Source organism: Salinivibrio sp. YCSC6 (genome assembly GCF_004916735.1).
GTDB lineage: Bacteria > Pseudomonadota > Gammaproteobacteria > Enterobacterales > Vibrionaceae > Salinivibrio > Salinivibrio proteolyticus.
Window position 1 is genome coordinate 1 of the sequence record NZ_CP039516.1, and the last position, 922746, is coordinate 922746.

Here is a 922746-nt window from a genome sequence, read left to right on the forward strand (position 1 = left end):
GTGTCATCATCGCTTTGGTTGCAGTGTCTTGAGCGCCTTCAGGAAGACCTACCTGCAACAGAATTCAGTATGTGGGTGCGGCCGTTACAAGCCGAGCTCAATGACAATACGTTGACCCTGTTCGCCCCAAACCGCTTTGTGCTTGATTGGGTGCGAGACAAATACTTGCATCAAATTAACCAGCTGTTGAACGAGTTTTGTGGCGTCGACGTGCCCATGCTGCGGTTTGAAGTGGGCAGCAAACCTGTGTCTGCAGCGCCCGCGGCGGCGCCAGCCGGACCAGCAGCGGCGCCCGCACCACAGCAAGCCCAACCGGCGCCGAGCCGAGGTCGAGTGTGGGAACCGGCGCCGTCACCCGTTCAGTCGGATGTCAATCATCGCTCTAACGTGAACCCCAAACACAAGTTCAATAACTTTGTTGAGGGTAAGTCTAACCAGTTAGCGTTAGCGGCGGCGCGTCAGGTGTCGGATAACCCAGGGGCGGCCTATAATCCGCTTTTTCTTTATGGCGGCACGGGCTTAGGTAAAACTCACTTGTTGCATGCGGTGGGTAATGCGATTTCCGATCGTAAAGCGGATGCGCGCGTGGTGTACATGCACTCAGAGCGTTTCGTGCAAGACATGGTGAAGGCGCTACAAAATAATGCGATTGAAGAATTTAAGCGTTATTACCGCAGTGTCGATGCACTGTTGATCGATGACATTCAATTTTTTGCCAACAAAGAACGCTCGCAAGAAGAATTCTTCCATACCTTTAATGCGTTGCTTGAGGGTAACCAGCAGATCATTCTTACCTCTGACCGCTATCCTAAAGAGATCAACGGGGTTGAGGATCGCTTAAAGTCGCGATTCGGTTGGGGTCTGACAGTCGCCATTGAGCCGCCAGAGCTGGAAACGCGAGTGGCGATTTTGATGAAAAAAGCCGAAGATCATGCGATTCGTTTACCGGATGAGGTGGCGTTCTTTATCGCCAAGCGGTTACGCTCCAACGTCCGAGAGCTTGAAGGGGCCCTCAATCGCGTGATTGCCAACGCGAACTTTACCGGGCGTGCGATCACCATCGATTTTGTCCGAGAAGCGTTGCGAGATCTGCTCGCCTTGCAAGAAAAACTGGTCACCATTGATAATATTCAGAAAACAGTCGCTGAGTATTATAAAATCAAGATGGCGGATTTATTGTCGAAGCGTCGTTCACGGTCGGTCGCGCGCCCTCGTCAAATGGCGATGGCCTTGTCCAAAGAGCTAACCAACCACAGTTTGCCAGAAATTGGTGATGCCTTTGGTGGCCGTGACCATACCACCGTGCTGCATGCGTGTCGTAAAATCGAGCAGCTCCGTGAAGAAAGCCACGACATTAAAGAAGATTACTCTAACCTGATTCGAACATTGTCCTCTTAATTATGAAATTTACTCTTACGCGAGAGCAGCTGCTACAGCCGCTGCAACAAGTATCAGGCGCACTGGGTGGGCGAAGCACGCTGCCTATTCTCAGTAACTTACTCATCCAAGTGGCTGATCAGGCATTGACGTTGACAGCAACGGACATGGAAGTGGAGCTGAATGCCACCGCGCCGTTGGAAGGCGATCACCTCGACGGTGCGATTACAGTGCCTTCGCGCAAGTTTATGGACATCATTAAAGGGTTACACAGTGAAGCCCAAATCACGGTTGCGCAAGAAGGCGATCGTGTGGTGGTACGCGCGGGACGTAGCCGCTTTACGCTGTCGACATTGCCGGCTAATGATTATCCCAACATCGAGCAGTGGCAGGCAGACGTAAGTTTGCAGCTGCCACAAGATAAGTTGCGTCACCTGATTGACGCGACCCAGTTTTCGATGGCGAACCAAGACGTACGCTATTACCTCAACGGACTGTTGTTCGAAACAGAAGGGCAGACATTACGGACGGTCGGAACCGACGGGCACCGGATGGCGGTCTGTCAGCTCTCGATGGATGATACCTTACCCGCGCAGCAAGTGATTGTGCCGCGAAAAGGGGTGAGTGAGCTTGCGCGCTTGTTGGATGACAGTGAGCACCTCGTTAATATCCAAATCGGCGCATCGAACATTCGAGCGGTGGTTGGCAATGTCACCTTCACCTCGAAGTTGGTGGATGGCCGTTTCCCAGACTATCGTCGTGTGCTGCCGCAATCCACCTCTCGCACACTTGAGGTCGACTGTGCGGAGCTCAAGCAAGCGCTGTCGTTAGCTGCGGTGCTGTCTAACGAGAAGTTTCGTGGCGTTCGGATGAATATTGAAGGTAGCGAGCTACGTATTTCCGCCAATAACCCTGAGCAGGAAGAAGCCGAAGAATTTCTCGACGTCACCTTTCAAGGAGAGCCGATCGAAATTGGCTTTAACGTCAGCTACGTGTTGGATGTACTCAACACCTTACGCTGTGACAAAGTGCGCTTTTCGATGACAGATGCGGTGGGCAGTACCCTGATTGAAGACTGTGCCCGTGATGACGCCATGTATGTTGTGATGCCAATCCGCCTCTAGGTTATGGCGCTTACTCGATTGGTCGTTCACGACTTTAGAAATATTGAAGCCTGCGATATCGAACTGTCGTCAGGCTTTAACTTTTTAATTGGCCCCAACGGTAGCGGTAAAACCAGTGTGCTTGAGGCCATCCACTTTCTTGGCCACGGACGCTCATTCCGCAGCGCGCTGAATAGCCGAGTGATCCGTCATCAGCAGCCCAGTTTAACCGTGCATGGACGGGTTAAAACCCAAGATGCGATCTTGCTTCCTGTCGGCATTCAAAAGCGCCGCGATGGCACTGCGGATGTTAAAATAGGTCAAGAGAAAGGGCAGAAGCTGGTGGCCTTAGCGAAAGTGTTGCCTTTACAGCTGATCACCCCTGAAGGATTTGAGCTGCTGACGGATGGTCCCAAATTTCGCCGTGCGTTTATCGATTGGGGTGTGTTTCATTCTCAAGCTGGCTTTTTCGAAGCCTGGACGCGGGTCAAACGACTCACCAAACAACGCAACGCGGCGCTGAAAACGGCGCGGCGCTACCGAGACATCCAGATGTGGGATGCGGAATTGGCGGTGTTGGCTGAGCAAATAAGCCAGTGGCGAGCCGATTATGTGGATGCAGTGGCTGAGCGCGCTGCCGCACTATGCGAGGCTTTTTTACCCGAGTTTTCGATACAATTTAGTTTCTCTCGAGGGTGGGAGAAAGACACGGATTACCAAACCTTGTTGGCAGCCAATTTTGAGCGCGACCAACAAATGGGATACACCGTCTCCGGACCGCACAAGGCGGATTTGCGCATCAAGGTGCAAGGGACGCCGGTGGATGATGTGTTGTCCCGAGGTCAGTTAAAATTAATGGTTTGTGCGCTACGACTTGCACAAGGCCAGCTCTATAGTGAACAACAGGGAATTGCCTGTATTTACTTGATTGATGATTTTGCATCGGAGCTTGATAGTCGCCGCCGAGCCCTATTGGCAAGCGAACTCAAGCGCACCGGCGCACAGGTTTTTGTCAGCGCCATTAGTGCCGATCAAGTCGCGGAAATGTGCGACGAAAATAGTAAGATGTTTCATGTGGAACATGGCAAAATAAACGCAGGATAAATAAGCGAGAGTAACTCAATGTCCAACGAATACGATTCATCGAGTATCAAGGTACTGAAGGGCTTGGACGCCGTCCGTAAGCGTCCGGGAATGTATATCGGCGACACAGACGACGGTACCGGCCTCCACCACATGGTGTTCGAAGTGGTCGATAACTCGATCGATGAAGCACTAGCCGGACATTGTAACGATATCGTGGCGACCATCCACGAAGACGGCTCTGTCTCGGTGAAAGATGATGGTCGTGGTATTCCTGTTGATATCCACGAAGAAGAAGGGGTCTCCGCCGCTGAAGTTATCATGACGGTATTGCATGCCGGCGGTAAGTTTGACGACAACTCCTACAAAGTTTCCGGTGGTTTGCACGGCGTGGGTGTGTCCGTGGTGAACGCACTCTCTGAGAAACTAGAGTTGACCATTTGGCGTGATGGCCATATTCACCAGCTCAACTTTTCCCACGGTGAGCCACAAGGCCCATTGGCGGTGATTGGTGATACCGAACAAACCGGTACCCGTATCCGTTTTTGGCCCAGTGAAGAAACTTTCTCTGACATCCATTTCAACTATGACATCTTAGCCAAGCGTCTACGTGAGCTGTCGTTCCTGAACTCTGGCGTATCGATCAAGCTGGTGGATGAGCGCGAAGAAGATAAAGCGGATCACTTCAAATACGAAGGGGGCATCCGCGCCTTTGTTGAACACCTCAACAATAAGAAAACCGCGATTCACCCGTCGGTATTCCATTTTGAACACACGCGTGAAGATGGTGTGAGCGTTGAAGTGGCGATGCAATGGAATGACGGCTACCAAGAAAACATCTACTGCTTTACCAACAATATTCCACAGCGCGATGGTGGTACCCACCTTGCCGGATTCCGCGCCGCGCTGACGCGTACGCTGAACAGCTTTATGGATAAAGAAGGCTACTCGAAGAAAGCTAAGGCGGCGACCTCGGGCGATGATGCTCGTGAGGGTTTGACCGCTGTGGTGTCGGTGAAAGTGCCTGATCCTAAGTTCTCAAGCCAAACCAAAGATAAGCTGGTGTCGTCAGAAGTGAAGTCTGCCGTTGAGTCGGCCATGGGTGAACACCTGTCTGACTTTTTGATTGAACATCCAGCGGACGCCAAAGTGGTGTGCACTAAGATTATCGATGCGGCGCGCGCGCGTGATGCGGCACGGAAAGCACGAGAGATGACTCGCCGTAAAGGTGCGTTAGATTTAGCGGGTCTTCCCGGCAAGCTAGCTGACTGCCAAGAAAAAGATCCAGCACTGTCAGAACTCTACATTGTGGAGGGTGACTCGGCAGGTGGCTCGGCCAAACAAGGGCGTAACCGTAAGAACCAAGCGATTTTGCCGCTCAAAGGTAAGATCCTTAACGTGGAAAAAGCCCGTTTTGACAAAATGCTCTCGTCGCAAGAAGTCGCGACCCTAATCACTGCGATGGGGTGTGGTATCGGTCGAGAAGAGTACAATCCGGACAAACTACGTTATCACAGCATCATTATCATGACCGATGCGGATGTCGACGGTTCGCACATTCGTACCTTGCTGTTGACCTTCTTCTATCGCCAAATGCCAGAACTGATTGAGCGTGGTTATATCTATATTGCTCAACCTCCTTTGTACAAGGTGAAGAAAGGAAAACAAGAGCAATACATCAAAGATGATGAAGCCATGGAGCAATACCAAGTGGCGTTGGCGTTGGAAAATGCTTCCTTGTTTGTGAATCCAGAAGCGCCCGCGATGCACGGCGAGTCACTCGAGAAATTGGTTAAAGAGTACAATGGGGTTTTGAAACTGATTCAGCGGATGAAACGTCGCTATCCAGCTTCGCTACTCAATGAGTTGCTGTACCAGCCTCGCTTGTCGGTCGATGACCTGCGTGATGAATGGGCGGCGAAGAAGTGGGTTGAAAACATCGTTGCGATTCTAAACCGCAAGTCAACGGGTGAAAGTCAATACAAAGCATCTTGCCGCTTAGACGAAGAGCATCAAGTGTGGGTGCCGGAGCTGGTGGTACGGACGCACGGTGTTGATCACAAGTATCTGGTGAGTTACGACTTCTTAAACTCGAAAGAGTATGGACGTATTGCCAGCTTGTCTGAAACGCTTAATGAGCTGCTTGATGAAGGCGCTTATGTGCAGCGAGGCGAGCGTAAACAAGAAGTGGAAAGCTTCGAGCAAGCGCTGAACTGGCTGATTAAAGAGTCGACGCGTGGTGTATCGCGTCAGCGTTACAAAGGTCTAGGTGAAATGAACCCAGAACAGCTTTGGGAAACCACCATGGATCCTGAAGGTCGCCGTATGATGCAGGTGACCATTCAAGATGCGGTCGCTGCAGACGAGCTGTTTACCACCTTGATGGGTGATCAAGTTGAGCCACGCCGTGCCTTTATCGAAAATAACGCACTCAAAGTGGAAAACCTTGACGTTTAAACGATAAATCAATGGGTTAACCATGAATAAGGCCAGCTTTGCTGGCCTTTTTTATTTTTATGCGAGGCAGTACACAATAGAGTACTGTTTTTATATGGCTCTTCATCGTTCATGGTGGAAAGTCATATCAAGCCCCCCAAAATAGAACAGTATTGCTGTCTTGAACCTTTGTTTGTTTCTAAAGCCTTTAGCTCTAAGCTTCATGTATTGGATCTTGGCATTTATAGCCTCCGCCAAGCCATTCGATGCCTTAAGCCGCATTGCATTAAGGATTGCTGGTAAGTGCTTTTTCACTGTCGCCGCTGCTGTCATCAATGGTTTAATTCCACTTGCTTTAACTAAAGCAAGCCACTCTAGCCATTGATTCCTTGCGCTTCTGATCGAACCTCCGTACCAGATCAGTCTTGCTTGCTCTTTGAGCAACCAGCTAAGGCTTGTATCTATCATGAGCTTGGCCAATCTGTTTATACGCTCCCTCAGGCGACCTTTGAGGTTTCTATTTCTTTTTAGCCAGCCATAACGCGTTCTGTAGCACTCTCGTTTAAGGTATGGCGGTAGACGGTTAACCTCTTGCTTGCGAACATCGTCAACAGCTTTGGTGAGCACTTTTGCTACGTGGAAATGATCAACTGCAATCAAGCGTTTAGATCGTGAGCCAAAGAAGGACTCGGTTGCATTCATAAAAGCTTGGCTCATATCCATCGAGACTGAGCGGACCTGCTGTCTAGCGAGGTTAGGCAGCACTCGATAGCAGTTTGCTAAGCTTTGTTCACTTTTACCGTCGGCAACAGCGAGAACTTGGCCCGTTCGGCTCGACATCACAGTGACATAATCATGCCCTCGGCAAAAGGCAGTTTCGTCTACCAACAGATCTTCTACCTTATTTAAATTTCTCCGGGCGAGCCCTCGTGAAACAGCCTTTTTCATTATCCGATCAATGGCTCCCCAACTCAGTCGAAAGGCTTTAGATACAGAGTGAAGAGAAGTGAACTGAAGTGTTTCAATAATCTTTGTCTCGAAGAGTTCGGTATAGCGACTACCAGGAGATGCCCAAGGAACAGAAACGGTCTGAACCCCGTGCTTTGGACAATCAGCACGTGGGACTTGGGCCTCAAGATATGTTTCGTACTGGCATGTATCCAAATGACGCCATATTCGCTTTCGAGAGTCATGCTTTCTTACCGCTTTCGAACATGTTGGACAAGCAACGCCTGAAGGACTTTCGTACATGATGTTCACGGTAATACGTTGGCTCTTTTTATCCACCTGGACAGAGTCGACAGTCCATGGCGGAATCAGTTCAAGGATCGCTTGATAGAGTGCTGTATCTTTCATCTGATTCAGGGCTCAAGTGCAGAGTGTTTCCTTATTGTCCAATTAATCGGAAAACTTGAAAAGAAACACTTTCCACCACATCCGGTGAAGAGCCTTTTATATACAGTATTTTTGTGGGTGAGTAGACTCAATAGCTCCGTAACGACAAAGTGATAGGAAGCCTGATGTCTATAAAAACGCGTGCTAATCTCCAACTGGTTTATGTGTCTAATATTGACCGTTCCGTGAGTTTCTACCAGCAACTGTTTCAGTGTGAGCCAGTGTTTACCAGCCCAAGATACGTCGCCTTTTCTGCCTCTGAGCAGGGCGATGCTTTGTTCGCGTTGTGGACCGGCGGCGAGCAGCCCTCACCATCAATCACACGACTAAGCGAAATTGGCATTATGGTGCCCACCAATGATGACGTTGATGCCGTTTTTGACCAATGGTCGAACAACCTAACCATCAATGTTGTTCAACCTCCTTACGATGATGTGTTTGGCCGAACCTTCGTGATTCAAGATCCTGATGGGCATTTCGTGCGCGTAGCGCCTATTGATTAAGCATACTGCTATCCTAATGAGGAGCAATTATGATCGATCATTTAAGTACTTACGCAACGAATTTCTCGGCGACTAAAGAATTCTATCGTTCGGTGTTTGAGCCGCTCGGTTATGCGATCCAAATGGAGTTTGTTGCAGAATGGAATACTGATTTTCCGACTCAGCGAATGTGTGCTTTTGGACCAAGCGATCGGCCCATCTTTTGGGTGATAGAAACCCAGACTCCCTATACCCCTCGTCATATCGCATTTTCAGCACCAACAAGAGTGACAGTGGAGGCGTTTTACGATGCTGGAATGAAGGCTGGGGGAATGGATAATGGTAAGCCAGGTCTTAGGCCTATGTATCACAACCATTACTTTGGGGCATTTCTTATTGATCCAGACGGCAATAACATTGAAGCGGTATGCCATCATCCTGAGTCGTAGTTTATCAAAGCGATCAGAGGATATATGAACGCACCTGTATTGATGGATAACCAGTGACACGAGAGGCGATGATAAAAAATCGCTCGACGAGGCTTGAAATCAAATCGCGCAACCTTATATAGAGTAATGAGGCGATGCCATTGGGTCGCCGGGGGCTTGTCCAAGTTGGAAAGCCGTTATTTAGATTTTATTGCTTCATAGGAAGGGTAAGATTATGCGTAACTTTGATTTCTCTCCACTCTATCGTACCGCAATTGGTTTTGACCGTTTGTTCGATTTGGTTGAAAACACGAATGCGTCAAACGCAGGTGGTTTTCCTCCTTACAACATTGAGCAAGGCAAAGAGAACCAATACCGAATTACCATGGCGGTCGCTGGCTTTAGCCAAGACGAAGTAGACATTACTCAGCAAAAAAACAGCCTCACGGTTGCAGGTAAAAAACACAGCCGTAATCAAGATACCAAGTTCTTGTATCAGGGTATTGCTGAGCGTGATTTCGAACGCAAGTTCCACCTCGACGATCACATTAAAGTGACGGGGGCGGAAATGGAAAACGGCATGCTTCATATTGATTTAGTGCGTGAGGTGCCTGAAGAGGAAAAACCTCGTCGCATCGAAATCGGTAGCCGTTTACTCGAAAACGTTGAGTAAGTGTCGGCCAGAACGATACGAAAAAGGAGAGGGCAGCATGGCTGCCCTTTTTTGTGGCTAGAGAATTGTGGTGTTCCGATTCGCAAGCCTGCTTTGCATCTTCGCTTTATAGACACGTTCCCTTTACCTGTACTTGTGGGCGGTTATCGCTCACTAATGATGCCGCGGGTTGAACCTACTATTATGGACTGTGTTTAAAAAGCGCGTGGTGGAGCCGTGAAAAAGAATCTGAGTTGCACAGACTCAGGCGATAGGTTTCACGTGGAACCTTTGGATTAGCTTTACGAACGATTCATTATCATTTACCAAACCAAACCAAACCAAACCAAACCAAACCAAACCAAACCAAACCAAACGATGTGCCTGTTAACGGCATTTTGATATATAACGTGCGGATTCGTTCTGTAGGTTGAACAACCAATAGTCAGGGCTTGGGCTGATGAAGGGCAAAGTCGTCTTTCAGCAATTAGCAAAAATGGGCAGGTTAGATAGCAGCGAGAAGGGAAATAGTATAGAGCGTTTTCGCGTTGGCAAGAGGCGTAATAAGAGGTTTCACGTGGAACATGTGTGTACCTATGTTCCACGTGAAACCAACAGTTATCCTTCGTTGTAGGCGCGCGCGACTTCTTCGGCAATCACTTTTATACCTTGTTGCATGGCATCATCTTCTTGGACATAGTTCATGCGAATGCATTGCTTAGCATGATCCCAGCCTTCGTGCTCTACACCAATAAAGAAATACTCTCCGGGGACAACCAGTACACCGCGTGCCTTTAAGCGTTTATATAACTCTTGGGTGGAGATTGGGAGATCGTTAAACCAGAGCCAAAGGAAGATAGCGCCTTCTGGCTTATGAACACGAACGCGCTCATCGTTAATAGTTTCCAGCACCATCTTTAATGTGCGCTGCGACTTTTGTTGGTAGAAAGGACGAACGACATCTTTACTTAAGCGTAATAGATCACCGCGTTCTATCATCGCTAGCGCCATTGCTGGCCCCACACTGTTTGGTGACAGACTGACGATGCCGTTGATATTTGACATCGCACTGATCACGGCTTCATTCGCAATTACAATCCCACAACGCACCCCCGGCAACCCTAACTTACTGAGGCTAGAGCAGAGGATGGTGTTTTCATTCCAGAACGGTGCAACGTCTTCAAAAATAATATCAGGGAAGGGCGTGCCATAGGCGTTATCGATGATCAGTGGAATATTGTTGTCGCGTGCGAGTTGGTCCAGTTGTTGAATTTCGTTATCGGTTAACACGTTCCCGGTCGGGTTAGTCGGGCGGGAAGCACAGATGGCGCCAATGCTTTCATCAATCTTTAGGCGGCTGAAATCGACGTGGTACTTAAATTGGCGGTTATCCAATAATTCAATGTCAGGTTGGTAGCTAACAAAGATATCGTCGTTGATGCCGGCGTCACCATAACCGATATATTCGGGCGCTAGGGGCAGCAAGATTTTTTTGTGGCTACCATCGGCGTAGCGTCCAGCTAATAGGTTAAACAGATAGAAGAATGCACTTTGGCTGCCATTGGTCAGCATGATGTTCTTGCTTGAGAGTTGCCAACCATAGGTCTGATTAAGAAGTTCAGCAAGCGCATTGAGCAATGCCGATTTACCTTGGGGGCCATCATAGTTGGTCATGGCATGTAATAGGCTGCCATCTTCTAACATTGACTGGCTAAGCGTTTTAAAATACTCGAGCATTTCTGGGATGGCTGCAGGGTTGCCGCCACCCAACATAATGGCATCTGGGTTACGTAAGCCATCATTCAGATCGTCCATTAGTTGCGTGATGCCTGAGTGGTTAGCGAGTTTCTCGCCAAAGTGAGTGACTTCCATGGTTACTGCCTTCAAGGTTCGGTGTTGTTGTTATGGTTAAACAGCCATCAACATACAACAATCTATTGTGCAAAAGAAAGTATCGAGAGCTCGTTATCGGATAATCAATAGGCCGTGCGATTGACGGACTTGTTACGTTATCGGTACACCTTGACCGAACCATTGCAGCAGTGATTTAGGCGCTGATTGTTCCACGTGAAACCATGATGACGCTTCGACAATCATGCGATGGAATGGATAGGGAGAGATAATCACGGGTAAGGCGTTAAGAGTAGAGACACCTTAATTCAATAAAAAAGCCCCGCGTTATAGCGGGGCTGAGTCGTGTATTGCTGATAATTACTTCTGTAGAACAGAGATATCTGCCACGTTGAGGAACTGCTCACGGATAAGGTGAAGCATCGCCAAACGGTTGGCTTTCAGTGCAGGATCATCTGCCATGACCATCACGTTATCAAAGAAGGTATCAACCGGTGTGCGTAATTGCGCCAGCTCGGTCAACGCGCCTTGATAATCGCTGTCAGCAAATAAAGGTTTAACCGCGGCGACTTTCTCTGCCACTACGTCCGCCAATGCTTTTTCAGCGTCTTCTTGGAGCAAGCTAGTATCGACGCTGCTAGGAAGCTCGCCGTCATACTTGGCCAAGATATTACCCACTCGCTTATTGGCCGCAGCCAGTGCTTCGGCTTCTTCAAGACTGCGGAAGTGCGACACCGCTTTAACGCGACTGTCAAAGTCAGCAGGCTTGGTTGGACGACGTGCCAACACCGCTTGGATGATATCCACGCTATAGCCCATATCTTGGTACCAAGCGCGGAAACGACCTAGCATAAAGTCGAGGACATCCGCCTCTACCTCTTTGTGAGTCAGACGGTCATCGTACTGAGCTTTGGCATCGCGGATGAGGTCGACAAGATCAAGCTGATAGCCGTTCTCGACGATAATACGCAGAACGCCTAACGCGGCACGACGCAGGGCGAAGGGGTCACTCCCTTTAGGTGCTTGACCAATACCAAAGATGCCCACGATGGTATCCATTTTGTCAGCCATCGCGAGTGCTGAGGAGACCGGCGTCGTAGGCAGCTTATCACCGGCAAAGCGCGGCCAGTATTGCTCATTCAGCGCCAGCGCTACGGCTTCGGGCTCGCCATCATGACGCGCATAGTGCATGCCCATCACGCCTTGGGTTTCAGTGAACTCAAACACCATCGAGGTCATGAGATCACACTTAGCCAGTTGGCCTGCGCGCTCAGTGTGTGCCTTGTCGGCACCGATACGCTCTGCAATTTGTCCTGCGAGTGCAGTAATGCGATCGGTTTTATCTTTGATGGTACCCAATTGCTTTTGGAATACCGCGCTATCTAGCTCTGGCAGGCGATCAATCAATGGGCGCTTGCGGTCAGTATCAAAGAAGAACTCCGCATCCGCGAGGCGAGGACGCACGACTTTTTCATTCCCTGAGATAACCTGCGCCGGATCTTTCGATTCAATGTTAGACACGAAGATGAACTTAGGCAGTAGCTCGCCGTTGGCGTCATAGACAGGGAAGTACTTTTGGTCGCCTTTCATGGTGTACACCAGCGCTTCTGATGGCACTTTAAGGAACTTGTCCTCAAAAGAGGCAGTCAGTACCACTGGCCACTCCACCAGTGAAGTGACTTCTTCAACCAAGTCTTCATCCAGCTCAGCCATCCCACCAACCGCGGCAGCTGCTGCTTTGGCATCTTTAATAATCAATGCCTTACGCTTTTCATAATCGGCCATGACCTTACCTTCACGCTCGAGGCGCTCTGGGTATTGGTCAGCATGATCCAGCGTTAAGCTCGATTCACCCATAAAGCGGTGACCGCGAATCACGCGATCGGACGCCACGCCAAGGATGGTGCCTTCAATCAAGGTGTCCCCATACAGCATCACTAAGGTTTTCACTGGGCGGATAAACTGGGTGTCTTTGTCACCCCAGCGCATGGGTTTAGGAATAGGCAGTTTGCTCAGGGCGTTATCGGCCAGTACCGGCAATAAGGCGTCGATGGCTTGACCGGGTACGTGTTGACGATACAGCAACCATTCACCTTTATCGGTTTTTAGGCGCTCGGCCTCGCTCACGTCAATCCCGTTACCGCGCGCCCAACCCATGGCCGCTTTGGTGGGGTTGCCATCTGCGTCAAAGGCGGCGCTGACCGCAGGTCCGCGTTTCTCAACCACTTTATCTGGCTGGCGATCGCTCAACGCTGCAACTTTAAGTGCTAAGCGACGTGGGGAGGCGTACCAAGTAATCCCTTGGTGGCTCAGATCAGCGTCTTTCAATTGTGCGTCGAATTGGCTGGCAAAAGCTTCAGCCAAGGTGCGCAAGGCTGTGGGTGGTAGCTCTTCAGTGCCGAGCTCAATCAGGAAATTTTGCGTTGCCATGATGCTCCCTTATTTGGTGTGTCGGCACATCGGGAAGCCCAGCGCTTCGCGAGATGCGTAGTAGGCTTCGGCGACACGTTTAGTCAGTGTGCGAATGCGCAGAATATAGCGTTGACGTTCAGTCACTGAGATGGCTTTACGCGCATCCAGCAGGTTGAACGCATGACCGGCTTTTAGGATCTGTTCGTAAGCAGGCAAAGGGAGCGGCTGCTCGAGATCCAGTAGCTTGGTACTTTCGGCTTCGCACTGATCAAAGTAGCGGAACAGAAAATCAACATCAGCGTGTTCAAAGTTGTAGGTCGATTGCTCCACTTCGTTTTGGTGGAAAATATCGCCGTAGGTCACTTTGCCAAATGGGCCATCGGTCCAAACCAGATCATACACAGAATCGACTTCTTGAATATACATCGCCAGACGTTCGATACCGTAGGTAATCTCACCAGTGACCGGCTTACATTCCAGCCCGCCGACTTGTTGGAAGTAGGTAAACTGGGTGATCTCCATCCCGTTCAGCCAGACTTCCCAGCCTAGGCCCCAGGCGCCAAGCGTTGGGTTTTCCCAGTTATCTTCCACAAAGCGAATGTCGTGGACCTCTGGATCAATACCCAGCACACGCAGCGAGCCCAAATACAGCTCTTGAATGTTATCGGGTGACGGTTTCAGGATGGTTTGAAACTGGTAGTAGTGCTGCAGACGGTTCGGGTTCTCGCCATAACGCCCATCGGTAGGACGACGAGAAGGTTGAACGTAAGCCGCTGCAATAGGCTCTGGACCAAGTGCACGCAAGCATGTCATTGGGTGGGAGGTACCTGCACCCACTTCCATGTCTAGCGGCTGAACAATGGTACAGCCTTGCTGGGCCCAATAATCCTGCAGCGCGAGGATCATACCCTGAAAGGTTTTGATATCGAATTTATGCATTGTCAGGTTCGCGCGAGTTGATGAATGGAGAAAATAGCTGGCAATTATAACTCGCAGTGCGCTCAAGCAGTAGGGGGCTGGCGGATTTTTGTGCGCCTTTGATTCGCTTATTTTCTGCATATAGAGGGAGGAGGAATAGAAGTTGCCAAGCGATTGTTCAAATCGTACACTAGCGTCGTCTTGGGGAGTAGTCGACCACTGCACAGTCAGTGGGGCAATCATCAACATAGTTGAAGCAAAATCTTCATGGTGATTGCAAGCCTGCCATTAGGTGCTCTGGGCTTGACGAGACCAACGACAATCGCACGAACCGGGGTGGGGCGTGTGTGTTGTCGTGGTTGAATCATAATAAGCCCTGCCCCAGATGAGTAATGTCATGAGCGTTCTTGCTATTTCTATCTCCACCGTCACCTTGGCGGAAATCGGGGATAAAACCCAACTACTATCGCTGGCGTTAGCGACACGTTTTCGTAAGCCCGCGGTGATTATCTTTGCTATTTTCGTGGCGACGTTAGTCAACCACGCCATTGCCGCCTGGCTCGGGGTGGTCGCGGCCGATATACTGACCGATACCGTATTGCATATTGTTTTGATCATCAGTTTTAGCGTGATGGCGGTATGGATGCTGATCCCTGACAAGCTTGAGGAAGAAGGGATTCAGGGTAAAAGCGCTTTCTGGGCGAGCTTCAGTGCCTTTTTTGTTGCAGAAATCGGCGATAAAACTCAGATCGCAACCACAGCATTGGGCGCTCAGTTTAATGATGCGCTTTGGATTGTGGTGATTGGGTCAACCATTGGCATGCTGTTGGCCAATGTTCCCGTGGTGTTGGCCGGTGATAGAATTCAACGTCATGTGCCATTTGCGGTGGTACGGGCGCTCGCCGCAGCCATGTTTGCGGCGTTGGCTGTACTTGATACCTGGTATCTACTGAGTTAGCGCAAGACAATGATGGATCGATAAGGGTTGGCGTTATGCCAGCCCTTTTTTGATCAAAAATTGAAACGGCACGGTCTCTGTTTGGGCTGCGACCAGGGTATGGTCCATAAAGCGACAAAAACTCGGGATATCCCGTGTCGTGGAGGGATCATCCGCGGTGATAAGCAAGGTCTGACCGTCATCCATATGGCGGATACGCTTACGCACCATCATTACTGGCTCGGGGCAACGTAGGCCTATGGCATCAAGTTGGAGATCGGCATGGTCAAAAGGGGCAGTCATGGTAAATACCTCGAAAAATGTCGGTCTGATCATACTTATGGCGAGGAATTATTCAAACAGGGTTGTGTTTGTAAAAAGAATGTGTAGATTAATTAACAAGTCGTTAACGAAAGGCGAAGTCATGAGAAAAGCACAAACGGGCAAATTGGGCTTGGCTTATGGACACCGTATCGCAACTTACACAGGGCTGAGCGGACTCGCTTTTTGGGAATTAACGCAAAGTCATGAGCACGCTCTCTTGGCAACACTAGCAATTTGCGCTGCAGCGCTGGGGCTATTGGTGGAAACTTTAGCCACTTCGACACCACGTTCGCAGTCTGACTAGGCTAAATCACTCAACAGCTACACTCACTCCCAGTTTTCTTGGGCTTCCCCGCTTTCGGAGCGGGATTTTTTTTGTCTGTACGTCACCAAAAAAGGCCAACCTGTAACAAAGATTGGCCTTGTTGCGTGGATTAGCCTTGGTGAGCAATATCAATCACCACGCGGCCTTTCACCTCGCCCTGAATAATTTTATCCGCATATTCTGGGGTTTGCGCCAGTGCGATAGTGTGGCATGCCTGTTCAAAGTAACTGGCTGGGAGTAGCTTGGTAAGTGACTGCCACGCAGCTTGACGCTGCGCTTTCGGGCAAGAAACGGAGTCAACACCTTGCAATCGCACATTGCGCAAAATAAACGGCATCACAGTTGCGGGTAAATCAAAACCGCCGGCAAGGCCGCATGCGGCGACCGTCCCCCCGTACTGGATTTGTGAGAGGACATTGGCAAGCATTTGACTGCCGACGGTATCAATTGCGCCAGCCCACTGTTGCTTGTCCAGCGGGCGACCGGGTGCGCTAAAGGACTCACGCGGTAGCACGTCGTCAGCGCCTAGTTGCTTAAGCCACGCTTGGTTGGCTTCAAGTCGGCCTGTGACTGCACTGACGCGATAGCCCAAAGCATGCAATAAGGTGACCGCGACAGAGCCAACGCCGCCACTCGCGCCGGTGACCAACACAGGACCATCTTCAGGTTTTACGCCGCCATCGATTAAGGCTTGTACACATAACATGGCGGTAAACCCAGCGGTACCTACCATCATTGCCTGTTGCTCAGTGAGGCCCTCAGGGAGGGGAACGAGCCAGTCGCCATTAACACGCGCTTTCTCGGCCATGCCACCCCAGTGTGACTCTCCGACGCCCCAGCCAGTCAGTACTACTTTGTCTCCGGGCATATAGTCAGGATGCTGGCTATCGGCAACCGTGCCCGCAAAGTCTATCCCCGGCACCATGGGGAATTGGCGAACAATCTTACCTTTGCCGGTGATGGCTAGGCCGTCTTTATAATTGAGGGAGCTGAAATCAACATTGACGGTGACATTACCATCAGGCAGCAAATCGTCATCGAGTGAGGTGATCTTCGCGAGGGTTTGTTTTTCGTGTTGTTCGAGGACAAGCGCGTTAAACATGGCATTCTCCCGGTTGGAATAAGTGAGCGGCCATACTAGGCCGTGCGAATAAGCAACCACTTGCGTTACATCAATCACTATGCGATTGAACGCCGTTAGACGCAACCTAAAAAAAAGAGCGGTAAACACCGCTCTTTCATGGTCACAAGGAAGGCATTACACGCGCTCGAACACGGTGGCAATCCCTTGGCCTAAGCCAATACACATGGTTGCCAAGCCTATTGTCGCATCTTGACGCTCCATTTGATGTAACAAGGTGGTCGAGATGCGTGCGCCTGAACACCCTAATGGATGTCCTAACGCAATGGCACCTCCATTGAGGTTAACCTTTTCATCCATTTTATCCATCAGGCCGAGATCTTTCACACAAGGCAAAGACTGGGCAGCAAATGCCTCATTCAGTTCGACCAAGTCAATGTCATCGATGCTTAGGCCCGCACGTTTGAGCGCTTTTTTGGTCGCTGGGACCGGGCCATAGCCCATGATGGATGGGTCACAACCTGCAACGCCCATCGCGCGGATGCGAGCACGAATTGGCAGGCCTAGTGCTTTGGCTTTCTCTTCGCTCATCACTAGCATTGCTGCCGCACCATCGGAAAGGGCCGATGAAGTACCTGCTGTCACTGTGCCGTTTGCCGGATCAAAGGCGGGACGCAAACCGGCGAGGCTCTCTACGGTGGTCTCTGGACGAATCACTTCATCATTTTCCACCAAGGTGAGCAGGCCATCGGCATCGTGGCCTTCAATCGGCGCGATCTCGTCTTTAAAGCGGCCTTCAACGGTAGCGGCGTGCGCACGGGCATGGGAGCGTGCCGCAAACTCATCTTGCATTTCACGGCTAATGCCGTGCATACGGCCAAGCATTTCTGCGGTCAGTCCCATCATACCGGCGGCTTTGGCGACGGATTTTGACAGCCCTGGGTGGAAGTCGACGCCATGGTTCATGGGAACATGGCCCATGTGCTCCACACCACCAATTAAAAAGGTATCGCCATCGCCAACCATAATGGCACGGGCGGCGTCATGGAGAGCCTGCATCGACGAGCCACACAGGCGGTTGACGGTGGTTGCACCCACGCTATGTGGAATGCCAGCAAGGAGTGCTGCATTACGGGCAATATTAAAACCTTGCTCGAGCGTTTGCTGGACACAGCCCCAGTAGATGTCTTCGATGCTGGTGCTTTCTACCGCAGGGTTGCGTGCCAGCAGAGATTTCATCAGATGCGCGGATAGATCTTCAGCGCGGACGTTGCGAAATACACCGCCTTTCGAACGGCCCATGGGGGTACGGATACAGTCAACGATCACTACATTGTTCATTGTTCTCTCCTTAAACTTAGGCTGATTGCGGTGCGTTGACCGGTGTAACATCAAAATAAGCCTGTTTGTCGCCAGCTCGACGTTTCATATCAGCGGGGACGTGATACAAGGCACCGAGATCCGCCAACTTTTCTGCCATGGCGACATAGTTTTCGACACCCAAGGTATCCACGTAGCGGAAAGCACCGCCTCGGAATGGAGGGAAGCCGATACCGTAAACCAAAGCAATGTCTGCTTCTGCCGGAGAGGCAATGATGTTTTCTTCCAAGCAGCGGGCGACTTCGTTGATCATCGGCACCATCATACGAGCGATAATATCCTCGTCACTGATCTCTGCTTGACCACCTTCAATCACGGGGGCGAGCAACGCAGGGACTGCTTCATCGGCTTCTTTTTTCGGCTTGCCTTTTTTGTCTGTGGTGTAGCGATAGAAGCCTTTGCCATTTTTCTGACCAAAGCGCTCGGCCTCATACATCACATCAATGGCATCACGGCCAGATTTACTCATACGGTCTGGGAAGCCTTCTGCCATCACTGCCTGAGCATGATGTGCGGTATCGATACCAACCACATCAAGCAGATAAGCAGGGCCCATAGGCCAGCCAAATTGTTTTTCCATGATTTTGTCAATGCGCTGGAAGTCCACTCCGTCACGCAGTAGCAAGCTAAAGGCATGGAAGTAGGGGAACAATACGCGGTTGACGAAAAAGCCGGGGCAGTCGTTGACGACCACGGGCGATTTACCCATCTTGGCGGCATAAGCCACCACGCGCGCGATGGTTTCATCAGAGGTTTTCTCGCCACGAATCACTTCCACTAATGGCATGCGATGAACCGGGTTAAAGAAGTGCATGCCACAGAAGTTTTCTGGGCGGGCCAAAGACTTGGCGAGGGTGTTAATTGGAATGGTGGAGGTATTAGAGGCAATCACCGTATCGTCACTGACTAGCGCTTCCACTTCTTTGAGTACGCTCGCTTTGATTTTCGGGTTCTCGACCACAGCCTCGACCACGACATCGCTGTGCTCAATGCCCGCATAGTGGAGGCTTGGAGTGATTGATGACAGCACTTGGCCCATTTTAAAGCCATCAATGCGACCGCGGCTAAGTTGCTTATTCAACAACTTGGTCGCTTCCGTCATGCCCAGCTCCAATGACTGAGGCGCGATGTCTTTCATCATTACCGGCACGCCTTTCAGCGCGGATTGATACGCGATACCGCCGCCCATGATGCCTGCGCCGAGCACAGCTCCACGCTGCGTATCTTTACCTTGTTTGGCTGCTTTCTTTGCATTGCCCTTAATGACTTGGTCATTGAGGAAAATGCCCACAAGGGCTTTGGCAACGTCAGTCTTGGCCAATTTAACAAAGTAACGGTTCTCAACCTCAAGCGCCTCATCACGTCCAAGGCTTGCGGCTTCTTCTATCGCCTTAACGGCCGCCATCGGAGCGGGATAATGCTTACCAGCAACCTGAGCGACCATGCCTTTGGCCATGGTAAAGCTCATCGCCGCTTCGGTGCGATTAAGGGCTAAAGGTTGTTGTTTTTGATGGCGGCGGGTTTGCCAATCAATCTTGCCTTCAATGGCTTGAGTAAGCATGGCTATCGCGGCATCACGCAGTTTGTCGCTCTCTACCACCGCGTCGACCAGTCCTTCTTTCAGCGCAGCACTGGCGCGCTTGTCTTTTCCTGCGGTAATCAGCTCCATTGCGGTATCTGCGCCGACAAGACGTGGCAAACGAACGGTCCCTCCAAAGCCCGGCATAATACCGAGTTTGGTTTCGGGTAGACCGATACGGGCGTCAGTGCTCGCCACGCGTAAGTCAGTGGCGAGTACGCACTCACAACCACCGCCAAGAGCATGGCCATTAATGGCACTGATCGTTGGGAAAGGTAGGTCTTCCAAGCGGTTAAAAATAGCGTTAGCACGTGCCACCCAGTCAGACAGTTCCTGATCTGGCTTGGCAAACAGGCCGAGAAATTCTGTGATATCCGCGCCTACAATAAAGGCTGATTTGGCTGAGGTGAGTAATAAGCCTTTAATGTCTTGGCCCGCAAGCGCTTCCAGCGCTTCGTTTAAGCTTTCTAGCGTTGCAAGATCCAGTTTGTTGACAGAACCTTGGCTGTCCAGCGTCAGTTCTGCAATGCCGTTATCCAATGCACGAACTGAAAGGTTATCTCCTTGGTAGATCATGGTCGTTCTCCACGTTGGCAGTACCATCCTGGTTGAAGAGTGTTCTGGTTAGACCAGATGCGACCTAGTGTGGATCATTGTTATAAGAAATGACAACCAAAAGTTAAACGAATGTTTAAAATATGTGGTGTGAGTAGAAGCTTTACACTGCGTTATTCTCTGATGGGCTATGGTAGACTGACGGGGAAAAGTATTGGGTCGAGCTGTGTATGTCCATCACTCCCTATCGGGTTCCTGCTCAAACAGTCCGCTGTGAGCAGGAGATAAAGAAAAGTCGCTTCATTACCTACCTTGCTCATACGCAAGGAGAAGAAGACGCCAAACAATTTATTCAATCTATCCGTGAGACCTATCCAGATGCACGTCATCATTGTTGGGCATTCGTCGCGGGTCGGCCTGAATCCTCCGTACAGTGGGGATGTGGCGATGATGGTGAACCTGCCGGGACGGCGGGTAAGCCCATGCTCGCGCAGCTTTCCGGTGCGAATGTCGGTGAAATTTGTGCGGTGGTGGTGCGATACTTCGGTGGGGTAAAGCTGGGTACCGGTGGCTTGGTGAAAGCATACGGAAGTAGTGTGCAACAAGCGTTGATGATGATGGAAACGCGAGAAATTGCTGTCACGGTTCCTTACGTCTTAAGCTGTGAATATGCTCACATTGATACAATTGAATCCTTACTCAAGCAATACCATGGCGTTCAGCTTGATGCAGAATTCAGTCATAATGTGCGATTAACTGTGCGCATTGACGCGCGATTTGTCGCAGATTTTCTAGAAGCATTAAAAAACCAGACCCGCGGCCAGGCCCATGTGTCTCCGCTGGAAAATGAATCAACGTCAGGCACCTAGCCTGCTTTACGTGTAACGACGAGACGTCAGTTGAATACTGTCGGCGATAAGAGGGCCACGTCAGGCTATGCAATTTCGTTCCATCACCCGCATCGTCGGACTCCTGCTGGCCCTGTTCAGCATAACTATGCTCGCACCAGCGCTGGTCGCGTTTATATATCGAGACGGTGCAGGTTATCCTTTCGTACTGACCTTCTTTCTGTTGCTTGCCGGCGGTGGGTTGCTGTGGTTTCCAAACCGTCGCAATAAACATGAGCTAAAAGCGCGTGACGGCTTTTTGATTGTGGTCTTGTTTTGGACGGTGATTGGCAGCGCGGGCGCGGTACCCTTGATACTCTCGGAGCAACCCGATCTCTCCGTCAGCGAAGCCTTTTTTGAATCTTTTTCAGGCTTAACCACAACGGGTGCAACCGTGATTGTGGGGTTGGATGAGCTTCCCAAAGCGATTTTGTTTTATCGTCAATTGCTACAATGGCTCGGCGGCATGGGGATCATTGTGTTAGCGGTGGCAATTCTGCCTGTGCTCGGCATCGGGGGAATGCAGCTTTATCGAGCAGAAATCCCTGGTCCTGTCAAAGATACCAAGATGACACCGCGAATAGCCGAGACAGCCAAGGTGCTTTGGTACATTTATCTGACCTTGACCGTGAGCTGTGCGTTGGCCTATTGGCTAGCAGGTATGTCAGTCTTTGATGCGATCGGGCACAGTTTTTCGACTGTAGCGATTGGGGGCTTTTCGACCCATGATGCCAGTATTGGACATTTTGATAGCACCGCCATCAACCTGATCACGGTTGTCTTTCTGCTCATCTCTGCATGTAATTTCTCGTTGCATTTTGCCGCGTTTGCCAATAATGGTCTGAACATTAAATTTTATCTCCGTGACCCTGAGTTTCGCGCCTTTTTGGTGATTCAGTTCTTATTATGGCTGGTGGTCTTTACCATGCTAAGCGGGCACCAAGTGTACGACGGTCCGACAGAGACATTAACCCAAGCCTTGTTTCAGTCTGTCTCTATCTCGACCACTGCTGGCTATACCACGACGACGTTCGCCCATTGGCCGTTGTTCCTTCCAGTCTTACTCTTGTTTTCATCGTTTATTGGTGGCTGTGCTGGCTCAACTGGTGGCGGGATGAAGGTGATCCGTATTCTGCTGCTCTCTCTGCAAGGGACACGGGAGCTAAAACGGTTAGTGCACCCTCGTGCGGTCTATACCATCAAAGTCGGAAATAAGGCGCTAAGGCAACAAGTGGTCGATGCCGTATGGGGCTTCTTCTCGGCTTACGCGCTGGTCTTTGTCATTTGCATGTTGGCCTTAATTGCGACGGGGATTGAAGAATTAACCGCTTTTTCTGCGGTTGCTGCGACCCTCAATAACTTAGGACCGGGCCTCGGAGAAGTGGCCGCTCACTTTGGTGATATTAATGATACGGCCAAATGGGTTTTGATCCTCGCGATGCTTTTTGGCCGTTTAGAGATATTCACGTTATTGGTTTTATTTACGCCCACATTCTGGCGCAGCTAGCCGAATGGGGAAGGAGAGAACATGAGCGCGCAACAGGATGCAACGCAAAAGGTCTTACTACTGCACTCTAGCCGAGAAGGGCAGACCAAGAAGATCCTGCATTTTATCGAGAAGCAGCTGGGTGAGTCGGCGGAGTGTGAGATAAAGGATATTCATCAGCTTCCTCAGGTCGATCTCAGTCATTATGATCGCGTGCTGATTGGCGCGTCTATCCGATATGGCCACTTTAATAAAAAGCTGTACCAATTTATCAATACGCATGTTGATCAGCTCAAAGTGGCGAAAGCTGCATTCTTTAGTGTCAATCTCACTGCGCGTAAACCGGGCAAAGACACACCAGAGACCAGCGCTTATAGCCGTAAGTTTATCGAGAAGTCACCGTGGACCCCTGAACTGCATGGCGTGTTTGCGGGCGCACTCTACTACCCACGCTATAAATGGTTCGATCGAGTGATGATTCGCTTTATCATGCATATTACGGGTGGGGAAACGGACACCACCAAGGAAGTGGAATACACGGATTGGCGTAAAGTGGCGGAATTCAGCGAGCAATTTGCCCGCTTTTAGGCCATAACGTTGATTGTTTGACCGAACAGCGGCTTTTTCTAAAAAAAAGTCGCTTTTCCCTCTTGCCAAGGTGAGCAACTTCCCTATAATGCGCCTCCATCGACACGGCTCACAGGGCAAGCGCTCAGCGGCCATGTCGGGGCAAAAAAAATCAAATAAAAATAAACGCTTGACGTCAGTTTTTAAATGATTAAGATAGCCCACCTACTTAACGCCGACAACGCGTTAGGGGAGTCAAGAAGACGTTTTGTTTTCGCCGATTGGCATCAGCAAAAAGATAAAATTTCTTCTTGACTTCATCGGAAAGGCGAGTAATATACGCAGCCCTGACCGAGCGAAGCAACGCTTCGAAAGTCAACGCTCTTTAACAATTTGACCTATGCAATCTGTGTGGGCACTCGTTGAGAATAGACAAAAAGATTTATTCGATGAACTGAGTGACCAAACGATAACTTTTAGTTATTCGGCACAGTCAATTCGTTTTTCTCTTCGGAGATAAACAGTAATCAGTATTCATTGAGCTGAAACTTCGGTTTCGAAAAAACTTTAATTGAAGAGTTTGATCATGGCTCAGATTGAACGCTGGCGGCAGGCCTAACACATGCAAGTCGAGCGGAAACGGCAGTATTGAAGCTTCGGTGGATTTACTGGACGTCGAGCGGCGGACGGGTGAGTAACGGCTGGGAACCTGCCCTGACGAGGGGGATAACCGTTGGAAACGACGGCTAATACCGCATAATGTCTACGGACCAAAGGTGGCCTCTACATGTAAGCTATCGCGTTGGGATGGGCCCAGTTAGGATTAGCTAGTTGGTAAGGTAATGGCTTACCAAGGCGACGATCCTTAGCTGGTTTGAGAGGATGATCAGCCACACTGGGACTGAGACACGGCCCAGACTCCTACGGGAGGCAGCAGTGGGGAATATTGCACAATGGGGGAGACCCTGATGCAGCCATGCCGCGTGTGTGAAGAAGGCCTTCGGGTTGTAAAGCACTTTCAGCAGTGAGGAAGGTAGTGTACTTAATACGTGCATTGCTTGACGTTAGCTGCAGAAGAAGCACCGGCTAACTCCGTGCCAGCAGCCGCGGTAATACGGAGGGTGCGAGCGTTAATCGGAATTACTGGGCGTAAAGCGCATGCAGGCGGTTTGTTAAGTCAGATGTGAAAGCCCGGGGCTCAACCTCGGAACCGCATTTGAAACTGGCAGGCTAGAGTCTTGTAGAGGGGGGTAGAATTTCAGGTGTAGCGGTGAAATGCGTAGAGATCTGAAGGAATACCAGTGGCGAAGGCGGCCCCCTGGACAAAGACTGACGCTCAGATGCGAAAGCGTGGGTAGCAAACAGGATTAGATACCCTGGTAGTCCACGCCGTAAACGATGTCTACTTGGAGGCTGAGGTTTAAGACTTTGGCTTTCGGAGCTAACGCATTAAGTAGACCGCCTGGGGAGTACGGCCGCAAGGTTAAAACTCAAATGAATTGACGGGGGCCCGCACAAGCGGTGGAGCATGTGGTTTAATTCGATGCAACGCGAAGAACCTTACCTACTCTTGACATCCAGCGAATCCTTTAGAGATAGAGGAGTGCCTTCGGGAGCGCTGAGACAGGTGCTGCATGGCTGTCGTCAGCTCGTGTTGTGAAATGTTGGGTTAAGTCCCGCAACGAGCGCAACCCTTATCCTTGTTTGCCAGCACATAATGGTGGGAACTCCAGGGAGACTGCCGGTGATAAACCGGAGGAAGGTGGGGACGACGTCAAGTCATCATGGCCCTTACGAGTAGGGCTACACACGTGCTACAATGGCAGATACAGAGGGCAGCGAGACAGCGATGTTAAGCGAATCCCTTAAAGTTTGTCGTAGTCCGGATTGGAGTCTGCAACTCGACTCCATGAAGTCGGAATCGCTAGTAATCGCAGATCAGAATGCTGCGGTGAATACGTTCCCGGGCCTTGTACACACCGCCCGTCACACCATGGGAGTGGGCTGCACCAGAAGTAGATAGCTTAACCTTCGGGAGGGCGTTTACCACGGTGTGGTTCATGACTGGGGTGAAGTCGTAACAAGGTAGCCCTAGGGGAACCTGGGGCTGGATCACCTCCTTACTGACGCTATTCTTGCGAGTGTTCACACAGATTGCACGGTCAAAATTAAAGAGAGCATCATTGCTTATGATGGGTCTGTAGCTCAGGTGGTTAGAGCGCACCCCTGATAAGGGTGAGGTCGGTGGTTCAAGTCCACTCAGACCCACCAACACATCCCCAAATGTGTTGGTCAAAGCAATATCAATGTGGGGCTATAGCTCAGCTGGGAGAGCGCCTGCTTTGCACGCAGGAGGTCAGCAGTTCGATCCTGCTTAGCTCCACCACTCTTTAAAGGTTTTTCCTTAAGAATCTTTAAAAAGTGGCTTGCCTGATGGCAAACCCATGCTCTTTAACAATCTGGAAAGCTGACAAGTCATTCTTTAAAGAATGACAGTAAAGTTCTCAATCAGTGACAGAAATGTCACTCACACAATCAAGTGTGCTTGGGCTTTGTCTTAGTGATAAGCAAAGTCTCTATTTTGAGTCCGGCAAAAACAAAATCTTAATTAGTTGATGATTCAACACTCAGTGGTTTTGCGACGCAGATTTCTTTTTTAGACAATCTCGCCGTAAATAAAACCTCTTGGGGTTGTATGGTTAAGTGACTAAGCGTAGACGGTGGATGCCTTGGCAGTCAGAGGCGATGAAGGACGTATTAACTTGCGATAAGCCCAGATAAGGCAGTAAAAGCCATTTGAGTCTGGGATTTCCGAATGGGGAAACCCACCTGCATAAGCAGGTATCTTAGCGTGAATACATAGCGCTAAGAGGCGAACTCGGGGAACTGAAACATCTAAGTACCCGAAGGAAAAGAAATCAATTGAGATTCCGGCAGTAGCGGCGAGCGAACCCGGAGCAGCCCTTAAGCGGCTTAGGCGTTAGGTGAACAGGTTGGAAAACCTGGCAATAAAGGGTGATAGCCCCGTAACCGACAGCGCCTTAGTCGTGAAATCGAGTAGGACGGGACACGTGATATCTTGTCTGAACATGGGGGGACCATCCTCCAAGGCTAAATACTCCTGACTGACCGATAGTGAACCAGTACCGTGAGGGAAAGGCGAAAAGAACCCCTGTGAGGGGAGTGAAATAGAACCTGAAACCGTCTACGTACAAGCAGTGGGAGCCTCCTTTGTGGGGTGACCGCGTACCTTTTGTATAATGGGTCAGCGACTTAATGTTAGTAGCAAGGTTAACCGCATAGGGGAGCCGTAGGGAAACCGAGTCTTAACTGGGCGTGTAGTTGCTAGCATTAGACCCGAAACCGAGTGATCTAGCCATGGGCAGGTTGAAGGTTGAGTAACATCAACTGGAGGACCGAACTCACTAACGTTGAAAAGTTAGGAGATGACCTGTGGCTAGGGGTGAAAGGCCAATCAAACTCGGAGATAGCTGGTTCTCCCCGAAAGCTATTTAGGTAGCGCCTCGGACGAATACTACTGGGGGTAGAGCACTGTTAAGGCTAGGGGGTCATCCCGACTTACCAACCCTTTGCAAACTCCGAATACCAGTAAGTACTATCCGGGAGACACACGGCGGGTGCTAACGTCCGTCGTGGAGAGGGAAACAACCCAGACCGCCAGCTAAGGTCCCAAAGTTATCGCTAAGTGGGAAACGATGTGGGAAGGCTCAGACAGCCAGGATGTTGGCTTAGAAGCAGCCATCATTTAAAGAAAGCGTAATAGCTCACTGGTCGAGTCGGCCTGCGCGGAAGATGTAACGGGGCTAAGCGATACACCGAAGCTGCGGCAATGTCCTTATGGGTATTGGGTAGGGGAGCGTTGTGTAAGCTGTTGAAGGTGTGCTGAGAGGCATGCTGGAGGTATCACAAGTGCGAATGCTGACATGAGTAACGATAAAGGGGGTGAAAAACCTCCTCGCCGGAAGACCAAGGGTTCCTGTCCAACGTTAATCGGGGCAGGGTAAGTCGGCCCCTAAGGCGAGGCCGAAAGGCGTAGTCGATGGGAAACGGGTTAATATTCCCGTACTGCTGCTTACTGCGATGGGGGGACGGAGAAGGCTAGGTGGGCCTGGCGATGGTAGTCCAGGTTCAAGTGCGTAGGCTGATTTCTTAGGCAAATCCGGGAAATCAAGGCCGAGACACGATGTCGAGCCACCAAGGTGGTGAAGTCATTGATGCCATGCTTCCGGGAAAAGCCTCTAAGCTTCAGGTAAGTAGCAACCGTACTCCAAACCGACACAGGTGGTCGGGTAGAGAATACCAAGGCGCTTGAGAGAACTCGGGTGAAGGAACTAGGCAAAATGGTACCGTAACTTCGGGAGAAGGTACGCTGCCCGCGGTGAAGTCCCTTGCGGATGGAGCTATGGGCAGTCGCAGATACCAGGTGGCTGCAACTGTTTATTAAAAACACAGCACTGTGCAAAATCGAAAGATGACGTATACGGTGTGACGCCTGCCCGGTGCCGGAAGGTTAATTGATGTGGTTATCGCAAGAGAAGCCATTGATCGAAGCCCCGGTAAACGGCGGCCGTAACTATAACGGTCCTAAGGTAGCGAAATTCCTTGTCGGGTAAGTTCCGACCTGCACGAATGGCGTAATGATGGCCACGCTGTCTCCACCCGAGACTCAGTGAAATTGAAATCGCAGTGAAGATGCTGTGTACCCGCGGCTAGACGGAAAGACCCCGTGAACCTTTACTACAGCTTGGCACTGAACATTGAGCCTACATGTGTAGGATAGGTGGGAGGCTTTGAAGCGGCGACGCCAGTTGCTGTGGAGCCATCCTTGAAATACCACCCTTGTATGTTTGATGTTCTAACTTAGCCCCATTATCTGGGGTGAGGACAGTGCCTGGTGGGTAGTTTGACTGGGGCGGTCTCCTCCCAAAGCGTAACGGAGGAGCACGAAGGTGGGCTAATCACGGTCGGACATCGTGAGGTTAGTGCAATGGCATAAGCCCGCTTAACTGCGAGAGTGACGGCTCGAGCAGGTACGAAAGTAGGTCATAGTGATCCGGTGGTTCTGAATGGAAGGGCCATCGCTCAACGGATAAAAGGTACTCCGGGGATAACAGGCTGATACCGCCCAAGAGTTCATATCGACGGCGGTGTTTGGCACCTCGATGTCGGCTCATCACATCCTGGGGCTGAAGTCGGTCCCAAGGGTATGGCTGTTCGCCATTTAAAGTGGTACGCGAGCTGGGTTTAGAACGTCGTGAGACAGTTCGGTCCCTATCTGCCGTGGGCGTTGGATGATTGAGGGGAGCTGCTCCTAGTACGAGAGGACCGGAGTGGACGAACCGCTGGTGTTCGGGTTGTGTCGCCAGACGCATTGCCCGGTAGCTAAGTTCGGCACAGATAAGCGCTGAAAGCATCTAAGCGCGAAGCTGGCCCCGAGATGAGTCATCCCTAGAGCTTCGAGCTCTCTAAAGGGTTGTCGTAGACTACGACGTTGATAGGCAGGGTGTGTAAGCGCTGTGAGGCGTTGAGCTAACCTGTACTAATTGCCCGTGAGGCTTAACCATACAACACCCAAGAGGTTTTGGGTTGGACTTGAAATAAGCCAGTTGATTGTGGCGAGAACGAACAGCTTTCTAGGTTGATGGTTTTCACTTTTAGAAAAGTGAAGACACACAAAATTTTGCTTGGTGACCATAGCGCTTTGGACCCACCTGACTCCATGCCGAACTCAGTAGTGAAACGAAGCAGCGCCGATGGTAGTGTGGGGTCTCCCCATGTGAGAGTAGGACATCGCCAGGCTTTAATTGCTTATCTTATTGATAGCTCGATGCTGTTGATATCTGCGATGCTCATGTATTGGCATACACTGCGCGTCTCGATTCAACATCCTCATCGCATCAAATAAGATAACCTAATTAAAGCAGCTACATGTAGGACTTTAATTAGACACAATTTAAGCATCAAAGCAGATATGCGTAAGACTTTGATGAGACAGAATTGGTGCGGAGTGGTAGTTCAGTTGGTTAGAATACCGGCCTGTCACGCCGGGGGTCGCGGGTTCGAGTCCCGTCCACTCCGCCACTACTTAGAAGCCCTACTAGTTTTAGTAGGGTTTTTTTGTTATTGGCCAGGTTCGCCCTGCGGGCGAATGAGTCCCGGTTGCCCGCAACCCCGGCCCTCCGCCACTACTTAGAAACTCCAGCTGAAAAGCTGGGGTTTTTTGCGTTTAAGCCCCTGCATCATTGTGTTGGGGCTTTTTGTGTTTATCGCATGACATCGAGTAGGGCGTTGAGTAAAGGCTCTTTTGCGCGGGAAGCTTTACAACAAAGGCCCAGCTCGAGAGGTTGCACAATTTCTTGGCGTAAGCGCTCAACCTTATCTTTTACGGGGCTGTTATCAATCACCACGTCCGGCGCCACACCAATACCACAGCCTAATGCCACCATACTGACAATCGCCTCGTGGCCTGCTATTTGTGCGTAGACGTTTGGCTCGATACCTTTACTGGTCAACCATTGATCAGCGAGTTCGCGCGCTGTTCCTGCTTCGGGCAAGATTAACGGTGTGTGTTGCCAGTCAATGGCTTGTAGATCAATGCCACTGCTGGCCATTGCTGGCGCGATAACCGACAAACTGACTGTATCAATCGGTTGAAACACCAAACTAGATGACAAGCGCTTGGGTTTAGCGGCAATAGCAATGTCGGCACTATTATCTTGCACTTTCTCTTCTGCTTGAGCGGGGTCGCCGGTCAGCAGTTGTAGCTCGATATTTGGGTATTGTTGACGAAATCGCGCGAGGAGCTCAGGTAAATGGCTATAGCTTGCCGTGACTGAACAAAAGAGCGTGAGCTTGCCGCCGAGCAAAGAGGCATGTTCATTGATACTGGCCTTCGTGGTGTGCCAAAGCTGCAGGATATCGCGTGCGACGGGAAGCAGCGTTTTACCTGCTGGGGTGAGATCGACCGCTTTATTGGTGCGAATAAACAGCGGCTGACCAATATCTTCTTCGAGACGTTGGATGATTCGGCTCAGCGCAGAAGGGCTGACGTGCATTGCTTGTGCGGCTCGGGTATAGCTTTTGGTGTCACAGAGGTGGAGAAAGCCTGTGAGTTGCTTTGCATTCATAATTTATTGTTGCTGTAACTGCAATGTTATGTTGTGAATATATCACTTTAGGCAATATAGTGGTTAGGGTAGTATCAAAAATACGCGGTGAAAACACACCCAATCACGGATTTGAATCAATGGAGCACCCCATGGCGAACTACTTTAATACCCTGAATTTACGTCAACAATTGGAACAATTAGGCGTATGCCGATTTATGGATCGTGATGAATTTGCCACCGAGGCCGAATTTCTCAAAGGTAAAAAAGTGGTGATTGTGGGCTGTGGTGCACAAGGGCTCAACCAAGGCTTAAACATGCGTGACTCGGGTCTTGATGTGGCTTATGCACTACGTCAGGCTGCCATTGATGAAAAGCGTCCTTCTTATCAAAACGCGGTCGAAAATGGATTTGAAGTGGGTAGCTATCAAGATTTGATCCCACAGGCAGACTTGGTGATTAACCTTACGCCAGATAAACAGCACTCCAACGTGGTTGAAACTGTAATGCCACTGATGAAAGAGGGCGCCGCGCTCGGCTACTCACATGGCTTTAATATTGTCGAAGTCGGTCAGCGTATTCGTGAAGACATTACTGTGGTTATGGTTGCGCCAAAGTGCCCAGGTACCGAGGTGCGTGAAGAATACAAACGCGGCTTTGGTGTTCCGACACTGATTGCCGTTCACCCAGAAAATGATCCTAAAGGTGAAGGCTTTGAGATTGCGAAAGCATGGGCCGCTGCAACCGGTGGTCACCGTGCTGGCGTACTCGCCTCCTCATTTGTAGCAGAAGTGAAATCCGATCTGATGGGTGAGCAAACTATTTTGTGTGGCATGCTGCAGGCCGGATCCATCGTTTGCTACGAGAAAATGATTGCAGAGGGTGTTGAGCCAGGTTATGCGGGTAAGCTTATTCAGTATGGCTGGGAAACCATTACGGAAGCGCTGAAGTTCGGTGGCATCACCCATATGATGGATCGCTTGTCCAACCCAGCGAAAATCAAAGCCTTTGAATTGTCGGAGTCGCTTAAAGAACTGATGCGTCCTCTTTATAACAAACATATGGATGACATCATTTCTGGTCATTTCTCCGCGACCATGATGGCCGATTGGGAAAACGGCGATAAAGATCTGTTCACATGGCGTGAAGAAACGGCACAGACCGCTTTTGAAAACTATCCCGAGTCGAATGTAAGCATCAGTGAGCAAGAGTTCTTTGATAACGGTATTTTGATGGTTGCTATGGTGCGTGCAGGGGTTGAGCTTGCTTTTGAAGTGATGGTGTCATCCGGCATTATCGAAGAGTCAGCCTATTACGAGTCATTGCATGAATTGCCTTTGATTGCCAACACCATCGCGCGTAAGCGTCTTTATGAAATGAACGTAGTCATTTCAGATACGGCTGAGTACGGTAACTACTTATTTGCAAACGTCGCGACACCGCTGCTGCGCGAACACTTTATGCCAACAGTGGGTGCTGATGTGATTGGTAAAGGACTCGGAGAAGCCTCTAATCAGGTCGACAACGCCACCTTAATCGAGGTTAATGACCGTATTCGTAATCATCCGATTGAGTATATCGGTGAGGAATTGCGAGGCTATATGACTGATATGAAGCAAATCGCAATTAATAACCACTAACGACACAGTATGAGATGAAAGCCTGGCCAGTGGTCAGGCTTTTTTAATGATGAATTTAGGCGTCAGTGTCTTGGTTGAGCTTTTTTTCCATCTCTGCGAGTTTGGCTTCAAGCTCGGTCAACTTTTGACGGGTGCGTAGTAGCACCTGAGTCTGCACATCAAACTCTTCACGGCTTACCACGTCGAGCTTGGTCAACTGACCTTGAATGGCTTGGCGCACACGGCTTTCCATATCCGTGCCTAACTCTTTGACAGGCTGAGGCATGGCGTCGTGAATTTGCTTGGCCACTTGCTCAAGTTTTTTGGGGTCAAACATGGAATACTCCTTCATTAACTGCCTTTATTCTATGTAAATACGGACAGCTTGTCGAAAGATGACAAAAGAGAAAGGGCCCGAAGGCCCTTTAATTAGTGTGACGCGTGATAGTCTTTATCGAGCTTGTCGAGCTCATCGTCTTCGACAAACACAGGCAGTGGTTTGTGTTTGCTGGCCAGATAGGTGTAAATCACTGGCAAAACGAATAGGGTAAACAAGGTACCGATAGCAAGACCTGCCACGATCACAATCCCGATGCTAAAGCGTTGCTCGGCACCTGCGCCGGTCGCGAACATCAGAGGGATCAGACCAGCAATCATTGCTGCAGTGGTCATTAAGATCGGACGCAAGCGAATTTTAGCTGCTTCTTTGACCGCATCCATCCGACTGGCTTGATGATGCAGCTGCTGCTCTTTGGCCACCTCACAGATCAAAATACCGTGTTTGGTAATCAGACCTATCAAGGTGATCAACCCGACTTGCGAGTAGATATTCATCGACGACAGCCCCCATGCGAGTGCAATTAATGCACCACAAATGGCGAGCGGTACAGAGACCAAGATCACCAGTGGGTCGAGCAAGGATTCAAACTGAATCGCAAGGACCAAATAAATGATCGCCAGCGCGAACAAGAAGGTGGCATAGAGTGCGCTACCTTCTGTGACGTATTGGCGAGATTCACCGAGGTAATCGTGTTGATAGCCTTTAGGCAACTCTGCCGCTTTGCTTTCAAACCAGTCAACGGCGGTCCCCATGGTTACGCCAGGCGCTGCCACTGCACTGATTGTGGCGGCATTCAATTGGTTGAAGTGCGGCAGTGAACGTGGCTCTGCGGTAATGTCGATATCAATCAGCGAACCGAGTGGAATTGACTCACCATTTGCTGCGCGTACGTAATAACCTTCGATAGACTCAGGGTTGAGGCGATATTTACGCTCAACTTGTGGGATCACTTCATAAGAGCGTCCATCAAAGTCGATACGATTCACGTAGCCATCCGCCATCATGGTACCAATGGTGGCACCGATGTCTCGCATGGTCACGCCGTAGGAACCCGCCTTGTCTTTATCAATGCTGATGTTCATGGTGGCCGAGTCAAAGTTAAGGTTCAGCTCCGAATAGACGAAATTCGGGCTAGATTGAACCTCTGACATGATCTCAGCCGTCACTTGATAGAGACTTTCGAAGTTATTCGGTGTCGTCACCACGAATTGGATTGGTAGGCCAGACGAGGCGCCGGGGAGCTCTGGCATCTCAAAGGTGGTGACTTTCATGCCCGGAATGTCTTTCACTTCCTCGGCCATGCGCTTCACGACTTCTGACTGACTGGCTTCACGCTCACTCCATGGCACCAGAGAAGCAATACCAAATGCTTGATTCGACTTAGGTACGCCAGAGAAGACCTGAGAGAAAGCCACTTCTGGTTGTTCGTCGAGCTTTTGGTTCACTTCTGCCATGGTGTTTTGGATGTAATCCAAGTTAGCGGTCGAGGGAGCAGTACCCATCATCACGACCACCCCTTTATCCTCCGAAGGCGCAAGCTCGCTGGGGATAAAGCTGAACAGAACCGGCAAGGACGCAAACACGATCACGGCGAAAGACAAGATCACCGGACGACGTTGCATCACCTTATCCAGCATGCCCGCATAGCGCTCTGTCATACCGTCCAAGAAACGGTGGACTGCCAATTCAAAACGGCTTGGCTTTGCGTGGGCTTTTAACATCGACGAACACATCACTGGCGAGAGAGTGAGTGCCACAATCCCCGAGACAAACACGGCCCCGGCAAGTGTAAGCGCAAACTCCTTAAACAGTGAGCCGGTGATCCCGCCCATCATGGCGATAGGGGCATACACAGCCGCCAGTGTCAGTGTCATTGAGATAACTGGCACGGCAATCTCCCGCGTACCAATAATGGCCGCGCGGAAAGGCGATTCACCCAGCTTGATATGTCGGTCGATGTTTTCGAGGACCACGATTGCATCGTCAACCACCAAGCCGATGGCCAACACCATCGCCAGTAGCGTCATCAAGTTCAGCGAGAAACCAATCATTTCCATGACCAAGGCCACACCAATCAATGACAACGGAATGGTGATGATAGGAATGATAACGGCGCGGAATGAGCCCAAGAACAAGGTAATCACCACAAGTACGATAATGGCCGCTTCAATGATGGTTTTTACTACCTCATGAATGGACTCATTAATCGCTTTGGTAGAGTCATACAGTACGTTCATTTGGATATTGCCCGGCATGTTGCGCTCGATTTCGGGGAGCATTGCAGTCACGTCTTCGGCAATATCAATGGGGTTGGCGGTAGGTGCTGCATTGACCGCCGCGACCACTGCCTCTGAGCCATTCGCAATGGCGCGGAAGCGATCATGGCTTTTCTCTAGCGAGACCTTGGCAATATCCCCAAGGCGCACCACGCGACCCTCTTGGGTCTCGACCACCAAGTTACTGAGCTCTTCTGGGGTCGACACCTGGGTGTCGGCGCTACCGTTGTAAACCATATAGGTTCCGATAGCTTGACCGGTGGCGGACTGGTAGTTATTGGCACTCAGTACCGACATGACATCCGTGGCCGTTAGGTTAAACCCGGCCATTTTCTGAGGATCCAGCCAAACACGTAGACCGTATTTCACCCCGCCGTATAAGTCGATTTTCGACACCCCGTTCACGGTGAACAGCTGAGGCTTCACGACGCGCTCGAGGTAATCAGTGATCTGACTTGAATCGAGCTCCGGTGAGGTAAAGCCGATATACATCACCGCAGTGGTTGAACCCGTCGACATCGATACCGAGGGGTCCTCTGCCTCAGTCGGAAGCTGTGCACGCACCGAATTGACCTTGGCAAGAATATCCGCCAGTGCCGCGTTCGGATCCGTGTTTAGCTTCATGTTGACGGTAATCGTCGAGGTCCCCAGCACCGATTCTGAGGTCATAAAGTCAATATTGTCAGCTTGGGCGACGGCCTGTTCGAGTGGGGTGGTGATAAACCCCTGAATCAAATCGGCACTGGCACCATAGTAGCTGGTTGTGATGGTGACCACGGTATTGGTCATTTCCGGGTATTCCCTGACTTGCATCTTAAAGAGCGACTGCAAGCCTAGCAGCGCAATCAGTATACTGATTGAGGCTGCCAGTACTGGGCGCCGGATAAAAATATCAGTAAAGCGCATCACATCCTCGTCTTACAATTGAGGTAATTGTTCTGGTGGTGTGAGAGCGTCATTTTCGACGATTTTCACTTTTGAACCGTTGCTCAAGCGCACTTGGCCGGACGTTACCACGAGATCGCCAGGTGCGAGACCATCAATGATTCGGACTTGGTGGCCACGACGCTCGCCCACTTTAAGCACTTGCTGATAAGCACGCTTTTCGCCATCTTCTTCACGGATCACGTACACACTTTCGCCATACAAAGTGAAGTTGATCGCGGTTTGGTCAATCACGATTTGATCTTCAATAGTGGGCAAAATGATGTCTGCACGCGCAAACATCCCTGAGCGCAGTTGCCCGTCGTTGTTGGGAATGTTGGCTTCTACTTTAATCAGGCCGCTCTGACTATTGACGGCAGGCTCGATAGCACTAATTGAGCCGATAAACTCCATTTCTGGATACGCATCAACGGTGATACGTAGTGGCTGACTGAGACGGATTTTAGCAATGTCCGTTTGTGGCACGGTAAAGCGAAGCTTCATGACAGAGGTGTCTTCTAAACGAGCAATATCGGTACCTGGCTGCAAATATTCACCCATGAAGACATTACGCAGACCAATGACCCCATCAAACGGCGCTTGGAGGTTACGACGCGCGATGGTGGCTTTCAGCGCCGTGATATCCGCTTGTAACGAACGATAATTCGCCTCGGCTTCATCGAGTGCCTCTTTAGAGATGGAGCCTTTGGCAAACAGACCTTGGTAGCGCTTAAACTTCGCTTCCGCAGCAGGCAGGCGCGCTTGGGTGCTGGCGAGGTTGGCTTTTTCAACACTAGAGTCAAGTTCCACCAAATTTTGACCCCGCTTGACGGTTTGGCCTGATTCAAAATTGATCACATCGACCACCCCTGCAATTTGCGTGGTTAGGGTAATGCCTTGATTTGGCTCGATAAAACCAATAGCGTCGATGGTGGGGGTCCATGGCTCAGCAGCAACCGTCACGGCCGTCACCGGATGGGTTGGTTCCGGCATATTTGCCATATATTCCGCTATCTTTTGCTGCTTGAACAGGTTAAAGCCAATCACACTGCCAAACAGCAGCAGTGCAAGGATCAGCATGACAAAAAACCATTTTTTCATCGAAGTTAGCTCCGAACGTCGTTAGTGAAGAGAAATTGCATCCCAGCAAGCGCGAATTGCATCTGCGATAGCATCATCGTTCAGGGTTATAACACCCCGAACCTGTTTGCGAGCTAAACAAACCGCCGGTTCTAGCCCGAGAGCGATCAAAACGTCATCGTCCATGGGTTTGAATAGCCTTTGGTCTTTACCTTGTTGAATCACCCGATAAAGGTCAGCAAATGCGATGCGTTCCTGCTGAGTGTGTGCATGGTCATCACGTGGTAGTGCTTCGAATTGATCACGTGATAACAGGAGGTGGTCGCGCTGTAACATCATGTGCCAAGTATTGCGCCATAGGCGTTCAAATTGGTCGCGCAGCGTTGGTTCATCCTTAACCCCATGTTGAATGTTTGTCGCGCATTGCATCATCAGATGTGCAGATAATTGACGGAGTAAGTCATCCTTGTCATCGAAATAGCGATAAATGGTGCCAGCTGCTACGCCAGCATGCTTGGCGACTTGCTGCATCGAGACTTTATCGAGCCCACGTGTCGCAATGAGTTGTTCAGTGGCCGACAAAATTTGGGTGCGTTTATCCATACTGTGCATGGTATCAATAGTGAATGAACGTTCATTCATTTTAGTCTGTTTTTTGCGCGAGTGACAAGCGCAAAGTGTAGTCAATCTTTGCGACAAGCGCGCGTAAGATAGACATGTGAGTGTTTCCCTCTACAATGCCAACTCAGGTTAAAAAGAGGCGTTGTCACCATGAAACTTAACCCCGCGCAGTCCGATGCGGTGCGCCATATTTCCGGCCCTTGCTTGGTTTTAGCGGGAGCCGGTTCAGGAAAAACACGTGTTATTACCCACAAAATCGCCTATTTGGTTCAACAGTGTGGGTATAAAGCGCGTCATATTGCGGCGGTCACCTTTACCAACAAAGCAGCGCGAGAAATGAAAGAACGTGTCGCGCAAACGCTCGGCAAGCAAGAGTCGCGTGGCCTGATGGTGTCAACCTTCCACACCCTAGGTCTGAATATCATTCGGCGAGAATATAAAACCTTGGGGCTCAAGGCGGGCTTTTCGCTCTTTGATGACCAAGACCAATTGGCCTTGCTCAAAACCTTGACCGAAGATGAGCTGGATAATGATAAAGACTTGCTGCGTCAATTAGTGCATACCATCTCGAATTGGAAAAATGCGATGCTGGGGCCTGATGAGGCACTGGCGCAGGCGCAAGGTGAGCGCGATCAGTTATTCGCTGCCTGCTATGCGCGTTATCAAAAACAAATGCGGGCGTATAATGCGTTGGATTTTGATGACTTGATATTAATGCCGGTGGCGTTACTTAGTCAGAATCAAGCGGTTAGGGAGCGCTGGCAAGCACGCATTCGTTACCTGCTCGTGGATGAGTATCAAGATACCAATACCAGCCAGTATCAGTTAGTAAAACTGCTGGTAGGCGAGCGTGCGCGCTTTACGGTGGTTGGGGATGACGATCAGTCGATTTACTCATGGCGAGGCGCCCAGCCGAAAAATCTCGTTTACCTGCAGCAAGACTTTCCGCGCTTGCACGTGGTGAAATTGGAGCAAAACTACCGCTCAACCAGCCGTATACTGCGTGCCGCCAATATTTTGATTGCCAATAATCCGCATGTTTTTGAAAAAACGCTTTTCTCAGCATTACCTGATGGGGACATGCTAAAGGTATTGACGGCGAAAAATGAAGAGCATGAAGCCGAGCGTGTGGTGGGTGAGCTGATTGGCCATCGCTTTCTGGGACGCACCCAGTATAAAGACTACGCCATCCTTTATCGTGGAAATCATCAGTCTCGTCTCATCGAAAAAGCGCTGATGCAAAACCGCATCCCGTACAAAATATCGGGCGGCACCTCCTTTTTTGCTCGCGCAGAAATTAAAGACATCATGGCTTATTTGCGCTTGCTGACCAATCAAGACGATGACAACGCCTTTTTACGTATTGTGAATACTCCGCGACGCGAAATCGGCCCTGTCACACTGGAAAAACTGGGTAGCTACGCAAACCAGCGAGGCAAAAGCTTGTTTGCGGCGAGCTTCGAGTTAGGACTGACGCAGCATTTGTCGGGCCGAGGATTGGCCTCGTTACAGGCGTTCACACGTTGGATTGTTGAATTGTCCGATCAGGCTGAACGTGGCGATACCGTTGCCGCAGTACGAGCGTTGTTGCGTGATACCCATTACGAAGACTGGCTATATGAGACCTCGTCCAGCCCTAAAATGGCGGAAATGCGGATGAAAAATGTCTCGGATCTCTACAGCTGGATAGTGGCTGATTTAGAGGGCGATAATCCGGACAACACCGAGCGCAGTTTACGAGAAGTGGTTCAGCGCCTTACGCTGCGCGACATGATGGAGCGAGGTGAAGACGATGATGATGCTGATCAAGTGCAGCTGATGACCTTACATGCGTCTAAGGGGCTCGAATTTCCCTATGTGTATATGATTGGTATGGAAGAAGGCTTGTTGCCTCACCAGTCGAGTATCGACGAAGACAATATCGATGAGGAGCGGCGTTTGGCGTACGTGGGGATCACGCGGGCACAAAAAGCGCTGACTTTTGTAGTCTGTAAAGAGCGTCGCCAATTTGGCGAATTGATTAAGCCGCAGCACAGCCGTTTTCTCGACGAATTGCCGTTCGAGGATGTGGAATGGGAGATGAATAAAAAGCCCGTTTCACAACAAGAGCGCATGGAGAAGGGACAAGCCGCGATCGCGAACCTAAAAGCGATGTTAAACCAAAATAAATAAGCGCCGTTGATACGGCGCCTCTTATCACTCAATCGAACGCAACAACCATTCCGTCTTAGAGCGCGTCTAGCATGTGCTCAATCGCGGCAACGATCTCGTCGTCAGAGCAGTCCATACAGGTGCCTTTGGCAGGCATCGCATTAAAGCCGTTGATAGCGTGTTTGGTGAGGGTTTCCATGCCTTTGTCGACACGAGGCCCCCAAGCGGCGGCGTCACCGGTTTTTGGTGCGCCTGCTGCGCCTGTGCTGTGACACGCAGTGCAGTAGGTATTATAAACCTGATCGCCGGTACGCGGACCCGTCGGTTCAGCGGCAGCCGTTTCGACCGGGGCTTGACCGTCAAGGTATACATCACCAACCGGGGCAATGCGCTCGGCAATGGCGGATTTTTCACTCTCTGAGACTTCAAGCGCCTGTGCGGCTGAAGCAAACATGAAGGCAGCCACAGAGGCAACCATGATATGACGTAGACTCTTTCCCTTTGCGCTCACAATGACACTCCCACATTACTGGTGGCTTACGCCTTTTTCGTCTTATTTTGTCGCCAACCTCAAAGGGTGAATCAATGAAGACGTGATTCGGCCGCGACATTCATATTTCTCTACGGGCTCACCCAAACAGGGTAGGTTAACCCCGTGTAAAGATTAGGTGATTATAGCGCTTTAGATTGTTACGTTAAACCGTTATAGTAGAGACCTAACTGACGATTTCTACGCAATTTGTCCAAAAAGAGACCAGTCAGTAAAAAAATTAAAAAAAGTGCTAGACGGCTGGTAGCGATATCCGTAATATTCGTCACCGCCAACGGGGCAAGCGCCCGTAGCTCAGTTGGATAGAGCGTTGGCCTCCGGAGCCAAAGGTCACAGGTTCAAATCCTGTCGGGCGCGCCATTCCGGGATAGAAATAGATGGCAAAAAATCAGTGGTGGCTGTAGCTCAGTTGGTAGAGCCCTGGATTGTGATTCCAGTTGTCGCGGGTTCAAGTCCCGTCAGCCACCCCATTATTCTCGCTGAAAGCGAAAATGTCGGTGAATAGCGCAGTTTGGTAGCGCATCTGGTTTGGGACCAGAGGGTCGGGGGTTCGAATCCCTCTTCACCGACCACTATTACAAACCCTAGCCTAACGGCTGGGGTTTTTTCGTTTTTAGGTCTGCTTATCATGATAGATGTGTCTGTGTTGATGCCTGTCTGATTAACCCGCCTTACTTGCCTATTTATTTTTTGTCGCGATGACGCGGCTTCATGAAGAAAAAGTCAGAAATTAGAGCTTAATCAAGAATCCCACACAGAAAAAAACCTGAATCTGCCCGATATCAGCGGCTACGCGATACTGCTGCTATACCTAAGATTAGACAGGGTAAAACACTGCCATTCTTATTATTGATAAAACAGATAACAATTTATGCCGTGAATATCAGCGTAAAGCACTGGCAATGTTTTATGAGTGTTAACAGGTTGGGCTTTATCTTATGCGTAATTTGTTTTACAACTGTGACACGGTAATGAGTCTGTATTTCACTGATATGAAATATGTTTTGTATCTTTTGGGGTGAATTTACAGAGAATGGCTGTGAATGATTATTCGACCTTTAAGCAGGATTATGGCATATCCTGCTGTGTTGTTGATTTTTTGTGAAATGTTTGCCAGATTGGAATCCCCCTATTTTTTACTGGGTATCGGTTGAACAGGGCTCAGTCTGGACAAGGAGTACATCGTCACATTCGACGATGCCAAGGATGATAAATGGCACTGCTAGAAGTAAATAACCTACGAATAGAGTATCCGTCTCGTCATGGCGTACATGCGGCAGTGAAATCACTGTCATTTACCATTGAACGCGGCGAGATCGTTGGTGTGGTCGGTGAGTCCGGCGCGGGTAAGTCGACGGTTGGCAACGCGGTGATTGACTTACTGAGCCCACCGGGACGGATAGCCAGCGGCGATGTGTACCTCGATGGCAAAAAGATTTCTGGTCTGACGCCTAATGAGATGCGCAAGGTTCGTGGGGATAAGATTGGCTTTATCTTCCAAGACCCCATGACATCGTTAAACCCACTGTTCACGGTGGAGCAGCAGCTGACTGAAACCATTCTTACCAATTTAAATGTGACTCAGCAGCAAGCCTATCAGCGGGCGTTGACCTTGATGGAGCAAGTGGGGATTCCGGATCCAGAAATCCGCATTAAACAGTACCCCCACCAATTCTCTGGCGGCATGCGTCAGCGTGTGGTTATTGCTATCGCCCTAGCCGGTGAGCCCGATTTAATCATTGCCGATGAGCCTACCACTGCATTGGACGTATCAATACAGGACCAAATCCTGACGCTCATCCGTGACTTGTGTCAGCAGAAAAACGTCGGCTGTATGTTGGTGACCCATGATATGGGTGTGGTCGCGAATGTCACTGATCGCGTTGCGGTGATGTATCGCGGTGATTTGGTGGAAATTGGCACCACCCGACAAGTACTCGGTGAGCCACAACATCCTTACACGCAAAGTCTGATTTCGGCGGTACCACGCTCAGATATCAAGCTTGATCGCTTTCCACTGGTTAACTATATCGAAGAAGCTGGCGAAACCGTTGAGCTGGATATTAAAAACCATTGGTTGGGGCAAAGCCAAGATCAGCGCGCTTATACCGGGCCGTTATTGCAAGTCAAAGACGTATCGCTGCGTTTTGTTACCAAAGATTCGTTATTTGCCAGCCGTCGCGAATATGTTCAAGCGTCTGATCATGTCAGCTTCGATATTGTCGAAGGTGAAACCTTCGGGCTGGTGGGCGAGTCAGGATCGGGTAAGTCGACCATTGCCCGTGCGATTACGGGACTGTATCCGCCCAATACCGGACAAATCATTTTTGAAGGTATTGATCTCACCGCGATTAAGAGCGAACGGGCGCGACGTCCGATTCGTCGTCAAATGCAGATGGTGTTTCAGAACCCGTATTCGTCAATGAATCCGCGGATGAAAATCTATGACATTATCGCCGAGCCTATTCGCTTCCACCGCTTGGCAGACAATGAGTCTCAGATCCGTCAGATCGTTGGGGATTTATTGGATCATGTTGGATTAGGACGTGGCGCGGGGATCAAATACCCTCACGAGTTCTCTGGTGGCCAACGTCAGCGGATTTCAATTGCCCGCGCACTGGCAACGCGCCCGCGCTTATTGATTTGTGATGAACCTACGTCGGCGCTGGATGTGTCGGTGCAGGCCCAAATTCTAAACCTGCTTAAAGACCTACAAGACGAGCTCAATCTCACCATGCTGTTTATCAGTCACGATTTGCCAGTTATTCGACAAATGTGTGATCGCATTGGTGTGATGCGCAAGGGTCAGCTGTTGGAAGTGGCACCGACCGAGCAACTATTTACCGATCCTCAGCATGAATACAGCCGCAAGCTGATTTCATTGATGCCGGAATTTAAGGGAATGAGCACGGAAGGTTTGCAAACGGCATAGTTAGCCTGTGCCGTCGCGGCCAGATGGCCGCAATTGATTACCGATGCAAACACAGCAGGGGACACTCCCCTACGCATAAAGGAGCTATGCAAATGAAAACAATGAAGAGCAAGATTGCCGTGGCGCTGATGGCTGCAGGCCTAAGCTTTAGCGCAGCCGCGGCGGATATCACCATTGCTTACGATGCGGATCCTGTCTCACTTGACCCGCATGAGCAACTGTCTGGTGGCACGTTGCAGCTTTCTCATATGGTCTTTGATCCGTTAGTCCGTTTCACCCAAGAGATGGACTTTGAGCCACGCCTCGCGACCTCTTGGGAGCGCATGGATAACAAAACGGTGCGCTTTAATTTGCGTGAAGGTGTGACGTTCCACTCTGGTAACCCATTTACTGCTGATGATGTCGTTTGGACGTTCAAGCGCCTCAAATCCTCGCCAGACTTCAAAGGGATCTTCACCCCGATTGTTGATATTAAAAAAGTCGATGCGCATACGGTAGACGTGATCACGGATGGCACCTACCCATTGGTTGAAAACGTGATGACCTATGTCTTCCCGATGGACAGCAAATACTACAGTGGTAAAACCGAAGACGGGCGTGACAAAGCAGAGCTGAAGAAAAATGGCTCAACCTATGCGTCAACACACCTGTCAGGGACCGGTCCTTACGTGGTTGCCGAGCGTGAGCAAGGCGTTGTTGTGGAATTTAAGCGCAACGAAAACTACTGGGACAAAGAAAGCGAAGGCAATGTCGACAACATCACCTTACGCCCAATTAAAGAAGACGCCACCCGCGTCGCTGCCTTGTTGTCAGGTGATGTGGATATGATTGCGCCGGTGTCACCGAATGATTACCGCCGTATCGAACGCTCTGATAACTTGCAGTTGGTGACCATGCCAGGGACGCGCGTGATCACTTTCCAAATGAACCAAAGTGTTGTTGATGAGTTTAAAGACCCGCGTGTTCGTCAAGCGGTTGCTTATGCGGTCAATAACGAAGGTATCGCGCAAAAAATCATGAAAGGCGCCGCCACACCAGCTAGCCAGCAAAGCCCCGTCGGGTATGCAGGCTACAATGCTGATCTAAAGCCGCGTTATGACTTGGCCAAAGCGAAAAAGCTGATGGAAGAGGCGGGTTACCCAGATGGCTTCTCGATCACCATGATTGCGCCGAATAACCGTTATGTGAACGATGAAAAAATCGCTCAAGCGGTTGCGGCGATGATGGCGAAGATTGGGATTAAGGTCGATCTGCAAACCATGCCAAAAGCGCAATACTGGCCAGAGTTTGATAAGTGTGAAGCGGGCATGCAAATGATCGGCTGGCACCCAGATACTGAAGACTCCGCCAACTTTACCGAGTTCTTGACCATGACCCGCAATGCGGACACAGGTAAGGGCCAGTACAACTGTGGTCACTACTCAAACAGTGAAGTCGACAAACTGGTCACGGCGGCGAACTCAGAGACCGATCTCGAGAAGCGCAGTGCCATGCTGCAAAAAGTCGAGAAGATCCTGTATGACGACGCTGCTTTCCTTCCTCTGCACTGGCAGGATCCATCATGGGCCGCCAAAAATAACGTCAACATCAAACCGATTGTTAACGGTATGAACTTCCCTTATTTCGGCGATTTGGTCGTCGAGTAAGGGTGTAAAAGGGGGCCTGATAAGGCCCCTTCATCTCCAATCGCTTAGAGGCAAACATGGTAACGTTTTTAGTCAAACGTCTGGTTCAGGCACTGGTAGTGATGTTTGTGATCAGTCTGGTGGCGTTTGCTATCCAGGACAACCTCGGCGACCCCTTGCGGGAGCTGGTGGGGCAATCAGTATCAGAAGCGGAGCGTAACGCGCTGCGCGATGAGATGGGACTTAACGATCCCTTTATTACCAAGTACACCCGTTTTATCGGTAAAGCGGTACAGGGCGACTTGGGAAATTCGTACTTCTTTAAACGTCCCGTGGTGGACGTGATTTTAGATAAGCTGGTAGCGACACTGGAGCTCGTCGCTGGGGCGGCGTTAATTATCGTTGTCGTGTCGATCCCACTTGGGGTGTATTCTGCCATTCATCCCAATAGCATTCTCACCAAAGTCATCATGGGCTTCAGTATTGTGGGGATCTCGATACCTGTTTTCTTAACCGCCATCATGTTGATGTATGTGTTCTCGATTGAGTTAGGTTGGTTGCCGTCGTATGGGCGAGGTGAAACGGCCAATTGGCTTGGTTGGGAGTCCGGCTTTTTCACCTTGGATGGCTTGGCGCACTTGGTGCTGCCCGCGGTCTCGCTGGCATCGATCATGTTACCGCTGTTTATTCGCTTAGTGCGCTCTGAAATGCTGGAAGCGCTTGGCACTGAATACGTGAAGTTTGCGCGTGCAAAAGGCTTGCCCCAGAAGAAAGTGTACTACCAGCACGCGTTGAAAAATACCATGTTGCCCGTTGTCACCGTCGGTGGGGTACAAATTGGTACCATGATTGCCTATACCATTTTGACGGAAACTGTCTTCCAATGGCCTGGCACGGGGTTTCTCTTCCTTGAAGCGATTAACCGTGTGGATACGCCACTGATCACCGCTTATGTAATTTTTGTCGGCTTGATATTTGTGGTCACGAATACCTTTGTTGATCTGCTCTATGGCCTTATCAACCCAACGGTCAATCTTACAGGTAAGGAGGCATAGGCAATGACACAAACAACCACTCAGCCAAACCGTTGGCAGCGCTTTTTAGCCTCAGATTTTCTCTATCACTTTAAGCGTGACAAAGTCGCGATGGCGAGTTTTACCGTCTTTGTCCTGTTCGTTTTGTTGGCGCTATTTGCCCCGCTTATTGCGCCGACCAATCCCTACGATCTGACCATGATTGATATTATGGACTCAGAATTACCCCCGGCATGGATGGAGTGGAGCGATCCGCGTTTCCTGCTAGGAACGGATAACCAAGGGCGCGATATTTTATCGACCATGATTTATGGTCTGCGTATCTCCCTGACCATTGGTTTGTGTGCGGTCGGTTTGCAGCTTCTATTGGGTACTGTGATTGGGCTCAGTGCGGGCTATTTTGGCGGACGAATCGACAGCTTTTTCATGCGAATTGCTGATATTCAGTTGTCGTTCTCGACCATGATGGTGGCGATCATTGTCTCGGCCATTTTTAAAGCCAGCTTTGGCAGTGAGTTTTACAGTCAATATGCGATCTTAATGCTGGTGGTGATTATCGGGGTGGCGGAATGGCCACAGTATGCCCGCACCATTCGAGCATCTGTGCTTGCTGAAAAGAAGAAAGAGTACGTCGAAGCGGCGCGAGTGATGGGTTTTCGTTCCCCGCGGATTATGTTCCGCCATATCTTGCCGAACTGTCTTTCGCCCATTTTGGTCATTTCGACGGTGCAGGTCGCTAACGCGATTATGTCGGAAGCGGCGTTATCCTTTTTGGGTTTGGGCATGCCAGTCGATCAGCCGTCATTGGGCTCACTGATCAGTATCGGATTTAACTATATCTTCTCGGGGTCGTGGTGGATCACCGCCTTTCCTGGCATCGTACTGGTCTTATTGGTACTAGTCATCAACTTACTGGGCGATTGGCTGCGGGATGTCTTCAACCCCAAAATCTATAAAGGGTGAATAAAATGGCTGCGTTTGCAGCCATTTTTGTTGGAAGCTAACAGGCTGAGCAGCGCTCGCTTGAGTCGCCGCGTCACTTTGCTTAAGCTGACAACATTCGGTTTTCAGGAGAGCAAATCATGAGGTGGTTGCGACGTCTTGCGGTGAGTGCCGTAGCAACATGGGCGATCAGTGCGCCAGTGAATGCGGCGCAAACGCCGTGTGCGGTGATTGACCACCAACAAGGCTGGCCCATTATTGGTGAGCAGTGCGATATTGGTGAAGGATTGTGGGGCAACCAAGCGCTTGACCCAAATAGCCATGCGTTTTGGATCCAGTGTGGGGCAACGGAAGGTGTGCCATCGCGCGCGTTTTTCCAGTCGCTGCGTCAAGGGTTGCCAGACTTGCCATTTCAGGTGCATCTCCGTGATGGGCGCGGGCGTTGCCTGATTGGTCCATATGATAACCCTGACGTGGCGCGTTTGGTGTTACAGCGTGTGCGCCAGTTCGGACCCACCCAAAAGGCTGTTATGCGTCAAACACGCCAGCCATTGTCGGAACCGGCCGTGATTCGCTTACCCCCTTTAGCGACGCAGGCGAAGTCTGCGGCGTCATCATCGACGATGGCAAAATCAACCATGCCAGCGAGCGCGTCCACCATTAACCTGAATCATTTTGGTTTGCCTGAGCCGGAAGCCGGCGATCAGCAATATGTGGAAAAGGATATCAATTGGTTGCGTATTGACTATGCAGGCGCGATGGCACGGTGCCAAAAAGAGGGCATGATGCTGGCAAGCCAAGCCGATTTAGCCGCAGTATCTAAGGCCACCGATCAGTTGCCTATGCGTTTACCTTATTGGGTGCAAGGAGCAATGGGCGTGGATGCCCGCACTGGGAAAGTGGTGACGCGTAATGCCGATGCGGCGTTAAACGTATTGTGTAAAAAGCGTTGACGCTCGGATGAAGAATAACAAACGCCCCGCTTGAAGCGGGGCGTTTTCGTTTGCTTGTGTCTCATTTTCCACGATTAAGCGGCAGGCGGTTGCTCGGGTAGCGCAAGTTTGAGTGCGGTGCGAGAGACATCGCTGGCCGCTTTTCCTTGATTGAGCTTATCCAACACGTCGGCGAGATACGCGTAGTCGGTTACGTCCGCACGATACTCGAGGGCTTTCTCAAAGTGGCTACGTGCGTCTTGCCATTTCCCTTGTTGCATCAGCAACTGTCCTAACGCGCTATGGGTGACAGGATTACGAGAGTCGTACCTGAGGAGCTCTTCGAGCATGACCACGGCGGGATGAATGTCAGGCAGCTTTAAGCTGGGGAGCAGCGCAATCAAGCTGTCCTCCGGACGTTTTTTCAAGGCTTCTCGCAGTAGAATATAGGCTTCAGAGTCCGCGTTGCGCGCCACTAAGTGGCGTACCAGCCCCACCAATAGAGCGGGTTGGCTGCGTTTGGTTTTCGAGAGTCGATTCCAGTGGGTTAGCAGCCCCTCAGTGCCTTGTTGGCTGGCAATGTGTGCCATGACACCGAGTTCCGCACGCTCACTGAGTGCTTCCAATTGCGTCCCATCTAGAAGCTGAGCCTTCTTCAGTGTGGGCAGCAAATTCAATAACGCTGACCAATCTTCCAATTGAATATAGGTGTCTTTAAGCAGGGATAGCATCACCGGGTTTCGAGGATGCTGGCGCTTAATGGCACGCAACGACGCCAGTGCTTCTTCGTACTGACCGCTTTGGCTGTGTAGTTGTGCACGAGTCAGGGCAAGTGCCAAGCTGTTGGCGTTAAGGTCAGCGGCTTGCTGGAGGTATTGATCCCTGGCATGAAGATCTTGGCGCTGCTGCGCCGCTTCTGCTGCGGCCAGTAAATTATGCATGGGCGCGTCACTGAAAGGGCGGGCTTTTGCTAATAGCTTCTCCGCTTGCTTCCATTCGCCTTCGCGTAATTTCATCAATCCCGTTTGGGTTTGTTTGCGTGCTTTGCGTTGTTTACGTCCTGATAACCAACCGCTCGCGGTGCTACTGAGCGAGAGCAGCTTGCGCAGCACCCACTCGAGCACCCATAACACCCCAATCAATCCAATAATGAGGATAATCAGAGTGGTAACACTCATTTCAAGTGTCTGCTCGGCGGCAGAGATCAGTACATACCCTTGTTGACCAGCAAGCTCCGGACCGACGAGCAGACCGGCAACCAGCGCTAAGACAAGCAGTAGGAGTTTAATCATGACTGACCTCCTGTGAGTGGCGCGATGTCTCGACGCAGTCGGGTGTCGATTTCATCACTGACCAAGGCTTGGCTTTTTAGCTTGTTAGGTAAATCGATGCCGATTCTTTGCTGGTCGAGTGCATCGATTTGCTCGACAAAGCGTTCCGTCACGGTCGCATCTTGGTTATAAAAGCGTAGTGTCCAATCTTTGGCCATACCCAAGGCCTCATGATACAAGGCATCATTGCCTTGATAGACCGCGCGCATTGCTTGATCGAGCTTGTTCTTGACGTTCTCTTGCAGATAGTAGCTTTGCGTTGGCGACAGCAGTGGGACAACATTGCCATCACGTTTTCGGTAGGTAACAAAGTTATCGACAAAGTCTTTCACGGAGGTAGTGAGGTTGGTTTGCCAGTCATTGACCGATTCGCTCACCACCGGCTTCTCGGTTTCAATCGCGTCAGGGATCACCGCATTGGCAAGCGGTAAGGTTTCGACCTGCTGTTGCATACTGGTTAAACGCAGCACGATGCCGTCGCGATCAATCCGTTTTACTGCTTTTAGCGCCGTAATGTCGTCGGCCATGGCCTGACGAATAGGCATCAAAGAAGGATCGTTGAGCTGGGCAATGCGATGGTCGGCCGCTTCCATCAGCGCGGTGGCGCTTTGCGCGTCATGCTCGAGCCAAATCTTGCGTCCGGCCATACGAATTAGGTAATCCGCTTCGGCAAGCAGCCAGTCATTCGGACGGCGTCCTTTCACTTCGGCTACCGCTTTTTGCAAGCTCTTCAAGGTATTGTCTTGTTGCGCTAGGCGTGTTTGGGTGTCATCAATCACTTGCGCGCGCGCTTTTGCTGCCGTCTGTTGTTGGTCATTTAGGGCTTGCTCAAGGCGTGCAATCTGCGCTTGCTGCGCGGATAGCGTATTTTGCAGCACGGTGGCTTGTTGGTGGCCGTGGTAGAAAAGCCAACCACTCGACCCTAGCGCGATGGCGATGGCAACTGCACCTAATATTAGTCCGCCTCGGCTGCGTGTGGCAGGTTTAGGCTTATTAGGCGCCGCTTTACTGTGCGAGGCGTGCGTATCTGGTGAAGAGGGAGTCGTGGCCTTGCTTTGCTTGGTGTCGGTGTTTTTGTTGTCAGTCATCCGAAAGTCCCGTTTTTCTTAACCTCAGCAGCGTGTTAACCAGTGCGTCATTGGCCACGCTGTCAACGGTCGTAATCGTGTCAAAACCGAGCGCAGTCGCTTGATCTTGAATCCTTTTACTGGGCACCAGTATACGGCATTGGCGCAGCCAGTGCTGTCCGCTCAGTGTGATAAGTTGATCAAAGTGGGCTAATTGTTGACCACTGGTTACCACCACGGTGGTAATCGTGTCTTGTGGCCAGCTTACTACTTGCGATACTAAAGGCTCAATCGCCCATTGTCGTAGATAGGCCTCGCAATAGTGAACTTGCCCGCCTTGCGACTGCAGGGTTTGCCCCATCATATCGCGTCCGCTCTCTCCGCGCAGAATAACCACCTGCTTCCCTTTTATCACGTTAAAAGGCGCTAATGAGAGCATGCCTTCGCTGTCTTCTCGCGCAGGATACTGTACCGGCTGGTTGGCAACCTGCTGCCATTCGTTGGCCGTGCGCTGCCCGACGGCCACATAATGACAATGACGCGGCCACGCTAACCCCTGTTGCTGAAGGGCTTGATGGGTAAATGCGACCGCGCGGGGGCTAACGGCTACTAACACACTGCCTGCGGGGAGAGAGGAAAGTAGCGCGGGCAGTGACGGTAAATCTCGCCCCGGCGCAAAGCTAACCAGTGGGCAAGGCAAGGCCGCCAGCTTGTGTTGGGCAAGCTGGTCGACTAATTGGCTGCAATCCGGCTCGGGGCGAACAACAACAATGGTCATGCGTCGTCTTGATAAAGCTTATCCAAGATTTGACGTGCGCCTTGGGCGAGCAGTTGCTCGGCGAGATCGGTGCCCAGTTGTTCGCCTTTCTCTAGCGGCCCTGTAATTTCGCCGCGCAGAATGGTAGAGCCATCGGGCTCGCCGACTAACGCACGTAGCCAGATTTTATCGCCTTGAATTTCTGAATAGCTGCCAATCGGCACCTGACAGCCGCCTTCGAGGCGATTGTTCATCGCGCGTTCGCACAATACGCGTTGAGTGGTGTTGGCGTCAGACAGCGGGGCCAACAAGGTACGAATACGTTCATCATCCAATCGACATTCAATCCCTACGGCACCTTGGCCAACCGCGGGTAAGATCACTTCTGGCGGGATTTCGCTGCGAATGCGATCGTGCAAGCCCAGTCGTTTTAACCCGGCTGCTGCGAGAATGATGGCGTCATATTGGCCATCGTCGAGTTTACCGAGACGCGTGCCGACATTGCCGCGCAATGTATTGACCACCAAGTCGGGGCGGCGCTCACGAAGTTGGGATTCTCGACGCAAGCTGGAGGTGCCTACCACCGCCCCTTCGGGCAATGCATCAATGCTGTCGTAATGATTAGAGACAAAGGCGTCACGCGGGTCGCCACGTTCACAAATGGTGACCAGCCCCAGTCCTTCAGGAAATTCGACTGGAACGTCTTTCATCGAGTGCACGGCGATGTCGGCGCGACCGTCGAGCATGGCTTGCTCGAGCTCTTTAATAAACAACCCTTTACCGCCAATCTTGGCGAGCGGCGTGTCCAGAATCACGTCACCTTTTGTGACCATCGGTACCAGCTCGACGGATAAACCTGGGTGTGACTGCTCAAGAGCCGCTTTAACAAACTCCGCCTGCCACAAGGCCAGAGGGCTTTTGCGTGTCGCAATGCGTACGGGGGTTGAATACATGATTTACTTTCCTTCTTACACAATGGCGCCCATCCTATCATTGGCGCTGCGCTGGGCGTAATCTCTCCTGACGCGTTTGCGCATTTATGGCGTGCTGGTCGCGATATAGGTGAAAAAATGTGATCAATCGCTTATTATTACAGCAAATTGTTACTTGGAAAGACGGCATTTTTGCTGGTCTACGACTAAGGTTGTAGAGCGAAAAAGATTGATGTTGGTCTCAAAAATCGCCTATAGTGCGGCATAGATACCACCACACAGGCATCGGGGTTATTGGCTTTACCCGAGTTGTCTAGAGTGTTACATTGATCACGTTTTGTTATCTGCAATTGGGCGGATACGGTGAAGACAGTAACGTCGACCTGTTGACCGGGATGTCAACGAATCTGGATGATTGCCTTGCAAACATACGTTGAACAGCAAACTGAACGCATCGAGGCGTTTAACCGTGTGAGAATGGATCGCGCGCGGTCAGCCATGAGCCGACAGGCTCAAGCGGTTTTCGATGTGCTACCAGTGCTTTTACACCTAAACCATCCGGCTTTACCGGGGTTTTTTGACGACAGCGTGCCCTTTGGCATTGCCGATTACGAGCTTGATGAGACACAACGTCAGTTTGTCTCCGATTGCCTGATCCACACAGACACCCGTTTCTCCTCTCTAACTGCGCGTTTTGAGCACGATCAGCGTCTGCCTATTAAAGGCATGTATACCATGGGCAGTACCGGGTCCATGGGGCAAAGCTTGACCAGTGACCTCGATATTTGGGTGTGTGTGGATGCCTCCGTCAGTGCGGCGCAGCGCGAGATGCTGGATGCCAAGTGCACCGCCATTTCAGAGTGGGCCCTCAACCAAGGGGTAGAAGCGAACTTTTTTGTGGTCTGTGAGGGCCGTTTTCGCCACCACTTGTCACAGGCGATGACCAGTGACAACTGTGGCACCAGTCAGCATTTTCTTTTGCTGGATGAGTTTTATCGCTCCTCCATGCGACTCGCCGGCCAAAAACTGTTGTGGTACATGGTGCCACCAGAGATGGAAGCGTGCTACGAGGACTACGTGGATACGCTGGTCGCTGACCATGGCCTTGACCGTCGTGATTGGGTCGACTTTGGTGGTCTGCCGACCATCCCAGCCGAAGAATATTTTGGCTCAAGCTTGTGGCAACTGTATAAAAGCATTGATTCACCATATAAGTCTGTCCTCAAAGCAATTTTGCTTGAAGCCTACTCATGGCAGTATCCCGGCACCCAGCTTCTGAGTGTGGATGGCAAACGCCGTTTCTATGCCGGATGGGTCGATGTGTATCAGTCCGACGCCTATTATTTGATGCTGGAAAAAGTCACCCGTTATTTGGAATCCATTGGTGACACCCGTCGTCTCGATCTTGTACGTCGTTGTTTTTATCTAAAAACCCATGAGAAATTGACACAAGCGCCGTCGACCGGCTCGGTCGCATGGCGTCGTGATGTGTTGCGATTGCTAACCCGTGAGTGGGGCTGGGATGAACAGGCGCTGGCCTACCTCGACAACCGCCGTTACTGGAAAGTCGAGGAGGTAAAATACGCGCACAACGAGCTGCTTGACGCCTTGATGCAAAGCTATCGGAACCTGATCCGCTTTGCCCGCCGCAACGATATTACGTCCGCGATTAGCCCGCAAGACATCAGTATTCTCGCGCGTAAACTGTATGCCGCCTTTGAAGAATTGCCGGGTAAAGTGACCTTATTGAATCCGCAAATTTCGCCGGATTTACATGAGTCGGATCTCACCTTTATTCAGGTCTCGGAAGGGCGCACCAATGCGCCGGGTTGGTATTTGTATAAGCACTCGCTTGATCCGGTCGATATCATTGGTCGCGCGCCGCTAGAGCACAATGCTTATTTATCCAAGCTGGTGGCGTGGGCGTTTTTTAACGGCTTGCTGACGGAGTCAACCCATTTGCACACCGTGGTGCGCGATGCGGATGTTGATATCGATACCTTGTATCAGCTAGTCAGTGACATGCGTAACACCTTCTCATTACGTCCACCGCGCCCGACACTGGATGCGCTGTCGAGTCCGTGTGAAATTCGCCAGCTCGCGTTGTTTGTCAATTTAGAGCAAGACCCAACATCGGCATACAAAAAACCGTCGATGCGTTTTGACTTCAAAAACAGTGATATTTTCAGCTACGGCCCCGAACAAACCTGTTTGGTGGGGAGTGTCGATCTCGTTTATCGCAACTCGTGGAATGAAGTTCGGACCCTGAATTACCGTGGCGATGATGCCATTTTGGAAGCATTGAAAACCATGCTGGGCAAAATGCACCAAGATGCGCTGCCCCCAGAGTCTGTGGACGTGTTCTGCTACTCAAGCAAGATGCGTGGCTTAATTCGTAATCTGGTCTATCAATTGGTCGCTGAGTGCATTGAATTGCGCTTAAAACCAATTGAAAAGGAAAAGCGCCGCCGATTTAAAGCCTTACGCATCGGTAAGCAGACTCATGGTTTGTTTTTCGAACGTCGAGGCGTGTCAGTACAGCGGTTAGAAAACTCGGTTGATTTTTATCGCTGTATTTCCACCAACAAGGTCAACGGCACGCCGGTGATGGTGGTCGACAACCCACAAGATGTGCATCCGCCTGAAGTAGTTGATGCTTACGCCAGTGAAGGCTTGGTGCAGTTTTTCTTTGAAGATTGTATCAATGGTTACAACCTGTATATTCTCGACGAAAACAATCGGGTGGAAGTGTATCGTCAGTGTAGCGGGGACAAAACTGAGATGGTGCAAGGGGTAAACCGTTTCTATACATCTTCTCATGACAGCTACAGCTACAGTGCCAATTTTATCAACTTTAACTTGCCGCAGTTTTATCAAATCGTGACCGATGAGCAGGGTGAAACCCAAGCCTTGCCCTTTAAATGCGATCCACAATGGCAGCCGCCGCGACAGCCGCCACATCAGGGATTAGCCGGTCAGGTAGCGTCGTTTAAATAGTCAACGAGCGCGGCCCGTGGGGCTCGCGCTGTGTCGATTGTCCATTAAGATCACCAAGAAACAGGTTCGCCTGCGTGCTTGCTGCACTCTTGCTGCACCAGATCCATCAACACGAGTCCCGTTTTGCTGCAGATCCATTCGCCGTCTTTGAGGGCAAAGTGGAATCCACCGCTTTTCGACGCGAGCCAGATTTCTTGCATCGGCTCTTGGCGGTTAATGATGATTTGGCTGCCATCATCGAACTCCAGCGTCATTACGTTGCCAACGCTCTCATAATCGATGTCGGCGCCTGAGTCATCGATACCTTCTTCAATGGCCTGCATTTGTAAATCGACCAACTGATGATATTCCGTTGTGTTCATCCCGTTACATCCTATTGCTTTTCATGGTTGTGATGCGATTATAGAGGGCATTGACTCGATAATCACTGGCATTCACTATGCGAAAACTCGTCATTTTACTGATGTTCACTGGCATCATGACACTGACCGGCTGTGGCCAACAAGGGCCCCTGCATTATCCGGACGAACAACCGACGCAAAATCAATAACCAACGACGACAGGGAAGAACACCTTGGATTATTTCAATTATCAGGACGACGGCCAGCTGTGGGCCGAATCATTGCCTTTGACCCAGCTTGCCGATGATCACGGCACACCCTTGTACGTCTATTCACGTGCAACTTTTGAGCGCCATTGGCACGCGTTTGATCGTGCCGTGGGCGATCATCCGCATTTGGTGTGCTATGCCGTCAAGGCAAACTCCAATATCGGTGTGTTAAATGTGCTGGCACGCTTGGGGTCAGGATTTGATATTGTCTCTCAAGGTGAACTCGAGCGCGTGCTCGTCGCCGGTGGTGATCCTGCGAAAGTGGTGTTTTCTGGCGTGGGGAAAACGGCCGCAGAAATGCGTCGTGCACTGGAAGTGGGCATCAAATGTTTCAATGTGGAGTCCCACTCTGAACTCGACCGCTTAAATCAAGTCGCGGGCGAGTTGGGTGTGCAAGCGCCGATATCGTTGCGTATTAATCCTGATGTGGATGCCAACACCCACCCCTACATCTCGACGGGCTTAAAGGAAAATAAGTTTGGCATTGCCTTTGCTGAGGCGTTGAATAGTTTCCGTTATGCAGCCAGCTTGCCACACCTTAAGGTCGAAGGCATTGACTGTCATATCGGTTCGCAACTGACCGAACTCGCGCCTTTTATTGAATCTACCGACCGCTTGTTGGCGCTGATTGATACCTTGGGTGATGAAGGCATTACGATTCGTCATCTGGATGTGGGTGGCGGATTAGGCGTGACCTATAGCGACGAGAAACCGCCTCAGCCATCTGAGTATGCCAAAGCGTTGTTGGCGCGTTTGGACAATCATCGTCATCTTGAGCTGATTTTTGAGCCGGGTCGTGCGATTGCCGCCAATGCGGGGGTGTTGCTGACCAAGGTTGAGTTTCTCAAGCACAGTGAGCATAAAAACTTTGCCATTATCGATGCGGGGATGAACGATTTAATTCGTCCGTCACTGTATCAAGCCTATCAAGAAATCATTCCCGTGGTGCCGCGCCAAGGAGAGCCACAAACCTATGATTTAGTAGGACCAGTTTGCGAAACGGGTGATTACTTGGGCAAAGACCGCTCGCTGGTGTTAGAAGCGGGTGATTTACTGGCGGTACGCTCAGCCGGCGCATATGGCTTTGTGATGGCGTCAAACTATAACTCACGCTGCCGCCCCGCCGAGGTCATGGTTGATGGCGACCAAGCTCACCTTGTGCGCGAGCGCGAAAATTTGGCGTCGCTATGGCAGCTTGAACAGCGCCTACCAGAATAAGGATTGGCATGCAGGTACAGTTTGCAAAAATGCACGGGCTGGGCAACGACTTCATGGTGGTTGACTGTGTCACGCAAAACGCGTTCTTTTCGCCGGATCTGATTCGGCGTTTGGCCGATCGTCATCGTGGCGTCGGCTTTGACCAGCTATTGGTCGTGGAGCCGCCTTACGATCCTGAGACAGATTTCCATTATCGCATTTTTAATCCTGACGCATCGGAAGTCTCGCAATGTGGCAATGGTGCGCGCTGCTTTGCGCGTTTCGTGCGAATGAAAGGGCTAACCAATAAGCATCAGATTAGCGTGAGCACCCAAGCCGGTAAAATGCTGCTGCACATTGAAAACGACAATCAGGTGCGCGTGAACATGGGAGAGCCGGAATTCACACCGGGGAAAATTCCGTTTCGTGCCAACTCACAAGAAAAAACCTACTTGATGCGGGTGGCGGAACAGACCTTGTTTGTCGGCGCCGTGAGCATGGGCAACCCGCATGTAGTGACTGTGGTCGAGGATGTTGACCACGCCGACGTGGACACCTTGGGACCGCTACTTGAAAGTCACGAACGCTTCCCTGAACGGGTCAATGCCGGCTTTATGCAGATCCTTTCCCGCAATGCGATTAAGCTTAGAGTGTACGAGCGCGGCGCTGGTGAAACCCAAGCCTGTGGCAGTGGCGCGTGTGCCGCGGTTGCGGTCGGGATTATACAAGGCCTGCTTGATGAGCAAGTAACGGTGAGTTTACCCGGTGGAGATCTCCGTATTCGCTGGCGTGGGCCGGGTCATCCCTTATCAATGACAGGCCCAGCGACACATGTATTTGATGGACAATTGCAATTATGAATGATGGGGTAGAAGCCTCGACACTGGAAACCATGCCACTGAGCGATGAGGCGGTGGCAGCGTATTTAAAAGACAATCCAGATTTTTTTATTCGCCATCGCGATTTACTGACGCAGCTGACCGTGCCACACGGCGAGCAAGGTGCAGTATCGCTGGTGGAAATTCAACTTAAGCGCCTGCGTGAGCGGGTGGCGGAGCTGGAAGAAGACATTACCCAACTGATGAGTCTAGGGGCAAAAAACGATGCCCTGTTTCGTGCCTTTGCCGAGGCGCATCAGGCGCTGCTGCGTGCTAATACGCCGCAGGCGGTGCAAAAAGCATTGACGACGCTTAGCGAGCAACTGCAACTGAGCGTCAGCTTACGGGTGTATGCGCCTATCGACGGGCTGCAGAGCATCTCCCGTCAGGCGGTGGATCAATTAAAGAGTCATCATTTTGCTGGACGTCGTTGTTATCTCGGACGCTTGCGCCGTGTGGATGCTGAAGTAGTGATGGCAACGCCACCGGAGCTAGGCTCTTTTGCGCTGATACCGATTAAAGGGGAAGGCAAAGAGTGGGGACTGTTGAGCTTTGCGAGCGCAGATGGCGGGCACTTTCAGCCAGAAATGGACACCCTTTTTATCGAACAGCTGGCGGCACACTTGGCCATCTTATGTAGCCAGTGGACGAACAAGGGTGAGCGTCAGTGACAGCGGTAACGCCTGACCAAGCGGCTCCCCGTTCACTGACGGTCCCTCTTGACCGCTTTTATCAATATCAACTCAGCGAACGGGGCCTCAGTGCCCATACGCAACGTAATTATCAGCGCCAGTTAGATAAGATTGTCGACTTTCTGAGCGCGCGGGGCATCGCTTATTGGCAAGATGTAGATGCCGACTGGGTGCGACAAATTTCGAGCCAAGCCAAACGCGATGGCCTCAAACCGGGCAGTATTGCGTTGCGGCTGTCCGCACTGCGCAGCTTTTTCGACTATCTCGTACAAACCGAACAGCTTGCCGCCAACCCAGCCAAAGGGGTCGCCGCGCCCAAGCAAGGGCGCCAGTTGCCGAAAAACCTCGATGTGGATGAAATGAATCAGCTGCTCGAGGTGGATCAAGACGACCCGCTGTCGGTACGGGATCGGGCGATGATGGAGCTGATGTATGGCGCAGGGTTGCGTTTAGCCGAGCTGGTGGATCTCAACGTGCGTGATGTCTCGGTACGTAAAGGGGATTTGCGTGTCACCGGTAAAGGGGAAAAGGAGCGTATCGTGCCTTTTTCCGGCATGGCGAAAACCTGGGTGATGAACTGGCTAAAAGTGCGCAACCAGCTCCTCAAAGGGCCAGAAGAGGCGCTATTTATCTCTAAACTCGGCCAGCGAATTTCGCATCGTAGCGTGCAAAAACGTATGGCGGAGTGGGGACAAAAGCAGGCGGTGAATAGCCATATTAATCCTCACAAACTGCGCCACAGTTTTGCCACTCACATGCTGGAGTCGTCCGGGGATTTGCGGGCAGTGCAAGAGTTGCTTGGCCATGCCGATTTAAGCACCACACAAATTTATACCCATTTGGACTTTCAACACTTGGCGAAAGTGTATGACGCGGCGCACCCTCGCGCCCGCAGTACAGGGGCTCGTAAACCCAGCGCAGGCAAAAAAAACAACTCGGAGTCGTGATATGAAATTTTATCGTCGCTTAAACGCGTTTGATGCGGTGAGTTTTGACTTGGATGATACCTTGTACGATAACTGGCCGGTGATCGCACGCGCGGAGGCGGCGCTAAGCGACTATTTGAGTCAGCACTGCCCACCGCTCGCCGCGCTTGATAAAGCCACCCTTGCGGGATTTCGCCGCCAAGCCCGTGACCAGAACCCTGCCCAACGCTTTGATGTTACCGCGATGCGGGTTGCCCAGCTGACGCTTGCCGGTGAACATGTGGGTTTAACCGCGGAGAAGGCGCGCGCACAAGCCCAAGCGGCGACCACCTTCTTTTGCGGATATCGCAGTGACTTTACTCCGCCGGCGCAAAGTCTGGCTTACTTAAAAGCCTGGTCCGAGAAACTGCCATTGGTGGCCATCACTAACGGTAACGTCGACACCGATGCGATTGGCCTGACGCCGTTTTTCCAGCATATTTTCCGTGCCGGTGAACACGGTGCGGCCAAGCCGAGTCCCGAGATGTTTGATAAGGCGGCGCAGGCCTTGAGCATCGCCCCGGCGCGTATTTTACATGTGGGCGATCATTTAAGTTCGGATGTGGCTGGCGCTCGCCAAGCGGGCATGCAAGCCTGTTGGATCCGCCCAGAGCGCCAATCTCCGATGATGCGCAAAGGACGCACCTTACCGGATGTGGCGATCGACGATTTATCTGAGCTCGATACCCTTATTCAGCAGTGGCACCGCTAACCGGTGCCGCTTTGTTTTCGGGCTAGCCAGTTATCGAGGTTAAGCCAACCCGGCCCCCACATACTGACCACCAATAAGATCACGCCCCACATAATGTGGTCATCATAGCCACGCTCCCATAGCAGTGGGTAGGAAGCGACCGCGACAATGTTGAACACAAATAACACCAACGTCATGGGGCGTGCGAGCAGGCCCAAAGCAACAAATACCGGCAAAATCAGCTCCGCCGCGGTCCCTAAATATGCGGCCAGCTGCCACGGCAGCAACGGAACCTGATACTCATACTCAAACAGGTATAGGGTGCTGTCCCAATTTTGGTATTTGATTAGCCCAGATTGAAAAAAAATCCATGCCACATAGACGCGGCCCACCAGCAGAAGTAGCGGTTGCAGTGGGGTAAGCGCGCGGGTGAAGGTGTGATTGATTGTGGTTAGCCACATGGCTTACTCCTTAGCATTGCAGGCAGTCGTTGGGGTGGTAAACGCGTTCATGGCCGCGAGCTCAGACACACACGCCAGTTGCACTTCTGACAGGTCGCCTAATGGTGTGTGTGGGCAGGTTTTGAGCACACTGACATGATGGGTATTGAGCGTGTACCAATGCACCTTGTCTTGGTGAGCAACCAATAACAAAGATTGCGGCTTTTCGACCACCAAGCCTTCGAACTGCTCGGTGGCGATCGCTTGCCATATGTCACTGACCGCGTAGTCGCTTTCAAATAAACGGGCTTGCTGGTTGAGCGGTAAACAAACTTGCGTTTGTTGCTCAGGGCTTAGCAACGCGAGCGCGCTGCCTTCAAACGCCGGAGAGGGAGGAGCGAGAGTGAGTACCACTTGTGCCCACTCAAAACGGGCAAGCTCGGCGCAACACGGCACGGGCTCGATAATATTGGGTAGGGCGCGCAAGGTCGCATCGAACTGTGCGCCATAGTCTTCCATCACCCCGGTTTGCGGGGGATGCATCATCGCATGATGACGCGCTACTGCATCAAAACACGCCTCACCTAATAGTGCACAGGTCTTGGGATACACGCATTTTAAAGTGTCAGTGAGGGTGACCACATAATGGTTGCGATAAATCTGCAATCGCTTGTCAGCGGCAACGCGATCGTCTTTTATCGGCAGCGGCTGTGGGTCGTCCCGCAATGTGTCAGCAAAGGCCTGCTGCAGGGTTGCCAGCGTCATACCGCCTCCTTGTGTCGAGCCAGTCGGGAGTGGGCTTTGGCCGCTTCTGCTAACAATCGCTCGGGCGCAGGCAAGTCGCTATCCCACTCTATGAGGGTATGGCGAGGGCCGTGGCGGTCAATCCACTGTTGATAGAGCGTCCACACCGCCTCGCTAACTGGCTGGTTATGGGTGTCTATCCAAATTTCTCCTGCGGGGGTGTGTTTGACGGTAAACCCCGCAAGGTGAATTTCTTTCACCGCATGGGCGGGAATCGCGTCAAGGTAGGTACTGGCGCTAAAATCATGGTTAAACGCGCTGACATGAACATTATTTAAATCGAGCAGCAAATCGCAGCCCGTGCGAGCGTGCACTTCGGCGATAAATTCCCATTCGTGGTAGTCACTCTGAGCAAAGCTCAAATAACTCGATGGATTTTCAATCAACAGGGGGCGCTGTAGCGCATCTTGAACCTGTTGCACATTGGCGCAAAATACTCGCAATGCCTGCTCGGTATAGGGGAGGGGGAGTAAATCGTGAAAGTGCTGCCCGTCTATCCGGCTCCAACTTAGGTGGTCAGACACAAACAGTGGATCGACGTGTTTGACCAGTGTACACAGTTTGTCTAAATGGGTCCGATCAAGCGGCTCGTCGCTCCCCAGCGATAATCCCACGCCATGACAGCTGATGGCGTAATCCTCACGTAATCGCATCAGGGTTGAAAAAGCAGGACGGTGAGGGCGGAAATAGTTTTCACTGTGAATTTCTAGCCAGCCAAGCTTTGGGCGATATTGGTCGAAGTAGGCGATATGGGGTTGTCTGAGCCCCACGCCGGTCAAAACGGTTGCCTCATCCATGGTCGCTCCTTGTGATCAAGTGACAAAGCCCGGGGCAAGCCCGGGCGCGCCATATCAGGATGACGAGGTACTGCCGCCAGCTAAGCGATCGCACAAGCCTTCAGGCACCATGACAAACGCATCTTTTTGGCCGTCTTCGGTGGAGGTGCCCGCGCAGGAGCTGGTGTTGGTGGCGCAGTCATTTTGTCCGGCTTTGGCGACGCCATAGCATTTTTCTTTTTCTGCCGCGTGGGCCGGTGCGCTAGTGAGTGTGGTCGCGCCTACAGCCACTAATCCTGTCACAGCAGCGGCAACCGCTAGGTTAGTGTGTTTCATCATGCTTCCTCTTCTTGTTCCGTATTGGTGTTATCAGCCCACTGATTCGTGGTGGGCATATAAACCAAGAGAGGAAAACACTGCGCAATCTTTCACCACTTAAGCGGTTTTTTGCATGGTGAGGGCTAACTTACTGAATTTTTGTTTAAAAAAGTTGCGTCGGGATCGGGCGCGCAATTTAGTGGCGAGCTGGTATAATCGCTAACCAGTGTATAAATACCCAGTAAAATGGCAGGTGGCGATGGACGTATCAACTCTTCTTGACGGACTCAACGACAAACAGCGTGAAGCCGTGGCCGCGCCGCTCGGCAACCATTTGGTGCTGGCAGGTGCTGGCAGTGGTAAAACCCGGGTGCTGGTTCATCGTATGGCTTGGCTAATGCGGGTGGAAGAGGCGTCGCCGTTCTCGGTGATGGCGGTCACCTTCACCAACAAAGCGGCAGCGGAAATGCGCGGCCGTATCGAGCAATTGATGCAAGGCACCGCCTCTGGCATGTGGTGTGGCACCTTCCACGGCATTTGCCATCGTATTCTCCGAGCCCACTATTTGGATGCCAACCTGCCACAAGACTTCCAAATTCTTGATTCAGATGACCAGCAGCGCTTGCTACGCCGGTTAATTAAAGCGCAAAACTTGGATGAAAAGCACTGGCCTGCCAAGCAAGCGAGTTGGTACATCAATGGCAAAAAAGACGAAGGTTTGCGTCCCAAGCACATTGATACCCGCCATGATCCGGTTGAGAGCACTTGGCTGCGGATTTATCAGGCTTATCAAGAAGCCTGTGACCGCGCCGGTTTGGTAGATTTTGCCGAGATCTTGCTGCGAACCTTAGAGTTATTGCGCGATAAAGCGGTGATCCGCGAACACTATCAAGCACGTTTCCAGCACATTTTGGTGGATGAGTTCCAAGATACCAACAACATCCAATATGCGTGGCTGCGTATGATGGCCGGCCAACAGGCGCATGTGATGATTGTGGGGGACGACGACCAATCCATTTACGGTTGGCGTGGCGCGAAAGTCGAAAATATTCAGCGTTTTCTGGACGATTTCACCACCCCGCAGACCATTCGTTTGGAGCAAAACTACCGCTCAACCAGTACGATTTTGCAAGCGGCGAACACCCTAATTGAAAACAATGCCGACCGGATGGGCAAAAGCCTGTGGACCGAGGGCAAAGAGGGTGAGCCCATCTCTGTGTATGCCGGTTTTAATGAACTGGATGAAGCGCGTTTTGTGGTCGGTAAAATCAAAACTTGGCAAGACGAAGGCGGCGCACTCACTGATAGCGCGATTTTATACCGCAACAACGCCCAATCTCGGGTGCTGGAAGAAGCCTTAATTCAAGCCGGCCTGCCTTATCGTATCTACGGCGGCATGCGCTTTTTCGAGCGTCAGGAAATCAAAGATGCACTGGCGTATTTACGTTTGATGGCTAACCGCAATGACGATGCGGCGTTCGAGCGGGTGGTAAACACGCCCACTCGAGGGATTGGTGATCGCACCCTTGAGACGCTTCGTGGCGCGGCGCGCGATCGCGGCCAAACCTTGTGGCACACTGCCGAGCAAATTTTGGCAGAAAAAGCGCTGGCAGGGCGCGCGGCCAATGCATTGGGCCGGTTTATCGAGCTGGTCAATGCGCTAGAAGATGACACCCGTGACATGGCACTGTATCAACAAACCGATGCAGTGATCCGTCACTCCGGCTTGCGCGCCATGTACGAGCAAGAAAAAGGCGAAAAGGCGCAAGCACGCGTCGATAACTTGGAAGAGTTGGTGACCGCCACGCGCCAATTCACGCCGCCAGAAGAGGCGGAAGCGGAAGGTATGACACCACTGTCGGCATTCTTGGCCCATGCCGCCCTTGAGGCCGGTGAAGGCCAAGCGGACGAGTTTGATGATGCGGTCCAATTGATGACCTTGCACAGTGCCAAAGGCCTCGAATTCCCCTTAGTCTTTATGGTCGGGGTGGAAGAGGGCATGTTTCCCAGTCAGATGTCAGCTGAAGAAGCGGGCCGCTTAGAAGAGGAGCGTCGCCTTTGCTATGTCGGCATGACGCGAGCGATGGAAAAACTCTATCTGACCTACGCAGAAATGCGCCGTGTTTACGGCAAAGACATGTTCCATAAGATCTCGCGCTTTATTCGTGAGCTGCCCGAGGCCTGTTTGGAAGAGGTACGTATGCGTGCCAATGTCTCACGCCCTGCTGCAAGCGGGGGTCGTTTTTCCAAAACGCAGACTCAGGAGAACTTTAACCAAACCGGATTTAGTTTGGGTCAGCGGGTTCAACACCCTAAGTTTGGTGAAGGCACCATCATCAACTTTGAAGGCAGTGGCGGACAAAGCCGCGTGCAAGTTGCCTTTAATGGGGAAGGGATTAAGTGGTTGGTGACTCAGTACGCCAAACTGGAAGCGCTTTAATCTCGGCTGCTTAACGCCAAAAAACGTCACATACGCCCAGCCTTGGCTGGGCGTATTGGTATTGACTCGATTGCCTGCACTTTTTGACCCGCGGCGTTAGCCGAACACGCCGGCTTGCCACACAACCGCGCCACCTAACAGCAAAAACAACAGCGCACACAGACCATCGATAACTGGGGCGACCTTGGTGAGCACTTGCTGTACGCGACTGCCTGATAGCAGCCAAGCGAGTGACGAAAACCACCCTAGTGAGAGTAGGAACACCACCGCCACGGCCATGGCTTTGCCACTGGCAGACATGCTAGCCGGCACCAAGGTACTCATCAACGAAATAAAAAACACCAAGGCTTTCGGGTTGAAAAGGTTGGTCAGCACCCCTTTCCAAAAGGCCTGTTTTTGGCCGCGTACCGCAGGCGCATCATTGGTGGTTTGCGCCGGCGCTGTGGTGGCGGCGAGCAAGCCTTTAATCGCGCTAAGGCCTAAATACATCAGCACACTGCCCCCCGCCACTTGCACCCACATAAACAGTTGTGGGTGCTGATGCACCAACAGACTGATGCCGGTAATGCTCAATATTGTGTGTGCCAAAATACTGAGCGATAACCCTAGCGCAATCGCCAAACCAGTAGCACGGCCATAACGGGTCGCATTTTGGAGCACCAAGGCAAAGTCGGGCCCGGGGCTGAGCAGTGCAATCATATGCACCCCCGCCAGTGTGGCGAGAATAGCGAACTCATTCATCCTGATTTTCCTGCTGACAAAGGCGTGGTCTCTATCTTGGCCTCTTGCTGTCGTTTTGCCCGATAGGCATCAAAGCTAAATATCGCCAAGGCGGCCCAAATAAAGGCAAAGGTAGTGGCTTTATCTGGGGTAAAGGGTTCGTCATACAAGCCGACGGCAAGTAAAAACATTAGGCTAGGGCCGATATATTGGAAAAAGCCCAATACCGTTAAGGGTAAGCGAGTGGCAGCACCCGTAAAGCACAGTAAAGGCACCGTGGTGATCAAACCGGCAGCGGCCAGTAGCATATTGAGGTTGATGGGATTATCGAGCAAGTTGGCGCTGGGGGTATCGGCAAACTGCCAAAGATAAATCAGCGCAACGGGCAAGAGTGTACAGGTTTCCACAAACAACCCCGGCACCGCAGGGAGATTAATTTTTTTGCGCAGTAAGCCGTAAATCGCAAAACTGGTGGCCAGCACCAACGCAATCCAAGGCAGTGAGCCAAAGGTGATCAGTTGTACTAATACCCCCACCAACGCCAGCGCGGCTGCAAGCCACTGTAGACGGCGGAAACGCTCACCAAGAAAGATCATCCCCAGCGCCACGTTCACCAGTGGATTAATGTAGTAGCCAAGGCTGGCATCTAGCATGCGGTTATTGACAATCGCCCAGATAAAAATCAGCCAATTACAGCCAATAAAGCAAGAGGTGAGCATCAACATCAACAGCTTTTTCGGCTCGCGGATAATCGGCTTGAGCTGATAAAAACGACGGGTGAAAAAAAGCAGCAATGCCAAAAAGACAAACGACCACAATACCCGGTGCGCTAAAATTTCGGGCGCCGGAATATGGTTGACCGTTTTAAAGTACATGGGGGCGATACCCCACATAATGTAGGCCGCAAGGGCCAGTAACACGCCTTGGCGTGTGCGTTTTGGATCAGGAATCACAGCGCAGTCTCGTTATAAGTGTCGGTCAGGGATGAACACGAACGTGTGCATGTTGCCTAGATGTAACAAGTTGTAAGGGCGGGCGCAAGCACCTTTCTCTGTGCTCAGGGTTTCATCGCTTACGGGGTGTCGGTAGAATGAGCGCCAGTTTGAGTAATGAGCTTGATTATGTCCGCCAACCCCGCCCATGCCGATGCGTCAACCGAAACTGACGCCGCTACCGCTGATCCTGCCATGAGTCCTGCCCATCAGGTACTCAAAGCGGTGTTTGGTTATCACCAGTTCCGAGAAGGTCAGCAAGCGGTGATTGATGCAGCGATTGCGGGGCGTGATGCCTTGGTGATTATGCCGACCGGGGGAGGGAAGTCACTGTGCTATCAGATCCCCGCGTTGGTGCGCACCGGCTTGACCGTGGTGATTTCACCTTTGATTTCATTGATGAAAGATCAGGTTGACCAGCTTAATGCCAATGGGGTTGCGGCGGCGTGCTTAAACTCAGCGATGACGCCTGAGGCGCAAGCGGATACTTTGCGTGCGCTAAATCAGGGGGAGGTGAAACTACTCTATGTGTCGCCTGAGCGCGCGCTAGGGCGTGACTTTATCCATCGCTTAACGGAGTGGCAACTGGCGTTGATTGCGGTCGACGAAGCGCACTGTATTTCCCAGTGGGGGCATGACTTTCGTCGTGAATATGCCTCTTTAGGCCAGCTCAAACAGCACTTTCCTGACGTGCCGGTGATGGCGCTGACTGCCACCGCGGATGCCACCACGCGCGAGGATATTTTATCCCGCCTTGCCCTGCACGATCCGCTGGTACATCTGGGTAGCTTTGACCGCCCTAACATTCGCTACACCTTGCTGGAAAAGCACAAACCTTTGGCCCAATTAGTGCAGTTTCTGAGTGGTCAACGCGGCCAATCAGGAATTGTCTATTGCAATAGCCGCAAGCGGGTTGAGCAAGTCACTCAAAAACTGTGTGATAACAATATGCTCGCCGCCGCTTACCATGCAGGGATGACCACAGAGGCGCGCGGATCAGTCCAAGAGGCGTTCCAACGTGATGATGTCAACATTGTGGTGGCGACCGTGGCGTTTGGAATGGGGATCAACAAGCCCAATGTTCGCTTTGTGGTGCACTATGATGTGCCGCGCAATATTGAATCTTACTACCAAGAAACCGGCCGAGCAGGGCGAGATGGACTGCCGGCTGAAGCGGTGTTGTTGTATGACCCCTCCGACATGGGATGGCTCCATCGCTGCTTGGAAGAAAAGCCGGATGGGCCCCAAAAGCAGGTCGAAAGCCATAAACTGACCGCGATGGGCGCATTTGCCGAAGCACAAACCTGTCGCCGTTTAGTGCTCCTAAACTACTTTGGCGAGCATCGGCAAACCCCTTGTGGCAACTGTGATATTTGTCTCGACCCGCCTACCCATTTTGATGGCACCGAACAAGCACAAAAAGCGCTGTCGTGCGTGTACCGTGTTAACCAAAGCTTCGGGGTTGGATACGTGGTGGAAGTGTTGCGCGGGATGCAAAATCAGCGCATTAAAGATCATGGCCATGACAAGCTCTCTACCTACGGCATCGGGCGAGAGTGGAGCCATGAATACTGGGTAAGCATTATTCGCCAATTGATCCATCGCGGTTATCTGGTGCAAAACATTGCCCGTAGCTCGGTACTGCAGTTAACTGAACAAGCGCGACCATTACTGCGCAGCGAGATTGCCCTTGAGCTGGCGGTACCGCGTATTGGCCTCAGCCCTCGCACCAAGGCCAACAAGCTGAGCCAGCGCCATTACGATAAAAAACTGTTCGCCAAGCTGCGTAAGTTACGCAAAGCCATTGCTGATGAAGAAGATATTCCACCTTATGTGGTGTTTAACGACGCAACCTTGATGGAAATGGCCGAGATGCTGCCGTCATCGCAAGCGGAGCTCCTGGCGGTCAGTGGCGTTGGGCAGCGCAAGCTCGAAAAATTTGGCGATGCGTTTTTGGACTTGATTGACGATCACTTGAGTTTGAGCGAGTACGGCTATGGCACCGAGTAATTGGCAATTGATAGCGTCCGACAACACCTTGGCGTTTTATCAGCCGCAGCTGGATGCGGATAATGGCAAAGAAGTCTGTCAGCCATTGCTGCAAGCCCTCGAAGCCTCTGTGCTTGAGTGGCAACAAGACGCGGATATGATGACCTGGCTGATTGATTTTGAAGGCACGCGTTTGATGCTTAAAGCCGCACATTACACCCAGAGCGTGTGGTTAGAAGCGCTGGATGAGGAGGGCGATGAGGTAATTGCCTTTTTGCGCCGCTGGTGGTTGCGTCATCCGCCTCTTTAAATTGCGCTGGCACCGTCGCTTGATTGCTGTATAATTCGCCACCTCGCGCTGCCTGTCGACGGGTAGCTAGGTATTTTGGGTTCCCTCGCCCCCAATGACAAAAAGGTGCACTATGAGCCACTTTTCTCTTGCTCAGCAGCGTAAAGCGCTGGGTTACCTCGTGATTTTTCATCTACTGATCATTGCCTCCAGTAACTACTTGGTGCAGATCCCCTTTACGGTTTGGGGTTTCCACACCACGTGGGGGGCGTTTACGTTTCCGTTTATTTTCTTGGCCACTGATTTAACCGTCAGGATCTATGGTCCGGCATTGGCACGCCGTATTATCTTGCTGGTAATGGTGCCCTCGCTGCTGATTTCTTACGTGTTATCCGTCTTGTTCTATCAAGGCAGTTACCAAGGGTTTGCGGAGCTGGGCACGTTTAATCTCACCGTCGCACGGATTGCGATTGCCAGCTTTATGGCTTACCTACTGGGTCAGATCTTAGATATTCATGTGTTTAATCGGTTACGCCAGCAGCGCCAATGGTGGGTCGCGCCGAGTTGTTCCACCTTGTTTGGTAATGCGTCAGACACACTCGCCTTTTTTGCGATTGCGTTTTACCAAAGCCAAGATGCCTTTATGGCCGAGCACTGGGTTGAAATTGCCTTGGTGGACTATGCCTTTAAGCTGATTATTAGCTTGGGGCTGTTTATTCCTATGTATGGGGTGTTGCTAAACCTGATTATTCGACGAATCACACAGGTGACGCCGTCGGCGACGGTGCAGCAAACGTCCTAATCAGTAGCAGAATAAAGAGTCGCATTGCGGCTCTTTTTTTACGTTAGCCCGCCGATTACCGGCTTTATTTTGAGAAGCAGATCAATAAATGTACAGCGAGTGAAAAATAAGCGTATTTTTTTCTTGATAAACGATAATGAGAATGGTTATTATTAACTTGCACTCAGGGCCAAGCCCACATGCTCAGCTCTGAAGGCACGACATTGCTCACATTGCTTCCAGTGTATTAGCGGGGCGCTTATCAAACAGTGATTAAGTTAGCCTATTTTTGCTAGGCGACACCTCTCGGGGTGTCGCTTTTTTCTTTTCTGGGCACTGGCTTTTCGAACCAAAGTTGTTAGCGTGATGACTTTGGGTGCAATAACAGTTTGATGACAGCGAGTGAGTCTGAGCACAAGATCAATAAATGAAAAAGATTCTCAACTAAGTGTTGAAAGTGGGAATGAGAATGGTTATTGTTAACTTGCGTTCAGGGCAAAGCCCACATGCTCAGCTCTGAAGGCACGACATTGCTCACATTGCTTCCAGTGTATTGGGGCCAGCAAACTGTTCTGACAACAGCTTTGTTTTTGCGCTCACTTGTTATAGCGACGCCCATCTCGGCGTCGCTTTTTTCTTTTTCTCTGCTGCGTTTCTGTGCGGATGAGCGTGTCTAGGCGAGTTCTACCAATTTTTTCACCATCCGATTGATCCCACTGGCGGCATCCAGGACTGACGTCGCGAGCATATAGGCGGGCGTGGACAGGAGATGGTGGCGCTGATCTAATACATAATCTGATACCGGACACTCAATATGTTCACCGCCCATCCGATTAAAGGCGGCAGCGATATCGGGCTCATTGCCAATGGTGCCCTTGACGCCTTTTGGATAGATCTGCGGGATCATGATGGGGGCAATACACATGTAGCCGGCGGGCTTTTCTGCACGAGCGAAGGCTTGGCAAACCGCAAACATCTCTTGATTGACTTGCACCGGATCGCCATTGTAAGCAAAGTCCGATAGGTTTTTCGCGGCGCCAAAGCCGCCGGGAACCAGTAAGGCGTCGAAGTGGTCGACGTTTAAATCCGTTAGCGGAAGAATCTCCCCACGAACAATACGGCTGGCTTCGGTGAGTACATTACGTGTCTCGTTCATCGCTTCGCCGGTACGATGATCGATCACATGGTGCTGATCGATATCTGGTGCGAAGCATTGCCATTGAGCATCGTTTTGCTCGAGGGCAAGCAGGGATAAGACCACCTCTTGGATCTCGGCACCGTCAAACACGCCGCAGCCAGATAAGATAACAGCCACCTTTTTCATGATGCTCTCCTTGTATCGAGATTAAAATTATCGCAACCAATGTGGATAATCGACCAAACGCGTCTACGCTTAGTTACGTTCAACAGTGTCGCATTGGTGCTGGGTTAAGCGAAATAGTAGCCAAGTTCGATAACCAAATTGGTGATTATCTCCGCAGTTTGTGATGACTTTCTCTGCAACCTCATGCAGAGCAAGTGATTTCTTTTTCCACACCTAAGGATCCTTTTTCGATCAAGATCCTTTTTGCGCCACGTGGAATAAGTGTTTGTTTTTAATCTATTTAAAAATCAAAATCTATGATTATTTAGACGAAATCAAAACCCTATATAATATTTACCAACAAACTTATCCACAGCTCAGGCTATGGATGTGAAAAACCGTGGTTAACAGGAATGACGACTCGTGGCATGCTTAGCAGCTAACGTGTTTAACTGGCAACCAAGATTCTGATATGGCAACTCTTCCCGACAATCCGTTAATCCTCGTGGATGGCTCTTCGTACCTTTACCGGGCATACCATGCTTCTCCTAATCTCACCAATAGCCAAGGTGAACCCACCGGGGCTGTATTTGGGGTGGTGAACATGCTGCGTAGTTTGTTGCGACAATTTCCCCATTCACATGTGGCGGTGATTTTTGATGCCAAAGGGAAGACGTTTCGTGACGATATGTACGAGCAGTACAAAGCCAACCGTCCACCCATGCCAGATGACCTACGCGGGCAAATTGAACCTTTGCATAAGATTATTAAAGCCATGGGTCTGCCTTTACTCGCGGTAGAAGGGGTGGAGGCCGATGATGTGATTGGCACACTCGCTACTCAAGCCTCAAAAGCGGGAATGCCGGTCCTGATCAGCACGGGTGATAAAGACATGGCGCAGCTGGTGGATGAGCATGTCACCTTAATCAACACCATGACTAATGTGGTGATGGATCCTGAGGCGGTGCGTGAGAAGTATGGCTTTGGTCCTGAGCATATTATTGATTACCTTGCCCTGATGGGCGACAAAGTCGATAACATTCCTGGCGTACCGGGTGTGGGAGATAAAACCGCGACCGCGTTGATTGCCAATCTAGGTGGCTTGGATGATATCTACGCGAACCTCGATAAGATTGCAGCGCTCAGCTTCCGCGGCGCGAAAAGCATGGCGAAAAAACTGACTGAGCATCAAGACGCCGCTTACCTGTCTTATCAGCTCGCCACGATTAAATTGGATGTTGAACTGGATTTCACCCCTGAACAGCTGGTCAAGCAAGAGCCTGATAATGACACCTTGGTGGCCATGTATCGTGACTTGCAATTCCGCCGCTGGCTCAAAGAGCTGGATGAAGGCGATGCGCCGGAAGAGGCGGTGTCTGATGAACCTATCTCGCAAGCGGCCACGATTGACCGCAGTGGCTACCAGACCCTTCTGACACGCGACGCACTGGACACTTGGCTGAAGAAAATTCGTGACGCTGAGGTGGTTGCGGTCGATACGGAAACCGATAGCCTCAACTATATGGAAGCCAATCTGGTTGGTATTTCATTTGCCGTCGCGCCGGGCGAAGCGGCGTATGTACCGGTAGCGCATGATTATCTGGAAGCGCCGGCTCAATTATCGCTGGATGAGGTGCTGGAGGTGTTGCGTCCTTGGTTGGAAGATCCCTCAGCGGCGAAAGTCGGCCAGAATCTGAAATATGATGCCAGTGTGTTTGCGCGTCACGGGATCACCTTAAAAGGGATTGCCTATGACACCATGCTGGAATCGTACGTCTATAACAGTGTGGCAGGACGCCATGACATGGACAGCCTAGCTGAGCGCTACTTGCAGCACACCTGCATCAGTTTTGAAGAGATTGCTGGGAAAGGCAAGAAACAACTGACCTTTAACCAAATCCCTCTTGAGCAAGCGGCACCTTATGCGGCGGAAGATGCCGACATTACGTTGCGTTTGCACCAATATCTGATTGGTAAAGTCACCAGTGACGAGAAACTGAAAACCATCTTTGAGTTCTATGAGATGCCACTAGTCAGCGTGTTGTCGCGTATGGAACGTCATGGTGTGCTAATTGACAAAGACAAGTTGGCGACCCAATCAGAAGCGTTGCATACTCGTTTGATTGAGCTTGAGCGTGAAGCGTTTGAGATTGCCGGCGAAGAGTTCAACTTAAGCTCGCCCAAGCAGCTACAAGCGATTTTGTTTGAGAAAATGGGCCTGCCGGTAGTAAAGAAAACCCCATCAGGTAGCCCTTCAACCAATGAAGAAGTGCTGCAAGAGCTCTCACTCGATTACCCGCTGCCAGCGCGGATTTTGGAATACCGTGGGCTGGCAAAGCTCAAATCGACCTACACGGACAAATTGCCGCGCATGATCAATGCGCAAACCGGCCGTGTGCACACCTCGTATCATCAAGCCGTCACCGCGACGGGGCGCTTATCGTCCACCGATCCGAACTTACAAAATATCCCCATTCGTAACGAACAGGGTCGTCGTATTCGTGAAGCCTTCACCGCGGAACCGGATCATACCATTTTGGCGGTCGATTACTCGCAAATCGAATTGCGGATTATGGCGCACCTATCCGGTGATAAAGCCTTGCTAGAAGCGTTCCGTGACGGCAAAGATATTCACGCCGCCACCGCAGCGGAAGTGATGGGGGTAAGCCTCGACGAGGTCACCAGCGAGCAGCGACGCCGCGCTAAAGCGATCAACTTTGGTCTGATTTATGGCATGAGTGCTTTTGGTCTGTCCCGTCAGTTAGGGATTGGTCGTCAAGAAGCACAAAGCTACATGGATACCTACTTTGAGCGCTACCCAGGCGTAAAGGCCTACATGGACCGCACCCGTGAGCAAGCGGCGGAAAAAGGCTATGTAGAAACCATTTTCGGTCGTCGTCTCTATTTGCCGGAAATTAAATCGCGTAATGGCATGCGTCGTAAAGGGGCCGAGCGCGCGGCAATCAATGCGCCGATGCAAGGAACGGCGGCCGATATTATTAAGCGTGCGATGATACTGGTTGATCAATGGATTCAAGCCAATGCCGCGGATGACGCCCGTCTGGTAATGCAAGTTCACGATGAACTGGTACTGGAAGTTAAAACGTCATCTTTATCCAAAGTTGAAAGTGAAGTACGGAAACTGATGGAGTCGGCAGCGGACTTGGACGTGCCGCTGATTGCCGAGTCTGGACACGGTAATAACTGGGGTGAAGCCCACTAAATCACGGCTTTTCCTGTGGTTTAATAACAAAAAAGCTAAAGCCGACACCATGTCGGCTTTTTTTTCGTCCGTTTATCTTGCTGTTTTGGCGTCTTTTTGCACATTTCGATACAAATTTATGAAAAAAAATTACGTAGGATACTTTTCAACGCTGTGCATTTGATATACAGTTATTGGCGTAGGGTACAGAGGTAAGATGTTCTATCTTTCAGACCTTTTGTTTCACGTTATTGGATTTGGCTGATTCAGCAGCCCCAGTCAGGATACTGACTGGGGCTTTTTTTATTGGCAATTTCCAACCGATGAAGACACCCTGCCACTGCCTTTTTATGTTTCGCTGACTCGCTTATCCCCATTCTTTTCAAAAAAATTAGAGTAATTACTTTAATTTTAGTGATGAGCTTGGTTATAATGCGCGCAGCTTCTTGTTCTTTATGTGTCTACGGGGTCTTATTAGATCGCTTACGCACAAAGATTCGCCGATCCTGTCTTAGGGTCGGCTTTTTTTTGGGCAATGTTGCTCGAAGTGATGGTTTTGTGACCTTGAGGCAGGAATCAAAGTGAATGTGCGGCGAGACTAATGGTTCGACAAAGCGATACTTGCGTTATGGGCGATTGTCTATAAAACTTGTCGCGATAATAAGATAAATCCTATTTCTCTCCCGTTGCCCCACCTGTTCAGGTGGGGACTTTATTTTCTCTGCCATCTTCAGGCTAGACGAGCTCATAAATGCAGCTTACTCGGCGTATAAGAGGCGATCACTCCGGCTCCGCGTCAGGGGAAGTCTCGTCGAGAACGGTTTCATCAGGCGCTTGGTGGTACCAAGTGTCGAGTTTACGGCGAAGCTTATCGACGCCAATGCCTTTTAGGGATGAGAACAATTCAATCTCTACATCGCCACAAAACGCCAGTGCGGCTTCACGGATCTTCATCAGTTGTTGCTTACGGGCGCCGGATTTCAATTTGTCGGCTTTGGTCAGTAACACCATGACAGGCAGGTTGGATTGCACCGCCCAATGAATCAACTGTTGATCAAGATCCTTCATGGGATGACGAATATCCATCAACACCACCAGTCCGCCTAACTGCTCGCGTTTTTGTAGGTATTCACCCAATGAGCGTTGCCACTTTTCTTTCATCTCCAGTGGTACTTGGGCAAAACCATAGCCGGGCAGGTCGACAATATGGCAACCATCGTCCACCTTAAAAAGGTTAATTAATTGTGTCCGCCCCGGCGTCTTACTGGTCTTTGCAAGGCTCTTTTGGTCACAAAGACGGTTAAGGGAGCTAGACTTGCCGGCGTTGGAACGACCAGCAAACGCGATTTCTATCCCAGTATTATCAGGCAGATGGCGAATATCGGGTGCGCTGGTAACAAATTGGGTGTTACGGTAATTAAGCGATTGCTCCACTGTTAACTCCGTCTCGTCTTGGTGTAGTAGACTGATTACTTTTGTGTGAATTTGTGTAAAATAACCGTGCTCGGTTTTTGATCGGTTATTGTACCATGACGGTAACGAAGTAGTGGTACTGGAAGCTTGATAATTATAAATGGAATGTCATGAAGAAATTAGCGCTAATATTGACCCTCCTCGCCAGCGCCTCAGCCTGGGCCCAAGGAGATGCTGAAGCGGGCAAAGCAAAAGCCAATACCTGTGCCGCCTGTCACGGTGCCGATGGTAATAGCATTTTGCCTGACTACCCCAACTTGGCGGGTCAGCACGCCAACTATATTGAAAAGCAATTAAAGGAATTTAAGCTCGGCGCGCAAAGCGGCGGAGAGCAAGGTCGTTACAATGCTGTGATGGCAGGCATGGTTGCACCGCTTTCAGAGCAAGACATGGCTGATCTCGCGGCTTACTATGCGACCTTGACGCCAAAGCCTGGCACTACGCCTGAAGGCTCGGTGGCGATTGGCCGTCAGCTTTATATGGCAGGTGATCCTGAGCGTGGCATTGCAGCCTGTACTGCGTGTCATGGTCCGCGCGGTAATGGTACGCCTTCTTCTGGTTTCCCCAAAATTTCTGGCCAGCCCGCGAAATACCTAGCGAGTCAGCTGAAAATGTTCCGCGATGGTGATCGTCATAACGATATGAATCAAATGATGCGCTCAGTAGCGGCGAAGTTGACCGACAACGAGATTGATGCGTTGTCAAAATATCTTGGTGGTCTGCACTAAGACAGCATCGCCTCGTAGCGACACGCACACATATCGAAAGCGAAAGGGGCGCAGGCCGCTTTCGCTTTTTTGTTGCCTGACGTCTTACCCGCTTAGCGTTTGCCTTCGGTTTTTTACTCATACGAACCGACTCCACGCACCTGACCCTATTGACGCAGATGGCTGCACCGCGAAAAGAGCGACTTTTTTTGTAAGAGATCGCCCATAGATTGCCGTGAAAATAGATATAATCTATGCGAGACAATAAAATATAGTTATATTATTCAGTTGTTTACCATTTTTAGGTTGTTTTTGTGTTCATTTTTTATGGCTGCAATTCTAGGCAATGACCATGGTTGTAGTATTCTATCCCCATCGACAGGACGTTGATGCATCCCCCGCATGGAGCGCGGGAAAAACGCTAGGAAGGTGACGCCACCACGGTGGTGCGCATGGAGCGCGTTAGCACAATGAGTGTGATGCACGAGGACAGTGCCGTGGTTGTCATGATGACAAGGACGCAGGATGCGACTGTTAGGCAGGTAGCCACCACAGCAACAGGACGTTGATACAAAGGGCGCACAGCGCCATCAAGCAGGGACGAAAGACGTACCAGGACGGACGACACCCGCTTATATCGCTCAGGCGATACCGCGACAGGCTTTATGCCTGTCGCTTTTTTATTGACCCACTTTCTGCTACATTCGCGCCAGCTCCTGGCATTGAAGAATGATATGCAGCATTGCCCATTATGTGCGCACCAAGGCGTACACCCTTACCATAGTGATAAACAGCGAGCATACTTCCAGTGTGCAGTGTGTGAGTTAGTCTTCGTTGACCGTGATGCGTTGCTATCGGCGGATGACGAGAAGGCGATTTACGACTTACACCAAAACCATGCTGAGGATGAAGGCTATAAACGTTTTCTGTCCCGCCTGTTCACACCGTTAATGACACGGTTACCCCAACATGCTTACGGGCTCGATTTTGGTTGTGGACCGGGGCCGGTATTGGCGAGAATGCTGACTGACGCAGGGCACACGATGGCCTGCTATGATCCCTTCTATGCGCCAGATGCACAGGTCTTAGAGACGCAGTATGACTTTATTACCTGTACAGAAGCTATCGAACACTTTTATCAACCCGACGTGGCTTGGCAACAATGGCAAGCCATGCTAAAGCCCGGTGGATGGCTTGGGTTGATGACCAAGTTGGTCACAGACCAAGCGGCATTCTCACGTTGGCATTACAAAAATGACCCCACACACGTGAGCTTTTTTAGCCGTCATACTTTTGAGTTTTTAGCCGCACAATCGGGCCTTGCGCTTGAATTTGTTGGCAACGACGTAATTTTAATGAGGAAACCACTGTCATGACGCGTAAAAAGAAAACGCGCCGCGTAGGATCGGAAGGCCCGGCGCAATACGTAGATAAAAATCAGAATGAACAAGATCGCATTGCGCGTATGCTGAAAAAGCAGAAAAAGCGCAAAGGTAAAAAAGCCGGCTCGCGTCATTCGGAAGAAAGTAAAACGCAAACGCGCCGCAGCGGAGATAATAAAGACCCGCGCATTGGCAGTAAAAAGCCTATCCCACTCGGGACGGATGCGGTGAAACCAAAGCAGCCTAAACTCACGCCTGAGCAAGAGCTTGCCAAACTCGAGCAAGACCCTCAACTGAATGTGTTGTTGGATCGTATCGAAAACGGTGAGAAGTTAGGCTCTGGTCTGCAAGCGTATGTGGATGAGAAGCTCGATCGCATTGAAGTGCTGATGGATAAGCTTGGTTTACTCAATGACGACGACACTGATGAAGACGACCTGCTGGCGAAATTTGAACAACAGGACGACTAACGAGGAGTAACAGGTGCAGGATTGGATCTGGGTATTAGCCGGACTAGGCGGATTAATTATTCTCGGCCTATCCATTTATGCGGGGGTGTTGCTGGCTAAATTAAAACGCCAAAACATCTTACAAGCGCAGCAAAAAGAGGCTGCAATTGCCAAGCGCAACGATAAAATTGTCGAGAGTGTCGACGTGATTGCGTTTGCTGCACTTAACGATCAGTGTGATTTATCGGAAGCGGCGATTCGGCTCTATATGATCATGGATCATTTGCAAGGCGATAAACGGGTCGAGTTTGATAGCCGTTATCCCGCTTTGTTTGAGCTGTATGAGGCGGTGAAAGATACCCCACGCGGCGAGGCTCGCAGTGCGCTGAAAAAGAAAGAGCGTATGAAGTTTGACCTAGAACGGGCGAAACACGAAGCGCGCCTTGAGCAAGCGATCAAGGCCGAGTTGGCCGAGATTCTCGCGTTTACGGGCGGTCGCCATATCCCCGATCATATCCTGACCCATTAAAGCCAGTCGCGCGGTCTATCTTCTGACCGCGCAATACCCCTATAATTATTGGGCGAAACTCGATCTCACCGACATTTTCGCATCGCTAGCGCCGGTTAGTGCTCAACACATCACCAAAAGCTGTGGCACACTAGGCGCTGTTGTCCTGAGCGCTCTTTGCGGAATTGTAAGCCATGTCCTCACCACAAGTTATTTGGGATCAAGCCCTTATCAATAAGTACAACTATTCAGGGCCCCGCTATACCTCGTATCCTACCGCGTTAGAATTTCACGAAGCCTTTACGGCCGCTGAATTTGATATGGCCTGTAGCCAGTATCCTGACCGGCCCTTATCGCTCTACGTGCATATCCCGTTTTGCCATAAGCTTTGTTATTACTGTGGCTGCAATAAAGTGGTGACGCGCCATCAGCATAAAGCGGATGAATACCTAGATGCGCTAGAGCATGAAATTCGCCAGCGCGCGTTTTTGCTGGGCACGCGCCGCGTGACCCAATTGCATTGGGGTGGAGGGACGCCGACATTTTTAACCAAACCGCAAATATCCCGTTTGATGAACTTGTTGCGTCAAGAGTTTCACTTTGAGGCTGAGGCAGAAATCAGCATTGAGGTGGACCCGCGTGAAATTCCATTGGACATGCTTGATCATCTGCGCGGTGAGGGATTTAACCGTATTAGCATTGGCGTGCAGGACTTTGATAAAAAAGTGCAGCAGTTGGTCAATCGAGAGCAAGACGAAGACTTTATCCACGCCTTGGTTGAGCGTGCGCGTGAGCTGGGATTTCGATCCACCAATCTTGATTTAATTTATGGTTTACCCACACAAACGCCAGCGGGTTTTGCCAAGACCTTAGAGCAAGTACTGACGATGCGTCCGGGACGTTTGTCGGTGTTTAATTATGCGCATTTGCCATCGCTGTTTGCTGCGCAGCGCAAAATTAAAGACGACGACCTCCCATCGCCAGATGCCAAGCTGACTATGCTGCAAGAGACCATCACCACATTAACCGATGCTGGCTACCAATTTATCGGCATGGACCACTTTGCTCTGCCCGATGATGAATTGGCTGTCGCGCAGCGCGAAGGGCGTTTACACCGCAATTTCCAAGGTTACACCACGCAAGGTGATTGTGACTTACTGGGGTTGGGGGTGTCGGCAATTTCGATGATTGGCGATTGTTACGCGCAAAACCAAAAGGACATGAAGCAGTATTATCAGCAAGTGAATGCTGAGCGCCATGCATTGTGCAAAGGCGTGATGCTAGAGCGCGATGACCGGATCCGCCGTGATGTGATCAAAGCATTGATGTGTAACTTTTTCTTGGATAAAGCCCAGATTGCGGCCGAGTATGACATCGACTTTGATGGCTATTTTGCCGAGGATCTGAAACTCTTGCAGTGTTTTGTCGATGATGGCTTGGTCGCCTTGACCGACACCAGCATTGCTGTGACCAAAACGGGGCGCATGTTGATTCGTAACATCTGTATGAGTTTTGATGTTTATTTACGGGATAGGGCTCGCCAACAACAGTTCTCGCGAGTGATTTAAACAAAAAAAACCGCCAAACGGCGGTTTTTTTGTGTCGCTTGGTTCGCAAATTAGCGGGCCGCGGCGTTGGCGGTCAGTGCCGCTTTCTCACTGTCAGACAAGAAAGCAATGGTCAGGCCATTTTCTTGCAGTGTGTGGATTTGCGCAGTAGTTAAGCCCGCAGCTGGGGCAGCCACTTCGTATTCATACGGGAGTTCAATGCCTTCGACGGCGGGATCGTCGGTATTTAACGAAGCCAGAATACCGTGATCGAGGAACTGACGTACCGGGTGCTGAGACAAATCCGCCACCGTACTGGTTTGAATGTTCGACGTTAGGCAGCTTTCAATCCCGATACGGTTTTCGGCCAAGTAGTCCATCAGTTTTGGATCCTCAATGGCTTTAACCCCGTGCCCGATTCGGGTCGCGCCGAGTTCATTAATGGCTTGCCACATGCTGGCCGCACCCGCGGCTTCACCCGCGTGCACGGTCACTTGCAGATCGCTGGCACGGACTTTGGCGAAGTGTTGGGTAAATTGATCGCCAGGTTGGCCCAGCTCATCACCGGCCAGATCGATGGCGACCAATTGATGTTTCTGGGTCAGCAAGGCATCTAGCTCCGCCATACAAGCTTGAGGGCCAAAAGTGCGGCTCATGATGCCAATCAGGTTGGTTTTTACGCCAAAGTCACGGCTACCGGCTTGCACGCCATCGACCACGGCTTCCACCACGCCTTCGAGAGGCAGTTGATGTTTCATCGCCATGTAGTAAGGCGAAAAGCGTAGTTCCGCATAATCAATGCGTGCGTTTAATGCGTCTTCGACGTTCTCATACGCCACACGGCGCACTGCATCCAAATCACCCAGCACGGCGACGCCCCAGTCCAGCTTGGACAAAAACGCGACCAGATCCGGTTCGTTTTCAACCACTTGCACGTGTGGGCGTAGCGCATCGATGTTGGTTGCCGGCAGAGGCATCGCGAATTTTTGCCCCAGCTCTAAAATGGTCTCGATACGGATGTTGCCGTCCAGATGGCGGTGTAAGTCCGTCAAGGGTAGGTCTTTTCTTATCATCATCGGTTCCCAGCAGGTGAGTTGGCGCTCAGTATAGCGATTGACCATCACATCGTCAGTAGCCAGTATGCCGATGACGTGACAACTATCGCGTGGGGAGTTTATCCGTTACCCGTTCTGTTGGCAGTTCGGCCAAAGGAAGCGGCTTGGCAAACAAGAACCCTTGGGCGTAGTGGCAGCCAATTTCACGCAGTCGAATCGCTTCTTCTTGGGTTTCAATCCCTTCGGCAACGAGGTGGACGTCCATGCCACGGGTCATGGCTACTACGGCTTCAATGATGCGCTGGTTGGTCACATTTTCAGTCATCGAATGCACAAAGCTGCGATCGATTTTTAAGCTATCAAAGGCCATCTGGTGAAGGTATGCCAAAGACGAATAGCCGGTCCCAAAATCGTCGATGGCTATTTTGATGCCCAACGATCGGATTTTAGTTAACCCCGATGTCGCCAGTTGTTCGTGGCTCATCAGTTGAGATTCGGTAATCTCTAAGGTGAGGTTATCGGCGGGCAAGCGGGTACGTGACAGGACATCTTGCAACTTATCGATAAAATCAGCGGATAAAAGCTGGCGGGCGGATAAGTTTACGTGCAGCTGAAAATCCGCTGCCCACACGCCTTTTTCAATTTGAGCGACGGTATCGTACGCAGCCTGTTCGAGCACTTGCATACCAATTTGATTGATTAAACCGCTTTGTTCGGCCACCGGAATAAATTCGGCGGGCGACACCATACCCCGACTGGGGCTTTCCCAACGGACCAGTGCTTCGGCGCCACAGAAACGGCCATCAACAAGACGCACAAGAGGTTGATAGTAAACCACAAATTCATGGTGCTGCACGGCATGATGAAGCTCGAGCAGCAAGCGCGACTGCTCTTGGACACGCGCTTGCATACTGGCCTCAAAGAAAACATAGGCATCGGTTTCACTGCGTTTTGCTTCACTCAGTGCCAATCCTGCGTGTTGCAACCCTTCATAAATGGCATCGCCAAAGGTGTGGCCAAAGACTACCCCAGCACATGCATCGACCAAGACCTCATCGTTACCGATTTTGACCGGACGCTTAAACAGGCTGAGCAATTGATTCACCAAGGCTTCTGACTGAGTGCGATTGGTGGTGTTGGGAGCCAGTACAGCAAATTCATCACCGCGAATCCGTGACACCAACATCCCAGTGCCATCCGCGAGATCGGTTAAGCGCTGAGCAATGGTGCACAGGAGTTGGTCGCCGCCGTCTTGGCCAAGGCTGTCGTTGATGTTGCGAAACCCGTTGATGCCGAGGATCACTAAGGTGTTGGGTGCGTGATAGCGGATGGTGTTGGCTTGTTCTAATAAGCCTTCTCGGGTGTACAAACGGGTTAAGTTGTCTTGACGGACCTGTAGACGTAATGCATTGAACGAGTCCTGCACTTTGTCGGACATGTTGTTAAAGGCATCTTTAAGAATGGCGATTTCTCGCAAACTGGCAGAGGTGTTGATCCGATACGTCAGGTTCCCTGAAGCAAGCTTGGCGGCAGCTTCCGCGGTATCGCGCAAAGGGCGGGTGAGCTGGCGAATAATCAAATACACCACCATTAACCCAACTAGCGCCATGGCTATCACCAGGTAGACACTGATCTTTTGTTGGTTGAGTAAGCTCTCCAGCAATAGCTGATCGGGCAAGGCCACCACCACATACCAGTCGTGCTGGAACGGTGCCGCCATATCTACCCTCTTGATCGTGCCGTAAAAATTGCCCTGATCGGCAATCTTAAAATAAAAAGGCTGCCCTAATTGCGAGGGCGCAGGAGGCCAGTCATCGGAGATATTTCTAATGGTATTGTTGAGGACTGAGTTATTAGGAACGCCGGGAAAATGAAGAATATTGGTCGGGCTGTCTTGGCCGCTGTGTGCCAGCATGCGCCCTTCACTGTCGACAATAAACAAGGCACCGCCCAGCTTTTGCTGACGCTCACTTAAAAACTGATTGAAAGCGGTGAGTTTAATGTCGCTGGCAACCACGCCCCATACTTTGTCGTTTATTTGGATGGGGGCAATGGCAGAGAGCGAGACTTCTCCCACCTCATCGGCATCGCGATAAATATCGGTCCAGCGTGGCTGCTCACGGTTAAAGGCAGGAATATACCAAGGGCGCACACGGGGATCGTAATCTCCGTCTTGATAAATCACATTGGATAAAGGCGTACGCCCATCGAAGATGCGCAAGGCGCGGTCGGTATCATCACTGCGCTCCATGAGTACGTATTGGCCACTGTCGCTTTTGCGGTAGCCGTAATAGTCGCCGCGGGCATCGACACCAATGCTCAACACCTGCATATGAGGCATGGCTTGAAAAAGGGAGGTATAGCTGTTGAGCAAGTAATTGCGAATGTCTTGTGGGGTGGGATTGCGATCTTTCGCCCACGCTGCCACGCTGTCAGCGACAAAGACATTGGCGTAAAACGGATTTTCGAGGTATTGACGTAAGTCCTGCTCTATCCCCTGAGAGTAGTCGGTAAGCAGTAACTTACCGACGAAACGCGAACTGGACTGGTAATGATTGTTGATTGTAAAAACGATCACAATCAGTGTCAGCGTGAGTACGAGAAACACGGGTAACATGACAGCTGCTCGAATCGAAAGGGGACGCATGTTTCTCATTAGTACAACAACTTAACTCTTCTTAAGAACCCAACACAATTGGCGGATTGTACCCCAATCGCTGTTATTAAATTTAGCAGAGGTTCAAAGTGTTTGAGTTTTAATAATGAGTCATGACTCAATATTAAGCTCTTTTAGCTTACGGGTGAGTGTATTTCGTCCCCATCCGAGTATTTTCGCTGCATCCTGCTTGTGACCATGGGTGTGTGCCAGTGCTGACTCCAACAATATGCGCTCAACACTCGGCAGTGCTTGTTGCAAAATGCCGTGTTGGCCGCTGGCAATCGCATGCTCTGCCCATTGCGCCAATGCGTGCTGCCAGTCTTGCTCTTCGTTCTCAGCGAGGCGGGTGGGCTGATGAAGCAGCTCGCGAGGTAAGTCGCTGGGTAAGACCTCATTGCTACTGGCCATGACGGTTAACCATCGGCAGGTATTTTCTAGTTGACGCACATTCCCCGGCCAAGGTAGCTGGCTCATGATGGCTTTGGTATCTGGATGGAGCTGTTTGGCTTCGACACCGAGCTCTTCCGCGGCGCGGGCGAGAAAATACTGACACAACTGAGGAATATCTTGGCGTCGGTCTTTAAGAGACGGTAAATGGACGCGAATGACATTCAGGCGGTGGAACAAGTCTTCTCGAAATGCGCCTTCGGCCACCAAGCGCTCTAAATCTTGGTGGGTGGCGGCGATGATCCGCACATCCACATCCACGGCGGCGTGACCACCGACGCGATAGAATTGGCCATCCGCCAGCACACGCAGCAAACGTGTTTGCACATCCAGTGGCATATCGCCAATTTCATCGAGGAATAACGTGCCGCCATTGGCTTGCTCAAACCGTCCTTGGCGCACCGAGTTTGCACCGGTAAAGGCGCCTTTTTCGTGGCCGAACAGTTCAGATTCAATCAAATCTTTGGGAATCGCGGCCATGTTGAGTGCGATAAAAGCATGGTCAGCGCGGGGGCTATGGCGGTGCAATGCTTGCGCCACTAACTCTTTCCCTGTGCCAGACTCGCCATTAATCAAGACTGAAATCGATGAACGAGAAAGACGACCTATGGCGCGAAACACTTCTTGCATGGCGGGCGCTTCACCAATGATTTCTGGCATGTCCGCTTGAGAAGGCTGGGTGGTTTGCTGCTTTTGCTGCTCTTTACGATGTGCCAGTGCACGCTCGACTAAGGCTAGGGCTTCATCAATATCAAATGGCTTCGGCAGATACTCGAATGCGCCCTTTTTGTAAGCATTCACCGCGGCATCCAAATCTGAGTGTGCGGTCATAATGATCACTGGCAAATCCGGATGTTGATCATGAACACGATGGAGAAGGGCGAGCCCATCCGTGCCCGGCATGCGGATATCGGAGACCAACACATCGGGTGTTTGCTCGCGGAGTGCGCTTAACACACTGTCGGCATCACAAAATGTCTGGCACGCTAAATTGGCGGCGCTTAAGGTGCGCTCCATGACCCAACGAATGGAACTGTCATCATCAACAATCCAGATGGTTCCTTTACTCATGCGTGGTGTCCTTTTCAATAATCGGTAATTGGATGATAAAGCAGGTGTGCCCTGGCCAGCTATTAACCTCAATCTTTCCTTTATGCTGATCAATGAGGTGGTGGGTAATCGCAAGTCCGAGGCCATTTCCGTTCACTTTGCTGGTGACCATAGGGTAAAACAAGGTGTCTTGTAGCTCGGGGCTGATGCCCGGCCCATTATCGATAATCTCGATTTGTGCCACGACACGATGACGCATGCCATGAATCACGGTTTGAAACCCTGTGCGTGTACGCAAGGTAATTTGTCCATCGGCTTGCTCGCGCACCGCGTCGGCAGCATTGGCCACCACGTTGAGAATCGCTTGCTCAAGTTGTTCTGGATCCATGTCAAAATCCGGCAAGCTAGGGTCGTAGTCGCGAATGATATCGACCGCGCCCTGCGTGTCGAGATTGACTAACTGACGGACCTTTTCCAGCACCACATGAATATTTTGCTTTTGTCGCAGCCCCGGACGCTGCGGGCCCAGTAGTCGGTCGACGAGATTACGCAGCCGGTCCGCTTGTTCAATGATGATTTGGGTGTATTCGGCCAAGCTCGCATCGGGCAACATTTTTTCCAGCAGTTGTGCCGCGCCACGTAAGCCACCGAGCGGGTTTTTTATTTCGTGCGCTAATCCTCGGACTAATTCTTTGGCCGCTTGTTGCTGTGCTTTTTGGGCGAGCTCTTTACTGATCCGTTGCTGCTGGCTAACCACATTGACTTCGAGCAGGATTTTCCCGCCGTCTGGGTCATCAAATAGCGGACTCGCGCTAAGTTGGACTTTTTGTGGTTGACCGTCGACCACCCAAGTCACATCACTGTCGGTCAAGCTCTGGCCGGCTTGTGTGGTACTGACGATGTGTGACCAATCCACACTGGCATGTTGGAGCTGTTCTGTGAGCGGTTGGTTAACTAAACGGCGGACACTTTGGTGCATCAGCTGCTCAGCGGCTGCATTGGCGTACAAAATACGCCATTGTGTGTCGACCACGACAATGGCCGTTAGCAGATGATCGAACAGTTGCCCTGGCATCATGTGCGGCTGAATCCTTGTTTGCACTATAATGGTGCATTGAGTGTAATCAAACTCTGTACACCGTGCAGCCCCCGTCGGTGGCTTTGTGAACTCAATCGGTTGTCATCAGGCGATAACCGCCTCACTAGTGCGTCTGACGCGACGGTTGATTGAGATGTGCACGGTGCAAAAAGAAACGATGAACAGGAGATGATGCAATAACCTTGCCGTTTTCAATGTATTGCACTTGCACCGTGTGAGTGCCCCGATCGACTGGCTCAATATACCAATGCAACGTTCGCTGATCTCGCTGTGTGGTTTGCTGGGGGGAAAGCGCTACCTTTGCACCATCGAGGAGCAATACTACCGACTCTGTGGCTGCATGGACGGGACGGACTGATGCCGAGACTGTGAGCTTACCGGGATTGCTGCGCAAGGTCGCACCTTCAGCAGGATGGAGCAGTGAGAGCGCCACGGCGATGTCCGGCTCGGTTGAGGGAGAGGCAGGTGTCAGGCTCGATGAAGGTGAGACCGGCGGCGTGGATGGCGTAAAGGATGTCACCGTATACTCAGTGACCGACATCTCGCCAACCGGCCGCGTATCACTGAGATGCAAACCCCCTTGCGCATCGGTCCATTGATAGACGCTGGTGGCTGCACAAGGCAGTGTGATAAGCAACCAAGTTACGAGAAGCCATTTCATGTTTGTTGTGCCTTGTCACGGTAAAACACTGAGTGTAAAACGGCAGTAGGCGGGCTCAAGCATAAAAAAGCCCACCTGCGAGGTGGGCCGTAATTTCTATTGGTGGGCGCTTTACACTGAGTAGTAAAGTTCGAACTCAACAGGGTGCGTAGTCATTTGGATGCGCTCCACGTCACCGGCTTTTAGGCCAATGTAAGAGTCGATAAAGTCATCCGAGAACACGCCACCAGCCGTCAAGAATTCACGATCGGCATCAAGGGCTTGCAAGGCTTCTTTCAAGGACTCGGCAACGGTTGGGATTTCCGCCGCTTCCTCTGCGGGTAAATCGTACAAGTCTTTATCCATCGCATCGCCTGGATGGATCTTGTTTTTAATCCCGTCAAGACCAGCCATCAGCATCGCAGCAAAGCACAGGTATGGGTTCGCAGACGGATCGCCAAAGCGGACTTCGATACGACGTGCTTTCGGGCTCGGCACCACCGGAATACGGATAGACGCAGAACGGTTACGTGCGGAGTAAGCCAGCATGACAGGCGCTTCAAAACCGGGAACCAGACGCTTGTACGAGTTGGTTGAAGCGTTGGCAAAGGCGTTGATGGCACGCGCATGCTTGATGATACCGCCAATGTAGTAAAGAGCGGTTTCGGACAGGCCACCGTACTTGTCACCGGCAAACAGGTTTTGACCGTCTTTCGCGAGTGATTGGTGTACGTGCATGCCCGAGCCGTTATCACCAACCAGTGGCTTTGGCATAAAGGTTGCGGTTTTACCAAAGGCGTGCGCGACGTTATGCACGACATACTTGTAGATCTGAATTTCGTCCGCTTTGGTGGTCAGAGTGTTAAAGCGGGTTGCGATCTCGTTTTGTCCTGCGGTTGCCACTTCGTGGTGGTGCGCCTCAACCACGAGGCCCATTTCTTCCATCACTAATGACATGGCAGAGCGGATATCTTGTGATGAATCCACAGGGGCAACTGGGAAGTAGCCGCCTTTTACGCCCGGACGGTGGCCTTTGTTACCGCCTTCCAGCGCCGAGCCTGAGTTCCAGCTCGCTTCGACATCATCAATTTTGTAGAAAGAGCCGGCCATATCAGTGGCGAATTTCACGTCATCGAACAAGAAAAACTCTGGTTCAGGACCGATCAGGACGGTATCAGCAATGCCAGTTGCGCGCATATAGTCTTCGGCACGTTTGGCAATCGAGCGAGGGTCACGCTCATAACCTTGCATGGTTGAGGGCTCAAGAATATCACAGCGAATGTTGAGCGTGCTTTCTTCGGTAAATGGGTCCAGCACGGCTGAGCTTGGGTCAGGCATCATAATCATGTCTGATTCGTTGATGCCTTTCCAACCGGCGACGGATGAGCCATCAAACATTTTGCCTTCTTCGAAAAAGTCAGCATCGATTTGGTGTGAAGGAATAGAGACATGCTGCTCTTTACCCTTAGTATCGGTAAAGCGCAGATCGATGAATTTCACCTCGTTCTCTTGGATCAATGCGAGCACGTTTTCTACTGACATGTGAAATAACCTCCGGTGTCAAAATAAAAGGGTAAGCTGGGTTTGCTCCTTGCACAGTACAAAGCGAAAACTGTGCCAACAATTTTAAACGTGCTAATTGCCCCATTGACGGGCAACGCGACGATTAATGGGCACCGAAACACTGTCTGTATGCACCATTATTGTGCATCAATGCATTGCTATGGTGCAAATAACTCGGCAGTGGTGTTGGATTCGCACGACAGCCGTGCAGCCCTCGAAGTTATAGCAGACAAATGGCGGTGAGAGTGTGGTCTGCCTTTAAAAATTCATCTTGGTCTTTTTCTCACTGAGCCGTTGTATTTGCTTAATAATTCACCAGTGTGAACACAAGAGTCCGTCATTGTCTTTGCGCTGATTCACATATTTAGGTGGGTTTTGCGACAAAATCTGGTACATTACGGCCGTTTTTTTAATCAGGTGGCGGCACCGTCGTGGTAGGTGTGTTTAACCCAAGGTTCGGCGCGCGCCCCCGTCTATCGAGTGAAAAGAGAGTCCATGACCAACTTACAGACTGATAAATTGAGAAATATCGCCATTATTGCCCACGTTGACCACGGTAAAACCACGCTAGTGGATAAGCTGCTGCAGCAGTCCGGCACGCTAGCAACCCGCGGTGAAGTGGAAGAGCGTGTCATGGACTCGAACGACATTGAGAAAGAGCGTGGCATCACCATTTTGGCGAAAAACACCGCCATTAACTGGAATGACTACCGCATCAACATCGTCGATACTCCAGGACACGCCGACTTCGGTGGTGAAGTAGAGCGTATCATGTCGATGGTTGACTCTGTGTTGCTCGTGGTTGATGCGGTTGACGGCCCAATGCCACAAACACGTTTTGTCACCCAAAAAGCGTTCGCACACGGTCTGAAGCCAATTCTGGTTATCAATAAAATTGACCGCCCAGGTGCGCGTCCTGACTGGGTTATGGATCAGGTATTCGATCTGTTTGACACCTTGGGTGCGACAGACGAGCAGCTAGATTTCCAAGTGGTTTACGCATCCGCACTAAACGGTTGGGCGAGCCTAGACGAAGCCACCGAAGGCGAGAACATGGAACCGCTGTTCAATGCGATCGTTGATAACGTTGCAGCGCCGGATGTTGACATCAACAGCCCATTCCAAATGCAAGTCTCTCAGCTGGACTATAACTCTTACAAAGGCGTTATCGGTGTTGGCCGTATTACTCGCGGCTCAGTGAAGCCTAACCAACAGGTGACCATTGTTAGCGCCGACGGCAGCAAGCGTAACGGTAAAGTAGGTGGCGTACTGGGCTACTTGGGCCTTGAGCGTAACGACGTTGAGCAAGCGACAGCGGGTGACATCATTGCTATCACCGGTCTTGGCGAGCTGAAAATTTCAGATACCATCTGCGATCCAAGCAATGCAGAAGCGCTGCCAGCGTTGACCGTCGATGAGCCAACTGTAACCATGACTTTCCAAGTTAACACCTCGCCATTTGCGGGTCTGGAAGGTAAATACGTTACGTCGCGTAACATTCTTGAGCGTCTGCAAAAAGAATTGGTGCACAACGTTGCACTGCGCGTTGAAGAAACGGATAACCCAGATAAGTTCCGCGTATCCGGTCGTGGTGAACTGCACCTATCTATCCTGATCGAAAACATGCGTCGTGAAGGCTACGAGCTTGCGGTATCACGTCCAGAAGTGATCATCAAAGAAGAAGATGGTCAAAAACTGGAACCGTTTGAAACCGTGACCATTGACGTACTGGAGGAGCACCAAGGCGGCGTGATGGAGAACATCGGTCTGCGTAAAGGTGAATTAACCAATATGTTGCCTGACGGCAAAGGCCGTGTCCGTATGGACTTTATGATGCCGTCTCGTGGCCTGATTGGCTTCCAGACTGAGTTTTTGACCCTGACCTCGGGCTCTGGCTTGATTTACCACACGTTTGACCACTACGGCCCATTTAAAGGCGGTGATATCGGTCAACGTGTTAACGGTGTACTGATTTCTAACGCGGCGGGTAAAGCACTGACTTATGCTCTGTTTAACTTGCAAGAGCGTGGCCGTCTGTTTGCTGAGCACGGTGATGAAGTGTACGAAGGTCAAATCATCGGTATTCACAACCGTTCTAACGATCTGACCGTTAACTGCTTGAAAGGTAAGCAGCTGACCAACGTGCGTGCGTCTGGTACTGATGATGCACAGGTACTGACACCTGCCATCAAGTTTACCCTTGAGCAAGCGCTTGAGTTTATCGATGACGATGAGTTGGTGGAAGTGACACCAGAAAGCATCCGTATTCGTAAGAAATTACTGACTGAAACTGAGCGTAAGCGTGCAGGCCGTAAAGGCTAAATCGTGAATGCGAAGCGTCAAAAAGGCACCCTCGGGTGCCTTTTTTTGTGCCTGAGGATTAATTAAGGGTTTGAATAAACCGATCGGACGCTTGAATGGCACGCTGCATATCGGCAATAGCGCGATCGATATCGCCGGCGAGATTTTTGAACTCGCCTTGGAGTGCACCGATGGCGCGTGCATTCAGATTGTGTTTCAGATATAAGCGGTTATCTTGCAGCGTATTTAGCACGGGTGTCATGGTGCGTTCGGCGCGTTGCATGGCATCATACAAGCGCTGATACTCGGCTTGTGTGGCTCGCAAACGCTGGGCACTCTCGCGTTTGAGGCGTGGATTGGTGTATAGCGCCAGCTCCTCGTCCCACTCAGCAAATAAGGCCTGCGCCACGGCGTCCAAGGCATCAATGCGGTCACGAACCTGAGTCACTGCTGCTTCACTTTTTTGATATTGCTTATTGACTGTATCGTAAGCAGCTTGTAACTCGCCGCCATCAAACTGCGTCAATGTGGTCAATGCTTCAAGCGCGTCGTTAAACTGGGTTTGTGCCTTTTGCTGCGCACTGGCAGCATCTTCAACACGATCGACCATGATATCGCGCTTATGAACGCCGACTTGCTCCATCGCGGCGTAATAGGCAGACTGACAGCCGGTCAGCAGGGTTAAACTGGTCAAAAATAGTAGCACGGCCCGCACAGGCAACTCCTTGGTTATAAATCATGTACACTGAATAAGCGTAAGGCTAACACAAGGTTAGGAACAAGGTATGCTCGATAATCCGCTGCGTGACATGCCCTCATGGCAATGCTCACGTGACTGGCTACAGGCCATGGTTCGTCATTTGTGGCAACGAATGGGAGAAGATAGGCTCACCGTGAGCGCCGGCTATATGGCCTATGTCACCTTGTTGTCCTTGGTCCCGCTTGTCACCGTGGTGCTGTCTGCGTTCTCGAGTTTTCCCGGCTTTTCGCAAGTGGGCGAAACACTGCAGCAGTTTGTGATCAAGAATTTCGTCCCAGCGGCGGGCGAAATTGTCGCGCGTTACCTTAATGAGTTTGTCGCCAACGCGGGCAAGATGACCGCGGTGGGGGTCAGCTTTTTGTTCGTGGTCGCCATTATGCTCATTTCTGCCATTGATAAGAGCTTGAACCACACCTTTAAGATTAAGACCAAGCGACCAATGATGATCGCCTTTTCGATCTACTGGATGGTGCTGACGCTGGGCCCTATCTTGATTGGTACCAGCATTGCCTTAAGCTCGTATTTGACGTCGCTATCGCTCTTACAAAGCGGCGTCGCCAGCGACTTATTAACCACCTTGCTGCGTGGATTACCCTTTGTGTTAACCACGCTCACGTTTATGGGACTGTATACGCTGGTGCCGAATACCCGAGTGCGATTGCGCCATGCGTTAGTGGGCGCGGCAGCTGCCAGCATTTTGTTTGAATTGAGCAAAAAAGTGTTCGCGTTGTATGTCACGCACTTTCCTTCGTATCAGCTGATATACGGTGCACTGGCCGTGGTGCCGATTTTATTTGTTTGGGTGTATTTTAGTTGGTGCATTGTGTTGTTTGGTGCTCAAGTGACGGCCACCTTGCATGAGTCAACGCTGTGGCGACCCCAAGGGGATGCGGCGCCGCGAGACACACCTGTCCCTGCTGTGATTGAAAATGAAGACAATAAGGAGCGTTATGATCGCCTTAATTCAACGCGTGAGTGAAGCGAACGTCACGGTTGAGGGCAATACCCTCGGTACCATCGGCAAAGGGCTGGTGGTGCTATTAGGCGTAGAAAAAGGGGATACCGATGCGCAGGCTGCCAAACTGGCGCACAAAGTCACTGGCTATCGGGTATTTGAAGACGATGCCGGCAAAATGAACCTCAATGTTGCTCAGGCTGGAGGCGAGCTGCTGGTGGTCTCGCAGTTCACCCTTGCAGCCGATACTAAAAAAGGGATGCGTCCGAGCTTTTCAGGCGCGGCGCCGGAAGAGGCGGCACGTTTGTACGATTTGTTTTGTGATCACTGTCGCCAAGCGGGGCTTCAGACCCAAACTGGGCAGTTCGCCGCAGACATGAAAGTGAGTTTGGTCAATGATGGACCGGTCACATTTTGGCTTCAGGTTTAACCAGCCTAACAGGGAGAGACAGGCATGTTCCGAATGGTGACGCCACAAACAGAGCAAGATCTGGCGCGGTATTACGATTTTCGTTATCGCATGCTACGCGAGCCTTGGCATGCACCGCGTGGCTCTGAACGCGACGCGTATGACGTGAGTGCTTGCCATCGAATGATTGTCGATGGTAATGGCGAGCCTGTAGCGATTGGGCGGTTGTATCTGACCCCAGATAACGACGGTCAAATCCGTTATATGGCGGTTTCACCGGACTATCGCAGCCGAGGCCTGGGAGCGTTGGTACTGATGGCATTAGAGTCCTTAGCGCGCCAAGAAGGGGCCAAGCGCTTAGTCTGTAATGCGCGTGAGGACGCGGTCAGTTTTTACGCCAAGCATGAATTTATTAGCCAAGGTGAGTTGAGTGATGAGCGTGGCCCTATCCGACACCAACAAATGGTGAAGCATTTAGATCCACTGTCGGATGTCGTGCGTCGACCTGAATGGTGCGCTGAGCTACAAAGGCGCTGGCAGCACCAGATCCCCATTAGTGACAAAATGGGAGTTAAAATCACTCAATTTACCGGTTATCGCTTCGAAGTGTGCGCCAACCTCAATGCCAATCTAAACCCGCATCACACCATGTTTGCAGGCAGCATTTTCAGCCTTGCCACGCTCGCCGGTTGGGGCATGGTGTGGTTGCTGATGAAAGAGCGTCAGCTGAGTGCGGATATTGTGCTCGCAGACAGCCATATTCGCTATCGTCGCCCGGTGGCAGAGCGTCCCCGTGCCAGCGTGTCGTTAGACAGTTTAAGCGGCGATCTAGACCGACTCGAAAACGGGCGTCGAGCGCGGGTGACGCTAGAGGTGGCGTTTTTCAGTGGTGATGAACAGGCAGGGGTGTTCACGGGCACCTATGTCTTACTGCCATCGGATGATGCGGCAACGACGCAACCGGCTCCGCAACTGGCTCTGCTGCGCTAGCGCCTTATTCGCTGAGGTTAGGCTTTGTCGCTTGATAAATCGGCCAGCGGAGTGACAGGGTTTGCTCTCCGCTGAGCGTGGCGCGAATGTCACCGCGATCGGCATTGAGCGTCAGCGATGTAAAGGGTAGCGGAACTAAGCGGCTTGCCTCAGGCGGGACAGTCTCCCCTTTCAACCAGTGTGCGAGCCGAATAGACCATGGCTCGTCCACAGATGGGTCTGTTTGCGCCGCAGCGCTATCGAGAAAAGTGACGGCTAACTGACCGTTCAACCCCACCTCAAAACTGTGTGCGTCTCCCGCCAGCCCTGACCATTGCCCCTCAATATCGTGAAAGCCGTCTAGCGGTAGTGGCCAATCGAACCAAGCATGGTAAATGGACAAGGGAATTTGCAAACCGTCAACGGCCAGTGACCAAGGTCGGCTCGGTGCGGCGAGATTGATCTGCCCAGACAGCGCCAGTTGGCCATCGGGAAAACCCAGTAAAAATTGGTGCAGCTGAAGTTTACGATCATGAGCCTCAAGTCGTAGGTAGGGCTCTGCGAGCCACTGCTGGTTAATACTTGCATGGTTGGCGCTGGCTGTAATGAGACCATTGACCAGCTCGCCATCGCGGATCTCAAGAGCTTGGCCATCCACATCAATGCCACTGATTTTGGTGGCAAAGTCAGGGGATAAGTTAAGCCACTCGTTATGCTTTAGCTGTAAACTGGTGATGCTCAGTTGGGTCGGTATACCGGGTAACAAGTCTTGAAGGGGATCAAGCTCTTGGCGAGAGAGGGTTAAACCGTTGGCTTGAAAACGGTCTATCTGCCAATTGTTCTGGGTGAATTGGCCAGACACAGCAAAAAAGCCCTCCTGCAATTGGCTGGTGAGCTGATTGACGATCACTGCGTTATCTCGCCACTCGATATCGCCCAGCGGCTGTTCCCAAGTTTGGCCTTGCCAGCGCAGATAATCGGCGTTGAATGACAATCGCATCGCCGGTTGATACCACCAAGGCGCGTTGGGGGCGAAACGAAGATCTTGCGCCGAGAAGGTTAATTGGTTCACCGACAGGAGATGCGTTTCTGCGCTGAGTTGTCTTACGTCGGCGCGGGCGACGGTTAACACGGTATCGTGAGGCCAAGCCGCGAGCGCTTGCGCGAGGATCTGGCGGGTTTGCTCGCTATCAATCACCGCATCGCTGATAGTGAGTTGCTCGAGCGCGAGAGTGCCGGGTTGCCAATGACCTTGCGCACTGATTGCAGCGCGTTGCCACTGCATCGAGGCGCCCAGAATTTCCCACCCTTGGTCACTCGGTTTCGCATCCAGTAGTAATTGGGTTAAGGCGATACCTTGTCCGTTAAGCGAGCCTATTTCCCATTGTGCTCGTCCTTTCACTGTGCCATAGGCTTGGGAGCCTTTTTGCCAATTATCGAGTTGTGCACGTACACTGGTGGCTTGCCAGTGCGGCGTGTGTAGGGTGACATCACTTAGTAGCACTCGACCAATGGTCAGCCCTTGAGGTAATTCCTGCAATGGGTTGGCGTCCAGCGCATCAAGGTCAATATCCATACCATCAATGCGTAGCCAAGCAATGTGTGGAAAGGTCGCGGGGTCTATATAAAGTTGTAGTTTGTCCGCATGCCAATCGGTTTGGGAGGCTTGATAATCCGGCTGAATCAATGTCAGTTGCAGCGGTGAGCGCCAGTGATACCCCACTTGTGCCACGGTGAGTTTACCGGGTAACAGGGTCTGGGAGACGGTATTAAAGACAGGTGTGCTGTAACGGGTATGCAAAAGCACCACAACCACGAAGAGCGCGGTGACAATCAGGATGATCAAGCTGGCAATCAGTTTGGCCAGGATGCGCATGGGCAAATCCTATCGGAGCGAGAAACGGTGACGATGAATGGATTAAGACTGGCGCAAAAGTGGCCTAAATTCAACTGCTAGGCAAAAAGTACGCCCCATATCGCTATGGGGCGTAAGTGGGATGATTTAGTCGAGCTGAGGCCCGGCTGAAACCAGAGCAGCCCCTTCTGGGGTGTCGGTGTACTTGTCGAAATTATCGATAAAGCGTTGGGCAAGGTCCTTCGCTTTGCTTTCCCACTGGAGTGGATCGACATAGGTGTCACGCGGGTCAAGGATGCCATCGTTGACCTCGTCGAGTGAGACGGGCACGGTGAGATTGAAGATAGGAATCGTCTTCGTTTCTGCTTTCTCAATCGAACCATCTAAGATAGCGTCAATAATGGCGCGGGTATCTTTAATCGAAATACGCTTGCCTGAGCCGTTCCAACCAGTATTCACTAGGTAGGCTTCTGCACCTGCCGCTTCCATACGTTTGACCAACACTTCTGCATACTTGGTTGGGTGCAAGGTCAAGAATGCGGCCCCGAAAGCAGCTGAGAAGGTAGGGGTTGGCTCTGTAATACCACGCTCAGTGCCGGCCAGCTTGGCGGTAAAGCCTGACAGGAAGTGATACTTGGTCTGCTCAGGCGTCAGTTTAGACACCGGCGGTAGCACGCCAAACGCATCCGCGGAGAGGAAGATCACCTTGTTGGCATGTCCGCCTTTCGACACTGGCTTAACGATATTATCGATGTGATAAATCGGGTAAGACACTCGGGTGTTTTCGGTTTTGGAGTTGTCGTCAAAGTCGATACGGCCATCGCCACGTACGGTGACGTTTTCAAGCAGCGCATCGCGGCGAATGGCATTGTAAATATCGGGCTCTGCTTCTTTGGACAGCTTAATGGTTTTTGCATAGCAGCCGCCTTCAAAGTTAAACACACCATGATCGTCCCAGCCGTGTTCGTCGTCGCCAATCAGCTGACGCTTCGGATCGGTGGAGAGGGTTGTTTTACCCGTGCCAGATAGGCCGAAGAAAATCGCGACGTCGCCGTCTTTGCCCATATTTGCCGAGCAGTGCATGGACGCGATGTCTTGCAAGGGCAAGAAATAATTCATCATGGCGAACATGCCTTTTTTCATCTCGCCGCCGTACCATGTCCCGCCGATAAGCTGCATGCGCTCGGTGAGGTTGAAGACCGTGAAGTTTTCCGAGTTCAAACCATGCTCGCGCCATTTATTGTTGACGCATTTAGCACCGTTCATGACCACAAAGTCGGGTTCAAAGTCTTTTAGCTCTTCATCGGTAGGACGGATAAACATGTTTTTCACAAAGTGCGCTTGCCACGCCACTTCGGTGATCACACGGATCCGTAAACGCGTGTTAGGGTTGGCACCGCAGTAGCCATCAATCACAAACAGACGTTTGCCAGAGAGTTGCTGGGTGACTAAAGCTTTTAAATCTTTCCAAACGGCGTGATCAATCGGCTTGTTATCGTTTTTCCCTTGATCGGACCACCACACGGTATCGCGGGTGGTGTCATCACGCACAATGTATTTATCTTTTGGTGAACGGCCAGTAAAAATACCGGTATCCACCGCCACAGCGCCGAGCTCAGTCACCACGCCTTTTTCGTAGCCTTCCAGCCCAGGTTTGGTTTCTTCCTCGAACAGCTGTTCATAAGAGGGATTGCGAATGACTTCTTTGACATTTTCCAGACCATGACGGGAAAGATCGATGCCGGCGACTTCGGATTCGACGTTCAGGACAGTCATAGGTGCTCCTTGGGGTAAGATGTTGTTAACTGTCTTTATGCTAGCAACCTGAATAGTGCCATTCAGGGAGTTACTGCAAAAAATTACCGCACGCACACTAGGGCTATTTTGATTGTAGGGTACTGACCACCAGGTGACGTGACTCCCTCTATGGTAACGCTTAGTTAAACGTTTGCGCTACCCACAGAGCTCTTATTGTTTGTACAAAATTAATGCGCAAAAAAATGTGAGATGTGTCCGAGGAGACCAAGAAAAAAGCCAGCTTGATGCTGGCTTTTGAACTAAGTTGGGTTTCTTTGTTTTATGCAACTAAATATGTAGCACGTTTTTCACTGCATTTGTGACGATGAATCGGCGTTCTGCTCAAAGATGGCTGCGACATCGACGCTGTCAAACGCATAATCACTGCCGCAATAATCACAGTGCAAACGAATTGTGCCCATTTCTGCAATCATTTTATCGACTTCGCTGCGTTCAATCGCGGCTATCGCTTGTGCGCTGCGCTCGCGTGAACAGCTGCATTTGAAGCATACTGACTGAGGATCGAAAACGGTGACGCTTTCTTGGTGATATAGACGATAAAGGACGTCTTTTGCATCAAGGCCAAATAATTCATCATTTTTAACGGTTTCAGTCAGCTTCGCCAAATGGTCAAAGTCGTTATCGTCCCCTTTGCCATCCGGTAGCACTTGCAGCATCATTCCGGCCGCGTGACGTTTGCCATCAAACTCACCGGTGCGCAACCAAAGTCGCGTTTCCAGTTGCTCTGAACGTGCAAAGTAGTCTTCAAGGCAGCCTTGCAGATGATCCGAGTCTAAGCCCACAATGCCTTGATAGCGTTCGCCGTCGACCGGTTCGATAGTGATAATGAGCTGCCCCTTACCGAGCATTTCAGGTAGGGTTGCATCGGCTTTGATGTCGCCTTTCAGGCGTGCGGTACCGCGCAGTTGCTGCTGGTGGTCACCATTGATCACCGCCAGTGATACCGGACCGTCACCTTGTAGTTGCACGGTAATCGAGCCTTCAAATTTTAAGGTGGCAGTGAGCAAGCTGGTGGCGACAAGCATCTCCCCCAGTAGCGCTTGGACGGGCGCAGGGTAGTCTTGGTTTTCCAAGATGCGTTGATAGGTTTCATCGAGCTTGACCAGCTCACCACGCACAGACACATCTTTAAATAGGTAACGGTGTAGTTGATCGTTTGACATGCAATCTCTCTCCGGCTTAGGGCCTGGTTAGTGGGATCGGCCTTACTCTATGCCTTGTTTAAACTTACGAATATCTCGGCGTTGTTTCTTATCCGGCCGGCTTTCTGGGCGCGGATTGTGTGCGTGTAAGCGACGCATTTCCGTGTTGTGCTCACGCTGTTTGATACTGTCTTGGGTTTCTTGATACAGCGTCTGCGCAATCGGCGCACCCTGACGCTGCTCTGATAATTCTAATACAGTAATGGTTTTTTCTTCGTGTCCTTGCCGAAGTCGGATCTCAGCACCTACTTCAACCATTTTGCTAGGTTTGGCGCGCTGGCCATTATAATGCACCTTGCCGCCGTCAATCATGTTACGTGCGATTGACCGTGTTTTGTAGAACCGAGCGGCCCATAGCCACTTGTCTAGCCTGACTGCCGTCAAGGGCGCCGATGCGTGTGTTTTCATGACTCAACTCCTGCGCAATCCGGATGGGCGACATTAGCACAAAAATTCCTTTAGAGCAGTATCACAGCGTCGAGGTATAATCCGACCTAAATGTGCTGGCTTGGTTAGGATGTGGGATTACGACAAAAATGAAAATTATCTCAATATCACATCGTGTTTTTGCTAGTATGCCCAGCTTTTCGTAATCTAATGATGGAACTTGATGGTAAAAAAAGCCATCAATGGACACTCGGTGACTCAATTTGGTTTGGAAGGGATGATGCGTAAGGCAGGACGCCAGCATGGCACGTTCACTGTGTCACCGCAGCAGGTGGCACGACTTGCGACGTGGCTAAACATTTTACTGTTCCTCGTTCTGGCATGGTTGGCTGGGCGAATGGTGTGGGCGTTTTATGCGCCTGCACCCGCACCTGTATTGTCCGTAGCAAGCCAGTCGGCGTCGTCCTCTCGCACTGCGACGGACCCTTTTTCGTTGGCACCTATCGTTAATGCCCAATTGTTTGGGCGTTACCAAGCGGCCGCCCAACCCACGCAACATGCGGTGACCAATGTCCCCGAAACCCGGCTACGCCTAACTTTGGTTGGCGTGGTGGCCAGTAACGATCCTAAGCGTGCATTGGCCGTGATCGCGAACGGCGGCCGTCAAGTGACTTACGGTGTGGGTGAGCAGGTGAAAGGGACCCAAGTCAGTGTCGATCAAGTCTTATCCGATCGGGTGATATTACGCCAAGGGTCAAGACGCGAAGCGCTCCTTATGCCAGGGGTCGATGCAGATAGTACACCGCAGACCGTTTTTTCCTCCCCTACTGATGCGTCGACGCCCCCAAAGTCGATGGCGACCAAGCGGCAGACCAGCCCTGACTGGCCTGCCGACTTAGCGCAGCAGCTTAGTCAGAACCCGCAACGCTTATTTGACTTTGTGCAGCTGTCACAAGTGCGCGAAGGCGATCAAATAAAGGGCTTTCGCCTCACTCCGGGACGCAATCCAATCTTTTTTGAGCAATCCGGCTTACAGGCAGGGGATATTGCTGTCGCTATCAATGGTCTGACGTTAAGTCAGTCTGCAGCACTGCCTGATATTCTAGGACGCATTCAACAACAGGGATCGCTTGACTTGGTTATCGAGCGACAAGGACAACAACATGACATCTCGATTCAACTTTAATCCACAGCATTCGCCGTCAGCGGCCGTAGGAGTGTGACGTGAAGGGAAAACAACGACTGATCCCCTATCTGATGGCCGCGAGCCTTCTCTTTTCTGGTATCCCAGCCGGCGCCGCTGAGTTTAGTGCCTCTTTTAAGGGCACAGATATTCAGGAATTTATTGAGATCGTTGGCCGTAATCTCGAAAAAACCATCATTGTTGATCCCTCGGTTCGTGGCACCATCAATGTTCGTAGTTACGATACCCTGACCGATGAACAGTACTATCAGTTTTTCTTAAACGTACTCGAAGTGTATGGCTTTGCCGTGGTCGAGATGGAAAATGGTGTTGTTAAAGTGGTCCGCGACAAAGATGCCAAAACCTCACCGGTACCAGTGGTCGGTGAAGACGATAGTGTGGTGGGGGATGAAGTTGTCACTCGCGTAGTCGCGGTAAAAAATGTGTCGGTACGTGAGCTATCCCCTTTGTTGCGCCAGCTGATTAACAATGCGGGAGCGGGTAACGTAGTCCACTACGATCCGGCTAATGTGATCATGATTACTGGGCGTGCAGCGGTCGTAAATCGCTTGACTGACATTATCCGTCGAGTGGACCAAGCCGGCGATAAAGAGGTGGAAGTGGTGCGTTTAGATCACGCCTCTGCCGCAGAAATGGTACGGATTGTTGAAGCGCTAAACGAGCGAGACAACGCCAATAATGCCCCCGATCTCCTTAAACCACGCTTTGTCGCTGATGAGCGCTTAAACGCCGTTTTGATCTCAGGTGAACCTAAAGTACGCGAACGAGTGAAAAAGCTGATCAGACAGCTTGATCAGGAAATGGCGACCACAGGTAACAGCCGAGTCATTTACCTGCGCTATGCCAAAGCGGAAGATGTGGTAGATGTTCTTCAAGGTGTGTCAGATAACTTACTGAAAGAAAAAGAAGAGAAGAGTAAACCGGGTGCCCAAAAGCAAGCGGTACAAATTTCTTCGCACCAAGGCACCAACTCGTTGGTGATCACTGCGCCGCCCGATATCCTCAAAACCTTGGAAAGTGTGATCTCTCAGCTGGATATTCGTCGTGCGCAAGTACTGATTGAAGCACTAATCGTAGAGATGTCAGAGTCTGATGGCGCCAATTTAGGCATCCAGTGGGGCTCGCTTGAAAATGGTGGCATTCAGTTCACCAATACAGGAGTTGGTGTATCGAGTTATCTCGGTGGATTAGAAGCGACCAAAGACAGGACACGTACCGAAACGCGGATCATTGACGGTGAAGAAAAAACTGTTGAAATCAAAGAGTCAGGTGATTACTCCGCGCTCAATGAAGTGTTAGGTGGATTAAATGGTATTGCCGCCGGGGTCATTATGGGAGATTGGACCGCGTTGGTGACTGCGGTGGCCTCGAATAACGAATCCAATATCCTTTCGTCACCCAACTTGATGGTGCTGGATAATCAAGAAGCGTCGTTTATTGTCGGTGAGGAAGTCCCTGTGATTACCGGTTCACGGACCGGTTCGAATAACGATAACCCGTTCCAAACCGTCGAGCGTAAAGATGTGGGTATCAAACTAAAAGTTACCCCACAAATTAATGAAGGCTCTGCGGTGCTCTTGGATATTGAACAAGAGGTATCGAATGTCTTGGGGGCCAGTGGTGCCGTGGATGTGCGCTTTGGTAAACGCCAATTAAACACGTCAGTGATGGTGGGCGATCAGCAAATGATTGTGCTCAGCGGTTTGATTGATGAGCGTACTGTAGAAAGTGAGTCCAAAGTGCCTTTATTGGGAGATATTCCGGTGCTGGGTCATCTGTTTAAATCCACCTCCACGGGGACAGAAAAGAAAAACCTGATGCTGTTTATCAAGCCCACCATTATTCGTACCGGCTTAACCGCAGATGGTGTGACACAGCGTAAATATAATTACATCCGTGCCGAACAACTGCTGCGCGCACAAGATGGGGTCAAATTGATGCCAGATGCGAAAAAGCCTGTGTTGCCTGATTATAAGAGTGATGCGGTGATGCCGGCCGAAGTGCGTGCATTACAAGCGGAGCTGGCAGGATGACGGATCGAACGGTCGCACTCGCGAACGAGCCAGAGAGTAAATGGCAGTTACCGTTTGGCTTTGCGCGTCGTCATGGGGTGTTAATTCAGTCCGATGCGTCGCAGGCTCGGTTGTTGTGTTTACCGTCGGTGGCTCCTGAGACCTTGGTTGAAGTGCAACGTTTATGGGGTGCGTGCTTAGTGCCAGAAACCGTGGATGAGGCCTATTTTGAGCAGCAATTGACGGTACTCTATCAGCGAGACAGTGCGGATGCGCAGCAGCTGATGGCTGACATTGGCGCCGATGCAGACAGTGATGATTTCTTCTCATTGGCCGAAGAGTTGCCGCAGAGCGAGGATTTGCTTGAGTCGGAGGACGACGCCCCTATCATCAAGTTGATTAACGCCATGCTGGGTGAAGCGATCAAGGAAAGTGCCTCGGATATCCATATCGAAACCTTTGAGCATGCATTGTCGATTCGTTTTCGTGTCGATGGGGTGTTGCGCGAAGTCTTATCACCGAGCCGCAAGTTAGCCCCTTTGCTGGTATCACGTGTCAAAGTGATGGCCAAACTCGATATTGCCGAAAAGCGTGTGCCACAAGATGGGCGCATCTCGGTCCGCATCGGCGGTCGCGCCGTCGATGTGCGGGTATCGACTATGCCGTCCTCTCACGGTGAGCGTGTGGTGATGCGTTTGCTCGATAAAAACGCGGTACAACTCGACTTGGCTCAGTTGGGGATGGTGCCTGAATTGCACGAGAACTTCCGTCATCTTATTCATAAACCGCATGGGATCTTACTGGTCACGGGTCCAACGGGGTCGGGGAAATCGACCACGCTGTATGCGGGCTTACAAACCATTAACAGTGAAGATCGCAATATTCTTACGGTAGAAGATCCGATCGAATTTGATCTTCCCGGTATCGGGCAGACCCAAGTTAATCCTAAGGTCGATATGACCTTTGCGCGAGGGTTGCGTGCCATGCTGCGTCAAGATCCTGACGTGGTTATGGTGGGGGAAATCCGCGACTTAGAAACCGCTCAAATCGCCGTGCAAGCGTCTCTCACTGGTCACTTGGTGATGTCGACTTTACACACCAACACCGCCATTGGGGCGGTAACACGTTTGCGCGATATGGGCATCGAGCCCTTTTTGCTTTCCTCCTCCTTGCTTGGCGTGCTAGCACAGCGCTTGGTTCGCACCCTTTGCAGCGATTGCCGTATCCCTTATCAAGCTGATGCCAGCCAGCAGCAATTGTTTGTGGATGTGGGGTTGGCTCAGCCTGGCGATAACGTCACCTTGTATAAAGCGGGGGGCTGTTCGCGTTGTCACCACAAAGGTTACAAGGGGCGAACGGGGATTCATGAACTACTGACGGTCGACGAGAAGGTGCAAGCACTGATTCATCACGATGCGGGTGAGCATGCGATTGAACAAGCGGTGCGCGCACAGAGTCCGAGTATCCGCTACGACGGACTGGCCAAAGTGCTACAAGGAAAAACCACGCTTGAAGAAGTGATGCGAGTCACCAAGGAGAGCTGATGGCGGCGTTTGATTACCAAGCTTTAGATACGCGAGGGCGTAAACGCAAAGGTGTGATTGAAGCGGATACGCCTCGACAGGCGCGCCAGCAGCTCCGTGACAAAGGGCTGACGCCATTGGTGGTCAACGCGACCACACGCAAGCGTAGTCAGCAAAAGACCGAGACGTCGCGGCCTTTGTTTTCATCACGCAATCGCGGTATTAGCACCCAAGAGCTGTCGTTGATCACGCGTCAATTGGCGACCTTGATTGAGGCTGCGATGCCACTGGAAGAGTGTTTACGGGCGGTGGCGGAGCAAGCGGAGAAGCCGCGTATTGGCAGTATGATGACCAGTGTGCGCGCGCGGGTGATGGAAGGCTATACCCTTGCTGATGCGCTCGCCGATTATCCGCTAGTGTTTGATGAACTGTACCGTGCCATGATTGCGGCGGGCGAAAAAGCCGGTCATTTGGGCACGGTGCTGGAGCGATTGGCGGACTATGTGGAAAATCGTCAGCGCATTCAATCAACTCTACTACAAGCGATGCTTTATCCCGCCATTTTGACGTTTTTCTCTGTGGTGATTGTCGCCTTTTTGTTGGCGACCGTGGTGCCTGACATCGTCGGCCAGTTTGTTCAAACCGGTCAATCCTTACCCGCATCGACACAGTTTCTCCTCAACGCCAGTGATTTTATTACTCAATGGGGAATTTGGGTCGTGGGTGGCCTTATCTTACTCAGTGCGGGAATACGCACATTGCTGAAGGACAAGCAACGGCGATTGACGTGGGACAAACAAAAGTTGTCGTTACCGGTCTTGGGGCGCGTTGCACGAGGCCTCAACACATCGCGCTTTGCACGCACACTCGCGATTTGTACTGCCAGTGCAATCCCGCTTTTGGATGGTATGAAGGTCGCCGCACAGGTGATTACCAACCAGTATGTGCGTACCCGAGTGCTCGAGGCCGCGGATAAGGTGCGAGAAGGTGCTAGCTTGCGAGTGGCACTGGATCAATCTGGGCTTTTTCCGCCAATGATGTTGCATATGATTGCCAGCGGTGAACGCAGTGGGGAACTTGAACCCATGCTCACACGGGCGGCGGACAACCAAGATAAAGATTTTGAGGCGCAGGTGAACGTGGCATTAGGTGTGTTTGGGCCGCTGATGATTGTGCTCATGGCAGGTCTGGTGCTCTTTATTGTCGTCGCCACTTTGATGCCAATTATTGCCATGAACAACATGGTGGGGTTGTGATTTTATGATAATAAACAAGGAGAACAAGATGCGTCGTCAACAAGGTTTTACGCTTCTCGAGGTGATGGTCGTGGTGGTCATCATTGGTTTGCTAGCCAGCTTTGTCGCCCCTAACTTATTGGGCAACAAAGATAAAGCAGCAGTGAAAAAGGCGATCGCAGATGTCAGCGCGCTCGAAAATGCGCTGGATATGTACAAACTGGACAATAACCAGTACCCCACCACCGACCAAGGACTTGATGCACTTGTGACCAAGCCACAAAGTGAACCCGTGCCACGTAACTATCCGGCACAAGGTTATATCAAGCGTTTGCCTAAAGACCCTTGGAACAATGACTATCGCTATGTGAGCCCAGGTGAGCATGGTGTGATTGATGTGTTCTCGCTAGGCGCGGATGGGCAAGAAGGCGGTGAAGGGATCAATCAAGATATTGGTAACTGGAACCTGAACGAGCTGCAATAACATGCGTCAGGCGGCGGGCTTCACGTTACTCGAAATCCTGTTGGTGGTAGTGATTATTGCCGTCAGCGCCTCAGGCGTGGTGATGGTGTGGCCCGAGCCTGTTGACACCCGGACCGAGCAAGCCGGCCAAGCTTTGTATCAGCGCATTAAGTTATGGGCAGAGCAAAGTTGGCTGGAAGGGCAGACTTACGGGGTGCGGATCAACAACCATGATTATCAATTGCTGAAGTTAGGCGAAGAAAACTGGCAAACGGTGAGCAGTGATCGTTGGGCAACCCAAGGGACCTTGCCTGAACAAAGCCGCTTTGCGTTAAGTATGGATGGCTTTGGTTGGCAGCAGCAAGACCGGTTATTTGAAGACAAACCGCTGTTCGAAAACATGTTTGAAGAAGACGGTGAAACCGCTGTAGCGCCTCCTCAGATTTGGCTATTACCGAATGGCGAAATCACTCCCTTTACGCTCACCATCGAAACCGACGGTCGTGCCATGTGGCAATTAAAGGCCAATGAACTGGCGCAATTTCGCTGGCAGCGGGCCGAGGAGGATGGATGATGCCTAAGACCCAACATGGGATGACGTTACTGGAAGTGCTAGTTGCAGTGGCCATTTTTGCGGTTGCCGCGCTCAGTGTGATGAAAGCCACTGGGCAGCATACCCGCTCACTAAGTCGCCTGGAGCAAAAAACCTTGGCGGCGATGGTGGCTGACAATCAGTTGGCTGAGGTAGTGCTGAGCGGCAAGGTGCCGGACAAAGCCACCCAAGGCACCACGGAGATGGCCGGGCAGCGCTGGCAGTGGCAGTTGACGCCGATTGCGACTAACACGGGACCACTGCGAGCGATGGATCTCGCCGTTGCAGCAGCAGAATCGACAGACAATCCACTGGTAACCGTGAGGACCTATGTCGCCACGCGCTGAAAAGGGGTTTACCTTACTGGAAGTGTTACTGGCGCTGGTGGTCTTCGCCAGCATTAGCCTGACTGCGTATCAAGTGCTACAGACGGTGCAGCGCAGTGACGAGCAATCGCGCCAAGTGGGAGAAACGCTGCAACAATTACAGCGTGCACTGGTGATCATGGACAGTGATTTTCGCCAAATGGCCGCGCGGCGCCAGCGTATGGATGGCCAAGCCCCCAGTGAGCAATTACTAACTGCAGGCAAAGAGGTGCTGGGCGGGGATGCTATGGGCGTGCGCTTTACCCGTACCGGTTGGATTAATCCCCAGTATCGTTTTCCGCGTAGCGAAGTGGTGGCGGTGGGTTATCGCCAGCGAGATGGCAAGTTGGAGCGGTTACGTTGGCGCTATCCGGATCAGGCTGCCGGTGAACAACCGGCGGTGATGACATTGCTGGACGATATTGATGATCTCACCTTCCGCTTTAACGTGAAGGGGACTTGGCAGAGCAGTTTTGATACCCCTCACGCATTGCCCGATGCCATTCAACTGCGTTTTACCCATCCTCGCTATGGCCAGCTAGTACGGACGTATTTATTGGCCGGACAAACGCTGCCTGCAGCGCTACAGCGGGAGGCAGAATGAGTCGTCAACGCGGTACAGCGTTATTGGTCGTGATGTTGATTATGGCGTTGATGACAGCGATAGCCGGTAGCATGGCATCGCGCTTATTTACTAATTACAACCGCGCGGAAAATCAGCTTCATTTTCAGCAAGCCTATTGGTACGGCATGGCCGTCGAAGGGCTTGCCGCAGCGGTGCTGCGAGACAGTTTATCTGGCAGTGACACGGTGAATTTAAGTCAAAGTTGGGCCGAGAAAGAGCGCAGCTTTCCGCTAGAAGGTGGCACAGTAAGTGGTCACTTACGAGATGCACAAGCCTGCTTTAATTTGAATAGCTTGCAGCTGCGTGGCGCGACCCTAGGCAGTGCGGTGCCCTATGAAGTGACGGTACTCAGAGCCTTGGTCGGCAGTGGGGTCGATGATGAGTACCAAGCGGATGTGATTGCCCAATCTACGCGAGACTTTGTGGATGAAAACAATCAACTGGATCAGTCGCTCGGGGCCGAAGATGCCCACTATGAGAGTTTACGTCCTCCCTATGTGACGGCGGATGCCGTGCTAGCCGACCGTAGCGAGTGGCGTGCGGTCAAAGGAGTCAATGCACAGGTCTTTCAGCGTTTATCCGCTCAGGTTTGTGCGATTCCCAGTGCGGAGCTGAAAATCAATGTCAATACACTGACGGATAAGCAGGCGCCTTTGCTGGCGGCGCTGTTTACCCCTGCGCTGTCGATAGAACAAGCCAAACAGGTGATCGCACAGCGCCCTGATGCTGGGTGGAAAAATGTCGACGCCTTTATGGCGGTGTTAAACCTGAGTGAGTTCGATGACAAAGCCCGTGAGCAGGTGATCCCACATCTCACGGTGACCAGCGAGTTTTTTTTATTACAGGCCGATGTGACCGTGGCGTCTGCCCAACGTCACATTCAGGCGTTATTGCACTATCAAGACGATGGCACCACAAGCGTGGTGCGTCGTCGCTTTGGAGGAATGCGTGAGCGAGCGACTGATAATAAGGATCAGTGATGCCAGCCAGCCGATCTTTTGGGCCCAGGTGCGTGTGAGTGACAATCAGGTCACCGCGACCGGTGAATGCGATCATCTGTCAGCCTTGACGGAGCAAGCACAAACGCGGCGTGTAGTGATCTTAGTGGATAGCACTTGGGTGACCCTCAGGTCGGTGACCTTGCCGCCCGGCTCTCGGCGTCAGCGCGATAAAGTGGTGCCTTACTTACTTGAAGAGGCATTGGCCGATGATGTGGACAGGGTACACGTCAGTATTTTGCGTGTCTCGGGCAGTCTTGCCCACGTGGCGGTGGTAGCACACGACAAAATGCAAGCCTGGCAGCAAGCGCTGGCGGATGCAGATATCCATGCGCGGCAATGGCTACCCGATGTGCTGTGTTTACCGTGGCAGACAAACCATTTGACGGTTGCGCCACTGGGTGAGCAATGGCTGTGTCGGCATCATGACAGTCAAGGTGTGGTGGGATCGCGTGACTGGCTTCGTTTCTGGGCGCACGCGTGGCGAGCTCAACAACAAAAGGTGCTGGAACAGGATCCGGTGGACGCGGATGACGAGGACAAGGCCCCGTCACTCACCTTACATGGATATTGTCCGTCCCATCTTGACCTTGATTGGCCAGTCAGTGGACTGGATGAGGCGGAGGCCAAGTGGCATCCCTGTGACACTGTGATAGGGCTGTTGGCGACACAAAGTCATGCTCTGTCTGCGAACTTGCTAACTGGGCCTTATCGGCCACAAAGCCAGACTAAGCAAACGCTCAAGCCTTTATTACCTGCCGCCTGTTTAGTGTTAGCCATTAGCGCCTTATTAGGCGTTGAACAATGGCTGACGATTCGTGATACCCAACAGCAGGCTCAAGCGCTACGTGCACAGAGCGAGTCTGTCTTTCGCCAGACGTTGCCACAGTATCAGCGCATCCCGACGCAATCGTACATGGTTCGCCAGATGGATGCGGAAATTGCGCGTCTTGAAGGACAGCAACACAATGCTGCGCTTTTGCCTTGGTTAGCGAAATTAGCGCCGATGCTAGAGAAAACGCCCGGTATTCACCTGCAAGCGTTACGTTATCAAGCAGCACGTGAAGTCTTAGTGATCCGAGCCTCCGGCAGCGATTTTGCACAGTTTGAGCGACTACGCGGCTTGCTGAGCGAACACTATACGACCGAGCTTGGGCAGCTCAACCGTAATGGTGACAGCGTAAGTGGTGAGTTTACCTTGAGGAGCGAATCATGATGAGTCAGTTAAAAGCACGCTGGCAATCGCTCAGTGAACGTGAGCAGCGTTTATTGATGGTGGCTGCACTGGTGATGCTACTCAGTGTCTTGTACTGGGGGATCATTGCGCCGATTCAAGCCGAGGCGAACAATGCGCGAGAAGCGCTTGCTAGTGAGCGACGTTTGCTGAGTGATGTACAGCAAAAGCATCAGCAAATTGTTCAGTTGCGCGCACAGTCAGGTGCAAGCAGTCGCGCACCAACCAGCAGTAATCAGCCATTAAACCAAGTGGTGGCGGCCAGCGCAGGGGAGTTTAGTGTCACTATTACTCGCTTGCAGCCCGGTGAGGCGAGTGTCCAATTGGGTGTCGAGCCTTTACCATTTAACCAACTTTTGCGTTGGCTCGACCAACTCGCTCGCTTACATGGCATTCAGGTCGTGCGTCTTGATACGGAAATGACAGATAACGCTGGGGTTGTGAAGGTTAATCGCCTGCAATTAGAACGATAGTCATGAAGAAAAAAATAGTCTTGGGTTTAGCTTGTACGCTGGTTTTTGTACTCAGCGTCGTGATCCACGCACCCGCATCGCTATTGCGTCTGGCCCCCTTGCCGCCTGAACTTAAGGTGGGCGCGATTGAGGGGACAGTGTGGAAAGGACGCATTGCGCAAATACGCTGGCAAGATTACACCGTCGGTCCACTTCGTTGGGATCTTCACGTACACCGTTTATTTACTGCGGCAACGTTAGAAGCGGATATTCGTCTTCGCAGCTCAGATGGGGTGAAAGGGAAAGCAACCGTGGGCTTTGATGGCCATGCAGTTTCTTTATCCCGTGCGCTGGTGTCAGCACCGGCCCAGTTGCTTGCCAGTTCTGTGGCACTCCCTGCCAATGTGGCGATTGAAGGCCATGTGGATCTGGTATTACGCGATCTGGCCTTTACCGAGGCGGGCTGTCAGCGACTCGATGGTCAGCTGCAGTGGCAACAAGCCGCATTACGCTTGCCAATGGGGCGTTTAGCGGACATCCCAGCCAGTGCCACACTCCGTTGTGAGCAGCAAGGTATTCTCGCCGAAGGCCAAGGCGCGTCTTCCTCGCTGAGTAATAAGTTTTCATTGTCAATCACACCGTCGGGGCGATACTCTGTTTCGGGATGGCTCAAGCCGGAAGCCGCGTTCCCACCGCCAATGAAAGAGCCACTTGCTTGGCTGGGTGCGCCGGATCAACAAGGGCGCTATCGCTTTTCTTTTCGAGGCTAATCAAGCCTGTTAGGCTTATCAGTAAAGGGTGCAAATAGGATATGACGCAGCGAAAACCTCCCCAGATCCTGTCTAAGCAAGTGGTTGCCGCTTCTCGTTTATTTAAGGTGGAATCGCTCGACCTCCAGTTTAGTAACGGCGTAAATCGTACCTATGAACGCATGAAGCCTTCGGGCCGTAATGCGGTCATGATGGTGCCGCTGACCGAACAGGGGGATTTGTTGCTGGTGCGAGAATATGCAGCTGGCACGGAGCGATATGAGCTAGGCTTTCCAAAAGGCTTGATTGATAAAGGGGAAGTGCCAGAGCAGGCAGCGGTGCGTGAACTGAAAGAAGAAATAGGCTTGGGCGCCCGCGAGCTTATTCCACTCAAGGAGGTCGTACTGGCTCCGTCGTACTTCTCAAGCCGTATGACACTGATGTTGGCACGTGATTTGTATCCTGAAACCTTGGAAGGGGATGAACCCGAACCACTTGAGGTGATCCGTTGGCCATTAGCTCAAGCGGAGGAGTTGCTGACCCACGGCGATTTCTGTGAAGCGCGCAGTATCACCGCACTAATGATGGCGCTGAAGTACTTACAATCTGAGAGGTGAGGCATGCCACTGCCTGAGTTGTTGCCCGATGTGATTGAAATTACCCGCGCAGCGGGACAAGTGATTCTCGATATTTACCAAGACGGTGATTTTGAAGAAATTACCAAAAGCGATGAAACCCCCGTCACCAGCGCGGATCTTGCTGCACACAAACTGATCACCGAGAAACTGACGGCGTTAACCCCGGATATTCCGGTGTTATCGGAAGAAGATTGTGGTGTGCCCCTCCGTGATCGTCAGCAATGGCAGCGTTACTGGTTGATTGACCCATTGGATGGCACCCAAGAGTTTATTGCGGGGAGTGGCGATTTTGCCACCATTATTGCGCTGGTGGAAAATAACCATCCGGTGATGGGAGTGGTCTATGCCCCTGTCTCGGGTGTGACTTATTATGCGTGCCAAGAAAAAGGGGCGTGGAAAATTACCCCCGATGGCGAAATGCATCGCATCTCGACAATGAAGCGAGAAGAGGCCATCACCTCACTCTCGATTGCCATTAGCCGCCGTCAAGATATTCATGCCGTGACAGAAAAACTCGCCCCTGAGATCAACTATGATTTGGTCCCACTAGGGTCCGCAGCATTGAAAGCGTGTTTGGTCGCTGAAGGCGCGGTAGATTGTTATTTGCGTCTAGGTCCGACTGGGGAGTGGGATACGGCAGCCACCCAATGCATTGTCGAACAAGCAGGAGGGCGGATTTTAAGTACCGAGTTGGATCCCTTGTCATATAACGAGCGTGACTCGTTGCAAAACCCCAACTTTATTGTACTGGGTGATGAATCGCTCGCTTGGTCTTCGATATTGCGTGCATCGTAACAGTCGCGCGAAACGGCACCCGAGGGTGCCGTTTTTTGGTAAGAGACAGCGATTGGTACCGCTTAGAACAAGCGATTTAAGCCGTTGAGTGCAGCAACGCGGTACGCTTCGGCCATGGTCGGGTAGTTAAAGGTGGTGTTGACGAAATAGTCGATGGTATTACCGGCGCCTTTTTGCTCAAAAATCGCTTGGCCGATGTGAATGATTTCCGAGGCGCGTTCACCAAAGCAGTGGATCCCCAAAATCTCACGGGTATCGCGATGAAAGAGGATCTTTAAACTGCCAACATCCATCCCGGCAATTTGGGCGCGAGCGAGATGTTTAAATTGCGAACGCCCGACTTCATACGGGACTTTCTCTGCCGTGAGCTCTTGCTCCGTTTTCCCCACAGAACTGATTTCTGGGATGGTATAAATGCCGGTGGGAATATGTTCAATGAGGCGTGCATTGGCATTGCCTTGGCTAATTGCTTCTGCGACGACCCGTCCCTGATCATAGGCCGCGCTGGCCAAACTTGGATAGCCAATCACATCCCCAACCGCATAAATATGGTCAACCTCGGTCGAGTAATTGTCGTCGACGCTCAGCTGGCCGCGAGAGTCGGGCGTCAGTCCCACCGCACCAAGATTCAACTTATCTGTGTTACCGGTGCGACCGTTGGCATAGAGCAGGCAGTCGGCTTTCATTTTTTTACCTGAGGCAAGATGGACAATGACCCCGTCATCTGTGCCTTCAATGCGCTCATAGGTTTCATCATTGCGGATCAGGACCCCGCTATTCCAGAAATGGTATGACAGGGCATCGGAAATTTCGTTATCCAAGAATGACAACAAGCGATCACGGGTATTGATTAAGTCGACTTTGACGCCAAGCCCGCGAAAAATAGACGCATATTCGCTACCAATGACACCTGCGCCATAAATAATCACATGGCGCGGATCATGCTTGAGTGACAGAATTGAATCACTGTCGTAAATACGTGCGTGGCTAAAATCGACATCGGCTGGTTGATAAGGGCGTGAGCCGGTCGCAATCACAAAATGATCGGCAGTGTAATGCTCTTTGCTGCCGTCAGGGTGGCGAACGGCTAAAGTATGTGCGTCAACAAATTCCGCCATTCCATGGAGCAGCGTGCACTGATTGCGATCGTAAAAACCCTGACGAAGGCGCGTTTGTTTGCCGATCACGGAATCGGCATGGCTCAGGATTTGAGAGAAGGTGCTGTGAATACTTTTGGTGTTCTGGGTGTAGATCGGGCTTTGATTAAACTCAATAATCCGGCTAACGGTGTGACGCAGTGCTTTGGAAGGAATGGTGCCCCAGTGGGTACAGCCACCACCGACAGTGCTTTCGCGTTCTATCACGGCCACGCGCTTGCCCGCCTTGGTTAGCCCCATTGCCGCGCCTTCGCCGCCTGGGCCACTCCCTATTACGATCGCATCAAAATGATCAACAGGGCGAGGATTCGACTTGCTCATAGGATTCAAACCTTATTTTCATTATTGCAACATCCATTTATGACCAGTTTAACGCTTATTGGCAGTAAGGTTAACTTTCCTGCATGATCTGGACGTTCGCGTGGAAAACGCAAGGCGCTGTTCAAGAGGGTGTTTGGCTGATTTAGGACGTAAAAATGCGTATAGTGTCGCCATGATGACGGCAGGTTGAGTGTGATGGGTATTCGAGCAGAACAAAAAGAAAAGACGCGTCGCTCATTGATTGATGCGGCCTTTAGCCAATTGAGTGCGGAGCGAAGCTTCTCAAGCTTGAGTTTGCGAGAAGTCGCGCGTGAAGCAGGCATTGCGCCAACCTCATTTTATCGCCACTTTAAAGACATGGATGAGTTGGGATTAACCATGGTCGATGAGGGGGGGCTCCTGCTTCGTCAGCTGATGCGTCAAGCCCGTCAGCGTATTGCCGCAGAAGGTAGTGTGGTGCGTACCTCGGTCGAAACCTTTATGGAATTTGTTGAAAGCAGCCCCAACGTTTTTCGCTTGCTGCTTCGCGAACGTTCAGGGACCTCAGCGGCGTTCCGTGCGGCTGTAGCACGAGAAATTCAGCACTTTGTCGCAGAATTGACCGAGTATTTGCAGTCTCGCACGCAGCTCACCTATGAAGAAGCGTACAATCAGGCTGAAGCCTGCGTGATCTTGGTATTCAACTCCGGCGCGGAAGCGTTAGATCTTGATACACATTCACGGGCAGAATTGGCCGAGCGAATGGTGATACAATTGCGCATGATAGCCAAGGGAGCTTACTGGTATCGTAAAGATCGTGAGCGGCGGGCATTACAGAAAAAGCTGTCATAACAGGTGAAAACATGGAACATGAGCAAGTTAAATCTGAGCGTAAATTCTTAGTACTGTCATTGATCACAGGTATCTGTGGCAGTGCCACTCTCGCCACGCTTTTTGTCGGTGGCGTGGCGTTTTCTATTTTCCCCATTCTAGCGTTTGTGCTGGCCGTACATGCTTGTTACCAATTGCATGAACGCCAACCCCTCACTGAAGGCACACCGCTGATCGCGTTTGCGTGTTTCTTAGTGGGTGCGTTTGGGTACTCTGCGTTCATGCGTATGCAAATGCCAGAATTGGGCGGTAACTTCTTCTCGATTCTGGTTGCTATGGTATTGGCGTTTTGGGTGGGTCATAAGCTGGGCTTTTTCAGCCGCAAAGCCAAAAACGATACAGCCTCTGACGTATGAGCCCTGCGCGGCGAATCGCACACTAAAACGAGTGAATAAAAAAGGCGTCGAGAGACGCCTTTTTACGTTGTAACGAACTCGCTTCCTGTAATTATTTACGCTCCAACCACACACCCGCTTCGGTATGGTGGGTGAACGGGAATTGATCGAACAGCGCACAGCGACTAATGCGGTGTGTTTGGCTGAGGCGTTCTAGGTTCTCGACCAAAGTCTCAGGGTTACAGGAGATATATAAAATCCGATCGTAACCTTGCACCATTTTGCAGGTTTCATCATCCATGCCCGCACGAGGGGGATCGACAAAGATGGTATTGCACTGATAGTCACTCAGCGTTACCCCTTGGTCTTTTAAGCGGCGGAATTCGCGCTCGCCATTGATCGCTTGAGTGAACTCTTCGGCAGACATGCGAATAATTTGCACATTGTCGATGTTGTTGGCGGCAATATTGTATTGCGCCGATTGTACCGAGGGTTTCGCCAGCTCGGTGGCGAGGACGCGGCGAAAGTTTTTCGCTAATGCCAGTGAGAAGTTGCCATTCCCACAATACAGCTCCAGCAAATCACCTTGGCTATCGCGGGTGCAATCAATGGCCCATTCCAGCATTTTCTCCGCCACGGGCCCGTTTGGTTGGGTAAAGCTGTTTTCAATTTGCTGGTAGATCAATGTCTGACCATCAGCATTGAGTTTTTCCAAAACGTAGTCGCGGTCTAGCACTTTCTTTTGCTTGCGCGCACGGCCAATCAGGTTGAGGTTAAAGCCCTCATCGTTCAAACGTTGTTTAAGCGCTTGCGCGGCCTCGTCCCACTCTTCGTCTAGCTGGCGGTGATACAGCAAAGACACCAAGATCTCACCGCTTAAAGTGGAGAGAAAATCAACTTGGAAGAGCTTACGTCGCAACGCGTCGTTAGGCTTGATGGCATCCATCAATAGCGGCATCAAATCATTGATCAAACGGCTTGCGGCAGGAAAGGTATCGACTCGATATTTCTGCTTGGTCGCAGGATCAAACATGATGTAATACAGGTCGTCGCCTTCATGCCATACTCGAAACTCTGCGCGCATCCGATAGTGGGTTTCCGGTGAGCGAAAGATCTCTAGCTCAGGCGCATGAAACGGCGCGAGTTGGGTAGTGAGTCGTTGTACTTTCTCAGCAAGCTGTGTGTCGTAGTCAACGGCGGTGTGAGCCTTGGTCATGATGGCTGCCTCAGCGATTGGAAAATGAGCGCAGATTTTAGACAAATCCCCAGCCATGTCCACCCTTGCTCACGATTCTCCTTTATTCAATAGGGTTATCAATGGACAATATCCATCTAGACGGCTACTATCCGTGAGCGGGTACGCGATCAGCAAGTATAAGCCTGTTGGTCACTGGAATGCGGTGAGAATCCGCAACTGACGCGCAGCGGTGTAAGAGAACGACCCTAACTCGGCGCTAGGCCAGACACTGTCGCCAATACTGTTTAACAGTATGCGATGGGAAGTCGTTAGCAGTAGGCGGCGAAAGCCACGCTCTTAAGTCCGAACACAGCCCGCCCCGCAGCATAACGCTGCATATTCTCGCGATAGAAAGGAATAACCAATGAACAAACAGATTGTGGCGAGCCTAGTGGCGGCGTCATTACTCCCTGTGAGCGCGTGGGCCGAGCAAAACACCGAAACGGTGGTGGTGACTGCTAGTCGGTTTGAGCAGTCAGATGCTTCAGTGTTGCAATCGGCAACTATCTTAACGCGTCAAGACATTGCGCGCTTGCAGGCGCGAAGCCTTGTCGATGTATTGCGTACGGTGCCGAGCATCGAGATTGCTCAAAGCGGAGGCCGTGGACAAATTGCCTCTATTTTTATGCGCGGCACGGAATCAGACCACTCTTTAGTCTTGATTGATGGCATGCGTATGGCGTCATCCATCAAAGGCTCGGTGGATTTTAATCAGATCCCAGTAAACAGTATCGAGCGTATTGAGATTATTCGCGGCGCACGCGCCACACTTTATGGGTCGAGCGCGATCGGCGGGGTGATTGATATCATCACCAAAAGCAATAAAGAGCGAGCCAATGTCTCAGCGACCGTAGGCAGTTTGGATCATCATGCTGTTAGTGGTGCATGGGCAACAAAATTGGGCGATCACGGTCACTTCTCTGGTGCGGCTGGGTATGAGTCGAATGATGGATACAATGTTCATCCAACGACAAGTAACCAAGGTGATCAGCATGGTTTTACCGGCCGCAATGCGCAGCTTGGATACAGTCATCGCTGGAATCCATCTTGGTCGGCCGATATCACGGGACGCTGGTACCAGAATGAGTATGATTACGATAATTTTGGTAGCTTAAAACATGGCTGGTTAGAAAGCCAATCACTGGCCAGTACGCTGAACTATCGCTCTGATGTCTGGAGTGCAACACTCAGCGCAGAAATCTCCCAACAAGAAAACTTCGACTACAGCCCCGGCAGTGACCGTAAAAACAATAAAACTTCAGATGTTGAGCAAATCTCTACCTCGTTGGGACTCCAGTATCAAGCCACGGAGGATTGGCTGCTTGGTGGTGGTGTGGATTATCGACAAGATACCTTTAATGAAGGAAGCTTGATTACTAACCCCGATGATATTGCAATCAACCCGCGTGATAACCTTGGCACTTACCTTTTAACGCAATTTAGCCCAGTAGAGGCACTATCTATTGAGGCAAGCGCACGCTCGGATGATAACGAACAATACGGGCAACATACGACATGGCAGACAAGCGCGGGTCTTGCGATAGCGGAAGGGTATCAATTGGTCGCCAGCTACGGCACCGCTTTTAAGGCCCCAAGTCTGACTGAACTTTACGGATGGGGCGGTAATGCAACGCTCAAGCCGGAGGAATCATCCAACACCGAGCTTGCTCTTCGTGGCGTGACGGCTGACGTTGATTGGTCACTTACAGGCTATATCAACAATATTGATAATATGATTGATTGGGATAATGGTTCCAACAAAAATCGTAATATTGGTGAGGTAACGATTAAGGGCATTGAGCTCATTGCGAGCTTTGATGTGGCATCACTCCATAACCAACTTTCGTTGGAGTATAAAGATCCCCAAAAGGATAACACTGGCGAGCAGCTTGCACGTCGCGCTAAACGGATAGCGAAATGGGATGCATCCTACCAATGGGAGCGACTGCAGCTCGGTACTCAGTGGCAGTATCAAAGTGAACGTCTGGATTATTCCGGTGGAGAGATGTTGGGAAGCTATAGCCTGTGGACGATTACTGCGTCCTATGAGGCGACCGATAATCTGACCGTAAAAGGTAAAGTCGATAATGTATTTGATAAAGACTACGAAACCGCGGGTGGTTATCCGTCAGCTGAACGCGGCTATTTTATGACGTTAGACTATCAGTACTAGTGCCTGTTTCACGGCGAAGCTAGCTTTAATCACGCCTTTATCGTTATGATAAGGGCGTTTTTTTATTGAGTGGCTGGATCATGGCGCAACCCCATATTTTGATCTTTGACTCCGGTGTCGGAGGCTTATCTGTCTACCAAGCGATCAAGGCAAGCTTGCCGAGCGCTCAATATACCTATTTGTTCGACAATGCCGCTTTCCCCTATGGCGAATTAGAAGATCAACGCCTAGTGCATCGCGTACTTACTCTGGTCAAAGCAACCTGTGAGCGCCATGCAGTCGATATCATCGTCATTGCGTGTAATACAGCTTCGACACTCGTGCTGCCGACACTGCGTGACGCACTCTCTATACCGGTTGTTGGCGTGGTGCCAGCGATCAAGCCAGCGGCGGCTTTGAGTCAACACAAAGCTATCGGTCTGCTCGCGACCCCAGCCACCGTCAACCGGCCTTATACGGCACAACTGATCACAGATTTCGCCAAAGATTGTCGGATAGTCTCGGTAGGCACAACAGCATTAGTACATATGGCAGAGCGTAAACTGCGTGGGGAGGCGGTGAATCAGCAAGACCTTAGCGCCATACTTGCACCGTTTGATTCGCACATCGATGTCTTGGTGCTAGGCTGTACCCACTTTCCACTCTTACATGATGAAATACAGGCGGCGATGGGTAAACAGGTCCAGTTAGTTGACTCCGGCAACGCCATTGCACGTCGTGTTGCCTCATTAGTTACGCCGCAAGCATCTGTCACCAGCGATAACAGTGATGGCAATCGCGCATACGCGACGGCGACGCCTATAAAAGCCGCCGCCTTGTCTGATTATATCCGCTCGATTGGGCTAGAGTGCGTTAGCTATGCTCCCGCTTTTTTGGATCGTTCGCTTCACGCACTTTAAGTGTTCGCTCGCCGTAAACATTGTTGTTTAGGGCATCGATAGCATCATCTGCATGCGCAGCCGCCATCACAACAAAACCAAAGCCACGACGTTTACCGGTACGCTTGTCCTTCATTAACCTCACCGCAAACACTTCTCCATGCTCGCCAAACAGGGACTTCACATCATTTTCATTGGCGCGATAGGGCAGGTTGCCGACATAAATCGTCTTACTCTGAGGGGGATCTTCCTCTTTTGTTGCAACGGTCACTGTGGCTTGGGGAGCATATAAGCAGGCAATACCACTGATAACCGCACCGGCAGCGAAAGCCAAAGCGGGAGAAACCGTACTCATTAGGTTTACTACAATGGCACCGAGGATGGCGATGGTGATAATCAATACAAAAGCAATTGGTGATTTCATAAGCGTCATAAGCGTTAATACAAGTAATAAAGTGATGGTACGCAAGACAATTTGGCAGCGGCGTACCCTTAAATGGTTCTTAGAAAATCAACCAGCGTTACTTCTTGGTAAAAGGCGCGTAGCTATAATGTTTCAAATCGCTGGTTATTCATCATTTTAGGTGGATTATTGTACACTCGAAATAAAAAACGCGAAAAACCCTTGTCAGTGTGATCCGGGTCGCTATAATGCGCCCCATCGACACGGCACACAGGGCAAGCGCTCAGCAGCCATGTCGGGGCAAAAAATCAAATAAAAATAAACGCTTGACGTCAGTTTTTAAATGATTAAGATAGTCCACCTACTTAACGCCGACAACGCGTTAGGGGAGTCAAAAAGACGTTTTGTTTTCGCCGATTGGCATCAACAAAAAGATAAAATTTCTTCTTGACTTAATCGGCAAGGCGAGTAATATACGCAGCCCTGACCGAGCGAAGCAACGCTTCGAAAGTCAACGCTCTTTAACAATTTGACCTATGCAATCTGTGTGGGCACTCGTTGAGAATAGACAAAAAGATTTATTCGATGAACTGAGTGACCAAACGACAACTTTTACAGTTGTTCGGCACAGTCAATTCGTTTTTCTCTTCGGAGATAAACAGTAATCAGTATTCATTGAGCTGAAACTTCGGTTTCGAAAAAACTTTAATTGAAGAGTTTGATCATGGCTCAGATTGAACGCTGGCGGCAGGCCTAACACATGCAAGTCGAGCGGAAACGGCAGTATTGAAGCTTCGGTGGATTTACTGGACGTCGAGCGGCGGACGGGTGAGTAACGGCTGGGAACCTGCCCTGACGAGGGGGATAACCGTTGGAAACGACGGCTAATACCGCATAATGTCTACGGACCAAAGGTGGCCTCTACATGTAAGCTATCGCGTTGGGATGGGCCCAGTTAGGATTAGCTAGTTGGTAAGGTAATGGCTTACCAAGGCGACGATCCTTAGCTGGTTTGAGAGGATGATCAGCCACACTGGGACTGAGACACGGCCCAGACTCCTACGGGAGGCAGCAGTGGGGAATATTGCACAATGGGGGAGACCCTGATGCAGCCATGCCGCGTGTGTGAAGAAGGCCTTCGGGTTGTAAAGCACTTTCAGCAGTGAGGAAGGTAGTGTACTTAATACGTGCATTGCTTGACGTTAGCTGCAGAAGAAGCACCGGCTAACTCCGTGCCAGCAGCCGCGGTAATACGGAGGGTGCGAGCGTTAATCGGAATTACTGGGCGTAAAGCGCATGCAGGCGGTTTGTTAAGTCAGATGTGAAAGCCCGGGGCTCAACCTCGGAACCGCATTTGAAACTGGCAGGCTAGAGTCTTGTAGAGGGGGGTAGAATTTCAGGTGTAGCGGTGAAATGCGTAGAGATCTGAAGGAATACCAGTGGCGAAGGCGGCCCCCTGGACAAAGACTGACGCTCAGATGCGAAAGCGTGGGTAGCAAACAGGATTAGATACCCTGGTAGTCCACGCCGTAAACGATGTCTACTTGGAGGCTGAGGTTTAAGACTTTGGCTTTCGGAGCTAACGCATTAAGTAGACCGCCTGGGGAGTACGGCCGCAAGGTTAAAACTCAAATGAATTGACGGGGGCCCGCACAAGCGGTGGAGCATGTGGTTTAATTCGATGCAACGCGAAGAACCTTACCTACTCTTGACATCCAGCGAATCCTTTAGAGATAGAGGAGTGCCTTCGGGAGCGCTGAGACAGGTGCTGCATGGCTGTCGTCAGCTCGTGTTGTGAAATGTTGGGTTAAGTCCCGCAACGAGCGCAACCCTTATCCTTGTTTGCCAGCGAGTAATGTCGGGAACTCCAGGGAGACTGCCGGTGATAAACCGGAGGAAGGTGGGGACGACGTCAAGTCATCATGGCCCTTACGAGTAGGGCTACACACGTGCTACAATGGCAGATACAGAGGGCAGCGAGACAGCGATGTTAAGCGAATCCCTTAAAGTTTGTCGTAGTCCGGATTGGAGTCTGCAACTCGACTCCATGAAGTCGGAATCGCTAGTAATCGCAGATCAGAATGCTGCGGTGAATACGTTCCCGGGCCTTGTACACACCGCCCGTCACACCATGGGAGTGGGCTGCACCAGAAGTAGATAGCTTAACCTTCGGGAGGGCGTTTACCACGGTGTGGTTCATGACTGGGGTGAAGTCGTAACAAGGTAGCCCTAGGGGAACCTGGGGCTGGATCACCTCCTTACTGACGCTATTCTTGCGAGTGTTCACACAGATTGCACGGTCATATTGAAAAGCGCTAACTAATGGCAAGCCATTGGTTAACGCTTTTAGCGTTACTCTGAAAAGAGATGCTCTTTAACAATCTAGAAAGCTGACAAGTCATTCTTAAAGAATGACAGTAAAGTTCTCAATCAGTGACAGAAATGTCACTCACACAATCAAGTGTGCTTGGGCTTTGTCTTAGTGATAAGCAAAGTCTCTATTTTGAGTCCGGCAAAAACAAAACCTTAGTTGTTTTACATGCAAGACCTTTTGGGGTTGTATGGTTAAGTGACTAAGCGTAGACGGTGGATGCCTTGGCAGTCAGAGGCGATGAAGGACGTATTAACTTGCGATAAGCCCAGATAAGGCAGTAAAAGCCATTTGAGTCTGGGATTTCCGAATGGGGAAACCCACCTGCATAAGCAGGTATCTTAGCGTGAATACATAGCGCTAAGAGGCGAACTCGGGGAACTGAAACATCTAAGTACCCGAAGGAAAAGAAATCAATTGAGATTCCGGCAGTAGCGGCGAGCGAACCCGGAGCAGCCCTTAAGCGGCTTAGGCGTTAGGTGAACAGGTTGGAAAACCTGGCAATAAAGGGTGATAGCCCCGTAACCGACAACGCTTTAGTCGTGAAAACGAGTAGGACGGGACACGTGATATCTTGTCTGAACATGGGGGGACCATCCTCCAAGGCTAAATACTCCTGACTGACCGATAGTGAACCAGTACCGTGAGGGAAAGGCGAAAAGAACCCCTGTGAGGGGAGTGAAATAGAACCTGAAACCGTCTACGTACAAGCAGTGGGAGCCTCCTTTGTGGGGTGACCGCGTACCTTTTGTATAATGGGTCAGCGACTTAATGTTAGTAGCAAGGTTAACCGCATAGGGGAGCCGTAGGGAAACCGAGTCTTAACTGGGCGTGTAGTTGCTAGCATTAGACCCGAAACCGAGTGATCTAGCCATGGGCAGGTTGAAGGTTGAGTAACATCAACTGGAGGACCGAACTCACTAACGTTGAAAAGTTAGGAGATGACCTGTGGCTAGGGGTGAAAGGCCAATCAAACTCGGAGATAGCTGGTTCTCCCCGAAAGCTATTTAGGTAGCGCCTCGGACGAATACTACTGGGGGTAGAGCACTGTTAAGGCTAGGGGGTCATCCCGACTTACCAACCCTTTGCAAACTCCGAATACCAGTAAGTACTATCCGGGAGACACACGGCGGGTGCTAACGTCCGTCGTGGAGAGGGAAACAACCCAGACCGCCAGCTAAGGTCCCAAAGTTATCGCTAAGTGGGAAACGATGTGGGAAGGCTCAGACAGCCAGGATGTTGGCTTAGAAGCAGCCATCATTTAAAGAAAGCGTAATAGCTCACTGGTCGAGTCGGCCTGCGCGGAAGATGTAACGGGGCTAAGCGATACACCGAAGCTGCGGCAATGTCCTTATGGGTATTGGGTAGGGGAGCGTTGTGTAAGCTGTTGAAGGTGTGCTGAGAGGCATGCTGGAGGTATCACAAGTGCGAATGCTGACATGAGTAACGATAAAGGGGGTGAAAAACCTCCTCGCCGGAAGACCAAGGGTTCCTGTCCAACGTTAATCGGGGCAGGGTAAGTCGGCCCCTAAGGCGAGGCCGAAAGGCGTAGTCGATGGGAAACGGGTTAATATTCCCGTACTGCTGCTTACTGCGATGGGGGGACGGAGAAGGCTAGGTGGGCCTGGCGATGGTAGTCCAGGTTCAAGTGCGTAGGCTGATTTCTTAGGCAAATCCGGGAAATCAAGGCCGAGACACGATGTCGAGCCACCAAGGTGGTGAAGTCATTGATGCCATGCTTCCGGGAAAAGCCTCTAAGCTTCAGGTAAGTAGCAACCGTACTCCAAACCGACACAGGTGGTCGGGTAGAGAATACCAAGGCGCTTGAGAGAACTCGGGTGAAGGAACTAGGCAAAATGGTACCGTAACTTCGGGAGAAGGTACGCTGCCCGCGGTGAAGTCCCTTGCGGATGGAGCTATGGGCAGTCGCAGATACCAGGTGGCTGCAACTGTTTATTAAAAACACAGCACTGTGCAAAATCGAAAGATGACGTATACGGTGTGACGCCTGCCCGGTGCCGGAAGGTTAATTGATGTGGTTATCGCAAGAGAAGCCATTGATCGAAGCCCCGGTAAACGGCGGCCGTAACTATAACGGTCCTAAGGTAGCGAAATTCCTTGTCGGGTAAGTTCCGACCTGCACGAATGGCGTAATGATGGCCACGCTGTCTCCACCCGAGACTCAGTGAAATTGAAATCGCAGTGAAGATGCTGTGTACCCGCGGCTAGACGGAAAGACCCCGTGAACCTTTACTACAGCTTGGCACTGAACATTGAGCCTACATGTGTAGGATAGGTGGGAGGCTTTGAAGCGGCGACGCCAGTTGCTGTGGAGCCATCCTTGAAATACCACCCTTGTATGTTTGATGTTCTAACTTAGCCCCGTTATCCGGGGTGAGGACAGTGCCTGGTGGGTAGTTTGACTGGGGCGGTCTCCTCCCAAAGAGTAACGGAGGAGCACGAAGGTGGGCTAATCACGGTCGGACATCGTGAGGTTAGTGCAATGGCATAAGCCCGCTTAACTGCGAGAGTGACGGCTCGAGCAGGTACGAAAGTAGGTCATAGTGATCCGGTGGTTCTGAATGGAAGGGCCATCGCTCAACGGATAAAAGGTACTCCGGGGATAACAGGCTGATACCGCCCAAGAGTTCATATCGACGGCGGTGTTTGGCACCTCGATGTCGGCTCATCACATCCTGGGGCTGAAGTCGGTCCCAAGGGTATGGCTGTTCGCCATTTAAAGTGGTACGCGAGCTGGGTTTAGAACGTCGTGAGACAGTTCGGTCCCTATCTGCCGTGGGCGTTGGATGATTGAGGGGAGCTGCTCCTAGTACGAGAGGACCGGAGTGGACGAACCGCTGGTGTTCGGGTTGTGTCGCCAGACGCATTGCCCGGTAGCTAAGTTCGGCACAGATAAGCGCTGAAAGCATCTAAGCGCGAAGCTGGCCCCGAGATGAGTCATCCCTAGAGCTTCGAGCTCTCTAAAGGGTTGTCGTAGACGACGACGTTGATAGGCAGGGTGTGTAAGCGTTGTGAGGCGTTGAGCTAACCTGTACTAATTGCCCGTGAGGCTTAACCATACAACACCCAAGAGGTTTTGGGTTGGACTTGAAATAAGCCAGTTGATTGTGACGAGAACGAACAGCTTTCTAGGTTGATGGTTTTCACTTTAAAAAAGTGAAGACAAAACAGAATTTTGCTTGGCGACCATAGCGCTTTGGACCCACCTGACTCCATGCCGAACTCAGTAGTGAAACGAAGCAGCGCCGATGGTAGTGTGGGGTCTCCCCATGTGAGAGTAGGACATCGCCAGGCTTTGATTATAAATTGTGACTGTTGCTTGCGATTTTTGATAGCTGCGATGCTCATGTACTGACCGTACACTGCGCGTCTCGCTTCAAAACTCCCATCACACAGACACAATTTAAGCATCAAAGCAGATATGCGTAAGACTTTGATGAGAAAATACCAAGCCCTGACCTGATGGTCGGGGCTTTTTTGTATCTTGAGGGGGCATCAGCCCTGTGCGCTTTGCTTTAGACTGCCTGCTAAGTAGATATCATTTCATTTTCTACCTACCCAAGATCCAATAAAAAGCCCGTCTTGTCGACGGGGCTTTGTCTTTTCTAAGCGGTGTAATCGCTCGATTATTGGATTTTACTGACTCGGCTTACGCGTTCTCCTGAAATGGTACGTAGCTGTACCGGGGCGCTGACGTGAGGAGCGTTTGCCGCATCATAGGTCTGCCAGCTTGCACCATTATCGGTTGAGTACTCAATGGTGAGTCCAGGGAATGGCGAGTTCGCTTTCAATGTACCACTTTCTATCACCCCACCCGGAACGGGTAAGCGGAAACCAACATCCTGTTGCTCTAGTTGTGGGAACCAGTAACTCGCTAACTGATTGGCAAAGAGATTGTAATCCATGTTGCGCTTGGTTTGATTCGCCTCTTGCCCAGTTTGAGTGCTTGCTTCCCACTCGGCACGGTGCCAAGCTCGCTCTGCCATGGCAAAGAGACGAGGGAAAGTCATTGATTCAAATTGGCCATCGGAGCGAATGGTTTCACTCCAAATAGAGGCCTGTAAACCGAGTACATTTTCTGGACGTGTTAGTGTTTTCACGGTTGCAGCGTCTAGTACTTCCTGTTTGGTGATAGGTGCACCATTGCGTTTTGCATCTGCGTTAGCGTAGAGATCATCGGGCATAAAGCTAAACGTCTTACGGGTGTCGGTAAAACGGGGGGCCCAATAATAGCCGCGCTCACTTGGGTCTGGCTCATAGGGGTGGTCAAAATAGAGGTGTGTGGCTTGGTTATAGATAACCCCATAGCCATTGTTGGCGAGATTATAGGCGCGATCGGCAACGCCCCACTCCCAGATATTTTGCCACGCATTGCCATAGACGTGCTCATTGGCAAGTTGTGCACGTGGATAGACCTTGTTGTTGTGCATGAGGCCATCTTCCCAACCACCGAGATCGAGCTGATGACGTTGGGTAATGTGCGAAATACGTTCGACAAAGTACTGACTCAGATCGTCAACACTGTTCACACCTGCATTGTTGTCTGCAATAAAGGCCTGGCAGACGGGCGACTCTTTCCAAGCACCGGCAATTTCATCTCCGCCAAAGTGGAATGTATCAAGCGGCTGTATGTCTCGATGCGCATTGACGAGCGCCGCAACCACTGTATCGACGAAGCGATAACTGGATTCCATACAAACATTCATCGCATTATCGGTGAACATTTGCACAGAAAGGTATTGGGTGTCGTCTTCAAAGTCCGTGAGCAAATATTCTTTCGCTTTGGCTTCATCACCTTGTGCCATGTATTTGTGGTAACGCGCTTCCATCGCTTTAATGGCCGCGTGCGCGTGACCTGGCATATCTACTTCTGGAATGACGGTGATATTGAGTGCCTCTGCCTTACGCAGAATCGCTTGATAATCTTCCGTAGTGTAATACCCATTGGATGCTTCTGTGCCGTCAGGCCCTGCGCCTAAGAAGGGCAACACGCAGCGGGTTTCTGACAAGTCATGACAGCGTTTGCTACCGACGTCTGCCAGTTCTGGCAGGGCTGGGATCTCAATACGCCATGCTTCATCATCACTGAGACGTAAATGGAGCTTGTTGAGTTTCAGTGCGGCCATTTGGGCGAGTAACTTTAAGATCGCCTCTTTGCTGCGGAAGTTCCGAGCAGCATCTACAGACAGACCACGGTAAGCAAAGCGCGGTGCATCGGTTAGCGTCACCGCTTTGAGTGTCTCGCCGGTTTTAAGTTGTAGCAGGCTTTGTGCAGCGTACAGGGCACCTGCTTGATCAGGGGCGTCAATGTCAATACGTTGCTGCTCAGGTTGCACATCTAGGCGATAAGCTTCGTGCCACTGGTCGCTTCCGTTAAGGGTGACTTTTCCCCACCCCACATGAATAACTTTTTGATTAGTAGGTGCCCAGTCGGTGGCTGAAATGCCAAGCTGATCGGCAAGCCATTGAGCCTGTGCTTGATAGCCGTTGTCGTAGACCACGGTCCACTCGCTATCGAGGGTGATATGGCCATTTTTCTCAATGCGACTGGCAGGTGTGGGAAGCACGTGTCCTTGGGTATCCACCAACGACAAATCGGCATTGCGTACATAGCGCTGCTCGGCCGTGAATGGGTCATAATGGTCGGTGAGTGCACCGCCGTAACGTTTCCACTGTGTGGGAGAATCAAAGTCACCGACAAAGGTGAGCTCATCATCCGGTTTGGTGGGCACTTGGCCATTTTTGTGGTTACTGGTGCTGGTAATCAATGCGGTATGCGTGCCAGCTTCATCGTCGGAGGCTAAATACCAATTCGGCATAATATCGGATTTAGCGACTTGCCAGTCAGAGGCATTAAAGCCAACCACTAACTGATCACCGGGAGCAAGCGGAACAAAGCTATCTGTGGGCTCGAGTTTGAAGAGATCCCCATTGACGTGTGAGACTTTAAGTTGATCGGTGTCGATCGACTTGATCATGCGAATGTGGCTGAAATAAATCGCCCAGCCCGTTTTAGGCAGTGTCTGAGTGCTTTGGTTGGTAAAGGCGACGTTGCCCGTAAAAGAGCGCCAATCATCTTGCGTATTATCAATGACTTGGTATTGAACATCGAGCCCGTTTCCGAGTGCATCAAGCTGCGATGCAGGCATCGCCCAAGCGGCGCTAGATAATGAAGCGCTGATCAGGAGACCCAGAGTGGTAGGTTTGAGCATGCTATCCTCCAAACTTATTTTTTATTGTGAAAATAGTTAATGGGACAGTAGGGGATAGCAAGCTAAAAGCCTAGTACTCTTGTTATTCAAAGTGTATTTCTGTCTAAAGACTCAAACTTAATGGTACGTTTAAGCCTGTGTTTGCACTCAAGGCGCGAGGACGATCGTAGCGAGAGAGTCCTCTGTCGCTGCGATACAAATTAACGGGGGACCAAACAGCGCAACGCCAACTGACTATCGACTAACTTGATGCCCACATCCAGCATCTCATCACAGGCGGCGGCGACCGTTTGTGGGTGAATCCCTCGGCAAGCGGCGAGGTTCACAATCACGTCAAATTGACCGCGCTTTTTCAGCTGGATAGCGGTGGTTTTGACGCAATAATCGGTTGCCAAACCACCGACAATGACGGTTTCTACCTCTTGGCTGTGCAGCCATTCAATCAAGCCGGTGCTGAGCTTTTCTTCAATATCATGAAAGCACGCACCATAGGGATGTAAGTCGGGTTCGATCCCTTTCCAGACCACATAGTCGTACTCGGTGACAGGAGGTAAGTCGTCAATGGTTTCGAACCCTTTGGTGCCGGGAACCGCGTGTTTAACCCAGGTGAGATCCGCGTTTTTATATGATAGCGGCTGGAGCATATCGGCAGCATCGTCAACCACCCAAACCGCATTAGCAGGATGGGCGTCCTTGGTGAGGACACGCACATCTGCGAGCGCGGCTTGGGCATTCAATGCCGATCCTAATTGATTTCCCTCGGGCACCGGTAACTCGTCTGGGCAGTCGGGTGTAAAGGTCCGTTGAGGGTCCACATCAATAGCAGCGATTCTGGCGATACGCATGGCCTGCTCCTTTTATAGAATTTGATTGAGCAAGTGATCGGCGCGCACGCGTTTTATCCGCTTCAAAAGCCGTTTTACCGGTAACGGATAATCTTCCATCTTATCGATATGTTTGTAGCTACCGACCAAGCGCGTGTGCTCGAGGATCTTATCCACTTCTTGCTGTTTTTGCGCTTCGAGGCGTTGATGCTTATCGTGGATAAGAATGGCGTTTTCCAAATCTAATTTCCATGCGCGTGGATTGAGGTTATTCCCCGTCAGCAACATGTACTGACGATCGACCCAGATGCCCTTGAGGTGGAAGCTGTTATCGTCATGCTTCCAAATATGAATGTTCAACTGGCGTTTGGCGATGGCGGCTTCATTGCGGCGCGCAAAGTTACGCAAGTTCACTTCATAAAGATAGGGCAACGCTGAGATAGTCTTAAACGGCGCCTCTGGGGGGGAGTAAAAATCGTTCGCGGTTTTATCACCGACAATAATGCTGACGGTAACGCCTCGGCGCAGCGCGCGACGGATTTCTCGGACCACGCTACGGGGCGGATTAAAGTAGGGGGTACAAATCACCAACTCTTGATGCGCGCTGGCAATCAAATGACAGATATAGCGGTTGAGTTTGTTCTTACGTTTACCCAGCCCGACCATCGGTGTTAACCCAACCTGATGCTCACCAATCGGCTCATCGTCATAGCGATAGCTCGCACGTTGTAGCTGGCCGCGAAACTCACGAATACTGGGCTTAAGTGCTTTACTATTTGGTCGGTCTGGCGAGGCGAGACAATTAACGGCACTGTCGGCGGTGAGTGTGTTGACGATAAAGTCTGCCATAGTATCGGCGAGCTTTTTATTGGTCAGCACATGATAGCGGTCATAGCGGTATCGGTCGTGCTGCGCCAGATAGACATCATTGAGGCTGGCGCCGCTGTAAAGAACCTTGTCATCAAAGACAAAGCCTTTGAGGTGCAAGACTCCAAAGACCTCGCGGTTTCGCACTGGGACGCCCAAGACTTCAATCTTGTGGGTGTAGCGCTCGGCATAAGCACGATACAGGGCCGCATTGCCATCCGATTGTTCGGCGCCAATTAGCCCCCGTTGTGCACGGTGCCAATCAACCAGTACTTTGATGTCGAGCTCGGGGTTCGCTTGTTTCGCCTCATACAAAGCGTCGAGTACGCTACGTCCGGCCTCATCATCTTGTAGATACAGGGCAACCAGATAGATACGTGATTTGGCGTTTTTAATTTCGCTAAGCAGCCGTTCTCTAAAAGAAACTGCGTCTAATAACGTTTCGAGATGTTCTGGCTGGTGCGCAATGGTGGGCAGGCGATCAATTAGCTGCCGATTTGCGTTAGCTGAATCCATTGTTACCTCATGTTGTTCGACGGCCAGAGTCGAGCGGTTTGATGCTAAACCCTGAATTGTACCAGAAATCGTGGCAAGCAACGGATCTCTGATCCTAGGCTTTGCCATTATCATCACGCTTTCCCCTGATACGCCATCGCAACCAAGTCTTTGCCGGCGTGACAATAACTGTCAAATCGGGTAGCGAGATCCTCGGGTAGCGCCTCGCGTGCGACCACATCAAAACCGTGGCGCGCGTAAAGCCCAGTGAGATGGCGAAAGGCAAGGCAGAAACACGGCTTTGCCGCGATCGTCTCTTGGACGTCGGTCAGTAAACGATCACTCAACCCCGTTCCTCGCAGCGCTGGGCTAATGAGCATGCCGGTTAATAGCTGATAGGTTGGCCGTTGCTGAAAACGCACTGCGCCACACAAGCCATTTGGACCATCAATCACCCAAATTATTTCATCTTTTTTGGGCTTTCCCGGTGGGTAGTGAGTTTTATAAAGCCGAGCCACCAATGGAAAACGCAATGGCTCCAGCGGGTGAATACGATAATTATCCATAGTCCAATAGGTGCGCAATACGAGCAGGACAGGTAGTATACCTATCACTGAGTTTCCTGACAGCGTAATGCATTCATGAAGTGGTTATCTGATGTGTCTTTGACACCCCATCATACATTTGGTTTACCAGCACGCGCTCATGCGGTGGTTGAAGCGCATAGCATTGCTGACTTATACGCCATTTGGCAGCATCCAGACTATGCAAGCTTACCCAAGTTGATCGTTGGGGAAGGCAGTAATCTGCTGTTTTGTGAAGATTACGCGGGTGTGGTGGTGCTAAACCGCTTGTCTGGTCTTGAGGTAGAGGAAACGCCGCACGACTATCTTCTGCATGTGGGCGCCGGCCAGTCTTGGCACCAACTGGTTGCTTGGACGATTGAGCAAGGCATGCCCGGGCTGGAAAATCTTGCCCTTATTCCGGGATGTGTAGGCGCGGCCCCGATTCAAAACATTGGCGCTTATGGTGTCGAGTTTTGCGAACGTTGCGCCTATGTCGATATCGTCAATCCACGCACTCAGGAAACGCGCCGCTTGACGCGAGAAGCCTGCCAATTTGGGTATCGCGACTCCATTTTTAAAACTGACGCGATGACGGGGTGGGTGATCACGCAAGTGGGATTTCGATTAGCGAAAGCGTGGCAGCCAGTGCTCAAATATGGAGCGTTAGCCGATCTTGATGGTGAGCAGGTGTCCGCGCAAACTATTTTTGATGCAGTGTGTGCGATTCGCCAAGCTAAGCTCCCCGATCCACAGGAATGCGGTAATGCAGGGAGCTTCTTTAAAAACCCAGTGGTGGATGAACAGCATGCACAAACCTTGCAAACTCGTTATCCCGATATGCCCATGTACTCGGCTGGTGAGGGCAAAGCGAAGCTTGCAGCTGGCTGGTTAATTGACCAATGTGGCTTAAAAGGAGCGAGACAAGGCGGTGCACGTGTCCATCCTAAGCAAGCATTAGTGCTGACTAATGCTGATCATGCGACTAGCGAAGACGTCGTCCAACTCGCAAAACGCGTGGTCGATGACGTACAGGCGCGGTTTGGTGTCACCTTACACCATGAGGTGCGCTTTATGGGCGCACAGGGTGAAACCACCTTGGAGGCGCAATGAGCCGTACACATAGCGCAAGGTTAGCCCTTATCGGCCGTCTATCCGATGGTGAATTCCACTCAGGCGAAATGCTAGGAGACGCGTTGGGCATGAGCCGGGCGGCTATCAGCAAACACATTAAAGTGTTGCAGTCATGGGGGCTAGATATTTACCGTGTGCAAGGTAAAGGCTATTGCTTATCGCAACCGATTGAGTTGCTCGATGAAGCTTGGCTAAGTGATCACACTGATGTGCCTGCCTTATCCGTTATCCCAGTCATTGACTCTACCAACCAGCATTTGATGGAGCGTGTTGGACAACTGACGTCAGGTAGTGTGTGTTTGGCTGAGTATCAACAGCAAGGACGCGGCCGGCGAGGGCGTGTGTGGCAATCACCGTTCGGTAGCAATCTGTATCTATCGATGTATTGGCGCCTGGATGCGGGACCGGCCGCTGCGATGGGGTTGAGCCTTGTGGTGGGTGTGGCGATGACTAAGGCGTTGCATGAACTGGGCGCGCCCGGTGTGAAAGTAAAATGGCCGAACGATCTCTATTATCAAGATAAAAAGCTTGCGGGCATCTTAGTGGAAATGACAGGGCAAACCGGCGATGCGGCACATCTTGTGATCGGGATGGGGCTGAATATTGGTATGGGACCGCACGTCAGCGAGCATATTGATCAGCCGTGGGCACGATTGGCCGATGCGTGTCAGCCGATGCCATCACGTAACGTGCTTGCCAGTGTATTGATAAGCCGTTTACAAGACGCTTTGCTCGATTATGAAAAAACCGGCTTAGCGGGGATCATGGATGATTGGCAGCAATTAGATAACTTCAAAGGGCGTCCCGTGAAACTCTTGATGGGGGATCGCGAAGTTCGCGGGATTGAGCGTGGGATTGATGAACACGGTGCGTTGTTGCTGGACGTGGATGGCGTCATCACACCCTACTTAGGGGGGGAGATTTCACTAAGGCGTGATGACTAACAGTTACTTACGTACGCGAATGCGCTGGACCGAATGATTAGCGCCTTTCTCTAAGATCAAGCTGGCTCTCTCTCGGGTAGGAAGAATGTTTTCCATTAAGTTCCGCCCGTTGATTTCATCCCAAATACTCGCGGCGGTATCTTTGGCCTCGGCAACCGATAGACGCGTGTAGTGATGAAAATACGCACCTGGGTCTAAAAAGGCGCCGCGACGGAATTTCATAAATCGCTCGATATACCAGTGTTTGAGTAATGCCGGTTCAGCGTCAACATAAATAGAGAAGTCGAGAAAATCTGAAATAAACACATGATGAGGATCATGTGGGTAATCCATCCCACTCTGTAAAACGTTCAATCCCTCTAGGATCAAAATATCGGGCTTTTCGACTTTCTGCACTTCACCAGTGATGTCATACACCAAATGTGAGTATATCGGCGCTTCCACACAGGCTTTACCGGATTTTACATCTGCCACAAACTCCACCAATTTGCGCATGTTATATGATTGAGGAAAGCCTTTTCGTTTCATCAATCCACGCGCTTCCAACTCCGCGTTGGAATACAAAAAACCGTCGGTAGTCACTAAGGCTACCTTGGGGTGATCGGGCCAGCGAGTCAGTAGGGTTTTTAATAAACGTGCAGTGGTACTTTTACCGACCGCGACACTGCCTGCAATCCCAATAATATAAGGGACATGATTGGAGGCAGGCTGAGTCAAAAACTCGTCGAGCACCTCAGTGCGACTCTTGCGCGACTTGATATACAGATTGAGTAGTCGTGACAGAGGCAAGTAAACATCTCTCACCTCATCCATTGAGAGGTGCTCGTTTAGCCCTCGCAGGCGTTCAATGTCGTCTTCGGTGAGCGTCATGGGCACTGCATCCCTCAGTTCAGCCCATTGTTGACGGTCGAACGACAAATAAGGCGTTAGCGTTGCGTTCATGGTCCGTTTGCCTTAAGCCAATAAAGAGGTGGACGATACCGCAATCTGCGTATCAGGAAAAGTAGTGGTCCGCGTTGTTGTTATTTAGGATTGGCTATTTTAGCAACAATTAAGCCCTAAATTGTGCAACAGGCGAAAAAATCACCTGTTTTTTTGATTTTTCCTATTGCAAGGCCCCATTTCATCGCATAGAATGCGCAGCACTTGTCGCCGGCTTAGCTCAGTTGGTAGAGCAACTGACTTGTAATCAGTAGGTCGCCAGTTCGATTCCGGCAGCCGGCACCAAAATTAGGTGGGATTCCCGAGCGGTCAAAGGGATCAGACTGTAAATCTGACGGCTCAGCCTTCGAAGGTTCGAATCCTTCTCCCACCACCATTTTCAAATTGTTTGAATAGCTCTACGAGAAACGATTGCGGGCATCGTATAATGGCTATTACCTCAGCCTTCCAAGCTGATGATGCGGGTTCGATTCCCGCTGCCCGCTCCACTCTTTTTAGAGTGCTGATATAGCTCAGTCGGTAGAGCGCACCCTTGGTAAGGGTGAGGTCGGCAGTTCAAATCTGCCTATCAGCACCATCCTATCCAAGGTAACTTCAAGCCGTTTGATATATACTCAACAAACCTAATTGTTGGTTGTGTGGTCGTAATGCCACCGAAATACCGTGCTTAGAGGGACTGTCATGTCTAAAGAAAAATTTGAACGTACGAAACCGCACGTTAACGTTGGTACTATCGGCCACGTTGACCACGGTAAAACTACTCTGACTGCCGCTATCTGTACTGTACTTGCAAAAGTACACGGTGGTGCAGCGCGTGACTTCGCATCAATCGATAACGCACCAGAAGAGCGTGAGCGTGGTATCACCATCGCGACTTCGCACGTAGAATACGATACGCCAACTCGCCACTACGCGCACGTTGACTGCCCAGGGCACGCCGACTACGTGAAAAACATGATCACCGGTGCAGCGCAAATGGACGGTGGTATCCTAGTAGTAGCAGCGACTGATGGCCCAATGCCACAGACTCGTGAGCACATCCTGCTAGGCCGTCAGGTAGGCATCCCATACATCATCGTATTCATGAACAAATGTGACATGGTTGATGATGAAGAGCTGCTTGAGCTAGTTGAAATGGAAGTACGTGAGCTGCTTTCAGAGTATGACTTCCCAGGTGACGACTGCCCAGTAATCCAAGGTTCAGCACTAGGTGCTCTGAACGGTGAAGAGCAGTGGGAACAGAAGATTATTGAGCTAGCGGAAGCACTGGATTCTTACATCCCAGAGCCAGAGCGTGCGATCGACAAGCCGTTCATTCTGCCAATCGAAGACGTATTCTCAATCCAAGGCCGTGGTACTGTAGTAACTGGTCGTGTTGAGCAAGGCATCATCACCGTTGGTGACGAAGTAGAAATCGTGGGCATGAAAGACACCACCAAGACCACTTGTACTGGTGTTGAAATGTTCCGTAAACTTCTAGACGAAGGCCGTGCTGGTGAGAACGTTGGTGTTCTTCTGCGTGGTACTAAGCGTGACGAAGTTGAGCGTGGTCAAGTACTGGCGAAGCCTGGTTCAATCACCCCGCACACTAAGTTCGAGTCAGAAGTATACGTACTGTCTAAAGACGAAGGCGGCCGTCATACTCCGTTCTTCAAAGGCTACCGTCCACAGTTCTACTTCCGTACAACTGACGTGACCGGTACTATCGAACTGCCAGAAGGCGTTGAGATGGTAATGCCTGGTGACAACATCAAGATGGTTGTTACCCTGATCGCGCCAATCGCGATGGACGAAGGTCTACGTTTCGCTATCCGTGAAGGTGGCCGTACCGTAGGCGCTGGTGTTGTTGCCAACATCGTTGAATAATGATTTGACGAAACACTAGTAAAAAGGGCATCATTTGATGCCCTTTTTCTGCGTTTGACACTTATATTGTTGCTATTTTGCCCAGTCTTAGTGAACAAATGCAGCGTGTTGGTGCTCGTATTGATACCCTTAGGTGTGATAAATACGAGCACCGCGTGTCATTGCCAAGACATTATGGTGTTTTGGCTGCAAAGACATTGCCGTCTATGTAGACTTGTTACAGGTAGAATGTATGAAAGCGAACGCTGAGACCCAATCCGGTTCGATGGACATCCTTAAATGGGGTGTTGTTTTTGTCCTGTTGGCCGCAGCCGTGGTAGGGAATAGCCTGTACAGTGACGTGTCTGTGGTAGTGCGAGCTGCTGCTGTAGTGGTGTTAGTTGCCGCTGCGGGTGGTATTGCTGCACTCACGATGAAAGGAAAAGCTGCGATCACGTTTGCACGCGAATCGCGTATGGAAGTGCGTAAAGTTGTATGGCCTACGCGTCAAGAGACCTTACAAACCACTCTCATCGTTCTGGCTGTTACTGTCGTTATGGCGCTCATCCTGTGGGGCGTTGACGGGATTATGGTCCGTCTAGTCCGCCTAATCACTGGCGTGTGAGGTAAAAGTACATGAGCGAAGCTCCCAAAAAACGTTGGTATGTGGTTCAGGCTTTCTCTGGTTTTGAAAGCCGTGTTGCGCAGTCATTGCGTGAACATATCAAAATGCACGAAATGGAAGATCACTTTGGTGAAGTCTTGGTGCCAACCGAAGAAGTGGTTGAAATGCGTCAAGGCCAGCGCCGTAAAAGTGAGCGCAAATTCTTCCCAGGCTACGTGCTAGTACAAATGGTGATGAACGATGAATCTTGGCACTTGGTACGCAGTGTTCCTCGTGTAATGGGCTTCATCGGTGGCACCTCAGATCGTCCTGCGCCGATTTCAGACAAAGAAGCCGATGCGATTCTCAACCGTCTTGAAAAAGCGAGTGAGTCACCCGTACACAAAACCGTCTTTGAGGCTGGTGAAGTGGTTCGCGTGACGGAAGGACCATTTGCAGACTTTAACGGTGTGGTTGAAGAAGTGGACTATGACAAGAACCGCCTTAAGGTGTCTGTGTCTATCTTTGGCCGTGCAACCCCAGTTGAGCTTGAGTTTGGCCAGGTAGAAAAAACCTGATCAAAAAAGCATCATCAACGGTTGGCAAGGGCGCGAAATTTGACTATAATTTCGCGCCCTTTTGTTAAACGGGGAGTCTATCGTCAGGTAGACGTTAGTACCCAAAATTAGGTAATTGAATAATGGCAAAGAAAGTAGAAGCTTACATCAAGCTGCAAGTTGCAGCGGGTGCAGCTAACCCGTCGCCACCGGTTGGTCCTGCTCTAGGTCAACACGGTGTGAACATCATGGAATTCTGTAAAGCGTTTAACGCGAAGACCGAATCTATCGAGAAAGGTCTGCCGATTCCTGTTGTTATCACTGTATACAACGATCGTTCTTTCACTTTCGTTACTAAGACTCCGCCAGCGGCAGTTCTTCTTAAGAAAGCAGCAGGCGTTAAGTCTGGTTCAGGTCGTCCAAACACTGAAAAAGTGGGTACCGTCACTGACGCTCAGATCCAAGAGATCGCAGAAACCAAAGCGGCAGACATGACCGGTGCGGACATCGAAGCGATGAAACGCTCTATTGCGGGTACTGCCCGTTCAATGGGCCTGAACGTAGAGGGTTAAGACAATGGCTAAAATGACTAAGCGCATGCGCGTAATCCGCGAAAAAGTTGATGTGACCAAAGAGTACGACATCAACGAAGCCGTTGCTCTACTGAAGGAACTGGCGACTGCTAAATTTGTTGAAAGCGTTGACGTTGCTGTCAACCTTGGCATCGATGCTCGTAAATCAGACCAGAACGTTCGTGGCGCAACTGTACTGCCACACGGTACTGGCCGTGATATCCGTGTTGCTGTGTTCACACAAGGTGCGAACGCTGAAGCCGCGAAAGAAGCGGGTGCCGACATCGTTGGTATGGAAGACCTGGCTGAGCAAGTGAAGAAAGGCGAAATGAACTTTGACGTCGTTGTCGCTTCACCAGACGCTATGCGCGTTGTTGGCCAACTGGGTACTATCCTAGGTCCTCGCGGCCTGATGCCAAACCCGAAAGTGGGTACTGTAACGCCTAACGTTGCCGAAGCGGTTAAGAACGCGAAAGCAGGTCAGGTTCGTTACCGTAACGACAAGAACGGCATCGTTCACACCACCATCGGTAAAGTAGACTTTGACGCGAACAGCCTGAAAGAAAACCTGGAAGCGCTGTTGGTTGCTCTGAAGAAGGCGAAGCCAACTTCAGCAAAAGGTACTTTCATTAAGAAAGTTAGCCTGTCTACCACCATGGGCGCAGGTGTTGCTCTGGACCAGAACACTCTGGAAACCAGCGCAAGCTAATTGCCAGAAGCGAGTGAGTAGTTTATACTCTCTCGCTTCACAATTTTATGGCTGAGTCTGTTTAACAGACTTCGTCCAAGACCGTAGGCGTTCATTACGAACTTAATATTTCCTACGTAGACGGTGCCAGAACATGATAGATTTCTCGTCTTTCTTGGATCTGCACCGTACAAGCTCTCTCTGCAAAGCTGTAGAGAGTGGTGTTAAACAATCCAGGAGCAAATCCAAATGGCTTTAAACCTTCAAGACAAAAAAGCAATTGTTGCTGAAGTCAACGAAGCTGCCAGTGGTGCCCTGTCTGCAGTAGTTGCTGATTCTCGCGGTGTAACCGTGGATGCGATGACTTCTCTACGTAAACAAGCGCGTGAAGCGGGCGTTTTCATGAAAGTTGTTCGTAATACACTGGCTCGCCGTGCAGTTGAAGGCACTGACTACGAGTGTCTAAAAGACACTTTCGTTGGTCCAACTCTGATTGCGTTTTCTAACGAGCACCCTGGTGCCGCTGCGCGTCTTTTCAAAGACTTCGCAAAAGAGAACAAAGAGTTTGAGATCAAGTCTGCTGCATTCGAAGGTGCGATCACTGACCCAGAGGTATTGGCAACACTGCCAACGTACGACGAAGCAATTGCACGCCTGATGATGGGTCTGAAAGAAGCATCTGCAGGCAAGCTGGTTCGTACTATTGCCGCTGTTCGCGACCAAAAAGAAGCGGCGTAATTGCCCTTTTACATTGGTTGCTTAATCTAATTATTGTTGACTTTAAAGAGAATTGTTATGTCTATCACTAACGAGCAAATCCTAGACGCAATTGCAGACATGTCTGTAATGCAAGTTGTTGAGCTAATCGAAGCAATGGAAGAAAAATTCGGCGTATCAGCTGCAGCAGCAGTTGTTGCTGGTGGTGCTGCTGAAGGCGGTGCTGCTGAAGAGCAAACCGAATTTGACGTAATCCTGAAAGAAGCTGGTGCTAACAAAGTAGCAGTTATCAAAGCGGTTCGTGGCGCAACTGGTCTAGGCCTGAAAGAAGCGAAAGCTCTGGTTGACGGCGCTCCTGCACCTCTGAAAGAAGGTGTTGAGAAAGAAGAAGCTGAAGCGCTTAAAGCTCAGCTAGAAGAAGCTGGTGCTTCTGTTGAAGTTAAGTAATTTATACTTAATTTCTTAGCCTGAAAGGGCATTGGCTGGTGGCTAAATAGCCACCGGCCTTTTTGCGCTGTAGGGCGGTAGTGAAATTTCCACCCCGTTTTATCACTGCTGACCATGCAAAAAAAATCAAAGCAAGCGCTTTGATTTTCCTACACTAAACGGTGGTTGTTTAGTCACTGTCCCTTGTACTGGACAGTTTGGGTCACTTATCAGCGAGCTGAGGAACCCTATGGTTTACTCTTATACCGAGAAAAAGCGTATCCGTAAGGATTTTGGTAAGCGTCCTCAAGTTCTGGACGTGCCATACTTGCTGTCGATCCAGCTTGAATCTTTTGAGAAGTTTATCGAGCAGGATCCAGAAGGGCAATACGGTCTTGAAGCTGCCTTTCGCTCTGTCTTTCCAATTCAGAGCTACAACGGCAATTCCGAGCTGCAATACGTTAGCTATCGTCTCGGTGAGCCAGTTTTCGATGTCAAAGAATGCCAAATTCGCGGCGTAACCTATTCGGCACCACTACGCGTGAAACTGCGCTTGGTGATGTTTGATAAAGATGCCCCGGCTGGTACCGTTAAAGACATCAAAGAACAAGAAGTCTATATGGGCGAAATTCCGCTCATGACTGAAAATGGTACCTTTGTCATCAATGGTACTGAGAGGGTTATCGTATCCCAGCTGCACCGTAGTCCGGGCGTCTTTTTCGACAGCGATAAGGGTAAAACCCATTCCTCAGGAAAAGTGCTATATAACGCACGCGTGATCCCATACCGTGGTTCATGGTTGGATTTCGAATTTGATCCTAAGGATATCGTTTACGTTCGTATCGACCGTCGTCGTAAGCTGCCTGCATCGATTATTCTGCGTGCGCTGGAATATACAACGGAAGAGATCCTGGATCTGTTCTTCGATAAAGTTGTCTTTGAAGTCAAAGGTAAAGCGCTAGTCATGGAACTGGTGCCTGATCGTCTACGTGGCGAAACAGCCAGCTTTGACATTGAAGCCAACGGCACCGTTTATGTTGAACAGGGTCGCCGTATTACCGCTCGCCACATCCGTCAGTTGGCGAAAGATAACGTCGATCACATCGAAGTGCCGGTTGAGTACATCGCAGGCAAGATTTCTGCACGTGATTACGTTAACCAAGACACAGGCGAAGTGATTGTCTCGGCTAACCAAGAGTTAAGCCTGGAGACACTGGCGCAATTGTCGCAAGCGGGTCACAAGAAAATCGAAACCCTGTTCACCAACGACTTAGATCATGGTCCGTACATGTCAGATACCTTGCGTATCGACAACACCACGGATCGTTTGACTGCGTTGGTTGAAATCTACCGCATGATGCGCCCAGGCGAGCCACCAACAAAAGAAGCGGCAGAACAACTGTTCGAAAGCCTCTTCTTCTCTGAAGATCGTTACGATCTATCAGCGGTGGGCCGTATGAAGTTCAACAGCTCATTAGGGCGTGATGAACTAACCGGTCCTGGCGTACTGAGTAAAGAAGACATCATTGAAGTGATGCGTAAACTGATCGATATCCGTAACGGTATCGGTGAAGTGGACGACATCGACCACCTAGGTAACCGTCGTATTCGTTCGGTTGGCGAAATGGCCGAGAACCAATTCCGTGTTGGTTTGGTACGTGTTGAGCGTGCGGTTAAAGAGCGCCTGAGCCTGGGTGACCTTGACAATGTGATGCCACAAGACCTGATCAACGCTAAGCCAATTTCGGCCGCGGTGAAAGAGTTCTTTGGTTCATCTCAGTTGTCACAATTTATGGACCAAAACAACCCGTTGTCTGAGGTGACGCACAAACGTCGTATCTCTGCATTGGGTCCAGGTGGTTTGACGCGTGAGCGCGCCGGCTTTGAAGTTCGAGACGTACACGCGACGCACTACGGTCGTCTCTGTCCGATCGAAACTCCTGAAGGTCCGAACATCGGTCTGATTAACTCACTGTCAGCGTTTGCGCGTTGTAACGCTTACGGCTTCTTGGAAACCCCATACCGTAAAGTGGTTGACGGTAAAGTGACCGATCAAATCGATTACTTGTCAGCGATTGAAGAAGGCCACTACGTGATTGCGCAGGCGAACGCCGCGCTGAACGAAGATGGCTCGTTCACTGATGAACTGATCACTGCGCGTGAGAAAGGGGAATCAGGTCTGCACCCACGTGACCATGTTCAGTACATGGACGTTGCAACCAACCAGGTTGTATCGGTGGCAGCCTCTCTGATCCCATTCCTTGAGCATGACGATGCGAACCGTGCCTTGATGGGTGCGAACATGCAACGTCAGGCCGTTCCAACATTGCGTGCGCAAAAGCCGCTGGTTGGTACGGGTATCGAGCGCAATGTGGCGGTTGACTCAGGTGTTACCGCGGTTGCGAAACGTGGCGGTATCATCCAGTCAGTTGATGCTTCGCGCATCGTACTGAAAGTGAATGAAGATGAGCTGGTACCTGGTGAAGCGGGTATCGACATCTACAACCTGACTAAGTACACCCGTTCTAACCAGAACACCTGTATTAACCAGCGTCCAACTGTGATGCCGGGCCACCAAGTGGCAAAAGGTGACGTACTGGCTGACGGCCCATCGACTGACTTGGGCGAGCTAGCACTGGGTCAGAACATGCGTATCGCGTTCATGCCGTGGAACGGTTATAACTTTGAGGATTCCATCCTTATTTCTGAGCGCGTCGCGCAGGAAGACCGTTTAACCACTATCCACATTCAAGAGCTTTCTTGTGTGGCGCGTGATACCAAGTTGGGCAGCGAAGAAATCACCGCGGACATTCCAAACGTGGGTGAAGCAGCGCTATCGAAACTGGATGAGTCAGGGGTTGTGTATATCGGTGCCGAAGTGAAAGGCGGCGATATCATGGTCGGTAAAGTGACGCCAAAAGGCGAAACGCAACTGACACCAGAAGAGAAACTGCTGCGTGCAATCTTCGGCGAAAAAGCCTCTGACGTGAAAGACTCGTCACTGCGTGTGCCGAACGGTGTATCAGGTACGGTTATCGATGTACAAGTCTTTACTCGCGATGGCGTAGAGAAAGACAAGCGTGCACTCGAAATCGAAGAGATGCAGCTGAAAGAAGCGAAGAAAGACCTGACCGAAGAGTTCTCTATCCTTGAAGGTGGTCTGCTAGCGCGTGTTCGTTCACTGCTTTCTCAAGCCGGTTATACCGACAACCAGTTAGACGGCATGGATCGTAAGACCATGTTGACACAAACACTGGATGATGAAGCACAGCAAACCCAGCTAGAGCAGTTGGCTGAGCAATACGACGAAATTAAAGCCGAGTTCGATAAGAAGTTCGAAACCAAGCGCCGTAAGATCACTCAAGGTGATGATTTGGCTCCTGGCGTACTGAAGATCGTTAAAGTCTACTTGGCCGTTAAACGTCGCATCCAGCCGGGTGACAAGATGGCCGGTCGTCACGGTAACAAAGGTGTAATCTCGAAGATTAACCCAGTTGAAGACATGCCTTACGACGAAAACGGTGTTCCTGTGGATCTGGTACTTAACCCGCTGGGTGTACCTTCACGTATGAACATCGGTCAGATCCTAGAAACACACCTGGGTCTGGCGGCGAAAGGTATCGGTGACAAGATCAACCGCATGCTCAAAGAGCAGCAAGAGCTGGCGAAATTCCGCGAGTTCCTGCAGAAGGTCTATAGTCTGGGCGATACCCGTCAGAAAGTGGACATCAGTAAACTGACTGACGACGAAGTACGCACCTTGGTGAACAACCTGCGTGATGGTCTTCCAACGGCATCGCCTGTCTTTGACGGTGCACCAGAGCCGTTGATCAAAGAGCTACTCAAACTGGGTGATCTGCCAGAGTCAGGTCAGCTAGCGCTTTATGATGGCCGCACGGGTGAGAAGTTTGAGCGTCCAGTAACCGTGGGTTACATGTACATGCTGAAACTGAACCACTTGGTTGATGACAAGATGCACGCCCGTTCAACTGGCTCGTACAGCCTTGTAACTCAGCAGCCGCTGGGTGGTAAGGCACAGTTCGGTGGTCAGCGATTCGGTGAGATGGAAGTATGGGCACTGGAAGCATACGGTGCTGCCTATACCCTACAAGAAATGCTCACCGTGAAGTCGGATGACGTTAATGGCCGTACCAAGATGTATAAGAACATCGTGGATGGCGACCATCGTATGGAGCCGGGCATGCCGGAATCTTTCAACGTATTGCTGAAAGAAATCCGCTCGTTGGGTATCAACATCGAGCTGGAAGACGAGTAAGCCGCTGGCTGACTCTCTCCGGTAAGAATATGAAGGCGCTGCCTGCCAGCGCCTTTATGGGTCAACTCCTCACAGGAGCCGATTGTGAAAGACTTACTTAAGTTTCTGAAAGCACAGCATAAGACCGAAGAATTTGATTCGATCAAAATCGGTCTAGCCTCACCAGACATGATCCGTTCATGGTCGTTTGGTGAAGTGAAAAAGCCAGAAACCATCAACTACCGTACCTTTAAGCCTGAGCGTGACGGTTTGTTCTGTGCACGTATCTTCGGCCCGGTCAAAGACTACGAATGTCTTTGTGGTAAATACAAGCGCCTGAAGCACCGTGGCGTCATTTGTGAAAAATGTGGCGTTGAAGTTACTCAGACCAAAGTGCGCCGTGAGCGTATGGGTCACATTGAGCTGGCTTCACCTGTTGCCCACATTTGGTTCCTGAAGTCGCTACCATCACGCATTGGTTTGCTGATGGACATGCCGCTACGTGACATCGAGCGTGTGCTTTACTTTGAATCCTACGTGGTGATTGAGCCAGGTATGACCAACCTTGAACGTGGTCAGATGCTGTCTGAAGAGCAGTACTTGGACGCGTTGGAAGAGTGGGGCGACGAATTTGATGCGCGCATGGGCGCAGAAGCAGTGAAAGCACTGCTGGCGAACATGGATCTGTCAGTTGAGACAGAGCAAATGCGTGAAGAGTTGGAAGAAACCAACTCTGAAACCAAACGTAAGAAGATCACTAAGCGTTTGAAGCTGGTGGAAGCCTTCTTGCAATCAGGTAACAATCCTGAGTGGATGATCCTGACTGTGCTGCCTGTGTTGCCGCCAGACTTGCGTCCATTGGTACCGTTGGACGGTGGTCGTTTTGCGACCTCGGATCTGAACGACCTTTACCGTCGTGTGATCAACCGTAACAACCGTTTGAAGCGCCTGCTTGATCTTGCTGCACCAGACATCATCGTGCGTAACGAAAAACGCATGCTGCAAGAGTCTGTGGATGCCCTGCTTGATAACGGTCGTCGTGGTCGTGCCATCACTGGCTCGAACAAGCGTCCGCTTAAATCGCTGGCTGACATGATCAAAGGTAAGCAGGGTCGTTTCCGTCAGAACCTGCTGGGTAAACGTGTTGACTACTCTGGCCGTTCGGTAATCACCGTAGGTCCATACTTGCGTCTGCATCAGTGTGGTCTGCCAAAGAAAATGGCACTAGAGCTATTTAAACCGTTTATCTACGGCAAGCTTGAGACTCGTGGTCTCGCGACCACCATCAAAGCCGCCAAGAAGATGGTTGAGCGCGAAGAAGCTGTGGTGTGGGATATCTTGGATGAAGTCATCCGTGAACACCCTGTCCTGCTAAACCGTGCACCAACACTTCACCGTTTGGGTATCCAAGCGTTTGAACCTGTGCTTATCGAAGGTAAAGCGATTCAGCTACACCCATTGGTGTGTGCGGCCTATAACGCCGACTTCGATGGTGACCAGATGGCTGTTCACGTACCGCTGACGCTGGAAGCCCAGCTCGAAGCGCGTGCGTTGATGATGTCGACCAACAACATCCTATCGCCAGCATCCGGTGATCCTATCATCGTACCGTCTCAGGACGTGGTACTGGGTCTTTACTACATGACCCGTGAGAAGGTGAACGGCAAAGGCGAAGGCATGTACTTGGCAGGCCCAGGCGAAGCCGAAAAGGTTTACCGTACTGGCCATGCTGAACTGCATACGCGTGTAAAAGTGCGTATCAAGCAAGTTGATATCGATGAGATGGGCGCTCGTACCGAGAAAGTATCACTGGTTGATACCACCGTCGGTCGTGCCATGCTATGGACCATCGTACCGGAAGGCCTGTCATTTGACTTGGTTAACCAGCCGTTGGGTAAAAAGCAAATCTCTAACTTGCTCAACACCTGTTACCGTAAGCTGGGTCTGAAAGACACCGTTATTTTTGCTGACCAAATCATGTACACCGGTTTTGCCTACGCGGCACTGTCGGGCACCTCTGTCGGTATCGACGATATGGTGATCCCACAAGCCAAGTACGACTTGATCGAAGCAGCAGAAGCAGAAGTTGCGGAAATCCAAGAGCAGTTCCAATCTGGTCTGGTTACCGCGGGCGAACGTTACAACAAAGTGATCGATATCTGGGCTGCAGCGAACGAACAAGTTGCAAAAGCCATGATGGATAACCTGTCTAACGAGACAGTGATTAACCGTGACGGCGAAGAAGAAACCCAGAAGTCGTTCAACAGTGTTTACATGATGGCCGACTCAGGCGCACGTGGTTCTGCTGCACAGATTCGTCAGCTAGCCGGTATGCGTGGTCTGATGGCGAAGCCAGATGGCTCTATCATCGAAACGCCAATCACGGCGAACTTCCGTGAAGGCCTGAACGTTCTTCAGTACTTTATCTCTACGCACGGTGCGCGTAAGGGTCTTGCAGATACCGCATTGAAGACAGCGAACTCAGGTTACCTGACTCGTCGTCTGGTTGACGTAGCCCAAGACGTGGTCGTGACCGAAACTGATTGTGGCACCGAAGGCGGTATCCACATGATGGCGGTTATCGAAGGCGGTGACGTGAAAGAAGCACTGCGTGAGCGTGTGCTGGGTCGTGTCGTCGCTGAAGACGTACTGAAGCCGGGTACTGACGAGGTGCTTGCACCACGTAACACCCTGCTGGATGAGAAGTGGTGTGACATTCTTGAGCAGCACTCTGTCGATAAGGTAAAAGTACGCTCTGTCGTAACCTGTGAAACTGACTTCGGTTGTTGTGCACACTGTTACGGTCGTGATTTGGCACGTGGTCACTTGGTGAACCACGGTGAGTCTGTGGGCGTTATCGCGGCACAGTCTATCGGTGAGCCAGGTACACAGCTGACCATGCGTACGTTCCACATCGGTGGTGCGGCATCGCGTGCGGCGGCAGAAAACAACATTCAGGTGAAGAACAAAGGTTCTATGCACCTGCACAATGTGAAATCCGTGACCAATAGCGACGGTAAGCTAGTGATTACCTCGCGTGCGTCAGAGATGACCATTGTTGATGAGTTCGGTCGTACGAAAGAAAGCTACAAAGTGCCTTACGGTGCCTTGCTGAGCAAGAAAGATGGTGAAGCGGTTGAAGCTGGCGACGTTGTTGCTAACTGGGATCCGCACACCATGCCAATCATCACCGAAGTAGAAGGTAGCGTTCGCTTCGTAGACATGATTGATGGCGTCACCATGCAGCGTCAAACTGATGAACTGACCGGCCTGTCTTCTATCGTGGTAATGGATGCCTCTGAGCGCCCATCATCCGGTAAAGATAAGCGTCCTGCAGTGAAACTGGTTGATGCGCAAGGCAATGACATGATGATCCCAGGCACTGATATGCCGGTTCAATACTTCTTGCCGGGTAACGCAATTGTTCAGCTGGATGACGGCGCGAACGTTGGCATTGGTGACACCTTGGCGCGTATCCCGCAAGAAAGCGGCGGTACCAAGGATATCACCGGTGGTCTGCCACGTGTTGCTGACCTGTTCGAAGCGCGTAAGCCAAAAGAGCCAGCTATCTTGGCGGAGATCACAGGTACTGTTTCCTTCGGTAAAGAAACCAAAGGTAAACGTCGCCTGATCATCACCCCAGAAGAAGGCCAAGCCTACGAAGAGATGATTCCAAAATGGCGTCAGCTCAACGTATTCGAAGGTGAAAAAGTCGAGAAAGGTGATGTGATCGCTGATGGTCCAGAATCACCGCACGACATCTTGCGTCTGCGTGGTGTTCACGCAGTGGCTGAGTACATCACCAACGAAGTTCAAGACGTTTACCGTTTGCAAGGCGTTAAGATCAACGATAAGCACATCGAGACCATCGTGCGTCAGATGCTGCGTAAGGTGACCATTAAGTCTGCAGGTGATACCGACTTCTTGGAAGGCGAGCAAGTGGAATACTCACGTGTGACCATTGCTAACCGTGAACTTGAAGCGGAAGGCAAGCGTCCAGCGACCTATGGTCGTGACCTGTTGGGTATCACTAAAGCCTCGTTGGCGACTGAGTCATTCATCTCAGCGGCATCGTTCCAGGAAACCACGCGCGTGCTGACAGAAGCAGCCGTAGCGGGTAAACGTGATGACTTACGTGGTCTGAAAGAGAACGTGATTGTGGGTCGTTTGATCCCAGCCGGTACTGGTTTCGCGTATCATAAAGATCGTCAAGCCAAACGTGCTGAGCCTGAACAGCCTGTTGCACCACAGATTGATGCTGAGCAAGCCTCACAAGATCTGGCAGCACTGTTGAATGCAGGACTGAACGACGACAATTAATGGATTGTCTCGCACCATTGAAAAGGCACCTCCTCGGAGGTGCCTTTTGTTTTTCTGCCCTAGAGCACAAAAAAACGCCGCTAAGAGGCGACGGATTCGGTGCTTATTTTTAGGCGCCCGGCGGGTGGGCCAAACTGTCTGCAATGACACGAATCAGCGTGTCTTCTAACTCGAAACGTTGTTCCAGCAGTTCACCGACCGATGAGATGTCTTCATCAAAGTCGGGGAAGTGATAGTCCTCATCGTCCCAATCAAGTTCACTAAACTTGTCGTTGAAATCGAGCAGGGGATCCGTGGTGTCAACAATGCGGAAATACAAGTTATCGGTTTCTTGTGTTGCCGAGAAGCCGGTAGACTGCCATCGCTCCATGACCATGTTATAAATTTTAAAATGCCCCGTGGAGATGTAATCGACCAAGTGATCGCAGAAGCGGTCAATTTCTTCTTTGCTGGGCAGATTCTGCTTCTTTTTTACCGCGACACCTGCCACGTTGTAGTATTCAACCAGCAGCTGACGACGTAACTCGAGCCAGTAATCGATGACGTCATCGTAACCGCTCCATTGTGCTTTAGTACGTTCAAGTTTTTTCAGCATGATCGGCGTCCTCGTGATCGATCAGCGAATGGGTGGCACTATATACGGCCAACTTAAAATTAACGGGCTGCTCAATCCTTTGCATCACGTTATGAAGTTAGATTGCCAGTATTCAAGTATAGCTGCAAGGCTAAGGAAGTGACCATGTCTCAGAATCAACAAGCCGTCTATTTGTGTGCGGTTGTCGACGGAAAACTCTGGCTCCCTCACGGTACATTGCCTTTGTTATCCCTATCAGAATTGCCGTTTGCGGTACAGACGACGATCACTGTTGGTCATTATCAACACATCCCAGTGGTGGGGGCATGGAATTGTAACACCATGCTACCGAGTGATGAGATGGCGGGCTTGAGAGCGCTATTATCGGATTTACCGGCTGACTTGTTTGCGCTAGTGGGACGAGTCGTTCAGCTTGATGTGATGCAAAAGCAGCAAGCATTTTGCGGCTGCTGTGGACACCGTGCGGTTTTGGATACACAGTCGGTGGCGATGTGGTGCGCCGCCTGTCAGCGTCACGATTATCCGCGTGTCTCGCCTTGTGTGATTGTGGCGGTACGTGATGACAAGCGACTGCTGCTGGCACAGCATCCACGGCATAAAACCGGTATGTATACCGTGATTGCCGGATTCGTTGAGCCCGGTGAATCCCTCGAACAGTGCGTGGCGCGCGAAGTCAAAGAGGAAACGGGGATTGAGGTGAAAAATATCCGTTATATGGATAGCCAGCCGTGGGCCTTTCCTTCCAATGTCATGATGGGTTTTTTGGCCGACTATGCAGGCGGTCAGCTACGGCCAGATTATGAGGAATTGACGGATGCACAATGGTTTGATTGCCAATCACTCCCGCCAGTTGCACCTCAAGGGACCATTGCGCGGCGCTTGATTGACGCAAGCTGCGCGCTTGCGCAGGAATAAAAAAACCCGGCCGTAGGGAAGCCGGGGTAAGATGCGAACATAATTGTCTTTCGCAGACCTATTGTCGTTATGCGTTGGTTGTATCATGTGGTGAGAAAAGCAGCAATCATCGCCCACCCTTGGGATGACAGTTTTATGATCCTGTTAACAAAGGTTGGCTTTTGTTGCGACTCGACAGTGATACAATGACGCCTCTTTTCGCTCACAGGCTTTAACACAATGACTGAACTGAAAAACGATCGCTATTTACGCGCTTTACTCAAACAGCCAGTGGATTGCACCCCCGTGTGGATGATGCGTCAAGCTGGTCGCTATCTGCCAGAATACCGCGAAGTACGTGCGCAAGCCGGTGATTTTCTGTCATTGTGTAAAAATGCAGAACTGGCGTGTGAAGTGACTTTACAACCATTACGCCGCTTTGATCTCGATGCCGCTATTCTGTTCTCCGACATTTTGACCATCCCCGATGCGATGGGACTGGGTTTGTATTTTGAGACCGGAGAGGGGCCGAAGTTTGCGCGCCCGATTACCTGTAAGGCGGACGTCGATAAAATCGGCATTCCCGATCCTGAAGGTGAGCTGCAATATGTGATGAATGCCGTACGCACCATTCGTCACGAATTGAACGGAGACGTTCCCTTGATTGGTTTTTCCGGCAGCCCTTGGACGCTCGCCACCTACATGGTGGAAGGGGGCAGCTCGAAAGCCTTTACCAAGCTTAAGAAGATGATGTATGCCGAGCCACAAACCCTGCATGCATTACTCGATAAGCTTGCCGATAGCGTGACCAGCTATTTGAATGCGCAAATCAAAGCGGGCGCCCAATCGGTGATGATCTTTGATACTTGGGGTGGGGTATTAACCCCGCGTGATTATCACGACTTCTCACTCCAATACATGCATAAAATTGTGGATGGCCTGATCCGTGAGCATGAAGGCCGTCGTGTCCCAGTGACCTTGTTTACCAAAAACGGCGGAATGTGGCTTGAGAAAATCGCGGCGACCGGTTGCGATGGTGTGGGGTTAGATTGGACAATCGATATTGCCGATGCCAAAGCACGGATTGGTGATAAAGTGGCCTTGCAAGGCAATATGGACCCGTCCATCCTCTATGCTCAGCCTGATCGTATCCGTCAAGAGGTTGCGACTATCCTAGAAGGATTTGGCGAAGGGACAGGCCATGTCTTTAATCTCGGCCACGGGATCCACCTCGATGTCCCGCCGGAAAACGCCGGGGTGTTTGTCGATGCGGTGCATGAATTGTCCCGTCCGTATCACGACTAAGCTAGCACGCTCGCCAATGGCGAGCGTTTTTTTACCTCGGTGCAGTGAACAACGCCTGTTGGATCTGCGTTTGCAGGGCTGGCACTACCTGTTCTTCAAACCATGGGTGACGACGTAGCCATAACGTATTTCTGGGCGAAGGGTGAGGTAGCACAAAAGTGTGCGGTGCCCACTGCCGCCAATGTTTGACGGTTTCGGTCAATGTTTTGGGCTTATTGGCTAAATAGTACTGCTGAGCATACTGGCCAATCAGCAAGGTCACCGCAACGTTAGGGAGGTGCGCTTTGATTGCCTTGTGCCACACAGGTGCACAAATGCGGGCAGGCGGCAGATCGCCCGATTTACCTTTGCCCGGATAACAGAGCCCCATCGGCATAATGGCAAATAAGTCAGGCTGATAGAATTGCTCGCGCGTGACCCCCAGCCATTCTCGTAAGCGGTCGCCACTGGGATCATTAAAAGGCAGGCCACTGTCATGGACGCGCCTACCGGGTGCTTGGCCGATAATCAGTACCCGCGCATCCGTACTGGCTTGGATCACGGGACGAGGTCCATCGGATAGCCAATGTTGGCACAATTGGCATGCTTGTGCTGCGGATAACGCCGTCTCCAAATCCGAAAACGTCATCTAGTATCCTTTGTCAAAATCGACGTAGTGGACCAAAGGCTTGCCAGCATGCCAGCGTCGGTAATTATCCGCAAACAGCGTAAAGACCTGATCGGGGAAGCTAACGGCAGCAATATGCGGCGTCACTGTCACCTTGGGGTGTGTCCAAAACGGATGCGACTCGGGCAGTGGCTCCTGTTGCATCACATCTAAGACCGCGCCGCGAAGCTGCTTCGCCTCCAGTGCGTGGATCAGGGCGTGCTCATCTACGGTGGCACCACGCCCGACATTAATAAAGAAAAGATCCTGCGCATGCTGCCAAAAAGCTGCATTCAGGCATTGGTGTGTTTTGTCTGTGGCGGGCAAGGTGCTGACTAACACATCAACCTCACGCAACCGTTGCTGTAATTCGGGCAGTGTCATGGTGTGATCAAACGCCTCGACAGACCGGCCGGTTTGGTTAGTGCCCAGTACCGTCATGCCAAACGCGTGAGCGACGGTCGCGATATGCTGGCCAATCGCCCCTGTGCCTAAAATGGCGAGCGTTTGCCCATGCAATGACTGATAGGGCTGAGGCTGCCAGTGACACTGCGCTTGCTGTTTGGCGTACTGACCAATATGGCGAGTATTCGTCAGTAGGTGTCCGAAAACATATTCGGCCATTAAGGGGCCAAAAATACCGCGCACATTGGTGAGCTGATAGTGGCGGAACGGCGCCTGAATCAGCGCATCGGTCCCGGCAAAGGTGGATTGCAACCAGCGCAACGCGTTGGCATGAGGCAGCTTTGACACGGCAAGCGGTGGGTCAGCTAGCCAGATCGTGGCCTCTTCTGCGTTATGCGTGAGGGCGAGATCGGGGAGTTGGGCCGTCGCCAGTAATTGATGGTAGGTCGCGGCATGCTCACTGATCACATAAACTTTATCCACAAAGGCTCCTTTTTATGGGGCGGTGAATCAAGTACACTTGCACCCAATTTACCGACGGACAATTGTCCCCCGTTATTTAAGATCAATTGGCTATGTTAAGAAACCCCTTACAACTGCGTTTGGAAAAATGTGAGACTTGGCAGCACGTCAGTTTTATGGCTGCGCTGGTGGAGCGTATGTACCCTAACTATGCCCTTTACTGTGCGCAAACTGAATTTGCTGACCCTCAAGCGTTTCGCAATATTCTTGATGCAGTGTGGGAATCACAAACAGTGAAAGGGGCCAAAATTGACTTTGAGCGACAGCTAGAAAAGCTGGAGCCATTGATCCCTGCGCTCACCGATGACGCGATTTACCTCACTTATCCAGCCATTGATGCCTGTGCGGCGTTATCACACCTTCTTCACGCCTTGCTTGACCGTGATGAAATGCTGACCATTACGCTGAAAGTGAGTCAGCAGTCGGTGATGAGTGTCGCGCAACTGGAAGAAGCACAAACCGGCGATGCGGTCACCGATGAAAACCAGAAGGCGAATGAAGCTGTGTGTGACGAATGGGACGCGCAGTGGGCGATCTTCCGCGTACTGAAAAGTGCGGATACCCGCGACGTTGAGATGCTCAAAGGCATTCGCCAAGAGTTACGCGAAGCGGGTGTGAGCAACTTAGGATTAAGCCTTTGAACGGCGGAAAATGAGATAAAAAAGGCGGCTTCGGCCGCCTTTTGTGTTTAGGTTACCCCGATGACTCATCCGATTGACGCTGTACGGGCGGTTCATCGTCGTCTTGGCTCTCAATCATCTTATGCTGCTTTTTCCATGACTCCCAACGCTGGTAGGCCAACTGCTGCATATCGGTGACCGTGTCCGCTTCATCAATGATCTCGCGACCGGTTAAGTACTCAAAAATATCTTCCAGCGTGATAATCCCTTGTACCGTCCCGTACTCGTCCACAATCATCGCCAATTGCGCGCGGCGGATCATTAAGATATCGAACGCTTGTAATACACTATTGCCGGGTAAAATCACCGCGAGTGGGCGCATCAGGTTACCCAAGGTGGTGCGCCTAGCACCGCGTGTCTTAGCGGCATAGATATCGGATTTGTGGACAAAACCTAAAATATCATCACGCTGTTCGCCATAAATCAACGGGCGCGAGAAGGGACAGTCACTGTGTTCGGTTAAAAAGGTATCTACGCTCATCTCCGCAGGGACACGAAAAAGCACCGGACGTGGGGTCATCAACTGCGTGGCAGGGAGCTCACGCAGTTTCAACATGTTGTTGAGCATCTGGGTTTCATCTTCACCCATTTCACCACTTTCTGAGGCGAGCATCGCCATGGCCGAGATTTCATCACGCAGTTTGACATGGGTCGCGTCAGAGCTAAGACGCTTGGTTATTTGCTCGGATACCCACACAAAGGGGGTCAGGCCCCATACCATCCACTTCAATACAATCGCCGCCCCTGGCGCCAATTGCGGCCAGAAGTTGGCACCAATGGTTTTTGGGATAATCTCGGAGAGTAATAAAATAGCCAGTGTGAGTACTGCGGAGAATACCCCAACCCATGCATCGCCAAACACATTGGCCGCTTGAGCTCCTGCCCCTGCTGCCCCCACGGTGTGCGCAATGGTGTTTAAGGTGAGGATCGAAGCCAGTGGTCGGTCGATATTATCTTTTAAGGCGGTCAGTTTCGCCGCGGCTGGGTGTTCTTGCTGACGGAGATTCGCCAAATAGCTTGGCGTAATACTCAATAGGATTGCTTCAAGCACAGAACAAATGAAAGATACACCAATAGATAATGAGATAAATAGGACAAGAGTCAGCATATATTCCCGAGTATGAAAGCCAGTCGTCCCCTTAAAGATCAGGCCAGTGGCGGGCTTTTACAACCATTCAAATGAGAAAAAGCGCAACAAATTGTGAGATCGCGCTCAGTTTGTGGTTAAAGAGCCTCCATATAGTCTCACCAAGCGCCACAAACCTTTGCCAGTCGGGCTTCTTTTGAATTAGAGTGAGCTCGTCTCTAAAAAAACCTAGAAGGGAAGACATAATGAACAAGACCCAACTGATCGACCTGATCGCTGAAAAAGCCGACCTTTCAAAAGCGCAAGCAAAAGCAGCACTGGAAGCGACTTTGGGCGGAATTGAAGGTGCCCTAAAAGAAGGCGAGCAGGTACAACTGATTGGCTTCGGTACGTTTAAAGTAAACCACCGTGCAGCGCGCACGGGTCGTAACCCACAGACGGGTCAAGAGATCCAAATTTCAGCGGCTAACGTGCCAGCCTTTGTGGCAGGTAAAGCACTGAAAGACGCGGTTAAGTAAGCGTCAATCGTCATTATCGCCATAGCCTCTGCTATGGCGTTTTTGTCTCTGGGTGACGCAAAATGCGAAGAGTATGGGCGTTATCGCTGATCATACTGCTCACGGCCTGTAGCCGTGGCGAACCCCCTAAGCCTGTCACACGGGTAACAGCCTCTGTTGCGGGTGACCACAGTGCGGTCTATTGGCTCGATAGCCAACAGGGGCGCCCAATCAGCTTGTCAGAGCATGTTTGGCAAGGAGATTACGGCGAGTACCGCGGCGAATATGTGTGGCGAGATGGCCAATTACGTGCCTTAAAGCGTGAAGGTGAACAGCTCGCAGGCAATACGCGTGTCCCTTTTTCCCTCCATGTTCGTTTTGATGCCAGTGGCGAACCTGTATTTCAACGCTATCGCCAAGATGGCGCGATTATTCCCCTCGACAGTGCAGCGTTAACGCGCCTGTATCAAGAGTCCAATCAGATCCTCGACCAAGCCCAAGGTCAAATCGCACGTAATGTGTCTGTCTTGCAGGGACAGCGAATAGGTGAATATTGGGTAGATTGCCGTGGCGAACGGCAGCGTTGGGTCTTTGATGATGCGATCCCGCCTGTGGTGGTGAGCAAGCTGCTCCAGCCGGGTACCTTTGTGATTGGCGCTGGGAATCCCGGTATTGGCAAAGATACCATCGATGCCTTGGTCTTGGTGCGCCGTGAAAAGGCGTGCTTAACCCGTCCTCAGCTATTGGCAGAATAAAAAATGCGCCCCGAGGGCGCATTGTGGCAGGGTCTCGGTCACTGATTTGCTTATGATGTAACGTTTTCGCGTGCGATGGCGCGATGGGCTATATCACGGCGATAAAAGCAGCCCGGCCACTGGATCATGGCAGCCAGCGCATCAGCTCTTTGTTTTGCGATAGTGACACTCTCGCCTAATGCCGTAGCGCAAAGCACCCGCCCGCCAGCAGTGACGATGTCGCCGTCTTTCAGTGCGGTACCGGCATGAAATACTTTGACGGTCTCGCTATCGGTGGGCAACCCAGAGATACGATCCCCTTTGCGATAGTCACCCGGATAGCCGCCTGCTGCCAATACCACGCCCACTGCTGCACGCGGATCCCACTTGGACTCAACCTTATCAAGGCGTCCTTGCGTGCCTGCCAGGCAAAGCTCAACCAAGTCAGATTGCAAGCGCATCATAATCGGCTGGGTTTCCGGATCGCCAAAGCGACAGTTAAACTCGATCACTTTTGGCGTCCCATCGGCACTGATCATCAAGCCTGCATACAGAAAGCCCGTATACGGCACACCATCGGCGCGCATGCCTTCTACTGTTGGCATGATCACCTCGTCCATCACACGTTGATGGATTGCATCGGTGACCACTGGAGCGGGCGAGTATGCGCCCATACCGCCAGTGTTAAGGCCGGTATCGCCTTCTCCGACCCGTTTGTGGTCTTGGCTGGTGGCCATTGGCAGCACATGCTCACCATCGACCATGACGATAAAGCTTGCTTCTTCACCTTGCAGAAATTCCTCGATGACCACGCGGTGACCGGCCTCACCAAACGCATTGCCGGAGAGCATATCGCGCACTGCCTCGGTGGCTTCTTGCTCGGTCATCGCCACAATGACCCCTTTTCCAGCGGCAAGGCCGTCGGCTTTGACCACAATGGGCGCGCCTTTTTCGGCGATGTAGGCTAGCGCGGGCTCTACCGTCGAAAAAGTTTGGTAGTCAGCGGTGGGAATGCCGTGACGCGCTAAAAAGTCTTTACTGAAGGCTTTCGAACCCTCAAGTTGCGCGGCCGCTTGAGTAGGACCAAAGATGGCCAAGCCGTGCTCGCGGAAGGCATCGACCACGCCCAACACCAAGGGTGCTTCAGGGCCCACGATGGTCAAATCAATTTGTTGCTCGCGGGCAAAGGCCAGTAATCCTTCAACGTCATCAGCCGCGATCGCAATATTACTCAACTTGTTTTCATGCGCGGTGCCGGCGTTCCCCGGCGCACAATACACGAGCTCAACGTTGGATGATTGGGCGGCTTTCCATGCCAGCGCATGTTCGCGGCCACCGCCACCAATAACTAATACCTTCATGTGTTCTCCTTCATCGCCCATTTAGTGGCGGAAATGGCGCATACCGGTAAAGACCATCGCCATACCATGCTCATTGGCGGCAGCAATCACTTCGTCATCACGCATCGAACCGCCCGGTTGGATCACGCAGCTGATCCCAGCTTTTGCTGCAGCATCAATGCCGTCACGGAAAGGGAAGAAGGCATCGGAGGCCATCACGCTACCGGCCACTTCGAGCTGCTCATCGGCCGCTTTGATGCCAGCTATTTTCGCCGAGTAGACGCGGCTCATTTGGCCGGCGCCCACGCCGATGGTCATGCTGTCTTTGGCATACACAATCGCGTTTGATTTCACGTATTTTGCCACTTTCCAGCAAAATAGCGCATCGCTAAGCTCTTTGTCTGTGGGCTGACGCTCAGTGACAATACGCAAATCGTCTAAACCGACCATACCTTGGTCGCGTGCTTGGACTAACAAGCCGCCATTGACGCGCTTGCTATCCCACCCTGTGGTGCGCGCTTGCCACTGGCCGCACTCGAGAAGACGGACGTTTTTCTTTGCCGCAACCGCTGCTTTGGCGGCCTCACTGACGCGAGGTGCGATGATCACTTCAACAAATTGACGTTCAACAATGGCGAGTGCCGTGTCGCCGTCCAGTTCACGGTTAAAGGCAATAATGCCACCAAATGCTGAGGTCGGATCGGTCTGATAAGCACGCTGATAGGCGCTGAGTAAGTCTTCGCCAATGGCAACGCCACAGGGGTTGGCGTGCTTTACAATCACACAGGCAGGCTGCTCAAACTCTTTTACGCACTCTAATGCCGCATCGGTGTCAGCGATATTGTTATAAGACAGCGCTTTGCCCTGTAGTTGGGTCGCCGTTGCCACCGAGGCTTCTTGCGGTTGGGCTTCGGTATAAAACGCACCTGCCTGATGGCTGTTTTCGCCGTAGCGCATGTCTTGCTTTTTAACCCAATGTTGGGTCAGGGTGCGTGGGAATGGCGAGTCTTGGCTCTCTTCTGCCTGATGATAGGCAGGCACTTGGGTGCCAAAGTAATTCGCAATCATGGCGTCGTAGGCCGCGGTGTGCTCAAACGCGGCAATGGCTAAATCAAAGCGCGTGGCATGTGTCAAAGACTGCTGGTGCTGATCCATCTCGGTAAGCACGCGATCATAGTCTTGGCTGTTCACCACAATGGTGACGTCGGCATGATTTTTCGCCGCTGAGCGCACCATGGTTGGGCCGCCGATATCGATATTCTCGATGGCTTGCTCGCGTGTGCAATCTGGGTTGGCAACGGTTTGTGCGAACGGGTAGAGATTCACCACCACCATATCAATCGGTGCGATCTGATGCTGTTCCATTACCGCATCGTCTTGACCGCGTCGGCCCAAAATGCCGCCGTGAATTTTCGGGTGGAGGGTTTTCACGCGGCCATCCATCATTTCTGGGAAGCCGGTATGCTCGGAGACTTCGGTGACCGCGAGGCCGTTTTCTGCGAGTAAACGGGCAGTACCGCCGGTCGATAGCAGTTCGACACCGCGTTGGGCGAGTGCTTGGGCAAACTCGACCACACCGGTTTTATCAGACACGCTGAGTAACGCGCGACGAATAGGACGCAGATTTTCCATGGCTTAGTTCTCTTCACTGACAGATTGAATGCTTATCAAAGCCCATCGTGTCTATCAACAGGGATAAGCTTTATTAAACCGCCAATTGTCAAAGCGGCGACATTCTATCTGATTTTGTTTGCGCAATCGATTGCTATTTGCTGATGGCGACATTTTTATTGTTTTTATCCGGCTGTCGTTGCTCGCCTTCATGCAACGCTGGTCATAAGAACCCGCCTTTGCTACAAAAAGAAGGTTCATCCAACATGAAAAGGAGCGGTGATGACCAAGTTGCTGCAAATCGGTGAGCTAGCCAAGCACTGTGGTGTCTCCACCGATACGCTGCGTTTTTATGAAAAATCAGGCTTGCTAGCACCGAGTGCGCGCACAGAGGGTGGATACCGGCTTTATGCCGATGATGCCATTAGCCAAGTCATGTTCATTTTGCGCGGCAAAGAAATGGGGTTATCGCTTGATGAAATTCACGAGCTGTCTGACATTCGCGAAGAAGCGACGTTACACACCTGTGCAGAAGTCAAAGGGATCACCCAGCGGCGCCTGAATGAGGTCTCAGAGAAGATAGCCGCGCTTGAGCGGGTCAAGCATGCACTGACACGCTTAAATGCCGCCTGCTGCGGTATGGACGACGATGACGCGACCCATTGCTCGATATTAGAAACCCTAGCGGACAGCGAAGATTCCAACCCATGCTGTTAAGGGAAGGTACGTTGTACCATCAGAGAAAACAAAAACGGGCTAACCGATTGACGGCTAGCCCGTTTTATAACAGCCAAACCAATGATTGATTAGTTCATGCCGTATTTTTTCAGTTTCTTACGCAATGTACCGCGGTTGATGCCCATCATGGTGGCTGCGCGGGTTTGGTTACCGCGGGTGTATTGCATGATGGTATCCAGCAGTGGCTGCTCAACTTCTGCGAGGACAAGCTCATACAGATCGTTGACTTCCTGGCCATTCAATTGCGCTAGGTAGTTCTTCAGGGATGCTTTTACAGAGTCACGAAGTGGCTTTTGCGTAATTTGATCTTGTGAAGTTACAGTCGTTACTGTCAATGCTTCGGAAGTCAGGTTTTGTTCGAACATATTCTGTCAGCTCTTCTCGTATTTATGCAACGTTGTCGAAGTAGCCTTGCAGCGCATCGATCTGCTGTTGTGCATCTTCGATTGCGTTGAAGGTTCGGCGAAAATCGCCAATTTGATCATGCTCTTTCAGGTACCAACCCACGTGCTTACGGGCGATACGTAATCCTTTGAGCTCCCCATAAAAGTGATGAAGCTCTTGAACATGACCCAACAAAATCGTCCTAACCTCTTCTAGTGAAGGGGCAGGCAGGTACTCACCAGTGGTGAGATAGTGGTGGATTTCGCGAAAAATCCACGGGCGTCCTTGAGCAGGACGACCAATCATTAATGCATCAGCTCCTGTGTAATCCAGCACATAACGTGCTTTTTCCGGAGAATCAATGTCGCCATTGGCAATCACTGGGATCGACACAGCCGCTTTGGCTGCTTTAATGCTGTCGTACTCCGCTTCCCCTTTGTACATACAGGCGCGCGTGCGGCCATGCAGGGCAAGGGCTTGGATACCACAATCTTCCGCCATCCGGGCGATCTCTACACAGTTCTTATTGTCCGGGTCCCAACCTGTACGGGTTTTCAATGTCACCGGCACATCCACCGCGTTTACCGTGGCTTTGAGGATTTGCTCAATGAGGTCCGGTCGCGTTAGCAAGGCAGAGCCGGCTAACTTCTTATTGACCTTTTTCACTGGGCAACCCATGTTGATGTCGATGACTTGTGCCCCGTTTTCGACACAAAAGCGGGCCGCCTCGGCCATTAGCTCTGGCTCGGCACCGGCGATCTGAACCGAACGAAGGCCAGACTCGTCAATATGAACCATGCGCTTTTGCGATTTGTTCGTTCGCCATAAGGCTGGATTAGACGACATCATTTCACTGACCGCCATGCCTGCGCCGTGCGCAAGACATAACTCACGAAAAGGTCGGTCCGTGACACCTGCCATTGGGGCAACGATCAACGGGACATCCAGGTTATAAGGTCCGATACGCAAAAGCTCTAAATCCTCTGTCAGCCGCTCTGAGTCAGCAAGGGCGCGCATTTTACGCATTTTTGACGCGTCTGAAAAGGACAATATTTGAGCATTGATGGCTTGATTTTTACAGCACTTTTTGTATCAGTCGCGTTTCGCTGATTAATCAAGCATTTCGAGTAGCACGTCAACGATGACTTACCGACCTTGTTAAGGGTACGGTAAGCCGTTTGTACGACGATGCGAACGATTAAGCGGGTAACTGACCGCTAATTCGGCACCACTCTTCACGTTCTACGATCGGCTCGATAGTGAGGCTGTCGCGGTAGTGATTGGCGACGTCTTCTGCTTGGGTATCGAGGACACCAGACATCGCTAATTGGCCGCCGGGTTTGATGAGTCCTTTGATCACGCCAGACAGCTCACGGAGTGGACCGGCCAGAATATTGGCCACCACCACATCGGCTTGGAGATCGGCCGGTTGGTCTTTAGGCAAATACAAGTGCAGTTGGTCGGCGACACCGTTGCGCTCTGCGTTATCTTTGGACGCCAGTAGTGCTTGAGGATCGATATCAATGCCAATCACACGCTCGGCACCGAGTTTGATGGCGGCAATCGCGAGGATCCCAGAGCCACAACCGAAGTCGATCACTGTTTTACCACTGAGGTCGAGTCCGTCGAGCCACTCGAGGCAAAGCGCGGTGGTCGGGTGTGATCCTGTGCCAAAGGCGAGGCCTGGGTCGAGCATCACGTTGACGGCATTATCATCAGGGACTTCACACCACGTTGGGCAGATCCATAAGCGTTCACCAAACTGCATTGGCTTGAAGTTATCCATCCAAGCGCGTTCCCAGTCTTTATCCTCAAGCTGTTCGATCTTGTGGGCAAAGTTGTCCGCCAACAATGGGCTTGCGTTTAACACTGCCAACACGGTCGCCATGTCCGCTTGGGCGTCGTATAACGCCATGATGTCGGTTTCGCCCCACAGACGGGTTTCACCAGGCAAAGGTTCAAAAACAGGCGTGTCTTTGGCATCTAAAAAGGTGACGGAAAGGGCGCCCGCTTCTTCCATTAGTAGGTCGCCAATGGCTTCTGCATTTTCAGCAGTTGCATTTAGTTTTAATTGGATCCAAGGCATGGTGAATCTCGAGTTGATCAACGAATGACGATGATTTTATCAGATCCGTGTTGTGTATGCCGTAAACAAAAACGACCTACGAGGATGTAGGTCGTTTTACGTCTATCCGTTTTCAAAAGCAGATTAAGACAATCCGAGTTTCTTCTCGAGATAGTGAATGTTGGCACCACCGTGTTGGAAGTGCTCATCGTTCATAATATCGATTTGCAGCGGGATATTGGTTTTAATGCCATCAATCACGGTTTCGGCCAGCGCATTGCGCATACGAGCAATAGCAACGTCGCGATTCTCACCGTAACAAATCAGCTTACCAATCATGGAGTCATAGTGAGGGGGAACACGGTAGCCCGCATACACATGTGACTCCCAACGCACACCCATACCGCCTGGTGAGTGGAAACGCTCGATTTTACCCGGGCTCGGAATAAAGCGCTCTGGGTCTTCGGCATTAATACGACATTCGACGGCATGGCCGCGAATACGAATGTCATCTTGGGTAAACGACAGAGGCTGACCCGCTGCAATGCGCAGTTGCTCTTTGACCAGATCCACACCGGTAACCATTTCGGTGACAGGGTGTTCAACTTGGATACGGGTGTTCATCTCGATAAAGAAGAATTCGCCGTTTTCGTATAAGAATTCAAAGGTACCTGCGCCGCGATAACCGATTTCGATACAGGCACGGCAGCAACGCTCGCCGATAAACTTACGCATTTCAGCGGTAATACCCGGCGCTGGCGCTTCTTCAACCACCTTTTGGTGACGGCGTTGCATCGAGCAATCACGCTCACCGAGATGAATGGCACCACCTTGGCCGTCCGCCAAGACTTGCACTTCGACGTGGCGTGGGTTCTCAAGGAATTTCTCCATGTACACCATGTCGTTGCTAAACGCGGCTTTGGCTTCGGCGCGGGTCATCGCAATGGCATCCACCAGTTCGGCTTCAGAGCGAACCACACGCATACCACGGCCACCGCCGCCGCCTGACGCTTTGATGATCACCGGGTAGCCAATACGTTTGGCGATGGTTTTGTTCTTTTCCTGATCGCTACCCAATGGGCCGTCAGAGCCAGGGACACAAGGGACGCCTGCTTTTTTCATCGCTTCGATTGCAGAGACCTTGTCACCCATCAGACGAATAGTGTCGGCTTTGGGGCCGACAAAGACAAAGCCAGAGCGCTCTACTTGCTCAGCAAAATCGGCGTTTTCCGACAGGAAGCCATAACCTGGGTGAATCGCCACCGCGCCGGTGATTTCAGCGGCGCTGATGATACGAGGAATATTTAGGTAGCTTTGGTTGCTCGGTGCTGGGCCGATACAAACCGTTTCATCCGCTAACAGGACGTGCTTTAAATCGCGGTCTGCAGTGGAGTGTACCGCCACCGTTTTAATGCCGAGTTCTTTACAAGCACGTAAGATCCGTAGCGCGATTTCACCGCGGTTGGCGATAACAATTTTATCTAACATACGGCCCTCGCTTATTCGATGATTACGAGTGGTTCGTCGAACTCAACTGGCTGGCCGTCTTCACACAGAATCGCTTTTACCACACCGCTCTTATCTGCTTGGATCTGGTTCATCATCTTCATCGCTTCAACGATACACAAGGCATCACCTGCATTGACTTGGCTGCCAACTTCAACAAACGGTGCTGCATCTGGGCTTGGCGCGCGATAGAAAGTACCCACCATTGGCGAAAGAACTTGGTGACCCGTCGGCTCTGGTGCGCTTGCCGGCGCTGCGGCTGGCGCTTCTGCGGCCGGTGCTGCTGGGGCGGCAGGCGCAGGGGCTGGCATGGCATACTGTGGTGCAGCAAACTGAGGCGCGGCAGGTGATGAACGGCTGATGCGTACCGACTCTTCGCCCTCAGAAATTTCGAGCTCAGCAATGCCTGACTCTTCAACCAGTTCGATCAATTTTTTGATTTTACGGATATCCATGGTGTCGTCTCTTCTTGTGTTTGTTTTACTGAGCTGCAAACGCCAAATGGCGCGCAGCTGCCGTTAATGCGAATTCGTAGCCATCTGCTCCCAACCCACAAATTACACCGACAGCCTTGTCAGAGAGGTAGGAATGATGACGGAAGGGTTCTCGAGCATGCACATTGGAAAGGTGCACCTCGATAAACGGGATCCCAACACCGAGCAACGCGTCGCGCAGGGCGACGGAGGTGTGCGTAAAAGCGGCAGGATTGATAATGATAAAATCCACCTCACCCATGGCTTGGTGAATGGCATCAATCAGGTTGGCTTCACTGTTGGATTGTAAGTGCTCAAGGTGAAGCCCTAAGGTTGCCGCTTGGGCATGCAACGCGGCGACGATTTGATCGAGCGTTTGGCTACCGTAATGATCGGGTTCACGTTGGCCTAGCAAATTGAGGTTTGGGCCATTTAAGACTAAAACACGGTTATTTGTAGACATCTTGACGCTTACTTCTCCTATTAGCTGCTAATGTGCAGCATTTTGTGGATTCCAGCCTAATGGCATGCTGAATGGGCTTCAAGCACGCCGATTTGTCCTTAGTGGGCTCAATTATAGAGAATTCACCGCAAATCGCAGCAAAATACTGGTCTAATCAGCACACTTTCCCTTTATGGTGTAGCAAAAACTGTCGCGATTGTCGATTGCTGCACTGTCAAGGTTGTGTGTTTTTTATCGACAATAAGGATAGGAGTGATGTGTGCCCAGACAGTTCAGTGGCACAGATCATAAAAACAAAAAAAGCCGCCCGTAGGCGGCAAAGGTTGCTAAGCAATCGTGTCGTTGCGCTACACCACGTTTTCTTTCTCGGCAATGAGCTTATCGACCACACTCGGATCGGCCAGCGTTGAGGTGTCGCCAAGGCTACCGGTATCACCGGTGGCGATTTTGCGCAGAATACGGCGCATGATTTTTCCGGAACGCGTTTTGGGTAAGGCGTCGGTCCAATGGATAAAATCGGGCGTCGCAATAGGGCCAATCTCTTTGCGTACCCACTCTTTCACTTCTTTATGTAGCTCGGCGCTGGGCACCTCACCGGCGTTCAGAGTGATGTAGGCATAAATCGCTTGGCCTTTGATGTCGTGTGGCACACCCACGATGGCGGCTTCGGCAATTTTATCAAAGGCCACTAACGCGGATTCGATTTCTGCTGTCCCCATTCGGTGGCCGGATACGTTAAGGACATCATCGACACGACCTGTAATCCAGTAGTAGCCGTCTTCATCGCGACGCGCGCCGTCACCGGTAAAGTACATGCCCTTGAAGGTTGAGAAATACGTTTGCTCAAAGCGGTCGTGGTCGCCAAACACGGTACGCATTTGTCCCGGCCACGAGTCCAACATTACCAAATTCCCTTCAGCCGCACCGTCGACAATGTTGCCGACGTTATCGACCAACGCAGGTTGTACGCCAAAGAAGGGTCGGGTGGCTGAACCGGGTTTGAGGGCGGTCGCGCCGGGCAAGGGGGTGATCAATATGCCGCCGGTTTCTGTTTGCCACCACGTATCCACAATCGGGCTTTGCCGATTGCCAATGGTGGTGTAGTACCATTCCCAGGCTTCCGGGTTAATGGGTTCACCCACCGAGCCCATAATGCGCAGCGAGCTACGTGTCGTTCCCTCAACGGCTTCATTGCCTTTGGCCATCAACGCGCGGATGGCGGTCGGTGCGGTGTATAAAATATTCACTTGGTGTTTATCAACCACTTCGCTCATACGGGCGGTGGATGGGTAGGTAGGCACGCCTTCAAATAAAATCGTCTTCGCGCCATTAGCTAGCGGGCCATAAATGAGATAGCTGTGGCCGGTGATCCAACCCACATCGGCGGTACACCAGAACACCTCGCCGTCTTGATAATCAAAAACGTATTTGAAGGTCATCGCGGCATACACGAGGTAGCCGCCTGTGGTATGCAGTACCCCTTTTGGCGTCCCGGTTGAGCCAGATGTATAGAGGATAAATAAAGGGTCTTCGGCATTCATTTCTTCGGGAGGGCAATCGGTTGATGCGTTTGCGGTGGCTTCATGCCACCACACGTCGCGACCTTCGTGCCAATCAACTTGTCCCCCTGTGCGTTTGAAAACCAGCACGTTATTGACTGACGTGACTTTGCTGTTGGCAAGGGCTTCATCGACGTTCTTTTTCAATGGCACTGCACGGCCGCCACGAACGCCTTCATCCGCGGTAACCACGACTTTAGCGTTGGAGTCGATAATACGTCCTGCCAGTGCTTCAGGTGAGAAACCGCCAAATACCACTGTGTGCACGGCGCCAATGCGTGCACAGGCGAGCATCGCGACCGCGGCTTCCATGACCATCGGCATGTAAAGACAGACTACATCGCCTTTTTTGACGCCATTGTCTTTGAGCGCATTAGCAAATTGGCACACCTGTTGGTGGAGCTGCTTGTAGGTCAGTGTGGCATCGTCCTTCGGATCGTCTCCTTCCCAAATTAAGGCAACCTGATCGCCTTTGTCGTTAAGATGACGATCGATACAGTTGGCGGCCACATTCAAGGTACCGTCTTCAAACCAACGAATATCGACGTGGCCGGTATCGAAAGAGGTATGTTTCACCTTGGTATAGGGTTTGATCCAATCAAGAATTTGCCCGTGTTCGCGCCAAAAGCCTTCGGGGTCGGTCACTGATTGCTGATAAAGCGCTTGGTAGGTGGCTTCATCCGCGTGTGCCTTTTGTGCAATTGAAGGCATGACGGGGTATACGTGACTATCGCTCATCCTGTTTCTCCTCGTGTCCGCGTAATCTCATGCGGCGCTTCCATGTCGTGAGATGTCAGGCTGTACCGCTGCCTGGCAAATGAAAACCATGCCCTTAAAGGTGTGACAGTTCGTGGGGTCCGGCAATTAGACTTTAGGATGAGGCCATTGATTTATAAGTGGTTTGTGCGCTTGTTGGACCATAGATTGGGGGGTTGATCTCACTTTTTGTGCAATACGTGTCGTAAGGCAGGATCGCTGTTGGCTATTGCGAACGTAGCATAGGCATGTCGCCATATTGCAAACGCACGTAAATCAAAGCGGCGGCGATGGTGTCGTCCAGTGCATCATGACGGGCGGGCAAAGGGAGGTCTAAATGGCGACTGATCGCTTCCATACTGATGTCATGGTAGGCATTGGGCAGTAAACGCTCTAATTGACGTTGATAAATATCGCTAACCTCGATCACGGGATTGGGTAACGGAAAGCCTAAAAAACGCCGTGCGTAGCGATCTAAGATCGTTTTGTCGTAGCGAATGTGATAGCCAACCAAAGGATGGTTATGGATGAAGGCGATTAACGTCGTCATGGCTTGCTCAGCGCTAACACCCTGTTCAAGATCTTGATGGCGCAACTGATGAATACGGACCGAGCCAGCGTTCAAGCTTTTTGGCGCCACTAAGGTCAAGGTGAGCGCTTGGCTGGTGAGTATTCGATTCCCTTGAATTGGAGTGGCGGCGATAGTAACGAGTTCTGCACGCTCTGGATCTAAGCTGGTGGTTTCGCAGTCGAGCGAGATCACTGTGCTGCGATCCGAGGGTAAGAAGAGCGCGCGGTAGGACGATGTCCGCAATCGGTAGCGGTACCATTGACGTGACAACCAGTTCACTCTAGTCCCTCACATGGTAGTGGTAGGCGAGGGATTCTTTGAATTTTTTTACCACGTGGAGGCCGTGGCGTAAAAGATCTCGCTCGCTGGAAGGAAGCGCAGAGACATCGATATAGTTACTCTGTTGCTCACCACTTAATTGTTGGCGTAACCGCAGTCGGATAAATAGCTTCAGCGCCTCGGCGAGGTTCTCTGCCGTTTCTTCGGCCAGTGTCCCTATGTTAGCCAGCCTCTCAATCCGCTCAAAGGTATTGGTTTCGCTGACCACTTTTTCTAGGCTCATGGTGCGAATGCCGTGCACAATCGGAAAGATGCCGCCTTTTTTGATGTCGAGCCCTTCTTTACCACTCTTTAATGAGCCAAACACCGTCAAAGGGACTTTGAACGCTAATGCCGGGCGCACAAAGGTATTTAAGGTCAGCATATTATCGGTGAGCGAGGCTTTAAGTGGCGTTTGAATCGCGTCGATAAGCTGGCTGTCGCCCGCAACAGGATGCGCATCGGCGAGAATGGCTAAATCCATCACGCTTTGATGATTAGCACTTTGCGCTAAGTTAAGAATGGTTTGTTGCCATTGAGACGCGCTTTTCACCCACTTGGGATTGCTGACCATCACCTGCCCAGGGCAGGGCGGATAGCCGAGTAGATTTAAGGTATGTGAAAAGGCCTCCATCACGGTTTGGCACTCGGGCCAAGTGAGATCATCGGCCAAAATGAGTGCGTTATCTTGATCGGTTTTAAGTACTTGCTCACCGCGTCCTTCCGAGCCCATCACCACTAAACAGCATTGCTGCTGATAGAGCTCGGGCACGATGAGGCGAAACGCTTTTTCCATGATTTGTTCATTCACGGTCGCGATGAGCTTCATCACAAAGCGTGTGTGGATACCGTTGTTAAACAGGGTATGAACCAATTTGCTTTGGCTATTTGCCGCTAACACCAGTTCATCGACGGTTTGTGCGCGCGCAATGCGTAAGTTGAGCACATGAGAATGGGTGGAGAATAAGCTCAATACTTGCGGCAGGTCGAGCGTACCGACGGTCTGTCCCTGATCATCGACGACACGGACCCGCTTCACTCGCTGACGCGTCATGGTGATCATGGCATGAAAGAGAAAGTCACCTCGCTCGACACTGATCACAGGGCGGGTAGCGATATTTCCCACCGGGACCGATTGGTCATGGCCGTCGAGCACCAAGGCATGCAGCAGATTGGTGCGGGTAATAATGCCGCAACTTCCGTCCTCGTAATCGACCAAGGCACAATCACAGCGTTGTGCTTTCATTTTTGCGGTGGCGTCCTTAAGAGGAACATCGGGGGTCACACGCAGCGCCGGTTGAATATTGGTGTCGTCAATGCGAGTGAGCATGAACTCGGCTAAGTTCTGTTGCTGGCGAGCCTGTGCAATCAACTGCTGACGACGCTGCAAGTTAGTATCAAAATAAGCACTAAAATCTTGATTGGTATGATAAATGGCGAGGAACACGTCGGCAGGCAGTAAGTGACACAAGGTATCCTCTAGGGCGCGATATTGGTGCTTGGCGGTACCGTTTAATATCGCTGGGACATCAAATAGATCATCCGTGGTGTAGTGCGAAAAGGTTTCTTTGCCGTCTTCCGATACCTCTTCCACACTGCCTTTGATAATGATAAAGAGCTGATCGCCACTATCACCGGCGGCGAGCAGCGTATCGCCACGTCGGAAGTAGGCAACGTCTATGGCTTGGCGGCATTGCTTGACTTGGGACGCCGTCAGGCAATCAAACGGTGCATGAGAGGTGTCAAACGGTTCAGGCATAATCGCACTCCCCACAATAATATTTCTAGTGTGTCGCACGTTATCTGTTCCGGCTAGCCGACTTTAGTCTAGCCAGTTGCGACGAAACCTAGGCGGAGATCAACGAAGTGATGAGGATATTCGCTGAGTAGGGCTTTTTTTCATGTCAAAGAGTTGAGACACTTAGCCGCGAATCTATCTTGATGTGAAGTAATGAAATGAGCTTGTCCCACTGTTCTCCTTTTCGTTGGCTGTCAGAGTACTTTGGCGGTTTCTTTTTCTCTTACGGTGTCTACTTGCCGTTTTGGGCGGTTTGGTTTGATTACATGGGGTTGCATGCCGGGGTGATTGGTACGCTGATTGGCTTGGGCTTTGCGACCCGTTGTGTGGCCAACTTAGTGTTTACTCCCAAAGTGCAGCGGGTGGAGTCGTTACTGCCTGCACTGCGTGGCTTAACCTTAATGGCGTTGTTGACCTGTGCGTTGCATCCTGTGATGGGAGCGAACATTGCGTGGCTCGCGTTGGTGACTGTGCTCTTTAATCTGGCGATTGGGCCATCGGTGCCTTTGTCCGACGCGTTAGCGAACTATTATGCGCGCCATCAGATTATCGACTATGGTCGAACACGCTTGTGGGGGTCGATTGCTTTTATTGTCGGATCAAGTTTGACGGGATGGCTGGTGACCGAGGAAACCGCCGCGATCATCCCTTGGGTTGCGATTGGAGGCTTGTCGGCTTGCTTGCTGTTAACCTTACGTCGCCCGACAGTGATGCCGGAAAGTGAGCATGACGCGGCCCACAGTAAGGTGTCGATGCGCCAACTTTTTCGTGACCCTCACATCGTGGTATTTCTGCTGATCGCCTCCTTGCTACAAGGCAGTCATGCCGCGTATTACAGTTTTAGCGCTATCTATTGGAAACATGCCGGTTACAGCGAGAGCATCGTGGGCTATTTGTGGAGTCTGGGTGTGGTCTCGGAAGTGGCGGTTTTTGCGCTGGGCGCACGTCTTTTTGGTGGGTGGTCTGCCAAAGCCTTGTTCCGTCTTGCCGCGCTTGGCGTGTTAGTGCGATGGGGGATCACTGGCTCGACGACAGCCTTGGCGCCAGTGATAATGGTACAACTCCTCCACGGGATCACCTTTGCCGCCGCCCATTTGGGTGCCATGCAATACATTCAACGCGAATGTGGGACACGCCTTGTCGCGGTACAAGCCGCCTATAACGCCCTCCCCATGGGCGCGGTGGTCGCAGCGCTGACGGCAGCTAGCGGTTGGGTGTATGACTTTTCTCCAGCGTGGACCTTCTATGCGATGGCGTTGCTGGCACTGCCGGCGCTGTTACTGCCTTTGCATGAACCTCAGTACCAACAAGCAAGAAAGGCCCGCTTGCAGCAAAGTTAGCCACGAGGTCCACAAAGCCGAGACAGGAAGATTGAGCCGGTGTCTGTCGCGTGTTACACCCTTCTAAGCGGACGAAAAATACGCAGGGGTCAGGAAGGGAGTCATGACACAAGGCTGGGTAATTGTCTCGGTTTCACTATTGTACATGGGGACGCTGTTTGCCATCGCATGGTATGGCGACAGTCGCCCGCGTTGGCTACGAACGTGGCGCCCTTGGATCTATAGCCTTTCTATCGCGGTCTATTGTACCTCGTGGACTTTCTTCGGTACGGTCGGACAAGCCTCTAGCTCGCCGTGGTCGTTTTTACCTATCTATTTAGCGCCCATTTTGGTGTTCACGCTGGGATGGCGCTTTCTCGCCCGCATGATCTTAATTGCCAAACGAGAGCACATCACCTCGATTGCCGACTTTATCGCGGCACGTTATGGCAAATCACAAGGATTGGCGGTAGTCGTCACTTTGATTGCAGTCATCGGTGTTCTGCCTTATATCGCGCTGCAGCTACGCGGTATCGCCATGGGGTTAGATGTGCTTTCGCCTGAACTCGGAGCCAGCATTGGCTTAGAGCAGCCCCAAATAGCATGGTTGGTATGCATCTCGCTCGCGATGTTCACCGTGTTATTCGGCACACGGCATATCGATAGCACCGAGCACCATCGCGGTATGATGATGGCGATTGCGTTTGAATCGGTGATCAAACTGGTCGCGTTTTTGGGTATTGGCGTGTTTGTGGTGGTGCTCTTGTTTCAAGCGCCGAGCTTGCCCATGAGCCTTGAAGAGTCTGGCGTGATCGGGCGGCCGGATATAGGCAATTTAATCATTCACACCTTTCTAACGGCCGCAGCCATTATTTGTTTGCCGCGTCAGTTTCATACCATGGTGGTGGAGAATACCCGTGCCAGCGACCTCAATACTGCCCGAAAAGTGTTCCCTACCTATTTGCTGCTGATGTTGGTATTCGTTTTGCCGCTCGCGTACGCCGGACAGATGCTGATCCCGGATGCCCCTGCGGATACGTATGTGATTCGCTTGCCCTTATCGGTTGGTGCCGAAGGCATGGCGTTATTGGCTTTTATGGGGGGCGCATCAGCGGCGAGTGGTATGGTCATTGTCTCGACCATTGCGCTGGCTATTATGGTCTCGAATGATCTGGTGTTACCCCTGTTGCTGCGGCGGATGAAGATGACGTCGCGTAACTTCACGCAGTTCTCTGGCCTTTTGCTTAACGTCCGTCGCGCTTTAATTTTTCTTATTCTTATTGCCGCTTGGGGCTTTTACCACCTGATTTTAACGGTGCCAACATTATCAGAAATTGGCTTTCTCTCTTTTGCGGCCATTGCGCAGTTTGCTCCCGCGATGATTGGTGCCTTGTATTGGCGCCAAGGTAATAAGAAAGGCGTGTATGCGGGCTTGGCGGTAGGATTTAGCTTGTGGCTGATCACCATGATGACGCAAACCGGCATGCTTGCCGGCGATGGGCAGAGCAACCTGTTGATTTGGGTGATCACACCACCGGCGATTGCGCCTATCGCAACGCTAGATCCCATCGATTGGGGCTTGGCATTTAGTGTGTTAATGAACGCTGCCAGTTTTGTGGCCGTGTCACTGTTAACCCGACCGTCTTTGAGTGAGCGATTGCAGGCCGCCGCGTTTGTGGGTATGCCGCTACCAGAAAGTGAAGATGCACGCCTATACCAAAGCCGAGTCACGGTGGCAGAGCTGGAAATGCTCGCGGCCCGTTTTGTCGGCCGGCGGCGGATGCGTCAGGCATTTAGCCAATTTGCTGATCAACGTGGTGAAGACTTGATCCCGCAACAGCAGGCGAGTGCTCCCTTGATTCGCCATACCGAACGCGTGTTGGCGGGGGTGTTTGGGGCATCGTCTGCGCGGTTGGTGCTATCGTCTGCCTTACAAGGGCGAAATATGCAATTGGAAGAAATTGCCACCATTGTTGATGAAGCGTCTGAGCTGTTTGATTTCTCGCGCGGTTTGCTCCAAGGCGCCATTGAACATATCAATCAAGGGATCTCGGTGGTCGACAAACAGCTACGGCTGGTGGCGTGGAATCAGCGTTATATTGATATGTTTCAGTTTCCACCCGGATTGATTCAGGTGGGACGCCCGGTCGCTGATTTGATTCGCTTTAATGCCCAACGCGGACTCTGTGGACCGGGCGATCCGGAAGAGCATGTCGAGAAGAGAGTGCATCATTTAACACGCCGTCAGCCGCATACCTCCTCTCGTGTGCACCCTGATGGACGGGTCATTGAGCTCCAAGGTAACCCCATGCCCGGCGGTGGGTTCGTGATGACCTTCACCGATATTACTGCGTTTCGCCAAGCGGAGGCGGCGCTTAAGCAATCCAATGAAACCTTGGAAGCACGAGTGACGGAGCGCACCCGTGAGCTTGAATCCCTCAATAGCCGGCTGATTGATGCCACCCGCAAGGCTGAATCCGCCTCACAGTCGAAAAGCCGTTTTCTCGCGGCGGTCAGTCACGATTTGATGCAGCCTTTGAATGCGGCACGCTTATTTGCCTCCTCGCTATCGGAGATTGCCCATAATGCCGACACGCAACGGGTTGCTGGCCACATCGAAAGCGCACTGGAAGGGGCGGAGGATTTGATTGGTGACTTGCTGGATATCTCGCGATTAGAGTCGGGCAAGATGAAAGCGCGGATTGAACACTTTGCATTGAATGATGTACTCACGGCATTAGAAGCAGAGTTTGGCGTATTGGCCAACCAACAAGGCATGCGCTTTGATGTTCAACACTGTCAAGGCTGGGTACGTTCAGATAAAAAACTGCTCCGTCGCGTACTGCAAAACTTTTTGACCAATGCCTTTCGCTATAACCCGAGAGGACGGGTGTTATTGGGAGTACGTCGCGAAGAAAACCGATACCGTATTGAAGTGTGGGATGATGGTGACGGGATCCCGCATGATCGTCAGCAAGATATTTTCCAAGAATTTACTCGCCTTGACCGTCAAGGTGCAGAGCAAGGGTTAGGGCTGGGACTTGCGATAGCGAGGGGGATCAGCCAGATCTTGCAGCAGCCGCTTGGGTTGCGCTCTTGGCCCGGCAAAGGCACGGTTTTTTCTATCTCGGTAGATCAAGGCACGCCCGAGGCCGTGGTGTCTGCCGAGCCGCGTTCACCCAGTGCTGTTTCGGAGAGTGCGCTAAAAGGATGCCGCGTGCTGTGTGTGGATAATGAAACCGATATTCTAACCGGTATGGCACAGTTGTTATCGCGCTGGGGGTGTGATGTGCGTTGTGCGCCTGATGTCAGTGGTGCAATGCAACAAATTGATGATGATTGGCACCCAGAGTTTGTGCTTAGTGACTACCATTTAGCTAATCAACAAACGGGATTGCAGGTCTTACAACAATGTCAGTTGCGTTTAGGGCGCTGTTTCCGTGGCGCGATTATCAGCGCAGATCGCAGTGCTGACATTCAACAGTCGGTCACTGGACTGGGGTTTGCTTACATTTCCAAGCCAGTCAAACCACTCAAACTTCGCGCCTTACTACAACAACGAGGACAGTAATGGACCCATTTAGTATTTCTCGTCTCGACACAGACATTGGCACGGTCCGAGTGGACGGTCGGTTTAACCCCGTGGATGGACATATCGACATCGACGATCTTGCTCATTTGGACAGTCATGGTTGGGCGGACGTGAACCATTGGCTGACAGAGCAGGCTTATGAGCATAAAGTAGCCACGATCTTGCACGCCATTCGTGGCTACTTAATCGGAAGCGATGCGTAGCAAAGGCTAGGACGCGTCCTGTGCTTTCTGATGCTCGCTGTAGAATGTTTTATGCTCAATAAAAGTGGTTGGTGCCTCAGCAAAGTAGTAGCTACCATCCACACTCACCGCGAGACGAATTTGCGCTTGTGCATCGGTGGGAGCGGGAAGCGACACCTGCCAAGCCTTGCCTGTTTCATCTGTTGCTTGCATTGACTGTGGCTGAGGCTCAGTGCCTGTATGCGCCATGCTGATCCTCGCGCCTTCGAGGGGTAACGCGCTCGCTAAACGCAGTGTTAGCCTATCATTCTGCACGCCGTCAGACTCTAATTTTAGCTTTATATCGCCATTTTCAAGCTGACAAAAGCCACTGGTGTAGCGGCAATTTGAGCGCACCGCAAGCGGGTAACTTTGTCCTGACTGGGCCGCCTGAGGGGGCTCAGACACACTGGCATCGACCGCAAAATAGGCGATGATGGCTAAAACTGGTGCAACCAGCATCGCAATGACGACATGCTTGTTCGTTAATAATCGTGTGACCGTTGACATCAGGCCTCTCCTTGGCTGGAAGTAACCAACAGTATAAAAGCCCCCGTAGGGGCTTGATAGGTTAATACCGTATTAGTGTGATTGCGCATCGCCTGCGCCCGATGGCATGCGAACGTGTTCGACCAAATCTTGTACCTCTTGTGGGGTTTCTTTAGTCACGCGAGAAACGAGGATGGCTACCACAAAGTTACAGATTGCACCGACGGCACCAAAGGCATTGGGTTCAATCCCCAAGATCCAGTTGCTGCCAAGGCCTTCTAGGTATGTCCATTCAGGGATAAATAGGATCCCTTTGTGTTGGAACACATAGAATAGGGTGACACTGATCCCTGCAACCATCCCGGCGATCGCGCCTTCCTTGTTGATGGTCTTGGTAAAGATCCCCATCATCAGGACTGGGAAGATTGATGAGGCGGCGAGACCGAAGGCCAGTGCCACTGTCCCAGCGGCGAAGCCAGGTGGATTCAGTCCCAAATAGCCAGCACCGGCGATGGCTAATGCCATGGATATCCGGCTCGCCATGAGTTCGCCTTTTTCACTGATATTCGGGTTAACGACCCCTTTGATTAAGTCGTGGGATATTGCTGACGATATCGCAAGCAACAATCCCGCAGCAGTCGACAGTGCCGCAGCAAGACCACCGGCAGCCACTAGTGCAATGACCCAGTTAGGCAGCTTGGCAATTTCGGGGTTGGCGAGCACCATGATATCGCGGTCAACACGCAGCTCATTGGTCTCTGGGTCAGAGGTGTACTGAATTTTCTGGTCACCGTTTTTGTCTTCAAAACCGAGCAGGCCAGTGGTTTCCCAGTTTTTAAACCAGTCCGGACGCTCGTCGTACAGCAAATTATCACCATTAGGTAGATTGACGGTATCCATCAAGTTTAAGCGAGCCATCGCGGCGACGGCAGGTGCTGAGGTATACAAAATCGCGATAAAAAAGAGTGCCCAGCCAGCAGAGGTTCGCGCATCACGCACCTTAGGGACGGTAAAGAAGCGGATAATGACGTGAGGTAGACCTGCGGTACCGATCATCAGTGACATGGTGTAGGCAAACATATTGAGCGTACTGCCGCGCACCGCGGTAGTGTATTCGACAAAACCGAGCTCAGTGACCACTTGGTCGAGCCGATCGAGCAAATACTGATCCGTACCTGCCATGGTGCTACCCAGACCTAACTGCGGGAACGGGTTGCCGGTGAGCTTTAGCGAGATAAAAATAGCAGGGATCGTATACGCCAAAATAAGCACGCAATACTGAGCAATTTGGGTATAAGTAATGCCTTTCATCCCGCCCATCACGGAATACATGAAGACAATCACCATACCGATTAACAGCCCGGTGGAGTAATCGACTTCCAAGAAGCGTCCAAATGCGACCCCAACCCCTTTCATCTGACCGATAACATAAGTGACCGAAGCGATAATCAAGCAAACCACCGCCACGATACGCGCGGTTTTCGAATAAAAGCGCTCACCGACAAACTCGGGGACGGTAAACTTGCCAAATTTACGCAGGTAAGGCGCGAGGAGTAGGGCGAGCAGCACAAAGCCACCGGTCCAGCCCATCAAAAAGACCGAGCCGCCATAACCCATAAAGGCAATCAAACCGGCCATGGAGATGAAGGAGGCCGCTGACATCCAGTCGGCAGCGGTTGCCATCCCGTTTGCAACGGGGTTAACCCCACCGCCAGCCACATAAAACTCTTTGGTTGACCCTGCTCGAGCCCAGATCGCAATCCCGATGTAGAGGGCGAACGTGAACCCAACAACAATGTAAGTAATGGTTCTTAAATCCATGCGTGTGTCCTCTTACTCGTCGTCTACACCGAACTCGCGATCGAGTTTGCGCATCTGTTTGGCATACACAAAAATGATGCCAAGGAAGGTATAAATTGACCCTTGTTGAGCGAACCAAAATCCCAATTTATAGCCTGCGATTTGAATCGTGTTGAGGGCATCCACGAATAAGATCCCAAAACCGAATGAGACAACAAACCAGACAATCAGCAAGCTGATCATCAGTTTTACGTTTCTCTCCCAGTAGGCTTTCGCGTGTTCCTTGCTTTGAAACGCCATCGCCATCTCCTTGTTTAACACGTTAATGGAATGTTACATGAAGACGATAGCAGTGGATGGGCAAAGCGACATTGCAACTTTAGTCGAGCCACAAGCGCGCCAATATGGCGAAAAGACAGGATTTTTGTGAGCTAGGTTGGGCTAGCTCGGGTTGAGCTAGCCACGACTTGCGCCAAAGGTCTAAGTCAGGTGATAAAACTTTTGGATCCCTTCGAGCAAATTAGCAACGGCGACGGAGGCGAGGATTAGCCCCATGACACGACTGACAATCGAGGCGCCGACATTACCGATCACTTTGTGTATTACATTGGCCCCGAGGAGTAAGACCAAGGTCGCGACTAAGACTAAGAACATCACTCCGGCTGTAATGGCTTGCTCAGCAATGGCATAGCGATTGTTATCCGTGAGCATGACAATGGCCATCATCGCGCCGGGTGAGGCGATAGACGGCACCGCCAAGGGATACACCGCAGTTGCGGCTATCTCGGCCTTATCCACGTTTTCGCTGAGCATTTTGGCTTCTTGACTAGGCTTGCCTTCGCCGAAAATCATGGTTAAAGAAAATAACAGCAATACCAGCCCGCCTGCCGCTTGAAAGGCGGGCAAAGGGATTTGCATGGCTTCGAGTAAAATCTGGCCGACAATTAAGAAGAACAATAAAATCGCGAAAGCGATCGCTACCGCTTTCACTGCCACGCGGCGCTTTTGTTTGGGGGTCATGTGGCTGGTTTGCGACAGATAGATGGGCACGCTACCGATAGGATCGATCACGGCCCATAAAATCACGAATTGCGTAGCAAGAATACTTAACATAGGCGCTCCAACGTCGGTGTGTGAGCGCTAGCGTATCAAAGTTCGATATTTGATTGCTGCAATAAAATTACCGCTTGAGTGCGATTTTTTACCCCGAGCTTGCGAAAAATCGCCGTCATGTGTGCTTTGATGGTGGCCTCGGAGACTGCTAAGTCGTAAGCGATCTGCTTATTCAGCAAGCCATCGCAAAGCATACGTAATACTTTGTATTGTTGCGGCGTTAAGGCGGCTAATTTGCTCGACAAGCATTCACTGTCGTCATCGTCACCTAAGTCATCAGGAAAGCAGGGAGTGCCCTCGAGGACTTGGGTCAACGATTGCACCAGCGTACGCATATCGCTGGATTTTGGGATAAAACCAAACGCGCCATGGGAACGGACTTGGCGGATCACGCTGGGCTCTTCACTGGCGGAGACCACCACAATCGGCAGCGTCGGGTATTGGTGACGCAGGGCAATCAACCCCGACATACCATTGGCGCCCGGCATTTTTAGATCTAGTAGCACTAAATCGACCTCGGCATCGCGTGCTAATAGATCGTTCAAACTATCCAGACTATCTGCTTCGAGTAGATTCGCGCCGCTGACCGCCATATGCACTGATTGAAATAAGGCATTTCGAAACAGCGGATGGTCGTCAGCGATCACAATGGTATGTTGCGCTTCCATGGTGTTTATGCCGCTCCCGTGTTTCTTTCAACGCTACCACTGGGTGTGCGGTTTATCAATTTTGTAACAAAGGAACTAAGAGATTGATCATTCCTCGCTTTTATCCCGAACCATGAGTCCGTGTTCAGAAAGATGGGAAAGAAATGTCTCGGGAGGTAAAAAGCCGGTAACGCGTGCGGTTTCATCCCGTTCACCACTGGGTAACCAAAAGTCGAGGGTGGGCAAGCCCGCCACATTTTGGCGACGCATAAGGGCAAAATCTTCAGGACGATTATGGCTAAGGTTCACTTTAATCCGGTGCATGCGGTTAAGTTGCTGGGCCACGTCGGGATCGGTAAAGGTTTGTGTGGCGAACTGCTTACACGGAATGCACCAATCGGCGTAGTAATCGACAAAGGCGATTTTCTGACTCGCGGCTGCGTTGGCGAGCTCTGCATCAAGCGCTGTTTGGCTGTTGACGGTCACAAACGTTGGCGCCGCGACGGTATGCGATGCGTTTGCAGGCGCGGTGGCTTGTTGCGAGTGAACAATATAAAGCGCACTGGCGCCTAATGCGGCAATCAACGCCCCAGCCGTCAGTGCGAAGCGGCGACCCTGTCTCATACTTTTTCCTTTTCATGCTAATAGGATGAGTATACACAAATACCATGATCACACCGCATGGGTGTGCGACTGGATCAACTGACCGGGCGTCATACCAAACTGACGCTTAAATGCGGTGACGAAATTAGAGGGATGATGGTAGCCCGCCCAGTAAGCCGCTTCGCCAATTGACATTGCCTCATGCAGTAACTTTTCTTTGACCACCGCGAGCCGGCGGCGCCGAATGTAATCAGACACGGGCACGCCCAGATGGGTACGAAAGTGACGCTGCAGTGTGCTGCGACTCAGGCCGCACGCCTGAGCGATAGTCGATAAGGTCAATGCGGTATGCAGTTTGGTCTCAATATACGCGACGGCTTTTGCGACTTGTGGTTCATGGGTGGTAGGGATGTGTTCGACAACAGGCTCAATGATCAGATGAGCGGCTTGGTCACACAGATGCTTGATGATGGTGAGTGCATGTAGATGCTGGGTCAGGGGATCAGCCTCATGTTGCCTATTAATACTGGGTAATAAGGCGCGAATGGAGTCAAGTATGGAGGGACTCGGTTGCCAGCGTACACAGCCTAAATGATGGCGATGCAAGCCACTAAGCAGTGGCAAGGCTTGCTCGTCTGCATAGCCATTAAGCCATTCGGGGGGTAGCAATATGTTCACTTTTTTAAGGTGGTTACCTTCAATTAGGCGACGGCGAAAGGTGCTATCACGACCCACGGAGACTGCAAGCGCTTGGGGCTGGTGGCGTGCATCACACCGATAGGTGTAACCATCGTAGGCAAACTCTAGCAAGCCCTCGAGGACTATCACTAGCGTGATCCCCAGATGGGCACGGTGGAGCACATTGGCATCACATAACTCATCGGTAATCCCGCCATCGATCTGCAACCCTCCCGGGCATAAGGTATGTGAGAACTGCCCTCGCACCAGAGATTGCGTCCGTTGCGAGTGGCTAGCCATGATCTCGGCGTGACCCTCTGCGCTGGATTCTCGTTGTGTGCAAACAACAGACACGGGTGCTGTCATAGTGTTCCCCCTTAACATGCTGCATCAACGCGCTATGCATAAAAACTCTGCGCATAAAAGCTTGATGCACGCGCATAACTCTTTTTTCTTCCTGAAAACCACTTAAACAGTAACATAAATGCGAATTAGTATCATTTAGTTGTTTGGGTTACCCAAGAAGGAAATGAATTATGACGTTGTTACTTCCTGCCAAGGCGCGTCCGGCTTTGCTTGCGCTGAGCATTGCCAGTGCTTTGTGTCCCTCTGCGATGGCTGATAGCCCCGAAGGTGAAAGCATAGAAACGGTGTCCGTGTGGGGCACAAAAGTGTCTAGCTCCTCCCGTTACCTGGGGGAGGCCGATCTTACCGTGAAGCAGCCCGATCACCTCTCTGACTTATTGCGTGATATTCCCGGTGTGGATGTGGGCGGCACGCACTCGCTCACCCAGCGCATTAATATCCGTGGCTTTACCGAACAAGATCTGGATATCACCGTCGATGGCGCCTCACAAGGCGGTAAAATGTTCCACCACATCAGCAACCTCACTTTAAATCCTGACATTTTGCAGCGTGTTGATGTCGCGGTGGGCGCATCGTCGATTCTCACCAGCGAGCTGGGGGGCGCGGTCGCGTTTGAAACCAAAGATCCGTACGATCTCTTGCGTGCGAATGAGACATTTGGGGCACGCCTAAGTGGGGGCTGGGGCAGTAACGATTACCAGCAAGGCTCGTTGACCGTTTATGGGTTGTTGAGTGATGAATGGGATGCGATGGCATATATCAGCCGTTTTGATCGCGACAACTTTAAAGACGGCAATGGACATCGTACCTTCGGCGGTGAAGGTGAGGTCACTAATGGCTTAGTGAAACTAGGTTGGGAGCCTGAGAGTGGGCATCGCTTTGAAGTCAGTTATGACAAGTACCGCGATAAGGGCGATTACCTGCCGCGTCCTGATATGGGCGTGAGCTTCAACCGCAATCGCACGGGCGAAATGATCCTGCCAGTGACCTATGATCGTGATACCGCGACGATCAACTATGAATACACGCCGTCACAAACCATCGAATTAAAAGCGCTGGCCTATTATAACCAGCTGTCACTCACCCGTGATGAAACCGAATTTGCGACCCACCCATTTCTGGCTGACCGCAAAGGCGTCAACGTGGCAGAAGACACGAATATTGGGGTAAAACTCAGTGTGTCGCAGTGTATTGGCGATCATCAGCTCGCGTACGGTGCGCACTATGAAAACCAAGACAACGACACCCAATTTGCCAAACCGGGTGTACAGATTTTGGAGTCGGCCGACAAGATTGCGCTGTATGTGGAAGACAAGATAGCGCTGACCTCACGCTTTTCGGTGACGCCAGCGGTACGTTATGACAGCTTTGATCGTCGAGCGACCAGCTCGAGTCAGCGTTACGATGATGTGTCGCTGGCGTTGGGGGCAGAGTTTGTCGCTAACGACTATCTCACCCTGTTTGCCAACAGTCGAGAGCTGCACAAAGCGCCGCCGTTGAATGAATCATTCACCACCACAGCACTGAGTGAAAGCGCGGATAAAGACTTGAAAGCCGAGCATGGCCGGACCGATGAAATTGGTGTGCGCCTCTCAAACGCAGCGGCGCAAAAAGACTACTTGTTAACCGCCAATCTGACGGTATTTCGCACTGAGCTCGATGATGAAATTGTGGTGCGTAGTTACAAAGATGGCAGTGGTAACTGGGCCTATGAAACCACCAACCGTGGCGATGTCACCTATCGTGGCTTTGAAGCCAGTACCTATTGGGCATGGCAGCAATGGACGGCGTCAGCCAGTTACAGTCGCACGGATGTGAGTTATTCAGAGGCGTATCAACTGGACCAGATTTTTGGTCGCGCCCGCCACCTCGGCGATACCCTTGCCTTGAATGCGGATTACGCGTTGAACCGTTGGGATGTGCTGCTGGGGTGGAACACCCAAATTCAGCGCTCGACCACCGTACCTGATAGCAACTTGACCAAACCGGGCTACACAGTCCACAACGTGTTCGCTCAGTGGCAACCGATGGCGGTAGACGGGTTCACTTTGACGGCTGGGGTCGACAACTTGTTTGACAGTCGCTATCGCTCGCATGCGTCAACGTCAGGTGAACGAGGCGCAGAAATCCTCGATTACGAGCCCGGCCGCAATATTAAATTGACGGCGTCCTATCAATTTTAACGCGATGAGGCTGGCATTCATGCCAGCCTACCAAGGAGAACGTATGCCTAGTATGACAACGATGATTGAGTCCGAGCATGCCCCTCGTTACTTGCAGACCTTGTGTCGTCACTTTGGTCGCAAAGTCGAGGCGAGCTGGGATGAGCAAACAGGACGCGTGCATTTCCCTGCGGGTGTGTGCGATATGCAGGTACAAGGGACCCAGTTGCGTGTTACATGCCATGCCGACGATGAGGAGAACTTAACCTTAGTGACTGAAACGGTCAGTAGCCACATCGAGATGTTTGCCCGTCGAGAAGCACTGCCCCATCAGTGGCAGTGCGTCGCCGACGCTTAGTTGCGTTTTTTTGCCCGCCCCTGCACGGCTTTAAAACGTGGATTGGTTTTGCAAATAACAAACATGCGCCCGCGACGACGGACAACCTGACAATCAGGGTGACGCTGGCGGGCGCTTTTCAGTGAGTTCACGACCTTCATGACGACTCCTTTTGACTGCGACCCACTTGGCCAAACTTGCGGGCGAAGTGTGCGGCGCGTCCTTCTTTGTTTGTGACCCGCTGTTTACCCGTGTACACCGGATGCGATGCACTCGAGACGTCGAGTGGAAAATAGGGATAGGTTTTACCGTCGTGCCATTCGATGGTACGTGATGTTTGCAAGGTTGAACCAACCATAAAATAGGTATCGACACTGGTGTCATGAAACACGACTTGTTGATACGGAGGGTGGATATCTTTTTTCACCGTGGAGTGCCTCTTGTCGTTGTATTTAATTGTTATGTTATATCATAACAATTAAATATGAGGAAGCGGTGAATTGATCAATAACCCAACAGGCATTGGCGAAACAATCTGCGTTAAAGATCTCATTTTACGAACTTTTTGTTATGAAGGACGCAAAAGTGTTAGTTTTTATTACTTATATCAACACGCGTGTTACTGCTCACGGATAGCCTGTCATCCATGATGCTGCGCATGCGTGCACATCCCCTTCACGGAAGGCAAACATCATGATGATGCACAGACAAGGAACCGTCTCGACACTCATACCCAATAACACTGGTTAACGTTGGCGACATTAGGGCGAAATGACAGACGATCATGGCGTTGGCTAGTAAGGAAATTGGGCCCAACTATCCGGAGTAGGAGAGCGTTATGTTTTTGGTTGAGTTTTTAGTAGTACTCAGCTGCATCTTGATTGGTGCCCGAATTGGCGGCATCGGTTTAGGTGTGATGGGCGGGGTTGGCCTCGCGATATTAAGTTTTGGGTTCGGTATGCAACCCACGCACCCACCGATTGATGTCATGCTGATGATCATGGCTGTTGTTGCCGCTGCGGCCAGTATGCAGGCAGCCGGTGGTCTCGATTTTCTGATTAAAATTGCCACGGGCATTTTGCGTAAAAACCCGCGTCACATTACCTTTATTGCTCCCTTAGTGACCTATGTCTTTACTATGATGGCGGGGACAGGACACGTTGCTTACTCCGTGTTGCCTGTGATTGCGGAAGTGAGCCGCCGTAGTGGCATTCGCCCAGCACGCCCATTAAGTATGGCGGTTATCGCCTCGCAATTTGCGATTGTGGCCAGCCCCATCGCTGCTGCTGTGGTGGCCTGCGTGGCCTTTTTAGAGCCACAAGGGATTACGCTCACCGATGTGCTGTCAGTGACCATTCCTAGTACCTTTATTGGTCTTGCGCTTGCGTGTGTGATCGTCAATAAGCTTGGCAAAGAGCTTAAAGACGATCCTGAGTACCAACGCCGCCTTCAAGACCCCGCATTTCGCGCAGAAATGGAAGCATCGTCGACCGTGGAAGAGGTCGAGGTGACGCCGGAAGCGAAAAAATCGGTGACCTTATTTTTACTCGGGGCCATTACCGTGGTGCTAATGGGGGCGTTTCCTTCGTTGCGCCCAGCGTTTGACGGCGAGCCTCTGGGCATGGCGCACACCATTGAAATTGTGATGCTGTCAGTCGGTGCGCTGATCATCTTGACCTGTAAACCGGATGGCAATGCGATTAGCCAAGGTTCGGTGTTTCATGCGGGTATGCGTGCCATTGTCGCTATCTTTGGTATTGCGTGGCTGGGTGACACCTTGATTGGTGGGCATGCGGATATGGTAAAAGATGCCGTGTCTGGCTTGGTTGAGGTGGCGCCTTGGACGTTCGCCTTTGCTTTGTTTGCGTTATCGGTCATGGTGAATAGCCAAGGTGCAACAACGGCTGTGCTGGTGCCAGTAGCGATTACACTGGGTCTGCCACCCTCAATTATCATCGCGACCTTTGTGGCGGTAAATGGTTACTTCTTTATCCCCAATTATGGCCCTATCATTGCTTCTATTGATTTTGACCGAACAGGGACAACTCAGATTGGTAAATATGTGTTCAACCACAGCTTTATGGTACCGGGGTTGCTTAGTATGGTCTTCAGTATTGCCTGCGGTTTGTTACTCACTCAGGTGCTGTAAGCCAATAGAAAGACAGGCGAATAAAAAAGGGCGCATTGAGCGCCCTTGTTGATCAGATAACCGTTATTCACTTAGGCGTTAAAGCGTTTACCGCGATACTTGGGATGCATCAGGTTGTCGACCGAGAAGATGTCTTCAAGTTCTTCTTCGGTCATTAACCCGCGCTCTAGCACCACTTCTTTCACGCTCTTTCCTGTCTCAGCACAAATCTTGCCGACAATATCGCCCTCGTGGTGGCCGATAAAGGGGTTGAGATAAGTGATAATGCCAATCGAGTTGTGCACATAGTGCTCGCACACGTCTTGGTTGACGGTAATCCCGCTCACGCACTTCTCACCCAAGTTCCGGCAGCCATTCGCCAGAATGGAAATAGACTCAAACAGTGCCTGCCCAATCACGGGCTCCATCACGTTAAGCTGAAGTTGGCCGGCTTCGGCGGCAAACGTAATGGTGGTATCGTTGCCCATTACCTTAAAGCACACTTGGTTGACTACCTCGGGGATCACTGGGTTAACCTTGGCGGGCATGATGGATGAACCTGCCTGCATTTCTGGTAGGTTAATCTCATTGAGTCCCGCACGTGGGCCCGAGGAGAGCAGGCGTAAGTCGTTACAGATCTTCGATAGTTTCACCGCCAAGCGTTTCAGCGCGCCGTGGACCATGACATACGCGCCACAGTCTGACGTGGCTTCAATCAAATCTTCGGCTGGGATACATGGCAGACCTGTGATCTCAGCTAGGTGTTTTACCGCCAATTGCTGATAGCCTTCTGCGGCATTCAACTTGGTGCCAATCGCAGTCGCGCCGAGGTTAACTTCGAGCAGCAGTGCGGCGGTATATTTGATGTTTTTAATCTCTTCACGCAGTAGTACCGAAAAGGCTTTGAACTCTTGTCCGACCGTCATCGGTACTGCGTCTTGCAGCTGGGTGCGGCCCATTTTCAGTACGTGAGAGTAAGTCTCCGCTTTTTTGTTGAATTCGTTTTGCAGATAATCAATCGCATCCATCAATTTGAGAATGCTGTTGTAGACTGCAATTCGGAAGCCGGTGGGGTACGCACAGTTGGTCGATTGGCTCTTATTGACGTGATCGTTGGGGTTAATCACATCATAGTCACCTTTCTCATGCCCCATTAGTTCAAGCGCAAGGTTGGCAATCACCTCGTTAGCATTCATGTTCACTGAGGTGCCTGCGCCGCCTTGGAAGACATCCGAAGGGAACTGATCCATGCATTTACCCGTTTCCAAAATCTGGTCACAGGCTTTGATAATGTAGTCACCGACATCAGAGGGGATCACGCCGAGTTCTTGGTTTGCCATCGCGGCAGCTTTTTTGGTGTAAACCATGCCGCGAACGAAATCGGGAATGTCTGAAATACGGGTACTTGAGATAGTAAAGTTCTCAATGGCGCGCAAGGTGTGAATACCGTAATACGCATCGGCTGGAACAGCGCGTTGACCGAGTAAGTCTTCTTCAAGGCGGGTTGCAGTAGTCAGCGTAGGGGTATCATTGGGTGTAATAATCGTCTGAGACATGTGTTGGCCTTAACATCAAAGTTATTATAATGATTAAAACGTCGCCACAAATTTTGCTGTAGAATCCATTCCTCAGAGATTTTGGCTGGATGTATCGTCTCTTACATCCTTTCGCCGCTATTAGAGCATATGATGCGGTGAAAAGGGCTGACACCGGTCACAGCACTAAGAGGAGGCGATAACAAAATGCGCTTTCTTGCCGCGAGATTCAAGCAGTAAATCCACTTTCCCGATTCGGCTTTTGCGTGATTTTGATGTTAGGATGAAAAGTGAATTTCCAGTGCGAGGTGAACCGTGTTTCCAGTTTTATTACTGCTATTTATTTTGGTGCCAGTGATCGAAATTGGCCTGTTTATTCAGGTTGGTGGCTGGCTGGGGCTGTGGCCCACACTGGCACTGGTTTTGATTACCGCGTTTGTCGGTGCGTCTTTGGTGCGAAGCCAAGGCATTATGACCTTGGCTTCGGTGCAAGACAGGCTCAACCGAGGGGAATTACCCGCTCAGCAAATCCTTGAAGGCGTGATGTTGGCTGTCGCTGGCGTGCTGCTGTTAACGCCAGGTTTTATGACCGATGCGATGGGGATGTTGGTGCTTTTACCTGGGCCGCGAGCCGCGCTCGCCAAACAAGTGATGAAGCGCGTCACTGTGTCTCAAGCAGGCTTTAGCCAAGGTAGCTTCCATCAAGGGGGCAATGCGCAAGGTCCTTTTGGTGAGGATCCTTTCCGTCGCGGAGGCCGTGGTGAGGATGGCAATACCTTTGAGGGGGAATATGAGCGCAAAGATGACGATGATGACCATCGCCTGCGCTAAGCCGTTTCGGGATTAAGCCCAGCCAAAAGGCCGCATGAAGATGCGGCCTTTTTCGATCATGGCGTCAGCTTACTCGGTGAGCTCGGGGCGCTGACGGTATTGGTCGAGTGATGCTGGGTTATCCAGTGCGCTTAACTGTGCCACGTCTTGGCCATGGACCACATCGCGCACCGCCAGCTCAGCCAGTTTCCCTGACTTGGTGCGCGGAATATCGCTCACCTCGGCAATCACGGCGGGAACGTGACGCGGCGTGCACTGTGTACGGATGGTTTTTTTGATGGCTTGCTTGAGCGACTCATCCAGTGTCACGCCGGCGGCGAGTTTGACGAATAGCACCACGCGGACATCATTTTGCCATTGCTGGCCGATGACCACTGAATCCATGATTTCGTTAAGCTGATTCACATGGCGATAGATTTCTGCCGTGCCAATTCGTACTCCGCCTGGGTTCAATACCGCATCAGACCGACCATAAAACACCATGCCACCTTGTGCGGTCAGGCGGACATAGTCACCATGAAGCCAGATATCATCAATCTTGTTCCAATAGGCATTGTGATAGCGACTGCCATCGGTATCGTGCCAAAAGCCAACCGGCTGGTTGGGGAAGCTATTACAGCACACCAGCTCCCCTTTCTGCTCCTCGACCGCTTGGCCTTGGGCGTTAAACACTTGTACATCGAGCGCCAAGCCGCGCTTTTGGCTTTCGCCGCGATAAACCGGTGACAGCGGGCTGCCAAGAACAAAGCAGCCACAAATGTCGGTGCCACCCGCAATCGAGCTTAACTGCAGGTCAGACTTTATCTTTTGATAGACATAATCAAACTGCTCGGGCGCAAGTACCGAGCCGGTCGAACACAGGACGCGTAGCGACGCCAGCGAGTAATCATCTTTCGGTGCCACCCCTTGTTTTTCCAATGCTTCTAAGTATTTCGCCGCCGTACCAAAAAGGGTGAGCTGTTGCTGCTCGGCCAGTCGCCATAGTACGCCCGCATCGGGATAAAACGGTGAGCCATCATAAAGCACCAAGGTCGCGCCGCTTGCCAAGGCACTGACCTGCCAATTCCACATCATCCAGCCGCAGGTGGTGAAGTAGAAAAAGCGATCGCCGGGGCGCACATCCGAATGGAGCTGATGCTCTTTCAAATGATTGAGCAATATTCCCCCCACCGAATGAATAATGCACTTGGGCTTACCCGTGGTGCCGGAAGAGTACAGCACAAAGAGTGGGGCATTGAACGCCACGCGGGTAAAGCGAAGCGGCGGCGCGTCCTTGGCTAATAAGTCTTGCCAGTTATCCACGCCAGCAGGTAAAGAAGGTCGATCACCATCAAAAGGGATCACCACTAGGCGTTCAATGGCCGGTACGTTATCCACCACCTGCTGTGCTTTATTCAGGCAGTCATAGGTTTTGCCGTTGTAGTGGTAATGATCGGAGGTAAACAGCACTTTGGGTTCGGTTTGGCCAAAACGGTCTAACACACTGTCGACGCCAAAGTCCGGTGAGGTTGAGGTCCAAATCGCGCCCAGTGCCGCGGTGGCAAGCATTGCAATCACGGTTTCAGGCAGATTAGGTAAATAGCCAGCAACCACATCGCCCGGCTGAATACCTTGCATATCTAGGTAGTGACGGATGGCCGCGACCTGATCGACGAGCTCACGCCAAGTGAGAGTTCGTGCTACCTCATGCTCACCGCTAAAAATCATCGCCGGTTGGTCGGCATATTGCTCTGCGTGCTTGAGTAGGTTTTCGGCATAGTTCAGACGTGCGGTGGGAAACCAGTGGCTATCTCGATTGGGATGCTCGGGGTCGATATCGCACACTCTCTCGCCCGGGTCGCCGATCACGCCAGCAAATTGCCATAACTGTTGCCAAAAATCGCCGCTTTGACGTACTGACCATGCATAGAGATCGTCATAACCACTCAACTGGGTATCGTGAGTCTGATTCACGGCACGGATAAACGCGGCGAGTAACGTGTGGGTTTGACGTTCCTTATCCGGCGCCCACAACAATCCGTCTTTCATGTTCTCTCCTTAGCTCTTATCAGGGTGTGCCTGTATAAATGCATCCAGCGTTTGGCACTGTGCCTCAATGCGCGTCAAAGTTGGGTAGGCCGTTAAATCAAACGCAAATCGGCGTGCATTAAAAAGCTGCGGTACCAAACAAATATCGGCCAAATTAGGCGCTTCTCCGCCGATAAAGGGGCTGTCTAATCCCTGTAGTTTGGCTTCCAAGCCATCGAACCCTTGTTTTAGCCAATGGTGATACCAAGTGATTTTGTCATCATCACTGTGGCCAAAGGGGCCGGTTAAGTATTGCAGAACCCGTAAGTTATTGAGTGGATGCACATCACAGGCAATATCGAGCGCCAGAGATCGGCACTGGGCTTTTTGCACTGGATCACTGGGGAGCAGTTTTACCTGCGGATAGCGCTCATCGAGGTATTCAATAATGGCCAGTGATTGGCTCAAGGTGACATCGCCATCGACCAAGGTAGGCACTAAACCGGCGGGATTGAGCGAGCGATAGGCGTCGCTGTGCTGGTGTTTATCCAGCAAAGACACGGTTTCTCGTTGGTAGGAGAGGCCTTTAAGGCCAAGGGCGATGCGGACGCGGTAGGCCGCGGTCGACTTACTGTAATCATAAAGCAGCATACAAGCTCCTAGACGGCATCAACGTCACGCGCGCCTAGAGGTACTAGGCGCGCATCAAGGTTATTCTGCGATGTAACGGGTCACGGTTTGCTCAATGGCGCCGAAAATAGACGCATCTTGGCTGTCGCGCATATCGATGGTGACGCTATCGCCAAAGGTCATAAACGGGGTTTTTGCCTCGCCTTGGTCGATAATTTCCAGCATGCGCTTTTCGGCTAAGCAGCAAGAGCCTTTACTGCGATCGGTATTGGAGACGGTGCCGGAGCCAATAATGGTCCCAGCGCTGACATGGCGGCTTTTCGCCACATGCGCGACCAACTCGGCAAAATCAAAGGTCATATCGACACCGGCGTCGGGTGACCCGAACCATTCGCCGTTGAGGGTGACATGCATCGGTAAGTGGACTTTATGGTCGCGCCAGTGATCGCCCAGCTCATCTGGGGTAACCGCCACCGGTGAAAATGCAGAGGCGGGCTTAGATTGGAAAAAGCCGAACCCTTTGGCAAGCTCGCCGGGGATCAGGTTGCGCAGGGAAACGTCGTTGACCAGCATCAGCAGTTTAATGTGTTGGCCCGCTTTGTCAGCACTAAGGTGCATGGGCACATCATCGGTGACGATGGCAAGCTCGGCTTCAAAGTCACAGCCCCACGCATCATCCACCAATTCAATCTCGTCACGTGGACCGAGAAAGCCATCAGACATGCCTTGGTACATCAATGGATCAGTCCAAAAACTCTCAGGCATTTGTGCGCCGCGCGCTTTGCGCACCAGTTCAACGTGGTTAACGTAGGCGCTACCATCCGCCCACTGATAGGCGCGGGGCAGTGGTGAGTCGCAGACGCTTGGGTCAAAGGCAAAGGACTCACTGACTTGGTTGTCATTGAGCGCGTCGTAGCGCTGAGTCAGTTTGGGCGCCAGTGTCGCCCAATTATCGAGTGCCGCTTGTAGTGTGGGTGCAATATCGTCGGCGTGGACGGCGCGAGTAAGGTCACGAGAGACCAAAATCAATTTGCCATCACGTCCGTGTTTGAGTGAAGCCAGTTTCATTGCTTTCTCCTTCGCTATTCTGCGTCACTTGGCGTGCGCCAAGAGTAAACATAATCGGTCAGTTCGGTGGCTTTCGCCGCGTCGCCCATATCAAGAGGCATGCGGGTATCGATCATCACCGCCACTTCATCGGTCTCTTTTTTCTGATGTTTTTTGCCCGCGGCGAACGCTTTTGGGTGAGGGCCATGTGGGAAGCCACAAGGGTGTAGGGTCACCATGCCGGCATCAATGTTATCGCGGCTGAAAAAGTCACCTTGGTGATAGAAAAGCACCTCATCATAGTCATCGTTGTTGTGGTAGAAAGGCACCTTCAGTGCGCCAGGATCCGACTCGATTGGGCGGGGGACAAAGGTGCAAATCACAAAACCTTGCGCGACAAAGGTGGTGTGTGCGGATGGCGGTAAGTGATAACGATGGCTCATCAACGGGCGGATATCTCGCCAGTTGAGTCGGAATACAGTGAGGTTGCCCTTCCAGCCCACAGCATCGAGTGGGTTATAAGGATAAGTGACGCGGTTAAGCTGTTGGCGCGATTTGATCATCACCTGCCAGCTTTCGTTATCGGATTGCTGGGCTTTAAAGCTATCGTCAATGCGTGCATGTTCTAACACCGCAGGGTCAAACACTGCATGTTCGCCGACGATGCCTCGTTCGGCGCTCATGTAGGAGCCATGTGTCGCTTCAATCATCAACAAGGTGGTGGCCTCATCCGGCACCAGTCGCCAGCTGGTGGCGCGAGGGATGATCAAATAATCGCCTTTGGTGTAGCGCAAGTGGCCATAATCGCAATACAGCGAGCCTTCGCCTTGGTGGACAAATAAGCAATCGTCGCCATCGCTGTTGCGCACTAGATAAGACATGGCGGTATCGGTGCGCCATAAGCGAACCTGAACGTTGGCATTGGATAACAGCACAGGCGCATCCATTGGCGACGTGCCTTGAGTTTCAACTCGGTTGGTGTCAAAAGCATGCGGTCGCAATGGGCCTTCCCACTCGCTCCAGCCCGTCGGGGGATGGCGGTGATACATATGACTGGCCGGGCCAAAAAAGCCTTCCTTGCCACACTCGCGCTCATAGGTTCCCTCGGGAAAGTCGCAGTGGGCTTGACGTGAGGCATCCCCTTCACGAATGGGGAATGAAAACCACTTTCGCATAACTCGCTCCTTGTGCTGGGCGGCCGTGCTCACCGGGACGGCCAAATAGTTTCAAAAGAAACAATCTATCCGTTTATACTAGCGATCAGAGACGAGAAAAAGCAACGTGCTGTTAACAAATATTTTACCTTGTGTGTTCAGTATTTTTGCCGCCTAAAAATCATAAGTGTAAACAAAGCACTACCTTTGCATCTTATCGAAGCCTCTCGTAAAGTAGGTTATATGATTTCATTTGAAACTAACTGATATGACCCTTCCTCATTTAGCGCTCGATAGCTTTTTGCCTTATAAGTTGGTCCACACGGCGGAGTTAGTTGCCGACAGTCTTGCGGCACGTTATGAAGCAGAGTTTGGATTGTCGCGTCCAGAATGGCGCGTGCTGGCCTCTTTGGGCGCACGTGATGGCGTGATGGCGAAAGATTTAGCCGCAGAAACGCGGTTGGATAAAGTAAAAGTGTCGCGCTTGCTTACTCGTTTAGAGCGGCATCAGTTGGTAGAGCGACGCGCGTGCCAAGGTGATCAGCGCGCCGCGTTAGTCCATTTGACCGACAAAGGCCGCACCCATTATCAGACCATTGTTCCCAAGGTACTGGAGTGGGAAAAAGCCATGCTCGAGGGACTCAGTGCAGCGCAGTATCAAGCGCTTTATCAGGCGTTAGATGCGTTGCAGCACCGCGTTCATGAGCTGGCTCAGACGGACAGTGACGCCGCGAGTGTCTGACGGCGCAGCACCACGGCATATAGGTACGCCATAATACCGGCCAGTAGATTGGCAATGGCGATTCCCGCAAACAGGCCATGGGTGCCGTTGACCATGCCGCCCAGCCATGCACAGGGCACTAAGAAGATAAACAAACGCACTAGGTTGCAGGCGAACGAATGCAGCGAACGCTTCATGGCATTCAGGCCACCGACCAATAACATCAAGGTGCCTTGTAAGCCGTAACTGGCCGGGACCACCATTAAATAGTGGGCAATTTCTTGTTGAACCCGCACATCGTCACTGAATACATCCGCAATCAGATCGATAAAAGGCCACAGCGACAAGTACAAGGCAAACTGAAACAAGATGGCAAAGCGCATCGCGCTAAACAGCGCTTGAAAGGCCCGTTGATGGTATTGCGCACCAAAGTTTTGCGACATTAAGGGCGTGAGCGATGACGTCATCGCCATCATCACAATTAATAAAATGGCTTCAATACGCTGAGCGGCGCCATAGGCGGCAACGCTTTCTGTTCCCTGTGAGGCGAGCATCATCATTAAAATGGCGCCTGCGGCTGGGTTTAAGGCATTGGTCATTCCAGCCGGCATGCCAATTTTGAGGATCTGACGCACGTCAGTCGCTAGCTTGGTCCATTGCGGCGCCATCAGCAGCCGTTCACGGCGAATAAGTATACTTAGTGCGGCTATTAATGCGCCGGCCCAGCTGACGGCACTGGCGATGGCCGCCCCTTGCACTCCCAGTTCGGGAAATGGGCCCAAGCCAAAAATCAGTAAGGGGTCGAGCACGCCATTAATGACGCCAGAGATCATCATGATTTTCGCCGGCGTTTTCGTGTCACCCGTGGCACGGATAGCCGCATTCCCTGCCATCGGCACGACGAGTAATGGAATGGTGAGGTACCACACCTGCATATAATCGTGGATTAACGGCAATAAGTTGTCGCTTGCCCCCAACGCGGAGAACACTGGGTCGATGGTGGCCGCCCCCAACCAGCCGACGGCCATCACCATGAAGACCGCCAAGATCAAACCATGACTCGAGACCCGCGCGGCATCTTGATGATCGCCCTGACCAAGCAATCTTGCCACCAAGGCAGCAATGCCGACCCCTAATCCTAGTGTGATGGAGTTAACCGCAAAGGTGATGGGAAACGTGAAGCTCACCGCGGCTAATGCTTCCGTGCCAAGCAGTGAAATAAAGAAGGTATCCACCACATTGAACATGATGATCGCAAATAGCCCAAATACCATGGGCACGGTCATCTTACGCAATGTGAGGTTGATCGGGGCGGACAGCAGCCCGTGTTTGTCGTTCATAATCTCTGATCACTGGGTTGGGACGGCTTACCCTAGCGGATCGCACCTAGGTGAGGAAGTTGCTGGGTAAAAAAAATCAAAAAAATTGCTGTAAAACCCTTGGGAAAGAAAAAGGGCGTCCCCACATAGGGAGTTACATCAGGAACCGGACGCATGAACGGCCTGTGTGCATACTTACTTCATCAAACGGAACATCATTACTAATTCAGGAGACGACCGATGAACATTCGTCCACTACATGATCGCGTTATCGTTGAGCGCCAAGAAGCTGAGTCTAAATCAGCAGGCGGCATCGTGTTAACTGGTTCTGCTGCAGAAAAGTCTACTCGCGGTAAAGTACTGGCGGTAGGCAATGGCCGTATTCTTGAAAACGGCAACGTGCAGCCATTGGACGTTAAAGTGGGTGACACTGTTATCTTCTCTGAAGGCTTCGGTACCAAGAGTGAAAAAATCGACGGTAAAGAAGTCCTGATCCTGTCAGAAAGCGACATTATGGCAATCGTTGAGTAATTCATTTCACCTCCAATCAAGAACGTAAGAAAGGAATAGAATCATGGCTGCTAAAGACGTTAAATTTAGTGACGACGCGCGCGCGAAAATGCTCGAAGGTGTGAATGTTCTGGCGGATGCCGTGAAAGTCACACTAGGCCCTAAAGGTCGTAACGTTGTTCTAGACAAATCATTCGGTGCGCCAACCATCACCAAAGACGGCGTGTCTGTTGCCCGTGAAATCGAGCTGGAAGACAAGTTCCAGAACATGGGCGCACAAATGGTAAAAGAAGTCGCTTCACAAGCAAATGATGCGGCAGGTGACGGTACGACCACTGCCACTGTATTGGCGCAATCTATCGTCAATGAAGGCTTGAAAGCGGTTGCAGCGGGTATGAACCCAATGGATCTGAAGCGTGGTATCGACAAAGCGGTGGTTGCTGCGGTTGAAGAGCTGAAAAAACTGTCTTCACCTTGCTCAACCAGCAACGCGATCGCTCAGGTGGGTACTATCTCTGCCAACTCAGATGAGACTGTGGGTAAGATCATTGCTGAAGCCATGGATAAAGTGGGTCGCGACGGTGTTATCACTGTTGAAGAAGGTCAATCTCTGCAAGACGAGCTGAGCGTTGTTGAAGGCATGCAGTTCGACCGTGGTTACCTGTCTCCTTACTTCATCAACAACCAAGAAGCTGGCAACGTTGAGCTGGATAACCCATTTATCCTGCTGATCGACAAAAAAGTGTCTAACATCCGTGAGCTGCTACCAACGCTAGAAGCGGTTTCTAAAGCCTCTCGTCCACTGTTAATCATCGCAGAAGATGTTGAAGGTGAAGCGCTGGCGACATTGGTTGTCAACAACATGCGCGGCATCGTAAAAGTTGCTGCGGTGAAAGCGCCTGGCTTTGGTGATCGTCGTAAAGCGATGCTACAAGACATCGCGACACTGACTGCTGGTACCGTGATCTCAGAAGAGATTGGCATGGAACTGGAGAAAGTGACGCTGGAAGATCTAGGCCAAGCTAAGCGTGTCACTGTCACTAAAGACAACACCACTATTATCGATGGTGTTGGTGAAGAAGCCTCTATCGAAGCGCGTGTTGCTCAAATTCGTCAACAAATCGAAGAAGCGAGCTCAGACTACGACAAAGAAAAACTGCAAGAGCGCGTCGCCAAACTGGCTGGCGGTGTTGCAGTAATCAAAGTCGGTGCGGCGACTGAAGTTGAGATGAAAGAGAAGAAAGACCGCGTTGAAGATGCTCTGCACGCGACGCGTGCGGCAGTGGAAGAAGGCGTGGTTGCCGGTGGTGGCGTTGCGCTTATCCGTGCCGCTAGCAAAGTTGGCGAGCTGAAAGGCGATAACGAAGAGCAAAACGTCGGTATCCGTGTGGCACTGCGTGCCATGGAAGCGCCTATTCGTCAAATCGCGACTAACGCGGGTGACGAAGATTCAGTGGTTGCGAACAATGTGAAAGCAGGTGACGGTAACTATGGTTACAACGCCGCAACCGGTGAATACGGTGACATGATCGAAATGGGTATTCTTGACCCAACCAAAGTGACTCGTAGTGCACTGCAATTTGCTGCCTCTGTTGCTGGTCTAATGATCACCACCGAAGCAATGGTTACTGACTTGCCACAAAAAGATGGCGGTGCTGATATGGGCGCTGCTGGTATGGGTGGCATGGGCGGTATGGGCGGTATGATGTAATTGCCCTTCCCCTGAAAAAGAAAAACCCAGCTTCGGCTGGGTTTTTTGTTTTAGCTCGACCGTCAGTGGGCGTGATAACTAGTGCGGAGACGCAGATGAAAATAAATTCATCACGGCCACACCGGCGACAATCAGTGCCATTCCAATCACCGCAGGCGTATCAAGCTTCTGACCGAAGACCAGCCAACCAATGAGCGCTATCAAAGTCACACCGGCGCCAGCCCAGATGGCATAAGCAATGCCCACAGGGATCGCTCGGAGTGTTAGCGCAAGCAAATAGAAGGAAAAACTGTATCCCACCACCACTAATACAGAAGGGACGAGCTTAGAAAAGCCGTCACTGTTTTTGAGTGATGCGGTTGCAATCACCTCTGCCACGATGGCAAACCCCAGAAAAAGCCAATGCTTCATATCGATGACTCCCTAGTGAGAAACAGAGCGACTATGCTACCAGCCCGAATGTATGATGTATGCCACATTTTATGGAAAGAGCAGAGGGTGGGTACTATAATAGGAAGCTTGGTAAGCGAAAGTGGGACGGTTTTTGCCGGTTTATTAAACAAAACGACCGTTTTTGTTTACTTTTTGCGCTAACGAAAAGTTTTTTGCAAAAAGGGGTTGCGGGAAAAACTGAAATCTCTATACTGCGCTTCCTGTCGACGGGGCAATGAGACGCAAGTCACGAAATGCCGACCACTAAATCGACACGCTCTTTAACAATTTGACCTATGCAATCTGTGTGGGCACTCGTTGAGAATAGACAAAAAGATTTATTCGATGAACTGAGTGACCAATTCATGTTGGTGCAGCCTTGAGCTGTTTTGATTTCACTTTTTTAAAAGTGGATACCAACAGGAGCACAGTCAATTCGTTTTTCTCTTCGGAGATAAACAGTAATCAGTATTCATTGAGCTGAAACTTCGGTTTCGAAAAAAAACTTTAATTGAAGAGTTTGATCATGGCTCAGATTTAACGCTGGCGGCAGGCCTAACACATGCAAGTCGAGCGGAAACGGCAGTATTGAAGCTTCGGTGGATTTACTGGACGTCGAGCGGCGGACGGGTGAGTAACGGCTGGGAACCTGCCCTGACGAGGGGGATAACCGTTGGAAACGACGGCTAATACCGCATAATGTCTACGGACCAAAGGTGGCCTCTACATGTAAGCTATCGCGTCGGGATGGGCCCAGTTAGGATTAGCTAGTTGGTAAGGTAATGGCTTACCAAGGCGACGATCCTTAGCTGGTTTGAGAGGATGATCAGCCACACTGGGACTGAGACACGGCCCAGACTCCTACGGGAGGCAGCAGTGGGGAATATTGCACAATGGGGGAGACCCTGATGCAGCCATGCCGCGTGTGTGAAGAAGGCCTTCGGGTTGTAAAGCACTTTCAGCAGTGAGGAAGGTAGTGTACTTAATACGTGCATTGCTTGACGTTAGCTGCAGAAGAAGCACCGGCTAACTCCGTGCCAGCAGCCGCGGTAATACGGAGGGTGCGAGCGTTAATCGGAATTACTGGGCGTAAAGCGCATGCAGGCGGTTTGTTAAGTCAGATGTGAAAGCCCGGGGCTCAACCTCGGAACCGCATTTGAAACTGGCAGGCTAGAGTCTTGTAGAGGGGGGTAGAATTTCAGGTGTAGCGGTGAAATGCGTAGAGATCTGAAGGAATACCAGTGGCGAAGGCGGCCCCCTGGACAAAGACTGACGCTCAGATGCGAAAGCGTGGGTAGCAAACAGGATTAGATACCCTGGTAGTCCACGCCGTAAACGATGTCTACTTGGAGGCTGAGGTTTAAGACTTTGGCTTTCGGAGCTAACGCATTAAGTAGACCGCCTGGGGAGTACGGCCGCAAGGTTAAAACTCAAATGAATTGACGGGGGCCCGCACAAGCGGTGGAGCATGTGGTTTAATTCGATGCAACGCGAAGAACCTTACCTACTCTTGACATCCAGCGAATCCTTTAGAGATAGAGGAGTGCCTTCGGGAGCGCTGAGACAGGTGCTGCATGGCTGTCGTCAGCTCGTGTTGTGAAATGTTGGGTTAAGTCCCGCAACGAGCGCAACCCTTATCCTTGTTTGCCAGCACGTAATGGTGGGAACTCCAGGGAGACTGCCGGTGATAAACCGGAGGAAGGTGGGGACGACGTCAAGTCATCATGGCCCTTACGAGTAGGGCTACACACGTGCTACAATGGCAGATACAGAGGGCAGCGAGACAGCGATGTTAAGCGAATCCCTTAAAGTTTGTCGTAGTCCGGATTGGAGTCTGCAACTCGACTCCATGAAGTCGGAATCGCTAGTAATCGCAGATCAGAATGCTGCGGTGAATACGTTCCCGGGCCTTGTACACACCGCCCGTCACACCATGGGAGTGGGCTGCACCAGAAGTAGATAGCTTAACCTTCGGGAGGGCGTTTACCACGGTGTGGTTCATGACTGGGGTGAAGTCGTAACAAGGTAGCCCTAGGGGAACCTGGGGCTGGATCACCTCCTTACTGACGCTATTCTTGCGAGTGTTCACACAGATTGTATAGGTTGAAGTATTAAAGAGGATATGTTCCCAAACATATCGATGCGTCCCATTCGTCTAGAGGCCTAGGACACCGCCCTTTCACGGCGGTAACAGGGGTTCGACTCCCCTATGGGACGCCACTTTATAAACATACTTTCGAGTGTGATTACAAAGTGGTTTATTTAGCAATAAACGACATGCTCTTTAACAATCTGGAAAGCTGACAAGTCATTCTTTAAAGAATGACAGTAAAGTTCTCAATCAGTGACAGAAATGTCACTCACACAATCAAGTGTGCTTGGGCTTTGTCTTAGTGATAAGCAAAGTCTCTATTTTGAGTCCGGCAAAAACAAAACCTTAATTAGTTGATGATTCAACACTCAGTGGTTTTGCGACGCAGATTTCTTTTTTAGACAATCTCGCGCGAGGCGTTTGTCGCTGGGAGCGTAACGAGTTACGTGACCGAGCAAACGGTGAGCAAGAGGCCGTATAAAAGAGAAAGATCGAGCAAAAAGACCTCTTGGGGTTGTATGGTTAAGTGACTAAGCGTAGACGGTGGATGCCTTGGCAGTCAGAGGCGATGAAGGACGTATTAACTTGCGATAAGCCCAGATAAGGCAGTAAAAGCCATTTGAGTCTGGGATTTCCGAATGGGGAAACCCACCTGCATAAGCAGGTATCTTAGCGTGAATACATAGCGCTAAGAGGCGAACTCGGGGAACTGAAACATCTAAGTACCCGAAGGAAAAGAAATCAATTGAGATTCCGGCAGTAGCGGCGAGCGAACCCGGAGCAGCCCTTAAGCGGCTTAGGCGTTAGGTGAACAGGTTGGAAAACCTGGCAATAAAGGGTGATAGCCCCGTAACCGACAACGCTTTAGTCGTGAAAACGAGTAGGACGGGACACGTGATATCTTGTCTGAACATGGGGGGACCATCCTCCAAGGCTAAATACTCCTGACTGACCGATAGTGAACCAGTACCGTGAGGGAAAGGCGAAAAGAACCCCTGTGAGGGGAGTGAAATAGAACCTGAAACCGTCTACGTACAAGCAGTGGGAGCCTCCTTTGTGGGGTGACCGCGTACCTTTTGTATAATGGGTCAGCGACTTAATGTTAGTAGCAAGGTTAACCGCATAGGGGAGCCGTAGGGAAACCGAGTCTTAACTGGGCGTGTAGTTGCTAGCATTAGACCCGAAACCGAGTGATCTAGCCATGGGCAGGTTGAAGGTTGAGTAACATCAACTGGAGGACCGAACTCACTAACGTTGAAAAGTTAGGAGATGACCTGTGGCTAGGGGTGAAAGGCCAATCAAACTCGGAGATAGCTGGTTCTCCCCGAAAGCTATTTAGGTAGCGCCTCGGACGAATACTACTGGGGGTAGAGCACTGTTAAGGCTAGGGGGTCATCCCGACTTACCAACCCTTTGCAAACTCCGAATACCAGTAAGTACTATCCGGGAGACACACGGCGGGTGCTAACGTCCGTCGTGGAGAGGGAAACAACCCAGACCGCCAGCTAAGGTCCCAAAGTTATCGCTAAGTGGGAAACGATGTGGGAAGGCTCAGACAGCCAGGATGTTGGCTTAGAAGCAGCCATCATTTAAAGAAAGCGTAATAGCTCACTGGTCGAGTCGGCCTGCGCGGAAGATGTAACGGGGCTAAGCGATACACCGAAGCTGCGGCAATGTCCTTATGGGTATTGGGTAGGGGAGCGTTGTGTAAGCTGTTGAAGGTGTGCTGAGAGGCATGCTGGAGGTATCACAAGTGCGAATGCTGACATGAGTAACGATAAAGGGGGTGAAAAACCTCCTCGCCGGAAGACCAAGGGTTCCTGTCCAACGTTAATCGGGGCAGGGTAAGTCGGCCCCTAAGGCGAGGCCGAAAGGCGTAGTCGATGGGAAACGGGTTAATATTCCCGTACTGCTGCTTACTGCGATGGGGGGACGGAGAAGGCTAGGTGGGCCTGGCGATGGTAGTCCAGGTTCAAGTGCGTAGGCTGATTTCTTAGGCAAATCCGGGAAATCAAGGCCGAGACACGATGTCGAGCCACCAAGGTGGTGAAGTCATTGATGCCATGCTTCCGGGAAAAGCCTCTAAGCTTCAGGTAAGTAGCAACCGTACTCCAAACCGACACAGGTGGTCGGGTAGAGAATACCAAGGCGCTTGAGAGAACTCGGGTGAAGGAACTAGGCAAAATGGTACCGTAACTTCGGGAGAAGGTACGCTGCCCGCGGTGAAGTCCCTTGCGGATGGAGCTATGGGCAGTCGCAGATACCAGGTGGCTGCAACTGTTTATTAAAAACACAGCACTGTGCAAAATCGAAAGATGACGTATACGGTGTGACGCCTGCCCGGTGCCGGAAGGTTAATTGATGTGGTTATCGCAAGAGAAGCCATTGATCGAAGCCCCGGTAAACGGCGGCCGTAACTATAACGGTCCTAAGGTAGCGAAATTCCTTGTCGGGTAAGTTCCGACCTGCACGAATGGCGTAATGATGGCCACGCTGTCTCCACCCGAGACTCAGTGAAATTGAAATCGCAGTGAAGATGCTGTGTACCCGCGGCTAGACGGAAAGACCCCGTGAACCTTTACTACAGCTTGGCACTGAACATTGAGCCTACATGTGTAGGATAGGTGGGAGGCTTTGAAGCGGCGACGCCAGTTGCTGTGGAGCCATCCTTGAAATACCACCCTTGTATGTTTGATGTTCTAACTTAGCCCCGTTATCCGGGGTGAGGACAGTGCCTGGTGGGTAGTTTGACTGGGGCGGTCTCCTCCCAAAGAGTAACGGAGGAGCACGAAGGTGGGCTAATCACGGTCGGACATCGTGAGGTTAGTGCAATGGCATAAGCCCGCTTAACTGCGAGAGTGACGGCTCGAGCAGGTACGAAAGTAGGTCATAGTGATCCGGTGGTTCTGAATGGAAGGGCCATCGCTCAACGGATAAAAGGTACTCCGGGGATAACAGGCTGATACCGCCCAAGAGTTCATATCGACGGCGGTGTTTGGCACCTCGATGTCGGCTCATCACATCCTGGGGCTGAAGTCGGTCCCAAGGGTATGGCTGTTCGCCATTTAAAGTGGTACGCGAGCTGGGTTTAGAACGTCGTGAGACAGTTCGGTCCCTATCTGCCGTGGGCGTTGGATGATTGAGGGGAGCTGCTCCTAGTACGAGAGGACCGGAGTGGACGAACCGCTGGTGTTCGGGTTGTGTCGCCAGACGCATTGCCCGGTAGCTAAGTTCGGCACAGATAAGCGCTGAAAGCATCTAAGCGCGAAGCTGGCCCCGAGATGAGTCATCCCTAGAGCTTCGAGCTCTCTAAAGGGTTGTCGTAGACGACGACGTTGATAGGCAGGGTGTGTAAGCGTTGTGAGGCGTTGAGCTAACCTGTACTAATTGCCCGTGAGGCTTAACCATACAACACCCAAGAGGTTTTGGGTTGGACTTGAAATAAGCCAGTTGATTGTGACGAGAACGAACAGCTTTCTAGGTTGATGGTTTTCACTTTAAAAAAGTGAAGACAAAACAGAATTTTGCTTGGCGACCATAGCGCTTTGGACCCACCTGACTCCATGCCGAACTCAGTAGTGAAACGAAGCAGCGCCGATGGTAGTGTGGGGTCTCCCCATGTGAGAGTAGGACATCGCCAGGCTTTGATTATAAATTGTGACTGTTGCTTGCGATTTTTGATAGCTGCGATGCTCATGTACTGACCGTACACTGCGCGTCTCGCTTCAAAACTCCCGTCACACAGACACAATTTAAGCATCAAAGCAGATATATGTAAGACTTTGATGAGAAAATACCAAGCCCTGACCTGATGGTCGGGGCTTTTTTGTATCTTGAGGGGGCATCAGCCCTGTACGCCTTGCTGCAAAATGCTCATCACACAGACACCAACCGACACTTTTCCATATTAATAGGCCGTATAAGACTTGGATCGCTGGCTGACGTGGGTTTTATCCATTGCTGGATAGGCGTAAACACCTGATCGTACCGATGTCGTTATGCGTATTAAGACGAGGTTAGGAGGGACGTTTATGGTGACGCTATTTTATGACAGTTTGTGCCCGTTATGCGTCAAGGAAATGCGCAAGCTGTCACGTTGGGATAAAAACCAACAGCTCATACTGGAAGATATTCATCATTCCGATTTTGCAGCCCGTTTCCCCGATGTGGATCCCAAAGCCGCTAATCGCATTTTGCACGCCAAAGATAGTCACGGACAGATGGTGTATGGTTTAGACGCAACCTATGCTGCATGGCACGCGGTAGGCAAGGGGTATTGGGTGAGTTGGTTACGCTGGCCCGTGATCGCTTGGTTTGCGGACCAAGCTTATTTGTTTTTTGCCCGCCATCGGTATCGGATCTCCGCATTATTAACCGGGCAGGCACGTTGCCAACAGTGCCAACTGAAATAAGGAAGGTTATGTCTTTGAGTGTGTTCGGCCATGATGACATCATGAGCATGGAAAAACGTTATCGCGCAGCCTTTATCAATAGCTTGTCAGGCTTTAAGTCTGCAAACTTATTAGGGACCAGCGACGCTGAACGACAAACGAACTTGTGTATGGTTAGCTCTGCTTTTCACCTAGGCGCGAATCCGGCGTTGATGGGAGTGATTATCCGACCTGATACCGTGGTGCGGGATTCTCTTGAAAACATTCGTCAGTTAGGTGTGTATACGCTCAACCATGTGAGTGAGGCGATGCTCACTGCCGCGCATCAGACATCTGCACGCTATCCTCACGACGTCTCAGAGTTTGATCAAGTGGGTCTGACGCCATTATGGCGAGATCGCTTCAATGCCCCTTACGTGCAAGAAGCTGCGGTGCGCTTAGGATTAGTGTTGAGAGAAGAGCATACGCTGGCAATTAATGGTACACATTTACTGATTGGAGAAATCAGTGAAGTTCATGTGCCCGAATCGTGTGTCAAAGATGATGGCTACGTAGATATTGAACAAGCAGGCAGCGTTGCGGTTAGCGGTTTAGATAGCTACCACCGTACCGCACGCATTGGTCGGCTTAGCTACGCCAAACCGGATTGTTTCCCTGAGTGGCTTGATTAGCGGGTACGCGCCATGTAGTGGGCATCGACAAACTCGCCATTGCGAAACGCAAACTGTTTGGCGGTGCCTTCAATTTCAAAGCCAAATTTTTGATAGAGGTGGATCGCAGCCGCATTATCCGTGTAAACGGTTAGCTCTATCCGTGATACGTTCAGCCAGTTTTCGGCTAAATCGATCGCTTTTTCCATGAGCGCACTGCCTATGCCGCGGCCTTGATAGGCATCATGAACGCCCATGCCAATATCTGCAACGTGGCGACGGCGAGGATTCGCGGCAATGACGAAGCCGAGATTACCGACCACTTTACCTTCCAGCTCGGCAACCAATGGGTATACGCCATCTGGTACGTTATTAAGCCGTTTTTCCCACATGGCGAGGCTTGGCATCGGCAATTGTAAGGTGCCTGCTTGCGCCTTGGGTTGCGCATAGATATCGCGTATCGCCGGAATGTCGTCGGCGTGGTATTGACGAATAATCAGAGACATAACACATCCTTGTGGTGAACTTTCCTCTCTAATAAGCCATGGAAGCAAAGATAAATCAACAGCTTATATTAATTAAGTCACTGATTATTCACTCTAAATGCAGATCAAGCGGGGTTTTACTCGCTCGCCCGCCAATTTCTCGGGTCAGTCGGGGGACCAAATAGCCGGAAAGCTGGCCGATAATGTCTTGCATTAAGGCGCGCGCTTTATCGTCTGAGACTAAAAAGTGAGCGGCGCCTTGGACTTTATCCAATACATGCAGGTAGTAAGGCAAAACGCCAGCCTCAAACAGCCGTTGGCTCAGTGCCACCAACGCATCCGCACTGTCATTTACGCCTTTGAGAAGCACGCTTTGGTTAAGCAGCGTGATGCCTGCTTGTCGCAGCATGTGGAGTTTGTGGCTTAATTCTGCATTAATCTCATTGGCGTGGTTGATGTGGGTGACGAGTACCACTTGTAAACGTGAACGCGATAAGCGCTCGGTAAACGCAGAGGTGACACGAGCGGGGATCACCACAGGTAGCCGTGAATGAATGCGTAGCCGCTTAACATGCGTTATGTCTTCTATGGCGCTGATGAGCCAATCGAGCTCCTCATCTTTGGCCATCAGCGGGTCACCACCGGATAAAATCACTTCATCAATCTCTTTATGGGCGGCGATATAGTCCAGCGCCCCTTGCCATACGCGTTTACTGCCTTTGTTGTCTTGATAAGGGAAATGGCGACGGAAGCAATAACGGCAATTGATTGCACAGCCTCCTTTAACGATCAGTAAGACACGGTTGTGGTACTTGTGTAACAACCCAGGAATCGCATTGTCTTGTTCTTCCAGTGGGTCAGCGCTGAACCCGTCAACGTCATTAAACTCGTCGGCAATGGGGAGGACTTGTTTTAGCAGTGGATCATCAGGGTTTCCTTTTTCCATCCTAGCCACAAAACTGCGTGGCACACGTTGGGCAAAAAGGCGACGAGCACTAAATCCTGCCTCCCAGTCGGATGGTGAAATTTCAAGCAGTTGCAGCAGTTCCTTGGGATCTGTGATCCCCTCTGCGAGTTCTTTGGTCCAGTTTCGCTCAACAGCAGGCTGGATTCGGGTTATGATGTGCGACATTTGTGAAAACTCGAAGATGTTAAGAGGATCAAGATGGCGTCTTTCAGCACCAATGAATTCCGCGGCGGATTGAAAATTATGCTCGATAACGAGCCGTGTGTCATTACCGAAAATGAGTTCGTGAAGCCGGGTAAAGGCCAAGCCTTCAACCGGGTTAAAATCCGTAAGCTGATTTCCGGTAAGGTTCTAGAGAAAACATTCAAATCAGGTGACAGCGTTGAAGCTGCCGATGTGATCGATGTGGAAATGGACTACCTCTACACAGATGGTGAGTTCTATCACTTCATGAACAACGAAACCTTTGAGCAAATCGCTGCCAACGAGAGTGCAGTGGGTGATAACGTCAAATGGTTAGTTGAAAACAACACCTGTACACTCACGTTGTGGAATGGTGACCCAATCGTGGTTACCCCACCTAACTTCGTCGAACTTGAAGTGACTGAAACCGATCCGGGTCTAAAAGGGGATACCCAAGGTACTGGCGGTAAACCCGCGACACTGATCACAGGGGCCGTTGTTCGTGTGCCTTTGTTTATTCAAATCGGTGAAGTCATCAAAGTGGATACACGCTCGGGTGAGTATGTAAGCCGCGTAAAATAATTGGCATTTCGAATGCCCGATAAAAAAGCCCTGACCGAATTGGTTCAGGGCTTTTTTGTATGCTTAGATGCTATACGACAAGGACGAGTAGCACGGCAGTGACACTGACGGCAAAGGCGATGGCATAGCAAACCACTTTCCCGGCCAGTCCCACGTGCAGCTTAAGATCATGTAAGCCATGATGGATGCGATGCATGGCATGCCACATCGGTAAGGCAAGGGTCGCCAAGATCAGCAACTTACCTAACCAGTGCTCCGCGAACATCATCACACGTTCGTAACTTAGGGCGGATGGGTCGATGATCCCAAGTGGAATTAAAACACCCAAAATCAAGACAGTAATCGGCGTGAACATGGCAAACCATGTACCGCCTGCACCAAACAGGCTCCACCATACTGGCTCGTCGGAGCGCTTAGGTTTTAAATCAATCATAACGCCTCCTAAATGAGCACCAAGGCCAGCAACGAAATTACTGCAACGGCTCCCCATTGCGCCCCAATCACCCACTTGCCGTCGAGCAATTTTCCTTTGATACGAATCGGCATGACCTGCGGCATCATGCTAAAAAATGTCGTGGCATGAAACAGGCTTGCCGCCAGGGCGACCACGTTTAATAGGATCACCACAGGGTGGGCCATATAATCCAGCCAGCCTTGCCACGCTTGAGGGCCTTGTACGAGACAAATCAAACCCGCAGTGAGGCTCAGTGTGAAAAAGACCAAAGGCAGTACCGTGGCCTCGCGCACCATATAAAAGCGATAAAACGGATGATGCAGCCACCAAGTACGAGGCATGGGCCGCATATAAGGTTTACGGTTACTCATCCTGTTATCTCCTTGCCTTCTTTATTGGGGTTAAACATGGCGATCACCATATCTTGGGTAGAGGCAACCTTGCCTTGATTGACCGCGCCCGCCGGATCGACACCTTTCGGGCAGACTTTTGAGCAGTAGCCCACAAAGGTACATCCCCATGCTCCGTTATCGCTGTTTATCAGTGGCATACGCTCATGTTGTCCCCCATCTCGGCTATCGAGGTTATAGCGATGGGCGAGGGTCAGTGCGGCTGGGCCGAGGAAGTCTGGATTGAGGCCAAACTGCGGGCAAGCGGCGTAACATAAACCACAGTTAATGCAGGCGGCAAATTGCTTGTAGCGCGCCATCTGCTCTGGGGTTTGTGTGTTAGGACCATCTTCAGGACGACGGTCGTTGCCGAGAATATAAGGTTTGATCGCTTCCAAGCGCTCAATAAATGGCGTCATGTCGACAATCAAATCTTTTTCGATAGCAAAGTTTGCTAGCGGCTCAATCAGTACGCCGTTCGGGTAATCGCGTAAAAAAGCCTTACACGCGAGTTTAGGCACGCCATTGACCATCATGCCGCACGAGCCGCAAATGGCCATGCGACATGACCAGCGATAAGCCAATGACTTGTCGAGGTTGTCTTTGATATAGCCCAGCGCATCAAGCACAGAGAAGGTGTCGTCTCCGGGGACGACAAACTCCTGCGCGTAAGGTGCATCATCTTTTGCGGGATCGTAGCGAAGGATAGAAACTCTATAGGTAGCTTGCGTCATTGTGCTTGCTCCTCTTGTTGCCCCTCACTGGCCGCTTGAGCCTGCTCCGCAGCATCACCATACAAGCGGTCTTTCGGTTGAGACTTGGTGATCTTCACGTCACTGTAATCAATCCGTGGACCACCTTCGGGTTGGTAAAATGCCAAGGTGTGCTTGAGGTAGTTGTCATCATCACGGGTTGTGCAGCCATCATCAAGGCGTTGATGGGCGCCACGAGACTCGCGTCGCTGAATGGCAGAATGCGCCATGGCTTCGGCCACTTCGAGCCCATAACCTACTTCGATGGCATACAACAAGTCGGTGTTAAACACACTGCCTTGATCTTGGATGCTGATCTGTTGATAGCGAGCTTTCAGTTCGGCGATTTTATCAATCGTGGCTTGCATTAGATCTTCGCGACGATAAATACCGCAGCCGGCTTCCATGGTGTCCCCCAGCTCTTTGCGAATATCTGCCCAGTTTTCTTCGCCTTGATGGCTCAAGAGCTTATCAATGCGTGCTTTAACGTCTTGGATCTGGGCATCGATCGCCGCTTGATTCCATCCCGTAAACTCACGCGTACGTTGTGCGGCACCTTCTCCGGCGAGTCGACCAAATACGGCCAGCTCAGCCAGTGAATTCGATCCTAAGCGATTGGCGCCGTGCAGGCCGACGGAGGAGCATTCGCCCACCGCAAAGAGTCCTTTTACGCGGGTTTCGGTCTGGGCATTGGTTTCTATGCCCCCCATGGTGTAGTGGACGGTCGGACGAATTGGGATTGGTTCTTTGGCCGGATCGACGTTGACGTACGCTTTGGCTAATTCACAAATAAACGGCAACCGCTCTTGTAAGAAGTCTTCACCTAAGTGACGCAAATCAAGGTGCACCACATCACCTAATGGATGCTTGATGGTGTTCCCTTTTTGTTGCTCGTGCCAAAAGGCTTGTGAGACTTTATCGCGCGGCCCCAACTCCATATATTTGTTTTTTGGCTCGCCCACGGGTGTCTCTGGGCCAAGGCCATAATCTTGCAAATAGCGATAACCATTTTTGTTGACAATAATGCCCCCTTCACCGCGACAGCCTTCGGTCATCAAGATGCCAGTGCCGGGCAAGCCTGTGGGGTGATACTGCACAAACTCCATATCACGTAATGGAATACCGTGGCGATAAGCCATCGCCATACCATCACCGGTGACGATGCCGCCATTGGTGTTACAGCTGTATACACGGCCAGCACCGCCGGTGGCGAGCACCACTGATTTGGCTTTAATGCAGACCAGTTCACCTTCTGCCATATGCAGGGCAATGAGGCCTTGGATTTGGCCATCATCCACGATTAAGTCGACCACGAAGTATTCATCTAACCGCTGAATTTGTGGGTATTTAATCGAGGTTTGGAACAAGGTGTGAAGCATATGGAAGCCAGTTTTATCGGCGGCAAACCATGTACGCTCGACTTTCATGCCGCCAAAACGGCGAACATTGATGCTGCCATCGTCTTTACGGCTCCAAGGGCAACCCCATTGCTCTAATTGGATCATCTCTTCTGGGCAGTGCTTGACGAAGTAGTCCACAACGTCCTGCTCGCACAGCCAGTCACCGCCGCTAACGGTGTCATTAAAATGGTTGTCTAGGCTGTCTTCATCCTTGATGACGGCAGCCGAGCCACCCTCTGCAGCCACAGTGTGTGAGCGCATCGGGTAGACCTTGGACACCAGGGCAATATTGAGAGACGGATCCGCCTCAGCGGCCGCAATGGCGGTGCGCAGTCCAGCGCCGCCGGCGCCAATAACTGCAATATCTGTGGTGATGGTCTGCACGTTCATCCTCCAGTGTAGGGAAAGCCAGTGCTTGGCTTGTTTATTGTTCTGCCGACATGGTAGGCAATCCTCACCGAGTAAAAATTGATTCAGTTGGGGAATTGCAGCGATTTTGCGGGCATGGGAGTTAAATTGCATAAAACTGTGAGGTGGGTCGTTAAGTGTCGGCGAGCCATGAAAAAACAGCGTTCTCTTACAAACAGAATGCGCACAGTGCCACGTTTTCGCCGTGCCTCATCTTGGCGTACTGGTTGTTATTCGCCAGCGTGACGCTAGACTGACGCCATTCGCGCAATGAGAGATTGATATCATGACTCAAGCCTGTTCATGGCAGCCAACGGCCTCAATGACACAGTTGAAAAAAAGATCGGCCATTATTGCCCGCATTCGTCAATTTTTTGCTGAGCGTGCAGTATGGGAAGTCGATACCCCAGCGTTGAGCCAAGCGGCGGTGACGGATGTGCACCTACACAGTTTTTCCACCTCGCTGGTCGGCCCTGGCTTTGCCAAGGGGTTACCCTTGTATTTGATGACCAGCCCAGAATTTCATATGAAACGATTACTGGCGGCGGGTAGCGGCGCCATTTATCAAATCAGTAAGGCGTTTCGTAATGAAGAGGCGGGGCGTTATCACAATCCAGAATTTACCATGCTCGAGTGGTATCGACCGGATTTTGACCATCACCAGTTGATGGATGAAATGGATGCGCTGTTGCAAGCGGTACTCAGGTGCCAAGGTGCGACGCGAATGAGCTATCAAGCGGCTTTTCAATCATGCACTGGACTTTGTCCATTACGCGCGGATATTGACCAGCTGCGAGCCCTTGCTGCTACCCAAGGACTTGCTGATATCACTGAGGATGAAACCGACAAAGACACCTTGTTGCAACTGCTTTTCTCGGTGATGGTTGAGCCGAATATTGGTCAGCAGGCGCCGGCTTTTGTTTACGACTTTCCGGCATCTCAAGCCGCGTTAGCCAAAATCAGTGAGGCGGATCCACGTGTTGCACACCGTTTTGAGGTGTATTTTCAAGGCATTGAACTCGCTAATGGATTCTATGAGCTTCAAGATGCCCAGGAGCAGCGCCGCCGCTTTGAGGCGGACAATGCGATGCGAGTGGCAAGAGGTTTGCGCCCACAACCTATCGATCAACACTTACTCGCCGCCTTGGATGCGGGGCTGCCGGATTGTGCAGGGGTCGCGCTAGGGATCGATCGCCTTGTGATGCTCGCGCTCGGTTGTGATCACATTGATGCGGTGACCGCGTTTCCTGTCTCACGCGCGTAGCGCCATAAGAAAAACGCCACCTTGCGGTGGCGTTTGAAAGGAAAGGGCATTCACCTAGACTTTAAATTTTGACAGGTCTTGGTGCATGTCACGTGCTGCTTGCGCCATGCTTTCGCCTTGGTCTCCGGTTGCACTAGCTTGTTGGTGGATCTCGTAGGAGAGATCTTTCACCGCTTGGGTGTTCCGGTTGATATCGTCAGTCACCGCACGTTGCTCTTCCGCGGCACTGGCAATTTGGATCGCCATTTCAGAAATCGTACTGATTGCTGTGGTGATCTGATTGAGTCGCTCGCTGGCCGCTTCTGCCCGCTCAACACTCGATGTCGCCATATTATTACTTTGCATCATGTCATCCACCGCACGTTGGGTGGTGTGCTGCAAGGTCTCAATCATGTTGCGAATTTCTTCGGTCGAGTCATGGGTGCGCTGGCTGAGCACTCGCACTTCATCGGCCACAACGGCAAATCCACGCCCTTGCTCACCCGCGCGTGCTGCTTCGATGGCAGCGTTCAATGCTAACAAGTTGGTCTGTTCTGCGACACCTTGAATGGTCGCAATGATTTGGTTGATGCTCTGAGCATTTTCATCCAATTCACGAATGACATTGGTGGCCCGCTCCACTTGATCGGCCAATTGGGTGATCGCATTTCGGTTATCGCTTACCACACTTAACCCTTCTTGGCACGATTGTTCGGCTTGTTGGGCGGAGGTAGCGGTGTCTTCAGCGTGACTGGCCACTTCATTGGCGGTGGCGGACATCTCATGGATAGCCGTGGCAATCTGGTCAACATCATTTTGCTGCTTATCGACCAATTGGCTTGATTGCAGGGCATGCGTGCGACACTCTTCTGCGCTTTGCGACAGCGTCATGCTCTGATTGACCGCTTTACCGACCATTTGCTGAAGTTGGGCGAGAAAGGCGTTCATGTATTCGGCCAGTTCACCAATTTCGTCCTGACGAACAATATTAATGCGTTGGGTCAGATCGCCTTCACCCGCGGAAAGGGCATGGACGGCGCCGGTTAACTCGCTTAATGGCTTCAGGAGCTGTTTGATTAAGGCACCGGCAATAAAAGCGATCACGATAAAGAGGATCACGGAAGCGACCACCACAAAGGTGATTTGCTCCGATACGGAGGCATAGGCGTCGCTCTTATCTTCGACAATCCCCAAGGTCCAATCGGTATTCGGCACGTCAATGGCTGCGAGTAACTTGTCTTCACCTTTTAAATCAAAGGTCACCAACTTGCCCTGACGACTGGCACTGTCTATAAACGCTGGCGTCAGTTCCGCATCGAGCTCGGTGAGTGGCTGTCGACTGAGTTCGGTATCACGGTAAGCCACAATACTATTGCTGCCATCGACTAAAAACGCAAAGCCATTACTGAGCTTAAGGTTTAGGACCTGATCGACAATGTCGGTGACGGTCACGTCAGCGGCAATCACCCCTTGATAGCGGCCATTAAAGGATTTCGCTAAGCTGACCACCAGACTGCCATCAAAGTCTTGATAAGGCTCGGTAATAATCAGCTCGCTGCTCTGATTGGCGTTCTTATACCAAGGGCGAGTGCGAGGATCGTAATCTGCAGGCCAATCTTCGCTTTTGTCGCCATATGCGATACGACCATCACTGAACCCTGCATAGACAGACAAAAAGTGCCCAGCGCGCTTGGTGACGAGCAACTCACGGTCAACATTGGGTTGATTGGCAATCAAGGATTCATTGGCCAACAACATATCCGCACGGGTGCTTAGCCAGCTATCGATGAACTGTGCGGTGGCATCGCCGACGTCTTGCATCTGTTTAGTGATGCTGCTGGTGGTCTCGTTTTGTAATTGTCTGACTGAAATGGTGGCAAGCACCGCACTGACCAAGGCCACGATCAAGGCGATGGCCACAATGATTTTCAGTTTTATGGTTGGTTTGGGCATAGACACATTTCCACATCTAAGAGATTAGATTGATTGTAAACGTGTCATTTGCAGTAAAATCCGATCAGTTATGCAATTTGTGTCAGTGCGCAGTGAAAAGAAGCAGGGAGGTGTGGGATTTGTGATCTTACTGCCAGTGGATGGAGGAGGCAGCCTACGAGGATAGGCTGCCGTTTGGACTAGACTTTGAATTTGGACAAGTCGCCATGCATTTCTTGCGCGGCGTTGGCCATGTATTCCCCTTGCTCACCGGTGTCGGTCGATTTTTGATGGATCTCCAGTGACAAATCACGCACGGCTTGGGTATTCCGGTTGATATCTTCGGTAACGGCCCGCTGTTCCTCTGCAGCACTGGCAATTTGTGCTGCCATTTCGGAAATGTCCCCAATCGCACGGGTGATCTCGTTCAGTTTGTCACTGGCTGACGCAGCCCGTTCGACACTGGAGGTCGCCATTTCGTTACTTTGTGTCATGCCATCTACCGCACGCTGTGTTGTATTTTGCAGCGTTTCAATCATGTTGCGGATCTCTTCGGTGGAGTCATGGGTGCGCTGACTCAGCACGCGCACTTCATCGGCGACGACCGCAAAGCCTCGCCCTTGTTCACCGGCACGGGCGGCCTCAATCGCGGCGTTCAAGGCCAACAAGTTGGTTTGCTCGGCGATATCTTGAATGGTGGAGATAATTTGGTTGATGCTTTGTGAGTTGGTGTCTAGTTCGCGAATCACGTTGGTGGCTTGATCAACGTGCTCAGCCAGCTGGGTGATCGCCTTACGGTTATCTTCCACCACGGAGAGCCCATCACGGCAGGCACTTTCTGCATCTTGCGCGGAGCGTGCCGTCAGCTCGGCATGGCTGGCGACTTCATTCGCGGTAGTGGACATTTCGTGAATGGCGGTGGCAATTTGATCCACATCGCCTTGCTGCTGACCGACTAAGTCGCTTGATTGGTGCGCCAGTTCTCGACATTGCTCAGCACGCTCTGAAAGCGCCACACTTTGCGAGACGCTACGACCAATCATGGATTGCAGTTGTTCTAGAAACGCGTTGACGTGACCAGCCAGTTCACCAATCTCATCATGACGCACAATATCGAGGCGTTGAGTGAGGTCACCGCTCCCTTTCGACAGTGAGCTGACCGCGTGCGTCAACTGGGTTAGCGGCGCCAACATGCGATGGATAAGCGCACCGGCAATCAGGGCAATGATGACAAACAGAATCACAGACGTGATGAGGGTCGAAATAATTTGTTCAGACACGGATGCAAAGGCAAGCTCCCTGTCTTGCACCACCCCTAAACTCCAGTTGGCCCCTTCGACATGAGTGACGGCGACCAGTTTTTCGCGACCATCACCATCAAAATCGATGGTCTGTAGTGAATCGCTACTGCGCGCCTGTTGGATAAAAGCAGGCGTGAGTTCATTATCGACTTGGGTGAGTGGCTTATTACTGAGTGCGGTATCACGGTAGGCGACGACGTTATTGTTGCTGTCTACCAGAAACGCGAAACCGTTATTCGGCATTTTGACGTTGAGCACTTCTTCAACAATGGCATTGACCGATAGATCGGCTGCTATTACACCTTGGTAACGGTCGTTAAAGGCTTTGGCAAAGCTAATGACCATCCCTGCGCCATTGGCGTCCACATAGGGAGGCGTGATGATTAAGCCGTCCGCTGCGCTTGCTTGCTTATACCACGGGCGAGTCCGAGGATCATAGTTTGCCGGCCAGGTTTCGGTTTTATCCCCGAATGCCACCGAACCGTCAGAGAAACCGGCGTAAACGGTCAGGAAGTTGCCCTGACGTTTGGTCAAGAGCAGTTCGCGATCCACATTGGATTGGCTGGCAATGAGTGGCACATTGGCTAGAAGCATTTTACTGCGAATATCAAGCCACTCATCAATAAAGTTACTGGTGGATAAGGCGATATCGCGCATTTGAGCGGTGACACTTTGTTGTGTCTCGTCTTTTAGCTGGCTCACGGAGAACCACGCTTGAACCGCGCTAACTAAAGCCACGACCAAAGCAACAGCAAGTAATATTTTGGTCTTAATGGTGAATTTCATGAAACGTCCCTCGTACTACCACGTTTATGACTCTTTTATTGAGTATTTGCTTAATTGTAGAAAGCTTGAGTCAGGGGTGATAATAAATTTATAAAAAAACTCCCTGTATAAAGCGACGCTTAAGGCCGCTGGTATACATATTGTTTTAGTTATCATATTTTTAACACTGACAAAACAGAGGGCTGTTTGTTTTGGGGGCAACACAAACAACTCTTGCTGATATTGAGGTGTTACGCCTATGTTAGTGCGAGGACCGCTGCATAGACCAAGCCTAAGCCACTGACTCCAAGAATCGTACCGACTTTGACCAAGTCACGGCTATCGATGAAACCAGTGGAATACGCCAAAGAGTTAGGTGGGGTAGAAACCGGTAGAATCATCCCTAATGAAGCGGAGAAAGCCACCACGACGAGCAATCCTTGCATGCCACCCACATTCACCAGTGATGGCATGGAAGCGGCAATGGCCGCCGCGATAGGCATCAATAAGTTAGCTGTCGCGGTATTCGACATAAAGTTTGCCATGAGCCAACAAATAATGGAGAGGGTGACCAATACTGTCATGGCCGTTAATACGCTGTAGTCCACGGCATGCGCTAATGCGGCAGCAAGGCCGGTTTCGTCTAGCGCAATGCCCATCGCAATCCCGCCGGCGACGAGCCAAAGGACATCCCAATTAATCAGTTTTAACTCGGCCTTGCCCATGATCCCTGTCAGGGTGAACAACGCGAGCGGGATCACCGCGACCACATAGGTATTCATGCCATGTAGGCTGGTGGTTAGCCACAGCGCAATGGTCAGCGCAAAGGTGGCATAGACGGTGTACGCTTGCCAGCCTCGCAGAAATTTGCCTTCCAGTGCCAGTGTGATTTCGGTTTGTGGACTGCGGAATAAGCGCTGTAGTAACCACCATGCAAACGCCAACTGGATCACCACAAAGGGTAGACCCATTTGCATCCATCCCAGAAATGAGATGCTGTATTCGCCGGTGAGATATTGTAGCGCAATGGCGTTGGGCGGCGTCCCGATTGGCGTGGCGATCCCACCGGTATTGGCGGCCACCGGAATACACAAAACCAATGCTTTAATCGCAGGATCGCCTTTCGGGAGTACACTCAAAATCGGTGCCAGTAGCGCCAGCATCATCACCGTGGTGGCGGTATTGGACATGAACATCGAGAACACCGCGGTGATAAGCATCAAACCCAGCATGATAAATTTGGGATGCTTGCCAAAGGGTTTGAGTAATACGCGGGCAAGGTTGATATCTAACTCATATTTGGAAGCCGCAATAGCCAGTGAGAATCCGCCCATAAACAGAATAATGATGGGGGAAGAAAAGGCGCTGAGAATATCGGTATAAGGGATCAATTCGCCTCGCGGATGATGCGCAGTTTCGCCGCGAAACCAGTGTAAGCCTTTATCGGAGATCATCACCAATTGCAGGGTAATGATCAGCAACGAGGTTGAAAATACTGGCACAGGTTCAAGAACCCACAGCAAGGCCGCCATCAGGAAGATCGCCAATAAACGGTGTTGAATTAAAGTGAGGTTGGCGATAGGTAACCAGTCGGTTGGGAGTAGGAGCAGCAACAATGGCAGCCCGAGCGAGACAAGTAACTTAGTAAAACGAGCATTGACCACAAATACGCCTCATAAGGGTTGATGTTGTGAGTGCGGGCTGACCATGCGCCAGCACGCCGATGCATCACAGGTGTATTGATGGGATCAATGATACGGATTTAAGAGGGAATTAACGGGAAAAATCTCCGAATTTGGCGACAAAAAAGGGGCATAAATGCCCCTTATCTCACAATTTTCAGCTGTTATGCCTGACGGTGCGCGTAAGGCTGTCCCATTTGTGTTGGGGTGCCGGGGGCTACGTCATCGTGAAAACGGATTGCTCCTGCTGGGAACAGGTTAATCACGGTTGAGCCGAGTTTAAATAGACCCATTTCATCACCCTGAGCAAAGCGGATAGCTTGTTCGCCTTCTGTCGGGTATTCCCATCGGCGAATGCTGCCACCGGTTGGCGGAGTGACTGTACCCGCCCATGTGGTGGCAATACTGCCTACAATGGTTGCGCCCACCAAAACTTGCACCATAGGTCCAAATTCAGTCTCAAATACGCACACTACACGCTCGTTACGGGCAAACAAGTTCGGCACGTTCTCTGCCGTTAGTGGATTGACGGAAAACAAATCGCCGGGGATGTAGACCATTTCACGTAACACGGCATCACATGGCATGTGCACACGGTGATAGTCACGCGGTGACAAGTAAAGGGTGGCAAAGTGACCCTCTTTAAACTGGTCGGCAAGGGCGTGATCGCCACCGACGAGTTCAGTGACATCAAACGAGTGGCCTTTGGCTTGGATAATACGTCCTTGCTCAATCAATCCGGCTTGACTGACGCACGCATCGGCGGGATAGACCAACGTCTCTGCATCGCCATCAATGGGGCGTAACGCGGGCTTGAGCTCTCGCACGAAAAAGTCGTTAAAGGTGCGATAGTAGGCAGGGTCACTGACTTTGGCCTCACTCATATCGACCTGATATTGCTTGATAAACCATTTGATCACAGCAGTGGTAAACCATCCACCTTTAAGGCTGGCTAGTTTCCCCATCATTCGGGTAAGGGCATGTTTCGGCGCTATATATTGCAGGCCGACTTTCAAATCGTCTCGCACGGTTATGTCCTGAATGGTTAAAGAATGTTTACGCGCCTTGCAGCGGCTAAGCCGCGCAGTGTAGCCAATCCGATGACGAAGTGACAGAGGCGCGTTGTTGGATCAGTTTTGCTTGTTACGTGAAAACTGACGGTTGTCTTTGGCTTCTTTCATGCTCTCGATAATGCGGTGATAGCTATCAAACCGCTCGACGCTGATATGGCCATCTTCCACGGCTTGTCTCAACAAGCAACCTGGATCATCGCCGTGCTTACAATCACGGAATTTACAGCCACCCAGATAGTCGCGAAATTCGACAAAGCCTTGTGCGATTTGTTCCGGCTCTAAATGCCATAAACCAAATTCTCGCACGCCAGGGGAGTCAATAAGATCACCCCCTTGGTCAAAATGATACAAACGCGCGGCGGTGGTGGTATGTTGGCCCAACCCTGAGTTTTCAGAGACGTCACCAATTTGCGCATCCACATCCGGCAGTAGCGTATTGACCAAGCTTGATTTTCCCACGCCGGATTGGCCGACAAAGACACTCACATGTTGATCGAGATGGCGTTCTAGCGCCTCTATCCCTTCGCCGGTATCGGCACTCACCAACACGATGGGATAGCCAATATCGCGATAGATGTCGAGTAATTCGTCCACCATTTCACGCCCCTCGCTATCTAGCAAATCGACTTTGTTGATGACAATCAGAGGACGAATATTCAAGACTTCGCAGGCAATCAAATAACGATCAATAATATTCAGTGATAACTCGGGCAAAATCGCGGCTACGATGATCACTTGATCGATGTTAGCGGCAACGGGTTTTACGCCATCATAGTAGTCGGGACGAGTCAGAACCGATTGGCGTTCATGCACTGCCTCGACAACGCCGGCAATGCCATGCAGGGTTTCTTTTCCCGGACGCCAAACCACACGGTCGCCAGTTACCAAGCTTTGCACGGTACGACGCAGATTGCAGCGATGGATGATCCCAGTTTGCGGATCCTCGATATCAGCGTGTTGGCCAAATCGCGTGATCACACGTCCCTCGCGTGCATTTTCTAGCAGCGCGTCATCCCATTGCACATCATTATCTTGCTGTTTGATCCGACGTTGTTGGTTGGATCGCACGCGCCGTAGTTGGCCTTTGGTAAGCTTTTTCTTTTTTGCCACGATGACTCTTATCGGTTAAGTTGGCTTTCATATCAAGCACAGTATGATACATGGTTTACGCATAAAAAAGGCAAGTTCAATGGCGTTCAGTGAAAACAATTTAATCTGGATTGATCTGGAAATGACTGGATTAGATCCTGACACCCACAAGATCATTGAGATCGCGACAATTGTCACCGATGCACAGCTCAATGTGTTGGCAGAAGGGCCGGTATTAGCGATTTCTCAGCCACAAAGCGAACTGGACAAAATGGATGACTGGTGTACCCGCACCCATACTCAATCGGGATTGGTGGCGCGCGTCGAGCAAAGCACCATTAGTGAGCAAGATGCCATCGATCAAACCCTCGCCTTTTTATCACAGTGGGTACCAGAAGGCGCTTCACCGATTTGTGGTAACAGCGTAGGGCAAGATCGACGCTTTCTGTATCGTCACATGCCAGCACTAGAGCGCTATTTCCACTATCGCACCGTGGATGTCAGTACCTTGAAGGAATTAGTCCGACGCTGGAAGCCTGAGATATTGAATGACTTTTCGAAGCAGGGAACGCACTTAGCGCTTGACGATATCCGTGAATCAATTGCAGAATTGCAGTTCTATCGCGAAAGGATCCTGACGATCTGATTTTATTTTCATCGATCTGATGTTCTTTTGAGCGATCAAAAGAAAAAACCAAAATTTTGCTCGTCAGCACTTGCAACCCGGTTTTTTCTTCGTATAATTCGCAGCCCTAACGACGTGAAACGTCTGTTGAAAGCGACATTAGCTCAGCTGGTAGAGCGCAACCTTGCCAAGGTTGAGGTCACGAGTTCGAACCTCGTATGTCGCTCCAAATTAATGTTCGATCTGATGTGGATCAGGTCGATCTAAGCGACACTAGCTCAGCTGGTAGAGCGCAACCTTGCCAAGGTTGAGGTCACGAGTTCGAACCTCGTGTGTCGCTCCAATTTAAAATTCGATGTAACGCATCGGCAATGCGACATTAGCTCAGCTGGTAGAGCGCAACCTTGCCAAGGTTGAGGTCACGAGTTCGAACCTCGTATGTCGCTCCAAATTACAACTCGGTATAAGCGACACTAGCTCAGCTGGTAGAGCGCAACCTTGCCAAGGTTGAGGTCACGAGTTCGAACCTCGTGTGTCGCTCCAATCACTTGGTTAAACACCAGTGCAACGTTTTTTATAACGTTCTCTTTAATGCTGTGAAGCATCATTCCTGATTTTTCGCTAACTATTTCGTCAAACCTTTCTCAAGGCGGCGTGATAGCGCGGTTTCGTCAGTTATTGCACAGAGTTATCCACAGATATATGCTTGTGGATAAACTGGTTGATGAATTTTTGCCGGCGAGAGGGGGTGGTGAGATATTGATCAAGTACCTTGTGTTTGTAGTACAGTGCTAATCGATACATTTAAAGCCCAAAACCTTGATTTTAAGTGGTTTTTTGTCTTTTTCTTCCAGTTTACTTAACGCTTTTCCACAATCTTATTCACTTCCGTGATCTTGCTCGCTTAATGCACCACCAATGTGTTTAACTATCAAGAAGTGCACCAAAACGGCGCTTACTTATGGACTTTTCCACATTGTGTGAATAGCGTCATCTTTCCGTGATAAGCCGCCGGTTAGGCGTCTCTAGGCAGGCCTTTTTCGATAATACGCACCAGCCGTTTGGTGCCAGTGGGTAAAAGCTGCACATCTATTTGTAGTCGCTTTTTCTCTTGTTCGCCAAGTGCCCACTGAATATGTTCATCGACTAAGGCATCTTCACCGAGTCGTGCAGATAGGCTGTTGACGATATCTTCATCGTAGGGGGCATTCCCCATCGCGATCGCGAGGTTACGCCGCCATTTACGTATGCCAATCCGTCGAATCGCTGACCCTTGGGTCAGGGATAAAAACGTGTCTTCATCCCAGTTAAAAAGGGTCGTGAGTGGCTGCTGCTCAAGGCTTGGGCGGCAATGAAAATCGGCCTCTAGGGTTAATTCTGCATCGCGGTTAAATGGACACACCAGTTGGCAGTCATCGCAGCCATAAATACGGTTACCGATGGCATGACGAAACTCGAGTGGGATCACGCCATCGTACTCAATCGTGAGATAAGAGATGCAGCGACGTGCATCGACCACGCCTTCGGCGACGATCGCTTGGGTTGGGCAGCTGGTCATACAGGCTACACATTTACCGCACTGGTTTTCGACCGGAGTATCGACCGGCAAAGGAAGATCGACCAATAACTCGCCGAGAAAGAACCAAGATCCTGTCTCTTTGTTGAGGATCAGCGAGTGCTTGCCTGTCCAGCCTAGGCCGGCTTTTTCCGCGAGCGGGCGTTCTAAAACAGGGGCAGAGTCGACAAAAGGACGATATCCGAATGGGCCTACTTCAGCCTCAATCTGCTGGCCCAACTTTTTGAGGCGGTTTCGGATCAGTTTGTGATAATCCCGCCCCAACGAATAGCGACTCACATACCCCAGCGTTGGATTGGCTAATGTAGTGGCAAAGCCCGCGTTAGGCGGCAAGTAGTTCATCCTTACACTGATCACGCGTACGGTGCCGGGCACCAACTCTTGTGGACGCGCGCGCATCATGCCGTGACGCGCCATCCAATCCATTTCACCGTGATATCCCAGATCTAACCAACGCTGCAGTTGCGCTTCATGTTGCGTAAGATCAACATCCGTGATCCCCACATGCTGGAAGCCTAGCGCTTGTCCCCATTGCTTGATACGTTGGGCTAATTGGTTGAAATCAATTGAAGCATCGGGCGTGGGGTGCGACATAGCGAGAAATCCTGGGCCGTGAAGTGGTGCAAGCACAATGAATGGAGGCATTCGATGGCAGCAAGTTTACCACAGAGTTTTTATCGTGCAGAGCAAGTCCGTGAGGGTGAGATTGCCGTGGCGAAGGCCCTTGAGATCCCGATGTACCAGTTAATGCTCCGCGCCGGACAAGCTGTTTTTGACACGTTAGCGCAGCGTTACCCGAATGCCGCACGGATATTGATTGTGTGTGGGGTGGGCAATAATGCGGGCGATGGTTATGTGATTGCTCGGCTGGCTAAATCGTCGGGATTGAACGTTACCGTGTGGGCATTAGGTGATCCAGAGCGGCTGACCGGGGATGCGGCCACTGCGTTTCAGGAGTGGCGGGATTGCGGGGGCACCAATGTTTCCAGCGCACCGACCATGCAACAATTTGATGTGATTGTGGATGCGATCCTCGGCACAGGTCTCTCCCGTGCGGTGACGGGGGATTATGCCGAAGCGATCTCGCGCATCAATCAAAGCCAAGTGCCTGTGATTGCCGTCGATATTCCCTCTGGGTTGTGTGCAGACAGTGGCTGTGTCAAAGGATGTGCAATCAATGCGACCATCACGGTGACGCTGATCGCGCTCAAACAAGGGTTAGTGACCGGTAAAGCGATGTCACACCGAGGCGAGCTCGTTTTTGCAGGGTTGAATGTTTCCACCGCCTTTGGTCGTCAGACACAGGCTGCCGGCTGGCTGATGAGTGATGATCTTTGCCAACGGTATCTTCCCAAACGTGATCGCACTGCGCACAAAGGCCAGTTCGGTCGGGTACTTTGTTTGGGCGGCGATCATGGTATGGCTGGTGCGGTGACTTTGTCAGCACAGGCGGCATTGCGGACGGGAGCGGGGTTAGTCAAAGTCGTGACCCAAGCGGATCACACCCTGATGTTGGTGACGCGCCAACCCGAATTAATGACCCAAGGTTGGGCACCCGGGCAGTCACTGAGTGAGGCACTGGAATGGGCGACAAACTTGGTGATTGGCCCAGGACTTGGCAGCAGTGCATGGTCTGACGCGCTGTGGAAAATCGCGGTTGGGGCGCGTGGTACTAAAGTGATTGATGCCGATGGACTCAATAAACTCGCCCGCCATCCGCAACAGCGAGACGACTGGGTATTAACCCCCCATCCGGGAGAAGCTGCGCGTTTATTGGGCTGTGAAGTGGCGGATGTGGAACTCGATCGCTTCGCCGCCGTCAAAGCTATCCAGACACGCTACGGTGGGGTAGTAGTACTTAAAGGCGCGGGCACGATCGTATATGATGGCACAGATTATGCTGTAGCCAATGTGGGGAATCCGGGCATGGCATCTGGCGGCATGGGCGATGTGTTATCTGGCGTTATTGGCAGCTTTATCGCTCAAGGCGTTGATTTATTTCATGCGGCGGCCATGGGCTGCTATCTTCATGGTAAAGCCGGTGACCAAGCGGCACTTGCCGGTGAACGTGGTTTGCTTGCCAGTGATTTATTACCCGAGTTACAGCGATTGATCGATTAATAAAGCCAACAGACGAGACGCAGTAGTAGCATGACCCAAACTTTTCATACCCAGTTGGCAGACGCCGACAGTACTGTTGCCCTTGGGGCAGCGTTGGCCCGTGCTTGTACGCAAAGCACAACCTGTTATTTACATGGCGATCTGGGCGCAGGAAAAACGACGTTTTGTCGCGGATTTGTTCAAGCAATGGGTCATACGGGTAACGTCAAAAGTCCGACGTATACCTTGGTCGAGCCTTACCAGCTCCCGCCTTGGCAGGTTTATCACTTTGACTTGTACCGCTTGGCAGACCCAGAAGAGTTGGAATTTATGGGGATTCGGGATTATTTCAATGAACAGGCACTGTGCCTGATTGAATGGCCGGAAAAAGGGCAGGGCTGGTTACCTCATGCGGATCTTGATATCACTTTGCAGTATGACGGCGAGCAACGCACGGTGGCGCTGACCGCAAATACCGAAGTCGGTGTGTCGGTTATCAATCGCTTAGAATGGGATGACTAGCATGATGTGGCAGCGGCTATGCACCTTGATGATCGCGGGTCTGTTCAGCGTAACAGGCTGGGCCAATCAGATTGAAAATATACGCGTTTGGCCCGCGCCCAATGAAACACGGGTCGTGGTCGATTTAGCGGATACGCCAGACTTTAGTTACTTTTCATTGACTCGACCTGACCGTTTGGTCATTGATTTAAAGCAGAGCTCACTGGCGACCTCGCTCCCAAAGCCGGTCAAGGGCAGCGATATACTGACTAAAATTCGCAAAAGTAGCCCGCCTGCCAAGTCCACCTATCGATTGGTATTTGAGTTAAAAGACGCGGCCAAGCCGCACATCTTCGCTTTGGCTCCGGGTGGCGAGTATGGCCACCGCTTGGTGGTGGATTTGCCTCATCCTGATAAAGTCGATAAGAATAAACCCGACTTGAGTGCCGCGGAAAAGAAGCGTCGAGAAACGGTGGCCGCGTTGCCGTTTGGCACCGATGACATCGTCGTGGCGATCGATGCCGGTCATGGAGGCAACGACCCGGGCGCGGTTGGCCCGACACGAAAATATGAAAAATACGTCACGCTGGCGATCGCCAAGCAAACCGCCGCCCGCATTAATGCGGTACCTGGGATGCGAGCGGTACTCACGCGCACCGGTGATTACTTTGTCGATTTGAATCGACGCTCAGAGATTGCCCGCCAGCACAAAGCTCACTTATTGGTTTCAATTCATGCCGATGGTTTCCACAAGCCTCAACCACGAGGGGCATCGGTATGGGTGCTATCTCGTCGCCGCGCGAACAGTGAAATTGGTCGCTGGATTGAAAGGCACGAAGAGCAGTCCAACCTATTGGGTGGTGGGTCCTTATTGGCACAAAACAACGAAGATGAATACCTCAGTCGCGCTGTGCTGGATTTACAGTTCAGCAACTCGCAAAAAGAAGGCTATAACGTGGCGACCCGGGTGCTTAAAGAGTTGGGGAAAGTTACCAAGCTGCATAAATCAAGCCCTGAGCACGCCAGTTTGGCTGTCCTCAAATCGCCTGATATTCCCTCTTTGCTGATTGAAACTGGGTTTATCTCTAACCCACAAGAAGAACGACTCCTGTTCCAACGGGATCACCAGCGCCGGCTTGCCGATGCGGTCTATCACGGGATCCGTAATTATTTTGAACATTTCCCGCCCGATGGCACCCTATTCGCCGCCCGTAAAAATGGGGTAAAACATACTGTCACGGCGGGGCAGTCGTTGTCTTTGATCGCCAATAAATACCAAAGCTCGGTCGCGGCGATTAAATCAGCCAATGGGCTAAGCTCTAACACGTTGCGGGTCGGGCAAGTGCTGTCTATCCCTAATGTCGATGTCGCTAGACTCGCCGGTAAGGGGGATAATGCTGCCTCTTCGACGCGTACGGTTACCCATACCGTGAGCCGCGGCGAGTTTCTGGGCAAGATTGCCGAGCACTATCAGGTGTCGGTCAGTACCATTCGCCGAGCCAATAGTCTGAAATCGGATACGCTTTGGGTTGGGCAAAAACTGTCGATTCCCGGTGCCACGACGCCGGATCGCAAGCACAAAGTCAAACGTGGCGAGTACTTAGGAAAAATCGCCGCGAATTATGGCGTGACCATTGAAAGCTTGCGGCAAGCTAATTCGCTGCGCTCTGACACCTTGGCGGTGGGGCAGACGTTAATCATTCCGGGAAGTTGATATGGCCATTCAGATTTTACCGGCTCGCTTGGCCAACCAAATCGCCGCGGGCGAAGTGGTCGAAAGGCCAGCGTCTGTGGTCAAAGAGTTGGTCGAGAACAGTATTGATGCGGGCGCGACCCGTATCGATATCGATATTGAAAAAGGCGGCAGTAAGCTGATCCGTGTGCGTGATAACGGCAGCGGAATTAGTAAAGCAGACTTACAGTTGGCGTTAAGCCGACATGCCACCTCAAAAATCCACACCTTGGATGATCTCGAAGCGATCATGAGTTTAGGCTTTCGCGGCGAGGCGCTGGCGAGTATCAGCTCCGTTTCTCGCCTGACCATTACCTCGCGTCCTGCTGAACAGCAAGAAGCGTGGTCAGCGTACGCCGAAGGCCGAGATATGGCTGTAAGTGTTAAGCCTGCGGCGCATCCGGTGGGGTGTACCGTGGAAGTGGTGGACTTATTTTTCAATACACCCGCACGACGTAAGTTTTTACGTACCGAGAAAACGGAATTTGGCCATATTGATGAGCTGTTGCGCCGTATCGCACTGAGCCGTTTCGATATCACTATCAACTTGCGTCACAACGGCACGCCAGTGCGTCAGTATCGGCGAGTGCCTGAACAGGGCGATCCGGTGCGTCGTCTCAAAGCGGTATGTGGGCAAAAGTTTGTTGACCATGCGTTGCGCGTGGAGCTGACCCATCATGATATGACGCTTCGGGGATGGATTTGTACGCCAGAAGGTGCGCGTCAGCAAAATGATATGCAGCACTGCTTTGTCAATCAGCGGATGATGAAAGACAAGCTGATTAACCATGCGATTCGTCAAGGCTATGAGCAAAGCCTTGCCCCTGACCAATATGCGGCGTTTGTTCTTTACATTGATGTGGATCCGCACCAAGTGGATGTGAATGTACACCCCGCGAAGCATGAAGTGCGATTCCATCAAGCCCGCTTGGTGCATGACTTTATTTTCCAAGCTATTTTTGATGCGTTACAGCAGGCCAGTTCTCCCGTCTTAGAGGGGGTGGACAATGAAACCGGTGAGGTCCGCGAACAGGCTAGCTATCAGACACGGCCATCTGCGGTGGCCAGTGATTACCAAACCGCGGTGAACCGTTTTCCAGATTATCCCGGCCAGCGCAAGGAGCCGGTCCGCGAGCGTGGGCAATCAGGCGAATGGTCGGGGAATCGCGCGTTTTCCTCGCAACCCGCGCCACCATCTAAAAAGGCGACACAAGCGTATCAGGCACTGATGACGCCTTACGCGTCAGAACAAAAGCCGCACGCGCAGACCGCTACACTCTCGGAAACATCAGCCCCAGCCGTGTCTGAGGCTGTGCCAACGGTAGAGGCGACGGTCGCCGATGTCAGCGATCGGCCCGCTAGCGCAGAAACTGGGTTAGGCAAAGTGCTCGCCGTGACTCACGGTCACTACGTGCTGATCGCGCGTGGTGATGCATTGTGGTTGGCGGATTATCAAGCCTTGCAGACATGGCGTCAGCAGGGAGCGTTGCGACCCGCCCTTGATGAAGGGTTAGTGGCACAGCCGCTATTGATCCCGCAGCGGATGTCGGCGTCGCCTCAAGAATGTGAGGCGGTTGAGCACTATCAAACCTTATTAGGGCGCTTTGGGATCCATATAAAGGTAAAAGGACAACAGTTGATGGTCATGACAGTATGTCAGCCACTGCGCCAGTCCAACCTCCAAGCTTTTATTCCCGACTTGTTGGCATTTTTATTGTCATTAACCCCAGATCAACCCCATGAAGATCACAGCTCAAGCATGTGGAGTTGGCTGGCAAAGCAGTTGACAGTAGCATCGGATCACGTCAGCCTTGCGCAAGCGGTACAGACCGTTTCGGAAATTGAACAATATTGGCAGGGCGAGGCGTTACAGCATGGCTATCAGCGCGTGTTTAAACGTCTTGACTTGACCACAGCGATAGAAGCATTACAGCATGACTAATCCGTTGCCCAAGGCCATTTTTCTGATGGGGCCGACTGCCTCCGGAAAAACGGATCTGGCTATAGCGTTACGTAAGACATTGCCGGTAGAAATTATTAGTGTGGATTCGGCATTGATTTACCGCGGCATGGACATTGGTACTGCCAAACCAACGGCTGATGAATTGGCTCAGGCCCCGCATCGCCTAATTGATATTCGCGATCCGTCGCAAGCCTATTCGGCGGCCGACTTTCGTGACGATGCGCTCACCGCGATGGCAGAGATTGTTGCCCAAGGCAAAATCCCGCTGCTGGTGGGGGGCACAATGTTGTACTTTAAAGCGTTGCTTGAGGGATTATCACCGCTACCCAGTGCGGATCCTGAGGTGCGCGACGCGATAGAAAAAGAGGCGCAGCAGCAAGGTTGGGAGGCATTGCATCAGCAGTTATGCCATATTGATCCTGTTGCGGGCGCGCGGATCCATCCCAATGATCCGCAGCGCATCATGCGTGCGTTAGAAGTATTCCGGGTTTCCGGACACACATTAACGGCGCTAACGGAGAAAAAAGGTGATCCTTTGCCGTATCGGGTTCACCAGTTCGCAATCACTCCACAGGATCGAGGAGAGTTGCATCGCCGCATCGAACTTCGCTTTGCCAAGATGGTAGAGGCTGGGTTTGAACAGGAGGTACGCGCGCTGTACGAAAGAGGTGATCTGCATCCGGATTTGCCGTCGATTCGTTGCGTGGGGTATCGCCAGATGTGGGATTATTTGGCCGGACGCTGCACCCATGAAGAAGCCGTTTATCGTGGGATTTGCGCGACGCGCCAGTTGGCCAAACGTCAGATTACTTGGCTTCGCGGCTGGGAAAATGTGACTTGGCTTGATAGTGACTCGCCGTCACTATCTTTACAAACGGTGACAAAAGCGTTGGCGGCAGAGACAGAGACTTAATGTATACTGTCCCTGACAAGGACGCTGCTTAACCGCTTAGATTGACTACAATTACAAACAAATAAGGAAAAGAAATAATGGCTAAGGGGCAATCATTACAAGACCCATTCTTAAATGCGCTACGTCGTGAGCGTATTCCCGTTTCCATTTACTTGGTGAATGGCATTAAGTTACAAGGCCAGATTGAATCGTTTGATCAATTCGTGATTCTGCTGAAAAACACGGTTAACCAGATGGTGTATAAGCACGCGATCTCAACCGTCGTGCCTGCACGTCCAGTCAGCCACCATAACAATAACCAGGGTTCTGCCGAGCGTTCACACGGTGATCGTCAGCAGGATAAACCTGAGGAGTGAGCATTCATTTGCTAAGGAGCTGTTTGCTTGTTTGACCGTTACGAGGCCGGTGAACAGGCTGTACTCGTTCATATCAATTTTACCCATGATGGCGAGTGGGACGATCTCAGCGAGTTTCAAATGCTGGTGTCGTCCTCGGGTGTCGATGCCTTGCAAGTTGTTGTCGGCAGCCGTCAGTCACCACATCCCAAGTATTTTGTCGGTGAGGGTAAGGCGCAAGAAGTCGCTGACACCGTACGCCAAGTCGGTGCCGATGTCGTGATCTTCAATCACGCATTATCACCGGCGCAAGAGCGTAACTTGGAACAATTGTTTAAGTGTCGGGTATTAGACCGAACCGGCTTGATCCTCGACATCTTTGCCCAACGTGCACGCACCCATGAGGGTAAGTTGCAGGTAGAGCTGGCCCAGCTACGCCACCTGTCAACGCGTTTGGTGCGAGGCTGGACTCACCTTGAGCGGCAAAAAGGTGGGATTGGTTTGCGCGGGCCGGGTGAAACCCAGTTGGAAACTGACCGTCGATTATTGCGAGATCGCGTAAAAGCGATTCTTCGTCGGTTGGAAAAAGTCGCCAAGCAGCGAGAGCAGGGGCGTCGTGCGCGAGCGCGCGCGGAAGTGCCCACTATCTCACTCGTAGGCTATACCAACGCTGGGAAATCAACGTTATTTAACCGCATCACTGAAGCGGGTGTGTATGCCGCGGATCAGTTGTTTGCCACCCTAGATCCGACCTTACGCCGGATTGAAGTGGAGGATGTTGGTCCCTCAATTCTTGCCGACACGGTGGGCTTTATTCGCCACCTGCCGCATGACTTGGTGGCTGCATTTAAAGCAACCTTGCAAGAAACCCAAGAAGCGGACTTGCTGCTGCACGTGGTCGATGCCAGTGATGACAGGTACCGTGACAATATGGAAGCGGTCAACAGCGTGCTAGAAGAAATTGACGCCGCTGATGTGCCTCGTCTGATTGTCATGAATAAAATCGATAGTCTAGAACGCGCTGAACCTCGTATTGAACGAGACGACGAGGGGATCCCACAAGCGGTATGGGTCTCGGCGCTATCCGGACAAGGAATTTCGCTGATATTTGAAGCCCTCACCGAGCGTTTGGCTGGCACTATGGTGAAACATCGCCTGCGGTTGCCACCAAGCATGGCGGGCCGAATGCACAGTAAGTTTTGTCAGATGCGCTGCATTGTGCACGAGGAGTACCAAGACGATGGTCACTTACTCGTTGATGTGCGTTTGCCACAAACAGATTGGTATCGGCTGGAAAAAAGAGAAGGCAGTCACCTTGGCGACTTTATCGTCAGCGACTAGGCTGCTAAAGTAAAAAACTATCGTCAGATCAATTTGATGGAGAGCGCGAATGGCGTGGAATGAGCCAGGAAACAATGGCGGTCCCGATAAAGACCCCTGGGGCAATCGTGGTGGCCGGAATCAAGGCCCACCGGATCTTGATGAACTATTTAACAAGCTAAGCCGCAAACTCGGTGGCTTAGGCGGCGGAGGCCGTAAAGGCAAAGGCCCATCCTTTGGGGGAGGCGTCGCCGGTCTAGGTGTACTTGCACTGATTGGCGCGATTGTTTGGGGGATCTCTGGGTTCTACACCATCGGCGAAGCCGAGCGGGGTGTGGTGCTGCGTTTTGGACAATATGACCGGATCGTGCAGCCTGGTTTGAACTGGAAACCTACCTTTGTGGACACGGTCAGCACCGTTAACGTTGAATCTATCCGTTCTCTGAACAGCTCGGGTCTTATGCTGACCAAAGACGAGAACGTGGTGAACGTTGAAATGGACGTGCAATACCGCGTGATGGATCCACAGCAATATCTTTACAGCGTCACCAATGCTGACGATAGCTTACGTCAAGCGACAGATTCAGCGCTTCGTGCGGTAGTCGGTGACTCCTTGATGGACGATATCATCACCCGTGGTCGTCAAGAAGTGCGTGAGCGTACCCAAGTGGAACTCAACAAAATCATCGACAAGTACGACATGGGACTGTTGGTGGTGGATGTGAACTTCCAATATGCGCGTCCACCGGAGCAAGTGAAAGACGCGTTTGATGATGCGATTGCAGCACGAGAGGATGAAGCGCGCTTTATCCGTGAAGCTGAAGCGTATCGTAATGACGTATTGCCAAAAGCAACCGGTCGTGCGGAAACCTTGAAAAAAGCCGCATTGGGTTACAAAGAGCGTACGGTTAACGAAGCACAAGGTGAAGTGTCTCAATTTGAGAAACTCTTGCCTGAGTACCGTGAAGCCCCACGCGTAACGCGTAACCGTCTGTATATTCAGACCATGGAAGAAGTCTACAGCAACACCAGTAAGGTGATGGTGGATTCGCAAAGCGGCAACAGCAATCTGTTATATCTCCCACTCGATAAGCTAATGGGAGGCGCAGCCGTTGGACCGAACCAGCGTAAAGAGACGTCGAGCAGCCAATATGGTATTGAGCTTGAACAAAGCGCACAGCCAACCCAGCAAGAGTCGGCGCCGCGTTCTGGTTCATCACGAGAAGGGAGATACTAAGCATGCGTAAGATGATGATCCCTGTTGTCGTCCTAGCCGTTGTTGTCTTTTTGATGTCGATCTTCGTGGTGAGTGAAGGCGAACGTAGCATCGTGGTCCGTTTTGGGCGCGTGCTTAAAACGGATAACGACGTGGCGAAAATCTATCAGCCGGGTCTGCATTTCAAACTGCCATTGTTTGATCGCGTCAACACACTCGATGCGCGTATCCAAACCATGGATGACCGTGCTGACCGTTTTGTTACCGCCGAGAAAAAAGACGTCATTATTGACTCTTACGTGAAGTGGCGTATCAAAGACTTTGGCCAGTATTACCTGTCCACTGGTGGTGGTAACAAACTGACTGCCGAGTCGTTGTTGCAGCGTCGTGTCGCGGATGGCTTGCGTGCCGAAATCGGTAGCAAAACCATTAAAGAAATCGTGTCTGAAAAGCGTGATGAGGTCATGAAAAGTGTCCTTGATCGTGCGGCGAGCGAAGGTTCACGTGATTTGGGTATTGAGTTGATTGACTTGCGTATCAAGCGTATCAACCTGCCGAGTGAAATCAGTGAGTCTATTTATGCACGTATGCGTGCTGAGCGTGAGGCGGTTGCCCGTCGTCATCGTGCACAAGGGCGTGAGCAAGCGGAAATTATTCGCGCGCAAGCTGAGCTAGAAGTGGCGACTATTCTGTCTAAAGCAGAGCGTCAAGCGCGGATCACCCGTGGTGAAGCTGACGCAGAAGTGGCGAAGCTGTTTGCTAACGCGTTCAAGAAAGAGCCTGAGTTTTATAGCTTTGTACGCTCGCTACAAGCCTATCGTAAAAGCTTTAACAGTAAGAGCGATATGCTGGTGGTTGATCCGAAAAGTGACTTCTTCAAATACATGAAGCAGCCTGACGTGATCAATAAATAAACCGCAATAACCGCGAGAAAAGACAAGGCACTGCGCCTTGTCTTTTTTTTGTCTTCGGCTTATCGCGCACAGCAAGATTCAATGTAGGAGGATGAATCATGACGACATTATGGGGAGCGCTTGCGCTGGTATTGGTGGTCGAAGGGTTGGGGCCCATGTTATTTCCTAAACAATGGCGACAAATGGTGACTGAACTGAGCCAACAGCCGGATAATCAGTTGCGACGTATCGGAGGCTGCTTGGTGGTGATCGGTGCGGTATTGGCCTATTACCTCTTGAGTTAATCAAGGGGCTGTCAGCTTGACGTGACAAGCCCATGGTAAGAAAACGACATTATGGTTAAAAAATAACTGCAACCGTTTTTTGAAGGTGCTAGAATCCATTTTTAACTAGCTGCATATCGAAAAAGATGGGTAATAACGTAGTAGTTCTCGGCACCCAATGGGGTGACGAAGGTAAGGGAAAGATCGTTGATCTTTTGACTGAAGACGCTAAATACGTGGTTCGCTACCAAGGCGGTCACAATGCTGGTCATACTCTTGTCATCGACGGCGAGAAAACCGTCCTACACTTGATTCCTTCTGGTATCCTTCGCAACAACGTTAAATGTATCATCGGTAACGGTGTTGTGCTGTCGCCGGATGCTCTGCTGAAAGAAATGGGTGAGCTGGAAGCGCGCGGTGTGCCGGTTCGTGAGCGCCTATTCCTGTCAGAAGCTTGTCCTCTGATCCTGCCATATCACATTGCGCTTGACGCAGCACGTGAGCAAGCACGCGGTAAGAAAGCCATCGGTACGACCGGTCGCGGTATCGGGCCTGCATACGAAGATAAAGTGGCACGTCGTGGTCTGCGTGTTGGCGATCTGTTCGACAAAGAAGCCTTTGCTGAAAAGCTAAAAGAAGTGATGGAATTCCATAACTTCCAGCTTGAGCATTTCTACAAGGCTGAGCCTGTGAGCTATGAAGAGACCTTGGCGACAGTCATGGAGCAAGCGGACATCCTCACTGGTATGGTGATGGACGTGACTCAAGAACTTGATGATGCCCGCAAACGTGGTGACAAAATCATGTTTGAAGGCGCACAAGGCACCTTGCTAGACATCGACCACGGTACTTATCCGTACGTTACTTCGTCGAACACCACTGCCGGCGGCGTTGCTGCAGGCTCTGGTTTTGGTCCGCGTCACCTTGGCTATATCTTGGGTATTGCTAAAGCGTATTGTACGCGTGTTGGTGCGGGTCCATTCCCGACTGAGTTGGATGATGAGATTGGCATGCACCTTGGTACTAAAGGTGCCGAATTCGGTGCGACTACCGGCCGTAAACGTCGTTGTGGTTGGTTTGATGCGGTTGCGATGCGTCGTGCAGTACAAATCAACTCAGTGTCAGGTTTCTGTCTGACCAAGCTTGACGTGATGGACGGCTTGGAAGAAATCAAAATTTGTACCGGTTACAAGATGGCAGACGGTTCAACCGTTGAGGTATCCCCTCTGGCCGCTGACGCGTACGAAAACATCGAGCCTATCTATGAAAGCATGCCTGGTTGGAGCGAGAACACCTTTGGGGTGAAATCTCTCGACGAACTGCCGCAAGCGGCGCTCGATTACATCAAGCGTATCGAAGAGCTGACCGGTGTGCCGATTGATATTATTTCAACCGGTCCTGACCGTAACGAAACCATCATCAAAGTACATCCGTTTGCTGAATAAGCAATTGCTTTGAATGATAAAAGCCAGCGCCTTGTCGCTGGCTTTTTTAATGCTTTTTTCGCCCAGCTTGGAATCGAGATCGCGCGATAGCGGAAAAAACTTGCCGCCTTTGCTAAAGTCATTTCACATAGCGCCGATACAAAAAAGGCACAGGTAGCCCTGACGCTGCTGCTTAGTTTTTTGTTTTGATAGCGAGTAGGCATGAAGTTTCGAACGCTAGTTTTTTCTCTTTTGTTGTCAACAGCAGCGGCCAAAGCGGACGTCGGCCCCGCTGTGCCTGTGTATGAAGAGAGCGAATTGATTGCCTTGTTCGAAACTAACTCTCACCTTGAACGGGTGAAGCAGGACGAGTGCCAATTGATCCAAGATATTGAAGCCCGTGCCACCCGTGTTGGATCGCCCGCCTATGAGTTTTTATATGGTGATATGCTGGCGTGGGGCGTGTGTGTGGATCAGGATGCGGAGCTGGGTGTTTACTACATGAAGCTGGCGGCACAACAAGGCTTGCCCGCGGCACTCGAGCAGCTGGGACGCTATTATGCCAATGGCACGCTCGTCCAGCAGGACCAGCGCCGAGCCATTCCTTATCTGCGTGAAGCGGCTTCGCTGGGGGATACGCGTGCACGCATCTTACTGGCTGAGCTGCTAGTGGACGATGTCGGCTCGCCGCTCGATTATGAAGATGCATACCGTTGGTTGTACCAAACTATTACCGCGGACACCCAAACCCGCAACCGGATTGCTCAGCTGCGTGCTGCGCTAGAAGCGCGTATGCCACAAAACATTATTGCGCGCGCCAAACGTCGCACCAGTTATTGGTAAGCACAATAAGCGATTTTGTCACACAAATTCGTTATACTCGCTACCACTCATCTGTTTCCAATCTGATTCGATATGGTGCCTGCGCCATATTCCTCTCGTTGTTTACAAGCAAGACGCTGAAACAAAACGTCAAACTGCGATCATCGCGGCGCATTAGCGTCAGTTAACAGATATAATGAAATCAACATACGCCAATAGGAAAAGGTCTATGTCGCAAGACACAGGTTCGACAAAAAATACGCCCACAGGCATTGCGGCCGATCCGCACCAAGCTCGTGAAGCAGAAAAATATGACAATCCCGTCCCTAGCCGTGAACACCTGCTTGAGGTCGTACGCAGCTTTAAAGCGCCGGTAAGTCGAGACAATCTGTTCGCACACTTGGGGCTCGCCGGTGATGAACAGTATGAAGGCTTACGTCGACGCCTGCGCGCTATGGAGCGTGATGGCCAATTGGTGTTTACCCGTCGTCAGTGCTACGCCTTACCCGAGCGATTAGACTTGGTTAAAGGCACTGTCATCGGTCACCGAGACGGCTTTGGCTTTCTGCGCCCAGAAGGCAAAGGCAATCACGATGATTGGATGTTACCGCACCATCAAATGCGTAGCGTGATGCACGGTGATGTGATTTTGGCACAAGGTGTTGGCACCGATAAGCGAGGCCGCAAAGAAGCCCGTGTAGTACGGGTGCTCGAGGCACGCCAAGGTCAAATCGTGGGCCGTTACTTTGTGGAAGATGGCATGGGCTTTGTCGTGCCCGATGATAGCCGTCTTGGTCAAGACATCGTGATCGACAAAGAGCAAACCCAAGGTGCGCGTATGGGCAATGTGGTGGTGGTCGAGATCATGCAGCGCCCGACTCGACAAACCAATCCTGTCGGTAAGATTGTTGAAGTGCTGGGCGAGAACATGGCGCCCGGCATGGAAATCGAAATTGCGATGCGCACCCACGATATTCCCCACCAATGGCCGGATGCGGTCCTCAAGCAAGTGAAAAGCTTGAGTGAGGAAGTACCAGAAAAAGCCAAAGAGGGCCGCGTCGATCTACGTGATTTGCCACTGGTGACCATCGATGGTGAAGATGCCCGCGACTTTGATGATGCGGTCTATTGCGAGCGTAAACGCTCGGGCGGCTGGCGTCTGTGGGTGGCGATTGCCGATGTCAGCTACTATGTGCGACCTGATTCGGCGTTGGATAAAGAAGCGCAAAACCGCGGTAACTCGGTGTACTTCCCGAATCAAGTGGTGCCCATGTTGCCGGAAGTGCTCTCCAATGGTTTATGCTCGCTGAACCCGCAAGTCGATCGCTTGTGTATGGTGTGTGAGATGACGATTTCTGAGTCAGGTGCGTTATCTGGTTACAAGCATTACGAAGCGGTGATGAATTCCCACGCGCGTCTGACCTATACCAAGGTCTCTCACATCCTTGAAGGCGATGAGGAGTTGCGTGAGCGCTACCGTTCTCTGGTACCGCACTTAGAGACCTTGCACGATATGTACAAAGTGCTCAGTGAGGCTCGCCAACAACGGGGGGCGATTGAGTTCGAGACGGTGGAAACCCAGTTTATTTTCAACGCACAGCGTAAAATCGACCGTATTGTGCCGGTGGAGCGTAACGATGCGCACAAGATCATCGAAGAGTGTATGATCTTGGCCAATATCGCGTCGGCGCGTTTTGTGGAAAAACACAAAGAGCCAGCACTCTATCGTGTCCACGAAGCGCCGGGCGAAGAGCGCCTCAGTGGCTTTAAAGATTTCTTAGGCGAGTTAGGCTTGAGTCTCAGCGGCGGCCTTGAGCCGACGCCGAAAGACTACGCGGCACTGATGCATGTGGTACATGGTCGCGCTGACAGTGAACTGATCCAAACCATGTTGCTCCGCTCGATGAAGCAAGCGGTGTATCAAGCGGATAACCAAGGCCACTTCGGTTTGGCACTCAAGCAATATGCACACTTTACCTCGCCTATTCGTCGCTATCCGGATTTGCTGTTGCACCGTGCACTCAAATACTTGATTGCCAAACAAGCGGGTAAAAACCAAGACCGTTGGACCCCGACCGGTGGCTACCATTACTCATTTGACGATATGGATGTGCTCGGCGAGCAGTGTTCGAAAACCGAACGCCGTGCTGATGATGCTACCCGTGATGTGGCTGATTGGCTTAAGTGCGAATACATGCAAGATCACGTTGGTGATGAGTTGGAAGGCGTGATTGCCAATGTCACTGGTTTTGGCTTCTTTGTTCGCCTCAATGAGTTACACATCGACGGTTTGGTCCATATTTCCAACCTTGATAATGATTACTATCGCTTTGATATGGTGGGTCAACGCTTGGTCGGTGAAGGCTCGGGACGCGTGTTCCGACTCGGTGATCAGGTGACCGTGAAAGTCTTAGCCGTTAACTTGGATGAGCGACAAATCGACTTTGAGCTGGTAGGCTCTGAGCGCAAAGCCCGTCGCCCGGGGAAAACAGCCCGTGACAAACGCAAGAAAGGCCGTGCGGAGTCGAATAAAGACCCACAAGCCCGTCGTGAGCGAATGTCCGTGCGTCAGCAACTGAAACGTGGCGCCGTGCCTAGCGTTGAAGAAGACAAGGCCCCTGCAGAGAAAAAAGGCAAGAAGGGCAAAGGTAAGTCGCCTGCGGAAAAAGCACGCAAGAAAAAGGCGAAGAAGCAAAAACCTAAAGCGGTCAAGAAAAAGAAGTAACCCATGAGTAATGAAACCATTTACGGCATTCATGCCGTCCAAGCCGTGCTTGCGACTGATCCATCTCGCTTTATTGACGTGATGGTGCTAAAAGGCCGTCAAGACGAACGCTTGGTGCCTGTACTAAACGAATTAGCGATGCTGGGGATCAGTATTCAGCAAGTCGGCCGCAAAGCGTTAGACGACAAAACCCAAGGTGCGTCGCACCAAGGGATTGTGGCACGTGTCAAAGCGGGCCGTCAGTATAACGAAAATGACTTGGAGGCGATCCTCGCCAATACCGAGAGTCCCTTGCTGCTGGTGCTTGATGGGGTAACTGACCCCCACAACTTGGGGGCGTGCTTGCGTACCGCGGATGCGGCGGGAGTCAGTGCAGTGATTGTCCCGAAAGACAAATCCGCTCAGCTCAATGCTACGGCGCGAAAAGTCGCCTGTGGCGCCGCTGAAGTCGTGCCTTTAGTGCGCGTCACCAACTTAGCGCGAACCATGCGTGCGCTCAAAGAGCAGGGCGTGTGGTTTGTGGGCACGGCGGGTGAGGCCGATCATGATGTTTACGACACCAAATTGGTGGGGCCGCTCGCCTTAGTGATGGGCGCAGAAGGAGATGGCATGCGCCGTTTGACGCGTGAAACCTGTGATGAGCTGATTCGGATCCCAATGGCGGGTAGCGTGTCGAGCTTGAACGTGTCCGTGGCAACTGGCGTCTGTTTGTATGAAGCGGTGCGTCAGCGTCGTTAAGTGCCTTGTCTCTTGTCCACCGCTGAAGAAAAACGCCCCTGTTGGGGCGTTTTGTCATTGAGGGAAGTGAAAAACCGTTACAGCAATTGCCAGACCGCGGCGCTACCCGGCTTTTCGCCTTGCGTCCACCATTTGGCTTGGTAGCGTTGGTTGTTATATTCAACTTCATCGCCACCGGAATAAGCAACGGTCGCTTGCCATTCACTGCTTTGGTTGGCTTGGCTATCCCCGACGCGCTCCCATGGATCGCCTTGGTCTGGGCGCTGGCCTTTGGTCCACCACTTGGCGCGATACTCAACCCCTTGATACAGGACGCGATCGCCGCCGACATACACGGTGTTTTCATCCCACGTTGGTAAGCCACTGGCCGCCGTCACGGTTACCGTGAATTGCGCTTGCGTGGTTTTGTCGCCATCGCTGACCTCGACCGTGACCACATAGTCGCGATTCTCCGTCACGGTGGGCGCGGTCAGCGTCACCTGATCACCGCTGCCAGCAACGGCCAGATCGCCGGATGCACGGTAGGTGTAGCTGAGTGTATCGCCATCTGGGTCGTTTGCCTCAATCGTCACGCGGGTTTGCTCACCGCTTTTCAGGCTAACAGGGGCGATAGGTGCCACGGTGGGGGCTTGGTTTTCACCCGGTACCACCACCTTAATAGTCGTGCTGGCCTCGGCATTGGCTTGACCATCCGATACCGTCACCGACAGGGAATAATCGGTGCTGGTACTCACATCGGGGGCGGTCACGGTGACCGAATCCGTGTCGCTATTAGTCAGGGTCAGCGCCGTATCGCCTTGCCAGCGATAGGTCAGGGTATCGCCATCCCGATCACGCCCATTGGCGGCAATGGTTAACGACGATCCGGGTGCCAGCGTATAGCTTTGCTGCGCAAGGGTGACGGTAGGAGCACTATTGACAGGTGGTTGACCATCCTGTGCTAAGCCCTCGTGCATCGCATTAAGGATATCGCCATTGTCGGCATCGATTTCCCAAGCAAACAAACCGGCGAAGTTGTGGTTGCGTACATACTGGCCTTTGGCTTTGACCGAGCGCTGGTTGTCATAAGTGACTAGCTTGCCGTTGTCTGGGTTCCAAACGTAGGCCGCTTCAGCTTGCTCATCATAACCGGGTTGGAAGCCATTGATACCGTTCCCCGCGCTGCCGAGCATTGATTTGACGACGCCTTTGTAGTCAATCACGCCCGCTTCCCAAATACCATCAGCGGTACTGCCTTTGATTGGGCCGTTACCGGGGGCGGTCATCGGGTTGTTAGGATCGGTTGCATTGGCAGGGAAAACGCCTTCCCAGCCACGGCCGTACATCGCGGTACCGATCACCATTTTTTCTGGTGGCACGCCGCTTTCGAGTAGTAATTGCACACCATTATCGAGCGTGTAGGCAGGACCTTTTCGGGGCTCGCCGTTATCATCGACACCAGTACCATCACATTCATCGGCGCTCATATGGCTGCCGCAGTAAATGGCGGTTTGGTGACCGGTGACATTATTCCATGCGCCGAAAAAGTCGTAGGTCATGGCAAAGATGTAATCCATGTACGGCGCGCTGGCGCTGTAATCGACGTTGGCGATTTTGTCATAACCGGCCCCGACGGCCGAGGTGAGTTGGTACTCACGGCCCGTGTCGGCTTCGAGCTCATCCAACATCGCACGCAGCTCACGCATTAAGGCCGCGTAGGCTTGGCTGTCTTTATCGGGATTGCCTAAATCTGGGTTGGCACCGCCACCGCCTGGGTATTCCCAGTCAATGTCGACCCCATCATAGAACTTCCAGGTTTGTAGGAACTCTTTCATCGAGGCAACAAAGACATCACGGTTGGCTTTGTCGGTGAAATCATAGAAGGGGTCTGATAGGGTCCAGCCGCCAACGGATGGGAGAATTTTCAGATCCGGGTAGCGCTGCTTGAGTGCCATCATTTGCGCGTAAGTGCCACCAATTGGATCTTTAGCTGGTGTGCCGGGCAGTTTTTTCTGAATCGCTGCCCAAGGGTCATGGATCACCACTTCATAGTCTTTTGAGCCTTGGCAGGCAAGCTCCAGCGCGCGCAAGCTGTTGCCATTTTCGATGTCGCCTAATGACTCATTGGGGCCACAAATGGGGATAAAGCCATATAAGATGTGGGTGAGATTCCCCGCAGGCACCTGACTGACATCGAAGTTACGGCCATAAATGCCCCATTCGACAAAGTATGCCCCCACCACGGTATCAGGCTGTTTGGGGTAGTCATTGTTATTGGGGTCGACATTCATCGGCAGTGGGTCAAGGTGCACACCGTCGGTGTCTGCGATCACGATGGGTTTGGCGGCACTGGTGGCACACTGGCCATCCACGCCGCCTTCACACAAGGCGAATTTAAGCTGGTGGCGGCCGCCTTTGTCATAGGGAAAAGTGACAATGCCGGATTTGGTTCCTGCCGGTAAGGTGCCTTGATTGACGACTTGATCGTCAAAGTACACCTTGTAGCTGTCACCGCCATCACCGGACCACGCATTCCATTTAATCTCAATTTGGACTTCATCCACGCGTTGCACGAGATCTTTGTACGATCCGCGACCATATTCGTCGACTTCAACAAAAGAATAGTTTTGTGGTTTCCAGTCCAAACTTGGGGTTGAGGGGGCCGCCACGGCGTGGCTGGCACCCAGTGCCCCAGCAATCGCCAGAGAGAGTAGGGTCATTGGCTTCATGTTTGCTCCTTATTGTGTCACGCGTTGCCAAACAAGGGCAGCGCCGGGTTGCTCGTTGCGTGTCCACCATTTTGCTTGGTAGATGTTGTCGCCATAGCGCACGCGATCCTTGGCCACATAGACGTCAGATGCACTCCAAGCGGGCAGGTTGCTGGTGTGTTCGTCGGTAGCCGGGATCACCGACAGGTTGAAGCTATAGCTATCGTGATGGCTAAAGACTTGGTTTTGCACCACGTCATCGGCATTAAAATGGATCTCACCGTGGCGCATCACCCCGATACGTAAGGGCTCGTTAGCCTGTTGCTCGATAAGGCTGGCCAGTGCGTGTGGCCAATTCGCCACATTTTGGTCCGTCAGGGTGAGTGTGACATCCACGACTTCTTGGCCTTGGCGATTGTGCAAGCGGGCGCGCACGCGATCGCCCAATGCTGCCATTTGTGGATGTGGGACAAAGTATCCTAGCTCGTGCCATTGGGCGGGTGCGGTCTGACTAGGGGTGATAGTGATGTCGGCACAGTTGTAGAAGCCTTCTCCGGCCGGATCAATACGTTGCCAACGGCTATAGAGAATGGCATCACCTTGACGATCGGCGGGCAGGGTCACGGTCATCTCGTAATACCGGTTACCGTTATCGCCAACCACAATGGGCAGGTCGCCAAAGGTGTCGATCTTTTCGAGATCGTCCCACGTCAGCGCATCGGTCGCGCCGTTGTAGTCTGGCTTGGTCAGATAAATTTCCCAAAAGCTTGGGTTGTGCGGTGTGGTGGCGCGAAAACGCACGTCAATTTGCCCATTGCCATCAGGGGTGACTTCGGTCCGTTGCCAATCCGGTGAGGGCAAACTGATCCCGGCTTTATTGGGATCACCGGCACCACATAAGTTGCCATCGGTAACGGCCGCTTTCACCGCATCCATATTGCGATAATCCGCCACCAATTGGGCTGATTCGTGGTGTTGCACAAACGGGTAGTGCCCCGATTCTAAGAACGCAGTGCGACAGGCAGCGTTAGGGATACGTGATCCATCTGAAGGCCACCAATAGCCTCCTTGCTCATGGCAAATCGCTTGGCGTGCTTTGGGGCTTTCTAAATAGCCATGTGCCATCACTTGTGAACTGCTTGCGACCAGCGCAAGGGCCACGGCGCTGCGGCAGGAAAACTGTGAGAGCGAAGACTTGAACATAACGACTCCTTAACGGGGGCACGCAGCCCCCGCATTCAAGACCAGAAATGGATTAGAGGCTGCAGACTTGGCGCCAAGCTTGACCACCGGGTGCCGCTTGGGTCCACCATTTGGCTTCCCATACTGCATCTTGGTAGATAAGTTGGTCGCCACCGCTGGCATGGTTGCCACCATTGGGCCAGTTGGGGTAGGTACTCAGGCTGGCAACATCGACGCCGGGACACTGAGTGTCGCCACCACTTTGACCAGTGCTACCGGGTAGCGCAGGCGGAAGGCTTGGATACTCCTGCTTTACCGCATAGCGCTGGCCATCTTTTTCGATGGTGATATTGGTCGGGTTGGTGATCGGCATGTAGTACATCACCTGAGCGTCCAAGGTTTCACCCGGCTTAAAGCTTTGCTCAATGCCGCCCCATTCGTTAATCAAGGTGATGGCAAAGCGATGATGCGTGGCATCAAACCCGCCGATGTTGTTACCACTGGCATTGCTGCTATCACGTACGACTTCCATGCGCAGCTTTTTCTGGGCGTTCCAGTCAGATTTAAAAATGGCCGAGGTTGAAACCGGCACATCAAAGCTGATGGTGGCGCCCGATAAGTCCAGATCCGAGTGGTTGGTAAAGCGGAACGTGGGGCGGATAGGGTAGTTGTCATCGCCCACTGGGAAGTTCAGTGCGTCAAACGTGACATCCACTTGCTCGCTTGGCACTTGGAAGTTGGCGTCGCCACGTTGTAGCGAGTAGTCGCTGCCGGATTGCTTAAAGGTTTGGTACGCCAGCGAGGTCAGGGTGTCACCCATAAAATAGGCTTGACGCTGATCATCATAGCGATAATCCCCCGCCAGCTCCCAGAACATCACCCCGCCTAGGCCTTTGTTGACTACGTAGTCCACTTTCTCGGCCATCGAGGTTTCGTCTTCCATCGACAGAAATACACGTTTTTCCTCGTTCCAAACCCATGGCGCTTTGGCGATGTCATCGTAGTAACGCTGATAACTACCAGTAAGGCGATCAGTGGGGTCTTGCTCAGGGTCGAGTCCGTATTCCGCCGCATAGGCCGGTAGTTTGCCGTCGAGCAGGTTTTTCACATGCCACAATGGGTTAGAGCCTGCAGGCACTTCGTTGCCGAGCTCGTCCACATCATGCCAAAGGTTATCTATCCCGACTGCACCGTTGCCGCATTTGTTTTTCTCACCGACACCGGTGCCGGCTGGGCACTCACTTTGGTTTGGCAGTGGCGCGCGTCCCCAAAGGCCTTTATCGCCCCCTTGTACGTCTTTAAAGCCACGGGTGTAATACGGGATACCAATATTGATGCGGCCGGGAGACATACCGCCCATAAAGTAGGTCGCAGCCCAGTCGGTATTTAAATAACCAATCCCGCCAAACTCAGGGGTTTGGTAGACATTCCACTGTTTAAGCTCCGAGTCTTCGCCGGTGTCGTACAGCGGCGCCTGATGGCCAACATGATCGTTCCATGCCCCGTGCAGGTCATAGCTCATAATGTTGACGTAATCTAAGTATTGGGTGGTTTGGAAGGTTTCCATCCCGCGCAATAAGTAACCCGACGACGGTGCGGCAATGGTTAGCATATAGTGCTTGCCATCTTGTGCACTGGCTTTATCGAGCGCTTCACGCAGCGACTTCATCAGCACTTGGTAGGATTTATTCAAGTGCGCCCGACGTGGGTTAGAGTAGCTGAAATCGTCAGGGTGGCCTGAGTCTTTCATTGACGATGGGTATTCATAATCAATGTCGAGACCATCAAAGCCATATTGGCGCAAGAAGGCGACGGCACTGTCGGTGAAAGCTTTAATGCCAGCTTGGTTGACGCTGCCATCGGCATTGGTGGTCATGGTGTAGAAACCGCCACTGTCGATGCGCTCGCCGTTTTCACCGAAGTAGCCCCCGGTTTCGGCCCAGCCACCCACGGAGATCAGCGTTTTCACGTCGGGGTGCTGCTTTTTATACTTGTTGAGCAAGTTAAAGTGGCCTTTGTACGGCAGGGTTGGATCCATTTCTGCGCCAGCCACGCCCGGCCAGGTCATTTGGGTCGCTGGGTTATCGGGGGCGTTGGGATCGCCGATAGACAATTGGTTGTCCGCGTTAACATGGGCAAAGGCGTAGTTAATGTGGGTGATCTTGTCCCAAGGAATATCGCTGACTAAATAAGCTGGCTGGCCGTTGGCACCGTTTCGCCAGCTGGTGAAATAGCCAATGACACGGCGAGGGTGATCGGCGCCCATGTCTTCCAGGCCGTTTTCGTCATACACCGAGCAATACGGTACGTCGACATCTGGGGTGGTGTATAAACCAGCAGGGCGACAGGCATACTCATCGCCGCCGGTTTGGTCATCCCCCACTACCTGTTGCAATGTTTGGGTATCGGTCGCGCCTTTGTCGTCGGTCACGGTGAGCGTAAACGTAAAGCGCCCCGTTTGTTCGGCTTGCCAGTCAATGGTGGTCGCTTCTGCACCTTCATATAAGACAGTCTCGCCTTGTGAGAGTACGAATGAGGTCACTGTGCCATCCGTGTCGGTTCCGGCGAGGGTGAAGGTGAGTGTGTCGCCAACCTTAACGGGTCCAGACGGGGAGACGGTTAAGGTTGCGGTAGGGGCTTGGTTGACGCTGCCCGCGCACTGGCCGAGGATTTTCCACGCTTTCCACTCCCCTGATTGGGTGGCAGGATCGGCTTGCGTCCACCACCTTGCCTCATAGGCGGTATCGTCCGCTTTAACTTGATCCCCTTGGGTGTAGGTATTGCCACTTTGCCAATTGGGCAGGGGCTGGCAATCAACCGCAGCATGTACGCTGGGGCTACTTAACGCGAGTCCCGCCAAACCTAGCGCGACGGCACGTGATGGCGTCATCAGTTTCATATTTTGCTCCCAAAATTTTTGAAGCGAATTTCATCAATGCAGGTAGCGTTTGATGTGTCCTTTTCCTTACTTTTTTGCCTGTATAGGTGACTTAAATATCAACAATAGGCAATAAAACCGCTATGTTGGGCAATTGATGCCAAGAAATGGAGGCGGAAGTGCAATAATTTGAGCGCGGGTTCAGAAATTAATTATTGGTAAAAAAGAAGTGCATCAATAGCGTGATGTTGGTTGAAACTTAAACAAACTTGACAATTTTCAGGGTTGATTTCCTGATTTTTTTGCTATGCGTCATGTTTTTTGGCGCAATGTCACGCCAATTGTTATCAGTAAGTTGTTGTTTTTCGCAAATTAAGTGGTTGTGTCGTGCGAGTAAACACGAATGGAAATGACCATAATCGAACAGGTCGCGAGGCGTTTTGGTTTGGTTGTGACAGGATGACAGCAAGGTGAGCCGATGAAGAGAAAATCTGTTTGCTAATGGCGCTGCAATTCTGTACTATCTCGCGCCTGATTCTCGGTCTTTTATTTTTCGTTCCTTGCTTCCGCTGGACGACCGGGCCAATTGTGGAAGCTGATTAATCCGTAAGGAGCAACTCAATGCGTCATTACGAAATCGTATTCATGGTGCACCCTGATCAGAGCGAGCAAGTTGCTGGCATGATCGAGCGTTACACTGCGTCTATCAAAGATGCGGGTGGTCAAATCCACCGTCTAGAAGACTGGGGCCGTCGTCAACTGGCTTACCCAATCAACAAACTGCACAAAGCACACTATGTTCTGATGAACGTAGAAGCTGAGCAATCTGTGATTGACGAGCTAGAAAGCACGTTCCGCTTCAACGACGCTGTGATCCGTAACATGATCATGCGTACCAAAGACGCTATCACTGAGCCATCTGTCATGATGAAGGCTAAAGAAGAGCGTACTGCTAAGCGTGAAGATCGCCCTGAGCGCGAAGAGCGTGCAGAAGCGAAACCAGAAGCGAAAGCTGAAGGCGAGAGCGCTGCTGAGTAATTGCTGTGATGACCAATCGATTGGAACTTGCTGGTGTAATCAGTAAAGCTCCGGTCCACCGCCAGAGCCCTGCAGGGATCCCGCACTGCCACTTTGTGTTAGAGCATCGTTCCACGCAACTCGAAGCGAACCTTCCCCGTCAGGTGTATTGTCGTCTGCCGGTGGTGGTAAGCGGGCAAGGGTCAACACAACAGACTCACGATTTAGCTTTAGGCAGCCATATCAAGGTAAGCGGTTTTCTCGCTTACCAGACCAGCCGACAAGGCGAGGGAAAATTGGTATTGCATGCCGACCACATTATAGACATTTAGATCAGGAGATAAGCCCATGGCACGTTTCTTCCGTCGTCGTAAATTCTGCCGTTTCACTGCAGAAGGCGTACAAGAGATCGACTACAAAGATGTAGCGACTCTAAAAAACTACATTACCGAATCTGGTAAGATTGTACCTAGCCGTATCACTGGTACTCGTGCTAAGTACCAGCGTCAACTGGCTCGTGCTATCAAGCGCGCTCGTTACCTGGCCCTGCTGCCGTACACTGACAAGCATCAGTAATCGGAACTGTCCACGTTAGAGAGGATTGAAGAATGCAAGTTATTCTACTTGATAAAATCGGTAACCTGGGTGGCCTAGGTGATCAGGTAACTGTTAAGTCTGGTTACGCGCGTAACTTCCTTATCCCACAAGGTAAGGCTGTTATGGCAACCAAATCAAACATCGAACACTTCGAAGCACGTCGTGCTGAGCTAGAAGCAAAAGTTGCTGAGCAACTGGCTGCTGCTCAAGCGCGTGCTGAGAAAGTTGAAGCGCTAGAAGCGGTTGAGATCGCATCTAAAGCGGGCGACGAAGGCAAGCTGTTCGGTTCTATCGGTACTCGTGACATCGCTGACGCTGTAACTGCAGCAGGCGTTGAAATCGCGAAGAGCGAAGTTCGTCTACCAGAAGGCGCACTGCGCAACACTGGTGAGTACGAAATCAGCGTGCAACTGCACTCTGACGTATTCGCAACCGTAAAAGTGAACGTTGTTGCTGCGTAATTGCCAAGACAATGTTTGTGAAAGAGCCAGCCGATAAGGCTGGCTTTTTTTATGACTGTGAACAGATAACCGTTAAAGCCACTGATACCGTAATCCGACCGTGAACACACTGTCTTTGTGCTTCAGCCCCGGTGGCACTTCACTCATGTAGTTTTGTTTTCCCGTCAGCTTAATTGAAAGCTTTTCGGTAATGGTGGTAGCTAGCGACAACACGCCTTCCACACTGGTATTGCTTTCCCCAGACACCACCTGTGTGCGTCCCTCGATACTGGCATTATCTAAAAAACGCCACTGCCATTTGGCTTGAGCGCGGACGACAGGCTCACTGACCGAATAGGGCATGATCAGATCATCGTCATCAATTTCGTCCAAATTTGGCCGTTGGTAACGAAAACCGGGACCTATCTCTGTGCTGACACTTAATGCGTCACGCTCGATCCATTGGTAGCCAAGACCGGTTGCGAGCATAAAGTCGTCAAAGTAAGGGCCATAACGGTCAGCGACGTACGTGGCGTTCAGCAGCGCATAGCTTTGCGCGCTAAGCTTCATATTGGCTTGGGATTCGAACTCCGTTTTGCGTTTGTCCTCTTCGCCATCTTTTTCAACCTGCAGCAGACTGACGCTGGCTTGATAACTGTATTGTTCGATTTGGTATTGGCCGTTTAACTCACTGTTGATCGTTTGTGAATCGGCATTGCCGCCCAGACGTTGATAACCGATGGAAATATCGGATGACCAAGGTGACCTTGGCGTGTCGTCTTGCTCGGTTGCATAGGCAGGACTGATACACGCGACACATAGTGAGATCCAAAGCGGCGTATAAACAGATTTCATGGCTTTACCCTCACACTGTCTCAGGCGCGCTATGATAGGGATCGTCAGCGTTGAAGCGGTCAAATTTGGGTTAAAATCCGCGGTGATTATTCAGCGTTTGGAAAAAAATGGCTGACAGGGCAGCGTCTCGCTAGGACAGCGGGTATAATGGCGCCCATCAGTAATAGGTGAGTTCGTTATGGCAGACAATCGTAAACCCGCAAAAGATCAACAAGTCGCTAACCTCAAAGTGCCGCCACATTCCATTGAAGCCGAGCAGTCCGTGCTGGGTGGCTTGATGTTGGATAACGAGCGCTGGGATGCGGTTGCGGAAAAAGTCGTCAGCCATGACTTTTACAGTCGCCCCCATCGATTAATTTTCGATGCGACCAAGACCTTGCTCGATGAAGGCAAGCCACTAGATTTGATCACCCTCTCTGAGCACCTTGAAAAAGCGGGCAAGCTCGACGATGTGGGCGGTTTTGCTTATTTAGCGGAGTTGGCGAAAAACACCCCAAGTGCGGCCAACATTATTGCTTACGCTGATATTGTGCGAGAGCGTGCCATGGTGCGTAATCTGATTGGGGTCGCCAATGAAATCGCCGATGCGGGCTATGACACGCAAGGGCGTAGCTCGGAAGATCTGCTCGATATGGCCGAGAGCAAGGTGTTTGCGATTGCCGAATCTCGAACCAGTGAAAACGAAGGGCCGCAGCATATTGACTCGGTGCTGAGCAAAACACTGGAGCGCATTGAAGAGCTCTTTAAGTCACCGCAAGATGGTGTCACGGGCGTATCGACAGGCTTTACTGACCTGAACAAAAAAACTGCCGGCCTACAGCCGTCTGATTTAATCATTGTCGCAGCACGTCCATCGATGGGTAAAACCACCTTTGCGATGAACTTGTGTGAAAACGCGGCGATGGACCAAGAAAAACCCGTGTTGATCTTCTCGCTCGAGATGCCGGCTGAACAGCTGATGATGCGTATGTTGGCCTCGCTCTCGCGCGTCGATCAAACCAAGATCCGGACCGGTCAGCTTGATGATGAGGACTGGGCGCGCATCTCCTCATCGATGGGGATCTTGATGCAGAAAAAGAACATGTACATCGATGACAGCTCCGGTCTGACACCGACCGATGTGCGCTCGCGAGCACGTCGCGTTGCACGTGAACATGGCGGTCTGAGCATGATCATGGTCGACTACCTGCAATTGATGCGTGTTCCGGGTTTACAAGAAAACCGAACCCTTGAAATTGCCGAAATTTCTCGCTCGCTCAAAGCGCTCGCGAAAGAGCTGAACGTGCCTGTAGTGGCGCTATCGCAGCTGAACCGCTCGTTGGAGCAACGGGCGGATAAACGCCCAGTTAACTCGGACTTACGTGAATCGGGCGCCATTGAGCAGGATGCCGACTTGATCATGTTTATTTACCGAGACGAAGTCTACAACCCAGAAAGTGCGATGAAAGGGATTGCGGAAATCCTGATTGGTAAACAGCGTAACGGTCCGATTGGTAGTGTGCGTCTCACCTTCCAAGGACAGTATTCGCGATTTGATAACTATGCAGGGCCCGCGTTTGATGATGAGTGATCTGTCTACCATGACCAATGCAGCTCGTGCCTTGATTGATCCCGAGGCGATGGTGCACAACATCCAAGTGATGCGCCGTAAAGCGCCTAACAGTAAAGTGATGACGGTGGTGAAGTCCGATGGTTACGGGCATGGGCTCGCGTCTGTTGCCACCACCTTGGCCCCGTTTAGCGATGCCTTCGGTGTGGCACGGGTGGAAGAAGCATTGACGTTACGTCGTGCCGGGATCCAATTGCCCATCGTCTTGCTGGAAGGATTTTATGAAGCGGATGAACTGCCGTTATTAGTCACTCATCAATTGACGGCAACCGTGCATTGTAAAGAGCAAGTAGCGATGCTAACCCAAGCCTCGTTAAGTGAGCCGTTACCCGTGTGGTTAAAAGTTGACTCAGGCATGCACCGCTTAGGTTTCCAGCCTGAGCAAGTGCCGGAAGCACTCGCCGCTCTTAATGCTTGTGACAATGTGGCCGCTGACATTGGCTTTCTCAGTCACTTTGGCTGTGCGGACGAGCTGGATAATCCGATTACGCAAGCACAGATAGACACCTTCATACAGGTGACGGAAGGGCTAAGCGGAGAGCGGTCGCTGGCAGCCTCCTCAGGGACCTTGTTTTGGCCGCAAAGTCATTTTGACTGGGTGCGTCCCGGCATTTGTCTATATGGCATTTCGTCGCGAATTGAACTCACCGGCGAACAGCTAGGACTAAAACCGGCAATGCGATTGACGTCCCGGGTGATGGCTGTTCGCGAACTGAAAGCGGGCGAGCCGGTAGGCTATGGTGCGCGTTGGCGCAGTTCGCGCGATACCTTGATTGGCGTGATTGCGATCGGCTATGGCGATGGCTATCCACGCTCTGCACCTGACGGCACCCCTGTTTGGCTGAATGGTCGCGAAGTGCCGCTGGCTGGGCGTGTCTCGATGGATATGATCACCGTTGATCTGGGCCCAGATGCGACCGACAAAGTGGGTGATGAAGCGGTACTGTGGGGGCCTGAGCTTCCCGTCGAGCGCATTGCCCGCTTGGTCGATACCATTGGCTATGAATTAGTTTGCCAAGTCACCGGCCGCGTGCCTCGTCAATATCTCGCCTTAAACGCGGCCGATGACGCCGCGGTGTAGCTTTTTATGTTAAGCGGTACGTGGCGCACCTTGCACAGTGACCACCAAGGTGCGTGTACCGCCATGATCGCGATGCTCGCCCAGATAAATCCCTTGCCATGTACCGAGATTGAGCCGACCTTGGCTGATGGGAATCGTGACGCTTGCGCCTAGTAACGATGCTTTAAGATGCGCTGGCATGTCATCATCGCCTTCATAGGTATGCTGATAATAGGGCGCGCGTTCTGGCACTGAGTGGTTAAAGTGCGCTTCCATATCTTGGCGCACTGTGGGGTCCGCATTTTCATTCAAGGTCAAACTCGCCGAGGTATGCTTGATAAACACCTGTACCATCCCGATATCAATCTCATCGATGATAGGCAGCGCTGATACGATGTCGTCGGTAATAAGGTGAAAGCCCCGCGGGCGTGGGCGCAATTGAATTTCGGTTTGATACCACATAAGCAGTCCTTGTTGTGATCCTCGTCGTGAGCGAAAAGCTCAAGGCTTATCCAACTATTCTATGATTAATCGCAACCCTCTCACAGCAATTGCATGTGAGAATCTGGCTGTGATTATGTAATATTACTCCAATTGCCACCGCGAACAGCGTGGTGACGCTGAGACAATACAGGATCCTTGCCGGCTGTTATGCTAACAGCGGCATTCACAACGCGATTTGGATGACCATGATGCTAAAGACAATTAATCCCACTCAAACCGTGGCGTGGCAATCACTGACCGCCCACTTTGAAGAAGCACAGGACTACACACTGGCGGATCTTTTTGCCGACAACCCACAGCGATTCGCCCATTTCTCGACCCAATTCGAAGACAGCATTCTGTTGGATTATTCCAAAAACCTGATCAGTGAAGAAACACTGACCAAGTTGCTGGCACTGGCGGATGAAACCGGTGTGGCGGACGCGATCAGCGCGATGTTTGACGGTGAGAAGATCAACCGCACCGAAGATCGTGCCGTGCTCCATACAGCACTGCGTAACCGCAGCAATTCACCCATCATGGTGGATGGCGAAGATGTGATGCCAAAAGTGAACGCGGTACTGTCGCAAATGCAGTCGTTTTCCGAGCGTGTGATCAGCGGTGAATGGAAAGGCTATACCGGCAAAGCGATTACAGATGTGGTTAACATTGGTATCGGTGGCTCAGATCTTGGTCCTTACATGGTGACCGAAGCGCTCGCCGCGTACAAAAACCATTTGAACCTGCACTTTGTCTCTAACGTGGATGGCACGCATATCGCCGAAACGTTAAAAGATCTAAATCCAGAAACTACCTTGTTCTTGGTGGCGTCAAAAACCTTTACCACCCAAGAAACCATGACCAACGCCCATACAGCGCGTGATTGGTTTATGAACGCAGCAGGGGATGAAAGCCAAGTGGCGAAGCACTTTGCCGCGCTTTCTACCAACGCAAAAGCGGTGTCTGAGTTTGGTATTGATACGGCCAACATGTTCGAATTCTGGGACTGGGTGGGTGGTCGTTACTCATTGTGGTCGGCGATTGGTCTTTCTATCTGTTTGGGCGTAGGTTACGACAACTTTGTTGCACTGCTTGACGGTGCCCATCAAATGGATAACCACTTCAAAACCGCACCGATGGCGCAGAACATGCCGGTGCTGTTGGCACTGATTGGTATTTGGTACAACAACTTCCACGGCGCAGAATCAGAAGCCATTTTACCTTACGATCAATACATGCACCGTTTTGCTGCCTATTTCCAACAAGGCAATATGGAATCAAACGGTAAGTATGTGGACCGCAACGGTAATCCGGTTGACTATCAAACCGGCCCAATCATTTGGGGTGAGCCGGGTACCAATGGTCAGCATGCGTTCTATCAGCTGATCCACCAAGGCACCAAATTAATCCCGTGTGACTTTATTGCTCCAGTGCATAGTCACAACGCGATTGGCGATCATCACGCCAAATTGATGGCTAACTTCTTCGCTCAGACTGAAGCATTGGCATTTGGTAAAGATCGAGAGCAAGTGGAAGCCGAGCTAGCAAAAGCGGGTAAATCAGCCGATGAAGTTGCTGCGATCGCACCGTTTAAAGTGTTTGAGGGCAACCGCCCGACGAACTCGATTCTGGTCAATCAAATCACGCCATATACCTTGGGCGCGTTGATTGCGATGTACGAGCACAAAATCTTCACTCAGGGTGTGATTTGGAATATCTACAGCTTTGATCAGTGGGGCGTTGAGCTAGGTAAACAGCTCGCAAACAACATCCTGCCAGAGCTGAGCGATAATAACGAAATCGACAGCCATGACAGCTCGACCAATGGCTTGATCAACACCTTTAAGCAATGGCGCCAAGCGTAATCGCTTAAACGGTGAAACGAAAAAAACGCCGCGCAATTGCGCGGCGTTTGTGTATCGAGCCGTGCTGTCTTAGTGATCAAAGCAGATTTCAATGAAGGCAGTACCGTGAGGCGATTTAAACGGCATAATAATCACAGGCCCATCGCTTTTGTGATTGATGGTATGACCTTTACCAGACACCACCACTGGGGTTGCCATCTCAAACTCAAAGCCTTTTTCTGACAGAATACGCTTGGCACCCCCGGTCACCATATTGGTGATTTCACCCACCATGTCAGTGACTTCCTCGTTGATCGAGTCTGCGCGCTCACCGAGCATGCGAAACATGATCTCCAGCGCCATATCTTCGTCAAAGGTCACTGAGAACGACCCTTTGGTTTGTGGGCCAACCATACCGATTAACCCAGAAACATCCCCTTTAGCGATCTCGGATTTCTTTAGGTGAGGCTTCTCAGGCTGAATATCTAACTGTGCCATGGTTTGCAGCACGTTAATCAGCGAGGTCAGGAATGGGTTGACGAATTGTGCTTCCATAAAGAATGTCCGTCCTAATCAATTCAATGTTATTGAGCCAAGCACTGTGCACATGTGCCATGCGTTTCAATCACATGGTGTTGTACGTGAAAGCCCACTTGCTGCGCCTTTTCACGCAATGCATCCGACAGCTCCTCGGTGTGGCACTCTTCGACCGTACCGCATTGATCGCAAATCAACAGTTGCGAGCAGTGTCCTTGGTGCCCCAAATGACAACAAGCGATGTAGCTGTTGGTTGACTCCACTTTGTGTACAAACCCCTGCGCTAATAGAAAGTCTAGCGCACGATAGACAGTTGGGGGTTTGGCTTGTGGTTCTGTTTCGCGCAACACATCAAGCAACTCATAGGCACTGATGGCGCGTGAGTAGTTGGCAATAATTTCGTAAACGCGCGTACGTTGTGGAGTAAGCCTTACTCCTCGCTGCTCACAAAGCTGCTGTGCGCGGTGCAGTAACCCAGTGGTATTGGTCATAGCGCCTCAAAGTGCTGACAGTCAGTTTGTTATCTTATCATAGCCACTGGTCAGCGCACCCTGTCTGTCTTTAATCCTATGCGTTATCACACACCTGTAAATAGCTTTACGTGTATCGCTTGATCGCGATCAGGCCTCTCACAGTATTGAGCAAAATAAAAACAGTTAACAATCTGCTGATCTTTGAATCGGCTAACTGTTTTCTTGTAGCGAGTCCGTATGATGACACCGTGCCACAGGCATAAAAAACATACCTTTACATCCATAATAGGAGTATGTACCGATGAAAAAACTGTTAGCCCTCGCCGCACTGGCGTTCGCGTCTGTTTCTACGCAAGCGGCTGCCAACGAGTGTGAGTTAACTGTCACCACCGGTGATAAAATGGCCTACGATCAAACATCGCTATCCGTGCCAGCAAGCTGCAGTGAAGTGACGCTAACCCTGGAGCACCAAGGCTCCATGCCTGTGACCTCGATGGGCCACAACTGGGTGCTGTCAGAAACATCTAACCTGCAAGACATTGCCATGAAAGGCGCGGGTGCCGGCCCAAATAACGATTATTTGCCACAAGGCGATGATCGCATCTTGGCGCATACCAAATTGATTGGCGGCGGCGAAAGCACCACGATTACCTTCTCAACTGAAGGACTGAAAGGCAAAGACTTAACCTATTTCTGCTCTTTCCCAGGCCACTGGACTGTGATGAAAGGCAAATTCACCATCGAATAAGTCTTGTCGCGAGAGAGCGAGCAACAGGCTCTCTCGCCATTTCATTTGCTCGTCATCTTGCTCGACTAGGCTTTGCGGTAAATAGATTTTCGCAAACGGATTGACGGAGCAAGAGGGTGAAAAAACTCCGCTACTATAGTTATAACTTGGCACTCAATGCGCTCCCTAATGATTGGTATCGCTCATGGATGTGCCGGCAACTATTGCCCATTTATCAGCAGCACAAATCTGATATTGACCAACGTGTCAGCTATTACAACCGTTTGAATGCCCCGTTTTGTTTGTCGGAGCAATATTGCGATCATCAGACGGGCCGAGTGAGACAAGATCACGGCTCGGTGTATTTTTTAGATATATTGCGAGTGATGCGCTGGTTCCCCAACGGCTTGTTTTTGCATTACTTAGGTGGCGATGTCACGCAACCGCCACTTACGCCAGCCTTTGTAAAGAGTCGTCCCATTCATGGCGACAATCAAAACGCCGTACTACTCAAGCTCAATGCGGTGCGTCATTTTCAATTTATCGATGATCCTGTTCCGTTTGGGCAAAAACGCGATAGCGCGGTATGGCGTGGACGCTGTTTTAATCACAAGCGTCGCCAACTTCTTCGCCGCTTTTACACGCACCCTATCATTGATGTCGGGGATACCCGCCCCGTGAATGACACTGACCAAGCTTATCGAAAAGCCCCGCTAACACCGCATGCGCAGTTACAGCATAAGTTTATTCTCAGTGTGGAAGGGAAAGACGTTGCGACCAATTTAAAGTGGATACTGTCATCCAACTCGCTGTGCCTCTCACCGCCGCTGGAGTATGAAACTTGGTTTATGGAGGGCCAATTAATCCCTGGGGTTCACTATGCCGAAGTGAACGCAGATTTTTCCAACCTAGAGGCAGTTATCGATCATTACCTTACCTACCCGCATGAAGCGCAAGCGATCATTCACAATGCCCATCAGTGGGTAAATCAATTCTGCGACCGACAAAAAGAGGCGGTGATCAGCTACTTAGTGGCAGAGAAATACTTTCGGCTTTCGCAGCAGCTATAGAAGCACAGGGGCTGGTTTGGTTTATACCATCATAACGGCTGCCATACTGTTAGCTTGTGCTTTTCTTCTGCCTCGTGGTCAGGCGGGATGGTTCTGCTTAAATCTTACCGATGCAATGTGTATAATCCGCGTCCGCCTGTCGAAAACGACTGTCGTTTAACGTAATTTGCAGAGATTCGAGACCATGACTAACCCCAGCAAAACCGCCGCCAGCCCTGATGTGACGCCAAAAACGGTGATGCAGCGTTTCTCTGTTGCGCCCATGCTCGATTGGACGGATCGTCACTGCCGTTATTTTCATCGCTTACTATCAGAACACACTTTGTTGTTTACCGAGATGGTGACCACGGGCGCGATCATTCATGGTAAAGCGGACTATCTTGCTTACAACGAGCAGGAGCATCCGGTGGCGTTGCAGCTGGGGGGATCGGATCCGGCGGATTTGGCAACGTGCGCCAAGCTGGCAGCCGAGTGTGGCTATGATGAAATTAACCTCAACGTTGGTTGCCCGTCGGATCGGGTTCAAAACGGGCGGTTTGGTGCGTGCCTAATGGCTGAACCTGAGCTGGTGGCGCAGTGTGTGTCTGCGATGCGTGAAGTGACTGATGTGCCCATCACGGTGAAAACTCGCATTGGTATAGATGAGCAAGATAGCTACGAATTTTTGACCGACTTTGTGGGCATCGTCAGTGAAAAAGGCGGCTGTGATATGTTCACGATTCATGCGCGTAAAGCGTGGTTGAAAGGCCTGAGCCCCAAAGAAAATCGTGAAATTCCACCGCTGGATTACCCGCGTGTGTATCAGCTTAAAAAAGACTTTCCACATCTGGTCATGGCTATTAATGGTGGCGTGAAAACCCTTGAAGAAGCCGAGCAGCACCTTGCGCATCTGGACGGAGTGATGGTCGGTCGTGAGGCGTATCAAAATCCTTTCTTATTGGCGGATGTCGATCAGCGTTTGTTTGGCAGCGCGCAGGCACGTGTGAGTCGCCGCCAAGTGGTTGAAGGCATGTTCCCCTATATCGAGCAACAATTACGCCAAGGTGCGCAGCTTAATCACATTAGCCGCCACATGTTAGGGTTATTCCAAAACATGCCGGGCGCGCGCCAGTGGCGCCGTTATATCAGCGAGAATGCGCATAAACCGGGAGCCGGTATTGAGGTACTGACTACCGCCATGAGTCATATTCCTGACGATTGGTTGGACGCGTAAAACGTGGCCAAAATAACTACTTATTAGTGATAAATTTGACGAAATGCGTGGTAAGGCCCGGAGCATGCTGAGCAACTCATTGAATAAATGGATAAAAAACCAAGTGACAAACTGGCCTGAAACCTGCAAAGTCTGTCTCGCTATCAAGACAAGGAGATCGTAATGATCGAAATTCTATTCCTCATTGGCTTTGCGGCTGTGTTATTTATGACGGGTGTGAGCATCATGGGAATGGTGCTGGCTATGTTGGCTGGCTTCGCGGTCATGATGGTCGCGGGCATGATTGGCACCTTGCTTAAACTGTTGCCTTGGTTGTTGGTGATCGCCGCGATTGTCTGGTTGCTCAAGCGTAACCGTCGCCAACGCAAAGGCGAGCCAGAAGTGATTGTTCGTGAACGTCGTTGGGCGCGTTACCGTCGTCGCTAAGCCTTTTTGGTAAAAAAATGTGGCCTGCTGCACGAGAAACCAGCAGGTAAACATGCGAATAGCGCCATCCGGGCATAAAGCTTGCTATCATTCATATCTACCGGCGACAAGGCATGGCTTTGCCGCCTCCGCGTGACGACACTTTTTTATCGACAATGTGGAGAGTTTCATGAAAACGACTTCAATGACGCTTGCCGCCGCAGCGCTAACCGCGTTGATGGCCATGCCTTCTCAGGCTGCGACCCTTGCGGGCGGTAAAGTAGGGGCGGATGCCTGGTTCATGGATGCGGATGTCAACAATGTTGAAGCCGATGATGCGAGCACCTCTGGATCGTATTACGCCGCGATTGAACATCCTTTACCACTGATCCCGAATGCGAAGATCCGCCATACCTCAGTTAGCGTGGATAACCCTGACGTCAGTTTTGATCAAATTGACTTTGTGGCGTATTACGAGCTGCTAGACAACGATCTTGTCTCGGTTGACGCGGGTATCAATATGCAGCGTTTCCAATCGGGCAAATTTGGTGGCCAAAGCTTTGATGAGTGGCAACCTAATGTGTATGCCGATGCGCGTCTCGGGTTAGTGGGCACACCACTATTCGTATTTGCGACCGTGAGCAAAGGTGAGTTTGATGGCACCAGCACCTTGGATGCCGAAGCCGGCGTTCAGTATCAGTTGGGCCTTGTTGCTGCCGATCTTAACGTACGTGGTGGCTATCGAATGATCGAGCATGACTTTGATTACTTTGATAACAATGACGGCAAACTGGATCTGACGGGCTTCTTTGTCGGTGCAGAACTCGACTTTTAATGGATGGTTGCGTTACCCCAACATTAAAACCGCGCTTAGGCGCGGTTTTTTTATACTTAAAATCAAGCGCATAGCGATTGTGGGATGGCTCTCACTTCGACTTTCGGCCAATACCCAGTGCGGAAAAACGTTGGCATGCTACCTCTGTGACACGGCAAGGAGATAGCAGTGATTGCTCCGCCATCCACTCTGACATGGAATAAGGAATCGCTATGATTTACGCAAAGCCCGGCACCGAAGGCGCCATAGTCCAGTTTAAACCGCGTTACGAGAACTATATTGGTGGTGAATGGGTGCCACCCGTGAAGGGGCAGTATTTTGCCAACACATCGCCGTGTACCGGTGAAACAGTGGCTGAAGTGCCGCGTTCAAGCGCAGAAGACATCGACCTTGCGCTGGATGCTGCCCATCAAGCAAAAACAGCGTGGGGCCAAACCTCGGTGACCGATCGCGCCAATATATTGTTAAAAATAGCTGATCGCATTGAAGCGAACCTGGAAATGCTGGCGGTGGCAGAAACGTGGGAGAACGGCAAAGCCGTGCGCGAAACCTTGGCCGCCGATATTCCCCTTTGCGCCGACCATTTCCGCTACTTTGCGGGTTGTATTCGTGCCCAAGAGGGCACCGCGGCAGAGTTGGATGCAGGCACGGTGGCGTACCACATTTATGAGCCATTAGGCGTGGTAGGACAAATCATACCGTGGAACTTTCCGTTGCTGATGGCATCGTGGAAGCTTGCCCCCGCACTGGCGGCAGGGAACTGCGTGGTGCTAAAACCGGCTGAGCAAACCCCGACCACCATTTTGCTATTGATGGAATTAATTGGCGATCTTCTGCCTGCTGGTGTGGTGAATGTCGTCAATGGTTATGGCGCCGAAGCTGGACAAGCGCTTGCCACATCACCACGGATTGCCAAACTGGCATTCACCGGTTCCACTCCTGTAGGGCATCATATTCTGCGCTGCGCAGCAGAAAACCTCATTCCTTCCACCGTGGAGTTGGGGGGCAAATCGCCCAACATTTATTTTGAAGACGTGATGCAGCAAGAGGATGCCTATATCGATAAGGCGGTAGAAGGCTTGCTGTTGGGCTTTTTCAACCAAGGTGAAGTCTGTACCTGTCCGTCACGCGCACTGATCCAAGAAAGTATCTACGACGATTTTATTGCCCGCGTGATTGAGCGTGCAGGCAAGATCAAACAAGGCAACCCGCTCGACACCGAGACCCAAGTGGGAGCGCAAGCGTCTGATGAACAGTTTGATAAGATCATGAGCTACTTGAAAGTGGGTCAAGAAGAGGGCGCGCAGGTATTAATTGGTGGCAGCCATCAAGACTTGGGCGGCGGCTATTATGTGCAGCCGACGCTATTGAAAGGGCACAACAATATGCGGGTGTTCCAAGAAGAGATCTTTGGGCCCGTGATTGGGGTGACCACCTTTAAGGATGAGGCGGAAGCTTTAGCGATTGCCAACCACACTGAGTACGGGTTGGGCGCGGGGCTTTGGACCCGAGATATGAACCGCGCGTATCGGATGGGGAGAGCGATCCAAGCGGGTCGTGTCTGGACCAATTGCTATCACCTTTATCCGGCGCATGCCGCATTTGGAGGCTACAAAAAGTCTGGTATCGGACGAGAGACCCACAAAATGATGCTTGGCCACTATCAGCAAACCAAGAACTTGCTGGTCAGTTACGACATCAATCCATTGGGTTTTTTCTGATCGAATCGACCAGTGCGGCAGTAAGCCGCACTGGTTAAGCTCCCAAGGCTGTCTGGCCGGATCTGGCGAGCCTGCTTATCTGATACTAAGCTCAATAAGTGAGCAAGTAGGTAGGCAGAATAACGATGACAGCCGAGCAATTACGTGCCTTATACCACCAAAAGCTGCTGGTTGAGGTGATGGTGGAGCCTTCATTAGACAGTGAAGGTTGGGTCGTGGAATGTCGCCACACGGGTGGCGGTATTATGGCGTTGACCGATGCGGAAGGCATTGAGCAGTGCTTCGCCGATATTGACCAAGCCACGCTAAACGCATTACAAATCGGGTTTGACCAAGTTCGCATCGCGGATTGACCCGTCACACCTCTGTGTTGAAGCGCATCAACACCCGCCTTTGTGCGCCTCTCTTCTTACTAAAAGTTATAAAACATTCGTATCTATTCTTTCTTGTTATTAATTGGTGCGGTTACGCTAGCATTCACGCAATGTAAGCAAGGAATGTCGTCACCATGTTACTTAAGGAACTCTCTGGGCTGACTAGCCCGCTGAACGATCAGCAGATCGGCCAGTTGCAGCAAGCGGTGGCTGAACTGTCACCTCAGCAGCTGGCCTGGATCAGTGGCTATTTTTGGGGACTGAGCCAATCACCCACCGCCACGGCTGCGTCTCCCAATGCTGACGCCCAAGCCAGCCCGAATCATACCTTAACCATTATTTACGCCTCGCAAACCGGTAATGCTAAAGGCGTGGCAGAAGCGCTGCATCACGATGCACAAGCGGCAGGGATCCCTGCAAAGCTGGTGGCTGCAGATAACTATAAAGGCAAGCAGCTTAGCAAAGAGAGCCATGTGGTGATCGTGGCATCAACCAATGGCGAGGGCGAGCCGCCTGATAACGCCATTGCCCTGCATGAGTTTTTGCAATCGAAAAAGGCGCCCAAGCTCGACCATCTTCATTATGCCGTGTTGAGTCTGGGCGATTCGAGTTATGAGTACTTCTGTCAAACCGGAAAAGACTTTGACACCTTTTTGCAAAAACTGGGCGCTAAGCCGATGGTGGCGCGCCTTGATTGTGATGTGGATTATGAAGCTACCGCGAGCGCGTGGCGAGATCAAACCTTAGCGGAAGTGAAGCAGCACTTTCAGGCAAGTGGTGATGCGCAAGTGGTGCCGATTCGTCAAACAGCAGCGGCAACCAGCGCATATACCAAACAATCGCCTTATGAGGCGGAACTACTCACCTGCCAGCGAATTACTGGTCGAGGCTCAGATAAAGCCGTTTATCACCTTGAATTCGATTTAGGGGATTCAGGGATCCAGTATCAGCCCGGCGATGCATTCGGTGTGTGGTACCAAAACGACCCAGAGTTGGCGGATGCGATTTTGGCGCGTGTCGGCTTGAACGGTGACGAGAGCATTGAGATTGACGGGCGTGCTGTCTCAATTCGCGAGGCCTTGATTGAGCACTATGAAATTACCGTCTCTAACCCGCAACAAATCGTAGCGCTCGCGGCGTTGACTGAAAATGATGCATTAACCGCGCTCACCGAAGACAAAGCGACGCTTCGTGATTATGCCAATCAAACCCAAGTGATTGATGTGCTGAGCCTTGCTGACGTGCAGTTACATGCAGAGCAACTGCAGTCGGTGTTACGTCGTCTGACGCCACGGCTGTATTCCATCGCGTCAAGCCAAGCGGAAGTGGAAGACGAAGTTCACCTGACTGTCGGCTTGGTGGCCTATGAACAGGCGCAAGGTGCTTTGCGTCAAGGTGGTGCCTCGGGCTTTTTAACCCAACGGGCAGACGCTATTGGCTCGGTCAAAGTATTTGTTGAGCACAACGATAACTTCAAACTTCCCGACAATGACGATACGCCCATCATCATGATTGGCCCTGGCACGGGTATTGCGCCATTCCGGGCTTTCTTGCAAGAGCGAGAGCAGCGAGAAGCCAGCGGCGATAATTGGCTGTTCTTTGGCGATCGCACCTTCACCGATGATTTCCTCTATCAAGTTGAATGGCAGCAGTACTTGAAATCCGGTCTGCTGACTCGCATGGATGTGGCATTTAGCCGTGACCAAGCAGAAAAAGTGTATGTGCAGCACCGATTACTCGAACGCGCTAGTGAGGTATGGCAGTGGTTGTCAAACGGCGCGTATGTGTATGTCTGTGGGGATGCGAATCGCATGGCAAAAGATGTGCATGATGCCCTGATTCACATTGCCCAGCACCAAGGTCAGTTGAGCCGAGAAGACGCTGAGACCTTTATTAATGAATTGCGCAAAGATAAGCGCTATCAAAGGGATGTGTACTAATGAGTGAGCAAAAATTTGCGGGCGACACACTGGGGCCCCTCGCCGATAACGAGCGATTAAAAGATGACAGTAACTTCTTACGTGGCACCATCAGTGAGGATCTTACCAACCCGATCACTGGCGGCTTTACGGATGACAACTTTCAGTTGATCCGTTTCCACGGTATGTACCAGCAAGACGATCGCGATATTCGTGCTGAGCGACAAAAACAAAAGCTTGAGCCGTTACACAATGTGATGCTGCGTGCCCGGATGCCGGGGGGGATCATCTCCCCCGAGCAGTGGCTGGCTATCGACCGATTTGCTAAAGAAAATACCCTGTACGGCAGTATCCGTTTGACCACCCGTCAAACGTTTCAGTTTCATGGTGTATTGAAACCCAATATCAAGATGATGCATCAAACCTTGAACAAATATGGGATTGATGCGATTGCCACCGCGGGGGATGTAAACCGTAATGTCCTGTGTACCTCGAACCCTGTTGAGTCTGAACTTCATCAGCAAGCGTACGATTGGGCCAAGCGGATCAGTGAACATTTACTGCCTAAAACACGTGCTTACGCGGAGATTTGGCTGGATGGCGAAAAAGTGGAAGGTAAGCAAGATGATGAGCCGATTTTAGGTAAGCGTTATCTACCACGTAAGTTCAAAACCACGGTGGTGATCCCCCCGCAAAATGATGTGGATGTGCACGCCAATGACCTGAACTTTGTTGCCATTGCTGAGAAGGATCAACTGGTTGGGTTTAATGTTCTGGTCGGTGGCGGGCTTGCCATGACCCATGGTGACACCAGCACCTATCCACGCCGCGCGGATGATTTCGGTTTTATACCCCTTGAGCATACGTTGAAGATTGCAGAGGCTGTGGTGACGATCCAACGAGACTGGGGGAACCGCTCGAACCGTAAGAATGCCAAAACCAAGTATACCCTTGACCGCGTCGGTGTGGAGACGTTTAAAGCGGAAGTGGAAAAGCGTGCTGGCGTTAGCTTTGCACCAAGCCGGCCTTATACTTTTACCGGGCGTGGCGATCGCCTAGGCTGGACCAAAGGCATTGATGGTAAATACCATTTGGCGCTGTTTATTGAAAATGGCCGTTTACGTGATACGCCAGAAAAGCCGCTAAAAACCGGGATGGCTGAGATTGCTAAGGTGCACCAAGGCGACTTTCGGATGACAGCCAACCAGAATTTGATTATTGCTGGGATCCCTGAAGCGCAAAAAGACCAAATAGAGGCGCTCGCTCGCCGCTACCGTCTGATTGATGATGCGCACAGTGTACAGCGCACCAATTCGATGGCCTGTGTCTCTTTCCCAACCTGTCCGTTGGCGATGGCCGAAGCGGAGCGCTTTTTGCCGGATTTTGTTACGCAAGTAGAGAAAATTCAGCAAAAGCATCAAGTGCAAGATGATCCGATTGTTCTGCGTGTCACCGGTTGCCCGAACGGTTGTGGTCGCGCCATGTTGTCGGAAGTAGGGTTAGTTGGCAAAGCGCCCGGCCGCTATAACCTGCACTTGGGAGGCAACTGGGAAGGCACACGTATTCCCAAAATGTACAAAGAAAATATCACCGACCAAGAAATCTTGGCCGAGTTAGATACCTTGATTGGCCGCTGGGCACGCGAACGTCAAGAAGGCGAGCATTTTGGTGATTTCTTGATTCGTACCGACGTGATTGCACCTGTACATGTATCGAAGAGGGACTTCTATGCCTGATACGGTTTATTCTGCGCTGACCCGCGCCGATCTGGTGGCGATGAATAAAAGTCAGCAGACGCTTGCGCTGGCTGAAATTAACGCTGAGCTCGAGCAGTACACCGCGCAGCAGCGCATTCGCTGGGCGTTGGAACATCTGGACGGACAGTTTGTGCTGTCCTCCAGCTTTGGGATACAAGCTGCATTGATGCTGCATATGGTCAGTCAGGTGAAGCCGGACATTCCGGTGATCCTGACCGACACTGGCTACTTATTCCAAGAAACCTACCAATTTATTGATCACCTGCAGGCACGTTTAAAGCTCAATCTCAACGTCTACCGTTCTGAATTGAGCCCAGCATGGCAAGAAGCCCGCTATGGCAAATTGTGGGAGCAGGGGGTTGAGGGGATCACTCGCTATAATCAGATCAATAAAGTGGCGCCGATGAAGCGAGCATTGACCGAGCTTAATGTCGGTACATGGTTCTCAGGGTTGCGTCACGGACAATCGCAATCGCGTGCGCATTTACCCATTTTAAGCGTGCAGCATGGTGTATTTAAGTTTTTGCCTGTGGTGGATTGGAGCAATAAACAGGTGCACGCTTATTTGACCGAGCATGATTTGCCTTACCATCCTTTGTGGGAGCAAGGTTATGTCTCCGTGGGCGATGTGCATACCACTCAGCGGTTAGAGCCCGGCATGAGCGAGGAGCAAACCCGCTTTTTCGGCCTGAAACGAGAATGTGGTCTGCACGAAGATGATGTCAACGATGGGGCTGGTATTTAGCCGTATTGCTCTGTGTGACGGACAGGCGTCACTTACAGGCGTCACTTACAGGCGTCACGAATTGAAGTGGCGCTTTTTTTTGTTCAAACGACGGTGTTTGTCTATCTTTTTTATTGAGTTATCCATCAACCGTGATGCTTTCTGTGATATAAATTGCGCGCGCAATCAGGAAGCGAAGGAAGGATTATGTCCCTCCACACACGTCACGGACGCCGAACCCACGTGACAAACAGTGAAGCTTATGAACAAAAAACTCTCTTTAGTCGCCCTTGCCGTAGCGGGTGTCGTTGCGGTTGGCGCACCAGCCTTTCTTGATTATTCCTCGTCAACCACACCGACCACAGACACCAGCAGCTCGCGTTATATGGGCCATGGCAATGGTTGGCTGGAAGTGAACACCGCCACTTTTAATGACAATATTCAACGTGTTCAGCAACAGCTTTCTGATGGCACCAAAATGTGTGTGGTGATGAAGGCAGATGCGTATGGCAATGGAATTGCGGGTCTCCTACCTGTGGTTATCGCTAATGGCATTGATTGCGTGGGTATTGCCAGTAACGAGGAAGCGCGCACGCTACGTGAAGGCGGCTTCACTGGTGAGATCATGCGAGTACGGACTGCCACATTACAAGAAATGGAAAGTGGTTTGGCGTTAAACATGCAAGAGCTTGTAGGCTCGGCCGAGCAAGCAGAACAAATGCGTGAACTTGCCGACAAGCACGATATTGTCATCCCTGTACATATGGCTTTTAACGCCGGAGGCATGGGTCGAAACGGCATCGAGATGGAATCGGAGTATGGCAAGCAACTTGCGATGGAGATTGCGACTGATCCGAGATTCAACGTGGTTGGCATAATGACGCACTTCCCAAATTACAGTGCCAAGTACGTGCGTAGTAAGCTGGGGCAGTTTAAGTCGAACAGCGATTGGTTGATTGAACAGGCCAACTTAAAGCGTGAAGACGTGCTAATCCATGCCGCCAACTCTTTCGTGACCTTGAACGTACCAGAAGGCCATTTTGATATGGTCCGTCCCGGCGGCGTGCTTTACGGCGATCAACCAACCAATCGCGAGTTCCCGCCGATCATGAGCTTCAAGACCAAGGTCGCGTCTTTACACCATTTACCAGCGGGCAGCACTGTGGGGTATGACAGCACCTACACGGTCGAGCGTGATTCTATTCTTGCCAATTTGCCGGTCGGCTACTCGGATGGGTTCCCGCGTAAAATGGGGAACAATGCCGATGTGTTGATCAAAGGCCATCGCGTGCCTGTGGTTGGAGTTTCATCGATGAATACCATTATGGTGGATGTCACAGATATTGCTGATCAAGTGACACCGAATGATGAAGTGGTGCTATTCGGCCAGCAAGGCGATGAAACCATTGGGGCGGTGGAGTACGAAAGCAACGCGGATGTGATCTTCCCAGAAATCTACAGCTGGTGGGGCGCAGTCAACCCACGTGAGTACGTGCAATAATCTCAACCTAAGCCCGGCCCGAGCCGGGCTTTTTTATCTCTGAATCCATGTTGCGAACCTGCACCGCGTTGTCGCAATCGTGGGGACGGATAGGTTGGCGTTTTTAGCCATTGTGTGCTTAGTTTTTAAGGCGAGATGTTGGTTTTTACTAACATTATATCATCACTGATTGACCGTGAAGGGTCTCAAGGACGCACCATGCGCCAAATCGTCATTATCATCGCCAGTCTGCTTTTGATTAGCTCTGTGTCTGCTGAGACGCTAAACGCACGAATCGAAGCGGGGAAACCTGTGCGCTTAGGGTTTGCGAATGAAAAGCCTTGGGCTTACTTGGACAGTGATGGCAAACCTACTGGGCTGATTAATGACTATACCATCGATATATTGAATCACATGGGGATCAACCATATCGAGCCTGTTTTCACTGAATGGGGCGGATTAATTCCCGGTTTGCGCGCGAAGCGATTTGATATCATCACCGGCGGGATGTATATCCTTAGCAGTCGTTGTCAGAAAATTGCATTTTCTGAGCCTATAGGGCGCTTTCGCGACGCCTTTATTGTGCCGAAAGGTAACCCCAAAGATATTCATGATTATCCAGACGTTGTACGTGAAAGCGCGCGTTTGGTGACGGGGGTGGGATACAACATGACCAACTCGGCGCGTGATGCGGGACTCAGCGAGTCTTTGATTATTCAAGTCCCCGGGCCTGCTGAAATTCTTTCCGCCGTGAAAGAGGGGCGTGCTGAAGTAGGAGCGGTACCATATTTCACGGCGTTATACCTTGCTAAACAGGCACCCGATAGTCTCTCTGTGAGTGATCCGGCGAGAGCGACGAGCCAAACAGGGCACTATATCGGTATTGGTTTTCGTAAAGAAGATAATGCGTTTTTGGAGCAATTTGATGAGGCGCAAGCCGAGTATATGGGGAGCCAACAGATGTTAGAGCGGGTAAAAAAATATGGTTACCGTGAAGCGCAATATCCAGATGGGATCGCTACATCACAACTGTGCCAACGCCAATAAAAAAGCGATGCCAGATGCATCGCTTTGCAATAGAAACCGCCCTATCCTTACAGGATATCTAGCAGCTCGACTTCAAATACCAGTGCCGCAAATGGTGGGATAGCGGCGCCAGCACCACGCTCACCATAGGCAAGGTCTTGTGGGATGTAGAGTTTCCACTTTGAGCCCACAGGCATCATTTGTAGAGCTTCAACCCAACCTTTGATCACGCCAGTCACAGGGAACTCAACAGGTTCGCCACGCGTTACTGAGCTATCAAATACAGTGCCATCGATCAATTGACCGTGATAGTGAACACGCACTTGTTTATCGCTGGTTGGGATCTCACCGTCACCTTTTACTAGCACTTCGTACTGGAGGCCAGATTCGGTCACGGTCACTTCATCACGCTTTGCGTTATCCGCTAAGAAGGCATCGCCTTCAGCCGCTTGTGCTTTTGCAGCTTCTTGACGAACTTCTTCTGCTTTTGTGTGAAGCTCGCGTAGGGCGTTATTGATGTCGTCAATTTCGATTTCTGGCATTTCGCCAGCCAGTGCCGTGCTGATGCCTTTAGCAATCGCATCGACTTGTAGGCCTTCAAGACCACTGCCTGCCAGTTGTTGACCCATTTGCAGGCCGATGCCATAGCTTGCTTTTTGCTCGACGGTTTCTAGTTGTACGTCAGACATAACGTCTCTCTTTTTTGCGTGAATAAAGTGTGAAAGGATAACAGGTGATGGTTTCGTGGGTAAACTTTTGTACGCAAAAGGCGTCCAATATGAGGGTAAAACATCAAAATATGCGCGGAGTGGCAATGAAGTTAACAGCAATGCGTACACAATTTAAAGATTGGTGCGTGAGATGGGGACGAATGCTCGCTTCTTCATCCAGTAGAAAAGGGCAGTGGCAAGACATGGCATGGGTACGCACAGTACGCCACGCTTGGCTTCGCCTACCTCGTTTGCACCAACGATTATTAATGGTGTTGTTCCCTTTGGTGTTAGTCCTAAGCCTATTGCCTGCACCGTCCTCGACTGAAACGACCGCGCAGCCTCAGGAACGGCGTTCTGTGGCGATTGATACTCAGGCTCAACCCAAACGCAGTGCTACGTCGACAGACAGCTCGCAGCCGGAGGCATCACAACCTTCCACGCCGGAAAATGACTGGGTCAGTCACCAAATTGAGCAAGGAGATACGCTTGCTAAGGTGTTTCGCGATAATGACTTGGCGCTGACCGATCTTTACGCGATTGCCAATATTGAAGGCGAAGGAAAACCCATTAGCCGTATCCAGCCGGGTCAATGGATTCGGTTTAAGCGCACCGACAGTGGTGCGCTCGACATTCTTCAAGTGGAAACGCAGGCAGGTCAGTCCGTATTGTATTTCCGTTTATCGGATGGAGGCTTTGCGCGCCAACGCTAGTCCTTCTTTTCAGGCACGGGGTCACCGTGCCTACGCTTTCCTTATTGTTTATTTTTTAAACTTCTGTGCCGATAAATTCGCCGTTGGCGTTTTTTTCATCTATTTTTTAATAAATAAGTCAATATGGCTGGGTTTATGCTGTGATTTGGAGGTTTTTAGCGATTATTCGCTAAATTACGCGACCGTGCCTGCGAATTTGACCAGCGTGTATGACATACTTTTTCAGAAAATAATGAGTTTTATGTCACACTTTGGTGAAATTTTGTGCTAATATTCGCGCCGGCTGTGTAGGGGATACACGTAAGCCGCCTCAACATGGATGTCCAGGCATTGACACGCTAACCATAAATCTGTTGAGGACTCGCTTTTCCATGTTGAAGAATTTATCTATTGGTAAAAAGTTTACTGCGGCTTTTTCCCTGATTGGTGTCGCTGTCGCGATCTTTGGGTTTTACATTTTTACCCAAGTGAGCGGTATGCGCGATAATATGCTGAACTTTACTGACGATACCCTACCTGCGGTATTAGAACTTGAGCGTTTGAGCGAAGAAATTATTCGTATTCGTCAAGATCAGTACGCCGTTCTAACTTTCGATGATATGAATCGACGTCGCGAGATTTCCAATGACTTGCAAGCGATGAAACGTCAATACAGCCAAGATCTTGATGCCTACGAACAGACGCTTTGGTACGACAATGAAAGAGCCATTTTTACGCGAATTCAAAATAACTGGGCTAAATACAACGAAGAGCTGAAAAACTTCCCGTCTCTCGTTGAAAATGGTCAGCTGTCAGAGGCACAAAGCATTCTGTCAAACTCATTTAACACCTTCTTAAAGCTAGATGCTGCGCTGAAAGAGATGTCAAAGCTAACACAAGGCTTTATCACCTCAAACCGCACCACGATGCTCAATCAAGTGTCGACGGTGAGCATGACCATTATCGGGGTACTGCTTGCGGTGATCGCCTTTATGATTTTGGTTGCGGTGGTGTTCACCCGCGCGATTATTAATCCATTGCGCTTAGTGATGGAACAATCCTCTGCGATTGCCAAGGGCGACCTGACTTACCAGTTAGATCGTAGCCAAATCGGTAACGATGAAATGGGGCAGTTGGCAGATTCGAGTATTGCTATGCAAGATAGCCTGCGCACGCTGATTGAAGAAGTGATTGCCGCGGTGACCCAGCTAAGCAGTGCGGTCGAAGAAGTGAGTGCGGTGTCTAGCCAAACTTCAAGCGGCATGCAAAGTCAGCAACATGAGATTTCACAAGTTGCTACTGCGATGGCGCAAATGAAAGCCACTGTCGCGGATGTTGCGCAGAATACCGAAAGCTCGTCGACCGCGGCTAACGAAGCCAGTGAGCAGGCGCGCCTCGGCGGACGTGATGTTGACAGTATGGTGGGAGCTATCACCAAAGTGGCAGAAGACATGCGTAAAACGGGTGACACAGTCAACGAGTTGGACCAGCAGTCGAAGCAAATCAACGTTGTGGTGGATGTTATTCGTGATATCGCCGAGCAAACTAACTTATTGGCACTGAATGCGGCGATCGAAGCGGCGCGTGCCGGTGAGTCTGGCCGCGGCTTTGCGGTGGTAGCCGATGAAGTCCGCACACTGGCTGGCCGTACCCAAGACTCGACGGGTGAAATTACTGAAATTATCGAGAAGCTCCAGCAATTCGCGACCCAAGCGCGCGATGCCACCACTCAAAGCCGTGAGAGTATTGAGCAGTGTGTGGAGCAAGGTAGCCAAGCGCAGCAATTGATCCGTGGCATCGAAACATCGGTTGAGAACATTGCCGATATGGGCATGCAGATTGCGAGTGCTTGTGGTGAGCAAGACTCGGTTGCCGATGAGCTAAGCCGCAACATTGAGCGCATCAACGATTCGTCACAAGAAGTGGCGGGTGGTGCGGATCAAACCGCGCAAGCGTGTAGCGAGCTCAGCCAGTTGGCGCACTCACTGCAAAGCACCATGCAGCGTTTCCGTTTGACCAAATAACGCCACGGACGCTCGCAAAAAAACAGCTGAACTCAACACGCTTGTTATTTGCCTAGACATAAAATCCCGCGCACTGTCGCGGGATTTTTTTATGGAGTGGAAAGGCGCATATCAATATGTGGGATCCCATCTTCCAAATAGGGCTCGGAAAAGGCCACAAAACCATGCTTTTGGTAAAAGTGTTGTAGGTGAGCTTGAGCGCCTATTTCGATGTCTTGCTCGGGCCATTGCTGTTGGCATATTTGAATGGCTTGGCGGATGAGCTGATGCCCCCATTGTCCGCTGCGATGTGGGGGGGCAATGATCACGCGGCCAATACTGCTTCCAGAGTAACTCGCGCCCGGAGCAAGAATACGGGCATAAGCGGCTAGCTCACCATTCAGCCAGCCCAGTAAATGCACGGTGTCTGGTGCGGTATCATGTGTGTCTAGCTCTGGGTAAGCACACGCCTGCTCGACCACAAACACATCGATACGCAATTTCATCAATGTGAATAAAGTGCGAGTATCCAGTGTGTCAAAGGTTGCCCGTTGCCATTCCATACGACGTCCTCCTGATTAAAGATAAAAAATACCGCAGACAAGCTGCGGTATTCAAAGACTATTTATTGTGCAGGCTATTTATTGGCGAGGTTGGCTTAAATCGACGCGATAGACCGCGAAGCCAACGTCATCTTTACCGGCTTTCGTCATCGCCCAGCGGCCTTTTTGCTCAATAAACTGCGCGGCTTTCTCGCTGGGTGAGGTTTCAAAGTGCACGATGGCATCGCCTTTTATTGGGGCGATGGACCAGTTGTTGTCAGCACTCACCGTGACTTGGCCTTTATCATCACTCACGCGGCTGATGTAGTTGGCGACCACGGTGCGGTTTTCATCCGGCGCGGCAAAGGCAATATGATCGCTGCCGGTGCCCGGGAACTTCGCCCCATAAGCGCGATAGTTGTTGGTGGCGACCAAGAAGGTTTGCTCGGGGTCAACCGGTTTGCCTTGATAGGTGAGATTGACGATCCGTGATGCGTCTGGATTCACTTCATTACAATCGCCGTCGTAACGAGCAGGTTGAGTAATATCAATTTGATACTCTACCCCGTCAATCACATCAAAGTTGTAAGTACGGAATCCGTCCCAGTTCACAAGCGTCTGGGGCTGCTTCGCATTGGGATTGATTTGGTTAAATTGGCCGGCGCTGCACTCCAGCCATTGGGTGAGTTCGGCGCCAGATACTTTCAGTGCGACCAAGGTATTTGGATACAGGTAAAGATCGGCGGCGTTACGGAAGGTCAGTTGGCCGGCTTCCACTTCGGTAAAGTTGCTCGGATCGTTTTTGCGACCACCGGCCTTAAAAGGCGCAGCAGCAGACAGTACCGGCAGTTCTGCTAAGTCGGGATCGCCTTGGATCATACGCTCGACATAGTCTTGCTGTGCCAAGTTAACAATCTGTACGGTGGGGTCGTCTTGGAGCAAAGCCAAATAGGAGTACATCACATCATTGGCTTTGCCAATTGGCTGATTAACGAACTCACGAGTGGCATTGTGGTCTTTTTCAACGGCGTTGAGCAGGGCTTTATCGGCATCGACCAACGCTTTTCCGCTGGCCCGGTCAAAGATCGGGCGAGCATGCGCTTCACTATCCACCACTTGCCACTGACCATCGACTTGCTCGAGCTTCAAATCTATCACGCCGACATGGCTACCCCAGCGACCGGCCATCACACTGGCCACGCCATTGATGGTGCCCTTTTCAATATCGGCACCGGGAATATTGGCAAAATCATCGCTTGGGAATACCGCGTGTGAGTGACCAAAGGCAATCGCGTCAATGCCATCGACTTCTGAGAGGTAATAGACAGAGTCTTCAGCCATCGCTTTATAGGGTGCTTGAGAGACGCCAGAGTGTGGAATAGCGACCACTACGTCCGCGCCTTTGGCTTTCATCTCTGGAACAAGCTTTTCAGCGGTTTGCTTAATGTCTTTGGCAATGACTTTGCCTTCAAGGTTGGCTTTATCCCACGTCATGATCTGAGGCGGGACAAAGCCAATGTAACCGACTTTTATGGTGTGGCTGTCACCGTCTTCATCTTTGAGTTGGTATTCTTTAATTAAATACGGATCAAAGTAATGCTCGCCAGTCTCTGCATCAAACACGTTGGCGTTGATATACGGGAAGTTGGCGTCATTAATCGACTCTTTTAAGAACGCTAAGCCGTAGTTGAACTCATGGTTACCGATGTTACCCACTTCATAATCGAGCAAGTTCATCGCTTTATATACAGGGTGCACCTCACCGGGTTTGATACCTTTGCTGGCCATGTAATCGCCCATTGGGCTGCCTTGCAACAGGTCGCCATTATCGACCAAAAGGGCATTTTGTGCCTCATCACGCGCTTGTTTCACCACAGTGGCGGCGCGGACCAAGCCGATTTTTTGCGAGGGCTTGTTTTTGTAGTAGTCGTAGTCCATCACGTTGGTGTGAATGTCGGTAGTTTCAATCACACGTAGGTTAACGGTGTCGGCAAAGGCACTGCCAGAGGCAGCAAGCAGGCCGGCAACTACCGCTGTAGCGACCGCAGAAGGCATCAAACGCATAACAAAGTCTCCAGTAAAAAAGTGTGCGTCAGGTATCAAGCGGCGCCATTATGCAACTTACATTATGACAAAAGCTGTGGTCTTGATCGGCTTCTGTCATTTTGTCGGAGTTGAGTGTTGAGGAAAGCGGCATTTTGAGACCGTCATCATTGCGTGGTATATGGACGTCAGGGTTTTAAGCGGATAAGTACGCGACTATTAAGCACAAAAAAGAATAAAAAATGAATTTATAGAATTTCAGGTAATAGTTGCTGGGCGATATAGTGGCTGCATTGTCATCAAGGGAATGCGCGATCATGGATTATCTCCCCCTCTTTGCTCAGCTTAAACAGCGTCCTTGCCTCGTGGTAGGTGGCGGCGAAGTCGCATGGCGCAAAACGCGCATGTTGCTCAAGGTGGGCGCGGCCGTCACTGTGGTTGCCCCTGACGTCGACCGTGAAATTGCGGAGGCGCAAGCGCAAGGAAAGCTGACGGTATTGCGTGAGGCGTTTCGTCCCGAACATCTGGACGGAAAGATGCTGGCGATTGCGGCGACTGACAATGCCCTCGTCAATGAGCTGGTCTCCACTGCCGCTGATAGCCGCAATATCTTGGTCAATGTCGTTGATGACACCCCTAAATGCAGCTTTATTGTCCCCTCTTTGGTTGATCGCTCCCCCATTATTATTGCCATCTCATCGGGCGGCAAAGCTCCGGTATTGGCGCGGATGCTGCGTGAAAAAATTGAAACCCTGGTGCCTCAGCATATTGGCAAGATGGCGGCAATGGCGGGTGCATTTCGCGACAAACTGAAAGCGCGCATTCCGACCTTAACGGGCCGGCGCAAATTCTGGGAGGCCGCTTTTAGTGGGCGGTTTGCCGATTTAGTCGCGGCGGGTAAACACCAGCAAGCCGAGCAGGCGCTGGAGCAGCTTAGTGGACAAATCACCACCCAAGGCGAAGTGGCGTTGATTGGCGCCGGGCCTGGGGATCCAGGTCTATTGACCTTGCGCGCGTTGCAATTAATGCAGCAAGCCGATGTGGTGCTTTACGACTACTTGGTTGCTGAACCGATTATGGAGCTGTGCCGCCGAGATGCGGAGCTGATTTGTGTGGGCAAACGGGCGAGCTACCACAGTGTTAGCCAAGACGACATTAATCGTCTGTTGGTCGAGCATGCTCAAGCCGGAAAACGGGTGGTGCGCTTAAAAGGGGGCGATCCTTTCATGTTTGGCCGTGGTGGTGAGGAATTACAAACCCTTGCCAACGCGGGTGTCTCGTTTCAAGTGGTACCCGGGATCACTGCGGCGGCAGGGGCGACGGCCTATGCCGGTATTCCGCTCACCCATCGCGATCATGCCCAGACCGCGCTGTTTATTACCGGTCATTTGAAAAAAGAACAAGACACCTTGGAGTGGGCGACGTTAGCCCGCCCGCGTCAGACCTTGGTGATCTATATGGGCTTGATGAAGTCGGCCCATATTCAAAGCCAACTGATTGCTCACGGTAGATCGCCGGACACCCCTGTGGCGGTGATTGAAAACGGCACGCGTCCGGAGCAGAAAGTCTTTACCGGTCAACTCAACAACTTACCGTCGCTGGCGGAACAAGCTGCGTCGCCCGCGCTGATCGTGGTGGGTGAAGTGGCGGCACTTGCCGGTCAGCTAACATGGTTTGGCGAGGGGCGCGCGGTACGCGATGCCGATCCCACGCAAGCCCCCACCGCTGTGGTTAACTTCGCTTAAAGGATAGTTAGGATGGATGCAAAAACACTCACTCACCTCCAGCAGTTAGAAGCCGAGAGCATTCATATACTGCGGGAAGTCGCGGCGGAGTTTGATAACCCCGTGATGCTGTATTCGATTGGCAAAGACTCGTCAGTGATGCTGCACTTGGCGCGCAAAGCTTTTTACCCCGGAAAGATCCCGTTTCCACTGTTGCATGTCGATACCGACTGGAAGTTTCGCGACATGATTGCCTTTCGCGATCGCACCGCTAAAGAGCTGGGGCTAGATCTGATTGTGCACAAAAATCCAGAAGGGATGGCTCAGGGGATCAATCCTTTTGATCACGGCTCCGATAAGCACACCGATATCATGAAAACCCAAGCGCTGAAGCAGGCGCTGGATCAGCATAAGTTTGATGCGGCATTTGGCGGCGCGCGTCGGGACGAAGAAAAATCCCGCGCCAAAGAGCGTGTCTATTCGTTCCGCGATAAGAACCATCGCTGGGATCCGAAAAACCAACGGCCAGAGCTGTGGCGCAACTATAACGGTCAAGTGAATCCGGGCGAGAGTATTCGTGTGTTTCCGCTCTCCAACTGGACTGAGCTCGATATCTGGCAATACATCTATCTGGAAAATATCGACATTGTTCCGCTTTATTTAGCGGCCGAGCGCCCAGTGGTAGAACGCGATGGCACCTTGTACATGGTGGATGATGCGCGGATGCCGATTGGGCCTGAGGAAACCGTGACTCATAAATCGGTGCGTTTTCGCACCCTAGGCTGCTACCCGCTTACCGGGGCGATTGAATCTACCGCGACCACCTTGCCAGAGATCATCGAAGAGATGTTGGTCGCTACCTCAAGTGAACGCCAAGGACGGGCGATCGACCACGATCAGTCCGGATCCATGGAGCGCAAAAAGCGTCAGGGTTATTTCTAAGGAGCAGTCATGAATCCAGCAATTCAACAACAGGTGGCCGATCTGGGTATTGAGGGTTATCTGCAACAGCATCAACACAAAAGTTTATTGCGCTTTTTGACCTGTGGCTCTGTCGATGATGGTAAGTCGACTTTGATTGGCCGCTTGCTGCACGACTCACAGCAGATCTATGAAGATCAGCTGGCTGCTGTCCATGCCGATAGCCAGCGTGTTGGCACCACGGGCGAGAAACCGGATCTGGCGCTATTGGTAGACGGCCTACAAGCCGAGCGCGAGCAGGGGATCACCATTGATGTGGCGTATCGCTATTTCTCCACCTCCAAGCGCAAGTTTATCATCGCCGATACCCCCGGCCATGAGCAGTACACCCGTAATATGGCCACCGGTGCGTCGACCTGTGATGTGGCGGTGATCTTAATTGACGCGCGCCACGGCATCTTGGATCAGACTCGTCGCCACTCGTATATCGCTAACTTGCTGGGTATTCAGCATTTTGTGGTGGCGGTGAACAAAATGGACTTGGTGGCATATAGCCAAGCCCGGTTTAATGAAATTCAAGAGCAGTATCTGGCGTTTGCCGATCAGCTCAACCCTGGCTTGTCAGTGTCTATGGTGCCCTTGTCGGCACTCGAAGGCGACAACGTGGTCAATGCCAGTGACGCGATGGCGTGGTATCAAGGCGAGCCGCTGCTCAGCCAGCTAGAAGCCATCGACATTGAAAAATCGCGCGGGACGGGTGCGTTCCGTTTTCCGGTGCAGTATGTCAATCGACCGGATCTGAACTTCCGTGGCTATGCAGGCACCCTTGCCAGTGGCGAGTTGCATGTGGGCGATGAGGTTAAGGTACTCCCCTCTGGGCTTACCGCGAAGGTCGCGCGAATAGTCACCTTTGACGGTGATCGTGAATTTGCCTTCAGCGGTCAAGCGGTCACCCTCACTTTAGATAGAGAAATTGATATCTCGCGTGGCGATCTCTTGGTGCGAGCGGATGATGACGTGGCGGTGGGTCAACGATTTGACGCCGATGTGGTGTGGATGACGCAAACTCCACTGGCACCGGGGCGCGAATACGACATTAAGTTGGCTAGCAAGAAAACCTCGGCGCAGGTTGAGGCACTGTCCTATGGGGTCGATGTTAATACGCTTAACACTCATGACGCAGACACCTTGCCGCTCAATGGCATTGGTCGTTGCACCTTGACCCTGAGCGAAGCGGTGCCGCTGGATACCTATCACGATAGCCCGAATACCGGTGGCTTTATCCTGATTGATCGCCTCACCAATGTGACGGTTGGCGCGGGCATGATCCGTCATGTGGCGGAAGCGCAGCCGCAAACCACCTCGTCGTTCTCAGCGTTTGAACTTGAGTTAAACCAGTTGATCCGCAAGCACTTTCCGCATTGGCAAGCGCGGGATCTACGCCAACTGGGGTAAACGATGAGCTGGCAAGAAACCACGGTACTCACCTTGCTGGTGGCGATTGTCGCCGGCTTGGTGCTCACCCGTATAAAGCCTGTACTCTTGTTTGCGGGGGCCGCGTTTGTGGCGTTCCAAACCGGGCTTACCTCGGTTGAAGCGCTGACGGCGAACTTTACCGCGCAATCGCTGCTGACCTTGGTATTGCTGGTTTTGGTTTCTTGTGCGTTGGAAAAAACCCATTTAACCAGCTGGGTTGCGCAGCAGGCGTCGCACGGCGCACTCCCCACCGTGATTGCGAAATTAGGTATCTCAAGTGCGCTGCTATCGGCGCTGGTCAATAACACCGCGGTAGTGGTGTCCATGATTGGCGCGATCAAGCGCAACCGACGTCACTCACCCTCACAGCTTTTGATCCCATTGTCATATAGCGCCATTCTCGGCGGCACCCTAACCCTGATTGGCACGTCCACCAATCTCATTGTGAACAGCTTTGTTGAGCGAGCGGGTTTACCCAGTTTGGGCTTTTTCACCCCAACGGTCATTGGTGCTGCTGCATTGGTGGCAGGGCTATTGGTATTAATTCCGTTTAGCTATCGGTTGCCACGCCATGATGGTGAACAAGAAGAGAGCTTGCCCTATGTGCTCGAAGCACGGTTGGCCGCCGACTCCCCCTTATGCGGTCGCAGTGTCGCAGACAATGGCTTGCGGGCACTACGCCGCTTGTACTTGGCCGAAATTCATCGTCAAGACGGCGTTATTGCGCCTGTGTGTCCGGATACGCCGTTATTGGCTGGTGACAAGTTGCAGTTTGCCGGCGATGTGGAAAGTGTCGCGACCTTGCAAGAGATCCCTGGCTTGACCCTGTTCGGCCAGCATCACATTGATGGACAAAACTTGATTGAGGTGGTGGTGAGCCACAGCGCCAGCATTTGTGGCAAAACCCTCAAAGCTGCCCGATTTCGAGAGACCTTTGATGCCGTGGTGGTCGCAATTCGCCGCGGCCATGAAAAACTCGACGGTGGGTTGGGCAATATTCCTTTGCATGCCGGCGATACGCTGGTGTTGGTGCCGGGCAAAACCTTTCGCCAAGACAGCCAAGCGTTACGGCGTGAATTCGTGCTCTTTAATGGTTTGGAAGCCAGTACCCGTCTTTCCGAGCGTAAAAGCGTTGCGGTACTGGCGGGATTTGTCGCGGTGATTGGCGCCGCCTTGCTCACTCCGATGCCACTGCTGAATGGCTTAGCGGCGTACTTGGTGGTGTTGCTGGTCACCGGCATTATCTCTTTGCACGATTTACAACGCCGCTTTCCGGTTGAAGTGGTGGTGATTGTCGGCGCGGCGCTGACATTGGCACAACTGATGTTGGCGTCAGGGCTGTCGGCACGCTTTAGTGATTGGTTTATGGCGACCTTTAGCGCAGGGGGCGCGATAGGGGCGCTGGTGGCTGTGTACTTGCTGACCTTGTTACTGACCGAGCTTATCACCAACAATGCCGCGGCGGCGCTGGCTTTCCCGCTGGGCTATAGCTTGGCGCTAGGGTATGGGGTTGATCCTATGCCTTTTGTGATGGCAGTGCTGTTTGGCGCCAGTGCCAGTTTTATTTCCCCTTACGGGTATCAAACCAATTTATTGGTATACAGCGTGGGCAATTACCAGCTACGTGATTATTTGCGTCTGGGGCTGCCATTATCTGTGGTGTATTCCGCAGTGGTGCTCACCCTGTTACCGATTGTTTTTCCTTTAACGTCGGTGGCCCCTTAATCATGGCGTGGCCAACGAAATAGCGGAGACTTTCATGACTGACACTGTATCTGCGCCAACCGATCCCAATGTGATCTGGCATCAACATCATGTTGACCAAGCTCAGCGCAGCGAACAAAAACAGCAGCAACCTGTCGTGCTTTGGTTTACTGGCTTGTCTGGCTCGGGTAAATCGACCATCGCTGGCGCGCTTGAGGCGGCCTTGGTCGCCGAAGGGCACCATACCTATTTGCTAGATGGCGATAATATTCGCCATGGCCTATGTCGCGATCTGGGTTTTTCCGATCAAGACAGGCGCGAGAATATTCGTCGGATTGGTGAAGTGGCCAAGTTGATGACCGATGCGGGCCTGATCGTTTTGAGTGCCTTTATCTCACCGTTTCGCGCTGAGCGAGAGATGGTGCGCGAGCGTTTGCCAGAGGGTCAGTTTATTGAAGTCTTTGTCGATACGCCGCTGGCGGTGTGTGAGCAGCGCGACCCCAAAGGGCTGTACAAAAAGGCACGTGCCGGCGAGATCCCTGCGTTTACCGGCATATCGTCAGAGTATGAACCACCGCAAACACCGGCGATCCATTTAAGCGGTGATCACAGCGTCGCCGAGCATGTGGCGACCTGTCTTCACGTACTGCGTGAGCGCGGGGTGTTGCGCCCGTCAGATTAAGCGTGAGTGTTGACCGTCTCACCCACATCGCTGTGCATCTCAAAGCCTTCGGCGAGTAATTCACAAATGGCGTGGTGGTAATCGGGATGCACGCGTTTACCGACCAGTTTTGCTAGCTCATGGCCGGTGGGACTAAAGCGGTAGTAATAAAGACGCATCCCTTTGTGGAGCGGGGTAAGCATGTATTGGGTGTCTTGCAGTTTAAACGGCATCGCTGGTTGCATTTCAATCACGCCGGATTCGAGCTCAGTGCGCAGGATGAGCCCCAAGTCCATCAATAACATTAAGTCGGTATAAGACAGTTGATAGTGCCCCAGCGAAAGCTTATGGGGCGGCTCTGGGCGTAGCAGTTGCACCAAGCCTTGGCGGCGGCGAAAACCGGTGACTAGCTTTTTGGTGCTGTCTTGCCCAAACGTGCTGGATAAGGCACAAGCGCGTTGCAGTGCTTGCGCTTCACGTTGCGTCATGGTTTCGAGAATGGTCAGGGCTTTAATCGAGGTGCTGCCGGGGCGGAGCATTTCTTGTTTGAGGATTTTCGCCCACAATTGCTGCATCGCGTGGCCGTGAATATTACGGGCTAAATCGAAAAAGCGAACCAGCCAATCAGGGTCGGGAGTGTGGGCGGTTTCGCTGTGACATTGATCGTAGGTGAGGGCGATGATGGCTTCGAGATTAGCCTGCTGCTTTTGCATCACATGACGCTGGCGGTTGGCACTGCGATGAGCGAGATCTTCCTGTTCGACCTCTTGCAGGCGCGCATCGACGTGATACTCACTGGCAATCGCTTTTAGCCGCCCTTTACTGCCGCGAAGATCGGCGTCTTCTTTACAATTATGTTCCTGATGTTGCCGTTTATCGGGATGGGCATCGATGACTACGGGTTTGTCTTGCTCTGCCATGCGCGTCTCACACTGATTGTCAGCAAAATTTAATGCTGGCAAATATGTTAATTAAAGATTAAATTTGTTAACATTATGAGCGTTAACAATCAAGTGTAGGGATGCGTGTGCGTAAGCAAAAACTCAACCCCATCAATCTGCTGTTGATTGCCGTGTACATAGGCGCACTGGCGATCTTGTCTCATTATATTGCCTGACAATATCGTGTGCGCCGATCGGGCTCACTGATTGATAGGGATTTATTCGTCGTCGTAGTCAGTTAATTGTGTGCCTTGTAGCACATAACCCACTTCTGCCAAGTCATGGCTGACATGTTCGGTTTTCAGCGTGCCTTCGACATAAACCACATCCCATAACTGTTGAATCGGCGCACCGCCAGCAAACTTTACATAAATTATCTGATTCGGGGGTGGGGGTGGAACATGAATACAGGCGCCAAGAAAGGGCACAAGCAGGAATTCCGTGACCACTTTATCGTCGCCTTCCAGTGGGATCACAAAGCCGGGAATTTTGACTTGGCTGTTGTTGAGCTCTGGGCGAACCGAGCCAACCAAGCTTTGCGGGTTTTCACCGTCGTGATTGATTTCTGGCATACCCCGACTATCGAATTGAGCACGTTCGTGCTCAGGAACCAAATCAATCCAATCCAGTTTGAGTGGTTCATTGCTCGCCCACGAAGGCGAGCTCAACACACCGCTCAGTAAGGCAATAAGCCCGAGCATTATTCGTTTTTTCATCTGTTATACCTTAATTGTCATGCCATCGGCGAGCGCCTGTCGGTAGGCGCGCCAAGCCGGAATTAATCCCACGATAAAGCCAGCGACCAATACACCGGCCATCAGTGATAGCTCGTAAGAAGACGGCCAGTCGAGTGGCAAGAACAAGCCAAATTCACTGAGAATATAGGGCTGCGCCAGCGCGAGTCCACCATAAAGTAGGAGCACGCCAACGACGATTCCCGCAAGGGTGATCGCGACCGCCTCACTGACCAAAAGCAAAATAATATGCAAAGGGCGCGCGCCCATCGCACGTAAGATTGCCATTTCTCGTCGACGTTCGTTCAAGCTAGTGAGCAGGCTTGAGAGCATACCCAACAGCCCCGCGACGGCCACAAAGCCAGAGATCACCAGCAGGGCTTGTTCGCCAACTCGCATCATGCCCCATAGCTCGTGCAAGGCAATGCCAGGCATGATGGCGGTTAACGGTTCGCGTGGATAGGTGTTGACCCAACGTTGGACAGCGAAGGTTTTGATTTTACTTTTCAAGCCCACCATCACGGCGGTGAGTTGCTCCGGTTGCAACTCGCGCTGTTGCGCTTGCGCTTGCGCTTGGGTCAGGCCTTGGCCGAGTCGTGCGCCACTTTCCCAGCCAACATGAATCGCTTCGATGGCCTCGAGCGACACATGCACGCTACGGTCGACAGGGGTGCCTGTGGGTGCCAAGATCCCAGTGACCGTAAAGGGCAGGTTGTCATGCTGATTAAAGCCTTTGTCGGCCAGTCCATGGGCAATGACCAGACTATCGCCCATCTTGTATCCCAGCTCTTTCGCCACTTGGGCACCAATCACGGTATCAAACAAGCCGGAAAATGGCCCGCCTTGGCGAAAGGCCAGTGGTTGTTTTTGACCATATTGGTAATGGTCAAAGTAGTCATTGGTGGTGCCGACCACGCGAAAGCCACGGTGAGAGTCCCCCAGTGAAATGGGAATGGTCCAACTCACATCCGGATGCTCATTAAGGCGCTGGTAACTGTCCCAGCCGATATTGTTGGTAGCGTTACCGATGCGAAACACGGAATAGAGCAGTAAATTGATCGGACCGGAGCGGGCGCCGACAATTAAATCGGTGTTGGAGATGGTATTGGCAAAGCTGGCTTTGGCTTGGGTGCGCACTTTTTCCACCCCGAGCAAGAGCACCACGGCAATGGTGACGGTCAGTAAAGAAAGCAGTGCGGTGGCGCGGCGATTCTTGAGGCTTTGCCCTGCCAATCCTAACAGTGAAATCATTGGTTAGCCTCCTCGCGATGTATGGCACGATTAAGCGCGGGAAGCGAGACATCGCGGTCAAATAAGGGCGCCAATTGGCTGTCATGGCTGACAAACAATAAGCTGCTGTTGGCTTCTCGGCAGCGGTCTTGAAGCAACTGAATAAAGGTATTGCGGGTGTCCGCATCAAGCGCAGAGGTCGGTTCGTCAGCGATAATTAACGCTGGTGCCCCAATTAATGCCCGTGCCGCTGCGACCCGCTGTTGCTGGCCGATACTCAGCGCAGTCACCGGCTGATGGTAACAGTGTGCGGGAAGACCAAGCTTATCGAGTAGATAGGCGGCCTCTTGGTGTGCCGGTTGGCTAAGTGCCTGACGCCGCGTGTGAGAAAAGCGCAGCGGGACGGTGACATTATCAATCACCGATAAATAGGGAAGCAGATTAAATTGCTGAAAAATATAACCAATATGGTTAGCACGGAACTGATCCCGTTGGCGATCATTCAGTGCGGTAAGCGCTTGATGATTGACCGTCAGTGTTCCCGATTGTGGGGTATGAATGCCTGCAATCAGGCTCAGTAGCGTGGATTTCCCGCTGCCACTGGGGCCTTTTAAAAATACATGCTCGCCCTCACCGACCGCAAAGCTATCGATATCTAAGATCGGTTGCGGCTGAGCTGGCCAAGTAAAACGTAGTTGTTCGATGGTTATCATGCCTGACAGGGGCGCTGGATGCGCCCCGCCTCCTTGTTCACTACCACTGGATGTGCGACTTGGCACGATTCAAGGTTTCGACCCAGACCTTGTCATCAGTAAAGGCCTGAATTTTGATGGTTTCTGTGTTGGGGAATAGGCTAAACCAATCAGTTTGCAATTCGGTGAAAGCTTGCGGGTTTTGGCAAACGAATTGGTAGTTTGCCGATAAGGTGTTGTGGTTACCGTGATCATGCCCATGATGATCGTCATGGTGATCACCATGCTTGTCGTGATCATGATGGTCACCATGATCCTCATGATGAGTATCTTTGCCGTCTCGGCCATCGCGACCGTCACGATGGGCGTGGCCATCTTCGCCATCTTCACCGTGAATGCTATTGTGCTCATGCTCATGCTCATGCTCATGCTCATGCTCATGCTTGTGGTCATGGTCTTCAAAGCTGCTCGTTACCTTGACGTCGACCAGCTGGCAATTCGCCGCTTCAGCAAGCTGGAAGCGTTTCCCGCCATCACGCAGCAGTGCATAAGCATCTTCGAGCGTTTGCTGATCCTTGGCGTTTTTAGGATGGTGCTCAAACCCAACCACATCATGGCCTGGTGCGGTCAGTTCAATTAGCACACGCTCACCATCTTGGGCAAGACTTGCGGTGACTTCACCGTGCACATGGGCATCGAACGACTGATAGTTGGCTTCGTCAGCAAATGTGGCTGTGGACGCGGTTGCGATAGCCATGGCGATAACATTGGGTAAAAAACGCGTTTTCATTGGGTTCTCCTAGTGAATAAATGGGTTAAATCATTGCGGTATTTATTCGACTAGGTGGGTCGCGTGCCGAAAAGGCAATGGCGATGTGGTAAGCCTGAGCTGGCTTTGAGAGTGCAATAATCTCGTTGACGACATAAGTGGGGGCAGGCGCTGAGACCGCATACGCGATCAGTGCGGGAGGCGCCAAATGACAGAGGCTGCAATGTTCGCTGTGATGTGTGGGCGTGAAGGTATCGAGGTGATGACGCGCCCACAGCCCAGATTGGCTGAGTATGACAATCAACAGCAAATGGACGATCAATGGCCGAGTCATGCAGGCATCCACACCTTCAAAAGTAATGTAATAACATAACAATTATAACCATCGACGCCAAGTGCTGAAAAACGCGGGCTTTGCCCGCGCATGGCACTATTGATTGACCAGTTGAGTCACTAAGCTAATCACTTGGTTCACTTCGTCGGGACTTAATTTGCCCTCTTTGACAAAACGCACCGTGCCTTGGTCGTCGAGTACCGCGATCAGCGAGCTTTCTTCTTTTAAGCGCCACGCCTGTGCGACATTGCCGTTTTCGTCGAGCACAATTGAGGACCAACTAAAATCTCGCTTACTGTCTTCCGCCGACGATTTGACAAAACCGCCGGTGCCCCAAATCGCATCATCTTGATTAATGATGGTGGTGGTTTGGTAGCGAGAGTCGTCAAAGTCTGCGGCGGTGATGGCTTCCATCAAGGGGGCATTCATTTCTTTGGCGCTGCTGCGTCCGGCGATGGCTTGGATCACGCGTACTTTGCCCGGCAATTGTTCGGTTTGCCAAGCTTGATAAACAATATCGTCGCCATTCAAGGTCAGCTCGCCGTGCTCGGCGACTTTGGCTGAAGGTAAAGGTGCACCATTTTGGATCGTATGCGCCCAAGTGGTGCCTGTGAATAGCGCAAAGGTGAGAGCAAGTAGGGTGGTCTTTTTCATTCTTTATCATCCATGTCTGTGGTCATTATTTGGCATCAGGTGCCAAGTTATCTATGGTTACGCCAGACGGTGAGTTGTGCCAAGTGGCAAAGGTTAATCCGTGCGCAAGATCGGACTTTTCTGCGTCGATCGAACTTGCGCTGCAAAACGTATTTATCTAAATCGGGAACTTCTGTTTGCTAGCAGGCTCTAATGCTGTGATTGCTATCTTATTGAGGTGGCACTTTGCTTGCTTAGCTTTATACGCGGAGATTGCCAGATAATATTCGGCGCTCCAAGGTGGCAATATCATACGGTCATCGTGACTGTGAAAGAAATGAATTGCCGTTTCGGTCTGCTTAGACAGACTTTGAGAACAAGAAAGGGATCCTTATGCTTAGAATCTTTCGTCAATATCGGCCAACCCAGATTGCGCGGTATGTGAAACGATTTTTTAAGGGCCGACTCTATATTGAAGGTGTAGGCGCGTTTGAGTTTGATGGTGGACGTTTACTGCCGCCCGGGCATAGTGATAGACGTGCACTGTCGGTGATGACTGAGGTGAATAAAGAAATTAAAGCCATGGCCATTACCGCATAAACATCGCCACACTGAAAAACACGTCCAAACGGACGTGTTTTTTTATGCCTCGCCATTTAGCAGTGGTTAATTGCCAAAGACTTATTGTGGTGGGAAACACACACCTGTGCCACCTAAGCCGCAGTAGCCTTGCGGGTTTTTGTGTAGGTACTGCTGGTGGTCAGTTTCAGCAAAGTAGTAAGCGCCAGCCGGTGCGATCTCAGTGGTGACCGCATCTGACTTGCCGGCCTCTCTCAATGCCGCTTGGTAGGTCGCCAGACTTGCCTCGACGCTGGCTTGGTCCGCCGGATCACAATAGTAAATCGCGGAACGATATTGCGGGCCAATGTCATTGCCTTGACGCATGCCTTGGGTCGGATCGTGGTTTTCCCAGAACACCGCCAGTAGGGTGTCTAAACTCACCACGGACGGATCGAAAATCACATTGACCACTTCGGCATGGCCGGTTTGTCCCGTGCATACGTCTTGATAACGCGGATGTTGGGTGACGCCGCCACTGTATCCGACCGAGGTCATCACGACACCCGGCTGTTGCCACCATTTGCGTTCGGCACCCCAAAAACAGCCCATGCCAAAAATAACCTGTTTTTGACCGGCCGCGGGGGTGGCCGTGATAGGCTGATTAAATACCGCGTGCGGTTCGGCTGGAACAATCGGGTCGGTGCGATCGGCTATCGCATTCTCGGGTTGGGTAAAGGAAGATTGCATCGACATAGGCATCCTTTGACTGCTGTGGTGTAAAAGCGCAAAGCGGACTGCTGTGCGCGTCAGTGGGTTGGCGTACAGGCATGGATTCCGCATCTTGTCATCAACATGATGCTGGCATCCTGCCCCGCTCAACACGTAATATGGCAAGATATCATCAATTTAGCCGGGCGACACCCGGGTATTGGATCTCACTGCATGAATATACGGCTATTCCCCCTATTCGCGATCGCTATCAGCGTGATGTCTAGCATCGCCCATGCGGAAGTCGACATTGATATTGAAGGGCTCGATGGTATTGCACAAGACAACGTCGAGACCTATTTAGCCGCGATTGCTCCAGAAGAACGGGACGGCTCCTACCGCTTTATTGCCCGCGTTGAGCAGGATGTGCGTAAAGCGCTGCAAGCGGTGGGGTTTTATAAGCCTAAGATCACTACGCGAATGGACGGAGACGCTACGCTGGAGGTCAAGGTTGATCCGGGCAAACCTGTGCGCTTGGCACAAGTGGATGTGGTGTTTAGCGGTGAGGCGGGCATGGATGACGATTTTCATGCTCTCAAGGCTGACGGGCCGCAACCGGGCGAGATTCTTAACCACGGAGACTATGAATCCCTGAAAAGCCAAATCCAAAGCTTGGCGGTGAAAAAGGGATACTTTGATGGTCGTTTTACGCAAACACGTCTCGAAGTCTCTCCCACCCGCCAACAAGCGTTTATTCGTTTGCACTTTGCCAGTGGCAAGCGTTACCACTTTGGCGCGATTCGTTACCAAGGCTCACAAATTCAGTTGCAGCGTCTTGATACCTTACGTGGCTTTTCACCGGGCGCTCCGTATCAGGTCTCGGCATTGGGTGAGTTTAACCAAGCCCTTGCCAACACCGGGTGGTTTTCCAGTGCGTTAGTCCAAGCAGATATGGAAGAAGCTGAGGACACTGAAGTACCGATCAAGGTGACACTGACCCCCGAAGCACGCAACAAGTTTGAAACTGGGGTCGGGTATTCCACCGATATCGGCCCGCGGCTCAAGTTTAATTGGCGCAAGCCTTGGTATAACTCACGCGGTCACAGTATCACCACATCACTGGCGATTTCTGAGCCTGAGCAGACGTTGACCTCGACCTACAAGGTTCCCTTGGAGGATGTTTCCCGCGAGTATTATCAAGTGCAGTTAGGGTTACAAAATACCGAACAACGCGATACCTCCAGCCTCGAGGTATCGACCTCGATTTCTCGACATTGGCTGTATGATACCGGCTGGCAACGCAGTGTCTCGTTACGCTGGCTTTATGAGGACTACACCCAAGGACAAGATGAAGATAGCGTCAGCGTGGTGCTGCCTGGGATCAATTTTACTCGAACCCGTGCTCGCGGTGGATTAATGCCGCATTGGGGAGACAAACAATCCATTACATTGGAAGCGGCCGATCCGATTTGGCTGTCCGATATTAGTTTGGTGCGCTTGCAAGGGCGGAGCGCGTGGATTCGCAGTCTCAATAAAAACCATCGCGGCTTATTACGTGTTGATGGTGGTGCCCTGATTTCTGAAGAGTTCAGCGAAGCGCCGCCATCGTTACGCTTTTTCGCCGGGGGCGATAACAGTATTCGCGGTTATGGCTACGAGACCGTGTCGCCTGTCGATGACAGCGGTCAGCTCAGTGGCGCACGCTATATGTTAACCGGTACGTTAGAGTATCAATATCGCCTCGGCGGCAACTGGTGGTGGGCATTATTTGCTGATGGTGGTGACGCGTGGACCCACAATTTATCGTGGAAGCGTGCGGCGGGTACCGGTATTCGCTGGTCATCGCCGGTAGGCCCGATTCGTCTTGATGTTGCGCGTGGCTTTGATAATGACGATGATGATTTTCGTATACACCTTACGCTAGGGCCTGAGTTATGAGTCGTTGGTTAGTCAGGCTAACGTTTATTGCGTTAATCAGTATTTTTTCTTTGGTGGGGTTGGTAGCGGCCGCACTTTTTACCCCGGTGGGTTTGCAGCTTGGGCTGTGGGGCGCGCAGAAAGCGCTACCTGCGCTATCAGTCGATGAGGCCGACGGCAGTCTACTCACCGGCTTTGTGCTGCAAGGGGTGCGCTATGATGATACGCAGCTGCAACTGAATGCCGAGCAGCTAAAGCTTGTTATCCAAGGTAAGTGCTTACTGACGCCTGCGCTTTGTATTGATCAATTGGCCGCCGAGGGGGTCACGCTTGATATTGATTTGCCGGCGAGTGAGGAGGATGCATCCTCGCAAGACGTATCCACGCCGGCAATCCAAGCGCCGTTGCCTATTCATATCAATGCCTTTGCCTTTAAGGATGTGGCGATTCAGGTTGCCGAGCAGTCGGTGAGTTGGCATCAACTGCAAGGGGGCGTGCATTTTGTTGGCGACACCTTAACCCTATCGCCGACCGATTGGCAGCAGCTGGTGGTGAGCCTGCCGAGCGACACCGAGTCTCAAGAAAACACCGACCAAGCGGTCGGTAAACCGGATGGCGCGGTGGCAAGCCCGTCATGGCATTATCCAGGGCTGGAATTACCCACGGTGGCGTTGCCGCTGGCTATCGAGGTGGAGCAGCTTCGCCTGCAAGATACGCGGATTGACACGGGCACAGTACAAACCCTCTCAGCGTTATCTTTGGCGGGTAGCGTTCGAGGCAGTGCGGTAACCATTGATAGTTTCTCGGTGACCGCCCCCCAAGGCACGGCGAGTCTTGCAGGTGATATTACACTTAAAGGTGAGTACCCACTTACCTTGCAAGCTGAGTTGACCAATAACCTTGCTCCCCTTCAAGACCAAGCTTTATCGCTGTCAGCCTCAGGAAGCCTAGCCGCGCTTAAGCTAAGCGCGAATGCACGCGGTCCGGTGACGGCGACACTGGAAGGAGAGGCAAACCTGCTGGCGGCAAACTTACCTTTTGCGGCGCAATTGGACAGCAAAGCCTTGGCGTGGCCGCTGACGGGGGACACGATCGCGGCATTACGCGAGCTACACTTTCACGCCGATGGCGATCTATCTGACTATCAGCTTGGCTTACACACTGACGTTGATGGCCCTGACGTGCCAACCACTCAGCTGAACCTTGCCGGAAAAGGCAGCCTGACGGCGCTGACTCTCTCGCAGCTTGAAGCTAATACGCTTGGAGGTAAGGTGGCCGGTCGTGCCAGCGTGGATTGGTCCAGCGTACCTTTTTGGCAAGCTGAGTTAGGCTTTGCCAACATCCAACCTCAGCGGCAATGGCCGGAGATCGCAGGAGATCTAACCGGCGCAATCAGCCATCGTGGCCGCTTAACGGTCCAAGGCGGGTGGGAGGTATCTGTGCCTACGTTGGTGGTGCATGGGGAGTTGCAAAAACTGCCGCTAGCGGTCGCGGGCGCGCTTAACGCGCATGATCGTGATGGCGATGGTCAACCGAGCGTGTCGACACCGGGATTGACGCTGTCACACGGCCCTAACCAAGTGACGGCGCAAGGACAAGTGCGTGATGAGTGGCAAATGGGACTGTCGGTCGATATTGCCGACTTATCGCAATCCTTGCCGATGTTCACTGGTGTGATCCGCGGCGATGCGAACCTAAGCGGGCCGTTTGCGCAGCCAACCGCAAAGTTGGCGATTCATGCTAAGCAATTGCGTTGGCAAGATGTGCGCATTAATCAGCTAACGGTAGACGGTGATCTGGCCGTGAAAGACCACTTGGGTGGTGATTTGACGGTGTCGGTATTGGGCGGACGCTATCAAACCGCGCGCTTGGATAACCTCGATTTAACTGTGCGCGGTGATGAAGCGGCCCATCAGCTGGATTTGCGCTGGCAAGGGGCACCGGCGTCTGGCGCGTTACGTATTGAAGGCGCGCTAGCGCGAGAGACAGGCTGGAAAGGGCGATTACTTAATACATCAGTGAACGTGGAAGATCTTGGCGATATTGTGCAGCAAAGTGCGGCACCCATTGCGTTTAGTTTCGCTGATATGCAAACCGAAGTTGGCGAACATTGTTGGCAGTGGCAAGCAACGTCTTTGTGCTTATCGCAACCGGCAACGATCGGCGAGCAAGGTGATGTCGTCGCTAAAGTTGAAGGCTTTGAAGCGGCGCAAATCGCTGCCTTCTTACCGCCGGAATGGCAACTTGATACACGTGCCAATGCCGCGGTGCATGCACGCTGGCAGCCTGATGCCTCGCCGGATGTGCAAGCCTCGATTGATATCGCGGATGGCAATCTGCGCCAGCAGGCCGACACGCCACTGGTGATTGGCTGGCAGCATGCCAACCTCAATGCGCGTTGGCATCAAGATGCACTGCAAGGCGCGCTGGCACTCACCTTGTCTGAGGGCGGCACACTGGCATCAGCCTTTACCTTGAATGATCTGTTAGCGTCGACACGTACGATTGATGGGAATGTGCACGTGAATGCGGTGCAACTTGCCAAACTGGAACCCTTACTCGGCGGCGACAAACAAGCCGATGTTAATGGCGAAGTGAATGCTAACTTACGCGTTAAAGGCCCGATTACATTGCCACAAGTCTTTGGCGAGCTGGATATCAGCGCATTACGTGTGAAAGGGCTATCATCGCCGGTTGATGTTAATGACGGACAGGTGACGGTCAACCTAGATGGTCAGCAAGGACAGTTAACCGGTCAGCTGATTACTCCCGATGGCACCTTGCGCCTCAAAGGCGAGGGTCGATGGCCGACCGTGAGAGATTGGTTGTTTAATCTGAATGTCGCGGGCGATGCATTGCGGGTGAATGTGCCTCCGATGGTCCGTCTTGATGTCGCGCCTGACTTAACGGTTTCAGCAACCCCGGAACAAGTGGCGATTCGCGGCGATATTGAGGTGCCATGGGGACTTGTTGAAGTGGAACATTTACCGGAGTCGGCAGTCACTGTGTCGGATGATACGGTGATCCTCAATCAAAATTATGAGCCTGAAGACGCGGAACAAAAAGACGCGGTTCCCTTTAATTTGGTCACGGATGTGCGCTTAGTGCTTGGCGATGAAGTACGGCTGGCAGCGTTTGGCTTGAAGTCGCGTTTGGCAGGTGAACTTAACATTAAGAACAACCGCAAAGGCGCCTTGATTGTCGGCAACGTGAGCTTGCTGGAAGGGACCTATCGCTCATTTGGACAAGATTTGATTATCCGTAAAGGGGAGATCTTATTCAATGGCCCCGCGGATCAGCCGTATTTGCAAGTCGAAGCGATTCGTAATCCCGAGCGCACTGAGGGCGATGTGGTCGCGGGGATCCGACTCACAGGGCCTGCCGATGAGCCGGTGGCGACTGTATTTATGGACCCGGCGGGTTCACAGGCCAATGCCTTGTCATACTTGTTACGCGGCCGCGCGCTTGATGCTGGCGCCGGTGATGCCAATATGACCTCGATGCTGATTGGTTTGGGCTTGGCGCAAAGTGGCAAACTGGTGGGCGAGATTGGTCAGGCGTTTGGGGTCGAGGATCTGACTCTCGATACCTCTGGTGCTGGCGATGAGCAAAAAGTCGAGGTCTCGGGATATATTCTGCCTGACTTGGAAGTGAAGTATGGGGTGGGGATCTTTGATGCGATAGGGGTGTTCACGGTGCGCTATCGATTGATGAAAGATCTCTACCTTGAAGCAGTGTCCGGTGTCGATCAGGCGGTGGATCTTCTCTATCAGTTTGAGATCAAATAGAAAAAAGCCCGCGTGTTGACGCGGACTTCTAGCTTCATGGCGATGGCACGATTATTTTTGCGCGCGCTCAAATGAAGACAAGATTTCGTCTTTTGCCGCTTGGGCATCTTCCCAACCGTCTACTTTCACCCACTTGCCGGCTTCTAGCTCTTTATAGCGCTCGAAGAAGTGCGTGATTTGTGCTTTTAGCAGCTCAGGCAGGTCGTTCACGTCTTTCACGTGATCGTACTCTTTGGTCAGCTTGCTGTGCGGTACCGCGATCACTTTGGCATCTTCACCAGACTCGTCGGTCATTTTCAGCACACCAACAGGGCGACAGCGGATCACTGAGCCGGGTACCAATGGGAATGGGGTTGGAACCAGCACGTCAACTGGGTCGCCGTCCAAAGACAAGGTGTGGTTTACATAGCCATAGTTACATGGGTAGAACATAGGCGTTGCCATGAAGCGATCAACGAATACGGCGCCGCTGTCTTTGTCGACTTCGTACTTGATTGGATCGGCGTTGGCAGGAATTTCAATCACCACATAAATATCTTCAGGCAGATCTTTGCCCGCTGGGACCTGGTTCAGGCTCATGGGATGTCCTTTTGTTTATCAAAAAAGTGTGTGCCAATTATAACCACCGAGCGTGAAAATAACAGAGGCGACCGCCGTGGTCGCCTCTTAATCATGATTTGCGATGAAATCTCACCGTCTTACTGCACCTAGTTATCGTCGTGATCGGGGTAGCGATCGAGGAATTCACCGACTTTGTCCACCATATTGCTTGAGCCGACAAAGAAAGGCACGCGTTGGTGCAATTCTTTCGGATCGATATCCATGATGCGCTGGGTACCATCGGTCGCTTTACCACCAGCTTGCTCAATAATAAACGCCATTGGGTTGCACTCGTAAAGCAAGCGTAGCTTGCCGTTTGGATACGCGAGTGTGCTGGGGTATAAGTAAATACCGCCTTTTAGCAGGTTGCGGTGAAAGTCCGCGACCAAAGAGCCAATATAGCGTGAGGTGTAGGGACGCTTCTCATTAGGGACGTTTTCTTGACAGTACTTGATATATTTTTTGACGCCTTGTGGGAATTTGATGTAGTTCCCTTCGTTAATCGAGTAGATGTTACCGTCTTGGGGAATGGTCATGTTTTCATGCGACAAGCAGAATAGCCCAAGCGACGGGTCATAGGTAAAACCGTGCACGCCATCGCCTGTGGTGTAAACCAACATGGTTGATGAGCCGTAAATGACGTAACCGGCAGCCACTTGGCGGTGGCCGGGCTGCAAGAAGTCTTCCTCGGTGGGGGGAGTACCCACCGGCGATACGCGGTGGTAGATAGAGAAAATGGTGCCAACAGACACATTAACATCAATGTTAGAGGAGCCATCCAGTGGGTCGATGAGGACCACATACTTGGCATTGCGGTTGAGTTGCTTGTTGAAAATAACCGCTTCGTCTTCTTCTTCACTGGCGACACCACAGACGTGGTCGCGGGCTTCCATGGCGGCTTTAAACTTTTCGTTGGCGTAGACATCGAGCTTTTGCTGCTCTTCGCCTTGTGCGTTTTCTGTGCCAATCGCGCCGGCAATATCGACCAGACCGGCTTTGTTGACTTCACGGTTAACAATTTTGGCGGCCAGACGGATGGAGGCGAGAAGAGAAGATAAATCACCGCTGGCGTGCGGGAAGGCGTGCTGTTTCTCAACAATATACTCGCCGAGGGTCTTAATGTCGGGCATTCTCAATCCTTAATGATGATGAACTTTCTTTCTGATGCAATCGGATACATGGGCAGTCAGCTGCCTCTTAAAATCGCGGATATTCTAGCGCCAGCGACTTTTTAATCGTACTGAAGAAATACATGGAGCAAGGGAAGTGTGATCGCCACATAAAAACCATGTCAGATGTACGCAAGCGATAAGACCCAAGCGCCAATCCAAGGCATAATGACAGCCTTATGCCGGATGGCTGAGTAACCAATACAACACAGTGAACGCTATGCATATTCATATTCTCGGCATCTGCGGCACCTTTATGGGTGGCGCCGCGATGCTCGCAAAACAATTGGGGCACAGGGTGACCGGCTCTGATAGCCATGTTTACCCCCCGATGAGTACGTTACTCGACTCTCAGGGTATTGAGATTATCGAAGGTTATGATCCGGCTCAGCTTGCCCCCGTTCCAGACCTTGTGGTGATTGGTAATGCAATGAGTCGTGGCAATCCCTGTGTTGAGGCGGTACTAAACCAAGGCTTACCGTACACATCAGGCCCGCAATGGTTGCATGATTTCTTATTACGAGACCGCTGGGTGCTGGCGGTTTCTGGCACACATGGTAAAACCACTACCGCTAGCATGTTGGCATGGATCTTAGAAGATTGTGGCTACGCGCCCGGTTTCTTGATTGGCGGTGTCGCGGGGAATTTTAATGGCTCCGCACGATTGGGCGATAGCCCATTTTTTGTGGTAGAAGCCGATGAATATGACAGCGCGTTTTTTGATAAACGCTCCAAGTTTGTTCATTACCAACCGAAAACCTTGGTGATCAACAACCTTGAGTTCGACCATGCCGACATATTTGATGATTTGGCCGCGATTCAAAAGCAATTCAACCATGTGGTGCGAACTGTGCCGGGGATTGGTCAAATCATTGCGCCCTCCGACGATGCCAATGTCGCAGAGACGCTTGCCATGGGGTGCTGGAGTGAATGCGTCTATGCAGGACCAGATGGACAATGGCAGACGGTGAAAAAAGATCCAGCCGGCAGTCATTTTTCGGTGTATTTTGCCAGCGAGCATGTTGGGGACGTGAACTGGGACTTGGTTGGCGATCATAATGTGCGTAATGCGTTAATGGCCATTGCGGCAGCGCGTCATGTGGGCGTGACGCCTGACTTAGCCTGCCAGTCGCTCGAGACCTTTATCAATACCAAGCGACGCCTAGAGTGGCGCGGCGAGCAAGCCGGTGTCACTGTGTATGATGACTTTGCTCATCACCCGACGGCGATTCGACTGACCCTTGAGGGGTTACGTGCGAAAGTCGGTAATGGCCGTATTCTGGCGGTGTTAGAGCCTCGTTCCAATACCATGAAGCAAGGGGTTCACAAAGACACCTTGGCGGCGTCATTGGCTCGTGCTGACCAAGTGTTCTTGTTCCAACCCCAAGGGCTGGATTGGTCGCTTGAAGCGGTGGTGGATAGCTGCGAGCAGCCGGCGCATATTCATGCCGATATTGATGGGTTGGTAACCGCTTTATGTGAGCAAGCCCAAGCAGGCGATACCGTGTTGGTGATGAGTAATGGTGGCTTTGGTGGTATTCACGACAAGCTGCTTAACGCGCTCGGCGATAAAGGGGAAAAGCATGGCGGATAAACGCATCACTCTGGCATGGACAGGTGCATCTGGCGCGCCATACGGGCTACGTTTGCTCGAATGCCTACTTGCACAGGATTATCAGGTTTTCTTATTGATCTCATCGGCAGCACGTGTGGTGTTAGCCACCGAACATGGCCTGAAATTGCCTGCCGGGCCTGACGCGGCCAAAAAGGTATTGGTGGAACATTTACAGTGCAACACGGATAAGCTAGTAGTGTGTGGCAAAGAGGATTGGTTTTCGCCAGTTGCCTCAGGGTCAGCGGCACCGAAGCAAATGGTGGTATGCCCTTGCTCCGCCGGTTCATTGGCGTCGATTGCGCATGGCTTGTCCGATAACCTGATTGAACGGGCGGCGGATGTGGTGCTCAAAGAGCGCGGACAACTTCTGTTGGTGGTGCGTGAGACGCCATTTTCGACCTTGCATCTTGAGAACATGCACAAGCTGTCGCAAATGGGGGTGACGATTATGCCAGCTGCGCCGGGTTTTTATCATCAACCCCAGTCAATAGACGATCTCGTCGACTTTATGGTGGCGCGTATTTTGGATCATATCGGCGCAGAGCAACAGCTGGTACCACGTTGGGGCTATGATCAACGCGAACGATGAACGGCGCTCAGGCAAGCGCAGGCATGCCTGAGCACTATACACTAAGGTTTGAGTACCATCACGTGCACTGTCGCCCCTTCGAGCACTTTGGCGGCGACGGAGCCGAGCATCATCTTATTGACACGTGAACGTTTGTGGCTTGGCATCACGATGAGATCGCAGCCAATACGCTCGGCGGTTTTAATGATCCCCTTGTAAGGCTTTCCTTCCGCGATCGACACCTCACAGGCGATGGTTTTTGGCACGTATTTATCCGCAAAGCCTTGTAAGTTTCGCTTCATATCGCGTTTCATTTTGTTGGCGGCGTCTTCGGGGAAATAAGAGGCCACCATCGAATTATGAATGCCCGGCAGCACAGTCAGTAGGTGTATTTTTGCGCCAGATTGGCTGGCCAGCCAGACGGCATGATCGACGGCCTTGTCAGCAAAGCTCTCATCATTGAGGTCAACCGGAACCAAGATGTGTTTATACATAGCGATATCCTTTACGGTCTAAAAAAGAAAAGGGCACGCGGTCAAACACGTGCCCTTAACACTAGGCTTGGCGAATGCGACGGCGCTGATTCCAGCCGAGTAATGCCAAGAGCAACAAAGTTGGCACGAAGACCCATTCTTTCCATGGGCGGACATTGTCGACAGTCACGGCTTTGATTTGCCAATCAAAATCGATGCCTGCTTTGTCTGCATCACTGCCAAACTGAATCATATCTACCAAGAGTTTGCCATCTTCTTCACGGAGCATGAGGCCTGTGTCACTGACGCGTGCTTCGCCGCTTTCCAAGCTGTGATCGATGGGGAGCACGACATGTTTCGCTATCTGCTCGCCAAAGAAGTTTTCCCCTTCCACTTCAAGCTGTAATGGCTCGCCTTCAGGCAAGGTGCCTGCGATACGCACTAATTCAGTGCCCGGATAGCTGGTGGTCGGTGGGTATACTTCATCCCACCAAAAGCCAGGACGGAAGAGCGAGAAGGTGATCACTAGAAGCAGAGCAGTTTCCCACCATTTATTCTTAGTGAGCCACCACCCTTGTGTTGCGGCGGAAAAAGCCAGCATTGCGATGGTTGCCGACACCACGGTTAAGATCAGGTGAATAGGGCCTTCTAGGTCTAGCAACAACAACTGAGTGTTGAAAATAAACATAAACGGCAGGATGGCGGTACGGATGTCGTAGGTAAAGCCCTGCACACCGGTACGTATCGGGTCGGATTTAGCAATGGCCGCCGCGGCAAAGGCGGCCAAGCCGACCGGTGGCGTGTCATCGGCAAGGATACCAAAGTAGAACACGAACAAGTGTACCGCGATCAAGGGAATGATCAGCCCTTGTTGTGCGCCTAAGGTAACAATCACGGGCGCCATCAGCGTGGAGACCACGATATAGTTGGCGGTAGTCGGTAGACCCATCCCCAATAGCAAGCTGATGACCGCGGTAAACAGCAGCATCAGGAAGATGTTACCGCCGGAGATAAACTCGACAAAGTCCGTCATCACTAGACCGATGCCAGTGAGGGTGACGGTACCCACCACAATCCCCGCAGCTGCGGTGGCAACACCGATACCAATCATGTTACGCGCACCGGTCACAAAGGCTTCGGCCAGATCGACCACACCGTCGCGGATTTCTTCTTTAAAGTTGGTCCGTTGATTGAAGTAAGCAATCAGCGGGCGCTGGGTGAGAATGATAAAAATCATAAACACGGTCGCCCAAAATGCGGACAAACCCGGTGAGAAGCGTTCGACGGTCAAACACCAAACCAATACGCCAATAGGCAACAAATAGTACAAGCCAGAACGCACGGTTGGGCCTGGCTCCGGCACTTCGGACAAATCGGCGGCAGCAGGGTCTTCTGCCGCTTCGGATTTGTACTGAGCGGAATAGCGCACCAACAGCACATAAGCGATTAGTGTCAGCAGGCCAATGATAACGGTTGCCATGGCACCGAACACATCTTTGGTCCAACCGATACCGTAATAGACCGCAGCGCTGAGGACCAGTAAGCCCACAAACACGGTCATAAATGAGAACAGTTTTTGTAGCAAGGTGCTGGTGTGGCGGCGCGGTAGGCCCTGCATCCCAGCCTTACACGCTTCTAAGTGCACGATGTAAATTAGGGCAATGTAAGAGATCAGTGCAGGAAGCAGTGCGGCTTTAATCACCTCGACGTAGGAAATCCCCACGTATTCCACCATCAAGAATGCTGCTGCTCCCATAATGGGTGGGGTGAGCTGGCCATTGGTCGAGGCGGCTACCTCAACCGCGCCGGCTTTATGGCTTGGGAAACCCACACGTTTCATCAAGGGAATGGTAAAGGTCCCGGTAGTCACTACGTTGGCAATTGATGAACCCGAGACTAAACCGGACAGGCCGGACGCGACCACTGCGGCTTTGGCGGGGCCACCGCGCATGTGCCCGAGTAGTGAGAAGGCCACTTTAATGAAGTAGCCGCCAGCACCGGCACGATCGAGTAATGCCCCGAATAGGACAAACAGGAATACAAACGAGGTAGAGACGCCCAGCGCCACCCCGAAAACCCCTTCGGTGGTGAGCCACAGATGCGACATGGCTTTATTTAAGCTCGCCCCTTTGTGTGCGATCACATCCGGCATATAGGGACCGGCGAAGGTGTAGAGCAAGAATACACCGGCGACCACCATCAGTGGCGGGCCAAGTGCACGGCGGGTCGCCTCAAGCATCAACACCATACCAATGGCAGCGACCGTGATATCCACGTCGGTATAAGCGCCGGCGCGTCCAGCTAGATCATTATAAAATAAGAATAAATACCCTGCGGCAAAGCTTCCCGCTAAGGCGAATACCCAGTCGAGTAGGGGGATACGATCGCGGGGAGAGGTTTTTAATGCAGGATAAGCGGTGTAGGCCAAGAACATCGCGAAAGCGAGGTGAACGGCGCGAGCTTCGGTGTCATTGAGGACACCAAAATCGAGCATAAAGGGGAGAGGTGAGGCATACCATAGCTGAAACAGTGACCAAAAAAGTGGTACCAGCCATAAAATGCGTCCCGGCAGTCCATGAGGTGAGCGCGCACCTGTATCCGCTTGCGCGACCATGTCTTGCACATCAGGAGACGATTGACTTGTCTTCGTCATGCAGTTTGTCCTTATTATCATTTGCACCGCGAGAGCGGCAGCAATGTCCCGAGAAAAGGGTACTCTCTGTCACAAAGCATAGCCTGTAGACAATGACATCAGTGTCAACGATGAGTACCTAACCGTTAATTATAATGGGCCGATGGGTGGCCAATGCGTTAATCGATTGTTGGCGGTCAAACGCCGATAGTAACAGAGCGATAAAGAAAAATTAAAAGGATGTTATCGCTTTTGTGTGAAAAGGTGTGTAGCAAAGAGGGGAAAAGATAGACAGGCAGCGGAACCACGCTGCCTTATAAAAAGATTAGTAGTGGTATTCAAACAGGTCACAGACGGCTTCAAAAAGTGCCTCTGTGGTGGTGCCACGGGTTGGTGTGATAAAGATGGTGTCATCCCCAGCGACGGCGCCCAAAATCCCTTCTGCCTTGCCAAGAGAGTCCAGTAAACGGGCAATTAATTGTGCCGCGCCTGGACCAGTGTGAATGACGACAACCGCTTCGTTATAGTCGATTTCCATCACCAGCTCGCGCAATGCGCTGCCCGTGGTCGGCACGCCCAATTCGATAGGAAGGCAGTACACCATCTCCATCTTGGCATTTCGGGTACGTACAGCGCCGAACTTGGTCAACATGCGCGACACTTTCGACTGGTTAATGCCCTCAAATCCTTGAGCACGTAAGGCTTCCACGATCTCGCCCTGAGAACTGAACTTTTCTTCTTTGAGGATGGCTTTAAACGCCCGAACCAATTGGTCTTGTTTTTCTGAGTTACGCATGACGGCTGACTCGCAATGACAAACGAGTGGCTATTTTGCATATACATTCACCGAAGGGCAATTGCTGACCCCACAAATTGGCGACAGCATCACTGTTCCTAACTCGATTCACGCGATTTCAACGCAGCAAAAAGAAAAATGAGAGCTTTGGCTGATCATCACCGCTTGACGCTTGAGTGCACGCATAGGCGGGCATATGATGAGCCCACAGTTCGCACCATTACGTGGCGATTTGTGCCCGAACAGAAGCCGGACCGGATCCGGACTATAAGAAATATCGAAAGGAGAACGACATGAAAGTTGCTGTGATTGGCGCCGCGGGAGGCATTGGTCAGGCGTTAGCCCTACTGCTAAAAAATAACCTGCCAGCGGGTTCCGACTTGGCTCTGTACGATATCGCACCGGTTACCCCTGGGGTAGCTGTGGATTTAAGCCATATCCCAACCCCGGTTTCTATTAAAGGCTACAGCGGTGAAGACCCAACTCCAGCGCTGGAAGGCGCGGACGTGGTCTTGATTTCTGCTGGCGTCGCCCGTAAGCCTGGCATGGACCGCTCAGATCTGTTCAACGTAAACGCCGGTATTGTTAAGTCCTTGGCGGAAAAAATTGCCGATGTTTGCCCGAAAGCGTGTGTCGGTATTATCACCAACCCAGTGAACACGACAGTGGCGATTGCAGCGGATGTCCTCAAAGCCAAAGGCGTCTACGATAAAAACAAATTGTTCGGCGTCACCACCTTGGATGTGATTCGCTCTGAAACCTTTATTGGTGAGCTAAAAGGCATGGATCCTCGAGAGGTTTCCATTCCGGTGATCGGCGGTCACTCAGGCGTTACCATTTTGCCTTTGCTGTCTCAGGTGAAAGGAGTGAGCTTTACTGACGAAGAAGTCGCAGCACTTACGCCACGTATCCAAAATGCGGGCACAGAAGTTGTCGAAGCCAAAGCAGGTGGCGGCTCTGCGACCTTGTCGATGGGGCAAGCAGCTTGCCGTTTCGGCCTATCTCTAGTGCGCGCGCTACAAGGTGAGTCAAATGTGGTGGAGTGTGCCTACGTGGAAGGCGATGGTCAGCACGCGCGCTTCTTTGCCCAACCGGTGCGTCTGGGTAAAAACGGTGTGGAAGAGATCTTGAGCATCGGTGAGCTGAGCGCGTTTGAGCAAAAAGCTATGGACGATATGCTCGACACCTTGCGTAAAGACATTCAAATGGGTGAAGAATTCGCGGCGAAATAGCCCCTTCATCGATGAAAAAACGGCGCGATATGCGCCGTTTTTTATGCTTGCTTGTCGCTAAATAGCGATAGACGCTTGTGGTTACTTATTCCGGTTAACCGCCAATTTTGCCAACGCGACTAAGGCGGCCTTGTAATCCGAATCCGCTAAACCATCTAGGGCGCGAATCGCCTTTTCTGATTCTTGCTCTGCACGCTCACGGGTATAGGACAAGGAGCCACATTGGTCCATGCAGGCCAAAATCGTCTCGAGTTTGTCCCGTCCATTCCCTTTCTCAATGGCTTCGCGGATCATAGCCGATTGATGCTCAGTGCCGTGTTGCATCGCATGCAGCAGGGGGAGCGTCGGTTTCCCTTCGGCTAGATCATCGCCGGCATGCTTGCCCATTTCGTCATCCGCGCTGGTGTAGTCCATGACATCATCAATCAGCTGAAACGCCGTTCCCAAATAGCGGCCATAATCTTGGAAGGCTTTTTCTGTCTCCGGATCCGCGTCGTTGAGAATGGCCCCGACCTGGGTCGCTGCCTCAAAAAGACGTGCGGTTTTAGAGTAGATCACCTGCATGTAGCTCGCTTCGGTGGTATTTGGGTCGTTACAGTTCATTAACTGCAGCACTTCCCCTTCGGCAATCACATTGGTGGCCTCACTCATCAGATCCAATATCTTCAATGAGCGCAAACTGGTCATCATTTGGAATGAGCGGGTGTAGATGTAGTCGCCGACCAGCACACTAGCGGCATTACCGAACATGGCATTGGCCGTTGCATTGCCACGGCGTAAATCCGATTCATCGACCACATCATCATGAAGCAAGGTAGCGGTATGAATAAACTCAATAAACGCGGCCGCTGTGGTGTGCTTTTCACCTTGATACCCAAGGGCTCGCGCCGCAAGAACCGCCAACATAGGGCGTAAGCGTTTACCCCCGCTGTTTACGATGTAAAAGCCAAGTTGGTTAATAAGCGCGACGTCAGAATTGAGTTGAGCCAGTATTTTTTGATCGACCTGCGCCATGTCATCACTGATCAAGGCTTGGATTGATTTGAAATCCATGAATAAAATCCGGGCTTTGTCCTAGTTGCTTGCTTGCCGCCACAAAACTGCACGTTTCTACGACGTGATGGATGAAAGACGCATGACGTATCAGCGTTGGCGTACTTTCAGGGTCAGTATCGGCGCTAGCGCGGGTGTTTGAGGTATCAATGGTACACCAAATCACGTGCGACGAGATAGCTCTCAGGCCTGCAAAAAGTGTGGGAATCTATGCTGAGCAGCTTTTCACCAATTTTCTTGCGATCCCCTCTTGCCTCAAATCAATTTCTACCGTAGAATTCGCGCCCTATTGATGAATTATATGCGCACCCCTTACTGCTCAAATATTAAACGCAGTAGGCCGTGCGGAAATGCGGAGTAAACCATGTACGCAGTTTTCCAAAGTGGTGGTAAGCAACACCGAGTAAGCGAAGGCCAGACTATTCGCTTGGAAAAGCTAGACGTTGAAACTGGCGAAAGTGTTGAATTTGACAACGTGCTGCTAGTAGCAAACGGCGAAGACGTTAAAGTTGGCGCGCCATTTGTTAGTGGCGGTAAAGTAACAGCGGAAGTTGTTACCCACGGTCGTGGCGATAAAGTGAAAGTCGTCAAATTCCGTCGTCGTAAACATTCTCGCAAGCAAATGGGCCACCGTCAGTGGTTCACTGAAGTGAAAATCACTGGCATCAGCGCTTAAGAGTTAGGAGAGAGAAGAGATGGCACACAAAAAAGCTGGCGGTTCTACTAAAAACGGCCGCGATTCAGAAAGTAAACGTCTAGGTGTTAAGCGTTTCGGTGGTGAGTCTGTTCTAGCAGGTAACATCATCGTGCGTCAGCGTGGTACTAAATTCCACGCAGGTACTAACGTAGGTTGCGGTAAAGACCACACTCTATTCGCTTTGACCGACGGTAAAGTGAAGTTCGAGACTAAAGGTCCTCAGAACCGTAAATTCGTTACTATCGAAGCTGAATAAGTTTCAACGCCAAGCGAATTTTGAAGCCCTGCCACTTGGCGGGGCTTTTTATTGTGTCTGGTGATCCCTCGTCGAGCCGCCGCCAATCCACGGTAAGCAGAAAGTCAGCCAAGGCTGAAAATTGATCCTAAGATCGATAAGATCGCCACACACCAATCTGGGATAAGGCTAGCAGCCCGGGAACGAGATGTTTCTGGCCGCTGGTGCGGAGAAGTTAGCATGAAGTTTGTAGATGAAGCGATAATTCGCGTAGACGCGGGTGACGGCGGCAATGGTACCGTCAGCTTCCGACGTGAAAAGTATGTGCCCAAAGGGGGCCCAGATGGCGGCGACGGTGGCGATGGCGGTGATGTATACCTGCTCGCCGACGAGAACCTTAACACCCTGATTGATTACCAATTCGAGCGCTTTCATGCCGCAGGGCGTGGTGAAAATGGTCGCGGTGGTAACTGTACCGGAAAACGCGGTGATGATTTGGTGCTGAATGTGCCTGTTGGTACCCGTGCTGTCGATGAAGATACTGGTGAAGTGATTGCCGATTTGACCCAACATGGCATGAAAGTCATGGTGGCAAAAGGCGGCTTCCATGGGTTGGGTAATACCCGATTCAAATCATCCGTCAACCGCGCGCCACGCCAAAAAACCATGGGGACTAAAGGGGAAGTCCGTCAGCTGCGCCTAGAGCTGTTGCTCCTCGCCGATGTGGGCATGTTAGGCTTGCCGAATGCGGGTAAATCAACCTTTATTCGCGCGGTGTCGGCAGCTAAACCAAAGGTCGCTGATTACCCCTTTACCACCTTGGTGCCAAGCCTTGGCGTGGTCCGTGTCGCTGCCGATAAAAGCTTTGTTGTGGCGGATATTCCGGGCCTGATTGAAGGGGCTGCCGATGGCGCGGGACTGGGTATTCGCTTCTTGAAACACCTTGAGCGCTGCCGTGTCTTGTTGCACATGATTGATCTAATGCCTGTGGATGGTACCGATCCGGTCGACAATGCGTTTACCATCATTGATGAGTTAAACCAATACAGTGAGAAGCTGGCAGATAAGCCGCGTTGGTTGGTCTTTAACAAAGTCGACCTCATGCCAGAAGAGCAGGCGCAAGAGCAAATCGACCGTGTGTTAGAGGCGCTCGCGTGGGATGATAAATATTACGCGATCTCTGCGATCAACAAGGCGAACGTCCAGCCACTGATTTACGATCTGATGGGCTTTATTGATACCTTACCGGCACCGACGCCAGAGGTTGAACCAGAGGATGAAACGGTGGCCTTCAAGTGGGATGATTACCACGAGAAGAAACTCAATCAGTCGGACGATGACGACGATGATTGGGACGATTGGGATGAAGACGACTACGACGTCGAAATCATCTACAAGCCTTAATCTGACAACCGCTGCTCACGAGCAGCGGTTTTTTTATGCCTATCGTCGCCATGTTTGATCGCCGCTGTATTGGCTGAGCGCAGAAAAAGGTACGCTGCCCAATTCCGACAAGGAAATCGGAGGTGTTTTATTTGCATCAAAGATTTTAAGCAGTTATTCATCAATACTGCGACAGTAGATAAAGGCGAGAGGGATAGCGGGTGACGAGACGGTTAACCGAACCAGAACAGCGTGCGATTTCACGTTTGGTCATAGAAGTCGGGCAGCGACTTTTGCAACATGGTGCAGAGAGTAAACTGGTGAGCGATGTCAGCATTCGCTTGGGCAAAGCGTTGGGGCTAGACAGTGTCGAGCTCGCGCTATCAGCCAGTTCATTGGTGGTCACCACCTTGAACCGCGGCCATTGCATTACCACTGCGAGACAGTGCCCCGACCGCGGGATCAATATGCAGGTGGTAACGGATATTCAGCGCACGGTGATCCTCGCGGAAAAGGGCATTCTCGACGCGCCAGCGGTGCGTAAGCGTCTCACCCGCATCAAGCCTCATCGTTATCCTCCTTGGCTAGTGGTGGGCATGATAGGGCTTTCCTGTGCCGCGTTTAGCCGGTTGGCCGGTGGTGATGCGGTTATCTTTGCCTTAACCTTTGTCGCATCGGCGTGCGGCATGCGTGTGCGCCAACTACTTGCCCACCGTCAGTTTAATCCTTTGCTCACTTTTGCGCTTACCGCCATGGTGACCACCTTAATTTCAAGCGTGGGGACGGTGATGAATTGGGGCAATGAACCTTTTCTGATCATGGCATCGTCGGTGTTGATGTTGGTGCCGGGTTATCCGCTCATTAACGCGGTCTCTGACATGGTGAAAGGGTTTGTCGATATGGGGATTGCACGCTGGACCATGGCATCGTTACTGACCCTCGCCACCGCGCTCGGCATTGTCGGGGCGATGAACCTTGTCGGTGCATGGGGGTGGTTATGAGTTTGCTGCTTGCCCTATTGGAAGATATGTTTTTTGCCATGATCCCCGCGGTGGGGTTTGCTTTGGTCTTCAATGTGCCTGCCAAGGCGCTCAAATACTGCGCTTACGGCGGCGCGATTGGTCATGGGCTAAGGTTTGTGTTGATGGAGTCGGGTATGGCTATCGAGTGGGCGACGCTCGCGGGCGCTACCACCATCGGGTTTTTAGGGGTGTATTGGTCTCAGCGCTTTCTGGCCCATCCTAAGGTATTTACCGTCGCTGCCATCATTCCCATGATCCCCGGCGTTTACGCGTTTAAAGCGATGATCGCTTTGGTGACTATCAATAACCAAGGATACACGCCGGCCTTGTGGGCCAGCTTGATGGAGAATTTGATTAGCGCTGGGTTTATCTTGGCCGCATTAGCCATTGGCCTTGCGATGCCGGGGTTATTATTTTATCGTCGCCGACCAGTGATTTAATTCAATGAGGCCAGCGTAATGCGAGTCAGCTTAATTGCCGCAATGGCAAAAGACCGAGTAATTGGAAAAGATAACCAGATGCCTTGGCATTTGCCGGCTGATTTAGCGTGGTTTAAGCGCACCACCCTAGGGCTTCCTGTGGTGATGGGGCGTAAAACCTTTGAGTCGATTGGCCGCCCTTTACCAAAGCGTACCAATATTGTGATCAGCCGCGATCCTGACTATCAACCAGACGGCGTGACCGTGGTCGCTTCACCTGAGCAGGCGCTGGCCGCGGTGGGTGATGTGGCTGAGGTGATGGTGATTGGCGGTGGGACCATTTATGACGCGTTTTTGCCGCGCGCGGATCGCTTGTATCTCACCTTTATCGACACCCATGTTGAAGGCGATACTCGTTTCCCCGACTGGGGTGAAGGGTGGACGCAAGTGGCCAGTGAAACTCATGCACCGGACGAGAAAAACGCCCACCCACTGACTTTTACGGTTTGGGAGCGTGGTTAAGCACCGCCATTGAGCGCTGGTTGGGTAAAGCAAACCTTGTCTTCCCAACGCAGCAAGGTTAACTCACCGCCCCAAACACAGCCTGTATCCAGCCCGTATAAGCCGGGCTGGATGGTTCCCCCTAAAGCCGCCCAATGGCCAAACACAATCGCGTGTCCCAGTGGTTGTTGGCGCGCCACCTCAAACCAAGGGATGAGACCAGTGTCTGCCGCTTTCGCGGGAGGTAGCTTGCATTGCATATCGAGGCGACCATCGGGCCAGCAAAATCGCATCCGGGTCAAACTATTGATGATATAGCGGTAGCGAGGCAGGCCTTCCAGCGTTTCCTCCCAGTGATCGGGTTGATCCGCATACATATGTCGTAATAACCACGTTTGCTCATTGCTGTGCAGTATGGCTTCGACTTCACGCGCGCAGGCGACAGCCGTCGCTTTATCCCATTGTGGGCTAATCCCCGCGTGGGTCAGCAAAAAGCCACCGTCGTCTCGCGCTGATTCGTCGATTAACAGAGGCTGAGCCGCTAACCATTGAAGCAATGTTTCTCGGTCTGGCGCGTCGAGGATCGGTTGGGTACGGTCTTTGGGCTTGGCCGGTTTAATCCCGTGTGCAACGGCTAATAGATGCAGATCGTGGTTGCCAAGGACTATCTTGGCTGACGCGCCGAGCGCATGAAGATAGCGCAACACGGATAAGGAGTCCGGTCCGCGAGCGACCAAATCACCCGCGACATAGAGGGTATCGTGAGCGGGGGAGAAATCAACGCGCGCCAACAGCGCGCGCAGTTCTTGGTAACAACCTTGAATATCCCCGATAAGATAGGTAGCCATGTGTGGCCTCCTTGAGGGACGTTAGTGAAGAATGTTAGGGAGCGCGAGGCGGAACGGCTCAATTTCCACTTTAAACTGGTTATCGGCTTGATCTTGCATGGTATAGAAACCCTGCATCACGCCCACAGGCGTTTCAATGATGGTGCCACTGGTATAGGTATACTTTTCTCCCGCGGCAATACTGGGTTGCTCTCCCACCACCCCTTCGCCCTCAATCTCGAGCTCTTTACCGTTGGCATCTGTGATTAACCACTTGCGTCGCATCAACTGTGCGGGCGCATCACCTTGGTTTTTAATGGTGACGGTGTAAGAAAACACAAAGCGCTCGTTGTCCGGCTCGGATTGATCTTCGACGTATTGGGTCGCGATATTAATCTCGAATTGCGGGTTATCGGTGGCTTGCAAGTCAAGGCTCCTGTTTATTGTTGATGGTTGGCGCCCAGCCAGTTTGCCAAGTTGACAAACTGCTCCAGCGTCAAATGCTCCGGTCGCAAACTAGGGTCAATACCGAGCTCGGTCAGTGTGTCCACACTCACCAAGGATTTGAAACCGTTACGTATGGTTTTTCGGCGTTGGTTGAAGCCCTCACGACAAACGCGCTCTAACCATTGCATGCTCGTTGCAGGGTGCGGCAGCGTTTTGTGTGGGATGAGGCGAACCACAGCCGAGTCCACTTTAGGCGCAGGTTTAAACGCGCTGGGTGGGACTTCTAGTACCGGAATGACCTGACAGTAATATTGCGCCATAACGGTTAATCGACCGTACGCTTTGGTTCCTGGACCCGCCGCCAAGCGGTTTACCACTTCCTTTTGCAACATAAAGTGCATGTCTTGCACATGGCCTGCAAATGAAAACAGATGGAACATCAAAGGGGTCGAGACGTTGTAAGGCAGATTACCGAAAATCCGCAAAGGCCCTTGCTTGGCAAGCTCGGCAAAATCAAACTGCATCGCATCCGCTTCGTGAACGGTTAACTTGCTGGCCATAAATGGGTGGCTACGCAGGCGGGCGGCCAGATCGCGGTCAAGCTCGACCACGTTTAAATGATCCACTTGCTCGGTGACAGGCTCAGTCAATGCGCCCAGGCCCGGACCAATCTCAACCAGATTTTCACCGGATTGCGGATTGATGGCCGAAACAATGCCGTCAATGATGTAAGGGTCGTTTAGGAAGTTTTGTCCGAAACGTTTTCTGGCGCGGTGGCCTTGGTGGACTTTATCGCTCATGCTTTGCTATCTACTAATTCAATGGCGTGGGAGATGGCCGTCCGCAGGCTTCCTGTATCCGCCGTACCAGTACCTGCTAAATCCAGTGCGGTACCATGATCTACTGATGTTCTGATAAAAGGGAGACCCAAAGTGATATTCACTGAGCGCCCAAATCCTTTGAATTTTAACACAGGTAAGCCTTGGTCGTGATACATCGCCAGTACAGCATCGGCATCTTGCAGATATTTCTCTTGGAAAAGCGTATCAGCAGGGAGCGGTCCGACCAAGTCCATCCCTTGCTCGCGTAACTCGTCGAGTGCAGGTTCAATGATGTCAATTTCTTCGCGACCCAGACAGCCGTCTTCCCCAGCGTGCGGGTTGAGACCACAGATATAAATACGTGGCTGCTTGATGGCGAATTTCTCTTGCAAGTCTTGATGCAAAATCGCAATCACATCATGCAGACGCTCTCGGGTGATCGCTTTGGCGACGTAGGCGAGCGGGATATGGGTGGTCACGAGTGCGACACGCAAGCCTTCAGTGGCCAGCATCATCACGACCTGATTAACGTTCGCGTGTTGAGCAAAAAACTCAGTATGACCGCTAAATGAAACACCAGCACGGTTGATAATGCCTTTGTGAACGGGGCCAGTGACAATGGCAGCAAATTCACCGTTGAGATTCCCTTCAGCAGCGCGTGTCAGTGCTTCAAGCACGTAGCGGCCATTGGCTTCATCTAAGCGGCCCGCTACAACAGGCGCGCCGAGCGGTATATCTTCGACAATCAGCGTACCGGCTTGGTGTGGCGTGGCTGGCTGCGTGGCGTCGTAGTGCTCAAGCGTCACTGATAGACCAAGTGTCTTGGCGCGTTCTGCCAACATGTCTCGATTGGCCACCACCACCAGTTGGTGTGGCCAAGGATGTTGTGCCATCGCTAAAATTAAATCAGGGCCAATCCCCGCAGGCTCTCCCGGAGTGATGGCAATACGCTTAACGGTCATCGCCGAGTACCTCAACGTACGCACCGGCGCGTAACTCTTGCAACCATGCTTGTGCTTCTTCGTTAAACTTGCGGTTAAACAGCATACGATAGGCTCGGTTTTTCACCGCTGCATCGGTTTTATCCACTTCGCGACGGTCGGTGACTTCAACAATATGCCAGCCATGTACTGTTTTGAATGGCTCGCTGATCTGGCCTTGTGGAAGGGCATCCACTTTGGCTTTAAAGGCAGGGACATAGACATCTGTGGTTGACCAGCCTAAGTCACCCCCATTGACGGCCGAGCCAGGGTCATCACTGTACTGTTTAGCTAAATCGGCAAAACTCTGATCACCTCGTTTGATCTGGGCGATGATGTCATTCAGCTCTTTTTGCGCACCTTTGTCACTAAGGACGATTGATGGCTTAATCAAAATATGACGCGCTTTAACCTCAGTCACCGCGACGGTCTCGAGTCCTTCTACATCGGTGATTTTAAGAATATGGTAGCCCACACCACTGCGGAAGGGACCAATAATGGCACCTTTCCCTTGGTTACTGATCTGGTCGGCAAAGATGGTCGGCATTTCCTCTAAACGTAGCCAGCCCCAATCTCCCCCGTCGAGCGCTTTCGGCCCTTTCGAGTATGCCATGGCTAAATCGGCAACTTTTCCACCGTGGCGCAGTTTGTCGACAAGCTCAAATGCTTGCTTTTTCACGGCGTCGCGCGTGGCTTTATCCGCGTCATCATCCAGTTTTAGTTGGATGTGAGACAGCTTGTAGCGCACTTTTTGTAGTTGCTGTTCGTTCAGCTGCTTGGCCAAGGATTCGACTTCTTGAGGCAAAATGCTGATCCGACGACGCACTTGGGCATTGCGTGCTTCTGAAATGGTCAGCTCGCGGCGCACTTGTTCGCGGTATTGCGCCCAAGAGGTGCCTTGCGCGCTAACTTGTTTGCGCAGCTCATCGAGGCTCAGCGACTGTTCTTTGGCGATATTAGTAATTGCCTGTTGTAGCTGGCTATCGTCAATTTGAATGCCTAAACGCTTCGCTTCTTGTAATTGCAGCTCTTCGACAATTAAGCGTTCGCGCATTTGCTCTTCCAACACGGAGGCTGGTGGCAGTTGACGCTCATTTTGTTGTGCGTTCAGCGTCACGGTGCGACGCATGGCTTCCATATCACTGTTCAGCACGACCCCGTCGTTAACTACAGCGACCACGCGATCCAGCTCTTTGGGTGCTGCGTGGGAAAAAGGTGTAAGCAACACTAAAACGCCAGTGATGAGGGCGTGACTCCATTTGTTCATGCTTTGTCCACTTCTTTAAAAATCGTTCTACTGTCCAGACCACAGTGTGCCGTGTTAGTTCTTCAGCGCAAAAGGATCGCGGTAGCCAAGGGCGTTTCCTGAGTCTGTACTGAAGTTGAAACCGCTTTGTGCGCCGAGACCCAGCAGACTAAACGAGAGGGTGACGTTGTTGTCGTATTCAGGATCGCTGTTGATGTTAGAGCGCGAGAGCAAGTACTCATTGTAGCTCAGCCCAATGACCCAGCAGTCAGAACGGTAAGTCAGGCTAAACTGGTTTTCCAGCATGACATCTTGGGTCAGATCGCGCCAGTATTGCCCTTTAAAGCTCAGCCCGTTCCAAAGTGGGAAGCCTGTCACGACACCTGCTTGCGACAATCCATCGTCCGTTAGCTTGCTGATATCTCGGTTTGGCAAGGTCGACACTATGTACTCCTGCGCCACGTAACGATAGCTGGTTTGCGCGTAAAAGCCATCCTGACGGTATTCCGCAATCGCATTACCGAATTGCAACTCACTTAAGTTGCTGTCGTACTGCATGGAGCCGCGAACAAAGAAGTTGTCGTTAAAATTGGCTTCCCCCTCGAGCGCCCACGCGGAATAATCGAACGCATCTACATCCTCATCCGAGGAACGATCAAAATAATAGATTTGACCAAACGACAGGTTAAATCGCTCTTTATAACCGCTGTCATAAAAGCGCGTGGTTGCCCCGTAGGTGAGCTGGTTAGCGGGGTTGATAAAGTCGATACTACTGAACTGATTACCGCGGAACAGGCCATAGTAATCGGTTTGTAAGCGCGCAGTATCATAGCCGCCCCCGTTGTAGTTCACCGGGTTGTAGATATCACTTTGGTTGACATCCTTGATATACAAGTACTGCACTTGTGGCTCAAGGGTTTGACTAAAGTTGCTCCCCATCGCCCAGAAATTACGCTCAAGCACCAGCCCTGAGTGTAACCGCAATGTGGGGATCTTCCGCTCGACTGACTTACTCAGTTTGGCGGTCGACTCCGCATCCGGTGAGGCGTTATCAAAGCGCTGATCATAATGGGTGTAGAGCATGCTCGCTTCGGCGGTGGCGCTAAACCAAGGACGCGTGAAGGGAATGCTCAAGGTTGGCGCCAAATGGGTCCGGGTGGCTTCGGGTTTGTTCGGGTCATCACTGGCAAACACGCTCAGTTGTGCGGGCAAGCTAATATCCGCCCAGCCCAAGGTTTGCGGCGCATAGTAATTAAGGTCTACCTGCGGCATGAGGCGATAGACACTGGTATTCTCAGTCAGTGCTTGGAAATCTCGGACACGTACCGTGCTATTCCAATCCAACCCGCGATAGCTGATTTCGCCGGTTTGTAGCAAGGTGTTGTCTTCCCGTTTACCTACATCAGAGTCGATATTCTGAAAATAAGCAATATCGCTGACTTTGCTGTAATCGGCCTCATAGCGCCAGTGACCTTGGACGCCACTGTGTTTCCAGTTAAAGCCCCAGCGCTCATCCAGTTCAGGATTGAGCTGGTCGTCAGGAAGGTACTCGGAATATAAAGAGCCACTGCCAAATGGGGCTAAATAACGAATATTGGTGTTAAGCTGAACGCCACGCTCCGACATGTATTTCGGCGTGATAGTGGCATCAAGTTGCGGGTGAATATTCCAATAAAATGGGGTTTCTAGCTCAACCCCGTCGCGATCACTCCACGACACTGATGGATAGAGGAAACCCGTTAAGCGCCCATCCTCGACCGGTACACGTAAATAAGGCAGATAAAAGACGGGCACATTCATCACCTCAAATTTGGGGTGATACAAGTCGGCAAACAGGCTGTCTTCTTCTTTTTCGATTTTGGAAGCCGAAAAGCGCCAGCTTTTATCTTCATCCGGACAGGTGGTAAAGGTACCGTCTTCCATTTCATAGAAGGTGGTGCCGTTTTTAAATACCCGTTTGGCTTCACCGCGCCCCGGTGTACACAGCATTTTGTACTGTGCGTTATTGAGTGTGGTGTCTTCCGTGTCAAGGTTGGCCTGCAGGTAATCCGAGGTCACCATCATTTGCCCATCATTGAAGACCACATCGCCTTGAGCGGTGACAATACGCTCAGGGTCGCGCAGCGTGGCGGTATCCGCGGTCATTTTGCGATGCCCTTGGGTGACCTCAACGTTGCCGCTGTAAATGGCTTTTTCGTTGGATTGGGCTTCGGCACGATCAGCCACAACGCGAATCGGGGCGTTGTTCACATCTTGCGTTTGTTCACTGGGTGGAATACACCGCGCCTCGCTGTCCGGGCAAGGTGTGTCGGCGGAGTCCGCATTGGCAAAAGCAAGCGCTGGGCCATAGAGCGCCAGGCTAATCATGGTGGCTAAAAAGCTGCGTGCAGTCGGTGACATTGAAGAAGACATTCCTGTTTTATCTGATAGCGTGGTGTACACGAAGGCAACGCATCAGTATGCTTTGGCTGCAAAATGCGATTATCATAAATCAATTTACGCCCGGCATCACCTGTAAATGTGCAGGGTGTGAAACCAGCAATGAGACCATGGCATGCAACTATATGGCAAGGTAATTGGCGCTTTTCTCGGCATTTTACTGGGAGGCCCATTCGGTTTTTTTCTTGGCCTGTTCTTAGGTCATCAGTTTGATAAAGCCAAGCAACGCGCCTCACTGGGCGGTTTTGGTGGCGGTTTCGGTGCTCAAGGTGCCGAGGCGCAGCGCGTCTTTTTTCATGGCACCTTTGCCGTGATGGGACATGTGGCAAAGGCTAAGGGGCAGGTCACACAGGAAGAGATTCGTCTAGCCAGCTTAATTATGGATCGCATGCAATTGCATGGGGCGGCGAGGCAATCCGCGCAAGACGCCTTTCGTGAAGGAAAAGGCAGTGATTTCCCGCTACAAGAAACTCTAAATGGGATCCGGGCGTTAAGCCAAGGGCGGCGGGATCTGCTTAGTTTTTTCCTTGAAGTGCAAGTACAAGCGGCGTTTGCAGATGGAGAGCTGCACCCGAAAGAGCGTGAGTTACTGTATATCATTGCTGAGGGGTTGGGTTTTTCCGCGCAGCAACTTGAGCAACGTCTACGCATGCAAGAAGCCGCGTTTCGCTTTAGCCGAGGTTACCAAGGGGATTGGCACCAGCACGCGGGTGGGGCGGGAGCACCACCGCGTCAACGTGAGGTGGATGATGCCTATGAAGTACTCGGCGTGGATGCCTCCGCCTCTGCTCAGGAATTGAAGAAAGCGTACCGTAAGTTGATGAATGAACACCATCCTGACAAGCTGATGGCTAAGGGGTTACCCCCTGAGATGATGGAATTGGCGAAAGAAAAAGCACAAGAAATTCAAAAAGCTTACGATGTGATTAAAAAAGCCCGCGATATTTAGCGGGCGGCCGTGTTAATTAAGGTGTGCTGTGGTGTGCCTTGCAGATAGCCATCAATGTTATCCATCAGTTGCTGGCTGAGCCGATTCACCGCTTCATCTGCTCCCCATGCAATGTGAGGAGTAACGATTAAATTCGGCAGTGATGCGGTGATAAGCGGGTGATCATCAGGGGCTGGCTCTTCACTCAGCACATCTAGTCCTGCGCCACCAATTTGACCGGTTTTTAGGGCGTCGAGGAGCGCGTGTTCATCAACTAACCCGCCACGTCCTGTATTGATCAATAAGGCATGATTTGGCATGCAGGCGAGGACATCACGGTTAATTAAAGCTTCGGTGTTCGGATTTAACGGGCAGTGTAACGAGAGGATATCGGCGCGGCTGATCACCTCATCAAAGGGTAGATAACCCTCCCGGCAATGAGTGGCTCCGTGGTGCTCAGCAAACATGACTGTCATGCCGACTGCGCGTGCCAAACGTGCAACGGCCTCGCCTAAAACCCCTTTACCGATAATCCCTAGTTTACTGCCGGCTACGCTGCCGATTGGGTGAGTAAAAAAGCAAAACTGACCATGCTGTTGCCATGCGCCATGTTGGACGTCGAGGTGGTAGCCGAGCAATTGACGTTTAAGTGCAAAGATCAGGGCGATGACGTGTTCAGGTACCGATTGAGTGGCATAACCTTGGACGTTACACACTTGCACTCCACGCGCTTGGCACGCGGCTAAGTCGACATTGTTCACCCCAGTGGCGGCCACCGCAATCAGTTTGAGGTTAGGACAGGCTGCGAGCACCGTCTCATCGATAACCACTTTATTGGTGATGGCGACCTCGGCCTTTTGCAAACGCGACACGACCTCATCAGGCTGTGTTTCACCATAGGCTTGCCAGTGATGGGGTGAGTGAGGTGTGGGCAGCACAATATGGGCTGGAATGGTGTTACGGTCGAGAAAGACGATATTGACGGGGGTACGCTGAGCCATGTTGATCTCCGTGTCTCAATCCATGGCTCTAGGGTGCGAAATATCGTCACATTGTGCAATCGTTTCAGCGAACGCGAGGGCAATTCGGGGGGCTAGGTCGCGCTGGGTGAGGCCAGCTGATACTCATCGGCAAGGCGATTAGTGGGCATCGTGGGGTAAAACTCACAGGGGGCGTGAAAATGCATGACGTCGCCGGTTGTTGGGTGTAATAAACTCAGCTCGGCCGCGTGCAAATGAAGGCGAGAGGCATAGTCGAGTGCCTCTGGAGAGGCGTAAAACTCATCGCCAACGATGCTATGTCCCAACGATTGCATGTGCACACGAAGCTGGTGCGAGCGCCCTGTCAGCGGGTACAAGGCCATCAAACTGGTCTTAGGGTAGGTGTGTAAACAGCGATAGTGTGTCTGCGATGGTTTCCCATGCTCAAAGCAGACCTTTTGGCGCGGGCGGTTAGGCCAATCACAAATCAGCGGCAAATCAATGTGCCCTTCATGATCAGCAGGATGTCCCCAGACTTCGGCGTAGTAAAGTTTGGTCGGAATACGATCTCGGAACTGGGCCTTAAGGTTTCGCTCAGCCTCTTTGTGGGCGGCAAAGGCCATCACACCAGACGTCGACATATCTAAGCGATGGACCAGCTCCGCTGCGGGAAAGGCGTCTTTCACCCGTGACCACGCACTATCGTAGTGGGCCGGATCGCGGCCAGGATTGGCCAGTAAACCGCTGGGTTTATTGATCACCACCAAATCCGCATCTTGATAGAGAATATCAAGCCAAGGTTCGGTGGGGGGATGGTATTCTGTCATTGCCATAGGATAAATCGGGGCCGGCTGGCCCCGCCTAACGCTTAATTATTGATGACTGACCACAATCAGACGCAAGGCGTCCAATTCAATCTGCGCGTGTTGAATGTGATGTGAAAGGGTGCTGATTTGCTCGCGTAGGGCATCCAACTCATCATCACGGATATTGGGGTTGACGGTTTTGAGTGCCTCTAAACGCGCCAAGGCTTGGGTCAGCTCGCTTTCCATTTCTTGGTGAGCACGAGTTTGAATCTCCCCCAGTGCTTTTTCAGCTAAAGGCTCACTTTTTTCAATCAAACGATGAACTTGGCTTTGTACCGAGTTAACCATTTTGCTGCCCAAATGGCGATTGACGGGGCTTAACTGGCGATGGAAACCCTCAAACTCCACATTGGCGGATAAATCGTTGCCATTCGCATCCAGCAAGACACGTACCGGCGTTTGCGGTAAGAAGCGATGAATCCCGCTTGATTTCGGCGCTTGGGCATCCACCACATAGATAAGTTCGAGGAACAAGGTGCCCACCGGCAGCGCTTTGTTTTTGAGCAAAGAGACTGCGGTGGTGCCGATGTTTTCGCTCAGTAGCAAGTCGATACCGCCACGCACGATAGGGTGCTCCCACGAGACAAACTGGACGTCTTCGCGACTGAGCGCCGTATCGCGATCAAAGGTGATGGTGCAGCCATCGGTGGGGAGACCCGGATAACTCGGCACCATCATATGTTCTGATGGTGTGACTACCAGCGCATTTTCCCCTTTGTCATCTTGGTTGACGCCGATGGTATCAAATAGCCCCAAGGTAAAGGTGACCAAGCCGGTATCGCCATCTTGGTCGGCAATCGTCTGCGCTAACTGTTTCGCCGCATCCCCACCATGTGAATGCATTTCTAACAGTTTATCGCGACCTTGCTCCATTTCCGCTTTGAGGCGCTGGTTCATGGCAGCGCTGTCTTCGATCAGCGTGCTGAGGGCGTCGTCTTGTTGGTTCGCGGCCAGCAGGGTCAGTAAGGTCTCGCCGTATTGCTCGAACACCGCACGGCCGGTTGGGCAGGTATCTTCAAACGCGTCGAGACCTTCATGATACCAGCGCGCCAAAATAGTTTGCGCGGTGCCTTCAAGATAGGGGACGTGAATGGCAATATCTTGTTGCTGGCCGATACGGTCAAGACGACCGATACGCTGCTCCAAAAGGTCTGGGTTCATAGGTAAGTCGAACATCACCAACTGATGCGCAAACTGGAAGTTCCGGCCTTCTGAGCCGATCTCCGAGCAGATCAACACCTGCGCGCCCCCTTCCTCTTGGGCAAAGTAAGCCGCGGCTTTGTCTCGCTCGATAATCGACATGCCTTCGTGGAACACAGTGCCACGGATCCCTTCGCGCTCACGCAGCGCCTGCTCTAAGGTCAAGGCGGTTTGCGCCCGTGAACAAATGATCAGGACTTTATCGTTACGGTGCGTTTTCAGGTAATCGAGCAACCAATCGATACGCGGATCAAAGCCCCACCAGCTGGCACTGTCGCCTTCGAACTGTTGATAAATGTCTTCAGGATAAAGGTTTTGTACCGCCTTTTGTTCCCCTGCGAGACGGCCGCCCATCATCTCGGCAACGCGCATGGCCGTTTGATACTGTTTAGGTAAAGCAAGTGCATGCATGTGCAGCTTTCTGGTTGGAAAGCCGCTGATTGCTGCACGAGTATTACGGAAGAGAACACGACCGGTCCCGTGGCGGTCCATGAGATCGTCAATTAACTGTTGGCGAGCATCGCGCTGAGTCGACTCATCATCACTGTGGATGAGGGCCAAGCGCTGCTCCAAATCGTCGCTTTGGAGTAAGGTGCGGATGCTATGTTGTGCCGCATCACTCAGGGGCGCATCGGCAAGCAAAGCTTCAACCGCTTCTGCTACTGGCGCGTATTGCGCTGCCTCTTCCACAAAGGCGTCGTAATCGTAGAAGCGATCTGGGTCGAGCAGACGCAAGCGGGCAAAGTGGCTTTGTTGGCCAAGTTGTTCCGGTGTGGCAGTGAGTAGCAACACGCCCGGTGTGTGTTCGGCGATGCTCTCAATGATTTGGTATTCGCGGCTGGGGGCATCCGGTGCCCATGACAGGTGATGCGCCTCATCGACGACTAGCAGATCCCAGTGGGTCTCACAGACTTGTTCGACACGACGGCGATTTTTACGCAAAAACTCCAGCGAACACAGGACCAACTGTTGGGTATCAAAGGGGTTGTAGGCATCCGCTAGGGCCTCAACACAGCGTTCTTCATCAAAAATTGAGAAGTGCAGATTAAAGCGGCGCATCATCTCGACCAACCATTGGTGCTGCAAGGTTTCGGGCACCACAATCAAGACTCGCTCTGCGCGACCTGCCAGCACCTGCTGGTGGATGATCATGCCCGCTTCAATGGTTTTACCCAAGCCGACTTCATCGGCAAGCAATACGCGTGGCGCATGACGGCGACCGACTTCATGAGCAATGTAAAGCTGATGGGGGATCAGGCCGGCACGCATGCCGGTTAGACCGCGTAATGGGCTGCGCAGTTGCTGGTGTTGATTGGTCAGCGCACGATAACGCAAGGCAAAGCGATCCATGCGATCAAGTTGGCCAGCAAACAGCTTGTCTTGCGGTTTGTTAAAACGAATCTGGTGGCTGAGCAAGATTTCCCGCAGAGACACTTCGTCTTCGCCAGTATCATTGCGTGTACCGATATAGGTTAATACCCCGTCGTTTTCCTCAACACGCGAGACTGTCATGGTCCAGCCTTCATGGCTTTCCACCTCATCGCCCGGGTTGAACATCACCCGGGTAACGGGTGCATCGTGGCTGGCATACAGCCGTGTTTCATCACTAGCAGGAAACATTAGGGTCACGGTACGGCCGTCAACAGACACCACGGTGCCCAGTCCTAGATCATGCTCCGTATCACTGATCCAACGTTGTCCAAGCGCAAATGACATAGGGGAAAACCTCTGAATTAACTCGATTGTCGAAGACGCAGCCCCGCGACAGCGGCGCCGTTTAAATACTGTGCTATTCAGTGTGGCACTGAAAAAATTGGCCGCCAATAGTACTCGAACTTGTGAGGAGCGTCACGATGAAACTCAATGAATCCCCGCAAAGGTCACGCTGACACACAAACGTCATTATCACGCGGCAAAGATAAAAGCGTGACGTGGCGCAGCGAAATAGATTGGGAATTCCCAATGCCAGGTCTACGCTTAACTTAAGCGCTGTCACCGACAGTGAACTGCCGACACAGGAGGTGCCTATGGGCGACGCCGACCGGAAGCTGTTTGTATTGGATACCAATATTCTCCTCCACGAACCCTTCGCTATTTACTCCTTCCAAGAACACGATGTTGTGATCCCTATGACCGTCCTCGAAGAGCTTGACCGCATCAAAGACAGCAAGCGTGATGTCTCACGAGATGCGCGTGTCGCGATTCGAGCGTTGGAAGATATCTTTAAAGAAGCAACTCCCGATGAAATCGGCGAGGGTATTGCCGTCGGTAAAGGGGATGCGACGGGCACCGTATCGATACTGGCCGACTTTGAAATTAAAGAAACGGTACACGCCTTTGCTGACAAGGCTGGCGATAACCGAATTTTAAATGCGGTGCTATATCTACAAACCAAACGCTCACCACGCAAAGTCGTATTGGTGACCAAAGATATTAATATGCGACTGCGCGCTAAAGGCGCGGGAGTGATGTATGTGGAAGACTATCGCACGGATCAATTGATTGACGATGTGCGATTGCTGACCAAAGGGTTTCATACCTTTGAGGGCAGTTTTTGGGACAAAGTCGGGGAATGTGATAGCCAAGCGTATGGCTCAGATACCCTCCACACCTTACCGTCTGAATTATTGGAAACGCCGTTCGTTAACCAGTACTTATTGGATGAAAGCGACGATTTCGCGGCACGCATTCAAGCCATCAATGGTGAAAAAGCGATCATTAAAGACCTTAGTCGCGAGCGACTGATGCACCGCAGTGCTTGGGATGTAAAGCCGAAAAATATCTACCAAGGCATGGCGATGGACGCGTTACTGGACCCGACCATTGATCTAACCATTTTGACCGGGCCGGCAGGGTGCGGGAAAACCATTCTGGCGATGGCCGCCGCGCTAGAACAGGTGGTGGAAAAGGGAATGTATGACAAGATCATCGTTACCCGCAACACCCCAGATATTGGTGAATCGATCGGTTATTTGCCGGGCACGGAAGAGGAAAAAATGCTGCCTTGGCTGGGAGCGGTGACCGATACGTTAGAAGCACTGCACATGAATGATGAATGCACGGATGGCTCGATGCGTTACATCATGGAGAAAGCCAACTTACAGTTTAAGTCGATTAACTTTATGCGTGGTCGCTCGATTCAAAACGCGTTTGTGATCTTGGATGAGTGCCAGAACCTGACTGCCTCGCAACTGAAGACCATTATCACCCGCTGTGGTGAAGGGACTAAGCTGGTTTGCTCAGGCAACTTAGCGCAAATCGACTCCCCCTACCTCACGCCGGTCACCTCAGGGCTGACTTACATTGTCGAGCGATTTAAAAATTTCGAGGGCAGTGCGTGCGTATACCTCAATGGGGTAGTACGCAGTCGTCTTGCTGAGTTTGCCGAAGAAAACCTTTAACCGAACCGGCGGCTCAGCCGCCGTGTTTTTCTACAGTTAAAACAGCTCGACATCGTCTGCGGCAACAAAGGTTTTGATGATGCCGCTTTCCAGCAATTCTTCGTAGAAAGCCACTTGATTGCGACCGTTTTGCTTGGCGTGATAAAGCGCCTGATCCGCATTACCCAATAAGGTACTGGTGCTCTGATGCGCTTTATCGATACGCGTTGTGCCCATGGAAATGGTCACGGTTTCCGCCGCGCCAAAGTCGCGCGCGTTGACATTGGCAATAAAGGTATTGGCTTTTTGTTCGGCCATGGCGCGTGTGCAAGGATGAAGTAACACCACAAATTCATCCCCGCCGTAGCGAAACAGGGTGTCTTCGACAGAAAAGGTTTGTCGCATTAAAGACGCGAGCAACAAAATGACTTCATCGCCAAATACATGGCCAAAGTTATCATTAATTTGCTTGAAATGGTCGACATCAAAAATACAAATCCAAGGATAACTCGCCTGATCCAAGTCGCTGTCCATCGCCGCGGGCGCTTGCGCTAAGCGATCACTAATCAGGTCTAATTTTTTGGTCAGTACCTTGCGATTGAATAGACCGGTGAAGCTGTCTCGCTCGCTGGCCATAATGATTTGTTGATAGTTCTCATAGATGTGAATGAGGCCAGACACCATAGCGAGCTGTTCCTCGTTTAATTGCTCTGCGCGGCCACATAAGACACCGCGAATGTCCTCGTCTTTTTCGTAATAGATAGGGACAGCAACCAAGGTGTGATCGTAAGCCTGATGCATGGTGACCTCTTGGCTCTCGAGGCAGTCTTCCAGCAGTGCATCTACTTGTTCGATATTTTCTTGCTGAAAGGCGCTGTTGTCATTGGTACCCAGCACCGTGAAAGGGGGATTCAGTCCAGAGCAATAATCAAGTAACACCACTTCACTGATAGGCGTTAACTCAAGGATCGACGTCAGTAGGCTCTTGGTAATCGCATCAACTTCAGTTTTGGCTGTGAAATCGACGATAGAGTCGAGTATCTGAATGCTACTGGCGGGCACAAAGCGCCTCCTTAAAAGGGTCTATTCCTGTTGTCAGTATAGAAGCCAATCGAGGAGGCGCCATCTATTAGGGGGATTCCATCATGCCCATGTAACGATGCATGGCCGGTGGGGGCGCATTCAGATCCGCCACGGGGCGAGATAAGGCAACCTGTCCCTCATCGACGTAAAGAAAACGAGAGGCAATGGCTTTCGCATCGTCGGGGTGATGGGTCACCATCAAAACGGTTGTACCTTGCGCGTGGGCGGTCCGTTTCACTAAGGCTAACATGTCTTTTTTCAACGCAGGGTCAAGGGCTGAAAAGGGCTCATCAAGTAATAACAGAGGCTGTTGACGCGCAATACTTCGTCCGAGTGCAATCCGCTGGCGCTGCCCGCCGGACAATGCGCCGGGCAAACGATCTAAATAAGGTGTCAGCCCCACTGCGTCCGCGGCGTTTCTCACGCTCTCTTTTTGTGCGTGACTGAGTTTGAGTGAGGGCGAAAGTCCAATCGCCATGTTGTCAAACACCGATAAGTGGGTGAAGACATTATGCTCTTGAAACAGGATGGAGAGTGGGCGCTGGTGAGCCGGCGCGGTAGTGACTGGCTTACCTGCAATCAAAATCTCGCCACTATCAGGAGCAATCAATCCTGCAATCAGAGAGAGTAAGGTGCTTTTCCCGGCGCCACTTGGGCCGAGTACAGCAACAATCTCTCCCGGCGCGATGTGAGCGTCGAAGTGCATCCACGCTTGCTGGTAGCGATACGTGATATTGGAAAGGGTTAGCATGCGTGTCTCCATTGGACGAGGCGGATGATCAGAGCGTAGCTGCCTAAACTGGTCGCTAATAACAGCATGGCCGCCGCGGCGCCCGCATCCATTTGATAACTGCCCATCAGACGAAATAGATACAAAGGCAGTGTTTGAAAGTGTTGGCTACCAAATAAAGAGATGGCGCTGAGATCGCCCATCGAGAGGACAAAGCTGACCGCGAGGCCACGTGCTATTGGGCGGCGTAAGCACTGCCATTCAATTAAGCGCAAGCGAGTGATCCCACGCACGCCTAAGGTGGCACAGAGTGCATGATAAGATTGCGCCACTTGATAGGCGGGGGCACTGAGCACCTTAATCAAGTAAGGTAACGCCATCAGGGCATTGACTCCCATCACCAACCACAAGGCGAGGCTAAAGACATCGCTAAATTGGCGAAACAGCAAAAACAGTCCTGTACTTAATACGATACTGGGCACTACCAGAATCAAGGCTCCTAGCGTCTCAATACCATCGGCTCGCCTTTTTTGACCATGAAACCGCCAGTGACGGCTGGCTAAGATCACCGCAATTGCCAACACAAATGCGATAGCGGTCGCGCCGGTGGCCACCCATAATGAGTGCATGGTGGCTTGCCATAACGCTGTATCGGCAAGGACAGTGAGCGCACTTGGGTTGAGCCCGCGATACAGCACCACACCCAGTGGCGGCAATACGAGAAGCAAGACCAAGGTTATCCAGAGCAGATCCCAGCATTTCGCCGCTCGGCTATCGAGGGCATGCGGCAACGGTAATACTTCACTGGGTGTATTCGGCACCGCGCGTGTGAATGTTTGCACCACAAACGCAATAGTGCCGCACAGCATCATCTGCCATAGCGCCAATGCCGCGCCGGTTTGCAAGTCAAAGTCAAAGCGAATGGCTTGGTAAATGGCCAGCTCTATGGTGGTGGCTTTGGGGCCGCCGCCAAGCGCCATGACGGTAGCAAAACTGGTAAAGCAGAGCATAAACACCAGTCCGACGATATGGGGCAAACTTTGGCGAAGATAAGGCCATTCAAGGTGACGAAAACGCTGCCAGCCACCTAAACCTAATTGCGTCGCTAAGCGGCGTTGATCGGCGGGGATCCCCTCGAGCGCTTGCACCATGATCTGGGCGGAAAATGGTAAGTTGAAAAACACGTGTGCCAGCAAAATGCCGCTCAATCCATAAATGGAAAACGGCATGGAAAGATCAAAATGTTGTAGGGTGTCGGCGATCAAGCCGCTGCGACCAAAAATGGCCACCAAGCCAAATACCCCGATCAGCACAGGCAGCACTAGGGTCATGGCAAACAGTTTCAACAACCAACGTTTACCGGCAAACTCGCGACGCGACAGGGCGTGGGCAACAGGAATCGCTAATCCCACGCTGAGGATCACTGATAAAGTGGCTTGCTTGAAGCTAAATACGGTGACGTGACGAAGGTAGGCATCTTGCCATAGTGCCTCAAGGTTAAGATCTTGGCTGTGAGAGAACAGCGCCCATAGGGCGCTGCCAATTAAAAGCACGACGAGACTGGCCGCGAGACTGCCCGGCCAGGTGCGTGAAGGATTGAGCATGACGACTATTCAACCAACGCTGTTTGCCAGTCACGCACCCATTGTTGACGGTTGCCCATCACTTCATCGGGTTGATAAAGCAGGCTCTTCTCGGGTTTATTCAAGGTATAGAAGGCATCTGGTAACGTGATATCAGTAACAGGGTACATCCATTGCGTAAGGGGAATGATCGACTGCGCTTCATCGCTAATCATAAACTGTAAAAACGCATCCGCCAGTTCTGGCTGGTCGGTGTAGGCTGATTTCGCGGCCACTTCAATCTGCATATAATGGCCTTCTTCAAACGTCGCGGCGGCAAAGCGGTCATCATCATCTGCAACCAGATGGTAAGCCGGTGATGTGGTGTAAGAGAGCACCATGTCTGCTTCCTTGTTCAGGAACATATTGTACGCCTCGGTCCAGCCTTTGGTCACGGTAATGGTGTTCTCCGCGAGATCACGCCATGCTTGCTGACTTTGATCGCCGTATACTTTCTGGATCCACAGCATTAAGCCTTGGCCAACGGTGGAGACACGGGGATCTTGGTAAATCACACTGATGTCATCACGATCTTCAATCAAGGCTTTCAAGCTCTTGGGCGGATCGAGCAGGCGCGTGGTGTCATACACGAAGGCAAAGTAGCCGTAATCGTAGGGGATAAAGTAGGGATTATCCCAACCGCCGGGTACCTGTAGGCGCTCCGTATTCACTGCGTGCTCGGCGACAATGCCGCTCCGCTCCGCTTCTTTCATTAAATTGGTGTCCATACCCAGCACGATATCGGCGCTGGTGGTACTGCCTTCAATCCGCATGCGGTTGAGCAAGGCTGCGCCGTCTTCAAGGGACACAAACTCGACCTCACAGTTACAGCGTTTCTCGAAGGCGGTTTTGATTTTCGGCCCTGCGCCCCACTCGGCGATAAATGAGTCGTAGGTATAAATAGTCAGCGGGTCAGCGGCGCGGGCGCCAAGCGATAACAGAGACAAAGAAAGTACGGTTAAAACAGACGTAATGACTTTCACAGCACGCTCCTAAGTTGGGCGTGGGTGTTGAGGCTGGTTGATGACATCATCAAGTCTCAATCCCTACGCCAGTGTTAGCTGGATCAGGTTCGATGGGTTTAGCGCGGCGCGCAATCTCAGCCAAGAGGCTCCCCAATGAGTACCACGCCATTGTACTGATTGGCTTAGGGTTAACCAAGCCTTTTAGTCAGCGGTTCGGTTAAGCGCCCAGTCGTAGTCATAGTCTAAGCGTGCATCCTCGGGAAGCTTGATATCGCGGTATTGATTGATATGGGCGATCACCCCTTGTTCACTGCCGCCAAAATCGGCCTTAAACCACTCATAGATAGAAGAAAGCTGCCATTGTTCGCCTTGCTGACTGACGCCTTTATCACTGTTAATAAAGGTGTAGGCGGCTTGTTCTAATTGTGCCTCCAAGGTGTCGGCTTGAAAGGCTTGTGGCTGCAGGTTCGGACAGCCAAGGCTGGCACAATTGACGGCATAGTGGGTACGCGGATCTTGCCATAGCGGGCGCAGAATGCGGTGCTCAATATCATTCAAGGTAAGGGGTTCACCTGCCACCGTGACCACCTCATCATCCCAAGGTCCAAAGCTAAACAGGCCACCGAGTTTGGTGATTGAACGGACAGGATACGCGTCCAAAATGAGCTTTACGGTGACTGAATTGTAGAGATTAACCCAATACGCGTATTGTTCGTCTTTGGTCAGGGTGCGCGGGTCGCGCGCGGTGAGCATGCCAATGTAATGATCGAGAGTCGCTTTATCGGCCTCGGTGACGGCTGCGTAGTTAAATAAGGTGTGCTGTCCTTGAGGCTGTAAATACTTATCGAGTAATACTTGCCAGCTGTGATGAGTAAATGTGGCTTGGCTGGCGGGGTTGTGCGTATCCCACATTGCCCAGTAATCGGCTTTCGGGGCGGCCAAAGCTGGAAAAGCAACGAGTAACCAAAAAATGAGCGTGATCCGTGTTCGCATACCGCTTCCTCAATCGCGAGCGTATCTTGTTTATATCCTAGACCAGCTTGCGCCATGTTTGCTTTCATGGCCATAAAAAAACGCTGCTCAAGCAGCGTTTTAGTGGTTAAAGTGTTGTCTTATGCCAAAAAGGCGGGAATGTTTTGCTCAAAGCGCGAGATCTCAGCGTCGTGCTGAAGCGTGAGGCCAATGCTATCTAATCCTTCCAACAAGCAATGACGGCGAAAATCATCCATCTGGAAGCTAAAGCAGTGTTCACCGGCACGGATGGTTTGGGCGGGCAAATCTAGCGTTACCGTCGCGCCTTCATTTTCGGCCACATACGTAAATAAAGCATCGATTTGGCCTTCTTCAAGGGTTACCGGCACCATTTGGTTATTAATGCAGTTGCCATAGAAAATATCGGCAAAACTGGGGGCGATAATCACTTTAAAACCGTAATCATCCAGCGCCCAAGGAGCATGTTCGCGTGACGAGCCACAGCCAAAGTTTTCGCGGGTGAGTAACACGCTCGCCCCTTGGTAGCGCGCTTGATTGAGCACAAACTCGGGGTTCGGCTGTTTACCCGCATCGTCTAAAAAGCGCCAATCGTGAAACAGGTGCTGACCAAAGCCAGTACGGGTGACTTTTTGCAAAAACTGTTTAGGGATGATCGCATCAGTATCGACGTTCGCCGCATCCAATGGGGCAACAATGCCGGTATGAGTGTGTATGCCTGACATAAGGCCTCCTTATAATTGGTTAACGTCAATAAAATGACCGGCAATAGCAGCGGCGGCGGCCATCGCAGGGCTGACCAAGTGGGTGCGGCCTTCACGGCCTTGGCGGCCTTCAAAGTTACGGTTGCTGGTGGATGCACAGCGCTCTTTGGGGCCTAAGCGATCGTTGTTCATTGCCAAACACATCGAGCAGCCGGGCAAGCGCCACTCAAAGCCCGCTTCGCGGAAAATCACATCCAGCCCTTCTTGCTCTGCTTGGGCGCGCACCTGCTCGGAGCCCGGCACCACCATGGCATGTACACCCTCTGCCACGCGTCGTCCTTTGGCGACCGCGGCGGCTGCGCGCATGTCTTCAATCCGTGAGTTGGTGCAAGAGCCAATAAAGACTTTATCGATGTGGATATCTGTAATGGCTTGGCCTGCCGTCAGTCCCATGTACTTTAAGGCTCGCTCAGCCGAGTGGCGCTCTATCGGGTCGGTCATGCTCTCTGGAGCAGGCACGCTATCATGCACACTGACCACTTGGCCGGGGTTGGTGCCCCATGTGACTTGATGATGGATTTGACTGCCATCGAGAGTGACCACGCGATCAAAGTGCGCATCGGCATCCGAGTGCAAGGTTTGCCAATACGCAACGGCTTGCTGCCATTGCTCGCCTTTAGGGGCAAATTTTTTGTCTTTTAGGTAGGCAAAGGTGGTGTCATCTGGCGCGATCAGGCCAGCTTTGGCACCTAATTCGATGGCCATGTTGCAGACCGTCATTCGCCCTTCCATCGACAAGGCAGTGATAGCGTCCCCGCAAAACTCCACCACATGCCCAGTGCCGCCGGCATGACCGACCTTGCCAATAATCGCTAGGACAATATCTTTGGCAGTGATCCCGGGGGCTGTTTTGCCCGTGACTTCAATTTTCATCGTGCGGGCGCGGGATTGCTTGAGTGTTTGGGTGGCCAGTACGTGTTCGACTTCTGAGGTGCCAATACCAAAGGCGAGGGAGCCGAAGGCACCGTGGGTTGCGGTGTGCGAATCACCACAGACGATGGTGGTGCCGGGCAGGGTAATGCCAAGCTCGGGGCCCATCACATGCACAATGCCTTGGTAAGGATGATTTAAGTCGTACAGAGTGACACCGAACTCTTCGCAGTTTTTGGCCAAGGTTTCCATTTGGATGCGCGCCATTTCCCCTGACGCGTTAATGTCTTTGGTTTCGGTGGAGACATTGTGATCCATGGTGGCGAAAGTTTTGCTCACTTGGCGCACGGGGCGCCCTTTTTCACGCAGGCCATCAAAGGCTTGTGGTGAGGTCACTTCGTGCACCAAATGACGGTCGATATACAGTAGCGGCGCTTCGCCTGGCTGCTCGGTGACCACATGGGCTTGATAGATTTTTTCATACAAGGTCTTAGCGCCTTGTTGGGTGTTTGCATTCGACATAGCTCGTATCCTTACGGGTAATTATTCTGCGCCTTGGCGGATATAGGCGGCGATACGATCGCCCATTTGTTCGGTACTCAATGCGGGGCGGTTACCTGCTAGATCTGCGGTCAACTCACCGGCCGCCAGCGCGTGGCTGACTGCATGCTCAATCGCGCAGGCTGCGTCTTCTTCGCCTAACGAGTAGCGCAGCATGAGCGCGGCGGAGAGAATTTGCGCCACTGGGTTGGCGATATTTTTACCCGCAATATCGGGTGCAGAGCCGCCGGCGGGTTCATACAAACCAAATTTACTCGCGTTCAAGCTCGCGGATGGCAACATGCCCATTGAGCCAGTGATCATGGCGCACTCATCGGAGATGATGTCGCCGAAAATGTTCGAGCATAGCATCACATCAAATTGCGACGGGTCTTTGATCAACTGCATGGTGGCGTTGTCGATATACATATGGCTTAAGCGGACATCTGGATAGTCCTTTGCTACTTCTTCTACCACTTCACGCCACAGCATCGAGCTTTGCAGCACATTGGCTTTATCGATTGAGCACACGTGTTTGTTGCGAAGCTGGGCCGATTGAAAGGCAATACGGGCAATACGCTCAATTTCATAGCGATGATAGACTTCCGTATCAAACGCTTTTTCCTCGCGGCCTTCGCCTTCGCGCCCTTTTGGCTCACCAAAATAAATCCCGCCGGTCAGCTCTCGCACCACCACGATGTTAAAGCCTTTGTCGGCAATGTCGGCGCGCAGCGGGCAAAAGCCTTCGAGACCGGTATGGATTTGTGCCGGACGCAAATTACAAAACAGACCAAAGTGCTTGCGTAGCGGCAGTAAGGCACCGCGCTCCGGTTGTTCGGTTGGCGGTAAATGCTCCCACTTGGGGCCGCCGACTGAGCCAAATAAAATCGCATCCGCTTTTTCACAGCCAGCCAAGGTGTGTGCTGGCAGCGGAGAGCCGTGGGCATCAATCGCGGCACCGCCCACAGGATAATGCTGACGCTCCAAGGTGAGTGAGAATCGCTCACTCACCGCATCAAGCACTTTTTCGGCTTGCGCCATTACTTCGGGGCCGATACCGTCGCCGGGTAAAATTGCAATCTGGTGTGCGCTGGCCATGGTTATACTGTCTCCTGTTTTAAGTGGGATTGTTCCTTAATCTGCGCAATTTTATCCGCGCGATAGATGGCATTGATCACGTGCAATAGCGCCTCACCGGAGGCTTCGATAATGTCGGTTGAGACCCCGGTGCCGTGATATTTACGGCCCTTGTAGTTGGCAATAATGTCGGCTTGACCGAGACCATCTTCCCCTTCTCCTTTGGCGGTCAGATCGAATTTATCCAGTTCAATGTCGTAGCCAGTAATGCGGTAGATGCACTGATAAAGGGCATCGACGGGGCCGTTACCGATTGCCGCCTCGCGTTTTTCTTCATCGCCACATTGCAACTTGATGCTGGTGGTCGCCATTAGGCTGCCGGATTGCACGCCTAGATAGTTGAGCTTATAAAAGTCGTCCTCTTCTTTGAGGTTGTTGAAGAACATCAAGGCTTCTAAGTCGTAATCGAACACCTGACCTTTACGATCTGCCAGCTGCAAGAATGACTGATACAAGGTGTCTAAATCGTAGTCTTGCTCGGTATAGCCAAGGTTTTCCATGTGGCTTTTCACTGCGGCACGGCCGGATCGGCTGGTCAAATTCAGCGCTTTTTTGCCTAACCCTATCGACTCTGGCGTCATGATTTCGTAGGTATTTTTGTTTTTCAGCATGCCATCTTGGTGAATGCCAGAAGAGTGGCTAAAGGCATTGGTACCGACCACGGCTTTGTTGGGCTGGATTGGCATGTTGCAAAGTTGGCTAACCAGCTTACTGGTGCGGGCGATTTCGGTGTGATTTAACTTGGTTTCCACACCTAATAAGTCGGCGCGAGTTTTTAAAATCATCGCAATTTCTTCCAGCGCACAGTTACCGGCGCGTTCGCCGATGCCATTAATCGTGCCTTCCACTTGGCGGGCGCCAGCTTGTATGGCGGCAATGGAGTTGGCGACTGACATCCCCAAGTCATCATGGCAGTGGACAGAAATTACCGCTTTGTCGATATTGGGGACGCGATTAAACAAGGTCGCAATGATATCGCCGAATTCACTCGGCACTGTGTAACCCACCGTGTCGGGAATATTAACGGTGGTCGCACCGGCATCAATTGCCGCTTCCACCATACGGCACAAGTTATCTATTGGGGTGCGACCGGCATCTTCGCAGGAAAATTCCACATCGTCCGTGTATTGGCGCGCGTGCTTGACGGCGCGTACCCCCATCTCGACTACGTCATCGTAGCTGCGGCGAAGCTTATCTTTTACATGAATGGTTGAGGTGGATAAAAAGGTGTGGATACGAAAAGCGTCGGCGGCTTTGAGGGACTCAGCGGCAACATCAATGTCTTTAGGGACGGCGCGAGATAAGGCACAAACACGCGCATGTTGCATATGCTCAGCGATGGTGCGCACCGATTCAAAATCGCCCGGCGAGGAGACTGGAAAACCGGCTTCAATAATGTCGACGCCTAGTCGGTCTAAGGCTTGGGCGATCTGCAACTTCTCTTTCACGGTTAAGCTGGCGGATAAGGCCTGCTCACCATCGCGCAAAGTGGTATCAAAGATGATGACCTGACTGTTGTCGCTCATGTGTGACTCCCTGTTGTGTTTGCTCGCCGCCTTCATGGCTCTCTTAATGGGCGCTGTGTTTTATTTTGACGGCGTTAGATACAAAAAAACCCGCGTCTGGCGCGGGTTTTTGACATTTGGCATTCACTGATTGCTGCCCAATACCTACCCGCGCGACCGAGTCACGATAAGGAGGAGGATGAGGCGTAGTGTAATCAGTGTCATGAACTATCCATTCAATATGTTTGCTGGTTACAGAAATAACAGAGCGGCGGGGAAAGCGTCAATCACAAAAAAATAAAAAAATGGATCTGCTTAGTTAACCTGCTTAAAACCAGTTTATTACACTGCTTTTGAATGTGTAATTCGAAATAAACGGCTGTTGGTTGCGAGGAAGTTATGCAGTTAGATAGCACTTTCTCTGTGTCAGGATAACAAACTGCAGGGAGTGTTATCTTCATCAATATGACCTCATAACGTCACCCCGTTGTCATACCCGCTGACTAGAGTTTGACCATCAGCTAACCGAAAGCGGGGGCATGATGAGAAGCTTTACAGCGATTCAACGTTTTGACCACACGGTGTCGTACCTGTGCCTTTCTCATCGATTTAGTGCAGCGACAGCCAAAGTGGCGCGGGTGATATCACACTCTGGTGATGGGCCGTTATATGCAGGAATTGGCTTGGCCGCATGGTGGCTAGATGGTGCATTTGGCTTATGGTTGTTGTGCACTGGAATCGTCGCCTTTGCGATTGAATTGCCCATCTATTGGGTACTTAAACGGAGCTTCCGTCGCGCACGGCCTTCACAGCTGCCCGCTTTTATCACGCCCTCAGATTTATACAGCATGCCCTCTGGCCACACGGCGGCCGCTTTTTTAATGGCTTCGCTGATTAGTACCTTTTATCCCCCCTTGGCGACAGTGGCCTTTATTTGGGCGGGGTTGATTGGGCTGTCCCGCGTATTGCTGGGGGTCCATTTTGTTAGCGATATTCTGGTCGGCGCGGTGTTAGGACTTCTCTGTACTGCGTTGGCACAAAACATCACCGACGATCTTTACTGGATGGCGGCAAGTACATGAAGCTTTTATACGGTGTGCAAGGAACCGGTAACGGCCATATTTCACGGGCAAGGGCGATGGCAAGGGCCCTAAAAGCGTATGACGTGAGTGTGGATTTTGTCTTTTCTGGACGACCTGCCGAGCGCTATTTTGATATGGCGCCGTTTGGTGACTATCGTACTTTTACCGGCATGAGTTTTATCAGTCGCGACGGTAAAATTGCGCTGCTTGAGACGGCAAAAAAGCATCACGTTCGGCAACTTTATCGTGATATTCGCGCGCTCGATGTTACGGGCTACGACAAAGTGGTATCCGATTTTGAGCCTATCACGGCTTGGGCGGCACGCCAGCAAGGCGTTCCCTCCGTGGCGATTAGCCATCAAGCTGCATTTGCCCATGCGGTCCCTAAACAGGGGGAAGGACTGATAAACCGGCTGATTATGCGTTATTTTGCGCCGACGGATCATGCCATAGGGCTCCATTGGTATCACTTTAATCAGCCGATCTTGCCCCCCATCATTGATATCGGCAGTGATGACAGCCTTTCACTAAAAGCGAGTCAATCAGAGGATGTCTTGGTCTATCTTCCTTTTGAGTCACTCGATGCAGTGACGGCGCTGTTACTGCGCTTTAACCAAGGTTTTGTCTGTTTTCATCCAGATGTGAAGCAAGGCTATCGGCGAGAGAATATTCGCTTTATGCCACTTGGGAAAGCCAGCTTTCATACTGCGCTAAAGGCTTGCCAAGGTGTGATCGCGAATGGTGGCTTTGAACTGCCTTCTGAAGCATTAACCATGGGGAAAAAGTTATTGCTAAAACCCTTGGCAGGACAGTTTGAGCAGCTGAGTAATGTGGCAACGCTGGCACAATTAGGGGTGGCGCACGCCATGACACACTTAGACGCTCGCGCGGTGAGAGATTGGTTGAAAGCCCCGGCCACCGGCGAGATCCGTTACCCTGATGTCGCAAGAGCGTTAGCGGAGTGGCTGGTCAAAGGTGAGCTCGACCAAACACACAGTTTATTTCACCAGCTTTGGTCGCAGGTCCGTTTTCCAGAAGCGGTTGAAGAATGTTTGCTGGATATTAGCCGCCCGCATCCACGTCGACGTCAGCATCCCTTACTGTTAAACCGCTTGATGCGCTGACCGCCCAATAACGGCGGTCTGGTCTGTTGAATCACGTTTTTACATTTTCGCTAGAGCATTCACTCAATTTCTCTTGAGTTTGGTGATGCGCTCGGTAAACTCGCTGCCATTATTGAGCGTACATGTGTTCGCCAAACGGCGATCCAAGAGAGACACAGTGAACACCCAAAACCATATCGTCACGCGCATCCGCGAGCAAATTACTGCCCAAGGTGAACGCGAAGCTATCCGTTTTCAGCAACAGTCACAGTGGGCGAGTATCAGCTGGCGCCAACTGGGCGAGCGCATTGATCAGCTATCACGCTGTTTACTCAAAGCTGGTTGTCAGGTTCAGCAAACCGTCGCTATCTTTGCGCCGAACAGTGAAAAATGGGCGATGTTGGACTTTGCCGCGTTGCAAATTCGCGCCGTGCCGGTGCCGATTTACGCAACCAGCACTGATCAGCAAGCGGCACACATTATCAATGATGCGGACGTGCAATGGATCTTCGCCGGTGACGAGCAACTAGAGAGCGCGGTTGCAGCCCTTGAACACTGCCCCAATGTCAAAGGGGTAATCGCCCTCAACCAAGAGGCACAGGTACCTGCACATCCCAAAGTGTGGGACTGGGCCAGTTGGTTATTGCAAGACGATCGCAGCTATCAAGCCGAATTAGACGCGCGCATTGATGCGCGATGCATGGATGATTTGATCACCTTGATTTATACCTCTGGCACCACGGGCGATCCGAAAGGGGTGATGCTAGATTATGCCAATGTTGCGGCGCAGCTGGAGGTACATGACCAAGTCTTGGCATTAAGCCCCGATGATGTGTCCTTGGCCTTTTTGCCGCTTTCTCATGTGTTCGAGCGCGCCTGGAGCTATTACGTCCTGCACCGCGGGGCGGTGAACTGTTATCTCTCAAACCCGCTTCAGGTGCGTGATGCATTGGCGGAGATTAAACCGACGGTGATGTGTGCGGTACCGCGTTTTTATGAAAAAATTCATGGTGCTATTCACGACAAACTCAGTCGGGCCACCGGCATTAAACCGCATTTGTTCCGTTGGGCGCTACGCCAAGGCGAGCGTCATGCCAGTCAGTTACGCGCTGGCCAATCACCGTCGCGACGTCAGCAATGGCAATTGGCGTTGGCCGACAAGCTGGTACTGAGTAAGTTACGTGCGCTATTGGGTGGCAAGATGCGCTTGATGCCATGTGGTGGAGCGCGTCTTGACCCGGACATCGGCGCGTTTTTCCACGCCATAGGCATTAACGTCAAGCTGGGTTATGGCATGACCGAAACTACCGCCACGGTTTCTTGTTGGGACGATACGCGCTTTGACCCTCATTCGATTGGTTATCCGATGCCAGGGGCGGAGGTGCGAATTGGTGCGGAGGATGAAATTCAAGTTCGCGGGCCAATGGTGATGCGGGGTTACTTTAATCAGCCCGACGCGACCGCGGCCACCTTTACCGAGGATGGTTTTTTGAAAACCGGCGATGCGGGATATCTTGATGCCAAGGGCAACGTCTTTATCACCGACCGAATCAAAGAGCTGATGAAAACCTCTGGCGGCAAATACATCGCGCCACAGCGGGTAGAAGGCGCTTTGGTGCGCGATCATTTTATTGATCAGATTGCGGTAGTGGCAGAGGCGCGTCATTTTGTATCGGCCTTAATTGTGCCTTGCTTTGATGCCTTGGAAGAGTGGGCGCGGGCGGCCAATATCAAATATCAAAATCGCAAAGAGCTGCTGAAACACGCCGATGTGGTGGCCTTGTTTGAAAAGCGCTTGCAGAGCTTACAACACGAGTTAGCCAAATTTGAGCAAGTTAAACGCTTCACTCTACTGCCGCAGGGCTTTTGTATGCACAGTGGCGAGCTCACGCCGACCATGAAGCTACGCCGTAAAGTGATCCTTTCACGTTACCAGCACCACATTGAGGCAATGTACCAGCGTCAATGATGTGTAAAGGGGACGTTTCTCATCGATGAGAAATGTCTCCTCTAACGGCTATTTTCACGTCGTTTTTCTCCTCGTCTTGTATAGTAAATCTGGCAAACTTGTTTTCTTGTAGTGGATCTTTCCGATTTCCCACCTCCCAATCAGTGTTATCCAGTAACATTCACTCAACATTTAGATTAAAAATGTAAATACTGATTAGCTAATAGACAGTTTTGCAAATAAAACGTTACATTGATTGCAGCTTCATCCGAAGCAGGCCAAGTGACAATCTAACGCCGCCTTACCGCCAGTATTTGGTTTCGATGTCCGCGTGGTGAGTGACCACCAGTACATCTAAGAGTAAGGGGCAGGATTAGGCTAAAAGTAAGTCCTAACTATGCAAACAGGGAGGCGTAGAGTGGAAATGTTATCCGGTGCCGAGATGATCGTGCGTTCCATGATCGATCAAGGCGTAAAACATATTTTTGGTTATCCAGGCGGATCAGTACTGGATATATACGACGCATTGCACGAAAAGAGTGATATCGACCATGTGTTGGTACGCCACGAACAAGCCGCGGTCCACATGGCCGATGGTTATGCGCGTGCCACGGGGGAAGTGGGCGTGGTGCTGGTGACGTCAGGCCCAGGGGCAACCAATGCGATTACTGGCATAGCCACCGCGTACATGGACTCGATCCCCATGGTGGTTTTTTCTGGCCAAGTCATGAGCGGCCTGATTGGCAATGATGCCTTCCAAGAATGCGATATGGTGGGGATCTCCCGCCCGGTGGTCAAACACAGCTTTTTAGTCCAGCGCGCTGAAGATATTCCTAACATTGTTAAAAAAGCCTTTTATCTTGCCTCAACGGGACGTCCCGGCCCTGTGGTGGTGGATATTCCTAAAGACATGCTGAATCCGGCACAAAAGCATCCTTATCAGTATCCAGACAGTGTACGCATGCGCTCTTATAATCCGACCACCTCGGGACATAAAGGGCAGATAAAGCGTGGTTTAAAAGCACTACTGGCGGCGAAAAAACCAGTATTGTATGTCGGTGGTGGCTCAATCATGGCCGATTGTGGCGAACAAATCCGCCAACTATCAGAAAGCCTTAACATCCCTGTTGTCAGCACCTTGATGGGGCTAGGCGCGTTTCCCGGCACCCATCAACACTCGCTGGGCATGCTGGGCATGCATGGCACCTACGAAGCGAACATGGCGATGCACCAAGCCGATCTGATCTTTGGTATTGGTGTCCGATTTGACGATCGCACCACCAATAACTTAGAAAAATACTGTCCCGATGCCACCATCATGCACATTGATGTCGACCCATCGAGCATTTCTAAAACCGTGGCGGCAGACATTCCTATCGTCGGCTCGGCGGATGCGGTACTAAATAGCATGCTGAAATTGCTGGTGGAGCAAGGTGGCAGTAACGACAGTGATGCGATCAGTACTTGGTGGCACAATATTCAAACTTGGCGCGAGCGTCAGTGTTTGAAGTATGACGTGGATCCGGAGCGCATCAAACCGCAGCAAGTGATTGAAACCTTGTATCGCCTTACCGATGGCGAGGCCTATGTAAGCTCCGACGTGGGTCAGCACCAAATGTTTGCGGCACTCTATTATCCGTTTGATAAACCACGTCGTTGGATAAACTCGGGCGGCTTGGGCACCATGGGCTTTGGGCTACCCGCCGCCATGGGAGTGAAGTTCGCGCTGCCGGATGCGCAGGTGGTGTGTGTTACCGGTGATGGCAGTATTCAAATGAATATTCAGGAGCTCTCCACCGCACTGCAATATGATATCCCGGTGGTGATCGTTAATCTCAACAATCGTTTCCTCGGGATGGTCAAACAATGGCAGGACATGATTTATCAAGGCCGCCATTCGCACTCGTATATGGACTCGGTGCCGGACTTTGCCGCGATTGCCGAAGCCTATGGCCATGTGGGGATGCGCATTAGCCATCCGTCTGAGTTAGAAGCCGGCCTAGAAAAGGCGCTGGCAATGAAAGATCGCTTGGTGTTTGTCGATATCCATGTCGATGAAACTGAGCACGTGTATCCGATGCAGGTACGCGGTGGGGCGATGAATGAAATGTGGTTGAGCAAAACGGAGAGAACCTAATGCGCAGTATTGTATCGGTTTTAATGGAAAACGAGCCGGGTGCCTTGTCGCGCGTGGTGGGTCTGTTCTCTCAGCGTGGCTACAACATTGAATCACTGACGGTGTCACCCACCGATGATGCGACCTTGTCGCGCTTAAATATCACCACATCAGTGGTCAGCGATGCGGACCGCGAGCAAATCGAAAAGCATTTGCACAAGCTGATTGATGTACTGAAAGTGAGTAATGTCACCGAGAGCGATCACATTGAACGTGAACTGGCGTTGGTGAAAGTGAAAGCGAGTGGCTACGCCCGCGCGGAAGTAAAACGCACCGCCGATATTTTTCGGGGGCAAATTGTCGATGTGACGGCTTCACAATATACCGTGCAGCTGACGGGCGACAGTGACAAGTTGGATGCCTTTATTCGCGCGGTGGGTGAAATTACCGAGATCATTGAAGTTGCACGCAGTGGTGTGGTGGGTATTGCACGCGGCGAGCGAGCGCTGCGCCAGTAACCCAAGCAACTGGTCGTGATAAGGAAAATGGCACGCCAAGGCGTGCCATTTTTTGTGGATTAAGCGGGGTTAATCAAGTACACCAAGGCTTCATAGGGTGCCAACTGCATTTCTGGCATCAAGGGCTTGGCTTCTGGATAATTATGGCTCACCAAGTCTGCGTTCGGGGCAGGGGCGACAGGCAAGGTCGCTGTGACCGGCTCGCCATAAAAGTTACACACTACCACCAGTTGGCTGTCGCCATTGTCGCGACGATACGCGAGCAGCTGTGGGTGGTCAGGCAGCAAGTCCTGATAATCCCCTTCACGGATCACGGGTAAGGTTTTCCGCAGGGAAATTAGCTGCTTGTAGTGATAGAACACCGAGTTTTTATCCGCCAGTGCGGTGTCGACATTGACGTCAACATAGTTAGGCGCAGGCTTGAGCCACGGTGTGCCTTTGGTAAAACCGGCGTTTGCTGAACTGTCCCACTGCATGGGGGTGCGCGAGTTGTCGCGTGAGCGTGCCGCCAGAATGGCCAACACTTCCCCTTCAGGCATGCCTTGTTCGCAAAGCAGGCGGTACATGTTTCGGCTTTCGACGTCTTGATAATCATCAATACGCTGATAGCCCGGGTTGGTCATACCAATTTCTTCCCCTTGATACACATAAGGCGTGCCTTGCTGCATATGAATCGCGGTGGCGAGCATCTTGGCGGAGGCAACGCGATGATGGCGATCATCACCAAAGCGGCTGACTACACGCGGTTGGTCGTGGTTACACCAAAACAGTGCTCCCCAACCTTGATTATGTAGGCCGTGCTGCCAAGTACGGAAAAGCTGTTTTAGGGCTAAGAAGTCAAACGGTGCCAGTCGCCACTTCTCGCCGCTCGGATAATCGACTTTTAGGTGGTGGAAGTTAAACACCATGGAGAGCTCTTTGCCATCCGGCGCGGAGTATTGCTGACAATGCTCCAAGGTGGTCGAAGACATCTCGCCCACAGTGGCGCTGCCGTAACGTTGGAAAATGTCGCGACTGATCTCTTGTAAGTATTCGTGAACGCGCGGGCCATCGGTATAAAAACGGCGCCCATCGCCTTGATGATCATCAGGGAACGACTGATCTTTGGAGATCAAATTGATCACATCGAGTCGAAAACCATCCACGCCTTTGTCGGCCCAAAAAGCCATTACGTCTTTGACTGCTGCCCGCACCGCTGGGTTTTCCCAGTTAAGGTCGGCCTGTTCGGTGGCAAATAAGTGGAGGTAATACTGGCCGGTCGGTTCATGCCATTGCCACGCGCTACCGCCAAATTTTGATTGCCAGTTGTTTGGAACGCCGCCGTTAACCGGATCTTTCCAGATGTAGTAATCGCGATAGGGGCTGTCTTTGCTGGCAAGCGCGGATTGAAACCAAGGGTGCTCGGTTGAGGTATGATTAATCACAATATCCATGATGATACGGATATCGCGTTTGTGCGCCTCGGCGAGCAGGGTGTCGAAGTCGTCCATGGTGCCTAGGCTAGGATCAATGGCGTAATAATCGGCAATGTCGTAGCCGTTATCGACTTGTGGTGATACATAAATGGGGGTTAGCCATAACGCGTCGATGCCCAAGGCCGAAAAGTAGTCCAGCTTTTCGATAATGCCCGGCAGATCACCTGTCCCTGTTTGTGTGGTATCACGGAAGCTCTTGGGGTAAATCTGATAAATGGTGGCCGTTTTCCACCAGGGATGTGCGTGCATAATGTCTCTCTTAACGCTAATAAAGCGGGGAGCGTGCTCCCCGCAGACTGAATGGGAGTTAGACGACCGCCAGTTTGCCTTTGCTGGCTTGACGGCGATACATAAAGGCGGTGAGTGCAATAGGCACAATAATGGCAATCAGCATCGCGACCGCGTAAACACCCCAGAACTGTGGCTGAATAGATAAAATACCCGGCAAGCCACCTACACCAATGCCGTTGGCCATCACACCGGAAAGACCACACACAATGGCGGCCAGCGCCGAGCCAACCATCGCGCACAGCATAGGGAATTTGTAACGTAGGTTAATCCCGTACATAGCCGGCTCTGTCACGCCAAGATAGGCCGAGATTGCTGCGGGTACAGAGATTTCACGTTCGTTTTCTTTTTTGCTCATCCAAATGATCCCGACAACCGCCGAGGCTTGTGCAATGTTAGACAGAGCAATCAGTGGCCAAATGGGGGTGCCGCCCATCTCTTGCATCAGCTGCAAATCCACCGCGTTGGTGGTGTGGTGAACACCGGTGATCACCAAAGGTGCATACAGGAAGCCGAACAGGGCCGCGCCTATGTAGGCGTAATCGCCGGTCATTGCCGAACGGGCTAAGAAGGCCACGCCATTACCAATCTCGCGGCCAAATGGGCCGATAAGGGTGTGTGCCAAGATCACGGAAGTCAGTAGCGCGACAAACGGCACCACCACTAAATACAAATAATCCGGAATAATGCGTTTTAACTGGGTTTCAATAAACGCCAATGCCATCCCCGCAAACATGGCTGGGATCACCTGTGCTTGGTAGCCGACTTTTTCAATTGAGAACCAGCCAAAGTCCCACACTTCAGGCATTTCTTTACCGATAAGGTAAGCGTTCATCAACTGAGGCGATACCAAGGTAATACCGAGCACGATACCCAAAATCGGTGTGCCGCCCATTTTTCTGACTGTCGCCCAACACACGCCGACAGGCAGGAAGTGGAAGATGGCTTCGCCAAGCAGCCATAAAAAGCCGTGGGCTGTGGCCCAAAACTCGCTGATCTCGGTTAAGGTTTTGCCATCGAACATGCGGATATCACCGATCACGTTTCGGAAGCCGAGGATCAGACCACCGGTGATGATCGCGGGGAGAAGGGGAACAAAAATTTCCGCGAGGTGTGAAATCGCACGTTCTAGCAGGCTCATGTTTTTACGCGCGGCTTGCTTGGCCTCATCTTTTGATTGACCCTCGACGCCGGTGGCCTGTTGCAACAGGACGAAGGCTTGGTCCACGCTAGTGCCGATCACGACTTGGAATTGGCCGGCGCTGGTAAAGCAGCCTTTAACCATGGGGATCGCTTCAATGGCGGCGACGTCCGCTTTTTCCGGGTCATTTAATACGAAGCGTAAACGGGTGAGGCAGTGGCTCACGGTGGCGATGTTGTCTTTGCCGCCTATATGAGTGATCAATTGATCAACGGCATTTTTATTTATCTGGCTCATAAGCAATCCTGTATTGCTGTAGGGTATTCATTGGTAACGTTCCCATTGATTATTGATCGTACTAAGCCAATTATCAGTGGAATCGTTCCCATGTTTTGAAAACCATCACACAGAAATTCGTAACTGCTTGATTTTTAGTGTTGGCTAGGGAGTCACAAGATGACAGGGTTGCGTCCAATGTGTGATAGTGGTCACCTCATCATCCAACTGCTTGAGCAGCAACTCAGCAGCATGTTGCCCTGCTTGATGGTAGCCCAGTTCCACACTGACTGCGCGTGGGAACATAAAGCGTAGCATGTCATGGTTGCCAATGCCGCCAATGGCGATATCTTCACGGTTTAGGGTTTGTAGGCGTTTTGCGACCCCTAAGGCGAGGGTATCAGATGCGCAGACAATGGCGTCAGTCTGCGGGGTTAACAGGCAATCTGTTGCGGCATAGGCGGCATGCAGGCTCATCTCACAACGATGGAGTTGTGGTGAAAGCTGGTGGGTTTGGCAAAAATGTTGATAGGCATCAGATCGGGCGAGACCTGTGGTTTCATCGCGCTCATCAATCCCCAAGAAGGCAATATGACGGCATCCTTGACGATAAAAGTGGTCCATGACTTGCGTGACGGCACCTTGGTTGTCGTAACTGACGCTGGCGTATTGCTCACTATCAACGGCGAGCACGACACAGTTGGGGGCGAATGGCGCTAGCGCGTTGAGATCACAGCCAGAAAAACCAAAAAAGATAATCCCATCGACGTTACGGCGTTTTAGCACATCGAGATGGGCTTGTGCTTTTTGTTGTGAGAACTGGCTTTCCATAATGGCTGCGTCATAGCCTTTGGCATACAAGGTATTGAGCAGCCCCGTCAGTGCGGTGTTCTCTGAGTTGGAACTGAGCTTTGCCACGATCACGCCCACAACACCACTGCGTTGCGCACGCATCGCGCGCGCCGACTTCGACGGTAAAAAGCCATGTTGGTCGATCACCGCTTGTACTTTAGCGCGGGTACTATCTTTAACGCGTGCGTCATGGTTTAGCACACGCGATACGGTCGATTTCCCCACCCCGGCTAAGCGGGCAATATCCAAAATGGTTAATGGTTTTGTCATTTTTTTCTCTGTGGTAGCGGTAAATCAGTGGCTTAGACTCAGCCTCTTCGCGCGCCATGATAACAGGCGTGATTGGCGCTTGCGATTTATTGATTAATTTGTAAACTACAGCCTGATTTTTGAACAACCATCCTACTTTAGACTGAAATGATGATGAGCCACCCTGTCGTACAAACCATCAACAAGTGCCTAGTGCGCATGACCACACTGACGCTCGCGGTAATGGCATTAAAGCTTAGCGCGATTTATTTGGTGCCGTTAGCGGTACTGATCAAAACGCACTTCAAAGAAATTGTCCACTGGTAAGCGCGGTAAGCTGATCGTCAAGGTGCTGGTTTAGCGATTGCCAGTACTGCTGATAGCGCTGCGTATACGCTTGCGGGCGTGGCGAAACCAAACCGCGCACAATCGGAAATAGCTGTTGCCATTGTGCCAGCCAATCTATCTTCACATCAGGATGGGTGAGATAGCGCTGGTGCTGCGCCATGACTGGCATCAACGCCTTTTGTAAGTAGGGATTGATACCACAAAGCAGCTGGGTGTGCAGGGTCTGGTGCCAATAGGTCATGGTGGTGATATCGGCGCTATCTTTGGCGGGTAAGTGCTGAATAGAATGAATCAGTCCCAACACCTGTAATGCGGTCTGTTCATTCAGTTTGCTCGGAAAGCTATCGATGAACGCACCAAACAGACCTTTTAGGGCTTGAATCAGTGCCTGCCAGTCTGCTTGGCTTAATGGTGTGAGCCGATAGCCAAGATGAGGCTGATAAAGGACCCGTCCCTCTACCGCTAATAAATGCAAGCCATCGCGTGCTGTGGCCGTCGACAGGCTGAGTTGCTCACACAAAGCAGAGACAGTGAGTGGATAATCGCCCTCTGCGCGCGCTGTGAGTGATAACTGGCGGGTTAATATGGCTGCCCAGATTTGCTCCATAGCGTGCTGGGCTTTGGTGAACTTCATAACACTCCCTGTGCTGGGTCGACGAGATTGGTTCGCGACTAAATGCAAGCCTCTTTATCATGCCACCGTGTCATGGATAAAAAAACGCCCCGACATTAGTCGAGGCGTAGGCATTGCTATCGGTGCTTAATTACAGCACGTGCACAGAGGCGGTATTGGTGGTACCAGAAGGCACAAGCGCGCCTGAAACCATGACCACGATGTCGCCTTTATGCGCCAAACCAGACTCAAGTGCGATGGTTTTGCCGCGACGGTAGAACTCATCGGTGCTGTCGATGCTTTCGATCATCACAGGCGTCACACCTTTGGTTAGACACAGGTGAGCGGCTGTTTTCGGGTTGGTGGTGACCGCGATGATGTTTGCCGTCGGGAAGTACTTACGTACTGAGCGTGCTGATTTGCCCGCTTCTGTGGCAACAACAATCAAAGGTGCACCCAACTTCTGAGAGGTATCAACCGCGCCTTTACAGACCGCTTCGGTGATACGCAGGCGATCGCTATCGAGACGAGAACCCAGAGCAGGTGACATTTGACGGTCAGTACGCTCACAGATTTGCGCCATGATGCTCACAGCTTCAACCGGGTATTTACCTTTTGCTGACTCGCCAGACAGCATGACGGCATCGGTGCCATCCATGATCGCATTCGCCACATCACCGGCTTCAGCACGGGTTGGACGTGGGTTTTTGATCATTGAGTCCAGCATTTGTGTTGCGGTGATAACCATCTTGCGAGCACGGTTACACTTCTCGATCATCATCTTCTGCGCGAAGATCACTTCTTCCACTGGGATTTCTACGCCCAAGTCACCACGGGCAACCATGATACCGTCAGACGCTTCCAAGATAGCGTCAAAATTGTCGACACCTTCTTGGTTTTCAATTTTAGAGATGATCTTGATGTCGCTGCCGCCGTTTTGAGCCAGCAGCTCGCGGATTTCTTCCACGTCTTCTTTCTTACGAATAAATGAGGCCGCAACAAAGTCAACGCCTTGCTCGCAACCAAATTTTAGATCCGATTTATCTTTTTCAGCCAGTGCAGGCAGGCTCACCGAAACACCTGGCAGGTTAACGCCTTTGTTTTCGCCCAACTCACCGTTGTTCAGTACTTTACAAACGACTTCTTTTTCAGTCGTTTCTAGTACTTCCATCTCAAGCAGACCGTCATCAACGAGTACAGTATTGCCCGCTTTTAGGTCACGAGGTAGGCCGGCGTAAGTGACGGCAACGCGATCTTTGTTACCCACGACAGAGGTGTCTGTGGTGAAAGTGAACGTTTGACCAGCTTCTAATGCGACGTCGTTACCACCTTCGAGTTTGATGGTGCGGATCTCAGGGCCTTTGGTATCGAGCAGAATCGCAACTTGCTTACCGGTTGTCTTCATGACGTTGCGCAAATTTGTGATACGCGCACCGTGTTCGGCATAGTCACCGTGTGAGAAGTTAAGACGCATCACGTTCATGCCTGCATCAACAAGCTTAGTCAGCATCTCTTCCGATTCAGTTTTAGGTCCAATCGTACAAACGATTTTGGTCTTTTTCATCGACGCATTTCTCCGGTCAAAAATTGAAACATAAACTTGGAGCCTAACTGCAAAAGACTGATTTAAATGTAATTAAACAACATAAATAGGTCGTTATCGTGGTGCAGTCAGCAAAATTCTCGCATTTCTCAATGACGTTACCGCAGCCTTCACGCTGAGGTGACGTCACTGTTTTATCGATCGTGAGTATAGATTGTCTGCGTTGATCTGTGTTGATCACGGGCAATAAAGGCGTTGTTGGTGTAATACGATTTCACCCAGTGCCATCGATTTACCATTCACCTCCCATCCTTTGGGCGCGTAAATTTACCACAGCTCACCGTCCAGATCATTACAAGCCGGTGACAGTAATCGGTTTCAGCACGCTTTTATTTTGATGATTACGTTTTCTGTTGATTATCACCCCAGGCGACATGGTGGTTGTTTTGTGAGCTGTTAGTGATTCTTTTGTCATTAATGAGTGTGATCTGTCTTCCAATTTGAACTGGATCATGCTTTTTTATTAAGTCTTTTGCGTTCACCTAGAATTTATCTACTATCAGAGCACTTTCGATGGGCTGTCTAACAATGTTTGCGCGTACTTTACGGTTTTTGACAGGGATGCTGCTTATAGTCTGCACTTATGCGAGTACGCAGGTGTGGGCCGATGACGCCTATCTGTCAGAAAAGAAAGACATTTTAGTCGCCACCCATTCCTCAGTGTGGAAGCCTTATAGCTATTTATCCGACTCAGGCCAGCCCAAAGGGCTGTTGATCGATTTCTGGCAGGCTTATGCCAAATACAATCATGAATCCATTCAATTTGTTCTGTTAGATTGGCCTGAAACCCTCTCTTATATGCGAGAAGGTGGTAACCGTGTGCATGCCGGTTTATTACGTTCGCCTGAACGTGAGCGCTTTTTAGATTTTGCGACGCCAATTTTTAATATCAATGGCTCTTTGTATGTGCAAAACCAGCCGGGCAGTGCGGATACTAAGCCTTTAGCGGCAGGTCAAGTCGTTGGTGTGGTAGCAGAAAGTTATGAATCCTCGTTCTTAGCCAAGCACTATCCGCATGTGGAGCAACGTAGCTTTGTTAATAACGAGGATTTATTTGCGGCCGCGCTAGAGGGTGAGATCCAAGCCCTTGTGGCAGATAGTCAGGTCGCCAACTTTTACTTTCTGACTCAAGGGAAACCGCTAGCATTTGTCGCGGAGCAGGTTCTTTATACCCGTCCAATTTATGCAGCAGTGCCGAAAGGCAACCAAGCATTGCTCGATGAAATACGTGTTGGGATCAGTCATATTCCGTCTGAGGAACTACTACGGATTAAGCAAAAATGGATTAATACCGAGCGGGTTGAGGCGTATCCCGATTGGCTAATTCCGACCATAGTGATCATGGTGGCATTGAGCGCCGTCGCGTACATTTTTTTCCTCAAGCGCATGGTGTATAAGCGCACCGTTGCCTTGCGCCAAGCCAATGCCCGCTTGCGTGAATTTGCCAATACTGACCCACTGACTCAATTGCTGAATCGACGTGGCCTAGAGGGCTATTTTTCTCGCCTTAAACCCAAACTTCAGCGTCAGCAAGAAATGGGGCTGATCCTCATCGACCTCGATCACTTTAAACAGGTGAATGACAAATACGGTCATATGCAGGGTGATAAAGTGTTAGTGCACCTTGCCAGTTATTTAAAGCGGGTCGTGAAGCATGGCGCCGTGGCGCGTTTAGGGGGCGAAGAATTCTGCGTGCTGTGTCCGGCCACGTCATTAGATGAAATGATCGACATAGCCAACCATATCCGCTGCGATGTGGCAGACAGTGTGTTTGAGTTCGATGGCGCCGAGATTCGTGTCACTGTCAGCATTGGCGCAATTGTATCCAGTGATGTTACTGACGACATTGCTTCGCTGGATTTAGATACCTTGACCCATGCCGCTGACCTTCTTATGTACCGTGCGAAAGACCGTGGCCGTAATCAAGTGATGCTGGCCTCCTCTCAATCAGTGACCACACCTATCGCAGAAGCCTGATACCGTTTTCTGTTAGGTAAAAACACGCTTTTCATCTTCTTTTCTTGCAGCGTTTTTATCATTAAATATACTGTGCATATATACAGGTATTTTGATGATGAAAACACTCGACCAATTAGCCCAGCAACACGGCCTATGGCGCGCTAGTCAGCGGCCGTTAATGGCGGAATTACCCGATAAAAAAGCGACCGGTTACAGCGCCTTTGATCAGCGTCTAGGCGGGCTCCCGTCTCCAGGTGTGACAGATATCATCAGTGACTATGGTGTCGGTGAGTTGCGGCTGGTGTTACCGGCGTTGTATCACGCCAGCGGTCAGCAGGTGGCGTGGATCCGGCCACCGATTGGACTCAACGCAGCGATGCTACACCAGCAAGGCTATTTAACCGACAACACCTTGTTGGTGTCTCCCAAAAGTGATCAGGATGCGCTGTGGGCAGCCGAGCAAGCGGCGCGCAGTGGCGCGTGTCAGGCGGTAGTGTTATGGCCATCTTCGCTCACGGTGGGACAAGTAAAACGCTTAAAATTGGCGGCCGAACATGGCCAATGTGCGGTGGTGCTGTTGCGCCGCCAGCAGACGTATTCATTGACCTTGCCGGTCGATTTAAGCGTGGCGCTGGCCCCTTCTGCATGTGGCGTGACGGTCACGGTGCGCTATTGTCGCGGCCAATGGCCACCGGCCCCGTTTACCCTCGATTGGCGCACGCAATGGCCCGCGTTAGTGACCTGGCCGAGCAATGCAGAGAATTTGCTTGCTTTTCCTTCACGGCAACAGCGGGAGCAAGCGTGATGTCATTGTGGCTGTATCTGCATTGCCCAAGCTTGTTGTTAGATAGCCTTTATGCGCCGTCATCGGTACAAGCGGTGGGGCTGGTTAGCGAGCAAGAAGGCCGTTTAGTGCAGCTCTCTGTGGCGGCTAGCACGCACGGTCTGAGTACCGGCATGGGATTAGGGGCTGCCGCGCTTATTTGTCATCAGCTTGCGGTCTATCCTTATTGCGCGGTGAAAGAGCAGTCCGCGCTTGAGCAGCTCGCCACACAGCTTTATCCGCTGGTCGCGGAAATCAGCCTTAATCCCCCTAAAGGTTTATGGCTACACGTTTCACCGATGTTGGCGTTATATCAAGGGTTTACTCCGCTATGGCAGGCAGTGACTCAAACGCTGGTGGAAAGTGGTATCCGTTATCAGGCAGGGGTGGGCCAAACGCCGCGTGCCGCCGAGCTTATGGCGTATGGCCACGCGGGCAAGATCAGTACCGACCCCGAGCATTTGCAGGCAGCGTTGCAGCAATTGCCGTTGGCCGCAGCCCCTTTACCGGAGACGGTGAAAACTCAGTTTACGCGTCTGGGCCTCTCTCAGTTAGGTGAGCTTATCGCCTTGCCCACCGCGTCGCTGACGCGACGGTTTCCGCGCACTGTGGTGGATTACCTTGCTGAGGTGCGTGGCGCCCAGCCGACGCCACTGCGTTATTTTCAGCCACCGCTGCAATTTTTTCAGCAGCGGGTCTTGTTGTTTGAGCTTAGTGAGCAAGCCCACTTATTGCCCATTATCGAGAATCTCGTCTCGGCACTGTGCCGTTTTCTTGTGCAGCGTAGTGCCTGTACGCCTGCGCTGACGTTGGGTTTTAGCTTGCGTGATGGATGTGAAGAAACCCTGCCGGTAATGGCCGCGCATGGCGAGAAAGACGTCGAGCGCTGGATGGCGTTGGTGCGTTTACGGCTGGCGTCATGGCAAGTGAGTCAGCCGGTGACTGCGGTCAGTGTGACGGCTTCGCAAATCGATTGTCACCAGCCCGGACAAACCGATCTTTTTAGCGCCCAGCAAGGTGAGCAAAATCGTGATGAGTTGGTCGCGACACTGGCTGCCCGACTCGGGGAGGAGGCGGTTATGCGGTTAGCGTATGTGGATCATCACCGTCCCGAGACGGCCAGCCAACATGTCCCCTATCATCATAGTGCGACACCGCCGGCTTCGGCACCCACGCGTCCACGCCCAAGTTTATTGCTGCCGCAACCCACACCACTGGTGGGTAAGGTCACCTTACGTGAAGGGCCGGAGCGAATTGTCACGGGCTGGTGGGAAGGTGCGCCTATCCAGCGCGATTACTTTATTGCCCAAAATGCCCAGCAACAATGGCTGTGGGTGTTTCGCACGCCAGAGCAAACTTGGTTTTTACACGGTTGGTTTAGTTAGACGGTGAAGCGATGAGTACGTATGCCGAGCTGGTATGTTGCAGCAACTTTTCCTTTCTTGAGGGAGCCTCACACCCGGAAGAGCTGGTGGCGCAAGCGGCAACATTGGGCTATCAAGCGATCGCGATCACCGATGAATGCTCGGTCGCAGGCGTGGTGCGTGCGTATAAAGCTCAGCGTGATTATCCGCAGCTTTCGCTGATCATTGGCAGTCGCTTTCGTCTGCAGGCGTTAGATGTTGTTCTACTGTGTCCCACTCAAGCGGCTTACCAAGAGCTGTGTCGGATTATCACCAATGCGCGGCGACGCAGTCACAAAGGTGACTACCAGCTGAGCGAGTGGGATCTGATGTCGGTGCGTCATGGCATAGTGCTATGGCTACCCAGTGGCGCGGAGAGCGATCATCATTGGGCGACGTGGCTGCTGCGTTATCATGCTGAGCGCTTGTATCTGGCCGTGCGGCGCGATCTAGCGGATAACGACCATCCGTATTTGGCGCACTGTCGCATGCTGGCAAGCCAGTATGCGCTTCGTGTGACAGCATGTGGTGATGTGCTGATGCATCACCCTGAGCGGCTGGCGTTACATCATACCTTAACGGCGATTCGACATCGTCAACCGGTGGCGACGTTGGGGCGGACATTATTGCCCAATGCAGAGCGCGCCTTACGCCCGTTGCCTAAATTACACGCTTTATTTCCCCCTGAGTGGCTGGCGGAAAGTGCCAAGATTGCCGCCCAGTGTAAGTTTTCCTTGGCTAGCCTTAAATACAGCTACCCCAAAGAAGTGGTGCCGACTGGCGAGTCTGCGATGGCGTATCTGCGTGAGGCGGTCAAGCAAGGCGCACAGCAGCGTTTCCCCAAGGGGGTGCCCAGTGACGTGGGAGCCACCATTGAAAAAGAGCTCGCGCTTATCGAGGCGCTGGATTACCCGTATTACTTTTTGACCATTTACGATCTAGTACGCTTTGCCCAGTCGCGTGGGATCTTATACCAAGGGCGCGGCTCGGCGGCGAACTCGGTGGTGTGTTATTGCTTAGGGATCACCGCGGTGGATCCGTGCAAAGTCGATGTGCTGTTTGAGCGCTTTATTAGCAAAGAGCGCGACGAGCCGCCGGATATTGATGTGGACTTTGAGCACCAGCGCCGTGAAGAAGTGATCCAGTATTTGTATCAAAAATATGGCCGTGAGCGGACCGCCCTAGCGGCAACCGTGATCCGTTATCGGCTTAAAAGTGCATTGCGCGATGTGGGCAAAGCGTTGGCGATCCCCGCTAGCCAGATTGATTTTTTTATTCAAAACCTCAATCGGCGCGATAAAACCCAGCCTTGGACGCAGCAACTTCAGCAGTTGGGCCTCGATCCTAAAAGTGCGAAAAGCCAACAATGGCTGTCGCTGACCCAGACATTGATCGGCTTTCCGCGCCACCTTTCTCAGCATGTGGGTGGCTTTGTGATTGCAGATGGGCCTTTGTATGAGTTGGTGCCGGTGGAAAATGCGGCGATGGCAGAGCGGACGGTGATCCAGTGGGATAAAGACGATCTGGAAACACTGCATCTGATGAAAGTCGACGTACTGGCGCTGGGTATGCTCACCGCGATTCGACGTACCTTTGATTTGATTGCCCAAACCGGTGGCCCTCGCTTGAGTTTGGCGTCGATCACCCAACAAGGCGACGATCCGGCGGTGTTTGCACGCATTCAGCACGCCGATACCGTCGGAGTGTTTCAAATTGAGTCGCGAGCACAAATGAGTATGCTGCCGCGGCTCAAACCGGCTTGTTATTATGATTTGGTAATCCAAATTGCCATTGTCCGCCCCGGTCCGGTTCAAGGTGACATGGTGCATCCGTATCTAAAGCGCCGCGACGGGGAAGAAGCGGTGAGCTACCCGTCCAAAGCGGTTGAGCAGGTGCTGGCGCGTACGCTCGGAGTGCCCATTTTTCAAGAGCAGGTTATCAAACTGGCGATGGTGGCGGCCGGCTTTTCCGGTGGAGAAGCGGATCAGCTGCGCCGCGCGATGGCGGCCTGGAAGAAAAAGGGCGGACTGGCGCCATTTCGCGACAAATTGATCGCAGGGATGACTGCGCGAGGCTATCGCGCCGACTTTGCCGAGCAGCTTTACCGGCAAATCTGTGGGTTTGGTGATTATGGCTTTCCAGAGAGCCACTCGGCTTCGTTTGCGGTTTTGGCCTATGTCTCAGCGTGGCTAAAGCATTATTATCCCGCCGCGTTTTACACCGGCTTGCTTAATAGCCAGCCGATGGGGTTTTACTCACCGTCACAATTGATGCAAGACGCCACGCGCCATCAGGTGCCTGTGTTGCCGGTTTGTGTGCAACACTCGGGAGCGGATCATTGCTTAGAAAAGGTTGGCGAACAGTGGGGCGTGCGGCTGGGGTTGCGGTTAGTCAAAGGATTAAGCATGGCGGCAATAGACCGATTGCTGGCCCATCGTCCAGAGACGGGATTTACGTCTTTGTCGGCACTGCAAGGGATTCATCTTGACCGCGATGCCTATCAAGCCCTAGCCAGTAGTGGCGCATTGGCAGCGCTGGCTGGTAACCGCTTTCAGGCGCGCTGGGCGCTGATGGATCAGCAGCGGCAGTTGCCGTTACTCGCCGCCAGTGACGATGAGGTGGCGTTGCCTCATTCGCCTTCCCAGTGGCAGAACGTGATTGAAGATTACGCGGCCTTGGGGCTGTCGCTCACCGATCATCCCATTCGTTTGATGGCGCAAGCCGGCACGCTGGGGCGTTTTACCCGTGGTGTTGAGTTATCACAGTGTGCATCGCAAAGCTGGGTCGCGGTAGCGGGGGTGGTGACGGGCAAGCAATCCCCCGGTACGGCCAGTGGCGTAACCTTTGTCACCTTGGAAGACGATACGGGCAATATCAATGTGGTGGTTTGGGCGGGGACGGCACGGGCGCAATCCCGTGCTTTTATGCAAGCCAAGGTGTTGAAAGTGCATGGCATTGTCGAGCGACAGGGCGAGGTGGTGCACGTGATTGCCGGTAAGTTGATTGACCTTACCCCGACGCTCACCACCTTGTCGGTGGCCGCGCGTGAATTCCGTTAACGCGACGCGCTAACCGCGTCGGGACAGGTGGGCGCCGGACACGCGGCTACCGCTTGAATACGCTGGCGATGTAGCTCATCACGAATCGCCGCCCCTTTAAAACCTGCGTCGACAATTGGCTTAACCTCTACCTGTTGCGCGCAAGCAAAGCGCTCGCGTAAGGCGTCGGCTTGTGGGTAGTGATAGTTCTCACGTCCCTTGCGGCCACGGACATCGGCCAAACACGCCAAGGCCAGTTGCTCGACCCGCTCGGGCTTGCGCCACGCATCGATCTGATTAAACAGCGCTACCCAATGCTCAGGGCTGAGTTGATCGCACTTATGAATTTTGGAGTGGTGAGCACTGACCACTAGGGCCAAATCCCGATAGGCGTTGGGGATACGTAGTCGCTCGCACAGATCTTTAATCACGGGCAGCCCGCGATCGCCGTGGCCGCGATGGCCGGGCAAGATGGAGGCAGGGGTGAGGGCCTTACCGAGATCATGGACTTGTGCGGCAAAGCGGATGGCTTTGTCGTCGGTCAATGAGGCAGCATAACGGCTGACCATTTCCGTGTGGATGCCGGTGTCGATTTCAGGGTGCCAGTTGGCTGGATTCGGCACGCCGTACAGGGCGTCGATTTCAGGAAGTACTACCGCTAGGGCACCGCAATCGCGCAGCACAGCAAGAAACACATCGGGACAATCACTGCCAAGTGCTTTTTCCCACTCGCGCCAAACCCGCTCAGGGGTGAGGTGGGCGAGTTCGCCCTTGGCGACCATCGTTTTCATCAGCGCTAAGGTGTCGTCGGCAAGAGTAAAGCCGAGCGGCGCAAAACGAGCCGCAAACCGCGCCACTCTGAGAACCCGCAATGGGTCTTCGCTAAAGGCAGGCGAGACATGGCGCAAAATCCGGTTGTGTAAATCTTGCTGACCGCCATACGGGTCAATCAAGCTGCCATCTTCGTCTTGGGCAATGGCGTTAATGGTGAGATCGCGGCGCTGAAGGTCCGCTTCCAGTGAGATATCTGGTGAGAAGTCGCAAATAAACCCGGTGTAGCCTTGGCCTGATTTACGCTCGGTACGGGCGAGGGCATATTCTTCGTGTGTGGTCGGGTGTAAAAACACGGGGAAGTCTTGGCCGACTTGCTGGTAACCGGCCGCTTGCATTTGCTCGACGGTCGCGCCCACGACCACCCAATCTTTATCTGTGACCGGCAAGCCTAATAGCGCATCACGTACTGCTCCGCCGACAAGATAATGTTTCACACGAGACTCCTTGTTTGGATTAACCTTGGAGCCCGGCATGGCGACCATGCTGACTCCGATTTCTTTCCCAAGTATACATATTGAAATGCAGCACGGATATTTTGTGCCTGAAAACTGGCGTGGCGGGTGCAATAAAAAAGGCCGCCGAGGCAGCCTTTTTCAGTCATTATGCCCAGCCGTCACGGCGACGTTTTTTGCGTGGGATAAGGTGTGGCAGCACAAGGCCAAACAGTAAGCCGCCGCCGGCCACCATGCCGCCGTAGGTAAACCAGCGCATCAGCAGGTCGTCTTTTTGGGTATCAATCTTGGCGCGCAGTGCACGAATTTCACTTTGTGCCTCAATCAACTTCTTGTTGAGCTCACTGCTGTGTGCTTCCAGCTTCGAAATTTGTTCGTTGCGTTTTGCTAGCGATTCAACCAAGCCTTTTTGCTGTGCTTTGGCATCATCTTGAGCGCTGGCTAGCGCGGATTTAACCCTTTTCAGCTCCGCTTCTAGTGCAGGCAGTCGCTCCTTTAAGCCCGGTTGCGTGGTGACGTAATCACTTTTTACCCAGCCTTTACGGCCACGGCTATCAACCACTTGGGTATAACCTGCATCGCGGTCGCGGCTTAATACGGTAATTTTATCGCCCGCATCGACGCTACCAATAATGCGATATTGTGTACCTGGACCAGAATGCATGTAGGTAAACAATTCGTCGGAAATATAGTTTTCTGCCATTGCACGGGGGGCCACAAGTACAATCAGCAACATAAGAGCGGAATACAGGTGTTTCACGTCTGGGGTCCTTTGCGTTTTTTCAGTATGGGACACATCGCCTTTGTTGCGCATAGTGCCATAGGCCAAAAGGAAAGGGGAGCCATGCTCCCCTTTTTTTGACCGTGATTTGACATCACTCGCTCAGTTTACGCAAATGCAGCGGTCATCACATGGTAAAAGATCACAGCTAGCAAAGCGCCAGCCGGTAGCGTGATAAGCCAAGAAGCGACAATGTTGCGCACTACGCCTAAATTGAGCGCGGCAATACCACGGGCAAAGCCGACGCCGAGCACCGCCCCCACCAAGGTTTGGGTGGTCGAGATAGGCAGCCCTGTCCCTGAGGCCAGCACCACGGTACTTGCGGTCGCTAGTTGTGCGGCAAAACCACGGCTTGGGGTGAGCTCAGTAATGCCTGAACCCACGGTGGCCATCACGCGGTGTCCGAGCGTAGCCAAACCGACTACGATCCCGATGCCGCCCATAGGCAGAATCCACCAAGCAATGTGTGCTTTTTCCGCGACTTCACCAAGGTTTTGTACCGTGGCCACAATCGCTGATAGAGGACCAATTGCGTTAGCCACATCATTGGAACCATGAGCGAATGCCATTGCACAAGCGGTGACGACCATCAACAAACTGAAAATACGCTCAACGCCTTGAAAGCCTTGATTCTCGTCGCCGCGATATTTACGGGAAATATAGTACACCCCATAGAACATGATCAGTGCAGAAAGCACGATAGACGCACTGACAGCTTCAAAGGTGGAGAGGTGAAGACCAACGTGTTTGAGGCCTTTTTTAATGGTTACCATCGCGATGATAAACGCAGTGATAAACATATAAATGGGAACAAAGCGTTTGGCGTTTAGCACCGGATGATCGGTATCGAAGATAAGGCGTTGTGCACTGAGGAAGATGAGGTAGGCAAAGATGCCCGAGATAAGCGGTGTGATAATCCAACTGCCCACAATGCTTTGTACGGTGTGCCAATCCACTGCCTCAGAACCGACGGACAGGCAGGCAAAGCCAATAATGGCACCAATAATAGAGTGGGTCGTCGAGACCGGCCAGCCCATGTATGAGGCAAGGAGCAACCAAGTGCCAGCAGCCAGCAGGGCTGACATCATACCAAACACCAACTCAAGCGGTTGATCCGCGTAGAGTGCGGTGTCAATTACCCCCTTTCGGATGGTGTCTGTTACCTCGCCGCCAGCAAGATAAGCGCCAGCAAATTCAAAAATCATGGCAACAATAATGGCTTGTTTCACGGTCAGCGCTTTAGAGCCGACCGACGTGCCCATTGCATTGGCGACGTCGTTGGCGCCGATACCAATTGCCATTAAAAAACCAAAAGCCGCGGCGACCATAATTAAAATGGTCCCGTGATTCATCAGGATTTCCATTGTAGTACCTTGTTATTACATCACTCGGTTAGGAACGGGAAAGCATCACCTCTAAGCGCGCGCCAACACGCTGCGCTTGATCGGCGATTTCACCGACCCACTCAAGGATTTTGTACAAGAACATGACGTCGACCGGGTTATATTCGTGTTCGACAGCCATCAATGCTTGGCGAAGTTGGATTTGCATGGAGTCGGTATCGTCTTCAATCACATCCAACTGATGAATCATTTCTGCCACCAAGGTCACTTCGCGGCCTTTGAACCCAGTTTCTAGTAACTCTTCCAGTTCATTGATCACACGGCGTGCTTGATCGGCTGCATCCAAACAACGCTGGACGTAGGCGATAAAGGCATCATTCATCGAGGGGGGCATACGGAGCTGACGGCCAATCACGCGGCCAGCGATATCCTTTGCCAAGTTTGCCAACTTATCCTGTTGGGTGAGCAGCTCCAGCATGTCTGTCCGATCAACAGGCATAAAGAGACCGCGGGGAAGTTTGAGTCGTATATTGCGTTTCAGTGTATCTGCGTCTTTCTCAATATCAGAAATTTGCTGACGCAGTTGGTTAGCCTGTTCCCAATCTTGACGCTCACAGGCGTTAAAAAAAGGAATGAGTAACGCACAGCAATCGTTCACACGATTAACATGGCGTTGTAAGGGTTTAATTGGGCTTTTTGCAAACAGCCCGACAATTGTATTTACTGGCATAGCCGTAATCTACCTGGTTGCCTCGTGCCCAGAGGGCAAAATGGAGGCCAAACGTTCAACGATGGTATATCGGAGCGGCGAATGGTAGCGCAGAACATTGGTTAAAGAAACAGCTTTTGTGATCTCACCCTCATTGCGCCTGATCAAGCCTTATAACTCCAGTACTTGCCGACAGGATCAATTGTTCATATCCTTGTCTGGCAATTGGCTATAGGTACCCGTATGGACACTGAGATAGAGCTCAAGTTTTTTGTCTCTTCTGACTTCTCTCACCGCATTCGCGATAAAATTGTCGGTGTAAAGCAGCTACAGCAGAGCCAGCGCGAGCTGGGAAACATCTACTTTGATACGCCAGATTTTACCCTACGCAAACACGATATCGGTTTGCGGGTGCGCCGCTTTGACGGCGTTTATATTCAAACGCTGAAAACGGCGGGCCGGGTGGTCGCTGGGCTACATCAACGCCCAGAGTACAACGCCGAGCTTAACGGACCTGAGCCGGACCTTTCTTTGATCCCGGTCGAAGCATGGCCCGATGGATTAGATATACAAGCACTTGCGAGTCAACTTCAGCCGCTATTTTCGACTGATTTTGTGCGCCGTCAGTGGCTTTTGGCAACCGAAGACGGCAGCCAGATCGAACTGGCCTGTGATCAAGGCGAAGTGTCGACGGATGCGGGCGATAAAGACGTGATTTCTGAGGTTGAACTGGAGTTGATTTCTGGTCAAACCGATGCGTTGTTCTCACTGGCGCGTAACTTGGCTGATGAAGGCGGCGTGCGTCTTGGGAATTTAAGCAAGGCTGCGCGTGGCTATCGTTTAGCAACGGGTTACCAAGGCGATCCGGTCACGGCACTATCGATTGTGAAGTTACGTGATGACGACTCTCAAGAGAAAGCGCTGATCCGTATTTTGGAGCATGCGCTCAGCCATTGGCATTATCATGAGCAAATCTATATTGAGCGAGAATCGCTCGATGCGCTGCAAGAAATTCGCTATGCGGTATTACTGATCCGTCAAGCGCTTGCGTTGTTTGGTAGCGTGGTGCCTCGCCGTGCTAGCACCCTTTTGCGTCAAGAGCTGCAATGGTTTGAAGGCGAGTTAGCTTGGCTTGACCATGCCACTGCCATTGCACGTTTGTGCGAGGATAAGGGGCAATATTTACGCAAACTTAATGCCCGTAAATCCTTGGTTAAGGCGCTGAAAGAAAAGCACGAAACCTTGCCTGAGCGAGAAGACGTGGTTGCGCTGCTCCATGCATCACGTTACTGCAACTTGCTGTTGGATTTAAGTCGTTGGATTTTATCCAAAGGGTGGCAGCCTTTCTTGGATGACAAAGCGGAAGAAAAGCTTGCCCAGCCCATCCAACACTTTGCCGATAAAGCCTTGCCGGATTCTTGGCAAGAGCTGTTGGCGGTTTTTGATGAGACGAAAACCCTGACGCGGCACGACTATTTTGATCAGTATCCAAGACTGCAACGCAACTTGTTACTGGGTACCTGCCTCGCGTCTTTGTTTGATAAAAGCCGGCGCAAAGCGTTCCGCCTGCCTTGGCTGGATATGTTACAAGGCATCGAAGAGCTGCGTTTGCTCGAGCCTGTGCGTGAACTGGTGGCAGAGCTGGACGACGACGAAGATAAGAAGCAAGCAGAAAAATGGTTGGCGCGTAAAGAAGAGTCGTTATTACACGCGATGACGCAAAGTCGCCAAACAGGCCTGACGCTTACCCCCTATTGGCAAGATTAAATGCCTTCTTATAAAAGCAGCTCAAAGAGCTGCTTTTTTTATACTGCGCGTGCGATCGCAAATTGAATAACGATCTTCTCCAAGCGAAAAGAAACGCAATCTACATCAAAACGCTAGCCTACTTGGTTAGTTATAACCGCGCGGTGAGGTATCAGGGGCATCTGTTGTGCTGATTAACTTATCATTATTGAATATGGATGTGGGCAATTATCACAAATAAGGTAAACAAGGGTTTAGTCATCGCCGGATTTACCGATATAACGAATTGTCGAGAATAATTATCGCCCGCCTCGTAGGGTCGCGAGTCAGCATTGATGTGGGCATGGAGTGTGCAGGATTATGGCGAAACATAGCTTCTATGCATGGGAAAAACCAGTGACCAATCTGCGTTTAGTTCCCAAGCTGGTTATTTTGATGGTATTTAGCACCGTGTTGTTGGTGGGTAAGCAATTATGGGATGCACAAACATTCCGTCAATCCGTGGTGGATTTTACCCTCAAACAGACACAAGAACTGGCGCGCTCGGGCGCTGCCATGACCAAAGCATTGATGGCGCAGCCTGACGGTGAGCGGCTGATGCGAGAAGCGGTCGAGAGTATGAATGCCGAGTTTAACGAAGGTGCCTATTTGTACTTGGTGAATGATAAAAAGCGTCAGGTGTGGGCACACCCTTCAATGACCCAATTCGCTGAGCTACGCGTGCCAGATGATCACCAAGATAGTGACGTGGCTGACCTATTTCTCAATCAATCTAGCGCATTCAGCTATACGGTGTATGACGGTGCACGACATGGTTATGCGGTGCCTGTTGCCGGCAGTGATTGGTGGATTGTTGCCTCGCAGCCAACGTCGGAAGCCCAGTCGTATTATCACGACTATATGATCCAAATAGCTTGGCAGACGGCACTGATGATTGTCTCCTTTATGGTCATTTTGCTGGGTGGCTCCAATATTATGCTGCGGCAAATCAATTACCTCACCGATCGAATTCGGGCCTTGGCGCAGCGAGATTTAAGCGAGCCAATTGAGATGAACAGTCGTGATGAATTTGGTGATCTGGCGCGTGAGCTTGAGACGTCTCGCCAACAACTGGTGGATGTGATTGATGCGCAGCGTCAAGCCGCTGATGAGTTGTCATCATTAGCAGAGATTATGACCATCAGTATGGCGGAGACCAAGGAATCTGCGCAGGAACAGTTTGCCGAAATCGATCAGCTTGCCTCAGCGATGAGTGAGATGAGTGCCACGGTGCAGAATGTGGCTGAACATACGCGTGAAGCCTCGAAAGCCACTGAAGCGTCGAATGAACAGGCGGCGAGTGGTCAGCGCTATGTGGGAACGACCATCAACACCATTAACGAGCTGTCGAGTGACATTAGTCAGTCATCACACGTAGTGAGCCAAGTTGAATCGCAAGTGGAAAAAATTGGCACTGTGGTTGTCACTATTCAAGGGATTTCTGAGCAGACCAATTTGCTGGCTCTCAATGCCGCAATAGAAGCGGCGCGTGCTGGGGATAGCGGACGTGGATTTGCGGTGGTGGCTGATGAAGTGCGTAAGTTGGCACAACATACCCAAGAGGCGACAGTGGAAATTCAGGATATGATCACCCAATTGCAGCAAAGTGCACAACAAGCAGTGAGCTTGATGGAGCGCAGTGTGAGTGAGGCTGATAGCAGTGTTGATTCGGTCAGCCAAGCGGGCGGGGAACTCGATCAAATCGTGGCGCAGATCCGTTCTCTCAATGACATGAATTTCCAAATTGCTTCGTCGTCTGAACAACAAGCTTCGGTCGCGGGTGAAATGAACCAAAATCTCACCAATGTGAAAGAGCTGGTGCAAGCTTCGGTGACCGTGGTCACCGAGTTGCATGAAACTGCAGAAATGGTGGAGCAAAGTGCCCAATCGCTTAATGAAAAAATTGGCGCATTCAAGATTTAATCGACGCGTTTTTCACACTCTGGAACGGCCCGCTGCGCATGCGGGCCGTTTTTTGTTAATGTCAAAGCAGGATAGCGCAACAAGGAATCACCATGGCTTTGCCTGATATGCTCGCCCCAACCATCAATCATCATCTCTCCCAGCTTGAAGCGCACTGTGCAGAGGCATTAGCGCGCTGGCAAGGCAGTGCCCGCGAGCAACTCGAGCGGGCGCTTGGATGCAGTGAATTTATTGCGGCTGCCTTATTACAGCAAGCCGGTTTATTGGACTGGTTATACCAACATCGCGATGATCCATGTCGCGCGAGTCAGTACTCACCCTTATTAGCCCAAGCACTTGAATCGGTTGACGATGAAGCCGCGTTCCATCGCGTGTTGCGTCAGGTGCGCCAACAAGAGCTGGTGTGGATTGCTTGGCAAGATATCCAAGGTAATTGGTCAGTAGAACAAAGTTTGCAGCATCTATCGGCATTGGCTGAGGCGCAAATACTGGCTGCCTATCAATGGCTTTATGCGCATTGCATTCAGTCGTGGGGCACGCCAATGAATGCGGAAGGCGAGGCGCAACCTATGTTGATCCTTGGTATGGGAAAACTGGGTGGCGGTGAGCTGAACTTTTCCTCAGATATCGATTTAATTTTTACCTATCCCGACAATGGCGAAACGCAAGGTGCGCGACGCAGTATCGCCAATGCGCAGTTCTTTACCCGATTAGGGCAACGCTTGATTAAAGCGCTCGACCAACCGACCGTGGATGGTTTTTGCTATCGGGTTGATATGCGTTTGCGCCCCTTTGGCGATAGTGGTCCTTTGGTCATGAGCTTTGCTGCGCTCGAAGATTACTATCAAGAACAAGGTCGGGATTGGGAACGTTATGCGATGATCAAAGCGCGGGTGATGGGCAAAGAGCAATACAATTGCTATCAAAGCTTGCGTCAGATGTTGCGTCCGTTTGTCTTTCGTCGCTATATCGACTTTAGTGCCATTCAAGCCCTGCGTCGTATGAAGCAGTTAATTCAGCGTGAGGTCCGTCGACGCGGCTTGACGGACAATATTAAATTAGGCGCCGGCGGTATTCGCGAAATTGAGTTTATTGCCCAATCTTTTCAGCTGATCCGCGGGGGCCGAGAGCCGACTTTGCGTCAGCGCGGCTTGTTAGAGACCTTGGCGGCACTGGATGAGCTGGCGTTATTACCCGCTAACGATGTGGCGCAGTTGAAGGCCGCGTACCTTTACTTGCGTCGGATAGAAAACCTGCTGCAAGCGATTGACGATAAACAAACCCAAACGCTTCCAGAGACGGAGCTTGATCGAGCACGTCTGTGTGCGGCGTTAAATGAATCGGATTGGTCATCCTTGGTCGCTAAAATTCACCAGCATATGCATGCGGTCCATCAGGTGTTTTCTGGCTTGATTGGGGATGATGAGCAAGAAGGCGATGCCGACGTTGATAGCGAATATCATGATTTGTGGGCGATGGCGCGGGATCCCGATAATGCGAATCTGATCTTGGCCGATCTTGGCGTGCCAGAGACCAACATCGCGGATCAATTGTTGAGCTTTAAGCAAGAGCTGGCAAAGCGGACCTTGGGTCCGAGAGGTCGGGATGTGCTAAACCGCCTTATGCCAGTATTACTCAGTAAATTACTGGCGCAGCCTCATCCTGAACGTGTACTGCCGCACATTACCCATTTATTGGTCAATATTGCGACACGCACGACCTACCTTGAGCTTCTGGACGAGCACCCTAGCGCCATTGACCAAGTCCTACGCTTATGTGCCGCGAGTCCCTTGGTTGCAGAAAAGCTTGCCCGTTACCCCATGCTGTTAGATGAGCTATTGGATTTAACCCATCTCTATCAACCGTTAGCACCCGACGCGTATCGGAGTGAGCTTGGGGATTATCTGGCGCGGATCCCGGTTGAAGATATGGAACAGCAGATGGAAGCGGTGCGTCAATTCAAGCAGACCCAGTTACTGAAAATTGCCGCCGCTGATATTGCGGGGGTATTGCCGGTGATGCGAGTGAGCGACCACTTAACCTATTTAGCCGAAGCGATTGTGGAGGCGGTGGTGAATCAAGCGTGGTACCAAATGACCGAAAAATATGGTCAGCCCACGCATTTAACTGACCGTGAAGGGCGCGGCTTTGCCGTGGTCGGCTATGGCAAAGTCGGCGGTTGGGAATTAGGTTATAACTCCGATTTGGATGTGGTGTTTTTGCATGACTGTCCAAGCCATATAGAAACCGACGGCCGCAAGGTGATCGATGGCCGTCAGTTTTATTTACGACTGGCGCAACGCATTGTGCATCTTTTCTCAACCCGCACGGCATCTGGGGTGTTATATGAAATTGATACCCGTCTGCGTCCCTCGGGCACCTCAGGAATGTTGGTCAGTACCTTAGAAGCCTATGCGGATTACCAGCAAAATGAAGCGTGGACCTGGGAGCATCAGGCGCTAGTGCGTGCGCGCATGATCTATGGCGATCCGTCTTTAAGCCGAGCATTTTCTGAGGTTCGTCAGCGTATTCTTACCATCCCAAGAGACCCAGAGACACTGCGTGAGCAGGTCTCGTCGATGCGAGAGAAGATGCGCCAGCACGCGCACCGACATGACCCAGCCGTGTTTGCGATTAAGCAAGATAAAGGTGGGATTACGGATATTGAGTTTCTGGCACAGTATTTGGTGTTAAGCCATAGCCAGCAGTATCCGGCCTTAACGCGCTACAGCGATAATGCGCGTATTTTTGAACAAGCCGGAGAGACGGGGGTGATGCCAACATCACAAGCTTTGGCACTGAAAGAGGCGTATACCGGTATGCGTAATGCGCTTCATCGCAGCCATCTTGCTGGTGAATCAGGCGTGGTGCCTCAAAGCGAATTTGTGACGCAAAGAGAGGTGGTCGAACAGGCTTGGCATCAGTGGTTAGGTCAGCCGTAGCCGCAAAAAGGGCCGCGCGAGCAGCCCTTTTTTAACTCAATACAACGAAGGCTCACCTTCGGGGCGTGTTTTAAAGCGTCGGTGTAGCCACATGTATTGCTCTGGGGCGCGAAGAATTAAACGCTCAACCGCTTGGTTGGTAACCACGGCGGCTTCATGGGCGTCTTTAGGAAAGTGTTTGATTGGCGCCTCTATCTTAACGTGATACTGCCCATTGCGTCGTTGGCGTATCACCGAAAAAGGCACCACGGTTGCGTGACCGGCAGTGGCGAGCAAGCTCGTCCCTGTGGTGGTACAGGCTTTTTCGACCGCAAAGAGCGGCGCAAAGGTTGAGCGGCGTCGGCCATAGTCATGGTCGGGGGCGTACCACATCCGGTGCCCCTCTTTGAGGTAGCGGATCATGGATTTGACGTCTTTTCGATCTACGCCAATGTTACGTTTCATTCGGCCCCGAAACTGGAACCAGTCATAGACAGGGTTAGTATTGGGGCGGTAAACGCCAACGCCAGGTGTTTGGTCACTAAGGCCACGTGCGCCGATTTCTAGATTGAGTGAGTGGACGGCGATCAGCAAAACCCCTTTACCTTGCTTTTCCAGATCAATCAGAGTGTCCAACCCTTCAATGGTGACATGCTTGTTGATTCGCCACTTGGGCCAAAACCACGCCATACCAGTTTCGAACAAGGCAAGCCCCGAATTCGCAAAATTTTCTTTGACCATCGCGGCACGCTCAGCGCGGGTCATTTCTGGGAAGCAGAGCGCAAGGTTACGATCGGCGATGCCAACGCGGCGTTTCATCAGCGTATACATGAGTCGACCCAGACCGCGGCCCAAATAAAACTGGACGCGATAAGGAAGCCAACTTGCCAGATACATGAATCCGACACCAAGCCAAGTATGCCAATACCGAGGGTGAACAAACCCAATCCGAAAAGTGGGCGCTGAAAAATCGCTCATAGCGTTAATGACTCATGAAAACCAAAACCAGAAGGGGCCGAGAGGCTTGCGCTATTGTAGAGCAAAATTAAAAAGCTGTCCCGCCACAATCGTGCGCGAACCTGCCTCATTGTGACGGTATCGAAATGTTTTTGCGTGTTTTTTGTACGGTGCGCCATCTGACAATAGGTCATTTTTATTGGGGCTGTGCTACTATCGCCCAGTAACGACAGTATCGGAGAACCAGATGAAACTTAGCCTTCCTGACTACAGCCAAGCCCAAGTCTTGGTCGTGGGTGATGTGATGCTTGATCGCTATTGGTATGGCCCAACGGGGCGAATTTCGCCTGAGGCACCTGTACCTGTAGTGAAGATCAATCAAACAGAAGAGCGCCCCGGTGGCGCAGCTAACGTTGCCATGAACATCGCTGCGTTAGGGGGTCATACCCAACTCATTGGTTTGACAGGCAAGGATGAGCAGGCCGATGCGCTCACGCAGAAACTTCACTCGCTCAAGGTTGCGTGTGATTTTGTCGCGCTCGATTCCCACCCCACGATTACTAAGTTGCGGGTGATGAGTCGCAACCAGCAACTGATCCGTCTTGATTTTGAAGAGGGATTTGATGGCGTGGATGTGGCTCCTATGTTGGCAAAAGTCGAAGCGGCTTTACCGCAATGTCAGGCCATGATTTTGTCCGATTACGCGAAAGGTGCACTGTCGCAAGTCCAACCCTTGATTCAGGCGGCCAAGCAAGCCGGTGTAACCACCTTGGTGGATCCGAAAGGTACTGATTTTGAGCGCTATCGCGGTGCCAGCTTATTAACCCCAAATATGGCTGAGTTTGAAGCGGTTGCTGGACGGGTAGACAGTGATGAAGACTTGGTCGAAAAAGGCGTTGCGCTGATTGAAAAATATCAGTTGGGTGCATTATTGGTGACCCGCAGTGAACACGGTATGACGCTACTTCGCCCCGATGTCGCCCCACTGAATCTGCCGACACTGGCCAAAGAAGTTTATGATGTGACCGGGGCCGGCGATACTGTGATTTCGGTATTGGCGGCATCGTTGGCAGCGGGCAAGCCCATCGAAGAGGCCTGCGCACTGGCGAATGCGGCGGCTGGTGTAGTGGTCGGTAAACTCGGTACCTCTACCTTATCGACCATTGAGTTGACCGAAGCGATTCATGGCTCGCACGAATCTGGGTTTGGTGTCACCACAGAAGCGCAGTTGATTGAGGCGGTGAAAGTCGCCAAAGGGCGCGGTGAAAAAGTGGTGATGACCAATGGCTGCTTTGACATTTTACATGCTGGCCATGTGGCATACCTGAATGAAGCCGCCAAACTGGGAGATCGTCTGATTGTGGCGGTGAATACCGACGCATCGGTTCAAGCCTTGAAAGGGCCTGGACGTCCCGTCAACCCGACTGACCGACGTATGGCGGTATTGGCTGGCTTGGGGGCGGTCGACTGGGTGGTGCCCTTTAGTGAAGAAACACCTGCGCGCCTGATTGGTGCTGTCTTGCCAGATCTATTGGTCAAAGGCGGCGATTATCAGGTTGATGAGATCGCGGGTGCTGAGGCGGTGATGGATAACGGTGGTGAGGTAAAAGTGCTGAATTTTGAAGACGGCTGTTCCACCACTGAAATCATTGAGTCAATTCGTCGCGGTCAATAAAACCGAGCGAGTAACCGTCAATAAAAAAAGGTGCCTGAGGGCACCTTTTTAGATCAAAGTTAGCGGCTAAGGCTTAGCGCTTTTCAATCAAGCCTTTGTTGATTTCTAGCAAGTCCTGCTCGCTAAGTGTCCCCACGGCTTGACGCAACTGAAGGCGGCTTAAGATGTAGTCGTAACGCGCATTCGACAGGTTACGGTTGGCATCGTACAGGCGGCGTGTGGCGTCAAGGACATCCACAATGGTACGTGTGCCCACTTCAAAGCCAGCTTCTGTCGCTTCAAGGGCTGAACGCGCAGAAATGACCGTTTGTTCATAGGCACGCAAGGCACCGATAGAAGCATTAATGTCGTTATAGAAGGCGCGAACATCCTTAACGGTTGAACGGAACGTGGCTTCCAGGCTTTCCGAGGCTGCAACGTAGTTATATTGCGCTTTCTCAACATTCGCTGAGGTGCTTCCGCCCGTAAACAGCGGCAAACTAAAGGTGAGTCCGGCAGTCCCTTCGTTAGAATCGACTGAGCCTGGAGTATGCTGATTATCGACATCTGTCATGCCGTACTTAGCGCTAAACGTTAAAGTCGGAAGATGGCCAGACTCAGCTAGCTTGATTTGCTCTTTGGCAGTATCACGGGCAATACGGCTTGCCAACAGCTTCAAGTTTTTCTCTTCGGCAGTTTCAACCAACGCGGCTGGTTGCTGCTGAGGTTTACTCGCGCTAAAACGTGCGGTATCTAACACGCGCAAATCACGTGGCGCTTCGCCAGTGATCTCACGCAAGCCTTCATAGCTATTGGTGAGGGCATTCTGGGCCAAGATTTCGTCGGCGAGTACTGCGTCATATTGCGCTTGTGCATCGTGTACGTCGGTAATCGCGGAGAGCCCGACTTCGAAACGTTGTTTGGTTTGCTCAAGCTGACGGCCAACCGCCGCTTTCTCTGCTTTGACAAATTCCAGCTTGTCCATGGCACGGAGTACGTCAAAGTAGGCCTGTGCGACACGCAGCATCAAGCCTTGTTGTTGCGCGGCGTAAACGGCATCTAGCTGACGAGCTTGCATTTCGCTGATATCGAGGTTGATCCAGCTATCACGCTTAAAAATTTGTTGGCTTAGACTGATGTCTGCGCTGGTGGTGTTATTGTCACGCTGATCGTTGCTGTCATTGCGGGTAATCGAATAGCCGGCATTTAACCCAATTTGGGGTAGCAATGTACCGCGCGTTGCATCCACGGCTGAAAACGCAGCGTCACGTTCAGCGGCGGCTTGATTGAGTGTGGGATCACTTTGCTTCGCTTGTTGGTAAATTTGGGCGAGATCGTCGGCTAGAGCCACGGAGCTTAGGCTGCCGAGTGCCAAGCCTAAAGCCAAAGGGAGCAATTTTTTCATAGGTAGAATCCCTGAATTTGAGCTGTTCAATAAGAATACGACGACTAGCTTACCGCAATTATGCTTGCGTGAAACTGACAATTTGTTAAGACACTGAGTGTAAACTATCCAGTTTGCGATTGGGACTTAAAAATAGTTGTAACTTTTATCAAAAAAGTTAAGTTTAAGGTTTGCAGCGCAACCGTGCCAATGATAAGACTGCACCGCCACCACAAATAGCAAGGAGCGAGTATGTCCAGCCATCCCCCCGGTCAGTTTGGCCGTGAAGACATTGTGATTGAAGATATCTCACCATGCTATCAAGGGTTTTTCTCAATTCATCGCTATCAGTTTCGTCACCGATTGTTTAAAGGCGGTTGGAGTGGCACCGTGGTTCGCGAGTTGTTTGAGCGTGGTCATGCGGTGGCAGTGCTTCCCTATGACCCTGTGCGTGACGAAGTGGTTATGCTAGAACAAATTCGTGTCGGTGCGATGGCAGCTGGGGCTTCGCCATGGCAGCTTGAGATTGTTGCGGGCATGATGGATAAGCAAGAGTCTCCCGAGCAAGTGGCACATCGCGAGGCACGGGAAGAAGCCGGCCTTTTATTGCAGCAGATGGAGCGAGTGACTCGCTATTTATCCAGCTCCGGCGGCTGCTCGGAACAACTAGAGGTCTTTGTGGCGATTGTCGATGCGTCTGAAGCGGCTGGCGTGCACGGATTGGCAAGCGAAAATGAAGATATCTTGGTTCATCGATTCTCACGTCAACAGGCGTATCAAAAGGTCGTCGATGGCGAGATTGAAAACGCGGCATCCATCATTGCGCTGCAATGGTTGGAACTCAATGCTAGTCGGTTGCGTCAAAGCTATAATGAACAAAACAATCAATAAACAGTAGGTGTGTGTGAAAACAGATTATCGAGTCGACTTACCGGCGATGATGCGCCTGTATGAAACTAACTACGCCAAACTTGTCCGTTTAATGCCTAAACGCGACGAGGTGGGGCAAGTGTGTCGATACGATATTCAAGGACAGGAATATGCGTTGGTTGTCCGTGAGTCAACCCGTTACACCACCTTACTGGACATTGCCCAGCTCGGCAAAGGCCAAGCGCCCGACTACTTACGCGCGAATTTAACCGTGCGTCTATACCATGATGCACGTGTTGCTGAAGTGTGTACCACGCAGCAGATTTCACGGCTAAAACCGCGTTATGATTATCCGAATCCGCGCATGCATCAGCGCAATGAAAAACATCAGGTTAATGCATTTTTGTCTGATTGGCTGGCGCACTGTTTGCGCCGCGGCGTGACCGCCTCAGACTCCGTGTATAAATCATCGTTAAACTAAACCAGCAAAGGTATTTTCAACGTTGCAGCCTTGCCAGATTGAGAACGCGAACGGCGATTGTATTCGTCTCCTGCAAATCACCGACACGCACCTGTTCGCGGACGAACAGGGCAGTTTGCTGGGTGTTAATACACTGCATAGTTATCATGCGGTGCTTGATGCGATAAGCGCCACACAACGTACCTTTGACGCCATTATTGCGACCGGCGATTTATCTCAAGATCACTCAGCGTTATCTTATCGCCGCTTTGTAGATGGAATTCAGCGTTGGCAGCAACCCTGTTTTTGGCTGCCGGGAAACCATGACTTTCAACCCGAGATGCGTTCGGTATTGCAATCTGGCTCGTTATCGCATTGTTCACAAGTGTTGCTTGGCGAGCACTGGCAAATGATATTACTCGACAGCCAAGTGTCGGGCGTGCCACATGGTGAATTATCTAGCGAACAGTTACGCCTGTTAGATCAGCACTTAAGTGAGTACCCGCAGCGCCATGCACTGGTGTTATTGCATCATCATCCGCTAGAGGCCGGCAGTACTTGGCTCGATCAACACAAGTTGGTTAACCGCGAGCGGTTTTGGCAGATCATGGCGGCACACCCACAGGCAAAAGCCGTGGTGTGTGGACACATTCACCAAGCGCTGAATGTTCGCCATCAAGGTGTACAAGTTATGGCATCGCCGTCAACCTGTATCCAATTTATGCCGGACTCGCATGACTTTGCATTGGATAATCAAAACCCCGGCTGGCGCTGGTTAGATTTGTACAGTGATGGACGGATTGAGAGCCAAGTTGAACGTGTGACGGGGCAACAGTTCCGTCCTGATTTTGACTCCAGTGGATACTAACCCAATGGCCTCAGCACTGCTTTATCTCCATGGCTTTAATAGCTCTCCGCAGTCGTTAAAAGCACGACAAATGCGGGCGTATTGTCAAACAATGCGTCCGGATATTCAGGTGCTCGTCCCGCAACTGCCGAGCCACCCAGAACCCACCGTGAACCTGTTGACTGAGTTGGTCGATACCTATGGTGCCACCCATCAGCTGGGGCTCGTTGGCAGTTCACTGGGGGGATTTCTCGCCACTTGGCTCAGTGAGCGCTATGATATACCGGCGGTGTTGGTCAATCCCGCGGTACGCCCATATGAGTTATTGCAGGATTATATCGGCGAGCAGGTGAACCCTTACACCCATGAGCGCTATCAACTCGATGCTGACGATATTTTGGCGCTGCGCACGCTGGATGTGCCTACCTTGACGCACCCTTCGCAATTTTGGCTGCTGCAGCAAATGGGGGATGAAGTGCTCGACTATCGTCAAGCGGTTGAGAAATTTAGTGCCAGTCGACAAACGGTTGAGCCAGAGGGCGATCATAGTTTTGTTGGCTTTGAACGCTACTGCGCCGACATTATCCAGTTCCTTGGATTGTAGCCTCCTTTTATTGCCAACGTCTTAGGCAAACCTTGTCTCGTCTGAACATGGCGGCGTACGAGGCGGATGGCAGTTCACATAAACTCGCGGTAACAGGGGGCGGAGCTTGACAAGCTAGGCCCCCTTGCTGACCATGTCATCACATTTATTAAGCCAATCGATTATGACAGAGCAAAGTTATAACGCAGGATCGATAGAAGTCCTCAACGGGCTCGAGCCAGTGCGCCGACGCCCGGGTATGTACACAGATACCAGTCGCCCTAACCATTTAGGGCAAGAAGTGATCGATAACAGTGTCGACGAAGCCCTTGCCGGCCACGCGAGTAAAATCGATGTGATCCTTCATGCCGACCAATCATTAGAAGTGATTGATGATGGCCGTGGGATGCCTGTAGATATTCACCCAGAAGAAGGGGTGTCTGGGGTTGAGCTGATTCTCTGTAAGCTTCACGCTGGCGGCAAGTTCTCCAACAAAAGCTATCAATTTAGTGGTGGTTTGCACGGGGTCGGGATCTCTGTGGTTAACGCCTTGTCTCGTCGTGTTGAGATCACGGTTAAGCGCGATGGGCAAGTCTATGACATCGCCTTCGAAAACGGCGACAAAGTGCAAGACTTGACCGTGACAGGCACGTGCGGACGACGCAATCGTGGCACGCGGGTGCACTTTTGGCCGGACAGTCAGTTTTTCGATTCCGGTAAATTCTCGCTGTCACGCTTAAAAACCATATTAAAAGCCAAAGCTGTCCTTTGCCCGGGCTTAACCATCAATTTCACCGATAAAAATACCGATGAAACCATTAGCTGGTGCTACGAAGCGGGCCTAAAAGACTATCTTGCCGACAGTGTGAAGGGCTTTGAATTGTTGCCTGAAACCCCCTTTGTCGGTGAGTTCAGTGGCAAAAATGAAGCGGTCGATTGGGCGGTGATTTGGTTACCGGAAGGCGGTGAATTAACCACTGAAAGCTATGTTAACTTGATTCCGACGCCGCAAGGTGGCACCCATGTCAATGGCTTGCGCCAAGGTATGCTGGAAGCGATGCGCGAGTTCTGCGAGTTCCGCAACCTATTGCCTCGTGGTGTGAAGCTCACCGCGGATGATATCTGGGAGCGCTGTGCATATGTCTTGTCAGTGAAAATCCAAGACCCGCAATTTGCCGGCCAAACGAAAGAGCGTTTGTCCTCACGTCAATGTGCGGCCTTTGTGTCTGGCGTGGTCAAAGATGCCTTTAGCTTGTGGCTGAACGAGCGTCCTCACTTGGCCGAGCGTTTGGCTGAGGTGTGCATTGCCAGCGCCCATCGCCGTATGCGCGCTGCGAAAAAGGTGGTACGGAAAAAGGTCGCCTCGGGGCCAGCGTTGCCCGGTAAGCTGACAGACTGCGCGATGCAAGATTCCAGTCGCACCGAACTCTTTTTGGTGGAGGGTGACTCGGCAGGTGGCTCAGCGAAACAGGCCCGTGATCGTGAGTTTCAGGCGGTGATGCCGCTACGCGGTAAAATTCTTAATACGTGGGAAGTATCAGCTGACCAAGTCCTCGCCTCCCAAGAGGTGCATGATATTTCGGTGGCGCTAGGGATAGACCCCGACTCCGGTGATCTGTCCGGATTGCGCTACGATAAAGTCTGCATTCTCGCCGATGCGGATTCTGATGGTCTACATATTGCGACGCTGTTATGTGCGTTGTTTGTGCAGCATTTCCGTGCCCTAGTCGAAGCAGGACACGTATATGTTGCGATGCCGCCTTTGTACCGTATCGATTGCGGAAAAGAAGTCTTTTACGCCCTCGATGAAGACGAGAAAGCAGGCATCCTTGAGCGATTAAGTAATAAACGCGGAAAAATCAACGTACAGCGCTTTAAAGGGCTGGGGGAAATGAACCCTTTGCAACTGCGTGAAACCACGATGGATCCAAATACACGCCGTTTGGTGCAACTGACGATTGATGATCCTGAGCAAACCCAATTAATGATGGACATGCTGCTAGGTAAAAAACGGGCAGAAGATCGTCGTAACTGGTTGCAGCAAAAAGGCGACATGGCCGAGCTGACCGAGATTTAAACAAATATAACGGGATACTATCAGCATGACAGAGGTGACTTATGATGGCGTCGAGCAGCTTGCCTTGCGCAAGTTTACAGAGGATGCTTACCTCAACTACTCGATGTACGTCATCATGGACCGTGCGCTGCCGTTTATCGGTGACGGATTAAAACCGGTACAGCGCCGAATTATTTATGCAATGTCTGAGCTGGGGCTGTCTGCCTCCGCCAAATATAAAAAATCAGCGCGTACCGTTGGGGACGTGCTCGGTAAGTATCACCCTCATGGTGATTCTGCCTGCTACGAAGCCATGGTATTGATGGCGCAACCTTTCTCTTATCGTTATCCACTGGTGGATGGTCAAGGTAACTGGGGGGCGCCGGACGATCCCAAATCGTTCGCGGCGATGCGTTATACCGAGTCACGCCTGTCGCGCTTCTCGGAAGTCCTCTTACAAGAGCTGGGACAAGGAACCGTGGATTGGGTGCCAAACTTTGATGGCACCATGAAAGAGCCGAAAACCTTACCTGCGCGCCTTCCTCATATTCTCCTCAATGGGGTGACCGGGATTGCGGTTGGTATGGCCACCGATATTCCCCCGCACAATGCGCGCGAACTTGCTAACGCGCTGGCGGCGATGATTGATAAACCCAGTATCGATCTGGATGGCCTGATGGAATACGTCAAAGGGCCGGATTATCCGACTGAAGCAGAAGTCATTACACCTCATCACGAGCTGAAAAAGCTCTATACCAGTGGTCGTGGCAGCATCAAGATGCGAGCTCGTTGGCACAAAGAAAGCGGCGACATTGTGATCACAGCACTGCCGCATCAAGTCTCTGGCGCCAAGTTACTCGAGCAAATCGCCAACCAAATGCGGGCGAAAAAACTGCCGATGGTCGATGACTTGCGTGATGAGTCTGACCACGAAAACCCGACACGTATCGTGGTGGTGCCGCGCTCTAACCGAGTTGATAGTGATCAGTTGATGAATCACTTATTCGCGTCAACGGATCTTGAGAAAAACTATCGCGTTAACCTCAATATGATCGGCCTCGATGCACGCCCGCAAGTAAAAGGGCTGCAAATGATCCTGTCGGAGTGGTTGACGTTCCGTCGGGATACGGTGCGTCGTCGCTTGGAGTATCGTCTCGAGAAGGTGTTGGCGCGTTTGCACATTCTTGAGGGCTTATTGGTCGCGTACCTCAATATTGATGAGGTGATTGAAATCATCCGCAGTGAGGATGATCCAAAGGCAGAACTGATCAAGCGCTTTGGGCTTAGTGAGAAGCAAGCGGAAGCGATTCTAGAGATCAAACTGCGTCAATTGGCCAAACTCGAAGAGATCAAAATCCGTGGTGAGCAAGATGAGCTCAGTAAAGAGCGGGACAAGTTGCAAACCCTGTTAGGCTCAGAGCGTCGGTTGAATACCTTGATCAAAAAAGAGATCCTCGCCGATGCTGAAAAGTACGGTGATGATCGACGCTCGCCGTTGGTGGAACGTGAAGAAGCCAAAGCCATGACGGAGCGTGATTTGATCCCCAGTGAGCCGATTACCGTGGTGCTGTCGGAAAAAGGGTGGATCCGTCATGCCAAGGGGCACGATGTTGATGCGGCTGGGCTTAACTATAAAGCGGGAGACAAGTTTCTCGATGCGGCGCCGGGCAAGAGCAATCAACCTGCGGTGTTCTTGGGGTCAGACGGACGTAGCTATGCCATTGAATCGCACACCTTGCCGTCGGCGCGCAGTCAGGGTGAACCGATCACAGGTCGTATCAATATCACTCCAGGCTCGTCGATTCGCCATGTGATGATGGCGGATGAAAGCCAACTGACGTTACTTGCCTCGGATGCAGGCTATGGCTTTGTGTGTAAACAGGTAGACATGCTGTCGAAAAACCGTAGTGGTAAAGCGCTGTTAACTGTGCCTGAGCATGCCGAAGTGATGCCGCCTCGCCGTATTCACGACTTAGAAACGGATCAGATCTTGGCCATTTCCAATGAGGGACGGATGTTGGTATTCCCTATCCATGATTTGCCACAGTTGGGCAAAGGTAAAGGAAACAAGATCATCAATATCCCTGGTGCGCGCGCCAAATCACGTGATGAGGTGCTCAGTCAGTTACATGTCTTACCGCAAGGAGCAGGCGTGACCCTGCATGCAGGCAAACGTAAGTTGACCTTAAAAGCGGCCGATCTCGACAACTTCCGTGGTGAGCGGGGTCGTCGTGGCAGCATGCTGCCACGAGGCCTGCAACGGGTCTCCGCGGTAGAAATCCTTATTGACGAGCAAGACAGCTAGTCCGATGAACGCACCTTCTTTGGAAGGTGCGTTTTTTCACTAGGTGCATTTTTGTTCCGAATCCGTATACTGACTCGCCTTTGACAGTCTGCTCTTTTGGAGAGAGAAATGATTATTGTGTTACGGCTGATTGCCGTACTGATTGTCGCAATCTTGCTATTTGTGTTTGGTGGGCTGTATTGCCTGCTCAGTCCACGTAACCCACGCAACTGCTACCAGATTAGTAAATGGTTTGGTCGTCTTTCTGGCTTATTTGGTACCAAGGTAGAGCTGCGCTTTGCCGAGGGCGCACCACGTGAACCGGGCGCGAGTGTGTGTATTGCTAACCACCAAAGTAACTGGGACATGGTCACGCTCTCGAATGCACTGATGCCGGGTGCGGTCACTGTGGGCAAAAAAAGCCTGTTGTGGATCCCGATTTTTGGTCAACTGTATTGGCTTACCGGAAACGTATTGATTGATCGTGCTAACCGCAGCAAAGCGATGGGAACCATTGCTCAAGTGATTGAAAAGATCCGTGAGAAGCAATTATGCGTATGGTTATTCCCAGAGGGAACACGTTCGCGTGGCCGCGGCTTATTGCCGTTTAAAACGGGCGCATTCCATGCTGCCATTGGCGCACAAGTGCCGCTGGTACCGGTGGTATGTAGCTCGACCCATCATTGCAAAGCGAACCGTTGGAACAACGGTCATGTGATTGTGGAAGTGATGGCACCGATATCAGTCGAGGGCTACAGTAAAGAGAATGTGCGCGAACTTGCTGCACACTGTCATCAACTGATGAAAGCGAAACTTGAGCAGTTGGATGCGGAAGTGGCTGAGCGTAATAAGCAGTCTGCATAATTGAGGAGTGTCTCATGACCCCAACCCAGCGTCACCATGTGGTCTTGGTGTCACCTGAGGGTGAACCCAAGGGGACCGCTGAAAAGTTGGAGGCCCACCAGCAAGGATGGCTGCACTCGGCCTTTTCGCTCATGTTATACCGTCTTAACCAAGACGGTGAGCGTGAGTTCTTGCTTCAGCGTCGTGCTGACAGCAAATATCATAGCGGTGGGTTATGGACCAATACCTGCTGCTCGCACCCCAAAAAAGATGAACCTGTGGCTGCCGCGGCCAAGCGGCGTTTATATGAAGAGCTTGGTATTGCACGTCCGCTTGATTTCGCCATGGGGCCTGTCTTTATCTACCGTGCTGAACTGGATAACGGTCTGGTTGAGCACGAGTGGGATCAGGTGATTGCGTGCGAAGTTAATCATGTGGAGATGATCTTAAACCCGGATGAGGTATCGGATTGTCGCTGGTGGTCGGAGCAAGATATACAAGCGGCACTGGCGGACTCGCCGGAGCAATTTACGGCTTGGTTCTCACAGGTATTTGCTCACATTTGTGCGATGACGCCAGCGCATGCTATGGCTTAGGTGTGAGGAAGCATAAAAAAAGCGGCGTCAAACGCCGCTTTCTTGTATGCAAGGGCATAGGTTACGCGTGACGCACCGCAATCCCTTCAATCTCAATATCTACATCTTTAGGAAGGCGAGCGACTTCCACACAAGAACGGGCGGGATAGTTTTCTACGCCGTGCTCATCAAAGAAAGCGCCGTAGACTTTATTGATTTCCGCAAAGTCCTCAAGGTTTTTAACGAAGACAGTCAGTTTAACAATGTCATTCACTTTGAGGCCCGCCGCTTCAACAACGGCTTTAACGTTATCGAGTGATTGGCGTGTTTGAGCAGTGATCTCTGGTGAAATTTGACCAGTCACTGGATTGACAGGGATCTGACCGGAAGTCAGTACCATGTTGCCGAGATCGACACCCTGTGAATATGGGCCAATAGCTTCAGGTGCCTGCTCAGTTTGCAGTACTTGGGTCATGCTGTGTTCCTTTGTTAAAAAAGCGACGTTAATAGTCTGCAACGGTTGCGCGGCGAGGTAAAGTACTTACTCGCTTGCCAGACGTTCTCGTACTGCTTTTTCGCATAAGTTCAACTCGCTCACACGGCGAGGTGCAACGAAAATCGTGTCGTTACCGCCTACCGTGCCTAAAATCGCAGGGTGACGATTCAGATCGATTAAGCGCGCGATCAACTGCGCACCACCAGGGTGGGTTTTGATCACCACCATGGCATGACTGCACGTGATTTCATCAATTTGAGATCCTACCGATGACACCGCGTAAACGGGCTCAATATCGCCGCTGATCGAATACACCTTCTGTCCATGTGCATTGGGGATCTTTGCCACTCCAAGTTTGGAGAGCAAACGAGAGACGGTAGATTGGCTGACGTCGAGATACCCCAGTTGGACCAACTGCTGACGCACTTCGTCTTGGGTGGTAAAGCTTTGGGTTTGTAATAAATGCCGGCAGGCTGAGAGGATATTCTCCTCCGGATTGGAGGCTGTCACCGACGGAATTGCATAATCACTCACCGGTCACTCCTTTATAATCGATGGCTATTAACCTCGAAAATAGTGAATTTCACTGCTTTCTGGTGATTTTAAACGCATAGTATCAGTGTTGGCGGGGGCAAACCTTGATGATGGTCACTGCTTGACGCAAAGAATAGACGCCGGATGCATAGGCACCCGGCGCGTGGATCAGTCGCCGAGCGTGGCAACCATGACCGCTTTGATGGTGTGCAGGCGATTTTCTGCTTCATCAAAGACAATTGAATAGTCGGACTCGAAGACATCTTCTGTCACTTCCAGTCCTTTTAAGCCATATTTGGCTTCGATTTCCGCACCCACGGTGGTTTCGTTGTTGTGGAAAGCAGGTAAGCAATGCATGAATTTTACGTGTGGATTGCCGGTTGCTTTGACCACGTCCATATTGACTTGGTAAGGCTTCATCAATGCGACACGCTCATCCCATGCTTCTTTGGATTCACCCATAGATACCCACACGTCGGTGTACAAGAAATCACAGTCTTTGACACCTTCCTGCACGTCCTCGGTGAGGGTAATGCGTGCGCCCGTTTGTTCAGCGATCGCGCGGCATTGTGCAACCAGTTCTTCTTCGGGCCAGAATGCTTTTGGCGCCACTAGACGAATATCCATCCCCATTTTAGCCGCACCGACCATCAGAGAGTTGCCCATGTTGTTTCGGGCATCACCGAGGTACGCAAAGCGCATTTCGTGAAGCTGTTTTCCACGACCATGTTCAATCATGGTCATCAAATCCGCCAAGATTTGAGTGGGGTGAAACTCGGTGGTTAACCCGTTCCAGACCGGCACACCAGCATATTCGCCCAGCTCTTCAACAATCGCTTGGCCAAAGCCACGGTATTCAATGCCGTCATACATGCGACCAAGCACACGGGCTGTATCTTTCATGGATTCTTTGTGGCCAATTTGAGAGCCTGTTGGGCCGATATAGCTGACTTGTCCGCCTTGGTCGAACACGGCGGTTTCAAACGCACAACGGGTACGAGTCGACGACTTTTCAAAGATCAGCGCGATATTTTTGCCTTTTAAACGTGGGGTTTCATAGCCATTGTATTTGGCTTTTTTGAGTTCAATGGCCATGTCGATAAAGTGTTGGATCTCACGGGGTGTGAAGTCCAGCAGCTTTAGAAAGTTACGGTTACGTAGATTAAATGCCATAGTGGGTAATCCTCTCGTTATTGGTCTCAGGCTTGCGCTGGTGCAGGTTGGCCGTGAGAAATATTGTTGTTATTGACTGCTTGGGCACGAATACGTGTACCGGCTTGGCCGGCAAGAATGGCAAGGCCATCCTCTAAGGCACCGATGCCAACCAGTTTTCCGCCTTGACGGATAAATTCGCAGGACGCGTCAATTTTGGGTCCCATGGAGCCAGCGTCGAAGGTGTATTGGCTTAGATCATCAGGGGTGGTATCTGCCAATGCGCGTTGGGTGGGTTGGCCATAGTCCAAATACACCGCGTCGGCATCGGTCAAAATCAGCAAAGCATCGGCATTGATTTGACGAGCAAGGAAAGCCGCTGACATGTCTTTATCAATCACAGCCTCAATCCCTTTAAGCTGATTCCCCTCTTGAATCACAGGAATGCCGCCACCACCGGTACAAATCACAAGGTGTCCTTGCGCAATCAGGCTAGCGATGGCGTCATCTTCTACAATGCCGGTTGGTTGTGGGCTGGGTACAACACGACGATAATATTGGCCATCTGGTTTGATATCCCAGCCGTATTTTTCAGCCAGCGCCGAGGCCTCTTGTTGGTCGTAAACGGGACCAATGGGCTTGGTGGGATTGGCAAACGCGGGATCATTTGGATCGACGGTCATTTGCGTGAGCATGCAAGAAACGTGTTGCTCGGGGGCTAAGTTATGCAGCTCTTGCATTAACATATAGCCAATCATGCCTTGGGTTTCTGAACCGAGAACGTCAAGTGGATATGGCGTGACGGATTTATACTCCAGCCCCTGTAAGGCGAGTAGGCCAACCTGTGGACCATTACCGTGCACGAGCACCACGTTGTATTGTTCGCCAATCGCCGCAATGGTTTTTGCTGCTTTGGCAATATTGGCGCGTTGAATGTCAGCTTCTAAAGGCTCACCCCGGCGAAGGAGTGCATTGCCTCCGAGTGCCACCACCACAGTTTGTTTTTTCATACTTAATACTCTCTACAGTCGGTGGGGGCTGAGCTACTTGCTCAGCCCAACAAGGTGATTAGATGCCGTCACGATGGATTGGGCAGCTCATGCAGCGTGCTCCGCCACGACCGCGACCTAATTCGTCACCAGGAATCGACAACACAGTGATACCCGCTTTGTCATACTTTTCATTGGTATAGGTGTTGCGTTCATAACCCACGACTACGCCAGGACGGACAGTCAGTACGTTGTTAGCATCATTCCACTGTTCGCGTTCGGCTTCGAAGCTGTCCCCCCCTGTGGTGATCAGATTTAGTGGGCCAACATCCAGTCCTTTTTCAATCGCGGTCAGGAAGTAATCCTCTTCGCGAACGTTTAGCTTGCCGGTGCGATCACCGGTGAGGCTCCAGCATTTGATGTCTTTACGGATCACTTCTGGGTATACCGAGAAGGTATCTTCGCGCATATGGGTCATCACGGTATCAAGGTGCATGCAAGAGCGGTGTTTCGGTAGCTCCATCGCAATCACTTGTTTGGCTTGGCCGTGTCTAAATAAGCTAGAAGCCAAGTTTTCTACCCCTTGTGGGGTTGTGCGCTCGGACATACCGATAAGCACCACGCCCTTGCCGAGGACGGTAACATCGCCGCCTTCAATGGTGGCGTTGTCATAGTCGATATTTTCGCCGCCGAAGTAGGTAATAAAATCACCGTTCGCAAAGCGAGGGTGCCATTTATAAATGGCGCGAAGATGATTGGTTTCACGTTTACGCGCGGGTTTCGCCATTGGGTTAATTGATACACCACCGTAAACCCAGCAGGAGGTATCGCGGGTGAATAGGTGGTTGGGGAGTGGATCAATAATAAAGTCGGACGGTGCGTGCATGGCTTGCAACATAGAGGTTGTTGCAATTGGCAGCTCAGAGTAGGCCAATCCACCTAAGAACATCGACGCGAGTTCATGGTGAGGCAGGTCATTCAAATAGCAACGGATGTCATTAGCAAACGAAGGGCCGAAGGTATAATCCGAGATTTTTAGGTTCATCAGCCAGTCTTTGGCTTCAGGTACATCTAGAGTCTCAGCCAGTAGATTTTGGAGCAGGAGGACTTCAACGCCTTGATCACGTAGGGTTTGAGCAAATTTGTCATGCTCTTCACCTGCACGTTCAACGGACAGAACATCATCAAACAGTAAGTCATGACAGTTTGATGGTGTTAAGTGGGTGAGCGCACGCTCAGGACGATGCAGCATCACGGTACGTAATTGACCAATTTCAGAGCCGACATAGAAGTTGTTCATCTTTCTTTCTCCGTATATCTCTGCTTGGCTTTTTATCGTAAGGGATGAATAAAAAGTGCAGATGTATTATTGGGTACAGATTCATTCTAACGCGGTGTCTGGGGTATTCTTGAAGTTAGATCACAGTGAATTAAAACATTGTATTTTGCCTTTTTTACCCTGTGTTAATGGTATTTATGGCATGAGGTTTTTTTGTTTTTTAATAATTAAGCAGGAATTGTGAGTGTCTAACGAAATATTTTTTAATTTCCCTTTGTTAATGCGGATCTGTTTTCTTTTTTATGCCAATCAGTATTACTTTGAATGATGAGGGTATGCGTAATAAGTGAATGGCTATCTTTATATTTTTTCTTTGTTAACAAATAAAGCCGTTTTTTTCCTCAAAACTGTGATTGATGTCGATATAAATACGTTTTTTGTTAAAAGTGTAAAATAACTGTACTCAGTGTCCGGATGGAGGATGTTTGTTTTATACCGGTAACGGAACGGTGTAAAAAAGAGAAATACGGTGCCATGTTGTTATGAGAAGAGAAGAGGAATATATCAGCGTGGTGAAGCATGGTTGAGCGAGGGAGTGGCAGACATAAAAAAGCGCGCTGACGAATACGTGAGCGCGCTAGTCGGTGTATCAATAGAGGTTATAGCATGACACCTACACTGAGCATGATCATAATCATGATGGTAAGAATACCGAGTAAAGGCGCCACCCATTTGATCCATTTAACATAGGGAACGCGAGCGATCGCAAGGCCACCCATCACCACGCCGGAGGTTGGGGTGACGAGGTTGACGACACCGGATGCAGATTGATAAGCGGTTACGACTAACTCGCGCCCAACGTTTGCAAAGTCAGCCAGTGGCGCCATGATAGGCATGGTGAGGACTGCTAAACCAGATGACGATGGCACCAAGAAAGACAGCAAGACTTCCAGCCAATACATAACGTTGATAAAAACAAAAGACGATAGCCCAGTCACCATACCTTCAGCACTGTTTAAGATGGTATCTGTGATCATGCCTTTATCCATTATCACCACGATACCGCGGGCAATACCGATGATAAGGGCCACCCCCAGAAGGTCTCGTGCGCCATCAATAAAGCTGGTGGTGATCTCTTCTTCACTCATACGTGCAATCAGACCAATAATAATCGCAGCACCGAGGAAAACGGCAGAGATCTCGGCCATCCACCATCCTAGCGAGGATACACCATAGATCATCACGGCAAACGCGGCAGCAAAAATGCCTAAGATCACTTTACGCGTGGTAGTGAAAGCAAGCGTTTGTGTTTCGTCATGATCGCCAAGGAAGTGTTTTTTATTGCTCTCAAACTGATCATAAACAATGGATTGGCTCTGGTCGGCGCGCACTTTGCGGGCATAACGCATCACATAGGCAACACAGATAAGCCAGCCAATGGCCAGGATAGCGAGGCGTAACAGAATACCATCGGTAAAAGGGATACCGGCGGCATTCGCGGCAATAACAGTTGCAAACGGGTTGATGGTTGATCCTAAAGTACCAATACCGGCACCAAGGAGTACGGTAGCCGCTGCAACCACAGGGTCAAAGCGTGCCGCCATCATCACAGGGACGAGTAGGGTATAAAAAGGCAAGGACTCTTCGGCCATCCCGTAAATCGTACCGCCCGCGGCAAAGAGGCCCATTAGGATAGGGATCATCCACTCTTCGCGTCCTTCTAAGCGTTTGGTCACCCGCTCAATCCCTGCATCAATGGCACCGGTTTTGGTCACCAGACCTAAAAAGCCACCAATAATGAGGATGAAGAGTGAGACATCAATGGCGGCTGCTTCATAGGTTTCGTGGTTATAAAAACCGTCAATGGGGGCCAGCAGCACGTCGACCACGCCTTGAGGGTTACTCTCTACTTGGTGGTAGGTGCCTGACACAGGCACATCTCGGCCGAGTTCAGCGTTATATTCTCGTTCGTACTGACCGGCAGGTACTATCCAACTAAGCGCGGCGACCAAGGCAATCAGAATGAACAATATGGTATAGGCGGATGGGAATTTGAGATTGGCGAACCAACCTTTTTTTTCAGGAACACTTTGGGTACTCATACTATCTCCTCATACCTCTTCTGAGTGCAATAAAATAGGGCACTACACGTGTTGAGGTAACTCTTTTAAGTTTCACGTTATTTTCGTTGTTCTTATCTGCCGTCGTCAGTGGCTTTTTCTTTATTGTAAAAGTGCATCCGTGAATAGTTCTTAGTGATATCTCACAAAAGAAAGGGACTGTATGCTGTCGCTTAATTGATGAGCAGGTTAAAAGTGAATGGCTGTTTAGTTTGCGTGCTTAGATATATCAATCAGAGTGTTCTTAGTATGATGGTGAAGTGGGTTTTTATTGTTTTAAATTTGGTTTAACCGCTAACCACCAAGCTACCATGACTTTTCTATGTGAATAGACTGCGTAATTAGTCACATTTACTCGATAGGTGTGGTGAATAAAAAGCAGATTAAGTAAAAATGTCGCAGGATTAAAAACTCGCTGTTTTTTTGTTTTATATCAAATTTCGAGGTTGCGATAGAATTATTGAAGAAAAGAGGAAGGCACTACAGCCTTCCCAATAATAGCTATTGTTTCTTTCTTTTCGGGGTTTTGGCGGGCTTCGGTAACACGATCATGTCGCACTCTGCGAAATGATCTTGAAACGCGCGGTTGTTCTTATCGAAAATCACGATAAGGTTACCGAGCCCAAAGCAGGATGTCGCAAGACGAATCAGTGCTTGTGTAGGGCGAATATTACTACCGTCAGCATTTTGAATACGCAGGCGCCAGGCCCGCATCCCCAGCGTCTGACCGGCTTTACACCAGAAGTAGCCGTAGAACCCGCAAATCACACAGGCGAGATAGGCGGTGTAAAGAGGCTGCGCGATTGGGTGATGGGTGAGGAAATCACTGGCATCTTGATAAGGTGTCATCGACATCCCGAGCGCTTGTGCGATAGCCAATGCTGCCATCACCGCGCCGCCCGCAAGCATAAGTAATGCGGCAACAATCAAAAGATCATAAACCCAAACAGCAAGACGGCGAAAAAAACCGGCGGTTGGGCATGCAATAGAAGAAGTCTGCATGGTTTAGCTACATCCAAGTATCAAAGTCGCCGCTAGCCTAGCACATTCACTGTTTGGGTGAGTAAGCTGATAGGGCGGTTTTGCGATGTCGTTTGCTCATGATTACACCGCCTTTGATGTATTTAACCGCGAATTGGTTAAAAATAGCGCGAACAAACATTTTTTGTTTTTTAATGCTTGCACTCGAAAGGGCGGTACGTATAATTGCCAGCACTTGCCGAGATGGCGGAATTGGTAGACGCAGCGGATTCAAAATCCGCCGCCTTAACGGGTGTGAGGGTTCAAGTCCCTCTCTCGGCACCAAATCCCAAAAAAAGCCCCTGTTGAAAGACAGGGGCTTTTTTCGTTTATGTCGCCTGAATCGTGATGACTTCACAATCCTCGGGTATCGCGCAAGGCAAAGCGAACACGGCAAGGTATTATCGAGCCGTGGTTGTCACAGGGAGTGGTATGGTGCAAGTTCGCTATCAAGACATCGCCGTTTGGGTAAAAACGCAAATCGATCAAAGGGTGTGGCAAGCCGGTGAGCGGATCCCTTCCGTTCGTGAGATGAGCCGCCTCCAACATGTTAGCCCAATGACTGTCATGCGCGCTTATGAGCAGTTAGAAGCAGATGGCTGGGTTGAGGCTCGCCCCAGAGCTGGATACTTTGTGCGTCCGCATTACAATCAATTGTCCTCCGACTCTTTGGCGCGTCCTCAAGCAGACTCTCATTGGCTGCAGGCGCATCAAGATGTCTTTGATGTGATCAGTGCGAGCAAGTCAGGCTCGTGCTTTCCGTTCGGCTCGGCGTTCCCTGATCCCACGCTATTTCCCATGCAAGCGTTAGGGCGGGCGATGGCACGAGTTCTTCGTCAATCATCGCATCCAGATTATCTCACCATGCTTCCTCCCGGCGATGAAGGCTTGCGTCGCATGATTGCGCAGCGCTATCTGCGGCAAGGAATAAAAGTGGCGATGGATGAGATCATCATCACCAATGGTGCCATCGAAGCGTTAAGCCTATCACTGGCGGCCCTGACTCAGCCCGGGGATAAAGTGATTATCGAAGCGCCAGCCTTTTATGGGGTGCTGCAAACCCTTGAGCGGTTGCAACTGGAACCCGTGCCCGTGCCGGTCGATCCTGAAACGGGAGTAAATATAAACGCGCTTGAAGCTGCGTTGAGTACTCACCACGTAGCTGCTTGTTGGCTGATGAGTAACTTTCATAACCCAACGGGGGCATCGATTCCTGAAAAAGATAGACCAGCACTGGTATCACTGCTCGCGCATCACCAAGTCCCTTTAATAGAAGACGATGTCTATGGTGAGCTCTTTTTCTCTGAATCACGCCCCATGCCACTGAAGTGTTATGACAGCCAAGGGCTGGTTTTGCATTGTGGGTCGTTTTCGAAACAGTTAGCGCCTGGTTTCAGGGTCGGTTGGGTGGCGGCAGGATGTTATGCCACACAAATTGAAAAGCGACAGTATGTGTCTAGTTTATCTGTCGGTGCTCCTAACCAGCTCGCTATCGCGCATTATTTGCAGCAGGGTGGATATGACGCACACCTGCGCCGTTTGCGCACTGCCTTGTTACAGCGTAAACACGCGGTACGTGACAGTCTGCGTCGTATTTTGCCGACGAGTGCATCGATCACCGACCCTCAAGGTGGCTACTTCTTATGGGTCACACTGAATAATGGCATGGACACTCGCCAGCTATTTCGAGAACTCCTGCCATATGGCATTACACTCGCACCGGGCGCTTTGTTTGCCACTGACGATCGGTTTAACGACAGCTTCCGCTTAAACTTCTCTATCAGTGCACCTGAGACTGTTGATGCTGATGCGCCAGCGAGCGTTGACAGCGGCCTTACACAGATTGCGACTGTGCTCTCATCTTTATCAATAGCCGATACTGTTACAGCTAAATAGCGGTGGCTTTGTACTAATCCCGTCACTGGCCCTAGGCATACACTAACTGGGCACACACTTTAGGGGGAGAAAAGGATGAAATCAGAGCTAAGCATGATGGTCGTTGCGATTATCTGCGCAGCCCTACTGATTCTGGGCCATGTCATCATTATTGAAACATTGGCTTACTACACGTGGGCTGAATGGACCGCTGGCGCCATCCCTTTTGTACTTTTCTTTATGGCGTGGGCGTCTATTCGACATTGCCGCGCGAAAGAGCGGGCAGAAGAGCGCCAGAATCAGCATTAATTGAACGGTAATCTTTGGCGTCTTGACGGTTTTTGTTTGTTTTGTAGACAAACAAACCGCAAGGCGCATTTTTTTTATATTTAGGGGTTGCGGGAAAAACTGAAATCTCTATACTGCGCTTCCTGTCGACGGGGCAATGAGACGCAAGTCACGAAATGCCGACCACTAAATCGACACGCTCTTTAACAATTTGACCTATGCAATCTGTGTGGGCACTCGTTGAGAATAGACAAAAAGATTTATTCGATGAACTGAGTGACCAAACGATAACTTTTAGTTATTCGGCACAGTCAATTCGTTTTTCTCTTCGGAGATAAACAGTAATCAGTATTCATTGAGCTGAAACTTCGGTTTCGAAAAAACTTTAATTGAAGAGTTTGATCATGGCTCAGATTGAACGCTGGCGGCAGGCCTAACACATGCAAGTCGAGCGGAAACGGCAGTATTGAAGCTTCGGTGGATTTACTGGACGTCGAGCGGCGGACGGGTGAGTAACGGCTGGGAACCTGCCCTGACGAGGGGGATAACCGTTGGAAACGACGGCTAATACCGCATAATGTCTACGGACCAAAGGTGGCCTCTACATGTAAGCTATCGCGTTGGGATGGGCCCAGTTAGGATTAGCTAGTTGGTAAGGTAATGGCTTACCAAGGCGACGATCCTTAGCTGGTTTGAGAGGATGATCAGCCACACTGGGACTGAGACACGGCCCAGACTCCTACGGGAGGCAGCAGTGGGGAATATTGCACAATGGGGGAGACCCTGATGCAGCCATGCCGCGTGTGTGAAGAAGGCCTTCGGGTTGTAAAGCACTTTCAGCAGTGAGGAAGGTAGTGTACTTAATACGTGCATTGCTTGACGTTAGCTGCAGAAGAAGCACCGGCTAACTCCGTGCCAGCAGCCGCGGTAATACGGAGGGTGCGAGCGTTAATCGGAATTACTGGGCGTAAAGCGCATGCAGGCGGTTTGTTAAGTCAGATGTGAAAGCCCGGGGCTCAACCTCGGAACCGCATTTGAAACTGGCAGGCTAGAGTCTTGTAGAGGGGGGTGGAATTTCAGGTGTAGCGGTGAAATGCGTAGAGATCTGAAGGAATACCAGTGGCGAAGGCGGCCCCCTGGACAAAGACTGACGCTCAGATGCGAAAGCGTGGGTAGCAAACAGGATTAGATACCCTGGTAGTCCACGCCGTAAACGATGTCTACTTGGAGGCTGAGGTTTAAGACTTTGGCTTTCGGAGCTAACGCATTAAGTAGACCGCCTGGGGAGTACGGCCGCAAGGTTAAAACTCAAATGAATTGACGGGGGCCCGCACAAGCGGTGGAGCATGTGGTTTAATTCGATGCAACGCGAAGAACCTTACCTACTCTTGACATCCAGCGAATCCTTTAGAGATAGAGGAGTGCCTTCGGGAGCGCTGAGACAGGTGCTGCATGGCTGTCGTCAGCTCGTGTTGTGAAATGTTGGGTTAAGTCCCGCAACGAGCGCAACCCTTATCCTTGTTTGCCAGCGAGTAATGTCGGGAACTCCAGGGAGACTGCCGGTGATAAACCGGAGGAAGGTGGGGACGACGTCAAGTCATCATGGCCCTTACGAGTAGGGCTACACACGTGCTACAATGGCAGATACAGAGGGCAGCGAGACAGCGATGTTAAGCGAATCCCTTAAAGTTTGTCGTAGTCCGGATTGGAGTCTGCAACTCGACTCCATGAAGTCGGAATCGCTAGTAATCGCAGATCAGAATGCTGCGGTGAATACGTTCCCGGGCCTTGTACACACCGCCCGTCACACCATGGGAGTGGGCTGCACCAGAAGTAGATAGCTTAACCTTCGGGAGGGCGTTTACCACGGTGTGGTTCATGACTGGGGTGAAGTCGTAACAAGGTAGCCCTAGGGGAACCTGGGGCTGGATCACCTCCTTACTGACGCTATTCTTGCGAGTGTTCACACAGATTGTATAGGTTGAAAGTATAAAGAGAGGTTTGGCATCCCAATGCCAAACACGCCTAGGAATTATTGCTTAGGCGTGATGATTTGCTTGGATAGCAAGGCGCTTGAAATGCGAATGGCCTGAGCATAGAAAAACTATGTGATTGCCTGAGCAATGAAGGCAACGCGGCTAGCGAAGATAAATCATCCGCATAAAGTCCCATTCGTCTAGAGGCCTAGGACACCGCCCTTTCACGGCGGTAACAGGGGTTCGACTCCCCTATGGGACGCCACTTGGGTTGTTAGCTCAGTTGGTAGAGCAGTTGACTTTTAATCAATTGGTCACAGGTTCGAATCCTGTACAACCCACCATTTCTCAGACGCGGGGCTATAGCTCAGCTGGGAGAGCGCTTGCATGGCATGCAAGAGGTCGGCGGTTCGATCCCGCCTAGCTCCACCAAGTCTGAAGGATGGGCGATTAGCTCAGTTGGGAGAGCACCTCCCTTACAAGGAGGGGGTCACTGGTTCGAGCCCGGTATCGCCCACCACGCTTTAAAGGTTTTTACTTAAGAATCTTTAGAACGTGGTTTATTTAGCAATAAACGACATGCTCTTTAACAATCTGGAAAGCTGACAAGTCATTCTTAAAGAATGACAGTAAAGTTCTCAATCAGTGACAGAAATGTCACTCACACAATCAAGTGTGCTTGGGCTTTGTCTTAGTGATAAGCAAAGTCTCTATTTTGAGTCCGGCAAAAACAAAACCTTAATTAGTTGATGATTCAACACTCAGTGGTTTTGCGACGCAGATTTCTTTTTTAGACAATCTCGCGCGAGGCGTTTGTCGCAGGGAGCGTAACGTGTTACGTGACCAAGCAAACGGTGAGCAAGAGGCCGTATAAAAGAGAAAGATCGAGCAAAAAGACCTCTTGGGGTTGTATGGTTAAGTGATTAAGCGTAGACGGTGGATGCCTTGGCAGTCAGAGGCGATGAAGGACGTATTAACTTGCGATAAGCCCAGATAAGGCAGTAAAAGCCATTTGAGTCTGGGATTTCCGAATGGGGAAACCCACCTGCATAAGCAGGTATCTTAGCGTGAATACATAGCGCTAAGAGGCGAACTCGGGGAACTGAAACATCTAAGTACCCGAAGGAAAAGAAATCAATTGAGATTCCGGCAGTAGCGGCGAGCGAACCCGGAGCAGCCCTTAAGCGGCTTAGGCGTTAGGTGAACAGGTTGGAAAACCTGGCAATAAAGGGTGATAGCCCCGTAACCGACAGCGCCTTAGTCGTGAAATCGAGTAGGACGGGACACGTGATATCTTGTCTGAACATGGGGGGACCATCCTCCAAGGCTAAATACTCCTGACTGACCGATAGTGAACCAGTACCGTGAGGGAAAGGCGAAAAGAACCCCTGTGAGGGGAGTGAAATAGAACCTGAAACCGTCTACGTACAAGCAGTGGGAGCCTCCTTTGTGGGGTGACCGCGTACCTTTTGTATAATGGGTCAGCGACTTAATGTTAGTAGCAAGGTTAACCGCATAGGGGAGCCGTAGGGAAACCGAGTCTTAACTGGGCGTGTAGTTGCTAGCATTAGACCCGAAACCGAGTGATCTAGCCATGGGCAGGTTGAAGGTTGAGTAACATCAACTGGAGGACCGAACTCACTAACGTTGAAAAGTTAGGAGATGACCTGTGGCTAGGGGTGAAAGGCCAATCAAACTCGGAGATAGCTGGTTCTCCCCGAAAGCTATTTAGGTAGCGCCTCGGACGAATACTACTGGGGGTAGAGCACTGTTAAGGCTAGGGGGTCATCCCGACTTACCAACCCTTTGCAAACTCCGAATACCAGTAAGTACTATCCGGGAGACACACGGCGGGTGCTAACGTCCGTCGTGGAGAGGGAAACAACCCAGACCGCCAGCTAAGGTCCCAAAGTTATCGCTAAGTGGGAAACGATGTGGGAAGGCTCAGACAGCCAGGATGTTGGCTTAGAAGCAGCCATCATTTAAAGAAAGCGTAATAGCTCACTGGTCGAGTCGGCCTGCGCGGAAGATGTAACGGGGCTAAGCGATACACCGAAGCTGCGGCAATGTCCTTATGGGTATTGGGTAGGGGAGCGTTGTGTAAGCTGTTGAAGGTGTGCTGAGAGGCATGCTGGAGGTATCACAAGTGCGAATGCTGACATGAGTAACGATAAAGGGGGTGAAAAACCTCCTCGCCGGAAGACCAAGGGTTCCTGTCCAACGTTAATCGGGGCAGGGTAAGTCGGCCCCTAAGGCGAGGCCGAAAGGCGTAGTCGATGGGAAACGGGTTAATATTCCCGTACTGCTGCTTACTGCGATGGGGGGACGGAGAAGGCTAGGTGGGCCTGGCGATGGTAGTCCAGGTTCAAGTGCGTAGGCTGATTTCTTAGGCAAATCCGGGAAATCAAGGCCGAGACACGATGTCGAGCCACCAAGGTGGTGAAGTCATTGATGCCATGCTTCCGGGAAAAGCCTCTAAGCTTCAGGTAAGTAGCAACCGTACTCCAAACCGACACAGGTGGTCGGGTAGAGAATACCAAGGCGCTTGAGAGAACTCGGGTGAAGGAACTAGGCAAAATGGTACCGTAACTTCGGGAGAAGGTACGCTGCCCGCGGTGAAGTCCCTTGCGGATGGAGCTATGGGCAGTCGCAGATACCAGGTGGCTGCAACTGTTTATTAAAAACACAGCACTGTGCAAAATCGAAAGATGACGTATACGGTGTGACGCCTGCCCGGTGCCGGAAGGTTAATTGATGTGGTTATCGCAAGAGAAGCCATTGATCGAAGCCCCGGTAAACGGCGGCCGTAACTATAACGGTCCTAAGGTAGCGAAATTCCTTGTCGGGTAAGTTCCGACCTGCACGAATGGCGTAATGATGGCCACGCTGTCTCCACCCGAGACTCAGTGAAATTGAAATCGCAGTGAAGATGCTGTGTACCCGCGGCTAGACGGAAAGACCCCGTGAACCTTTACTACAGCTTGGCACTGAACATTGAGCCTACATGTGTAGGATAGGTGGGAGGCTTTGAAGCGGCGACGCCAGTTGCTGTGGAGCCATCCTTGAAATACCACCCTTGTATGTTTGATGTTCTAACTTAGCCCCGTTATCCGGGGTGAGGACAGTGCCTGGTGGGTAGTTTGACTGGGGCGGTCTCCTCCCAAAGAGTAACGGAGGAGCACGAAGGTGGGCTAATCACGGTCGGACATCGTGAGGTTAGTGCAATGGCATAAGCCCGCTTAACTGCGAGAGTGACGGCTCGAGCAGGTACGAAAGTAGGTCATAGTGATCCGGTGGTTCTGAATGGAAGGGCCATCGCTCAACGGATAAAAGGTACTCCGGGGATAACAGGCTGATACCGCCCAAGAGTTCATATCGACGGCGGTGTTTGGCACCTCGATGTCGGCTCATCACATCCTGGGGCTGAAGTCGGTCCCAAGGGTATGGCTGTTCGCCATTTAAAGTGGTACGCGAGCTGGGTTTAGAACGTCGTGAGACAGTTCGGTCCCTATCTGCCGTGGGCGTTGGATGATTGAGGGGAGCTGCTCCTAGTACGAGAGGACCGGAGTGGACGAACCGCTGGTGTTCGGGTTGTGTCGCCAGACGCATTGCCCGGTAGCTAAGTTCGGCACAGATAAGCGCTGAAAGCATCTAAGCGCGAAGCTGGCCCCGAGATGAGTCATCCCTAGAGCTTCGAGCTCTCTAAAGGGTTGTCGTAGACGACGACGTTGATAGGCAGGGTGTGTAAGCGCTGTGAGGCGTTGAGCTAACCTGTACTAATTGCCCGTGAGGCTTAACCATACAACACCCAAGAGGTTTTGGGTTGGACTTAAAATAAGCCAGTTGATTGTGGCGAGAACGAACAGCTTTCTAGATTTAGGAACGAATTTATCAAATACATCCTTGTATTTGACCCTGACGGGCCGCACTGAAGTGCGTTAAATTTTGTTCCAGACAAAATTTTGCTTGGCGACCATAGCGCTTTGGACCCACCTGACTCCATGCCGAACTCAGTAGTGAAACGAAGCAGCGCCGATGGTAGTGTGGGGTCTCCCCATGTGAGAGTAGGACATCGCCAGGCTTTAATTGCTTATCTTGTTGATAGCTCGATGCTGTTGATATCTGCGATGCTCATGTACTGACGTACACTGCGCGTCTCGATTCAACATTCTCATCGCATCAAATAAGATAACCTAATTAAAGCAGCTACATATAAGGCTTTAATTAGACAAAATTTAAGCATCAAAGCAGATATGCGTAAGACTTTGATGAGAAAACACCAAGCCCTGACCTTATGGCCGGGGCTTTTTTGTATCTTGAGGGGGCATCAGCCCTGTGCGTCTCGCTTCAAAAACCTCTACGTATAGCTCGCAATGTAAGCATCAAAGCGGATATATGTAAGACTTTGATGAGAAAATACCAAGCCCTGACCTGATGGTCGGGGCTTTTTTGTATCTGTCGCTTGGGTGACTGCTGGTTAAGTAGAAGAATGGGATTGAGGTTGCCAGTGTAAGCAAAAATCCCAGAAGCGAGTGAGTAAACCTGACTGGTATTTATCTTTGTGACGCACGAGCCAATAGCGCCGGGATAATAGCAGAGGGAGTTCGAGGGCAACGACTCGACCGTCGGCAATGGCGTGTTGCGCGGAGAGCTTAGACAGATATGCCAAGCCTAACCCGGCACTCGCGGCGTTTAAAATCGCTTCTGTGGTATTAAGCTCGAAAGAAAGGTGCCAGCGCTCGAAGCGAGGAGCAAGGCGTGAGAGAAAGTGCTCGCGTGTGCCCGAGCCAGATTCGCGGATCAGCCAAGTTTGATTGTCGAGATCCCCAACACTTAACGGCGCTTGACTGACAAGTGGGTGATCAGGGTGACACACCACTGCCATCTGATCACTTAGCCAAGGTGTTTGCAGTAAATCAGGATGTTGGATTTCACCTTCTATTAAACCGATATCCAGCTCGAAATGTTGTAGGCGAGCGATGATCTCTTGACTGTTTGCAATCACTAATGTTTGTTGTTGATGCGCGGTTGCATGACGAAAATCGCTGATCAGTGCCGGCAAAAGCTGGTTACCCACCGTATCGCTTCCCCCTAATCGTAGGCAGCCAATCAGCTGGCTGTCGTCTTTCAGTGCCGCGCTAATCTCATCGCTGCGGGTCAGCAATTCATCCGCTTTAGGGATCAACGCAGCACCTTGGTCGTTAAGATGGAGTCGGTTACCGCGTCGATCAAACAAGGGGTAACCGAGCTGACTTTCTAACTCGGAAAGCGCCATGCTGACCGCTGGTTTACTGAGAAACAGTTTCTTGGCGGCGGCGGTGATCGTGCCCTCTTGCACGATAAGTAAAAACACTCGCAATTGAGGAAGTGAAAGTGCCATTCAGACCTAGTGATTGAGGGTTTGGGCCACTATAAGACCGCTTGCTATCAATGACAACGTTAACGACGGTCGGTAATCCAATGTTGGATTTCTTGTTGGGCCTGTTTTAAGGGTTGGTAGTAAGGCGATTGTCTGTCCGTATGCTGGAGAACGAAATCGATACTACGTACCACATTCCGCCAACGCGGCGTTTTGGGAACCGTTTCAAGGTGCAGGTATTTATCCAAGGTTCTTGTTTGCAGGCTACCTTTGTCGGAATAGACGCGCCATAAACCGCTTTGCTCGGCCAAACCGACTTTATCTCCGCCCCATGCCTCTAACGCGAGGTTCATCGCGATGACTAAGCTGTGATGTAAGCTGTCTGACTGCATTGCAGGCGTGTGCTCACTGGTTGAGGGAAATGATGTTGAAAAGCACGTCGTTTTTAAGCGGTGCTGCAAGTGCGATAAGGCAGTGGCAAGCCGTCCGATTTCATCTTGGCGTTGACGATGCGTCACTGGATAGTCAAGCTCACCGGCTGCAAATTGCTCGGCGCACCAAGTCAGTTGCAACATAGGGAGAGCAAGTCGATGGGAGAGCCAGTGTCCAATAAATAGCAGTAATACAATCAGGGCTATCACCAAAGTCACACTGATTGAATATAGGCGATAAAGCGGCTGATATGCGCTTTGCTTAGGGGTGCAAGTTATCAGTGCCCAAGACGTGTTGCCGATGCTGACGGGACGATAGGCGGTCAGTTGTGGCATCAATGCATAGTCGTTGGGTGACAATACTCCTTGTTGACCCTCTAAGCTTTTTATAATTGCCGCTTGTGGTGGGGAAACAGCGAGTTTGGCATGACTTGAGCGGGGTACCCAGCCACTGAGTAAGGACTGATGCGATTGATCAATAAGCCATAAGCCTGAATGAGGGCGTTGAAGCTGGCGTAGCATGGCGGACAAGTTGTCCGTCGTGGTACTTACCGCAAGAATACTTTGGATCTGACCGCGTTTCAGAATAGGGGCGAGATACCATGCTTGCATGGTGCGTGAACCTTGTGGAGCAAAGTGAGTGCGTACCCACTTAGGGCGTTGCTCAGGTGGGGCATCTAATAGTTGGGTGACGGCTTGGTGTAGCCTGGTATCCGCGAGCAACTGTGGCGTGGCTTTGACGGCAAAAACGAGGTGTTGGCTTCGGTCAAACATCGCCACATTATTGAACTCATACCTTGCCATCCATGATTGGTATTGACGGTTAAACTGTCGGTAAAGGCGGTGATAATTCTGGTTGTTGGTCTTGAGGTGTGTTCCTGCGTTTTGCTGCAGGATTTGCATGAGCTGTCGGTGCGCTTGGGACGTGTCTTCACCTAATTGGGCGAACGCATTCGGAAAGCCATAGAAGCGCCCACCACTGCTAATCGCCAAGTCGGAGTCTGCAAGGTTAACAACGGCACGTACCTGATCATGAAAATATTCTTTGATGGTGAAATAGTAGCGATCCCGTTCGTTCTCCAGCTGTTGGTGGGCTTGGGTGATCAACAGCTGTGACTGACTCCATGTAAAGTAACCGGTCAGAATTACCACAGGAATAATGCTAAGGCTAAAAAACCACCACATAAAGCGGCGTTGAAGACGCGTTGAGTAACCCATATCCATTTGCACGCTGTGAGTACCTCTCCCTGATCACGCGGGCTTGAATCGCAAGCGGCTGCCAAAAGGCAGCCGCGAGAGGGTAAACGCTAACACGTCCGATGAGCTAAAACTGTGACCTGCTGTCAGGTATCAAGCCTTAAAACTGTGTTAGTGCGCTGATTGATGGTGTTATCAGCAACTAGCGCGATTTTTGCGCATGATAAACTGCGAATCGACGTGTTTTCGCGAGGGTATCGCACTGACCAAACCCTTTTTCAATAAGCGGTGGGTAACGTAAGAAGCTATTGGCGACGATCACCAGTTGGCCGCGACGGCGCAGATAACGAGGGGCGCTTTCCAGTAACGACTCGGTGGCGTGATAATGTGTCTCTAGCCCTTCATGGAATGGGGGATTGCTGATAATGGCATCAAACTGCTGTCCACTGACGGCACTTAGCATGTCTGAAACCAACACAGAACCTTTGAGTCCATTGGCCTCAAGGGTCGCTTGTGTCGAGGCAACGGCTAAGTGATTCACATCGACAAACGTCAGTGCGAGCTTGGTGTTGCTCGCCAACAATGCGGTGCCAATGACACCAGCGCCACAACCGACGTCAATCACATCCCCTTCCATAGCGGGGAGGTTTTTCAGCAGTAAAGCAGTCCCGTCATCTAAACTTTTTTGGCTAAATACGCCGGGGAGTGCTCGGATCGTGAGGGTCATCTCTGCGATTTGTAACGGGTAGTCATTAAACCATGCCGCTAACTCAAACTGAGGCGCTGGGGACGTGCACTCGCCGTAATACAGGCTGCACCGGCGCGCAGAGTCTTGTTTGGTGACGTGGCCATAAGGCGCAAAACGTTTTTCGATGCTTTTGACGCCACTACGGTTTTCACCTACCACTATCCAGTCAACGTTGGCGCCGAGGCGATGGGTGAGCATCGCGAGAAGAAAGTCAGCTTCTGCTTTCGATTTGGGCCAATAAAAGAGCACAAGGTCCACCGGCTGCTCATCATTATACTCAGCACCTGCGTGCACAGTTACACCCGTACCAGCCATGCGCGTTGCATAGCCGTGATGCGTGGTAAACACAGAGACACTTTTTGCATGTGCGAGGAGTTGCCGAGCAAAGTCATCTTCTAGCTCACCTGCCAATAGAACATGTTTGTTTTCAAATAGCGTCAGGTGGCGCTGCGCAATTTCACTCGGGGCCGTTAAACTCATGATCGTTCTCTTTACGTGATTCAGACGTGACAATCGACGCGCTTATTAGGTGCGCGCTGGGGAGCGGATTGTCCCACAAAGCGCGCACTAGGCCAACCTATGCCAGGTTAGGCATTGTCTTGGCGGTCGAGGAAACGCTCGAACTCAATTTCATACATGCGAAAGAGGACGAGGGTGAGCGAGAAGATGATAGGGCCATAAATCAGTCCCATCAATCCAAATAGGTGCAGGCCGCCAAGCAAAGAGAAGAAGATGAGCAAGGTATTCATCCCCGAGTTCCCCTGCATCAAAAACGGGCGTAGCAGGTTATCAATCGAGCCGACCACCACCACGCTCCATATCAATAGCCCTAGCGCCCATTGCCATTCGCCCGTGATGGCTAAATACACCACGGTCGGCAGCCATATAAGTGCTGTGCCCACCACGGGAATAAAGGAAGCGAAAGCCATCATGGTTCCCCAGAATAGGGCGGGCAGTCCCACGGCCCACATGGCTAGGCCACCGGCTGCGCCTTGGGCGAGTGCGGTCAGAAATGAGCCTAACACGGCAGATTTGGCGACTTTCTCGACTTCATCGAGCAGTTGATCTTCTTGGCTGCGAGAAAGTGGGATCACATGACGCAGAGTTTGAATGATGCTTTCGTGATCTCGGAGTAAAAAGAAGAGCACAAACAGCATCAGCATAAAGTTGATGAAAAAGTTGGTCACATCGCCAAGTACTTTGGAGCTGAATTCTAACATTTGCCCACTGAATGACGACATCCAAGCAGCGAGTTTCTTCACCGTTTCTTGCGGGTCAATCAAATCAAATGGCAGCCATTGATTGAAAAAGTGGAGCGCACCCTGAACTTGCGGGTTATTCATCAGGGATTTTGCGCCGCCATTATTCAACCAGTCATAACTTTGGGTAAAAAAGCTAACACCTTGTTGGATGATGGCTGCGGCGACTAAGGTCAGCGGGATAATAATAATAAAGGTTAGCAGCACGCAGGACAGCACCGCGGCGGTATTTGGGCGATCGCCCAAGCGTTGCTCGATACGGTTATGCACCGGAAAAAATAATAGCGAGACGATGAAGGCCAGCACAATGGCGCCAATATAGGGTTCTATAAGCAGATAACACGCGTAGGTGGCAACGATAAGCGCTGCAATCAGGGTCCAGTGTTTGGGCTCGACGCGAAATGACGGGCTCACAGGCGTATCCTTTTTTGCTGAATGTCGGTGGGCGATGCCCTCGATAAACGAAGGCGGATCGGTGATCCGCCGTATTTATGAGCACCTTACCACAGACAGATTAGTCTGCGTCAGCTAAAAAAATCGCCAAGAGATCGTTTAAGAATAATTTTCCTTTTGACGTGATTTGCCAGTGTGAGCGGGTGTCTGTGATTAACCCTTGCTCAATCGCCTCTGTCATTGGCGCATCGAGTGTCGATAGCGGTAAGCCTGTCCGCTGGACAAACTCAGCTTTGGGGCAAGCTTCCAATAAACGGAAGCGATTCATAAAGAATTCAAAGGCCAGCTCTGTGGGTTTGACCCATTGACTATCGGTTAGGTAGGCCTTTTCCGGGTCGAGGTAGCCGCGCGGGTGCTTGACTTTGACTGTGCGCAACACCCGTGCTTGACCTTGATCTGGCAAGGTCAGTTTTCCATGCGCCCCGCAGCCAATCCCCAAATAGTCGCCAAACCGCCAGTAGTTGAGATTATGCTGGCATTGCTTGTTCTCAAGGCTGTAGGCCGAGGTTTCATACTGCACATAGCCGGCGTCTGTGAGCAATTGATGGCCTTTGTCAAAAATATCCCAAAGGATGTCTTCTTCTGGCAGCGTAGGCGGTTTGGAGTAAAACTGGGTGTTAGGCTCGATGGTTAACTGATACCAAGACAAATGCGGTGGATTGAGTGCAATGGCCTTTTCAAGATCCGCCAGCGCCTCTTGCTCCGATTGATTGGGTAAGCCATGCATCAAATCGAGGTTAAAGCTATCCAATCCGGCTTGGTGTGCGAGCTGAGCGGCACGTTCGGCCTCTCCCGGACCATGAATACGCCCTAAGCGCTCGAGTTTATCGGCAGAAAAGCTTTGTACACCGATAGAGATTCGATTGACGCCCGCTTGACGGTAGCCAATGAACTTATCGGCTTCTACCGTGCCAGGGTTCGCTTCCATGGTCACTTCCATCTTTGCGCTTGGCGTTAGGCGCGCTTTGATACCATCCAGTAAGCGCTGAATTTCGGGGGGGGACATCAAGCTTGGCGTACCACCACCAATAAAAATCGAATGCAGCGGCCGATCTGCAACAGAAGGATAAGCGGCCAAGTCGGTATCAAGATCATCGAGCAATGCACTGATATAGTCCGACTCAGGGATCACCCCTTTTTGCGCATGAGAGTTAAAGTCGCAGTACGGGCATTTTTGTACACACCACGGGATGTGTACGTACAAACTTAGTGGGATCATGCTTACTGGGCCGCTTTTAACGCGTTGAATAAGTGATTGAGCGCTTGGCCGCGATGGGAGCGCTGTTTTTTCTCTGATGCGGGCATTTCTGCGGCGGTGCACTGTTGGTCATGGGGTAAGAACACAGGATCATAACCAAAGCCATTGTCACCCTGAGGACGGTGGGCAATTTTGCCTTCCCATACACCATGGCATACCAGAGGCGTAGGATCATTGGCATGGCGCATATACACGAGCACACAATGGAAACGTGCGGTACGCTGCGCATCCGGTGCGTCTTTCATTGCGTCTAGCAGTTTGAGGACATTGTCGCTATCGCTCGCTTGTTCACCTGCATACCGGGCAGAATAGACCCCAGGCGCGCCATTGAGGTAGTCCACCTCCAAACCTGAGTCGTCTGCGATGGCGGGCAGGCCAGTAATTTTTGCCGCATGACGGGCTTTGATAATGGCATTTTCAATGAACGTGGTTCCGGTCTCATCGGCATCTTCGACGGCAAAATCGCTCTGAGGCAAGACCTCAAAACCGAACTCGCTGAGTAAGCCAGCCATTTCTTTTACTTTTCCAGCATTGCCGGTGGCGAGTACAACTTTGTTCATGAATAGTACCTATTTGCTTAAAGCCCGATTAAGGGGTATCAACGTAAAATTTGTAGCGATAGTCCAAGGTGGCGGATCGGTTGCCTTGGGCGTTTAACTCGATATGAAACTGATACGTTTCTTCATCGTCAGCCGCAAAGGTAGCAATGTAGTAAATCGCCTCACCTTCACGTATTTCCTTGAAGTCTAGCTCACGGCTGTTGCCAACGAGGTTTTTCACGCTTCCTGTTAAGGTCGCACTGACCGCCGGTTTGCCGAGCTGCATTTTATCAAGCACGGCGATATTCACTAGTCCGCGGTAGCCACTTCGCGTGATGTCGTACTGCTTTGCGATCTCTGGGGTTAAAAAGGTCGTCGAAATCGTGTTGTAGTGCACTTCGAGCTCACCCACCTCTTTGTATTGTCCTGACCACGCTGACAGCGAGAATAGACTCAGAAAACTGACCAGCATTACCGTAAATGTACGCATAATTCTTCCTTGTTGTCGTGCGAGTCGCCTCGCCTGAATACGGATAATTGACGATGAGTGATCAGTGGGGAAGATACGGGGTTAGCCAATCAGGAAGCTGTTGGGGCGCATCAATCTGCACTTGCTTGTGTCGATTTGTTAACCCGTGGGTCACTGTCACATTGCTTTTTGCGATCTTACACTGCTTGGCAAGCCAGCGGCATAAATAGGCATTGGCTTTGCCATCTGTCGGTGGTGCTGTGATGGCGATCTTAAGCGCATCGCCATGCTGGCCCAGACACTGGTCTCGGCTTGCTTTGGGTTGTACGTACAGGCGCAATGTGATTGCGCCTGTCTCAGTATCAACACGGACGGGCATTACAGCGCGTACCACACTGGGCCGAGAAAATCGCCAATCAGCATATTGATAAACTGTAACGCAATAAACACCACCAAGATGCTTAAATCGAGCCCGCCAATCGGTGGGATGACGCGACGTACCGGCGCACACACGGGCTCAGTCAGTTGGTGGAACACGTATTCAACCGGATTATTCCCTTGGCTGACCCAGCTGAGAATGGCGCGCAGAATCAGCACCCAGAACAGCAGCTTCCCGGCGGCTTTTAGGAGTGCGATGGCGGAGAAAATAAACATGCCACCACTTAGCGTCAATGGATTACCCGCCACCAGATCGAGTACGGCAAACTTCGCGACCATTAACAGGTAGCCAAAAAGCACGGTAGCGAGATCTAAGCTGCCCAGTGATGGGATCAGACGGCGTAGCGGTCCGACAACAGGCTGGGTTGCTTTCACCACAAACTGGGAGAAAGGATTATAGAAGTCGGCGCGGGCTAATTGTAGCCAAACGCGCAACAGCACCACCATGATGTAAAGATCAAACGCGGTGTTGATCAGAAAGGTCATTGCATTCATATCGTCGCCTTAGTGATTAAAATTCTTTTTCCATTTGTTCGGCACGGCTAACTGCCGCTTGCATGGCTTGCGCGACAATATCACCGATCCGGTTTTCGTCAAACACACGCAATGCTTCAGCGGTTGTGCCTCCTTTGGAGGTCACCTGTTCGCGCAGAGTGCCTAATCCGATATCTGGGTTGGCTACCACCATTTGCGCAGCACCAAGCGCCGCTTGTTGCACCAAACGACGTGCGGTGTGGTCGTCAAAGCCTTGCTGCATCGCTTCTTGCTGCATGGCTTCCATAAATCGGAAGAAATACGCGGGTGCGCTGCCGGCTGCCGCAATCACGCCATTGATGTCAGATTCTTGGTTGACCCAGCAGATCTCACCGACAGCTTGCATGAGTGCGCCCGCATAATCACGATCCTCATTCGACACGGTAGGGACGGCGTAAAGGCCACTCATCCCTTGTCCAACTAAAGAGGGGGTATTGGGCATCACACGAACGAGGTTGAGTTTTGTGCCTGCCATCGCCATCAAGCGATCGGCATGGATCCCTGCGGCGATCGAAATCACTAATTTGTTTTGCCAATCGACGTCAGTCAGCGAGGCGAGCACTTGCGCCATCAGCTGTGGCTTGACCGCTAATACCACCACCTCAGCCCCTTGGCATGCGGCAAGATTATCGGCGGTGGTCTGAATACCCAACTCGGCCTGCAAGCCGCTATTCGGCGAGGCACTTGGTGACGCCGCCGTGATCGCTGAGGCTGGGTAGCCCGATTGAATTAAGCCCGCGATAATGGAGCGAGCCATGTTCCCTGCGCCAATAAAAGTCAGTGCGCGATGTTCCATGAATGACGTTCCTATTGTTGGTGGTACCTGATGCTGATAACCAGCACGTCACGTGTCGTTCTATTTTCTTTTTCTCGCTGCGCGTTAGCGTTTTTCTCGCGCCCCAAATACCGCAGTCCCAATTCGTACCATGGTGCTGCCGGATGCAATCGCTGCTTCCATGTCGCCGCTCATCCCCATTGATAGCGTATCGACACTCTCGTACTTTGCTTTTAATGCTGAAAACATGTCAGCCAAAGGGGCGAAAGCGGCACATTGTTGGGCATAGTCGGTTTCAGGTTGAGGAATCGACATCAACCCCCTTACGGTGAGATTCGGTAACTGAGCTATCGCCTCAACCAGCGCTTCGGCCTCCTCAAACGCGACCCCTGATTTTGACATTTCCCCGCTGGTATTCACTTGCACCAACACATTCAGGGCGGGTAAATGTGCGGGGCGTTGCTCACTCAAACGTTTAGCGACTTTTAAGCGGTCCACCGAATGCACCCAATCAAAGTGCTCGGCAATTTGACGCGTTTTGTTGGACTGAATGGGGCCAATAAAGTGCCATTCCAATGCGGAATGTGCGGCATGCTGAGCAAAATGCTGCACTTTTTCCACGCCTTCTTGTACGTAGTTTTCACCAAACGCGTGTTGTCCTGCCGCCAACGCTTCTGCGATGGCTTCGATGGGCTTGGTTTTACTCACCGCAAGCAATTGCACCGAACCTTCGGGTCGGCCGCATTTTTGCGTTGCGCGGTCTATGTGTTCCATGACCTGTTTAATGTTTTTCTTGATACTACACATACTTGATTCTGCGAGGAAAATGAATGGATATCACTGAGCTATTGGCCTTTAGTGTAAAACATAATGCGTCAGATCTACATCTTTCCGCGGGAGTGGCGCCTATGGTGCGGGTAGATGGCGATGTGCGCAAGTTGAGTTTGCCAGCGTTGAGCCATCAAGAGGTCAATCAATTGGTCTTGGATGTGATGAATGATAACCAGCAGCGTGAATTTCAAGCGCAGTTGGAAGTGGATTTTTCATTTCATATGCAGTCTGTGGGACGTTTTCGGGTTAATGCATTTCATCAGCAACACGGCTGCGCGGCGGTATTTCGGGTGATCCCCGAGACAGTCCCTAGTTTGGCGGATCTCCATGCCCCCGAGATTTTTGCGGATTTTGCTCGGCTCTCAAATGGATTAGTGTTGGTCACCGGCCCGACGGGCTCGGGGAAGTCCACCACATTGGCGGCCATGGTTGATCACATTAACCGCCACGCACCTAAGCATATTCTTACCATCGAAGACCCGATTGAGTTTATCCATCACCCGCAACAAAGTTTGATTAATCAGCGTGAAGTGAAGCGCGATACCTTATCGTTTCAACAAGCGCTGCGTTCGGCGTTGCGTGAAGATCCCGATGTGATTTTGGTAGGAGAGCTGCGAGATCTCGATACCATTAGTTTGGCGTTAACGGCGGCGGAAACTGGACATCTGGTATTCGGCACCTTGCATACCTCAAGCGCCGCAAAAACAGTCGACCGTATTATTGATGTCTTTCCCGGCAGTGATAAGCCGCTGGTCCGCTCGATGCTTTCAGCCTCACTGCGGGCGGTTGTGTCTCAGCAGCTGATAAAAACAGCGCAAGGTGGGCGCGTGGCCGCGCATGAAATCATGATCGCAAGCCCAGCGATTCGTAACCTCATCCGTGAGGATAAGGTGGCGCAAATGGTGTCGATGATTCAAACCGGCTCCAATCAAGGGATGCAAACCATGGAGCAAGCACTGGCCGATTTAGTCGGACAAGGGACGATCGCGCCTGAACAACGCGATCGCGTATTACGTGCGCTTTAGGAGGAAGCATGAAACTTAGTAGTGTGCTGGTGGCGATGCAAGAGCACACCGCCTCGGATGCGTATATTTCTGTGGATGCGCCTGTGATGTTACGGGTGGATGGACGCTTAAAACCTCTGTCTTCGCCGTTGTCGTTGGCGGCAATCAACGTCATGTTGAACAGTGCGATGAACGAGGAACAAAAGCAGCAATTTATTACCACGCGGGAAGCGAACTTTGCGGTAAAACGCAGTGTTGGGCGTTTTCGGATCAGTGCTTATTGGCAGCGTGATATGCCCAGTATGGTGATCCGCCGCATAGAAACCGAGATTCCGCGTTTGTCATCGTTAGGCACCCCAGTGGTGCTCGAAGAGCTTGCGATGCAAAAGCGAGGCTTGGTCTTAGTGGTTGGGGCGACGGGGTCGGGTAAGTCGACAACCATGGCAGCGATGATGGGGTTTCGTAATCACTATGGGCAAGGCCATATCCTAACGGTTGAAGATCCGATTGAATTTGTTCATGAGCATCAGCAATGCATTGTCAGCCAACGCGAAATTGGTATCGATACCCAGGATTATGAAACAGCGCTAAAAAATGCGCTCAGGCAAGCGCCAGATATGGTGGTAATTGGTGAAATACGAACGCCAGAAACCATGAACTTCGCGCTTCAGTTTGCGGAAACGGGCCATCTTTGCTTGGCCACCTTACATGCGAATAACGCCTATCAAGCACTGGAGCGGGCATTACACTTGATGCCTAAAGCACAGCGAGAGACCTTTTTGTTTGATTTGTCGATGAACTTAAAAGGTGTTATCGCTCAACAATTGGTACCGGGTGTGAATGGGGTTGGGCGGCATGGTGCCTTTGAATTATTGATCAATAACGCGCATGTGGCAGAGCTTATCCGTAATGGTGAACTACACGCGTTGAAAAAAGCCATGTTGAGCGGGGAGCATTTTGGTATGCAGACCTTTGATCAATCGCTGTATGCGCTTTATGTACAAGGGAGTATCAGCGAGGATGAGGCGCTGCGACATGCCGACTCGGCCAATGAATTAAAGTTGATGATCAAAACCGGTGCTAAGCACAGTGCGCCGGGCAGCGCACTGGATCATGTACGGATTGAAAGAGCGGGCTCGCTGGATTAATCGGCGTATTGGCGTTCAAACCAACTTTCGATAATCACCACCGCAGATTGTGCATCGACCGCGCCTTTTTGTAGCGCCTTATAGCCACCACGTTCAAACAATGCTGCACGGGCTTCTCGGGTTGAAAGCCGTTCGTCGTGCAGCTCGACAGGATAACCAAAACGCCCATGCAGACGGTTGGCAAACTTGCGGGCGCGCGGGGTGATGGTCTCTAGTGGTTCGCCATTCAAGTCAAGTGGCAAGCCGACCACCAAAACATCGGGTTGCCACTCTTTGAGTAATGACGCGATCTCTTCCCAATTGGGGATCCCATCGCGGGCTTTTAATGCACATAGAGGGCGTGCAGTTCCCGTTAACGATTGACCGATCGCAACGCCAATACTTTTGACGCCATAATCAAACCCAAGCACGGTGTGTGAAGTCATGCGTGTCCTATTTCTGAAGATAAATTCGCCGCGTTGATCCCCAGTTGATCAAGGGCTTTTTGCCAACGCTCACTAAGGGGAGTGTCAAAAATCACTTTGGGATCGGCTTCCAAGGTTAACCAGCTGTTTTCGGCTAACTCCAGCTCAAGCTGCCCGGGCTCCCACCCGGCATAGCCGAGCGCGACAATAAATTGGTCGGGCTGCTCATCGGTCCCCAAAATAGACAGTATGTCTTTGGAAGTAGTGACCGCAAGATCATCAGACAGTGGGATGCTCGTGCCAAAGCTTCGATCTGCACGGTGGAGCACAAAGCCGCGATCTTCCGACACTGGGCCACCAAACAGTACGGGTTGCGCCAGGCTATCTTTGGCTTGTGAGAGCGGAAGCTGGCGCTCAACCTCGATTTGGTCGAGCATTTTGCCCACCGAGATATTGATAGGCTGATTGATCATCAATCCCATCGCGCCGTCATCGTTATGCTCACACACGTAAATCACACCATGTTGAAAACGGCTATCGGTCATGCTTGGCATTGCGACTAAAAAATGATTTTTCAGATTCATATCGCCGTTCTCCCGTTGAGGCGCGTACTTTGAGTATGCGCTAAAAAAACAAAGTTAGGTGAAAATAGGCGCATTATATGCGCCCACTGACTTACCCTTGGCAACGTGTTGCAATAGCATCCATCAGCAAATCACCAATCGAGATATCATACGCTGCATCAATTTCGCGGATGCAGGTGGGGCTGGTGACGTTGATTTCAGTCAGCTTGTCGCCAATGACATCAAGGCCGACAAAAATTAAGCCTTTCTCTTTAAGTGTTGGCGCAACCGCGCGCGCAATCCCCCAATCGGTAGGGGATAAGGGGCGGGCTTCACCACGTCCACCAGCGGCAAGGTTACCACGTGTTTCGCCATCGGCAGGAATACGCGCCAAGCAGTACGGCACCGGCTCACCATCGACCACTAAGATACGTTTATCGCCATTGCTGATATCAGGCACGAAAGTTTGCGCCATGCAAAAACGGCTGCCGTGCTCGGTCAGGGTTTCAATAATTACCGACAGGTTCGGATCGCCTTGTTTGACTCGAAAGATAGATGCGCCGCCCATGCCATCGAGCGGTTTTAAAATCACATCGCCATGTTCGGCTTGGAATGCTTTGATCTCGTCGGCACGACGGGTCACTAATGTGGTCGGAGTGTGTTCTGGGAACCAGGCGGTATACAGCTTTTCATTGCAATCGCGCAAGCTCTGCGGTTTGTTAACAATCAATACTCCCGCCTGCTCGGCACGCTCGAGCATATAGGTCGCGTAAATGTATTCGGTATCAAACGGAGGATCTTTACGCATCAGGATGGCATCAAACGCACTCAGTGGCTGTGTTTGAGTGTGGGTAATTTGATACCAATCGTTCGGATCGTCTTGTAGCGAGACTTGATGGGTTTTCGCGTACGGCGCACCTTGCAACATCGACATATCATCCATGTTGATATAATGCACTTCCCAACCGCGTTTTTGTGCTGCCAACATCATGGCAAACGTGGAATCTTTTTTTACATTGATGGCCGAGATCGGATCCATCACTACACCAATTTTCATCTTGATTCTCCTGTTCGCCAACTAACCCAAATCACCGAAACGAACCTGCAAAGCGGTAATGGCCGTCAGTGCGGCGGTTTCAGTCCGCAATACGCGGGGGCCGAGTAAAATTTCTTTAAAGTCACAATCGCGCGTCATAGCGATTTCTTCATCGGACAGTCCCCCTTCGGGGCCTATCAACAAGCGTAGCTTCGATGGACGTTCTGGCAGCGTATTAATGGAATACGGGGCGCGAGGATGTAGGTTGAGCTTCAGTCCGGCAAAGGCTTCTTGGCTCCACGCCTCCAACATCATCACAGGACGAACTTCTGGGACGCGATTACGGCCGCTTTGTTCGCAGGCGCCAATGGCGATCTTTTGCCATTGTTGGCGTTTTTTCTCGAGTCGTTCTGCATTGAGCTTCACGCCGCACCGCGCTGATATCAGCGGAGTGATCACATTGACGCCCAGTTCGACCGATTTTTGAATGGTGAACTCCATTTTCTCGCCGCGCGAGATCACTTGTCCAAGCTCGAGGTCAAGTGGCGATTCTACACTGTGATCGTCTCGTGCACTGATGGTCACGGACACCTGTTTTTTAGTGACATCGCTTAAAGTGGCGGGAAACTGAGCGCCACTGCCATCAAAAAGCAGCACGGCTTGGCCTGGCTGCATGCGCAATACGCGTCCAATGTGATTGGCTGCATCGTCGGTGAGCGTCACATCGCCTTGCGATGGCAAAGGGTCTGGGTGATAAATTCGAGGAATACGCATAATGCTTGAGTTCCGTGATCAATAAGTTGCCAGTGTAACACGCTGTTCTGTGACTGGGAGGCTTGTGTTGATATGGGGACAGACACGAAAAAAACCAAGACGAGAAAAACGCGACTAGAGTACGGCAGACACCGGCATCAGCGTTTGGTGACAGCGTTTACATCGGTAGCTCGCCTCACCGCGTTGCACTTTATTGTGGCGCCGTACGGTCAAGGCCACTTCCCCGCAGTGGCACGCATAGGCAAACGTTTTGCCTTTAACGGCGGTAATATCGAGTTGATGGGTGGTGTTGGCTGGTGCCTGAAACACGGTTTCCATCAAGGTACGCCATTGTGAGCCGTGAGGCTTAACGCGTCCATACAATGCGAAGGTGACGAGGTGACAGACTTCATGCGGGATCACTTCCTCAAAAAACACGTGAGGAGACTGTTGAAGCAGCACGGGATTAAAACGCAACCGCCATTGGCTGGGATGCGCCGTGCCGGCGGCACGTCCCCGCAGCGACAGGCTAGTGTCGGGATAAGTCAGTTGAATACCGAGCTGGTGGTTGGCGGTGTCAATGCACTCGCGTACCCGTTCAAAAACGGCATCAGCCAGTGGTTCAGAGACTGCGGGCATGGCAATCGTTACCTCACTCGAGTTAACGTCTTGGGGTCATGTAACATGCGTCATTTAACACGTATCACACCTGGGTGATTAAAAAAGGGAAGCCGCTGCTTCCCTTCCTTTCTTTGCGCACAATGAGCGTTAGCCCAAGATTAACCAAGTTTAGCAAATTCGCGCAATAGCTCGGCTTTGTCGGTTTTTTCCCAAGGGAAAATATCACGACCAAAGTGACCATACGCGGCGGTTTGCTTATAAATCGGTTGTAGCAGATCAAGCATTTCCTGCAGACCGTATGGGCGCAAGTCGAAGTTTTCACGCACCGCCTTGATGATGATTTCAGGGGCCACTTTTTCGGTACCGAAGGTTTCGACCATGATAGAAGTCGGCTCGGCGACACCAATCGCGTAAGACAATTGGATTTCACAGCGGTCCGCCAGACCGGCAGCGACAATGTTTTTCGCCACATAGCGTGCCGCATAGGCGGCTGAGCGGTCAACTTTCGATGGATCTTTACCGGAGAATGCACCACCACCGTGACGGGCTGCACCGCCGTAGGTATCGACGATAATTTTACGGCCAGTAAGACCACAGTCGCCCATTGGGCCACCAATTACGAAACGACCGGTTGGGTTGATGAAGTACTTGGTTTCTTTGGTCAGCCATTCGGCAGGAAGAACAGGCTTGATAATCTCTTCCATCACCGCTTCACGTAGGGTCTCGGTAGAGACGCTGTCGCAATGCTGAGTAGAAAGCACAACCGCATCGATGCCGACGATCTTGCCGTTGTCGTACGCAAAAGTGACCTGACTTTTGGCGTCTGGACGCAACCAATCTAGGGTGCCATCTTTACGCGCTTGCGCTTGGCGCTCGACCAAACGGTGCGAGTAAGTGATCGGGGCAGGCATAAGGACATTGGTTTCGTTGGTTGCGTAACCAAACATAATGCCTTGGTCGCCTGCGCCTTGATCTTTGGGATCGGCACGGTCAACACCTTGGTTAATATCTGGCGACTGCTTACCAATGGTGTTGAGCACCGCGCACGAGTTGGCATCAAAGCCCATGTCTGAGTGCACATAGCCAATGTCGCGAACCGTTTGGCGTGTCAGCTCTTCAATATCGACCCACGCTGAGGTGGTGATCTCGCCGCCGACCATTACCATGCCGGTTTTTACATAGGTTTCGCAGGCAACGCGCGCTTTTGGATCTTGCTCAAGAATTGCATCCAAAACGGCGTCTGAAATTTGGTCTGCGATTTTATCTGGATGGCCTTCAGAGACAGACTCTGAAGTAAACAGGTGCTTAGCCATGTGACACTCTCATTGTTTATCAAGAATACCGACGATACGAGGCGAAATCGATCGCCGATCATCTCAGATGTTTTAACTTCTAGACGTCTATTCTATTCGTAATTGTGACAAACGCAAGCAAGTTGATGCATAGCGCTATCTATCTAGGTATAGCAAACGATTGCGCAGACAGGCGTTATTCGACAGCTACAGGCATAACATCATCGGCCATCTGAGCATCTGTCCACGCTTTGGGAGCGCGAGTGATAAATCGCTCCACCAGTGTTTCTATGCGCAAAGGCAGTCGCCCCGAGGCGCTATATAATCGAATCGGTACCGCGGCCGACTGCCATTGTGGCAAACAGCGGATAATCTTGTCTGGATGATGCGTCTGATACCCTTCAGCATTCCATGTGGGTAGCAGGCCCACACCTTGTCCGTTGGCAATCGCATCGATTTGAATCGCAACCATATCGCAGTTAAACCGGCTGGGAAGCGCGCTCAAATGATAGGGAGCCTGATGGGAATGAAACAGTGTGAGTCCACGTCGGCGCAACGCAAACACATCCAGCCAAGCTTGATCATCTAATGCGGAGGGGTGTGAAAACGGACCATGTGCCTGAACATACGCGGGCGAGGCGTAAATGCCGTAGTGCCAGTGACCCAGTGTTTGGGTGCGACAATTGCTGGGGAGCATCACATCGTCGGCCCAGATAACAATGTCAGCCGCTTGGATACGCTGTGCACTCAGCTCACTGGTTAAGGTGATGGACACTTTGGGATGCTCGGTTAAAAAATGATTCAGTAAAGGACCAGCCCAGCCACGCATGAGCGCCGGATGGCAAATGACTTCAATCGGCCCTTTTAGCTCATTATTCAGACCGTGAATGGCTTCTTGGCTTTCCTCAGCCAGGGCCAAAATTTGCGAGCAATAGCGCGAAAAGGTTTCGCCGGCTTTAGTGAGTACCAACCGATTTCCCTGCCGTTGGGTTAACGCTTGGCCAAGGTCACTTTCTAATTGTGCCAGCCGCCGACTAATGGTCGATTTGGGCTGGTGGAGTGCGTCAGCCGCTGCGGTCAAGCTTTGATGGCGGCAAAGGGCATCGAACGCACGGATAGCGGCAAGGTCCTGCATACTTCCTTATCCTATTTTCCTTTTTTATCAGTAAGATGAAATAAATGCTTGCTTATTTCACGTTCTAAAACTGGAACAAGTTGTTCCAGTTTTAGGGCTGGGTTTCCTTACTCTAATATGAATAATTCTCACTAATCAAATGATAATTATTATCAAATAATGGAGTAAGATATGTCTAGTCGTCTTCGTCCCGTTGTGGTTGGGATGGTATTAGCGGGAATGCCTATAGCCTCACTTTTTGCCGCTGAGGCAGCCAACACGGAAACCATGGTGATCACCGCCTCTGGGTTTGAGCAGGTGACTGCCAAAGCACCTGCCAGTATTAGTGTGATCAGCCGAGATCAGTTAGAAGGGCGTTACTATCGTGATGTGACCGACGCATTAAAACGGGTACCGGGTGTGGTGGTGACTGGCGGTGGTGATACGACGGACATCAGTATTCGCGGCATGGCTTCAAAATATACCCTGATTTTGGTGGATGGCCGACGAACCTCAAGCCGTGAAACGCGCCCTAACAGTGACGGCCCGGGTATTGAGCAGGGGTGGCTGCCACCGCTGCAAGCGATTGAACGCATTGAGGTCATTCGTGGCCCTATGTCAACCCTGTATGGCTCGGATGCGATTGGGGGGGTTATCAATATTATTACGCGTCGTGGTGAACAAGATTGGCACGGTAACGTGCAGCTGAGCACCGTGATGCAAGAAAACCGCGCATCGGGCGATGAGCAAAGCGCGAACTTTTACCTATCAGGCATGTTAAGTGACAAGGTAGGATTGAAACTGACGGGTCAAAACACGCAGCGCCAAGAAGATGATATCCAGTACGGCTATGAAGATAAGTCATTACGCTCTTTATCCACCACCTTGACTTACGATCATAATGATTTGCACCGTTGGGAGCTTGACCTCGGCGTCAACGCACAAGATCGCCGTGGTCATGTCGGCCGCTCCGTACCGAGTGACGATAGCCTTTGTCGCGGCAGCTGTGAGAACAGCAATAATGAATATCGGCGTCAGTCGATAGCCGTCAGCCACAAAGGGAATTGGGACTGGGGATGGTCTGACAGCCATTTGCAATACGAGCAGAGTCGGAATAAAAGCCGCGAAATGACCATCGAAAATACCGAATTTAAAACCAGTTTAGTGCGTGATTTCGAGGCGCATACCCTGACGGTTGGTGGCTCTGTTGTCTATGCGAAGTTGGAAGATTTTACCTCCAACCAAGCGTCGACCAAGACCAGTATCGATAATACGCAATCAGCGATTTTTGTTGAGGACGAATGGCGCGTCTTGGAGCCGTTGAGTGTGACTTTAGGGCTTCGTGTGGATCACGATGAAAACTACGATTACCACGCCAGTCCTCGCCTGTATGGGGTTTATCAAGTTACTGATAACTGGATACTAAAAGGTGGGGTGGCGACAGGCTTTAAGTCTCCGCAGCTTCGCGAAATTACGCCTAACTGGGCCCAGGTGAGCCGTGGCGGTAATATCTACGGTAACCCCGACCTTGACCCTGAAACATCCGTGAATACCGAGCTGAGCCTCAACTATCAAGGGGATAACGGCATCACGGGGTCGATTGGTGTGTTCCACAATGACTTTAAAGACAAGATCACCCGTGTGACGTGCCCCGATACCGTATGTACTGCGGGACCAAACAAATGGGGCTCGGATCCAACTTATCGTGTCAATGTGGATGAAGCGGTTACCCAAGGGGTGGAAGCGAGTATTTTCGTGCCCATCGGTGATACGGTGGATGTAAGTGCCAGCTACACCTATACCGACTCGGAACAAAAAACCGGTGAATATAAAGGGCAGCCACTTAACCAGATCCCGACATCGCTAGCGCATGGTGAAGTGAATTGGCAAGCGACCGAAAAACTCAACCCATGGGCGAGCGTGACTTACCGTGGTAAAGAAATGGATCCGGTAACGGGCCCATCATCGCGCAGCAATATCGAACCTGCGTATACCATGGTGGATGCTGGGGCGAACTACCAACTGACCGATGCCATTGAGTTGCAAGGGGCGATATACAATCTGCTGGATAAATCGCTGGACTATGACGACTACGGTTATATCAGCGATGAGCGTCGCTACTGGGTAGGGATGAATATCCACTTCTAAGGAAGCTCCGACCTGTCTGTCTCTTTTATCCGGGATAGAGACAGCGATAACACTGCCGCGCCCGTTTTGGCCTGTTGCCAAACGGGCGTTTTTGGATGGGATAGAGTGATCAGGCACGTGATTGGCCTCACATAAGACGTGCGTCTTTTACGTGCTTGAGATACACTGGGCGGCGTTGTCAAACGAGCACCGATGGACATGACACTAAGAGTCGCAATTAATGGATTTGGTCGCATAGGTCGCAGTGTATTGCGCGCCTTGTATGAAAGCGGCAAACAGGATCGCATCCAAGTGGTGGCGATCAATGAACTCGCGGAACCAGAAGCGATGGCCCACCTGCTGCAGTATGACTCCAGCCATGGGCGTTTCGGGTGGCCGGTGTCTTTCAATCAAGAACATCTGTTCGTTGCTACTGACAGCATTCGTCTTCTTCACTTATCCGAACTCCACCTTTTGCCTTGGCGCGACCTTGATGTCGATATTGTGCTCGACTGTACCGGTACATTCGGCACGCGCGCCGATGGTGAGGCTCACATTGCCGCGGGGGCGAAAAAAGTACTGTTTTCCCATCCCGCCAGCCAAGATGTCGATCGTACGGTTATTTTTGGTGTGAATCACGAAGCACTAACCAGCGATGATCGTATCGTCTCAAACGGTTCTTGTACCACCAACTGCATTGTGCCTGTGATTAAAGCGCTGGATGAGCACTTTGGCATTGAGTCAGGCACTATTACCACGATTCACTCGTCGATGAATGATCAACAAGTGATCGATGCCTACCATACCGATCTGCGTCGCACACGTGCGGCAAGTCAGTCTATTATTCCGGTAGACACCAAATTACATGTCGGGATTGGTAGGATTTTTCCGAAATTTTCTGACAAGTTTGAGGCGATCTCGGTCCGAGTACCGACGATAAACGTGACAGCGATGGATTTAAGTGTCACTGTACGTACTAAAGTGAAAGTTAATGACGTAAATCAAGCTCTGCAAACCGCATCTCGATGTACATTAGACGGTATCCTGGATTATACCGAAGCGCCCTTGGTGTCGATTGACTTCAACCATGACTCACACAGCGCCATTGTCGATGGGTCACAAACGCGGGTGAGTAACCATCAGCTGATTAAAACGCTGGTTTGGTGTGACAACGAGTGGGGTTTTGCCAACCGAATGTTGGATACCACCCTTGCCATGGCAGCGACAACGCAGTAGCCAGCAAGTGGGGGTATCGCCCTGATTAAGTCAGTTTCAATTTGCAACCTTATAGAGAGGACCTTATGTCTGTAATTAAGATGACCGACTTGGATCTTGCCGGAAAGCGTGTCTTTATCCGTGCAGACCTCAACGTGCCAGTGAAAGATGGCAAAGTCACATCTGACGCGCGTATTTTGGCGTCACTACCAACCATCAAGCACTGCCTGGCGGCAGGTGCGAAAGTGATGGTGACCTCTCACCTTGGCCGTCCTGAAGAAGGCCAGCCTGAAGACAAATTCTCGCTACAGCCTGTTGTGAACTACCTTGACGATGCATTGGATTGCAAGGTTAGCTTGGCCAAAGACTACCTGAATGGTCTTGAGCTTAATGCCGGTGAGCTGGTGGTTCTGGAAAACGTACGCTTTAACAAAGGCGAGAAAAAGAACGACGAAGCTTTATCAAAACAATACGCTGCTTTGTGTGATGTGTTTGTGATGGACGCATTTGGTACTGCACACCGTGCGCAAGCTTCGACTCACGGCGTGGGTATGCATGCACCGATTGCCTGTGCAGGTCCACTACTGGCGAACGAGCTAGACGCACTGGGTAAAGCGATGGACAACCCTGCGCGCCCAATGGTGGCGATTGTGGGTGGTTCAAAAGTATCGACCAAATTGACTGTGCTGAAATCTCTGTCAACCGTGGCGGATCAGCTCGTTGTCGGTGGCGGTATCGCCAACACCTTTATCGCTGCAGCCGGTCACAATGTAGGCAAGTCTCTTTACGAAGCAGACTTGGTCGAGACTGCGAAATCACTGATGGAAGAGTGTCATATTCCAGTGGCAACAGATGTGGCGTGTGCCAAAGCGTTTGATGAAAACGCAGAAGCTGAGATCAAGCGTGTTGAAGACGTGCAAGACGATGACATGATCTTCGACCTAGGCCCAGAATCTACCCAAGCACTGGCTGACATTCTGAAAAATGCCAAAACCATCCTGTGGAATGGCCCTGTAGGCGTGTTTGAATTCAAGAACTTTGAAGCGGGCACTAAGGGTATTTCACAAGCGATTGCTGAGTCAGAAGGCTTCTCTGTCGCCGGTGGCGGTGACACCTTGGCTGCCATCGATAAGTTTGGCATCAAAGCTGACGTATCATACATTTCCACAGGTGGCGGTGCGTTCCTCGAGTTTGTTGAGGGCAAACCACTACCAGCGGTAGAAATGCTAGAAGCACGTGCCAAAGACGCGTAATTGACGTGATAAAACGGGAGCGATGTCTCCCGTTTTCGCATTCGTTTGACTACAATAGGCCGAGTCGTAAACGATTGCACCATTTCTAGTTAAGGTGCTGTGGCACCTTCACGAAGTTTAAGCAAAGACAACCCGAGTTAATAGGACGAGAGCCATGTCTAAAGTTTTTGATTTTGTAAAACCTGGCGTTATCTGGGGCGATGACGTTCAGAAAGTATTTAAAGTCGCCAAAGAGAACAAATTTGCGCTGCCAGCAGTCAACGTGGTGAACACTGACTCTATCAACGCTGTGATGGAAGCCGCTGCAAAAGTAAAAGCACCGGTTGTTATCCAGTTCTCAAACGGCGGTGCTGGCTTCTTCCCAGGTAAAGGCCTGAAGCTAGACGGTCAAGAAGCTCAAATCAAAGGCGCAGTAGCGGGTGCAAAATATGTACACGCGATGGCTGAAGTCTATGGTGTGCCTGTGATCATGCACACTGACCACGCGGCGAAAAAATTGCTGCCATGGATTGATGGTCTGCTAGACGCCGGTGAAGCTTTCTACAAAGAACACGGTAAACCTTTGTTCTCTTCTCACATGATTGACCTGTCTGAAGAGTCACTGGAAGAGAACATGGAAATCTGTGCTAAGTACCTAGCGCGCATGGACAAAATGGGTATGACGCTGGAAATCGAACTGGGCATCACCGGTGGTGAAGAAGATGGCGTGGACAACAGCGATGTTGATACCGCCGATCTTTACACCAAGCCAGAAGAAGTTGCCTACGCGTACGAGAAACTGTCTGCAGTTAGCCACCGTTTCACCATCGCCGCTTCATTCGGTAACGTACACGGCGTTTACAAGCCAGGTAACGTGGTTCTAAAACCAACCATCCTGCGCGATTCTCAAGCTTACTGTGCAGAGAAATTCGGTCTAGCACCAAACGCACTGAACTTCGTATTCCACGGTGGTTCGGGTTCTTCACAAGCAGAGATCGAAGAGTCTATCGGTTACGGTGTGATCAAAATGAACATCGACACCGATACCCAGTGGGCAACCTGGAACGGTATTCGTCAATACTACCAAGAGAACGAAGCCTATCTGCAAGGCCAAATCGGTAACCCGAAAGGCGATGACCAACCAAACAAAAAATTCTATGACCCACGCGTATGGCTACGCAAAGGTCAAGAATCTATGGTTGCCCGTCTCGAGCAAGCATTCTCTGACCTTAACGCGATTGACGTACTGTAAGTATCGTTTCTCCGGTCATCAAAACCCGCCGTTTGGCGGGTTTTTTTATACCTGATTGGGTACCACTTCGGACACGTCGCCTATAACTGTCTCAGTTTCGTGCTACAAAGCTAGACACAAGTAGGCCAAAGCCTGTTAGCATAGCGTTATCATTGATGGTCCAAAAAGAGGGACAAGGGAATGAGTGAGGAAAACGCGGTAGTAGAAGGCGCTAAGTTTGCGCAAACATGGTTTGTCGATCACCAAGATCTATTGATCCAGTATGGCGTGAACATCTTGTCTGCGTTACTGATCCTAATTATCGGTAACTTCGTGGTGAAAGGCTTGGCCAATTCACTGGCTGCGGTGATGCGTAAGCGTCAAATGGATAACGCGGTGGTGGAGTTTATTCACGGCTTGGTGCGTTATCTGCTCTTTATCATTGTATTGATTGCCGCGCTCAGCCGGATTGGGGTACAAACCGCGTCTGTCATCGCGATTCTCGGTGCGGCAGGTTTAGCGGTAGGCTTGGCCTTGCAAGGATCACTAGCCAACTTTGCTGCTGGTGTCTTAATTGTTACCTTTCGTCCATTTAAATCAGGTGATTACGTCGAATTGGCAGGCGTTGCCGGTTCGGTCGAGTCGATTCAAATTTTCTCCACAGTATTGACCACGCCTGACAATAAGATGGTGGTGGTGCCGAATGGCTCGGTGATCAGTAGTCCAATCACCAACTACTCTAAACATGCGACACGTCGTATTGACTACACCATTGGCGTGTCTTACAACGCGGATCTGAAAAAGACCAAAGCCATTTTAACCGAGGTGGTGACCAATCATCCTCTGGTTATGAAAGATCCTGCACCGACAATTGGTGTCATGACGCTGGCGGACTCATCCGTGAATTTTGTGGTTCGCCCTTGGGTGAAAACCAGCGACTATTGGAGCGTGTATTACGAGCTGCTGCAGTCGATGAAAGAAGCTTTGGACGAGCACAATATTGAGATCCCATTCCCGCAGATGAGTGTACATATCAACCGCGGTGATTTGAGTGAATAACTTGCGCTTTAACGTTGATCATCAAACGGCACCCAATGGGTGCCGTTTTTTTATCCTGCGACGAGGCGCGTGTATAAACCTAAAGCGAGTTTTATCGCGACAAAAAGCATCATACTGGCCATTAAGATATCGAGCAGGCGGCGAATCGACGGGGTAGATAGCCAAGGAGATAAGCGCGCCGCCCCTGCGGATAAGCCATAAAACCATAAGCAAGAGCCGAGTAATGCGCCCACCGTAAAGGCAACACGCTCATCAAAGGCAAACTGTCCCCCAATGGCACCTAGGACAACGACTGTATCTAAATAGACATGTGGATTGAGTAGCGTCACGGCTAGTGCGCCGATAATCACGGCACGTCGACCTCGGCTCATCGTGGGCGTGGACACATCGTTCTCGACAGGCTGGCGAGCATTTTGAATAAATTGCCATGCATACATAGTTAAAAATGCGATGCCGGCTAATGTAATGGTGTTGAGCAACACCGGATAGCTAGCCAGTAGTGCGCCTCCGCCAAAAATACCACTTGAAATCAGTATGATATCGCACAAAAAGCAAATGGAAGCGGTGGTCATATGATGTTCACGGCTGATCCCTTGGTTAATCACGTAGGCATTCTGTGCGCCGATAGGAATAATCATGGTTAGGCTTAGCCCCAAGCCTTGGAGTGCCACAAAAAAACTACTCACGGTTTGATCCTTTTATCACGAGGTATGACTCCCACTTTAAGCAGGGATGGCTATTAAGTGAACTTAATTATATTTATGGTTAATTAGTCTAACTTATGGGGGTGTGAATGGACTATCGAGGCGTAGAAGCGTTAGACGCGGTGATCACCTTAGGGGGATTTGAGCGTGCCGCTGCGGCGTTGTTTATTACCCAATCGGCGGTCTCGCAGCGGATCAAACAACTGGAGCGACAAATTGCGCAGCCTGTGATGGTTCGCGAGCAGCCACCTCGGCTGACACCGATTGGGCAGCGTTTACTGGGTTTGTACCGGCGTGTTCAGCTTTTGGAGCAAGAGACATTGCCAGAGCTTGCTCCAGACGCGGATGGCTCCGTACTCTCGGTATCAATTGCCACCAATGCTGATAGCCTCGCGACATGGTTGCTACCGGCTCTCGCCCCCTTGTTAGCCTCGCAAGCGATTGATCTCAATTTGCTAGTTGAAGATGAGAGCCGCACCTTGAAACGGATGCGAAGTGGTGAAGCAATTGCAGCCATTAGCACAGACTCCACACCCATGCATGGATGTGATTGCCTGTATTTGGGTCGCATGGACTATAGCTGTGTGGCAACCCCTGCATTTTCACAGCGATATTTCTCCCAAGGGATTGATAGGGAGGCCTTAATGGCGGCACCCGCCGTCATTTTCGATGCGCATGATGATATGCACGCGGACTTTCTTGCGTCCCATTTTGCGATGCCTGCCGCTGGGTGGCGGCGTCATATTGTTCGCTCGTCTGAGGCCTTTGTCGCGATGGCAAGTAAAAGCATGGCGTACTGTTTAATACCCCGTTTAATGGTATTAAAGCAGCTCGAGGAGGGGACTTTGATCGATGTGATGCCGGGTAAAGTCGAGGCCCGTCATCTTTATTGGCACTATTGGGCAATGGAAAGTGGTGTGTTATCGGAAATGACCCATGCTTGCCAACAAGCGGCACAGCGTGCATTAGTGCAATCTTAACCGGAAATTGACCGAACACAGGGAGCCTTTTGGCTCATCGAGAGTCTTACCTGAGTGTCAGTAAAATCGTGAACCCATTTAAGGAGACCGTATGCGTAAACTCAAAGCAATGGTGCTGTTGACCAGTGCACTGGTGATGGCGCCTGCCGCCATGGCTAATATCGATTTTCCCCATCTTGAAATCACAGGGGTCGGTGAAGTGACAGCCAAGCCAGATATGGCGATGATCCATGTTGCTGTAGTATCAGAAAGAAAAAGCGCCAAAGCCGCTAAACTCGCTTCGGATAAGGCGGTGGCTGAGTTTATCAACCGATTGAATAAGCAAGGCGTTGCGCGTGAACAAATAGAAAGTGCGCATATTAACCTGTCACCACGTTATCAGTATCCCAAAGATAAAGCCCCAGAATTAACGGGTTACCGCGCTGAGCGTCAAGTGACGGTGACCTTAAATGATCTCACTAATCTAAACGCGGTGCTGGATGGTGCGTTAGGCGATGGTATAAACCGTATTAGTCATATTCAACTGACGAGCAGTGATTATGCCGCGTTAGAAGCGAAAGCCCGAGAGGCTGCGGTGAAGGATGCACGTGAAAAAGCAGCCGCACTGGCCGAGAGTTTAGCGATGAAGCTGGACGGCGTATGGCAGATTCGCTATCGCTCAAGCTCGCCTCGCCCGGTCATGATGCAGGCTGAAATGCGCGGCGCCAACGCGGATGTGGCGGCCAGTTATCAAGATGCGACGATGGAAGTGCGTGATCAAGTGGATATTATTTTTCGTCTTGACGATTAATCCTGCATCACTTCATTAATAAAAAGGGCGCCGATGGGCGCCCTCTTTGATGCTAACTAAGCAGTAGTTACGCGGTTGGGTTCACCGGCTTACCTTTTCCATCTTCTGCTTGGTCGCTTTGCGTTTGTTGGCGACGAGCAAGGCGTTGTTCCCAATAGTCTGCATTCTTAATCCCTAATTTCACAGGATCAAACGTGTAGGTCTCAACCCCTTTCGCTTGTTGTTCTTCATAGTCTCTAAGCGCTTTGAGTGCCGGTTTACCAATAAAGAAGATAATGATAATACCGACAATGTTGAGCCATGCCATCAGGCCGACACCAGCATCACCAAATGCCCACGCCAGGTTCGCGCTACGTACGCACCCATAGAACACTGCTGACATCAGCACAATTTTAAGCGCAAACATCATACCGGGCACTTTGAAGGTACGGCGTAAGTAGGCAACGTTAGTTTCGGCAATATAGTAGTACGCCAAGATAGTTGTGAATGCGAAGAAGAACAGTGCAAAGGCGATAAAGGGTTTACCTAGGCCTGGCATTGCTTGCTCGATAGCCAGCTGCGTAAACTCAGGGCTGTTTGCTGCGACAGATGACGCGAGGTTTTGCACGATAAAGGCGTCACCCGCACCGTGAACGTTATAGGCACCGGTAATGATGATCATAAACGCGGTGGCAGAACAAACTAACAGGGTGTCGATATAGACGGAGAATGATTGCACTAAACCCTGCTGTGCTGGGTGCTCGACGTTGGCAGCGGCGGCGGCATGAGGGCCTGTTCCTTGTCCGGCTTCGTTAGAGTAGACACCACGCTTTACACCCCAGCCAATCGCTGCACCGGCACCTGCCATCGGTGTAAAGGCATCGCCAATGATCATAGCAACTACACCAGGGATCTCGCTGATGTTCAGCAAGATGATCACGAACGCAATGATGATGTAAGCAAGCGCCATAAATGGCACAACGATTTGAGTAAAGTGGGCAATACGCTTTACACCACCAAAAATGATGAAGCCAAGTACAACCGAAATAAAGGCACCGGTGATGACTTTCGACACCTCTAGGGCGCCAAACATCGCGGTATCAACCATAGCACCAGAACCAAAGGCGGTTTCTACTGCGTTACCAATGGCGTTGGATTGCACGCCCGGCAGCATCACACCACATGCAAGTAGGGTCGCGAACGCAAATAAAATGGCGTACCACTTTTGACCTAACGCTTTTTCAAAGTAATAGGCCGGACCACCGCGAAACTCACCGTTATCCTCTTCTTTATAAATTTGTGCGAGGGTTGACTCTGTATACGCGGTAGCCGCACCGAGAAAGGCGACGACCCACATCCAGAACACCGCACCTGGGCCACCAAACCCAATTGCGGCAGCAACCCCTGCGATATTACCGGTACCGACACGTCCCGAGAGTGAGACGGCGAGTGCTTGGAAGGACGAAATCCCTTTTGCTGAGCTTTTATTGGAGAAGAGTAAGCGCCACATTTCTGAAAAGTGACGGACTTGTGCGAAACGCGTCAAAATGGAGTAGAACAGGCCGGCACCCAAGCAGGTGTAGATCAGCGCTGGACTCCAAATGATGCTGTTTAAGAAATCGACAAACGATTGCATAGTGAGTTCCTTCTACTGTGTTTGCATCATGTTGTTTTTTTATCCACCCGCATCTTAAACTGATTTGGTGCTCAATTGTTAATATTTTGTGTCATTTGACTTTTTGATGTGTGAATCTGATCGTTTTGTGTTCAGAAAAATAGGCGGGATAACAAAACAAAAGGAGGCCTTATGCGGCCTCCTTCATATAAGCGATGGACAATCAAGCAGTCTCAGCAGGTAAGGGCTGTCTAGCTCTTTTTACGCTTTTTCGGCTTTTTAGCAGAAATAGCTTTTTTACCGGTTTGCTTCTTCTTTTTCTTCTTATGCTCTGCTTTTTTATGTTTTGGCTTCAGGCCATCAATGGTTCGCTCTTTAACATCTTCATCCATGTAGCGCGAAATACGTTCCATCATCGGCTGATCATGGGCTTCTACCAATGATAAGGCCGAGCCTTTTTTACCCGCGCGTGCGGTGCGACCAATGCGGTGTAAGTAGACATCCGCGGTACGCGGTAAGTCGTAGTTAATCACGTGAGTAATATCTGGCACATCAATACCGCGTGCGGCGACATCGGTGGCCAGTAAGACGTTCACTTTACCTTCACTAAACCGGCTAATTGCATTGTTGCGTTTGGCTTGCTGCATTTCACCTTGGATCCACGCACAATCCAGTTGTTGTGACTGCATGTAATCACGCAGATCGGCTAAACGCTCGCGTGTTTTGACAAACACAATGGCGCGCTCGGCTTGCTCGGTAAGAATATGTTTCAGCAAGGCGCGTTTATGCGCGAGATCGTCACAGCGGTGATACCACTGGGTGATTTTTTTGCGCTCCCGGCGGGGTGGCTCCACATTGATCAGCTCAGGGTCGGTCAACAAGTTTTCGGTAAATCCAGTGACGCCGCGACCTTCAAGTGTGGCGGAAAACAACATGGTTTGACTGCGACGCTGACATTCATCAGAGAGACGGTTTACCGCACTGGCAAATCCCATATCGAGCATGCGGTCGGCTTCATCTAACACCAAACACTCGATGGCGCGACAGTCGAAGCGCTCTGCCTCAATGTACTCCATGAGTCGCCCCGGTGTGGCGACAACGATATCCTGTGTTTTGCCTAACTGTTCTGCATGATCTTGATAAGAAATACCACCGGTGATGGTGAAAATCTTGAGCTCAGTATTGACTGCCAAGGCACGCGCTTCGTCAGCGACCTGAATCGCGAGCTCTCGGGTGGGGGTCAAAATCAGCACGCGCGCCGGTCCAGGCTTTTGGCGAGGAAAGTCGAGCAAGTGCTGTAGCATCGGCAACAAGAAGGCGGCGGTTTTGCCTGTACCTGTTGGCGCAGAGGCTAAAATGTCGCGTCCATCCATCCCGTGGGGGATAACCTCGGATTGGATAAGCGTTGGACGTTGATAGCCCATATCGTCGAGGGCACTGAGCAATTCAGGATCGAGCTCAAGTTCGGCAAAGCTTCGCACAGGGTTGTTCTCCAAGGACAGTTAAGAGCGGCATTATATACGTAAATCGCGCCGATATGCAGAGTATCAGTAAATAGATCATACCGAGTGACCACCAGAAAGGTGTGTACTGACTAAGGCAATTTTAGGTAAAAATCGCGCGTTAATGCAGCAAACGCGGGGGTAAAGTGGTTATGGTCATCACGTAACACTAGCGTATCAGAGATCAATGGATGCGTCGTGGGGCTGAGGGTAAAAAGTAATCGTGATGCGGGTTTGCTAGGGGTCGAGTGAACGTACACCTGACGATGTAGGTGCAGATCATATTGTGTCGCATCGGCAATTAATCGCTCGCCTTCGGTAACGGGCAAGATAAGATCGGCACATCCGCGTGGGGTTAACCGCTCCGCGAGCACGTGAAGCAGCGCCTCATGCGTCAATGTGTGTGCATGCCGAGCCGTGGCACGCTTGGCATCGCGTGCGGTTTGTCCGCTGGTAAAATAGGGAGGGTTACATACGATATGCTCAAAGCGTGTGCACGTGTGCCACTGTGTAATGTCGCCTTGTCGTAGTTGAATTTGCGCTGCAAAGGGGGAGGCATTTACGTTTTGGGTTGCACAGGCATAAGCGGCGGGATCGTATTCGATGGCGGTGAGCGATAAATGTTGAAAACGCTGCGCAAGCATCAAGCTCAGGAGGCCGGTTCCTGTGCCAATATCTAGGCTATTTTTCGCTTGTTTGGGGTCAGCCCAAGCGCCCAGCAATACCCCATCGGTACTGACTTTCATCCCACAGTTGTCTTGAGTCACGCTAAATTGTTTGAATCGAAATTCGCTCACTGGGTTGCCTTTATCCGCTTGATTCATCCTGCCCACAGAGCAGTGTTTTTTACTATTTTGTAACCAATCTGTTACTGGTTGGGGCTGTTAAAAAATATCGCTATTAACATCACAGCCAGTTTATTGAGCTAACTGTTACTTTTAAAACAGAAGATCACAAGGTTTTGCTGCTATGGCTTTACTGTGATGGCGATCTTGTTCATTATTCTAAATTCTGCCCGTTGTATGAAACAAAATATTATAAATCTAGGTTTCAGCTGGGCGAATCATTACTCATTGCAAACACCATCTAAAGCTGTAGGAATTAATCGTGACTAAGCGTTTAAAATTAGTTGATATTTTAGCGTTAGGTTTTATGACCTTCGCCTTTTTCTTAGGCGCAGGGAATATCATCTTCCCGCCTCAAGCTGGCATGCTAGCCGGTGAACACTTCACATCCGCCATGACGGGCTTTTTGATCACGGCTGTTGGTCTCCCGCTGGTTGGTATCATTGCGGTTGCCATCGCTGGTGGCGGCTGGAAAGGCCTGACGCGTGATTTACCCTCAGGACTCGCCACGTTAATGGCGGTGCTGATTTTTATCATTATCGGTCCTGCTTTTGCTGCGCCTCGTGCTGGGCTCGTTGCTTACGAAATTGGCTTTAAGCCCTTTTTGCTCGAGCCAGGCCAAGTCGAACTGACAGCTTTCTCTATCGTCTTTTTTGCCGTTGCTATGTTTTTCTCACTCTCTCAGGGCAAATTAATAGACTCGATTGGTAAGCTACTGACTCCACTGCTATTCGCGGCGTTGGCAATTCTCGCGATTGCTGTAATTGTCAATCCTCAGGGTGACGTGGCAGCTGCGCAAGGCGCCTATGTGAACAATGCGCTGACCACAGGTTTCCTCGAAGGTTACAACACCATGGATACCTTTGCGGCCCTGATGTTCGGTATGCTGATTGTCGATGTGATTCGCAAAAAAGGCATCGAAGACAATAAAACTACCTGTATGTATCTGATTTACGCAGGCGTGATTGCGGCAGCCGGCTTGGCGTTTGTTTATATTTCTCTGTTCTATTTGGGGTCGACTGCCAGTGAAGTGGCTGCTGGGACCCAAAATGGTGGCGAAATCATGGCCGCCTACGTCAATGCATTGTTTGGTCCTGTGGGGCAAATGATTTTGGCGGCGATCATTGGCTTGGCCTGTCTCACTACAGTGATTGGCTTGGTAAGCGCCTGCGCCGATTACTTTAGCACCTTGACCCGTTGGACCTATCGCCGCTGGGTGGTTGTGGTGTCTTTAGCCTGTGCAATTGTTGCAAACGTGGGCCTTAAACAACTGATCGCGATCTCAGTGCCGGTATTGTTTGCCCTGTATCCGGTTGCGATTGCCTTGATCGGTTTGACCTTTATCCGTCGCTGGTTGCCAAACCCAGCATTGGGTTATCGTGTCGTACTTGGCGTGGCCTTGTCATTTAGCCTACTCGATGCGGTGAAAGTGATGGGTGTGGATATGAGCGCCTTTAACTTCCTGCCATTGTTCGATGTCGGCATGGCATGGTTGCTCCCGACCGTGGCGGCCATGATCGTGGCGAAATGGCTTGGGACCAGTTCGGACAAGTTCGCGCAAGCGTAACGACCTTATCCAATAAAAAAACCGCGCTCAGGCGCGGTTTTTTTGCATCAACAGGCGAGGTATCAGGCCTGTTCGAGTAACGCTTGGTATTCAACCAAAACTTGCTCGCACCAGGTGTGAATCCGTTCGTCGCTTAGGTCGTACTCGCTGTCTTCGTCTAGGGCCAAGCCAACAAACTGTTTTCCATCGTCTGTCACGGCTTTAGACGCATCAAAGCGGTAGCCTTCGGTAGGCCAATAGCCAATAAATTGCGCACCACTGCCTTGCAGCTGCTGGTGGAGCATGCCCATGGCATCGAGGTACCATTCGGCATAGCCTTCTTGGTCGCCAAGGCCAAATAATGCAATCACTTTGCCTTGCAGTTGCAGACTATCAATGTCTTGCCAAACGGCTTCCCAATCTTCTTGCAGCTCACCGAAGTCCCAAGTTGAAATGCCGAGAAGTAGCAAGTCATACTCTGCCATTTTGGCCAGCGGCGTTTCTTTGACGTTGTGCAACTCAACCAAATCGTCGCCGATAAAGTCACGGATCTTTTCCGCTGCCATTTCGGTATAACAGGTGGTTGAGCCATAAAACAGACCGATTCTCATAGTTTGACTCATTTGGTTTGATTACCTGCAGTTTACCTGCTGGTGGGTAATTTGATCCAGCAAGCGGCGCCGACATTTTGTATAATGACCCGCGCTAAGTCGCGTGTGGCGCCCTTATTATTCGAGTTTTCCCCAATAAGCAGGCTGAATGTGAACAAGAATGTTGAATTAATCGAGCAGTTCCTCGATGCCATGTGGATGGAGCGGGGGCTATCGGAAAACACCCTCGGCTCTTATCGGAATGACTTGCTCAAGCTCTGCCACTGGCTTGATAGCCGTGCATTGCTGTCGGTGAGTAAACAGGACTTGCAGGATTATCAGTACTGGTTGCACGAACAAGCCTACCAGCCCAGCAGCCGAGCCCGTATGGTGTCGGCACTACGTCGTTTGTTCCAGTATCTATACCGTCAAAAGCTGCGTCCGGATGATCCGAGTGCCACCTTAATTAGCCCTAAACAACCGAAACGCTTGCCGAAAGATCTCAGTGAAGATCAAATTGATGCATTACTCGATGCGCCCAATACAGACGATCCGCTGGAGCTGCGCGACAAAGCCATGCTTGAGTTGCTTTACGCCACGGGGTTGCGTGTCACTGAGCTGGTGGGCTTGACCACCGAAAATGTGAGTTTACGGCAAGGGGTGGTCCGTGTGGTCGGTAAAGGCGACAAGGAGCGCTTGGTGCCGATGGGAGAAACTGCGGTAGACTGGTTGGAGCACTATTTGGCGCACAGCCGGCCTGTGCTGCTTGGCGAAACCAGTACCGATGTCTTTTTCCCCAGTAAACGGGCGCGACAGATGACACGCCAAACGTTTTGGCACCGGATTAAGTATTACGCTCAGCTGGCAGGGATTGATAGCGACGCGCTCTCCCCGCATGTGTTGCGCCACGCCTTTGCTACCCATCTGCTCAATCACGGTGCTGATTTGCGTGTGGTACAAATGTTACTTGGCCATAGCGACCTCTCGACGACCCAAATCTATACCCATGTTGCGACTGAGCGCTTGAAACAGCTGCATCAAACTCATCATCCACGCGGCTAACCCTGATTGGTGATTTTCCATGATAGAGATAAAACGACGAATGCCGACGGTTACGCCGGCCTTTAGTGATGATATTCCCCCTTTACTACAACGCTTGTATGCCAACCGAGGACTGCGCGAAGACAGTGAGTTAAACCGCAGTGTGGCAGGCTTGCATCAATACCAAGCGTTAACCGGTATCGAAGGCGCTGTCGCACTACTGTCGGAGGCGATCGCAACCCACAAGTCGATTCTGATTGTGGGAGACTTTGACGCTGATGGCGCGACCTCGTCGGCGCTCTCGGTAAAGGCGCTTCGCATGATGGGTGCAACGCGGGTCGATTATTTAGTGCCCAACCGTTTTGACGATGGTTATGGACTGAGTCCTGACGTCGTCGATCAAGCGGCTGAGCGTGATGCTGATCTCATCATGACCGTTGATAATGGTGTGTCATCGTTGGCCGGAGTCGCGCATGCCAAAGCGCTAGGCATGCAAGTGGTAGTGACCGATCACCACCTACCTGGAGAGCAGCTTCCCGACGCAGATGCGATGGTAAACCCTAATCTAAATGACTGTGGCTTCCCGTCCAAAGCCCTAGCCGGTGTCGGGGTGGCATTTTATTTGATGCTGGCATTGCGGGCCCATTTGCGTGAACAAGGTTGGTTTGAGCAACAAGGCATTGCGATACCGAACTTGGCGGAACTGCTTGATTTGGTTGCATTGGGGACGGTGGCCGACGTAGTGGCATTGGATGCCAACAACCGTATCTTGGTGCACCAAGGCTTACAGCGCATTCGGGCAGGGCGATGTTGCCCCGGTATTCAGGCACTGATCGAAGTCGCGAACCGAAACATGGCGACCTTGGTGGCCAGCGACTTTGGATTTGCTTTAGGTCCAAGGATCAACGCGGCAGGGCGACTGGATGATATGTCGTTTGGGGTGGAGCTATTACTGAGCAACAATATCCACGCCGCGCGACGCATGGCCGCGGAGTTGGACGCACTTAATCAAACCCGCAAAGAAATTGAAGCCGGGATGAAGCAAGAAGCGGTAGCATGGTGTGAGCGCTTGATTGCCGAAAAAAGCGAACAAGACTTACCCGTTGGTCTCGCACTCTTTCAACGAGATTGGCATCAAGGCGTGATTGGTATTTTAGCCTCGCGCCTGAAAGAGCAGTTTCATCGTCCCGTGATCGCTTTTGCCGATGGGGGCGATGGCACCATTAAAGGCTCGGCGCGTTCGATTCCAGGATTGCACATGCGCGATACGCTGGATCGGATCGATACTCAGCATCCCGGCTTGATCAAAAAGTTTGGCGGGCATGCCATGGCGGCAGGGCTGACTATCGATGAGAGTGAATTTGAGCGTTTTGCCCGTTTGTTTGATACGCAAGTACGTGAGGCAGTCAACGACGATGATCTCAAAGGCGTACTACTCAGTGATGGGGAACTGTCGAGTCGTGACTTGAGCATCGAAACCGCGGAGCTTATCCAAGCGGGGGGACCTTGGGGACAAGGATTTCCGGAGCCGCAATTTGATGGCACATTTAAGGTGTTACAGCAAAAGCTGGTTGGCAGTAAGCATCTGAAATTAATGGTGGAGCATCCAGACGGTGGTGCCATGATTGATGCAATTGCGTTTAATATCGATGTGCGCCGTTGGCCGGACCCGAGTGTGAAGCAGATGCGGTTAGTCTACCGGCTGGATATTAACGAGTTTCGTGGCAATCGCAGTGCGCAATTGATTGTTTCTCATCTGGAGAGTGCTTAATTGTGCGGCTTTTTCCGTCATGCCCTGTTTATTGACCCCACAATTCGCTAAAATTCGGCGGTTAAATTTCCGCAAATGAAGATGCTTGACCATGTTTGAGATCAATCCAATCAAAAACCGCCTCGCGGACATCGCTGAACGCACCGATGCTCTTCGGGGGTATCTTTGACTACGATGCCAAGAAAGAGCGTCTAGAAGAAGTTAATGCCGAATTAGAACAACCAGACGTCTGGAACGAACCTGAGCGCGCACAAGCACTGGGCAAAGAACGTGCCTCGCTGGAAGCTGTGGTTGAAACCATTGACCAACTCACCCAAGGTGGTGAGGATGTTAACGAGCTTTTGATGCTCGCCGTTGAAGAAGACGATCAAGAAACCTTTGATGAAATCGAGCCAGAGCTTGCCGACTTAGAAGCTAAGCTTGAGAAGCTAGAATTTCGCCGTATGTTCGCCGGTGAACACGATGCGTCAGATTGCTATATCGATCTGCAAGCCGGTTCCGGCGGTACAGAAGCGCAAGATTGGACCAACATGATGTTACGCATGTACTTGCGTTGGGCCGATGCGAAAGGCTTTAAAGCGGAAGTCATTGAAGTGTCTGAAGGTGAAGTCGCCGGCTTAAAGTCTGCCACCGTGCGCATTACAGGTGAATACGCCTACGGTTGGTTACGTACCGAAACCGGGGTGCATCGTTTGGTTCGTAAGTCACCGTTTGATTCGGGTGGTCGCCGCCATACCTCGTTTGCGTCTGCGTTTGTTTACCCTGAAATTGACGATGATATTGCCATCGACATCAATCCTGCCGATCTGCGCATTGATGTGTATCGCGCGTCTGGCGCGGGTGGTCAGCACGTTAACACCACAGAGTCTGCGGTCCGTATTACCCACGTGCCGACCAATACGGTGGTGCAGTGCCAGAACGACCGTTCGCAGCATAAAAACAAAGACCAAGCGATGAAGCAGCTTCGCGCCAAACTGTTTGAGCTTGAGTTGCAAAAGCAAAACGCGGAAAAACAAGCCAACGAAGACGCGAAGTCAGATATCGGCTGGGGAAGCCAGATCCGTTCCTACGTGTTGGATGACTCACGCATCAAGGACTTGCGCACCGGGGTTGAAAACCGCAATACACAGGCCGTACTTGACGGCGATTTGGATAAATTTATTGAAGCCAGCCTCAAATCTGGCCTGTAATCACGACTTTGAGTAAAGGGTTTTCTATGACTGACCAGTTACAAGACGAAAATAAGCTGATAGCCGAGCGTCGCGCCAAACTGAATCACATCCGTGAAAACTGCAAGGCGAACGGTCATCCGAATGATTTCCGTCGCGAGCACCTTGCTGCGGACCTACAAGCTGAATTTGGCGAAAAAGAAAAAGCTGAGCTAGAAGCGCTCGATCATAAAGTGACCATCGCAGGCCGTATCATGGCGAAACGTGGTCCTTTCTTGGTGGTACAAGACGTCTCGGGACGTATTCAAGCCTATGCCTCTAAAGACGTTCAAAAGGCACTGAAAGCCGAATACCACGGCTTGGATATCGGTGACATCATTGGTGTACACGGTGCGCTGCACAAATCCGGCAAAGGCGATCTGTATGTCAATATGGAGCGCTACCAGTTGCTGACCAAGGCCTTGCGTCCATTGCCTGAAAAATTCCATGGCTTGGCTGATCAAGAGCTGCGCTATCGTCAGCGCTATGTAGATTTGATCGTCAACGAAGAATCGCGTCAGGCGTTTCAAATCCGTTCCAGTGTAGTGACTGCTATCCGTAACTACATGGTAGAAAAACACTTTATGGAAGTTGAAACCCCGATGATGCATGTCATCCCTGGGGGCGCGACTGCACGTCCATTTATCACTCACCACAATGCGCTAGACATTGATATGTACTTGCGTGTGGCGCCAGAGCTTTATCTCAAGCGTTTGGTCGTGGGTGGTTTTGAGCGTGTGTTCGAGATTAACCGCAACTTCCGTAACGAAGGCTTGTCGCCTCGTCATAACCCAGAATTCACTATGATGGAATTCTATATGGCGTACGCGGATTACAATGATCTGATGGACTTGACCGAAGAGATGCTATCGCGTGTTGCTCTCGAGGTTCTGGGGCAGTCTGTGATGCCATATGGCGAGCATGAAATTAACTTTGCCGGTCCATACCCACGTATGACCATGCTGGATGCGATCAAGCAGTACAACCCTGATCATGCTGAGATCCAAGCACTGACCTACGAGAATGCGCAAGACCGTGATCACCTCGCGGCGATTGCTAAATCACTGAAGATCAGTGTGGAGTCATTCTGGACGGCCGGTCAGCTGATGGAAGAAATCTTTGGTGAAACCGCTGAGCCTCAGTTGATTCAGCCAACCTTTATCACTGAGTATCCAGCGGATATTTCACCACTGGCACGTCGCAACGATGATAACCCGTTTGTAACCGATCGCTTTGAGTTCTTTGTTGGTGGTCGTGAAGTGGCGAACGGTTTCTCGGAGCTGAATGACGCAGAAGATCAAGACGCACGCTTTAAAGCCCAAGTGGAAGCGAAAGACGCGGGCGACGATGAAGCTATGTACTATGATGCAGACTACATCAACGCGCTTGAGCATGGTTTGCCGCCAACGGCAGGACAGGGGATTGGTATTGATCGCCTAGTGATGCTATTTACCAACACGCATACCATCCGTGACGTTATTCTATTCCCAGCGATGCGCCCACAACAAAACGGCTAAATCGCTAGGTATGATGAAAAAGCGGCTTTCGAGCCGCTTTTTTTCTATCAGCGGAGTCATGCCCGCGCTAAAAGCCTTATTTTATTCTGCTTTTTGCGACGAGTGACTAAAATTATACGTATTCTGACCTACTCAATGTCTCTTTATTGAGACAGAATCAGGACTGAGCCTCCTTATAATGGGATTTTGGTTCTTCCGCAGTATCACAGACTGGATGTAAGGCAGAGGTTATGGGATTACACACAGGGAGTGAAACAAACTTGAGCTCATTGGTGGTCGTCGGGGGCCCGTATGAGCCTTGGATAGCAACCCTGGAACAAGCAGGCTGGCGATGTCATCGTTGTTATGACTTGCGCGCAGCACAATCTTTGCTGCAAGACATTGGCCCTTGTATTGGTATTGTTGACTTAAGCCACGATGATTTTAGCCTCAATGGCGTCGCGTCTATGGTTAACCGTAACAAGCAAGTGCGTTGGTTGGCCTTGGTACGCGAAGAGCAATTGGGGAATGAAGCAATCTGCCAGTTCATTGTCAGCTTTTGCATTGATTACTTCACCTCGCCAGTGCCGAACTCACAGTTGATGAGCACCATTGGTCACCAATTGGGGATGCTGCGTTTGGAGCGTCAGGTGTGGCCCCATCTGGGCGATCACAGTGATATGGGCTTGGAAGGCAAAAGTCCTGCGATGAAAAAGCTGCGAGATCAGGTGCGACGTGTCGCGCCGACCGATGTGTCTGTGCTGGTGGCCGGTGAGAGTGGGACAGGTAAAGAGTTAGTCGCACTGGCGATTCATAACGCCTCTACCCGCGCCAAAGGCCCGTTTGAGTCGATTAAATGCTCGGCATTGGCCGACGAGCAAATGCAGCAAGAATTATTGGGTGATGACGAGACGCCCGGAAAAATACGCCAATGCCACAAAGGCACCTTATTTTTTGATGAAATCGGTGACTTACCGCTGCACTTACAAAGCCATTTGTTGCATTTATTGCAAGAGGGGATGCTGGATATCAATCACGACAAATACAATCGTGATTTGGATGTGCGTGTTATCGCCTCAACCCATATGGATTTAGAGAAGCGGGTCGCTGAAGGATTGTTCCGCGAAGATCTGTATTACCGGCTGAATGTGTTGCGTATTAACATGCCGTCGTTGAAAGATAGGCAAGCCGATGTTACTGACTTAGCCGACTATTTCCTGCTCAAATTTGCCCGTCAATATAATACTCAAGCGCGAACGTTTTCAGATGAAGCCAAGAGTGTATTAAGCGCCTATTCATGGCCGGGGAACGTGCGGGAGTTAATCAATCAAGTCAAACGTGCCGTGCTTCTTGCCGATCACTTGGTCATCGAAGCGGAACATCTCGATTTACCTCGCCAAGGGGACTACAAACAAAGTCTGCGCAAAATACGCGAAGAGTCAGAGCGCGATGCATTGATTGCGGTACTTGAGTCGAACAAAGGACAGGTGTCGGCAGCGGCGAGAGAGTTGGGCGTGTCGCGAGCCACCATGTATCGCTTGCTCAACAAACATAACTTGATCCCGACCCCTCGCACATTTCGTCAATAGAAAGATTGAGCTGGGCTGCTTCCGTGCAGCCTGACCATTACGCTTGGGGAGAATGGGAAGGGATCGGAAAGACTTGATCATAGACCCAGTTATAGACAAAGGCGTAAAACAAGTAGAACACAACCATACCTAAATCCATCACCACGGCTTGCCAAAGGGTCATCGAGAGCCACCACATAATAAACGGAATGGTGACCACCAAAAGCCCAGCTTCAAAAAGCACGGCGTGCAGGATTCGGATTGGCAGGGTTTTGAGGACACTGCCTCGCATCGCGAGCATGGCTCTATCAAACAGGATGTTATACACATAGTTCCAACCCGTCGCGATCACGGAAAACAGCACGCCCATCACCCCCAAGTGGCCGATATCAGCCCCCAATATAAAATTGAGCCCGACTACCACTAGAATTAGGCCTATTAATTCAAAGCCAATGGCATGACGCCAGCGGTCGGCTTTTGTTCGCATTACAACCTCACACAACACAATCAATTTACGTTATTCGCGACCGATAGTGGCGACGCTAGGGAGAAGACTCCGTTTCGCCTACTATCGAGCTTCTGGGCTATTGTATAGGTAAAATCGATGTATATAAGTTAGTAACTATCGTATAAATAGATAGATGATAATTCTCGGGAGAGCTTGATGGCGTTTTCATTGGATCAATTAGCCGCGTTTGTGACGACAGCACAGACTGGCTCCTTTTCTGCGGCGGCGAGAAAGCTGGGTAAAGCACAATCTGTGGTCAGCACCGCGGTCGCGAATCTAGAGATTGATTGGGCGGTAACGTTATTCGAGCGTCAAGGGCGCTACCCGGTGCTGACAGAGCAAGGTGAGGCACTGCTGGGCAAAGCGAAGCGAATTTTAACCGAAATGCAGCGTCTTCAAGCCAGCGCCGATGCGTTTGCAACCGGAGTCGAAACCCGTCTCACCATTGCTGCAGAGTCTGCCGCGATCTCGCCCAGTATTGCTGCGCGTCTGGCGGCGTTTGAACAGCAATTTCCACAGGTCGAAATTGAAATTCTCACCGCCGCTTATGTGGATGTGATTAGTTTACTTGAGCAAGGGCGCGCGCAATTAGGGCTACTGGTTCAGGAACAACAGCTGCCGACCGCCTTTGAATTTCATAACCTTGAGATGATGCGAATGTGTGCGGTTTGCAGTGCTCAGCATCCACTCGCGCGGTTAACGCACTTTGATTGGCCTGAAATTGTGAAGCATCGCCAAATTGTGGTGGCCGGACGAGATAGGCACGCGGCGCCGCGTTGGCAATATGCAGACAGTGCATGGCGAACAGAAAATTTGAGTGTGGCATTGCGTTTGGTTGAGGCGGGGATTGGTTGGGCGGAACTGCCTTTCTCACTGGTGGAAACGGCGGTTCAACAAGGTGAGTTAGTGATTTTGCCTTCCGATCTTGCTCAAGATAGCTGGGAGCTTTTTGTCGATTTGGTTTGGTTGCCTCAGCAGGCCATGGGGATAGCACTGCAAGCGTTGCGCCAACAGCTTATTGCCTCAAAGGTTTACTTATCGCCCGTTCGATGAGTTTAGGGTACGAAGGGAATGAAAGTGACGGCTGATGCTGAGATAGGAACAGAATAATTATCTATTTATGTCACAGCCTTGTTAACCAGAGCAGTGCAAATACAAGGTTGATAAAAATGATAGCAGAGCATTGCGTTAAATTTGCACAATATTCGAATAAGTTATTGAATATAATGACGTGATATTGAACAATAAACCCTCAAGTCACGCAGATTCATGTGTATTTAGGAGGCAACATGACATACATACCGAGCCAAAAACAGGGTGTCATCTTTGCCTCAGCGATGGGTCGTGCCAATCATTGCGCACGAGATACCCGCTTATACATCTGACTCTGCGACCAATTGTAACTGGCCGCGGGCATAATGCGGCCAGATTGCAGTACCTCTACGTATTGTGCCTGTGGCCTCCTTTAACCAACAAGGAGAGCCATCATGACTCAACTATCTTTATACCCATTAGCGCAAGCTGTTGTTCGTATTGGCGCACGTCGTCAGCGCCGCACCAACGCAAACCGTTATCGAGTTGCCAATGTTGCATTGAACCATCATTTGCAGCGTGATATTGGTATCACCGCCAACTTTCAAGATGGGTTGCCTGTGAATACGCATTTCGCGGCAAAACGCTATCTTGTGACATGGCGACGACGATGGCGGTGGCTGTAATGGGCCCCAGAAAGCGGCGTTTGCGAGCAAACGCCGCCCTATCTAATCACCCTCTGCGCGGCAGCCAATAAGGCTGCCGTTTCTCGTTTAAGGGCAAGGGTTTGGATAGCGAGTAGCGATATCGTCAATCCCCGCGAGGACGTCCTCACTGAGGATAATATTGAGGCTGTCGATATTGCTTTCTAGCTGTTTTAGCGTGGTTGCGCCAATAATATTGGCGGCAACAAAAGGGCGAGAGTTGACAAAAGCGAGCGCCATTTGCGCCGGATCCAAGCCGTGCGCTCGGGCTAACTCAACGTATTCCTGCGTCGCTTTTTGTCCTGCTTCAGTAAAATAGCGAGAAAAACGCTGATGTAAGGTACAACGCGCACCAGAGGGACGCGCGCCGCCCAAATACTTACCACTGAGGGCACCGAAGGCAAGGGGGGAGTAGGCAAGTAGCTCGACGCCTTCGTGATGACTGATTTCAGACAGGCCAACTTCAAAGCTACGGTTAAGTAAATTATAGGGATTTTGGATCGATACAATCCGCGTCAGGCTATGTTTTTCGGCTAAATGCAAATAGCTCATCACGCCCCAAGGCGTCTCGTTTGATACCCCGACGTAGCGGATTTTACCGGCTTTCACCAGATCATTTAACGCATCCAGGGTATCTAGCAAGGTGACGCCGGAGTGCTCGTCTTGATACGGATAGTTCAATTTGCCAAAACAGTTATTGTGACGCTGTGGCCAGTGCACCTGATACAAATCGATGTAGTCAGTTTTTAAGCGCGATAAGCTGTCTTCAACGGCTTGATGAATGTGGCGACGATTGAGGGACATATCCTCACGAATGTAAGGCACGTTGCGTGGACCAGCGACTTTGGTGGCCAAGATCACACGATCACGCTTCCCCGACTTTTCTAACCAACTTCCAATATACGCCTCGGTTCGGCCTTGGGTGGCTTGGCTGGGCGGAACCGGATACATTTCGGCGGTATCGATAAGATTAACGCCGCGCTCAAGGGCAAAATCCAATTGCGCATGGGCATCGGCTTCGGTGTTTTGCTCACCGAAGGTCATGGTGCCCAAGCACACTTTACTGACATCTAAGGTGGAATGGGGCAGGCGGTGGTATTGCATCCTGTCTCCTTGTCTGCAATCGACCTATGGCATTCCATAGTAGAGAATTTTATTGCTCAGCAAAAGCGTTGTGGCGCCTTGCTTGACAGTTTCTCCGATCCTGCTCTTTACTGATAAAGATCACAACGAGGAGAGCATCATGAACTATGGACAACTTAAGGCATGGATGCGCGCTGACCCGCGCTCTTGCCCCCAATGTTATGTGATGGCCCACGCCGGTGGTGCGAAATATTCCGTTGAAGTGGAGGTGAAACACCACCTCGAACCTTTGCGTGACGATGCCACCGGTGAAGTGATGCAGTTTGATAATGTGGGTCAAGTGGGAGACCGCTTAAAGGCGCTGGGAATTGAACAGGGTGTATTACGCTTGTTCGACCCTTACGACGAGTTCGCCACCGGTGATCAACCGCCCTGCAAAGAGGACATGCCGATACGCTTTTAGGCCGTTCGGTCAGCTGACGAAAAATCGGCTTAGAATATGATGGGTGAACTGGGTGCGAAGATAAAAGCCACGCGGTAGGGTTTTGATCGGTTCGCCCTTTGCCCCAAACGCATCGGTGAGTGCATGGCTGTTGGCGGCTTTGGGGCGCAGCTGTAAATACTGGCCGTGACGCGCGGTAATATCATTCACCCGTCCTAAGGCAATCAAATCCATCAGCTCTTCCCAATCGGCACGCAGCTGCGCGTCTTCTTCTCGACTGGGTGACCAGAGCAGGGGAGTGCCAATGCGCCGCTCTGCGAGTGGGATAGTGCGTTCTCCCTCAACGGGAACCCAAAGAACACGGGAAAGTTTGTGCCGAACATGGCTGTGTTCCCACTGTACACCACTGATCCCCGTCAAAGGCGCAACACACACAAAGGTGGTTTCGAGTGGCTTGCCATGCGCGTTAACGGGGATCGTTTTCAGCTCAATCCCCAAATGAGCAAAGTCTTGCTCGGGCTTACTTCCTGCCGTCGCGCCCAAGCAGGTTTCTAGCAACATGCCTACCCAGCCTTTTTCTCGGCTCAGATCGGCCGGACAGGCGATCCCATGCTCGTGGCTGATTTCCCCTAGCGTAAAACCGGCTAAATCAGCGGCACGCTGCATGAGTTCTGATTCGGACTGTGGTGGCTGCATATAGATAGCTTTTCGGCAACGGGTAATGTTTGGCATAAGATGACCGGCATTATCGTTAAGCGTCGAGCAAGGCGCAAGGATCCTCATGGTGAAGATCAATCTGGCGGCGCTTTAGTTATCCACAGAAAGATAAGTGTTGCGTATAAAAATCGCGACCATGATCATATATACAGTACCCTTTTTACCTGTGTTAGGTGAGCAACTAACGATATTGTTGGATTTTTGCGCTAACGATGTGGATAATTTACTAACTGATGGATCTTTGAGCGATCTGTGTGCAAAGGATGATCGAAAGATCGCTACAAGGATCTTTGCTGGGTTTTATGTTTTTAATGTTCTGATTTATAGGGTTTATTTTTATTTTTGTTTAATTGTAAATCAGATTAACTGATCTTTAGCTGACGACGTTTTAGACTTTTTCGTTGCTTCTTCACAAATCTATCCACAGAAAGCGTGAATAAATGTGCGCAAACTCTCATTGCTATGTTTATAACTTCCTGTTAGGCCCTGAGTTATCCTCAGATGACGACGAGTGCGCAAAAACACAGGTTAATCCACAATGTTTGTTTACCCTTAGCGGCTTTTTGTGAAAAAATCAGACTCAGTAGAGATTTATCATTGAGGTCGTCCAGTGATTGATGGCGATGGCTATCGTCCCAATGTGGGGATAGTAATATGTAACGGCCACGGTCAGGTTCTCTGGGCTCGTCGATATGGTCAGCATTCATGGCAGTTCCCGCAAGGCGGGATTGATGATGGGGAAAGTCCCGAACAAGCCATGTTCCGTGAGCTTTACGAAGAAGTGGGGCTGACCAAAAAAGATGTCCGCATCTTGGGTACTAGCCGTCATTGGCTACGTTATAAGCTCCCGAAACGTTTGGTACGTTGGGACTCCAAGCCAGTCTGTATTGGGCAAAAACAAAAATGGTTTTTGTTGAAGCTGGAATGCGATGAGTCGAAAGTGAATGTGTCCCGCGGGGGAATCCCGGAGTTTGATGGCTGGCGTTGGGTCAGTTATTGGTATCCGGTACGTCAGGTTGTGTCTTTCAAACGCGAAGTATACCGCCGTGCAATGAAAGAGTTTGCGCCGTTAGCAATGCCTTTTAAGGAGCGTAAGCCTCGACGTCGGAACAAGCGAGGGTAACGTTTAAGGAGGAAGCCGGTGCTGACACAGCTTAGAAATATTGTTCAGAGCGTAGCCGCATCGGCGGATCTTCATCAGGCGCTGCAAACCCTAGTGCAGCAAACCTGTGTTGCGATGCATACCGAGTGTTGCTCTGTGTATCTTGCCAACCCCGAGCAAGCTAGCTTTGATCTGATGGCCACTCAAGGCTTGGATCCTGCCGCGCAAGTCTCACTGTCTTTTGGTGAAGGCTTGGTAGGATTAGTTGGCGAGCGCGCAGAACCGATCAATCTGGCCCATGCGCGTGAGCATCCCGCGTTTAAACCTTTCCCTGCCACAGGAGAAGATGCCTTCCAGTCTTTTCTAGGTACGCCCATTATTTATCGTAAAACGGTACTGGGCGTACTGGTCGTGCAGCAACACCAGCCGCGTCAATTTGACGAAAGTGAAGAGTCGTTTCTTGTCACTCTCGCCGCGCAACTGGCCGTAGTGTTTGCCTATGCAGATGCACAAGGCGGATGGCTGAATGCATCACAGTCACCCGTGTTGTTGGAAGGAGTTCCCGCATCACCAGGGGTGGGAATTGCGAATGCATGGTGTGATGATTCTCAACCACGGTTAGAGGACATTGCACCGGCCAGCTGTTTGCATGTTCAAAAAGAACTCGATCGTTTAGATGCCGCATTAGATGATGCGTCAGTGGAGTTCCGTCGCCTTAGAAAACGCTTTGATAAGGAGCTACAAAAAGAAGCGCTGGCGATCTTTGATTTATTTGTCCATTTGCTCAACGATCCTATGCTGCGCGAGGATATGACCCTACGTATCCAACAGGGCGACGAAGCCGCGTGGGCGGTCCGACAAACGGTAGAAACCTTTTCATCCCGTTTTGCGGCCATGGATGATCCCTATCTTAAGGCACGGGCTGCCGATGTGAAGGAGCTCGGCCAGCGGTTACTCTATTTTCTTTCTGAAGCCTCAAGCAATCATCAACCCATCTCGTCACCTATCGTCTTGCTTGCCCGTGAACTGACGGCTGGCATGCTGGCTTCTATTCCACGTGCGCTACTCGCGGGGGTCGTAGCCGAAGAGGGTGCGGCGAACTCCCATGCGGCCATCTTGGCAAGGGCACTTGGCATTCCGGCGGTGATGGGAGTGAGCTTTTCCGCGCCAAGACTCCACAATAAATCGGTGATCTTGGATGGTCACAAAGGGCTGTTGATGATTGAGCCCGCCGCACCTTTGCTGAAGGAATATCAGCAGCTGGTTCAAGCGGAAGTCAGTTTGCAATCGACTTTAGATACGGCGCTAGCCTCGCCCGGAAAAAGCCAAGATGGCACCCGTATCCAGATCCATTTGAACGCTGGTTTGAGCGCCGACAGTAGCATTGCCATCAACCAAGGTGTCGATGGGGTGGGCTTGTTTCGGACCGAAGTGCCTTTTTTAATGCAGCGCCGTTTTCCTTCCGAGGACGAACAGGTCAAACAATACCGAGCGATTTTAGCCAGCTACCCAGATAAACCTGTGGTGATGCGCACCTTGGATATTGGCGGGGATAAGCCATTACCCTATTTGAGTGTCGATGAAGATAACCCGTTTCTTGGCTGGCGCGGCATTCGTTTTACCTTAGATCATCCTGATATTTTTCTGATCCAAGTGCGTGCGATGCTGCGTGCCAGTTTGGGTTTGGATAATTTGAAACTCTTGTTGCCGATGATCTCCGGTGTGAATGAATTGCTGGAAGCGAAAGCGTTAATTGCTCGCGCGTTTGAGGAAGTACGCCAAGAGGCACAGTTGGCGGGAGAAGTTCTGGCGAAACCGCTGCTTGGCATTATGGTTGAGGTACCCTCGGTGCTGTATCAGCTCGATGGGATCGCGCAAGAAGTCGATTTTCTTTCCGTTGGCACCAACGATTTAACGCAGTATTTGTTGGCCGTGGATCGCAACAATGCCCGTGTCGCCAACATCTTTGATGCGCTCCATCCTTCCGTACTTCATGCGCTTAGTTTGATTGCGACCACCAGTGCTCGCCATCAATTGCCGGTGAGCGTATGTGGTGAACTGGCTGGCGATCCGGTGGGCGCGGCATTACTAGTGGGGCTGGGGTATCGCCAATTGAGTATGAATACGCGTAATGTGGCGAAGATTAAGTACTTGCTCAGTCGTCTTTCCTTACCACGCTTACAAAAGCAAACCGAGCAGATGCTTAGTTTGAGTGAACCCGGACAGGTCCGTACCCAGATGGAAGACTTTTTAGCCGAACAAGGTTTGGATGCGCTGGTCCAAATTGGACGGATGCGATGATCACCACCGCAACCTTGTTGTTAGCGTTTATTTGTATGCTGTTGGGGGCGTTAGTTGGCACACTCTCCGGACTCCTTGGCATTGGCGGTGGCTTGGTGGTGGTGCCGGCGTTAAGCTTTTTGCTGCCATTATTTGGTCTGTCTGCTGATATCGTCATGCCGATGGCGCTGGCGACATCGTTGGCTACCATTGTCTTAACCTCCAGCGCCTCAGCGTGGCGCCATTTTCGTATGGGCAATGTGGATATGCGCGCGGTTAGAGCCCTGGTTCCAGGGATGATGCTAGGCGGCGTATTAGGTGCCTCATTGGCAGATAAACTTCCACCCGATTGGCTGCCACGTATCTTTGGCGTCATCGTGCTGACCATGGCGATGCAAATGTTGCTCAGTCGTCCCCAAGTCACCCTCCGCCCTTTACCGTCTCCATGGCGAATATCTCTGGCGGGTACCTTGATCGGTACGCTATCAAGCTTGGCTGGCATTGGCGGTGGATCCTTTACTGTCCCTTACTTGCACTGGCGTGGGGTCACGATGCACAAAGCGATTGGCAGCTCTGCACTTGGTGGCGCCGTGCTCGGGTTGGCCGGGATGGTAAGTTTTGTTTGGTTGGGCTGGCGACAGACGGAACCCTTACCCGCACTCAGTGTCGGATATTTGTATTTGCCCGCCTTGCTGGGTGTGGTGTCGACTTCGGTGTTGATGACACGCGTTGGCGCCACGCTCGCGGTACAGCTTCCGACGCGGCAAATAAAACGTATTTTTGCTGGCTTTCTTGTTATTGTCGGCGCAAGCATGTTGTTGAAGTAAAGGATGGAATCCATGACAGAAGGTTACATTACCTTTCCGTCGATAGACCCGATAGTAGTCGAGCTTGGCCCGATTGCCATTCGCTGGTACGGACTGATGTATTTAGTTGGTTTTGTGTTTGCCCTATGGCTCGCCAATCACCGTGCTACGAAACCGAACAGTGGTTGGAGCAAAGAGGAAGTCAGTGATTTACTGTTCGCGGGTTTTCTTGGCGTCGTACTGGGCGGTCGCATCGGTTACGTATTGTTTTATCAATTTGATGCGTTTGTTGCCGACCCCTTATTCTTGTTTAAAGTGTGGACTGGCGGCATGTCCTTCCATGGTGGCTTGCTTGGCGTCATCGTGGCCATGGCATGGTATGCGCGTAAAACCCAACGTCATTTTTTCACCGTGGCTGATTTTATTGCGCCGCTCGTTCCTTTCGGTTTAGGCGCGGGGCGGTTAGGCAATTTTATTAACGGTGAACTTTGGGGGCGTGTTACCGATGTGCCTTGGGCGATGATCTTCCCCACCGGCGGTCCTTGGCCGCGTCACCCTTCCCAGCTTTATGAGTTTGCACTCGAAGGGGTGGCGTTGTTTGTGATCCTCAATCTGTTTATTCGCCGTTCTCGTCCTATGGGGGCGGTATCGGGGTTATTCTTAGTCGGGTATGGCACGTTCCGCTTTATCGTCGAATACTTCCGTGAGCCGGATGCGCATCTTGGGTTGTTTGGTGACTTGTTCAGCATGGGACAGTTATTATCATTGCCGATGATCGTTGCTGGGGCGCTTATGATGGTCTGGTCGTACCGACGAGGCTCTGTTGCGGCTCGGTGATTAACGTCGAGTAATCAGATATACTATTGACCACACCAAGGCACCGCGGGCGGTGCCTTTTGTTTGTCCAACGATAGGAAACACTATGAAGCAGTATCTAGCTTTGATGCAGGATATTCTTGACAATGGTACGGATAGAGGCGACCGCACGGGTGTAGGTACACGTTCAGTGTTTGGACGCCAATTACGGTTCGACCTTGCTGAAGGTTTTCCACTGCTCACGACCAAAAAGCTTTATACCCGCGCCATTATCCACGAATTACTGTGGTTTCTTAACGGCGATACTAACATCCAATACTTACAAGACAACAAAGTACGTATTTGGGATGAGTGGGCGACAGAGCAAGGCGATCTAGGGCCGGTTTATGGCGCCCAGTGGCGCTCATGGGCATGTCCTGATGGTTCGACGGTTGACCAAATTGCGCAGCTGGTGGAGCAAATCAAAACCAAACCACATTCGCGCCGTCATATCATTACAGCGTGGAACCCCGCAGATTTACCCGACGAGTCTGTCAGCCCGTCTGAGAACGCGGAGCAGGGTAAGATGGCCCTTGCCCCTTGTCACTGTCTTTTTCAGTTCTACGTGGCCGATGGTAAGCTCTCATGCCAGCTTTATCAGCGCAGTGCAGATTACTTTTTAGGGGTGCCGTTCAATATTGCCAGTTACGCGTTGCTAACGCATATGATTGCACAGCAATGTGATTTGGCAGTGGGCGATTTTGTCCATACGTTTGGCGACGTGCACCTATACCACAATCACCTGACCGATGAGATTGTGTATGAGCAGTTAAAGCGCGAGCCGCGAGGATTGCCAACGCTGACGATTAAGCGCAAACCTGCCTCCATCTTCGACTACAAGATTGAAGACTTTGAGATTGAAGGTTACGACCCGCATCCCACCATTAAAGCGCCGATTGCCATTTAATGACGTAGGACACATTCATCAGCAAAAACGCAGCCAAGCCGCTGCGTTTTTTTATGTCTACAGTGTGGTCTCTGTGTGGCGGTTGCGGCTTATAACAAAAAAGCCACCGCGAGGAGCGATGGCTTTGATTCAATCAGCGTCGGGTGGGCATTATTGTGACAACAGCACAATCCCGCCGGGTACCACCACGAACACCAATGTGATGTAGGCCAGGACCGCCATCTTCGATTTCGCGGCCAAGTGACCGAGCCATTCTGCGCCTTTTAGCGGCAACTCACGCAATACCGGGATACCGAAAATGAGCGCCGTAGCGAGAATATTAAAGCAAAGGTGCACGAGCGCAATTTGTAGCGCGAACACCGCGAATTCACCGGTGACGGCAGTCGCCGCAAGCAATGCAGTAATGCAGGTACCAATGTTTGCACCCAGGGTAAAGGGATAAACATCGCGAATTTTTAACACGCCAGTGCCAACCAGCGGAACCATCAAGCTTGTAGTGGTGGATGAAGACTGTACCAGTACAGTGACCACTGAGCCTGAGAAGATGCCATGCAATGGACCACGACCAATCGCGTTTTTCAGCATGTCTTTGGCACGACCGACCATCAGCTTCTTCATCACCTTACCCATCACAGTGATGGCACATACGATGGCAAAGATACCTAAACCGATCATCAGCAAGCCACCTAGGTTGCCGGGTAGAACCGACTCCAAAGGAGACTGCACCATGTTCACAGCAGGTTTGGTCAGCGGTTTAACGAAATTCAGCCCTTTGATGCTCATGTCACCGGTTTGTGACAGTGGCGAAACCAACCATTGTGACAACTTGTTTAGCAAGCCGAACATCATTTCGAGCGGCAAGAAGATAGCCACGGCGAATAAGTTGAAGAAATCATGGACCGTGGCGCAACTGAATGCACGACGGAACTCTTCTTTGCAACGCGCATGGCCCAAGCTCACCAAGGTGTTGGTGACTGTGGTGCCCACGTTTGCGCCCATTACCATTGGAATCGCTGTTTCAACCGGCAAGCCGCCTGCAACCAGACCAACGATAATAGAAGTAACCGTACTTGACGATTGGATCAGCGCCGTGGCGGCAATCCCTATCATCAAGCCAGCTACGGGGTGAGAAGCAAATTCGAATAAGGTCTTAGCCTCATCGCCCACGGCTAATTTAAAGCCGCTCCCTACCATGGCGACCGCCACCAGTAGTACATAAAGCATGACGGCGAGCTTGGTCCAACGGAACCAGTTCGAGGAGCTTTGGGTTGCCTCTACCGCTGTAGCATGGGGAGTCATAAGTTATCTCCGTGACAATTCGATGTCGGTTTTGTGTCAAAGCAAAATCAGCGGCGATAGTAAGAAGGGAATATTTCAGAAATATGACACAAATACTGCAGTGTTCATAAAATCCGATCTGGGTCGATGGGTTGGTAGGGTTAGCCGGGGCTATGTCTATGATTATAATTAAAATTTAGGCCGTGTCACCCAAGTAGAAAAAACCGATATAAAAAATGTAACAACAACAAAGCGATTGCCACTATGCTAAATGGTGGACGGTAAAATTCGTTGACAAATGTTTAGACTGCGAATAAATCAATAGTAAGTGAGATTTTACATCGGTTTTTTCGATGTTTACTATCAGAACAAACGATTTTTAGAAAACGGGTCTGGCTGTCTAGACTACGGAAATCCACTTTTTTTGTATGGAGTGCTTAAATGACTGATGTCATTCGTCAGTTTCTAAAAATGGAATCTGCAGGAGGTATTGTGCTGATTATTGCGGCTGTGCTAGCGATGTTCGTGGCGAACTCGGATCTACAGCCTTTATATGACAGCACGCTTCATACCTATGTTGCAGGTCTGTCCGTGGGTCACTGGATCAACGACGGCCTGATGGTGATTTTTTTCCTGCTGATTGGTTTAGAAGTTAAACGGGAATTAATCGAAGGGGCGTTAAACACCAAAGATAAAGCCACTTTCCCTGCCGTTGCGGCGGTGGGCGGTATGTTGGCACCCGCGCTGGTTTATCTAGCGTTTAACTGGGGTGACCCGCTTGCTGTGTCCGGTTGGGCGATCCCAGCAGCCACTGATATTGCCTTTGCCTTAGGTGTATTAGCGCTGTTAGGTAACCGAGTACCGCTGGCACTTAAAGTGTTCTTATTAGCACTGGCGATAATCGATGACTTGGGCGTCATCGTGATTATTGCTCTGTTTTACAGCAGCGACCTTTCCATCATGGCGCTCGCCAGTGCCTTTGTCGCAACCTTAGTATTGGTTGGGATGAATATGCGAAATGTCACCAATATTGCCGCCTATATTGTGGTTGGTTTGGTGCTTTGGTTCAGTGTCTTACAGTCAGGCGTGCATGCGACACTCGCGGGTGTGGTACTAGGTTTTGCGATTCCGTTGAAAGGCAAAACAGAGGATGCGCCGTCACCACTGAAAAAGCTCGAACATGCACTGCATCCTTATGTATCGTATCTGATTCTGCCGATATTTGCGTTTGCTAATGCCGGCGTCTCGCTTGATGGCGTCTCGCTAGCAAGCTTGACCGAAATGCTGCCTCTCGGCATTGCGTTAGGTCTGCTGATTGGTAAACCGCTCGGTATCTTTACCTTCAGTTGGGCAGCCGTAAAACTTGGTATTGCGAAAATGCCGGCAAGAGTGACATTCCCACAAATCTTTGGGGTGTCCTTACTGTGTGGTATTGGTTTTACGATGTCGATTTTCATCTCGTCACTGGCCTTCGTCGGTGTGAATGGTGAGTTCGTCACATTCTCTCGACTCGGGATCTTGATAGGATCAACCTTGTCGGCAGTGATTGGCTACTTGGTTCTGCATTTTATGTTGCCGCCAGCCAGCGCCTTTGAAGAAGGAGACGAAGATGAAGAAAATGGAGTTAGCGTTGATTACTAGTCTGTTGGGTGTCTCGGGAACGGCGCTTGCGGCCAATTATGAGACATATTGCCAAGGCAACAACGACAACAGCCAAGTATGCGAGGCCTACCTTGCAGGTGTCGAGGACGGCAAAGCGGCGGCATCCGCTGATGCAGAGTCTACGCGCGCCGCGGATAGCGCAAGCTTCTCAGAGCGAGCATTAGAGCATCGCGCCGGTGAGCGCGTGAGAAAGCCGCTGGATAAAGACGATATGAAAAACTAACCCATTCATTTCGCTTGAAGGCGCCAAGTTGGCAGCGTAAGCTGCTGGCTTGGCGTTTTTTTTATGGCAAGTCATGGCGCATCTTAATTACAACCACCTTTACTATTTTTGGATGGTTTGCAAGCAAGGCTCGATTACCAAAGGTGCCGATAAGCTTTGCTTAACCCCTCAAACGGTCACTGGACAAATCCGAGCACTCGAGCAACGACTTAATGGGAAGCTGACTAAGCGAAACGGCCGGCATGTTGAGCCCACAGAGTTGGGGCAGCTGGTGTTTCAATATTCGGATCGTATGTTTGGTTTGAGCTACGAAATGCTCGATATCGTTAATTACAGTCAGCAAGAGAATATCCTATTTGACGTCGGTGTCGCCGATGCATTATCCAAGCGGTTAGTCAGTCAGGTGTTACTCCACGCAGTACCTGACGATAACGCAATTCATTTGCGCTGTTTTGAATCGACACATGAAATGTTGTTAGAACAACTGTCCCAGCACAAATTGGATATGATTTTGTCGGACTGTCCGGTTGATTCGACGCAGCAAGCGGGGTTATTCAGCGTCAAACTGGGCGAGTGCAGTATGAGCTTGTTTGCCTCTCACCCAGATATATTGGCCGATATACCGCTCGCCACACTGCTTGCGAACCAGAAATTGTTGATCCCAAGCCGAGCGACAGCGATGGGTCGCAAACTGATGCAGTGGTTTGATCAACAAGGTATTGTTCCCAATATTTTGGGGGAGTTTGATGACTCCGCGTTAATGAAAGCGTTTGGGATCAACCATCAGGCATTGTTTATCGCTCCCAGCACCTATGCCAATGAAATCAGTGGTGTCGGTAATGTTGCACCGATTGCAAACCTGGAGACGGTCAAGGAAGAGTACTATGTGATTTTTGCTGAGCGAATGATTCAGCACCCCGCCGTCAAACGGATTTGCGAAGCTGATTACAGCCACTTATTCGTTTAGTTACAGGCTTGTGGTGAGATCGTGCTAGACTCGAGCAAGGTGGTAACAATTGAAGTGGAAGTCAAATGGATTTAGCCCAAATGCAACAAAACGGGCCGAAAGCGGTAAGCTTGCTGAAAGCCATGGCAAACGAAAAGCGTCTGTTTATTCTGTGCTATTTACTACAAGGCGAACTTTCGGTTGGACAGTTGGTTGAACGGGTGCCTTTGAGCCAATCGGCCTTATCCCAACATCTTGCTTGGTTACGTAAAGACGGTTTGGTGGATACACGAAAAGAGGCGCAAACGGTCTATTACTCGCTGAAAAGTGAAGAAGTGAAAGCGGTGATCCAGCTATTACACGATCTGTATTGCGGTGATTGATAAAGCACATCAATCAACGCGCAATAAAAAAACCGGCCGAGGCCGGTTTTTTTATGCATGATGCAAAGCAAAAAAGCTATTACAGCGCTTTGATTTGTGCTGCGAAGCTTGCTTTGTAACGTGCTGCTTTGTTCTTGTGGATCAGGCCTTTGGTGGCTGAACGATCAAGAATAGGCTGTACTTGCGCAAAAGCAGCAGTTGCCGCTTCTTTGTCGCCTGCAGCGATAGCAGCAGCAGTTTTCTTCATATAGGTGCGCATCATAGAGCGACGGCTTGCGTTGTGCTGGCGACGCTTCTCAGATTGGATCGCACGCTTCTTAGCAGATTTGATATTCGCCAAGGGTCTAACTCCCAAATCTTTTGTTCGGTGACATTTCAAGGCGGAGGACTATGCCTCTTTTTGCCTCTATTGTCAATTCATTTGTGCAAATATCCGCCGCCCCAAGGTAGTGTTGGCGCTGCGGGGTTATCACGGTTAATATGGCGGCTGATTCTATCAGCATTTCAGGCCCTACGTCACCTTTATTTCCGTTTTGCATGCCATTATCACTTGGCCTGCATGAGTGAGCGAGCATCAACACGCATGGGGTGGCGCACAATAGAGGCACGTGTTTTCAAGAGGTAACCGTGAGTAAGCGACTATTACGCTCTGGGCTAATCGTTAGCACCATGACACTGGTGTCCCGCGTGTTGGGGCTGGTGCGGGATGTGGTGATTGCCAACTTGATGGGGGCAGGGGCTGCCGCCGATGTGTTTTTTTTCGCCAATAAAATCCCTAACTTTTTGCGTCGTTTATTCGCAGAAGGTGCGTTTTCACAGGCCTTTGTCCCCGTATTGACTGAGTATCAGGCGCTGGATAAAGACGATAATCATCGGACGCAATCTCGCGAGCTGGTTGCCAATGTCGTCGGTACCTTGGGTGGGTTAGTGACGATTGTCACCCTGCTCGGTGTCATTGGCTCGCCTGTGTTGGCGGCGTTATTTGGGACCGGTTGGTTTGTCGACTGGTTGGATGGTCGCCCTGACGGGGCCAAGTTCGAGTTAGCGAGCTTGATGCTGAAAATCACTTTCCCGTACTTGTGGTTTATTACTTTCGTGGCGCTATCGGGCGCCATCCTGAATACGCTTAATAAGTTTGCCGTTTCGAGCTTTACCCCTGTATTCCTCAATGTCGCGATTATTGCCGCGGCGATTTGGCTGTCGCCCTATCTTGCACAACCTGAAATCGGTTTGGCGGTCGGGGTCTTTATCGGTGGATTGGTTCAGTTGCTGTTTCAGCTTCCTTTCTTATCGCAAGAGGGCATGCTCGTAAAACCCAAGTGGGGTTGGCACCATCCTGGGGTGGTAAAGATCCGCAAACTGATGATCCCGGCTCTTTTTGGGGTCTCGGTGAGCCAGATTAACCTATTGTTTGATACCTTCATTGCCAGCTTTTTGATGACAGGCTCCATCAGTTGGCTGTATTACTCCGATCGTTTACTCGAGTTTCCGTTAGGCTTATTTGGCATTGCCATTGCGACCGTGATCCTGCCGGCGCTTTCCCAGCGTCATGTCGATAAATCGCCCACCCAATTTGCTGCCACTATGGATTGGGGAGTGCGCATGGTGTTGTTGCTGGGTATTCCTGCCATGGTGGGGTTGATTTTGTTAGCAAAGCCCATGCTGATGGTACTCTTTATGCGAGGCGAGTTCGGTGTCGAAGATGTGCAGGCGGCCAGTTTATCGCTGGTGGCCTATGCCTGTGGATTGGTCAACTTTATGTTGATCAAAGTCCTCGCGCCCGGTTACTACGCACGACAAGACACCAAAACACCGGTGAAATTTGGTGTGATTGCCATGATAAGCAATATGGTGTTTAACGCTATCTTTGCCTATTTGTTCAGTTATGTTGGCCTTGCGATTGCTACGGCGTTATCGGCACTGATCAACGCGGGTTTGCTCTATCAAGGCCTACACCGTGCTGGTGTTTACCGTTTGTCTCGTGCGACGGCTTTATATATTGGCCGTTTAGTGGTTGCGGTAGCAGCAATGGTGGCGGTGTTAATGACACTGATGCCGACATTAAATGGCTGGGTCGAGATGTCACTGTCGATGCGTAGCATGGTGTTGGCTGGACTGATCCTCGGTGGCAGTGTGGTGTATTTATGCACCGCACTATTATGCGGTGTGCGACTTGGTGATATTCGTCATCGCGGGTAATTCAAGGGTCGGATGTGAATCCAGGGCTGATTGCCAGCCCTGACTAGTATATAATCCGCCAGTTTCAATAGTTCAAATAGTCAGCAGGCGATGGAATTAATCCGAGGTATCCATAACATACGAGCGCGCCACCGAGGTTGTGTCCTGACCATCGGTAACTTTGATGGTGTCCATTTGGGACATCAGGCGGTGTTGCGCCAAGTGGTGGAAAAGGCCCGAGCGTTGAACCTACCTGCGACTGTGATGTTGTTTGAACCGCAGCCGTTAGAGCTGTTTAAAGGTGAAAAAGCGCCGGCGCGTCTGTCGAGATTGCGAGATAAATATACCCAGTTAGCGAAGCTGGGCGTTGACCGCCTGCTGTGTGTAAATTTCACCCCTGCATTTGCGGCCATGAGTGCTGATCACTTTGTTGACCGCTTGTTGGTCGAACAATTGGGTGTTAAGTTTCTGGTAGTCGGCGATGACTTTCGCTTTGGTTTGAAGCGAAGCGGTGATTTTGCGCGCCTCGCACGAGCAGGCCAGGAACATCACTTTGATGTGGTCAGTACCGAAAGTTTTTGCGTCAGTGACCGCCGAGTGAGCAGTACGGCGATTCGCGATGCGTTAGCCGCAGGCCATCTTGCCGAGGCGGCGGACATGTTGGGGCGACCTTACAGCATCTGTGGGCGTGTCGCGCATGGGCGTAAGTTAGGGCGCACGATTGGCTTCCCGACCGCCAATGTGCTGCTAAAACGCCGCGTTTCCCCGGTTTCAGGTGTGTATGCCGTACAAGTGGAAGGCGCCGTGACCGGACAGCGGTTACCCGGCGTGGCTAACGTTGGTGTACGGCCGACGGTCGACGGTGTACGCCAGCAGCTCGAAGTCCATCTATTTGATCAATCAATCGATTTATATGGCAAACAGTTGGAAGTTTATCTTTTGCATAAACTTCGCGATGAAACCAAATTCGCGTCTATTGACGCACTAAAAATGCAAATTCAACGAGATGCATCAGCTGCGCGTGCGTGGCTGGCTGATGTGAATAATGTCTAGAGTGTAACCTCCATACGGAATCAATAATCAATGAGTGACTATAAAGATACCTTAAACCTGCCGGAAACTGCGTTTCCGATGCGAGGTAATCTTGCTAAGCGCGAGCCTGATATGCTCAAGCGTTGGTACGATGAAGATCTGTACGGTGCTATCCGTCAAGCGAAGAAAGGCAAAAAAACATTTATTTTGCACGACGGTCCTCCGTACGCGAACGGCAACATTCATATTGGTCACTCAGTTAATAAAATTCTCAAAGACATTATTATTAAATCAAAAACGCTAGCGGACTACGACGCACCGTATGTACCTGGCTGGGATTGTCACGGCTTGCCGATTGAGCTGATGGTAGAGAAAAAAGTCGGTAAACCCGGTCAAAAAGTCTCAACCGCTGAGTTCCGTGAAAAGTGCCGTGAATACGCTGCCAAACAAGTGGAAGGTCAGAAAGCAGACTTTAAACGTCTTGGTGTTTTAGGTGAGTGGGACAAACCTTACCTGACCATGGACTTCAATACCGAAGCCAGCATCATCCGCGCGTTGGGTAAAATTGCCGCCAATGGACACTTGCACAAAGGCTTTAAGCCGGTGCACTGGTGTACGGACTGTGGCTCGGCCTTGGCAGAAGCTGAGGTGGAATATCAAGATAAAACCTCGCCATCGATTGATGTGATCTTTCGTGCGGTTGACGAACAAGCACTGATCAGTGCCTTTAGTCTGGCTGGTGATCATCAAGGTGAAGGCGAAGTGGGTGTGGTGATTTGGACCACGACGCCTTGGACCTTGCCTGCTAACCGTGCGGTAGCGGTGGCCGCTGACCTTGAATATGTTTTAGTACAAGTTGAAGGCGAGCAACCTAAGCGCCTTATCGTCGCGGCCGAGCTGGTCAAAGAGGTGATGGATCGCGCGGGTATTGAGCACTACCACAACCTCGGTTTCTGTAAGGGTGACGCGCTTGAGCTGAAACGCGTGAAGCACCCATTTTACGATTTTGATGTGCCCGTGATCTTGGGTGATCACGTCACGACAGAGTCGGGTACGGGTGTGGTACACACCGCACCTGGCCACGGCCAAGAAGACTTTGTGGTCGGTCAAAAATACGATCTTGAAGTGGCAAACCCAGTGGGCAGTAACGGGGTCTATTTGCCGGATACCCCACTGTTTGCCGGCCAACATGTCTTTAAAGCCAATGACAGTGTGATTGAAGCGCTGAAAGCGCATGATGCTCTGCTGCATCACCACGCCTATGAGCACAGCTATCCACACTGCTGGCGTCACAAAACGCCAATCATCTTCCGCGCCACACCGCAGTGGTTTATCTCGATGGAGAAAGCGGGTCTGCGTGATAAAGCGTTGCAAGAGATCAAGAACGTTGATTGGATCCCTGAGTGGGGCCAAAACCGTATCGAGTCGATGGTAGATGGTCGCCCTGATTGGTGTATTTCACGTCAACGTACCTGGGGCGTGCCGATTGCGCTATTTGTTCACAAAGAAACCGCAGAGCTTCACCCTGACACGCTGAACTTAATTGAACAAGTTGCCGCACGGGTTGAGAAAGCGGGTATCCAAGCTTGGTGGGATCTGGATCTGAATGAACTGTTGGATGATGACGCTGAACAGTATGAGAAAGTCCTCGATACACTGGATGTTTGGTTTGACTCTGGTGCGACCCACTACGCGGTGGTTAACCAGCGCGACGAGTTTAACGGCCAAGAAGCGGATATGTACCTCGAAGGGTCAGATCAGCATCGTGGTTGGTTCCAGTCTTCGTTGATGACCTCGGTGGCAATCAAAGGCAAAGCACCGTATCGCAAAGTGCTGACTCATGGTTTCACGGTTGATGGCAAAGGCCGCAAGATGTCGAAATCACTGGGGAATACTGTCTCGCCGCAAGATGTGATGAACAAACTGGGCGCCGATATCCTGCGTCTGTGGGTGGCGTCAACCGACTACACCGGTGAGATCACGGTATCGGACGAGATCCTAAAACGTAGCGCTGATGCGTATCGCCGTATTCGTAATACTGCACGCTTCCTGCTGGCAAACCTGCATGGTTTTGATCCTAAGCAAGACAGTGTCGCTGCCGATGAGCTGGTGGCGGTCGACCGCTGGGCGGTTGGGCGTGCATTAGCCGCACAACAAGAGATCACCGAAGCGTTTGAAGCTTGCAACTTCCATCAAGTCACCCAACGCTTGATGCAGTTCTGCTCGATTGAGATGGGCTCTTTCTATCTGGATATCATCAAAGACCGTCAGTACACGGCGAAAGCGGGGAGCCACGCGCACCGTAGTTGCCAAACCGCACTGTTCCACATTGTCGAAGCGCTGGTACGTTGGATGGCACCGATTATGTCGTTCACGGCAGACGAGATCTGGAATGAAATGCCTGGCGAACGCGGCAAGTTTGTGTTCACCGATGTCTGGTATGACGGCTTGTTTGGCTTAGAAGACGATGCCGTGCTCAATAATGCATTCTGGGCAAAACTGCTGGATGTGCGTGCCGCGGTGAATAAAACCCTCGAGCAGGCCCGTAATGACAAGGTCATTGGTGGTTCACTTGAAGCCGAAGTCACGCTATACGCGCCGGCGGAGTTTGCGCAAAAGCTGCAAATGATGGGCGATGAGTTACGCTTTGTGCTGCTGACCTCGAAAGCGACAGTGATCGCTGGTGAGGCGCCATCCTCTGCGACGCAAACGGATGTCGAAGGGCTATCTGTTGACGTTGTGGCGTCTGAAGCGAAAAAATGTGACCGCTGTTGGCACCATGTTGCTGATGTAGGCACGATCGAAGGACACGAAGAAATTTGTGGCCGCTGTGTGACTAACATTGCAGGAGAAGGCGAAACTCGCCAATTTGCGTGATGACCTCTCACTCACTCTCGCAATCAGGATGGCGCTGGCTTTGGCTGGCGCCTCTGGTTTTCGTTTTAGACATTGGCAGTAAGTGGCTGGTGATGAACACCATGGGCTATGGTCCCGCGAACCGCATTGAATTACTGCCGTTTTTTAATCTTACCTACGTCCATAACCATGGTGCGGCATTTAGCTTTTTAAGCGATGCAGGCGGTTGGCAGCGTTGGCTTTTTAGCGTTATCGCGTTAGGCGTGAGCGGCTTGCTGACATACTGGATGCGAGTGACACCGGCAAGTAAGCGCATGCTCAATATCGCCTATGCCATGATTATCGGCGGAGCATTGGGTAACTTATTTGACCGCCTCGTTCATGGCTATGTGATCGACTTTCTCGACTTTTTCATTGGCAATTCACATTGGCCGGCTTTTAATCTTGCTGACTCAGCCATTTGTGTTGGCGCCGTTTTAGTGGTGCTAGACAGTTTTCGTCATGAGCAGTCATCGGCGACCTAGGGGTCGCTCGTAGTAATTAGCCCAACACGACTTTCGATAAGGACAGATCATGAAAGCGATTAGCGCATCCAGCGAAGTATTGATGCACTTTACCATTAAGCTTGAAGATGGCTCGGTCGCCGACAGTACCCACAATGCCGGAAAACCCGCTAAGTTAGTGATGGGAGACGGCAGCTTGACCGAGAACTTTGAGCGTTGTCTGTTAGGGCTGCATGAAGGGGAGCAAAGCAGCTTTACGCTGGCACCTGAAGATGCATTTGGCCAGCCAAACCCGGATAATATCCACTATATGGATCGCCGTCAGTTTGGGGGAGACACGCCTGCTGAAGTGGGTGCCATCATTGCGTTTAGCGGTCCTCAAGGACAAGAAATTCCCGGTATCGTGACCGAGGTCAGCGGCGAATCTGTGACGGTTGATTTTAATCATCCGTTGGCAGGGAAAACCGTGATTTTTGACGTAGAAATAATCAGTGTGCAATAAGGCAAAGTCATGAAGATCCTACTTGCGAATCCCCGAGGCTTTTGTGCTGGTGTCGATCGCGCGATCAGCATCGTTGAACGTGCTTTGGAAATTTATCAGCCTCCCATTTATGTGCGCCATGAAGTGGTGCATAACCGATTTGTGGTGGAAGGCCTAAAGCAACGCGGCGCGGTGTTTGTGGAACAATTAAGCGAAGTGCCTGACGACAGCATTGTGATCTTCTCGGCCCACGGTGTATCGCAAGCGGTGCGCAATGAAGCTAAATCCCGTCAACTGACGGTGTTTGATGCAACCTGCCCCTTGGTGACCAAAGTACATATGGAAGTGGCACGTGCCAGCCGTAAAAATATGGAAGTGGTACTGATTGGTCATGCTGGACACCCCGAAGTGGAAGGCACTATGGGTCAATATGCCAGTGAAACCGGCGGTATGTACTTGGTTGAAACGCCAGCGGATGTGCACACGCTTCAAGTCAACGACCCGGATAACTTGCATTATGTGAGTCAAACCACGCTGTCAGTGGACGAAACCGCTGATGTGATTGATACCTTGCGTCAGGTCTTCCCCAACATTCAAGGTCCACGCAAAGATGATATTTGCTACGCGACACAAAACCGCCAAGATGCAGTGCGTGATCTCGCCCAAAGCTGTGATGTGATGGTGGTGGTGGGCTCGAAGAATAGCTCGAACTCAAACCGTCTCCGCGAGTTATCCGAAAAACTGGGAACCCCGGCGTACCTAACCGACTGTGCGGAAGACATTGATCCGGCGTGGTTCGAGGGTAAGTACACGGTTGGGATCACTGCTGGCGCCTCGGCACCAGAAGAATTGGTTGATTTGATTATTGCCCGCGTGAAGGCGTTGGGTGCCACTGAGGTAGAAAACCTGAGTGGCCGTGAAGAAAACATGTTCTTCGAAGTGCCGAAAGAGTTACAAATTCGTGAGGTGACCTAGTTACCCATCGACAAAATTAAAGGGAAGCGAAAGCTTCCCTTTTTGTTAGCATGCTTCTGGGCCACTCTCAGCAATATACAAGCTGAAACGAACGCGCTACAGTGATGGGTTAATGGATAGGTGGCCAGCGCTGCTGGTGAAGTAAAAGAGGGGAGAACCATGGTACGTATTGCCATTGCTGGTGCAGCCGGCCGTATGGGACGCAATCTTATTCAAGCGGTTACGCAATACGCGGGCGCAACATTAGGGGCGGCGAGTGAACGGCCTGAATCAAGCTTGATTGGGACGGATGCAGGGGAGCTGGCGGGTGTGGGCCGCCTCGGCGTACAAGTGGTGGACGATCTGGCCAAAGTGGCGGATGACTTTGATGTGATCATTGATTTTACCGCACCCGCGGCCACACTCGCGAACTTGGCGTTGTGCCAACAAAAAGGCAAGCAGTTGGTGATTGGAACAACTGGATTTGATGACGCACAAAAGCAAACCATCCAAGATGCCTCAGAAGCGACGGCAGTAGTGATGGCCCCCAATTACAGTGTCGGCGTGAACCTTGTATTTAAACTGCTTGAACAAGCCGCCAAAGTGATGGGTGAGGAATGCGACATTGAGATTGTTGAGGCGCATCATCGCCATAAAGTGGATGCGCCATCGGGCACTGCACTGGGAATGGGAGAAGCCATTGCCGGGGCGATGGGAAATCAGCTGAGTGATGTCGCTGTGTATGCCCGAGAAGGGATCACTGGCGAGCGTAGCAAACATGAAATCGGCTTTGCCACTATTCGCGCTGGCGATATCGTGGGGGAGCATACCGCCATGTTTGCGGATATTGGCGAGCGTGTTGAAATCACGCACAAAGCGTCAAGTCGTTCCACCTTTGCCAAGGGAGCGGTCCGTGCCGCGGTATGGCTCAATCAACACCAGCAAGGTTTTTATACCATGCAGGATGTACTTAATCTTAAATAATTATGCATCGCGCTTCGGCGCGATGTTTTTTTATCCCCCTTTCTTTTTCTCATGCAATGCACTTCATATTGTCGTAATTTTTTCTTTGTTTTCCCCTTGTTGACAGCATTTCGACGCGATAACTCTTCCAGTTATGATCTTTGTTGCGCGGTAAACGTTTGCGCACGCCAGTTTTATGTTTCTCTCTCGGTTTGGGTAAAAAAGTTATTTATCTGCCAATTTATCTAGCTCTTTGGTTTGAAAATAAAGACAAGATTGTGCTTTATCTTGCTTAGGTGGCCTGTTTTTCTTGAGTGCTTAGTAAATACAATAAAAAGTAGCATGCATTATTGACAGCCAAACCTTGCATCTCTAGAATGCGCGCAATTTGTCAAAATTCAGCTTGACGTGAGTTTTGATCTTAGATGGAATACGTGAATGCAACGTTAGTCGTAAAAAGTGCATTTCTATATAACTGGAGGTTGTCTTGAGCAAGTCTGCGCTCTTAGTCCTAGAAGATGGGACAGTGTTCCACGGTACCCCGATCGGCGCTGATGGCACCGCGGTGGGAGAAGTGGTTTTCAATACCTCGATGACGGGGTATCAAGAAATATTAACCGACCCCTCTTATTCCCGTCAGATCGTAACACTTACCTATCCCCATATTGGCAACACCGGCACCAACACCGAAGACGAAGAATCCTCCCAAGTCCACGCCCAAGGCCTCGTCATTCGCGATCTTCCCCTGTTAGCTAGCAATTTCCGCAATCAACAATCCCTCTCTGATTACCTCAAGCAACACAACATTGTTGGCATCGCCGACATTGATACACGCAAGCTCACTCGTTTGTTACGTGAAAAAGGGGCGCAGAATGGCTGTATTGTGGCCGGAGAGAGCGTTGATGAAGCGCTGGCGCTGGCCAAGGCGAAAGATTTTCCGGGCTTGAAAGGGATGGATCTTGCCAAAGAAGTGACGACGCAGGAGCGTTACAGCTGGACGCAAGGATCATGGCAGCTGCATCAGGGCCTACCAGATGCATTGCCGGACAGTGAATTGCCTTACCATGTTGTCGCTTACGACTTTGGTGCCAAGCGCAACATCTTGCGCATGTTGGTCGACCGCGGCTGCCGTTTGACTGTGGTACCGGCAACCACCTCGGCAGACGAAGTGCTGGCGATGAATCCCGATGGTGTCTTCTTATCTAATGGCCCTGGCGATCCGGCGCCGTGTGATTATGCGATTGCGGCCACCCAAACCTTCTTAGCGGAAGGCGTACCATTATTTGGTATTTGCTTGGGGCACCAAATCTTGGCGCTAGCGAGCGGTGCGAAAACGGTCAAAATGAAGTTTGGCCACCATGGTGCTAACCATCCGGTGAAAGATTTAGAGCGTGGGGTGGTGATGATCACCAGCCAAAACCACGGCTTTGCCGCAGACAATGACAGCTTGCCTGATACATTACGTGCGACGCATGTGTCCTTGTTCGATGGCAGCTTGCAAGGGATCCATCATACCGAGAAGCCAGCCTTTAGCTTCCAAGGGCACCCTGAAGCAAGCCCAGGGCCACATGATGCTGCGCCCCTTTTCGATCACTTTATCGACCTCATCAAACAACACCGCGCCTAATTGGAGTCGTTGAGCATGCCAAAACGCACAGACATCAAAAGCATTCTTATCCTGGGCGCAGGCCCAATCATTATTGGCCAAGCCTGCGAGTTCGACTATTCAGGGGCACAAGCGTGTAAGGCGCTGCGTGAAGAAGGGTATCGTGTCATTCTGGTGAACTCGAACCCTGCCACCATCATGACCGACCCAGAAATGGCCGATGCGACCTACATTGAGCCGATTCAATGGCAGGTTGTGAAACACATCATCGACAAAGAACGTCCTGATGCAATTTTGCCGACCATGGGTGGACAAACCGCACTGAACTGTGCGCTGGATCTCGAGCGCCACGGCGTACTCTCCGAATTCGGTGTGGAGATGATCGGCGCCACGGCGGATGCAATTGATAAAGCCGAAGACAGACACCGATTCGATGAAGCCATGCGCAGCATTGGCCTTGAGTGTCCTCGTGCAGGGATTGCCCATAGCATGGATGAAGCCTACAAGGTTTTAGATGAAGTCGGTTTCCCTTGCATCATCCGTCCTTCTTTTACAATGGGAGGAACCGGAGGCGGGATCGCTTATAACAAAGAAGAGTTCGAGGAAATTTGTGAACGCGGTCTCGACCTGTCCCCCACCAATGAGCTTCTGATTGATGAGTCGTTGATTGGTTGGAAAGAGTATGAAATGGAAGTGGTGCGGGATAAAAATGATAACTGCATCATTGTTTGTTCGATTGAAAACTTCGATGCCATGGGCGTCCACACCGGCGATTCCATTACGGTGGCACCTGCGCAAACGCTGACCGACAAAGAATATCAATTGATGCGAAATGCATCACTGGCGGTGCTGCGTGAAATTGGTGTTGAGACGGGCGGCTCGAACGTACAGTTTGGTATTGACCCTAAAACTGGACGCATGGTCATCATCGAGATGAACCCACGTGTGTCGCGCTCATCCGCGCTCGCTTCAAAAGCCACCGGTTTCCCGATTGCCAAGGTGGCGGCTAAGCTTGCTGTCGGCTTTACCCTTGATGAGTTGATGAACGACATCACAGGCGGTGCGACTCCGGCTTCTTTTGAGCCGACCATCGACTATGTCGTAACCAAAATTCCGCGCTTTAACTTTGAAAAATTTGCCGGTGCGAATGACCGTTTGACCACGCAAATGAAGTCAGTCGGCGAGGTGATGGCAATTGGCCGTAACCAGCAAGAGTCACTGCAAAAAGCCTTGCGTGGTTTGGAAGTGGGCGCGTCAGGTTTTGATGAGATGGTGAACTTGGACGACGATGATGCCCTGACTCGCATTCGTCATGAGCTCAAAGAGCCAGGTGCAGAGCGTATTTGGTACATTGCGGATGCGTTCCGAGCCGGCATGTCAGTTGATGGCGTCTTTAATCTGACGAACATCGACCGCTGGTTCTTGGTACAAATTGAAGACATCGTTAAACAGGAACAACAAGTTCGCGAGCATGGCTTTGCGGGGCTTAATGAAAGCGCATTGCGCCAGCTAAAACGCAAAGGGTTTGCCGATGCGCGTCTTGCCAAATTACTGGGTGTGTCTGAAATTGAAGTCCGCAAGTTGCGCGATAAATTCAACATCCATCCTGTGTACAAGCGCGTAGATACCTGCGCCGCGGAGTTTGCGTCAGATACTGCGTACATGTACTCCAGCTATGATGAGGAATGTGAGTCGCAGCCAACCGACAAGAAAAAGATCATGGTATTGGGCGGTGGCCCGAATCGCATCGGTCAAGGCATTGAATTCGATTACTGTTGCGTGCACGCGTCACTGGCGCTACGTGAAGATGGTTATGAAACCATCATGGTTAACTGTAACCCTGAAACCGTCTCGACCGACTACGATACGTCCGACCGTCTCTACTTTGAACCTGTGACGCTTGAAGATGTGCTGGCGATTGTACGTGTGGAGCAACCGGAAGGCGTGATTGTGCAATACGGGGGGCAAACGCCACTGAAATTGGCACGTGACCTTGAAGCGGCTGGAGTGCCGATTATTGGTACTAGCCCAGATGCGATTGATCGCGCGGAAGACCGTGAGCGTTTCCAAGATGCCGTACAGCGCCTTGGGCTCAAGCAGCCGGCGAATGCAACGGTGACCGCGTTAGAGCAAGCGGTTGAAAAAGCTAAAGACATTGGCTACCCACTGGTGGTGCGTCCTTCCTATGTTCTAGGTGGACGAGCGATGGAAATTGTGTATGACGAGACCGATCTGCGTCGTTACTTTAACGAAGCCGTAAGTGTGTCGCACGAATCCCCAGTATTGCTCGACCATTTCCTCGACGATGCCACGGAAGTGGATATTGATGCGGTGTGTGATGGTGAAACCGTAGTGATTGGTGGCATCATGGAACACATCGAGCAAGCGGGTGTGCACTCCGGTGACTCGGCCTGCTCACTGCCGGCTTACACCCTTAGCGATGACATTCAAGACCGGATGCGTGAGCAAGTGCGTAAGTTAGCGTTGGAGCTGGGGGTCAGTGGCCTCATGAACACGCAGTTTGCGGTTAAAGACGATGAGATCTACCTGATTGAAGTGAACCCGCGTGCCGCACGAACGGTGCCATTTGTGTCGAAAGCGACCGGTGTGCCACTCGCCAAAATTGCAGCGCGTGTGATGGCGGGCCAATCACTGACTGAGCAAGGCTTTACCCAAGAGGTGATCCCGCCTTACTACTCAGTCAAAGAAGTGGTGTTACCCTTCAACAAGTTCCCCGGTGTTGACCCATTGTTGGGCCCTGAAATGCGTTCAACCGGTGAAGTGATGGGAGTTGGCGACACCTTTGCTGAGGCGTTCGCTAAAGCGGATTTAGCTTGCGGAAAAGCCTACAGCGAAGGGGGACGCGCACTGCTATCGGTACGTAACAATGACAAGCAACGTGTGGTTGACTTGGCCGCTAAGCTGCTGAAATTAGGGTTTGAGCTGGATGCCACTCACGGTACAGCCGTGATTTTGGGCGAAGCGGGTATCAATCCTCGATTGGTCAACAAGGTTCACGAAGGACGCCCTCATATTCTTGACCGGATCAAGAACGGTGAGTACAGCTACATTGTGAATACCACCGAAGGACGCCAAGCGATTGAAGACTCGAAAGTGCTACGTCGTGGCGCACTCGCTGCCAAGGTGAACTATACCACCACACTGAATGCTGCTTTTGCCACTTGTATGGCATTGACGGCGGCAGACATGAGCAAAGTCAATTCGGTACAAGCGCTTCATGCGCGCGTATTGAATAAGTAAACGACGACGTGCTGATACAGACAGCGCCCACCATCCGGTGGGCGCTTTTTTTTGCTAAAGGCGCGTTTAAGGCAGCAGACGGCGATGGATCAGCGCCTGATAAAGCTCTCGCTCGAACTGAGTGATGGGGGCTGGTACGTTATCTGGCAAGGCCTCGTCATCAGGGTGGTAGTGGCTAACCAGCTGTACCACAATTTGCTGCTGATTGTCGTCAGTTTCAATAAACCCTGCCAAATTATGACTGCCATAAAGTGAACCACTTTTCGCAAATAACCGCCCTTTGATGGGCGCGCGACGCACACTCTGGCGGTATTTTAAGGTGCCATCAATCCCGGCGATGGGCAGCATCGCTTTGAGGCCTAATTCTGGGTGGGTGAGAATATAGTGCACCACCTCAGAAAGCTGGCGTGCACTTAAACGATTATTCCGCGATAGCCCTGAGCCATCAACCATGATGGCATGGGTAAGATCCAGCCCTTTCTCGGCGAGGATTGCTTTCACTGCCGCCACACCATTTCGGTACGACCCTGGTTGCTGAAAATACCGCTGGCCGACTGTTTTCAGCAGATTGTCCGCAATTAAGTTATCCGAGTCTTTTATCATGCGAGTTAGCAAGGCTTCCAAGTTGACGGAGTCGTGACGCGCCAGCTCTCGGATTTGGTTTGGAGTGCGCGCCTGTACAATATTGCCTGTTACTTTGACGCCGAGCCGGGCTAATTCATCGGCAATTATCGCTTTCACATAAGCGGGCGGATTTTGCACGGCAAAATTGAGCGGCAGCGGTCGCTCTCGATGCGCCAAACAGCCAGAAAAACGATAATGATTGCGGGGAGTTGCGGTAAGGTCTAAGTCACAGTGTGCCGCGTTTTTTTGCTCTTCACTGACCGCGCGTGCCTCGGTGATGACTGTGATCGGTTGATGGCTAGGAACATGGACACGGGTATGCTCGGCGTCTGGTGTGCTGTATATCGCGCCTTGTACACAATTGTGATTGAGCGCAATGGACGTCGAGGGAGCGCTATAACAAACAGCGAGAATATCCCACGGCCAGCCAACAGCGCGTGATTTACCGCTAAAGATATGACCATCTAAAAAGACGTTATTAATCGTGGTGAGCCCTCGTGCGGGTAGCTGGCGAAGTAGTTGGCGCAAGTCTTTGCGTGTGAGCAGCGGATCACCGCTAAACACCAGCGCAATATCATCACCAGCTTGGACTAACCGAGTAGAAAAACGAAAGGTCTCTGGCAGATATAAGCGAGCGGCGAGACCGGTTACCAGCTTTTGCGTGCTGGCTGGTGGCAGTAATGCATCCGCTTGCAAGGCAACTTGAGGATGATTGGTTTTGACATCACTCACCCACAATGCCAGTTGGCTACCTTGGGGGAGGACTGGAGTGAGCTGTTCAACGCGCAGTGATTGCGAAAGGGCGGGCGAAAGGGCGCTGATCAATAAAACGCCAACCAGTACAATCGTTTGTCGAATAAAACCTGTCATGAATGCGTGCTCGGTCAGTTCTGTCTTTGCTCATCCTACCTTGTATAGCATTGAAGACAAGCGTCAAACGCACGCCGGCTGCGGCTGTACGTGCTTTTGTACCGGTGCGTGCCGTATAGGCCTCACGCTTTGCTTGGATCAAAGGTGATTTTGCGCGGATTCTTGTTTACAATCTGATGAAAGAGTTGAATTACGCCGCGCCCGAATCTTTGGTTTGGGCGTGGCTTTGTTTTGCCAAAATCCCTTTGCTGCGGATTGAAAGAGGTAATGTCATTTATGGATAAAGTGCCAATGACCGTACGCGGTGAGAAACTGCTGCGTGAAGAGCTGGATAAGTTGATCAAGCGTCGCCCTGAGATCTCCAACGCCATTGCTGAGGCGCGTGAACTGGGCGATCTAAAAGAAAACGCAGAGTACCATGCCGCTCGCGAGGAGCAAGGCATCTGCGAAGCGCAAATCCGTGACATCGAATATAAACTCTCGGTGGCACAAGTGATTGATGTCACCAAGATGCCACAAAACGGCAAAGTGATTTTTGGGGCGACCGTGACACTTATTGACGTGAACACGGATGAGGAAGTGACGTATCGCATCGTTGGTGACGATGAGGCGGATATCAAAGCGAACTTGATCTCAGTGAATTCCCCCATTGCCCGTGGTTTGATTGGTAAAGATGAAGGTGACGAAGTCAGCATCACTACACCGGGTGGGTTAAAAGAATTCGAAATCGATAAAGTCGAGTATCTTTAAGAGAAAGTGTTACAGAGTGTAAACATTCTCTGACTTTGACACAGTAAAAAGGCCGCAATGCGGCCTTTTTGTTAAGGTATGCGGCAAGTGACCGCGAACCATTCGGTTATTTGCGCGGCAGCTCGATTTTACGCTCTTCGCTTTGGCGATAGATCACCAAGGTTTTACCGATAACCTGAACTTTTTCTGCGCCAGTTTCACGAATAATGGCGTCGACAATCAGGTTCTTGGTCTCGCGGTCTTCAGAGGCCACTTTCACCTTAATCAGCTCATGGTGGTCAAGAGCAAGCTCAATTTCAGCGACCACGGCTTCGGTTAAGCCATTTGCGCCCATCAATACAACGGGCTTGAGCTGATGAGCCAGTCCTTTGAGATACTGTTTTTGTTTGGTGCTGAGTTTCATGTTGGCTCGATTTCTATTTGCTAGGGGTTGAAAACATGCCATTCTAACGCCATCTCACCACAAACTGAAACAGTATAAATGGTGCTCATCGTGTTGCTGGCGGTTGAGCGCGATTGCCGACATGGCCAGAAAGGTGAGAAAGCAGGAACAACGCGTTGAATTCCCGCTGAATGCGACCCAAAGCGAGAGCCACTTTTAGGAAAACCATGAGTAAAAAAAAGCACTCTGCTAGCTCCGGACGCTGGCTAAAAGAACATTTTGACGATAAATACGTCAACGAAGCACAAAAAAAAGGGTATCGCTCACGCGCTATCTTTAAACTTGAAGAAATTCAGCAAAAAGACCGTATTCTAAAACCGGGCATGACAGTGGTTGATTTGGGGGCCGCGCCGGGCGGATGGTCGCAATACGCGGCAACGCAAGTCGGCGACGAGGGCCAAGTCATTGCGTGTGACATTCTACCGATGGACTCGCTGCCCGGTGTCAGCTTCTTACAAGGGGACTTTCGCGAACAATCCGTCCTTGATGCCCTGTTAGATCGTATCCAACCGGACATGGTTGATGTGGTGATGTCCGATATGGCACCGAACATGAGTGGTAATCAGGCGGCCGATCAACCTCGTGCTATGTACCTGGTCGAGCTTGCGCTCGAAATGTGTCGTGAAGTATTGGGGCCTGATGGCGCCTTTATTGTAAAAGTATTTCAAGGCGAAGGCTTTGATCAGTATTTGGCCGAAGTGCGTAAAATGTTTAAAGCGGTCAAAATTCGGAAACCTGACTCGTCACGTGCGCGCTCACGTGAGGTCTACATTGTGGCTACAGGTTATAAACTGTAGTACCCTTACATTTATCTATCTCAGTTATGCGAGGCTAACACCTTGAGTGACATGGCAAAAAACTTGATTTTGTGGCTGGTTATCGCCGTTGTCTTGATGTCTGTGTTCCAAAGCTTTGGACCAGGCGACAGCGCCGGTCGTCAAGTCGACTACACCACCTTCGTACGTGAAATCGGCAACGATCAAATACAGGAAGTAACTTTTGACGATCGTGAGCTGACCATTACCCGACGTGACGGCTCACGCTATGTCACTTTCATGCCTGTGTATAACGATCCTAAGTTGCTGGACGACTTGCTCAACAAAAACGTGCGCGTAAAAGGCACGCCACCTGAAGAGCCAAGCATGCTGGCCTCGATCTTCATCTCATGGTTCCCCATGTTGCTGCTGATTGGGGTATGGATTTTCTTCATGCGCCAAATGCAAGGTGGCGGCGGTAAAGGCGCCATGTCATTTGGTAAATCCAAAGCCAAGATGATGAGCGAAGAGCAAGTCAAAACCACCTTTAATGACGTGGCTGGTTGTGACGAAGCCAAAGAAGACGTCAAAGAGCTGGTGGATTACTTGCGCGACCCGAGCCGCTTCCAAAAGTTAGGGGGTAAGATCCCAACCGGCGTACTCATGGTTGGTCCTCCGGGTACCGGTAAAACCTTGCTGGCAAAAGCGATTGCCGGTGAAGCGAAAGTGCCTTTCTTTACCATCTCGGGGTCTGACTTTGTAGAAATGTTCGTGGGTGTGGGTGCCTCACGCGTACGTGACATGTTCGAACAAGCCAAGAAAGCGTCGCCGTGTATCATCTTTATTGATGAGATTGATGCGGTGGGCCGCCAACGTGGTGCCGGCCTTGGGGGCGGACACGATGAACGTGAGCAAACCTTGAACCAAATGCTGGTTGAAATGGATGGTTTTGAGGGCAACGAAGGCGTGATTGTAATTGCCGCGACTAACCGCCCAGACGTTCTGGACCCCGCGTTATTGCGTCCTGGCCGTTTTGACCGACAAGTGGTGGTCAGCCTGCCAGATGTCCGTGGCCGTGAACATATTCTGAAAGTACACATGCGCAAAGTGCCGTTGGGTAACGACGTCGATGCGTCTTTGATTGCGCGTGGTACACCCGGGTTCTCGGGAGCCGATCTTGCCAACTTGGTGAACGAAGCTGCGTTGTTCTCCGCGCGTGGTAACAAGCGCGTGGTGTCGATGGTCGAGTTTGAGCTTGCCAAAGACAAAATCATGATGGGTGCTGAGCGCCGCTCAATGGTGATGTCGGAAGAAACCAAAGAGTCGACTGCGTACCACGAAGCAGGACACGCGATTGTCGGTCGCTTAGTGCCTGAGCACGATCCTGTGTACAAAGTGTCGATTATCCCGCGTGGCCGTGCGTTAGGTGTCACCATGTACTTGCCAGAGCAAGACAGAGTCAGCATGTCTCGTCAGCACCTCGAGTCGATGATTTCGAGCCTTTATGGTGGTCGCTTGGCCGAAGAGCTGATTTATGGCAAAGACAAAGTGTCAACCGGGGCATCAAACGATATTGAGCGCGCGACCGATATCGCCCGTAAGATGGTGACGCAATGGGGTTTCTCCGAGAAGCTAGGCCCGCTGCTTTATGCTGAAGATGAAGGTGAAGTCTTCCTTGGCCGCTCTGTGACGCAGACCAAGCATGTGTCTGATGACACTGCGCGCCTGATTGATAGCGAGATCCGTGACATCATCGACCGTAACTATCACCGTGCGAAAGAGATCCTAGAAGAAAACATGGATATCATGCACGCGATGAAAGATGCACTGATGAAGTACGAGACCATTGATGCTGCCCAAATTGATGACCTGATGGCACGTCGCGATGTTCGCGAGCCAGCTGGTTGGGAAGGTGGCAGTGGTGGCTCATCATCGGGTGACACTCCGAAAAAGCCAGAGGCTTCCTCTGAAGCGTCTGATGATAAAAAGCAAAAACCGCTAGACTCAGAAAACCAATCTGAAGCCTAAGCCCACGCGATATAAAACCCCGATCTTATCGGGGTTTTTTTGATCCTTGTTGGGACATCTCATGGAAATAACACACAAAAATAAACGACTCTCCCTGGATAGCCCTGTTGTAATGGGCATTCTTAATGTCACCCCAGACTCTTTCTCTGATGGGGGGCAATATCAGCAATCGAACAAAGCGATTGAACATGCCATGCAAATGCTTGCTGATGGCGCCACGATCCTAGATATCGGTGGTGAATCGACCCGTCCCGGCGCTGCTGACGTGGCAGAACAAGAAGAAATCGACCGGGTTGTTCCCGTCATAAAGGCCATTCGCGCCCAATCGGACTGTTGGATTTCTATTGATACCAGCAAAGCGGCTGTGATGCGTGCCGCGATAGATGCGGGGGCGGACTTGATTAATGATGTACGTGCCTTGCAAGAGCCTGGCGCACTCGAGGTAGCGGCTGAACGACAAGTGCCTGTGTGTATTATGCACATGCAAGGGCAGCCGCGTACCATGCAAGCTGCGCCAGCGTATGACAATGTTACCCGTGACGTAAAAGCGTTTTTAACCGAGCGAATCCAAGCATGTGAAGCTGCCGGCATTTCAAGACAGCAGATTATCCTTGACCCTGGCTATGGGTTTGGTAAAAGCTTGGCCCACAATTATCAATTGCTTGCCGAGTTAGACAGCTTCCATGATTTTGGCTTGCCGGTGTTAGCGGGCATGTCGCGTAAATCAATGATCTATAAGCTGGTCGATAAGACACCACACGACATTTTAGGTGGTAGCATTGCATGCGCGACCTTGGCAGCGCAGAAAGGTGCGCAAATTATTCGCGTTCATGATGTGAAAGAAACGGCGGACGCGCTGCGTGTGGTCGCCATGACAAAGCGTGCAGGCGCACTAGGAGAATAAAAATAATGGCAGAACGTAAATATTTCGGTACCGATGGGGTACGTGGCAAGGTAGGTGAATTCCCAATTACCCCTGAGTTTATGCTCAAGCTTGGTTGGGCAGCAGGGCGTGTCTTGTCGCAACAAGGCACTCGTAAGGTACTGATTGGTAAGGATACCCGGATTTCAGGCTATATGCTCGAATCGGCCCTCGAGTCAGGTTTATCTGCCGCAGGTCTTGAGGCCGCATTTACCGGTCCGATGCCCACCCCTGCGATCGCATATCTGACTCAAACCTTCCGCGCTGAAGCGGGTATTGTGATCTCTGCTTCTCATAATCCGCATTACGATAATGGAATTAAATTTTTCTCATCGGAAGGCACCAAGCTACCCGATGCGGTTGAGCTGGCTATCGAAGCAGAGCTTGAAAAGCCGTTGACCTGTGTGGAGTCCGCCGAGCTGGGTAAAGCGAGCCGCATTAATGATGCCGCGGGGCGCTACATCGAGTTCTGTAAAGGTACCTTCCCCAGTGCTCTAAGCTTGAGCGGCCTAAAGATTGTGCTCGATTGCGCGCATGGTGCAACCTACCATATTGCTCCTTCAGTCTTCCGAGAACTGGGGGCAGAGGTAACGACGATTGGTTGTGCCCCCAACGGCACCAACATTAACGACGAAGTTGGTGCGACAGACGTGCGTGCGTTGCAGCAGCGTGTTCTGGAAGAAAAAGCGGATCTTGGCGTTGCGTTTGACGGGGATGGCGATCGTGTGATCATGGTGGATCATCTTGGTAACAAGGTCGATGGTGATCAAATCGCCTATATCATTGCACGTGAGAGCCTGCGTCGCGGTGAACTTAAAGGTGGTGTCGTTGGGACCCTGATGACCAACATGGGCATGGAACTGGCGCTTAAATCACTGGGTATTCCTTTTGCGCGCGCCAAAGTCGGTGATCGCTATGTGATGGAAATGCTGCAAGAGAAAGGTTGGCGTATCGGGGCAGAGAATTCCGGCCATGTGATTGTGCTGGATAAAGTGACTACCGGAGACGGCATTGTGGCTGCATTACAAGTGCTAGCCAGTGTTGCAGCGACCGGCATGGATCTGAAAACACTGACCGACGGTATGACGCTTCTGCCGCAAGTGCTGGAAAATGTCCGTTTTAAAGGTGATGTTGACCCACTACAAAGCGAAGCCGTGCTCGCAGCGAAGGCCAACGTGGAAGAAAAGCTGGGTGAAAAAGGGCGTGTATTGCTGCGCAAATCAGGTACTGAGCCACTCATCCGTGTCATGGTTGAAGGGCCTGATGCGGAAACCGTGAAGGCTTATGCGCTTGAAATTGCAGAGGCAGTCAAAGCAAACTGTTAATAATTCATCAGCGGGTGGTTATAGAATGCGCAAACAGTGCCGAAATCAGGGTTTTTTGCATTTTTCTCTTGTTTCGGCATCAGGCTTTCGCTAGTATTCACCCGCTCCCAACGAAGGGGGCTGCGCTGGCTGAGAAGTAACACTGCCGGCTCAACAACCTGGAGCATAGGTGGAACCATGTACGAAATTCTACTTGTGATTTATCTGTTGGCCGCAATCGGTGTAATTGGCCTGGTTCTGGTTCAGCAAGGTAAAGGCGCAGATATGGGAGCCTCGTTCGGGGCTGGAGCATCAAACACAGTATTTGGCTCTGGCGGCTCTGGAAACTTTTTAACCCGAATGACAACCGGTTTTGCGATTGCATTTTTTGCTCTGAGCTTGGTGCTAGGTAACATGACAGCCCATAAGCCAAAAGCGCAAAGCGGTTTTGAAGATTTAAGTCAGCCTGCTGTAGAACAGCAAGCGACACCAACTGAGAATGAAATCCCTGTTGATAACAGCGAGATCCCTCAGTAAAAAATTTGCCGAGGTGGTGGAATTGGTAGACACGCTATCTTGAGGGGGTAGTGCCTGTATGGGCGTGCGGGTTCAAGTCCCGCTCTCGGCACCAAGGTTCTCAAAGTGCAATCACTTGCACCTTTGAAAGAAAAGGCGATATAATCATCGCCACTCGGACGCGGGATGGAGCAGTCTGGTAGCTCGTCGGGCTCATAACCCGAAGGTCGTCGGTTCAAATCCGGCTCCCGCAACCACATTTAGTTAGTAGTTTACTCAACTGCTAAACTGAAAGACGCGTTAGCGTTCTTTTACAAAGTTACGCTAACTCGGCTAGCCAACGGCTGGCCGTTTTGCCCTCGGGGCAGTGCCAATAAAAACCATTTTTATCGGCACGGAGAGTTACTCTCTCGTTATTGCTGAAATATTTCCGAGACCAGCGATAACGGCTATACCAACGACATGCGTCACTGGTATAGCATCAGGGTCCAGTTACATTAAACCCCGATTATCGGGGTTTTTTGTTATCTGAAAACGACCATTCGGATAGTAACTGGGCTTTTAAGCCCTTTTTTTATTTCTGGGGTTTGGAATGACAGGATTAGAGAAACAACTGACTGAACTTTTGACCGCGCCGGTTGAGGCGTTGGACTATGAGTTAGTTGGACTAGAGTTCGTTCGGGCTGGCCAACACTCAACATTGCGTATTTTTATTGACCATGAAAATGGCATTACTGTCGACGATTGCGCCGATGTAAGCCGTCAGGTTAGCGCAGTGTTGGATGTGGAAGACCCAATCACAGTGGCGTACAACCTGGAAGTGTCATCGCCAGGCGTGGATCGCCCACTGTTCACCGCTGATCATTATCAGCAATTCATCGGGCATGAAGTGAACATCGTGCTGAAAATGGCTATGCAAAACCGCCGTAAGTGGAAAGGAGAAATCCTTTCTGTCGATGGCGACACCATCACGGTTCGCGTTGACGGCCAAGATGAGGCGTTTGCCTTGAGTAATATCGCCAAAGCAAACCTGGTTCCTTCATTTTAAAAGTAAATGAGGCATTAGTAGATGAATAAAGAAATCTTGGCTGTTGTCGAAGCGGTCTCAAACGAAAAAGCCGTTCCGCGTGAGCGTATTTTTGAGGCACTGGAAACCGCACTGGCAACGGCAACCAAAAAGAAGTACGAAGCCGACATTGATGTACGTATCGCCATTGATCGCAAAACCGGTGAATTCGATACCTTCCGTCGTTGGCTCGTGGTTGACGAAGTCACATTGCCAACCCGTGAAATCACATTGGAAGCGGCGCAATACGAAGACGAAACGATTGAACTTGGTGGTTACATCGAAGACGAAATCGAGTCTGTCACTTTTGACCGTATTACCACCCAAACCGCGAAGCAGGTGATCGTACAAAAGGTACGTGAAGCTGAGCGTGCACAAGTGGTTGAGCAGTTCATGGATAACGAAGGTGAACTGGTTACCGGTGTTGTGAAAAAAGTGAACCGTGATGTGATCATCGTGGATCTGGGGAATAACGCAGAAGCTGTGATTCAGCGTGACGATCAACTACCGCGCGAAAACTTCCGTCCAGGCGACCGCGTCCGTGGTTTGCTGTATGCTGTGCGCCCAGAAGCGCGTGGCTTCCAGCTCTTCATGACACGTTCAAAGCCAGAGATGCTGATCGAGCTGTTCCGCATTGAAGTGCCGGAAATTGGCGAAGAAATGATTGAGCTGATGGGTGCGGCACGCGATCCGGGCTCACGTGCGAAGATTGCCGTGAAGACCAACGACAAACGCATTGACCCTGTCGGCGCTTGTGTCGGTATGCGTGGTGCGCGCGTCCAAGCCGTTTCAGGTGAGTTAGGCGGTGAGCGTATTGATATCGTGCTTTGGGACGATAACCCAGCGCAATTTGTGATCAATGCAATGGCACCAGCCGATGTGGCCTCTATCATCGTCGATGAAGACACCCACACCATGGATATTGCTGTTGAGGCAGATAACCTAGCACAGGCGATCGGCCGCAATGGTCAAAACGTACGTTTAGCCTCACAACTGACCGGTTGGGAACTGAACGTCATGACGGTTGAAGACCTTCAGAAAAAACACCAAGAAGAAGCACAAGCCTCATTGGAGCTGTTTGTTAAACACCTCGACATTGATGAAGACTTTGCCGCGACCTTGGTTGACGAAGGTTTCACCACTCTAGAAGAAGTGGCCTACGTTCCAACGAGTGAAATGCTCGAAATTGATGGCCTAGATGAAGACACTGTCGACATTTTGCGCTCACGTGCCAAAGAAGCGTTGACCACCATCGCACTGGCACAAGAAGAGTCGCTGGAAGGCGCAGAGCCTGCTGACGATCTGTTGGCGCTGGAAGGTCTTTCTCGCGAAATGGCCTTTAAATTGGCGGCGAAAGGCGTGAAAACGCTGGAAGATCTTGCCGACCAAGGCACCGATGATCTGTTGGACATTGAAGGATTGGACGAAGTAAGTGCGGGCGAGCTCATTATGGCAGCACGTAATATTTGCTGGTTCAGCGACGAAGCGTAAAGACGGCAAAGGAGGAGCAGAATGTCAGAGGTTACAGTACATACACTGGCGAAGGAAATTGATACGCCAGTCGATCGTCTGCTGAAGCAGTTTAAAGAAGCTGGTATGCAAAAGTCAGCTGACGATCAGGTAAGCCAAGATGAAAAACAAGCCTTGTTGGCGCATCTCAAACGTGAGCACGGCGACAACGGCAATGCTCCGACGCGTCTGACGCTACAGCGCAAAAAACGCAGCACGCTGAGCGTCTCAGGAGCTGGCGGAAAGAACAAAGATGTCCAAGTTGAGGTGCGTAAGAAACGCACCTATGTGAAACGTAGCGAGCTTGAAGAGCAAAAGGTTGCGCAAGAAGCGGAAGAACGTGCCAAACGTGAAGCCGAAGAGAAAGCGCGCCAAGAAGCTGAAGAGCAAGCGAAGCGTGAAGCAGAAGCGAAAGCCAAGCGTGAAGCTGAAGAAAAAGCCAAACGCGAAGCTGAAGAGAAAGCCAAACGCGAAGCCGAAGAGAAAGCTAAGCGTGAAGCCAAACCGCAAGCGCAACCACAAAACGAGCAGTCCGAAGAGGACGCAGCGGAGACTGCTGCAGCTCGTGCTGCCGATGCGCAAGCGAAGAAAGAAGCTGATGAACTTAAGCGTCGCCAGGAAGAGGAAGCCAAGCGTAAAGCTGAAGAAGAAAGTCAGCGGCAGTTAGAAGAGGCACGCAAAATGGCAGAAGCAAACCAAGAACGCTGGTCTGAACAAGATCAAGCGCTAACCACCATGGAGGCAGCTGATCACCATACAGTTACCTCTCAGTATGCCCGCGAAGCGGAAGACGAAGCGGATCGTCGCGAAGAAAGTGCTGCACCGCGTCGTAAGAAAAAGAAAAAAGCGACTCAAGCTGAGGATAAATCACCTCGTGGCCGTCGTGGTAAAGGCGGGAAAGGCAAAGGCCGCATGGCTAAGCCAACCTCGATGCAACACGGCTTTAAAAAACCAGCGCAAAAAGTAAACCGTGAAGTTGAAATCGGTGAAACCATCACCGTTGCCGAGTTGGCCAACAAAATGGCAGTCAAAGGCGCTGAAGTCGTTAAAACCATGATGAAAATGGGCGCGATGGCGACCATTAACCAAGTGATTGACCAAGAGACTGCACAGCTTGTTGCAGAGGAAATGGGTCACAAGGTTATCTTGCGTAAAGAAAACGAGCTGGAAGAAGCGGTACTGTCTGATCGTGATAACGATGCACCCGTTGCGCCACGTGCGCCAGTCGTTACCATCATGGGTCACGTTGACCATGGTAAAACTTCACTGCTTGACTACATCCGTAAAGCACACGTTGCCACGGGCGAAGCGGGCGGTATTACCCAGCACATTGGTGCGTACCACGTACAAACCGACAATGGCATGATCACCTTCCTGGATACCCCAGGACACGCCGCGTTTACCGCGATGCGTGCACGTGGTGCCGGTGCAACGGATATTGTTGTCTTGGTCGTTGCTGCTGACGACGGCGTAATGCCACAAACCATCGAAGCGATCCAACACGCGAAAGCGGCCGGTGTGCCTCTTATCGTGGCAGTGAACAAGATGGATAAAGAGGGTGCGAACCCTGACAACGTGAAGAACGAACTGGCACAGCATGACGTGATCCCAGAAGACTGGGGTGGTGAGAACATGTTTGTTCACGTGTCTGCGAAACAAGGCCAAAACATCGATGCGCTACTAGAAGCTATCTTGCTGCAATCAGAAGTGCTTGAACTGAAAGCGGTTAAAGATGGTATGGCGCGTGGCGTTGTGGTTGAGTCTCGCCTCGACAAAGGTCGTGGTCCAGTTGCTACCGTATTGGTTCAAGAAGGTACGCTCAAGAAAGGCGATATCGTTCTGTGTGGTCTGGAATATGGCCGTGTCCGTGCGATGCGCGATGAGAATGGCCAAGAAGTAGAAGAAGCGGGACCTTCGATTCCTGTGGAAATTCTGGGCCTATCTGGCGTGCCTGCTGCGGGTGATGAAGCCACGGTGGTACGTGACGAGAAGAAAGCGCGTGAAGTGGCGCTGTATCGTCAAGGCAAGTTCCGTGACGTTAAGTTGGCGCGTCAGCAAAAAGCCAAACTGGAAAACATGTTCTCGAACATGGAAGAAGGTGAAGTAGCTGAGCTGAACATCGTACTTAAAGCTGACGTACAAGGCTCAGTGGAAGCGATCAACGATGCACTGGTTAAGCTCTCAACTGACGAAGTAAAAGTGAAAGTTGTGGGTTCTGGTGTCGGTGGTATCACTGAAACTGACGCAGTACTTGCAGCCGCGTCTAACGCCATTATCTGTGGCTTTAACGTGCGTGCGGATGCCGCTGCGCGTAAGACCATTGAAGCGGAAAGCTTGGATCTGCGTTACTACTCTGTCATCTACACCATGATTGATGAAGTGAAACAAGCGATGAGCGGTATGCTTGCGCCTGAATTCAAACAAGAAATCATCGGTTTGGCAGAAGTGCGCGATGTCTTCAAATCACCAAAACTGGGCGCCATTGCCGGTTGTCAGGTATCTGAAGGTGTGATTAAGCGTAACAACCCAATTCGTGTCCTACGTGAAAACGTGGTTATCTACGAAGGTGAGTTGGAATCACTCCGCCGCTTCAAAGATGATGTGAACGAAGTGAAGAAAGGCTACGAATGTGGTATTGGCGTGAAGAACTACAATGATGTTCGCGTTGGTGACCAAATCGAAGTCTATGAAACCGTTGAGATTCAACGTTCAATCGACTAATTGAACGCGACAATACAACGAGGTTGTTTGGATACACCGTGGGGGGAGGCGCATGCGCTTACCCCCATTTTGTTGAGAGAAAAGATTATGGGTAAAGATTTTAGCCGTACTGATCGCGTTGCGCATCAGCTGCAAAAAGAGATTGCACTGATCCTACAACGCGAAATCAAAGACCCTCGCATCGGAATGGTCACCGTATCCGATGTGCAAATTTCACGTGATCTGGCGTATGCCAAAGTCTTCGTGACCTTTTTAACCGTCGATGAGCAAGCCCCTACCGAGAGCCTTAAGGCGCTGAACGAAGCCAGTGGCTACATTCGTTCATTGGTTGGCAAAGCGATTCGTTTGCGTGTGACCCCTGAGTTGACCTTCGTGTTTGACGAGTCACTGACTGAAGGGATGCGTATCTCGAACTTGGTCAGCAAGGCGGTACGCGATGACGATGAACGTCGCGGTGATGATGAAAAAGGTGAGGAGTAACTGATGGCGCGTCGTCAACGTCGTCGAGGTCGTCCGGTGGATGGGATTATCCTACTCGATAAACCAACCGGCATGACATCTAATGATGCTTTGCAAAAAGTAAAACGTATCTTCTTTGCGGAGAAAGCAGGCCACACGGGGGCACTGGATCCACTTGCAACCGGGATGCTGCCGATTTGTTTGGGTGAGGCAACCAAGTTCTCTCAGTTTTTGCTCGACTCCGATAAACGTTATCGAGTGGTCGCCAAATTGGGTGAGCGTACCAATACCTCAGATGCAGACGGTGAAGTGGTAGAAACCCGTGACGTCAAAGTAAACCTAGGTTTGCTTGAGCGTTGTATTGCAAAATTCCGCGGGGAAACCCAGCAGATCCCATCGATGTTTTCGGCGTTGAAATACCAAGGGAAACCTTTGTATGAATACGCGCGCCAAGGCATCGAAGTACCACGTGAAGCGCGTACCATTAAGGTCTATCAGATTGAACTGCTGCGCTTTGAAGGCCATGAAATCGAGATGGAAGTGCATTGCTCAAAAGGCACCTACATCCGCACCATCGTTGACGATTTAGGTGAAATGCTTGGCTGCGGTGCACATGTCACGGCGCTGCGTCGAATTGGTGTATCAGGCTATCCTGCGCGCAACATGGTGACCTTAGAGCAGCTTGAAAGTCTGCTTAACCAAGCGCGTGAGCAAGAGATCCAGCCAAAACAACTGCTCGATCCTTTGCTATTGCCACTTGATACGGCGGTACAAGATCTGCGCGAGATTAACCTACTGCCCGTCGTGGCAAGTTATGCGCTACAAGGTCAAGCGGTGCAAGTGCCTAACGCTCCGACTGAAGGCTATGTGCGTTTAACGGCTGGCGAAGAGCGTCAGTTTATCGGTGTGGGTGAAATTGATGCTGATGGTCTGGTTGCGCCGCGCCGTTTGGTCGCGAGCCGTCAACCTGAGCCGCAAACCGCGAGCAGTGACAACGCCTAGAGAACGTTAGCGGCATGCTTAGCTAAAACGCGCGCTTGCCAAGTACTGCTGGCGCGAAACAGCGCGAGTATGCTGCGAATAAACTTACCGTATTTCAAGCGGTAAGGTAGCGACGGTAAGAAACTGGCGTGATAGTCGGCAATAGCATTGCGATACCCGGCTAAAACGGGTAGAATTCGCGCCTTCGGGCACTGGCTGAATCAGAGATTGGCTAGTGCATGATAATCACACACTCTTATTAGGAGAGCATTATGTCTCTGACTGCAGAAGCAAAAGCTAAAATCGTTGCTGATTTTGGTAAAACTGAGAACGACACTGGTTCACCAGAAGTTCAAATCGCCCTGTTGACTGCATCTATCAACGATCTGCAATCGCACTTCGCTGAGCACAAAGGTGACCACCACAGCCGTCGTGGCCTGCTACGCATGGTTTCACGTCGTCGTAAGCTGTTGGACTACCTGAAAAAGAACAATGTTGACCGTTACTTGGACGTTATCAAGCGTCTAGGCATCCGTCGCTAAGATTCTGGAGAAAAGGGAGCTCAGGCTCCCTTTTCTTTTGCGATAAAAAAACGCGCCATCGGAGTCATCCGTGGCGCGTTTTGTCGTTATAGGGTTCAGTCAATGCGGGTAGCGGTATGCTGCTGACGCGCTATTCCTGACGAAGCGCTTTCGCCGCTGCAACCATATTTTCTAATGCTGGGATCACCTCATCCCATTGGCGGGTTTTTAGGCCGCAATCTGGGTTTACCCACAACCTTTCTTCCGGAATACGGGCGGCAGCCTTTTTCATTAGCGCAATGATTTGTGCCTGACTGGGAATGTTTGGCGAGTGGATGTCATACACACCTGGGCCAATATCATTGGGATAGTCAAAGTGATCAAATGCATCCAACAGTTCCATATCCGAGCGAGAGGTTTCAATAGTGATCACGTCGGCGTCCATGTCAGCGATGGATGCGATGATATCGTTAAACTCGGAATAACACATATGGGTGTGGATTTGCGTCTTGTCACTCACACCATTGGCGGCAATTTTAAATGCGTTAATGGCCCAATCGAGGTAGTTTTGCCACTCACTGCGACGCAGAGGTAAGCCTTCACGGAGTGCCGCTTCATCTATTTGAATGATCTTGGTGCCGGCTTTCTCAAGATCTTGCACCTCTTGACGGATCGCCAGCGCCAGCTGGTTACAGGTTTGCGATCGTGGCTGATCATCACGCACAAATGACCAATTAAGAATGGTGACCGGCCCAGTGAGCATACCTTTCAGTGGCTTATCAGTCAGAGACTGAGCGTACTGGGTCCACTCCACTGTCATTGCTTTCGGGCGCTCAATATCACCAAATAAAATCGGCGGCTTCACACAGCGAGAACCATACGATTGCACCCAGCCAAACTGACTGAACACATACCCATCCAGCTGTTCGCCAAAGTACTCCACCATATCGTTACGCTCAGCTTCACCGTGAACCAAGACATCGAGCCCTAACGCTTCTTGCTTTTCCACCGCATGGGCGATCTCTTTTCGCATAATGTCTTGATAAGTGGCGGCATCAATGTCGCCCTTCTTGTATTGCAAGCGTGTTTGGCGAATGGCACTGGTTTGCGGGAATGACCCTATGGTGGTGGTCGGGAAGCGCGGCAGTTTAAGCTGCTCATGTTGCAGGCGAATACGCTCGGCAAACGGACGCTGCCGTGTCCCTAAGTGCGGTGTAATTGCTGCCAATGCGGCTTGTACCTTAGGGTTGTGTACGCGTGGTGATTGCTGGCGGCTTTCGATTGCCTCACGATTATTGTCCAGCGCTGACTGAACGGTTTGACGGCCGTGATTAAGGGCGCGAGTGAGTACATCCAGCTCCTCGAGCTTTTGATGGGCAAAGGCAAGCCAGTTTTTTACCTCAGGATCGAGCTTTTGTTCGCTCGCCAAATCGACCGGCACGTGCAGCAAAGAGCAAGAGGGCGCGAGCCAGAGGCGATCGCCCAGCGATTGATGAATCGGTTCGAGCCATTCTAACGTGGCATCAAGGTTAGTTTTCCAAACATTACGACCATTAATTACACCCAGAGACAGAACGTGTTGATCGCTAAGCGCTTCACGGTATGCATCCACATCCCCTCGGCCACGAATAGCATCCAAGTGCCAGCCGTCAACGGGTAACGATTGCGCCAATGGACGATTTTCAGCTTGCTCGCCGAAGTAGCTCGCCAGCAATAACTTGACCTTCGTTTGGCTTAATGCACGATACGCGGTTTTTAGCGCCGCCTGCCATTCAGGCGTGAGCTCCGTGACCAAGATCGGCTCATCGATTTGGACCCACTCAATGCCTTTCTCTGCCAGTTTGTTTAGTAAGGTTTGATATACGGGTAAGAGCTTATCGAGCAGATCTAGCTTGTTAGAGGCATCTTTCTCTTTACCTAGCCACAGATACGTGACGGGACCGACTAAAACCGGTTTGGCCTGAACACCCGCTTGTTTGGCTTCTTCTATTTGCGTCAATAGATTTTCAGCATGAAGACTAAACGTTGTTTGCGCGGTAAATTCTGGCACGATGTAGTGATAGTTAGTGTCAAACCACTTAGTCATCTCACCGGCGTGTACGCACTGGCAAGCACTATCGTTTGCTGAGCGACCACGAGCGACGCGGAAGTAGTTATCAAGATCATTGTCTTGGTGCGAGGCAACACGTTCAGGCACATTGCCGACTAAAAAGCTGGTGTCGAGTACATGATCGTAAAATGAAAAGTCGCCTACGGGAGCGATGTCGAGTTCACTTTGTTGTTGCCAGTGATTGCGGCGCAGATCTTTCGCAAGATCGGTTAAGTCTTGTTGTGATGATTCGCCACGCCAGTAACGCTCGAGTGCAAATTTAAGTTCACGCTGTGCGCCGATACGTGGAAAGCCGAGATTATGATTTTTAGCCATCTATACGTCCTCCTTTTCGATTGAAATCAGCATAGGGCTTTCTCGTTATGAACTAAAATGGCATTATTTCATCAATCAATGAATTTTAGTCATGGAATAGACATGTTAGAACGTCATCACCTTCATATTCTGCGTGCCATCAAAGAGCAAGGGTCGCTAACCGCAGCCGCAGAGAGGCTATACCTCACTCAATCCGCGATCAGCCACGCAATGAAAAAACTGGAGAGCCAGCTCGGGATTCGCTTGTGGCAAAAGTCGGGGCGACAGCTTCATTTTACGCAAGCAGGTGAGTACTTGCTTACACTGTCTGAGCGTATGCTTCCTCAGTTCGAACACGCTGAACAGCAACTTAAACAATTTGCACAAGGCCAGCGTGGCACACTGCGCATTGGTATGGAGTGTCACCCTTGTTATCAGTGGTTGCTTAAGGTGGTTGAGCCTTTCTTGCATCAATGGCCGAATGTGGATGTTGACGTTAAACAAAAGTTCCAATTTGGTGGTTTGGGCGCATTGTTTGGCCATGAGATTGATGTACTCGTCACGCCCGATCCTTTGCTCAAGCCAGGTATAGAGTACGTATCCGTATTCGATTATGAACTCGTGCTGGTTACTCATCGCCAAAGTGCTCTGGCAGCGTTTGACTACGTTGAGCCCCATCAAGTGACGCAAGACGTCCTGATCACCTACCCAGTCGATCGATCGCGTTTAGATGTCTTTACCCAGTTTTTGGCGCCGGCGCACTGTGCCCCACGCAAACACAAAACGATTGAAACCACAGATATCATGCTGCAAATGGTTGCCGCAGGGCGAGGGATTGCGGCTTTGCCCAAATGGCTGGCACAAGAATACCAACAGCGACTCAACCTCCATATTCTTCGTATGGGCGAACAAGGTATTCACAAGGCCATTCATATTGGGATGCGAGAAGAAAAACGGGATGATTACATTGATGATTTTATCGTCAAGGCGCGTGATATATCGCTAGAACATTGCGAGTAAGTAAGCTTTATACAAGGCCGTTTATCATACTGATCTAGCGACACATTCGCTCGATTTCATAAGACATGCTCTCCCTTGCCTATTTGTCTCATTTTTGAGCCGTATGGGTCGCACATTTCTGGTTAAAATCGCTTTTATCTATGTCTATATGCTTAGATAATCTGAAGTAATAGATATTTTGAATGCGTCTCACACTTTTCTCGGTTAAAGAGTCTCGTACTATGAAATCAATCTCGCTCTCTCGCAACGTTACAATCGACACAATTCAAGGCAGTGGCCGTGTCTTAGTCAATGGTGAACTAACCACACTCAGCGAAGGGGCTACGCTCCCATCGGGTACCCAGCTTGGCTTGCCGGATAGCAGTGACACCGTTATCACCTTGAGTGACGGGACACGGCTTATGATTGAACCGCAGAGTGAATCGTCGGACTCTCTTTTTGACGCATTACCACAAGACGTCCAAGACGAAATCGCAGACATTCAGCAGCAAATCCTTGACGGTGAAGGCGAGATCACCATTCAAGAAGATCAGGCGACGGCTGCGGGGCAAGACGCGACCGGAAGTGGCTCGTGGAGCTATGTCAACATTGCGCGTGATGGAAGCGAGACCATCGCAAGCTCTGGATTTGACTCTGACTCGATTGCTAACAACGCAGGTGCGATTGGCACTAACCAAGAAGACGGCTTTGGACGCTTCGTTGATGCAACGGCACCCAACGCGCCAGGTGTGACCATCCTCAATGACGCAAACAATGATGGTGTGATTAGCAGCCAAGAAATTGGCGACGGTATTCGTGTATCTATCGATCTAGCGGGCACCAACGCTAATCCGGGCGATGTGTTAACGGTGAATGGACAAGCCTTCACCCTGACAGACGATAATATTACCGACGGCTCTGTCGTCGTGACCCTCCCCGATACTCCCGCAGACGGTGAAACCCTCACCGTAGACGCCACCATTACCGATACTTCTGGTAACACCTCCGCGCCGGGCAGTGATAGTGCAACAATTGATACCAGCGCAGACGCCGGCACGGTCAGCGTAGATAACATCACCAGCGATGACGTGATCAACGCGCAAGAAGCAGGCGAGCCCATCACGGTGACCGGTACGGCGATAGGTGGCGACATCAGCGAAGGCGATGTGGTGACCATGACCATCAATGGTACCGAGTACACAACCACTGTGGATGGCAGTGGCAACTGGACAGTGGATGTGGCGGGTGCCGATCTGGCCGCGGACACCGAGTTTGAAGTCACAGTGAGCTCGTCGGATGAATTTGGAAACACGGTGGATAGTGTCACGATTTCTACGCACACTGTCGACACCGAAATTGGCATTCCTACCATCGACCTTATCGCGTCGAGCGATACTGGTAACAGCAACACCGATAATTTGACCAATGATACGACACCGACGTTTGCGCTGGGTAACATTGATAGTGATGTCACAAAGGTAGAGGTGTTCCTCGGCAGTACTTCACTGGGGTTTGCAGACCAAGATTCAAGTGGCAATTGGATATTCAGCCCAGATTACCCTATCACTGCGGGTACTTATAGTTTCACTGTTAAGGCGACGGACAGTGCGGGTAATAGCCAGGTGTCAGAAGAGCTAGGTGTCACGATCGATACAGTTTCCTCAGCGACGATCACAATTGATCCTATAGCGGGCGACGACATCGTGAACGCGGACGAAGCGCAGGGCACGGTGACCATCACGGGTACCGTGGGTGGCGACGCGAACGTGGACGACACGGTGACCTTAACGGTCAATGGCAACGAGTACACAGGCAAGGTGTTCGCAGACGCAGAAGGCAAGTTGGTGTATAGCATCGATGTGCAAGGCAGTGACCTTGTGGCGGATGCGGACAGCACCATCGTGGCGAGCGTGAGTGGCACCGATGAAGCGGGCAACGCGTTCACGGCGACGACAGAGGCAAGCGGAGCCAACAAAGACGGTGGTTACGAGGTTGATACCGATATCAGCAAACCGACCATCGATCTGGTTGCGTCGAGCGACAGCGGCGACAGCGACACAGACAACCTGACCAACGATACGACGCCGACGTTCGCACTGGGCAACATCGACAGTGATGTTGCGGCCGAGGACATCGTGGTGTTGAAAGACGGCGTCGCCCTTGATGGCACGCTGGAAAACGTGAACGGCACGTGGCAGTTCACCCCGAGCGCCGACCTGGCGGATGGCACTTACGCGTTGAGCGTGAAAGTGACGGACGGTGCGGGTAATAGCGACACATCAGACGCACTAGACGTCACCATCGATACCGACGCGGCGGCGACCATCACCGTTGACGCCATCGCGGGCGACGACATCGTGAACGCGGACGAAGCGCAGGGCACGGTGACCATCACGGGTACCGTGGGTGGCGACGCGAACGTGGACGACACGGTGACCTTAACGGTCAATGGCAACGAGTACACAGGCAAGGTGTTCGCAGACGCAGAAGGCAAGTTGGTGTATAGCATCGATGTGCAAGGCAGTGACCTTGTGGCGGATGCGGACAGCACCATCGTGGCGAGCGTGAGTGGCACCGATGAAGCGGGCAACGCGTTCACGGCGACGACAGAGGCAAGCGGAGCCAACAAAGACGGTGGTTACGAGGTTGATACCGATATCAGCAAACCGACCATCGATCTGGTTGCGTCGAGCGACAGCGGCGACAGCGACACAGACAACCTGACCAACGATACGACGCCGACGTTCGCACTGGGCAACATCGACAGTGATGTTGCGGCCGAGGACATCGTGGTGTTGAAAGACGGCGTCGCCCTTGATGGCACGCTGGAAAACGTGAACGGCACGTGGCAGTTCACCCCGAGCGCCGACCTGGCGGATGGCACTTACGCGTTGAGCGTGAAAGTGACGGACGGTGCGGGTAATAGCGACACATCAGACGCACTAGACGTCACCATCGATACCGACGCGGCGGCGACCATCACCGTTGACGCCATCGCGGGCGACGACATCGTGAACGCGGACGAAGCGCAGGGCACGGTGACCATCACGGGTACCGTGGGTGGCGACGCGAACGTGGACGACACGGTGACCTTAACGGTCAATGGCAACGAGTACACAGGCAAGGTGTTCGCAGACGCAGAAGGCAAGTTGGTGTATAGCATCGATGTGCAAGGCAGTGACCTTGTGGCGGATGCGGACAGCACCATCGTGGCGAGCGTGAGTGGCACCGATGAAGCGGGCAACGCGTTCACGGCGACGACAGAGGCAAGCGGAGCCAACAAAGACGGTGGTTACGAGGTTGATACCGATATCAGCAAACCGACCATCGATCTGGTTGCGTCGAGCGACAGCGGCGACAGCGACACAGACAACCTGACCAACGATACGACGCCGACGTTCGCACTGGGCAACATCGACAGTGATGTTGCGGCCGAGGACATCGTGGTGTTGAAAGACGGCGTCGCCCTTGATGGCACGCTGGAAAACGTGAACGGCACGTGGCAGTTCACCCCGAGCGCCGACCTGGCGGATGGCACTTACGCGTTGAGCGTGAAAGTGACGGACGGTGCGGGTAATAGCGACACATCAGACGCACTAGACGTCACCATCGATACCGACGCGGCGGCGACCATCACCGTTGACGCCATCGCGGGCGACGACATCGTGAACGCGGACGAAGCGCAGGGCACGGTGACCATCACGGGTACCGTGGGTGGCGACGCGAACGTGGACGACACGGTGACCTTAACGGTCAATGGCAACGAGTACACAGGCAAGGTGTTCGCAGACGCAGAAGGCAAGTTGGTGTATAGCATCGATGTGCAAGGCAGTGACCTTGTGGCGGATGCGGACAGCACCATCGTGGCGAGCGTGAGTGGCACCGATGAAGCGGGCAACGCGTTCACGGCGACGACAGAGGCAAGCGGAGCCAACAAAGACGGTGGTTACGAGGTTGATACCGATATCAGCAAACCGACCATCGATCTGGTTGCGTCGAGCGACAGCGGCGACAGCGACACAGACAACCTGACCAACGATACGACGCCGACGTTCGCACTGGGCAACATCGACAGTGATGTTGCGGCCGAGGACATCGTGGTGTTGAAAGACGGCGTCGCCCTTGATGGCACGCTGGAAAACGTGAACGGCACGTGGCAGTTCACCCCGAGCGCCGACCTGGCGGATGGCACTTACGCGTTGAGCGTGAAAGTGACGGACGGTGCGGGTAATAGCGACACATCAGACGCACTAGACGTCACCATCGATACCGACGCGGCGGCGACCATCACCGTTGACGCCATCGCGGGCGACGACATCGTGAACGCGGACGAAGCGCAGGGCACGGTGACCATCACGGGTACCGTGGGTGGCGACGCGAACGTGGACGACACGGTGACCTTAACGGTCAATGGCAACGAGTACACAGGCAAGGTGTTCGCAGACGCAGAAGGCAAGTTGGTGTATAGCATCGATGTGCAAGGCAGTGACCTTGTGGCGGATGCGGACAGCACCATCGTGGCGAGCGTGAGTGGCACCGATGAAGCGGGCAACGCGTTCACGGCGACGACAGAGGCAAGCGGAGCCAACAAAGACGGTGGTTACGAGGTTGATACCGATATCAGCAAACCGACCATCGATCTGGTTGCGTCGAGCGACAGCGGCGACAGCGACACAGACAACCTGACCAACGATACGACGCCGACGTTCGCACTGGGCAACATCGACAGTGATGTTGCGGCCGAGGACATCGTGGTGTTGAAAGACGGCGTCGCCCTTGATGGCACGCTGGAAAACGTGAACGGCACGTGGCAGTTCACCCCGAGCGCCGACCTGGCGGATGGCACTTACGCGTTGAGCGTGAAAGTGACGGACGGTGCGGGTAATAGCGACACATCAGACGCACTAGACGTCACCATCGATACCGACGCGGCGGCGACCATCACCGTTGACGCCATCGCGGGCGACGACATCGTGAACGCGGACGAAGCGCAGGGCACGGTGACCATCACGGGTACCGTGGGTGGCGACGCGAACGTGGACGACACGGTGACCTTAACGGTCAATGGCAACGAGTACACAGGCAAGGTGTTCGCAGACGCAGAAGGCAAGTTGGTGTATAGCATCGATGTGCAAGGCAGTGACCTTGTGGCGGATGCGGACAGCACCATCGTGGCGAGCGTGAGTGGCACCGATGAAGCGGGCAACGCGTTCACGGCGACGACAGAGGCAAGCGGAGCCAACAAAGACGGTGGTTACGAGGTTGATACCGATATCAGCAAACCGACCATCGATCTGGTTGCGTCGAGCGACAGCGGCGACAGCGACACAGACAACCTGACCAACGATACGACGCCGACGTTCGCACTGGGCAACATCGACAGTGATGTTGCGGCCGAGGACATCGTGGTGTTGAAAGACGGCGTCGCCCTTGATGGCACGCTGGAAAACGTGAACGGCACGTGGCAGTTCACCCCGAGCGCCGACCTGGCGGATGGCACTTACGCGTTGAGCGTGAAAGTGACGGACGGTGCGGGTAATAGCGACACATCAGACGCACTAGACGTCACCATCGATACCGACGCGGCGGCGACCATCACCGTTGACGCCATCGCGGGCGACGACATCGTGAACGCGGACGAAGCGCAGGGCACGGTGACCATCACGGGTACCGTGGGTGGCGACGCGAACGTGGACGACACGGTGACCTTAACGGTCAATGGCAACGAGTACACAGGCAAGGTGTTCGCAGACGCAGAAGGCAAGTTGGTGTATAGCATCGATGTGCAAGGCAGTGACCTTGTGGCGGATGCGGACAGCACCATCGTGGCGAGCGTGAGTGGCACCGATGAAGCGGGCAACGCGTTCACGGCGACGACAGAGGCAAGCGGAGCCAACAAAGACGGTGGTTACGAGGTTGATACCGATATCAGCAAACCGACCATCGATCTGGTTGCGTCGAGCGACAGCGGCGACAGCGACACAGACAACCTGACCAACGATACGACGCCGACGTTCGCACTGGGCAACATCGACAGTGATGTTGCGGCCGAGGACATCGTGGTGTTGAAAGACGGCGTCGCCCTTGATGGCACGCTGGAAAACGTGAACGGCACGTGGCAGTTCACCCCGAGCGCCGACCTGGCGGATGGCACTTACGCGTTGAGCGTGAAAGTGACGGACGGTGCGGGTAATAGCGACACATCAGACGCACTAGACGTCACCATCGATACCGACGCGGCGGCGACCATCACCGTTGACGCCATCGCGGGCGACGACATCGTGAACGCGGACGAAGCGCAGGGCACGGTGACCATCACGGGTACCGTGGGTGGCGACGCGAACGTGGACGACACGGTGACCTTAACGGTCAATGGCAACGAGTACACAGGCAAGGTGTTCGCAGACGCAGAAGGCAAGTTGGTGTATAGCATCGATGTGCAAGGCAGTGACCTTGTGGCGGATGCGGACAGCACCATCGTGGCGAGCGTGAGTGGCACCGATGAAGCGGGCAACGCGTTCACGGCGACGACAGAGGCAAGCGGAGCCAACAAAGACGGTGGTTACGAGGTTGATACCGATATCAGCAAACCGACCATCGATCTGGTTGCGTCGAGCGACAGCGGCGACAGCGACACAGACAACCTGACCAACGATACGACGCCGACGTTCGCACTGGGCAACATCGACAGTGATGTTGCGGCCGAGGACATCGTGGTGTTGAAAGACGGCGTCGCCCTTGATGGCACGCTGGAAAACGTGAACGGCACGTGGCAGTTCACCCCGAGCGCCGACCTGGCGGATGGCACTTACGCGTTGAGCGTGAAAGTGACGGACGGTGCGGGTAATAGCGACACATCAGACGCACTAGACGTCACCATCGATACCGACGCGGCGGCGACCATCACCGTTGACGCCATCGCGGGCGACGACATCGTGAACGCGGACGAAGCGCAGGGCACGGTGACCATCACGGGTACCGTGGGTGGCGACGCGAACGTGGACGACACGGTGACCTTAACGGTCAATGGCAACGAGTACACAGGCAAGGTGTTCGCAGACGCAGAAGGCAAGTTGGTGTATAGCATCGATGTGCAAGGCAGTGACCTTGTGGCGGATGCGGACAGCACCATCGTGGCGAGCGTGAGTGGCACCGATGAAGCGGGCAACGCGTTCACGGCGACGACAGAGGCAAGCGGAGCCAACAAAGACGGTGGTTACGAGGTTGATACCGATATCAGCAAACCGACCATCGATCTGGTTGCGTCGAGCGACAGCGGCGACAGCGACACAGACAACCTGACCAACGATACGACGCCGACGTTCGCACTGGGCAACATCGACAGTGATGTTGCGGCCGAGGACATCGTGGTGTTGAAAGACGGCGTCGCCCTTGATGGCACGCTGGAAAACGTGAACGGCACGTGGCAGTTCACCCCGAGCGCCGACCTGGCGGATGGCACTTACGCGTTGAGCGTGAAAGTGACGGACGGTGCGGGTAATAGCGACACATCAGACGCACTAGACGTCACCATCGATACCGACGCGGCGGCGACCATCACCGTTGACGCCATCGCGGGCGACGACATCGTGAACGCGGACGAAGCGCAGGGCACGGTGACCATCACGGGTACCGTGGGTGGCGACGCGAACGTGGACGACACGGTGACCTTAACGGTCAATGGCAACGAGTACACAGGCAAGGTGTTCGCAGACGCAGAAGGCAAGTTGGTGTATAGCATCGATGTGCAAGGCAGTGACCTTGTGGCGGATGCGGACAGCACCATCGTGGCGAGCGTGAGTGGCACCGATGAAGCGGGCAACGCGTTCACGGCGACGACAGAGGCAAGCGGAGCCAACAAAGACGGTGGTTACGAGGTTGATACCGATATCAGCAAACCGACCATCGATCTGGTTGCGTCGAGCGACAGCGGCGACAGCGACACAGACAACCTGACCAACGATACGACGCCGACGTTCGCACTGGGCAACATCGACAGTGATGTTGCGGCCGAGGACATCGTGGTGTTGAAAGACGGCGTCGCCCTTGATGGCACGCTGGAAAACGTGAACGGCACGTGGCAGTTCACCCCGAGCGCCGACCTGGCGGATGGCACTTACGCGTTGAGCGTGAAAGTGACGGACGGTGCGGGTAATAGCGACACATCAGACGCACTAGACGTCACCATCGATACCGACGCGGCGGCGACCATCACCGTTGACGCCATCGCGGGCGACGACATCGTGAACGCGGACGAAGCGCAGGGCACGGTGACCATCACGGGTACCGTGGGTGGCGACGCGAACGTGGACGACACGGTGACCTTAACGGTCAATGGCAACGAGTACACAGGCAAGGTGTTCGCAGACGCAGAAGGCAAGTTGGTGTATAGCATCGATGTGCAAGGCAGTGACCTTGTGGCGGATGCGGACAGCACCATCGTGGCGAGCGTGAGTGGCACCGATGAAGCGGGCAACGCGTTCACGGCGACGACAGAGGCAAGCGGAGCCAACAAAGACGGTGGTTACGAGGTTGATACCGATATCAGCAAACCGACCATCGATCTGGTTGCGTCGAGCGACAGCGGCGACAGCGACACAGACAACCTGACCAACGATACGACGCCGACGTTCGCACTGGGCAACATCGACAGTGATGTTGCGGCCGAGGACATCGTGGTGTTGAAAGACGGCGTCGCCCTTGATGGCACGCTGGAAAACGTGAACGGCACGTGGCAGTTCACCCCGAGCGCCGACCTGGCGGATGGCACTTACGCGTTGAGCGTGAAAGTGACGGACGGTGCGGGTAATAGCGACACATCAGACGCACTAGACGTCACCATCGATACCGACGCGGCGGCGACCATCACCGTTGACGCCATCGCGGGCGACGACATCGTGAACGCGGACGAAGCGCAGGGCACGGTGACCATCACGGGTACCGTGGGTGGCGACGCGAACGTGGACGACACGGTGACCTTAACGGTCAATGGCAACGAGTACACAGGCAAGGTGTTCGCAGACGCAGAAGGCAAGTTGGTGTATAGCATCGATGTGCAAGGCAGTGACCTTGTGGCGGATGCGGACAGCACCATCGTGGCGAGCGTGAGTGGCACCGATGAAGCGGGCAACGCGTTCACGGCGACGACAGAGGCAAGCGGAGCCAACAAAGACGGTGGTTACGAGGTTGATACCGATATCAGCAAACCGACCATCGATCTGGTTGCGTCGAGCGACAGCGGCGACAGCGACACAGACAACCTGACCAACGATACGACGCCGACGTTCGCACTGGGCAACATCGACAGTGATGTTGCGGCCGAGGACATCGTGGTGTTGAAAGACGGCGTCGCCCTTGATGGCACGCTGGAAAACGTGAACGGCACGTGGCAGTTCACCCCGAGCGCCGACCTGGCGGATGGCACTTACGCGTTGAGCGTGAAAGTGACGGACGGTGCGGGTAATAGCGACACATCAGACGCACTAGACGTCACCATCGATACCGACGCGGCGGCGACCATCACCGTTGACGCCATCGCGGGCGACGACATCGTGAACGCGGACGAAGCGCAGGGCACGGTGACCATCACGGGTACCGTGGGTGGCGACGCGAACGTGGACGACACGGTGACCTTAACGGTCAATGGCAACGAGTACACAGGCAAGGTGTTCGCAGACGCAGAAGGCAAGTTGGTGTATAGCATCGATGTGCAAGGCAGTGACCTTGTGGCGGATGCGGACAGCACCATCGTGGCGAGCGTGAGTGGCACCGATGAAGCGGGCAACGCGTTCACGGCGACGACAGAGGCAAGCGGAGCCAACAAAGACGGTGGTTACGAGGTTGATACCGATATCAGCAAACCGACCATCGATCTGGTTGCGTCGAGCGACAGCGGCGACAGCGACACAGACAACCTGACCAACGATACGACGCCGACGTTCGCACTGGGCAACATCGACAGTGATGTTGCGGCCGAGGACATCGTGGTGTTGAAAGACGGCGTCGCCCTTGATGGCACGCTGGAAAACGTGAACGGCACGTGGCAGTTCACCCCGAGCGCCGACCTGGCGGATGGCACTTACGCGTTGAGCGTGAAAGTGACGGACGGTGCGGGTAATAGCGACACATCAGACGCACTAGACGTCACCATCGATACCGACGCGGCGGCGACCATCACCGTTGACGCCATCGCGGGCGACGACATCGTGAACGCGGACGAAGCGCAGGGCACGGTGACCATCACGGGTACCGTGGGTGGCGACGCGAACGTGGACGACACGGTGACCTTAACGGTCAATGGCAACGAGTACACAGGCAAGGTGTTCGCAGACGCAGAAGGCAAGTTGGTGTATAGCATCGATGTGCAAGGCAGTGACCTTGTGGCGGATGCGGACAGCACCATCGTGGCGAGCGTGAGTGGCACCGATGAAGCGGGCAACGCGTTCACGGCGACGACAGAGGCAAGCGGAGCCAACAAAGACGGTGGTTACGAGGTTGATACCGATATCAGCAAACCGACCATCGATCTGGTTGCGTCGAGCGACAGCGGCGACAGCGACACAGACAACCTGACCAACGATACGACGCCGACGTTCGCACTGGGCAACATCGACAGTGATGTTGCGGCCGAGGACATCGTGGTGTTGAAAGACGGCGTCGCCCTTGATGGCACGCTGGAAAACGTGAACGGCACGTGGCAGTTCACCCCGAGCGCCGACCTGGCGGATGGCACTTACGCGTTGAGCGTGAAAGTGACGGACGGTGCGGGTAATAGCGACACATCAGACGCACTAGACGTCACCATCGATACCGACGCGGCGGCGACCATCACCGTTGACGCCATCGCGGGCGACGACATCGTGAACGCGGACGAAGCGCAGGGCACGGTGACCATCACGGGTACCGTGGGTGGCGACGCGAACGTGGACGACACGGTGACCTTAACGGTCAATGGCAACGAGTACACAGGCAAGGTGTTCGCAGACGCAGAAGGCAAGTTGGTGTATAGCATCGATGTGCAAGGCAGTGACCTTGTGGCGGATGCGGACAGCACCATCGTGGCGAGCGTGAGTGGCACCGATGAAGCGGGCAACGCGTTCACGGCGACGACAGAGGCAAGCGGAGCCAACAAAGACGGTGGTTACGAGGTTGATACCGATATCAGCAAACCGACCATCGATCTGGTTGCGTCGAGCGACAGCGGCGACAGCGACACAGACAACCTGACCAACGATACGACGCCGACGTTCGCACTGGGCAACATCGACAGTGATGTTGCGGCCGAGGACATCGTGGTGTTGAAAGACGGCGTCGCCCTTGATGGCACGCTGGAAAACGTGAACGGCACGTGGCAGTTCACCCCGAGCGCCGACCTGGCGGATGGCACTTACGCGTTGAGCGTGAAAGTGACGGACGGTGCGGGTAATAGCGACACATCAGACGCACTAGACGTCACCATCGATACCGACGCGGCGGCGACCATCACCGTTGACGCCATCGCGGGCGACGACATCGTGAACGCGGACGAAGCGCAGGGCACGGTGACCATCACGGGTACCGTGGGTGGCGACGCGAACGTGGACGACACGGTGACCTTAACGGTCAATGGCAACGAGTACACAGGCAAGGTGTTCGCAGACGCAGAAGGCAAGTTGGTGTATAGCATCGATGTGCAAGGCAGTGACCTTGTGGCGGATGCGGACAGCACCATCGTGGCGAGCGTGAGTGGCACCGATGAAGCGGGCAACGCGTTCACGGCGACGACAGAGGCAAGCGGAGCCAACAAAGACGGTGGTTACGAGGTTGATACCGATATCAGCAAACCGACCATCGATCTGGTTGCGTCGAGCGACAGCGGCGACAGCGACACAGACAACCTGACCAACGATACGACGCCGACGTTCGCACTGGGCAACATCGACAGTGATGTTGCGGCCGAGGACATCGTGGTGTTGAAAGACGGCGTCGCCCTTGATGGCACGCTGGAAAACGTGAACGGCACGTGGCAGTTCACCCCGAGCGCCGACCTGGCGGATGGCACTTACGCGTTGAGCGTGAAAGTGACGGACGGTGCGGGTAATAGCGACACATCAGACGCACTAGACGTCACCATCGATACCGACGCGGCGGCGACCATCACCGTTGACGCCATCGCGGGCGACGACATCGTGAACGCGGACGAAGCGCAGGGCACGGTGACCATCACGGGTACCGTGGGTGGCGACGCGAACGTGGACGACACGGTGACCTTAACGGTCAATGGCAACGAGTACACAGGCAAGGTGTTCGCAGACGCAGAAGGCAAGTTGGTGTATAGCATCGATGTGCAAGGCAGTGACCTTGTGGCGGATGCGGACAGCACCATCGTGGCGAGCGTGAGTGGCACCGATGAAGCGGGCAACGCGTTCACGGCGACGACAGAGGCAAGCGGAGCCAACAAAGACGGTGGTTACGAGGTTGATACCGATATCAGCAAACCGACCATCGATCTGGTTGCGTCGAGCGACAGCGGCGACAGCGACACAGACAACCTGACCAACGATACGACGCCGACGTTCGCACTGGGCAACATCGACAGTGATGTTGCGGCCGAGGACATCGTGGTGTTGAAAGACGGCGTCGCCCTTGATGGCACGCTGGAAAACGTGAACGGCACGTGGCAGTTCACCCCGAGCGCCGACCTGGCGGATGGCACTTACGCGTTGAGCGTGAAAGTGACGGACGGTGCGGGTAATAGCGACACATCAGACGCACTAGACGTCACCATCGATACCGACGCGGCGGCGACCATCACCGTTGACGCCATCGCGGGCGACGACATCGTGAACGCGGACGAAGCGCAGGGCACGGTGACCATCACGGGTACCGTGGGTGGCGACGCGAACGTGGACGACACGGTGACCTTAACGGTCAATGGCAACGAGTACACAGGCAAGGTGTTCGCAGACGCAGAAGGCAAGTTGGTGTATAGCATCGATGTGCAAGGCAGTGACCTTGTGGCGGATGCGGACAGCACCATCGTGGCGAGCGTGAGTGGCACCGATGAAGCGGGCAACGCGTTCACGGCGACGACAGAGGCAAGCGGAGCCAACAAAGACGGTGGTTACGAGGTTGATACCGATATCAGCAAACCGACCATCGATCTGGTTGCGTCGAGCGACAGCGGCGACAGCGACACAGACAACCTGACCAACGATACGACGCCGACGTTCGCACTGGGCAACATCGACAGTGATGTTGCGGCCGAGGACATCGTGGTGTTGAAAGACGGCGTCGCCCTTGATGGCACGCTGGAAAACGTGAACGGCACGTGGCAGTTCACCCCGAGCGCCGACCTGGCGGATGGCACTTACGCGTTGAGCGTGAAAGTGACGGACGGTGCGGGTAATAGCGACACATCAGACGCACTAGACGTCACCATCGATACCGACGCGGCGGCGACCATCACCGTTGACGCCATCGCGGGCGACGACATCGTGAACGCGGACGAAGCGCAGGGCACGGTGACCATCACGGGTACCGTGGGTGGCGACGCGAACGTGGACGACACGGTGACCTTAACGGTCAATGGCAACGAGTACACAGGCAAGGTGTTCGCAGACGCAGAAGGCAAGTTGGTGTATAGCATCGATGTGCAAGGCAGTGACCTTGTGGCGGATGCGGACAGCACCATCGTGGCGAGCGTGAGTGGCACCGATGAAGCGGGCAACGCGTTCACGGCGACGACAGAGGCAAGCGGAGCCAACAAAGACGGTGGTTACGAGGTTGATACCGATATCAGCAAACCGACCATCGATCTGGTTGCGTCGAGCGACAGCGGCGACAGCGACACAGACAACCTGACCAACGATACGACGCCGACGTTCGCACTGGGCAACATCGACAGTGATGTTGCGGCCGAGGACATCGTGGTGTTGAAAGACGGCGTCGCCCTTGATGGCACGCTGGAAAACGTGAACGGCACGTGGCAGTTCACCCCGAGCGCCGACCTGGCGGATGGCACTTACGCGTTGAGCGTGAAAGTGACGGACGGTGCGGGTAATAGCGACACATCAGACGCACTAGACGTCACCATCGATACCGACGCGGCGGCGACCATCACCGTTGACGCCATCGCGGGCGACGACATCGTGAACGCGGACGAAGCGCAGGGCACGGTGACCATCACGGGTACCGTGGGTGGCGACGCGAACGTGGACGACACGGTGACCTTAACGGTCAATGGCAACGAGTACACAGGCAAGGTGTTCGCAGACGCAGAAGGCAAGTTGGTGTATAGCATCGATGTGCAAGGCAGTGACCTTGTGGCGGATGCGGACAGCACCATCGTGGCGAGCGTGAGTGGCACCGATGAAGCGGGCAACGCGTTCACGGCGACGACAGAGGCAAGCGGAGCCAACAAAGACGGTGGTTACGAGGTTGATACCGATATCAGCAAACCGACCATCGATCTGGTTGCGTCGAGCGACAGCGGCGACAGCGACACAGACAACCTGACCAACGATACGACGCCGACGTTCGCACTGGGCAACATCGACAGTGATGTTGCGGCCGAGGACATCGTGGTGTTGAAAGACGGCGTCGCCCTTGATGGCACGCTGGAAAACGTGAACGGCACGTGGCAGTTCACCCCGAGCGCCGACCTGGCGGATGGCACTTACGCGTTGAGCGTGAAAGTGACGGACGGTGCGGGTAATAGCGACACATCAGACGCACTAGACGTCACCATCGATACCGACGCGGCGGCGACCATCACCGTTGACGCCATCGCGGGCGACGACATCGTGAACGCGGACGAAGCGCAGGGCACGGTGACCATCACGGGTACCGTGGGTGGCGACGCGAACGTGGACGACACGGTGACCTTAACGGTCAATGGCAACGAGTACACAGGCAAGGTGTTCGCAGACGCAGAAGGCAAGTTGGTGTATAGCATCGATGTGCAAGGCAGTGACCTTGTGGCGGATGCGGACAGCACCATCGTGGCGAGCGTGAGTGGCACCGATGAAGCGGGCAACGCGTTCACGGCGACGACAGAGGCAAGCGGAGCCAACAAAGACGGTGGTTACGAGGTTGATACCGATATCAGCAAACCGACCATCGATCTGGTTGCGTCGAGCGACAGCGGCGACAGCGACACAGACAACCTGACCAACGATACGACGCCGACGTTCGCACTGGGCAACATCGACAGTGATGTTGCGGCCGAGGACATCGTGGTGTTGAAAGACGGCGTCGCCCTTGATGGCACGCTGGAAAACGTGAACGGCACGTGGCAGTTCACCCCGAGCGCCGACCTGGCGGATGGCACTTACGCGTTGAGCGTGAAAGTGACGGACGGTGCGGGTAATAGCGACACATCAGACGCACTAGACGTCACCATCGATACCGACGCGGCGGCGACCATCACCGTTGACGCCATCGCGGGCGACGACATCGTGAACGCGGACGAAGCGCAGGGCACGGTGACCATCACGGGTACCGTGGGTGGCGACGCGAACGTGGACGACACGGTGACCTTAACGGTCAATGGCAACGAGTACACAGGCAAGGTGTTCGCAGACGCAGAAGGCAAGTTGGTGTATAGCATCGATGTGCAAGGCAGTGACCTTGTGGCGGATGCGGACAGCACCATCGTGGCGAGCGTGAGTGGCACCGATGAAGCGGGCAACGCGTTCACGGCGACGACAGAGGCAAGCGGAGCCAACAAAGACGGTGGTTACGAGGTTGATACCGATATCAGCAAACCGACCATCGATCTGGTTGCGTCGAGCGACAGCGGCGACAGCGACACAGACAACCTGACCAACGATACGACGCCGACGTTCGCACTGGGCAACATCGACAGTGATGTTGTTACAGTAGAAGTATTCCAAGATGGCAGTTCGTTAGGAATTGCAGGAAAAGATTCAAATGGCAACTGGGTGTTTACGCCAGACTATCCAATCACCGCGGGTACGTATAATTTTACTGTGCAGGTTACAGACAGTGCAGGTAATAGTGACATATCCGATGGGCTACAGGTCACAATTGATACATCGGCTTCGGCGTCGATCACAATTGATACGATAACGGATGATGACGTTGTTAACGAGCAAGAGGCCTCGGGTGACGTGACCGTTACGGGTACCGTAGACGGCGATGCGAAACCGGGTGATACGGTGACCTTGACGCTACAGGCTGTTGGTAAACCTGAAACAACGTATACAGGTATTGTCAAAGATGATGGTACTTATAGCATCAATGTCCCGGGGAGTGCGTTGGCATCGGATGCAGACAGCGCGATTGTTGCGAGTGTGACTGGCACCGATAAGGCGGGCAACCCGTTCACGGCGACGACAAGTCCGAGTGGTGAGAAGAAAGATGGCGACTACGAGGTTGATATTGATGCCCCCAACCCTCCAGTCATCACCAATATTACTGATGACTCAGCGGGTAGTGATTACAGCGATGTCACTATGCACGGTACGGGTGAACCTGGAGCAACCATTTCGATTTACTTCGAAGGTGAGAGTGGAGCGCCTCTTGCTCAAGTCACAGTGGCAGCGGACGGCTCTTGGGCCGTTGAGCTCGAGGGTATCGAAGGCATCGATACGAATGACAATGTACGTTTAGAAGCCGTACAGAGTGACGATGCGGGCAATCAGAGTGAGCCATCAGAGGCAGTGCATTACTGGCACGGTAGTTGGGCGAATGCAAATACCGAAACAGGGGATGATTATGTCCTAACCGGTAAAGGTAACGATACGGTTAATATCATTACCGATGATGCGAACGATCAATTGGTGATTGATGGTGGGGCGGGTACTGATAAAGCTGTGTTCAATACTCGTGTTGATCATTTATCTTTTAGTAAAGACACCAATGGTTATCTCATCGTCGAAAACAGTGATACCGGAGATCGTATTGAGCTTCGTGATTTCGAGACAATCAATATTGATGGTGATGAAAAACATATTGATGAACTCTTCACGCCAACAGTGACTATTAGTGAAGACGCCAACGATGATGGTGTTATCACTGCCAATGAGCTGAATGGTGACGTTGATGTGATTGTCGGTCTGCCTCTTGGGGCCTCTGTGGGCGACACCATTCGTGTCAGCGATGGCACCACGACCAACGAGATCGTGTTGGTCGAGGCCGACATCGACAACGGTAGCGTAGCAACTTCGTTCGGTGCCCCGGCGGAAGGTGAAACCCTCACCGTGACTGCAGAACTGGAAGATCAGATCGGCAATACATCAGAACCAGGCAGCGACAGCGCCGTACTCGATACTCAGTATGGTGGTGAAGATGGCGAAGATCCTAGTGATATACGTTTACCTAATATTGTCATCACGGACAGCACGGAGAACGATGGCGATGATATGATCACCAATTCAGAAACGGCTGAAATAACAGTCGATTTTGGTGAAGGGGTTACGGCTGGAACCAGTACAATTGTCTTGCGAGATAGTTCAGGCAATGATTCAGATGTTGAACTGCAACTGGTCTGGGATCATAACGGTCCACGTATTAACGTCATCAATGGAGAGCTTGACGCAAATGCGCTTACTCTTTCTGGACAGGATGGCCTGTTTACCATCAGTGGTATTGATGTCAGTAATTTACAAGATGGCGGCATTGACGCGTTTGCATCATTTATCGACCAAGACGGTAACGTCGCTACGAATGTAAACGGTAGTCAATGGTTTGATGACTCAGTTGTGAAAAGTTTCGCGCCTGTGATCACCATTGGCTCGGGTGTAAATGTGTCCGAAGAGGGGCTGGATGGTGGGAACGCCGATAGCGCTCCAACGGGCACAGATACGACCAATAGCCCATCGGTATCGGGCGAGTTCGCTGTGACGGGAGGCGTGGGTAATGTGACCGTCGCACTTGCCGGCGGCAGCGGTTTGACCTCTAACGGTGAAGCGGTAGCCTGGACATGGGATGCATCTACAAATCGCTTAATCGGGTATACGAGCACCACAAACCCTGTTGTTTCTATTGCGCTCAATGAGCCTACTCCCGGAAACGAAGTATGGACTTATGACGTCGAGTTGCATGGATCGCTCGATCATTCAGACTCACAGACAGAAGATACACTCGCGCTTCCTATCAATGTTGTTGTGAGTGATGACAACCACACGGGCTTGAGTAAGCCGTTGAGTGTTACTGTTGAGGATGATAGCCCTGAAACGACAGCGGTAGAGGCTATTCCTGTCGAGTTGCAAGACATCCCTGATGTACTTACTGGCAAAGTCTCGTTTAAAGGGCAAGGTTCGAGAGATAGTGTCACTTTTGATGATGTTACGGTGACCGCGCTTGGGTTTGCGAATGATTACAACACACAACTTGAATACGATAAGGTGAATCTATCGTCTGATGGTATCGGGGTTGATAGTGGTTATAGCCGTTATTGGGGCCGGTATGATCAAGATGAACACGGTCATCCGTTGTCCAATGAGATCGAATATCGCATCACGGAAACAGGCCAAGGTGTGTCTGAGCAGCTCATTTTCTCATTAAATGGCAAAGTGGCTTACGGCGCGCAAATTGAGTTCTCAAAAATGTATGGTGGAGAGCTCGAGTCAGGCATTGTACGCTTCTATCGTGATGGGCAGCTTATTGCTGAAAAGGCATTCACCTCCGATGAAGCCAGTGGTGACTATGCGAAGAACTTTGATATTCAGGAAGGTGGCTTTGACCAAATTACTATTGAGGCCACTGACAATGGAAACCGAAATGGTCCAGATAATAGTGACCTAACCGTCAAGTCGATAACTTTCACCGGCGCATCGGATCAACAAGCGATTGCTGTTGCTGATGGTACATTGCAATACCACGCTGGCGCCGATGGACTAGGCTCTCTCAAGATCACAGGTGTTGAGTATGGATTGCGCACCGCTGAAGGGCTAGCCATTACAACCCGTTTTGATGGTAATAATCGCCTCATTGCTACTGATGAAAACGGTGCATTGGTCTTTGAAGTTCAGTTGACTCCAGCGACAGGAAAATGGGAGTTCTATCAATATCAAGTCGTGCAAACGCCAGAAGGTGATGCTGATATCGACTTCTCATACCAAGTCGTGGATGGAGATGGTGATTCGGCAACCGGTGAGTTTTCTGTTCAGCCAGCAAACGTGCCTGAGCCACAAAATTATTCGATAGAAACCGGTGATGGTGTCGATCAAATTGATATGTTGCAGAGTGCAGACAGTGGTTGGTTAGCATTGAATGTCGGTTTAAGCTGGTCTGAAAAAGTCGTCATTAACGACGAAAGCTTTACTATTGACGGGCCTGAGACGCACCGGATGTCAGAGTTTGTCTCTGACTGGCGAGTGACGGATAATCATGTCATTGATGCCGGAGGTGGCGATGATAATGTCCGTGGTGGTGAAGGTGACGATGTTCTAATCGGTGGTCGTGGCAGCGATATGCTGACCGGCTCTGATGGCGCGGATACTTTCTCTTGGTCGATGGCCGATGTGAACTCACAAAATGGTCATGAATATACCGATACGGTCAGTGATTTCTCGGCAGAAGATACCTTAAACCTGAATGACTTGTTCAAAGGTGATTCTGTTAACGGCGAGTTCAGTCGTTTTAGTGTTACGGTCAGTGACGATAGCGACAATGACGGTACTGTCGATGTGACGTTGAAGTTCGATTATCAAAACAAGGCAGATGCTGATCAGACCATTGAGCTGAGTAATGTCAAAATGGAAGGAGGAACGGTCGTGATCAACACGCTGATTGATGGCGAAAGAGGGGCATTAACGATCGATAAGCATAGCGATGGTTCAATCTCAGTAACGTCAAATCATGATGCACTGGATGATATTCGGATCGATACCGACTGGTAATCCCTACCAGGCAGCGGCTATCATGTCGCTGCCTGCTCATTTTCGGTCAAAAGAGAGACGTAAGTGACTGACCCTTCTAACAATAGTCAAACTGCACAATGGCGAATTGCGCCCGGTGAGCAACCTACAGACGATCCTTTGCTTGATTGCTTAGTGTTATTGACTGAGCACTATGGCACCCCTTGCTCTGGTGATGCGTTGGTCGCGGGCTTACCGATGACTAATGCCTTGCTTACCCCAGACATGTTTCCACAAGCAGCGGGTCGAGCGGGTCTGGCTGCTCGGTTGTCTCGACGTAACCTGGATAATGTCGGCGCGCTCTTGTTGCCCTGTGTCCTGTTACTCTCCGATCAAAAAGCCTGTGTATTGCGTGAAATAGATAGTGATGCGGGCACGGCACTTATTCAACTGCCTGAAAATGCAGGCGAAGAGACCATTGCGCTTGAGGCGCTTGAGGCCATGTATGTTGGCTACTGTTTTCTGATAAAACGTCAGTACCGCGGTGATCAATCTGTGGATCTGCATTTGCACGACACTAAGATCCACTGGTTTTGGCAGACGGTAAAAGACGCAGCACCTATCTATCGAGATGCGTTATTAGCCTCCATTTTGGTAAACCTTTTCGCGCTTGTCTCTCCTTTATTTGTCATGAATGTCTATGACAAAGTGGTTCCTAACCTTGCGTTTGAGTCTCTTTGGGTGCTCGCAAGCGGTGCGACGCTAGCGTATTGTTTTGACTTTTTAATGCGAAAACTTCGCTCTTACATGATTGATGTTGCAGGAAAAAAAGTCGACATCATTGTATCCTCTCGTTTATTTGCGCGGCTGATGGGAACTCCTTTGGTCAATCGAGGAGCCAGTGTGGGGGCAACCGCAAAACAGCTGGGTGAGTTTGATGCTGTGCGAGATATGTTGACCTCAGCCACAATAACCACGCTTGTCGATCTTCCCTTTGCAGTATTTTTTATTACGGTGATTTATCTCGTTGCGGGGGATTTAGCGATAGTGCCAGTGCTTGCGGGCTTTATCATATTGGCTTACACCATTTCGGTTCAGCCCAAACTAAAAGCGGCTATCGAAGAGAGCAACAAGTATGCATCAGAGCGACACGGACACTTAATCGAAAGCCTCTCGGCGTTAGAAGGGATTAAGTCTAATGTTGCTGAAGGTATTGTGCAGCGTAGCTGGCAACAAATGACCGCACACACGGCTAACTGGAACTTTAAAGTTAAGCAAATCACCAACAATATCTCCTATACCGCGACATTTGTGACCCAAATGATGGCTATCGCGGTGGTGATTTTAGGGGTGTATCGTGTCGCTGATGGTGATATTTCCATGGGCGGAATTATTGCGGCGGTGATGCTTTCAAGCCGCGCCGTGTCGCCGATGGCACAGATGGCGAGCCTGCTCAGTCGCTGGAATCAAACCAGTTCCTCGCTTCGTCAGCTTAATGCCATGATGGAGCAAGAAGATGAGTTTGCAGAAAAAGGCCATCTAGTCAGTCGCAAACGCTTAAAAGGTGAGATCAGTGCTGACAACTTGGCGTTTAATTACCCCGAATCAGAACGTCCAGCGCTCTATCCATTAAACTTCCGTGTTCAACCTGGGGAAGTCATTGCGATTTTGGGTAAGAACGGCTCAGGGAAAACAACCTTACTCAAACTATTAGCTGGCCTATTTCAGCCGCAGCAAGGGAGCTTACGCTTTGATGGGGTCGATAGCCGGCAAATACACCCCGCTGATCTGCGTCGAAACGTCGGGTATCTCGCACAGGATGTAGCCCTGTTTCATGGCACTATCCGTGAAAACATAATGTTTGGTACGCGGCAAGTGACCGAACACCAATTGATGCGTGCTGTGCAGCTTTCTGGTGTGAGCTTATTTACCGCCCAAGATCATGAAGGGCTAGACAAACAAGTCGGTGAGCGAGGCGAACGGCTGTCCCGAGGTCAACGCCAAGCGGTCTCCTTAGCAAGGGCATTGCTCAATGAGCCACCGATGTTGATTATGGATGAGCCGACCGCAAGCCTAGATGCCCATGCTGAAAACCAGTTCATTAAAGCCATGCAAGTGGCGGCGCGTGGGCGAACACTTATCATGGTGACGCATAATATGGCGCTGCTTAAACTGGCTAAGCGTGTGATTGTGATGGATAAAGGGCGCGTGGTCATGGATGGACCCAGAGATCAGGTGCTCAGTAAGCTCAATAAAGGAAATGCATCATGATCAAGCGGTTAATTAAAAAAGACCGTCATACAGATCTAGATATGATCGATGATGTCTATGGTGCGATGATGACAGATGCACCATTGCGTTATCGCGCGGTGGTATGGGGAGCACTCCTGTTGGTCGCGAGTTTTATCGTTTGGGCATCTTTTGCTGAGCTGGATCGCGTCACTCGTGGCAGTGGTAAAGTGATCCCGTCGTCTCATGTTCAGCTGATTCAAAGCTTGGATGGAGGGATCCTTCAGGCCATGTTCGTTGATGAAGGCCAACTCGTCGAGAAGGGCATGCCGTTGGCTCGAATTGATGATACCCGATTCCGCTCAGATCTTGCCCAGCAAGAGCAAGAAGTGGATAGCCTTCGTGCCGCGGTGACTCGGATGTATCACGAACTCGATAGCGTATCGCTGTTGCCCGCCAGCCAGCCTTGGCAACAGCAAATTGTGATTGAACCCAGAACGATCACTTTCCCCGATACCCTCACTAGCCGAAAACCCAATTTGGTGGCTCGCCAAAAGTCTGAATATCGCAGCCGGTTAGATAGCTTGAGTAACCAGCTAGAGATACAAGCACGTCAGATTGTCCAAAAAGGCCAAGAGCTTCAGGAAGTCGCCTCTAAGATAAAAACACTGAATAACAGCATGACAATCATGCAACGTGAGATCAATATCACACGTCCACTGGTCGAAAAGCGCATTGTCTCAGAAGTGGAACTTCTCAAACTCCAGAGACAGATCAATGATATGGAAGGTGAGTTAACTAACCTGAAGCTGTCCCGACCTAAAATCAAAGCGGCGTTGGATGAGGCCATACTAAAGCGACGAGAGGCCGCGCTTCAGTTTATCAGTGAAACACGTGGCAAGCTGAGCGAAATGGAAGCACGGCTGTCTCGGTTGACGGAAGCGACCGTTGGTGCGCAAGACAAAGTGGATAAAGCGGTGATCACCTCTCCGGTGAACGGCACGGTAAAGACAGTGCACATCAATACCCTCGGTGGTGTGGTGCAACCCGGTGAAGACGTGATTGAAATTGTCCCCACCGAAGACCAATTATTGGTCGAGGTGAAAATCTTGCCCAAAGATATCGCCTTTTTGCATCCCGGCTTACCTGCTGTCGTGAAAGTCACAGCCTATGACTTTACCCGCTACGGCGGATTGGACGGGACTGTCGAGCACATTAGCGCCGATACAACGCAAGATGAAGAAGGCAACAGTTTTTACTTAGTGAGAATACGCACAGATTCTTCCCATCTCACTAAGAAAGATGGGACACCCATGCCCATCATACCAGGCATGTTAACGTCAGTGGATATTATAACCGGTAAGCGGACGGTGATTGAGTACTTACTTAACCCGATACTGCGAGCAAAAGAAAATGCGCTCCGCGAGCGCTAATAAAAATAGGAGAAACAACATGCTGCACTTACCACACGTGGTATTTAAAAAGCGTGTGACTGCCATAGCCTTGATGTTAGGGCTAAGTTCGCCTGCTGTTTTATCACAGACACTGGAGCAAGCGGTCGCCCAGTCGCTCGAATCACATCCTCAGATCCGCCAAGCATTTGCCCGCTATAAAGCCAGTGAGCAAGCCATTGATCAAGCGAAAGCCGGTTATTATCCCAAGCTCGATGCGACGGCTGGGATCGGTTGGGAGCGTACCGACTCCCCCGCGACACGGCGTGATATCACCACCGATGATGAAGTGGATCTAACACGGCGTGAACTGGGTGTCTCTCTTCAGCAAATGTTATTTGACGGTTTTCGTACCCAAAACGAAGTTGCGCGTACTCAAAACGAAGCGACGGCGGAGCAGTGGGCAATGGTCGCTACTGCCGAGGATAAGGCTCTAGAGGTCTCTCGCGTTTACCTTGATGTGTTGATTGCAGAGCAAGTGGTGACCTTGGCAGAGAAGAACTTACAAAACCACCAAGAAATCTATGATGCCATTGCGGAGAGCAATGCGGGCGGATTTGCTAAAGCCAGTGACCTCTCTCAAGTTACTGGGCGTTTAGCGAGAGCCAATGCAAACCTGATGTCAGCTCGTAACAATCTTGCTGATGCACAAAGTCGCTTTACCAAAATGGTTGGCGAGTCTCCAGAAGCATTGCGTCTGCCGATGCCTGATGCTGAGTTGCTGCCGCGCACGCTAGAAGCCATGCTAGATATTGCCCTCGAACAGCACCCACGTATTCATGCTGCGCAATCCGATATTGCGGCGGTCAATGCTGCGCGAGATGGTTCGCGCGCTGCGTATTTGCCGACTTTAAATGTTGAAGTGGCGGCAAATTGGAACGAAAACGTTGGTGGGGAAGATGGGGCGGGTCCGCCTGACGTGGGCCCAGAGAACAATAACGTCCAAGCGATGTTACGCATGCGCTATAACCTGTTTAATGGGGGCGCAGACCGTGCGCGTGAACGGCAAACGGCGTATCAAACCATTGAAGCGCGAGAGATTAATGAAATGACGCATCGGGATGTGATTGAAGGGGCAACCCTCGCTTGGAACGCGCGTACGTACCTTGAGCAGCAACGCGACTTTATGCGTCAACATGTTGAAGCGGCCACCGATACCCGCGATGCTTACCGTGAAGAGTTTCGCCTAAATGCACGAACATTGTTGGATGTATTGGACTCTCAGAACGAACTTTTTGAAGCACGTCGTGAATACTTGAGCAAAGAAGCGGATGAGCTTTACGCGCAATACCGAATTTTAAATGCAACCGGTCGTCTTTTGGCGTCATTGCGAGTTGATACTCCTGCCATTTGGAATACTGCGTCACTGAAGCAGGAGGACAGCCAATGAAACAGTTTTATATCGCGGGATTTGCCGTCATGCTTCTTGCCGGCTGCGCACCGCAAGCGGTGGATACAATGCCAACCACCATTGCGCAAAGCCAAGATTTGAGCGACGCCGATTATGATGGTGTGATTTCTGCCCGAGAACAATGCGAGCAAACGCCAAACGGTGCCTTGGTTGACAACAACGGCTGTCCTGAGCAATTGCAAACCAGTGAGTCGTTCGAGTTAAACGTGCACTTTGACACCGACTCCGCCGATGTGGATGTCTCACAATATGCCGATATCCAAACCTTGGCTGACTTTATGCAGCGCTACCCGAATACTCAGGTGGTGATAGAGGGGCATGCCAGTAAAGTGGGGTCGGCAGAGTACAACCTCGCACTCTCACAACGTCGTGCTCAAGCCATTGCGGACGTATTGACGCGACAGTTTGCGATTCCTGCTGCTCGTATTGAGGCTATCGGCTATGGTGAGTCGCGTCCGTTGATTGACCAAGAAAACGACTACGCTAATGAAGTGAACCGAAGAGTGATTGCTCATGTCACTGGTGAGCATGGCTCAACCCATATGCGCTGGACAATTTATTCTTCAGAGCAGACGCCTTAGAGAATGATCTAAAAGAGAAAGCATGACATTACATCAACGTGTTGTCCTGTTTGTTGTCGCCGCCGCTTTGCTAACTGCGTTAGCGACGGCGGCGGTCGCTTTTCAGCTCGGCATAACCCAACTGAAAAGTGAACAGCAACAACAAGTCAGTTTACTCAGTGCAGCGATGGCCGAGGCACTGCCACCCATTATTGAACAAAGCGACAACGAGCGGCTCAACCAGCTCGTGGCGCATTTTATGGCGGCTCCCCAAGTTAAGTCGGTATCGGTGATGCCGATGCTTTCTGGACAACGACAACTTTGGCAGGCGGATGCAAGAGCGATCGCAACGCCTCGTTGGTTTGTGCATTTATCCGGCATTGAGTCAGCGTCGAAAACAGTATCAGTCAGTAATGGCTGGACTCAATTGGCGAGAGTTACAGTGGAGGTTAGTCCACTCCCTGCTGTTGAGGCGCTTTGGGATCGCATGTCGCAACTGGTGACGCTGCTTGCGGCCATGTGTGCGGTGATCCCTTTTGCTGCATCCTTTATGTTTCGGCGCGTGACCACTCCTTTGGCGGAACTGGACACGCGCTTAAACGCGTTAGGGCGAGGTGATTATCAACCCGCTAAGTCGAGAACGCGCGTCAAAGATCTGCAAGCTTTATTGCAGGCCTTTAATCTCGCGGGTCAGCAGGTAGCTCGGGTCCATAAAAGCCAGCAAGAAGAGCTATCGCGTTTACGCGATAAATTGATGATCGATCCCGTCTCTCGTTTACCGAATCGAGGTTACTTCCAACATCAGTTGCAAAGTTTTATTAAAGACGATGTGAACTGCACTTTATTATTAATTGAGACCGAATGGTTATCACGCCTGCGCGCACGTTATGGTTATCAATATCGCGATCAATGCTGGCGGTTGCTGGGTGAAGCCTTAAGTCACGGTGAGTTAGCTGAGAGACACAAACTGGTTGCACGTCTAAGCCACAACGAAGTTGCCATTCTCCTGACCAGTGTTGATGAGGGGAATATTCGTCCTTATCTACAGCGCTTACTGCGTGTGGTTAACCAAGAGCTGGAAAACATTTCCTTGCCCGCGAATCAAGGTTTTTATATTGGTGTAGCGAAAACACAAGACGATGATGCGGCGTCGTTACTGGCCAAAGCGGATAACGCTTTGCAGCAAGCGAAGCGACGCAGTGAGGTTTACCATTGGCCTAGTCATGCGAATGCCGATAGTCGAACCCGAGAGCAGTGGCGCAACATTTTGCTTGATGCACTCAATAAAAATCCGCTCACCCTTTATGCTCAGCCAGTGAGGCATCGTGATAATCAAACCAACTGGCACCAAGAGGTCTATGCCCATTTGTGGGTGGATGAGGCTTGGTTGTCTGCTGGGCAGCTGCTCAATCGTATTGAAATGTACGCGCTGGGTGAAGAATTTGATCGTCATGTGCTGACACGCGCCGATCAGTACATTAAAGCGCATCCAGACTCGGACAAACTTGCCATTAACCTGACGGTAGAGAGTGTGAGAAGTACGGCGTTCCATGACTGGTTAGCCAACTACTTATTAAAAACCTACTTGTCAGATAAGCTCGCGTTCGAGGTTGCGGAGGAAGCGGTGCAGGTCGACATTGCGGCATGCCAAACCCTGTTTAAGATGATCCGAGAGCATGGGTTTGAAGTGGGGATTGACCATTTTGGCCGTGATATGGACAACGTGAATTATATCCACGATATTGAGCCCGATTATGTCAAACTCGATATTGGCTTTGGTCAGCCGTCGAGCGATGTGGATGATGTCTTTATCCGTATGCTGATCAATATTGCCGCGGCGCAAGAGATACGCGTCATTGCCACGGGCATTGAGCAATCTGATCAGCACCAATATTTTCATCAATTGGGCTGTCATGGTTACCAAGGCTATATATTGCCACCGGTTCAACTGGACAACCTTTCTCAGTCCGCGTCATTGCCAAGCTGAGCACGCATAATAAGTGCGTCTTCCGTGGTGCCATCCGGGCAGGGGTAATAGCTTGCTCGGCGGCTTATCAGCTCAAATCCCTGTTTTTGATACAGCGCCCGTGCACCACGGTTACTTTGTCGCACTTCTAACCACAAGGTGTTCGCCCCTGCAGCAACGAGTGTCTTTTTTAGCAAGATGAGCAGCTGGTGACCGACGCCTTTACCTTGAAAAGGCCGGTCAACGGCGATGTTTAAAAGCTCTGCTTCGCCAGCGACGCAACGCGTGTAAAAATAACCGATGATCTGATCATCTTGGTTGACTAACGCATAGTGGTGATCGAAGCGCCCCTGAGCCGGTGCAAGCTGTGTCTTGGACCAAGGCGCGATATGCACGGCCTGTTCAATACGTACGATATCGCTCAGGTGCTTATCGTCGATAGGCTGGAGCGTGTAATCAGTCATATTGGCAGATCTGACGCCATAAATCGCGTTTTGCCGCAGGGTTATCATGCATCTGTGCCAAGGGGAGAGAGCGGAGTGTACGCACACCGTCAATCATGACCTCCGGCTCGCCAATATACCAACACCAGACCAAGTAGTGATCGCCGAGTGCTGCGAGCGCAGCGTGGGGCAGTTGCCTCGCCTTATCAGCGTCAAGCTTCATACTTTTTAAGATATTGCCAAATAACCACGCATCTTGCTCGCTGAGAGGATCGTCGCAAACCAGCAATAGCTGGCAGTTTTCGGGAAGCTGGATAACTTCCTGTTCACGGCCGTAAAGCTCAGGATGGCGGAGTTGCCAGACGGATAAACCCATGGCTTGTAAACGTTGAATATCGGTCAACATATCGAGTGCTCGTTAAACGGTGGCGGCAGTGAGTTGCTTGTACCACCAATGCTTGTCGGTCGAAATCGGCGCAAATTCAGCATTGGCCGCTTGAGGGCTCGGCGCAATTTTAAGCTGACAATAGCCAAGTTCAAACAAGACGGATTCTGCCTCATCTAAAAGGGGAGCAATCAATTCAGGGTCGGGGCTAAACCAAACCGCGATAAGTTGCGCATTATCCTCGGATTGTGCATCCACGACGGCAATGTGTCCCAGTGTGCTACCCATATCATCCGTAGCGACCAGTGACAGCGTGATCAGCCCTTGCTCTCGCCATTGTTGCAACTGATCAGCTTGCTGAGGGTTAGCGAGTGTATCTCGCCACCATTGATCGAGGCGAACCAGATCGGCGGGCGCTTCTGAGCGGATTAACATAGCGAAAGGCCTAGATGACAAATGATGCGGTCAGGATAACGGATTCCCGATCCGGTGCAAGCACTGTGCGAACAAGGTTTCAGTATATCGACGCTCAGAGTCTGTATTGTTAAGCAACAAATTGCGCACTTTCGCTGCAAACTCAACACCAATGACTGATTTTGAGCACCTTATCTATTTTTACAGATTGATGTGCGGTATATAGTGTTAAAAGCTTGAACGCTACAGCAGCTCCACATAGAGTGCTACTGACAAGCTAATAAAAAGTGTCTAACATGTGAGACGAATTTTTCGCCACGACACGTTGGTCGGCACCTGTACCGAGGAAGATGTGAGCCATCCATGCCAATTTCGCAGTTAACCGATTGGTTTTACCGCTTAACCGACAGCAGTCCGTTTCTTTTTGCCATTCTCGATAGTGACGATTGTTACCTCTATGCCAATCAGCGATATGCGGATTTAACTGGGGTCTCATTGGATGCCTTGGCGGGGGCGAACGACCGGCAAACGCTCGGGGAACAGTTTTATGCTGCGGTAAAGCCGCATTACGAGTCAGCCCGGCGAGGGAAAAGCACTGAAGGGGAAGTGGTGGTGTCTGATGGCTATCACAGCACCAGTTTTCATTTTAGTGTCGCCCCGCTTAATGAGCATCGAGACAGCAAAGGGCAGCCGTATGTGGTCATTCATGCTGCTGACACATCAGAGCGGCAGGTGCTTGCAAGTGCCCTTGAAGAAGCCGAAGAAAAATTTTACCGCTTGAGTGAATTGATTGATGACGGCTGCTGTTTGGTAGAAGACGCACTGATCCTCTCTGCAAATCCCATGGCAGTGGAACGCCTCGGTGTTGACAGCGCAGACGCCTTATTGGGTGAGTCGTTATCGACCTTCCTGCGTCCCGCAGATTCCAATCAGTCCCTCGTCGCCATGCTTTCACAGCCTGAAGGCCATCAAAGCATCCCGTGTGTGCTTGCCAACACGGGAACACCCATCGAAGTGTCTTGTGCACCTATTCACATCCTAGGTAAAAACGCGCATATGGTGCGTTTGCATACCCAGGCTGTCGTGGCTGAGCCACCGCCTGCGGCGATGATCCATTCGGCGTACACGGATGCGTTAACTGGATTGTATAACCGACATGGCTTTAGTCGTGAGTTGGATGGCTTGATAGCCAGCGATACACCCTTAGCCATGCTGTACCTTGACGTAGATAACTTTAAAAATATCAACGACTCATTAGGTCACCATATTGGCGATCGGGTATTACAAGATATTGCCCAACGCTTACGCCGTTTACTGTCACCAGACACCATTGTGGGTCATCTGGGTGGCGACGAATTCGCAATTATTCTGCCCAAGCCGGCGACCGAAGACGCGCCTGACCAGCTTGCAGAAAAAGTGGTCTCTGTGATCAGTCAGCCGTTTGAGCTGCACCATTTTAGTAAGTACTTGGCGTGCTCTGTCGGGTTGGTACGCTATCCAGAAGACGGCAAAGATGCACGCAGCCTACTGCAAAATGCCGATACTGCCATGTATGAGGCGAAAGAGCGCGGCCGAAACCGCGTAGTCGCCTATAACGACCAAATGAGCAAAGAAGCTCGGATGCGGCTTTGGCTTGAGATTGAACTGCAAAAAGCATTACAAAATAATGGCCTAGAAGTGTGGTATCAGCCAAAAGTTAACGCGAGCGATTACCGCGTCAACGGGGCGGAAGCCCTGGTGCGTTGGAAGCATCCAGTCGAAGGATACATCAGTCCTGCGCGATTTATTCCGGTCGCAGAGCGGTGTGGCTTGATTGAGCAACTGGGCCGAAATGTAATGCGAGAGGTGTTTCAAAATGTGCGTCGTTGGCGTCTTCATGATGTCTTACCCGGCCGTGTCGCCATCAACCTTTCTCCGGAACAGTTTCGTAATCCTAAACTGACCGAGCATATGGAAAAACTGCTGCGCGCAACCGGCGCAAATCCCGAAGACATCACGTTTGAGCTTACAGAAAGTGCGGTGATGAATGACGATACCCATGCCATGCAGATGCTCAATGCAATCAAAGAGCTGGGTTTTGCCTTGTCTATCGATGATTTCGGAACCGGATATTCCTCGTTATCCTACTTGGCGCGTTTTCCGCTGGATGAATTGAAAATCGATCGCGCGTTTATCCACGATATGGATGCGTTGAGTAAGCAAGTGACCTTGGTGGAAAGCATTATCAACCTTGGGCGGGCCATGGAGATGACCGTGGTAGCAGAAGGGGTAGAAACGCGCCAACAAGCGTCGGTGCTGACCAATTTAAACTGTGACACCATTCAGGGATATTATTTTCACTCGCCCATGCCGCGGCGAGAATTTGAAAAACTATTACAAAAAAGTAAGCCTCGTAAGCAGCCACCCCAAACCGTACCCGCTCCTACAGACTAACCAGATCAAATAACCGCCTGTACAATGCGGTTATTGGTTTGCGCTATTCGTCGTTTTGCTGGGATTGATGATAGGCAATACGATTGAGCTCCAGTAGGGCATAGCGGTGTTCGACAAAGGCATACACATTGCCAGACATGGCCAACTTATACAGTGCAACCGCTTTGTCTTGATTGCCAAGGTGCTGATAGTGTTTGGCCAGATAAAAATAGGCTTCGCATAAACGCTCCGCCAGCACTTGGTTATCGCTCGCTTGAGTGGCCAATTGTTCCAGCAATTCTCGCTCGCTCACCTTGCCCAAAAACATCCGCGCCAGTTGCCATCCCCAATCCAGTTGGTCGCTGTTTTCTATCCGCTCGGCTAAATGTGTTTTGGCCGCGTCATCGCCTTTCCAATCGCGCTCCACCAAATACAGCCAAATCACACGATACGGATCGTCCACATCGTCTTGGTAATGGGTGAGAAGATCCTGATAGGCGAGGCGGTAGCGTCCACCATAGTAAAGCGCGATACCACGATTGCGCTCGGCATAAGTGTGCGTGTTATCTAGCTCTAAAGTAGAGTCAAACGCTTCATATGCGGCATCGTAGTGACCGGTTTGGGTGAAGTAGACGCCCAGAATATTAAACACGTCGGGTTGATCCGGCTTTAGTGAGAGTGACTGATTAAAATCGAGCCGTGCCAGATCGCGCATACCGAGGCTATCGTGCAGCAAACCGCGCTCATAGTGGAGTTGGGCGCGCGCATCGTCGCTCAGATCGTCGCGAGCGAGTAGTTGGTCAATACGGGCAAGATGCACTTCCTGTTGCAACGTGGGTTGCAATGGCACGGCCATGGGCGGGAAAGTCCACTGACTGGAGCAGCCTGTGAGTAGTAAAAGGCCTGCAATGACCAGCGACTTCAAAAAAACGGTCATGACGGTGCGTCTCCATATAAAAAAAGGGGGCCACGGCCCCCTTTATAGCATGAATTACAATCAGACTCTAAGCGTCAGTTGCAGGTGCATCATCGGCAGGTGCAGCCTCAGTGGCTGCTTTATCCGAAGCCGCTTCTTTCATGCTTAGACGGATACGACCTTGGCGGTCGATCTCTAGCACTTTCACTTCGACTTCTTGGCCGATTTCGAGGAAGTCAGAGACTTTCTCAACGCGCTGATCTGCGATTTGCGAGATGTGTACCAGACCATCTTTACCACCGATCACAGACACGAACGCACCGAAATCAACGATACGCTGGACTTTACCCGTGTAGATGCGGCCCACTTCCACTTCAGCGGTCAAGGCTTCGATACGAGAAATCGCATCTTGTGCCGCCGCGCCGTCAGTTGCAGCAATTTTCACCGTACCGTCGTCATCGATTTCGATTGTGGTGCCGGTTTCTTCGGTTAGCTGACGGATCACCGCGCCACCTTTACCGATCACATCACGGATCTTATCTGGGTTGATGCTGATGGTGTGAATACGTGGCGCAAACTCAGAGATATCATCGCGCGCTGAACCAATCGCTTGATCCATCACATCCAAGATATGCAGACGCGCACCTTTTGCTTGGTTTAGAGCGATTTGCATGATCTCTTTGGTGATACCTTCGATTTTGATGTCCATCTGCAGTGCAGTCACACCGTCATCGGTACCCGCGACTTTAAAGTCCATGTCGCCAAGGTGGTCTTCATCACCGAGGATGTCAGAAAGTACGACAAAATCGTCCCCTTCTTTAACCAGACCCATCGCGATACCCGCGACTGATTTTTTCACCGGTACACCGGCGTCCATCAGTGCCAGAGAGGTACCACATACCGACGCCATTGACGATGAGCCGTTTGACTCAGTGATCTCAGAGACCACACGGACGGTGTATGGGAATTCGTCTTGGCTTGGCATTACCGCAGCGATACCACGTTTCGCGAGACGGCCATGGCCGATTTCACGACGCTTTGGTGAACCGACAAAACCTGTTTCACCGACACAGTATGGAGGGAAGTTGTAGTGCAGCATAAAGCTGTCCTGACGCTCACCCATGATTGAGTCGATGATCTGTGCATCACGTTGGGTACCCAGTGTGGCGGTCACCAGCGCCTGCGTTTCACCACGCGTGAACAACGCGCTGCCGTGTGTGCGAGGTAGCACACCGGTACGTACGTCTAGCGCACGAACCATGTCTTTTTCGCGGCCATCGATACGTGGCTCGCCGGCAATGATGCGGCTACGCACGACTTTTTTCTCTAGGTCGCCAAGCATATCGAGGATTTCACGCTCGTCGAGGGTCTCGTCTTGCTCAAGCAGAGCGGCAACCACCTCTTGCTTCACGTTACCGACTTGCTCATAACGCGCCATTTTTTCAGTGATTTGGTACGCTTGTGCGAGTGGGCCTTGCGCCATTTCTGCGACACGCGCTTGCAGGGCAGCATTCACTTCTGGTGCTTGCCAATCCCACGCAGGGGTACCAACTTCCGCGGCGAACTCTTTAATAGCGTTGATAGCGACTTGTTGTTGGTCATGACCAAACATCACCGCTTGCAGCATTTGTTCTTCGCTTAGGCGATCGGCTTCAGATTCAACCATCAGCACCGCGCCTTCAGTACCGGCAACCACAAGGTCAAGACGGCTGTTGTCCAGCTCTGCTTCGCTTGGGTTCAATACCAGCTCATCGTTGATATAACCAACACGTGCTGCACCGATTGGGCCATTGAATGGGATACCAGAAATCGCCAGTGCCGCAGAGGTACCTAGCATGGCAACCACATCTGGGCTAACAGCTGGGTTTACCGATACTACGGTCGCAATCACTTGAACTTCGTTTTTGAACGAGTCAGGGAAAAGCGGACGAATAGGGCGGTCAATCAAACGTGCTGTCAGGGTTTCTGACTCTGAAGGACGACCTTCACGCTTGAAGAAACCACCTGGGATTTTACCTGCCGCGTAAGTACGCTCTTGGTAGTTCACGGTCAGTGGGAAGAAGCCTTGGCCTTCTGCCGCTTCTTTTTTACCGACGACAGAGACGAATACTGAGGTATCGTCCATGCTTGCCATTACCGCACCGGTGGCTTGGCGAGCCATCACACCGGTTTCCAACGTCACGGTATGGTTGCCGTATTGGAATGTTTTTACGATTGGATTCACAGAATGTTTCCTTGTTGCTGAGGAGATAAATCATCCGATTTATCGAGCTAAATGTAAGCTTTCAGCTGTTCACCATCGCGACTAATGGCAACACACTGAGGGCTTGTCTCGCGGGCGGACGTGCAATGTGTTGTCAATAGCCGCGACCGGATGGTCGACTTCGTTGACTGTGTCACAACTGAAAGTGGCGCTAATTATACACGTGCTTCACCGATAACGACACCACGCTGCGTTCAATTGGCAACATTTGTGATGTGTTTGGCAAGCAATCTTGACCCTAACGAACACAGATAACAGTGCCAAGTCAGATTTGTGAATTGAAGCTGGCTACAAGATCAGCGAAAATACGTTCCCTTTGTGATTAACCCCCTCAGTTGGCGCCTGATTGCCGCCTGAATAAATCAAGAAGATAACTTGCTATGTCTAATACACCGCTGCAACAGGAAGTTGATAAACGACGCACCTTTGCGATTATCTCGCACCCGGATGCGGGTAAAACCACGATTACTGAAAAAGTCCTGCTATTCGGACGTGCGATTCAAACCGCCGGGACGGTCAAAGGGCGCGGCTCTAACCACCATGCAAAATCTGACTGGATGGATATGGAGAAAGAGCGGGGGATCTCCGTGACCACGTCGGTGATGCAGTTCCCGTACAATGACTGTTTGGTCAACCTGCTTGATACCCCAGGGCACGAAGATTTCTCGGAAGATACTTATCGAACCCTCACCGCGGTTGACTCCTGTTTGATGGTGATTGACGCAGCAAAAGGTGTTGAGGATCGTACCCGTAAGTTGATGGAAGTCACGCGGTTGCGCGATACCCCGATCATTACCTTTATGAACAAATTGGACCGTGATATTCGCGATCCGATGGAGCTGCTGGATGAAGTAGAAAGTGAGCTCAATATTGCCTGTGCGCCAGTGTCATGGCCAATTGGTTGTGGTAAAGGGTTTAAAGGGGTGTATCACATTCATCGTGATGAAAGCATCTTGTATCAGTCTGGCCAAGGTCACACCATTCAAGAAGCTCGCATCATTAAAGGGTTGGACAACCCCGAATTGGATGAAGCAATTGGTGCTGATATTGCACAAGACTTACGTGATGAGCTCGAGCTGGTCATGGGCGCGTCGCATGAATTTGATCGCGAGCTGTTTCTCAGTGGCGACTTAACACCGGTCTTTTTTGGTACGGCACTGGGTAACTTTGGTGTCGATCATATGTTGGATGGGTTAACAGCTTGGGCGCCGAAACCGCTCTCTCGTCCGACGTCGGATCGTGTCGTTAATGCCGACGAAGAAAAATTCACCGGCTTCGTCTTTAAGATTCAGGCCAACATGGATCCCCGTCACCGTGACCGAATTGCTTTTGTTCGAGTGGTATCCGGTAAGTACCAGCAAGGTATGAAGTTAAAACATGTGCGCTTGGGCAAACAAATTAATATCTCTGACGCCGTGACCTTTATGGCGGGTGATCGCGCGCGAGCCGAAGATGCTTACGCCGGCGATATTATTGGTTTGCACAATCATGGCACTATCCAAATTGGGGACACCTTTACACAAGGCGAAGATCTTAAGTTTTCTGGGATCCCTAACTTTGCGCCTGAACTGTTCCGCCGCATTCGCTTGCGTGATCCTTTGCGTCAAAAGCAGCTGCTTAAAGGTCTGGTCCAGCTTTCGGAAGAAGGTGCGGTACAGGTCTTCCGTCCGCTACAATCGAACGATCTTATCGTTGGTGCGGTTGGTGTGCTGCAGTTTGATGTGGTGGTGGCACGCTTGAAAGCGGAATACAACGTTGATGCGATTTATGAGTCGATTAACGTGGCGACTGCACGTTGGGTCGAATGTGAGGATGAGAAAAAACTCGACGACTTCCAGCGTAAAAACCAAGCTAACCTCGCGCTGGATGGTGGTGACAATCTTACCTATATCGCACCGACCATGGTCAACCTCAACCTGACCCAAGAGCGCTTCCCGGACATTCAATTGCGGGCAACGCGTGAGCACTAAGTAAGCGGGTTGATGCCAAAGGCATCGCACTCATGTAGGGGAGCAGCTTCGTTCCCTGCGGGTGAGGGTCAAACCTTCTATAATGCCGTCTGTATAGGGCGGCATTTTACTTTTAAGAGGACAGCGATGAAGCCAGCTTTGGCCATCAAAAGGTGGGTAGCGCGTTATGATGCATGGTGCCAACGCATGGGGCTCATTCCTGAGAACCGACGCAGTTGCGTGCCGGTAAAACGCGAATCACATACTCAGATAAATCGCACTGACAAGCATGATTGATACCCATTGTCATTTTGATTTTCCTCCGTTTAACCAAGCGCCAGCGCAATATTGGCAAGCGGCACGTGAGGTGGGCGTCACGCGGATGATAGTGCCCAGCGTGAATGAACAAAACTGGCAGGCGGTGTTAGCGTTGACGGAGCGCTTTGCTGGCATCTATGCCGGGCTTGGGCTGCATCCTTGTTTTGTCGACACGCACACTGACTCGAGTCTTGCCGCATTAGAAGACGCGCTGGTATCACGGCCGCTATCTTGCGTGGCGGTAGGCGAAGCGGGTTTAGACTATTTTGTCGCGAATACCGCAGAGATGAAGCAGCGCCAGCAAGCCTTACTGGAAGGGCAGTTATGGCTGGCTCGCCGTTATGACTTACCCATTATTTTGCACAGTCGCCAATCCCATAACCAATTATTGCGTGTGCTTAAAGCGTATCCGGGGATTCGCGGCGTGCTTCATGCCTTTAGTGGTAGCGTACAGCAAGGCAAGCAGTTTATCGATGCGGGTTTGATGTTGGGAGTAGGTGGAACCATTACCTATTCGCGCGCCAATAAGACCCGTCAAGCGATTCAACATTTACCTCTTTCACATCTGTTACTGGAAACCGATGCGCCGGATATGCCTTTGGCAGGATTTCAAGGAAAAGCCAATACTCCAGCACAAGTTTCTCGGGTGGCAGACGTGCTCTGTGAGTTAAAAAACTGTGATAAAGATCGTCTACTGACTGAAACATCAGGCAATGCTGAGCGATTGTTTAGTCTTAAATAAGCCGCTATCGTCTAAAGCCAAACGTTTGCACTCGTATAAGCTCACAAAAGTAGATCAAAGTCATACTTATTGATGCATTGCAGAATAGTTTTACAGCGAACTGTGATTGGAATATTACTTTAATGTGACTTGCATGCGTATAATCCCTCCCCGGAAACCAAATTCCACTTTGTCGAGACGCCAATTTTTATTTTTGAGGATGCCAAAACTATGAGCCTGCTGATGAGCGTGGTAGGGATGATGGTGCTGCTGGGGATTGCAGTCCTTCTCTCCGATAACCGCAAAGCGATTAACCTCCGTACCGTGGGTGGCGCATTCGCTATCCAACTCTTTTTCGGTGCTTTCGTACTGTATGTCGACGTGGGTCGTGACATTTTGTACGGTGCATCACAATACGTTGCCAACGTCATCGCCTATGGTGATGAAGGGATCAGCTTTATCTTCGGTGGGCTGGTTTCTGGCAAAATGTTTGAACTGTTCGGCGGTGGCGGTTTCGTCTTCGCGCTAAAAGTTCTGCCTGTTATCGTCTTCTTCTCATCATTGATCAGCGTACTTTACTACCTAGGTATCATGCAGGTTGTGATCAATGTACTGGGTGGTGGCCTACAGAAAGCACTGGGTACATCACGTGCCGAGTCCATGTCAGCAACCGCTAACATCTTTGTGGGTCAAACTGAAGCGCCATTGGTGATTCGTCCATTCGTACCGCGTATGACCCAATCTGAGCTGTTTGCCGTTATGTGTGGTGGTCTTGCCTCTGTCGCTGGTGGTGTACTGGCCGGTTATGCGTCAATGGGCGTGCCACTTGAGTATCTCATCGCGGCATCCTTTATGGCGGCACCGGGTGGTCTTCTGTTTGCGAAAATCATCAAGCCTGAAACGGAAGAGCCTGTCGAGCAAATGGCAGATGCAACTGCTGAAGGTGTTGATAAGCCAGCGAACGTGATTGACGCGGCCGCAGCGGGTGCATCATCAGGTATGCAACTGGCGCTAAACGTGGGTGCGATGCTACTGGCATTCATCGGCTTGATTGCACTGATTAACGGCATGCTAGGCGGCATCGGTGGCTGGTTCGGTTATCCGGACATCACGCTTGAGCTCATCCTAGGTTATGTCTTCGCTCCGCTTGCCTTCTTGATTGGTGTGCCATGGGAAGAAGCCATCGTTGCCGGTTCTTTCATCGGCCAGAAACTGGTTGTGAACGAATTCGTTGCTTACTTGAACTTCACCCAGTACCTCGGTGAAAACGGTCAGTTAGTCGCGCAAACAGGTGCACTGATGACAGAGAAAACACAAGCGATCATTTCATTCGCATTGTGTGGCTTTGCAAACTTGTCATCTGTCGCCATCCTGCTGGGTGGTTTGGGTGGCCTTGCGCCAAACCGTCGTCCAGACATTGCACGCTTTGGTATGAAAGCTGTTGCGGCAGGTACGCTATCTAACCTGATGTCTGCAACCATTGCTGGTCTGTTCCTAACCTTGACCATGATGGGTTAATTCCCCCAACCATGTGTCATCAAAAACGCCACACAGGAGACTGTGTGGCGTTTTTATTTGTGATGACCATACTTAGTTAGTGCGATATCTATCAACAAAATAAGGAAATACTATGCAGGAAGTCTTACTGGCGCTTGTGGCAGGTTTTTTGGTCGGGGTGTTATTCAGTGCGATTAAACTCCCTATCCCTGCGCCACCGGTTTTATCAGGAATAATGGGGATTGTCGGTGTTTATTTGGGAGGCGTTGGTTACCAGTGGGTGGTGGAGCGTTTCTTTTCTTAATCGGCTAAATGTTCACCATGTTTGCGATTGGTGCTGGTGGGCAACAGTGTGTATTTCAACAGAAACGGTAAAATCTAGTTTTGCTTGGATGGCGTTGGTAAAATAAGTGAACACCGTCATAGTTTGAGGGTGCCACAATCCCTTATTTTCCTCTTATGGTTAGCAACAAGGTGTGGCTAGCCCCAATCTATAACGTCCAACGGCGGAATACGCAAACACATCACGTTTGCACGCGGCAACAAGGATGGTTGGTTGAAGGCGGCGAGATGTCCAGCCTCAAACTTCAAGGAGCCAAGTCCGCTGAACGGCAACCTGCTAATAGGTTGTTTACACAGTGGCCAACCCATAACTGTTTGGCAAAAGAATGAGGACTGGAGATACCCATGAACGAATTACAAACCGCAGCCCTACGCGCACTGAAATTAATGGATCTAACCACACTGAATGATGATGACACGGATGAAAAAGTGATCGCTTTGTGTCAGAACGCGAAATCACCAGTTGGTAACACGGCTGCGATCTGCATCTATCCACGTTTCATTCCGGTGGCAAAAAAAGCGCTGCGTGAGCAAGGCACCCCTGAGGTGCGCATCGCCACCGTTACTAACTTCCCTCACGGCAATGATGATATCGATATTGCCGTGGCTGAAACCAAGGCGGCCGTTGCCTATGGCGCCGATGAAGTTGACGTTGTTTTCCCCTATCGTGCATTGATGGCGGGTAACGAAGAGATCGGTTTTGAATTGGTCAAACAATGTAAAGTTGCCTGTGGCGATCAAGCGCTGCTAAAAGTCATCATCGAAAGCGGTGAACTGAAAACAGATGCGCTTATCAAGCGTGCGTCTGAAATCTCAATTGATGCGGGCGCTGACTTTATCAAAACCTCGACCGGTAAAGTGGCGGTGAATGCCACGCCAGAAGCGGCAGAAATTATGCTGAACGTGATTAAAGACAAAGGTGTCGCGGATAAAGTGGGCTTTAAGCCAGCCGGTGGCGTACGCACTGCTGAGGATGCGCAGCAATACCTCGCGATGGCGGATCGTATCTTGGGCGAGAGCTGGGCAGACAGCCGTCACTATCGCTTTGGCGCCTCAAGCTTGTTAGCGAACTTATTACATACGCTGGGTGAAGGTGAAAGAGCAGCGCAAGGCGGCTACTAATCCTTAGTGATGAGATTCGCAGGGCAAGTGACTGCTTGTCCTGTCTTGCCGGTAAGGAGGATGGATGATCTTACCTCAGGAAATTATTCGTAAGAAACGTGACAACATCGCGTTAAGCAAAGAAGAAATTTATACCTTTATCCAAGGGGTGGCCGACGAGTCGGTCTCAGAGGGGCAAATCGCCGCCTTTGCGATGGCGATTTACTTCAACGACATGACCATGGATGAGCGTGTTGCTCTGACGTGTGCAATGCGCGACTCGGGAATGACCATCGATTGGTCACATATGAATTTTGATGGTCCCGTGGTGGATAAACATTCGACCGGTGGTGTTGGTGATGTGACCTCATTAATGCTTGGCCCTATGGTAGCAGCATGTGGCGGTTATGTGCCCATGATTTCCGGCCGAGGTTTAGGGCACACGGGGGGAACGCTAGATAAACTGGAATCGATTCCCGGCTATAACATCATGCCGAGCAACCAAGTGTTTGGTGATGTCACACGCGATGCTGGCGTTGCGATTATCGGGCAAACCGGCTCTTTGGCGCCTGCGGATAAACGCGTTTATGCGACCCGCGATGTCACTGCAACCGTGGACAACATTTCTCTGATCACCGCTTCTATCTTGTCAAAAAAACTGGCGGCAGGGTTAGATGCATTGGTGATGGATGTCAAAGTGGGGTCGGGGGCATTTATGCCCACGTATGAAGATTCCGAGGCGCTTGCCAAATCGATTGTGGCGGTTGCCAATGGCGCAGGTACGAAAACGAGCGCTTTGTTAACCGATATGAACCAAGTATTGGCATCCTCTGCCGGCAATGCGCTAGAAGTCAAAGAAGCGGTTGATTTTCTGACCGGTCGATACCGCAATCCACGCTTGTACAATGTCACTATGGCACTGTGTGCGGATATGCTGGTGATTAGCGGGCTTGCAGACGATGTGAACAGCGCAAAACAGAAACTGGATGAAGCACTAGACAGTGGCCGTGCGGCTGAGTGCTTTGCCAAAATGGTGGCTGGACTGGGTGGTCCGCGTGACTTTGTTGAGTCGCCGGAGCGCTATCTTTCTACCGCCGCTATCATTAAGCCAGTCTACGCGACGGATTCAGGTATAGTCAGTGCCATGGATACCCGAGCATTGGGCATGGCTATGGTAGAAATAGGTGGCGGCCGTCGGGTTGCTAGCGATAAAATTGATTATGCCGTTGGGCTGAACGAAATGATTCGTCTGGGGCAACACGTGGACGGGCAAACACCGCTCGCCATGCTCCATGCTCAAACTGAAGAGCAATGGCAACAAGCGGCGAATGCGGTGCGAGCCGCAGTAAAAGTGGCTGATACGGCGCCAAGTGCGACGCCAGACGTTTACCGTCGCATCAGCCTAGAAGACGTCTAACGGAGGCGATCATGAAACGCGCAATAGTATTAGTTTTAGATTCATTTGGTATTGGTGCCACTGAAGACGCAGTTAAATTCGGTGACCAAGGTGCTAATACCTTGGGCCACATTGCTCAAGCGTGTGCCAAAGGCGAAGCGGATAATGCCGACCGCAGCGGCCCGCTTTCATTGCCAAACCTCACCAAATTAGGTCTAGGTAAGGCATGTGAAGAATCATCGGGTTACTTCCCTGAAGGGCTAGATGCCAACGCAGAGATCATCGGTGCCTATGCGCACGCGAAAGAGTTGTCATCTGGCAAAGACACCCCGTCTGGTCACTGGGAAATTGCCGGTGTCCCCGTGCTATTTGATTGGGGTTACTTCACTGACCAGACCAATAGCTTCCCGCAAGCGCTGCTAGATCGTATTGTCGAGCGTGCCAAGCTGCCGGGCTATTTGGGTAACTGTCATGCGTCAGGCACTCAAGTGCTGGACGATTTGGGCGAAGAGCACATGAAAACCGGTAAGCCGATTTTCTACACCTCTGCAGATTCTGTGTTCCAAATCGCATGTCACGAGGAAACCTACGGCCTCGATAACCTGTACGAGCTGTGCCAAATCGTGCGTGAAGAGCTGGAAGACTACAACATCGGTCGTGTGATTGCGCGTCCATTTGTGGGCCCAGGCAAAGGCCAATTTGAGCGTACGGGTAACCGTCGTGATTTGTCAGTTGAGCCACCATCGGCCACGGTATTGCAAAAAATCGTGGACGAGAAAGGCGGTGACGTGATTTCGATTGGTAAGATTGCCGACATCTACGCCCATTGCGGGATCACCAAAAAGATCAAAGCGACTGGCCTTGAAGCGCTGTTTGACGCGACCAAAGACGCGATCAAAGACGCGGGTGATAACAGCTTAGTCTTTACCAACTTTGTTGATTTTGACTCTGCATATGGTCACCGCCGTAATGTGGCTGGTTACGCTGCGGCCTTGGAATACTTCGATGCGCGTTTGCCAGAAATCATGGCCATGCTGGAAGAAGATGATGTCTTGATCCTCACTGCCGACCACGGCTGTGATCCGACTTGGCCGGGCACTGACCATACCCGTGAGCACATTCCTGCTCTGGTTTATGGCAGCAAGGTACCTGCGGGGTCATTAGGTCGCCGTGAAACCTTTGCCGATATTGGCCAATCACTGGCGGCTTATTTTGGCACGTCGCCGATGGACTATGGACAATCCTTCCTGTAAGGATAAAGGATTCATGCATCAAAGAGATGGCTTTGGCCATCTCTTTTTTTATGAGTGAGGTTTGAGGCGCCCTCGTGTGTATCTGAGTTGGATTACCAAGGAAGCACTGAGGTTTGGCTGTCGCGACGCTTAAGCATGCCCACCAGCAATGCTCCCAACAGAATCGCAAGTACTAGCAGGGTGCGAAACTGATTCATGTTCTCTTGCAATTGGTGATGGGCTTTTTCTGTGACCGCCTGATGTTCTAGCGTGAGACGGAGAAAGCCTGCTACATCGCCCTCTCGGCTAATGGGGGCCATGAGTTGCTGACGGCCGCGGCTCTCTAACCCAAGCGGTGTGGTTAATCCAACCGCCGTTTCGAGTGGTAGGGCATTAGCCGAGTGCACCACGGCTTGACCGTTTAGGCGGTAGAAACTCGCATCGCGGATCAGAGGCTCTTTGACCAAGGCGTCGGCCATAGTTTGTAATGGCTGATAGTTCTTATCCACCAAGGCGTCGTAGGCTTGTGCGCCAATCTGACGGGTCATCAGTTGTGCCAGTTCATCCGTTTGTTGGTAGAGCGCTTGATATTGGCGCTGGCTTAATGTCGTGCTGTAAAGCATCAACGCCGCAATTGCAGCGATCGCACTGAACAAGATCCCCCATTTCACCACGCGTCGCAGTGCTTGTCGCGAAACCGTAAACATAGCCACCTCAAAAGCTAAACCGCCAGAATAAATTGCACTGGAGCTCAGTGCTGGTTTTATGGTATCACAGCCTCAATACGATTCATTCACTATTCAATCGACGGCTTCGGCCGCAAGGACGCCTACAACCATGGACGCGACGCCTTTTAAAATTTACCGCACCCCAACGCTTTATCAACGTTTCCCATCGTTGTCGACCTACAGTCGCTATACCCGACGTCAAGGTGGATGGGTGCTCTTTGGTGAGCTGTTAGATCCACGCCAGCTTGATGATATTGCTTTTTTTACTGGCGAAGCGGTGACACCGATTGATGGCTGGCGGGTAGGGCCTTATGAAGTCTTATTAATGGCAGGGCCATTAACCGATGCGCATCAAACCATTGTCCATTTGCTTGGCCTAGATTGTGCGGACGTGCACGGTCTGCCAGATCTCAGTCAGCCGGGTCTTGCGGTATTCGATATGGATTCAACCGCGATTCAAATCGAATGTATTGATGAAATTGCTGCGTTGGCGGGGGTTGGGGATGCGGTCTCCGCGGTGACAGAACGTGCCATGCTGGGTGAACTAGACTTTGAAGCCAGTTTACGCGAGCGTGTTGCCGCGTTGAAAGGCGCGGACAGCCAAATCCTAGCGTCAGTGAAATCCACGTTGCCTTTGATGCCGGATATGGCGCGTTTAGTCGCTAGTTTGCGTGCGCATGGCTGGAAGGTGGCAATTGCTTCTGGTGGCTTTACCTATTTCTCTGATCACCTCAAAGACACGTTGTCACTGGATTATGCTGAGTCCAACCAACTCTCGATAGCGCACGGAAAGCTAACGGGGGAAGTGGAAGGGCGGGTGGTCGATGCCCAGCGAAAGGCAGACGTGCTGACGATGCTAGCACAACAATATGATATTGCAGCAGAAAATACCCTTGCGGTCGGAGACGGTGCCAACGACTTACCCATGATGAATGCCGCCGGGCTTGGTGTTGCCTACCATGCCAAGCCGATGGTCAACGCCCAAGCGCAAGCGGCGGTGAAACACGCTTGGTTAGGCGGTGTGCTTTGTATCCTGTCGGCAAGCTTGCGCGAGGGACGTATCAGTTGGCAGACCCGCTAACAGCCGAGGCGCATCAGCACCTCATCGGTGACATCGACCAGCTCGCCATACGCGCACAGTGCGGCAAACTCATCCTCGAGCTGGCGCGCTTTATGGGTATCGCGTTGTAACAATGCCGCGAGTTTTTCGGGATTGATTTCTTGTTCCGCATGAGCAAGCGGCGCCATGCGGTTGCGCAGTACGGCAAATAGGCCTCCGCGCTGAGCCAGCTCAATAAACTTGCGGCGGGCATCATCGGACTCAAACTCGCTATCTGCGAAGGTATGCACTCTTCGTACAGTTTCATCTTGCATGTCCATCCAGACATAGTATTCGCGGATCAGTTCTTTTTGCGGTTGAGACAGGCGGGAAACCTCATGCGTGCGCGTATGAATTTTGTCGCCAAACAAGGGGTAGAAGGAAATCTGTCGCCCCCCACCGGCGCGCTCCAGTAATCGGTGCAACCGGCTCGGTGGTAGGTTAATGCCGACTGCGGATACCGAGAGTACGCCATTGTCTCGGCGTATAAAGTAAGGCTGCACGGTAAGCCGGGTCAGCAATAATTGGTGCATGGCTCGCACCAGTGGCGGATCGGGTAAGATCTCATCCAACACGGTGAGTTTTTCTTGGTTGTGCTCAATCAAACGGCGTAAGTATTGGCGCCGGCGGGTATTCGGAGCTTCGTTGACCAGCTTTAGCTGGATATTATTCCGTTTCGGGCTGACTCGGATAACCTGATAAGGCATATCTACCAATGGCGCGCGGCGGTCTATTTTCACAAAGGCATCGAGAGAGACAGAGATCAGATCGTCTTTTGCCCCTTGAAAGGGTTGCTTGAGTGCGACATTCAGTCCACCCGAGGAAAAATCCAACAGGGCACCTTCCATAAACCCCTGTTCAGCATGCACCAAAGAGACCTTAGAGCGGTATTGATAACGTGGCTCACGGCGCTGCGGCTGCATATCGGAGGAAATTAAGCTGGCTTGGCTCACAGGATTACGCTCATGTAAAAAGCGGCGCAGTGCTTGGCTTGAGCGTTCGGGTTTCGGATGACTTAAGTAGGCCTGCTGCGCATCATGATGTGTTACATCCTGTACCAGCGCCACGTGCGTCAATGTCTTCAATTTGTTGAGCCAGTCTGGCGATACATCCTGCAGTCGTTCGATATCGGCAGCCGTGATGGCCGACATGGTCACTTTTAATGCCCGCCAAGATGCCCGCTTAGCCCCTAATTTCCAAAACAGCTGGCGCTCTTCCACACTCATCTCACTAGGAGAGGCCGAGTAGAAAAAGCGACGTTTATTTTTTTCAACATAAAAACAGTAAAGCAGTAGCTGACTATTGGCCGCCCCTTCGACTTGTAATAATGAAAGGCGTTGTGGGTCGAAAAGATGATTGATCACAGGCTGGTTGCGTTCATCATGCCAGTAATCCCAAAGGCTATGGTTTTGTCGCGTTTTGAGCACATACGCCATTTTATCTTGTGCAAAATAGAGCGGCAGTACGCTGGTGTGATGCAAAAAAGATTGCTCATAGCTTTGCAGCTTGAGGGTCAGCAGTTTGTCTTCCCCATCTTGTTTACCGCGAAAGTCTGGTGATGCCATCTCGGACTCCAACGCCCGTTTGATGGCGTCACTGCTGGTATCAAGACGTAGGCGTAACCAAGCATTGCTCGTACTATCATTGTTTTGGTCCACACCAATAATGCGGTAGCTCAAGCCATCTTCAAGATCAGGGTCGAGATACTTCTTTGCTAACGCCGCAAACCGTACAGTGGCTTCTGAGCTTGGCGGGTAGTCGAAGGCTGCAGGGACGCGCACGCGGCAACCTGAGTTTGATAAGTCGCTGGTGGTCCCGTGAACTTCCTGACCCGACTGCAAGGTGATCAAGACTTGCGTGGCATAGTGAATGCGACTTTCACTGCGTGATAAGTAGCTGCCAAAAGTCAGTTTTTCGGGTAATAAGGCCGTTTGGGCACTATCGGTGACTGGACCTTGCCCTTTTTGCTGGCTCTGCTTCGCTTTCTCGTGTTTGACGCGAAAGTTATTTGGGGTGTTATGTAGATCTTCCCATAACCCTTGGGTCAGTTGTCCGTTATAAAGTGGCAAGCGCTCGTAGTAATAGTTAATGGCGACATCGTCCAACCAATGCTTCTTGCCATGCAAGTCATATTCGTGACATTCGCCATCGACTTTCCCGCGTAAATCAATGGTGCGATTACACGGCGCCATCAGCCGCCTGATCTCCATTTTGATCAGCAGCTTGGCAGAGTTCGGCTCGTTAGCCGTTAGCTTGTCGAGCAGCACCTCAAATTTTGGGGTTTGGGAAAGAGGAAGCAGTTGCTCAATCAGTCCCTGGTAATCATCCTGCTTCATGGCAAAGTCTGTTAAAGTATTGGCCTGCTTTTGTAGCGGCACGCTATCGAAAAAGTTTGGGAATAATTAATAAGATAGCAATCATTTTGTGAATTAGCTGACATCATACGTATTGGAGTGCGAATGGCAAAAACAAAACGGGCCTACGTGTGTAATGACTGTGGCGCCGATTTTCCCCGCTGGCAAGGGCAATGCTCAGCGTGCGGTGCGTGGAATACCATCACTGAAGTACGCCTTGCCGCGTCTCCTCAAGTCGCGCGCAACGAAAAATATGCCGGCTACGCGGGGAGTGCGGAAGGCAAAGTACAGACGTTGCAAGAGATTGACTTGCAAGAAGTGCCACGCCTGAGCAGTGGTTTTAAAGAGCTAGACCGCGTTCTTGGTGGTGGGATTGTGCCTGGCGCGGCCATTTTGATTGGGGGCAATCCGGGTGCCGGTAAAAGTACCTTGCTATTGCAAACCATGGTGGGCTTAGCGCAGCACTTACCGACGCTATACATCACTGGTGAAGAGTCACTCCAACAGGTTGCGATGCGTGCTGACCGACTTGGGCTTCCCAAAGATAAACTCAAGCTGTTATCCGAAACCAGTGTAGAAACCATTTGTCAGGTCGCTAAGAAAGAGCAACCTAAAATCATGGTTATCGACTCCATTCAAGTCATGCATGTCGGTGATGTGCAATCGGCACCGGGTAGCGTGTCTCAAGTACGCGAGTCAGCCGCCGCCTTAACGCGCTACGCGAAACAGCACAATGTGGCGATATTTATGGTGGGCCATGTGACCAAAGACGGCACCTTGGCTGGGCCGAAAGTGCTCGAGCACTGTATTGACTGTTCGATTCTACTCGATGGATCAAGTGACAGTCGCTTTAGAACCTTGCGTAGCCACAAAAACCGCTTTGGGGCGGTGAATGAATTGGGTGTGTTCGCGATGACCGGGCAAGGGCTGAAAGAAGTCAGCAACCCTTCGGCGATTTTCCTTTCCCGTGGTGAAGAACAGACGTCGGGAAGCTCGGTGATGGTGGTATGGGAAGGAACCCGCCCTTTGTTGGTAGAGCTACAAGCGCTGGTCGACTATTCGCAGTTAGCCAATCCTCGTCGTGTCGCGGTGGGTTTAGAACAAAACCGACTGGCGTTATTGTTGGCGGTGTTGCACAAACATGGCGGGCTGCAAATGTCGGATCAAGACGTGTTCGTCAATGTGGTGGGTGGCGTCAAAGTGACCGAAACCAGTGCCGATCTCGCTTTGTTGTTGGCGCTGATCTCTAGTTTCCGCGATCGGCCTTTACCCCGCGATTTGGTGGTCTTTGGCGAAGTGGGCTTGGCCGGTGAAATTCGCCCTGTGCCGAGTGGTCAAGAGCGCTTGATGGAAGCGGCGAAACACGGCTTTAAAAAAGCGGTCGTCCCGAAAGCGAATATGCCAAAGCAGCCGCTTGAGGGCATGCAAGTCTTTGGGGTAAGCAAGCTGTCTGATGCATTGGATGTGTTAGAAGACCTCTAACTGCAGTGATAAACAACAAAGCTCACGTGTCTCGCTGCGCAGGCGCCGATCTCTGTGAGCTTTGTTGAGTGACTACATCGAGACGTTGGTAGGCGTCACGTCTAAATCCGCCTCGCGCTGTTGCGCGGTGCTTAGCGGTGGCTCAGGGTCGGGCATATTGGCGACCTGAACCTGAGTTTCTACCAAGTTTTCTACCACTGAAACTAAATGGCCCCAACCCACACGTTTTTCTTTTTCCAGCAAGGTATCAAAGTTCTCAGCACTCCATTTAATAAAGCGGCGCGGGTCAAGCGCGCGTCCCAAAAAACGGACTTCATAGTGTAGGTGAGGGCCTGTCGATAACCCTGTGTTGCCGGACCAAGCAATCAGATCGCCTTTTTTCACGAACTGACCACTGCGCACATTGAACTTATCGAGGTGTGCGTACAAGGTCATAAAGCCGAACGCATGGTCGATTTTGACAAAGTTACCATAGCCTTTTTTGCGACTCGGGCGTACGTATTCCACCACGCCGTCTGCAGGCGCATAAACAGGCGTGCCCTTGTCTGCGGTCAAATCTAATCCCATATGAAATTTGGCTTTGCCGGTGACTGGATGTGTGCGTGAACCAAATCCGGATGAGCGCCGATAACTTTCAATCGGTTTGCCGTTGGGAATGAGCTGCAACATGGTGTACCGCACTGCAGAGTTAATGGCCGCGACGTCTAAACGGTGAGTGAGTGAGGCGTCTTTAGCGACCGAGTTTAACCCCAGCATATCTTCGACGGTCACCACGCGTTGCGTGAGCGCAGTAAGCTCAACGTCTTTATTTTCAATGGTTGCGGTTAACTCATCCCGTTTTTGTTGCAGGACCGCTAATTCCGCATTCAGCGCAGCCCGTTCATCCCGCAAACGTTCCACGGCGGCTTCGGCCTCTGTTGAGCGTGCAGAGAGAAAGTACAAGCTGGCAAAGGTGACGGTAAGCAGTGCGAGCAACACAAGCGCGAGCGTCTGCACCACCTTTTTACGAGTGGGGCAGAGGGTGAAGTGCTTCACGCCATTGGGGTGCGTGACGGCGATATGAATGTGATCTGTCATGACTGGCTACTGCTGGCCTGCATTAAATACCGTCTATGACCGCGCGGGCACTAAGCTTGTGGCTCCGCCATATGGTCAGTCAGTTGTGCGAGCTCGCGATGGAGAAGTTCATCGTTGCCGACGTTAAGTTCAACGAGCCTTTTTAAATGACTGGCACTATCAATGTCAATGTGATCGATATAAAGATGTAAGTAATTCGCGCAGTTGTTCACGAGAATGCACTCCATGTCTAATTCTATCTCTGAATCATGGAGAAAAAAGACCAAGTCGAACTCTTTACGCTCAGGGTCAGATTCCCAATTGTTGGGCAAACTGAGTAGCACGCCTTTTAGGGATAAATCGAGTACGTGTGCGTGCCATTCACGACCATCCTGTTTGAGTATCGCGGGAGCACGATACATCACGCGGGAATATTTTCTACGCTCTGACATGACAGCATCTCCTCTAGATGTCTGTTTTCAGTGTAGGCAATGGGGTGCAGATGGCACGGGAATTAGACGTTTTGTCTCACTTTTGCAACGTTTGGTTACCTTTATTGCGCTATGTACCGGAGACAATACGGTTTAGGACGCATAAAAAGCCCCGCTGGGGGCTGAGGCGGTAGACTGCTACCTCAACCCGTCCAGCAGGGGCTGTCGTGCGGCGATTACTTCGCGACGCGCTTGTACTTGATGCGGTGCGGCTCAGCGGCTTGCGCCCCTAAGGTTTTCTTCAACCAATCGGTGTATTCAGCAAAGTTACCTTCGAAGAAGTTCACTTGGCCTTCGTCACGATAGTCAAGAATATGGGTTGCAATACGGTCTAGGAACCAGCGGTCGTGCGAGATCACCATGGCACAGCCTGGGAATTCAAGCAGGGCTTCTTCGAGTGCACGCAAGGTTTCTACGTCAAGGTCGTTAGTCGGTTCGTCGAGAAGGAGTACGTTACCGCCTGCTTTAAGCAGCTTGGCAAGGTGGACACGGTTACGCTCACCACCGGAAAGCTCACCGATGCGTTTTTGCTGATCGCTTCCTTTAAAGTTGAAACGAGACACATAGGCGCGCGCTGGCAACTCAAAGTTGTTAATGCGAATGATGTCCGCCCCTTCTGAGATCTCGTCGTAGACAGTGTTATTGTCATCCATGCTGTCACGGAACTGATCCACCGATGCCAATTGGACGGTGTCACCCACTTCCACGGTGCCTGAGTCTGGTTGCTCAGTGCCACTTAGCATCTTAAACAGCGTCGATTTACCCGCACCGTTTGGACCGATAATACCGACGATGGCCCCTTTAGGCACACTGAACGACAGATCGTCAATCAAGACACGATCCCCAAAGGATTTGGTGAGGTTGTTCACCTCAATGACCTTGTCGCCTAAGCGTGGACCCGGCGGGATAAACAGCTCATTGGTCTCGTTACGGCGTTGATAATCCGACGTATTAAGCTCTTCGAAACGCGCCATACGCGCTTTAGATTTGGCCTGACGTCCTTTTGGATTCTGACGCACCCACTCGAGCTCTTTCTCGATGGTTTTTTGACGTGCTTTTTCTTGTGACGCTTCTTGCTTCAAGCGAACGTCTTTCTGTTCCAGCCAAGAGGTATAGTTACCTTCCCAAGGAATACCTTCACCACGGTCAAGCTCCAGAATCCAGCCAGCAGCGTTATCCAAGAAGTAGCGGTCGTGGGTAATCGCCACCACAGTACCGGTGTAATCGACCAAGAAGCGCTCAAGCCATGCAACAGATTCGGCATCCAAGTGGTTGGTTGGCTCATCAAGAAGCAGCATATCTGGTTTCTCAAGGAGCAAGCGACAAATGGCGACACGACGGCGCTCACCACCCGAAAGGTGCTTAATTTGTGCATCCCACTCAGGGAGGCGCAAGGCGTCAGCGGCACGTTCAAGGGCGTTGTCGAGGTTGTGACCGTCTTTCGCTTGGATCAAGGCTTCCAGTTCGCCTTGTTCTTGCGCCAAGGCGTCAAAATCTGCATCTGGATCAGCGTAAGCCGCGTAAACCGCATCGAGTCGGTTCAACGCGTCTTTAACATCGGCAACCGCTTCTTCGACGGTTTCACGAACCGTTTTGTCTTCGTCCAATACCGGCTCTTGGGGCAGATAACCCACTTTTAAGCCTGGTTGCGCACGGGCTTCACCCTCAATGTCGGTATCGATACCGGCCATGATGCGCAATAGGGTCGATTTACCCGCACCGTTTAGACCCAACACACCGATCTTGGCGCCGGGGAAGAAACATAGAGAAATATCTTTCAGAATTTGGCGCTTAGGTGGCACGATCTTGCTCACCCGCGACATGGTATATACGTACTCAGCCATTTCTGCTCGCGTTAATAGTTGTGGAGTGAAAGACGCTATTCTAACGTTAACTTTGCCAAGTTTAACAGTGATCGTCATATTCAGGCGTTAACATCGAGGGAATTTGCCTGCCAGGCTGTTGTCTACTCGATGTTAGGAACACAGGAGCAACCGTTGACATGGAATTACTCACTGCCTTCTCCCGGCCATATGGCGCAGCGTATCGTCTCGCTGTCGCCTGTGTCCGTGCCTTCTCACGCCCTTTTGTGTCAGGCGTATTAGTGACATCCAGCTTTGCCGCGCCGGCGGTGTTGGCCTCAGCCACCCCTGACGGCACCGAGTTGACCCCGCAACAGCGCCAATATGAAGCCGCAATCGACGCCATCGAGCGTGGTGATCTCAAGCGCTTTCGCACCCTAAAGGGCCAGCTTCGCGATTATCCGCTTTATCCCTATTTGGACTATCGTGACTTTACTCGCAATTTGTCATTAAAGTCGCACAAGTCGGTCACTAACTTTATCAACCGCTACAATTCGTTGCCTTTTGTAAACAGTTTGCGGGCCGACTATTTGACCTTGCTTGCCGATCGAGGGGAATGGAAAACCTTGGTGGCTTTTCAGACCGATGTCCCGCGTGGTGAGCGTTATCAGTGCCAGTATTATTACGCCCACAGTCAGGCTGGCAACCGCGCATTAGCGCGCAGTGGGGCGAAATCGCTTTATCTCTCGGGTCAGTCGGTAGACAGCGCTTGCGATCCCTTATTCGGTTTTTTATCTGAGCAAAAACTCTTAACCGGAGAGCTGATCTTACAGCGGATGCTATTAACCTTTGAAGCACGTAACCGTAGCCTGATGCGGTATTTAAATCGCCAATTACCGGCGTCTTATCAGCCACAAGGCGAGCAGGTACTGGCGCTTTATGATGAGCCAGAGAAGGTGGCTGACTTTTCCAAGCGCAGTCAGGTGACGCCTTTTAACCAAAAGCTAACCCGACTGGCATTTGAACGCTTGTCGCGTAAAGACGAAGCGCAAGCCATTCGTCAGTTTCGTCGTACGGTTGAAGGGCAACATTATGATAAGCGTGAACGCCAAGAAATTGCCGATTACCTGATCAGCCAATTGATGAATGATGACGATCCTGCTCTTGCGGGGTGGCGTGATCGCATGCTTCGCAATACCCGCAACGATGGCTTGATTGAGCGGCGCTTCCGGTTAGCGTTATTGGACGATGATTGGCACGCGCTTAATGCGTGGCTGTCGCTGCTCAGTGATAGCGAGAAGCAATCGTTGAAGTGGCGCTATTGGGATGCGCGCATTCAGCTCGAGTTGGGGGATAGTGAGCAAGCTAATCGTGCCTTCGCCAGCATGTTGGGAGAGCGCAACTTCTACAGTGTCGCTGCGGCGCAGCATTTGGGTCAAGCCATTCATATCCCTTCCCGATCAGCGGTACTCAAAGAAGAGGGACTGATGCCAGTGAAAGATGTGTTAGCGCGAGTGGATGAGCTGATTGCGCTGAACAAAATCTATGCCGCGAAACGTGAATGGTATTACGTCTTAAACCGCGCCAGCGATGCGCAAATTGCGTTATTGGCGGCATACGCCAGTAAAAAGCACTGGTATCACTTGGCGGTGCAGGCAACGATCGCCGGAAAAATGTGGGATCACTTATCGTTGCGTTTCCCGCTTGCCCATCAATGGTGGTTTGAGTTTTTCAGCCGTGAGCGAGGGGTGGATAAAACCACGTTAATGGCGTTGTCTCGGCAAGAGAGTGCCTTCTTTACTCACGCGGTGTCTCATGTTGGCGCGCGGGGCTTAATGCAGCTCATGCCGCGGACGGCGAGAGAAACATCGCGGGAGCTTGGTTATGACTACGAAGGGCCGGCGAGTTTAAGCGATCCTGGGGTGAACATTCGCCTTGGCAGTGGCTATCTAAAAATGATGCTAGATCGCTTTGAGAGCAATCGCATCTTAGCCTTTGCTGCCTATAATGCTGGGCCGCATCGGGTATCGCGCTGGTTAGAACGATCGCAAGGCCATATGGATGCGATTGCCTTTATAGAGTCGATCCCGTTTTATGAAACCCGCCATTATGTGCAAAATGTGCTGATGTTTGAAATTTATTACCGTCAGCTATTGGGGGAGCCGGTTCAATTTTTACGGGCCAACGAGTTAGCGAAACGTTATTAATGGTACACTTGCCGCACTGACGTTAACCGTGAGAGGAAACCATGTCGCAATCACCTGCATTTTCAGGGTGGCAAGATGTTATCGCTTTAGTGCGTCGTGCCGGACAAGATGGCCATGATGATGCGTTGCTGACGGCGCTACTGACGCCAGATGAGCGTGATACCTTGGTCGCGAGGATCAATATTTTACACGAGCTATTGGAAGGTAAAATGAGCCAGCGCCAACTGAGTCAGTTGCTAGGGGTTGGCATCGCTACCGTGACGCGCGGCTCCAATGAACTCAAGCGCCTTGATGATGACAGTAAAGCGTGGCTGGCGCGTTTACTCAAAAGCGAAGCAGAGCAGAAAGCGCACACCGACTAGCGGAAACGCCACAGTTTTATTGATAACGGAGCCTTCTGGCTCCGTTTTTTCTTGGCTTATCAGCGGTAAAGATGAGGATGTAAAAAAGGAATCAAGGCTAAGATAAGTGCTTGATGGTAAACGCTTGAGCGCGTTAAGCGATGCCCAGTGAGCATACCAATCGCACCGCCTTTTTGCTTCACGTTCTGCTCGCTGAACATACGATCCATCACATCACCCAGCTCCTCGCCATGGTGTAATGCGCGCAGTGCCTCTGGCGGTAGCGGTAGAGAGGCTGAGCGCGCTTCACCGCGTGTCGTCCCATCGTCGATCACCATCCATGCAAAGGTATGCTGGTGGTCTAGTCCGGCTTCTACCCCGACGTAAAAATCCCCTTCGTATTTTGCTTTGGCATGCTGAACACGGTTGCAGGCACCGGCATAGGTTTCTTTCTCTGTCATCGGTTGGTCTGGCACGTCGCTGGGGACCGCGACACCGGTAAACGTAAAGGGGTGTTCAGGAAAAACATCACGAAAGGCAGCTTCAACGGCGGCGATTTTAGCGGGGTTTTTGGATGTGACGATGACTTGGCTCATTCGCCTGCGTCTCCTTGTTATTTTGATAGGCGCGCTGAAGTATACGCCAACGCAAAGGCAAACGCAGCATCCCCAAAATATGACTGGCGTCAGTGGCTTGGCTGACTTCGGCTAACCCGATACGCATCCCTTTATGGCCTTTACGCGGTTGTGGCACATAGGTGCCAAACCAGCGGTCCCAGCAAGACAGATTAAAACCATAGTTGGCATTGCACTCGTGAAAACGGGTCGAGTGGTGCACCCGGTGCATATCGGGGGTAACGATAACGCGGCGTAACCATGCATCTACCTGTTTGGGCAAGGCGACATTACTGTGATTAAACATGGCCATGCCGCTTAGCAAGGTCTCAAAAAGGATCACCCCCATCACAGGCGCACCGAGCATCATGACAACTAAACATTTAATCAGCATGGAAAGCCAAATTTCTACGGTATGAAAACGTGCTCCTGTGGTGACATCAATGTCCATGTCCGCGTGGTGGACAAGATGTAAACGCCATAGCCAAGGCCATTGATGGAATAGCTTGTGTTGATACCAAATGGCCAAATCCATCAGCACCAGTGTCAGTATTATCGCGAATGCCTCGGGCAGAGCGAGGACATTGAACACGCCCACATGATGGGTTTGAGCCCAAGCCGCAGTACCGACCGCCGTTAGCGGGGCAAACAAGCGTAGCGTTAGGGTGTTAAACACCGTCAAACTAATATTGCCACGCCAGCGCTCTCGCCGTGTTCTGGTGAGGGGGCGCTTGGGCCTACGCCACTCAGCGAGTAGCATCACCGCCAGCACGGCGACAAACACACTCAGCCGGAAGATGGCCTCGTTCGTTTCAATCCAACTCATAAAGGCTCCTTAGGGTTGATTTATGATACGTGATAACGGCATCACTCGCCCACAGGCGGGGGTTGGATGAAGTCGCATTTGGGATCTAGGCTGTCAAAATGACAATGTAGCGAAAGGAGAGGCCGATGACCCCAAGTTTGCATGATGTGTACTTGGCGCGCCGTTCGATACGGGCCATTGCCACTCGTACACCTTTGGTGTTTTCGCCCGGACTATCCGCCCGATACCAATCTGAAATTTGGCTTAAGTTAGAAACATGCCAGCCTACTGGCGCGTTTAAGCTGAGGGGAGCGGCCTATGCGCTCAGTCAGCTGAGCGATAAAGCGCGCTCACGGGGTGTCATCACATGTTCAACGGGAAACCATGGGCGTGCGCTGGCCTACGCGGCGAAGCAACTCAATATTCCAGCAACGGTTTGCCTATCGTCTCTTGTACCGTCGCATAAAGTAGCAGCGGTGAAAGCACTGGGTGCGGATGTTCGCGTAGAAGGGCGTTCACAAGATGATGCAGAGCGTATCGCGATTCAGGCTGTGCAACGTGAAGGGCTGTGTTATATCCCTCCTTTTGATCATCCCGACATCATTGCTGGCCAAGGCACAATCGGGCTAGAGATTTTAGAAGATTTACCTGATGTCGATGTGATTGCGGCGGGGTTATCTGGCGGCGGGCTCATTGGCGGAATAGGCCTTGCCGTTTCCCAAATCGCACCGCGTGTATCTGTGGTTGGTGTGTCTCTTCGCGATGGTGCAGCAATGGCAGAAAGTCTACGTGTGGGCTATCCGGTTGCCGTCACCGAGACGCCATCGTTAGCTGACAGCCTCGGTGGTGGTATTGGCCTTGAAAATCAATACACCTTTGCATTGGTGCCGAACGTGATGACTGAGCACTATCACGTCGATGAGGCCTACATTGCGCGAGCGATGATCGATGTGTGGCAATGCGAAAATATCTGGGTAGAAGGCGCGGCAGTCGTGGGATTGGCTGCATGTAAGCAACATAGGTTGGCTTGGCAAGGGAAGAAAGTGGTGATTGTCGTGAGCGGCAAAAATGTGTCGACTGACACCTTAGCGGATGTGCAACAACTCAGTGAACAAGTGCATGAATAAGGAGCCGGTATGCAATTATTTCATCGACCACAGATTGAAGCCGTCACAGGGTTAGACCGACAGTCACTGGGTATCATTGAAGAAGCCTTTATTGCCTTGGGACGAGGCGAGGTAACCATGCCACCAGTGTTGAGTATGGCGATTGCGGAGAATAATGGGGAGGTCGATGTTAAAACAGCACATATTCACGGCGCAGAGCGATTCGCGATCAAAGTAAGTCCGGGGTTCTTTGATAACCCTCAATACGGGCTCCCGAGTCTGAATGGCTTGATGGTGGTCTTTTCGGCTAAAACTGGGATGGTGGATGCGGTGCTGTTTGACGACGGCTATCTCACTGACATTCGAACCGCGCTCGCAGGGGCAGTGAGTGCCAAGTATTGTGCGCGAGATGATGCGACAGAGGTGGCCGTGATTGGCGCCGGACAGCAGGCAAGGCTTCAAGTTGCCGCTCTGACCCTGGTCAGAGATATCACCACTGTGCATGTTTGGGCGAGGGATGAGCAGCAGGCCCAACAGTATAAAACCTCGATAGAGCATGACCTATCGTTGACCGTACATGTTCACACCAGTGCCAATAGCGCTTGCCAAGAGGCGGATATTATTGTGACCACCACGCCGGCGACCAAGCCAGTTATCTATTGGGAAGATATTCCGGTTGGTGCCCATATCACGGCGATGGGGGCAGATAGTCCAGAAAAGCGTGAACTAGCCCCCGAGATCTTACAACGTGCTGATTGGCTGGTGGTTGACCGACGTACTCAGTCTGAAACCTTGGGGGAATTAAAACACCTTGCTTTGTCTCGGCACGTTGAAGAGTTGGGCAAAGTGGTGGCATCCGGTCGTCCTTTGTGTCGCGCGCGTAATGCGATCACCGTGTGTGATTTGACTGGTACCGGGGTGCAGGATACGGCGATTGCCAATGCAACCGTGGCGAAGTTAGTGGCAGCTTATGGGAGATCCGCGCATACCTGATTGCGGCCACGCTGCTTGGCGGTATACATTGCTCGGTCCGCGCGCGCAACCACCTCATCCAGTGAATGATGGCCCGCTTCTGTGAAGCTAATGCCTGCGCTGACGCTAACCTGATGGCGAGTGGCATGCCACAAGAACCCTTCTTGGTAAACATGATGGCAAAGGGTGTTGGCCAGCTGGAGCACGTCTTGGCGTGTACAGTCCGGTATGATAATCACAAATTCTTCGCCTCCCCAACGGGCACAGCATGCTTTCGACGGTGAAAACTGCGTAAGTTGGCTTGCGATCTGGACCAACAACCGGTCCCCCGCAATATGCCCTAAGCTATCGTTGACCTGCTTAAATCGGTCAATGTCTAACACAATAGTGCCGAGTGCAGTGCCATGACTATATTGCTCAAACCATTCTGTTAGACCGCGCCGGTTTGCTAGCTGGGTCAGACTGTCAGTCAGAGAGGCGTGCGTTGTCTCATCGAGTGACGTCTTGAGTTGATGGATATCTCGAAATACAACGATGTGCCAATCTGGGTTTGGCGTGACATCGACTTGTGCCGTGACCGCATACCAACGCTGCTCTCCATTGGCATGGGTGATTAATGCCGGAAGTTCAACGGTACGTTCACCGCGTGCTTGCGCCTCGTGCACGGCTCGATGCCACTGGTTAATGACATCTTGCCGATAGGTAGGATCCGGATAGGCTTTTTCAAACCATTGGTAGATGTCTGGCATACTATCTAGGGTATAGCCGAGTTCTTGTCGGAAGGCTTGATTAAAGAAAATATGGACGCGATTGTTATTGCCAATTTCATCAGTCACAATCCCTTCTGATATCAATAAGGGCAGTGGCACGATATCCAGCGCATCAAAAAAGTACTGTTTAAACTGATCAAGTGACGCTTTACTCAAGGTATCCGCCTTACTATTCCCATTAATATCCGCTTGCTTTATTGATTTACTCATCATTAGTGAGTGTAGATGATTTACCCGTCTTCGACGTCATCTCTCTCCCTCGTCGATGGGTCAATGACTCTTTGGATTACGGACTGAGAAAGGGGGGACACGGCGAATAGCCGATTTGTCGGAGTGCGTCGAGGTGAAGCGTCTACATCATTTCTAAAATAATTCTGTGATAATTTCCTTAAAATAAAAAAGTATACCTTATTACGTTTTTATATTGCCTGTTTTGTCGCAATATTTGATTTTTTACGTGAATTAAATGTTAACAAATGCGGGGTGTGGTCAGTTTTTTAGATGGTTTTTGTTTAAAAGCTAGGCACAAGATCACATCTTCTTTAATTGCTTGTTTATCATTAGGTTATTTCTTTTTACTAATGATGGGTCTCTCAGAATCGAGACACGTCTAGTTAGTGTAAAAAGGAATGATAAATGCACAAACACAGCTCTCTTGCGTTGATTATCGGCGCGCTTTTCCACACCTCCGGGGCGTGGGCGATGGCAAAAGTGCCTGAGCCTGTCGAGCCCGATCCAGACCCACAAGCTTGTGTGGCGTTAACGGGCAATGAGCCTGTTGATATTAGTCGCACCAGTGCAGAGCGTTGTTTGCCGGGCGACGACCCATTTACAGCACAGCAGTGGCACCTACTCAACAGTGGTCAAAAAGCCTTTGCCCGCGAAGGTGGGCAAGCGGGGAACGACCTAAACCTTTGGTGGGCTCACCGACAGGCTATTCTGGGCCAAAACGTCAATGTCGCTGTTGTCGATGATGGGTTGGAGATTGGTCACCCAGACTTGGCCGCCAATGTCCGAGCAGGTAAATCTTACGATTTTGTCGAGCGTGACAATGACCCGACGCCAGAAGGCTGGAGTAATCGTGATACCGCACACGGTACTTCGGTGGCTGGCATCATCGCCGCAGTGCGAGATAACGGCCTTGGCGGTATGGGGGTTGCGCCGCTTGCCAACCTGCAAGGGTATAACTACCTCGCTTATCAAAGCCAAAATGCATGGGAGATCAGCCATGGTCGCGAAGGCTATTCGGATGATGTCCGCATATTCAACCAAAGCTATGGTGGTTCCGGGGTGCGCAGCTATCCCTACAGCGATGACCCAATGAGCTATGATGGTCGCCAGAATGCCCAATACAAAAAAATGAGCACGGAAGCCTTTGGCGGACTGGGGGCGGTATTCATCAAATCAGCGGGAAATGGTTATAAGCGTACTTCGTTTAATCGTGAGCGCTTCGGTCCTGTCGACGAGAACCACGGGTTGCCTTGGCAGAACAGCAACCAATCGTCTGATAATGCGAACTATTGGAACGTCACGGTCAGCGCGCTCAATGCAGACGGCGAACGTTCTTCCTACTCGTCGGTCGGGAGCAATGTGTTCCTGACTGCACCGGGTGGGGAGTATGGCACCAATAAACCCGCTCATATCACCACGGACCTCACCGGTTGTACGATGGGATATAACCGTGATGATAGTATTCCTTACGATTCGCACGACCTGCACGGTGGCACGGAGATAGATAACACCTGTGATTTCAACAGCGTGATGAACGGGACCTCCTCGGCGGCGCCAAATACCTCAGGGGCATTTGCGTTGATGATGTCAGCTTATCCAAATTTGTCGCAGCGCGATATTCGTCACCTATTAGCGACGACCGCGACACGGGTTGATGCAGACGATGCAGATGTTCTTTTAACCTATCAAACAGCACGTGGTGGTGAGCGCACGGTGACTGGCCTAGAGGGCTGGAAACAAAATGCTGCGGGGCGTTGGTATAGCCCAACCTACGGGTTTGGTTTGATTGATGTCAATGCGGCACTCGATGCGGCGAAGACATATCAGCCACTTCCTGCACAAGTGTTCACGGATTGGGCGTGGTCTTATCACAACCAAGAGGGTGAAACTGGGCTTGCGATAGCCGATGCTGGGGCGGTAGCGACAGCAGACAGTGTGCAAGTAGCCGATAACCTCACTATCGAGGCGGTACAAGTGCGTACCTCGATTGAGCACAGCCGTATGTCTGATTTGCTCATCGAGTTAGAGTCGCCCTCAGGGACTCGCAGCGTATTGATGTCACCACGTAACAGTATGCTGTCCAACACCTTGGATCCCACCTATCCAGAAGGTTTTACCGACCATTTAATGCTATCGCACAAATTTAATGGTGAAGCATCGCAAGGTCAGTGGACGCTCTATGTCACGGATACTGACGGTGATACACGCCAGTACACCTTAGGTGGCGAGGTTAAATCCATGCCCAACAACCGCGATGATGGCAAACTAACCCAATGGTCACTGCGTGTTATCGGTCACCGTGGTTAATAGGAGACGAAGTATGAAAAAGATGATCTCAGCACTCGCTATCATGGGCTTTAGCTTGAGTGTTAGCGCAGGTAGCGTGCAATTGAACGGCCAAGACTACGTGGTGGTGGATACGGCCAACAGCGCTCGCAGCATGAGCGGTGAACAAATGGGCGTGATGGTTGGCGATAAGGTCGCTGTATCCGCGCAAAGCACGCCTTTGACTGTTACTGGCTCTATTTTGGTCAAAGCGACCGAAGCGCACGCGAGTGAGCTGGCTCAAAAATACGGTTTAAGTTTGGTAAGTTACCTAGAGGGCGTTGCCCTACTTGAAGCCACACCGGGCACCAATGTGGCAGAACTTGAAAAAGCCTTGAACCAAGAGCTAGATACCCCCGTCAACTTAGAGCTCAACCCACAAAACCAACGCCCCCAATAATGGTGTTGTGGTGATCCCTAGCCCGCCGTCATGGCGGGCTTTTTTTATCATGCGCTTTGTTGGTATTTGCAGTGAAAAGTGTGGTCTCATTCGCCAACCAACCATTTTGTTACTAGTTATTCCAGATTGTTCATAACTTTTACATGAGCTGAATTCCGCTACTTGCTATGATTTGTCGCCAATTCGCTACAAAAATGCAGATAAATCATCATTATGCAGCTATGACGCTGTGATTAGGGAAAAGACAATGTGGAAAACCCTTAGACATTCTTTGCCATTGCAAATTGCAGTGGCGGCCGCACTAGCTTGGCTGGTGGGCACGGTATTCGGCCCCATTGAGAACGCGGAACAGACCACTTGGTATCCGTTACTTATGCTTGCCAAGGTCAGCTATATCGGTCTACTCAAAGCCGTGGTCGGCGTGATGGTATTGCTCTCGTTACTGGAAGGGATCAGTAATATTGGCAATGTGGTTCGCCTTAAGCGCCTAGGTGGTGCAACACTTTTGTTTTACGGTTTTACCACCACCATCGCGATCACCATTGGCCTTGGCGCAGCACTCATGATGCCCGAATGGCAACCGCTCACTAATGCGCCGCCTGTGGATGAGAGCATTAGCTTTATCAACCAAGATGCTGCGGGTGCTGGAGCCATTGCCACCAAACTTATTAATATGGCGTTGGTGAATCCGTTTGCCGCGGTGACTCAGGGTAACCTGTTGGCGATTGTGGTGTTCACCATTTTGTTCGGCATTTCGCTGATTGTCGCACTGCCAGAGTCGCACCCATTATTCGAGACCATTCGCGGGCTGAATAAAGGCATTAACACCATGGTGGCAGGCATTATCAAGCTGGCGCCATTTGCAGTGTTTGCGATTGTCTTCCAGTTCTCCCACAAAGGGGATAACGATCTATTCGGTCAGCTATTTAGCTTCGCTGCTTTGGTATTTGGACTGACGATGGTCCATGCATTGATCGTGTTGCCGCTTATTGCACGCGTTGCTGGTGGTATTGGTTTTGTGAGTCTGTTTCGCGCCATTTCTGCACCGCTGGCGATGGCGTTTGCCACTTCATCCAGTGCTGCGACACTGCCTGTATCGATGCAGGCTGCCAAAGAAGAGCTTAAGGTTACCCCGTCGACCGCGAGCATGGTCTTGCCGTTGGGCGCGGTGATGAACATGGATGGCACCGCGTTATTTGAAGGCATTGCTGCGGTGTTCCTCGCACAATTGTTCGGGATTGACCTGTCGACGACCGGCATTGTGATGATCTTTATTATGGCGATGGTTTCGTCGGTAGGCGCGCCGGGCATGCCTTCAGGCTCGATGTCGGGTATGCAGTTAGTGTTGCTGGCTGCCGGTATTCCACTGGAAGCCATTGCTATTTTGCTGATCATTGAGCGCCCACTCGACACTTTCCGTACCGCGGTCAATGTGCAAGGCGATTTGATTGGTGCCACGGTGATTGATAAGTGGCAAAAGCGCTTTGGCTAATAGCCTCATCGCAAAAAACCGCTCCCAACCACGGAGCGGTTTTTTTAGCCCTCTTCAATCACATGAAAGGCGCGGTATTCGTCGAATGCGTATTGGTCCGTCATACCGCTGATATAGTCAATTAGCAGGCGAGTACGAAAATAGAACTCACGCGCAGTGGCAGAAGGGATCTGCTCCGCCAGGGCCTGTTTTTGTACTGCGTCACGATAGGCTTTTTTATGTTTTTCAGGCAGTTTTTTAAATAGCCGCTGGGTGTATATCGACGCCTGTGGCTTGACCGGCTCGCCATTAACTAAGGCTGTAAACACCTCACTGGGCAAGGTGAGGAGTGGACGATAGATGCTCATCAAACCATGGATGACGCGGTAGCCTTGTAGCTCGCGGCGTTCCACTTCAGGGTGACAAAAGGCATGCGCTTTGGCGACGTTTTTAAAGGTTTGTACAAGTAAATGATTGACGCTGTTATCTTCAATTAGCGCGTGATTAAAGGTGCCATCAATGACGGCGGGCAAATGGTCGACAAAGCGTTGGGCGGCATGGCGAGGCAAGCGTTTATTGACCTCCACACGCAAGAAGACAAAAAACTGACTGTCACTGCCGTGGCTGCGCTTTTCCGCATTCTCTAACATGGTCGCCATGGTGTTGTCGTCATGCTCCTCACTGGCTTGGGTAAGCTGTACAAAGGTTGCCTTTAGGGCCGCTTTCAAATCCGCGAGAGTCAGTACGCCTTTTTCAACGGCGTCTTCTAAATCGGCAATGCCATAAGAAATATCATCGGCCGCTTCCATGATGTAACTGACTGGGGCACGACAGCCGGGCGAGATGGCGAGCGTTTTTTGCAAATCGCCAATGTACGCGTGTTCACTGAGAAAATAGCCGACTTTCTTTTTAAGGTACGCGCGGTCGTCGTCATCTGCAGGTTTCGGCTCGCTACCACACCGAGTGTATTTAAGAATGCCGGAGACTTGCGAATAGGTGAGGTTCAGCTGTTGTAAGGTATGGATCAGCCGTATGCCTTGTGCATTGCCTTCAAAATGACAGAGATCGCGCTGTACCGACTCAGGCAGTTCGTCGTTAAAATGTTGGCGATAGATATAAGGGACGTGTTCACTGAGCCAATCACTGAGCGCTTGCTCGCCAAAGTGTCCGAACGGTGGATTACCTATGTCGTGCATCAGGCACGCCATCTCAACCAAGGTTTCCAAGCAGCGGTCGAGCGGGGGAGCGAGTTGCGAGGCAGACAGCTTGTCGGCAATCAGTTGACTGATATAGCGCCCGACTTGCTGGACCTCTAAAGAGTGGGTGAGACGGCTGCGCACCGCGGCATTGCGTTCAAGTGGAAAAACTTGGGTTTTTTGTTGCAAACGGCGTACAGCGGCAGAGTTAATGATCCGTCCACGATCGCTTTCAAACTGCTTCATTAAATCGCCGTTTGTTTGCGTTCTAAAAGGCCGATCTGGACGGATTTTTTGCTCAAAATTCACAGTCATCATGACACCCAGCTTGTCCACTTTTTAAGATAGAGTGCGGCGGATTTCACTGACTGTCAATCCGCCGCTTGGCATAGCAAGACGGCGGCGACATAGATTAATGCATATACATCTGCGCCGAGCGGGCAGGAATGGTGATGGTGTGAAAATCCGATGAGATGGTGGTGGTCGCATCACTCAAAACATCATAATAAGGACGATACCAATTCAGAGGGTATTCGCGTGTATCCATGGTATAAGATTGGGGCTCGTCACACTTATTGATCGCCACAATACCGGCTTGGTCGCGCTTAAATAACAGCAGACATTGGGTGCTGCCAATCACCGTCATTGACTTGCCGTGCATTGCATTATGAAAGCGGAGCATGGCCTTCATCGCAGGTTGCTTCCACACGCCTTGCCACCGGCCGTTATCTTTGTCTTCGCCTGCAGAAAGCTCATCACTATAGATCAGCGGACTCCCTCCGTCTTTGCCAAGAATATAGGCATAGGCGAGTGCTTCATCAGTGGGATCCATGATTTGGTAGCGAAAGCCATCGTTAGTCGGTATGTCGTGGGTAATGGTAAAGGTGATCGCTCGGTGTTTATCCAGCGCTTGACCAACACTTTCAGGATGATGCAACTGAGTGAGGCTACCTTGGAACGAAAACGCGCGACGGATTTGCGAGAATAAAGGAAAGTCATAAGCGCTATGGGTGGTTTGTTGTAAATAAGGCAAAAGAAACGCCTCATAGCTTTGGTCGCCGGCCCCACCACTGGTGATCACTTCGCCAAAAATATGCATGCCTTCACGAATGGCATCCGTAAAGACCTGATTGATGTGATACATGCTCATGTGTTTGACTGCATCGACCCGAAACCCTTTCACACCCATCACTTTTAGCGCTGATAAATATGCACGCTGTTGCTCCACCACCCACTGATTCGGATCCAAATCGGGTAAGCCTACATCTCCCTCTCCACCGCACAAACGCCAATATTGCACATGGCCTGGGTCATGCCACTGAGTGATACAGCCTTCTGGATGAAAGTCCATGCTGGAAAACAAATGCTGCGAGAGCTGTCCAAACAGTGTTTGCTGCTCGAACGCTTCTTGGTTTTGCGCATAGTGTTCTAAGACCTGTGCGCTGGGGTAATTAAGATCGTCACGTAATCCGCTTTCATTCGCCATATGGTTGAGCACCACATCGGCATAAACAGCCACACCATGCTGGCCGAGGGCTGCAATCATAGCTTGAAAGTCTTGCTTATTGCCTAATGGAGAGTCGATAACACGTAGATCTTGAGGCTGATAGCGTGCCCACCACTCTGTGCCAGACGACTTCATAGCTGGCGCCACTAACACCTTCTTGTAACCAGCTTCAGCAATGTGCTCCGCTCTTGCTTCTACAAGCTGATACGGCCAATTAAAAGCATGGAGAATAGCCTCTGCATGTGCTGTGGCTGAATAGATAAACAGGCTGATTGCTAATGCGAATGGATAGTTTCTTTTCATTATAAGGGCCTCGTTATTGGATTCCCTTTAATGCTATTAATATATTTCTTTTTAAGAAGAGAGGTTGGGAGGATTAGGAAGAATGGTCACGCTCTGTAGGGGATAAAATACTCAAATATTGAAGTGTTTATCAAAAGTGATATTGAGAAAAACTATTATGGCTTTTGTAATATAAGTATTGAGCACTGCAGGCAAATAAGGCAGTGAATTTGCCTGCAGTGTAGCGGTATTACTTAATGGTAAACCCTAAGTAGGCTTGGAACTCATTATTATCAAAGATATCTTTGTCGTTTGCAGTACCTTTGGAGTCCTTATATTCCCAGTTAAAGGCTTCATAAGAAACACCAGCGTGCCAAGAGAAATGCTCGTTTACTTCTTTCTTGAATTCGAATTCAGGCTGAATATGTGCAAGTGCAATTGTTGAGTCTGAATCTGGTGTAAAATAAGCTTCAACATAGTTTTCGATATTGAATGAAAAGCCTGCCGCCAATGGTAACGAGTACGTTAGATAGTTTTCGGTACCAATTTGATAGTCGTACTCTTCTTCAGCGGTATCATAATAATTGAAGTTATACCATGCTAAGTCTAGGCTCCAGTGCTCGGAGAGGTCACCCGAGAGATAGAAGTTAGTTTCTACGCCACTTTTATTTTGTAGGCTATCGTCATTATCGTTACCTACCTGCGCCCAAAGCTCGATACCAAATGAAAAGTCTTTGCCTCCTAGCGTTACATCTTTACTGAAGTAAGGAGCGAAAATGTACTGTTTGGTATCACTTGAGTTAGATTCATCACTAGCAACCCAAGAGGCGTCATATCGAAACAAATAATAAAGAGTGGTGTCGAAGCCAGCGAATTCACCTGCTTTTTGTGCGATACCAAACTGGGTGTCCCATCCTTCTTTTCTTGCCGATCCTTCGTTTTTGACGAAGTCTTTATCGACGTCAAACAGGAAGCTATAATCGTCGCTAAGTTTATACGAGCCTTTACCAATGGTGACCTCTGTTTTGGTCAGGCCATTTTCATAGTCGTTTACTTTAACTTCACTCGTAAGAGAGCCAAGTTCTGCAGAAAAAGCGGAGGAGCTTGCGATAGATACAGCAACGGCTAGTGCTGCTTTTTTGATAGTGTTACTCACTTTAAAGTATCCCTTCTTAATTGGATCGATTCCTGCCGCGTTATAATTATCAATAATAATCCCAAGTGAAGTCTGTCACGATTTTCATGACAAAAGCTTGGTAATTATTCGCACCATATCGATGCGAATAGCGACAGTCCGTTTCAATATATTCGCAATCCCTGAACTGAGTTTTGAATAACATTCTCAGCTGCGAACATTTTCAATGCTAGCAATGTGCCATTGGCATGACAATAGTATTAATATTGAGTTAACTATCAGCTAGAATTTTTGCTCTAAATTCGTATCGCTACAAGGTAACAATCACTGTTCAGGATTCATTCAGGTTGCACAATTCACCAATAATACATCAAAAAAAAGTTCTATCCGCTATGCAATGAAATGTTTAGCAATCGATTACTCGAGCATTAATTGATTATCTAGTGAACTATGAGAATGTGAATGGGTAATTATTCACTGCTATTTCGGTCTTGGTGAATTTATATGCCGATTAATGGGAGAGTTGGGGTATATATGAAAGATAAAAGGATATTTATCCATTACTATAGTTATAGCGTTTACATAATAACGTTATCTGGTAGTAAGCTGAGTCGATAATCAGCCAATAAAAAAGACGCCTTAAAGGCGTCTTTTCCAATCGATTGGTGGAGCTGGCGGGAGGCTAGTTGCCAAAACGCTTTTTTCATCCAAGATGCTGATTTTATTGCTTTTGTTTCTTTTTCTTTCTAGTGTGATACCGGAATTGTCGACAATTGTAGCCCACTTTTGTATGTGAGTGAAAGAGGCGAGATAAGAGTTTGTCTAGCTGTCGGTGCAGTGAGTCTTAAATCACAGCACAAGTCACTAGTTGATGCTTTAATGAGCAAGCATTTGTATATGGCTGTTGCATCTGCTTGTTCACTTAAGCGCATATGAGGAGAGACAAATGGACTTTATTGAGCGACTGCAAGCGTTATCGAAAAAGGTGGGGCAGCTAGCTGATTCAATAGAAACAGAAGAGGCGACAAAGACAGCTTTGGTGATGCCGTTTCTTCATAATGTACTTGGCTACGACATCTTTGACCCCAGCGAAGTTATCCCCGAGTTCACCGCTGACACAGGTACTAAGAAGGGTGAGAAGGTCGATTACGCTCTAATGAAAGATGGTGAAGTGCAGATCCTAATAGAGTGCAAAAAGGTAAATGAAACGCTCTCACCAAAGCATTCTAGTCAGCTTTACCGCTATTTCTCTGTTACTAATGCTCGCATTGCTATCCTAACCAACGGATGTGAATACCAGTTCTTCACAGATCTTGATGCACCAAACAAAATGGACAATAAGCCTTTCTTGGTACTGGATATGTCGGAAGTTGATGAGCATGTGGTGCCCGAGCTTAAAAAATTGACTAAGACGTCCTTTGATGTTGATTCAGTAGTAGATGCAGCAGGAGAGTTGAAGTACTTGAATCAGATAAAGAAAGTACTGTCTGAACAGTTTCAGGATCCAGAAGAGGACTTTGTGAAACTGCTCACCTCTAAGGTTTATGATGGAATACAAACAGTTAAAGTCAAAGCTCAGTTTACAGAGATAACGAAGAAAGCCCTCAAACAGTTTCTGAACGACAGCATCAATGCAAGGTTGAAGTATGCAATCGGCAGTGAGGAGAGAGAGTCGGTCTCAGCTGAGAGCAAAGGTGAACAAGGTGATGTTAACCTTGTGGATGAAGATGATGGCAATCCGAAGATTGTGACGACAGAAGAGGAGTTAGATGGCTACAATGTCGTGAAAGCTATTCTACGTGAAAAAGTAGAGGTGTCTCGCGTTGCACACCGTGATACTCAAAGCTACTTTGGTATCTTGCTCGACGATAACAACCGTAAACCTCTATGCCGCTTACACTTTAACGGTCGCCAGAAATACATTGGTCTATTCGACGCAAACAAGAAAGAAACTAAGAATCCGATTGATAGTGTTGATGACATATTCCAATACGCAGGGCAGCTTAAAGCTTCTATAGATCTGTACGAATAAAATATTTTGAGCGCTAGGCTATAATGGTTATTCACCTAGCGCTCTAGATTATATGAATTAGCTATGCTTCTGGTGGCGCTTTATTTTTGGCAGTATTCGCTTTATGTTAATTATATAGCCTATCAGAGTTGTTTCTTTTCATGCTTGAGAATCTATTATCTCGACAACGCTTTTGAGTGAGGTTGATGTCATATGTGTGTACCGCGCAGTCATAACAGGTGTTTTGTGACCAATCCATAACATTCTTTTGGAATCATTTACATCTAACTCTGCTAATCTGGTAGCGCAAGTATGGCGCATCATATGAGGGACAAATTCTTTCTCTTTATCAAACCCTAGAGACTTTTTCATAACCTTCCATTGCCAACTAAGACGGTCTTGAGTCAGATTGAATATATTTTCTTCTGGGCTGCACATGTTTTGATACCTTCGTTTAAAGACATGTCGGGAACGTTTTGTTAGAGGAACGGTTCGGAATTCGTCATTTTTAGAGTTTCGTATAAAAATAGACTCACTATCTAGTCTGTAGTCTGACCATGTAAGCCTCATAAGTTCACCAACTCTAGCACCAGTGTCGATTGCTACCATCACAAAATCAGCCATAAGGGTATTACCTTTCTTATGAAAGAAACTTATTACCTTCTCTTCTTCTTCCTTACTAAGTATGCGAGTTCTAGCGTTAGAGTATTTTTGCCAAGGGAAATCCGGTACATGTGGTATGTAGTCAAGCATGACAGCGTGTCTCAGTACTACCCTCAGCTTGCTCAAATTTCTATTTATAGTTGCATTAGATAAGTTTTTAGCTTGTAAATAACCAACGTAATCAACGAGTCTTCTTGGCGTGATATCACTTGGTGGTGTTGAATATCCAAAATGTTTGATGACATTCTCTGCTTTTCTTTTTGTTGCTTTGTGGTCTTTTATATTTCTTGAGTTCCATCTCATTTCACAAGCGAAATCGTAAGCATCTTTTAGTGTTCCTAAAGGAGGAGAAGGTCTGGTTGTATACCTTGGGTCGAGTATAAAAATCTCACTGAAGTATAATTGCTTTTTAGGGTTTAGTTTAAGAAATCGCAATTGATTAATTAATTGTATGTAAAGCTCTCTATCACCCTGTCTGTTGATTGCTTCTCTTATGGCATCTCTTGGGTTGTTATTTTTTATGACAGAGGTTTCACCTTGACTGTAATATGATAGATAGTAGTTCGACCTCCCTTTCTTTAAGTTCATCCCGTAATAACTTAGCACTCTGTTTACATTGGTGTGTATTGGGTTTCTCATCATTTAATCCTCTTTTCGAGAGGCGCCTATATTTATTTTTATTTTTAAATTTTTAAACCTATGAAATTAATTTCAGCCACATGTGACATTTTATTTTCTAATATATTTTTTCTTTTAAATCAGTAGCATAGATTACAATTAGCGATGTTGTGTGTTAATATTTTTCATGTTTTTATTTCCGATTTGTTTTTTGTAAAAAATTCTCTTGTGACTTTAATTATATATGTGTTGTATAAATTCCCCCTATACCCCCTACTAGAAACTTCAGTATCTGACTTTATGGAATCGAAAATATCTTTAATAAGCAGTGACGACTCACTTGGAATGAGTGTTCTTTTTCTCTACTTCATGGGTTTATAAATGTTGCCTTTTGAACCTACCTCAAACAGCTACGGCAGGGTGGTCTATAAGTCCCGTTTGACAGTTTTAGACCTATATGGAATTATAAGCCCATCTTATAGACCAAGTAACAATTAAAAAATGGCTGTTATCGCGTATTACCGTGTTTCAACGGATGACCAAACCATCGAGAACCAAAGAAGAGAGCTAAATAAAACGTATCGAATAGACAAGGAGTTTGCTGATTGTGGTGTGAGTGGGACAGTCTGTGCTGAGAAGAGGCCAGAATTTAAGAAACTGCTCGACTATGTGCGTGAAGGAGACACGCTTGTGACGGTCGATCTTGATAGATTGGGCAGAGACAGCATTGACGTACAAAACACCGTGAGAGAGCTTCTGAGAGGCGGTGTGAACGTCATTGTGACAAGGCTGGGGGTAGACCTCAGCACAGATGCAGGAGAGCTTCTGGTGACCATTCTGTCCAAGGTTGCAGAGATGGAAAGAAGGAAGATGTTAGAGCGCTCAAACGCAGGCAGAGAGCGTGCAAAGGCAGAAGGTAAGCATATGGGTCGCCCTCACACTATAAGCAAAGAGCAGGTGCATGAGCTTCGCTCAAAGGGGTACTCTATTAATGCCACAGCCGAGGCTTTGGGGTGCTCTGTGTCGTCGGTTAAGAGACTGCAGAAGTTATAATATAAATATCTTTATATTAGATGTATTAGTTTTTACAAAAAGGAAAAAAGATGTCTGATTCAGGTAATGAGGTTTGTTACTCAAAAGATTTTTTCATTCCACCAGAAGATTGGTTGTCTTGGCCTGATGAAAAGTTTAATCAATGGCGTTCAGACAATGATTTTCCTCGTCTCGTTGAGTTCTTTTACAATGCTTTGCCTAACTTCCATGACTGGATCGGAGAGCAGGATGAGATATCTACTTCTGACCTTGTTAAATATGGACCTGCTCGATTTTTACGTAATTATGGCTGTAATGCTGTTTGTGTTGAGTATGATAATAGCATTGGTTATTTTATGGGAAGACACTATCCTCCGAATTTATTAGTGTCTTTCTATACAGTGAAAACTGAGCGTCGGCACACTAAAACAATAAAAAGGAAAGAGTATACTAGCTATTTGGACTGGGCGGAGGAGAAAGGGCTGTTCGATAAGGATTCTATAAAAAGGTTTCTTGCACCATCTAAAAGTACAGCAAAAAACTCAGATTTGCACGGCAGTGAACATTATATTTCTTTCAACTGCTCTCCTCACACGGCAGCTAGGAGCCATCAAGGACTAGATGCTCTACCAGAAGATAGCGTCCCGTCTTTTAAAATTCTAAAACTTGGAGGAGATGAGATTGTCGAAGTTAACGGTGGTGTTTTAGGACAGAAAAACCTAGAGTTCACAAATTTAGATAATTTATCTTTGGTCTCTCCTATAATAACTAGTTTTCAAAGCTTTATGTTTTGCTGTATGCAAAATTTTTCGATAGAAAAAGGTGTTTTTCACGCTGCTTCTTTTTATAGGTGTGCATTTAACATGAGGATCGATAGAGGAGGTTTGGGGGAGTGTGAGTTTGATTTGTGTGGAGGCATTATAAAGCTTCACCGCTCATCTATCAGCGGATCAACTATTAAAGGGGAAGCATTTCTTTTTGATTTCGATAACTCTGAAGTGTCAAATTGTTTTTTTGCTTACAAGCCGCTACTTGAATCGTCACCAAGTAGAGAGCTCCTGTTAAATAGGAAAGTGAAGATGATGTATGCGAGGCAGGGGCACTTTGATTTGGCTGGCGAGCATTTTTTTAAAGAAAAAAGGGCTCAAAGAAAAGAGCTTTGGAATAAGTTCAATTCAGATAAAATAACCTACTCCCCAAAGGAGAAACTGTCAGCAATGTTCGGTTCCGGCTGGATGTTTGTTAAAGAAGTCTATTGGGGGTATGGGGAGCGGCCTTTTAATGTCATTAAATCATCTGTCTTTCTGGTTCTTTTGATGTCTTTTTTTAATTTCCTTTCCAGCTCTTCAATCACTCATTTTGACTTGTTAAGCTCATTCTTGATGGCGTTGAATTCATACTTGAACATAGGGGGAGAAGATGCTCGTTATACTAGCGATGTTATGCGGTTTATTGATGCTTTTATGTCAGTGTTAGGGTTGCTGTCTGTCGGCCTCTTTGTGTCATCGTTGTCATCTAAGGCAAAGAACTATAATTAAAACCTCTCTTTTAAGAGCTTTAATTATCGAGTTTATGTGCTTTTTATAACGTCGATACTTACCTTGGTCTTTTCTCGATAGAACATTTACAACGCCTAATTGAAGAGCCCAAGGAAAACTTTTAGATATACATTAAGAGTCAGTCTCACTGCCACCCCTTCTCAGGCTCTTTCTCATCAGAAGCCTCTGTCTCATCAATACATTTACAACGTCTAATTGAAGAACCCAAGGAAAAACTCTTAGATATACATTAAGAGTCCTATGTGACACCACCACTGCTGCTCTAGACGTAGCAGATACTAAATAGACCACCAGCACAACACTGTCGCACCTTTGCTTACATGGATAAGTAGCTAAGTAGAGCGACTCTGCGTTGACTGTTATTTCACTTGATAGAAGGAATTATTATTGTGAGCAGCAGTCGACTAGAGTGTGTCTGAGCTTTATGGTCTAGGTGCTAGTGAGATATTGCATGGACACAACCAAGAGGAAAGTTTTAGGTATATTAGCATTGCTGGTCTGAATACTGTTATCTGCTTTAGTAAGCTAGGCGGTGATAGCTGGAACAAGTCTGACTCTGCATGGCATATCTGTGCTTTAAGTTTCTCTTCGAGCACTGCGTTAAAAGAGTGGTCTAGGTATCATAACGACTTAGGTGAATGCCTGAGAGACTGTGTTGGGAGCAATCCCTAGCTGACGCTCTCATAAGAAGTGGTTTGGCTATATGTCTTAGGGTGCTGACTGATACACAACTTGATAACTATTGGTGGTGAAGCGTGGCCTAGTCGTGTAGACCGTCCTTTATGCTATCAAAATCGCTTTCGGACAATCCTAAGCTCTAAGCTTCGACACTCAGGGTATTCTGATTTTTCGGATTTCTTTCAGTCTCGAAAAGCATACCGTCAACCTAGATATCGCTGGCTAGACCGTTCTAATTCAGACCATAAAAAATCAAGGCCAGCGAGCTATATATTAACGACCAAATGTTTGTCGGATACTTTTTATCATAGTATATCTTTTCTACTATTCATGCCAAAAATAGAAGCACTGTTTAGGTGACTTATAGTCTGAACAATAACTAATTTTGTCTAGAGTTACACACATTTCGTAGGATAAAACGGTCGAGATTTTGAGCAGCGAACCTGCGAGCTGATTTTTGTAGGAGGCTTCATTTATACTATCGAGTCCCTGCAATCCCGTTTTGATAGCAAGCCAGTAACGCATTGCCTTAGGGTGAGTGAAATAAATAAAATTAGATATTTCCTTGTTATGAATATCGAGCTGCTCTTTAGAGTGAAGACCGACAGAAGTTAAGAGCTTGTCTCGAATTAAAACGCCTGATTGGTCTGGTTTATCTAGGTATTCTTCTAGGCGCTCCAAGTAGTAGTGAAGCTCTTTTTTGTTCTCAACAAGAAATGCTGTGTCATAGTAGTGTTTATCCATTTTATCTTGCGCTTTCTTTTGACGTGATAAGACCAATAAGGCGAGAAAGGCAATGAGCGGAGAATATACACCCGAAAAGAAAGCACCAAGCTCAGCCCAATCAGAATGTTTCCCCCAAAGCCCCAAACCGAACTTATACGCATAAAGAATTATGGGAGCACAAAACGCTAGTGTAGCAACGCTGCTTATTAGCTTTTCTTTATTATTTTTCTTTACTTAACATACCTATGAAAATCTGAACCAATAATCCTATGTTATATAGGTGAGTTATACTTGAGCAAACTTTTCACAATATACTGTGGCCTAACCCAAAACTTGCTCTGTCTGGTTTAAAAGCGTGCCCTCCCGAAGAAAGCGTAAAACAACGCAGACTAAGATTTTTATCTTGAGATGAGTTTTAATGGTCAGAACAGGGAGCTCTATAACTGTAACCCTCCCCAAAAAACTGGTCATTAGCAATTAGAGGTTTTCCGTTTACACTGAAACAAACGGAGAACGCATGATGAAAAAATCACGCTACACAGAAACACAAATCGTAAAGATCTTGAAGGAAGTCGAAGCAGGCCGAAAGGTCAACGAAGTCTGTCGCGAATATGGCATCTCTGATGCGACATACTACAACTGGAAGTCCAAGTATGGTGGGATGGAAGCGTCAGATGTTAAACGGCTTAAAGAGCTTGAGGATGAGAATCGGAGGCTCAAGCAAATGTTTGCCGACCTAAGCCTTGAGCACCGTATCGTTAAAGATATTCTGGAAAAAAAGCTGTAGGGCCAGCGGTTAAGCGCGAGCTTGTCGATTACGCTCGCAAACACTATCAGGTCAGTTTGCGAATGGCCTGCCGCGTAGTTGGCATTAGCGACTCAGTCTATCGTTACCGACCAGATCCGCATCGGGATGATGAGGTTATCGCGACGTTGCAGGACGCAGCAGAGCGTTATCCTGCCTACGGTTTTGGCAAATTATTTAAAGTACTTAGGCGCTGGGGACACCGATGGAATCATAAACGAGTCCATCGAGTGTACTGTTCGCTCAAGCTAAACCTACGGCGCAAGGGAAAAAAGCGCCTACCAAAACGAAATCCAACACCACTGGCATGTCCAGAGTCGATCAACAGTTGCTGGTCTATCGATTTCATGAGTGACTCTTTGCTCTGCGGCAGGCGCTTTCGTACGTTCAATGTCGTGGACGATTTCAACCGTGAGGTGCTAGCGATTGAAGTAGATCTCAATCTGCCAGCACCACGCATTATAAGGGTGCTAGAACGCATTATTTCTTGGCGAGGGTACCCCAGTAAGCTGCGCATGGATAATGGCCCTGAATTCATCTCGACCACGCTGGCTGAATGGGCGGAAGAGAACGCAATTGAGTTGGAATTTATTCGCCCAGGCAAACCAACGGAGAACTCCTATATAGAGCGATTTAACCGAACTTATCGGACAGAAATACTCAACATGTACGTGTTCAAAACCTTGAGTGAAGTCCGAGACCTGACAGAAAAATGGATGAAGGAATACAACGATGAACGCCCTCATGACTCACTCGATGATCTGACCCCTTGGGAGTATTTAGCAAGGCATGAAAGTAGGAAAAACTCTAATTTAGAGTGCCACTAAAACAGGGAGGGTTACAGTGTCCCGAGGAGACCAACTTTTCTGATGCCACTCAGGGTGAGCATTTCAGCTGTTGCATCAGCAATGTGCAGAATGGGAATACTGATGTGCGACTCAATCTGAGGTGCCACTTTATGCATGGTATTGGTGCATATCAGGAGAAAGTCAGCACCGCCGGTTTCAATCGATACTGCCGCATCTGATAGTATCTGAGCGGTTTTATCCCATAGCCCCTTGTGTTGGAGCTCCTCTATTTCAGCGAAATTAACGCTATACATACAAATCTTGGCTGAGCTTAAGCCACCCAAGCGTTCTTTGATGCCATGATTTATCGCTGTATAGTAGCTTACAGTCGACTCCCAGCTCATCCCGCCAAGCAATCCTATCGTTTTCATTTGAGGTCCTCACGTTGTATCTATGATGATCAAAACTACAAGCGTCAGGTGGTAAGAGATAGTACGTTTTTGACTATCTGAGAAAGTGCCTTGCGTATTGACTCGGGGTTACACCAATGACTCGTTTAAAGTGCTTGGTAAAATGGCTTTGGTCGTGAAACCCGCAGAGGTTTGAGACGTCCGCCAGTTGGTATCCTTGTCGTATCAACTTCTCGGCATACCGGATACGTGCTTGTAGTTGATATGCATGTGGTGGAAGACCAAATTCCTTATTGAACGCACGCACTAGATAATAAGGATTAAGGGAAACCATTTGGGCAAGGTCACTCAGAGAGATGTTGGTACTAGGAGAGTCGTCTAGAAAGTGCTTTACCATGCTTACTTTCTTAGTTGCCTTTTTCTCAACAGGGAGTTCGACTCTCCTTTTACCATGACTTCTCATCAAGCGAGTGAGTAGCGCGTAGAGGAGCGACTCTCTTAACAACTTGTTTTCCGATCTCTCTAAGACGGAGAAGACGTACCGGAACTGTTTAGCCAGTGCTTCATCATGCACTACAGCATCAGGAAAGTAGGGCGTATAGGTGTCAGTTCCGACGAGCTCGTGGCTTAACCGTTTAAAGTGCTCTGGTAAAGGATATAGTGCCTTGTAGGCCCAACCATCGTCGGTGTTGGCTTGGCCGTTATGAATATCATCCGCGTTGATTAAAATGATACTCCCAGTAGGTGCAAGGTTTTTACAGCCAGTTCTAAGAAACTTTTGGGTACCTCGTTCGATAACGCCAAAGGTGTAGCCCTCATGGCTGTGTCGAGAAAAACATTGTCTATGGTAACTCGCGTCCAGAATACCTATACCGCCAAGTTCCTGGTGGTATAGGTATTTTGCTGATTCTTTACAAGCACCAAGCTTTTTCATTTCGCCGCCTAAACCTTCATGTGTAGAGCATTATAAGCAAACCCTATACGTTCCCCTCGTGCCTGTATTGTACAAAATTGATTTAGATTCAAAGCGCTAAAAGTAAGAAATTGAATTTAATGATAAATTTAAACTGGAAGAATCATCTACTCACCACGTTTAAGGTAATGCTTGTAAGACATAGTGCCAGGTAGTGACACAATTTTTGTGTATTCAAAGACACGGCCGTCTTTTAGCAAACCGATAGATAGCACTTGAAGCAAGGGCGTTGATGGATCGATATCGAGGATCCGACACATTGACTCGCTCGGAAGGATGGCTTCGAAATCTTGGGACGCACCGTCGATATCAAGGCCTAGCTCCTCTTCGAGGTAGCGATATTTTGAGCCTTCTAAAGACATCACATTCATTCGAGGATAGAGTGATGCAGGCATGTAAGACTCTTCGTATACGGATGGCTTTCCATTTAGTAGCTTGAATCTTCGAATAAAATAGACTTTTTCTGTTTTCTCGACCTTTAGAAGCCGCACCAGCTCTTCGTCTGGATCAATGAGAGAGAACTCATCAATCTTGTATTCAAGCGTCGTGTTGGTACTTGAGAAGTACTCATTGGTGCTTTTCAGTGTCAGCAACGAGCCAACGACCGTTTTACCGATGATGCTTGTGCCAGCGCCTTGACGCTTTGCAACTAATCCTAGCTCAACCAACTCATCGATAGCATTACGTATAGTCACTCGGCTAACGCCATAATGTTCGCTGAGTGCTTTTTCTGTGGGGAGGATATCACCAACCTCGAACTCGTCTGAATTGATGCGTGAGCGTAAATCTTGCATCACTTTTTTATACAGCATCTTTCACCTCTCTAGTACACCTGCCAGATAATACAAAAAAAAGACAAATTAAGCGACCCTCCGACCCTAAAACACTGGTTTGTCTATTTATCAAGCAATGAGATCAATTTTTAGTACGTTTTTTGCCCTGTTTTTAGCTTTGTTGTATTTATTTGTATCCTGTCACGGTTTACTTATATTTTATTTGTATTGTTTTTGGGGCGGGTATAGGTTGTAGTTGTCAGAAGACAACAAAGCCTAAAAAAACATTACCAAGGAAGCTGCTTATGTTAAGTGCAATACAACGATTAGGCGGAGCAATGTTCACCCCTGTACTGCTATTCCCGTTTGTTGGGATACTGATTGGGTTAAGTATTGTTCTGAAAAACCCAGTGTTTGTCGGCGATCTTGCAGATAAAGAGGGCCTTTATTACCAAATACTAAAAGTCATCGAAGAAGGAGGGTGGACCATCTTCCGTAACATGGCGCTGCTTTTTGCTATCGGTTTACCCATAGGTCTTGCCAAAACAGCACATGCTCGAGCAGTGATGGTTGTGCTTGTGTCCTATCTGACGTTTAACTACTTCGTTAATGCAATGGGAGGCTTTTGGGGCGAGTTTTTTGGTGTTGATTTCTCACAGGCTATCGGCGGCACATCAGGACTCACAGAAGTGGCTGGTATCAAAACGCTCGATACCGGGATTTTTGGTGCCATCATTATCTCGTCTCTGATCACCTGGATCCACAATCGCACGTTTGAAAAAACATTGCCGGCCTATTTAGGTATCTTTCAAGGTGCGTCTTTTGTCGCCATGTTGTCATTCTTCGCGATGATCCCAGCAGCTTGGCTCACTCTTTATATTTGGCCTTCCATTCAGCAGGGCATCCTTAGTCTACAAACATTCATGTTGGAGTCAGGGTCGTTTGGCGTATGGCTATACACCTTTCTCGAACGCATTTTAATCCCAACTGGTCTGCATCACTTCATCTATACGCCGTTTGTCTTCGGTAACATCGCGACACCAAATGGCATCACCGCTGATTGGTTTATGAATCTCGAGAGTTTCACTCAATCGTCAACGGCGATGAAAGATCTCTTTCCCGCGGGAGGCTTTGCCTTGCACGGCAACTCGAAAGTCTTTGGTTGTGTTGGGATTGCCATGGCCATGTATGCCACTGCCAAAACCGAGAATCGTAAAAAGGTTGCTGCGCTTCTCATTCCCGCGACGCTCACGGCGATGCTAGTGGGTATCACTGAACCACTCGAATTTACGTTCCTTTTCATTGCACCTTGGCTGTTCGCCATTCATGCGCTCCTGGCTGGCACCATGGCGATGATGATGTATAGCTTCGGTGTCGTTGGAAACATGGGAGGAGGGTTAATCGAGTTCGTCACCGGGAACTGGATACCGCTACTTGGCAATCACACCAGTATGGTTGTGACTCAAATTCTGATTGGTCTGGCATTCACGCTTATCTACTTCGTCACCTTTAAGTTCTTGATTGAGAAATTTGATGTGCAAATTGCGGGGCGAGGCGATGCCGATCTCAAACTTCACACTAAAGATGACTTCAATAAAAAACACGGAATTACTGGCAAAGGTGGTCATGCAGTCAGCCCACTGCAAGTACAAGCGGCTGAAACCTTGGATGGTCTAGGTGGAACAGAAAACATTGTTGAGCTGAGTAACTGTGCAACACGTTTACGCGTAACGGTTGCCGACCCAAGTAAGGTTGCCTCTCCCGAGTTCTTTATGAATACCGGGGCGGTCAATGTGGTGACGAATGGCCAAGCTGTACAGGTCATTATTGGTCTCAACGTTCCCCAGCTTCGGGAAGAGTGCGAAAAAATCGTCGCTGTGCACCGAGGTGAAAAACAAGCAAAAAGGGAAGAGGACGCAGAGATTGCGCCAAACCCAGCCATTTAAAAATATATCTATCAAACACTTATAAACAAGCTATTCATTGGCAAATGATTCAAGCCAAATAAGAGAGGAAATGATGAAAAAAGAATTCTCAGTTGTTATCGCAGGCGGCGGCTCAACCTTCACCCCGGGTATTGTCATGATGCTACTGGAAAACCAAGATCGTTTTCCGATCCGTAAACTGAAATTCTACGACAACTTTGCATCTCGGCAGGAAACCGTGGCTGAAGCATGCAATATCTTACTACAAGAACGAGCGCCTCAAATCGAGTTCTCTTATACCATTGACCCAGAAGAAGCCTTTACGGATGTTGATTTTTGCATGGCGCATATTCGCGCTGGTCTTTACGCCATGCGAGAGCAAGATGAAAAAATCCCACTTCGTCATGGCTGTGTGGGCCAAGAAACGTGTGGTCCAGGTGGCATGGCTTATGGTCTACGCTCCATTCCTGCTGTGATTGAGCTTATCGACTACATGGAAAAGTACTCACCAAATGCATGGATGCTGAACTACTCCAACCCGGCAGCAATTGTTGCTGAAGCTTGTCGAGTGCTACGGCCTAATTCGAAAGTGCTTAATATCTGTGACATGCCGATTGGGATTGAGACCCGTATCGCTGAAATCTTGGGGTATGAAGACCGTAAACAGTTTGATGTGATGTACTACGGCCTGAACCACTTTGGATGGTGGAAAGAGTTTAAAGATGCCAAAACCGGCGAAGATCTCATGCCTCGGATTAAAGCGTATGTGAAAGAACATGGTTACTTGCCACCTAGCGCGATGAACGGTGCTCAGCATACCGACGAATCATGGAAGGATACGTTTATCAAAGTGCGTGATGTGTATGCGCTGGACCCAGAAACTATCCCAAACACATATCTTAAATACTATCTGTATCCTGATTATGTTGTGGAACACTCCGATAAAGTTTATACCCGTGCCAATGAAGTGATGGATGGACGCGAGAAAGAAGTGTTCACCGAATGCCATCGCATTATCGCAGCAGGGACAGCAAAGGACACCACCATCGAGGTTGAGGAACACGCATCGTACATCGTTGACTTAGCGACCGCGATTGCCTTTAACACCAAGGAAAGAATGTTGCTTATCGTCCCTAACAACGGGGCTATTAGTAACTTTGATCCAACAGCGATGGTTGAAATCCCTTGTATTGTCGATAATACAGGCGCAAAACCAATGCAAATCGGTGAAATCCCTGAATTCCAAAAAGGCATGATGAACCAACAGGTATCAGTTGAAAAGCTTGTTGTTCAAGCTCACGTTGAGGGCTCTTACCAGCGACTATGGCAAGCATTTACTTTGTCAGCCACAATTCCAAGTGCTTCAAAAGCCAAAGAAATTTTGGACGAAATGCTAGAGGTCAACAAAGAGTATTGGGTAGAACTCGGTTGATAAATACGTTCTAGGCTAGTTAGAACCCAACCAAGGGAGTCAATCATTCGGCTCCCTTTCTCGTTAACTCTCATCGTTGACCTAGAGCTCCACCACTTACTCACTCTCCAGTATGTCCAAAATCTCGTCCCAATCCAGAATGGTAATGAGTTTTTTTATGACGTCCTGGGGAGTGCTTTGAGTCTCTTCAGCCAGTTTGTCGAGCTTATCAAGTACTTCATTTTCTATTTCTAGTGTGTCTCCTCTTTGTTTATTTCTAGACTTCTTTGTGCTCCAGGTGCTCCTGAATCTATCGATGAACTTTTTTTTATCGCTTTCAGGGATGAGATCATAAACCGCTACAAGGACTGACTTCATATCCTTAGTGCTAGACGGTGTCCAAGTGTATTTTATTTCTTCCTTTTTTTGAATGTGTTCATAAGCCCATATAAGCTGATTGTAGCGGCAGCTATCTAACCACTTTATCATTTCACTCCGTTTGCTGTTTTTAAGCCACTCACTTTTGAAGTGATTCGATAACATCTTCTCCCCCTCCTCAGAAGAGGGAGAGAAAATTAAGCATTTCTCTATTTGGTCTCTTTTTTCTTCTGTCGTGTTTGAGTTTTTTTCTTTTAGGTATTTATCATCTAGATCAAGAGTTTTTAGTATGAATTGTTCGGTTGTTATTCCTTTCTGGGGCTCCTTGTATCTTAAAAGCGATACCCGTTTTTTTGAGTTTTTTCTTATGTAGCACCATAACCAGTTTATCTTTCTATCTTCATCGCAAAGGTTCTTGATGTCATAATTTTTTAACTTTTCATCATGTAGTTTATCTCTTGTTCTTGCTAAGAATCGTGAAGTTTCATTTTTGTCAAACTGGCTTCTTTTGTGAATTACATTAGAGAGGTCTCTTATTATTTTTTCGGATATGGGGTTGTCTTTAATGTATGTTTCTATTTTTTCTTTTTCTTCAGCTTTTAGTTCTAAAAGAGACTCCCTGAGCATTTCATTCCAAAAGAAAAGTAAATCTCGTTTCGCATTTACAGCTGTTAAAAGGTGTGTGTTTATGACGTTTTCTGGCATTGTTATATCAACTGTCTTGCTCTTTTTAACCTGTTCTATCACCTTTTTAAAGCTGGAGAAAGTGGGCTTTTCGCTTCTTTTCTCTAGTGTGACATTAATCACAAAAAATGTCGTTTTTGGTCTTTTTGGTGACAATAGTGTGCATAAAATGGCATTGGGGTTATGCTCGCCTTTGGGGGTGGCTCATAACTTCCACATGCTCAGATCGTCGGTGACAGAGGGAGAGGCTAGGTTGGCTGGTGGGTGACATGGTCACAGTGTGAGGGGGAGTTGTCGGTATAGTAATATACGTATTAGCTCTTCTCTTCATATACCCATTACCAGTAAAGAAGATAAGGTAAAAAATAATATAACCAGTGTTCCTTTGTAGAGCTAACAGAGGAGCATGAGATGGACACACATACCTACAAAGACTTTCCTATCCTTCTACCTATAAATGAATGTAAGGCACGTTACTTAGAGAAAATACGCAATATGTTAGCTGATGGTTATCAGGACTATAATAACCTCACTGTTGCTCGTCTTGACTTAAGGTTTCCAGCTACTGATGAGTCTGATGACTTTCTGAAGCGTGATGAGGCCCTCTCCTTCGAGCGATGGAAAAAAGGCACGATTAAACGATTTATTCGAGCTATTGAATTAGAAATGGCAAAGCAAGAGTGTGAGAAGCGAGCGAAGGGTAAGCGGGTACATCGTTGTAAGGTGCGATATGCTTGGGCAAGGGAGCGTAATCATTCACACAACGATCATTATCATTTCGCGTTGGTATTAAACAAGGATAGGTTTTATTGCTGGGGTAAGTTTGAGAACGTCGAATGCGGTGATGGTTTATATAATATCATTGTCCGTGCCTGGGCGAAGGCAATCGGCCTGTGTAACAATCAAGCGATGGGGTTAGTGCATATCCCTGATAATAGCATTTACTACCTTCACGGACGTCCTGAGAGCTCTGAACGCGCTGAGCAGGAGTATAAAGATATATTCTATCGACTAAGCTATTTAGCCAAAAAAAGAAACAAGCGTCGCAACGAGGGGTTTCGTCGCTTTGGTTCTAGCACCAAGTAAATCGTGCACAATCGTTTTTTATTGATGATATATATTTAAAATCCCGTCGGCCGTACTGTCATGGTGCGGCCTTACTTCATATCTCTAAGGCAATAAAATCATTGTCGACATCCTCCTGTGTAATACCAATATAACGAAGTGTGATGCCTTCTGAGGTATGGCGCAGCATTTTCATCACCCGACCAATATCTTTTGTGGCTTGATACAGCATATAACCGCGTGTCTTTCGCATTGAGTGCGTCCCTAACGAGAGGTTGAGCTCTTGCCCAACCTGTTGAAAGGCGAGAGTAACAGCACGCCGAGAGAGCGGTTTAGGCGGCAACTGCTTAATCTGCTGACAGCGGTGAGATTGAAACAGGTAGACGTGGTCAGGATGGTCTGCCCGTATCTTTTCAATGCGAGCCAGTGTTTTGGGGTTGAGCTGGATATCAGCAATCTTACCTGTCTTACGCTCTTTGATTCGCAACCGGTCACCGTGGATGTCGTCGAACCGAATGGCAAGCAGATCGGAGATACGTAACGCCAGGTTTAACCCGATATACCAGACGTCGGCCATTTGACGATGATAACGAATACTCAATAGGTGGCCGATAAGCTGAACAGTCTCAGTATCTTTGATGGCTTGAACTTCTGACATGGCTTACTTCCTTTTTTCTTCACAGATGGAGGTTTTGAGAAGCACAGCACGACAGCGACAGCCGGACCCTTGTTGCGCCTGGGTTGGCTGCTTCCCGTTTTAACATAATGAGAAGCAGGGAAAGGTATCGCTGCCTGTGTGCTTGTGTGGCGTGTAAAAATGGCCTGTGAAGCCGCTACACGACTGGGATCCAGCCTCGCTCGGCGAAAGACACACAGTCTTCACCGACAACCACATGATCTAAAACGCGAACATCAATAAGGCCCAACGCTTTTATCAATTTGTCAGTGATGTGACGGTCTGCTTGTGACGGCTCGGCAATCCCCGATGGATGGTTGTGGGCAAAGATTACGGCGGCTGCATTGTGACTCAGTGCCGCTTTCGCCACTTCTCGTGGATAGATAGATGCGGCATCAATGGTGCCAAAGAACAGGATATCGAACTGGATCAGCCGATGTTGGTTATCCAGCAGCATCAACGCAAACACTTCACGATCATACGCGCCGAGTTTGAGCTTTAAGTACTCCATCACGTTGTTGGGGCTCGTGAAGGTACCTTCGCGTTTGTACTTTTGGGCCAATGCTTCTGCCGCGTGCTCTAAGAGCTGATTCAAATCAGATGGCTGATGGGCAGGGTAGTTGTCTGCAGGGGTAAACAGGGGAGTGTGTGATGTACGCATAGGGAGTCTCCTTTTAAGTGATTGATGTGGCTATGCGTATCGATGACATATATCTGAAATCAGGTTGGTTAGGGGAGTGGGTGCAAGAGGAGGGGTAAACCGGTAAATCTTTACGTGCGCGGAAATCTCATGAGTCCAATAACGGAGTAACATCATGAGATTAATTAAATTGAGCGAAGTAAAACACATGACAGGCCTTGGCCGTTCAACCATCTACAACCTGATGAAAGACGGCACCTTTCCGAAAAGTGTGCCCCTGGGAGGCAGAGCTGTTGCGTGGGTAGAAAGTGAAGTCGAAGAGTGGATGATGGCAAGGATAGCGGAAAGAGATAGTGTGGTAGGGAGCATAGATTAAAACGAGTTCGTGGCTGGGTTGAGTTACTAAGAAGTGGAAATCTAAGAAGAGCGCTTAGCCCGGTGGCCGGATAGCGCTCCCTTTATCGTTAATAGTGCTCTCACCATGGCAAACGAGGTAGAAGCTTTACGTTTACCGATGGTGCAATTGAAACAGCTCTGATGGTTAAAGGTATTTTCAAGCTCCCTCTTCGCGCCCTGCAAGGCTTTCTCGACTCGATATTTGGCCTGATGGACGTACCGCTAAAATCGCCGTCATACAGCTGTATCAGCAAACGGGCGAAGATTTTAACTACCGATTACCCAGTCATGGGCGCGTTACCTATGTTGTTATTGATACTACCGGTTTAAAAGTGTTCGGCGAAGGAGAGTGAAAAATGCGCAAACATGGCCAGGAAAAACGACGTGTTTGGAGAAAGCCGTACTCATGATCGATGGCAGTACACATGAAGTGATTGCTGCCTTCGTTAGCTTAGCGCCTGTCGGCGACCACGAAGCCCTGCCGACGCTGCTCAATCCTTTGCGCCGAAAAATCGCCGAACCAAAGGTGTCATGCTTTTGGCTTCCGGTTGACTGTCTTGTTATGAGGTTAGGCCAGCAATAGCCCAGAACCCAAGACCCCTAAACGCTGCAAAGCCAACTTGGTGGTTAGCGTCGCTAAGAGAGATCTCCCCGTAGCGCACGCATGAATACTAATGGGAAGGGTTATTTCAAGTTCTCCCGAATACACTTCATTTTGCTTTCGGAAAGTGCCAGGGTAGACCGTTCGCCTGCTCAAGCTTGGGTTGAATGAATTTAGGGGAGCGCCAAAAGCATGGGTTCCGGTAACTTCTGCGACTTCTTGCTTTACGTATTCAATGACACGCTGATTTTCTTTGTAACGGCTTTTAAAGTGCGTTCGGGTTTCCCTGAAAAGCGCCATTATCTGGATTATTGAACCTACAACCAGTGAGATCAGAACGGCAAGCAAGATCACGTCAGGCCTCTCAATCTCTAAATCTTTGATCGAAAAAACGCTCACAGTCAGGTCAATGCTTTTGTAGGTTATGACCTCATATTCAAATAAGAGCCCCCGCAGCAGGTGCCAGCGGCCAAAGCTTTATCCAGTCTTTAGAATGGCTCATATCAATCCAGATCTATTTCATAACGCCAGCCAGCATGCGCGACTGCTAAATAGAGGCGAGCAGCAATGTAGTAGGCATCGCCGTGACTAGCATGACTATGTGTTCTCCTTTAGCTCTTTTCGCTCTCCGGCGAACCATTTACCCCAAAAAAGGTAAGCATCAATAGAACTATCGCATACCGCAACTTTCTGGCCATTATAAGTGTAATACCACTCAGGAAGATCTTCACCTACTGTGGGTTGATCGAGCTCATTGCGCTTCCTCGTAGTGAAATTTGAATTCAGCTTTGCGCGGTGCTTTACATCATTCGAAAAAGCTCTAACAGCATTAAGAGCTGCTCCCTCGGCCGGGTAGTGACGTGAAATCTCTCCGATTAAAACGTTTGCACTTGGATAATTTAGTTTGTGGGCGACTTTATCTGCTTGGTGATTTAATGTCAGAGAAAGATTCACCATCTTGCGAAATACACGAGTTAGCTTCCCTCTGTCGCACACCTCGTCAGACTGAAAATCCCAGTAGAAATCGTTGAAATTAGGGTCAACGATTTCCCTGAAAAAACCAAGGGTATCATCCAAATTCAGGTTTCCCACATGACCTCCCGAAAACATTACGCCAATTATGCGGTTTCCATCAGTCAAGCACCGCGACCGTGACTAATCTGCAGTGACTATCACATTTGCAATTTTGTTCTATCAGTTCGTTGATGCTCTGATTTACAGATAGCTTCTTTCCATTCATTGACTTGCACCACGAACAATCTCGCTGATCCCAGCAGGCAACTACTTCATACTCTTTGAGCCCCATACTTTTATAGTTATGAATATTTTCGTCGTGGGACCGGGCAAAATTGGCCTTCATCGCAATAGATGACCAAATACTCTTGGGGTCATTTTGAGCTCGACCCTTTTCATTTAAAACAGCAAGTAACTTATGGGTGATTTGTAAGCGAGGGTTTATTCCCAGATCCTTTTTTCCATCTGCTGTGAGTTCGTTCCCCGTCTTGTTCAGATTGATCTCATTGTTGAGATGCTGGATTACGATCTCTATTTGAGCTTTGCGAATCAGCTCGTTTTTCTCAACTTCTCGTAATAGATGCTGTTCCGGGCCTTTCTGCTGACCCGAAACTTCCTTTGCGGGGGCTTTGCCGAAAAATTTCTGGATAAAAGTTAATATCTTTTCTCCTCTTTTCTCGCAAAACTCTGAGCTTAGCGGCGGCCTTTTGATGCAGACGAAGCCGCAATGAAAAGGACGCCCGACGGCCACTAGCCGCGAACTACAGCGACTGGTTATGAGTCACTGTGGTATGCCTCTGACAGTGATCCGAAAAGTGCCGCACGTTTAGTCAGTAATTCTTCTCTGACATGCTCCATGCTCTGTTCCGAGAGGCCGTCTTTTCCGTCATAGTGCTGGCGACGCATTCGCTTGAGAAACTCACCATAATGCCGGAGAAGATCGGCTTGCTCCGTCAAACCAAGCAGCAGCAATTTTGACTCAGCAACTGTGAGGTTCTTAAACTGATCGAATAGCTCACTTTTTGTGTTATCCAACTCTTTTTGCCGTTTCTCGGTCAATCCTAGGCTCTGCTTATTATTTCTGGCCCACTCGACGACGAGAGCCCAGTACCGAAGAGCCACGTGCGTAACCTCTTCTACATCCGCGCCAACCGACTCAAGAGCATCAAAGTAACGCTTACGTTTTTCACGGGAGTTTTCGTGATCGTGATTTAATCGAGTAATCACGTAGGTACCAGCCAAAGTAATCAGACTGCCTAATCCTATTTTTACTGCTGTATCAATCACTTCAATACTCGTTGTCACCAGGCCTCCCTATAATCATAACGCTCGCATAAAAGGCGGAGCGTCAGCGACGTCCAGCCCGAGGGGCAATTTTTGATGCGTTTGTTAAAAGTTTTAGCCCACGGCCAATTTGATTACGAGTAATATGCCACCAATAGTTAAACCAATAGCTATTTTTCCCCAAGCTGTTTCGTGCCAGCTCTTTTGAGTGGTTTCAGTTGGCGCTAAGGACTCGTTGTCATTGGCCTTTATATTTTTGGTGTTCTTTGCTTTGAAAAGCTTTTCTGAGCTAGTTTTATTCCTATTTAGATCAACATCTTCGCAATCTTCAAGGTCGAACATCGGTCCTTTACCTGCCATATATTACTCTCCTGATAGCAATTGCTAGAGGCTTAATCCTGAAAGCATCAGCGTTATAAGTCGCCACATTATTATCAGCGTTTATACCTTTGGTACGCTTTGCCACAATAGGATTATCGATGTTGTGAAACCTGTTTCCTCTTATGGTCACATTCTCGCAATCTTCCATGTATATGCCGGTAGACATGACGCCCCCTTAACTTTTAACGCCGCAATTACGCGCTTGTCGCGTGCATTTCTTGGTTAGGCTTTAGTGTCTGCACCAGATCTTCTAAGACATCTTCAGGTGGTTGCTCGAGGAGCTTTTCTTCATTCCGAAGAAGCCACCAGATTTTCAAGAAGGTCACCCATCCAATACCAAATGAGACTTTTAGTATCAGCTTTCTCAAGTCTCCTATGTCGTTTCTAAAAGTCTGAAGAAGGTTGCCCCAGGTCGAAAGGTATTTTTCGCTATTGATCTCATTCGCAGGAAACTTAATATCTAGGAGAAGAATAAATTCTGCAACTAATCTCGACAATCTGTATGCGGAAACAGGATCGGCTTTAGATAAACTTAAAGTGGCTGTGTCGAGCGCACGAAAAAGGTATTCCTTGTTCTTCTCTGGCAAATCCAGACTCCCTTGCCGTGTCTTCTCAAACTTCTCGACTAGCAACGAAAAAAACTCTAGCCTCTTTTCTTTTGGGACGTCATGCTTCTCATATATTTTGTGCAGCTTCTCTATGCTATCGCCAAGCCGAAGGTTGAAAAACTTGAGAATCTGATCAATTCGGTATTGCTGAAAGTATAGGTCGAGCATCGGCGGTAACGCAGATGAGCGATGCTGTCGCAATTCCTTCGCGTTGTTAATGGCACCCGAAAACTGGCTCAGCACCCATCCGAGCAGTACGCCAGCGAGCGGGATGAGGTACTTTGGATCAAGTTCCATAATTATTGCCTAACATTGTGTTAGTACGCATGCGCGATTCCCCAAAACCGTTACACTTACTATTTTCTACCTAAATGACTGTTCAAAATATAATTTCTTGCCTCTAATGGGTACTGCTCTTCCGCGAAAGTGTGCGTGCCGCCTATCGCTACTCAGGTATTCATACTATCCCCAAGCGTTAAGCTGTAACCGTATGACTAGTGGGCTCTTTTAATCACCTATTCTGGGATAGTGTTCCTCTGCCATGGATAAATGCTCACGCTATTTACTCTCTCTGGCAGATAAGCTGATTAACCATCCAGTGTTTAGCCATGCTAGCGTCGGCCTGTCGTCGGCACCAAACTCGCCATCGAGTTGTTAGTTTCAGGATTAGTGTATCAAGGGCTGTTTTGGTTTTCGTGCGCTATTGTCCAAAGTGTTAGATAAGCCATATTTTGTGAACTGGCTGCAAAAAAAATATTGCTAGGGACACAAAGAGGAATTGTTTAGGTGGGTTCTGTGTGAGCGATTCGAGTGAGGGCTTATCAACGTCAGTTCAAAATTGACCCATCTATCGACGCTATCGCCAAAGTAAAACTGATCCACTAACATGTCTACCTTGTCCTGCGTGACAGGGTAGATGTGTAAGTATGTATAGCTGAAGAATAATTGGTGCTACACAGGTCGGGTGATTGACATAACTGCGCTACAAGGAAGAGCCGACTCGCTAGGCTTGAGAAACGAAAGATAAAATAGTTGCCTCTGAAGGCAATAGAGGCAGGTCAGTGATCAGTTGATAGGCTTTTCACCTTAATCTACATCGATCAACTAAAAACCAATAACAGACCCAATACCTGTACATTCATGCAGGCTAAGCAAAGAGCCAGAGTGGTAATGAGATTTGAGGGTTTTAATGGTCCCCGTACCCCACGCCGCACCCAGAGCGATTTTTGGTTTATTTTAATGGCCGGAAAACCCTTATTTGATGCGCTCTAACCACACTCCTGCTTCGGTATAGTGGGTAGATTGCTTGGCCCCCACGCAGGGGTCAGAGTATTCAGGTAGAGTATTTTTATCGTGGTCTATGGTTAGATCACTTTAAGCTGCTTTGTGCCTGTCACTGAGAGGCTCCCTTTAGCTGCTTGCTCGATGTGTCCACTCCACCAGCACATCATTGGACGTCGGCGTTCAATGTAATCTGTCCGGTTATACGCACTCCGTACCTGGTTGTCATCAACGTGGGCAAGAGCAGACTCGATAAGATCTGAATCAAAGCCCTGCTCGTTCAGTGTTGTACTTGCCAGGGAGCGTAGCCCATGACTCACGAGCCGGTTGGTAAACCCCATTCGTTTTAGTGCCATATTGGCCGTTTGGCTATTACAAGGTTTTTGCGGATCACGATCTGAAGGAAAAATAAAATCACGATGGCCACTTATCGGTTTGATCACTTCTAATATCGCCAGCATCTGCTCTGTGAGTGGGATCCGGTGCTCTCTTCTTTTTTTTGTCCTCTCCGCCGGGATAATCCATAGTTCGTTATCCCAGTCTATTTCATCCCATCGTGCAGCAGCCGCTTCTGCTGGTCGCGTCATGGTGTGTAGCTGCCATTCGATTAGGCACCGAGTAACTCGCTTAATATTCGCGTAAGCAAGCTTTTGCATTAACTCTGGGAGTTCATCGGGAGTTAACGCTGCCATATGGTTCTTTTTGGGCTTTTTAAATGCAGCGCCAATGCCCGATAGCGGATTAGCGTGGATAAGGCCACAGTTAACCGCGTAGTTCATCATTTCGTTTAGTCGTTGGACCAAGCGCTTTAATGTCTCTAGGCTGCCCGATGCTTCAATGGGCTTTAAGGCATCTATCACCATAGGGGCAGTGATTTTGGAAAGGGGAGTAGCGCCAAGCTTTGGAAAAATGTGACGTTCCAGAGAGCGCCATATGTCGGTCGCGTATCCCTCAGTCACTTGCTCTTTTTTCAGCTCGAACCACTGGTAGGCGACTTTCTCTACCGTATGTTCGGTGAGCGCAATCTCTTGCCTTTGTTGCTCTTCACGGTGTTCCTTAGGATCGATGTTTTGAGCGAGGAGGGCTCTTGCATCCATGGTCGCTTTACGCGCTTGAGAGAGGGTAACAGTGGGATAGGCACCGAGGCTGAGGTTGGTGCGCTTTTTGGTGAATGGACGCAGGTAATTAAAAAGCCAAAGCTTAGAGCCGGTTGGTTTAACTCTTAGTCTGAGCCCGTCGCCATCATAGAGTAGGTACTCTTTCTCTTCTGGCGTTGCCGCTTTTATCTTCTTATCCGTAAGCTTAGCTATGATTTTAGCCATAATGGGTACACCTCTCAGCCTCCATTTTTATCAGTGTACACCTCGGTGTACCTAAAAATCAAAGCGGTTGGTGGACCTCTATGGACCTTAATGAACGATAAGTTATTGATTTTACGTTACTTAAGGTAATAAAAAAGACGTCCGTGGACGTCTTTAAATATAAAATTGGTGGAGCTGGCGGGAGTTGAACCCGCGTCCAGAATCAGTCTAACCAATGGCGCTACATGCTTAGTTTGTCTTTAATCTCGTCAGTGTGCTGCGGACAAACACGCCACACAAAGACATACCCGACTTAGATTTAACGCTTCAGCTTTCGGGTCAAAGCATCCACGCGATCCTGTTTGGTTTTGACTATCCTTGATCCCCGTCCTACAGGCGAAGGCTAGGGAGGATAGGCACTCAACAGGTTATTAAGCTGCTAGTGCGTAGTTTTCGTCGTTTGCGACTATTTTTTTGCGGCTTTTTACGAGGCCAACCGCCCCTCGGCATGCTCCACGGGCCTTCTCAATCCTGTCGAATCCTGAATCAGCCCCAGAGTTTGGACGGCAGAGTCTAACATATTGATCTGCCGCGTCAACGATTAACGTGCTGCGTTTTTCATGATTCTGGCTTTTTGACGTTGCCAGTCTCTGTCTTTCGCGGTATCGCGTTTATCGTGAAGTTTTTTACCTTTTGCTAAGCCGATTTTGAGCTTGGCGAAGGATTTTTTCCAATACAGGGAAAGAGCCACGACTGTGAAACCATCCCGGTTAACCTTTCCGATCAAGGTATCAAGCTCACGACGCTTAAGCAAGAGCTTGCGTGTACGCTGAGGATCAGCCACCACATGGGTGGAGGCCACATTAAGCGGGGTGATGGTTGCCCCGAACAAAAAGGCTTCCCCGTCTTTCAGCAACACATAACTTTCGCTGATATTGGCTTTACCGGCACGGAGAGATTTTACTTCCCAGCCTTGTAGCTCAAGCCCGGCCTCAAAGTCATCTTCGATGAAGAACTCATGGCGAGCTTTTTTATTCAGCGCGATGGTGTTACTGCTTGCTTTGTTCTTTGCGTTTTTCTTAGCCATAGTGGGCGCATTATAAAGGCTATGTGTTGAGGAATGAAAGGATTATCGCACGAGCCTGAGTGAAGCGCATCTGTATTTGTCGATACACGCGGCTGCACGCTTTGGTGAATAGATGCGGCGGTGGTATGATTTCGCGGTTAACTTGCAAGGAGTCCTTATGCCGCAAATTATCCGCTCGGCTTTAGTGCCTTACAGTGCTGAGCAAATGTTTGCCTTGGTGAATGATGTTGAGGCCTATCCACAGTTTTTGCCTGGGTGCGTGAGCACACGCTTGATTGAGCACACTGACACAACCATGGTGGCATCGTTAGACGTGGCGAAGGCAGGCATTAAGAAAACCTTTACGACCAAAAATTACTTGGTGGAAAACACGCGCATTGATATGACATTGGTCGATGGGCCATTTAAACGGCTGAGCGGAGGTTGGCGTTTTACACCGCTTTCCAGCGACGCCTGTAAAATTGAGCTCGATCTTGAATTTGAGTTTACCAATCGATTAGTTGAAGTGGCGTTTGGTCGTATCTTCAGCGAGCTAACAAGTAGTATGGTGAAAGCATTTACTGAACGAGCGAAAACGATCTATGAGTGAAGAAACACTACTCCGTGTTGAGGTGGTCTACGCATTGCCGAATGAGCAGCGGATTTTTAATTGTGTGGTGAAACCGCAATCGACCGTTGAAGAGATTATTCGCCAATCTGGTGTGCTTAAAGCTTACCCAGAGATTGATTTAGACAACAATAAAGTTGGCATCTTCAGCCGCACCGTGAAGCTGGATGCGCAAGTGCGTGATGGGGACCGTATTGAGATTTATCGCCCACTGCAGGCGGATCCCAAAGAAATTCGCCGACGCCGAGCGGAACGCGCGAAGCTAGAAGGAAAAGCGGATCCTGTTACGGGTGGACGCGTGGATACTCAGCGCAAGCGCTCTTAACGCCGTCAACGGCTTTCGCAACGAACATGAAAAAACGCCGACTCTCGGTGTTTTTTTGTATCAAGAGAGCGCGGATAGTTGTCTTGTTAACGCATTAGTCTCGATAGACGTGTTGTAAAAAATGCGTCAAACGTTCGGTAACTCGTTCTGGTTGCTCAAGGTTAGCAATGTGTCCTGCCTCTGGGATCAGTGTGAGTTCCGCGCCTGTGATCTCATCTTGCATCAAATAGCTCTCAAGCGGCGGACGAGCCACATCGTGTTGCCCCACCATAATCAGCACGGGCAATGCTAATTTGGCGAGAGCATCGATTTGATCGCGACGGTCAAAGGTAAGACGGCCAATACGCGCGACGGCGTTAGCGCGATCGCCTTCAAGTTGCTGGAGCGAGTGATGGAAAGCGTCGACGAAGTGCGGTTGCTGTGCCAGCGTGGCGGGGGCGAAAAACAGTGGCACGATGGCGTCGAGAAGCGGCGCGGGGACATGCTGGACTTGCTCGATAGTGGTGAGCATTCCCATGTATTTTTGGTGCGTTACCTCGGGCTCGCGACCGACAAAGGTGTCCATTAACACCAATGCTTTCAAACGCGAAGGCGCTAACTGAGCAAACTCAACGCCCCACATTCCGCCGACGGACAGACCAATGAGCGTGACCTGTTCAATGTTGAGGTGATCGAGCAGTGCGAGCATGTCAGCCGCAATATCAGCGAGCGAGTGTGTCTGTTCGGGGGCATCGTCAGAGTCCCCGTGGGCCCACAAGTCAGGCACAATACAACGGTAATGGCGACTTAATACCTCTACCTGAGGCGCCCACATGGCACTGTCCCACAGGTAGCTATGGCCGAATAACAGAACAGGCCCTTGCCCAACATCTTGGTAAGCAAGGCGTTTTCCGTGGTGTTCGAAGATATGTTTCATAGTGTGATAGCTAAGCGTAAAAGCTTAAGACTACCATGAACGCGAAGGCAGAGGAGCTCCGCGCAGTGGCGATACCGCGCGGATACGTGAATTATTGGACGGCTTCGAAAAAGCTTTCACCCGGCGTGAAGTCACCATCGACCTTGACTAACTGGTTGTTGTCATCAAAAGAGAGCACGAGATCTTTTTGTGTTGGTGCTTGGTGACCAGGCTGTTGCCATTGGACAAAATACCACGTGTTTGGGTAGCCAGATTCGACCAGCATAGGAGGGCCGAGTAAGAACTTAACCTGCTCTTTGGTCATGCCAAACTTAAGTGAGTCTACGGCTTTTTCTTCGATGTAATTGCCCTGATTGATATCGACGCGATAAACCAGTTTCTCGGCGTAAGAACAGCCAGTAATGGCAATTGCCATTAGGGCAGCAATGGCGGCTTTAGTCCAACCCATAGTTAACATCTTCACTGTCTCGTTGATGGCAAATAATATCACTCACACGCAAATCGTTCCGTGGATACAGGCTTTTTCGTCCCTGACGAAAGGCGGATGAGTATAAACAAGCTCGGAATATATGTAAAAAACCTGCTCGCGACTAGCGATTGGATGGGAAGAATCGAAAAAAGTTCGCCCCAAAAAGAGAAAAAGGCGACACGCTCACAGGTTTGTGAGGTGTCGCGAATCGGTGAGAGCCATGGGTTGACGCATGCTATGCGGCAACCAACAAGTCCTCGGCATTGGCCAGCGTGCGTTCGGTGATCTCACTACCGCCGAGTAGGCGTGCCAGTTCATTGATACGTTCGTCGCGGGCCAACGGATACATACGGGTCGTTGTGGTGCCTTTTTCTGTTTGCTTGGCGACAAACATTTGCTGATGCCCGCATCCGGCGACTTGGGGTAAGTGTGTTACGCACATTACTTGGGTCGATTGGCCCAATTGACGGAGTAACTTACCGACAATCGCCGCTGTTGGACCACTGATACCCACATCAACTTCATCAAAGATCAGACTCGGGGTTTCCACTTTTTGGGCGGTGATCACTTGAATGGCTAATGATATCCGAGATAACTCACCGCCAGAGGCAACCCTTGCGAGCGGTTGCAGCGGTTGACCCGGGTTGGTTGACACCAAAAAGGCCACCGCATCTCCCCCTAAGGGACTTAGGTGAGTGTCGGCTTTGTTTTCGACTTGGATTTCAAAGGTACCGTGCTCCATGCTCAGTTGGTGCATGCTTTGCGTGATCAGTTTATTGAGCTCACGGGCATAACGACGTCGGCTTTTACTGAGTTTTTCTGCCGTATCCAAACAGGCGGCAAAATGCGCATCCACGTCGGCTTGGAGCTGCTCAATCGCCTCATCATTATGGGCTAATTTATCCAGTTCTTGGATCAGTTGTTGGTGCGTTTGATAAAGCGCCTCGGGTTGCACATGATGTTTGCGTGACAAGCTCATAATCGTGCTCATACGCGCATCAAGATATTGCAAGCGTTGCGGATCCATGTCTAACCGGTCGAGGTAACTGGTCACTTCTTGACTCGCTTCTTGCGCTTGAATGCGCGCTTCTTCAATGAGCGTGGCTAAGGGCTCAAATTGACTGTCCAGTGTGGCCAGTTCAACCAAGCGTTGCTGCGCGGCATTTAAAAGGTTGAGCGCATTAGCGTCTTCGTTATCACTGAGCAAATCCACGACCGCTTGGCTTGTCATCGCAATATCGCCGCTGTTTGATAAACGCTTGTGTTCTTCTTCAATCTGCTGGTATTCCTCTTCGCCTAGTGCCAGCTCGTTCAATTCACCGACTTGATATTCCAGCAGTTGTTGTTGTGCATCGAGATCGTCTTTTTTCTTGATCAGTGCCTTTAACTCGTTTTTAGCACGACGCCAACGTTGGTAGCGAGACGCCATCTTATCGAGCAGTGATTGGTGTCCGGCATATTGGTCGAGCAGGGTGATCTGGTGTTCTGGGCGCAACAGTTGTTGGTGAGCGTGTTGGCCATGGACATTAATCAGTAGTTGTCCTAGAGCTTTTTGCTGTGAGGCAGGGACAGGGTTACCGTTAATGTAAGCACGAGAGCGGCCTTCTTTGGTAATCACGCGACGGAGAATACAGTCGTCGCCGTCTTCAAGCTCATTGTCTTGCAACCAACGACGTGCCGCACTGTTTTGTTCGAGGGTAAAACTGGCGGTGATCTCTGCGCGTTTTTCGCCGGGACGAACCATATTGGCATCCGCGCGGTCGCCTAGGCAAAGGCCGAGCGCATCGATGGAAATCGATTTACCTGCACCTGTCTCTCCGGTGATCGCCGTCATTCCTTTACTAAACTCCAACTCCAAGGATTTCACGATGGCAAAGTTTTGAATGGTCATATCGGCTAACATAGGAAAACACCTGTATCTATCAACAACTGTGTATAGATACAGTATATACTGTTTTTACATCCAGTGAATATGTAAAAAGAAGAATTGTTCCTTCTGGGAGTTTCCGCACAAAAATTGCACACAAAAAAAGCAGGCGAACCTGCTTTTATGCCCTTTTACGGCAAGGGAAGCGATTAGAAGAGTTTCGACGACCAGCCTAGCTTGGTGCGTAACGTGTTGTAATAATTGTAATCCTTGGGGTGGATAAGCTTCAGCGTGGCTGGGCTTTTATAAATATGCACCTCGTCGCCAGGGTTCACAGGAAGAGAGACTTGTCCGTCGCAACTGACTTCCAGCGTGCCGCGGTTATCGGGCGAAACCAGCAGTTTAATGCGGCGGTTGCCATCGACGACTAACGGACGGCTGGATAGGGTGTGAGGGAACATAGGGACCAGTGAAATCGCGTTTAGGCTCGGAGAGAGAATAGGGCCGCCTCCCGATAAACTGTACGCCGTGGAGCCGGTGGGGGTTGAAATAATGATCCCGTCGGAGCGCTGAGAAAAGGCAAACTGTTCGTTAATGTAAACTTCAAACTCAATCATATGCGCCACTTGCCCTGGGTGGAGCACTGCTTCGTTCAGTGAGGCATTATGACTTTTGACTTGGTCATGACGGTGGATCTCGGTTTCGAGTAAGAACCGATCTTCTTCCATATATTCACCGCTCAAGACGGCTTCAAGCGCGTTTTCGAAGGCGTCGGGATCTAAGTCGGTCAAAAAGCCTAAATTGCCCCGATTCACCCCAATCACCTTGATGTCACTGCGCGATAACACGCGTGCTGCGCCCAGCATATTACCGTCGCCCCCGATCACGATGGCCAAGTCAGCGTGTTGACCAATCGTAACAAGATCCAAGTAATGCGCATCGGGTAACCCCAAGTTAGCGCTAAGACGCGTATCAATGCACACCTCATAGCCACGCTCAGTGAGCCAGTGGTAAAGGCTAATGTGTGTGTTCACGGCCTCTGGATTGCGGGGCTTACCGATAAGCGCAATGCGTGTAAAAGGTGTCGACATAATGCGGATCCTGTGTCTATTTGTGCCCAGTATAACGCGGCAAAATCGCGATTGTCGTGATTTGGGTTGGCCTGATGGTTGAATCGTGAATATTCATCCCCATAATAACCCCGTCAATTAAGTTGAATAGTCCCAGTGGCGTGCTGGGCAATGCCATTTGTGTCGGAGTGATCATGAGCGAAGAACAGAAAGTGAAGCAAGAGCAGGAAGCCGTAAAACAAGCGCAAGCTGCTGAAGCCAAAAACGCAGAGCAGGCCACTGAGCAACAAGTGAGCGGTAACGCGGCGGATATCGAAGACGCCGAGACCGAGGCCATGATTGCACGTATTACCGAGCTTGAAGCCGCACTTGAAGCCAGTGAAGCGAAAGTGAAAGAGCAGCAAGATAGTGTGCTGCGTGCCCGTGCGGATGTCGACAATATGCGCCGTCGCACCGAGCAAGAAATCGATAAAGCGCGTAAATTCGCGCTCGAGAAGTTTGCCGGTGAGCTGTTGCCCGTGATTGATAACATGGAGCGTGCTATCGAGATGGCGGATAAAGAAAACGAAGCCATCAAGCCTATGGTTGAAGGGGTGGAGCTTACCCTAAAAACCATGACTGATACGGTTGAAAAGTTCGGCCTAAACGCAATTGATCCGCAAGGTCAGCCATTCAATCCTGAACTGCACCAAGCGATGTCAATCCAAGAAAGCGCTGAGCACGAGCCAAACACCGTGATGATGGTGATGCAAAAAGGTTACGAGCTAAATGGTCGCGTCGTACGCCCAGCGATGGTGATGGTATCTAAGGCACCACAAGGCAACGTTGACGAAAAAGCGTAACAAGAGCCGACGTCGAAAACGTCAATAAATACAGGCCTTTTTGTCAGCCACTCGATATAAAAGGCCTAAAAAATGCGGTTTTTTTTATCGCAGGCCTTGAAAACAAGCATGCTGCCCTTATTTAGATTGCAGCGTTAAATAAAAATTTGCGGTGAGGGGTTGAACCTCTCACGGTTACCCCCACATAGGGTGTAACGCAATAAAGCCACAGAACGAATTTCGGAGAGCACCAGATGGGTAAAATCATTGGTATTGACTTGGGTACAACCAACTCATGTGTCGCTGTACTAGACGGTGAAAAAGCACGCGTGATTGAAAACGCAGAGGGTGATCGTACAACACCTTCAATCATCGCTTATACACAAGACGGTGAAACGCTAGTCGGTCAACCTGCAAAGCGTCAGGCGGTGACAAACCCAGAAAACACCCTGTTCGCGATCAAACGTTTGATCGGTCGTCGTTTTGAAGACGAAGAAGTACAGCGCGACATCAGCATCATGCCATACAAAATTGTCAAAGCTGACAATGGCGATGCGTGGGTTGAGGCGAAAGGCCAGAAAATGGCTGCACCTCAGGTCTCTGCTGAGGTTCTGAAGAAAATGAAGAAAACCGCTGAAGACTTCCTCGGTGAGGAAGTGACTGGCGCGGTTATCACAGTACCTGCTTACTTTAACGACTCTCAGCGTCAAGCAACTAAGGATGCTGGTCGTATCGCAGGTCTAGAAGTTAAGCGTATCATCAACGAGCCAACTGCAGCCGCACTGGCCTATGGTCTAGACAAGAAAGGCGGCGATCGCACTATCGCAGTTTATGACTTGGGTGGTGGTACCTTCGATATCTCTATCATCGAAATCGATGAAGTAGATGGCGAGCAAACGTTCGAAGTACTGGCGACTAACGGTGACACGCACCTAGGTGGTGAAGACTTTGATAACCGTCTGATCACTTACTTGGTCGACGAGTTTAAGAAAGAGCAAGGCATCGACTTGCGTCAAGACCCATTGGCGATGCAGCGTCTGAAAGAAGCAGCAGAAAAAGCGAAAATCGAGCTCTCTTCTGCGCAGCAAACTGACGTTAACCTGCCTTATGTGACTGCGGATGCGACTGGTCCTAAGCACATGAACATCAAGGTAACGCGCGCCAAGCTTGAGTCTTTGGTTGAAGATTTGGTTCAACGTTCTCTTGAGCCAATGAAAGTTGCTCTGGCCGACGCTGAGCTGTCTGTTGATGAAATCACTGATGTCATCTTGGTAGGTGGTCAAACCCGTATGCCAATGGTACAGGCGAAAGTTGCTGAGTACTTCGGTAAAGACCCACGTAAAGACGTGAACCCTGATGAAGCGGTTGCTGTTGGTGCGGCAGTGCAAGGTGGTGTACTGTCAGGCGATGTAAAAGACGTGCTACTGCTTGACGTAACGCCTCTGTCACTGGGTATCGAAACCATGGGCGGTGTGATGACTAAGCTCATCGAGAAGAACACCACGATCCCAACCAAAGCGAACCAAGTGTTCTCGACTGCGGAAGACAACCAAAGCGCGGTGACTATCCACGTGATTCAAGGTGAGCGTAAGCAAGCCATGCATAACAAATCACTGGGTCAGTTTAACCTAGAAGGCATTCAGCCTGCGCCACGTGGTGTGCCACAAATCGAAGTGACCTTCGATCTTGATGCTGATGGTATCTTGAACGTGTCTGCGAAAGACAAGCAAACGGGTCAAGAGCAGAAAATCACCATCCAAGCGTCTGGCGGCTTGAGTGATGAAGAAGTTGAGAAGATGGTTCAAGAGGCAGAAGCGAACAAAGAAGCGGACAAGAAGTTCGAAGAGCTCGCAACTGCACGTAACCAAGCGGATCAGCTGGTTCACGGCACCCGTAAGCAAGTTGAAGAAGCCGGCGACAAACTGCCAGCAGAAGACAAAGAGAAGATCGAAACAGCGATCTCTGAGCTTGAAACTGCGCGCAAGGGCGAAGATAAAGAAGCCATCGATGCGAAAGTACAAGCACTGGTCGCGGCTTCATCAAAACTGATGGAAATTGCTCAGCAGCAAGCACAAGCTGAGCAGGCGCAACAAGACGCCGGTGCAGATTCAGCGAAACAAGACGATGACGTTGTTGACGCTGAGTTTGAAGAAGTCAAAGACGACGACAAGAAATAAGCGAAAGCGCTGTCGTTAGTAAGCACGGGCGTAGGGGAGCAATCTCCTTCGCCCGTCGTTTTATCAAACCGTGATTTGAACGTCTTTGTTTTGTTGACGTAAACAGGTGCAGTCAGACCATGTCAAAAAGAGATTTATATGAAGTGCTCGGTCTAAGCCGCGATGCGAGCGAGCGCGATATTAAAAAAGCCTATAAGCGGCTGGCGATGAAATATCACCCAGACCGTAATAAAGGCGAAGATGCCGCTGACCAGTTCAAAGAAATTAAGCTGGCGTACGAAGTGCTGACCGACCCACAAAAACGCGCTGCCTATGATCAATATGGCCACGCAGCCTTTGAACAAGGCGGTATGGGTGGCGGCGGCTTCGGCGGCGGTGGTTTCGGCGGTGGCGCTGACTTTAGCGATATTTTTGGTGACGTATTCGGCGATATATTCGGCGGAGGGCGTCGCGGTGGTCAGCAACGCGCGCAACGTGGTGCCGATCTGCGCTATAACATGGAGTTAACGCTTGAAGAGGCGGTCCGTGGCGTCAGCAAAGAGATCGAAGTCCCGACCTATGTAGGCTGTGATACGTGTCATGGCAGCGGCGCCAAACCTGGTTCGCAAAAACAAACCTGTGGTACCTGTAATGGTATTGGTCAGGTGCAAATGCGCCAAGGTTTCTTTGCCGTGCAGCAAACCTGTCCAACCTGTCATGGTAGCGGCTCCATTATTAAAGACCCTTGTAACAGCTGTCATGGTCAAGGTCGTGTGAAAAAGACCAAACACCTGAATGTGAAAATTCCAGCTGGCGTCGATACAGGGGATCGTATTCGCCTATCAGGTGAAGGTGAAGCCGGAGAAAACGGTGCCCCAGCGGGTGATTTGTACGTACAAGTACACATTCGCGAGCACCATATTTTTACTCGTGATGGTAATAACCTGTACTGCGAAGTGCCGGTTAGTTTCACAATGGCCGCACTCGGCGGCGAAGTTGAAGTCCCGACGTTGGATGGCCGTGTGAGCTTGAAAGTGCCGGCCGAAACGCAAACGGGACGCATGTTCCGGATGCGCGGTAAAGGCGTACAATCCGTACGTGGCGGTGGTATGGGCGATCTTATTTGTAAGCTGGTGGTGGAAACCCCTGTCAAATTGAGTAGCCGTCAAAAAGAGCTTTTACAAGAGCTTGAAGAGTCATTCAGTGGAAGCGAAGCGAAAAAGCATAAGCCAAAATCAGAGGGCTTTTTCGATGGCGTGAAGAAATTCTTCGATGACCTTACCGGGTAAAAAGTGCCACGTGTCCAAAGAACACTAAGATGATGAATAGCCAGCCTTGTGCTGGCTATTTTTTTATCCTTTCGTCGGCCGCTGTATATGGGGAAGCGGGCAATCTTTATGGTTTGATTGCGCGGCAATTAGCCCGCTCGGGTATAAGGTCAATACCCCACAGGGGTCGTTGTTTTGCGCGCTTTCCTGACGTGGCGTAGCAGTGACATAATAGCTCTTCGTTTGCCCATGGACTGCAAAGTTGTAGCGTTCAGATAGCTGACAGTTTTCGCACAGCTTATCTTTTAACTCAGTTTGGTCGCTGGAGTTAGGAAAGGATTGATGGGTAATAAAATGATCTTCTATCCACCCTTGCAGCTGAACCAGATTACGCTTTGCATGTTGCCTTTCTTGTTGCTGTTTGTAATGAGAATAGGCGGGTAACGCGATGCCTACCAACGTAGCAATAATGGCTACCCCAAACAGTAACTCGACTAATGTCACGCCTTTTTGTAAGCGTGAGATACTGTTAAAGCTCATTTTTGTTAGCCTCTCGAAGACTCTGTCACTAAAACGTCATCCAGCCTAGGGCAGTGGTACTCTCATCATCAATCGGTGGGCGATTAACTTGGGAGGCAGTATGCGTTTTATCCCTCATCTGAAGCGGCTTTCTCATGGCTTTACTTTAATTGAGTCACTAATCGCGCTTGCTGTGCTGGCGATCACTTGCAGCATTGCGTTTCCCAACTTTCAAAAAGCGCGCCAAGCGACGTTAATTGCCAATGACAGTGCGGCACTCACCAGTTTGTTTCAATTGGCTCAAAGCCGAGCCGTTAAAGAAAGTCGTCCGTATGTTGTCAGTTTCGTGAGTGAGGATGGGGTGGATTGCATTGTTGCCAAAGCAGAGCCAGTGTCCACAGCCCGAACATCAGCAGGCAGACAGCCAACGTCTCTCGACTGTCACCAAACCCAAGCCTTGATGGTGAGGTTAGATAAACAGGTCACGCTAAAACAGAAAGTTAAAGAAAAGTGGCAAGTACAACCTGACGGCGATTTATTCACGATTGACTTTCGCACCCAGCGGCCAAACCTCAACCTCACACTGGGATTAAGCACCGCAAAGAGCCAACAGCCAGACTATATCGTGCAAATCCGTCAGTACCTTGGTTTTAGCCATTGCAAAAATAAAGACAACACGACTTGCCGCACTGAGGGTGAAAACGATGCGAGTAGTTAATCAGTGGGGGTATGGTTTGCTCGAACTGCTGATCGGTTTATCGGTCAGCCTGATGGTCATGTTGGCGGCATTGTCGATGATGACGTCTGCCAGTGTGACTCAAACCCGTCTTGATGCGAAGACTAACTTGTCCCTTGAGCTAAGCCGCTTACTGACCATGATGGAGGCCGATATTCGTCGAGCCGGATTGTGTTATCAGTGTGGTGAGACAGCAGCGTTCCAAGTAGATAAGCATCTGATTTTGATTGACGACACTGGCAGCAACAATCAGGGGCAATGCATTCGGTTTGCCTACCAACAGACGGGCGTCGTTCCTCAGTTGGATGCAGGAAAAGATGATGTCAAAGGCTTTCGGTTTGATGCTGATAATCAGGCTGTAGAAATCTACGAGAACCACGACGATACATCCAACTGGACGTGTCAGTCCGGTTACTGGCGAGATATCTCTTCACGCAACATTGTGATTGATAACCTGACTTTTGAGCGCAAAGAAGTGAGTACGTCCAACCATCGCACCGTCACGGCCCTAACCATCACCTTATCTGCCGCGTTAAAAGAGGCCCCACACACGCAAGAAAGCTTATCTCGAACTCTAGTTTTACGTAACACAATGAGGCAGTTATGAGAAAGACACAGACCGGTATTGCAACACTCGTTGTGGTGGCCAGTATTGCTTTGATTGCACTGTTGATGGTGTTTGGCGTGAGTCGGCGTGCGATTAATGATATCCAGCAAGCGCAGGCACGAATTAAAACGCAAGAGTATCTTTCTCGGGCTTGGGCGGGATTAGATTGTGCGGTGGCAAAAATCTATCAAGAGGGTCTCGACCTCTCATCCGGTGAGGCGGCCGAAGGGCTGACTCAATTATCAGAGTGCCAAGGTGTGGCTGGAAGTCGATTAGAGCTAGCGCCTTGGCCAAACAATTCCTCGTTGTGGCGGCTAAGTAGTCACTCACATCAACAGGAGGTTGGAGTCACCTTGCAAGGCGCGGGAGGCGGTCGCGCGGCGGCATTTGTCACGTCAGGTTCGGCGTTATTTTATGGAGCGAATAAGTGGCGGCCGGCGAAGGGCAAAAAACGTGACGATGATAGCTATGAATGTCAGTCCATTATTGCCGGTGGTGAGGTGAAGATTAGCCCCAAAAAGCCAGATCAACCAGATAAAAGTAATCAGGGGAATCATAAAAGCGAAAACACATTTACCGTCCACTTAGGAGAGGGTAAAGGATGTGTAGATGAGTATAAAACTAAAGTCGAGTATGGCGAAGTTGCGGATAGCCGCGATGAGACAAGGAAGCTGCTCAGAAAAGATGTACAAACCAATGTGAAGGACATGGATCTTTTCCAAGACTTTTTTGGTGTCCCGCGTTCACAGTGGCGGCTTGCCAAACAGCAGTTTGAGGAAAAAGGCGGAACCATCGTTGAAACGCATGGCGATGCATCGAAATGTTATGAATCGGTCTACAATGCGATGGAACAGGGGAGAGGACAACCTAACGTGAAAGTCTGGGTTGATGGGCCTTGTGACTTAAGTCGTGGAGGAGAAGAGAATTTGCCGAGTGGCCCACACGTCCCACCCGTGTTGTTGGTTGTACAAGATGGTATTATGGCACTTCGTGGTACGATCGATCCCTTTAACGGCGCAGTGTATCAGTTTAATCCCACTATTCAGGCCAATGAATTTGCAAAACAGTGGGGGATGACTGAGAAAGGAAGTTCGGCCTCCTGCTCTTATCCCGCCACTACAAATACTCAAATACTCTGTCAAATTATTACTGGAAATATCAACACGTTTGATGAGGCAAGCCGCGTCCCATTTTGGTTTGATGGCAGTTTTATAACTGAGGGTGCATTTATCATCGATGTGCCCGATGGCAATACCGTCATTAATAGCTCGTTAGTTGCCAAGTATGACGATGACAACAAGCATGCTAGTTTTCAGGGGCTCGGGCAGTTAAGGCCCTTACCCAATAGCTATTACAACCTAACACCACCCAGTGGAGGGTAAAGGCGATGAAGTCTCAATCTGGCTTTTCATTTTTAGAGATAATGATCGCGCTGGTGCTGGTCTCTGTCACGGGGTTAGGGCTGTATAGCCTCACCGCAGAGATTGAAGCTCGGCAATATAATGCTCGGCTAGCCGAAGGAGCCATGCATATTGCCAGTGATCAACTCGCCCTTTGGCAGCGCATCAACACTGATACACCATGCTCAGCAAACAATGGAGAAATGATTGGGCTTTCAAATATTGCCGGGTGCTTGATTGAAACCAAAGAGACGCCTTACCAACTAGAAGCGAAAACCACAAAAACCTTAATGGGGGAGACAGGCCCTTATGCTAAACAGTTGGAAGTGATTGTAAGTTGGAAAGATAGCCGAGGAATTTCCCAGTCGTTAACCTTTTATTTTACTGCCTCTATCCATCGCCATGGTTAAACCCAGACCCTTTAACACACCCTTTTGTGTGTTTTTTGTTCGGTCGGTGTTTTTTCTTTAAAAACCCCTTGCGTCACAAAAATACCTCTCTATAATGCGCTCCTCGTTGGCACGGTAAACCGCGCTAACAAACGGCAGCAAAGCCAAGTAAACAAAAAGCTTGACTCACTGCCACGGTGGCGTAAAATGCCACTCCCGCTCAAGATTGAGCGACGCTCTTTAACAATTTGACCTATGCAATCTGTGTGGGCACTCGTTGAGAATAGACAAAAAGATTTATTCGATGAACTGAGTGACCAAACGATAACTTTTAGTTATTCGGCACAGTCAATTCGTTTTTCTCTTCGGAGATAAACAGTAATCAGTATTCATTGAGCTGAAACTTCGGTTTCGAAAAAACTTTAATTGAAGAGTTTGATCATGGCTCAGATTGAACGCTGGCGGCAGGCCTAACACATGCAAGTCGAGCGGAAACGGCAGTATTGAAGCTTCGGTGGATTTACTGGACGTCGAGCGGCGGACGGGTGAGTAACGGCTGGGAACCTGCCCTGACGAGGGGGATAACCGTTGGAAACGACGGCTAATACCGCATAATGTCTACGGACCAAAGGTGGCCTCTACATGTAAGCTATCGCGTTGGGATGGGCCCAGTTAGGATTAGCTAGTTGGTAAGGTAATGGCTTACCAAGGCGACGATCCTTAGCTGGTTTGAGAGGATGATCAGCCACACTGGGACTGAGACACGGCCCAGACTCCTACGGGAGGCAGCAGTGGGGAATATTGCACAATGGGGGAGACCCTGATGCAGCCATGCCGCGTGTGTGAAGAAGGCCTTCGGGTTGTAAAGCACTTTCAGCAGTGAGGAAGGTAGTGTACTTAATACGTGCATTGCTTGACGTTAGCTGCAGAAGAAGCACCGGCTAACTCCGTGCCAGCAGCCGCGGTAATACGGAGGGTGCGAGCGTTAATCGGAATTACTGGGCGTAAAGCGCATGCAGGCGGTTTGTTAAGTCAGATGTGAAAGCCCGGGGCTCAACCTCGGAACCGCATTTGAAACTGGCAGGCTAGAGTCTTGTAGAGGGGGGTAGAATTTCAGGTGTAGCGGTGAAATGCGTAGAGATCTGAAGGAATACCAGTGGCGAAGGCGGCCCCCTGGACAAAGACTGACGCTCAGATGCGAAAGCGTGGGTAGCAAACAGGATTAGATACCCTGGTAGTCCACGCCGTAAACGATGTCTACTTGGAGGCTGAGGTTTAAGACTTTGGCTTTCGGAGCTAACGCATTAAGTAGACCGCCTGGGGAGTACGGCCGCAAGGTTAAAACTCAAATGAATTGACGGGGGCCCGCACAAGCGGTGGAGCATGTGGTTTAATTCGATGCAACGCGAAGAACCTTACCTACTCTTGACATCCAGCGAATCCTTTAGAGATAGAGGAGTGCCTTCGGGAGCGCTGAGACAGGTGCTGCATGGCTGTCGTCAGCTCGTGTTGTGAAATGTTGGGTTAAGTCCCGCAACGAGCGCAACCCTTATCCTTGTTTGCCAGCGAGTAATGTCGGGAACTCCAGGGAGACTGCCGGTGATAAACCGGAGGAAGGTGGGGACGACGTCAAGTCATCATGGCCCTTACGAGTAGGGCTACACACGTGCTACAATGGCAGATACAGAGGGCAGCGAGACAGCGATGTTAAGCGAATCCCTTAAAGTTTGTCGTAGTCCGGATTGGAGTCTGCAACTCGACTCCATGAAGTCGGAATCGCTAGTAATCGCAGATCAGAATGCTGCGGTGAATACGTTCCCGGGCCTTGTACACACCGCCCGTCACACCATGGGAGTGGGCTGCACCAGAAGTAGATAGCTTAACCTTCGGGAGGGCGTTTACCACGGTGTGGTTCATGACTGGGGTGAAGTCGTAACAAGGTAGCCCTAGGGGAACCTGGGGCTGGATCACCTCCTTACTGACGCTATTCTTGCGAGTGTTCACACAGATTGCACGGTCAAAAAGTCAAAGAGATACGAGTTCCTTAGTTAAGGCTCGTACCTTAGATGGGTCTGTAGCTCAGGTGGTTAGAGCGCACCCCTGATAAGGGTGAGGTCGGTGGTTCAAGTCCACTCAGACCCACCAATTTCTCCTGATGCGGCGTTGATGCCTTCCTCGTTTAGTTCACTAAACGTCGAAATGCCTCGCCTTGCTTCAAAAGAAATTGGCACCAGCATCTAAGGGATTCATGATGGGGCTATAGCTCAGCTGGGAGAGCGCCTGCTTTGCACGCAGGAGGTCAGCAGTTCGATCCTGCTTAGCTCCACCACTTTTTAAGCACATTTATAACAAGTGTTTTTAAAAAGTGGATTATCGTCTTGATAGATTCACATGCTCTTTAACAATCTGGAAAGCTGACAAGTCATTCTTAAAGAATGACAGTAAAGTTCTCAATCAGTGACAGAAATGTCACTCACACAATCAAGTGTGCTTGGGCTTTGTCTTAGTAATAAGCAAAGTCTCTATTTTGAGTCCGGCAAAAACAAAACCTTAATTAGTTGATGATTCAACACTCAGTGGTTTTGCGACGCAGATTTCTTTTTTAGACAATCTCGCGCGAGGCGTTTGTCGCGGGGAGCGTAACGTGTTACGTGACCAAGCAAACGGTGAGCAAGAGGCCGTATAAAAGAGAAAGATCGAGCAAAAAGACCTCTTGGGGTTGTATGGTTAAGTGATTAAGCGTAGACGGTGGATGCCTTGGCAGTCAGAGGCGATGAAGGACGTATTAACTTGCGATAAGCCCAGATAAGGCAGTAAAAGCCATTTGAGTCTGGGATTTCCGAATGGGGAAACCCACCTGCATAAGCAGGTATCTTAGCGTGAATACATAGCGCTAAGAGGCGAACTCGGGGAACTGAAACATCTAAGTACCCGAAGGAAAAGAAATCAATTGAGATTCCGGCAGTAGCGGCGAGCGAACCCGGAGCAGCCCTTAAGCGGCTTAGGCGTTAGGTGAACAGGTTGGAAAACCTGGCAATAAAGGGTGATAGCCCCGTAACCGACAGCGCCTTAGTCGTGAAATCGAGTAGGACGGGACACGTGATATCTTGTCTGAACATGGGGGGACCATCCTCCAAGGCTAAATACTCCTGACTGACCGATAGTGAACCAGTACCGTGAGGGAAAGGCGAAAAGAACCCCTGTGAGGGGAGTGAAATAGAACCTGAAACCGTCTACGTACAAGCAGTGGGAGCCTCCTTTGTGGGGTGACCGCGTACCTTTTGTATAATGGGTCAGCGACTTAATGTTAGTAGCAAGGTTAACCGCATAGGGGAGCCGTAGGGAAACCGAGTCTTAACTGGGCGTGTAGTTGCTAGCATTAGACCCGAAACCGAGTGATCTAGCCATGGGCAGGTTGAAGGTTGAGTAACATCAACTGGAGGACCGAACTCACTAACGTTGAAAAGTTAGGAGATGACCTGTGGCTAGGGGTGAAAGGCCAATCAAACTCGGAGATAGCTGGTTCTCCCCGAAAGCTATTTAGGTAGCGCCTCGGACGAATACTACTGGGGGTAGAGCACTGTTAAGGCTAGGGGGTCATCCCGACTTACCAACCCTTTGCAAACTCCGAATACCAGTAAGTACTATCCGGGAGACACACGGCGGGTGCTAACGTCCGTCGTGGAGAGGGAAACAACCCAGACCGCCAGCTAAGGTCCCAAAGTTATCGCTAAGTGGGAAACGATGTGGGAAGGCTCAGACAGCCAGGATGTTGGCTTAGAAGCAGCCATCATTTAAAGAAAGCGTAATAGCTCACTGGTCGAGTCGGCCTGCGCGGAAGATGTAACGGGGCTAAGCGATACACCGAAGCTGCGGCAATGTCCTTATGGGTATTGGGTAGGGGAGCGTTGTGTAAGCTGTTGAAGGTGTGCTGAGAGGCATGCTGGAGGTATCACAAGTGCGAATGCTGACATGAGTAACGATAAAGGGGGTGAAAAACCTCCTCGCCGGAAGACCAAGGGTTCCTGTCCAACGTTAATCGGGGCAGGGTAAGTCGGCCCCTAAGGCGAGGCCGAAAGGCGTAGTCGATGGGAAACGGGTTAATATTCCCGTACTGCTACTTACTGCGATGGGGGGACGGAGAAGGCTAGGTGGGCCTGGCGATGGTAGTCCAGGTTCAAGTGCGTAGGCTGATTTCTTAGGCAAATCCGGGAAATCAAGGCCGAGACACGATGTCGAGCCACCAAGGTGGTGAAGTCATTGATGCCATGCTTCCGGGAAAAGCCTCTAAGCTTCAGGTAAGTAGCAACCGTACTCCAAACCGACACAGGTGGTCGGGTAGAGAATACCAAGGCGCTTGAGAGAACTCGGGTGAAGGAACTAGGCAAAATGGTACCGTAACTTCGGGAGAAGGTACGCTGCCCGCGGTGAAGTCCCTTGCGGATGGAGCTATGGGCAGTCGCAGATACCAGGTGGCTGCAACTGTTTATTAAAAACACAGCACTGTGCAAAATCGAAAGATGACGTATACGGTGTGACGCCTGCCCGGTGCCGGAAGGTTAATTGATGTGGTTATCGCAAGAGAAGCCATTGATCGAAGCCCCGGTAAACGGCGGCCGTAACTATAACGGTCCTAAGGTAGCGAAATTCCTTGTCGGGTAAGTTCCGACCTGCACGAATGGCGTAATGATGGCCACGCTGTCTCCACCCGAGACTCAGTGAAATTGAAATCGCAGTGAAGATGCTGTGTACCCGCGGCTAGACGGAAAGACCCCGTGAACCTTTACTACAGCTTGGCACTGAACATTGAGCCTACATGTGTAGGATAGGTGGGAGGCTTTGAAGCGGCGACGCCAGTTGCTGTGGAGCCATCCTTGAAATACCACCCTTGTATGTTTGATGTTCTAACTTAGCCCCATTATCTGGGGTGAGGACAGTGCCTGGTGGGTAGTTTGACTGGGGCGGTCTCCTCCCAAAGAGTAACGGAGGAGCACGAAGGTGGGCTAATCACGGTCGGACATCGTGAGGTTAGTGCAATGGCATAAGCCCGCTTAACTGCGAGAGTGACGGCTCGAGCAGGTACGAAAGTAGGTCATAGTGATCCGGTGGTTCTGAATGGAAGGGCCATCGCTCAACGGATAAAAGGTACTCCGGGGATAACAGGCTGATACCGCCCAAGAGTTCATATCGACGGCGGTGTTTGGCACCTCGATGTCGGCTCATCACATCCTGGGGCTGAAGTCGGTCCCAAGGGTATGGCTGTTCGCCATTTAAAGTGGTACGCGAGCTGGGTTTAGAACGTCGTGAGACAGTTCGGTCCCTATCTGCCGTGGGCGTTGGATGATTGAGGGGAGCTGCTCCTAGTACGAGAGGACCGGAGTGGACGAACCGCTGGTGTTCGGGTTGTGTCGCCAGACGCATTGCCCGGTAGCTAAGTTCGGCACAGATAAGCGCTGAAAGCATCTAAGCGCGAAGCTGGCCCCGAGATGAGTCATCCCTAGAGCTTCGAGCTCTCTAAAGGGTTGTTCTAGACTAGAACGTTGATAGGCAGGGTGTGTAAGCGCTGTGAGGCGTTGAGCTAACCTGTACTAATTGCCCGTGAGGCTTAACCATACAACACCCAAGAGGTTTTGGGTTGGACTTAAAATAAAGCCAGTTGATTGTGGCGAGAACGAACAGCTTTCTAGGTTGATGGTTTTCACTTTTAAAAAAGTGAAGACACACAAAATTTTGCTTGGCGACCATAGCGCTTTGGAACCACCTGATTCCATGCCGAACTCAGTAGTGAAACGAAGCAGCGCCGATGGTAGTGTGGGGTCTCCCCATGTGAGAGTAGGACATCGCCAGGCTTTGAATACAATTGATTAAAGCAAAGAGATATAAGCCTTTAATCATACAGAATTGGTGCGGAGTGGTAGTTCAGTTGGTTAGAATACCGGCCTGTCACGCCGGGGGTCGCGGGTTCGAGTCCCGTCCACTCCGCCACTACTTAGAAACCCTAGCTGAAAAGCTGGGGTTTTTTGCGTTTAAGCTCCCCTGAGCCTGACGTCTTGGTCGCGGCACTTGCAGTGCGCGTTGACTCCCGTCCACTCCGCCACTGCTTTAGAAACTCTGGTAATTTTAGTAGGTTTTTTTTGTTATTGGCCAGGTTCGCCCGCAGGGCGAATGAGTCCCGCAGGATGGCCTGCCCGTTGTCCGCAACCCCGGCCCTCCGCCACTACTTAGAAACCCTAGCTGAAAAGCTGGGGTTTTTTGCGTTTAAGGCATCCCTAATTCAAGAGCTTATTCATGTTAGAGAATTGCACGGCGTGGAGTGTTTCGCTCTCCTTTCACTATACGTTTTTACTAACGCATGCTTAGTCGCGGCTTGATGAGTGCATAAACTGCGATATGTGCGAGCCTGAGTGTCTTAATGCAACTTCATTACTCTAGACTGTCATGCATTATTGCTACGCGCTTAGCAATAGTTCACTGTTGTAGGTTGATATAGACATAAAAAAAGCGCCTTGCGGCGCTTTTAATGGTTTAGGCCATCCCTTGAATGACCACAAACTTTTCTAGGAGTTGCTCCTCGGTCTCAACATTATCAGGGTCGGTGATAATGCATTTGGATATCGGGCAGACTGACTGGCACGTCGGCTTTTCGTAGTGACCTTTACACTCGGTGCATAAATCTGGCTCGATCTCAAAGATCTCTGAACCCATCGAGATAGCCCCGTTGGGACACTCGGGTTCACACATATCGCAGTTTATGCATTTATCCGTGATAAGTAATGCCATACTACTTTCCTGATGGATTACGCGTATCTTGACCAGATTGTAGGTTACGCATCAGTAGTGCGTATTCCAAGTCCATATCTTCTGGCACAGGAATAAACACAAAGTGACCATTACCTTTGGCATCGTCGATAGACTCTGATTTGCGGTTTTCCATGACTTCAAGAGTGAAGTGGACGTTGCCTTTCGGCGTCATGAGCTCAAGGCTATCACCTAAAACAAACTTGTTCTTCACGGCAACTTCCGCTAAATCGCCACGGCGCTTACCGGTAAACTCACCCACAAATTGCTGTTGGTCAGAGACTGAATAGCCGTAATCATAGTTTTGGTAGCTATCGTGTGTATGGCGACGTAAGAAGCCTTCGGTATAACCGCGGTGCGCGAGGTTTTCCAGTGTGCTCATGAGGCTTTCATCGAAAGGCTTACCGGCCACGGCATCATCAATCGCCTGACGATAAACTTGGGCTGTTCGAGCACAGTAGTAGAAGGACTTCGTCCGACCTTCGATTTTCAGCGAATGAACACCCATTTGGGTCAAGCGTTCAACGTGCTGAATAGCACGGAGGTCTTTTGAGTTCATAATGTAAGTGCCGTGCTCATCTTCATAAGCGGCCATTAATTCACCGGGGCGACGGCCTTCTTCAAGCAAAACCACATCGTCGACAGGCTGACCTTCACCCAATGTTGGCGTGACTTCTTGTACTTGTACCACTTGGCCGGCATCGTCTTCTTTGGCTTCGTGAACCTTATAGTCCCAGCGGCACGCATTGGTACAGGTACCTTGGTTAGGGTCGCGCTTGTTGATGTAGCCGGAGAGCAGACAACGACCCGAGTAAGCCATGCACAGTGCGCCGTGCACAAATACTTCAAGCTCCATCTCTGGGCATTGTTTGCGGATCTCTTCGATCTCTTCAAGCGACAGCTCACGTGAAAGGATTACGCGTTCAACGCCTTGCGAATACCAGAACTTCACTGTCGCCCAGTTCACCGCGTTGGCTTGTACTGACAAGTGAATTGCCATATCGGGGAAATGCTCACGCACCATCATGATAAGGCCTGGATCTGACATGATCAGCGCATCAGGACCCATATCGATGATAGGTTGTAAATCGCGGATAAAGGTTTTCAGCTTGGCGTTGTGCGGTTGAATGTTACAGACCACATAGAACTTCTTGCCCTGAGCGTGGGCTTCATCGATCCCGATTTTCAAGTTCTCGTGGTTAAATTCGTTATTACGCACGCGTAAGCTGTAACGCGGTTGTCCGGCGTAAACGGCATCAGCCCCATAGGCGAATGCGTAGCGCATGTTTTTGAGGCTACCGGCGGGTGAGAGTAGTTCTGGAGTAAACATAATTCCTAGCTAAAGTCTGAGTGTAAGTCAGGCACCTTCATAGTGAAGGTGAGTGTGGGCGCTATTTTACTGTGACAGTACCCACACTACCAGCAGGAATTACCTAGTCTTTGTGTGGATTAAGCCTGTTGCATCAGTATGCAAAGGCTCACTCGGGCGACTAGTCGGTCTGTAAACCGCCGAGGGTCGTGAATAATCCATCAAGTAATACATCGAGCTCACCGCACATCAACGACAAGTCAGCATCCAGTCGGGCTGCGATATCTTCGCGGTCGATATCCGCGTTTTGATCGCGTAACTCTTCTGAAAACTTCAGGCGCTTAAGGCTGAGATCATCGCCCAACACAAAATGGATTTGTTCTTGCCAGTCCATGGCGAGTTTGGTGACTTGTTTGTCGGCATCGAGGTGAGCGTGAATTTCTTCACTGGTGAGATCTTGCTGTTTGCATTTAATCACCCCACCTTCTTCAAGTAATGCTTTGAGTTCAGCCTCATCACCAAGGTGGAAGCCCTGAGGCGCGCTGCCTTGTTTCACCCATTCTGTCATGGCGTGTTCCACCGGTGTTTGGGTTTCGACGGGCACTACCGGTAAGCTACCGATGGATTTACGGAGTAAGGCAAGTAGCTCTTCGGCTTTCTTAATACTGGCCGCATCGACCAGAACCAGCCCTTTTGCCGGCATGAGAAGGGCGCACATCTGGCTTTGGCGGGTAAAAGCGCGCGGGAGCAACTCCATGACAACATCATCTTTTAGGCTGTCTTTCTCACGTTTTTTCAAACGTTGGCCTTGGGCTTGCTCCATGGCATCAACTTTTTCTTCTAGCGCATCTTTGATCACCGAGGCAGGGAGCAGCTTTTCTTCTTTGCGTGCCCGGATCAAAATATTGCCACCGCTGACATGGGTCAGCATGTCGCCGTGCTTACCCAATGCTTTATCCCAGCCAAACTTCTGCATGTCCTGGCTGCCGCAAGGGGTAAAGTCGAACTCTTTGAGTTGGCTTTCGAGCTGTTCGGGATCGAGAGGAATGTCACGGGTGAGGCGGTAGACGAGTAAGTTCTTAAACCAAATCATGGCGAGGCTTTATCCATCCAGTTGTGAGAAAGCCAACATGGTATTGCATTCATCCTCGAATGTCGCTGCAATTAGCGTAGAATTTTACCCGGCTCGCGACATTGGCGTGTGTCTATGACCTCGTCTTTTTTCAACCAACGGATAACCCCAGCAGTGTTAAAAATCATTCATACCTCAGATTGGCACCTTGGCCACCAATTGCATGGCTATGATCGTCAGCAAGAGCACCAAGCGTTTCTTGATTGGCTACAGCAGCAATTGATAGATGAAGAGGCGGATGCCTTGTTGGTTGCCGGAGACATCTTCGATAGTGCCAATCCGCCTGCCAGCGCTTGGCGTATGCTATACCGCTTCTTAGCGGATGTGGCTAAGGCATTGCCCCAACTGAATGTGATTATTACCGGTGGGAACCATGACTCACCTAGCAAACTCGATGCGCCACACGAGCTACTCAAAGCCTTTGATTTACACTTAATTGGTGCTATCTCACGGCACAGCGATGGTAGTTTAGATACCGAGCGTATGATGGTACCGGTGACGGACAAAGAGGGGCAAACCGCCGCTTGGGTGATGGCAGTGCCTTTTTTACGTAGCAGTGATTTACGCACGGAAGGATTGGGGGAAGACGATGATCGTCTCATCGAAGGGGTGCGACAGATTTATCAGCAAACTGAACAAGCGGCGCGCGCCAAATGCACGGGGAGCCAAGCGCTGATTGCGATGGGGCATGTTTATATGGCGAGTGGGCAGCTATCAGAAATGTCTGAGCGACGCATTCTCGGGGGCAACCAGCATGCGCTGCCGGCTGATATTTTTGCCAAGGATGTTGCCTATGTGGCACTAGGACATTTGCACCTTGCCCAGCGGGTCGCGAAGCAAGAGCGAATTCGCTATTGTGGTTCGCCGATCCCACTGTCTCTTTCAGAGCGACACTATCGTCATCAAGTGCTCGCTGTCACGTTAGAGGGGGAGCAGCTTGCCGATATTCGCTCTCTTGAAGTACCGCGAAAGGTCGACTTACTGCGTGTGCCAGACAAGCCTGCTCCGCTTGATGAAGTGATAGAAGCGCTGCAGGCGCTGACCCTTTCCTCACTATCGCTGGATATGCAGCCGTTATTGGAAGTGCCTGTTCTATTGGATGCCCCGCAACCGATGTTGCGTGAGAAGATCCTCGCGGCGCTAGAGGGGCAGCCTATCCGTTTGGCGAAGATAACGCCGCACTATCGTGACCGCACCCACGAGCGCCAATTTCGTGAGCAGCGCTTGTCTGATGTCGAGCCGTTTCAAGTTTTCCGTCACGGCTGGCAGCAAAAATATCAAGGTGAGCCGGATCCGGCTATCGCAGCGACTTTTTCACATTTGCTTGAACAACTGGAACAGGATGAGGACCAATAAACGATGAAAATTCTGGCATTACGTGGCGAGAACCTGGCCAGTATTCAACACCCGTTTGAGTTGGACTTTTCGAAGGGCCCTTTGGGTGATAGCGGTTTGTTTGCGATCACTGGCAAAACGGGGGCTGGTAAATCCACGTTGTTAGATGCTATCTGTCTTGCGCTATACGACAAAATCCCGCGCTTTCAAGCCAACAAAAAGAATGATGCGGATATTGGTCTCGGCGATCCTGCAACCCGAGTTAAAGCCAACGATGTGCGCAGTATTTTGTCGCGAGGAAAAGGTGAAGGTTACGCAGAAGTTGACTTCTTTGCCCATGACGGCAGTCGCTGGCGTGCCCATTGGTCGGTACGTCGCGCGCGAGGCAAAGCCGATGGCCGGATCCAAGCCAGTGAGCATTGGCTCGAAAACCTCACCACCGGCCAACGTTTTGCAGGAAAGAAACAGGAAGTGCTCAGTGAAATTGAGCGTCTGGTCGGGCTCAGCTACGAGCAGTTTCGTCGTGCGGTGATGCTCCCCCAAGGGGATTTTGCGGCTTTTTTGAAAGCGTCAGCAGATGATCGCGCAGCACTGCTGGAGCGAATGACTGGCACCGAAATTTACAGCCGTTTATCCCAAATGGCCCATGAGCGTGCCCGTGATGAAAAACAAGCACTGGATCAGCTCATGCAACAGCTCGGTGACATTCAGCTCCTTAGCGAAGATGAAGAGCAGCAATTGGTAGATGAACAAGCCCAATGCCAACAGGCGGTCAAACATCATCAACACCAACTCAAAATGCTGAACGACTACCGCCAGCAACATACCCACTTAGCGCAGGCGCAACAAGCACTTGATGACGCGCAAGTGGCACTGGATGAGGCGGAACAAGAAAAAGCGGGTGTGGAAGCGCGCCGAGAGACATTGGCACAGATTGAACGTGCCCAAGCGGCGCGAGAGGATCTCAATGCGCTGCAGCGTTACCAGTGGCAGTCCCTATCCTTGGGGAAAGATCTAGCTGCACTAGCCCGAGATGAACAGGCTGTTGCCGCCGACTATGAGCGACAAGCGGATCGTTGGCGAGAAGCCAATCGCGCATTGACCGATGCCGAGCAAGCGTGGGCTGATATAGAGCCGAAGGTGCGTGAGGCTCAGCAAATCGAGACCCAATTAGCCAGTCTTGATGAGCAAATGCGTGAGCAAAACATCACCCTCAATGAAGAACAGCAAAAATGGCGTCAAGCGCAACAGACCCTTGAACAAACCCGTGCCCATGCACAGCATTTGGTGCATCGTGAAACGATCATTGCTGAGCAACTGGCAGCGTTTGGCGATTTCGGTCACGTGGCTGAGCACTATCAGCCGGTGTTTGACAACCTCAAGCAGTTTCTTGATTGCCAAGATGCGCTAGCCGCACTGAGTGATGAGCATAGACAGCGACAGCAGCAAGCCCAGCAATGGCGCCCTCAGCGCGATAAGCTTGAGCAGGATATTGCGCAAGTGGATGCCAGCAGTGACCAGTTAAAAACAAAACGAGCGGCTGCAGAACCCGATCGCCTGATCGCGGAGCAAGAAGCCGAACAATCGCGCTATAGCCAATTGCAGTCTACCCGTCGTCTACAAGAGGCGGTTTTAAATGAAGCACATAACTGGCAATACTGGGACGAGCGCTGCCAACATAATCAGTTGGAGTTCGAAAAATTTGATGCCATTTTCCGCGATAGCCAAACCCACCTAACGCGTTTGAAAGACACGGTAACGCGCCAACAAGCTCAGGTTGACGAAGCGCGTCACAGTTTGCAGCAAGCGATGGCCGTGATGGAGTTGGAAGACTTGCGTCAGGCGCTTAACGAGGGAGACCCTTGTCCGCTTTGTGGGGCGACTGAGCATCCTTACTTACACCATGCGCCTGTAGTGGAAAGCTTGATTGATCAGCAGCAAACGCGTCTTGCTGAGCTGCAAGCGACACTCAATCAAAGCCAAGCAGAATATTACTACTGGCAAAAGCAACACCAGCAAAGTGAGCATGCATGTGCTGAGTTGCGAGAGCAGGGACAAGTATGGCAGGCGGAGCGTGATCAATACGAAAAAGGGCTGCGTGTTGCCATCGCTGAATTGGATAGTGACATCGACAGTCAGACGCCACTGCGTGATGTGCTCATCGATATTGAAGCTCGTGCCCAACAGACGCAAGCGGACTATGTGGCCTGTTATCAAGGCATGACCGAACGTCAGCAACAGCTTGCCCATATTCAGCAGATTGATGCGGCACTCAGTGAGTTGCAACAAGCTCGAGAGCAGCTTGTTGCCCGTCGTCATCACTTAGACCAAGCGCTAACCGAATGTGAAACACGCCTTAGCGCCATTGACGAACAATGGCACCAGCAACAAGCTCAGCGTGATAGTCGCTGCGAAGCACTCGATAAACAGCTAGGCAAAGGCCAATGGCAGGCCAGCTTACAACAAGTTGGCTCCGCACGTTACATTCGGCAAATGGAGCAAAAAATCCAGCAATACCGCGCTTTGCAAGCGGAGCGTGAGGGGATGGCGGAAGAAAAGCAGCGTACCGACACCGAGCTTGCCACGCTCACACAGCAGTGTCAGAGCTTGTCAGATGCCATTCAGTCACGTCAGACGCAGTTGGTGAACTTGGCCCAACAACATCAGCAGCGTATGGCGGCGCGACAAGCGCTGGTGGGGGATCAGGATCTTGCGAGCTTAGAAACTGAGTACAAATCACGCATAGACGCGCAGCGCCAGCGTCGAGCTGAGGCGGAAAAGGCGTATACGCAAGCCAGTGAACAACGCGCCGGCTTGCAAGCCCGTCAGCAAACTTTGCAGCAGCAACGGCAAGATGCTAATCAGCACTATCGTACCGCCGTTAGGCGTTGGATCCAGTGGCAACCTGCGCTGGGAATGAGTCAGTATACTTTGATGGCGCATTTATCATTGAGCGAGGCTTGGCGGGCGGATGAACGCCAAGCTTTAAACCAGATTGAGGCGCGCTATCAGGAAGCAAAAACACGCTTTGAAGAACGTGAACAGCAGCTAAATCATTGTCATCAGGCCATTGCGACCGCCAAAGCGTGGTTTGATGAACAAGCGCTGACAGATGACAAGACAGTCTTGGAGACGCAGCAAGCCGAGTGGCAACACGCGCAAGAGCAGGCTGAGCAGCGTGTGTTCGATATTCGTCATCGGCTGACGCAAGCCGAGCAGGCACGTCAGCAAGCGGGGAGTTTAACGGACAAAATTGATACCCAGCGCAGCAAAACGGAACAATGGCTAAAACTGGCCGACTTAATTGGCTCGGCCAGCGGTGCCAAATTTCGTAACCTTGCCCAATCACTCACACTCGCCCAGCTGGTGGAGATTGCCAACGAGCACCTTGCTTCGCTCTCCCCTCGCTACGCGCTGCAAACCGTACCCGACAGTTTGTTAGCATTGCAGGTGGTGGATCATGATATGGGAGATGAAGTGCGCAGCGTGGAATCCCTCTCTGGAGGAGAGAGTTTCTTGGTTTCTTTGTCGCTGGCACTGGCGCTCGCCTCATTAGCGGCAGATACCCGTCAGTTAGGATCGCTGTTTATCGATGAAGGCTTTGGCACCTTGGACCCTGACAGCTTAGAGATGGCGCTGTCGTGTCTCGATACCCTGCAGGCGGATGGACGCCAAATTGGTGTGATCTCTCATGTGAGTACGTTGGTCGAGCGGATTGGCGCCCAAGTTCGCGTAGACAGTCAGGGCGGAGGTGCAAGTCGCGTGCTGGTCACACAGCAAGGTGTTGGCTAGGTCACAGCATGCACAAAGGGTGGGGAATTTGCTCGCGCTGGGTCACAAAAATGTCATAATAAATCCACATAATGGCGCCAGTTAAATGATAACACTAGGTAATTATCATGGTTAGAAGGATTCTAGTTGTTGAGGACGAAGCGCCGATCCGAGAGATGCTGTGCTTTGTGCTGGAGCAAAAAGGCTACCAAACGGTAGAGGCCGAAGACTACGACTCGGCGCTGGCGCAAATTTGCGAGCCTTATCCGGAAATGATCCTCATGGATTGGATGTTACCGGGCGGATCGGGGATTAACTTGATCAAGCACCTTAAGCGCGATGAACTGACCCGACAAATTCCTGTAGTGATGCTGACCGCGCGTGGGGAAGAGGAAGATAAAGTCCGAGGCCTAGAAGTTGGCGCGGATGATTACATTACCAAACCTTTTTCACCGAAAGAGCTCATGGCACGCTTAAAAGCGGTGATGCGTCGCGTATCACCGACCACACTGGACGATGTGATTGATGTACAAGGCCTCAAGTTAGACCCTGTCTCGCACCGTGTGACAGCCAATGATGAACCGCTCGATATGGGGCCAACCGAATTTAAAATGTTGCACTTTTTTATGACGCACCAAGAGCGTGTCTACAGCCGTGAGCAGCTTTTGAATAACGTTTGGGGTACCAATGTGTATGTTGAAGATCGTACCGTTGATGTGCATATCCGGCGTTTGCGCAAAGCGCTTGAAGCGGGCGGCCATGATAAGTTAGTGCAAACCGTACGTGGCGCAGGATATCGCTTCTCGACACGCAACTAAAAAGATAGAAAGCGCTCCACATACGTTGGGGTGGATGGAGAGTAAATGGTCGAACGACTGTCTTGGAAGAAGCTAGCTTGGGAGCTGGCTTTTTTTTATTTGCCTTGGTTTATTATTGGCTGGCTGTTCGGTGGCCTGCCTTGGTTGCTATTGGGTGCAACGGTTGCCATGTTGCTTTGGCATCTGCATCAACAAATCAAACTGTCCGACTGGCTATGGAAAGATAAAAGCCTGACCCCGCCTTCAGGCACAGGCTCTTGGGAGCCATTGTTTAATGGCATTTATCGGCTTCAAAAACGTAATCGCCGCCGTCGCAAAGAGTTAGCAAACCTGATCCGTCGTTTCCGCAACGGGGCCGAATCCTTGCCTGATGCGGTGGTAGTCTTTGAAAGTGATGGCTCGATTGTGTGGTGTAACAAGCTGGCACAAGAACTCCTTGGCTTGCGAATGCCAGATGATAATGGCCAACATATCAGTAATCTTATTCGAGCGCCTGAGTTTGTCAGCTACATCGCCGAGGCAAATTACGATATACCGTTAGAAATGCGCTCCCACATCAACAGTGCGCGCACCTTAGAATTTCGTACCATGCCCTATGCCGAGGGAGAGTTCTTGATGGTGGTGCGTGATATCACCCAACTCAAACAGCTGGAAGGAATGCGACGCAACTTCTTCGCCAATGTCTCACATGAACTGCGTACACCAATGACGGTGTTGCGCGGATATCTCGAGATGACAGAAGATCCTGACATGGTGATAGGACCAATGTGGCCGAAAGCGCATGGTGTTATGACTGAACAGCTATCGCGCATGGAATCACTGGTTGAGCAGCTCCTGACGTTATCGAAAATTGAGGCGGCCGCAAAACCAGAATTAGATCACGATGTTGATGTGCCAGCCATGCTGGATGTTTTGCAAAAAGAGGCGCAAACCTTGAGTGGTGATCGTGAGCATGTGCTGACGTTTGATGTTGATAAGAGCCTAAAAGTAAAAGGCAATGACGACCAACTCCGCAGCGCGATTTCCAATTTAGTCTATAACGCGGTGAAGCATACCCCAGCGCAGGCGGCGATTTCCGTCAAATGGTATCGCACCGACAAAGGTCCGCGTTTAGAAGTCACGGATAGTGGCGAAGGCATTCCTCCGCAACACATCGATCGCTTAACCGAACGCTTTTATCGTGTCGATAAGGCGCGCTCTCGTGAAACCGGTGGCAGCGGTCTGGGTTTAGCAATCGTCAAGCACGCCCTGAGCCATCATGATGCGGAGCTCGAGATCCAAAGTGAGGTAGGGATGGGCAGTACCTTTGCATTTACGCTGCCGGAGCGATTGGCATGTTAAGGTGGGGCATACTCTGTGTCAGCCTGCTTTGGACTGCACTGGCCCAGAGCCATACGACCCAGTCAATGCTGCCGGAATATCAGCGTATCAGCGGCGTTTCGGGGAACCTAAACTCCGTAGGTTCGGATACCTTAGGCAACATGATGGCGGCGTGGTCCGACGGGTTTAAGCGTTTGTACCCGGGCGTAAATGTCCAGCTGCAAACCCCCGGCTCTGCCTCGGCGGCCCCCGCGCTGGTGGAAGGTACAGCACAACTTGGCCCAATGAGCCGTCCGATGCGGGTCAGTGAAGAAAATGCGTTCCAAGCTCGATTCGGTTATCCACCCACCGCTGTGCCGGTAGCGATTGATGCCATGGCGGTTTATGTCCACCAAGATAACCCGCTACAGAGAATTAACTTCAATCAGCTAGATGCTATCTTTTCGCGAACGCTCTGGTGTGGGGCGAGTGAGCCTATTACCCGCTGGGGGCAGTTAGGGCTTACGGGGCGTTGGCAACATCGCGATCTACAATTGTTTGGGCGTAACTCGGTATCCGGCACCTATGGCTACTTTAAACAGGCGGCATTGTGTCGTGGTGACTTTCGCGCCAACGTCAACGAGCAACCGGGATCGGCATCTGTGGTGCAGTCCGTGGCCTCCTCATTAAATGCGATCGGATACGCGGGGATGGGTCACCAAGCGTCGGGGGCGAAAATGCTCGCCGTCGGTCATCCCGGCAAGCCCGCTGTTCTGCCGACTCAGCAGTCAATTCGCGACGGTGATTACCCACTAACACGGTATTTATACCTCTATATCAATAAAGCACCCAACGCGCCCCTAGCTCCGCTTGAGGCCGCGTTTATGGGGTATATCCTCTCTGCTCAAGGGCAAAAGGAAGTAAGCCGAGAAGGGTATATTCCCCTCCCGGCGCAAGTGGTGCATGCGCAGCGCCACGCACTTGGATTGAATTAGTCGCTAAAACGAAGCGACCAGCCGGCCGCTTGCCAGTAGTCTTGCTCTGCGGTCAGGTCGGCCGCAAGTAAGCGATTATCACCCAGCCAGCCTTTGGGAAACTGCAGCTGCCAACCGCCGTTTTTATTGATAGTCACCGTAATATCGGGGAGAGCTTCGTCATTGCGCTGTGAGTGCAACACACAGGCGAGCCGCAGTGCGCAGATGAGCGTTTCGATCAGTTTGGGTTTAAACAAGGTGAATTTGGGCATTTCTCCCAGCTTTAACGCTTTACGATGAAAGCGCGCGAGGGTTGCCAAGACGGTTTGTTGCTCTTGGTTAAACCCGGGTAGGTTAGTATTGCTGAGAATATACGCCGAATGTTTGTGATAGCCCGGATATCCAATGCTTAACCCCACTTCGTGCAATAAAGCAGCCCAATTGAGTAAGCCAGCCAATTCCGTTTTTTTACTGCCTTGTTCGGGCTCGGCTTGTGCATAGAAGTGGGCGGCTGTCTGTTGCACCCGCCGAGCATGATCAAGGTCGACATTGTAGCGTGCAGCCATATCATCTGTGGTTCGGCCACGGATGTCGGTGCGTTGGAAGCGCTCTTCCATCTCATACAGCAAGCCTTCACGCAGAGCACCATCTGAGAAGCGCAATTCATCAATTTTGAGCGCGTCGAGAACACCGGATAAAATCGCCACCCCAGCGGCAAAGACCGGCTGCCTGTCTTCGGTCAATCCCGGTAAATCGATGCTGTCACTGTGTTTGAACTTTAATAGCTTTTCAATCACATTATCCAAGCGCTTGCGCGTGATAATGCCATCCTCATCGCCCAGCCCAATCACCACCTCGCGAATGGCTTTAATGGTGCCCGATGCGCCTAACGCGACTTGCCATCCTGCTTTGCGATATTGACTCGCCAGGCTTTCCAATTTTTGTTGGGTAGCCGTTTGGGCTGCGAGAAATTGCTTTTCACTCAGCGCGCCTTGTGGGAAAAAGCGTTCGTTATAGCTGACACATCCCATACGTTTGCTATTGACGAGCAGGGGCTGAAAGTCTTCACCAATCACAAGCTCGGTTGAGCCACCACCGATATCAATCACTAAACGGCGACCCAGATTTTGCTGAGTGTGAGAGACCCCCAGATAAATCAGGCGTGCTTCTTCTTCACCCGCAATAATTTCAATCGGGTAAGGGAAGACTTGATTCGCCCGTTCAATAAATTCATGTGCGTTTTTGGCTTGGCGTAACGTATGGGTTGCTGCGATCCGTACGTTGTCTATCTCAATGCCATTAAGGCGTTCGGCAAACATGGCTAAACAGTCGACACCACGTTGTATCGCTTCGTCGCTTAGGCGCTGCTTTTTATCCAGCCCTGCGGCTAATCGCACCCGCTGCTTGTGGCGACTGATAATTTGTAGGCCTTGCCCGACCACGCGGGCAACCACCATATGAAAGCTATTAGAGCCAAGATCGACGGCCGCAATCTCTCGCGGCTTATCATTACTTGCTTGGGGGTGTGTCATGCTGCAACTTTTCCGCGTGTTTGAGTTCCTGTCTCTCCAACTGCTTGAGGAAATCGTAAGTTTCGATTTGCGATCGAATTTTTTTCTTGTTCCCTCGTTTAACATAGGTATTCGACATCTCCTTGTCGATGATACGCGCCTTGGTCCGATCGGAAAATTGGATCTCAAGGATGTCCATGATGCGATCTTTTAAACGCGGATCGCGGATGGGTGCCCCGACCTCGATACGGTTATCGATATTGCGGGTCATCCAGTCGGCGGAAGAGATATAGACATCACGCTCACCGCCATTTTCAAACGCAAATACACGTGGGTGTTCTAAAAACCGATCAACGATACTGATTGCCTTGATATTTTGACTCACGCCTTTCACGCCCGGCACTAAAGAGCACATACCGCGCACAATCATGCGGATTTTTACCCCTTCGCTACTGGCTCGGTAAAGCAGGTTTACCAAGCTTTTATCGACAAGGTTGTTCACTTTTAAGGTGATCCCGGCCTTACGCTTGGCTTTCGCGTGTTCGATTTCGCGCTCAATCAGCTTTTGAATGCGGCGTCGAGAGTTACGTGGTGACACGATCAAATGATTGAACTTGACCGGACGATAAGGGTTTTCGATAAACTCGAAGACCTTACGAATTTCAGACGTGATCTGCTGATCGGCGGTAAAGAGTGCAAAGTCGGTATAAATACGGGCCGTTTTTTCGTGGAAGTTACCGGTGCCAATGTGGCCATAATCACGTAATTCGCCATTTTCTCGGCGTGAGATCAGGCAAAGCTTGGAGTGAATTTTAAGCCCTGGGGTACCAAATACGACCTTGACGCCAGCATCGGTGAGCACGCGCGACCATTCGATATTGGCTTCTTCATCAAAACGGGCTTGTAGCTCGACTACCACGGTCACACGCTTGCCGTTATTGGCTGCATCAATCATGGAGTTAATGATCCGCGAGTTCTTTGCCACTCGGTACACGTTAATGCGAATGCTGCGCACGGACGGATCAAAAGAAGCCTGACGGACCAGCTCTGTCATATGACGGAAGGTGTGGTACGGATAGTAAAGCAGGATGTCGCGCTCACGAATCGCGTCAAAAGCATTGTTATGTAATTGAAAATCGGCCGATTCGAATGGCGGCAGTGGCGGGTTTTCCAGATATTTTCGCCCGACGTTAGGAAAGCCGATAAAGTCGCGAAAATTATGATAACGCGCACCGGGTAGGACGCTGTCATAATCAGAAATCTTCAGCACTTGGATTAGTTTACTCACCATTTCCGGCGGCATATCCCGTTGGTATACAAAACGCACCGGGAGGGCGGTGAGGCGTTGGTCCAAGCTTTCCGACATATTTTCGAGTAGGCTGTGCTCCACCTCATTGGTGAGATCGTACTCTGCATCTCGGGTCATTTTCATGGCATAAGCATCGATCGTGTCGTAGTCGAAGAAGCCGCTGAAAATTTGGTCGAGACATAGGCGAATGATGTTATCGAGCAAGATGATGGTTTTGCGCTGTCGTTTCCCCTTGGGCTCAGGCACCTTAATAAAACGGTCAAGATCATCTGTTGGGATCTCAATCAGCGCATACTTGGGTTCTTCCCCTTCTTTTTTAAGCTGCACGGCGAGGTACGAGTAGGCATCTTTCAGAAAGCTCAATACATCGACGTCTTTGGTCAGCATAATAGGCGTAATGTAGGGCAGAATATTGCTGCGAAAATAGCGCTTTAGCCATTGAGATTGGTTATCGGTGAGCTGACGTTCGTTGACCAGAAAGATATTGCGGCGCGCCATCTCCAGTAAGATATCGTTGTAGAGGTGGTCGAAATCTTGGTTTAGCTTGACGACTTTCGCTTGAATTTTACTTAAAAGCTCTTTGGCATGACTGTCGACCCCACGCTCTTCGTCAATGATGATACGGCGTTTAACGTCCGCGAAACGCACTTGATAAAACTCATCAAGGTTGGAGGAGAAAATCCCCAAAAAACGAACACGTTCGATAATGGGGACGCTCTTATCGGCGGCTTCTTGGAGGACGCGTTCGTTAAAAGATAGCCAACTTAATTCTTTGTCGACGTGGTAAGTATCTAATGTCATAAAGCGTGAGAAAATCCTGTTCTACTGGGTGAAATTACTGTCAAATTCGACGATCAAATCGTCGGACAGTGCTTCAAGGGCTTCGTGTAACATGGAGACATCCGCATCCGGCGGAATATCCAGATAAAAATCAGCAGTAAATATTTGCCCACCGGTATTGGCTGCGCTTTGTGTTTGCGCATTGAGTTTATTAATAGTGATACCGTGAGCCGCCAGTAATTGGCTGAGTGTTTGAACAATGCCGCGACGATCGTTGCCCGTAACCGACAAGGTATGTGTGGTTGGGTTAGGAGCGACGGGCTTAGCGTCGGTGATCAGCAGCTGTAAGCCATCCAATTCGCGAAGCGCATGGACGAGCGCATCCGCATGAGTATCAGACACAGATAGATGGATGAGCCCTGCGAATTGTCCGGCGAGTTGGCTAAGGCGGCTGGCTTGCCAGCTTCCGTGATGCATAAAAATAGTCTGTGAGATTTGATCAACCAGCCCAGCGCGATCGGGACCCATCAGTGTGATAACAAAATGTTTCATGCGTGATCCTTACGGCGATTGTCGGGTCAATTATTGAGGCCGGTCAAGGTGTTGTCTATGCTGCTTTGCAGTAAAGTCGCTAAACTGTGCCCAATATCAACCTGCGCCAGCCTAAAGCCCGTTTGTTTCATTTTTATTGCGTACAGCCCTCGGTGGTATCCCTGTTCAGAGTAGGGGTGTCATAAAAATGTCATTGTAATGACATACAATTAAGGGCTTGATCTAAAACAAGAGGCACGAATGACCCACACTTCACCATCACTCAAAGATGCCAATCGAGTAAGACGTTTAAAAGACACGTTTACACGGCATACAGTACGTCTTGGTGGCGTGATGGTATTGGTCACTTTACTGCTCTTGTTCTTTTATTTGCTGACCGTCGTGTTACCGCTTTTTCATCAAGCGAGTATGACGCCGACCGGCCGTTTTAGTGTGCCAACACCAGCTACGCCGCACTTTATTGGCGCTGACAATCGTGAGCAGCTGGTTTATGCGCTTGATGACAGTGGCACCTTAACCGTAGCCCGTCGTCCTTTACAGGTCGACCAAGTGGCAACTGTGATGTTGGCGCGCAACTTATCAGATATTCCCCGTCCTGCGATGGCAACAGTCCCTGCCACGGCGCCCTTTATGGCTGTAGAAATCAAACCGGGGCAAGTAGGCGTTTGGCAGCTACGTTTTCGCGCTGAGTATGGCGATAGTACCTCGGTATTACCCAAGCTGCGCCGTATGGCGGCATTTCCTTTACCTGTGATACTGGACTCGTCGGCGCTACGCCAATTAGCGCTCGCTGTGCCAGACAGTTTACACGGCGAAAATATAGCCCCTGTTTTGGTGGCGGTGACACACAAACAGGAGTTGGTGCTTTATCGCAGTGGACGGATTGAACGGTACTCGCTGAGTGAGCCGGTTGATAATATGGCGCTCTCGCCTGACGGACAGCGCCTCTTTGTTCGCCAAGGCAGCACACTGACGGTGTGGCGAATTCACGGGCAACAGATGGCCGTGCGTGAAACCATTAATCTTGCCAATGTGGTGGAGAGTCCGGTTCAGGCGATGACCTTGCTCGCAGGTGGGCGTTCGTTAATGTTACACCATCAAGATGGCGGCTTGAGTCAGTGGTTTGATGTGGTGAAAAGTGGCCAGCCATCGCTGACCGAAGTACGGTTATTTCAGCCAGCTAAAGGGAAGTTTGTGGCCTCACCGGAGCTGCACCGTAAAAGTATTGCGGTTGCGGATGAGCAAGGGGGGCTGAGCTTGCTGCATGCGACCAGCGAAAAGCAACGTTATTTTGCGGCCATGCTCGATACCTTGCCGCAAGCAATGGCATTTTCTCCTCGTGCACAGGCACTGATTACCGCCACCGATGGTGTATGGCAATGGTTTGCTGTCGATAATCCACACCCAGAAGTTAGTGTTCACTCACTTTGGGAGAAGGTCTGGTACGAAGGGTACGCAGAGCCCCAATATGTGTGGCAATCCACTTCAGCAGATGACACGTTTGAAGCTAAATTAAGCGTGGTCCCGGTGATTTTTGGCACCCTGAAAGTGGCACTCTTTGCGCTTGTATTTGCCGTCCCGATGGCGATTGGTGCGGCGATTTATACTGCCTATTTTATGTCTTCGGGGTTACGTAAAGTCGTGAAGCCGACGGTCGAAACCATTGAGGCACTGCCAACCGTGATTATCGGCTTTTTAGCCGGGCTCTGGTTAGCCCCTTGGGTTGAGCAACACCTGCCCACGGTATTTTTACTGTTGCTGATGGTGCCACTTTGTTTGCTGGGTCTTAGCATGATTTGGCGAATGATCCCGCGCTATGTACGCCGCCGCTTACCGGACAACGCACAAATCTTGGTGATCATTCCGGCCCTGTTACTGATTGCCTTGGTGGCTTGGCAATTAGGTCCTTGGTTAGAACACCTATGGTTTGGCGGCGATGCGCGTCGCTTTATCACCCATGAATTAGGGATAGGCTATGACCAGCGTAACGCACTGGTAGTCGGTATTGCGATGGGCTTTGCGGTAGTGCCAACCATTTTCTCGATTGCGGAAGATGCCATTTTCTCTGTACCACCGCATTTAAAAAGTGGCGCGTTGGCCCTAGGGGCCACTCACTGGCAGACATTGACACGTGTGGTATTACTCACCGCAAGCCCTGGCATTTTTTCGGCGGTGATGATGGGACTAGGACGAGCGGTGGGTGAAACCATGATTGTACTGATGGCGACCGGGAATACGCCCATCATGGATTGGAATCTGTTAGAGGGGTTGCGCACTTTGTCCGCCAATATTGCGGTTGAAATGCCCGAGTCTGAAGTGGGGAGTTCCCATTATCGCGTGTTATTTTTAACCGCATTTATTCTGTTTGTATTTACCTTTGTGTTTAACACCCTAGCTGAACTCGTACGCCAACGCTTGCGCGACAAGTACAGTAACTTATAGGTGGGGATGAGAGCTCTTATGCGCGCATGGATGAAATCAGGAACCCCTTGGGTGTGGATAACCGCAGGCATGGTCAGTGTCAGCTTGATTGCGATCCTTGGTGTATTGCTTCTTATTGGTGCGCGCGGGTTGGGCTATTTTTGGCCTACGCCCATCACCCAGTTCACGCTCAATACACCCGAAGGCCAAGAAACGGTGATTGGGCAGATTTACCAAACGGACCGTGTCGACGCGACGCAACTGCAAGATGCAGGCATCACATTACCGGAAGATGCTACCCCAGATTATGCTCGTTTAGTGGTCAAAATCGGTAATCGCGAGCGTGAGGGAGTGGACTTCCGGCAGTTGTTGGCGTTTAACATTCGCAGCCAATTTACACCGGCATCATTAGCCATGATAGAGCGGGTCGAGAATGGGGTTTTCTATGGGTGGCCTGTTGCGTTGGTAGATGAGAAAGGTAAGCGCCATCGTTTAGATGAGGCAGATCTTGAAGCGCGCCTTGACGCCTTGTCCGCGCGACGTGATGTGATTGATGACATTGAACGCGTCCACCTAGCCAGTGTCAATTATCAACTGGAACAGCTGCGTCTAGAGGAAAAACGCTGGGCCTTGGCCCATACGGCAAATCGAGAGCCCCCAGCCCATATCGCAGAGCAGCGCGCGCAGCTATTGGACCAATATTCCCAGCTCGAGAAGAAGCTGGAAAGCTTACGCCATCACCAAGATGATGCCATGTTGGTGGTCAAAGATAGCCATCATGAAGAAGTGCTATTGCCACTTCGTAACGTCTTGGCGGTATGGTACCCCAACGCAATGAGCGGGGTTGAGAAGCTGCTCTTTTGGGGCCATCAAATTGGTGCGTTTGTCTCAGAGCCACCACGAGATGGTAATGCTTCTGGCGGTGTGTTCCCGGCCATTTTTGGCACCGTGTTTTTGGTGCTGTTGATGGCAGTGATTGTAACGCCGCTTGGGGTGATTGCCGCGGTGTACCTTCATGAATATGCGCCAAAAACCGCGTTTACACGGATGATTAGGATTGCGGTCGTTAATTTGGCCGGGGTACCTTCGATCGTTTATGGCGTCTTTGGTTTGGGCTTTTTTGTCTATTTCATTGGTGGTTCGATTGATGAGCTCTTTTATCAAGCCGCTCAACCTGCCCCTGTCTTTGGAACGCCGGGCGTCCTGTGGTCAGCGTTAACATTGGCGATTTTGACGCTGCCCGTGGTCATTGTGTCGACAGAGGAAGGGTTGGCACGCATCCCGACCAGTGTTCGTCATGGTGCGTTTGCATTAGGTGCCACCCAAGCCGAGACACTGTGGCGAGTTGTGCTGCCGATGGCAAGTCCGGCGATGATGACTGGGCTGATCCTCGCCGTTGCGCGCGCAGCCGGTGAGGTTGCGCCTTTGATGTTGGTGGGGGTAGTGAAAGTGGCACCAGCTTTGCCGGTGGATGGTAACTTCCCCTTTTTGCACCTCGAACGTAAGTTCATGCATCTGGGATATCATATTTATGATCTTGGCTTTCAGAGTACCCATATTGAATCGGCACGCCCTCTGGTATACGCCACCTCGTTTTTACTGGTGTCTGTGATTGTGGCGTTAAACCTTGCCGCTATCGGGATCCGCCATTACTTGCGTGAAAAGTATCGCGATTTGGAACAATAATGATGAGGCTCGACAACCTATGTTTTCGATAAACTCCCGAATTGGCCTGACGCCCGAGCTAGATTTGGCAAATTTGCCTGAAGAGCAAACCGCGCTGTCGATCCGTCATCTCAATTTGTACTATCAGCAAACACAAGCCTTGTTTGATATTAATATGCGGATCCCAAAGGGAAAGGTCACGGCGTTTATCGGCCCGTCCGGCTGTGGTAAGTCGACCTTGCTACGCTGTATTAATCGGATGAATGATCTGGTTGATGGCTGTCGTGTCCGCGGGGAAGTGACTCTGCATGGGCAAAATATTTACGATCGCGACGTTGATGTGCCCGCATTACGCCGCCAAGTTGGTATGGTGTTTCAGCGGCCCAACCCTTTTCCTAAATCTGTTTATGAAAATGTGGTGTTCGGGTTACGCCTGCAGGGTATCAATGATCCACGGGTGCTCGATGATGCGGTAGAGCGAGCACTGCGAGGGGCAGCTTTGTGGAATGAGGTAAAAGACAGACTCAACGATAATGCATTTGGCTTGTCAGGCGGTCAGCAGCAGCGTTTGGTTATCGCCCGTGCGATCGCGATTGAACCAGAGGTATTGTTGCTCGATGAACCCTCATCAGCGTTGGATCCGATTTCAACGTTGACGATTGAAGAGTTGATTAATGATTTGAAAAGCCAATACACCGTGGTGATCGTCACCCATAATATGCAACAAGCCGCGCGTGTCTCGGATCAAACCGCATTTATCAATATGGGGCGTTTGGTGGAATACGCGGACACGGACACCTTGTTTACGACGCCGAAAAATAAACAAACTGAAGACTATATAACTGGTCGCTACGGATAAGGAGCAGGCCTTGGACAACCATAATATCAGTCGCCACATTTCAGGGCAGTTTAATGCCGAGCTTGAAGCCATTAGAACCCATGTTTTAACCATGGGGGGATTGGTCGAACGCCAACTGACCGATGCACTACGTGCCATGCATAACCAAGATGTCGATCTGGCGCGTCATGTTATTCGTGAAGATCACAAAGTCAATGGCATGGAAGTAGCGATCGATGAGGCGTGCACGCGAATTATTGCCAAACGTCAGCCGACCGCCAGTGACTTGCGACTGGTGATGGCTATCATCAAAACTATTACCGATCTTGAGCGTATTGGTGATGTGGCGGACAGCATCGCGAAAATGGCATTGGATAATTCCAGTCACTCTCAGCAGCCTTTTCTCGTCTCATTGGAAGCGCTAGGACAACGTGCGGCGAAGATGCTGCACGAGGTGCTGGATGCGTTTGCCCGTATGGATATTGAGGCGGCGATGCGGGTGTATCGCAAAGATGACTCCTTAGATCGTGAATACGAAGGGATCTTGCGTCAACTGATGACCTACATGATGGAAGACCCACGCTCAATTCCTAACGTGCTGAAAGTGATGTGGTCAGCACGCGCCATTGAGCGTGTTGGCGACCGCTGTCAGAATATTTGCGAATACATCATTTACTTTGTGAAAGGAAAAGATGTTCGCCATATTCAAAAAGAAGAGCTGGAAAAACTGCTTAAATAAGGGTTAATCGTCTGGCTCATTATTGAGCCACTCACTGACTTGATCGGGCACAAAACTTTGCTCTTCAAGTGGCATGCGTACATAGCCTTCTTTATTGATTTCAGGTAGCTCGACCTCGGGGTAGGTGATTTCTTGATACGGGATCTGCGATAACAAGTGCGCAATGCAATTGAGCCGTGCGTGCTTTTTATTGTCCGCTTCGACCACCCACCACGGACTGTCTTTGGTGTCTGTGTAAGCAAACATACGATCTTTGGCCTCGCTATATTGCACCCAGCGGCTGCGAGACTCTAAGTCCATTGGGCTGAACTTCCAGCGCTTAATAGGGGTGCTAATACGTTCGGCAAAGCGTTTTTCTTGCTCGTCGTCAGAAACTGAAAACCAATATTTAATCAAGATGATGCCAGCACGCATTAACATGCGTTCAAACTCGGGACAGGTACGTAGAAACTCTTCGTATTCTTCGTCGGAGCAAAATCCCATCACTCGCTCAACCCCCGCCCGGTTGTACCAGCTGCGGTCAAACAGAACGATTTCACCACCGGCAGGCAGGTGCTCAACATAACGTTGGAAATACCATTGGGTACGCTCGCGCTCGGTGGGCTTATCTAGCGCGACGACGCGACATACACGTGGGTTGAGTTTTTCGGTAATACGTTTGATCACGCCACCTTTGCCCGCGGCGTCTCGCCCTTCGAATAACACCACCACTTTGAGGCGCTCTTGCTTGACCCACTCTTGCAGTTTGACTAGCTCGGTTTGTAGCTCCGTCAGTTTCTTTTCGTAGTGCTTTTTGCTGATTTTACTCGATGTTTTATCCGACAAGGGAAACTCCTTTTCACACCATTGTGCTTTTACGGTAGAAAACTCGCCTTTACGATGCAACGCTACCGCCTCGAGGACGGCGCTCGCGCATCAAAATATCCGAGTCAGTCACAGTTCAATGTTGTGCCATGACCTGTTGCACGCCCTTACAAGTGTGCGGAAAGGGCTTTTATTTGCCGGATAATGGCGGGATTGGTCATTGGGTAACAGGCATCATCACCTTCGCCCATGGTGGCTACTGCGCGGTGTTGCATGGCACTGGGTTGATCCATACGGGCAGATAAATGAATTTCACGCGCGCCGCAGTGGGAGAGGATCGCCGCAGCATTATCAGGCGTGACACCCGCGCCAGGCATGATCTGTAAAGCAGCCTGTCGGGTCATTTCTACCCAGCGTTTCAATGCCTCTTTACCTTGCTCTGCGCTGCTGGCTTGGCCCGAAGTAAGTACCCGCTCAATCGCAGGACGCGCTAAAAGCGCTTCCAGTGCTGATTCAGGATCGGCGCAGTGGTCAAACGCGCGATGAAACGTCACGCCCATGCCTTTGGCTTCTGCCAACATGTCATCGATAAGTGGCAAGTCGAGCTGTCCTTGGGCTGTCAGTGCGCCGATCACCACGCCCGCACATCCAGCTTGGCGTGCCATCGCAATATCCTTGAGCATGACTTCTGCTTCGTCACTGCTGTATAAAAAGTCTCCCTCACGTGGCCGGATAATGGCATAAATGGGAATATTCGCTTGTTGGACGGCAAGTTGCATATAGCCGTAACTGGCCGTGAGTCCACCAAGGCGCAGTGCACTACACAGCTCGATGCGGTCAGCGCCAGCGCGCTCTGCCACCTTTAAAGAGCCAATACTATCAATACAAACTTCGACCAAGACAGACATACCACCCCTTAGTGAGCAACACAGTGTCAATAATAAAGGCTGTATTGTGACAGCAGGCAGGGGAATTACCTAGTAGAAGCGGTAGAAAGGAAAGGGAAGCGTGACAACCCAAGTCAGGTGTCATGAGGAATAGATACAAAAAGGGCCCGGTTTAACCGGGCCTCATTATTATCTCACATTGTCCAGTGCGTAGGGCACGTCACCTTTTGACCGTTAATAATTACAGGTCAGCAGAGTGCTCAGACAGGTATGCAGCAACACCTTCTGGTGAGTCTTTCATACCTGCTTTACCTTCTTCCCACTGTGCTGGGCATACTTCACCGTTCTTCTGGTGGAAGCTCAGTGCGTCAACCATGCGCAGCATCTCGTCGATGTTACGGCCAAGTGGCAGATCGTTCACGACTTGGTGACGTACAACGCCTTCCTCATCGATGAGGAAAGAACCACGGAAAGCAACACCTGCTTCTGGATGCTCTACGTCGTACGCTTTGCAGATTTCGTGTTTAACGTCTGCAACCAGTGGGTATTTAACCGCACCGATACCACCGTCTTCGATGGCAGTTTTACGCCATGCGTTGTGTGAGAACTGAGAGTCGATTGACACACCGATAACCTCAACGCCCTTCGCTTGGAAGTCTTGGAAACGCTTATCGAATGCAATCAGCTCTGATGGGCACACGAAAGTGAAGTCGAGTGGGTAGAAAAAGACAACAGCTTTTTTGCCTTTGGTGAACTCTTTAAGGTTGAAGTTTTCAACGATTTCGCCATTACCTAGAACGGCTGCGGCAGTAAAATCTGGTGCTTGACGACCTACGAGTACCATAACTCAGCTCCTAATTAAAAAGTTTGCCTGAAGATCAGGTTCCTATATAAGCGAGACAAACTATAGCTGACTTGCTACATTGAAAAAAGTGGAATTAATAGATTGTTATAATCGAAAAAAACGATTGTATAAAGTTTGACAGAATGAACAAATATCCATCACTTAAGCAGCTACACTATCTGGTTACCTTGTCAGAAACTCGCCATTTTGGCGAGGCGGCGAAACTGTGTTTTGTTAGCCAATCGACCCTCAGTGCCGGGATCCAAAACCTAGAAGAGTTGATTGGTGCCCAGCTCATTGAAAGAGACAATAAAACCTTGGTGCTGACTGGCATGGGAGAGGAAGTGGTACGCCGCAGCCGCGAAATTCTTGCCCGAAGCCAAGATTTAATGGAGCTCACCCACGTTCAGTCTGATCCTATGCATGGCAAAGTCCGTTTAGGCTGTATTCCGACTATCGCTCCGTTTTTACTCTCCGACGTCGTCCAGCAGGTTAACCAGCGCTATCCCAATTTAGATCTCTTGTTACGAGAAGATACCACCGCGAACTTGCTTACCGCGCTCAAACACGGCGAAATGGATGTGCTGATTTTGGCCTTACCGATGGATATCGGCGCCATGACCAGCCGCATTGTTGGCCGTGATCCTTTCAAGATGGTGATGAGCCGCAAGCAAGCCGCGCAATTAACGCTGCCGGTGGATTACGATGCCTTGCCCGATGAGTCGGTGTTTTTGCTCGAGCGCGAACACTGCCTCACGGACCATGCGGTATCTGCCTGCCAAATGACGGCCTCACAGAAGATTAACCCGTTTATGGCGACCAGCTTACATACCTTGATCCAGATGGTCGCCAACGGCAATGGCGTCACATTTATTCCGCAAATGGCGATTGATCATGGCTTAATCGATAATCTCGACGTGCATCTAGAAATTCCCCCCGGACGCGCCGCGTATCGTGAAATCGGTATGGTGTGGCGTCCATCATCGAGTCGCATTGATACCTTTAATAAATTGGCGGATCTGGTGGCGGCATTACTCAATCGGACTGACTAGCTAGCGCTCATCTGCTATTTGGAGTTTTATCTCGGTTAATAGCAAAGTGATTAGCATATTCCTCTGCAATAAAACCTCATCCAGTGAAATAGAATCGTTGGATTATTATCACGCCAGTGAGTCGGTTTATGATCAACGCATCTTGCTGCTTCGATTAACTGGCTGATAATCATAAAGTTATCACATCTACCACATATCTTTTGTCGCCTATTGTGTAATTAAATTACGTAATGAGTTACAAAGAGGTGACAAAAATATGATCTGCGTAGCAGGTTTATATCCTCCTAATAATTCGTACAAAAAAATCAATTCGAGCTAATACTCTATTTTAGTTAACCTACTGTTTTATTTGTATTTATGTGTTTTTTGTTGCGAGGTTGAAATGAATCTCTAGTTGATTTTTACGCCAAACTACGCCAACTTGATTAAACAGTGACCACATTGTCTAGAAAAGTTGCAGTGTGGCGGAATAATCATTTTTGTTGTGATTGGATTACAACTGAGGCCAGGGAGGCAACATGACTGAAGCGTGTTCAACGTTACGTGAATCGCTGGTGCTGACAGAAGCGTTATCACCGGAACAAGCTGAAATACTCACCGATGATGCGTTATGTTTTGTGGCGAGTCTCGCTGATAAGTTCGCATCACGCGTGCCTGAGTTGCTCGCGGCGCGAGAAGTTCGTCAGCAGCGCATTGACGCAGGCACCTTGCCAGACTTTTTGCCCGAAACCGAATCAATTCGCCAAGGGGACTGGACCATTCGAGGGATCCCCAGCGATCTGCAAGATCGCCGGTTAGAAATCACCGGACCTGTCGATCGCAAAATGGTGATTAACGCACTGAATGCGAATGTGAAGGTCTTCATGGCAGACTTTGAAGACTCATTTGCACCGGCGTGGCCGCAAGTGGTTGAGGGGCAGCGGAATTTGCGTGATGCGGTCAACGGCACCATCAGTTATACCCACCCTGATACCGGTAAGCGTTATCAGCTCAATGATAATCCGGCTCGGCTGATCTGCCGCGTGCGTGGCCTTCACCTCACTGAAAAGCATGTAGAGTGGCAGGGCAAACCCATTCCAGGCGCTTTATTCGACTTCGCTTTGTATTTTTTCCACAACTATCGTCGCTTATTAGAGACCGGCTCGGGTCCTTACTTTTATGTGCCGAAGTTACAAGCCTATCAAGAAGCCGCATGGTGGAGTGACGTCTTCTCATTTGCTGAAGATGAATTTGGTCTAAGCCGTGGCACCATTAAAGCCACCGTATTGATTGAGACCCTACCTGCCGTGTTTGAGATGGATGAAATTCTTTACCATCTTCGCGACCACATTGTGGCTCTAAACTGCGGCCGCTGGGATTACATCTTTAGTTATATCAAAACCTTGCGTAATCATCCGGATCGCGTATTGCCGGATCGCCAAGTCGTGACCATGGATAAACCTTTCCTCAATGCTTACTCCCGTTTGTTGGTAAAAACTTGCCACAAGCGCGGTGCGTTAGCGATGGGCGGTATGGCCGCGTTTATTCCCAGTAAAGATCCGGCTGAAAACCAGCAGGTGCTGGATAAGATTGAAAAAGATAAAACCCTCGAAGCCAATAACGGCCACGACGGTACATGGATTGCGCACCCGGGGCTGGCAGATACCGCTAAAGCGGTGTTCGACCGCGCACTGGGTGACAAGCCTAACCAGTTACATATCTCCCGCGAGCAAGACGCGCCGATTACCGCCGCCGATCTCCTTGCTCCTTGTGACGGAGAGCGCACCGAAGCGGGAATGCGACACAACATTCGGGTCGCGGTGCAATACATCGAAGCATGGATCTCAGGCAATGGGTGTGTGCCGATTTATGGATTAATGGAAGATGCGGCCACTGCCGAGATTTCACGTGCGTCGATTTGGCAATGGATCAAACACCAAAAGCCATTGAGCAATGGCCAAGTAGTTACCAAGGCATTGTTTGAGCAATACCTCAGTGAAGAGATGAAAGTACTGGAACACGAGTTAGGGGCCGATGTCTTTGCCCGCGGGCAATATCAGCAAGCAGCCGCCTTGATGGCACAGCTGACGACCAGTGATGAGTTGGTCAACTTCTTAACCCTACCTGGGTATCAGTATTTGCCATAGTGGCACGGAAGCAACACAACAAAATGGATTGACAGGACTGGGCTTGCGCCCGAGAAATAAGAGGAATGGAACATGACTTTAACTCGCCAACAACAAATCGCTCAACTGGAAAAAGAGTGGGCAGAAAATCCACGTTGGAAAAACGTAAAACGGACTTACAGCGCGGAAGAGGTGGTGAACCTACGCGGCTCTTTTGTCCCAGAAAACACCATTGCCAAGCGCGGTGCCGCTAAGCTTTGGGATCTTGTCAATGGTGAGGCCAAAAAGGGCTATGTGAATTGCCTTGGTGCACTCACTGGTGGGCAAGCTGTCCAACAGGCCAAAGCGGGGATTGAAGCCATTTACCTCTCCGGCTGGCAAGTAGCGGCGGATAACAACACTGCCTCAAGCATGTATCCAGACCAATCACTGTATCCCGTCGACTCTGTGCCTGCGGTGGTGAAGCGTATTAATAATGCTTTTCGCCGTGCCGACCAGATCCAATGGTCGAAAGGGGGCAGCCCGGAAGATGGCATTGATTACTTTTTGCCGATTGTTGCCGATGCAGAAGCAGGCTTTGGCGGCGTACTCAACGCGTATGAGTTGATGCGCAGCATGATTGATGCAGGTGCCGCTGGGGTGCACTTCGAAGATCAGCTCGCGTCGGTGAAAAAATGTGGCCACATGGGGGGCAAGGTATTGGTGCCGACCCAAGAAGCGGTGCAAAAACTGGTGGCAGCGCGTTTAGCAGCGGACGTTGCAGGGACAGATACCTTAGTCATTGCGCGCACCGACGCCAATGCGGCAGACTTGCTGACGTCGGATTGCGACCCCTACGATAAGGACTTTATTGTCGGCGAGCGTACGGCCGAAGGCTTTTACCGTGTGCGTGCGGGGATTGAGCAAGCCATTTCTCGCGGCTTGGCCTACGCGCCGTATGCCGATTTAGTTTGGTGTGAAACGGCAAAACCTGATTTAGAAGAAGCGCGTCAATTTGCCGAAGCCATTCACGCCAAATACCCCGATCAATTGCTGGCTTATAACTGCTCTCCGTCATTTAACTGGGAGAAAAACTTGGACGCAGACACGATTGCCCGTTTCCAACAAGCGCTTTCAGACATGGGCTATAAGTATCAGTTCATCACCTTAGCGGGTATTCATAACATGTGGTACAACATGTTTGATTTAGCCCACGCTTATGCGCAAGGTGAGGGGATGCGTCACTATGTCGAAAAAGTACAGCGCCCAGAGTTTGAAGCGGCTGAACGAGGCTACACCTTTGTGGCGCATCAGCAAGAAGTGGGCACGGGTTACTTCGACCAGATGACCAACACCATTCAAGGTGGTCAATCGTCGGTGACAGCGTTGACTGGCTCAACTGAAGAAGATCAGTTCTAACCCATGCGGATGGGACAAAACGGGGAGTGGTGACACTCCCCTTTTTTATTCGTCGGCCTCCATAGGCTCAGTTTCTTCTTGGATTTCCAACAAAGTTGAGGCTATGGCGACAAAATCGCTGTCGGTAATAATGCCAACTAACTTCTGATTTTTAATCACAGGCAAACAACCGATTTTGCGCTCTAGCATGGTCAAGGCGGCTGCGCGTAGAGAGGCTTCTGGATCCACCGTCACCAGTTGACGATGAGCAAAATGCGACAGGGGCGTATTCATTTCGTTGTCTCCGTTAGTCGCTTTACCTAACGAAGAGGCTTGAGCGGATAGCACGTCGCGTTGCGTCACGAGTCCTACCAGTCGCTGCGCATCATCAACCACAGGTAAATGACGAAAGCGTTCGGCACTCATCAGCGTATGAGCGTCGGCCAAGGTGTGTTCCGGGGAGAGCGTATGTGGATGCCGGGTCATCATGTCATCAACGATAAACATGGCACCTCCTTGCAGTCAGACAGGGAAGGGAAGCTATACTTACACTCTAGTCTACCTAGCACTAATTCGACGTGATACGCATCAAGGATAGTTGTTATAAAAGGCAGGCGAAGTGCAATAAGATGTGACAGTTTAAGTGGCGACTAATCCTCCACCTTGCTTGATATTCACCGTGGTGAACCTATACTAGCGGCCTGCTTTTTATCTAGGCAAATGTCATGCAATTATCCGATTTTCACTTTGAACTTCCCGATGAGTTAATTGCACGCTATCCGCAGCCGGATCGCAGTGCAAGTCGCTTATTGTCACTCGATGGCACAAGCGGTGAGGTGGTACATCGTCAGTTTAAAGATATCCTCGAGCTGGTTGAGCCTGGGGATTTGATGGTGTTCAACAACACACGAGTGATCCCCGCGCGTGTGTATGGCCGCAAAGCGTCGGGTGGTAAAATAGAGGTGCTGGTGGAGCGCGTGCTCGACGAACGTCGTTTCCTCGCCCACGTGCGCGCGTCTAAAGCCCCCAAACCCGGTGCCGAATTATTCCTTGGCGATGACGGACAGATCCCTGCAGAGATGGTGGCACGCCACGATGCTCTGTTCGAAATCCAGCTAAATGGCGATAAAGGCGTGGTAGATACGCTTAACGACATCGGCCATATGCCGTTGCCGCCATACATCGACCGCCCTGATGAAGAGAGCGATAAAGAACGCTATCAAACTGTGTATAACCAAAAGCCCGGGGCAGTCGCTGCGCCAACGGCGGGGTTACACTTTGACGATGCCATTATGGCTGCGCTTAAAGAAAAAGGCGTCAATATAGCGTTTGTTACCTTGCACGTCGGCGCCGGAACATTCCAGCCCGTGCGCGTTGACAATATCGAAGAGCACGTGATGCATGCAGAGTATGCGGAAGTGCCACAAGAGGTTGTTGATGCGGTGAACCACACCCGTGCGCAAGGTAAACGCGTGATTGCGGTGGGAACCACCTCGGTGCGTTCACTGGAAAGTGCGGCACAAGCGGCGAAGCAAAACGGTGAGCCGTTGGCGCCATTTTTTAACGATACTCAGATTTTTATCTATCCTGGTTATCAATGGCAGCTGGTGGACGTGTTAGTGACCAATTTTCACTTGCCGGAATCAACCTTGATCATGCTGGTGAGCTCTTTTGCCGGTTACGAACATACGATGGCCGCCTATCGTGCGGCAGTTGAAGAGCGCTATCGCTTTTTCAGCTACGGCGATGCCATGTTTATTACCCGTCAGCAAGACGCTGACTCATCGACAACGACACGAGATTAACTGCTCGTGCGATGCTTGCGGCAGGATAAACCTTGCACGCATAAGACACACGCCAGACTGTTTCTCTGGCACTGAGGAGGATTCGTGGAATACGAACTGAAGAAAACCGACGGACGCGCCCGCCGTGGCCGTTTGATCTTTGAGCGCGGGACTGTAGAAACCCCAGCATTTATGCCGGTAGGAACGTACGGGACCGTAAAAGGAATGACCCCAGAAGAAGTTAAAGGAACCGGTGCCGAAATCTTGCTTGGCAACACCTTCCACCTTTGGCTGCGTCCGGGTCAAGAGGTAATGCGACTGCACGGGGATTTGCATGACTTTATGCAGTGGCAAGGACCCATCTTGACCGACTCTGGCGGCTTCCAAGTCTTCAGCTTGGGCGATATCCGTAAAATCACCGAAGAAGGGGTCCATTTCCGTAACCCTGTGAACGGTGATCGCATCTTTATGGATGCGGAAAAATCGATGGAGATCCAATATGACCTTGGCTCAGACATCGTGATGATTTTTGATGAGTGTACCCCTTACCCAGCGACGCACGCCGAAGCGAAAAAGTCGATGGAGATGTCACTACGCTGGGCAAAGCGCAGCCGTAATCACTTTGACAAATTAGGAAACAAAAATGCGCTGTTCGGTATCGTGCAAGGTGGTGTATATGAAGACCTGCGCGATGTATCGGTCAAAGGGCTCACTGAGATTGGCTTTGACGGTTATGCTGTCGGTGGTTTGGCTGTGGGTGAGCCAAAAGAAGACATGCACCGCATCTTGGAGCATACCTGTCCGCAACTACCAGAAGATAAGCCCCGCTATCTGATGGGCGTGGGTAAGCCTGAAGATTTGGTGGAAGGCGTTCGTCGTGGCGTAGACATGTTTGATTGTGTGATGCCAACCCGAAATGCCCGCAATGGCCACCTCTTTATTACCGGCGGTGTGATCAAGATCCGTAATGCGAAACATAAAAGTGATACCTCGCCTCTGGATCCAGAGTGTGACTGTTACACTTGCCGCCATTACAGCCGTGCTTACTTGCACCATTTAGACCGCTGTAACGAAATTCTTGGCGCGCGCCTCAATACCATCCATAACTTACGTTACTATCAACGAGTGATGGAAGGTTTGCGTCACGCGATTGACGAAGGTAGATTAGATGCCTTTGTAGAGGATTTCTACGCGCGTCGTGGCAAGGAAGTGCCGCCGCTCGACTGATTTCGAATTCAACAACTAGAACGAGGACGTGATTGAATGTTTATCTCACAAGCTCACGCAGCCGCTGAAGCCGGACCACAAGGTGGTGGTATGCAGCTATTTATCATGCTTGGCCTTTTTGCGGTGATTTTCTACTTTATGATTTACCGCCCGCAAGCCAAACGTGTTAAAGAGCACAAGAACTTGATGGCTTCTATGAGCAAAGGGGACGAAGTACTGACCGGTGGTGGTTTGGTGGGTAAAATCACCCAAATCGCTGAAGACAATGATTTTATTGTCATCGCCCTGAACGACGACAACGAAGTGACGATTAAAAAAGACTTCGTGACCGCTGTTCTACCTAAGGGTACCATCCAGTCTCTTTAATTCTCGCAACCATAAAGGATGCATGCTGTGCTAAACCGTTATCCTTTGTGGAAGTACATCATGTTGCTGGTAATCTTGGTTACCGGCATCGTGTATGCGCTTCCCAATTTATACGGTGAAGATCCAGCAGTACAAATTTCCGGGGCGCGTGGCGCCTCGGTAGATATGACTGCGCTGGACTCCATCAAACAAACCCTCGAATCCAACGATCTCTCCTATCAATCTATCGCGCTCGAAGACGGCACCGTGTTGGCCCGCTTTAAAGACACTGAGACCCAAATCAGTGCTCGCGATCTTCTGATGTCCCGTTTTGATAGCAACGACTATGTGGTGGCTTTAAACCTAGCTCCGGCGACGCCGACTTGGCTAGACGCGCTGGGTGCCACGCCAATGAAGCTTGGTCTTGACTTGCGTGGCGGTGTGCACTTTCTCATGGAAGTAGACATGGACGCGGCACTCGAAAAGCTGATGACGCAGCAGGAAGACAGCTTCCGTACTGATCTGCGCGAAGCGCGTATTCGCTACCGCGGCATTCGAATTGAAGATAATACCCGCGTTGTGGTGCTGTTGCGTAATGCGCAAGAGACAGACAAAGCACTTGAGCTGCTGTCGAACAACTATCTGGATATGAACTTCTCGGTAGATGACGATCAAGGCAAACTGACCGCCGTCTACAAAGAAGAGCGCCTGAAAGAAATTCGTAATTACGCAGTGGCCCAAAACATCACCATTTTGCGTAACCGTGTGAATGAGTTAGGTGTGGCCGAGCCATTGGTGCAACGTCAAGGCGCAAGCCGGATTGTGGTTGAGCTTCCGGGTGTACAAGATACGGCGCGTGCGAAAGAAATTCTTGGCGCGACGGCGACCTTGGAATTTCGCGAAGTGGATCAAGACGCCGACTTGTCTGCTGCCATGGCTGGCCGAGTGCCGCCGGGTAGCGAGCTGATGATGACCCGTGATGGTCGTCCAACCGTGTTGAAAAAGCGCGTGATCCTGACCGGGTCCCATATTACCGATGCGAGCTCGTCGCGTGACGAATACAGCCGTCCTCAAGTCAATATCTCGCTAGATAGCGAAGGTGGCGACAAGATGTCGGACTTCAGTAAACGCCATATTGGTGAACTGATGGCAACGGTTTTCGCTGAGTACAAAGACAGCGGAGAGCGTGACGAAAACGGCAAAGTGATCTTGGAAAAGCACGAAGAAGTGATCAACCAAGCGACGATTCAATCAGCGTTGGGGCGTAACTTCCGGATTACTGGCATCGATTCGCCTGCAGAAGCACACAACCTCGCGTTGCTGTTACGTGCAGGTGCCTTGATTGCTCCCATCTCTATTGTTGAAGAGCGCACCATTGGTCCATCTATGGGGCAGCAAAACATCAATATGGGTGTGCAAGCCTGTATCTGGGGATTGGTCGCGGTGATGATCTTCACCTTGATTTACTACCGTCGCTTTGGCCTTTTTGCTAACTGTGCGTTATTTGCGAATATCGTGCTGATCATCGGTATCATGTCTTTGATTCCTGGGGCGACCATGACGCTACCCGGCATTGCCGGTATTGTCCTCACCGTGGGGATGGCCGTGGATGCGAACGTACTTATCTTTGAGCGTATCCGCGAGGAGCTGATTGAAGGGCGTAATCCACAACATGCGATTGATCGGGGTTACTCCAATGCCTTCAGTACCATTGCCGATGCCAACATCACCACATTGATCACTGCCATCATCTTGTTTGCAGTGGGTACAGGTGCAATCAAAGGCTTTGCCGTCACGCTGTCGATCGGTATTTTGACCTCAATGTTTACGGCCATTATCGGTACACGTGCGCTGGTTAACCTGGTGTACGGCGGTAAACGCGTCAAGAAACTGTCGATTTAAGGGAGCCAAGCATGTTTCAAATTTTTAAACCAGACATGTCGATCAACTTTATGCGTTGGTCCAAGTTGGCCTTCGTTTTTTCGCTTGTCATGATTGCCGCGTCTGTGGTCACCCTGTCAACCAAATGGTTGAATTGGGGGCTGGACTTTACTGGCGGAACCCTGATTGAAGTCGGCTTCGAACAGCCGGCAGATTTGCCTGCAATTCGTGAAGCCTTATCCGCTGATGGGTTTGACGATGCGGTGGTGCAAAACTTCGGCAGCGCTACGGATGTGATGGTCCGTTTGCGTCCGCGCGATGATATGCAGGGCGAAAATCTGGGTAACGAAGTGCTCCGTGCGATCAAAGAAGGCACGGGTGAAGCAGTTGAAATGCGCCGGATTGAGTTTGTGGGTCCAAACGTCGGGGACGAACTGACCGAAGCGGGTGGTCTGGCGATCATCATTGCCTTGGTTTGTATTTTGATCTACGTCTCATTCCGCTTTGAGTGGCGTCTGGCAGCCGGTGCGGTTATGGCGTTGGCGCATGATGTGATCATCACCCTAGGGATCTTCTCACTGTTCCAAGTGGAAGTGGACTTGACCATTGTTGCCGCGTTGCTAACGGTGGTGGGTTACTCGTTGAACGATACCATCGTGGTATTTGACCGGATTCGTGAAAACTTCCGTAAGCTGCGTAAAGGCGAGTCGGATGAGATCATCAACGCCTCTATCTCACAAACCTTAAGCCGGACCACGATTACATCCGGGACCACGTTGTTTGTGGTCATCGCCCTATTCACCTTGGGCGGCTCAATGATCCACGGGTTTGCCATGGCATTGCTGATTGGTATCACGGTAGGTACGTATTCTTCGATTTACGTTGCGTCAGCGTTGGCGCTGAAATTGGGGATTACTCGCGAGCACTTGCTGGTACCCGAGGTGGAAAAAGAAGGTCAAGAGTTCGACTCTATGCCTTAATACTGTCGGCTACCGACTCGGTGGCCGCGGCTTTACCATTCAGTTTGGTAATAAAAAAAGCGGCGCTCGATGAGCACCGCTTTTTTCTTTTTTCGTCTGTCGTGTCGATTATTTCTTCATCGACTCAGGCGCATTCTCACGCACTTTTGCCAGCATACCTTTCACGATACGTGGGTTACCACTGACAATGTTGCCTGAGTGCATGTAATCGGTGCCGCCACTAAAGTCGGTACAAATCGCACCCGCTTCACGAGCAATCAGCTCACCAGCCGCAAGGTCCCACGGCTTAAGGCCAAGCTCAAAGAAACCGTCCACACGGCCAGCGGCCACGTAGCACAGATCCAAGGCTGCTGAACCGGTACGACGGAAGTCTGCACAATCAACAAACAAACCACTGATCACGGCCATAAAGCCTTCAGCATGTTGCTTCGCTTTGAAGGGGAAACCCGTCGCGAGGATAGTGCCGTTCAGATCTTTTGCGCTGCCGGTACGGATACGTTTGTTGTTAAGTTGCGCGCCAGCACCGCGTTGTGCGGTGAATAGCTCGTTACGCATTGGGTCATACACGCAGCCGATTTCGGTGCGGCCTTTAATGCGCACAGCGATAGAAACGCTGAAGTGAGGTAAGCCATTAACGAAGTTAGTGGTGCCATCCAGTGGGTCGATGATCCATTGATAGTCGCTATCTTTACCTTCCGCAACGCCAGATTCTTCACCAACGATGGTGTGGTCAGGGTAGGACTTCTTGATAATGTCGATGATGATTTGCTCAGCACCTTTGTCCACATTGGTGACAAAGTCATTGGTGCCTTTTTGCGCGGTTTCGATGTTGTCTCTGTGTTCTGCAGATTTAGCGATAAAGTCGCCAGCCTTCCGTGCAGCACGGACGGCGATGTTTAGCATCGGATGCATACGATTTTCCCAACGGATGTTAAAGAACGAAAGCGGGCGCGAGTATAACAGAGCTGGATGAAAAGGAAAGTGGTTATTTTTTCATCGCCACGGATCAGGCAATTAGCGCGGTAACATGTTTTTCGTCAATAGTCGCTCTGGTCCTAGCTGAGAAGTATTATCGATTGCACTGTGATAAACTGCGCAGATCTTTCAGACCTCTGCTTGCGGGTAGTCAAAGCCAATAATTACCCCAGTAGTGCAAGAGACGACGATAACACCATGCTAGATCAAATTCGCGTAGTGCTAGTGGGCACTTCCCACTCCGGCAATATCGGCTCGGCGGCACGAGCCATGAAAGTAATGGGCTTAAGCCGTATGACCCTAGTGGCACCTCAATGTGACGTTGATGGACAAGCCATTGCACTGGCTGCCGGCGCCAGTGATATCGCCAATAACGCGCGAGTGGTGGACACGCTTGAAAAAGCCGTGGCCGATTGTGGCTTGGTGATTGGGACCAGTGCACGCAGCCGAACGCTAGAATGGCCGATGCTAGATGCCCGCGAGTGTGGGAAAAAGGCCTTGTCTGAAGCACCGTCTCATCCGGTTGCGATTGTGTTCGGCCGTGAGCGCACAGGACTCACAAATGAGGAGTTGCAAACCTGTCATTATCATGTCGCCATTCCTGCCAACCCAGATTATAGCTCGTTGAATTTGGCCATGGCGGTGCAAACACTCTGCTATGAGCTGCGTATGGCATGGTTAGAAAGCCAAGCGTATCAAGGCGAGAGTCAGGTTCAAGACTATCCGCTTAATGAAGAGCTGAGCCGTTTTTACCAACACCTTGAAAAGGTGTTAACCCAAACCGGTTTTATTCGTAAACAGCATCCTGGCATGGTGATGACCAAATTGCGTCGTCTGTTTAATCGCGCAAGGCTGGAGAGCCAAGAGCTTAATATTCTGCGCGGCGTCTTGTCGTCGGTTGAAAAAGGGACCCGGCCAACAGACGCATCACCATCCAATAAAGAGAATTCATAACGGCATTGATCGATTTCATTGGCACGACGTAATAGGGCAAATAAAACCTGACTAAATTACTCAGGTAAATACTTGACCAAAACACTCAAGTATGTAACCATTTGACCATCTATTCACCACAGGTAGCGTGTTATGAGACTGACTTCGAAAGGCCGTTATGCGGTAACCGCGATGCTCGATGTCGCCCTTCATTCTGAGCAGGGCCCGGTGCCACTGGCGGACATTTCTGAGCGTCAAGGCATTTCATTGTCTTACCTTGAGCAACTTTTCTCTCGCCTGCGCAAGGCGGGGCTAGTGAGCAGTGTTCGTGGCCCAGGCGGTGGTTATCGTCTTGGTGTAGAAGCCACTGATATCGCGGTAGGTGCCGTGATCGCGGCGGTTGACGAATCCGTAGACGCCACTAAGTGCCAAGGTAAAGCTGATTGTCAAGGCGGTACTCGCTGTTTGACGCATACCTTGTGGCGCGATTTAAGTGCCCGTATAAGCGGTTTTCTAAATGACATCACGCTCGGTGAGCTGATGCAAGATAACGAAGTGAAGCAAGTAGCAGATCGTCAGGACGCTAAACTGGATGCCACCTTGGCGCCCAGACATTCTTTTAGCTCACAAGTAAAGCAAGACAGTGCCACCATTGGTGTCAATGTTCGCTCCTGATGACCATGTCGGTGTAATTGGAGAAAAACATGAAATTGCCCATTTATTTTGATTACTCAGCCACGTGTCCGGTTGACCCGCGTGTGGCTGAAAAAATGAGTCAGTACCTGACTATGGACGGGTTCTTTGGTAACCCGGCCTCTCGCTCGCACCGTTTTGGCTGGCAGGCAGAAGAAGCGGTGGATACCGCTCGTGAGCACATCGCGAACTACTGTAATGCTGATCCTCGTGAAATCGTCTTTACCTCTGGTGCGACCGAGTCTGACAACTTGGCAATTAAAGGCATCGCTCACTTCTACGCGAAGAAAGGCAAGCACGTCATTACTTGTAAAACCGAGCATAAAGCGGTGTTGGACCCATGCCGTCAACTCGAGCGTGAAGGTTTTGAAGTTACCTACCTTGAGCCAGAAGAAAATGGCTTGGTAGACATGAAAAAGCTCGAAGCAGCGATGCGTGACGACACAATCTTGGTGTCTATCATGCACGTGAACAACGAGATCGGTGTGATTCAAGATATCGCGGCCATTGGCGAACTGTGCCGTGAGCGTAAGATCATGTTCCATGTCGATGCGGCGCAATCTGTCGGTAAACTGCCTATCGATGTGCAAGAAATGAAAGTGGACCTGATTTCATTCAGCGCCCACAAAGCCTACGGACCTAAAGGTATCGGGGCGCTGTATGTTCGCCGTAAACCTCGCGTGCGTATCGAAGCGCAAATGCACGGTGGTGGCCACGAACGCGGTATGCGTTCAGGTACACTCCCTACCCACCAAATCGTGGGCATGGGTGAAGCGTTCCGTATTGCTAAAGAAGAGCGTGAAAAAGATTATCAACACGCACTGGCATTGCGTAACCGCTTCTACGAAGGCGTTAAAGATCTGGAAGAAGTCTACGTCAACGGTGATATGGAACAGCGTGTTCCACACAACCTAAACGTAAGCTTTGCGTTTGTTGAAGGCGAATCTTTGCTGATGGCATTGAAAGACCTTGCCGTTTCTTCAGGCTCAGCCTGTACGTCAGCAAGCCTTGAGCCTTCTTACGTATTGCGTGCACTGGGACGTGACGATGAGCTTGCACACAGCTCACTGCGTTTCTCATTTGGCCGCTTCACCACTGAGGAAGAAGTGGACTACGCGGTTGAAAAAGTCCGCGAAGCGGTTAACAAACTGCGTGAAATGTCTCCATTGTGGGATATGTACAAAGACGGTATCGACCTAAGTACCGTTGAATGGGCGCACCACTAATTCAAAAAACGCGCCAGCTGGCAACAGTGAGCAATCATATTTGAGGAAACGATTATGGCTTACAGCGATAAAGTAATTGACCACTACGAAAACCCACGTAACGTCGGTGCGTTTGAAAAAGATGATCCGTCTGTCGGTAGCGGCATGGTGGGTGCGCCGGCTTGTGGTGACGTTATGAAGCTACAAATCAAGGTGAACGACCAAGGCATCATCGAAGACGCCAAATTTAAAACCTACGGCTGTGGGTCAGCGATTGCATCAAGCTCGCTGGTGACTGAGTGGGTAAAAGGCCGCTCAATTGATGATGCCGCCGCGATCAAAAACTCAGAGATCGCCGAAGAGCTAGAACTTCCGCCGGTAAAAGTGCACTGCTCTATCTTGGCAGAAGACGCTATCAAAGCGGCAGTGAGTGATTACAAGAAAAAACACCAGCAGTAAAACCAAGGGGTTGTTGTAACTATGGCGATTACCATGACACAAGCGGCATCTGATCGCGTCAGAGCTTTTTTGGATAACCGAGGCAAAGGCATCGGCCTGCGACTGGGTGTCAGAACGTCAGGTTGCTCAGGCATGGCTTATGTCCTTGAGTTTGCTGATGAGCTGCAAGAAGGCGATCAGGTGTTCGAACGTGACGGTGTAAAGGTGATTGTCGACAGCAAAAGCCTGCTTTATCTCGAAGGGACAGAGCTGGACTTTGTGAAAGAAGGCCTAAATGAGGGCTTTCAGTTCAACAACCCTAACGTGAGCAGCGAGTGTGGTTGTGGCGAAAGCTTTAACGTGTAATTCGTGAGAGCACATGAATCATTTTGAACTCTTCGAGCTACCGTACCAGTTTGAGCTGGACGGTAGCTCGCTTTCTTCCACATTCCGGGAACTGCAACGTCAGTACCACCCCGACAATGTGGCCAGCCAAGACGATAAGACTCGTCTTCAGGCGGTACAGAAAGCATCCCAAATAAACGATGCGTTCCAGACCTTAAAAGATCCGGTGAGTCGCGCAGAATACATGCTGCTCCTGCAAGGCATTGACTTGAAAGACGAGCAACAGACCATGCAGGATCCGGAGTTTTTAATGCAGCAAATGATGCTGCGCGAAGAACTTGAGTCAATCACCGACAGTCATGACGACGCGGCATTGTTTGATTTTGGTGAGAAAGCCCAAGCGCTTTATGACAGCTTGATCGCGGATGTTAAAACCGCGCTAGCACAATCGCAGTGGCAAGATGCTGCGGTGATCGTTCGTAAGCTCAAGTTTGCGGTCAAACTTCGTCAAGAAGTGGAACGCGTTGAAGATCAGCTCATGGGCTGATGTTGCACTTATTCGCCTGTCAACGCAGTAAAGTTTAAGGATTCGACATGGCACTGTTACAGATTTCAGAACCCGGTCAAAGTGCTGCGCCGCACGAGCACAAACACGCGGTGGGCATTGATTTAGGGACCACCAACACCTTGGTAGCGTCGGTGCGAAGTGGCAAGGCGACCACCTTGAACGACCATCAAGACCGACCTTTGATCCCCTCCGTCGTCCACTACGGTGAAGAGACTGTTTCTGTCGGTTATGATGCGCTAGACAAAGTGCAGACAGACAGCGCGAACACCTTGGTGTCCGTGAAACGTATGATGGGACGCTCATTGGAAGATGTCCAAGCCCGCTACCCTAATTTGCCTTATCAGTTTTCTAAAACCGAAAACGGTCTTCCACAAGTCGAGACACGTCGAGGGGCGATTAACCCAGTTCAAGGTTCGGCCGATATTTTACGTGCCGTGCGTGAGCGCGCAGAGGACAGCCTAGGCGACGCCTTAGAAGGCGTGGTCATTACGGTGCCTGCTTACTTTGACGATGCGCAGCGCGCAGGGACCAAAGATGCGGCCAAACTTGCAGGCCTTAATGTCTTGCGCCTGCTTAATGAGCCAACTGCGGCGGCGATTGCCTACGGCCTCGACTCTGGTCAAGAAGGCGTGATTGCCGTGTACGACCTTGGCGGCGGTACCTTTGATATTTCTATTTTGCGCCTTTCGAAAGGAGTGTTTGAGGTCATGGCCACGGGCGGTGACTCGGCACTGGGTGGCGACGATTTTGACCACTTGGTTGAACAGTGGATCTGCGAGCAAGCCGGATTTGAAACCCTGAGTGGTGATGAGCGTCGTACGGTGCTTCACGCGGCGACACAAGCCAAAATTGCGCTATCGTCGGCGGATACCACGGCCATTGATGTGCTTGGTTGGCAGGGCGTGCTGACGCGAGAAACCTTCGATCAGCTGGTGGCGCCACTGATCAAGAAAACCTTGATGTCGTGCCGTCGTGCACTGAAAGATGCCAGTGTCAGTGCTGATGAAGTGCTGGAAGTGGTTATGGTGGGCGGTTCAACCCGTGTGCCTGCGGTTCGTGAGCAGGTTGGCCAATTCTTCGGTCGTGAGCCCCTCACCAGCATTGACCCAGATAAAGTGGTTGCCATGGGCGCGGCCACTCAAGCGGATATTCTAGTCGGCAACAAGCCAGACTCTGACATGTTGTTGTTGGACGTGATCCCCTTGTCACTCGGTATTGAGACCATGGGTGGCTTGGTGGAAAAAATCATTCCACGTAATACCACGATTCCTGTCGCCAAAGCGCAAGAGTTTACGACCTTCAAAGACGGCCAAACCGGCATGAAAGTGCATGTGGTACAAGGCGAGCGTGAGATGGTCGACGACTGTCGCTCACTGGCCCAGTTTAGCCTGAAAGGCATTCCACCCATGACGGCTGGCGCCGCACATGTGCGCGTTACCTATCAAGTGGATGCTGACGGCTTGCTGTCTGTCACCGCGATGGAAAAATCGACCGAGGTTGAAGCGTCCATCCAAGTGAAGCCGTCTTACGGGCTCAGCGATGACGAGATCGCTACGATGATCAAATCATCGTTTACCCATGCGGCAGAAGACAAAGACGCGCGCTACTTAGCGGAGCAGCGTGTTGAAGCTGACCGCGTGATTGAAGGGCTGCTTGTTGCGATGCAACAAGATGGCGATACCTTGCTTGATGCCGATGAGCAACAAGCACTGGTGAATGAAATAGAAAAACTGATCGCTCTGCGCAACGGTGATGATGGCGCTGCGATAGAAGCCGGAATCAAAGCGCTGGATAAAGCAAGCCAGACCTTTGCGGCACGTCGCATGGACCAATCGATTCGTCATGCGTTGGCCGGCCAATCCATTGATGAGGTGTAATCATGCCTAAGATTATTGTTCTGCCACACCAAGATTTGTGTCCAGAAGGCGCAGAATTAGAGGCCAAAGAAGGTGAAACGGTTCTCGACGTGGCGCTAAAAAACGGTATTGGGATCGAACATGCCTGTGAAAAGTCCTGTGCCTGTACCACATGTCACATCATTGTTCGTGAGGGCTTCGACTCTCTCGACGAAAGTGACGAGCTAGAAGACGATATGCTGGATAAAGCGTGGGGGCTGGAGCCTGAATCGCGTCTCGGCTGTCAGGCAAAAATCACGGATGAAGATCTCGTGGTCGAGATCCCACGTTATACCCTCAACCATGCGGCAGAAAACCATTAATCCAAGCCGCTAAGGACGGAGAAGCAAGATGAGCTTGAAATGGACAGACTCACGCGATATCGCGATTGAACTGAGTGATACCTACCCAGATGTAGACCCTAAAGCGGTACGTTTTACGGATTTGCACCGTTGGATCACTGAGTTAGAGGATTTTGATGACGATCCGGAACGTTCCAATGAGCGTATCCTAGAAGCGATCATCATGTGTTGGATGGATGAGCTAGACTGAGGGTTAACTCTCGTGAGTGGCTGATAATACTTGTATTTTAGCCACTGCCTCGGCACAGTATCTGTGGCCAAATACCTAACACATTATTAAAAGCGGGCCAATCGGCTCGCTTTTTTACATTCAACTGGCTGTCATCGACCTCGATTAAGATAGCCGGATGACGCTGCGCAGCAAAAAGCAGCGCGATAGTACAAGGAGTGCAACTATGTCTGAAACATTAATGGTTACTTTGTCGCATGAACCGGCAGCCGCGCATTGGGGCGAGAACGCCTTGGTCTCATTTGAGGCGGATAAAGCGGTTGTACACGCGCCAAAAGGCGAGACGCAACGCGATAGAGTACAGCAAGCCGCTCGCAAGCTTGAAGGGCAAGGCGTACCCGCATTAACGCTTGGTGGTGACCAGTGGGACTTGGAACTGGCGTGGGCGTTCTATCAAGGTTTGCGCGCCCCGAAAAATACCGTCGCATTTGAACAGGCGGTCCTCAGTGGCGCCGATGCCGATGAGTTCGCCCTGCGCCAGCAAGTGGGCGATTGGGTGCGCGACATTATCAACCAAACTGCCGAAGAAGTGGGCCCTCATCAACTGGCTGCCCGCGCGGGGGAGTTTGTCAAATCCATGGCCCCGGAGGCGGTCAGTTATAAAATTATTTCTGGCACCGATTTGCTTGAGCAAGGCTGGAACGGCATTTACACCGTTGGACGTGGTTCGGCGCGTAAACCGACCATGCTGCAGCTTGACTTCAACCCAACTGGTGATGAATCTGCCCCTGTCTATGCGTGTTTAGTGGGGAAAGGGATCACCTTCGACTCGGGCGGTTACAGCATTAAGCCGTCTGACTTTATGGCGTCGATGAAAGCCGATATGGGTGGGGCTGCCACCGCGACCGGCGCATTAGCGATGGCGATTGCTAAAGGGCTGAATAAGCGCGTCAAACTGATCCTATGCTGCGCAGAAAACATGATCTCAAGCAGCGCCTATAAGCTTGGGGATATCATTACCTACAAAAACGGTGTGACGGTCGAAGTGCTCAACACTGATGCGGAAGGCCGATTAGTCTTAGCTGATGGTCTGATGTACGCCAGTGAACACAAGCCTGAACTCTTGATTGATTGTGCGACCCTAACCGGTGCAGCGAAAGCCGCGCTGGGTAATGACTATCACGCTTTATTCAGTTTTGACGACTCACTGGCGCATCGCACTCTTGAGGCGGCGCAGCAAGAAGGTGAAGGCATGTGGCCGCTGCCACTGGCAGAATTCCACCGGAAACTCTTGCCTTCATCGTTCGCGGACATTGCCAATGCGTCTTCCGGTGCATACATGCCAGGCGCGAGCACCGCGGCTGCGTTCTTGTCCTACTTCGTGGATGATTATCAAAAAGGTTGGATGCACGTTGATTGCTCCGGCACCTACCGTAAAGCTGCGAATGACAAATGGGCGGTGGGCGCGACCGGTATGGGTGTGAAAACCCTCGCTCGTGTGTTGTTGGATGAGGCAAAATAATCGCGCATTGACTGAAAACAGGCGAAGTATGTCACTGATTTTTTGTGCCAGTTAACGCTTCGCCTGATTAGGCTTAGGGCGCACGGATAAAGTCTGCTAGGGTAGGCCCGTATCGTCCCTTGAGGCCCATTATAGAGAGTGAAAGGAAAAGCGAATGACCATTGAACGCACTTTTTCTATCGTCAAGCCTGATGCCGTAGAGCGTAACCTCATTGGTGCTATCTATCAGCGTATCGAAAGTGCTGGTTTGCGTATTGTCGCAGCGAAAATGCTGCATCTGACCAAGGAGCAAGCAGAAGGGTTTTATGCCGAACACCAAGGCAAACCGTTCTTTGCGTCACTGGTTGAGTTTATGACCTCGGGTCCCATTATGGTCCAAGTGCTAGAAGGTGAGAGCGCGATTAGCCGTTATCGCGAGCTAATGGGGAAAACTAACCCAGAAGAAGCGGCTTGTGGCACCTTGCGCGCCGATTTTGCAGAAAGCATGCAATACAACTCAGTGCATGGCTCGGATAGCCCCGCGTCTGCTGAGCGTGAAATTGCTTACTTCTTCCCGGCCGATGAGATCCATCCTCGTTGCTAATCCCGCTTTTAGCGCACGAGTGTTTTAAAAAGAGGCGTTGGCCTCTTTTTTTACGTCTTAAGTGCAAATAACCCTGCTTGCTGAGAGTGGAAACTGTGATCTAAAGCCTGTACAATTTCGCGCCTTGAGCGCGCACGCCAGCCCCTTGTTAGCATAACAGGGCGGACAAGCAGCGTGACGCAATGGCGAATATACTTGTCTTTACCACACAGCTAGTTCTTACGAGGCAACCCCCAATGACAACAGAGAAAGTTAATCTGCTTGATTTTGACAGGCAGGCACTCCGTGCATATTTTGCTGACGAGCTCGGCGAAAAGGCATTCCGTGCTGACCAAGTCATGAAGTGGATCTATCACTTCGGTTGCGACGACTTCGATGAGATGAACAACATCAACAAGAAGTTGCGTGAGAAACTCAAGCGTGTGGCAGAGATCCGCGCACCAGAAGTGGCATCGGCCCAGTATTCAAAAGATGGCACCATTAAATGGGCCATGCGTGTGGCTGGCCAAGATGTTGAAACCGTTTATATCCCAGAAGATGATCGGGCTACCTTGTGTGTGTCTTCGCAGGTTGGTTGTGCGTTGGACTGTAAATTCTGCTCGACCGGTGCCCAAGGCTTTAACCGCAACTTGCGCGTGTCTGAGATCATCGGTCAGGTATGGCGTGCGTCGAAAGAAATCGGGATTGAAAAAGAAACCGGTCGCCGTCCGATTACCAACGTGGTGATGATGGGCATGGGCGAGCCGTTACTGAACATGAAAAACCTGATCCCAGCGTTGAACCTGATGCTAGATGATAACGCCTACGGCCTATCGAAGCGTCGCGTGACGGTCTCAACCTCAGGGGTTGTGTCAGGTCTTGAGCAAATGATCGGTAAAATCGACGTGGCGTTGGCGATTTCTCTGCATGCGCCGAATGATGAACTTCGCAGCCAGATCATGCCAATCAATGACCGCTGGGACATTGAGGCATTCCTTGATGCCGTGCGCCGTTATATTGCGACATCGAATGCGAACCGTGGTCGTGTCACGGTTGAGTATATTTTGCTCGATCATGTCAATGATTATATGGAGCATGCGCGTCAGCTCGCAGAGCTACTGAAAGATACGCCAGCGAAGATTAACCTTATTCCATTTAACCCGTATCCTGAGTCTCCGTACAAGAAACCGAGTAATTCTCGTATCGATAGGTTTATGAAAACCTTGATGGAATACGACTTTACCGTGACGGTACGCAAGACGCGTGGAGATGATATTGATGCCGCTTGTGGGCAATTAGCCGGCGATATCATTGATCGAACCAAACGCGCCGAGAAGCGACTGGGTGCACAGGAGGTTATCCCTGTTCGTCCAGTCTGACCGTTAGGCTCAGAAAAAAGGATAGGGACATGCACCGTACTGGCTGTGTACTCTTACTCATCATGACGTTGGCTGGATGTGCCACGCCAGTAGAAAAGCAAAAAAGTTCAGAATTTGATAGTATTCGGGCAGCGGATGCCCGAATATCACTGGGATTAGGCTACCTAAACAGTGATCGCTATCAACAAGCGCAGCAAAACTTACAACAAGCGCTACGATATGCGCCAGACTACTATCGTGCCTTGCTGTCAATGGCGTATTATCAACAACGTGTCGGTGAAAGTGAAAAAGCCGACCGTTTTTATCAACAAGCATTGCGCCAGGCGCCCGATAATGGCGACGTATATAACAATTATGGTGTATTTTTGTGTGAGCAGCAGCGTTTTGCTGCGGCGAAGCAAGCATTTTTGCAAGCCATTGCGCAACCGTATTATCATCGGGTGTCAGACAGTTATGAAAATGCCGCCTTTTGTCAGCTAACGGCTGGGGAAAGGCAAAGTGCAAAAGCCTTGTTTGAAAAAGCCGTCGATCATGACCCACTTCGAGTACGGTCAGGATTGCAACTTGCCAAACTTGAAATCGAAGATGGGCAAGAGACGCGTGCTATCGCACGTATTCAACGTCTGCAAAGACAGGTCGGCGAGCGCCCTGCGGGGCTACTGCTTTTAGTGAAGGCACATCAACAACAAGGCAACGCGGAGCAAGCTGCCCATGATGCACAACGATTGGCGCAACAGTTTCCAGAATCCAAAGAATATCAATTGTACCTAGCGAATGAATACTGAACAGACGGAAGAACAAGCGCAAACGCATACTCAACCTGCGCCCGGGGAAGTATTAAAGCAAGCGCGTGAAAAAATGGGCTGGAGTGTTCGCGATGTTGCCGACAGGCTGAGATTGCGCGTGAGCGTGATTGAAGATCTCGAAAACAACAATCCAGATACCGATCAATTGGCCACGTTTACACGTGGCTATTTGCGATCCTACGCCAAACTGATGCAAATTGACGCCGATAGCCTGATTGGTACCAGCGATATGGAAGCCAGCAGTGCTGAAACGGTGCAAAAAATGCAGAGCTTTTCACGCAAAACACGTCGTCAGAAAAGCGAGAGCCGTTTGATGATGCTCTCAGGAGTGATTGCGCTGATCTTGGTTGGGATCACGGGTGCTTGGTACTGGCAAAATCAACAAACCGTTGAACCGTTAGTGCCACAGCAAGCAGCGGACGAGTTGGTGACCACGCCGAATGACACCGATACCATGCCGGTGGCTGAGCCAATTCCAGAAGCCGCGCCGCAAGAAACACAAAGCGATGAGCCTGCACAAGCACCTATCTCGGACGCTGAACCAGAGCCGTCGGTACCAGCCTCTAGCGAAGGACAACAAGCGACACAAGCCGTGGCGCCAGAGTCAACGACCAGCGAACCGAGCATCAGCGAACAAATCGATGAAGCCCAACGCGTTGCCAATGACAGTGTCGGCAACGACAACGAAGCGCCGGTCGCTGCGGACAACACATTGGTCATGCGCTTTAGCAGCGATTGCTGGATTGACGTCCGTGATGCCACCGGTGCGCGCTTGGCCACGGGCATTAAAACCAACGGCGATGCACTGACTTTAAACGGTGAGCCGCCTTATCAACTGGTATTGGGCGCCCCGAGTGCGGTGACCATTACTTTTAATGGCGATAATATTGATCTTGATGGCTATCCAACCGGCCAAGTGGCACGGTTGCGCCTTCCGCAGTAATCAGAGAACGTCGACATGCATACCGAATCCCCGATTAAACGCCGTCCGTCTAAACGTATTTACGTCGGTAATGTTCCCATTGGTGATGGTGCGCCGATAGCGGTGCAATCGATGACCAATACACGCACCACAGATGTAGATGCCACAGTAGCGCAAATTAAAGCGCTAGAAAAAGTGGGCGCCGACATTGTACGTGTCTCGGTACCGACGATGGATGCGGCTGAAGCCTTTAAATTGATCAAGGCGCAAACCTCGATTCCGTTGGTCGCGGATATCCACTTTGACTACCGTATTGCCTTAAAAGTCGCAGAATACGGTGTGGATTGCTTGCGCATCAATCCCGGTAATATAGGCCGTGAAGAACGCATTCGTGCCGTGGTGGATGCTGCGCGAGATAAGAATATCCCGATCCGTATTGGCGTGAATGGCGGCTCACTGGAGCGTGATTTACAAGAAAAATATGGCGAACCGACCCCAGACGCGCTAGTTGAGTCAGCGATGCGCCATGTCGATATCCTGGATCGGCTCAACTTTGATCAATTTAAAGTCAGCGTGAAAGCCTCAGACGTATTCTTGGCCGTCGAGTCATATCGAAAATTGGCGCAGCAAATCGATCAACCGCTGCACCTTGGCATTACCGAAGCAGGTGGCGCCCGTGCGGGTGCGGTTAAATCTGCGGTGGGCCTAGGGATGCTATTAGCGGAAGGCATTGGTGATACCTTGCGTGTATCCCTTGCCGCTGATCCGGTAGAAGAAATCAAAGTCGGTTTTGATATTTTAAAATCACTGCGGATCCGTTCACGCGGGGTGAACTTTATTGCCTGTCCAAGCTGTTCGCGTCAAGAATTTGATGTGATAGGAACCGTGAATGCGCTCGAGCAGCGCCTTGAAGACATCACCACGCCGATGGATGTTTCTGTGATTGGCTGTGTGGTGAATGGACCCGGTGAAGCCGAAGTCTCTCACCTAGGCTTGGCGGGTGGCAACAAACGCAGCGCCTATTACCTCGATGGCAAGCGTCAGAAAGAGCGTTTTGATAACGAGAACCTTGTCGACGCACTTGAGGCAAAAATTCGCGCGAAAGCGGCGATGATGGATGAAAAGAACCGCATCGACGTCTCACAAATTGAAAAGGAAGGCGAAGCCTAACGGCCGCCTTCTCCATTCTCACTCTTTAATCGGTAACGGAAGTTAACGTGGCTAAAACAATTCAAGCAATTCGAGGCATGAACGATTGCCTCCCGTCTCAGTCTCCCCTATGGCAAAAACTAGAGAACACGGTCAAGCAGGTGGTCAGCGCTTACGGGTATAGCGAAGTACGCATGCCTATCGTGGAAGCAACCCATCTTTTTAGCCGCGCCATTGGTGAAGTCACCGACGTTGTCGAAAAAGAAATGTACACCTTTGATGATCGCAATGGTGACAGCCTCACACTGCGTCCTGAAGGGACAGCGGGTTGTGTGCGTGCCGGTATTGAAAATGGCTTGCTTTATAACCAAGAACATCGCCTTTGGTACACCGGCCCAATGTTCCGTCACGAGCGTCCACAAAAAGGCCGCTATCGTCAATTCCACCAATTTGGTGTGGAAGTGTTTGGCATCGATGGCCCAGACGTCGACGCTGAACTGATCATGATGACGGCGCGTCTCTGGCGTGAGCTAGGCATTGCCGATCACGTCCGTTTAGAGCTTAATTCAATTGGCTCGCCACAAGCGCGTGCTGACTATCGCCAAGCCTTGGTGGATTTTTTGATGCAGCATGAATCTGTTTTGGATGAAGACAGCAAACGCCGCATGAAAACCAACCCATTACGTGTGTTGGATACCAAAAATGCTGACATCCAAGCCATTCTGGTGGATGCTCCTAAGCTGAGCGACTACCTCGATGAGGAATCGAAGCAGCATTTTGCCGGCTTGTGTGAACTCTTGGACGCAGCAGGCATCCAATACGAGGTTAACCACCGTTTGGTCCGTGGCCTTGATTACTACAACCGCACCGTGTTCGAGTGGATCACAGACAGCCTTGGCGCCCAAGGTACAGTATGTGGTGGCGGTCGCTATGATGGTCTGGTTGAACAACTCGGCGGTAAAGCGACCCCAGCCGTTGGATTCGCGATGGGCCTCGAGCGTCTCGTTCTGATGCTCGAAACCCTGAACCAAGATGATGTGCGTCCTGCAGTGGATGTGTATGTTGTCACGGTTGGAGAAGGTAGCCTCGTTGCCGGTATGCAGCTGGCTGAGCGCTTACGTGAGCAAGTCCCGGGCCTACGTGTTATGTCGCACTTTGGCGGGGGTAACTTCAAAAAACAATTTAAACGTGCGGACAAAGTCGGTGCGTCTGTGGCACTGGTGCTTGGCGAAGATGAAGTCGCGAATGGCACCGTGGCAGTAAAAGATTTGAAAGGCGGCGAGCAGCAAACCTTGAAACAAGACGAGGTCGCCGCGACACTCGCAGATTTGATTTAGAGAGGACAGATCGTGGACGTCTACACCACAGAAGAACAGCAAGTTGAAGCGATTAAAAAGTGGTGGCGAGATAACGGCAAAGCCGTTGTTATTGGCGCTGTAGTCGGATTGGGTGTGCTATATGGATGGCGTTACTACCAAGCACACGTGACTGAGAGCAAGGAACAAGCCTCACAGCAATATGTTCAAGCGCTTAGTGGTCTGGACAAAGGCGAAACCGCCGCCCTTGAGAACGTGGTTAAAAGCGAAGACCACGAAGGCTATCGTGCGTTAGCTGCCATGCAATTGGCGAAAAAACTGGTTGAACAAGGGGAGCTTGCGCAAGCGAGCGAACAGCTTCGTCAAGCCAGTGCTTGGGTTAAAGACGATGCCATTCATGGATTAATTGCCACTCGTCTTGCGCGGATTGAGGCGGAGTTAGGTAATTATGACACCGCAGTGACTGAGCTCGATAGCGTGAAGGCACCAAGCTGGCACGCGAAAGTGGAAGAGATCCGTGGTGATATCATGCTGCTTAAAGGCGACAAAGATGCGGCACGTAGCGCCTATGCGGCGTCACTTGCAGCGGCAGAGAACCCAACCGTCAATATGAAGCTTAACAACCTCAGTCAGTAAGGTCGCGGTATGACAAAAGGATTATGGCGTGGGGCGGCGATGGCAGCTGCCTTGGCGTTGCTCGCCGGTTGTGCCGGTGAAGAAGATGTGGTGCAAATGGCACCATTGCCGACGGTGAATAGCCAATTTACCCCAAGCTTGCAATGGAAAGCACAAGTCGGTGATGGCGTCGGTCATTATTACTCTGCACTGCGTCCGGTCGTGGCTTATGACAAAGTCTTTGCCGCAGATCGTAACGGCCTTATCGGCGCGTATGATTTACAGACCGGTCAGTCGGTATGGGAACAATCAGTGCAAACCGATGTACCTGCGTTGCTCTCGGGCGGTTTGAGTGCGTCTTACGGGAAAGTCTATGTCGGTGCGGAAACTGGGGTGCTCTATGCACTGGATGCCGAAAACGGTGAGCTCGTTTGGCAACAAAACGTCAACGGCGAAATCCTGTCAAAACCCTTGGTTGAAGCTGGACTGGTCGTGGTCAATACCAGCCGCGGTGAGCTAGTTGCGTTGGACGCCGAATCGGGTGAAGTGCAATGGAACAACACCAACGATGTGCCCAATCTCAGCTTGCGTGGCGACAGTGCGCCAGTCACTATCTCCGGCGGTTTATTCTGGGGCATGGCCAATGGTCGACTGGGCGCGGCGATGATCCAAGATGGTCGCTCGCTCTGGCAAATTCCAATTTCCACGCCGAAAGGGGCGACCGAAATTGATCGTCTGGTCGATGTGGATGCCACTCCGGTGATTGAAGGCGACCGCCTGTACGCGGTGGGGTATAATGGTCAGTTGGTGTCGATTGATTTGCGCTCTGGCCAAGCGGCGTGGAAGCGTGATTTTTCGACAGCGACAGACTTTATGGTTGCGGGCAACACCGTTTATCTGATTGATGATAAAGACGATATCGTGGCATTGGATGCGCGCAACGGCCTAGAAAAATGGCGTAACACTGAACTGGAATACCGGATTCTCACGCCACCTTCGGCGAGCAGTGGTTACATCATGGTGGGTGACAGCCAAGGTTATTTGCACTGGCTTGATCCACAAACCGGTGAGTTTGTTGCTCAGCAGTCACTGGAAGGCAATGGCATCGCCGTTGCGCCAGTACAAACGGATAACGGCTATATTGTGATCACACGTGATGGTCAAATGAGAAAACTGACCATCGAGTAGAATTAGCCAACATAACTATTTTGGGCTCCTGACTGCTCTGACAGTGAGGAGCCTTGTTCATTGATAAGAGAATGAAAGAGAAGAGGTCTACATGATTCCTGTTATTGCCCTTGTAGGGCGCCCGAACGTGGGGAAATCGACGCTCTTTAATCGTCTAACCCGCACGCGTGATGCGCTAGTAGCGGACTTTCCGGGACTGACCAGGGATCGAAAATACGGTAAAGCGATGCTGGGTGAACATGAGTTCATCGTGATCGATACCGGCGGTATTGATGGCACCGAGGAAGGCGTAGAAACCAAAATGGCCGAGCAGTCTTTGGCCGCCATTGAAGAAGCAGACGTTGTCCTGTTTATGGTGGATGGTCGTGTGGGTTTAACCCCGGCCGACCAAGAGATTGCACAGCATATTCGCACCCGAGAAAAAACATCTTTCTTGGTGGTGAATAAGGTCGACGGGATGGATCCGGACACCGCCGCGTCTGACTTTTGGCAATTAGGCATGGACAACATGTACCAAATTGCGGCCGCACATGGTCGCGGTGTAAGTACCTTGATCAATCGTGCGCTGATGCCGTTCGCGGAACAAGCTAAAGAAGATCAAGAAGCTGGCTTGGTTGATCTCACCGGTGAGGATGATATCGAGCCGGTAGACGAAACCACCATGACCGAAGAGGAAGCGGAAAACGAGTACGCCCGCCTTCAAGCCCAGCCGATTAAAATCGGCATTATTGGCCGTCCAAATGTGGGTAAATCGACCCTAACCAACCGCATGCTCGGCGAGGAGCGCGTAGTGGTTTACGATATGCCGGGCACCACACGCGACTCTATCTACATTCCTATGGAGCGTGATGGACGCGAATACGTGATGATTGACACCGCCGGTGTACGACGTCGTAAGCGCGTGACGGATAAAGTCGAGAAGTTCTCGGTCATCCAAACCCTTAAAGCGATTGAAGACGCCAATGTGGTGTTGCTGGTGATTGATGCGCGCGAAAACATCTCTGACCAAGACTTAAGCCTACTGGGCTTTGCCTTGAATGCCGGACGCTCTATTGTGCTGGCAGTTAACAAGTGGGATGGATTGGATAGCGAAGTGAAAGAGCGCGTCAAATCAGAGCTCGACCGCCGTCTTGGTTTTGTCGACTTTGCGCGTGTTCACTTTATATCTGCCCTGCATGGTACGGGTGTGGGTCACTTGTTTGAGTCAATTCAAGAAGCCTATGAGTCAGCGACTAAGCGTGTAGGCACATCGATGCTGACGCGCATCATGAAGATGGCGCAGGACGACCACCAACCGCCGATGATTCGAGGTCGCCGAGTGAAGCTGAAATATGCACACGCCGGGGGCTATAACCCACCGATTGTGGTGATTCACGGTAACTTGGTCAATGAACTTCCGGACTCCTACAAGCGCTATTTAATGAACTACTATCGCCGGACGCTCGATATTATGGGCACCCCGATTAAGATCCAGTTCCAGAATAGTGAAAACCCGTATGAAGGGAAGAAAGAGAAGCTGACGCTTTCTCAGTCCAGACAGCGCAAGCGCTTGATGGATATGGTGAAAAACCGAAACAAAAAATAATGACTCGCCCAGCCATCGCGCTGGGCTTTTTTGATCTTCTTTGTCGCTCTATGATCCTTTTCATGATCTTTTGCGGAAATAAAGTGATCTAAATCACATTAAAATGCAGGTTACAGTCAGTGAAACGATCCGCTGTCATACCGCGCTAGTCGGGTTTTTGAGCGGTGAGAATTCAACCATCACCTGACGCTATTCTCTTTTCATTAATTCTGGATCACGTCCAAAATAGATGCCTAGATAGTTTTTTATATCGCTTAAAATCCAAATGCAGAACATGTAACTTATGCTTTCGGGAAGTGTATTGATAAATATTCTTTTTAGGGTAGGAAGCTGATCAAGGGGCATTAACCCCTCGATCAGGCGATCACAATCAGATCAGAAAGAAGTCGGTTGCGCAGAGGTTAATCCTGCGTGGGGGAGACAGAAGCGGGTGCAAGCGCGGTGACCGTACTTGTGATGTCACCCTCACGCAGATGGGTATGTAGTGTTTGACCCACGCTAAGCTGATCGGTCTGGGTCACCACTTTGCCATCGTCCGTACGCGTGATGGAATAACCTCGGGTTAGGGTGGCCAGTGGGCTAACGGCATCTAAGGTTGCCATCAGGGTATGCAACCGCTGTTGTGCGTGCTGCAAGTGAGCGTCCATGGCGTGATTAAGACGCTGCTCAAGCTGGCTCACATGCCCTTGCTGGCGATGAATGGTGTGGATTGGCGTTGCACGCTGCAATCGGCCGTCCAACTGGTTACATTGCGCCTGAGCGCGACGAATTTTGGTCATCATCGCCTGTTGCATGCGCCGTTGTAGCTCATCCAATCGCTGGCTTTGCTGTTGTAAGCGCGTGCGCGGATGCTGGTGGGACAAACGGTGCGACAATTGGGTGAGATGGCGTTGTTGACGATAAAGCACATCGGCCATCGCGCGACTGAGTGCCTGCTCGCGTTGCTGGTATTGCTGAAGCCGATAACTCAGATCGCGGCTAACCAGCTCCGCAGCAGCTGAAGGGGTTGGGGCGCGCATGTCAGCGACAAAATCAGCAATGGTCACATCCACCTCGTGGCCCACCGCACTGACGATAGGAATTGTGCTGGCCGCGATAGTACGAGCGACGATTTCCTCATTAAAACACCAGAGATCTTCTAGCGACCCCCCGCCACGACCCACAATCAAAACATCGCACTCTGCACGGCTATTGGCACGACCAATGGCTTGCGCGATGCTGACCGCGGCATCGCGCCCTTGCACCAGCGTAGGATAAATAACAACGGGTAGGCTAGGATCGCGCCGTTTGAGCACATGCAGAATATCATGCAAGGCAGCGCCGGTTTTGGAGGTAATAATGCCAATACGGCGTGGTTGAGCGGGTAACGGCTTTTTCTCGCTTTGAGCAAAAAGTCCTTCGGCCGCAAGCGCTTGCTTACGTTGCTCAAACTCTTGTTGTAACCGCCCATCCCCTTCAGGTTGCATACTTTCGAGGATCAACTGATAGTCACCGCGTGGCTCATACAAGGACACTCGGGCGCGGACTAACACCTGGTCGCCATTTTTCGGTTTGAAGGTAACACGACGGTTGTTACCGCGGAACATGGCACATTTCACTTGGCTTTGGTTATCTTTTAGCGATAAATACCAATGCCCCGAGACTGCGGCGGTAAAATTGGAAATCTCCCCGCTTAACCAGACAATGCCGATATCGCGCTCAAGACACAGCCGAACTTCGGCATTCAGCCGAGACACCGTCAAAATGTTGCGATTGTTTGTGCTCACGTCGCCAACCTTTTTCATTCACCTGCACGCATACTACCTGTCTGGTTTGAGGATGCCAATTGCTAAGCGTATGCCGTGCGTGAGTGGGCGTTTTCACCCGAAGTGATTGAATATTAAGCGCCTAAAATCAAAGACACCAATAAATGAAAATTCTCAGTAAAAACCTGTAGCCAAACGTTTGCGCTATACGTATAATGCTGCGGCAATATTTTGTTCCCCTTCACAAATTTTGGTGTGAGATATTGCAATGCTGAGAATCGCGAAAGAAGCGCTAACCTTTGACGATGTACTCCTCGTCCCTGCCCATTCCACTGTTCTTCCGAACACTGCGGATCTGCGAACCCAACTGACTCGTTCTATTAGCCTGAACATCCCTGTTTTATCAGCAGCGATGGATACGGTGACAGAAGCCCGTCTGGCGATTGCACTTGCGCAAGAAGGTGGCCTTGGTTTTATCCACAAAAACATGACCATTGAACAGCAAGCTGAGCAAGTTCGCTTGGTTAAAATTTACGAAGCGGGCATGGTCACAAACCCTGTGACAGTGACGCCAGAAATGACCATTGCGGATGTGAAAGCACTCACCGAACGCAACGGTTTCGCCGGCTATCCAGTGGTTAACGCACAAAAAGAGCTTGTCGGCATTATCACCGGCCGTGATGTACGTTTTGTGTCTGACTTGAGCAAGCGTGTTGATGAAGTGATGACGCCGAAGTCGCGCTTAGCCACGGTGCAAGAAGGTGCCGATCGAGAACAAGTTCAGCAAATGATGCAGCAACACCGCGTGGAAAAAATCTTGGTCGTCAATCAAGACCACCACCTAAGCGGCATGATCACCGCAAAAGACTTCCAGAAAGCAGAAAGCAAACCAAACGCCTGTAAAGACGAGCAAGGCCGTCTGCGCGTGGGTGCCGCCGTCGGTGCTGGCGCGGGCAATGAAGAGCGTGTGGCCGCCTTGGTGGAAGCCGGTGTTGACGTTCTTTTGATTGACTCATCACATGGCCACTCTGAAGGCGTGTTACAACGCATTCGTGATACACGCGCCGCGTATCCAAACCTGCAAATCGTAGGGGGTAACGTTGCCACGGCAGACGGTGCTCGTGCCCTGATTGAAGCTGGTGTTGATGCCGTTAAAGTAGGGATTGGTCCAGGGTCGATTTGTACCACCCGTATTGTGACCGGGGTTGGCGTACCACAAATTACTGCTATCAGTGATGCAGCAGCGGTTGCGCAGGAATATGGTATTCCGGTCATTGCTGACGGTGGCATTCGCTTCTCGGGCGATATGTGTAAAGCGATTGCCGCTGGCGCATCCTGTGTGATGGTTGGCTCCATGCTGGCAGGAACGGAAGAATCACCGGGTGAAGTTGAGCTTTACCAAGGCCGCGCGTACAAATCGTACCGTGGTATGGGATCGGTGGGCGCGATGTCAAAAGGCTCATCTGACCGTTACTTCCAAAGCGACAATGCTGCCGACAAATTGGTCCCAGAAGGCATTGAAGGCCGTGTAGACTACAAAGGCATGATGAAAGAAATCATCCACCAACAAATGGGCGGTTTGCGTTCATGCATGGGTCTGACTGGCTCTGCCACCATCAACGATTTACGCACCAAAGCGCAATTTGTTCGCGTGACTGGCGCGGGCATGAAAGAGTCACACGCTCACGATGTGACCATCACCAAAGAAGCGCCTAACTATCGCCTCGGATAATGTATGGCGGTGTGGCTTAAGGGTCACACCGCTTTCTATTCGTCCAAGAGGGCTGACAACGCCCCTTTGTTCCACTTAATTGAGAAAGCCAGATAATGACCAAAAACATTCATGCTCAACGTATTTTGATCCTCGACTTTGGCTCCCAGTACACGCAACTGATTGCACGTCGTGTCCGTGAAATCGGAGTGTATTGTGAGTTGTGGAGCTGGGATGTAGAAGAGCAAGATATTCGTGATTTTGCCCCTGATGGCATCATCCTTTCCGGTGGCCCTGAAAGTGTCGCTGAAGCTGGCTCACCGCGTGCGCCTGAGTATGTCTTTAATGCTGGCGTGCCGGTGCTTGGCGTATGCTACGGCATGCAAACCATGGCTGAGCAACTGGGCGGTAAAGTGGCCGGCTCTGAGCACCGCGAATTTGGTTATGCCCAAGTTAAGCGTGTTGCCAACAGTGCTTTGTTTGATGGTATTGAAGATGCGATCGCAGAAGATGGCACCGCGCTATTGGATGTGTGGATGAGCCACGGTGATAAAGTGGTCGCTATCCCAGAAGATTTCGTCAAAATCGCTGAAACCGACACCTGTCCGTTTGCGGCGATGGCTAATGAAGAGAAGCGTTTCTACGGCGTACAGTTCCACCCGGAAGTCACGCATACTCGCCAAGGCAAACGCATGCTAGAGCAGTTTGTGATGACCATCTGCGGTTGTGAGCGCCTATGGACTCCTGCATCTATCATCGAAGATGCGGTTGAGCGTATTCGCGAGCAAGTCGGTGATGATGAAGTGATCCTTGGCCTATCTGGTGGCGTTGATTCCTCAGTAGTGGCAATGCTGGTTCACCGCGCGATTGGCGACAAGCTCACGTGCGTATTTGTGGATAACGGCCTGCTACGCCTTAACGAAGGCGAGCAAGTACTGGAAATGTTTGGTGACCACTTCGGCCTCAACATTGTCCATGTCAACGCCGAAGACCGCTTCCTTGACGCGCTGAAAGGCGAAGCTGACCCTGAAGCTAAGCGTAAAATCATTGGCCGCGTGTTTGTTGAAGTATTCGACGAGCAAGCCACCAAAATGAAAAACGCCAAATGGTTGGCGCAAGGCACCATCTATCCGGATGTGATTGAATCAGCAGCCTCGAAAACCGGTAAAGCACACGTGATTAAATCGCACCACAATGTGGGCGGTCTTCCGGAAGAAATGAAAATGGGCTTAGTTGAACCGCTCAAAGAGCTGTTCAAAGACGAAGTCCGTAAGATTGGCCTTGAGCTAGGCCTGCCTTACAACATGCTTTACCGCCACCCATTCCCAGGGCCTGGCCTTGGTGTGCGTGTGCTGGGCGAGATCCAAAAAGAATACTGTGACCTTTTACGTCGCGCGGATGCAATCTTTATCGAAGAACTGCGCAACGCCGATCTGTACGACAAAGTCTCACAAGCCTTTGCCGTTTTCTTACCGGTACGTTCCGTTGGCGTGATGGGCGATGGCCGCAAATACGATTGGATCATTGCCTTGCGTGCTGTCGAAACCATCGACTTTATGACCGCGCACTGGGCACACCTGCCATACGATTTCCTTGGCAAAGTGTCGAACCGCATTATCAACGAAGTCGACGGCATCTCCCGCGTGGTTTACGACGTCTCCGGCAAACCGCCAGCGACGATTGAGTGGGAATGATCGTTTGAGAAAGTAAAACGCCAGATTAACGACATAAAGCCCATGCCTAGCGTGGGCTTTTTTGTTTCTAAATGTTTCAGGGTTATCCCGTCATTGCGGTTTTTTGTGCTGAAAAGCAAATATATCTGATGGTTAACATTTTGCTAACAGGGTGTTGTGTAGCTAACTATGCTGATTTTTGCTTTACTGGGGCCGATATTTCATTAATTTGTCATTAAAGGCAGCGTCAGGGCATGTGCTGTGGCGACATTGAAACAATATGGAGTGAGCTGTGAGCAGTCAACTTAGTCAGTCAGCGGATGCTGACGGCCCGCGAGGGTTAGACCGGTTTTTAAATATGATTGAGCGGGCAGGAAACCGTATTCCTGATCCGGCACTGTTGTTTTTCTGGGGCTTGATTATCGTTTGGGTATTGTCGGCCATTTTATCGCAAGTAGAGTTCGATGCCGTTCACCCGCTGACGGGGAATGCGGTGCAAGTGAACAACCTACTCACCGGCGATGCGCTCGCACACTTTCTAGCCAACATGGTTAGCACTTTTACTGGTTTTGCGCCGCTGGGCATTGTTTTGGTTGCGATGCTAGGGGTGGGAGTGGCTGATCAGTCAGGCTTTATCACCACCGGTCTGAAGAAAATGTTGAGTGTGACGCCGAAGCAAGCGCTTACACCAATGCTGATTTTGGTAGCGATTGTATCCCACACTGCCGCAGATGCAGGCTATGTGCTGGTGATCCCACTAGGCGGGATTATCTTCCATGCGGCGGGACGCCACCCATTGGCGGGGATTGCCGCCGCGTTTGCCGGTGTCTCGGGGGGATTTTCAGCGAACTTTATTCCGTCTGGCATTGATCCTTTACTCGCTGGATTTACCGAATCAGCCGCTCACGTATTGGATGATACCTATCAGGTGAATCCACTCGCAAACCTCTACTTTACTGGCCTGTCATCGATTTTGATTGTGGCATTAGGCTGGTTTGTGACTGAGAAAATCATTGAACCGCGCCTTAGCCGCACGCCGATTGATGAGGATGCTGAAGACGCTCCTGACCTTGGTTCATTCACGGCGATTGAAGGTAAAGCGTTTAACCGCGCAGGCTTGGCCATGTTGGTGGGAATTGCTGCGCTTGTTGCTGCTGCTTGGCCGGAAACATCGCCACTTCGCTCTCCGTCAGGGGAACTGACCGCATTTGATGCGCCGATTATGCAATCAATCGTACCGCTGATTTTCGTGCTCTTTATTATTCCGGGCATTGTCTACGGCAAAACCGCAGGTACCTTTAAAACCAGCCAAGACGTAATCAAATCCATGTCGGATACCATGGCGACTATGGGTGCGTACATGGTGATGGCGTTCTTCTGTGCGCAATTTTTGGCTGCATTTACCCAATCCAACATTGGTACTTTGTTAGCACTCAACGGCGCTGAGTTGCTGCAATCGATGAAATTGCCGGGTGAAATGACGATTGTGGGTATGATCCTGCTCACCGCCATGGTCAACTTACTGATCGGGTCGGCATCGGCAAAATGGGGACTGATTGGTCCGATTCTCGTACCAATGCTGATGGTTGTCGGCATTTCGCCTGAGCTATCACAAGCGGCGTATCGTGTGGGTGACTCTGTCTCTAACATTATTTCGCCATTGATGGTTTTCTTCCCGCTAGTGGTGGTGTATTGCCAGCGCTATGTGAAATCGACCGGGATTGGCACTGTGGCGTCGTTAATGATCCCATATTCCATCACCATGCTGGTGGGCTGGACGCTTTTCCTTCTGGCTTATTGGGCGGTTGGGTTGCCGTTGGGCATTCAAGCAAGCTATCAATACTTGGTTCAATAACGCGTTCCGACGTGACGACAGACAAGCCGGCCTTCGAGCCGGCTTATTTGTGTCGTATACTTGGCGCCATCTCAATGGGTGAAGTTACAGGGTTTTGAATGAGCGAGTTGCAAACGCCATCAAACGAGCACGAAAAATACATGCGCCACGCCATGACGCTGGCGGAAAAAGCCGAGCAAGAGGGTGAGGTGCCGGTCGGGGCTGTGGTGGTGTACCAAGGGGAGATTATCGGGACCGGATGGAACCGTTCAATTACCCAACATGATGCTTCTGCGCATGCGGAAATCATGGCATTGCGCCAAGCAGGTCAAGTGCTGGGGAACTATCGCCTGATTGATGCTGACTTGTATGTCACTTTAGAGCCTTGTCCAATGTGCGCTGCGGCTATGGTACATAGCCGTATTCGCAACGTGTATTTTGGCGCCTCCGACCCTAAAACCGGTGCGGCAGGATCGGTGATGAACTTGCTCAGTTACGAGGGCGTGAATCATCACGTGGCATCGCAAGGGGGGCTGCTTGAGGATGCTTGCCGCGAGCAGCTTCAAGCGTTTTTTCGTCGTCGCCGAGCCGAAAAAAAAGCCGCTAAAAAAGCGGCTCGAGAGCAGGGAGAGGGTTAAAACGCATCGTCAAAGGCGGCGAACTCGCGGATGGCAAACGTACGTTGTCGCCAAAGCACTTTCTTGTGCATATTTTGACGCATGCGCTTACGCCGGTTAGCGGCGGAAATCGTGTTTTTACGGAAGTTACTTCTCACGAGCCGTTTTCTCGGAACCATACTGCCCTCATTGCTGTTGCTGGTTAGCGTCGCTTTGTGGTGACGTTTCGTCAGTGTCTGTGACGGTTTCAGACTCTTGCTCAGGCGCTGGCGCGACAATGGTTTGTAGGCCGCCTAAGTCTTCAACCTGCTCATTGTCGAGCGCTTCAATATGCGCTTTTTCATAGCCTAGAATACTTTGATAATAACGGCGGATATTTTCGACGTAGCTTAACGCCTCGTATCCACGCGCATAGCCGTAGCGTGTTTGGGTATAGTATTGGCGCTTGGCAAGCATGGGCAGACGCTTTTTCACATCACTCCACGAGTTAGGGTTGGCCCCTTGTGCCTCCGTGAGGCGGCGTGCATCCATCATGTGGCCAAAACCGATATTGTACGAGGCAAGCGCAAACCAAATACGTTCATGCGGGTTCACGCTATCCGGTACGCGTTCCAATACCCGTTGCAGATAAAGGGCGCCGCCTTTAATGCTCTGCTCGGGATCAAGTCGGTTGCGTACGCCGACAGATTTTGCGGTCGGTAAGGTCAGCATCATCATGCCGCGCACACCAGTCGGTGAAATAGCGCGCGGGTTCCAATGTGATTCCTGATAAGACAGGGCGGCGAGTAAACGCCAGTCAAATTCATTGGCGTATTTTTTAAATAGCGGCTCCCACTTGGGCAGTTTGCTCTCAATCGCGCGCAAAAAGGCGCGGGTATCGACGTAATCAAACTGATCCACGTGACCAAAGTATTTCTCTTCCAAAATCGCCAGTTCGCCGCTTTGAGCAAGGTCACCAAAAAATTCCACCATCAGGGCGTAAACGCTGCTATCGCCTTGCTTTTTCATAAACCAAGCGACTGGCTCGTCTTCGCTCAGTTCCATCGCGACGGTGATATCAGGGTGGGTGCGTTGGATCAGCGCAATGTCGACGGAGTCGGCAATGGTAAAGTCGATGTCACCATTCGCGACTTGTTTGAGGAGTTCGTCGTCATCGGCATCTTGGACGACTTGCCAAGACAGTGCAGGATGGGCTTGTTTCAGTGATTGCAATGTTAAGTCATGACTGGAGCCTTCAACCACTGCCATTACAGCATCATCTCGGTTGAAATCATCGACATCACGCGGTCGCCAGTGGCCATTTTTATACACGACTTGTTGGCTAACAAAATAGTACGCAGGACCGGGGCGAAAGGCGTCAAGGCGTTGCGGTGTGATGGTCAGGCCCGCGGCAATAATGTCAACATCGCCGCGCTCAAGGGCGGGAAAGAGCCCGGAGAGCGTGTAGGTAGGCGTCATTTCCAATTTTACGCCCAGCTTATCGGCAAAGCGCTTGGCTAAATCATAATCTAGGCCGGTTGGACCATTAGGACCGATGTAATAAGAAAGCTGATTATTGAGTGTGCCCACTCTTAGCACGCCGCGATCGCGGATTTTTTCGAGAGTCGTACGGTCATCAAAATGCCAATCACAGCCCGCCAAAGGCAGGGTTAGCAGCACAAGGGCCACGCAGGCAATCCAAGATGGCAGAGTAAATCGACGCTGTCTCAAAGGCTGTTGCTCTTGTTGCGGGCCGGCGTGAAGACACAGGCCGTGATCAATGGACCCTCCATTCTACGTGAATAGGCGTCCGACCGATAGAGGGGAAATTTTTTGCGCAAACGGTTGCGTCAGGTGTGTTGCCCGCGAGGATTTTCCCCTATAATGGCCGCCGCTTGCTTAAAAGGCCAGCAAAAAATGGGCGTAAACCTGCAGACAGCAAAGGCTGCCAGTGTGAGTTGTGATACCCAAGTTTACATGCCAGCGCGTGTTAATTTGGGTATACCCCTTTCACTAACTGCTAACGAGAGACGTACGCACATGGATATTTTGCGTGGTTCCCCCGCACTGTCTGAGTTTCGTGTCAATAAACTGCTGGCTAGCTGTCATGCGCATCAGTTGCCAGTCACGGCACTGTATGCTGAGTTTATTCACTTCGCTGATTTGCATCACCCCTTGGATAGCGCGAGTCGCGAAAAGCTCGAAAAGTTGCTGACTTACGGGCCCACTTTACCGCCGCATGCGCCTGAAGGGACGCTGTTTCTCGTTACGCCTCGTCCCGGCACCTTGTCGCCGTGGTCATCCAAAGCAACCGATATTGCCCATAACTGTGGCTTGGACGCGGTGAAACGCTTAGAGCGCGGTACGGCGTACTATATTCAGTTATCTGCTCCTTTGACCAGTGAGCAACACGCAACCTTAACGGGATTGTTGCACGATCGGATGATGGAAGCTGTGTTCAGTGAGCTTGAGGCCGCCGCGGTGCTATTCGAGCAAGCGGAACCTGCGCCGATGCATAGCGTAGACATTCTCTCAGGTGGCCGCGCCGCCTTAGTCGAGGCCAACCAAGCCTTAGGGTTGGCACTGGCAGAAGATGAAATTGACTATCTGGTCGAGAACTTCACCCAGCTGGGGCGTAATCCTAACGACATCGAACTGATGATGTTTGCGCAAGCCAACTCTGAGCATTGCCGACATAAAATTTTCAACGCCGACTGGACCATTGATGGTGAAAAACAGCCTAAGTCGCTGTTTAAAATGATCAAAAACACCTATGAGAAAACCCCAGATAACGTGCTGTCGGCGTATAAAGACAACGCAGCCGTGATGATGGGCTCAAGCGTTGGGCGCTTTTTCCCCAGCCCTGACAGCCACACTTATCAATATCACCATGAGCCGGCTCATATTTTGATGAAGGTGGAAACCCACAACCATCCTACCGCGATTTCACCGTGGCCAGGCGCGGCAACAGGCTCTGGCGGTGAGATTCGTGATGAGGGGGCAACCGGTGTCGGAGGCAAACCCAAAGCAGGATTGGTCGGTTTTTCCGTCTCTAACCTCAAAATTCCGGGCTTTGTTCAGCCGTGGGAGCGCGATTATGGTAAGCCTGAGCGCATTGCCACTGCGCTCGATATTATGCTGGAAGGCCCGCTAGGCGGCGCGGCGTTTAACAACGAATTTGGCCGGCCTAACTTGCTGGGTTATTTCCGCACCTATGAGCAATTGGTGACCTCGCATGCCGGTGAGGAAGTGCGTGGCTATCACAAACCCATCATGATCGCCGGTGGTATGGGTAACATCCGTGACGGCCATGTGCAAAAAGGCGAGATTGACGTGGGCGCCAAACTGATTGTGTTAGGTGGTCCGGCGATGAACATCGGCCTTGGCGGCGGTGCGGCATCGTCGATGGCGTCAGGCCAGTCAGCGGAAGACTTAGACTTTGCCTCGGTACAGCGTGAGAATCCAGAAATGGAGCGTCGCTGCCAAGAGGTGATCGATCGTTGCTGGCAGCTTGGCGACGATAATCCGATTGCCTTTATCCACGATGTGGGCGCAGGTGGCCTGTCCAATGCGATGCCTGAGCTGGTCGATGATGGCGGCCGCGGTGGACGCTTTAACTTGCGTGACATTCCTAATGATGAGCCGGGAATGAGTCCGCTTGCCATTTGGTGTAACGAGTCACAAGAGCGTTATGTCTTGGCGGTTAAACCGGAAAATATGGCGCTTTTCGAAGCCTTATGCGAGCGTGAACGGGCGCCGTACGCGGTGATTGGTGAGGCCACCGATGCGCGTCATCTGTCGCTTGAAGACAGCCACTTCAACAATACCCCTATCGACATGCCGATGGATATCTTGCTGGGTAAAGCGCCCAAAATGCACCGGGATGTGATGCGTCAGCAAGTGACAGGTACCGCGCTTAACACCCAAGGCATTGAGCTAGCGGAAGCCTGTGAGCGTGTTTTACGCTTGCCGGCGGTGGCGGAGAAAACCTTCTTGATCACCATCGGTGACCGTTCGGTGACCGGACTGGTTGCGCGTGACCAAATGGTCGGCCCTTGGCAGGTACCGGTCGCTAACTGTGCGGTCACGGCGGCCAGTTATGACAGTTATCACGGCGAGGCGATGGCGATGGGTGAGCGTACCCCAGCTGCCTTGCTCGACTTTGCTGCTTCTGCCCGTATGGCGGTCGGCGAAGCACTTACCAATATCGCCTGTGCCGATATTGGTAGCCTGACTAACATTAAACTGTCTGCGAACTGGATGTCCGCGGCAGGTCATCCGGGCGAAGACGCCGGGTTGTACGAAGCGGTTAAAGCCGTTGGCGAGGAGCTGTGTCCTGAGCTGTCACTGACCATTCCGGTGGGTAAAGACTCGATGTCGATGAAAACCCAGTGGCAGCAAGACGGTGAAAACAAAACCGTCACCGCGCCGATGTCGCTGATTATCACCGCCTTTGGCCGCGTGGAAGATGTGCGTCGTACCGTGACCCCACAACTGCGTACCGATAAAGGTGACAGCCACTTGATCGCGATCGATCTCGGTGAGGGCGCGCAGCGTCTGGGCGCAACCGCGTTGGCTCAGGTTTACCACCAATTGGGCGATAAGCCTGCCGATGTCACCAGCAGCGCCCGCCTAAAAGGCTTTTTCAATGCGATGCAAACCTTGGTAGCAGAGCAAAAGTTACTGGCGTATCACGATCGAGCTGATGGCGGACTGTTCGTCACCTTGGCGGAAATGGCGTTTGCCGGTCACACCGGTATTGACGTGGATATCGCCCGTTTAGGCGACGATGCCTTGTCGGTACTGTTTAACGAAGAACTGGGCGCGGTGATCCAAGTGGCGGCGCAAGATCTCGAGCGTGTTAATGCGGTGTTGGATGAACATCAATTAACCGCATGCAGCCACCTGATTGGCGGCTTAAACGATAGCGATGAGATTATCTTGCGTCATGGTGAGGCGCCTATCTATCAAGCCAGTCGCCAGCACTTACGTCAGATTTGGGCTGAAACCACCTATCAGATGCAAGCGCGTCGCGATAATCCGGACTGTGCCCGCCAAGAGTTTGACGCTAAACAGGCTATCGATCCTGGGTTGCACGCCAGTCTGAGCTTTGATGTGCACCAAGATATTGCTGCGCCATATATCGCTACCGGTCAACAACCGACGATGGCTATTTTGCGTGAGCAAGGCGTGAACTCGCATGTGGAAATGGCTGCCGCCTTCGATCGCGCTGGCTTTAACGCTGTGGATGTTCATATGAGTGACATTCTCTCAGGACGCGTCAGTTTGGACGGTTTCCAAGGGCTGGTGGCCTGTGGCGGTTTCTCTTACGGTGACGTGTTAGGCGCTGGTGAAGGTTGGGCGAAATCAATTCTGTTTAACAGCCGCGCACGCGATCAATTCAGCGACTTCTTTACGCGTGAAGATACCTTGGCACTTGGCGTGTGTAATGGCTGCCAGATGCTATCGAACCTGCATGAGCTGATCCCAGGTGCCGCACACTGGCCACGATTTGTTCGTAACGAGTCGGAGCGCTTTGAAGCACGCTTTAGCATGGTGGAAGTGCAATCAAGCCCCTCCGCCTTCTTTGCTGGGATGGCGGGTTCACGGATGCCCATTGCGGTATCGCATGGTGAAGGACGTGTTGAGGTGCGTGATGCAGAGCATCTAGCGGCTATTGAGGCGTCAGGTACGGTGGCGTTGCGTTACACCGATAATCACGGCCAGCCAACACAAGCGTATCCTGCCAACCCGAATGGCTCACCAAATGGCATTACCGCGCTGACCACTGAGTCGGGCCGCGTCACCATTATGATGCCGCACCCTGAGCGGGTATTCCGTACGGTTGCTAACTCTTGGCACCCTGATGATTGGGGCGAAGACAGTGCGTGGATGCGCATGTTCCGCAACGCGCGGGTCACACTGGGATAAGCCTTATACCAATCAAAGCCGCCAATCTATGGCGGCTTTTTAGTGATAAGCGTGAATCGATGGATGATTTTTTATCCGGCTGCGATACAATTTCAGCTAAACAACTGATCCATCAGGACCGGCTGCGGCCAACGAGAAGGATAACGGAATGAAAAAAATTGAAGCCATCATCAAGCCATTTAAACTCGATGACGTACGCGAAGCACTTGCCGACGTGGGCATCACGGGGATGACTGTCTCAGAAGTAAAAGGTTTTGGTCGTCAGAAAGGTCATACTGAGCTTTACCGAGGCGCTGAATACATGGTGGACTTTCTGCCTAAGGTCAAGCTGGAAGTCGTGGTCGCGAATGATGTCGCAGAACAGTGTGTTGAAACCATCATTGATACCGCACAAACCGGTAAAATTGGTGATGGTAAAATCTTTGTCTTCGATGTTGAACGCGTGGTGCGTATCCGTACCGGTGAAGAAGACGAAGAAGCGATTTAATATCGCGAGTTGGACGAATACGGTAAGCAACAAAAAGCCAAGCGTGATGCTTGGCTTTGTTGTTTGTGTGGCGTGGTGATTGGCTACGCACCAGGGTTGGCCGGATGCGCTTGATAACGACCCGGCTTATGATTCATCGCCAAGACTAAGTTGAGCACAATCGCGCCAACCACCGACCACATCAAGAGATTGAGGTCGATGAGGAAGAAAGATAACGCCAAGATGGTACAGTCGATACCCATTTGCAGTTTTCCTGCCGAGATCCCAAACTTGTCCTGACAATAAAGCACCAGTACGTTAAAACCGCCTAAGCTGGCATTGTGTCGGAAAATCATCAACATGCCGACGCCCATCAGCAAGCCACCAATGACCGCACAATAGGCGGGGGCCAACCAAGTGATTTGAAAAAAGTAGGCGATATGGTCGGCCATCACGGACACCGCGCCACCGGCGAGTAAGCTACGCACAGCAAAGCGCGGGCTCATACGAAACCAAGCCATCAAATAAAACGGACAGTTACACAGAAAGTACAGGGTGCCGAAGGACAGGTCAGTAAATTGGCTGACTAACAAAGCAAGGCCAGTCGTCCCGCCGGTTAACAGTCCGGCCTGTTGCAAGAAAAACACCCCTTGTGCGACGAGAAACGCCCCAGAGGCAATGGCGATCACATCTTCTTTTAAGCTGTGTTGATATCGGCTCACACGGCTTCTCCCTACATAAACAGCAACAAAAAGTCCGCCAAAACCCAACTGGGGCGGCGGTTAAATAAGGTTAATGGGAATTGCGGGCGCGGATTTTATCGCCAAATGAGAGTAATAAAAAGTCAGCCAAGTAAATCACTGGCTGATAGGATGTCAGCAATTTGATACTCGCGTGTAAATTGTTTACAGCGCACAATCTGCATTTCTGTATGGCGGACTAATCTGGCACAACCGACGTATAAAAAAAACGGCCGATTGACACTACCTGTTGCAGTGGTTTTTTTGTAGAATGACGAACGCAGTAATGGCGGTAGCGTAAACGTTTGCGTCGGGCTTTTAAAACGCCGACTTTTCCGCCTATTTGCCTTGGTTTAGTCACTTTAAATGTGTAAGGCGACTAACCCAAGGTGTGGTGCACTATGCCATATCAAAACCATTCGAGCTATCGGGCCAACTTGGGTACGGGTAGCATTCGCTTTAAGGGTAATAGCCCGCCACCATTGAGTCAGGAGAGACAAATGCTAAAGCGTGACATGAAAATTGCGGATTACGATCCGGCACTGTTCGCAGCCATTGAAGAAGAAACGGCTCGTCAGGAAGAACACATTGAGCTGATTGCGTCAGAAAACTATACCAGCCCACGCGTCATGGAAGCGCAAGGCTCTCAACTGACCAACAAATATGCCGAAGGCTACCCCGGCAAGCGTTATTACGGCGGCTGTGAGCATGTCGATAAAGTGGAAGCTCTTGCGATTGAGCGTGCGTGTGAATTGTTTGGTTGTGAATATGCCAACGTGCAACCTCACTCTGGCTCACAAGCTAACAGTGCTGTGTATATGGCGCTGCTAAACCCAGGCGATAAGGTTTTGGGCATGAGCTTGGCGCATGGTGGCCACTTAACGCACGGCTCTCCGGTCAACTTTTCAGGCAAACACTATGAAGTGGTTGCGTACGGCATTGATGAAGCGGGTAAGATTGATTACGAGCAAATGGAACAGCTCGCGCTGGAACATAAGCCGAAAATGATCATTGGTGGTTTCTCTGCCTATTCGCAAGTGGTGGATTGGAAGCGTATGCGTGAAATCGCCGACAAAGTGGGCGCTTGGTTCATGGTGGACATGGCACACGTTGCTGGTTTGATTGCAGCAGGCGTGTATCCAGATCCATTGCCGCATGCACACGTGGTTACCACCACCACCCATAAAACCCTAGCAGGGCCGCGCGGCGGTTTGATCCTGTCTAATGCGGGTGAAGACCTCTACAAAAAGCTCAACTCTGCGGTGTTCCCAGGTGGCCAAGGTGGCCCACTGATGCACGTGATTGCGGGTAAAGCTGTCGCGTTTAAAGAGGCGATGGAACCTGAGTTTAAAGCCTATCAAGCGCGCGTGATTGATAACGCGCGTGCAATGGTGAAGGGGTTCCAAGCACGCGGTTATAACATCGTGTCAGGGTCAACCGACAACCACTTGTTCTTGGTTGATTTGATTGACAAAGACATCACTGGTAAAGAAGCGGATGCTGCGCTCGGTGCCGCGAATATCACAGTGAACAAAAACAGTGTGCCGAACGATCCACGTAGCCCGTTTGTCACCTCAGGCATTCGTGTGGGGACGCCAGCGATTACACGCCGTGGCTTTACCGAGCAAGACGCTGAACAGCTCGCGCATTGGATGTGTGATGTGTTAGATAACATCAACAATGAGCAAGTGATTGCTGAAACTAAAGAAAAAGTTCAGGCCATTTGCCGCCGCCTACCGGTTTATGCGTAACCGGTGAGCGTTGTAAGTGAAACAGCAAAGGCGCCTTCAGGCGCCTTTTTTGTGCTTGGTTAGCCACCGATTCTTAACGAAATCAGCTTTGCGCACAGAATCGTTACAAACTCGCCGTTTGCAGGCTTTTTCATAATCGCAAATCGGTTACACTAACGGGATGATATTGAGGAGGCTAGCCCCATGCACTGTCCATTCTGTGGTGCAACCGACACCAAAGTGATCGATTCTCGACTCGTCGCCGATGGCCATCAAGTTCGTCGTCGTCGCCAGTGTTTGGCGTGCGCAGAACGCTATACCACGTTCGAAACGGCAGAGCTGGTGATGCCACGCATCATCAAAACCAATGGTAATCGTGAGCCTTTTGACGAAGAAAAGCTGCGCGGTGGCATTCAGCGCGCACTGGAAAAACGGCCTGTCAGTGCGGACGATATTGAAAAAGCGATCAACAGCATTAAATCACGCCTTCGCGCGACCGGTGAGCGAGAGATTAGCTCAGCCTCGGTTGGTAACTTAGTGATGGAAGCACTCAAAGAGCTCGATAAAGTGGCGTATATCCGTTTTGCCTCTGTCTATCACAGCTTTGAAGATATTCGTGAGTTCGGTGAAGAAATTGCACGGCTGCAAAAATGAGTAACAACCAACGCGATAACACCATGATGGCGCGCGCACTCGCGCTTGCCGCTCAAGGGCGCTTTACCACGACCCCGAATCCCAATGTGGGCTGTGTGATTGCGCATGGTGACGACATTGTTGGTGAAGGGTTTCATCTTGCTCCCGGCGGGCCACATGCCGAGGTACACGCTTTAAAGGCGGCGGGGGAACGTGCACAAGGGGCGACAGCTTATGTCACCTTAGAGCCTTGCTCTCACTATGGTCGCACGCCACCGTGTTGCGATGCCTTAATTGCCGCTAACGTCAGTCGCGTAGTGTGTGCCATGCAAGATCCCAATCCTCAAGTGGCAGGGAGAGGCATTGCGCGCTTACAAGAAGCAGGTATTGAGGTGGTCGTCGGTGTGATGGCGGAGCAGGCCAAGGCACTAAACCCCGGCTTCATTAAGCGAATGCTCACCCAAATGCCGTATGTACAGCTTAAGCTGGCAGGGAGCCTCGATGGCCGGACCGCCTTAGCCAATGGCCAAAGTAAATGGATCACCGGTGAGCCCGCACGCGCCGATGTGCAAGCGTTTCGTGCTCAAGCTAGTGCCATTTTATCGACCAGCGCCACGGTATTGGCCGATAACCCCAGCCTCAATGTACGCCAAAGCCAACTTCCTCGAGCCACACTTGATGCTTATCCGCAATCGACTGTGCGCCAACCGACACGTGTTGTGCTAGATAGAGATAATAAAACTTCACCGGATGCAACCGTCTATCAGATTGACGGCGATGTGATCCGTATTGTTGATTCACCGAGTAATCATGCGTGGCCGGATAACGTGCAAGAATGGGTAATGCCCGATGCGTCACTCACCGCTATCCTTCGCGCATTGGCGGAACATGACATTGACAAAGTGTGGGTCGAAGCGGGCGCAAGGCTAGCGGGTCAGCTTCTCACTGAATCGTTAGTCGATGAACTGATTGTTTACCAAGCCCCTGTCCTGTTAGGAGGCGACAGTCGCCCCTTAGTTGCTTTAGATGGGATGCAACGGATGGACGATGCACCGCGCTTTCACTTTAATCACGTGACGAGGATCGGTGACGATGTTCGCTTAACCGCCATGCTCTCTGAGCATGCCGTGATCACGCAAGAGTACGAATAACGATGTTTACTGGAATTATCGAAGCGGTAGGCCGAGTAGAACGCCTGACTCGCCGCGGGCAAGACATGACGTTGACTATCGACAGTGGTGAGCTTGATCTCTGTGATGTCAAACTGGGTGACAGTATCGCCACCAATGGGGTGTGCTTGACCGTGGTAGCATTGAGCGCAACGGGCTATAGCGCAGATGTGTCATCTGAAACCCTTGCGCGTTCATCACTGGGGCACTTGTCGGTCGGAGACAAGGTCAATCTTGAAAAGGCGATGCTACCCACCACGCGATTTGGCGGCCACATGGTGGCAGGCCATGTTGATGGTCTCGGTGAAGTGACATCGGTGAACCAAACCGGCCGCGCGTGGGAATACTGGATTAGATTACCGTCTGAGCTCGCCAAATATGTGGCATTGAAAGGCTCGATCACGGTAGATGGGATTAGCCTGACGGTGAACGATGTCAATGGCAGTGCATTTAAGCTCACCATTGTGCCGCATACTGCTGAACAAACCACGATTCAAACGTTTGCCCCTGGGCGCAAAGTGAACATCGAAGTTGATGTGATCGCCCGTTATCTTGAGCGATTAATGCTCGGTGACAAGGCGGCTGAACCCACACAATCAACGGGAGTCAGCCTTGATACGCTGGCCCGTTCCGGCTTTTTGAAATAAGGAATCCAAGATGGCAATAAGTAGTGCCCAAGAAATCATTGACGATATCCGCCAAGGTAAAATGGTGGTATTGATGGATGACGAAGATCGCGAAAATGAAGGCGATTTGATCATTGCGGCCGAAGCGATCACGCCAGAAGCTATCAATTTCATGGCCACCCATGGTCGGGGCTTGATTTGCTTAACGCTGACCCAACAGCGCTGTCAGCAGCTTGGATTACCTTTGATGGTGTCTGACAATAATGCGCAATTTTCCACTGCTTTCACGGTGTCGATTGAAGCGGCGGAAGGGGTGACCACCGGCATTTCTGCGGCCGATCGTGCACGTACCGTACAAGCTGCGGTCGCGCCTAATGCGAAAGCTGCCGATTTAGTTCAGCCGGGCCATGTGTTCCCCTTAATGGCACAAGAGGGCGGTGTTCTGACCCGTGCTGGCCACACCGAGGCAGGCTGTGATCTGGCCCGCTTAGGAGGCTTTAGTCCTGCGTCCGTGATTGTCGAAATCCTCAACGAAGATGGCACCATGGCGCGTCGCCCTGATTTGGAAGTGTTTTGTGAAAAGCACGGTATCAAGCTGGGCACCATTGCAGATTTGATTGAATACCGAAACCTTAACGAAACCACCATTGAGCGTGTCGCCTCTTGTAAGTTGCCCACCGAATTTGGTGAGTTTGATTTGGTCACCTACCGTGACACCATTGATAACCAAATCCACTATGCGATGTGTAAAGGCGAAGTGACCGCTGATCCGACCTTGGTTCGCGTGCACTTGCAAGATACCTTTACCGATGTGCTTCAATCTGACCGAACGGCTGAACGTAGCTGGAGCCTAACCCGTGCGATGCAACGGATAAGTCATGACGGTGGTGTGTTGGTGATTTTGGGGAAAGAAGAAACCAGCGATGCCATTATCAATAAGGTGAAAGCATTTGAAGCGCAAGATAAAGGCGAGCAGCCAGCTAGCGCCAAATGGCAAGGCACGTCACGCCGTGTTGGGATTGGCTCGCAAATCTTGGCAGACCTTGGCGTTAAGCAAATGCGTTTGCTTTCGTCATCAACGAAACGCTATCACGCACTATCAGGCTTTGGGTTGAACGTGGTGGAATACGTCACCGAATAAAGTAACAAGCAAGGCCGCGCGATGTGCGACAGGGTTGGCTGGCACGGAACATGGTGCCATTCGCTAAAAATGTGTTAGAATCGCGCGGTTTCTCATTCCGGAAAGCAAGTCACAGGAAGGCTCATGAACGTAATCGAAGGTGCATTTGCCGCGCCCAACGCGCAGGTTGCTATTGTTATCTCTCGCTTTAATAGCTTTATCAACGAGAGTTTACTATCAGGTGCGATCGACGCACTGAAGCGCCAAGGCCAAGTCAGCGAAGATAATATTACCGTGGTCCGCTGTCCCGGTGCCTACGAGTTGCCTTTGGTGACCCAGAAACTAGCCAAAAGCGGTCGCTACGATGCGATTGTGGCGCTAGGTTCGGTGATCCGCGGTGGCACGCCCCACTTTGACTATGTGGCCGGAGAATGTAATAAAGGGTTAGCACAGGTTGCACTGGAGTTTGAAACCCCAGTCGCCTTTGGCGTGCTGACTGTTGACACCATTGAGCAAGCCATCGAACGCGCAGGTACCAAGGCTGGTAATAAAGGGGCAGAGGCTGCACTGAGCGCGCTTGAAATGGTCAATGTCCTGTCCCAGATTGAATCCTAAACGGGGGTTAGAGTGAAACCAGCCGCACGACGTAATGCACGCCAATTTGCATTGCAAGCCATCTATTCATGGCAACTGGCGCAAGGCAATATCGCAGATATTGAGGCACAATTCCTTGCAGCCGAAAAGTACGAAGAAGACGACCACAAAGACGCAGAGCCACTTCTGCGTGAGCCTGAAACCGATGTGGAATATTTCCGCAATCTGTTTAGCGGCGTGGTACTGAGTCATCAAGAGCTAGACAGCAAAATGCGTCCTTACTTGTCACGTCCATTGCAAGACTTGGACGACATGGAGCACGCTCTGCTGCGTTTGGCGATGTACGAATTGGTGAAACGTGAAGATGTGCCGTATAAAGTCGTGATTAATGAAGCGGTGGAACTGGCGAAGCGTTTTGGCGCCGAAGACAGCCACAAGTTTGTGAATGGTGTGCTTGATAAAGCGGCCCCACGACTTCGTTAATTACCTCCCTTTCAAGGCCAGCCCCGCTGGCCTTTTTATTTTTAGATGTAATACCACGAAAGCCATTATGACGCGCAACGAATTTGATCTGATTCGCGATTATTTCGCTCGTCAGCCAGTGAGCCGCCGCGATGTGGCGCTAGGCATTGGTGACGACTGTGCCATTACCCAAGTCCCCGAGGGCTGTCAGCTCGCCATCACCACAGATACCATGGTAGAAGGTACCCACTTTCTTGCTACAGCCAGTGCTTCCGATATCGCGCATAAAGCGTTGGCATCGAATTTAAGCGATTTAGCAGCCATGGGAGCGATGCCTGCTTGGTGCTCGTTGGCACTAACGTTACCTGAACCAGATGAAGCGTGGGTGGCGGGATTTTGCCAAGGTTTCTCTGCGCTTGCTGAATATTTTCAAGTCCAGCTGATTGGCGGTGACACCACGCGTGGACCCAAAAGTATTACCATGACCTTGCATGGTCATGTCCCTCATGGACAGGCATTATCGCGCGATGGTGCGAAGCCTGGGGATTGGTTATATGTCACCGGTACGTTGGGGGACAGTCAAGCAGGACTGAACTATGTCCTTGGTAAGCCAGTGACCGATGAGGCACGGGCGGCCACATTGATTAATCGGCATTATCGCGCGCAGCCTCGCGTAGCAGCAGGCCAAGCTTTACGCGGTATCGCCTCGGCGGCGATTGATATTTCCGATGGGCTGGTGGCTGATATTCAGCATATTCTCAAAGCCAGTGGTGTGGGGGCATCCATTGATGTGACCCAACTGCCGCTGTCGGAGGCGTTACTGGCGGATGTGGACAGCCGTGAAACCGCGCAAAAGCTTGCCTTAACCAGTGGTGAAGAATATGAATTGTGCTTTACCGTCCCGGAAATGTATCGCGGGACGTTAGAGACAACACTGAAACACACTGGGGTCACCGCCTCTTGTATTGGTCAAATTAATGGCAGTCAGTCTTTACAATTGATGGCCGATGGTAATCCCTTAGACTGGACGCTATCAGGATGGGATCACTTTAAGGAGTTGGACAGTGACAGATCCTAAGCAGCGTTTATCGCTTAAAAACCCGTTGCATTTGCTGGCCGTTGGGCTGGGGAGCGGGCTCTCTCCGGTGGTGCCGGGGACGGTTGGTACCTTGTTTGCGGTGCCTTTTTATTGGCTACTTGCTACCTACACAGCGCCAGTCGGTTTATGGATAGCTATTCTTGTCGGTAGCCTTGCAGGGATTGTGATTTGCGGTCGTACCTCTGCGGATATGAAAGTGCATGATCACGGCGCGATTGTGTGGGATGAATTTGTTGGCTTTTGGATCACCATGGCATTGGTGCCAAGCACCGACTGGCAGATTATCTTGGCGGGCTTCGTGATGTTTCGACTCTTCGATATGATTAAGCCGTGGCCTATCAGTTGGTTGGACAAGCATGTTCATGGTGGGCTGGGGATCATGCTCGATGATATCCTTGCCGGCGTGATGGCCATGTTGAGCCTTTGGGCGTGGGTGACTTACGTTTAATCAACCAACCTTTGGCCACGAAAAATGCCGCGTTGAACACGCGGCATTTTTGTATCTTGGGTCAGTCGCAGCGGTTAGCGCATTGTCTGGCTGAGCTTTTTATCGACAGAGAGATTGCCAGCCCCACTGAACAGCAATGAGACGGCGGCAGCCAGTAATGCCAATCCAAACTCATACCCGTTGTTGCTTAGAAACAGGCCGTTATCCCAGTGCACGGTAACAATCGCGACCAGCATGGTGATTGCAGTGACAGCCGCAGCAGGGCGCGTCAATAGACCAATCAACAGCAGCATACCGCCAAAAAACTCCGCACTACCTGCCATCAACGCCATTAGTACACCAGGCTCAAGGCCAATCGATGCCATCCATTGCCCCGTTCCTTCAAGGCCATAGCCGCCAAACCAACCAAACAGTTTTTGCGCGCCATGAGCGATCAAAATCACCCCGACAGGAAGGCGCAAAGCTAAGGGGGCAAAGCTTGATTGAGTGGAAAGCAGAGTGTGTAAACGTTGACGCATAGAGCACCTCTTCGAAAAATTTGATAGATATTGACGTTACTCGCCGGATTGAGAGCAATGATAAAGGTGAGGTATCGAAATAATAAGTAGCGGAGATTGATGGATATGTTCGGATATTTTGAACAAACACCAAATGAAATGAGGTAAAGAACAGTAAGTAGCAACTAAATCAGGAAGTGATGATGGTTTACTGGCGCTCCCACAGGGACTCGAACCCCGATCGGTCGCTTAGGAGGCGACTGCTCTATCCTGTTGAGCTATGGGAGCGCGAGCAGCCATTATACGTAAAAACAGGCGCGATTTAAGCGCCTGTTTAAATTTAGTTTACTCCTTTGGTGACAATATCACCGATCTGAATGCTGCCTATCAAGCTGTCGGGTTGGATAACCGCTTCGGCACTGCTTTCATAAACACGCGCAACGGTTAATGTCATTCCGCTTTTACGGCGCTGCGTGCGCACAATTCCTAAATCATCAGTGAAAGAAGCGAGATGCCACAGTTGTAACTGATCACCCTGTTTCACCCCATTGATTCGTCCAACGTTGATTTGTGCGATATTGTCTTTTAGCGCCACAATTTTGGGTTTGCTGGCGCGGCAGGATAGGGCCGACTCTAAATCCAGCAAGATGTTACGACTCATGCGTCGTGCCATTTGCCCGTAAGGCGATTGCCAAAAACGCGCGGTTTGAGTATCCACTTGGCTATGGCGCTCAAAAGGCCATTTGGCAACATCACGATAGCGGCGCTGGAAAATGACTTCACCGCTTTCAGCGTCCATTGCTTGTACATTGACCGCCAATTGCCGATTGTCTTGCGAGCGGCCGAAGCTGCCACTGTCTGTGGTCGCAGAGAGATCGGTAATGGCTCCAGTCACGACAAATTGTGCATCTTTATCTTCCGCCAGCATCGCGACAGCTTGCGGGGCGTTCGGCGAAACATCGACATTCGCAATACCACGGGCAACAAAGCTTTGTCCGTGTTGAGTGACTTCTCGACTAAGCAGCACAGAAAAATCATCACCAAATTGGTAAATTCCTCCTAAGGCCGCTTGCTGAGGCGACACAATCGGAAAGCGTGTCATCACCATTCCTTTCTTATACTGTGTCTTGTGGCAAGCATTTGCCGATGGATAGATATCCACCCGCACATTGACCACATAATTGCCACCTTGAGTGCCTTCTTCCAGAATTAAGATCTCGCGGACTTCACTACCATTGAACTGGTAACCGGGCTTAACGGAGGTAAAAAATCGTTTGATTTGCTGCAAACTGCCTACATCGGCGCCGGAGAACTGCATGGCATCGAACGTGGCGGCTTCTAACGCGCGGACGCGTGCCGCTTGCTCGCTTTCAAGGATGGGCGAGCTGGCAGACACTTCATACCAAGCTGCCTGTGTGAGCGGCGTGATAAACAGAGAAAAAAGCAGGCCGAATCGCGCCAAACGGGTTTTCATAGTCAAGTTCTCACTTAGTAGGTATGGAAATTGCTTCGTTAACATAACAGGTAGGGTGGCAACCCTAACAAGAGCATGACGCATGAGAGATTGATGCAAGTTGTGTTCCGGAACACAAGGACGACAATTCAAGGTAAAGGTTTGTGGTCCTTGTCCGATACTCTAAGAAGACACTTGTCTCACATCGATGACTGATCGCGGAGCATGATACGATGAAAAAGTGGATAGTGGCGGTATTAGCGCTGTTGACAGCAGGCTGTGCATATACGCCTATTTACAACGGGAAAGAGCCCTACTCGGGGAGTGAGTTCTTCCTCAAGCAGCGTCCTCGCCACACGCTGGACTATTTTTTAAATAGCATGGCCGACGAATTGCTGGCGACAAACGCTTACTTAACCGCACGTACCCCGTTGGCGGTCACGTCGTTTGTAGACTTGCAAGACATGTCTGAAACGAACTGGTTAGGCAATACAGTGACCGAAGGATTGATCTATCAGATGCAAAGCCGTGGCTTTACCGTCATAGACTTCAAATCGACCGGCGCTATTCGTGTCACCGAAGAAGGGGACTTTGCCATCAGCCGTGATTGGAAAGAGTTAAACCCCGAGCAGCAAATTGATTATATATTGACAGGCACCATGCTACGACAAGGTGGAGGTGTACTGGTCAATGCGCGTATTATTGGCATGGAGTCGCGTGTTGTGGTCGCTTCTGCGCAAGGGTTTTTACCCGCAGACCGTATTGGTCGAGATATTGACACGCTTTATAAAGTGCGCATGCGTGATGGCGTCATTATTCGTGATGATCAAAACCGCATCAAGCGTGAAACAGTCGTTCTTAAGCCTTAACCAAGACAGGATGATTCATGAGAATAAAACATGGACTTTGCCTTTTAGCCCTGATGGCTTTAACCGCGTGTCAGCCTCTGACCAAGATGAAAGAGGAGAATGTTATTTCTGCGGTTGGTATGGCTTCAATCAGTGCTCAACAAGGGGCCACGCAAGAAGAGCGTGAAACACGTGCAATGCGAGCGTCAAAAGTCGAGGCATATAAAGAGCTCAGTGAGCAGGTGTATGGGCTTCGAGTCAGTGGTCGTATGCGTGTGGAGGATCAAAGTCTTGGCCGTGATAGCACACAAGGCGCTGTCGACGGTATTATCCGCGGTGCCGAAGTGGTGGCAAGCTATAAAGTCGGTGACAGCTACGTGACCGAATTGGAGCTGGATTTAGACTTGATGCAAAAAATGAAGCGTTATGGCGAGTCGCAAAACATCCCCCGTAACGAAAACATTATCTTTTAATCCACCTTTTCTCCGCGCAATCAGCGAGCCAGACGGCTCGCTTTTTTATTAACTGTTATTGGTCAGCTAAGCCGCGTTGTTTTACAGATCGAGTTGTATCATTGGGAGGGGGCACGCGCAGTGGGCATACGCGCTACGACCAATTTCAAGCGGTTAAGTAAGGAGACGTCAGTGCGCAGTGTCAGGTGGCTCGGCGTATACTAAAGCGCGAGCTACGCTTTTACATTTGTGCCAAGGGTTTTCCGGCCTGACGCATTGCCGTCATGGTCATAAGTCAGCTCTGACTTGCCGCCGCTTTCTTGGAACAAATTACGTAACCGATGGATGCTTAAACTTGCACGTTGTAGCGCCATCCCATTGGTCTCGTTTTGTTGCTTACAGGCTTGAATGTGCTGTTGGATGGTGTTGACGTATTCAACGCATTGCGGGTCGCCTTGAAGCTTTTCTCGCTCAGGGTGCTGTGCGAGTTGGCTATCAGCACGCTGTATTTCATTCACCAAGATTTGCTTTTGTTTGGCGGTGGCTTCGATGTCTTCCGACACTCGGCTGGCAATGGTTTTGGCTTCTTGCTCGAGCAGCGTTTTTAGCGACTGAACTCGCTCTAGCTGCTGCTCGAGAAGGACGGACAGGGGCGCATTTTGACTCATAAACTATCCCGCCAGATTAACTGTCGTTCAAATCGTTCTCAAAGCGCATCATATTGGCAGCGAGTTTGTCAGCATCGACTTTATACGAACCATTGGCAATGGCTTGTTTAATTTCAGCGACTTTCGCACTGTCAAAATACGGCTCGGAGGCCATTTGCTGATTCATTTTTCCGATCTCTCGGCTTTGATGGCTCAGCGACACTGCATCATCTTGACTGGTCGTGCGTTGCTGTTCACGCACGGCGCTCCCTTGCGCCTCTTGTGTCTTATTCTGGTTCCCGCTATTGCGGGTTGTGGTCAGCGGTTGCTGGTTACCACGTAGTTGATCAATACTCGCCATAAACGTCGCCTTACTGTCAGTCGCTTTTGAGTCCGTTGCTCAGCGTATCGGCATTCCTTTTGCTAACTTTAGCATTTGGGCGTAAAAAATTAGAAATTTACCGTCACTTCGCCCACCGCCGAGATTGTAGCATCGACAATCCGATTGGATTTATCGTTCTTGACTTTTATTTGCTCTCCTAGAGCACCGTCACTTAATGCCGTACCTTTTGCAACAATATTGAGTCCGTTTCCACGTGCAGTGATAACAACGTCATCATTTCGACACACGGCACACACATCGTTACTGCTGATGGGCTGACCAATCCCGACCGTTCTCTTTACTTTCGAGCCTATTAGGCGCGCTGGACTGGTGTAGGTTTGGCCACGTTGAAACCGACTGTCAACCATTTGAATGGTCATATCACTCGCTGCAAGAGGCATGCCACGATCTAACGGGCGCTTGGCAACGACCAGTGGGATCATTAAGCGAATTTGGACTGGGATATACACCTGCCAGTCATCTTGAGGACACGAGACCATGACCGTTACCGAGGTATTCATACGTTGTCGCCCTGGCACTTCGGTATCCAATGGCAGCGGGCAATCGGTCAGGCGTAATCTCGAGTCAAGGTTGCCGGCTGTGATGTCGAGCTCACCGTTTTTGGGCACCGAAATGATAGACTCGACATGTCGTTCTGCCGCTTCTCTGACCGCATCCATTTGACTTACCGTCGCAGCGGCTATACTTACGCTAAAGCTTGCTAATAAGCTGACGATAAATAAACGTAATATCTGATACATAGATCCAAACCATTGATGACGACCAAAGAAGAAATTTTCCCTTCTTTCTCGAGAGTAGTGCAATAACCCACTACTATTATCATGCTACTCTACATAAAAAACGGGGCAACATGGAGTTTATCTTATGACAGGTGGTGTTCTTGATTCGGTCAACCAGCGCACGCAGCTGGTAGGACAAAACCGGTTAGAGCTGTTGACTTTCCGCCTGATGAGAAACCAACGCTTTGGCATTAACGTCTTTAAAGTAAAGGAAGTTCTTCAGTGCCCTAAGTTAACCGCGATGGCAAATTTACATCCCTTAGTGAAAGGGGTCGCGCACATTCGTGGTCAAACAGTCTCTGTCATTGATATGAGCCTAGCAACTGGCGGGCCAGCTATTCCGGATCCCGAAAATCGTTTCGTGATCATTTCTGAGTTTAACCGTTCGATGCAGGGCTTTTTAGTTGGGTCGGTCGAGCGTATCGTGAACATGAATTGGGAAAAAATCCTCCCACCGCCTCAAGGCACAGGCCGTTCTCACTACTTGACCGCTGTCACTGAGATTGACAATGAGCTGGTGGAAGTACTGGATGTTGAAAAAATCCTGAATGAAATTGCACCCGTGAATGAGGAAATCAGTGAGGAGGTGCTTTCTAAGCGTAAAGAACGTGAGGAAAGCGCTCCGAGCCAAGTACTGGTCGCGGATGATTCGAGCGTGGCGCGTCGCCAAGTGAAGCGCGCTGTAGAAAGTGTCGGTTATGATGTTATCTTGGTACAAGATGGCAAAGAGGCACTGGATAAACTGAAAGAAATGGCAGCAGAAGGCAATATATATAGCCAGCTGGCATTGGTGATTTCAGATATTGAGATGCCGGAAATGGACGGTTACACCCTCACCACTGAAATCCGAAAAGATGCGAGCTTAAAAGATCTTCATGTAGTATTGCATTCATCTTTAAGTGGGGTATTTAACGAGGCCATGGTGCAGCGCGTGGGCGCCAACTCGTTTATCGCGAAATTCGACCCTGATGAATTGGGCTCTGCCGTCATCGAAGCGGTTAAGTCGTAACCCAAACAGAGTGATTGAGTTGATTAATGACAAATGTAGCAATCAGTGACCAAGAATATCGAGACTTCTGCAAGCATCTCGAATCGAAATGCGGCATCGTGCTTGGGGATAGCAAACAATACCTAGTACGAAGCCGACTTAGCCCATTGGTCAATAAGTTTGGTTTGGCGTCACTCTCTGAATTGGTGAAATCGGTGATTACGGGCCGAAATCGAGAGCTGGCAGTGGCAGCAATCGATGCGATGACCACCAATGAAACCCTGTGGTTTCGTGACACCTACCCGTTTGAAGTGTTGGCCCATCGTCTACTTCCTGAATTAGGCAAAGCCCGCAAACCGATCAAAATTTGGTCGGCGGCGAGCTCATCCGGGCAAGAGCCGTATTCTATTGCCATGACAGTGGCTGAAACGCAGCAACGTAAGCCGGGTATGCTAGGCAGTGTGAGCATTACTGCTACCGATATATCAACGTCGATGTTGGAGGCTTGCCGTCAGGGAATTTACGATAATCTTGCCCTAGGGCGCGGACTCTCACCTGAGCGTCGTCGTACCTTCTTTGAAGATGTCGGTGATGGCAAGATGCGGGTGAAAGAGAATATTAAGCGCATGGTGACATTCCGCCCGCAGAACCTGATGGAAAGCTATAGCTTATTGGGTAAGTTCGACATTATTTTTTGTCGTAACGTCTTGATTTACTTTTCGCCAGACATGAAGGCTCAGGTCTTAAATCAGATGGCGGGAGCGCTTAACCCGGGCGGACACTTAATTCTTGGGGCGTCTGAGTCGCTGACTGGGCTCACTGATAAATTTGAGATGATCCGGTGTAACCCCGGTATTATTTACAAACTCAAGTAATCCTTTTCAAAAGCGGCATCTTTCTTGCCGCTTTTTCTTTTCTGTTTGCCTCTTCTTTAGTGACTATTGCCGCCGTCTCATCCAGATAATCCCGCGGCTTGGTTTCTATCTCATTGAAAACATAGTGTTTAGATTGGGTATTAAAAATTGGCATCAAGATTGCTTTGATGTAATGAGAAGAGTTTTGGAGGTTGCCCATGGCGATTACATTTGACAATGCATTAGGCGTACACCAGCACACTGTCGGCGTACGCGCTACACGGGCAGAGACGCTGTCTAGCAACATTGCTAATGCCAATACGCCAGGCTACAAAGCACAAGATATCGACTTTAAACGTGCTTTGCAGGCGGCAACCTCAGGGGCAAGTATTGGCCTAAGCCGCACTAATGAGCGGCACATTGCTGCCACCACCCACGTGGCGGGCGAGAAGAAGTACCGCGTGCCTACGCAACCTGATACTGGGGATGGCAACACGGTTGATGCTCAGCTCGAAAAGAACTTGTTTATGCAGAATGCATTGGAATACCAAGCCTCACTGGATTTTCTTGGCTCAAAGTTCAAGAACATGAAAAAGGCATTGAAAGGGGAATAACCGATGAGCTTGTTTAATATCTTTAACGTATCTGGTTCGGCGATGAGCGCAGAGTCAGTGCGGTTGAACACCACATCAAGCAACCTAGCCAATGCCAATTCGGTAAGCAGTTCTGCGCAGGAAACCTACCGTGCACGGCATCCGATTTTTGCTGCAGAGCTTAATCGCTTCAAGCAGCAAAGCGGTGAGAGTGTGCCGGTGCATATTAAAGGTATCGTTGAGAGCCAAAAGCCTTTACGTGCCGAATATAACCCTGACCACCCGATGGCGAATGAAGAGGGTTATATTTTTAAACCCAACGTCAACGTGATGGAAGAAATGGCGAATATGATCTCCGCGTCGCGCGCCTACCAAACTAACGTGCAGGTTGCCGATGCGAGTAAACAAATGCTGATGCGTACGCTTCAGATGGGTCAGTAATGTAGGAGGCGATAATGGCCGGAATCGACGGTACAGGTTCGACTAGCGGACTGTCCTACATTGACCAGCTCAAGGCGCAGCAGGAGAAAAAACTGCAAGAGAGCCAGGAGAAAGTCACCGGACAGACTGAGCTCAAGCAGGAAGACTTTCTCTCACTGCTCACCAAGCAGCTGTCACAACAGGATCCGTTCAAGCCTGTCGACAATGACAAAATGATCTCCCAGATGGCGTCATTCGCGACGGTAGAAGGGATCGGCAAGATGAACAATCAATTTGATGCGTTCAATGAGTCGATTACTTCAAACCAAGCACTACAAGCGTCATCTTTGGTTGGCCGAGACGTACTGGTTCCTGGCTCGATGGGCGTCAAGCCTGAAGCGGGCGGAATCGCGGGCATGGTAAAACTGCCTCGCGCGCTCGATAACGTGAGTGTTCGAGTGGAGAACGAACAAGGCCAGCTATTGCGAACCTTCAGTATGGGACCGAAGCCACCCGGCGATCACCGGGTTGAGTGGGACGGCAACGATGACAACGGCAATCCGATGCCGGAAGGTCGCTATCGATTGAAAGTCAGCGGCATGGTTGATGGCAAAACTCAAGAGTTTGATTTATCAACCTATGCCAATGTGAACAGTGTCTTGCTGGGGAATGGCGACGGCAACGTGATGTTAAATCTTGCCGGCTTCTCCTCACCGTTCAAGCTCGCTGAAGTGCTAGAAGTCGGTAATGCCGACGTCGGTAATGTGACGAAAGGCTAACCGATTTATTAGGAGTGGAAAGCAATGGGTTTTAATATTGCGTTAAGTGGCCTTGGTGCGGCCCAGAAAGACATGAATACCACCAGTAACAACATTGCGAACGCCAATACCTATGGCTTTAAAGAGTCGCGTGCTGAGTTCGGGGATGTGTATTCAACGTCGATTTTTTCGAACTCGAAAACCACCAATGGTACGGGTGTGCAAACCTCAGTCGTTGCGCAGCAGTTCCATGAGGGCTCGAGTATCTACACCAACAACCCGTTGGATTTACGGATCAGTGGTAATGGGTTCTTTGGCGTCTCGAATGATAAGCTTCAAACCAACGACTATCACCTGACGCGTAACGGCGCCTTCCACCTTGATAAAAACAACGACATTATCAACTCGGAAGGCCAATATCTGCTGGGTTATAAAGTAGACCCTGACACGCAGCAAGTGGGATCGTACGAACCCCAAGCGCTGAATGTGCCCGATCAGTTTGGTCAGCCTCGTGCCTCGCAAAACGTTGATATTGGCTTGAACTTACCAGCCGGCGGCGCAGAGAAAGATCCGGCGCAGTTTAATTTTGAAGACCCAGAAACCTACAACAAGCAAACCTCTGCCACTGTGTATGATTCATTGGGTCAGCCTTATAAGCTTTCCACCTATTATGTAAAAGGCAATGATCCCGCCAACCCGAATAGTTGGTCGGTGTACTACACCATGACGGATCCCGAAGGAGAAAAACCGGTTAATATTCAAGGTGGTAACGTCACCAACGCCACAGGACACACGGGGCATACGGTCGATTTTAACTCAGATGGCTCCGTTAACAGCATCAACGGTGGCAACCCAATAGTGACCGATCCGCTCGGCCCTGCGGGAGCGGCGCTAGAGATGAACGGTGCAAATGGTGATCAGCAGTTGACGATTAACTTCGACAACCCAACCCAATATGCCGCACCGTTTGAAATGCGTAAGTTTAGCGACGATGGCGCGACGACCGGCTATTTGACCAAGGTCGATATTGATCCCAAAGGCACCATCATGGCCACCTATAGTAACGGTGAAAACATCGCACTAGGGCGTGTCGCCATGGTTCGTGTGGCCAACCAACAAGGCCTCGCGCAAGTGGGCAACACCCAATGGGATGTGACACAAGACTCTGGCGATCCTATTTTTGGTGAAGCGATGCAAGGTGCGTTTGGCCAAGTAAAAAGCGGAACGATCGAGCAATCGAATATCGATATGACTCAAGAGCTAGTGGACTTGATCACTGCACAGCGTAACTTCCAAGCCAACTCGCGAGCCTTGGAAGTGAGCAACCAGATGCAACAAAACATCTTGCAAATTCGATAGCCGTACTTTCCTTGCCGTCCACCCCTTGGGCGGCAAGGCTTTTCCATTCTCTCCTTCTCTTTAGCGTCCTCTTGGCGCCAAATCTTCATAATTACCTGATAAACATAAAGTTTTAATAATGGCATGCTCTTTGCTGTGTTCTGGTTAGAACGATTGTGGAGGCAACCAATATGGATCGCGCGTTATACCTTGCCATGAGTGGTGCGAAGCAGGACATGCAAGCGATGCAGCTGCGCGCAAATAACTTGGCAAATGTGAGCACAACAGGCTTTCGAGCCGATCTTGAGCAGTCTCGCTCCATGCAAGCGTATGGCGAAGGACTTCCCAGCCGTGTGTTCAACATGACAGAGCGTCCTGGCTATCGTTTTGAGCAAGGCTCAACGATTACCACCGGCCGTAACCTCGATGTTGCCGTACAGGGACAGGGTTGGTTAGCGGTACTCAATAGCCAAGGGCAAGAGGGATATACCCGCGCGGGCCACTTGAAAGTCGACCAGACAGGGCTGCTGCAAAACAGTAACGGCAACCTAATCTTAGGGGAAACCGGCGGTCCGATTTTTATTCCACTCCCGGCAGCAAAAATTGAAGTGGGCAAAGATGGCTCGGTGTCGGTGCTTCCGCAAGGGGCGCCTGCTGATGCGATGGAAGTGGTGGATAGGATTAAATTGGTTCGTCCCGACAATCAAGACTTATTCAAAGACAAAGACGGGGTTTTCAAAGCCAAGCAACCCGGCACTATCTTTCCTGCTGATGCGGGCGTGACGCTACTCACCGGTGCATTAGAAGGCAGCAACGTTAATGCTGTGGGCGAAATGACCGGCTTAATCGACTTGCAGCGTCACTTTGAAATGCAAGTGAAGCTGATGAAAACTGCGGAAAAAATGGACGAGTCGTCTGCATCACTGTTGCAGCTTGGCTAAGTCATCTTAAGAGGAACACACTATGCATCCAGCATTATGGGTCAGTAAAACCGGACTTGATGCGCAACAGACTAACATCTCGACCATCTCGAATAACTTAGCGAACGCATCCACCATTGGCTTTAAAAAGTCGCGTGCCGTGTTTGAAGATTTGTTTTATCAAAACATCAACCAACCGGGTGGCCAGTCTTCGCAGAACACAGAGTTGCCCAGTGGCTTGATGCTAGGCGCGGGTTCTAAAGTGGTTGCCACGCAGCGTGTTCATACCAATGGTAATGTGCAAACCACCAATAATGCGCTTGATATGATGATCCAAGGCGATGGTTTCTTCCAAGTATTGTTGCCGGACGGCAATATCGGTTACCAACGTAATGGTCAGTTCACCCTAAACGATGAAGGCACCATAGTGACATCGGGTTCTGGCTACGTGCTGCAACCTGAAATCACCGTACCGCAAGACGCGGTGCAGATTACGGTGGGTACTGACGGTGAAGTGTCAGCCCGTTTGCGTGGGCAGCAAGAAAACCAAGTGTTGGGTCAGATCACCACGGTCGATTTTATCAACCCAGGTGGGTTGGAGCCGATTGGGCAAAACATTTACTTACCGACAGGGGCCAGTGGCGATCCACAAGAAGGGGTGCCTGGTCTGGATGGCTTCGGTGAAGTGAAGCAGTCGATGCTAGAAACCTCGAACGTGAATGTCACCGAAGAGCTGGTCAACATGATTGAAGCGCAGCGTGTCTACGAGATGAACTCAAAAGTGATTTCGTCTGTTGACCAAATGCTGAGCTATGTGAATCAGCAGTTATAAACAAGGTTAAGGGTTACAAGGGGGCGCTGATGACTTTCCAACGTGTTTTAATGCCAAGCTTGTTGCTTATGGCCTTGTTCGGTCTGAGCGGCTGCTCTTTGCCGGGTCAGCAAGACACAGGTAGTGATCTTGACCAAGCAACCTCAACCACGGATGCGGTCGAGGGCGAGACAGCGCCAGACAGTGAGGGGCTGATTGGCTTACTCCGCCAACGCGAAGATCCCAAAGCTGGCGATCCGGCTTGGTCACCCATTCGTCCTCAGCAACCCCCAGAGCATTACGCGACGGCGACAGGCTCCTTGTTTGATAGCACCCGCCAGCGTGACCTTTATGACGGGTCTAAACCGCGCGGTTTGGGGGATATCGTCACCGTGATGCTCGAAGAGAACACGCAAGCACAAAAAAGTGCGAGCTCTGATTTGGCGAAATCCAATGACCTTAGCATGGATCCGCTCTCGTTGGGGGGGGAAGAGATCACTATCGGCGAGCGGACCCTTTCTTATGAAGTGAGTAACGATAACTCCTTCACAGGCTCTGCTTCAGCCGATCAGAGCAACAGCCTACAGGGATCAATCTCAGTCCAAGTAATTGATGTTCTTGCGAATGGTAACCTCATGGTTCGAGGTGAAAAGTGGCTGACATTAAACTCAGGGGATGAATACATACGCCTCAGCGGTACCATTCGTCCGGCCGACATTAGCCCAGATAACACGATTGCATCGACACGTATTTCTAACGCGCGTATTCAATATTCAGGAACGGGTGATCGCCAAGATACGCAAGAGCAAGGCTGGTTGGCACGATTCTTTAATGTCACTTTATAGCGCAATAACGTGCCGGAGAGTTGACGTGAAAAAGTGGTTGTTATCGATTGTATTGCTGGTGGTGGCGTTTCCGAGCCTCGCGGCACGCATAAAAGATGTGTCGGAAGTGGCAGGCGTGCGCAGCAACACCCTGACAGGCTATGGTCTGGTCGTGGGTTTGCCGGGCACCGGTGAGAGCACGCCGTTTACCGATCAAAGTTTTAAATCTATGCTGGAAAACTTTGGCATCCAGCTGCCACCCGACATCAACCCTCAGGCAGCCAATATTGCGGCGGTGGCTGTTACGGCAGATTTACCCGCTTTTGCGAAGCAGGGTCAAAAACTTGACGTTACGGTTTCCTCGATTGGTTCGGCTGAAAGCCTGCGCGGGGGAACGCTGTTGCAAACCTTCCTGAAAGGTTTGGATGGTAACGTCTATGCCATTGCACAAGGCAACTTGATTGTGGGTGGCTTTAGCGCCACGGGGGCGGATGGCTCACGATTAGTGGGGAATACACCAACGGTTGGCCGTATCACTAATGGCGCGTCTGTTGAGCGCGAAGTGCCCAATCCCTTTGGTCGCGGCGATTTCTTGACCTTCAACTTATTCCAAGCAGATTTCACCACTGCCCAACGTATGGCGGATGCCATTAATCGCTTCTTAGGCCCTTCAATGGCCTCAGCGATGGATGCGACGTCTATACGTGTTCGAGCGCCTCGTGATGTCAGCCAGCGCGTCGCGTTTTTATCGACGGTGGAAAACATTGAATTTGAGCCGGGCGATGCCGCCGCCAAGATCATTGTAAACTCCCGCACGGGGACGATCGTGGTGGGACAAAATGTTCGTTTGCGACCTGCGGCGATCACTCATGGTGGGATGACAGTATCCATTAATGAAGATTTCAATGTGAGTCAGCCTAATCCGCTCGGGGGCGGGGAAGCGATCGTTACGCCGGATACTGATATTGAAGTGCAAGAAGAAGAGGGGCGGATGTTCCACTTTAAGCCGGGCGTGACCTTGGACGACTTGGTACGTGCCGTTAATGGCGTGGGGGCAGCACCGTCAGATCTGATGGCAATACTGCAAGCGCTGAAACAAGCAGGTGCCATTGATGGCCAGTTGATCGTGATATAGGGCAGAACAATGAAATCACCGGTTGATAGCCAGTTTGTGCATGACATTAGCCAGCTCGATTCACTACGGCAAAAAGCCGTAAGTGGTAAAGATGGTGATGAAAAAGCGGCATTGCGGGCGGCGGCAGAACAGTTTGAGTCGTTGTTTACACAAATGCTGTTCAAATCGATGCGAGAAGCGAATGAAGCCTTTGAATCGGATTTGATTGATAACCGCACGTCGAAATTTTACGAGCAAATGGCCGATGAGCAACTTGCCAGTGAACTGAGCCGAGAGGGTTCCCTCGGCCTGGCAGATATGATTGTGCAACAGCTAGGCAGCGCGCAATCGGGTGAGCCCCAAACCAACTTAAAAGAGGCCGCTTTCGCATCCGCGAACGCGCTGCCCATGAATAAAGATCAAAGTCGGCAAGCGGCAGAGCAAGCGATGGCCGAACTGGATAGACAGTCTATCGCGCCGCCAAGTATTCCAGAGCGTCCTATACGTAAAGAATCGTTTGATTCTCCAGAATCGTTTGTGCAAACCCTCACGCCTCACGCACGTCGAGCCGCTAGGGCGCTAGGTACCGATCCTGCGATTATTCTTGCGCAAGCGGCGCTAGAAACGGGATGGGGTAAAAAAGTGATCGCCAATGCGCGCGATAACAGCCATAACTTGTTTAATATTAAGGCCGATAAGCGCTGGCAGGGCGATAAAGTCGCGACGCAGACTTTAGAAGTCTATGATGGCATACCGGTTCAAGAAACCGCGAGTTTCCGTGCCTACCCATCGTATCAAGATAGCTTTGACGACTTCGTCTCTTTCCTCAATAGCAACCCTCGCTATCAGCAGGCACTGTCCCAGTCCGCACAACCAGAGCAATTTATTCGCGAGTTGCATCAGGCCGGTTATGCGACCGATCCGGATTATTCGAACAAGGTGCTCCGCGTGCTCGATCAAGTCCGCGGCATGATGGATCAATAACGGCAGGCAAGGGCTTGCCGTTGTCCTTTCCTTTATTTGTCTCATGTTGATAAGTTATATTAACTCACTGATTTTTATAAAATAAAAAGCCTGTATTTCTATTGGCTCAATTCTTGCTTTGATTCCTGTATCTCGTTTCTATTGCCGGGTTTTCTGGAGGCACAATGGGCTTTGACCTGCTTTCCCTTGGGTCGCAAGGTGTACTCACCGCGCAGCGACAACTTAATACCACAGGTCACAATATTTCCAATGTGAACACTGAGGGTTATAGCCGTCAGTCTGTTGAGCAACAAGTTAACGATCCTCATTATTGGGGAGGGAATAACTACGGTGACGGCGTACACGCCGCTGCCGTGCGCCGTAATTACGATAAGTTTGCCGTTAATGAGCTCAATATTGCTACCTCCAATTTAGAACATGCCGCCGCGCGCAATGATCAGCTTGGGCGCCTTGACGATATGATGGCGCACTCAGCGCGGAAAATTCCTGACAATATGAATGAGTTCTTTGGTGCAGTAAAAGGCCTCACCGATAGCCCGAGTGATATGGGAGCGCGTAAGGTGGTGCTAGAGAAAGCGCGCATGGTGTCTGCTGGATTAAACGACGTATATGGCGTACTTCAGCAGCAGTCGATTGATACCTCCTCGCAAATCGATGCCACGGTCAAGCGTATGAACGATATTGGCCGCGAAATTGTTGACATTCATAAAGCTATTCTGAAAACACCGGGCGAGCCGAACGATTTACTTGACCGTCATGACAAGCTCATTCGTGAGTTAGCTGAATACACCCAAGTCAGTGTTAATGCGCGTGAAGATGGCTTGTTTAACGTCATCATCGGCAGTGGTCATATGTTAGTGTCAGGGATGAACAGCAGTGAACTCACAACCTTACCGGGAAAGCCTGATCACCAAGAACGTCAGCTGGCCTTAGTTGAAGGGAAAAGCGTGAAGGCGATTTCTAATCGCGATATTCGCGGCAAGCTCGGCGCGTTATTTGAATATCGTGATCAGACACTGGGGCAGGCGCGTGACGAACTCGGCCGTATAGCGATTGGCTTTTCTCAAGCATTGAACGATTTGCAAGGACAAGGCTTCGATCTAAATGGTGAGGTTGGCAAGAATATCCTCACCGACTTTAATGACGACCGTATTGCGGCATCTCGGGTGATCAAAAATGGTGATTCGACCGCTGATCTTAAAGTGTACATCGATGATCTTCAGAAGCTTAAAATTGGTGACTATCAATTAAAATTTGATGGGGCGCAATACACGCTCACGTCACCTGATGGTCAGCAATCAACGGTAACGCCAAGCGGAACACCGCCAAGTTTTAATGTAGATGGCATGCGCGTTCAAATCGACGCTAACCTTGCGCCTAACGAACGGGTCTTTTTGCGCCCCGCGCGTGCAGCTGCGGGGCAAATCCGCATGGTGATGGATGATCCTGCTGGCATTGCCGCTCAAAGTTATGTCAGCGCCAGCTCAATTAGCCATGGTGAGGGGGATGTGCGCGTACTGCAGTCTGGGGCTCAGAAAGAATTCCAAGTTCGCATATCACCCGATGGGAGTCAGTTTGCGGTCACGGATACAGACGGACAAGTATTGCTTGCTCCGCAAGCATATCCGCCAACAGGGCCGATTAACGTCAATGGCACCTTGATTGAGATTAACGATAAAGCGGCGCCTGACGACATTCTTGCCATCAGTCTGATCCCAGCAGATGGCGACAACAGTAACCTGATCCGAATGCAAGAATTGCAAACGCAAAAGCTGATGGATAACGGACGCTCTACCTTGTTGGATGTGTATGAAGGGTTGAATACCGACCTTGGCGTACAAAAAGCGTCGTATGAACGACTGCAAGATGTCAGCTTGGTGGAGCATGATGCGGCGGAAGGACGCGTTGCTGAAATCGCGGGGGTCAATCTGGACGAAGAAGCCGCGAATATGATGAAGTTTCAACGTGCCTATATGGCGGCGTCGCGCATTATGACAGCGGCAAATGAGACGTTTGATTCACTGCTCAATGCGACACGATAAGGATAGCTATCATGATTAGCCGTATTGCCAGCTTTCACAACTACCAGTCAGTGTCTAACGATATCATGCGCCAGAATATTAAGGTGCAAGATAATCAAGAACAAATGGCGACCGGTAAGCGGGTGATCACTGCAGGTGATGATCCTGTGTCGTCAATTTATATTCAGAATTTCCGCCAGCAAGACGAACAAATTGATCAGTTCATTGACTCGATAACGTTAGCGAGAAACCGCCAAACGCGTGAAGAGATCGCGATTGATGAGTCTGAGCAATTGATGGACAGTGCGAAACGCAAAGTGATGGCGATGATCAACGGGTCGCTATCCGATGACGATCGCACCGCGCACCGTCAAGACTTGCAAGGTATGTTTGATAATTTTATGGACTTGGTGAATACCAAGGATGAATCAGGCAACTTCTTGTTCTCAGGGACCCAAACCAGCACGCAACCTTTTTATCGCGACAGTCAAGGCAATGTCCGTTATGCCGGTGATAGCTATTTTCGTACTGCGCAGGTTGCCCCCGCGGTAGAAGTGCCCACATCGGATCCGGGCGATAAAATGTTTATGGAAATTGATAACCCTTATGGGGATTATCAGCCCGAGTACGATTTGCAAGATGGCTCCTTGTTGCTGCTTGCTCGCGCAGAAAACAGCAATAATGCAGACAACGCCGCGTACGCCGTGACCTTTGATGTAAATGCCAGTGGAGATACAACCTATTCATTAACCCAAAACGGGACCGAAGTGAGCACTGGGCTCTACGATCCTCAAAATGGGATTGAGTGGAACACGCTTAAAATGACCTTTGAAGGTGAGATGAAGCCCGGCGATACTATTGCACTCGAGCGTCAAGACACCTTCACTATCTTTGATGCGTTTAAACATGGTGCCGCGTTGTCGTATGCTGACATCGATGATGCGTCTGCAACCGCAGAGCTGCATCAAGTCACCGATCAGTTTGCTGCGGCCTTCAAACACTTAAACAAGGCCCGTTCTGAGGTCGGGACACGTTTGACTACGCTAGATCGGCAAGAGAGCATGCACAAAGATTTCAAATTGGTGCTAAATCGCTCATTGGGCACTATGGAGGACTTGGACTATACCCAAGCCGCGATCGATATGAATGAAGACATGTTAGCCCTACAGGCATCGCAACAAGCGTTTGCGAAAACGAAAGACTTATCGCTGTTCAACTATATCTAATCCGCATCGTCAACGTGCTTTAACGGTGAGACGTTTCTATGAAAAGGGCAGTATTGACTGCCCTTTTGCTGTTAGTGGTATTGAGACAACGTCGGTTATCCGGTCAATAAATCGCGATACATGGCCTGTGCCATGGCGTCCAATAGCGGCTTTTTGTCGTTCAGTAAGGGTGGATAGCAGAACGCGTACTCTTGATGGCCAGACATTGCGACCGCTTGCATCGGATCACTGTCTTTGTGGCCGGCAAAAAAGACATAACAAGGTGCCCCTACCGCAACAGCGGTCCGGTGAACAGCGGTACCTGCGGTAAACACGCCGTCAATGGATGCCATAACATTCGCACTCCCGACAAAATCATCCTTAAGATCCAAGCCTGGCAATTGCACAACCTCGACCCCAGTTTGTTTTTTAACTTTGGCCAGCTCTTTTGAGCAGTCTCCATACTGTAGGTTCACAAACTGAACCTTAGGATGAAGGGAGCGCATTTTTGTTAACCATTGCCCCAGTTCATCGGCAATCAAATAGTGGATATTCCGTGTTGCCGCCGCCAAGCCACTTCGCCAGCAAACGCCAATAACTGGCCCTTGTGCTTTCAGTTCATCTAGCACCGATTGCCAAGGTGTCTCTTGAGTCGCCGACGCATGAATATAGGTTTGCTGGTAAAGGTGGCGTTCGAAGTGCTGATAACAAATTCCCGCCAGTGAGCCGCCCGCGACCCAGCTATTGATATCGGCCAACACGTGATCAGGAATATGGATATCTTGCCCATCAGTACGTGAAATAGGCACGATCTCTGTGGTGGGAAAGGCAGCTTTGAGCACGGGCTCAAGACGAGGATCACAGCCAACGTAGACCTTTCGGGCACGTTCCACCACCATAGGCACATTATGAAAATAGGCGAGCTCATCCCCGACGCCTTGTTCAGGCATAATGAGTACAGCATCGCTTTCGGGACGAGAAAGGTCCCAACGTGGTAACTCACCGTGATATTTCAGTCGACGCCCACATTCAATGCCAGCTTCGTTGGCCTCATAAAATGCGGGCCATGCCATCTGAGTGCGATAGACAAACGCTAAGTTAAAGCGCAGCGCGTGATCATCCGGGCTGTCAGCCAATAGGGATTCGAGACGCTTTTGCGCGCTATCAATGTTGCCTAAATACCAATCTAATTCGCCTAATTGCGCTTGCAAGGTATTCGCATGCTTACCCACGACGTATTGGCAGGCTTTTTCGTGAATATGGTAGCAATGGGTCAGTTTTTCGTGGGTAAATTGGTGATGTTGTTTCAAATGCTCAAATGTGGCACGCGCCAACGCATAATGTAACTCTCCGCGCTCAGGGTCTTCCCGCAAGCACTGCTTAGCCAGTTTACTGGCTTCTAACCAGTTTCGCTCATTAAGGTAAATCACCAATAATTGTCGGAGAAACGCTGGATCTTGGCTTTGTTTATACACGCTCAGGCAGCGTCGTCTCGCGTGGGCATAGTGGCCTAATCCCGATTCGGCTTTGATCAGAAGCAGTTGCCAAACTGGGTGAGCTTGCGCTTTATCACTGCCACGGAGTAACAACTGATGGGCTTTTCCGAAGGCTTCATCATCTAGCGCATACTGCGCCAGTGCCATCAGTGCCGGCGGGTAATCCGGCTCAAGCGTTAAGATCGTTTGATAGAGCTGTTCGCCTTGCTCCACATGCCCATCAGCCATGAAGTTCGCCGCTAATGTCATGGTTTTCTCAATTTCTTCGGCGAGCCCTTGATTTTTGAGTTGGTGTAACTCGTCACGTAATGCATGGGTACGACGGCTTTCGCCTTTATGGCCGAGTTTGTCAGTCAGTTGGGCACGTAGGTTCAGAATGTCAGGGTTGGTTGGCGCGGCAACAAATAGACGTTCGACGATCTCCATTGCTGCCGTGTTCTTTCCTTGTTGAACCAGCAGCTGCGCTTTATCAAACAGTAATGATAAATCGTCGGGAGTGAGTGCCAGTGCATGGTTGATATGCGCCATCGCCTGCTCGAGATTGCCTTCCTCCGCATCTAATACGGCGAGGACTTGCCGCACTTGTGCCGCATCGGGCGCATGAGACAAAATTTGCTCGAACACGTCGCGGGCGTCCGCTTTATTTCCTTCTTGATAAAGGTTTATGCCGAGTTTAAATGCCTCATCCAACGTCATATTGGTATGGCCATCGTTATCTTGGGTCATAGATTGCGTCGTCCTATTCTAGCTGTGGTGAGCACGGCCGTTGGCGCTGCCTGTCAAGGCAATGGCGCTGTATGGCAAGCCAAGGTTAATGCAAAAAATGTTCCTTTGATCTGTGGGTTAGCGTGTTTGGCAACTTACTTGCAGGGTAACAAAGCAAATAAAGTTGGATAGGTATTGCCGCTCGTTTGCCGCTTTCGCCGCATTTTATGGTTTAGGCGTTGCCTCTTAAGATGATTGGTTGAGCAATAAAGGTCAATAAATCATTGATTAAAATAAACTTTATAAAGTTGGCACACATATTGTATTAAATTCATCAAGCGGCCAGTTTTTGAACGGGCTGATCTTGAAACTGATTAACAAGCTGTTCCCGCAGCACCGCAAACAAACAGTGCAACACGTCGCGGGTAGGCTGTTTCGCAAAGCAAGCGAAAGTCAAAGGAGAGCAAAATGGGTGTAACAGTTAACACCAACGTGTCTGCGATGACTGCGCAGCGTTACCTGAATAAAGCGACTGATGAGTTGAATAATTCAATGGAACGTCTGTCGTCAGGTAGCCGAATCAACAGTGCTAAAGACGACGCGGCGGGTTTGCAGATTTCTAACCGTTTGGTTGCTCAGACGCGTGGTCTGGATGTGGCAATGCGAAACGCCAACGATGGTATTTCGATTGCGCAGACCGCTGAAGGCGCCATGCAAGAATCCACTAACATCTTGCAACGTATGCGAGATCTCTCACTGCAGTCAGCGAATGGCGCGAACGGTAAATCCGAGCGCATCGCGATTCAAGAAGAGGTTGCAGCCTTGCAGGATGAGCTAAACCGTATTGCAGAAACTACAGCATTCGGTGGGCGACGCCTACTCAACGGCTCTTTCGGGGATGCGTCTTTCCAAGTCGGTGCCGATGCCGGTGAGGCGATCATCATGGGCTTAACCAGTATCCGCGCGGATGATTTCCGCATGGGTGGGGTTGAATTCGTTGGCACACAGCCAAAATCGGCTGACTGGCAAGTTGACCCGACCGCATCAACACTGCAGCTACAGTTTACCACCAAAGACGGTGAAAACATTAGCTTAACGATCGGTGCCAAGCCAGGTGATGATGTTGAAGAATTGGCCAGCTACATCAATGGTCAATCCGATGAAATGCTCACCGCGTCTGTCGATGAAGAAGGGCAATTGCAAATCTTTATCGAAGAGCCCAAAGTCGAAGGCACAGTTACCTTCGGAGGCGGACTTGCGACATCGTTAGGGTTAGTTTCCGGTAACGGTGACTTGATCACGACCAAAGACATCGACGTATCGGATGTGGGCGGTGCACAAATGGCCGTTGGTGTGATTGACTCTGCGATGCGTTATATCGACAGTCAGCGTGCTGACTTGGGTGCGAAGCAAAACCGCTTGAGCCACACCATCAGCAACTTGTCGAACATTCAGGAGAATGTGTCTGCGTCCAATAGCCGGATTCGCGATACTGACTTCGCGCGCGAAACCACGGCCATGACGAAAGGGCAGATCCTTCAGCAAGCGGGTACGTCGATGTTGGCTCAGGCCAAACAGATGCCTCAAGCTGCACTGAACTTGCTTCAGTAACACTGACAAATCAAGCAACTAAAAAGCGGCAACTGATTGCCGCTTTTTTTTATGTCATTTTTTTCGCGAATCACGCTAAAGATATTTCTCCTGTGGACGTTAACTTCCATAGCACCATGAAGCGACGGTGGTTTAGCCATCGTCAGCACGCAAAAAATATTAAAGCTTTTTGACTGTGCGCCGCTAAATGGGTTGTGAAAGATTTTCGAACTGGTTTTCCCTGGTCAGCTGGGCGAAGCCGGACCTAGAACCAAAGGAGAATAGTTATGGCTATTACAGTTAACACTAACGTCCCTGCAATGACTGCTCAGCGTTACTTGAATAACTCAACCGATGCGCTGAACAACTCAATGGAACGTTTGTCATCCGGTTATCGTATCAACAGCGCCAAGGATGACGCAGCGGGTCTGCAAATTTCTAACCGCTTGATGTCTCAAAGCAGTGGTCTGGATGTTGCCGTACGTAATGCCAACGACGGTATCTCTATGGCGCAAACCGCCGAAGGGGCGATGGAAGAGTCAAGCAACATCTTGCAACGTATGCGTGACCTATCTTTGCAGTCCGCTAACGGCGCAAACGGCGACTCTGAGCGTGCAGCTATCCAAGAAGAAGTGGTGGCCTTGCAAGACGAATTAAACCGTATTGCAGAAACCACATCATTCGGTGGTGCGAAACTACTGAACGGCACATTCGGTACGCGTTCATTCCAAGTGGGTGCGGATGCCGGTGAAGCCGTGATGATGGAATTCAAAAACATCCGTGCTGACCATGCTGAAATGGGTGGTGCTAGCTTTACTGCAGCAAACGCAAAATCTGCAGGTTGGACAGCAACAGACGGTGCAACCTTAGCCATTACTATCACGGATGCGGACGGTGCAACGACCTCTATCAACGTGACAGCAAAAGGCGGCGATGACATTGAAGAAATTGCTACCTATATTAATGGTCAGTCGCAAGACAAACTGAGCGCATCGGTTACTGAAGATGGTGAGCTTCAGATTGTCACTGCAGCAGGTTCAGATGCTACCTTTACCGGTGCATTGGCAACGTCGTTGGCAATGGGTACCAAGGTGGATGAAACCATCAAAGATGTGGATGTTTCTAGCATCGGTGGTGCACAGAAAGCCGTGGGTCTTATCGATAACGCGATGCAGTTTATCGACTCACACCGTGCTGAGCTGGGTGCGAAACAGAACCGTCTAAGCCACACGATTGCGAACTTGGACAACGTGAACGAGAACGTGACCGCCTCTAACAGCCGAATCCGCGATGTGGACTTCGCTAAAGAGACCACTGAGTTCACTAAGTCTCAGATTCTGCAGCAATCTGGTACGTCGATTCTGGCACAGGCCAAGCAGGCGCCGTCAGCGGCACTGAGCCTGTTGGGTTAATCACGCTTTATAACCCAGTAGCGGCGGATACTCCGCCGCTACGCTAACAGGAGGTGAATCGTAATGGACATTTCATCCGTTTCAACTTCATCCCTGCCTCATACCGGCTCTTCCGACGGCACAAAGATTGCAAGAGAAGAGAGAGTAGGAAAAACTCGGCCTGACCAGGTTAGCGTGAGTCAAAACCAGCAGGCCGTTCGTCGAGAAACGCGTGAGTCTATGCAGCAGCGACGCGTTGAACAAGCGGAGCGTCTTAACGAAACCCGCGAAATGCAACGTGAGCAGCTGGAGAAGTTGGTCGAACGTCTCGATGAGTTTATGTCCTCTTTTAACAAAGGCCTAGCATTCCGGCTTGATGAGGATACGGGCAGAAGTATCATCACTGTTTATGAAATGAGCAGTGGGGATATCATCCGCCAAATCCCAGAAAAAGAAATGCTAGAGCTGGCCAAGCAATTGTCGCAACATGCGCGAGGGCTGGTGGCAGAAAAGGTATAACGAGGTGAGAGAATCGTCATGGGTGTAAACGCAGCAGGCATGGGTAGCGGTATCGATATCAATGCCATGGTCACTAAGATCGTGGATGCTGAGCGTGCACCCAAACAAGAGCGAATCGTCAAACGCATGAATGATGTCGAAACTGACATCAGTGCGTTTGGCCGCTTAAAAGAATCTCTCGATAAACTCAAAAGTCAAATGTATGACTTTCGTCGCAACGAGTCTTATGCGGCAAGGACTGCCTCAGTCAGTAATTCTGACGCTTTAAGTGCATCAGCGAGTCCTGATGCGATTCCCGGAAAATACCAAATTAATGTTCAGCAGCTAGCGAGCACGCATAAGCTCGTTTCTGCTGGCATGGATTCTGATGCACCACTCGGTACTGGTAAGCTCACCATTACCATGGGCAACCGGACAAGCATCATTGATATCCCGCAAGGTAAAAATAGTTTAACCGACGTTGTCCGTGCGATTAATAGCGACCCAACCAACCCCGGTGTGCAAGCGTCACTGATCCAAGATGACAGTGGTGCAAGATTGGTTCTAAACGGCACTAAGACGGGGGCGGGCAATCAGATTGCAGTGAACGTTGATGCTCAAATGGGGAGCGCCCTGCATCAACTGGGATTTAAAGTCGGTCAAGCTGGCAATGGCTTGACGCAAATGCAAGCTGCGCAAGATGCGCAGATTATGATTGATGGTATTGCATCTGTCTCCAGTGAAACCAACACCTTTACCAATGCGATTGAAGGGGTGTCACTTGACGTCAGTCAAGCTGGGGCGTCACCCATTACCTTGTCTGTTGAGCATGATCGTGAGTCGGTACGCTCCACGCTGGAAAGCTTTGTTGATAACTACAACGCCTTTTTCCGTGTGGCACAAGCCGTGGGTAAATACGATCCCGAGACACAGCAAGGTGGGCCATTAGTCGGAGAAAGTGTAATCCGTACGGCCACAAGTCGCTTACGGAACTTGTTTTCATCGCCCATTGAACAAGCACCAGAAGGGATGAAGACACTCAGCGAGCTGGGTGTAACGACCACGATGGATGGGCGGTTAGAAATTGATAGCAAGGTGTTAGATAGACAGCTTCGTCAAAATTTTAACGCTTTAGAAGGTTTCTTTGGTGGAAACAAAGGCTTTGCTCGCCAGCTGGAAGAGGTCGTGAATGGCTTTACCGGGGCAGGTGGCGCCATCAGTAACCGTGAGAATACCTTGTCTGATCAGAAGCTGCGCTTACGCGATGAGCAGCAGGAGCTAGATAGACGGATGGAAAACCTTGAGGCGCGGACCATGAAACGCTTCTCTGCCATGGAAGAAGCGACAGCGCAAATGCGCTCACAGCTTCAAGCAATGCAAAACATCATGCCAGCATGATGACGAGTGAAATGACACACTGGCTTCAGCAATTAGAAGCGATTGATGAGGCGATTGCGCATTCACTAGCCGAACGTGATGCTGATCCCGAAAAACTGGCTCAGCAATTGCATGATAGAAAGGCATTACTCGACCAGATTGCAGCGTCTTCGGAGCAGCCTGATGGTCAAGCATGGGCAAAGGCATTATCAAGAACCGAACAGCTGGTTCAAGCACTCGATAATGAAAGAGCTGATGCTGCCAAGACGTTGTTGCAGCAGCGCAAGGGTAAGCAATCTGTGCAGCTGTATAAGAAATTTCAATAGGTGAGGAAGACTATGAGAGGCTCACTACAGGCCTATAAAAAGGTCTCTGTTGACAGTCAATTAAGCGCCGCGTCGCCTCATAAGGTCATACAGATGTTGATGGCCGGTGCGATTGAACGCTTGATTCAGGGCAAGGCCGCCATGGCACAAGGCGACTTATCCGTCAAAGGTGAGCGGTTAGGTAAAGCGTTGGATATCATTATTAATCTCCGCGCTTGTCTATCAATGGATGATGGAGGCGAAATTGCCAACAACCTGGATGCGCTTTATGACTTTATGATTCGCCAAGTCAGTGAGGCGAATTTGGAAAATAAACCGGAACCCATCGACGATGTGATTGAGATTTTACGTGAGATAAAATCGGCGTGGGACCAAATTCCGTCCGAATACCATAATCTGACCCAAGCGACCAGCTAAACAGCCTACCAAAAGACTGACATGGCACTGGAGTCACAGGTTTACTGTGTCTCCGGTTGCCTTATGCGCGTTCTCTATTACAATGTCTTGATTAAAATTGAGTTTGTTGCGGCTTTTTGGCACGTGACAACAATAATATATCTATCAGGGCAGACGTATCTCACACATGCAAGATTTAGCAAAAATCCTTGTTATCGATGACGATGACCAGTTTCGTCACGATCTCGGCGTGATACTCGACTTTATTGGCGAGCGTTACGCGCTTCACTCGACAGCAGATGTCAGTGACGCACTTTGGGAGCAAAACTGGGGCGCATGTTTTCTTGGCCACGTCCGCTCTTCTGCCTTGCTTGAAAAGGTACTTGAGCAGCTTGCTACCTATCATCATGTTCCTGTTATCGCGATACGTCGCCACGACCGTGAGCTTTCAGGACTGCCAAACTATGTCGGTGAACTGGGTCTCCCCCTTAACTACCCGCAATTATTTGACGCGCTTCACCACTGTCGAGAGTTTGCAGGAAAACAGGCATTTAGCATTCCGCAGCTTAGCGGTGACAATACCGCCTTTCACAACATGGTCGGTAAGAGTGAGGCGATGGGGCAAGTCCGTCGTTTGGTAGACCAAGTGGCTGCCACTGAAGCGAATGTATTGATTCTGGGTGAGTCGGGTACCGGTAAAGAAGTGGTCGCTCGACACATTCATCATGCTTCCTCACGAGCATCCGGTCCTTTTGTGCCGGTTAACTGTGGTGCCATCCCAGCTGAGCTTTTAGAAAGCGAGCTATTTGGTCACGAAAAAGGTGCGTTTACGGGGGCGATTTCCGCCCGTAAAGGACGCTTTGAGTTGGCCGAGGGCGGAACCTTATTTCTTGACGAAATTGGCGATATGCTCATGCCGATGCAAGTTAAGCTGCTAAGGGTGTTACAAGAGCGCACCTTTGAGCGAGTCGGGGGAAATAAGAGTATTCGCGCGGATGTCAGAGTGGTTGCGGCCACACACCGCCAGCTTGAGCAAATGATTGAAGAGGGCGATTTTCGCGAAGATCTTTACTATCGCTTAAACGTGTTTCCGATCGAAATGCCGCCGCTTCGAGAGCGTCTTGACGACATCCCAATGCTGATACACGAACTGATGTCGCGTCTCGATAGTGAAGGAAGCAGCCGTGTGCACCTCTCACCACGCGCGATCAATTCGCTCATGGAGCATGAGTGGCCTGGTAACGTGCGTGAGCTCGCCAACCTCATTGAACGTCTTGCGATTTTGTATCCGGGACAGCTTGTTGACGTCAACCACCTTCCTGCTAAATATCGTTATAGTGATATTCCAGAATTTCAGCCGGAAGCGTATTCGGTGGAAGAAACCGCTGTGGCTGAACGTGATGCCTTAACAGCGATGTTTAGTGAGCCCGAAGATGATCCTATGATGGATGAGATGCCAGGCTTTCACGATAGTCCAGGCGCGGTCGTGCTGCCGCCGGAAGGCGTTAACCTAAAAGAAATGCTGGCGGATTACGAAGTTGATCTGATTCGACAAGCTTTGGAGGCGCAATCAGGCGTGGTCGCTCGCGCGGCAGACATGCTGAGTATGCGAAGGACGACGCTAGTCGAAAAGATGCGGAAATATGGGCTAAATAAAGAAGAATTGATTTAAACCGACCGTGTGTCAAAAAAGCGGAGTCAAAAAAATGACTTCGCTTTTTTGTTTCTAATTGCATGATATAAATAGCTATTTTTATGGCATAATCCCTGCTTAATTGGATAAAACCTTTATCAAATCGTGTATTGCCGAGATGGAAAGCCAATCGTCGCCACTGGGATCAGTGGACCAACAAGTTACGCGTTATAAACAAGTATTGGATGTCATGCCTGCTGGTGTGATCTTGCTTGATTCAAACGGCCGAGTGGCAGAAGCCAATCCAGAGGCTCGTCGCTTGTTGGGTGAACCACTCACGCAAGAACGTTGGTTTGACGTGATCCAACGCGCCTTCTCTCCGCGTGATGATGATGGGCATGAAGTATCGCTAAAAGATGGCCGCCGAGTAAAGCTTGCCATATCGGCATCAGATTCTGGTCAACTGATCTTGATTACCGATATGACAGAGACGCGCTTGCTGCAATCACGGGTCAGTGATCTGCAGCGGCTTTCATCCTTAGGGAAAATGGTGGCTTCCTTGGCACATCAGGTGCGAACACCGTTATCCAGCGCCATGTTGTATGCGGCGAATTTAGGTGCACCCAATCTGAATGAAGCCACCCGACAGCGTTTCCAGTTGAAATTGCTTGATAGGCTGCACGATCTCGAAAAGCAAGTGAATGACATGCTGTTATTCGCTAAAGGGGGCGATAACAAAGTGGTTGACCGGTTTACGGTTGAGCAGCTTTTTAATGAGTTTGAGCCTATGGTGGACGCGGTCGTTCAAGGAAAGAATGTTGATTTTGCCATCAATAGTGATGACGAAAGCGTGACCTTGCTGGGAAATGTGAATGCCTTAGCGAGCGCACTAAGTAACTTAGTGGTAAATGCTATTCAGGTTGCGGGAAAGGCGTGCCAAGTCGTGGTTGATGCGCGCACGCATGAAAGCAATCTCTTGTTGTCGGTTGCCGATAATGGCCCAGGTATCGCACCTGAGCTTCAGGCGAAAGTGTTAGAGCCCTTTTTTACCACCCGTCAGCAAGGGACGGGCTTAGGGCTTGCCGTTGTTCAAATGGTTTGCCATGCCCACAAAGGCACCTTGACGCTGCAGTCAGAGCCGGGTCAAGGCGCTTGTTTTACACTGTGCTTGCCGTTGGCAGACACCCCTGCTGCAAAAAGCAGTGATAGCGTAGGAGAAACACAATGAGCCAAACAACTGTCCTGATCGTCGAAGATGACGAAGGTTTGCGTGAGGCCCTCGTCGATACGCTTGCCCTTGCCGGATATCACTGGATCGAGGCTGATAGTGCCGAGCAAGCCTTGCTGACCTTAAAATCAGAGGCGGTCGATATTGTCGTTTCCGATGTTCAAATGGCCGGAATGGACGGGCTCGCTTTGCTGCGAACCATCAAAAATAACACCCCGAATTTACCGGTGTTATTGATGACAGCCTACGCCAACATTGAAGATGCAGTGGCCGCGATGAAAGAAGGGGCGATTGACTATATGGCCAAGCCGTTCGCGCCTGAAGTGCTACTCAACATGGTCAGCCGTTATGCTCCGGTTAAAGCAGACAGCTCGGACGCCATTGTCGCGGATCCTAAAAGTGTCGCATTGATGGCGTTGGCCGACAAAGTGGCCGCGACCGATGCCAATGTGATGATCTTAGGGCCGTCAGGCTCGGGTAAAGAAGTGATGGCGCGATATATCCACGATCATTCTGTGCGCGTGGCGGCGCCTTTTGTCGCGATTAACTGCGCGGCCATTCCAGAAAACATGCTGGAAGCGACACTGTTTGGTTACGAGAAAGGTGCATTTACTGGCGCCGTACAAGCTTGCCCAGGGAAATTTGAGCAAGCTCAAGGTGGCACCATTTTGCTGGATGAAATTAGCGAAATGGACTTGGGTCTCCAAGCTAAGTTATTGCGGGTACTTCAAGAGCGTGAAGTTGAACGCTTAGGGGGCCGTAAAAGCATTCAATTGGATGTTCGCGTACTTGCCACCAGTAACCGCGATCTCAAAGAGTATGTGGCCGAAGGGCATTTCCGAGAAGATCTGTATTATCGGTTAAACGTCTTTCCTATTACCTGGCCTGCGCTCACAGACAGGCCCGGTGATATTATCCCACTGGCGAGTCATTTGTTGTCACGCCACTGTCAAAAACAAGGCATGCCGTGCCCTACATTAAGTCAAGATGCAGAGCAGAAGCTCCTCCACTATCCATGGCCCGGCAACGTCCGTGAGCTCGACAACGTGATGCAGCGCGCTCTGATTCTGGCGAGCAATGCCTGCATTCAAGCGAGTGATATTTTGCTAGAGGGCCATGATTGGCATGATGCCTCTGGCTTACAGCATCGAGTGATGGATAGCCAGCCGGTGGCACCATCGGTTGCAACGCCAGCGGCATCCTTTTCCGATCCAACGATAAACGGTAGTGCTGGATTGGGGAATGAGCTGCGGGATCAAGAGTTTGCTATCATTCTAGATACTATTCGTGCCTGTGAAGGACGCCGCAAAGAAGTGGCTGAGCGGTTAGGGATCAGCCCGCGAACATTGCGTTATAAATTAGCCAAAATGCGTGATGCTGGGATTGAAATTCCAAGCTAACGCCCTAGGATGTGAGGCCTTTGCCAACGTGGCCTCAAAGTTGCAAGTTAGCTGTCATGGCGGAGAAAATCTGACCAAGTTGACAAAAAATTGACACAGTAAGGATCGACGATGAAAGCCAATGCCCTGACCCAAGAGATGCAAGCCATGGCGGTGGCCGCGAAAAACGTGTCGCAACCTGCGACGGGCCAACAAGTGAGCCAAGAATTTGGCGATATGCTGGCCAGCGCGATCAACCATGTTAACGGATTACAAAAAACATCGGGTGAACTTGCCACGCGCTTTGATGAAGGCGACCGCAGTGTCAGTTTGTCGGATGTGATGATCGCACGTAATAAGTCGAGTGTGGCATTCGATGCAACGGTTCAAACCCGCAACAAGCTGGTTGAAGCGTACAAAGAACTGATGAATATGCCAGTGTAATGTAGGAATTAACCAGTGGCTGAAGAGAATCAAAACACCGATCTGGCAGTCTCCGAAGGAGCGGCAGCATTGCCCTCCACGGAGCTTGGGCCAGAGATGGATCAAGACGTACAAGACCCGGATGCGTTAGAGCAGTCTGCCAAGTCTGACTCGCTATTCGGCGACTTGGACATGGTACGTCAGATGATCCTCGTGTTAGCGGTCGCTATCTGCGTCGCGTTGATTATGATGCTGTTTTTCTGGGTTCAAGAACCCGAAATGCGTCCACTGGGCTCGTATGAAACCGAGGAGCTAATCCCGGTACTTGACCACCTCGATCAAGAAAAGATTAATTATCAGTTAGATGGCAATACGATTCGTGTCCCCGCGGATGAATACTCATCGATTCGTTTGGGGCTGACTCGGGCAGGATTAAACACCGCGACCGCTGAAGGCGATGATATTCTTCTGAATGACATGGGGTTTGGCGTCTCGCAACAGCTTGAGCGTGAGCGCTTAAAACTGAGCCGCGAACGTCAACTTGCCGCCGCGATTGAAGAAGTTCGTCATGTCCGCAAAGCGCGAGTGCTGCTGGCGATGCCAAAGCAAAGCGTATTTGTGCGCCACAATCAAGAAGCCTCAGCGACCGTATTTCTTACGCTTGGCGGCGCGAACACACTCGGACAAGAAGAGGTAGACTCGATTGTCGATATGGTTGCCTCTGCTGTTCCATCCTTGAAACCGACCCGCGTAACGGTAACCGATCAGCATGGGCGTTTGTTGAATTCGGGAAGTGAAGATCCTGCCACGGCGGCACGCCGCAAAGAATATGAGCTTGAGCGTAAGCAAGAGCGCCAGTTACGCGACAAAATCGATTCTATTCTCATCCCTGTATTGGGTTTGGGTAACTACACCTCGCAAGTCGATGTGTCGATGGACTTTAGTTCGCTAGAAGAAACCCAAAAGCAATTTAATCCCAATACGCCCGCCACGCGCAGTGAATACACCCGTGAAGACTACAATAGTAGTGATATGGTCGCAGGGATCCCGGGGGCGTTAAGTAATCAGCCACCGGCGGATGCATCGATTCCTGAAGACGTTCAAGATTTGAAAAATGGTGGCGCAGGAGACACGGGCTCGGTCAGTCGTGAAGCCACGCGAAACTTTGAATTGGACACCACCATCCGCCACCGTCGTGCACAGTCTGGCATTATTGACCGCCAAACCGTCTCGGTCGCGGTCAACTTTAAGCAAAGTGTGGATCCGGAAACCGGTGATGTGGTGAAAACGCCACTGACCGATGATGAACTCGCAAAAATTCGTCGTTTGTTGATGGGTGGTGTCGGTTTCAGTGAAGCGCGTGGGGACGTGATTGAAGTCATCGCTGTGCCCTTTGTTGAGCCTGAACAAGATATGGCGATGGATGTACCAATTTGGGAGCATCCAAACTTCAACGACTGGGTGCGCTGGATGGCGGCGGCATTGGTAATTATCGTGGTTATCTTGGTGCTTATCCGCCCAGCCATGAAAAAGCTGTTGTACCCAGCGCTCGACGAAGATGGCAATACCGTCGGACCCAATGGCGAGATCTTGGGGCCCGATGGCTTACCCATCTCTCCTGACGGTGATGACATTGGCCTGATTGGCTCGGAGCTTGATGGCTCAAGTAACTTTGCGATGTCTTCATCGGATGTGTCCTTGCCAAACTTACACAAAGATGAAGACTTGTTGAAAGCGGTGCGGGCATTGGTGGCGAACGAGCCAGACCTTGCCGCACAAGCTGTGAAGAACTGGGTAATGCAAGATGGCAAATGAAGTCGCGACAACCGGCGGTGAAGAGCAACCGGGTACCAGCTTTGATGTCAACTCGTTGAGTGGCATTGAAAAGGCAGCAATTTTGTTGTTGAGCCTGAGTGAGCAAGATGCGGCGAGTATTATTCGCCACCTTGAGCCAAAGCAGGTGCAACGCGTCGGTGCGGCCATGACCTCAATGACTGACCTTAACTCTGATAAAGTGGCCGCTGTTCACCGCGCCTTTCTCGAGGAAATCCAAAAATACACCTCAATCGGGATGGGCAGTGAAGACTTTGTCCGTAATGCACTGGTGGCTGCGTTGGGTGAGGACAAAGCCAACAACTTGGTCGATCAGATTTTGCTTGGCAGTGGCTCGAAAGGCTTGGATTCACTCAAGTGGATGGATCCGCGTCAAGTGGCGAGCATCATTATCAACGAGCACCCGCAGATACAGACCATTGTACTTTCGTATCTCGACCCCGAGCATTCCGCAGAGATCCTCTCACAGTTTGTTGAACGTGACCGGTTAGATCTGATGATGCGGATTGCCAACCTCGAAGAAGTTCAGCCTGCTGCATTGCACGAGTTGAATGAAATCATGGAGAAACAGTTCGCTGGCCAAGCGGGGGCGCAAGCTGCCAAAATTGGTGGCTTGAAGGCAGCAGCTGAGATCATGAACTATATGGACAACAGTATTGAAGGCGTGTTGATGGACTCGATTCGCGATCAAGACGAAGAGATGGCCTCGCAAATCCAAGATCTGATGTTCGTATTCGACAACCTTATCGATGTCGACGATCGCGGTATTCAAACCATGCTGCGTGACGTGCCGCAAGAAGTCTTGCAAAAAGCGCTTAAAGGTGCGGAAGATAATCTACGTGAGAAAATCTACCGCAACATGTCTAAACGTGCGGCAGAAATGCTGCAAGACGATATCGAAGCCATGGGACCGATCCGTGTCTCAGATGTAGAAGGGGCTCAGAAAGAGATCCTGTCTATCGCGCGCCGTCTCGCGGATGCGGGTGAAATCATGCTTACGGGTGGTGGCGGCGACGAGTTCGTTTAGGCCATTCACGTATCAGAGGTAAATCATGAGCCTAGATAAGCGTCGTGGCTACATTCGTGCAGACGAAGCACAGACTGAAACCATTGATCGATGGGAACTGCCTCCTTACGGCGACAAGCAGTCTTTACCCAAAGAAACCGCACTCAACTATGACCCGAGTTGGGAGCCGGAGCCCGAACCGGAGCCCGAAGAGTCGGAGCTGGCGCCTGAACCTTTAACCGCGGACGCGCTCGAAGCGATTCGCCAGCAAGGCTACGACGAGGGCCATGAAGAGGGCAAGCAGATTGGCCATCGTGAGGGTTTAGAAGCGGGCCTTGAAGAGGGACGCGAGAAAGGCCACGAAGAAGGTAAAAAAGCAGGCTTTGACGAAGGCTTCGCCGCTGGGCAAGCGCTAATAGAGGAGCGCTGCCAGCATCTAGATAGAATTTTAAATCAGCTTACGCACCCGCTCGAAAAGGTCAACAAAGATGTCGAGCAGCAGTTGCTATTGATGGTGCAAGCGTTGACCAAATCTCTGATTGGCGTCGAAGTGCAGACCAATCCGCACGTGATCTTACAAACCTTACGCGCCGCCATCGAGGCACTGCCGATTGCTGATCACCCCGTTACTGTATCCCTACACCCAGATGATCACGCGGTAGTCAGTGATGCATACGGGCCAGATACCCTTGCCGCGCGCGATTGGACATTACAATCCGAGCCAGCACTGTCTCGTGGCGATGTGCACGTAAAAGCGAAAGACTCGGTGGTGGATTACCGTCTTGCCGAGCGTGTCGACACCTTGTTGCGCGAGTTTCATGGTAAAAACCAAGCGCGCCCGTCGGACGCTGCGCACCAACATACGGATCCTGTGACAGGATCTGAGCAAACCATGCGTGATCAAACCATGCGTGATCACACGCAACAGGAGGCGGACGCACCGCAAGAGCATGCGTCGTCAGAGCTAGACGCTCAAGCTAGCTCACAGGATGAGCAAGCACCGTCGGCTGAGCAAAACGAATCCGTGGATCAGGACAAAGGTGAGTCATGAGTGCATTGGCAGAGCGACTCAAGCACTGGCAAGTTGATAATCTCGCCCCCAAACCCGTCGCATCGGGGAAATTGGTCCGTATGGTGGGATTGACACTCGAGGCCATTGGCTGTCGCGCGCCGATTGGCTCTGTCTGCTCGGTCGATACCCTTAATGGCACCATTGAGGCCGAAGTGGTTGGTTTTGCCGGTGAGCTACTTTATCTGATGCCCAATGAGCAAGTGTCTGGTGTGCTTCCTGGTGCACGTGTGACACCGCTTGCAGAGCGAGGCCATTTGGCGGTGGGGATGGAATTACTCGGCCGAGTGATCGACGGCATGGGCAACCCTTTGGATGGAAAGGGCGATATCTATACCGATAAGCGTGCTAGCTTAGAAGGGACGCCAATCAACCCCTTGGCGCGCCAGCCGATTCGTGAACCCTTGGATGTGGGTATTAAGGCGATTAATGGCCTTTTAACCGTCGGGAAAGGGCAACGCATCGGCTTGTTTGCAGGCTCGGGGGTGGGTAAGTCCGTGACGCTTGGCATGATGACACGCGGCACGACCGCACAAGTGGTTGTGGTGGGGCTCATTGGTGAGCGTGGTCGTGAAGTCAAAGAGTTTATTGACGATATTCTCGGTGAGGAAGGACGCGCACGCGCCGTGGTGGTTGCAGCCCCTGCCGATGCGTCACCACTGATGCGCCTAAAAGGGTGCCAAACTGCGTTGACCATTGCCGAATACTTTCGCGATCTAGGGCTCGATGTGCTCTTGCTAATGGATTCTCTGACCCGCTTTGCGCAAGCGCAGCGTGAAATCGCTTTATCGGTTGGCGAGCCACCGGCTACCAAAGGGTATCCGCCGTCGGTTTTTGCGCGTTTGCCTTCGTTGGTTGAACGTGCCGGTAATGGCGCGGTTGGGCAAGGTTCGATTACAGCGTTTTTCACTGTACTCACTGAGGGTGATGACTTACAAGATCCGATTGCAGATGCAGCCCGCGCCATTCTTGACGGGCATATCGTGTTATCGCGCGAGTTAGCTGACAGTGGGCATTATCCTGCGATTGATGTTGAGCGTTCGGTCAGCCGAGTGATGCCAAACATCACCAGTGAAGAGCAAATCCTGATGTCTAAAGCGGTGCGGCAAGTGTTGTCCGTTTGCCGAAAAAATCAAGACTTGGTCTCGATCGGCGCGTACAAGCCAGGCTCAGATGCAGCGGTTGACCAAGCATTTAGTATTAAGCCGCGATTGGATGAGTATTTGCAGCAAGGTATGAAAGAAGTGGTTCCCTATGATATGTGCGTCAACATGTTACGCTCAACCTTGCAGGGGTAATCGATGGCTGATCATGCACTGACACTGCTGTTGGATAAAGCCCAAGAAGATGAAAAGCAGGCGCAGCTTGCCGTTGTCGCGGCGCAGCAATCTTTGGATAATTACTATCGTCAGCTGGAGCAAATCGAGCAGTACCGCTTGGAGTATTGTCGGCAAATGAGTGATCGCGGCCAGCAAGGTTTATCGGCCAGTGCATTTGGCCACTTAAACAAATTCATTGTCCAGCTGGATGAAACCTTGGCAAAACAGCGAGATGCTGAACATCAGTTTAAAGAGCATCTCGATAACTGCCAACAAACCTGGCATCAAGCGCGGCAGTATCGGCAATCGATAGAGTGGCTAATTGAAAAGCGTGAACGTGAGCAAGCGGAGCGAGAACGCTATCAAGAGCAGCGCCAAATGGATGAAATGGCAGCGATTATTGCTCGCCGTCGTCCTTCCCCCTTCTCTTAATCTCATAATGGCGCGATAATTGCTTTGTCATTACCACGACGAGCGAGTATTCGCCTCGCGAACAGGTAGTTTACACGGTAATGATGAGAGACCTATGACGCAGTCTAACCTGACGCTTTCTAATCTATCTGCCAACATCGCGCCAACGCCAAGCGAGGGACAGCCTTTAGCTGGACAAGCTAAGGCGTCGCCAGAAGCGGGCTTTTTAGCGACATTACGCCAAACGCTTCAGCAAGATGGCGCGGAGGGCGAGTTGCCCGTTGAGTTGATGGCGGATGGCAAAACCTTACTGGTTGATGGCCAAATGATCGATGCCGAGGCAATGCTGGCCGATGGTATGTTCAGTGAAGCAGAAATGGCCCAAATTGCCGATATGACCGCGATGGAGGAAGGGGAAGCACTGCTTGCACGCCTAAATCAAGCTGCCGCGACGCTGAATGGCAAAGATTTGCCTATCAAAGCGGGTAGTGAATTAATGGCCAATGATGACAACATGACAGAGGCCGACAAAGAGGCGTTAAATGACAAAGCGCTGAACGACAAAGCGTTAGCATCATTGCAAGAACAGGTGCATGAGCATGCCCAAGCACAAAAAGTCTCACGAGAAGCATTATTAGAGACGTTGTCACGGCAGCTTCCTGATGATGTCGATCCAGAACAGGCGCTGGCGCAATTGTCGCCCGATCAGTTGGCAGCACTGGTAGCGCAAGTGAGAGCTAATCAACAGGCGCGTAGCGGGACCAGTCTCAGCAGTGATGAACAAGGAATGGCATCTGCACAGCCAGATAAAGCGATGAAGCTCGCGTCGGCATCGATCCCTTGGGCCGAGGCCAAAGCCGGCGCGGATGAAACTGAAAAAATGGGTAAAGAGTCGGTTGTTGCTAAAGACGTCGCCGCAGCGTTGGCTGCGCGTTCGGCAGACAATCTGGACAAGCAGCGTCAAGCTAATCAAGCGACTTATCAGCTGCATACCGGTGATGGGGAGAGTAACAGTAAATCCTCTTCACCATTGACCGCCCAATTAGGGCAGGCGGGCGCGAATGCGCTAGCCAGTCAGCAGGCGCAAGCGGCAGGGTTGAGTAAAGCTGCACTAAAAGCCATGACTGAGAAGGCGGCAAACGCGGATAAAGCAGCGGGAGTGGATGGCAGTGGATCGACACGCTCCGATACACTGATGCAGCAGTTAGCGAATAGCTTAGGGACACCATCGGCGCAAGCACATACCGCGCGTCAAGATATGCAAGCGGCACAAAATGCTCAAGCCCCCTTACCCATGGGACAAACACCAGCAGACGCGGGCGCGGCACTCAGCGAACGCGTGAATGTAATGCTGTCGAAAAATTTGAAACAGGTTGATATTCGCCTTGATCCACCTGAATTAGGCCGGATGCAAATTAAGCTAGGTATCAACAATGACCAAGCGACTGTGCACATTACCGTCGCGAACCATCAAGCACGCGATCTCGTTGAACAAGCGATGCCGCGTTTGCGTGAAATGTTACAGCAGCAAGGGCTACAATTAGCCCAAGGCTCGGTCCAACAGCAAGACAGTGGTGCCCAACAAATGGCATCGGGTCAGCAGCAACATAGCGGCGCAGGTCAATCGAGTGGGGCCGCATCCGGGATGTCGGGGCTCGATGACGGTGTTGACGAGGTGTTAACCAGCCAAACCATACAGGTTTCACACAGCGATAGAGCAGTTGACTATTACGCTTGATGTGGGTGTAAAGATGAGGAGCACGAATAACGATGGCCGATGATAACAATCCAGAAGCGCCTGAAGGTGGAAAGAAAAAGCTGATCATCATTATCGCTGCAGCTGTTTTACTGCTGTTAGTGGTCGGTGGTGCAGCGTTTTTCTTCTTATCTGGGGGAGATGACAGCCAAGACGATATTGTGCTTGAAGAGCAAGCGATGTCACTGCCAGCGATTTATGTCACCTTACCGCGCCCGTTTGTGTTCAATGTGACGGGCGACGAGCAGCAACGTCTCGTTCAAGTAAAGGCTCAGCTGCTGGTACGGGGCAATGAAATGGAAGCGCTTGCCAAAGAAAATTTACCTTTGGTGGAGCACGCGCTGCTGAATACCTTTGGGGCAGCAACCGCCGAGCAATTGCGTACACCGCAAGGCCAACTCGAAGTGAGGCGGCAAGCGGCCGAGAATGTGCGTGCGGCCTTGATTAAAGTAACCGGTGAACCTGTGGTAGAACGGGTCCTGTTTACTGGTTTTGTGATGCAATAGGTGATGACGTGACCGACCTACTCAGCCAAGACGAAATTGATGCGCTCCTTCACGGTGTTGATGACGTCGAAGATGATGATAACGAGCCCGAAGCCGGCGAAGGCGGTGCGGTTCAGTTTGATTTCTCTTCGCAAGACCGCATTGTGCGCGGTCGCATGCCGACGCTTGAACTTATCAATGAGCGCTTTGCGCGTCACATGCGCATTAGTTTGTTTAACATGCTGCGTAAAACCGCCGAAGTATCGATCAACGGCGTGCAGATGATGAAATTTGGCGAGTACCAAAACACGCTCTATGTCCCGACGAGCTTAAACATGGTGCGTTTCCGGCCATTAAAAGGGACCGGGCTTATCACCATGGAAGCACGATTAGTCTTCATCTTGGTGGAAAACTTCTTTGGTGGCGACGGGCGTTTTCATGCTCGGATTGAAGGGCGTGAATTTACTCCGACCGAGCGACGCGTGATCCAAATGCTGCTCAAGCTCGTGTTTGAAGATTATAAAGACGCGTGGGCGCCGGTGATGGAAGTGGCCTTTGAATACCTCGACTCAGAGGTAAACCCGGCGATGGCCAACATTGTTAGCCCTACAGAAGTGATTGTGGTGAGCTCGTTCCATATCGAGCTTGACGGCGGCGGTGGTGATTGCCACATGGTTATGCCGTACTCCATGCTAGAGCCGATTCGCGAGTTGCTAGATGCGGGTGTCCAAAGTGACAAAATGGACACGGATGTACGCTGGAGTAAAGCATTACGCGATGAAATCTTGGACGTTAATGTCGAGCTCAGCGCCAAGCTGTTAGATACCACGCTGTCATTACGCGATTTGATGGAGTTGCAAAAGGGGGACGTGATCCCTGTCGATATGCCAGACGCGTGTACTGTCTTTATTGAAGATTTACCGACCTATCGTGCCAAAATGGGTCAATCTAACGATAAGCTAGCACTCAAAATCGTTGAAAAATTGAAACGGCCAGATATGGCTAAATCAGATATTTCACTGCTTCACGACAAGCCGGAATTGCTTGACGACTTAGAAGAAGATTTACCAATTGATGGTAAAGGTGGCAGTGATACCAGTAATCAAAACCAGTAAACAGGGGTGAGACGTCATGGATCAAAATGATGTAGATGATGATTGGGCTGCCGCCCTGGCCGAACAGTCAGAAGTGGAAGGCTCTGATGAAGTGCAAGCGGCACCATTAGAAGAGCTGACGGACGACAGTGAACAGAAAATTGGCCCAGAAGAGCAACGCAAGCTGGATGCCATTCTCGATATCCCTGTGACCATATCGATGGAAGTCGGGCGCACACAAATAAACATTCGTAATTTGCTGCAATTAAACCAAGGCTCTGTGGTCGAGCTGGATCGATTGGCAGGGGAATCGCTTGATGTGCTGGTGAATGGCACCTTAATTGCGCATGGCGAAGTGGTTGTGGTGAACGATAAATTTGGTATTCGGTTGACGGATGTGATCAGCCAGACTGAGCGAATTAAGAAGTTACGATAAGGAAAATCATGCGTCGGCTTTTGGGAGGCTTGTTGTTTGCGCCGCTGCCTGTATGGGCCGCGGCGCCTGATATTAGTATCGCGACCATGTTGGTATCACTGACATTGGTGCTTGCGCTTATTTTTGCGCTGGCGTGGTTGTTGAGACGATTAAAGCTGCCTGGATTGGCTGGGCAAGCCAATGGCATTCGTATCATCAGCCAACTGGCCGTTGGGCAAAAAGAGCGTATTTTAGTGGTCGATATTAATGGCGAGCAGCTTGTGATCGGCGTGACAGCCACCAATATTCGGTTGCTAAAAGCGCTGGATTCGCCCATGCCGACGTCGTCAAATGCGCCAGCACCGAATACGAGATTTGCTGAGCAACTCGGCCAACTGTTGAATCGAAAATGACTATCAAAACGTTACTTGCGGCTTGGCTTTTTGTGTGGGTGTCACTGTTTTCACCTACCACGTTTGCCCAACAAGAAGCAACGCCAGCACAAGAAACCATTACCACCGAATCGATTGATGAGGCCGGTGAGGCAGTGCGACTGCAGACAAGTCGCAACACCGGAGGCGGGATCCCTGCCGTGACGATGCGCGTCAATCCTGATGGCAGTGAAGACTACTCGGTGACATTGCAGATCCTTGCTCTGATGACCGCGCTGGGGTTTTTGCCCGCCATCGTGATTTTGATGACCTCATTCACCCGAATTGTGGTGGTGATGGCGATTTTGCGGCAGGCAATGGGACTTCAGCAAACACCGTCAAACCAAGTCATCATCGGGATCGCTTTGTTCTTGACACTGTTTATTATGTCACCGGTGATCGATCGCATGAACACGGACGCCATTCAACCCTACATCAATGAGCAAATAACGGCGCGAGACGCATTTGACCGTGTGCAAGTACCGTTACGCGAGTTTATGTTGCGACAGACACGCGTCAAAGATCTTGAGACCTTTGTCAACATGTCGGGTGCGCAAGTCAGTGAGCCAGAGCAAGTCCCGATGACGGTACTCATCCCTGCGTTTGTGACTTCAGAGCTGAAAACGGCTTTCCAAATTGGCTTTATGCTATTTTTGCCGTTTTTGGTGATTGATTTGGTGGTGGCATCTGTCTTGATGGCAATGGGTATGATGATGCTTTCGCCGATGATCGTCTCCTTGCCATTTAAGCTAATGCTGTTTGTCTTGGTTGATGGGTGGAACCTCATTCTTTCTACCTTAGCGGGTAGTTTTGGCTAAAGGAGGCAATGATGGCCCCGGAAGCGTTTGTTGAATTATTTCAAGATGCCTTGTATTTGGTGCTACTGCTGGTGTCAGCGATTGTGGTACCCGGATTGTTGGTTGGCTTGATTGTGGCGATTTTCCAAGCGGCAACATCAATCAACGAGCAAACACTGAGCTTTTTACCGCGTTTGATCGCCACTTTTGTGGCCCTGATGTTTTTCGGCCATTGGATGACGCGTATGTTGATGGAGTACTTCTACCGCTTGGTGGAAGAGATCCCGACCCTGCTTTACTAGGGCGACGGCATGGAATATCCCGCCTCTGTTATTTTGTCGTGGATGGCCAATTACTTTTGGCCGTTCACTCGCATCTCCTCGATGATGATGGCGATGACGTTCTTCGGCGCGCGCTTTGTGCCAGTGCGCATTCGCTTATATCTGTCGCTGGCGATTACCTTTGCGGTGATGCCAGCACTCCCAGCGGTGCCAGAAGAGATTGAATTAGTGTCCTTTGCGGGGTTTGTGGTGTTGGCACAGCAAATCGTGATTGGCGTTGCCATGGGGATGGTCACGCAATTTATTACGCAAACCTTTGTGGTGTTGGGGCAAATCCTCGGTATGCAATCCAGTTTAGGTTTCGCCTCTATGGTGGACCCGGCCAATGGTCAAAATACCCCCTTGCTAGGGCAATTCTATTTATTCTTGGCAGTCATGCTCTTTCTTGCCACCGATGGGCATTTGCAGATGCTTAATTTGGTGGTCATGAGTTTCAAAACGCTTCCCATTGGCGAGATGATTGGTGCGGCTGATTACCGCAGCCTCGCGGATTGGTTCGGTATTATGTTTCAGGTCGCGTTAAGCATGTCATTGGCGGGCATTATCGCGCTCTTGATTGTCAACTTGTCGTTCGGGGTCATGACGCGCGCCGCTCCCCAACTGAACATTTTCTCTCTTGGCTTTGCATTTGCATTGTTGATGGGCTTGCTGATCAGTTGGTATTTACTGTTCGGTATTTTGACGCATTACGATAACCACTGGCAGACTGGGCTTAACCAAGTTTGCTCTTTGATTCGCATTAACTGTGAGCCCAACTGATGGCAGAGAGTGACGGCCAAGAAAGAACAGAAGACGCCACACCCCGAAGGCGGGAGCAGGCGCGGGAGAAAGGCCAAGTACCGCGCTCAAGAGAACTGGCATCCGTCGCAGTCCTGATATTAGGGGCGGTGAGCTTGATGTGGTTTGGGCAATCGCTCGGGGAAGCGTTAATGGCGCTCATGAAGCGGCTTTTTACGTTGTCGCGCGCAGAAGTCTTTGATACCTCAGAGTTAATGCTGGTGGTGGTCGGCGAGCTATTACACCTTATCCTCCCGCTTGGACTGGTGCTGTTGCTGCTGTTTTTTTCCGGCCTCGCGGGGTCGGCAGGCCTTGGTGGGATCAGCTTCTCGTGGGAAGCGGCGCGCCCTAAGTTATCCAAAATGAGCCCCATCGCTGGGGTGAAGCGTATGTTTGGCACCCAAGGCTTGGTTGAGCTATTAAAATCGATTCTTAAAGTCTTGCTGGTTGGGGGCGTGGCAAGTTATTTGGTGTATATCAATCTACAAGACTTCTTCGAACTGACGATTGAAACCTTCCCGCAAAACCTCTATCACGCGATGGATATTCTGCTTAACTTCGTGTTGTTGGTATGTTGCTCACTGTTGATTGTGGTTGCGATTGATGTGCCGTTTCAGATATGGCAGCACAATGAGCAACTAAAAATGACCAAACAAGAAGTGAAGGACGAGTACAAAGAAACCGAAGGTCGCCCTGAAGTCAAAGGTCGAATTCGCATGTTGCAGCGTGAAATGGCGCAACGACGAATGATGGCAGAAGTGCCACAAGCCGATGTTGTCGTGACTAACCCCGAGCACTACTCGGTTGCACTTCGGTATAACAGTGACATGGATAGTGCACCTGTGGTGGTGGCAAAAGGCTCTGACTTCACGGCATTGAAAATTCGTGAGATTGCCGCTGAGCATGATGTAGCGATTGTCCCTGCACCGCCGTTAGCGCGAGCACTGTACTTTAGCACAGAGCTTGAGCAACAAATTCCAGATGGTTTATTTACGGCGGTTGCACAGGTGCTGGCGTATGTTTTCCAGCTCAAGCAATACAAAAAAGGGCGAGGCCGTCGGCCGACGCGCCCAGAAGACGCTTATTTGCCGATTCCACCAGATTTGCGCCACGACTAGCACTCCCTTGTCCTTTGGGCTGCGTGTTTTTGTCTGAGAAGTGACAAAATGCTGACACTTTCGGGGTTGTTTGTTGGCGCAAATATTGCTTTCTCCCCTTCCTCTTATGTTTGACGAGCGCGTCGCTTTTTCCGCCGTTCACCTATCATGGATTTGAGCTTGTAACATGCTAAAAGCCAAGTGGCAGCTGCCATTCTCAGACAAAGTTCCTTACCACCGCTTGCGTGCGATGCCCGCGGTTGGGGCACCTATTCTAGTATTAGCCACCCTCGCGATGGTGGTATTGCCCGTTCCGCCCATGCTGTTGGACTTGATGTTCTCGTTCAACATTGCCTTGTCGCTGGTGGTTTTGCTCGTCACGATTTATACCCGTCGTCCACTTGATTTTGCCGCGTTTCCCACGGTGTTGTTGATAGCGACCTTATTACGCTTGGCGTTGAACGTTGCGTCGACTCGGGTGGTGTTGCTCTATGGCCATGAAGGGCCGGATGCTGCGGGTCAGGTGATCGGCGCGTTTGGTTCGGTGGTGATCGGGGGCAACTATGCCGTTGGTCTGGTGGTGTTCCTTATCCTGATGATCATCAACTTTATGGTAGTGACCAAGGGTGCCGGACGGATTTCGGAAGTGAGTGCTCGCTTTACCTTGGATGCCTTGCCCGGTAAGCAAATGGCCATTGATGCCGACTTAAATGCTGGGCTTATCGATCAAGAACAAGCGCGGACGCGTCGTCAAGAAGTGACCAAAGAAGCAGACTTCTACGGCTCTATGGACGGTGCGTCTAAATTCGTTAAAGGGGATGCGATCGCCGGTATCCTGATCCTGTTGATTAACATCGTCGGTGGCCTGTCTATCGGGATGGGACAGCACGACCTCCCGTTCTCTGATGCGATTGAAGTTTATACCTTGCTGACCATTGGTGACGGCTTGGTGGCACAAATCCCGTCACTCTTGCTGTCAATTGGTGCCGCCATTATGGTGACGCGTCAAAATACTGATGAAGACATGGGGCAGCAAGTTGTCTTCCAACTGTTTGATAACCCACGCGCGCTGATGATTGCTACTGGTATTCTTACCGTGATGGGTATTGTGCCGGGCATGCCTCACATCCCATTCCTGCTGTTAGCGATTATTTGTGGAGGCTTGGCCTATTGGAAATACCAGCAGTATCACAAAGCACAACAAAAAGCAGATGAGCCTGAGCAGCCAGAGACGGCGCCTATCACACCGAAAGAGTTGTCATGGGATGATGTGCAACCTGTGGATGTGATTGGTCTCGAAGTGGGTTATCGCCTAATCCCCATGGTGGATAGAGATCAAGGTGGTGAACTGCTTGACCGGGTCAAAGGCGTGCGTAAAAAACTCTCTCAAGACTTTGGGTTCCTCATTCCGCCGGTGCATATTCGCGATAATCTGGAGTTACCGCCGCATAACTACCGGATAACCCTGATGGGCGTCGCGGTGGGCGAAGCGGAAGTCCGTCCAGAGCATGAACTTGCTATTAATCCAGGACAAGTGTTTGGTCCGATTGAAGGCGAGCCGACGCAAGATCCCGCATTTGGACTCGAAGCGGTTTGGATTGAGCCGAGCCAACGCGAACACGCTCAGGCGTTAGGATATACGGTGGTCGACTCAGCCACCGTATTGGCGACCCACCTGAGTCAAATGCTGACCAATAACGCCGAGCGTTTATTGGGTCACGAAGAGGCTCAAAACCTTGTCGATATGCTGGGTAAACAAGTGCCGCGTTTGGTGGAGGGACTGATCCCTGACCAAATCCCACTGAGTGTATTGGTGAAGGTATTGCAAAACTTGCTCAGTGAGGCGATTCCTATTCGAGATATCCGCACTATCGTTCAGACCATGGCCGAGTACGCTGGAAAGAGTCAAGATCCCGACATTCTCACCGCAGCGGTTCGGATTGCGCTGCGTCGACTGATCGTGCAGGAAATCAATGGTATTGCGCCAGAACTTCCAGTCATTACGTTAGTGCCTGAGCTGGAACAGATGTTGCATAAAACCATGCAGGCCTCCGGTGGTGAGTCGACAGGCATTGAGCCTGGGTTAGCAGAACGCCTGCAATCATCATTAGCCGAGGCAACGCAGCAGCAAGAGCTGCAAGGCGAGCCCGCCGTATTGCTAACGTCTGGCGTGCTTCGAGCGACCTTAGCGAAATTTGTGAAGAATACCATTCCGACGCTACGTGTCTTGTCATATCAAGAAGTGCCGGATGAGAAACAAATTCGTATCGTCAATGCGGTCGGTAATAATTAATACCGTTATTTGAGTAGGGCAGAGCTTTGAAAATCAAACGTTTTTTTGCTAAAGACATGCGTACTGCACTTGGCCAAGTCAAAGAAGAGCTCGGTGCGGATGCGGTGATCATGTCTAACAAAAAAGTGACTGGTGGTGTGGAAATTGTTGCTGCCGTCGATGCCGATACAGATCCTGTTCCTGCCAAGCCGCAGCCACAGGCTCATGCACAAGAGCAGGCGGCGCAGGCATACTCAAATGCACACCGCCAGCTCGCTGACGACAAGGTCCAATTGCGCCAACGCCAACAAGCGGCGCCGCGCAATCAGCGACCGCCCCGTTTTTCGGCCATGCTCGATGAATATCGAGATAAATCAGGCCCAGCAGACCGTGCGCCTCAAAACGAAGCCGACTCCCTGTCTGCGTTGTTGCAACGACAACAAAAACAGTCATCTCGCCCCGACCCTCAACGTCATTCGAATTCGAGAGAACCTGAGCGGCCTGCCGCATTGGGGCGAGGTTATGAACCTCGTCGCGAGTTGAAGAGCAATGGTCGTGGCAGTTGGCAAGATGCAGGGCGCCAGCATCAACAGCCGGGTAGCAAGCCTAAACTGGATCCTTCCCGGTTCGAAGCGCGCCAGTCGCAATCGTCCAATGAAGAGATTGAAGCGATGCGCCAAGAAATGGCCTCCATTCGTAGCTTGCTTGAACATCAGCTGTCAGGCTTGATGTGGCAAGAGGTTGAACGTAGAGAGCCGCTGCGTGCCATGCTGATTAAACGCTTGGAGCGCATGGGGTTATCGTCTGACCTATCGGATCAGCTCGCGTGTTATATCCCAGAAGACACGCCTCCCACTGAAGCTTGGCAAGCGCTGCTTGATTTGGTCGCTGACCAAATCATCACCGTGGATGAAAACATGCTTGAAACAGGCGGCGTGATTGCGCTTTTGGGCCCTACCGGAGTAGGAAAAACTACCACGATCGCCAAGCTTGCGGCCCGTGCCGCCATGGACTTTGGCCCTGAAGAAATCGCGCTAGTCACCACAGATACGTTTCGTATCGGGGCGCATGAACAACTTGCGACCTATGGGCGTATTCTTGGCTGTCCGGTCAAGGTGGCTAAAGATGCCGATGAACTGGCCGACATCCTTTATCAACTGCGTCATAGACGTTTGATATTGCTTGATACTGCCGGAATGGGTCAGCGCGATCTGCGCCTTTCAGAGCAGCTCGATACATTAATGCAAAACAGCGGTTCGCATATCCGCAGCTTGCTGGTTTTGCCTGCGACGTCCCAACGTCGCGTATTACAAGAAACCATTGAACATTTTCGTCGTATTCCTTTGTCCGGCTGCGTGCTGACAAAGCTGGACGAATCTCTAAGCCTCGGTGAGCTGTTGTGTGTCACCATCGAAAATGCCCTGCCTGTTGCTTACTTAGCTGACGGGCAACGTGTGCCGGAAGATATCCGCCAAGCGACAGGACACTTCCTCGTGTCAAAAGCCAGCGAAATGCTGGAATCAGGCGCGGATCAGCACAATCACTTCTGGAGCAGTGATGTCCCAGAGTCGAATGGGGCGGACTTTTATGATTGAGACAACCATGCAAGATCAAGCAAGCGGCCTTCGCCGTCTAACCAACCCCTCACGGACTAAAGTCATCACAGTGACTGGCGGTAAAGGTGGTGTGGGGAAAACAAATGTCACCCTAGGAATGGCGGCCTCTATGGCGCGCCAAGGCAAAAAAGTCATGGTGCTTGACGCAGACCTTGGCTTGGCGAATGTCGATGTGTTGCTCGGATTACGAGCCGGCAAGAACTTGTCTCACGTCCTTCAAGGTGTTTGTGATTTGAAAGACATCATCATTGAAGGGCCGCACGGTATGAAAATTGTGCCAGCATCGTCTGGAATGCAAGGCATGACCGAGCTAACTCCCGCGCAACATGCTGGTTTGATTCGCGCTTTTGGTACACTCGAAGAAGAGGTTGATGTACTCTTAGTAGATACCGCTGCGGGGATCTCTGATATGGTACTGAGCTTTTCGCGTGCAGCGCAAGATGTGGTGGTCGTGGTGTGCGATGAGCCTACTTCGATAACCGATGCCTATGCTCTGATCAAGATTTTAAGCCGTGAACATGGCGTGAATCGCTTTAAAATCGTAGCAAATATGGTCAGAAGCTACCGTGAAGGGCGAGATTTGTTCACAAAATTAACGCGAGTCACTGAAAGGTTTCTAAATGCTAATCTAGAATTAGTGGCATGTGTTCCTGTGGATGAAAGAGTGAGGCAAGCAGTGAGAAAACAGAAAGTTGTTATCGACGCATTTCCTCGCTCGCCAGCGTCGCTGGCTTTAAACGCTCTGGCGAATAAAGCGCTGACGTGGCCGGTACCGCGTAACCCTGGTGGTCATCTGGAGTTTTTTGTTGAGCGTTTGCTGATCAAAAATGATGACGCAGGAGAGTTAATTCGTGAATAAAGCGCTCACCTATAGTCGCACGGGTGATAATGGCCAAGGGGTACTCGAACGATACTCAAGCTTGGTCAAACGGATAGCGCACCACTTGATGGGGCGCTTGCCGCCGAGTGTACAAGTCGAAGATTTAATTCAAGCAGGCATGATAGGTTTGCTTGAAGCGCAGCAAAATTATGATCCGAGTAAGGGCGCAAGTTTTGAAACCTATGCCGGTATTCGGATTCGCGGTGCTATGCTGGATGATATGCGCCGTGGTGACTGGGTGCCACGCTCGGTCCACAAAGCAAGCAGGACAATCAGTGATGCGATAGCCTCACTGGAAAAGGAATTAGGCCGTGATCCCACGGATGTAGAAGTGGCACAACGGCTTGATATGAGCCTAGATCAGTATCATCAGGCACTGAATGACGTTAACTGTGGCCGATTAATCGGCATGGACGACTTAGGTGTCTCCGAAGATGCATTTACAACCGACAGTCATCGCAACGACAATCTTCCCTTTCAGGATGTTGCGGAGGATAATTTCAAAGCGGCATTGGCCGCGGCGATAAAAAGTCTTCCCGAAAGAGAAGCACTGGTGCTATCTCTTTATTATGATGAGGAATTAAACCTCAAAGAGATAGGGGCAGTGATTGGGGTGAGTGAATCCCGGGTCTGTCAGATTCAGAGTCAGGCCACGCAACGATTGAGAGCCAAGCTTTCCGCTTGGCATAGTGAGTAAGTAACAGTTTCGACAATAAAACGAGACCTCACCGGAGGCAACCTTGGATAAAAACATGAAAATTCTCGTTGTTGATGATTTTTCAACAATGCGCCGTATCGTAAAGAATCTTCTTCGTGACTTAGGTTTCAACAATACCGTTGAAGCGGATGACGGCTTAACAGCGCTGCCAATCCTCAAAAAGGGCGGTATTGATTTTGTCGTGACCGATTGGAATATGCCTGGGATGCAGGGAATCGATTTGCTCAAAGAGATCCGAAAGGATGACTCGCTGAAGCATCTCCCTGTACTGATGATCACTGCCGAAGCGAAGCGTGAGCAGATTGTTGAAGCTGCGCAAGCAGGCGTGAACGGTTATATCGTAAAGCCTTTTACTGCTGCCACACTGAAAGAGAAGCTCGATAAAATTTTCGAGCGCATGTAATTAGCAAGCGCACAGTAAAAGGTAATCGTCATGATCAATCTGGACCAAGCGAAACAATTGGTCGCGTATCTTGAGAGTGGAGAGCAAGATAACGCTAATGCGCTTCTCGCTGATATCGCGAAAGAGGCGCGAGACCCACTGTTTAATGAAGTGGGCAAACTCACCCGCCAATTACACGACTCTATCTCCAACTTTCGCTTGGATCCCAGAATTGGTGATTTGGCGACTGTCGATATTCCTGACGCTCGCGATCGCCTCACTTATGTGATGGAGAAAACCGAGCTTGCGGCCAACCGCACCATGGATGCGGTTGAACGTACCATGCCTATTGCCAGTGAGTTGCAAGATAATTTGCAAGCGGTTAGGCCAAATTGGAACAGCTTGATGCGGGGTGAAATCGCCCTGGATGAGTTTAAAAGCCTTTGCCACAACATCGACGAGTTGTTGACCCAGGTGGAAGGCGGAGCGACAGAGCTTCACGGCCATTTGACCGATATTTTGATGGCTCAAGATTTTCAAGATCTCACCGGCCAAGTGATTCGACGTGTTATCGAACTTGTGCAAGAAGTTGAACAACAACTCGTCGAAATTCTGACTGCATTCGGCATGGAAAATGACGAGACGGCGGGAGAAGCGCCGTCTCAACAAGAAGATACCGTTGACAAGTCAGCGCCGGAAGGACCGATTATTCATCCTGAAGAGCGTGATGACGTGGTCCACAGCCAGGATGATGTCGATGACTTATTATCGAGTTTGGGTTTTTAGAGGTGCGCTATGAGCTTTGAAATGGATGAAGAAATCCTTCAGGACTTTTTGATTGAAGCGGGAGAAATCCTTGAGCAGCTGTCTGAACAGCTGGTCGACTTGGAGCGTGCCCCTGATGATTCAGACTTGCTGAATGCCATCTTCCGTGGCTTCCACACCGTAAAAGGCGGGGCTGGCTTTTTGGGCCTTAATGCGCTGGTTGACACATGTCACGGTGCGGAAAATGTCTTTGATACGCTGCGTAACCATGGTCGAGAGTTGACCTCAGATGTGATGGACACCATTTTGCAAGCGTTGGATACCATCAATGATCAATTCTCAGCGGTTCAAAGTAGTGAAGAGCCGGCAGCGGCCTCGCCTGAGTTGCTAGAGGCGCTGCACCGCTATGCGAAACCTGCCAGTGCAGACGAGCAGGCGGCTGAGCCAGAGCCAGAACCAACGCCAGAGCCAGAACCAGAACCAGAGCCGACCCCAGAACCGGAAGCCTCAGCGTCGAGTGATGACGCGATCAGTGGTGATTCGGTCGATGAGATCACCCAAGACGAATTTGATCGCTTACTCGATCAACTGCATGGCGAAGGGAAAGCGCCGACAGCAGGCGGCGATAGCCAAGACAAGCCCGATGTGGTTGCAGACACAGAGGCCGACAGTGGTGATATCACCGATGACGAATTCGAGAAACTGCTAGACGATTTACACGGTGCGGGTAAAGGCCCCGCGGCAAATAGCAACGACAAACCAGAGCAGACCGCTTCTGAAAAAGCGCCAGCGAGTGGCGGTGATGATGAATTCATCGATGACGATGAGTTCGAAAAGCTGCTCGATGATTTGCACGGGAAAGGAAAAGGACCTGCCGCGGGCGATACGCCGCCAGCAGCGGCAAAAGCAGAAGCGCCTAAAGCTGAACCAAAGCCCGAGCCCAAGCCAGAACCCAAAAAAGCGGAACCCGCTAAACCCAGTACGCCTGCTAAGGCGGGGGCTGGCAATAAGGCCCCGGCTGCGCCAGAAAAAGCACCGGAGAAAAAACCACCTGCCGCCCCACAGCAGGAGCAAACCGTTCGCGTTAATACCTCAACCCTCGATGCCATCATGAATATGGTGGGGGAATTGGTTCTGGTACGTAACCGCTTAGTGAGCTTGGGGCAAAGTAGCAACAACGAGAGCATGTCCAAAGCGGTCACCAACCTTGATGTGGTCACCGCCGACCTTCAAGGCGCGGTCATGAAAACGCGCATGCAGCCAATCAAAAAAGTATTTGGTCGTTTTCCACGCGTGGTACGTGATTTAGCGCGTAGCTTGAAGAAAGAAATCGTCCTTGAGATGAAAGGCGAAGAAACCGACTTGGATAAAAACTTGGTTGAGGCATTGGCCGACCCCATGGTCCACTTGGTGCGTAACTCGGTTGACCACGGCATTGAAATGCCAGACGTACGTGAAAAGGCGGGTAAGCCACGAGTGGGTACCATCACCTTGAAAGCGTCGCAAGAAGGTGACCATATTCTGCTGACTATCGAAGACGATGGTGGCGGTATGGATGCGGAGAAACTGAAAGGCATCGCGGTCGATCGTGGTGTCCTAGATGCGGATGCTGCGGCACGACTGACTAACAGTGAAGCGTATAACCTGATTTTCGCCCCCGGTTTCTCTACCAAAACCGAGATCTCAGATATCTCTGGACGTGGTGTTGGTATGGACGTGGTGAAAACGGGGATCACCAAGCTCAACGGTTCGATTAACATCGACTCTGAGTTGGGGCGCGGTACCATTATTGAAATCAAGGTTCCGCTAACGTTGGCTATTCTCCCCACATTGATGGTAGGTGTCGGCGATAATCCGTTTGCGTTCCCACTGTCTAACGTGAGTGAAATTATTAGCTTAGATATGTCTCGTACCAATACGGTGGATGGACAACTAACACTCATTGTGCGGGACAAAGCGATTCCGCTGTTCTTCTTACAAGATTGGCTGTGCAAGGGTCAGTCTGATATCGATAAAACCAAGGGCCATGTGGTGATTGTGCAAATTGCCCATCAACGCATTGCGTTTGTGGTGGACACCTTGTTCGGTCAAGAAGAAGTGGTCATTAAGCCGCTAGATGAACTTCTACAAGGGACTCCCGGTATGGCTGGGGCAACCATCACCAGTGATGGACATATTGCTCTTATCCTCGATGTGCCCAACCTGCTAAAACATTACGCGGGTTAATTTGAGAAAAGGAAGCGCATGGCAGTGAAAGTTCTGGTGGTGGATGACTCAAGTTTCTTCCGCCGCCGCGTCAGTGAGATTATCAACGGCGATCCTAGGCTGGAAGTGATTGATACCGCGGTGAATGGCAAAGAAGCGGTAGAGAAGGTTGCTCAGCTCAAACCTGACGTCGTGACCATGGATATTGAGATGCCTGTTCTGGATGGTATCTCTGCGGTACGTCAGATCATGGCACAGACGCCGACGCCGATCTTAATGTTTTCGTCTCTGACTCATGAAGGCGCAAAAGCGACGCTTGATGCGCTCGAAGCGGGGGCCTTGGACTTCTTACCCAAGAAATTTGAGGATATCGCACGTAATCGTGATGAAGCGACCAGCTTACTTCAACAGCGCGTCCTCGAAATTGCGCGCAAGCGCTCTTTCTTGCGTCGTCCTAGCAAACCAGCACCGAGTGCGACAACAGGACAAACTGCCTCGCCAGCGGGTGGCGCACGTGCGCCTGTCCGTCCTGCGGCGCCAAACGCAGCCCCTGCGGCAAAATCAAAGGCACCTGCGCGATTTACTGCAAGTGGTAAACGCTATCAGCTCGTTGCGATCGGCACATCGACTGGTGGACCCGTCGCACTGCAAAAAGTGTTGACCAAGCTTCCCGCCAACTTCCCACTACCGATCGTGCTTATCCAACATATGCCGGCAACATTTACGGCAGCATTTGCACAGCGTTTGAATGGGTTGAGTCAGATTACAGTTACCGAAGCCAAAGACGGTGATGCATTAAAGCCGGGCCATGCTTACTTGGCGCCGGGTGGCATGCAGATGATGATAGATGGCCGGCCGGGCGCAGCGCGCTTGAAAATTTTAGATGGCGGTGAGCGCATGAACTATAAGCCCTGTGTCGATGTCACCTTTGGCTCGGCGGCCAAAGTCTATGGTGACAAGGTCCTTTCGATGGTGTTGACAGGCATGGGGGCAGATGGCCGAGAAGGCGCACGAATGCTGAAGAGCGCAGGCTCCACCATATGGGCACAAGACGAAGAAAGCTGTGTCGTTTACGGTATGCCTCAAGCGGTGGCTAAAGCGGGTATTTCATCGGAGGATTTACCGCTCGATCGTATCGCAGAGCGTATTCTGGTTGAGCTGAATTTAAAATAAGGAGTGGGGCTTGATAGTCTGGAGTATCGCCAACCAAAAAGGCGGTGTCGGTAAGACAACCACCACAGTGACACTGGCCGGTTTAATTAGCGAACGTAAAAAGCGCGTTCTGCTGGTGGACACGGACCCGCACGCCTCCTTGTCGACCTATCTAAATTTTGACTCTGAGCAGTTGCCTGCGAGCTTATTCGATCTTTTTCAGCTGCAAACCGTGAATAAAGAAACGGTGAAGCCACTGATTGTGCGCACCCAGTTCGACAACATGGATTTGATTCCTGCGCATATGTCCCTTGCGACACTAGACCGAGTGATGGGTAATCGCGGCGGGATGGGGTTGGTGCTTAAAAAGGCACTCGATTCTCTGGCTGATGAGTACGATTATGTCCTCATTGATTGCCCGCCTATACTGGGGGTGATGATGGTGAATGCATTGGCAGCGAGTCACCGTGTGTTGATCCCAGTACAAACAGAATTTTTGGCAATGAAAGGGTTAGAGCGTATGATGCGCACCCTGCAGATCATGCAGAAGTCGCGAACCTCTAATTTTAACTTAACGATCATACCGACCATGTATGACAAGCGAACTCGCGCATCGTTAGAAACATTGCAAGAGCTTAAAGTGCGTTATAGCGATCAGGTTTGGGCATCGGCGGTGCCCATCGACACCAAATTCCGCGATGCGAGCCTAAAACATATGCCCGCGTCGTTTTATGCAAAAAATTGCCGCGGCGTTTTTGCCTACAAGACACTGTTAACGTATTTGGAGCGACTGGAGCAGGATGAACAAGCATAATGCCCTATCCAGTGGTCAGGCGCTCGATGACTATTTTGAAGCCTTACTGGATGACTTAGACGAGACCCGTGCACCTCAGCAAGAGGCCGTTGCTGAAGATAGCGTGCGTCAGTCAGACAGCGAACCAAGTTGGCAGAAAACGGCGACGCCACTTGACCCAGATTATCAGCTTGAGCCTCAGCCTAAGCTTGCCCCTGATGAGACCGACGTTGAGCCGGTGGCATTTGCTGAACCAGAACGCGATCTCGCCGAGGTTGAGCGCTTGCTTGCGCAACTGAAAGTGGATGAAGAAGCCGAACTGGCGCAAGCCGAAGCGGAGGTTGAGCCTCAAGTAGAAACGGCGACTGAAACAGACACTCCTGATGTGGATACAGTGGTTGAGCCTGACCTTGAGGTTACCACTGAGACAGACATTGAGAGCGACACAGAGGTGACAACCGAGACGTTGCTGGATGAGCCTATCGTGGACACCGAGGTGACCGAAGAGGTAGCGGTTGAAACCGAGCAGGCACAGGCAATCGATCTTGATGCTGAAATGATGGTTGAGCCCCAGACCGATCTGGAGGCGGATATTGCCACTGATGCCGAGCTTGACACTGCAGTGGATCGTGACACCGAGGTAGATCTTGAAACCGAGGTGGAAGCCGAGCAAACAGTCGATGTCGAGTCAGCAGTGGAGCCAGAGACCCAAGCTGGAGAGGACCTGCCGCCAACCCAATGGGAAAATGTGGAAACCGCCTCTGAGTTTCAGGTGTTATTTTTTGAGAGTATGGGCGTGACCTATGCGGTGCCGCTCGCGGAGTTAGGCGGGATCCACCAATTGGGAGATTGCAATCACTTGATTGGTCGTCCTGACTGGTATCTGGGTTTGCAGACAGAAAAACACCAACAGCTTGATGTGGTCGATACCGCCCGTTGGGTGATGCCAGAAAAACTGGCAGATAATAGCCACAGAGATGACTATAATTACATAGTAATACTGGGTGATAGTAAGTGGGGACTGGCCTGTAATCGCTTATTGGGCACTCAGGCATTAAGTGGTAAAGCAATTCGCTGGCGCAAGCAAGCCGGAAAGCGGCCTTGGTTGGCGGGTATGGTCAAAGAAAAAATGTGTGCCCTGATCCATGTTCAAGCATTTATTGCTATGTTAAATCAGGGGATTGACGCCAAAGCGATGGCGTAATGATAAATTGCACAGCGCGTAAAGAGGAAAATCAATGTCTCAGGTAGCTGAAGTTCAAAAAGAAGGCGTCAATGACGAGGTATTGCAGTGGGTCACTTTTCAGCTCGAAGAAGAGACCTACGGCATCAACGTCATGCAGGTGCGAGAAGTGTTGCGCTACACCGAAATCGCTCCTGTTCCCGGCGCACCCGATTATGTGTTAGGGATTATCAACCTGCGTGGTAACGTGGTAACCGTCATTGACACTCGCTCTCGATTTGGTTTGATGCCAGGCGAAGTCACCGACAATACCCGTGTAATCGTGATTGAAGCGGAAACACAAGTGATCGGTATCATGGTCGACAGTGTGGCTGAGGTGGTGTACCTGAAAACCTCAGAAATTGACACCACACCAAGTGTCGGTACAGAAGAAAGCGCCAAATTTATCCAAGGCGTTAGCAACCGCAATGGCGACTTGCTAATCCTCGTTGATCTCAACAAACTGTTGACCGACGAAGAATGGAATGAAATGGCAATGCTGTAATGGTTGCGCTGTTATTGACTTGGTTACCTGTCGCAGTGACGGTGGTTTTTGCCATCGTCGCTTTGTGGCGTTTGCGGATTGAGCGACGCGCCAGAGAGCGACTTGAAAATAAGTTGCAGGCCATGGAAACCGTGTTGAAAAGTGCGCGTCAGCGCCACGACAGCCTTGCTAAACAGTTCAATGAGCTGCGTGCGGGCAGTATGGGCATGGGACAAAAACTGGCAGACATTGCTACAAATGTTGACGAGTTACTGGAAAAGCAGGTGGAACTTGAAATGCAAGATCCAGGCAGTCGCCTTTACAGTCGTGCTAGCAAGATGGTTGATCTCGGCGCCGATCTCGATGAGCTGATGCATGAGTGTGATTTGCCCAAGGCCGAGGCTGAGTTGCTACTTAGTCTACGCAAACGCCAAACGGCAAATCAACAACGGTAGTTACACTTTAGTGTTGATGGGCTTAGGTCCTTGCCACCCGGGTGGGGTTTTTCCTTCTAATACCCAAGCATAAGCGATCAATTCTGCAACCACACGGTACAAACTGGGTGGAATCGCTTCGCCAACCTCTAGGCGTTCTAGCCATTTAAGCAAATTCTCATCTTTGTGGATCAAACAGCCTTGGTCGGACAGTGCCTCAATGAGGGCATCTGCCAATTCATTGACTGCCTTTGCTTTGACGCTGGGCGCCTGATAGCCGTCATACCCTAGCGCAATGGCTCGTTTTGTTTTCTTCATGATCACACCTTTATCGATAAGCCTGCACGACGTGTATCTTGCTCGGGCGGCTGGCTGTTATGGTGAGGGTTGATGGCGATGTCGAGCGGGATGTGTTGCGATGCCAAGCGCTCTTCTAGCCAAGGCAATGTTGCTTGTATTCGTCGTTTTAGCGCGTCCGTCGGCGCCGTTAGCAGTAAGCTTCCTCCTTTTCCCTCAAGGTTTACGTCTGCGCGGACATACTGCTTGCCCACAGGTAGATATAAACGTATCTGCCACTGTTGCTTCTCTGGCTTCGCCTTTTTTTCTGACTGACGCCGTTTAACATGTACCCGTACCGGAGGCTTCTCTGGTTCGGCAAATGGGAACACCCATTGCCACTCGCCACTCCGTGCAGACTCTGAGACGCGCTGTTCGGCCATCAGACGTAATACGCCGATTAAGGGACCCGCGTCTTCGTTACGATTTAGCCATTGGCGCAATAGGGTTGTTAATGGTTTGTCAGCAGGGCGATGCGTCAGCCATTGCATCAGTGTCTCAGGATCGAGAGGCTGGTGGCTTTTGCTACCGGGGAGTGTCCACAGCGCCAGTAACGACTGCATCATGGCTTGAGTGGCAGGGGGCTGATTCTTTATCGCATTCAATACCGCAGGGAAGAGATGAAGTTGTGCCAGTGTGTCAGATAGCGGTGTCGAGCTGCCCGGCGTTAACAGGGTAAAGTGGGCATTAGCAAGTAAAGCGGCATCAATATTTTGGGCAAGTGCCGGTGCCGATATTGGTGGTTTAAACACCAATTGTTGAGGGGGCGTTGTTCCGATCTTCATGGTTTCTCACAATTATTTACGCGAGTCACACTTTGCAACCCTGTGGTAACTAACAGTCATTTTGACCAATGTGGTACTATGCGTCCAATTTTGTAACACAAAGCAGGATGCAACATTTGTCATGTTGGAAGTGAAACAGCTTTGCTGTGTTCGTGATGACCGAGTGTTGTTTGATGCGCTGACATTCTCTCTTTCTCCCGGCGACCTTGTACAAATTGAAGGCCCAAATGGGGCGGGTAAAACCACCTTGTTGCGGATTATCGCGGGGCTGGGGCTCGCAGATAGTGGAGAAGTCTGTTGGCAGCAACAGACGATTACCCAGCAAAGAGATGAATTTTATCGTCACTTACTGTTCTTAGGGCACACCACAGGGGTTAAGCGCGAACTCACCGCGTTCGAAAACCTTTCGTATTACATGAAAATGCATGGTCGAGACGACCAAGCGGCTATTTGGCAAGCGTTGGCCAAAGTCGGTTTAGCGGGACGAGAAGATATTCCTGCCGCACAGTTGTCTGCGGGACAAAATCGCCGTATCGCGCTCGCGCGTCTTTGGTTGAGCAGCCACCGTAAACTGTGGGTGCTTGATGAGCCGCTAACCGCGATCGATAAGCAAGGTGTGCAGGTGCTCGAGTCGGTATTTGAACGTCATGTCGAGCAAGGCGGGATGGTGCTTTTTACCACTCACCAAGATATGTTTGTCGGCCACCCTTTACTGCAACGTATCCGTCTGGGGGCCCAATGATCAATGCGATGTGGCTGATTATCCGCCGAGAATTGAAAGTTGCCTTCCGGCAACCATCGGACAGCCTAAATCCGCTCTGGTTTTTTATCATAGTGATCACCCTTTTCCCACTTGGCGTGGGGCCAGGTGCAAATTTGTTACAGGAGATTGCGCCGGGAGTGATTTGGGTTGCGGCGCTGCTGTCAGCCTTGCTATCTCTAGAGCGTCTTTTTCGTGATGACTATCTGGATGGCTCGCTTGAGCAAATGATGCTGATGCCTGTGCCGTTGCCTCTGGTGGTGATGGCAAAGGTCATCGCACACTGGTTACTAACGGGGCTACCGCTGTTGGTAGTCAGTCCGCTATTGGCGTTATTGCTATCTTTGGACTGGAACAGTTACCAAGCTGTCGTGATGACTCTGTTGTTAGGGACCCCAACCCTGAGTTTTGTTGGGGCGATAGGTGTAGCGTTAACGGTTGGATTACGTAAAGGCGGCGTGCTGTTGAGCCTATTGATCCTACCTTTGTACATTCCAGTACTGATTTTCGCGACATCAGCCATCGATATGGCAAGTTTTGGCGCCAACATTAGTGGGCAGTTGGCTATTCTCGGTGCTTTGCTCGCGGGATCCGTGACCCTAGCACCCTTTGCTATCGCCGCAGCATTGCGTGTGAGCGTGAATTAATAATTAATCAGGAAGTAGAGCAATTGTCATGTGGAAGTGGCTTCACCCTTACGCAAAACCGGAAAATAGTTATCGTTTATGTGGGAAACTCATCCCATGGTTTGCGGTGCTCGCCGGGCTGAGCTTAGTCATTGGTTGTATTTGGGGCTTGGCGTTCGCGCCTGCTGATTACCAACAAGGCGATAGTTTTCGCATCATTTATATTCACGTGCCCGCGGCCATTTGGTCAATGGGCGCCTATCTGTCGATGGCCATTGCAGCCTTTATTGGGCGAGTCTGGCAACTCAAAATGGCAGACTGGGCGGTGGGCGCGATTGCCCCTGTTGGTGCTGTCTTTACCTTTATCGCCTTGATCACTGGCGCGATTTGGGGCAAGCCCATGTGGGGAGCTTGGTGGGTATGGGATGCGAGGCTCACCTCAGAATTGATCCTGCTTTTCCTCTACATCGGTGTCATGGCGCTGTATAACGCGTTCGATGATGCGCGAATGGCGGCCCAAGCGGCGGGAATATTGGCGATGGTGGGGGTGATTAACCTGCCGATCATTCATTTCTCTGTCGAGTGGTGGAACACCTTGCATCAGGGCGCCACGATTACCAAATTTGCCCGCCCGTCAATTGATCCAGACATGCTCTGGCCATTACTGGTTTGCTTGGTTGGGTTTGCTAGCTTTTTTGCCACGTTGACCTTAATGGGGCTGCGTAATCAGATCGTGTTGCGTGAGTCGCACCGCCCTTGGGTGCGAGCCTTGGTGGAGGACAAATAATGCATTTTGATAGCATGAGTGCTTTTTTGGCGATGGGAGGTTATGCCGGTTACGTGTGGAGTGCGTTTGGCATCACCGCATTGGCATTAATTGCACTGGTTATTGGTTACCATCGTACCCATAAGAAACGGCTTGAAGCCGTCAAAAAACAAATGGCGCGAGAAAAACGCATTAAAGATGCCCAAGCACTGGAGAACACCTTATGACCCCTCGTCGTAAAAAAAGGCTTTGGATCACGCTTGCCTTATTGGTGGGTGTATCAACCACAATGGGGTTAGTGCTTTATGCACTGAACCAAAATATGGACTTGTTCTATACGCCAACCGAAATTGTTCAAGGTAAGCCGGATGGCAGTAAACCTCAGGTTGGGCAACGACTTCGCATTGGCGGCATGGTCGTAGAAGGATCGGTCAAACGCGATCAAGAGTCGCTGCAAATTCAATTTGATGTCGCTGATGTTGGCCCTGCTGTTACCGTTACGTACGAGGGTATCTTGCCGGATTTGTTCCGCGAAGGGCAGGGGATTGTCGCGCAAGGTGTGCTGGTTGATTCGCGTACGGTGAAAGCCAGTGAAGTGCTGGCGAAGCATGATGAAGAATACATGCCACCAGAGATTGCTGAAGCGATGCAAAAAAGCCATCAACCGCTCGAATACACTGACCAACAAAAGCAAGGTAGTCAATTATGATTGTTGAGCTGGGGCATTTTGCGCTGATCCTCGCCTTGGGATTAGCGCTGTTATTGAGTTTTTATCCCCTTTATGGGGCCAGCCAAGGCCATGAAGGTATGATGAAAATGGCACGGCCTTTATCGGTCGCCATGTTCGCCATGTTGCTCTTTTCATTCATCGCATTAAGTTGGGCGTTTTATACCAATGATTTCACCGTTGCCTATGTGGCAAGCAACTCCAACAGTGCATTACCCTGGTACTATCGGCTGACCGCTGTTTGGGGCGCCCATGAAGGCTCTTTGTTACTTTGGGTGTTAATTCAAGCCTTGTGGACCGTCGCGGTAGCGGTGTTTAGTCGCGGGATGCCACTGTCTTCCATTGCGCGTGTACTCGCAGTGATGGGGATGATCTCGGTCGGCTTTTTGCTGTTTATTATTTTGACCTCAAACCCTTTCGATCGCACCTTGCCTTACTTTCCTGTTGATGGGCGCGATTTGAATCCGCTTCTGCAAGATCCCGGCTTAATTGTTCATCCCCCAATCCTCTACATGGGCTATGTAGGCTTTTCGGTGGCATTTGCCTTTGCGATTGGGTCTTTAATTGCTGGCCGGTTAGATACGGCCTGGGCGCGCTGGTCGCGCCCTTGGACAACGGCGGCCTGGTTGTTCTTAACCCTGGGGATTGCGTTGGGCTCTTGGTGGGCTTACTACGAGCTTGGCTGGGGCGGCTGGTGGTTCTGGGATCCGGTAGAGAACGCGTCGTTTATGCCTTGGCTTGCGGGAACGGCATTAATGCACTCCCTAGCGGTGACGGAAAAGCGCGGCACCTTTAAAGCGTGGACCGTTTTACTCGCCATCGCAGCGTTCTCATTGAGCTTACTGGGCACCTTCTTGGTGCGCTCTGGTGTGCTTGTGTCTGTTCACTCGTTCGCGTCAGACCCTGCGCGCGGGCTATTCATTTTAGGCTTTTTGGTTGTCGTTATTGGCGGGTCTCTGCTGCTTTATGCCTTACGGGCATCGGAAGTGCGGGTACGAACGAAAGTGTCACTCATCTCACGTGAAAATGCGCTACTCGTCAATAACACCCTGTTGATGACTGGGTTAGTGGTTGTCTTGATTGGTACCTTGTTACCCTTGGTACACAAGCAACTCGGATTAGGGTCGGTCTCGATTGGTGAGCCCTTCTTCAATTTTCTATTCGCATGGTTGATGTTGCCCTTTGCCTTCTTCCTTGGCATCGGGCCTCTGATCCGCTGGAAGCGAGACAAGCTGAGTACCCTCGCTAAACCGATGTGGATAAGCGGTCTTACTTCGGTTGTATTTGGGGTGGCGACCATTGCCCTCTTCGCAGACAGCTTTAAAGCGATGGCGGCAATGGGCATCACTATGGCCGCGTGGATCACCCTTCTTCACGGCTATGAGCTTTATATTCGTGCGACCCACCGACACGCCTTTATGGTTGGGATCCGTAAGCTCGGCCGTAGTCACTGGGCGATGGTCCTCGGCCATATTGGTCTTGCTATCACCATCATTGGGGTCGCAATGGTCGAAAATTACGATATCGAACGTGATGTGAAGATGGCGCCGGGTAGCAGTGTCACGTTAGAAGGTTATACCTTTAACTTCACCGATTTGTCTCACAAAGACGGCCCTAACTACGATGGCTTTGTCGCGTCGTTCGATGTCTATCGCGGCGAGCGTTTTATTAATCACCTTGAAGCGGAGAAGCGTTTTTATCGTGTTCAGCGTTCAATGATGACCGAAGCCACCATCGATCGCGGCTTAACGCGCGATCTCTACATTGCCATGGGGGAAGAACTTCCTGATGGCTCTTGGGCGATGCGTCTTTACTACAAGCCTTTTGTGCGTTGGATTTGGTTTGGCGCCATTGTCATGGCGGTGGGTGGCGCTTTGGCGATCAGTGATAAACGCTATCGCTTCCGTCGCCAGACCAAATCGACTCACGTGAAGGAGGCGCGGGCATGAGAAAAGGGTTGCTGTTTTTACCGCTGGTGATCTTTGCCGCCTTGGCGTTCTTTTTTGTTTCGCAATTGGAAAAGAATGCCCAAGGAGACGATCCCACCAAACTGGAGTCGGTGTTGGTCGGACAGCCTGTGCCTGAGTTTCGTCTTGAAGATCTGAAAACGCCAGACAAAGCGTACGATCAGGCCATTTTTAGCGGCGAGCCTTTACTGCTGAATGTGTGGGCAACCTGGTGCCCGACTTGTTACGCTGAGCACCAATTCTTGAACAAATTGGCGGCGCAAGGTGTGAAGATCATCGGCCTTAATTACAAAGATGATCGTGCGAAGGCAATAAAATGGTTAGATAACCTCGGTAATCCCTATCAGATCAGCTTGTATGATGGCGATGGGATGTTAGGGCTTGATCTGGGAGTGTACGGTGCGCCTGAAACCTTCCTCATTGATGCCAATGGCATCATCCAATATCGTCATGTGGGTGACGTGAATGCCTCCAATTGGGCGCAGACCTTAGGCCCGATGTATCAGTCACTCAAGGAGGAGGTGCAATGAAACGATTCGCCTTACTGTGCGTGCTATGGATGAGTGCGGCATTTGCATTGGCCAATGCTATTGATGTCTATGAATTTGATTCGCCAGAGCAAGAAGCACGTTTCAGAGCCCTGACCCATGAGTTGCGTTGTCCTAAGTGTCAAAACAACAGTATCGCTGACTCCAATGCAGAGCTAGCGCAAGATCTGCGTCAAAAGGTACATCAAATGCTTCAGCAAGGGCGCAGTGATGAAGAGATCTTAAGCTTTATGGTGGCACGGTACGGTAACTTCGTGAGGTACAACCCACCACTGACGGCATCCACCTTGATCTTATGGTTGGCACCCGCACTGGTATTGGTGTCGGGTATCGGTGTGGTGATTGTGCGCAGCCGTCGCCATAAACAGCTCGAAAAGACCTCGCTGAGTGAGGATGAACAGCAACGCTTGCAGGATTTGTTAGCGTCGTCAGATGATTCAGAACAGGCAGATAATAATCATAACAAGGAGCCCAAATGATGGAGTTTTGGAGTGCCACCTTGGTGCTGTTTATTCTTGGTGCAGTGATGTTTCTGTGGCCGCTATGGCAAAAAAAAGACCATGATCATCAAGCAAGCCGAGATGCTCTGAACAAAGCCTTTTATTTTGATCGCGTGAACGAAATTAAGGCGGAAAGTGCGGAAGGCCTGATTGATAACGAGCAAGATCTCACCCAAGATTTACAGCAATCGTTACTGGACGATATTCCGGAAAAGGAAAAAGCACGACAAGCGCGCCATTTGCGTTTATCACCCATGCAGTGGATTCCTGGATTGATTGTGTTGGCGGTGGTGAGTTTTGGCTTATATGGCGTCAAAGGCAGTGCTAACCAAGTAGCTGATTGGCAAACCACCGCGGAAAACCTACCAGCGTTGTCTAAGAAGCTTTTAAATAATGATCAGCCCATGTCACAGCAGGAGATGCAAGATCTGACCTTAGCGCTTCGTACCCGTTTACAGTATGAGCCAGATGACAGTACCGGTTGGTTGCTATTAGGCCGTATTGGCCTTGCTAATCGCGACAGGGAGACGGCCAAAGGGGCGATGGAAAAAGCCTACGCGTTATCACCCTCTCGTCCCGAAATTCAGATAGGGTTGGCGCAAGCCTTATTGTTTGCTGGATCGGAAGTCGACAGTGGCCGTGCAGAAACCTTGCTGAGATCGGTAGTGAGTGACGACCCGTTTAACTTGCAAGCCATGTCGTTACTGGCCTATCAAGCGTTTGAGCAAAGCCGATTTAATGACGCGATTGCGACGTGGAAAGCGATGAAAACCTTGATTGGTCCTGATGACCCACGTAACGAAACACTGGATCAATCGATCGCGCGCGCTCAGTTGGCTCTTAACGCCGCGCAAGGAGCGGCGGTAGAGGTGAAGGTGAGCCTTGGCGAGGATGTCACCCTTCCTGATAATGGGGTACTTATCGTGTCTGCCCATGAGTCGGCGCAAGCGGCTATGCCGTTGGCGGCAAAGCGCTTACCGCTTTCTAAGTTTCCGGTAACCGTTCGCTTGTCTGATACCGACAGCTTAAATCCCAATCGTGCGCTATCTTCTCCAGAGACGTTAGTGATCAAGGCGCGCATTGACGCGGATGGCAATGTTGCTACTAAAAACGGTGATTGGGTAGGAAGCAGTCAGCCGGTTAAAATCGGTCAAGCTGCAAGCGTGACAATCGACAAACAGCAATAATCACGACAAAATAGACTTCTTTGCGTAAAAGGCTGGGCTTGCCCAGCCTTACTATTAGGGAAATGAATTTGATGTGGAAACGTCTTTGTTTGATAGCGGTCGTGCTCGGTTTGCTATCTGGGTGTGCCTCTCGGCCCGAAGGTGCTGAGCCCCATCCTGAAGACCCGTTAGAAGGGTTTAACCGTGCGATGTGGACTGTCAACTATGACTATTTAGACCCTTACGTTGCACGGCCTGTTTCTATCGCCTACGTCGATTATGTTCCCAGTCCAATGCGGACCGGTATTTCGAACTTTTTAGGCAACCTTGAAGAGCCTGCGAGCTTTTTAAACAGCTTATTGATGTTGGAAGGGGAGAAAGCTGTCACTCACTTCAACCGTTTCTGGATCAATACCTTGTTTGGGCTCGGTGGCATTATTGATATTGCCTCGGATGCGGATATTCAGAAATACGATCAGCGCGAATTTGGTGACGCGATGGGGCATTATGATGTTGGCCACGGCGCCTATTTGATGCTACCAGGGTATGGGCCAACGTCTGTGCGAGAAGGCGCAGGGGAGTTTGTCGATGGTTTGTATCCGCCACTTGCCTTGCTGACTTTGCCGCAATCGGTACTGAAGTGGATGTTCGAGGGGATGGAGTCACGTGCTGCACTCGTCTCACAGGAATCGCAGTTGGATAACTCGCCAGACCCTTACGCTTTCGCGCGAGAAGCCTATTTGCAAAACCGTTTGTATCGCGCGAAAGGCGATGAGGCGCTGAAAGAACAACCCGCGCTCAACGATGAGTTCTTGGATGACTTTATCGATGACATTGACGCCGCGCCGTAAATCTTCATAAGCCGCTTGCGCGAAAAGGGATAAAAAACACCACGGCCAAAACCGTGGTGTTTGTATTTCGTCAAATCAAAATATTAAAAACGGTAGCTAGCTTGCACACCCAGTAGCCACACGTTACCTGTGGTTTCACCTTCAAAATTGCCGCCAAACACAGATCCTGATTGATCGGACGCAATTCCATCACGAGGCTCCTTCACGGGAGCATCTTTGGCAAAAACATAAGTAAAGGCTGCATCTAAGGTCAGTTGTGACGTCACGTCATAGCCAGCACCCACACTCACCCAAGTCCGGTCGGTTTCAGGGATGGTCAGGGTACGGTTTTTATCGCTCACTGCTGAGGTATCGTAGGCAATGCCTGAACGTAGCGTTAGTTTTTGATCCCACTGGTAGGTAGTCCCCACGGCAAAGCGATAGTTGTCTTGCCAGTTCTCTACTTTCACCATCTTTGGATCGCTAGACAGCGAGGGGATATTGGCCTCGAGCTTGTCAAAGCTGCTCCAATCGGTCCAATTAAGGCTGGTATGCACCGCCCAATTTTCCGACAATTGATGCAGGGAAGATAATTCTGCAGTTGCTGGTAGAGTTAGATCCATGCTGCCTGAAAAATGACGGTTTGGATTGGCTGAGTCATAGCTCAATCCTTCAGCATGACCTTCAAGTGTTAGCTCGACTTCAGAACGATAGTTAAAACCGATGCGGTTATTGTCGTTGATGTCATAAGCAACACCGAATTGCCATCCCCATGCGCGGTCATCCCCTTCCATATATTTGAGGGTCGTCCCTTTCGGGTAAGGGCCGTATTGCGCGCTGCTTTTCGCTCCAATACTGCCTTCACCCAACACATAGCGAAGGCCGGCGCCGACGCGCAATTGCTCGGTGGCTTTCCACGCAAGGTTTGGGTTGATTTCAAACGTAGTGACGGCCGCTTCATTACCAAACTGGGTACCGGTAAAGTCATTGCCCAGATCGGTTTCCATGCCAAAGTTGGTGGCGAGAGCTAGGCCGGCAGTAAAGCGGTCATTGATCGGATGCGAAAAGTAAAAGTTAGGAATAACCGCATCATGAGCGACGTCACTGGCAGATGTCTTACCGTAAGTCGCATTATCACCTTCAATATCGACATTTGGATTGACGTAAATACCGCCGGCAGAAACTTGGGTGTCTGCTAGATAGCTCAACAAGGCTGGGTTACGAAACTGGGCGCTGGCGTTATCGGCCATTGCGGCTTCACCGGCAAATGCGCGGCCTAGGCCCGTTGCGGAGGTTTCGGCTAATTGAAAACCTGCACTGTACGCGGAGGTTGAAAGAGAGCCCAATGCCGCAGCGACGGCGAGATAAACGATCTTATTATTTTTCATCGGCTTACTTGTTCGCTATAAAAAGGGACGCTCAGCCTAAACTCTCTTGAGGTTAAATCAATTTTCCTGTCGTATATGGTAGGTAAAACAGAATAAAAATCTATTTTTAATTTCAAAACTAGTTCTTATTACTAATTTTAGTGGTTAGTTAGTTAGCGATGATCAGTATTTCAGCGTACATCTGTGTACACGCGTGTTCGCTAAAAAGGGGCGGGCCGACCGCTATCAACGCGTGGAGCGTGAGAGAAAAGCGGCGAGTATGATCGCCGCGTATTTTGTTATATCGCTTGTGGGTGCAAATGGCTTTGCAGTTGCTGGGCAAGCGGTGACAATGTCTCGTTCGCTTCACCGACGACAATGACGCTCGCATCATGAGCCGGCAGGCTTACCGACATCATATTACCATCACGCTGCTGGGCAGGAGATTGACTGGACATGGGAACCACAAAAACCGTATAGGCCTGCCCATCAGCTTCCATCACCATATGCAGCGCATGTTGGTCACCAAAACTGCAATGGTTGATATAGGTGACTTGGCCGGGGAGCTGGGTGAAGGCTTTTCCGAAAGGACGTAACTTAGCGTTAACCTGTTGAATGCTGGCATTTTCATTAACACCCTCGATAAAGGCATGTTCATGATAGTAGTGTGCCAAGGCAACACGGTTGATATCCACGCTACCCAATCCCCAGTTAAATTGCCCCAAAGCTATCCCAAATACAAACGCAATCGATGCGGCGATCGCCAGATGCCAGCGAGGTCGCTTCGTCTGAGCAGCGACATGGGATGTTTGTGCAAATACGATTTTATCCGCCAAATCCTCAGGCACATCGACCCGCAAGGCTTGGTCGATTTTACTGTCGAGATCGGCAATATCGTCGGCATACTGTTGATGGCTTGCTGACGCTGACTTATGTGCTTGGATATCTGGATCTGTGGTATGCGGATCAGCCAGAAGACGGCGACGGAATTCAAGATCGTCCATAGTGTTTGCCTCCCGGGTTGGCGTTGGTATCGAGTGCTTCTTTGAGTTGCGCTCTTGCTCGGAATAAACGTGTCATCACCGTGTTTTTATTTAAATCAAGGATCTGAGCGATTTCATCGCCACTAAACCCCGCGATCACTTGCAGCACTAGCGGCTCTCGGTACTCAGGGGCGAGGGCGGCGATTTGACGGTGTAACCAGCGCTGCTCCATCGAGGCTTCTTCACTTGGGCGAGTATTATCGACCAACTCTCCCTCTTCGACCTCGACGGTATCGAACTGTTTACGTTCGAAACGTCGCGCATTTTCTCGGCGTAAAATAGTAATAAGCCAGGCTTTTGCGGCTTTATCATCGTGCAAACTGTCCAGTGCTCGCCATGCGCGCAAACAGGTTTCTTGCACTAAGTCTTCCGCGATATGCGGGTCTTTCGCTAGCCAGAAAGCATAGCGATAGAGGTCACGGTGCCAAGCGCGCACCAGTGCCTCATAACGGGCTTGTCGGTTCATACCTGACTCGACCTTATAAGGTGACGATTAATTTCATACTGACCGTGAAAAGTGTCATTAAATTTCATCTTTTCACGAAAAGCGGCGTAACTTTGATCTGTTTCAATATAGCGTACTCACAAGTCGGTAAAGTGAACCCTGTCGTTATCGGCCATGTGTCGACACTCGTGAGGTTGAGTGAACGGCGTTTCCTTTTTGAATGATATGACTTTCTGTTCGGATCTGGGTGCGGGGAAAAGCACTGCACACTTCCCAGATTATCGTTTTGCTTTCCAATCTTTTTTGGGGCTCACGCTAGCGTGTAGCCCCTTTTTTTATTGTGTATTTTCTTTTCAATCCTCTGAAAATAAATCACTGTGACTCAGCCTAGGCGCTGAATTGTGCGCCTGTTGGCAATCTTACCAATCAATTAAAACGGATGTTTTAAGCTGGTAACATTTTAGTTACACTCGTGGTCAGACCTGTAGAACATCCTAAGGAGCAGTGATGACGTCTCAGCAACACCTTAAAACCAGCAAGGGCGATCGTATCGCCATTGTGTCTGGGCTGCGCACGCCATTTGCCCGCCAGTCAACCGCCTACACAGATGTCCCCGCGGTTGACCTCGGAAAAATGGTGGTTCAAGAAATGCTCAATCGCAGTGCGATTTCGCCGAAAGACATCGATCAAGTCGTGTTTGGTCAAGTGGTACAAATGCCGGAAGCCCCAAACATTGCCCGTGAAATTGTATTGGGGACAGGTATGGACATTCATACTGACGCCTACAGTGTCACACGTGCTTGTGCGACCAGTTTTCAAGCGGTGGTAAATGTTGCTGAGAGCATGATCGCGGGCAATATCGAAGTGGGTATTGCTGGGGGCGCGGACTCGTCGTCCGTACTGCCCATTGGTGTGAGCAAGAAGTTAGCACGCACTCTGTTGGACTTGAGTAAAGCCAAAACAATGAGCAAGCGTTTGAAGCTGCTCAGTAAGCTTTCGGTGAAAGATCTGGCACCTGTCCCACCTGCGGTAGCGGAATATTCAACTGGCCTGAGCATGGGGCAAACCGCAGAGCAAATGGCAAAGTCACATCAAATTAGCCGCCAAGAACAAGATGCCTTAGCGTTACGCTCGCACCAACTGGCGAGCAAAGCGTGGGACGAAGGCTTGCTCAGTGATGAGGTGATGACGGCGTATCCTGAGCCTTACAAAGCGTGGATTGCAAAAGATAACAACTTACGCCCGCAATCCACTCTTGAGGATTACGCGAAACTGCGTCCGGCTTTTGACCGCAAGCATGGCTCGGTCACCGCTGCAAACAGTACGCCGCTCACTGATGGTGCCGCTGCGGTATTGATGATGCCAGAAAGTCGTGCCAAAGCACTGGGACTCGAGGTATTGGGCTATATCCGCTCGTATGCATTCTCTGCCATTGGGGTACAAAAAGACATGCTGATGGGACCGTCTTACGCGACGCCGCTTGCGCTCGATCGTGCCGGTATTTCACTGTCCGATTTAACCTTGATCGATATGCACGAGGCCTTTGCGGCACAAACCCTCTCGAATGTAAAAATGTTTGCATCCGAGACGTTTGCACGTGAGCACCTTAGTCGTGACCGCGCGATTGGCGAAATTGATATGGATAAATTTAACGTCTTGGGGGGCTCGATTGCATACGGTCACCCATTTGCGGCAACCGGTGCCCGTATGATCACCCAAACACTGCGTGAACTGAAACGTCGTGGCGGCGGACTGGCCCTTAACACCGCATGTGCCGCAGGTGGCCTTGGCGCAGCAATGATTTTGGAGGCGGAATAATGACAGTCGAAAACCATCAAGCCTTTACGTTACATATCGCTGACAACCAAGTCGCTTGGCTAAAAGTGGATGTTCCCGGAGAAAGCATGAATACCCTACAGGCAAGCTTTGTCGAAGGGGTCTCCGAGGTACTGGATCAACTGGAAAACAACACTAATATCAAGGGGCTTGTGATCCATTCTGGCAAGCCAGATAACTTTATTGCCGGTGCGGATGTGCGCATGCTCGATGCGTGCGAAACAGCTGAACAAGCCGCAGAGATTGCCGCACAAGGACAAACGCTGTTTGCACGTATTGAGAAGCTGCCCTTCCATGTTGTAGCTGCAATCCATGGCCCATGTTTGGGGGGCGGATTGGAGCTCGCGTTGGCGTGTCATAGCCGTGTCGCGACCGATTGGGACAAAACCCGACTCGGGCTGCCAGAAGTGCAACTGGGGTTATTACCCGGCTCGGGCGGTACGCAGCGACTACCACGTCTGATTGGCGTGCCAAATGCGCTAGATATGATCCTAACCGGCAAACAACTGCGAGCGAAAAAAGCGAAAAAGCTCGGCGTGATTGATGACTGTGTTCCGCATACCGTATTGCTGGATGTGGCAGAAGCCTTGGCGCAAAAATCAAAGCCTAAGCGCCCGCGTAGCTGGCAAAGCTGGATGCTCAGCGGTAATGCGGTGGGTCGTAACTTTGTCTTTGACCAAGCGGGAAAGAAAACTCGCGCGAAAACACGAGGGAACTATCCTGCTGCGGATGCGATTCTCGCGGTGGTGAAAAAGGGGTTAGATAGAGGCATCCAAGCAGGTCTTGAAGAGGAAGCGCGCCGTTTTGGTGAATTGGTGATGACCAGCGAGTCCAAAGCGTTGCGTAGCATTTTCTTTGCGACCACGGCAATGAAAAAAGAAAACGGTGCAGATGCTGAGCCGGGCGAGATTAAACGGATTGGCGTCTTAGGTGGCGGCTTGATGGGCGCCGGGATTGCCCATGTATCAGTCGCAAAAGCCGGCTATCCTGTCCGAGTGAAGGATGTCAGTGAAGACGGCATCTTAAACGCGCTTCGCTACAGCTACAATTTGCTAAACAAAAAACGCAAGCGTAAGCAGATCAGTAAAGCGGAACTGCAAGCGACCATGATGCAACTGTCTGGTGATACGCAAGCGACCACCTTGTCGAATGCAGATGTGGTGATTGAAGCGGTGTTTGAAGATTTATCACTCAAGCATCGTATGGTCGAGGAAATGGAGTCAATCACAGGAAACGATGCAATTTTTGCCACCAATACCTCGTCATTGCCTATTCACCAAATAGCTCAAGGCAGCCAGCGCCCGGAGAACATCGTGGGCTTGCATTACTTTAGCCCGGTGGAAAAAATGCCGCTGGTGGAAGTCATCCCGCATACAGGTACCAGTGAGAAGACCATTTCGACTGTGGTAAAACTGGCTCGTCAACAAGGTAAAACGCCTATCGTGGTTGGTGACAGTGCGGGCTTTTATGTCAATCGTATTCTCGCGCCCTATATGAACGAAGCGGCGCGAGTGTTATTGGCTGGCGAAAGCATTGAGCATATCGACAATGCTTTACTCGACTTCGGTTTCCCAGTTGGTCCGATCACTTTGTTGGATGAAGTCGGAATCGATATTGGGGCTAAGATTGCGCCCATTTTGACTCAAGAGCTGGGTGAGCGTTTTGAAGCGCCAGATGTGTTTGATTTGTTGCTGAACGACGACCGAAAAGGGCGTAAAACAGGCAAAGGATTTTACTTATACGATACGGGCAAAAAAGGCAGCAAGGGCAAACAGGCCGATAAAAAAGTGTACAGCCTGCTCAATATCAAGCTGAATCCAACACTCTCTGGCCATGACATCGCACAGCGATGTGCGCTGATGATGCTCAATGAAGCGGCGCGTTGTTTGGATGAAGGGGTGATCCGCTCTGCCCGTGATGGTGATATCGGTGCGATTTTCGGCATTGGGTTCCCTCCTTTCCTAGGTGGCCCTTTCCGCTATATGGACCAAGTGGGAATAGAGCGCATTGTGAGCTTGCTGCAATCTCATCAAGACCGTTATGGGGACCGTTTTGCACCGTGCGAGCGTTTGGTGATGATGGCAAAAGAAGGGCAACAGTTTTATCCCTAAGCTCGGCGTGTCACCTGAATCGCAAGGGCAGCGTTACGCTGCCCTTTTTTATAGTGGCCTGACAAAGGACCACTGTGGTTTCGCAGTGACGTGTTTATTCTTCGCTACGGCCACAAATGGCGCGAAATGCGTCAATATCGCGAATAGGGTGCGCACCGTCTAATGCGGCATGTTCACGGTGCTCGCTGCCGCAGCTATGCATGACAAGCCTATCCGCGGTTCGCGGTTTGAGACGATTAACCACAAAACGCACCATGTCGGCTCGGGTTAGCGACTCCATGGCCTCGGCCACCTGTTCACGGCGTTCGTAGTGATAGTCTTTATTGCCGATACTGATCCAATAGCGCTGCGCGCGAGCGCGCAGGTTATTATCTGGCTCGCGAATTTGCGCTAACAGGCTTTGCTTACTGCTTTGCCAGCGCGCTTCGCTCATTTCCAGCAAGATCATAAATAGCGCATTGAGGAAATCATCCACGGCGGCCATCAGTTGGTTAGGGCCTGCCATTGGCGATTGGACATAAAAGATCAGCCCTGGGTGGCGATTTAACGGTAAATTGCCAGCGCCTACCATGTATCCCAATTGTTGGCGCGTGCGCAACTCGTTAAAAAAGGTGGCTGACATCAGATGATTGGCAAGCGTGTAGGTGGCGACCGCTTCAGAGGAGGTGTCTGGACTTTGGTAGTACACCAACAACGCCGACTCCGCATGATCGAGTGCTAGCTCGTAGCTCACGGTGCCGCAGTCGTCTAATAGGGTCAGCGGCCGGACCGATTCTTGATAGGTTTGGTCGTCTACCCGCAGCGCATCTTTAACGGTTTCGGCCAAGGCCTTCGCTTGGTGACGGTGCCAGTTACCGTAGACAAACATATCCACATGCAGCGTGGCGAACATGGCCTCAACGAACTCGGGTAAATCGGTGAGCGTGACGGTGTCGAGCGCGTCGAGTAAGGCTTGATAGGGTGGGTTATTGGGCTGCAATATCCCCGTCATGCTGTTATATAGCTGACTTAATGGCTTATTTTTGGCCCCGTTCTCCCAATTACGCTTAAGTTGGCTTTTGATCACTTCAAAGCGTTCGGGCTTAAAGTTGCGCCGTGAAAAGGTGTCGAGGATCAAGGCCAACAGAAGCGGCTGTTTATCATTAAAGCCACTGATGTTTAGTGTAACGCCACCTTGATGGGCATATAAGTTGTAATTAATGCCTGCAATTTCTGCTTGGTAGGCATGTTCGTTTAGCGCTTCAAGTAGCATTTCGACGCTCAAGCGCGTCATGACAATGTTTTTGACGCTGGCGACGGCATGTGGACTGTCAATGGCAATGTAGACATGCCCTTTGGGCACCCGAAAGTGAGGCTCTTGACCATGCCAGAGCCGGAACCCTGGCAGCTCTTCTATCAATATCGGCGTATCGCTCGCATCATCTTCAAGCGGCAAGGGACGCAGCGCATCGGCAATGTAGGGATTTGGATCAGGTAACGTCAGCGCAGGAGAAATATAGGTGGTGCGCCATTTCTCACACTGCTTTTCGCTAAAGTGCTTCACCGCGTAGGGGGTGTCATACCATTTGGCTAGTTTGTCGTATTTAAAGCCTTTGGCAACCAAGGTTACCCTGAGGTTATCGACCGTCATTTGCTGCAGCATGGCTTGGATTTGGGCGTGGTCAAATCCGGCCATCATGTAATCCCCGTATACCACCTCAATCGGGTCATAATGCTGCATATTCATCACCAGCTGACTCACCGTATCAATCGGGCGCAGCGGCTCTTGATAGTAAAACGCAAGCTCTTGGACTTGGCGTTTTTCTTGGTAACGCCACGCTTCCACACCGTATTGGCGGATAAGCTGAATGGCTTGAAACACATAGGTGATAATATCGTCGAGCTTGCTCAAGCCCAGCTCGGTGAGTGCAAGGCTTAAGGTAAACTCACGGAAATCTTTGCCACTGATGCCGCCGCCTGCAGAGAGGGTATTGATGTAGCCTTTGCTTTTGAGCAAAGACATCAAGCTACCGGGACCTTCGTAGCCGAGAAGGTGGGCGATGTAAGATAGAGGTTTAGTGCGGTATTGATATTCGCTTTCGGGCAGTGAGAACGCGAGGGTTAACTTGCGTACCTCTTTAAGTGGCTCCACGGTGACCCACTGGCGTCGCTGTGCGTCACTAATCAGTGGTTCATGGATGCGCAGTGGCGAATAGTCGTGATTGATAATGGCACTAAAATGCTGCTGTGCCATCGCTTCTAGCTCATCAAGTGACTGTGGGCCCGTGACGGCTAACGTCATCAGGTTAGCGCTGTAATTGGCGTGATAAAACGCAATCAGATCGTCTCGCACCGACTGACCCGCTCTGTCTGCTAAGGTCTCCAAGCTTCCGACTGAGAATTTTGCGAAAGGGTGAGCAGGATTAATGGTTTCTTTATGGACTTGATAGATGCGTCGCACATCGTCGTTGAGCTTCATGCGATATTCAGCATCCACGGACTGACGCTCTTTATCGACAGCATCGGCATCAAAGCGAGGTGAAATAAAAAACGCGCTGAAGCGGTCGAGAGCCGCGCGGAATTGGCTGGGGCGAATATCGAAAAAGAAGGTGGTGTTTTCAGTCCCTGTCCACGCGTTATTATGGCCACCATGCTGGCTAATAAAGCGCTGAAAGTCACCTGCTAGCGGATACGCATCCGTGCCCAAAAACAGCATATGCTCGAGAAAGTGTGCCAAGCCTTCTCGGTCGGCTGGGTCATGAAAATGGCCCACATTAACAGATAAGGCTGCCGCGCTGCGGTGTGCCGCAGGATCGGAGATTGCCAAAACGCGGAGGGCGTTCGGCAGGGTGAAATAACGGTAGCGCTTATTGTCATTTGGGCTAACATGCACAGGCAACTCGATATCGTTTAAACAAGTTATGCCTCAATTATGACTACCAGTGACCTGAGTCGCAAACCTCTTCTTTGGTCTTTTGCGATATACATTGGTAGCATGCGGCTAAATCACAGATAACTGTTGTGAGTATTTCTGGCTATGAAACTGATCATAATGCGTCATGGGGAAGCACAAGCGTTTGCTGCAAGCGATAGCGAACGCGGTTTAACCGCGAATGGCGAGCGACAAAGTGAGCAAATGGCAGCTTGGCTCAGTCAACATTTGGCTGGCGAGACGATCGATAAAGTATTGGTAAGTCCTTACTTACGTGCCCAGCAAACATGGCAAGTCTGTGCGCCGCACCTTCCTGCCCGTGAGGTTGCCACTGAGCCAGACATCACGCCTTATGGTCAGAGCGACCAAGTTTATACCTATCTGCAAGCCATGTTTGACGTAGAAGCACCGAATGTCGTCCTCGTGGTATCTCATTTGCCGCTGGTGGGCTATTTGACCAACGAGTGGTTGCAAAATGGTCAGCCGCCAATGTTCTCGACGTCAGCCATGGCAGTACTTGATATCGATGGTCAAAACGATACGGCCGAGCTTATTGCAATGATGTCACCGCGCGAGCTACAAGGCTAAACCGCCTCGGGAGCTAGCGGTCGGAAACGTCGATTAACACCAAGAGTGCACCATTACCGCCGAACTCCAGTGGGGCCTGATGAAATGCCAACACATCCGGATGCTGTGCGAGCCATAGCGGGATTTTTTCTTTGAGGATCCCTTTGCCGATGCCGTGCATGACACTGGCACACTGGACGCCGTCTTTGACACAGGCAGCCAGCATCGCGCCGAGTTCACGTTTTGCTTCCATCTGTGTCATGCCATGTAAATCTAAATAGATATCGGGCACATAGACGCCACGACGCAAGCGCTTCACCTCATATTTGGAGACGCCTTGGCGGGCGTATTGCATAGGGCCGGATTCACTGAGTAAAGGCTCAAACTCATCAGAAAAGTAAAAGGCATGATCGCGGCTTTGTTGCTCGAATCGCTGCTGTTTGCGCGGTTTGCTCGTCTGGCGTTGTGGCGGGTTTATGGTATCCTGCTCCAACTTTTTTGCGCCTTTGACGGCATCACGGAATAATGCAAAATCCTCTTCCGTTATTGATGGTTTTTTGCTCATAAAAACTGTCCCCGAGGTGATAATCTGAATTGTACATTCAGCCAGCTCAAAATGCTGCTTATTGTACTGACCTCGCGTCAAAGGGCGACCCTAAATTGCATGAAGCCGATGGAGGCCAATGTGGATACGATTTTTACTGAAGAAGTGGTCAGCGAATTACATACGCTGCAAGACATGCTGCGCTGGACAGTCAGTCGTTTCAATGCGGCAGGGCTGTTTTACGGTCATGGCACAGACAATGCTTGGGACGAGGCGGTGCAGCTTGTGCTTCCTACCTTATATCTTCCTGTCGATGTCCCGTCTGAGACGCGTTTTTCGCGCCTGACCACCAGTGAAAAACATCGTATTGTTGAGCGTGTCATTGCACGGATTAACGATAAAACCCCTGTTGCGTACTTGACCAACAAAGCCTATTTCTGTGGCCTCGAGTTTTTTGTTGACGAACGCGTCTTGGTGCCACGTTCACCGATTGGTGAGCTGATCCAACAAGAGTTTGCCGGTATTTTACCGCATGCCCCAAGCCGCATTATGGACCTATGCACCGGCAGTGGCTGTATTGCCATTGCATGCGCCTATGCGTTTCCTGAGGCCGAAGTCGATGCGGTTGATATTTCTACCGATGCGTTGGAAGTGACCGAAATCAACATTCAAGATCACGGCTTGGAAGAGCAAGTGATCCCGCTGCGATCGGATTTACTAAAAGACGTCCCGCAAGATAAGTACGATTTGATTGTTAGCAATCCTCCGTACGTGGATGCAGAAGACATGGCTGACCTGCCTGACGAGTTCCGCCATGAGCCTGAATTAGGGCTGGCTGCCGGGACGGATGGATTAAAACTGGTTCGTCGTATCCTAGCCAATGCTCCGGATTACCTCACCGACGATGGTGTACTGATCTGTGAAGTGGGTAACTCGATGGTGCACATGCAAGAGCAATATGGCCACCTACCGTTGCATTGGATCGAATTCGAAAACGGCGGTCATGGCGTGTTCATGATCTCGCGTCAGGATTTGGTTGCCTGTGCTGAGGAATTTGCGCTTTATCGCGACTAGTCACACATGCTTCGCATACTTCTCTAGCCAGCCTTTGTGCTGGCTTTTTTTATTTTGGCACTGACGACCAGAGGTGGATTTTTTTTGCGTCTTTGACTGCTTTGTGGTTAATTGCTAACAAAGTACGCAAAAACACAACAATGCCCATCAGGCAAACAGAGGAAGGCATGGCAGGCAACACGATTGGACAAATTTTTCGCGTGACGACGTTTGGAGAAAGCCACGGTATCGCACTGGGCGCGATTATTGACGGCTGCCCTCCGGGGTTGGCGCTGACGGAAGCGGACATGCAGCATGATCTTGACCGTCGTCGCCCCGGCACATCGAAATACACCACACAGCGTCGCGAGCCTGACGCTGTTAAGATTCTCTCCGGTGTGTTTGAGGGCAAAACCACGGGGACATCGATCGGCTTGATGATCGAAAATACCGACCAACGCTCAAAAGATTACTCCAAAATCAAAGATGTGTTTCGTCCCGGCCATGCAGATTTTACTTACCATCATAAATACGGCATCCGCGATTACCGCGGCGGTGGTCGTTCGTCAGCGCGTGAAACCGCGATGCGTGTTGCCGCTGGGGCGGTGGCTAAAAAATACCTTGCCCAAGTCCACGGTATTCAAGTCCGTGCCTACTTGGCGCAGATGGGCGATGTGACCATAGACACAGTTGATTGGGCGCAAGTTGAGCAAAATCCTTTCTTCTGTCCTGACTCAAATAAACTCGATGAGTTAGACGCACTTATCCGTCAGCTCAAAAAAGACGGCGACTCGATCGGTGCGAAACTGACCGTAGTGGCGGAAAACCTGCCGGTAGGCTTAGGGGAGCCGGTGTTTGACCGTTTAGATGCTGATATCGCCCACGCACTGATGGGGATCAATGCGGTGAAAGGGGTCGAGATTGGTGATGGTTTTGATGTGGTAACCCAGCGTGGCAGTGAGCATCGTGATGAAATTCATCCTGATGGCTTTGCCTCAAACCATGCCGGTGGCATTCTGGGGGGCATTTCTTCAGGCCAGCCGCTGGTTGCCCATTTAGCGCTCAAGCCGACGTCTAGCATTACGGTGCCGGGAAAAAGCATTGATATTCACGGGGAGTCCGCGGATGTGGTTACCCGGGGCCGTCATGATCCTTGTGTAGGGATCCGCGCGGTACCGATTGCTGAAGCCATGGTGGCGATTGTGCTTATGGACCATTTGCTGCGTCATCGTGGCCAAATGGGGGCGAACCCCAGCATATAGTTTTGGAATCAGTCGATTTCCCAAAAAAGCCGCACCCAGTTGTGCGGTTTTTTATGATCAGTGCAGCGATGAAGGCGCTTCAAAGCGGAAAACCGGTAACGACCAACCAAAGCGAAGGGCGGCCATTCTAAATCCAAAGCCGATCACTAAACTAGCAACCGTCGCAATCAGTTCACCGACATCGAGACGAATCAAGCTAAAGTAAAGCGCACCGGTGACAAAGGCGACCAAGGCATATAGCTCTTTATGCAAGACCATCGGCGATTGACGACAAATTAAGTCACGCAATAGCCCGCCAAAAATACCGGTGATCAGAGATGAAACCATGCAAATCAGAGGATGTAGCCCCATATCCATCGCAACGCGGCAGCCAATAATACTGAAGGCGGCAAGGCCCAGTGCATCTAGGGTGACAAACAGTTTATAATTGCGTGCAACCCAGCTGGCAATCCACGGGGTAATCAAGCCTGCGACGCAAGTAATTACGAGAAAATGCGGGTTAGCAACCCAAGTGAGAGGGTAGTGGCCAAAAAGAATATCGCGGACTGTTCCGCCACCGATAGCGGTGGCGCTGGCGACAAACATCACCCCAAACCAGTCCATGTGTTTTCTGCCTGCGCAGAGCGCACCTGTCATGGCTTCCGCGGTAATGCCGATGACATAAAGCGTCAATAACAACATACAACCCGACACCTTATACTGAGATTAGAAATTGACGCGCATTGTAGTGGCCTTAACGGCCTCACACAATCAAATTTGTGATGAGGAACAAATAAAAAAGAGTGTTTAGATTGAAAGGCTTAGCTAATAGAGATGCTACTTTTTATCGCTAAAAATGTCTTTTTTGTTACTGATTGATATTTAATCCTATTAAAGTGCTGTATGACCCACGATTATCACGACTTAATTCGGCTTTTTAACCAAACATTTCTTAGCACGTTCAATACTGAACTCTTACTGGGCGGCGATGAACCCATTTATCGGCCCGCGGATTCAACGTACCCACATCATCGGGTGATTTTTGCGCGCGGTTTTTTTGCTTCTGCGTTACATGAAATTGCACATTGGACCATTGCCGGCGAGAAACGCCGTCAATTGGAAGACTATGGCTATTGGTATCACCCCGATGGCCGTGATGCTGACACGCAAGCCGCCTTTGAGGCCGTGGAAGTGAAGCCACAAGCGATTGAGTGGATACTATCTGCAAGCTGTGGGTTTCGTTTTCAAGTCAGTTGCGACAATTTAAGCGGTGTCGAGCCAGATCGCCATGCGTTTACTGCCAAAGTGCGTCAGCAAGTGATGGACTACCTGAGCGAAGACAGCACAAGCCCCGCATTACCCGTGCGTGCTAAGCAGTTTTCTGATACCTTGCGAGGCTTTTACGGCATTGCCCCGTTAACGCCCAACGATTTTGCATTGCCCGAGTCAGGCTAAGAGAGACATGATGATCCAAGACTACGAAGAACGTATTTTGACCTTGATTGATGAGATGGTAGAAACCGCCTCTGATGATGAGTTATTTGCCAGTGGTTATTTACGTGGCCATGTGTCTCTTGCCGCTGCAGACTGCGAACTGGAAGGTCTTGATGACGTTGCCTCGCTCAAAGCGCGTGTGGATGCCAGCCTTAATGACAATGCCAGTGAATTGTCTCCCGGCGATCAACGTTTGGTGGGCGCATTGTGGGACTTGCTGCAGCAACAAGTTGAAAAAGACCAATAGTCTTCGCCGCTGCGCGCATGAAATAAGCGGCGCCGACAGTAAACAGCCATCGTCTCGACGATGGCTGTTTTGTCTCGTAACTGTGGTTACAAGGCTTTACCTTTTAACAGCTTACGCACCCACATTCGCCCTGGATGCAGGCTGTCGAGCACCGTTTGTGGTAATGGCAAAGGCTCATCACACAATTGTGCGGCGAGTATTTCCGCGGCAAGCGGCGCGGACGTAAGACCACGTGACCCCAAGCCGAGTAAGCAAAATAGCCCCGGATAGACAGGCACGGAGCCTGCTTTTTCTTTGTCCTTTTGCAGATTTTGGTACGCGGTAACCAGTGCGTGATAGTCGCAAACATTGCCCACAAACGGGAGGTGATCGCGACTGGCGCAGCGTACGCCCACACGTCCTTCTTTTGCAACTGGCACGGCCCGCGCCCAGTCGGTATCAATACAACCGGTGAGACGCTGTTGGTTCTCGGTTTGCTCGTCAGCTTGGAAAGTGAGGTCTGCATTATTCCGGCTGTAACTGGCCCCCAAGCAATGCTCTCCTGCTTGATTGACCGGCGTTAAATAGCCTTCGAAACACAGCACTGTATTGAGTTGACGCAGCTCAGCATTGGTGGGGACATGGCTCACTTGACCTCGCACCGGATAAACAGGAATCGGCTGTGTTTGGCCAAATTGGGCGGATTGGTGGCCATTTGCGATTACGACATTATGATGCCAAACCTCACCAAGTGCTGTACTAAGCGTCCAGCCATTGTCGGCTTGCCTCAGTGCATCCACGTGGCAATCAAAATGTGCGCGCAGTTGTCCGCTCGCGATAGCCGCATCAATCACAGCGGCCGTAAATTGTTGTGGGCTCATCCACCCACCCAATGGATAGAATACGCCGGCATGGCCGGTTTCTAGGCCGACCGTCTCAGCCACATCGGCTTTATCGATTGGCGTGACGAGTGTGTCTGGAAAGTCACCCTTGGTCATTTTAGCCAGCTTGGTCGCACTTTTCTCATCGTAACCCAGTTGCGTCACGCCACACCATTGGTGCTCAAACGCGATCCCTTGCTCGTGTTGTTGTTCAACAAACTGGCGAGCAAACAAAAACGCAGGAGCAAAAAATTGGCTTAAATTGTCGTTGTTGCCATTTAAAAGTGGATAAATGGCGCCTTGGCGGTTACCTGATGCCCCCGCCGCAGGATGCGAGTCTTGGCTATAGAGAGTGACGCGTTTTCCGCGTTGAAGTAATGCCGTGATCAATGCGGCACTGGCAATCCCTCCGCCAATCACCGCAATATCATCTGCCGATATAGCGGGAGTCCGTGCGTACCATGGTTGAAAGCTGGTCGCCGTTTTCCGCGTGGGTAATCGGCCTGCCAGCATTTCGCGTTTGTGGCCAAACCCTTTCACCTTTTTCATGTCAAAACCGGCAGCTAATAGACCACGACGGACAAAACCAGCGGCGGTAAAGGTGGCGCAAGTACACTGCTCACGGGCAAGCCTAGCCATGCCATCAAATAAATCTTGATTCCACATCTCCGGGTTTTTGCTCGGGGCAAAACCGTCGAGATACCAAGCATCGACAATCCCTGCAGCGCCAGTCGGCACTTGTGGTAACCAATCTTTAATATCACCAAACCACAAATCGAGTGTAATCTGACCTTGTGCCAGCACGATCCGTTGACAGCCCGCCAAAGGGACAGGGTAGTGAGAGCGAAGCTGCTCTGCATACGGGGCAAGCTCAGGCCAAGCTTGATGCGCACGGTCAAGATCTTCTACGGTCAGAGGGTATTTTTCGAAACTGATAAAGTGCAGTTGCGTGACCGCCGCATCGGGTTGGGCTTGGCGGAACTGCGCAAAGGCGTGCCAGGTCGCGAGAAAGTTTAATCCGGTGCCGAAACCGGTTTCCGCGATCACAAAGCGGGGCGATGAGTGGGTCTCCCAGCGGGTGGGGAGTTGGTTTTGAGCCAAAAACACATAGCGGGTTTCGGCGAGGCCGTCAGCGTTAGAAAAATACACATCGTCAAACTGGTCGGCGACCGGTGTGCCAGTGTCGTTCCAACTGATTTGCGCATGTTTAATTGAGGGAGAGCTCACAAATGCCTCATACAAAAATGTCGTAAAAGCGAAATTGTACTGACTGAAAGGAAAGCTGACCACTTATCAGCTTTAAAAACGCTATCATCCACTGCGAAATTAACGTCTAGGAAAGAATCATGAAACGAGCTGTCATTACAGGCATGGGGATTGTTTCCAGTATTGGTAACAACGTCAAAGAAGTGCTGGAGTCGCTCAAAGCGGGAAAATCTGGCATTAACTTCTCTCAGCAGTTTGCCGATATGAAACTGCGCAGTAACGTTTGGGGGGACCTCAAACTGAACCCCGCCGACCATATCGACCGCAAAAAAATGCGCTTTATGGGTGACGCGGCTGGCTTTGCTTATCTTGCCATGGAGCAAGCGATTGAACACGCAGGTCTTGCACCTGAACACGTCTCTAATGAACGGACCGGCCTTGTCGCAGGCTCAGGCGGTGCGTCTTCTGTTAACCAAGTAGCCGCGGTCGATATTCTTCGAGAAAAAGGGGTTAAACGTGTTGGCCCTTACATGGTGCCACGCACTATGTCCTCGACGGTCTCTGCGTGCTTGGCCACCCCATTTCAAATTAAAGGGGTGAACTACACCATGAGCTCTGCCTGTGCGACGTCGGCACACTGTATCGGTCATGCACTTGAGCTCATCCAATTGGGTAAGCAAGATATCGTATTTGCGGGTGGCGGCGAAGAGCTTGATTGGTCATTGACCATGATGTTTGATGCCATGGGTGCGCTATCAACGAAATACAATGACGATCCACAAAAAGCCTCACGGACCTATGATGCAGACCGCGATGGGTTTGTTATCTCTGGCGGTGGCGGCATGTTGGTGGTCGAAGAGCTTGAGCATGCATTGGCGCGTGGCGCGACCATCTACGGTGAAATCGTCGGTTATGGTGCGACTTCTGACGGTTACGACATGGTTGCCCCGTCAGGCGAAGGCGCTATCCGCTGTATGAAGATGGCGATGCAAGATGTGGACGGCGACGTGGATTATATTAACACCCACGGTACATCCACGCCAGTCGGTGATGTCAAAGAGCTTGGCGCGATCCAAGAAGTTTTCGCAGGTAAGAGTCCAGCGATTTCAGCGACCAAAGCCATGACGGGCCACGCATTAGGCGCGGCAGGTGTGCATGAAGCCATTTATTCGACGTTGATGCTGGAGCATGGCTTTGTGGCGCCAAGTATTAACATCGAACAACTCGATCCTGCTGCAGAAGGGTTGGACATTGTCACTACACCGCGTGAGCAAGCACTAACGCGAGTGATGTCGAACAGCTTTGGCTTCGGTGGCACCAATGCGACCTTGGTGATCGAAAAATATCGCGGTTAATCCGCCCCTCATTTTCCAGGTTTGCAGAGCAATTCTGCCATCAGACGCGGGCTATTATCGTTGAGAGCCGGTAATAGTCTTTTCAGGTCCTGGATTTACCCGGCTTCGGCCGGGTTTTTTTATGCCGGTTCCTGCCATCGGTAATTCCACCGTCCCCCGTTGAGCAAGGGTGTTTTCTTGTGACGAGCCAGATACAATATTACCTTCGCATTTTGCATCCGATACGCGGTGCACCGACTCACACAGGACGTTGAACGTGAAAATTGTTGTAGACGAAAACATGCCTTATGCCCAAGCCTTGTTTAGCCAATTGGGTGAGGTCGTGGCATTACCCGGACGCGCAATCAGCGCGGCGGATTTGATTGATGCTGATGCATTAATGGTAAGAAGTGTGACACAAGTGAATCAGGCCCTAGTTAAAGGCGCGTCTCGGTTACGTTTTGTCGGCTCTGCCACCGCGGGTGAAGATCACCTTGATTTTAACGCCCTGCATGCACAAGGTATTCACGCGACGGCTGCGCCCGGCTGCAACAAAGTTGGGGTTGCTGAGTATGTGATTAGCGCGCTGCTTGTATTGGCCCAACAACAAGGATTCTCGATTACAGACCGGACGGTCGGTATTGTGGGAGTCGGGCACGTGGGCAGTTATCTAGCCGAGCGCCTTGATGCGCTGGGGATAAAAACGGTGTTGTGCGATCCGCCTCGCCAAGATGCCGGTGATCCACGCCCAATGGTTGATATTGATACACTTATTGCATCGTGTGATGTAGTGACTTTTCACACACCATTAACGCGCGATGGCCAATACCCCACCTACCATTTGATGAACGCGACACGTTTAGCGGCATTGGGCGCGGGCAGTATATTGATTAATGCGGCGCGCGGCCCTGTGGTTGACAATCAGGCCTTGAGTGCACGACTTGATCAAGGCGACATGGATGCAGTGCTTGATGTGTATGAGCATGAGCCCGAGGTTGATCTGGACCTCATGGATAAGCTGACCTTTGCCACGCCGCATATTGCAGGCTATGGCTTAGAAGGAAAAGCGCGCGGCACTACCATGGTATTTAACGCACTGTGTGAACACCTTGGCCTGCCTCATCGTGCCCACGCCAGTGACTTGCTACCGACGGCCCCCATCCCTCATGTGACGCTTGCCCAGCCATGGCAACAAAGCGATCTAATGGCATTGACACAATTGGTCTACGATATTCGTCGGGACGACAGTGATTTTCGTCGCGCAATGCATGGCGCTGGGGACAATAAACCCGCGCAACGTACAGCCTTTGACCAATTACGAAAAAATTACTGGGATCGACGTGAGTACAGTGCGATCACAGTAGCCGGACAGACGGATTTCGGGTTACAGTCGCTGGCTAAGCTCGGCTTTAGTATTGAGGAGCAAGCATGACACAAGCATTTGACGTTGCGGTTTTAGGCGCAACAGGCGCGGTTGGACGCGCGATTATTGATAGCCTAGAAGAGCGCGACTTTCCGATTGGGACACTGCACCTGCTCGCCAGTGAGCGCAGTGAAGGAGAAACCATCAAATTTAAAGGCGAAAGCCTACGTGTTCAAAACGTAGAGAAGTTTGATTGGACCCAAGTGCAAATCGGCCTGTTTTCAGCCGGCGCACAAGCGTCTGCACAGTGGGCACCGATAGCGGCAGACGCAGGTGTCGTCGTGATTGATAACACCTCCCAATTCCGTTATGACTTTGATGTCCCTCTTGTGGTCCCCGAAGTGAACCCGGCCGCGATTGGTGATTTTCGTAACCGCAATATCATCGCTAACCCCAATTGTTCCACCATCCAAATGCTGGTGGCGTTGAAACCGATTTATGACGCAGTGGGAATCGAGCGTATTAACGTGTCGACCTATCAATCTGTCTCGGGGTCCGGTAAGTCGGGCATCGATGAACTTGCCGGACAGACGGTAAAACTGCTCAATAGTCAAGACGCTGAACCAGCGCTATATAGCAAACAGATCGCGTTTAATTGTTTGCCGCAGATCGATCAGTTTATGGACAATGGCTACACCAAAGAAGAAATGAAAATGGTGTGGGAAACGCAGAAGATCTTTGCCGATGAAATGATTGGCGTGAACCCTACCTGCGTGCGTGTTCCTGTTTTCTATGGCCATGCCGAAGCGGTGCATATTGAATGCCGTCAACCAATTGACGCTACAGAAGCGGTGGCAATCTTGAGCCAACATGAACATATCGAAGTGTTCGAGGGTGAGGACTACCCGACGCAAGTGAAAGAGGGCACTGGCACTGACAAGGTGTTAGTGGGTCGGATCCGCAATGATATTAGCCACCCGAATGGCTTAAACCTTTGGGTCGTGGCGGATAACGTTCGAAAAGGGGCTGCAACGAACTCAGTGCAGATTGCGGAACTGCTGGTGCGCGATTACTTGTAAAATTGCCACAGCGTTTATCGCAACGATGGCAAGACGCCATGATACCCTGTCATTATTGACAGGGTATTTTTTTAGGCACTATTTTTGCTTTGAACTCGGTGTGTCGCGGCAAATTGCCGGTAATCGTAAAGGTAAAACTGAGGCCGAGCGCCCACAGTTTGATCGCACAACACACTTTTATATCATCAAACTACAGTTTTTAGCATGGCTTCCGATATAGTTAGATATTTAGTGAGGCCATTTCTGCCATAAGGGGTGCGGGTGTGTCCGACGCACAGCAAAGTGAACAGTCTTCTCATCGTAAAACGTGTATGACCACTGGAAAGTTCAGTCAGCGTCTTGCTGTCTTACTAGCCATGGTCGCGTTTATTGTCTTCAGTTTTTCTACTGTTTCTGTGGAAGCGGCGATTCGTATTCTTGGACCGCAGGATGAAATGACCACTGAGGCGCAATCAGCGCCGCAACCAGTGAATACGCCGACACCGCAGCGTTATGGACCAACTGGGGCGAATGAAACCTTGTGGTCTATTGCCACGCAAATGCGGCCGAATAACCAAGTCAGTGTTTATCAAACCTTGGGAGCGATTTTTCGCTTAAATCCGAATGCGTTTGCGGATAACAATATCCATAGTTTGCAGCCTGGCAGTAACTTATTAATGCCTACCTTGGCGCAAATTCAGCGTGAAAGCACTAACGATGTTGTTGCGCGCCTCGAAATCGACCAAGCGAGAAAGCAAGCACAGGCAACCCCGCAAACGCCACTTAGCACCCAAGTGAGCGCACCTCGTGAACCTCAGCAACCGGCTGCCTCTCGTCCTGAAGCAACGCCTCCTTCATCAGACACTGAAGAGTCTGATGCATCTTCGATGGCGGAGTCGTCAAGCGATGACATGTCACCACAGCCACAAGTGGTTGAGAATTTGCAGTCGCAATTGCAAGCATCTGATCAAGAAATGACGCGCTTGGTAGAAAGTAACCATGTGCTCAAAGTCCGCTTATCGGAAGTTCAACACGAGCTTTCTGCGCTGAAAGAGCAAGTGGGCAATGATGCTGAATTGAATCAAGAAATCCGCGCGTTCTTAGAGCAACAACGCCAAGCAAAAGTCGCAAAAGAAACCCAGCCGCCATCAGCGGTGGAATCATTGATGGATAGCCCGTTATTGCTGGCTATGCTAGCGATTCTGCCTGGCGCTGCGATTGCGGGGGCGATTTTCTTCTTCCTCTCGCGTCGTAAAAAGCAAGAGGATGACGTCGAAGAGCCAGCGGCGCTCGATCATGATGAAATTGACGATGATATGCCGGTTATCATGGTGCCTGATCCTGAAGAGGAAGAAGCCAATGAGGAGCCGCAGGATGATGAGTTAGAAATTGCCGACGACTTTGGTAGCGATGAAGACCAAATGTTCGGTGATGACACGGATCTCGACGATCTTGACTTGGATGATGACCTCGATGATATGTCGGGTAACGAGTCGAGCGTGGCACCCAATGGGGATGATGCTATTGGCCTGGAGGACATGGAGCGAGCGCTGGATGAGCTAGCGGAGGCTCCCCCAGAAGAGACGCCTGAACCATCAGTCGAAGAAGAGTCGACCCCAGAAGAGTCAGACGCTGCCCCTGAAGAAGAAATGAGTGCGGATGAAGCACTGGCTGCAGAATGGGCAAAATCACTCGAAGAAGATAATGGCGGCGATGTTGATGATATCGACGCCCTGTTAGCCGGCGAACAAGGTGAGGGTGCTGACCAGCCGGAAGAAGCAACATCAGACACAGACAAGGCTGCTGAGGAGCCAGAAGACGCACCAAATGATGCCTTGTTTGACAAGGTTCTCGAAGACGAGCCTGAGCTTGACCTTAGCCAAGACATTGATCTATCGGATGACGATAGCGACGATGACGACCTATCCCTCGATAACACCACCGAGTTGCTTGATGAGCTGGTTGGTGATGAAGAAGAGGCTGATGACGAGGCTTGGATCAACGATGACGATGATGATATCGACGAGTTTGATGAGAGCAGTGACGCACTGTTAGACGAAGTGCTGGATAAAGATGATCCTCACCTTGAAGACTCGGATGCGCTGCTTGAAGAAGTGGTAGGGGATGATGATATCGACCCACTGGCTGAGGATGATGATCCGGCTCTTTGGGGGGAAGACGACACCGATCCGAATGAAGCTGAACTAGAGCACTTGCTTTATGACAGCGACGATGGTGATGAGACTGATATCGAAAATGATATACCAGAGCCAGACAGTGACGATAGTGACGAAGCTGAGGAAACCGCCGAAGCGGATGCGTCAGCAGGGGATATCAGCGAAGAAGAGGCGCCAGCAGAAGACGGTGACGATGAGCTAGATACTGAGCCTGCGGGTGATGAAACTGCGGATGCAGATAAAGCCGCAGAAGATGCTAGCGAAGATGATGCGCCAGCAGAAGACGGCGACGATGATCTAGATGCTGAGCCAGCAGATGATGACACTGCGGATGCAGATAAAGCCGGAGAGGATGCCAGTGAAGACGAGGCGCCAGCAGAAGGCGGTGACGATGATCTAGATACTGAGCCAGCGGGTGATGACACTGCGGATGCAGATGAAGCCGTAGAGGATGCCAGCGAAGATGAGGCGCCAGCAGAAGATGGCGACGATGCTCTAGATACCGAGCTAGCGGATGATGAAACTGCGGATGCAGATGAAGCCGCAGAAGATGCCAGCGAAGAAGAGGTGCCAGCAGAAGATGGCGACGATGATCTAGATGTTGAGCTAGCAGATGATGACACTGCGGATGCGGATGAAGCCGCAGAGGATGCCAGCGAAGAAGAGGCGCCAACAGAAGATGGCGACGATGATCTAGATGTTGAGCCAGCGGGTGATGACACTGCGGATGCAGATGAAGCCGCAGAAGATGCCAGCGAAGATGATGCGCCAACAGAAGATGGCGACGATGATCTAGACGCCGAGCCAGCAGATGATGACACTGCGGATGAAGCCGTAGAAGATGCCAGCGAAGACGATGTGCCAGTAGAAGATGGCGACGATGCTCTAGATGTTGAGCCAGCGGGTGATGACACTGCGGATGCGGATGAAGCCGCAGAAGATGCCAGCGAAGAAGAGGCGCCAACAGAAGATGGCGACGACGATCTAGACGCCGAGCTAGCAGATGGTGACACTGCGGATACGGATGAAGCCGTAGAGGATGCCAGCGAAGACGATGTGCCAGTAGAAGATGGCGACGATGCTCTAGACGCTGAGCCAGACGATGATGAAGGCGAAAGTCTTGACGATCTCAGTGAAGAGGCCCTTCTCGACCTAACCAGTTTGCCAGAGTATGACGAAGAAGCTGCATTAGCAGATGCTGAACCGCTTGATCCTGAAGAGCAAGCCGCGTTCGATAGCATGCCAGAGCCAGAGCCAGAGCCAGAGCCAGAGCCAGAGCCAGAGCCAGAGCCAGAGCCAGAGCCAGAGCCAGAGCCAGAGCCAGAGCCAGAGCCAGAGCCAGAGCCAGAGCCAGAGCCAGAAACCAGCAATCGAGACTATGAGTTTGACTCACTCTCTCTAGATGAACTTGGCGAGTTTGACGAAGACGATGCATTGAGTGCCGCTCTGGATGAGCAACGTGAGCTCGAGTCTTACTTCGATGAACAAGGCCGTGATGCGGGTCAAGGCGATAGTCGCGATATTAGTGAGCTGGATGATGACGACCATCAAGTGGGTGGTCTCAATATGGATGCTCTGTTGTCTGAACCGGATGGCGATGAGCCTCTTGATCTGTCCGGGCTCTCTGATGAAGAAGCGGCCGTGTGGCAAGCGGATAATGAACCAGAGCCCGAAGCTGAAAGCGAGGACTGGAGTCAGCAGCCTGCCATGGACCCAGAGTCGCTTGAGAAATTCGAATTAGAGCAAGCGCTTGATGACGATTTGCTGAATGAAGGGGAAGCAGAGAGCGAACTCATTGATGAAGGGGAAGAGGAGCGTGATTACATCAGCATCGAGGAGTTGATGCGTGATGATGGTAGCGCACCGGATATTGACCCGGATAAAGCGGAAATGAACTTAGATGTGGGGCTGGATGAATTTCCTGATGTGCTGGAAGATATCAGCGCCATCGATGTTGATGGTGATACGGCCAGTACAGAAGCGGCCACGAATCTCGATCTGGCCAAAGCCTATCTAGAGATGAACGATGTCGATGGTGCGATTTCATTGCTAGAAAAAGTCATGCAATCAGGGAATAAAGCGCTTCAACAAGAGGCAAGACAGCTGCTTGAGCAGCTACGATAAAAAACAGGCAGCTTCGGCTGCCGTTTTTTATCTTTGCGTTGGCGACATCGATGATTAAAGGGGCCCGGTATCGGACCTGCACATCGCATGCATTACGTATATAATGCGGCGCCTTGATAGTGAGTAAACGAAAAGGCACAAGCATGAGAGTCGCGTTAGGCATTGAATATGATGGAGCGCAGTTTTACGGTTGGCAGCGCCAACGAGAAGTTACCAGCGTCCAAGCGCACTTGGAGCGTGCTTTATCCATCGTGGCTAACCAAACTATCGATGTTCAATGTGCTGGACGAACCGATGCTGGTGTGCATGGGACTGGTCAAGTGGTGCACTTTGATGTGGATAGCCAGCGGCCGTTAAAAGCATGGACACTGGGTGTGAATGCTAATTTACCGGATGCGATTGCTGTTCGTTGGGCAAAAGAGGTGCCTGACAGCTTTCACGCTCGGTTTAGCGCGACCGCTCGTCGTTACCGTTATATCATCTACAATCATCCTCTGCGTCCGGGCATTTTAGCCAAGGGGGTCAGCCATTATTATGGTGAGTTGGATGAAACCTTAATGCATCAGGCCGGTCAGTACTTATTGGGGGAAAACGATTTTTCCTCGTTTCGTGCTGCGCAATGTCAGTCAAAATCACCGTGGCGAAATGTGATGCATTTGTCGGTGAGTCGTCGCGAGCGTTACATTATCATCGATATTAAAGCGAATGCATTTGTTCATCATATGGTGCGAAATATTGCAGGTAGCTTGATGGCTGTGGGCCGAAAAGAACACCCTCCCGAATGGATTGAATGGCTGCTGGCCCAAAAAGATCGCACCTTAGCGGCTGCCACCGCCAAAGCGGAAGGCTTGTATTTGGTTGAGGTTGATTATCCGCAAGAGTTTGCGCTGCCCGATGCGCCAATTGGCCCCCTGTTTTTATCCGATGAGGTCATTGAACGGGCCTAAATAGTAGCGTGTCAAAGGGTAGAGCGAAGAATAGGTAGTACCAGTTTTTTATCCCAAGTCTGACTGACTTGTGATTTAATTCGGTCTAATTTGTTACGAATCCAAGATGGACGTCCTATGCGGACGTCCATGATTAAGTAAAGGTTGTCCATGAGCTGGCTTGAAAAAATCCTAACGAAAAGCAACATTGGTTCATCGCGCAAAGCATCCATTCCTGAAGGGGTGTGGACCAAGTGTACGTCCTGTGACCAAGTGCTTTATCACGCAGATGTAGAGCGTAACCTAGAGGTATGCCCTAAGTGTGATCATCACATGCGCATTCCTGCTCGTCGCCGCCTTGACGTGTTTCTCGACAAAGACGGTCGCGAAGAGATTGCCGCTGAGCTTGAGCCGAAAGATGTGCTGAAGTTTCGTGACTCGAAAAAATATAAAGACCGCCTTTCTGCGGCACAAAAGTCGAGTGGTGAGAAGGACGCACTGATCGTCATGAAAGGAACCGTGTTAGAGGTTCCTGTGGTTGCCTGTGCCTTTGAATTTAAGTTCATGGGTGGCTCAATGGGTGCCGTTGTAGGTGCACGTTTTGTGAAAGCAGTAGACACTGCGATCGAGAATAACTGTGGTCTGGTATGTTTTTCTGCCAGTGGTGGCGCGCGTATGCAAGAAGCCTTGATGTCGCTGATGCAGATGGCGAAAACTAGCGCTGCGCTTGAGCGTCTTTCTCGCCATAAACTGCCGTTTATCTCGGTGATGACCGATCCAACTTATGGTGGCGTCACCGCCAGTTTCGCAATGCTTGGCGACGTCAATGTCGCGGAACCTAAAGCCATCATTGGTTTTGCGGGCCGTCGCGTGATTGAGCAAACGGTACGTGAAAAGTTACCTGAAGGCTTTCAGACCAGTGAATTCTTGCTCGAGCATGGTGCCATCGACATGATTGTTGATCGTCGCGAAATGCGTCAGCGCTTGGCAGGGCTGCTTGCAAAGCTGAGCAACGTGAAATCACCATTGGTGGTTGACGTTGAACAAGACAAGCCACAAGAAGACGATCAATCTGCCTCTCAAGAGTAAGATTTGACCGTGTTCCTCAGCGTTATCCTTGGTATTATCTACTCATCATGTAGCAACTGACCAAGTTAATGTCTGAACAATGCATTCCTACAGCCACGTCCCCGCTATCGACGTGGCTGTCTTATCTTGAATCCATCCATACCAGCGCGATTGACTTAGGTTTAGAACGCGTTGCCCACGTTGCCGAGCATGCGCAATTGACCAAACCTGCCCCAAAGATCATAACAGTGGCGGGTACCAACGGTAAGGGAACGACTTGTGCGCTGCTCGAGGCGATCTTGCAGAATGCGGGCTATCGCACTGGCGTATATAGCTCTCCTCACCTTGTTCATTACAACGAACGCGTGCGTATTAATGGCAAACCATTAGACGATGCGGCGCATTGCCAAGCATTCGTCGCCATTGAGCAAGCGCGCGGAGAAACCAGCCTGAGCTTTTTTGAGTTTGGTACCTTAGCGGCGTTGCAGCTATTTAAGCAGCACGAGCTTGATGTCGTGATCCTAGAGGTCGGCCTTGGGGGACGCTTAGATGCAACGAATGTGGTCGAGCATGACGTATCAGTGATCACTAGCCTAGCGCTGGATCATTGTGATTGGCTCGGCGATGACATCGACCAAATCGGGTATGAAAAGGCGGGGATTTTCCGTGCGGGTAAACCGGCGATTTGTGGTCAACCTGCGCCTCCTCCGAGTGTTGCTGCGCATGCGGACGCGATTGGTGCAGACTTGTATCAAATTGGTTATCAATATCACTATGTACAGCAAGGTGATACTTGGTGTTGGCATGCCGGTGCCTTTGATATGGATGCGCTGCCAGTTCCTCATATTCCTATGCAAAATGCCGCAACGGCATTAATGGCGCTTGGGGTCGCAGAGCTGGATATCGCTGACACGCACATCACCGAGGCATTGCGAACCCTCACTGTGCCTGGCCGGATGCAAGTTATTTCAAGCCAGCCTTACACCGTGTTTGACGTCGCCCATAACCCGCACGCTGCGCAATATTTGGCGGATAGATTAGCGACCATTAAGCAGGATAGAGGCGGAAACATCCATGCTGTGGTTGCTATGCTGGCAGATAAAGATATTGCCGGCACGTTAGCGTGCTTTGAGGGAATTGTTGACCATTGGTATCCCGCTTCCTTGAGTGTTGCGCGGGGGGCTCCGGCGAGTGCTTTGCCCGTAAACGCAGAGGAGCTATTTGACACCCCTTATCACGCTTATCAAGCGGCCTACCAAGCGGCGGAACCCGAGCGTGATTGTGTGGTCGTATTCGGGTCGTTCCATACCGTGGGGCAAGTGAGTGAACAGATTAATTAAAACGGAGTCGATGTGGCCAGTAAGTTGCAAAAACGATTAGTCGGTACGCTGGTATTGGTGTCAATGGGGGTGATTTTTTTGCCAGATGTTTTGGATGGCAAAAAAGAGCACTATCAAGAGAGCTATCAAAGTATTCCTCTGCGCGATGACTTTGATGCGTCTGTGACAGAAACTCCCATTGCTGAACCACAGGTGGCTGATGTTGCTGTGCCTGACACCTCGGTAAAAACAACCGACGAAGAAGGGGACGCATCAAACCAGCGTGAAACGACCCCTGATTCAACGGCATCTGAGTCGATCGCCACGGCAGATGGCGCGTGGATGATTCGCCTTGGTACCTTCCGCAATCAGGACAATGCGCGCCGTTTGGTTAGCCAATTGCGTGAGAAAGGTTACCAAGCCCATATTTTGCCACGGGATCTGAAACCTGATGACCTTGCCAAAGTGGTTGTGGGTCCAGATGTGTCTAAAAACACGCTGGAATCTCAATTGGCAGACTTAGAATCTCTCACCGGGCTGAAAGGGCAATTGCGCAAATTTGACCCACTTACCCAATAAGAAAACGTTTGCGTGAGCATTTTTTCTGTTAGAATGCGCGCGTCTCGAGCAAGTGAATAACATGATTTGGATTGATTACCTGATTCTTGGCGTCATTGGTTTTTCGGCGCTGGTTAGCGTTATCCGAGGCTTTGTCAAAGAGGCATTGTCTTTGGTGATTTGGTTTGGTGCTTTTTTTGTCGCCAGCCAATTTTATCCGCAACTTGCGGTGTATCTCACCAACATACAGGATGCGGTGATCCGTAACGGAACCGCTATTGCCTTACTGTTTATTGCTACCCTCATTGTGGGTGCAGTGGTCAATTATGTGATTGCCCAGTTAGTGCATAAAACAGGACTATCAGGGACAGATAGAGTGTTGGGGATTGTGTTCGGAAGTGTTCGTGGAGTATTGATTGTCGCCGCCGTCTTGTTTTTCTTGGATGCGTTTACGTCAGTCTCTAAAACCCAAGCATGGGGACAATCTGAACTGATTCCTAATTTTGCTGTAGTTATTGAATGGTTCTTTAACTACCTCGAGAACAGTTCCAGTTTCTTACCTAAGATCGCGGGGTCTTAGGCTGGTTTACGCGTAACAAGGAATAGCTGACATGTGTGGTATTGTTGGAATCGTAGGGGCCAATCCGGTCAACCAGTCCATCTATGATGCGTTAACGGTGCTACAGCACCGCGGCCAAGATGCAGCCGGGATTGTCACCATCGACGACAATCGTTTCCGCCTTCGCAAAGCAAATGGCTTGGTGAAGGATGTTTTTCAACTCAAACATATGCAACGTTTACAAGGTCATGTCGGTATTGGCCATGTGCGTTATCCGACCGCCGGCAGCTCTAGTGCCTCAGAAGCACAGCCGTTTTATGTCAACTCTCCCTATGGAATAACCTTGGCGCACAACGGGAACTTGACCAATGCAGAAGCACTCCGTCATTCCTTGTTTGAAAAAGACCGCCGTCACCTAAATACCACCTCAGATTCTGAAATCCTCCTCAACGTTCTTGCGCACCAGCTTTCTAACGCCGTGTCACATCCGCTTACCGCCGATGATATGTTTGCTGCCGTCCGCTCGGTGCATGAGCAGGTATCGGGTGCCTACGCGGTGGTATCCATGATTATCGGTCATGGCATGATTGCCTTCCGTGACCCGCATGGTATTCGTCCCCTGTGTTTGGGCAAGCGTGAAGAGCAAGGCCAAGTTGAATACATGGTTGCTTCAGAGTCGGTTGCCCTTGATGCAGTTGGTTTTGACTTTGTCCGTGATGTGGCCCCAGGTGAAGCCGTCTACATTACTTTCGATGGTCAACTTCACACATGCCAATGTGCGGCCTCACCAAGTTTGCACCCGTGTATTTTTGAATTCGTTTATTTCTCTCGCCCTGATTCGTTTATCGATAAAATTTCGGTGTATGGCGCGCGCGTTCGTATGGGACAAAAATTGGGTGCGAAAATACAGCGAGACTGGGAAGAGATGGACATTGATGTGGTCATCCCGATTCCTGAAACGTCCTGTGATATTGCGCTCGAAATTGCGCAGGTGCTCGGCAAACCCTATCGACAAGGGTTTGTAAAAAACCGCTATGTAGGCCGCACGTTTATCATGCCCGGTCAACAAATGCGCCGTAAATCAGTGCGCCGCAAGCTCAATGCAATCCGCTCAGAATTTAAAGATAAGCGCGTTTTGTTGGTGGATGACTCGATTGTGCGTGGCACGACGTCGGAGCAGATCATTGAAATGGCGCGTGAAGCCGGTGCGAAAGAAGTGTATATCGCTTCCGCAGCACCAGAAGTGCGCTTCCCCAACGTATATGGTATTGATATGCCCAGTGCCAATGAGCTGATTGCTCATGGACGAGAAGTGGATGAAATTACCAAATTGATTGGTGCCGACGGTTTGATATATCAAGACTTAAGCGATCTTGTTGCCGCTGTCGGTGAGGCAAACCCCGCCATCGAACGTTTTGAAACCTCTGTGTTTAGTGGTGAGTACGTGACCAACGATGTTGACCAAGCGTATTTGGAATACATACAAAGCTTGCGTAGTGACAGTGCGAAAACAGTTCGTGAACAACAACAAGAGCTCGCCAATTTAGAGATCCATAATGAAAGCTAAAAGCCCGTGGATAGCGTGATGATAACGAAAAAAGCCGCATCGATGCGGCTTTCTTATCTTTGTTGGCCCGCGCCAACGCTTTGGGCTCGGGTGGTCCAGAACACCGTGGTACGCTAGTGCGTAAATACAGGCCCAATTCCAACGTTCCACAGAATCACCGACGATGCCAATATGGCGACCAGTAACACTAAACCACAAGTGACGACTGAACTTGCGTAGATAAAGCCGCGCTCTTCGGGGATCTCCATAAGAATGGGCACACCGGTGTAGAGTAAATATACCGAGTAGGCGATACCAATCAGCCCGACGATCATCACAAACCATACAACCGGATATAGGGTTGCCAGTCCAACCATAAAGATTGGCGTCGCGGTGTACGCTGCCAGCTCCAAGCATTGGGTGTAAGTGGGAGCGGAGCCAAAGGTTCGACTCATCCACAACGTGAGGTAGGCAAGCGCACACACACCACCAATAAGTGCTAGATACATCGCACTGGCGATAAACAGTGCGCTTTGTGCAGTGAGAAAGATCGGTTCTCCTACCCCGATTTTCCAGCCGATATTTACACTGGAGTAATAAGCACAAACTGGCGGGATCAGCGCCAATAACAGCGCATGACCAATACTGTGTGATGCGCCTTCATGGCGCTCACCAATGGTCTTCCATTCTTTTTTCGGGTGCGTATACAACCCGATAAGATGACTCAAAATCATAGCTACCCCCACATATCCTTCCTGAATCCGTGCAAGTGCCACCACAAAAAAGGTTGCCCTGTTTGAGACTGTCCATGCACTGTGATTAACCGACGCCAATTTACTTTACATACAGTTAACATCTAGTCGGAAAGGGTTGAATATGCAAGTATTCGCACTGTAGAGCAGATAAGGTGCGCTACACCTGTAAGCACGAGACAGGCAAAAAGTGTGGGTGCTGTCTATAAACGCAGACAATCAATGTGCGTTGTGTGATGGCTCCCATGTTTCAGATAGACTTTTTGCCGTGTTAATACCGAGTAGCGTACTGTGATAGAGTAATTGATTTGCAAGCCTTTTTTATGCTGCTAACCATTGGCTTGAGTGAGATGTCTAGCAAAGTGGTAATAAAAACTCCATTTTAAACAGCTGTTTATATTCCTTTATCGATTTAATTATCATTATTATCGTCCCGAGAGTTTGAGTTCAACTATTCTTATCGGGTAATGTCGAATGGGAGACAGCCGCTGCTTTGCAGTCCTGGAGGAGAGAGCATCGTGTTGCATAATAAAGAAATTTTGATCGTCGAAGACGATCCCGTGTTTAGCCGTATGATCGCATCCTTTCTTGAGCGTGAAGGGGCAACAGTGCGTGAGGTTGAAAACGGATTAGAGGGGCTGCAAGCGCTTCGTCAATCCATCCCAGACTTACTGATTAGCGATTTATCCATGCCGGTGATGACTGGTCTTGAGTTTGTTGAAGAAGTCAGTGTGGAATACCCAATGTTGCCGATGATCGTCATTTCAGGCACGGGAGGTATGGCGGATGTTGCCCAGGCATTACGGTTTGGCGTGAAAGATTTTCTGATTAAACCGATTGAAGATATCAATGTGGTCAAAAAGGCGATCGAGACAGTGATCGATGATGCCAACGATGATGTTCACGCCAATGACGACTTCAGTCAGCAGTGGTTCAAAGTGTGTGAAGATGCTGACCGCGGTGCCTCTGAGAATGAACTCAAGTGGCATTTGGATGCCCTGAAGCATAATCCGGGCAGTGCGCGAGAGCTATTAATGGGGCTGATGCCTGAGCCAGACTCTCAACAGGGTGCGTGGCGCTTGTCCTATCATTCGCTCCAATCGGCCGACGCGAATCCGATCGTGCTCGATTACACTTGGTTGATGGGAGGAAAAATGGCTTTTTATGTTGTCGATTCTGCCTCGGCTGGAGAGGATGGAACGGCAACAACATTAATGATCCGGGCATTCTTTAATGAGTTTGTACGGACCCAAGATGTCAATGAGCGTGGTTTTCTCACCCTGGTAAAACGAATCGAAGATGCAATTCGGGCTTCTTCGTATGCATCCCCCATCCGTGCAATGTTTGGGGTATTGAACACCGCCGACAATCAGCTGGAGATCTTTCCCGCGGGACTGACCGCGACGGTTGATAGTTGTGGCACAACCAGTTTATTGCATAGTGCGCATTGGTTAGGGAAAGATTCCATTCACAGTCAGTTCCAATATGTTGATATGGGGGCGGGCGATGCACGTGTGTCACTAAGCGAAGTTGGACTTAACAGCTTTAGTGTTGATATCCAAAGAATTGCATAAAAATAGTGCGGGAGCCTCGGTATAATGGGGCTTGCGCCTTGCTGCGTTGTGTTAACATCCGTATACTCATGTCGCTGTGCTGCTATGATTTAATGGCGTAATGCGAAAGCCGATTTCAAGGACAGAACGACATGAAGCATTGGTATCTGCTCTACTGTAAACGCGCGGAACAACAACGCGCTGAGCAAAACTTAAAGCGCCAAGGCGTAGACTGTTATTATCCCATCGTCACGGTTGAGAAGCTTCGCCGTGGTAAGTGCCAGCAAGTAGAAGAGCCCCTTTTCCCTAATTATGTGTTTGCTCACTTCGATCCTGAAGAGGTGCAATACACGTCCGTCCGCTCAACGCGAGGCGTGGTCGATTTTGTTCGCCAAGGCGCGCATCCTATTCGAGTTGACCAATCGCTTATTCAGCAGCTTATGATCATGGAAGATAGCGACGAGCAGCGTGACAAGCTTAATGATGGCTTTAAACCCGGCCAAGCGGTCACGATCCAAGCGGGGCAATTTGAAGGGGCGGAAGCGATTTTTAAGGAAAAAGACGGTGAGATGCGTTCCATTTTGCTGATAAAAATTCTCAACAAGCAAACGGAGTTGTGCGTCGACAATCGTCACGTCAGAGCTGTCTAATCCACGCCGCACATGACTGCTACACTGTCTATCTAAGGACACGAGATAGCGGGAGAGTGTGTGGAAAAGGTGCTGATCGTTGAAGACAGCCGCGCTTTTCGGATGTTGGTCGAGTATGAAGCTCGTCAGCATGGCTTAGCGACCGTAGCGGTGGCCTGTATGGCCGATGCAGAAGCGGTTCTGAATCAAGACGTCAATTTTTTGTGCGCGGTTCTCGACTATAACCTGCCTGATGCGCAACACGGTGAGGTAATTGATCTTTGTCTTGCCAATCATTTAAAAGTCATTGTCTTGACGGCTTCTCAAACGGAGACCATTCGCAAGCAAGTGCTTGCTAAGCCGGTGATTGACTATATACCGAAAGACAGCAGCCATTGTGTGCAGGCAGTCTGCCAACTGCTGTTGCGATTATCGCGCAATAAAGATCACCAAGTGCTCATTGTCGACGACTCTCCCTCAGTACGAAAACATGTTGCGGCCACGCTTGAACGCCAATATCTCAAAGTCCATGAAGCCAATGACGGTGAGCAAGCGCTATCTATGTTATCGATGGCGTCTGGAATTACCTTGGTCATTACTGATTATGCGATGCCGAACATGGATGGGATTGCCTTGGTCCATCAGATCAGAAAGCACCATGAAGGCGCCATGCTCGCAATCATCGGGCTATCTGGCCATCATGATGATACTCTGACGACCCGTTTCCTTAAGGCGGGCGCGAATGACTATTTACAAAAGCCATTTAATCAAGAAGAGTTCTATTGCCGCGTGCACTCTTGCCTAAACGCGATCGATAGCGAGCGGCGTTTATTTACATTAGCCAATACCGACTTTTTAACAGCACTTTGGAATCGACGTTACTTTTTTTCCCAGAGCGAGAAGCTGCCGGATGAGGAGATTAAACATCTAGCCATTATCGATATTGATCACTTCAAGCGCATCAATGACCAGTATGGACATCATGTTGGCGATGAGGTGTTGTCTCACGTAGCTGCAACGCTAAGTGCACACTTCGAGAATGATCTAGTCGCGCGGCTAGGTGGGGAAGAATTTTGTGTCTTATCGACCCGAGAGCAGTCTACCTTTCAACAGGCGTTAGAGCGCTATCGACAAGAGCAAGCGGACGTCATCATTCCTGTTTCTGGATTTGAAATAACGGTCACTGTCAGTATTGGTGTTGTCTCTGCGCAAGGTGGGATTGAAGCCATGTTGCATGATGCGGACCGAGGTTTGTATCAAGCCAAAGAAATGGGGCGTAATTGCCTGATCGCACTATCGTAATAAAGCTGACAGCCTGACTTTTAAAGCAGACAATCTGGGCGTTTTTTCGGCATAAACAATCGTCTCTGTCCCCTCACTAGGCACAAAAATGTCTCAATGTTGAGATTTGCCATCATATTTAACATTCAACCTCTTGATTAAGCGTAACCTTGGCCGCTTCTTGCCCAAATTGCGCATTTCTCGCGCACAACTTATGCCAGATATGGTGCTTTGCTTATGGAATACAAAGTGTTGGTTGTGGAAGATAGCCGACCTTTCAGACGGTTACTTGAAACTGAAATCCGTAAAGCCGGTTATATTCCCTGTATTGCAAGTTCGATCGCACAAGCAGAAACGATTTTAAATCAAGAAACAGATTTTCTTTGCGCGATACTGGATTATTGTTTGCCCGACGGTCAGGACGGTGAAATCATTGATGTGTGCTTGTCACTCGATATCAAAGTCATTGTATTAACGGCCATGATGGATGCACGTACGCGGGAGCGTGTGCTGGCGAAAACTGTGATTGATTACATCCCCAAAGACAGCCCAGCTTGTGTCTCATCAATTGCACCGTTGCTGCATCGCCTCGAGAAAAACCAGCAGCATCATGTATTGGTGGTGGATGACTCGCTGACCTCGCGTCGTTATGTGCGCAGCTTACTGGAGCGCCAGTATCTAAATGTGATGGATGCGCAAGATGGGCAGGAAGCACTTGCGATGGTGCGTGCCGATCCGCGAATTTCATTAGTGATCACCGACTTCACTATGCCAAAAATGGATGGGGTTCAACTGGTCAAGGCACTCCGTCAGCACAAAGTCGATGGCCAGCTTGCCATTATTGGTTTATCCGGCGATGACGATCCAAGTTTGACGGCCCGTTTTCTAAAAGCAGGTGCGAACGACTTTCTGGCAAAGCCATTTAACCAAGAGGAATTTTACTGCCGTTTGCACAGCACATTAAATGCGCTGGATACAGAAAGGCGTTTGTTTCATTTGGCAAATACCGACTATTTGACCCAAACCTGGAACCGTCGTTACTTTTTCGAGCATCCTCAAACGCGGAAAAATAATGGCCCAAGAGGGCTAGCCTTGATTGACATTGACCACTTTAAAAAAGTGAATGATAGCTTGGGTCATCACATTGGCGATATTGCGCTGATTGAGTTGGCCAAAGTGTTGAATCGTTATTTCCCAGACGCGTTGGTTGCACGATTTGGTGGTGAAGAGTTCTGTGTACTGTACGGTAACAATTACCAAGGCTTTGAGGCCCGCCTAAACGCGATGCGAGAAGAGCTAGCGGCGACAACGTGGACACCTTACGATCAGGCATTTCAATTTACGGTGAGCATTGGCATGGTGCACGGGGATGCGTCTGTCCATCAGTTGATCCAGCGTGCTGACCATTGTTTATACCAAGCCAAAGCGAAAGGGCGTAATCAACTCGTTAAAGCGTCAGAGCCACAACCGGCGCTGTCGGTGTAAAAAAGCCGGCGGTCAGCCGGCTTCTTATCATCACACGATTAGGCGTCGTGGTATTGCTCACAGGCCATCAAGGTATTCTCAATCAGTGTTGCCACCGTCATTGGGCCAACACCGCCGGGAACAGGCGTGATATGGCTTGCCTTTTCGTATGCCACGTCATAGTCAATATCACCGATTAGCTGGCCGCTATCCATGCGATTAATTCCTACATCAATCACAATCGCACCGGGCTTAATCCACTCGCCAGGAATAAATTTAGGCTTACCGACGGCGACCACTAACACATCGGCTTGACGAACATGTGCTTCGAGATCTTGGGTAAAACGATGGCAAGTGGTCGTGGTACATCCGGCGAGTAGCAACTCTAGTGTCATCGGACGGCCGACAATGTTTGAGGCACCGACGACAACGGCATGTTTGCCACGCAAAGGTACGTTGTAGCGGTCAAGTAAGGTGATGATCCCTTTTGGGGTACAGGAACGCAGGGTTGGCATACGTTGGCACAAACGGCCCACATTGTAAGGATGGAAGCCGTCGACGTCTTTGTCGGGACGGATACGTTCAAGGACAGAGGTAGCATCAATGCCCGCAGGTAAAGGCAGTTGCACCAAAATACCATCGATGGTGTCGTCATCATTGAGTGTATCGATCAGCGTCAGTAATTCATGCTGAGAGCAGGTTGACGGCAAATCGTAAGAGCGAGAGACAAAGCCCACCTCATCACAGACGCGACGCTTACTGCCCACATAAACCTGTGACGCTGGATCGTCACCCACTAAAATCACGGCAAGCCCGGGCGCACGGCGTCCCGCTTCTTTACGGGCAGCAACACGTGCTGCGACTTCTCGACGCACCGTTTGCGCGATCAGTTTTCCATCAATGATTTGTGCGGCCATAAGTATCCTTTGGCTAAGAGAGCAAAAAACGGGTCGATATTGTGACAAACTTCGGGCGTAAAAGCTATTGCGCAAACGTTTGCTTTTGGTGGTTTGGTGGCAGAGAAACCGTCAAAGTCATTGTGAATCAAAGGTGTTGTGCTAGATATCGCCTTATATTGATTGGAGGAGCTCCACATAACAGGGCTTTTATGCCGCGCGAACTGGCGTGCTTTTGAGCAACTGATTAGACATTTCGGTGAAAACCGTTGACGACGCCTGACCTCGCTTTATAATCCCCGCTGCATATCTATTTTGCGCCCTTAGCTCAGTTGGATAGAGCAACGGCCTTCTAAGCCGTGGGTCACAGGTTCGAATCCTGTAGGGCGTGCCATTTCTTTCGTTCTCGCTAGCGAAGATAATCTCCCGTTTCTGCTCAAAAGCTAACCAAACAGTGCAAAAACACAAAAAGATGTGATCTTGCCCGGTTGAATTGTGAGATATCACCCCAATTTCGATATTGAAACGCCATCGGTCGCCCCTTGTCTCGACTCAGTTGACGGGTGCCGCTATAATAGCGCGTCTTAATTTTCAGTCTCGGATGAGATAGCTCGATACGCCAATTGCGTGTATCCGGATTCGCAGGGGCTATGACGGATTCATAGCTCGGATGATGACACCAGTAAAAACTGGTCAACATCACTCAGTACCCCTGAGTAAATTTGAGGTTAATTTTATAATGCAAGTTACCGTTGAAACCACCGAAGGCCTAAAGCGCCAAATGACCATCACTGTGCCTGCTGCAAACATTGAAGACGCAGTCACGAAAGAGCTACGCAACATTGCTAAAAATCGTCGTTTTGATGGTTTCCGTAAAGGTAAAGTACCTTTGAAAATGGTTTCTCGCATGTATGGCGATGCAGTACGCCAAGACGTGCTGGGCGAGGTAATGCAGCGTCATTTCATCGAAGCCATCATCCAAGAGAAAACTAATCCAGCAGGCGCGCCAACCTTTACACCGGTAGAGAATGAAGCGGGTAAAGATCTGGTATTCAAAGCTGAATTTGAAGTGTACCCAGAAGTTGAACTGCAAGGTTTGGAAGCGATCGAAGTTGAAAAACCACACGCAGAAGTACAAGACAGCGACGTTGAAGAAATGCTGACTACTCTGCGTAAGCAGCAAGCGAACTGGGTTGAAGCTGACGGTGAAGTAAAAGAAGATAGCCGTGTAACGCTAGACTTCACAGGTACCATTGACGGCGAAGAATTCGAAGGCGGTAAAGCGGAAGGCTTCCAGCTAGTCATGGGCCAAGGCCGCATGATCCCTGGTTTTGAAGACGGCTTGGTTGGCAAAAAAGCGGGTGAAGAATTCACTATCGACGTCAACTTCCCAGAAGACTATCACGCTGAGAACCTAAAAGGTAAAGCGGCGCAGTTCGCGATCAAACTTCACACTGTTGAAGCGCAAGAATTGCCAGAGCTAACTGAAGAGTTCGTTCAGCGCTTCGGCATTGCGGATGGCAGCGTTGAAGGCCTGAAAGCCGAAGTCCGTAAGAACATGGAACGCGAGCTGAAGCAAGCGATCAAAAACAAGATCAAAGAGCAAGTCCTTGACGGCTTGGTTGAGCAAAACCAAATCGACGTACCGTCTGCCTTGATCGATCAAGAAATCAATGTTCTGCGCCAGCAAGCGGCTCAACGTTTTGGTGGCAACATGGACAGCGCATCACAACTGCCACGTGAGCTGTTTGAAGAACAAGCCAAACGTCGTGTTAGCGTTGGCCTGCTGCTGGGTGAAGTGATCAAAGCAGAAGAGCTAGAAGCAGACGACGAGCGAGTTAAAGCTCTGATCGAAGAAATGGCTTCTGCATACGAAGATCCAGCAGAAGTGGTTGCTTACTACGAAAAAGATCAGAAGCTGATGGAAAACATGCGTAATGTCGCGCTTGAAGAGCAAGCGATCGACGCGCTGTTGGGTAAAGCGAAGGTTTCTGAAGCCAACGTTGGCTTTAGCGATCTGATGAACGCAGCACCACAAGCGTAAAAACGCAATAAAAAACGTGGGTGTTGTCATTGACACCCCGTTCATGTATCTGCATAAAATGGCCCTAATGACTTGTCATTTGGGCCATTTTTTCCGTCTAAGGTTCTATTCGACTGTCCGCCAATCATGCGATAGCGAAGGTAACTTTTGCTTAGAAAATTGTCGATGAATCATCCAGCTGCGATCAACGACATAACATTTTAGTGACCTGTTACAGCGTTTTATGCTAAACCTTGGTTAAGGCGAGAGTTAACGAATTCGATTAGGGATATTACGCTATGAGCAATCAAGATAAACACGCAATGCCCCCCATCATGGATGCTTTGGTTCCCATGGTGGTTGAACAAACATCGCGAGGAGAGCGTTCCTACGATATCTACTCCCGCCTGTTGAAAGAACGCATCATTTTTCTCACTGGTCAGGTAGAAGATCAAATGGCCAACCTGATTGTGGCCCAGATGCTGTTCTTGGAGTCGGAGAATCCAGAAAAAGATATTTATCTGTATATCAACTCTCCAGGTGGTGTGGTGACCGCCGGTATGGCAATTTATGACACCATGCAGTTCATCAAACCGGATGTGAGCACACTGTGCACAGGCCAAGCCTGTTCAATGGGCTCTTTCCTGCTTGCGGGTGGTGCAAAGGGTAAGCGTTATTGCCTACCAAACTCACGCGTGATGATTCACCAACCACTTGGCGGTTTCCAAGGGCAGGCGTCAGATATTGAAATCCATGCCAAAGAAATGATCAAAACCAAGCATCGCCTGAATACCTTGCTGGCAGAGCATACGGGTCAGCCGATGGAGATTATCGAACGTGATACGGACCGCGATAATTTCATGTCTGCTCAAGAAGCGGTGGACTATGGCTTGGTTGACGCCGTACTCAATCAAAGAGATTAAACCAGACGAATACCCTACATGCTTGGCGTGACAGCGGAACAGACCATGGCTCGCCGGATTATATCCAAACATGGGTGTAATGGTGGAGCGCACGAAATCCGGTATTGTTGCGCCAAGTAGAAAAGGTATACCGCTATGCATTGAAATGAGAGGATAACTTCTCATTCCCACACATGTAAGCGGGTGTCGGGTCGGAAAAAGTGGCCGATTTGTTGTAAACTCAACAAAAGGCAACGATGGGCAAACGCCCCAAAGAGGTTAGCGAATGACAGACAAGCGAAAAGACGGTGGAAGCGGCAAGCTGCTTTACTGCTCGTTCTGTGGTAAGAGCCAACATGAAGTTCGCAAGTTAATTGCTGGGCCATCGGTCTACATTTGCGACGAGTGTGTCGACCTATGTAACGACATCATCCGTGAAGAAATCAAAGAAGTGATGCCAAAGCGTGAGGGAGATGCCCTTCCTACGCCGCGTGAAATCCGTGAGCATCTGGATGATTATGTTATCGGCCAAGAGCAAGCCAAAAAGGTACTGTCGGTTGCCGTGTACAACCACTACAAACGCTTGCGAAATGGCGATAAAAGCGCCGACGGCGTTGAACTTGGCAAAAGTAATATCTTGCTGATAGGCCCGACGGGTAGTGGTAAAACCCTACTGGCTGAGACGCTTGCGCGTTTCCTGGATGTACCATTTACCATGGCGGATGCCACCACATTGACCGAAGCGGGTTATGTCGGTGAAGACGTCGAAAACATTATCCAAAAGCTGCTGCAAAAGTGTGACTATGATGTCGCCAAAGCAGAGCGCGGTATTGTATATATTGATGAGATTGACAAAATCTCACGCAAATCCGATAACCCATCGATCACGCGAGACGTATCGGGTGAGGGTGTGCAGCAAGCCCTACTGAAATTGGTAGAAGGGACAGTCGCATCGGTTCCACCTCAAGGTGGCCGCAAGCATCCACAACAAGAGTTCTTGCAAGTTGATACCTCGAAAATCCTCTTTATCTGTGGCGGTGCATTCGCTGGGTTGGATAAAGTGGTTGAGCAGCGTGTCGATAAGGGGTCTGGCATCGGTTTTGGTGCAGAAGTCCGAGGTGCAAGAGACAAGTCAGCAGACGAGTTTTTCGGTAAAGTTGAACCAGAAGATCTGGTTAAATACGGCTTGATCCCTGAGTTTATCGGCCGTTTACCGGTCACAGCGGTACTTAAAGAACTGGACGAGCATGCGCTTGTACAGATTTTGCGAGAGCCGAAAAACGCGCTAACCAAGCAATACAGTGCATTGCTAGAGTTAGACGGGGTTGAACTTGAGTTCCGTGATGACGCGCTTCGTGCCATCGCTAAGAAAGCCATGGAACGCAAGACAGGTGCTCGCGGTCTACGCTCAATCGTAGAAGCTGTGTTGTTGGATACCATGTACGACTTGCCATCGAGTAAAGAGGTAAGCAAGGTGGTGATTGACGAATCAGTGATCCGTGGTGAGTCAGCGCCGCTATTGATATATGAACACGCTGATAGCCAAGCAGCTGGTGGTGAATAACCGCGAGTATTGCGTGTAACCTTATCAGTGGTAAAAGAAAAGGGAGTGATTGCTCCCTTTTTTATTTTCTGGCGGTGGAGCCGTTGAAACCTGTCCAACAGTCCCCATATACTCTTAATCAGATTGAACGGAAGAGAGAAGCATATGAACTTGGAGCGTTCCGAGCGCATTGAAATTCCGGTGCTGCCACTTCGGGATGTGGTGGTTTATCCTCACATGGTGATACCACTCTTTGTGGGAAGGGAGAAATCGATCCGCTGTTTAGAAGCGGCGATGGACAATGACAAACAAATTCTGTTGGTGGCGCAAAAAGATGCCGCCACCGATGACCCGAGCATCTCTGACTTGTACACCGTTGGTACGGTGGCGACGATCCTTCAGCTTCTTAAACTTCCGGATGGTACGGTTAAGGTGCTGGTTGAGGGGATGCAACGTGCACGTATCGACCAGTTTAGCGAAGACGACTTCTTTACAGCGGAAGCCGAGTATCTCACCACGCCAGCCATGGACGAACGTGAGCAAGAGGTATTGGTTCGCACTGCGATCAGCCAATTTGAAGGCTTTATCAAGCTGAATAAGAAAATCCCACCGGAAGTGTTAACGTCACTGAATGGGATTGAAGAAGCTGCTCGCTTAGCTGATACCATCGCGGCTCACATGCCGTTAAAACTGCAAGATAAGCAAAAAGTTCTCGAAATTATCGACATCGCTGAGCGCCTTGAATACTTGATGACCATGATGGAGTCAGAAATTGACTTGCTGCAGGTCGAAAAGCGTATTCGTGGCCGCGTGAAAAAGCAGATGGAGAAAAGCCAGCGCGAGTACTACCTCAATGAGCAGATGAAAGCCATCCAAAAAGAGTTGGGTGAGCTGGATGATGCTCCCGATGAGTTTGAAGCGCTGAAGCAGAAAATCGAAGAATCTAAAATGCCGCAAGAAGCTCGAGAAAAAACCGAGCAAGAATTGCAGAAGCTGAAGATGATGTCGCCAATGTCGGCAGAAGCGACCGTTGTGCGCAGCTATATCGATTGGATGATCAGTGTGCCTTGGACCAAGCGTTCTAAGGTGAAAAAGGATCTCGCCAAAGCTGAAGAAGTACTCAATGCCGATCATTATGGCTTGGAGCGCGTTAAAGACCGTATCCTTGAGTACCTCGCAGTGCAAAACCGAATGAACAAGCTCAAGGGCCCCATCTTGTGCTTGGTTGGTCCTCCGGGGGTAGGTAAAACCTCTCTGGGACAGTCGATTGCACGCGCCACTGGGCGTAAATATACCCGTATGGCGTTGGGTGGAGTGCGTGATGAAGCGGAAATCCGTGGTCACCGCCGCACCTACATAGGGTCGCTACCGGGTAAATTGATCCAGAAAATGGCGAAAGTGGGTGTTCGCAACCCGCTGTTCTTGCTCGATGAAATCGACAAGATGTCATCGGATATGCGTGGTGATCCGTCTTCAGCATTGCTTGAAGTTCTCGATCCTGAGCAAAACAACGCCTTTAACGACCACTATCTGGAAGTGGATTACGACCTGTCAGACACCATGTTTGTGGCAACGTCGAACTCCATGAATATTCCTGGCCCGTTATTGGATCGGATGGAAGTTATTCGCTTGTCTGGCTACACAGAAGACGAAAAACTGAATATCGCTAAACGTCACTTGATTGACAAGCAAGTGAAGCGCAATGGCTTGAAGCCTCACGAGATCACCATCGAAGACTCTGCCATTATCGGCATTATTCGTTACTACACGCGCGAAGCGGGCGTGCGTAACCTCGAGCGTGAAATCTCGAAGCTGTGCCGTAAAACCGTGAAAGAGATCTTGTTGGATAAAGATCTTAAAGCGGTCACGGTCACCGCGGATAACCTGAAAGATTACTTGGGTGTGCGCCGCTTTGACTACGGTAAAGCCGATGAGCAAAACCGAATTGGTCAGGTGACAGGACTTGCGTGGACCGAAGTGGGCGGCGACCTACTGACCATCGAGACTGAATCGATGCCGGGCAAAGGCAAACTCACCCACACAGGTTCGTTGGGTGATGTGATGCAAGAATCTGTGCAGGCAGCTATGACAGTGGTGCGTAGCCGTGCAGATAAGCTGGGTATTAATAGCGACTTTTACGAAAAACGTGACATTCACGTGCACGTTCCTGAAGGGGCAACGCCTAAAGACGGCCCGAGCGCAGGTATCGCTATGTGTACGGCGCTGGTGTCGAGCTTGACCGGCAACCCAGTTCGTTCTGACGTAGCAATGACGGGTGAGATTACTCTACGCGGCGAAGTGCTACCCATCGGCGGCTTAAAAGAGAAACTGCTGGCGGCACGTCGTGGTGGCATCAAAACTGTGGTGATCCCAAAAGAGAATGAACGGGATCTTGAGGACATTCCTGACAATGTGAAAGAAGAAATCGACATTCATCCCGTGCGTTGGATTGATGAGGTTTTGACCATTGCGTTGGAAAATAATCCACTCGGTATTGAGCTAGTTAAGCCCGAAAAGAGTGACATGCAGCAAAATTAAGCAACGTAAAACGCTGACAGACCGCAAAAGGCTTGTCAGCGTTTTTTTTGCTAGCTAACGTTAACTCGAAGCCTTGGCCTGCATGGGGTGGGCAAGGAAGCTTTCAACGTCTTTCGTCGATAAAGCGTCTTTTATTAATACCGCAAAAGAATGGGATTTGCGGAGAAGTATTGTAAGGGGATGAAAAAGTGAATAAGTCGCAACTGATTGATCAAATCGCAGAGGGTGCCGATATTTCTAAAGCGTCGGCGGGCCGTGCACTGGATGCCTTCGTAGAAGCGGTTTCTGATACGCTGAAGTCGGGTGACCAAGTTGCTCTGGTTGGCTTTGGTACCTTCTCTGTACGCGAACGTGCAGCGCGTACTGGCCGTAACCCGCAAACCGGTGCAGAGATTCAAATTGCTGCTGCCAAAGTACCTGGCTTCAAAGCAGGTAAAGCACTGAAAGACGCCGTGAACTAATCACAGCGTGAGCCATTGCCGAATTATTCAAGTTTGACCGGGTGTTAGAGCTGCAAAGCCAATAACAACCGCGTATAATCCGGCAAGAAGAGCGTAAAGGCGCATCATTCGATGCGCCTTTTTAGTTGATTAACCACCAGCCCAAATCAGTTGGAGTACCGGCCAGTTATGATGGAACGTATACGCGAAGGCACCAACAGCCTTGCGGTGAAGATCATTTTAAGCCTTATTATCTTTTCCTTTGCTTTTGCCGGGGTCGGCAGCTATCTGGCAGGGGGTTCCAACCCGCCCGCGGCAACGGTAGGCGATAAAGAAATTAGTCGTGCACAGCTTGAGCGTGCATACCAAAACGAACGCGCGCGCATGCAGCAGCAAGCCGGTGAGCTGTTCAATCAACTTCTGGGTGATCCTGAGTATGTGAAGCGTTTTCGCCAAAACATTCTCGACCGGATGGTTGACGATCTCTTGCTTGAACATGAAGCCAGTGAACTCGGGTTACGCGTCAGTGACGCGCAAGTCAAAGATGCCATTCGTGCAATGCCGCAATTCCGTCAAGGCGGACAATTCAACAATGAGCGCTATCAAGCCGCATTGCGCCAGACTGGGTTAAGCGCGGATGAGTTTGCCAACTATGTACGGACTGACTTAGTCCGTCAGCAGCTGCTTACGGCGTTGCAAGCCTCTGAATTTGTGCTGCCAAGTGAACTGGAAAGTCTTTACCGTCTAGAAGCGCAAAGCCGTGAAGTGCGTACTATCACGCTGCCGGTGGATGCATTTGCTGCCAAGGTTTCTTTGTCAGACGAAGAGCTTGAAGCTTACTATCAAGCCAATCAAGACGACTATGTGCAACCTCGCATGGTAAAAGTGGCGTATGTGGAGTTAACCGGTGAAGGGCTGGCTGACGATATCCAAGTCACTGACGAAGACATTGCCGCTTACTATCAAGAAAACCAATCGCAGTATGGTTCTCAAGAGCGTCGCAAAGTCAGTCATATTCTGATTGAAGGGACTGGTGACGACGCCAAAGCTCGTGCTGAGGCAGCACTTGAGCGCTTGAACCAAGGCGAAGACTTTAGTGAACTGGCACAGCAAGTCTCTGATGATACTTACAGTGCCGAACAAGGTGGATCACTGGATTGGATTGAGCCCGGTGTGATGGATCCTGCGTTTGAAAAAGCGGCGTATGCGCTAGCCAACAAGGGTGACTATAGCCAAGTAGTAAAATCAGACTTCGGCTATCACATCATCCGTCTGGATGATATCGATGCTGCGGATATCACGCCACTGAGTGAGGTGAAAGACGATATTCGCGTTGCGCTGCAGCAAGAGCGCGCGGCGGATCGTTTCTATGCTCAATCAACAAAGCTTGCCGAAGTCGCGTTTGAAAATGCCAATGGTCTTGAGCCAGCTGCTGCTGCAATCAATGGTAAGGTACAAATCACTGACTTCTTTGCCCCAGAGCAAGCGCAAGGGGTAATGGCACGTCCAGAAGTGCAACAAGCGCTGGACAGCTACGACGTTCGTGAAAATGGCCTGAACTCGGAACTGATAGAGCTTTCGGGTGAGCATGCCATTGTGGTCCGCTTGGATGATGTCAAACCTGAGAAACAACTGAGCTTTGATGAAGTGAAGGATCAGGTGGCACAGACCTTGGCCGCACAAAAAGGGCAGCAGCAAGCCCAAGAGCAAGCAGATGCTTTGCTGACACAGCTTGAAGCCAATGGTGCTCTGACTGACAGTGAATATACATTCAGCGAGCCACAAACCTTAAACCGCGTTGCTCAACAACGTGCGATTTCAGATCTGGCCTTTACCTTACCTAAGCCGGAAGCGGATACTTCGAGCTACGGGGTGACCACTGATGAGCAAGGTAATGTGGTGGTTGTGGCACTGGATAAAGTGATTGAGCCAGAGGTGCCTGAAATTAGCCCGCAAAGCCAAATGGCAGCCCGTGTTGCCCGTGCGATGAGCAATATGTCTTTATCAGCTACCTTGGAAGAGCTACGTAACCAAGTGGATGTCAGTTACGCGGACTCAGACAGCCAATAAGCGGATAATGGCTCACCGCGAGAGTTAGATGTCTCTCGCAGTAAAGTGTGCGAAACAACAAAAACGGCGTAGGACTTTTGTCCTGCGTCGTTTTTCTTTTTTTGAGCACATGCAAGGCTTGTAGGAGTGGCGTAGGTTGAGAGCGAAAATTAATCAACAGAGGATATCTGATGAAACAGCTACTCACTTGCCTAATGTTTGCTCTCTCTTTGGTCTTGGCACCCACGGCGTGGAGCGCGGATGACAGCGCGACCCCTGAGGCGGCTCAAGCGCAGACCATACAGGTCAACATCAATACCGCAGATGCTAAAACCCTCGCCGAAAAGTTAGAGGGCGTGGGGCCATCAAAAGCCGCCGCGATCATCGAATATCGCGATGATCACGGCGCTTTTCGCGCACCGGATGATTTGATTAAGGTTAAAGGGATTGGGAGCGCGACGCTAAAGAAAAACCGGGATCGTATCAAAGTCTAAGTGACCCCCACGCGCAAAGGTTTTGCACAACCTTTGCGCGAATAAGGCTTGAGTCTTTGCCTGCCAAGACACACAATGACTCCATAACCGTCAATGTAGCAGGATGCGATGACTCAAAAACAAAGCCACTTTTTTGCCCACCTCGCGCGGATGAAGCTGATTTATCGTTGGCCATTAATGCGCAATGTTTCCGCAGAAAACATCTCAGAGCACAGTTTACAAGTTGCCTTTGTGGCACATGCACTCGCGCTTATCAATAACAAGCGGTTTGGCGGCCATTATCAGCCTGATCGGATCGCGGTGTTAGCCATGTTTCATGACTGCAGTGAAGTAATTACTGGTGATTTGCCGACGCCGGTGAAGTACTTCAATCCTTCTATTGCGACCGAATATAAAAAGATCGAGAAAATGGCGGAGCAAAAACTGATTGCGATGTTACCGCCAGAGCTACAAGACGATTACCGTAGCCTGATTGATTCAGACACGATCGATGCAGATGATTATTTGCTAGTCAAGCAAGCCGACACGCTATGTGCTTACCTCAAGTGTTTGGAAGAGATTGCGGCTGGCAATCATGAGTTTGAGCAGGCTAAAAAGCGCTTAGAGACGGCGATGGAAAAGCGCCGTTCGCCGGCGACCGATTACTTTATGGCGACGTTTGTTCATAGTTTTACCTTATCGCTCGATGAGATTAGTGACGATGGACTTTAATCTTCCTGACGCGTGGCAAGCGCGTCGCATGCGCAATGAAAATAAAAAGCGACGCAATGATAAACGCTCCGTCTATCAGCGCGATAGAGCGCGCATTTTACACTCGGCGGCCTTTCGCCGCCTACAAGCGAAAACGCAGGTGTTGGGGGCTGAACACAGTGATTTTTATCGCACTCGACTCACGCATTCATTAGAAGTGTCCCAAATTGGTACTGGGATTGTCGCGCAACTGAAAGAAAAGCAGCCGACCTTTCGAGCGCTGTTGCCTTCAACCGGACTGATGGAAAGTTTGTGTCTAGCGCATGATATTGGTCATCCGCCCTATGGCCACGGCGGCGAGATCGCACTGAATTACATGATGCGTGAAGAGGGTGGGTTTGAAGGCAATGCCCAAACGTTCCGTATTGTCACCTTGCTAGAGCCTTATACTCAGCATCATGGTATGAACTTAGCGCGACGAACCTTATTGGGAGTGATGAAGTACCCTGCCTTAATCAGCGCTGCCCATAACGGACAATCACCCACGCCGGTGACGGACTTTCGGCACTTGAAGGCGCGCGATTGGCAACCTGCTAAGGGCATTTATGATCATGATAGTGCGCGGCGCGATTGGGTCTTCGAACCATTATGTGACGCGGATAAAGCCCTCTTTTTAACCTTTCGTGATAACCAACCTGATGGCGAACACCGCAAAACCCGCTTTAAATCTTTAGATTGCTCCATCATGGAGCTGGCGGACGACATCGCTTATGGCGTTCATGATCTTGAAGATGCGATAGTGATGGGCTTAGTGAACCGAGAACAGTGGCAAGAAGCGGTTGCCAGTGTGCTCGCCGAGTGTGGCGATCCATGGTTAGAAAGCCATATTGGGGAGCTGAGTGAGCAGATGTTTGGCCCTCCTTATGAGCGCAAAGATGCGATTGGCGCGCTGGTGAACACCTTGCTCACGTCGGTTGAGATTGCGCCCACCGTGCAAGATGGGGCACAGTGCTTTCAATCACCGTTACTGGCGTGGAATGCGTTTTTGCCGGATGTGATGGCAGGTGTACTGGAGACACTGAAACGCTTTGTCAGTGAGTTTGTGGTTAAACAGCCAGAGCTTCAAGTAGTGGAGTACAAAGGGCAACAATTGGTGATGGAGCTTTTTGATGCGTTTGCCTCCGACCCGGAACGTCTCCTGCCGAAAGATTACCGGCAAGATTGGCTGATAGCGCAACAGGCGGGTGAGTCAGGAATGCGTGTCATTGCGGATTATTTGTCGTCGATGACCGACAGTTTTGCCCAGAAGCTGCATAGCACCATGTTTACCGCCGCCAGCAATGGCCCGCTTTATGCGATTCGCTAGTCGTCCTGCCCGCCGGATGGCGTGCGCGATGCCGGCATAAATGCCAGTTGGCGCGCGATCATGGCCTCAAAGCTTGCGAGTAATGGCTGATAATGCTCACTGTCACCACTGAGTTCGCTAAGCGCGGCAAATCCTGCCTCTAGGGTAGACAAGGCGCCCGGCTTGCGGCTTTTACGTATCCTGTATTGGCTTGATGGCATGGTGTTGATGGTAGCGGTGGGTAAATCATGCAGGTTGGTTGAAAGCTGATACATCTTGTAGGCTTTTTTCCATGTCCCGTCGAGTAATATGATCCCCCATGGCAGCTGCTTGTCGTCCTCATCCAATGACTCGGTCAGTGATGAAAGTGAGCAAGCGTGCTCGCCCGGATACAAGACGGCATAGCGTCGCTCCGATTGCGCGAGTGCATCGTTAAGCGCGGCATGTTGGCTGAAATCCTCGCCCACCCAACACAGGCAATTATCCAGGGCAAGCGCGAGCAAACATGCGCTGTTCTTGGGGTGTGAGACCTCATCGGGATGCTGCAGAATAATCACGGGAATGGTATTGGTCAGCGGTGTGACGGCATCGCACACACAAATCGCTTTCGCTTTATGACAAGACGCGCAGTATCGAGACATGATGATCGCTGTTTGAGAACGGAATCAAGCAGCGTTTTACCGCTGCTTGATGAAAAACGCAAGTATCACGTAGCCACGGTCGTGACCTGGCTGTAGCCCGAGAGGAAGCGTTCAAAGCGGCTAATAGCCATTTCTAAGTCATCCACGCGAGGCAAGGTGACAATCCGAAAATGATCCGGTTTGGGCCAGTTAAAGCCGGTGCCTTGTACCATCAAGACTTTTTCTTGCAATAAAAAGTCGAGCATCATCTTTTCGTCATTGTGAATGTTGTAGCGCTTAGTATCGATCTTCGGGAACAGATAGAGCGCTCCTTTAGGCTTTTTGCAGCTCACACCAGGGATTTGATTAATCAGCTCGTACGCTTTATCGCGCTGTTCTAATAAACGGCCACCGGGAAGAATTAACTCGTTAATACTTTGATAACCGCCCAGAGCTGTTTGGATGGCATGCTGCATCGGCACATTGGCGCAAAGGCGCATCGAAGCCAGCATTTCCAAGCCTTCAATGTAGCCCCGAGCGTGCTGTTTGGGGCCAGTGACCAGCATCCAGCCAGAGCGAAAGCCGCAGACTCGATAGGCTTTTGACAAGCCGTTAAAAGTTAAACACAACACATCAGGGGCCAAGGTGGCGATAGAATGATGCTGCGCGCCGTCATAAAGGATCTTGTCGTAGATTTCGTCGGCAAAAATAATCAGATTGTGCTGGCGGGCTATCTCAACCACCTGCAGCAAAAAGTCGCGACTGTATACCGCACCCGTTGGATTGTTCGGGTTAATGAGCACGATGCCGCGTGTTTTAGCCGAGATCTTCGCCTTGATATCATCAAGATCTGGATACCAGTCCGATTCTTCATCACACAAGTAGTGCACCGGCTTGCCACCCGACAGTGACACCGCCGCGGTCCACAGCGGATAGTCCGGTGACGGCACCAATAACTCATCGCCATTATTGAGCAAGGCTTGCATCGCCATCACGATAAGCTCTGAAGCACCGTTACCCAGATAGACGTCTTCAACATCTAAGTCCATCAAACCGCGTTTTTGATAGTGCTGAACCACCGCCTTACGTGCGGAATAGAGGCCTTTTGAATCGCAGTAACCTTGTGAGGTGGGAAGGTTACGGATCACATCGACCAAAATCTCATCTGGCGCATCAAAGCCAAAAGGCGCAGGGTTGCCGATATTGAGTTTTAAAATGCGGTGGCCTTCTTCTTCAAGCCGTTTGGCTTCTTTCATCACTGGGCCACGGATGTCGTAACAGACGTCATCCAGCTTGGCGGACATCCCGATGTGTTGCATTGACTTTCCTGTTTAGTAAAAGGTGAATATTGTTATTAGGCTTTTTTGGTAACTTACACTATTCGCGGTCTGATTCGAAAGAGATAAACGAATAAAGTTTTACCGGTGGCTGTCGGGCAAAAAAATCGACCAAGTTCGACAGAAGACTGATCTAGCGCATGTTTATCCCCGCAGGGGACAGGTAGACTGACAAGCATTAATTACGTGCTACATAAAGCCGTACACGATTTGCGAATAGGACTGCCGCCCGATGCGGTTGGAGGATGTCGTGACTACCCTGATTCAAGCGGCCAATCAGTTACAGAGCCAGTTGGCAATATGCCAAGCCCCCGCTCTGTTACAAGCAGATTTTGACTGGCCGAGTAACCTTTCCCCGATTGCTTGGCTGGATGCCCAACCTGTCTTCCCGAAAATGTATTGGCAGTCGCGCGATGGCCGCGAAGAGGCATTGGTGTTAGGGGCGTGCCGCCGTTTTTCTCAGCTACATGAAGCGCAAGCTTCACTCACGCCACAGCAGCGAATTTGGGGATGTGTGGCGTTTGATGATGGCGCTGGGGATGGTGATTTTTTCCTGCCGGTCGTCGAGTTGATCCGCCGCGATGCCCATTGGCAGCTTTCTGTTAATGTACAGGCGGGTGTGGATAGCCAAGCGATACTAAGCCAAGTGATCTGGTTGGGGCGGCCATTGGCCCCCATGCAGAGTCACGTCAAACACGAAAACCATACCCCGACGTATCAGGGGTGGTGTCAATCGGTGACCACGGCGTTGGAGAAGATGGCATCGACATCGCTTAAAAAAGTGGTTTTAGCGCGACAAACACGGTTGACGTTGGATGCTCCCATTAGCGCCGGCCAGTTACTCAGTCACAGCCAGCAGCATAATGCAGAAAGCTTCCACTTTTTATTTGCGACTAGCGAGCAAGATGCATTTCTTGGCTCGACGCCCGAACGCTTGTATCGGCGCCGCGATTGTCGTGTCAGTACCGAAGCGGTCGCGGGGACCGTCAAGCGTGGCGCGACCTTCAGCGATGATCACCAATTAGGTGAGTGGTTGCTACACGACAATAAAAATATTCACGAAAACCAATTAGTGGTTGACGATATCTTGGCGGGAATACGCCGTCATGCACTCACGGTAACTGCCGATCCTGCTCCGCACTTAATGGTATTGCGTCATTTACAACATTTGCGCCGCCGCATCAGTGCGATTGTCGGCCCCGGTGTGGACGATACGGTATTGTTAAGCGCCCTTCAGCCTACCGCCGCTGTCGCGGGGTTGCCGCGTGATTTGGCGCGCGCATTTCTTTCTCAACATGGCATTGTTCGCGGACGCTACAGTGGCGCGGTGGGGTATATCTCACAGCGTGAAAGCCAGTTTTGCGTTGCTATTCGCAGTGCGCAGCTTTCAGGCCATACCATTGATCTCTATGCAGGGGCAGGCATTGTGCCGGGCTCAGATCCGGATACCGAATGGCAGGAGCTGGATAATAAACTCACGACCTTGCGCCAATGTTTACCGGATGCTCCAGTGCCCCTCTCAGCCGAAAGAATGACAGGAGTGTGCGGATGACGCTGGCGCTCACCCACACATGGGCTGAAGTGATTATTGACGAGCTTACGCGACTGGGCGTGCAGCACATATGTATTGCGCCGGGTTCTCGCTCTACACCGCTCACGCTCGCTGCTGTAAAGCAAAGCCAGCATCCGCGACGCGGTGTCACTTTGCACAGTCACTTTGACGAGCGCGGGTTAGGCTACTTAGCGCTAGGGCTGGCAAAAGCGCATGCGTGTCCGGTTGCGGTGGTTGTCACCTCTGGCACCGCGGTGGCGAATCTTCTCCCTGCGGTGGCGGAAAGCCGCTTAACCGGCGAACCTTTGGTGATCTTATCGGCCGACCGACCGTTTGAGTTGGTTGACTGTGGTGCCAATCAAGCCATTGAGCAACCCCGCTTGTTTTCTTCCCATGTCACGCAAACGCTCTCTCTTCCTGCCCCTGAGACCGCGATGCCCTTGTCAGCACTCCTGAGCAAGATTGATCATCTGATGGCTCAGCAGGCCCAGCATGGTGGCAGTGTGCATATCAACTGCCCGTTTCGAGAACCTTTCTATGGCGAGCGTGACCGAGCGAGTGAGCAATCATTGCGGGCAGGATTGGGACAATGGCTTACTGATGACAAGCCGTATGTGAGCATGATGCCAACCAGAACGCAGTGGCAGATGCCTGCCTCTTGGCAACATCTCGCGTCGCAAAGCAGCAAGGTGGTATTGATTGCTGGTGCGCTGCCGGCCAACGTAGGCGCTCAGGTGGCGCGGTTGGCAAACGTCCTCGATGCGGTGGTGCTGGCCGACCCACAATCCGGCGTCAAAAGCACGGCGCCGGGGCATGATTTGTGGCTCAACGCGCCTAGCACTCGCGCGCTATTGGATGAGGCCGAGTGGGTCATTCAACTCGGTGGTCGTTTGGTATCCAAACGGTTAGGGCAGTGGCTGGCCAACATAGAAGTGCCGTACTGGCTGATCACCGATCGGGAACAAGCGCTCGATCCTGCTCATCGGTCCAGTGAATACATACGGTTTATGCCCCAGCAATGGGAGGAAGGTCTAGACGCGTTATCGGATGCGTTTACGCAATTGCAACGACCAGTAAGCGGCTGGGCGCAGGCGGTGACCACAGCGGCACAGATACAACGGCAACACGTGTACGCAAAGGTGGAAGACAGCCTATCCGAACATCGCCTTTTTCAGTCTATGACTAAGTGGCTGCCCTCAGAGTGTGATGTGTTTTTAGGCAATAGTTTGACGATTCGCTTAGCCGATATTTGGAGTGAGCTGAGTGATTATCGCGTATACGCCAATCGGGGGGCGTCGGGTATTGATGGCTTACTCGCAAGTGCCGCGGGCGTGCAGCGAGTGAATCAGCACCCGATGCTGGTGGTGTTGGGAGATACCAGCGCCTTGTATGATTTAAACAGTTTAGCGCTGTGGCGTCATGCACCTGCCCCAGCGGTTATTTTGATCCTTAATAACGACGGCGGTGGGATTTTCGATATGCTACCGGTTGAGCCATCCCTGCGAGATGCTTACTACCGCATGCCGCATGGCTTGGGCTTTGAACCGGCAGCAACTATGTTTGGCTTGTCTTACCACCAGCCCAAAAACGTAGTGAGTTTTAGTGAAACCTTGCAAGGGGCGTTACAGTCACCCGGCGCAGAGGTCATCGAAGTCAATACACCTGCAGGCGAGGCGGGAAGTGTACTGAACCGTTTATTGGCGGAGGTTGCGCATGGCTAGTCGACTCACCTATCGCCAAGGTGGAGATCCCAATGGGCCGCGGGTAGTGTTCTTACATGGGTTACTGGGTTGCGGCGACGATTGGCAAGCCGTAACTGCTGCGCTCTCCCATTGTCACTGGTTATGCCTTGATTTACCCGGACACGGCGCGAGCTGGACACAGCAATGTCAGCATTTTGACGATGCGTGTGATGCCATTTTGACAACTTGTGAGCAGGTATGGGGGCGGCAGCCAGCGCTATTGGTCGGTTACTCCCTTGGTGCGCGTTTAGCGATGCATTGCGCTACCTACGCACCCACTCGCTGGTCTGGCGTGTTGTTAGAAGGCGGTCATCCGGGACTTGCTGATAACGAGGCCCGTCAGCAGCGACTCGCACATGATAAGCAATGGGCCACACGCTTTCGTCATCAGCCGTTAGACGCGGTGCTAGACGATTGGTATCGCCAGCCTGTCTTTCAATCTCTTGATGAATCAGCCCGTTGCGCGATGGTCCAACGGCGCTTATCGAATCACGGTTCGGCCGTAGCGGATACCTTATTGGCGACGTCGCTAGGCCATCAAGCCGACTTATGCAGTGCGCTTAAACACTGTTTTCAACACGGGCTCGTCATTGACTACCTTTGTGGTGAGCTCGATAAAAAATTCCATGCACTTGCCAAACACTTGCATCAAACCACTGGGATTGGTGTCACGGTAATCCCTGAAGCGGGTCACAACTGTCACCTATCAAATCCACAAGGCTTTGTACACGCATTACTCGCAAGTGCAGCTTTTCAGGGCGTTGCCCCAACCAACCTATAAAGGGGAGATCCTATGGCTATTACGCCGGGTATAACCGAACAAGAACTGTATGCACCCATTGAGTGGGTAGAGGCTGATCTGACATTCAGCGACATTCTTTACCATAAATCGGCAGACGGTATTGCGCGTATTACGATTAATCGCCCCCAAGTTCGCAATGCCTTTCGTCCCCAAACTGTCAAAGAAATGATGCAAGCGCTTGCTGATGCCCGTTACGACAGTGATGTAGGAGTGATCATCTTGACCGGTTTAGGCGAAAAAGCCTTTTGTTCAGGAGGCGATCAATCCATCCGTGGTGACTACGGTGGCTATCAAGACGACGAAGGCACCCATCATCTTAATGTGCTGGACTTTCAGCGTCAGATCCGTACCTGTCCAAAGCCTGTGATTGCTGCCGTGGCCGGTTATGCTGTGGGTGGAGGTCACGTGCTACATATGATGTGCGATCTGACCATCGCGGCCGATAACGCCCAATTCGGCCAAACCGGGCCCAAAGTGGGCAGCTTTGATGGTGGCTGGGGCGCCTCGTACATGGCTCGCATTGTGGGTCAAAAGAAAGCGCGTGAAATTTGGTTCCTATGTCGGTTCTATAACGCTCAAGAAGCGTTGGATATGGGACTAGTAAACACCGTGGTGCCACTTGCCGACTTGGAGCGCGAAACCGTGCGCTGGTGTCGTGAAGTGCTGCAGCACAGCCCGATGGCACTGCGTTGCTTAAAAGCCGCGTTGAATGCTGACTGTGACGGACAAGCTGGGTTGCAGGAGTTGGCAGGGAACGCAACCATGATGTTCTATATGACTGAAGAAGGGCAAGAAGGGCGCAATGCGTTCAACGAGAAGCGCCGTCCGGCGTTCAATCGTTTCCCACGCAATCCATGAGGTGAGTATGAGGCAGGCACGGATCTACCACTATAGGTTACCGATCCAGTCGGGCGTATTTGTGCGCGACCAGCGACTGGCTGAGCGGGAAGGGTTAGTGGTTGAACTGAGCGAAGGCGCACGTCGCGGCTGGGGCGAAGTGGCGCCTCTGCCGGGGTTTAGCCAAGAGAGCTTTGCACAAGCACGCCATGCGTTGATTGCCGCTACCGCGGCATGGTGTGATCACCGCCATGTGGCGATGACGCAATTACCGCCCTCAGTCGCATGGGGAGTGAGTGTGGCGCAAGCGGAGTTGGAGCAAAAGCTACCGACGGAGGCGACGTTTGCGACTGTGCCTGTCTGTACGGGCGATCCTGATGCGCTCTTACAAGCCTTGAGTGGACCAAGTCAAACGCCATCACCGCAAGCCAAGGTAAAAGTAGGCGAATATGAGGTGGCGCGCGATCGGTTGATGGTCACGACCTTACTGGAGGCGATTCCGACATTAACCTTGCGACTGGATGCCAATCGGCGTTGGCGGCCAGAGCAGCTAAGCCAGTTTTGGCAAGGTTTGAGTGAGGCACATCAACAGCGGATTAGCTGGATTGAAGAGCCCTGTGCCGACCCCTTGCAATCACTGCGCTGTGCGCAACAGCTGGGCTTTCCTCTCGCTTGGGATGAGACATTGCGTGATCACGATGACAGTGAATTGATTGAAAGTGAATTCGCTTCAGTGTGGGTACTCAAGCCCACCTTGATGGGCGATCTTGCGTCACTGACAAGCTGGATTGATAGCGCGAAAACGCTTGGCAAGCAGGCTGTGATCAGTGCTGCGCTAGAATCAAGCCTTGGACTCACACAGCTATCACGCTTTGCCACCTGGTTAACGCCTGATGTGGTTCCTGGGCTTGATACCCTGAGTATCTTTGCTCATCAACTTGATCGTACGTGGCCGGGTGCGCCGCAGCCATTAGCGCCTCTACATGACCAGCCCCTTATCTGGGTGAATACATTGTGACGGCCTCGGCGTTCGGATTTAAGGTATGGCCGTGGCGGCACTGGGCTGACTGTGCGCCAGACTCGCTTGCCATCGAGAGTGACACCTCACTGACATGGCAGGCGCTGGTGGCGGATGTGGACCGTCAGCAAACGCAGTTTAATGCCGCGCCAGTGGTGGTGTTCGACAGTCGTCTTGCTCCCCAGCGCTTAGTGGTGGGCCTGCTTGCTGCATGGCAAGCAGGCAAGATCACCTTAGTGCTCAATCATGCTTTAAGTGACGACGTGAAAGCCGCCGTGTTGGCTGAACTTGGCGAATTTCAATGGCTGGACTGCGCTCAAAATGAGGCAAGGGGAGCCGACGCGATATCGATAGCGTCTTGGCAACCACGGCAACCGCTCACCATGACGCTGACATCGGGATCAACAGGAAAGCCCAAAGCCGTGGTACATGCCGCGCATCAACACCTTGCCAGTGCGGCAGGTTTAACCCAGATGCTGCCGTATCAAGGGCTGTCTGAGTACGAGGAGAGGCCGAGCAGTAGCACCGATAGTTGGTTGTTATCGTTGCCGCTTTTTCATGTGTCGGGGCTGGCTATTGTGTGGCGCTGGTTATTCAAAGGTGCCACCCTCTCCATTTTCCCTTGTCAGGGAGAAGCTTTACCCGAATCACTGACTCGGGTGACACACGCCTCCTTGGTGCCCACACAGCTCTATCGCGCCTTACCTTGGTTGGCCGCGCGGCAAGCGTCTTCTCGACTTAAGCATGTATTACTGGGCGGTGCAGTGATTCCCGCACGATTGACACAACTAGCTGAGCAACAGGGCATTGCTTGTTGGTGTGGCTATGGCATGACAGAAACCGCATCGACCGTCACGTTAAAGCGCGCCGATGGCCATGACGATGTCGGTGAGCCTTTGCCGTATCGCGCCGTTGCGCTGGCGAGCGATGGTGAAGTGATTCATCGTGGCGACACGCTCGCGTTAGGATATTGGCAAGCGGGACGGTTAAAGGCGCTTTCGACAGAACAAGGCTTAGCCTCCCGGGATCTGGCGAGATGGGAGACGCGCCGCCAGCGGCCTGTGTTGCGCATTATCGGGCGTAAGGATAATCAGTTTATCTGCGGTGGAGAAAATGTTCAGCCTGAGCGTATTGAAAATCACTTACTCCAACGAGACGAGATCAGCCAAGTCGTGGTTGTCCCGGTTATTGACCATGAATTTGGCGCGCGTCCAGTGGCGATAGTGCAAAGCACAGCGCAACTGGATCAGGCGCAATTAACGGCGCATTGTCATTCGCTAGCGCCTTATCAACGTCCCATTGCTTTTTTGCCGTGGCCGATATTAGAGCAGGGTGTCAGTATCAAGCCGTCACGTGTGAAGCTTGCCCAATGGGCAAGCCAGCAAATCGAACACTAAGGCCGGTCGGCACGTAAGCGAATCACCTCGTCGCGCATATACGCGGAGGTGGCTTTTTCCGGCTCAACGGCGGGGCCGGCCACCACAGTCACCTTTGACCAAAAGCGTTTTGGCAGTTTTAACATGGCTTTTCCTCCATGTCGGCTAAAATAACTGCCCCATAAGCCTTGCAGTGCCATGGGTACGACAGGGACCGGTGAACGCTGCAGAATCATATCCATGCCACGGCGGAACTGGTCTATTTCACCATCAAAGGTCAGGTGACCTTCTGGGAAAATCAACACCACTTCGCCATTATCTAACGCGCGTTGGATCTCATTCATCGCGGCGCGAATGGTGCGTCCTCGGTGACTGATGGGGATCACTTTTGAGGTGCGGAAAAACCAATGCAGCACGGGTAATTTGTACAAGTCTTCAAACATCACAAAGCGAATCGGACGATGACAAGCGCCCGCCAGCAAAAGCGCGTCCATGTAGCTGACATGATTACAAATCAGTAAGGCTCCCCCTTGTTCGGGAATATGGTGTAAATCTTTATGCTTCACCCGATACAAGGTGTGCGTGATCATCCACGTAAAAAAGCGCAGTGCAAAAATCGGCACCAACTGACTGACATAAATAGCCACCAATAAATTGAGCACTGTCAGTAACAGGAAAAACTCGGCAATGGAGATTTTGATCACCACCAAGAGGGTGATGCCAAGAATGGCACTTGCCACCATAAACAACGCATTGAAGATATTGTTGGCGGCAATAACGCGTGCACGCGCGGCTTTATCGGCGCGCTGTTGCATCAGGCTATACAAGGGAACAATAAAGATCCCACCGAACACGCCAATCATCAATAAATCGATAAATACCCACGTCAGTGCCGGATCGGTCACAAAGGCGATTAAATCGCTGTGCACAGTTGGGCTGGCGGGCGTGGCAAAAAATAAATGCAACCCAAAGCCGGTAAGCCCAAGGCTTCCCAAGGGGACGATACCGGGCTCGATACGGTGGCCGGACAGCTTGTCACACAGCAGCGCGCCCACCGCGATACCGATTGAAAATAGAGTCAGTAAGAAGGAAACACCGGTTTCATTCCCGCCCAGCAAGGCGGTGTATTTAGGAAATTGGGTCAGGTAGCTTGCACCAAGAAACCAAAACCAGCTGATACCTAAAATGGCCTGTAAGGTCACTTTGTCTTGGCGTGCAAAACGCAAGGTTTGTTTCATCAGTGCGATGGGTTTATAGCGCAGATTGAGGGTTGGATTACCGGCAGGCGCGGGGGGGATCGCATGTGCCGATAGCACGCCCAGCAGTGCAAAGGCTAATACCGCGGCGCCGGCAACCACATTGGCATGTGGGTGATGAGCGATAAATCCGGCGAGTAAGGTCCCGAGTAGAATAGATAAAAACGTGCCGGTTTCGACGAGCGCATTGCCCGAGACCAGTTCTTTATCGCTCAAGGTTTGTGGTAGCAGAGCGTATTTTACCGGGCCAAAAAAGGCGGACTGGGTGCCCATCATAAACAATAATCCTAGCAGCACTGTCCATGATTCGTAATACAAGGCAATCGCGGCGCTCGACATAATTACGACTTCCAGCCATTTCACGCGCCGCATGATAAGGGCTTTGTCGTATTTGTCGGCAAGTTCACCGGCAAAGGCAGAAAACAGGAAAAAAGGCAGAATAAATAGCCCCGCCGCGGCATTAATAAACAGAGTTGCATCCATTGGCAATTGCTCGGCGGAAGCAAATGCGACCATGATCACCAACACGTTTTTATAAACGTTATCGTTAAAGGCCCCTAACGCCTGTGTGATGAAATAGGGCAGAAAGCGTCGCTCGCGTAGAAGCTGAAACTGTTGGCTCATGAGTACATCGGTCCGTTTAGCGGTGCAATAAGCGACTTATACTAGCAAGGCGAGGCGAGTGCGCAACCTTTAAACGGGTTGCGCATCATTAGGTTATGCGATTGGCAATCAGTGTTCACACCCGGTATTGGCTTTGTCAGCGGGAAATAACGGTTATTGATTACTGCTAGTCGATAGTGGCGTTAGGCAAATTTTTGGCTGTTTTTTATTGAGACTTGATCATTCAACGTCCAAAAATCATATAGCACGCCGAGTAAGAAGAAACCGCCCGTAAACAGGTAAATGACCCCAGTGATCCATTTCCCCATGTACATACGGTGGACCCCAAAGACACCTAAAAAGGTCAGCAGTAGCCAAGCGACGGTGAAATTGGTTTGTCCGCTACGAAAACGTAGATCCGCTTCCTTATCCATTAGCGGGATCAAGAAGAGATCGATAATCCAGCCAATCCCGAGCAGGCCGAGGGTAAAAAACCAGAGCGTCCCAGTGACAGGTTTACCATAGTAAAAACGGTGTGCGCCAAGAAAGCCAAAGATCCAAAGCAGATAACCGATAAACTTGCTGTGGGTATCATTCATGGTCCAGTCCTATCAATGTAAATAAATGCGTTGTGAGCTTGGAGTCGTGACAGCGTAAATGGTTCCTTGAGTGCGCCAAACTTCGCGATGGTTCCCGAATCCGGTGGTGACGTTTGGTAACAATTAATGTCAGTCATAGGATTGACTTCACTTCCAGACACTCTAGCATGACATCAGTCATAAACCACAGATAAAGCAATCATGAAAAAATTACTCTCTGTCGCAGCGCTGATGTTTGTCTTCGTTGTTTCAGCGCCTTACGCAGAAGCCAAGCGCTTTGGTGGCGGTAAGTCATTTGGCAAAAGCTTTAAAACCGCCCCCGCCCCTAAGCAAAAAACAACCGATACCAACACCATCAAACAAAGCCCGACCAAAAGCAGCAGTAAAAAAGGCTTGATGGGTGGTTTACTCGGCGGCTTACTCGCCGGTGGTTTGTTGGCGGCCTTTTTTGGTGGTGCCTTTGAGGGTATCCAATTTATGGATATCTTAATCCTTGGTTTAATTGCCTACCTGATTATGAAGTTCTTGCGAGGCATGACACAGGCCAAAGCCAGTGCTCAGGCGCAAGGGCCCGCTTACGCGGGACAAAACAAAGGCTATTATCACGAACAGCCCTCAGCGTTTCGTGACAATGCTACAGACACCAGCGCGACGTCGGGTGGTTTCGGGGAAACACAAACCGATGTCCCCTTTAACTTCCCGCCACAATTCGATATGCAAAGCTTTTTGAGTGGCGCGCGCGAACACTACCGTATTTTGCAAGGCGCTTGGAACCATAACGAATTGGAGAAAATCCAAGAGTACGTGACGCCAGCGCTGTATAACGACTTAGCCGCCGAACGAGCGCGATTAGGCGGGGAGCAACACACCGAAGTGATGTATGTGGATGCTGAGATTGTGCGTGCCGATTACGACAGTCGCACTGCCCAACTGAGTTTGAAATTCACCGGTCGTTACTGTGATCGTGTCGAGGGTGTAGAAGAAGATATCTCGGATATTTGGCATCTGGAGCGTGATTTGACCCAGCCCAATGCACCTTGGTTGATCGTAGGTATTCAAAGCTAAAGCGAGAACACGCGTTTCGCTACAATAACGCTAGCTCATCACTGGGCTGGCGTTTTTTATGTTGCCGCCTCAAGGTAAATTAAGTTATCTAACGCTTGTTGGGTACTCTCACCGCACACGTCTTTGTCAGCGCTAAAGGCACTACACACCGCAGGTCGCTCAGGACGACCAAACAGTTTACATAAATTATGCTCGTCGAGTTGGACACATCGTGTTCCTGCGGGTTTACCGTCAGGCATACCGGGTATTGGAGAGGAAATACTCGGGGCAATACAACACGCGCCGCAGCCTAAACGGCACGAGAATGTCGGCGTAGTGGGCATAAAACCTCGGTATCAGAGCAAAACGGGCAGGCACTCTACCATTGACGTTGGTTGTCGCCAAGTCGGGAAGGGAAGGTCGCTTGCACTTTACCGCTATGATGGTTATAACAGCGGCGCAATGTCGTTACCGCCACAAAGCGGAAAAATATAAGAGAGTACACATCATGAGCACGCCTTTTTGGCAACAAAAAACCTTGGCGCAAATGAGCGACGAGGAGTGGGAAGCTTTATGTGACGGTTGTGGCCGTTGCTGTTTACATAAGCTGATCGACGAAGAGACCGACGAGCTCTACTACACCAACGTGGCGTGTAGTCTGCTCGATGATAAAACGTGCTCATGCAAAGACTATCCCAATCGCTTTTCTTATGAAGAGTCATGCCTCAAGCTTACCCGCGATAAAATAGATGAATTCTATTGGTTGCCAGAGACTTGCGCATACCGCTTGTTGGCCGAGAATAAACCGCTGCCTGAGTGGCATCCTCTGATCACTGGCTCAAAAGCGGCAATGCACCAAGCAGGGATCTCGGTCAAAGACAGTGTGGTATACGAAATCGATGTGATTGATTGGGAAGATCATATTTTGAATCATCCTGCCGGGCGTTAGTGGCGGCAGACATATGATGACGTTGTTTAGCTAGGCACCGACACTTGCGGTGCCTTTTTTGTTAAGACGGCACTGTATCGACACGCAAGCCACGGCGTAAGGCGATGGTTCTTCGCGGATAACCCATTGTTTATTTTCTGTTGTTGGGCATAATGATCGCCAACTCGACAGGAGGTGGAATGCAAGAGTATGCACGTCGTTCTAAAGCTGGCTGGGCCCTCGCGGTAGCGATATGGGTTCTGGCAGTGTGCGCCTTGCAAAACCAACTGAGTTGGCAATCAGGTGTGCAAGCCGCTTGCCAAGCATTGAGTATGCAAGACCAAAATGATGACGCGAGTGCGGTCGGGAAAAAATGTGCCCTGTCTGAGCAGCTTGTTCAGCCTACCGCGTTGACGCTCGATTGGCTTCCCGCGCCACTTTGGTGGCTGATTGTATTACTTGCGGTTATGGCGACGGTGAGCGTATCGATTACCTTACCCACTCACGACCCACCCACCTATCGGCGACGGCACCTTTGTTTTTGTGTGTTCCGAGAATAAAGCGCCTGTTTTTGAAATGGCGTATTTATTCTTAACAAGGAACAGACTTATGAATCGAATCAATGACTATTGGCACACTGTTAAACAAGGTCGCGCTTGGCCAGCTTGGGTCTTGCTGCCGTTGTTGTCTTTGTGCTTACTACTACTCACTCCACTTGCACGAGCGAATGCCCCAGATACCGGCTGGCTCAGCAATCCTGATCATCCGCCGGTGACGGCACGTTTAGCGTTAACTGGGCAAGGGCGTCCAGACACACTACGCCTCGATGGTTTACTTTCTATCCGCTTGCAAGGTGATTGGAAAACATACTGGCGCTCGCCCGGCGAAGGGGGCGTGGCTCCCGAATTGATTATCAATGACAGCCAAAACCTGAACCAGATTACTTGGCACTGGCCGGCGCCGAAGCGCTATGAGCAGCTCGGGTTGACCATGCTCGGCTATAAAGGGCAGGTTGCTTTCCCTCTGACATTGGATGTTGAACACTGGCAACAGCCGGTTTCACTGGATGCGACGCTGCGCTTGTCATCGTGTACCAGTGTGTGTGTGATCACTGACTATCCTATTTCGCTCGACTTTACGCCTAGTGCACTAGAGGCCGATGGCGAGCGGATGTATCAGTTTAACCAAGCGATGAGTCAGGTGCCCAAACCACTCCCAAATGTGACGCTTGATTCTGCGGTTTGGGATGCCAGTAAACAGCAGCTCGCCGTCACCGTGACGGGCAACCAAGCTTGGCAGCAACCTGACCTCCTAGTGGATGGTGAGGCCGTGATTGATGACACCTTTGGGGTGCCGAGTATCCACCGTGATGGCAATACGCTGACCGCGACCTTTGATGTAACCAATTGGATTGAAACCCCCAATCTTACCGACAAGCCGATTCAGGTTACCGTCATGGATAAACAGCTACTCGCCGAGCATAGCATCACGGTACGAGCAGGCCATGTGGTTGCACACGCGGGACTTTCTATTTGGGTGATTGGCGGGATTGCACTCTTGGGCGGTTTGATCTTGAATGTGATGCCTTGTGTACTCCCTGTTCTGGGACTCAAACTCAACAGCATTGTTGCGAACCCTAACGCCACTCGTGGTGTCATTCGTGGCCAGTTTTTAGCCTCAGCAGCTGGGATACTCGTTTCCTTCTGGGCGATTGCTGGATTACTGATGGCGCTCAAGCTAACAGGACAAGCGGTGGGTTGGGGCATCCAGTTCCAAAGTCCGATCTTTATCGGGGTCATGACGCTGGTGATTTGGCTCTTTGCCCTGAGCCTATTCGACGTGCTGCGTATTGATTTACCCTCAAGCTGGCAGACGTGGCTAGCAACACGCGGGGGTCACACCCACAGTGGTCATTTTGTGCAAGGCGTGTTTGCGACCTTACTGGCCACACCGTGTTCGGCCCCTTTCCTTGGCACGGCTGTGGCGTACGCACTGGGTGGCTCTTTGACGGCACTATGGCTGATTTTTACCGCGCTGGCGATTGGTATGGCGCTCCCGTGGCTGTTGGTCGCTGCTTTCCCTGGGCTGACTCGCGCATTGCCAAAACCCGGCCCGTGGATGAACCATGTCAAACGGGTCTTTGCGCTGTTGCTGGCTGGCACCACAGTGTGGCTATTCTGGTTATGGATGCCTTATCTTGGCGTCTTAGGTGCAATAGCAGTAGGAACACTGTTGCTGGTTGCTACTGTGTGGCTGACATATCGGACCCTTGGCAAGCTGGCAGCAATTAAAGGCTCGGCTGGGTTGCTGGTTATTATTGTGCTTGGGCTGATAGGAGCGTCCTTGACCGCGCAGCACTGGGCAACGCCCCTCAATCCTGAACCAGATTGGGTAAGCCTTGATGAAGCAGCAATCACGCGCGCCGTCGAACAGGGACAAGTGGTGTTTGTTGATGTGACCGCCGATTGGTGTATTACTTGCCATGCCAACAAAGTAGGGGTAATGCTACAGTCGCCCGTCTATGATGCGATTACCGCGCCGAATGTAGTGACGATGCAAGGTGATTGGACCCGTCCGAGTGATACCGTGACGCAGTATTTGCAAAAGCACCAGCGCTATGGCGTGCCGTTCAATATTGTCTATGGTCCGGGTGCACCTGATGGGATCGCGTTGCCGGTGATTTTGACCGATAACGCGGTGATGGCCGCGATTGAGCGGGCGAAAACACCATGACGGCCACTCAAAGGAAACTGTCATGGCGTCAGCGGGTCAAACGTGGTGCGCGTGATCTGTGCTGGCTCATCGTGTTTGTATTGATATCGAGCACTGCCGTCGATTGGTGGCGAAGCCGTGATATCGATACCAGTCAGGTGCCGGTGACATCGATGCGTTTACTAGATGGTCGCCAACAAGATTTGGTTGCCATGTCGCAACAAGAGCCGGTGCTGGTCTATGTGTGGGCAAGTTGGTGTGGGGTATGCCGTTTTGTGACCCCCTCGGTAGATTGGCTAAGTGGTCATGCGCAAGTGGTCTCGATCGCGTTACGCTCGGGCTCGGATAAACATGTGGCCGGATACCTTGCTCATCATGGTTATGATTTTCCTGTGGTGAACGATCAAAGCGGGGCGCTTTCTAATGCCTTTTCAGTGAAAGTAACGCCCACCGTGATGGTGATCGAACAAGGAAAAATTACTTCAATTACAACCGGATTCACCACGCCCCTTGGCCTATGGTTGAGACTGTTGTAATGCATTTATATCAATAAAAAGGAAACCCAATGTCCTTCACTCGTTATATCGCGCCATGTGTTGCGCTCATGATGCTAGCCATGCCTGCTAGCGCCAAGAATTTAAGCGATACACAGCAAGCGCAACTGGATGAAATTGTTAGCTTGTTGGAAGATAACCCCAAGCTAATTGCCAACCTTAATCAGAGTTTGCAGACGTTTGTTGAGCAGCAGCAGACGTTTAAGCAGAACCTTGCCAAACGTCGCGACTGGTTTGAGTCTAAGACCCATAGTTGGATTGGTGCCGAAAACCCAGCCGTCACTGTGGTGAACTTTATGGACTACAACTGCCCGTACTGTAAAAAGTTGGAAGATGAACTGCAAAAATTGGTGGCCGCGCATGATGATGTCAAAGTCATCAATATTGCCGTACCACTTAAACAACAAACCATTGATGAGCTGGGCACCAACTCTGCGGTATATGCCATGAATGTATGGCTAGAACAGCCAGAGGCTTTTGCACAGGTTCATGAGTTGCTGATGAAAAAGCGCGGTATGCATGATGCGCGCTCGCTAGAGAAAATCGCCAAGAAAACCAAGACCGAGCAATGGCTAAAAACGCCAGAAGAAACAGGAAAAGCAGTGGCGGATAACTACCGAGCCTTTGTTGAGCTGGGGCTGCGTGGCACGCCAGCGATGATCATTGGCGATCAAGTCGCGCCGGGCTATTTACCTTATCCGCAGCTAGAGGCCATGGTTGAGGCAGCGAAGGCAGAGGGCTAGGTCTGTACCACTAATGCTAACAGTATGAAAGCCAGTCATATTTTGACTGGCTTTTTTTGTTAGCTGCGCTTTGCGGCAAAAGCTGGCAAAATAGCGCGCCTTACTGGTAAAGGTCATGGCATGAGTCAAACATATCCATCTGCCCCTCGCGTGGTTTTAGGCCCAATGGAAGGGGTACTCGATCCCTTAATGAGAAACCTGCTCACGGAGATTAATCATTACAGTCTCTGTGTGACGGAATTTGTGCGTGTGGTCGATCAGCGTTTACCCGAGAAGGTCTTTTATCGCTTGTGCCCTGAATTGCATCAAGGAGGCGTCACCGCCGCCGGCACGCCGGTGCGTGTGCAGCTGTTGGGACAAGATCCGGTGGCGATGGCGCGCAATGCCGTCCGAGCCATTGAGCTTGGCTCTCACGGGATAGATATTAATTTTGGCTGTCCGTCAAAAACGGTGAATGGCAACCGAGGTGGTGCGGCCTTGCTCAAGACCCCAGAGCATATGTTTGATGTGGTGAAAGCGGTGCGCGATGCGGTGGACTCAGCCCATGTGGTGAGTGCCAAAATTCGTCTTGGCTACAACGATTTGGATGACTACCCGGAGATTGCTGATGCGGTATACCAAGCTGGTGCCTCTGAGCTTGTTGTCCACGGTCGAACTAAGCGTGATGGCTACAAAGCGGGTACCATTCGTTGGGATTTGATCGCAGAGATAAATCAACAACTGCCTATTCCTGTCACCGCGAATGGCGATATTTGGCACCGAGAGGATGCGCTACGCTGCCAAGCCATCACGGGGTGCGACACCTTAATGGTTTGTCGTGGCGCCCTGAACATGCCCAACCTTGGCGCCCACATTCGAGACAATGTTGCACCAATGGCGTGGACAGACGTGCTTACGTTATTGGTACGCTATACCGAACTCGAGCTACAAGGTGATAAGGGCCAGTATTTCCCGAACCGAATAAAACAGTGGTTCAAATATTTACGTCAGTACTATCCGCAAGCAGACGCTTGTTTTAAAGCGATTCGCGTGCTCAATCGCGCCGATGAGATAGTGCGTGAGCTGGATAACGCTCGCCTCGCTGACGCGACTCAACAGATACGGGAGACAGAATGTCAACACTAATCACGCTTTCTTCTGAATGGGAAGGCATGCCAGCCAGCTTTGTAGAAGGCGCCCTGCTGGCCGCCAATATCTGTCCCGCACCGCTATCACCGGACACATGGTTATCGGTATTGATGACGGCAGGCCTTGATGAAGACGATGTCCATTTACCTGACGCCGATAAAAAGACGATCCTCGCGCATCTTGACGCGCAGTATCACGCTCTCATGCGCAACGACTATGAGTTGCCAGACGCGTTGATACTGTCGTTACGTAGCGAACCGGCTCAAGCGTTTGCCGAAGGTTTTCTTGCGGTATGGCCTTATGTTGAGCCGCATTGGCAAGAAGCGACCGTCGGCGATGGAAGTCGCCGCATGTTATCCGCACTGGTGACCTCGATGCTGTTGCTGCATGACGAGGCGGGGACGCTGGCGCAAATGAAAGAAGTTGGCTTAGATATTGAGCCCGGTCGCTACATCGACCAATTGGACCTAATGATCCAAGAAGTCGCCAAAGCAGCAGATGAAGTGCAGCAAGGCAGCCATGGCGCCCATCAAATTAACCCGTTTAAGTCGATAGGGCGTAACGACCCTTGTCCGTGTGGCAGTGGCACCAAGTTTAAAAAGTGTTGTGGGCGATAAGCGAGTGCAGGAGAGAACGATGACGCAAGTAAACACGCAAGCGGCGATTCGTGTGGTCGCCGGTGTGATTGGGCAAGCAAACCAAGTGCTTGTTGCTCAGCGCCACCCAGACAAGGCCTACATTAGCTGGTGGGAATTTCCGGGGGGTAAAGTAGAAGCGGATGAAAGCGATCAACAAGCTCTCGCGCGTGAGCTAAAAGAAGAGCTGGGAGTGACGGTAGCCGTCGGCGCGCCGATTGTCGAAACAGAATATGACTACGGTGATAAGCGCATTTTGTTGTGTAGCTATTGGTGCACCCTCGCCAAGGGAGAGCCTGAAGCCCTGAGTCATCAGGCCATTCACTGGAGCGAACCAAACCGACTCGATCCCGCGGTATTTAGTGCAGCGGATAAACCTTTGCTAGCTAAGCTACAAGCCGATACGCAAATCGTCTGCGAAGCCTAAGTGGCTGCAGATGCGCCGCCCTCGATTTGGAGGCGGCGCGTCAAGGTTACTAAGAAAAGATACGGCGCGGTGGTCGGCCAATAAATTGGGCGATGACGACCAACCCCCACACCACCAGCATGGCCGAGAAAATGCCGACCAACCATTGTGGCATCGAAAAGCCAAGCCATTGCCATACCACCTTGCTGCAATCACCATAAGCTTCAAATACCTGCGGAATCCATTGATTGAGTGGGGCCCAAGTCGGGAAGTTCACCGTAACATCACACGTCGGGCCGAACAGTTGATTCGGATCCGGAAATTGGTAACTGACATGCTCAAGTGCCAGTTTTAGCCCCCAGGCAGCGGTCACCCCATAGCCGAGTAACCCCAAGGTGCGTAATGCAGCATTTTGCGGCGCAATCACGCCAACCAGTGCGGCTGCTCCCACGCCAAACAGTGCAACCCGTTCATAAATACACATCACACAAGGCGCGAGTGACTGGTGATATTGGAAATACAGCGCTGTAGCCTCAAGACCGACAACACTCACGAGTAACAGCAGCCAAGAAAAACGACTGCGAGAAAACTGGTTTAAGGCGCGCCACATAACTCAAATTACTCCTGATACAAAAAAGGCCCTAAACAGGGCCTTGCTATTCAATCGTTTGTTGAGCCTAAGGTCAATGGTAGAAGTGCGTTAGTGCGCACTCGGTAAGGCTTGTTGGGTCATATGAATGGTTTCAGAAATCCATCCTTGATGTAGCATCCATTCAGTGGCCGGTACCAAGAAAAACTCGATCCCCACCACGCCGAGTAGGCCCATTACGATGGTGTAAGGCAATGCCATATAGACCATGCGCCCGTAGGAGAGGCGAAGTAACGGTGCCAATGTGGAGGTGAGCAAAAACAAGAAGGCGGCTTGACCATTCGGGGTGGCGACCGAAGGCAGGTTTGTCCCAGTATTAATGGCGACGGCCAGCATGTCGAATTGTTCACGGTCGATAACGCCGTTAATAAGCGCGGATTTCACTTCATTAATGTATACAGTGCCGACGAAGACATTATCAGACACCATAGACAGCAACCCGTTCGCGATATAGAACATGGTGAGCTGCATATGGCCCTCCAACGACAGGACGAGATCGATCACAGGCGCAAATAAGTGTTGGTCGATAATCACGGCGACTACCGAGAAGAACACCGCCAACAGCGCGGTAAAGGGCAGTGCCTCTTCAAATGCTTTGCCGATGTGGTGTTCATCGATTACCCCGGTAAACGCGGTTGCCAAGATGATAATACTGAGACCAATCAAGCCGACTGCGGCTAAATGAAGGGCAAGGGCGGCAATCAACCAAACGGCGATCAACGCTTGAACCACCAGTTTAGCCACATCTTGTGGCGTGCGTTTGGCGCGTTGTGCTTTATCGTATTCCACCAGAATTTTAAGGACGTTATCTGGAAGCTGTGCGCCGTATCCGAATAGACGTAACTTTTCCACCAACACACAGGTGAGGAGGCCTGCGACAAAGACCGGCAGAGTCACTGGTGCCATCCGCAGAATAAACTCACCAAAATGCCAGCCAGCTTGATCGGCAATGATCAGGTTCTGAGGTTCACCTACCATGGTCATCACGCCACCGAGCGCGGTACCCACGCCCGCATGCATCAGTAGGCTGCGCAAGAAGGCGCGATAGTTTTCCAGATCGTTGCGACTGAGATCATCACTCAGGCTTTCATCTGAGGTGTGGTCATGCGCGGCGCCAAACTCTTTCCCTGAGGCAACGCGGTGATAAATCGAGTAAAAGCCCACGGCGACACTAATCACCACGGCAATCACGGTGAGGGCATCCAAAAAGGCGGATAACGCGGCGGCGGCACCACAAAACGCGAGAGAGAGTGCAATTTTGGAACGGATCCCCAATAAGATTTTGGTGAAAATATACAGCAACAGCTGCTTCATAAAGTAAATCCCTGCCACCATAAAGACCAGTAGCAGCAAGACTTCAACGTTGGCGACCAATTCATGCTTTACTTGCGCGGGACTCGTCATACCGATAGCGACGGCCTCAATCGCAAGCAGACCGCCCGGTTGCAGAGGGTAGCATTTTAGCGCCATGGCTAAGGTGAAAATGAATTCGACCACCAGTAGCCAGCCGGCAATGAAGGGGTCAATCGAGAATACAATCGGGTTGATAATTAAAAAGGCGACAATGGCCAGTTTGTACCAATCTGGCGCTTTACCGAGAAAGTTCTTCAAAAACGCGGTTCTGAGTGTCATGGTCTTAGCCATAGTGAAAGTCTCATGGTTATGTATGCATCGTACAGGCGGCGCATGGCGAGAAAACACACGTACACAGAAACCATAGCAGCCCGTTTGAGAGAGCGATGGATCCAGTACGAGGAGCGGGTCACTGTACAAATTCGGTGTTCGGCAATGGCGAGCAGCGTAGGCGGTTGGTCGCAACTGCATGACGGATGTGCGCTATTTTGCCTTAGACATACTTTGTTACATCTTGTATGACATAATTTTGCGAATTATGCCCAGATTTTCATTGATCTGGTACAAAAATCTGCAGGATGTCACTTCATTGGCCCTGAAAACACGTAGCGGTTTCTGCCTGAAAAGACTAGTGGTATGATGAGTTATTAATCAGAGCAAGAAGCAAATTGGAATTAAGATTCAATGGTTATAAAGGCGGATAGCCCAGCAACGTTTGCTGAAAAATATATAATTGAAAGTATTTGGAATAATCACTTCCCGAAAGGGTCGATTCTACCCGCTGAGCGTGAATTATCAGAGCTTATCGGTGTGACCCGAACCACATTACGTGAAGTCTTGCAGCGCTTGGCGCGCGATGGTTGGTTAACCATCCAACATGGCAAACCAACCCGTGTAAACGATTATATGCGCACTTCTGGGCTGAGCATTCTCGATACGTTGGTGACGTTGGAAGGCCAAGACGTCCACGGTGTGCTGGAAGACCTGCTGGCTGCACGCACCGATATTAGCGGTGTTTATATGCGCTATGCGGCAAAAAATCGCCCGCAAGAGTGTATAAATCTTATCGATCATGTGATTAAACGCTGTGAGCAAGTGCTTGAAAGTGAGAGCTTTGAGCAGTTTATTGCCTTGATTGATGAGCAAGCCGAGGTGCTTAAAGACGTCAAGAAGATTCAAGATAAGTACGGCAAACAAGATCCCGCACTGTGTGAGCGGATCTCAATGGGACGTGCCTTTAACCACTTCGACTACATGCTGTTCCAAGGCATGGCACATTATTCTGGCAATAAAGTGTATGTATTGACCATTAATGGTATGCGTCAGATTTATTCGCGAGTGGGTGGCTACTACTTTATGGATCGCCGTGCGTGTGAGATTGCATTACGCTTTTACAGCGACTTGCGCGGTTTGATTGAAAACAATCAACATAATGCCATCAGCGATCGAGTGAAGCAGTACGGTCGTGAAAGTGGTGCATTGTGGTTTGGCAATCGTGAAACCATTGCGGCCAATATGGCCGAAGAAGAGGCCTAACCGACGCATAGCTTCAACCGAGGTGTAATGCTGTTTTGCGCCTCATTGGTTTAAACAGTAAAAAGCCAGAGGCCTTGTGCCTCTGGCTTTTTTGTCTATCTATCTTAGGACGGGACAGGTGGCAAGACTAGCTCCCGACTAACATGTCTGGGTCAAACTGCGGCCGTTTCGGACAGCTACTCAGTATTTTCCCTCGCCCTTCACTGGTTTCCTCTTCGAGGATCACTTCAAATCCCCAGAGTCGATGGACATGTTTCAGCACTTCCTCATAGGAATTGGCTAATGGGATGCGGTTATGAGGCACATAGCGCAGGGTGAGTGACCGATTACCGCGTAAGTCGACATCATAGACTTGGATGTTGGGTTCACGATTACTGAGGTTATATTGAGCAGAGAGTTTTTCTCTCAGCTGGCGGTAACCTTGTTCATTGTGAATACTGGTGACTTCGATGTAACTTTGCTTATCGTCATCATTGACGGCGAAAAGCTTCATATCGCGCATGACCTTGGGCGATAAAAACTGGCTGATAAAGCTCTCGTCTTTAAAGTTCGCCATCGCAAAATGCACCGTATCGAGCCAATCTTTGCCTGCAATCTCTGGGAACCAGTACTTATCTTCTTCGGTTGGGTTTTCACACATTCGGCGAATGTCTTGGAACATGGCAAACCCGAGGGCATAGGGATTGATCCCTGAATAATACTGGCTGTTGTAAGGCGGCTGTGCGACCACGTTGGTATGGCTGTGTAAAAACTCCATGATAAAGCTATCCGTCACCAAACCCTCATCGTAGAGATGATTCAAAATGGTGTAGTGCCAGAAGGTTGCCCAGCCCTCATTCATCACCTGAGTTTGCTTTTGTGGATAAAAATACTGGCTAATCTTGCGCACGATTCGCACGATTTCACGCTGCCACGGCTCTAGCAATGGCGAGTGTTTCTCAAAGAAATACAACAGGTTTTCCTGCGGCTCGGCGGGGAAGCGCCGTGTCTCTTGCTCCTGTTCTTTCTTGCCGCCCGGAATGGTACGCCACAGTTCATTCACTTGAGTTTGTAGGTAGTCTTCGCGGGCTTTTTGTCGCGCTTTTTCTTCAGCGAGAGAAATTTTCTGCGGACGTTTGTATCTGTCTACCCCGTAATTCATCAGCGCATGGCAAGAGTCGAGCAAGTTTTCGACTTCGGCGAGGCCATACTTCTCTTCGCATTCACTGATGTAGTTTTTCGCAAACAGCAGGTAGTCGATGATCGAGCCGGCATCGGTCCAAGTTTGGAATAGATAGTTGCCCTTAAAAAAAGAGTTGTGGCCATAACAGGCATGTGCCATCACCAAGGCTTGCATGGTGATGGTGTTTTCTTCCATTAAATAGGCAATACAAGGGTCTGAATTGATCACTATCTCATAGGCAAGCCCCATATAGCCGTGCTTATAGTGACGTTCGGTCTCGATAAATTTTTTGCCAAATGACCAGTGATTATAATTAATCGGCATGCCGACGCTTGAGTAAGCGTCCATCATTTGCTCGGCAGCGATAATTTCAATCTGGTTGGCGTAGGTATCGAGCCTGTAGTGCTCGGCAACGCGTTTAATTTCCTTGTGATACTGCTCAAGCAAGTCAAAGGTCCAATCCGGCCCATCATGGAGCGGCGTCTTACGTTTGCCTTTAGTGACAGCCATACCTAATCTCCCTGAAAAAACATACCGATGCAGAGATGGCGTCAGGCTTCGACCTGACGCTTAAACAATTCGCGGAACACGGGGAAGATATCTTCCGCCGAGCGAATATTCTGCATCGCAAAGTTGTCATGGCTTTCCGCGAGTGCCTCATATTCACGCCATAACGTTTGATGCGCGCGGCGCGTAATCTCGATATAGGCGTAATAGCGGCTGACCGGCAGTAAGCTTTTCTGCAGTAGCTCACGACAACCCGGTGAATCGTCTGCCCAGTTGTCGCCGTCAGACGCTTGGGCGGCATACACGTTCCACTCTGTGGGGTTGTACCTGTCTTTGATGATCTCATCCATCAAGCGCAATGCACTGGAGACAATGGTGCCGCCGGTTTCTTGCGAGTAAAAGAATTCGTGCTCATCGACTTCTTTTGCTTGGGTATGATGGCGAATAAAGACCACCTCTACATTTTTGTAGGTACGGGTTAGGAACAGATACAACAAGATATAAAAGCGTTTTGCGATATCTTTAGTCGCCTGATCCATTGACCCTGACACGTCCATCAGGCAAAACATCACCGCTTGGCTACTGGGCTGTGGCCGTTTTTCGTAGTTTTTATAGCGAAGATCGAAGGTATCAATAAAAGGTACCGCGGCGATCTTGCTTTTCAGTGCTGCAATTTCCTCTTCAAGTCGCTTCATTTCCAAAGGCTGTGCTGGCTCAGAGTGACGCAAGCTTTCCAGCGCTTCCTCTAGCTCTGCCAGCTCTCGGCGCTTGCTCGCAGACATCGCGGTGCGACGTGCCAACGAGTTTTGCAATGAGCGCACAATGGCGATATTCGAGGGCACACCATTGGAGGTATACCCCGCACGGTGGGTCTTATACTCCACCATTTTTTGCATTTGATTTTTCTTCAGATTGGGTAGCTCGAGATCTTCAAACAACAAATCGAGATACTCATCTTTCGAAATTTGGAAGACAAAATCGTCTTGGCCTTCACCGTCTGGACTCGCTTGTCCGTCACCTGCGCCACCACCGCCTTCGCCACCGGGGGGGCGTGCAATACGATCGCCGGGGCTAAATTGGTCGTTGCCAGGATGGACAGCATCACGCTGTCCTCCTTTGCCTTGGTGAAAGGTCGGTTCACGGATGTCGCGTGATGGAATCGAAATATCCTCGCCACTTTCGACATCAGTGATTGACCGGTTGTTGACGGCGTCGGCGATTGACTCTTTTATCTGCCTTTTGTGGCGGCGTAAAAAGCGCTGTCGATTGACGGTGCTTTTATTTTTGCCATTGAGCCGACGATCAATAAAATGCGCCATAACTCTCTCCCGTCACGTGTGTCCGCCCTGAAAGGGATGTGCTACGACGATTTACGTACGCGCAAATACCATTCAGATAGCAAGCGAACCTGCTTGCGGGTATATCCTTTTTCCATCATACGAGCGACAAAGTCGTCGTGTTTTTTCTGCTCGTCGCTAGACGTTTTGGTGTTGAATGAAATCACCGGTAGCAAGTCTTCGGTATTGGAGAACATTTTCTTCTCGATGACCGTTTTCAGCTTCTCGTAGCTGGTCCAAGCAGGGTTTTTTCCCTCATTATTGGCACGTGCACGTAGGACGAAATTGACGATCTCGTTACGGAAGTCTTTCGGGTTGCTGATCCCGGCAGGCTTCTCAATTTTCTCCAGCTCGCTATTGAGTGCCGAGCGATCGAACAGTTGGCCGGTGTCTGGGTCGCGGAACTCTTGGTCTTGAATCCAAAAGTCTGCATAAGTTACGTAGCGGTCAAAGATATTCTGACCATACTCCGAGTAAGACTCGAGATACGCCGTTTGAATTTCTTTGCCGATAAACTCGATATATTTCGGGATTAGATAGCCTTTTAGGTGCTCGAGGTAACGCTCTGCAATTTCTTGTGGGAATTGCTCACGTTCAATTTGTTGCTCAAGGACGTAAAAGAGGTGGACCGGGTTTGCGGCGACTTCTGCGTGGTCAAAGTTAAATACACGAGACAGGATCTTGAACGCAAAGCGGGTTGAGAGCCCATCCATGCCTTCATCGACCCCTGCGTAATCGCGGTACTCTTGGTACGACTTCGCTTTGGGATCGGTGTCTTTGAGGGTTTCACCGTCGTAGACGCGCATTTTCGAATAAATGGACGAGTTCTCAGGATCTTTCAAGCGAGAAAGCACCGTAAAGCGAGCGAGAATATCTAGCGTACTTGGTGAACAAGGCGCTTGTTTTAGCTCACTGTGCGACAAGAGTTTGTCGTAAATACGGATCTCTTCGGAGACGCGTAAGCAATAAGGCACCTTGACGATGTAAACACGGTCGAGGAATGCTTCATTGTTTTTGTTGTTGCGGAATGACTGCCATTCCGATTCGTTGGAGTGAGCGAGAATGATGCCATCAAACGGCAGGGCAGACAGACCTTCGGTCCCGTTGTAGTTGCCCTCTTGCGTCGCAGTCAATAAGGGGTGTAGCACCTTGATTGGTGCTTTGAACATTTCCACAAATTCCATCAATCCCTGATTGGCCTTACACAGTGCGCCAGAGTAGGAATACGCATCAGGATCGTCTTGCGAAAAGTGTTCGAGCTGACGGATATCGACCTTGCCCACCAAGGAGGAAATATCCTGGTTGTTTTCATCCCCGGGCTCGGTTTTCGCCACGGCGACTTGGTTGAGTACTGAGGGGCGAACCTTCACGACTTTAAATTGACTGATGTCGCCACCAAACTCTTTAAGTCGCTTAGCGGCCCAAGGCGACATAATGCTACGAATATAACGCTGCGGGACACCGTACTCTTTTTCTAGCAGGTGACCATCCTCTTCAGCATCAAAAAGGCAGAAAGGATGATCATTGACCGGACTGCGTTCGCCGTTTGCGGTTAGCACATAAATCGGTACTTGCTGCATCAAGCTTTTCAGTTTTTCTGCAAGCGAGGATTTACCGCCGCCGACAGGGCCGAGTAAATAAAGGATCTGTTTGCGTTCTTCCAGCCCTTGCGCGGCGTGTTTGAGGTAGGAGACGATTTGCTCAATCGACTCTTCCATGCCATAAAAGTCTTCAAAGGTCTTATAGCGTGAAATAACACGGTTGGAGAAAATACGACTGAGCCGTGGGTCGAGGGAGGTGTCAATCTTCTCTGGTTCACCGATGGCCATCAACAGGCGCTCGGCGGCATTGGCATAAGCGCTGCGATCGTCTCGGCACAGATCCAAGAACTCCTGAAGGCTCAATTCTTCGTCTTTTGCATCTTCGTAACGCTGACGATAATGATCGAAAATAGTCATGGTCCTGCCCCCTAAATCGTCTGATAACTCATAAAGAAAAGGTGGTCCTTTGGCTGAATTTCCCTTTTCCTCATAATAATGTTAGACCCCAATCCACGTTTTTGCGTGAAAGAATTGATTGTTTTTTCGATATTTTTTCCCCTACCATTGATAGGTAAATCAAATAGCCACTTGCAAGACAGCTTAGATTCAAGTTGTTGTAGTAGGCTGTCACGTTGAGAGGGTAATATCAGTGATGGTGTCCACGATAAGTGTGGTGTATGGACAGCTACTGGCCTAATTCTAAATTGTGCGTTGACCAGCAAATTAAGGAAGAAGAATGACTGAAAAGCTTGTTAAAGCGGCGGTGGCATCATGCCTACTACTCGCCGCGGGAAGTGTTTCGGCAGAAACACGTGTGTCAGCCGGTGTCCTCGCCGCCTTTTCTCCCCAACCTTACAAGGACACCGATACCGACCCGCTGATCGTACCGACCATTAATGTCGATACTGACCATTTCTATTTCCGAGGACTTACCGCAGGCGCGCGTTTGGCTCCCAAAGATGCCACGCATAACCTCGTCCTGTCGACTACCTATGATCCACGTCGTTTTGATCCTGCAGATACCGATGACCCACAGCTAAGTTTACTTGATAAGCGCGATACGTCGGTTGTTTTGGCTCTAGCGTATCAATACCACTCACCAATCGGCCGATTCCAAGCATTAGTCGGTGAGGGGATGACCCATGATAGAGATGGTTTGTACGGGGAAGTCAGCTGGAAATATGGGATGAACCGCCAGCGGTGGGGGATTTCACCCGAGGTGGGGTATTCCTACAACAGTAGTGACCTTAATCAACACCTTTATGGGATCAGCGCCGCGGAGGCATCACGCTCTGGATTATCCACCTACGAGCCCGGCTCTGCGGGACACTATTTTATCGGTGCTAGTGGTTATGTGATGCTGACAGAGCGCATCCAGCTGCTTGGTGGGGTGCGTTACACCAATTTAGATGACAACATTGCAGATAGCCCAATGGTAGACCAATCAACGGCGACTTCAGGCTACCTTGGAATGAATTATATTTTTTATTGATTCAGGCCCCCAGCGAGTGGTTAGCCTATTCGCTTGGCCGCGACCAACATGCAAAAAGGCAGCGCAGGCTGCCTTTTTCGTGTTTGCAGATTATCTAGAGCAGCAACTCACCATGTTTTTCGTCATGAATACAGGTGTTCAGCGTGTGGCTTTCTCCCGGTGCTAGCTGAATACTGGGCTGCTCAATGGCGGCTTCAATACAGACAAAATGTAGATAGCCGTCGTCGTCCATATCAGACATTTGTACCGAAGCGGCTTGGCCTGGATTCCAGACGACTGCGCTCGTCTCGCCTTGATTATTGACGACAATACGTCGATATCCTGCCGTATCAGTCAGGGTTAATGACGAGGCTGAGTCGGTATAAATGCGGTCGACGGGCTCTTCAAAAGTCACGGTGCCAGAGGCGGGCTTTCTCTGTCCGTGGCTGAAATTGTCGAGATAGTGGCTTCCCACACCCGCTACGGTTGCTTGTTCACTATCCGCAACGGAAAGGTAACTGTGCAGGGCGCCTCCGATCTTAAATGGCAGTGAGTCGGTGTTTTTTACTGTTAAAGCGACATCGAGTGTGTGGGTGAGCCTAAATGTCATAACGGCTTCAAAATCGTGTGGCCATAGTGCACGGGTTTTTGCAGAGGAGACCAGCGATAATTGAATCGTCACACCTTGTGCATCTTCTTCAATGTGTTGAATGTCCCACATCACGCGGCGTGCAAAGCCATGAGAGGGAGAACCCGTTTGGCCGAACCAAGGAAAGCAAACAGGAATGCCACCTCGTAGAGGCGTTTTTGCATCGTAGACTGCATTGCCACTGATCCAAATTAGTGGCGCCGCATCGCGTGGAGAAAATGACAGTAAGTGTGCCCCAAATTGACTGATGGTGGCATCACAGGCTGGATGTTGAATCCGAAGAACGGGGACGGCTTGGCGATAACATAAATCAACTGACGCCGACAGCCGGCGCTCGAAGTGCAGAGTATGAGAAGTCATAATCGCGTCCTTTATTGCGCAGAAACGGCATAGAGCCCATAAACAAAAGGCGGCCAACGGCCGCCTTTAATCAATACTAGGCTAATTGCAACTTACTTAGAGATGTGTGCAACTAGGTCAAGTACTTTGTTTGAGTAGCCGATTTCGTTGTCGTACCAAGATACAACTTTAACGAATTTGTCGGTCAGTGCGATACCTGCTTTGGCATCGAATACTGATGTTTGTACTTCACCGATGAAGTCTTGAGAAACAACCGCATCTTCAGTGTAACCAAGAACACCTTTCAGCTCACCTTCAGACGCTTCTTTCATCGCGGCACAGATTTGCTCGTAAGATGCTGCTTTCTCTAGGTTGACAGTCAGGTCAACAACAGAAACGTTGGCAGTTGGTACGCGGAACGCCATACCAGTCAGTTTACCGTTCAGCTCAGGAAGTACTTTACCTACTGCTTTTGCTGCACCAGTTGAAGATGGGATGATATTCTGAGATGCACCACGGCCACCGCGCCAGTCTTTCGCAGAAGGACCGTCAACAGTTTTCTGAGTTGCAGTGGTTGCATGAACAGTGGTCATCAGGCCAGACTCGATACCGAACTTGTCGTTCAGTACTTTCGCGATTGGCGCTAGGCAGTTAGTGGTACAAGATGCGTTAGACACGATATCTTGACCCGCATACTCGCTGTGGTTTACACCCATAACGAACATAGGTGTTGCGTCTTTAGATGGACCAGTCAGAACAACTTTCTTCGCACCCGCTTGGATGTGCTGACGCGCTGTTTCGTCAGTCAGGAAGATACCAGTTGCTTCAGCAACAACGTCAACACCAGCCTCATCCCACTTAAGATCTGCTGGGTTGCGCTCTGCCGTTACACGTACTTTCTTACCGTTAACGATCAGGTTGCCGTCTTTCACTTCAACAGTGCCGTTGAAGCGGCCGTGAGTTGAGTCGTACTTCAGCATGTAAGCCATATACTCAACGTCAATCAGGTCGTTGATTGCTACTACTTCAATGTCGTCGCGCTCTACAGAAGCACGGAATACGAAGCGGCCGATACGACCAAAACCGTTAATACCTACTTTGATAGTCATTATGTTGCTCCACAACTTAATTTCTAGTGAGATGAAACTGGTAGTAAAATTACAGAATAGGACCCGTCCATGCAAGGGTAATCGCGCCCAAAATTGTTTAAAGTCAAAAAAAAGTACGGATTTTTTTTACATCACCTAAACATTTTGCGCCCCTGCGACTCTACCTGCCCCTTCTTTGACCAATAGGTACAAAACGAAAGGGTGAGGTATTGGATGACTGCTGGTGTACTGAAAAGCGTAGAAGCAGATGCGCAATCGTGAAAGGTAAGCACATCAATTCCGTTATTTATTGGCGAGCAATGGGTTGGTAAATTACTGACAGATAGAGGGAAGCGCCCGCATTCGCAGGCGCTTTGAGGTTAGGTCGGTTCTTTGGGGTCTAGCGCGTTGACTAGCGTGGCTTCGAAATCACCGTCTCGGATCGCTGAAGAGATGTCTTTTGCTAAGCTTTCCAACTGGTTGCGGCGTTCCTCTGACAGAGGATACAGCCGTGCTAACTGATCGCTATCGGCAATGGGTAAGTTATAGTCTTTACCCACTTTGGCCCATAGATACGCATGATCGAAGCGCTCCAACGCATGGTTGGTGGTCGCTAAGGATTTAATCGCTTCAGGGATCACTTCGTCACGTACCTCTTCATCGTTGCCGTCATACAGCTCAAGCACATGCAACAAGATACGAACGGTTTTGGGCCTGTCACGAGAGACGTAATAGGTGGCGAGTCCAAGTTGAAGCTGGGGAGTTTCAAGATGCTGTGTTCCCTCAAGTTTTAGAAATTGAGGTAAAGCGCTGTTATCGCCTTGTGACCAGCGGTAATAAATCACCGGTGGTTGATACGAGTCTTTCAATTCGCGTTCTAAGCGTTCGATAGAATCATAGGCGTGATAGACCGCTTCGGTGCGCTTCGTTTTTCGCTCTTTTAGGGTCGTTGGTTCGATTCCCGCAACCAGCTCCATGCAGCGTAAATAGACTTGCGTCTGTTTGAGCTCGGCCAGTTTATTGAGATCACTGGGCTTTTCATCCACAGCTAACCGTTTGAAAATCAAGTCTGAACGCTCAAAACGGCATTGGCCATCACCAATGTTTAACCCTTCGCACAATTCAGGATGCGTATCACACACTTGGTTGGTGGTCGGTTCCCCCTCACAGCCAGCCAGTAGCAAAAGAATTACGCCAGCAAAGGGAGCAGCAGTGAGTGATTTAGGTAATCTCAGATGCATGGTTGTTCGTATCCTCAATCAGTTGCGGTGAGTATACTTCAAATCTAAGTGTAGTTTATGTCCTAAAGCGTGATTTTGCGCACTGAACTCGAGATGCCGAAAGGCAGGTCGGTTAAGGCATAATAGGGACATGTCAAAAAGCGGAGCCATCCATGGATATTGAACAACTGTTAAAAGCGATGACACCAGAGGTTTACGATCGCTTGTGTTATGCCGTCGAAACGGGAAAGTGGCCCGATGGAACAGCGCTTAACCAAACCCAACGTGATCAAGCACTTCAAGCGGTGATGCTTTACCAATCGCGACATAACGAACAGCCTCAGCATATGACGGTTGCTAAAGGTGGACAGGTAACGTTCAAATCGAAAGCAGAGTTAAAACGTGAGTTTGCGAAGCCGGACGAAGTGCGTATTGATGTAAAGACGAAGCACTGATGAGTCGCTGCGACCGTGGTACGCGCCGCCTGTTAAAGCGGCGCGTTTTTGTATCATTTAGCCGGCAATGAGCAAGGCGAGGGGGATGGAAAGCATCAAACTTAATGCCGTGCGCAATGCCCAAATCACAACCAATCGGAACACGCTGATCGGAATGCTGGTAGCGAGAATGCAGGGAATCGATGCGGAGAAAAACAGTACACTCGACACGCAAGTAATCGCCGCACTAAAACGTAATACAAAGTCTGCCTCACTCAGTAACAGTGCAGGCAGAAACATTTCTGCCAAGCCAGCAGATGCAGCTTGGGCAAGCTGGTGGCCGTTATCTAACCCCCATAGTGCGGTTATGGGGTAAAAAATCCAGCCTAACCACTCAAAGACGGGGGTGTATTTGGCAGCTAACAGCCCTAACAACCCTACCGACATGATCGCAGGCAAGATTGTCATCGTCATCAACAAGCCATCTTTCACGGTGGCAAGCAGGTTGTGACTGACTCGGCCTGCTTGAGCGGCTTGAGATAAGCCAGTTTGATAAGCCAGCCCCCAGCGCTGTCCCTTGATAGCTTGTGGTTCCGGCGCTAGCACATTGTCACTTAAGCCTTTAATAGGCGGTAGCCGCACTGTAATGGCGGTGACAATAAAAGTGATGATTAACGCACTCCAAAAATACAGGTTCCAGTGAGACATTAAATCGAGGGTACGGGCCACAATAATCATAAATGTGGCTGAGACGGTCGAGAAACCGGTTGCGATAATGGTGGCCTCTTTGACCGAATATTGCCCATTTTTGTAGACCTTATCCGTAATGAGCAAGCCGAGTGAATAACTGCCAACAAACGAGGCGACCGCATCAATGGCAGAGCGGCCTGGGGTTCGCCAGATGGGCCGCATAATCGGCTGGAGCAAAATACCGATAAGCTCAAGTAGACCGTAACTGACCAAAAAGGACAGAAAAATCGCACCGACGGGGACAATCACGCCGACTGAGACCACTAGTTTGTTGAACAGAAAGGGCAGGATATCAGGCTCATGGAGAAAGGCTGGGCCAATTTTGGTGAGCGCCATGAATGCGCTAACGGCACCAATGCATTTCAATAACGTGAATAGCTTTTGACCGCCGCTTTGCCGCCACTGCCCCGTCCATAGTGGCATAATGGCACCGGCTAAAATAATCATGAGCACATACAGGTTGATCAGGTTGCCAAAGGTGTTTTTTATCCAACTAACAAGGTGATCGAGCGGAATGGTGGTGTTGCCATCAATAGAAATAGGGACGAAGAAAAACACAATGCCAATGGCACTCAGTCCGAACAGGCGCCATAACACCTGCGAATGGGAAGTAACTTGTCTGACGTGCTCCATGTCAGTCTCCAGCTATACAATATCCTAAATTTGTATATACCAGAATACAGGCTGTAAGGAATGCTAGTCGGTGAAAACCGTAAAGCGACTCACAGTTTCCACCAAGGGTGAGCATTGGTGCCAACTAATCATTTGGCGCAGAGAGACTGATTGGACTGGCGAAAAAAGGTGTCAGTTGGTGGTTCTCTTCCTGTGCATAATCGCCAAACAGCGGGTGCTGGCTGAGTGCTTCGAGATATTGATTTAGCTGGGTGTAGCTGCTGTCGAGCACCAGTCCTGCCATTTGAGCACAACGAAATAGACTCCATACACTGATGGTGGCCATATTGACCTTATCCGCAGGAATATGGGTAAGGAGTTGTGAAAGGTATTGGCAAGCTTCTGGTAGCGTTTTTAACGCATCATTGACGGCTTGGTGGTCTATGTCTTTTTCGAGCATATGACCCCGTACTACACGCTGATAAAACAAGGTATCCACGATTAAAGGGCTGAGATGGTGACGACAATACCACTCAATCCAGCGTATATCGGCACGGTGGCGAGCATTGCCGGGATACAGCAAAGGATCAGGGTACGCATCATCAAGGTACTCGGCCACGATTGTATCGTGATAAATCGTGTGCCCGCCATCGAGCAGTGCAACGATTGTTTGCATGGGCGGGTGGCGCAGCACGACTTCATGCGCTTCAAACGGAGAAGCTGGGACCAGTTCGTAATTCAGTTGTTTAAATCGTAAAGCCAGCGCAATTTTTCGCGTTTGTGGTGATAAAGAATCACCGTGCAACACCATCATTGTGGAACACCCTGATCGGCGAAATGTATGAATAAATTAGCAGATAAAAAAGCCGACATCATTGTCGGCTTCACAAACTCATGATTTTTTGACCAAACTTGAGACGAGCTAGTAATAGCTTAGCTCACCGCGTAGATCCTTTTGTACCATGGTGCGAAGGGTCTCAAAAGGCAAGTCTTGACTGAGCAAGAAATGGAGTTTGGCGAGGGCTGCTTCAGGCGTCATATCATAGCCGCTGAGTACGCCGGCATCAGCAAGGGCACAGCCAGTGGCATATCCCCCCATATTGACACGTCCAGCCAAACATTGGGTTAAGTTCAGTACCAACACCCCGCGTTCTGTTGCTTGTTTGAGTAGCGACAGTAGCTCAGGGTTCTGCGGTGCATTACCCACCCCAAACGTAAGTAAAATCATGGCATTAACAGGTTGCTTTAATGCATTGCGTACCACATCGGGTGAGATTCCCGGATACATCATAATCACAGCCACTGGTTGGTCGTTGATGGTATGTACTTTAAACGGACCTTGTGCCGGCTGATTAAGATCGGTGGCTTTCACTTCGATATGAATGCCCGCTTCCAGCAGTGCGGGTAAATTCGGTGAAGTGAACGCATTAAATCCATCTGCATGCGATTTGGTACTACGATTACCGCGCAGTAATTGATTATTGAAGAATAAAGTCACTTCATTTACCGGATAGTTCGCTGCAATATGCAGGGCGTTCAATAAGTTCGCCTGTCCGTCAGAGCGAAGCTCGGCAATGGGGATCTGAGATCCGGTGACAATCACAGGTTTTTCCAAGTTCTCTAACATGAACGACAACGCCGAGGCAGTATACGCCATGGTGTCGGTACCATGTAAGATCACAAAACCATCGTAGTCGTCGTAATTCGCTCCAATATCGTCAGCAATGCGTTGCCAATCCTCTGGCGTCATATCCGATGAATCAATGAGTGGTTCGTACTCATGAATGGTAAAACGAGGCATTTCTGGACGATGGAATTCTGGCATGTTTTCGAGCTGTTGCTGTAGAAACCCAGAAACAGGCACATAGCCATGATCGGATTTCTGCATGCCGATGGTGCCGCCCGTGTAGGCGATATAAATATGTTTACGTTCCATCATGACAAATCTGCATTAAATGAGCGTGAGCACAGTATACATGTAACCGTTACATGGTTGGTACTGCGTAACCACACAGAATCGAGGAAAACTTTGGGATAAAGCTCCGACCAGGACGGCCGGAGCAAAGCGTGCTACTGATACTGGCAATTTAAGCAGAACAAGTAACGCCCTTGAGGATCGTTAAATTGTTCGAGCATTGTCACCGACTGTAACTGCGGTGACGCCAGTAACTGGCTTGCAAACGTCGGGAGGTTCGCCTGCATCGCTTGGCCAAAAACCGACGCGGTTTGGCCGAGCATCTCAGTCATAAACTGCTCGAACGGCGTCAGCGGTTTTTGCATCCAATCCAGCTGATAGTTGTCCAAGCCCGCCAATTCTGCTGCTTGTGTCACCGCATCATCAAAGTCGCCTAATTGATCGACTAACCCGAATTTCAACGCGTCGCTACCGGTCCATACGCGACCTTGAGCCACCTTATCTGTTTCTTCCAAAGACAGGTTACGGTGCGTGCTAACCAAGGAAATAAAGCGGTGATAGCCGTGCTCAATGCCCAGTTGCATGATCTGGCTGACATCGTCAGGCAAGGCCCGAGTCACACCAACTCCCGAGAAGGGGGTTGTGCCTACGCCATCTGTGTGGACACCAATATCTTCCAGCGTGTTCTCAAAGGTGGTGAACAGGCTAAAAATACCGATAGAGCCGGTAATGGTGGTTGGCTGTGCGACGATGCGATCTGCGCTGGCAGAGATCCAATAGCCGCCAGAAGCCGCGACGCTAGACATAGAAACCACCACAGGCTTACCAGCTTCGCGCAGTGCATCGACCTCATTGCGGATAATTTCAGAAGCAAACGCACTACCGCCTGGGCTATCTACACGCAACACAACTGCTTTAACACTGTCGTCAAGGCGAGCATCGCGTAGCATCGCCGCCGTGGTATCACCACCGACGGTTCCTGGGCGCTGAACGCCATCCATAATCGGGCCACTGGCGACAACGACGGCAATATTATTGTCACCGGGGATGGCAAAGCGAGATTGAATTTTGGGTAGATAGTCGTAGTAGCTGGTGTACTCAAAACTGTCTTCCCCGTCGCTGCCAAATTTATCGGCAAGATAACGACGGATCTCTTGACGGGTCATCAACTCATCAACAATGCCAATATGTTTGGAAAGCGACGCAAAATCTCCCCCAAACGCCTCCAATGAGGTAATAAGTGTATCGGCAGAGGGAGAGAACATCGCCGCTTTAATGCCACGGTTTTTCGCCACATCGCTTACATACGCGTTCCAAAGCTGGTCGAGCCATGCTTGATTCGCTTCACGCGCCTGTGGAGACATGTCGGTGCGTGTATAAGGTTCGACAAAGGACTTATAAGTGCCGACTCGGAAAACGTGAGTCGAGACATCTAATTTATCGAGTAGATCCTTCCAATACAGGTTGTAACTGCCATACCCTTGGAGCATCACCATGCCATCTGGTGACATCAGAATTTCGTCAGCATAGCTCGCTAAATAGTACTGGCTTTGGCTATACATCCCACCAATCGCCACGACCGCTTTACCACTTTGCTTGAACTCATCGATAGCTTTGGCGATATAGCGAAGCTTGGTCAGGCTCGTGGATGGCATGTCGCCTAGGCTAAGCACCAACCCGTTAATCTTATCATCCGTCGCGGCATGGCGGATGGTATCGACGATATCAAAGAGTACGTTTTCGGTTTCAATCGGTTGTCCGAGCGCGTTGCGTGAGAGGGTATCGATCGGATCGATACGACGGCGCTGTTCAACAATGGGGCCGTTTATATTCAGTAACAACGCGTGTGGGGCGGGTTCAGCTTGAACGGCTTTTTTCGCGGTTGTGTCGCCGGTTGGCAGCGGCGAGTCGGCGGTTATCGCCCAATAAATGCCCACAATAACAGCAATGAAAAGCACATTTAACAAAAGCTGACGCACGAACCCGATAGCAACCCAAAGCCATCGGAACAAAGATGCAATGAAGCGAAACAGTTTTTTCATACTCTAATCCATCGATATATGTCGCTGATATCCTAGCTGATCACTGCAAGGATCGATAGCCCAAGCTTATCCCGTATCCGATAGAGTGGGGAGGAAAGTCCTACTGAGATCAACTATTCGACAATCGATGTTGCTGGTTTGTAAACGAACGTTTGAAAAACAGTAGCCGACAGCGCTATAGTCTGGTCAGACCACAACAATAAGTGAGCAAGCAATGGAACAGCACTCTTACCCCCATATGCTAGCCCCGCTAGACCTCGGGTTTACAACATTAAAAAACCGCGTTCTGATGGGCTCGATGCATACCGGATTGGAAGAAGCCAATGACGGTTTTAAAAAGCTCGCAGCCTTTTACGCAGAGCGCGCGAAAGGCGACGTTGGCTTAATTGTTACTGGTGGCTTTTCGCCGAATTTTCGCGGTCGATTGACTCCATTTAGCGCACAGTTTAGCTCTGGGCGTGCCGCTCGTGCTCATCGAGCCATCACAGATGCGGTACACGCTAATGGCGGAAAGATAGCACTTCAATTGCTTCATGCCGGACGTTATGCCTTCCATCCGTTTGCCCAAAGTGCCTCCGCAATCCGCGCTCCAATCAGTAAGTTCACGCCTTTTGCCATGAGCGAGAGGTCGATTTGGCGTACGATCAAAGCCTTCGGCCGCAGCGCCGCGCTCGCGCGAGAAGCGGGTTATGACGGGGTTGAAATCATGGGATCTGAAGGGTATCTCATCAACCAATTTTTCTGCCATCGCGCCAACCGTCGTTATGATCAATGGGGCGGCTCGGTGGAAAATCGCATGCGTTTTGCCGTGGAAGTCATGCGTGCGGTAAGAAAAGCGGCCGGTGACGATTTTATTGTGATCTTCCGATTATCGATGTTGGATTTGGTCGAGCAAGGCAACACCTTTGATGATGTGGTCGCGCTAGCGAAAGGCCTAGAGCAGGCCGGTGTCACCATTATTAATACTGGTATTGGATGGCATGAAGCGCGCATTCCAACCATCGCAACGCAAGTTCCTCGCGGCGCCTTTAGTTGGGTGACAGAAAAACTCAAAGGTGAGGTGTCGGTGCCTCTGGTTACCTGCAACCGAATTAATACCCCAGAGGTGGCCGAACAGATTCTCGCCAGCGGTCAGGCTGATATGGTTTCGATGGCACGTCCTTTCTTGGCCGATGCTGCCTTTGTTGCCAAAGCTAAAGCTGGGCAATCGGAGGACATCAATACCTGTATTGCCTGTAACCAAGCGTGCTTGGATCATGTGTTTAAAGGCAAGCGAGCCAGTTGCTTGGTGAACCCGAAAGCTTGCTACGAAACAGAGTTGGTGGCGACGCCAGTTCGGCAAGTGAAAACGGTGGCTGTCGTGGGAGGCGGAATGGCTGGGATCAGCTGTGCCACCGAAGCGGCTGAGCGAGGCCATACAGTGACCTTGTTTGAAAAATCTGATCGCTTGGGTGGGCAGTTTAACTTGGCGATGACCATTCCCGGCAAAGAAGAGTTCCAAGAGACTATTCGCTATTATTTGCGTCGTTTGGAGAAAGCCGGTGTTACCGTCCATCTTAATCACAGTGTTGAGGTCGACACCCTCAGGGAATTCGATGAGGTAGTGGTTGCAACGGGGGTTAAGCCTCGCCGTCCCGCGATTGAGGGCATTGATCATCCTAAGGTGATTGACTATCAAACCTTTATTCGTGAGCAACCTGAGTTGGGGAGTCACATTGCGATTATCGGCGCGGGCGGGATCGGCGTGGATGTGGCCACTATGATCACTGAACCTGCGAATCAACAACTGGATGACTGGTTGAAAGAGTGGGGGATCGATAAAACCATTTCTCACGAAGGGGGATTGTACCCTGCCCATGACACCAAGAGTGACAAGCAAGTATGGGTCCTGCAGCGTCGGGAAGGCCGCGTTGGCAAAGGCCCAGGGAAAACCACAGGTTGGATCCATCGTAAAACTTTGCAAAAACGAGGTGTAAATTTAGTGGGCGGTGTGACCTACCATAAAATTGATGATGGGGGATTACACATCAGCATCAAAGATGAGCCTCATGTCATTCCTGCCGACCAGATTATTCTCTGTGCTGGTCAAGAGTCTGTGAATGCGTTGGCCAAGACACTTGAGGCGGAAGGTTTGCCATTCCATTTGATTGGCGGGGCGGAGCATGCGGGAGAGCTAGACGCTAAACGGGCCATTCGTCAGGGCATTGAAACCGCACTCGCGCTGTAAACCCGTATAAACTGCGCGACTTTGTCGCGCAGTGGCTGTGTTAGCATAAAGCAATCAGTTCGATACGCTGCGGTGATACCGTGGTTACATATACGGGTTACAAGGAAAAGACCATGAACGCACTTGATTTGCTATTACAGCGCCGCTCTATTCCACGTTTAGCCGAGCCAGCGCCAAGCGGCCAAACGTTAGAGAACATTCTTCAAGCTGGGTTGCGCGCCCCTGATCACGGCGCATTAACGCCTTGGCAGTTTGTGGTGTGTGAAGGTGAAGGATTAACGCGGCTATCTCAGATTTTAGTGGAGGCCGCGAAAGCCGATGGCGCGGACGATACTGCGATAGAAAAAGCCAAACAAGCACCGTTTCGCGCACCGATGGTCATTGCGGTCATTGCGCGTACACGCTTTCATGAAAAAGTCCCGACGATTGAACAGCATATCTCCGCCGGTTGTGCCACCCAAGCAATGCAAATGGCAGCAGTTGCACAAGGTTTTCAAGGGTTTTGGCGTACCGGCTCCTTTGCCTATCACCCTGTTGTGCGCCAAGCGCTAGATGTAGATGGTGATGATGCGATTGTCGGCTTTTTGTATCTCGGCACCCCAGATTGCGCACCGGCCAATGCGCCAACGCGTGATACCAGCAAATACGTGAAGTATCTCTAATTCACTTTTAAAGACCTGTGTATATGTACAGGTTTTTTATTGCGCCCGCCATACGCTTTGCATACCATGTGGTTCATTGCACAGAGTTAGAGAGTGATATGGCGCGCCTATTTATCGCCGAGAAGCCCAGCCTCGGCAGAGCCATTGCCGCCGGTTTGTCCAAACCGCAAAAAAACCACAAAGGCTATATCGAAACCGCCAACGGTGATGTGGTGACATGGTGTATCGGCCACTTGCTTGAGCAAGTCGAGCCGGACGCGTATGACAGCCAGTACAAGCAATGGAAGTTAGCACATCTGCCTATCGTGCCTCAGCAATGGAAACTGCGTCCGCGTAAATCAGCGGCTGGTCAATTAGCGATCTTGAAAAAACTGATCAAGCAGTTTGATCACCTCGTACACGCAGGTGATCCTGATCGCGAAGGACAACTACTGGTTGATGAAGTCATTGATTATGCGGGAGTGAGTTCAGCGAAAAAGGCACGTATTCAGCGCTTGTTAGTCAGCGATCTAAACGTGTCGGCCGTGAAAAAAGCGCTCAACAAAATGGGTGACAATCACGCCTTTGTTCCGCTGTCCGTGTCAGCGTTGGCACGCTCTCGCGCTGATTGGCTCTATGGGATGAATTTGTCGCGAGCCTACACGTTACTTGGTCAACAAGCGGGTTACCAAGGCGTGCTGTCTGTAGGGCGTGTCCAAACCCCAGTACTGGGTTTGGTGGTCCGTCGCGACCAAGAGATCGAAGACTTTGTCCCTCATCCTTTCTATCAACTCGATGCTCTGTTGCCGTATCAAGGTGAAATGATCCGAGCTAGATGGCAGCCTAGTGACGCGTGCGCGCAATGGCAAGATGCACAAGGGCGCGTAATTTCTCGCGCTCTGGCTGAGAATGTTGCCAATCGTATTGCTGGCCAACCGGCAAAGGTGACAGAGGCCGAGCGTCAAACCCGCAAGCAGGCTGCGCCGCTGCCCTATAATTTGTCGGCCCTGCAAATTGATGCATCCAAACGGTTTGGCTTTAGTGCGCAAAAAGCGCTAGATATCTGCCAGCAGCTTTATGAGCGACATAAATTGATTACCTATCCGCGTTCGGACTGTCGATACCTGCCTAAGGGCCACTTTGCGGAGGCAGGTAAAGTCGTGCAAGCGATTCGACAAGGGTGCGAACCGCTTATCGATGCGTGCGATCAGGCAGATACCTCTAGAAAGAACAAAGCATGGAACGATGCAAAGGTCGGCGCGCACCATGCCATTATTCCCACCGCAAAAGCGGCGCCTGCAGGGCTTTCTAGTGATGAAGCCAAGCTTTACCAGCTCATCGCGCGCCAGTATCTCATGCAATTTTATCCACCGGCGCAATATGCAGAAGGCAAACTGGTGTTTGATATCGCGGGCGGTTGCTTTATTGCCAAAGGAAAAGTCCTGACCGTTGCAGGTTGGCGTTCGCTACTGCCGAATACGCAAGTAGCTGAGGCGTCAGCGAGCCCCTTGCCTCACTTACAGCCGGGCGAGCAACTAGTGTGTGAGCGCGGTGAGATAAAAGATTGTATGACGGAGCCGCCGGCCGCCTTTACCGAATCGAGTTTGTTGCAGGCGATGACGGGGATCGGTCGCTATGTGCAAGATAAAAAACTGAAGGATATTTTACGAGAAACCGATGGCTTAGGGACTGAAGCAACCCGAGCCGGGATCATCGAGTTGTTGCTAAAGCGTGGCTTGTTACAGCGCCAAGGCAAAACCTTACATGCGACACCGAGTGGAAAAGGACTGATTGCCGCGTTGCCGGATAGCGCAACCTATCCAGATATGACCGCGCAATGGGAGCGCCAACTGCAAGACATGGCAGAAAAAAAATGCGCCTATCAACCTTTTATGCATGCATTGACCGAACAATTACAAGGTTTGATTGAGACGGTAAAAACCGCACCGCCCCCCACATCGTTGAAGAACTTACCGCCGCCACCCAAGCGTCAATTTACCCGTAAACGGCGCACGGGGGATAAAACGCACCGGCGCAAGCGTGCACCCAAACGACAAGCGTCTACAGGCTGATGCTATGGGATTAAAACGCATAAGCGGCAATACAGCCCACTAACGTCATGACAAACAAAAAGAGTTTGAGCGTCTTTGGATTGGCAGAAATCGCAAATTTGACGGCTACGCGTGCGCCAGTCATGGTGCCGATGGCAAGGAGTAGCCCCGGCAGCCAATGCACCAGATCATCAGCAATAAAAACCAGCAACGATAAGGTGGTGAATGCAAGTGTACAAGCCAGCTTAAGCGCGTTGCCGCGCACCAGATCATAATTCAAGGTACCGCATAAAGCCGCCAGTAACACAAAGCCAACGCCAGCTTGGACAAAGCCACCGTAGAACCCTGCTAAACATAAACCCAGCCACGCACTCGGTGTGTCTTTCACTTTTTTAATCGGTGTTCCCGGTGGCGGGGTGAGGGTGGTGGGTTTGACTAACATCACCACTGTCATGGCAAGTAGCGTCCCCAGTAAAAGAGGTTTCACCCAGCTGGTGGGCAGCCAAGCGGCGGCAAGTGCGCCAAGTAAGCCACCAATCAAGCTGGGTACCAGCACTGGCCAGATATCTTGCGTATCAAGTTTGTCGTGGCGTTTAAAGCCAGCCATCCCCGAGGCGCATTGTAACCACACGCCAACGCGATTGGTCGCATTGGCGACGTCGGCAGGCATCCCCATGACCATTAACGCTGGCAGTGTCAGGTTGGAGCCACCGCCGGCTAAGGTATTTATAATACCGGCAATAAACCCAAGCGCGACCAATATCGCGCCATACTCCATGGTCAGTGTCATCCTTGTCTCCTGATGTCTAAAAAGCCAGCATCTCTTACTATGTCAATACGCATTATGTGTCGTGTAACGTCTTTGATGTGTTACTTGATCTAAACCATGTTGTCGGACACCATTCATCACAAACCGGCCCTAAGTGCTGGCGATTCTACGCGGCGGTTATATAATCCCGTGCTACGCCTGAAGTTGTTCATCATGTTCGCCTAAAAAAGTGGGCGAAATAAGGTTGTATTGCGTCATGCAGCAAGCAGTTCCCTCGGCGCTGGACTCTGTCGCCCGTCGTTCGGCCCGAGTAGGGTTTATATACAATATACTGATTTCTATCATGGTCTTCGTGCTTGTTGTCGCGTCAGTGGAATTCTGGCTATACCAACAAGAGCATGATAAACAGATAGATAAAGTGCGCGCGGCATTATTGGCCTATCGGTCTCGTATAGAGCTTAACGTGACACAAAACATGGATTTAAGCTACGGCCTAGCAACCTATATCAGTTTAAATCCTGAGCTTACCCAAGAGGCATTTGCCGAGTTCGCGGCGCAATTGATGTCTCAATCTTCCCATATTCTTAATTTTGGTGCCGCGCGAAATTGGGTGATTAGTCATGTCTATCCGGAGTCGGTGGGCGAAACCCTGCTCGGTACGGATTATCACGATGTTCCGTCACAACTAGAAAGCGTGCGTAACGCCCATGCCTCTGATAAACCCGTAATCTCAGGGCCTGTTGAGTTGCTGCAAGGTGGAACGGCGTTAATTGCGCGACAAAGCATTACCAATGCCCGTAAGCATCTGCCGTGGGGCGTGCTTTCCACGGTGCTAGACATTGAGGAATTGTTTACCGACAGCTTTACCCAAGGGGAGCGGTTACCCGTTCAAGTTGCCTTAGAAGGGCGCCGACGGCTGACTGAGTCGTTTAAGCCTATCTATGGGACGCCGCAGATACACACGCAGGATCCAGTCATCGTGACGATGAGTTTACCATCAGGTCAATGGCGTTTACTCGGGATCCCTGAAGATGGCTGGCACGGTGTGCGTTGGCACCCGAGAGTCTGGCTAATGGGTGTCATTGTACTCGGCTTTTGGCTAGGAGGACTCTACGGTCGCTATAATGCTGGCCGCAGCTTTGCACAATCAATTGGTCGGGTTGTGGATGATAGCCATCGTTTCCGCAGTATTTTTAAGCGTCACGACGCTGTGATGTTACTGCTGGATGCCAAAAGTGGCGACATTGTCGATGCTAACGACAGTGCCCAACAGTTTTACGGCTATGACCATGCGACACTGACATCCATGCGGATCAGCGATATTAATACCCATACCGAGAGTGCGTTGCGTCAAAGTCTTTCCCAAGCGCGTCAGCGTGATAAAAACTACTTTATCTTCTCTCACCGTTTAAAAAGCGGTGAGGTGCGTCAGGTTGAGGTGCACTCTTCACCCATCACCATAGGCCATGTCAAATTACTCTTTTCCGTGATCCATGATGTTTCAGAGCGACTTGAGGTTGAGCGTAAGCTGATGCTCAACGCAAAAATCTTTGAACAATCGAGCGAAGGGGTGCTGGTGACGGATGCAGACGCCAAGATTGTGGCAGTCAATGGGGGTTTTAGTGCGATTACGGGCTATCAAGAGGACGATGTTCTAGGTCATGATCCGTCCATTCTTAACTCAGGACGTCATGATAAAGCCTTTTTCCGCGCAATGTGGGAAGAGGTTGCCCAACAAGGCCGATGGAAAGGAGAAATATGGAATCGGCGCAAAGATGGGGTGGTATATCCACAACTGCTTTCTATCAGTGTGGTAAAGAACGACGCCGGTGAGGTGGTGAACTATGTTGGCGTCTTTTCAGATATCTCCAAGCTAAAAGACTCAGAGAAAAAGCTGATTGATTTGGCGCACTATGATGCACTGACCGGTTTGCCGAATCGCTTACTATTGGCATCTCGCACTAGACAAGCACTCAAGATGCCCATGGGGGCTCATGGCAAATTGGCTCTGATGTTCCTCGACCTTGACCAGTTTAAATTCGTTAATGATAGCCACGGACACGCCGTGGGCGATGAGCTGCTAAAGCTGGTGAGTCAACGCTTGTATGGTTTGTTAAGAGAAGGGGACACCTTAGCGCGACTGGGCGGAGATGAGTTCGTGGTACTGCGTTTAATTCACAGTGACAAAGCCGCATGTGTCAGTTTGTCCGAAGACATTATTCAGGCGATGAACCGCTTGTTTGTGCTCAGCGGGGGGATTGATGCTCAGATCGGTGTCAGTATCGGCATTGCCCAATACCCAGATAATGCTGCCAATACCGAAGAGCTACTGACCTTTGCCGATTCTGCGATGTACTTCGCCAAAAAATCGGGTCGCAACACGTATGCGTTTTACAATGATGCGCTAACCGTCGAAGCCAACAACAAATTGCGCTTAGCGGTGGAGCTACGGCAATGCGTGCAAAACGAAGAGCTTGAGCTTTTCTATCAGCCACAAGTGGATCTTGTGACCGGCAACATTATTGGTGTTGAGGCACTGCTGCGTTGGCACCATCCTGAACGAGGCGTGCTCTCGCCGTTTCATTTTATTGACGTGGCTGAAGAGCGCTCGATTATTCACGATATCACCCAGTGGGTGGTGGAAACAGGGTGTCGTCAGTTAAAACAGTGGCAAGATGCGGGTCTAATGGTCTCGTTGGCGGTAAATATCTCACCACGCAATCTAGCGGATATTACCTTTACGCAGGTCGTGGCTGAAGCACTGGAAAAAACGGGCGCCGATCCGCGCTTTCTCGAGTTGGAGATCACCGAAAACACCCTAATTGAAAATCAAGCCAGTGCACTGAAAGTGTTGGAGCAGTTGCGAGAAAAAGGGGTGGGTATTGCGATTGATGACTTTGGGACTGGGTATTCGTCGATGGCCTATTTAAAACGATACCCGATCTCTAAGTTGAAAATCGATCGACACTTTATCAAAGATATCCAAAGTGAAGCTCCGGATGAAGAGGAAGTGGCGATCGTGTCTGCGATGATCGCAATGGCCGATAGTCTCGGCATGGGCGTAGTGGCAGAAGGGATTGAAACCACTCACCAACAAGCGATATTGCGTGAGCTAGGCTGTACCTTCGGACAAGGCTTTCTGTATAGCCGACCTGTGCCCGCAGACGAGATCGCCGAGCTATTCGGCATTGATGAGAGTCTATGAAAACCGATTAACTCCGCCCTCTCTGGTTAGCCCTCACACTTTTAGGGCTGAGAGCCAAGAATGATGTTATCACCTTGCTGTTTTTTTACCCTAGTAGAAAATGGCAAGGAGCACGATCATGATCCCCTTATTTTCTTGGCGGCGCATTGCGCTGGCTGTGGCGGTTGCTTGTTCAGCCTCGGTGTTTGCAGCGCCACATATCACGGTTTCAACGTCAACCACGCAAACGGATGGGCCGCTTACTGACCAGCATCCCACTGTTTTCTCATTGGGTAAAAACACTTACAAGGTCTCGGTTAGTGGGCTTGACGGTGAATGCGACGCGACCTCACCGAGCCGAGTCAAATTCAACACGCCAATTCCTTTATCGTGCCACGCGGAGAGCCACTTTGAGGTCAATATTCGCTTTGCCGGTGATTATGGCTTTTATTTCGATCCTAGCACCCACACACTGAGTATTAAGCGGGAACCTAAAAAAACCGCGACTGTGTTTAAACGGCCTTTGCCCGATGTGCAATGCCCTGTTTATCGCGGTGGCCCTGTCACCCTTACTGTTGGTGAGGCATTCGCCGATGGCACACTATTGAAAGAGGCGCTCAGCGGTCAGGTTGTACGTGTTCGCGACCATCAGGTGACGCTGACCCCAGCATCAAATAGCGGTGGATTGATATTATTAGCGCCGATCGAGCGCGAACCTCAGGCATTTACCTACCGCAATGCCAATATCTACTTTGTAATGGTTGATCGCTTTCACAATGGCGATCCAAGCAATGATCACAGCTACGGTCGCCACGCCGATAATCAACAGAACATTGGTACCTTCCATGGTGGCGATTTGCAGGGGGTGCTCGAAAAGCTCGATTATATTCAATCACTGGGTACGGATGTGATTTGGCTGTCACCCATTGTCGAGCAGGTACACGGCTTTGTTGGGGGCGGCAGTGAAGGCGCGTTTCCTTTTTATGCTTATCACGGCTATTGGGCGCGAGACTTTACGCAAGTAGACCAAAACTTTGGCGATGATGCGGTGCTGAAAAAACTGGTAGAGGCCGCACATCAACGTGGCATGAAGGTCTTTCTTGATGCAGTGGTTAACCATCCTGGTTACGCCACCTTAGCTGACTTACAACAAGATGGCATTGAGGTGGTGAATGCGGACGCGTTACCACCGCAATGGCAAGATTGGCACCCCAAAAAAGGGCAGAGTTGGCATGATTTTCACCAAGTGGTGGATTATCAAAGCGCAAACTGGCAGCACTGGTGGGGTAAAGATTGGGTACGTGCGGGACTACCGGGCTACGATGCGCCCGGATCCAGCGATCAAACCCTGACTTTGGCAGGGCTTCCTGATTTTAAAACCGAATCGACCAAGTCAGTGACGCCGCCTCAGTGGTTGCTTGATAACCCCGGCACACGTGTAAAAGCTCAAGATGGCTATACGGTTAGCGATTATTTACTTGAGTGGCAAACTCAGTGGGTTGAACGCTTTGGGATAGATGGGTTTCGCGTCGATACGGTTAAACATGTTGATGGTGAGATCTGGCGAGCGCTTAAGCAGAAAGCCAGTGCCGCTTTGGCATCTTGGCGACAGAAGCATCAGCAGTCCGGCGCGCCTTTTTGGATGATGGGAGAAGTGTGGGGCCACAGCGCTTATCGCAGCCCGTATTTCGATCAAGGTTTTGATGCGCTCATCAACTTTGACCTGCAAAAACAGATGGACAAAGGTGCGTACTGTCTCAGCCAAATGGAAGACACTTATCATGCTTACGCCCAAACCATGCAAAACGAAGCGGATTTTATTCCAGTGAGCTATATGTCGTCACATGATACCGAGCTGTTCTTTAGCCGCTTCAAAGATATGGCGATGCAACGGGGCGCGGCCAATGCACTCTTGCTCACACCGGGGGCTATTCAAGTGTATTACGGCGATGAGGTTGGTCGAGACTTGGGTCCCTATGGAGATGATTTCCACCAGGGCACGCGCTCTGACATGGTGTGGTCACGTACTCCAGAGCAACAGCGTTTGTTAGCCCATTGGCGTAAGGTGGCTCAGTTTAGACAGCAGCATCCCGCCGTAGGCGCAGGGGTACATCGGGCCATTGCCCAAGACAATGCTTATGTCTTTTCCCGACAGCTAGGTGATGACACCATTGTTGCCGCCTTTGTCGGTCGAACCGCAAGCCAACCGTAGAAATGAAAAAGCCCGCCACTCAGAGAGTGGCGGGCGAGAAGATTGGTCGGTCTGACTGGATTTGAACCAGCGACCCCTGACACCCCATGACAGTGCGCTACCAGGCTGCGCTACAGACCGACTAAACGCTATATTACGAATCACCCTCACAGCTGTCAATTACTCAACGGCATTGTTTTCCTGTTTTTCAATCGTTTGGCTATTAATGCGCCACTTCGTGATTGAAATTAACGGTCATGCTCTTCTGGGTGATAGAAACGCTTCAATTCATGCATGACTTGCATCAATACAGACAGCTGCGGCTTACCTTCCGGCAAAGGGGTATAGTGCTTGTCATACACTTTATAGTTGCCGAATTTGTCTACCACCGTGGTCTTTTGTGGCTGCACAACCACGATATCACGGCTATCTCCAGCAATAACCCATTTACGCGGGCGATTTTTCAGCTCGAACAAATTGGTCCCACTGCTGTAGTTTTCAGCGGGTGAGCTCACTGACAGCATGGACTCCATCAAGGTGGGGGCCACATCTAGGTGACTGCTGTAATGGGTAATTTGTTCTGGGGCTTGGTTTGGCCAATGCATGACCAAGGGCACTTGCAACTGATAACGGCTGTAATTGGTATTGGAACCCCATGTATTTAAACCGGTTTCGTTAAACTCCATACCATGGTTGGACGTAATCATAACCACCGTGTTTTCGAGCTGTCCCGATTGTTTCAAGTCTTCCAATAAAGCGCCAAGCTGATCATCGATATAGTGCGCGGCATTGTTGTAGCTGTTTTTCAATACCAGCGCCGTTTGGGTATCGACGCCGGCCATCGCGCTATCTAATGACGGCTGGAATGGTTGTGGATAGTCACCGCTTTGCTCGTAGTCACTTACGGTAGCGAGCTCCAGATAACCAAACCAAGGCGATGCATCACGGGCCGCAAGCCATGCTTGCATCTGAGAGACTGCTTCGGCATCGGCTTGCCAAGCGGGGAGATCGGGCAGATCATCGCTTTGTAAGTCGGCGCTAAAGATACTTTGGTAATAAATTGGATTGGTAAAACCATCGCCACTGAATAGTCCAATCTGGTAGCGACGATTATTCAATGTATTCATGAGTACCGGACGCAGGCCTTCCGTGCGTGCACTTTGTGCATAGCTGCCGGGAAGACCATAGAAGAGCCCAAACAGCCCAGCCATGTCGTCATTGCTGCTGCTGAAGTGATTTTTAAACCATAGGTTCTCATTGGCAAACTGGTAAAGATGCGGCATGGTCACTGGGTTGAGCATGTCGGCGCGCAGCCCCTCGATCATCACCATCAATAGATTTTTCTGATATTTACTCGCATCCGGTGCAAACGCGAGAGGCTCTAGGGGATAGCGAATGACCTCGCTATTTTCCTGACCCCGCTGTTCGCGGAGACGTTGGTATTCTTGCCTATCCAGCAAGCCATATTTTTCCATAAAGGTCTTTGCTGTCATTGGATAGGAGACAGGGAAGGTCGAGCGTTGCGCAGTCACGGGACTATAGATAAATGCGTCAGCCCAAATATGGATCAGATGGCTAGAAATAAAGCAGATTGCAAACACGGTCGCGACCGGGATCCCGATGCGCTTGCGCGTCAGTTTACGAAGTTTACGCCACACCCATTCTGACATGATTAATTGGAGAATAAAGATAGCTGGCACGGCAACAAAGAGGTATTGCCAGTGTGCATTCATGTCAGTTTTTTCGCCGCTTAACAACAGCTCCCACACCAAGGGGTTAAGATGGAGGTGGAGGGTTTCGTAGGCATAAATATCGAGCAGCAACACCATCATACCCGTGGTCGCCACCAGTACGGCAAACAAGCGCATTAAGCGCTGTGAGGGAATGATAAAACTCGCCGGGAAGATGATCAGTATGTACAACGCAAACACAAGAAAGCCAAAATGGCCGACCCAGTTAAAAATCAGGTACGTTTGTCCTAACAGTGTTTCGGGCCATCCTGACTGGCTGATATAGCGTGTGCCAAGCAACATAGCGGCAATGATGTTAAAAAAGCTAAACCAATGCCCCCAGCTAATCAGCTGAGATACTTTGTCACGATACGATGTTCCGCTATCAACCATACGTCTTTATTCTTCTCTTTTAAGATGCTGCTGCACGGTGCGTTATTGTTTGTCGATAGAAGACAACAACGCTTGGGCGAATTTCTCGGCAAAAGCCTGACGTTGCGCGGCAGGAATATTCTGATTCAGGATATTGGTGGCGACGTTACCGACCACCATGAGCGACAAATCTGTTGACGCATCGTGTTGTTCTAACACATTGACAACATCACTGATGATGCGTTCCACTTGTTTGTCGTCATACTTTGAAGTTACAGGCATAAATTCGTCTTGTCGTAATAAAACCAAAGCTGCGTATAATAACCCACACTTTAGTCTTACTGAAAATCTTTTCAATCATGAGCCTCACGCTTTCTAACGTAATATTGCATCAAATCGTTAAGCAAGATGATGATTCGCTTAACGTTCATCTTCGTGACGGACCGTTACCGCTCAACGATCAAACTGACAATCTGATGGCCGATGTACATCGGGTATATCACGCAAAAGCAGGCAAAGGGTTTGCTTTATTTGACACTGACAGTGAATTTCAGCAGTGGTTAAAGGAATATCGTGACCAAGCCCTCGACTTTCGCACTTTTTCTGAAAAAGCTGTCGAACGTTTGCGTAATGAACTTGCTAAGTACCCCTTTGCCGACAGCGGTACATTAATCATGGCGCATTATCGTGCGCTTGCGACCGATTATCTGTTTATTGGAGTGGTCGAATCTAAGCACAGTTTGCGGGTGACGGATGAGCTTGACGTCAATGCGACTGAGTACCTTGACGTGAGTAAGATGGATATTGCGGCGCGCATCGATCTCTCCACATGGGAGACCGATGCAGACTCCAACCGATATTTGTCCTTCATCAAAGGCCGAGTCGGACGCAAAATTGCTGACTTTTTCCTCGACTTCTTGCAAGCGCAAGTGGGCATGGACAGTAAACAGCAAAACCAAGTGTTGATGCAGGCCGTGGAAGATTACTGCGATGATGCGCGTTTGGAAAAAGAAGAAAAGAACGCGTATCGCAAGCAGGTCTTTGATTATTGTAATGATCAACTTAAATCAGGCGATGAAGTGGTAGTGAAAGAGCTTGCTCAAGAATTACCGCCAACGCCTGATGGTGTCGATTTCTACCAGTATGCCAATCAACAAGGTTATGAGCTTGAAGAGCAATTTCCTGCCGATCGGACGACCATGCGAAAACTTACCAAATTTGTAGGGGCTGGTGGCGGCTTATCGGTAAACTTCGATGCCATGCTGTTAGGTGAACGCGTCTTTTATGATCCAGAGACCGATACCCTGACTATCAAAGGCACTCCGCCTAATCTGCGTGATCAACTGCAGCGACGATTAACCAGTCGCGACGACTAATCATCAAGACCAAAGTGATCGATGAGGCTAATTAGTAATGGGTGAATTTTCACCCATTTCTTTTTGGTCCGATCCCGTTTTCGTCGATTCACGCTGAATTGTTCCTTCTTCCTTGTTCACAGATTGACCTTGAGTGCCTAAAACGTAAATGAAACGTTATTTAAACGTCACTCAAATGTCATGAGTGACCTCACTGGCACAAGGAAAGAGGTTGAACAATGAAAAAGCTGACATTGTCTGCAATTGCACTATCGGTCACGTTAGCGAGTGCAGCTCACGCTGCTCCTGAAGTGATTAAGTTCTCCCACGTGGTGGCAGAAAACACGCCCAAAGGACAAATGGCGCTGCATTTCCGAGATCTTGTCGCTGAGCGTATTGGTGACAAATACGAAGTGGAAGTGTACCCAAACTCACAATTGTTTGGTGACGGCAAGGAGATGGAAGCGCTCCTACTTGGTGATGTCCAGTTTATTGCCCCTTCTTTATCTAAATTCTCCAAGTACACCAAAAAACTCCAAGTCTTCGATTTGCCATTTTTGTTTGAGGACATGGAAGCGGTTGACCGTTTTCAGCAATCAGATGCGGGGCAATCGTTGCTGCAGTCGGTCAAAAGCAAAGGCATGATCGGGCTGGGCTATCTGCATAACGGCCTCAAGCAATTGTCTGCCAGTGAGCCACTGCGGGTACCGAGTGATGCGTCTGGTAAGAAATTCCGTATCATGAGCTCGGATGTGTTGGCGGCACAATTTGATGCGGTAGACGCGGTGCCGCTTAAAAAGCCCTTCTCAGAAGTCTTTACCCTTCTACAAACCCGAGCCATTGATGGCCAAGAGAATACCTGGTCAAACATTTATTCGAAGAAGTTCTTTGAAGTTCAGCCTTATATCACAGCCTCAAACCATGGTGTGCTTGATTACATGGTTACCACCTCGGCGGAATTTTGGATGCAACTCCCAGATGCTGACCGTGAAGTGCTGAAAAAAGCGTTGGATGAGTCAGTGGCTTATGGCAATCAAATTGCGCAACAAAAAGCAGATGATGACCGCCAGAAGATCATTGACTCAGGACGCAGCCAAATTCTCACTTTGACCGATAAAGAGCGTGGTGAGTGGGTCGAAGCTATGCAGCCAGTGTGGCAGCAATTTGAGGATGAGATTGGTGCTGACTTGATTCAAGCGGCGGTACAAGCCAATCAATAATATCTAGCCGGGGATACCCCGGCTTTTGTTTTATCTCCGGTCTGACCGGGTTCATCCGTAGGGAGTGTAGGATGATCAAGTTCTTGCATCGATTCGAAGAAACCGTCATTGGGCTACTGCTGGTGGCGACGACCTTGTTGGTCTTTGTAGAGGTGGTGCTGCGTTTCTTCTTTAACGAAGGCTTACTTTGGGCACAAGAGGCCACCTTGTATTTATCGGCCTGGATGGTGCTGATTGGCGCGTCATGGGGGATCCGAGAAGGCGCGCATATTGGGGTAGATGCCTTGGTGAAAACCTTTTCACCGTCACTGCAAAAGACAGTGACCTTAATTGCACTGGCGCTCGCGATGGTGTACTGCGTGCTGTTTTTCTATGGCAGTTGGGTCTACCTGAGCAAGATGAAGCTAATTGCGATTGAAATGGAAGACATTCCGATAGAAAAGTGGAAAGCCATGCTGTGCTTGCTGATCGGGTTCGCTTTGCTTGGACTGCGCATGATCACTGTGGCTATCGAAGTCATTCAAGGCAAGCGTCTGGGTTTTGGCTTTGCTGATGAAGCGAAGGATAGCATGCATCTCGCTGAAGAAGGTGTTGAGGGTATGCCAACGCGCCGTTCAGCGGAAGGCAAGGAGGAATCAAAATGACCATTGCGGTTTTGTTTGGGTTATTATTTTTGTGCATGTTCATGGGCATGCCCATTGCCATTGCGTTGGGGTTATCGAGTGTCAGTACTATTTTGCTGTTCTCCAATGATTCCCTGGCCTCGATTTCTCTGAAACTTTTTGAAGCGACGACGCACCATTACACGCTGTTGGCGATTCCTTTTTTCATCCTATCTTCTGCCTTTCTCTCAACAGGAGGAGTGGCGCGTCGGTTAATTAATTTTGCAGTTGATTGCGTCGGCCATGTACGTGGTGGATTAGCGATGGCATCTGTCATGGCGTGCATGCTGTTTGCGGCAGTCTCTGGTTCATCGCCTGCAACGGTTGCAGCCATTGGCTCGATTGTGATTGTTGGTATGGTAAGAGCAGGCTATCCAAAAGCGTTTGCCGCTGGGGTCATCGCCAATGCGGGCACCTTGGGGATATTGATCCCACCGTCAATTGTGATGCTGGTATATGCGGCGGCAACGGAAGTGTCTGCCTCGAAGATGTTTATGGCAGGCTTTATTCCGGGCTTAATGATGGGCGGGATCCTGATGATCGCGATTTACATTGTCGCACGCATTAAAGGCTTACCCTCGCAACCTTTCCCAGGCGTTAGCGCAGTGCTTGGCTCAGGGGCGCGAGCGATGGGCGGACTCATGCTTATCATCATTGTGTTGGGCTCTATCTATGGTGGCATAGCCAGCCCGACTGAAGCGGCTTCAGTTGCGGCTGTGTACGCATGGTTGGTGAGTGTGTGGGGATACCGTGATATCGGACCGCTGAAAGACACCCCGTGGCGTTTTGAGGGCGAGTCATCAATTCGTGCTTGGGGGCGTAATATCGTCCAGCTGCCTTGGGTGATGATACGCTCGGTAACCGATAAAGAAGTGGCCCATGTGGTAAAAGATGCTGCCAAGGTTAGCATTATGCTGCTCTTTATCATTGCCAATGCGATGTTGTTTGCTCATGTGCTGACCACTGAGCGTATTCCACATACCATTGCTGAAAGCATTGTGGCATGGGGGCTGCCTGCATGGGGCTTTTTAATCGTGGTCAATATTCTGCTATTGATTGCGGGAAACTTTATGGAACCGTCGGCGATTTTGTTGATTATGGCGCCGATTTTGTTCCCCATCGCCATGCAGTTGGGCATCGACCCCATTCATTTGGGGATCATTATGGTGGTCAATATGGAAATCGGGATGCTGACCCCACCGGTTGGGCTAAACCTATTTGTGACGGCGGGGATTACTGGTGAGTCCATCGGTTGGGCAATCAAGGCGGCGCTGCCTTGGCTAAGCTTACTACTGGTGTTCTTAATGCTGATTACCTACATTCCGCAAATTTCGCTCTTTTTACCTGAGTACCTCGATTCACTGCGCTAGCGAGAGTTGAGTACTTGGTATGCAAACAAAGAAGGCGCCGAATCGGCGCCTTCTTTATCTTCAGATTGCTCGCGGCGAGCGTGCTTCGCCGCGTGGCAAAAAGATTATGCTTTCTCTGCTGCAGGCGTCATGGTTTCCGCCGCAGTTTGTTTGTCATCTACTTTGTCAACAAACCATCCCATGTAGCTGGTTATGATGGTGACAGCGATACACACAAAGCTTAACCACATGAACGGGGCGTAAGACAGGGTTGCAACACCCAGAATGCTGGCCATGTAGATACCATTGTCACTCCACGGCACCATGCCTGATGTCAGAGTGCCGCCGAACTCAGCATTTCGCGATAGGTTTTTGCGTTGATAACCTAAGCGGTCGTAGTTTTTGGCACAGATTTTTGGTGTCAGAATCAGTGATACATACATCGCTGAGCCAAAAATGTTCCCCATAAACGCCGTACCAATGGTTGAGGTGGCGAGGCTACCTGCGCTGTTAACGCGACGCTCAAACAGATTTGCGATGGTATGTAAAACGCCAACTTTTTCCAGCAATCCGCCGAAACCAAGACCAAACACGATCACCGCAACCGAGCCCAGCATCGATTCCATGCCGCCACGGTTTAAGATGGCATCAATAAAATCGACGCCCGAGGAGATGTGAAAAGGCGCCCACGCGGTGTTGATTGCCTGCACGGGGGTCATGTCTTGCAGCATCACAGCCCATACAATACCCAGTAACGAGCCAAAGCTAATCACAGGGAACGAGGGTAGGCGCATCGCAAGCAATACCAATACCGCCAGAACTGGAATGAAAGAGAGCGGCGTGATTACAAATTGATCTTCCATGGCCAACATCACGGTCTCAACTTGGCCCATGTCCACGTTGCCCGCGTAGTGCCACCCTACAGCGGTAAAGAGGATACCGGTGATGATGTAGCTGATCAGTGCAATAGGCAGCATGCCTTTAATGTGCTCAACGATCTCAACGCCTGACATTGATGAGGCCAAAATCACCGAATCTGAGAGCGGCGACATTTTGTCACCAAAGTAGCAACCAGACAGCACGGCGCCTGCGGTCATGGGAGCAGGAATACCCAACCCTTGTCCAATGCCCATCATTGCGATGCCGGCTGTACCTGCCGAGCCCCAAGAGGTTCCGGTAGCCAATGCGGTGAGGGAACAAATCAACATGGTCGCAAGAAGGAAAATAGAAGGGTGAATTGCTTTTAGACCATAGAAGATAATGGTTGGAACGATACCACCTGCAATCCATGTACCGACTAAGGCACCGACCGAAAGCAGAATAAGCACAGCGCCTAAACCATTTGAGATCCCTTTCGTGGCAGCAGCCTCAAGGTCTTTATATTGATGACCGAGTTTTAGGCCTAATACCATGATCACGAACCAGCCGATAAACAGGGCCAATTGGATCGGGAGATCGAGTTTTGCCGTAAATGAAAACGCTAGCGCGAGAAATATACCGAGCGAGAGAATCACTTGAAAGACTGATGGCAGTCTTGCTTGTTGTGTTGTCATAACCTTAACCTTCTTCACGTCGCACTCCTTGCAAAGCCGTGGGGCGAACGTATCGACATCATTATTGGAAGGTGGACCTAATGTGATAACGCGACTACTCCCTGCGCAATTTACCCCCTTTAACCAGGGCTAAACTCACATCACTCTCCGTGTGTCAGTATCCTATTCCGTTTGTGAGGCGACATACTCTAGCTAACACCGCAAAGAGATGGGAAACATTTTTGCCAGTAATGTGAGTCTTCCGCGAATTAGGTTGCGATTACCGCATTCAGGTTAACCCCAGGGAAAGAGTTGGTTTTAAATTGATTAAAATACGGTTTTCATTTTGTTTCTGTCTGTATGTTTTTTCGTCGTGCATACGTTAAATGTCTTCATACATGTCTGTCTGGATTCCTTTGGTTTGATGAGGGATTGAACAGTTAACGACCTTGACCTGACTCTCGTAAATCGACGTGTTAGTATCAAAAGCGTTTTTTCACTGACCGAACCGTGCTTATCTGGTTAAGCGTTTGGTTCAGTCACACAACATGGAGTGTGAAATTATGATGCGAGTAGGTTTAATTGGCTGGCGTGGCATGGTGGGATCTGTGCTGATGCAGCGTATGGTAGAAGAAAAAGACTTTGACCATATTGAGCCTGTCTTCTTCAGCACCTCACAAGTTGGCATCGCGGCCCCGAATTTCGGCAAAGATGCGGGCATGCTTAAAGATGCTTACGACATTGAGGCCCTCAAAACCCTAGATGCTATTATCACCTGCCAAGGCGGGGATTACACCAACGCGGTTTATCCTAAGTTGCGTCAAGCTGGCTGGAAAGGCTACTGGATTGATGCAGCCTCATCATTGCGAATGGCAGATGATAGTATCATCACCTTGGATCCGATTAACTTTAAACAGATTCAAGCGGGGATCCACGGCGGTACACGCACCTTTGTGGGCGGTAACTGCACCGTTAGCTTAATGCTAATGGGCCTAGGCGGTCTTTACCAATCAGGTTTAGTCGAGTGGATGACGGCACAAACCTATCAAGCCGCGTCTGGCTCTGGCGCGAAGCATATGCGCGAGCTGATCAGTCAAATGGGTGTGATTAATGATGCGGTTAACACCGATCTGGCCAGTCCCGCGACCTCGATTCTCGACATCGACCGTAAAGTCGCCCAGACCCTTCGCTCCGATGATTTCCCTGCCGATAACTTTGGCGTGCCACTAGCGGGCTCACTGATCCCTTGGATTGATGTGAAACGTGATAATGGCCAGAGCAAGGAAGAGTGGAAAGCGACTGTTGAAACCAACAAAATCTTAGGTCTACAAGACAATCCAATCCCTATCGATGGCACTTGCGTACGCATTGGTGCAATGCGTTGTCACAGCCAAGCCTTAACGGTGAAGCTGAAAAAAGCAGTACCAATGGATGAAATCGAAGAGATGATTGGTTCGCACAATGATTGGGTGAAAGTGGTACCTAATGAACGTGAAGTGACCATGACTGACTTGAGCCCAGCGAAGGTGACAGGCACGTTATCGATCCCGGTAGGCCGCCTACGTAAACTGGCAATGGGTGATGATTTCCTCAACGCCTTTACCGTGGGTGACCAACTGCTTTGGGGGGCGGCTGAGCCACTGCGTCGCTCGTTGCGTATTATCTTAGCGGAAACTGCGCAAGATTAATGATGGCTATTTCGCCAAACCAAGCCGCCTATTTGGGCGGCTTTTTATTGCCCATTATTTAATGGTCGTCGCCTGTGAGCTTTAGCCATTGTGTAATGATGAACATGAACCACAAAAAAGGAGGCGATAATCGCCTCCTTTTGACTGGGTATGTGACGTTACGTCATTAAGCGGCGAAGTTTTTCGCGACAAATTCCCAGTTGATCAGTTTCCAGAACGCAGCCATGTAGTCTGGACGTACGTTACGGTAATCGATGTAGTAAGCGTGTTCCCAAACATCAACAGTCATCAGTGGCGTTTCACCGTCGTGAGTCACTGGTGTTTCGGCATTTGAGGTGTTCACGATTGCCACAGAACCGTCCGCTTTTTTGACCAGCCAAGTCCAGCCAGAGCCAAAGTTGTTCACTGCTGAGGTAGTGAACTGAGTTTTGAACTCTTCGAAAGAGCCAAACGCTTTGTTAATTGCATCTGCTAGCTCACCAGTTGGCTCGCCACCGCCGTTCGGGCTTAGGCAATGCCAATAGAAGGTGTGGTTCCACACTTGAGCTGCGTTGTTGAAGACACCGCCTGAAGAGGTTTTGATGATGTCTTCAAGTGATTTACCTTCGAATTCAGTCCCTTCGATCAGACCATTCAGCTTAACCACGTACGTGTTGTGGTGTTTGCCATAGTGATACTCGAGGGTTTCTTTTGAAATGTGTGGCTCTAGCGCGTCTTTCGCGTAAGGCAGTTCAGGTAGTTGGAATGACATTGCTTATATCTCCGTTTTTATATGGGGAGTGCTTCCTGTAGTCCGACACCGACAGTATCTAAAGTGGTAATGCTCTCAGCTGATACCGCTGTAAAACATTACCTCATGGCGGTGTGGCTACTCTTTTTCGTTTTGCTCCGCCTAGTTTAGCAAGTTTTTACTTTATTAAAAGGATAGCGGCAAAATTTTTGTTGCTAATCCCACAATGGATTTAGGCATTTTTTTCCAATCGGTTAGCAAGTAGAATCAAGGATAAGACTCAAAGACAGTGTTCGAGGAAGCAATGGAAACGATTGATAAGATTAAGCAGCAAATCGAAGAAAATGCGATTCTGCTATATATGAAAGGCTCTCCTAAGCTGCCAAGTTGTGGTTTTTCATCACAAGCATCACAAGCGCTGATGGCATGTGGTGAAAAGTTTGCTTATGTAGACGTACTCCAAAACCCAGATATCCGCGCTGAACTACCCGTTTATGCCCAGTGGCCAACCTTTCCACAGCTTTGGGTTGAGGGTGAATTAGTCGGCGGTTGTGACATTATTTTGGAAATGTTCCAAAAGGGTGAGTTACAGCCACTCGTCAAAGAAGCGGCAGAGCGTCGCGACGCGAGCGAAAATGAGTGATTGAGAAGATAGTCATTCGCTGAAGTATGTAAAAAGCCACGTTGAGAAACGTGGCTTTTTTATTTATCGCTGACAGAGGCCTTTGCGATTACAGCACCATCGCCGCTAACCAGCCAAAGGCAATCAGAGGTAGGTTATAGTGGATAAAGGTAGGAACCACTGTATCCCAAATATGCTCGTGCTGTCCGTCGGCATTGAGCCCTGATGTTGGACCTAACGTCGAGTCGGATGCTGGGGAGCCCGCATCACCAAGCGCGGCAGCCGTGCCGACCAATGCGATAGTCGCCATTGGTGAGAAACCAAACGCCAAAGACAATGGCACATAGATGGTTGCGATAATCGGAATGGTCGAGAACGATGAGCCAATGCCCATGGTCACCAATAAGCCAACGACCAACATCAGAAACGCGGCTAGCGGCTTGTTGTCGCCAATTGAGCCAGATAAGGAGCTGACGAGCGATTCAACCCCGCCGGTGGCCTTCATCACCGCCGCAAATCCCGCTGCCGTGATCATGATAAAGCCGATCATGGCCATCATGTGGACCCCTTTGGTGAACACATCTTGGGTGTCTTTCCAGCGGATCACGCCGCCAAAGGTAAATACCATAAAGCCGGCTAATGAGCCCACAATCATTGAGCCCGCCATCAGCTGAACGCTTAGAGCGGCGACAATTGCGACGCCAGCGACCCAAAGATTTCGTGACTCAACCTGATTGTTTTCAGGTTCTGCATCGAGAATTGCGCCTTCCTGATACTGCCGTGGCTTGCGATAGCTAATAAAAGTGGCGATCAGTAAGCCCACGACCATGCCAGCGGCGGGAAGCAACATTGCAGTTGGTACTTGAGCAGCAACCACATCGAGGCCATTTTCATTCAGGTTTTTGAGCAAAATGTTGTTCAAAAAGATGCCACCAAAGCCAACGGGTAATACCATATACGGCATAATTAAACCGAAGGTTAGCACACAAGCCACCAAGCGGCGATCGAGCTTTAAGCGTTGGAACACATGCAGTAACGGTGGGATCACAATAGGAATAAATGCAATGTGTACGGGGATCGCGTTCTGAGACGAAATGGCGAGTAAGCCGAGTAAAATTAAGACAAGATACTTGAATGTGGTTGTCGCAGCGTCGGTTGGGCGTGCATTGAGTTTACGGATGACCGCATGGGCGAGCACATCTGTGATACCTGAGCGGCTAATCGCCACGGCAAATGTGCCAAGCATGGCATAACTCAGAGCAATAGTGGCGCCGCCACCTAATCCACCTTCAAAGGCGCTGATGGTGTCTGACAAGCTCAAGCCGCCAACCAATCCACCTAAGACGGCGCTAAATGTCAACGCAACCACGACATTGACGCGCATTAGCGCCAGTGCCAGCATGACACAGACCGAAATAACTACCGGGTTCATGAAAACTTTCCTGTTATGGGCATTGTGACTGCAGCTATGCTGCGGGGTCTATCTATGGTTTTGTAATTAAGCCACCCAGTTTGCGCAAAAATTTGTCTGTGTCGAGGGGGAATCGACTTTTTTTGTTATTTTATTTCATCAAAAAAAGAGAAGGTCGCTAAAGCGCTAAAAAATTGGCTTGCCAGTTTGTTTGGTTGTCTACCTATGCGGCAGGTTGATTAATGCAGCAGAAAAGGTTTTTATTATTTCGACATGAACAAAAAAACGGCCAACATAAAGCTGGCCGTTTGATACGAGTATTTGCTGATTGAGGTTAGAACAAGTAGTTCAACTGCAACCCGTAGATATACGCGTCACCACCGGCTGAGAAGTCAGTCGCGGATGTTGCGGAGGTTGAGCTCAATCTTTCATTACCATTCACTTTATCGCCGTCTAGGTAAGCAAAGCCAGCATCAATAGAGAGGTTGTCATTTGCGGTATAGGTTGCACCTAGACTCCACCAGTGACGATCAGAATCTGGGATGCTCAACGTACGTGTTTCTGCAGGAACTGGACTCTCGTCGTAAGCATAGCCCGCGCGGAAGGCCCAATTTTTATCCATGGTATAAGTTCCGCCCAGCGCATAGCGCCAGCTATTATCCCAGTTCTCCTCTTTTTGGAAACAGACGCCATTAGTCACCGTACACCCGGAGCCGGTTGCTTTCAGCTCCTTGAAGCTATCCCAACCTATATACATTGCACTGTAATGCACGGCAAATTGTTGGTTAAGCTGGTGGAAACCGGAAAACTCAATGATTTCTGGTAAGTTGAGGTCGAGTTCGCCAGACACTTTTTTATTCGGGGTGCCGGTTTGTAGACCTGTGCCGTCGGTATAATCGCCGTCTAGGGTGATATCAGACTGTGCACGATACGAAAGCCCAAACCGATTATCCTCATCTATTTCCCAAAGTACCCCTAGATTCCAGCCAAACCCCCAGCCGTCGCCAGCAAGCTTAGCAACTTGATCTGTTGGGCTTCCGCCAACAGTACCAGCTAGTGCACCTTTCTGACGTTTAAGTTCAGCATCCGCATAAATCGCGCTGATACCGGCACCAATACTCCATTGCTCGTTGATTTTATAAGCAATATTAGGGTTAAAGTTCATCGTAACCAGCTCGGTTGAGCCAGCAATGGATCCGGCGTAAAAATCTTTAGGGTAATCAGTTGACAAACCGAAGTTTGAAAAGGCTGAAAAACCAACGACTAACTTATCATTAATAGGATGAATGATATGTAGGTTTGGCACGTATTCAGTCGGCGCAATATCCTTAGCTTCTGTATCTAAACCTCCTGAAACCGCAGGACTTACATCCGCATGCACGTCTGGGTCAATGATACTTAAACCACCCGAAAACGCGGTGGTATTGAAGCGGGTTAGGGCGGCAGCATTTCGTGCGCCGACTGCCGCATTATCCGCAATCGCGGCTTCACCTGCAAAGGCTCGCCCCAAACCGGATACCGAGGTTTCTGACACTTGGAAGCCGGCACTATGAGCTTGCACGGCTAGCAAAGATAAACTGGTTGCCACTAGCGATTTTTTAAATAGTGATGACATAGCGCGCCTCACTCCTTTATTAATTTAGCTTCTTGTCCTTTTGGGCCGCCCCCTTCCGCGCCCATGTTCTCTGAGCTACAAAAGTGGTCGGATGTTATTCACGACTAATAGTGGCACCGATTTGCTATTTGTTAAAGGGAGGTTTCAAAAGGGAAAGCTAAGTGATATGCGATAACTGTTAGCATGCGTTTGTATTGGACGTTTTAAGTAAAAACTCTACTCAGTGATTTAGTGAAATCTTTATTGATTTTACGCCTTTTTTCTAGCTGTGCTTTGTTGCGCATGCTTTGTGTGCCTGTTTAAGTTCTCTCTGTGGAAGTGTTTAGGTAAGGTGATAATTAGATCGCAAAAATGTGACGCCAAACATATTGTTAACAAACTGAGTAGGGCGTATTTAAGGCTTAAGAGCGCAGAGTCGAGGGAAGATGTCTGAGTGAAAAAAGCGACCCGATTGGGTCGCGTCATGCATGGATTAATAATCTTATGTCTCCGATGTGGTCGATGTATCGCTGTTCTCGGGCGTGATGGCAAGTGGCCAGCCGCCTAGGCGTTTCCAGCGATTAACTATCTCACAGAAGAGCTCTGCGGTGCGCTCAGTATCATAAAGGGCGCTATGTGCTTCTTTATTGTCGAATGCAATCTCAGCGGCTTGGCAGGCTTTTGCTAATACCGTTTGTCCGAGCGCAAGCCCACTGAGAGCCGCCGTATCAAATGTCGCAAAAGGATGGAAAGGGTTGCGCTTTAATTGCGCGCGTTCAGCGGCGGCCATGACGAAGCTGTGATCAAAGTTTGCATTGTGGGCGACCATGATCGCGCGCTGGCACTCTGCCGCCTTTTGCTCTTTACGGATCAGCTTAAAAATCTCGCGCAGAGCTTCTCCTTCATCAACCGCGCCACGCAGTGGGCTAAATGGGTCTCGAATGCCAGTAAATTCGAGCGCCGCTGGCTCAAGGTTTGCGCCTTCAAATGGCGTGACATGAAAGTGAATAGTTTTATCTGTGGTCAGCCAGCCTTGTTCATCCATTTTTAGGGTGACGGCGCAGATTTCTAACAAAGCATCGGTTTTTGCGTTAAATCCTGCGGTTTCTACGTCCACAACAACAGGAAAATAGCCGCGGAAACGGGCTTTAAGACTATTTGGATCGAGATCTTGGCTCATGCAGTCGTCACTTTACTGGGAAGAATAAAAGCGTGATTATCGCAAATCGCGGCGTTAAGCTAAAGTCGGCGTGACTCACGTCGATATCTTAAGTTACACACTGCGCTAAAGCGTAAAGAGAGTATGATGCGAAAATCGGTTTTTAGGACAACGAGTCGCCCGTCGGTGCTCGGGATAGTGTTTGCAGTCAGCGGCCTATGGTTGGCGTTACCCGCGTGGGCGAACAAGCTCTACGTCGCGCCATTAGGGGCGTCTAATTGGACGGTCACTATAGATACGCCGATTGAGTGTCGCTTGGAGCACACCATCCCTCGCTATGGGCACGCATCATTTACCTCTCGCGCCAGTAAAGAGATGAATTTAGACTTTGAGCTGGATATGCAGCGTCCGATGGGAAAAACCGCAGATGTTTCTTTGCTCTCTATGCCCGCAGACTGGATGCCTGGTGAGCCGGCGAAATATATGGATCAACTGAAGTTCTTCAAGCAATTTGATGGTTATGTTGGCGGACAAACGGCGTGGGCGATGCTCAGTGAGTTAGAAGATGGGCGCTTCCCTACCTTTAGCTTTCAAGATTGGCAACGACAACAGCAGCGTGTTGATATTGCGCTGTCTGCAGTGGCGTTTGGTGCGCCATATCATGAGTTTAGCCGTTGCTTAAACAGCCTACTGCCATATGCGTTTGAAGATATTTCATTTACGGTGCTGCGGTATCAGGAAAACAGTGATGAACTGACGAAAGCGAGTATGCAGCGCCTGACACAGATCGCAGAGTTTGTTCGTTACAGTGACGATATCGATCTTATCCTTGTGGCAACGTATTCGGACTCTCGCGGGACACGTGCCGCTAACCAACAAATGTCTGAACGGCGAGCCAAAAAGCTACGCGACTATTTTACGTCTCTTGGACTTCCTGAAGATAGGATTACGGTGGAAGCCTATGGGGAGCGACGTCCAATTGCGGATAATGAAGACCCGATTGGGCGAAGTAAGAACCGACGCGTGGTGATCTCTTTGGGACGGACCTTGCTGTAGCCCTGATTGAATGTCAAAAAGCCCAGCATGACTGCTGGGCTTTCGATTCTCACCACGGTCTAAGTCGTGGTAATTAACCGCGCTAGTTAGCCGTTTAGGCCGGCAGACGCGCTTTTGTTCTGGATCAGCTCGAGCTTGTAACCGTCTGGGTCAGTCACAAAGGCAATTTCAGTACTGCCACCTTTTACTGGGCCTGGCTCACGGGTAATGTTTCCACCAGCCTGACGGATTTGCTCACAGGTCGCGTAGATGTCGTCGACACCAATGGCGATATGACCAAATGCGTTGCCATGATCATAGTCGCTCTCGCCCCAGTTATAAGTGAGCTCAATCACCGCTCCTTCAGATTCATCACTGTAGCCGACAAAAGCCAAGCTATATTTGTATTGCTCATTTTCATTGGTGCGCAGTAGGCGCATTCCCATCACCTCAGTGTAGAACTTGATGGCGCGATCAAGGTCTCCCACACGGATCATGGTATGTAAAATTCTGCCGTTCGACATGACGTTGCTCCTTTTTTCGTTTACCAGTCACTAACCTGTAGCGGTTAGCTTTCGGGGTAGACTTTCTCTTTGTATTCACACAGATCTTCAATGATGCAACTCCCGCAGCGCGGCTTGCGCGCTAGGCAGGTGTAGCGTCCATGCAGAATAAGCCAATGATGAACATCAACTTTGAATTCTTTTGGCACCACCTTGAGCAGCTTTTCTTCTACGTCATTCACGTTTTTGCCCACAGCAAACTTGGTGCGATTGGAGACGCGGAAAATATGCGTATCGACCGCAATAGTGGGCCAACCGAATGCTGTATTGAGCACCACGTTGGCCGTTTTACGACCGACACCGGGTAGGGCTTCCAAGGCTTCTCTGTTTTCAGGCACTTCGCCTTGGTGCTTTTCGACCAAGATGCGGCAGGTTTTAATCACGTTTTCTGCTTTTGAGTTAAACAGCCCGATGGTCTTGATGTACTGTTTAACGCCTTCAACGCCTAAATCCAGTAACCCCTGTGGTGTATTGGCTACCGGGTAGAGCTTTGCCGTGGCTTTATTCACGCTCACGTCTGTTGCTTGTGCTGAGAGTAACACTGCAATAAGCAACTCAAAAGGGGTTGACCAGTTCAACTCCGTTTGAGGATTAGGGTTATTATCTCTCAGTCGTTCTAGTATCTCTTGACGCTTTTGTTTGTTCATCGTGCTACTCAGTTACTGATTCCCTGTGATCCGCGCGCGCTCGATAACAGGCTTTTGGTCTTTTTCTGTTTTGCTGGCCAAGTGTTTATCAATAATATTTTTCAGCGCAATGAGAAACCCGACCGCAAGGAAAGCGCCGGGGGGCAAAATGGCGAGCAAAAAGCTGGTGTCAAATTGAAAAATCTCAATCCTGAGCGTAGCGGCCCACTCCCCGAGCAATAGGTCAGCACCATCAAATAAAGTGCCATTGCCCAAGATTTCGCGGATGGCGCCAAGAATCACGAGAGCAGCGGTCATTCCTGTTCCCATCCAAAAGCCATCACTGATTGATAGTCCTACAGGATTTTTAGAGGCGAAGGCCTCTGCACGACCAATAATGATGCAGTTGGTGACGATTAACGGGATAAAAATCCCTAGCGATTGATAAAGGCCGAAGGCATAGGCATTCATCACCAACTGCACACAGGTTACCAAAGAGGCAATAACCATCACGAAAATCGGGATGCGGACTTCTTTGGGCACCCAATCACGAATGACAGACACAATAAGGTTTGAGCCGACGAGGACCGCGAGGGTGGCCACTCCCAAACCGAGAGCGTTAGTGACGGTTGCTGATACCGCCAACAGTGGGCATAAACCTAACAGTTGCACGAAGGCCGGGTTGTTGCTCCACAAGCCGTTTTTCATCAACTCTTTATGGGCGGCGTTCATCATTGACCTCCACAATTAATCGGCTGATTGATCAGTACATCTTGATTTTGGCTGACATACCAAGCAGCCTTTTTCACCGCTTTAACCACGGCTCGAGGCGTGATTGTCGCACCGGTAAATTGGTCGAATTGTCCGCCATCTTTGCGCACAGCCCAACGATTATCGTTCTCTGCCGTCACTTTTTTACCCGCAAAGCTTTGCACCCAATCTGAAACACGAATATCGACTTTATCACCCAGCCCGGGTGTTTCGTTGTGGGCAAGAACACGCACACCCAGTACATTATGACTGGTGGCGTCCATCCCAATGAGCACGCTAATCGCGCCATTGTAACCATCGGGAGCAATGGCTTGGATGGCCACTGCGGTGACTGTGTCATTTTGGGTGGCAACGTAAAAAGGCTGTGCTTCGTCGGTGCCTAGTGCATCGGCATTTTGAATCAAACGACAGGTCTTGTGTAAGGCGTTGTCGTGCATTGACTCAGGGATCACTTGGTTCAGAGCCTTCGCCAATTGTCTTTGTTGTTGCTCTTGAATCGTGTCTTCGGTGAGCGTATGCGTAATAGCAACTAACGCGGTGGAGAGCAGTGCCGCTATCGCAAGGATCCCACCGTGTTTGCGAATGGTTTCAATCATGATTGTGACTTCTTCTCTGCACGTTTATGGGTGTGACCATAGGTACGTGGCTTGGTGTAATAATCAATCAAAGGGACGCACAAATTGGCAATAATCACGGCGAAAGCGACACCGTCTGGGTAACCGCCCCAAGTACGAATTAAGAAAACCAATACCCCAATAATACCGCCGAACCACAAACGCCCTTTATCAGTGGTGGAGGCAGAAACAGGATCCGTGGCGATAAAAAACGCCCCGAGCATGGTTGCACCCGATAAGAGGTGAACGAGCGGAGAGGCTAACTGGTCGGGCGCAATCAAATGGCCGAGTAACGCGCAGGCCAGCAAGGTGGATAGCATGGCAACTGGAATATGCCAGTTGATGATGCCGCGTTGAATTAGCACCAATCCGCCCACCAAATATAGGGCATTTACCCATGCCCACCCTTCGCCAGCAATGGCACTGAAAATAGGCTGTTGAAGTGCTTCGCTGACCGTTTTACCCCCAGCGAGTGCTGTTTTAATCGTATCGAGTGGCGTGGCCATAGTGATGCCATCAGCGGTCATGCGTAATTGGTTAACGCTAAAGCCGTCTAAGGTGAAACCACTGAAAATTGCAGATAACGCATCGCCTAAGGTGAGTGGATTGGCGGCGAGACTCTCTGGCGGAAGCCAAGTGGTCATTTGAACAGGAAATGAGATCAAAAGCACCACATAGCCAACCATGGCAGGGTTGAATAGATTCTGCCCCAAGCCGCCATAAATATGCTTCGCTACAACAATTGAAAACAGCGTACCAATCACGATGACCCACCAAGGCGCGAGCGGTGGAATGGCCACAGCGAGCAGAAATGCGGTGAGTAGCGCACTATTATCACGCAAATAAGCAAGCGGGGAGCGTTGACGAAGTCGCATAACGACCGCTTCAGCTGCCCATGCTGTCGAGATGGCAAGTGCCAACTGAATGATGACTCCCCAACCAAAGAAGTACCACTGGGCCGCCAAACCAGGTAGCGCACACAGAAGGACTGTAAGCATGATTTGACTGGTTGAACGCTTGTTGTGGGCGTGCGGAGAGCTAGCAATAAAAAACGCCACGGCAATTATTCCTTATCTTCACTGGTTTGTTGGGCAGCTTTTCTCGCTTTAGCGCGCGCGACGGCGGCTGCCACAGCTGCTTTCTTATCGTTTTGTTGCTCAGCGGATGGTGTGGGCGCTTGATGGCTTACCTCACTGTCCGTTGATTCTTGCTGTGCCGCTTTTCGGGCTTTAGCGAGGGCGACGGCCGCGGCCACCGCCGCTTTTTTATCATCCGCATCGGTGCTGTCTGATGTTGCAGAAGCTGGTTTAGCAGGCGCATCAGATTGCTCAGCCGCTTTACGCGCTTTGGCACGGGCGACGGCCGCGGCCACCGCCGCTTTTTTATCATCCGCATCGGTGCTGTCTGATGTTGCAGAAGCTGGTTTAGCAGGCGCATCAGATTGCTCAGCCGCTTTACGCGCTTTGGCACGGGCGACGGCCGCGGCCACCGCCGCTTTTTTATCATCCGCATCGGTGCTGTCTGATGTTGCAGAAGCTGGTTTAGCAGGCGCATCAGATTGCTCAGCCGCTTTACGCGCTTTGGCACGGGCGACGGCCGCGGCCACCGCCGCTTTTTTATCATCCGCATCGGTGCTGTCTGATGTTGCAGAAGCTGGTTTAGCAGGCGCATCAGATTGCTCAGCCGCTTTACGCGCTTTGGCACGGGCGACGGCCGCTGCGACCGCCGCTTTTTTATCACTTGCATCGGTGCTGTCTGATGTTGCGGAAGCTGGTTTCGCAGGCGCATCGGATTGCTCAGCCGCTTTGCGTGCTTTGGCGCGGGCGATTGCAGCGGCGACTGCATCTTTCTTTTCGCTGTTTTGATCTGCCTCTACAGGCGTTACAGCAGCTTTTGCTGCCTTTCGCTCACGAGCTTGCTGCTTGCGTGCCTCTCGCAGCTTTATCATTTCGCTGTTGTCGGGCGTTTCTTGTCCCGCTTTAGCGGCCTCTGCTTGTTTTGCTTTAGCGCGAGCAATGGCTGCTGCAACGGCGGGTTTTACGTCACTGTTTTGCTGGGCGGCTTTTTTCGCTTTAACACGTTCAACAGCGGCTGCGAGTGCATCATTGTTGCCTGCATTCTGCTGAGCGGCTTGCTTGCGCCGTTCTGCTGCTTGGCGGTGTCGCTCTTCACGCTCTTGCTTTTCGCGCTCCATACGTGCTTTTTTGGCCTCAAAGCGTTGACGTGCGCGCTCGGCGGCCTCTTTCTCTGCTTCTATTTCACGTATTTCAGCTTTTGCTTGGCGATAGTATTGCACCAAGGGGATTTCGCTTGGGCACACGTATGCACAAGCTCCACACTCGATACAATCGAATAAATCGTAATCTTGGCACTTGTCGTAGTCTTGGTCTTTGGCGTACCACTGCAATTGCTGAGGAAGCAAATTGACAGGGCAGGCGTCAGCACAAGCGCTACAGCGAATACAGGCCATTTCCTGCTGAGCAGGGGCGATTTCACGGCGAGTGGGGACCAATATACAGTTAGTGGTTTTGGTGACGGGAACCTCGTCATGAGGCGCCGTAAAGCCCATCATGGGGCCGCCGATAATCACACGGGGTAATTTTTTATCTTGCTTGTAGCCATGCTGGGCAAGCAAAAACGCAATGGGTGTGCCTAATAATGCCCAGCGGTTTTGCTGTGTTTGTAACGTTTTCCCCGTAAGGGTGACGACACGTTGAATCAAGGGCTCGCCATCAATTACCGCACGCTTAATCGCGTAGGTCGTTCCGATGTTTTGCATTAGCACACCAATACTGGCGGGAAACGCTTTGGCGGGTACTTCCTTACCCGTGATCAGTTTGATCAGTTGCTTTTCACCGCCTGATGGATACTTGGTGGGCACTACTTGAATTAAGATCTCTTGCTCAGCTTGTGCTGCCGCTGCTTTTAATGCTGCGATGGCCTCGGGTTTATTGTCCTCAATGCCAATGACGGCAAGTTTGGGTTTGACAATATGCATGAGGATCTGGGTGCCGGTGATGATTTCGTTGGCACAATCTTGCATCAAACGATCATCTGCCGTGATGTAAGGCTCGCACTCTGCCGCGTTGATAATCAGGATCTCGGTGCGGGCGACGCCACTTTGTAGTTTGCGTGCAGTCGGGAAGCCTGCGCCTCCCATGCCGGCAATGCCCATGGCACGAATATGGTTGATCAGCTGTTCTGGAGCTTGTTCGCGATATTGCCGTAAATGTGGCTTTGGTCCCCAAGTATCTTTGCCATCCGGTGCGATAACCACACATTGATCCGATAAGCCCGATGGGTGCGCGATGGTTCTGTCTTCAATCGCGATCACTTTTCCTGACGTTGGGGTGTGGATGGGAACGCATTGCTGCATATCGGTTTCGGTCAGTGGCTGGCCGGCTAAGACCTGATCGCCAACCTTGACCAGCAGTTTACCCTTGCTGCCAATGTGTTGTTTAAGCGGTAGTACCAAGGTTTCTGGCATGGCTACCGGTAAAATGGCGCTGTGATTGGACTGTTTTTTGTTTTCAGGAGGATGAATGCCGCCATGGAAGTCCCAAACTTGGCCGTGTTTGATTTGCTCAATAAGGCTTAACATCAAGCTTGTGCTCCCTGTTTATTTGTCACGTCAACCACAGGAATTTGTTCCAGTTTCCACTTCCAAGTTTCCGGTGTGTCTTGTACCGGAATCATTTCAATACAATCTGTGGGGCAAGGGGCCACACACAGGTCACATCCGGTACAGTCTTGCTCGATAACGGTATGCATCGCTTTTGTACTACCCACGATGGCATCCACTGGGCAGGCTTGGATACACTTGGTACAACCAATACAGTCTTCTTCGTGGATAAAGGCGACTTTTTTGACGCTTTTTTCTTCGTCATGCGCAAGTTCTGTTGCTTCGACACCCATCAAGTCGGCTAAGTTCTCAATGGTTTGTTGGCCGCCGGGCGGGCACTTATTGATATCATCGCCGTTTGCAATGGCCTCGGCATAGGGACGGCAGCCCGGATAGCCACATTGGCCGCATTGGGTTTGGGGTAAAATCGCGTCAATTTGATCCACGATTGGGTCCGCATCCACTTTAAAGCGGATCGACGCAAAACCGAGGATGGCACCAAAGATGGCTGCCAGTGCCGCAATAACCACAACGGCAATAACAATTCCACTCATGACAACTTCACCAATCCTGTAAAGCCCATAAAGGCGAGAGACATTAACCCGGCCGTGATCATTGCCACTGAGGCGCCGCGAAACGGAGCGGGTACGTCAGCGGCCGCAATACGCTCACGCATGGCGGCAAAAAGCACCAGCACCAACGAGAAACCACAAGCTGCACCGAACCCATAGATGATGGATTCGATAAAACTGTGTTGTTGCTTGATATTAAGCAGCGCGACCCCAAGAACGGCGCAGTTCGATGTAATCAAAGGCAGGAACACGCCAAGCAAGCGGTACAGAGTGGGACTAGTTTTGTGCACTACCATTTCGGTAAATTGCACAACGACTGCGATGACCAAGATAAAACTCAGTGTTCGCAGATAACCCAGTTCAAGTGGGACCAGTATATAGGTTTCAACCAAATATGAGCTCACCGAGGCAAGGGTCAGCACAAACGTCGTTGCCAGACCCATACCTATTGCAGTTTCCAGTTTTTTTGAAACGCCCATAAATGGACACAGGCCCAAAAACTCCACCAGTACGAAGTTGTTGACCAATACCGTGCCCACTAAAAGCAACAAATACTCAGCCATGCTGTTTAATCATTTAATGTTTTTGTGATCTGCCTATTATCGGCCTTTGGCGCGGCTATAACAACCGCTGTAAAGCAGGGTTTTTGTGTTGGCTCGTGTAAGGACTACGTAACGGACTACCACAACGCTTACTTGAGGGTAGTGGATGGGACAATCAGACGATCAGTTTTGTGGTGGTGCAAAAAAGCGCAGCGGCTTGGAGAGTGATTAAGAAAGACCTGCGACATAATCTGCACCGCAGACAGGGTAAACACTTAGAGACAATATCGATGCGATAAGGAAGGTGGCTCCCCCTGCGGGAGTCAACGGGGACGCCTAGTCCTGCGACATAATCTGCGCCGCAGACAGGGTAAACACTTAGAGATAATATCGATGCGATAAGGAAGGTGGCTCCCCCTGCGGGAGTCAACGGGGACGCCTAGTCCTGCGACATAATCTGCGTAGCAGAGAGGGTAAACACTTAGAGACAATATCGGTGTGATAAGGAAGGTGGCTCCCCCTGCGGGAGTCAACGGGGACGCCATGTAATGGACGCCTAGTCCTGCGACATAATCTGCGCCGCAGACAGGGTAAACACTTAGAGATAATATCGATGCGATAAGGAAGGTGGCTCCCCCTGCGGGACTCGAACCTGCGACATACGGATTAACAGTCCGCCGTTCTACCAACTGAACTAAGGGGGAACAGATTTTTTGAAATTGGCTCCTCCGATTGAACTCAACGGTGGCGCCTAGCCCAGTGACATATTCCGCATAGCGGAACGGTTAGCTTGAATAACTAAATCTGTCATTGGACACAAAATTGGCTCCCCCAACTGGACTCAACGGGGGCGCCCAGCCCAGTGACATATTCCGCATTGCGGAACGACTAGCTTGAATAACTAAATCTGTCATTGGACACAAAATTGGCTCCCCCAACTGGACTCGAACCAGTGACATACGGATTAACAGTCCGCCGTTCTACCAACTGAACTATGGGGGAATTGCTTTTCAAGAATAACTTCCACCATATGGTGAAAAGTGGCTCCCCCTTGGGACTCAACGGGGACGCATAGTCCTGCAACATATTCTGCGTAGCAGAAATGATACAGGCAATGCGAAACGCATAATTTCTCACAAAAGTGGCTCCCCCTGCGGGACTCGAACCTGCGACATACGGATTAACAGTCCGCCGTTCTACCAACTGAACTAAGGGGGAATTGCCTTGAAAGCGGGGCGAATCTTAGCGAGCAGATTTAGGGGTGTCAACGGGATGCAGTGAAGAATTTTGACCTTTTTGACTGAGTGTTGAAAAGGTGAACGCTATATGTTGACAATTCGTGCAAAACGGCAAGTTTTCCATCTTTGGCTTGTATGGTATGTCTTGACTGGTGAGAAGGCAGAGTGCACAAGGCTTCTGCGGAGTTACCCACAAATTCTGTGGATAAGTGTGTGTGCAGATCTTGAGGAAGTCACTATGGTGTTGATTTTATGCGTGCGGCGAAAATCAATCCATTTATGTTTTTTGGTTAAGGTAATGAAAATTGGTGTTTTTTTTCTAAGAATGAACGTTGTGAGAGTACGGTCTGATGTATGTTTATGCACAGTCTAAAAAACAAGCGATAAGTGAATAGCGGGGATAGATTATCGAAAAAAGGCGGTGGCTTTGCCCAGGTGTTGGCGTTTTGAAAGTGTCTTTAGCGGAGATTTCCTAAAGCGGAAAGACAGTCTATCTAGGTCGTTTTTTAAGGTCAACGTTTATGGATAAAAAAGATCGATTTGTCGTTCGCTTTGGTAAAATGGCTCGACAGATTGACTCGATAAAGTGAGTCCGGACAATAGCGTGATTGGCTTGTGGCCCAAAAGGATAGCTTGATGAGTAAAACATTTTCTCTTCGTTCTTCGTTCCAACCATCCGGTGATCAACCTGAAGCAATCCATAAATTATGTGAGGGGTTGGAAGCTGGGCTTGCACATCAGACCTTGTTAGGGGTCACGGGGTCGGGAAAAACCTTCACCATGGCGAATGTGATTGCAGAGCTTAATCGTCCGACCATGATTCTTGCCCCTAACAAAACATTAGCGGCGCAACTTTATGGCGAGATGAGAGAGTTTTTCCCTGATAATGCGGTTGAGTATTTTGTTTCCTACTACGACTACTATCAGCCGGAAGCCTATGTACCCTCTACCGATACTTTTATTGAGAAAGATGCATCAATAAACGATCACGTAGAGCAGATGCGACTCTCTGCAACAAAAGCGCTGATGGAGCGACGTGATGTGGTAATCGTGGCCTCTGTGTCAGCTATTTATGGTTTGGGGGATCCCGATTCCTATTTAAAAATGATGCTGCATATTCGCCGAGGCGACTTGCTTGATCAGCGTACTATCTTAAAGCGGCTCGCCGAGCTTCAGTATACGCGCAACGATCTCGCGTTTGAGCGAGGCACATTTCGGGTGCGCGGTGAGGTCATTGATATTTTCCCCGCCGAGTCTGATCAAGATGCCATCCGCGTTGAGCTATTTGATGATGAAGTTGAAACCATTAGCGTATTTGACCCCTTAACTGGCCAAGTCAGTGCCAGAGATATTCCGCGGTGTACGATTTATCCCAAAACGCACTATGTCACACCGCGAGAGCGGATTTTGGATGCGGTTGAGAAAATCAAAGTGGAGCTTGCTGAGCGGAAAAAGTATCTACTCGACAATAACAAACTTCTCGAAGAGCAGCGCATTACTCAGCGGACGCAGTTCGATATCGAAATGATGAACGAGTTGGGTTATTGCTCAGGAATTGAAAACTATTCGCGCTATCTGAGTGGACGCGCTGAGGGTGAGCCACCTCCGACGCTGTTCGATTATCTGCCTGCCGATGGACTGTTGATTATCGACGAGTCGCACGTGACTGTCTCTCAAATCGGGGCAATGTTTAAAGGCGACCGCTCACGAAAAGAAACCCTGGTGGATTATGGCTTTAGGTTGCCATCAGCACTCGATAATCGCCCGCTAAAATTTGATGAGTTTGAAGCTCTGGCACCGCAAACGGTCTATGTCTCCGCAACGCCGGGTAATTATGAGCTTGAGAAGTCCGCGGGAGATGTGATTGATCAAGTAGTGCGTCCTACCGGCCTGATTGATCCTGAGATTGAGGTACGGCCTGTCGCGACGCAGGTCGACGATTTGCTTTCCGAGGTTCGAGCGCGCCGAGAGCGCGATGAGCGGGTGTTAGTGACCACGCTCACCAAACGCATGGCCGAAGATCTGACTGAGTATATGCAAGAGCATGGCGTTCGCGTTCGGTATCTTCATTCTGATATTGATACGGTGGAACGTATGGAAATCATTCGTGACCTACGCTTGGGGGAGTTCGACGTATTGGTCGGGATTAACTTGCTTCGTGAGGGGCTCGATATGCCAGAAGTCTCTCTGGTTGCTATTTTGGATGCCGATAAAGAAGGCTTTTTGCGCTCTGAGCGTTCTTTGATTCAAACCATCGGGCGGGCGGCGCGTAACCTCCACGGTAAAGCGATTTTATATGGCGACAGTATTACAAAGTCGATGAAACGGGCGATTGACGAAACCGAACGACGTCGAGCTAAACAAATTGCCTATAATAATGAACATGGCATCACCCCGCAGAAATTGAACAAAAAAGTCATGGATGTGATGGAAATGGCGGCGGGTAAACGCGTGAAGAAAGGTAAGCCAGCCATGAAGTCGCTTCGCGCTGTGGCAGAGCCGGATGCAGATTATACACTGCAATCGCCTCAAGCCATTGATGCTCAGATTAAGAAGCTGGAAGGACAGATGTATGAAGCGGCGCAAAACTTAGAGTTCGAAAGCGCGGCACAATTACGCGATCAAATTCAAGTGCTGCGAGAGCAGTTTATCGCGAATAGCTAAATAAAAAAAAGCCAACCTAAAACGACAGGTTGGCTGTAGTGTTTCAGTGAGCATGTACTCACAAACAACGTCAGTTGGCTAGGTGACCCCAAAAGGGTCATCCTCTGTTATGCATTCAGCGTGCCAACTATTATAATGCGGCTTTACATGGACAAACCGTGTGGTTTTAGTGAGTTGTTATCATTAAACTGCAAATGTGATTGCATAATGCAACGCATTTCGCATACGCTCGCGCAATTATTATGAGCGTGACGCATAACAATTTCATCGATTATGGGATGCGAGACGCCACCCTCGGAGGACAAATGCCAACACTATCACACAGTAAACGCATACTGATGGTAGAAGACACCGCGTCAGTGGCTGCCCTTTACAAATCTTACCTAAACCCACTTGATGTGGAGGTAGAGATCGTTGGGACGGGTCAGGAAGCGCTGAATTTCTTTGCACAACAGGGTGATCAGCTCGCGCTAATTATACTCGATCTTCGTTTACCGGATATGTCGGGGATCGACGTATTGGCTCATGTCCGTGCGAACGCGCCAAGTTTACCCGTGATCATTATGACCGCGCATGGGTCTATTGACGCGGCGGTGGATGCGATGCGCAATGGCGCCAACGATTTTCTGATCAAGCCGTGTGAAGCAGATCAACTTAGGGTGACGGTGAATAAATCACTCAAGCCAAAAGTAGCGAGTCAATCCCAGTCTGAACGGCAAGAGGGAGAATATCATGGCTTCATCGGTCGCAGTTTACCCATGCAAGCGGTCTATCGAGTTATAGAATCGGCGGCGCCCAGTAAAGCCACCGTCTTTATTACCGGGGAAAGTGGCACGGGTAAAGAAGTGTGTGCCGAAGCCATCCATGCGGCAAGTACGCGCAGCAATAAACCCATTATTGCCTTGAACTGTGCGGCGATTCCCAAAGACTTGATTGAAAGTGAGCTATTTGGTCACGTGAAAGGCGCGTTTACAGGTGCAGCGGCTGAGCGTGATGGAGCAGCGGAGTTAGCGGATGGCGGCACCTTGTTCTTGGATGAGATTTGCGAAATGGATTTGGATTTGCAATCCAAATTGCTGCGATTTATCCAAACCGGCACGTTTCAAAAAGTCGGCTCTTCCAAGGTAAAAAAAGTGGATGTCCGTTTTGTGTGCGCCACAAACCGGGATCCTTGGTTAGAGGTTCAGCAAGGAAAGTTTCGTGAAGATTTGTACTACCGACTCCATGTGATCCCTCTCGCGCTTCCGCCATTAAGAGACAGAGGCAGTGATGTCCTAGAAATTGCCAATGCCCTGTTGGCGCTGTTTTCTGCCGAGGAAGGAAAAGACTTTTGTCGCTTTAATGAGGCCGTTGTAAAACAACTGCTTGAATATGATTGGCCCGGAAATGTTCGTCAACTTCAGAACGTAATCCGCAATATAGTGGTGCTGCACAATGGTGAGGAAGTCACTGCCGAAATGCTTCCACCTCCTTTCGCGCGCGCATCTGGTGTCGAAATTGCATCGTCCCATCCGAACACTCGGTCAGAGGTGGCACTGCAAACGTTGACGGCACGCGAACAGAGTGATGATAACCTGACTGCAATCAGTAAATCGGATATCGAACCGCTTTGGAAAACGGAAAAACGTGCCATTGAAGTTGCGATTGATGCCTGTAATGGCAACATTCCGCAAGCAGCAGGATTATTGGAAGTTAGCCCCTCGACCATTTATAGAAAATTACAAGCTTGGCAAAAAACTGCGGCGAATTAATGATAGGAAGCGGATGTATGGCCACCACAGTGAACACTGAAACATTACGTCGACTGGCTTTGGAAGTAGGGGAAGATACTGTCACCGTGCTTTTAACGGTATTCAGCGATGAGCTTTCCCAATATCATTCTCAGCTTTCAGGCTCACCGTCGATTGAACAGGTACGAGAAATTAGTCATGCGATTAAAAGCAGCGCCGCTAGCTTTGGCGCAGACGATTTAGCGGAAATGGCCCGTGAGTGCGAATCTCGTGTCCGTCAAGGACAAGATGAGTGGATGTCACACCATTTGGACGAGCTGACCGATATGCTACGCGGCACAGCCTCGACTTACCGAGACTTAGCTGTTGAGCAGGACTTCATCAATAGCTTGACGTAGTTTGTCTCTATCATGACGCCAACTGTGATTTGAAGAGGCCAATTGGGCCTCTTTTTGTTGATAACGCTCAGCTAAACTCGCCTCTGCCGTTTCACCCAACACCCAGTCGATTTCTCGTCCGCCCATCGCTCGTTCACACCATGTCAGCATGGTTGCCAAGGGCATCGCGCCGGCGGGCCCCAACTCTTTACCTAGGTTACGAATAAAGACGATTTTGGCTTGGCTCTGTTTGAGAGCGCGACTGAGTTCAGGAACCAGTAATGGGGGCATGACGCTGGTCAGAAAGCTTCCTGGTCCGAGCAAAATGACATCCGCCAACTCAATCGCTTCGACGGCCTCGCGTGTCGCAGGCACTGTCGGTGATAAGAATAGTCTTGAGGGTGGTTGAGGAAGCTCATCAATATGGGTTTCTCCAGCCACCGTCTCCCCATCGGCGGTCAGCGCAGCGAGATCAGAAGGGTGCTCTGACATAGGGAGAATATGTGTTTTTACATTCAGCAAATCACGGATCAACTGAATGGCTTCGAGCGGACGAACCGACAGGTTATCTAATGCGGTTAGGATCAAGTTCCCGAGGTTGTGACCGTTTAATTCCCCTTTACCTTTAAAACGGTACTCAAAGAGCATGGAGCCGACAGACGGTTCCGTGATGAGTTGATTAAGACAGTTACGCATATCTCCCCATGCGATCCCGCCTTGGCAAGCACGGATACGGCCCGTCGAGCCACCATTATCTGTAGTGGTGACTATGCCTGTGACACGACTGCCATGCTCGCTTAGCGCCGACAGCACGCGACCAAGTCCGTGTCCGCCACCAATGGCGACAATGCGGGTTGTTCGATCAGAAAGAGGCGATAAGGTCATGAGTAACCGTTCGATGTGCTATGTACGTAAACGCCGAGTTTACTGAATAAGTGACCGAAAGTGTAAAAGTCAGAGCAGGGTTTTGTGAATTGGCAATAAAAAAGGGTAACTGTGGTGGTTACCCTTGCCTATAAAATCACCAAATCAAGTGAATAGGCCAAATCGCAAGGCAGCACTAAAAATAGGGGGATAAAGGGGTGACGCTCGACACGTCACCGCTTTTCCGTTTGTTTGGCCGCGTTAATGCGGATCTTGCATCATGCTAAGAAGGTAATCCCGCGTGGTGCCACAAGAGTTGTTGGCCATCAGCTGCTGTTTCTCTGTAGTAGGAAGTGGCAGCAATTCGAGCCAACGCTGACACAGCCAGCTCAGGTTAGAAAACTCGGTTTGGCGGTGCATTTTTTGCAACTCTGGATACCGTTCAAACATCGACTGTAATCGCTCGACAAGGGGTTGGCTTTGGTCGTCTACTTGACAATCGGGCCAGCGAGGCAGTGCACGCACAGAAGCAAACAGCATCTCGCTCTGTTGTTGGTTAAAAGTTTGGATTGAAAAACGTGCAGTGCCGCGGGCGGTGACAACTAAACATCCATCTTCCTGGCTGGTGGTGAAGTCTTCGATATCGACAAAGGTGCCAATATTGGTGTGTTGCCATTGGCTGTTGCTGTCCGCCATACACACGCCCAACGGTAACCCATGCTTCATGGCGAATACGAGCGTATTCAGCGCATTACCCGCAGGGATACGAAGCGGAATTCTACCTCCAGGTAGAATGTGGCGGTCGTTAAACAAAATCGGTGTAGATTGAGCCATAATGCACCCCCTGACGAGCAAATAAATCGGTCTAGTAATCTAGATACTGCAAAAGGGGTGCCTACTTTTCTAAATGCCTATGTATCCTAGTAAGGACAAGGGAAGCCGGTGTTTTTAAGACAAGTAGAATCGGTTTAGTCGCATTTTGCGACGCAAATGTATGAGCTTTTGTACTATTCTGCAATGACGCTTATGAAGACGGTTGGCGACTCCACTTGCTGAGTTGACGATAACACTGAGTTTCGGCGCGATTGAGCTCGTCCATGATGGCTTGGATGTCTTCTTGTTGTTGCTGCAAGCGACGTTGACGTTGCTGAATGGCTTGAATCATTTGTTGGAGTGCGCGCGGTGTGTTTTTTTCCGCGTCGTACAGTTCAAAAAGCTCTCTCATTTCTGCCAAAGAAAAGCCGAGGCGTTTTCCCCTCACAATAAGAGACAGGCGCAAATAGTCTTGATATCGATATAAGCGCTGCTGACCTTTACGCTCAGGCGCGATTAATCCTTCAGCCTCATAATAGCGAATGGCTCGATGTGACAGGCCAAAGAGTGTTGCCAGTTCAGAAATTTTGTAGCGATGGTTGACCGAGGTTGCCATGGCATCAATGTCCCTATTGTTGCACGTTGCTGCATAGTAACCGAGCTCAGCGACATCGCAAGGTATGGCGTCGGTATTTTTGGATAAAAAAATAGCCTCCAAGGGAGGCTATTAATTATTTACTTTCAATCGCAACTGTTAGCTGTCGCGTTGTGGTTTTTTGCCCTTATTTGGGTTGTAACCATGACGAACGCGCGCGCACAGTGGGCGAGAGGTTGAACCTTGTGGTCTCATTGTCAGTTGTAGCTCTTTGTCGGAAGTGAAAACTGTGATGGTGTCGGGAACAACTCACCATCACGTGTATGATGGGCTAGATGTAATCGAATAACAATCTTATTTGCTCAAAAAAGCAACGATATTGGTATTTCGTCTAAACAGAGACTTATTATCATTTAATGTTATTAAAACAATCCGGTAAGCGGTCGATAACGCGCGGTGGAGTATCCATTGACAGTGTTTTGCTTTTCCTGTGACAAAGGTGTAGCTTAAATGTTGCACAAGCGGTTTGTACTCAAACGACTTTTAGGGCGCCAATCGCCTTAGTTTGAGTGTCTGTGCCGAATGGCTACTTGTTCAGGAGGACACAATGAAGCACAAGCGCTATAGCAATAAGAAAATCAAAGAAATGATCCACGACGCAGTACCACAAATGGAAAAAGCCCGGGAAGAAGGGCGTTCTTTATACGATCAGGATAGAGACTCGGCTCAGGAGGACCATCCCGCTTTCGAAACCGATGAAGCCAAAAAATAGAGTTTGATTTCTTTGACCTAGCCAGCGAAATTCGCTGGCTTTTTTATATCTAGGCTGAGGTGAAGACTCACTGCTCCTAACTAACATATTGATGAATATGTTATTTATTTGGTCGCTCCTATCAGCGCTGAGAGCGGTTGTTTTGTGACCGTGGTACCTCTCTGACATTATGGTAAAGCGTTAGGGTTGAGTTTTATTGACAAATAGCGTTTAGTGGCATCATTTACATATGAGTAACATTTTCGGGTTTGAGCTGAGTGTGATCGTCTGCAGATAAATAGTGTCATAGCGGTTTGTCCGTTTTTCGAGCGGAATGATAGCCGCAAATGGCTAGCCAGTACGCAGAAACAGTATAAATGGAAATTTATTCGGTTTTTTTATTCTTTCTGTGAATAAAGTGCTATCTGCTCCAGCTCTTACCAGCGCAATGTTCTTATTCTATGTTTTTATCTAGTTAAATATGAGTTTTTATTGCCGTTTTATGGCAAAATACTTCAGTGTTGTGGCAAAACACAGCGCTGATTGGTAATGTTTTGCCATTAATCCGCACAGGTCGGTGAGCAATACGTGTTTAGGCACGAAGGACGCTTTATCCCCTGTGTTGATTGTCACGGATGCATATAGCGATTGTTATGGAGTTACACGATGAAGCTAAACACGATCACCCGAACCCTCTTTATGGGCGCTGGCCTATCTCTGGCTCTTACAGGATGTAGTGAACCAGAGCAAAAACAAACCTCCCAAACGAGCCCTGAAACGAAAACCGAAGCGCCTGCTGGTGAGCCGAAACTTGCTGAAGTGCAAGAGTTGGTTCGTGGTAATGGTGCAGAAGTCGCTTCACTCGACCCGCACAAGACTCAAGGCGTGCCTGAATCTCACGTCATTCGTGATTTGCTGGAAGGCTTGGTTAACCAAGACGCCGACGGCAATGTGATCCCTGGGGTCGCAGAGCGCTGGGAAAACAAAGACAACAAAGTGTTCACCTTTTACTTGCGTAAGGATGCTAAGTGGTCAAACGGCGATCCTGTCACCGCACACGACTTTGAATACAGCTTTAAACGTGTTGTCGATCCGAATACCGCGTCACCATACTCATGGTATGTCGCTTATACCCATATGCTCAATGCCAAAGACATTGTTGATGGCACCAAAGACAAAGACACTTTGGGTGTGAAAGCGCTCGACGATCACACCCTGCAAGTCACCTTAGATACCGCGGTGCCTTATTTGGTGAAAATGATGGGTCATACCACCATGAAGCCAGTCAACCAAAAAGTCGTTGAGAAGTATGGCGATCAGTGGACAAAACCCGAGCACTTTGTGGGTAATGGCGCTTATGTCGTTGATAACTGGGTAATCAATGAGCGCATTGATCTCAAGCGTAACGAACAGTATTGGGATAATGAAAACACGACGTTAGATAAAGTGACTTTCTTACCCATTGAAAACCAAGTTTCGGAAATGAATCGTTTCTTGGCCGGTGAGATTGATATGACGTATGAAATTCCCAACGAGCATTTCCGTCGTCTTAAACAGGAGCACCCTGAAGATCTTTCGATCGTTGGTAACCTGTGTAGCTACTATTACATATTTAACACCAAGCGAGAGCCCTTTGATGATGTTCGTGTTCGTAAAGCCTTGTCTTACGCCATTGACCGTAATGTCGTGACTGACGCGCTACTGGGCCAAGGCCAAAAGCCTGCTTACTTCCTCACGCCGGAAATTACAGCGGGCTTCTCACCAGAGTTACCGGCTTATGCGAAAATGACCCAAGAAGAGCGTGATGCAGAAGCAAAACGTCTTCTCAAGGAAGCCGGTTTTGACGAAAGTAATCCACTTGATTTCTCATTGCTCTACAACACCAGTGAGAACCACAAAAAACTGGCCGTTGCGATTGGTCAAATGTGGAAAGACAAGCTGGGTGTGGATGTAGAACTCAATAACCAAGAGTGGAAAACCTACCTGAGCACCAAGGATGAAGGTGACTTTGATGTGGCACGCGCAGGTTGGTGTGGTGACTATAACGAAGCCTCTACCTTCTTAACATTGATGCGCAGTACCAATACATCAGGCGGTGTGCATTACGACAGCAAAGCCTACGATGCCATCATGCAAAAAGCGATGGAAACCACGGACGATGCTGAGCGTGAGCAACTGTACCTAGACGCAGAAGCGCAAATGGCGAAAGACATGCCTATCGCGCCTATCTATCAGTATGTTAAAGCGCGTCTCCTTAGCCCTAAAGTGGGCGGGTTCCCTGCGAATAACGCTGAAGAGAAGATCTACTCTAAAGATCTTTACATTAAAGCGGAATAAACTCCTGATTCACAGCTAACTAAGGGAGTCGCCATCGGCGACTTCCTTGGCTGGCTGTCGCTGTCTGTGAGGTCTATTCAGACAGCGCTCGCTGTGATTCTCAAAACGATACGGTACAGCTATGTTGAAATTTATCGCTAAGCGAATTTTGGAAGCCATTCCAACTTTGTTGGTATTGATCACTGTTTCCTTTTTCTTAATGCGGTTTGCGCCCGGCAACCCTTTTTCAAGTGAGCGTCCGTTACCCCCAGAGGTAATGGCCAACATTAATGCTAAGTATGGCTTGGATAAGCCGGTGTTCGAACAATACACCACCTACCTTGGCAATATTTTACAGGGTGACTTTGGTCCCTCATTTAAATACATCGATTTCTCGGTGAACGAACTGATCGCGGGGGCATTTCCAGTCTCTGCCCAAATCGGCGCATTGGCGTTTTTGTTCACTTTAGTGTTTGGGGTCACGATTGGCACCATTGCGGCACTCAAGCAAAACACTTGGATTGACTATGCCATCATGTCGACAGCCATGCTTGGGGTGGTAATGCCATCATTTGTTCTCGCTCCAGTGTTGATTTATATCTTCTCGATTAATCTCGGTTGGCTTCCTGCTGGTGGCTGGCAAGGTGGTGGCTGGCAATTCATGATCCTACCCATGATAGGCATGTCGCTGCTTTACGTGGCAACATTTGCGCGTGTTACTCGAGGCAGCATGATTGAAACCTTGAATAGTAACTTCATTCGTACCGCTCGCGCGAAAGGGCTGAGCTACCCCAAAATTATTGTTAAGCATGCACTTAAGCCGGCGATGCTACCGGTTGTTTCCTACATGGGGCCTGCGTTTGTGGGGATTATTACCGGTTCGGTTGTGATTGAAACCATCTTTGGGTTGCCTGGCATCGGTAAGTTATTCGTGAACGCAGCGTTTAACCGCGACTATTCACTGGTACTGGGCTGCACCATCTTAATTGGTACGCTCACCATTCTGTTTAACGCTATCGTCGATATCCTGCTGGCGTATATCGATCCTAAGATCCGTTACTAGGGGTGACATAATGCTGACGAAAAAAGAAAATATTGACGCCCTCGAGAGCTTCTCTGAACAAGTCGATGTGAAGGGTCGAAGCTTATGGCAAGATGCTGCGGTGCGTTTTCGACGCAACCGTGCGGCGATGGCAAGTTTGGTCATCCTGTTTTTGATTGGTCTTAGTGTGATTATTGGACCACACCTAAGTGCCTATGCCTACGATGCGACCGACTGGTATGCTATCCATGCTGCGCCATCATTTGGTATGGAAGGGCATTGGTTTGGTACCGATGCGCTAGGACGTGATTTGTTTACCCGCACCATGATGGGCGGACGCATTTCAATTATGGTCGGTGTCATGGGGGCACTCGTCGCGGTGTTGATTGGTACTCTATATGGTGCCACATCAGGCTTTATTGGCGGCCGCACGGATGCTGTCATGATGCGCTTAGTCGAAATCCTCCAATCTATTCCATTCATGTTCTTCGTGATTGTATTGGTTACCTTCTTTGGCCGTAATATCGTTCTGATCTTCGTGGCTATCGGCTGTATTGCGTGGCTAGATATGGCACGTATTGTTCGTGGTCAAACCCTGAGTTTACGCAGCAAAGAGTTCGTCGAAGCCGCACACGTTTCAGGGGTGAGTACACGCCATATTATTACGCGCCATATCGTGCCAAACGTGCTCGGTATTGTTGCGGTTTACTCGACCTTGCTTGTGCCCAATATGATTTTGTTTGAATCATTCCTGAGTTTCCTGGGACTCGGGGTGCAAGAGCCGATGACCAGTTGGGGGGCGTTGTTGCAAGAGGGTTCTCAAACGATGGAACTCGCGATTTGGCAATTGCTCTTCCCTGCGGCCTTTATGGTGATGACACTGTTTTGCTTTAACTATGTCGGCGATGGTTTACGCGATGCGTTAGACCCGAAAGACAGATAAGTCATCTAGGGTTCTTACCGTAAAAAAGCAAAAATATGGGAAAGCGCAGGTTTATCACCTGCGCTTTTTTGTTATGGTCTAGTTACAAGTGTTTCAAGGATGAGAATAGCGCTGGCGTTATGCGAGTGCGTTGTAATGACAAGGAGCTGTCATGAAATCCCTTTCGATCCAATGGAAAGTCACGCTGGTGGCTGGCGCCTGTGTCGCCATTACGGCAGCAGCGCTGCTGAGTTTTTCGTCGTACGTGAATCAGCAATTCCATCAAACCGTCAGCGCTGCGAGTACGCAGAGCTTAAAACAATCCGCACAGCGCTTAGCGACAAGCCAAGCACAAGTGCAAGCCACCCATGTTCAACGTTCGCTTGATGAGGCGGTGTACCGCGCACAAATGCTGGCCCAAAGTGTGGTGTATTTACAGTATAACGCGGAGCAAAATTTTACGGATAGTGGTGAGCTTCGCGGCTCGATTAATGAACTCGTCCGTCGCTCGGTCGTGAACTTCGACAGTGTACAAGCAGCGTTTGTCGTGTTTAAGCCCAATGCACTTGACCAAGAAGATGAGTTTTACCAATTAGACAGCGAACGCGGCGCCAATGCCTCAGGCCGCTTTGCCAGTCTATGGCAAAAGCGTGGTGACCAGTTGACGCCATCAGTGCTGAGCGAGTCACAAATTAATGATACCGCCCGCACCGCCTCCGGGCAGCCCAGCAATTATTGGTATCAATGCCCGCTCAGCCAAGGTACAGCTTGTGTGTCTGCTCCCCAAAGTGACACAGAAGGCTTACATGTTACGATTTCCTCACCGCTGATGCGTGATAGTGACGCACTCGGTGTACTGGGGATTGAGATCCAATTGAATGATCTACAAGCCTTGATTGAGCAAGCTGACCAAGCACTCTTTGACGGCCGTGGGCATATTAGTGTGATCAGCCAGCGTGGTCAGCTAGTGGCAACTGATGAGCCGAATGCATTGGGGAGTGATATCTCGCAATTGCGTTATGCACCATCTCAGCTGCCAGAGTGGATAAGCGCAGGGGACGCGAAAACGCAGTGGCAGCAAGGTCACTTAATGACCTATGTGCCGATTGCGTTACCCAGTGCAACATGGGGAGTGCTCATTTCGCTGCCGGAACAAGCATTGCTGGCGAGTGCGACACAGCTAGCGTCGCAGATAACCGCGCAACGCGCGCAAGCCGCCACAACTGAGCGTACCTTGGGCGTGATTGCCATTCTACTGGCTTTAGTCGTCGTGAGTCTTGCTGCTCGGCAAATCGTTAAACCATTACGCCTTTTAGCCGCTCGGTTAGCGGAGATTGCGGATGGTGATGGCGACCTGACTCAGCGCATTGTCCTCAAAAACCGCGATGAAATTGGTGTATTAGCTGGGCGGTTTAATCGTTTTCTCGATAAGCTCCAGCCCATCATGGCAAACGTGATTGATAGCGTTAAAGAAGCGGAACACACCGCTAAAGAAGTATCACGCGTGGCGGCGCAAACTCGAGATGGTAGTCGTGAACAAGCCTCAAGCTTGGACGCGGTGGCAACGGCCTCGGAACAAATGACGCAAACGGCGACGCAAGTCGCCCGCCATACCGAATCCGCGCTAAGCGCGGCCAGTGCCGTGAACACTGCAACGGAGCGTGGAGAGGCGATTGTCACAACCTCGTCTGAAGCGATGGCGCGCTTGGTCGAGACACTCAATGGTGCCACGCATGATGCGCAAGCTTTACATAAAAGCAGCCAAGACATTACCGAGATTTTAACCGTTATTGATACCATGTCAGAGCAAACTAACTTGCTTGCGTTAAACGCGGCCATTGAAGCGGCGCGCGCAGGGGAGCAGGGACGCGGGTTTGCGGTGGTCGCAGATGAAGTCCGAGAATTGGCCCAGCGAACCAACCAGTCTATCTCGCAGATCCGTACTGTTATTGACTCGCTGCAGTCAGGGGCTGACTCCGTTGTCTCTGCTATTCACGATGGTAATCAACTGGCAGATCATACCGCGGAAAAAGTGCAAGAAACCGTAACTAGCCTAGATCAAATACGTGCGGCGATGCAGGAGATGATGGATCTGAATAGTGAAATAAGTGCTGCGGCTGAACAACAAAGTGCCGTCTCAGGCGATGTCACTCAAAACGTGACGCATATTCGTCAGCGCAGTGATGAACTCTTGTCGCATGCTGAATCTACCGCCAGCATCGCTAGCCAGCTTGAAGGGTTAGCAGGCCGCCAGCGTGCGCTCACGGCCCAATTTAAAGTATAACCTTGATGAGACGCGGTTACTCTGGTGCTTCCTCGAGAGGATACCAGTAGCCGCGATTGACCCAAAGCGTGAGCATCGGCCAAAACAGGCTATTGTCAGCGGCATCGCCGAGGGTTTCCCAATCAATAAAGCGCTGATTACATAACGCTGGGGTGAGTGACTCACACCCTGCGGGTAAATCAAAGCTTTCACCGAGCATAAAAATCATTTCAGGCTGGTCTGGGTGATAAAACGCACGCAAGCCACTGAGTTTTTCTAAGCAAAGCCCATCTTGCATGGCGGCTTTGAGGCTATCAGGCTGCCACTGCGGATCGGGGCTGAGCAAGTCGAGCTCGTGTCGAGCCTGAGAGAGAAACTCGCCAATCCAGCGCTTTTTACGGGTTTCGTCGTGCATTAACGCCATCATCATCTCATCCATTTGCGCGAGATGTTGTGGATCCAATGCTGCCGGCGCGTCGGGTTGCGCTTGCATGGCTGGCCAATGGAAATGATGGTCGCCTGCTTCATCGACGATAACTTGGTCGGCATAGCTACTCAATAGCTCGCGGGCTTTTGGTGAGCGATAGCCAATTGAGTAACTGAGCGAGGGCTCAAGGGTATCGCCTTCGTGTGGAAAGCCTGGTGGGATATAAAGAATATCGCCCGGCTCTAACACCACATCGATGATGGCATCGAAGCCGGTAATTTGCTTAAGACCTGTTTCCAAATTGGCTTCTTGATACTGTCCCTTGGGTCCGACACGCCAGCGACGACGCCCTTGGCCTTGCACAATAAAGACATCATATTGATCAATATGAGGACCAACGCCGCCATGCGGTTGGGAATAGCACACCATAAGATCGTCGAATAACCACTGAGGCAGTGTCGAAAAGGCACTGGCTAACTCGCGGGCGCCCGGGTGCCAGTGGTTGGCTGCCTGAACAATCAGTTGCGCGTGAGTATCAGGAAAGTCGCTAAAATCCTCAAACGGTCCGTGGGCAACCTGCCATTGACCATTCGCGTGTGTCACCATGCGAGAATCAATATCGGCTTCCATCGCCAAGCCTGCGACTTCCTCTGGGTCGATGGGATCCTCGAAGTCTATAAAGCCTTGGCGGATAACGGTAGGCGCTTGGTGCCAATAGGTAGACATAAAGTCGGCAATGGAAAATTGAAACTGATACATAGCATCACAGGTTAAGAAATTTGCGGCAGTATAACGCGCTGAGCGGGGCGGTGCGAGGGGGATAAAAAACGGCCTCCAAATGGAGGCCGTGAGGTATGGGAGCGTTTTGCTTAAAGTTTGTCAGTGAGCTTGACCGCATCACCAATATAATTGGCAGGCGTCATTTGCTTAAGACGCGCTTTTTCATGCTCTGGCAAATCAAGGCCATCGATAAACTGGCGCATGCCTTCACCATCGACACGTTTCCCGCGCGTAAGCTCTTTCAGCTTCTCGTACGGCTTCTCAATCCCATAACGACGCATTACGGTTTGAACGGGCTCTGCCAGTACTTCCCAGTTTTTGTCCAATTCAGCTTCGAGCGCCGCTTGTTCACTTCCAGTTGCTGATCCCTTTAAGGGTCGAGGTATAAGCAATCAAGGTGTAGCCCACACCCACGCCCAAGTTACGCAGCACGGTGGAGTCAGTCAGATCTCGCTGCCAACGGGAAATCGGTAGCTTTGGCCCAGATGAGAGAAAATCGCGTTCGCCAACCCTAGGTTGCCTTCCGAGTTTTCAAAATCAATCGGGTTCACTTTATGTGGCATGGTCGATGAACCAATTTCGCCCGCAACGGTTTTTTTGCTTAAAGTGACCCAGTGCAATATAGCCCCAGATATCGCGGTCAAAATCGATCAAGATAGTATTAAAGCGCGAGACGGCATCAAAGAGCTCGGCAATGTAATCGTGCGGCTCAATTTGGGTTGTATACGGGTTCCAATCAATACCAAGCGAGGTGACAAAGGCTTCGCTGTATGCGTGCCAATCAATCTCTGGATAGGCTGAGAGGTGCGCATTGTAGTTACCGACTGCGCCGTTGATCTTACCGAGAATTTCAGTACTCTCGACTTGTTTGATTTTGGCGCGCCATGCGGTAGGCAACGTTCGCCATCTCTTTACCCCATGGTCGAAGAGACGCAGGCTGGCCGTGGGTGCGAGAGAGCATAGGCACATCACGGAACTGCTGAGCCAGATCTTTCACCGCCGCTTCAAGGCGCTTCATCTCAGGCAAGATAACGGTATCGCGCGCTTCTTTAAGCATCAGCGCGTGAGACAGGTTATTGATGTCTTCAGAGGTACAAGCGAAGTGAATAAATTCGTTAACAGCATTCAGCTCAGGGTTGTCCGCCACTTTTTCTTTTAAAAAGTATTCAACCGCTTTGACGTCATGGTTGGTGGTGCGCTCAATCTCTTTGATGCGCGCAGCGTCTTGCTCACTAAATTCAGCGGCAATGCGATCCAATAATGCATTGGCCTCATCACTAAACGCAGGCACTTCTGTGATGCTGTCAGTCGCAGCAAGCTTTTGCAGCCAGCGGATCTCGACGATGGTACGATACTTCAATAATCCAAATTCACTAAAAATCGATCGCAAACGCAATCGTTTCGTGCCATATCGGCCATCGACCGGGGAAACAGCAGTCAGCGCTGACAGTTCCATTTTTTGTCTCCTGAGTTTCAATCTGATTAGTTACGGGCTAGAATGATTTTGGCCTGTTCAACCATGTTTTTGCGGCCAAAGATGAGGTGTCTGCGTTTGCCGCCAACTTGGCGCCATAATACAGCACTGCGGATCCCTGACAGCAAAATGGCACGCACACGATGTTGAACACCGGTTTGTTGTAAATGCTGAGGATCACCAGAAACTTGAATCCGTGGGCCCAGCGGGCTGATCACGTCGAGGTAAATGCTGGCAAGGTTACTGATCATCTGCTCATCGAGTAAATCGAAATGGCTGACTTGGCGCTCGATGGTTTCAATACGATCACCGAGCTGGGCCATCGCATCACGGCGACTGGCAAGCTTACGCTCTAAAGCCAATAGGTTGATGAGATAGCGCGTCAGCTCCGTCCCATTACGGCCGTTATCGAGTTGATGGATCAGTGTTTCCAAGCCAATACGTAGGCCGCGTTCGCCATCACCTGTGATTTCCCCCGCCTCACCACGAAGACGTCGAGGGTCGAGGAAGGGTTGGTCACAATTATGCTGCTTAAACTGGTGCGCAGCGCATCTTGGTCGCAATATCCCTGACGGGATACATCTTGCACCAACTTGGCTGCTTGACAAATGCTCGCAAAGGCGAGGGTGCGATCATAAATCGTCTCTGCCACTGATCACGGCTCCTTAAATGCGTTGCTCGATGATGCCACCGCCAAGACAAACGTCGCCATCATAAAAACACGGCAGATTGGCCAGGGGTAACGGCAATTTGCGGTTCATCGAAAGTAACTTTAATCGTGTCATTATCGATAGGCGTGATAGTACATGATATATCGTGCTGACGGTATCGTGTTTTCACCGCACAGCGACGTGGCTCAGTGATAACTTCGCGATCGACCCAGTGCAATTGGGCGGCAATTAAGCCTTCTGAATACAAACGAGGATGGTCGTGACCCTGACCGACAATCAGTACATTGCGCGCGACATCTTTATCGACCACATACCAAGGCTCTTCTTTACCATTACCGCCTTTCATGCCGCCAATTCCCAGCCCTTTTCGTTGGCCGAGTGTGTGATACATCAGGCCTTGGTGTTCACCAATGACGTTGCCGTCCGTGGTTTCAATCGGGCCCGGTTGTGCCGGCAAGTACTTAGCAAGAAAATCAGTAAACTTGCGCTCACCAATAAAACAAATACCGGTCGAGTCTTTCTTTTCGCGGTCACGAGGCCTTGTTCTTCAGCAATTTGGCGTACTTGTGGCTTTTCCAGTTCGCCCACGGGGAACAGACTCCGCGCGATTTGCTCATGGCTCAATGTATATAAGAAATAGCTTTGATCTTTATTGTTGTCCAAGCCGCGCAGCATTTGTGCTTTTTCGCCATTTTCTGGGAACGAACGGCGTACATAGTGACCCATAGCAATGTAGTCAGCGTCTAGCACTTCGTCAGCAAATTCGAGAAATGCCTTAAATTTGATTTCTTTGTTACAAAGAATGTCTGGATTAGGCGTGCGGCCTGCTTTGTACTCCGTTAGGAAGTGCTCGAAAACATTATCCCAATACTCAGCGGCGAAGTTGATGGTGTGCAGTTCAATGCCTAGCTTATCGCAGACAGCTTGTGCATCGGCCAAGTCTTCTGCAGCAGAGCAGTATTCTTCGTTGTCATCCTCTTCCCAGTTTTTCATAAACAGGCCTTCGACCTGATAACCCTGTTGTTTCAACAAGTAGGCAGAAACGGACGAATCAACACCGCCGGACATTCCGACAATCACTTTTTTGCTGCTGTTATCTGACATGGTGATCACAAATGCTGCTATCAATAAACGGACGCTGAGTTTAACAGAATCCATTCGTCGGATACAGATGTGATAAGGCTCACATGTTAGCCGTTATCCAAAGAAAGTAGATGGGTGGGGTGATGGTCGCGTGACCTGTGACTGATCCGGCATATGTTAATACTATTCATAACAATGAGGGTTAATACTTGGGATTGGATGCCGCGCCATCCTTGGCGCGGAGGGGCTGTGTGCGCAAATCGATCGATGGTGTGTTCAGGTATTCCTAGTACTCATTGCGTTTCTTCGACGGTGCGCGCTTGGACGAGCGAGTGCGCCTACGTGGTGCTTTCCCTTTTGCGCCTTTCGGTTTAGGGGTGAATTGCTCAAAGCCTTTCGGGGGATCCACTTCACGCCACTGGCCCGGCTGTAAATCCTCCAGTTGCCACGGGCCCAGCTGAGCGCGGATCAAGCGCAGCGTCGGGTGGCCGATATGTGCAGTCATGCGGCGTACTTGCCGGTTTCGCCCTTCACGCAAAACCACTTTTAACCAAGTGGTAGGAATGTTTGCGCGATAACGAACCGGGGGATGGCGTTCCCAAACGGTGGGTGGTGCCATTTTGGTGACATCGGCAGGCAGCGTGAGGCCATCTTTTAATTCGACACCGTCGCAAAGTGCTTGGATTGCCTCTTCGCTGGGTTCGCCTTCAACTTGCACCCAATAGGTTTTGGCAGATTTGGAGGACGGCTGGGTCAGTCTTGCTTGTAAGGCGCCGTTATTGGTGAGGACCAGCAACCCCTCGCTGTCCTTATCAAGCCGACCGGCTGGATAGACATCTTTGACCGATACGATGTCGGCTAATGTGCTATCGGCGGGTTCGCCACTGAATTGCGTTAACATATTATACGGTTTGTTAACGAGAATAACGCGTGTAGTGCGTGGGGGTGAAGCTTGAGTGGGCGGTGCTGTTAGCGCTTTTTTCGGTGTGTTTAAAACAGTGTTAGATGCTGGCTTGGCGCGGGGTTTCTTGGTCATAAGGACTGTCAAATAGATTAAACGGCAAATGAGACTTCCGTATTATACACGTAATAATCTGTTTGGCGTGTTGCCTGAATTCAAGTATCCTCAGTGCGCATCTTACACAAAGATAACAAATGGACGCTAGGAGATTAAAATGGAAAGTAAAGTAGTTGTACCGGCGGAAGGTCAGAAGATCACGCTCGACGGCACAAAACTGGTAGTCCCTAACCACCCAATCATCCCTTACATTGAAGGGGACGGCATCGGGATGGATGTTAGCCCTGCAATGATTAAAGTTGTTGATGCAGCAGTTGCTAAGGCCTACAACGGTGAGCGTAAGATTTCATGGATGGAAATCTACACCGGTGAGAAATCCACCAAGGTATACGGTGATGATCAATGGCTGCCTGCTGAAACACTTGATTTTATTCGTGAATACAAAGTTGCCATCAAAGGTCCACTGACAACCCCTGTGGGTGGTGGTATTCGTTCTCTGAACGTAGCCCTTCGTCAAGAACTCGATCTCTACATCTGCGCGCGTCCTGTTCGCTACTTCACTGGCGTTCCTAGCCCACTGAAAAAGCCAGAAGACACGGATATGGTGATCTTCCGTGAAAACTCAGAAGACATCTACGCGGGTGTCGAGTTTAAAGCGGGCACCGCAGAAGCCGATAAAGTGATTAAATTCCTGCGCGAAGAAATGGGTGCCAACAAAATCCGTTTCCCAGAGCAGTGTGGTATCGGTATCAAGCCGATTTCTGAAGAAGGTACCAAGCGTCTGGTTCGTGCGGCTATCGAGTACACCATCGATAACGATCGCGACTCACTGACCATCGTCCACAAAGGTAACATTATGAAGTTTACCGAAGGGGCGTTTAAAGATTGGGCATACGAAGTAGCCAATAAAGAGTTTGGTGCCGAGTTGCTTGATGGCGGTCCGTGGATGACGATGAAAAATCCAAAAACCGGTAAAGAAATCATTATTAAAGATTCCATCGCAGATGCTTTCTTGCAGCAAATCCTGTTGCGCCCTGCAGAGTATGATGTGATTGCCACCATGAACTTGAATGGTGATTACGTATCTGATGCTTTGGCAGCGCAGGTTGGTGGTATTGGTATCGCCCCAGGTGCCAACATTGGTGACGGTGTGGCACTGTTTGAAGCCACCCACGGCACGGCGCCAAAATACGCGGGCCAAGACAAGGTAAACCCAGGTTCGCTTATCCTGTCAGCAGAAATGATGCTGCGTCACATGGGCTGGTTTGAAGCCGCTGATTTGGTGATCAAATCAATGGAAAAAGCCATCGCCAACAAAACTGTGACCTATGACTTCGAGCGTCAAATGGAAGGTGCGAGCCTACGTAAGTGCTCTGAGTTTGCAGACGACATGATTGCGCAAATGTAATAATAGTATTATCGCACGATGATAAAACCCGGCTCATTCGCCTAATGCATGTGAATTAAGCTGAGTTACGTCTTTTAGAAGGCCTAGTCGCATAGCGATTGGGCCTTTTCTTCACTGCTCTTGGATATGTCCTCTCTCGCCTCTCTGGAAGTACAAAGCTCTCTGCCATGTCGAGGATATATCGGAGCACTTCTGGGTATCTTCCAGGTGCGACAGCCGGGAGCATCTGCAACTGACTCACTAAAAATATTGATGCCTGCTTAAAGCCTATTTGGTATGGCATTACCGTGTTCAATGAATACGCCATCTGGCACATCATAAAACGCAGTAGGTTGTAGGCGAGCAACATCCCCCAAAGCTCCTGTTTAACTAACGCCGGTGTTTTACTTCTTAGCGTAAGGCTATTTTGAAGCATGTACTGCTTCATCTCTCGATAGCCTAATTCGATTTCCCAACGATGACTGTAGAGCTCTGTAATATCGGCCCCTATATACCGCTTGGGGTCGGTCATTGACGTCAGCAGTTTGACCTCTTTCCCTTTGACCTTGGTGGTAATGAGTCTCGCCTCCAGTGTATCTGGCGCATCAGCCCATTTCTTTTTCGCTTGAGCAGTTAGCGAGAGTTCAATTAGCTCCTGACCACGCCCCAGTTTTCTCAATGTCTTATATTGCGCCCCTTTTCGTAACGGAATTAGCCAGTGCCTCTCCTTACCTTGGCTTTGCCAACGATGGAGAAGCCCTAAGGCATAAAAGCCTTTGTCAAACAGGGTGAGGCTATTATCTGGGGCTTTATCGATAAGCTGAGCGGTCAGGTCAACCTCACTGACGGAGACGGAGTCAAAGGCAGCACTGTTAAGCAGATGGCTCGTTAATTCCATATGGCAGACCATGCGAACTTGAGGATAGTCTGACGTCGTTGTTTTATTACCGGTTCGGCTAAAAGCCTTATCGTTGTCGGCCGTATCTGGTGTTCGCCAAACTACGCCATCAACAGCATGTAAAGTGAGTCCGTACCAGTCAGGATGTGGGGTCTTCTCATGCCACAATTGCTGAGTTTGGTTGAACACCGCTTCGACTGGCTTGTGCCCCAACTTCTTACGGGCATGGATAACCGCACTCGGCGCAACAAAGGGTTTCTTGCCCGGTAGCAATATATCTAGCTGAGAGACCACCTTACTCATCGATAGATGCCGATAAAGTGACATTCCCACAACGCTCCATACCATCAATTCCATGGGGAGCCTACGCTTACGAATCGTCGCGACGCCTGTGTCCTCAAGACATTGGTGAATGAGTTCAGGGCAAAGGAGATCGGATAGACCATTGAGTTGGTCAGCAGAGAATTGATGTATTCGGTCGAGGGCTTGTCTTAAGAACATAAAAAAATCCGAGTGTGCAGAAACACTCGGATTTTGACACCCTCTCAGGATCGTTCAACCGATCATTTTTTGCTTAACTGATCGGCATTACGGCTCATTCGCCGGGTTTTTTGGTTTGTGGTCTCGGGAATGACCCACTTAGACAATCAGTTTATATCCTCCCACGACAACGCGGTGCCTTTGGTTAACGCGCATGTCGCGCGTTTTCCGAGCACCGCATCATAGTGTTTCGGCGCCAACCCAAAGCCAGGACGAATACTGCGCACATTATCGGGCGTGAGTGGCTCACCGGGCGCGATATCCTCACAGACATACAAAGAGCGCCTAAATTGACGGTTGCTCGACTCGGCCTCTCGGGTGGTGAGGGCGCTTTCTCCTAACGCTTGCCACGCCGCGTGGGTTTGCTCACAAAGCGCACTCAGTGCAGGTGGCGTAAGCGAGAAAGCAGCATCCGGGCCTCCCGAATTTTCAGAGAGCATCACATGTTTTTCAATCACGCACGCGCCGAGTGCCACGGCTGCGATCGCGGCGGTATTGGTCAGCGAATGATCGGATAAACCCGCCAATGTTTGATAGCGGCTGGCTAAGGTTGGAATGGTTCGCAGATGGCTTTGTTCCATCGGCGCGGGGTAGGCGCTGATACAATGAAGCAACACCAGCTCACGACAGCCGTTATCACGGGCGGTCGCTACCGCCTCGGCGATCTCTGTCTCGTCAGCCATGCCGGTTGAGATGATCATCGGTTTACCGGTTTGCGCGGCATAGCGAATCAAAGGCAAATCAATCGCCTCGAACGAGGCAATTTTATAGGCGGGGGCGTTAAGATCCTCGAGCAAGTTAATCGCTGAGCAATCAAAAGGAGAAGAGAATAGGGTGATACCCTCCTTTCGTGCGTGATCAAATAACGGCTTGTGCCACTCAAACGGGGTTTGTGCCCAGCGATATAGCTGATGGAGACTATAACCATCCCATAGTCCGCCTTTGATCTGAAACTCATCGTGGTCGCAATCAAGGGTAATGGTATCGGCGGTATAGCTTTGCATTTTGACAGCATCGGCACCGCAGGCTTTGGCCATGGAGATGGTTTGCTTGGCAAGCTCAAGGCTACCATTATGGTTGGCCGACATTTCGGCAATGATATAGGGAGGATGCTGGGGACCGATCAAACGGCCTGCAATTTTAATGTCGTTGTTCATAAACCGCATCGATATTCAGTTTGGTTTGAAGGGCGCTGGCGTCTTGCTGCCACTCATCAGCGGACAAAGACAGGCACACAATCTCGACTGTTTTTCCCTCAGGCAGGGAAAAGGTGCGTTGCCGACTTTGCGGCGTTTCACGAAAGCCAAAGCGTTGATGTAGCCGAACCACTCCCTGGTTATGACTGAGCACTTCACAGTTCAACTGGGTCACACCCAAGGTCTCAAATGCTAAACTTAATGCGCCAAATTCCATGAGTGCGCCGCTGCCACGCGGTGCATCTGGGGCCGCATAAAAAGCCCAGGTCGCATTTGTCCTATTCTCGCTATCGAGGTCAAGGTTGACCACGCCAAGCGGGGTGTTTGGTTGGCTGTCTACGCGCTTGTAGACGATATAGAAATAACGGTGCGTGTTGGCAAGCATATGGCTGAACCATGCCTTGTGCTCATCATGGCTAATTTCATGCTGAGTGTACATAAACTGGCGAACAGCGGGACGATTGCGCCAATGCCATAAGGTATCACTGTCCGCGTGACTCACCGCTTTAAAAATTAGTTGCATAAGTCATGCTCCAAGGCCGCGACCACGCGCTCTGCGCCTTTTCCATCGGTGATCGCTGGCAGAGTAGGAAGCTGATGCCAGTTTGCCGCAAGATGCTGCAGTGCAGACGCGTAATCTTGCCAGCGGGTGTGCTCACCGCGTCCTAAGTATTGATAGCCCGGCTGTCCGGCGAGATACTCGGCCATGGCGTGTTGGTTTTCCGCCACACACACCAAGGTGCTCGGAACCCCCAAGCAGCTGCGCTCAATGGCGGTCACACCGGCCGCCCCAAACGCATAGCGTGCCCGTGCCATGTGGGCATCAAAGTCCGACAGTGCTTCCACTACGCTAACCCCTTCGGGGACAGGCTCTTTACACAATGCATCGCGGTCTGGGTTACGCCGGCCGGTGACAATTAATAGCGAGAAAGGCAGCCTATCGAGCTTTTGCTCTTCTTCTAGGTGTTGAACGGCTTCTAGGTGCTTCACCGCGTCCACGAGCTTGCGGCTTTCACCGGTCGGGTCCGTGCCGGAGAAAAAGGCGATTACCTTATCTTCCCGCGGCGGCGGAGACTGATGTAAGGCGGCAAATGCTGGACGCAATAGTGCATAGTCTGGCCCCAATAAGCATCGGGTTTGTGGATTTACAAGCCGTGATGCGTAGCGCGTGGTGAGATCAGGCCAAGGATTTTGATCGAGCAAAAACGCGCAATCGTGGGGCCGATTGGCTAAATCATCGACTACCATCACCGGACAGCACAATTGGATGTGAATTGACTGCTCCCAGCGGGCATCGAGGGCGTAATGATCCACCACCATCAAATCCACCGGCTGGTTAGCCACGCATGCGGTTGTCTCTTCGGCATCTTGCCACTGGCTCACACCCAGCCAATCGGTGTTGCTAAGCAAGTTTTTGGGGGCAGGCAACACCGCCACTGTTAAGCCTTGCTCTTGGCTCAACGCTATCAAGTTACCGGGTAAGTCGCGACAGACTAAGGTTACCTGATGACCAGATCCTTGTAGCATGCTAGCCAACACGTGCATGCGGCTGACGTGCCCGGTGCCTATTGCTTGGGAGGCATCGACTCGAATGGCAATATGGCTCATAGCAAGGCCTGTTGCTCCAACAGTTGATACATTAGCTCAGCGCGTAGCCAGTCGTCAGGTTCATCAATGTCTTGCACGCGGTAATGAGGGATCAACACGGCTTTCGAGTGGGGCGCAAAAACCGGCTCGCGCGCTAAAAACGCACTTGGCGTGCCCCAGTAAAACATTCCCGCATCGTGGTACGCCGGTTGTAAGTCTTGTGAACGAGTGGTGAAGTGCTCGGGCCACAACATGCTGACACTGCCATCGGCATCGACATGAATACTGCGCTGAATTGGAAAGGCGTAGCGGGTGGCGGCAAAACTGTATTTGACGGTGTCGCCGTTCAGTAACGCTAAGCCTTGGCGCAAGTCATCCGTGGTAACAAAGGGAGTGGTCGCATACAGGCAGCATACCGCGTGCAAAGGCGTGTGCTGTGGCGACTGGTTAAGCCACTGGATCGCATGCTCAAGCACATCCAAGGTAGTAGCGTGATCACCGGCAATCTCGGCGGGACGTACAAAAGGCACTTCAGCGCCTGCATCGCGCGCCACACTGGCAATGTCGTCGCAATCGGTGGAGACCAAGACGCGATCGAATAGCCCACTTTGACGTGCTGTCGCAATGGCATAAGTGATAATGGGCGCCCCGTTAAACAGTTTGAGGTTCTTGCCCGGAATGCGTTTGCTGCCACCTCGGGCGGGAATAATACATACATTCATCGGTCACGCGTCCTCAATGGCTTTTTGTAGCGCAGCAATCACTGTATCTTGCTGTTGCTCGGTTAAATCGGGGTAAAGCGGCAAAGTGAGTGCGCCCGCGTAATACTGTTCGGCAAGCGGGAAGTCTCCGGGCTGGAAGCCCAGTGCCTGATAGTAAGGTTGCGTATGCACGGGAATATAGTGCACGTTCACGCCAATGCCTTGCGCACGCATTGCTTCAAAAACGGCGCGGCGTGTATCGGCGTGCTCAAGCTCAATCAAATACAAATGCCATGCCGATTCAGGGTCTAAAACGGGCCGCTTGACGGGCAAATCCGCCAGTGCCTGATGGTAACGCTCGGCAAGTGAAAACCGTTTGGCGATAAAGGAACGAAGCTGGGTTAACTGTGAACGGCCAAGTGCGGCATGAATATCCGAGAGGCGATAGTTCATCCCCAATGCATGCTGCTCATAACCCCAAGGCGGTAAGCTAGCGTGGCTATCTTCTGCGTCACGGGTGATCCCGTGGCTACGCAACTGACTCAGTGCTTTCGCCAATGTGGCACTTTGGGTGGTGGCAACCCCAGCCTCTCCCGCGGTAACTACTTTGACCGGATGAAAACTAAACACGCTAATATCGCTGTACTGGCATCCACCCACCGCCGCTTCTTGATAGTGGGCGCCCATCGCATGTGACGCATCCTCAATAATGGCCACCTGATAACGCTTAGCGAGCGCGGCAATCTCGGCCATTGGCGCACTGGCACCGGCCATATGCACCACCACCAGCACTTTGGGCAAGGTGTGAGTAGCGGCCGCTTGCGCTAGCTTTTTCGCGAGCTGCTGGGGGCATAGGTTACGTGTGTTCGGGTCGATATCGACAAAGTCCACCTCGGCACCACAGTATCGACCACAATTGGCTGACGCGACAAAGGTAATGGGCGAGGTCCATAAACGATCGCCTGGGCCTAGTCCTAGGGCCAGACAAGCGAGATGCAGGGCAGATGTAGCGCTATTGACGGCGACCGCATGTGCAGCCCCGGTGAGTTCGGCGACGGCGGCTTCAAAAGCCGGAACTTGCGGGCCTTGCGTCAGATAATCACTTTTTAGCACCTCAAGCACAGCGGCGTAGTCTTGCTCACTAAGATGCTGCTTTCCGTATGGGATCAACGCCATACTCCTTTACTGCTCGGCGTCGAGTTGCAAAATGGCCTCGACGGTTAACACATCTGGGTTAGTGCCTGATTGATACTCAAAGCCCTCTGGCACGGGCTGTCCTTTTTCGCCCAACGCATTTTCTCGGTAGTCATAATCGGCGTCGTAGAACTTAATTGTTGGGCAAATCACGTAATGCTCGGCAAATTCGAGCGTCAGATGGGCATCGTCAGCCGGACACATCACTTCATGCATTTTTTCGCCGGGGCGAATGCCTATCACCTTGACGGGTGTGTTCGGGGCATAGGCGCTGGCGAGATCCGTCAGGCGAACTGATGGGATCTTAGGAACAAATATTTCTCCGCCATACATGCGCGAAAAGTTTTTCAGCACGAAATCCACCCCTTGCTGCAAGGTAATCCAAAAGCGGGTCATTTCAGGGTGAGTAATGGGCAAATGATCCGCGCCTTCCGCTTAATGCCGATCAGTTAAGCAAAAAATGATCGGTTGAACGATCCTGAGAGGGTGTCAAAATCCGAGTGTTTCTGCACACTCGGATTTTTTTATGTTCTTAAGACAAGCCCTCGACCGAATACATCAATTCTCTGCTGACCAACTCAATGGTCTATCCGATCTCCTTTGCCCTGAACTCATTCACCAATGTCTTGAGGACACAGGCGTCGCGACGATTCGTAAGCGTAGGCTCCCCATGGAATTGATGGTATGGAGCGTTGTGGGAATGTCACTTTATCGGCATCTATCGATGAGTAAGGTGGTCTCTCAGCTAGATATATTGCTACCGGGCAAGAAACCCTTTGTTGCGCCGAGTGCGGTTATCCATGCCCGTAAGAAGTTGGGGCACAAGCCAGTCGAAGCGGTGTTCAACCAAACTCAGCAATTGTGGCATGAGAAGACCCCACATCCTGACTGGTACGGACTCACTTTACATGCTGTTGATGGCGTAGTTTGGCGAACACCAGATACGGCCGACAACGATAAGGCTTTTAGCCGAACCGGTAATAAAACAACGACGTCAGACTATCCTCAAGTTCGCATGGTCTGCCATATGGAATTAACGAGTCATCTGCTTAACAGTGCTGCCTTTGACTCCGTCTCCGTCAGTGAGGTTGACCTGACCGCTCAGCTTATCGATAAAGCCCCAGATAATAGCCTCACCCTGTTTGACAAAGGCTTTTATGCCTTAGGGCTTCTCCATCGTTGGCAAAGCCAAGGTAAGGAGAGGCACTGGCTAATTCCGTTACGAAAAGGGGCGCAATATAAGACATTGAGAAAACTGGGGCGTGGTCAGGAGCTAATTGAACTCTCGCTAACTGCTCAAGCGAAAAAGAAATGGGCTGATGCGCCAGATACACTGGAGGCGAGACTCATTACCACCAAGGTCAAAGGGAAAGAGGTCAAACTGCTGACGTCAATGACCGACCCCAAGCGGTATATAGGGGCCGATATTACAGAGCTCTACAGTCATCGTTGGGAAATCGAATTAGGCTATCGAGAGATGAAGCAGTACATGCTTCAAAATAGCCTTACGCTAAGAAGTAAAACACCGGCGTTAGTTAAACAGGAGCTTTGGGGGATGTTGCTCGCCTACAACCTACTGCGTTTTATGATGTGCCAGATGGCGTATTCATTGAACACGGTAATGCCATACCAAATAGGCTTTAAGCAGGCATCAATATTTTTAGTGAGTCAGTTGCAGATGCTCCCGGCTGTCGCACCTGGAAGATACCCAGAAGTGCTCCGATATATCCTCGACATGGCAGAGAGCTTTGTACTTCCAGAGAGGCGAGAGAGGACATACCCAAGAGCAGTGAAGAAAAGGCCCAATCGCTATGCGACTAGGCCTTCTAAAAGACGTAACTCAGCTTAATTCACATGCATTACGCCTTCCGCTGCCTTTTTCTTAAACAAAGGCACCACAGAGCCGCGCGAGCCGACCACATTGCCATAGCGCACCACCGAAAAACGTGTCTTTTGGCCCCCGGTCATATTGTTAGCGGCGACAAACAATTTATCTGAACACAGTTTGGTGGCGCCATAGAGATTATTGGGGCTGGCGGCTTTATCGGTCGAGAGCGCAATCACCTTTTCGACCCCGTTGGCAATCGCGGCTCGAATCACATTCTCTGCACCGTGAATGTTGGTCTTGATACACTCCATCGGGTTGTATTCGGCGGCAGGTACCTGCTTGAGTGCAGCAGCATGAATCACATAGTCAATGCCTTGCATCGCTTGCATTAAGCGATCGCCATCACGCACATCGCCGATAAAATAGCGCATGCAAGGGGCGTTAAAGGTTTGCTGCATTTCATATTGCTTGAGCTCATCGCGAGAGAGCACCACGAGGCGACGTGGTTGATAGCGTTCAAGCAGGGTGCGGACGTACTTTTTACCAAAAGAACCAGTACCGCCGGTGATCAGAATGGATTTACCGTTAAACATAGGACGCCTTGTCACTAACTGTCGGGAATACAGGCAGTTTAACTGATCTGAGCAAGATTTGGCGATCTGCTACGGTGTTCTGGTGTGGGATTGGCAAAATTCACTGGATCCAAAGCGCCGCATGTGGGCGGCGCTTTGGAGGGACTTTGTTTACGCTAACGCGTGCGTGGGCGTTAGCCTTGATGGCGAGAAGCGAGGACTTCGGTCACTTGATGGAGGCTAAGCTCTTGGTCTTGCAGTAATACCAAAAGGTGATAAAGCAAGTCGGCGCTTTCGTTTAATAGCTCGGCCTTATCGCCTGCCGTGGCCGCGAGGGCGACTTCGACCCCTTCTTCTCCCACTTTTTGCGCGATACGCTTGGTGCCTTTGGCAAATAAGCTTGCGGTGTAAGACGCATCAGGTTCGGCGTCTTTGCGGCTGGCAAGCACTTGCTCTAGGCTCGACAAAAAGCCGGGGCCGGTATGTGGCGGTTTATTGTCACTGTCAAAGCAGGTGGTCGTGCCGAGGTGACAGGTGGGCCCGTGAGGCGTTGCCGTGACCAACAAGGTGTCTTGATCGCAATCGAGTGCAATGTGCTCAAGGCTCAACACATGGCCGGAGCTTTCGCCTTTTACCCAAAGGCGTGATTTACTGCGTGACCAAAAGGTGACGCGACCGGTTTCGAGCGTCGCGTTCAGTGCATCGGCATTCATGTAGCCCAGCATTAATACTTGGCCGCTATCGCTGTGTTGGATAATCGCAGGCACCAAGCCGGCGTTTTTCTCCCAATCGATACGTTCTACCCATGCTGCCGTCATACTCTTACCTCGATCCCTTGTTGTTTTAATGCTTGTTTTAATTCGCTTATCGCGATGATTTGCTTGTGAAACACCGAAGCGGCCAGCGCGCCATCGACATTCGCTTGTAAAAAGGCGTCGGCGAAATGGGAAATTTCACCGGCACCGCCGGAGGCAATCAGAGGCACCTGACAGCGCTCTCTCACCATTTTTAGTTGGGTTAAGTCATAGCCTTGGCGCACGCCATCTCGGTTCATCATATTGAGTACGATTTCGCCCGCGCCTCGCTGTTGGACTTCCTCAACCCAGGCAGCGGTTTGCCAAGGCGTGGCCTGAGTACGGCTTTCATCGCCGGTAAATTGATAGACTTGATATTGCCCGGTCGCTTCATCGAAGAAGGAATCAATCCCAACCACTACGCACTGCACGCCAAACTTATTGGCCAGCCGCGTGATCAAACTTGGGTCGGCCAAAGCCGGTGAATTAATCGATATCTTATCCGCGCCGAATTCCAAGATTTGTTGGGCATCGGCTTCGGATTTAATTCCACCGGCGACGCAAAAGGGGATATCAATGACTTCCGCGACGCGACTGACCCAACTTTTATCGACCACCCGGCTGTCACTGGAGGCGGTGATGTCATAAAACACCAGCTCGTCAGCGCCTTCTTCGGCGTAACGTTTGGCGAGCGGGACGATATCGCCGATGATTTCGTGATTGCGAAATTGCACGCCTTTCACCACTTGTCCGTCGCGGACGTCCAAACAAGGAATTATCCGTTTTGCCAGCATGCGATCGCCTCCTCTGCGCTAAAGTTGCCTTCCAGTAGAGCGCGGCCGACGATCACGCCTGCGACGCCAGTGTTGCGTAAGGCGCGAATGTCTTCGAGACTGCCAATGCCGCCTGATGATTGAAACGCAATGTTCGGATAGCGCTGACACAAGTCGCGGTAAAGCGCCACATTGCTGCCTTGTAAGGTGCCATCGCGGGAAATATCGGTGCACAGCACATGCTTGAGCCCGACGGACAAATAATCGTCGAGGAGCGCTTCAATGGTGACGCCGGAGTCTTGTTGCCAGCCCGACACCGCCACGCGTCGCGTCCCCTCGCTGTCGATGTGAATGTCGAGTGCCAATACAATGCGGTCAGGGCCGTAGGTTTGCATCCAGCCTTTAACCAAGTCGGGGGATTTGACTGCGGTAGAGCCGATCACTACGCGCTGCGCACCGGTGTTTAGCAGCTCAATCACGTCCATTTCGGTGCGCACGCCACCGCCAATTTGGATATTGGCAGGCGTTGATTGCAAAATCTCGGTGATTAAATCGACCTGACGCGCGGTTGGGTCTTTGGCTCCGGTTAAATCCACGAGGTGCAGCCAATCTGCTCCCGCTTGATGGTAACGTGCAAACTGCTCACGCGGGTCAAAACTGTAGTCGGTTTTTTGCTGATAATCTCCTTGATAAAGGCGTACCACTTGGCCGTCTATCAAGTCGAGTGCTGGTATAATCATCCTTGCTTACATCTCCAAAAAATTCTGAATCAAACGCGCGCCTACTTTGCCCGAACGCTCGGGGTGAAACTGAACTCCAAAGTAGTTGCCTTGATTAATGGCTGCACTGAACGCATGGCCATAATGACATTGTGCCAAGGTGTAATCACCGACCGGCATCGCGTAACTGTGGACAAAGTAAAAGTGGCTGCCTGCGGGAATACCATCGAACAGAGGATGGTCATTGACGGTGGCGACTCGGTTCCAACCCATGTGAGGCAGAGGCTGCCCTGCGGTATCCATCAGTTTGGTGGGCGCGGGGATGTGGCCGAGGCACTCAACGGGGCTATCGCCTTCATCGGAGTGCGTCCCCAACATTTGCATACCAAGACATATTCCCAGCAGCGGTTGCTCGACTTGCTTAACCAAATCTACCAAGCCGCGCTCGGTGAGGTTTTTCATCGCCTCGCTGGCCGTGCCGACGCCGGGCAAAAAGAGTTTATCTGCCCCTAGCACCACGTCCGGATCGCGGCTTAGTGTCGCTTGATAGCCGAGACGCTCGACAGCAAAGCGCACTGAGGCCACATTGGCGCAGCCGGTATCGATAATGACAGTCTGTTTGCGCATTACAGCACTCCTTTACTGCTTGGCAAGGCGTCGCCTTCGACCTTGATGGCTTGACGCAAGGTGCGGCCAAAGGCTTTAAATAAGCTTTCCACCAAGTGGTGGGTGTTTTCGCCCGACACCGTCAGGTGCAGAGTACAGGCCAAGGTGTCGGTCAATGAGCGGAAGAAGTGTCCCACCATTTCGGTCGACATATCGCCCACTTGTGGCTGTGGGAAGCTGGCCTCAAATTTCAAATAGGGGCGTCCGGATAAATCCAACGCACATTGCGCCAAGCATTCATCCATCGGTAGGCTAAACCCAAAGCGGCCAATGCCGCGCTTATCTCCCAGCGCCCGTTTGAGTGCGTCGCCCAACGCGAGGGCGGTATCTTCAATGGTGTGGTGGTCGTCGATGTGCAAATCGCCTTTAACGCGAACGTTGAGCTGAAAACCGCCGTGGGTGGCAATTTGATCTAACATGTGGTCAAAAAAGCCCAGTCCAGTTTCAATGCGGCTGCCGCCACTCTTATCCAAGTTTACATCCACCTGAATGTCGGTTTCTTTGGTAGTGCGAGTGACACTGGCCAGTCGCGGCTGCTGGGTGAGACGCTCGACAATCTGTGGCCAGCCCATCACGTCGCGTTGGTATTTGATGCCTTGTAGCGCCATATTGTTTGCTAAGGTGATATCGGTGTCGCGATCGCCAATCACCGCCGATTGGGCGAAATCAATTCGGCCTTGCTGTAGATAGTCTTTCACCAAGCCTAGTTTGGGTTTGCGACAGCTACAGTCATCGCTATCAAAGTGCGGGCAAATCAGTACGTCTTCAAAATGGATCCCTTGTGAGCGAAACAGGGCCATCATCATGTTGTGTGGCGCATCAAAGTCCGCTTGCGGGAAGCTCTCGGTTCCCAGACCATCTTGATTGCTCACCATCACCAAGGTGTAACCCGCCGATTGCAGGCTGAGTAGTGCAGGGATCACGTCCGGCTCAAAGGCCAATTTATCCAGACGATCTACTTGATAATCTTCAGGCGGCTCCACAATCAAGGTGCCATCACGGTCAATAAATAAAATCTTGTCTTTCACAGTGGTTGTCCTTATTCACTGAGTTGCTGGCGGATAAAGGCCAGCACTTTTTCACATTCGTCACGGTTACCAATGCTGATGCGCAAGCTGTTGGCAACGGCGGTCTGACGCACAATCATGCCGGCACGCCCTAAACGTGCGAACACCGCGTCAGCGTCATCTAGCGTGATGAGCAGATAATTACCAAAGCCCGGATGCACCTCGACGCCGGGTAGCATACTGAGACCGGCTTGCAGGTAGGCACGGTTGGCGGTTAAGTCTAAAACTTGATATTTCATCCGCGCTAAACCGGCCTCGGAGAGTGCTTGTTCGGCAATGTCTGCTACGGGGACCGGCACGGGATACGGCGGGATCACCTTGAGCATCAAGTTAATAATCGCGGGGCTGGCGAGGGTAAAGCCGCAACGCAGTCCCGCCAGAGCGAACGCTTTTGATAGGGTGCGCAAAATGGCCAGATTATCAAAGCGTCCGAGCAAGTCGGTGCAGGTCGCTTCTGGACTAAATTCAATATAGGCCTCATCCAGCACCACAATCGCGCGATCTTGAGTGCGGGTGAGTAGCTCTTCAATATCGTCGCGGTTAATCAGATTGCCGGTTGGATTATTGGGGCTACACACGAAGATAAGCTTGATGCTGGCATCTGCCTCCAAGGCGGTATCAATCCCTGCCATGTCCAGCTGCCAGTCGGCGGTGAGCGGGACTTGGATGGTGGCGATCCCTTGGTTTTCTGCACTGACCGCATACATGCCATAGGTAGGCGGGCAAATCAGCACGCTATCTTGGTTTGGCTCGCAAAAGGCACGCAGCAACAAATCAATCCCTTCATCGGCGCCACGAGTGGTGATGACTTGGTTCGTTGCTACGCCGGCATAGTCTGTATAGGCATTAATCAATGATGCCGGCTGGCAGCTGGAGTAGCGATTGAGCCCTTGGCCGCTTACGGTGTAAGCATTGTCAAAGGGTGACTCGTTAGCATTGAGCCAGACATCCCCGCTACCGCCGATGCGGCGGGCTGACTGATAGGGGGTGAGCGCTTGTACTTTCTCACGGGCGAGTTTTTCGATGCTCATGCTAACGGGTCCTCTGAGGCTTGAGTTTGTTGTAGTTTAGTCAGACGAATTTCGACCGCTTGGCGGTGTGCATCCAAGCCTTCTGCTTCGGCAATACGCATCACTGTTGGGCCCAGTGCTTGCAAACCCGTGTCACTAAGCTGTTGCACTGTCATTCGCTTGGTAAAGTCGGCCAGCCCAAGGCTGCTGTAGGTGCGCGTATAACCATAAGTGGGGAGCACGTGATTGGTGCCAGAGGCGTAATCGCCCACTGACTCGGGCGAGTATGCGCCCAAGAAAATCGAGCCAGCATTATCCAACAGTGGCAATAAATCCCTTGGCTGTTGAGTTTGCACAATCAAGTGCTCTGGCCCATAACGGTTAGAAATCGACACGCACTGAGTGAGGGTGTCGGCAATAATAATCACACTGCTGCCCAGTGCTTGTTTGGCAATCTCAGCGCGGTTGAGCGTGGTTAATTGCTGCTGCACCGCATCCGCCACTTTCTCTGCCATTTCTGGCGCGGGGGTCACCAGCACCACTTGCGAGTCGGGGCCGTGCTCCGCTTGGCTGAGTAAATCGGCGGCAACAAAGTCTGGATCTGCGCCAGCATCAGCAATCACTAACACTTCCGAGGGGCCAGCAGGCATATCCATGGCCGCACCATTAGCGGCGAGGCTCACTTGCCGTTTGGCTTCGGTGACATAGGCATTACCCGGACCAAAAATTTTATCCACCTTGGTCACGCTTTGGGTGCCAAAGGCCATCGCCGCCACTGCTTGTGCGCCGCCAAGGGTATAAATCTCATCAATCTCGCACAGTTTGGCACAGTATAAAATTTCATCGGCCACCGGCGGTGGGGTACAAAGCACCACTTTTCGGCAGCCGGCAATTTGTGCGGGCACGCCCAACATCAATACGGTAGAAGGCAAGGGCGCGCTGCCGCCGGGAATATACAGCCCCACGCGGTTAATCGGGCGGGTAATGGATTCACACACCACCCCTGGCATGGTTTCGACTTTCAACGGCTGCGCTTTTTGCGCGCGGTGAAAGGTGCTGATGTTATCGTAGGCTTGGCGTAGGGCGAGTTTAATATCTTCTCCCAAGCGCGCTTCAGCCTCGGCCAAGGTCCCTTTGTCGAGTTTGATGCTATCCAGTTCGACACCATCAAACTTTTGGGTCAATGCTTTTAAGCTTTCATCTCCCCGCTCACGGACATCGGCGATAATCTCCGTGACGCTCGCTTGGGTTTGGGCGCCGGTTGTGATTGCAGGGCGGCGCATTAAGCCTTCTTTTTGTGACTCTCCGAGTGATTTCCAGACTACTGTACGCATGGCGACTTACTCCATCATCTTTTCAATCGGCAGGACCAAAATTGAGCTTGCGCCCAACTGCTTCAATTTTTCCATGGTTTCCCAGAACAGATTCTCGGTGCTCACAAGGTGTACAGCAACACGGTTTTTCTCGTGAGCCAACGGCAAGATGGTGGGATCTTCCGCGCCAGGAAGTAATTCGACCACTTGCTCTAGGGTGTCGTTTGGCGCGTGGAGCATGATGTATTTGGACTCTTTGGCTTGGATGACCCCTTGCATGCGAGTGAGCAAGCGTTCAATCAACGCGGTTTTTTCGTCACTGAAGCTGCCCTCGCGCTGGATCAATACCGCTTTGGAGCGGAAAATGACTTCCGCTTCTTTCAAGCCATTGGCTTCTAAGGTGGCGCCCGTTGAGACGAGGTCACAAATCGCATCAGCGAGCCCTGCACGCGGCGCGACTTCGACTGAGCCATTGAGCATACAGGTGCTAAAGCTCACACCTTGTTTATCCATGTAGGCTTTGAGGATGTTGGGGTAGGTGGTGGCAATGCGCTGGTTAGCTAGATCTTTTGGGCCGTTATAGCTTTGGTCTTTATCGAGGGCGATGGAGAGACGACAGCCGCCGAAGTCGAGTCGGCGCAGCAGTTGATATTGGCTCGGCTCGCCCAGCTTGATGCGCTCAAGGCGTACCTCTTCTAACTCGTTTTCGCCAATTACGCCTAAATCAACCACGCCGTCCATGATAAGGCCCGGGATATCATCGTCACGGACCAGCAGCAGATCGAGAGGCATGTTTTCGGCGTGGACCACTAAACGTTCACCGGTGTAATTGATTTTTACCCCGCAGCGTTTAAGCAGCTCTTGGCATTCTTTGGCGAGGCGGCCCTTTTTTTGGATGGCGATACGTAGGCGTTGTGTTTGCATGTGTGCTTCCTTGTCTAAAAATGAAAAGCTAAAAAAGAAAAAACCCTCGGAAGACGGTGCTCCCGAGGGTCTGAATCTGTTAGCTGGCTAATGACCGACGGAAGCGCTTGTTACTCGTCTTCCAGTCGAAACCATTCCTCCCGAAAGACTAGTCAGGATGATGGTGGTGATGCATTGTCATTAGCGTTGAAGTCATTTTTTTGATGTCCATTTACGTTGGTCAATCTCGTCTCTTTTTCGACAATATCAAAGTGAGCTTAGATTGCAACTCCCAATGTGGAGATTTTTTCACCGCCTACAGCGGTAAGCGGTGACGCCGAATCAAACGGTGGCGCCTATACGTAGACATCCAGCGAGCCATCATCTTTTTTGCGTGGGGCGTTCTCTTTTTCAGCTTGTGGTGACGCATCATGATCCGATGGGTCATCCAAGCGGCGTTGTTTGCGCTCTTCAATGCTGGCCTGTTTCTTAATCGCCCAAACTTTGGTGGGTGGTGCAGAGGGCTTTCGGTACACAGGACTTAGGTTGCCAAGCCAATTCATAGTGCGTCCTCCTAGCGTCTTAATTAGAGTATCGACCAGAGAACGCAAAACTTGATTGTTTTTTGAGCAGTTTAGGGTGAGTTAGCCACAACACTTTTTAAATTTGCGTCCGCTGCCACATGGGCAGGGGTCATTACGTCCCGCTTTGACATGACCGGGGAAGACACCATCGATATATCGCCACTGAAGCTGTCCATCGATCGTTTCTTTGACAAAACGAGAGCGCTCGAACAGGCACTGAGGCTCACCGTCGGCAATAAAGTGAGCTTTGAAGGTCACAAAGCCAAGTGCACCTTGTTGCAACACCTCGCTATCGAGCACCTCGAGAGACTGCCACTGATGTTGGGTCATGGTGGCAATGTCTTCACGAAACGAGCTGGCGCCACATTCACTGTGATAGGTCGCAACAATAAAATCCACCAAGCCTTTGGGGTGTGCACTATAACGAGCGCGCATCAATTGCTCAGGATGAGACGCATTGGCAGGGTTTTGGTGAATAGGGGCGCAACAGTCTTGATAGGTTTTATGACTGCAACAAGGGCATAAGTCAGTTTGCATAGCTTTCTCTTCACAATAGGCTGAATGGCTTAGCGATGGGTAAAGTTGCGGGTTTGTAAGTCACACCCTTGGGCACTACACACCAAGACAGAACCGTGATCATACCAGTCGCCTAACACAATCCGTTGGTACGCGGTGCCGTGTTGATGCCATTGATGAATATGAGGGCGATGGGTGTGGCCGTGAATCATGTTAGTGACTCCCGCGTTATCTAACTGGCGCTGCACTTCTTGCGGCGTCACATCCATGATGGTGGATGACTTTTGCTGGTTGGCATTGGCACTGCCTGCGCGCATTTTGGCCGCAATCTTACGGCGCCATGTTAGCGGCAAGCACAAAAAGAGTCGCTGCAACCAAGGCTGGTGGACTTTGCGGCGAAACGCTTGATAGTCAACATCCTCTAAACACAAGGTATCCCCGTGTAAGATCAGGGTAGGGGTGCCATATAAATCGATGCACTCAAGCTCGTTTAACAGGGTTACGCCGGTTTCCCTAGCAAAGCGTTGACCAATCAAAAAATCGCGATTGCCATGAATAAAATATACCGGCACGCCGCGCTCCGTCACCGCAGAAAACGCCGCTTTAATTTGTTGGTGAAACGGGCTGTTATCATCATCACCAATCCATGCTTCGAATAAGTCCCCGAGTACATAGAGCGCGTCGGCGTGTATCACTTCCTGCTGCATAAAACGTTCAAAGCAGTCGGTAATATCGGGCCGCGTTGGGCTTAAATGGAGATCGGCAATAAAGAGGGTATGTGGCATGCGTTGGCTTTATGATGGTAATAAAAGAAAGGGTAGCCTGAGCTACCCTTGTTGACGAGTGCGGCTTAGTCTTCGATAGTCACGCTATCGATCAAGACTTCTTCAACCGGCACGTCTTGGTGGACATAACCCCAGTTACCGGTGGCAACGCCTTTAATCTTGTTCACGACGTCCATGCCATCAACCACTTCTGCGAATACACAGTAGCCCCAACCATCTGGCGTTTTAGCTTTGTGATCGAGGAACAGGTTGTCATTAACGTTGATGAAAAACTGCGAGCTTGCTGAGTGCGGCTCCATAGTGCGCGCCATCGCAACCATACCTGTGCGGTTGCTTAAGCCGTTATCCGCTTCGTTTTTAATCGGTGCGCGGGTTGGCTTTTCTTCCATGCCAGAGGCCATGCCACCGCCTTGGACCATAAAGCCGTCAATCACGCGGTGGAACAGGGTTCCGTTGTAAAAGCCGTCACGGCAGTATTGTAAAAAGTTCTCGACCGTAGCCGGTGCTTCGTCCGCAAACATGCGTAATTTGATGTCACCGAACGTGGTATGAAGAGTCACCATGATGTAATCCTGTCATTGGCTTGGCTATAAGGAGCCAAGATTTTAGCCTAACAACGTCTCTGATCAAGCTCGATCCGTGATACAAGCCGAATTAATCCATATTCTCTGGTTCAAAATGATGTAGCAAGGTCTTCAAAAGGCCGGACAATTGGTCTTGTTGTGCTTGACTCAACGGGCTCAACATTTTGTGTAAGTTATCGGTGTGCGCCACCACTGCATCATCAATCAATTGCAGTCCAGCCTCGGTCAATGAAACATAAACACCACGGCGGTCATTGGGATCTGGACTACGTGCAACCAACCCTTTCTGCTCAAGGCGATCAATTCGATTGGTCATTGCACCTGAGGTGAGCATCAGCGATTGCAGCAGCTGGTTGGGGGTAAGCGTGTGCGGTTTGCCTGAACGGCGCAGCGTTGCGAGGACATCAAACTCCCCCGGGTTTAAGTTGAATTGATTGAACACCTGCTGAAGGCGCGGATTGATATGCCCTACCACACGCGCCAACCGCCCGGTAATGGCCATCGGAGAGGGGTCGATATCAGGGCGTTCTTGATGCCACTGAGACAAAATCATATCGACTTTATCGGGCGAACCGAACTCGGCTGAGGATGGCGTGGCGGCTTGGTGTTGCTTGGTTGATCGTGTCATGAAAATACCGTGGTTTATTTATCGGTAAAGATTCTTTACAAAAAGCTAAGCGATCTTGTCCATGAGCTCAACCACTCATGACAGTTTTTAGTAACGAGATGTGAGTGAGATCGTAGACAACAATTCGGGCAAGACAGCCTGTTGCGTGTCTGTCGTGCTTGCGTCAAGCAGGTATAAAAGGTGTAATAGTCCATTCATTCTAATTTTGTCACTATCGTAACGAGTAACCAAAACCACTATGTCGACGCCAACTAACACGTTAAAGATATACAACTCATTGACGCGAGAGAAAGAGATCTTTCAACCCATCACGCCGGGAAAAATCGGCATGTATGTCTGTGGGGTGACCATTTACGATCTTTGTCATATCGGTCATGGGCGTACTTTCGTGGCGTTTGACATGATCTCACGTTATTTGCGCCATCGTGGTTATGACTTAACGTTTGTCCGCAATATTACCGACATCGACGATAAAATTATCAAACGTGCGGCGGAAAACGGCGAAAGCTGTGAGTCACTGACTGAGCGTTTGATCAGTGAAATGCATCAAGACTTTGATGCGCTCAACATGGCACGCCCCGATATTGAACCGCGCGCCACCGACTACATTGATGAAATTATCTCGCTAGTCGAAAAGTTGATTGAGCGAGGCTTTGCTTACGTTGCAGACAATGGCGATGTGATGTTCGAAGTCGCGAAATTTGACGATTACGGCAAGCTATCCAAGCAAGATCTTGAACAACTGCAGGCCGGTGCCCGTGTGGATGTGGAAGCCGCGAAGCGTAGCCCTCTCGATTTTGTGTTATGGAAAATGTCTAAGCCGGGCGAACCAACTTGGGAGTCGCCATGGGGAGCCGGGCGTCCGGGCTGGCACATCGAGTGTTCAGCGATGAACTCTGCGATTTTAGGTGATCACTTTGATATTCACGGTGGCGGCTCTGACTTGCAGTTCCCTCACCATGAGAATGAAATTGCACAGTCTTGCTGCGCGCACAACACCCAGTATGTGAATACGTGGATGCACAGTGGCATGGTGATGGTTGACCGTGAAAAGATGTCCAAATCTTTGGGGAACTTCTTTACTATCCGCGACGTGTTGGCGCACTATGATGCCGAAACCGTGCGCTACTTCTTGCTGTCCGGTCACTATCGCAGCCAGCTCAATTACAGCGATGAAAACCTCAATCAAGCCCGTTCAGCGCTCGAGCGTCTGTACACTGCACTGCGAGGGCTCGACGAGGCAACACCAGCCGGTGGCGATGAGTACGTGGCACGCTTTGAAGCGGCGATGGACGATGATTTCAACACGCCAGAAGCCTACTCCGTGCTCTTTGATATGGCGCGTGAGATCAACCGCTTACGCGGTGATGATATGGCAGCGGCATCCGCACTGGGTGCGCAAATGCGTAAATTGGCGTCGGTTCTTGGTTTGCTTGAGCAAGATGCCGATAGCTTCTTGCAAGGCGATGCAGGCGCGGACGATGAAGTGGCAAAGATTGAAGCCCTCATTCAAACACGTAATGACGCCCGTAAAGCCAAAGACTTTGCGGCTGCCGATGCGGCGCGCGATGCGCTCACCGCGATGGGCATTGTGCTAGAAGATGGTCCTCAAGGCACCACTTGGCGTCGTAAGTAAGCCAAAGCGTATCTCCCTCGAACGACTCACCCAAAAAACGGAGCCCCAAAGCTCCGTTTTTTCTTATCCGAATCGCATGCTTTTATTGGCACTCATGTTTTACTCGCGATAGTGGCGGTGCTATTCAAATCAAAGCAGCTGTTACAGTCCGGGTGTCACCACGCGTTTGTCGGCTTCCGGCAGCTCACTACCGCAATGCTTACAAAATGATGCATCGGATTCATGACCGCTTTTTGAACAATTCGGACATTTTACTAAGTTGCGATGCAGTGACATCTGCTGGCCAATCTCAGCGGTGATGATCCCGGTAGGCACGGCAATGATCGAGTAGCCCATCAACATGGTGAATGACGCCAAGGCCTTACCTACATCGGTTTGCGGCACTATATCACCATAGCCGACCGTGGTGAGGGTGACAATCGCCCAGTAGATGGCATAGGGAATACTGGTAAAGCCGTTTTCTGGCCCTTCAATCACATACATGAGTGCGCCGAACACGGTGACTAGAATTGCCACAGAGAAAAAGAAAATCATCACCTTGCGCGACGATAGCATCATTGAACGGAGTAAGATGTTGGAGTCTTCCAAAAAGCGCATCAACCTCAGAACCCGAAAGATACGTAAAACCCTTAGTAGGCGTACGACCATTAAATAGGTGGTGCCGGGAACAAAAATCGCGATATAGGTCGGCAAAATTGCAAGTAAATCGACGACACCATAAAAGCTACGCGCGTAAGCAGAGGGACGAGGAGAGCAGTAAAGGCGCAGTATGTACTCAATGGTAAAGATGCCGGTAAAGCCCCACTCAATCCAATACAACCAGTTGGACCACTTAGCGTGAAAGCTAGCAATCGACTCCAGCATCAGTACCACCATCGAAGCGAGGATCAGCACGATCAACGCGATATCAAATGCTTTTCCATGCGGTGTGTCAGTGCCAAAAATGGTGGTATATAAATAGCGTTTTACTCGGTTTTGCGCGTCGGCCATAAGAGGTCCTTGCTATGAATGACACTGATATTGGGCCGAAAAAAAACCGGCACTGCAACCTTTGCTGCGTGCCGGTTATACGTAACTGTGGCTCGGATTACATTTAGCTCAGTCCGGGGAACAACGCCCGCATTCCTGAGGCAATAAACTCAATGCCTAACGAGCCTAGAATAAGGCCCATGATCCGAGTAATGACGTTGATGCCCGTTTGGCCGAGAAAGCGCACTACCGCAGGACCCACTCGGAACAGTCCCCAAATGCCTGCGGCAAATATCACTAAGGTGCCAATCAGTGTCAGCGTGCTCCACGTATCCGGGTATTGAGAGCCGTAAACAATGGTGGAGCTGATCGCGCCCGGGCCAGCCAGCAAAGGCATCGCCAGCGGCACTACACCGACTTGTTCCCGACTGATCGACTCAGACTGCTCTTGCTTGTTTTGCTTACCTTCGCCGAGCTTCCCGTTCATCATGGTAAAAGCAATACTCAGCAATAGCATGCCTCCCGCCACGCGGAACGAGTCCAGCGAAATACTGAACAAATCCAACAACATTTGTCCGGCCAGCAAGGAAACAATCAAGATGACGGCGACGGCGATCGCGGCAGTATAGGCCGTGCGATTGCGTTCTTGTTCATCGAGATGGGCGGTCAAGGTGACAAAAACGGGCATGATACCAATGGGGTTAACAGCGGCAAAAAGCCCGACAAAAAACTGTACGAAGATCATGGGGTCGAAGGCTGCCATGGCGACTCTCGTGATGCGGTGAGGAAGTCCAGTTTCTCTCGGGTTAATGGTTGCGTCAGTATAGCGAGCTCAGCCCAAAAACCAACCGCTTGAGCTTGCATTTTATGCATTTACTGATTGCGTTTCTTTAAACGGATTTTTTGATGTGCGACAGGTGGCCGATCACTGTCACGCAACTTTCTCTCAGCAAACTATACTGAGGGTCGAGTGACGTGGACATAAATAACAACTTTAGCGGCTATTTGTTGAAAATTTCATACAATACCCGCCTTTGGTACTGAGATGTAATGTAAATTATATGTTGCGTTGGTGAAAAATTTAGACACATACGCAGTGTGCTACAAAAATAATAAACCCAGTAACAATGGGGATTAAACGCAGAGATTATTGATATTGATTTGATAACAAATGATCGAGATCAAGTTGTTGATGCTGTGAAAATTTATACTCAGTTTTGAAAGTTATTTACTAAATGCCACGCACCAAACCGCGTCGCTAACTGTCAGAAACATCGGTTAGCCCGCAACAATGCTGCGGCAAGCAATTACTAAATGATTTTCAAATATGAACCAGGAGATGACTATGCCTGTCACTAATATTGCTGAACTCAACGCCATGGTTGAGCGTGTCAAAAAGGCACAAAAAGAATTTGCCACCTACTCACAGGAGCAAGTTGACAAAATCTTCCGTGCAGCCTCGCTTGCCGCGAACAATGCGCGTATCCCTCTGGCCAAACAAGCTGTTGAAGAGTCAGGCATGGGTATCTTGGAAGACAAGGTAATCAAAAACCACTTCGCGTCTGAGTTTATTTACAACAAATACAAAGATGAAAAAACCTGCGGCATTCTAGAAGAGAATGACGAGTTCGGCACCATCACTATCGCTGAGCCTGTAGGCCTTATCTGTGGTATCGTTCCAACCACCAACCCGACCTCTACCGCGATTTTCAAATCACTGATTTCTTTGAAAACCCGTAACGGTATTATCTTCTCGCCACACCCACGTGCGAAAAACTCAACCAATGATGCGGCTAAACTTGTGCTGGAAGCAGCGGTTGCAGCAGGTGCACCGAAAGACATCATCGGCTGGATTGACCAACCTTCAGTTGAGCTTTCTAACGCATTGATGAAGCATGATGACATCAACCTGATCCTTGCGACCGGTGGTCCAGGCATGGTTAAAGCGGCTTACTCATCAGGTAAACCTGCGATTGGTGTAGGTGCGGGTAACGTGCCGGTCGTGATTGACGAAACAGCGGATATCAAACGTGCGGTTGCATCTGTATTGATGTCAAAAACCTTCGATAACGGTGTGGTCTGTGCATCAGAGCAAGCGGTTATCGTGATGGACGAAGTGTACGACGAAGTGAAAGAGCGTTTTGCTTCTCACAAAGCTTATGTCCTGAGCAAAGCTGAAGCAGACAAAGTGCGTAAAGTTATCCTGATTAACGGTAACCTGAACGCAGATATCGTTGGCCAGCCAGCTACCAAGATTGCCGATATGGCCGGTGTGAGCGTACCGTCTGACACCAAGGTACTGATCGGCGAAGGCCTTGAAATCAGCATCGAAGAAGAATTTGCTCACGAGAAACTCTCGCCAACCTTGGGTATGTTCCGTGCGAAAAGCTTCGAGCACGCCGTGGATATGGCATGCAAAATGGTAGAAATGGGCGGTATCGGTCATACCTCTGGCCTATACACCAACCAAGACGTTAACCAAGATCGCATCAAGTACTTCGGCGACCGCCTGAAAACAGCGCGTATTCTGGTGAACATCCCAACCACTCACGGTGGTATCGGTGACCTGTACAACTTCAACGTTGCACCATCACTCACACTGGGTTGTGGCTCTTGGGGCGGTAACTCGATTTCTGAAAACGTTGGGCCTAAACACCTGATGAACAAGAAAACTGTTGCGAAGCGAGCTGAGAATATGCTGTGGCACAAACTACCAAAATCTATCTACTTCCGTCGCGGCAGCCTGCCAATCGCGCTGAGTGATTTGGAAGACAAGAAACGTGCGATGATCGTGACTGACCGCTTCTTGTTCAACAATGGTTACTCTGACGATATCGAAAAAATGCTCAAAGCGCAGGGCATGGATGTGACCACCTTCTTTGAAGTGGAAGCCGATCCAACTTTAAGCGTGGTACGCAAAGGTGCCGACGCGATGAAGAGCTTCCAGCCAGACGTGATCATTGCCCTAGGTGGTGGTTCACCAATGGATGCAGCGAAAATCATGTGGGTTATGTACGAGCACCCTGAAACTGCGTTCGAAGAGCTAGCAATGCGCTTTATGGATATCCGTAAACGTATTTACAAGTTCCCGAAAATGGGTAAAAAAGCGGAGCTGGTTTGTGTAACGACCACATCAGGTACAGGCTCAGAAGTGACGCCGTTTGCGGTTGTCACCGACGACGAAACCGGTGCCAAATACCCACTGGCTGATTACGAGCTGACACCACAGATGGCGATTGTTGATGCCAACTTGGTAATGAACATGCCGAAGTCTCTGACTGCCTTTGGTGGTTATGATGCGATTACGCACGCTTTGGAAGCTTATGTGTCAGTACTGGCAAGCGAATACTCTGACGGTCAAGCGCTACAAGCACTGAAACTGCTGAATGAGTATCTACCAGCGAGCTATGCACACGGTGCGAATGACCCAATTGCACGTGAAAAAGTGCACAATGGTGCTACCATTGCCGGTATCGCGTTTGCTAACGCCTTCTTGGGTGTGTGTCACTCAATGGCGCACAAAATCGGTGCTGAGTTCCACTTACCACACGGTCTTGCTAACGCACTGCTGATTTCAAACGTGGTTCGTTTCAACGCCAATGACAACCCAACCAAACAAACTGCGTTCTCACAGTACGACCGCCCACAAGCACGTCGTCGTTATGCAGAAGTTGCGGATCACTTAGGTCTGTCTCAAGACGGTGACCGCACAGCGCAGAAGATTGAGCGTCTCCTCGCTTGGTTGGAAGAAATGAAGCTGAAACTGGATATCCCTGCGTCTATCCAAGCGGCCGGTGTCCCAGAAGCTGACTTTATTGCCAAACTTGATGAGCTTGCGGAAGAAGCGTTCGATGACCAATGTACTGGTGCGAACCCACGCTACCCACTGATCAAAGAGCTGAAAGAAGTGCTGTTGGCTTCTTACTACGGTAAGCCATATGTTGAAGGTGAAACTTTCGAAGGCACCACGGTTATCAAGAAAAAAGATGACCAACCAGCGGCAGCGCCAACCAAAGCGGGCGCAGACAAAAAAGGTGCGAAAGCAAAAGCCTAATCGCGACGCTTTCACCGAATAAAAATCAAGACCCGCCTCGGCGGGTCTTTTTTTGTGTGTTTAATGGCTTAACCTAGCGGGGTGAACATACGTCTCAGTATCAGGCCTGAATCGGGATCTTGAATACAGAGCGCTTCGCTTAAGGAATACGGACGAGCCGCGTTCATACTCACATCGGGACGTTTGCTCTTTCTATCCACTTGCCTCTAATAATCGGCCGTTAAAAGAGTCGTTGGAGACGATGTATTCCGCATTGCGAATCAGCTCGTCATCCATTCCACCGTTTGCGCGATTTAGCGTGCGTCCGCGAGGAACAATACCGCCAACGCGGATTTTGAGCCCAGACAATTCTTTGGCCCACCGCTGAGTGAGCCCTCCAATCATGGCATTGGCGACGGTATCTGGGGTTAAATGATGGCCGGCGACATTAATAATCACACCGGGGCGTCCACGCTGTTGCATACAAACGGCGGCGCGTTGCACGACGACGTAATAATGTGAGGTGGAATCGGCGACCGTTTGTGGTATATCACCCAAATTTCCATTATCCAAAAGACTAGGCAGTATATCGCCTTGCCAGTGATTGATGAGCACATCAATACCACCAAACAGTGTGACGATTTGAGCAAAGGCATCATTGATGGATTGAGGCTGATAATCGGCTAAACAGATCGGCTGGATCCGGCCGGGATAATCTCGGCACTGATCGGCGCTTAGGCGTAGCGTCGGCCACTCGGTATCAAGCAGTACGACATCGGCACCTAATGAGCAAAAATGTTCAGCCATGGCACGCCCGGATGGCGAGCCGCCTGCTGTGATGACGACCACCGCGTTATCTATCTTCATGGTCATTTCCTCAATCACATCAATCCTTTACGAAAAATCACTTTCTCTACAATATGTTACGAATTTCATTCACGAGAAAGTGACAACTTACCCCCAGCTTGTTCAAGCGTGGGAAGTTAATACTGGTACAGAAATACGCGGGGTGCGCAAAAAATGTTCAAAACAAGTGGGTAAATTGGGGATCGATTGCTCGGAATATATAGAGGATCACATTTTGGAAAAGGATCGCTATTTATCGTCGGGATCGACTTGCGATCTTGGTGGTTATGCGCTCACACGCATTTTGTCTTGGCAGTGTGCGGTGGTGAGATTTTCATACAAGGTCGTCGGGTTGAGTGAGAGTCGTGCTGACTCGCTATCTGCCAATTTACGACGCTGGTGGCCAGATAAATTGTGATAGACCGCCTCATCAAAGCCGTGAGTGCCTTGGGGCGGGTAGTGCATGGCAGCAGGTGCGAGCTGAAAGCGCAGATGTGCACTGGCAATCCCGCCACGGTGAAAGGCATCAGCTTGCGCACCAGCACGAACGTAATCCTCTTCATTACTGGCAGACAACGGCTGAGGTGGGGCAAGCTGAAATTGACGACGTAAAACCTCGTCATTAATGGTCTTTTCGTCAAGCGGTGAGAGTGGCGTTGACTCATTGGCATCACCGGACATCAGGGCGAGCATCAACGCAAAATCAGAGCGACGTCCTTGCGTCACTGCATGATTCAGATTGTCTCCAAACTGCACATCACTGATGATGCGTGCTTTGTCGATGGTGTGCACTGTCACTGTGGGCGCCTTACCTTAAGTATCAAACCAATGCGTCGGTTACTTTGGTTATCGGCAAGGCGCAGAGAACTTTAGTTTTTTTTCGCCGATTGAGCGTTTTAGGGCGATTTAACCTTTTAGCTGACTTTCGCTAACCGCGGCTTCAGGGGCTGAGTTTGTTGGCCGGCAAAGTGACGCATGGAAAACTCAACGCGCGCTTCGGGTAACGGTGGATAGCGACATGGCGGTAAAGACTCGATCAACCGCAGTCGGGGCAACAAGCCACAGCCATTGGCGATTTGAATCGCAAGCCCGGGGCGGGCATTTAACTCTAACACCATTGGGCCTTTGTCTTTATCAAGCACCATATCGGTGCCCATGTAACCGAGCCCAGTCATCTCCCACGCACTGGCGGCAAGGGTGAGCAATTGCTGCCAATGTGGGACCCTAAGCGTATACAAGTCTTGGTGCGTATCAGGGTGGTGAGTGATGGGGCTGTTAAATTGCACCGCTTTTAATGCATGACCGGTCGCAAGATCCAGCCCAACCCCAACCGCGCCTTGGTGCAAGTTAGCCTTACCGTCTGACGCTGAGGTTGAGAGACGCATCATCGCCATCACAGGATAGCCTTGAAACACAATCACACGAATATCAGGCACGCCTTCATAACTAAAGCCGCTAAAGCTGTCATCGAACGCGATTAAGTTCTCGACCACCGCCACATCGGCTTTACCACCGAGGGAAAACAAGCCCGCCAAGGTGTTGGTAATATGGCGCTCAACATCGTCATGACTGACTTCTTTGCCGGAGGCTTTAAAATAGCGCCCTTGGTGATTTTGCGTGATCACCATGATCCCTTTACCGCCAGAGCCTTGGGCCGGTTTAATCACAAAGCCCGGCCAGTTTGCGACCATGGCGTGAATGCGTTTAACATCCGCTTGGCTATCAATCACACCAATCAAGTCCGGCACCGTCGCGCCGGCTTGTTGTGCAATCAGTTTGGTTTTGAGCTTATCATCCACCAGTGGATACAAGCGTCTATCGTTGTAACGACCAATATAACGAATATTACGTTGGTTCATGCCCATCACGCCCGCTTCATTGAGACGGAAGGGTGACGCCAGTTTAGCGAGGAGTGTTCGCATCATCACCTCCCGAGGTGGGCGCAAGGCCGAGACTTTTTTCATTAGCAGCAAGTGGGCGGAAGCGCTTCAGCTCAGAGAGGCGATAGCCCGTGTAGTTACCCAGCATTAAGATCAGGGCCAGAATCACTAACTGCACACCAATGAAATTAAAGGTCAGATGGCGAACTAACTCATTGGTCATCGCGAGATAGACCAGCACAGCGGTGAGGAGCGAGCCGCCGCCTTGAATAACCACTTCTTTGGCGCCTTCTTCTTCCCATAGAATCGACATTCGTTCAATCGTCCATGACAAGATGATCATCGGGAAGAAGGTAATGGTTAGTCCTTCGATTAGGCCGATGTGGAACGCAATCACACTGAACACGGCGATAATCAAAATCACGGTAATAATCACCGCGGAGATTCGCGCTACCAGCAATAAGTTGAGCCGGGAGAGATAACTTCGGATCACCAAGCCCGTACCGACAATCAGTACAAAGCCAACAATGCCGGTGATTAATTGGGTTTGTACAAACGCGACCGCAATTAGTACGGGCATAAAGGTGCCAGACGTTTTTAAGCCAACAATGACCCGCAAGAACACCACAATTAGCGCGCCAATTGGGATCAGCATGATGGTTTTGAACATCGCTTGCTCTTCAATCGGCAAGCTATGAATCGAAAAGTTGAGCAGATCGTCGGCGTTCACTTTGGCGGTGGTCGCCTGCTGCGGGCTGATATCCTGAGAAATGATTGAGAAGTTGACATGACTGTGCTCACCGCCTGTCACTTCCAGCAAAGGACCGCCTCGTTGGTTCCATAGGAGAACGTCGTCGCGATGGCCATTTTGTCCGGTAGTGAGATCGAATAAATGCCACTGTGTGTCTTGCCACACTTGGATCATTGGTGAGATGCTTTGGCGACGGCGACCGTCTTCTAACTTCAAACCACCCACAATGCGGGCATGGATCCCTTCTAGCGCCAATGTCTTTTGAACCGCATCTGGCTTATCAAAGGCGTTAAGCAACAATGCCGCGTTTTGGCTGTCGGTGCTGTTAAATTGTTTGATCAGTTCACGGGTCAGGGTGATGTTATCCGCCGAGCGGGCGCGAGCACGGTCGAGTAAGGCGAGCGCAGCGTTTTTAGCCGCACTGTCCATTACCGGGGCTGCAACGGTGTCGTGCTCCGGTGGCGTCATGGTATAGCGAGCACTGTCATCCACCAGCATTTGGTTTTTGAAATAAAGGGTTTGTTCGCCGGTGGCGGTGCGTGTTGACCATTGCGCTTGACGGCCGTAGTCGGTATCAAGCAAAGAAAATCCATAGCCAGATGACGAGGTGCTTTCGTCAATCAGAGTCAGGCCGGGTTGGCTATCGGGCGCGGCAAGATTCACCTTCACCGGCCCACCGGTGGCATCAAAATTGATGCGTGCTTCAATCTGCCACACTTGGCGAGTTTCATCAGCGAGCCATGGCACGCCATAAACCATATGACGGTATGCGCTTAACGCTATACCCGCCAAGACCAGAAAACCGATTAAAAAGTAAAATGGAACACGTGAAACCATAAAGGTGACCTATTTTTGGTTAGCGTCGTTACTGCTAGCATCCGGTTGCGTTTCAGGCTCGTACTTGGGATGAATATGCTCTTGGCTGACATCGACCACCGCGAGATCTTTGAAGAACTCTCGGCCCAGTAGGACGGGATATTCCATGTTGGTGCGATCAGCGAGCGTAAATTGGGTTTTTTCGTGGATACTGCCGACACGGATCCAAGCTTCTACAACTGGACGGCGGTCGGTTTTATCGGTGGAAGATTGGCGAATACGCACCCAGCGCTTCACCGGCATTTCCATAAACACGGGCTCGTCATTATTTTCGCTATGGTTAACGTTAAACTTCACCCAAGTATCACCATCGCGTTCAAATTCTTGAATATCCACTGCATTCAATGAAGATGTTTCTGCGCCGGTGTCAACGCGAGCTTGGAAAGTGCTTTCTACCGCGTCAAACCATACCCATTCACGGGCACCCAACAAGACTTTATCGTCGTTGACCGGGACACGAACCACTTTCTCTTTCACCTTCACTTCCGGTTTGGCCTCCGCCATGTTGGCGTACACTTTCGCTTGGGTGCGCTGCATCACTTTCAGTTGGCTTTCGATCGCACTGATTTTGTCAGACAAACGAGAAAGCGCATCATCATGATTCGATAATGACGTGGATAGATTTTGCTGTTGCTGATTGGTTTGTGCGGCAACATGGTCAATTTTGTCCAATGTTTCTTGGTGTTGGTGCTGTGAGGTGAGGGTACAACCTGACATCGTTAACAAGAGCGCACTAATCAGTGAGCAGCGAAATAACATCATAATCTCCAACCGGTGCAAAAATGGCTCAGCTGCGCTTTGGTCAAGGCGCTGAACGGTGAGCGCAAATTCTAATCGATGCGGCGAAGATGGGTAGGGGTATTCTGTCAAAAGTTAGTCAGGATTGACTGAGTGATGGTTTTATCGACGTTTTCTGTCACTTTTTGCCCGTTATCTTTTTGATCTGGATAGAAAATATGGCGTGAACGGGAAAGAAAGTCGAGGCGGTTAAATAATGCTCTGCTTGCTGAACGTCAAGCCAAGGTGCGCCTCTTGTCAAACCAAGAGGCGCACAATCATTAATCAGGGTTACGTGCGACCAAAATGGCACGTTTAGGGGCGGGATAGCCTTCCACCGTAAGATGCGGATTGGCAGGGTCAAGGTAATCGGGCAGCGAATTATGGGTCATCCACTCGGTGCTACGTTGCTCGTCAGTGGTAGTCACACACTCATCGACAATCCGAATGTCTACGAAGCCGACCTTTTCGAGCCAGACTTTCAGTGCGCGCGCAGAGGGGAAGAAATACACATTACGCATTTGTGCATAACGATCAGTCGGAACCAACACTGCGTTTTCATCGCCATCGATCACTAAGGTTTCCAACACCAGCTCGCCATCTTTACGCAATTGATCTTTAAGTTGGATCAGATGATCGAGCGGGGAGCGGCGGTGATATAACACACCCATACTAAACACGGTGTCGAATGCACGCAGGGCTGGTAGCTTTTCGATTCCCAAAGGCAGAAGGTGGGCGCGTTGGTCGTTGCCCATCAAGCGACGTATGGCATCGAACTGCATCAAGAAAAGTTCTGATGGGTCAATACCGACGGTCAGTGCTGCGCCTTCTCCCAGCATACGCCACATGTGATAGCCATTACCACAACCAACATCCAAGATGTAACGGCCTTTGAGTGGCGAAATATGAGGAAGCACACGATCCCATTTCCAGTCGGAGCGCCATTCGGTATCAATATCAATGCCATGCACCTGATACGGCCCTTTGCGCCACGGATGGAAGCTACGTAATAAGTTTTCGAGCTTTTTGCGTTCACCGGACGGCAGACTTTGGTCATCGCCAATACGTACCGCGTCTTTCAGCTCAACCGTCTCGGGCGTGGTGGTTGGGATCTTATTAAGCACCTTAATCCACTTCGGCATATCGCCATGCGGCTGGTTTTGCCACTCCGCTAATTGGGCCGGAAGAACCTCCAACCAGTGGCTTAGACGGTTTTTGGCAATAAGCTGATAGAAATCAGAAAAATCAAACATGAAACTACTCGTACCGGTTGGCTTACTTGATGGCTAGCATAGAGCCGAAGTTAAAACACTGGAACCACATGGCAACACTACTAAAACCGATATCACTTAATCGGGCTTTGTGGGTGCCAATGCTGTCTGGACGCATGACGTTTTCAAGGGCGCTACGCTTTTGGCTAATTTCCAGCTCGCTGTATCCATTGGCACGTTTGAAGTCGTGGTGTAGGTCAATCAAAAGCTCGTTGGCGGTGTCATCATCAAAGCAGTACTTTTCCGATAAAATCAGGATGCCACCGGGATTAAGTCCTTGGTAAATTTTGCTTAACAAGGCTTGGCGGTCGTCAGGACTTAAAAATTGCAGGGTAAAGTTGAGCACAACCATAGACGCATTTTGGATCTCGATATCTCGAATATCCGCTTCTTTGACCTCTACGTCAGCAGCACCACGGTATGCGTTCACATGGAGGCGACAGCGTTCGACCATCGCCGACGAGTTATCTACCGCGATAATCTGGCAGCTTGCGTGTTCGATATGGCGACGCATCGATAAGGTGGCCGCGCCCAATGAACAACCCAAATCGTAGATATTGGTATTTGGCTTGGCAAAACGCTGTGCCAACATCCCAATCGCCGAAATGATATTGCTATAACCCGGTACGGATCGTTGAATCATATCCGGAAAGACTTCGGCGACGTTCGCGTCGAAGGTAAAATCACCCAGTTTTTCAATGGGCGCCGCGAAAATTTTATCCTGATTAGCCATGAGAGCCCCTACAAATCAGCCAATGCCCAGCAGTAAAAGCGGCGTATTGTAGTGAATTTTTCCCCGTCTGTCTTTATTCTGCCTTGCCATTGTCCCTGGGTGATTACAGCAGCGAGAACTGCTGTGACTGTGCCGCGCGTTGCACACTCGCGAGAGGGGTTGATAATTCAAGGCGTTGGTAGAGCGCTGCGGCAAGCGCAGGAGCCTGATCATTATCTGAAGTGTGGATCATTAAATAAGGTGTTTTCCCTTCATTCATCCAGTGCTGCAATTTGGCGATCCACGGCGTAAAGAACGCGGCATTTTCATCGAGAGAGGGGTGACCGATAAAGCGCACCATGGGCGCTTCATGGGTGGCGATCGCATGAACCGGCACGCGTGGCTTTTTCTGTTGTGCGTCAATAATCGCCGGCGAGTCCGGTTTGGCGGCGAACACGGGGCGGCTGTCCATGATCACCCGATTCGCCTTCTGCTCGAGTAGCAGGCGATTCAATTGACGCTCGGCGTCGCCTTTGGCAAAAAATGCTGGGTGACGGACTTCCACGCCAACCGAAAAATCCGCGGGTAGTTGCTGTAAGAAAGTAGCCAATGCCGGCAAGCCTTCGGGACCAAAACGGGCAGGGAGTTGGATGGTCCATTGCCCCACCTTTTCATGGAGCGGCGCCATCAGGGTGATGAAATCTTGCGTCAATGTCTGCGCATGGCGCAACTGGCACTGATGGGTAATGGTTTGCGGAAATTTAAAGGTAAACCGAAACGCATCCGGCGTAGCCGCAGCCCAATTGGCAACTGACGAGCTCGAGGGTGAGGCATAAAAGGTCGTATTGCCTTCAACCGTATTAAACACCTCCGCATAGCGCGCTAAACGATCGGCCGTTTTGGTGCCCGGAGGATAAAAGTGATGTTGCCAGCTGGGGTGGGACCACTGTGTCAGCCCAAGGCGTAGGGGTGGTACGGAAACGTGATTTAACGTCAGGGACATGGCTTGGCTTTTATCGGTCAATCGAGATGGTGATAGCCTAATCGGAAGTGCGCCAAAAAACCATTCATCGGCCAAACAGAATAAAAAAGCGCGATCGCTTTACCAAGGGAGGGGCTTTTCCTTTATAATGGCAGGTCTTTGACAGTAACGGCACCAATGGGGGCGTACCGTCAGGTACGACAGACGCTGTTACCCGAATTCCCCTCAGTATTTGGCAGGCTTGTGCCCAAGGGGGCAAGCGGAATAATCAGAATCAGATCAGGAATACTCTATGCGCACCCAATATTGTGGTCACCTGAATAAAGCCCATGTCGGGCAAGAAGTAAGTCTTTGTGGTTGGGTTAACCGTCGTCGTGATTTGGGCGGATTGATTTTTATCGATATGCGAGACCGTGAAGGGCTCGTACAGGTCGTGATCGATCCTGATATGGGTGACGTTTACGAGCAAGCGAACAAGCTACGTAACGAATTCTGTATCCAAATTCGCGGTGAAGTGCGTGCGCGTCCAGACAGCCAAATCAACCGTGATATGGCGACCGGTGAAGTTGAAGTTGTGGCAACTGGATTAGACATTATCAACCGCAGTGCCCCGCTACCGATCGATTTCAACCAATTCATCTCTGAAGAACAGCGTTTGAAGTACCGCTATCTTGACCTGCGTCGTCCAGAAATGAGTGACCGCATCAAATTGCGTGCGAAAGCGACCAGCTTTGTCCGTCGTTTCTTGGACAGCAATGACTTTTTGGATATCGAAACGCCGGTATTGACCAAAGCAACGCCAGAAGGCGCGCGTGATTACTTGGTCCCTAGCCGTGTGCATAAAGGCAGCTTCTATGCCTTGCCACAATCGCCTCAGCTGTTTAAGCAGTTGTTGATGATGTCTGGCTTTGACCGTTACTATCAAATCGTGAAGTGCTTCCGTGATGAAGACTTGCGCGCTGACCGTCAGCCAGAATTTACCCAGATCGATATCGAAACCTCGTTCATGAGCGCCGAGCAAGTGCGCGAAGTGACCGAGAACATGATCCGCGAAATGTGGCAGTCGCTGCTTGACGTCGACTTGGGTGCCTTCCCAATCATGAAATATGAAGAAGCGATGCGTCGCTTTGGCTCTGACAAACCGGATCTGCGTAACCCGCTTGAAATCGTCGATGTGGCGGATCTGGTCAAAGACGTTGAATTTAAAGTCTTCTCAGGCCCGGCAAACGATGAAAAAGGCCGCGTTGCCGTCATTCGTGTACCGGGCGGTGCCAGCCTGTCTCGCAAGCAAATTGACGAATACACCAAGTTTGTGGGTATCTATGGCGCCAAAGGGCTTGCATGGCTGAAAGTCAATGACCGTGACGCGGGCTTGGACGGTGTTCAGTCACCGGTAGCGAAATTCCTTAATGCGGACGTGGTTGAAGGGATCCTTTCACGTACTGAAGCACAAACCGGTGATATCATCCTGTTTGGCTCAGATAAAAAGTCGGTAGTCACCGAAGCGTTGGGCGCATTGCGCGTGAAGCTTGGTCTGGATCTCAAACTGACAGACACCCAAGCATGGGCACCGCTGTGGGTGGTTGACTTCCCAATGTTTGAGGAAGACGACGAAGGTAACCTTCATGCAATGCACCACCCATTCACCGCGCCAACTGACGTGACCCCAGAAGCGCTGAAAGCGAATCCGGCAGCAGCGAACTCGAATGCTTACGACATGGTTATCAATGGCTATGAAGTGGGTGGCGGCTCGGTGCGTATCCACAACCCAGAGATGCAAGCGGCAGTATTCGAAACCCTTGGTATTGGCGAGCAAGAGCAGCGCGAGAAGTTTGGCTTCTTGCTGGATGCACTGAAATTTGGTACTCCACCACACGCAGGTTTGGCGTTTGGTATGGACCGTTTGGTGATGCTGCTGTCGGGTACTGAAAACATTCGTGACGTGATTGCTTTCCCGAAAACCACGGCAGCGGCTTGTTTGATGACAGATGCGCCTAGCATTGCTAACGAAGCGGCGCTTGAAGAACTGGCGCTGAGCATTACTGCGGCGGCGGAACAAAGCGAGTAACGTCATCCAGAGACGATAAGTCCGATCACGGGCAACAGCGTTTGCCCGTTGACCCCATGACTAAGCGCGATGCCTATCTCGCGGTATGGCCTTAGCATGCGGGAATTTTCATCAACGCGCCTCCGACTGCAAAGCCAAGGCGCGTTTTTTCTTATTACTCCTTTCACGTGAGGGGAGCGCAAAAAACGGAGAGTCGATATGGCAGGTCACAGTAAGTGGTCGAACATTAAACACCGTAAAGCCGCTCAAGACGCGAAGCGCGGTAAGATTTTCACCAAACTAATCCGAGAAATTGTGGTGGCAACCAAAGAAGGTGGCCCCGAAGCAGAAACCAATCCTCGCCTGCGTGCCGCGGTGGATAAAGCGCTGTCTAACAATATGACCCGTGACACCATCAATCGTGCGATTTCGCGTGGTGCGGGCGGTGATGGCGACGACAACATGGAAACGGTGATCTACGAAGGCTACGGTCCGGCAGGGACGGCGGTGATGGTAGAATGCATGACTGACAACCGTAACCGTACCGTGTCTGGTGTGCGTCACGCATTCTCAAAATCAGGCGGTAATCTGGGTACAGATGGTTCGGTGAGCTTCTTATTCGAGAAAAAAGGCGTGATCACCTACGCTTCAGGGCTTGACGAAGATGCGGTGATGGAAGCTGCATTGGAAGGGGGAGCCGATGATGTGGTGACTTACGACGATGGCTCGATGGATGTCTACACCACGCCAAATGATTTCGGCAATGTAAAAGATGCCTTGGACAAAGCGGGTTTCGAGGCAGAGCGTGCTGAAGTCACACAAGTGCCGTCGACCAAAGCGGAGCTGGATGCGGACACCGCCCCTAAGCTATTGCGTCTTATCGATATGCTAGAAGACCTTGACGATGTGCAAGAAGTCTACCATAACGGTGATATCTCCGACGAAGTGGCAGCGAGCTTAAGTTAAATGGCAATCATACTGGGCATTGACCCAGGTTCGCGGATCACCGGCTATGGCGTGATCCGCCAACAAGGCCGGCATTTGGAGTACCTTGGAAGCGGCTGTATTCGCACCGACAGTGAGGATTTACCCGGCCGGCTGAAGCAAATTTATGCGGGGGTGAGTGAAGTGATCACCCAATTTCAGCCGGATAACTTTGCGATTGAGCAAGTGTTTATGGCGCGTAATGCCGACTCCGCGCTGAAGCTGGGTCAAGCTCGCGGTAGTGCCATTGTCGCTGCCGTGAATGCAAACTTACCGGTGTCAGAATATGCGGCCCGTTTGATCAAACAAGCCGTCGTGGGGAAAGGCAGTGCGGATAAAAAGCAGGTGCAGCACATGGTCACCCATATGTTGAAACTCAATGCTACTCCACAAGCCGATGCTGCCGATGCGCTTGCCGTGGCGATTTGTCATGCGCATACCTATCACACCATGATAGCGATGGCAGGCAAAGCCAGCTCTGCGCGTCGCGGGCGGTATCGTTGACTCCCTGACGTTCTCATCGCATTCGGTGAGAGCGTCTTTTCTCCTCAAATCGAGCATTTGTCTCATCTCTCCGCCCTAAGACTGGATATAGATCCAGTTATTATTTATCCTTGTCGACAAAGTAAAAAACTGAGAGCACATTGTGATAGGCCGATTACACGGAACCCTGCTAGAAAAGCAGCCCCCTGAGATTTTGATTGATGTGAATGGCGTTGGCTATGAAGTGAGTATGCCGATGAACTGTTTGTATCAATTGCCCGAAGTCGGTGAGGTGGCCACTATTTATACTCATTTCGTGGTGCGCGAGGATGCGCAGCTTTTGTTTGGCTTTAGTGGTAAACGTGAGCGTGCCTTGTTTCGAGAAGTGATTAAGGCCAATGGCGTCGGACCCAAGCTGGGCTTGGCGATTTTGTCCGGCATGACGGCTCACCAGTTTGTCGATAGTGTTGAGCACAACGATGTGTCTACCTTGGTCAAAATTCCTGGCGTGGGTAAGAAAACGGCAGAGCGACTAGTGATTGAAATGCGCGATCGGTTGAAAAACTGGGAAGCGTTTGATCTCTTTACGCCTTATACCGACGCCGCCGATGGAAGCGGCGCACCGACGCGTCAGTCGCCGACCACTGTCTCATCTGCTGCTGACGAAGCAGTGAGCGCGCTGGTGGCGTTGGGCTATAAAGCCGCGCAGGCTGAGAAAGTGGTGAAACAAATCGCAACCGACGAAATGAGCAGTGAAGACGTCATCCGACACGCACTGCGTTCAATGGTGTAATCCATGATAGAAGCTGATCGTTTAATCTCCGCGCAAGCCAATCATGATCGGGAAGAAGACGTGATTGACCGCGCGATTCGTCCCAAATTATTGGACGATTACCAAGGGCAAGATCATGTCCGTGATCAAATGGAAATCTTCATCCATGCCGCACGTAAGCGACAAGAGGCGTTGGATCACCTGTTGATTTTCGGCCCGCCGGGGCTCGGGAAAACCACTTTGGCAAACATTGTCGCCAATGAAATGGACGTTAATATTCGTACCACCTCAGGTCCCGTGTTAGAAAAAGCCGGCGATTTAGCGGCACTTTTGACCAACCTTGAACCGCATGATGTCTTATTCATTGATGAAATTCACCGTCTAAGCCCAGTGGTTGAAGAAGTGCTTTATCCGGCGATGGAAGACTATCAATTAGACATTATGATTGGTGAAGGACCAGCGGCACGCTCCATAAAGATTGATTTACCACCGTTTACCTTGGTTGGTGCGACAACACGGGCAGGCTCCTTGACTTCGCCACTGCGCGATCGTTTCGGGATCACCCAACGGCTTGAATATTACAATGTGCATGACTTAACGGGGATCGTAAAACGCAGTGCTCACTGCCTCGCGCTGTCGATGGAAGACGAAGGCGCAGTAGAAGTAGCACGCCGCTCTCGCGGGACACCACGTATTGCGAACCGACTGTTGCGCCGTGTACGAGACTATGCCGAAGTGAAAGGCAGCGGCCACATTTGCGCGGATATTGCGCAACGAGCACTAGATATGCTGGATGTGGATAGCCAAGGGTTCGATTACATGGACCGTAAGCTACTCAATGCCATCATTGAAAAGTTTGATGGTGGACCGGTTGGGTTAGATAACTTAGCGGCCGCGATTGGCGAAGAAAAAGACACCATTGAAGATGTGATTGAGCCGTATTTGATCCAACAAGGCTATTTGCAGCGCACGCCGCGAGGTCGTATCGCCACCCAACGTGCATACCTGCACTTTGGCTTTGATCTGCCGCAGCCCTAAAACAGGTCAAGCAAAATAATTGATAAATCGCCCCATTGGCCGCCAACCAATGGGGTTTTTTGATCTAGATTAAGGTTATGTAGCACGTGACCCCGTATTGTGGCGACAACTGCCCGTGTCAGTCGCATCGCGTGAGTGAGAGCTAGCTTCAAAGGCTGCGCCATCATCATCGCTTTTCTTTGTGGTTAATCACATTTTTATAAATTATCGTCATTGGCATGCTGGTTTTGCAGCTTGCTCGACAAACCGATAACGACAAAGTTAACGACAACACATTGTGCGTATAACATTAGCAATAGCTTAATTAGATTTATTTTAACTATAAAGCAACGTTAGCGTTTCAAGCGTGTAACAAGCGAGCGGTTATTGAGAAAGTGTGTGTGGCTTTCCCCGCGTCAGCAGTGGTGACAACTGCGCGCAGGGTGAGAAAGAAAAACGAACGATACCTCGTATCGGCACCGAGAAACGGTGTGAAGGAGTGACCATGATTACCGATATCGTCGATTTATCGCGGCTGCAGTTTGCGCTAACCGCGATGTATCACTTCCTGTTTGTTCCCTTAACACTCGGCATGGCATTTTTGCTGGCCATCATGGAATCCCTGTACGTGATGACCGACAAGCAAATCTACAAAGACATGACCAAGTTTTGGGGCAAATTGTTTGGTATTAACTTTGCGCTCGGTGTGGCAACAGGCCTCACCATGGAGTTTCAGTTTGGTACCAACTGGGCGTACTACTCCCACTATGTAGGAGATATTTTTGGGGCCCCACTTGCCATTGAAGGACTGATGGCCTTCTTCCTTGAATCCACTTTTGTGGGCCTATTCTTCTTTGGTTGGGACCGGCTCAGTAAGCGCCAGCACCTGATGGTGACTTGGCTGGTGGCCTTAGGCTCAAACTTTTCTGCGCTTTGGATCTTGGTGGCTAACGGTTGGATGCAAAACCCAGTCGGCGCTGAGTTCAATTTTGAAACCATGCGAATGGAAATGGTTAGCTTTGCCGAGGTGGTCTTTAACCCCGTCGCCCAAGTGAAGTTTGTCCACACCGTCGCGGCTGGTTACACCACCGGCGCGATGTTCGTATTGGGCATCAGCGCTTACTATCTGCTAAAAGGGCGTGACTTGGCGTTTGCTCGCCGCTCGTTTGCGATTGCCGCGTCGTTTGGTATGGCGGCTATCTTGTCAGTGATTGTGTTGGGTGATGAATCTGGCTATGAGCTTGGCGATGTACAAAAAGTGAAGCTGGCCGCCATTGAAGCGGAGTGGCATACCGAAGAAGCGCCGGCGGCGTTCACGGTACTCGGTTTGCCGAATCAAGAAACCATGCATACTGACTATGCGATTAAAATTCCGTATGTGATGGGCATTATCGCCACTCGCTCGCTGGATAAAGAAGTGACAGGTCTGCGTGATTTGGTGACTGAACACGAGCTGCGTATTCGTAATGGTATGGAAGCTTATGCATTGCTTGAAAAATTACGTGGCGGTGAGAAAACACCAGAGAACATCGCAGCCTTCAATGAAGTGAAAGGCGATCTTGGCTATGGGCTGCTGCTAAAACCCTATACCGATAAAGTCGTAGATGCGACAGAAACCCAGATCCAGCAAGCCGCGCAAGACTCAATTCCACACGTTGCGCCTTTGTTCTGGAGCTTCCGCATCATGGTGGCCTGTGGCTTTGCGATGTTGTTTATCTTCGGCATGAGTTTCTGGCAAACCACCCGTCAGCGTATTGGTGAGAAGCCATGGCTGCTAAAACTGGCGATGATCGGTATCCCGCTTCCTTGGATTGCTTGCGAAGCTGGCTGGTTTGTTGCCGAATACGGCCGTCAGCCTTGGGCGGTGGGTGAGATCTTACCTGTGCACATGGCAGCTTCAAACCTGGCTGCAGGCGATATCATTTTCTCGATGATCGCTATCTGTACCTTATACAGCTTGTTCTTGGTGGCAGAGCTTTATCTGATGTTCAAATTTGCGCGTCTAGGGCCAAGTAGCCTAAAAACAGGACGCTATCACTTTGAGCAGCAAGGCAACCGAGAAGCGGACTTTAGCCGTCAGATTGAAGCATAAGGAGAGACAGCATGTTTGATTATGAAATTTTACGGCTGATCTGGTGGGTCCTCATCGGGGTGCTACTGATTGGTTTCGCCGTAACAGACGGCTTTGATATGGGCGTCGGCGCGCTGCTTACGGTGATCGGTAAAACCGACAGTGAACGTCGTGTGATGATCAACTCGGTGGCGCCGCACTGGGACGGAAACCAAGTGTGGTTGATTACCGCAGGGGGCGCGCTGTTTGCCGCTTGGCCTTTGGTCTATGCAACTTCGTTTTCGGGCTTTTATGTCGCGATGATCATCACTTTGGCGGCATTGTTCTTCCGTCCAGTTGGGTTTGACTATCGTTCTAAGATTGAAGATACCCGCTGGCGAACGCTGTGGGATTGGGGCCTCTTTGCGGGTGGATTCGTGCCACCGATTATCTTCGGGGTGGCATTTGGTAACTTGCTGCAAGGCGTGCCTTTCCAGCTCAGCGATCTGTTGATCCCAACGTACACGGGCAGCTTCTTTGCGCTGCTTAACCCATTTGCCTTGGTGTGTGGCCTAGTGAGCTTAGGCATGATTGTGTTGCAAGGTGCGACATGGCTGCAAATGAAAACCACAGAAGCACTGCATGAACGCGCACGTGCTGTCGCGCAAATCAGTGCATTGGCAACCACGGTTTTGTTTGTACTTGCTGGTTTTTGGATCCAACACATCGATGGCTACGTGATTGTGGGCGAGATTGCCAAACAAGCCCAATCCAACCCACTGGTTAAAGAGGTTGCGGTACAAAGTGGTGCGTGGATGCAAAACTATCAAGCTATGCCAATCTTGTGGCTTGCGCCGTTAGCCGGTGCGCTGATGCCGCTGTTGGCACTGATCGCATCGCGCGTTGAGCGCGGTGGTTGGGCGTTCCTGTTTTCAAGCCTGACCATTGCCGGTGTGATCCTGACGGCAGGCATTGCAATGTTCCCCTTCGTGATGCCATCAAGCACCTTCCCAGGCCATAGCTTGACCTTGTGGGATGCCACCTCAAGCGAACTGACCCTGTCTATTATGACGGTGGTGGCGTGTATCTTTGTTCCCTTGATTTTGTGTTACACCCTGTGGTGTTACATCAAAATGTTTGGTCGCTTAGATGCCAAGTTTATTGAAGATAACAAACACTCACTGTACTGATTAAGGAGCCTGCATATGTGGTATTTCACTTGGATTCTCGGCGTCCTGCTGGCTTGCGCGTTCGGTATTATCAATGCCCTTTGGCTTGAACATACCGAGGCGATGGATAAAGACAATGAGTGATCACACTCACGCACCGAAGGGGCGGGATTTCCCCGGCCCTTGGCGCCTGCTGTCACTTGCCTCAGCCTTGTTCTGGGGCGGTCAAGTGATGTGGCACCCTCAAGCGCTTGCCACGCAGATGGGGGGCTTTAATGTACTCATCGGGTTGGGATTGCTATATGCAACCTGCATTGGCGTTATTCATGCGGTGGGCTTTAGCGCCCAAGGGCGCTGGAGCCAGTGGCTAACGTGGCCGCCTTTAGGGTGGCTGGCGAGCATGATGCTGCTTTGGGTATGGCTGATGCGTTAAATAGCGTTCTACATACGCTTAAGCAAACGTGGCATCGGCGTCAAGGTGCGTAAAGTGACATCCAAATGACAAAAGCACCCAAGTGGTGCTTTTTTCTGCATTTAAGTGCCGAAAAAGCGCGAAAGTTTGGGGCATATCACTTCTCTTGGTAAGAATTGTTCAGAATCCGAGACTCGTATCGTGCGAGCATTTCTATGCGTAAACAACTTAGGTATAGTATTTGCCTATCTCTAAGCGACAATGGGTAAAGAAATGACAGGATCTGTGCCGTTTCGCTGGCCGATTCGCATTTATTACGAAGACACCGACGCGGGTGGGGTCGTTTATCACGCTAACTACCTCAAGTATTTTGAGCGCGCGCGTACTGAACTGCTGCGCGAAGTGGGTGTCAATCAACACACACTCTTTGACGACAATATCGCTTTTGTTGTTCGCCACATGGATATCGACTTTCAACGTGGGGCGCGATTAGACGATGCCCTCGAGGTTGTCACTACAGTGTCAGGCATCGGACGAGCGACCTTGACGTTTTGTCAAACTTTGGTGAATTCTGAGCAACAAACATTGTGTGCGGCGACGGTTAAGATAGCCTGTGTCGACCCAACAGTGATGAAACCCAAATCGATTCCAACACAGATAAAATCGGAGATATTACGTGACCGCTGAACTTTCCATTCTCGACCTGTTTTTGCAAGCAAGCCTGCTTGTTAAGGGAGTGATGTTGATATTGCTGGGTATGTCAGTGGTGTCGTGGGCGATGATTATCAAACGCTCTAAAGTCATGCAGCAGGCTTTTGGTAAAGCAGAACGCTTTGAAGACCGATTTTGGTCGGGGATTGACCTTTCTCAGCTTTTCCAAGAAGTGCAAGCACGAAAAGACGCCCTGACGGGGAGTGAGAAAATCTTCTATTCAGGCTTTAAAGAATTTGCCCGTTTGCACCGCAGCAATGGCAAAGTGCCAGAGGCGGTCATGGAAGGTACTGCACGTGCCATGCGTGTATCGCTTTCTAAAGAAGTCGAGGAGCTCGAAACGCACCTGCCTTTCCTTGCGACCGTGGGCTCGATCAGCCCTTACATCGGTCTGTTCGGGACTGTGTGGGGCATTATGCACGCATTTATTGCGTTGGGCGCAGTTAAACAAGCCACCCTTGCGATGGTTGCCCCAGGTATTGCTGAAGCCTTGGTAGCAACCGCCATGGGTCTGTTTGCCGCGATCCCTGCGGTGATGGCCTATAACCGACTGACTGCGAAAGTCTCCAAGCTTGAACACAATTACATAAACTTTATGGAAGAGTTTTCAAGTATCTTGCACCGTCAAGCGTTTGCGGCAACCCAGGAGTAATCCATGGCGTACCAACCGAAACGACGCAAAATGACGGCAGAAATCAATGTGGTGCCATACATTGATGTGATGCTGGTGCTGTTGATTATCTTCATGGTGACCGCTCCCTTTGTAACGCAAGGGGTGGATGTTGAGCTACCCAAGACGGCGGAAGCGAAAACCGCCGCAGAGCTGGCTAAAGAAGAAGACAGTGGCGCGTTTATCATTGTTGAAGTAGATAAGGACGGCCAACTCGGCTTGAGTGTGAATAATGGCGACATGGTCCGCGGATTAAGTTTGCAAGATACCTTGGTGCGCGTAAAAGCCGAGTTGCAGCTTAATCCTAATTCTCCGGTCTTAGTGGGAGGTGATGGCCGCGTGCCTTACTCGGAAATCATCTTAACGCTCGATGCGCTCAATCAGGCTGGTGTGTCATCGGTAGGCCTAATGACTGAACCTTATGAGTCATAGGGAAAAGCGATGAGCGAAACAAAGAAAGTCACCCATAAAAAAGACTCGTTAGCGCCTGCGCTGGCGATATCTGCCGCGCTCCACCTTGTGCTCGTAATTGTTCTTCTCGTTGGCGCGGACTTTGGAAAAACAGCCACGCCAACCCCGAAAGCGGGGAGTACGATTGATGCGACTGTGATTGATCCTGCGGTGGTGAATGCTCAAGCACAGAAGATCCGCCAACAGCGTGCCCAAGCCAAGCAAGAAGAAGCGGAGCGACTCAAGCGATTAGAGCAGCAAGCGCAGCGTCTTGAGCAGCAACGTGAACAAGAAGAGCAGCGCTTACGCGAGGTAAAACGGCAAAAGCTTGAGGCTGAGCGCCAAGCACGTGAAGAGAAAACACGTCTTGCCGAGCAAAAAGCCCAAGCAGAAGAGCAAGCGCGCATCGCGCGTGAAAAAGCCCAACAAGCAGAGCGCGAGCGTCAGCGTAAGCTGGAAGAAAAACGTCAGGCTGAACTCGCCGCGGAGCAGGCAGAAAAAGCGCGTCAGCAAAAACTAGCGGAACAACGCAAGGCCGAAGAGGCAGCGAAAAAAGCAGAGGCGGAGCGCCAACGCAAGCTCGCAGAGCGTAAGAAAGCGGAAGAGGAAGCCCGCAAAGCCGAGCAAGCGCGCCAAGAGGCAGAGCGAAAAGCCGAAGAGGCAAAACGCCGACAGCAAGAGCAAGAGGCGGCCTTAAACGATTTGTTCTCTGGCCTTGAATCTGAGGCCAGTCAGCGGCAAAGCGCACGCGGACAATTTATCCAAGATGAAGTGGCGCGTTATGGCGCCATTTTTACCCAAATGATCCAGCAACGCCTGCTTGTTGACGACGGATTAACGGGACAAGAGTGTGTGGTAAATATGCGCCTTTCGCCAACCGGTCTGCTTTTGGATGTAAAAGAGAAAGCGGGCAATACACGCTTATGTCGCGCAACTAAAACCGCGGTGGTATCTGTATCTCAATTTCCCATGCCAGATGATGGTGACATTATTGCCAAACTGCGTGAGATTGAGTTAACGGTTAGACCTAACTAATTGACAGGAAAAAGACATGATGGAAGTGAGCCTAGCTGGTGGCACAAACACGATGACAAAGAGGCGTAATCAGGCCGCATGGCAGCGTGCCCTAACGCGTGGTATGGCATTGATGGCCATGCTATTTGCCTGCCTGCTTTTAGCAACGCAACCTGCGCGCGCAGCACTCAAGTTGGTGATCACTGAAGGGGTAAACTCAGCCCGTCCCATTGGCGTGATCCCCTTTCAGTGGAAAGGGCAGGGTGAATTACCGGAAGATGTGTCGGGCGTGGTTGGGTCGGATTTACGCCGTAGTGGTAAGTTCAATCCGTTATCGGTGAGTGAAATGCCGCAAACCCCTTATCGCGACAGTGATGTCGACTATAACGCTTGGACTGCGTTGGGTGTGGATTCAGTACTCACTGGCACCATCACGCCAACCGCTGACGGTCGCTATCAAATTGATTATCAGTTGATTGATATCGTCCGTGGTCAACTCACCGGCGGAGAAAGTAAAGGATTGGGCGCGGACGGCCAGCTGGTCAAAACCGACGATCATTTATTGGTGAATAACCGCGCAACCGTGAAAGCCAGCGATTTACGCCGTTATGCGCATCGTATTTCAAATATTGTCTATGAAAAGCTGACTGGCGAAAAAGGCGCTTTCCTCACACGCATCGCATACGTGGTGATTGAGGAGGAAGCCGATTATCCGTATCAGCTGCGTTTGTCTGATTACGACGGATTTAACGAGCGCTTGGTGTTGCGTTCAAAGCAGCCGCTGATGTCTCCAGCATGGTCTCCAGACGGTCGCCAACTGGCCTACGTGAGCTTTGAAAATGGCCAAGCGGAAATCTTTATCATGGATATCTACACCGGTGAGCGTGAAAAGATTTCTTCGTATCCGCGCCACAATGGGTCACCGCGTTTTTCTCCAGATGGTAGCCAATTGGCACTGGTGCTTTCGAAAACCGGCAGCCTGCAGGTGTATACCTTCGATTTGAAAACGAAGAAGCTCACTCAAATTACACATGGCCGCGCGAACAGCACCGAGCCATTTTGGGATCCAGATGGTAACTCGCTTATCTACACCTCTGACCGGGGTGGCAAACCTCAGATTTATCGCGTAAATTTAGCCGACGGGACCAGCAGACGTATCACTTGGCAGGGCAACCAAAATATGGGCGGGCAACTCACGCCAGACGGTCGCTTCTTGATTATGGTGAATCAGTCAGCGTCGGGATATAACATTGCCAAGCAAGACTTAAACAGCGGGGCGGTGCAAATTCTGACCAAAACCTTGTTGGATGAGTCGCCAAGTATTGCGCCAAATGGCAGCATGGTGATTTACAGCTCGGTATATGGACGTAAAAACGTGTTGTCGCTTGTCTCAGTAGACGGTCGCTTTAAAGCGCGGCTTCCGGCAACCAACGGGCGCGTGCGTGCACCAGCCTGGTCACCTTACTTATAAGTTTTTAATTTTAAACAACGTGCGCTAACTTTCTAGAAAAGGAAAATAGAATGCAAATCAATAAAGTACTAAAAGGTCTGGCGGTGGCACTGCCGATGTTTACCTTGGCCGCTTGTAGCTCAAGCGACAGCGCAACGGGCAGCGGTGCGGGTCAGTCAACTAACCAAAACGGCACCACCGTCGTTTCTCCGGTTGACGGTCAAGGCTCAATGACTGAGCAAGAAATCCGCAACCAAGAGCTACGTCAGTCGCAAACCGTTTACTTCAACTTTGACGATTCGTCAGTTCTGCCACAATACGAAGACATGCTGGAT

The 922746-nt window shown here is 50.9% G+C and carries 772 protein-coding genes, 31 tRNA genes, 15 rRNA genes, 1 other RNA gene, 8 pseudogenes, 3 riboswitches and 1 other annotated feature (1 of these 831 only partly in view); of the genes and pseudogenes, 498 read left to right on the forward strand and 329 right to left on the reverse strand.

The annotated features are described in order from the left end of the window. From dnaA to gyrB, 4 genes are read left to right on the forward strand one after another with little or no spacing between them, the layout of a single operon-like run. Positions 1-1398, forward strand: a complete 1398-nt coding sequence (dnaA, locus tag E8E00_RS00005) for a chromosomal replication initiator protein DnaA (RefSeq protein ID WP_069590741.1) — start codon at positions 1-3, stop codon at positions 1396-1398. 2 nt (positions 1399-1400) lie between these two features. Continuing rightward, positions 1401-2501, forward strand: coding sequence for a DNA polymerase III subunit beta (dnaN, locus tag E8E00_RS00010; protein ID WP_077663435.1), 1101 nt, complete (start codon positions 1401-1403; stop codon positions 2499-2501). A 3-nt stretch (positions 2502-2504) separates the two neighbouring features. Beyond that, on the forward strand, positions 2505-3584 hold the full coding sequence (gene recF, locus E8E00_RS00015; RefSeq protein ID WP_096630306.1) for a DNA replication/repair protein RecF: 1080 nt from the start codon (positions 2505-2507) through the stop codon (positions 3582-3584). 18 nt (positions 3585-3602) lie between these two features. Next, entirely contained in the window at positions 3603-6020 is a 2418-nt protein-coding gene (gene gyrB, locus E8E00_RS00020) for a DNA topoisomerase (ATP-hydrolyzing) subunit B (protein WP_096630303.1), read from the forward strand. 102 nt (positions 6021-6122) lie between these two features. On the opposite strand, the gene E8E00_RS00025 is transcribed toward gyrB, so the two are convergent. Continuing rightward, positions 6123-7355: an ISL3 family transposase gene (locus E8E00_RS00025; protein WP_096628105.1), complete on the reverse strand. Its 1233-nt coding sequence runs from the start codon at positions 7353-7355 to the stop codon at positions 6123-6125. 164 nt (positions 7356-7519) lie between these two features. Here E8E00_RS00025 and E8E00_RS00030 point away from each other — a divergent pair, with 164 nt between their 5' ends. From E8E00_RS00030 to E8E00_RS00040, 3 genes are all read left to right on the forward strand, one after another. Next, positions 7520-7897 (forward strand): VOC family protein, encoded by a 378-nt coding sequence (locus E8E00_RS00030; protein WP_069586528.1) that lies wholly within the window; start codon positions 7520-7522, stop codon positions 7895-7897. A 29-nt stretch (positions 7898-7926) separates the two neighbouring features. Next, complete coding sequence (locus E8E00_RS00035) at positions 7927-8325, forward strand: VOC family protein (protein WP_096630300.1); 399 nt, start codon at positions 7927-7929, stop codon at positions 8323-8325. 214 nt (positions 8326-8539) lie between these two features. Beyond that, positions 8540-8977, forward strand: coding sequence for an Hsp20 family protein (locus E8E00_RS00040; protein WP_077458063.1), 438 nt, complete (start codon positions 8540-8542; stop codon positions 8975-8977). A gap of 597 nt (positions 8978-9574) precedes the next feature. Here the strand turns inward: E8E00_RS00040 and E8E00_RS00045 are convergent. From E8E00_RS00045 to glyQ, 3 genes are all read right to left on the reverse strand, one after another. Then, positions 9575-10828, reverse strand: a complete 1254-nt coding sequence (locus E8E00_RS00045) for a valine--pyruvate transaminase (protein WP_096630297.1) — start codon at positions 10826-10828, stop codon at positions 9575-9577. A gap of 339 nt (positions 10829-11167) precedes the next feature. Continuing rightward, a complete protein-coding gene (glyS, locus tag E8E00_RS00050) occupies positions 11168-13237 on the reverse strand; it encodes a glycine--tRNA ligase subunit beta (protein ID WP_096630294.1) in 2070 nt (689 codons plus the stop codon). Positions 13238-13246: 9 nt separating this feature from the next. After that, a complete protein-coding gene (glyQ, locus tag E8E00_RS00055; RefSeq protein WP_046074837.1) occupies positions 13247-14158 on the reverse strand; it encodes a glycine--tRNA ligase subunit alpha in 912 nt (303 codons plus the stop codon). Positions 14159-14338: 180 nt separating this feature from the next. Continuing rightward, positions 14339-14506: riboswitch (yybP-ykoY riboswitch) on the forward strand. 28 nt (positions 14507-14534) lie between these two features. Between glyQ and E8E00_RS00060 the strand changes: the two genes are divergently transcribed. Beyond that, entirely contained in the window at positions 14535-15095 is a 561-nt protein-coding gene (locus E8E00_RS00060; RefSeq protein WP_077663445.1) for a TMEM165/GDT1 family protein, read from the forward strand. Between the two features lie 33 nt (positions 15096-15128). Here the strand turns inward: E8E00_RS00060 and tusA are convergent, their stop codons facing one another. Then, entirely contained in the window at positions 15129-15377 is a 249-nt protein-coding gene (tusA, locus tag E8E00_RS00065; protein ID WP_069586522.1) for a sulfurtransferase TusA, read from the reverse strand. Here tusA and E8E00_RS00070 point away from each other — a divergent pair. Next, positions 15376-15702 (forward strand): hypothetical protein, encoded by a 327-nt coding sequence (locus E8E00_RS00070; protein WP_096630291.1) that lies wholly within the window; start codon positions 15376-15378, stop codon positions 15700-15702. The two genes, tusA and E8E00_RS00070, sit on opposite strands and share 2 nt — an antisense overlap. A 130-nt stretch (positions 15703-15832) precedes the next feature. Here the strand turns inward: E8E00_RS00070 and E8E00_RS00075 are convergent, their stop codons facing one another. The 3 genes from E8E00_RS00075 to fadB form a co-directional block, all read right to left on the reverse strand. Continuing rightward, positions 15833-16825: an MDR family oxidoreductase gene (locus E8E00_RS00075; protein WP_069586520.1), complete on the reverse strand. Its 993-nt coding sequence runs from the start codon at positions 16823-16825 to the stop codon at positions 15833-15835. A 156-nt stretch (positions 16826-16981) separates the two neighbouring features. Then, entirely contained in the window at positions 16982-18145 is a 1164-nt protein-coding gene (gene fadA / locus E8E00_RS00080) for an acetyl-CoA C-acyltransferase FadA (RefSeq protein WP_077458051.1), read from the reverse strand. Between the two features lie 16 nt (positions 18146-18161). Beyond that, positions 18162-20339, reverse strand: a complete 2178-nt coding sequence (gene fadB, locus E8E00_RS00085) for a fatty acid oxidation complex subunit alpha FadB (protein ID WP_096630289.1) — start codon at positions 20337-20339, stop codon at positions 18162-18164. Between the two features lie 209 nt (positions 20340-20548). Here fadB and E8E00_RS00090 point away from each other — a divergent pair, with 209 nt between their 5' ends. The 9 genes from E8E00_RS00090 to E8E00_RS00130 all read left to right on the forward strand — a co-directional run bounded on the left by E8E00_RS00090 (position 20549) and on the right by E8E00_RS00130 (position 29360). Then, positions 20549-21187 carry a YigZ family protein gene (locus E8E00_RS00090; RefSeq protein ID WP_096630286.1) on the forward strand — a complete coding sequence of 213 codons (639 nt, stop codon included), beginning with the start codon at positions 20549-20551 and terminating at the stop codon, positions 21185-21187. A gap of 67 nt (positions 21188-21254) precedes the next feature. Next, positions 21255-22712, forward strand: a complete 1458-nt coding sequence (locus tag E8E00_RS00095; RefSeq protein WP_077640547.1) for a TrkH family potassium uptake protein — start codon at positions 21255-21257, stop codon at positions 22710-22712. A 21-nt stretch (positions 22713-22733) separates the two neighbouring features. Next, positions 22734-23279 carry a menaquinone-dependent protoporphyrinogen IX dehydrogenase gene (gene hemG / locus E8E00_RS00100; RefSeq protein ID WP_096630284.1) on the forward strand — a complete coding sequence of 182 codons (546 nt, stop codon included), beginning with the start codon at positions 22734-22736 and terminating at the stop codon, positions 23277-23279. Positions 23280-23826: 547 nt separating this feature from the next. Next, positions 23827-25381 (forward strand): 16S ribosomal RNA (locus E8E00_RS00105). Positions 25382-25452: 71 nt separating this feature from the next. Further along, positions 25453-25529, forward strand: a tRNA-Ile gene (locus E8E00_RS00110). Positions 25530-25568: 39 nt separating this feature from the next. Then, a tRNA-Ala gene (locus tag E8E00_RS00115) sits at positions 25569-25644 on the forward strand. Between the two features lie 311 nt (positions 25645-25955). Continuing rightward, positions 25956-28843: ribosomal RNA gene (locus E8E00_RS00120) — 23S ribosomal RNA — on the forward strand. A gap of 119 nt (positions 28844-28962) precedes the next feature. After that, a 5S ribosomal RNA gene (gene rrf, locus E8E00_RS00125) occupies positions 28963-29078 on the forward strand. The 16S, 23S and 5S rRNA genes sit together here with 3 tRNA genes alongside, the layout of an rRNA operon. Positions 29079-29283: 205 nt before the next feature. Then, a tRNA-Asp gene (locus E8E00_RS00130) sits at positions 29284-29360 on the forward strand. Between the two features lie 182 nt (positions 29361-29542). Here E8E00_RS00130 and ilvY read toward each other — a convergent pair. Beyond that, positions 29543-30406: an HTH-type transcriptional activator IlvY gene (ilvY, locus tag E8E00_RS00135; RefSeq protein ID WP_069590338.1), complete on the reverse strand. Its 864-nt coding sequence runs from the start codon at positions 30404-30406 to the stop codon at positions 29543-29545. Positions 30407-30537: 131 nt separating this feature from the next. Between ilvY and ilvC the strand changes: the two genes are divergently transcribed. Then, positions 30538-32025 carry a ketol-acid reductoisomerase gene (gene ilvC / locus E8E00_RS00140; protein ID WP_096630281.1) on the forward strand — a complete coding sequence of 496 codons (1488 nt, stop codon included), beginning with the start codon at positions 30538-30540 and terminating at the stop codon, positions 32023-32025. 55 nt (positions 32026-32080) lie between these two features. On the opposite strand, the gene E8E00_RS00145 is transcribed toward ilvC, so the two are convergent. From E8E00_RS00145 to E8E00_RS00160, 4 genes are all read right to left on the reverse strand, one after another. Then, positions 32081-32341, reverse strand: a complete 261-nt coding sequence (locus E8E00_RS00145; RefSeq protein WP_069590334.1) for an accessory factor UbiK family protein — start codon at positions 32339-32341, stop codon at positions 32081-32083. Positions 32342-32433: 92 nt separating this feature from the next. After that, positions 32434-35526, reverse strand: coding sequence for a multidrug efflux RND transporter permease subunit (locus E8E00_RS00150; RefSeq protein WP_069590333.1), 3093 nt, complete (start codon positions 35524-35526; stop codon positions 32434-32436). Positions 35527-35538: 12 nt separating this feature from the next. Continuing rightward, positions 35539-36645, reverse strand: a complete 1107-nt coding sequence (locus E8E00_RS00155; protein ID WP_069590331.1) for an efflux RND transporter periplasmic adaptor subunit — start codon at positions 36643-36645, stop codon at positions 35539-35541. Positions 36646-36666: 21 nt separating this feature from the next. Beyond that, positions 36667-37266: a TetR/AcrR family transcriptional regulator gene (locus tag E8E00_RS00160; protein WP_240531913.1), complete on the reverse strand. Its 600-nt coding sequence runs from the start codon at positions 37264-37266 to the stop codon at positions 36667-36669. 129 nt (positions 37267-37395) lie between these two features. On the opposite strand from E8E00_RS00160, the gene rep reads away from it, so the two are divergent. Then, complete coding sequence (rep, locus tag E8E00_RS00165) at positions 37396-39417, forward strand: DNA helicase Rep (protein WP_069590328.1); 2022 nt, start codon at positions 37396-37398, stop codon at positions 39415-39417. Positions 39418-39472: 55 nt separating this feature from the next. Here rep and E8E00_RS00170 read toward each other — a convergent pair whose 3' ends face one another. Next, the gene (locus E8E00_RS00170; protein ID WP_069590326.1) at positions 39473-39907 is read right to left on the reverse strand and encodes a cytochrome c5 family protein; all 435 of its coding nucleotides are present in this window, start codon (positions 39905-39907) and stop codon (positions 39473-39475) included. A 322-nt stretch (positions 39908-40229) separates the two neighbouring features. Here E8E00_RS00170 and E8E00_RS00175 point away from each other — a divergent pair. From E8E00_RS00175 to E8E00_RS00210, 8 genes are all read left to right on the forward strand, one after another. Further along, positions 40230-40306, forward strand: a tRNA-Arg gene (locus tag E8E00_RS00175). Between the two features lie 34 nt (positions 40307-40340). Next, positions 40341-40416: transfer RNA gene (locus tag E8E00_RS00180), tRNA-His, on the forward strand. Positions 40417-40441: 25 nt separating this feature from the next. Next, a tRNA-Pro gene (locus tag E8E00_RS00185) sits at positions 40442-40518 on the forward strand. A 641-nt stretch (positions 40519-41159) separates the two neighbouring features. Beyond that, entirely contained in the window at positions 41160-42878 is a 1719-nt protein-coding gene (locus E8E00_RS00190) for an ABC transporter ATP-binding protein (RefSeq protein WP_069590324.1), read from the forward strand. Between the two features lie 92 nt (positions 42879-42970). After that, the gene (locus E8E00_RS00195) at positions 42971-44524 is read left to right on the forward strand and encodes an ABC transporter substrate-binding protein (protein ID WP_069590322.1); all 1554 of its coding nucleotides are present in this window, start codon (positions 42971-42973) and stop codon (positions 44522-44524) included. Positions 44525-44580: 56 nt separating this feature from the next. Then, positions 44581-45558: an ABC transporter permease gene (locus E8E00_RS00200; RefSeq protein ID WP_069590320.1), complete on the forward strand. Its 978-nt coding sequence runs from the start codon at positions 44581-44583 to the stop codon at positions 45556-45558. A 3-nt stretch (positions 45559-45561) separates the two neighbouring features. After that, the gene (locus tag E8E00_RS00205) at positions 45562-46500 is read left to right on the forward strand and encodes an ABC transporter permease (protein ID WP_069590317.1); all 939 of its coding nucleotides are present in this window, start codon (positions 45562-45564) and stop codon (positions 46498-46500) included. A gap of 119 nt (positions 46501-46619) precedes the next feature. Next, entirely contained in the window at positions 46620-47432 is an 813-nt protein-coding gene (locus tag E8E00_RS00210; protein WP_096630277.1) for a hypothetical protein, read from the forward strand. A gap of 74 nt (positions 47433-47506) precedes the next feature. Here E8E00_RS00210 and E8E00_RS00215 read toward each other — a convergent pair whose 3' ends face one another. The 4 genes from E8E00_RS00215 to hemC are packed head-to-tail and all read right to left on the reverse strand — an operon-like array spanning position 47507 to position 51519. Further along, on the reverse strand, positions 47507-48703 hold the full coding sequence (locus tag E8E00_RS00215) for a heme biosynthesis HemY N-terminal domain-containing protein (RefSeq protein WP_077640151.1): 1197 nt from the start codon (positions 48701-48703) through the stop codon (positions 47507-47509). Next, entirely contained in the window at positions 48700-49830 is a 1131-nt protein-coding gene (locus E8E00_RS00220) for a uroporphyrinogen-III C-methyltransferase (RefSeq protein ID WP_077640152.1), read from the reverse strand. Before E8E00_RS00220 ends, E8E00_RS00215 begins: the two co-directional genes overlap by 4 nt. Beyond that, the gene (locus tag E8E00_RS00225) at positions 49823-50587 is read right to left on the reverse strand and encodes a uroporphyrinogen-III synthase (RefSeq protein ID WP_096630274.1); all 765 of its coding nucleotides are present in this window, start codon (positions 50585-50587) and stop codon (positions 49823-49825) included. Before E8E00_RS00225 ends, E8E00_RS00220 begins: the two co-directional genes overlap by 8 nt. Continuing rightward, on the reverse strand, positions 50584-51519 hold the full coding sequence (gene hemC, locus E8E00_RS00230; protein ID WP_069590307.1) for a hydroxymethylbilane synthase: 936 nt from the start codon (positions 51517-51519) through the stop codon (positions 50584-50586). Before hemC ends, E8E00_RS00225 begins: the two co-directional genes overlap by 4 nt. Before the next feature lie 390 nt (positions 51520-51909). Here hemC and E8E00_RS00235 point away from each other — a divergent pair, with 390 nt between their 5' ends. Further along, entirely contained in the window at positions 51910-54495 is a 2586-nt protein-coding gene (locus E8E00_RS00235; protein WP_096630271.1) for a class I adenylate cyclase, read from the forward strand. Between the two features lie 50 nt (positions 54496-54545). On the opposite strand, the gene cyaY is transcribed toward E8E00_RS00235, so the two are convergent. After that, a complete protein-coding gene (cyaY, locus tag E8E00_RS00240; protein ID WP_069590303.1) occupies positions 54546-54857 on the reverse strand; it encodes an iron donor protein CyaY in 312 nt (103 codons plus the stop codon). Positions 54858-54934: 77 nt separating this feature from the next. Between cyaY and E8E00_RS17280 the strand changes: the two genes are divergently transcribed. Genes E8E00_RS17280 through E8E00_RS00265 form a run of 6 tightly spaced genes read left to right on the forward strand, consistent with a single transcriptional unit; the run spans position 54935 to position 59549 of the window. After that, entirely contained in the window at positions 54935-55045 is a 111-nt protein-coding gene (locus tag E8E00_RS17280) for a lipoprotein (RefSeq protein ID WP_096630268.1), read from the forward strand. 24 nt (positions 55046-55069) lie between these two features. Further along, positions 55070-56323, forward strand: a complete 1254-nt coding sequence (gene lysA, locus E8E00_RS00245; RefSeq protein ID WP_077455776.1) for a diaminopimelate decarboxylase — start codon at positions 55070-55072, stop codon at positions 56321-56323. A gap of 8 nt (positions 56324-56331) precedes the next feature. Continuing rightward, on the forward strand, positions 56332-57162 hold the full coding sequence (dapF, locus tag E8E00_RS00250) for a diaminopimelate epimerase (protein ID WP_069590300.1): 831 nt from the start codon (positions 56332-56334) through the stop codon (positions 57160-57162). Continuing rightward, positions 57159-57851: a DUF484 family protein gene (locus E8E00_RS00255; RefSeq protein WP_096630265.1), complete on the forward strand. Its 693-nt coding sequence runs from the start codon at positions 57159-57161 to the stop codon at positions 57849-57851. Before dapF ends, E8E00_RS00255 begins: the two co-directional genes overlap by 4 nt. Continuing rightward, on the forward strand, positions 57848-58819 hold the full coding sequence (gene xerC, locus E8E00_RS00260; RefSeq protein WP_240531912.1) for a tyrosine recombinase XerC: 972 nt from the start codon (positions 57848-57850) through the stop codon (positions 58817-58819). The genes E8E00_RS00255 and xerC overlap by 4 nt, the downstream gene beginning before the upstream one ends. Position 58820: 1 nt before the next feature. Continuing rightward, on the forward strand, positions 58821-59549 hold the full coding sequence (locus E8E00_RS00265; protein ID WP_168174060.1) for an HAD-IA family hydrolase: 729 nt from the start codon (positions 58821-58823) through the stop codon (positions 59547-59549). Here the strand turns inward: E8E00_RS00265 and E8E00_RS00270 are convergent. The 4 genes from E8E00_RS00270 to E8E00_RS00285 are packed head-to-tail and all read right to left on the reverse strand — an operon-like array spanning position 59546 to position 61884. Continuing rightward, positions 59546-59989: a DoxX family protein gene (locus tag E8E00_RS00270; RefSeq protein WP_096630260.1), complete on the reverse strand. Its 444-nt coding sequence runs from the start codon at positions 59987-59989 to the stop codon at positions 59546-59548. The genes E8E00_RS00265 and E8E00_RS00270 overlap by 4 nt on opposite strands. A gap of 3 nt (positions 59990-59992) precedes the next feature. Beyond that, positions 59993-60733 (reverse strand): DNA-binding domain-containing protein, encoded by a 741-nt coding sequence (locus E8E00_RS00275; protein ID WP_096630258.1) that lies wholly within the window; start codon positions 60731-60733, stop codon positions 59993-59995. Further along, positions 60730-61569, reverse strand: a complete 840-nt coding sequence (locus tag E8E00_RS00280; protein ID WP_096630256.1) for a DUF692 family multinuclear iron-containing protein — start codon at positions 61567-61569, stop codon at positions 60730-60732. The genes E8E00_RS00275 and E8E00_RS00280 overlap by 4 nt, the downstream gene beginning before the upstream one ends. Positions 61570-61623: 54 nt before the next feature. Continuing rightward, positions 61624-61884, reverse strand: coding sequence for a DUF2282 domain-containing protein (locus tag E8E00_RS00285; RefSeq protein WP_096630253.1), 261 nt, complete (start codon positions 61882-61884; stop codon positions 61624-61626). Between the two features lie 241 nt (positions 61885-62125). Between E8E00_RS00285 and uvrD the strand changes: the two genes are divergently transcribed. Continuing rightward, positions 62126-64306 carry a DNA helicase II gene (gene uvrD / locus E8E00_RS00290; RefSeq protein ID WP_069360776.1) on the forward strand — a complete coding sequence of 727 codons (2181 nt, stop codon included), beginning with the start codon at positions 62126-62128 and terminating at the stop codon, positions 64304-64306. Between the two features lie 96 nt (positions 64307-64402). Here uvrD and E8E00_RS00295 read toward each other — a convergent pair whose 3' ends face one another. Together E8E00_RS00295 and rarD are read right to left on the reverse strand one after the other, a co-directional pair. Then, positions 64403-65047 carry a LysE family translocator gene (locus tag E8E00_RS00295; protein ID WP_096630252.1) on the reverse strand — a complete coding sequence of 215 codons (645 nt, stop codon included), beginning with the start codon at positions 65045-65047 and terminating at the stop codon, positions 64403-64405. Further along, positions 65044-65976: an EamA family transporter RarD gene (gene rarD, locus E8E00_RS00300; protein WP_077666780.1), complete on the reverse strand. Its 933-nt coding sequence runs from the start codon at positions 65974-65976 to the stop codon at positions 65044-65046. Before rarD ends, E8E00_RS00295 begins: the two co-directional genes overlap by 4 nt. Before the next feature lie 171 nt (positions 65977-66147). Here rarD and recQ point away from each other — a divergent pair, with 171 nt between their 5' ends. The 3 genes from recQ (at position 66148) to E8E00_RS00315 (ending at position 69098) form a co-directional block, all read left to right on the forward strand. Continuing rightward, the gene (gene recQ / locus E8E00_RS00305; protein ID WP_096631548.1) at positions 66148-68028 is read left to right on the forward strand and encodes an ATP-dependent DNA helicase RecQ; all 1881 of its coding nucleotides are present in this window, start codon (positions 66148-66150) and stop codon (positions 68026-68028) included. Continuing rightward, entirely contained in the window at positions 68015-68317 is a 303-nt protein-coding gene (locus tag E8E00_RS00310; RefSeq protein WP_096630251.1) for a DUF3630 family protein, read from the forward strand. The genes recQ and E8E00_RS00310 overlap by 14 nt, the downstream gene beginning before the upstream one ends. Positions 68318-68429: 112 nt before the next feature. Next, positions 68430-69098, forward strand: coding sequence for a 7-cyano-7-deazaguanine/7-aminomethyl-7-deazaguanine transporter (locus E8E00_RS00315; RefSeq protein ID WP_077640163.1), 669 nt, complete (start codon positions 68430-68432; stop codon positions 69096-69098). Between the two features lie 652 nt (positions 69099-69750). Here E8E00_RS00315 and elbB read toward each other — a convergent pair. Next, positions 69751-70401: an isoprenoid biosynthesis glyoxalase ElbB gene (gene elbB, locus E8E00_RS00320; RefSeq protein WP_069590273.1), complete on the reverse strand. Its 651-nt coding sequence runs from the start codon at positions 70399-70401 to the stop codon at positions 69751-69753. Positions 70402-70852: 451 nt separating this feature from the next. Between elbB and polA the strand changes: the two genes are divergently transcribed. Further along, the gene (gene polA / locus E8E00_RS00325; RefSeq protein WP_096630250.1) at positions 70853-73603 is read left to right on the forward strand and encodes a DNA polymerase I; all 2751 of its coding nucleotides are present in this window, start codon (positions 70853-70855) and stop codon (positions 73601-73603) included. Positions 73604-74362: 759 nt separating this feature from the next. On the opposite strand, the gene yihA is transcribed toward polA, so the two are convergent. Continuing rightward, positions 74363-75016, reverse strand: a complete 654-nt coding sequence (gene yihA / locus E8E00_RS00330; RefSeq protein WP_069590269.1) for a ribosome biogenesis GTP-binding protein YihA/YsxC — start codon at positions 75014-75016, stop codon at positions 74363-74365. Between the two features lie 149 nt (positions 75017-75165). Between yihA and E8E00_RS00335 the strand changes: the two genes are divergently transcribed. From E8E00_RS00335 to hemN, 5 genes are all read left to right on the forward strand, one after another. Continuing rightward, a complete protein-coding gene (locus tag E8E00_RS00335) occupies positions 75166-75783 on the forward strand; it encodes a cytochrome c (protein ID WP_069590267.1) in 618 nt (205 codons plus the stop codon). A 713-nt stretch (positions 75784-76496) separates the two neighbouring features. Further along, entirely contained in the window at positions 76497-77138 is a 642-nt protein-coding gene (locus E8E00_RS00340; protein ID WP_069591276.1) for a class I SAM-dependent methyltransferase, read from the forward strand. Continuing rightward, entirely contained in the window at positions 77135-77614 is a 480-nt protein-coding gene (gene yihI / locus E8E00_RS00345; protein WP_096630249.1) for a Der GTPase-activating protein YihI, read from the forward strand. The genes E8E00_RS00340 and yihI overlap by 4 nt, the downstream gene beginning before the upstream one ends. Positions 77615-77627: 13 nt before the next feature. Then, a complete protein-coding gene (locus tag E8E00_RS00350) occupies positions 77628-78122 on the forward strand; it encodes a DUF2489 domain-containing protein (RefSeq protein ID WP_096630248.1) in 495 nt (164 codons plus the stop codon). 173 nt (positions 78123-78295) lie between these two features. Continuing rightward, the gene (gene hemN, locus E8E00_RS00355; protein ID WP_096630247.1) at positions 78296-79669 is read left to right on the forward strand and encodes an oxygen-independent coproporphyrinogen III oxidase; all 1374 of its coding nucleotides are present in this window, start codon (positions 78296-78298) and stop codon (positions 79667-79669) included. Between the two features lie 50 nt (positions 79670-79719). Here hemN and add read toward each other — a convergent pair whose 3' ends face one another. From add to glnA, 6 genes are all read right to left on the reverse strand, one after another. Further along, on the reverse strand, positions 79720-80721 hold the full coding sequence (gene add, locus E8E00_RS00360) for an adenosine deaminase (RefSeq protein ID WP_096631545.1): 1002 nt from the start codon (positions 80719-80721) through the stop codon (positions 79720-79722). An 85-nt stretch (positions 80722-80806) separates the two neighbouring features. After that, positions 80807-83350 (reverse strand): EAL domain-containing protein, encoded by a 2544-nt coding sequence (locus E8E00_RS00365; protein ID WP_168174059.1) that lies wholly within the window; start codon positions 83348-83350, stop codon positions 80807-80809. 120 nt (positions 83351-83470) lie between these two features. Further along, on the reverse strand, positions 83471-84880 hold the full coding sequence (gene glnG / locus E8E00_RS00370) for a nitrogen regulation protein NR(I) (protein ID WP_096630243.1): 1410 nt from the start codon (positions 84878-84880) through the stop codon (positions 83471-83473). Next, positions 84873-85937: a nitrogen regulation protein NR(II) gene (glnL, locus tag E8E00_RS00375; protein WP_069591252.1), complete on the reverse strand. Its 1065-nt coding sequence runs from the start codon at positions 85935-85937 to the stop codon at positions 84873-84875. The genes glnG and glnL overlap by 8 nt, the downstream gene beginning before the upstream one ends. A 124-nt stretch (positions 85938-86061) precedes the next feature. Then, complete coding sequence (locus E8E00_RS00380; RefSeq protein ID WP_096630240.1) at positions 86062-86619, reverse strand: DUF4124 domain-containing protein; 558 nt, start codon at positions 86617-86619, stop codon at positions 86062-86064. Between the two features lie 111 nt (positions 86620-86730). Then, a complete protein-coding gene (gene glnA / locus E8E00_RS00385; protein WP_069591248.1) occupies positions 86731-88140 on the reverse strand; it encodes a glutamate--ammonia ligase in 1410 nt (469 codons plus the stop codon). 516 nt (positions 88141-88656) lie between these two features. Here glnA and typA point away from each other — a divergent pair. Further along, positions 88657-90483 carry a translational GTPase TypA gene (gene typA / locus E8E00_RS00390; RefSeq protein WP_077455753.1) on the forward strand — a complete coding sequence of 609 codons (1827 nt, stop codon included), beginning with the start codon at positions 88657-88659 and terminating at the stop codon, positions 90481-90483. Between the two features lie 58 nt (positions 90484-90541). Here the strand turns inward: typA and E8E00_RS00395 are convergent, their stop codons facing one another. Next, positions 90542-91177: a DUF2959 domain-containing protein gene (locus E8E00_RS00395; RefSeq protein ID WP_096630237.1), complete on the reverse strand. Its 636-nt coding sequence runs from the start codon at positions 91175-91177 to the stop codon at positions 90542-90544. A gap of 94 nt (positions 91178-91271) precedes the next feature. Between E8E00_RS00395 and E8E00_RS00400 the strand changes: the two genes are divergently transcribed. Genes E8E00_RS00400 through E8E00_RS00410 form a run of 3 tightly spaced genes read left to right on the forward strand, consistent with a single transcriptional unit; the run spans position 91272 to position 93576 of the window. Continuing rightward, positions 91272-92201: a virulence factor BrkB family protein gene (locus E8E00_RS00400; RefSeq protein ID WP_205907411.1), complete on the forward strand. Its 930-nt coding sequence runs from the start codon at positions 91272-91274 to the stop codon at positions 92199-92201. Beyond that, complete coding sequence (gene dtd, locus E8E00_RS00405; RefSeq protein ID WP_069591243.1) at positions 92173-92607, forward strand: D-aminoacyl-tRNA deacylase; 435 nt, start codon at positions 92173-92175, stop codon at positions 92605-92607. The genes E8E00_RS00400 and dtd overlap by 29 nt, the downstream gene beginning before the upstream one ends. A gap of 24 nt (positions 92608-92631) precedes the next feature. Continuing rightward, a complete protein-coding gene (locus E8E00_RS00410; RefSeq protein WP_069591242.1) occupies positions 92632-93576 on the forward strand; it encodes a bifunctional GNAT family N-acetyltransferase/hotdog fold thioesterase in 945 nt (314 codons plus the stop codon). Positions 93577-93580: 4 nt separating this feature from the next. Here the strand turns inward: E8E00_RS00410 and E8E00_RS00415 are convergent, their stop codons facing one another. From E8E00_RS00415 to hslR, 4 genes are all read right to left on the reverse strand, one after another. Beyond that, positions 93581-95431 carry an AsmA family protein gene (locus tag E8E00_RS00415; RefSeq protein WP_096630231.1) on the reverse strand — a complete coding sequence of 617 codons (1851 nt, stop codon included), beginning with the start codon at positions 95429-95431 and terminating at the stop codon, positions 93581-93583. Positions 95432-95557: 126 nt separating this feature from the next. Next, positions 95558-97186 carry a phosphoenolpyruvate carboxykinase (ATP) gene (gene pckA / locus E8E00_RS00420; RefSeq protein WP_069591238.1) on the reverse strand — a complete coding sequence of 543 codons (1629 nt, stop codon included), beginning with the start codon at positions 97184-97186 and terminating at the stop codon, positions 95558-95560. Between the two features lie 329 nt (positions 97187-97515). Further along, entirely contained in the window at positions 97516-98391 is an 876-nt protein-coding gene (hslO, locus tag E8E00_RS00425; protein WP_069591237.1) for an Hsp33 family molecular chaperone HslO, read from the reverse strand. Positions 98392-98433: 42 nt separating this feature from the next. Beyond that, positions 98434-98838: a ribosome-associated heat shock protein Hsp15 gene (hslR, locus tag E8E00_RS00430; protein WP_077455747.1), complete on the reverse strand. Its 405-nt coding sequence runs from the start codon at positions 98836-98838 to the stop codon at positions 98434-98436. Between the two features lie 202 nt (positions 98839-99040). Between hslR and gspC the strand changes: the two genes are divergently transcribed. The 14 genes from gspC to cysQ all read left to right on the forward strand — a co-directional run bounded on the left by gspC (position 99041) and on the right by cysQ (position 111702). Further along, positions 99041-100003, forward strand: a complete 963-nt coding sequence (gene gspC, locus E8E00_RS00435) for a type II secretion system protein GspC (protein ID WP_096630228.1) — start codon at positions 99041-99043, stop codon at positions 100001-100003. A gap of 71 nt (positions 100004-100074) precedes the next feature. Beyond that, the gene (gene gspD, locus E8E00_RS00440) at positions 100075-102054 is read left to right on the forward strand and encodes a type II secretion system secretin GspD (RefSeq protein WP_096631542.1); all 1980 of its coding nucleotides are present in this window, start codon (positions 100075-100077) and stop codon (positions 102052-102054) included. Further along, on the forward strand, positions 102051-103577 hold the full coding sequence (gene gspE / locus E8E00_RS00445; protein WP_096630225.1) for a type II secretion system ATPase GspE: 1527 nt from the start codon (positions 102051-102053) through the stop codon (positions 103575-103577). The genes gspD and gspE overlap by 4 nt, the downstream gene beginning before the upstream one ends. Next, the gene (gene gspF, locus E8E00_RS00450; protein ID WP_096630222.1) at positions 103577-104812 is read left to right on the forward strand and encodes a type II secretion system inner membrane protein GspF; all 1236 of its coding nucleotides are present in this window, start codon (positions 103577-103579) and stop codon (positions 104810-104812) included. Before gspE ends, gspF begins: the two co-directional genes overlap by 1 nt. Before the next feature lie 4 nt (positions 104813-104816). Beyond that, complete coding sequence (gene gspG / locus E8E00_RS00455) at positions 104817-105275, forward strand: type II secretion system major pseudopilin GspG (protein ID WP_077480046.1); 459 nt, start codon at positions 104817-104819, stop codon at positions 105273-105275. Position 105276: 1 nt separating this feature from the next. Then, on the forward strand, positions 105277-105828 hold the full coding sequence (gspH, locus tag E8E00_RS00460) for a type II secretion system minor pseudopilin GspH (RefSeq protein ID WP_069591229.1): 552 nt from the start codon (positions 105277-105279) through the stop codon (positions 105826-105828). Further along, the gene (gene gspI / locus E8E00_RS00465; RefSeq protein ID WP_371414226.1) at positions 105828-106193 is read left to right on the forward strand and encodes a type II secretion system minor pseudopilin GspI; all 366 of its coding nucleotides are present in this window, start codon (positions 105828-105830) and stop codon (positions 106191-106193) included. The genes gspH and gspI overlap by 1 nt, the downstream gene beginning before the upstream one ends. Next, positions 106177-106815 (forward strand): type II secretion system minor pseudopilin GspJ, encoded by a 639-nt coding sequence (gspJ, locus tag E8E00_RS00470; protein WP_077480045.1) that lies wholly within the window; start codon positions 106177-106179, stop codon positions 106813-106815. The genes gspI and gspJ overlap by 17 nt, the downstream gene beginning before the upstream one ends. Next, on the forward strand, positions 106812-107816 hold the full coding sequence (gene gspK, locus E8E00_RS00475) for a type II secretion system minor pseudopilin GspK (RefSeq protein WP_096630215.1): 1005 nt from the start codon (positions 106812-106814) through the stop codon (positions 107814-107816). The genes gspJ and gspK overlap by 4 nt, the downstream gene beginning before the upstream one ends. Beyond that, complete coding sequence (gspL, locus tag E8E00_RS00480; RefSeq protein ID WP_168174058.1) at positions 107785-109050, forward strand: type II secretion system protein GspL; 1266 nt, start codon at positions 107785-107787, stop codon at positions 109048-109050. Before gspK ends, gspL begins: the two co-directional genes overlap by 32 nt. Beyond that, entirely contained in the window at positions 109047-109541 is a 495-nt protein-coding gene (locus E8E00_RS00485) for a type II secretion system protein M (protein ID WP_077640179.1), read from the forward strand. Before gspL ends, E8E00_RS00485 begins: the two co-directional genes overlap by 4 nt. 2 nt (positions 109542-109543) lie before the next feature. Continuing rightward, positions 109544-110290 (forward strand): type II secretion system protein N, encoded by a 747-nt coding sequence (locus E8E00_RS00490; RefSeq protein WP_069591223.1) that lies wholly within the window; start codon positions 109544-109546, stop codon positions 110288-110290. Positions 110291-110331: 41 nt separating this feature from the next. Further along, positions 110332-110886 carry an ADP compounds hydrolase NudE gene (gene nudE, locus E8E00_RS00495; protein WP_069591222.1) on the forward strand — a complete coding sequence of 185 codons (555 nt, stop codon included), beginning with the start codon at positions 110332-110334 and terminating at the stop codon, positions 110884-110886. Between the two features lie 3 nt (positions 110887-110889). Continuing rightward, on the forward strand, positions 110890-111702 hold the full coding sequence (cysQ, locus tag E8E00_RS00500) for a 3'(2'),5'-bisphosphate nucleotidase CysQ (protein ID WP_096630208.1): 813 nt from the start codon (positions 110890-110892) through the stop codon (positions 111700-111702). Between the two features lie 62 nt (positions 111703-111764). Here the strand turns inward: cysQ and sthA are convergent, their stop codons facing one another. Then, positions 111765-113180 carry a Si-specific NAD(P)(+) transhydrogenase gene (gene sthA / locus E8E00_RS00505; RefSeq protein WP_077640181.1) on the reverse strand — a complete coding sequence of 472 codons (1416 nt, stop codon included), beginning with the start codon at positions 113178-113180 and terminating at the stop codon, positions 111765-111767. Positions 113181-113375: 195 nt separating this feature from the next. Between sthA and fabR the strand changes: the two genes are divergently transcribed. Both fabR and E8E00_RS00515 read left to right on the forward strand, forming a co-directional pair. Further along, on the forward strand, positions 113376-114011 hold the full coding sequence (gene fabR, locus E8E00_RS00510) for an HTH-type transcriptional repressor FabR (protein ID WP_069586866.1): 636 nt from the start codon (positions 113376-113378) through the stop codon (positions 114009-114011). A gap of 11 nt (positions 114012-114022) precedes the next feature. Continuing rightward, on the forward strand, positions 114023-114406 hold the full coding sequence (locus E8E00_RS00515; RefSeq protein ID WP_069586865.1) for a YijD family membrane protein: 384 nt from the start codon (positions 114023-114025) through the stop codon (positions 114404-114406). A gap of 91 nt (positions 114407-114497) precedes the next feature. Here E8E00_RS00515 and trmA read toward each other — a convergent pair whose 3' ends face one another. Then, positions 114498-115601 carry a tRNA (uridine(54)-C5)-methyltransferase TrmA gene (trmA, locus tag E8E00_RS00520; protein ID WP_069590512.1) on the reverse strand — a complete coding sequence of 368 codons (1104 nt, stop codon included), beginning with the start codon at positions 115599-115601 and terminating at the stop codon, positions 114498-114500. Positions 115602-115723: 122 nt separating this feature from the next. Next, positions 115724-115955: riboswitch (cobalamin riboswitch) on the forward strand. 31 nt (positions 115956-115986) lie between these two features. Between trmA and E8E00_RS00525 the strand changes: the two genes are divergently transcribed. Both E8E00_RS00525 and murI read left to right on the forward strand, forming a co-directional pair. Next, complete coding sequence (locus E8E00_RS00525) at positions 115987-117795, forward strand: TonB-dependent receptor domain-containing protein (RefSeq protein ID WP_096630205.1); 1809 nt, start codon at positions 115987-115989, stop codon at positions 117793-117795. 80 nt (positions 117796-117875) lie between these two features. Further along, complete coding sequence (gene murI, locus E8E00_RS00530) at positions 117876-118694, forward strand: glutamate racemase (protein ID WP_096630202.1); 819 nt, start codon at positions 117876-117878, stop codon at positions 118692-118694. Here the strand turns inward: murI and E8E00_RS00535 are convergent. Continuing rightward, the gene (locus E8E00_RS00535; RefSeq protein ID WP_069590510.1) at positions 118648-119097 is read right to left on the reverse strand and encodes an RNA-binding protein; all 450 of its coding nucleotides are present in this window, start codon (positions 119095-119097) and stop codon (positions 118648-118650) included. The two genes, murI and E8E00_RS00535, sit on opposite strands and share 47 nt — an antisense overlap. A 685-nt stretch (positions 119098-119782) precedes the next feature. Between E8E00_RS00535 and E8E00_RS00540 the strand changes: the two genes are divergently transcribed. The 3 genes from E8E00_RS00540 (at position 119783) to rrf (E8E00_RS00550) (ending at position 124762) form a co-directional block, all read left to right on the forward strand. After that, positions 119783-121337 (forward strand): 16S ribosomal RNA (locus E8E00_RS00540). A gap of 302 nt (positions 121338-121639) precedes the next feature. After that, positions 121640-124527 (forward strand): 23S ribosomal RNA (locus E8E00_RS00545). 119 nt (positions 124528-124646) lie between these two features. Next, a 5S ribosomal RNA gene (rrf, locus tag E8E00_RS00550) occupies positions 124647-124762 on the forward strand. A 332-nt stretch (positions 124763-125094) separates the two neighbouring features. On the opposite strand, the gene E8E00_RS00555 is transcribed toward rrf (E8E00_RS00550), so the two are convergent. From E8E00_RS00555 to E8E00_RS00570, 4 genes are all read right to left on the reverse strand, one after another. After that, positions 125095-127680 carry a family 20 glycosylhydrolase gene (locus E8E00_RS00555; RefSeq protein ID WP_096630198.1) on the reverse strand — a complete coding sequence of 862 codons (2586 nt, stop codon included), beginning with the start codon at positions 127678-127680 and terminating at the stop codon, positions 125095-125097. Between the two features lie 200 nt (positions 127681-127880). After that, positions 127881-128525 carry a nicotinamidase gene (locus tag E8E00_RS00560; protein WP_096630195.1) on the reverse strand — a complete coding sequence of 215 codons (645 nt, stop codon included), beginning with the start codon at positions 128523-128525 and terminating at the stop codon, positions 127881-127883. Between the two features lie 12 nt (positions 128526-128537). Next, the gene (pssA, locus tag E8E00_RS00565) at positions 128538-129887 is read right to left on the reverse strand and encodes a CDP-diacylglycerol--serine O-phosphatidyltransferase (RefSeq protein WP_069587010.1); all 1350 of its coding nucleotides are present in this window, start codon (positions 129885-129887) and stop codon (positions 128538-128540) included. A 113-nt stretch (positions 129888-130000) separates the two neighbouring features. Next, the gene (locus E8E00_RS00570; protein ID WP_346426283.1) at positions 130001-130480 is read right to left on the reverse strand and encodes a GNAT family N-acetyltransferase; all 480 of its coding nucleotides are present in this window, start codon (positions 130478-130480) and stop codon (positions 130001-130003) included. Between the two features lie 27 nt (positions 130481-130507). On the opposite strand from E8E00_RS00570, the gene murB reads away from it, so the two are divergent. Then, positions 130508-131542: a UDP-N-acetylmuramate dehydrogenase gene (gene murB, locus E8E00_RS00575; protein WP_096630193.1), complete on the forward strand. Its 1035-nt coding sequence runs from the start codon at positions 130508-130510 to the stop codon at positions 131540-131542. Beyond that, positions 131539-132507, forward strand: coding sequence for a bifunctional biotin--[acetyl-CoA-carboxylase] ligase/biotin operon repressor BirA (gene birA / locus E8E00_RS00580; protein ID WP_096630190.1), 969 nt, complete (start codon positions 131539-131541; stop codon positions 132505-132507). Before murB ends, birA begins: the two co-directional genes overlap by 4 nt. 3 nt (positions 132508-132510) lie before the next feature. Here birA and coaA read toward each other — a convergent pair whose 3' ends face one another. Then, the gene (gene coaA, locus E8E00_RS00585) at positions 132511-133449 is read right to left on the reverse strand and encodes a type I pantothenate kinase (RefSeq protein ID WP_096630187.1); all 939 of its coding nucleotides are present in this window, start codon (positions 133447-133449) and stop codon (positions 132511-132513) included. Between the two features lie 209 nt (positions 133450-133658). Between coaA and E8E00_RS00590 the strand changes: the two genes are divergently transcribed. The 13 genes from E8E00_RS00590 to rpoC all read left to right on the forward strand — a co-directional run bounded on the left by E8E00_RS00590 (position 133659) and on the right by rpoC (position 147433). Next, positions 133659-133734: transfer RNA gene (locus E8E00_RS00590), tRNA-Thr, on the forward strand. A gap of 6 nt (positions 133735-133740) precedes the next feature. After that, positions 133741-133825 (forward strand) — tRNA-Tyr (locus E8E00_RS00595). A 37-nt stretch (positions 133826-133862) separates the two neighbouring features. Further along, positions 133863-133937: transfer RNA gene (locus tag E8E00_RS00600), tRNA-Gly, on the forward strand. A 13-nt stretch (positions 133938-133950) separates the two neighbouring features. After that, positions 133951-134026 (forward strand) — tRNA-Thr (locus tag E8E00_RS00605). Positions 134027-134130: 104 nt separating this feature from the next. Beyond that, positions 134131-135315 carry an elongation factor Tu gene (gene tuf / locus E8E00_RS00610; protein ID WP_096630185.1) on the forward strand — a complete coding sequence of 395 codons (1185 nt, stop codon included), beginning with the start codon at positions 134131-134133 and terminating at the stop codon, positions 135313-135315. 232 nt (positions 135316-135547) lie between these two features. Next, on the forward strand, positions 135548-135919 hold the full coding sequence (gene secE, locus E8E00_RS00615) for a preprotein translocase subunit SecE (protein ID WP_069587004.1): 372 nt from the start codon (positions 135548-135550) through the stop codon (positions 135917-135919). An 11-nt stretch (positions 135920-135930) separates the two neighbouring features. After that, the gene (nusG, locus tag E8E00_RS00620) at positions 135931-136476 is read left to right on the forward strand and encodes a transcription termination/antitermination protein NusG (protein WP_069587003.1); all 546 of its coding nucleotides are present in this window, start codon (positions 135931-135933) and stop codon (positions 136474-136476) included. Positions 136477-136598: 122 nt separating this feature from the next. Further along, positions 136599-137027: a 50S ribosomal protein L11 gene (gene rplK, locus E8E00_RS00625; protein WP_069587002.1), complete on the forward strand. Its 429-nt coding sequence runs from the start codon at positions 136599-136601 to the stop codon at positions 137025-137027. Positions 137028-137031: 4 nt separating this feature from the next. Continuing rightward, on the forward strand, positions 137032-137736 hold the full coding sequence (gene rplA, locus E8E00_RS00630) for a 50S ribosomal protein L1 (RefSeq protein WP_069587001.1): 705 nt from the start codon (positions 137032-137034) through the stop codon (positions 137734-137736). A 228-nt stretch (positions 137737-137964) separates the two neighbouring features. Beyond that, a complete protein-coding gene (gene rplJ / locus E8E00_RS00635) occupies positions 137965-138453 on the forward strand; it encodes a 50S ribosomal protein L10 (RefSeq protein ID WP_069587000.1) in 489 nt (162 codons plus the stop codon). 57 nt (positions 138454-138510) lie between these two features. Further along, positions 138511-138879, forward strand: a complete 369-nt coding sequence (rplL, locus tag E8E00_RS00640) for a 50S ribosomal protein L7/L12 (RefSeq protein WP_069586999.1) — start codon at positions 138511-138513, stop codon at positions 138877-138879. A 229-nt stretch (positions 138880-139108) separates the two neighbouring features. Next, entirely contained in the window at positions 139109-143134 is a 4026-nt protein-coding gene (gene rpoB, locus E8E00_RS00645; RefSeq protein WP_096630183.1) for a DNA-directed RNA polymerase subunit beta, read from the forward strand. Positions 143135-143218: 84 nt separating this feature from the next. Further along, a complete protein-coding gene (gene rpoC / locus E8E00_RS00650) occupies positions 143219-147433 on the forward strand; it encodes a DNA-directed RNA polymerase subunit beta' (RefSeq protein ID WP_069586997.1) in 4215 nt (1404 codons plus the stop codon). 109 nt (positions 147434-147542) lie between these two features. Here rpoC and E8E00_RS00655 read toward each other — a convergent pair whose 3' ends face one another. After that, entirely contained in the window at positions 147543-148028 is a 486-nt protein-coding gene (locus E8E00_RS00655; RefSeq protein WP_069586996.1) for an Rsd/AlgQ family anti-sigma factor, read from the reverse strand. Positions 148029-148172: 144 nt separating this feature from the next. Between E8E00_RS00655 and nudC the strand changes: the two genes are divergently transcribed. Together nudC and hemE are read left to right on the forward strand one after the other, a co-directional pair. Next, positions 148173-148943 (forward strand): NAD(+) diphosphatase, encoded by a 771-nt coding sequence (gene nudC, locus E8E00_RS00660; RefSeq protein ID WP_096630180.1) that lies wholly within the window; start codon positions 148173-148175, stop codon positions 148941-148943. 219 nt (positions 148944-149162) lie between these two features. Further along, positions 149163-150227 carry a uroporphyrinogen decarboxylase gene (gene hemE / locus E8E00_RS00665; RefSeq protein ID WP_069586994.1) on the forward strand — a complete coding sequence of 355 codons (1065 nt, stop codon included), beginning with the start codon at positions 149163-149165 and terminating at the stop codon, positions 150225-150227. Positions 150228-150258: 31 nt separating this feature from the next. On the opposite strand, the gene E8E00_RS00670 is transcribed toward hemE, so the two are convergent. Together E8E00_RS00670 and E8E00_RS00675 are read right to left on the reverse strand one after the other, a co-directional pair. Continuing rightward, positions 150259-150855, reverse strand: a complete 597-nt coding sequence (locus E8E00_RS00670; protein WP_096630177.1) for a uracil-DNA glycosylase family protein — start codon at positions 150853-150855, stop codon at positions 150259-150261. After that, the gene (locus E8E00_RS00675) at positions 150856-151761 is read right to left on the reverse strand and encodes a D-2-hydroxyacid dehydrogenase (protein WP_096630175.1); all 906 of its coding nucleotides are present in this window, start codon (positions 151759-151761) and stop codon (positions 150856-150858) included. Positions 151762-151853: 92 nt separating this feature from the next. Between E8E00_RS00675 and E8E00_RS00680 the strand changes: the two genes are divergently transcribed. Next, positions 151854-152441, forward strand: coding sequence for a YjaG family protein (locus tag E8E00_RS00680; RefSeq protein WP_077456048.1), 588 nt, complete (start codon positions 151854-151856; stop codon positions 152439-152441). 52 nt (positions 152442-152493) lie between these two features. On the opposite strand, the gene E8E00_RS00685 is transcribed toward E8E00_RS00680, so the two are convergent. Further along, positions 152494-153588, reverse strand: a complete 1095-nt coding sequence (locus E8E00_RS00685) for a CNNM domain-containing protein (RefSeq protein ID WP_077640704.1) — start codon at positions 153586-153588, stop codon at positions 152494-152496. Between the two features lie 224 nt (positions 153589-153812). Here E8E00_RS00685 and hupA point away from each other — a divergent pair, with 224 nt between their 5' ends. Together hupA and E8E00_RS00695 are read left to right on the forward strand one after the other, a co-directional pair. Continuing rightward, positions 153813-154085, forward strand: a complete 273-nt coding sequence (hupA, locus tag E8E00_RS00690; RefSeq protein WP_069586989.1) for a nucleoid-associated protein HU-alpha — start codon at positions 153813-153815, stop codon at positions 154083-154085. A gap of 62 nt (positions 154086-154147) precedes the next feature. Continuing rightward, a complete protein-coding gene (locus E8E00_RS00695; protein ID WP_069586988.1) occupies positions 154148-154819 on the forward strand; it encodes a DUF1481 domain-containing protein in 672 nt (223 codons plus the stop codon). A gap of 50 nt (positions 154820-154869) precedes the next feature. On the opposite strand, the gene purD is transcribed toward E8E00_RS00695, so the two are convergent. Then, positions 154870-156159, reverse strand: coding sequence for a phosphoribosylamine--glycine ligase (gene purD, locus E8E00_RS00700; protein WP_096630172.1), 1290 nt, complete (start codon positions 156157-156159; stop codon positions 154870-154872). Between the two features lie 21 nt (positions 156160-156180). After that, positions 156181-157770 (reverse strand): bifunctional phosphoribosylaminoimidazolecarboxamide formyltransferase/IMP cyclohydrolase, encoded by a 1590-nt coding sequence (purH, locus tag E8E00_RS00705; RefSeq protein ID WP_096630169.1) that lies wholly within the window; start codon positions 157768-157770, stop codon positions 156181-156183. Between the two features lie 261 nt (positions 157771-158031). Here purH and zntR point away from each other — a divergent pair, with 261 nt between their 5' ends. Beyond that, positions 158032-158466, forward strand: coding sequence for a Zn(2+)-responsive transcriptional regulator (zntR, locus tag E8E00_RS00710; protein WP_069586985.1), 435 nt, complete (start codon positions 158032-158034; stop codon positions 158464-158466). An 89-nt stretch (positions 158467-158555) separates the two neighbouring features. Here the strand turns inward: zntR and fis are convergent, their stop codons facing one another. From fis to E8E00_RS00755, 9 genes are all read right to left on the reverse strand, one after another. Beyond that, a complete protein-coding gene (gene fis / locus E8E00_RS00715) occupies positions 158556-158852 on the reverse strand; it encodes a DNA-binding transcriptional regulator Fis (RefSeq protein WP_002542007.1) in 297 nt (98 codons plus the stop codon). 22 nt (positions 158853-158874) lie between these two features. Next, positions 158875-159840: a tRNA dihydrouridine synthase DusB gene (dusB, locus tag E8E00_RS00720; protein WP_069587013.1), complete on the reverse strand. Its 966-nt coding sequence runs from the start codon at positions 159838-159840 to the stop codon at positions 158875-158877. A gap of 229 nt (positions 159841-160069) precedes the next feature. Continuing rightward, positions 160070-160957, reverse strand: coding sequence for a 50S ribosomal protein L11 methyltransferase (gene prmA / locus E8E00_RS00725; RefSeq protein ID WP_096630167.1), 888 nt, complete (start codon positions 160955-160957; stop codon positions 160070-160072). A 123-nt stretch (positions 160958-161080) separates the two neighbouring features. Beyond that, on the reverse strand, positions 161081-162424 hold the full coding sequence (gene accC / locus E8E00_RS00730; RefSeq protein WP_096630164.1) for an acetyl-CoA carboxylase biotin carboxylase subunit: 1344 nt from the start codon (positions 162422-162424) through the stop codon (positions 161081-161083). A gap of 11 nt (positions 162425-162435) precedes the next feature. After that, on the reverse strand, positions 162436-162897 hold the full coding sequence (accB, locus tag E8E00_RS00735; protein ID WP_077640709.1) for an acetyl-CoA carboxylase biotin carboxyl carrier protein: 462 nt from the start codon (positions 162895-162897) through the stop codon (positions 162436-162438). Positions 162898-162922: 25 nt separating this feature from the next. Continuing rightward, complete coding sequence (gene aroQ / locus E8E00_RS00740; RefSeq protein WP_069586980.1) at positions 162923-163378, reverse strand: type II 3-dehydroquinate dehydratase; 456 nt, start codon at positions 163376-163378, stop codon at positions 162923-162925. A gap of 347 nt (positions 163379-163725) precedes the next feature. Next, positions 163726-165675: an acetate--CoA ligase gene (acs, locus tag E8E00_RS00745; RefSeq protein ID WP_077479075.1), complete on the reverse strand. Its 1950-nt coding sequence runs from the start codon at positions 165673-165675 to the stop codon at positions 163726-163728. Positions 165676-165919: 244 nt separating this feature from the next. After that, positions 165920-166543: a 3'-5' exonuclease gene (locus tag E8E00_RS00750; protein ID WP_069586978.1), complete on the reverse strand. Its 624-nt coding sequence runs from the start codon at positions 166541-166543 to the stop codon at positions 165920-165922. 1 nt (position 166544) lies between these two features. After that, positions 166545-168341, reverse strand: coding sequence for a DUF294 nucleotidyltransferase-like domain-containing protein (locus E8E00_RS00755; RefSeq protein ID WP_096630161.1), 1797 nt, complete (start codon positions 168339-168341; stop codon positions 166545-166547). Positions 168342-168538: 197 nt separating this feature from the next. Here E8E00_RS00755 and E8E00_RS00760 point away from each other — a divergent pair, with 197 nt between their 5' ends. The 3 genes from E8E00_RS00760 (at position 168539) to E8E00_RS00770 (ending at position 173494) form a co-directional block, all read left to right on the forward strand. Beyond that, a complete protein-coding gene (locus E8E00_RS00760) occupies positions 168539-169720 on the forward strand; it encodes a 3-phenylpropionate MFS transporter (protein ID WP_077456060.1) in 1182 nt (393 codons plus the stop codon). A 103-nt stretch (positions 169721-169823) separates the two neighbouring features. Further along, positions 169824-173270 (forward strand): hybrid sensor histidine kinase/response regulator, encoded by a 3447-nt coding sequence (locus tag E8E00_RS00765; RefSeq protein WP_096630158.1) that lies wholly within the window; start codon positions 169824-169826, stop codon positions 173268-173270. Continuing rightward, positions 173270-173494 carry a hypothetical protein gene (locus tag E8E00_RS00770; RefSeq protein ID WP_077456062.1) on the forward strand — a complete coding sequence of 75 codons (225 nt, stop codon included), beginning with the start codon at positions 173270-173272 and terminating at the stop codon, positions 173492-173494. The genes E8E00_RS00765 and E8E00_RS00770 overlap by 1 nt, the downstream gene beginning before the upstream one ends. Before the next feature lie 6 nt (positions 173495-173500). On the opposite strand, the gene E8E00_RS00775 is transcribed toward E8E00_RS00770, so the two are convergent. The 7 genes from E8E00_RS00775 to E8E00_RS00805 all read right to left on the reverse strand — a co-directional run bounded on the left by E8E00_RS00775 (position 173501) and on the right by E8E00_RS00805 (position 179208). Beyond that, positions 173501-174022, reverse strand: a complete 522-nt coding sequence (locus E8E00_RS00775) for a hypothetical protein (protein ID WP_096630155.1) — start codon at positions 174020-174022, stop codon at positions 173501-173503. Between the two features lie 72 nt (positions 174023-174094). After that, positions 174095-175822 (reverse strand): sodium:solute symporter family protein, encoded by a 1728-nt coding sequence (locus E8E00_RS00780; protein WP_077456064.1) that lies wholly within the window; start codon positions 175820-175822, stop codon positions 174095-174097. 12 nt (positions 175823-175834) lie between these two features. Further along, on the reverse strand, positions 175835-176101 hold the full coding sequence (locus tag E8E00_RS00785) for a DUF4212 domain-containing protein (protein WP_069586971.1): 267 nt from the start codon (positions 176099-176101) through the stop codon (positions 175835-175837). Positions 176102-176281: 180 nt separating this feature from the next. Next, positions 176282-176914: a MarC family protein gene (locus tag E8E00_RS00790; protein ID WP_069586970.1), complete on the reverse strand. Its 633-nt coding sequence runs from the start codon at positions 176912-176914 to the stop codon at positions 176282-176284. A gap of 35 nt (positions 176915-176949) precedes the next feature. Next, positions 176950-177582, reverse strand: a complete 633-nt coding sequence (locus E8E00_RS00795; protein WP_077479082.1) for a response regulator transcription factor — start codon at positions 177580-177582, stop codon at positions 176950-176952. Positions 177583-177669: 87 nt separating this feature from the next. Further along, positions 177670-178185 carry a thioredoxin fold domain-containing protein gene (locus E8E00_RS00800; protein WP_077640718.1) on the reverse strand — a complete coding sequence of 172 codons (516 nt, stop codon included), beginning with the start codon at positions 178183-178185 and terminating at the stop codon, positions 177670-177672. Between the two features lie 48 nt (positions 178186-178233). Further along, positions 178234-179208: an AraC family transcriptional regulator gene (locus E8E00_RS00805; RefSeq protein ID WP_168174057.1), complete on the reverse strand. Its 975-nt coding sequence runs from the start codon at positions 179206-179208 to the stop codon at positions 178234-178236. A 170-nt stretch (positions 179209-179378) separates the two neighbouring features. Between E8E00_RS00805 and E8E00_RS00810 the strand changes: the two genes are divergently transcribed. Then, positions 179379-181391 carry a TonB-dependent receptor domain-containing protein gene (locus tag E8E00_RS00810; RefSeq protein ID WP_096630150.1) on the forward strand — a complete coding sequence of 671 codons (2013 nt, stop codon included), beginning with the start codon at positions 179379-179381 and terminating at the stop codon, positions 181389-181391. Positions 181392-181434: 43 nt separating this feature from the next. Next, positions 181435-181728, forward strand: coding sequence for a DUF2218 domain-containing protein (locus E8E00_RS00815; RefSeq protein WP_096630147.1), 294 nt, complete (start codon positions 181435-181437; stop codon positions 181726-181728). Here E8E00_RS00815 and ykgO read toward each other — a convergent pair. Then, positions 181725-181868, reverse strand: a complete 144-nt coding sequence (gene ykgO / locus E8E00_RS00820) for a type B 50S ribosomal protein L36 (RefSeq protein WP_077640722.1) — start codon at positions 181866-181868, stop codon at positions 181725-181727. The genes E8E00_RS00815 and ykgO overlap by 4 nt on opposite strands. Next, positions 181865-182134 carry a type B 50S ribosomal protein L31 gene (locus E8E00_RS00825; protein ID WP_096630144.1) on the reverse strand — a complete coding sequence of 90 codons (270 nt, stop codon included), beginning with the start codon at positions 182132-182134 and terminating at the stop codon, positions 181865-181867. The genes ykgO and E8E00_RS00825 overlap by 4 nt, the downstream gene beginning before the upstream one ends. Positions 182135-182545: 411 nt before the next feature. Here E8E00_RS00825 and E8E00_RS00830 point away from each other — a divergent pair, with 411 nt between their 5' ends. Beyond that, positions 182546-183856 carry an anaerobic C4-dicarboxylate transporter family protein gene (locus E8E00_RS00830; protein ID WP_077479089.1) on the forward strand — a complete coding sequence of 437 codons (1311 nt, stop codon included), beginning with the start codon at positions 182546-182548 and terminating at the stop codon, positions 183854-183856. A 71-nt stretch (positions 183857-183927) separates the two neighbouring features. Here E8E00_RS00830 and aspA read toward each other — a convergent pair whose 3' ends face one another. Beyond that, positions 183928-185379, reverse strand: coding sequence for an aspartate ammonia-lyase (gene aspA / locus E8E00_RS00835; protein ID WP_371414227.1), 1452 nt, complete (start codon positions 185377-185379; stop codon positions 183928-183930). A gap of 306 nt (positions 185380-185685) precedes the next feature. Here aspA and E8E00_RS00840 point away from each other — a divergent pair, with 306 nt between their 5' ends. After that, complete coding sequence (locus E8E00_RS00840) at positions 185686-186201, forward strand: FxsA family protein (RefSeq protein ID WP_077456074.1); 516 nt, start codon at positions 185686-185688, stop codon at positions 186199-186201. A gap of 69 nt (positions 186202-186270) precedes the next feature. Here E8E00_RS00840 and E8E00_RS00845 read toward each other — a convergent pair whose 3' ends face one another. Genes E8E00_RS00845 through E8E00_RS00860 form a run of 4 tightly spaced genes read right to left on the reverse strand, consistent with a single transcriptional unit; the run spans position 186271 to position 191060 of the window. Beyond that, a complete protein-coding gene (locus tag E8E00_RS00845; RefSeq protein WP_096630141.1) occupies positions 186271-188229 on the reverse strand; it encodes an acetoacetate--CoA ligase in 1959 nt (652 codons plus the stop codon). 9 nt (positions 188230-188238) lie between these two features. Further along, complete coding sequence (gene maiA / locus E8E00_RS00850; RefSeq protein WP_077640728.1) at positions 188239-188859, reverse strand: maleylacetoacetate isomerase; 621 nt, start codon at positions 188857-188859, stop codon at positions 188239-188241. A gap of 60 nt (positions 188860-188919) precedes the next feature. Beyond that, positions 188920-189906: a fumarylacetoacetate hydrolase family protein gene (locus tag E8E00_RS00855; RefSeq protein WP_096630138.1), complete on the reverse strand. Its 987-nt coding sequence runs from the start codon at positions 189904-189906 to the stop codon at positions 188920-188922. Between the two features lie 14 nt (positions 189907-189920). Next, complete coding sequence (locus E8E00_RS00860; protein ID WP_069586957.1) at positions 189921-191060, reverse strand: homogentisate 1,2-dioxygenase; 1140 nt, start codon at positions 191058-191060, stop codon at positions 189921-189923. 232 nt (positions 191061-191292) lie between these two features. Here E8E00_RS00860 and E8E00_RS00865 point away from each other — a divergent pair, with 232 nt between their 5' ends. Continuing rightward, positions 191293-191781, forward strand: a complete 489-nt coding sequence (locus E8E00_RS00865) for a MarR family transcriptional regulator (RefSeq protein ID WP_338013069.1) — start codon at positions 191293-191295, stop codon at positions 191779-191781. Here E8E00_RS00865 and E8E00_RS00870 read toward each other — a convergent pair. Beyond that, a complete protein-coding gene (locus E8E00_RS00870) occupies positions 191751-193100 on the reverse strand; it encodes an MATE family efflux transporter (protein ID WP_096630132.1) in 1350 nt (449 codons plus the stop codon). The genes E8E00_RS00865 and E8E00_RS00870 overlap by 31 nt on opposite strands. A gap of 219 nt (positions 193101-193319) precedes the next feature. Between E8E00_RS00870 and E8E00_RS00875 the strand changes: the two genes are divergently transcribed. Both E8E00_RS00875 and groL read left to right on the forward strand, forming a co-directional pair. Next, the gene (locus tag E8E00_RS00875; protein WP_069586954.1) at positions 193320-193610 is read left to right on the forward strand and encodes a co-chaperone GroES; all 291 of its coding nucleotides are present in this window, start codon (positions 193320-193322) and stop codon (positions 193608-193610) included. Positions 193611-193653: 43 nt separating this feature from the next. Next, on the forward strand, positions 193654-195300 hold the full coding sequence (gene groL / locus E8E00_RS00880; RefSeq protein ID WP_077456079.1) for a chaperonin GroEL: 1647 nt from the start codon (positions 193654-193656) through the stop codon (positions 195298-195300). A 78-nt stretch (positions 195301-195378) separates the two neighbouring features. Here groL and E8E00_RS00885 read toward each other — a convergent pair whose 3' ends face one another. Then, positions 195379-195711, reverse strand: coding sequence for an SMR family transporter (locus tag E8E00_RS00885; protein ID WP_069586952.1), 333 nt, complete (start codon positions 195709-195711; stop codon positions 195379-195381). Between the two features lie 529 nt (positions 195712-196240). On the opposite strand from E8E00_RS00885, the gene E8E00_RS00890 reads away from it, so the two are divergent. From E8E00_RS00890 to E8E00_RS00915, 6 genes are all read left to right on the forward strand, one after another. Further along, positions 196241-197795: ribosomal RNA gene (locus E8E00_RS00890) — 16S ribosomal RNA — on the forward strand. A gap of 81 nt (positions 197796-197876) precedes the next feature. Further along, positions 197877-197952 (forward strand) — tRNA-Glu (locus tag E8E00_RS00895). Between the two features lie 392 nt (positions 197953-198344). Beyond that, positions 198345-201232, forward strand: a 23S ribosomal RNA gene (locus E8E00_RS00900). 119 nt (positions 201233-201351) lie between these two features. Continuing rightward, positions 201352-201467: ribosomal RNA gene (rrf, locus tag E8E00_RS00905) — 5S ribosomal RNA — on the forward strand. A gap of 388 nt (positions 201468-201855) precedes the next feature. Continuing rightward, entirely contained in the window at positions 201856-202236 is a 381-nt protein-coding gene (locus tag E8E00_RS00910) for a thiol-disulfide oxidoreductase DCC family protein (RefSeq protein ID WP_096630127.1), read from the forward strand. An 8-nt stretch (positions 202237-202244) separates the two neighbouring features. Next, positions 202245-202886: a flavin reductase family protein gene (locus E8E00_RS00915; RefSeq protein ID WP_096630125.1), complete on the forward strand. Its 642-nt coding sequence runs from the start codon at positions 202245-202247 to the stop codon at positions 202884-202886. Here the strand turns inward: E8E00_RS00915 and E8E00_RS00920 are convergent. Both E8E00_RS00920 and epmB read right to left on the reverse strand, forming a co-directional pair. Further along, entirely contained in the window at positions 202883-203371 is a 489-nt protein-coding gene (locus E8E00_RS00920) for a GNAT family N-acetyltransferase (protein WP_077458296.1), read from the reverse strand. The genes E8E00_RS00915 and E8E00_RS00920 overlap by 4 nt on opposite strands. An 88-nt stretch (positions 203372-203459) precedes the next feature. Next, complete coding sequence (gene epmB / locus E8E00_RS00925; protein WP_096630122.1) at positions 203460-204482, reverse strand: EF-P beta-lysylation protein EpmB; 1023 nt, start codon at positions 204480-204482, stop codon at positions 203460-203462. A 33-nt stretch (positions 204483-204515) separates the two neighbouring features. Between epmB and efp the strand changes: the two genes are divergently transcribed. After that, positions 204516-205082 carry an elongation factor P gene (efp, locus tag E8E00_RS00930; RefSeq protein WP_069586864.1) on the forward strand — a complete coding sequence of 189 codons (567 nt, stop codon included), beginning with the start codon at positions 204516-204518 and terminating at the stop codon, positions 205080-205082. 70 nt (positions 205083-205152) lie between these two features. Here efp and frdD read toward each other — a convergent pair whose 3' ends face one another. Genes frdD through frdA form a run of 4 tightly spaced genes read right to left on the reverse strand, consistent with a single transcriptional unit; the run spans position 205153 to position 208461 of the window. Further along, positions 205153-205515, reverse strand: a complete 363-nt coding sequence (gene frdD / locus E8E00_RS00935) for a fumarate reductase subunit FrdD (protein WP_096630119.1) — start codon at positions 205513-205515, stop codon at positions 205153-205155. An 8-nt stretch (positions 205516-205523) separates the two neighbouring features. Beyond that, the gene (gene frdC, locus E8E00_RS00940; RefSeq protein WP_069589732.1) at positions 205524-205907 is read right to left on the reverse strand and encodes a fumarate reductase subunit FrdC; all 384 of its coding nucleotides are present in this window, start codon (positions 205905-205907) and stop codon (positions 205524-205526) included. After that, entirely contained in the window at positions 205904-206659 is a 756-nt protein-coding gene (locus E8E00_RS00945) for a succinate dehydrogenase/fumarate reductase iron-sulfur subunit (RefSeq protein WP_069589731.1), read from the reverse strand. Before E8E00_RS00945 ends, frdC begins: the two co-directional genes overlap by 4 nt. Further along, positions 206656-208461: a fumarate reductase (quinol) flavoprotein subunit gene (gene frdA, locus E8E00_RS00950; RefSeq protein WP_069589745.1), complete on the reverse strand. Its 1806-nt coding sequence runs from the start codon at positions 208459-208461 to the stop codon at positions 206656-206658. Before frdA ends, E8E00_RS00945 begins: the two co-directional genes overlap by 4 nt. Positions 208462-208771: 310 nt before the next feature. Between frdA and epmA the strand changes: the two genes are divergently transcribed. Continuing rightward, the gene (gene epmA, locus E8E00_RS00955) at positions 208772-209749 is read left to right on the forward strand and encodes an elongation factor P--(R)-beta-lysine ligase (RefSeq protein WP_069589730.1); all 978 of its coding nucleotides are present in this window, start codon (positions 208772-208774) and stop codon (positions 209747-209749) included. A 54-nt stretch (positions 209750-209803) separates the two neighbouring features. On the opposite strand, the gene E8E00_RS00960 is transcribed toward epmA, so the two are convergent. From E8E00_RS00960 to rsgA, 5 genes are all read right to left on the reverse strand, one after another. Beyond that, a complete protein-coding gene (locus tag E8E00_RS00960) occupies positions 209804-211681 on the reverse strand; it encodes a methyl-accepting chemotaxis protein (RefSeq protein ID WP_069589729.1) in 1878 nt (625 codons plus the stop codon). Between the two features lie 179 nt (positions 211682-211860). Further along, complete coding sequence (locus tag E8E00_RS00965) at positions 211861-213747, reverse strand: methyl-accepting chemotaxis protein (protein ID WP_096630116.1); 1887 nt, start codon at positions 213745-213747, stop codon at positions 211861-211863. A 236-nt stretch (positions 213748-213983) separates the two neighbouring features. Further along, positions 213984-215390: a DASS family sodium-coupled anion symporter gene (locus E8E00_RS00970; RefSeq protein WP_069589726.1), complete on the reverse strand. Its 1407-nt coding sequence runs from the start codon at positions 215388-215390 to the stop codon at positions 213984-213986. 182 nt (positions 215391-215572) lie between these two features. Then, a complete protein-coding gene (gene asd, locus E8E00_RS00975) occupies positions 215573-216436 on the reverse strand; it encodes an archaetidylserine decarboxylase (RefSeq protein ID WP_096630114.1) in 864 nt (287 codons plus the stop codon). A 102-nt stretch (positions 216437-216538) separates the two neighbouring features. Continuing rightward, positions 216539-217591: a small ribosomal subunit biogenesis GTPase RsgA gene (rsgA, locus tag E8E00_RS00980; protein ID WP_077765441.1), complete on the reverse strand. Its 1053-nt coding sequence runs from the start codon at positions 217589-217591 to the stop codon at positions 216539-216541. Positions 217592-217670: 79 nt separating this feature from the next. Between rsgA and orn the strand changes: the two genes are divergently transcribed. The 5 genes from orn (at position 217671) to E8E00_RS01005 (ending at position 218738) form a co-directional block, all read left to right on the forward strand. Next, positions 217671-218216 carry an oligoribonuclease gene (gene orn / locus E8E00_RS00985; protein WP_069589722.1) on the forward strand — a complete coding sequence of 182 codons (546 nt, stop codon included), beginning with the start codon at positions 217671-217673 and terminating at the stop codon, positions 218214-218216. A gap of 132 nt (positions 218217-218348) precedes the next feature. Beyond that, positions 218349-218424 (forward strand) — tRNA-Gly (locus E8E00_RS00990). Between the two features lie 38 nt (positions 218425-218462). Next, positions 218463-218538, forward strand: a tRNA-Gly gene (locus tag E8E00_RS00995). Between the two features lie 30 nt (positions 218539-218568). After that, a tRNA-Gly gene (locus E8E00_RS01000) sits at positions 218569-218644 on the forward strand. Between the two features lie 18 nt (positions 218645-218662). Then, positions 218663-218738, forward strand: a tRNA-Gly gene (locus E8E00_RS01005). A gap of 472 nt (positions 218739-219210) precedes the next feature. Here the strand turns inward: E8E00_RS01005 and queG are convergent. Then, on the reverse strand, positions 219211-220338 hold the full coding sequence (gene queG / locus E8E00_RS01010) for a tRNA epoxyqueuosine(34) reductase QueG (protein ID WP_141395139.1): 1128 nt from the start codon (positions 220336-220338) through the stop codon (positions 219211-219213). A gap of 81 nt (positions 220339-220419) precedes the next feature. Between queG and E8E00_RS01015 the strand changes: the two genes are divergently transcribed. The 14 genes from E8E00_RS01015 (at position 220420) to rlmB (ending at position 236737) form a co-directional block, all read left to right on the forward strand. Then, entirely contained in the window at positions 220420-221892 is a 1473-nt protein-coding gene (locus E8E00_RS01015; RefSeq protein ID WP_096630108.1) for an NAD(P)H-hydrate dehydratase, read from the forward strand. A 30-nt stretch (positions 221893-221922) separates the two neighbouring features. Next, complete coding sequence (tsaE, locus tag E8E00_RS01020; RefSeq protein WP_069589718.1) at positions 221923-222393, forward strand: tRNA (adenosine(37)-N6)-threonylcarbamoyltransferase complex ATPase subunit type 1 TsaE; 471 nt, start codon at positions 221923-221925, stop codon at positions 222391-222393. Position 222394: 1 nt separating this feature from the next. Then, the gene (locus E8E00_RS01025; RefSeq protein ID WP_096630105.1) at positions 222395-224086 is read left to right on the forward strand and encodes a LysM peptidoglycan-binding domain-containing protein; all 1692 of its coding nucleotides are present in this window, start codon (positions 222395-222397) and stop codon (positions 224084-224086) included. A 1-nt stretch (position 224087) separates the two neighbouring features. Next, positions 224088-226046, forward strand: a complete 1959-nt coding sequence (mutL, locus tag E8E00_RS01030) for a DNA mismatch repair endonuclease MutL (protein WP_096630102.1) — start codon at positions 224088-224090, stop codon at positions 226044-226046. Beyond that, the gene (gene miaA, locus E8E00_RS01035; protein WP_096630099.1) at positions 226039-226980 is read left to right on the forward strand and encodes a tRNA (adenosine(37)-N6)-dimethylallyltransferase MiaA; all 942 of its coding nucleotides are present in this window, start codon (positions 226039-226041) and stop codon (positions 226978-226980) included. The genes mutL and miaA overlap by 8 nt, the downstream gene beginning before the upstream one ends. A 77-nt stretch (positions 226981-227057) precedes the next feature. Then, a complete protein-coding gene (gene hfq, locus E8E00_RS01040) occupies positions 227058-227336 on the forward strand; it encodes an RNA chaperone Hfq (RefSeq protein WP_069589712.1) in 279 nt (92 codons plus the stop codon). A 27-nt stretch (positions 227337-227363) separates the two neighbouring features. Continuing rightward, complete coding sequence (gene hflX / locus E8E00_RS01045) at positions 227364-228656, forward strand: ribosome rescue GTPase HflX (RefSeq protein ID WP_069589711.1); 1293 nt, start codon at positions 227364-227366, stop codon at positions 228654-228656. Between the two features lie 49 nt (positions 228657-228705). Beyond that, positions 228706-229872 carry an FtsH protease activity modulator HflK gene (gene hflK / locus E8E00_RS01050; RefSeq protein WP_069589710.1) on the forward strand — a complete coding sequence of 389 codons (1167 nt, stop codon included), beginning with the start codon at positions 228706-228708 and terminating at the stop codon, positions 229870-229872. Positions 229873-229874: 2 nt separating this feature from the next. Further along, positions 229875-230765 carry a protease modulator HflC gene (hflC, locus tag E8E00_RS01055; RefSeq protein ID WP_069589708.1) on the forward strand — a complete coding sequence of 297 codons (891 nt, stop codon included), beginning with the start codon at positions 229875-229877 and terminating at the stop codon, positions 230763-230765. 98 nt (positions 230766-230863) lie between these two features. Continuing rightward, positions 230864-231049 carry a DUF2065 domain-containing protein gene (locus E8E00_RS01060; RefSeq protein WP_069589707.1) on the forward strand — a complete coding sequence of 62 codons (186 nt, stop codon included), beginning with the start codon at positions 230864-230866 and terminating at the stop codon, positions 231047-231049. A 125-nt stretch (positions 231050-231174) separates the two neighbouring features. Further along, positions 231175-232473 carry an adenylosuccinate synthase gene (locus E8E00_RS01065; RefSeq protein WP_069589706.1) on the forward strand — a complete coding sequence of 433 codons (1299 nt, stop codon included), beginning with the start codon at positions 231175-231177 and terminating at the stop codon, positions 232471-232473. A gap of 201 nt (positions 232474-232674) precedes the next feature. After that, complete coding sequence (locus E8E00_RS01070) at positions 232675-233295, forward strand: tetratricopeptide repeat protein (protein WP_069589705.1); 621 nt, start codon at positions 232675-232677, stop codon at positions 233293-233295. Positions 233296-233503: 208 nt separating this feature from the next. Beyond that, entirely contained in the window at positions 233504-235999 is a 2496-nt protein-coding gene (gene rnr / locus E8E00_RS01075; protein WP_069589703.1) for a ribonuclease R, read from the forward strand. Between the two features lie 3 nt (positions 236000-236002). Further along, positions 236003-236737, forward strand: coding sequence for a 23S rRNA (guanosine(2251)-2'-O)-methyltransferase RlmB (gene rlmB / locus E8E00_RS01080; RefSeq protein ID WP_077457597.1), 735 nt, complete (start codon positions 236003-236005; stop codon positions 236735-236737). 77 nt (positions 236738-236814) lie between these two features. Here the strand turns inward: rlmB and E8E00_RS01085 are convergent, their stop codons facing one another. The 3 genes from E8E00_RS01085 to E8E00_RS01095 are packed head-to-tail and all read right to left on the reverse strand — an operon-like array spanning position 236815 to position 243505. Then, positions 236815-239445: a glycosyl hydrolase family 18 protein gene (locus E8E00_RS01085; protein WP_096630096.1), complete on the reverse strand. Its 2631-nt coding sequence runs from the start codon at positions 239443-239445 to the stop codon at positions 236815-236817. Positions 239446-239454: 9 nt separating this feature from the next. Continuing rightward, entirely contained in the window at positions 239455-240627 is a 1173-nt protein-coding gene (locus tag E8E00_RS01090) for a lytic polysaccharide monooxygenase (RefSeq protein WP_096630093.1), read from the reverse strand. Positions 240628-240679: 52 nt separating this feature from the next. After that, positions 240680-243505 carry a glycosyl hydrolase family 18 protein gene (locus E8E00_RS01095; protein ID WP_240531911.1) on the reverse strand — a complete coding sequence of 942 codons (2826 nt, stop codon included), beginning with the start codon at positions 243503-243505 and terminating at the stop codon, positions 240680-240682. 600 nt (positions 243506-244105) lie between these two features. On the opposite strand from E8E00_RS01095, the gene rpsF reads away from it, so the two are divergent. The 4 genes from rpsF to rplI are packed head-to-tail and all read left to right on the forward strand — an operon-like array spanning position 244106 to position 245559. Continuing rightward, complete coding sequence (gene rpsF, locus E8E00_RS01100) at positions 244106-244522, forward strand: 30S ribosomal protein S6 (RefSeq protein ID WP_069589698.1); 417 nt, start codon at positions 244106-244108, stop codon at positions 244520-244522. An 8-nt stretch (positions 244523-244530) separates the two neighbouring features. Beyond that, positions 244531-244833 (forward strand): primosomal replication protein N, encoded by a 303-nt coding sequence (priB, locus tag E8E00_RS01105; protein ID WP_069589696.1) that lies wholly within the window; start codon positions 244531-244533, stop codon positions 244831-244833. Between the two features lie 16 nt (positions 244834-244849). After that, a complete protein-coding gene (rpsR, locus tag E8E00_RS01110) occupies positions 244850-245077 on the forward strand; it encodes a 30S ribosomal protein S18 (RefSeq protein WP_069589695.1) in 228 nt (75 codons plus the stop codon). Between the two features lie 32 nt (positions 245078-245109). Continuing rightward, positions 245110-245559: a 50S ribosomal protein L9 gene (gene rplI / locus E8E00_RS01115; RefSeq protein WP_069589694.1), complete on the forward strand. Its 450-nt coding sequence runs from the start codon at positions 245110-245112 to the stop codon at positions 245557-245559. Between the two features lie 72 nt (positions 245560-245631). Here the strand turns inward: rplI and E8E00_RS01120 are convergent, their stop codons facing one another. Next, positions 245632-246393 carry a YdiY family protein gene (locus tag E8E00_RS01120; protein ID WP_077765452.1) on the reverse strand — a complete coding sequence of 254 codons (762 nt, stop codon included), beginning with the start codon at positions 246391-246393 and terminating at the stop codon, positions 245632-245634. A gap of 178 nt (positions 246394-246571) precedes the next feature. On the opposite strand from E8E00_RS01120, the gene E8E00_RS01125 reads away from it, so the two are divergent. Beyond that, positions 246572-247963, forward strand: a complete 1392-nt coding sequence (locus E8E00_RS01125; RefSeq protein ID WP_077765453.1) for a replicative DNA helicase — start codon at positions 246572-246574, stop codon at positions 247961-247963. Beyond that, positions 247953-249083: an alanine racemase gene (alr, locus tag E8E00_RS01130; RefSeq protein ID WP_077457928.1), complete on the forward strand. Its 1131-nt coding sequence runs from the start codon at positions 247953-247955 to the stop codon at positions 249081-249083. The genes E8E00_RS01125 and alr (E8E00_RS01130) overlap by 11 nt, the downstream gene beginning before the upstream one ends. A gap of 9 nt (positions 249084-249092) precedes the next feature. Here the strand turns inward: alr (E8E00_RS01130) and E8E00_RS01135 are convergent, their stop codons facing one another. Next, positions 249093-249524: a secondary thiamine-phosphate synthase enzyme YjbQ gene (locus E8E00_RS01135; protein ID WP_096630090.1), complete on the reverse strand. Its 432-nt coding sequence runs from the start codon at positions 249522-249524 to the stop codon at positions 249093-249095. Positions 249525-249754: 230 nt separating this feature from the next. Between E8E00_RS01135 and pgi the strand changes: the two genes are divergently transcribed. After that, entirely contained in the window at positions 249755-251410 is a 1656-nt protein-coding gene (gene pgi / locus E8E00_RS01140; RefSeq protein WP_096631530.1) for a glucose-6-phosphate isomerase, read from the forward strand. Positions 251411-251479: 69 nt separating this feature from the next. Here pgi and E8E00_RS01145 read toward each other — a convergent pair whose 3' ends face one another. Continuing rightward, a complete protein-coding gene (locus E8E00_RS01145) occupies positions 251480-251944 on the reverse strand; it encodes a chemotaxis protein CheX (protein ID WP_069589687.1) in 465 nt (154 codons plus the stop codon). A 29-nt stretch (positions 251945-251973) separates the two neighbouring features. Beyond that, on the reverse strand, positions 251974-252417 hold the full coding sequence (gene zur, locus E8E00_RS01150) for a zinc uptake transcriptional repressor Zur (protein ID WP_069589686.1): 444 nt from the start codon (positions 252415-252417) through the stop codon (positions 251974-251976). A 283-nt stretch (positions 252418-252700) separates the two neighbouring features. Here zur and azu point away from each other — a divergent pair, with 283 nt between their 5' ends. From azu to E8E00_RS01210, 12 genes are all read left to right on the forward strand, one after another. After that, positions 252701-253147, forward strand: coding sequence for an azurin (gene azu, locus E8E00_RS01155; RefSeq protein ID WP_069589685.1), 447 nt, complete (start codon positions 252701-252703; stop codon positions 253145-253147). Between the two features lie 116 nt (positions 253148-253263). Then, on the forward strand, positions 253264-254196 hold the full coding sequence (locus E8E00_RS01160) for a glycosyl transferase family 90 (protein WP_096630087.1): 933 nt from the start codon (positions 253264-253266) through the stop codon (positions 254194-254196). 184 nt (positions 254197-254380) lie between these two features. After that, complete coding sequence (gene dusA, locus E8E00_RS01165) at positions 254381-255409, forward strand: tRNA dihydrouridine(20/20a) synthase DusA (protein WP_168174056.1); 1029 nt, start codon at positions 254381-254383, stop codon at positions 255407-255409. Between the two features lie 162 nt (positions 255410-255571). Then, positions 255572-255835, forward strand: coding sequence for an envelope stress response protein PspG (pspG, locus tag E8E00_RS01170; RefSeq protein ID WP_069589681.1), 264 nt, complete (start codon positions 255572-255574; stop codon positions 255833-255835). A gap of 169 nt (positions 255836-256004) precedes the next feature. Further along, positions 256005-256649 carry a TIGR04219 family outer membrane beta-barrel protein gene (locus tag E8E00_RS01175; RefSeq protein ID WP_069589680.1) on the forward strand — a complete coding sequence of 215 codons (645 nt, stop codon included), beginning with the start codon at positions 256005-256007 and terminating at the stop codon, positions 256647-256649. Between the two features lie 212 nt (positions 256650-256861). Continuing rightward, positions 256862-258370 carry an aldehyde dehydrogenase family protein gene (locus tag E8E00_RS01180; protein ID WP_077480296.1) on the forward strand — a complete coding sequence of 503 codons (1509 nt, stop codon included), beginning with the start codon at positions 256862-256864 and terminating at the stop codon, positions 258368-258370. 125 nt (positions 258371-258495) lie between these two features. Further along, the gene (locus E8E00_RS01185; RefSeq protein WP_077456544.1) at positions 258496-258723 is read left to right on the forward strand and encodes a thymidylate kinase; all 228 of its coding nucleotides are present in this window, start codon (positions 258496-258498) and stop codon (positions 258721-258723) included. 155 nt (positions 258724-258878) lie between these two features. Then, positions 258879-260684 carry an assimilatory sulfite reductase (NADPH) flavoprotein subunit gene (locus E8E00_RS01190; protein ID WP_096630085.1) on the forward strand — a complete coding sequence of 602 codons (1806 nt, stop codon included), beginning with the start codon at positions 258879-258881 and terminating at the stop codon, positions 260682-260684. Continuing rightward, entirely contained in the window at positions 260684-262399 is a 1716-nt protein-coding gene (cysI, locus tag E8E00_RS01195) for an assimilatory sulfite reductase (NADPH) hemoprotein subunit (RefSeq protein WP_096630081.1), read from the forward strand. The genes E8E00_RS01190 and cysI overlap by 1 nt, the downstream gene beginning before the upstream one ends. Continuing rightward, the gene (locus E8E00_RS01200; protein ID WP_096630078.1) at positions 262392-263165 is read left to right on the forward strand and encodes a phosphoadenylyl-sulfate reductase; all 774 of its coding nucleotides are present in this window, start codon (positions 262392-262394) and stop codon (positions 263163-263165) included. Before cysI ends, E8E00_RS01200 begins: the two co-directional genes overlap by 8 nt. A gap of 241 nt (positions 263166-263406) precedes the next feature. Beyond that, positions 263407-264645, forward strand: a complete 1239-nt coding sequence (gene alr, locus E8E00_RS01205; protein ID WP_096630075.1) for an alanine racemase — start codon at positions 263407-263409, stop codon at positions 264643-264645. 198 nt (positions 264646-264843) lie between these two features. Further along, a complete protein-coding gene (locus E8E00_RS01210; RefSeq protein WP_096631524.1) occupies positions 264844-265671 on the forward strand; it encodes a transporter substrate-binding domain-containing protein in 828 nt (275 codons plus the stop codon). 47 nt (positions 265672-265718) lie between these two features. Here E8E00_RS01210 and E8E00_RS01215 read toward each other — a convergent pair whose 3' ends face one another. Continuing rightward, entirely contained in the window at positions 265719-266339 is a 621-nt protein-coding gene (locus tag E8E00_RS01215; RefSeq protein WP_069589667.1) for an FKBP-type peptidyl-prolyl cis-trans isomerase, read from the reverse strand. A 125-nt stretch (positions 266340-266464) separates the two neighbouring features. Between E8E00_RS01215 and E8E00_RS01220 the strand changes: the two genes are divergently transcribed. Continuing rightward, complete coding sequence (locus E8E00_RS01220) at positions 266465-267073, forward strand: LysM-like peptidoglycan-binding domain-containing protein (protein ID WP_167314873.1); 609 nt, start codon at positions 266465-266467, stop codon at positions 267071-267073. A 371-nt stretch (positions 267074-267444) separates the two neighbouring features. Beyond that, the gene (locus E8E00_RS01225) at positions 267445-269076 is read left to right on the forward strand and encodes a methyl-accepting chemotaxis protein (protein ID WP_096630070.1); all 1632 of its coding nucleotides are present in this window, start codon (positions 267445-267447) and stop codon (positions 269074-269076) included. Between the two features lie 89 nt (positions 269077-269165). Here E8E00_RS01225 and E8E00_RS17230 read toward each other — a convergent pair whose 3' ends face one another. Further along, a complete protein-coding gene (locus E8E00_RS17230; RefSeq protein WP_096630067.1) occupies positions 269166-269618 on the reverse strand; it encodes a GNAT family N-acetyltransferase in 453 nt (150 codons plus the stop codon). A 78-nt stretch (positions 269619-269696) separates the two neighbouring features. Next, positions 269697-271661: a bifunctional 2',3'-cyclic-nucleotide 2'-phosphodiesterase/3'-nucleotidase gene (locus E8E00_RS01230; protein WP_096630064.1), complete on the reverse strand. Its 1965-nt coding sequence runs from the start codon at positions 271659-271661 to the stop codon at positions 269697-269699. A 296-nt stretch (positions 271662-271957) separates the two neighbouring features. Here E8E00_RS01230 and cysG point away from each other — a divergent pair, with 296 nt between their 5' ends. Genes cysG through cysC form a run of 5 tightly spaced genes read left to right on the forward strand, consistent with a single transcriptional unit; the run spans position 271958 to position 278147 of the window. Next, a complete protein-coding gene (cysG, locus tag E8E00_RS01235) occupies positions 271958-273385 on the forward strand; it encodes a siroheme synthase CysG (RefSeq protein WP_096630061.1) in 1428 nt (475 codons plus the stop codon). 12 nt (positions 273386-273397) lie between these two features. Then, a complete protein-coding gene (gene cysD, locus E8E00_RS01240) occupies positions 273398-274306 on the forward strand; it encodes a sulfate adenylyltransferase subunit CysD (RefSeq protein WP_077455796.1) in 909 nt (302 codons plus the stop codon). A 9-nt stretch (positions 274307-274315) separates the two neighbouring features. Further along, positions 274316-275740, forward strand: a complete 1425-nt coding sequence (cysN, locus tag E8E00_RS01245) for a sulfate adenylyltransferase subunit CysN (RefSeq protein WP_096630059.1) — start codon at positions 274316-274318, stop codon at positions 275738-275740. Between the two features lie 3 nt (positions 275741-275743). After that, the gene (locus E8E00_RS01250; protein WP_096630056.1) at positions 275744-277486 is read left to right on the forward strand and encodes an SLC13 family permease; all 1743 of its coding nucleotides are present in this window, start codon (positions 275744-275746) and stop codon (positions 277484-277486) included. Positions 277487-277520: 34 nt separating this feature from the next. Further along, the gene (cysC, locus tag E8E00_RS01255) at positions 277521-278147 is read left to right on the forward strand and encodes an adenylyl-sulfate kinase (RefSeq protein WP_096630053.1); all 627 of its coding nucleotides are present in this window, start codon (positions 277521-277523) and stop codon (positions 278145-278147) included. On the opposite strand, the gene E8E00_RS01260 is transcribed toward cysC, so the two are convergent. From E8E00_RS01260 to E8E00_RS01290, 7 genes are all read right to left on the reverse strand, one after another. Then, positions 278144-279046 (reverse strand): TIGR03899 family protein, encoded by a 903-nt coding sequence (locus tag E8E00_RS01260; protein ID WP_096630050.1) that lies wholly within the window; start codon positions 279044-279046, stop codon positions 278144-278146. The two genes, cysC and E8E00_RS01260, sit on opposite strands and share 4 nt — an antisense overlap. Before the next feature lie 239 nt (positions 279047-279285). Beyond that, positions 279286-279783 (reverse strand): DUF3299 domain-containing protein, encoded by a 498-nt coding sequence (locus E8E00_RS01265; protein WP_069589648.1) that lies wholly within the window; start codon positions 279781-279783, stop codon positions 279286-279288. A gap of 3 nt (positions 279784-279786) precedes the next feature. Continuing rightward, entirely contained in the window at positions 279787-281052 is a 1266-nt protein-coding gene (locus tag E8E00_RS01270; RefSeq protein ID WP_096630048.1) for an ABC transporter permease, read from the reverse strand. Next, positions 281049-281744: an ABC transporter ATP-binding protein gene (locus E8E00_RS01275; RefSeq protein ID WP_077455803.1), complete on the reverse strand. Its 696-nt coding sequence runs from the start codon at positions 281742-281744 to the stop codon at positions 281049-281051. The genes E8E00_RS01270 and E8E00_RS01275 overlap by 4 nt, the downstream gene beginning before the upstream one ends. Before the next feature lie 40 nt (positions 281745-281784). Then, positions 281785-282513, reverse strand: coding sequence for a DUF2796 domain-containing protein (locus E8E00_RS01280; protein WP_096630045.1), 729 nt, complete (start codon positions 282511-282513; stop codon positions 281785-281787). Positions 282514-282538: 25 nt separating this feature from the next. Further along, complete coding sequence (locus E8E00_RS01285; protein ID WP_096630042.1) at positions 282539-282826, reverse strand: DUF2607 family protein; 288 nt, start codon at positions 282824-282826, stop codon at positions 282539-282541. Positions 282827-282922: 96 nt separating this feature from the next. Beyond that, on the reverse strand, positions 282923-283480 hold the full coding sequence (locus E8E00_RS01290) for a YtfJ family protein (RefSeq protein WP_096630039.1): 558 nt from the start codon (positions 283478-283480) through the stop codon (positions 282923-282925). A 372-nt stretch (positions 283481-283852) separates the two neighbouring features. On the opposite strand from E8E00_RS01290, the gene E8E00_RS01295 reads away from it, so the two are divergent. Beyond that, the gene (locus tag E8E00_RS01295; protein ID WP_069589637.1) at positions 283853-284059 is read left to right on the forward strand and encodes a DUF1107 domain-containing protein; all 207 of its coding nucleotides are present in this window, start codon (positions 283853-283855) and stop codon (positions 284057-284059) included. Between the two features lie 81 nt (positions 284060-284140). Here the strand turns inward: E8E00_RS01295 and msrA are convergent, their stop codons facing one another. Next, on the reverse strand, positions 284141-284779 hold the full coding sequence (msrA, locus tag E8E00_RS01300; RefSeq protein WP_077662803.1) for a peptide-methionine (S)-S-oxide reductase MsrA: 639 nt from the start codon (positions 284777-284779) through the stop codon (positions 284141-284143). A gap of 183 nt (positions 284780-284962) precedes the next feature. On the opposite strand from msrA, the gene E8E00_RS01305 reads away from it, so the two are divergent. Next, the gene (locus tag E8E00_RS01305; RefSeq protein ID WP_096630036.1) at positions 284963-286666 is read left to right on the forward strand and encodes an autotransporter assembly complex family protein; all 1704 of its coding nucleotides are present in this window, start codon (positions 284963-284965) and stop codon (positions 286664-286666) included. Beyond that, positions 286663-290433, forward strand: a complete 3771-nt coding sequence (locus tag E8E00_RS01310; protein WP_096630033.1) for a translocation/assembly module TamB domain-containing protein — start codon at positions 286663-286665, stop codon at positions 290431-290433. The genes E8E00_RS01305 and E8E00_RS01310 overlap by 4 nt, the downstream gene beginning before the upstream one ends. 51 nt (positions 290434-290484) lie before the next feature. Here the strand turns inward: E8E00_RS01310 and ppa are convergent, their stop codons facing one another. Together ppa and fbp are read right to left on the reverse strand one after the other, a co-directional pair. Beyond that, complete coding sequence (ppa, locus tag E8E00_RS01315; RefSeq protein WP_069589628.1) at positions 290485-291012, reverse strand: inorganic diphosphatase; 528 nt, start codon at positions 291010-291012, stop codon at positions 290485-290487. Between the two features lie 128 nt (positions 291013-291140). Continuing rightward, positions 291141-292163, reverse strand: coding sequence for a class 1 fructose-bisphosphatase (gene fbp, locus E8E00_RS01320; RefSeq protein ID WP_096630030.1), 1023 nt, complete (start codon positions 292161-292163; stop codon positions 291141-291143). Between the two features lie 259 nt (positions 292164-292422). Here fbp and mpl point away from each other — a divergent pair, with 259 nt between their 5' ends. Both mpl and E8E00_RS01330 read left to right on the forward strand, forming a co-directional pair. Beyond that, complete coding sequence (mpl, locus tag E8E00_RS01325; RefSeq protein ID WP_096630028.1) at positions 292423-293796, forward strand: UDP-N-acetylmuramate:L-alanyl-gamma-D-glutamyl-meso-diaminopimelate ligase; 1374 nt, start codon at positions 292423-292425, stop codon at positions 293794-293796. Further along, positions 293786-294406, forward strand: a complete 621-nt coding sequence (locus E8E00_RS01330; protein WP_069589616.1) for a flavin prenyltransferase UbiX — start codon at positions 293786-293788, stop codon at positions 294404-294406. Before mpl ends, E8E00_RS01330 begins: the two co-directional genes overlap by 11 nt. 41 nt (positions 294407-294447) lie before the next feature. Here the strand turns inward: E8E00_RS01330 and E8E00_RS01335 are convergent, their stop codons facing one another. The 3 genes from E8E00_RS01335 to argR form a co-directional block, all read right to left on the reverse strand. After that, positions 294448-294879, reverse strand: a complete 432-nt coding sequence (locus E8E00_RS01335; protein ID WP_069589614.1) for a universal stress protein — start codon at positions 294877-294879, stop codon at positions 294448-294450. A gap of 61 nt (positions 294880-294940) precedes the next feature. Further along, positions 294941-297511, reverse strand: a complete 2571-nt coding sequence (locus E8E00_RS01340; protein ID WP_069589611.1) for a TRAP transporter permease — start codon at positions 297509-297511, stop codon at positions 294941-294943. Positions 297512-297815: 304 nt separating this feature from the next. After that, positions 297816-298286, reverse strand: a complete 471-nt coding sequence (gene argR, locus E8E00_RS01345) for a transcriptional regulator ArgR (RefSeq protein ID WP_069589610.1) — start codon at positions 298284-298286, stop codon at positions 297816-297818. Between the two features lie 293 nt (positions 298287-298579). Here argR and mdh point away from each other — a divergent pair, with 293 nt between their 5' ends. Beyond that, entirely contained in the window at positions 298580-299518 is a 939-nt protein-coding gene (gene mdh / locus E8E00_RS01350; RefSeq protein ID WP_069589609.1) for a malate dehydrogenase, read from the forward strand. A gap of 81 nt (positions 299519-299599) precedes the next feature. On the opposite strand, the gene ispB is transcribed toward mdh, so the two are convergent. Continuing rightward, positions 299600-300571, reverse strand: coding sequence for an octaprenyl diphosphate synthase (gene ispB, locus E8E00_RS01355; RefSeq protein ID WP_069589608.1), 972 nt, complete (start codon positions 300569-300571; stop codon positions 299600-299602). A 364-nt stretch (positions 300572-300935) separates the two neighbouring features. Between ispB and rplU the strand changes: the two genes are divergently transcribed. The 6 genes from rplU to folA all read left to right on the forward strand — a co-directional run bounded on the left by rplU (position 300936) and on the right by folA (position 304849). After that, positions 300936-301247 (forward strand): 50S ribosomal protein L21, encoded by a 312-nt coding sequence (gene rplU / locus E8E00_RS01360; protein ID WP_069589607.1) that lies wholly within the window; start codon positions 300936-300938, stop codon positions 301245-301247. 19 nt (positions 301248-301266) lie between these two features. After that, entirely contained in the window at positions 301267-301524 is a 258-nt protein-coding gene (gene rpmA, locus E8E00_RS01365; protein ID WP_069589603.1) for a 50S ribosomal protein L27, read from the forward strand. 219 nt (positions 301525-301743) lie between these two features. Then, complete coding sequence (cgtA, locus tag E8E00_RS01370; RefSeq protein ID WP_069589601.1) at positions 301744-302907, forward strand: Obg family GTPase CgtA; 1164 nt, start codon at positions 301744-301746, stop codon at positions 302905-302907. Positions 302908-303107: 200 nt separating this feature from the next. Beyond that, a complete protein-coding gene (locus E8E00_RS01375; protein ID WP_069589598.1) occupies positions 303108-303887 on the forward strand; it encodes a threonine/serine exporter ThrE family protein in 780 nt (259 codons plus the stop codon). After that, positions 303884-304348 (forward strand): threonine/serine exporter family protein, encoded by a 465-nt coding sequence (locus E8E00_RS01380; protein WP_077455813.1) that lies wholly within the window; start codon positions 303884-303886, stop codon positions 304346-304348. Before E8E00_RS01375 ends, E8E00_RS01380 begins: the two co-directional genes overlap by 4 nt. Before the next feature lie 18 nt (positions 304349-304366). After that, a complete protein-coding gene (folA, locus tag E8E00_RS01385) occupies positions 304367-304849 on the forward strand; it encodes a type 3 dihydrofolate reductase (protein WP_096630025.1) in 483 nt (160 codons plus the stop codon). On the opposite strand, the gene apaH is transcribed toward folA, so the two are convergent. From apaH to lptD, 6 genes are read right to left on the reverse strand one after another with little or no spacing between them, the layout of a single operon-like run. Beyond that, on the reverse strand, positions 304846-305676 hold the full coding sequence (gene apaH, locus E8E00_RS01390) for a bis(5'-nucleosyl)-tetraphosphatase (symmetrical) ApaH (protein ID WP_096630023.1): 831 nt from the start codon (positions 305674-305676) through the stop codon (positions 304846-304848). The genes folA and apaH overlap by 4 nt on opposite strands. Positions 305677-305697: 21 nt before the next feature. After that, entirely contained in the window at positions 305698-306081 is a 384-nt protein-coding gene (gene apaG / locus E8E00_RS01395; RefSeq protein WP_069589589.1) for a Co2+/Mg2+ efflux protein ApaG, read from the reverse strand. 14 nt (positions 306082-306095) lie between these two features. After that, on the reverse strand, positions 306096-306902 hold the full coding sequence (gene rsmA, locus E8E00_RS01400) for a 16S rRNA (adenine(1518)-N(6)/adenine(1519)-N(6))-dimethyltransferase RsmA (RefSeq protein ID WP_096630020.1): 807 nt from the start codon (positions 306900-306902) through the stop codon (positions 306096-306098). Further along, positions 306899-307885 carry a 4-hydroxythreonine-4-phosphate dehydrogenase PdxA gene (gene pdxA, locus E8E00_RS01405; RefSeq protein WP_096630017.1) on the reverse strand — a complete coding sequence of 329 codons (987 nt, stop codon included), beginning with the start codon at positions 307883-307885 and terminating at the stop codon, positions 306899-306901. Before pdxA ends, rsmA begins: the two co-directional genes overlap by 4 nt. Further along, a complete protein-coding gene (gene surA, locus E8E00_RS01410; RefSeq protein WP_096630015.1) occupies positions 307875-309170 on the reverse strand; it encodes a peptidylprolyl isomerase SurA in 1296 nt (431 codons plus the stop codon). Before surA ends, pdxA begins: the two co-directional genes overlap by 11 nt. Positions 309171-309224: 54 nt before the next feature. Beyond that, positions 309225-311549: an LPS assembly protein LptD gene (gene lptD, locus E8E00_RS01415; protein WP_077640569.1), complete on the reverse strand. Its 2325-nt coding sequence runs from the start codon at positions 311547-311549 to the stop codon at positions 309225-309227. Positions 311550-311703: 154 nt separating this feature from the next. Here lptD and djlA point away from each other — a divergent pair, with 154 nt between their 5' ends. Next, positions 311704-312537, forward strand: a complete 834-nt coding sequence (djlA, locus tag E8E00_RS01420; RefSeq protein WP_096630013.1) for a co-chaperone DjlA — start codon at positions 311704-311706, stop codon at positions 312535-312537. Here the strand turns inward: djlA and E8E00_RS01425 are convergent. The 3 genes from E8E00_RS01425 to rapA form a co-directional block, all read right to left on the reverse strand. Next, entirely contained in the window at positions 312534-313523 is a 990-nt protein-coding gene (locus tag E8E00_RS01425; RefSeq protein ID WP_371414228.1) for a D-2-hydroxyacid dehydrogenase, read from the reverse strand. The two genes, djlA and E8E00_RS01425, sit on opposite strands and share 4 nt — an antisense overlap. A gap of 86 nt (positions 313524-313609) precedes the next feature. Continuing rightward, positions 313610-314329: a bifunctional tRNA pseudouridine(32) synthase/23S rRNA pseudouridine(746) synthase RluA gene (gene rluA, locus E8E00_RS01430; protein ID WP_096630008.1), complete on the reverse strand. Its 720-nt coding sequence runs from the start codon at positions 314327-314329 to the stop codon at positions 313610-313612. A 39-nt stretch (positions 314330-314368) separates the two neighbouring features. Continuing rightward, positions 314369-317278: an RNA polymerase-associated protein RapA gene (gene rapA, locus E8E00_RS01435; protein WP_096630005.1), complete on the reverse strand. Its 2910-nt coding sequence runs from the start codon at positions 317276-317278 to the stop codon at positions 314369-314371. Between the two features lie 311 nt (positions 317279-317589). Here rapA and E8E00_RS01440 point away from each other — a divergent pair, with 311 nt between their 5' ends. Continuing rightward, positions 317590-318963 (forward strand): PhoH family protein, encoded by a 1374-nt coding sequence (locus E8E00_RS01440; RefSeq protein ID WP_077481301.1) that lies wholly within the window; start codon positions 317590-317592, stop codon positions 318961-318963. Between the two features lie 36 nt (positions 318964-318999). Here E8E00_RS01440 and E8E00_RS01445 read toward each other — a convergent pair whose 3' ends face one another. The 9 genes from E8E00_RS01445 to leuA all read right to left on the reverse strand — a co-directional run bounded on the left by E8E00_RS01445 (position 319000) and on the right by leuA (position 329169). Next, on the reverse strand, positions 319000-320004 hold the full coding sequence (locus E8E00_RS01445; RefSeq protein ID WP_096630002.1) for a GGDEF domain-containing protein: 1005 nt from the start codon (positions 320002-320004) through the stop codon (positions 319000-319002). Between the two features lie 67 nt (positions 320005-320071). After that, positions 320072-320776 (reverse strand): thiamine ABC transporter ATP-binding protein, encoded by a 705-nt coding sequence (thiQ, locus tag E8E00_RS01450; protein ID WP_096629999.1) that lies wholly within the window; start codon positions 320774-320776, stop codon positions 320072-320074. Next, positions 320770-322359 carry a thiamine/thiamine pyrophosphate ABC transporter permease gene (gene thiP / locus E8E00_RS01455; protein WP_096629996.1) on the reverse strand — a complete coding sequence of 530 codons (1590 nt, stop codon included), beginning with the start codon at positions 322357-322359 and terminating at the stop codon, positions 320770-320772. The genes thiQ and thiP overlap by 7 nt, the downstream gene beginning before the upstream one ends. A 5-nt stretch (positions 322360-322364) precedes the next feature. Further along, positions 322365-323351, reverse strand: coding sequence for a thiamine ABC transporter substrate binding subunit (thiB, locus tag E8E00_RS01460; RefSeq protein ID WP_069589736.1), 987 nt, complete (start codon positions 323349-323351; stop codon positions 322365-322367). 52 nt (positions 323352-323403) lie between these two features. Then, a riboswitch (TPP riboswitch) is annotated at positions 323404-323505 on the reverse strand. A 38-nt stretch (positions 323506-323543) separates the two neighbouring features. Beyond that, positions 323544-324335: a DUF547 domain-containing protein gene (locus E8E00_RS01465; RefSeq protein ID WP_069589570.1), complete on the reverse strand. Its 792-nt coding sequence runs from the start codon at positions 324333-324335 to the stop codon at positions 323544-323546. Positions 324336-324454: 119 nt separating this feature from the next. Then, entirely contained in the window at positions 324455-325057 is a 603-nt protein-coding gene (gene leuD, locus E8E00_RS01470; RefSeq protein WP_069590982.1) for a 3-isopropylmalate dehydratase small subunit, read from the reverse strand. A gap of 9 nt (positions 325058-325066) precedes the next feature. After that, on the reverse strand, positions 325067-326488 hold the full coding sequence (gene leuC / locus E8E00_RS01475) for a 3-isopropylmalate dehydratase large subunit (protein ID WP_096629993.1): 1422 nt from the start codon (positions 326486-326488) through the stop codon (positions 325067-325069). Positions 326489-326509: 21 nt separating this feature from the next. Then, positions 326510-327604: a 3-isopropylmalate dehydrogenase gene (gene leuB, locus E8E00_RS01480; RefSeq protein ID WP_069590986.1), complete on the reverse strand. Its 1095-nt coding sequence runs from the start codon at positions 327602-327604 to the stop codon at positions 326510-326512. Between the two features lie 2 nt (positions 327605-327606). Next, complete coding sequence (gene leuA / locus E8E00_RS01485) at positions 327607-329169, reverse strand: 2-isopropylmalate synthase (RefSeq protein ID WP_069590988.1); 1563 nt, start codon at positions 329167-329169, stop codon at positions 327607-327609. Positions 329170-329690: 521 nt separating this feature from the next. On the opposite strand from leuA, the gene E8E00_RS01490 reads away from it, so the two are divergent. From E8E00_RS01490 to ilvN, 5 genes are all read left to right on the forward strand, one after another. Further along, positions 329691-330230, forward strand: a complete 540-nt coding sequence (locus E8E00_RS01490) for a phosphatase PAP2 family protein (RefSeq protein ID WP_069591008.1) — start codon at positions 329691-329693, stop codon at positions 330228-330230. Further along, on the forward strand, positions 330227-331354 hold the full coding sequence (locus E8E00_RS01495; protein WP_096629990.1) for an MJ1255/VC2487 family glycosyltransferase: 1128 nt from the start codon (positions 330227-330229) through the stop codon (positions 331352-331354). The genes E8E00_RS01490 and E8E00_RS01495 overlap by 4 nt, the downstream gene beginning before the upstream one ends. 85 nt (positions 331355-331439) lie before the next feature. Then, complete coding sequence (locus tag E8E00_RS01500; RefSeq protein WP_096629987.1) at positions 331440-333302, forward strand: long-chain fatty acid--CoA ligase; 1863 nt, start codon at positions 331440-331442, stop codon at positions 333300-333302. A gap of 397 nt (positions 333303-333699) precedes the next feature. Next, positions 333700-335418, forward strand: coding sequence for an acetolactate synthase 3 large subunit (locus E8E00_RS01505; protein WP_069590994.1), 1719 nt, complete (start codon positions 333700-333702; stop codon positions 335416-335418). Next, positions 335418-335915, forward strand: coding sequence for an acetolactate synthase small subunit (ilvN, locus tag E8E00_RS01510; RefSeq protein ID WP_077479504.1), 498 nt, complete (start codon positions 335418-335420; stop codon positions 335913-335915). The genes E8E00_RS01505 and ilvN overlap by 1 nt, the downstream gene beginning before the upstream one ends. 59 nt (positions 335916-335974) lie before the next feature. Here the strand turns inward: ilvN and treC are convergent, their stop codons facing one another. The 3 genes from treC to treR all read right to left on the reverse strand — a co-directional run bounded on the left by treC (position 335975) and on the right by treR (position 340217). Continuing rightward, positions 335975-337639, reverse strand: a complete 1665-nt coding sequence (gene treC / locus E8E00_RS01515) for an alpha,alpha-phosphotrehalase (protein ID WP_096629984.1) — start codon at positions 337637-337639, stop codon at positions 335975-335977. Between the two features lie 58 nt (positions 337640-337697). After that, entirely contained in the window at positions 337698-339116 is a 1419-nt protein-coding gene (treB, locus tag E8E00_RS01520) for a PTS trehalose transporter subunit IIBC (protein ID WP_069591000.1), read from the reverse strand. Positions 339117-339260: 144 nt separating this feature from the next. Then, the gene (gene treR, locus E8E00_RS01525) at positions 339261-340217 is read right to left on the reverse strand and encodes a trehalose operon repressor TreR (protein WP_096629981.1); all 957 of its coding nucleotides are present in this window, start codon (positions 340215-340217) and stop codon (positions 339261-339263) included. A 147-nt stretch (positions 340218-340364) separates the two neighbouring features. On the opposite strand from treR, the gene E8E00_RS17100 reads away from it, so the two are divergent. Then, entirely contained in the window at positions 340365-340523 is a 159-nt protein-coding gene (locus E8E00_RS17100) for a hypothetical protein (protein WP_157893178.1), read from the forward strand. On the opposite strand, the gene E8E00_RS01530 is transcribed toward E8E00_RS17100, so the two are convergent. Continuing rightward, entirely contained in the window at positions 340501-341178 is a 678-nt protein-coding gene (locus E8E00_RS01530; protein WP_096629978.1) for a hypothetical protein, read from the reverse strand. The two genes, E8E00_RS17100 and E8E00_RS01530, sit on opposite strands and share 23 nt — an antisense overlap. A gap of 130 nt (positions 341179-341308) precedes the next feature. After that, positions 341309-342721, reverse strand: a complete 1413-nt coding sequence (gene pykF / locus E8E00_RS01535) for a pyruvate kinase PykF (RefSeq protein WP_069591007.1) — start codon at positions 342719-342721, stop codon at positions 341309-341311. Positions 342722-343321: 600 nt separating this feature from the next. Between pykF and E8E00_RS01540 the strand changes: the two genes are divergently transcribed. The 4 genes from E8E00_RS01540 to E8E00_RS01555 all read left to right on the forward strand — a co-directional run bounded on the left by E8E00_RS01540 (position 343322) and on the right by E8E00_RS01555 (position 350004). Beyond that, positions 343322-344737 carry a diguanylate cyclase gene (locus E8E00_RS01540; RefSeq protein WP_168174054.1) on the forward strand — a complete coding sequence of 472 codons (1416 nt, stop codon included), beginning with the start codon at positions 343322-343324 and terminating at the stop codon, positions 344735-344737. 94 nt (positions 344738-344831) lie between these two features. Then, a complete protein-coding gene (gene imuA / locus E8E00_RS01545; protein WP_096629972.1) occupies positions 344832-345524 on the forward strand; it encodes a translesion DNA synthesis-associated protein ImuA in 693 nt (230 codons plus the stop codon). Continuing rightward, entirely contained in the window at positions 345524-346927 is a 1404-nt protein-coding gene (locus tag E8E00_RS01550) for a DNA polymerase Y family protein (RefSeq protein ID WP_096629968.1), read from the forward strand. Before imuA ends, E8E00_RS01550 begins: the two co-directional genes overlap by 1 nt. An 11-nt stretch (positions 346928-346938) precedes the next feature. Next, entirely contained in the window at positions 346939-350004 is a 3066-nt protein-coding gene (locus E8E00_RS01555; protein ID WP_096629965.1) for an error-prone DNA polymerase, read from the forward strand. On the opposite strand, the gene E8E00_RS01560 is transcribed toward E8E00_RS01555, so the two are convergent. From E8E00_RS01560 to E8E00_RS01575, 4 genes are all read right to left on the reverse strand, one after another. Beyond that, entirely contained in the window at positions 350001-351290 is a 1290-nt protein-coding gene (locus E8E00_RS01560; RefSeq protein ID WP_371414229.1) for a multifunctional CCA addition/repair protein, read from the reverse strand. The genes E8E00_RS01555 and E8E00_RS01560 overlap by 4 nt on opposite strands. Before the next feature lie 127 nt (positions 351291-351417). Then, positions 351418-352029, reverse strand: coding sequence for a TIGR04211 family SH3 domain-containing protein (locus E8E00_RS01565; protein WP_096631521.1), 612 nt, complete (start codon positions 352027-352029; stop codon positions 351418-351420). Between the two features lie 128 nt (positions 352030-352157). Beyond that, the gene (locus tag E8E00_RS01570; protein ID WP_077641175.1) at positions 352158-353414 is read right to left on the reverse strand and encodes an inorganic phosphate transporter; all 1257 of its coding nucleotides are present in this window, start codon (positions 353412-353414) and stop codon (positions 352158-352160) included. Positions 353415-353442: 28 nt separating this feature from the next. Then, positions 353443-354123, reverse strand: a complete 681-nt coding sequence (locus E8E00_RS01575) for a TIGR00153 family protein (protein WP_069590816.1) — start codon at positions 354121-354123, stop codon at positions 353443-353445. Between the two features lie 222 nt (positions 354124-354345). On the opposite strand from E8E00_RS01575, the gene E8E00_RS01580 reads away from it, so the two are divergent. From E8E00_RS01580 to glnE, 3 genes are all read left to right on the forward strand, one after another. Beyond that, positions 354346-355869 (forward strand): inorganic triphosphatase, encoded by a 1524-nt coding sequence (locus E8E00_RS01580; protein WP_069590819.1) that lies wholly within the window; start codon positions 354346-354348, stop codon positions 355867-355869. A gap of 339 nt (positions 355870-356208) precedes the next feature. Next, positions 356209-357810: a methyl-accepting chemotaxis protein gene (locus E8E00_RS01585; RefSeq protein ID WP_077457560.1), complete on the forward strand. Its 1602-nt coding sequence runs from the start codon at positions 356209-356211 to the stop codon at positions 357808-357810. A 92-nt stretch (positions 357811-357902) separates the two neighbouring features. Next, on the forward strand, positions 357903-360752 hold the full coding sequence (gene glnE / locus E8E00_RS01590; RefSeq protein ID WP_096629961.1) for a bifunctional [glutamate--ammonia ligase]-adenylyl-L-tyrosine phosphorylase/[glutamate--ammonia-ligase] adenylyltransferase: 2850 nt from the start codon (positions 357903-357905) through the stop codon (positions 360750-360752). Positions 360753-360788: 36 nt separating this feature from the next. Here the strand turns inward: glnE and lpxL are convergent, their stop codons facing one another. Next, complete coding sequence (lpxL, locus tag E8E00_RS01595) at positions 360789-361709, reverse strand: LpxL/LpxP family Kdo(2)-lipid IV(A) lauroyl/palmitoleoyl acyltransferase (RefSeq protein ID WP_077641171.1); 921 nt, start codon at positions 361707-361709, stop codon at positions 360789-360791. A 226-nt stretch (positions 361710-361935) separates the two neighbouring features. Here lpxL and hldE point away from each other — a divergent pair, with 226 nt between their 5' ends. Continuing rightward, positions 361936-363363 (forward strand): bifunctional D-glycero-beta-D-manno-heptose-7-phosphate kinase/D-glycero-beta-D-manno-heptose 1-phosphate adenylyltransferase HldE, encoded by a 1428-nt coding sequence (gene hldE, locus E8E00_RS01600; RefSeq protein ID WP_077641170.1) that lies wholly within the window; start codon positions 361936-361938, stop codon positions 363361-363363. Between the two features lie 73 nt (positions 363364-363436). On the opposite strand, the gene tolC is transcribed toward hldE, so the two are convergent. Then, positions 363437-364747, reverse strand: coding sequence for an outer membrane channel protein TolC (gene tolC, locus E8E00_RS01605; protein ID WP_069589259.1), 1311 nt, complete (start codon positions 364745-364747; stop codon positions 363437-363439). A 231-nt stretch (positions 364748-364978) separates the two neighbouring features. Here tolC and nudF point away from each other — a divergent pair, with 231 nt between their 5' ends. The 8 genes from nudF (at position 364979) to idi (ending at position 373265) form a co-directional block, all read left to right on the forward strand. Continuing rightward, positions 364979-365617, forward strand: coding sequence for an ADP-ribose diphosphatase (gene nudF / locus E8E00_RS01610; protein ID WP_069589256.1), 639 nt, complete (start codon positions 364979-364981; stop codon positions 365615-365617). A 13-nt stretch (positions 365618-365630) separates the two neighbouring features. Next, positions 365631-366077 (forward strand): DUF1249 family protein, encoded by a 447-nt coding sequence (locus E8E00_RS01615; RefSeq protein ID WP_108742936.1) that lies wholly within the window; start codon positions 365631-365633, stop codon positions 366075-366077. A 22-nt stretch (positions 366078-366099) separates the two neighbouring features. Beyond that, positions 366100-366924 carry a 3',5'-cyclic-AMP phosphodiesterase gene (gene cpdA, locus E8E00_RS01620; protein ID WP_096629958.1) on the forward strand — a complete coding sequence of 275 codons (825 nt, stop codon included), beginning with the start codon at positions 366100-366102 and terminating at the stop codon, positions 366922-366924. 4 nt (positions 366925-366928) lie between these two features. Then, positions 366929-367507, forward strand: a complete 579-nt coding sequence (gene yqiA, locus E8E00_RS01625; RefSeq protein WP_069589251.1) for an esterase YqiA — start codon at positions 366929-366931, stop codon at positions 367505-367507. Positions 367508-367670: 163 nt separating this feature from the next. Then, positions 367671-369563 (forward strand): DNA topoisomerase IV subunit B, encoded by a 1893-nt coding sequence (gene parE, locus E8E00_RS01630; protein ID WP_096631516.1) that lies wholly within the window; start codon positions 367671-367673, stop codon positions 369561-369563. A 25-nt stretch (positions 369564-369588) separates the two neighbouring features. After that, entirely contained in the window at positions 369589-371847 is a 2259-nt protein-coding gene (gene parC, locus E8E00_RS01635) for a DNA topoisomerase IV subunit A (protein ID WP_096629956.1), read from the forward strand. A gap of 108 nt (positions 371848-371955) precedes the next feature. Next, the gene (locus tag E8E00_RS01640) at positions 371956-372690 is read left to right on the forward strand and encodes a 1-acylglycerol-3-phosphate O-acyltransferase (RefSeq protein ID WP_077479485.1); all 735 of its coding nucleotides are present in this window, start codon (positions 371956-371958) and stop codon (positions 372688-372690) included. Positions 372691-372704: 14 nt separating this feature from the next. Further along, positions 372705-373265, forward strand: coding sequence for an isopentenyl-diphosphate Delta-isomerase (idi, locus tag E8E00_RS01645; protein ID WP_077457544.1), 561 nt, complete (start codon positions 372705-372707; stop codon positions 373263-373265). A gap of 61 nt (positions 373266-373326) precedes the next feature. On the opposite strand, the gene E8E00_RS01650 is transcribed toward idi, so the two are convergent. From E8E00_RS01650 to E8E00_RS01680, 7 genes are all read right to left on the reverse strand, one after another. Continuing rightward, positions 373327-373719, reverse strand: a complete 393-nt coding sequence (locus tag E8E00_RS01650) for a RidA family protein (RefSeq protein WP_069589244.1) — start codon at positions 373717-373719, stop codon at positions 373327-373329. A gap of 66 nt (positions 373720-373785) precedes the next feature. Beyond that, positions 373786-374274, reverse strand: coding sequence for an arginine repressor (locus E8E00_RS01655; protein WP_069589242.1), 489 nt, complete (start codon positions 374272-374274; stop codon positions 373786-373788). Positions 374275-374442: 168 nt separating this feature from the next. Further along, a complete protein-coding gene (gene argF / locus E8E00_RS01660) occupies positions 374443-375447 on the reverse strand; it encodes an ornithine carbamoyltransferase (protein WP_069589241.1) in 1005 nt (334 codons plus the stop codon). A 26-nt stretch (positions 375448-375473) separates the two neighbouring features. Next, complete coding sequence (gene arcC / locus E8E00_RS01665; RefSeq protein ID WP_069589240.1) at positions 375474-376436, reverse strand: carbamate kinase; 963 nt, start codon at positions 376434-376436, stop codon at positions 375474-375476. 58 nt (positions 376437-376494) lie between these two features. Further along, positions 376495-377715 (reverse strand): arginine deiminase, encoded by a 1221-nt coding sequence (gene arcA / locus E8E00_RS01670; protein ID WP_069589238.1) that lies wholly within the window; start codon positions 377713-377715, stop codon positions 376495-376497. A gap of 638 nt (positions 377716-378353) precedes the next feature. Then, the gene (locus tag E8E00_RS01675) at positions 378354-379796 is read right to left on the reverse strand and encodes a YfcC family protein (RefSeq protein ID WP_077457540.1); all 1443 of its coding nucleotides are present in this window, start codon (positions 379794-379796) and stop codon (positions 378354-378356) included. Positions 379797-380315: 519 nt separating this feature from the next. Then, positions 380316-380816, reverse strand: coding sequence for an RDD family protein (locus tag E8E00_RS01680; protein WP_096629953.1), 501 nt, complete (start codon positions 380814-380816; stop codon positions 380316-380318). Positions 380817-381032: 216 nt separating this feature from the next. Between E8E00_RS01680 and E8E00_RS01685 the strand changes: the two genes are divergently transcribed. The 10 genes from E8E00_RS01685 (at position 381033) to rrf (E8E00_RS01730) (ending at position 389054) form a co-directional block, all read left to right on the forward strand. Then, a tRNA-Leu gene (locus E8E00_RS01685) sits at positions 381033-381119 on the forward strand. Positions 381120-381182: 63 nt separating this feature from the next. Then, entirely contained in the window at positions 381183-382730 is a 1548-nt protein-coding gene (locus tag E8E00_RS01690) for a PLP-dependent aminotransferase family protein (protein WP_205907377.1), read from the forward strand. Between the two features lie 75 nt (positions 382731-382805). Further along, a complete protein-coding gene (locus tag E8E00_RS01695; RefSeq protein WP_069589232.1) occupies positions 382806-383018 on the forward strand; it encodes a hypothetical protein in 213 nt (70 codons plus the stop codon). 365 nt (positions 383019-383383) lie between these two features. Continuing rightward, positions 383384-384938: ribosomal RNA gene (locus E8E00_RS01700) — 16S ribosomal RNA — on the forward strand. A gap of 224 nt (positions 384939-385162) precedes the next feature. Beyond that, positions 385163-385238, forward strand: a tRNA-Glu gene (locus E8E00_RS01705). 3 nt (positions 385239-385241) lie between these two features. After that, a tRNA-Lys gene (locus E8E00_RS01710) sits at positions 385242-385317 on the forward strand. 12 nt (positions 385318-385329) lie between these two features. After that, positions 385330-385405 (forward strand) — tRNA-Ala (locus E8E00_RS01715). A 12-nt stretch (positions 385406-385417) separates the two neighbouring features. Further along, a tRNA-Val gene (locus E8E00_RS01720) sits at positions 385418-385493 on the forward strand. 393 nt (positions 385494-385886) lie between these two features. Next, positions 385887-388774, forward strand: a 23S ribosomal RNA gene (locus E8E00_RS01725). A 164-nt stretch (positions 388775-388938) separates the two neighbouring features. Beyond that, positions 388939-389054: ribosomal RNA gene (rrf, locus tag E8E00_RS01730) — 5S ribosomal RNA — on the forward strand. A gap of 396 nt (positions 389055-389450) precedes the next feature. On the opposite strand, the gene E8E00_RS01735 is transcribed toward rrf (E8E00_RS01730), so the two are convergent. The 11 genes from E8E00_RS01735 to E8E00_RS01785 all read right to left on the reverse strand — a co-directional run bounded on the left by E8E00_RS01735 (position 389451) and on the right by E8E00_RS01785 (position 399240). Continuing rightward, positions 389451-390353 carry a LysR substrate-binding domain-containing protein gene (locus E8E00_RS01735; RefSeq protein ID WP_096629951.1) on the reverse strand — a complete coding sequence of 301 codons (903 nt, stop codon included), beginning with the start codon at positions 390351-390353 and terminating at the stop codon, positions 389451-389453. A gap of 59 nt (positions 390354-390412) precedes the next feature. After that, the gene (locus tag E8E00_RS01740; RefSeq protein ID WP_096629948.1) at positions 390413-391987 is read right to left on the reverse strand and encodes a HAMP domain-containing protein; all 1575 of its coding nucleotides are present in this window, start codon (positions 391985-391987) and stop codon (positions 390413-390415) included. Positions 391988-392162: 175 nt separating this feature from the next. After that, on the reverse strand, positions 392163-393191 hold the full coding sequence (gene rsmC / locus E8E00_RS01745) for a 16S rRNA (guanine(1207)-N(2))-methyltransferase RsmC (protein ID WP_205907407.1): 1029 nt from the start codon (positions 393189-393191) through the stop codon (positions 392163-392165). A gap of 104 nt (positions 393192-393295) precedes the next feature. Next, positions 393296-394381: an AI-2E family transporter gene (locus E8E00_RS01750; RefSeq protein WP_077457424.1), complete on the reverse strand. Its 1086-nt coding sequence runs from the start codon at positions 394379-394381 to the stop codon at positions 393296-393298. Between the two features lie 100 nt (positions 394382-394481). Beyond that, positions 394482-395639, reverse strand: coding sequence for a radical SAM family heme chaperone HemW (hemW, locus tag E8E00_RS01755; protein WP_096629940.1), 1158 nt, complete (start codon positions 395637-395639; stop codon positions 394482-394484). A gap of 2 nt (positions 395640-395641) precedes the next feature. Then, positions 395642-396238: an RdgB/HAM1 family non-canonical purine NTP pyrophosphatase gene (rdgB, locus tag E8E00_RS01760; RefSeq protein ID WP_096629937.1), complete on the reverse strand. Its 597-nt coding sequence runs from the start codon at positions 396236-396238 to the stop codon at positions 395642-395644. A 28-nt stretch (positions 396239-396266) separates the two neighbouring features. Continuing rightward, positions 396267-396707 carry a DUF4426 domain-containing protein gene (locus tag E8E00_RS01765; RefSeq protein ID WP_069591168.1) on the reverse strand — a complete coding sequence of 147 codons (441 nt, stop codon included), beginning with the start codon at positions 396705-396707 and terminating at the stop codon, positions 396267-396269. A 61-nt stretch (positions 396708-396768) separates the two neighbouring features. Continuing rightward, positions 396769-397065: a DUF167 family protein gene (locus E8E00_RS01770; protein ID WP_096629934.1), complete on the reverse strand. Its 297-nt coding sequence runs from the start codon at positions 397063-397065 to the stop codon at positions 396769-396771. Further along, positions 397065-397619: a YggT family protein gene (locus E8E00_RS01775; protein WP_077677951.1), complete on the reverse strand. Its 555-nt coding sequence runs from the start codon at positions 397617-397619 to the stop codon at positions 397065-397067. The genes E8E00_RS01770 and E8E00_RS01775 overlap by 1 nt, the downstream gene beginning before the upstream one ends. A gap of 16 nt (positions 397620-397635) precedes the next feature. Further along, positions 397636-398454 carry a pyrroline-5-carboxylate reductase gene (proC, locus tag E8E00_RS01780; RefSeq protein WP_077457418.1) on the reverse strand — a complete coding sequence of 273 codons (819 nt, stop codon included), beginning with the start codon at positions 398452-398454 and terminating at the stop codon, positions 397636-397638. A gap of 84 nt (positions 398455-398538) precedes the next feature. After that, the gene (locus E8E00_RS01785; protein ID WP_096629931.1) at positions 398539-399240 is read right to left on the reverse strand and encodes a YggS family pyridoxal phosphate-dependent enzyme; all 702 of its coding nucleotides are present in this window, start codon (positions 399238-399240) and stop codon (positions 398539-398541) included. Between the two features lie 23 nt (positions 399241-399263). Between E8E00_RS01785 and E8E00_RS01790 the strand changes: the two genes are divergently transcribed. Then, the gene (locus E8E00_RS01790; RefSeq protein ID WP_069591174.1) at positions 399264-400289 is read left to right on the forward strand and encodes a type IV pilus twitching motility protein PilT; all 1026 of its coding nucleotides are present in this window, start codon (positions 399264-399266) and stop codon (positions 400287-400289) included. An 8-nt stretch (positions 400290-400297) separates the two neighbouring features. Beyond that, a complete protein-coding gene (locus tag E8E00_RS01795) occupies positions 400298-401416 on the forward strand; it encodes a PilT/PilU family type 4a pilus ATPase (protein WP_096629928.1) in 1119 nt (372 codons plus the stop codon). On the opposite strand, the gene ruvX is transcribed toward E8E00_RS01795, so the two are convergent. From ruvX to E8E00_RS01825, 7 genes are all read right to left on the reverse strand, one after another. After that, positions 401413-401841, reverse strand: coding sequence for a Holliday junction resolvase RuvX (gene ruvX / locus E8E00_RS01800; RefSeq protein ID WP_069591176.1), 429 nt, complete (start codon positions 401839-401841; stop codon positions 401413-401415). The two genes, E8E00_RS01795 and ruvX, sit on opposite strands and share 4 nt — an antisense overlap. Then, on the reverse strand, positions 401838-402404 hold the full coding sequence (locus E8E00_RS01805) for a YqgE/AlgH family protein (protein WP_069591178.1): 567 nt from the start codon (positions 402402-402404) through the stop codon (positions 401838-401840). The genes ruvX and E8E00_RS01805 overlap by 4 nt, the downstream gene beginning before the upstream one ends. Positions 402405-402495: 91 nt before the next feature. After that, positions 402496-403440 carry a glutathione synthase gene (gshB, locus tag E8E00_RS17105; protein WP_096629925.1) on the reverse strand — a complete coding sequence of 315 codons (945 nt, stop codon included), beginning with the start codon at positions 403438-403440 and terminating at the stop codon, positions 402496-402498. Positions 403441-403461: 21 nt separating this feature from the next. Further along, positions 403462-404193 carry a 16S rRNA (uracil(1498)-N(3))-methyltransferase gene (gene rsmE / locus E8E00_RS17110; protein WP_069591180.1) on the reverse strand — a complete coding sequence of 244 codons (732 nt, stop codon included), beginning with the start codon at positions 404191-404193 and terminating at the stop codon, positions 403462-403464. Positions 404194-404307: 114 nt separating this feature from the next. Beyond that, on the reverse strand, positions 404308-404811 hold the full coding sequence (locus tag E8E00_RS01815) for a SprT family zinc-dependent metalloprotease (protein ID WP_096629922.1): 504 nt from the start codon (positions 404809-404811) through the stop codon (positions 404308-404310). A gap of 140 nt (positions 404812-404951) precedes the next feature. Then, positions 404952-406106: a methionine adenosyltransferase gene (gene metK, locus E8E00_RS01820; RefSeq protein ID WP_069591183.1), complete on the reverse strand. Its 1155-nt coding sequence runs from the start codon at positions 406104-406106 to the stop codon at positions 404952-404954. A 175-nt stretch (positions 406107-406281) separates the two neighbouring features. Then, the gene (locus tag E8E00_RS01825; RefSeq protein ID WP_096629919.1) at positions 406282-407220 is read right to left on the reverse strand and encodes a LysR family transcriptional regulator; all 939 of its coding nucleotides are present in this window, start codon (positions 407218-407220) and stop codon (positions 406282-406284) included. Positions 407221-407391: 171 nt separating this feature from the next. Between E8E00_RS01825 and E8E00_RS01830 the strand changes: the two genes are divergently transcribed. The 5 genes from E8E00_RS01830 to E8E00_RS01850 all read left to right on the forward strand — a co-directional run bounded on the left by E8E00_RS01830 (position 407392) and on the right by E8E00_RS01850 (position 414063). Next, the gene (locus E8E00_RS01830) at positions 407392-409347 is read left to right on the forward strand and encodes a ligand-gated channel protein (RefSeq protein WP_096629916.1); all 1956 of its coding nucleotides are present in this window, start codon (positions 407392-407394) and stop codon (positions 409345-409347) included. A gap of 198 nt (positions 409348-409545) precedes the next feature. Continuing rightward, a complete protein-coding gene (gene epd / locus E8E00_RS01835) occupies positions 409546-410562 on the forward strand; it encodes an erythrose-4-phosphate dehydrogenase (RefSeq protein ID WP_077640949.1) in 1017 nt (338 codons plus the stop codon). A gap of 65 nt (positions 410563-410627) precedes the next feature. Further along, positions 410628-411794 carry a phosphoglycerate kinase gene (locus E8E00_RS01840; protein ID WP_077457402.1) on the forward strand — a complete coding sequence of 389 codons (1167 nt, stop codon included), beginning with the start codon at positions 410628-410630 and terminating at the stop codon, positions 411792-411794. Positions 411795-411948: 154 nt separating this feature from the next. Continuing rightward, positions 411949-413025: a class II fructose-bisphosphate aldolase gene (gene fbaA, locus E8E00_RS01845; protein WP_096629913.1), complete on the forward strand. Its 1077-nt coding sequence runs from the start codon at positions 411949-411951 to the stop codon at positions 413023-413025. A 180-nt stretch (positions 413026-413205) separates the two neighbouring features. Then, positions 413206-414063 carry a mechanosensitive ion channel domain-containing protein gene (locus E8E00_RS01850; RefSeq protein ID WP_096629910.1) on the forward strand — a complete coding sequence of 286 codons (858 nt, stop codon included), beginning with the start codon at positions 413206-413208 and terminating at the stop codon, positions 414061-414063. A gap of 50 nt (positions 414064-414113) precedes the next feature. Here the strand turns inward: E8E00_RS01850 and E8E00_RS01855 are convergent, their stop codons facing one another. Then, positions 414114-414701 carry a LysE/ArgO family amino acid transporter gene (locus E8E00_RS01855; RefSeq protein ID WP_096631513.1) on the reverse strand — a complete coding sequence of 196 codons (588 nt, stop codon included), beginning with the start codon at positions 414699-414701 and terminating at the stop codon, positions 414114-414116. A 155-nt stretch (positions 414702-414856) separates the two neighbouring features. Here E8E00_RS01855 and E8E00_RS01860 point away from each other — a divergent pair, with 155 nt between their 5' ends. Together E8E00_RS01860 and E8E00_RS01865 are read left to right on the forward strand one after the other, a co-directional pair. Continuing rightward, positions 414857-415747, forward strand: a complete 891-nt coding sequence (locus E8E00_RS01860) for a LysR family transcriptional regulator ArgP (protein WP_096629907.1) — start codon at positions 414857-414859, stop codon at positions 415745-415747. A 91-nt stretch (positions 415748-415838) separates the two neighbouring features. Continuing rightward, entirely contained in the window at positions 415839-416537 is a 699-nt protein-coding gene (locus E8E00_RS01865; protein ID WP_096629904.1) for an oxidative stress defense protein, read from the forward strand. 67 nt (positions 416538-416604) lie between these two features. Here the strand turns inward: E8E00_RS01865 and E8E00_RS01870 are convergent, their stop codons facing one another. From E8E00_RS01870 to E8E00_RS01885, 3 genes are all read right to left on the reverse strand, one after another. After that, positions 416605-418152 carry a sodium:alanine symporter family protein gene (locus E8E00_RS01870; protein ID WP_096629901.1) on the reverse strand — a complete coding sequence of 516 codons (1548 nt, stop codon included), beginning with the start codon at positions 418150-418152 and terminating at the stop codon, positions 416605-416607. Between the two features lie 230 nt (positions 418153-418382). After that, positions 418383-419612: an ATP-dependent RNA helicase SrmB gene (gene srmB, locus E8E00_RS01875; RefSeq protein WP_096629898.1), complete on the reverse strand. Its 1230-nt coding sequence runs from the start codon at positions 419610-419612 to the stop codon at positions 418383-418385. Between the two features lie 113 nt (positions 419613-419725). Then, positions 419726-420457, reverse strand: a complete 732-nt coding sequence (locus E8E00_RS01885) for a tRNA1(Val) (adenine(37)-N6)-methyltransferase (RefSeq protein ID WP_240531910.1) — start codon at positions 420455-420457, stop codon at positions 419726-419728. 283 nt (positions 420458-420740) lie between these two features. On the opposite strand from E8E00_RS01885, the gene brnQ reads away from it, so the two are divergent. Next, a complete protein-coding gene (brnQ, locus tag E8E00_RS01890; RefSeq protein WP_096629894.1) occupies positions 420741-422045 on the forward strand; it encodes a branched-chain amino acid transport system II carrier protein in 1305 nt (434 codons plus the stop codon). Between the two features lie 62 nt (positions 422046-422107). Here brnQ and fldB read toward each other — a convergent pair whose 3' ends face one another. Continuing rightward, positions 422108-422635 (reverse strand): flavodoxin FldB, encoded by a 528-nt coding sequence (gene fldB / locus E8E00_RS01895; protein ID WP_069586546.1) that lies wholly within the window; start codon positions 422633-422635, stop codon positions 422108-422110. Between the two features lie 192 nt (positions 422636-422827). Here fldB and xerD point away from each other — a divergent pair, with 192 nt between their 5' ends. From xerD to E8E00_RS01920, 5 genes are all read left to right on the forward strand, one after another. Beyond that, positions 422828-423676 carry a site-specific tyrosine recombinase XerD gene (gene xerD / locus E8E00_RS01900; protein ID WP_240531951.1) on the forward strand — a complete coding sequence of 283 codons (849 nt, stop codon included), beginning with the start codon at positions 422828-422830 and terminating at the stop codon, positions 423674-423676. 19 nt (positions 423677-423695) lie between these two features. Continuing rightward, on the forward strand, positions 423696-425426 hold the full coding sequence (recJ, locus tag E8E00_RS01905; RefSeq protein WP_096629891.1) for a single-stranded-DNA-specific exonuclease RecJ: 1731 nt from the start codon (positions 423696-423698) through the stop codon (positions 425424-425426). Positions 425427-425517: 91 nt separating this feature from the next. Next, positions 425518-426616, forward strand: a protein-coding gene (prfB, locus tag E8E00_RS01910) for a peptide chain release factor 2 (protein ID WP_096629888.1) whose coding sequence is annotated in 2 segments (ribosomal slippage) — positions 425518-425592 and positions 425594-426616 — 1098 coding nt in all. Because the reading frame shifts where the segments join, the coding sequence is not laid out codon by codon here. Between the two features lie 26 nt (positions 426617-426642). Next, complete coding sequence (gene lysS / locus E8E00_RS01915; protein WP_096629886.1) at positions 426643-428151, forward strand: lysine--tRNA ligase; 1509 nt, start codon at positions 426643-426645, stop codon at positions 428149-428151. Between the two features lie 230 nt (positions 428152-428381). Continuing rightward, on the forward strand, positions 428382-429719 hold the full coding sequence (locus E8E00_RS01920) for a sigma-54 dependent transcriptional regulator (protein ID WP_077456317.1): 1338 nt from the start codon (positions 428382-428384) through the stop codon (positions 429717-429719). A gap of 37 nt (positions 429720-429756) precedes the next feature. Here E8E00_RS01920 and E8E00_RS01925 read toward each other — a convergent pair whose 3' ends face one another. After that, the gene (locus E8E00_RS01925; RefSeq protein WP_077640928.1) at positions 429757-430185 is read right to left on the reverse strand and encodes a PACE efflux transporter; all 429 of its coding nucleotides are present in this window, start codon (positions 430183-430185) and stop codon (positions 429757-429759) included. Between the two features lie 177 nt (positions 430186-430362). On the opposite strand from E8E00_RS01925, the gene E8E00_RS01930 reads away from it, so the two are divergent. Continuing rightward, positions 430363-431259: a LysR family transcriptional regulator gene (locus E8E00_RS01930; protein ID WP_096629883.1), complete on the forward strand. Its 897-nt coding sequence runs from the start codon at positions 430363-430365 to the stop codon at positions 431257-431259. 434 nt (positions 431260-431693) lie between these two features. Next, positions 431694-431924 (forward strand): hypothetical protein, encoded by a 231-nt coding sequence (locus E8E00_RS01935; protein ID WP_096629880.1) that lies wholly within the window; start codon positions 431694-431696, stop codon positions 431922-431924. A gap of 87 nt (positions 431925-432011) precedes the next feature. On the opposite strand, the gene E8E00_RS01940 is transcribed toward E8E00_RS01935, so the two are convergent. Beyond that, positions 432012-433046, reverse strand: a complete 1035-nt coding sequence (locus E8E00_RS01940) for an NADP(H)-dependent aldo-keto reductase (RefSeq protein ID WP_096629878.1) — start codon at positions 433044-433046, stop codon at positions 432012-432014. Between the two features lie 139 nt (positions 433047-433185). On the opposite strand from E8E00_RS01940, the gene E8E00_RS01945 reads away from it, so the two are divergent. Next, positions 433186-433488, forward strand: coding sequence for a DUF6482 family protein (locus E8E00_RS01945; RefSeq protein ID WP_077456307.1), 303 nt, complete (start codon positions 433186-433188; stop codon positions 433486-433488). Positions 433489-433497: 9 nt separating this feature from the next. On the opposite strand, the gene mutH is transcribed toward E8E00_RS01945, so the two are convergent. Continuing rightward, positions 433498-434163, reverse strand: a complete 666-nt coding sequence (gene mutH, locus E8E00_RS01950) for a DNA mismatch repair endonuclease MutH (RefSeq protein WP_069586556.1) — start codon at positions 434161-434163, stop codon at positions 433498-433500. A gap of 631 nt (positions 434164-434794) precedes the next feature. Here mutH and rppH point away from each other — a divergent pair. The 5 genes from rppH (at position 434795) to E8E00_RS01975 (ending at position 440134) form a co-directional block, all read left to right on the forward strand. Continuing rightward, a complete protein-coding gene (gene rppH, locus E8E00_RS01955; RefSeq protein ID WP_096629875.1) occupies positions 434795-435307 on the forward strand; it encodes an RNA pyrophosphohydrolase in 513 nt (170 codons plus the stop codon). An 18-nt stretch (positions 435308-435325) separates the two neighbouring features. Next, a complete protein-coding gene (gene ptsP, locus E8E00_RS01960; protein WP_096629873.1) occupies positions 435326-437587 on the forward strand; it encodes a phosphoenolpyruvate--protein phosphotransferase in 2262 nt (753 codons plus the stop codon). Continuing rightward, a complete protein-coding gene (locus E8E00_RS01965; protein ID WP_096631507.1) occupies positions 437587-438393 on the forward strand; it encodes a sulfite exporter TauE/SafE family protein in 807 nt (268 codons plus the stop codon). The genes ptsP and E8E00_RS01965 overlap by 1 nt, the downstream gene beginning before the upstream one ends. Positions 438394-438405: 12 nt before the next feature. Further along, positions 438406-439209, forward strand: a complete 804-nt coding sequence (lgt, locus tag E8E00_RS01970; RefSeq protein ID WP_096629870.1) for a prolipoprotein diacylglyceryl transferase — start codon at positions 438406-438408, stop codon at positions 439207-439209. An 85-nt stretch (positions 439210-439294) separates the two neighbouring features. Beyond that, the gene (locus E8E00_RS01975) at positions 439295-440134 is read left to right on the forward strand and encodes a thymidylate synthase (RefSeq protein WP_096629867.1); all 840 of its coding nucleotides are present in this window, start codon (positions 439295-439297) and stop codon (positions 440132-440134) included. A gap of 150 nt (positions 440135-440284) precedes the next feature. On the opposite strand, the gene E8E00_RS01980 is transcribed toward E8E00_RS01975, so the two are convergent. Next, entirely contained in the window at positions 440285-441433 is a 1149-nt protein-coding gene (locus tag E8E00_RS01980) for a Na/Pi symporter (protein WP_077480575.1), read from the reverse strand. Positions 441434-441853: 420 nt separating this feature from the next. On the opposite strand from E8E00_RS01980, the gene nhaA reads away from it, so the two are divergent. From nhaA to E8E00_RS02000, 4 genes are all read left to right on the forward strand, one after another. Next, on the forward strand, positions 441854-443053 hold the full coding sequence (gene nhaA / locus E8E00_RS01985; RefSeq protein WP_096629865.1) for a Na+/H+ antiporter NhaA: 1200 nt from the start codon (positions 441854-441856) through the stop codon (positions 443051-443053). Then, entirely contained in the window at positions 443022-443297 is a 276-nt protein-coding gene (locus E8E00_RS01990) for a hypothetical protein (protein WP_077456293.1), read from the forward strand. The genes nhaA and E8E00_RS01990 overlap by 32 nt, the downstream gene beginning before the upstream one ends. Before the next feature lie 73 nt (positions 443298-443370). Next, positions 443371-444264: a transcriptional activator NhaR gene (nhaR, locus tag E8E00_RS01995; protein WP_096631504.1), complete on the forward strand. Its 894-nt coding sequence runs from the start codon at positions 443371-443373 to the stop codon at positions 444262-444264. A gap of 65 nt (positions 444265-444329) precedes the next feature. After that, complete coding sequence (locus E8E00_RS02000) at positions 444330-444626, forward strand: metalloregulator ArsR/SmtB family transcription factor (protein WP_069586566.1); 297 nt, start codon at positions 444330-444332, stop codon at positions 444624-444626. A 79-nt stretch (positions 444627-444705) separates the two neighbouring features. Here E8E00_RS02000 and rpsT read toward each other — a convergent pair whose 3' ends face one another. Beyond that, positions 444706-444966 (reverse strand): 30S ribosomal protein S20, encoded by a 261-nt coding sequence (gene rpsT / locus E8E00_RS02005; protein ID WP_069586567.1) that lies wholly within the window; start codon positions 444964-444966, stop codon positions 444706-444708. A 287-nt stretch (positions 444967-445253) separates the two neighbouring features. On the opposite strand from rpsT, the gene murJ reads away from it, so the two are divergent. The 9 genes from murJ to carB all read left to right on the forward strand — a co-directional run bounded on the left by murJ (position 445254) and on the right by carB (position 458460). Continuing rightward, a complete protein-coding gene (gene murJ, locus E8E00_RS02010; protein ID WP_096629862.1) occupies positions 445254-446825 on the forward strand; it encodes a murein biosynthesis integral membrane protein MurJ in 1572 nt (523 codons plus the stop codon). 90 nt (positions 446826-446915) lie between these two features. Then, complete coding sequence (gene ribF / locus E8E00_RS02015; RefSeq protein WP_077456285.1) at positions 446916-447857, forward strand: bifunctional riboflavin kinase/FAD synthetase; 942 nt, start codon at positions 446916-446918, stop codon at positions 447855-447857. A 30-nt stretch (positions 447858-447887) separates the two neighbouring features. Beyond that, positions 447888-450713, forward strand: a complete 2826-nt coding sequence (gene ileS, locus E8E00_RS02020; RefSeq protein WP_096629859.1) for an isoleucine--tRNA ligase — start codon at positions 447888-447890, stop codon at positions 450711-450713. Then, positions 450713-451216, forward strand: a complete 504-nt coding sequence (lspA, locus tag E8E00_RS02025; RefSeq protein WP_069586571.1) for a signal peptidase II — start codon at positions 450713-450715, stop codon at positions 451214-451216. Before ileS ends, lspA begins: the two co-directional genes overlap by 1 nt. 49 nt (positions 451217-451265) lie before the next feature. Next, positions 451266-451697, forward strand: a complete 432-nt coding sequence (gene fkpB / locus E8E00_RS02030; RefSeq protein WP_069586572.1) for an FKBP-type peptidyl-prolyl cis-trans isomerase — start codon at positions 451266-451268, stop codon at positions 451695-451697. A gap of 9 nt (positions 451698-451706) precedes the next feature. Further along, positions 451707-452651 (forward strand): 4-hydroxy-3-methylbut-2-enyl diphosphate reductase, encoded by a 945-nt coding sequence (gene ispH, locus E8E00_RS02035; protein WP_077640238.1) that lies wholly within the window; start codon positions 451707-451709, stop codon positions 452649-452651. A 159-nt stretch (positions 452652-452810) separates the two neighbouring features. Further along, positions 452811-453614 carry a 4-hydroxy-tetrahydrodipicolinate reductase gene (gene dapB, locus E8E00_RS02040; RefSeq protein ID WP_096629856.1) on the forward strand — a complete coding sequence of 268 codons (804 nt, stop codon included), beginning with the start codon at positions 452811-452813 and terminating at the stop codon, positions 453612-453614. A 466-nt stretch (positions 453615-454080) separates the two neighbouring features. Then, a complete protein-coding gene (gene carA / locus E8E00_RS02045; protein ID WP_096629853.1) occupies positions 454081-455220 on the forward strand; it encodes a glutamine-hydrolyzing carbamoyl-phosphate synthase small subunit in 1140 nt (379 codons plus the stop codon). A gap of 15 nt (positions 455221-455235) precedes the next feature. Then, entirely contained in the window at positions 455236-458460 is a 3225-nt protein-coding gene (carB, locus tag E8E00_RS02050; RefSeq protein ID WP_096629850.1) for a carbamoyl-phosphate synthase large subunit, read from the forward strand. 66 nt (positions 458461-458526) lie between these two features. Here the strand turns inward: carB and dacB are convergent, their stop codons facing one another. Next, entirely contained in the window at positions 458527-459954 is a 1428-nt protein-coding gene (dacB, locus tag E8E00_RS02055) for a D-alanyl-D-alanine carboxypeptidase/D-alanyl-D-alanine-endopeptidase (RefSeq protein WP_240531909.1), read from the reverse strand. A gap of 276 nt (positions 459955-460230) precedes the next feature. Here dacB and greA point away from each other — a divergent pair, with 276 nt between their 5' ends. Then, on the forward strand, positions 460231-460704 hold the full coding sequence (gene greA / locus E8E00_RS02060) for a transcription elongation factor GreA (RefSeq protein ID WP_069589897.1): 474 nt from the start codon (positions 460231-460233) through the stop codon (positions 460702-460704). A 106-nt stretch (positions 460705-460810) separates the two neighbouring features. Here greA and yhbY read toward each other — a convergent pair whose 3' ends face one another. Then, positions 460811-461107, reverse strand: coding sequence for a ribosome assembly RNA-binding protein YhbY (gene yhbY / locus E8E00_RS02065; protein ID WP_069589899.1), 297 nt, complete (start codon positions 461105-461107; stop codon positions 460811-460813). Between the two features lie 206 nt (positions 461108-461313). Between yhbY and rlmE the strand changes: the two genes are divergently transcribed. The 4 genes from rlmE (at position 461314) to glmM (ending at position 466176) form a co-directional block, all read left to right on the forward strand. Beyond that, a complete protein-coding gene (gene rlmE / locus E8E00_RS02070) occupies positions 461314-461943 on the forward strand; it encodes a 23S rRNA (uridine(2552)-2'-O)-methyltransferase RlmE (protein WP_069589901.1) in 630 nt (209 codons plus the stop codon). Positions 461944-461994: 51 nt separating this feature from the next. Then, a complete protein-coding gene (gene ftsH / locus E8E00_RS02075) occupies positions 461995-463929 on the forward strand; it encodes an ATP-dependent zinc metalloprotease FtsH (protein ID WP_096629847.1) in 1935 nt (644 codons plus the stop codon). A 61-nt stretch (positions 463930-463990) separates the two neighbouring features. Beyond that, complete coding sequence (gene folP, locus E8E00_RS02080; RefSeq protein WP_069589905.1) at positions 463991-464833, forward strand: dihydropteroate synthase; 843 nt, start codon at positions 463991-463993, stop codon at positions 464831-464833. A gap of 5 nt (positions 464834-464838) precedes the next feature. Then, positions 464839-466176 carry a phosphoglucosamine mutase gene (glmM, locus tag E8E00_RS02085; RefSeq protein ID WP_096629844.1) on the forward strand — a complete coding sequence of 446 codons (1338 nt, stop codon included), beginning with the start codon at positions 464839-464841 and terminating at the stop codon, positions 466174-466176. Here the strand turns inward: glmM and E8E00_RS17115 are convergent. Continuing rightward, complete coding sequence (locus E8E00_RS17115) at positions 466173-466343, reverse strand: hypothetical protein (RefSeq protein WP_158074958.1); 171 nt, start codon at positions 466341-466343, stop codon at positions 466173-466175. The two genes, glmM and E8E00_RS17115, sit on opposite strands and share 4 nt — an antisense overlap. 10 nt (positions 466344-466353) lie before the next feature. Here E8E00_RS17115 and secG point away from each other — a divergent pair, with 10 nt between their 5' ends. From secG to rpsO, 9 genes are all read left to right on the forward strand, one after another. After that, a complete protein-coding gene (gene secG, locus E8E00_RS02090) occupies positions 466354-466692 on the forward strand; it encodes a preprotein translocase subunit SecG (RefSeq protein WP_077663244.1) in 339 nt (112 codons plus the stop codon). A gap of 7 nt (positions 466693-466699) precedes the next feature. Next, positions 466700-466786, forward strand: a tRNA-Leu gene (locus tag E8E00_RS02095). A 65-nt stretch (positions 466787-466851) separates the two neighbouring features. Beyond that, positions 466852-466928 (forward strand) — tRNA-Met (locus E8E00_RS02100). Positions 466929-467263: 335 nt separating this feature from the next. Beyond that, the gene (rimP, locus tag E8E00_RS02105; RefSeq protein WP_069589909.1) at positions 467264-467719 is read left to right on the forward strand and encodes a ribosome maturation factor RimP; all 456 of its coding nucleotides are present in this window, start codon (positions 467264-467266) and stop codon (positions 467717-467719) included. A 21-nt stretch (positions 467720-467740) separates the two neighbouring features. After that, positions 467741-469228 (forward strand): transcription termination factor NusA, encoded by a 1488-nt coding sequence (gene nusA, locus E8E00_RS02110; RefSeq protein ID WP_069589911.1) that lies wholly within the window; start codon positions 467741-467743, stop codon positions 469226-469228. Positions 469229-469249: 21 nt separating this feature from the next. Continuing rightward, positions 469250-471967, forward strand: coding sequence for a translation initiation factor IF-2 (infB, locus tag E8E00_RS02115; RefSeq protein WP_069589912.1), 2718 nt, complete (start codon positions 469250-469252; stop codon positions 471965-471967). 87 nt (positions 471968-472054) lie between these two features. Next, on the forward strand, positions 472055-472447 hold the full coding sequence (gene rbfA / locus E8E00_RS02120; protein ID WP_069589913.1) for a 30S ribosome-binding factor RbfA: 393 nt from the start codon (positions 472055-472057) through the stop codon (positions 472445-472447). A gap of 3 nt (positions 472448-472450) precedes the next feature. Next, a complete protein-coding gene (gene truB, locus E8E00_RS02125; protein ID WP_096629841.1) occupies positions 472451-473428 on the forward strand; it encodes a tRNA pseudouridine(55) synthase TruB in 978 nt (325 codons plus the stop codon). A 251-nt stretch (positions 473429-473679) separates the two neighbouring features. Next, a complete protein-coding gene (gene rpsO, locus E8E00_RS02130) occupies positions 473680-473949 on the forward strand; it encodes a 30S ribosomal protein S15 (protein ID WP_069589916.1) in 270 nt (89 codons plus the stop codon). Between the two features lie 130 nt (positions 473950-474079). Here the strand turns inward: rpsO and metE are convergent, their stop codons facing one another. Next, on the reverse strand, positions 474080-476353 hold the full coding sequence (gene metE / locus E8E00_RS02135; protein ID WP_096629838.1) for a 5-methyltetrahydropteroyltriglutamate--homocysteine S-methyltransferase: 2274 nt from the start codon (positions 476351-476353) through the stop codon (positions 474080-474082). 102 nt (positions 476354-476455) lie between these two features. Between metE and E8E00_RS02140 the strand changes: the two genes are divergently transcribed. From E8E00_RS02140 to E8E00_RS02170, 7 genes are all read left to right on the forward strand, one after another. Beyond that, the gene (locus E8E00_RS02140) at positions 476456-477352 is read left to right on the forward strand and encodes a LysR family transcriptional regulator (protein WP_096629835.1); all 897 of its coding nucleotides are present in this window, start codon (positions 476456-476458) and stop codon (positions 477350-477352) included. 221 nt (positions 477353-477573) lie between these two features. Further along, on the forward strand, positions 477574-497178 hold the full coding sequence (locus E8E00_RS02145; protein WP_168189241.1) for an Ig-like domain-containing protein: 19605 nt from the start codon (positions 477574-477576) through the stop codon (positions 497176-497178). Between the two features lie 63 nt (positions 497179-497241). Beyond that, positions 497242-499407 (forward strand): type I secretion system permease/ATPase, encoded by a 2166-nt coding sequence (locus E8E00_RS02150; protein WP_069589141.1) that lies wholly within the window; start codon positions 497242-497244, stop codon positions 499405-499407. After that, on the forward strand, positions 499407-500798 hold the full coding sequence (locus E8E00_RS02155; protein WP_198536707.1) for an HlyD family type I secretion periplasmic adaptor subunit: 1392 nt from the start codon (positions 499407-499409) through the stop codon (positions 500796-500798). Before E8E00_RS02150 ends, E8E00_RS02155 begins: the two co-directional genes overlap by 1 nt. A gap of 19 nt (positions 500799-500817) precedes the next feature. Next, a complete protein-coding gene (locus E8E00_RS02160; RefSeq protein WP_096629819.1) occupies positions 500818-502206 on the forward strand; it encodes a TolC family outer membrane protein in 1389 nt (462 codons plus the stop codon). Next, on the forward strand, positions 502203-502808 hold the full coding sequence (locus tag E8E00_RS02165) for an OmpA family protein (protein ID WP_096629817.1): 606 nt from the start codon (positions 502203-502205) through the stop codon (positions 502806-502808). The genes E8E00_RS02160 and E8E00_RS02165 overlap by 4 nt, the downstream gene beginning before the upstream one ends. Before the next feature lie 22 nt (positions 502809-502830). Next, a complete protein-coding gene (locus E8E00_RS02170; RefSeq protein WP_096629814.1) occupies positions 502831-504774 on the forward strand; it encodes an EAL domain-containing protein in 1944 nt (647 codons plus the stop codon). On the opposite strand, the gene rimI is transcribed toward E8E00_RS02170, so the two are convergent. From rimI to E8E00_RS02185, 3 genes are read right to left on the reverse strand one after another with little or no spacing between them, the layout of a single operon-like run. Next, positions 504750-505217 carry a ribosomal protein S18-alanine N-acetyltransferase gene (rimI, locus tag E8E00_RS02175; protein ID WP_168174051.1) on the reverse strand — a complete coding sequence of 156 codons (468 nt, stop codon included), beginning with the start codon at positions 505215-505217 and terminating at the stop codon, positions 504750-504752. The two genes, E8E00_RS02170 and rimI, sit on opposite strands and share 25 nt — an antisense overlap. Further along, the gene (locus tag E8E00_RS02180) at positions 505210-505602 is read right to left on the reverse strand and encodes a DNA polymerase III subunit psi (RefSeq protein WP_096629807.1); all 393 of its coding nucleotides are present in this window, start codon (positions 505600-505602) and stop codon (positions 505210-505212) included. Before E8E00_RS02180 ends, rimI begins: the two co-directional genes overlap by 8 nt. Before the next feature lie 12 nt (positions 505603-505614). Continuing rightward, the gene (locus tag E8E00_RS02185; RefSeq protein WP_069589150.1) at positions 505615-506016 is read right to left on the reverse strand and encodes a hypothetical protein; all 402 of its coding nucleotides are present in this window, start codon (positions 506014-506016) and stop codon (positions 505615-505617) included. A gap of 342 nt (positions 506017-506358) precedes the next feature. Here E8E00_RS02185 and E8E00_RS02190 point away from each other — a divergent pair, with 342 nt between their 5' ends. Beyond that, entirely contained in the window at positions 506359-508428 is a 2070-nt protein-coding gene (locus E8E00_RS02190; RefSeq protein WP_096629804.1) for a bifunctional diguanylate cyclase/phosphodiesterase, read from the forward strand. 43 nt (positions 508429-508471) lie between these two features. Here the strand turns inward: E8E00_RS02190 and nlpI are convergent, their stop codons facing one another. Together nlpI and pnp are read right to left on the reverse strand one after the other, a co-directional pair. Next, a complete protein-coding gene (nlpI, locus tag E8E00_RS02195; protein ID WP_096629801.1) occupies positions 508472-509344 on the reverse strand; it encodes a lipoprotein NlpI in 873 nt (290 codons plus the stop codon). A 67-nt stretch (positions 509345-509411) separates the two neighbouring features. Then, entirely contained in the window at positions 509412-511547 is a 2136-nt protein-coding gene (gene pnp / locus E8E00_RS02200; protein ID WP_077640223.1) for a polyribonucleotide nucleotidyltransferase, read from the reverse strand. Positions 511548-511966: 419 nt separating this feature from the next. Between pnp and prfC the strand changes: the two genes are divergently transcribed. From prfC to E8E00_RS02235, 7 genes are all read left to right on the forward strand, one after another. Next, on the forward strand, positions 511967-513556 hold the full coding sequence (gene prfC, locus E8E00_RS02205) for a peptide chain release factor 3 (RefSeq protein ID WP_096629798.1): 1590 nt from the start codon (positions 511967-511969) through the stop codon (positions 513554-513556). Positions 513557-513824: 268 nt separating this feature from the next. Further along, on the forward strand, positions 513825-514595 hold the full coding sequence (locus tag E8E00_RS02210) for a TatD family hydrolase (RefSeq protein ID WP_096629795.1): 771 nt from the start codon (positions 513825-513827) through the stop codon (positions 514593-514595). 210 nt (positions 514596-514805) lie between these two features. Then, the gene (locus tag E8E00_RS02215; protein ID WP_077479901.1) at positions 514806-516092 is read left to right on the forward strand and encodes a NupC/NupG family nucleoside CNT transporter; all 1287 of its coding nucleotides are present in this window, start codon (positions 514806-514808) and stop codon (positions 516090-516092) included. A 112-nt stretch (positions 516093-516204) separates the two neighbouring features. Continuing rightward, positions 516205-516375 (forward strand): XapX domain-containing protein, encoded by a 171-nt coding sequence (locus E8E00_RS02220; protein WP_069589159.1) that lies wholly within the window; start codon positions 516205-516207, stop codon positions 516373-516375. A 383-nt stretch (positions 516376-516758) separates the two neighbouring features. Continuing rightward, complete coding sequence (gene deoC / locus E8E00_RS02225; RefSeq protein ID WP_096629791.1) at positions 516759-517535, forward strand: deoxyribose-phosphate aldolase; 777 nt, start codon at positions 516759-516761, stop codon at positions 517533-517535. A gap of 64 nt (positions 517536-517599) precedes the next feature. After that, entirely contained in the window at positions 517600-518931 is a 1332-nt protein-coding gene (deoA, locus tag E8E00_RS02230; RefSeq protein WP_077479902.1) for a thymidine phosphorylase, read from the forward strand. 11 nt (positions 518932-518942) lie between these two features. Beyond that, positions 518943-520163, forward strand: a complete 1221-nt coding sequence (locus E8E00_RS02235; RefSeq protein ID WP_069589163.1) for a phosphopentomutase — start codon at positions 518943-518945, stop codon at positions 520161-520163. 92 nt (positions 520164-520255) lie between these two features. Here E8E00_RS02235 and E8E00_RS02240 read toward each other — a convergent pair whose 3' ends face one another. Next, the gene (locus E8E00_RS02240) at positions 520256-520849 is read right to left on the reverse strand and encodes an AhpA/YtjB family protein (RefSeq protein WP_096629788.1); all 594 of its coding nucleotides are present in this window, start codon (positions 520847-520849) and stop codon (positions 520256-520258) included. A 130-nt stretch (positions 520850-520979) separates the two neighbouring features. Here E8E00_RS02240 and serB point away from each other — a divergent pair, with 130 nt between their 5' ends. Then, a complete protein-coding gene (gene serB / locus E8E00_RS02245) occupies positions 520980-521951 on the forward strand; it encodes a phosphoserine phosphatase (protein WP_077663306.1) in 972 nt (323 codons plus the stop codon). On the opposite strand, the gene E8E00_RS02250 is transcribed toward serB, so the two are convergent. Beyond that, positions 521948-524305: a PilZ domain-containing protein gene (locus E8E00_RS02250; RefSeq protein WP_096629785.1), complete on the reverse strand. Its 2358-nt coding sequence runs from the start codon at positions 524303-524305 to the stop codon at positions 521948-521950. The two genes, serB and E8E00_RS02250, sit on opposite strands and share 4 nt — an antisense overlap. 123 nt (positions 524306-524428) lie before the next feature. Here E8E00_RS02250 and radA point away from each other — a divergent pair, with 123 nt between their 5' ends. Further along, positions 524429-525805, forward strand: a complete 1377-nt coding sequence (radA, locus tag E8E00_RS02255) for a DNA repair protein RadA (RefSeq protein WP_069589170.1) — start codon at positions 524429-524431, stop codon at positions 525803-525805. 72 nt (positions 525806-525877) lie between these two features. Here radA and E8E00_RS02260 read toward each other — a convergent pair whose 3' ends face one another. From E8E00_RS02260 to ettA, 3 genes are all read right to left on the reverse strand, one after another. After that, on the reverse strand, positions 525878-526882 hold the full coding sequence (locus E8E00_RS02260) for a peptidoglycan DD-metalloendopeptidase family protein (protein ID WP_069589171.1): 1005 nt from the start codon (positions 526880-526882) through the stop codon (positions 525878-525880). Positions 526883-526932: 50 nt separating this feature from the next. Then, positions 526933-527313 carry a PilZ domain-containing protein gene (locus tag E8E00_RS02265; protein ID WP_069589174.1) on the reverse strand — a complete coding sequence of 127 codons (381 nt, stop codon included), beginning with the start codon at positions 527311-527313 and terminating at the stop codon, positions 526933-526935. A gap of 215 nt (positions 527314-527528) precedes the next feature. Then, on the reverse strand, positions 527529-529196 hold the full coding sequence (gene ettA / locus E8E00_RS02270; RefSeq protein ID WP_077456225.1) for an energy-dependent translational throttle protein EttA: 1668 nt from the start codon (positions 529194-529196) through the stop codon (positions 527529-527531). 158 nt (positions 529197-529354) lie between these two features. On the opposite strand from ettA, the gene sltY reads away from it, so the two are divergent. Both sltY and trpR read left to right on the forward strand, forming a co-directional pair. Continuing rightward, positions 529355-531361: a murein transglycosylase gene (gene sltY, locus E8E00_RS02275; protein WP_096629782.1), complete on the forward strand. Its 2007-nt coding sequence runs from the start codon at positions 529355-529357 to the stop codon at positions 531359-531361. A 41-nt stretch (positions 531362-531402) separates the two neighbouring features. Continuing rightward, positions 531403-531723, forward strand: a complete 321-nt coding sequence (trpR, locus tag E8E00_RS02280) for a trp operon repressor (protein ID WP_069589177.1) — start codon at positions 531403-531405, stop codon at positions 531721-531723. Positions 531724-531782: 59 nt separating this feature from the next. Here the strand turns inward: trpR and yjjX are convergent, their stop codons facing one another. Both yjjX and E8E00_RS02290 read right to left on the reverse strand, forming a co-directional pair. After that, entirely contained in the window at positions 531783-532298 is a 516-nt protein-coding gene (gene yjjX / locus E8E00_RS02285) for an inosine/xanthosine triphosphatase (RefSeq protein ID WP_077479908.1), read from the reverse strand. Further along, positions 532261-533142: a sterol desaturase family protein gene (locus E8E00_RS02290; protein WP_096629779.1), complete on the reverse strand. Its 882-nt coding sequence runs from the start codon at positions 533140-533142 to the stop codon at positions 532261-532263. The genes yjjX and E8E00_RS02290 overlap by 38 nt, the downstream gene beginning before the upstream one ends. 125 nt (positions 533143-533267) lie before the next feature. Here E8E00_RS02290 and eutB point away from each other — a divergent pair, with 125 nt between their 5' ends. Next, positions 533268-534248, forward strand: a complete 981-nt coding sequence (eutB, locus tag E8E00_RS02295; protein WP_096629775.1) for a hydroxyectoine utilization dehydratase EutB — start codon at positions 533268-533270, stop codon at positions 534246-534248. Between the two features lie 9 nt (positions 534249-534257). Next, the gene (locus tag E8E00_RS02300) at positions 534258-535220 is read left to right on the forward strand and encodes a cyclodeaminase (RefSeq protein WP_096629772.1); all 963 of its coding nucleotides are present in this window, start codon (positions 534258-534260) and stop codon (positions 535218-535220) included. On the opposite strand, the gene E8E00_RS02305 is transcribed toward E8E00_RS02300, so the two are convergent. Next, complete coding sequence (locus E8E00_RS02305; RefSeq protein WP_168174050.1) at positions 535196-536125, reverse strand: GGDEF domain-containing protein; 930 nt, start codon at positions 536123-536125, stop codon at positions 535196-535198. The genes E8E00_RS02300 and E8E00_RS02305 overlap by 25 nt on opposite strands. A gap of 480 nt (positions 536126-536605) precedes the next feature. Between E8E00_RS02305 and E8E00_RS02310 the strand changes: the two genes are divergently transcribed. The 3 genes from E8E00_RS02310 (at position 536606) to E8E00_RS02320 (ending at position 540417) form a co-directional block, all read left to right on the forward strand. Further along, complete coding sequence (locus E8E00_RS02310; protein WP_096629766.1) at positions 536606-538507, forward strand: S8 family serine peptidase; 1902 nt, start codon at positions 536606-536608, stop codon at positions 538505-538507. A 13-nt stretch (positions 538508-538520) separates the two neighbouring features. Continuing rightward, entirely contained in the window at positions 538521-538925 is a 405-nt protein-coding gene (locus E8E00_RS02315) for a hypothetical protein (protein ID WP_069589189.1), read from the forward strand. Between the two features lie 247 nt (positions 538926-539172). Beyond that, the gene (locus E8E00_RS02320; RefSeq protein WP_077640211.1) at positions 539173-540417 is read left to right on the forward strand and encodes a dicarboxylate/amino acid:cation symporter; all 1245 of its coding nucleotides are present in this window, start codon (positions 539173-539175) and stop codon (positions 540415-540417) included. Between the two features lie 44 nt (positions 540418-540461). Here E8E00_RS02320 and dgt read toward each other — a convergent pair whose 3' ends face one another. The 3 genes from dgt to E8E00_RS02335 form a co-directional block, all read right to left on the reverse strand. Continuing rightward, on the reverse strand, positions 540462-541910 hold the full coding sequence (dgt, locus tag E8E00_RS02325; RefSeq protein WP_205907375.1) for a dGTPase: 1449 nt from the start codon (positions 541908-541910) through the stop codon (positions 540462-540464). Positions 541911-542004: 94 nt separating this feature from the next. Continuing rightward, on the reverse strand, positions 542005-543402 hold the full coding sequence (locus tag E8E00_RS02330; RefSeq protein ID WP_096629763.1) for an alpha-amylase family protein: 1398 nt from the start codon (positions 543400-543402) through the stop codon (positions 542005-542007). Between the two features lie 229 nt (positions 543403-543631). Continuing rightward, positions 543632-544537 (reverse strand): hypothetical protein, encoded by a 906-nt coding sequence (locus E8E00_RS02335; RefSeq protein ID WP_096629761.1) that lies wholly within the window; start codon positions 544535-544537, stop codon positions 543632-543634. A 925-nt stretch (positions 544538-545462) separates the two neighbouring features. Here E8E00_RS02335 and E8E00_RS02340 point away from each other — a divergent pair. Then, positions 545463-546548, forward strand: coding sequence for a type I restriction endonuclease (locus E8E00_RS02340; protein ID WP_077640202.1), 1086 nt, complete (start codon positions 545463-545465; stop codon positions 546546-546548). A gap of 138 nt (positions 546549-546686) precedes the next feature. On the opposite strand, the gene E8E00_RS02345 is transcribed toward E8E00_RS02340, so the two are convergent. Beyond that, positions 546687-547832 carry a site-specific integrase gene (locus E8E00_RS02345; RefSeq protein WP_096629758.1) on the reverse strand — a complete coding sequence of 382 codons (1146 nt, stop codon included), beginning with the start codon at positions 547830-547832 and terminating at the stop codon, positions 546687-546689. A 477-nt stretch (positions 547833-548309) separates the two neighbouring features. On the opposite strand from E8E00_RS02345, the gene E8E00_RS02350 reads away from it, so the two are divergent. Both E8E00_RS02350 and E8E00_RS02355 read left to right on the forward strand, forming a co-directional pair. Beyond that, positions 548310-548861, forward strand: a complete 552-nt coding sequence (locus E8E00_RS02350) for a recombinase family protein (RefSeq protein ID WP_096629755.1) — start codon at positions 548310-548312, stop codon at positions 548859-548861. A 50-nt stretch (positions 548862-548911) separates the two neighbouring features. Next, a complete protein-coding gene (locus E8E00_RS02355; RefSeq protein ID WP_096629752.1) occupies positions 548912-550378 on the forward strand; it encodes a hypothetical protein in 1467 nt (488 codons plus the stop codon). Positions 550379-551401: 1023 nt separating this feature from the next. On the opposite strand, the gene E8E00_RS02360 is transcribed toward E8E00_RS02355, so the two are convergent. After that, on the reverse strand, positions 551402-551947 hold the full coding sequence (locus E8E00_RS02360) for a hypothetical protein (protein ID WP_136588351.1): 546 nt from the start codon (positions 551945-551947) through the stop codon (positions 551402-551404). Between the two features lie 376 nt (positions 551948-552323). Here E8E00_RS02360 and E8E00_RS02365 point away from each other — a divergent pair. Continuing rightward, a protein-coding gene (locus E8E00_RS02365; RefSeq protein ID WP_305794216.1) for an IS3 family transposase occupies positions 552324-553435 on the forward strand; the annotation gives its coding sequence in 2 pieces (ribosomal slippage) (positions 552324-552576 and positions 552576-553435; 1113 coding nt in all). Between the two features lie 17 nt (positions 553436-553452). Here the strand turns inward: E8E00_RS02365 and E8E00_RS02370 are convergent. From E8E00_RS02370 to E8E00_RS02380, 3 genes and pseudogenes are all read right to left on the reverse strand, one after another. Continuing rightward, a pseudogene (locus E8E00_RS02370) lies at positions 553453-553827 on the reverse strand (aspartate/glutamate racemase family protein); the annotation flags it as partial. A 73-nt stretch (positions 553828-553900) separates the two neighbouring features. Beyond that, a complete protein-coding gene (locus E8E00_RS02375) occupies positions 553901-554740 on the reverse strand; it encodes an AraC family transcriptional regulator (protein WP_096629743.1) in 840 nt (279 codons plus the stop codon). Between the two features lie 146 nt (positions 554741-554886). Next, the gene (locus E8E00_RS02380; RefSeq protein WP_096629740.1) at positions 554887-555591 is read right to left on the reverse strand and encodes a GntR family transcriptional regulator; all 705 of its coding nucleotides are present in this window, start codon (positions 555589-555591) and stop codon (positions 554887-554889) included. Positions 555592-555857: 266 nt separating this feature from the next. Between E8E00_RS02380 and E8E00_RS02385 the strand changes: the two genes are divergently transcribed. Together E8E00_RS02385 and E8E00_RS02390 are read left to right on the forward strand one after the other, a co-directional pair. Continuing rightward, positions 555858-557498 carry an alpha-glucoside-specific PTS transporter subunit IIBC gene (locus E8E00_RS02385; protein ID WP_096629737.1) on the forward strand — a complete coding sequence of 547 codons (1641 nt, stop codon included), beginning with the start codon at positions 555858-555860 and terminating at the stop codon, positions 557496-557498. Positions 557499-557568: 70 nt separating this feature from the next. Next, on the forward strand, positions 557569-558909 hold the full coding sequence (locus E8E00_RS02390) for a 6-phospho-alpha-glucosidase (protein WP_240531908.1): 1341 nt from the start codon (positions 557569-557571) through the stop codon (positions 558907-558909). 96 nt (positions 558910-559005) lie between these two features. Here the strand turns inward: E8E00_RS02390 and E8E00_RS02395 are convergent, their stop codons facing one another. After that, complete coding sequence (locus E8E00_RS02395) at positions 559006-560073, reverse strand: hypothetical protein (RefSeq protein ID WP_096629734.1); 1068 nt, start codon at positions 560071-560073, stop codon at positions 559006-559008. A gap of 288 nt (positions 560074-560361) precedes the next feature. Here E8E00_RS02395 and E8E00_RS02400 point away from each other — a divergent pair, with 288 nt between their 5' ends. Beyond that, positions 560362-561036: an inovirus Gp2 family protein gene (locus E8E00_RS02400; RefSeq protein WP_096629732.1), complete on the forward strand. Its 675-nt coding sequence runs from the start codon at positions 560362-560364 to the stop codon at positions 561034-561036. A 76-nt stretch (positions 561037-561112) separates the two neighbouring features. Here the strand turns inward: E8E00_RS02400 and E8E00_RS02405 are convergent, their stop codons facing one another. After that, a complete protein-coding gene (locus E8E00_RS02405; RefSeq protein WP_096629729.1) occupies positions 561113-561673 on the reverse strand; it encodes a tyrosine-type recombinase/integrase in 561 nt (186 codons plus the stop codon). 175 nt (positions 561674-561848) lie between these two features. Beyond that, a complete protein-coding gene (radC, locus tag E8E00_RS02410; RefSeq protein WP_077676327.1) occupies positions 561849-562352 on the reverse strand; it encodes a DNA repair protein RadC in 504 nt (167 codons plus the stop codon). A 154-nt stretch (positions 562353-562506) separates the two neighbouring features. Between radC and E8E00_RS02415 the strand changes: the two genes are divergently transcribed. After that, positions 562507-562707 carry an AlpA family transcriptional regulator gene (locus E8E00_RS02415; protein ID WP_096629726.1) on the forward strand — a complete coding sequence of 67 codons (201 nt, stop codon included), beginning with the start codon at positions 562507-562509 and terminating at the stop codon, positions 562705-562707. Positions 562708-562808: 101 nt separating this feature from the next. Beyond that, positions 562809-563241, forward strand: a pseudogene (locus tag E8E00_RS02420) (transposase); the annotation flags it as partial. A gap of 684 nt (positions 563242-563925) precedes the next feature. Here the strand turns inward: E8E00_RS02420 and E8E00_RS02425 are convergent. The 9 genes from E8E00_RS02425 to smpB all read right to left on the reverse strand — a co-directional run bounded on the left by E8E00_RS02425 (position 563926) and on the right by smpB (position 570284). Then, complete coding sequence (locus E8E00_RS02425; RefSeq protein ID WP_136588352.1) at positions 563926-564405, reverse strand: hypothetical protein; 480 nt, start codon at positions 564403-564405, stop codon at positions 563926-563928. A 55-nt stretch (positions 564406-564460) separates the two neighbouring features. Further along, the gene (locus tag E8E00_RS02430; RefSeq protein WP_096629717.1) at positions 564461-565093 is read right to left on the reverse strand and encodes a hypothetical protein; all 633 of its coding nucleotides are present in this window, start codon (positions 565091-565093) and stop codon (positions 564461-564463) included. Between the two features lie 23 nt (positions 565094-565116). Further along, the gene (locus E8E00_RS02435; protein ID WP_096629715.1) at positions 565117-565647 is read right to left on the reverse strand and encodes a hypothetical protein; all 531 of its coding nucleotides are present in this window, start codon (positions 565645-565647) and stop codon (positions 565117-565119) included. Positions 565648-565740: 93 nt separating this feature from the next. Next, on the reverse strand, positions 565741-565986 hold the full coding sequence (locus E8E00_RS02440) for a hypothetical protein (RefSeq protein ID WP_096629712.1): 246 nt from the start codon (positions 565984-565986) through the stop codon (positions 565741-565743). Then, the gene (locus tag E8E00_RS17470) at positions 565976-566173 is read right to left on the reverse strand and encodes a right-handed parallel beta-helix repeat-containing protein (protein ID WP_096629709.1); all 198 of its coding nucleotides are present in this window, start codon (positions 566171-566173) and stop codon (positions 565976-565978) included. The genes E8E00_RS02440 and E8E00_RS17470 overlap by 11 nt, the downstream gene beginning before the upstream one ends. Positions 566174-566201: 28 nt before the next feature. Next, entirely contained in the window at positions 566202-566912 is a 711-nt protein-coding gene (locus E8E00_RS02450) for a hypothetical protein (RefSeq protein WP_096629706.1), read from the reverse strand. A 1067-nt stretch (positions 566913-567979) separates the two neighbouring features. Then, positions 567980-569218: an integrase domain-containing protein gene (locus E8E00_RS02455; protein WP_096629703.1), complete on the reverse strand. Its 1239-nt coding sequence runs from the start codon at positions 569216-569218 to the stop codon at positions 567980-567982. Positions 569219-569384: 166 nt separating this feature from the next. Then, positions 569385-569751, reverse strand: a transfer-messenger RNA (tmRNA) gene (gene ssrA / locus E8E00_RS02460). Positions 569752-569798: 47 nt separating this feature from the next. Continuing rightward, entirely contained in the window at positions 569799-570284 is a 486-nt protein-coding gene (gene smpB, locus E8E00_RS02465; RefSeq protein ID WP_069591156.1) for an SsrA-binding protein SmpB, read from the reverse strand. A 157-nt stretch (positions 570285-570441) separates the two neighbouring features. On the opposite strand from smpB, the gene E8E00_RS02470 reads away from it, so the two are divergent. Beyond that, a complete protein-coding gene (locus E8E00_RS02470; RefSeq protein ID WP_069591154.1) occupies positions 570442-570873 on the forward strand; it encodes an SRPBCC family protein in 432 nt (143 codons plus the stop codon). Beyond that, positions 570866-571216 (forward strand): RnfH family protein, encoded by a 351-nt coding sequence (locus tag E8E00_RS02475; RefSeq protein ID WP_069591153.1) that lies wholly within the window; start codon positions 570866-570868, stop codon positions 571214-571216. Before E8E00_RS02470 ends, E8E00_RS02475 begins: the two co-directional genes overlap by 8 nt. Positions 571217-571310: 94 nt before the next feature. Here the strand turns inward: E8E00_RS02475 and E8E00_RS02480 are convergent, their stop codons facing one another. From E8E00_RS02480 to nadK, 4 genes are all read right to left on the reverse strand, one after another. Continuing rightward, positions 571311-572132 (reverse strand): alpha/beta fold hydrolase, encoded by an 822-nt coding sequence (locus tag E8E00_RS02480; protein WP_096629699.1) that lies wholly within the window; start codon positions 572130-572132, stop codon positions 571311-571313. A gap of 91 nt (positions 572133-572223) precedes the next feature. Next, the gene (gene bamE, locus E8E00_RS02485; RefSeq protein WP_069591158.1) at positions 572224-572580 is read right to left on the reverse strand and encodes an outer membrane protein assembly factor BamE; all 357 of its coding nucleotides are present in this window, start codon (positions 572578-572580) and stop codon (positions 572224-572226) included. A gap of 256 nt (positions 572581-572836) precedes the next feature. Beyond that, positions 572837-574504: a DNA repair protein RecN gene (gene recN / locus E8E00_RS02490; RefSeq protein ID WP_069591149.1), complete on the reverse strand. Its 1668-nt coding sequence runs from the start codon at positions 574502-574504 to the stop codon at positions 572837-572839. A gap of 173 nt (positions 574505-574677) precedes the next feature. Then, on the reverse strand, positions 574678-575559 hold the full coding sequence (gene nadK, locus E8E00_RS02495) for an NAD(+) kinase (RefSeq protein WP_069591147.1): 882 nt from the start codon (positions 575557-575559) through the stop codon (positions 574678-574680). Between the two features lie 173 nt (positions 575560-575732). Here nadK and grpE point away from each other — a divergent pair, with 173 nt between their 5' ends. The 3 genes from grpE (at position 575733) to dnaJ (ending at position 579804) form a co-directional block, all read left to right on the forward strand. Beyond that, positions 575733-576380 carry a nucleotide exchange factor GrpE gene (grpE, locus tag E8E00_RS02500; RefSeq protein WP_096629697.1) on the forward strand — a complete coding sequence of 216 codons (648 nt, stop codon included), beginning with the start codon at positions 575733-575735 and terminating at the stop codon, positions 576378-576380. Between the two features lie 233 nt (positions 576381-576613). After that, entirely contained in the window at positions 576614-578536 is a 1923-nt protein-coding gene (gene dnaK / locus E8E00_RS02505) for a molecular chaperone DnaK (RefSeq protein WP_096629694.1), read from the forward strand. A 119-nt stretch (positions 578537-578655) separates the two neighbouring features. Next, positions 578656-579804, forward strand: coding sequence for a molecular chaperone DnaJ (gene dnaJ, locus E8E00_RS02510; RefSeq protein WP_077457704.1), 1149 nt, complete (start codon positions 578656-578658; stop codon positions 579802-579804). 63 nt (positions 579805-579867) lie between these two features. Here dnaJ and E8E00_RS02515 read toward each other — a convergent pair whose 3' ends face one another. Beyond that, positions 579868-580323, reverse strand: a complete 456-nt coding sequence (locus E8E00_RS02515) for a type IV pilin protein (RefSeq protein WP_077640247.1) — start codon at positions 580321-580323, stop codon at positions 579868-579870. Between the two features lie 100 nt (positions 580324-580423). On the opposite strand from E8E00_RS02515, the gene E8E00_RS02520 reads away from it, so the two are divergent. The 10 genes from E8E00_RS02520 (at position 580424) to E8E00_RS02565 (ending at position 589419) form a co-directional block, all read left to right on the forward strand. Beyond that, positions 580424-581020, forward strand: coding sequence for a Tfp pilus assembly protein FimT/FimU (locus E8E00_RS02520; protein ID WP_096629691.1), 597 nt, complete (start codon positions 580424-580426; stop codon positions 581018-581020). Beyond that, positions 581007-581645, forward strand: coding sequence for a hypothetical protein (locus E8E00_RS02525; RefSeq protein ID WP_096629688.1), 639 nt, complete (start codon positions 581007-581009; stop codon positions 581643-581645). Before E8E00_RS02520 ends, E8E00_RS02525 begins: the two co-directional genes overlap by 14 nt. Further along, entirely contained in the window at positions 581642-583027 is a 1386-nt protein-coding gene (locus E8E00_RS02530; protein ID WP_096629685.1) for a hypothetical protein, read from the forward strand. Before E8E00_RS02525 ends, E8E00_RS02530 begins: the two co-directional genes overlap by 4 nt. Before the next feature lie 5 nt (positions 583028-583032). Continuing rightward, a complete protein-coding gene (locus E8E00_RS02535) occupies positions 583033-583455 on the forward strand; it encodes a prepilin-type N-terminal cleavage/methylation domain-containing protein (protein WP_069591131.1) in 423 nt (140 codons plus the stop codon). Positions 583456-583857: 402 nt separating this feature from the next. Continuing rightward, positions 583858-585412, forward strand: a 16S ribosomal RNA gene (locus E8E00_RS02540). Positions 585413-585502: 90 nt separating this feature from the next. Then, positions 585503-585579 (forward strand) — tRNA-Ile (locus tag E8E00_RS02545). A gap of 108 nt (positions 585580-585687) precedes the next feature. After that, a tRNA-Ala gene (locus E8E00_RS02550) sits at positions 585688-585763 on the forward strand. A 396-nt stretch (positions 585764-586159) separates the two neighbouring features. Further along, positions 586160-589047 (forward strand): 23S ribosomal RNA (locus tag E8E00_RS02555). A 120-nt stretch (positions 589048-589167) separates the two neighbouring features. Beyond that, a 5S ribosomal RNA gene (gene rrf / locus E8E00_RS02560) occupies positions 589168-589283 on the forward strand. Positions 589284-589342: 59 nt separating this feature from the next. Next, positions 589343-589419: transfer RNA gene (locus tag E8E00_RS02565), tRNA-Asp, on the forward strand. Between the two features lie 540 nt (positions 589420-589959). Here the strand turns inward: E8E00_RS02565 and E8E00_RS02570 are convergent. From E8E00_RS02570 to rdgC, 3 genes are all read right to left on the reverse strand, one after another. Then, positions 589960-590214 (reverse strand): YfhL family 4Fe-4S dicluster ferredoxin, encoded by a 255-nt coding sequence (locus E8E00_RS02570; protein WP_069590579.1) that lies wholly within the window; start codon positions 590212-590214, stop codon positions 589960-589962. A gap of 1 nt (position 590215) precedes the next feature. Further along, positions 590216-591562 carry a tRNA 5-hydroxyuridine modification protein YegQ gene (gene yegQ, locus E8E00_RS02575; protein ID WP_069590581.1) on the reverse strand — a complete coding sequence of 449 codons (1347 nt, stop codon included), beginning with the start codon at positions 591560-591562 and terminating at the stop codon, positions 590216-590218. Between the two features lie 160 nt (positions 591563-591722). After that, positions 591723-592631, reverse strand: a complete 909-nt coding sequence (rdgC, locus tag E8E00_RS02580; RefSeq protein ID WP_198536719.1) for a recombination-associated protein RdgC — start codon at positions 592629-592631, stop codon at positions 591723-591725. Positions 592632-592748: 117 nt separating this feature from the next. Between rdgC and E8E00_RS02585 the strand changes: the two genes are divergently transcribed. The 5 genes from E8E00_RS02585 (at position 592749) to E8E00_RS02605 (ending at position 600891) form a co-directional block, all read left to right on the forward strand. Beyond that, complete coding sequence (locus E8E00_RS02585) at positions 592749-594029, forward strand: exonuclease SbcCD subunit D C-terminal domain-containing protein (RefSeq protein WP_069590585.1); 1281 nt, start codon at positions 592749-592751, stop codon at positions 594027-594029. Positions 594030-594032: 3 nt separating this feature from the next. After that, the gene (locus E8E00_RS02590) at positions 594033-597800 is read left to right on the forward strand and encodes an AAA family ATPase (protein WP_096629680.1); all 3768 of its coding nucleotides are present in this window, start codon (positions 594033-594035) and stop codon (positions 597798-597800) included. 107 nt (positions 597801-597907) lie between these two features. Further along, entirely contained in the window at positions 597908-598597 is a 690-nt protein-coding gene (phoB, locus tag E8E00_RS02595; RefSeq protein ID WP_069590589.1) for a phosphate regulon transcriptional regulator PhoB, read from the forward strand. 45 nt (positions 598598-598642) lie between these two features. Continuing rightward, positions 598643-599938, forward strand: a complete 1296-nt coding sequence (gene phoR / locus E8E00_RS02600) for a phosphate regulon sensor histidine kinase PhoR (RefSeq protein WP_096629678.1) — start codon at positions 598643-598645, stop codon at positions 599936-599938. Then, positions 599932-600891, forward strand: coding sequence for a PstS family phosphate ABC transporter substrate-binding protein (locus tag E8E00_RS02605; protein WP_096629675.1), 960 nt, complete (start codon positions 599932-599934; stop codon positions 600889-600891). The genes phoR and E8E00_RS02605 overlap by 7 nt, the downstream gene beginning before the upstream one ends. Here the strand turns inward: E8E00_RS02605 and ppx are convergent. Genes ppx through E8E00_RS02620 form a run of 3 tightly spaced genes read right to left on the reverse strand, consistent with a single transcriptional unit; the run spans position 600888 to position 605022 of the window. Next, positions 600888-602402, reverse strand: a complete 1515-nt coding sequence (ppx, locus tag E8E00_RS02610; protein WP_096629672.1) for an exopolyphosphatase — start codon at positions 602400-602402, stop codon at positions 600888-600890. The two genes, E8E00_RS02605 and ppx, sit on opposite strands and share 4 nt — an antisense overlap. Then, entirely contained in the window at positions 602380-604491 is a 2112-nt protein-coding gene (gene ppk1 / locus E8E00_RS02615; protein ID WP_077456415.1) for a polyphosphate kinase 1, read from the reverse strand. Before ppk1 ends, ppx begins: the two co-directional genes overlap by 23 nt. Before the next feature lie 21 nt (positions 604492-604512). Next, complete coding sequence (locus tag E8E00_RS02620) at positions 604513-605022, reverse strand: glycine cleavage system protein R (protein ID WP_096629670.1); 510 nt, start codon at positions 605020-605022, stop codon at positions 604513-604515. Positions 605023-605262: 240 nt separating this feature from the next. Here E8E00_RS02620 and E8E00_RS02625 point away from each other — a divergent pair, with 240 nt between their 5' ends. The 4 genes from E8E00_RS02625 to phoU are packed head-to-tail and all read left to right on the forward strand — an operon-like array spanning position 605263 to position 610685. Continuing rightward, the gene (locus E8E00_RS02625; RefSeq protein ID WP_096629668.1) at positions 605263-607464 is read left to right on the forward strand and encodes an ABC transporter permease subunit; all 2202 of its coding nucleotides are present in this window, start codon (positions 605263-605265) and stop codon (positions 607462-607464) included. Between the two features lie 18 nt (positions 607465-607482). After that, a complete protein-coding gene (pstA, locus tag E8E00_RS02630; RefSeq protein ID WP_096629665.1) occupies positions 607483-609129 on the forward strand; it encodes a phosphate ABC transporter permease PstA in 1647 nt (548 codons plus the stop codon). 19 nt (positions 609130-609148) lie between these two features. Further along, positions 609149-609967 carry a phosphate ABC transporter ATP-binding protein PstB gene (pstB, locus tag E8E00_RS02635; protein WP_077639624.1) on the forward strand — a complete coding sequence of 273 codons (819 nt, stop codon included), beginning with the start codon at positions 609149-609151 and terminating at the stop codon, positions 609965-609967. A 10-nt stretch (positions 609968-609977) separates the two neighbouring features. Further along, positions 609978-610685 carry a phosphate signaling complex protein PhoU gene (phoU, locus tag E8E00_RS02640; RefSeq protein WP_069590609.1) on the forward strand — a complete coding sequence of 236 codons (708 nt, stop codon included), beginning with the start codon at positions 609978-609980 and terminating at the stop codon, positions 610683-610685. A gap of 3 nt (positions 610686-610688) precedes the next feature. On the opposite strand, the gene ppk2 is transcribed toward phoU, so the two are convergent. The 3 genes from ppk2 to E8E00_RS02655 form a co-directional block, all read right to left on the reverse strand. After that, on the reverse strand, positions 610689-611510 hold the full coding sequence (gene ppk2, locus E8E00_RS02645; RefSeq protein ID WP_077456425.1) for a polyphosphate kinase 2: 822 nt from the start codon (positions 611508-611510) through the stop codon (positions 610689-610691). A 146-nt stretch (positions 611511-611656) separates the two neighbouring features. Then, the gene (locus tag E8E00_RS02650) at positions 611657-612397 is read right to left on the reverse strand and encodes a copper homeostasis protein CutC (RefSeq protein ID WP_096629663.1); all 741 of its coding nucleotides are present in this window, start codon (positions 612395-612397) and stop codon (positions 611657-611659) included. 220 nt (positions 612398-612617) lie between these two features. Continuing rightward, the gene (locus tag E8E00_RS02655; RefSeq protein WP_069590615.1) at positions 612618-613220 is read right to left on the reverse strand and encodes a peroxiredoxin C; all 603 of its coding nucleotides are present in this window, start codon (positions 613218-613220) and stop codon (positions 612618-612620) included. Between the two features lie 143 nt (positions 613221-613363). Between E8E00_RS02655 and E8E00_RS02660 the strand changes: the two genes are divergently transcribed. From E8E00_RS02660 to aceA, 3 genes are all read left to right on the forward strand, one after another. Then, entirely contained in the window at positions 613364-614272 is a 909-nt protein-coding gene (locus E8E00_RS02660; protein WP_069590616.1) for a hydrogen peroxide-inducible genes activator, read from the forward strand. A gap of 518 nt (positions 614273-614790) precedes the next feature. After that, positions 614791-616398, forward strand: coding sequence for a malate synthase A (gene aceB / locus E8E00_RS02665; protein WP_069590619.1), 1608 nt, complete (start codon positions 614791-614793; stop codon positions 616396-616398). 72 nt (positions 616399-616470) lie between these two features. Further along, positions 616471-617775: an isocitrate lyase gene (aceA, locus tag E8E00_RS02670; protein WP_069590620.1), complete on the forward strand. Its 1305-nt coding sequence runs from the start codon at positions 616471-616473 to the stop codon at positions 617773-617775. 45 nt (positions 617776-617820) lie between these two features. Here the strand turns inward: aceA and E8E00_RS02675 are convergent, their stop codons facing one another. Then, positions 617821-618261, reverse strand: coding sequence for a CBS domain-containing protein (locus E8E00_RS02675; protein ID WP_069590622.1), 441 nt, complete (start codon positions 618259-618261; stop codon positions 617821-617823). A 218-nt stretch (positions 618262-618479) separates the two neighbouring features. Between E8E00_RS02675 and queA the strand changes: the two genes are divergently transcribed. The 5 genes from queA (at position 618480) to secF (ending at position 623971) form a co-directional block, all read left to right on the forward strand. Continuing rightward, positions 618480-619559, forward strand: a complete 1080-nt coding sequence (gene queA / locus E8E00_RS02680) for a tRNA preQ1(34) S-adenosylmethionine ribosyltransferase-isomerase QueA (RefSeq protein ID WP_096629660.1) — start codon at positions 618480-618482, stop codon at positions 619557-619559. Positions 619560-619643: 84 nt separating this feature from the next. Further along, the gene (gene tgt / locus E8E00_RS02685; protein ID WP_069590626.1) at positions 619644-620765 is read left to right on the forward strand and encodes a tRNA guanosine(34) transglycosylase Tgt; all 1122 of its coding nucleotides are present in this window, start codon (positions 619644-619646) and stop codon (positions 620763-620765) included. Between the two features lie 36 nt (positions 620766-620801). Further along, positions 620802-621131, forward strand: a complete 330-nt coding sequence (yajC, locus tag E8E00_RS02690) for a preprotein translocase subunit YajC (RefSeq protein ID WP_069590628.1) — start codon at positions 620802-620804, stop codon at positions 621129-621131. Between the two features lie 27 nt (positions 621132-621158). Further along, positions 621159-623012 (forward strand): protein translocase subunit SecD, encoded by a 1854-nt coding sequence (secD, locus tag E8E00_RS02695; RefSeq protein WP_077662897.1) that lies wholly within the window; start codon positions 621159-621161, stop codon positions 623010-623012. 11 nt (positions 623013-623023) lie between these two features. After that, the gene (secF, locus tag E8E00_RS02700; RefSeq protein WP_077678135.1) at positions 623024-623971 is read left to right on the forward strand and encodes a protein translocase subunit SecF; all 948 of its coding nucleotides are present in this window, start codon (positions 623024-623026) and stop codon (positions 623969-623971) included. A 108-nt stretch (positions 623972-624079) separates the two neighbouring features. Here secF and suhB read toward each other — a convergent pair whose 3' ends face one another. Next, entirely contained in the window at positions 624080-624883 is an 804-nt protein-coding gene (gene suhB, locus E8E00_RS02705) for an inositol-1-monophosphatase (RefSeq protein ID WP_096629657.1), read from the reverse strand. A 261-nt stretch (positions 624884-625144) separates the two neighbouring features. Between suhB and trmJ the strand changes: the two genes are divergently transcribed. From trmJ to der, 19 genes are all read left to right on the forward strand, one after another. Further along, positions 625145-625900, forward strand: a complete 756-nt coding sequence (trmJ, locus tag E8E00_RS02710) for a tRNA (cytosine(32)/uridine(32)-2'-O)-methyltransferase TrmJ (protein WP_069590635.1) — start codon at positions 625145-625147, stop codon at positions 625898-625900. A gap of 132 nt (positions 625901-626032) precedes the next feature. Further along, positions 626033-626554 carry a Fe-S cluster assembly transcriptional regulator IscR gene (iscR, locus tag E8E00_RS02715; RefSeq protein ID WP_069590637.1) on the forward strand — a complete coding sequence of 174 codons (522 nt, stop codon included), beginning with the start codon at positions 626033-626035 and terminating at the stop codon, positions 626552-626554. A 29-nt stretch (positions 626555-626583) separates the two neighbouring features. After that, positions 626584-627798 (forward strand): IscS subfamily cysteine desulfurase, encoded by a 1215-nt coding sequence (locus E8E00_RS02720; protein ID WP_069590640.1) that lies wholly within the window; start codon positions 626584-626586, stop codon positions 627796-627798. Positions 627799-627852: 54 nt separating this feature from the next. Continuing rightward, a complete protein-coding gene (iscU, locus tag E8E00_RS02725; protein WP_069590641.1) occupies positions 627853-628236 on the forward strand; it encodes a Fe-S cluster assembly scaffold IscU in 384 nt (127 codons plus the stop codon). 21 nt (positions 628237-628257) lie between these two features. Further along, entirely contained in the window at positions 628258-628581 is a 324-nt protein-coding gene (gene iscA / locus E8E00_RS02730) for an iron-sulfur cluster assembly protein IscA (RefSeq protein ID WP_069590643.1), read from the forward strand. Positions 628582-628594: 13 nt separating this feature from the next. After that, positions 628595-629107, forward strand: a complete 513-nt coding sequence (gene hscB / locus E8E00_RS02735; protein WP_069590645.1) for a co-chaperone HscB — start codon at positions 628595-628597, stop codon at positions 629105-629107. 47 nt (positions 629108-629154) lie between these two features. Next, positions 629155-631005, forward strand: a complete 1851-nt coding sequence (gene hscA, locus E8E00_RS02740) for a Fe-S protein assembly chaperone HscA (protein WP_069590647.1) — start codon at positions 629155-629157, stop codon at positions 631003-631005. Positions 631006-631007: 2 nt separating this feature from the next. After that, positions 631008-631346 (forward strand): ISC system 2Fe-2S type ferredoxin, encoded by a 339-nt coding sequence (gene fdx, locus E8E00_RS02745; RefSeq protein WP_069590648.1) that lies wholly within the window; start codon positions 631008-631010, stop codon positions 631344-631346. A gap of 34 nt (positions 631347-631380) precedes the next feature. Then, entirely contained in the window at positions 631381-631575 is a 195-nt protein-coding gene (gene iscX / locus E8E00_RS02750; protein ID WP_175418670.1) for a Fe-S cluster assembly protein IscX, read from the forward strand. Positions 631576-631780: 205 nt separating this feature from the next. Beyond that, a complete protein-coding gene (gene pepB, locus E8E00_RS02755; protein ID WP_069590652.1) occupies positions 631781-633076 on the forward strand; it encodes an aminopeptidase PepB in 1296 nt (431 codons plus the stop codon). 154 nt (positions 633077-633230) lie between these two features. After that, entirely contained in the window at positions 633231-633659 is a 429-nt protein-coding gene (gene ndk / locus E8E00_RS02760; RefSeq protein WP_096629654.1) for a nucleoside-diphosphate kinase, read from the forward strand. A 236-nt stretch (positions 633660-633895) separates the two neighbouring features. Beyond that, complete coding sequence (locus E8E00_RS02765) at positions 633896-635017, forward strand: bifunctional tRNA (adenosine(37)-C2)-methyltransferase TrmG/ribosomal RNA large subunit methyltransferase RlmN (protein ID WP_069590656.1); 1122 nt, start codon at positions 633896-633898, stop codon at positions 635015-635017. A 29-nt stretch (positions 635018-635046) separates the two neighbouring features. Then, a complete protein-coding gene (gene pilW, locus E8E00_RS02770) occupies positions 635047-635802 on the forward strand; it encodes a type IV pilus biogenesis/stability protein PilW (protein WP_096629651.1) in 756 nt (251 codons plus the stop codon). After that, on the forward strand, positions 635792-636766 hold the full coding sequence (gene rodZ / locus E8E00_RS02775; protein ID WP_096629648.1) for a cytoskeleton protein RodZ: 975 nt from the start codon (positions 635792-635794) through the stop codon (positions 636764-636766). Before pilW ends, rodZ begins: the two co-directional genes overlap by 11 nt. Before the next feature lie 15 nt (positions 636767-636781). Next, on the forward strand, positions 636782-637915 hold the full coding sequence (gene ispG / locus E8E00_RS02780) for a flavodoxin-dependent (E)-4-hydroxy-3-methylbut-2-enyl-diphosphate synthase (protein ID WP_069590662.1): 1134 nt from the start codon (positions 636782-636784) through the stop codon (positions 637913-637915). A 47-nt stretch (positions 637916-637962) separates the two neighbouring features. Next, positions 637963-639231, forward strand: a complete 1269-nt coding sequence (gene hisS, locus E8E00_RS02785) for a histidine--tRNA ligase (RefSeq protein WP_069590664.1) — start codon at positions 637963-637965, stop codon at positions 639229-639231. Positions 639232-639243: 12 nt separating this feature from the next. Beyond that, entirely contained in the window at positions 639244-639846 is a 603-nt protein-coding gene (locus tag E8E00_RS02790; protein WP_077456458.1) for a tetratricopeptide repeat protein, read from the forward strand. A 9-nt stretch (positions 639847-639855) separates the two neighbouring features. Then, positions 639856-641013, forward strand: coding sequence for an outer membrane protein assembly factor BamB (gene bamB / locus E8E00_RS02795; protein ID WP_096629645.1), 1158 nt, complete (start codon positions 639856-639858; stop codon positions 641011-641013). A 91-nt stretch (positions 641014-641104) separates the two neighbouring features. Beyond that, complete coding sequence (gene der / locus E8E00_RS02800) at positions 641105-642598, forward strand: ribosome biogenesis GTPase Der (RefSeq protein WP_069590670.1); 1494 nt, start codon at positions 641105-641107, stop codon at positions 642596-642598. Between the two features lie 401 nt (positions 642599-642999). Here the strand turns inward: der and xseA are convergent, their stop codons facing one another. Next, positions 643000-644364 carry an exodeoxyribonuclease VII large subunit gene (gene xseA / locus E8E00_RS02805; RefSeq protein WP_240531907.1) on the reverse strand — a complete coding sequence of 455 codons (1365 nt, stop codon included), beginning with the start codon at positions 644362-644364 and terminating at the stop codon, positions 643000-643002. A 247-nt stretch (positions 644365-644611) separates the two neighbouring features. Here xseA and guaB point away from each other — a divergent pair, with 247 nt between their 5' ends. The 4 genes from guaB to tadA all read left to right on the forward strand — a co-directional run bounded on the left by guaB (position 644612) and on the right by tadA (position 650199). Further along, positions 644612-646075, forward strand: a complete 1464-nt coding sequence (guaB, locus tag E8E00_RS02810; RefSeq protein ID WP_069590671.1) for an IMP dehydrogenase — start codon at positions 644612-644614, stop codon at positions 646073-646075. Positions 646076-646170: 95 nt separating this feature from the next. Then, positions 646171-647748: a glutamine-hydrolyzing GMP synthase gene (gene guaA, locus E8E00_RS02815; RefSeq protein WP_069590677.1), complete on the forward strand. Its 1578-nt coding sequence runs from the start codon at positions 646171-646173 to the stop codon at positions 647746-647748. A 337-nt stretch (positions 647749-648085) separates the two neighbouring features. Then, positions 648086-649582: an AbgT family transporter gene (locus E8E00_RS02820; protein WP_096631492.1), complete on the forward strand. Its 1497-nt coding sequence runs from the start codon at positions 648086-648088 to the stop codon at positions 649580-649582. A gap of 98 nt (positions 649583-649680) precedes the next feature. Then, positions 649681-650199, forward strand: a complete 519-nt coding sequence (gene tadA / locus E8E00_RS02825; RefSeq protein ID WP_096629638.1) for a tRNA adenosine(34) deaminase TadA — start codon at positions 649681-649683, stop codon at positions 650197-650199. Here the strand turns inward: tadA and E8E00_RS17120 are convergent. Continuing rightward, complete coding sequence (locus E8E00_RS17120) at positions 650196-650357, reverse strand: hypothetical protein (RefSeq protein WP_167314748.1); 162 nt, start codon at positions 650355-650357, stop codon at positions 650196-650198. The two genes, tadA and E8E00_RS17120, sit on opposite strands and share 4 nt — an antisense overlap. Positions 650358-650364: 7 nt before the next feature. Next, on the reverse strand, positions 650365-651834 hold the full coding sequence (mltF, locus tag E8E00_RS02830) for a membrane-bound lytic murein transglycosylase MltF (RefSeq protein WP_069590696.1): 1470 nt from the start codon (positions 651832-651834) through the stop codon (positions 650365-650367). 363 nt (positions 651835-652197) lie between these two features. Here mltF and purL point away from each other — a divergent pair, with 363 nt between their 5' ends. After that, a complete protein-coding gene (gene purL, locus E8E00_RS02835) occupies positions 652198-656088 on the forward strand; it encodes a phosphoribosylformylglycinamidine synthase (RefSeq protein ID WP_096631484.1) in 3891 nt (1296 codons plus the stop codon). Positions 656089-656236: 148 nt separating this feature from the next. Further along, entirely contained in the window at positions 656237-656575 is a 339-nt protein-coding gene (glnB, locus tag E8E00_RS02840; protein WP_069590688.1) for a nitrogen regulatory protein P-II, read from the forward strand. Between the two features lie 83 nt (positions 656576-656658). Here the strand turns inward: glnB and E8E00_RS02845 are convergent, their stop codons facing one another. After that, on the reverse strand, positions 656659-657276 hold the full coding sequence (locus E8E00_RS02845; protein ID WP_069590690.1) for a YitT family protein: 618 nt from the start codon (positions 657274-657276) through the stop codon (positions 656659-656661). A 518-nt stretch (positions 657277-657794) separates the two neighbouring features. Between E8E00_RS02845 and glyA the strand changes: the two genes are divergently transcribed. From glyA to E8E00_RS02890, 9 genes are all read left to right on the forward strand, one after another. Then, positions 657795-659045 (forward strand): serine hydroxymethyltransferase, encoded by a 1251-nt coding sequence (glyA, locus tag E8E00_RS02850; protein ID WP_069590692.1) that lies wholly within the window; start codon positions 657795-657797, stop codon positions 659043-659045. Positions 659046-659228: 183 nt separating this feature from the next. Further along, positions 659229-659678 (forward strand): transcriptional regulator NrdR, encoded by a 450-nt coding sequence (nrdR, locus tag E8E00_RS02855; RefSeq protein WP_069589271.1) that lies wholly within the window; start codon positions 659229-659231, stop codon positions 659676-659678. Further along, positions 659675-660808 (forward strand): bifunctional diaminohydroxyphosphoribosylaminopyrimidine deaminase/5-amino-6-(5-phosphoribosylamino)uracil reductase RibD, encoded by a 1134-nt coding sequence (ribD, locus tag E8E00_RS02860; protein WP_096629635.1) that lies wholly within the window; start codon positions 659675-659677, stop codon positions 660806-660808. The genes nrdR and ribD overlap by 4 nt, the downstream gene beginning before the upstream one ends. A 2-nt stretch (positions 660809-660810) precedes the next feature. Beyond that, positions 660811-661473 (forward strand): riboflavin synthase, encoded by a 663-nt coding sequence (locus E8E00_RS02865; RefSeq protein ID WP_069589274.1) that lies wholly within the window; start codon positions 660811-660813, stop codon positions 661471-661473. 10 nt (positions 661474-661483) lie between these two features. Beyond that, the gene (gene ribBA / locus E8E00_RS02870; protein WP_069589276.1) at positions 661484-662593 is read left to right on the forward strand and encodes a bifunctional 3,4-dihydroxy-2-butanone-4-phosphate synthase/GTP cyclohydrolase II; all 1110 of its coding nucleotides are present in this window, start codon (positions 661484-661486) and stop codon (positions 662591-662593) included. Between the two features lie 123 nt (positions 662594-662716). Continuing rightward, positions 662717-663187, forward strand: a complete 471-nt coding sequence (gene ribE / locus E8E00_RS02875; protein ID WP_069589277.1) for a 6,7-dimethyl-8-ribityllumazine synthase — start codon at positions 662717-662719, stop codon at positions 663185-663187. A 12-nt stretch (positions 663188-663199) separates the two neighbouring features. Then, entirely contained in the window at positions 663200-663649 is a 450-nt protein-coding gene (nusB, locus tag E8E00_RS02880) for a transcription antitermination factor NusB (RefSeq protein ID WP_069589278.1), read from the forward strand. Between the two features lie 67 nt (positions 663650-663716). Further along, positions 663717-664706 carry a thiamine-phosphate kinase gene (thiL, locus tag E8E00_RS02885; protein WP_096629632.1) on the forward strand — a complete coding sequence of 330 codons (990 nt, stop codon included), beginning with the start codon at positions 663717-663719 and terminating at the stop codon, positions 664704-664706. After that, on the forward strand, positions 664693-665175 hold the full coding sequence (locus E8E00_RS02890; protein ID WP_069589281.1) for a phosphatidylglycerophosphatase A: 483 nt from the start codon (positions 664693-664695) through the stop codon (positions 665173-665175). The genes thiL and E8E00_RS02890 overlap by 14 nt, the downstream gene beginning before the upstream one ends. A 74-nt stretch (positions 665176-665249) precedes the next feature. On the opposite strand, the gene E8E00_RS02895 is transcribed toward E8E00_RS02890, so the two are convergent. The 3 genes from E8E00_RS02895 to E8E00_RS02905 form a co-directional block, all read right to left on the reverse strand. Next, the gene (locus tag E8E00_RS02895) at positions 665250-665693 is read right to left on the reverse strand and encodes a DoxX family protein (protein ID WP_069589283.1); all 444 of its coding nucleotides are present in this window, start codon (positions 665691-665693) and stop codon (positions 665250-665252) included. 191 nt (positions 665694-665884) lie between these two features. Then, a tRNA-Arg gene (locus tag E8E00_RS02900) sits at positions 665885-665960 on the reverse strand. 52 nt (positions 665961-666012) lie between these two features. Beyond that, on the reverse strand, positions 666013-667146 hold the full coding sequence (locus E8E00_RS02905; protein WP_168174048.1) for a flagella assembly protein FlgT: 1134 nt from the start codon (positions 667144-667146) through the stop codon (positions 666013-666015). Positions 667147-667358: 212 nt separating this feature from the next. Between E8E00_RS02905 and E8E00_RS02910 the strand changes: the two genes are divergently transcribed. After that, positions 667359-667994 carry a FlgO family outer membrane protein gene (locus tag E8E00_RS02910; RefSeq protein ID WP_069589286.1) on the forward strand — a complete coding sequence of 212 codons (636 nt, stop codon included), beginning with the start codon at positions 667359-667361 and terminating at the stop codon, positions 667992-667994. 17 nt (positions 667995-668011) lie between these two features. Further along, positions 668012-668446, forward strand: a complete 435-nt coding sequence (locus E8E00_RS02915; RefSeq protein WP_096629626.1) for an LPP20 family lipoprotein — start codon at positions 668012-668014, stop codon at positions 668444-668446. A 212-nt stretch (positions 668447-668658) separates the two neighbouring features. On the opposite strand, the gene E8E00_RS02920 is transcribed toward E8E00_RS02915, so the two are convergent. The 3 genes from E8E00_RS02920 to flgA all read right to left on the reverse strand — a co-directional run bounded on the left by E8E00_RS02920 (position 668659) and on the right by flgA (position 670215). Then, the gene (locus tag E8E00_RS02920) at positions 668659-669093 is read right to left on the reverse strand and encodes a flagella synthesis protein FlgN (RefSeq protein WP_077455530.1); all 435 of its coding nucleotides are present in this window, start codon (positions 669091-669093) and stop codon (positions 668659-668661) included. A 16-nt stretch (positions 669094-669109) separates the two neighbouring features. Next, positions 669110-669433 (reverse strand): flagellar biosynthesis anti-sigma factor FlgM, encoded by a 324-nt coding sequence (gene flgM / locus E8E00_RS02925; RefSeq protein WP_069589288.1) that lies wholly within the window; start codon positions 669431-669433, stop codon positions 669110-669112. Positions 669434-669522: 89 nt separating this feature from the next. Beyond that, on the reverse strand, positions 669523-670215 hold the full coding sequence (flgA, locus tag E8E00_RS02930; protein WP_096629623.1) for a flagellar basal body P-ring formation chaperone FlgA: 693 nt from the start codon (positions 670213-670215) through the stop codon (positions 669523-669525). Between the two features lie 124 nt (positions 670216-670339). On the opposite strand from flgA, the gene E8E00_RS02935 reads away from it, so the two are divergent. Together E8E00_RS02935 and E8E00_RS02940 are read left to right on the forward strand one after the other, a co-directional pair. Next, positions 670340-671263, forward strand: coding sequence for a chemotaxis protein CheV (locus E8E00_RS02935; RefSeq protein WP_096629620.1), 924 nt, complete (start codon positions 670340-670342; stop codon positions 671261-671263). Positions 671264-671289: 26 nt separating this feature from the next. After that, positions 671290-672117, forward strand: coding sequence for a protein-glutamate O-methyltransferase CheR (locus E8E00_RS02940; RefSeq protein ID WP_069589292.1), 828 nt, complete (start codon positions 671290-671292; stop codon positions 672115-672117). Here the strand turns inward: E8E00_RS02940 and E8E00_RS02945 are convergent. Then, complete coding sequence (locus tag E8E00_RS02945) at positions 672110-672316, reverse strand: hypothetical protein (protein WP_096629618.1); 207 nt, start codon at positions 672314-672316, stop codon at positions 672110-672112. The genes E8E00_RS02940 and E8E00_RS02945 overlap by 8 nt on opposite strands. On the opposite strand from E8E00_RS02945, the gene flgB reads away from it, so the two are divergent. The 11 genes from flgB to flgL all read left to right on the forward strand — a co-directional run bounded on the left by flgB (position 672315) and on the right by flgL (position 683105). Beyond that, positions 672315-672710: a flagellar basal body rod protein FlgB gene (gene flgB, locus E8E00_RS02950; protein ID WP_077455526.1), complete on the forward strand. Its 396-nt coding sequence runs from the start codon at positions 672315-672317 to the stop codon at positions 672708-672710. The genes E8E00_RS02945 and flgB overlap by 2 nt on opposite strands. A gap of 3 nt (positions 672711-672713) precedes the next feature. Continuing rightward, a complete protein-coding gene (flgC, locus tag E8E00_RS02955; RefSeq protein WP_069589296.1) occupies positions 672714-673130 on the forward strand; it encodes a flagellar basal body rod protein FlgC in 417 nt (138 codons plus the stop codon). A 14-nt stretch (positions 673131-673144) separates the two neighbouring features. Next, positions 673145-673888 (forward strand): flagellar hook assembly protein FlgD, encoded by a 744-nt coding sequence (locus tag E8E00_RS02960; protein ID WP_069589298.1) that lies wholly within the window; start codon positions 673145-673147, stop codon positions 673886-673888. Positions 673889-673912: 24 nt separating this feature from the next. Beyond that, positions 673913-675226, forward strand: coding sequence for a flagellar hook protein FlgE (gene flgE / locus E8E00_RS02965; protein WP_069589299.1), 1314 nt, complete (start codon positions 673913-673915; stop codon positions 675224-675226). A gap of 170 nt (positions 675227-675396) precedes the next feature. Beyond that, on the forward strand, positions 675397-676146 hold the full coding sequence (gene flgF / locus E8E00_RS02970) for a flagellar basal-body rod protein FlgF (protein WP_096629615.1): 750 nt from the start codon (positions 675397-675399) through the stop codon (positions 676144-676146). A gap of 22 nt (positions 676147-676168) precedes the next feature. Then, the gene (flgG, locus tag E8E00_RS02975) at positions 676169-676957 is read left to right on the forward strand and encodes a flagellar basal-body rod protein FlgG (protein ID WP_069589302.1); all 789 of its coding nucleotides are present in this window, start codon (positions 676169-676171) and stop codon (positions 676955-676957) included. 29 nt (positions 676958-676986) lie between these two features. Continuing rightward, positions 676987-677781 carry a flagellar basal body L-ring protein FlgH gene (gene flgH, locus E8E00_RS02980; RefSeq protein ID WP_371414221.1) on the forward strand — a complete coding sequence of 265 codons (795 nt, stop codon included), beginning with the start codon at positions 676987-676989 and terminating at the stop codon, positions 677779-677781. Continuing rightward, positions 677768-678895: a flagellar basal body P-ring protein FlgI gene (locus E8E00_RS02985; protein WP_371414222.1), complete on the forward strand. Its 1128-nt coding sequence runs from the start codon at positions 677768-677770 to the stop codon at positions 678893-678895. The genes flgH and E8E00_RS02985 overlap by 14 nt, the downstream gene beginning before the upstream one ends. A 9-nt stretch (positions 678896-678904) precedes the next feature. Continuing rightward, a complete protein-coding gene (gene flgJ, locus E8E00_RS02990) occupies positions 678905-679858 on the forward strand; it encodes a flagellar assembly peptidoglycan hydrolase FlgJ (RefSeq protein WP_077674320.1) in 954 nt (317 codons plus the stop codon). Positions 679859-680022: 164 nt separating this feature from the next. Then, positions 680023-681900, forward strand: a complete 1878-nt coding sequence (gene flgK, locus E8E00_RS02995) for a flagellar hook-associated protein FlgK (RefSeq protein ID WP_096629612.1) — start codon at positions 680023-680025, stop codon at positions 681898-681900. Between the two features lie 11 nt (positions 681901-681911). Next, positions 681912-683105: a flagellar hook-associated protein FlgL gene (gene flgL, locus E8E00_RS03000; RefSeq protein WP_069589307.1), complete on the forward strand. Its 1194-nt coding sequence runs from the start codon at positions 681912-681914 to the stop codon at positions 683103-683105. Between the two features lie 95 nt (positions 683106-683200). On the opposite strand, the gene E8E00_RS03005 is transcribed toward flgL, so the two are convergent. Beyond that, positions 683201-685306 carry a lipopolysaccharide assembly protein LapB gene (locus E8E00_RS03005; protein WP_096629609.1) on the reverse strand — a complete coding sequence of 702 codons (2106 nt, stop codon included), beginning with the start codon at positions 685304-685306 and terminating at the stop codon, positions 683201-683203. 447 nt (positions 685307-685753) lie between these two features. Here E8E00_RS03005 and E8E00_RS03010 point away from each other — a divergent pair, with 447 nt between their 5' ends. The 36 genes from E8E00_RS03010 (at position 685754) to E8E00_RS03185 (ending at position 721301) form a co-directional block, all read left to right on the forward strand. Further along, positions 685754-686896: a flagellin gene (locus tag E8E00_RS03010; protein WP_096629606.1), complete on the forward strand. Its 1143-nt coding sequence runs from the start codon at positions 685754-685756 to the stop codon at positions 686894-686896. Positions 686897-687162: 266 nt separating this feature from the next. Further along, a complete protein-coding gene (locus E8E00_RS03015; protein WP_096629603.1) occupies positions 687163-688287 on the forward strand; it encodes a flagellin in 1125 nt (374 codons plus the stop codon). Between the two features lie 63 nt (positions 688288-688350). Further along, complete coding sequence (locus E8E00_RS03020) at positions 688351-688785, forward strand: flagellar protein FlaG (protein WP_069589313.1); 435 nt, start codon at positions 688351-688353, stop codon at positions 688783-688785. An 18-nt stretch (positions 688786-688803) separates the two neighbouring features. Further along, on the forward strand, positions 688804-690162 hold the full coding sequence (gene fliD, locus E8E00_RS03025) for a flagellar filament capping protein FliD (protein ID WP_096629600.1): 1359 nt from the start codon (positions 688804-688806) through the stop codon (positions 690160-690162). Between the two features lie 11 nt (positions 690163-690173). Further along, positions 690174-690467: a hypothetical protein gene (locus E8E00_RS03030; protein ID WP_131825260.1), complete on the forward strand. Its 294-nt coding sequence runs from the start codon at positions 690174-690176 to the stop codon at positions 690465-690467. A 12-nt stretch (positions 690468-690479) separates the two neighbouring features. Continuing rightward, entirely contained in the window at positions 690480-690884 is a 405-nt protein-coding gene (gene fliS, locus E8E00_RS03035; RefSeq protein ID WP_069589317.1) for a flagellar export chaperone FliS, read from the forward strand. Between the two features lie 166 nt (positions 690885-691050). Next, positions 691051-692535, forward strand: coding sequence for a sigma-54 dependent transcriptional regulator (locus E8E00_RS03040; RefSeq protein ID WP_096629597.1), 1485 nt, complete (start codon positions 691051-691053; stop codon positions 692533-692535). A 139-nt stretch (positions 692536-692674) separates the two neighbouring features. Continuing rightward, entirely contained in the window at positions 692675-693724 is a 1050-nt protein-coding gene (locus E8E00_RS03045; RefSeq protein ID WP_077455547.1) for a PAS domain-containing sensor histidine kinase, read from the forward strand. Further along, a complete protein-coding gene (locus E8E00_RS03050; RefSeq protein WP_096629594.1) occupies positions 693721-695124 on the forward strand; it encodes a sigma-54 dependent transcriptional regulator in 1404 nt (467 codons plus the stop codon). Before E8E00_RS03045 ends, E8E00_RS03050 begins: the two co-directional genes overlap by 4 nt. 111 nt (positions 695125-695235) lie before the next feature. Then, positions 695236-695547 carry a flagellar hook-basal body complex protein FliE gene (gene fliE / locus E8E00_RS03055; protein ID WP_069587134.1) on the forward strand — a complete coding sequence of 104 codons (312 nt, stop codon included), beginning with the start codon at positions 695236-695238 and terminating at the stop codon, positions 695545-695547. A 15-nt stretch (positions 695548-695562) separates the two neighbouring features. Further along, entirely contained in the window at positions 695563-697341 is a 1779-nt protein-coding gene (gene fliF / locus E8E00_RS03060) for a flagellar basal-body MS-ring/collar protein FliF (protein ID WP_096629591.1), read from the forward strand. Continuing rightward, a complete protein-coding gene (gene fliG, locus E8E00_RS03065) occupies positions 697331-698386 on the forward strand; it encodes a flagellar motor switch protein FliG (protein WP_069587136.1) in 1056 nt (351 codons plus the stop codon). The genes fliF and fliG overlap by 11 nt, the downstream gene beginning before the upstream one ends. A 25-nt stretch (positions 698387-698411) precedes the next feature. Continuing rightward, positions 698412-699416, forward strand: coding sequence for a flagellar assembly protein FliH (fliH, locus tag E8E00_RS03070; RefSeq protein ID WP_096629588.1), 1005 nt, complete (start codon positions 698412-698414; stop codon positions 699414-699416). Then, positions 699413-700732: a flagellar protein export ATPase FliI gene (gene fliI / locus E8E00_RS03075; RefSeq protein WP_069587139.1), complete on the forward strand. Its 1320-nt coding sequence runs from the start codon at positions 699413-699415 to the stop codon at positions 700730-700732. Before fliH ends, fliI begins: the two co-directional genes overlap by 4 nt. 3 nt (positions 700733-700735) lie before the next feature. Next, positions 700736-701185 carry a flagellar export protein FliJ gene (fliJ, locus tag E8E00_RS03080; RefSeq protein ID WP_069587140.1) on the forward strand — a complete coding sequence of 150 codons (450 nt, stop codon included), beginning with the start codon at positions 700736-700738 and terminating at the stop codon, positions 701183-701185. Between the two features lie 94 nt (positions 701186-701279). Continuing rightward, entirely contained in the window at positions 701280-702902 is a 1623-nt protein-coding gene (locus tag E8E00_RS03085; RefSeq protein WP_096629585.1) for a flagellar hook-length control protein FliK, read from the forward strand. Positions 702903-702934: 32 nt separating this feature from the next. Next, positions 702935-703426, forward strand: coding sequence for a flagellar basal body-associated protein FliL (gene fliL, locus E8E00_RS03090; RefSeq protein WP_077639659.1), 492 nt, complete (start codon positions 702935-702937; stop codon positions 703424-703426). Between the two features lie 8 nt (positions 703427-703434). Beyond that, positions 703435-704520, forward strand: coding sequence for a flagellar motor switch protein FliM (fliM, locus tag E8E00_RS03095; RefSeq protein ID WP_069587144.1), 1086 nt, complete (start codon positions 703435-703437; stop codon positions 704518-704520). 16 nt (positions 704521-704536) lie between these two features. After that, on the forward strand, positions 704537-704935 hold the full coding sequence (fliN, locus tag E8E00_RS03100) for a flagellar motor switch protein FliN (protein ID WP_069587145.1): 399 nt from the start codon (positions 704537-704539) through the stop codon (positions 704933-704935). Between the two features lie 8 nt (positions 704936-704943). Then, positions 704944-705327: a flagellar biosynthetic protein FliO gene (gene fliO / locus E8E00_RS03105; RefSeq protein WP_069587146.1), complete on the forward strand. Its 384-nt coding sequence runs from the start codon at positions 704944-704946 to the stop codon at positions 705325-705327. Then, the gene (gene fliP / locus E8E00_RS03110) at positions 705324-706163 is read left to right on the forward strand and encodes a flagellar type III secretion system pore protein FliP (protein ID WP_096629582.1); all 840 of its coding nucleotides are present in this window, start codon (positions 705324-705326) and stop codon (positions 706161-706163) included. The genes fliO and fliP overlap by 4 nt, the downstream gene beginning before the upstream one ends. 11 nt (positions 706164-706174) lie before the next feature. Then, the gene (gene fliQ / locus E8E00_RS03115; protein ID WP_069587148.1) at positions 706175-706444 is read left to right on the forward strand and encodes a flagellar biosynthesis protein FliQ; all 270 of its coding nucleotides are present in this window, start codon (positions 706175-706177) and stop codon (positions 706442-706444) included. Positions 706445-706453: 9 nt separating this feature from the next. After that, positions 706454-707242, forward strand: a complete 789-nt coding sequence (gene fliR, locus E8E00_RS03120) for a flagellar biosynthetic protein FliR (protein WP_077455504.1) — start codon at positions 706454-706456, stop codon at positions 707240-707242. Then, entirely contained in the window at positions 707242-708378 is a 1137-nt protein-coding gene (gene flhB, locus E8E00_RS03125; protein WP_077455503.1) for a flagellar biosynthesis protein FlhB, read from the forward strand. The genes fliR and flhB overlap by 1 nt, the downstream gene beginning before the upstream one ends. Before the next feature lie 166 nt (positions 708379-708544). Next, a complete protein-coding gene (gene flhA, locus E8E00_RS03130; protein ID WP_077639665.1) occupies positions 708545-710650 on the forward strand; it encodes a flagellar biosynthesis protein FlhA in 2106 nt (701 codons plus the stop codon). Positions 710651-710676: 26 nt separating this feature from the next. After that, the gene (gene flhF / locus E8E00_RS03135; RefSeq protein WP_077455501.1) at positions 710677-712224 is read left to right on the forward strand and encodes a flagellar biosynthesis protein FlhF; all 1548 of its coding nucleotides are present in this window, start codon (positions 710677-710679) and stop codon (positions 712222-712224) included. Then, a complete protein-coding gene (locus tag E8E00_RS03140; RefSeq protein WP_069587159.1) occupies positions 712217-713104 on the forward strand; it encodes a MinD/ParA family protein in 888 nt (295 codons plus the stop codon). The genes flhF and E8E00_RS03140 overlap by 8 nt, the downstream gene beginning before the upstream one ends. Next, a complete protein-coding gene (locus E8E00_RS03145; protein ID WP_077479269.1) occupies positions 713097-713822 on the forward strand; it encodes an RNA polymerase sigma factor FliA in 726 nt (241 codons plus the stop codon). Before E8E00_RS03140 ends, E8E00_RS03145 begins: the two co-directional genes overlap by 8 nt. A gap of 55 nt (positions 713823-713877) precedes the next feature. Further along, entirely contained in the window at positions 713878-714246 is a 369-nt protein-coding gene (gene cheY, locus E8E00_RS03150) for a chemotaxis response regulator CheY (RefSeq protein WP_069587163.1), read from the forward strand. Positions 714247-714276: 30 nt separating this feature from the next. Further along, positions 714277-715011 carry a protein phosphatase CheZ gene (locus E8E00_RS03155; RefSeq protein ID WP_069587165.1) on the forward strand — a complete coding sequence of 245 codons (735 nt, stop codon included), beginning with the start codon at positions 714277-714279 and terminating at the stop codon, positions 715009-715011. 9 nt (positions 715012-715020) lie between these two features. Next, on the forward strand, positions 715021-717216 hold the full coding sequence (locus tag E8E00_RS03160; protein ID WP_096629579.1) for a chemotaxis protein CheA: 2196 nt from the start codon (positions 715021-715023) through the stop codon (positions 717214-717216). 18 nt (positions 717217-717234) lie between these two features. Beyond that, positions 717235-718368 (forward strand): chemotaxis response regulator protein-glutamate methylesterase, encoded by a 1134-nt coding sequence (locus E8E00_RS03165; RefSeq protein WP_069587169.1) that lies wholly within the window; start codon positions 717235-717237, stop codon positions 718366-718368. Positions 718369-718378: 10 nt separating this feature from the next. Then, positions 718379-719161 (forward strand): ParA family protein, encoded by a 783-nt coding sequence (locus tag E8E00_RS03170; protein WP_069587171.1) that lies wholly within the window; start codon positions 718379-718381, stop codon positions 719159-719161. Continuing rightward, positions 719148-720344 (forward strand): chemotaxis protein CheW, encoded by a 1197-nt coding sequence (locus tag E8E00_RS03175; protein ID WP_096629576.1) that lies wholly within the window; start codon positions 719148-719150, stop codon positions 720342-720344. The genes E8E00_RS03170 and E8E00_RS03175 overlap by 14 nt, the downstream gene beginning before the upstream one ends. Positions 720345-720378: 34 nt before the next feature. Next, positions 720379-720867: a chemotaxis protein CheW gene (locus E8E00_RS03180; protein ID WP_069587175.1), complete on the forward strand. Its 489-nt coding sequence runs from the start codon at positions 720379-720381 to the stop codon at positions 720865-720867. Beyond that, positions 720867-721301, forward strand: a complete 435-nt coding sequence (locus E8E00_RS03185; RefSeq protein WP_096629573.1) for a DUF2802 domain-containing protein — start codon at positions 720867-720869, stop codon at positions 721299-721301. Before E8E00_RS03180 ends, E8E00_RS03185 begins: the two co-directional genes overlap by 1 nt. Here the strand turns inward: E8E00_RS03185 and E8E00_RS03190 are convergent, their stop codons facing one another. Continuing rightward, the gene (locus E8E00_RS03190; protein ID WP_069587179.1) at positions 721302-721598 is read right to left on the reverse strand and encodes an EscU/YscU/HrcU family type III secretion system export apparatus switch protein; all 297 of its coding nucleotides are present in this window, start codon (positions 721596-721598) and stop codon (positions 721302-721304) included. It abuts the gene before it with no gap. Positions 721599-721600: 2 nt separating this feature from the next. After that, positions 721601-722401: a flagellar hook-length control protein FliK gene (locus E8E00_RS03195; RefSeq protein WP_096629571.1), complete on the reverse strand. Its 801-nt coding sequence runs from the start codon at positions 722399-722401 to the stop codon at positions 721601-721603. A 121-nt stretch (positions 722402-722522) separates the two neighbouring features. On the opposite strand from E8E00_RS03195, the gene ccmA reads away from it, so the two are divergent. From ccmA to E8E00_RS03245, 10 genes are all read left to right on the forward strand, one after another. Next, positions 722523-723143 (forward strand): cytochrome c biogenesis heme-transporting ATPase CcmA, encoded by a 621-nt coding sequence (gene ccmA, locus E8E00_RS03200; RefSeq protein ID WP_069587182.1) that lies wholly within the window; start codon positions 722523-722525, stop codon positions 723141-723143. After that, complete coding sequence (gene ccmB / locus E8E00_RS03205) at positions 723140-723808, forward strand: heme exporter protein CcmB (protein WP_069587183.1); 669 nt, start codon at positions 723140-723142, stop codon at positions 723806-723808. The genes ccmA and ccmB overlap by 4 nt, the downstream gene beginning before the upstream one ends. Before the next feature lie 28 nt (positions 723809-723836). Beyond that, positions 723837-724574 carry a heme ABC transporter permease gene (locus E8E00_RS03210; RefSeq protein ID WP_069587184.1) on the forward strand — a complete coding sequence of 246 codons (738 nt, stop codon included), beginning with the start codon at positions 723837-723839 and terminating at the stop codon, positions 724572-724574. Beyond that, the gene (ccmD, locus tag E8E00_RS03215) at positions 724574-724780 is read left to right on the forward strand and encodes a heme exporter protein CcmD (RefSeq protein ID WP_069587186.1); all 207 of its coding nucleotides are present in this window, start codon (positions 724574-724576) and stop codon (positions 724778-724780) included. Before E8E00_RS03210 ends, ccmD begins: the two co-directional genes overlap by 1 nt. Next, on the forward strand, positions 724777-725262 hold the full coding sequence (gene ccmE / locus E8E00_RS03220) for a cytochrome c maturation protein CcmE (RefSeq protein ID WP_069587187.1): 486 nt from the start codon (positions 724777-724779) through the stop codon (positions 725260-725262). Before ccmD ends, ccmE begins: the two co-directional genes overlap by 4 nt. Next, positions 725259-727229: a heme lyase CcmF/NrfE family subunit gene (locus tag E8E00_RS03225; RefSeq protein WP_096629568.1), complete on the forward strand. Its 1971-nt coding sequence runs from the start codon at positions 725259-725261 to the stop codon at positions 727227-727229. Before ccmE ends, E8E00_RS03225 begins: the two co-directional genes overlap by 4 nt. Then, positions 727226-727777, forward strand: coding sequence for a DsbE family thiol:disulfide interchange protein (locus tag E8E00_RS03230; protein WP_096629565.1), 552 nt, complete (start codon positions 727226-727228; stop codon positions 727775-727777). Before E8E00_RS03225 ends, E8E00_RS03230 begins: the two co-directional genes overlap by 4 nt. Then, entirely contained in the window at positions 727774-728274 is a 501-nt protein-coding gene (locus E8E00_RS03235) for a cytochrome c-type biogenesis protein (RefSeq protein WP_096629562.1), read from the forward strand. The genes E8E00_RS03230 and E8E00_RS03235 overlap by 4 nt, the downstream gene beginning before the upstream one ends. Further along, positions 728271-729482 (forward strand): c-type cytochrome biogenesis protein CcmI, encoded by a 1212-nt coding sequence (gene ccmI, locus E8E00_RS03240; RefSeq protein ID WP_096629559.1) that lies wholly within the window; start codon positions 728271-728273, stop codon positions 729480-729482. The genes E8E00_RS03235 and ccmI overlap by 4 nt, the downstream gene beginning before the upstream one ends. Positions 729483-729553: 71 nt before the next feature. Then, positions 729554-730312, forward strand: a complete 759-nt coding sequence (locus E8E00_RS03245) for a VacJ family lipoprotein (protein ID WP_069587196.1) — start codon at positions 729554-729556, stop codon at positions 730310-730312. 83 nt (positions 730313-730395) lie between these two features. On the opposite strand, the gene E8E00_RS03250 is transcribed toward E8E00_RS03245, so the two are convergent. The 3 genes from E8E00_RS03250 to E8E00_RS03260 all read right to left on the reverse strand — a co-directional run bounded on the left by E8E00_RS03250 (position 730396) and on the right by E8E00_RS03260 (position 733167). Beyond that, positions 730396-731679: an outer membrane protein transport protein gene (locus tag E8E00_RS03250; RefSeq protein ID WP_096629556.1), complete on the reverse strand. Its 1284-nt coding sequence runs from the start codon at positions 731677-731679 to the stop codon at positions 730396-730398. Between the two features lie 278 nt (positions 731680-731957). Then, positions 731958-732662, reverse strand: coding sequence for a DUF3379 family protein (locus E8E00_RS03255; protein WP_096629553.1), 705 nt, complete (start codon positions 732660-732662; stop codon positions 731958-731960). After that, positions 732649-733167 carry a sigma-70 family RNA polymerase sigma factor gene (locus E8E00_RS03260; RefSeq protein WP_069587200.1) on the reverse strand — a complete coding sequence of 173 codons (519 nt, stop codon included), beginning with the start codon at positions 733165-733167 and terminating at the stop codon, positions 732649-732651. The genes E8E00_RS03255 and E8E00_RS03260 overlap by 14 nt, the downstream gene beginning before the upstream one ends. A 486-nt stretch (positions 733168-733653) precedes the next feature. On the opposite strand from E8E00_RS03260, the gene fadI reads away from it, so the two are divergent. Continuing rightward, positions 733654-734964 (forward strand): acetyl-CoA C-acyltransferase FadI, encoded by a 1311-nt coding sequence (fadI, locus tag E8E00_RS03265; RefSeq protein WP_096629550.1) that lies wholly within the window; start codon positions 733654-733656, stop codon positions 734962-734964. Continuing rightward, positions 734964-737093, forward strand: a complete 2130-nt coding sequence (gene fadJ / locus E8E00_RS03270; RefSeq protein ID WP_096629547.1) for a fatty acid oxidation complex subunit alpha FadJ — start codon at positions 734964-734966, stop codon at positions 737091-737093. Before fadI ends, fadJ begins: the two co-directional genes overlap by 1 nt. A 94-nt stretch (positions 737094-737187) precedes the next feature. Here fadJ and E8E00_RS03275 read toward each other — a convergent pair whose 3' ends face one another. Further along, positions 737188-739965, reverse strand: coding sequence for an insulinase family protein (locus tag E8E00_RS03275; RefSeq protein WP_096629544.1), 2778 nt, complete (start codon positions 739963-739965; stop codon positions 737188-737190). A gap of 144 nt (positions 739966-740109) precedes the next feature. Here E8E00_RS03275 and sixA point away from each other — a divergent pair, with 144 nt between their 5' ends. Then, complete coding sequence (gene sixA / locus E8E00_RS03280) at positions 740110-740592, forward strand: phosphohistidine phosphatase SixA (RefSeq protein WP_077641381.1); 483 nt, start codon at positions 740110-740112, stop codon at positions 740590-740592. 13 nt (positions 740593-740605) lie between these two features. On the opposite strand, the gene smrB is transcribed toward sixA, so the two are convergent. Next, positions 740606-741136 (reverse strand): endonuclease SmrB, encoded by a 531-nt coding sequence (gene smrB, locus E8E00_RS03285; protein WP_069587210.1) that lies wholly within the window; start codon positions 741134-741136, stop codon positions 740606-740608. A 120-nt stretch (positions 741137-741256) separates the two neighbouring features. Here smrB and prmB point away from each other — a divergent pair, with 120 nt between their 5' ends. Together prmB and aroC are read left to right on the forward strand one after the other, a co-directional pair. Continuing rightward, positions 741257-742189, forward strand: a complete 933-nt coding sequence (gene prmB / locus E8E00_RS03290; protein ID WP_077455546.1) for a 50S ribosomal protein L3 N(5)-glutamine methyltransferase — start codon at positions 741257-741259, stop codon at positions 742187-742189. 167 nt (positions 742190-742356) lie between these two features. Next, entirely contained in the window at positions 742357-743430 is a 1074-nt protein-coding gene (gene aroC / locus E8E00_RS03295) for a chorismate synthase (RefSeq protein WP_069587212.1), read from the forward strand. Positions 743431-743487: 57 nt separating this feature from the next. Here the strand turns inward: aroC and E8E00_RS03300 are convergent, their stop codons facing one another. Further along, positions 743488-744111: a trimeric intracellular cation channel family protein gene (locus E8E00_RS03300; protein ID WP_069587214.1), complete on the reverse strand. Its 624-nt coding sequence runs from the start codon at positions 744109-744111 to the stop codon at positions 743488-743490. Between the two features lie 201 nt (positions 744112-744312). Between E8E00_RS03300 and E8E00_RS03305 the strand changes: the two genes are divergently transcribed. Beyond that, positions 744313-744864: an elongation factor P hydroxylase gene (locus E8E00_RS03305; protein WP_096629542.1), complete on the forward strand. Its 552-nt coding sequence runs from the start codon at positions 744313-744315 to the stop codon at positions 744862-744864. A gap of 10 nt (positions 744865-744874) precedes the next feature. Further along, on the forward strand, positions 744875-745150 hold the full coding sequence (locus E8E00_RS03310) for a YfcL family protein (RefSeq protein ID WP_069587231.1): 276 nt from the start codon (positions 744875-744877) through the stop codon (positions 745148-745150). 86 nt (positions 745151-745236) lie between these two features. Here E8E00_RS03310 and mnmC read toward each other — a convergent pair whose 3' ends face one another. Further along, positions 745237-747237: a bifunctional tRNA (5-methylaminomethyl-2-thiouridine)(34)-methyltransferase MnmD/FAD-dependent 5-carboxymethylaminomethyl-2-thiouridine(34) oxidoreductase MnmC gene (gene mnmC, locus E8E00_RS03315; protein WP_096629539.1), complete on the reverse strand. Its 2001-nt coding sequence runs from the start codon at positions 747235-747237 to the stop codon at positions 745237-745239. Between the two features lie 119 nt (positions 747238-747356). Here mnmC and fabB point away from each other — a divergent pair, with 119 nt between their 5' ends. The 10 genes from fabB to purF all read left to right on the forward strand — a co-directional run bounded on the left by fabB (position 747357) and on the right by purF (position 761269). Continuing rightward, positions 747357-748571, forward strand: coding sequence for a beta-ketoacyl-ACP synthase I (gene fabB / locus E8E00_RS03320; protein WP_069587218.1), 1215 nt, complete (start codon positions 747357-747359; stop codon positions 748569-748571). A gap of 256 nt (positions 748572-748827) precedes the next feature. Then, positions 748828-749982 (forward strand): 4-phosphoerythronate dehydrogenase PdxB, encoded by a 1155-nt coding sequence (pdxB, locus tag E8E00_RS03325; RefSeq protein WP_077641379.1) that lies wholly within the window; start codon positions 748828-748830, stop codon positions 749980-749982. After that, on the forward strand, positions 749979-750992 hold the full coding sequence (locus E8E00_RS03330) for an aspartate-semialdehyde dehydrogenase (RefSeq protein WP_077455475.1): 1014 nt from the start codon (positions 749979-749981) through the stop codon (positions 750990-750992). The genes pdxB and E8E00_RS03330 overlap by 4 nt, the downstream gene beginning before the upstream one ends. Positions 750993-751255: 263 nt before the next feature. After that, a complete protein-coding gene (locus E8E00_RS03335; protein ID WP_096629536.1) occupies positions 751256-755272 on the forward strand; it encodes a FimV/HubP family polar landmark protein in 4017 nt (1338 codons plus the stop codon). A gap of 143 nt (positions 755273-755415) precedes the next feature. Further along, positions 755416-756219, forward strand: a complete 804-nt coding sequence (gene truA, locus E8E00_RS03340) for a tRNA pseudouridine(38-40) synthase TruA (protein WP_096629534.1) — start codon at positions 755416-755418, stop codon at positions 756217-756219. Between the two features lie 150 nt (positions 756220-756369). Next, positions 756370-757287 (forward strand): acetyl-CoA carboxylase, carboxyltransferase subunit beta, encoded by a 918-nt coding sequence (gene accD, locus E8E00_RS03345; RefSeq protein ID WP_096629531.1) that lies wholly within the window; start codon positions 756370-756372, stop codon positions 757285-757287. A 68-nt stretch (positions 757288-757355) separates the two neighbouring features. Then, complete coding sequence (gene folC, locus E8E00_RS03350; protein WP_096629528.1) at positions 757356-758606, forward strand: bifunctional tetrahydrofolate synthase/dihydrofolate synthase; 1251 nt, start codon at positions 757356-757358, stop codon at positions 758604-758606. Positions 758607-758618: 12 nt separating this feature from the next. Beyond that, positions 758619-759164 carry an SPOR domain-containing protein gene (locus E8E00_RS03355; protein WP_096629525.1) on the forward strand — a complete coding sequence of 182 codons (546 nt, stop codon included), beginning with the start codon at positions 758619-758621 and terminating at the stop codon, positions 759162-759164. Positions 759165-759225: 61 nt separating this feature from the next. Continuing rightward, complete coding sequence (locus tag E8E00_RS03360) at positions 759226-759723, forward strand: CvpA family protein (protein ID WP_069586507.1); 498 nt, start codon at positions 759226-759228, stop codon at positions 759721-759723. A 31-nt stretch (positions 759724-759754) separates the two neighbouring features. Next, positions 759755-761269, forward strand: coding sequence for an amidophosphoribosyltransferase (gene purF, locus E8E00_RS03365; RefSeq protein WP_096629521.1), 1515 nt, complete (start codon positions 759755-759757; stop codon positions 761267-761269). Between the two features lie 113 nt (positions 761270-761382). On the opposite strand, the gene E8E00_RS03370 is transcribed toward purF, so the two are convergent. After that, complete coding sequence (locus E8E00_RS03370; protein ID WP_069590572.1) at positions 761383-761982, reverse strand: Yip1 family protein; 600 nt, start codon at positions 761980-761982, stop codon at positions 761383-761385. Positions 761983-762518: 536 nt separating this feature from the next. Here E8E00_RS03370 and E8E00_RS03375 point away from each other — a divergent pair. The 4 genes from E8E00_RS03375 to E8E00_RS03390 all read left to right on the forward strand — a co-directional run bounded on the left by E8E00_RS03375 (position 762519) and on the right by E8E00_RS03390 (position 766948). After that, positions 762519-763574, forward strand: a complete 1056-nt coding sequence (locus E8E00_RS03375) for a response regulator (protein WP_096629519.1) — start codon at positions 762519-762521, stop codon at positions 763572-763574. A gap of 131 nt (positions 763575-763705) precedes the next feature. Continuing rightward, positions 763706-764203: a transcription/translation regulatory transformer protein RfaH gene (gene rfaH, locus E8E00_RS03380; RefSeq protein WP_096629516.1), complete on the forward strand. Its 498-nt coding sequence runs from the start codon at positions 763706-763708 to the stop codon at positions 764201-764203. 60 nt (positions 764204-764263) lie between these two features. Continuing rightward, positions 764264-765484 carry a response regulator gene (locus tag E8E00_RS03385; RefSeq protein ID WP_240531906.1) on the forward strand — a complete coding sequence of 407 codons (1221 nt, stop codon included), beginning with the start codon at positions 764264-764266 and terminating at the stop codon, positions 765482-765484. Between the two features lie 216 nt (positions 765485-765700). After that, positions 765701-766948, forward strand: a complete 1248-nt coding sequence (locus E8E00_RS03390; protein ID WP_096629514.1) for a response regulator — start codon at positions 765701-765703, stop codon at positions 766946-766948. A 38-nt stretch (positions 766949-766986) separates the two neighbouring features. Here the strand turns inward: E8E00_RS03390 and folD are convergent, their stop codons facing one another. Beyond that, complete coding sequence (folD, locus tag E8E00_RS03395) at positions 766987-767844, reverse strand: bifunctional methylenetetrahydrofolate dehydrogenase/methenyltetrahydrofolate cyclohydrolase FolD (RefSeq protein WP_069590564.1); 858 nt, start codon at positions 767842-767844, stop codon at positions 766987-766989. Positions 767845-768140: 296 nt separating this feature from the next. Here folD and E8E00_RS03400 point away from each other — a divergent pair. The 10 genes from E8E00_RS03400 (at position 768141) to E8E00_RS03445 (ending at position 779868) form a co-directional block, all read left to right on the forward strand. Continuing rightward, a tRNA-Arg gene (locus E8E00_RS03400) sits at positions 768141-768217 on the forward strand. A 345-nt stretch (positions 768218-768562) separates the two neighbouring features. Continuing rightward, on the forward strand, positions 768563-769867 hold the full coding sequence (gene tig / locus E8E00_RS03405; protein ID WP_077480677.1) for a trigger factor: 1305 nt from the start codon (positions 768563-768565) through the stop codon (positions 769865-769867). A gap of 278 nt (positions 769868-770145) precedes the next feature. After that, positions 770146-770769: an ATP-dependent Clp endopeptidase proteolytic subunit ClpP gene (gene clpP / locus E8E00_RS03410; RefSeq protein WP_069590560.1), complete on the forward strand. Its 624-nt coding sequence runs from the start codon at positions 770146-770148 to the stop codon at positions 770767-770769. 265 nt (positions 770770-771034) lie between these two features. Next, positions 771035-772312 (forward strand): ATP-dependent protease ATP-binding subunit ClpX, encoded by a 1278-nt coding sequence (clpX, locus tag E8E00_RS03415; protein ID WP_096629511.1) that lies wholly within the window; start codon positions 771035-771037, stop codon positions 772310-772312. Between the two features lie 144 nt (positions 772313-772456). Then, the gene (gene lon / locus E8E00_RS03420; protein ID WP_069590556.1) at positions 772457-774829 is read left to right on the forward strand and encodes an endopeptidase La; all 2373 of its coding nucleotides are present in this window, start codon (positions 772457-772459) and stop codon (positions 774827-774829) included. A gap of 188 nt (positions 774830-775017) precedes the next feature. Continuing rightward, positions 775018-775290, forward strand: a complete 273-nt coding sequence (gene hupB / locus E8E00_RS03425; protein WP_069590554.1) for a nucleoid-associated protein HU-beta — start codon at positions 775018-775020, stop codon at positions 775288-775290. A 168-nt stretch (positions 775291-775458) separates the two neighbouring features. Beyond that, positions 775459-777339 (forward strand): peptidylprolyl isomerase, encoded by a 1881-nt coding sequence (ppiD, locus tag E8E00_RS03430; RefSeq protein ID WP_096629508.1) that lies wholly within the window; start codon positions 775459-775461, stop codon positions 777337-777339. 170 nt (positions 777340-777509) lie between these two features. Further along, positions 777510-777812 (forward strand): ComEA family DNA-binding protein, encoded by a 303-nt coding sequence (locus E8E00_RS03435; RefSeq protein ID WP_096629505.1) that lies wholly within the window; start codon positions 777510-777512, stop codon positions 777810-777812. Positions 777813-777920: 108 nt separating this feature from the next. After that, the gene (yfbR, locus tag E8E00_RS03440) at positions 777921-778523 is read left to right on the forward strand and encodes a 5'-deoxynucleotidase (RefSeq protein ID WP_069590549.1); all 603 of its coding nucleotides are present in this window, start codon (positions 777921-777923) and stop codon (positions 778521-778523) included. Continuing rightward, positions 778513-779868 (forward strand): anti-phage deoxyguanosine triphosphatase, encoded by a 1356-nt coding sequence (locus E8E00_RS03445; RefSeq protein ID WP_096629502.1) that lies wholly within the window; start codon positions 778513-778515, stop codon positions 779866-779868. The genes yfbR and E8E00_RS03445 overlap by 11 nt, the downstream gene beginning before the upstream one ends. Here E8E00_RS03445 and E8E00_RS03450 read toward each other — a convergent pair. Then, complete coding sequence (locus tag E8E00_RS03450; protein ID WP_096629498.1) at positions 779865-780488, reverse strand: tRNA-uridine aminocarboxypropyltransferase; 624 nt, start codon at positions 780486-780488, stop codon at positions 779865-779867. The genes E8E00_RS03445 and E8E00_RS03450 overlap by 4 nt on opposite strands. Positions 780489-780553: 65 nt before the next feature. Then, complete coding sequence (locus E8E00_RS03455; RefSeq protein ID WP_069590543.1) at positions 780554-781786, reverse strand: pyridoxal phosphate-dependent aminotransferase; 1233 nt, start codon at positions 781784-781786, stop codon at positions 780554-780556. 268 nt (positions 781787-782054) lie between these two features. Here E8E00_RS03455 and E8E00_RS03460 point away from each other — a divergent pair, with 268 nt between their 5' ends. The 6 genes from E8E00_RS03460 to E8E00_RS03485 are packed head-to-tail and all read left to right on the forward strand — an operon-like array spanning position 782055 to position 789152. After that, complete coding sequence (locus tag E8E00_RS03460; RefSeq protein ID WP_168174047.1) at positions 782055-783356, forward strand: isochorismate synthase MenF; 1302 nt, start codon at positions 782055-782057, stop codon at positions 783354-783356. Continuing rightward, positions 783353-785077 carry a 2-succinyl-5-enolpyruvyl-6-hydroxy-3-cyclohexene-1-carboxylic-acid synthase gene (menD, locus tag E8E00_RS03465; protein ID WP_096629492.1) on the forward strand — a complete coding sequence of 575 codons (1725 nt, stop codon included), beginning with the start codon at positions 783353-783355 and terminating at the stop codon, positions 785075-785077. The genes E8E00_RS03460 and menD overlap by 4 nt, the downstream gene beginning before the upstream one ends. Next, positions 785070-785879: a 2-succinyl-6-hydroxy-2,4-cyclohexadiene-1-carboxylate synthase gene (gene menH / locus E8E00_RS03470; RefSeq protein WP_096629489.1), complete on the forward strand. Its 810-nt coding sequence runs from the start codon at positions 785070-785072 to the stop codon at positions 785877-785879. The genes menD and menH overlap by 8 nt, the downstream gene beginning before the upstream one ends. 12 nt (positions 785880-785891) lie before the next feature. Further along, positions 785892-786758, forward strand: coding sequence for a 1,4-dihydroxy-2-naphthoyl-CoA synthase (gene menB, locus E8E00_RS03475; RefSeq protein WP_096629486.1), 867 nt, complete (start codon positions 785892-785894; stop codon positions 786756-786758). Between the two features lie 7 nt (positions 786759-786765). After that, positions 786766-787755: an o-succinylbenzoate synthase gene (gene menC / locus E8E00_RS03480; RefSeq protein WP_096629483.1), complete on the forward strand. Its 990-nt coding sequence runs from the start codon at positions 786766-786768 to the stop codon at positions 787753-787755. Then, entirely contained in the window at positions 787752-789152 is a 1401-nt protein-coding gene (locus E8E00_RS03485; RefSeq protein WP_168174046.1) for an AMP-binding protein, read from the forward strand. The genes menC and E8E00_RS03485 overlap by 4 nt, the downstream gene beginning before the upstream one ends. Here E8E00_RS03485 and E8E00_RS03490 read toward each other — a convergent pair. Next, positions 789149-791011 carry an MFS transporter gene (locus E8E00_RS03490; protein ID WP_096629477.1) on the reverse strand — a complete coding sequence of 621 codons (1863 nt, stop codon included), beginning with the start codon at positions 791009-791011 and terminating at the stop codon, positions 789149-789151. The two genes, E8E00_RS03485 and E8E00_RS03490, sit on opposite strands and share 4 nt — an antisense overlap. A 182-nt stretch (positions 791012-791193) precedes the next feature. Continuing rightward, a complete protein-coding gene (locus E8E00_RS03495) occupies positions 791194-791589 on the reverse strand; it encodes a TM2 domain-containing protein (RefSeq protein WP_077662245.1) in 396 nt (131 codons plus the stop codon). Between the two features lie 201 nt (positions 791590-791790). Here E8E00_RS03495 and E8E00_RS03500 point away from each other — a divergent pair, with 201 nt between their 5' ends. Next, positions 791791-792654, forward strand: coding sequence for a Tim44 domain-containing protein (locus E8E00_RS03500; protein WP_096629474.1), 864 nt, complete (start codon positions 791791-791793; stop codon positions 792652-792654). A 56-nt stretch (positions 792655-792710) separates the two neighbouring features. Here the strand turns inward: E8E00_RS03500 and E8E00_RS03505 are convergent, their stop codons facing one another. Further along, complete coding sequence (locus E8E00_RS03505) at positions 792711-792977, reverse strand: YkgJ family cysteine cluster protein (protein WP_077455707.1); 267 nt, start codon at positions 792975-792977, stop codon at positions 792711-792713. A 164-nt stretch (positions 792978-793141) separates the two neighbouring features. On the opposite strand from E8E00_RS03505, the gene E8E00_RS03510 reads away from it, so the two are divergent. The 8 genes from E8E00_RS03510 to E8E00_RS03545 all read left to right on the forward strand — a co-directional run bounded on the left by E8E00_RS03510 (position 793142) and on the right by E8E00_RS03545 (position 799760). After that, the gene (locus E8E00_RS03510) at positions 793142-793582 is read left to right on the forward strand and encodes a YcgN family cysteine cluster protein (RefSeq protein WP_077455708.1); all 441 of its coding nucleotides are present in this window, start codon (positions 793142-793144) and stop codon (positions 793580-793582) included. A 179-nt stretch (positions 793583-793761) separates the two neighbouring features. Further along, on the forward strand, positions 793762-794121 hold the full coding sequence (locus E8E00_RS03515; protein WP_096629471.1) for a hypothetical protein: 360 nt from the start codon (positions 793762-793764) through the stop codon (positions 794119-794121). 49 nt (positions 794122-794170) lie between these two features. Next, positions 794171-796294, forward strand: a complete 2124-nt coding sequence (locus E8E00_RS03520; protein ID WP_096629468.1) for a protein-disulfide reductase DsbD — start codon at positions 794171-794173, stop codon at positions 796292-796294. Next, positions 796291-796809 (forward strand): protein disulfide oxidoreductase, encoded by a 519-nt coding sequence (locus tag E8E00_RS03525; protein ID WP_077481337.1) that lies wholly within the window; start codon positions 796291-796293, stop codon positions 796807-796809. Before E8E00_RS03520 ends, E8E00_RS03525 begins: the two co-directional genes overlap by 4 nt. Positions 796810-796838: 29 nt before the next feature. Beyond that, positions 796839-797570, forward strand: coding sequence for a DsbA family protein (locus E8E00_RS03530; protein WP_077455711.1), 732 nt, complete (start codon positions 796839-796841; stop codon positions 797568-797570). 120 nt (positions 797571-797690) lie between these two features. Further along, complete coding sequence (gene dusC, locus E8E00_RS03535) at positions 797691-798695, forward strand: tRNA dihydrouridine(16) synthase DusC (RefSeq protein WP_069589999.1); 1005 nt, start codon at positions 797691-797693, stop codon at positions 798693-798695. Next, on the forward strand, positions 798683-799315 hold the full coding sequence (locus tag E8E00_RS03540) for an SEC-C metal-binding domain-containing protein (protein ID WP_096629465.1): 633 nt from the start codon (positions 798683-798685) through the stop codon (positions 799313-799315). The genes dusC and E8E00_RS03540 overlap by 13 nt, the downstream gene beginning before the upstream one ends. Before the next feature lie 19 nt (positions 799316-799334). After that, positions 799335-799760, forward strand: a complete 426-nt coding sequence (locus E8E00_RS03545; RefSeq protein WP_096629462.1) for a (deoxy)nucleoside triphosphate pyrophosphohydrolase — start codon at positions 799335-799337, stop codon at positions 799758-799760. 49 nt (positions 799761-799809) lie between these two features. On the opposite strand, the gene dsbB is transcribed toward E8E00_RS03545, so the two are convergent. Then, entirely contained in the window at positions 799810-800349 is a 540-nt protein-coding gene (gene dsbB, locus E8E00_RS03550; RefSeq protein ID WP_096629459.1) for a disulfide bond formation protein DsbB, read from the reverse strand. A gap of 90 nt (positions 800350-800439) precedes the next feature. Continuing rightward, the gene (gene nhaB / locus E8E00_RS03555; RefSeq protein WP_069590075.1) at positions 800440-802020 is read right to left on the reverse strand and encodes a Na(+)/H(+) antiporter NhaB; all 1581 of its coding nucleotides are present in this window, start codon (positions 802018-802020) and stop codon (positions 800440-800442) included. A 405-nt stretch (positions 802021-802425) separates the two neighbouring features. Between nhaB and fadR the strand changes: the two genes are divergently transcribed. Next, positions 802426-803277, forward strand: coding sequence for a fatty acid metabolism transcriptional regulator FadR (fadR, locus tag E8E00_RS03560; protein ID WP_069590007.1), 852 nt, complete (start codon positions 802426-802428; stop codon positions 803275-803277). A gap of 127 nt (positions 803278-803404) precedes the next feature. Here the strand turns inward: fadR and E8E00_RS03565 are convergent, their stop codons facing one another. Genes E8E00_RS03565 through E8E00_RS03575 form a run of 3 tightly spaced genes read right to left on the reverse strand, consistent with a single transcriptional unit; the run spans position 803405 to position 808241 of the window. Then, entirely contained in the window at positions 803405-804949 is a 1545-nt protein-coding gene (locus E8E00_RS03565) for a SpoVR family protein (RefSeq protein ID WP_077640608.1), read from the reverse strand. 41 nt (positions 804950-804990) lie between these two features. After that, positions 804991-806265, reverse strand: coding sequence for a YeaH/YhbH family protein (locus E8E00_RS03570; RefSeq protein ID WP_069590011.1), 1275 nt, complete (start codon positions 806263-806265; stop codon positions 804991-804993). Between the two features lie 41 nt (positions 806266-806306). Beyond that, positions 806307-808241 carry a PrkA family serine protein kinase gene (locus E8E00_RS03575; protein WP_069590012.1) on the reverse strand — a complete coding sequence of 645 codons (1935 nt, stop codon included), beginning with the start codon at positions 808239-808241 and terminating at the stop codon, positions 806307-806309. Between the two features lie 319 nt (positions 808242-808560). Here E8E00_RS03575 and E8E00_RS03580 point away from each other — a divergent pair, with 319 nt between their 5' ends. Then, positions 808561-809316 (forward strand): MipA/OmpV family protein, encoded by a 756-nt coding sequence (locus E8E00_RS03580; protein WP_096629456.1) that lies wholly within the window; start codon positions 808561-808563, stop codon positions 809314-809316. Between the two features lie 94 nt (positions 809317-809410). Here the strand turns inward: E8E00_RS03580 and E8E00_RS03585 are convergent, their stop codons facing one another. The 3 genes from E8E00_RS03585 to E8E00_RS03595 all read right to left on the reverse strand — a co-directional run bounded on the left by E8E00_RS03585 (position 809411) and on the right by E8E00_RS03595 (position 812612). After that, positions 809411-810304: a D-hexose-6-phosphate mutarotase gene (locus E8E00_RS03585; protein ID WP_096629453.1), complete on the reverse strand. Its 894-nt coding sequence runs from the start codon at positions 810302-810304 to the stop codon at positions 809411-809413. A 92-nt stretch (positions 810305-810396) separates the two neighbouring features. Next, positions 810397-811392 (reverse strand): glyceraldehyde-3-phosphate dehydrogenase, encoded by a 996-nt coding sequence (gene gapA, locus E8E00_RS03590; RefSeq protein ID WP_069590018.1) that lies wholly within the window; start codon positions 811390-811392, stop codon positions 810397-810399. Positions 811393-811751: 359 nt separating this feature from the next. Next, the gene (locus E8E00_RS03595; RefSeq protein WP_096629449.1) at positions 811752-812612 is read right to left on the reverse strand and encodes a DUF2989 domain-containing protein; all 861 of its coding nucleotides are present in this window, start codon (positions 812610-812612) and stop codon (positions 811752-811754) included. Between the two features lie 152 nt (positions 812613-812764). Here E8E00_RS03595 and E8E00_RS03600 point away from each other — a divergent pair, with 152 nt between their 5' ends. Next, positions 812765-813046 (forward strand): YeaC family protein, encoded by a 282-nt coding sequence (locus tag E8E00_RS03600; protein WP_069590022.1) that lies wholly within the window; start codon positions 812765-812767, stop codon positions 813044-813046. 57 nt (positions 813047-813103) lie between these two features. On the opposite strand, the gene E8E00_RS03605 is transcribed toward E8E00_RS03600, so the two are convergent. From E8E00_RS03605 to sppA, 4 genes are all read right to left on the reverse strand, one after another. Continuing rightward, the gene (locus E8E00_RS03605) at positions 813104-814408 is read right to left on the reverse strand and encodes a YjiH family protein (RefSeq protein ID WP_096629447.1); all 1305 of its coding nucleotides are present in this window, start codon (positions 814406-814408) and stop codon (positions 813104-813106) included. Positions 814409-814532: 124 nt separating this feature from the next. After that, entirely contained in the window at positions 814533-815201 is a 669-nt protein-coding gene (locus tag E8E00_RS03610; protein ID WP_077455723.1) for a glutathione S-transferase family protein, read from the reverse strand. 108 nt (positions 815202-815309) lie between these two features. Beyond that, the gene (gene ansA / locus E8E00_RS03615; protein WP_069590079.1) at positions 815310-816323 is read right to left on the reverse strand and encodes an asparaginase; all 1014 of its coding nucleotides are present in this window, start codon (positions 816321-816323) and stop codon (positions 815310-815312) included. 134 nt (positions 816324-816457) lie between these two features. Next, positions 816458-818344 (reverse strand): signal peptide peptidase SppA, encoded by a 1887-nt coding sequence (gene sppA / locus E8E00_RS03620; protein ID WP_096629445.1) that lies wholly within the window; start codon positions 818342-818344, stop codon positions 816458-816460. 214 nt (positions 818345-818558) lie between these two features. On the opposite strand from sppA, the gene E8E00_RS03625 reads away from it, so the two are divergent. The 3 genes from E8E00_RS03625 to E8E00_RS03635 all read left to right on the forward strand — a co-directional run bounded on the left by E8E00_RS03625 (position 818559) and on the right by E8E00_RS03635 (position 823284). Next, on the forward strand, positions 818559-820571 hold the full coding sequence (locus E8E00_RS03625) for an NADPH-dependent 2,4-dienoyl-CoA reductase (RefSeq protein ID WP_096629442.1): 2013 nt from the start codon (positions 818559-818561) through the stop codon (positions 820569-820571). Positions 820572-820684: 113 nt separating this feature from the next. Beyond that, positions 820685-821233: an NAD(P)H nitroreductase gene (locus E8E00_RS03630; protein WP_096629439.1), complete on the forward strand. Its 549-nt coding sequence runs from the start codon at positions 820685-820687 to the stop codon at positions 821231-821233. A 98-nt stretch (positions 821234-821331) separates the two neighbouring features. Next, positions 821332-823284 carry a DNA topoisomerase III gene (locus E8E00_RS03635; RefSeq protein WP_096631478.1) on the forward strand — a complete coding sequence of 651 codons (1953 nt, stop codon included), beginning with the start codon at positions 821332-821334 and terminating at the stop codon, positions 823282-823284. Positions 823285-823294: 10 nt separating this feature from the next. On the opposite strand, the gene E8E00_RS03640 is transcribed toward E8E00_RS03635, so the two are convergent. Then, positions 823295-824053, reverse strand: coding sequence for a sulfite exporter TauE/SafE family protein (locus E8E00_RS03640; protein WP_096629435.1), 759 nt, complete (start codon positions 824051-824053; stop codon positions 823295-823297). A gap of 235 nt (positions 824054-824288) precedes the next feature. On the opposite strand from E8E00_RS03640, the gene E8E00_RS03645 reads away from it, so the two are divergent. Continuing rightward, positions 824289-827237, forward strand: coding sequence for an EAL domain-containing protein (locus E8E00_RS03645; protein WP_096629432.1), 2949 nt, complete (start codon positions 824289-824291; stop codon positions 827235-827237). 118 nt (positions 827238-827355) lie between these two features. Beyond that, on the forward strand, positions 827356-829428 hold the full coding sequence (locus E8E00_RS03650) for an alpha-amylase (RefSeq protein WP_096629430.1): 2073 nt from the start codon (positions 827356-827358) through the stop codon (positions 829426-829428). Positions 829429-829471: 43 nt separating this feature from the next. On the opposite strand, the gene E8E00_RS03655 is transcribed toward E8E00_RS03650, so the two are convergent. From E8E00_RS03655 to E8E00_RS03665, 3 genes are all read right to left on the reverse strand, one after another. Further along, positions 829472-829548: transfer RNA gene (locus E8E00_RS03655), tRNA-Pro, on the reverse strand. A gap of 107 nt (positions 829549-829655) precedes the next feature. After that, on the reverse strand, positions 829656-831530 hold the full coding sequence (locus E8E00_RS03660; RefSeq protein WP_096629428.1) for a DUF3413 domain-containing protein: 1875 nt from the start codon (positions 831528-831530) through the stop codon (positions 829656-829658). 42 nt (positions 831531-831572) lie between these two features. Next, on the reverse strand, positions 831573-831791 hold the full coding sequence (locus E8E00_RS03665) for a YejL family protein (RefSeq protein ID WP_069590037.1): 219 nt from the start codon (positions 831789-831791) through the stop codon (positions 831573-831575). Positions 831792-831868: 77 nt separating this feature from the next. Here E8E00_RS03665 and yejK point away from each other — a divergent pair, with 77 nt between their 5' ends. The 4 genes from yejK to E8E00_RS03685 all read left to right on the forward strand — a co-directional run bounded on the left by yejK (position 831869) and on the right by E8E00_RS03685 (position 836116). Then, a complete protein-coding gene (yejK, locus tag E8E00_RS03670) occupies positions 831869-832885 on the forward strand; it encodes a nucleoid-associated protein YejK (RefSeq protein ID WP_069590039.1) in 1017 nt (338 codons plus the stop codon). A 218-nt stretch (positions 832886-833103) separates the two neighbouring features. Then, complete coding sequence (locus tag E8E00_RS03675; protein ID WP_069590042.1) at positions 833104-834084, forward strand: TRAP transporter substrate-binding protein; 981 nt, start codon at positions 833104-833106, stop codon at positions 834082-834084. A gap of 71 nt (positions 834085-834155) precedes the next feature. Next, positions 834156-834728, forward strand: coding sequence for a TRAP transporter small permease (locus E8E00_RS03680; RefSeq protein ID WP_096629426.1), 573 nt, complete (start codon positions 834156-834158; stop codon positions 834726-834728). Further along, positions 834725-836116: a TRAP transporter large permease gene (locus E8E00_RS03685; protein WP_096629423.1), complete on the forward strand. Its 1392-nt coding sequence runs from the start codon at positions 834725-834727 to the stop codon at positions 836114-836116. The genes E8E00_RS03680 and E8E00_RS03685 overlap by 4 nt, the downstream gene beginning before the upstream one ends. Before the next feature lie 104 nt (positions 836117-836220). Here the strand turns inward: E8E00_RS03685 and nhaC are convergent, their stop codons facing one another. Then, the gene (gene nhaC / locus E8E00_RS03690) at positions 836221-837648 is read right to left on the reverse strand and encodes a Na+/H+ antiporter NhaC (RefSeq protein ID WP_096629422.1); all 1428 of its coding nucleotides are present in this window, start codon (positions 837646-837648) and stop codon (positions 836221-836223) included. Between the two features lie 545 nt (positions 837649-838193). Between nhaC and asd (E8E00_RS03695) the strand changes: the two genes are divergently transcribed. Further along, positions 838194-839315, forward strand: coding sequence for an aspartate-semialdehyde dehydrogenase (asd, locus tag E8E00_RS03695; protein WP_069590083.1), 1122 nt, complete (start codon positions 838194-838196; stop codon positions 839313-839315). Between the two features lie 166 nt (positions 839316-839481). Here asd (E8E00_RS03695) and sodB read toward each other — a convergent pair whose 3' ends face one another. Next, a complete protein-coding gene (gene sodB, locus E8E00_RS03700) occupies positions 839482-840066 on the reverse strand; it encodes a superoxide dismutase [Fe] (protein WP_069590049.1) in 585 nt (194 codons plus the stop codon). Positions 840067-840349: 283 nt separating this feature from the next. Here sodB and E8E00_RS03705 point away from each other — a divergent pair, with 283 nt between their 5' ends. Continuing rightward, on the forward strand, positions 840350-840688 hold the full coding sequence (locus tag E8E00_RS03705; RefSeq protein ID WP_069590051.1) for a Grx4 family monothiol glutaredoxin: 339 nt from the start codon (positions 840350-840352) through the stop codon (positions 840686-840688). Between the two features lie 88 nt (positions 840689-840776). Here the strand turns inward: E8E00_RS03705 and E8E00_RS03710 are convergent, their stop codons facing one another. The 3 genes from E8E00_RS03710 to rnt all read right to left on the reverse strand — a co-directional run bounded on the left by E8E00_RS03710 (position 840777) and on the right by rnt (position 844852). Beyond that, on the reverse strand, positions 840777-842099 hold the full coding sequence (locus tag E8E00_RS03710; RefSeq protein WP_069590053.1) for a Na+/H+ antiporter family protein: 1323 nt from the start codon (positions 842097-842099) through the stop codon (positions 840777-840779). Between the two features lie 313 nt (positions 842100-842412). Then, on the reverse strand, positions 842413-843693 hold the full coding sequence (locus E8E00_RS03715; RefSeq protein WP_077765014.1) for a porin: 1281 nt from the start codon (positions 843691-843693) through the stop codon (positions 842413-842415). Between the two features lie 481 nt (positions 843694-844174). Beyond that, complete coding sequence (rnt, locus tag E8E00_RS03720; RefSeq protein WP_096629419.1) at positions 844175-844852, reverse strand: ribonuclease T; 678 nt, start codon at positions 844850-844852, stop codon at positions 844175-844177. 177 nt (positions 844853-845029) lie between these two features. Here rnt and E8E00_RS03725 point away from each other — a divergent pair, with 177 nt between their 5' ends. After that, positions 845030-845887, forward strand: a complete 858-nt coding sequence (locus tag E8E00_RS03725; protein ID WP_240788872.1) for an OmpA family protein — start codon at positions 845030-845032, stop codon at positions 845885-845887. An 86-nt stretch (positions 845888-845973) separates the two neighbouring features. Here the strand turns inward: E8E00_RS03725 and gloA are convergent, their stop codons facing one another. The 11 genes from gloA to E8E00_RS03780 form a co-directional block, all read right to left on the reverse strand. Then, on the reverse strand, positions 845974-846390 hold the full coding sequence (gene gloA, locus E8E00_RS03730; RefSeq protein WP_069590061.1) for a lactoylglutathione lyase: 417 nt from the start codon (positions 846388-846390) through the stop codon (positions 845974-845976). Positions 846391-846434: 44 nt separating this feature from the next. Further along, positions 846435-847076 (reverse strand): endonuclease III, encoded by a 642-nt coding sequence (nth, locus tag E8E00_RS03735; RefSeq protein WP_069590063.1) that lies wholly within the window; start codon positions 847074-847076, stop codon positions 846435-846437. A gap of 12 nt (positions 847077-847088) precedes the next feature. Then, positions 847089-847790 (reverse strand): electron transport complex subunit E, encoded by a 702-nt coding sequence (locus tag E8E00_RS03740; RefSeq protein ID WP_096629413.1) that lies wholly within the window; start codon positions 847788-847790, stop codon positions 847089-847091. Next, a complete protein-coding gene (rsxG, locus tag E8E00_RS03745) occupies positions 847787-848422 on the reverse strand; it encodes an electron transport complex subunit RsxG (RefSeq protein ID WP_069590067.1) in 636 nt (211 codons plus the stop codon). The genes E8E00_RS03740 and rsxG overlap by 4 nt, the downstream gene beginning before the upstream one ends. Then, positions 848419-849498 carry an electron transport complex subunit RsxD gene (gene rsxD / locus E8E00_RS03750; RefSeq protein WP_069590069.1) on the reverse strand — a complete coding sequence of 360 codons (1080 nt, stop codon included), beginning with the start codon at positions 849496-849498 and terminating at the stop codon, positions 848419-848421. Before rsxD ends, rsxG begins: the two co-directional genes overlap by 4 nt. Before the next feature lie 5 nt (positions 849499-849503). Then, positions 849504-852041, reverse strand: coding sequence for an electron transport complex subunit RsxC (gene rsxC, locus E8E00_RS03755; protein WP_096629411.1), 2538 nt, complete (start codon positions 852039-852041; stop codon positions 849504-849506). Continuing rightward, positions 852041-852616 carry an electron transport complex subunit RsxB gene (rsxB, locus tag E8E00_RS03760; protein ID WP_069590072.1) on the reverse strand — a complete coding sequence of 192 codons (576 nt, stop codon included), beginning with the start codon at positions 852614-852616 and terminating at the stop codon, positions 852041-852043. Before rsxB ends, rsxC begins: the two co-directional genes overlap by 1 nt. Beyond that, positions 852613-853197 (reverse strand): electron transport complex subunit RsxA, encoded by a 585-nt coding sequence (gene rsxA, locus E8E00_RS03765; protein ID WP_069590073.1) that lies wholly within the window; start codon positions 853195-853197, stop codon positions 852613-852615. Before rsxA ends, rsxB begins: the two co-directional genes overlap by 4 nt. 607 nt (positions 853198-853804) lie before the next feature. After that, positions 853805-853880: transfer RNA gene (locus tag E8E00_RS03770), tRNA-Asn, on the reverse strand. 222 nt (positions 853881-854102) lie between these two features. Further along, positions 854103-854178: transfer RNA gene (locus E8E00_RS03775), tRNA-Asn, on the reverse strand. Between the two features lie 140 nt (positions 854179-854318). Then, a tRNA-Asn gene (locus tag E8E00_RS03780) sits at positions 854319-854394 on the reverse strand. 656 nt (positions 854395-855050) lie between these two features. On the opposite strand from E8E00_RS03780, the gene uvrB reads away from it, so the two are divergent. From uvrB to E8E00_RS03795, 3 genes are all read left to right on the forward strand, one after another. Next, positions 855051-857078 (forward strand): excinuclease ABC subunit UvrB, encoded by a 2028-nt coding sequence (gene uvrB, locus E8E00_RS03785; RefSeq protein WP_069590912.1) that lies wholly within the window; start codon positions 855051-855053, stop codon positions 857076-857078. A gap of 305 nt (positions 857079-857383) precedes the next feature. Then, the gene (gene luxO, locus E8E00_RS03790) at positions 857384-858829 is read left to right on the forward strand and encodes a quorum-sensing sigma-54 dependent transcriptional regulator LuxO (protein WP_167314671.1); all 1446 of its coding nucleotides are present in this window, start codon (positions 857384-857386) and stop codon (positions 858827-858829) included. Between the two features lie 17 nt (positions 858830-858846). Then, positions 858847-859206 carry an Hpt domain-containing protein gene (locus E8E00_RS03795; protein ID WP_069590917.1) on the forward strand — a complete coding sequence of 120 codons (360 nt, stop codon included), beginning with the start codon at positions 858847-858849 and terminating at the stop codon, positions 859204-859206. On the opposite strand, the gene E8E00_RS03800 is transcribed toward E8E00_RS03795, so the two are convergent. The 3 genes from E8E00_RS03800 to E8E00_RS03810 all read right to left on the reverse strand — a co-directional run bounded on the left by E8E00_RS03800 (position 859168) and on the right by E8E00_RS03810 (position 861478). Then, positions 859168-860070, reverse strand: coding sequence for a YvcK family protein (locus tag E8E00_RS03800; RefSeq protein ID WP_077640054.1), 903 nt, complete (start codon positions 860068-860070; stop codon positions 859168-859170). The two genes, E8E00_RS03795 and E8E00_RS03800, sit on opposite strands and share 39 nt — an antisense overlap. A gap of 240 nt (positions 860071-860310) precedes the next feature. Then, on the reverse strand, positions 860311-860883 hold the full coding sequence (locus E8E00_RS03805; RefSeq protein ID WP_077640055.1) for an LON peptidase substrate-binding domain-containing protein: 573 nt from the start codon (positions 860881-860883) through the stop codon (positions 860311-860313). Positions 860884-861073: 190 nt separating this feature from the next. Then, complete coding sequence (locus E8E00_RS03810) at positions 861074-861478, reverse strand: MerR family DNA-binding transcriptional regulator (RefSeq protein ID WP_069590921.1); 405 nt, start codon at positions 861476-861478, stop codon at positions 861074-861076. A gap of 586 nt (positions 861479-862064) precedes the next feature. Here E8E00_RS03810 and E8E00_RS17125 point away from each other — a divergent pair. From E8E00_RS17125 to E8E00_RS03830, 5 genes are all read left to right on the forward strand, one after another. Next, complete coding sequence (locus E8E00_RS17125) at positions 862065-862229, forward strand: hypothetical protein (RefSeq protein ID WP_157893162.1); 165 nt, start codon at positions 862065-862067, stop codon at positions 862227-862229. A gap of 645 nt (positions 862230-862874) precedes the next feature. Then, on the forward strand, positions 862875-864545 hold the full coding sequence (locus E8E00_RS03815) for an ABC transporter substrate-binding protein (protein WP_096629408.1): 1671 nt from the start codon (positions 862875-862877) through the stop codon (positions 864543-864545). 121 nt (positions 864546-864666) lie between these two features. Then, positions 864667-865587: an oligopeptide ABC transporter permease OppB gene (oppB, locus tag E8E00_RS03820; protein ID WP_069590926.1), complete on the forward strand. Its 921-nt coding sequence runs from the start codon at positions 864667-864669 to the stop codon at positions 865585-865587. A 10-nt stretch (positions 865588-865597) separates the two neighbouring features. After that, the gene (gene oppC, locus E8E00_RS03825; protein ID WP_069590927.1) at positions 865598-866509 is read left to right on the forward strand and encodes an oligopeptide ABC transporter permease OppC; all 912 of its coding nucleotides are present in this window, start codon (positions 865598-865600) and stop codon (positions 866507-866509) included. Positions 866510-866660: 151 nt separating this feature from the next. After that, positions 866661-868772, forward strand: a complete 2112-nt coding sequence (locus tag E8E00_RS03830) for a methyl-accepting chemotaxis protein (protein ID WP_096629405.1) — start codon at positions 866661-866663, stop codon at positions 868770-868772. A gap of 16 nt (positions 868773-868788) precedes the next feature. Here E8E00_RS03830 and E8E00_RS03835 read toward each other — a convergent pair whose 3' ends face one another. From E8E00_RS03835 to E8E00_RS03855, 5 genes and pseudogenes are all read right to left on the reverse strand, one after another. Next, complete coding sequence (locus E8E00_RS03835) at positions 868789-869937, reverse strand: cupin domain-containing protein (protein ID WP_096629403.1); 1149 nt, start codon at positions 869935-869937, stop codon at positions 868789-868791. Positions 869938-870047: 110 nt separating this feature from the next. Then, positions 870048-871414, reverse strand: a pseudogene (gene purB, locus E8E00_RS03840) (adenylosuccinate lyase). Between the two features lie 26 nt (positions 871415-871440). Further along, positions 871441-872084 (reverse strand): annotated as a pseudogene (hflD, locus tag E8E00_RS03845) (high frequency lysogenization protein HflD). 13 nt (positions 872085-872097) lie between these two features. Further along, positions 872098-873207, reverse strand: a pseudogene (mnmA, locus tag E8E00_RS03850) (tRNA 2-thiouridine(34) synthase MnmA). 376 nt (positions 873208-873583) lie between these two features. Beyond that, positions 873584-874222: pseudogene (locus E8E00_RS03855) on the reverse strand (pseudouridine synthase); the annotation flags it as partial. A 139-nt stretch (positions 874223-874361) separates the two neighbouring features. Here E8E00_RS03855 and icd point away from each other — a divergent pair. Then, positions 874362-875612, forward strand: coding sequence for an NADP-dependent isocitrate dehydrogenase (gene icd, locus E8E00_RS03860; RefSeq protein WP_096629397.1), 1251 nt, complete (start codon positions 874362-874364; stop codon positions 875610-875612). A gap of 55 nt (positions 875613-875667) precedes the next feature. Here the strand turns inward: icd and E8E00_RS03865 are convergent, their stop codons facing one another. From E8E00_RS03865 to E8E00_RS03895, 7 genes are all read right to left on the reverse strand, one after another. Beyond that, complete coding sequence (locus E8E00_RS03865; RefSeq protein ID WP_096629381.1) at positions 875668-876990, reverse strand: IS4 family transposase; 1323 nt, start codon at positions 876988-876990, stop codon at positions 875668-875670. A gap of 146 nt (positions 876991-877136) precedes the next feature. Then, positions 877137-878186, reverse strand: a complete 1050-nt coding sequence (gene pseI / locus E8E00_RS03870) for a pseudaminic acid synthase (protein WP_096629394.1) — start codon at positions 878184-878186, stop codon at positions 877137-877139. After that, a complete protein-coding gene (pseH, locus tag E8E00_RS03875) occupies positions 878170-878748 on the reverse strand; it encodes a UDP-4-amino-4,6-dideoxy-N-acetyl-beta-L-altrosamine N-acetyltransferase (RefSeq protein ID WP_096629391.1) in 579 nt (192 codons plus the stop codon). The genes pseI and pseH overlap by 17 nt, the downstream gene beginning before the upstream one ends. Continuing rightward, positions 878739-879833, reverse strand: coding sequence for a UDP-2,4-diacetamido-2,4,6-trideoxy-beta-L-altropyranose hydrolase (pseG, locus tag E8E00_RS03880; protein ID WP_096629388.1), 1095 nt, complete (start codon positions 879831-879833; stop codon positions 878739-878741). The genes pseH and pseG overlap by 10 nt, the downstream gene beginning before the upstream one ends. Next, positions 879830-880534 carry a pseudaminic acid cytidylyltransferase gene (pseF, locus tag E8E00_RS03885; protein WP_096629386.1) on the reverse strand — a complete coding sequence of 235 codons (705 nt, stop codon included), beginning with the start codon at positions 880532-880534 and terminating at the stop codon, positions 879830-879832. The genes pseG and pseF overlap by 4 nt, the downstream gene beginning before the upstream one ends. A 3-nt stretch (positions 880535-880537) precedes the next feature. Then, entirely contained in the window at positions 880538-881683 is a 1146-nt protein-coding gene (pseC, locus tag E8E00_RS03890) for a UDP-4-amino-4,6-dideoxy-N-acetyl-beta-L-altrosamine transaminase (protein WP_096631469.1), read from the reverse strand. A 12-nt stretch (positions 881684-881695) separates the two neighbouring features. Beyond that, complete coding sequence (locus E8E00_RS03895; RefSeq protein ID WP_240531905.1) at positions 881696-882124, reverse strand: polysaccharide biosynthesis protein; 429 nt, start codon at positions 882122-882124, stop codon at positions 881696-881698. A 109-nt stretch (positions 882125-882233) separates the two neighbouring features. Here E8E00_RS03895 and E8E00_RS03900 point away from each other — a divergent pair, with 109 nt between their 5' ends. Continuing rightward, positions 882234-883556, forward strand: a complete 1323-nt coding sequence (locus tag E8E00_RS03900) for an IS4 family transposase (RefSeq protein WP_096629381.1) — start codon at positions 882234-882236, stop codon at positions 883554-883556. A 2-nt stretch (positions 883557-883558) separates the two neighbouring features. Here E8E00_RS03900 and E8E00_RS03905 read toward each other — a convergent pair. From E8E00_RS03905 to E8E00_RS03970, 14 genes and pseudogenes are all read right to left on the reverse strand, one after another. Continuing rightward, positions 883559-884128, reverse strand: a pseudogene (locus tag E8E00_RS03905) (SDR family NAD(P)-dependent oxidoreductase); the annotation flags it as partial. Between the two features lie 173 nt (positions 884129-884301). Continuing rightward, positions 884302-884925: a bifunctional phosphoribosyl-AMP cyclohydrolase/phosphoribosyl-ATP diphosphatase HisIE gene (gene hisIE, locus E8E00_RS03910; protein ID WP_077459182.1), complete on the reverse strand. Its 624-nt coding sequence runs from the start codon at positions 884923-884925 to the stop codon at positions 884302-884304. Then, positions 884922-885695, reverse strand: a complete 774-nt coding sequence (gene hisF / locus E8E00_RS03915; protein WP_077578090.1) for an imidazole glycerol phosphate synthase subunit HisF — start codon at positions 885693-885695, stop codon at positions 884922-884924. The genes hisIE and hisF overlap by 4 nt, the downstream gene beginning before the upstream one ends. Continuing rightward, positions 885677-886414 carry a 1-(5-phosphoribosyl)-5-[(5-phosphoribosylamino)methylideneamino]imidazole-4-carboxamide isomerase gene (hisA, locus tag E8E00_RS03920; protein ID WP_096629378.1) on the reverse strand — a complete coding sequence of 246 codons (738 nt, stop codon included), beginning with the start codon at positions 886412-886414 and terminating at the stop codon, positions 885677-885679. Before hisA ends, hisF begins: the two co-directional genes overlap by 19 nt. 6 nt (positions 886415-886420) lie before the next feature. Then, positions 886421-887020 (reverse strand): imidazole glycerol phosphate synthase subunit HisH, encoded by a 600-nt coding sequence (gene hisH / locus E8E00_RS03925; protein WP_077480805.1) that lies wholly within the window; start codon positions 887018-887020, stop codon positions 886421-886423. Further along, the gene (gene hisB / locus E8E00_RS03930) at positions 887020-888087 is read right to left on the reverse strand and encodes a bifunctional histidinol-phosphatase/imidazoleglycerol-phosphate dehydratase HisB (RefSeq protein WP_096629375.1); all 1068 of its coding nucleotides are present in this window, start codon (positions 888085-888087) and stop codon (positions 887020-887022) included. Before hisB ends, hisH begins: the two co-directional genes overlap by 1 nt. A gap of 11 nt (positions 888088-888098) precedes the next feature. Continuing rightward, positions 888099-889151, reverse strand: a complete 1053-nt coding sequence (hisC, locus tag E8E00_RS03935; RefSeq protein WP_096631467.1) for a histidinol-phosphate transaminase — start codon at positions 889149-889151, stop codon at positions 888099-888101. Positions 889152-889153: 2 nt separating this feature from the next. Beyond that, a complete protein-coding gene (hisD, locus tag E8E00_RS03940; RefSeq protein ID WP_096629372.1) occupies positions 889154-890470 on the reverse strand; it encodes a histidinol dehydrogenase in 1317 nt (438 codons plus the stop codon). Positions 890471-890476: 6 nt separating this feature from the next. Beyond that, complete coding sequence (gene hisG, locus E8E00_RS03945) at positions 890477-891373, reverse strand: ATP phosphoribosyltransferase (protein ID WP_096629369.1); 897 nt, start codon at positions 891371-891373, stop codon at positions 890477-890479. 34 nt (positions 891374-891407) lie between these two features. Then, positions 891408-891546, reverse strand: a sequence feature (His leader region). Between the two features lie 162 nt (positions 891547-891708). Next, positions 891709-891915, reverse strand: a complete 207-nt coding sequence (locus E8E00_RS03950; RefSeq protein WP_069587329.1) for a hypothetical protein — start codon at positions 891913-891915, stop codon at positions 891709-891711. Between the two features lie 81 nt (positions 891916-891996). Beyond that, positions 891997-892473 (reverse strand): YchJ family metal-binding protein, encoded by a 477-nt coding sequence (locus E8E00_RS03955; RefSeq protein ID WP_096629367.1) that lies wholly within the window; start codon positions 892471-892473, stop codon positions 891997-891999. A gap of 29 nt (positions 892474-892502) precedes the next feature. Beyond that, positions 892503-893237, reverse strand: a complete 735-nt coding sequence (gene lpxH, locus E8E00_RS03960) for a UDP-2,3-diacylglucosamine diphosphatase (RefSeq protein ID WP_096629364.1) — start codon at positions 893235-893237, stop codon at positions 892503-892505. Positions 893238-893302: 65 nt separating this feature from the next. Then, a complete protein-coding gene (locus E8E00_RS03965; RefSeq protein ID WP_069587326.1) occupies positions 893303-893800 on the reverse strand; it encodes a peptidylprolyl isomerase in 498 nt (165 codons plus the stop codon). Positions 893801-893891: 91 nt separating this feature from the next. Beyond that, entirely contained in the window at positions 893892-894449 is a 558-nt protein-coding gene (locus E8E00_RS03970; protein WP_096629362.1) for a MarR family winged helix-turn-helix transcriptional regulator, read from the reverse strand. 238 nt (positions 894450-894687) lie between these two features. Here E8E00_RS03970 and cysS point away from each other — a divergent pair, with 238 nt between their 5' ends. Then, positions 894688-896085 (forward strand): cysteine--tRNA ligase, encoded by a 1398-nt coding sequence (gene cysS, locus E8E00_RS03975; RefSeq protein WP_096629359.1) that lies wholly within the window; start codon positions 894688-894690, stop codon positions 896083-896085. Between the two features lie 141 nt (positions 896086-896226). On the opposite strand, the gene E8E00_RS03980 is transcribed toward cysS, so the two are convergent. Together E8E00_RS03980 and E8E00_RS03985 are read right to left on the reverse strand one after the other, a co-directional pair. Then, entirely contained in the window at positions 896227-897075 is an 849-nt protein-coding gene (locus tag E8E00_RS03980) for an ion transporter (protein WP_096629357.1), read from the reverse strand. 103 nt (positions 897076-897178) lie between these two features. Further along, positions 897179-897817 (reverse strand): YchE family NAAT transporter, encoded by a 639-nt coding sequence (locus E8E00_RS03985; protein WP_069587323.1) that lies wholly within the window; start codon positions 897815-897817, stop codon positions 897179-897181. Positions 897818-898399: 582 nt separating this feature from the next. Between E8E00_RS03985 and adhE the strand changes: the two genes are divergently transcribed. Further along, positions 898400-901108, forward strand: a complete 2709-nt coding sequence (gene adhE, locus E8E00_RS03990; protein ID WP_077640077.1) for a bifunctional acetaldehyde-CoA/alcohol dehydrogenase — start codon at positions 898400-898402, stop codon at positions 901106-901108. Between the two features lie 192 nt (positions 901109-901300). On the opposite strand, the gene E8E00_RS03995 is transcribed toward adhE, so the two are convergent. The 8 genes and pseudogenes from E8E00_RS03995 to E8E00_RS04030 form a co-directional block, all read right to left on the reverse strand. Then, a complete protein-coding gene (locus E8E00_RS03995; RefSeq protein WP_168174044.1) occupies positions 901301-901954 on the reverse strand; it encodes an SDR family NAD(P)-dependent oxidoreductase in 654 nt (217 codons plus the stop codon). Positions 901955-902218: 264 nt separating this feature from the next. Beyond that, positions 902219-902731 (reverse strand): VC2046/SO_2500 family protein, encoded by a 513-nt coding sequence (locus E8E00_RS04000; RefSeq protein WP_069591043.1) that lies wholly within the window; start codon positions 902729-902731, stop codon positions 902219-902221. A gap of 116 nt (positions 902732-902847) precedes the next feature. Beyond that, complete coding sequence (locus E8E00_RS04005) at positions 902848-903855, reverse strand: alpha-L-glutamate ligase-like protein (RefSeq protein ID WP_096629351.1); 1008 nt, start codon at positions 903853-903855, stop codon at positions 902848-902850. Between the two features lie 46 nt (positions 903856-903901). Further along, positions 903902-905401 (reverse strand): annotated as a pseudogene (locus E8E00_RS04010) (inactive transglutaminase family protein); the annotation flags it as partial. 9 nt (positions 905402-905410) lie between these two features. Further along, on the reverse strand, positions 905411-906202 hold the full coding sequence (locus E8E00_RS04015; protein WP_240531904.1) for an ATP-dependent zinc protease: 792 nt from the start codon (positions 906200-906202) through the stop codon (positions 905411-905413). Between the two features lie 296 nt (positions 906203-906498). Beyond that, a complete protein-coding gene (gene cmoB, locus E8E00_RS04020; RefSeq protein ID WP_096629344.1) occupies positions 906499-907470 on the reverse strand; it encodes a tRNA 5-methoxyuridine(34)/uridine 5-oxyacetic acid(34) synthase CmoB in 972 nt (323 codons plus the stop codon). Positions 907471-907492: 22 nt separating this feature from the next. Then, a complete protein-coding gene (gene cmoA, locus E8E00_RS04025; RefSeq protein ID WP_077455422.1) occupies positions 907493-908221 on the reverse strand; it encodes a carboxy-S-adenosyl-L-methionine synthase CmoA in 729 nt (242 codons plus the stop codon). Between the two features lie 103 nt (positions 908222-908324). Beyond that, positions 908325-909203 (reverse strand): DUF72 domain-containing protein, encoded by an 879-nt coding sequence (locus E8E00_RS04030; RefSeq protein WP_077640096.1) that lies wholly within the window; start codon positions 909201-909203, stop codon positions 908325-908327. A gap of 271 nt (positions 909204-909474) precedes the next feature. Here E8E00_RS04030 and aspS point away from each other — a divergent pair, with 271 nt between their 5' ends. The 15 genes from aspS to pal form a co-directional block, all read left to right on the forward strand. Then, positions 909475-911250: an aspartate--tRNA ligase gene (gene aspS, locus E8E00_RS04035; RefSeq protein ID WP_096629342.1), complete on the forward strand. Its 1776-nt coding sequence runs from the start codon at positions 909475-909477 to the stop codon at positions 911248-911250. Between the two features lie 198 nt (positions 911251-911448). Beyond that, on the forward strand, positions 911449-912195 hold the full coding sequence (locus tag E8E00_RS04040; RefSeq protein ID WP_069591057.1) for a YebC/PmpR family DNA-binding transcriptional regulator: 747 nt from the start codon (positions 911449-911451) through the stop codon (positions 912193-912195). After that, positions 912196-912717: a crossover junction endodeoxyribonuclease RuvC gene (gene ruvC / locus E8E00_RS04045; protein WP_069591060.1), complete on the forward strand. Its 522-nt coding sequence runs from the start codon at positions 912196-912198 to the stop codon at positions 912715-912717. A 142-nt stretch (positions 912718-912859) separates the two neighbouring features. Further along, a complete protein-coding gene (gene ruvA / locus E8E00_RS04050) occupies positions 912860-913489 on the forward strand; it encodes a Holliday junction branch migration protein RuvA (RefSeq protein WP_096629339.1) in 630 nt (209 codons plus the stop codon). Between the two features lie 3 nt (positions 913490-913492). After that, positions 913493-914506 carry a Holliday junction branch migration DNA helicase RuvB gene (gene ruvB / locus E8E00_RS04055; protein WP_069591064.1) on the forward strand — a complete coding sequence of 338 codons (1014 nt, stop codon included), beginning with the start codon at positions 913493-913495 and terminating at the stop codon, positions 914504-914506. Positions 914507-914993: 487 nt separating this feature from the next. Next, the gene (gene cydA / locus E8E00_RS04060; RefSeq protein WP_198532181.1) at positions 914994-916577 is read left to right on the forward strand and encodes a cytochrome ubiquinol oxidase subunit I; all 1584 of its coding nucleotides are present in this window, start codon (positions 914994-914996) and stop codon (positions 916575-916577) included. 11 nt (positions 916578-916588) lie between these two features. Further along, positions 916589-917725, forward strand: a complete 1137-nt coding sequence (cydB, locus tag E8E00_RS04065) for a cytochrome d ubiquinol oxidase subunit II (protein WP_096629336.1) — start codon at positions 916589-916591, stop codon at positions 917723-917725. Positions 917726-917740: 15 nt separating this feature from the next. Next, positions 917741-917848 (forward strand): cytochrome bd-I oxidase subunit CydX, encoded by a 108-nt coding sequence (gene cydX / locus E8E00_RS04070; RefSeq protein ID WP_069591070.1) that lies wholly within the window; start codon positions 917741-917743, stop codon positions 917846-917848. After that, positions 917841-918137 (forward strand): cyd operon YbgE family protein, encoded by a 297-nt coding sequence (locus tag E8E00_RS04075; RefSeq protein ID WP_096629333.1) that lies wholly within the window; start codon positions 917841-917843, stop codon positions 918135-918137. The genes cydX and E8E00_RS04075 overlap by 8 nt, the downstream gene beginning before the upstream one ends. A 252-nt stretch (positions 918138-918389) precedes the next feature. Further along, positions 918390-918803: a tol-pal system-associated acyl-CoA thioesterase gene (gene ybgC, locus E8E00_RS04080; RefSeq protein ID WP_077480368.1), complete on the forward strand. Its 414-nt coding sequence runs from the start codon at positions 918390-918392 to the stop codon at positions 918801-918803. Further along, positions 918793-919479 (forward strand): protein TolQ, encoded by a 687-nt coding sequence (gene tolQ, locus E8E00_RS04085; protein ID WP_096629330.1) that lies wholly within the window; start codon positions 918793-918795, stop codon positions 919477-919479. The genes ybgC and tolQ overlap by 11 nt, the downstream gene beginning before the upstream one ends. A 3-nt stretch (positions 919480-919482) precedes the next feature. Then, positions 919483-919929: a protein TolR gene (gene tolR / locus E8E00_RS04090; RefSeq protein ID WP_069591075.1), complete on the forward strand. Its 447-nt coding sequence runs from the start codon at positions 919483-919485 to the stop codon at positions 919927-919929. A gap of 9 nt (positions 919930-919938) precedes the next feature. Further along, positions 919939-920982 carry a cell envelope integrity protein TolA gene (tolA, locus tag E8E00_RS04095; RefSeq protein ID WP_096629327.1) on the forward strand — a complete coding sequence of 348 codons (1044 nt, stop codon included), beginning with the start codon at positions 919939-919941 and terminating at the stop codon, positions 920980-920982. 103 nt (positions 920983-921085) lie between these two features. Further along, on the forward strand, positions 921086-922432 hold the full coding sequence (gene tolB / locus E8E00_RS04100) for a Tol-Pal system beta propeller repeat protein TolB (protein WP_096631465.1): 1347 nt from the start codon (positions 921086-921088) through the stop codon (positions 922430-922432). A 50-nt stretch (positions 922433-922482) separates the two neighbouring features. Beyond that, positions 922483-922746: the 5' portion of a peptidoglycan-associated lipoprotein Pal gene (gene pal / locus E8E00_RS04105; RefSeq protein ID WP_069591079.1), read on the forward strand. It continues 255 nt past the right edge of the window; the window shows 264 of its 519 coding nt (coding positions 1-264); it begins with the start codon at positions 922483-922485; its stop codon lies beyond the right edge, outside the window.

Coding starts and splice junctions, on each gene's coding strand:
- clpX (WP_096629511.1), top strand. CDS start 771,035: ATGACAGACAAGCGAAAAGACGGTGGAAGCGGCAAGCTGCTTTACTGC.
- ettA (WP_077456225.1), bottom strand. CDS start 529,196: ATGGCTGAGTACGTATATACCATGTCGCGGGTGAGCAAGATCGTGCCA.
- E8E00_RS02905 (WP_168174048.1), bottom strand. CDS start 667,146: ATGAAAACCCGTTTGGCGCGATTCGGCCTGCTTTTTTCTCTGTTTATC.
- E8E00_RS01070 (WP_069589705.1), top strand. CDS start 232,675: ATGAAGTTTCGAACGCTAGTTTTTTCTCTTTTGTTGTCAACAGCAGCG.
- E8E00_RS03520 (WP_096629468.1), top strand. CDS start 794,171: ATGAATCGAATCAATGACTATTGGCACACTGTTAAACAAGGTCGCGCT.
- E8E00_RS01855 (WP_096631513.1), bottom strand. CDS start 414,701: ATGATTATTCCTATCGGCGCACAGAATGCCTACGTGATTAACCAAGGG.
- E8E00_RS03495 (WP_077662245.1), bottom strand. CDS start 791,589: ATGAATGATACCCACAGCAAGTTTATCGGTTATCTGCTTTGGATCTTT.
- djlA (WP_096630013.1), top strand. CDS start 311,704: ATGCAACTATATGGCAAGGTAATTGGCGCTTTTCTCGGCATTTTACTG.
- sltY (WP_096629782.1), top strand. CDS start 529,355: ATGGAATTACTCACTGCCTTCTCCCGGCCATATGGCGCAGCGTATCGT.
- rnt (WP_096629419.1), bottom strand. CDS start 844,852: ATGAGCCAAGATCTCGATCCAAATAGTCTTAAAGCCCGTTTCCGCGGC.
- E8E00_RS01090 (WP_096630093.1), bottom strand. CDS start 240,627: ATGTTCAAGTCTTCGCTCTCACAGTTTTCCTGCCGCAGCGCCGTGGCC.
- E8E00_RS17280 (WP_096630268.1), top strand. CDS start 54,935: ATGCGAAAACTCGTCATTTTACTGATGTTCACTGGCATCATGACACTG.
- E8E00_RS03660 (WP_096629428.1), bottom strand. CDS start 831,530: ATGGTTGATAGCGGAACATCGTATCGTGACAAAGTATCTCAGCTGATT.
- idi (WP_077457544.1), top strand. CDS start 372,705: ATGACCCCAACCCAGCGTCACCATGTGGTCTTGGTGTCACCTGAGGGT.
- rluA (WP_096630008.1), bottom strand. CDS start 314,329: ATGGCAATGACAGAATACCATCCCCCCACCGAACCTTGGCTTGATATT.
- ccmD (WP_069587186.1), top strand. CDS start 724,574: ATGCATTTTGATAGCATGAGTGCTTTTTTGGCGATGGGAGGTTATGCC.
- E8E00_RS03450 (WP_096629498.1), bottom strand. CDS start 780,488: ATGTCTCGATACTGCGCGTCTTGTCATAAAGCGAAAGCGATTTGTGTG.
- tig (WP_077480677.1), top strand. CDS start 768,563: ATGCAAGTTACCGTTGAAACCACCGAAGGCCTAAAGCGCCAAATGACC.
- yhbY (WP_069589899.1), bottom strand. CDS start 461,107: ATGAAACTCAGCACCAAACAAAAACAGTATCTCAAAGGACTGGCTCAT.
- yihI (WP_096630249.1), top strand. CDS start 77,135: ATGACGCGTAAAAAGAAAACGCGCCGCGTAGGATCGGAAGGCCCGGCG.
- E8E00_RS04040 (WP_069591057.1), top strand. CDS start 911,449: ATGGCAGGTCACAGTAAGTGGTCGAACATTAAACACCGTAAAGCCGCT.
- E8E00_RS03020 (WP_069589313.1), top strand. CDS start 688,351: ATGGACATTTCATCCGTTTCAACTTCATCCCTGCCTCATACCGGCTCT.
- rlmE (WP_069589901.1), top strand. CDS start 461,314: ATGAGTAAAAAAAAGCACTCTGCTAGCTCCGGACGCTGGCTAAAAGAA.
- E8E00_RS00265 (WP_168174060.1), top strand. CDS start 58,821: ATGAAATTTTATCGTCGCTTAAACGCGTTTGATGCGGTGAGTTTTGAC.
- E8E00_RS02915 (WP_096629626.1), top strand. CDS start 668,012: ATGAGAATAAAACATGGACTTTGCCTTTTAGCCCTGATGGCTTTAACC.
- E8E00_RS02650 (WP_096629663.1), bottom strand. CDS start 612,397: ATGTCTGTCTTGGTCGAAGTTTGTATTGATAGTATTGGCTCTTTAAAG.
- imuA (WP_096629972.1), top strand. CDS start 344,832: ATGATGAAAACACTCGACCAATTAGCCCAGCAACACGGCCTATGGCGC.
- glnE (WP_096629961.1), top strand. CDS start 357,903: ATGGCTTTGCCTGATATGCTCGCCCCAACCATCAATCATCATCTCTCC.
- E8E00_RS01930 (WP_096629883.1), top strand. CDS start 430,363: ATGGCGTTTTCATTGGATCAATTAGCCGCGTTTGTGACGACAGCACAG.
- aspS (WP_096629342.1), top strand. CDS start 909,475: ATGCGCACCCAATATTGTGGTCACCTGAATAAAGCCCATGTCGGGCAA.
- fis (WP_002542007.1), bottom strand. CDS start 158,852: ATGTTCGAACAAAACCTGACTTCCGAAGCATTGACAGTAACGACTGTA.
- rimI (WP_168174051.1), bottom strand. CDS start 505,217: ATGACTGATTACACGCTCCAGCCTATCGACGATAAGCACCTGAGCGAT.
- E8E00_RS01180 (WP_077480296.1), top strand. CDS start 256,862: ATGATTTACGCAAAGCCCGGCACCGAAGGCGCCATAGTCCAGTTTAAA.
- E8E00_RS01175 (WP_069589680.1), top strand. CDS start 256,005: ATGAAAACGACTTCAATGACGCTTGCCGCCGCAGCGCTAACCGCGTTG.
- nudC (WP_096630180.1), top strand. CDS start 148,173: ATGTCTCAGAATCAACAAGCCGTCTATTTGTGTGCGGTTGTCGACGGA.
- lon (WP_069590556.1), top strand. CDS start 772,457: ATGAACTTGGAGCGTTCCGAGCGCATTGAAATTCCGGTGCTGCCACTT.
- E8E00_RS03970 (WP_096629362.1), bottom strand. CDS start 894,449: ATGACACGATCAACCAAGCAACACCAAGCCGCCACGCCATCCTCAGCC.
- hemE (WP_069586994.1), top strand. CDS start 149,163: ATGACTGAACTGAAAAACGATCGCTATTTACGCGCTTTACTCAAACAG.
- E8E00_RS01550 (WP_096629968.1), top strand. CDS start 345,524: ATGTCATTGTGGCTGTATCTGCATTGCCCAAGCTTGTTGTTAGATAGC.
- pseH (WP_096629391.1), bottom strand. CDS start 878,748: ATGCAACTAATTTTTAAAGCGGTGAGTCACGCGGACAGTGATACCTTA.
- cysS (WP_096629359.1), top strand. CDS start 894,688: ATGTCGACGCCAACTAACACGTTAAAGATATACAACTCATTGACGCGA.
- E8E00_RS01145 (WP_069589687.1), bottom strand. CDS start 251,944: ATGGAAGCACAATTCGTCAACCCATTCCTGACCTCGCTGATTAACGTG.
- E8E00_RS02910 (WP_069589286.1), top strand. CDS start 667,359: ATGAAAAAGTGGATAGTGGCGGTATTAGCGCTGTTGACAGCAGGCTGT.
- folA (WP_096630025.1), top strand. CDS start 304,367: ATGCGAGTCAGCTTAATTGCCGCAATGGCAAAAGACCGAGTAATTGGA.
- E8E00_RS02455 (WP_096629703.1), bottom strand. CDS start 569,218: ATGGCTAAAATCATAGCTAAGCTTACGGATAAGAAGATAAAAGCGGCA.
- rfaH (WP_096629516.1), top strand. CDS start 763,706: ATGAAGCATTGGTATCTGCTCTACTGTAAACGCGCGGAACAACAACGC.
- infB (WP_069589912.1), top strand. CDS start 469,250: ATGTCAGAGGTTACAGTACATACACTGGCGAAGGAAATTGATACGCCA.
- E8E00_RS00040 (WP_077458063.1), top strand. CDS start 8,540: ATGCGTAACTTTGATTTCTCTCCACTCTATCGTACCGCAATTGGTTTT.
- mpl (WP_096630028.1), top strand. CDS start 292,423: ATGCATATTCATATTCTCGGCATCTGCGGCACCTTTATGGGTGGCGCC.
- hisH (WP_077480805.1), bottom strand. CDS start 887,020: ATGCGCAAACAGACTGTCATTATCGATACCGGCTGCGCCAATGTGGCC.
- arcC (WP_069589240.1), bottom strand. CDS start 376,436: ATGAAAAAACAAACTGTGGTGGTGGCACTCGGAGGCAATGCACTCCTT.
- truA (WP_096629534.1), top strand. CDS start 755,416: ATGAGAGTCGCGTTAGGCATTGAATATGATGGAGCGCAGTTTTACGGT.
- E8E00_RS00855 (WP_096630138.1), bottom strand. CDS start 189,906: ATGAAACTGGCTTCACTCAAACACGGACGTGATGGCAAATTGATTTTG.
- accB (WP_077640709.1), bottom strand. CDS start 162,897: ATGGATATCCGTAAAATCAAAAAATTGATCGAACTGGTTGAAGAGTCA.
- miaA (WP_096630099.1), top strand. CDS start 226,039: ATGACTAATCCGTTGCCCAAGGCCATTTTTCTGATGGGGCCGACTGCC.
- E8E00_RS03225 (WP_096629568.1), top strand. CDS start 725,259: ATGATTGTTGAGCTGGGGCATTTTGCGCTGATCCTCGCCTTGGGATTA.
- tadA (WP_096629638.1), top strand. CDS start 649,681: ATGAGCGAGTTGCAAACGCCATCAAACGAGCACGAAAAATACATGCGC.
- E8E00_RS02525 (WP_096629688.1), top strand. CDS start 581,007: ATGCGAGTAGTTAATCAGTGGGGGTATGGTTTGCTCGAACTGCTGATC.
- gshB (WP_096629925.1), bottom strand. CDS start 403,440: ATGAAAATTGGTGTAGTGATGGATCCGATCTCGGCCATCAATGTAAAA.
- truB (WP_096629841.1), top strand. CDS start 472,451: ATGGCGCGTCGTCAACGTCGTCGAGGTCGTCCGGTGGATGGGATTATC.
- E8E00_RS00195 (WP_069590322.1), top strand. CDS start 42,971: ATGAAAACAATGAAGAGCAAGATTGCCGTGGCGCTGATGGCTGCAGGC.
- gloA (WP_069590061.1), bottom strand. CDS start 846,390: ATGTCGAACGGCAGAATTTTACATACCATGATCCGTGTGGGAGACCTT.
- rsmE (WP_069591180.1), bottom strand. CDS start 404,193: ATGCGTATTCCTCGAATTTATCACCCAGACCCTTTGCCATCGCAAGGC.
- rsxC (WP_096629411.1), bottom strand. CDS start 852,041: ATGTTAAGCCTTATTGAGCAAATCAAACACGGCCAAGTTTGGGACTTC.
- asd (WP_069590083.1), top strand. CDS start 838,194: ATGCGAGTAGGTTTAATTGGCTGGCGTGGCATGGTGGGATCTGTGCTG.
- E8E00_RS02440 (WP_096629712.1), bottom strand. CDS start 565,986: ATGGCAGGTAAAGGACCGATGTTCGACCTTGAAGATTGCGAAGATGTT.
- E8E00_RS03865 (WP_096629381.1), bottom strand. CDS start 876,990: ATGTTCTTAAGACAAGCCCTCGACCGAATACATCAATTCTCTGCTGAC.
- E8E00_RS01065 (WP_069589706.1), top strand. CDS start 231,175: ATGGGTAATAACGTAGTAGTTCTCGGCACCCAATGGGGTGACGAAGGT.
- E8E00_RS00515 (WP_069586865.1), top strand. CDS start 114,023: ATGGAACATGAGCAAGTTAAATCTGAGCGTAAATTCTTAGTACTGTCA.
- nusA (WP_069589911.1), top strand. CDS start 467,741: ATGAATAAAGAAATCTTGGCTGTTGTCGAAGCGGTCTCAAACGAAAAA.
- E8E00_RS03640 (WP_096629435.1), bottom strand. CDS start 824,053: ATGACACTGACCATGGAGTATGGCGCGATATTGGTCGCGCTTGGGTTT.
- cysN (WP_096630059.1), top strand. CDS start 274,316: ATGAATCCAGCAATTCAACAACAGGTGGCCGATCTGGGTATTGAGGGT.
- E8E00_RS03830 (WP_096629405.1), top strand. CDS start 866,661: ATGAAATCCCTTTCGATCCAATGGAAAGTCACGCTGGTGGCTGGCGCC.
- metK (WP_069591183.1), bottom strand. CDS start 406,106: ATGGCTAAGCACCTGTTTACTTCAGAGTCTGTCTCTGAAGGCCATCCA.
- E8E00_RS01790 (WP_069591174.1), top strand. CDS start 399,264: ATGGATATCACTGAGCTATTGGCCTTTAGTGTAAAACATAATGCGTCA.
- rplI (WP_069589694.1), top strand. CDS start 245,110: ATGCAAGTTATTCTACTTGATAAAATCGGTAACCTGGGTGGCCTAGGT.
- E8E00_RS03490 (WP_096629477.1), bottom strand. CDS start 791,011: ATGAGCCAACAGTTTCAGCTTCTACGCGAGCGACGCTTTCTGCCCTAT.
- E8E00_RS01465 (WP_069589570.1), bottom strand. CDS start 324,335: ATGCGAACACGGATCACGCTCATTTTTTGGTTACTCGTTGCTTTTCCA.
- lptD (WP_077640569.1), bottom strand. CDS start 311,549: ATGTCACCGACTGCACGCAGCTTTTTAGCCACCATGATTAGCCTGGCG.
- hisIE (WP_077459182.1), bottom strand. CDS start 884,925: ATGACGGCAGCATGGGTAGAACGTATCGATTGGGAGAAAAACGCCGGC.
- thiP (WP_096629996.1), bottom strand. CDS start 322,359: ATGCTCAATCCTTCACGCACCTGGCCGGGCAGTCTCGCGGCCAGTCTC.
- E8E00_RS00160 (WP_240531913.1), bottom strand. CDS start 37,266: ATGAATGAACGTTCATTCACTATTGATACCATGCACAGTATGGATAAA.
- dapF (WP_069590300.1), top strand. CDS start 56,332: ATGCAGGTACAGTTTGCAAAAATGCACGGGCTGGGCAACGACTTCATG.
- cydB (WP_096629336.1), top strand. CDS start 916,589: ATGTTTGATTATGAAATTTTACGGCTGATCTGGTGGGTCCTCATCGGG.
- E8E00_RS03600 (WP_069590022.1), top strand. CDS start 812,765: ATGGATATTGAACAACTGTTAAAAGCGATGACACCAGAGGTTTACGAT.
- E8E00_RS03255 (WP_096629553.1), bottom strand. CDS start 732,662: ATGGACGATCTTGAATTCCGTCGCCGTCTTCTGGCTGATCCGCATACC.
- E8E00_RS02375 (WP_096629743.1), bottom strand. CDS start 554,740: ATGAAAAAGCTTGGTGCTTGTAAAGAATCAGCAAAATACCTATACCAC.
- E8E00_RS01270 (WP_096630048.1), bottom strand. CDS start 281,052: ATGATTTCACTGTTAGGATTGGCAGGGCAAAGCCTCAAGAATCGCCGC.
- glyS (WP_096630294.1), bottom strand. CDS start 13,237: ATGGCAACGCAAAATTTCCTGATTGAGCTCGGCACTGAAGAGCTACCA.
- E8E00_RS00335 (WP_069590267.1), top strand. CDS start 75,166: ATGAAGAAATTAGCGCTAATATTGACCCTCCTCGCCAGCGCCTCAGCC.
- hemC (WP_069590307.1), bottom strand. CDS start 51,519: ATGTATTCAACCCCCGTACGCATTGCGACACGCAAAAGCCCTCTGGCC.
- E8E00_RS00875 (WP_069586954.1), top strand. CDS start 193,320: ATGAACATTCGTCCACTACATGATCGCGTTATCGTTGAGCGCCAAGAA.
- E8E00_RS02260 (WP_069589171.1), bottom strand. CDS start 526,882: ATGACAGATCACATTCATATCGCCGTCACGCACCCCAATGGCGTGAAG.
- E8E00_RS03610 (WP_077455723.1), bottom strand. CDS start 815,201: ATGATGGTGTTGCACGGTGATTCTTTATCACCACAAACGCGAAAAATT.
- E8E00_RS04015 (WP_240531904.1), bottom strand. CDS start 906,202: ATGATGTTATTTCGCTGCTCACTGATTAGTGCGCTCTTGTTAACGATG.
- dgt (WP_205907375.1), bottom strand. CDS start 541,910: ATGATGACTGTGAATTTTGAGCAAAAAATCCGTCCAGATCGGCCTTTT.
- ribD (WP_096629635.1), top strand. CDS start 659,675: ATGAGTAACAACCAACGCGATAACACCATGATGGCGCGCGCACTCGCG.
- E8E00_RS03305 (WP_096629542.1), top strand. CDS start 744,313: ATGACCCACGATTATCACGACTTAATTCGGCTTTTTAACCAAACATTT.
- bamE (WP_069591158.1), bottom strand. CDS start 572,580: ATGGGTTGGACTAAAGCCGCCATTGCTGCCCTAATGGCAATTGCCATT.
- rdgB (WP_096629937.1), bottom strand. CDS start 396,238: ATGAACAAAGTTGTACTCGCCACCGGCAATGCTGGAAAAGTAAAAGAA.
- smrB (WP_069587210.1), bottom strand. CDS start 741,136: ATGAGCAAAAAACCATCAATAACGGAAGAGGATTTTGCATTATTCCGT.
- E8E00_RS01695 (WP_069589232.1), top strand. CDS start 382,806: ATGAAATCAGAGCTAAGCATGATGGTCGTTGCGATTATCTGCGCAGCC.
- alr (WP_096630075.1), top strand. CDS start 263,407: ATGAACAAAAAACTCTCTTTAGTCGCCCTTGCCGTAGCGGGTGTCGTT.
- radC (WP_077676327.1), bottom strand. CDS start 562,352: ATGCGTACATCACACACTCCCCTGTTTACCCCTGCAGACAACTACCCT.
- E8E00_RS03515 (WP_096629471.1), top strand. CDS start 793,762: ATGCAAGAGTATGCACGTCGTTCTAAAGCTGGCTGGGCCCTCGCGGTA.
- E8E00_RS02530 (WP_096629685.1), top strand. CDS start 581,642: ATGAGAAAGACACAGACCGGTATTGCAACACTCGTTGTGGTGGCCAGT.
- grpE (WP_096629697.1), top strand. CDS start 575,733: ATGAGCGAAGAACAGAAAGTGAAGCAAGAGCAGGAAGCCGTAAAACAA.
- E8E00_RS00960 (WP_069589729.1), bottom strand. CDS start 211,681: ATGCCCAAACCAACCATAAAACTGAAAATCATTGTGGCCATCGCCTTG.
- E8E00_RS00310 (WP_096630251.1), top strand. CDS start 68,015: ATGGCACCGAGTAATTGGCAATTGATAGCGTCCGACAACACCTTGGCG.
- gspC (WP_096630228.1), top strand. CDS start 99,041: ATGGTAAAAAAAGCCATCAATGGACACTCGGTGACTCAATTTGGTTTG.
- ykgO (WP_077640722.1), bottom strand. CDS start 181,868: ATGAAGGTCGTGAACTCACTGAAAAGCGCCCGCCAGCGTCACCCTGAT.
- E8E00_RS02140 (WP_096629835.1), top strand. CDS start 476,456: ATGTTAGAACGTCATCACCTTCATATTCTGCGTGCCATCAAAGAGCAA.
- ccmB (WP_069587183.1), top strand. CDS start 723,140: ATGATCAATGCGATGTGGCTGATTATCCGCCGAGAATTGAAAGTTGCC.
- E8E00_RS03575 (WP_069590012.1), bottom strand. CDS start 808,241: ATGACTATTTTCGATCATTATCGTCAGCGTTACGAAGATGCAAAAGAC.
- nlpI (WP_096629801.1), bottom strand. CDS start 509,344: ATGACCGTTTTTTTGAAGTCGCTGGTCATTGCAGGCCTTTTACTACTC.
- E8E00_RS01740 (WP_096629948.1), bottom strand. CDS start 391,987: ATGGATATGGGTTACTCAACGCGTCTTCAACGCCGCTTTATGTGGTGG.
- glnB (WP_069590688.1), top strand. CDS start 656,237: ATGAAAAAAATTGAAGCCATCATCAAGCCATTTAAACTCGATGACGTA.
- E8E00_RS03175 (WP_096629576.1), top strand. CDS start 719,148: ATGAACAAGCATAATGCCCTATCCAGTGGTCAGGCGCTCGATGACTAT.
- secG (WP_077663244.1), top strand. CDS start 466,354: ATGTACGAAATTCTACTTGTGATTTATCTGTTGGCCGCAATCGGTGTA.
- thiQ (WP_096629999.1), bottom strand. CDS start 320,776: ATGCTAACCCTTTCCAATATCACGTATCGCTACCAGCAAGCGTGGATG.
- E8E00_RS03740 (WP_096629413.1), bottom strand. CDS start 847,790: ATGATGAACGCCGCCCATAAAGAGTTGATGAAAAACGGCTTGTGGAGC.
- rsmA (WP_096630020.1), bottom strand. CDS start 306,902: ATGAGCGATAAAGTCCACCAAGGCCACCGCGCCAGAAAACGTTTCGGA.
- gspF (WP_096630222.1), top strand. CDS start 103,577: ATGGCGGCGTTTGATTACCAAGCTTTAGATACGCGAGGGCGTAAACGC.
- E8E00_RS01870 (WP_096629901.1), bottom strand. CDS start 418,152: ATGCAATCGTTTGTCGATTTCTTAAACAGCATCATTTGGAGTCCAGCG.
- ansA (WP_069590079.1), bottom strand. CDS start 816,323: ATGGAACGTAAACATATTTATATCGCCTACACGGGCGGCACCATCGGC.
- aroQ (WP_069586980.1), bottom strand. CDS start 163,378: ATGTCTACAAATAACCGTGTTTTAGTCTTAAATGGCCCAAACCTCAAT.
- E8E00_RS03165 (WP_069587169.1), top strand. CDS start 717,235: ATGGCAGTGAAAGTTCTGGTGGTGGATGACTCAAGTTTCTTCCGCCGC.
- E8E00_RS02475 (WP_069591153.1), top strand. CDS start 570,866: ATGAGTGAAGAAACACTACTCCGTGTTGAGGTGGTCTACGCATTGCCG.
- E8E00_RS01570 (WP_077641175.1), bottom strand. CDS start 353,414: ATGGAAATCCTGATGAATCACGGGACCATTTTAATTATGGTCGCCGCG.
- fliD (WP_096629600.1), top strand. CDS start 688,804: ATGGGTGTAAACGCAGCAGGCATGGGTAGCGGTATCGATATCAATGCC.
- E8E00_RS00685 (WP_077640704.1), bottom strand. CDS start 153,588: ATGCTGACTCTTGTCCTATTTATCTCATTATCTATTGGTGTATCTTTC.
- glnG (WP_096630243.1), bottom strand. CDS start 84,880: ATGAGTAAAGGAACCATCTGGATTGTTGATGATGACAGTTCCATTCGT.
- E8E00_RS02250 (WP_096629785.1), bottom strand. CDS start 524,305: ATGAAGCAGGATGATTACCAGGGACTGATTGAGCAACTGCTTCCTCTT.
- leuC (WP_096629993.1), bottom strand. CDS start 326,488: ATGTCGAATGCAAACACCCAACAAGGCGCTAAGACCTTGTATGAAAAA.
- E8E00_RS02865 (WP_069589274.1), top strand. CDS start 660,811: ATGTTTACTGGAATTATCGAAGCGGTAGGCCGAGTAGAACGCCTGACT.
- E8E00_RS01215 (WP_069589667.1), bottom strand. CDS start 266,339: ATGTCTGACGTACAACTAGAAACCGTCGAGCAAAAAGCAAGCTATGGC.
- E8E00_RS00255 (WP_096630265.1), top strand. CDS start 57,159: ATGAATGATGGGGTAGAAGCCTCGACACTGGAAACCATGCCACTGAGC.
- E8E00_RS03570 (WP_069590011.1), bottom strand. CDS start 806,265: ATGGCGCATTTTATTGATCGTCGGCTCAATGGCAAAAATAAAAGCACC.
- rnr (WP_069589703.1), top strand. CDS start 233,504: ATGTCGCAAGACACAGGTTCGACAAAAAATACGCCCACAGGCATTGCG.
- E8E00_RS01285 (WP_096630042.1), bottom strand. CDS start 282,826: ATGACTCGGCCATTGATCGTCCATTTGCTGTTGATTGTCATACTCAGC.
- pstA (WP_096629665.1), top strand. CDS start 607,483: ATGCGCGCATGGATGAAATCAGGAACCCCTTGGGTGTGGATAACCGCA.
- E8E00_RS00235 (WP_096630271.1), top strand. CDS start 51,910: ATGATTGCCTTGCAAACATACGTTGAACAGCAAACTGAACGCATCGAG.
- epmA (WP_069589730.1), top strand. CDS start 208,772: ATGACTCAAGCCTGTTCATGGCAGCCAACGGCCTCAATGACACAGTTG.
- gspI (WP_371414226.1), top strand. CDS start 105,828: ATGCCTAAGACCCAACATGGGATGACGTTACTGGAAGTGCTAGTTGCA.
- aceA (WP_069590620.1), top strand. CDS start 616,471: ATGACTTTAACTCGCCAACAACAAATCGCTCAACTGGAAAAAGAGTGG.
- pseG (WP_096629388.1), bottom strand. CDS start 879,833: ATGAGCCATATTGCCATTCGAGTCGATGCCTCCCAAGCAATAGGCACC.
- ppx (WP_096629672.1), bottom strand. CDS start 602,402: ATGACACACCCCCAAGCAAGTAATGATAAGCCGCGAGAGATTGCGGCC.
- E8E00_RS03585 (WP_096629453.1), bottom strand. CDS start 810,304: ATGACTTCTCATACTCTGCACTTCGAGCGCCGGCTGTCGGCGTCAGTT.
- E8E00_RS01815 (WP_096629922.1), bottom strand. CDS start 404,811: ATGCCCGCAGTCTCTGAACCACTGGCTGATGCCGTTTTTGAACGGGTA.
- acs (WP_077479075.1), bottom strand. CDS start 165,675: ATGAGCGATAGTCACGTATACCCCGTCATGCCTTCAATTGCACAAAAG.
- yegQ (WP_069590581.1), bottom strand. CDS start 591,562: ATGTTTACTCCAGAACTACTCTCACCCGCCGGTAGCCTCAAAAACATG.
- E8E00_RS03995 (WP_168174044.1), bottom strand. CDS start 901,954: ATGAAGATAGATAACGCGGTGGTCGTCATCACAGCAGGCGGCTCGCCA.
- rpsR (WP_069589695.1), top strand. CDS start 244,850: ATGGCACGTTTCTTCCGTCGTCGTAAATTCTGCCGTTTCACTGCAGAA.
- adhE (WP_077640077.1), top strand. CDS start 898,400: ATGCCTGTCACTAATATTGCTGAACTCAACGCCATGGTTGAGCGTGTC.
- E8E00_RS00415 (WP_096630231.1), bottom strand. CDS start 95,431: ATGCGCATCCTGGCCAAACTGATTGCCAGCTTGATCATCCTGATTGTC.
- E8E00_RS03370 (WP_069590572.1), bottom strand. CDS start 761,982: ATGATTTTGAGTCATCTTATCGGGTTGTATACGCACCCGAAAAAAGAA.
- ilvC (WP_096630281.1), top strand. CDS start 30,538: ATGGCGAACTACTTTAATACCCTGAATTTACGTCAACAATTGGAACAA.
- purH (WP_096630169.1), bottom strand. CDS start 157,770: ATGGAAAATCTGCGTCCTATTCGTCGCGCGTTACTCAGCGTGTCTGAT.
- zur (WP_069589686.1), bottom strand. CDS start 252,417: ATGACCAATACCACTGGGTTACTGCACCGCGCACAGCAGCTTTGTGAG.
- E8E00_RS00380 (WP_096630240.1), bottom strand. CDS start 86,619: ATGAAATGGCTTCTCGTAACTTGGTTGCTTATCACACTGCCTTGTGCA.
- hisD (WP_096629372.1), bottom strand. CDS start 890,470: ATGCGTACAGTAGTCTGGAAATCACTCGGAGAGTCACAAAAAGAAGGC.
- proC (WP_077457418.1), bottom strand. CDS start 398,454: ATGGAACATCGCGCACTGACTTTTATTGGCGCAGGGAACATGGCTCGC.
- E8E00_RS00280 (WP_096630256.1), bottom strand. CDS start 61,569: ATGGATGAGGCAACCGTTTTGACCGGCGTGGGGCTCAGACAACCCCAT.
- E8E00_RS02165 (WP_096629817.1), top strand. CDS start 502,203: ATGAAACAGTTTTATATCGCGGGATTTGCCGTCATGCTTCTTGCCGGC.
- rplL (WP_069586999.1), top strand. CDS start 138,511: ATGTCTATCACTAACGAGCAAATCCTAGACGCAATTGCAGACATGTCT.
- E8E00_RS03310 (WP_069587231.1), top strand. CDS start 744,875: ATGATCCAAGACTACGAAGAACGTATTTTGACCTTGATTGATGAGATG.
- E8E00_RS00090 (WP_096630286.1), top strand. CDS start 20,549: ATGTCCATCACTCCCTATCGGGTTCCTGCTCAAACAGTCCGCTGTGAG.
- E8E00_RS01530 (WP_096629978.1), bottom strand. CDS start 341,178: ATGAAGTTCACCAAAGCCCAGCACGCTATGGAGCAAATCTGGGCAGCC.
- fbaA (WP_096629913.1), top strand. CDS start 411,949: ATGTCTAAAGTTTTTGATTTTGTAAAACCTGGCGTTATCTGGGGCGAT.
- E8E00_RS01265 (WP_069589648.1), bottom strand. CDS start 279,783: ATGAAAAAACGAATAATGCTCGGGCTTATTGCCTTACTGAGCGGTGTG.
- gspK (WP_096630215.1), top strand. CDS start 106,812: ATGAGTCGTCAACGCGGTACAGCGTTATTGGTCGTGATGTTGATTATG.
- E8E00_RS02625 (WP_096629668.1), top strand. CDS start 605,263: ATGACCCACACTTCACCATCACTCAAAGATGCCAATCGAGTAAGACGT.
- E8E00_RS04005 (WP_096629351.1), bottom strand. CDS start 903,855: ATGCGAACACTCCTCGCTAAACTGGCGTCACCCTTCCGTCTCAATGAA.
- treR (WP_096629981.1), bottom strand. CDS start 340,217: ATGACAAAACCATTAACCATTTTGGATATTGCCCGCTTAGCCGGGGTG.
- E8E00_RS00035 (WP_096630300.1), top strand. CDS start 7,927: ATGATCGATCATTTAAGTACTTACGCAACGAATTTCTCGGCGACTAAA.
- E8E00_RS00795 (WP_077479082.1), bottom strand. CDS start 177,582: ATGGAAGCGCAACATACCATTGTGATCGCTGACGACCATCCGCTGTTT.
- yqiA (WP_069589251.1), top strand. CDS start 366,929: ATGGCCTCAGCACTGCTTTATCTCCATGGCTTTAATAGCTCTCCGCAG.
- E8E00_RS02515 (WP_077640247.1), bottom strand. CDS start 580,323: ATGAGCTTTAACAGTATCTCACGCTTACAAAAAGGCGTGACATTAGTC.
- fdx (WP_069590648.1), top strand. CDS start 631,008: ATGCCTAAGATTATTGTTCTGCCACACCAAGATTTGTGTCCAGAAGGC.
- E8E00_RS00770 (WP_077456062.1), top strand. CDS start 173,270: ATGGACCCATTTAGTATTTCTCGTCTCGACACAGACATTGGCACGGTC.
- E8E00_RS00765 (WP_096630158.1), top strand. CDS start 169,824: ATGACACAAGGCTGGGTAATTGTCTCGGTTTCACTATTGTACATGGGG.
- flgA (WP_096629623.1), bottom strand. CDS start 670,215: ATGTATCAGATATTACGTTTATTTATCGTCAGCTTATTAGCAAGCTTT.
- E8E00_RS00365 (WP_168174059.1), bottom strand. CDS start 83,350: ATGCGTCCCCTTTCGATTCGAGCAGCTGTCATGTTACCCGTGTTTCTC.
- E8E00_RS02345 (WP_096629758.1), bottom strand. CDS start 547,832: ATGATGAGAAACCCAATACACACCAATGTAAACAGAGTGCTAAGTTAT.
- E8E00_RS00535 (WP_069590510.1), bottom strand. CDS start 119,097: ATGAAATCACCAATTGCTTTTGTATTGATTATCACCATCGCCATCCTC.
- E8E00_RS00060 (WP_077663445.1), top strand. CDS start 14,535: ATGAGCGTTCTTGCTATTTCTATCTCCACCGTCACCTTGGCGGAAATC.
- nudE (WP_069591222.1), top strand. CDS start 110,332: ATGACGCAGCGAAAACCTCCCCAGATCCTGTCTAAGCAAGTGGTTGCC.
- E8E00_RS00095 (WP_077640547.1), top strand. CDS start 21,255: ATGCAATTTCGTTCCATCACCCGCATCGTCGGACTCCTGCTGGCCCTG.
- E8E00_RS03680 (WP_096629426.1), top strand. CDS start 834,156: ATGATCAAGTTCTTGCATCGATTCGAAGAAACCGTCATTGGGCTACTG.
- E8E00_RS00760 (WP_077456060.1), top strand. CDS start 168,539: ATGAGCTTGTCCCACTGTTCTCCTTTTCGTTGGCTGTCAGAGTACTTT.
- E8E00_RS01310 (WP_096630033.1), top strand. CDS start 286,663: ATGAGTCGTTGGTTAGTCAGGCTAACGTTTATTGCGTTAATCAGTATT.
- E8E00_RS01190 (WP_096630085.1), top strand. CDS start 258,879: ATGTTACTTAAGGAACTCTCTGGGCTGACTAGCCCGCTGAACGATCAG.
- tolC (WP_069589259.1), bottom strand. CDS start 364,747: ATGAAAAAATTGCTCCCTTTGGCTTTAGGCTTGGCACTCGGCAGCCTA.
- yjjX (WP_077479908.1), bottom strand. CDS start 532,298: ATGAGCCAAGTCATCGTCACATCCAAAAACCCCGCTAAAATCGCCGCC.
- ribBA (WP_069589276.1), top strand. CDS start 661,484: ATGGCAATAAGTAGTGCCCAAGAAATCATTGACGATATCCGCCAAGGT.
- flgG (WP_069589302.1), top strand. CDS start 676,169: ATGCATCCAGCATTATGGGTCAGTAAAACCGGACTTGATGCGCAACAG.
- flgE (WP_069589299.1), top strand. CDS start 673,913: ATGGGTTTTAATATTGCGTTAAGTGGCCTTGGTGCGGCCCAGAAAGAC.
- gapA (WP_069590018.1), bottom strand. CDS start 811,392: ATGACTATCAAAGTAGGTATTAACGGTTTTGGTCGTATCGGCCGCTTC.
- fabR (WP_069586866.1), top strand. CDS start 113,376: ATGGGTATTCGAGCAGAACAAAAAGAAAAGACGCGTCGCTCATTGATT.
- E8E00_RS01675 (WP_077457540.1), bottom strand. CDS start 379,796: ATGAGTACCCAAAGTGTTCCTGAAAAAAAAGGTTGGTTCGCCAATCTC.
- ribE (WP_069589277.1), top strand. CDS start 662,717: ATGAACGTAATCGAAGGTGCATTTGCCGCGCCCAACGCGCAGGTTGCT.
- fliE (WP_069587134.1), top strand. CDS start 695,236: ATGAAAGCCAATGCCCTGACCCAAGAGATGCAAGCCATGGCGGTGGCC.
- pspG (WP_069589681.1), top strand. CDS start 255,572: ATGATCGAAATTCTATTCCTCATTGGCTTTGCGGCTGTGTTATTTATG.
- ileS (WP_096629859.1), top strand. CDS start 447,888: ATGAGTGACTATAAAGATACCTTAAACCTGCCGGAAACTGCGTTTCCG.
- flgJ (WP_077674320.1), top strand. CDS start 678,905: ATGAAATCACCGGTTGATAGCCAGTTTGTGCATGACATTAGCCAGCTC.
- fliO (WP_069587146.1), top strand. CDS start 704,944: ATGCGTCGGCTTTTGGGAGGCTTGTTGTTTGCGCCGCTGCCTGTATGG.
- E8E00_RS00555 (WP_096630198.1), bottom strand. CDS start 127,680: ATGCTCAAACCTACCACTCTGGGTCTCCTGATCAGCGCTTCATTATCT.
- ilvY (WP_069590338.1), bottom strand. CDS start 30,406: ATGAATGCAAAGCAACTCACAGGCTTTCTCCACCTCTGTGACACCAAA.
- E8E00_RS02190 (WP_096629804.1), top strand. CDS start 506,359: ATGCCAATTTCGCAGTTAACCGATTGGTTTTACCGCTTAACCGACAGC.
- E8E00_RS01280 (WP_096630045.1), bottom strand. CDS start 282,513: ATGAAAACGCGTTTTTTACCCAATGTTATCGCCATGGCTATCGCAACC.
- tuf (WP_096630185.1), top strand. CDS start 134,131: ATGTCTAAAGAAAAATTTGAACGTACGAAACCGCACGTTAACGTTGGT.
- nhaB (WP_069590075.1), bottom strand. CDS start 802,020: ATGACACTCAGAACCGCGTTTTTGAAGAACTTTCTCGGTAAAGCGCCA.
- E8E00_RS02450 (WP_096629706.1), bottom strand. CDS start 566,912: ATGGAACTTGATCCAAAGTACCTCATCCCGCTCGCTGGCGTACTGCTC.
- E8E00_RS03300 (WP_069587214.1), bottom strand. CDS start 744,111: ATGTTGTTATTGACGCTTTATGTCATCGGCATTACCGCGGAAGCCATG.
- E8E00_RS01785 (WP_096629931.1), bottom strand. CDS start 399,240: ATGTGTAGTATCAAGAAAAACATTAAACAGGTCATGGAACACATAGAC.
- E8E00_RS00490 (WP_069591223.1), top strand. CDS start 109,544: ATGAAGAAAAAAATAGTCTTGGGTTTAGCTTGTACGCTGGTTTTTGTA.
- E8E00_RS01540 (WP_168174054.1), top strand. CDS start 343,322: ATGCTGCTTATAGTCTGCACTTATGCGAGTACGCAGGTGTGGGCCGAT.
- alr (WP_077457928.1), top strand. CDS start 247,953: ATGATGAGTGATCTGTCTACCATGACCAATGCAGCTCGTGCCTTGATT.
- E8E00_RS00800 (WP_077640718.1), bottom strand. CDS start 178,185: ATGAGACAGGGTCGCCGCTTCGCACTGACGGCTGGGGCGTTGATTGCC.
- uvrD (WP_069360776.1), top strand. CDS start 62,126: ATGGACGTATCAACTCTTCTTGACGGACTCAACGACAAACAGCGTGAA.
- ruvC (WP_069591060.1), top strand. CDS start 912,196: ATGGCAATCATACTGGGCATTGACCCAGGTTCGCGGATCACCGGCTAT.
- E8E00_RS03185 (WP_096629573.1), top strand. CDS start 720,867: ATGGTTGCGCTGTTATTGACTTGGTTACCTGTCGCAGTGACGGTGGTT.
- E8E00_RS02380 (WP_096629740.1), bottom strand. CDS start 555,591: ATGCTGTATAAAAAAGTGATGCAAGATTTACGCTCACGCATCAATTCA.
- E8E00_RS02185 (WP_069589150.1), bottom strand. CDS start 506,016: ATGTTAATCCGCTCAGAAGCGCCCGCCGATCTGGTTCGCCTCGATCAA.
- E8E00_RS02590 (WP_096629680.1), top strand. CDS start 594,033: ATGAAAATTCTGGCATTACGTGGCGAGAACCTGGCCAGTATTCAACAC.
- E8E00_RS03445 (WP_096629502.1), top strand. CDS start 778,513: ATGGACTTTAATCTTCCTGACGCGTGGCAAGCGCGTCGCATGCGCAAT.
- epmB (WP_096630122.1), bottom strand. CDS start 204,482: ATGTCGCACATCATAACCCGAATCCAGCCTGCTGTTGAGCGAAACTGG.
- E8E00_RS02350 (WP_096629755.1), top strand. CDS start 548,310: ATGGCTGTTATCGCGTATTACCGTGTTTCAACGGATGACCAAACCATC.
- suhB (WP_096629657.1), bottom strand. CDS start 624,883: ATGCATCCGATGCTAAACATCGCCGTCCGTGCTGCACGGAAGGCTGGC.
- ispG (WP_069590662.1), top strand. CDS start 636,782: ATGCATACCGAATCCCCGATTAAACGCCGTCCGTCTAAACGTATTTAC.
- E8E00_RS00485 (WP_077640179.1), top strand. CDS start 109,047: ATGATGAGTCAGTTAAAAGCACGCTGGCAATCGCTCAGTGAACGTGAG.
- oppB (WP_069590926.1), top strand. CDS start 864,667: ATGTTGAAATTTATCGCTAAGCGAATTTTGGAAGCCATTCCAACTTTG.
- ndk (WP_096629654.1), top strand. CDS start 633,231: ATGACCATTGAACGCACTTTTTCTATCGTCAAGCCTGATGCCGTAGAG.
- tolA (WP_096629327.1), top strand. CDS start 919,939: ATGAGCGAAACAAAGAAAGTCACCCATAAAAAAGACTCGTTAGCGCCT.
- E8E00_RS02290 (WP_096629779.1), bottom strand. CDS start 533,142: ATGAGTTGGATTGAAACGAACGAGGCCATCTTCCGGCTGAGTGTGTTT.
- E8E00_RS02400 (WP_096629732.1), top strand. CDS start 560,362: ATGGACACACATACCTACAAAGACTTTCCTATCCTTCTACCTATAAAT.
- E8E00_RS01945 (WP_077456307.1), top strand. CDS start 433,186: ATGAACTATGGACAACTTAAGGCATGGATGCGCGCTGACCCGCGCTCT.
- tolR (WP_069591075.1), top strand. CDS start 919,483: ATGGCGTACCAACCGAAACGACGCAAAATGACGGCAGAAATCAATGTG.
- E8E00_RS02415 (WP_096629726.1), top strand. CDS start 562,507: ATGAGATTAATTAAATTGAGCGAAGTAAAACACATGACAGGCCTTGGC.
- murB (WP_096630193.1), top strand. CDS start 130,508: ATGAAGTGGTTATCTGATGTGTCTTTGACACCCCATCATACATTTGGT.
- recQ (WP_096631548.1), top strand. CDS start 66,148: ATGTCCGCCAACCCCGCCCATGCCGATGCGTCAACCGAAACTGACGCC.
- E8E00_RS02300 (WP_096629772.1), top strand. CDS start 534,258: ATGCAATTATTTCATCGACCACAGATTGAAGCCGTCACAGGGTTAGAC.
- recF (WP_096630306.1), top strand. CDS start 2,505: ATGGCGCTTACTCGATTGGTCGTTCACGACTTTAGAAATATTGAAGCC.
- E8E00_RS01650 (WP_069589244.1), bottom strand. CDS start 373,719: ATGACCCAAGTACTGCAAACTGAGCAGGCACCTGAAGCTATTGGCCCA.
- E8E00_RS00190 (WP_069590324.1), top strand. CDS start 41,160: ATGGCACTGCTAGAAGTAAATAACCTACGAATAGAGTATCCGTCTCGT.
- E8E00_RS00155 (WP_069590331.1), bottom strand. CDS start 36,645: ATGAAAAAATGGTTTTTTGTCATGCTGATCCTTGCACTGCTGCTGTTT.
- E8E00_RS03805 (WP_077640055.1), bottom strand. CDS start 860,883: ATGGCTCAATCTACACCGATTTTGTTTAACGACCGCCACATTCTACCT.
- elbB (WP_069590273.1), bottom strand. CDS start 70,401: ATGAAAAAGGTGGCTGTTATCTTATCTGGCTGCGGCGTGTTTGACGGT.
- glnL (WP_069591252.1), bottom strand. CDS start 85,937: ATGATGCCAGGGCAACTGTTCGATCATCTGCTAACGGCCATTGTCGTG.
- E8E00_RS03435 (WP_096629505.1), top strand. CDS start 777,510: ATGAAACAGCTACTCACTTGCCTAATGTTTGCTCTCTCTTTGGTCTTG.
- dnaJ (WP_077457704.1), top strand. CDS start 578,656: ATGTCAAAAAGAGATTTATATGAAGTGCTCGGTCTAAGCCGCGATGCG.
- glnA (WP_069591248.1), bottom strand. CDS start 88,140: ATGTCAGTAGAAAACGTGCTCGCATTGATCCAAGAGAACGAGGTGAAA.
- E8E00_RS01555 (WP_096629965.1), top strand. CDS start 346,939: ATGAGTACGTATGCCGAGCTGGTATGTTGCAGCAACTTTTCCTTTCTT.
- E8E00_RS00025 (WP_096628105.1), bottom strand. CDS start 7,355: ATGAAAGATACAGCACTCTATCAAGCGATCCTTGAACTGATTCCGCCA.
- ppk1 (WP_077456415.1), bottom strand. CDS start 604,491: ATGACATTAGATACTTACCACGTCGACAAAGAATTAAGTTGGCTATCT.
- E8E00_RS01680 (WP_096629953.1), bottom strand. CDS start 380,816: ATGCAGACTTCTTCTATTGCATGCCCAACCGCCGGTTTTTTTCGCCGT.
- E8E00_RS01305 (WP_096630036.1), top strand. CDS start 284,963: ATGAATATACGGCTATTCCCCCTATTCGCGATCGCTATCAGCGTGATG.
- ispB (WP_069589608.1), bottom strand. CDS start 300,571: ATGGATTTCAAATCAATCCAAGCCTTGATCAGTGATGACATGGCGCAG.
- yejK (WP_069590039.1), top strand. CDS start 831,869: ATGAGCCTCACGCTTTCTAACGTAATATTGCATCAAATCGTTAAGCAA.
- E8E00_RS02330 (WP_096629763.1), bottom strand. CDS start 543,402: ATGAAAAGAAACTATCCATTCGCATTAGCAATCAGCCTGTTTATCTAT.
- der (WP_069590670.1), top strand. CDS start 641,105: ATGATTCCTGTTATTGCCCTTGTAGGGCGCCCGAACGTGGGGAAATCG.
- E8E00_RS02405 (WP_096629729.1), bottom strand. CDS start 561,673: ATGTCAGAAGTTCAAGCCATCAAAGATACTGAGACTGTTCAGCTTATC.
- luxO (WP_167314671.1), top strand. CDS start 857,384: ATGCCAACACTATCACACAGTAAACGCATACTGATGGTAGAAGACACC.
- menC (WP_096629483.1), top strand. CDS start 786,766: ATGAGGCAGGCACGGATCTACCACTATAGGTTACCGATCCAGTCGGGC.
- accD (WP_096629531.1), top strand. CDS start 756,370: ATGAGCTGGCTTGAAAAAATCCTAACGAAAAGCAACATTGGTTCATCG.
- E8E00_RS02310 (WP_096629766.1), top strand. CDS start 536,606: ATGCACAAACACAGCTCTCTTGCGTTGATTATCGGCGCGCTTTTCCAC.
- E8E00_RS03810 (WP_069590921.1), bottom strand. CDS start 861,478: ATGGCAACCTCGGTCAACCATCGCTACAAAATTTCTGAACTGGCAACA.
- E8E00_RS01495 (WP_096629990.1), top strand. CDS start 330,227: ATGAAGCTTTTATACGGTGTGCAAGGAACCGGTAACGGCCATATTTCA.
- pstB (WP_077639624.1), top strand. CDS start 609,149: ATGTTTTCGATAAACTCCCGAATTGGCCTGACGCCCGAGCTAGATTTG.
- nhaC (WP_096629422.1), bottom strand. CDS start 837,648: ATGACAACACAACAAGCAAGACTGCCATCAGTCTTTCAAGTGATTCTC.
- E8E00_RS01185 (WP_077456544.1), top strand. CDS start 258,496: ATGACAGCCGAGCAATTACGTGCCTTATACCACCAAAAGCTGCTGGTT.
- typA (WP_077455753.1), top strand. CDS start 88,657: ATGACCAACTTACAGACTGATAAATTGAGAAATATCGCCATTATTGCC.
- E8E00_RS01025 (WP_096630105.1), top strand. CDS start 222,395: ATGATGTGGCAGCGGCTATGCACCTTGATGATCGCGGGTCTGTTCAGC.
- fliI (WP_069587139.1), top strand. CDS start 699,413: ATGAGTGCATTGGCAGAGCGACTCAAGCACTGGCAAGTTGATAATCTC.
- E8E00_RS00200 (WP_069590320.1), top strand. CDS start 44,581: ATGGTAACGTTTTTAGTCAAACGTCTGGTTCAGGCACTGGTAGTGATG.
- nhaA (WP_096629865.1), top strand. CDS start 441,854: ATGACTGATGTCATTCGTCAGTTTCTAAAAATGGAATCTGCAGGAGGT.
- E8E00_RS01275 (WP_077455803.1), bottom strand. CDS start 281,744: ATGATAACCATCGAACAACTACGTTTTACTTGGCCAGCTCAGCCGCAA.
- E8E00_RS02940 (WP_069589292.1), top strand. CDS start 671,290: ATGACAAATGTAGCAATCAGTGACCAAGAATATCGAGACTTCTGCAAG.
- E8E00_RS03230 (WP_096629565.1), top strand. CDS start 727,226: ATGAGAAAAGGGTTGCTGTTTTTACCGCTGGTGATCTTTGCCGCCTTG.
- E8E00_RS03950 (WP_069587329.1), bottom strand. CDS start 891,915: ATGAATTGGCTTGGCAACCTAAGTCCTGTGTACCGAAAGCCCTCTGCA.
- E8E00_RS03015 (WP_096629603.1), top strand. CDS start 687,163: ATGGCTATTACAGTTAACACTAACGTCCCTGCAATGACTGCTCAGCGT.
- folP (WP_069589905.1), top strand. CDS start 463,991: ATGGAAATAACACACAAAAATAAACGACTCTCCCTGGATAGCCCTGTT.
- frdD (WP_096630119.1), bottom strand. CDS start 205,515: ATGATTGATTTAAAACCTAAGCGCTCCGACGAGCCAGTATGGTGGAGC.
- E8E00_RS00270 (WP_096630260.1), bottom strand. CDS start 59,989: ATGTGGCTAACCACAATCAATCACACCTTCACCCGCGCGCTTACCCCA.
- groL (WP_077456079.1), top strand. CDS start 193,654: ATGGCTGCTAAAGACGTTAAATTTAGTGACGACGCGCGCGCGAAAATG.
- E8E00_RS03260 (WP_069587200.1), bottom strand. CDS start 733,167: ATGAACCGACAAGCCCGTTATGAGGCACTGGTGCGCGCTTGGCACCGT.
- E8E00_RS02480 (WP_096629699.1), bottom strand. CDS start 572,132: ATGAAACATATCTTCGAACACCACGGAAAACGCCTTGCTTACCAAGAT.
- E8E00_RS00285 (WP_096630253.1), bottom strand. CDS start 61,884: ATGAAACACACTAACCTAGCGGTTGCCGCTGCTGTGACAGGATTAGTG.
- E8E00_RS00145 (WP_069590334.1), bottom strand. CDS start 32,341: ATGTTTGACCCCAAAAAACTTGAGCAAGTGGCCAAGCAAATTCACGAC.
- priB (WP_069589696.1), top strand. CDS start 244,531: ATGACCAATCGATTGGAACTTGCTGGTGTAATCAGTAAAGCTCCGGTC.
- frdC (WP_069589732.1), bottom strand. CDS start 205,907: ATGAGTAACCGTAAACCTTATATGCGGCCCATGCCTCGTACTTGGTGG.
- flhB (WP_077455503.1), top strand. CDS start 707,242: ATGGCAGAGAGTGACGGCCAAGAAAGAACAGAAGACGCCACACCCCGA.
- E8E00_RS03500 (WP_096629474.1), top strand. CDS start 791,791: ATGAAAAAATTACTCTCTGTCGCAGCGCTGATGTTTGTCTTCGTTGTT.
- hslR (WP_077455747.1), bottom strand. CDS start 98,838: ATGAAAACACACGCATCGGCGCCCTTGACGGCAGTCAGGCTAGACAAG.
- treB (WP_069591000.1), bottom strand. CDS start 339,116: ATGAGCCAGATAAATAAAAATGCCGTTGATCAATTGATCACTCATATA.
- hemN (WP_096630247.1), top strand. CDS start 78,296: ATGTCCTCACCACAAGTTATTTGGGATCAAGCCCTTATCAATAAGTAC.
- rplA (WP_069587001.1), top strand. CDS start 137,032: ATGGCTAAAATGACTAAGCGCATGCGCGTAATCCGCGAAAAAGTTGAT.
- treC (WP_096629984.1), bottom strand. CDS start 337,639: ATGCACGCACATCCCTGGTGGAAAACGGCCACCATTTATCAGATTTAC.
- E8E00_RS01840 (WP_077457402.1), top strand. CDS start 410,628: ATGTCTGTAATTAAGATGACCGACTTGGATCTTGCCGGAAAGCGTGTC.
- bamB (WP_096629645.1), top strand. CDS start 639,856: ATGACAAAAGGATTATGGCGTGGGGCGGCGATGGCAGCTGCCTTGGCG.
- hldE (WP_077641170.1), top strand. CDS start 361,936: ATGAAACTTAGCCTTCCTGACTACAGCCAAGCCCAAGTCTTGGTCGTG.
- rep (WP_069590328.1), top strand. CDS start 37,396: ATGAAACTTAACCCCGCGCAGTCCGATGCGGTGCGCCATATTTCCGGC.
- E8E00_RS03980 (WP_096629357.1), bottom strand. CDS start 897,075: ATGGCCGACGCGCAAAACCGAGTAAAACGCTATTTATATACCACCATT.
- trmA (WP_069590512.1), bottom strand. CDS start 115,601: ATGACCAAGGCTCACACCGCCGTTGACTACGACACACAGCTTGCTGAG.
- menB (WP_096629486.1), top strand. CDS start 785,892: ATGGCTATTACGCCGGGTATAACCGAACAAGAACTGTATGCACCCATT.
- cydX (WP_069591070.1), top strand. CDS start 917,741: ATGTGGTATTTCACTTGGATTCTCGGCGTCCTGCTGGCTTGCGCGTTC.
- flgF (WP_096629615.1), top strand. CDS start 675,397: ATGGATCGCGCGTTATACCTTGCCATGAGTGGTGCGAAGCAGGACATG.
- gyrB (WP_096630303.1), top strand. CDS start 3,603: ATGTCCAACGAATACGATTCATCGAGTATCAAGGTACTGAAGGGCTTG.
- metE (WP_096629838.1), bottom strand. CDS start 476,353: ATGGCTAAAAATCATAATCTCGGCTTTCCACGTATCGGCGCACAGCGT.
- gspH (WP_069591229.1), top strand. CDS start 105,277: ATGCGTCAGGCGGCGGGCTTCACGTTACTCGAAATCCTGTTGGTGGTA.
- E8E00_RS02210 (WP_096629795.1), top strand. CDS start 513,825: ATGATTGATACCCATTGTCATTTTGATTTTCCTCCGTTTAACCAAGCG.
- E8E00_RS00205 (WP_069590317.1), top strand. CDS start 45,562: ATGACACAAACAACCACTCAGCCAAACCGTTGGCAGCGCTTTTTAGCC.
- E8E00_RS02470 (WP_069591154.1), top strand. CDS start 570,442: ATGCCGCAAATTATCCGCTCGGCTTTAGTGCCTTACAGTGCTGAGCAA.
- E8E00_RS00920 (WP_077458296.1), bottom strand. CDS start 203,371: ATGTCTCTGATTATTCGTCAATACCACGCCGACGACATTCCGGCGATA.
- flgH (WP_371414221.1), top strand. CDS start 676,987: ATGACTTTCCAACGTGTTTTAATGCCAAGCTTGTTGCTTATGGCCTTG.
- lpxL (WP_077641171.1), bottom strand. CDS start 361,709: ATGAGCGATTTTTCAGCGCCCACTTTTCGGATTGGGTTTGTTCACCCT.
- E8E00_RS03210 (WP_069587184.1), top strand. CDS start 723,837: ATGTGGAAGTGGCTTCACCCTTACGCAAAACCGGAAAATAGTTATCGT.
- E8E00_RS04075 (WP_096629333.1), top strand. CDS start 917,841: ATGAGTGATCACACTCACGCACCGAAGGGGCGGGATTTCCCCGGCCCT.
- E8E00_RS03530 (WP_077455711.1), top strand. CDS start 796,839: ATGTCCTTCACTCGTTATATCGCGCCATGTGTTGCGCTCATGATGCTA.
- E8E00_RS03510 (WP_077455708.1), top strand. CDS start 793,142: ATGAGCACGCCTTTTTGGCAACAAAAAACCTTGGCGCAAATGAGCGAC.
- dusA (WP_168174056.1), top strand. CDS start 254,381: ATGACTAACCCCAGCAAAACCGCCGCCAGCCCTGATGTGACGCCAAAA.
- rsxG (WP_069590067.1), bottom strand. CDS start 848,422: ATGATTGAAACCATTCGCAAACACGGTGGGATCCTTGCGATAGCGGCA.
- E8E00_RS01295 (WP_069589637.1), top strand. CDS start 283,853: ATGCTTAGAATCTTTCGTCAATATCGGCCAACCCAGATTGCGCGGTAT.
- E8E00_RS01230 (WP_096630064.1), bottom strand. CDS start 271,661: ATGCGTTTGATGCCTTCTGCGGTCGCTACAGCGGTAGTTGCCGGCCTG.
- tusA (WP_069586522.1), bottom strand. CDS start 15,377: ATGACTGCCCCTTTTGACCATGCCGATCTCCAACTTGATGCCATAGGC.
- E8E00_RS00945 (WP_069589731.1), bottom strand. CDS start 206,659: ATGACGCAAGCTACCTATAGAGTTTCTATCCTTCGCTACGATCCCGCA.
- E8E00_RS00275 (WP_096630258.1), bottom strand. CDS start 60,733: ATGACGCTGGCAACCCTGCAGCAGGCCTTTGCTGACACATTGCGGGAC.
- greA (WP_069589897.1), top strand. CDS start 460,231: ATGGATAAAGTGCCAATGACCGTACGCGGTGAGAAACTGCTGCGTGAA.
- E8E00_RS01095 (WP_240531911.1), bottom strand. CDS start 243,505: ATGAAACTGATGACGCCATCACGTGCCGTCGCGCTAGGTTTGGCGGGA.
- murI (WP_096630202.1), top strand. CDS start 117,876: ATGGCGCAACCCCATATTTTGATCTTTGACTCCGGTGTCGGAGGCTTA.
- fadA (WP_077458051.1), bottom strand. CDS start 18,145: ATGAACAATGTAGTGATCGTTGACTGTATCCGTACCCCCATGGGCCGT.
- E8E00_RS02935 (WP_096629620.1), top strand. CDS start 670,340: ATGACAGGTGGTGTTCTTGATTCGGTCAACCAGCGCACGCAGCTGGTA.
- sixA (WP_077641381.1), top strand. CDS start 740,110: ATGAAACTGATCATAATGCGTCATGGGGAAGCACAAGCGTTTGCTGCA.
- gspG (WP_077480046.1), top strand. CDS start 104,817: ATGATAATAAACAAGGAGAACAAGATGCGTCGTCAACAAGGTTTTACG.
- E8E00_RS01850 (WP_096629910.1), top strand. CDS start 413,206: ATGAGTGAGGAAAACGCGGTAGTAGAAGGCGCTAAGTTTGCGCAAACA.
- sppA (WP_096629445.1), bottom strand. CDS start 818,344: ATGAAAAAACTGTTTCGCTTCATTGCATCTTTGTTCCGATGGCTTTGG.
- dnaK (WP_096629694.1), top strand. CDS start 576,614: ATGGGTAAAATCATTGGTATTGACTTGGGTACAACCAACTCATGTGTC.
- E8E00_RS01060 (WP_069589707.1), top strand. CDS start 230,864: ATGACGACATTATGGGGAGCGCTTGCGCTGGTATTGGTGGTCGAAGGG.
- pssA (WP_069587010.1), bottom strand. CDS start 129,887: ATGGATTCAGCTAACGCAAATCGGCAGCTAATTGATCGCCTGCCCACC.
- E8E00_RS03050 (WP_096629594.1), top strand. CDS start 693,721: ATGAGCCAAACAACTGTCCTGATCGTCGAAGATGACGAAGGTTTGCGT.
- E8E00_RS01135 (WP_096630090.1), bottom strand. CDS start 249,524: ATGTGGTATCAAACCGAAATTCAATTGCGCCCACGCCCGCGGGGCTTT.
- hemW (WP_096629940.1), bottom strand. CDS start 395,639: ATGATCCCACTAAGTTTGTACGTACACATCCCGTGGTGTGTACAAAAA.
- E8E00_RS00070 (WP_096630291.1), top strand. CDS start 15,376: ATGGTAAATACCTCGAAAAATGTCGGTCTGATCATACTTATGGCGAGG.
- E8E00_RS01830 (WP_096629916.1), top strand. CDS start 407,392: ATGTCTAGTCGTCTTCGTCCCGTTGTGGTTGGGATGGTATTAGCGGGA.
- pykF (WP_069591007.1), bottom strand. CDS start 342,721: ATGAAAAAGACCAAAATCGTTTGTACGATTGGACCTAAAACTGAATCG.
- E8E00_RS01015 (WP_096630108.1), top strand. CDS start 220,420: ATGGCAGCAAGTTTACCACAGAGTTTTTATCGTGCAGAGCAAGTCCGT.
- E8E00_RS02535 (WP_069591131.1), top strand. CDS start 583,033: ATGAAGTCTCAATCTGGCTTTTCATTTTTAGAGATAATGATCGCGCTG.
- fadB (WP_096630289.1), bottom strand. CDS start 20,339: ATGATCTACCAAGGAGATAACCTTTCAGTTCGTGCATTGGATAACGGC.
- nhaR (WP_096631504.1), top strand. CDS start 443,371: ATGGCGCATCTTAATTACAACCACCTTTACTATTTTTGGATGGTTTGC.
- mutL (WP_096630102.1), top strand. CDS start 224,088: ATGGCCATTCAGATTTTACCGGCTCGCTTGGCCAACCAAATCGCCGCG.
- E8E00_RS03245 (WP_069587196.1), top strand. CDS start 729,554: ATGTGGAAACGTCTTTGTTTGATAGCGGTCGTGCTCGGTTTGCTATCT.
- aceB (WP_069590619.1), top strand. CDS start 614,791: ATGACTGAAGCGTGTTCAACGTTACGTGAATCGCTGGTGCTGACAGAA.
- fliN (WP_069587145.1), top strand. CDS start 704,537: ATGGATCAAAATGATGTAGATGATGATTGGGCTGCCGCCCTGGCCGAA.
- dusC (WP_069589999.1), top strand. CDS start 797,691: ATGAGTCAAACATATCCATCTGCCCCTCGCGTGGTTTTAGGCCCAATG.
- E8E00_RS03360 (WP_069586507.1), top strand. CDS start 759,226: ATGATTTGGATTGATTACCTGATTCTTGGCGTCATTGGTTTTTCGGCG.
- hupA (WP_069586989.1), top strand. CDS start 153,813: ATGAACAAGACCCAACTGATCGACCTGATCGCTGAAAAAGCCGACCTT.
- E8E00_RS03330 (WP_077455475.1), top strand. CDS start 749,979: ATGACACAAGCATTTGACGTTGCGGTTTTAGGCGCAACAGGCGCGGTT.
- E8E00_RS01330 (WP_069589616.1), top strand. CDS start 293,786: ATGGCGGATAAACGCATCACTCTGGCATGGACAGGTGCATCTGGCGCG.
- E8E00_RS01805 (WP_069591178.1), bottom strand. CDS start 402,404: ATGAATCTGAAAAATCATTTTTTAGTCGCAATGCCAAGCATGACCGAT.
- E8E00_RS03250 (WP_096629556.1), bottom strand. CDS start 731,679: ATGAAAAATAATAAGATCGTTTATCTCGCCGTCGCTGCGGCATTGGGC.
- E8E00_RS01765 (WP_069591168.1), bottom strand. CDS start 396,707: ATGCGTACATTTACGGTAATGCTGGTCAGTTTTCTGAGTCTATTCTCG.
- rplK (WP_069587002.1), top strand. CDS start 136,599: ATGGCAAAGAAAGTAGAAGCTTACATCAAGCTGCAAGTTGCAGCGGGT.
- ruvB (WP_069591064.1), top strand. CDS start 913,493: ATGATAGAAGCTGATCGTTTAATCTCCGCGCAAGCCAATCATGATCGG.
- E8E00_RS02340 (WP_077640202.1), top strand. CDS start 545,463: ATGGACTTTATTGAGCGACTGCAAGCGTTATCGAAAAAGGTGGGGCAG.
- rlmB (WP_077457597.1), top strand. CDS start 236,003: ATGAGTAATGAAACCATTTACGGCATTCATGCCGTCCAAGCCGTGCTT.
- flgM (WP_069589288.1), bottom strand. CDS start 669,433: ATGGCGAGTATTGATCAACTACGTGGTAACCAGCAACCGCTGACCACA.
- cheY (WP_069587163.1), top strand. CDS start 713,878: ATGAAAATTCTCGTTGTTGATGATTTTTCAACAATGCGCCGTATCGTA.
- E8E00_RS02390 (WP_240531908.1), top strand. CDS start 557,569: ATGATGAAAAAAGAATTCTCAGTTGTTATCGCAGGCGGCGGCTCAACC.
- E8E00_RS03140 (WP_069587159.1), top strand. CDS start 712,217: ATGATTGAGACAACCATGCAAGATCAAGCAAGCGGCCTTCGCCGTCTA.
- argF (WP_069589241.1), bottom strand. CDS start 375,447: ATGGCATTTAATCTACGTAACCGTAACTTTCTAAAGCTGCTGGACTTC.
- fadI (WP_096629550.1), top strand. CDS start 733,654: ATGACGTCTCAGCAACACCTTAAAACCAGCAAGGGCGATCGTATCGCC.
- E8E00_RS02675 (WP_069590622.1), bottom strand. CDS start 618,261: ATGTTTATCGTTGATGACATGATGACCCGGCATCCACATACGCTCTCC.
- E8E00_RS00830 (WP_077479089.1), top strand. CDS start 182,546: ATGTTTTTGGTTGAGTTTTTAGTAGTACTCAGCTGCATCTTGATTGGT.
- E8E00_RS00400 (WP_205907411.1), top strand. CDS start 91,272: ATGCCCTCATGGCAATGCTCACGTGACTGGCTACAGGCCATGGTTCGT.
- E8E00_RS01380 (WP_077455813.1), top strand. CDS start 303,884: ATGAGTTTGCTGCTTGCCCTATTGGAAGATATGTTTTTTGCCATGATC.
- E8E00_RS02145 (WP_168189241.1), top strand. CDS start 477,574: ATGAAATCAATCTCGCTCTCTCGCAACGTTACAATCGACACAATTCAA.
- fldB (WP_069586546.1), bottom strand. CDS start 422,635: ATGAGAATCGGTCTGTTTTATGGCTCAACCACCTGTTATACCGAAATG.
- E8E00_RS02585 (WP_069590585.1), top strand. CDS start 592,749: ATGACCTCGTCTTTTTTCAACCAACGGATAACCCCAGCAGTGTTAAAA.
- E8E00_RS03605 (WP_096629447.1), bottom strand. CDS start 814,408: ATGGAGCACGTCAGACAAGTTACTTCCCATTCGCAGGTGTTATGGCGC.
- E8E00_RS03635 (WP_096631478.1), top strand. CDS start 821,332: ATGGCGCGCCTATTTATCGCCGAGAAGCCCAGCCTCGGCAGAGCCATT.
- lspA (WP_069586571.1), top strand. CDS start 450,713: ATGACCTCTCACTCACTCTCGCAATCAGGATGGCGCTGGCTTTGGCTG.
- add (WP_096631545.1), bottom strand. CDS start 80,721: ATGATAAGAAAAGACCTACCCTTGACGGACTTACACCGCCATCTGGAC.
- E8E00_RS00525 (WP_096630205.1), top strand. CDS start 115,987: ATGAACAAACAGATTGTGGCGAGCCTAGTGGCGGCGTCATTACTCCCT.
- E8E00_RS02220 (WP_069589159.1), top strand. CDS start 516,205: ATGCAGGAAGTCTTACTGGCGCTTGTGGCAGGTTTTTTGGTCGGGGTG.
- nudF (WP_069589256.1), top strand. CDS start 364,979: ATGTCCAGCCATCCCCCCGGTCAGTTTGGCCGTGAAGACATTGTGATT.
- E8E00_RS03525 (WP_077481337.1), top strand. CDS start 796,291: ATGACGGCCACTCAAAGGAAACTGTCATGGCGTCAGCGGGTCAAACGT.
- E8E00_RS03155 (WP_069587165.1), top strand. CDS start 714,277: ATGATCAATCTGGACCAAGCGAAACAATTGGTCGCGTATCTTGAGAGT.
- E8E00_RS02315 (WP_069589189.1), top strand. CDS start 538,521: ATGAAAAAGATGATCTCAGCACTCGCTATCATGGGCTTTAGCTTGAGT.
- phoB (WP_069590589.1), top strand. CDS start 597,908: ATGGTTAGAAGGATTCTAGTTGTTGAGGACGAAGCGCCGATCCGAGAG.
- E8E00_RS01770 (WP_096629934.1), bottom strand. CDS start 397,065: ATGCCCGTCCGTGTTGATACTGAGACAGGCGCAATCACATTGCGCCTG.
- fliJ (WP_069587140.1), top strand. CDS start 700,736: ATGGCTGATCATGCACTGACACTGCTGTTGGATAAAGCCCAAGAAGAT.
- carB (WP_096629850.1), top strand. CDS start 455,236: ATGCCAAAACGCACAGACATCAAAAGCATTCTTATCCTGGGCGCAGGC.
- E8E00_RS00965 (WP_096630116.1), bottom strand. CDS start 213,747: ATGAAATTCACCATTAAGACCAAAATATTACTTGCTGTTGCTTTGGTC.
- flgK (WP_096629612.1), top strand. CDS start 680,023: ATGGGCTTTGACCTGCTTTCCCTTGGGTCGCAAGGTGTACTCACCGCG.
- pseI (WP_096629394.1), bottom strand. CDS start 878,186: ATGAACAACGACATTAAAATTGCAGGCCGTTTGATCGGTCCCCAGCAT.
- E8E00_RS00870 (WP_096630132.1), bottom strand. CDS start 193,100: ATGAACGACAAACACGGGCTGCTGTCCGCCCCGATCAACCTCACATTG.
- E8E00_RS00915 (WP_096630125.1), top strand. CDS start 202,245: ATGTCTTTGAGTGTGTTCGGCCATGATGACATCATGAGCATGGAAAAA.
- mutH (WP_069586556.1), bottom strand. CDS start 434,163: ATGCAGCCACCACAGTCCGAATCAGAACTCATGCAGCGTGCCGCTGAT.
- eutB (WP_096629775.1), top strand. CDS start 533,268: ATGACCCCAAGTTTGCATGATGTGTACTTGGCGCGCCGTTCGATACGG.
- cysI (WP_096630081.1), top strand. CDS start 260,684: ATGAGTGAGCAAAAATTTGCGGGCGACACACTGGGGCCCCTCGCCGAT.
- E8E00_RS01975 (WP_096629867.1), top strand. CDS start 439,295: ATGAAGCAGTATCTAGCTTTGATGCAGGATATTCTTGACAATGGTACG.
- E8E00_RS03630 (WP_096629439.1), top strand. CDS start 820,685: ATGAACGCACTTGATTTGCTATTACAGCGCCGCTCTATTCCACGTTTA.
- E8E00_RS02655 (WP_069590615.1), bottom strand. CDS start 613,220: ATGGTACTCGTAGGTCGTCAAGCACCAGATTTTACTGCCGCAGCCGTT.
- sodB (WP_069590049.1), bottom strand. CDS start 840,066: ATGTCATTCCAACTACCTGAACTGCCTTACGCGAAAGACGCGCTAGAG.
- E8E00_RS02235 (WP_069589163.1), top strand. CDS start 518,943: ATGAAACGCGCAATAGTATTAGTTTTAGATTCATTTGGTATTGGTGCC.
- E8E00_RS17100 (WP_157893178.1), top strand. CDS start 340,365: ATGATGATGAGCCACCCTGTCGTACAAACCATCAACAAGTGCCTAGTG.
- E8E00_RS03010 (WP_096629606.1), top strand. CDS start 685,754: ATGGGTGTAACAGTTAACACCAACGTGTCTGCGATGACTGCGCAGCGT.
- E8E00_RS00340 (WP_069591276.1), top strand. CDS start 76,497: ATGCAGCATTGCCCATTATGTGCGCACCAAGGCGTACACCCTTACCAT.
- E8E00_RS03235 (WP_096629562.1), top strand. CDS start 727,774: ATGAAACGATTCGCCTTACTGTGCGTGCTATGGATGAGTGCGGCATTT.
- coaA (WP_096630187.1), bottom strand. CDS start 133,449: ATGAACGCAACGCTAACGCCTTATTTGTCGTTCGACCGTCAACAATGG.
- E8E00_RS02660 (WP_069590616.1), top strand. CDS start 613,364: ATGAACAAATATCCATCACTTAAGCAGCTACACTATCTGGTTACCTTG.
- deoC (WP_096629791.1), top strand. CDS start 516,759: ATGAACGAATTACAAACCGCAGCCCTACGCGCACTGAAATTAATGGAT.
- dsbB (WP_096629459.1), bottom strand. CDS start 800,349: ATGTGGCGCGCCTTAAACCAGTTTTCTCGCAGTCGTTTTTCTTGGCTG.
- ccmE (WP_069587187.1), top strand. CDS start 724,777: ATGACCCCTCGTCGTAAAAAAAGGCTTTGGATCACGCTTGCCTTATTG.
- surA (WP_096630015.1), bottom strand. CDS start 309,170: ATGAACAAATGGAGTCACGCCCTCATCACTGGCGTTTTAGTGTTGCTT.
- E8E00_RS01735 (WP_096629951.1), bottom strand. CDS start 390,353: ATGGCACTTTCACTTCCTCAATTGCGAGTGTTTTTACTTATCGTGCAA.
- E8E00_RS03040 (WP_096629597.1), top strand. CDS start 691,051: ATGCAAGATTTAGCAAAAATCCTTGTTATCGATGACGATGACCAGTTT.
- E8E00_RS00030 (WP_069586528.1), top strand. CDS start 7,520: ATGTCTATAAAAACGCGTGCTAATCTCCAACTGGTTTATGTGTCTAAT.
- aroC (WP_069587212.1), top strand. CDS start 742,357: ATGGCAGGCAACACGATTGGACAAATTTTTCGCGTGACGACGTTTGGA.
- E8E00_RS01335 (WP_069589614.1), bottom strand. CDS start 294,879: ATGTATAAACACATCTTGGTTCCGGTTGACCTCAATGATGAGAGCTTT.
- E8E00_RS00755 (WP_096630161.1), bottom strand. CDS start 168,341: ATGCCTGAACCGTTTGACACCTCTCATGCACCGTTTGATTGCCTGACG.
- E8E00_RS01925 (WP_077640928.1), bottom strand. CDS start 430,185: ATGCGAACAAAAGCCGACCGCTGGCGTCATGCCATTGGCTTTGAATTA.
- dacB (WP_240531909.1), bottom strand. CDS start 459,954: ATGACAGGTTTTATTCGACAAACGATTGTACTGGTTGGCGTTTTATTG.
- secE (WP_069587004.1), top strand. CDS start 135,548: ATGAAAGCGAACGCTGAGACCCAATCCGGTTCGATGGACATCCTTAAA.
- E8E00_RS02160 (WP_096629819.1), top strand. CDS start 500,818: ATGCTGCACTTACCACACGTGGTATTTAAAAAGCGTGTGACTGCCATA.
- iscA (WP_069590643.1), top strand. CDS start 628,258: ATGGCGATTACCATGACACAAGCGGCATCTGATCGCGTCAGAGCTTTT.
- E8E00_RS03180 (WP_069587175.1), top strand. CDS start 720,379: ATGTCTCAGGTAGCTGAAGTTCAAAAAGAAGGCGTCAATGACGAGGTA.
- hflC (WP_069589708.1), top strand. CDS start 229,875: ATGCGTAAGATGATGATCCCTGTTGTCGTCCTAGCCGTTGTTGTCTTT.
- E8E00_RS03675 (WP_069590042.1), top strand. CDS start 833,104: ATGAAAAAGCTGACATTGTCTGCAATTGCACTATCGGTCACGTTAGCG.
- leuD (WP_069590982.1), bottom strand. CDS start 325,057: ATGTCAGGCATACACACTCATACCGGCATTGTTGCCCCATTGGATGCG.
- E8E00_RS01580 (WP_069590819.1), top strand. CDS start 354,346: ATGGACACTGAGATAGAGCTCAAGTTTTTTGTCTCTTCTGACTTCTCT.
- E8E00_RS01560 (WP_371414229.1), bottom strand. CDS start 351,290: ATGCCGGGCTCCAAGGTTAATCCAAACAAGGAGTCTCGTGTGAAACAT.
- apaH (WP_096630023.1), bottom strand. CDS start 305,676: ATGGCTACCTATCTTATCGGGGATATTCAAGGTTGTTACCAAGAACTG.
- E8E00_RS02620 (WP_096629670.1), bottom strand. CDS start 605,022: ATGAAACATTTTGTTATCACACTGATGGGTCCCGATCGCGCTGGGCTG.
- E8E00_RS00315 (WP_077640163.1), top strand. CDS start 68,430: ATGAGCCACTTTTCTCTTGCTCAGCAGCGTAAAGCGCTGGGTTACCTC.
- hflK (WP_069589710.1), top strand. CDS start 228,706: ATGGCGTGGAATGAGCCAGGAAACAATGGCGGTCCCGATAAAGACCCC.
- menH (WP_096629489.1), top strand. CDS start 785,070: ATGGCTAGTCGACTCACCTATCGCCAAGGTGGAGATCCCAATGGGCCG.
- pgi (WP_096631530.1), top strand. CDS start 249,755: ATGCTAAAGACAATTAATCCCACTCAAACCGTGGCGTGGCAATCACTG.
- cmoA (WP_077455422.1), bottom strand. CDS start 908,221: ATGGCTAATCAGGATAAAATTTTCGCGGCGCCCATTGAAAAACTGGGT.
- hisA (WP_096629378.1), bottom strand. CDS start 886,414: ATGATTATACCAGCACTCGACTTGATAGACGGCCAAGTGGTACGCCTT.
- E8E00_RS01920 (WP_077456317.1), top strand. CDS start 428,382: ATGGGATTACACACAGGGAGTGAAACAAACTTGAGCTCATTGGTGGTC.
- radA (WP_069589170.1), top strand. CDS start 524,429: ATGGCAAAAACAAAACGGGCCTACGTGTGTAATGACTGTGGCGCCGAT.
- E8E00_RS00150 (WP_069590333.1), bottom strand. CDS start 35,526: ATGCGCTTTACTGATATTTTTATCCGGCGCCCAGTACTGGCAGCCTCA.
- E8E00_RS03625 (WP_096629442.1), top strand. CDS start 818,559: ATGGAACAGCACTCTTACCCCCATATGCTAGCCCCGCTAGACCTCGGG.
- E8E00_RS01250 (WP_096630056.1), top strand. CDS start 275,744: ATGAGCTGGCAAGAAACCACGGTACTCACCTTGCTGGTGGCGATTGTC.
- fkpB (WP_069586572.1), top strand. CDS start 451,266: ATGAAAGCGATTAGCGCATCCAGCGAAGTATTGATGCACTTTACCATT.
- fbp (WP_096630030.1), bottom strand. CDS start 292,163: ATGCCCGACATTAAGACCCTCGGCGAGTATATTGTTGAGAAACAGCAC.
- azu (WP_069589685.1), top strand. CDS start 252,701: ATGAAAAAACTGTTAGCCCTCGCCGCACTGGCGTTCGCGTCTGTTTCT.
- ispH (WP_077640238.1), top strand. CDS start 451,707: ATGAAGATCCTACTTGCGAATCCCCGAGGCTTTTGTGCTGGTGTCGAT.
- E8E00_RS01690 (WP_205907377.1), top strand. CDS start 381,183: ATGACTTCACAATCCTCGGGTATCGCGCAAGGCAAAGCGAACACGGCA.
- pepB (WP_069590652.1), top strand. CDS start 631,781: ATGTCTGAAACATTAATGGTTACTTTGTCGCATGAACCGGCAGCCGCG.
- cysQ (WP_096630208.1), top strand. CDS start 110,890: ATGCCACTGCCTGAGTTGTTGCCCGATGTGATTGAAATTACCCGCGCA.
- E8E00_RS02170 (WP_096629814.1), top strand. CDS start 502,831: ATGACATTACATCAACGTGTTGTCCTGTTTGTTGTCGCCGCCGCTTTG.
- E8E00_RS00225 (WP_096630274.1), bottom strand. CDS start 50,587: ATGACCATTGTTGTTGTTCGCCCCGAGCCGGATTGCAGCCAATTAGTC.
- E8E00_RS01085 (WP_096630096.1), bottom strand. CDS start 239,445: ATGAAGCCAATGACCCTACTCTCTCTGGCGATTGCTGGGGCACTGGGT.
- purF (WP_096629521.1), top strand. CDS start 759,755: ATGTGTGGTATTGTTGGAATCGTAGGGGCCAATCCGGTCAACCAGTCC.
- birA (WP_096630190.1), top strand. CDS start 131,539: ATGAGCCGTACACATAGCGCAAGGTTAGCCCTTATCGGCCGTCTATCC.
- tolB (WP_096631465.1), top strand. CDS start 921,086: ATGGCATTGATGGCCATGCTATTTGCCTGCCTGCTTTTAGCAACGCAA.
- E8E00_RS03540 (WP_096629465.1), top strand. CDS start 798,683: ATGTCAACACTAATCACGCTTTCTTCTGAATGGGAAGGCATGCCAGCC.
- menD (WP_096629492.1), top strand. CDS start 783,353: ATGACGCTGGCGCTCACCCACACATGGGCTGAAGTGATTATTGACGAG.
- E8E00_RS02240 (WP_096629788.1), bottom strand. CDS start 520,849: ATGTTTACGGTTTCGCGACAAGCACTGCGACGCGTGGTGAAATGGGGG.
- E8E00_RS01125 (WP_077765453.1), top strand. CDS start 246,572: ATGGCAGACAATCGTAAACCCGCAAAAGATCAACAAGTCGCTAACCTC.
- E8E00_RS00695 (WP_069586988.1), top strand. CDS start 154,148: ATGCGAAGAGTATGGGCGTTATCGCTGATCATACTGCTCACGGCCTGT.
- E8E00_RS03985 (WP_069587323.1), bottom strand. CDS start 897,817: ATGGCAGCCTTCGACCCCATGATCTTCGTACAGTTTTTTGTCGGGCTT.
- E8E00_RS01940 (WP_096629878.1), bottom strand. CDS start 433,046: ATGCAATACCACCGCCTGCCCCATTCCACCTTAGATGTCAGTAAAGTG.
- E8E00_RS02985 (WP_371414222.1), top strand. CDS start 677,768: ATGTCACTTTATAGCGCAATAACGTGCCGGAGAGTTGACGTGAAAAAG.
- E8E00_RS01290 (WP_096630039.1), bottom strand. CDS start 283,480: ATGAAAAAGACCACCCTACTTGCTCTCACCTTTGCGCTATTCACAGGC.
- nadK (WP_069591147.1), bottom strand. CDS start 575,559: ATGTCGACACCTTTTACACGCATTGCGCTTATCGGTAAGCCCCGCAAT.
- fadJ (WP_096629547.1), top strand. CDS start 734,964: ATGACAGTCGAAAACCATCAAGCCTTTACGTTACATATCGCTGACAAC.
- nth (WP_069590063.1), bottom strand. CDS start 847,076: ATGAACAAACAAAAGCGTCAAGAGATACTAGAACGACTGAGAGATAAT.
- E8E00_RS00845 (WP_096630141.1), bottom strand. CDS start 188,229: ATGAAAGACGGATTGTTGTGGGCGCCGGATAAGGAACGTCAAACCCAC.
- E8E00_RS03955 (WP_096629367.1), bottom strand. CDS start 892,473: ATGCAAACTGACTTATGCCCTTGTTGCAGTCATAAAACCTATCAAGAC.
- E8E00_RS03965 (WP_069587326.1), bottom strand. CDS start 893,800: ATGGTGACTCTTCATACCACGTTCGGTGACATCAAATTACGCATGTTT.
- E8E00_RS00775 (WP_096630155.1), bottom strand. CDS start 174,022: ATGTCAACGGTCACACGATTATTAACGAACAAGCATGTCGTCATTGCG.
- rodZ (WP_096629648.1), top strand. CDS start 635,792: ATGAATACTGAACAGACGGAAGAACAAGCGCAAACGCATACTCAACCT.
- E8E00_RS17125 (WP_157893162.1), top strand. CDS start 862,065: ATGAAGCACAAGCGCTATAGCAATAAGAAAATCAAAGAAATGATCCAC.
- E8E00_RS00780 (WP_077456064.1), bottom strand. CDS start 175,822: ATGGATTTAAGAACCATTACTTACATTGTTGTTGGGTTCACGTTCGCC.
- E8E00_RS00670 (WP_096630177.1), bottom strand. CDS start 150,855: ATGACGTTTTCGGATTTGGAGACGGCGTTATCCGCAGCACAAGCATGC.
- E8E00_RS01225 (WP_096630070.1), top strand. CDS start 267,445: ATGTTGAAGAATTTATCTATTGGTAAAAAGTTTACTGCGGCTTTTTCC.
- leuB (WP_069590986.1), bottom strand. CDS start 327,604: ATGGCCAGCGCACACCAGATTGCAATTTTACCCGGCGACGGTATCGGC.
- fliS (WP_069589317.1), top strand. CDS start 690,480: ATGAGAGGCTCACTACAGGCCTATAAAAAGGTCTCTGTTGACAGTCAA.
- E8E00_RS00655 (WP_069586996.1), bottom strand. CDS start 148,028: ATGCTGAAAAAACTTGAACGTACTAAAGCACAATGGAGCGGTTACGAT.
- ruvX (WP_069591176.1), bottom strand. CDS start 401,841: ATGACTTCACACACCGTGCTTGGGTTTGATTATGGCGTCAAAAGTATT.
- parE (WP_096631516.1), top strand. CDS start 367,671: ATGACAGAGCAAAGTTATAACGCAGGATCGATAGAAGTCCTCAACGGG.
- accC (WP_096630164.1), bottom strand. CDS start 162,424: ATGTTAGATAAAATTGTTATCGCCAACCGCGGTGAAATCGCGCTACGG.
- E8E00_RS01825 (WP_096629919.1), bottom strand. CDS start 407,220: ATGCAGGACCTTGCCGCTATCCGTGCGTTCGATGCCCTTTGCCGCCAT.
- hemG (WP_096630284.1), top strand. CDS start 22,734: ATGAGCGCGCAACAGGATGCAACGCAAAAGGTCTTACTACTGCACTCT.
- E8E00_RS01860 (WP_096629907.1), top strand. CDS start 414,857: ATGGACTATCGAGGCGTAGAAGCGTTAGACGCGGTGATCACCTTAGGG.
- hisF (WP_077578090.1), bottom strand. CDS start 885,695: ATGCTGGCAAAACGGATAATTCCTTGTTTGGACGTCCGCGACGGACAA.
- E8E00_RS03085 (WP_096629585.1), top strand. CDS start 701,280: ATGACGCAGTCTAACCTGACGCTTTCTAATCTATCTGCCAACATCGCG.
- arcA (WP_069589238.1), bottom strand. CDS start 377,715: ATGAACAACTTCTATGTCGGCTCTGAAATTGGTCAATTACGTACCGTG.
- folD (WP_069590564.1), bottom strand. CDS start 767,844: ATGGCCGCACAAATCATTGATGGAAAACTGATCGCGCAAACGGTGCGT.
- maiA (WP_077640728.1), bottom strand. CDS start 188,859: ATGCTGCTTTATGATTACAGTAAGTCGACCGCGGCCTACCGCGTCCGC.
- glyQ (WP_046074837.1), bottom strand. CDS start 14,158: ATGCATAAATTCGATATCAAAACCTTTCAGGGTATGATCCTCGCGCTG.
- flgL (WP_069589307.1), top strand. CDS start 681,912: ATGATTAGCCGTATTGCCAGCTTTCACAACTACCAGTCAGTGTCTAAC.
- E8E00_RS02355 (WP_096629752.1), top strand. CDS start 548,912: ATGTCTGATTCAGGTAATGAGGTTTGTTACTCAAAAGATTTTTTCATT.
- E8E00_RS00220 (WP_077640152.1), bottom strand. CDS start 49,830: ATGACTGACAACAAAAACACCGACACCAAGCAAAGCAAGGCCACGACT.
- E8E00_RS03565 (WP_077640608.1), bottom strand. CDS start 804,949: ATGGCTGTCACTAAAGGCAAACGTAAGACGCCGCTCCATGATGGGCCG.
- lpxH (WP_096629364.1), bottom strand. CDS start 893,237: ATGCCACATACCCTCTTTATTGCCGATCTCCATTTAAGCCCAACGCGG.
- purD (WP_096630172.1), bottom strand. CDS start 156,159: ATGAAGGTATTAGTTATTGGTGGCGGTGGCCGCGAACATGCGCTGGCA.
- E8E00_RS02895 (WP_069589283.1), bottom strand. CDS start 665,693: ATGCGTCAACGTTTACACACTCTGCTTTCCACTCAATCAAGCTTTGCC.
- pckA (WP_069591238.1), bottom strand. CDS start 97,186: ATGACTGTCCTGAACGTCGAATCCGAAGTCGCCGGCATCGATCTTTCC.
- secF (WP_077678135.1), top strand. CDS start 623,024: ATGTTTCAAATTTTTAAACCAGACATGTCGATCAACTTTATGCGTTGG.
- cysC (WP_096630053.1), top strand. CDS start 277,521: ATGACTGACACTGTATCTGCGCCAACCGATCCCAATGTGATCTGGCAT.
- E8E00_RS00860 (WP_069586957.1), bottom strand. CDS start 191,060: ATGCGAAAGTGGTTTTCATTCCCCATTCGTGAAGGGGATGCCTCACGT.
- smpB (WP_069591156.1), bottom strand. CDS start 570,284: ATGGCTAAGAAAAACGCAAAGAACAAAGCAAGCAGTAACACCATCGCG.
- lgt (WP_096629870.1), top strand. CDS start 438,406: ATGACAGAAGGTTACATTACCTTTCCGTCGATAGACCCGATAGTAGTC.
- E8E00_RS03005 (WP_096629609.1), bottom strand. CDS start 685,306: ATGACCCAAGATAACGATGGCCATACCAATATGACGTTGGATGAGGCA.
- glmM (WP_096629844.1), top strand. CDS start 464,839: ATGGCAGAACGTAAATATTTCGGTACCGATGGGGTACGTGGCAAGGTA.
- flgC (WP_069589296.1), top strand. CDS start 672,714: ATGAGCTTGTTTAATATCTTTAACGTATCTGGTTCGGCGATGAGCGCA.
- E8E00_RS01775 (WP_077677951.1), bottom strand. CDS start 397,619: ATGAATGCAATGACCTTTCTGATCAACACCGCGTTTGATCTTTACATC.
- gspE (WP_096630225.1), top strand. CDS start 102,051: ATGACGGATCGAACGGTCGCACTCGCGAACGAGCCAGAGAGTAAATGG.
- E8E00_RS01220 (WP_167314873.1), top strand. CDS start 266,465: ATGAAGTTAACAGCAATGCGTACACAATTTAAAGATTGGTGCGTGAGA.
- E8E00_RS02520 (WP_096629691.1), top strand. CDS start 580,424: ATGCGTTTTATCCCTCATCTGAAGCGGCTTTCTCATGGCTTTACTTTA.
- E8E00_RS00805 (WP_168174057.1), bottom strand. CDS start 179,208: ATGACAGCACCCGTGTCTGTTGTTTGCACACAACGAGAATCCAGCGCA.
- E8E00_RS01120 (WP_077765452.1), bottom strand. CDS start 246,393: ATGAAATCTGTTTATACGCCGCTTTGGATCTCACTATGTGTCGCGTGT.
- ccmA (WP_069587182.1), top strand. CDS start 722,523: ATGTTGGAAGTGAAACAGCTTTGCTGTGTTCGTGATGACCGAGTGTTG.
- rapA (WP_096630005.1), bottom strand. CDS start 317,278: ATGTCATTTGCGCTTGGACAACGTTGGATCAGTGATACGGAGCATGAT.
- rpsO (WP_069589916.1), top strand. CDS start 473,680: ATGTCTCTGACTGCAGAAGCAAAAGCTAAAATCGTTGCTGATTTTGGT.
- E8E00_RS01640 (WP_077479485.1), top strand. CDS start 371,956: ATGATTATTGTGTTACGGCTGATTGCCGTACTGATTGTCGCAATCTTG.
- hslO (WP_069591237.1), bottom strand. CDS start 98,391: ATGTCAAACGATCAACTACACCGTTACCTATTTAAAGATGTGTCTGTG.
- E8E00_RS17120 (WP_167314748.1), bottom strand. CDS start 650,357: ATGGTTCCGAGAAAACGGCTCGTGAGAAGTAACTTCCGTAAAAACACG.
- epd (WP_077640949.1), top strand. CDS start 409,546: ATGACACTAAGAGTCGCAATTAATGGATTTGGTCGCATAGGTCGCAGT.
- E8E00_RS01440 (WP_077481301.1), top strand. CDS start 317,590: ATGGGCGACGCCGACCGGAAGCTGTTTGTATTGGATACCAATATTCTC.
- gspJ (WP_077480045.1), top strand. CDS start 106,177: ATGTCGCCACGCGCTGAAAAGGGGTTTACCTTACTGGAAGTGTTACTG.
- E8E00_RS03160 (WP_096629579.1), top strand. CDS start 715,021: ATGAGCTTTGAAATGGATGAAGAAATCCTTCAGGACTTTTTGATTGAA.
- E8E00_RS00910 (WP_096630127.1), top strand. CDS start 201,856: ATGGTGACGCTATTTTATGACAGTTTGTGCCCGTTATGCGTCAAGGAA.
- cysG (WP_096630061.1), top strand. CDS start 271,958: ATGGATTATCTCCCCCTCTTTGCTCAGCTTAAACAGCGTCCTTGCCTC.
- trmJ (WP_069590635.1), top strand. CDS start 625,145: ATGCTAGATCAAATTCGCGTAGTGCTAGTGGGCACTTCCCACTCCGGC.
- E8E00_RS02945 (WP_096629618.1), bottom strand. CDS start 672,316: ATGGGCAACCTCCAAAACTCTTCTCATTACATCAAAGCAATCTTGATG.
- E8E00_RS02385 (WP_096629737.1), top strand. CDS start 555,858: ATGTTAAGTGCAATACAACGATTAGGCGGAGCAATGTTCACCCCTGTA.
- E8E00_RS02180 (WP_096629807.1), bottom strand. CDS start 505,602: ATGTTGACCGATATTCAACGTTTACAAGCCATGGGTTTATCCGTCTGG.
- E8E00_RS03595 (WP_096629449.1), bottom strand. CDS start 812,612: ATGCATCTGAGATTACCTAAATCACTCACTGCTGCTCCCTTTGCTGGC.
- E8E00_RS03705 (WP_069590051.1), top strand. CDS start 840,350: ATGGAAACGATTGATAAGATTAAGCAGCAAATCGAAGAAAATGCGATT.
- E8E00_RS02720 (WP_069590640.1), top strand. CDS start 626,584: ATGAAATTGCCCATTTATTTTGATTACTCAGCCACGTGTCCGGTTGAC.
- E8E00_RS03835 (WP_096629403.1), bottom strand. CDS start 869,937: ATGTATCAGTTTCAATTTTCCATTGCCGACTTTATGTCTACCTATTGG.
- nusG (WP_069587003.1), top strand. CDS start 135,931: ATGAGCGAAGCTCCCAAAAAACGTTGGTATGTGGTTCAGGCTTTCTCT.
- E8E00_RS01490 (WP_069591008.1), top strand. CDS start 329,691: ATGAGAAGCTTTACAGCGATTCAACGTTTTGACCACACGGTGTCGTAC.
- E8E00_RS17115 (WP_158074958.1), bottom strand. CDS start 466,343: ATGCTCCAGGTTGTTGAGCCGGCAGTGTTACTTCTCAGCCAGCGCAGC.
- clpP (WP_069590560.1), top strand. CDS start 770,146: ATGAGCAATCAAGATAAACACGCAATGCCCCCCATCATGGATGCTTTG.
- E8E00_RS17470 (WP_096629709.1), bottom strand. CDS start 566,173: ATGTCTACCGGCATATACATGGAAGATTGCGAGAATGTGACCATAAGA.
- E8E00_RS00810 (WP_096630150.1), top strand. CDS start 179,379: ATGACGTTGTTACTTCCTGCCAAGGCGCGTCCGGCTTTGCTTGCGCTG.
- E8E00_RS03665 (WP_069590037.1), bottom strand. CDS start 831,791: ATGCCTGTAACTTCAAAGTATGACGACAAACAAGTGGAACGCATCATC.
- cgtA (WP_069589601.1), top strand. CDS start 301,744: ATGAAGTTTGTAGATGAAGCGATAATTCGCGTAGACGCGGGTGACGGC.
- lysS (WP_096629886.1), top strand. CDS start 426,643: ATGACTGACCAGTTACAAGACGAAAATAAGCTGATAGCCGAGCGTCGC.
- E8E00_RS02960 (WP_069589298.1), top strand. CDS start 673,145: ATGGCCGGAATCGACGGTACAGGTTCGACTAGCGGACTGTCCTACATT.
- E8E00_RS03030 (WP_131825260.1), top strand. CDS start 690,174: ATGACACACTGGCTTCAGCAATTAGAAGCGATTGATGAGGCGATTGCG.
- ilvN (WP_077479504.1), top strand. CDS start 335,418: ATGCGCAGTATTGTATCGGTTTTAATGGAAAACGAGCCGGGTGCCTTG.
- E8E00_RS02570 (WP_069590579.1), bottom strand. CDS start 590,214: ATGGCATTACTTATCACGGATAAATGCATAAACTGCGATATGTGTGAA.
- glyA (WP_069590692.1), top strand. CDS start 657,795: ATGCTAAAGCGTGACATGAAAATTGCGGATTACGATCCGGCACTGTTC.
- E8E00_RS00210 (WP_096630277.1), top strand. CDS start 46,620: ATGAGGTGGTTGCGACGTCTTGCGGTGAGTGCCGTAGCAACATGGGCG.
- msrA (WP_077662803.1), bottom strand. CDS start 284,779: ATGCCTATGTCGATGCAATCTTCCTTTACCCAACCCGAGAATGCGATA.
- rplJ (WP_069587000.1), top strand. CDS start 137,965: ATGGCTTTAAACCTTCAAGACAAAAAAGCAATTGTTGCTGAAGTCAAC.
- E8E00_RS17230 (WP_096630067.1), bottom strand. CDS start 269,618: ATGGAATGGCAACGGGCAACCTTTGACACACTGGATACTCGCACTTTA.
- E8E00_RS01575 (WP_069590816.1), bottom strand. CDS start 354,123: ATGCCAGTAAATACAATTGTCGGGCTGTTTGCAAAAAGCCCAATTAAA.
- serB (WP_077663306.1), top strand. CDS start 520,980: ATGGACGCGACGCCTTTTAAAATTTACCGCACCCCAACGCTTTATCAA.
- oppC (WP_069590927.1), top strand. CDS start 865,598: ATGCTGACGAAAAAAGAAAATATTGACGCCCTCGAGAGCTTCTCTGAA.
- folC (WP_096629528.1), top strand. CDS start 757,356: ATGTCTGAACAATGCATTCCTACAGCCACGTCCCCGCTATCGACGTGG.
- E8E00_RS03455 (WP_069590543.1), bottom strand. CDS start 781,786: ATGCAACACATCGGGATGTCCGCCAAGCTGGATGACGTCTGTTACGAC.
- leuA (WP_069590988.1), bottom strand. CDS start 329,169: ATGAGCGACAACAGTCAGGTCATCATCTTTGATACCACTTTGCGCGAT.
- E8E00_RS01260 (WP_096630050.1), bottom strand. CDS start 279,046: ATGGCAGAGCAAGACAAACCCGTAGTCATCGATGCCCATCCCGATAAA.
- pdxA (WP_096630017.1), bottom strand. CDS start 307,885: ATGACCGTTAAGCGTATTGCCATCACTCCGGGAGAGCCTGCGGGGATT.
- mdh (WP_069589609.1), top strand. CDS start 298,580: ATGAAAGTTGCTGTGATTGGCGCCGCGGGAGGCATTGGTCAGGCGTTA.
- hfq (WP_069589712.1), top strand. CDS start 227,058: ATGGCTAAGGGGCAATCATTACAAGACCCATTCTTAAATGCGCTACGT.
- yfbR (WP_069590549.1), top strand. CDS start 777,921: ATGACTCAAAAACAAAGCCACTTTTTTGCCCACCTCGCGCGGATGAAG.
- sthA (WP_077640181.1), bottom strand. CDS start 113,180: ATGAGCAAGTCGAATCCTCGCCCTGTTGATCATTTTGATGCGATCGTA.
- E8E00_RS03190 (WP_069587179.1), bottom strand. CDS start 721,598: ATGAAGAAAACAAAACGAGCCATTGCGCTAGGGTATGACGGCTATCAG.
- iscU (WP_069590641.1), top strand. CDS start 627,853: ATGGCTTACAGCGATAAAGTAATTGACCACTACGAAAACCCACGTAAC.
- icd (WP_096629397.1), top strand. CDS start 874,362: ATGGAAAGTAAAGTAGTTGTACCGGCGGAAGGTCAGAAGATCACGCTC.
- trpR (WP_069589177.1), top strand. CDS start 531,403: ATGTCGCAATCACCTGCATTTTCAGGGTGGCAAGATGTTATCGCTTTA.
- ybgC (WP_077480368.1), top strand. CDS start 918,390: ATGACAGGATCTGTGCCGTTTCGCTGGCCGATTCGCATTTATTACGAA.
- phoR (WP_096629678.1), top strand. CDS start 598,643: ATGGTCGAACGACTGTCTTGGAAGAAGCTAGCTTGGGAGCTGGCTTTT.
- E8E00_RS01210 (WP_096631524.1), top strand. CDS start 264,844: ATGCGCCAAATCGTCATTATCATCGCCAGTCTGCTTTTGATTAGCTCT.
- nrdR (WP_069589271.1), top strand. CDS start 659,229: ATGCACTGTCCATTCTGTGGTGCAACCGACACCAAAGTGATCGATTCT.
- cyaY (WP_069590303.1), bottom strand. CDS start 54,857: ATGAACACAACGGAATATCATCAGTTGGTCGATTTACAAATGCAGGCC.
- rpsF (WP_069589698.1), top strand. CDS start 244,106: ATGCGTCATTACGAAATCGTATTCATGGTGCACCCTGATCAGAGCGAG.
- E8E00_RS03710 (WP_069590053.1), bottom strand. CDS start 842,099: ATGAACCCGGTAGTTATTTCGGTCTGTGTCATGCTGGCACTGGCGCTA.
- E8E00_RS01935 (WP_096629880.1), top strand. CDS start 431,694: ATGACTCAACTATCTTTATACCCATTAGCGCAAGCTGTTGTTCGTATT.
- guaB (WP_069590671.1), top strand. CDS start 644,612: ATGCTGAGAATCGCGAAAGAAGCGCTAACCTTTGACGATGTACTCCTC.
- E8E00_RS03045 (WP_077455547.1), top strand. CDS start 692,675: ATGGAAAGCCAATCGTCGCCACTGGGATCAGTGGACCAACAAGTTACG.
- E8E00_RS01340 (WP_069589611.1), bottom strand. CDS start 297,511: ATGACGAAGACAAGTCAATCGTCTCCTGATGTGCAAGACATGGTCGCG.
- purL (WP_096631484.1), top strand. CDS start 652,198: ATGGATATTTTGCGTGGTTCCCCCGCACTGTCTGAGTTTCGTGTCAAT.
- pilW (WP_096629651.1), top strand. CDS start 635,047: ATGCACCGTACTGGCTGTGTACTCTTACTCATCATGACGTTGGCTGGA.
- E8E00_RS02215 (WP_077479901.1), top strand. CDS start 514,806: ATGAGCCTGCTGATGAGCGTGGTAGGGATGATGGTGCTGCTGGGGATT.
- deoA (WP_077479902.1), top strand. CDS start 517,600: ATGATCTTACCTCAGGAAATTATTCGTAAGAAACGTGACAACATCGCG.
- hscA (WP_069590647.1), top strand. CDS start 629,155: ATGGCACTGTTACAGATTTCAGAACCCGGTCAAAGTGCTGCGCCGCAC.
- E8E00_RS03390 (WP_096629514.1), top strand. CDS start 765,701: ATGGAATACAAAGTGTTGGTTGTGGAAGATAGCCGACCTTTCAGACGG.
- fliH (WP_096629588.1), top strand. CDS start 698,412: ATGAGCCTAGATAAGCGTCGTGGCTACATTCGTGCAGACGAAGCACAG.
- E8E00_RS03545 (WP_096629462.1), top strand. CDS start 799,335: ATGACGCAAGTAAACACGCAAGCGGCGATTCGTGTGGTCGCCGGTGTG.
- ccmI (WP_096629559.1), top strand. CDS start 728,271: ATGATGGAGTTTTGGAGTGCCACCTTGGTGCTGTTTATTCTTGGTGCA.
- E8E00_RS03645 (WP_096629432.1), top strand. CDS start 824,289: ATGCAGCAAGCAGTTCCCTCGGCGCTGGACTCTGTCGCCCGTCGTTCG.
- recJ (WP_096629891.1), top strand. CDS start 423,696: ATGATAGAGATAAAACGACGAATGCCGACGGTTACGCCGGCCTTTAGT.
- fliL (WP_077639659.1), top strand. CDS start 702,935: ATGGCCGATGATAACAATCCAGAAGCGCCTGAAGGTGGAAAGAAAAAG.
- parC (WP_096629956.1), top strand. CDS start 369,589: ATGACAGAGGTGACTTATGATGGCGTCGAGCAGCTTGCCTTGCGCAAG.
- cmoB (WP_096629344.1), bottom strand. CDS start 907,470: ATGTTTGATTTTTCTGATTTCTATCAGCTTATTGCCAAAAACCGTCTA.
- fliR (WP_077455504.1), top strand. CDS start 706,454: ATGGAATATCCCGCCTCTGTTATTTTGTCGTGGATGGCCAATTACTTT.
- fliG (WP_069587136.1), top strand. CDS start 697,331: ATGGCAAATGAAGTCGCGACAACCGGCGGTGAAGAGCAACCGGGTACC.
- rbfA (WP_069589913.1), top strand. CDS start 472,055: ATGGGTAAAGATTTTAGCCGTACTGATCGCGTTGCGCATCAGCTGCAA.
- E8E00_RS00785 (WP_069586971.1), bottom strand. CDS start 176,101: ATGGCGTTTCAAAGCAAGGAACACGCGAAAGCCTACTGGGAGAGAAAC.
- rplU (WP_069589607.1), top strand. CDS start 300,936: ATGTACGCAGTTTTCCAAAGTGGTGGTAAGCAACACCGAGTAAGCGAA.
- E8E00_RS02000 (WP_069586566.1), top strand. CDS start 444,330: ATGGATTTAGCCCAAATGCAACAAAACGGGCCGAAAGCGGTAAGCTTG.
- E8E00_RS00410 (WP_069591242.1), top strand. CDS start 92,632: ATGTTCCGAATGGTGACGCCACAAACAGAGCAAGATCTGGCGCGGTAT.
- E8E00_RS01865 (WP_096629904.1), top strand. CDS start 415,839: ATGCGTAAACTCAAAGCAATGGTGCTGTTGACCAGTGCACTGGTGATG.
- E8E00_RS03800 (WP_077640054.1), bottom strand. CDS start 860,070: ATGACCTTATCGCCTCTTTCTGATCGAACAACCCGCATTGTCGCCATT.
- E8E00_RS00215 (WP_077640151.1), bottom strand. CDS start 48,703: ATGATTAAACTCCTACTGCTTGTCTTAGCGCTGGTTGCCGGTCTGCTC.
- E8E00_RS00790 (WP_069586970.1), bottom strand. CDS start 176,914: ATGTTAAGTATTCTTGCTACGCAATTCGTGATTTTATGGGCCGTGATC.
- ppiD (WP_096629508.1), top strand. CDS start 775,459: ATGATGGAACGTATACGCGAAGGCACCAACAGCCTTGCGGTGAAGATC.
- yajC (WP_069590628.1), top strand. CDS start 620,802: ATGTTTATCTCACAAGCTCACGCAGCCGCTGAAGCCGGACCACAAGGT.
- uvrB (WP_069590912.1), top strand. CDS start 855,051: ATGAGTAAAACATTTTCTCTTCGTTCTTCGTTCCAACCATCCGGTGAT.
- thiL (WP_096629632.1), top strand. CDS start 663,717: ATGACGCGCAACGAATTTGATCTGATTCGCGATTATTTCGCTCGTCAG.
- tsaE (WP_069589718.1), top strand. CDS start 221,923: ATGACCCAAACTTTTCATACCCAGTTGGCAGACGCCGACAGTACTGTT.
- fadR (WP_069590007.1), top strand. CDS start 802,426: ATGGTTATAAAGGCGGATAGCCCAGCAACGTTTGCTGAAAAATATATA.
- E8E00_RS00885 (WP_069586952.1), bottom strand. CDS start 195,711: ATGAAGCATTGGCTTTTTCTGGGGTTTGCCATCGTGGCAGAGGTGATT.
- zntR (WP_069586985.1), top strand. CDS start 158,032: ATGACCAAGTTGCTGCAAATCGGTGAGCTAGCCAAGCACTGTGGTGTC.
- cysD (WP_077455796.1), top strand. CDS start 273,398: ATGGATGCAAAAACACTCACTCACCTCCAGCAGTTAGAAGCCGAGAGC.
- fliQ (WP_069587148.1), top strand. CDS start 706,175: ATGGCCCCGGAAGCGTTTGTTGAATTATTTCAAGATGCCTTGTATTTG.
- hisG (WP_096629369.1), bottom strand. CDS start 891,373: ATGCAAACACAACGCCTACGTATCGCCATCCAAAAAAAGGGCCGCCTC.
- xerD (WP_240531951.1), top strand. CDS start 422,828: ATGTGGATGGAGCGGGGGCTATCGGAAAACACCCTCGGCTCTTATCGG.
- E8E00_RS03195 (WP_096629571.1), bottom strand. CDS start 722,401: ATGAAGATCGGAACAACGCCCCCTCAACAATTGGTGTTTAAACCACCA.
- fabB (WP_069587218.1), top strand. CDS start 747,357: ATGAAACGAGCTGTCATTACAGGCATGGGGATTGTTTCCAGTATTGGT.
- queA (WP_096629660.1), top strand. CDS start 618,480: ATGCAATTATCCGATTTTCACTTTGAACTTCCCGATGAGTTAATTGCA.
- ribF (WP_077456285.1), top strand. CDS start 446,916: ATGGAATTAATCCGAGGTATCCATAACATACGAGCGCGCCACCGAGGT.
- iscR (WP_069590637.1), top strand. CDS start 626,033: ATGAGACTGACTTCGAAAGGCCGTTATGCGGTAACCGCGATGCTCGAT.
- E8E00_RS03580 (WP_096629456.1), top strand. CDS start 808,561: ATGACTGAAAAGCTTGTTAAAGCGGCGGTGGCATCATGCCTACTACTC.
- rsxB (WP_069590072.1), bottom strand. CDS start 852,616: ATGAGTGGAATTGTTATTGCCGTTGTGGTTATTGCGGCACTGGCAGCC.
- dapB (WP_096629856.1), top strand. CDS start 452,811: ATGGTACGTATTGCCATTGCTGGTGCAGCCGGCCGTATGGGACGCAAT.
- E8E00_RS01500 (WP_096629987.1), top strand. CDS start 331,440: ATGCGCTCGGTAAACTCGCTGCCATTATTGAGCGTACATGTGTTCGCC.
- prfC (WP_096629798.1), top strand. CDS start 511,967: ATGTCTAATACACCGCTGCAACAGGAAGTTGATAAACGACGCACCTTT.
- E8E00_RS03650 (WP_096629430.1), top strand. CDS start 827,356: ATGATCCCCTTATTTTCTTGGCGGCGCATTGCGCTGGCTGTGGCGGTT.
- efp (WP_069586864.1), top strand. CDS start 204,516: ATGGCGTCTTTCAGCACCAATGAATTCCGCGGCGGATTGAAAATTATG.
- E8E00_RS03795 (WP_069590917.1), top strand. CDS start 858,847: ATGGCCACCACAGTGAACACTGAAACATTACGTCGACTGGCTTTGGAA.
- E8E00_RS04030 (WP_077640096.1), bottom strand. CDS start 909,203: ATGTCCCTGACGTTAAATCACGTTTCCGTACCACCCCTACGCCTTGGG.
- E8E00_RS03505 (WP_077455707.1), bottom strand. CDS start 792,977: ATGCCCACTACGCCGACATTCTCGTGCCGTTTAGGCTGCGGCGCGTGT.
- E8E00_RS03815 (WP_096629408.1), top strand. CDS start 862,875: ATGAAGCTAAACACGATCACCCGAACCCTCTTTATGGGCGCTGGCCTA.
- E8E00_RS00295 (WP_096630252.1), bottom strand. CDS start 65,047: ATGAATGAGTTCGCTATTCTCGCCACACTGGCGGGGGTGCATATGATT.
- polA (WP_096630250.1), top strand. CDS start 70,853: ATGGCAACTCTTCCCGACAATCCGTTAATCCTCGTGGATGGCTCTTCG.
- E8E00_RS02605 (WP_096629675.1), top strand. CDS start 599,932: ATGTTAAGGTGGGGCATACTCTGTGTCAGCCTGCTTTGGACTGCACTG.
- rpmA (WP_069589603.1), top strand. CDS start 301,267: ATGGCACACAAAAAAGCTGGCGGTTCTACTAAAAACGGCCGCGATTCA.
- E8E00_RS01885 (WP_240531910.1), bottom strand. CDS start 420,457: ATGAATCAAGCGGATAAAGGCAACCCAGTGAGCGAATTTCGATTCAAA.
- E8E00_RS00045 (WP_096630297.1), bottom strand. CDS start 10,828: ATGGAAGTCACTCACTTTGGCGAGAAACTCGCTAACCACTCAGGCATC.
- E8E00_RS03715 (WP_077765014.1), bottom strand. CDS start 843,693: ATGTCATCACTATTTAAAAAATCGCTAGTGGCAACCAGTTTATCTTTG.
- pseF (WP_096629386.1), bottom strand. CDS start 880,534: ATGAATGTATGTATTATTCCCGCCCGAGGTGGCAGCAAACGCATTCCG.
- flgB (WP_077455526.1), top strand. CDS start 672,315: ATGGCGATTACATTTGACAATGCATTAGGCGTACACCAGCACACTGTC.
- E8E00_RS01585 (WP_077457560.1), top strand. CDS start 356,209: ATGGCGAAACATAGCTTCTATGCATGGGAAAAACCAGTGACCAATCTG.
- E8E00_RS03685 (WP_096629423.1), top strand. CDS start 834,725: ATGACCATTGCGGTTTTGTTTGGGTTATTATTTTTGTGCATGTTCATG.
- guaA (WP_069590677.1), top strand. CDS start 646,171: ATGACCAAAAACATTCATGCTCAACGTATTTTGATCCTCGACTTTGGC.
- prmA (WP_096630167.1), bottom strand. CDS start 160,957: ATGCCTTGGATCCAATTAAAACTAAATGCAACTGCTGAAAATGCAGAA.
- ftsH (WP_096629847.1), top strand. CDS start 461,995: ATGGCAAAAAACTTGATTTTGTGGCTGGTTATCGCCGTTGTCTTGATG.
- E8E00_RS00075 (WP_069586520.1), bottom strand. CDS start 16,825: ATGTTTAACGCGCTTGTCCTCGAACAACACGAAAAACAAACCCTCGCG.
- orn (WP_069589722.1), top strand. CDS start 217,671: ATGGCGTTCAGTGAAAACAATTTAATCTGGATTGATCTGGAAATGACT.
- rpoB (WP_096630183.1), top strand. CDS start 139,109: ATGGTTTACTCTTATACCGAGAAAAAGCGTATCCGTAAGGATTTTGGT.
- recN (WP_069591149.1), bottom strand. CDS start 574,504: ATGTTAGCCGATATGACCATTCAAAACTTTGCCATCGTGAAATCCTTG.
- dtd (WP_069591243.1), top strand. CDS start 92,173: ATGATCGCCTTAATTCAACGCGTGAGTGAAGCGAACGTCACGGTTGAG.
- E8E00_RS03900 (WP_096629381.1), top strand. CDS start 882,234: ATGTTCTTAAGACAAGCCCTCGACCGAATACATCAATTCTCTGCTGAC.
- E8E00_RS01200 (WP_096630078.1), top strand. CDS start 262,392: ATGCCTGATACGGTTTATTCTGCGCTGACCCGCGCCGATCTGGTGGCG.
- rsxA (WP_069590073.1), bottom strand. CDS start 853,197: ATGGCTGAGTATTTGTTGCTTTTAGTGGGCACGGTATTGGTCAACAAC.
- E8E00_RS01795 (WP_096629928.1), top strand. CDS start 400,298: ATGAAACTTAGTAGTGTGCTGGTGGCGATGCAAGAGCACACCGCCTCG.
- hscB (WP_069590645.1), top strand. CDS start 628,595: ATGAATCATTTTGAACTCTTCGAGCTACCGTACCAGTTTGAGCTGGAC.
- E8E00_RS02320 (WP_077640211.1), top strand. CDS start 539,173: ATGTGGAAAACCCTTAGACATTCTTTGCCATTGCAAATTGCAGTGGCG.
- E8E00_RS00680 (WP_077456048.1), top strand. CDS start 151,854: ATGTTAAGAAACCCCTTACAACTGCGTTTGGAAAAATGTGAGACTTGG.
- E8E00_RS00815 (WP_096630147.1), top strand. CDS start 181,435: ATGCCTAGTATGACAACGATGATTGAGTCCGAGCATGCCCCTCGTTAC.
- rimP (WP_069589909.1), top strand. CDS start 467,264: ATGACAGGATTAGAGAAACAACTGACTGAACTTTTGACCGCGCCGGTT.
- E8E00_RS01980 (WP_077480575.1), bottom strand. CDS start 441,433: ATGACTCCCCATGCTACAGCGGTAGAGGCAACCCAAAGCTCCTCGAAC.
- fliP (WP_096629582.1), top strand. CDS start 705,324: ATGACTATCAAAACGTTACTTGCGGCTTGGCTTTTTGTGTGGGTGTCA.
- dnaN (WP_077663435.1), top strand. CDS start 1,401: ATGAAATTTACTCTTACGCGAGAGCAGCTGCTACAGCCGCTGCAACAA.
- E8E00_RS01990 (WP_077456293.1), top strand. CDS start 443,022: ATGAAGAAAATGGAGTTAGCGTTGATTACTAGTCTGTTGGGTGTCTCG.
- ppa (WP_069589628.1), bottom strand. CDS start 291,012: ATGAGCCTGAACCAGGTCCCAGCGGGCAAAGATCTGCCTGAAGATATT.
- E8E00_RS02920 (WP_077455530.1), bottom strand. CDS start 669,093: ATGAGTCAAAATGCGCCCCTGTCCGTCCTTCTCGAGCAGCAGCTAGAG.
- flhA (WP_077639665.1), top strand. CDS start 708,545: ATGCTAAAAGCCAAGTGGCAGCTGCCATTCTCAGACAAAGTTCCTTAC.
- E8E00_RS02820 (WP_096631492.1), top strand. CDS start 648,086: ATGATTGAGCGGGCAGGAAACCGTATTCCTGATCCGGCACTGTTGTTT.
- E8E00_RS00560 (WP_096630195.1), bottom strand. CDS start 128,525: ATGCGTATCGCCAGAATCGCTGCTATTGATGTGGACCCTCAACGGACC.
- E8E00_RS02265 (WP_069589174.1), bottom strand. CDS start 527,313: ATGTCAGAGCGTAGAAAATATTCCCGCGTGATGTATCGTGCTCCCGCG.
- gspD (WP_096631542.1), top strand. CDS start 100,075: ATGGCCGCGAGCCTTCTCTTTTCTGGTATCCCAGCCGGCGCCGCTGAG.
- argR (WP_069589610.1), bottom strand. CDS start 298,286: ATGCGTAACTCAGAAAAACAAGACCAATTGGTTCGGGCGTTTAAAGCC.
- E8E00_RS02765 (WP_069590656.1), top strand. CDS start 633,896: ATGACAACAGAGAAAGTTAATCTGCTTGATTTTGACAGGCAGGCACTC.